The organism is Pseudomonas sp. THAF187a (assembly GCF_009363395.1).
Classification (GTDB): domain Bacteria; phylum Pseudomonadota; class Gammaproteobacteria; order Pseudomonadales; family Pseudomonadaceae; genus Aquipseudomonas; species Aquipseudomonas khazarica.
Genome location: NZ_CP045349.1, coordinates 169342 through 1083663, shown reverse-complemented (window position 1 = coordinate 1083663; position 914322 = coordinate 169342). Strand labels below are relative to the sequence as shown.

820 protein-coding genes, 7 tRNA genes, 2 other RNA genes, 7 pseudogenes and 2 riboswitches (2 of these 838 cut by a window edge) are annotated in these 914322 nt (G+C 65.3%); of the genes and pseudogenes, 360 read left to right on the top strand and 476 right to left on the bottom strand.

Annotation, left to right across the window (positions count from 1 at the left end):
* On the bottom strand, nucleotides 1-881 hold the 5' portion of the coding sequence (gene ribF, locus FIV02_RS04950; RefSeq protein ID WP_152487961.1) for a bifunctional riboflavin kinase/FAD synthetase. The gene continues 70 nt to the left of window position 1, outside the view; only the first 881 of its 951 coding nucleotides appear in the window; the start codon lies at nucleotides 879-881; the stop codon falls past the left edge of the window.
* A 61-nt stretch (nucleotides 882-942) separates the two neighbouring features.
* Complete coding sequence (gene murJ, locus FIV02_RS04945) at nucleotides 943-2478, bottom strand: murein biosynthesis integral membrane protein MurJ (protein WP_037046721.1); 1536 nt, start codon at nucleotides 2476-2478, stop codon at nucleotides 943-945.
* A gap of 190 nt (nucleotides 2479-2668) precedes the next feature.
* Between murJ and rpsT the strand changes: the two genes are divergently transcribed.
* Nucleotides 2669-2947, top strand: a complete 279-nt coding sequence (gene rpsT, locus FIV02_RS04940; RefSeq protein WP_003243036.1) for a 30S ribosomal protein S20 — start codon at nucleotides 2669-2671, stop codon at nucleotides 2945-2947.
* Nucleotides 2948-3069: 122 nt separating this feature from the next.
* Here rpsT and FIV02_RS04935 read toward each other — a convergent pair whose 3' ends face one another.
* Nucleotides 3070-3357 carry a PA4642 family protein gene (locus FIV02_RS04935; RefSeq protein ID WP_037046718.1) on the bottom strand — a complete coding sequence of 96 codons (288 nt, stop codon included), beginning with the start codon at nucleotides 3355-3357 and terminating at the stop codon, nucleotides 3070-3072.
* Between the two features lie 172 nt (nucleotides 3358-3529).
* Between FIV02_RS04935 and dauA the strand changes: the two genes are divergently transcribed.
* Complete coding sequence (dauA, locus tag FIV02_RS04930) at nucleotides 3530-5260, top strand: C4-dicarboxylic acid transporter DauA (RefSeq protein WP_152487960.1); 1731 nt, start codon at nucleotides 3530-3532, stop codon at nucleotides 5258-5260.
* Nucleotides 5261-5295: 35 nt separating this feature from the next.
* On the opposite strand, the gene FIV02_RS04925 is transcribed toward dauA, so the two are convergent.
* The gene (locus FIV02_RS04925) at nucleotides 5296-5853 is read right to left on the bottom strand and encodes a hypoxanthine-guanine phosphoribosyltransferase (RefSeq protein WP_037046713.1); all 558 of its coding nucleotides are present in this window, start codon (nucleotides 5851-5853) and stop codon (nucleotides 5296-5298) included.
* A gap of 239 nt (nucleotides 5854-6092) precedes the next feature.
* On the opposite strand from FIV02_RS04925, the gene upp reads away from it, so the two are divergent.
* Together upp and FIV02_RS04915 are read left to right on the top strand one after the other, a co-directional pair.
* Entirely contained in the window at nucleotides 6093-6731 is a 639-nt protein-coding gene (upp, locus tag FIV02_RS04920) for a uracil phosphoribosyltransferase (protein ID WP_037046710.1), read from the top strand.
* A 1-nt stretch (nucleotide 6732) separates the two neighbouring features.
* Nucleotides 6733-7995 carry a uracil-xanthine permease family protein gene (locus FIV02_RS04915; RefSeq protein ID WP_037046707.1) on the top strand — a complete coding sequence of 421 codons (1263 nt, stop codon included), beginning with the start codon at nucleotides 6733-6735 and terminating at the stop codon, nucleotides 7993-7995.
* Nucleotides 7996-8063: 68 nt separating this feature from the next.
* On the opposite strand, the gene FIV02_RS04910 is transcribed toward FIV02_RS04915, so the two are convergent.
* Both FIV02_RS04910 and FIV02_RS04905 read right to left on the bottom strand, forming a co-directional pair.
* Complete coding sequence (locus tag FIV02_RS04910) at nucleotides 8064-9077, bottom strand: DUF481 domain-containing protein (RefSeq protein ID WP_037046705.1); 1014 nt, start codon at nucleotides 9075-9077, stop codon at nucleotides 8064-8066.
* Nucleotides 9078-9226: 149 nt separating this feature from the next.
* On the bottom strand, nucleotides 9227-10219 hold the full coding sequence (locus tag FIV02_RS04905) for a DUF481 domain-containing protein (protein ID WP_152490088.1): 993 nt from the start codon (nucleotides 10217-10219) through the stop codon (nucleotides 9227-9229).
* Between FIV02_RS04905 and FIV02_RS04900 the strand changes: the two genes are divergently transcribed.
* Nucleotides 10218-10610 (top strand): MGMT family protein, encoded by a 393-nt coding sequence (locus FIV02_RS04900; RefSeq protein ID WP_172979127.1) that lies wholly within the window; start codon nucleotides 10218-10220, stop codon nucleotides 10608-10610. The two genes, FIV02_RS04905 and FIV02_RS04900, sit on opposite strands and share 2 nt — an antisense overlap.
* 42 nt (nucleotides 10611-10652) lie before the next feature.
* Nucleotides 10653-12449, top strand: a complete 1797-nt coding sequence (locus FIV02_RS04895; protein ID WP_152487958.1) for an AmpG family muropeptide MFS transporter — start codon at nucleotides 10653-10655, stop codon at nucleotides 12447-12449.
* A gap of 57 nt (nucleotides 12450-12506) precedes the next feature.
* On the opposite strand, the gene FIV02_RS04890 is transcribed toward FIV02_RS04895, so the two are convergent.
* Complete coding sequence (locus tag FIV02_RS04890; protein ID WP_037046694.1) at nucleotides 12507-13334, bottom strand: mechanosensitive ion channel family protein; 828 nt, start codon at nucleotides 13332-13334, stop codon at nucleotides 12507-12509.
* Between the two features lie 103 nt (nucleotides 13335-13437).
* A complete protein-coding gene (locus tag FIV02_RS04885; protein WP_037046692.1) occupies nucleotides 13438-13917 on the bottom strand; it encodes a YajQ family cyclic di-GMP-binding protein in 480 nt (159 codons plus the stop codon).
* Between the two features lie 136 nt (nucleotides 13918-14053).
* Here FIV02_RS04885 and FIV02_RS04880 point away from each other — a divergent pair.
* The 4 genes and pseudogenes from FIV02_RS04880 to FIV02_RS04865 all read left to right on the top strand — a co-directional run.
* A pseudogene (locus FIV02_RS04880) lies at nucleotides 14054-15019 on the top strand (response regulator); the annotation flags it as partial.
* A complete protein-coding gene (locus FIV02_RS04875) occupies nucleotides 15016-15927 on the top strand; it encodes a putative 2-dehydropantoate 2-reductase (RefSeq protein WP_152487957.1) in 912 nt (303 codons plus the stop codon). The pseudogene FIV02_RS04880 and the gene FIV02_RS04875, both read left to right, overlap by 4 nt.
* Before the next feature lie 100 nt (nucleotides 15928-16027).
* Nucleotides 16028-18046: a HAMP domain-containing sensor histidine kinase gene (locus FIV02_RS04870; protein ID WP_152487956.1), complete on the top strand. Its 2019-nt coding sequence runs from the start codon at nucleotides 16028-16030 to the stop codon at nucleotides 18044-18046.
* A gap of 3 nt (nucleotides 18047-18049) precedes the next feature.
* Complete coding sequence (locus FIV02_RS04865; protein ID WP_152487955.1) at nucleotides 18050-18625, top strand: cob(I)yrinic acid a,c-diamide adenosyltransferase; 576 nt, start codon at nucleotides 18050-18052, stop codon at nucleotides 18623-18625.
* Nucleotides 18626-18632: 7 nt separating this feature from the next.
* Here FIV02_RS04865 and FIV02_RS04860 read toward each other — a convergent pair whose 3' ends face one another.
* From FIV02_RS04860 to FIV02_RS04840, 5 genes are all read right to left on the bottom strand, one after another.
* Nucleotides 18633-19583 (bottom strand): Nudix family hydrolase, encoded by a 951-nt coding sequence (locus FIV02_RS04860; RefSeq protein WP_152487954.1) that lies wholly within the window; start codon nucleotides 19581-19583, stop codon nucleotides 18633-18635.
* Nucleotides 19580-20212, bottom strand: a complete 633-nt coding sequence (locus tag FIV02_RS04855; protein ID WP_152487953.1) for a glutathione S-transferase family protein — start codon at nucleotides 20210-20212, stop codon at nucleotides 19580-19582. The genes FIV02_RS04860 and FIV02_RS04855 overlap by 4 nt, the downstream gene beginning before the upstream one ends.
* Before the next feature lie 179 nt (nucleotides 20213-20391).
* Nucleotides 20392-21609, bottom strand: coding sequence for a bifunctional glutamate N-acetyltransferase/amino-acid acetyltransferase ArgJ (argJ, locus tag FIV02_RS04850; protein WP_152487952.1), 1218 nt, complete (start codon nucleotides 21607-21609; stop codon nucleotides 20392-20394).
* Between the two features lie 142 nt (nucleotides 21610-21751).
* Nucleotides 21752-24487 carry a preprotein translocase subunit SecA gene (gene secA, locus FIV02_RS04845; RefSeq protein WP_152487951.1) on the bottom strand — a complete coding sequence of 912 codons (2736 nt, stop codon included), beginning with the start codon at nucleotides 24485-24487 and terminating at the stop codon, nucleotides 21752-21754.
* Between the two features lie 242 nt (nucleotides 24488-24729).
* Nucleotides 24730-25650 (bottom strand): M23 family metallopeptidase, encoded by a 921-nt coding sequence (locus FIV02_RS04840; protein ID WP_037046670.1) that lies wholly within the window; start codon nucleotides 25648-25650, stop codon nucleotides 24730-24732.
* A 76-nt stretch (nucleotides 25651-25726) separates the two neighbouring features.
* On the opposite strand from FIV02_RS04840, the gene FIV02_RS04835 reads away from it, so the two are divergent.
* The gene (locus FIV02_RS04835) at nucleotides 25727-26185 is read left to right on the top strand and encodes a DUF721 domain-containing protein (protein ID WP_037046666.1); all 459 of its coding nucleotides are present in this window, start codon (nucleotides 25727-25729) and stop codon (nucleotides 26183-26185) included.
* A gap of 7 nt (nucleotides 26186-26192) precedes the next feature.
* On the opposite strand, the gene FIV02_RS04830 is transcribed toward FIV02_RS04835, so the two are convergent.
* Together FIV02_RS04830 and FIV02_RS04825 are read right to left on the bottom strand one after the other, a co-directional pair.
* Nucleotides 26193-27557: a DUF1329 domain-containing protein gene (locus tag FIV02_RS04830; RefSeq protein ID WP_152487950.1), complete on the bottom strand. Its 1365-nt coding sequence runs from the start codon at nucleotides 27555-27557 to the stop codon at nucleotides 26193-26195.
* A 14-nt stretch (nucleotides 27558-27571) separates the two neighbouring features.
* On the bottom strand, nucleotides 27572-29371 hold the full coding sequence (locus FIV02_RS04825; RefSeq protein WP_152487949.1) for a DUF1302 domain-containing protein: 1800 nt from the start codon (nucleotides 29369-29371) through the stop codon (nucleotides 27572-27574).
* Between the two features lie 172 nt (nucleotides 29372-29543).
* Here FIV02_RS04825 and FIV02_RS04820 point away from each other — a divergent pair, with 172 nt between their 5' ends.
* The gene (locus tag FIV02_RS04820; protein WP_037046657.1) at nucleotides 29544-30578 is read left to right on the top strand and encodes an AraC family transcriptional regulator; all 1035 of its coding nucleotides are present in this window, start codon (nucleotides 29544-29546) and stop codon (nucleotides 30576-30578) included.
* 10 nt (nucleotides 30579-30588) lie between these two features.
* Here the strand turns inward: FIV02_RS04820 and FIV02_RS04815 are convergent, their stop codons facing one another.
* The 21 genes from FIV02_RS04815 to rsmI all read right to left on the bottom strand — a co-directional run bounded on the left by FIV02_RS04815 (nucleotide 30589) and on the right by rsmI (nucleotide 53243).
* Nucleotides 30589-31803: a DSD1 family PLP-dependent enzyme gene (locus FIV02_RS04815; protein WP_152490087.1), complete on the bottom strand. Its 1215-nt coding sequence runs from the start codon at nucleotides 31801-31803 to the stop codon at nucleotides 30589-30591.
* 72 nt (nucleotides 31804-31875) lie between these two features.
* Nucleotides 31876-33270 carry a D-arabinono-1,4-lactone oxidase gene (locus FIV02_RS04810; RefSeq protein ID WP_152487948.1) on the bottom strand — a complete coding sequence of 465 codons (1395 nt, stop codon included), beginning with the start codon at nucleotides 33268-33270 and terminating at the stop codon, nucleotides 31876-31878.
* A gap of 1 nt (nucleotide 33271) precedes the next feature.
* A complete protein-coding gene (locus tag FIV02_RS04805) occupies nucleotides 33272-33610 on the bottom strand; it encodes a cytochrome c5 family protein (RefSeq protein WP_167494349.1) in 339 nt (112 codons plus the stop codon).
* Between the two features lie 294 nt (nucleotides 33611-33904).
* Nucleotides 33905-34816 carry a UDP-3-O-acyl-N-acetylglucosamine deacetylase gene (gene lpxC, locus FIV02_RS04800; protein ID WP_037046645.1) on the bottom strand — a complete coding sequence of 304 codons (912 nt, stop codon included), beginning with the start codon at nucleotides 34814-34816 and terminating at the stop codon, nucleotides 33905-33907.
* 111 nt (nucleotides 34817-34927) lie between these two features.
* A complete protein-coding gene (gene ftsZ / locus FIV02_RS04795; protein ID WP_037046642.1) occupies nucleotides 34928-36124 on the bottom strand; it encodes a cell division protein FtsZ in 1197 nt (398 codons plus the stop codon).
* A 42-nt stretch (nucleotides 36125-36166) separates the two neighbouring features.
* Nucleotides 36167-37414, bottom strand: a complete 1248-nt coding sequence (ftsA, locus tag FIV02_RS04790) for a cell division protein FtsA (protein WP_037046640.1) — start codon at nucleotides 37412-37414, stop codon at nucleotides 36167-36169.
* 16 nt (nucleotides 37415-37430) lie between these two features.
* The gene (locus FIV02_RS04785; protein ID WP_037046638.1) at nucleotides 37431-38297 is read right to left on the bottom strand and encodes a cell division protein FtsQ/DivIB; all 867 of its coding nucleotides are present in this window, start codon (nucleotides 38295-38297) and stop codon (nucleotides 37431-37433) included.
* A gap of 3 nt (nucleotides 38298-38300) precedes the next feature.
* Nucleotides 38301-39242, bottom strand: coding sequence for a D-alanine--D-alanine ligase (locus tag FIV02_RS04780; RefSeq protein ID WP_037046636.1), 942 nt, complete (start codon nucleotides 39240-39242; stop codon nucleotides 38301-38303).
* Nucleotides 39239-40639: a UDP-N-acetylmuramate--L-alanine ligase gene (murC, locus tag FIV02_RS04775; RefSeq protein WP_218571709.1), complete on the bottom strand. Its 1401-nt coding sequence runs from the start codon at nucleotides 40637-40639 to the stop codon at nucleotides 39239-39241. The genes FIV02_RS04780 and murC overlap by 4 nt, the downstream gene beginning before the upstream one ends.
* A 34-nt stretch (nucleotides 40640-40673) precedes the next feature.
* Nucleotides 40674-41744: an undecaprenyldiphospho-muramoylpentapeptide beta-N-acetylglucosaminyltransferase gene (gene murG, locus FIV02_RS04770; protein ID WP_152487947.1), complete on the bottom strand. Its 1071-nt coding sequence runs from the start codon at nucleotides 41742-41744 to the stop codon at nucleotides 40674-40676.
* A complete protein-coding gene (gene ftsW / locus FIV02_RS04765) occupies nucleotides 41734-42951 on the bottom strand; it encodes a putative lipid II flippase FtsW (RefSeq protein ID WP_047587023.1) in 1218 nt (405 codons plus the stop codon). Before ftsW ends, murG begins: the two co-directional genes overlap by 11 nt.
* Nucleotides 42951-44297: a UDP-N-acetylmuramoyl-L-alanine--D-glutamate ligase gene (gene murD, locus FIV02_RS04760; protein ID WP_152487946.1), complete on the bottom strand. Its 1347-nt coding sequence runs from the start codon at nucleotides 44295-44297 to the stop codon at nucleotides 42951-42953. Before murD ends, ftsW begins: the two co-directional genes overlap by 1 nt.
* A 6-nt stretch (nucleotides 44298-44303) precedes the next feature.
* The gene (mraY, locus tag FIV02_RS04755; RefSeq protein ID WP_037046623.1) at nucleotides 44304-45386 is read right to left on the bottom strand and encodes a phospho-N-acetylmuramoyl-pentapeptide-transferase; all 1083 of its coding nucleotides are present in this window, start codon (nucleotides 45384-45386) and stop codon (nucleotides 44304-44306) included.
* Nucleotides 45387-46757 (bottom strand): UDP-N-acetylmuramoyl-tripeptide--D-alanyl-D-alanine ligase, encoded by a 1371-nt coding sequence (murF, locus tag FIV02_RS04750; RefSeq protein WP_152487945.1) that lies wholly within the window; start codon nucleotides 46755-46757, stop codon nucleotides 45387-45389.
* Nucleotides 46750-48213, bottom strand: coding sequence for a UDP-N-acetylmuramoyl-L-alanyl-D-glutamate--2,6-diaminopimelate ligase (locus FIV02_RS04745; protein ID WP_152487944.1), 1464 nt, complete (start codon nucleotides 48211-48213; stop codon nucleotides 46750-46752). Before FIV02_RS04745 ends, murF begins: the two co-directional genes overlap by 8 nt.
* Nucleotides 48213-49940 (bottom strand): penicillin-binding protein 2, encoded by a 1728-nt coding sequence (locus tag FIV02_RS04740; protein WP_152487943.1) that lies wholly within the window; start codon nucleotides 49938-49940, stop codon nucleotides 48213-48215. Before FIV02_RS04740 ends, FIV02_RS04745 begins: the two co-directional genes overlap by 1 nt.
* The gene (gene ftsL / locus FIV02_RS04735) at nucleotides 49937-50206 is read right to left on the bottom strand and encodes a cell division protein FtsL (protein WP_218875982.1); all 270 of its coding nucleotides are present in this window, start codon (nucleotides 50204-50206) and stop codon (nucleotides 49937-49939) included. Before ftsL ends, FIV02_RS04740 begins: the two co-directional genes overlap by 4 nt.
* A gap of 20 nt (nucleotides 50207-50226) precedes the next feature.
* Complete coding sequence (gene rsmH / locus FIV02_RS04730; RefSeq protein ID WP_152487942.1) at nucleotides 50227-51171, bottom strand: 16S rRNA (cytosine(1402)-N(4))-methyltransferase RsmH; 945 nt, start codon at nucleotides 51169-51171, stop codon at nucleotides 50227-50229.
* A 2-nt stretch (nucleotides 51172-51173) separates the two neighbouring features.
* Nucleotides 51174-51629, bottom strand: coding sequence for a division/cell wall cluster transcriptional repressor MraZ (gene mraZ, locus FIV02_RS04725; protein ID WP_047587012.1), 456 nt, complete (start codon nucleotides 51627-51629; stop codon nucleotides 51174-51176).
* Nucleotides 51630-51937: 308 nt separating this feature from the next.
* An RNA gene (gene rnpB / locus FIV02_RS04720) (RNase P RNA component class A) lies at nucleotides 51938-52296 on the bottom strand.
* A gap of 47 nt (nucleotides 52297-52343) precedes the next feature.
* Nucleotides 52344-53243, bottom strand: a complete 900-nt coding sequence (gene rsmI, locus FIV02_RS04715; RefSeq protein WP_037046606.1) for a 16S rRNA (cytidine(1402)-2'-O)-methyltransferase — start codon at nucleotides 53241-53243, stop codon at nucleotides 52344-52346.
* A gap of 89 nt (nucleotides 53244-53332) precedes the next feature.
* Between rsmI and FIV02_RS04710 the strand changes: the two genes are divergently transcribed.
* From FIV02_RS04710 to FIV02_RS04695, 4 genes are read left to right on the top strand one after another with little or no spacing between them, the layout of a single operon-like run.
* Nucleotides 53333-55141, top strand: coding sequence for a penicillin-binding protein activator (locus tag FIV02_RS04710; RefSeq protein ID WP_037046604.1), 1809 nt, complete (start codon nucleotides 53333-53335; stop codon nucleotides 55139-55141).
* A complete protein-coding gene (locus FIV02_RS04705) occupies nucleotides 55138-55497 on the top strand; it encodes a YraN family protein (protein WP_037046602.1) in 360 nt (119 codons plus the stop codon). The genes FIV02_RS04710 and FIV02_RS04705 overlap by 4 nt, the downstream gene beginning before the upstream one ends.
* Before the next feature lie 25 nt (nucleotides 55498-55522).
* The gene (locus FIV02_RS04700; RefSeq protein WP_037046600.1) at nucleotides 55523-56116 is read left to right on the top strand and encodes a phosphoheptose isomerase; all 594 of its coding nucleotides are present in this window, start codon (nucleotides 55523-55525) and stop codon (nucleotides 56114-56116) included.
* Nucleotides 56113-56646 (top strand): BON domain-containing protein, encoded by a 534-nt coding sequence (locus FIV02_RS04695; protein WP_150608168.1) that lies wholly within the window; start codon nucleotides 56113-56115, stop codon nucleotides 56644-56646. The genes FIV02_RS04700 and FIV02_RS04695 overlap by 4 nt, the downstream gene beginning before the upstream one ends.
* 105 nt (nucleotides 56647-56751) lie before the next feature.
* On the opposite strand, the gene FIV02_RS04690 is transcribed toward FIV02_RS04695, so the two are convergent.
* The 7 genes from FIV02_RS04690 to rplM form a co-directional block, all read right to left on the bottom strand.
* Nucleotides 56752-57165 (bottom strand): ClpXP protease specificity-enhancing factor, encoded by a 414-nt coding sequence (locus FIV02_RS04690; RefSeq protein WP_037046595.1) that lies wholly within the window; start codon nucleotides 57163-57165, stop codon nucleotides 56752-56754.
* A 13-nt stretch (nucleotides 57166-57178) separates the two neighbouring features.
* A complete protein-coding gene (locus FIV02_RS04685) occupies nucleotides 57179-57796 on the bottom strand; it encodes a glutathione S-transferase N-terminal domain-containing protein (protein WP_152487941.1) in 618 nt (205 codons plus the stop codon).
* Between the two features lie 231 nt (nucleotides 57797-58027).
* The gene (locus tag FIV02_RS04680) at nucleotides 58028-58807 is read right to left on the bottom strand and encodes a cytochrome c1 (protein ID WP_037046590.1); all 780 of its coding nucleotides are present in this window, start codon (nucleotides 58805-58807) and stop codon (nucleotides 58028-58030) included.
* Nucleotides 58807-60018, bottom strand: coding sequence for a cytochrome bc complex cytochrome b subunit (locus tag FIV02_RS04675; protein ID WP_037046589.1), 1212 nt, complete (start codon nucleotides 60016-60018; stop codon nucleotides 58807-58809). Before FIV02_RS04675 ends, FIV02_RS04680 begins: the two co-directional genes overlap by 1 nt.
* On the bottom strand, nucleotides 60018-60611 hold the full coding sequence (gene petA / locus FIV02_RS04670; protein WP_037046587.1) for a ubiquinol-cytochrome c reductase iron-sulfur subunit: 594 nt from the start codon (nucleotides 60609-60611) through the stop codon (nucleotides 60018-60020). Before petA ends, FIV02_RS04675 begins: the two co-directional genes overlap by 1 nt.
* 254 nt (nucleotides 60612-60865) lie before the next feature.
* Entirely contained in the window at nucleotides 60866-61258 is a 393-nt protein-coding gene (gene rpsI / locus FIV02_RS04665; protein WP_037046585.1) for a 30S ribosomal protein S9, read from the bottom strand.
* A 14-nt stretch (nucleotides 61259-61272) separates the two neighbouring features.
* Nucleotides 61273-61701 carry a 50S ribosomal protein L13 gene (rplM, locus tag FIV02_RS04660; protein ID WP_003242947.1) on the bottom strand — a complete coding sequence of 143 codons (429 nt, stop codon included), beginning with the start codon at nucleotides 61699-61701 and terminating at the stop codon, nucleotides 61273-61275.
* Between the two features lie 246 nt (nucleotides 61702-61947).
* Here rplM and FIV02_RS04655 point away from each other — a divergent pair, with 246 nt between their 5' ends.
* On the top strand, nucleotides 61948-62985 hold the full coding sequence (locus FIV02_RS04655) for an NADP(H)-dependent aldo-keto reductase (RefSeq protein WP_152487940.1): 1038 nt from the start codon (nucleotides 61948-61950) through the stop codon (nucleotides 62983-62985).
* Between the two features lie 58 nt (nucleotides 62986-63043).
* Here the strand turns inward: FIV02_RS04655 and FIV02_RS04650 are convergent, their stop codons facing one another.
* Nucleotides 63044-64183: an acyl-CoA dehydrogenase family protein gene (locus FIV02_RS04650; protein WP_037046579.1), complete on the bottom strand. Its 1140-nt coding sequence runs from the start codon at nucleotides 64181-64183 to the stop codon at nucleotides 63044-63046.
* A gap of 245 nt (nucleotides 64184-64428) precedes the next feature.
* On the opposite strand from FIV02_RS04650, the gene FIV02_RS04645 reads away from it, so the two are divergent.
* Nucleotides 64429-65334 (top strand): GlxA family transcriptional regulator, encoded by a 906-nt coding sequence (locus FIV02_RS04645; protein WP_167494355.1) that lies wholly within the window; start codon nucleotides 64429-64431, stop codon nucleotides 65332-65334.
* 130 nt (nucleotides 65335-65464) lie between these two features.
* Nucleotides 65465-66427, top strand: coding sequence for a hypothetical protein (locus tag FIV02_RS04640; RefSeq protein WP_152487939.1), 963 nt, complete (start codon nucleotides 65465-65467; stop codon nucleotides 66425-66427).
* Nucleotides 66428-66507: 80 nt separating this feature from the next.
* Here the strand turns inward: FIV02_RS04640 and zapE are convergent, their stop codons facing one another.
* From zapE to FIV02_RS04625, 3 genes are all read right to left on the bottom strand, one after another.
* The gene (gene zapE / locus FIV02_RS04635) at nucleotides 66508-67602 is read right to left on the bottom strand and encodes a cell division protein ZapE (RefSeq protein WP_152487938.1); all 1095 of its coding nucleotides are present in this window, start codon (nucleotides 67600-67602) and stop codon (nucleotides 66508-66510) included.
* 249 nt (nucleotides 67603-67851) lie between these two features.
* A complete protein-coding gene (locus tag FIV02_RS04630) occupies nucleotides 67852-69198 on the bottom strand; it encodes a tryptophan--tRNA ligase (protein ID WP_152487937.1) in 1347 nt (448 codons plus the stop codon).
* 38 nt (nucleotides 69199-69236) lie between these two features.
* Nucleotides 69237-69866, bottom strand: coding sequence for an alpha/beta hydrolase (locus FIV02_RS04625; RefSeq protein WP_172979126.1), 630 nt, complete (start codon nucleotides 69864-69866; stop codon nucleotides 69237-69239).
* 265 nt (nucleotides 69867-70131) lie between these two features.
* Between FIV02_RS04625 and FIV02_RS04620 the strand changes: the two genes are divergently transcribed.
* Both FIV02_RS04620 and FIV02_RS04615 read left to right on the top strand, forming a co-directional pair.
* Nucleotides 70132-70563: a YhcB family protein gene (locus tag FIV02_RS04620; protein WP_037046561.1), complete on the top strand. Its 432-nt coding sequence runs from the start codon at nucleotides 70132-70134 to the stop codon at nucleotides 70561-70563.
* Between the two features lie 106 nt (nucleotides 70564-70669).
* Nucleotides 70670-71889, top strand: a protein-coding gene (locus FIV02_RS04615) for an IS3 family transposase (RefSeq protein WP_152487935.1) whose coding sequence is annotated in 2 segments (ribosomal slippage) — nucleotides 70670-71018 and nucleotides 71018-71889 — 1221 coding nt in all. Because the reading frame shifts where the segments join, the coding sequence is not laid out codon by codon here.
* Between the two features lie 197 nt (nucleotides 71890-72086).
* Here the strand turns inward: FIV02_RS04615 and cysN are convergent.
* The 3 genes from cysN to FIV02_RS04600 all read right to left on the bottom strand — a co-directional run bounded on the left by cysN (nucleotide 72087) and on the right by FIV02_RS04600 (nucleotide 75803).
* Entirely contained in the window at nucleotides 72087-73982 is a 1896-nt protein-coding gene (gene cysN, locus FIV02_RS04610; RefSeq protein WP_152487934.1) for a sulfate adenylyltransferase subunit CysN, read from the bottom strand.
* 12 nt (nucleotides 73983-73994) lie between these two features.
* Nucleotides 73995-74912 carry a sulfate adenylyltransferase subunit CysD gene (gene cysD / locus FIV02_RS04605; protein ID WP_037046552.1) on the bottom strand — a complete coding sequence of 306 codons (918 nt, stop codon included), beginning with the start codon at nucleotides 74910-74912 and terminating at the stop codon, nucleotides 73995-73997.
* Nucleotides 74913-75044: 132 nt separating this feature from the next.
* Nucleotides 75045-75803, bottom strand: a complete 759-nt coding sequence (locus FIV02_RS04600; RefSeq protein WP_152487933.1) for a Nif3-like dinuclear metal center hexameric protein — start codon at nucleotides 75801-75803, stop codon at nucleotides 75045-75047.
* Between the two features lie 110 nt (nucleotides 75804-75913).
* Between FIV02_RS04600 and algW the strand changes: the two genes are divergently transcribed.
* Nucleotides 75914-77056 carry a Do family serine endopeptidase AlgW gene (gene algW / locus FIV02_RS04595; protein WP_037046548.1) on the top strand — a complete coding sequence of 381 codons (1143 nt, stop codon included), beginning with the start codon at nucleotides 75914-75916 and terminating at the stop codon, nucleotides 77054-77056.
* A gap of 54 nt (nucleotides 77057-77110) precedes the next feature.
* Here algW and hisC read toward each other — a convergent pair whose 3' ends face one another.
* The 10 genes from hisC to FIV02_RS04545 form a co-directional block, all read right to left on the bottom strand.
* Nucleotides 77111-78163, bottom strand: coding sequence for a histidinol-phosphate transaminase (gene hisC / locus FIV02_RS04590; protein WP_152487932.1), 1053 nt, complete (start codon nucleotides 78161-78163; stop codon nucleotides 77111-77113).
* Nucleotides 78164-78243: 80 nt separating this feature from the next.
* On the bottom strand, nucleotides 78244-79554 hold the full coding sequence (gene hisD, locus FIV02_RS04585) for a histidinol dehydrogenase (protein WP_037046542.1): 1311 nt from the start codon (nucleotides 79552-79554) through the stop codon (nucleotides 78244-78246).
* Nucleotides 79555-79691: 137 nt separating this feature from the next.
* Nucleotides 79692-80327 carry an ATP phosphoribosyltransferase gene (hisG, locus tag FIV02_RS04580; protein ID WP_037046535.1) on the bottom strand — a complete coding sequence of 212 codons (636 nt, stop codon included), beginning with the start codon at nucleotides 80325-80327 and terminating at the stop codon, nucleotides 79692-79694.
* A gap of 150 nt (nucleotides 80328-80477) precedes the next feature.
* Nucleotides 80478-81743, bottom strand: coding sequence for a UDP-N-acetylglucosamine 1-carboxyvinyltransferase (gene murA, locus FIV02_RS04575; RefSeq protein ID WP_037046532.1), 1266 nt, complete (start codon nucleotides 81741-81743; stop codon nucleotides 80478-80480).
* A gap of 22 nt (nucleotides 81744-81765) precedes the next feature.
* The gene (locus FIV02_RS04570) at nucleotides 81766-82005 is read right to left on the bottom strand and encodes a BolA family protein (protein ID WP_017678930.1); all 240 of its coding nucleotides are present in this window, start codon (nucleotides 82003-82005) and stop codon (nucleotides 81766-81768) included.
* Between the two features lie 123 nt (nucleotides 82006-82128).
* The gene (locus tag FIV02_RS04565) at nucleotides 82129-82434 is read right to left on the bottom strand and encodes a lipid asymmetry maintenance protein MlaB (RefSeq protein ID WP_037046528.1); all 306 of its coding nucleotides are present in this window, start codon (nucleotides 82432-82434) and stop codon (nucleotides 82129-82131) included.
* Nucleotides 82431-83063 carry a phospholipid-binding protein MlaC gene (locus FIV02_RS04560; RefSeq protein ID WP_037046526.1) on the bottom strand — a complete coding sequence of 211 codons (633 nt, stop codon included), beginning with the start codon at nucleotides 83061-83063 and terminating at the stop codon, nucleotides 82431-82433. The genes FIV02_RS04565 and FIV02_RS04560 overlap by 4 nt, the downstream gene beginning before the upstream one ends.
* Before the next feature lie 14 nt (nucleotides 83064-83077).
* Entirely contained in the window at nucleotides 83078-83548 is a 471-nt protein-coding gene (gene mlaD / locus FIV02_RS04555; protein ID WP_134676872.1) for an outer membrane lipid asymmetry maintenance protein MlaD, read from the bottom strand.
* Entirely contained in the window at nucleotides 83548-84345 is a 798-nt protein-coding gene (mlaE, locus tag FIV02_RS04550) for a lipid asymmetry maintenance ABC transporter permease subunit MlaE (protein ID WP_037046520.1), read from the bottom strand. Before mlaE ends, mlaD begins: the two co-directional genes overlap by 1 nt.
* Nucleotides 84345-85154, bottom strand: a complete 810-nt coding sequence (locus FIV02_RS04545; protein ID WP_150608148.1) for an ABC transporter ATP-binding protein — start codon at nucleotides 85152-85154, stop codon at nucleotides 84345-84347. The genes mlaE and FIV02_RS04545 overlap by 1 nt, the downstream gene beginning before the upstream one ends.
* 241 nt (nucleotides 85155-85395) lie before the next feature.
* On the opposite strand from FIV02_RS04545, the gene FIV02_RS04540 reads away from it, so the two are divergent.
* From FIV02_RS04540 to FIV02_RS04495, 10 genes are all read left to right on the top strand, one after another.
* Nucleotides 85396-86370: a KpsF/GutQ family sugar-phosphate isomerase gene (locus FIV02_RS04540; protein WP_152487931.1), complete on the top strand. Its 975-nt coding sequence runs from the start codon at nucleotides 85396-85398 to the stop codon at nucleotides 86368-86370.
* The gene (locus tag FIV02_RS04535; protein WP_037046510.1) at nucleotides 86370-86891 is read left to right on the top strand and encodes an HAD family hydrolase; all 522 of its coding nucleotides are present in this window, start codon (nucleotides 86370-86372) and stop codon (nucleotides 86889-86891) included. The genes FIV02_RS04540 and FIV02_RS04535 overlap by 1 nt, the downstream gene beginning before the upstream one ends.
* A 7-nt stretch (nucleotides 86892-86898) precedes the next feature.
* On the top strand, nucleotides 86899-87465 hold the full coding sequence (lptC, locus tag FIV02_RS04530) for an LPS export ABC transporter periplasmic protein LptC (RefSeq protein ID WP_152487930.1): 567 nt from the start codon (nucleotides 86899-86901) through the stop codon (nucleotides 87463-87465).
* Nucleotides 87452-87994 carry a lipopolysaccharide transport periplasmic protein LptA gene (gene lptA / locus FIV02_RS04525; RefSeq protein ID WP_037046505.1) on the top strand — a complete coding sequence of 181 codons (543 nt, stop codon included), beginning with the start codon at nucleotides 87452-87454 and terminating at the stop codon, nucleotides 87992-87994. Before lptC ends, lptA begins: the two co-directional genes overlap by 14 nt.
* A complete protein-coding gene (gene lptB / locus FIV02_RS04520) occupies nucleotides 87994-88719 on the top strand; it encodes an LPS export ABC transporter ATP-binding protein (RefSeq protein ID WP_037046502.1) in 726 nt (241 codons plus the stop codon). Before lptA ends, lptB begins: the two co-directional genes overlap by 1 nt.
* Nucleotides 88720-88855: 136 nt before the next feature.
* Entirely contained in the window at nucleotides 88856-90349 is a 1494-nt protein-coding gene (locus tag FIV02_RS04515; protein ID WP_152487929.1) for an RNA polymerase factor sigma-54, read from the top strand.
* Nucleotides 90350-90447: 98 nt separating this feature from the next.
* Complete coding sequence (hpf, locus tag FIV02_RS04510; RefSeq protein ID WP_037046497.1) at nucleotides 90448-90756, top strand: ribosome hibernation-promoting factor, HPF/YfiA family; 309 nt, start codon at nucleotides 90448-90450, stop codon at nucleotides 90754-90756.
* Between the two features lie 12 nt (nucleotides 90757-90768).
* Nucleotides 90769-91233, top strand: coding sequence for a PTS IIA-like nitrogen regulatory protein PtsN (gene ptsN, locus FIV02_RS04505; RefSeq protein WP_037046493.1), 465 nt, complete (start codon nucleotides 90769-90771; stop codon nucleotides 91231-91233).
* A 2-nt stretch (nucleotides 91234-91235) separates the two neighbouring features.
* Nucleotides 91236-92093, top strand: a complete 858-nt coding sequence (rapZ, locus tag FIV02_RS04500) for an RNase adapter RapZ (RefSeq protein ID WP_152487928.1) — start codon at nucleotides 91236-91238, stop codon at nucleotides 92091-92093.
* A gap of 14 nt (nucleotides 92094-92107) precedes the next feature.
* Nucleotides 92108-92380 carry an HPr family phosphocarrier protein gene (locus FIV02_RS04495; protein ID WP_037046487.1) on the top strand — a complete coding sequence of 91 codons (273 nt, stop codon included), beginning with the start codon at nucleotides 92108-92110 and terminating at the stop codon, nucleotides 92378-92380.
* Nucleotides 92381-92412: 32 nt separating this feature from the next.
* Here the strand turns inward: FIV02_RS04495 and FIV02_RS04490 are convergent, their stop codons facing one another.
* From FIV02_RS04490 to pmbA, 6 genes are all read right to left on the bottom strand, one after another.
* Nucleotides 92413-93312: a ZIP family metal transporter gene (locus tag FIV02_RS04490; protein WP_256663067.1), complete on the bottom strand. Its 900-nt coding sequence runs from the start codon at nucleotides 93310-93312 to the stop codon at nucleotides 92413-92415.
* Nucleotides 93313-93326: 14 nt separating this feature from the next.
* Nucleotides 93327-93938, bottom strand: a complete 612-nt coding sequence (locus FIV02_RS04485) for a superoxide dismutase (protein WP_152487926.1) — start codon at nucleotides 93936-93938, stop codon at nucleotides 93327-93329.
* 12 nt (nucleotides 93939-93950) lie between these two features.
* Nucleotides 93951-94388: a tetratricopeptide repeat protein gene (locus FIV02_RS04480; RefSeq protein ID WP_052178244.1), complete on the bottom strand. Its 438-nt coding sequence runs from the start codon at nucleotides 94386-94388 to the stop codon at nucleotides 93951-93953.
* A gap of 29 nt (nucleotides 94389-94417) precedes the next feature.
* Nucleotides 94418-95797: a class II fumarate hydratase FumC gene (fumC, locus tag FIV02_RS04475; RefSeq protein WP_152490086.1), complete on the bottom strand. Its 1380-nt coding sequence runs from the start codon at nucleotides 95795-95797 to the stop codon at nucleotides 94418-94420.
* Between the two features lies 1 nt (nucleotide 95798).
* On the bottom strand, nucleotides 95799-96191 hold the full coding sequence (locus FIV02_RS04470) for a hypothetical protein (protein ID WP_037046475.1): 393 nt from the start codon (nucleotides 96189-96191) through the stop codon (nucleotides 95799-95801).
* Nucleotides 96192-96327: 136 nt separating this feature from the next.
* Nucleotides 96328-97674, bottom strand: coding sequence for a metalloprotease PmbA (gene pmbA / locus FIV02_RS04465; RefSeq protein ID WP_134676878.1), 1347 nt, complete (start codon nucleotides 97672-97674; stop codon nucleotides 96328-96330).
* A 131-nt stretch (nucleotides 97675-97805) separates the two neighbouring features.
* On the opposite strand from pmbA, the gene yjgA reads away from it, so the two are divergent.
* Nucleotides 97806-98324, top strand: a complete 519-nt coding sequence (yjgA, locus tag FIV02_RS04460; RefSeq protein WP_152487925.1) for a ribosome biogenesis factor YjgA — start codon at nucleotides 97806-97808, stop codon at nucleotides 98322-98324.
* 11 nt (nucleotides 98325-98335) lie between these two features.
* Here the strand turns inward: yjgA and tldD are convergent, their stop codons facing one another.
* The 8 genes from tldD to mreB all read right to left on the bottom strand — a co-directional run bounded on the left by tldD (nucleotide 98336) and on the right by mreB (nucleotide 109356).
* A complete protein-coding gene (tldD, locus tag FIV02_RS04455; protein ID WP_037046460.1) occupies nucleotides 98336-99778 on the bottom strand; it encodes a metalloprotease TldD in 1443 nt (480 codons plus the stop codon).
* A gap of 2 nt (nucleotides 99779-99780) precedes the next feature.
* A complete protein-coding gene (locus FIV02_RS04450; protein WP_152487924.1) occupies nucleotides 99781-100629 on the bottom strand; it encodes a carbon-nitrogen hydrolase family protein in 849 nt (282 codons plus the stop codon).
* A gap of 49 nt (nucleotides 100630-100678) precedes the next feature.
* Complete coding sequence (locus tag FIV02_RS04445) at nucleotides 100679-104500, bottom strand: YhdP family protein (protein WP_152487923.1); 3822 nt, start codon at nucleotides 104498-104500, stop codon at nucleotides 100679-100681.
* Between the two features lie 17 nt (nucleotides 104501-104517).
* A complete protein-coding gene (gene rng / locus FIV02_RS04440) occupies nucleotides 104518-105975 on the bottom strand; it encodes a ribonuclease G (RefSeq protein ID WP_037046445.1) in 1458 nt (485 codons plus the stop codon).
* Nucleotides 105976-106063: 88 nt separating this feature from the next.
* Entirely contained in the window at nucleotides 106064-106666 is a 603-nt protein-coding gene (locus FIV02_RS04435) for a nucleoside triphosphate pyrophosphatase (protein ID WP_152487922.1), read from the bottom strand.
* 49 nt (nucleotides 106667-106715) lie between these two features.
* Nucleotides 106716-107204 carry a rod shape-determining protein MreD gene (mreD, locus tag FIV02_RS04430; protein WP_037046434.1) on the bottom strand — a complete coding sequence of 163 codons (489 nt, stop codon included), beginning with the start codon at nucleotides 107202-107204 and terminating at the stop codon, nucleotides 106716-106718.
* Nucleotides 107204-108118, bottom strand: a complete 915-nt coding sequence (gene mreC / locus FIV02_RS04425) for a rod shape-determining protein MreC (RefSeq protein ID WP_230622726.1) — start codon at nucleotides 108116-108118, stop codon at nucleotides 107204-107206. Before mreC ends, mreD begins: the two co-directional genes overlap by 1 nt.
* A 200-nt stretch (nucleotides 108119-108318) precedes the next feature.
* Entirely contained in the window at nucleotides 108319-109356 is a 1038-nt protein-coding gene (mreB, locus tag FIV02_RS04420) for a rod shape-determining protein MreB (protein WP_013714086.1), read from the bottom strand.
* A 236-nt stretch (nucleotides 109357-109592) separates the two neighbouring features.
* Here mreB and gatC point away from each other — a divergent pair, with 236 nt between their 5' ends.
* The 6 genes from gatC to FIV02_RS04390 all read left to right on the top strand — a co-directional run bounded on the left by gatC (nucleotide 109593) and on the right by FIV02_RS04390 (nucleotide 114956).
* A complete protein-coding gene (gatC, locus tag FIV02_RS04415; protein ID WP_037046429.1) occupies nucleotides 109593-109880 on the top strand; it encodes an Asp-tRNA(Asn)/Glu-tRNA(Gln) amidotransferase subunit GatC in 288 nt (95 codons plus the stop codon).
* 13 nt (nucleotides 109881-109893) lie between these two features.
* Complete coding sequence (gene gatA / locus FIV02_RS04410) at nucleotides 109894-111345, top strand: Asp-tRNA(Asn)/Glu-tRNA(Gln) amidotransferase subunit GatA (protein WP_152487921.1); 1452 nt, start codon at nucleotides 109894-109896, stop codon at nucleotides 111343-111345.
* A 110-nt stretch (nucleotides 111346-111455) separates the two neighbouring features.
* Nucleotides 111456-112904 carry an Asp-tRNA(Asn)/Glu-tRNA(Gln) amidotransferase subunit GatB gene (gene gatB / locus FIV02_RS04405; protein WP_152487920.1) on the top strand — a complete coding sequence of 483 codons (1449 nt, stop codon included), beginning with the start codon at nucleotides 111456-111458 and terminating at the stop codon, nucleotides 112902-112904.
* Nucleotides 112905-112965: 61 nt separating this feature from the next.
* Complete coding sequence (locus FIV02_RS04400) at nucleotides 112966-113385, top strand: septal ring lytic transglycosylase RlpA family protein (protein ID WP_152487919.1); 420 nt, start codon at nucleotides 112966-112968, stop codon at nucleotides 113383-113385.
* A 90-nt stretch (nucleotides 113386-113475) separates the two neighbouring features.
* Nucleotides 113476-114570 (top strand): calcium/sodium antiporter, encoded by a 1095-nt coding sequence (locus FIV02_RS04395; RefSeq protein ID WP_037046411.1) that lies wholly within the window; start codon nucleotides 113476-113478, stop codon nucleotides 114568-114570.
* A 2-nt stretch (nucleotides 114571-114572) separates the two neighbouring features.
* Nucleotides 114573-114956, top strand: coding sequence for a carboxymuconolactone decarboxylase family protein (locus tag FIV02_RS04390; protein WP_037046408.1), 384 nt, complete (start codon nucleotides 114573-114575; stop codon nucleotides 114954-114956).
* Nucleotides 114957-114999: 43 nt separating this feature from the next.
* Here FIV02_RS04390 and FIV02_RS04385 read toward each other — a convergent pair whose 3' ends face one another.
* From FIV02_RS04385 to FIV02_RS04375, 3 genes are all read right to left on the bottom strand, one after another.
* Entirely contained in the window at nucleotides 115000-115941 is a 942-nt protein-coding gene (locus FIV02_RS04385) for an AEC family transporter (protein WP_037047376.1), read from the bottom strand.
* Nucleotides 115942-116068: 127 nt separating this feature from the next.
* Nucleotides 116069-116629 (bottom strand): response regulator transcription factor, encoded by a 561-nt coding sequence (locus tag FIV02_RS04380; RefSeq protein WP_047587309.1) that lies wholly within the window; start codon nucleotides 116627-116629, stop codon nucleotides 116069-116071.
* A 14-nt stretch (nucleotides 116630-116643) separates the two neighbouring features.
* Nucleotides 116644-117897, bottom strand: a complete 1254-nt coding sequence (locus tag FIV02_RS04375; RefSeq protein WP_037046403.1) for an ATP-binding protein — start codon at nucleotides 117895-117897, stop codon at nucleotides 116644-116646.
* Nucleotides 117898-118091: 194 nt separating this feature from the next.
* On the opposite strand from FIV02_RS04375, the gene FIV02_RS04370 reads away from it, so the two are divergent.
* From FIV02_RS04370 to FIV02_RS04340, 7 genes are all read left to right on the top strand, one after another.
* Nucleotides 118092-118805: an SIMPL domain-containing protein gene (locus tag FIV02_RS04370; RefSeq protein ID WP_152487918.1), complete on the top strand. Its 714-nt coding sequence runs from the start codon at nucleotides 118092-118094 to the stop codon at nucleotides 118803-118805.
* A 221-nt stretch (nucleotides 118806-119026) separates the two neighbouring features.
* Nucleotides 119027-120625 carry an ABC transporter substrate-binding protein gene (locus FIV02_RS04365; RefSeq protein WP_047587324.1) on the top strand — a complete coding sequence of 533 codons (1599 nt, stop codon included), beginning with the start codon at nucleotides 119027-119029 and terminating at the stop codon, nucleotides 120623-120625.
* Nucleotides 120626-120666: 41 nt separating this feature from the next.
* On the top strand, nucleotides 120667-122265 hold the full coding sequence (locus FIV02_RS04360) for an ABC transporter substrate-binding protein (protein WP_152487917.1): 1599 nt from the start codon (nucleotides 120667-120669) through the stop codon (nucleotides 122263-122265).
* Nucleotides 122266-122389: 124 nt separating this feature from the next.
* Nucleotides 122390-123400: an ABC transporter permease subunit gene (locus tag FIV02_RS04355; RefSeq protein ID WP_037046393.1), complete on the top strand. Its 1011-nt coding sequence runs from the start codon at nucleotides 122390-122392 to the stop codon at nucleotides 123398-123400.
* A 117-nt stretch (nucleotides 123401-123517) separates the two neighbouring features.
* The gene (locus FIV02_RS04350) at nucleotides 123518-124420 is read left to right on the top strand and encodes an ABC transporter permease subunit (protein ID WP_037046390.1); all 903 of its coding nucleotides are present in this window, start codon (nucleotides 123518-123520) and stop codon (nucleotides 124418-124420) included.
* A 213-nt stretch (nucleotides 124421-124633) separates the two neighbouring features.
* Nucleotides 124634-125596 (top strand): ABC transporter ATP-binding protein, encoded by a 963-nt coding sequence (locus FIV02_RS04345; protein ID WP_152487916.1) that lies wholly within the window; start codon nucleotides 124634-124636, stop codon nucleotides 125594-125596.
* Complete coding sequence (locus FIV02_RS04340; protein WP_037046369.1) at nucleotides 125596-126567, top strand: peptide ABC transporter ATP-binding protein; 972 nt, start codon at nucleotides 125596-125598, stop codon at nucleotides 126565-126567. Before FIV02_RS04345 ends, FIV02_RS04340 begins: the two co-directional genes overlap by 1 nt.
* Nucleotides 126568-126573: 6 nt before the next feature.
* Here the strand turns inward: FIV02_RS04340 and FIV02_RS04335 are convergent, their stop codons facing one another.
* A complete protein-coding gene (locus tag FIV02_RS04335) occupies nucleotides 126574-127746 on the bottom strand; it encodes an HD domain-containing phosphohydrolase (RefSeq protein WP_152487915.1) in 1173 nt (390 codons plus the stop codon).
* A gap of 171 nt (nucleotides 127747-127917) precedes the next feature.
* Here FIV02_RS04335 and ada point away from each other — a divergent pair, with 171 nt between their 5' ends.
* Complete coding sequence (ada, locus tag FIV02_RS04330) at nucleotides 127918-128946, top strand: bifunctional DNA-binding transcriptional regulator/O6-methylguanine-DNA methyltransferase Ada (protein WP_152487914.1); 1029 nt, start codon at nucleotides 127918-127920, stop codon at nucleotides 128944-128946.
* A gap of 49 nt (nucleotides 128947-128995) precedes the next feature.
* Here the strand turns inward: ada and FIV02_RS04325 are convergent, their stop codons facing one another.
* Complete coding sequence (locus tag FIV02_RS04325) at nucleotides 128996-129547, bottom strand: DJ-1 family glyoxalase III (protein WP_152487913.1); 552 nt, start codon at nucleotides 129545-129547, stop codon at nucleotides 128996-128998.
* A 199-nt stretch (nucleotides 129548-129746) separates the two neighbouring features.
* On the opposite strand from FIV02_RS04325, the gene FIV02_RS04320 reads away from it, so the two are divergent.
* Both FIV02_RS04320 and trmA read left to right on the top strand, forming a co-directional pair.
* A complete protein-coding gene (locus FIV02_RS04320) occupies nucleotides 129747-131039 on the top strand; it encodes an NCS2 family permease (RefSeq protein WP_152487912.1) in 1293 nt (430 codons plus the stop codon).
* Nucleotides 131040-131286: 247 nt separating this feature from the next.
* Nucleotides 131287-132375, top strand: a complete 1089-nt coding sequence (gene trmA / locus FIV02_RS04315; protein WP_152487911.1) for a tRNA (uridine(54)-C5)-methyltransferase TrmA — start codon at nucleotides 131287-131289, stop codon at nucleotides 132373-132375.
* A 14-nt stretch (nucleotides 132376-132389) separates the two neighbouring features.
* Here the strand turns inward: trmA and FIV02_RS04310 are convergent, their stop codons facing one another.
* Nucleotides 132390-132779, bottom strand: a complete 390-nt coding sequence (locus FIV02_RS04310) for a DUF4345 domain-containing protein (protein ID WP_152487910.1) — start codon at nucleotides 132777-132779, stop codon at nucleotides 132390-132392.
* A 331-nt stretch (nucleotides 132780-133110) separates the two neighbouring features.
* On the opposite strand from FIV02_RS04310, the gene FIV02_RS04305 reads away from it, so the two are divergent.
* The 3 genes from FIV02_RS04305 (at nucleotide 133111) to FIV02_RS04295 (ending at nucleotide 135883) form a co-directional block, all read left to right on the top strand.
* Complete coding sequence (locus tag FIV02_RS04305; protein ID WP_152487909.1) at nucleotides 133111-134460, top strand: hypothetical protein; 1350 nt, start codon at nucleotides 133111-133113, stop codon at nucleotides 134458-134460.
* Nucleotides 134461-134562: 102 nt separating this feature from the next.
* Nucleotides 134563-135003 (top strand): DUF411 domain-containing protein, encoded by a 441-nt coding sequence (locus tag FIV02_RS04300; RefSeq protein WP_037046345.1) that lies wholly within the window; start codon nucleotides 134563-134565, stop codon nucleotides 135001-135003.
* A 19-nt stretch (nucleotides 135004-135022) separates the two neighbouring features.
* Nucleotides 135023-135883 (top strand): neutral zinc metallopeptidase, encoded by an 861-nt coding sequence (locus FIV02_RS04295; RefSeq protein WP_047589766.1) that lies wholly within the window; start codon nucleotides 135023-135025, stop codon nucleotides 135881-135883.
* 12 nt (nucleotides 135884-135895) lie between these two features.
* Here FIV02_RS04295 and FIV02_RS04290 read toward each other — a convergent pair whose 3' ends face one another.
* Nucleotides 135896-137065: a multidrug effflux MFS transporter gene (locus tag FIV02_RS04290; RefSeq protein ID WP_152487908.1), complete on the bottom strand. Its 1170-nt coding sequence runs from the start codon at nucleotides 137063-137065 to the stop codon at nucleotides 135896-135898.
* Nucleotides 137066-137267: 202 nt separating this feature from the next.
* On the opposite strand from FIV02_RS04290, the gene FIV02_RS04285 reads away from it, so the two are divergent.
* A complete protein-coding gene (locus FIV02_RS04285; RefSeq protein WP_152487907.1) occupies nucleotides 137268-137888 on the top strand; it encodes a TetR family transcriptional regulator in 621 nt (206 codons plus the stop codon).
* Nucleotides 137889-137904: 16 nt separating this feature from the next.
* Here FIV02_RS04285 and FIV02_RS04280 read toward each other — a convergent pair whose 3' ends face one another.
* Nucleotides 137905-138102: a heavy-metal-associated domain-containing protein gene (locus FIV02_RS04280; RefSeq protein WP_152487906.1), complete on the bottom strand. Its 198-nt coding sequence runs from the start codon at nucleotides 138100-138102 to the stop codon at nucleotides 137905-137907.
* 114 nt (nucleotides 138103-138216) lie between these two features.
* On the opposite strand from FIV02_RS04280, the gene FIV02_RS04275 reads away from it, so the two are divergent.
* The 3 genes from FIV02_RS04275 to cueR all read left to right on the top strand — a co-directional run bounded on the left by FIV02_RS04275 (nucleotide 138217) and on the right by cueR (nucleotide 141465).
* Nucleotides 138217-138609: a hypothetical protein gene (locus FIV02_RS04275; RefSeq protein WP_152490085.1), complete on the top strand. Its 393-nt coding sequence runs from the start codon at nucleotides 138217-138219 to the stop codon at nucleotides 138607-138609.
* 64 nt (nucleotides 138610-138673) lie between these two features.
* Nucleotides 138674-141043 carry a heavy metal translocating P-type ATPase gene (locus FIV02_RS04270; RefSeq protein ID WP_152487905.1) on the top strand — a complete coding sequence of 790 codons (2370 nt, stop codon included), beginning with the start codon at nucleotides 138674-138676 and terminating at the stop codon, nucleotides 141041-141043.
* Complete coding sequence (gene cueR, locus FIV02_RS04265) at nucleotides 141040-141465, top strand: Cu(I)-responsive transcriptional regulator (RefSeq protein ID WP_152487904.1); 426 nt, start codon at nucleotides 141040-141042, stop codon at nucleotides 141463-141465. Before FIV02_RS04270 ends, cueR begins: the two co-directional genes overlap by 4 nt.
* Before the next feature lie 152 nt (nucleotides 141466-141617).
* Here cueR and FIV02_RS04260 read toward each other — a convergent pair whose 3' ends face one another.
* On the bottom strand, nucleotides 141618-142505 hold the full coding sequence (locus FIV02_RS04260) for a PA4780 family RIO1-like protein kinase (protein ID WP_152487903.1): 888 nt from the start codon (nucleotides 142503-142505) through the stop codon (nucleotides 141618-141620).
* A gap of 72 nt (nucleotides 142506-142577) precedes the next feature.
* Nucleotides 142578-143465, bottom strand: coding sequence for a LysR family transcriptional regulator (locus FIV02_RS04255; RefSeq protein WP_152487902.1), 888 nt, complete (start codon nucleotides 143463-143465; stop codon nucleotides 142578-142580).
* A 101-nt stretch (nucleotides 143466-143566) separates the two neighbouring features.
* Here FIV02_RS04255 and FIV02_RS04250 point away from each other — a divergent pair, with 101 nt between their 5' ends.
* Nucleotides 143567-144208, top strand: coding sequence for an NAD(P)-dependent oxidoreductase (locus tag FIV02_RS04250; RefSeq protein ID WP_152487901.1), 642 nt, complete (start codon nucleotides 143567-143569; stop codon nucleotides 144206-144208).
* A gap of 49 nt (nucleotides 144209-144257) precedes the next feature.
* Nucleotides 144258-144560, top strand: a complete 303-nt coding sequence (locus tag FIV02_RS04245) for a DUF2218 domain-containing protein (RefSeq protein ID WP_037046322.1) — start codon at nucleotides 144258-144260, stop codon at nucleotides 144558-144560.
* Here FIV02_RS04245 and FIV02_RS04240 read toward each other — a convergent pair.
* The 6 genes from FIV02_RS04240 to FIV02_RS04215 form a co-directional block, all read right to left on the bottom strand.
* Nucleotides 144542-145285: a 5-oxoprolinase subunit PxpA gene (locus FIV02_RS04240; RefSeq protein WP_152487900.1), complete on the bottom strand. Its 744-nt coding sequence runs from the start codon at nucleotides 145283-145285 to the stop codon at nucleotides 144542-144544. The genes FIV02_RS04245 and FIV02_RS04240 overlap by 19 nt on opposite strands.
* Before the next feature lie 153 nt (nucleotides 145286-145438).
* Complete coding sequence (locus FIV02_RS04235; protein WP_152487899.1) at nucleotides 145439-147643, bottom strand: TonB-dependent siderophore receptor; 2205 nt, start codon at nucleotides 147641-147643, stop codon at nucleotides 145439-145441.
* A 248-nt stretch (nucleotides 147644-147891) separates the two neighbouring features.
* Nucleotides 147892-149004 (bottom strand): alpha-hydroxy acid oxidase, encoded by a 1113-nt coding sequence (locus tag FIV02_RS04230; protein WP_152487898.1) that lies wholly within the window; start codon nucleotides 149002-149004, stop codon nucleotides 147892-147894.
* A gap of 19 nt (nucleotides 149005-149023) precedes the next feature.
* A complete protein-coding gene (locus FIV02_RS04225; RefSeq protein WP_037046309.1) occupies nucleotides 149024-149692 on the bottom strand; it encodes a Fe2+-dependent dioxygenase in 669 nt (222 codons plus the stop codon).
* 127 nt (nucleotides 149693-149819) lie between these two features.
* Nucleotides 149820-150983 (bottom strand): type III PLP-dependent enzyme, encoded by a 1164-nt coding sequence (locus tag FIV02_RS04220; RefSeq protein ID WP_037046306.1) that lies wholly within the window; start codon nucleotides 150981-150983, stop codon nucleotides 149820-149822.
* A 458-nt stretch (nucleotides 150984-151441) separates the two neighbouring features.
* Nucleotides 151442-153973, bottom strand: a complete 2532-nt coding sequence (locus FIV02_RS04215) for a sulfite reductase flavoprotein subunit alpha (RefSeq protein ID WP_152487897.1) — start codon at nucleotides 153971-153973, stop codon at nucleotides 151442-151444.
* Nucleotides 153974-154210: 237 nt separating this feature from the next.
* Here FIV02_RS04215 and FIV02_RS04210 point away from each other — a divergent pair, with 237 nt between their 5' ends.
* Entirely contained in the window at nucleotides 154211-155794 is a 1584-nt protein-coding gene (locus FIV02_RS04210) for a peptide chain release factor 3 (protein ID WP_152487896.1), read from the top strand.
* A 132-nt stretch (nucleotides 155795-155926) separates the two neighbouring features.
* Here the strand turns inward: FIV02_RS04210 and FIV02_RS25175 are convergent, their stop codons facing one another.
* The 10 genes from FIV02_RS25175 to urtA (FIV02_RS04160) all read right to left on the bottom strand — a co-directional run bounded on the left by FIV02_RS25175 (nucleotide 155927) and on the right by urtA (FIV02_RS04160) (nucleotide 166901).
* Entirely contained in the window at nucleotides 155927-156937 is a 1011-nt protein-coding gene (locus tag FIV02_RS25175) for a methyl-accepting chemotaxis protein (protein WP_371923270.1), read from the bottom strand.
* Nucleotides 156938-157670: 733 nt separating this feature from the next.
* Entirely contained in the window at nucleotides 157671-158705 is a 1035-nt protein-coding gene (locus FIV02_RS04200; RefSeq protein ID WP_152487894.1) for an AAA family ATPase, read from the bottom strand.
* 55 nt (nucleotides 158706-158760) lie between these two features.
* Nucleotides 158761-159804: an aliphatic amidase gene (locus FIV02_RS04195; RefSeq protein ID WP_152487893.1), complete on the bottom strand. Its 1044-nt coding sequence runs from the start codon at nucleotides 159802-159804 to the stop codon at nucleotides 158761-158763.
* 108 nt (nucleotides 159805-159912) lie between these two features.
* Nucleotides 159913-160260, bottom strand: coding sequence for a zinc ribbon domain-containing protein (locus FIV02_RS04190; RefSeq protein WP_152487892.1), 348 nt, complete (start codon nucleotides 160258-160260; stop codon nucleotides 159913-159915).
* 59 nt (nucleotides 160261-160319) lie between these two features.
* Nucleotides 160320-161549 carry a formamidase gene (fmdA, locus tag FIV02_RS04185; protein WP_047589798.1) on the bottom strand — a complete coding sequence of 410 codons (1230 nt, stop codon included), beginning with the start codon at nucleotides 161547-161549 and terminating at the stop codon, nucleotides 160320-160322.
* A gap of 327 nt (nucleotides 161550-161876) precedes the next feature.
* On the bottom strand, nucleotides 161877-162566 hold the full coding sequence (gene urtE / locus FIV02_RS04180; RefSeq protein ID WP_152487891.1) for an urea ABC transporter ATP-binding subunit UrtE: 690 nt from the start codon (nucleotides 162564-162566) through the stop codon (nucleotides 161877-161879).
* 61 nt (nucleotides 162567-162627) lie between these two features.
* Nucleotides 162628-163389, bottom strand: a complete 762-nt coding sequence (gene urtD / locus FIV02_RS04175) for an urea ABC transporter ATP-binding protein UrtD (RefSeq protein WP_037046281.1) — start codon at nucleotides 163387-163389, stop codon at nucleotides 162628-162630.
* Nucleotides 163386-164561 carry an urea ABC transporter permease subunit UrtC gene (urtC, locus tag FIV02_RS04170; RefSeq protein ID WP_047589800.1) on the bottom strand — a complete coding sequence of 392 codons (1176 nt, stop codon included), beginning with the start codon at nucleotides 164559-164561 and terminating at the stop codon, nucleotides 163386-163388. Before urtC (FIV02_RS04170) ends, urtD (FIV02_RS04175) begins: the two co-directional genes overlap by 4 nt.
* Before the next feature lie 93 nt (nucleotides 164562-164654).
* On the bottom strand, nucleotides 164655-165572 hold the full coding sequence (gene urtB / locus FIV02_RS04165) for an urea ABC transporter permease subunit UrtB (RefSeq protein WP_047589803.1): 918 nt from the start codon (nucleotides 165570-165572) through the stop codon (nucleotides 164655-164657).
* Between the two features lie 96 nt (nucleotides 165573-165668).
* Nucleotides 165669-166901, bottom strand: a complete 1233-nt coding sequence (gene urtA, locus FIV02_RS04160; RefSeq protein ID WP_047589805.1) for an urea ABC transporter substrate-binding protein — start codon at nucleotides 166899-166901, stop codon at nucleotides 165669-165671.
* 354 nt (nucleotides 166902-167255) lie between these two features.
* On the opposite strand from urtA (FIV02_RS04160), the gene FIV02_RS04155 reads away from it, so the two are divergent.
* The 3 genes from FIV02_RS04155 to cobB all read left to right on the top strand — a co-directional run bounded on the left by FIV02_RS04155 (nucleotide 167256) and on the right by cobB (nucleotide 172195).
* Nucleotides 167256-170651, top strand: coding sequence for an ATP-binding protein (locus FIV02_RS04155; RefSeq protein ID WP_152487890.1), 3396 nt, complete (start codon nucleotides 167256-167258; stop codon nucleotides 170649-170651).
* Nucleotides 170626-171333 (top strand): response regulator, encoded by a 708-nt coding sequence (locus FIV02_RS04150; RefSeq protein ID WP_051800504.1) that lies wholly within the window; start codon nucleotides 170626-170628, stop codon nucleotides 171331-171333. The genes FIV02_RS04155 and FIV02_RS04150 overlap by 26 nt, the downstream gene beginning before the upstream one ends.
* Nucleotides 171334-171487: 154 nt before the next feature.
* Nucleotides 171488-172195: a Sir2 family NAD+-dependent deacetylase gene (gene cobB / locus FIV02_RS04145; protein WP_152487889.1), complete on the top strand. Its 708-nt coding sequence runs from the start codon at nucleotides 171488-171490 to the stop codon at nucleotides 172193-172195.
* Between the two features lie 145 nt (nucleotides 172196-172340).
* Here cobB and FIV02_RS04140 read toward each other — a convergent pair whose 3' ends face one another.
* The 4 genes from FIV02_RS04140 to ptsP all read right to left on the bottom strand — a co-directional run bounded on the left by FIV02_RS04140 (nucleotide 172341) and on the right by ptsP (nucleotide 180184).
* Nucleotides 172341-174515: a hypothetical protein gene (locus tag FIV02_RS04140; RefSeq protein WP_152487888.1), complete on the bottom strand. Its 2175-nt coding sequence runs from the start codon at nucleotides 174513-174515 to the stop codon at nucleotides 172341-172343.
* Nucleotides 174516-174662: 147 nt separating this feature from the next.
* On the bottom strand, nucleotides 174663-176390 hold the full coding sequence (locus FIV02_RS04135; RefSeq protein WP_152487887.1) for a fructose-specific PTS transporter subunit EIIC: 1728 nt from the start codon (nucleotides 176388-176390) through the stop codon (nucleotides 174663-174665).
* 12 nt (nucleotides 176391-176402) lie between these two features.
* On the bottom strand, nucleotides 176403-177323 hold the full coding sequence (gene pfkB / locus FIV02_RS04130) for a 1-phosphofructokinase (RefSeq protein ID WP_152487886.1): 921 nt from the start codon (nucleotides 177321-177323) through the stop codon (nucleotides 176403-176405).
* The gene (gene ptsP, locus FIV02_RS04125; protein WP_152487885.1) at nucleotides 177323-180184 is read right to left on the bottom strand and encodes a phosphoenolpyruvate--protein phosphotransferase; all 2862 of its coding nucleotides are present in this window, start codon (nucleotides 180182-180184) and stop codon (nucleotides 177323-177325) included. The genes pfkB and ptsP overlap by 1 nt, the downstream gene beginning before the upstream one ends.
* A 179-nt stretch (nucleotides 180185-180363) precedes the next feature.
* On the opposite strand from ptsP, the gene cra reads away from it, so the two are divergent.
* Both cra and FIV02_RS04115 read left to right on the top strand, forming a co-directional pair.
* Nucleotides 180364-181350, top strand: a complete 987-nt coding sequence (cra, locus tag FIV02_RS04120; protein ID WP_152487884.1) for a catabolite repressor/activator — start codon at nucleotides 180364-180366, stop codon at nucleotides 181348-181350.
* Nucleotides 181351-181430: 80 nt separating this feature from the next.
* Nucleotides 181431-182210, top strand: coding sequence for a TatD family hydrolase (locus tag FIV02_RS04115; protein WP_152487883.1), 780 nt, complete (start codon nucleotides 181431-181433; stop codon nucleotides 182208-182210).
* A 48-nt stretch (nucleotides 182211-182258) separates the two neighbouring features.
* On the opposite strand, the gene FIV02_RS25170 is transcribed toward FIV02_RS04115, so the two are convergent.
* The 4 genes from FIV02_RS25170 to FIV02_RS04095 form a co-directional block, all read right to left on the bottom strand.
* Nucleotides 182259-182963, bottom strand: a complete 705-nt coding sequence (locus FIV02_RS25170; protein WP_371923268.1) for a methyl-accepting chemotaxis protein — start codon at nucleotides 182961-182963, stop codon at nucleotides 182259-182261.
* A 1629-nt stretch (nucleotides 182964-184592) separates the two neighbouring features.
* Entirely contained in the window at nucleotides 184593-185426 is an 834-nt protein-coding gene (gene ampE, locus FIV02_RS04105; protein WP_047592421.1) for a regulatory signaling modulator protein AmpE, read from the bottom strand.
* Between the two features lie 12 nt (nucleotides 185427-185438).
* A complete protein-coding gene (gene ampD, locus FIV02_RS04100) occupies nucleotides 185439-185987 on the bottom strand; it encodes a 1,6-anhydro-N-acetylmuramyl-L-alanine amidase AmpD (RefSeq protein ID WP_152487881.1) in 549 nt (182 codons plus the stop codon).
* A 192-nt stretch (nucleotides 185988-186179) separates the two neighbouring features.
* Complete coding sequence (locus FIV02_RS04095) at nucleotides 186180-188486, bottom strand: DUF1631 domain-containing protein (RefSeq protein WP_152487880.1); 2307 nt, start codon at nucleotides 188484-188486, stop codon at nucleotides 186180-186182.
* A gap of 375 nt (nucleotides 188487-188861) precedes the next feature.
* On the opposite strand from FIV02_RS04095, the gene nadC reads away from it, so the two are divergent.
* The 4 genes from nadC (at nucleotide 188862) to FIV02_RS04075 (ending at nucleotide 194386) form a co-directional block, all read left to right on the top strand.
* Nucleotides 188862-189710 (top strand): carboxylating nicotinate-nucleotide diphosphorylase, encoded by an 849-nt coding sequence (gene nadC, locus FIV02_RS04090; protein ID WP_152487879.1) that lies wholly within the window; start codon nucleotides 188862-188864, stop codon nucleotides 189708-189710.
* Between the two features lie 198 nt (nucleotides 189711-189908).
* Nucleotides 189909-191219 carry a nucleotide sugar dehydrogenase gene (locus FIV02_RS04085; protein ID WP_152487878.1) on the top strand — a complete coding sequence of 437 codons (1311 nt, stop codon included), beginning with the start codon at nucleotides 189909-189911 and terminating at the stop codon, nucleotides 191217-191219.
* Nucleotides 191220-191291: 72 nt separating this feature from the next.
* Nucleotides 191292-193220 carry an acyltransferase family protein gene (locus FIV02_RS04080; protein ID WP_152487877.1) on the top strand — a complete coding sequence of 643 codons (1929 nt, stop codon included), beginning with the start codon at nucleotides 191292-191294 and terminating at the stop codon, nucleotides 193218-193220.
* A gap of 50 nt (nucleotides 193221-193270) precedes the next feature.
* Complete coding sequence (locus FIV02_RS04075; RefSeq protein WP_152487876.1) at nucleotides 193271-194386, top strand: glycosyltransferase family 4 protein; 1116 nt, start codon at nucleotides 193271-193273, stop codon at nucleotides 194384-194386.
* On the opposite strand, the gene FIV02_RS04070 is transcribed toward FIV02_RS04075, so the two are convergent.
* From FIV02_RS04070 to FIV02_RS25085, 9 genes are all read right to left on the bottom strand, one after another.
* Nucleotides 194383-195246, bottom strand: coding sequence for a glycosyltransferase family 2 protein (locus FIV02_RS04070; RefSeq protein ID WP_152487875.1), 864 nt, complete (start codon nucleotides 195244-195246; stop codon nucleotides 194383-194385). The two genes, FIV02_RS04075 and FIV02_RS04070, sit on opposite strands and share 4 nt — an antisense overlap.
* The gene (locus tag FIV02_RS04065; protein WP_172979125.1) at nucleotides 195243-195980 is read right to left on the bottom strand and encodes a bifunctional 2-polyprenyl-6-hydroxyphenol methylase/3-demethylubiquinol 3-O-methyltransferase UbiG; all 738 of its coding nucleotides are present in this window, start codon (nucleotides 195978-195980) and stop codon (nucleotides 195243-195245) included. The genes FIV02_RS04070 and FIV02_RS04065 overlap by 4 nt, the downstream gene beginning before the upstream one ends.
* Nucleotides 195981-196239: 259 nt before the next feature.
* On the bottom strand, nucleotides 196240-196896 hold the full coding sequence (locus tag FIV02_RS25165; protein ID WP_371923266.1) for a class I SAM-dependent methyltransferase: 657 nt from the start codon (nucleotides 196894-196896) through the stop codon (nucleotides 196240-196242).
* A gap of 379 nt (nucleotides 196897-197275) precedes the next feature.
* On the bottom strand, nucleotides 197276-198493 hold the full coding sequence (locus FIV02_RS04055) for a lipopolysaccharide biosynthesis protein (RefSeq protein ID WP_152487872.1): 1218 nt from the start codon (nucleotides 198491-198493) through the stop codon (nucleotides 197276-197278).
* Between the two features lie 56 nt (nucleotides 198494-198549).
* Nucleotides 198550-199452: a glycosyltransferase gene (locus FIV02_RS04050; protein ID WP_152487871.1), complete on the bottom strand. Its 903-nt coding sequence runs from the start codon at nucleotides 199450-199452 to the stop codon at nucleotides 198550-198552.
* Between the two features lie 121 nt (nucleotides 199453-199573).
* A complete protein-coding gene (locus tag FIV02_RS04045) occupies nucleotides 199574-200428 on the bottom strand; it encodes a glycosyltransferase family 2 protein (RefSeq protein ID WP_152487870.1) in 855 nt (284 codons plus the stop codon).
* The gene (locus tag FIV02_RS04040) at nucleotides 200428-202338 is read right to left on the bottom strand and encodes a hypothetical protein (protein ID WP_152487869.1); all 1911 of its coding nucleotides are present in this window, start codon (nucleotides 202336-202338) and stop codon (nucleotides 200428-200430) included. Before FIV02_RS04040 ends, FIV02_RS04045 begins: the two co-directional genes overlap by 1 nt.
* Before the next feature lie 16 nt (nucleotides 202339-202354).
* Nucleotides 202355-202771: a pilin gene (locus tag FIV02_RS04035; protein ID WP_152487868.1), complete on the bottom strand. Its 417-nt coding sequence runs from the start codon at nucleotides 202769-202771 to the stop codon at nucleotides 202355-202357.
* Between the two features lie 103 nt (nucleotides 202772-202874).
* Complete coding sequence (locus FIV02_RS25085) at nucleotides 202875-203288, bottom strand: pilin (RefSeq protein ID WP_152487867.1); 414 nt, start codon at nucleotides 203286-203288, stop codon at nucleotides 202875-202877.
* 221 nt (nucleotides 203289-203509) lie between these two features.
* On the opposite strand from FIV02_RS25085, the gene pilB reads away from it, so the two are divergent.
* The 5 genes from pilB to yacG all read left to right on the top strand — a co-directional run bounded on the left by pilB (nucleotide 203510) and on the right by yacG (nucleotide 208275).
* Nucleotides 203510-205213, top strand: a complete 1704-nt coding sequence (gene pilB, locus FIV02_RS04025; protein ID WP_152487866.1) for a type IV-A pilus assembly ATPase PilB — start codon at nucleotides 203510-203512, stop codon at nucleotides 205211-205213.
* A gap of 2 nt (nucleotides 205214-205215) precedes the next feature.
* A complete protein-coding gene (locus FIV02_RS04020) occupies nucleotides 205216-206433 on the top strand; it encodes a type II secretion system F family protein (RefSeq protein WP_152487865.1) in 1218 nt (405 codons plus the stop codon).
* A 3-nt stretch (nucleotides 206434-206436) separates the two neighbouring features.
* Nucleotides 206437-207306: an A24 family peptidase gene (locus tag FIV02_RS04015; protein ID WP_152487864.1), complete on the top strand. Its 870-nt coding sequence runs from the start codon at nucleotides 206437-206439 to the stop codon at nucleotides 207304-207306.
* A 169-nt stretch (nucleotides 207307-207475) separates the two neighbouring features.
* On the top strand, nucleotides 207476-208084 hold the full coding sequence (gene coaE, locus FIV02_RS04010; RefSeq protein ID WP_152487863.1) for a dephospho-CoA kinase: 609 nt from the start codon (nucleotides 207476-207478) through the stop codon (nucleotides 208082-208084).
* Nucleotides 208081-208275 (top strand): DNA gyrase inhibitor YacG, encoded by a 195-nt coding sequence (gene yacG / locus FIV02_RS04005; protein WP_037046227.1) that lies wholly within the window; start codon nucleotides 208081-208083, stop codon nucleotides 208273-208275. Before coaE ends, yacG begins: the two co-directional genes overlap by 4 nt.
* Before the next feature lie 54 nt (nucleotides 208276-208329).
* Here yacG and FIV02_RS04000 read toward each other — a convergent pair whose 3' ends face one another.
* Together FIV02_RS04000 and FIV02_RS03995 are read right to left on the bottom strand one after the other, a co-directional pair.
* Nucleotides 208330-208545, bottom strand: coding sequence for a hypothetical protein (locus tag FIV02_RS04000; RefSeq protein WP_152487862.1), 216 nt, complete (start codon nucleotides 208543-208545; stop codon nucleotides 208330-208332).
* A gap of 104 nt (nucleotides 208546-208649) precedes the next feature.
* On the bottom strand, nucleotides 208650-209339 hold the full coding sequence (locus FIV02_RS03995) for an energy-coupling factor ABC transporter permease (protein WP_037046222.1): 690 nt from the start codon (nucleotides 209337-209339) through the stop codon (nucleotides 208650-208652).
* Between the two features lie 119 nt (nucleotides 209340-209458).
* Between FIV02_RS03995 and FIV02_RS03990 the strand changes: the two genes are divergently transcribed.
* From FIV02_RS03990 to FIV02_RS03975, 4 genes are all read left to right on the top strand, one after another.
* A complete protein-coding gene (locus FIV02_RS03990; protein ID WP_037046220.1) occupies nucleotides 209459-210088 on the top strand; it encodes a DUF1780 domain-containing protein in 630 nt (209 codons plus the stop codon).
* Nucleotides 210085-210633, top strand: coding sequence for an MOSC domain-containing protein (locus tag FIV02_RS03985; RefSeq protein ID WP_037046217.1), 549 nt, complete (start codon nucleotides 210085-210087; stop codon nucleotides 210631-210633). Before FIV02_RS03990 ends, FIV02_RS03985 begins: the two co-directional genes overlap by 4 nt.
* 24 nt (nucleotides 210634-210657) lie before the next feature.
* Nucleotides 210658-210831, top strand: coding sequence for a DUF3094 domain-containing protein (locus FIV02_RS03980; RefSeq protein ID WP_047592478.1), 174 nt, complete (start codon nucleotides 210658-210660; stop codon nucleotides 210829-210831).
* A 63-nt stretch (nucleotides 210832-210894) separates the two neighbouring features.
* Nucleotides 210895-212196, top strand: coding sequence for an NAD(P)/FAD-dependent oxidoreductase (locus FIV02_RS03975; protein WP_037046213.1), 1302 nt, complete (start codon nucleotides 210895-210897; stop codon nucleotides 212194-212196).
* A 218-nt stretch (nucleotides 212197-212414) separates the two neighbouring features.
* Here FIV02_RS03975 and FIV02_RS03970 read toward each other — a convergent pair.
* The 3 genes from FIV02_RS03970 to FIV02_RS03960 form a co-directional block, all read right to left on the bottom strand.
* Nucleotides 212415-212490, bottom strand: a tRNA-Lys gene (locus tag FIV02_RS03970).
* A gap of 5 nt (nucleotides 212491-212495) precedes the next feature.
* Nucleotides 212496-212572: transfer RNA gene (locus FIV02_RS03965), tRNA-Pro, on the bottom strand.
* Between the two features lie 9 nt (nucleotides 212573-212581).
* Nucleotides 212582-212657: transfer RNA gene (locus FIV02_RS03960), tRNA-Asn, on the bottom strand.
* Between the two features lie 207 nt (nucleotides 212658-212864).
* Between FIV02_RS03960 and FIV02_RS03955 the strand changes: the two genes are divergently transcribed.
* Complete coding sequence (locus FIV02_RS03955; protein WP_152487861.1) at nucleotides 212865-215189, top strand: DUF1631 domain-containing protein; 2325 nt, start codon at nucleotides 212865-212867, stop codon at nucleotides 215187-215189.
* Between the two features lie 9 nt (nucleotides 215190-215198).
* On the top strand, nucleotides 215199-215531 hold the full coding sequence (locus tag FIV02_RS03950) for a PilZ domain-containing protein (protein ID WP_152487860.1): 333 nt from the start codon (nucleotides 215199-215201) through the stop codon (nucleotides 215529-215531).
* A gap of 91 nt (nucleotides 215532-215622) precedes the next feature.
* Here the strand turns inward: FIV02_RS03950 and ettA are convergent, their stop codons facing one another.
* The gene (ettA, locus tag FIV02_RS03945; protein WP_047589915.1) at nucleotides 215623-217290 is read right to left on the bottom strand and encodes an energy-dependent translational throttle protein EttA; all 1668 of its coding nucleotides are present in this window, start codon (nucleotides 217288-217290) and stop codon (nucleotides 215623-215625) included.
* 372 nt (nucleotides 217291-217662) lie between these two features.
* Here ettA and FIV02_RS03940 point away from each other — a divergent pair, with 372 nt between their 5' ends.
* Nucleotides 217663-221883, top strand: a complete 4221-nt coding sequence (locus FIV02_RS03940; protein ID WP_152487859.1) for an EAL domain-containing protein — start codon at nucleotides 217663-217665, stop codon at nucleotides 221881-221883.
* Between the two features lie 120 nt (nucleotides 221884-222003).
* Nucleotides 222004-223257: a serine hydroxymethyltransferase gene (gene glyA, locus FIV02_RS03935; RefSeq protein WP_037046202.1), complete on the top strand. Its 1254-nt coding sequence runs from the start codon at nucleotides 222004-222006 to the stop codon at nucleotides 223255-223257.
* Nucleotides 223258-223326: 69 nt separating this feature from the next.
* On the opposite strand, the gene FIV02_RS03930 is transcribed toward glyA, so the two are convergent.
* Nucleotides 223327-223833, bottom strand: coding sequence for a DUF3015 domain-containing protein (locus tag FIV02_RS03930; RefSeq protein ID WP_037046200.1), 507 nt, complete (start codon nucleotides 223831-223833; stop codon nucleotides 223327-223329).
* A 164-nt stretch (nucleotides 223834-223997) separates the two neighbouring features.
* Between FIV02_RS03930 and FIV02_RS03925 the strand changes: the two genes are divergently transcribed.
* Complete coding sequence (locus FIV02_RS03925) at nucleotides 223998-224369, top strand: PilZ domain-containing protein (protein WP_037046198.1); 372 nt, start codon at nucleotides 223998-224000, stop codon at nucleotides 224367-224369.
* A 5-nt stretch (nucleotides 224370-224374) separates the two neighbouring features.
* On the opposite strand, the gene FIV02_RS24770 is transcribed toward FIV02_RS03925, so the two are convergent.
* Nucleotides 224375-224521 (bottom strand): hypothetical protein, encoded by a 147-nt coding sequence (locus tag FIV02_RS24770; RefSeq protein ID WP_167494354.1) that lies wholly within the window; start codon nucleotides 224519-224521, stop codon nucleotides 224375-224377.
* Between the two features lie 116 nt (nucleotides 224522-224637).
* Nucleotides 224638-225996 (bottom strand): DNA repair protein RadA, encoded by a 1359-nt coding sequence (gene radA / locus FIV02_RS03920; protein ID WP_037046196.1) that lies wholly within the window; start codon nucleotides 225994-225996, stop codon nucleotides 224638-224640.
* Nucleotides 225997-226089: 93 nt separating this feature from the next.
* Here radA and FIV02_RS03915 point away from each other — a divergent pair, with 93 nt between their 5' ends.
* Entirely contained in the window at nucleotides 226090-226584 is a 495-nt protein-coding gene (locus FIV02_RS03915) for a GNAT family N-acetyltransferase (protein WP_152487858.1), read from the top strand.
* Between the two features lie 15 nt (nucleotides 226585-226599).
* Here the strand turns inward: FIV02_RS03915 and FIV02_RS03910 are convergent, their stop codons facing one another.
* Nucleotides 226600-226878, bottom strand: a complete 279-nt coding sequence (locus tag FIV02_RS03910; protein ID WP_037046191.1) for a YdcH family protein — start codon at nucleotides 226876-226878, stop codon at nucleotides 226600-226602.
* 79 nt (nucleotides 226879-226957) lie between these two features.
* Entirely contained in the window at nucleotides 226958-227200 is a 243-nt protein-coding gene (locus tag FIV02_RS03905; RefSeq protein ID WP_037046189.1) for a YdcH family protein, read from the bottom strand.
* Nucleotides 227201-227371: 171 nt separating this feature from the next.
* Here FIV02_RS03905 and FIV02_RS03900 point away from each other — a divergent pair, with 171 nt between their 5' ends.
* The gene (locus FIV02_RS03900; protein ID WP_152487857.1) at nucleotides 227372-228400 is read left to right on the top strand and encodes a CNNM domain-containing protein; all 1029 of its coding nucleotides are present in this window, start codon (nucleotides 227372-227374) and stop codon (nucleotides 228398-228400) included.
* On the opposite strand, the gene FIV02_RS03895 is transcribed toward FIV02_RS03900, so the two are convergent.
* Nucleotides 228401-229177: a ferredoxin--NADP reductase gene (locus tag FIV02_RS03895; RefSeq protein WP_152487856.1), complete on the bottom strand. Its 777-nt coding sequence runs from the start codon at nucleotides 229175-229177 to the stop codon at nucleotides 228401-228403. It abuts the gene before it with no gap.
* Between the two features lie 68 nt (nucleotides 229178-229245).
* Here FIV02_RS03895 and FIV02_RS03890 point away from each other — a divergent pair, with 68 nt between their 5' ends.
* Nucleotides 229246-230370 carry a methyltransferase gene (locus FIV02_RS03890; protein WP_152487855.1) on the top strand — a complete coding sequence of 375 codons (1125 nt, stop codon included), beginning with the start codon at nucleotides 229246-229248 and terminating at the stop codon, nucleotides 230368-230370.
* 59 nt (nucleotides 230371-230429) lie between these two features.
* Here FIV02_RS03890 and FIV02_RS03885 read toward each other — a convergent pair whose 3' ends face one another.
* The 6 genes from FIV02_RS03885 to FIV02_RS03860 all read right to left on the bottom strand — a co-directional run bounded on the left by FIV02_RS03885 (nucleotide 230430) and on the right by FIV02_RS03860 (nucleotide 237067).
* Entirely contained in the window at nucleotides 230430-231749 is a 1320-nt protein-coding gene (locus FIV02_RS03885) for a TldD/PmbA family protein (protein WP_152487854.1), read from the bottom strand.
* The gene (locus tag FIV02_RS03880; RefSeq protein ID WP_152487853.1) at nucleotides 231749-233191 is read right to left on the bottom strand and encodes a TldD/PmbA family protein; all 1443 of its coding nucleotides are present in this window, start codon (nucleotides 233189-233191) and stop codon (nucleotides 231749-231751) included. The genes FIV02_RS03885 and FIV02_RS03880 overlap by 1 nt, the downstream gene beginning before the upstream one ends.
* A gap of 69 nt (nucleotides 233192-233260) precedes the next feature.
* Complete coding sequence (locus tag FIV02_RS03875) at nucleotides 233261-233407, bottom strand: DUF2474 domain-containing protein (protein WP_037046168.1); 147 nt, start codon at nucleotides 233405-233407, stop codon at nucleotides 233261-233263.
* A 77-nt stretch (nucleotides 233408-233484) separates the two neighbouring features.
* On the bottom strand, nucleotides 233485-234492 hold the full coding sequence (gene cydB / locus FIV02_RS03870) for a cytochrome d ubiquinol oxidase subunit II (protein WP_037046165.1): 1008 nt from the start codon (nucleotides 234490-234492) through the stop codon (nucleotides 233485-233487).
* A 2-nt stretch (nucleotides 234493-234494) separates the two neighbouring features.
* Nucleotides 234495-235934, bottom strand: coding sequence for a cytochrome ubiquinol oxidase subunit I (locus FIV02_RS03865; protein WP_152487852.1), 1440 nt, complete (start codon nucleotides 235932-235934; stop codon nucleotides 234495-234497).
* A 242-nt stretch (nucleotides 235935-236176) separates the two neighbouring features.
* Nucleotides 236177-237067, bottom strand: a complete 891-nt coding sequence (locus tag FIV02_RS03860; RefSeq protein WP_152487851.1) for a LysR substrate-binding domain-containing protein — start codon at nucleotides 237065-237067, stop codon at nucleotides 236177-236179.
* Between the two features lie 142 nt (nucleotides 237068-237209).
* Here FIV02_RS03860 and FIV02_RS03855 point away from each other — a divergent pair, with 142 nt between their 5' ends.
* Nucleotides 237210-240239 carry an FAD-binding and (Fe-S)-binding domain-containing protein gene (locus tag FIV02_RS03855; protein WP_152487850.1) on the top strand — a complete coding sequence of 1010 codons (3030 nt, stop codon included), beginning with the start codon at nucleotides 237210-237212 and terminating at the stop codon, nucleotides 240237-240239.
* Between the two features lie 164 nt (nucleotides 240240-240403).
* Here FIV02_RS03855 and FIV02_RS03850 read toward each other — a convergent pair whose 3' ends face one another.
* On the bottom strand, nucleotides 240404-241681 hold the full coding sequence (locus FIV02_RS03850; RefSeq protein ID WP_134676947.1) for an acetyl-CoA C-acetyltransferase: 1278 nt from the start codon (nucleotides 241679-241681) through the stop codon (nucleotides 240404-240406).
* 225 nt (nucleotides 241682-241906) lie between these two features.
* On the opposite strand from FIV02_RS03850, the gene FIV02_RS03845 reads away from it, so the two are divergent.
* Nucleotides 241907-243262: a 3-oxoacyl-ACP reductase gene (locus FIV02_RS03845; protein ID WP_152487849.1), complete on the top strand. Its 1356-nt coding sequence runs from the start codon at nucleotides 241907-241909 to the stop codon at nucleotides 243260-243262.
* A gap of 127 nt (nucleotides 243263-243389) precedes the next feature.
* Here the strand turns inward: FIV02_RS03845 and FIV02_RS03840 are convergent, their stop codons facing one another.
* Nucleotides 243390-244382: an AraC family transcriptional regulator gene (locus FIV02_RS03840; protein WP_152487848.1), complete on the bottom strand. Its 993-nt coding sequence runs from the start codon at nucleotides 244380-244382 to the stop codon at nucleotides 243390-243392.
* A 190-nt stretch (nucleotides 244383-244572) separates the two neighbouring features.
* On the opposite strand from FIV02_RS03840, the gene FIV02_RS03835 reads away from it, so the two are divergent.
* From FIV02_RS03835 to FIV02_RS03800, 8 genes are all read left to right on the top strand, one after another.
* On the top strand, nucleotides 244573-245430 hold the full coding sequence (locus FIV02_RS03835; protein WP_152487847.1) for a MaoC/PaaZ C-terminal domain-containing protein: 858 nt from the start codon (nucleotides 244573-244575) through the stop codon (nucleotides 245428-245430).
* Nucleotides 245431-245640: 210 nt separating this feature from the next.
* A complete protein-coding gene (locus tag FIV02_RS03830; RefSeq protein ID WP_037046147.1) occupies nucleotides 245641-245946 on the top strand; it encodes a nucleotide pyrophosphohydrolase in 306 nt (101 codons plus the stop codon).
* The gene (locus tag FIV02_RS03825; RefSeq protein ID WP_047584413.1) at nucleotides 245943-246692 is read left to right on the top strand and encodes a methyltransferase domain-containing protein; all 750 of its coding nucleotides are present in this window, start codon (nucleotides 245943-245945) and stop codon (nucleotides 246690-246692) included. Before FIV02_RS03830 ends, FIV02_RS03825 begins: the two co-directional genes overlap by 4 nt.
* A 76-nt stretch (nucleotides 246693-246768) precedes the next feature.
* Nucleotides 246769-247350, top strand: a complete 582-nt coding sequence (locus tag FIV02_RS03820) for a DUF4136 domain-containing protein (RefSeq protein ID WP_134676952.1) — start codon at nucleotides 246769-246771, stop codon at nucleotides 247348-247350.
* Nucleotides 247351-247368: 18 nt separating this feature from the next.
* Nucleotides 247369-247926, top strand: coding sequence for a DUF4136 domain-containing protein (locus FIV02_RS03815; protein ID WP_371923264.1), 558 nt, complete (start codon nucleotides 247369-247371; stop codon nucleotides 247924-247926).
* A 16-nt stretch (nucleotides 247927-247942) separates the two neighbouring features.
* Nucleotides 247943-248425: a GNAT family N-acetyltransferase gene (locus FIV02_RS03810; RefSeq protein ID WP_152487846.1), complete on the top strand. Its 483-nt coding sequence runs from the start codon at nucleotides 247943-247945 to the stop codon at nucleotides 248423-248425.
* Nucleotides 248422-248790: a DsrE family protein gene (locus FIV02_RS03805; protein WP_152487845.1), complete on the top strand. Its 369-nt coding sequence runs from the start codon at nucleotides 248422-248424 to the stop codon at nucleotides 248788-248790. The genes FIV02_RS03810 and FIV02_RS03805 overlap by 4 nt, the downstream gene beginning before the upstream one ends.
* 8 nt (nucleotides 248791-248798) lie before the next feature.
* Nucleotides 248799-249260: a glycine cleavage system protein H gene (locus FIV02_RS03800; protein ID WP_152487844.1), complete on the top strand. Its 462-nt coding sequence runs from the start codon at nucleotides 248799-248801 to the stop codon at nucleotides 249258-249260.
* 102 nt (nucleotides 249261-249362) lie between these two features.
* On the opposite strand, the gene FIV02_RS03795 is transcribed toward FIV02_RS03800, so the two are convergent.
* Nucleotides 249363-249569 (bottom strand): hypothetical protein, encoded by a 207-nt coding sequence (locus FIV02_RS03795; protein ID WP_152487843.1) that lies wholly within the window; start codon nucleotides 249567-249569, stop codon nucleotides 249363-249365.
* A gap of 255 nt (nucleotides 249570-249824) precedes the next feature.
* Between FIV02_RS03795 and FIV02_RS03790 the strand changes: the two genes are divergently transcribed.
* From FIV02_RS03790 to FIV02_RS03770, 5 genes are all read left to right on the top strand, one after another.
* Complete coding sequence (locus FIV02_RS03790; RefSeq protein WP_080757014.1) at nucleotides 249825-250031, top strand: hypothetical protein; 207 nt, start codon at nucleotides 249825-249827, stop codon at nucleotides 250029-250031.
* A gap of 442 nt (nucleotides 250032-250473) precedes the next feature.
* Entirely contained in the window at nucleotides 250474-250884 is a 411-nt protein-coding gene (locus FIV02_RS03785) for a hypothetical protein (protein WP_152487842.1), read from the top strand.
* Nucleotides 250885-252129: 1245 nt separating this feature from the next.
* The gene (locus tag FIV02_RS03780) at nucleotides 252130-252696 is read left to right on the top strand and encodes a hypothetical protein (protein WP_218571700.1); all 567 of its coding nucleotides are present in this window, start codon (nucleotides 252130-252132) and stop codon (nucleotides 252694-252696) included.
* 18 nt (nucleotides 252697-252714) lie between these two features.
* On the top strand, nucleotides 252715-253521 hold the full coding sequence (locus tag FIV02_RS03775) for a serine protease (protein WP_152487841.1): 807 nt from the start codon (nucleotides 252715-252717) through the stop codon (nucleotides 253519-253521).
* Nucleotides 253522-253597: 76 nt separating this feature from the next.
* Nucleotides 253598-253999, top strand: a complete 402-nt coding sequence (locus tag FIV02_RS03770; RefSeq protein ID WP_152487840.1) for a hypothetical protein — start codon at nucleotides 253598-253600, stop codon at nucleotides 253997-253999.
* 82 nt (nucleotides 254000-254081) lie between these two features.
* Here FIV02_RS03770 and FIV02_RS03765 read toward each other — a convergent pair whose 3' ends face one another.
* Nucleotides 254082-254513, bottom strand: a complete 432-nt coding sequence (locus tag FIV02_RS03765) for a hypothetical protein (RefSeq protein ID WP_152487839.1) — start codon at nucleotides 254511-254513, stop codon at nucleotides 254082-254084.
* 137 nt (nucleotides 254514-254650) lie between these two features.
* Here FIV02_RS03765 and FIV02_RS03760 point away from each other — a divergent pair.
* Both FIV02_RS03760 and FIV02_RS03755 read left to right on the top strand, forming a co-directional pair.
* Nucleotides 254651-255055, top strand: a pseudogene (locus FIV02_RS03760) (tyrosine-type recombinase/integrase); the annotation flags it as partial.
* 36 nt (nucleotides 255056-255091) lie between these two features.
* A tRNA-Sec gene (locus FIV02_RS03755) sits at nucleotides 255092-255187 on the top strand.
* A 318-nt stretch (nucleotides 255188-255505) separates the two neighbouring features.
* Here FIV02_RS03755 and FIV02_RS03745 read toward each other — a convergent pair.
* From FIV02_RS03745 to fdnG, 9 genes are all read right to left on the bottom strand, one after another.
* Complete coding sequence (locus tag FIV02_RS03745) at nucleotides 255506-255931, bottom strand: hypothetical protein (protein WP_152487838.1); 426 nt, start codon at nucleotides 255929-255931, stop codon at nucleotides 255506-255508.
* A 569-nt stretch (nucleotides 255932-256500) separates the two neighbouring features.
* A complete protein-coding gene (locus FIV02_RS03740; RefSeq protein ID WP_152487837.1) occupies nucleotides 256501-256890 on the bottom strand; it encodes a hypothetical protein in 390 nt (129 codons plus the stop codon).
* A 638-nt stretch (nucleotides 256891-257528) separates the two neighbouring features.
* The gene (locus FIV02_RS03735; RefSeq protein WP_152487836.1) at nucleotides 257529-257879 is read right to left on the bottom strand and encodes a hypothetical protein; all 351 of its coding nucleotides are present in this window, start codon (nucleotides 257877-257879) and stop codon (nucleotides 257529-257531) included.
* 1041 nt (nucleotides 257880-258920) lie between these two features.
* Complete coding sequence (selB, locus tag FIV02_RS03730) at nucleotides 258921-260873, bottom strand: selenocysteine-specific translation elongation factor (RefSeq protein ID WP_152487835.1); 1953 nt, start codon at nucleotides 260871-260873, stop codon at nucleotides 258921-258923.
* A complete protein-coding gene (gene selA / locus FIV02_RS03725) occupies nucleotides 260870-262276 on the bottom strand; it encodes an L-seryl-tRNA(Sec) selenium transferase (protein WP_152487834.1) in 1407 nt (468 codons plus the stop codon). Before selA ends, selB begins: the two co-directional genes overlap by 4 nt.
* Nucleotides 262277-262288: 12 nt before the next feature.
* Nucleotides 262289-263221, bottom strand: a complete 933-nt coding sequence (gene fdhE / locus FIV02_RS03720) for a formate dehydrogenase accessory protein FdhE (RefSeq protein WP_152487833.1) — start codon at nucleotides 263219-263221, stop codon at nucleotides 262289-262291.
* 270 nt (nucleotides 263222-263491) lie between these two features.
* Nucleotides 263492-264124: a formate dehydrogenase subunit gamma gene (locus FIV02_RS03715; RefSeq protein ID WP_134678083.1), complete on the bottom strand. Its 633-nt coding sequence runs from the start codon at nucleotides 264122-264124 to the stop codon at nucleotides 263492-263494.
* A 9-nt stretch (nucleotides 264125-264133) separates the two neighbouring features.
* Nucleotides 264134-265060 (bottom strand): formate dehydrogenase subunit beta, encoded by a 927-nt coding sequence (gene fdxH, locus FIV02_RS03710; protein WP_152487832.1) that lies wholly within the window; start codon nucleotides 265058-265060, stop codon nucleotides 264134-264136.
* 10 nt (nucleotides 265061-265070) lie between these two features.
* On the bottom strand, nucleotides 265071-268142 hold the full coding sequence (gene fdnG / locus FIV02_RS03705) for a formate dehydrogenase-N subunit alpha (protein ID WP_152487831.1): 3072 nt from the start codon (nucleotides 268140-268142) through the stop codon (nucleotides 265071-265073).
* A gap of 160 nt (nucleotides 268143-268302) precedes the next feature.
* Between fdnG and FIV02_RS03700 the strand changes: the two genes are divergently transcribed.
* On the top strand, nucleotides 268303-268752 hold the full coding sequence (locus FIV02_RS03700) for a DMT family transporter (protein WP_047584361.1): 450 nt from the start codon (nucleotides 268303-268305) through the stop codon (nucleotides 268750-268752).
* A 1-nt stretch (nucleotide 268753) separates the two neighbouring features.
* Here FIV02_RS03700 and FIV02_RS03695 read toward each other — a convergent pair whose 3' ends face one another.
* Nucleotides 268754-269692: an SdiA-regulated domain-containing protein gene (locus FIV02_RS03695; protein WP_152487830.1), complete on the bottom strand. Its 939-nt coding sequence runs from the start codon at nucleotides 269690-269692 to the stop codon at nucleotides 268754-268756.
* A gap of 290 nt (nucleotides 269693-269982) precedes the next feature.
* On the opposite strand from FIV02_RS03695, the gene FIV02_RS03690 reads away from it, so the two are divergent.
* Complete coding sequence (locus FIV02_RS03690; RefSeq protein WP_152487829.1) at nucleotides 269983-271119, top strand: GGDEF domain-containing protein; 1137 nt, start codon at nucleotides 269983-269985, stop codon at nucleotides 271117-271119.
* Here FIV02_RS03690 and FIV02_RS25160 read toward each other — a convergent pair.
* The 5 genes and pseudogenes from FIV02_RS25160 to FIV02_RS03670 form a co-directional block, all read right to left on the bottom strand.
* The gene (locus FIV02_RS25160; RefSeq protein WP_371923263.1) at nucleotides 271109-271813 is read right to left on the bottom strand and encodes a methyl-accepting chemotaxis protein; all 705 of its coding nucleotides are present in this window, start codon (nucleotides 271811-271813) and stop codon (nucleotides 271109-271111) included. The two genes, FIV02_RS03690 and FIV02_RS25160, sit on opposite strands and share 11 nt — an antisense overlap.
* 207 nt (nucleotides 271814-272020) lie before the next feature.
* Nucleotides 272021-272995: pseudogene (locus FIV02_RS25155) on the bottom strand (cache domain-containing protein); the annotation flags it as partial.
* A gap of 237 nt (nucleotides 272996-273232) precedes the next feature.
* The gene (gene pbpC / locus FIV02_RS03680) at nucleotides 273233-275554 is read right to left on the bottom strand and encodes a peptidoglycan glycosyltransferase PbpC (RefSeq protein ID WP_152487827.1); all 2322 of its coding nucleotides are present in this window, start codon (nucleotides 275552-275554) and stop codon (nucleotides 273233-273235) included.
* 81 nt (nucleotides 275555-275635) lie between these two features.
* Nucleotides 275636-275980, bottom strand: a complete 345-nt coding sequence (locus FIV02_RS03675) for an endonuclease domain-containing protein (RefSeq protein WP_152487826.1) — start codon at nucleotides 275978-275980, stop codon at nucleotides 275636-275638.
* Nucleotides 275981-276105: 125 nt separating this feature from the next.
* On the bottom strand, nucleotides 276106-281004 hold the full coding sequence (locus tag FIV02_RS03670) for an alpha-2-macroglobulin (RefSeq protein ID WP_152487825.1): 4899 nt from the start codon (nucleotides 281002-281004) through the stop codon (nucleotides 276106-276108).
* A gap of 163 nt (nucleotides 281005-281167) precedes the next feature.
* Between FIV02_RS03670 and FIV02_RS03665 the strand changes: the two genes are divergently transcribed.
* Genes FIV02_RS03665 through FIV02_RS03655 form a run of 3 tightly spaced genes read left to right on the top strand, consistent with a single transcriptional unit; the run spans nucleotide 281168 to nucleotide 284026 of the window.
* Complete coding sequence (locus FIV02_RS03665) at nucleotides 281168-282547, top strand: MATE family efflux transporter (RefSeq protein WP_152487824.1); 1380 nt, start codon at nucleotides 281168-281170, stop codon at nucleotides 282545-282547.
* Nucleotides 282519-283547, top strand: a complete 1029-nt coding sequence (locus tag FIV02_RS03660; protein ID WP_152487823.1) for a diguanylate cyclase — start codon at nucleotides 282519-282521, stop codon at nucleotides 283545-283547. Before FIV02_RS03665 ends, FIV02_RS03660 begins: the two co-directional genes overlap by 29 nt.
* A 17-nt stretch (nucleotides 283548-283564) precedes the next feature.
* Nucleotides 283565-284026: a DUF2214 family protein gene (locus tag FIV02_RS03655; protein WP_152487822.1), complete on the top strand. Its 462-nt coding sequence runs from the start codon at nucleotides 283565-283567 to the stop codon at nucleotides 284024-284026.
* Between the two features lie 3 nt (nucleotides 284027-284029).
* Here FIV02_RS03655 and FIV02_RS03650 read toward each other — a convergent pair whose 3' ends face one another.
* The 3 genes from FIV02_RS03650 to FIV02_RS03640 are packed head-to-tail and all read right to left on the bottom strand — an operon-like array spanning nucleotide 284030 to nucleotide 285517.
* Complete coding sequence (locus tag FIV02_RS03650) at nucleotides 284030-284461, bottom strand: carboxymuconolactone decarboxylase family protein (RefSeq protein WP_037052619.1); 432 nt, start codon at nucleotides 284459-284461, stop codon at nucleotides 284030-284032.
* Nucleotides 284458-285081: an FMN-dependent NADH-azoreductase gene (locus tag FIV02_RS03645; protein WP_037052616.1), complete on the bottom strand. Its 624-nt coding sequence runs from the start codon at nucleotides 285079-285081 to the stop codon at nucleotides 284458-284460. Before FIV02_RS03645 ends, FIV02_RS03650 begins: the two co-directional genes overlap by 4 nt.
* 1 nt (nucleotide 285082) lies before the next feature.
* Nucleotides 285083-285517, bottom strand: coding sequence for a GNAT family N-acetyltransferase (locus FIV02_RS03640; RefSeq protein WP_051800588.1), 435 nt, complete (start codon nucleotides 285515-285517; stop codon nucleotides 285083-285085).
* A gap of 91 nt (nucleotides 285518-285608) precedes the next feature.
* Between FIV02_RS03640 and FIV02_RS03635 the strand changes: the two genes are divergently transcribed.
* Nucleotides 285609-287021 (top strand): PLP-dependent aminotransferase family protein, encoded by a 1413-nt coding sequence (locus FIV02_RS03635; RefSeq protein ID WP_152487821.1) that lies wholly within the window; start codon nucleotides 285609-285611, stop codon nucleotides 287019-287021.
* Between the two features lie 3 nt (nucleotides 287022-287024).
* Here the strand turns inward: FIV02_RS03635 and speA are convergent, their stop codons facing one another.
* The 4 genes from speA to FIV02_RS03615 form a co-directional block, all read right to left on the bottom strand.
* Nucleotides 287025-288938 carry an arginine decarboxylase gene (gene speA / locus FIV02_RS03630; RefSeq protein WP_152487820.1) on the bottom strand — a complete coding sequence of 638 codons (1914 nt, stop codon included), beginning with the start codon at nucleotides 288936-288938 and terminating at the stop codon, nucleotides 287025-287027.
* 123 nt (nucleotides 288939-289061) lie between these two features.
* On the bottom strand, nucleotides 289062-289433 hold the full coding sequence (locus tag FIV02_RS03625) for a translation initiation factor Sui1 (RefSeq protein WP_152487819.1): 372 nt from the start codon (nucleotides 289431-289433) through the stop codon (nucleotides 289062-289064).
* A gap of 296 nt (nucleotides 289434-289729) precedes the next feature.
* The gene (locus tag FIV02_RS03620; protein WP_152487818.1) at nucleotides 289730-290278 is read right to left on the bottom strand and encodes an NUDIX hydrolase; all 549 of its coding nucleotides are present in this window, start codon (nucleotides 290276-290278) and stop codon (nucleotides 289730-289732) included.
* Nucleotides 290278-291345, bottom strand: a complete 1068-nt coding sequence (locus FIV02_RS03615; protein ID WP_037052604.1) for a DUF2333 family protein — start codon at nucleotides 291343-291345, stop codon at nucleotides 290278-290280. Before FIV02_RS03615 ends, FIV02_RS03620 begins: the two co-directional genes overlap by 1 nt.
* A gap of 319 nt (nucleotides 291346-291664) precedes the next feature.
* Between FIV02_RS03615 and FIV02_RS03610 the strand changes: the two genes are divergently transcribed.
* The 27 genes from FIV02_RS03610 (at nucleotide 291665) to ureC (ending at nucleotide 324201) form a co-directional block, all read left to right on the top strand.
* Nucleotides 291665-293278 carry a PleD family two-component system response regulator gene (locus FIV02_RS03610; protein WP_152487817.1) on the top strand — a complete coding sequence of 538 codons (1614 nt, stop codon included), beginning with the start codon at nucleotides 291665-291667 and terminating at the stop codon, nucleotides 293276-293278.
* Nucleotides 293279-293413: 135 nt separating this feature from the next.
* Complete coding sequence (locus FIV02_RS03605) at nucleotides 293414-295378, top strand: methyl-accepting chemotaxis protein (RefSeq protein WP_152487816.1); 1965 nt, start codon at nucleotides 293414-293416, stop codon at nucleotides 295376-295378.
* A gap of 153 nt (nucleotides 295379-295531) precedes the next feature.
* A complete protein-coding gene (locus FIV02_RS03600; protein ID WP_152487815.1) occupies nucleotides 295532-297307 on the top strand; it encodes a protein-disulfide reductase DsbD in 1776 nt (591 codons plus the stop codon).
* Nucleotides 297308-297482: 175 nt separating this feature from the next.
* Nucleotides 297483-297929 (top strand): type II 3-dehydroquinate dehydratase, encoded by a 447-nt coding sequence (gene aroQ / locus FIV02_RS03595; protein WP_037052599.1) that lies wholly within the window; start codon nucleotides 297483-297485, stop codon nucleotides 297927-297929.
* Between the two features lie 50 nt (nucleotides 297930-297979).
* Nucleotides 297980-298444 carry an acetyl-CoA carboxylase biotin carboxyl carrier protein gene (gene accB, locus FIV02_RS03590; RefSeq protein WP_037052597.1) on the top strand — a complete coding sequence of 155 codons (465 nt, stop codon included), beginning with the start codon at nucleotides 297980-297982 and terminating at the stop codon, nucleotides 298442-298444.
* A gap of 17 nt (nucleotides 298445-298461) precedes the next feature.
* On the top strand, nucleotides 298462-299817 hold the full coding sequence (gene accC, locus FIV02_RS03585; protein ID WP_037052595.1) for an acetyl-CoA carboxylase biotin carboxylase subunit: 1356 nt from the start codon (nucleotides 298462-298464) through the stop codon (nucleotides 299815-299817).
* A 127-nt stretch (nucleotides 299818-299944) separates the two neighbouring features.
* Nucleotides 299945-300823 (top strand): 50S ribosomal protein L11 methyltransferase, encoded by an 879-nt coding sequence (prmA, locus tag FIV02_RS03580; protein WP_152487814.1) that lies wholly within the window; start codon nucleotides 299945-299947, stop codon nucleotides 300821-300823.
* Between the two features lie 53 nt (nucleotides 300824-300876).
* Nucleotides 300877-302112 (top strand): DUF3426 domain-containing protein, encoded by a 1236-nt coding sequence (locus FIV02_RS03575; RefSeq protein WP_152487813.1) that lies wholly within the window; start codon nucleotides 300877-300879, stop codon nucleotides 302110-302112.
* Between the two features lie 229 nt (nucleotides 302113-302341).
* Nucleotides 302342-303340, top strand: a complete 999-nt coding sequence (gene dusB / locus FIV02_RS03570) for a tRNA dihydrouridine synthase DusB (RefSeq protein ID WP_037052578.1) — start codon at nucleotides 302342-302344, stop codon at nucleotides 303338-303340.
* Nucleotides 303337-303657, top strand: coding sequence for a DNA-binding transcriptional regulator Fis (gene fis, locus FIV02_RS03565; protein WP_037052576.1), 321 nt, complete (start codon nucleotides 303337-303339; stop codon nucleotides 303655-303657). The genes dusB and fis overlap by 4 nt, the downstream gene beginning before the upstream one ends.
* A 75-nt stretch (nucleotides 303658-303732) precedes the next feature.
* Nucleotides 303733-305340, top strand: coding sequence for a bifunctional phosphoribosylaminoimidazolecarboxamide formyltransferase/IMP cyclohydrolase (gene purH / locus FIV02_RS03560; RefSeq protein ID WP_037052574.1), 1608 nt, complete (start codon nucleotides 303733-303735; stop codon nucleotides 305338-305340).
* Nucleotides 305341-305471: 131 nt separating this feature from the next.
* On the top strand, nucleotides 305472-306761 hold the full coding sequence (gene purD, locus FIV02_RS03555; protein ID WP_152487812.1) for a phosphoribosylamine--glycine ligase: 1290 nt from the start codon (nucleotides 305472-305474) through the stop codon (nucleotides 306759-306761).
* A 208-nt stretch (nucleotides 306762-306969) separates the two neighbouring features.
* The gene (locus FIV02_RS03550) at nucleotides 306970-309750 is read left to right on the top strand and encodes a hybrid sensor histidine kinase/response regulator (RefSeq protein ID WP_037052570.1); all 2781 of its coding nucleotides are present in this window, start codon (nucleotides 306970-306972) and stop codon (nucleotides 309748-309750) included.
* Between the two features lie 66 nt (nucleotides 309751-309816).
* Nucleotides 309817-310410 carry a MarC family protein gene (locus FIV02_RS03545; RefSeq protein ID WP_037052568.1) on the top strand — a complete coding sequence of 198 codons (594 nt, stop codon included), beginning with the start codon at nucleotides 309817-309819 and terminating at the stop codon, nucleotides 310408-310410.
* Between the two features lie 206 nt (nucleotides 310411-310616).
* Nucleotides 310617-312416 (top strand): allophanate hydrolase, encoded by a 1800-nt coding sequence (gene atzF / locus FIV02_RS03540; RefSeq protein ID WP_152487811.1) that lies wholly within the window; start codon nucleotides 310617-310619, stop codon nucleotides 312414-312416.
* 4 nt (nucleotides 312417-312420) lie between these two features.
* Nucleotides 312421-313125, top strand: a complete 705-nt coding sequence (locus FIV02_RS03535) for a GntR family transcriptional regulator (protein ID WP_150607951.1) — start codon at nucleotides 312421-312423, stop codon at nucleotides 313123-313125.
* Nucleotides 313126-313200: 75 nt separating this feature from the next.
* Nucleotides 313201-314466 carry an urea ABC transporter substrate-binding protein gene (urtA, locus tag FIV02_RS03530; RefSeq protein ID WP_152487810.1) on the top strand — a complete coding sequence of 422 codons (1266 nt, stop codon included), beginning with the start codon at nucleotides 313201-313203 and terminating at the stop codon, nucleotides 314464-314466.
* 208 nt (nucleotides 314467-314674) lie between these two features.
* Nucleotides 314675-316243 (top strand): urea ABC transporter permease subunit UrtB, encoded by a 1569-nt coding sequence (gene urtB, locus FIV02_RS03525; protein WP_152487809.1) that lies wholly within the window; start codon nucleotides 314675-314677, stop codon nucleotides 316241-316243.
* A gap of 173 nt (nucleotides 316244-316416) precedes the next feature.
* Complete coding sequence (urtC, locus tag FIV02_RS03520) at nucleotides 316417-317439, top strand: urea ABC transporter permease subunit UrtC (RefSeq protein ID WP_371923262.1); 1023 nt, start codon at nucleotides 316417-316419, stop codon at nucleotides 317437-317439.
* A 145-nt stretch (nucleotides 317440-317584) separates the two neighbouring features.
* The gene (gene urtD, locus FIV02_RS03515; protein WP_152487808.1) at nucleotides 317585-318427 is read left to right on the top strand and encodes an urea ABC transporter ATP-binding protein UrtD; all 843 of its coding nucleotides are present in this window, start codon (nucleotides 317585-317587) and stop codon (nucleotides 318425-318427) included.
* Nucleotides 318428-318509: 82 nt separating this feature from the next.
* Nucleotides 318510-319208 carry an urea ABC transporter ATP-binding subunit UrtE gene (urtE, locus tag FIV02_RS03510; RefSeq protein ID WP_047589864.1) on the top strand — a complete coding sequence of 233 codons (699 nt, stop codon included), beginning with the start codon at nucleotides 318510-318512 and terminating at the stop codon, nucleotides 319206-319208.
* Between the two features lie 234 nt (nucleotides 319209-319442).
* Nucleotides 319443-320201 (top strand): SDR family NAD(P)-dependent oxidoreductase, encoded by a 759-nt coding sequence (locus FIV02_RS03505; RefSeq protein ID WP_037052541.1) that lies wholly within the window; start codon nucleotides 319443-319445, stop codon nucleotides 320199-320201.
* A gap of 115 nt (nucleotides 320202-320316) precedes the next feature.
* A complete protein-coding gene (locus FIV02_RS03500) occupies nucleotides 320317-321153 on the top strand; it encodes an urease accessory protein UreD (RefSeq protein ID WP_152487807.1) in 837 nt (278 codons plus the stop codon).
* 84 nt (nucleotides 321154-321237) lie between these two features.
* Nucleotides 321238-321540, top strand: coding sequence for an urease subunit gamma (ureA, locus tag FIV02_RS03495; protein WP_017678731.1), 303 nt, complete (start codon nucleotides 321238-321240; stop codon nucleotides 321538-321540).
* A gap of 2 nt (nucleotides 321541-321542) precedes the next feature.
* Entirely contained in the window at nucleotides 321543-322043 is a 501-nt protein-coding gene (locus tag FIV02_RS03490; RefSeq protein ID WP_152487806.1) for a GNAT family N-acetyltransferase, read from the top strand.
* Nucleotides 322044-322050: 7 nt separating this feature from the next.
* Nucleotides 322051-322359 carry an urease subunit beta gene (locus tag FIV02_RS03485; RefSeq protein ID WP_152487805.1) on the top strand — a complete coding sequence of 103 codons (309 nt, stop codon included), beginning with the start codon at nucleotides 322051-322053 and terminating at the stop codon, nucleotides 322357-322359.
* A gap of 141 nt (nucleotides 322360-322500) precedes the next feature.
* Nucleotides 322501-324201, top strand: coding sequence for an urease subunit alpha (gene ureC, locus FIV02_RS03480; protein ID WP_037052527.1), 1701 nt, complete (start codon nucleotides 322501-322503; stop codon nucleotides 324199-324201).
* A gap of 84 nt (nucleotides 324202-324285) precedes the next feature.
* Here ureC and FIV02_RS03475 read toward each other — a convergent pair whose 3' ends face one another.
* From FIV02_RS03475 to FIV02_RS03440, 8 genes are all read right to left on the bottom strand, one after another.
* Nucleotides 324286-324831 (bottom strand): transposase, encoded by a 546-nt coding sequence (locus FIV02_RS03475; RefSeq protein WP_152487804.1) that lies wholly within the window; start codon nucleotides 324829-324831, stop codon nucleotides 324286-324288.
* Nucleotides 324832-324923: 92 nt separating this feature from the next.
* Nucleotides 324924-325367 (bottom strand): hemerythrin domain-containing protein, encoded by a 444-nt coding sequence (locus FIV02_RS03470; RefSeq protein ID WP_152487803.1) that lies wholly within the window; start codon nucleotides 325365-325367, stop codon nucleotides 324924-324926.
* 72 nt (nucleotides 325368-325439) lie between these two features.
* A complete protein-coding gene (locus FIV02_RS03465; RefSeq protein ID WP_037052517.1) occupies nucleotides 325440-325706 on the bottom strand; it encodes a DksA/TraR family C4-type zinc finger protein in 267 nt (88 codons plus the stop codon).
* Between the two features lie 75 nt (nucleotides 325707-325781).
* Nucleotides 325782-326645, bottom strand: a complete 864-nt coding sequence (locus FIV02_RS03460; RefSeq protein ID WP_037052663.1) for an oxaloacetate decarboxylase — start codon at nucleotides 326643-326645, stop codon at nucleotides 325782-325784.
* 137 nt (nucleotides 326646-326782) lie between these two features.
* Nucleotides 326783-327784 carry a type II secretion system F family protein gene (locus FIV02_RS03455; protein ID WP_152487802.1) on the bottom strand — a complete coding sequence of 334 codons (1002 nt, stop codon included), beginning with the start codon at nucleotides 327782-327784 and terminating at the stop codon, nucleotides 326783-326785.
* 55 nt (nucleotides 327785-327839) lie between these two features.
* A complete protein-coding gene (locus FIV02_RS03450; RefSeq protein ID WP_152487801.1) occupies nucleotides 327840-328592 on the bottom strand; it encodes an ABC transporter substrate-binding protein in 753 nt (250 codons plus the stop codon).
* Nucleotides 328593-328632: 40 nt separating this feature from the next.
* Complete coding sequence (locus FIV02_RS03445) at nucleotides 328633-329406, bottom strand: ABC transporter substrate-binding protein (RefSeq protein WP_152487800.1); 774 nt, start codon at nucleotides 329404-329406, stop codon at nucleotides 328633-328635.
* 79 nt (nucleotides 329407-329485) lie between these two features.
* Nucleotides 329486-330391 carry a substrate-binding domain-containing protein gene (locus FIV02_RS03440; protein WP_152487799.1) on the bottom strand — a complete coding sequence of 302 codons (906 nt, stop codon included), beginning with the start codon at nucleotides 330389-330391 and terminating at the stop codon, nucleotides 329486-329488.
* Nucleotides 330392-330556: 165 nt separating this feature from the next.
* On the opposite strand from FIV02_RS03440, the gene FIV02_RS03435 reads away from it, so the two are divergent.
* From FIV02_RS03435 to FIV02_RS03410, 6 genes are all read left to right on the top strand, one after another.
* The gene (locus FIV02_RS03435; protein ID WP_152487798.1) at nucleotides 330557-331279 is read left to right on the top strand and encodes a VC0807 family protein; all 723 of its coding nucleotides are present in this window, start codon (nucleotides 330557-330559) and stop codon (nucleotides 331277-331279) included.
* Between the two features lie 40 nt (nucleotides 331280-331319).
* Nucleotides 331320-331757 (top strand): YqaA family protein, encoded by a 438-nt coding sequence (locus FIV02_RS03430; RefSeq protein WP_037052499.1) that lies wholly within the window; start codon nucleotides 331320-331322, stop codon nucleotides 331755-331757.
* A 192-nt stretch (nucleotides 331758-331949) separates the two neighbouring features.
* Nucleotides 331950-332912 (top strand): lysylphosphatidylglycerol synthase domain-containing protein, encoded by a 963-nt coding sequence (locus FIV02_RS03425; protein ID WP_152487797.1) that lies wholly within the window; start codon nucleotides 331950-331952, stop codon nucleotides 332910-332912.
* Nucleotides 332913-333049: 137 nt separating this feature from the next.
* A complete protein-coding gene (locus FIV02_RS03420; protein WP_152487796.1) occupies nucleotides 333050-334315 on the top strand; it encodes an Hsp70 family protein in 1266 nt (421 codons plus the stop codon).
* 84 nt (nucleotides 334316-334399) lie between these two features.
* Nucleotides 334400-334933 (top strand): hypothetical protein, encoded by a 534-nt coding sequence (locus FIV02_RS03415; protein ID WP_134676003.1) that lies wholly within the window; start codon nucleotides 334400-334402, stop codon nucleotides 334931-334933.
* Nucleotides 334930-335367 carry a VOC family protein gene (locus tag FIV02_RS03410; protein WP_152487795.1) on the top strand — a complete coding sequence of 146 codons (438 nt, stop codon included), beginning with the start codon at nucleotides 334930-334932 and terminating at the stop codon, nucleotides 335365-335367. The genes FIV02_RS03415 and FIV02_RS03410 overlap by 4 nt, the downstream gene beginning before the upstream one ends.
* A gap of 5 nt (nucleotides 335368-335372) precedes the next feature.
* Here FIV02_RS03410 and FIV02_RS03405 read toward each other — a convergent pair whose 3' ends face one another.
* From FIV02_RS03405 to FIV02_RS03395, 3 genes are all read right to left on the bottom strand, one after another.
* On the bottom strand, nucleotides 335373-337559 hold the full coding sequence (locus FIV02_RS03405) for a bifunctional diguanylate cyclase/phosphodiesterase (RefSeq protein WP_152487794.1): 2187 nt from the start codon (nucleotides 337557-337559) through the stop codon (nucleotides 335373-335375).
* Nucleotides 337556-338101, bottom strand: a complete 546-nt coding sequence (locus tag FIV02_RS03400; RefSeq protein ID WP_152487793.1) for a heme NO-binding domain-containing protein — start codon at nucleotides 338099-338101, stop codon at nucleotides 337556-337558. Before FIV02_RS03400 ends, FIV02_RS03405 begins: the two co-directional genes overlap by 4 nt.
* Before the next feature lie 107 nt (nucleotides 338102-338208).
* Complete coding sequence (locus FIV02_RS03395) at nucleotides 338209-339108, bottom strand: AEC family transporter (RefSeq protein ID WP_152487792.1); 900 nt, start codon at nucleotides 339106-339108, stop codon at nucleotides 338209-338211.
* A gap of 271 nt (nucleotides 339109-339379) precedes the next feature.
* On the opposite strand from FIV02_RS03395, the gene FIV02_RS03390 reads away from it, so the two are divergent.
* Nucleotides 339380-339763 (top strand): hypothetical protein, encoded by a 384-nt coding sequence (locus FIV02_RS03390; protein ID WP_047588308.1) that lies wholly within the window; start codon nucleotides 339380-339382, stop codon nucleotides 339761-339763.
* 43 nt (nucleotides 339764-339806) lie between these two features.
* On the opposite strand, the gene FIV02_RS03385 is transcribed toward FIV02_RS03390, so the two are convergent.
* Together FIV02_RS03385 and FIV02_RS03380 are read right to left on the bottom strand one after the other, a co-directional pair.
* Nucleotides 339807-340940, bottom strand: a complete 1134-nt coding sequence (locus FIV02_RS03385; protein ID WP_172979124.1) for a fatty acid desaturase — start codon at nucleotides 340938-340940, stop codon at nucleotides 339807-339809.
* A complete protein-coding gene (locus tag FIV02_RS03380) occupies nucleotides 340898-341986 on the bottom strand; it encodes a ferredoxin reductase (protein WP_152487790.1) in 1089 nt (362 codons plus the stop codon). Before FIV02_RS03380 ends, FIV02_RS03385 begins: the two co-directional genes overlap by 43 nt.
* A gap of 149 nt (nucleotides 341987-342135) precedes the next feature.
* On the opposite strand from FIV02_RS03380, the gene FIV02_RS03375 reads away from it, so the two are divergent.
* The 11 genes from FIV02_RS03375 (at nucleotide 342136) to azu (ending at nucleotide 350234) form a co-directional block, all read left to right on the top strand.
* Complete coding sequence (locus tag FIV02_RS03375) at nucleotides 342136-342771, top strand: TetR family transcriptional regulator (protein WP_037052479.1); 636 nt, start codon at nucleotides 342136-342138, stop codon at nucleotides 342769-342771.
* Nucleotides 342772-342934: 163 nt separating this feature from the next.
* Nucleotides 342935-343435, top strand: coding sequence for an urease accessory protein UreE (ureE, locus tag FIV02_RS03370; RefSeq protein WP_152487789.1), 501 nt, complete (start codon nucleotides 342935-342937; stop codon nucleotides 343433-343435).
* 40 nt (nucleotides 343436-343475) lie between these two features.
* Nucleotides 343476-344150: an urease accessory protein UreF gene (locus FIV02_RS03365; RefSeq protein WP_152487788.1), complete on the top strand. Its 675-nt coding sequence runs from the start codon at nucleotides 343476-343478 to the stop codon at nucleotides 344148-344150.
* A 14-nt stretch (nucleotides 344151-344164) separates the two neighbouring features.
* Nucleotides 344165-344779 carry an urease accessory protein UreG gene (gene ureG, locus FIV02_RS03360; RefSeq protein WP_037052472.1) on the top strand — a complete coding sequence of 205 codons (615 nt, stop codon included), beginning with the start codon at nucleotides 344165-344167 and terminating at the stop codon, nucleotides 344777-344779.
* Between the two features lie 22 nt (nucleotides 344780-344801).
* Entirely contained in the window at nucleotides 344802-345374 is a 573-nt protein-coding gene (locus FIV02_RS03355) for a HupE/UreJ family protein (RefSeq protein WP_134676011.1), read from the top strand.
* A gap of 148 nt (nucleotides 345375-345522) precedes the next feature.
* A complete protein-coding gene (locus tag FIV02_RS03350) occupies nucleotides 345523-346437 on the top strand; it encodes a glycerophosphodiester phosphodiesterase (protein ID WP_037052467.1) in 915 nt (304 codons plus the stop codon).
* Nucleotides 346438-346496: 59 nt separating this feature from the next.
* Nucleotides 346497-346916 carry a hypothetical protein gene (locus FIV02_RS03345; protein ID WP_152487787.1) on the top strand — a complete coding sequence of 140 codons (420 nt, stop codon included), beginning with the start codon at nucleotides 346497-346499 and terminating at the stop codon, nucleotides 346914-346916.
* A 36-nt stretch (nucleotides 346917-346952) separates the two neighbouring features.
* Complete coding sequence (locus FIV02_RS03340) at nucleotides 346953-347567, top strand: LysE family transporter (RefSeq protein ID WP_037052456.1); 615 nt, start codon at nucleotides 346953-346955, stop codon at nucleotides 347565-347567.
* 229 nt (nucleotides 347568-347796) lie between these two features.
* The gene (locus tag FIV02_RS03335; protein ID WP_037052454.1) at nucleotides 347797-348384 is read left to right on the top strand and encodes a TIGR00730 family Rossman fold protein; all 588 of its coding nucleotides are present in this window, start codon (nucleotides 347797-347799) and stop codon (nucleotides 348382-348384) included.
* 68 nt (nucleotides 348385-348452) lie between these two features.
* Nucleotides 348453-349385 (top strand): DUF808 domain-containing protein, encoded by a 933-nt coding sequence (locus FIV02_RS03330; protein WP_037052450.1) that lies wholly within the window; start codon nucleotides 348453-348455, stop codon nucleotides 349383-349385.
* A gap of 399 nt (nucleotides 349386-349784) precedes the next feature.
* Nucleotides 349785-350234 carry an azurin gene (gene azu, locus FIV02_RS03325; protein WP_037052448.1) on the top strand — a complete coding sequence of 150 codons (450 nt, stop codon included), beginning with the start codon at nucleotides 349785-349787 and terminating at the stop codon, nucleotides 350232-350234.
* Between the two features lie 12 nt (nucleotides 350235-350246).
* On the opposite strand, the gene FIV02_RS03320 is transcribed toward azu, so the two are convergent.
* From FIV02_RS03320 to FIV02_RS03310, 3 genes are all read right to left on the bottom strand, one after another.
* Nucleotides 350247-351140 (bottom strand): transglutaminase family protein, encoded by an 894-nt coding sequence (locus tag FIV02_RS03320; protein ID WP_037052446.1) that lies wholly within the window; start codon nucleotides 351138-351140, stop codon nucleotides 350247-350249.
* Nucleotides 351137-353623: a circularly permuted type 2 ATP-grasp protein gene (locus FIV02_RS03315; protein WP_037052442.1), complete on the bottom strand. Its 2487-nt coding sequence runs from the start codon at nucleotides 353621-353623 to the stop codon at nucleotides 351137-351139. The genes FIV02_RS03320 and FIV02_RS03315 overlap by 4 nt, the downstream gene beginning before the upstream one ends.
* A 113-nt stretch (nucleotides 353624-353736) precedes the next feature.
* The gene (locus FIV02_RS03310) at nucleotides 353737-357042 is read right to left on the bottom strand and encodes a DUF2126 domain-containing protein (protein WP_152487786.1); all 3306 of its coding nucleotides are present in this window, start codon (nucleotides 357040-357042) and stop codon (nucleotides 353737-353739) included.
* 222 nt (nucleotides 357043-357264) lie between these two features.
* Between FIV02_RS03310 and FIV02_RS03305 the strand changes: the two genes are divergently transcribed.
* The 8 genes from FIV02_RS03305 (at nucleotide 357265) to FIV02_RS03270 (ending at nucleotide 369851) form a co-directional block, all read left to right on the top strand.
* On the top strand, nucleotides 357265-358047 hold the full coding sequence (locus tag FIV02_RS03305; protein ID WP_037052437.1) for an efflux RND transporter periplasmic adaptor subunit: 783 nt from the start codon (nucleotides 357265-357267) through the stop codon (nucleotides 358045-358047).
* On the top strand, nucleotides 358044-359363 hold the full coding sequence (locus FIV02_RS03300; RefSeq protein WP_152487785.1) for an efflux RND transporter periplasmic adaptor subunit: 1320 nt from the start codon (nucleotides 358044-358046) through the stop codon (nucleotides 359361-359363). The genes FIV02_RS03305 and FIV02_RS03300 overlap by 4 nt, the downstream gene beginning before the upstream one ends.
* A complete protein-coding gene (locus FIV02_RS03295) occupies nucleotides 359364-361460 on the top strand; it encodes a biotin/lipoyl-binding protein (protein WP_152487784.1) in 2097 nt (698 codons plus the stop codon).
* 199 nt (nucleotides 361461-361659) lie between these two features.
* Complete coding sequence (locus FIV02_RS03290) at nucleotides 361660-362151, top strand: GNAT family N-acetyltransferase (protein ID WP_152487783.1); 492 nt, start codon at nucleotides 361660-361662, stop codon at nucleotides 362149-362151.
* On the top strand, nucleotides 362148-362465 hold the full coding sequence (locus tag FIV02_RS03285) for a hypothetical protein (protein WP_037052431.1): 318 nt from the start codon (nucleotides 362148-362150) through the stop codon (nucleotides 362463-362465). The genes FIV02_RS03290 and FIV02_RS03285 overlap by 4 nt, the downstream gene beginning before the upstream one ends.
* 54 nt (nucleotides 362466-362519) lie before the next feature.
* Nucleotides 362520-363164, top strand: coding sequence for a phage tail protein (locus FIV02_RS03280; protein ID WP_152487782.1), 645 nt, complete (start codon nucleotides 362520-362522; stop codon nucleotides 363162-363164).
* Nucleotides 363165-363237: 73 nt separating this feature from the next.
* Nucleotides 363238-368307, top strand: a complete 5070-nt coding sequence (locus tag FIV02_RS03275; RefSeq protein WP_256663060.1) for an Ig-like domain-containing protein — start codon at nucleotides 363238-363240, stop codon at nucleotides 368305-368307.
* Between the two features lie 59 nt (nucleotides 368308-368366).
* The gene (locus tag FIV02_RS03270; RefSeq protein ID WP_037052422.1) at nucleotides 368367-369851 is read left to right on the top strand and encodes a TolC family protein; all 1485 of its coding nucleotides are present in this window, start codon (nucleotides 368367-368369) and stop codon (nucleotides 369849-369851) included.
* A gap of 90 nt (nucleotides 369852-369941) precedes the next feature.
* Here the strand turns inward: FIV02_RS03270 and FIV02_RS03265 are convergent, their stop codons facing one another.
* Nucleotides 369942-372239, bottom strand: coding sequence for a YgiQ family radical SAM protein (locus tag FIV02_RS03265; RefSeq protein ID WP_152487781.1), 2298 nt, complete (start codon nucleotides 372237-372239; stop codon nucleotides 369942-369944).
* Nucleotides 372240-372466: 227 nt separating this feature from the next.
* Here FIV02_RS03265 and FIV02_RS03260 point away from each other — a divergent pair, with 227 nt between their 5' ends.
* Entirely contained in the window at nucleotides 372467-374374 is a 1908-nt protein-coding gene (locus FIV02_RS03260) for a diguanylate cyclase (protein ID WP_152487780.1), read from the top strand.
* Here the strand turns inward: FIV02_RS03260 and alr (FIV02_RS03255) are convergent, their stop codons facing one another.
* The 8 genes from alr (FIV02_RS03255) to rnr all read right to left on the bottom strand — a co-directional run bounded on the left by alr (FIV02_RS03255) (nucleotide 374375) and on the right by rnr (nucleotide 382581).
* Nucleotides 374375-375451: an alanine racemase gene (gene alr / locus FIV02_RS03255; protein ID WP_152487779.1), complete on the bottom strand. Its 1077-nt coding sequence runs from the start codon at nucleotides 375449-375451 to the stop codon at nucleotides 374375-374377.
* Nucleotides 375452-375576: 125 nt separating this feature from the next.
* On the bottom strand, nucleotides 375577-376971 hold the full coding sequence (gene dnaB, locus FIV02_RS03250) for a replicative DNA helicase (protein WP_037052414.1): 1395 nt from the start codon (nucleotides 376969-376971) through the stop codon (nucleotides 375577-375579).
* 117 nt (nucleotides 376972-377088) lie between these two features.
* On the bottom strand, nucleotides 377089-377535 hold the full coding sequence (gene rplI, locus FIV02_RS03245; protein WP_037052411.1) for a 50S ribosomal protein L9: 447 nt from the start codon (nucleotides 377533-377535) through the stop codon (nucleotides 377089-377091).
* A 21-nt stretch (nucleotides 377536-377556) separates the two neighbouring features.
* Entirely contained in the window at nucleotides 377557-378450 is an 894-nt protein-coding gene (locus tag FIV02_RS03240; RefSeq protein WP_047590136.1) for a hypothetical protein, read from the bottom strand.
* 36 nt (nucleotides 378451-378486) lie between these two features.
* A complete protein-coding gene (gene rpsR / locus FIV02_RS03235) occupies nucleotides 378487-378717 on the bottom strand; it encodes a 30S ribosomal protein S18 (protein WP_003246847.1) in 231 nt (76 codons plus the stop codon).
* 28 nt (nucleotides 378718-378745) lie between these two features.
* Entirely contained in the window at nucleotides 378746-379168 is a 423-nt protein-coding gene (rpsF, locus tag FIV02_RS03230; protein ID WP_047590140.1) for a 30S ribosomal protein S6, read from the bottom strand.
* Between the two features lie 174 nt (nucleotides 379169-379342).
* The gene (gene rlmB, locus FIV02_RS03225) at nucleotides 379343-380095 is read right to left on the bottom strand and encodes a 23S rRNA (guanosine(2251)-2'-O)-methyltransferase RlmB (protein WP_152487778.1); all 753 of its coding nucleotides are present in this window, start codon (nucleotides 380093-380095) and stop codon (nucleotides 379343-379345) included.
* Complete coding sequence (gene rnr / locus FIV02_RS03220; protein WP_152487777.1) at nucleotides 380092-382581, bottom strand: ribonuclease R; 2490 nt, start codon at nucleotides 382579-382581, stop codon at nucleotides 380092-380094. The genes rlmB and rnr overlap by 4 nt, the downstream gene beginning before the upstream one ends.
* Before the next feature lie 209 nt (nucleotides 382582-382790).
* Between rnr and FIV02_RS03215 the strand changes: the two genes are divergently transcribed.
* Together FIV02_RS03215 and FIV02_RS03210 are read left to right on the top strand one after the other, a co-directional pair.
* Nucleotides 382791-382877 (top strand) — tRNA-Leu (locus FIV02_RS03215).
* Between the two features lie 80 nt (nucleotides 382878-382957).
* A tRNA-Leu gene (locus tag FIV02_RS03210) sits at nucleotides 382958-383044 on the top strand.
* A gap of 78 nt (nucleotides 383045-383122) precedes the next feature.
* On the opposite strand, the gene FIV02_RS25150 is transcribed toward FIV02_RS03210, so the two are convergent.
* The 14 genes and pseudogenes from FIV02_RS25150 to FIV02_RS03145 all read right to left on the bottom strand — a co-directional run bounded on the left by FIV02_RS25150 (nucleotide 383123) and on the right by FIV02_RS03145 (nucleotide 398201).
* The gene (locus FIV02_RS25150) at nucleotides 383123-383827 is read right to left on the bottom strand and encodes a methyl-accepting chemotaxis protein (protein ID WP_371923260.1); all 705 of its coding nucleotides are present in this window, start codon (nucleotides 383825-383827) and stop codon (nucleotides 383123-383125) included.
* A gap of 201 nt (nucleotides 383828-384028) precedes the next feature.
* Nucleotides 384029-384145, bottom strand: a pseudogene (locus FIV02_RS25145) (hypothetical protein); the annotation flags it as partial.
* Nucleotides 384146-385193: 1048 nt separating this feature from the next.
* Nucleotides 385194-386489 carry an adenylosuccinate synthase gene (locus FIV02_RS03200; RefSeq protein ID WP_037054814.1) on the bottom strand — a complete coding sequence of 432 codons (1296 nt, stop codon included), beginning with the start codon at nucleotides 386487-386489 and terminating at the stop codon, nucleotides 385194-385196.
* Nucleotides 386490-386545: 56 nt separating this feature from the next.
* The gene (locus FIV02_RS03195) at nucleotides 386546-387733 is read right to left on the bottom strand and encodes an ATP phosphoribosyltransferase regulatory subunit (RefSeq protein WP_037054815.1); all 1188 of its coding nucleotides are present in this window, start codon (nucleotides 387731-387733) and stop codon (nucleotides 386546-386548) included.
* Nucleotides 387734-387770: 37 nt separating this feature from the next.
* Nucleotides 387771-387956 carry a DUF2065 family protein gene (locus FIV02_RS03190; protein WP_003459207.1) on the bottom strand — a complete coding sequence of 62 codons (186 nt, stop codon included), beginning with the start codon at nucleotides 387954-387956 and terminating at the stop codon, nucleotides 387771-387773.
* A 125-nt stretch (nucleotides 387957-388081) separates the two neighbouring features.
* On the bottom strand, nucleotides 388082-388951 hold the full coding sequence (hflC, locus tag FIV02_RS03185) for a protease modulator HflC (RefSeq protein ID WP_037054817.1): 870 nt from the start codon (nucleotides 388949-388951) through the stop codon (nucleotides 388082-388084).
* A complete protein-coding gene (gene hflK / locus FIV02_RS03180; RefSeq protein WP_047590148.1) occupies nucleotides 388951-390123 on the bottom strand; it encodes an FtsH protease activity modulator HflK in 1173 nt (390 codons plus the stop codon). The genes hflC and hflK overlap by 1 nt, the downstream gene beginning before the upstream one ends.
* A gap of 97 nt (nucleotides 390124-390220) precedes the next feature.
* Nucleotides 390221-391522 carry a ribosome rescue GTPase HflX gene (gene hflX / locus FIV02_RS03175; RefSeq protein WP_152487776.1) on the bottom strand — a complete coding sequence of 434 codons (1302 nt, stop codon included), beginning with the start codon at nucleotides 391520-391522 and terminating at the stop codon, nucleotides 390221-390223.
* A gap of 12 nt (nucleotides 391523-391534) precedes the next feature.
* Entirely contained in the window at nucleotides 391535-391795 is a 261-nt protein-coding gene (gene hfq / locus FIV02_RS03170) for an RNA chaperone Hfq (RefSeq protein ID WP_037054821.1), read from the bottom strand.
* Between the two features lie 100 nt (nucleotides 391796-391895).
* Entirely contained in the window at nucleotides 391896-392867 is a 972-nt protein-coding gene (miaA, locus tag FIV02_RS03165; protein ID WP_152487775.1) for a tRNA (adenosine(37)-N6)-dimethylallyltransferase MiaA, read from the bottom strand.
* Nucleotides 392868-392927: 60 nt separating this feature from the next.
* A complete protein-coding gene (gene mutL, locus FIV02_RS03160) occupies nucleotides 392928-394808 on the bottom strand; it encodes a DNA mismatch repair endonuclease MutL (RefSeq protein WP_152487774.1) in 1881 nt (626 codons plus the stop codon).
* Complete coding sequence (locus FIV02_RS03155) at nucleotides 394808-396235, bottom strand: N-acetylmuramoyl-L-alanine amidase (protein WP_218571698.1); 1428 nt, start codon at nucleotides 396233-396235, stop codon at nucleotides 394808-394810. The genes mutL and FIV02_RS03155 overlap by 1 nt, the downstream gene beginning before the upstream one ends.
* Before the next feature lie 11 nt (nucleotides 396236-396246).
* Entirely contained in the window at nucleotides 396247-396714 is a 468-nt protein-coding gene (gene tsaE / locus FIV02_RS03150; RefSeq protein ID WP_152487772.1) for a tRNA (adenosine(37)-N6)-threonylcarbamoyltransferase complex ATPase subunit type 1 TsaE, read from the bottom strand.
* Nucleotides 396702-398201: an NAD(P)H-hydrate dehydratase gene (locus FIV02_RS03145; protein WP_256663058.1), complete on the bottom strand. Its 1500-nt coding sequence runs from the start codon at nucleotides 398199-398201 to the stop codon at nucleotides 396702-396704. Before FIV02_RS03145 ends, tsaE begins: the two co-directional genes overlap by 13 nt.
* 61 nt (nucleotides 398202-398262) lie before the next feature.
* Between FIV02_RS03145 and queG the strand changes: the two genes are divergently transcribed.
* The gene (queG, locus tag FIV02_RS03140) at nucleotides 398263-399324 is read left to right on the top strand and encodes a tRNA epoxyqueuosine(34) reductase QueG (protein WP_152487770.1); all 1062 of its coding nucleotides are present in this window, start codon (nucleotides 398263-398265) and stop codon (nucleotides 399322-399324) included.
* 68 nt (nucleotides 399325-399392) lie between these two features.
* Here the strand turns inward: queG and orn are convergent, their stop codons facing one another.
* Nucleotides 399393-399935, bottom strand: a complete 543-nt coding sequence (gene orn, locus FIV02_RS03135) for an oligoribonuclease (protein ID WP_152487769.1) — start codon at nucleotides 399933-399935, stop codon at nucleotides 399393-399395.
* A gap of 31 nt (nucleotides 399936-399966) precedes the next feature.
* Nucleotides 399967-400755: a class I SAM-dependent methyltransferase gene (locus FIV02_RS03130; protein ID WP_152487768.1), complete on the bottom strand. Its 789-nt coding sequence runs from the start codon at nucleotides 400753-400755 to the stop codon at nucleotides 399967-399969.
* A gap of 87 nt (nucleotides 400756-400842) precedes the next feature.
* Between FIV02_RS03130 and rsgA the strand changes: the two genes are divergently transcribed.
* Nucleotides 400843-401874, top strand: a complete 1032-nt coding sequence (gene rsgA, locus FIV02_RS03125; RefSeq protein ID WP_047590171.1) for a small ribosomal subunit biogenesis GTPase RsgA — start codon at nucleotides 400843-400845, stop codon at nucleotides 401872-401874.
* On the opposite strand, the gene motB is transcribed toward rsgA, so the two are convergent.
* Nucleotides 401868-402872: a flagellar motor protein MotB gene (gene motB / locus FIV02_RS03120; RefSeq protein WP_037054841.1), complete on the bottom strand. Its 1005-nt coding sequence runs from the start codon at nucleotides 402870-402872 to the stop codon at nucleotides 401868-401870. The genes rsgA and motB overlap by 7 nt on opposite strands.
* Nucleotides 402873-402875: 3 nt before the next feature.
* Complete coding sequence (motA, locus tag FIV02_RS03115; protein WP_037054844.1) at nucleotides 402876-403727, bottom strand: flagellar motor stator protein MotA; 852 nt, start codon at nucleotides 403725-403727, stop codon at nucleotides 402876-402878.
* Between the two features lie 117 nt (nucleotides 403728-403844).
* Between motA (FIV02_RS03115) and FIV02_RS03110 the strand changes: the two genes are divergently transcribed.
* The 5 genes from FIV02_RS03110 (at nucleotide 403845) to FIV02_RS03090 (ending at nucleotide 411272) form a co-directional block, all read left to right on the top strand.
* On the top strand, nucleotides 403845-405374 hold the full coding sequence (locus FIV02_RS03110) for an HDOD domain-containing protein (RefSeq protein ID WP_152487767.1): 1530 nt from the start codon (nucleotides 403845-403847) through the stop codon (nucleotides 405372-405374).
* Between the two features lie 51 nt (nucleotides 405375-405425).
* Entirely contained in the window at nucleotides 405426-406241 is an 816-nt protein-coding gene (locus FIV02_RS03105) for a rhodanese-like domain-containing protein (RefSeq protein ID WP_152487766.1), read from the top strand.
* Nucleotides 406242-406310: 69 nt separating this feature from the next.
* Nucleotides 406311-407171 (top strand): archaetidylserine decarboxylase, encoded by an 861-nt coding sequence (asd, locus tag FIV02_RS03100; RefSeq protein ID WP_152487765.1) that lies wholly within the window; start codon nucleotides 406311-406313, stop codon nucleotides 407169-407171.
* 166 nt (nucleotides 407172-407337) lie between these two features.
* A complete protein-coding gene (locus FIV02_RS03095; RefSeq protein WP_152487764.1) occupies nucleotides 407338-409140 on the top strand; it encodes a molecular chaperone in 1803 nt (600 codons plus the stop codon).
* Nucleotides 409141-409202: 62 nt separating this feature from the next.
* Nucleotides 409203-411272, top strand: a complete 2070-nt coding sequence (locus FIV02_RS03090) for an EAL domain-containing protein (RefSeq protein WP_152487763.1) — start codon at nucleotides 409203-409205, stop codon at nucleotides 411270-411272.
* 60 nt (nucleotides 411273-411332) lie between these two features.
* Here the strand turns inward: FIV02_RS03090 and serB are convergent, their stop codons facing one another.
* Complete coding sequence (gene serB, locus FIV02_RS03085; protein ID WP_037054853.1) at nucleotides 411333-412547, bottom strand: phosphoserine phosphatase SerB; 1215 nt, start codon at nucleotides 412545-412547, stop codon at nucleotides 411333-411335.
* Between the two features lie 174 nt (nucleotides 412548-412721).
* On the opposite strand from serB, the gene FIV02_RS03080 reads away from it, so the two are divergent.
* A complete protein-coding gene (locus tag FIV02_RS03080) occupies nucleotides 412722-414260 on the top strand; it encodes an AhpA/YtjB family protein (protein WP_152487762.1) in 1539 nt (512 codons plus the stop codon).
* Between the two features lie 14 nt (nucleotides 414261-414274).
* Here the strand turns inward: FIV02_RS03080 and FIV02_RS03075 are convergent, their stop codons facing one another.
* The 4 genes from FIV02_RS03075 to FIV02_RS03060 all read right to left on the bottom strand — a co-directional run bounded on the left by FIV02_RS03075 (nucleotide 414275) and on the right by FIV02_RS03060 (nucleotide 417711).
* Nucleotides 414275-415183: a hypothetical protein gene (locus FIV02_RS03075; protein WP_047590193.1), complete on the bottom strand. Its 909-nt coding sequence runs from the start codon at nucleotides 415181-415183 to the stop codon at nucleotides 414275-414277.
* Between the two features lie 146 nt (nucleotides 415184-415329).
* Entirely contained in the window at nucleotides 415330-416142 is an 813-nt protein-coding gene (locus FIV02_RS03070) for an aldo/keto reductase (RefSeq protein ID WP_037054858.1), read from the bottom strand.
* Nucleotides 416139-417314 carry an FAD-binding oxidoreductase gene (locus FIV02_RS03065; RefSeq protein ID WP_152487761.1) on the bottom strand — a complete coding sequence of 392 codons (1176 nt, stop codon included), beginning with the start codon at nucleotides 417312-417314 and terminating at the stop codon, nucleotides 416139-416141. Before FIV02_RS03065 ends, FIV02_RS03070 begins: the two co-directional genes overlap by 4 nt.
* 64 nt (nucleotides 417315-417378) lie before the next feature.
* A complete protein-coding gene (locus tag FIV02_RS03060; RefSeq protein WP_037054862.1) occupies nucleotides 417379-417711 on the bottom strand; it encodes a multidrug efflux SMR transporter in 333 nt (110 codons plus the stop codon).
* 90 nt (nucleotides 417712-417801) lie between these two features.
* Here FIV02_RS03060 and FIV02_RS03055 point away from each other — a divergent pair, with 90 nt between their 5' ends.
* Together FIV02_RS03055 and waaA are read left to right on the top strand one after the other, a co-directional pair.
* Nucleotides 417802-418689: a LysR family transcriptional regulator gene (locus tag FIV02_RS03055; RefSeq protein WP_047590201.1), complete on the top strand. Its 888-nt coding sequence runs from the start codon at nucleotides 417802-417804 to the stop codon at nucleotides 418687-418689.
* Between the two features lie 43 nt (nucleotides 418690-418732).
* A complete protein-coding gene (waaA, locus tag FIV02_RS03050; protein ID WP_152487760.1) occupies nucleotides 418733-419998 on the top strand; it encodes a lipid IV(A) 3-deoxy-D-manno-octulosonic acid transferase in 1266 nt (421 codons plus the stop codon).
* Nucleotides 419999-420091: 93 nt separating this feature from the next.
* Here waaA and FIV02_RS03045 read toward each other — a convergent pair whose 3' ends face one another.
* Complete coding sequence (locus FIV02_RS03045; protein ID WP_152487759.1) at nucleotides 420092-421534, bottom strand: TolC family outer membrane protein; 1443 nt, start codon at nucleotides 421532-421534, stop codon at nucleotides 420092-420094.
* 220 nt (nucleotides 421535-421754) lie between these two features.
* Nucleotides 421755-421861, top strand: a riboswitch (TPP riboswitch).
* A gap of 96 nt (nucleotides 421862-421957) precedes the next feature.
* Between FIV02_RS03045 and thiC the strand changes: the two genes are divergently transcribed.
* The 10 genes from thiC (at nucleotide 421958) to FIV02_RS02995 (ending at nucleotide 433244) form a co-directional block, all read left to right on the top strand.
* Nucleotides 421958-423841 carry a phosphomethylpyrimidine synthase ThiC gene (gene thiC / locus FIV02_RS03040; RefSeq protein ID WP_037054868.1) on the top strand — a complete coding sequence of 628 codons (1884 nt, stop codon included), beginning with the start codon at nucleotides 421958-421960 and terminating at the stop codon, nucleotides 423839-423841.
* A 115-nt stretch (nucleotides 423842-423956) separates the two neighbouring features.
* Nucleotides 423957-424556, top strand: a complete 600-nt coding sequence (locus FIV02_RS03035; protein ID WP_152487758.1) for an NUDIX domain-containing protein — start codon at nucleotides 423957-423959, stop codon at nucleotides 424554-424556.
* Nucleotides 424547-424999: a DUF1249 domain-containing protein gene (locus FIV02_RS03030; RefSeq protein ID WP_037054870.1), complete on the top strand. Its 453-nt coding sequence runs from the start codon at nucleotides 424547-424549 to the stop codon at nucleotides 424997-424999. The genes FIV02_RS03035 and FIV02_RS03030 overlap by 10 nt, the downstream gene beginning before the upstream one ends.
* Nucleotides 425000-425145: 146 nt before the next feature.
* A complete protein-coding gene (gene cpdA / locus FIV02_RS03025) occupies nucleotides 425146-425961 on the top strand; it encodes a 3',5'-cyclic-AMP phosphodiesterase (RefSeq protein ID WP_152487757.1) in 816 nt (271 codons plus the stop codon).
* 104 nt (nucleotides 425962-426065) lie between these two features.
* Complete coding sequence (locus FIV02_RS03020) at nucleotides 426066-426677, top strand: YqiA/YcfP family alpha/beta fold hydrolase (protein ID WP_152487756.1); 612 nt, start codon at nucleotides 426066-426068, stop codon at nucleotides 426675-426677.
* Nucleotides 426678-426692: 15 nt separating this feature from the next.
* The gene (parE, locus tag FIV02_RS03015; protein WP_037054875.1) at nucleotides 426693-428591 is read left to right on the top strand and encodes a DNA topoisomerase IV subunit B; all 1899 of its coding nucleotides are present in this window, start codon (nucleotides 426693-426695) and stop codon (nucleotides 428589-428591) included.
* Nucleotides 428591-429574 carry an esterase-like activity of phytase family protein gene (locus FIV02_RS03010; protein ID WP_152487755.1) on the top strand — a complete coding sequence of 328 codons (984 nt, stop codon included), beginning with the start codon at nucleotides 428591-428593 and terminating at the stop codon, nucleotides 429572-429574. The genes parE and FIV02_RS03010 overlap by 1 nt, the downstream gene beginning before the upstream one ends.
* The gene (locus FIV02_RS03005; RefSeq protein WP_037054879.1) at nucleotides 429571-430095 is read left to right on the top strand and encodes a TIGR02281 family clan AA aspartic protease; all 525 of its coding nucleotides are present in this window, start codon (nucleotides 429571-429573) and stop codon (nucleotides 430093-430095) included. The genes FIV02_RS03010 and FIV02_RS03005 overlap by 4 nt, the downstream gene beginning before the upstream one ends.
* A 7-nt stretch (nucleotides 430096-430102) precedes the next feature.
* On the top strand, nucleotides 430103-432352 hold the full coding sequence (gene parC / locus FIV02_RS03000; protein WP_037054881.1) for a DNA topoisomerase IV subunit A: 2250 nt from the start codon (nucleotides 430103-430105) through the stop codon (nucleotides 432350-432352).
* Nucleotides 432353-432524: 172 nt separating this feature from the next.
* Nucleotides 432525-433244 (top strand): membrane integrity-associated transporter subunit PqiC, encoded by a 720-nt coding sequence (locus tag FIV02_RS02995; protein ID WP_037054883.1) that lies wholly within the window; start codon nucleotides 432525-432527, stop codon nucleotides 433242-433244.
* A 44-nt stretch (nucleotides 433245-433288) separates the two neighbouring features.
* On the opposite strand, the gene FIV02_RS02990 is transcribed toward FIV02_RS02995, so the two are convergent.
* From FIV02_RS02990 to msbA, 6 genes are all read right to left on the bottom strand, one after another.
* A complete protein-coding gene (locus tag FIV02_RS02990) occupies nucleotides 433289-434500 on the bottom strand; it encodes an acyl-CoA dehydrogenase family protein (protein ID WP_047591114.1) in 1212 nt (403 codons plus the stop codon).
* 13 nt (nucleotides 434501-434513) lie between these two features.
* Nucleotides 434514-435794, bottom strand: a complete 1281-nt coding sequence (locus FIV02_RS02985; RefSeq protein WP_152487754.1) for an acyl-CoA dehydrogenase family protein — start codon at nucleotides 435792-435794, stop codon at nucleotides 434514-434516.
* A gap of 143 nt (nucleotides 435795-435937) precedes the next feature.
* On the bottom strand, nucleotides 435938-437359 hold the full coding sequence (gene hldE, locus FIV02_RS02980; RefSeq protein WP_152487753.1) for a bifunctional D-glycero-beta-D-manno-heptose-7-phosphate kinase/D-glycero-beta-D-manno-heptose 1-phosphate adenylyltransferase HldE: 1422 nt from the start codon (nucleotides 437357-437359) through the stop codon (nucleotides 435938-435940).
* Between the two features lie 61 nt (nucleotides 437360-437420).
* The gene (locus FIV02_RS02975) at nucleotides 437421-438803 is read right to left on the bottom strand and encodes a PIG-L deacetylase family protein (protein ID WP_152487752.1); all 1383 of its coding nucleotides are present in this window, start codon (nucleotides 438801-438803) and stop codon (nucleotides 437421-437423) included.
* Between the two features lie 4 nt (nucleotides 438804-438807).
* Nucleotides 438808-439704 (bottom strand): GNAT family N-acetyltransferase, encoded by an 897-nt coding sequence (locus FIV02_RS02970; protein WP_150607858.1) that lies wholly within the window; start codon nucleotides 439702-439704, stop codon nucleotides 438808-438810.
* Entirely contained in the window at nucleotides 439704-441533 is a 1830-nt protein-coding gene (msbA, locus tag FIV02_RS02965) for a lipid A export permease/ATP-binding protein MsbA (protein WP_152487751.1), read from the bottom strand. The genes FIV02_RS02970 and msbA overlap by 1 nt, the downstream gene beginning before the upstream one ends.
* Before the next feature lie 35 nt (nucleotides 441534-441568).
* On the opposite strand from msbA, the gene FIV02_RS02960 reads away from it, so the two are divergent.
* Nucleotides 441569-442183, top strand: a complete 615-nt coding sequence (locus FIV02_RS02960; RefSeq protein WP_152487750.1) for a lipopolysaccharide kinase InaA family protein — start codon at nucleotides 441569-441571, stop codon at nucleotides 442181-442183.
* Here FIV02_RS02960 and FIV02_RS02955 read toward each other — a convergent pair.
* The 15 genes from FIV02_RS02955 to glnE all read right to left on the bottom strand — a co-directional run bounded on the left by FIV02_RS02955 (nucleotide 442153) and on the right by glnE (nucleotide 459993).
* Complete coding sequence (locus tag FIV02_RS02955; protein ID WP_152487749.1) at nucleotides 442153-442989, bottom strand: lipopolysaccharide core biosynthesis protein; 837 nt, start codon at nucleotides 442987-442989, stop codon at nucleotides 442153-442155. The genes FIV02_RS02960 and FIV02_RS02955 overlap by 31 nt on opposite strands.
* A gap of 2 nt (nucleotides 442990-442991) precedes the next feature.
* Nucleotides 442992-444197, bottom strand: a complete 1206-nt coding sequence (locus tag FIV02_RS02950; protein ID WP_152487748.1) for an O-antigen ligase — start codon at nucleotides 444195-444197, stop codon at nucleotides 442992-442994.
* A complete protein-coding gene (locus FIV02_RS02945; protein WP_218952900.1) occupies nucleotides 444184-444933 on the bottom strand; it encodes a glycosyltransferase family 25 protein in 750 nt (249 codons plus the stop codon). The genes FIV02_RS02950 and FIV02_RS02945 overlap by 14 nt, the downstream gene beginning before the upstream one ends.
* Nucleotides 444934-444942: 9 nt before the next feature.
* A complete protein-coding gene (locus FIV02_RS02940) occupies nucleotides 444943-446205 on the bottom strand; it encodes a capsule biosynthesis protein (protein WP_152487747.1) in 1263 nt (420 codons plus the stop codon).
* 7 nt (nucleotides 446206-446212) lie between these two features.
* Entirely contained in the window at nucleotides 446213-447349 is a 1137-nt protein-coding gene (locus FIV02_RS02935) for a glycosyltransferase (RefSeq protein WP_152487746.1), read from the bottom strand.
* Nucleotides 447336-449090, bottom strand: a complete 1755-nt coding sequence (locus FIV02_RS02930; RefSeq protein WP_037054904.1) for a carbamoyltransferase — start codon at nucleotides 449088-449090, stop codon at nucleotides 447336-447338. The genes FIV02_RS02935 and FIV02_RS02930 overlap by 14 nt, the downstream gene beginning before the upstream one ends.
* A 12-nt stretch (nucleotides 449091-449102) precedes the next feature.
* On the bottom strand, nucleotides 449103-450548 hold the full coding sequence (locus FIV02_RS02925) for a lipopolysaccharide kinase InaA family protein (protein ID WP_152487745.1): 1446 nt from the start codon (nucleotides 450546-450548) through the stop codon (nucleotides 449103-449105).
* Complete coding sequence (locus tag FIV02_RS02920; protein WP_152487744.1) at nucleotides 450548-451291, bottom strand: lipopolysaccharide kinase InaA family protein; 744 nt, start codon at nucleotides 451289-451291, stop codon at nucleotides 450548-450550. The genes FIV02_RS02925 and FIV02_RS02920 overlap by 1 nt, the downstream gene beginning before the upstream one ends.
* Nucleotides 451288-452022 (bottom strand): lipopolysaccharide kinase InaA family protein, encoded by a 735-nt coding sequence (locus tag FIV02_RS02915; protein WP_152487743.1) that lies wholly within the window; start codon nucleotides 452020-452022, stop codon nucleotides 451288-451290. Before FIV02_RS02915 ends, FIV02_RS02920 begins: the two co-directional genes overlap by 4 nt.
* Nucleotides 452022-452828: a lipopolysaccharide core heptose(I) kinase RfaP gene (rfaP, locus tag FIV02_RS02910; protein ID WP_152487742.1), complete on the bottom strand. Its 807-nt coding sequence runs from the start codon at nucleotides 452826-452828 to the stop codon at nucleotides 452022-452024. The genes FIV02_RS02915 and rfaP overlap by 1 nt, the downstream gene beginning before the upstream one ends.
* Complete coding sequence (locus FIV02_RS02905; protein ID WP_152487741.1) at nucleotides 452825-453949, bottom strand: glycosyltransferase family 4 protein; 1125 nt, start codon at nucleotides 453947-453949, stop codon at nucleotides 452825-452827. The genes rfaP and FIV02_RS02905 overlap by 4 nt, the downstream gene beginning before the upstream one ends.
* Before the next feature lie 9 nt (nucleotides 453950-453958).
* Nucleotides 453959-454963 carry a lipopolysaccharide heptosyltransferase I gene (gene waaC / locus FIV02_RS02900; protein WP_152487740.1) on the bottom strand — a complete coding sequence of 335 codons (1005 nt, stop codon included), beginning with the start codon at nucleotides 454961-454963 and terminating at the stop codon, nucleotides 453959-453961.
* Between the two features lie 2 nt (nucleotides 454964-454965).
* Nucleotides 454966-456009: a lipopolysaccharide heptosyltransferase II gene (gene waaF / locus FIV02_RS02895; protein ID WP_152487739.1), complete on the bottom strand. Its 1044-nt coding sequence runs from the start codon at nucleotides 456007-456009 to the stop codon at nucleotides 454966-454968.
* Between the two features lie 61 nt (nucleotides 456010-456070).
* Nucleotides 456071-456994 (bottom strand): branched-chain amino acid transaminase, encoded by a 924-nt coding sequence (locus FIV02_RS02890; protein WP_152487738.1) that lies wholly within the window; start codon nucleotides 456992-456994, stop codon nucleotides 456071-456073.
* Between the two features lie 56 nt (nucleotides 456995-457050).
* Nucleotides 457051-459993 carry a bifunctional [glutamate--ammonia ligase]-adenylyl-L-tyrosine phosphorylase/[glutamate--ammonia-ligase] adenylyltransferase gene (gene glnE, locus FIV02_RS02885; RefSeq protein ID WP_152487737.1) on the bottom strand — a complete coding sequence of 981 codons (2943 nt, stop codon included), beginning with the start codon at nucleotides 459991-459993 and terminating at the stop codon, nucleotides 457051-457053.
* Between the two features lie 271 nt (nucleotides 459994-460264).
* On the opposite strand from glnE, the gene aceE reads away from it, so the two are divergent.
* Both aceE and aceF read left to right on the top strand, forming a co-directional pair.
* Entirely contained in the window at nucleotides 460265-462910 is a 2646-nt protein-coding gene (gene aceE, locus FIV02_RS02880; protein ID WP_152487736.1) for a pyruvate dehydrogenase (acetyl-transferring), homodimeric type, read from the top strand.
* An 11-nt stretch (nucleotides 462911-462921) separates the two neighbouring features.
* Nucleotides 462922-464895, top strand: coding sequence for a dihydrolipoyllysine-residue acetyltransferase (gene aceF, locus FIV02_RS02875; RefSeq protein ID WP_152487735.1), 1974 nt, complete (start codon nucleotides 462922-462924; stop codon nucleotides 464893-464895).
* 97 nt (nucleotides 464896-464992) lie between these two features.
* Here aceF and FIV02_RS02870 read toward each other — a convergent pair whose 3' ends face one another.
* Nucleotides 464993-465499: a hypothetical protein gene (locus tag FIV02_RS02870; RefSeq protein WP_152490079.1), complete on the bottom strand. Its 507-nt coding sequence runs from the start codon at nucleotides 465497-465499 to the stop codon at nucleotides 464993-464995.
* Nucleotides 465500-465665: 166 nt separating this feature from the next.
* Here FIV02_RS02870 and FIV02_RS02865 point away from each other — a divergent pair, with 166 nt between their 5' ends.
* From FIV02_RS02865 to FIV02_RS02850, 4 genes are all read left to right on the top strand, one after another.
* Nucleotides 465666-468371: an EAL domain-containing protein gene (locus FIV02_RS02865; protein ID WP_047587893.1), complete on the top strand. Its 2706-nt coding sequence runs from the start codon at nucleotides 465666-465668 to the stop codon at nucleotides 468369-468371.
* Between the two features lie 50 nt (nucleotides 468372-468421).
* A complete protein-coding gene (gene msrA, locus FIV02_RS02860) occupies nucleotides 468422-469075 on the top strand; it encodes a peptide-methionine (S)-S-oxide reductase MsrA (protein WP_037049787.1) in 654 nt (217 codons plus the stop codon).
* 15 nt (nucleotides 469076-469090) lie between these two features.
* A complete protein-coding gene (locus FIV02_RS02855; protein WP_152487734.1) occupies nucleotides 469091-469288 on the top strand; it encodes a putative motility protein in 198 nt (65 codons plus the stop codon).
* A gap of 61 nt (nucleotides 469289-469349) precedes the next feature.
* Entirely contained in the window at nucleotides 469350-470603 is a 1254-nt protein-coding gene (locus FIV02_RS02850) for an HD-GYP domain-containing protein (protein WP_152487733.1), read from the top strand.
* Between the two features lie 69 nt (nucleotides 470604-470672).
* Here FIV02_RS02850 and FIV02_RS02845 read toward each other — a convergent pair whose 3' ends face one another.
* Together FIV02_RS02845 and FIV02_RS02840 are read right to left on the bottom strand one after the other, a co-directional pair.
* Complete coding sequence (locus tag FIV02_RS02845; RefSeq protein ID WP_037049794.1) at nucleotides 470673-471527, bottom strand: 23S rRNA (adenine(2030)-N(6))-methyltransferase RlmJ; 855 nt, start codon at nucleotides 471525-471527, stop codon at nucleotides 470673-470675.
* 26 nt (nucleotides 471528-471553) lie between these two features.
* The gene (locus FIV02_RS02840; protein ID WP_152487732.1) at nucleotides 471554-472441 is read right to left on the bottom strand and encodes a LysR substrate-binding domain-containing protein; all 888 of its coding nucleotides are present in this window, start codon (nucleotides 472439-472441) and stop codon (nucleotides 471554-471556) included.
* Between the two features lie 94 nt (nucleotides 472442-472535).
* On the opposite strand from FIV02_RS02840, the gene FIV02_RS02835 reads away from it, so the two are divergent.
* From FIV02_RS02835 to FIV02_RS02790, 10 genes are all read left to right on the top strand, one after another.
* Nucleotides 472536-473726, top strand: coding sequence for a YbfB/YjiJ family MFS transporter (locus FIV02_RS02835; RefSeq protein WP_152487731.1), 1191 nt, complete (start codon nucleotides 472536-472538; stop codon nucleotides 473724-473726).
* Nucleotides 473717-474769, top strand: a complete 1053-nt coding sequence (locus FIV02_RS02830) for a nitronate monooxygenase family protein (protein ID WP_152487730.1) — start codon at nucleotides 473717-473719, stop codon at nucleotides 474767-474769. Before FIV02_RS02835 ends, FIV02_RS02830 begins: the two co-directional genes overlap by 10 nt.
* 121 nt (nucleotides 474770-474890) lie before the next feature.
* Nucleotides 474891-476696: an acyl-CoA dehydrogenase gene (locus FIV02_RS02825; RefSeq protein WP_152487729.1), complete on the top strand. Its 1806-nt coding sequence runs from the start codon at nucleotides 474891-474893 to the stop codon at nucleotides 476694-476696.
* Nucleotides 476697-476857: 161 nt separating this feature from the next.
* Nucleotides 476858-478603, top strand: coding sequence for a potassium/proton antiporter (locus FIV02_RS02820; RefSeq protein ID WP_037049802.1), 1746 nt, complete (start codon nucleotides 476858-476860; stop codon nucleotides 478601-478603).
* Nucleotides 478604-478717: 114 nt separating this feature from the next.
* The gene (mscK, locus tag FIV02_RS02815; RefSeq protein ID WP_152487728.1) at nucleotides 478718-482068 is read left to right on the top strand and encodes a mechanosensitive channel MscK; all 3351 of its coding nucleotides are present in this window, start codon (nucleotides 478718-478720) and stop codon (nucleotides 482066-482068) included.
* 18 nt (nucleotides 482069-482086) lie between these two features.
* Nucleotides 482087-483550 (top strand): protein adenylyltransferase SelO, encoded by a 1464-nt coding sequence (gene selO / locus FIV02_RS02810; RefSeq protein ID WP_152487727.1) that lies wholly within the window; start codon nucleotides 482087-482089, stop codon nucleotides 483548-483550.
* A gap of 177 nt (nucleotides 483551-483727) precedes the next feature.
* Nucleotides 483728-485518 (top strand): SLC13 family permease, encoded by a 1791-nt coding sequence (locus FIV02_RS02805; RefSeq protein ID WP_047591911.1) that lies wholly within the window; start codon nucleotides 483728-483730, stop codon nucleotides 485516-485518.
* A 59-nt stretch (nucleotides 485519-485577) separates the two neighbouring features.
* Nucleotides 485578-486012: a thioredoxin TrxC gene (gene trxC, locus FIV02_RS02800; RefSeq protein ID WP_152487726.1), complete on the top strand. Its 435-nt coding sequence runs from the start codon at nucleotides 485578-485580 to the stop codon at nucleotides 486010-486012.
* Between the two features lie 92 nt (nucleotides 486013-486104).
* Entirely contained in the window at nucleotides 486105-486548 is a 444-nt protein-coding gene (locus FIV02_RS02795; RefSeq protein WP_152487725.1) for a PaaI family thioesterase, read from the top strand.
* Nucleotides 486549-486670: 122 nt separating this feature from the next.
* Nucleotides 486671-487468: a universal stress protein gene (locus tag FIV02_RS02790; RefSeq protein ID WP_037049814.1), complete on the top strand. Its 798-nt coding sequence runs from the start codon at nucleotides 486671-486673 to the stop codon at nucleotides 487466-487468.
* A 42-nt stretch (nucleotides 487469-487510) separates the two neighbouring features.
* Here FIV02_RS02790 and FIV02_RS02785 read toward each other — a convergent pair whose 3' ends face one another.
* Nucleotides 487511-488281 carry a ParA family protein gene (locus FIV02_RS02785; protein WP_037049815.1) on the bottom strand — a complete coding sequence of 257 codons (771 nt, stop codon included), beginning with the start codon at nucleotides 488279-488281 and terminating at the stop codon, nucleotides 487511-487513.
* 145 nt (nucleotides 488282-488426) lie between these two features.
* Here FIV02_RS02785 and FIV02_RS02780 point away from each other — a divergent pair, with 145 nt between their 5' ends.
* The gene (locus tag FIV02_RS02780) at nucleotides 488427-488858 is read left to right on the top strand and encodes a hypothetical protein (protein WP_037049817.1); all 432 of its coding nucleotides are present in this window, start codon (nucleotides 488427-488429) and stop codon (nucleotides 488856-488858) included.
* Between the two features lie 35 nt (nucleotides 488859-488893).
* On the opposite strand, the gene hemE is transcribed toward FIV02_RS02780, so the two are convergent.
* From hemE to FIV02_RS02715, 12 genes and pseudogenes are all read right to left on the bottom strand, one after another.
* Nucleotides 488894-489961: a uroporphyrinogen decarboxylase gene (gene hemE / locus FIV02_RS02775; protein ID WP_152487724.1), complete on the bottom strand. Its 1068-nt coding sequence runs from the start codon at nucleotides 489959-489961 to the stop codon at nucleotides 488894-488896.
* A 104-nt stretch (nucleotides 489962-490065) separates the two neighbouring features.
* A pseudogene (locus tag FIV02_RS02770) lies at nucleotides 490066-490227 on the bottom strand (cyanate hydratase); the annotation flags it as partial.
* Between the two features lie 234 nt (nucleotides 490228-490461).
* Nucleotides 490462-491880, bottom strand: coding sequence for an FAD-dependent oxidoreductase (locus tag FIV02_RS02760; RefSeq protein WP_037049831.1), 1419 nt, complete (start codon nucleotides 491878-491880; stop codon nucleotides 490462-490464).
* Nucleotides 491881-491998: 118 nt separating this feature from the next.
* A complete protein-coding gene (gltB, locus tag FIV02_RS02755) occupies nucleotides 491999-496447 on the bottom strand; it encodes a glutamate synthase large subunit (RefSeq protein WP_152487723.1) in 4449 nt (1482 codons plus the stop codon).
* A gap of 240 nt (nucleotides 496448-496687) precedes the next feature.
* Nucleotides 496688-498259: an SPOR domain-containing protein gene (locus FIV02_RS02750; RefSeq protein WP_152487722.1), complete on the bottom strand. Its 1572-nt coding sequence runs from the start codon at nucleotides 498257-498259 to the stop codon at nucleotides 496688-496690.
* A gap of 10 nt (nucleotides 498260-498269) precedes the next feature.
* Entirely contained in the window at nucleotides 498270-499373 is a 1104-nt protein-coding gene (gene aroB / locus FIV02_RS02745) for a 3-dehydroquinate synthase (protein ID WP_152487721.1), read from the bottom strand.
* Nucleotides 499374-499424: 51 nt separating this feature from the next.
* Nucleotides 499425-499943 carry a shikimate kinase AroK gene (aroK, locus tag FIV02_RS02740; protein WP_152487720.1) on the bottom strand — a complete coding sequence of 173 codons (519 nt, stop codon included), beginning with the start codon at nucleotides 499941-499943 and terminating at the stop codon, nucleotides 499425-499427.
* A gap of 5 nt (nucleotides 499944-499948) precedes the next feature.
* Nucleotides 499949-502057, bottom strand: a complete 2109-nt coding sequence (gene pilQ, locus FIV02_RS02735) for a type IV pilus secretin PilQ (RefSeq protein WP_152487719.1) — start codon at nucleotides 502055-502057, stop codon at nucleotides 499949-499951.
* A gap of 55 nt (nucleotides 502058-502112) precedes the next feature.
* Complete coding sequence (pilP, locus tag FIV02_RS02730) at nucleotides 502113-502637, bottom strand: type 4a pilus biogenesis lipoprotein PilP (RefSeq protein WP_152487718.1); 525 nt, start codon at nucleotides 502635-502637, stop codon at nucleotides 502113-502115.
* Nucleotides 502637-503257, bottom strand: a complete 621-nt coding sequence (gene pilO / locus FIV02_RS02725) for a type 4a pilus biogenesis protein PilO (RefSeq protein ID WP_152487717.1) — start codon at nucleotides 503255-503257, stop codon at nucleotides 502637-502639. The genes pilP and pilO overlap by 1 nt, the downstream gene beginning before the upstream one ends.
* Nucleotides 503254-503826 carry a type 4a pilus biogenesis protein PilN gene (gene pilN, locus FIV02_RS02720; RefSeq protein WP_152487716.1) on the bottom strand — a complete coding sequence of 191 codons (573 nt, stop codon included), beginning with the start codon at nucleotides 503824-503826 and terminating at the stop codon, nucleotides 503254-503256. Before pilN ends, pilO begins: the two co-directional genes overlap by 4 nt.
* Nucleotides 503826-504890 carry a pilus assembly protein PilM gene (locus tag FIV02_RS02715; RefSeq protein ID WP_152487715.1) on the bottom strand — a complete coding sequence of 355 codons (1065 nt, stop codon included), beginning with the start codon at nucleotides 504888-504890 and terminating at the stop codon, nucleotides 503826-503828. The genes pilN and FIV02_RS02715 overlap by 1 nt, the downstream gene beginning before the upstream one ends.
* A gap of 184 nt (nucleotides 504891-505074) precedes the next feature.
* Between FIV02_RS02715 and FIV02_RS02710 the strand changes: the two genes are divergently transcribed.
* The gene (locus tag FIV02_RS02710; RefSeq protein WP_371923226.1) at nucleotides 505075-507483 is read left to right on the top strand and encodes a penicillin-binding protein 1A; all 2409 of its coding nucleotides are present in this window, start codon (nucleotides 505075-505077) and stop codon (nucleotides 507481-507483) included.
* An 85-nt stretch (nucleotides 507484-507568) separates the two neighbouring features.
* Here FIV02_RS02710 and FIV02_RS02705 read toward each other — a convergent pair whose 3' ends face one another.
* The 4 genes from FIV02_RS02705 to rpmE all read right to left on the bottom strand — a co-directional run bounded on the left by FIV02_RS02705 (nucleotide 507569) and on the right by rpmE (nucleotide 511413).
* On the bottom strand, nucleotides 507569-508837 hold the full coding sequence (locus FIV02_RS02705) for a malic enzyme-like NAD(P)-binding protein (protein WP_037049853.1): 1269 nt from the start codon (nucleotides 508835-508837) through the stop codon (nucleotides 507569-507571).
* Nucleotides 508838-508940: 103 nt separating this feature from the next.
* Nucleotides 508941-510377, bottom strand: a complete 1437-nt coding sequence (locus FIV02_RS02700; RefSeq protein ID WP_152487713.1) for a M48 family metalloprotease — start codon at nucleotides 510375-510377, stop codon at nucleotides 508941-508943.
* A complete protein-coding gene (locus tag FIV02_RS02695; RefSeq protein WP_152487712.1) occupies nucleotides 510374-511174 on the bottom strand; it encodes a thermonuclease family protein in 801 nt (266 codons plus the stop codon). The genes FIV02_RS02700 and FIV02_RS02695 overlap by 4 nt, the downstream gene beginning before the upstream one ends.
* A 26-nt stretch (nucleotides 511175-511200) precedes the next feature.
* Nucleotides 511201-511413 carry a 50S ribosomal protein L31 gene (rpmE, locus tag FIV02_RS02690; protein WP_003459015.1) on the bottom strand — a complete coding sequence of 71 codons (213 nt, stop codon included), beginning with the start codon at nucleotides 511411-511413 and terminating at the stop codon, nucleotides 511201-511203.
* A gap of 158 nt (nucleotides 511414-511571) precedes the next feature.
* Between rpmE and FIV02_RS02685 the strand changes: the two genes are divergently transcribed.
* From FIV02_RS02685 to FIV02_RS02640, 10 genes are all read left to right on the top strand, one after another.
* Complete coding sequence (locus FIV02_RS02685) at nucleotides 511572-513791, top strand: primosomal protein N' (RefSeq protein WP_152487711.1); 2220 nt, start codon at nucleotides 511572-511574, stop codon at nucleotides 513789-513791.
* 136 nt (nucleotides 513792-513927) lie between these two features.
* The gene (argS, locus tag FIV02_RS02680; RefSeq protein WP_152487710.1) at nucleotides 513928-515667 is read left to right on the top strand and encodes an arginine--tRNA ligase; all 1740 of its coding nucleotides are present in this window, start codon (nucleotides 513928-513930) and stop codon (nucleotides 515665-515667) included.
* Entirely contained in the window at nucleotides 515668-516342 is a 675-nt protein-coding gene (locus FIV02_RS02675) for an SPOR domain-containing protein (protein ID WP_037049868.1), read from the top strand.
* Nucleotides 516343-516579: 237 nt separating this feature from the next.
* Nucleotides 516580-517110 (top strand): ATP-dependent protease subunit HslV, encoded by a 531-nt coding sequence (gene hslV / locus FIV02_RS02670; RefSeq protein ID WP_037049870.1) that lies wholly within the window; start codon nucleotides 516580-516582, stop codon nucleotides 517108-517110.
* Nucleotides 517111-517153: 43 nt separating this feature from the next.
* A complete protein-coding gene (gene hslU, locus FIV02_RS02665; protein ID WP_037049871.1) occupies nucleotides 517154-518494 on the top strand; it encodes an HslU--HslV peptidase ATPase subunit in 1341 nt (446 codons plus the stop codon).
* A gap of 93 nt (nucleotides 518495-518587) precedes the next feature.
* A complete protein-coding gene (locus tag FIV02_RS02660; protein ID WP_037049873.1) occupies nucleotides 518588-518959 on the top strand; it encodes a gamma-butyrobetaine hydroxylase-like domain-containing protein in 372 nt (123 codons plus the stop codon).
* 296 nt (nucleotides 518960-519255) lie between these two features.
* The gene (gene phaC / locus FIV02_RS02655; RefSeq protein WP_152487709.1) at nucleotides 519256-520935 is read left to right on the top strand and encodes a class II poly(R)-hydroxyalkanoic acid synthase; all 1680 of its coding nucleotides are present in this window, start codon (nucleotides 519256-519258) and stop codon (nucleotides 520933-520935) included.
* Between the two features lie 144 nt (nucleotides 520936-521079).
* Nucleotides 521080-521937 carry a poly(3-hydroxyalkanoate) depolymerase gene (gene phaZ / locus FIV02_RS02650; protein WP_037049877.1) on the top strand — a complete coding sequence of 286 codons (858 nt, stop codon included), beginning with the start codon at nucleotides 521080-521082 and terminating at the stop codon, nucleotides 521935-521937.
* A gap of 216 nt (nucleotides 521938-522153) precedes the next feature.
* Entirely contained in the window at nucleotides 522154-523836 is a 1683-nt protein-coding gene (gene phaC, locus FIV02_RS02645) for a class II poly(R)-hydroxyalkanoic acid synthase (protein ID WP_152487708.1), read from the top strand.
* A gap of 121 nt (nucleotides 523837-523957) precedes the next feature.
* Entirely contained in the window at nucleotides 523958-524572 is a 615-nt protein-coding gene (locus tag FIV02_RS02640; protein WP_047588806.1) for a TetR/AcrR family transcriptional regulator, read from the top strand.
* Nucleotides 524573-524649: 77 nt separating this feature from the next.
* Here FIV02_RS02640 and FIV02_RS02635 read toward each other — a convergent pair whose 3' ends face one another.
* The 3 genes from FIV02_RS02635 to FIV02_RS02625 form a co-directional block, all read right to left on the bottom strand.
* Nucleotides 524650-525498 carry a phasin family protein gene (locus FIV02_RS02635; RefSeq protein ID WP_152487707.1) on the bottom strand — a complete coding sequence of 283 codons (849 nt, stop codon included), beginning with the start codon at nucleotides 525496-525498 and terminating at the stop codon, nucleotides 524650-524652.
* Nucleotides 525499-525508: 10 nt separating this feature from the next.
* Nucleotides 525509-525955: a phasin family protein gene (locus FIV02_RS02630; RefSeq protein WP_037049887.1), complete on the bottom strand. Its 447-nt coding sequence runs from the start codon at nucleotides 525953-525955 to the stop codon at nucleotides 525509-525511.
* A 215-nt stretch (nucleotides 525956-526170) separates the two neighbouring features.
* Nucleotides 526171-526446 (bottom strand): polyhydroxyalkanoic acid system family protein, encoded by a 276-nt coding sequence (locus FIV02_RS02625; RefSeq protein ID WP_037049889.1) that lies wholly within the window; start codon nucleotides 526444-526446, stop codon nucleotides 526171-526173.
* 147 nt (nucleotides 526447-526593) lie between these two features.
* Here FIV02_RS02625 and ubiE point away from each other — a divergent pair, with 147 nt between their 5' ends.
* The 9 genes from ubiE (at nucleotide 526594) to FIV02_RS02580 (ending at nucleotide 532462) form a co-directional block, all read left to right on the top strand.
* Nucleotides 526594-527364 (top strand): bifunctional demethylmenaquinone methyltransferase/2-methoxy-6-polyprenyl-1,4-benzoquinol methylase UbiE, encoded by a 771-nt coding sequence (gene ubiE, locus FIV02_RS02620; RefSeq protein ID WP_047587328.1) that lies wholly within the window; start codon nucleotides 526594-526596, stop codon nucleotides 527362-527364.
* The gene (locus FIV02_RS02615; RefSeq protein ID WP_037049893.1) at nucleotides 527364-527981 is read left to right on the top strand and encodes an SCP2 domain-containing protein; all 618 of its coding nucleotides are present in this window, start codon (nucleotides 527364-527366) and stop codon (nucleotides 527979-527981) included. The genes ubiE and FIV02_RS02615 overlap by 1 nt, the downstream gene beginning before the upstream one ends.
* Nucleotides 527978-529561 carry a ubiquinone biosynthesis regulatory protein kinase UbiB gene (gene ubiB, locus FIV02_RS02610; RefSeq protein WP_134676124.1) on the top strand — a complete coding sequence of 528 codons (1584 nt, stop codon included), beginning with the start codon at nucleotides 527978-527980 and terminating at the stop codon, nucleotides 529559-529561. The genes FIV02_RS02615 and ubiB overlap by 4 nt, the downstream gene beginning before the upstream one ends.
* Nucleotides 529562-529631: 70 nt before the next feature.
* Nucleotides 529632-530030, top strand: coding sequence for a phosphoribosyl-AMP cyclohydrolase (hisI, locus tag FIV02_RS02605; RefSeq protein ID WP_037049899.1), 399 nt, complete (start codon nucleotides 529632-529634; stop codon nucleotides 530028-530030).
* On the top strand, nucleotides 530023-530355 hold the full coding sequence (locus tag FIV02_RS02600) for a phosphoribosyl-ATP diphosphatase (RefSeq protein WP_037049903.1): 333 nt from the start codon (nucleotides 530023-530025) through the stop codon (nucleotides 530353-530355). Before hisI ends, FIV02_RS02600 begins: the two co-directional genes overlap by 8 nt.
* A 30-nt stretch (nucleotides 530356-530385) precedes the next feature.
* Nucleotides 530386-530619: a twin-arginine translocase TatA/TatE family subunit gene (tatA, locus tag FIV02_RS02595; protein WP_037049905.1), complete on the top strand. Its 234-nt coding sequence runs from the start codon at nucleotides 530386-530388 to the stop codon at nucleotides 530617-530619.
* A gap of 3 nt (nucleotides 530620-530622) precedes the next feature.
* Complete coding sequence (gene tatB / locus FIV02_RS02590; RefSeq protein ID WP_037049907.1) at nucleotides 530623-530964, top strand: Sec-independent protein translocase protein TatB; 342 nt, start codon at nucleotides 530623-530625, stop codon at nucleotides 530962-530964.
* On the top strand, nucleotides 530961-531755 hold the full coding sequence (gene tatC / locus FIV02_RS02585; protein ID WP_037049910.1) for a twin-arginine translocase subunit TatC: 795 nt from the start codon (nucleotides 530961-530963) through the stop codon (nucleotides 531753-531755). The genes tatB and tatC overlap by 4 nt, the downstream gene beginning before the upstream one ends.
* Nucleotides 531752-532462, top strand: a complete 711-nt coding sequence (locus FIV02_RS02580) for a 16S rRNA (uracil(1498)-N(3))-methyltransferase (RefSeq protein WP_152487706.1) — start codon at nucleotides 531752-531754, stop codon at nucleotides 532460-532462. Before tatC ends, FIV02_RS02580 begins: the two co-directional genes overlap by 4 nt.
* Before the next feature lie 48 nt (nucleotides 532463-532510).
* On the opposite strand, the gene FIV02_RS02575 is transcribed toward FIV02_RS02580, so the two are convergent.
* The gene (locus FIV02_RS02575) at nucleotides 532511-533098 is read right to left on the bottom strand and encodes a TetR/AcrR family transcriptional regulator (RefSeq protein WP_172979123.1); all 588 of its coding nucleotides are present in this window, start codon (nucleotides 533096-533098) and stop codon (nucleotides 532511-532513) included.
* 89 nt (nucleotides 533099-533187) lie between these two features.
* On the opposite strand from FIV02_RS02575, the gene FIV02_RS02570 reads away from it, so the two are divergent.
* Nucleotides 533188-533685, top strand: a complete 498-nt coding sequence (locus tag FIV02_RS02570; protein ID WP_152487704.1) for a DoxX family protein — start codon at nucleotides 533188-533190, stop codon at nucleotides 533683-533685.
* On the opposite strand, the gene dtd is transcribed toward FIV02_RS02570, so the two are convergent.
* Entirely contained in the window at nucleotides 533648-534085 is a 438-nt protein-coding gene (gene dtd, locus FIV02_RS02565) for a D-aminoacyl-tRNA deacylase (protein ID WP_047590082.1), read from the bottom strand. The two genes, FIV02_RS02570 and dtd, sit on opposite strands and share 38 nt — an antisense overlap.
* Nucleotides 534082-535053, bottom strand: a complete 972-nt coding sequence (gene pip / locus FIV02_RS02560) for a prolyl aminopeptidase (protein WP_037049918.1) — start codon at nucleotides 535051-535053, stop codon at nucleotides 534082-534084. Before pip ends, dtd begins: the two co-directional genes overlap by 4 nt.
* Before the next feature lie 186 nt (nucleotides 535054-535239).
* Here pip and FIV02_RS02555 point away from each other — a divergent pair, with 186 nt between their 5' ends.
* Nucleotides 535240-535677, top strand: a complete 438-nt coding sequence (locus tag FIV02_RS02555) for a hypothetical protein (RefSeq protein ID WP_152487703.1) — start codon at nucleotides 535240-535242, stop codon at nucleotides 535675-535677.
* A 37-nt stretch (nucleotides 535678-535714) separates the two neighbouring features.
* Here FIV02_RS02555 and FIV02_RS02550 read toward each other — a convergent pair whose 3' ends face one another.
* The 7 genes from FIV02_RS02550 to FIV02_RS02520 form a co-directional block, all read right to left on the bottom strand.
* A complete protein-coding gene (locus FIV02_RS02550; RefSeq protein WP_152487702.1) occupies nucleotides 535715-536257 on the bottom strand; it encodes a lipocalin family protein in 543 nt (180 codons plus the stop codon).
* 12 nt (nucleotides 536258-536269) lie between these two features.
* Nucleotides 536270-536521: a lipoprotein gene (locus FIV02_RS02545; RefSeq protein ID WP_047590086.1), complete on the bottom strand. Its 252-nt coding sequence runs from the start codon at nucleotides 536519-536521 to the stop codon at nucleotides 536270-536272.
* Between the two features lie 71 nt (nucleotides 536522-536592).
* The gene (locus tag FIV02_RS02540; RefSeq protein ID WP_152487701.1) at nucleotides 536593-537207 is read right to left on the bottom strand and encodes a DUF924 family protein; all 615 of its coding nucleotides are present in this window, start codon (nucleotides 537205-537207) and stop codon (nucleotides 536593-536595) included.
* Nucleotides 537208-537210: 3 nt separating this feature from the next.
* Nucleotides 537211-538218 (bottom strand): class 1 fructose-bisphosphatase, encoded by a 1008-nt coding sequence (locus FIV02_RS02535; RefSeq protein WP_037049929.1) that lies wholly within the window; start codon nucleotides 538216-538218, stop codon nucleotides 537211-537213.
* Between the two features lie 62 nt (nucleotides 538219-538280).
* On the bottom strand, nucleotides 538281-539951 hold the full coding sequence (locus FIV02_RS02530; RefSeq protein WP_152490078.1) for a histidine kinase N-terminal 7TM domain-containing protein: 1671 nt from the start codon (nucleotides 539949-539951) through the stop codon (nucleotides 538281-538283).
* Between the two features lie 194 nt (nucleotides 539952-540145).
* On the bottom strand, nucleotides 540146-541489 hold the full coding sequence (locus FIV02_RS02525) for a DUF3999 domain-containing protein (protein ID WP_152487700.1): 1344 nt from the start codon (nucleotides 541487-541489) through the stop codon (nucleotides 540146-540148).
* Nucleotides 541486-545121: a DUF2339 domain-containing protein gene (locus FIV02_RS02520; RefSeq protein WP_152487699.1), complete on the bottom strand. Its 3636-nt coding sequence runs from the start codon at nucleotides 545119-545121 to the stop codon at nucleotides 541486-541488. The genes FIV02_RS02525 and FIV02_RS02520 overlap by 4 nt, the downstream gene beginning before the upstream one ends.
* A 309-nt stretch (nucleotides 545122-545430) precedes the next feature.
* Here FIV02_RS02520 and FIV02_RS02515 point away from each other — a divergent pair, with 309 nt between their 5' ends.
* A complete protein-coding gene (locus FIV02_RS02515) occupies nucleotides 545431-545826 on the top strand; it encodes a YkgJ family cysteine cluster protein (RefSeq protein ID WP_037049937.1) in 396 nt (131 codons plus the stop codon).
* Nucleotides 545827-545833: 7 nt separating this feature from the next.
* On the opposite strand, the gene FIV02_RS02510 is transcribed toward FIV02_RS02515, so the two are convergent.
* The 4 genes from FIV02_RS02510 to choX form a co-directional block, all read right to left on the bottom strand.
* Nucleotides 545834-546310 carry a thioesterase family protein gene (locus FIV02_RS02510; protein ID WP_037049939.1) on the bottom strand — a complete coding sequence of 159 codons (477 nt, stop codon included), beginning with the start codon at nucleotides 546308-546310 and terminating at the stop codon, nucleotides 545834-545836.
* A gap of 111 nt (nucleotides 546311-546421) precedes the next feature.
* Complete coding sequence (locus FIV02_RS02505) at nucleotides 546422-547387, bottom strand: L-carnitine dehydrogenase (protein ID WP_152487698.1); 966 nt, start codon at nucleotides 547385-547387, stop codon at nucleotides 546422-546424.
* A gap of 105 nt (nucleotides 547388-547492) precedes the next feature.
* On the bottom strand, nucleotides 547493-548380 hold the full coding sequence (locus FIV02_RS02500; RefSeq protein WP_037049944.1) for a 3-keto-5-aminohexanoate cleavage protein: 888 nt from the start codon (nucleotides 548378-548380) through the stop codon (nucleotides 547493-547495).
* Between the two features lie 98 nt (nucleotides 548381-548478).
* Nucleotides 548479-549411: a choline ABC transporter substrate-binding protein gene (gene choX / locus FIV02_RS02495; RefSeq protein WP_152487697.1), complete on the bottom strand. Its 933-nt coding sequence runs from the start codon at nucleotides 549409-549411 to the stop codon at nucleotides 548479-548481.
* A gap of 213 nt (nucleotides 549412-549624) precedes the next feature.
* On the opposite strand from choX, the gene FIV02_RS02490 reads away from it, so the two are divergent.
* Nucleotides 549625-550575: a GlxA family transcriptional regulator gene (locus FIV02_RS02490; protein WP_152487696.1), complete on the top strand. Its 951-nt coding sequence runs from the start codon at nucleotides 549625-549627 to the stop codon at nucleotides 550573-550575.
* Nucleotides 550576-550583: 8 nt separating this feature from the next.
* On the opposite strand, the gene FIV02_RS02485 is transcribed toward FIV02_RS02490, so the two are convergent.
* The 4 genes from FIV02_RS02485 to FIV02_RS02470 are packed head-to-tail and all read right to left on the bottom strand — an operon-like array spanning nucleotide 550584 to nucleotide 555710.
* On the bottom strand, nucleotides 550584-550805 hold the full coding sequence (locus FIV02_RS02485; protein ID WP_037049955.1) for a formate dehydrogenase subunit delta: 222 nt from the start codon (nucleotides 550803-550805) through the stop codon (nucleotides 550584-550586).
* On the bottom strand, nucleotides 550802-553678 hold the full coding sequence (fdhF, locus tag FIV02_RS02480) for a formate dehydrogenase subunit alpha (protein ID WP_152487695.1): 2877 nt from the start codon (nucleotides 553676-553678) through the stop codon (nucleotides 550802-550804). The genes FIV02_RS02485 and fdhF overlap by 4 nt, the downstream gene beginning before the upstream one ends.
* Nucleotides 553675-555234, bottom strand: a complete 1560-nt coding sequence (locus tag FIV02_RS02475) for an NADH-quinone oxidoreductase subunit NuoF (protein ID WP_152487694.1) — start codon at nucleotides 555232-555234, stop codon at nucleotides 553675-553677. The genes fdhF and FIV02_RS02475 overlap by 4 nt, the downstream gene beginning before the upstream one ends.
* Nucleotides 555228-555710 carry a formate dehydrogenase subunit gamma gene (locus FIV02_RS02470; RefSeq protein ID WP_152487693.1) on the bottom strand — a complete coding sequence of 161 codons (483 nt, stop codon included), beginning with the start codon at nucleotides 555708-555710 and terminating at the stop codon, nucleotides 555228-555230. Before FIV02_RS02470 ends, FIV02_RS02475 begins: the two co-directional genes overlap by 7 nt.
* Before the next feature lie 487 nt (nucleotides 555711-556197).
* Between FIV02_RS02470 and FIV02_RS02460 the strand changes: the two genes are divergently transcribed.
* The 7 genes from FIV02_RS02460 (at nucleotide 556198) to FIV02_RS02430 (ending at nucleotide 564524) form a co-directional block, all read left to right on the top strand.
* Nucleotides 556198-557175: a dipeptidase gene (locus FIV02_RS02460; protein ID WP_152487692.1), complete on the top strand. Its 978-nt coding sequence runs from the start codon at nucleotides 556198-556200 to the stop codon at nucleotides 557173-557175.
* Between the two features lie 147 nt (nucleotides 557176-557322).
* Nucleotides 557323-557853, top strand: coding sequence for a DUF5943 domain-containing protein (locus FIV02_RS02455; protein WP_037049967.1), 531 nt, complete (start codon nucleotides 557323-557325; stop codon nucleotides 557851-557853).
* Between the two features lie 89 nt (nucleotides 557854-557942).
* Nucleotides 557943-560003, top strand: a complete 2061-nt coding sequence (gene dgcA / locus FIV02_RS02450; RefSeq protein ID WP_152487691.1) for a dimethylglycine demethylation protein DgcA — start codon at nucleotides 557943-557945, stop codon at nucleotides 560001-560003.
* Between the two features lie 114 nt (nucleotides 560004-560117).
* The gene (gene dgcB / locus FIV02_RS02445) at nucleotides 560118-562079 is read left to right on the top strand and encodes a dimethylglycine demethylation protein DgcB (protein WP_152487690.1); all 1962 of its coding nucleotides are present in this window, start codon (nucleotides 560118-560120) and stop codon (nucleotides 562077-562079) included.
* 70 nt (nucleotides 562080-562149) lie between these two features.
* Nucleotides 562150-563379 (top strand): electron transfer flavoprotein subunit alpha/FixB family protein, encoded by a 1230-nt coding sequence (locus FIV02_RS02440; protein WP_152487689.1) that lies wholly within the window; start codon nucleotides 562150-562152, stop codon nucleotides 563377-563379.
* Between the two features lie 74 nt (nucleotides 563380-563453).
* The gene (locus FIV02_RS02435; protein ID WP_037049981.1) at nucleotides 563454-564227 is read left to right on the top strand and encodes an electron transfer flavoprotein subunit beta; all 774 of its coding nucleotides are present in this window, start codon (nucleotides 563454-563456) and stop codon (nucleotides 564225-564227) included.
* A 45-nt stretch (nucleotides 564228-564272) separates the two neighbouring features.
* Nucleotides 564273-564524 (top strand): hypothetical protein, encoded by a 252-nt coding sequence (locus FIV02_RS02430; RefSeq protein WP_037049983.1) that lies wholly within the window; start codon nucleotides 564273-564275, stop codon nucleotides 564522-564524.
* A gap of 94 nt (nucleotides 564525-564618) precedes the next feature.
* Here the strand turns inward: FIV02_RS02430 and FIV02_RS02425 are convergent, their stop codons facing one another.
* Entirely contained in the window at nucleotides 564619-565713 is a 1095-nt protein-coding gene (locus FIV02_RS02425) for a GlxA family transcriptional regulator (protein WP_037049985.1), read from the bottom strand.
* Nucleotides 565714-566474: 761 nt separating this feature from the next.
* On the opposite strand from FIV02_RS02425, the gene FIV02_RS02420 reads away from it, so the two are divergent.
* From FIV02_RS02420 to betA, 8 genes are all read left to right on the top strand, one after another.
* Complete coding sequence (locus tag FIV02_RS02420) at nucleotides 566475-567419, top strand: ABC transporter substrate-binding protein (RefSeq protein ID WP_047592974.1); 945 nt, start codon at nucleotides 566475-566477, stop codon at nucleotides 567417-567419.
* 963 nt (nucleotides 567420-568382) lie between these two features.
* Nucleotides 568383-569588 (top strand): glycine betaine/L-proline ABC transporter ATP-binding protein, encoded by a 1206-nt coding sequence (locus tag FIV02_RS02415; RefSeq protein ID WP_152487688.1) that lies wholly within the window; start codon nucleotides 568383-568385, stop codon nucleotides 569586-569588.
* Nucleotides 569581-570465, top strand: a complete 885-nt coding sequence (locus tag FIV02_RS02410; protein ID WP_047592976.1) for a proline/glycine betaine ABC transporter permease — start codon at nucleotides 569581-569583, stop codon at nucleotides 570463-570465. The genes FIV02_RS02415 and FIV02_RS02410 overlap by 8 nt, the downstream gene beginning before the upstream one ends.
* A gap of 28 nt (nucleotides 570466-570493) precedes the next feature.
* Nucleotides 570494-571438, top strand: a complete 945-nt coding sequence (locus FIV02_RS02405) for a choline ABC transporter substrate-binding protein (RefSeq protein ID WP_152487687.1) — start codon at nucleotides 570494-570496, stop codon at nucleotides 571436-571438.
* Between the two features lie 207 nt (nucleotides 571439-571645).
* The gene (locus tag FIV02_RS02400; protein WP_037049999.1) at nucleotides 571646-572497 is read left to right on the top strand and encodes a glycine betaine ABC transporter substrate-binding protein; all 852 of its coding nucleotides are present in this window, start codon (nucleotides 571646-571648) and stop codon (nucleotides 572495-572497) included.
* A 138-nt stretch (nucleotides 572498-572635) separates the two neighbouring features.
* On the top strand, nucleotides 572636-573226 hold the full coding sequence (gene betI, locus FIV02_RS02395; protein ID WP_152487686.1) for a transcriptional regulator BetI: 591 nt from the start codon (nucleotides 572636-572638) through the stop codon (nucleotides 573224-573226).
* Nucleotides 573227-573382: 156 nt separating this feature from the next.
* Nucleotides 573383-574855, top strand: a complete 1473-nt coding sequence (gene betB, locus FIV02_RS02390; protein WP_152487685.1) for a betaine-aldehyde dehydrogenase — start codon at nucleotides 573383-573385, stop codon at nucleotides 574853-574855.
* A gap of 120 nt (nucleotides 574856-574975) precedes the next feature.
* Nucleotides 574976-576682: a choline dehydrogenase gene (gene betA / locus FIV02_RS02385; RefSeq protein WP_152487684.1), complete on the top strand. Its 1707-nt coding sequence runs from the start codon at nucleotides 574976-574978 to the stop codon at nucleotides 576680-576682.
* On the opposite strand, the gene torT is transcribed toward betA, so the two are convergent.
* Nucleotides 576671-577690, bottom strand: a complete 1020-nt coding sequence (torT, locus tag FIV02_RS02380) for a TMAO reductase system periplasmic protein TorT (protein ID WP_152487683.1) — start codon at nucleotides 577688-577690, stop codon at nucleotides 576671-576673. The genes betA and torT overlap by 12 nt on opposite strands.
* Before the next feature lie 129 nt (nucleotides 577691-577819).
* Here torT and mdtD point away from each other — a divergent pair, with 129 nt between their 5' ends.
* From mdtD to FIV02_RS02365, 3 genes are all read left to right on the top strand, one after another.
* Nucleotides 577820-579241, top strand: coding sequence for a multidrug transporter subunit MdtD (mdtD, locus tag FIV02_RS02375; protein ID WP_047592990.1), 1422 nt, complete (start codon nucleotides 577820-577822; stop codon nucleotides 579239-579241).
* A gap of 81 nt (nucleotides 579242-579322) precedes the next feature.
* Nucleotides 579323-580699, top strand: a complete 1377-nt coding sequence (dbpA, locus tag FIV02_RS02370; protein WP_152487682.1) for an ATP-dependent RNA helicase DbpA — start codon at nucleotides 579323-579325, stop codon at nucleotides 580697-580699.
* Nucleotides 580700-580741: 42 nt separating this feature from the next.
* The gene (locus FIV02_RS02365) at nucleotides 580742-581977 is read left to right on the top strand and encodes a diguanylate cyclase domain-containing protein (RefSeq protein ID WP_152487681.1); all 1236 of its coding nucleotides are present in this window, start codon (nucleotides 580742-580744) and stop codon (nucleotides 581975-581977) included.
* Here the strand turns inward: FIV02_RS02365 and FIV02_RS02360 are convergent, their stop codons facing one another.
* Complete coding sequence (locus FIV02_RS02360) at nucleotides 581978-582709, bottom strand: ABC transporter substrate-binding protein (protein ID WP_150607705.1); 732 nt, start codon at nucleotides 582707-582709, stop codon at nucleotides 581978-581980.
* Nucleotides 582710-582901: 192 nt separating this feature from the next.
* On the opposite strand from FIV02_RS02360, the gene FIV02_RS02355 reads away from it, so the two are divergent.
* Together FIV02_RS02355 and FIV02_RS02350 are read left to right on the top strand one after the other, a co-directional pair.
* A complete protein-coding gene (locus tag FIV02_RS02355) occupies nucleotides 582902-584086 on the top strand; it encodes an NAD(P)/FAD-dependent oxidoreductase (RefSeq protein WP_047593002.1) in 1185 nt (394 codons plus the stop codon).
* An 86-nt stretch (nucleotides 584087-584172) separates the two neighbouring features.
* Nucleotides 584173-585990, top strand: a complete 1818-nt coding sequence (locus FIV02_RS02350) for an SLC13 family permease (RefSeq protein ID WP_037050024.1) — start codon at nucleotides 584173-584175, stop codon at nucleotides 585988-585990.
* A 7-nt stretch (nucleotides 585991-585997) separates the two neighbouring features.
* On the opposite strand, the gene FIV02_RS02345 is transcribed toward FIV02_RS02350, so the two are convergent.
* The 5 genes from FIV02_RS02345 to FIV02_RS02325 form a co-directional block, all read right to left on the bottom strand.
* Nucleotides 585998-586756 carry an ABC transporter substrate-binding protein gene (locus FIV02_RS02345; protein ID WP_256663054.1) on the bottom strand — a complete coding sequence of 253 codons (759 nt, stop codon included), beginning with the start codon at nucleotides 586754-586756 and terminating at the stop codon, nucleotides 585998-586000.
* A 105-nt stretch (nucleotides 586757-586861) separates the two neighbouring features.
* Nucleotides 586862-587983, bottom strand: coding sequence for an alanine dehydrogenase (gene ald / locus FIV02_RS02340; protein WP_037050030.1), 1122 nt, complete (start codon nucleotides 587981-587983; stop codon nucleotides 586862-586864).
* A 266-nt stretch (nucleotides 587984-588249) separates the two neighbouring features.
* On the bottom strand, nucleotides 588250-588933 hold the full coding sequence (locus FIV02_RS02335; RefSeq protein WP_152487679.1) for a glutathione S-transferase N-terminal domain-containing protein: 684 nt from the start codon (nucleotides 588931-588933) through the stop codon (nucleotides 588250-588252).
* Complete coding sequence (locus FIV02_RS02330; protein ID WP_152487678.1) at nucleotides 588930-589631, bottom strand: glutathione S-transferase family protein; 702 nt, start codon at nucleotides 589629-589631, stop codon at nucleotides 588930-588932. Before FIV02_RS02330 ends, FIV02_RS02335 begins: the two co-directional genes overlap by 4 nt.
* Before the next feature lie 63 nt (nucleotides 589632-589694).
* Nucleotides 589695-590291: a TetR/AcrR family transcriptional regulator gene (locus FIV02_RS02325; RefSeq protein WP_256663053.1), complete on the bottom strand. Its 597-nt coding sequence runs from the start codon at nucleotides 590289-590291 to the stop codon at nucleotides 589695-589697.
* 119 nt (nucleotides 590292-590410) lie between these two features.
* Between FIV02_RS02325 and yccS the strand changes: the two genes are divergently transcribed.
* Nucleotides 590411-592594 (top strand): YccS family putative transporter, encoded by a 2184-nt coding sequence (gene yccS / locus FIV02_RS02320; protein WP_152487677.1) that lies wholly within the window; start codon nucleotides 590411-590413, stop codon nucleotides 592592-592594.
* Between the two features lie 58 nt (nucleotides 592595-592652).
* Complete coding sequence (locus FIV02_RS02315; protein WP_152487676.1) at nucleotides 592653-594452, top strand: diguanylate cyclase; 1800 nt, start codon at nucleotides 592653-592655, stop codon at nucleotides 594450-594452.
* A 4-nt stretch (nucleotides 594453-594456) separates the two neighbouring features.
* Here the strand turns inward: FIV02_RS02315 and FIV02_RS02310 are convergent, their stop codons facing one another.
* The 6 genes from FIV02_RS02310 to FIV02_RS02285 form a co-directional block, all read right to left on the bottom strand.
* Nucleotides 594457-595131: a response regulator transcription factor gene (locus FIV02_RS02310; RefSeq protein WP_218571697.1), complete on the bottom strand. Its 675-nt coding sequence runs from the start codon at nucleotides 595129-595131 to the stop codon at nucleotides 594457-594459.
* A gap of 246 nt (nucleotides 595132-595377) precedes the next feature.
* The gene (locus tag FIV02_RS02305; protein WP_152487674.1) at nucleotides 595378-596367 is read right to left on the bottom strand and encodes a fimbrial protein; all 990 of its coding nucleotides are present in this window, start codon (nucleotides 596365-596367) and stop codon (nucleotides 595378-595380) included.
* Complete coding sequence (locus FIV02_RS02300; RefSeq protein WP_172979122.1) at nucleotides 596364-598790, bottom strand: fimbria/pilus outer membrane usher protein; 2427 nt, start codon at nucleotides 598788-598790, stop codon at nucleotides 596364-596366. The genes FIV02_RS02305 and FIV02_RS02300 overlap by 4 nt, the downstream gene beginning before the upstream one ends.
* A 64-nt stretch (nucleotides 598791-598854) precedes the next feature.
* The gene (locus FIV02_RS02295; RefSeq protein WP_152487672.1) at nucleotides 598855-599634 is read right to left on the bottom strand and encodes a molecular chaperone; all 780 of its coding nucleotides are present in this window, start codon (nucleotides 599632-599634) and stop codon (nucleotides 598855-598857) included.
* 97 nt (nucleotides 599635-599731) lie between these two features.
* Complete coding sequence (locus FIV02_RS02290) at nucleotides 599732-600256, bottom strand: fimbrial protein (protein WP_152487671.1); 525 nt, start codon at nucleotides 600254-600256, stop codon at nucleotides 599732-599734.
* Between the two features lie 371 nt (nucleotides 600257-600627).
* Nucleotides 600628-601344, bottom strand: a complete 717-nt coding sequence (locus FIV02_RS02285) for a response regulator transcription factor (protein ID WP_152487670.1) — start codon at nucleotides 601342-601344, stop codon at nucleotides 600628-600630.
* A gap of 379 nt (nucleotides 601345-601723) precedes the next feature.
* Between FIV02_RS02285 and FIV02_RS02280 the strand changes: the two genes are divergently transcribed.
* The 3 genes from FIV02_RS02280 to FIV02_RS02270 all read left to right on the top strand — a co-directional run bounded on the left by FIV02_RS02280 (nucleotide 601724) and on the right by FIV02_RS02270 (nucleotide 602981).
* Complete coding sequence (locus FIV02_RS02280) at nucleotides 601724-602077, top strand: response regulator transcription factor (RefSeq protein WP_152487669.1); 354 nt, start codon at nucleotides 601724-601726, stop codon at nucleotides 602075-602077.
* 123 nt (nucleotides 602078-602200) lie between these two features.
* Nucleotides 602201-602683, top strand: a complete 483-nt coding sequence (locus FIV02_RS02275) for a GreA/GreB family elongation factor (protein ID WP_152487668.1) — start codon at nucleotides 602201-602203, stop codon at nucleotides 602681-602683.
* A 64-nt stretch (nucleotides 602684-602747) separates the two neighbouring features.
* Entirely contained in the window at nucleotides 602748-602981 is a 234-nt protein-coding gene (locus tag FIV02_RS02270; RefSeq protein WP_152487667.1) for a DUF2789 domain-containing protein, read from the top strand.
* An 8-nt stretch (nucleotides 602982-602989) separates the two neighbouring features.
* Here FIV02_RS02270 and FIV02_RS02265 read toward each other — a convergent pair whose 3' ends face one another.
* The 3 genes from FIV02_RS02265 to FIV02_RS02255 are packed head-to-tail and all read right to left on the bottom strand — an operon-like array spanning nucleotide 602990 to nucleotide 605108.
* Nucleotides 602990-603496: a YgjP-like metallopeptidase domain-containing protein gene (locus FIV02_RS02265; protein WP_172979121.1), complete on the bottom strand. Its 507-nt coding sequence runs from the start codon at nucleotides 603494-603496 to the stop codon at nucleotides 602990-602992.
* A gap of 30 nt (nucleotides 603497-603526) precedes the next feature.
* A complete protein-coding gene (locus tag FIV02_RS02260; protein WP_152487665.1) occupies nucleotides 603527-604627 on the bottom strand; it encodes a PQQ-dependent sugar dehydrogenase in 1101 nt (366 codons plus the stop codon).
* 13 nt (nucleotides 604628-604640) lie between these two features.
* On the bottom strand, nucleotides 604641-605108 hold the full coding sequence (locus FIV02_RS02255) for a hypothetical protein (protein WP_134676160.1): 468 nt from the start codon (nucleotides 605106-605108) through the stop codon (nucleotides 604641-604643).
* A 345-nt stretch (nucleotides 605109-605453) separates the two neighbouring features.
* On the opposite strand from FIV02_RS02255, the gene FIV02_RS02250 reads away from it, so the two are divergent.
* Complete coding sequence (locus FIV02_RS02250) at nucleotides 605454-606137, top strand: polysaccharide lyase family 7 protein (protein WP_037050069.1); 684 nt, start codon at nucleotides 605454-605456, stop codon at nucleotides 606135-606137.
* Nucleotides 606138-606223: 86 nt separating this feature from the next.
* Here the strand turns inward: FIV02_RS02250 and fba are convergent, their stop codons facing one another.
* The 7 genes from fba to FIV02_RS02215 form a co-directional block, all read right to left on the bottom strand.
* Nucleotides 606224-607288, bottom strand: coding sequence for a class II fructose-bisphosphate aldolase (fba, locus tag FIV02_RS02245; protein ID WP_037050072.1), 1065 nt, complete (start codon nucleotides 607286-607288; stop codon nucleotides 606224-606226).
* Nucleotides 607289-607448: 160 nt separating this feature from the next.
* Complete coding sequence (locus FIV02_RS02240; protein WP_152487664.1) at nucleotides 607449-607775, bottom strand: MliC family protein; 327 nt, start codon at nucleotides 607773-607775, stop codon at nucleotides 607449-607451.
* A 12-nt stretch (nucleotides 607776-607787) separates the two neighbouring features.
* Nucleotides 607788-607973: a hypothetical protein gene (locus FIV02_RS02235; protein WP_047586104.1), complete on the bottom strand. Its 186-nt coding sequence runs from the start codon at nucleotides 607971-607973 to the stop codon at nucleotides 607788-607790.
* 118 nt (nucleotides 607974-608091) lie between these two features.
* Nucleotides 608092-609252 carry a phosphoglycerate kinase gene (locus FIV02_RS02230; RefSeq protein WP_152487663.1) on the bottom strand — a complete coding sequence of 387 codons (1161 nt, stop codon included), beginning with the start codon at nucleotides 609250-609252 and terminating at the stop codon, nucleotides 608092-608094.
* Nucleotides 609253-609256: 4 nt separating this feature from the next.
* Nucleotides 609257-610324: an erythrose-4-phosphate dehydrogenase gene (gene epd / locus FIV02_RS02225; protein WP_037050082.1), complete on the bottom strand. Its 1068-nt coding sequence runs from the start codon at nucleotides 610322-610324 to the stop codon at nucleotides 609257-609259.
* Between the two features lie 118 nt (nucleotides 610325-610442).
* The gene (tkt, locus tag FIV02_RS02220) at nucleotides 610443-612443 is read right to left on the bottom strand and encodes a transketolase (protein WP_037050084.1); all 2001 of its coding nucleotides are present in this window, start codon (nucleotides 612441-612443) and stop codon (nucleotides 610443-610445) included.
* Nucleotides 612444-612542: 99 nt separating this feature from the next.
* The gene (locus tag FIV02_RS02215; RefSeq protein ID WP_134676163.1) at nucleotides 612543-613697 is read right to left on the bottom strand and encodes a TDT family transporter; all 1155 of its coding nucleotides are present in this window, start codon (nucleotides 613695-613697) and stop codon (nucleotides 612543-612545) included.
* Between the two features lie 111 nt (nucleotides 613698-613808).
* On the opposite strand from FIV02_RS02215, the gene FIV02_RS02210 reads away from it, so the two are divergent.
* The 4 genes from FIV02_RS02210 (at nucleotide 613809) to FIV02_RS02195 (ending at nucleotide 617629) form a co-directional block, all read left to right on the top strand.
* Entirely contained in the window at nucleotides 613809-614717 is a 909-nt protein-coding gene (locus FIV02_RS02210; protein WP_152487662.1) for a LysR family transcriptional regulator, read from the top strand.
* A 45-nt stretch (nucleotides 614718-614762) separates the two neighbouring features.
* Nucleotides 614763-615767 (top strand): metalloregulator ArsR/SmtB family transcription factor, encoded by a 1005-nt coding sequence (locus tag FIV02_RS02205; RefSeq protein WP_152487661.1) that lies wholly within the window; start codon nucleotides 614763-614765, stop codon nucleotides 615765-615767.
* A complete protein-coding gene (metK, locus tag FIV02_RS02200; protein WP_152487660.1) occupies nucleotides 615764-616954 on the top strand; it encodes a methionine adenosyltransferase in 1191 nt (396 codons plus the stop codon). Before FIV02_RS02205 ends, metK begins: the two co-directional genes overlap by 4 nt.
* Before the next feature lie 279 nt (nucleotides 616955-617233).
* The gene (locus FIV02_RS02195) at nucleotides 617234-617629 is read left to right on the top strand and encodes a DUF1090 domain-containing protein (RefSeq protein WP_152487659.1); all 396 of its coding nucleotides are present in this window, start codon (nucleotides 617234-617236) and stop codon (nucleotides 617627-617629) included.
* Here the strand turns inward: FIV02_RS02195 and FIV02_RS02190 are convergent.
* The 3 genes from FIV02_RS02190 to FIV02_RS02180 all read right to left on the bottom strand — a co-directional run bounded on the left by FIV02_RS02190 (nucleotide 617623) and on the right by FIV02_RS02180 (nucleotide 619088).
* Nucleotides 617623-618072, bottom strand: a complete 450-nt coding sequence (locus FIV02_RS02190; protein ID WP_152487658.1) for a cytochrome c — start codon at nucleotides 618070-618072, stop codon at nucleotides 617623-617625. The genes FIV02_RS02195 and FIV02_RS02190 overlap by 7 nt on opposite strands.
* A 111-nt stretch (nucleotides 618073-618183) precedes the next feature.
* Nucleotides 618184-618573: an MAPEG family protein gene (locus tag FIV02_RS02185; protein ID WP_152487657.1), complete on the bottom strand. Its 390-nt coding sequence runs from the start codon at nucleotides 618571-618573 to the stop codon at nucleotides 618184-618186.
* Between the two features lie 125 nt (nucleotides 618574-618698).
* Nucleotides 618699-619088, bottom strand: a complete 390-nt coding sequence (locus FIV02_RS02180; RefSeq protein ID WP_152487656.1) for an acyl-CoA thioesterase — start codon at nucleotides 619086-619088, stop codon at nucleotides 618699-618701.
* Nucleotides 619089-619271: 183 nt separating this feature from the next.
* Nucleotides 619272-619364, top strand: a riboswitch (S-adenosyl-L-homocysteine riboswitch).
* A gap of 23 nt (nucleotides 619365-619387) precedes the next feature.
* Between FIV02_RS02180 and ahcY the strand changes: the two genes are divergently transcribed.
* The 5 genes from ahcY (at nucleotide 619388) to FIV02_RS02155 (ending at nucleotide 626090) form a co-directional block, all read left to right on the top strand.
* Nucleotides 619388-620779 carry an adenosylhomocysteinase gene (gene ahcY / locus FIV02_RS02175; protein ID WP_037050104.1) on the top strand — a complete coding sequence of 464 codons (1392 nt, stop codon included), beginning with the start codon at nucleotides 619388-619390 and terminating at the stop codon, nucleotides 620777-620779.
* Between the two features lie 97 nt (nucleotides 620780-620876).
* Nucleotides 620877-621722, top strand: coding sequence for a methylenetetrahydrofolate reductase [NAD(P)H] (metF, locus tag FIV02_RS02170; protein WP_152487655.1), 846 nt, complete (start codon nucleotides 620877-620879; stop codon nucleotides 621720-621722).
* Nucleotides 621723-621798: 76 nt separating this feature from the next.
* Entirely contained in the window at nucleotides 621799-623172 is a 1374-nt protein-coding gene (gene ppnN / locus FIV02_RS02165; RefSeq protein ID WP_152487654.1) for a nucleotide 5'-monophosphate nucleosidase PpnN, read from the top strand.
* A gap of 68 nt (nucleotides 623173-623240) precedes the next feature.
* Complete coding sequence (locus FIV02_RS02160) at nucleotides 623241-624011, top strand: ABC transporter substrate-binding protein (RefSeq protein ID WP_047591634.1); 771 nt, start codon at nucleotides 623241-623243, stop codon at nucleotides 624009-624011.
* 189 nt (nucleotides 624012-624200) lie between these two features.
* Nucleotides 624201-626090 (top strand): DEAD/DEAH box helicase, encoded by a 1890-nt coding sequence (locus FIV02_RS02155; protein WP_152487653.1) that lies wholly within the window; start codon nucleotides 624201-624203, stop codon nucleotides 626088-626090.
* Nucleotides 626091-626239: 149 nt separating this feature from the next.
* Here FIV02_RS02155 and FIV02_RS02150 read toward each other — a convergent pair whose 3' ends face one another.
* Together FIV02_RS02150 and FIV02_RS02145 are read right to left on the bottom strand one after the other, a co-directional pair.
* Nucleotides 626240-626815 (bottom strand): YceI family protein, encoded by a 576-nt coding sequence (locus FIV02_RS02150; RefSeq protein ID WP_152487652.1) that lies wholly within the window; start codon nucleotides 626813-626815, stop codon nucleotides 626240-626242.
* Nucleotides 626816-626874: 59 nt separating this feature from the next.
* Nucleotides 626875-627420 (bottom strand): cytochrome b, encoded by a 546-nt coding sequence (locus FIV02_RS02145; protein WP_037050118.1) that lies wholly within the window; start codon nucleotides 627418-627420, stop codon nucleotides 626875-626877.
* A 255-nt stretch (nucleotides 627421-627675) separates the two neighbouring features.
* Between FIV02_RS02145 and FIV02_RS02140 the strand changes: the two genes are divergently transcribed.
* The 3 genes from FIV02_RS02140 (at nucleotide 627676) to FIV02_RS02130 (ending at nucleotide 631589) form a co-directional block, all read left to right on the top strand.
* On the top strand, nucleotides 627676-629079 hold the full coding sequence (locus FIV02_RS02140) for an adenosylmethionine--8-amino-7-oxononanoate transaminase (RefSeq protein WP_037050121.1): 1404 nt from the start codon (nucleotides 627676-627678) through the stop codon (nucleotides 629077-629079).
* An 85-nt stretch (nucleotides 629080-629164) separates the two neighbouring features.
* Nucleotides 629165-629890: a 16S rRNA (uracil(1498)-N(3))-methyltransferase gene (locus FIV02_RS02135; protein ID WP_152487651.1), complete on the top strand. Its 726-nt coding sequence runs from the start codon at nucleotides 629165-629167 to the stop codon at nucleotides 629888-629890.
* 208 nt (nucleotides 629891-630098) lie between these two features.
* The gene (locus tag FIV02_RS02130; protein WP_152487650.1) at nucleotides 630099-631589 is read left to right on the top strand and encodes a sodium:alanine symporter family protein; all 1491 of its coding nucleotides are present in this window, start codon (nucleotides 630099-630101) and stop codon (nucleotides 631587-631589) included.
* 82 nt (nucleotides 631590-631671) lie between these two features.
* Here the strand turns inward: FIV02_RS02130 and FIV02_RS02125 are convergent, their stop codons facing one another.
* The 8 genes from FIV02_RS02125 to pilG all read right to left on the bottom strand — a co-directional run bounded on the left by FIV02_RS02125 (nucleotide 631672) and on the right by pilG (nucleotide 644956).
* A complete protein-coding gene (locus FIV02_RS02125) occupies nucleotides 631672-632142 on the bottom strand; it encodes a chemotaxis protein CheW (RefSeq protein ID WP_047589664.1) in 471 nt (156 codons plus the stop codon).
* Nucleotides 632143-632172: 30 nt separating this feature from the next.
* Nucleotides 632173-633192 (bottom strand): chemotaxis protein CheB, encoded by a 1020-nt coding sequence (locus FIV02_RS02120; RefSeq protein ID WP_152487649.1) that lies wholly within the window; start codon nucleotides 633190-633192, stop codon nucleotides 632173-632175.
* Nucleotides 633189-640487: an Hpt domain-containing protein gene (locus tag FIV02_RS02115; protein WP_152487648.1), complete on the bottom strand. Its 7299-nt coding sequence runs from the start codon at nucleotides 640485-640487 to the stop codon at nucleotides 633189-633191. Before FIV02_RS02115 ends, FIV02_RS02120 begins: the two co-directional genes overlap by 4 nt.
* 25 nt (nucleotides 640488-640512) lie before the next feature.
* Nucleotides 640513-641373: a protein-glutamate O-methyltransferase gene (locus FIV02_RS02110; protein WP_037050283.1), complete on the bottom strand. Its 861-nt coding sequence runs from the start codon at nucleotides 641371-641373 to the stop codon at nucleotides 640513-640515.
* Between the two features lie 60 nt (nucleotides 641374-641433).
* A complete protein-coding gene (locus tag FIV02_RS02105; protein WP_037050137.1) occupies nucleotides 641434-643470 on the bottom strand; it encodes a methyl-accepting chemotaxis protein in 2037 nt (678 codons plus the stop codon).
* 84 nt (nucleotides 643471-643554) lie between these two features.
* A complete protein-coding gene (locus FIV02_RS02100) occupies nucleotides 643555-644091 on the bottom strand; it encodes a chemotaxis protein CheW (protein WP_037050140.1) in 537 nt (178 codons plus the stop codon).
* Nucleotides 644092-644135: 44 nt separating this feature from the next.
* Entirely contained in the window at nucleotides 644136-644501 is a 366-nt protein-coding gene (gene pilH / locus FIV02_RS02095; RefSeq protein ID WP_004373130.1) for a twitching motility response regulator PilH, read from the bottom strand.
* 47 nt (nucleotides 644502-644548) lie between these two features.
* Nucleotides 644549-644956 (bottom strand): twitching motility response regulator PilG, encoded by a 408-nt coding sequence (gene pilG / locus FIV02_RS02090; protein ID WP_152487647.1) that lies wholly within the window; start codon nucleotides 644954-644956, stop codon nucleotides 644549-644551.
* A 241-nt stretch (nucleotides 644957-645197) separates the two neighbouring features.
* Here pilG and gshB point away from each other — a divergent pair, with 241 nt between their 5' ends.
* The 8 genes from gshB (at nucleotide 645198) to FIV02_RS02050 (ending at nucleotide 653236) form a co-directional block, all read left to right on the top strand.
* Nucleotides 645198-646154, top strand: a complete 957-nt coding sequence (gene gshB, locus FIV02_RS02085; protein ID WP_037050142.1) for a glutathione synthase — start codon at nucleotides 645198-645200, stop codon at nucleotides 646152-646154.
* A gap of 88 nt (nucleotides 646155-646242) precedes the next feature.
* Nucleotides 646243-647139 carry an energy transducer TonB gene (locus FIV02_RS02080; protein WP_047585600.1) on the top strand — a complete coding sequence of 299 codons (897 nt, stop codon included), beginning with the start codon at nucleotides 646243-646245 and terminating at the stop codon, nucleotides 647137-647139.
* A gap of 60 nt (nucleotides 647140-647199) precedes the next feature.
* Nucleotides 647200-647769 carry a YqgE/AlgH family protein gene (locus tag FIV02_RS02075; RefSeq protein ID WP_037050146.1) on the top strand — a complete coding sequence of 190 codons (570 nt, stop codon included), beginning with the start codon at nucleotides 647200-647202 and terminating at the stop codon, nucleotides 647767-647769.
* A complete protein-coding gene (gene ruvX, locus FIV02_RS02070; RefSeq protein WP_134678179.1) occupies nucleotides 647766-648203 on the top strand; it encodes a Holliday junction resolvase RuvX in 438 nt (145 codons plus the stop codon). Before FIV02_RS02075 ends, ruvX begins: the two co-directional genes overlap by 4 nt.
* A gap of 73 nt (nucleotides 648204-648276) precedes the next feature.
* Complete coding sequence (gene pyrR, locus FIV02_RS02065) at nucleotides 648277-648780, top strand: bifunctional pyr operon transcriptional regulator/uracil phosphoribosyltransferase PyrR (RefSeq protein ID WP_134678176.1); 504 nt, start codon at nucleotides 648277-648279, stop codon at nucleotides 648778-648780.
* A gap of 10 nt (nucleotides 648781-648790) precedes the next feature.
* Nucleotides 648791-649798 carry an aspartate carbamoyltransferase catalytic subunit gene (locus FIV02_RS02060; protein ID WP_037050152.1) on the top strand — a complete coding sequence of 336 codons (1008 nt, stop codon included), beginning with the start codon at nucleotides 648791-648793 and terminating at the stop codon, nucleotides 649796-649798.
* Entirely contained in the window at nucleotides 649798-651069 is a 1272-nt protein-coding gene (locus FIV02_RS02055) for a dihydroorotase (RefSeq protein WP_152487646.1), read from the top strand. Before FIV02_RS02060 ends, FIV02_RS02055 begins: the two co-directional genes overlap by 1 nt.
* Nucleotides 651070-651328: 259 nt before the next feature.
* Complete coding sequence (locus FIV02_RS02050; protein WP_152487645.1) at nucleotides 651329-653236, top strand: beta-ketoacyl synthase; 1908 nt, start codon at nucleotides 651329-651331, stop codon at nucleotides 653234-653236.
* A 221-nt stretch (nucleotides 653237-653457) separates the two neighbouring features.
* Here FIV02_RS02050 and cysQ read toward each other — a convergent pair whose 3' ends face one another.
* The gene (gene cysQ / locus FIV02_RS02045) at nucleotides 653458-654282 is read right to left on the bottom strand and encodes a 3'(2'),5'-bisphosphate nucleotidase CysQ (protein WP_152487644.1); all 825 of its coding nucleotides are present in this window, start codon (nucleotides 654280-654282) and stop codon (nucleotides 653458-653460) included.
* On the bottom strand, nucleotides 654279-654845 hold the full coding sequence (nudE, locus tag FIV02_RS02040) for an ADP compounds hydrolase NudE (protein ID WP_037050162.1): 567 nt from the start codon (nucleotides 654843-654845) through the stop codon (nucleotides 654279-654281). Before nudE ends, cysQ begins: the two co-directional genes overlap by 4 nt.
* Before the next feature lie 119 nt (nucleotides 654846-654964).
* Between nudE and yrfG the strand changes: the two genes are divergently transcribed.
* Nucleotides 654965-655627 carry a GMP/IMP nucleotidase gene (gene yrfG / locus FIV02_RS02035; RefSeq protein WP_152487643.1) on the top strand — a complete coding sequence of 221 codons (663 nt, stop codon included), beginning with the start codon at nucleotides 654965-654967 and terminating at the stop codon, nucleotides 655625-655627.
* A gap of 64 nt (nucleotides 655628-655691) precedes the next feature.
* Here yrfG and lysM read toward each other — a convergent pair whose 3' ends face one another.
* Nucleotides 655692-656126, bottom strand: a complete 435-nt coding sequence (gene lysM / locus FIV02_RS02030; protein WP_037050164.1) for a peptidoglycan-binding protein LysM — start codon at nucleotides 656124-656126, stop codon at nucleotides 655692-655694.
* A gap of 119 nt (nucleotides 656127-656245) precedes the next feature.
* Between lysM and FIV02_RS02025 the strand changes: the two genes are divergently transcribed.
* The 4 genes from FIV02_RS02025 to FIV02_RS02010 all read left to right on the top strand — a co-directional run bounded on the left by FIV02_RS02025 (nucleotide 656246) and on the right by FIV02_RS02010 (nucleotide 660909).
* Nucleotides 656246-657136: a LysR family transcriptional regulator gene (locus FIV02_RS02025; protein ID WP_047585580.1), complete on the top strand. Its 891-nt coding sequence runs from the start codon at nucleotides 656246-656248 to the stop codon at nucleotides 657134-657136.
* Nucleotides 657137-657230: 94 nt separating this feature from the next.
* Nucleotides 657231-658046, top strand: a complete 816-nt coding sequence (gene fdhD / locus FIV02_RS02020) for a formate dehydrogenase accessory sulfurtransferase FdhD (RefSeq protein WP_134678171.1) — start codon at nucleotides 657231-657233, stop codon at nucleotides 658044-658046.
* Nucleotides 658043-660382, top strand: a complete 2340-nt coding sequence (locus tag FIV02_RS02015; protein WP_152487642.1) for an FdhF/YdeP family oxidoreductase — start codon at nucleotides 658043-658045, stop codon at nucleotides 660380-660382. The genes fdhD and FIV02_RS02015 overlap by 4 nt, the downstream gene beginning before the upstream one ends.
* 83 nt (nucleotides 660383-660465) lie before the next feature.
* Entirely contained in the window at nucleotides 660466-660909 is a 444-nt protein-coding gene (locus tag FIV02_RS02010) for a glycine zipper domain-containing protein (RefSeq protein WP_150607647.1), read from the top strand.
* On the opposite strand, the gene FIV02_RS02005 is transcribed toward FIV02_RS02010, so the two are convergent.
* The 6 genes from FIV02_RS02005 to FIV02_RS01980 all read right to left on the bottom strand — a co-directional run bounded on the left by FIV02_RS02005 (nucleotide 660906) and on the right by FIV02_RS01980 (nucleotide 667614).
* Nucleotides 660906-661673 carry a DUF4824 family protein gene (locus FIV02_RS02005; protein WP_152487641.1) on the bottom strand — a complete coding sequence of 256 codons (768 nt, stop codon included), beginning with the start codon at nucleotides 661671-661673 and terminating at the stop codon, nucleotides 660906-660908. The two genes, FIV02_RS02010 and FIV02_RS02005, sit on opposite strands and share 4 nt — an antisense overlap.
* On the bottom strand, nucleotides 661670-662734 hold the full coding sequence (locus tag FIV02_RS02000) for a DUF2157 domain-containing protein (RefSeq protein ID WP_037050177.1): 1065 nt from the start codon (nucleotides 662732-662734) through the stop codon (nucleotides 661670-661672). Before FIV02_RS02000 ends, FIV02_RS02005 begins: the two co-directional genes overlap by 4 nt.
* A 150-nt stretch (nucleotides 662735-662884) precedes the next feature.
* Nucleotides 662885-663319, bottom strand: a complete 435-nt coding sequence (locus FIV02_RS01995) for a thioesterase family protein (protein WP_037050180.1) — start codon at nucleotides 663317-663319, stop codon at nucleotides 662885-662887.
* A gap of 17 nt (nucleotides 663320-663336) precedes the next feature.
* Nucleotides 663337-664500: an iron-containing alcohol dehydrogenase gene (locus tag FIV02_RS01990; RefSeq protein WP_152487640.1), complete on the bottom strand. Its 1164-nt coding sequence runs from the start codon at nucleotides 664498-664500 to the stop codon at nucleotides 663337-663339.
* An 85-nt stretch (nucleotides 664501-664585) separates the two neighbouring features.
* Complete coding sequence (locus FIV02_RS01985; protein ID WP_152487639.1) at nucleotides 664586-666376, bottom strand: acyl-CoA dehydrogenase C-terminal domain-containing protein; 1791 nt, start codon at nucleotides 666374-666376, stop codon at nucleotides 664586-664588.
* On the bottom strand, nucleotides 666373-667614 hold the full coding sequence (locus FIV02_RS01980; protein ID WP_152487638.1) for a 3-hydroxyacyl-CoA dehydrogenase: 1242 nt from the start codon (nucleotides 667612-667614) through the stop codon (nucleotides 666373-666375). The genes FIV02_RS01985 and FIV02_RS01980 overlap by 4 nt, the downstream gene beginning before the upstream one ends.
* Nucleotides 667615-667710: 96 nt before the next feature.
* Between FIV02_RS01980 and FIV02_RS01975 the strand changes: the two genes are divergently transcribed.
* Nucleotides 667711-668607 (top strand): LysR family transcriptional regulator, encoded by an 897-nt coding sequence (locus FIV02_RS01975; protein WP_152487637.1) that lies wholly within the window; start codon nucleotides 667711-667713, stop codon nucleotides 668605-668607.
* A 13-nt stretch (nucleotides 668608-668620) separates the two neighbouring features.
* On the opposite strand, the gene FIV02_RS01970 is transcribed toward FIV02_RS01975, so the two are convergent.
* From FIV02_RS01970 to FIV02_RS01960, 4 genes are all read right to left on the bottom strand, one after another.
* Nucleotides 668621-669910, bottom strand: coding sequence for an NTP/NDP exchange transporter (locus FIV02_RS01970; protein ID WP_152487636.1), 1290 nt, complete (start codon nucleotides 669908-669910; stop codon nucleotides 668621-668623).
* Between the two features lies 1 nt (nucleotide 669911).
* Complete coding sequence (locus FIV02_RS01965) at nucleotides 669912-670832, bottom strand: aldo/keto reductase (protein ID WP_152487635.1); 921 nt, start codon at nucleotides 670830-670832, stop codon at nucleotides 669912-669914.
* A gap of 224 nt (nucleotides 670833-671056) precedes the next feature.
* Nucleotides 671057-671224, bottom strand: coding sequence for a hypothetical protein (locus FIV02_RS24765; RefSeq protein WP_167494397.1), 168 nt, complete (start codon nucleotides 671222-671224; stop codon nucleotides 671057-671059).
* Nucleotides 671225-671368: 144 nt separating this feature from the next.
* Nucleotides 671369-672853, bottom strand: coding sequence for an NAD(P)/FAD-dependent oxidoreductase (locus tag FIV02_RS01960; RefSeq protein ID WP_152487634.1), 1485 nt, complete (start codon nucleotides 672851-672853; stop codon nucleotides 671369-671371).
* A gap of 140 nt (nucleotides 672854-672993) precedes the next feature.
* Between FIV02_RS01960 and FIV02_RS01955 the strand changes: the two genes are divergently transcribed.
* The 4 genes from FIV02_RS01955 to FIV02_RS01940 are packed head-to-tail and all read left to right on the top strand — an operon-like array spanning nucleotide 672994 to nucleotide 676426.
* Nucleotides 672994-674133, top strand: coding sequence for an ABC transporter permease (locus FIV02_RS01955; protein WP_134678159.1), 1140 nt, complete (start codon nucleotides 672994-672996; stop codon nucleotides 674131-674133).
* Entirely contained in the window at nucleotides 674130-674915 is a 786-nt protein-coding gene (locus tag FIV02_RS01950) for an ABC transporter ATP-binding protein (RefSeq protein ID WP_037050207.1), read from the top strand. The genes FIV02_RS01955 and FIV02_RS01950 overlap by 4 nt, the downstream gene beginning before the upstream one ends.
* On the top strand, nucleotides 674916-675833 hold the full coding sequence (locus FIV02_RS01945) for an MlaD family protein (protein WP_037050208.1): 918 nt from the start codon (nucleotides 674916-674918) through the stop codon (nucleotides 675831-675833).
* The gene (locus FIV02_RS01940; protein ID WP_152487633.1) at nucleotides 675830-676426 is read left to right on the top strand and encodes an ABC-type transport auxiliary lipoprotein family protein; all 597 of its coding nucleotides are present in this window, start codon (nucleotides 675830-675832) and stop codon (nucleotides 676424-676426) included. Before FIV02_RS01945 ends, FIV02_RS01940 begins: the two co-directional genes overlap by 4 nt.
* Before the next feature lie 27 nt (nucleotides 676427-676453).
* On the opposite strand, the gene FIV02_RS01935 is transcribed toward FIV02_RS01940, so the two are convergent.
* The 3 genes from FIV02_RS01935 to hslO form a co-directional block, all read right to left on the bottom strand.
* Entirely contained in the window at nucleotides 676454-678385 is a 1932-nt protein-coding gene (locus tag FIV02_RS01935; RefSeq protein ID WP_152487632.1) for an ATP-dependent DNA helicase RecQ, read from the bottom strand.
* Nucleotides 678386-678644: 259 nt separating this feature from the next.
* The gene (locus FIV02_RS01930) at nucleotides 678645-680186 is read right to left on the bottom strand and encodes a phosphoenolpyruvate carboxykinase (protein WP_047584957.1); all 1542 of its coding nucleotides are present in this window, start codon (nucleotides 680184-680186) and stop codon (nucleotides 678645-678647) included.
* A 158-nt stretch (nucleotides 680187-680344) separates the two neighbouring features.
* Nucleotides 680345-681232: an Hsp33 family molecular chaperone HslO gene (gene hslO / locus FIV02_RS01925; protein WP_037050218.1), complete on the bottom strand. Its 888-nt coding sequence runs from the start codon at nucleotides 681230-681232 to the stop codon at nucleotides 680345-680347.
* A 215-nt stretch (nucleotides 681233-681447) separates the two neighbouring features.
* On the opposite strand from hslO, the gene FIV02_RS01920 reads away from it, so the two are divergent.
* Nucleotides 681448-682242: a phosphatase PAP2 family protein gene (locus FIV02_RS01920; RefSeq protein WP_152487631.1), complete on the top strand. Its 795-nt coding sequence runs from the start codon at nucleotides 681448-681450 to the stop codon at nucleotides 682240-682242.
* A gap of 12 nt (nucleotides 682243-682254) precedes the next feature.
* Here the strand turns inward: FIV02_RS01920 and FIV02_RS01915 are convergent, their stop codons facing one another.
* On the bottom strand, nucleotides 682255-682683 hold the full coding sequence (locus FIV02_RS01915) for an RNA-binding S4 domain-containing protein (protein ID WP_037050222.1): 429 nt from the start codon (nucleotides 682681-682683) through the stop codon (nucleotides 682255-682257).
* Between the two features lie 180 nt (nucleotides 682684-682863).
* On the opposite strand from FIV02_RS01915, the gene FIV02_RS01910 reads away from it, so the two are divergent.
* The 3 genes from FIV02_RS01910 to FIV02_RS01900 are packed head-to-tail and all read left to right on the top strand — an operon-like array spanning nucleotide 682864 to nucleotide 685063.
* A complete protein-coding gene (locus FIV02_RS01910; protein ID WP_256663121.1) occupies nucleotides 682864-683268 on the top strand; it encodes an ATP-dependent zinc protease in 405 nt (134 codons plus the stop codon).
* The gene (rimK, locus tag FIV02_RS01905) at nucleotides 683265-684170 is read left to right on the top strand and encodes a 30S ribosomal protein S6--L-glutamate ligase (protein ID WP_037050224.1); all 906 of its coding nucleotides are present in this window, start codon (nucleotides 683265-683267) and stop codon (nucleotides 684168-684170) included. The genes FIV02_RS01910 and rimK overlap by 4 nt, the downstream gene beginning before the upstream one ends.
* Nucleotides 684167-685063 carry an LD-carboxypeptidase gene (locus FIV02_RS01900; RefSeq protein ID WP_152487629.1) on the top strand — a complete coding sequence of 299 codons (897 nt, stop codon included), beginning with the start codon at nucleotides 684167-684169 and terminating at the stop codon, nucleotides 685061-685063. Before rimK ends, FIV02_RS01900 begins: the two co-directional genes overlap by 4 nt.
* On the opposite strand, the gene FIV02_RS01895 is transcribed toward FIV02_RS01900, so the two are convergent.
* From FIV02_RS01895 to ompR, 3 genes are all read right to left on the bottom strand, one after another.
* Nucleotides 685053-688817 carry an EAL domain-containing protein gene (locus FIV02_RS01895; RefSeq protein WP_152487628.1) on the bottom strand — a complete coding sequence of 1255 codons (3765 nt, stop codon included), beginning with the start codon at nucleotides 688815-688817 and terminating at the stop codon, nucleotides 685053-685055. The genes FIV02_RS01900 and FIV02_RS01895 overlap by 11 nt on opposite strands.
* Before the next feature lie 95 nt (nucleotides 688818-688912).
* Nucleotides 688913-690226, bottom strand: a complete 1314-nt coding sequence (locus FIV02_RS01890) for an ATP-binding protein (RefSeq protein WP_037050228.1) — start codon at nucleotides 690224-690226, stop codon at nucleotides 688913-688915.
* Between the two features lie 85 nt (nucleotides 690227-690311).
* Nucleotides 690312-691046, bottom strand: coding sequence for a two-component system response regulator OmpR (gene ompR / locus FIV02_RS01885; protein ID WP_037050229.1), 735 nt, complete (start codon nucleotides 691044-691046; stop codon nucleotides 690312-690314).
* Between the two features lie 202 nt (nucleotides 691047-691248).
* On the opposite strand from ompR, the gene FIV02_RS01880 reads away from it, so the two are divergent.
* The 4 genes from FIV02_RS01880 (at nucleotide 691249) to rmf (ending at nucleotide 695962) form a co-directional block, all read left to right on the top strand.
* Complete coding sequence (locus FIV02_RS01880) at nucleotides 691249-693576, top strand: Tex family protein (protein ID WP_152487627.1); 2328 nt, start codon at nucleotides 691249-691251, stop codon at nucleotides 693574-693576.
* The gene (locus FIV02_RS01875; RefSeq protein WP_051800559.1) at nucleotides 693573-693959 is read left to right on the top strand and encodes a PaaI family thioesterase; all 387 of its coding nucleotides are present in this window, start codon (nucleotides 693573-693575) and stop codon (nucleotides 693957-693959) included. The genes FIV02_RS01880 and FIV02_RS01875 overlap by 4 nt, the downstream gene beginning before the upstream one ends.
* Before the next feature lie 102 nt (nucleotides 693960-694061).
* Nucleotides 694062-695642: a glutamate--cysteine ligase gene (gshA, locus tag FIV02_RS01870; RefSeq protein WP_152487626.1), complete on the top strand. Its 1581-nt coding sequence runs from the start codon at nucleotides 694062-694064 to the stop codon at nucleotides 695640-695642.
* A 128-nt stretch (nucleotides 695643-695770) separates the two neighbouring features.
* Nucleotides 695771-695962, top strand: a complete 192-nt coding sequence (gene rmf, locus FIV02_RS01865) for a ribosome modulation factor (protein WP_037050232.1) — start codon at nucleotides 695771-695773, stop codon at nucleotides 695960-695962.
* Nucleotides 695963-696019: 57 nt separating this feature from the next.
* Here rmf and argA read toward each other — a convergent pair whose 3' ends face one another.
* The 4 genes from argA to FIV02_RS01845 form a co-directional block, all read right to left on the bottom strand.
* The gene (gene argA / locus FIV02_RS01860; protein ID WP_037050234.1) at nucleotides 696020-697318 is read right to left on the bottom strand and encodes an amino-acid N-acetyltransferase; all 1299 of its coding nucleotides are present in this window, start codon (nucleotides 697316-697318) and stop codon (nucleotides 696020-696022) included.
* A 66-nt stretch (nucleotides 697319-697384) separates the two neighbouring features.
* A complete protein-coding gene (gene argE / locus FIV02_RS01855) occupies nucleotides 697385-698551 on the bottom strand; it encodes an acetylornithine deacetylase (protein WP_037050235.1) in 1167 nt (388 codons plus the stop codon).
* 69 nt (nucleotides 698552-698620) lie between these two features.
* Nucleotides 698621-699889 (bottom strand): inorganic phosphate transporter, encoded by a 1269-nt coding sequence (locus FIV02_RS01850; protein ID WP_037050236.1) that lies wholly within the window; start codon nucleotides 699887-699889, stop codon nucleotides 698621-698623.
* A gap of 38 nt (nucleotides 699890-699927) precedes the next feature.
* On the bottom strand, nucleotides 699928-700605 hold the full coding sequence (locus FIV02_RS01845) for a TIGR00153 family protein (RefSeq protein ID WP_037050237.1): 678 nt from the start codon (nucleotides 700603-700605) through the stop codon (nucleotides 699928-699930).
* Between the two features lie 112 nt (nucleotides 700606-700717).
* Between FIV02_RS01845 and FIV02_RS01840 the strand changes: the two genes are divergently transcribed.
* Complete coding sequence (locus FIV02_RS01840; RefSeq protein WP_152487625.1) at nucleotides 700718-702082, top strand: inorganic triphosphatase; 1365 nt, start codon at nucleotides 700718-700720, stop codon at nucleotides 702080-702082.
* Nucleotides 702083-702198: 116 nt separating this feature from the next.
* On the opposite strand, the gene FIV02_RS01835 is transcribed toward FIV02_RS01840, so the two are convergent.
* From FIV02_RS01835 to FIV02_RS01800, 8 genes are all read right to left on the bottom strand, one after another.
* Entirely contained in the window at nucleotides 702199-703089 is an 891-nt protein-coding gene (locus FIV02_RS01835; RefSeq protein WP_037050240.1) for an ABC transporter permease subunit, read from the bottom strand.
* Entirely contained in the window at nucleotides 703086-703967 is an 882-nt protein-coding gene (locus FIV02_RS01830) for an ABC transporter permease subunit (RefSeq protein ID WP_167494398.1), read from the bottom strand. The genes FIV02_RS01835 and FIV02_RS01830 overlap by 4 nt, the downstream gene beginning before the upstream one ends.
* Before the next feature lie 23 nt (nucleotides 703968-703990).
* Nucleotides 703991-705145, bottom strand: coding sequence for a polyamine ABC transporter ATP-binding protein (gene potA, locus FIV02_RS01825; RefSeq protein ID WP_037050245.1), 1155 nt, complete (start codon nucleotides 705143-705145; stop codon nucleotides 703991-703993).
* A 54-nt stretch (nucleotides 705146-705199) separates the two neighbouring features.
* Complete coding sequence (locus FIV02_RS01820) at nucleotides 705200-706291, bottom strand: polyamine ABC transporter substrate-binding protein (protein WP_037050248.1); 1092 nt, start codon at nucleotides 706289-706291, stop codon at nucleotides 705200-705202.
* Nucleotides 706292-706360: 69 nt separating this feature from the next.
* Nucleotides 706361-707455 (bottom strand): polyamine ABC transporter substrate-binding protein, encoded by a 1095-nt coding sequence (locus tag FIV02_RS01815; RefSeq protein ID WP_037050250.1) that lies wholly within the window; start codon nucleotides 707453-707455, stop codon nucleotides 706361-706363.
* A gap of 67 nt (nucleotides 707456-707522) precedes the next feature.
* Nucleotides 707523-708620 carry a polyamine ABC transporter substrate-binding protein gene (locus tag FIV02_RS01810; RefSeq protein ID WP_152487624.1) on the bottom strand — a complete coding sequence of 366 codons (1098 nt, stop codon included), beginning with the start codon at nucleotides 708618-708620 and terminating at the stop codon, nucleotides 707523-707525.
* 132 nt (nucleotides 708621-708752) lie between these two features.
* The gene (locus FIV02_RS01805) at nucleotides 708753-710126 is read right to left on the bottom strand and encodes an aspartate aminotransferase family protein (RefSeq protein WP_152487623.1); all 1374 of its coding nucleotides are present in this window, start codon (nucleotides 710124-710126) and stop codon (nucleotides 708753-708755) included.
* Nucleotides 710127-710240: 114 nt separating this feature from the next.
* Nucleotides 710241-711599 carry a glutamine synthetase family protein gene (locus tag FIV02_RS01800; RefSeq protein WP_037056753.1) on the bottom strand — a complete coding sequence of 453 codons (1359 nt, stop codon included), beginning with the start codon at nucleotides 711597-711599 and terminating at the stop codon, nucleotides 710241-710243.
* Between the two features lie 794 nt (nucleotides 711600-712393).
* On the opposite strand from FIV02_RS01800, the gene FIV02_RS01795 reads away from it, so the two are divergent.
* The 5 genes from FIV02_RS01795 (at nucleotide 712394) to aguA (ending at nucleotide 718001) form a co-directional block, all read left to right on the top strand.
* A complete protein-coding gene (locus FIV02_RS01795; RefSeq protein ID WP_047591612.1) occupies nucleotides 712394-713773 on the top strand; it encodes a glutamine synthetase family protein in 1380 nt (459 codons plus the stop codon).
* A gap of 174 nt (nucleotides 713774-713947) precedes the next feature.
* Nucleotides 713948-715006 carry a polyamine ABC transporter substrate-binding protein gene (locus tag FIV02_RS01790; protein ID WP_047591614.1) on the top strand — a complete coding sequence of 353 codons (1059 nt, stop codon included), beginning with the start codon at nucleotides 713948-713950 and terminating at the stop codon, nucleotides 715004-715006.
* 63 nt (nucleotides 715007-715069) lie between these two features.
* Entirely contained in the window at nucleotides 715070-715711 is a 642-nt protein-coding gene (locus FIV02_RS01785; protein ID WP_037056747.1) for a TetR/AcrR family transcriptional regulator, read from the top strand.
* Nucleotides 715712-715932: 221 nt separating this feature from the next.
* On the top strand, nucleotides 715933-716814 hold the full coding sequence (gene aguB / locus FIV02_RS01780; RefSeq protein ID WP_037056744.1) for an N-carbamoylputrescine amidase: 882 nt from the start codon (nucleotides 715933-715935) through the stop codon (nucleotides 716812-716814).
* 80 nt (nucleotides 716815-716894) lie between these two features.
* Entirely contained in the window at nucleotides 716895-718001 is a 1107-nt protein-coding gene (gene aguA, locus FIV02_RS01775; protein ID WP_150607604.1) for an agmatine deiminase, read from the top strand.
* Between the two features lie 137 nt (nucleotides 718002-718138).
* Here the strand turns inward: aguA and FIV02_RS01770 are convergent, their stop codons facing one another.
* The 13 genes from FIV02_RS01770 to FIV02_RS01710 form a co-directional block, all read right to left on the bottom strand.
* On the bottom strand, nucleotides 718139-718327 hold the full coding sequence (locus FIV02_RS01770) for a DUF2892 domain-containing protein (protein WP_152487622.1): 189 nt from the start codon (nucleotides 718325-718327) through the stop codon (nucleotides 718139-718141).
* 15 nt (nucleotides 718328-718342) lie between these two features.
* The gene (locus FIV02_RS01765) at nucleotides 718343-718762 is read right to left on the bottom strand and encodes a DUF6691 family protein (protein WP_152487621.1); all 420 of its coding nucleotides are present in this window, start codon (nucleotides 718760-718762) and stop codon (nucleotides 718343-718345) included.
* 2 nt (nucleotides 718763-718764) lie between these two features.
* Complete coding sequence (locus FIV02_RS01760; RefSeq protein ID WP_152487620.1) at nucleotides 718765-719199, bottom strand: YeeE/YedE family protein; 435 nt, start codon at nucleotides 719197-719199, stop codon at nucleotides 718765-718767.
* Entirely contained in the window at nucleotides 719196-719510 is a 315-nt protein-coding gene (locus FIV02_RS01755) for a metalloregulator ArsR/SmtB family transcription factor (RefSeq protein ID WP_037056733.1), read from the bottom strand. The genes FIV02_RS01760 and FIV02_RS01755 overlap by 4 nt, the downstream gene beginning before the upstream one ends.
* Before the next feature lie 140 nt (nucleotides 719511-719650).
* A complete protein-coding gene (gene gcvH / locus FIV02_RS01750) occupies nucleotides 719651-720040 on the bottom strand; it encodes a glycine cleavage system protein GcvH (protein WP_152487619.1) in 390 nt (129 codons plus the stop codon).
* A 94-nt stretch (nucleotides 720041-720134) separates the two neighbouring features.
* Nucleotides 720135-721217 (bottom strand): glycine cleavage system aminomethyltransferase GcvT, encoded by a 1083-nt coding sequence (gene gcvT / locus FIV02_RS01745; RefSeq protein ID WP_047588888.1) that lies wholly within the window; start codon nucleotides 721215-721217, stop codon nucleotides 720135-720137.
* Between the two features lie 229 nt (nucleotides 721218-721446).
* A complete protein-coding gene (locus FIV02_RS01740) occupies nucleotides 721447-723063 on the bottom strand; it encodes an iron ABC transporter permease (RefSeq protein WP_152487618.1) in 1617 nt (538 codons plus the stop codon).
* A gap of 173 nt (nucleotides 723064-723236) precedes the next feature.
* A complete protein-coding gene (locus FIV02_RS01735; RefSeq protein ID WP_152487617.1) occupies nucleotides 723237-724238 on the bottom strand; it encodes an extracellular solute-binding protein in 1002 nt (333 codons plus the stop codon).
* 95 nt (nucleotides 724239-724333) lie between these two features.
* On the bottom strand, nucleotides 724334-724645 hold the full coding sequence (locus FIV02_RS01730; protein WP_152487616.1) for a YceK/YidQ family lipoprotein: 312 nt from the start codon (nucleotides 724643-724645) through the stop codon (nucleotides 724334-724336).
* A 34-nt stretch (nucleotides 724646-724679) separates the two neighbouring features.
* Complete coding sequence (locus FIV02_RS01725) at nucleotides 724680-725897, bottom strand: 2-octaprenyl-3-methyl-6-methoxy-1,4-benzoquinol hydroxylase (protein WP_037056723.1); 1218 nt, start codon at nucleotides 725895-725897, stop codon at nucleotides 724680-724682.
* Between the two features lie 93 nt (nucleotides 725898-725990).
* Nucleotides 725991-727175, bottom strand: coding sequence for a 2-octaprenyl-6-methoxyphenyl hydroxylase (gene ubiH / locus FIV02_RS01720; RefSeq protein ID WP_152487615.1), 1185 nt, complete (start codon nucleotides 727173-727175; stop codon nucleotides 725991-725993).
* Nucleotides 727176-727179: 4 nt separating this feature from the next.
* Nucleotides 727180-728514, bottom strand: a complete 1335-nt coding sequence (gene pepP, locus FIV02_RS01715) for a Xaa-Pro aminopeptidase (protein WP_037056719.1) — start codon at nucleotides 728512-728514, stop codon at nucleotides 727180-727182.
* Between the two features lie 18 nt (nucleotides 728515-728532).
* Entirely contained in the window at nucleotides 728533-729087 is a 555-nt protein-coding gene (locus FIV02_RS01710; RefSeq protein WP_037056717.1) for a YecA family protein, read from the bottom strand.
* A 194-nt stretch (nucleotides 729088-729281) separates the two neighbouring features.
* Here FIV02_RS01710 and FIV02_RS01705 point away from each other — a divergent pair, with 194 nt between their 5' ends.
* The 4 genes from FIV02_RS01705 (at nucleotide 729282) to FIV02_RS01690 (ending at nucleotide 730684) form a co-directional block, all read left to right on the top strand.
* On the top strand, nucleotides 729282-729491 hold the full coding sequence (locus FIV02_RS01705; RefSeq protein ID WP_003458652.1) for a TIGR02449 family protein: 210 nt from the start codon (nucleotides 729282-729284) through the stop codon (nucleotides 729489-729491).
* Nucleotides 729488-729793, top strand: a complete 306-nt coding sequence (locus FIV02_RS01700; protein WP_037056715.1) for a cell division protein ZapA — start codon at nucleotides 729488-729490, stop codon at nucleotides 729791-729793. The genes FIV02_RS01705 and FIV02_RS01700 overlap by 4 nt, the downstream gene beginning before the upstream one ends.
* Before the next feature lie 66 nt (nucleotides 729794-729859).
* Nucleotides 729860-730038, top strand: a non-coding RNA gene (ssrS, locus tag FIV02_RS01695) — 6S RNA.
* Nucleotides 730039-730087: 49 nt separating this feature from the next.
* On the top strand, nucleotides 730088-730684 hold the full coding sequence (locus tag FIV02_RS01690; RefSeq protein WP_152487614.1) for a 5-formyltetrahydrofolate cyclo-ligase: 597 nt from the start codon (nucleotides 730088-730090) through the stop codon (nucleotides 730682-730684).
* A 51-nt stretch (nucleotides 730685-730735) separates the two neighbouring features.
* Here the strand turns inward: FIV02_RS01690 and FIV02_RS24915 are convergent, their stop codons facing one another.
* Nucleotides 730736-730867: a hypothetical protein gene (locus tag FIV02_RS24915; RefSeq protein WP_256663050.1), complete on the bottom strand. Its 132-nt coding sequence runs from the start codon at nucleotides 730865-730867 to the stop codon at nucleotides 730736-730738.
* A gap of 196 nt (nucleotides 730868-731063) precedes the next feature.
* Here FIV02_RS24915 and FIV02_RS01685 point away from each other — a divergent pair, with 196 nt between their 5' ends.
* The 5 genes from FIV02_RS01685 (at nucleotide 731064) to FIV02_RS01665 (ending at nucleotide 738386) form a co-directional block, all read left to right on the top strand.
* On the top strand, nucleotides 731064-731513 hold the full coding sequence (locus tag FIV02_RS01685) for an EVE domain-containing protein (protein ID WP_037056712.1): 450 nt from the start codon (nucleotides 731064-731066) through the stop codon (nucleotides 731511-731513).
* Nucleotides 731514-731563: 50 nt separating this feature from the next.
* On the top strand, nucleotides 731564-733402 hold the full coding sequence (locus FIV02_RS01680) for a diguanylate cyclase (RefSeq protein WP_037056711.1): 1839 nt from the start codon (nucleotides 731564-731566) through the stop codon (nucleotides 733400-733402).
* Nucleotides 733403-733492: 90 nt separating this feature from the next.
* Nucleotides 733493-734560 carry an HlyD family secretion protein gene (locus tag FIV02_RS01675; protein WP_134677844.1) on the top strand — a complete coding sequence of 356 codons (1068 nt, stop codon included), beginning with the start codon at nucleotides 733493-733495 and terminating at the stop codon, nucleotides 734558-734560.
* The gene (gene rbbA / locus FIV02_RS01670; RefSeq protein WP_152487613.1) at nucleotides 734557-737262 is read left to right on the top strand and encodes a ribosome-associated ATPase/putative transporter RbbA; all 2706 of its coding nucleotides are present in this window, start codon (nucleotides 734557-734559) and stop codon (nucleotides 737260-737262) included. Before FIV02_RS01675 ends, rbbA begins: the two co-directional genes overlap by 4 nt.
* The gene (locus FIV02_RS01665; protein ID WP_037056708.1) at nucleotides 737262-738386 is read left to right on the top strand and encodes an ABC transporter permease; all 1125 of its coding nucleotides are present in this window, start codon (nucleotides 737262-737264) and stop codon (nucleotides 738384-738386) included. Before rbbA ends, FIV02_RS01665 begins: the two co-directional genes overlap by 1 nt.
* A gap of 89 nt (nucleotides 738387-738475) precedes the next feature.
* Here FIV02_RS01665 and FIV02_RS01660 read toward each other — a convergent pair whose 3' ends face one another.
* Nucleotides 738476-738880: a flagellar basal body-associated protein FliL gene (locus tag FIV02_RS01660; RefSeq protein WP_047588861.1), complete on the bottom strand. Its 405-nt coding sequence runs from the start codon at nucleotides 738878-738880 to the stop codon at nucleotides 738476-738478.
* Between the two features lie 155 nt (nucleotides 738881-739035).
* Here FIV02_RS01660 and FIV02_RS01655 point away from each other — a divergent pair, with 155 nt between their 5' ends.
* On the top strand, nucleotides 739036-740016 hold the full coding sequence (locus tag FIV02_RS01655; protein WP_037056704.1) for an NADPH:quinone oxidoreductase family protein: 981 nt from the start codon (nucleotides 739036-739038) through the stop codon (nucleotides 740014-740016).
* Between the two features lie 299 nt (nucleotides 740017-740315).
* On the opposite strand, the gene FIV02_RS01650 is transcribed toward FIV02_RS01655, so the two are convergent.
* From FIV02_RS01650 to FIV02_RS01605, 10 genes are all read right to left on the bottom strand, one after another.
* Nucleotides 740316-741164, bottom strand: coding sequence for a PoNe immunity protein domain-containing protein (locus FIV02_RS01650; protein WP_256663142.1), 849 nt, complete (start codon nucleotides 741162-741164; stop codon nucleotides 740316-740318).
* Between the two features lie 138 nt (nucleotides 741165-741302).
* The gene (locus FIV02_RS01645; RefSeq protein ID WP_256663049.1) at nucleotides 741303-741719 is read right to left on the bottom strand and encodes a hypothetical protein; all 417 of its coding nucleotides are present in this window, start codon (nucleotides 741717-741719) and stop codon (nucleotides 741303-741305) included.
* 258 nt (nucleotides 741720-741977) lie between these two features.
* Entirely contained in the window at nucleotides 741978-742724 is a 747-nt protein-coding gene (locus FIV02_RS01640; RefSeq protein WP_152487611.1) for a hypothetical protein, read from the bottom strand.
* Between the two features lie 298 nt (nucleotides 742725-743022).
* The gene (locus tag FIV02_RS01635; RefSeq protein ID WP_152487610.1) at nucleotides 743023-743577 is read right to left on the bottom strand and encodes a hypothetical protein; all 555 of its coding nucleotides are present in this window, start codon (nucleotides 743575-743577) and stop codon (nucleotides 743023-743025) included.
* A 167-nt stretch (nucleotides 743578-743744) separates the two neighbouring features.
* Nucleotides 743745-744065 (bottom strand): hypothetical protein, encoded by a 321-nt coding sequence (locus FIV02_RS01630; protein ID WP_152487609.1) that lies wholly within the window; start codon nucleotides 744063-744065, stop codon nucleotides 743745-743747.
* 370 nt (nucleotides 744066-744435) lie between these two features.
* The gene (locus FIV02_RS01625; RefSeq protein ID WP_152487608.1) at nucleotides 744436-744813 is read right to left on the bottom strand and encodes a hypothetical protein; all 378 of its coding nucleotides are present in this window, start codon (nucleotides 744811-744813) and stop codon (nucleotides 744436-744438) included.
* A 57-nt stretch (nucleotides 744814-744870) separates the two neighbouring features.
* Complete coding sequence (locus FIV02_RS01620; protein ID WP_152487607.1) at nucleotides 744871-745572, bottom strand: transposase; 702 nt, start codon at nucleotides 745570-745572, stop codon at nucleotides 744871-744873.
* 149 nt (nucleotides 745573-745721) lie between these two features.
* Complete coding sequence (locus FIV02_RS01615; RefSeq protein ID WP_152487606.1) at nucleotides 745722-746003, bottom strand: hypothetical protein; 282 nt, start codon at nucleotides 746001-746003, stop codon at nucleotides 745722-745724.
* A 154-nt stretch (nucleotides 746004-746157) separates the two neighbouring features.
* Nucleotides 746158-746973, bottom strand: coding sequence for an Imm49 family immunity protein (locus FIV02_RS01610; RefSeq protein WP_152487605.1), 816 nt, complete (start codon nucleotides 746971-746973; stop codon nucleotides 746158-746160).
* 203 nt (nucleotides 746974-747176) lie between these two features.
* On the bottom strand, nucleotides 747177-747533 hold the full coding sequence (locus FIV02_RS01605; protein ID WP_256663048.1) for a hypothetical protein: 357 nt from the start codon (nucleotides 747531-747533) through the stop codon (nucleotides 747177-747179).
* A gap of 96 nt (nucleotides 747534-747629) precedes the next feature.
* Here FIV02_RS01605 and FIV02_RS01600 point away from each other — a divergent pair.
* A pseudogene (locus FIV02_RS01600) lies at nucleotides 747630-747815 on the top strand (zinc-binding dehydrogenase); the annotation flags it as partial.
* 47 nt (nucleotides 747816-747862) lie between these two features.
* On the opposite strand, the gene FIV02_RS01595 reads toward FIV02_RS01600, so the two are convergent.
* The 5 genes from FIV02_RS01595 to FIV02_RS01575 all read right to left on the bottom strand — a co-directional run bounded on the left by FIV02_RS01595 (nucleotide 747863) and on the right by FIV02_RS01575 (nucleotide 753095).
* Nucleotides 747863-748831, bottom strand: a complete 969-nt coding sequence (locus FIV02_RS01595) for a CDP-6-deoxy-delta-3,4-glucoseen reductase (protein ID WP_047588856.1) — start codon at nucleotides 748829-748831, stop codon at nucleotides 747863-747865.
* Nucleotides 748831-750297: a 4-hydroxy-3-polyprenylbenzoate decarboxylase gene (gene ubiD, locus FIV02_RS01590; RefSeq protein WP_152487604.1), complete on the bottom strand. Its 1467-nt coding sequence runs from the start codon at nucleotides 750295-750297 to the stop codon at nucleotides 748831-748833. Before ubiD ends, FIV02_RS01595 begins: the two co-directional genes overlap by 1 nt.
* A 132-nt stretch (nucleotides 750298-750429) precedes the next feature.
* Nucleotides 750430-751689, bottom strand: coding sequence for a transcription termination factor Rho (rho, locus tag FIV02_RS01585; protein WP_037052884.1), 1260 nt, complete (start codon nucleotides 751687-751689; stop codon nucleotides 750430-750432).
* A 265-nt stretch (nucleotides 751690-751954) separates the two neighbouring features.
* Entirely contained in the window at nucleotides 751955-752281 is a 327-nt protein-coding gene (trxA, locus tag FIV02_RS01580) for a thioredoxin TrxA (RefSeq protein ID WP_047588854.1), read from the bottom strand.
* Between the two features lie 109 nt (nucleotides 752282-752390).
* Entirely contained in the window at nucleotides 752391-753095 is a 705-nt protein-coding gene (locus tag FIV02_RS01575; RefSeq protein ID WP_152487603.1) for a FadR/GntR family transcriptional regulator, read from the bottom strand.
* Nucleotides 753096-753382: 287 nt separating this feature from the next.
* On the opposite strand from FIV02_RS01575, the gene FIV02_RS01570 reads away from it, so the two are divergent.
* From FIV02_RS01570 to ppx, 7 genes are all read left to right on the top strand, one after another.
* Nucleotides 753383-754168, top strand: coding sequence for a transporter substrate-binding domain-containing protein (locus FIV02_RS01570; protein WP_152487602.1), 786 nt, complete (start codon nucleotides 753383-753385; stop codon nucleotides 754166-754168).
* 19 nt (nucleotides 754169-754187) lie between these two features.
* Nucleotides 754188-754853, top strand: coding sequence for an amino acid ABC transporter permease (locus tag FIV02_RS01565; protein WP_037052874.1), 666 nt, complete (start codon nucleotides 754188-754190; stop codon nucleotides 754851-754853).
* On the top strand, nucleotides 754850-755500 hold the full coding sequence (locus FIV02_RS01560) for an amino acid ABC transporter permease (protein ID WP_172979201.1): 651 nt from the start codon (nucleotides 754850-754852) through the stop codon (nucleotides 755498-755500). Before FIV02_RS01565 ends, FIV02_RS01560 begins: the two co-directional genes overlap by 4 nt.
* On the top strand, nucleotides 755487-756218 hold the full coding sequence (locus FIV02_RS01555) for an amino acid ABC transporter ATP-binding protein (protein ID WP_037052868.1): 732 nt from the start codon (nucleotides 755487-755489) through the stop codon (nucleotides 756216-756218). The genes FIV02_RS01560 and FIV02_RS01555 overlap by 14 nt, the downstream gene beginning before the upstream one ends.
* Nucleotides 756219-756223: 5 nt before the next feature.
* Nucleotides 756224-756718 carry an ureidoglycolate lyase gene (locus FIV02_RS01550; RefSeq protein WP_371923225.1) on the top strand — a complete coding sequence of 165 codons (495 nt, stop codon included), beginning with the start codon at nucleotides 756224-756226 and terminating at the stop codon, nucleotides 756716-756718.
* A 312-nt stretch (nucleotides 756719-757030) separates the two neighbouring features.
* Entirely contained in the window at nucleotides 757031-757567 is a 537-nt protein-coding gene (locus FIV02_RS01545; protein ID WP_371923224.1) for a hypothetical protein, read from the top strand.
* A 111-nt stretch (nucleotides 757568-757678) separates the two neighbouring features.
* Nucleotides 757679-759181 carry an exopolyphosphatase gene (ppx, locus tag FIV02_RS01540; RefSeq protein WP_047588850.1) on the top strand — a complete coding sequence of 501 codons (1503 nt, stop codon included), beginning with the start codon at nucleotides 757679-757681 and terminating at the stop codon, nucleotides 759179-759181.
* A gap of 63 nt (nucleotides 759182-759244) precedes the next feature.
* Here ppx and FIV02_RS01535 read toward each other — a convergent pair whose 3' ends face one another.
* The 3 genes from FIV02_RS01535 to FIV02_RS01525 form a co-directional block, all read right to left on the bottom strand.
* The gene (locus FIV02_RS01535; RefSeq protein ID WP_152487599.1) at nucleotides 759245-760138 is read right to left on the bottom strand and encodes an alpha/beta hydrolase; all 894 of its coding nucleotides are present in this window, start codon (nucleotides 760136-760138) and stop codon (nucleotides 759245-759247) included.
* Nucleotides 760128-760427: a DUF2218 domain-containing protein gene (locus FIV02_RS01530; RefSeq protein ID WP_152487598.1), complete on the bottom strand. Its 300-nt coding sequence runs from the start codon at nucleotides 760425-760427 to the stop codon at nucleotides 760128-760130. The genes FIV02_RS01535 and FIV02_RS01530 overlap by 11 nt, the downstream gene beginning before the upstream one ends.
* Before the next feature lie 579 nt (nucleotides 760428-761006).
* On the bottom strand, nucleotides 761007-763220 hold the full coding sequence (locus FIV02_RS01525; protein WP_152487597.1) for a TonB-dependent siderophore receptor: 2214 nt from the start codon (nucleotides 763218-763220) through the stop codon (nucleotides 761007-761009).
* A 158-nt stretch (nucleotides 763221-763378) separates the two neighbouring features.
* Between FIV02_RS01525 and FIV02_RS01520 the strand changes: the two genes are divergently transcribed.
* Entirely contained in the window at nucleotides 763379-764347 is a 969-nt protein-coding gene (locus FIV02_RS01520) for an AraC family transcriptional regulator (protein ID WP_152487596.1), read from the top strand.
* Nucleotides 764348-764432: 85 nt separating this feature from the next.
* Here the strand turns inward: FIV02_RS01520 and ppk1 are convergent, their stop codons facing one another.
* Entirely contained in the window at nucleotides 764433-766619 is a 2187-nt protein-coding gene (gene ppk1, locus FIV02_RS01515) for a polyphosphate kinase 1 (RefSeq protein ID WP_152487595.1), read from the bottom strand.
* Nucleotides 766620-766638: 19 nt separating this feature from the next.
* Nucleotides 766639-767652: a porphobilinogen synthase gene (gene hemB, locus FIV02_RS01510; protein ID WP_037052854.1), complete on the bottom strand. Its 1014-nt coding sequence runs from the start codon at nucleotides 767650-767652 to the stop codon at nucleotides 766639-766641.
* A gap of 196 nt (nucleotides 767653-767848) precedes the next feature.
* Between hemB and FIV02_RS01505 the strand changes: the two genes are divergently transcribed.
* Complete coding sequence (locus FIV02_RS01505; RefSeq protein WP_047588833.1) at nucleotides 767849-768403, top strand: DedA family protein; 555 nt, start codon at nucleotides 767849-767851, stop codon at nucleotides 768401-768403.
* Here the strand turns inward: FIV02_RS01505 and FIV02_RS01500 are convergent.
* Entirely contained in the window at nucleotides 768371-769615 is a 1245-nt protein-coding gene (locus FIV02_RS01500) for a sterol desaturase family protein (RefSeq protein ID WP_152487594.1), read from the bottom strand. The two genes, FIV02_RS01505 and FIV02_RS01500, sit on opposite strands and share 33 nt — an antisense overlap.
* A 174-nt stretch (nucleotides 769616-769789) precedes the next feature.
* On the opposite strand from FIV02_RS01500, the gene elbB reads away from it, so the two are divergent.
* Nucleotides 769790-770449 carry an isoprenoid biosynthesis glyoxalase ElbB gene (elbB, locus tag FIV02_RS01495; protein WP_152487593.1) on the top strand — a complete coding sequence of 220 codons (660 nt, stop codon included), beginning with the start codon at nucleotides 769790-769792 and terminating at the stop codon, nucleotides 770447-770449.
* A gap of 118 nt (nucleotides 770450-770567) precedes the next feature.
* Nucleotides 770568-771035, top strand: coding sequence for a thioesterase family protein (locus tag FIV02_RS01490; RefSeq protein ID WP_037052841.1), 468 nt, complete (start codon nucleotides 770568-770570; stop codon nucleotides 771033-771035).
* Between the two features lie 43 nt (nucleotides 771036-771078).
* Here FIV02_RS01490 and FIV02_RS01485 read toward each other — a convergent pair whose 3' ends face one another.
* From FIV02_RS01485 to FIV02_RS01455, 7 genes are all read right to left on the bottom strand, one after another.
* Complete coding sequence (locus tag FIV02_RS01485; RefSeq protein WP_152487592.1) at nucleotides 771079-772026, bottom strand: IS481 family transposase; 948 nt, start codon at nucleotides 772024-772026, stop codon at nucleotides 771079-771081.
* A gap of 83 nt (nucleotides 772027-772109) precedes the next feature.
* Nucleotides 772110-772559, bottom strand: a complete 450-nt coding sequence (locus tag FIV02_RS01480) for a YaiI/YqxD family protein (protein WP_004373364.1) — start codon at nucleotides 772557-772559, stop codon at nucleotides 772110-772112.
* Between the two features lie 52 nt (nucleotides 772560-772611).
* Nucleotides 772612-772947 carry an enhanced serine sensitivity protein SseB C-terminal domain-containing protein gene (locus FIV02_RS01475; RefSeq protein ID WP_037052839.1) on the bottom strand — a complete coding sequence of 112 codons (336 nt, stop codon included), beginning with the start codon at nucleotides 772945-772947 and terminating at the stop codon, nucleotides 772612-772614.
* A 122-nt stretch (nucleotides 772948-773069) separates the two neighbouring features.
* The gene (locus FIV02_RS01470) at nucleotides 773070-774959 is read right to left on the bottom strand and encodes a cytochrome c/FTR1 family iron permease (protein ID WP_152487591.1); all 1890 of its coding nucleotides are present in this window, start codon (nucleotides 774957-774959) and stop codon (nucleotides 773070-773072) included.
* Between the two features lie 128 nt (nucleotides 774960-775087).
* Nucleotides 775088-775720, bottom strand: a complete 633-nt coding sequence (locus tag FIV02_RS01465) for a LysE family transporter (RefSeq protein WP_037052835.1) — start codon at nucleotides 775718-775720, stop codon at nucleotides 775088-775090.
* Nucleotides 775721-775795: 75 nt separating this feature from the next.
* Nucleotides 775796-776335 carry a mechanosensitive ion channel family protein gene (locus FIV02_RS01460; protein ID WP_037052833.1) on the bottom strand — a complete coding sequence of 180 codons (540 nt, stop codon included), beginning with the start codon at nucleotides 776333-776335 and terminating at the stop codon, nucleotides 775796-775798.
* Nucleotides 776335-778245, bottom strand: a complete 1911-nt coding sequence (locus tag FIV02_RS01455; RefSeq protein ID WP_152487590.1) for an ATP-binding cassette domain-containing protein — start codon at nucleotides 778243-778245, stop codon at nucleotides 776335-776337. The genes FIV02_RS01460 and FIV02_RS01455 overlap by 1 nt, the downstream gene beginning before the upstream one ends.
* 38 nt (nucleotides 778246-778283) lie before the next feature.
* Here FIV02_RS01455 and FIV02_RS01450 point away from each other — a divergent pair, with 38 nt between their 5' ends.
* A complete protein-coding gene (locus tag FIV02_RS01450; RefSeq protein WP_152487589.1) occupies nucleotides 778284-778727 on the top strand; it encodes a TIGR02444 family protein in 444 nt (147 codons plus the stop codon).
* Here FIV02_RS01450 and FIV02_RS01445 read toward each other — a convergent pair.
* Nucleotides 778724-779719, bottom strand: a complete 996-nt coding sequence (locus FIV02_RS01445; RefSeq protein ID WP_152487588.1) for an AlgP family protein — start codon at nucleotides 779717-779719, stop codon at nucleotides 778724-778726. The two genes, FIV02_RS01450 and FIV02_RS01445, sit on opposite strands and share 4 nt — an antisense overlap.
* A gap of 184 nt (nucleotides 779720-779903) precedes the next feature.
* On the opposite strand from FIV02_RS01445, the gene FIV02_RS01440 reads away from it, so the two are divergent.
* Nucleotides 779904-780551 carry an FKBP-type peptidyl-prolyl cis-trans isomerase gene (locus FIV02_RS01440; protein WP_152487587.1) on the top strand — a complete coding sequence of 216 codons (648 nt, stop codon included), beginning with the start codon at nucleotides 779904-779906 and terminating at the stop codon, nucleotides 780549-780551.
* 48 nt (nucleotides 780552-780599) lie between these two features.
* Here the strand turns inward: FIV02_RS01440 and FIV02_RS01435 are convergent, their stop codons facing one another.
* The 9 genes from FIV02_RS01435 to FIV02_RS01395 form a co-directional block, all read right to left on the bottom strand.
* Complete coding sequence (locus FIV02_RS01435; RefSeq protein ID WP_037052822.1) at nucleotides 780600-781073, bottom strand: Rsd/AlgQ family anti-sigma factor; 474 nt, start codon at nucleotides 781071-781073, stop codon at nucleotides 780600-780602.
* Nucleotides 781074-781169: 96 nt separating this feature from the next.
* A complete protein-coding gene (locus FIV02_RS01430; RefSeq protein ID WP_134677865.1) occupies nucleotides 781170-781376 on the bottom strand; it encodes a hypothetical protein in 207 nt (68 codons plus the stop codon).
* 2 nt (nucleotides 781377-781378) lie between these two features.
* A complete protein-coding gene (locus FIV02_RS01425; RefSeq protein WP_037052820.1) occupies nucleotides 781379-781870 on the bottom strand; it encodes a disulfide bond formation protein B in 492 nt (163 codons plus the stop codon).
* 151 nt (nucleotides 781871-782021) lie between these two features.
* Entirely contained in the window at nucleotides 782022-783269 is a 1248-nt protein-coding gene (locus FIV02_RS01420; protein WP_037052818.1) for a heme biosynthesis HemY N-terminal domain-containing protein, read from the bottom strand.
* Entirely contained in the window at nucleotides 783266-784396 is a 1131-nt protein-coding gene (locus FIV02_RS01415; protein WP_152487586.1) for a uroporphyrinogen-III C-methyltransferase, read from the bottom strand. Before FIV02_RS01415 ends, FIV02_RS01420 begins: the two co-directional genes overlap by 4 nt.
* 12 nt (nucleotides 784397-784408) lie before the next feature.
* The gene (locus tag FIV02_RS01410) at nucleotides 784409-785182 is read right to left on the bottom strand and encodes a uroporphyrinogen-III synthase (protein ID WP_152487585.1); all 774 of its coding nucleotides are present in this window, start codon (nucleotides 785180-785182) and stop codon (nucleotides 784409-784411) included.
* Nucleotides 785179-786117, bottom strand: a complete 939-nt coding sequence (gene hemC, locus FIV02_RS01405; RefSeq protein ID WP_037052811.1) for a hydroxymethylbilane synthase — start codon at nucleotides 786115-786117, stop codon at nucleotides 785179-785181. Before hemC ends, FIV02_RS01410 begins: the two co-directional genes overlap by 4 nt.
* Before the next feature lie 93 nt (nucleotides 786118-786210).
* A complete protein-coding gene (locus FIV02_RS01400; RefSeq protein WP_037052808.1) occupies nucleotides 786211-786957 on the bottom strand; it encodes a LytTR family DNA-binding domain-containing protein in 747 nt (248 codons plus the stop codon).
* Nucleotides 786954-788036: a sensor histidine kinase gene (locus FIV02_RS01395; protein ID WP_047584422.1), complete on the bottom strand. Its 1083-nt coding sequence runs from the start codon at nucleotides 788034-788036 to the stop codon at nucleotides 786954-786956. The genes FIV02_RS01400 and FIV02_RS01395 overlap by 4 nt, the downstream gene beginning before the upstream one ends.
* 233 nt (nucleotides 788037-788269) lie before the next feature.
* Between FIV02_RS01395 and argH the strand changes: the two genes are divergently transcribed.
* The 9 genes from argH to FIV02_RS01350 all read left to right on the top strand — a co-directional run bounded on the left by argH (nucleotide 788270) and on the right by FIV02_RS01350 (nucleotide 796332).
* Nucleotides 788270-789664, top strand: coding sequence for an argininosuccinate lyase (gene argH / locus FIV02_RS01390; RefSeq protein WP_152487584.1), 1395 nt, complete (start codon nucleotides 788270-788272; stop codon nucleotides 789662-789664).
* 27 nt (nucleotides 789665-789691) lie between these two features.
* Complete coding sequence (locus FIV02_RS01385; RefSeq protein WP_152487583.1) at nucleotides 789692-789934, top strand: hypothetical protein; 243 nt, start codon at nucleotides 789692-789694, stop codon at nucleotides 789932-789934.
* Nucleotides 789935-789995: 61 nt separating this feature from the next.
* Nucleotides 789996-790523: a shikimate kinase gene (locus FIV02_RS01380; protein WP_256663045.1), complete on the top strand. Its 528-nt coding sequence runs from the start codon at nucleotides 789996-789998 to the stop codon at nucleotides 790521-790523.
* 11 nt (nucleotides 790524-790534) lie between these two features.
* Nucleotides 790535-791014 carry a GNAT family N-acetyltransferase gene (locus tag FIV02_RS01375; protein WP_037052794.1) on the top strand — a complete coding sequence of 160 codons (480 nt, stop codon included), beginning with the start codon at nucleotides 790535-790537 and terminating at the stop codon, nucleotides 791012-791014.
* A 72-nt stretch (nucleotides 791015-791086) separates the two neighbouring features.
* On the top strand, nucleotides 791087-791839 hold the full coding sequence (locus tag FIV02_RS01370; protein WP_256663044.1) for an endo alpha-1,4 polygalactosaminidase: 753 nt from the start codon (nucleotides 791087-791089) through the stop codon (nucleotides 791837-791839).
* Nucleotides 791840-791866: 27 nt separating this feature from the next.
* Complete coding sequence (locus FIV02_RS01365; RefSeq protein WP_037052791.1) at nucleotides 791867-792142, top strand: hypothetical protein; 276 nt, start codon at nucleotides 791867-791869, stop codon at nucleotides 792140-792142.
* A gap of 98 nt (nucleotides 792143-792240) precedes the next feature.
* Nucleotides 792241-793047 carry an ABC transporter substrate-binding protein gene (locus FIV02_RS01360; RefSeq protein WP_230622659.1) on the top strand — a complete coding sequence of 269 codons (807 nt, stop codon included), beginning with the start codon at nucleotides 792241-792243 and terminating at the stop codon, nucleotides 793045-793047.
* Nucleotides 793044-793298 carry a TIGR02647 family protein gene (locus tag FIV02_RS01355; protein WP_047584426.1) on the top strand — a complete coding sequence of 85 codons (255 nt, stop codon included), beginning with the start codon at nucleotides 793044-793046 and terminating at the stop codon, nucleotides 793296-793298. Before FIV02_RS01360 ends, FIV02_RS01355 begins: the two co-directional genes overlap by 4 nt.
* Nucleotides 793299-793473: 175 nt before the next feature.
* On the top strand, nucleotides 793474-796332 hold the full coding sequence (locus FIV02_RS01350) for a class I adenylate cyclase (protein WP_152487581.1): 2859 nt from the start codon (nucleotides 793474-793476) through the stop codon (nucleotides 796330-796332).
* On the opposite strand, the gene FIV02_RS01345 is transcribed toward FIV02_RS01350, so the two are convergent.
* From FIV02_RS01345 to FIV02_RS01325, 5 genes are all read right to left on the bottom strand, one after another.
* Nucleotides 796329-797129 carry a lipase family protein gene (locus tag FIV02_RS01345; protein WP_152487580.1) on the bottom strand — a complete coding sequence of 267 codons (801 nt, stop codon included), beginning with the start codon at nucleotides 797127-797129 and terminating at the stop codon, nucleotides 796329-796331. The two genes, FIV02_RS01350 and FIV02_RS01345, sit on opposite strands and share 4 nt — an antisense overlap.
* Before the next feature lie 58 nt (nucleotides 797130-797187).
* Nucleotides 797188-797595: a nucleoside diphosphate kinase regulator gene (gene rnk, locus FIV02_RS01340; protein ID WP_037052780.1), complete on the bottom strand. Its 408-nt coding sequence runs from the start codon at nucleotides 797593-797595 to the stop codon at nucleotides 797188-797190.
* 119 nt (nucleotides 797596-797714) lie between these two features.
* The gene (locus FIV02_RS01335; protein ID WP_037052778.1) at nucleotides 797715-797912 is read right to left on the bottom strand and encodes a DUF1289 domain-containing protein; all 198 of its coding nucleotides are present in this window, start codon (nucleotides 797910-797912) and stop codon (nucleotides 797715-797717) included.
* On the bottom strand, nucleotides 797902-798234 hold the full coding sequence (cyaY, locus tag FIV02_RS01330; protein WP_152487579.1) for an iron donor protein CyaY: 333 nt from the start codon (nucleotides 798232-798234) through the stop codon (nucleotides 797902-797904). Before cyaY ends, FIV02_RS01335 begins: the two co-directional genes overlap by 11 nt.
* Before the next feature lie 67 nt (nucleotides 798235-798301).
* Nucleotides 798302-799339 (bottom strand): AraC family transcriptional regulator, encoded by a 1038-nt coding sequence (locus tag FIV02_RS01325; protein ID WP_037052774.1) that lies wholly within the window; start codon nucleotides 799337-799339, stop codon nucleotides 798302-798304.
* 181 nt (nucleotides 799340-799520) lie between these two features.
* Between FIV02_RS01325 and FIV02_RS01320 the strand changes: the two genes are divergently transcribed.
* From FIV02_RS01320 to FIV02_RS01295, 6 genes are all read left to right on the top strand, one after another.
* Complete coding sequence (locus tag FIV02_RS01320) at nucleotides 799521-799646, top strand: lipoprotein (protein WP_017361215.1); 126 nt, start codon at nucleotides 799521-799523, stop codon at nucleotides 799644-799646.
* 12 nt (nucleotides 799647-799658) lie between these two features.
* Complete coding sequence (gene lysA / locus FIV02_RS01315; RefSeq protein ID WP_134677871.1) at nucleotides 799659-800906, top strand: diaminopimelate decarboxylase; 1248 nt, start codon at nucleotides 799659-799661, stop codon at nucleotides 800904-800906.
* Nucleotides 800907-800916: 10 nt separating this feature from the next.
* Nucleotides 800917-801747, top strand: coding sequence for a diaminopimelate epimerase (gene dapF, locus FIV02_RS01310; RefSeq protein WP_037052768.1), 831 nt, complete (start codon nucleotides 800917-800919; stop codon nucleotides 801745-801747).
* The gene (locus tag FIV02_RS01305) at nucleotides 801744-802442 is read left to right on the top strand and encodes a DUF484 family protein (protein ID WP_037052764.1); all 699 of its coding nucleotides are present in this window, start codon (nucleotides 801744-801746) and stop codon (nucleotides 802440-802442) included. The genes dapF and FIV02_RS01305 overlap by 4 nt, the downstream gene beginning before the upstream one ends.
* 73 nt (nucleotides 802443-802515) lie before the next feature.
* The gene (xerC, locus tag FIV02_RS01300; RefSeq protein ID WP_152487578.1) at nucleotides 802516-803418 is read left to right on the top strand and encodes a tyrosine recombinase XerC; all 903 of its coding nucleotides are present in this window, start codon (nucleotides 802516-802518) and stop codon (nucleotides 803416-803418) included.
* On the top strand, nucleotides 803415-804113 hold the full coding sequence (locus tag FIV02_RS01295; protein WP_152487577.1) for an HAD family hydrolase: 699 nt from the start codon (nucleotides 803415-803417) through the stop codon (nucleotides 804111-804113). The genes xerC and FIV02_RS01295 overlap by 4 nt, the downstream gene beginning before the upstream one ends.
* Before the next feature lie 52 nt (nucleotides 804114-804165).
* Here the strand turns inward: FIV02_RS01295 and sutA are convergent, their stop codons facing one another.
* From sutA to glnK, 4 genes are all read right to left on the bottom strand, one after another.
* Nucleotides 804166-804492: a transcriptional regulator SutA gene (gene sutA / locus FIV02_RS01290; protein ID WP_037052757.1), complete on the bottom strand. Its 327-nt coding sequence runs from the start codon at nucleotides 804490-804492 to the stop codon at nucleotides 804166-804168.
* Between the two features lie 77 nt (nucleotides 804493-804569).
* Nucleotides 804570-804995 (bottom strand): secondary thiamine-phosphate synthase enzyme YjbQ, encoded by a 426-nt coding sequence (locus FIV02_RS01285; RefSeq protein WP_152487576.1) that lies wholly within the window; start codon nucleotides 804993-804995, stop codon nucleotides 804570-804572.
* 98 nt (nucleotides 804996-805093) lie between these two features.
* Nucleotides 805094-806347, bottom strand: a complete 1254-nt coding sequence (locus tag FIV02_RS01280) for an ammonium transporter (RefSeq protein WP_037052751.1) — start codon at nucleotides 806345-806347, stop codon at nucleotides 805094-805096.
* Nucleotides 806348-806682: 335 nt separating this feature from the next.
* On the bottom strand, nucleotides 806683-807021 hold the full coding sequence (gene glnK, locus FIV02_RS01275) for a P-II family nitrogen regulator (RefSeq protein ID WP_003096476.1): 339 nt from the start codon (nucleotides 807019-807021) through the stop codon (nucleotides 806683-806685).
* Between the two features lie 409 nt (nucleotides 807022-807430).
* On the opposite strand from glnK, the gene FIV02_RS01270 reads away from it, so the two are divergent.
* Nucleotides 807431-807691: an accessory factor UbiK family protein gene (locus FIV02_RS01270; protein WP_037052746.1), complete on the top strand. Its 261-nt coding sequence runs from the start codon at nucleotides 807431-807433 to the stop codon at nucleotides 807689-807691.
* A 70-nt stretch (nucleotides 807692-807761) separates the two neighbouring features.
* Complete coding sequence (locus FIV02_RS01265; RefSeq protein WP_152487575.1) at nucleotides 807762-809255, top strand: YifB family Mg chelatase-like AAA ATPase; 1494 nt, start codon at nucleotides 807762-807764, stop codon at nucleotides 809253-809255.
* Between the two features lie 7 nt (nucleotides 809256-809262).
* Here the strand turns inward: FIV02_RS01265 and FIV02_RS25140 are convergent, their stop codons facing one another.
* The 3 genes and pseudogenes from FIV02_RS25140 to FIV02_RS01255 form a co-directional block, all read right to left on the bottom strand.
* Complete coding sequence (locus FIV02_RS25140; RefSeq protein ID WP_371923293.1) at nucleotides 809263-809985, bottom strand: methyl-accepting chemotaxis protein; 723 nt, start codon at nucleotides 809983-809985, stop codon at nucleotides 809263-809265.
* Nucleotides 809986-810168: 183 nt separating this feature from the next.
* Nucleotides 810169-811185 (bottom strand): annotated as a pseudogene (locus FIV02_RS25135) (Cache 3/Cache 2 fusion domain-containing protein); the annotation flags it as partial.
* 220 nt (nucleotides 811186-811405) lie between these two features.
* Complete coding sequence (locus FIV02_RS01255; protein WP_152487574.1) at nucleotides 811406-812326, bottom strand: LysR substrate-binding domain-containing protein; 921 nt, start codon at nucleotides 812324-812326, stop codon at nucleotides 811406-811408.
* A 139-nt stretch (nucleotides 812327-812465) separates the two neighbouring features.
* Between FIV02_RS01255 and FIV02_RS01250 the strand changes: the two genes are divergently transcribed.
* Nucleotides 812466-813851, top strand: coding sequence for a NorM family multidrug efflux MATE transporter (locus tag FIV02_RS01250; protein ID WP_152487573.1), 1386 nt, complete (start codon nucleotides 812466-812468; stop codon nucleotides 813849-813851).
* Nucleotides 813852-813863: 12 nt separating this feature from the next.
* On the opposite strand, the gene FIV02_RS01245 is transcribed toward FIV02_RS01250, so the two are convergent.
* The gene (locus FIV02_RS01245; RefSeq protein WP_150607528.1) at nucleotides 813864-815537 is read right to left on the bottom strand and encodes a bifunctional diguanylate cyclase/phosphodiesterase; all 1674 of its coding nucleotides are present in this window, start codon (nucleotides 815535-815537) and stop codon (nucleotides 813864-813866) included.
* A gap of 271 nt (nucleotides 815538-815808) precedes the next feature.
* On the opposite strand from FIV02_RS01245, the gene rep reads away from it, so the two are divergent.
* Nucleotides 815809-817818, top strand: coding sequence for a DNA helicase Rep (gene rep / locus FIV02_RS01240; protein WP_152487572.1), 2010 nt, complete (start codon nucleotides 815809-815811; stop codon nucleotides 817816-817818).
* 145 nt (nucleotides 817819-817963) lie between these two features.
* Nucleotides 817964-818536 carry a xanthine phosphoribosyltransferase gene (locus tag FIV02_RS01235; RefSeq protein ID WP_037052729.1) on the top strand — a complete coding sequence of 191 codons (573 nt, stop codon included), beginning with the start codon at nucleotides 817964-817966 and terminating at the stop codon, nucleotides 818534-818536.
* Here FIV02_RS01235 and FIV02_RS01230 read toward each other — a convergent pair.
* The 6 genes from FIV02_RS01230 to dadA form a co-directional block, all read right to left on the bottom strand.
* On the bottom strand, nucleotides 818533-820686 hold the full coding sequence (locus tag FIV02_RS01230) for an acetyl-CoA hydrolase/transferase C-terminal domain-containing protein (protein ID WP_152487571.1): 2154 nt from the start codon (nucleotides 820684-820686) through the stop codon (nucleotides 818533-818535). The genes FIV02_RS01235 and FIV02_RS01230 overlap by 4 nt on opposite strands.
* A gap of 126 nt (nucleotides 820687-820812) precedes the next feature.
* Nucleotides 820813-821235: a cytochrome c5 family protein gene (locus FIV02_RS01225; protein WP_037052724.1), complete on the bottom strand. Its 423-nt coding sequence runs from the start codon at nucleotides 821233-821235 to the stop codon at nucleotides 820813-820815.
* A gap of 113 nt (nucleotides 821236-821348) precedes the next feature.
* A complete protein-coding gene (locus tag FIV02_RS01220; RefSeq protein WP_037052720.1) occupies nucleotides 821349-821897 on the bottom strand; it encodes a cupin domain-containing protein in 549 nt (182 codons plus the stop codon).
* A gap of 159 nt (nucleotides 821898-822056) precedes the next feature.
* On the bottom strand, nucleotides 822057-823130 hold the full coding sequence (gene alr / locus FIV02_RS01215) for an alanine racemase (protein WP_152487570.1): 1074 nt from the start codon (nucleotides 823128-823130) through the stop codon (nucleotides 822057-822059).
* A 185-nt stretch (nucleotides 823131-823315) separates the two neighbouring features.
* A complete protein-coding gene (locus FIV02_RS01210) occupies nucleotides 823316-823663 on the bottom strand; it encodes a RidA family protein (RefSeq protein ID WP_017361197.1) in 348 nt (115 codons plus the stop codon).
* Between the two features lie 39 nt (nucleotides 823664-823702).
* The gene (gene dadA, locus FIV02_RS01205) at nucleotides 823703-825001 is read right to left on the bottom strand and encodes a D-amino acid dehydrogenase (protein WP_037052717.1); all 1299 of its coding nucleotides are present in this window, start codon (nucleotides 824999-825001) and stop codon (nucleotides 823703-823705) included.
* A gap of 157 nt (nucleotides 825002-825158) precedes the next feature.
* On the opposite strand from dadA, the gene dadR reads away from it, so the two are divergent.
* Complete coding sequence (gene dadR / locus FIV02_RS01200) at nucleotides 825159-825647, top strand: transcriptional regulator DadR (protein ID WP_037052716.1); 489 nt, start codon at nucleotides 825159-825161, stop codon at nucleotides 825645-825647.
* A gap of 61 nt (nucleotides 825648-825708) precedes the next feature.
* Here dadR and FIV02_RS01195 read toward each other — a convergent pair whose 3' ends face one another.
* Nucleotides 825709-826308, bottom strand: coding sequence for a LysE family translocator (locus FIV02_RS01195; RefSeq protein WP_037052714.1), 600 nt, complete (start codon nucleotides 826306-826308; stop codon nucleotides 825709-825711).
* Nucleotides 826309-826417: 109 nt separating this feature from the next.
* On the opposite strand from FIV02_RS01195, the gene gcvA reads away from it, so the two are divergent.
* On the top strand, nucleotides 826418-827335 hold the full coding sequence (gcvA, locus tag FIV02_RS01190) for a transcriptional regulator GcvA (protein WP_150607520.1): 918 nt from the start codon (nucleotides 826418-826420) through the stop codon (nucleotides 827333-827335).
* A gap of 194 nt (nucleotides 827336-827529) precedes the next feature.
* On the opposite strand, the gene FIV02_RS01185 is transcribed toward gcvA, so the two are convergent.
* Entirely contained in the window at nucleotides 827530-827883 is a 354-nt protein-coding gene (locus FIV02_RS01185) for a YkgJ family cysteine cluster protein (RefSeq protein WP_047588342.1), read from the bottom strand.
* 148 nt (nucleotides 827884-828031) lie between these two features.
* Between FIV02_RS01185 and FIV02_RS01180 the strand changes: the two genes are divergently transcribed.
* Nucleotides 828032-829345 carry an FAD-binding oxidoreductase gene (locus FIV02_RS01180; RefSeq protein WP_037052708.1) on the top strand — a complete coding sequence of 438 codons (1314 nt, stop codon included), beginning with the start codon at nucleotides 828032-828034 and terminating at the stop codon, nucleotides 829343-829345.
* 47 nt (nucleotides 829346-829392) lie between these two features.
* Here the strand turns inward: FIV02_RS01180 and FIV02_RS01175 are convergent, their stop codons facing one another.
* Nucleotides 829393-829617 (bottom strand): DUF1127 domain-containing protein, encoded by a 225-nt coding sequence (locus tag FIV02_RS01175; protein WP_037052706.1) that lies wholly within the window; start codon nucleotides 829615-829617, stop codon nucleotides 829393-829395.
* Between the two features lie 181 nt (nucleotides 829618-829798).
* Between FIV02_RS01175 and FIV02_RS01170 the strand changes: the two genes are divergently transcribed.
* Nucleotides 829799-831223 (top strand): PLP-dependent aminotransferase family protein, encoded by a 1425-nt coding sequence (locus FIV02_RS01170; RefSeq protein WP_134677606.1) that lies wholly within the window; start codon nucleotides 829799-829801, stop codon nucleotides 831221-831223.
* A gap of 63 nt (nucleotides 831224-831286) precedes the next feature.
* Here FIV02_RS01170 and FIV02_RS01165 read toward each other — a convergent pair whose 3' ends face one another.
* Nucleotides 831287-832438 carry an MFS transporter gene (locus FIV02_RS01165; RefSeq protein WP_152487569.1) on the bottom strand — a complete coding sequence of 384 codons (1152 nt, stop codon included), beginning with the start codon at nucleotides 832436-832438 and terminating at the stop codon, nucleotides 831287-831289.
* Between the two features lie 253 nt (nucleotides 832439-832691).
* Nucleotides 832692-834185, bottom strand: a complete 1494-nt coding sequence (locus FIV02_RS01160; RefSeq protein WP_152487568.1) for an aldehyde dehydrogenase — start codon at nucleotides 834183-834185, stop codon at nucleotides 832692-832694.
* 255 nt (nucleotides 834186-834440) lie between these two features.
* Here FIV02_RS01160 and FIV02_RS01155 point away from each other — a divergent pair, with 255 nt between their 5' ends.
* Entirely contained in the window at nucleotides 834441-834800 is a 360-nt protein-coding gene (locus tag FIV02_RS01155; RefSeq protein ID WP_152487567.1) for a cupin domain-containing protein, read from the top strand.
* A gap of 149 nt (nucleotides 834801-834949) precedes the next feature.
* Here the strand turns inward: FIV02_RS01155 and gabT are convergent, their stop codons facing one another.
* Both gabT and gabD read right to left on the bottom strand, forming a co-directional pair.
* On the bottom strand, nucleotides 834950-836230 hold the full coding sequence (gene gabT / locus FIV02_RS01150) for a 4-aminobutyrate--2-oxoglutarate transaminase (RefSeq protein WP_037052697.1): 1281 nt from the start codon (nucleotides 836228-836230) through the stop codon (nucleotides 834950-834952).
* Nucleotides 836231-836418: 188 nt separating this feature from the next.
* The gene (gene gabD, locus FIV02_RS01145) at nucleotides 836419-837870 is read right to left on the bottom strand and encodes an NADP-dependent succinate-semialdehyde dehydrogenase (protein ID WP_047588349.1); all 1452 of its coding nucleotides are present in this window, start codon (nucleotides 837868-837870) and stop codon (nucleotides 836419-836421) included.
* Nucleotides 837871-838209: 339 nt separating this feature from the next.
* Between gabD and FIV02_RS01140 the strand changes: the two genes are divergently transcribed.
* A tRNA-Arg gene (locus tag FIV02_RS01140) sits at nucleotides 838210-838286 on the top strand.
* A gap of 153 nt (nucleotides 838287-838439) precedes the next feature.
* Here the strand turns inward: FIV02_RS01140 and FIV02_RS01135 are convergent.
* The 9 genes from FIV02_RS01135 to FIV02_RS01095 form a co-directional block, all read right to left on the bottom strand.
* The gene (locus FIV02_RS01135) at nucleotides 838440-840023 is read right to left on the bottom strand and encodes an aldehyde dehydrogenase (NADP(+)) (protein ID WP_152487566.1); all 1584 of its coding nucleotides are present in this window, start codon (nucleotides 840021-840023) and stop codon (nucleotides 838440-838442) included.
* Nucleotides 840024-840315: 292 nt separating this feature from the next.
* The gene (gene pelG, locus FIV02_RS01130) at nucleotides 840316-841686 is read right to left on the bottom strand and encodes an exopolysaccharide Pel transporter PelG (RefSeq protein ID WP_047587640.1); all 1371 of its coding nucleotides are present in this window, start codon (nucleotides 841684-841686) and stop codon (nucleotides 840316-840318) included.
* A complete protein-coding gene (pelF, locus tag FIV02_RS01125; RefSeq protein ID WP_152487565.1) occupies nucleotides 841687-843213 on the bottom strand; it encodes a GT4 family glycosyltransferase PelF in 1527 nt (508 codons plus the stop codon). It abuts the gene before it with no gap.
* Entirely contained in the window at nucleotides 843210-844199 is a 990-nt protein-coding gene (locus FIV02_RS01120) for a HEAT repeat domain-containing protein (RefSeq protein ID WP_152487564.1), read from the bottom strand. Before FIV02_RS01120 ends, pelF begins: the two co-directional genes overlap by 4 nt.
* On the bottom strand, nucleotides 844177-845544 hold the full coding sequence (locus FIV02_RS01115; protein ID WP_081876532.1) for a PelD GGDEF domain-containing protein: 1368 nt from the start codon (nucleotides 845542-845544) through the stop codon (nucleotides 844177-844179). The genes FIV02_RS01120 and FIV02_RS01115 overlap by 23 nt, the downstream gene beginning before the upstream one ends.
* Before the next feature lie 5 nt (nucleotides 845545-845549).
* Nucleotides 845550-846068 (bottom strand): penicillin-binding protein activator LpoB, encoded by a 519-nt coding sequence (locus tag FIV02_RS01110; RefSeq protein WP_152487563.1) that lies wholly within the window; start codon nucleotides 846066-846068, stop codon nucleotides 845550-845552.
* A 27-nt stretch (nucleotides 846069-846095) separates the two neighbouring features.
* Nucleotides 846096-849698, bottom strand: coding sequence for a tetratricopeptide repeat protein (locus FIV02_RS01105; RefSeq protein WP_172979119.1), 3603 nt, complete (start codon nucleotides 849696-849698; stop codon nucleotides 846096-846098).
* Nucleotides 849676-852447, bottom strand: a complete 2772-nt coding sequence (locus tag FIV02_RS01100; protein WP_152487562.1) for a bifunctional glycoside hydrolase 114/ polysaccharide deacetylase family protein — start codon at nucleotides 852445-852447, stop codon at nucleotides 849676-849678. Before FIV02_RS01100 ends, FIV02_RS01105 begins: the two co-directional genes overlap by 23 nt.
* A 422-nt stretch (nucleotides 852448-852869) precedes the next feature.
* Complete coding sequence (locus FIV02_RS01095; RefSeq protein ID WP_152487561.1) at nucleotides 852870-853478, bottom strand: glutathione S-transferase N-terminal domain-containing protein; 609 nt, start codon at nucleotides 853476-853478, stop codon at nucleotides 852870-852872.
* 278 nt (nucleotides 853479-853756) lie between these two features.
* Here FIV02_RS01095 and FIV02_RS01090 point away from each other — a divergent pair, with 278 nt between their 5' ends.
* On the top strand, nucleotides 853757-854668 hold the full coding sequence (locus FIV02_RS01090) for a LysR substrate-binding domain-containing protein (RefSeq protein ID WP_037056840.1): 912 nt from the start codon (nucleotides 853757-853759) through the stop codon (nucleotides 854666-854668).
* 79 nt (nucleotides 854669-854747) lie between these two features.
* Here FIV02_RS01090 and madM read toward each other — a convergent pair whose 3' ends face one another.
* From madM to flgB, 23 genes are all read right to left on the bottom strand, one after another.
* Nucleotides 854748-855512 carry a malonate transporter subunit MadM gene (madM, locus tag FIV02_RS01085; protein ID WP_037056837.1) on the bottom strand — a complete coding sequence of 255 codons (765 nt, stop codon included), beginning with the start codon at nucleotides 855510-855512 and terminating at the stop codon, nucleotides 854748-854750.
* 5 nt (nucleotides 855513-855517) lie between these two features.
* A complete protein-coding gene (madL, locus tag FIV02_RS01080) occupies nucleotides 855518-855919 on the bottom strand; it encodes a malonate transporter subunit MadL (RefSeq protein WP_152487560.1) in 402 nt (133 codons plus the stop codon).
* A gap of 62 nt (nucleotides 855920-855981) precedes the next feature.
* A complete protein-coding gene (gene mdcH / locus FIV02_RS01075) occupies nucleotides 855982-856908 on the bottom strand; it encodes a malonate decarboxylase subunit epsilon (protein ID WP_152487559.1) in 927 nt (308 codons plus the stop codon).
* Nucleotides 856905-857540 (bottom strand): malonate decarboxylase holo-ACP synthase, encoded by a 636-nt coding sequence (locus FIV02_RS01070; RefSeq protein ID WP_152487558.1) that lies wholly within the window; start codon nucleotides 857538-857540, stop codon nucleotides 856905-856907. The genes mdcH and FIV02_RS01070 overlap by 4 nt, the downstream gene beginning before the upstream one ends.
* Nucleotides 857541-857617: 77 nt before the next feature.
* On the bottom strand, nucleotides 857618-858424 hold the full coding sequence (gene mdcE / locus FIV02_RS01065) for a biotin-independent malonate decarboxylase subunit gamma (RefSeq protein WP_152487557.1): 807 nt from the start codon (nucleotides 858422-858424) through the stop codon (nucleotides 857618-857620).
* Nucleotides 858425-858426: 2 nt separating this feature from the next.
* Nucleotides 858427-859278 (bottom strand): biotin-independent malonate decarboxylase subunit beta, encoded by an 852-nt coding sequence (locus FIV02_RS01060; RefSeq protein ID WP_037056826.1) that lies wholly within the window; start codon nucleotides 859276-859278, stop codon nucleotides 858427-858429.
* Nucleotides 859271-859570 (bottom strand): malonate decarboxylase subunit delta, encoded by a 300-nt coding sequence (locus FIV02_RS01055; protein WP_037056823.1) that lies wholly within the window; start codon nucleotides 859568-859570, stop codon nucleotides 859271-859273. The genes FIV02_RS01060 and FIV02_RS01055 overlap by 8 nt, the downstream gene beginning before the upstream one ends.
* A 1-nt stretch (nucleotide 859571) precedes the next feature.
* Nucleotides 859572-860456 carry a triphosphoribosyl-dephospho-CoA synthase gene (locus FIV02_RS01050; protein WP_152487556.1) on the bottom strand — a complete coding sequence of 295 codons (885 nt, stop codon included), beginning with the start codon at nucleotides 860454-860456 and terminating at the stop codon, nucleotides 859572-859574.
* Nucleotides 860456-862108 (bottom strand): malonate decarboxylase subunit alpha, encoded by a 1653-nt coding sequence (mdcA, locus tag FIV02_RS01045; protein ID WP_152487555.1) that lies wholly within the window; start codon nucleotides 862106-862108, stop codon nucleotides 860456-860458. Before mdcA ends, FIV02_RS01050 begins: the two co-directional genes overlap by 1 nt.
* A gap of 105 nt (nucleotides 862109-862213) precedes the next feature.
* Nucleotides 862214-863185 (bottom strand): sensor domain-containing diguanylate cyclase, encoded by a 972-nt coding sequence (locus FIV02_RS01040; protein ID WP_037056818.1) that lies wholly within the window; start codon nucleotides 863183-863185, stop codon nucleotides 862214-862216.
* A 78-nt stretch (nucleotides 863186-863263) separates the two neighbouring features.
* Complete coding sequence (locus FIV02_RS01035) at nucleotides 863264-864046, bottom strand: type IV pili methyl-accepting chemotaxis transducer N-terminal domain-containing protein (RefSeq protein WP_152487554.1); 783 nt, start codon at nucleotides 864044-864046, stop codon at nucleotides 863264-863266.
* 323 nt (nucleotides 864047-864369) lie between these two features.
* On the bottom strand, nucleotides 864370-865395 hold the full coding sequence (locus FIV02_RS01030) for a hypothetical protein (RefSeq protein WP_172979200.1): 1026 nt from the start codon (nucleotides 865393-865395) through the stop codon (nucleotides 864370-864372).
* A gap of 15 nt (nucleotides 865396-865410) precedes the next feature.
* Nucleotides 865411-866325, bottom strand: coding sequence for a flagellar hook-associated protein FlgL (gene flgL / locus FIV02_RS01025; RefSeq protein ID WP_037057113.1), 915 nt, complete (start codon nucleotides 866323-866325; stop codon nucleotides 865411-865413).
* A 27-nt stretch (nucleotides 866326-866352) separates the two neighbouring features.
* Nucleotides 866353-867720 carry a flagellar hook-associated protein FlgK gene (gene flgK, locus FIV02_RS01020; protein ID WP_152487552.1) on the bottom strand — a complete coding sequence of 456 codons (1368 nt, stop codon included), beginning with the start codon at nucleotides 867718-867720 and terminating at the stop codon, nucleotides 866353-866355.
* A gap of 3 nt (nucleotides 867721-867723) precedes the next feature.
* Nucleotides 867724-868842: a lytic transglycosylase domain-containing protein gene (locus tag FIV02_RS01015; RefSeq protein ID WP_152487551.1), complete on the bottom strand. Its 1119-nt coding sequence runs from the start codon at nucleotides 868840-868842 to the stop codon at nucleotides 867724-867726.
* Nucleotides 868843-868845: 3 nt separating this feature from the next.
* Nucleotides 868846-869940, bottom strand: a complete 1095-nt coding sequence (locus tag FIV02_RS01010) for a flagellar basal body P-ring protein FlgI (protein ID WP_037057087.1) — start codon at nucleotides 869938-869940, stop codon at nucleotides 868846-868848.
* A gap of 9 nt (nucleotides 869941-869949) precedes the next feature.
* Complete coding sequence (flgH, locus tag FIV02_RS01005) at nucleotides 869950-870612, bottom strand: flagellar basal body L-ring protein FlgH (RefSeq protein ID WP_134677587.1); 663 nt, start codon at nucleotides 870610-870612, stop codon at nucleotides 869950-869952.
* 5 nt (nucleotides 870613-870617) lie between these two features.
* Nucleotides 870618-871403 (bottom strand): flagellar basal-body rod protein FlgG, encoded by a 786-nt coding sequence (flgG, locus tag FIV02_RS01000; protein ID WP_047588779.1) that lies wholly within the window; start codon nucleotides 871401-871403, stop codon nucleotides 870618-870620.
* Nucleotides 871404-871517: 114 nt separating this feature from the next.
* The gene (locus FIV02_RS00995; protein ID WP_047588780.1) at nucleotides 871518-872249 is read right to left on the bottom strand and encodes a flagellar basal body rod protein FlgF; all 732 of its coding nucleotides are present in this window, start codon (nucleotides 872247-872249) and stop codon (nucleotides 871518-871520) included.
* Between the two features lie 9 nt (nucleotides 872250-872258).
* Nucleotides 872259-873446, bottom strand: a complete 1188-nt coding sequence (gene flgE / locus FIV02_RS00990; RefSeq protein WP_037057095.1) for a flagellar hook protein FlgE — start codon at nucleotides 873444-873446, stop codon at nucleotides 872259-872261.
* Between the two features lie 36 nt (nucleotides 873447-873482).
* Nucleotides 873483-874160: a flagellar hook assembly protein FlgD gene (gene flgD / locus FIV02_RS00985; RefSeq protein ID WP_152487550.1), complete on the bottom strand. Its 678-nt coding sequence runs from the start codon at nucleotides 874158-874160 to the stop codon at nucleotides 873483-873485.
* Complete coding sequence (gene flgC / locus FIV02_RS00980; RefSeq protein ID WP_037057098.1) at nucleotides 874160-874588, bottom strand: flagellar basal body rod protein FlgC; 429 nt, start codon at nucleotides 874586-874588, stop codon at nucleotides 874160-874162. The genes flgD and flgC overlap by 1 nt, the downstream gene beginning before the upstream one ends.
* A 2-nt stretch (nucleotides 874589-874590) precedes the next feature.
* A complete protein-coding gene (flgB, locus tag FIV02_RS00975) occupies nucleotides 874591-874944 on the bottom strand; it encodes a flagellar basal body rod protein FlgB (RefSeq protein ID WP_037057100.1) in 354 nt (117 codons plus the stop codon).
* 228 nt (nucleotides 874945-875172) lie between these two features.
* Between flgB and flgA the strand changes: the two genes are divergently transcribed.
* On the top strand, nucleotides 875173-875841 hold the full coding sequence (flgA, locus tag FIV02_RS00970; protein ID WP_256663043.1) for a flagellar basal body P-ring formation chaperone FlgA: 669 nt from the start codon (nucleotides 875173-875175) through the stop codon (nucleotides 875839-875841).
* A 171-nt stretch (nucleotides 875842-876012) separates the two neighbouring features.
* Here the strand turns inward: flgA and glcC are convergent, their stop codons facing one another.
* On the bottom strand, nucleotides 876013-876786 hold the full coding sequence (gene glcC / locus FIV02_RS00965; protein WP_037057102.1) for a transcriptional regulator GlcC: 774 nt from the start codon (nucleotides 876784-876786) through the stop codon (nucleotides 876013-876015).
* Nucleotides 876787-877023: 237 nt separating this feature from the next.
* On the opposite strand from glcC, the gene glcD reads away from it, so the two are divergent.
* From glcD to FIV02_RS00915, 10 genes are all read left to right on the top strand, one after another.
* Nucleotides 877024-878523, top strand: a complete 1500-nt coding sequence (gene glcD / locus FIV02_RS00960; RefSeq protein WP_037057103.1) for a glycolate oxidase subunit GlcD — start codon at nucleotides 877024-877026, stop codon at nucleotides 878521-878523.
* On the top strand, nucleotides 878523-879578 hold the full coding sequence (glcE, locus tag FIV02_RS00955; protein WP_152487549.1) for a glycolate oxidase subunit GlcE: 1056 nt from the start codon (nucleotides 878523-878525) through the stop codon (nucleotides 879576-879578). The genes glcD and glcE overlap by 1 nt, the downstream gene beginning before the upstream one ends.
* Before the next feature lie 3 nt (nucleotides 879579-879581).
* Entirely contained in the window at nucleotides 879582-880799 is a 1218-nt protein-coding gene (glcF, locus tag FIV02_RS00950) for a glycolate oxidase subunit GlcF (RefSeq protein WP_152487548.1), read from the top strand.
* A 97-nt stretch (nucleotides 880800-880896) separates the two neighbouring features.
* Nucleotides 880897-881295, top strand: a complete 399-nt coding sequence (locus FIV02_RS00945) for a heme-binding protein (RefSeq protein ID WP_037057107.1) — start codon at nucleotides 880897-880899, stop codon at nucleotides 881293-881295.
* Nucleotides 881296-881425: 130 nt separating this feature from the next.
* Nucleotides 881426-883603 (top strand): malate synthase G, encoded by a 2178-nt coding sequence (locus FIV02_RS00940; RefSeq protein ID WP_152487547.1) that lies wholly within the window; start codon nucleotides 881426-881428, stop codon nucleotides 883601-883603.
* A gap of 268 nt (nucleotides 883604-883871) precedes the next feature.
* Nucleotides 883872-885572, top strand: coding sequence for an L-lactate permease (locus tag FIV02_RS00935; protein WP_037053858.1), 1701 nt, complete (start codon nucleotides 883872-883874; stop codon nucleotides 885570-885572).
* A gap of 140 nt (nucleotides 885573-885712) precedes the next feature.
* Nucleotides 885713-885880 (top strand): rubredoxin, encoded by a 168-nt coding sequence (locus tag FIV02_RS00930; RefSeq protein ID WP_003242223.1) that lies wholly within the window; start codon nucleotides 885713-885715, stop codon nucleotides 885878-885880.
* A gap of 259 nt (nucleotides 885881-886139) precedes the next feature.
* Complete coding sequence (gene lafA, locus FIV02_RS00925) at nucleotides 886140-887021, top strand: lateral flagellin LafA (protein ID WP_037053859.1); 882 nt, start codon at nucleotides 886140-886142, stop codon at nucleotides 887019-887021.
* Nucleotides 887022-887358: 337 nt separating this feature from the next.
* Nucleotides 887359-888195, top strand: a complete 837-nt coding sequence (locus tag FIV02_RS00920; protein WP_152487546.1) for a winged helix-turn-helix domain-containing protein — start codon at nucleotides 887359-887361, stop codon at nucleotides 888193-888195.
* Nucleotides 888192-888659 carry a hypothetical protein gene (locus tag FIV02_RS00915; protein WP_037053864.1) on the top strand — a complete coding sequence of 156 codons (468 nt, stop codon included), beginning with the start codon at nucleotides 888192-888194 and terminating at the stop codon, nucleotides 888657-888659. Before FIV02_RS00920 ends, FIV02_RS00915 begins: the two co-directional genes overlap by 4 nt.
* Before the next feature lie 8 nt (nucleotides 888660-888667).
* On the opposite strand, the gene FIV02_RS00910 is transcribed toward FIV02_RS00915, so the two are convergent.
* From FIV02_RS00910 to FIV02_RS00830, 17 genes are all read right to left on the bottom strand, one after another.
* The gene (locus FIV02_RS00910) at nucleotides 888668-889609 is read right to left on the bottom strand and encodes a flagellar motor protein MotB (protein ID WP_037053866.1); all 942 of its coding nucleotides are present in this window, start codon (nucleotides 889607-889609) and stop codon (nucleotides 888668-888670) included.
* Complete coding sequence (gene motA, locus FIV02_RS00905) at nucleotides 889606-890478, bottom strand: flagellar motor stator protein MotA (protein WP_037053869.1); 873 nt, start codon at nucleotides 890476-890478, stop codon at nucleotides 889606-889608. Before motA (FIV02_RS00905) ends, FIV02_RS00910 begins: the two co-directional genes overlap by 4 nt.
* 1 nt (nucleotide 890479) lies before the next feature.
* Nucleotides 890480-891214 (bottom strand): FliA/WhiG family RNA polymerase sigma factor, encoded by a 735-nt coding sequence (locus FIV02_RS00900; RefSeq protein WP_152487545.1) that lies wholly within the window; start codon nucleotides 891212-891214, stop codon nucleotides 890480-890482.
* Between the two features lie 16 nt (nucleotides 891215-891230).
* Nucleotides 891231-891701: a flagellar basal body-associated FliL family protein gene (locus FIV02_RS00895; protein WP_152487544.1), complete on the bottom strand. Its 471-nt coding sequence runs from the start codon at nucleotides 891699-891701 to the stop codon at nucleotides 891231-891233.
* 26 nt (nucleotides 891702-891727) lie between these two features.
* Entirely contained in the window at nucleotides 891728-892810 is a 1083-nt protein-coding gene (locus FIV02_RS00890) for a flagellar hook-length control protein FliK (protein ID WP_152487543.1), read from the bottom strand.
* Between the two features lie 3 nt (nucleotides 892811-892813).
* Nucleotides 892814-893131, bottom strand: coding sequence for a hypothetical protein (locus FIV02_RS00885; protein ID WP_047586045.1), 318 nt, complete (start codon nucleotides 893129-893131; stop codon nucleotides 892814-892816).
* A complete protein-coding gene (gene fliS / locus FIV02_RS00880; protein WP_011920495.1) occupies nucleotides 893115-893513 on the bottom strand; it encodes a flagellar export chaperone FliS in 399 nt (132 codons plus the stop codon). The genes FIV02_RS00885 and fliS overlap by 17 nt, the downstream gene beginning before the upstream one ends.
* Nucleotides 893513-894808, bottom strand: coding sequence for a flagellar filament capping protein FliD (gene fliD / locus FIV02_RS00875; protein ID WP_150607482.1), 1296 nt, complete (start codon nucleotides 894806-894808; stop codon nucleotides 893513-893515). Before fliD ends, fliS begins: the two co-directional genes overlap by 1 nt.
* 412 nt (nucleotides 894809-895220) lie before the next feature.
* The gene (locus FIV02_RS00870) at nucleotides 895221-896117 is read right to left on the bottom strand and encodes a peptidoglycan DD-metalloendopeptidase family protein (protein WP_152487542.1); all 897 of its coding nucleotides are present in this window, start codon (nucleotides 896115-896117) and stop codon (nucleotides 895221-895223) included.
* A 131-nt stretch (nucleotides 896118-896248) separates the two neighbouring features.
* Complete coding sequence (locus FIV02_RS00865; protein WP_037053891.1) at nucleotides 896249-897157, bottom strand: response regulator; 909 nt, start codon at nucleotides 897155-897157, stop codon at nucleotides 896249-896251.
* A 134-nt stretch (nucleotides 897158-897291) separates the two neighbouring features.
* On the bottom strand, nucleotides 897292-898020 hold the full coding sequence (gene phoU / locus FIV02_RS00860) for a phosphate signaling complex protein PhoU (RefSeq protein ID WP_037053894.1): 729 nt from the start codon (nucleotides 898018-898020) through the stop codon (nucleotides 897292-897294).
* 98 nt (nucleotides 898021-898118) lie between these two features.
* The gene (gene pstB / locus FIV02_RS00855; protein ID WP_037053897.1) at nucleotides 898119-898952 is read right to left on the bottom strand and encodes a phosphate ABC transporter ATP-binding protein PstB; all 834 of its coding nucleotides are present in this window, start codon (nucleotides 898950-898952) and stop codon (nucleotides 898119-898121) included.
* A gap of 102 nt (nucleotides 898953-899054) precedes the next feature.
* Complete coding sequence (pstA, locus tag FIV02_RS00850) at nucleotides 899055-900671, bottom strand: phosphate ABC transporter permease PstA (protein ID WP_167494374.1); 1617 nt, start codon at nucleotides 900669-900671, stop codon at nucleotides 899055-899057.
* 223 nt (nucleotides 900672-900894) lie between these two features.
* Entirely contained in the window at nucleotides 900895-903180 is a 2286-nt protein-coding gene (locus FIV02_RS00845; RefSeq protein ID WP_047589622.1) for an ABC transporter permease subunit, read from the bottom strand.
* A gap of 185 nt (nucleotides 903181-903365) precedes the next feature.
* On the bottom strand, nucleotides 903366-904334 hold the full coding sequence (locus FIV02_RS00840) for a PstS family phosphate ABC transporter substrate-binding protein (RefSeq protein ID WP_047589624.1): 969 nt from the start codon (nucleotides 904332-904334) through the stop codon (nucleotides 903366-903368).
* Nucleotides 904335-904575: 241 nt separating this feature from the next.
* On the bottom strand, nucleotides 904576-905010 hold the full coding sequence (locus FIV02_RS00835; protein ID WP_152487541.1) for a PA2169 family four-helix-bundle protein: 435 nt from the start codon (nucleotides 905008-905010) through the stop codon (nucleotides 904576-904578).
* A gap of 67 nt (nucleotides 905011-905077) precedes the next feature.
* Nucleotides 905078-905908 (bottom strand): BON domain-containing protein, encoded by an 831-nt coding sequence (locus tag FIV02_RS00830; protein WP_152487540.1) that lies wholly within the window; start codon nucleotides 905906-905908, stop codon nucleotides 905078-905080.
* A gap of 211 nt (nucleotides 905909-906119) precedes the next feature.
* On the opposite strand from FIV02_RS00830, the gene algB reads away from it, so the two are divergent.
* Nucleotides 906120-907472 carry a sigma-54-dependent response regulator transcription factor AlgB gene (gene algB, locus FIV02_RS00825; protein WP_152487539.1) on the top strand — a complete coding sequence of 451 codons (1353 nt, stop codon included), beginning with the start codon at nucleotides 906120-906122 and terminating at the stop codon, nucleotides 907470-907472.
* Between the two features lie 13 nt (nucleotides 907473-907485).
* The gene (locus FIV02_RS00820; RefSeq protein ID WP_152487538.1) at nucleotides 907486-909282 is read left to right on the top strand and encodes an ATP-binding protein; all 1797 of its coding nucleotides are present in this window, start codon (nucleotides 907486-907488) and stop codon (nucleotides 909280-909282) included.
* A gap of 134 nt (nucleotides 909283-909416) precedes the next feature.
* On the opposite strand, the gene FIV02_RS00815 is transcribed toward FIV02_RS00820, so the two are convergent.
* The 6 genes from FIV02_RS00815 to FIV02_RS00790 all read right to left on the bottom strand — a co-directional run.
* A complete protein-coding gene (locus FIV02_RS00815) occupies nucleotides 909417-909602 on the bottom strand; it encodes a PA3371 family protein (RefSeq protein WP_047589633.1) in 186 nt (61 codons plus the stop codon).
* Between the two features lie 17 nt (nucleotides 909603-909619).
* Nucleotides 909620-909919, bottom strand: a complete 300-nt coding sequence (locus FIV02_RS00810) for a hypothetical protein (RefSeq protein ID WP_047589635.1) — start codon at nucleotides 909917-909919, stop codon at nucleotides 909620-909622.
* Nucleotides 909920-910094: 175 nt separating this feature from the next.
* Nucleotides 910095-911282 carry a hybrid sensor histidine kinase/response regulator gene (locus FIV02_RS00805; RefSeq protein WP_152487537.1) on the bottom strand — a complete coding sequence of 396 codons (1188 nt, stop codon included), beginning with the start codon at nucleotides 911280-911282 and terminating at the stop codon, nucleotides 910095-910097.
* Nucleotides 911276-911887, bottom strand: coding sequence for a chemotaxis protein CheB (locus FIV02_RS00800; protein WP_152487536.1), 612 nt, complete (start codon nucleotides 911885-911887; stop codon nucleotides 911276-911278). The genes FIV02_RS00805 and FIV02_RS00800 overlap by 7 nt, the downstream gene beginning before the upstream one ends.
* A complete protein-coding gene (locus FIV02_RS00795; RefSeq protein WP_037053926.1) occupies nucleotides 911884-912693 on the bottom strand; it encodes a protein-glutamate O-methyltransferase CheR in 810 nt (269 codons plus the stop codon). The genes FIV02_RS00800 and FIV02_RS00795 overlap by 4 nt, the downstream gene beginning before the upstream one ends.
* Nucleotides 912693-914322 carry the end of a response regulator gene (locus FIV02_RS00790; RefSeq protein ID WP_152487535.1) on the bottom strand. 1874 nt of this gene lie beyond the right edge of the window, so 1630 of the gene's 3504 nt are visible here — the last part of the coding sequence; its start codon lies beyond the right edge, outside the window; the stop codon is at nucleotides 912693-912695. Before FIV02_RS00790 ends, FIV02_RS00795 begins: the two co-directional genes overlap by 1 nt.

Sequence of the window (914322 nt, the reverse complement as noted above, 5' to 3'; positions counted from 1 at the left end):
GCCGCCTTCAAAGTCTCCAGCGAGGCGAAACGCTGCTCATCACGCAGCTTGTGGTGGAAAGCCACCGAGAGGCGCCGGCCATACAGATCGCCGGCAAAATCCAGAAGGTGTACTTCCAGATGGGCGCTGCCGTCACCGGCAACGCTGGGGCGCACGCCAATATTGGCGACGCCTGGTTGAATCACGCCATCGACGTCACAGCTCACCAGATAGACGCCGGTCAGCGGCACCTTGCGCCGCTTGAGCTGGATATTGGCAGTGGGGGCATTCAGCTGGCGACCGAGCTTCTGCCCGTGCAGCACCCGCCCGACGATGCGAAACGGCCGCCCCAGCAGGGCTTCGGCCAGTTCGAAATCGCCATCGGCCAGCGCCTGACGCACGCGTGTGCTGCTGACCCGGCCACCGCGCACCTCGACCGTGGTCGAGGCATCGACGCTGAAGCCATGACGCTGGCCAGCCGCCTTGAGAAACTCGAAATCGCCGGCCCGGTCGCAACCGAAGCGGAAATCGTCGCCGATCTCCAAGTCCCTGACCTTGAGCCCATCGACCAGCACGCGCTGCACGAACTCGGCCGCCGACAACTCCCGCAGTCGGCGATTGAAGGCCAGGCACAGCACCATATCGACGCCTTCCGCAGCCAGCAGGGCAAGCTTGTCACGCAGGCGGGTCAGGCGCGCCGGAGCGGTATCCGGGCCGAAGAATTCTCGCGGCTGCGGCTCGAAGATCACCACGCAACTGGGCACGGCCAACTCCGCGGCACGCTCACGCAGGCGCGCCAGAATGGCCTGGTGCCCACGATGAACGCCGTCGAAATTACCGATGGTGACCACACAGCCCCGCGCCTGGGACTGCAGGTTATGAAGACCTCGAACCAGCTGCATAGCACGCTTCTTGTTCACAAAGTGGCCGATTATACGCACAGCACGCCATGCACAACAGGCGTCAAAGCGCCCGTCGGGCAAAGTCGCGCAGACGGAATCCCAGCAGCAGCAACATGCCGAAGTAGGTGATCAGGCCGGCGACCACCAGCCCCGCGAGGCGCAACAGGCGCAGCGGCATCTCGCCATCGGCCCAGGCCGGCATGACCTGCAGCAAGCCCAGCAACACCGCGACCATGGCTACCACCGCCAGCACCAGCTTGAGCAGGAACAGGCCCCAGCCGGGCAACGGGCGGAAGATGTCGGCGCGGCGCAGCTGCCAGTACAGCAGGCCGGCGTTGAGGCAGGCCGCCAGGCTGATCGCCAGCGCCAGGCCGGCGTGCGCCAGCGGGCCGACCAGCGCCAGGTTCATCAGCTGGGTGAAGAGCAGCGTCACCACGGCGATCTTCACCGGCGTCTTGATGTTCTGCTGCGCGTAGAAGCCGGGCGCGAGAATCTTCACCAGGATGATGCCGAGCAGCCCGATGGAATAGGCGATCAGCGCCTGCTGGGTCATCAGCGCATCGGTGGCGCTGAATTTGCCGTACTGGAACAGCGACACGGTCAACGGCTCGGCCAGCACCGCCAGCGCCAGCGCACTGGGCAGCACCAGCAGGAAGCACAGGCGCAGGCCCCAATCGAGCAGGCGCCGGTACTCCTCACGGTCGCGACTGGCGTAGGTCTTGGACAGCGCCGGCAGGAGGATGGTCCCCAGCGCCACGCCCAGCACCCCGGAGGGCAGCTCCATCAGGCGATCGGCGTAGTACATCCAGGACACCGAGCCGGCCACCAGGAACGAGGCGAAGATGGTGTTGATGATCAGCGAGATCTGGCTCACCGAGACGCCGAAGATCGCCGGCCCCATCTGTTTCAGCACCCGCCACACGCCGAGGTCGGAGAAGTTCAGCCGCGGCAGGACCAGCATACCGATCCGTTTCAGGTGCGGAAGCTGCCAGACCAGTTGCGCCACGCCACCAGCCAGTACCGCCCAGCCGAGTGCCATGATCGGCGGGTCGAAATAGGGGGTCAGGAACAGCGCGAAGACGATCATGCTGACGTTGAGCAGGGTCGGCACGAAGGCCGGCACCGAGAAGCGGTTCCAGGTATTGAGGATGGCGCCGGCCAGCGAGGACAGAGAAATCAGCAATATATAAGGAAAGGTCACCCGCAACAGATCGACGGTCAGCCCGAAACGCTCGCCATCCTCGGCGAAGCCCGGCGCCGAGGCCCAGACGATCCAGGGGGCGGCCAGTACGCCGATGGCGGTCACCAGCGCCAGCACCAGCGTCAGCAGGCCGGAGACATAGGCGACGAAGGTGCGCGTGGCCTCCTCGCCCTGCTGCATCTTGTACTCCGCCAGAATAGGCACGAAGGCCTGGGAGAACGCGCCCTCGGCGAAGATGCGACGCAGCAGGTTGGGCAGCTTGAAGGCCACGACGAAGGCGTCCGACGCCACCCCGGCACCGAAGGTACGGGCGATGATGGTGTCACGCACGAAGCCCAGCACGCGGGAAACCATGGTCAGAGAGCTGACGGCGGCCAGGGATTTGAGCAGATTCATGGAGGTCAGGGCTTTTCCGAACGGCGGCGAACGTGGACAATCCGCCGCTCGCAAAAGCGTCGAGTGTAGCGAGCCACCGCTGGTCAGGCCAGCGGCGAAAAGCACCCGCGGACTTGACAGCCGATAGTCATGTCGGCATGATTCGCGGCCTTAATTTGTGTAAACCCCCCAGTTTTCGAGGAGCTTGACGGTGGCCAACTCACCTTCTGCCAAAAAACGCGCCAAACAGGCTGAGAAGCGCCGTAGCCATAACGCCAGCCTGCGCTCGATGGTCCGTACCTACATCAAGAACGTGGTCAAGGCTATTGCTGCCAAGGATCTCGAGCTTGCCAAGACCGCTTACACCGCAGCCGTTCCGGTCATCGACCGCATGGCTGACAAAGGCATCATCCACAAGAACAAAGCCGCTCGTCACAAGAGCCGCCTGAACGCGCACATCAAGGCGCTGGGCGAAGCTGCTGCCGCCTGATCGCGACAGGTTCTTGAAAAACCGGCCCCTGTGGCCGGTTTTTTATTGCCCCGGATTCCTGCTCCGCAGGCCATAAAAAATGCCCGCGCTCCCAGGGAGGCGGGCATTTTTCTGCAAGGCCCTCAGCCGCGCGCGGCCTTGATCACCTCGATGTAAGGCTCGGCATTGCGCTGGTCCTGGATCAGCGCAACGAAGTCGTTGCCCTGCGCATCCGTCGCGGCGAGATCATGGCCGGCGGCCACGAAGAAGCCCACGAAGCGCTCGAAGTCATCGACACGCAGGCCACGGTAGGCCTTGACCAGCTTGTGCAGCGACGGCGGCGTGGCGTCCGCCGGTTCCACCGCAAGGAACAGCTTGATCGAGTCATCGCTGATTTCTTCGCCAATCACCTGCTTCTTGTCTTTACGCATCGCCTGCTCCCGCCAGCATTACAGAGGGCCGGCAGTGTACCGCCGAGCCGGGCGCTGCTCAACGCGCAGCCGGACACGCTAACACCGGCACGACTGCCGCAACAGCCGACCTAGGTCATACCGCGCCCGGCATCCTGGCTCCTATAATGCGCCAAGCCACCCTGGAGCCAGCATGTCACGTCAATCGTTACCGCTGTTCGCCGCCTGGCGCCAGACCCGGCGCGCCGGTTATTCGTGGAAGGCCCTGCGTGGCGACCTGAGCGCCGGCCTGACGGTCGGCATCATCGCCATTCCCCTGGCCATGGCGCTGGCCATCGCCGTGGGTGTGGCGCCCCAGCACGGCCTCTACACCGTCCTGATCGCGGCGCCGCTGATTGCCCTGTGCGGTGGCTCGCGCTTCAACATCTGCGGCCCCACGGCCGCCTTCGTGGTGATCCTCCTGCCGATCACCCAGCGGTACGGCCTCGGCGGCCTGCTGCTATGCACGATGCTCGCCGGAGCCATTCTGATCGCCCTGGGACTGCTGCGCGCCGGGCGCCTGATCGAGTTCGTGCCCTACCCGGTGACACTGGGCTTTACCGCCGGCATCGGCATCGTCATCGCCATCCTGCAGATCAAAGACCTGTTCGGCCTGCACCTGGCCAGCACACCCCATCACCTGCTGGAACAGCTGAAGCTGCTGGCGCAGGCCCTGCCCGGCCTGCAACCGGGCGACAGCCTGGTCGGCGCAGCGGCCCTGGCAACGCTACTGATCTGGCCGCGTCTGGTGCCGAAAGTCCCCGCGCATCTGGTCGCCCTGGCGCTTGGTGCACTGCTGGCGCTCGCCCTGGAGCAGCTCGGGCTGCCCGTGGCAACACTCGGCGAGCGCTTCAGCTATCAGCTCGATGGCGTCGAATACCCTGGCATCCCGCCGTTCCTGCCGGACCTGGCCCTACCCTGGAGCCTGCCCGGCGCCGACGGCCAACCCCTGACGCTGTCCTTCGAACTGATCCGCCAACTGCTGGCCCCGGCATTCGCCATCGCCATGCTGGGCGCCATCGAATCGCTGCTCTGCGCCGTGGTCGCCGACGGCATGACCGGCAGCAAGCACGACCCCAATGCCGAACTGATCGGCCAGGGACTGGGCAACCTGGCCGCGCCCTTCTTCGGCGGCATCACCGCCACTGCCGCCATCGCCCGCACCGCTGCCAACGTGCGTGCCGGTGCCTTCTCGCCACTGGCCGCCCTGGTGCATGCCGGCGTGGTGCTGGCGGCGATCCTGCTGCTGGCACCGCTGTTCAGCTATCTGCCGATGGCCGCGCTGGCGGCGTTGCTGCTGATGGTGGCGTGGAACATGAGCGAGCCGCAGCATGTCCTACACACCCTGCGCATCGCGCCGCGCAGCGATGTGCTGGTGCTGCTCGTCTGCCTGGTGCTGACGGTGCTGTTCGACATGGTGCTGGCCGTGGGCGTCGGCCTGCTGCTGGCCGCCGGGCTGTTCATCAAGCGCATGAGCGAACTGACCGACACCGCGAGCCTCAACCGCCAGCAGCGCCAGGTCCTGCAGGACCTGCCCGAGCACGTGCTGGCTTACGCCATCCGTGGCCCGCTGTTCTTCGGTGCGGCGGAAAAGGCGCTGAGCGTGCTGCGCCGCTTCACGCCGGGGGTGCGCATCGTGATCGTCGACATCACCGCCGTACCGCTGCTGGACATGACGGCCCTGGCCGCACTGGACAACGTCCTGCGCGACTATCGGCAGCAGAACGTGGCACTGATCCTCAGCGGCGCGACGGCTCAGGTGCGCCTGCAGCTGCGTCGCGCCGGGGTGCTGCGCCGCGAAGGCGAACTGGCCTACGTGCGCGACCTGGCACAGGCGCGCGCGAAGGCGTTGCGCTGGTTGGGGGAAAAACCTCAGGAAGCCTAGGCGCGCATGGCACACGCCCAAGGCGGGGCAGCGGCTTACAGGCCCTTGACCGCGAAGATGCCGGCAGCGTTGCGCCAGTATCCCTTGTAGTCCATGCCGTAGCCGAAGATGTAGCGGTCGATGCACTGCAGACCGACGTAGTTGGCCTTCAGGTCCGGGCGCGCCTTGCGGTCATGCTCCTTGTCGATCAACACCGCAGTGTGCACGGCACGGGCACCGGCATGGTGGCAGAAGTCGATGATGGCGCCGAGGGTATGCCCCTCGTCGAGGATGTCGTCAATGATCAGCACGTCGCGGTCGATGAACGAGACTTCCGGCTTGGCCTTCCAGAACAGTTCGCCACCGCTGGTTTCATTGCGGTAACGGGTCGCGTGCAGGTAGGACGCCTCGAGCGGGAAGTTCAGCTTAGGCAGCAGCTTGCCGGAGAAGATCAGCCCGCCGTTCATCACGCAGAACACCACCGGGTTGCTCTCGGCCAGTTCGGCATTGATCTGGCCGGCGACCTTGTCGATGGCCGCTTCGACCTGGGCGTCGGTGAACAGGCAGTCGGCTTCCGCCATGACTTGGCGGATATGCGCGAGATCGGCGGACATGATGGCGTTCTCTCTTGATCGGGCTGATGAATGGCGCTGAACAGCCTGAAAGCTGATCGAGTCGTCAAATAAAAGCGGGCAAAGGTACAGACCTGGACAGCGCTTGCCAAGTCTCGCCTGACCAGCGTAGCCCATGCAGGACGCCGTGTGCCGTGACCCGCAAGTCACCCACCACTTGGCACGAGCAATGCTTTAATCTAACGCGATTTTTCCCAGAGCCCCGTTGGAGATCCCAGCCCATGCCCACTCGCGAGATCCGCCATCCGCTGATCCGTCACAAGATCGGCCTGATGCGCCGCGCCGATATCAGCACCAAGAATTTCCGTGAGCTGGCCCAGGAAGTAGGCGCCCTGCTGACCTACGAAGCGACCAACGACCTACCGCTGGAAGCCTACGAGATCGAAGGCTGGGCGGGCGCCGTGCAGGTCGAGAAGATCGCCGGCAAGAAGATCACCGTCGTGCCGATCCTGCGTGCCGGCATCGGCATGCTCGATGGCGTGCTCAGCCTGATTCCCGGTGCCAAGGTCAGTGCCGTGGGCGTGGCGCGCAACGAGCAGACACTCGAGGCGCACACCTACCTGGAGAAGCTCGCACCGGAGATCGACTCGCGCCTGGCCCTGATCATCGACCCGATGCTGGCCACCGGCGGCTCCATGGTCGCCACCATCGACCTGCTGAAGAAAGCCGGCTGCAAGGACATCCGCGCCATGGTCCTGGTCGCTGCCCCCGAGGGCATCGAAGCGGTCGAGAAGGCGCATCCCGATGTGACCATCTTCACCGCCTCCATCGACCAGTGCCTGAACGAGCACGGTTACATCATCCCGGGCCTGGGCGATGCGGGCGACAAGATCTTCGGCACCAAGCAGAAGGACGCCTGACATGTCGCAGACGGAATTCAACGATCCGCTGTGGCGCCAGGGCATCTCCGGCGCACAGATGCTCTTCGTGGCTTTCGGCGCGCTGGTGCTGATGCCGCTGATCACCGGCATGGACCCCAACGTCGCGCTGTTCACCGCTGGCATCGGCACCCTGCTGTTCCAGCTGGTGACCAAACGCCAGGTGCCGGTTTTCCTCGCCTCCAGCTTCGCCTTCATCGCACCGATCCTGGCCGCCAAGGGCGAGTTCGGCCTGCCGGCCGTGATGGGCGGGATCATCGCCGCGGGTCTGGTCTACATCCTGCTGTCGGTGGTGGTCAAACTGCGCGGCCCGAGCTTCATCGACCGCCTGCTGCCGCCGGTGGTGATCGCACCGGTGATCATCTCCATCGGCCTGGCGCTGTCACCGGTCGCGGTGAACATGGCCATGGGCAAGGCCGGTGACGGCAGCGTGGAACTGGTGCCGTACCAGACCGCCATGCTGATCTCGATGCCGGCGCTGATCACCACCGTGCTGGTCGCCGTGCTCGGCCGTGGCATCTTCCGCCTGGTACCGATTCTCGCCGGCATCGCCGTTGGCTGCTCGATTGCCGCCCTGCTCGGCGTGATCGACAGCAGCGCCGTGAGCCAGGCCGCCTGGATCGCCATGCCCAACTTCATCGCGCCGGAGCTGCACTGGGGCGCCATCCTGTACATGGTGCCGGTCGCGCTGGCACCGGCCATCGAGCACATCGGCGGCGTGGTGGCTATCGGTAACGTCACCGGCAAGAACTTCGTGAAGAAGCCCGGCCTGCACCGCACCCTGCTCGGCGACGGCCTGGCCACCTCGGCCGCCGGCCTGTTCGGTGGCCCGCCCAACACCACCTACGCCGAAGTGACCGGTGCGGTGATGCTGACCAAGAGCTACAACCCGAAGATCATGACCTGGGCCGCCGTGTTCGCCATCGCCCTGGCCTTCATCGGCAAGTTCGGCGTGGCTCTGCAGAGCATTCCGGTGCCGGTGATGGGCGGCATCCTCTGCCTGCTGTTCGGCTCCATCGCGGTGGTGGGCCTGAACACCCTGATCCGCCATCAGGTCGACCTGTCTGAAGCACGCAACCTGATCATCGTCTCGGTGACCCTGGTCTTCGGCATCGGTGGCATGGTCATCGGCGGCCAGGAGTTCGCCCTGTCGGGGATCTCCCTGTGCGCCATCAGCGCGCTGCTGCTCAACCTGCTGCTCCCTGGCGGTGCCGGCTGGCGCAACCGCGACCTCGAAGACGCGTGACCCCGCCGTAAAGAAAAGCCCGCGACCAGGTCGCGGGCTTTTTCGTTGCAGCGGGCTCGCGACGGTCCTTACCAGCCGACGCCGAAGCCCAGGGTATAGCGGGTCTCGTCCAGATCGCCTTCGGCGCCGCTGACGATGTCCTTTTCCGCCTTCATGTTCAGCGATGCCCAGTCGGTGACCTTGTAGCGCAGGCCGACCTCGGCATCCAGGCTGTATTCGGCGGCGCCATTGAGTGGCCGGCCGACCTCACCGACGCTGAACAGCTGGACGGTCTTGCCGACCAGGTAGCGGTTGTAATCCCATTTCACGCTCAGCGCGTAGAAGCGGTCCTGCTCACCATTGCTGTAGCGGTAGTCGCTGCGGTTGGCCAGGGTGGCGACGGAGAAGGCACCCAGCTCGTCATCCCAGAACTGGTAGCCCGGGCCCGTACCGATGGTGCGCTGACGCTCGACCTCCTCGACGCGGTCGCGCTTGTACTCGAAGCGGCCCTGCCAGAACAGTTTCTCGTTGAGGAAGCGGTCCAGCGCGTACTCCGCACTCCAGTTGTCGGTGCTGACCACACCGTCCTTCAACTCACGGTTGTAGTCGGCCAGCGCGTTGTGCCGCCAGCGTCCGTGGCGCGCCTGGGTCTTGATGTCGACGTCGTAGTCGTCGGAGTCGCGCTCACCACGCTTGTAGTCCAGGCCGAGGTCGACGTTGCCCTTCCAGACGAAATCCTCCACCAGCGGCTTGGGCTTCATGATCTGCTCGATCTGCGCCAGCTCGACGGTCTTCGGCGCCTCGCCGTTGGCCAGGGTCACCTTGCCCGGCTCGGCGGCCAGCAGCGACTTGGCTCGTTCCCCCTCGAGCGGGCCGAGTTTGACCAGCAGCTCGTGATCACTTTCCAGGGTGGCGATCTTCTTCCAGTCCAGCGCAATGGAACCGCCGTAGTCGGTCTGCAGCAGCAGCCGGCTGCCGTCGAAGACGCGGATGGTGCCGGTGAGGCGGTCGCCGTTCTTCAACCAGACGGTATCGGCGAAGGAAGCGGAACTGCACAGAGCGATGCTCAGGCCAAGCAGGGACAGCGATGTAGAGCGAGACATAGGTTGGGCGAAGGCGTTGGTGGGCGAAGGCCGGGCATTATCCGCAAGCCCGGCGACAGAGCAACAGCTGACCCGCCGGAATACCCAGAGTTCAGCTTTATCTGCCGGACGGCGTTCCGCTGGGCGGCACTCCGTCGGGCGACACGCCGTCACCAGCCCACGCCGATACCGATCAGATAATGTCGATCGGCAACCGTCCTGCCCTGGCCACGCACCTGATCGAGCTCGTACAGCAGCGACAGGCGCGCCCACTGGTTGACGCGGTAGCGCAGGCCGAACTCGCTGTCGAGTACGTAGTCGATCTCGTCGATATGCGGAACCTGCAACTCGGCATTGGCGTAGAACTCGAAGCGGGTTCCCCACAGCAGGCGCTTGTAGTCCAGTTCCAGCGAGCTGGTATTGAATGCCAGGTCGTCGACATCCGATTCCAGGCGCACCCGGTTGAACTGGGCGATCAGGTCGAAGCGGCCGAGCTCGTCGTCCCAGAAGCGATACCCAGGGCCCGTGCCGACGATGCGCTGCCGCTGGATGGACTCGAACTCGTCCTCACTCTGCTCGATGCCACCACGCCAGAACCAGTGCTGGGTGAAGAAGCGGTCGAGATCGTATTCCAGCTCCCAGTTGTCCTCGACCTTCCTGCCGTTCTTGGTCTCGTGCTCCAGTTCGCCACTGAGCACATGGCGCCAGCGCCCGTGCTCCACGCGGGTGTTGCCCTTGAGCTTCCATTCATCGACATCGTTCTGGTTGCGCTTCATGTCCAGCTTGGCATCGAGGTTGCCCTCCCAGACGTTATCCTCCAGCAACGGTCGTGGCGGCACCAGGCGGGTGATCTGCGCCAGCGGCAGGGTGTATTCCCGCGCCCCCTGCACCCGGACCATTCCGCTGCCGGCGGCGGCCAACCTTTCGCTGCGTTCGTTGTCGAAACCGCTGCGACGCACCAATAGGGGCTTGTCCGAACTCAGGGTGTCGATATCCTTCCAGTCGATGAGCACCTGGCCGGCATAGCGGGTCTTGAGCGCCAGCTTGCCGCCGTCGAGCAGGATGATTTCGCCGCTGAGGCGGTCGCCATTGTTCAACCACACGGTGTCGGCCCAGGCCGGAGCAGCCAGGGCAATCAGGAAGCAGGCAAGCAGTACGCGCATGATAAGGACGAATCTCATGGGTAAATCGAAACCGCCAGAGTCTGCATGGCCGGGATCACCACCGGCAAGCGCGGAGGCGCGTCGCGAGGCACTGTATCTGGTGCTGGCGCAGATTCCGCAGGGCAAGGTCGTCAGCTACGGCGAGCTGGCTCAGCTGGCCGGCCTGGGCCGCGCAGCGCGCTGGGTTGGTCGCACGCTGAGCCAGTTGCCCGAAGGTACCCGTCTGCCCTGGCACCGCGTGATCGCCGCAGGCGGACGTCTGAGCCTGGCCGCCGGCAGCCCGTCGGGCGCCGAGCAGCGCGCGCGCTTGCGTGCGGAAGGCATCAGCATCCTGAACGAACGTGTGGATATGCGCCGCCACGGCTGGCGCCCGATGGAGCGCAGCAGTTAGAGTGCGCCCTACCAACCTCCCCCCGACCCAGACTCGAGCCTGATGCCACGCAAATCCTGGCGAGAAGCCCTCGCGACCTACGCCAACCCCGCCACCCTGGCCCTGCTGCTTCTCGGCTTCGCTGCCGGCCTGCCCTACATGCTGGTGTTCTCGACCCTGTCGGTGTGGCTGCGCGAAGCCGGCGTGGCGCGTGAAACCATCGGTTTCGCCAGCCTGATCGGCCTGGCCTATGCCTTCAAGTGGGTCTGGGCGCCGATGCTCGATCAGTGGCGCCTGCCGTTGCTGGGCAAGCTGGGACGACGCCGTTCCTGGCTGGTGCTGGCGCAGGGCCTGGTCGCCATTGGCCTGGTCGGCATGGCCAACTTCGACCCGCAGACGCACCTGTCGTCGCTGATCGCCCTGGCCGTGCTGGTCGCCTTCGCCTCGGCCACCCAGGACATCGCCGTCGATGCCTATCGCCTGGAGATCCTCGGTGACGAACACCAGGCAGCCCTGGCGGCCGCCTACATGACCGGCTATCGCGTCGCCGCACTGCTGGCGACGGCGGGCGCGCTGTACTTCGCCGAGGGCTTCGGCTCGACGGCGGACAACTACCGCTTCGGCGCCTGGACCGGCACCTACCTGGTCTTCGGCCTGCTGATGCTCCCCGGCCTGCTGACCTCCATCTGGATGCGCGAGCCACCAGCACCGCCACACATCCACGCGGCGCCACCCAAGCACGGTTTCTTCCACCAGTTGCTGGCGATCGCGACGGTCATCGTGCTGGTGATTGCCGTACCGACGATGTTCATCCAGTTCTACCAGAGCGACCTGGTGGCCATGCTGCTGGGTGAGGTCAGTGCGCAGGAGCTGCTCTACAACGACCGCGCCTTCCTCCGCGCCATGCTCTACAGCACCCTGGCCTGTGTCTGTGCGTCGGGGCTGTTCTGGGGCGGCCTGGCGCCGGTGCTGAAGACCGCTGCGGCGAAGTACGGCTTCTTCCATCAGTTGCTGTCCGTACTGCTGCTGATCATCCTGCTGATCTCCGTGCCGGCGATGCTCACGCAGTACTACGAAAGCGACCTGATCCTGCTGTTCCAGGGACAGATGAGTCTGCAGGAGCTGCTGTACTACGATCGCGCCTTCCTGCGTGCCCTGCTCTACACCCTGCTCACCGGTCTCTCCATCTCCAGCCTGTTCTGGGGCGGCATGGCCCCGGTGCTGACGCCGGTCAATGACTTCATCCTGCGCTATCGCTGGCAGGCCCTGCTGCTGCTCAGCCTGATCGCCACCTATCGCCTGTCCGACACGGTGATGGGGGTGATGGCCAACGTCTTCTACATCGACCAGGGCTTCAGCAAGGAACAGATCGCCAGCGTCAGCAAGGTCTTCGGCCTGGTGATGACCCTGCTCGGCGCGGGTGCCGGCGGACTGCTGATCGTGCGCTTCGGCATCATGCCGATCCTGCTGATGGGCGCGGTGGCCTCGGCAGCCACCAACCTGCTGTTCATGATGCTGGTCGGCATGGGCCCGCACCTGAACATGCTGATCGTCACCATCAGCTGCGACAACTTCAGCGCCGGCCTGGCCACCTCGGCCTTCGTCGCCTACCTGTCGAGCCTGACCAACCTGAAGTTCTCCGCGACCCAGTACGCCCTGCTCAGCTCCATCATGCTGCTGCTGCCGCGCCTGATCGGCGGCTACTCCGGAGTGATGGTCGAGCACCTGGGGTATGCGCAGTTCTTCTTCGCCACTGCGCTGATGGGCATACCGACGCTGATCCTGATCCTGATCCAGTGGCGACGCGACAAGCGCCAGCCGCAGGTCACCGCAACGCCGGCGAACGCGGAACAGGCCTGACCGACAGGCAAAAAGAAGCCCCGGACCTGCCGGGGCTTCTTCGTTGCGGCGGCTGCCTCACTCGGCCTTGGCCAGGTGCACCACGCGCTGCGGGAAGGGAATGCCGATCCCGGCCTCGGTCAGGCGCTCCTTGGCCAGCTCGGTGAAGGAGAAGGTCACCGGCCAGAAATCGCCGGTCGCCACCCAGACGCGCAGCGACAGGTTCACCGCGCTGTCGCCCAGCCCGGTGACGAATACGACCGGCTCAGGATCGAGGTGTACGCGCGGGTCCTTGGCGATCTCCAGCAGCACCTCACGGGCGCGCTTGATATCGCTGGAGTAGTCGATACCGACGTTGATGTCGGCACGCCGCCGCGGTTCACGCGAGTAGTTGGTGATGTGGCCGTTGGACAGGTTGCCATTGGGCACGATCACCACCTTGTTGTCGGCGGTCTTCAGCGTGGTGTGGAAGATCTGGATGTTGTCGACACTCCCGGAAACGCCCTGCGCCTCGATCCAGTCGCCGGCGCGGAAGGGCCGGAACAGCATGATCAGCACGCCGCCGGCGAAGTTCGCCAGGCTGCCCTGCAGCGCCAGACCGATGGCCAGGCCGGCGGCACCGATCATGGCGATGAACGAGGTGGTCTCCACGCCGACCATCGAAGCCACGCTGATCAGCAGCAGAATGCGCAGGACGATACGCACCAGGCTGCCGATGAAGCTGCCCAGGGCGCGGTCCACGTTACGCGCCTCGAGAATCCGCCCGATGCTGGCAGTGAGCTTGCTGATCAGCCACCAGCCGATCAGCAGGGTAATTACCGCCAGAGTCAGCTTGCCGCTGTACTCCAGCACGACTGGCAGCCAGGCCTCTGACAGCTTGACCAGTTCGTCGACGTTCATCTCCATGGAGGGCTCCTGTTTCCTGTGCATGAAACGAAACCGCCATGGCATGCCATGGCGGTCAAAGTGCTATCAACCTAGGGTGCGACGCCCGAGGGCCGCAAAAGGTTCAATCGCGGAAGTTGTTGTACTGCAGCGGCATGCCGAACTCGTGACCACGCAGCAAGGCGATGGCTTCCTGCAGGTCGTCGCGCTTCTTGCCGGTGACCCGTACCTGCTCGCCCTGGATGGCAGCCTGCACTTTGAGCTTGGCATCCTTGATATGGGCGACGATCTTCTTCGCCAGCTCCTTGTCGATGCCCTCGCGGAAGGTCACTTCCTGCTTCATCACCTTGCCGGACGCGTAGGGGTCCTTGGTTTCCATGCACTGGCAGTCGATCTTGCGCTTGATCAGGCTGTTGCGCACGATGTCGAGCACCTGCTCCAGCATGAACTCGGCCTCGGCCGTGATGGTGAGGGTCTTGTCCTTGCTTTCGATGCTGCATTTGCCACGCAGGTCGAAACGGCGTTCGAGTTCCTTGGTGGCGTTGTCGACCGCGTTGGTCAGTTCGTGTTTGTCCAGTTCAGACACGACGTCGAACGAAGGCATGAGTAGGCTCCTGATGGACGGCGCGATACTCTTCACGGAGTGAACGCGCCTGACTTGACGATAACTAAGACGCGCCCATTATAACCAGACTGATACACGCCGCTTGGCGTCCTTCCTATCTGCCTACGAGCCAGCCCCAATGCCAAACCCCCATCTCAGCATCCTGGTGGTGGATGATGCCAAGTTTTCCAGTGCCATGATCGGCCGCGCGCTCAGCCAGGCCGGCTATCAGGACGTGCGCTTCGCCAGCAGCGCCACGGAGGCCCTGCAGTTGCTCGAACAACGCCCGGCCAGCGTGCTCCTGGCCGACTGGCTGATGCCCGAGATCGATGGCCTGGAACTCACCGCGCGGGTGCGCCAGCTGGACGAGACCGCCGATCACTACACCTACATCATCCTGCTCACCGGCAAGGAAGGCGAAAACGTCCTGGGCGAGGCCTTCGACCGGGGTGTCGACGACTTCATCAGCAAGGCCGCGATGAACGAGCAACTGGTGCCCCGTGTCTACGCCGCGGACCGCCTGTGCAACACCCTGCAGCGCCTGCTGCATGAGAACCGCATGCTGACGCAGAACATCGCCAGCCTGGAACGACGCAATCTGATCGACCCCCTCACCGGCCTGGGCAACCCCCGCTACCTGCGCCAGAAGCTCACCGACAGCCTGCGCCAGGTCGAATCGCGCGGTGGTGCGGTGTGCTACCTGCTGATCGGCCTGCAGGAGGCCAGCCAGCTGCGCAGCCGCTACGGCGACCGCTTCTTCAACGAACTGCTGCACGGCGTGGCGCGGCGCCTGCAGCAGCTGGTCAGGCCGCTGGACGTGCTGACCCGCCTGGACGACAACCACTTCGGCCTGATCACCCTGCTCGAAGACCTGCACGAATGCTCGCCCAGCAGCTTCAAGCGGCTGCACGAGGGCCTGAACCTCAAGGCCTTCAAGACCAGCGAAGGCTTCATCACCCTGAAAGCCGGCATCAGCCTGGTCGGCCTGGACGCCAAGGCCCTGCCCACTACTCCCGAGCAGCTGCTCCAGCACGCGGAAACACTCCTGGCCGATTCCTACGCCAGCGGTCGGGTCGCCGCCGTGCGCCTGCCGCTGCCGTGACCTGGCACATCCTCGGCGCAGGCAGCCTGGGCAGTCTCTGGGCCACGCGCCTGGCCCGCGCCGGCCTGCCGGTCCGCCTCATCCTGCGCAGCCCGCAACGCCTGGCGGCCTATCGCGCTGCAGGCGGCCTGACCCTGATCGAGGCGGGCCAGCGCAGCCAGTACGCGATTCCCGCCGAGCTGGCAGAGGCCGACACGCCGATTCATCGCCTGCTCCTGGCGTGCAAGGCCTACGACGCCGAACCCGCAGTGGCGAGCATCGCCTCGCGCCTGGCAGCGGACGCCGAGCTGCTGTTGCTGCAGAACGGCCTGGGCAGCCAGGATGCCGTGGCGCAGCGCCTGCCCCGGCAGCGTTGCCTGTTTGTGTCCAGCACCGAGGGCGCGTTCCGCCCCGCCGACTTCCAGGTCGTGTTCGCCGGCAATGGCCACAACTGGCTGGGCGATCCGCGCGACCCTCTGCCGCCCACCTGGCTGGACGAGCTGCAGCGTGCCGGCATCGCCCATCAATGGAGCCCGGACATCCTCACCCGGTTGTGGCGCAAGCTGGCGCTCAACTGTGCGATCAACCCGCTGACCGTGCTGCATGACTGCCGCAACGGGGGGCTGAGCGAGCACCCCGCAGAAGTGGCTGCGCTCTGCGCGGAACTGACCGAGCTGCTGCAGTGCTGCGGTCAACCGGCGGCGGCGCAGGACCTGCACGCCGAGGTGCAACGGGTGATCAGCGCCACGGCGGCGAACTACTCCTCCATGCATCAGGACGTGGCCCAGGGCCGCCGCACCGAGATCACCTACCTGCTGGGTCATGCCTGCGCGACCGCGCAGCGGCACGCCCTGCACCTGCCGCACCTGAGCCACCTGCAGCAGCGCCTGCTGCGGCACCTGCGCGAGCGCGGGCTGCCGCTGGACTGAGTGCCGGGTGAGTGCAACCCGCCACTCACCCCGGCCTGACGTGGCAATGCCCCGGCAGCCGCGTTAACCTGCCGCTTCCATCCGCGACCACGACACGCCCATGAGACTGCGCCAACGCCTCGACAACCTGCCGGTCGGCCGCAAACTGCTCGCGGCGCTGCTGGTGTTGCTCGCGGCGGTCCTGCTGGTCGCCAACCTGGCCTTCATCAGCGCCGCCTACTGGATCACCCAAGAGAGCATGGCGCCTCAGGCCCTGCACACGCTCGCCCGGCTCATAGCCAGCCCGGCGCTGAGCAAGGAGGCCTTGCACTCGCCCGCCTCCGCCCAGGCGCTGCTCAAGCGCCTGGATGAATACGCTCCGCTGCGCGCCGCCGTGATCTACGACAGCAACGGCACCAGCCTGGCGCAGCTGCAACGCGGGGAAAAACTGCAGTTGCCGGAGCAGCTGAGCGAACTGCAGAACTGGCGCAACACCGCCTTCCGCACCAACCTGCTGGTGGACCTGCCGCACCCCAGCGGGCGCCCTGGCGCGCTGCTCCTGGTCGCCTCCAGCGAGCTGCCCGGTGCGTTCTACACCGGCACCCTGACCGCAAGCCTGGTGATCCTGGCCTTCAGCGTGCTGCTCTGGCTGCTGGTGGCCAAGCAGATCAGGCGCCTGGTGACCAAGCCGATCCGTCGCCTCGAGGAATTGTCACGCCAAGTGACCCGCGAAGAGAACTACGCCCTGCGCGCCACCCGCGGCAACCGCGACGAGATCGGCAGCCTGGCCGAAGCCTTCAACACCATGCTGATGCGCATGGAGGCACGCGAGCAGCAGCTCAGGCGTGCCCGCGACGATGCCCAGCAAGCCTTCGACCAGGCGCAGAGCCTGGCCGAGGAAACCCGTCACTCCAACCGCAAGCTGGAGCTGGAAGTCCAGGTGCGCGGCAAGATCGAGAAGAAGCTCACCGGCTTCCAGAACTACCTCAACAGCATCATCGACTCCATGCCCTCGGCGCTGATCGCCCTGGACGACATGCTCTACGTCACCCAGTGGAATCAGGAGGCCAGCGCCCTGTCCGGCACGCGCCTGGATGAGGCGCTGAACCAGCCGGTATTCCTCGCCTTCCCGCCGCTCAAGCCGTTTCTCGCGCAGCTCAAGCGAACCGCCGAACAGCACAAGGTGGAAAAGATCGAGCGCGTCACCTGGCACAAGAACGAGGAACCCCGTCACTACGCCCTGACCTTCTATCCGCTGATGGGCAGCGCCGGCCGTGGCGTGGTGATCCGCATCGACGACATCACCCAGCGCCTGGCGCTGGAGGAAATGATGGTGCAGTCGGAGAAGATGCTCTCCGTCGGCGGCCTGGCAGCGGGCATGGCGCACGAGATCAACAACCCGCTCGGCGCCATCCTGCACAACGTGCAGAACATCCGCCGGCGCCTGTCCGCCGACCTGGAGAAGAACATCGAACGGGCCGAGCAGGCCGGCGTCAGCCTGGAGGCCATCCAGCACTACATGGATGCGCGGGAAATCCCCCGCCTGCTCGACGGCATCCAGCACGCCGGGCAGCGCGCCGCCAAGATCGTCAGCCACATGCTCAGTTTCAGCCGGCGCAGTGATCGTCAGCTGTCGCCCTGCGAGCTGCCGGCGCTGATCGACCAGGCGCTGGAGATCGCCGGCAACGACTTCGACCTGGCCGACGGCTTCGACTTCAAGACCCTGCAGATCGAACGCCACTTCGAAGCCGGCCTGGGCCCGATAGCGGGCACCGCCAACGAGCTGGAGCAGGTGCTGCTCAATCTGCTGAAGAACGCCGCGCAGGCCATTCACCAGCGCGACGACGACAGCGAGCCGGGGCGCATCATCCTGCGCACCCGGCAAACGGGGCAATGGGCGGAAGTGCAGGTGGAGGACAACGGTACGGGCATGAGCGAGGTGGTGCGCAAGCGCATCTTCGAGCCCTTCTTCACCACCAAGGAAGTCGGCCAGGGCACGGGCCTCGGGCTGGCCGTGTCCTATTTCATCATCACCAACAACCACAAGGGGCAGATGGAAGTGCATTCCACGCCGGGCCAGGGTACCTGCTTCACCCTGCGCCTGCCGCTGGCCACCCTGCTCGACAGTACAGGACACTGAACCATGGGTTTCCGCCTCTCCAAGATCTACACCCGCACCGGCGACCAGGGAGAAACCGGCCTGGCCGATGGCCGTCGGGTCGGCAAGGACCATCCGCGCATCGAGGCCATCGGCGAGCTGGACAGCTGCAACAGCCAGCTTGGCCTGCTGCTGGCCGAACTGGACGAGGCGAGCGCCACCTGGCCCGGCCTGCGGGAGGTCAGCGATGCGCTGCGCCCGTGCCAGCATCGCCTGTTCGACCTTGGCGGCGAACTGGCGATGCCCGACTACCAGGCCCTGCAGCAGGAGGAAGTGGAGCGCCTGGAAGTGGTGATCGACCGCTGGAACGAGGAAGTCGGCCCACTGCAGAACTTCATCCTCCCCGGCGGCTCGCGCCTGATCGCCCAGGCCCACGTCTGCCGCAGCTTCGCCCGCAGCAGCGAACGCCGCTGCCAGCACCTCAACGCCGTGGAGCCGCTGCGCGCCGTCGGCCTGGCCTACGTCAACCGGCTGTCCGACCTGCTGTTCGTCGCTGCGCGCCTGATCGCCAGGCGCCAGGGCATCGCCGAGATCCTCTGGCAGGCTGCCGAAAAGCCCTGAACCGCGACTACAGGGCGGCGCCTGGCCAGAACGCGCGGATACCGGCGACACCCTGCGCGCCGACCTGCCAGGCGCGTTCGATGTCGCTCGGGCCAACGCCCCCCAGCAGATAGGCCGGCAGGTTGCAGCCCGCGAGCAGCTCGCTGGCGGCGTCCCAACCCAGGGGTTGTGCCTCGGGGTGGGTGGCGGTGGCCTGTACCGGCGACAAGGTGACGAAATCCACCCCCATCTGCGCGGCCAACGCCAGTTCCTCGGCGGCGTGGCAGGATGCAGCCAGCCAGCGCTGCTCCGGGAAGGGCCGCCCACCCGCCGCATACTTGCGCAGCTGTTCGGCCGTCAGGTGCCAGCCGGCAGCGGGGAAGTCTCCCAGCCACTCCAGCGGCCCCTTGAGCATCAGTTGCGCCTTGCCTGCGCACAGCCCCTGCACGTCCACCGCCAGGTCGCGGTACTGCGGGTCGAACATGTTCGGCGCGCGCAGCTGGATCAGCCGTACGCCGGCGTCCAGGGCCTTGCGTACGCCGGCGAGCAGCTCGGCGGACTGCAGCCCGTCCGGGGTGATCAGGTAGCGCTCAGGCAAGCGTGCAGCGGCGACTATCGGCGTGTTGGCAGCGGGAAACTCGTACTCCAGCAACTGCCGCTCGCTGACCCAGGCCAGCGGCTGTCCCTCGGCACCGTGGGGCTCGCCGGTGAACGCCGTGACCTCCCAGACATCCAGCAGGACCTGCTTGTCCGGATAGTCATGGCGAATCTGGATAAGCGGACGGCTGGCCGTCGGGCAGATCGCCAACTCCTCTTCCAGCTCGCGAGCCAGGGCCACGCTCACCGCCTCGCCCGCTTCCACCTTGCCGCCGGGAAACTCCCACAGGCCACCCTGATGCTTGTCCTCGGGGCGCCTGGCGATCAGGATGCGCCCATCGACGCCCCGAATCACCGCTGCCGCGACATGCACACGCTTCACCGCTTTACCTCCTGCAATGCTGCCTGGTACCAGCGCTGAAACGCTGGCCAGCGATAGATGGTTTCGACATAGGCCGCCGCCGCTGTCGGCAATGCCACATGGTAACTGCGCAGACGCGCGGCGACCGGCGCATAGAAGGCGTCGGCGATGCTGGCCGGGCCGAACAGGTAGTTGCCCTTGGCCGCGAAGCGCTCGCGACAGCCCGCCCAGATCGCGCAGATGCGATCGATGTCGGCCTGGGCGTCGTCCGGCAACTCGGTCAGCGCCTGGTCGCGTGCCAGGTCCATCGGCAGGTGGCTACGCAGGGCGATGAAGCCACTGTGCATCTCCGCGCAGACGCTGCGCGCCAACGCCCGGGCCTGGCGCTCCGCCGGCCACAGCTGAGCCTCGGGGTAGCTTTCGGCCAGGTATTCGGCAATCGCCAGGGAGTCCCACACCGGCCCCTGCTCGGTGATCAGCACCGGCACCTTGCCGGTGGGCGAATGGCGCAGCAGTTGCGCACGGCTGTCCGGCTGGTACAGGCGCACCAGCACCTCGTCGCAGACCGCGCCCGACAGATCCACCGCCAGCGCGGCGCGCAGCGACCAGGAGGAGTAGTTCTTGTCGCCGATCACCAGTTGCATTGCCATATCGCGTCTCCCGAGCATTCCATCGTTGAAGTCAGCCGACGTTAAGAGCCCGCTCGCCCAATAGCAAATTCCCGCGCGTCATGGGCTCATGAGGCGCGGGAATAGCAGGAAAACGACAGGCGAGGGACGAAACTCCCAGGCGGTTGCCGCCTAGGCTCTGACGCTCATCGCTGCCTCTGTCAGGTGCGATATTCGGCGTTGATCTTCACGTACTCGTGAGACAGGTCGGTGGTCCAGATCGTCTCGCTGCAGGCACCGCGGCCGAGTTCGATACGGATGGTGATCTCCTCCTGGGCCATCACCGCCGCGCCCTGCTCTTCGGTGTAGGTGGTCGCACGGCAGCCCTTGCTGGCGATGCAGACCTCGCCCAGGAACACGTCGATCCTGCTCACGTCCAGTTGCGGCACGCCGGCATAGCCCACCGCCGCGAGGATGCGCCCCCAGTTCGGGTCGGAAGCGAACAGTGCGGTCTTGATCAACGGCGAATGCGCCACGGCATAGGCCACGTCCAGGCATTCCTGGTGCGTGCCGCCACCGTTGACCTGCACGGTGACGAACTTGGTCGCCCCCTCGCCGTCACGCACGATGGCCTGGGCCACTTCCATGAACACCTCGAATACCGCCTGCTTGAGCTTGCTGAACAGCTCGCCGGAAGCCTCGGTGATTTCCGCCAGCGCGGCCTGGCCGGTGGCGATCAGCATGCAGCAGTCGTTGGTGGAGGTATCGCCGTCGATGGTGATGCGGTTGAACGACTTGTTCGCCGCATCGCGCACCAGGTCCTGCAGCACACCCTGGGCGATCTGGGCGTCGGTGGCGATGTAGCCGAGCATGGTGGCCATGTTCGGACGAATCATGCCGGCGCCCTTGGAGATACCGGTGACGGTCACCGTCACGCCGTCATGGGAGAACTGGCGGCTGGCCCCCTTGGGCAGGGTATCGGTGGTCATGATGCCGGTGGCGGCGGCTTCCCAGTTGTCCGCCTTGAGATCGTCGAGAGCGGCCTGCAGGGCGGACTCGATCTTCTCCACCGGCAGCGGCTCGCCGATCACGCCGGTGGAGAACGGCAGCACGGCGTTCTCCGTGACGCCTGCCAGTTCGGCCAGGCGCGCGCAGGCACGACGGGCACGGGCCAGACCGTCGGCACCGGTACCCGCGTTGGCGTTGCCGGTGTTGGTCAGCAGGTAACGCACCTCGCCGCCCAGGCGTTCGCGGGTGACCAGCACCGGCGCCGCGCAGAAGGCGTTGGTGGTGGTGACCCCGGCGATCCGCGAACCTTCGGCACAGCGCATCACCACCACATCCTTGCGCCCCGGTCGCTTGATGCCGGCAGAGGCAATGCCCAGTTCGAAGCCGGGAACCGGATGCAGGGTAGACAGCGGGCCAAGACCAACAGCCATGAGATGCGCTCCTTCAAATAGATGGTGATCGCCTCGAGGCGACCGAATGAGATGGTAAAACGCCGCGAACGGTCGAACCGTTCGCGGCGCTGTCAGGGCGCTGGCAGCATAGCCGAAGCGCCCGCTACTGCAAGCGACGGGATCAGCTGATCTGGCCGTGGCAGTGCTTGTACTTCTTGCCCGAACCGCAGGGGCACGGCTCGTTGCGACCGACCTTCTGCTCGCTGCGCACCGGAGCGGAGGCCACCGCGACGTCGCCCTCTTCGGCGTTGCCTTCGTCAGCGGCCAGCGCCGATGCATCGGCGTGCTGGAACTGCATGCGCTCGGCCATGGCCTCGGCCTCGCGACGCAGGCGGGCTTCCTCTTCCGCCGGGTCCTCGCGGCGCACCTGGACGTGGCAGAGCACACGGATGGTGTCGCGCTTGATCGACTCCAGCAGTTCCTGGAACAGGGCGAAGGACTCGCGCTTATATTCCTGCTTGGGGTTCTTCTGCGCGTAACCACGCAGGTGGATGCCGTGACGCAGGTGATCCATGGTGGACAGGTGGTCCTTCCACAGGTCGTCGAGCACGCGCAGCAGAATCTGTTTCTCGAAGGTGCGCAGCGCTTCGGCGCTGGCCTGGGTTTCCTTCTCGTTGTAGGCAGTGATCAGCTCGGCGAGGATGCGCTCGCGCAGGGTTTCCTCGTACAGCTTGTCGTCTTCGTCCAGCCATTGCTGGATTGGCAGCTGGATGCCGAAATCGCTCTGCAGCGTCGACTCCAGGCCTGCGATATCCCACTGTTCCGGCATCGACTGCGGCGGGATATGGCCGTTGATGGCGGCGGTCAGCACTTCCTCGCGGAACTCGGCGATGGTGTCGCCAACGTTCTCGGCAGCCAGCAGGCTGTTGCGCATGTGGTAGATCACCTTGCGCTGCTCGTTGGCCACGTCGTCGAACTCGAGCAGCTGCTTGCGCATGTCGAAGTTGCGGCCTTCGACCTTGCGCTGGGCCTTCTCGATGGCATTGGTGACCATGCGGTGCTCGATGGCCTCGCCGGACTGCATGCCGAGGGCCTTCATGAAGTTCTTCACCCGGTCGGAGGCGAAGATGCGCATCAGGTTGTCTTCCAGCGACAGGTAGAAGCGGCTGGAGCCCGGGTCACCCTGGCGACCGGCACGGCCACGCAGCTGGTTGTCGATACGACGCGACTCGTGGCGCTCGGAGGCGATCACGTGCAGGCCGCCGGCTTCGATCACCTGCTGGTGGCGCTTCTGCCACTCGGCCTTGATCTGCGCGACCTGCTCGTCGGTCGGGTTCTCCAGTGCCGCGACTTCCACTTCCCAGTTGCCACCGAGGAGGATGTCGGTACCACGACCGGCCATGTTGGTGGCGATGGTCAGCGCACCTGGGCGGCCGGCCTGGGCGATGATCTCGGCCTCCTTGTCGTGGAACTTGGCGTTGAGCACCTTGTGCTCGATGCCTTCCTTGTTCAGCAGCTGGCTGACGTACTCGGAGGTCTCGATGGTCGCGGTGCCGACCAGGATCGGCCGGCCCTGGGCCTGGCAGTCCTTGATGTCGGCGATGATCGCCTGGTACTTCTCTTCCTGGGTCAGGTAGACCAGGTCGTTGAAGTCCTTGCGCGCGATCGGCTTGTTGGTCGGGATCACCATCACGTCCAGGCCATAGATCTGGCGGAACTCGAACGCTTCGGTATCGGCCGTACCGGTCATGCCGGACAGCTTGTTGTACAGGCGGAAATAGTTCTGGAAGGTGGTCGAAGCCAGCGTCTGGCTCTCGGCCTGGATGTTCACCCCTTCCTTGGCCTCGATGGCCTGGTGCAGGCCTTCGGACAGGCGACGCCCCGGCATGGTACGGCCGGTGTGCTCGTCGATCAGGATCACCTGGCCGTTCTGCACGATGTATTCGACGTTGCGGTGGAACAGCGTGTGCGCGCGCAGGCTGGCGTAGACGTGGGTCAGCAGGCCCAGGTTGTGCGCGGAGTACAGGCTTTCACCCTCGGCCAGCAGGCCGGCGGCGGTGAGCATTTCCTCGACGTACTGGTGCCCCGCTTCGTTCAGCTCGACCTGGCGCGACTTCTCGTCGACCTTGTAGTGACCTTCCTGGGTCACCACACCCTCTTCTTCCTCGATGTGCTGCTTGAGGCGCGGGACCAGCTTGTTGATCTCGATGTACAGCTTGGAGCTGTCTTCGGCCTGGCCGGAGATGATCAGCGGGGTACGGGCTTCGTCGATGAGGATGGAGTCGACTTCGTCGATCACGGCGAAATTCAGTTCGCGCTGGAACTTGTCTTCCAGGCTGAACGCCATGTTGTCGCGCAGGTAGTCGAAACCGAATTCGTTGTTGGTGCCGTAGGTGATGTCGGCGGCGTAGGCAGCGCGCTTGTCTTCGGGCGGCTGGAACGGGGTGACGATGCCCACGCTCAGGCCGAGGAATTCGTACAGCGGACGCATCCAGTTGGCGTCGCGGCGGGCCAGGTATTCGTTGACCGTGACCACGTGCACGCCCTTGCCGGACAGTGCGTTGAGATAGACGGCCAGGGTGCCGACGAGGGTCTTGCCCTCACCGGTACGCATCTCGGCGATCTTGCCCTCGTGCAGGGTCATACCGCCGATCAGCTGCACGTCGAAATGGCGCATGCCCATGACCCGCTTGCCGGCCTCCCGGGCCACGGCGAAGGCTTCGGGCAGCAGTTGGTCGAGGGTTTCGCCCTTGGCCAGACGGGCCCTGAACTCTTCGGTCTTGCTCCGCAGCTGATCATCCGAAAGGGCGATCATCTGTTCTTCAAGGGCGTTGACGGACTGCACCGCCTTGAGCATGCGTTTGACTTCACGCTCATTCTTGCTTCCGAAAAGTTTTTTCAACAGAGGCGCAAACATATCGACAGGACTTCCGGCGAATGGATTGAGGTCGGCGCAAATCGCGACCTGGCAGCCAGCATGGCTGCGGGCGAAGGGGGCATTCTACCCGGAAAAGCCGGGGAGGAAAGTGACGTTGTCAGCCGATCGCTACCGCGTGATGGCACAGACAGCACAGGTCCCCGGACCAGCCCGGAAACACGGCCTGGCCCTATAGATGGGGACGATTGCGAACAATTCAAGAGAGGGCAGGCGCCGCTCGATCACTCGACGCCACTGGTACGCGCGATGTACAGCGCCGGGTTGACCTGACGGCCGTCCTTGCTGACTTCGAAATGCACGTGATAGCCCGTGGAACGGCCACTGCGACCAACCTTGGCGATGGTCTGACCGCGCTGCACCAGGTCACCGATCTGCACGGTGTTGCTCTGGTTGTGCGCGTAGAGGGTGACGTAACCGTCGGCGTGGCTGATCTCCACCACATTGCCGTAGCCGTTCTTCTTGCCGGAGAAGGTGACGATGCCGGCGGCCACCGACATCACGTCGCTACCCGGCTTGGAGGCGAAATCGATGCCCTTGTGCACGCTGACCCGCCCGGTCAGCGGATGGATGCGGCTGCCGAACGGCGACGACACATAGCCCTGCAGAACGGGACGACCGGAAAGGGTCTCGGCCTCGTTCAGGCGGCGCTCGCCGAGCAACTGCTCGAGCACTTCCAGTTGCTGCTCGCGGCTGTCCACGCGCAGCGCCAGCTCATCCAGCGCATTCATGAACGGCGGCGGCGAATAGGCCGAGGCGCCGAGCGCATCTTCCGCGCCACCCTGGCCGACGCTGAGGGAGAAATCGAATTCGCCGGCATCCAGCTCGGCCAGCTCGGTGAGGCGCTCACCCAGGGCATCGAGACGCGTCAGTCGTGCCTGCAGCTCCGCCACATGCGCGGCGAAGGCGTCCAGCTGACGCTGCGCGTCCTGGCGCACCGCGCCAACCTGCTTGCGCTGCTGATCCAGCGCCTCGACCAGCGACGTGTCGACCACCGGTTCCGCGGTCAACCACTTGGCACCCAGCGCGGCGCCGGCGCCCAGGCTCAGTGCCAACGCCAGGAAAGCGGCCAGCAACAGCCAGCGCAGATCCAGGTTGATCGTTCGCGCCGAACCATGGCGGCTATTGAGTAGGATGATTTGCATGGCTTCCCCTCTCGCGGAGCACTATCGGCAGCACGCTCTGCTACCATGACCGCTCTGCAACCTAAGGCCTCCTGCCATGACGTTTCGTCCCTTGCCGGCCCAGGCACCCGCTACGCTGCTACGCGAAGCCAAGCCCCTGAAAGCGCTGTTCGGTCAGGCCCAACGCCTGACCAACCTGCAGCGTCTTGTGGAAAGCCAGCTACAACCGGCGGCCCGGGAACACTGTCATGTAGCGTCCTGGCGTGACGGCTGTCTGCTATTGATCGTGACCGATGGCCACTGGGCAACACGCCTGCGTTATCAGCAAAGAAGGCTGCAACGACAACTACAGGCACTCGAAGAATTCGCGACCTTAACGAAAATACTGTTCAAGGTGCAACCTTCGACAGGTCCGAATCGTGGAACCGTTCGCAGCGTTCGCCTGTCCAATAGCGCCGCACAGAGTATCCAGGCGACGGCCGAGGGCATCAGCGACCCCAGCCTGAAGGCCGCCCTTGAGCGCCTGGCAAGCCGCAGCGACAGCCAGACGCCCTGACCCGGAACTACTGCGTACCCTTGCGCCGCAGGCTGGCGGGGGTGAAGTAACTCGCCGGCGGCGGCGACAGATGGTACTGGCGCGGCGCCTTCTCGTTGTTGCGCAGACCGATCACCGTATAGCTGCGGGCGATCAGGTCGTGGTAGACGATGTTCACCGGGGCGATGACCGGCACCTCGTAGGCATTCTTGGTGAACGCCAGGTTGACGTGCCACAGCTCGCCACGGGCGTCGTAGTTCTCCACCATCAGGGCGTACCAGCTGTCTTCGTCGAGGTAGAAGCGGCGCTTGGCGTGCACATGGCGCTGGCCCGGACGCAGGGTCGCCTCGACCACCCACACGCGGTGCATCTCCCAGCGGGTCAGGTCGCTGTTGAGGTGGCCCGGTTTGACCAGCTCAGCGGCGTCCATGCCCGGTTTCTCCATGGCGTAGTTGTGGTACGGCACCAGCAGCGAACGCTTGCCGACCAGCTTCCAGTCGTAGCGGTCGGTGGCACCGTTGTACATGTCGGTGTCATCGGCGTAGATGCCATCGATCGGCATGTCGTAGGCCAGGGTCGGCGCACGCCGCACACGGCGCTGGCCGGGGTTGTAGATCCACGCCGAGCGCGGCTCGGCGACCTGGTCGATGGGCTCGTGCACCAGCAGCGCGCGGCCCACGTCGCGCGACGGCGGCAGCAGTTCGCTGGCGAAATAGTAGAGGCGATTGCCCAGGCTCCCGGCGTCCTTCTTCGGGTCGTAGTAGCTGGACAGCAGCTGGATGCGCTCGCGCAACAGCGAGTAGCTGCCGCTGGTGGTGACCTGCGCGGTCACCGCCACCTCGTCGGTGTAGCGCGCCTGCCAGCGGGCGATGTGGTTCCAGATCGCCTCGCGGCCATCGGCCGGGATCGGGAACGGAATGCCGCCATAGGCGCCCACCAGGCCGTAGCCGGAGTCGCTCAGTTCGGCCTGCTGCGCATTGACGGCGGTGTTGCGGTAGATGTCCTCCGGAGCGGAAAAGCTGCGGTGGCTGGGGTAGACCGGCAGCTTGAAGGTCTGTGGATAGGCCTTGAGCAGCGCCTTGACGCCGTCGCTGAGGTTGTCCGCGTCGGCCTGCATGGTGCTGGCGTCGATCACCCGCAGCGGCGTTTCCTCGGCATAGGGATCGACGTGGAAGCTGCCCGGGCCGCCATAACCGGCCGGCGCCTGCGTCATGCCACCGGTCCACTGCGGAATGCCCTTGGCCGCATCGCCCTGGCGCTCGGCGCCGAAGGGGGTCAGCGTGCCCTGCAGTTGCGCCGCCTGTTCGGCACTCACCCTGGCCTGGGCTGCCAGGGGCAGCAGCAGGCCGAGGGAACACAGGACCGTACAGGTCCGTAGAAGGGTTCTGGTCATTGCGGGTCCTGCCATCAGAAGGAGTAGGAGACGTTGAGCGCGAGGTGATCGCGGTCGATCAGCGCGTTGTCCTTGCGTGCGCCCCAGAACGAGGTGTAGGACAGTTTGCCGGCCAGCTTCTGGCCGTACCTGGCACCCAGTTCGACGGTGGCGGACTTGCGCCCCTGGATGAAGTTCTCGTTGAGCGCCGGCGAGGTGCCGGACACGTCCTGGCGGAAGGTGATTGCCGGCATCAGGTCGAAGTTCGGCGTCACGTCCTGGACCAGGCCGGAGAGGTTCACCGTGTAGCCCCAGGCGAAGCTGTCCAGGTACGCATAGTTGACCGTGTCGAGCAGGCCGCCCGGCACATGGTTGAAGGCCGCCTCGGCCAGTACCACCAGGTCGTCCAGGCCGGCGCTGGGACCGAAGGCGTGGATCGCGGAGATCGAACCGGTGTACAGCTCGTGGCGCTTGTACAGGTCGATGCTGCGGCGTGGGTCATTGGCCGAGCCGTCGCCGAACTCGCCCAGGTCGATGCTCCCCCCACTGGCACCGCCGGCGCCGAGGGCGCTCTCGGCCAGTTGCTCCAGCTCGTAGGTCATCGACGGTTCCAGCGGCGCATTGGGCCGGTAGGTCAGCTCGCCTGCCAGGCTGGTGTCGCCGATGGTGCCGGACACGCTGAGGCCGAACAGGCGGATGTCCTCGGGGTAGACGAAGTCGTAGTAGGTGCTGTCGAGCATGGCCAGGCCGTCCACCAGCGGCACCGAGGCCGGGTCGAGCAGCTTGGTCAGGCCGCACAGGTCGGCGAAGCGCCCGCCGCTGCCGGCGCTGCAGGCCATGGACTGGCCCTTCTGCACACGCAGGAACGGCACCTTGCTGTGGTAGTTGAGGTAGTAGAGGCTGAACTCGGTGTTGTTCCACTGCTCCACCAGGTAGCGCAGGGCCAGGCCGTACTGGCCGTCGTCGCGGGCGTCGTGCTCACGGCCATAGCGGGCGCCGGCGACGATGCCGTTCTCGCCATTGAGCCCCGGCGCCAGCTCGGCCAGCGCCCCCAGCTCGCTGCGCAGGTCCACCAGTACACCGTTGCTGCCCTTGCCGAAGTAGTCCTGGTTATTGAGGAAGGCACCGGTGGGGATCATCTCGTGACCCTTCCACTCCAGCCCGTAGAAGGTCTCGACGTTGAGCGCGTCGGTCAGGCCGAACTGCGCGGAAACCATGTTGGTCGGCAGCAGCGCGTCCTTGAGGCTGGCGTTGGGCAGCACCACGCGGCCGATGTCCACCGGGTTGATCACGTTGAGACCGTCGGCATAGAAGATGCCCTCGCCCCAGTTGATCACCTGGCGACCGAGTCGCACGCTGACCGGCATCTCGCCAAGGTAGCGGTTGGTATAGAGGTAGGCATCGAGCAGGCGTGCGCGATGGCCGGCGCGATTCTTCAGATCCGAGGGGTAGCGCTTGTCGCTGTCGGTGTTGTGGGTAGCGAAGCCATCACCGCTGGGCGCGTGATCCATGATCTGGGTGTCGTACCAGGCGGTACCGCGGACGAACAGGCCGTCCTGCTCGGTGCGCACGTGCAGCTCGGAGGTCAGCTTGAATTCGTTGGAGACGAACCCCTTGCCGTAGTACTCGCTGCCGTCGTTGTTGTTGATGAAGACGTTCTGCCCAGCGCGCGTGATGTGCTCGGGCGAACGAGTGCGGTACACCGATGTGAATTCGACGACGCTCTCGAGCGAGGTCGTCAGATCGGGACCGGTCTCGATTTCGAAAGCCTGCAGCTGCGTCCCCCACAGCCCCAGCCCCACCGCCAATGCCACCTTGTTTTTGTTGTATGACATATGCACCTCCTGAGTCCCGATGAAACTAACGGCAACCCAAAAGCCGGCATGGGGCCAGAACGGACAAAAAGGAGGGCTCAAGAGGCCTGTCACATTTTCAAACACTTTCATCGCGCGGCATTTGCGGCACACTGCCAGGCAGCCATCTTCGGGCAGTGAGGGATGCACAGGCATGAAACCCATCGTCGATCCGCGCTATTCGGAAGCCTCGGCACCGCCGCTGATTTCCCGCTTCCTGCTGCAGCACGCGGTCGCCTGCGGGCATGACCCGGAACTGCTGTGCCGTGGCCTGGGCTTCGCCCCGGAGGATCTGAAGCGGCCGGACTATCGCCTGTCCTTCCGCCAGAGCTACAGACTGGTGCGGCGTGCCCTTCAGGTGCTGGGCGACAACGGCCTGGGGCTGACGGTCGGCAGCCGGCAGACGCCGGTGTCCTGGGGGCTGGCCGGTCTGGCCATGCTGGCCTGCCCGGACCTGGGCACGGCACTGGACCTGGGGCTGCGCTACCAGTGGCACATCGGCAGCCTGCTCGACTATCACATCGAAATCGTGGACGACCAGGTGCTGTTCTACGCCACCCCGCGCTTCTTCGACCCGGAGGTAGCCGTGTTCTACCTGGAGGAAGCCTTCGCCAGCAGCCTGGCCATCGTGCGTTTCCTCACCGGCGCGGACCTGGTCGCCAGCCACATCGAGGTGCAGTACCCCGCCCCACCCCACGCGCAGCGCTACGCGGAACTGTTCCGCTGCCCGGTGCGCTTCGCCTGCGAGCACAACCGGATGCAGTTCCCGGCCGCCTGGCTGCAACTGCCGCTGCCGACCCGCGACGACTATGCGGCGGCCGAGGCATGCATGCTGCTGGATAGTGCGGGCCGGCACGAACAGGGACTGAGCGACCTGATCGAGACCATCGAGCGCGAGGTGCGCAAGCGCCTCGAGTCACCGCCGTCGCTGAGCCAGCTGGCCAGCCAGTTGAACCTGAGCGAGCGCACCCTGCGCCGGCGCATCGGCGAGGCGGGCCTGAGCTATCACGGAATCGTCGACGAACTGCGCCGGACGCGGGCGCTGCAATTGCTCGGCCAGCGTGACAACCGGTTGATCGACGTGGCCTGCGCCACCGGTTTCAGCGATGTGCGCAACTTCCGCCGCGCCTTCAAGCGCTGGACCGGCGTGACCCCGCGCACGGCGAAACAGCGCATCGCCCAGGAATGACCGCGCCCCCTCAGGACTCCTGATACACCGGCCAGCGCTCGACGATGCGACCACCGCGCAGCGCCAGCAGGTCGCCGAACTGCAGCAACACCGACTCGCTCTGGGTCGGCCGCAGGAACACCTGGTCCTCCACCCCCAGCGCCACTGCCGGCGAGCCGTTGACCAGTTCCTGATTCGAGCTGCGCCCGAACACTTCACTCAGTTGCAGCCCGGCAGGCGAGGCGAAGTCGGCCTGCCAGTTGCCGCCATAGATGAAGAAGGTTTCGCGCTGGTTGACGTCCCACCAGGAGAACAGCCGCGACTTCTCGTCCAGCGCCGGGATGCGCAACGCTCCGGTACGCTTGAGCACCGGCGTGGCGATGTACACCGCAGGCACATGCTCGGCCAGCGACGGCAGATCGTAGTGGCTGGGCTTGAGCAGGCCGGTGCCGACGGCCACCTCGGTGCTCAGCGATTCGCCCTCGTGGGCGCGGTAGCTGGGGCTGCCAGCGGTGTTCAGGGTCAGGTCCTCGCGCCACAGCGCGGGGAAGCGCTGGCGGGTGAAGTCCACATGCCCCTGGTACAGCGCCATCACCTTGGCCAGCAGTTCGTCCTGGGTGCCGAGCAGCTCCGGCAGGTTCATGCCGACGAACGGGTCGTAGCCCATGAAGCCGGCGAACTCCAGATACTGCGGGTTATCCGCGATCAGTTGCAGCAACTGCCCCAGCACCTGGGTGTCGCGCACGCCACCACGGTGCAGGCCGACATCCAGTTCGATGTTGATGCGCAACCGCGTGCCCAGGCCCTGGGCCAGCGCCAGGTATTGCCCCAGCCGCTCGGGGCTATCGATCAGCCACTGCAACTGGCGGGCAGGGTCGAACGGCCCGCGGTGGCGCTCGTAGAACAGCTGCGCCGAGCGCACCGGCAGCGGCTTGCCGAGCAGGATGTCGGCCTCGGGGAAAAGCCGCGCGTCGTGATTCAGGAACGGCTGGTGGAAGGACATCAGCCGCCGGGTGTCCAGGCGCTCACCGATGTAGCGCAGCAGGCCGGGAGCCGGCAGCGATTTCTCCACCAGGCGCAGCTGCTTGCCGCTGCGTGCGAGCGACTGCCGGACCACCTCGATGTTGTGGTCGAGCCGGTCAAGGTCGATCAGCAGCGCCGGGCGCATCGGGCCGTTGGCCTTGAGCTCCTGGTTCAGGGCCTGGAAGTAGGCGTCATGCGGCTGGCCATGGTCGCGCGGCCGCAGCCAGGCAGCGGCCAGCAAGCCACCTGCACCGAGGCCGGCCAGTACGAAAGAACGTCGCTTCATCATGGTTCCTCAGGCAAGACCGAAGATGCCGGCCAGGTGCGCGTTGACGAAGCGGCCGTGCGGGTCCAGCGCCTGGCGCACCTCGGTGAATGCCTGCCAGCGCGGGTACAGCGCCTGCAGCTGGCGCGCGCCCAGGCTGTGCAGCTTGCCCCAGTGCGGACGGCCCTGGTATTTCCAGAAGATCGGCTCGATCGCGGCGAAGAAGTTGTGGTGATCCATCGCGTAGTGCTGATGCACCGAGATCGAGCAGCTGTCGCGGCCCTCGAACATGCTCAGGGGAATGTCGTCGGCCTTGACGTAGCGGTACTCGATGGGGAACCAGGTGCGCAGGTTGCCCTCGTCGATGCGCTTGAGGATCTCGCGCAGGCAGGCCGGACCCAGCTCGGCCGGTACCGAGTACTCCATCTCGTTGAAGCGCACGTTGCGCACGTTGGCGAAGACTTCGTAGGAGTCATCCACCCGGTCCTCGAAGCTGGCCAGGTGGCGCATGTTGTTCAGCAGGCTGCGGCGCAGGTCGGGGAAGTCGCTCAGGTACTTGTCCAGCCCCTCGATCAGGCCGACGAAGCCGTTGCCCCCCTCCTCCTCCGGCGACAAGGGCGGCGTCTCCGGGTCCTCGGTCTCGTTCAGCGCCACCGACAGCGCGTAGTCGGAGTGCGTGACCACCAGCATCTCCCAGTGCTGGTGGTCGCGCGTGAGGTTGTCGATGTCCTCCAGCAGCTCCTCGGTCCTGGCGATCCACTGGCGCTCGCGCAGGCGATAGGCGTGGCGGTTCTGCAGGCGCACGCGGGTAACCACCCCCAGCGCACCGAGCGACACCCGTGCGGCATCGAACAGCGCGGGATTGTTGTCGCGGCTGCAATCGAGCACGTCGCCGGCCGCACTGACCAGTTGCAGGCCACAGACCTGGGCGGAATAGGAGCCGAAGTCGACGCCGGTGCCGTGGGTCGAGGTGGCGATCGCTCCGGCCAGGGTCTGGTAGTCGATGTCGGCCATGTTGACCAGCGCCTGGCCGACCTCCTTGAGCGGCGCGCCCATCTGCGACATCGGCGTGCCACCGGCGAATTCGGCCTGCAGGCTCTGCGCGTCATGCTCCAGCAACCCGGAGAAGTGGCTGAGCGACAACAGGGTGCCGTCGGTGGGAACCAGCGCGCTGAAGGAATGCCCCGAGCCGACCGGGCGGATCTTGCCCGGTGCCTGGCGAATGGCCTGGATCAGCTCGTCCAGGTTCTTCGGCGCCAGTCTTTCCAGCGGCAGGCAGCTCTGCGCACCGGACCAGTTGCGCCAGGGGATCGGCCGCGAGGCGAGCGACGATTCGGCCCAGAGCGGACGGCCCGGTAGTGCCAGCAGGGCGCCCAGCAGGCTGGCGCGCTGCAGCAGTTGACGGCGGGAGAACGGCTGGCCCATGTCAGCGACCCTCCGTCGCGGCGGTCGACATGAACGCGATCAGCGCCTGGAACTCCTCCGCCGAGCACTGCATGCACAACCCCATCGGCGGCATGCCCTGGAACCCGCTGATGCTGTGCTCCAGCAGGGTGTCCATGCCCTTGGCCAGACGCGGTGCCCAGGCCTGAGCATCGCCGGTCAGCGGCGCGCCGGCGGCCGGGCTGGCATGGCATTGCTGGCAACTGGTGGCATACAACTGCGCCAGCGCCGCGTCCGCCGGCACGGCATCCGCTCGCACCTGCGGCCCGGCTTCCTCGCCACAGCCGCCCAGCGCCAGGCACGCAACGCACAGCGCAGCCATCCCCTTCCAACCCAACAGCCCTGCCCGCATGCTCGCCTCCCGACGTCTTTGCTCACTCGATGGCGCCACACTAAAGCAGCACCCCGCGGCGCATGAGGGCCCAAACGGCCAGCGAACAACCGGGAAACGGCCAAGGCGGGCGGCCGCAGGTAACGGGCAAGCAAGGTTTCACGGCGCTGCCGTTCACGGGCACACCGGCTCACGCAGGGCCCGGAACACGATGAGCCGCTCAGCGGCGGCCATAAAAAAGGCCACCCGAAGGTGGCCTCAATTGCAGCTAGGAAGAGAGTTCGCTTACACGGCCGCAACCGGGCGCATGTAAGAGATTGGCGCGAGCGTGGCGTCCTCGAAGGTCACCATCTCCCAGGCATCGGTCTGTTCGATCAGGGTGCGCAGCAAACGGTTGTTCAGTGCGTGACCGGACTTGAAGCCCTTGAACTCGCCAATCAGGCTGTTACCCAGCAGGTACAGGTCGCCGATGGCATCGAGAATCTTGTGTTTGACGAACTCGTCCTCGTAACGCAGGCCGTCTTCGTTGAGCACACGATATTCGTCGACCACGATGGCGTTTTCCACGCTGCCACCGAGTGCCAGGTTCTGCGAACGCAGGAACTCGATGTCACGCATGAAGCCGAAGGTGCGGGCCCGGCTGACTTCCTTGACGAAAGACGTGCTGGAGAAATCCACACTGGCGCTCTGCGTGCGATTGCGGAACACGGGGTGATCGAAGTCGATCTCGAAACTCACCTTGAAACCGTCGAAAGGCACGAAGGTGGCGCGCTTGTCGCCCTCCACCACCGTGACCTCACGCAGAATGCGGATGAACTTCTTCGGCGCTTCCTGCTCCTGCAGGCCAGCGGATTGAATCAGGAATACGAAAGGACCAGCGCTACCATCCATGATCGGCACTTCGGACGCGGAGAGCTCGACGTAGGCGTTATCGATGCCCAGGCCTGCCATGGCCGAAAGCAGGTGCTCTACCGTATCCACCTTGACATCACCATTGATCAACGTGGTCGACATGGTGGTTTCACCGACATTCCCGGCCGATGCGCGGATTTCCACGACAGGGTCGAGATCGGTGCGACGGAACACGATGCCAGTGTCCACCGGTGCCGGCTTCAGGGTCAGGTAAACCTTTTCCCCCGAATGCAGGCCAACGCCGGTGGCACGGATAATGTTCTTCAGGGTGCGTTGTCTGATCATGGCTTGGCCGCTATATCGCTAGTTGCGAACTGTTTTCAACAATGGTCGGAAATGATAGCAGAACCGACCTTTGCTGAACACCAATCACTTTCATACTCCTGATAAGTTTCATCAATCAGCCTGACGGCGCAGGAACGCCGGAATATCCAGGTAATCGAGATCGTCCTGGGTATTGAGCTTGGCTGCGGTAGCCGCGCCGCTGTGGCTCTGACGCTGCACGGTCGGACGCTCGTAGTCCTTGTAGTTGACCGACTGCTCGCTGCGCGGTTGTTGCGCGGCAGGCTGCTGGGCAACCGGCTGGCTGACGGCGACCTGCACGGTGTTGTCGATCACCTTGACCGGCTTCTCCATGCGCGCGCCCAGACCGGTAGCGACCACGGTGACGTGCAGTTCGTCGCGCATGTCGGCGTCGATCACGGTACCGACCTTGACGGTGGCCTGCTCGGACGCGAACTGCTCGATGATGTTACCCACGTCGGAGTACTCGCCCAGCGACAGGTCCGGACCTGCGGTGATGTTGACCAGGATGCCGCGAGCGCCCTGCAGGTTGACGTCTTCCAGCAGCGGGTTGCGGATCGCCGCCTCGGTGGCTTCGCGCGCACGGTTCGGACCGCTGGCGCAGCCGGTACCCATCATCGCCATGCCCATCTCGCTCATCACGGTCTTCACGTCGGCGAAGTCGACGTTGATCATGCCCGGACGCTTGATGATGTCGGAGATACCGCGCACGGCGCCGGCCAGCACGTCATCGGCCTTGGCGAAGGCGGACAGCAGGCTGGCATCCTTGCCCAGGATGGTCAGCAGCTTCTCGTTGGGAATGGTGATCAGCGAGTCGACGCTCTCGGCCAGCGCGCGAATGCCCTCGTCGGCAATCACCATGCGCTTCTTGCCTTCGAACGGGAACGGACGGGTGACCACGGCCACGGTCAGGATACCCATCTCCTTGGCCACTTCGGCGATCACCGGAGCAGCGCCGGTACCGGTACCACCGCCCATGCCGGTGGTGATGAACACCATGTCGGTGCCCTGCAGCACTTCGGCGATGCGCTCGCGGTCTTCCAGCGCGGCCTGACGACCGACCTCCGGATTGGCGCCGGCACCCAGGCCCTTGGTCACGCCCGGGCCGAGCTGCAGCACGGTGCGCGCACCGATGTTCTTCAGCGCCTGCGCATCGGTGTTGGCGCAGATGAACTCGACGCCTTCGATGTTGCTGACGGCCATGTGATTGACCGCGTTGCCGCCGCCACCACCGACACCGATGACCTTGATCACCGCACTTTGTGGAATGTTGTCTACTAGTTCGAACATGATCCCTCTCCTTCCTTTCTAGTTGTAACGCCTACTGCAAATTTAGAAATTGCCTTGGACCCAGCGCTTGATACGCTCGAGTACCGGGGTCTTGCTTTCGTCCTGGTAAGGACTGCCCACCGACATGGAAATGCCGTCGTGCTGCTTCTGCAGCCCGTACAGCAGCAAGCCCACACCGGTGGAATAAATCGGGTTGCGCACGACATCGGCCATGCCCTTGACGCTGTGCGGCACGCCCAGGCGCACCGGCATGTGGAAGATTTCCTCGGCCAGTTCGACCGCGCCTTCCATCTTCGCCGTGCCACCGGTCATGACGATGCCGGCCGGAATCAGGTCTTCGTAGCCGCTGCGACGCAGCTCGGCCTGGATCAGGGTAAACAGCTCGTCGTAACGCGGCTCGACCACCTCGGCCAGGGACTGGCGCGACAGGTCACGGGGCGGACGATCACCGACGCTCGGCACCTTGATGGTTTCCCCGGCACCGGCCAGCTTGGCCAGGGCGCAGGCATAACGAATCTTGATTTCCTCGGCGTACTGGGTCGGCGTACGCAGGGCCATGGCGATGTCGTTGGTGACCTGATCGCCGGCGATCGGAATCACGGCGGTATGGCGGATGGCGCCTTCGGTGAAGATGGCGATATCGGTGGTGCCGCCACCGATGTCCACCAGGCACACGCCCAGTTCCTTCTCGTCCTCGGTCAGCACCGAATACGCGGATGCAAGCTGCTCGAGGATGATGTCGTCGACCTCGAGGCCGCAGCGACGCACGCACTTTTCGATGTTCTGCGCGGCGTTCACGGCACAGGTGACCACGTGCACCTTGGCCTCCAGACGCACGCCGGACATGCCCAGCGGTTCGCGCACGCCCTCCTGGTTGTCGATCACGTAGTCCTGCGCCAGGGTGTGCAGCACCCGCTGGTCCGCCGGAATGGCGACGGCCTGCGCGGCGTCGAGCACGCGCTCGATATCGGCGCCGCTGACCTCGCGATCGCGGATGGCGACGATGCCGTGGCTGTTCAGGCTGCGGATGTGGTTGCCGGCCACGCCGACGAACGCCGAGTGTATACGGCAGCCGGCCATCAGCTGGGCCTCTTCCACCGCGCGCTGGATCGATGCCACGGTGGACTCGATGTTGACCACCACGCCCTTCTTCAGCCCGCGCGACGGATGGGTGCCGATGCCGACGATCTCCAGCTGGCCGTCGGCCGTCACCTCGCCCACCAGCGCCACCACCTTGGAGGTGCCGATGTCCAGGCCAACGATCATCTTGCCGCTATGCGCGCTACTCATTTAATCCTGCCTCTTCTCAATTCACTTTCTGCTCGGCCGCAGCCGGCTCCACCGGCTCACGCCAGGCCACGGCCAGGCCGTTGGCATAACGCAGGTCGATGCGCGCGATCTTCGCGCTCTGGTCTTTCAGTTCCCGCTCGTAGATGGCGGCGAACCGACGCATCTTTTCCACCACGTGGTCCCGTCCCAGCAGGATGTCGATACGCTGCCCGCTGGCATTCTCGGTCGCCGAGAGGAACCAGCTGCCCCTCTCGCGCAACTGCAGCCCGACCACGGTGAAGCCCATCGGCCGCAACAGCTGGCTGAGCATCTGGTACTGCTGCATCACCTTGGTCTGCGCACGCTTGGGCCCGGACAGCTGCGGCAGGTGCTGGTAGTTGTCCACCTCCTGCGGGGCAAAGGCCTGACCCAGGTTGTTGAGCAGCGCCTCGTCGCCCCAGCGGGCGATGGGCAGTTGTTCTTCCAGGCGCACGTCGATCTGGTCCGGCCAGACGCGGCGCACCTCGGCATGGGCGATCCAGGGCATGCGCTCCAGTTCCTCGCGCATGCCACGCAGATCGACGCTGAAGAAGTTCGCGGCGATGAACGGGGCGATGCGGCGCTGCACGGCCTGCTGACTGACATAGGCCAGGTCGCCCTGCACGCTGATGCGCGCAATCGGACGATCGGCATAGGGCAGCAGGCGCTGCGCACCCTCGTATGCACCGAAACCCAGGCCGAGCAGCAGCAGCGGCCAGAGCAGACGGCCCATCCAGGCGAAGTCCGGCTTGGGCATGCGCAGGCGCATCGGCTCCTTGGCCACCAGACGGCTGGCGCCACGCGGCGCGGGCTTGCCGCGCTGCGGAGCCCTCAGCGAGTCCTGATGACGCAGAGCGATACTCATCGCTTAACCCCTCGCCTCGACGCTGTCAGCCAGGATCGCCAGCACCAGCTGCTGGAAATCCAGGCCGGCAGCGCGCGCGGCCATCGGCACCAGGCTGTGATCGGTCATGCCCGGTACGGTGTTCACTTCCAGCAGCCAGAACTGGCCACTGGCATCCTGCATCACATCGGCGCGCGCCCAGCCCTGGGTACCCACGGCTTCACAGGCGCGCGCGGTCAGGTCCTTCAGCTCGGCTTCCTTCTCGGCGGACAAGCCGCAGGGAATGCGGTACTGGGTGTCATCGGCCAGGTACTTGGCGTCGTAGTCGTAGAAGCTGTGCGGGGTACCCAGGCCAATCGGCGGCAGCACTTCGCCACGCAGCACGGCGATGGTGTATTCCGGACCGGCGATCCACTGTTCGACCAGCACCTGGCTGTCGTAGCGGGCGGCATCCTGCCAGGCCGCGAGCAGCGCCTGGGCACTGTCCACCTTGGCCATGCCGATGCTCGACCCTTCGTGGGCCGGCTTGACGATCAGCGGGAAGCCCAGCTCGGCCGCAGCGGCCTCGCAGTCGGCCGGCGAAGTCAGCACGGCGTGGCGCGGCGTCGGCAGACCAAGGCTGTGCCAGACCTGCTTGGTGCGCAGCTTGTCCATGGCCAGGGCAGAGGCGAGGATGCCGCTGCCGGTATAGGGAATGCCGGCACACTCGAGCAGGCCCTGCATGGAGCCATCCTCACCGCCGCGACCGTGCAGCACGATGAAGGCGCGGTCGATCTTCTCGCGACCCAGACGCTGCAGGAAGTCATCCCCCACATCGATGCCGAAGGCGTCCACACCGGCGGCCTGCAGGGCGCCGAGCACGGCATTGCCGGACTTCAGCGAGACCTCGCGCTCGGCGCTCTTGCCGCCGAACAGTACGGCGACGCGGCCGAAGGCCTTGGGGTCGAGGGTACTGTGCAGACTCATTTCGACTCCCCCACGAACAGCGGGTGCTTGATCAGTTGCGGCGCCACTGCGCCGATATCGCCGGCGCCCTGGCACAGCAGGATGTCGCCGGCACGCAGCAGCGGCTTGAGCAGCGGTGCCAGATCGACGCCACGCTCGACGTAGATCGGATCGAGCTGGCCACGCTGCCGGATGCTGTGGCACAGCTGGCGACTGTCGGCGCCCGGAATGGGTTCCTCGCCGGCCGGGTATACTTCCACCAGCAGCAGCACGTTGGCCTCACCGAGCACCTGCACGAAGTCGTCGTACAGATCACGGGTGCGGCTGTAGCGGTGCGGCTGGTAGACCATCACCAGGCGGCGTTCCGGCCAGCCACCACGCACGGCCTTGATCACCGCGGCGACTTCGCGCGGATGGTGGCCGTAGTCGTCCACCAGCATCACGCTACCGCCGTCGACCGGCAGCTCGCCGTAGACCTGGAAGCGCCGGCCGACACCCTGGAAGCCCGACAGACCGGCGACGATGGCCGCATCGTCGATGCCTTCGTCGCTGGCGATGGCGATGGTGGCCAGGGCATTGAGCACGTTGTGATTGCCCGGCATGTTGACCGACACGTCGAGCGGCTCGCAGTCCGGACGCAGCACGGTGAAATGGGTCCGCATGCCTTCCTGGCGCACGTTGATGGCGCGCACGTCGGCATCCTCGGAGAAGCCGTAGGTCACGGTCGGACGACCGATCTGCGGCAGCAGCTCACGCACCACCGGGTCGTCGACGCAGAGCACGGCCAGACCGTAGAACGGCAGGTTGTGCAGGAACTCGACGAAGGTCTTCTTCAGTTTGTTGAAGTCGCCGCCATAGGTGCTCATGTGGTCGGCATCGATATTGGTGACCACCGAAACCATCGGCTGCAGGTGCAGGAAGCTGGCGTCGCTCTCGTCCGCCTCGGCAATCAGGAAGCGGCTGGAGCCGAGCTGGGCGTTGGTACCGGCCGCGTTCAGGCGGCCGCCGATGACGAAGGTCGGGTCCAGGCCACCGGCAGCGAACACCGAGGCCAGCAGGCTGGTGGTAGTGGTCTTGCCATGGGTACCGGCCACGGCGATGCCATGGCGGTAGCGCATCAGCTCGGCCAGCATCTCGGCACGCGGCACCACCGGGATGCGCCGGTCCAGAGCGGTGGCGACTTCCGGGTTGCTGGTGTTGACGGCGCTGGATACCACCAGCACATCGGCCTGCTCGGCGTTCTCGGCACGATGGCCGATGAAGATCTGCGCGCCGAACTTCTCCAGGCGCTCGGTCACTGGCGAGGCCTTGAGGTCCGAGCCGGACACTTCATACCCCAGGTTCAGCAGCACCTCGGCAATACCGCACATGCCCACACCGCCGATACCGACGAAATGGATGCGGCGGATACGGCGCATGCGCCGCACTTCGGCCTTTACGGCAGCGGGAGACTTAGCCACGGATCACCTCCTGGCAGATGTCGACCACCGTACGGGTGGCATCGGGCTTGGCCAGGCGCCGCGCGGTAGCGCCCATGACGTTGAGTTTTTCCAGGTGCATCAGAACCTCGGTGAGCTGCGCGGCGAGCTCGCCTGCGTCAGTGGCATGTTGCGGAAGAAGGACAGCGGCGCCCTCCTTCGCCAGGTATTCGGCGTTGCGGCTCTGGTGGTCGTCGATCGCATGCGGCAGCGGCACGAGGAACGACGGCAGACCAGCGGCGGCGAGTTCACTGACGGTCAGTGCGCCGGCACGGCAGACCACCAGGTCGGCCCAGCCATAGGCACGCGCCATGTCCTTGATGAACGGCGCGACCTCGGCTTCGACCGCGGCATCGCGATAACGCTCCGCAGTGATTTCCGCGTGTTGCTTGCCTGCCTGGTGGAACACCTGCGGACGCACGTCGGCAGCGACCTTGGCCAGCGCGGCAGGCAGCAACTTGTTCAGCGGTTCGGCGCCCAGGCTACCGCCCAGCACCAGCAATTTCGGCTTGCGCCCGGCCAGCGGCTCGCGCGGGGTTTCCAGGAACAGCTCCTCACGCACCGGGTTACCCGTGGTGCGCCGCCTGTCGGAGGCCGTGAAGGTGTTCGGGAAGGCCTCGCAGATGCGCGCGGCGATGTGCGCGAGCAGGCGATTGGCGGTACCGGCGACGGCGTTCTGTTCATGGATGACCAGCGGCACACCGGCCATGCGCGCGGCCAGGCCGCCCGGCCCGGTCACGTAGCCACCCATGCCGAGCACGCACACCGGCTGAAGCTCGCGCACGATGCGCCGTGCCTGCAGCAGCGCACGCAGCAACTGGAACGGTGCCTTGAGCAGGGACAGCTTGCCCTTGCCACGCAGGCCGCTGACATCGATCAGGTGCAGCGGCAGATCGGCCTGCGGCACCAGTTCGTTCTCGATGCCACGCGGCGTCCCCAGCCAGTGCACGCTGTAGCCGCGCGCCTGGAATTCGCGCGCGCAGGCCAGCGCCGGGAACACGTGCCCGCCGGTGCCGCCCGCCATGATCAGGACATTACCGCGCATGGGCGACCTCCTCGCTCGGCTCGACGAAGTCGTCTTCGCTGAACTCGATATCCTCGTTGCCCAATACGTTGCGCCGCTCCCACTCGATACGCAGCAGGACCGCCAGGCTGACGCAGCAGATCACCAGCGACGAACCGCCGTAGCTGAGGAACGGCAGGGTCAGGCCCTTGGTCGGCAGCAGGCCGGTGTTCACCCCGATGTTGATCAGGAACTGACCGATCCACAGGAACGACAGCCCGTACGCCACGTAGGCGGAAAAGAACTGCTTGGCCTTCTCGGCCCACAGGCCGATGTACAGGCCGCGCACGCAGACGAAGACGAATAGCGCCAGGGTCACCAGCGAACCGACCAGCCCCAGCTCCTCGGCCAGTACCGAGAAGACGAAGTCGGTATGCGCCTCGGGCAGGTAGAACTGCTTCTGGATGCTGTTGCCCAGGCCGACGCCGAACCATTCGCCACGGCCGAAGGCGATCAGCGCCTGGGTCAGCTGGTAACCGGAGCCATACTGGTCGGCCCAGGGGTCGGTGAAGGTGATCAGACGCTGCAGGCGGTATTCCTGGGTCTGCACCAGAACGAACACGGCCCCCACGGCCAGCGCCACCATCAGGCCGAAACGCAGCAGGCCGACGCCACCGAGGAACAGCATGGCCATGGCCGAGCCCATCATCACCACGGTGGCACCGAAGTCCGGCTCCAGCAGCAGCAGGCCGGCCATCGGCAGCAGCACCACGAACGGCTTGAAGAAGCCCATCCAGCTCTCGCGCACCTCTTCCTGGCGCCGCACCAGGTAGCCGGCCAGGTAGACCACGACGAAGACCTTGGCGATCTCCGATGGCTGTACGTTGAACGCGCCGAAACCGATCCAGCGCCGCGCACCGTTGACCTCGCGGCCGATACCGGGAATCAGCACCAGCACCAGCAAGCCGATGGCCGCCAGCAACAGGATCCAGCCGTAGCGCTGCCAGAAACTCATCGGGATCATCAGCACCACGCCGGCGGCGCCCAGGCCGATGGCCAGGTACACCAGGTGACGGATCATGTGGTACAGCGGGTTGCCGGACATCGCCGCCGCCACCTCCGAAGAGGCCGAGGTGATCATCACCAGCCCCAGACCGAGCAGGCCCAGGCAGCCGGCCAGCATCGGGAAGTCGACATCGAAGCCGCGACCGAACAGCGGTGAGGGACGAACGCGCAGGAAGCCCAGCATCAGTGCAGTCCCCCCACGGCCTGGGCGAACAGGCGCCCGCGTTCCTCGAAGTTCTTGAACATGTCCAGGCTGGCGCAGGCAGGCGACAGCAGCACGGCATCACCGGCCTCGGCCAGCTCGCAGCCACGCTGCACCGCTTCCTCGAGGGTCCCCACCCGCACCAGCGGCGCGGCGTCGCCCAGGGTTTCGGCGAGCCGCTCGGCATCACGCCCCAGCAGCACCACGGCGCGGCAGAAACGCGCGACCGGCTGTTTCAGGGCGGAGAAATCGGCACCTTTGCCGTCACCGCCGGCGATCAGCACCAGCTTGCCGGCGATGTCCGCGCCCAGGCCTTCGATGGCGGCCAGCGCGGCACCGACGTTGGTGGCCTTGGAGTCGTCGTAGTAGTTCACCCCGGCGCGCTCACCGACCCACTGGCAGCGATGCGGCAAGCCGGCGAACGTGCGCAGGGTGGCAAGCATCGCCTCCATCGGCAGGCCCGCGGCATGACCGAGCGCCAGCGCCGCCAAGGCGTTGGACTGGTTGTGCGCGCCGCGAATCTTCAACTCGCTGACCGGCAGCAGTGCGTCGAAGCGGAACGCCAGGGCCTTCTCGCCATTTTCCTCGAGCAGACCGAAACGCTTGAAGTCGGGTTTGCCCAGGCCGAATTCCCAGCAGGTCACCTGGTCGGCGATCAGCGGCCGCGAGAGGGCATCGTCACGGTTGATCACCACCTGACGCGCGCCACGGAAGATCCGGTGCTTGGCCAGATGATAGGCCGGCAGCCCGCTGTAGCGGTCCATGTGGTCTTCGCTGATGTTCAGGCAGGTGGCCACTTCGGCATTGAGCTGATCGGTGGTCTCCAGCTGGAAGCTGGACAGTTCGAGCACGTACAGCTCGACATCGTCGGCCAGCAGATCCAGCGCCGGGGTGCCGAGGTTGCCGCCCACCGCGACCCGCTTGCCGGCCGCAGCCGCCATCTCGCCGACCAGGGTGGTGACAGTGCTCTTGGCGTTGGAACCGGTGATGGCGATGATCGGCGCCTTGGCATGGCGGGCAAACAGGTCGATGTCACCGGACAGCTTGACCCCACGCGCCGCGGCTTCGGCCAGCGCCGGGGTGGCCACGGCCAGGCCCGGGCTCACGTACAGCTCCGAGGCGCGGCTGAGAAAGTCCGCATCCAGCTCGCCGCAGCGCACTTCCACCTGCGGGTAGTCGCGCTTGAGCGTTTCCAGCTCCGGCGGATTCGCGCGCGTGTCGGCCACGGCAAAGCGCACGCCCTGCTGCGCCAGGAAGCGCACCAGGGACATGCCGCTCTTGCCGAGGCCGACAACGATGCGGAATTGGTCGGAAGCGATCAACGACACGCGCAATTACCTCAGTTTCAACGTGGCCAGGCCGATCAGCACGAGAATCACGGTGATGATCCAGAAACGGACGATCACGCGCGGCTCGGGCCAGCCCTTGAGTTCGAAGTGGTGATGAATCGGCGCCATGCGGAACACACGCTTGCCGGTCAGCTTGAAGCTGGCGACCTGGATGATCACCGACAGGGTTTCCATGACGAACACGCCGCCCATGATGAACAGCACGACCTCCTGGCGAACGATCACGGCGATGGTGCCCAGTGCGGCGCCGAGCGCCAGCGCGCCGACATCGCCCATGAACACCTGCGCCGGGTAGGTGTTGAACCAGAGGAAGCCGAGGCCGGCGCCGACCAGCGCCGCGCAGAACACGATCAGCTCACCCGAACCCGGCACGTAGGGAATCAGCAGGTACTCGGCGAAATTCACGTTGCCCGACAGGTAGCAGAAGATGCCCAGCGCACCACCGACCATCACGGTCGGCAGAATGGCCAGGCCGTCGAGGCCGTCGGTGAGGTTGACCGCGTTGCTCGAACCGACGATGACGAAGTAGGTCAGCACCACGAAACCGATGCCCAGGGGGATGCTCACGTCCTTCAGCAGCGGCAGGATCAGGGTGGTCTCCACCGGGTTCTGCGCCGTCATATAAAGGAAGAAGGCCGCGCCCAGGCCGAACACCGACTGCCAGAAGTACTTCCAGCGACTCGGCAGGCCACGCGAGTTCTTCTCGATCACCTTGCGGTAGTCATCGACCCAGCCGATCGCACCGAACAGCAGGGTCACGGCCAGCACCACCCACACGTAGCGGTTGGACAGGTCGGCCCAGAGCAGGGTGCTGACCGCTATCGCGGTGAGGATCAGCGCGCCGCCCATGGTCGGTGTGCCCTTCTTCGACAGGTGCGACTGCGGGCCATCGTTGCGCACGGCCTGGCCGATCTGGCGCACCTGCAGGGTGCGGATCATCCACGGGCCGAGCCACAGCGACAGCGCCAGGGCGGTCAGTACGCCGAGGATGCCGCGCAGGGTCAGGTACTGAAAGACCGCGAAGCCCTTGTGGAACTGTTGCAGGTACTCCGCCAGCAGCAGCAGCATTTAGTGACTCTCCCCAGATACGTCGCACAGCGCCGCCACGACCTTGTCCATGGCTGCGCTGCGTGAACCCTTGATTAGTAATGTGCTGCCGGCCTGTTCGGCACGAAGCGCTTCGATCAGTTCGGCCTGATCGGAGAAATGGCGACCCTTGGCGCCAAACTCTTCAACCGCATGGCGCATCAGCGGGCCGATGGCATACAGCGCGTCGACCTTGCCGGCGGCATGGCGGCCCACATCGCGGTGGCCCTGCTCGGCCCACGCGCCCAGCTCGCCCATGTCGCCAAGCACCAGAACGGTGCGGCCGGAGAAGGCGGCGAGTATATCCACCGCCGCACACATCGACACGGGGTTGGCGTTGTAGCTGTCGTCGATTACCCGCACACCGTTCGGCGCCAGTTGTGCGACGGCGCGACCCTTGACCGGTTGCAGGCCCTGCAGCCCCTTGACCATGGCAGCCAGCGGCATGCCCAGGGCATGGGCGGCGGCGCAGGCGGCCAGGGCGTTGGCGACGTTATGCTCGCCCAGCAGGTTGAGCTGGATACGCGCGCTGCCCAGCGGGCTGCGCAGGATGAACCCCGCGCAGCCGCGCTCGTCGCGGGTCAGTTCACTGCCATGGAAATCGGCACGGGTGTCACGCAGGGCGAAACTCAGTACCTGGCGCCCCGCGGCGCGGCGCTGCCAGGTGGCGAACGCCTTGTCATCGAGATTGAGCACGGCCACGCCGTCCTGTGCCAGTCCCTCGAGAATCTCGCCCTTGGCTTCGACGATCTTTTCCGGGCCACCGAACTCGCCGACATGAGCGTTGCCGGCATTGTTGATGATGGCCACGTGAGGCCGGGTCAGGCTGACGGTGTAGGCGATCTCGCCGACATGGTTGGCGCCCAGTTCGATCACACCGGCGCGATGCTCCGGCGCCAGTTCGAGCAAAGTCAGCGGCGCACCGAGGTCATTGTTGAGGTTGCCACGGGTGGCCAGCACCGCGCCGTCCAGGCCGGCACGCAGGATGGCCGCGAGCATTTCCTTGACGCTGGTCTTGCCGCTGGAGCCGGTCACGGCCGCCAGCGGCCCGCTGAACGCCTGACGATTGAGCGCACCCAGCTGACCGAGGGCCATGCGGGTGTCGCTGACCAGCAACTGCGGCAGCGGCGCACCCGCCACTTCACGCTCGACCAGCGCAGCGACGGCCCCCTTGGCAGCGACTTCCGCCAGATAGTCATGACCGTCGAAGCGCGGCCCGGTCAGCGCCACGAACAGCTGACCGGCGGCGATGCTGCGGCTATCGGTGCCGACGGCGGAGAAGGCGACATCGGTGCCGATCACACGACCATCCAGATCACCCGCGACTTCGCTGAGCAGCCAGGGCTTAAGCATGGGCCGCCTCCCAGGCCGACAGGGCCTTGTTCGCTTCGCTGAGGTCCGAGAACGGCTGACGCACACCCATGATTTCCTGGTAATCCTCGTGGCCCTTGCCGGCCAGCACCAGCACATCGGCGGCATCGGCCTGGGCAATCAGCCTGGCGATGGCGTCGCCACGACCGTGAACGAACTGCACCGCCTCCGGCGCGGAGAAACCGGCGCGGATATCCTCGATGATCTGTGCCGGGTCCTCGGTGCGCGGATTGTCGTCGGTCACCCAGACCACGTCCGCCAGGCGCTCGGCCACGGCGGCCATCAGCGGGCGCTTGCCGCGATCACGGTCACCGCCACAGCCGAACAGGCAGACCAGGCGACCTTCGACATGCGGGCGCATGGCTTGCAGCACCTTTTCCAGGGCATCCGGCGTGTGCGCGTAGTCGACCACCACCAGCGGCTTGTCAGCGCCACCGAGGCGCTGCATGCGGCCAACCGGCCCCTGCAGCTGCGGCAGCACCTTGAGAATCTCGTCGAGCGCGTAGTCCATGCCGAGCAGGGCTCCGACCACGGCAAGCAGGTTGCTCAGGTTGAAACGACCGAGCAGGCTGCTGCGCAGCACACCTTCGCCACGCGGCGTGAGCAGGCGCGCACGCACACCGTGATCGTCGAACTGCGCGTCGCTGCAATAGAGGTAGGCGGCACTGTCTTCCAGGCTGTAGCCGATCAGACGCGATTCGTGCGCCTGCGCAGCCAGCTCACGACCGAAGGCGTCATCGAGGTTGAGCACCCGGCAACTCAGGTTCGGCCAGGTGAACAGCCTGGCCTTGGCAGCGCCGTAGGCCTCCATGCTGCCGTGATAGTCGAGGTGGTCACGCGACAGGTTGGTGAACACCGCGACATCGAATTCCAGTGCGGCGACACGCCCCTGGTCCAGGCCATGGGAGGACACTTCCATGGCGACGGCGCGCGCACCGGCCTGCTTGAGCGAGGCCAGGGTCGCCTGTACACCGACCGGATCGGGCGTGGTGTGCTTGCCCTGTTCCAGCGCGCCATGGAAACCGTTACCCAGGGTACCGACGATGCCGCACGGCTGGCCGAGCAGGTCGAGGGCCTGCGCCAGCAACTGGCTGACACTGGTCTTGCCATTGGTGCCCGTGATGCCGACCAGGTGCAGGCCACGGCTCGGCTCGCCATAGAAGCGTCCGGCGATGGCCGAGAGCTGGCCAGACAGGCCCTTGACCGGCACCAGCACGGCGCTCTCGGCATGCATCTCGGCAGCGCCCTCGGCCTCGTAGGCGACCGCAGCCGCGCCGCGCGCGATCGCGTCGACGATATGTACACGGCCATCCTGCTGGGTGCCGGGCACGGCCAGGAACAGATCACCCGGACGCACCTTGCGGCTGTCCAGCGTCAGCTCACGAATCAGCACGCTGCCATTGGCGGCCGGCAACAGTTGATTGAGCGGCATGGGCATCAGTTGCGCCCTCCCTGTGCGACAGCGACGGACTTCTGCGCCTCGGAGGGCAGATTGTCCGGCGCGATATTCATCAAGCGCAGCGATCCGGCCATCACGCGGCTGAACACCGGCGCAGAGATCAGGCCGCCGTAATAGGCGCCCTTGCCAGGTTCGTCGATGACTACCACCAGAGCGATGCGCGGGTCCTGAGCCGGGGCGAAGCCGGCGAACAGCGAACGGTAGGAGTTGGCCCGGTAGCCCTTGCTGCCGACACTGGTCTTGCGTGCGGTACCGCTCTTGCCGGCCACGTGATAGCCGGGTACCTGAGCGCGGAACACGCCTCGCGGCGCCTCGATGACCTGCTGCATCATGCCCCGTACGGTCCTGGCCACTTCGCCCGGCACCACCTGCGTCGCGTGCGGCTTGTCGTCCACGCGGATCATCGACAGCGGCGTCATGCCACCGCCATTGGCCAGCGCGGAGTAGGCGTGCGCCAGTTGCACGGCGGTTACCGAAAGGCCATAGCCGTAGGACAGCGTGGCAGTTTCCGCCTCGCGCCACTGGCGATGGTTGGGCAGGTTGCCCACCCGTTCACCGGGGAAGCCCAGGCCGGTATCGCGACCGAAGCCGAGGTCGCTGAACACCCGGTACAGCTGCTCACCGCCGACATCGAAGGCGACCTTGCTCATGCCCACGTTGCTGGAGTTGATCAGGATGCCGGTCAGGTCCAGCGCCGGCCCCTGGGTTCGGGACACGTCACGAATGGTGTAGCGACCGATCTGCAGCGTACCGTTGCCCACCTGGACGATATCGCTGGGCTTCCAGCGACCGGTCTCCAGCGCGGCGGCCATCGACAGCGGCTTGATCGTCGAGCCGGGCTCGAAGACATCGATCATGGCGCGATTGCGCATGGCTGCCGGGGTCAGGTTGCGCCGGTTGTTCGGGTTGTAGGTGGGGTGGTTGACCATGGCCAGCACCTCACCGGTCTTCACGTCGACCATCACCAGGCTGCCGGCCTTGGCATCGTTTTCCAGCAGGGCGTTGCGCAGCTCGCGATGAGCCAGGTATTGCAGACGCAGGTCGATGGACAGGGCCAGGGCCTTGCCAGCCTTGGCGTTCTGCACCACCTGCACGTCCTTGATCAGCTTGCCGCGGCGGTCCTTGAGCACCTGACGCTTGCCCGGCACGCCGGCCAGCCAGTCCTCGTAGGCCAACTCCATGCCTTCACGACCACGGTCGTCGATGTCGGTGAAGCCGACCACATGGGCGGCGACCTCGCCGGCCGGGTAGAAACGACGGAATTCCTCGATGGCGTAGACGCCAGGCACCTTCAGGTCGAGCACGCCCTGGCCCTTTTCGGGGGTCAGGCCGCGCACCAGGTACATGAACTCGCGATCCTTGTTCTGCTCCAGACGCTCGGCGAAGCTCTTCGGCTCCTGCCCCAGCGCGGCAGCCAGCGCCGGCCATTGTTCGCGCCCGGCCTGCAGCTCCTTGCCGTTGGCCCACAGGGTGGTCACGGGGGTGCTGACGGCCAGCGGCTCGCCATTACGGTCAGTGATCAGGCCACGGTGCGCGGGAATCGGAATGTGCCGCACGCTGCGCGCATCACCGTGCGCCTTGAGGAAATCGTGATCGAGCACCTGCAGGTCGAGCATGCGCCAGGCGATGGCCGCGACCATCAGGGCGAGCAGCGCCAGCACCAGGCGGAAACGCCAGGGGTAGAGCGCGCCTTCGAGACCGATCATGGTCGCACCATGCGCACGGCGGCGGGATCGGGGATGTGCATCTTCAGCTGCTCGCTGGCCAGCGCCTCGATGCGGTTGTGTGCAGTCCAGGTGCTCTGCTCGAGAATCAGTCGCCCCCACTCGGCCTGAGCCTTGTCGCGCACGCTCAACTGGCCGTACAGCTCGTTGAGCAGCAGGCGATTCCAGTGCGCGCTGTACGACACCGCCACGGCAGAAACCAGCACGCCGATGAACAGCAGCAGCATCAGGAAGCTGCCGCCGGGCATGGACTTGATGAGCCGGCGGTTCACCGCAACTTCTCCGCGATGCGCATCACGGCACTGCGTGAACGCGGATTGGCCTTGAGCTCCTCGTCGCTGGCATAGACCGGCTTGCCGATCAGCTTCAGACGCGGCTCGAAGGCCTTGGGAATGATCGGCAGGTCACGCGGCAGCTTGTCCGCCTCGCCCTTGGCCTGGCGCTTCATGAACTGCTTGACGATGCGGTCTTCCAGCGAGTGGAAGCTGATCACCACCAGGCGACCACCGACTTCGAGCGACTCCAGCGCCGCCTCGAGGCCACGCTCGAGATCACCGAGTTCGTTGTTGACGAAGATGCGGATGCCCTGGAAGGCGCGCGTCGCCGGATTCTTGCCCTTCTCCCAGGCAGGGTTGGCCTCGGTCAGGACCTTCGCCAGATCGGCGGTGCGGGTGAACGGCTGCTCGACTCGGCGCTGCACCACGGCGCGGGCCATCCGCTTGGCGAAACGCTCCTCGCCATAGTCCTTGAATACCCGGGCGATCTCATCCTCGTCGGCGCGGGCGATCCAGTCCGCCGCGCTGACGCCGGCGTCGGGATTCATGCGCATGTCCAGCGGCCCGTCATTGAGGAAGCTGAAGCCACGCTCGGGATCGTCGAGCTGCGGCGACGACACGCCGAGGTCCAGCAGGATGCCCGAGACCTGGCCGTCGAGGCCGCGGACAACAGCCTCCTCGCCAAGTTCCGCAAAACTGCGCTGCACAACGACAAAGCGGCCGTCTTCGGCCGCCAGTGCTTCCCCGGTAGCTATTGCCAGGGGATCTTTATCGAATCCCAACAACCGCCCATCTGGCCCGAGCTTCTGCAGGATCAATCGGCTGTGCCCACCCCGACCGAAGGTGCCGTCCATATAGCAACCGTCGCCGCGCACGGCGAGTCCCTCGACGGCCTCGTCGAGCAGCACGGTGATATGGCGGTAGTTGGTATCGGTCATGGTCACAGGATCAGGTCACGCAAATCATCGGAAAGAGCGCCCGGCTGCTTGATGGCAGCGAGGTCGGCCTCGGCTACGGCATTCCAGGAATCTTCATCCCAGAGCTGGAATTTATTCAGCTGACCCACGAGCATCGCTCGCTTGTCCAGCTTGGCGTACTCGCGCAAACGCGGCGGTACCAGGAAGCGGCCACTGGCGTCGAGCTCGAGGTCGACGGCATTGCCGATCAGCAGACGCTGCAGGCGGCGGTTCTCTTCACGGAAGGAGGCCAGCTCGCGCAGCTTGTTCTCGATCAGCTCCCATTCGGCCAGTGGATAAACGCAAAGACAGGGGTCGACGGCATCGATGGTCACGATCAGCTGGCCACCACAACGCGCAACGAGCTCGTCACGATACCGACTCGGCATCGCGAGGCGCCCTTTGGCGTCGAGACTGATGGCGTTAGCTCCGCGAAACACGGCTGCGCTTCCCCTGTAATTAGCTTTCCATGCCCAAAAAAACCCACTTCATGCCACTTCCCACCACTTGCGCACACTATAGGAATGGGCACGCCCCACCGTCAAGGCACGCCAGAAGGGAAAAATCCTTACAGGACGGAGATTTAGCGAACGAAAGCGAGAAGAAAAGCGATGCAGGAAGGCGGATTCTGCAGGCAAAATTCAGCCACAGCAGCAAGCTGAAATTCGAACTTAAAGTAATTTCTTAAGAGTAAGACTTTTTCGGTATCAGACGAGCGGGGGATAGAAGTACAACGAGAGGAAGAAAAGAGGAGAGTCGATCTGTAAGCCGGGTTCTGTCGAGGACAGTCATTCCTCTACGGCGTACATCACTGCACGCCTTTAGCAACCTACCCGGTTCCAGCGCGGGCCACGCCAATGGAACCCTATTTGGTCTTGCTCCGAGTGGGGTTTACCTAGCCACGGACTGTTACCAGCCGTGCGGTGCGCTCTTACCGCACCTTTTCACCCTTACCGGCGCCGAAGCGCTTAGGCGGTTATTTTCTGCGGCACTTTCCGTAGGCTCACGCCCCCCAGGCGTTACCTGGCACTCCGCCCTATGGAGCCCGGACTTTCCTCCCCCCCGCATCGCGGAACGAAACGAGGCAGCGACTGTCCGATCGACTCTCCGCCGACAAGGTTACCGACAGGCGCCCTCGAGAACAAGCTCGGCGCTCAGCCTTGACGCTGCAATGCCACCTGATAGAGCAGGTTCTTGCGCACCCCGGTGATCTCGGCCGCCAGCGCTGCCGCGCGCTTGAGCGGCATTTCCGCCAGGAGCAGATCGAGCACCCGCAGCGCGTCCGCGTTCACCGCCTCTTCACCTTCCGGCGCCTGCCAGCCTGCCACCAGCACCACGCACTCGCCGCGCTGCTGATTGCTGTCCGCCGCGACCCAGGCGCACAACTCGGCCAGCGGCAAGCCCTTGAGCGTCTCGAAGGTCTTGGTCAGCTCACGCGCCAGCAATGCCGGACGCTCCTCACCGAAGACACTGCGCATATCCTCCAGGCACTCGAGAATCCGGTGCGGCGCCTCGTAGAAGATCAGCGTGCGCGGCTCCTCGCGTACCTGCTCGAGACGAGCGCGGCGTCCAGCGGCCTTCGCCGGCAGGAAGCCCTCGAAGATGAAACGATCGGACGGCAGCCCGGCCGCCGACAGCGCGGCGATCAGCGCACAGGCTCCCGGCACCGGCACCACCGGATAGCCGGCAGCGCGCACCTGGCGCACCAGGTGGTAGCCCGGATCGGAAATCAGCGGCGTGCCCGCATCGGAGATCAGCGCTACATCCTCGCCCGCCTGCAGACGCGCGAGAAAGCGCCCGCCCTGCTCGCGCTCGTTATGCTCGTGGCAGGCCGCCAGCGGCGTCTCGATGCCGAAGTGCTGCAGCAGGCGCACGGAATGCCGGGTGTCCTCGGCAGCGATCAGCGCCACCTCACGCAGAATGCGCAGTGCCCGCGCACTGATGTCGTCCAGGTTGCCAATCGGCGTGGCGACCACATAAAGAGTGCCGGGCTGGACGCTGGTGACGACGGACTGACTCACGGGTAACACCTCGTTAATTGAAAGAGCGCTCATTCTAGCCGCTTCCGACCCAGCGGCATCGCACCATCCTTGGCGCTTGGGTACAATCGCCGCTTGTTTTGCTCAAGTATCAGGATGACCCGATGATCGCTAGTCTGCGCCCTCTTTCCGCCATCTTCCTGGCCGGCATGCTTGCGGCATGCGCCAGTTCGCCCAACAACGGCCTGGGTGAACTGCCACGCACGCCCAAGGCCAGCATTGAGCAGATGCTGCAACAGGCGGCCGAGAGCAAGCCCGAACAAGCCGCCCTGCTGCGCCTGTCCGCAGCCGACCAGGCCTATCGCCAGAACGATGTGGCCGGCTCCGCGCGCATTCTCGAACAGATCGACCTTGCCAGCCTGCAACCCGCCCAGCAGATGTTCGCCAGCACCCTGAACGCGGAATTGGCGATGGCGCGCAAACAGCCCAAGAGCGCCCTGAAGGCCCTGCGTCATCCCAGCCTCGAGCGCCTGAGCGAACTGCCCGTAGAACAGCAGATCCGCACCCAGCTGGTACGCGCTCGCGCACTGGAAGCCGACGGCCAGGCACTGGCCGCCGCCCGCGAGCGCGTCTTCATCGCGCCCCTGCTGAGCGGTCAGCAGGCCCAGGACAATCACGAGAAGATCTGGGAGCTGGTCGCCAACCTGCCGGAGCAGACCTCCGCCGGTGGCGACGCCGACCTGGCCGGCTGGCTGGCACTGGCCCGCGTGACCAAGGGCGCGGCAACGCTCGAACAACAGCAGGACGCCATCGACCAGTGGGTCGCGCAGAACCCGCAGCACCCAGCGGCGATGCAGCTCCCGGAAGCACTGGTGAAACTGCGCGAGCTGGCCAGCCAGCCCCTGACCCGCATCGCCCTGCTGCTGCCACAGGAAGGCCAGCTGGCCAGCGTGGCCCGCGCCCTGCGCGACGGCTTCCTCGCGGCTCACTACGAGGCACAGCAGGCCGGGCAGAATCCCCCGGACGTGAAACTCTACGACAGCGCCCGCATCGGTTCGCTGGACGCCTTCTACCAGCAGGCACAGGCCGACGGCGTGCAACTGGTGGTCGGCCCGCTGGAGAAGCCGCTGGTCAAGCAGCTCAGCGATCGTGAGCAGCTGCCGATCACCACGCTGGCCCTCAACTACAGCGACGCCGGCCAGGAAGGCCCTGTGCAGCTGTTCCAGTTCGGCCTCGCCGCCGAGGACGAAGCGCGCGAAGTCTCGCGCCGCGCCTGGAGCGACGGCATGCGCCGCGCCGTGGCCCTGGTACCGGCCGGCGAATGGGGCGACCGCGTGCTGGACGCCTTCCGCCAGAGCTGGCAGGCCCAGGGCGGCACCCTGATCGCCGCCGAGCACGTGGACCAGCCCGTCGAGCTGGCACGCCAGATCGCCGACCTGTTCCAGCTGCGCGAGAGCGAAGCACGCGCCCGCCGCCTGCAGAACACCCTGGGCAGCAGCGTCGATGCACTGCCGGCACGCCGCCAGGACATCGACTTCATCTTCCTCGCCGCGACACCGCAGCAGGCGCAGCAGATCAAGCCGACCCTGGCCTTCCAGTACGCCGGCGACGTACCGGTCTATGCCACCTCCCACCTGTTCACCGGCACCCACAGCCAGGCCCAGTACCAGGACCTCGAAGGCATCCGCTTCTGCGAGACCCCATGGCTGCTGGACGCCCACGCACCGCTGCGCCAGGAAGTCACCCAGCAGTGGCCGCAGGCCGGCGGCAGCCTCGGCCGCCTGTACGCGATGGGTGTCGACGCCTATCGCCTGGCGCCACGCCTGGGCCAGCTCAAGGCCCTGCCGGAGTCGCGCATCGACGGTCTTTCCGGCACCCTCAGCCTCAACCAGGCCCAGCGCGTGGAACGCCAGCTGCCCTGGGCCGAGTTCCGCGGCGGCCAGGTCCAGCGCCTTCCTGAAAGCCTCAATTGAGCACCCACAACGACCTGGGACGAGCCGCCGAACAGGCGGCCCGTCAGCATCTGGAACGTAATGGCCTGCGCCTGATCGAAGAGAACTGGAGCTGTCGCCGTGGCGAGCTTGATCTGGTCATGCTCGACGGCGATACAGTAGTATTCGTCGAAGTCCGCGCCCGCCGCCACAGTGCCTGGGGCGGCGCCCTGGAGAGCATCGATGCGCGCAAGCGTGGCAAGTTGGTCATCGCCGCCGAGCTCTTCCTCCAGCAGGAATCCCGCTGGGCCCGCCACCCCTGCCGCTTCGACGTGGTCGCCATCAGTACCGATGGCGCCACTCGCCTCGACTGGATCAAGAACGCCTTCGATGCCTGATGGCCGTACACTCAAGGTTTAACCGATGGACATGCAATCCCGAATCTGCCAGCTCTTCCAAGCCAGCATCGACACCAAGCAGCAGGCCATGGAAGTCCTCGCACCCTACATCGAGCACGCCAGCCTGGTCATGGTCCAGGCACTGCTCAACGAGGGCAAGATTCTTTCCTGCGGCAACGGTGGTTCGGCCGGTGACGCCCAGCACTTCTCCTCCGAGCTGCTCAACCGCTTCGAGCGCGAACGCCCGAGCCTGCCCGCCGTGGCCCTGACCACCGACAGCTCGACCATCACCTCGATCGCCAACGACTACAGCTACAACGAGATTTTCTCCAAACAGATCCGCGCACTGGGCCAACCGGGTGACGTGCTCCTGGCGATTTCCACCAGCGGCAACTCAGCAAATGTCATCCAGGCCATTCAAGCTGCGCATGATCGCGAGATGACCGTGGTCGCCCTGACTGGCCGCGACGGCGGCGGCATGGCATCGCTGCTGCTGCCGGAAGATGTGGAAATCCGCGTTCCAGCCAAAGTTACCGCACGCATCCAGGAGGTCCACCTGCTGACCATCCACTGCCTGTGCGACCTGATCGACAGCCAATTGTTTGGGAGTGAAGAATGAAGCGTTTCGCCCTGATCCTGGCCACCCTGGCCGTTACCCTGAGCCTGGCAGCCTGCGGCAGCCGCAGCATCGGCAACAAGATCGATGACCAGTTCCTCGGCCCGGACGTCGCCTCCAGCATCAGCAACGCGCACGCCGACCTGTCCAGCCCCACCTCGCGCATCGTCGTCACCGCCTACAACGGCGTGATCCTGATCGCCGGCCAGACGCCACGCAGCGAGCTGAAGGACCTGGCCGCCCAGCGCGCGCGCAATGTCCAGGGCGTGAAGAAGGTGTACAACGAGCTGCAGGTCCAGCAGCCGGCCTCGCTGCTGGCGCGCAGCAACGACTCCCTGCTCACCAGCAAGATCAAGACGCAGATGCTGGCCGACAGCAACGTGCCGAGCACCAAGATCAAGGTCATCACCGAAAACGGCATCGTCTACCTGCTCGGCGTGGTCAATCGCAGCGAAGCGAACGCAGCGACCGCCGTGGTCCAGAGCGTATCGGGCGTGCAGAAGGTGGTGCGCCTGTTCGAGTACACCAACTGAGACAACGGCAAGCCGGCAGCCTCGAGCTGCAAGCAAAGAAAACGGGCGCCCCAGGGCGCCCGTTTTCATTTCCACCTCACAGCTCGCCGGTAGCGTGCAGCCGCTTCACTTCACCACTTTCAGGCTCGGCCGGCCACTCGGGCGCGGCGGCTCGCCACCGGACGGGCCATCATCATCCGGGCCCGGCTCGTCGGCAGCACCGGCGAGCGGCGGCTCCATGTCGAACACCATGCCCTGCCCGTTCTCCCGCGCATAGATCGCCAGGATGGCCGCTGACGGGATGTAGAGGCTGTGCGCCACACCGCCGAAGCGCCCTTCGAAGCTGACCGCCTCGTTGTCCATGTGCAGGTGACGCACCGCACTGGGCGATGCGTTGAGCACGATCTGCCCGTCACTGGCGAACCCCGGAGGCACCTGCACCCCCGGATACTCGGCATTGACCAGCAGGTGCGGCGTGCAATCGTTATCGACGATCCACTCGTACAACGCGCGGACCAGATAGGGACGACTGGAATTCATGTGATCCTCCTTCTCAGCGCATTGCGCGCTCGACAGCGGAAAGACTGGCCTGAAAGGCCTCACGGGCAAACTGGCGCTCCATGTAGTCGAGCAGCGGCTTGGCCGGACGCGGCAACTCGATGCCCAGCAACGGCAATCGCCAGAGGATGGGCAGCAGGCAGCAATCCACCAGGCTCAGCTCGTCACTGAGAAAGAACGCCTTGTCAGCGAACAGCGGCGAGACGCCCGTCAGGCTCTCGCGGAGCTCCTTGCGCGCCAGCTGGCGCTCCGCCTCCTTGCTGCGTTTGTCGAGAATGCGGTCAACCAGCGCACACCAGTCACGCTGGATACGGTGCATCAGCAAACGACTGTTGGCGCGTGCGACCGGATACACCGGCAGCAGCGGCGGGTGCGGATAACGCTCGTCCAGATACTCCATCACCACGGACGATTCGTACAGCGCCAGGTCGCGATCGACCAGCGTCGGCAGACTGCCGTAGGGGTTGAGCTCCGCGAGCTTGGGCGGGCAGCGGCCCTGCTCGACATCGATGATCTCGACGCTGACACCTTTCTCGGCGAGCACCAGACGCACGCGATGGGAATAGTGGTCGGCGGGGTCGGAGTAGCAGGTCAACCTGTTGGTCACCGCCATGGCGATCCTCCTCGCTTTTATTGGATGTTCCAGAAACACGGAAATTGTCTGCGGCACTTCCGACATCGCTGCCAGCAGCGCAGAGCGCGCCTGACATGACGAGGAAGAAAAACGCCTCGAGCAACTCTTGATTCGCTGGCCGCCACCTCACAAGGCAGCACCAGGATGCTAAAGCACAAAAACCTGCGCGCCCATCAGGGCGCGCAGGTTCGAGACGGAACCCGGAACGACTTAGTGCACGTCCTTCCAGTACTCACGTTTGAGCAGGTAGGCGAACACGAAGAAGAACGCCAGGTACAGCAGCACGTAGGTGCCGATGCGCTGAGACTTCAGCTTGACCGGGTTGGCCGAGTAGGCCAGGAAGGTCACCAGGTTCTTGATCTTCTCGTCGAACTCGGCCTCGCTCAGGGTGCCGGTGTTCGGCTCCACGGTCAGCTGATCACAGGCTTCGTGAGTGATCGGCGCGCCGGTCAGCGGGTCGTACTGCTTCTTGCCATCGGTGACCACCTGAACCTGCTTGCAACCGATGACCTGGTTACCTTGCAGGCCGACCAGCACGTTCGGCATGCCCACGTTCGGGAACACCTTGTTGTTGGCGCCCAGCGGACGGGTCGGGTCGGCGTAGAAGCTGCGCAGGTAGGTGTACAGCCAGTCGTTGCCACGCACGCGAGCCACCAGGGTCAGGTCGGGCGGAGCCGCACCGAACCACACCTTGGCGTCGTCGGGTTTCATGCCGATCTTCATGTGGTCGCCGATCTTGGCGCCGCTGAATACCAGGTTCTCCAGCATGATTTCGTGCGGCACGCCGAGGTCATCGGCAACCCGCTCGTAACGCTGAAACTTGGCCGAGTGGCAGCCCATGCAGTAGTTGGCGAAGGTACGCGCACCATCTTGCATGGCAGCCTTGTCGGTCAGGTCGATGTCGACCTTGTCCAGGTGCACGTTGCCACCGGCCGCGAAGCCCAGGGCCGGCAGTGCAGCGAAAACAAATGCAGCAAATAGCTTTTTCATCAGCCCGTCACCCTTTCCGGAACCGGTTTGGTCTTTTCCATCCTGGTGTAGAACGGCATCAGGATGAAGTACGCGAAGTACAGGATGGTGCACACCTGCGACAGCAGGGTACGACCCGGGGTCGGTGCCAATACACCCAGTACGCCGAGGATGACGAAGGAAATGCAGAACACCACCAGCCAGATCTTGCTCATCCAGCCCTTGTAACGCATGGACTTGACCGGGCTACGGTCCAGCCACGGCAGGACGAACAGCACGGCGATCGCAGCACCCATGGCAATGACACCCATCAGCTTGTCCGGCACGGCGCGCAGGATGGCGTAGAAGGGCGTGAAGTACCACACCGGGGCGATGTGCTCAGGCGTCTTGAACGGGTTGGCCGCTTCGAAGTTGGGCTTCTCGAGGAAGTAACCACCCATCTCCGGGAAGAAGAACACCACGAAGCAGAACACGAACAGGAAGACCACTACGCCGACGATGTCTTTCACGGTGTAGTAAGGGTGGAAGGCGATACCGTCGAGCGGTACACCGTTCTCGTCCTTCTTCTTCTTGATGTCGACGCCATCCGGGTTGTTCGAACCGACTTCGTGCAGCGCCAGGATGTGCAGCACGACCAGGCCGAGCAGGACGATCGGCAGGGCGATCACGTGCAGGGCGAAGAAGCGGTTCAGGGTGATGCCGGAAATCAGGTAGTCACCACGGATCCACTGGGTCAGGTCGTCACCGATCACCGGAATCGCACCGAACAGCGAGATGATCACCTGGGCACCCCAGTAGGACATCTGGCCCCACGGCAGCAGGTAGCCCATGAAGGCCTCGGCCATCAGGCAGAGGTAGATCAGCATGCCGAAGATCCACACCAGCTCACGCGGCTTCTGGTAGGAGCCGTAGAGCAGACCGCGGAACATATGCAGGTAGACCACCACGAAGAACGCCGAAGCGCCGGTGGAGTGCAGGTAGCGGATGATCCAGCCGTACTCCACGTCGCGCATAATGTACTCGACGGACGCGAAGGCTTCCTCGGCGGACGGGGTGAAGCTCATGGTCAGCCAGACACCGGTGAGGATCTGGTTGACCAGAACCAGCAGCGCCAGCGAGCCAAAGAAGTAGAAGAAGTTGAAGTTCTTCGGGGCGTAGTACTTGGAGAGATGGTCTTCCCACATCTTGGTGGCGGGGAAGCGCGCATCCACCCATTCCATGAATTTGCTCATCAGGCCTTCTCCTGGTCCACACCGATGATGATCACATCATCCGTCTCGTAGCTATGCGGCGGTACCGGCAGGTTCAGCGGAGCCGGCTGGGCCTTGTAGACGCGCCCGGCGAGGTCGTAACGAGAACCGTGGCAGGGGCAGAAGTAGCCACCGACCCAGTCGGCGCCCAGATCGGCAGGCGCCACTTCCGGACGGAAGGACGGCGAGCAGCCCAGGTGGGTGCACAGACCGACCACGACCAGCAGCTCCGGCTTGATCGAGCGAACAGTCGGGTCCACGTAGGTCGGCTGTACCGACGCCTGGGACTCGGGATCTGCCATGCGATCGTGGATCTTGGTGAGGTTACCCAGGATCTCCTCGGTACGGCGGACGATGAACACCGGCTGACCGCGCCACTCAGCAACCATCTGCTGGCCAGCCTCGATCTTGCTGACGTTCACCTTCACCGGTGCACCGGCCGCCTTGGCCTTGGCACTGGGGAACCATGACCCCACGAACGGAGTCGCAGCACCTACCGCTCCCGCCGCGCCCACCACAGAGGTGGCCGCGACCAGAAAGCGACGTCGGCCTGCATTCACGCCGTCATTGCTCATTCAGTCGTCTCCCATCAGCTTTGTGGCCTGTTGTTCAGGCCTCTACTAAGTAAAAATCGGGCCGCGCAAAAAATTCGCCAAATGGTAAAGAAAAGCCCCTTTTCTGACAAGGTAATTACCCTGGAAGAGGCCGGCGAAAGCCTTGGCGCGCGCGGCTTGCGGGTATGCGGCACGTTGTCGCAGCACTTTGCCACCCCCATAAAAAACGCCCAGCTCCGTAAGGAAACTGGGCGCTTTTGGAAGCGTAGTAGCGATTAACGCTTCGAGTACTGCGGACGCTTACGCGCTTTGCGCAGACCGACTTTCTTACGCTCGACTTCACGGGCGTCACGAGTGACGTAACCGGCTTTACGCAGCGGGCTGCGCAGGGTCTCGTCGTACTCGATCAGAGCGCGGGTGATGCCGTGACGGATGGCACCGGCTTGACCGCTGACACCACCACCGGCAACGGTGACGAAGATGTCGAACTTCTCGACGGTCTCGGTCAGCTCCAGCGGCTGACGCACGACCATGCGAGCGGTCTCGCGGCCGAAGAACACGTCCAGGCTGCGGTTGTTGATCGAGATGTTACCAGTGCCCGGACGCAGGAATACGCGCGCGGTTGCGGTCTTGCGACGGCCAGTGCCGTAGTTTTGAGTCGCCGACATAATGAACTATTCCGTTAAATCTTCAGTTCTTGGGGCTGCTGAGCGGTGTGCGGGTGAGCGGCACCCTTGTACACTTTCAGCTTACGGTACATGTCGCGACCCAGCGGGTTCTTCGGCAGCATGCCTTTGACCGCGGTCTCGATCACGCGCTCAGGGGCACGAGCGATCAGCTTCTCGAAGTTGATCTCTTTGATGCCGCCCGGGAAACCGGAGTGGGAGTAGTACTTCTTGTCGCTGGCTTTGGCGCCGGTTACACGCACCTGCTCGGCATTGATCACGACGATGTAGTCGCCGGTATCAACGTGCGGGGTGTACTCAGGCTTGTGCTTGCCACGCAGACGGCTCGCGATTTCGGTGGCCAGACGACCCAGGGTCTGACCAGCAGCATCAACGACGAACCAATCGCGTTTTACTGTTTCCGGTTTAGCAGTAAAAGTTTTCATTCTTTATAGCCTCAGGGGCCGCCCAGCAAAAATAGACGGCGGATCTTACTGGTTAGTGCGTACTTTGACAAGTCAAAGGCAGCCGCATACGGACGCTATCGGGGGCTCGGGTCAGCGCGTCCACAGTACGGCAAGATTCTTCGGCAGGCGGCGCATCACTTCCACCGCAGAAAGAGGTGCCGGATTATCCTGATTGCGAAAAAAATTTCAACCTGATTGTATGACTCTTTTGCCAAGGAGCACCCCATGGAATACCGCAAGCTGGGCCGAACCGATCTCGATGTCAGCGCACTGTGCCTGGGCACCATGACCTGGGGCGAGCAGAACAGCGAGGCCGAAGGCCATGCCCAGATCGAACGCGCCAAGGCCGGCGGCATCAACTTCATCGATACAGCCGAGATGTACCCGGTACCGCCGCGAGCCGAGACCTACAGCAAGACGGAGCAGATCATCGGCAGCTATTTCCAGCAGCGCGGCGACCGCGCCGACTGGATCCTGGCCAGCAAGATCGCCGGCCCCGGCAATGGCATAAGCCACATTCGCGACGGCCAGCTGAAATTCGATCGCCAGCACATCGTCGCTGCCCTGGACGCCAGCCTGAAGCGCCTGCGCACCGACTGGATCGACCTCTATCAGCTGCACTGGCCAGAACGCCCGACCAACTTCTTCGGCCAGCTGGGCTATCGCCACCAGGACAGCGACTTCACGCCCCTGGAAGAAACCCTCGCCGTGCTCGACGAGCAGGTCAAGGCCGGCAAGATCCGCCACATCGGCCTGTCCAACGAAACGCCCTGGGGCACCATGAAGTTCCTGCAACTGGCCGAGAGCCGTGGCTGGCCGCGCGCCGTGTCGATCCAGAACCCCTACAACCTGCTCAACCGCAGCTTCGAAGTGGGCCTGGCCGAGGTCGCGATTCGCGAGCAGTGCGGGCTGCTGGCCTACTCACCACTGGCGTTCGGCATGCTCAGCGGCAAGTACGAGGGCGGCGCGCGCCCCGAGGGTGCGCGCATCAGCCTGTTCAGTCGCTTCGCCCGCTACACCAACCCGCAGTCGGAGGCGGCCTGCTCGCGCTACGTCGCACTGGCCCGCGAGCATGGCCTCGATCCCGCGCAGATGGCCCTGGCCTTCGTCACCGCGCAACCTTTCGTGACTAGCAACATCATCGGTGCCACCAGCCTGGAACAGCTGGAGAGCAACCTGGCCAGCGCCGAGCTGAGCCTCTCCGCCGAGGTGCTGGCCGGTATCGAGGCGATCCACAAGGCGCAGCCCAACCCGGCGCCCTGAACTCCATGAAAACGAAAAAGCCCGGCAATGCCGGGCTTTTTCTTGCCGCGCCGCGCACTCAGACCAGCGAGCGGGCGATGATTTCCTTCATGATCTCGTTGGTCCCGGCGTAGATGCGCTGCACCCGCGCATCAGCCCAGGCACGCGCCACCGGGTACTCCCACATGAAGCCGTAGCCGCCGTGCAACTGCACGCACTCGTCGAGCACCTTGCACTGCAGATCGGTGCCCCAGTACTTCAACATCGCGGCGGTCGGCACGTCGAGCTTGCCCTGCAGATGCAACTCCAGGCAGCGATCGACGAACACGCGCCCGACCTGGATCTCCGTGGCCATCTCGGCCAGCTTGAAGCGGGTGTTCTGGAAGTCGGCGACCGCCTTGCCGAACGCCTTGCGCTCACGGGTGTAGTCCAGCGTCCAGTTCAGGGCGGCCTCGGCCGAGGCCAGGGCGCCGATGCCGACGGTCAGGCGCTCCTGCGGCAACTCCTGCATCAGGTAGGCGAAGCCCATGCCCGGCTGGCCCAGCAGGTTTTCCCTGGGCACGCGCACGTCCTGGAAGAACAGCTCCGAGGTGTCCTGCGCCTTCATGCCGACCTTCTCCAGGCGCTTGCCCTTGGAGAAACCGGGCGTATTGGCCTCGACCAGGAACAGGCTGGTGCCCTTCGCTCCGGCCTTGGGATCGGTCTTGGCCACCACGATGACCAGATCGGCCAGCCAGCCGTTGGTGATGAAGGTCTTCGAGCCATTGATCACGTACTCGTCGCCGTCCAGCACCGCGGTGGTCTTCACGCCCTGCAGGTCGGAGCCGGCCCCCGGCTCGGTCATGGCGATGGCGGTGACCATCTCGCCGCTCACCAGCTTGGGCAGGTAGTGCTGCTTCTGCGCCTCGCTGCCGTAATGCAGGATGTAAGGCGCGACGATGTCCGAGTGCAGGGAGAAGCCGATGCCGGTCAGCCCCAGGCGACCGATTTCCTCGATCACCACGGTGCTGTAGAGGAAGTCGGCGGCCATGCCACCGTACTCTTCGGGGATGTGCGAACAGAGCATGCCGGCCTCCCCCGCCTTGTTCCACAGCGCGCGGTCGATGTGGCCATCCTTCTCCCATTGCTGATGGAAGGGCACGGCCTCCTGCTCGAGGAACTTGCGTACGCTGTCGCGAAACAATTCATGGTCGGAGCTGAATATCGTTCTGGGGATCATGGCGCTACCTGTGTCTGGCTCGGGCAAAAATCTGGCCTCGACTTTAGCCAAGCAAACGCTTGGTTACACTGGACACAAGCGCCAAAAAATAAGACGATCCAGCCGCTGCTTGACCACTTAGCCTTGAACAAGAACAACGAACCATGGTTATTCCACAGCCGCGTGCGGCCTTGCACCGCGTCAGCATTCTCGCCACCGATGGCGTATTCGCCTCCACCCTCATGCAAGCCAAGGACTTTTTCCACATGGCCGGCATTCGCCATGCCCGCCAACAGGGACTGGGCCACGAACCCCCTTTCGAGATTCACCTGGTGAGCCCGGACGGTCTGCCGGTGAACAGCTTCAGCAAGGTGCAGGTCCCGGTGGACGGCGGCCTGGATGCCTGCGACGTGATCATCCTGCCCGCCTTCTGGGACGACTTCGACGCGCTCAGCCGCCGGTACCCACAGGTGCTGGAGTGGCTCAGGCGTCAGCATGCGGCCGGCAGCGCAATCTGCGGCGAAGCCAGCGGCGTGTTCTGGATGGCCGAGGCCGGCCTGCTCGACGGCAAGGAAGCGACCACCTACTGGCGCTTCTTTCGCGAGTTCGCCGAACGCTTCCCCAAGGTGCTGCTCAATCAGGACAAACACCTGTCCGACGCCGACAATCTGTACTGCGCAAGCGGCGTCACCTCGGCATGCGACCTCTACATCTATCTGATCGAGCGCTACTGCGGCACGGGCGTGGCGCAGGGCGTGGCACGCGACATCCTCTACGAAGTGCAGCGCAGCTATACCCCCGGGCGCATCGGTTTCGGCGGGCAGAAGCTGCACCAGGACGTCACGGTGCTGCAGATCCAGCACTGGCTGGAGGAGCACTACGCCGACAAGTTCCGCTTCGAGGACGTCGCCCGCGAACACGGCATGAGCATTCGCAACTTCATGCGCCGCTTCCAGGGCGCCACCGGCGACAAACCCCTGCATTACCTGCAACGCCTGCGCATCGAGACGGCGAAGAGCCTGCTCTCCGCCACCCGCAAGAGCATCAAGACCATCAGCTACGAGGTCGGTTACGACGACGCCAGCTTCTTCGCCCGCCTGTTCCGCCAGCACACCGAGCTGTCGCCGAACCAGTACCGTCGCCAGTTTCAGCAGAAGGACAAGCAGGACTGAGGTACGTCCAGCGGCAGCGCAACGCCTGCCGGCTGGACGGCAAAACGCCAGCCCACCCTTGGTTAGGTTGGCGCCCCGCCATGGCGCCCTATGATCGGTCGGTGCACATAACAACAACAGGTTCACCGCTATGCGCCGTCTATTGATTGCCCTGCTTGCCACCGCCAGCCTGAGCGCTGCCGCAGCCGACAACTGGAAACCCTTCCCGCTCGACCAGAGCGCCTACGACTACAGCGGCGACAAGCTGCGCCAGGCCTGGCCGCAGCTGACTCGCGGCTTCGGCGACTACCCCTTCCCCGATGCCGACTGGGTGGTGACCATGGCCACGAGCTATCCGCAGGCGCTGGAGAAGACCGTCGCCGCCGGCACCGGCTTCACCGGCAAGCCGGAAGAAGCCGAACGATATGCGCAGCAACTGCAGGACGTGTGGCGCCTGATGTTCCGTGGCGATTTCGCCCAGGCCAAGGAGCAGGGCCTGGCCCTCGGCGTCGGCGGGCAGATCCCGGCGATGTTCGCCCAGGTCATCTATGCCATGTTCCTGGTGCCGGACCAGGCCGAGAAGCACCGCCTGCTGGAAGAAGTGATCGCCTACACCGACGAGGCTGGGGACCTGGTGCAGGCGGACACCGTCGCCCAGTTCGGCCGCGTCTACGCCAAGGCGCGCCTGGGCGAGGAACTGTCGGTACCGGTCGTGCTCAAGCGCGGCTACACCTCGCAGATCCCGGAGGAACTCAAGGCGCTACTGGCCAAGCAGCCGCAGCAGCCCTTCGCGCTCGCCCTGTATGGCGGCTATGAAGCCGGGGTGATTCGCAAGGTGGGCAAGCTGGTCGGCCGGATGACCTACGGCGTCAGCGCGGACAACATGGAGAAGTACTTCCGGCGCAGCTTCCAGGCCCGCGACGACCTGCCCATCGGTCACTACGAATACGCCAACGCACTGACCTACGTGTACGGCGACGATGAAGAGCAGAAGGTCATCGAGCACCTCAGGCTCGCCGCGGCGATCAAGCCGATCAACGCCATGGAAGCGCTGGAAGTGGCCCACGCGCAGAAGCTGCTGGCTCAGTACCAGCACAAGCTGGCGCAGAACTGACCGGCTGGCGCCAGCAGGCGCTGCATCGGCACCAACGAAAAAGGCGACCTTGTGGGTCGCCTTTTTCGTTTCGCCGTTCCTCAGGGCCGGTGTGGGCGCGAGAGGAACTCGTGCGACTGCATCTCCAGCAGACGGCTCAGCGTGCGCTGGAACTCGAAACTCAGGCGACCGCCGGTATACAGATCCTTGAGCTCCACCTCGGCGGAGATGATCAGCTTGACGTTGCGGTCGTAGAACTCGTCCACCAGGTTGATGAAGCGGCGCGCCATGTCGTCCTTGGCCACGCTCATCTGCTCGACGTTGGCGAGGATCACCGCATGGAAGATCTTGCCCAGCTCGATGTAGTCGTTCTGGCTGCGTGGGCCGTCGCACAGCTCGCGGAACTCGAACCAGGCCACGTCCTCGCAGACGCGCACGGCATTGATGGCGCGGTTCTCGATCATCAGCGCCTCGTTCTCGACCATGTGCGTGCAGTCAGGCAGCAGGCTCTGGAAGCTCTTGCGCAGGCTTTCCTCGGCGGCCACTCCCAGCGGGAAGTGGAACAGCTCGGCCTGCTCCAGCGCGCGCAGGCGATAGTCGACGCCACTGTCGACGTTGACGATGTCGGTGTGCTGCTTGAGCAGGGCGATGGCCGGCAGGAAGCGCGCTCGCTGCAGACCGTCACGGTACAGGCCGTCCGGCACGATGTTGGAGGTCGCCACCAGGGACACGCCGTTCTTGAACAGCTCCTCCAGCAGGGTCGCCAGGATCATCGCGTCGGTGATGTCGCTGACGAAGAATTCGTCGAAGCAGATCACCCGCGCCTCGTCGGCGAAGCGCTTGCCGATGATGGTCAGCGGATTCTTCTCGCCCTTGAGGGTCTTCATTTCCTCGTGCACGCGCTTCATGAAGCGGTGGAAGTGGGTGCGCATCTTCTGCTCGAAGGGCAACGCATCGAAGAAGGTGTCGACCAGATAGGTCTTGCCGCGCCCTACTCCGCCCCAGAAGTACAGGCCTTTGACCGGCCCCTGCGGCTTCTTGCCGAACAGCTTGCCCAGCAGCCCGCCCTTGCCCTGGTCGGAGGCGACCAGGTCGTCGTACAGACGCTGCAGGTGGCGAACGGCATTTTCCTGGGCCGCGTCATGGAAGAAGTCGGACCGTTTGAGATCGGCCTGATAACGCTCGAGGGGAGTCATGATTCGTTAGAGCCTGTTCAAAGTCTGCTGCGCGTCGGGTCTGTCGCGTGAGAAGCAAGCCCGGAATGCCCATGTACGCCCGTACAGGGTGCTTCCTCGCCTGCCTCTGGCTTGCGAGCCTGCAAGCAGGCGCTCGGCCGGGCAAGTAAAAACGGGGGCGTCACTTTAGCGACGCCCCCGTGGATTGGCAATCCGTGCACGTCGGACGGATGCGTGACGCCCCCGCGTTCACGGGAGCGCAATCCCCGATCAGTCCTGCGGTGCCAGCGCCTCGCGCAAACGCTGGATGGCGGCCTCCAGGGCCTGCGCATCGGCGAACTCGGGGCTGCTCGCCACGCTCTCGCCATCGATCCAGACCGAGAAGAACAGGCCGTCTGCGCGCACATCCAGCGCTTCTCCAGCCTGCAGGCGCTTGCCGACCATGCCGGACGACTTGCCATCGGCAAACGACTTCGACAGCAACAGCTGCTCGCCATCGGCGTCCAGCAGGCGGAAACGGAAACTACCGTCATCATCGCGGAAGCTGACGAAACGCGCGCTCTTGGCCGCTTTCTTCTTCTCGCTGCCGGCCGCCTGCACCTGCTCGCGGAACGAACGCAGGCCAACCGCTTCGCGCAGTTCGCCGAGGAACGGCGTGGCGATGCGGCGCGCCTTGGCGGCGCCGGCGAGGAGAATGTCCTCAAGGTCGGCGGGCCTGGCGATCAGCGCGTTGTAGCGCTCGCGAGCCTCGCCCAGCTCGCCTTCCAGCAGCAGGTACAGACGGTTCTTCGCCTCGCCCCAGGCCAGCCCGGCCTCCAGCTCGGCGCGGAACTCGGCCTGCTGGGTGGAAGATGCAAAGGCCTGGTACAGGGTGAACAGGTGCGAGCCGTCGACATCCTTGGGCTCGCCCGGCAGCCTGGAGTCGGTGACGATGCGTGCGATCGCCTCCTTGAGCTGCTTGCTGGTACCGAACAACGGGATGGTGTTGTCGTAGCTCTTGCTCATCTTGCGGCCATCGAGGCCAGGCAAGGTGGCGACTTCTTCCTCGATCACCGCCTCCGGCAGGACGAACAGGTCCTTGCCCTTGCCGAACAGGTGGTTGAAACGCTGACCGATGTCACGTGCCATCTCCACGTGCTGGATCTGATCGCGACCGACCGGCACCTTCTGCGCGTTGAACATGAGGATGTCCGCCGCCATCAGCACCGGGTAGCTGAACAGGCCCATGGTCACGCCGGCGTCCGGGTCTTCGCCGGCCTCGACATTCTTGTCCACCGATGCCTTGTAGGCATGGGCGCGGTTGAGCAGGCCCTTGCCGGCGACGCAGGTGAGCAGCCAGCACAGCTCGGGGATCTCGGGGATGTCCGACTGGCGATAGAAGGTCGCCTTGTCCACATCCAGGCCCAGTGCCAGCCAGGTGGCCGCGATCTCCAGGCGCGAACGCTGGATGCGCGCGGGATCGTCACACTTGATCAGCGCATGATAGTCGGCGAGGAAGTAGAACGAGTCGGCATCCGCGGCGCGGCTGGCGACGATGGCCGGGCGAATGGCACCGGCGTAGTTGCCCAGGTGCGGCGTGCCGGTGGTGGTGATACCGGTGAGGATACGGGTGGTCATAGTGATTCGCTTGTCTTGCTGCAATGACTAGGCGGGGCTCAGAGACGAGGCAGAAGGAGGTCCTTCAGATCGGTCAGCTTGCCATGGAAGAAGTGGCCGCATTCTGCCACTTTCAGCAGTTCATGGGCACGCCCGAGATTGGCCGACCAGTCGTAGACCACCTGTGGTTCCACCACTTCATCCGCCTCCGGCTGGATCACCACCAGCGGGCACTGGCTCGCCGGGGGCGTATCGCCGCCGAGGCGATGCACGGCGGGCGCCACCATGAACAGCTTGCTGGGTGTCCGATCCTGAGCCTCCAGTCGTGCACCCAGGGCCGCCGCGACGAAACCGCCGAAGGAAAACCCCAGCAGGGTGATGGGCAGGTCCGGGTAGCGTTCCTGCAACCAGGCAGCGACCGCCTCGGCATCGTCCACCTCGCCGGCGCCCATGTCATGGCTACCTGCGCTGGCACCGACGCCACGGTAGTTGAAACGCAGGGTGTGATAGCCGCAATCGCGCGCCGTGCGCTGCAGGGTAGACACCACCTTGTTGAGCATGGTCCCGCCCTGCACCGGATTGGGGTGGCAGACCAGGGCAATGCCACGGGCGTCAGGCACTTCCAGCAGAAGGGCTTCGAGCTGGCCCACCGGGCCGGGAATGAAAATGGGGGTTTCGCGACTGAGCAACACTGAACTCCGTGACCCCGCAACGGGTCGACTCGTCTAGCAAACTGCCTGTGCGGCAAATGAACCTGTTCAGCGTCTCGCGAGCCGGAGCAATGCAGGGCCAAAACAGGGGAGGAAGCGCAGTGTACTGATGTACATGAGCATTCCGAACCGGTTTTTACCGCAGCAGTGCCGACGCGCAGTAGACTCCGAGCAGGTTCTGGTCGTATACAGCACAGGCTCAAGCCGCTAACGTAAAGCAAAGCCGTTTTGAGAGGAAGGACTCGTGGAACAGACACTTGCAGCCTGGTTGGTACCCGCCCTGACCCTGGTGGTCGGCATCGCCGTGGGCTTTCTGCTCGCCCGCCTGGCACCCAACGCCGCACCCGGCCGCACACAGCGGCAGATGGATGAGATGCAGGCACGCTTCGAGGCCTACCAGAACGAAGTGGTGACCCACTTCAACACCACTGCCAGCCTGGTGAAGAAACTCACCCAGAGCTACCAGGATGTGCAGGAGCATCTGTCCGACGGCGCCAACCGCCTGGCCCTGGACGAGCTGACCCGTCAGCGTCTGCTGGCCACGCTGAACAGCGCGGAAAACGCCGAGAAGCGCGAGCGCCTGACGCCGCCGAAGAACTACGAAATGCCCAAGGACTACGCGCCGAAGAACGACGGCCCGGGCATGCTGGACGAGAGCTATGGCTTGAAGAAGTAACCCGCCAGCGAGATACGAAAAGCCCCGCATCGCGGGGCTTTTTTATTGGCTGTGTCCCGTCCTGAATAAGGTTTACACCTCCCATCCCGATTTTCCGGAGAGCTAGATGGAGCAAGGTGTAAAGCGCACGCAGCGAGATTACTCGCTGTCTTTTAAATTGGCCGTCGTTGATCAGATTGAAAAAGGCGAGCTGACCTACAAGCAGGCCCAGGTACGGTATGGCATCCAGGGTCGATCAACGGTTCTGGTATGGTTGCGTAAGCATGGTCGGCAAGATTGGAGCCAAGGGGCGTCGATCCGGGCCGAGAGGAGTTGCGCGATGTCCGCCCCCAAAACGCTCACTCCAGAGCAGCGGATCAAAGAGCTTGAGCAGCAGCTTGAGTTGATGAGCCAGAAAGCTCATTTCTTCGAGACCGTCGTTGATGTCCTGAAAAAGGACTACGGTGTATCGGTCGTAAAAAAGCGATCCGGCAAGTCCTCTCGCAAGGTCAAGTCGCAGGGCTGAGCATTGCCAGGGCTTGTCAGTTTCTCGGCATCAGTCGGCAGGCTTACTACAAGCGCAACCGAGTGGCTGATAGCAAAGCACGCCAAGCAGATCGGATTGTCGAGTTTGTTCAACAAATCCGGATGCGTCAGCCACGGCTAGGCACACGGAAGCTGCACTATCTGCTGCGCTGCCAGCCTGATAGGCAGGTCCAAGTTGGCCGAGACCGGCTGTTTGAAGTCTTGGGAGAGCGCCGTTTGCTGGTGCTACCCAAGCGGGCGTATCACAAGACAACTCAGAGCTTTCACCGCTTCTATCGTCATCCCAACCGACTGAAGCCAGGCCCGAATCAAATTGTCCCATCAAGGCCAGAGCACGTTTGGGTGGCGGACATCACTTACCTGCCTGCCAGAAGCGGCCCGCTATACCTAAGCCTGGTAACAGATGCTTACTCCAGAAAGATTGTTGGCCATCATGTGCATGAGAGCCTGCATGCCGAGTCGGTTGCGCAAGCCTTTAGACAGGCACTGCGCAAACGGCGGCGGCGTCAGCCGTTAGTCCATCACTCAGACCGAGGTATTCAATACTGCTCAGCGCTGTACCAGTCACTGCATGCACGGAACGGGGTGCAATGCTCGATGACTGACGGATATGACTGCTACCAGAACGCGCTGGCCGAACGGATCAATGGAATACTCAAAACAGAGCTGCTGCTGAGCAGTCCAGAAAATCTAGAGCAGGCGAGAACGATGGTTGATGAGACGGTGCAGATCTACAACACGGAGCGGCCTCACATGGCCCTGAAAAACAAAACGCCCGATGCGGTGCATCGGGCGTTTTGAGGCCTATCGGCCTACCTGAGCAGGTGTAAACCTATTTCAGGACTAGACACTGCGATGACACGACCAAAACAGCTGGCGGTCGGCGTGCCCACCCGCTCTCGCAGCGCCTGCCGCGTTACGGGCCATCGCGACGCCCTGCTCCCTGACGAAAAAAGCCCCGCACATCTGGCGGGGCCTTTTCGTTCAGCAGAGGACGATCAGATCGCGCCGCGACTGCGCAGCAGCTCCAGCACCGCCTTGACGCCCTGCTCGATCGACTGCGACTGGGTGTCAATCACCAGGTCGGCATCCAGCGGTACGTCGTAGGGGAAGCCCTCGCCGGGGATGTTGTCGCCACCGGCCGCGTACAGCCCCTGCGGGTCACGCTCGGCGCAGATCTGCGGCGAAGCCTGCACGTAGACGGTCAGCGCACGTTCGCGGCCGATCAGCGCCTTGGCCTGCTCACGCCCTTCGGCATCCGGAGCGACGAAGGCGGCCAGTGCGATCATCCCGGCCTCGTTGAACTGACGCGCCACATGCGCGGCACGACGCCAGTTCTCGGCACGCCCGGCACGATCCTGCGGCAGCCCTTTGTTCAGGTCATGGCGCAGGTTCTGCCCGTCGAGGACGAACACACCACGGCCCATGTCGAACAGCTTGCGCTCCACCGCGTACGCCAGGGTGCTCTTGCCTGCACCGGAGAGGCCGGTGAACAGCACGGTAGCCGGCTGCTGACCGAAGCGCGAGGCGCGCTCCTCGGTCGACACGTGCGCCAGGCGACCGTGCTGACCACCGCCATGAGCGACCGGCTCGGCGATGATCATGCCGGCGCCAACGGTGCCGTTGGTCAGTCGATCGATGACGATGAACGCGCCGGTGGTGCGGTTGTGCTCGTAGCCATCGAGGGCGATCGGGGCATCCAGCGCCACCTTGACCCGGCCAATCTCGTTGAGCTTCAGCTCGCTGGCCGTGCCCTGCTCCAGGGTGTTCACGTCGACACGGTGCACGATGCTCGGGATCGAGCCTGGCACGTAGCTGGTGGCGCGCTTGATGTCGTACTTCTTGCCCGGCAGCATCGGCTCTTCGCCCATCCACACCAGCATGGCCTCGAAGCCGTCGGTGACCTGCGGACGATTGTCGGCGTGCACCAGCATGTCGCCGCGCGACACGTCGATCTCGTCTTCCAGGGTCAGGGTGATGGCCTGGCCCGGACCGGCCTGCTCCAGCTCACCTTCATAGGTGACGATGGACTTGACCCGGCTGGTCTTGCCCGACGGCAGTGCCAGGACTTCATCGCCCTTGCGCACGATACCGCTGGCCAGGGTGCCGGCGAAGCCACGGAAGTTCAGGTTGGGCCGGTTGACGTACTGCACCGGGAAGCGCAGGTCGTCGAAATTGCGGTCGCCGGAGACTTCCACGGTCTCGAGGATCTCCATCAGCGACTGGCCGGTGTACCACGGCGAGCGCTCGGACTTGTTGACCACGTTGTCGCCCTTGAGCGCCGACATCGGCACGAACTCGAGGGTGGTCGGGCGCAGGTTGATCTTCTCGGCGAACGACAGGTAGTCGGCCTTGATCTGCTCGAACACGCCCTGATCGAAGTCCTTCAGGTCCATCTTGTTGACGGCGACCACGATGTGCTTGATGCCCAGCAAGGAGGCGATGAAGCTGTGGCGCTTGGTCTGGGTCTGCACGCCGTAGCGGGCGTCGATGAGGATGATCGCCAGGTCGCAGGTCGAGGCACCGGTGGCCATGTTGCGCGTGTACTGCTCATGGCCGGGGGTGTCGGCGATGATGAACTTGCGCTTGGCGGTGCTGAAGTAGCGGTAGGCCACATCGATGGTGATGCCCTGCTCGCGCTCGGCCTGCAGGCCATCGACCAGCAGCGCCAGGTCGATATCGTCGCCGGTGGTGCCGACCTTCTTCGAATCCTTGGTGATGGCTTCCAGATGGTCTTCGTAGATCATCTTGGAATCGTGCAGCAAGCGACCGATCAGCGTGCTCTTGCCGTCGTCGACGTTACCGCAGGTGAGAAAACGCAGCAGTTCCTTGCGTTCGTGCTGAGCCAGGTAAGCGAGGATGTCCTGGCTGATCAAATCGGATTGGTGACTCATGGTGCGCGATCCTCAGAAATAGCCCTGACGTTTCTTCTCTTCCATCGAACCGGCCTGGTCGTGGTCGATGACCCGGCCCTGGCGTTCGCTGGTCTTGGTCAGGAGCATCTCCTGGATGATGTCCGGCAGGGTCGCCGCCGTGGACTCCACCGCGCCGGTCAGCGGGTAGCAGCCGAGGGTACGGAAACGCACCATTTTCTTGGTGATACGTGCCTTCTCCTCGTCGGAGAGGTGCTCGAGGATGCGCTCGTCATCGATCATGATCAGCGTGCCGTTGCGCTCGATCACTTCACGCTCGGCGGCGAAGTACAGCGGCACGATCGGGATCTGCTCCAGATAGATGTATTGCCAGATGTCCAGCTCGGTCCAGTTCGACAGCGGGAAGACACGGATCGACTCGCCCTTCTTCACCTTGCCGTTGTACACGTTCCACAGTTCGGGGCGCTGGTTCTTCGGGTCCCAGCGATGCTTGCTGTCACGGAAGGAGTAGACACGTTCCTTGGCACGCGACTTCTCTTCGTCGCGGCGGGCACCGCCGAAGGCGGCGTCGAAACCGTACTTGTCCAGCGCCTGCTTGAGGCCCTCGGTCTTCATCACGTCGGTGTGCTTGGCACTGCCGTAGGTGAAGGGGTTCATGTCCTGCGCCACACCGTCAGGGTTGATGTGGGTGATCAGATCCAGGCCCATTTCGCTGACCATCTTGTCGCGGAAACGGTACATTTCCTGGAACTTCCACCGCGTATCGACGTGCATCACCGGAAATGGCAGCTTGCCGGGGAAGAACGCCTTGCGGGCCAGGTGCAGCATCACGGCGGAATCCTTGCCGATGGAATAGAGCATCACCGGGTTGTCGAATTCGGCGGCCACTTCACGAATGATGTGGATGCTTTCCGCCTCCAGCTGCTTGAGATGGGTCAGTTTGTCGAGCATGGCTACTCACGGTTTGCTGTTATGGGGCCGGCGGGCCGTGGACGAGCGCGCACTCTATCACAGCATCTGCTTATACTCAGGGCACTGGTTAGACCGAAAAGATCTAGTGTTATACCTGCCCGTAAGCGCCATTCAGATGGGATTGGGGCAGTCGATGAACAGGTGTTCGAGGGCGAAACGCCGCGCCAGATAGTCGCCCAGGGCCTGCACACCGTAACGCTCGGTCGCGTGATGGCCGGCCGCGATGAAGCTCACGCCGTTCTCGCTGGCACTGTGGAAGGTCTGCTCGGAGGCCTCGCCGGTCAGGTACAGGTCGACCCCTGCAGTGATGGCCTGGTCGATGTAGCCCTGGCCACCGCCGGTGCACCAGCCGACCCGACGAATCAGCCCCTGCCCTTCGACCAGCAGCGGTTCGCGACCGAGGGCCTGCTGCACGTGATGGGCGAAATCGACGGCACTCATCGCCTCCGCCAGCGAGCCGACCAGACCGACGGTACGCGGGTTGTCCGGCTCCAGCGGCCCTTCGACGACGATGCCCAGCTGCCGAGCGAGCTGCACGTTGTTGCCGACCTCGGGATGGACATCCAGCGGCAGGTGGTAGGCCAGCAGGCTGATGTCATGCGCCAGCAGGGCCTTCAGGCGGCGCTGCTTCATGCCGGTGACACAGGGGTTCTCGCCTTTCCAGAAATAGCCGTGATGCACCAGCAGCACATCGGCCTCGGCCTCGATGGCCGCCTCTATCAGTGCCTGACTGGCGGTAACGCCGCTGACGATACGACGCACTTGCGGACGCCCCTCGACCTGCAGACCATTGGGGCAGTAATCGCTGATGCGCGACGCGTTGAGAAAAGCGTCAGCTTCCTCGACCAGGGTGGACAGGGCAATGGCCATGAAGATTCCTCTCAAGCTGTTGCGGGCCGCTGCCTAATTGGCGAGCACCTCACTATAATGCGCCACCTTAAGGGCGACCTTTTGCCCTCGCAACCCTCAGGATTGTCTCGATGCCCCAGGCACTGCGTTTTCTCGGTTGGCCCCTGCTGGTCGGTGTGCTGCTCGCACTGCTGCTGATTCAGCAGTACCCGGAGTGGGTCGGCTTGCCGCGCAAGGAAGTGCAGCTGGTCCAGGCACCGACCTACAGCCGCCTGCAGGAAGGCCCCGTGTCCTATGCCGAAGCCGTGGACACGGCGTCGCCGGCGGTGGCCAACCTCTATACCACCAAGCTGGTGAGCAAGCCGGCCCATCCGCTGTTCGAAGACCCGACCTTCCGCCGCTTCTTCGGTGACAACCTGCCCCGCCAGCAGCGCATGGAGTCGAGCCTGGGCTCGGCCGTGCTGATGAGCCGCGAAGGCTACCTGCTGACCAACAACCACGTCGTCAGCGGCGCCGACCAGATCGTCGTGGCGCTCAAGGACGGCCGCGAAACCCTCGCACGGCTGATCGGCAGCGACCCGGAAACCGACCTGGCAGTGCTGAAGATCGATCTGCCCAACCTGCCGGCGATCACCCTGGGCCGCTCCGACGCCATCCGCATCGGCGACGTGACCCTGGCCATCGGCAACCCGTTCGGCGTCGGCCAGACCGTGACCATGGGCATCATCAGCGCCACCGGGCGCAACCAGCTGGGACTGAACACCTACGAGGACTTCATTCAGACCGACGCAGCGATCAACCCGGGCAACTCGGGCGGCGCGCTGGTCGACGCACATGGCAACCTGGTGGGCATCAACACCGCGATCTTCTCCAAGTCCGGTGGCTCGCAGGGCATCGGCTTCGCCATCCCGGTCAAACTGGCAATGGAGGTGATGCAGGCGATCATCGAACATGGCCAGGTGATCCGTGGTTACCTGGGCGTCGAAGTGCAGCCGCTGACTCCTGAACTGGCCGAGTCCTTCGGTCTGGAAGGCCGCCCCGGCATCGTCGTCGCTGGCGTCTATCGCGACGGCCCGGCGCAACGCGCCGGCCTGCAGCCAGGCGACCTGATCCTCAGCATCGATGGCGAAGCGGCCAGCGACGGGCGCCGCTCGATGAATCAGGTGGCACGCACCAAGCCTGGCGACAAGATCCGCATCGAAGTCCTGCGCAACGGCAAGCAGTTGGATCTGACCGCGGAAATCGGCATTCGCCCACCGGCCAACGGTAACTGAAGGCACGAAAAAGCCGGCTGATGCCGGCTTTTTCGTGCCTGCCCCGCAAGCGTCTTACAGCCCCTGCAAGGCCTCCAGCAACGCCTGGTTCTGCTCCGGCGCACCGATGGTGATACGCAGGAACTGAGCGATGCGCGGCTGCTTGAAGTGCCGCACGATCACGCCCTGCTCACGCAGAGCGGCCGCCAGGGTCGCTGCATCCTTGCCGGGATGGCGGGCAAAGACGAAGTTGGCCGCCGACGGCAGCACCTCGAATCCCAGCCCCTGCAGGCCTGCCACCACCGCCTCGCGGCTGGCGATGACCTGCTGGCAGGTCTGCTCGAAGTAGGCACGGTCCGCGAAGGCCGCCGCCGCACCGGCGATCGCCATACGATCGAGCGGGTAGGAATTGAAGCTGTTCTTGATTCGCTCCAGGGCCTCGATCAGGTCGGGATGGCCCACGGCGATACCGACGCGCAGACCGGCCAGCGAGCGCGACTTGGACAAGGTCTGGGTGACCAGCAGATTGGGGTACTTGTCCACCAGGCTGATCGCCGTCTCGCCACCGAAGTCGATGTAGGCCTCGTCCACCAGTACCACCGAATCAGGACTGCCCTGCAGCAGGCGCTCGATAGCGTCGAGCGGAAGCAGGCAGCCGGTCGGCGCATTGGGGTTGGGGAAGATGATGCCGCCATTGGGCCTGGCGTAGTCCTCGACACGGATCTGGAACTGTTCGTCCAGCGCCACCTGCTCATGGTCGATGCCGTACAGGCCGCAGTACACCGGATAGAAGCTGTAGCTGATGTCCGGGAACAGCAGCGGCGCGTCATGCTGGAACAGGCCGTGGAAAGCGTGTGCCAGCACCTCGTCGGAACCGTTGCCGACGAACACCTGGGCCGGCTGCACGCCGTAGTATTCGGCCACCGCCTGCTTCAGGCGATCGCCGTTGGGGTCCGGGTACAGGCGCAGGTCATCGTTCAGCTCCGCGTGCATGGCCGCGATGGCCCTGGGCGAAGGACCGTAGGGGTTTTCGTTGGTGTTGAGCTTGACCAGCTTGCTCAGCTTCGGCTGCTCACCCGGCACGTAGGGCACCAGGTCCTTGACGAAGGGGCTCCAGAATTTGCTCATCTGCCCTTCTCTCCTCGAATACTTGAGTTGTCTTATGCAAAGCGGTGGACAAGCGAAGCGTTGTCCACCCTGCGCGGCCGTTAAGGCTTGATGCGGTACTCGGCGCTGCGCGCATGCGCGGTCAGCGACTCGCCGCGGGCCAGCACCGACGCGCTCTTGCCCAGTTCGGACGCCCCGTCCGGCGAACAGAAGATGATCGACGAACGCTTCTGGAAGTCATACACCCCCAGCGGCGAGGAAAAGCGCGCAGTACCGGAGGTGGGCAGCACGTGGTTGGGGCCGGCGACATAGTCGCCCAGCGCCTCGGCGGTATAACGCCCCATGAAGATCGCACCAGCGTGGCGAATCTGCGGCAGCCAGGCTTCCGGGTCGGCCACCGACAGCTCCAGGTGTTCCGGGGCGATGCGGTTGGCCACCTCGATGGCCTCGGCCATGTCCGCTACCTGCACCAGTGCGCCACGGCCTTCCAGCGAAGTGCGGATGATCTCGGCACGCTCCATGGTCGGCAGCAGCCTGGCGATGCTCTCGGCCACGCGGTCAAGGAAGGCGGCATCCGGGCTGACCAGGATCGACTGGGCATCTTCGTCGTGCTCGGCCTGGGAAAACAGGTCCATGGCGATCCAGTCCGGATCGGTCGCGCCGTCGCAGACCACGAGAATCTCGGACGGCCCGGCGATCATGTCGATACCGACCTTGCCGAACACGTGGCGCTTGGCGGTGGCCACGTAGATGTTGCCGGGGCCGACGATCTTGTCCACCGGCGGCACGCTCTCGGTGCCATAGGCCAGGGCAGCGACGGCCTGCGCGCCACCGATGGTGAACACGCGGTCGACACCGGCCAGGGCGGCGGCGGCCAGCACCAGTTCGTTGATCTCGCCACGCGGGGTCGGCACCACCATGACCACTTCCGGCACGCCGGCGACCTTGGCCGGAATGGCGTTCATCAGCACCGACGACGGATAGGACGCCTTGCCGCCCGGCACGTACAGGCCGGCGCGGTCCAGCGGAGTGACCTTCTGCCCGAGTACGGTGCCGTCGGCCTCGCTGTAACGCCAGGAGTCCTGCTTCTGCTTCTCGTGGTAGCTGCGCACGCGCTCGGCGGCGACCTCCAGAGCCGCACGCTGCTCGGCGGTGATGCGTTCCAGCGCCTGTTCCAGACGCGCGCGCGGCAGGATCAGATCGGCCATCGAGGCCACTTCCAGGGCATCGAAGCGCTGGGTGTACTCGACCAGGGCGGCGTCGCCGCGCTCACGCACGGCCTTGATGATTTCCAGCACGCGCTGGTTGACGCCATCGTCGGAGACGCTTTCCCAGGCGAGCAGATGGTCCAGATGAGCCGCGAAGTCCGGATCGGCAGCATTGAGTCGGCGGATGGCAACGGGAGCGGTCATAGCGAAAGCCTCATCTGATTGGCGTTTTCTCGGGCGCCCGTAATGTAGCAAGCCCACCGTGCGGGCACCCGAGAAAAATGGCTATGACACGGATAGGCTGGTAAAGCACCCTGCCGCGACGGCAGGCGTGCCATTGATCAGCCTTGGTGTCGTGCTTCGACGGCACCACGCAGGGTTTCGATCAGCGCCTGGATGCGGGCGTGCTGCATCTTCATCGACGCCTTGTTGACGATCAGTCGCGAACTGATCGTCGCGATCAGCTCCTGCGGTTCGAGGCCGTTGGCACGCAGGGTGTTGCCGGTATCGACCACGTCGATGATCTTGTCCGCCAACCCCACCAGCGGCGCCAGCTCCATCGAGCCGTACAGCTTGATGATGTCGACCTGGCGACCCTGCTCGGCATAGTAGCGCTTGGCGACGTTGACGAACTTGGTGGCGACGCGCAGGCGCCCCTTGGGCTCCGGCGCACCGACCTTGCCGGCGGTCATCAGCTTGCACTTGGCGATCTGCAGGTCCAGCGGCTCGTAGATACCCTGGCCACCGTACTCCATCAGCACGTCCTTGCCGGCCACGCCGAGATCGGCGGCGCCGTGCTCGACATAGGTTGGCACGTCGGTGGCGCGCACGATCAGCAGACGCACGTCATCCTGAGTGGTGGGGATGATCAGCTTGCGACTCTTGTCCGGATTCTCGGTCGGCTCGATGCCCGCTGCCGCCAGCAGTGGCAGGGTGTCATCGAGAATGCGGCCTTTGGACAGGGCGATGGTCAGCATGAAACGGTTTCCTTGATCGGAAGCGGCCGCTCCGACGGGAAGCGGCCCTACGACAATGGCGGCAGGCGGAGGCACCTGTTCACAACGCCGCTGGCTGCAGGCCCTTCACAACTCAGCGGGGCCGGCGCACAGCGAGTTGCAAGCGGCGTCTCAGCCCGGCACGCGGCGAATCTTGGCACCCAGCAGTTGCAGCTTCTCTTCGATGCACTCGTAGCCACGGTCGATGTGGTAGATGCGGTCGATCAGCGTATCGCCATCGGCCACCAGCGCAGCCAGCACCAGACTGGCGGAAGCACGCAGGTCGGTCGCCATGACCGGGGCACCCTTGAGCTTGTCGACACCCGTGACGATGGCGGTGTTGCCCTCGACCAGGATGTTGGCGCCCATGCGCAGCATCTCGTATACGTGCATGAAGCGGTTTTCGAACACGGTCTCGACGATGGTGCCGGTGCCTTCGGCCACCGCGTTGAGGGCGATGAACTGCGCCTGCATGTCGGTGGGGAACGCCGGGTAAGGCGCGGTCCGCAGGTTCACGGCCTTGGGACGCTTGCCCTTCATGTCCAGCTCGATCCAGTCCGGGCCGGTGGTGATCTCGGCACCCGCTTCCTGCAGCTTGGCGAGCACGGCTTCCAGGGTCGACGGATCGGCATCCTTGACCTTGACGCGACCACCGGTAACGGCTGCAGCGACCAGGTAGGTACCGGTTTCGATACGGTCGGGCATGACATTGAAACGCGCGCCGTTGAGACGCTCGACACCGTCGATGACGATGGTATCGGTACCCGCACCCTGAATCTTCGCACCCATGGCGATCAGGCAGTTGGCCAGGTCGACCACTTCCGGCTCGCGGGCGGCGTTTTCCAGCACGCTGCGGCCCTTGGCCAGGGTCGCCGCCATCATGATGTTCTCGGTGCCGGTCACGCTGACCACATCGAAGAAGAAGTGCGCGCCACGCAGGCCGCCTTCCGGCGCCTTGGCCTTGATGTAGCCGCCTTCCACGTCGATCTTCGCGCCCATGGCCTCGAGCCCACGGATGTGCAGGTCGACCGGACGCGAGCCGATGGCGCAACCGCCAGGCAGGGCGACTTCGGCCTCACCGAAACGGGCGACCATCGGACCGAGCACGAGGATCGAGGCACGCATGGTCTTGACCAGCTCGTAGGGGGCGACCAGCGTCTTGATGCTGCGCGCATCGACTTCGACGGAGAGCTTTTCGTCGATCACCGGCTCGATGCCCATGCGACCGAACAGTTCGATCATGGTGGTGATGTCGTGCAGGTGCGGCAGGTTGCAGATGGTGACCGGCGCATCGCCCAGCAGGGTCGCGGCCAGGATCGGCAGCGCAGAGTTCTTCGCACCGGAAATACGGATTTCGCCATCGAGGCGAGCGCCGCCGGTAATGATCAGTTTGTCCATAGGAATCTCGTCGCCCGCAGGCTCAGGAACGCGCGGCCCAATCGGCCTGGCTGAAAAATTTCATGGTCACGGCGTGGATGCTGCCATCGGCGATCCAGGCGTTGAGGTGGGCATAGATCTGCTGCTGACGCTTGACCGGGCTGAGAGCGGCCAGATCGTCGCTGATCAGGTTCAGCTGGAAGTTGCAGCCTTCGCCTTCGACTTCCACCTGGGTATTCGGGAGTTTTTCCTCTAGGAGGCTTTTTACTTCTGCAGCCTGCATGCTCGACCTCGACTGACGCATTCGGGCACCTGAGCCCGCGGGTCGGCCATCATACAAAAAAGCCTCCCGCCTGCGAACCCCGCCCGCCGTACCGCTGACGGAACGCCGAGAGGCGGTTCTCGGTTACGCCAGTGGCAGCAACTCCAGCAACCCGCTGACCTGGGCAATCTGCCGCATGTCCTCGGGCAGGCCGCTGATCGACAGCTCGTGCCCGGACTCGCGCGCATCGCGGGTGAACGCCAGCAGCAGCGACAGGCCGACGCTGCTGGACTTCTCCACCGCCGCACAGTCCAGCGCCAGGCGCTTGACGCTGCAGCCGGTGATCAGGCGCGCACCCTGCTCGCGCAAGCCGGGGCCGGTGCGATAGTCGAGCACGCCGGCCAGCTGCAGCTGACCGGGCGCCCGCTCGATGATGGTCGCCTGGCTCACGAGTTGCCTCGCGCCTCACGCGCCTTGGCCACGGTATCGGCCCAGGTGTCGATGACCTTGTCCAGGTCGTTGCGATTGTTCTGCATCGACTGGGCGAACTGGTCGCGGAACAGCTTGCCAACGTTGATGCCGTTGATCACGACATTGCGCAGCTTCCACACACCATCCATGGACACCATGGTGTAGGACAGCGGATAGACCACGCCCTTGCCGTCACGGATTTCCATGCCGATCGAGGTGCGCTCGGCGTCCTGCTTGCCGGTGGCCGGCAGCACACGGATGTCCTGATTGTCGTACTCGAGCAGAGCGTTGCCGTAGAACTGCATCAGGCTGCGCTTGAAGTTCTCCTGGAAGCGGCTCATCTGCTCGGGCGAGGCCTGACGCGAATAGCGCACGGTCATCACGCCACGCGAGATGCCGTCGACATCCACCACCGGACCGAGAATGTCGTTGAGCGACTGATAGAAAGCCGCCGGATCACGACGGTACTCGTCCTTGTTGGCCTTGAGGTCCGCCAGCAGCGTATCGGTGGTCTGCTGCACCACCTCGTGAGCGCTCGGCGCCGCCAGTGCCAGCAGAGGCATGGCCGCCAGCAGGGTCAGCAACAGGTTACGTGCGGTCTTGAACATCATGGGAGCCCTCATCAATTGGCTTCGTCTTTATTGACCGAATTGAGCAGGAATTTGCCAATCAGGTCTTCCAGCACCAGCGACGACTGGGTGTCGTGGATGGTGCTGCCGTCTTTGAGCACCGTCTCTTCACCACCCACGCTGATGCCGATGTATTTCTCGCCGAGCAGCCCTGCGGTCAGAATCGACGCAGTGGAGTCCTCGGGTAGATTGTCGACGTTACCGTCGAGTTCCAGGGTCACCCGCCCCATGTAGCTGTCACGGTCCAGGTCGATGGCCGTCACCTTGCCGATACTGACACCGGCCATGGTCACCTTGGCGCGCACAGTCAGGCCGGCGATGTTGTCGAAATAGGCATAGACCTTGTAGGTGTCACCCGCCGATCCAACGCTCAGGCCGCTGACGCGCAGGGCCAGCAGCAGCAGGGCCAGCACACCTGCCATCAGGAACAGACCGACACCAATCTCCAGCGTGCGGTTTTGCATCAGAAGTCTCCAAACATCAAAGCGGTCAGAATGAAATCCAGCCCCAGCACGGCCAGCGAGGCGTAGACAACGGTACGGGTAGTGGCGCGACTGATCCCCTCGGACGTGGGCTCGCAGTCATACCCCTGGAACACGGCGATCCAGGTCACCACGAAGGCGAAGACGATGCTCTTGATCACGCCGTTGAGCACATCGTCATAGAAGGAAACGCTGTTCTGCATGTTGGACCAGAACGAGCCCTCGTAGACTCCCAGCCAGTCGACGGCGACCATGGCCCCGCCCCAGATGCCGACGACACTGAAGATCATCGCCAGCAGCGGCATGGAGATGAAACCGGCCCAAAGGCGCGGGGCGACGATGTACTTGAGCGGATCGACACCGATCATTTCCAGGCTGGACAACTGCTCGGTGGATTTCATGTTGCCGATCTCGGCGGTCAGCGCCGAGCCGGCACGTCCGGCGAACAGCAGCGCAGTCACCACCGGGCCGAGCTCACGCAACAGGGTCAGGGCGACCATCTGCCCCACGGCCTGCTCGGAGCCATAGCTGACCAGGATGTTGTAGCCCTGCAGGGCCAGCACCATGCCGATGAAGACGCCGGAGACGACGATGATCGCCAGCGACATCACGCCGACGGCGAACAGCTGCTTGATCAGCAGCTGCATCGGCTTGCCGGCGCGGTTGCGGCCGAACAATGCGCCCACCAGGAACAGCATCGAGCGCCCCAGCGTCGCCACCACATCGATACCCGCACGACCGAACAGACGCAGCCGTTCGAGCGGTGAAATTCTGCGCATCAACCTCTCCCCAACAGATCTTCGCGGTAATCCGGCGCCGGATAATGAAAGGGCACCGGACCATCCGGCGTACCTTTCATGAACTGCCGGATACGCGGGTTATCCGACTCCATCAGCTCGGCCGGAGTGCCGTGCCCCAGCACTTGCGCATCACCGACGACATAGAGGTAGTCGGCAATGCTGGCGGTTTCCGCAAGGTCGTGAGAGACCACCACGCTGGTGATTCCCAGCGCGTCATTGAGCAGGCGGATCAGGCGCACCAGCACGCCCATGGCGATGGGGTCCTGGCCGACGAAGGGCTCGTCGTACAGCAGTATCTGCGGGTCCAGCGCAATGGCACGCGCCAGGGCCACACGACGCTTCATGCCGCCGGACAGCTCGTCCGGCATCAGCTCCAGCGCGCCACGCAGACCGACGGCCTGCAGCTTCATCAGCACGATGTCGCGGATCATCTCTTCGGGCAGCTTGGTGTGCACGCGCAACGGAAAGGCGACGTTCTCGAAGACATCGAGGTCGGTGAACAGCGCACCGCTCTGGAACAGCACGCCCATCTGCTTGCGCATGTCGAACAGCTCATCGCGCGACAGCTTCGGCAGACTGACACCCGCAACGCGGACGTCACCGGCGGACGGACGCAACTCGGCGGCGATCAGCCGCAGCAGCGTGGTCTTGCCGCAACCGGACGGCCCCATGATACCGGTGACCTTGCCGCGCGGTATGCGGATATCGACCGTGTCGAAGATCGACCGCGCGCCACGCTTGAAGCTGACGCCCTGCAGCTCGATCGCATACTCGTGCTCGGCGCTCATCTGAACTCCTTGAAAAACTGGCCTTCCTGGCAGACGCCATCTCCCACCTACTGGGACACACCTGCAAGATGGCCGAAATGGCCGCGAACTATAGCACTGGCTGGAGTTACCGCCCAATAGCGACGCGCGCCAGCGTTCAGACTTGCGACAGCTTCGATGTTACGCACACTCAGCAAAGGTGAGCGTTGCAAGCATTTCCGTTTATAATCCTCGTCTTTTTCGCCCGAAGCCTCTGTTTAGCATGAACCAGACCCGTGACCTGATTGATTCCGCGCTGCGCACCATTCGCCTCGAGATCGAAGCAGTACAGGAACTTTTGCCTCGTATCGACGCAGATTTCGTCAAGGCCTGCGAGCTGATCCTGGACTGCAAGGGCCGCGTGGTCGTGGTCGGCATGGGCAAGTCCGGGCACATCGGCAACAAGATCGCTGCCACCCTGGCCAGCACCGGCACCACGGCGTTCTTCGTCCACCCGGCCGAAGCCAGCCACGGCGACATGGGCATGATTACCCGCGACGACATCGTCCTGGCCCTGTCCAACTCCGGCTCCACGGCGGAGATCGTCACGCTGCTGCCGCTGATCAAACGCCTCGGCATTCGCCTGATCAGCATGACCGGCAACCCGAACTCGCCACTGGCCCAGGCCGCCGAGGTCAATCTCGATGCCAGCGTCTCGCAGGAAGCCTGCCCGCTGAACCTGGCACCGACCTCCTCGACCACCGCCAGCCTGGTACTGGGCGACGCCCTGGCCATCGCCCTGCTGGAAGCTCGCGGCTTCACCGCCGAAGACTTCGCCTTCTCCCACCCGGGCGGCGCGCTTGGCCGCCGCCTGCTGCTAAAGGTGGAGAACGTCATGCACAAGGGCGACGCACTGCCCTGCGTGCACCGCGGCACCAGCCTGCGTGACGCACTGCTGGAAATGACCCAGAAAGGCCTGGGCATGACCGTGGTGCTGGAGAGCGACGGCCGCCTGGCCGGCATCTTCACCGATGGCGACCTGCGTCGCACGCTGGACAAGGGCATCGACGTGCGCCAGGCGCTGATCGATGACGTGATGACCCCGCATGGAAAGACCGCCCGCGCAGAAATGCTCGCGGCAGAGGCCCTGAAGATCATGGAAGACCACAAGATCAATGCCCTGGTCGTCGTCGACGACCAGGACAACCCGGTCGGCGCATTGAACATGCACGACCTGCTGCGCGCGGGGGTAATGTGATGAACGACCTGCTGCAGCGAGCCCGCGCCGTCAAGCTGGCGATCTTCGACGTCGATGGCGTACTCACCGACGGCCGCCTGTACTTCCTCGAAGACGGCAGCGAGTTCAAGACCTTCAACACCCTCGACGGTCACGGCATCAAGATGCTCATCGGCTCGGGCGTGCGCACCGCCATCATCAGCGGGCGCAAGACCCCGGTGGTCGAGCGCCGCGCCAACAACCTCGGCATCCAGCACCTGTTCCAGGGCCGTGAAGACAAGCTCGTCGTTCTCGACGGCCTGCTCGCCGAACTCGGCCTAGACTACGAGCAGGTCGCCTACCTGGGCGATGACCTGCCGGACCTGCCGGTCATCCGTCGCGTCGGCCTGGGCATGGCCGTGGCCAGCGCGGACAGCTTCGTGCGCCAGCACGCCCATGGCGTGACCCAGGCGCGCGGCGGGGAAGGCGCCGCCCGGGAATTCTGCGAACTGATCATGCGTGCCCAGGGCACGCTGGATGCGGCTCAAGCCGCCTACCTGTGAGCCAAGCATGCTGCGCAAAGCCATCAACACCCTGATTTTCGCCCTGATCGCGGCCGTCGTGGCCGCCCTCGGGTACTGGAACATCGCCCCGGAAAACGCCCACAAGCCGCAACAGGCCAGCAACGACGACGCCATCGACTTCTACGTGCTGGGTGCGCGCACCGTGCAGTACCAGGATGACGGCAAGCTGCACTACCGCATGACCGCGGAGAAGCTCGAGCACGTCAAGAGCACCGACATCACCCTGGTCGACACCCCCAAGCTGGACCTCTACCGCGGCACCGAACTGCCCTGGAAAGTCACCAGCCAGCGCGCCGAGGTCTCCCCCGGCGGCACCGAGGTGGAGCTGATCGACGATGTGCGCATCGCGCGCACCGATGCCAAGAACCGCCCGACCATCATCACCAGCAGCCGCATGACCGTAATTCCCGACAAGGAATATGCGCAGACCAAGCAAGCCGTTAGAATCGTCGCGGCCAATGGGGTGACCACGGCACAAGGAATGAAAGCGTACTTGAATGACGGCAGGATGATCCTGCAGTCCAACGTAAGAGGCCAGCATGAGGTTCGTTAACACCCTCCCCCTGATTCTCAGCCTCGGCGCCGCATTGGGAAGCGCGGCAGCCTGGGCACTGCCATCGGATCGCGACCAGCCGATCCGCATCCAGGCCGACACGGCCGAGCTGGATGACAAGCAGGGCGTCGCAGTCTATCGCGGCGATGTGATCATCACTCAGGGCACCCTGAAGATCACCGGCGACACCGTCACCATCACCCAGACCGCCAGCGGTGACATCGACGTGTTCACCTCGGTGGGCAACCTCGCCTACTACGAGCAGAAGCCGGACGTGGACAAGGACATCGTCAAGGCCTACGGCAAGACGATCCAGTACTTCGCCAGCAACGAACGCATCGTGCTGATCGATCAGGCCAAGGTGATCCAGGAAGGCAATACCTTCGAAGGCGAGAAGATCGTCTACGACACCCGCCGCCAGATCGTCAACGCAGGCCGCGCCACTGGCAGCAATGTCAGCACGCCGCGCCCGCGCATCGACATGGTCATCCAACCGAAGAACAAACCCGCGGATCAGGCACAGCAGTAATGGCCATTCTCAAAGCCCAACATCTGGCGAAAAGCTACAAGAGCCGCCAGGTCGTGCGCGACGTCAGCGTGAGCATCGAAAGCGGGCAGATCGTCGGCCTGCTGGGCCCCAACGGCGCCGGCAAGACCACCTGCTTCTACATGATCGTCGGCCTGGTACGCGCCGATCAGGGCCGCGTGCTGATCGACGACATCGACGTCAGCCATCAGCCCATGCATGGCCGCGCTCGCGCCGGCATCGGCTACCTGCCGCAGGAAGCCTCGATCTTCCGCAAGCTGTCGGTAGCCGACAACATCATGGCCATCCTCGAGACCCGCAAGGATCTCGACCGCGCCGGACGTCAGGCCGAACTGGAAAGCCTGCTGCAGGAGTTCCATATCCACCACATCGCCGACAGCCTGGGCATGAGCCTGTCCGGTGGTGAACGGCGTCGCGTGGAGATCGCTCGCGCCCTGGCCACCAACCCGAAGTTCATCCTCCTCGACGAACCCTTCGCCGGCGTCGACCCGATCTCGGTGGGTGACATCAAGCAGATCATCCATCACCTCAAGGCCAAGGGCATCGGCATCCTGATCACCGATCACAACGTGCGCGAGACCCTGGACATCTGCGAGACCGCCTACATCGTCAACGACGGCCAACTGATCGCCGAAGGCAACGCCGAGACCATCCTCGCCAACCAGACGGTGAAAGAGGTGTATCTGGGCCACGAGTTCCGCCTGTAGGGCGCAGGCTATTTCGCTACAGAAATATTGCACCCCCTAGGCAAGAACGAGAAATTCAGGCATATAATTTGCTTCCTGGCGGCGCTTCGGCGCCCTGATGTGGAAGGCGTAACTCGCCAGTAAATTAAGGTCTGCAATGAAACCATCGCTAGTCCTCAAGATGGGCCAGCAGCTGACGATGACACCGCAGCTGCAACAGGCTATCCGCCTCCTCCAACTGTCGACCCTGGACCTGCAACAGGAAATCCAGGAGGCACTGGAATCCAACCCCATGCTCGAGCGCCAGGAAGACGGCGACGACTTCGACAACAGCGACCCCATGGCCGACGGCGCGGAAAGCGCCGCCCCCACCCCCAGCAAGGAAGACAGCTACCAGGAATCCACCCCGACAGTGGACAGCCTGGAAGAAGGCGAGTGGGCAGAGCGCATTCCCAATGAACTGCCGGTCGACACGGCGTGGGAAGACGTCTACCAGACCAGCGCCAGCAGCCTGCCGAGCAACGACGATGACGAGTGGGACTTCACCACCCGTACCTCCAGCGGCGAGAGCCTGCAGAGCCACCTGCTCTGGCAGCTGAACCTGGCGCCCATGTCCGACAAGGACCGCCTGATCGCCGCCACCCTGGTCGACTGCATCAACAACGACGGCTACCTCGAAGAAACCCTCGAGGAAGTCACCGAGTCCTTCGACCCTGAACTCGACATCGAGCAGGACGAAGTCGAGGTCGTCCTGCATCGCATCCAGCAGTTCGAGCCGGCCGGCATCGGCGCGCGCGACCTGCGCGAGTGCCTGCTGCTGCAACTGCGCCAGCTGCCTGCCGGCACGCCATGGCTGAGCGAAACGCAGCGCGTGGTCAGTGACTTCCTCGAAGTACTCGGCAGCCGCGACTACGCCCAGCTGATGCGGCGTACCAAGCTCAAGGAAGACGAACTGCGCCAGGTCATCGAACTGATCCAGCGCCTCAACCCGCGCCCGGGCTCGCAGATCGAATCCAGCGAGCCGGAATACGTGGTCCCGGACGTGATCGTGCGCAAGCACAACGATCGCTGGCTGGTGGAGCTCAACCAGGAAGCCATGCCACGCCTGCGCGTCAACGCGCAGTACGCAGGCTTCGTCAAGCGAGCCGACTCCAGCGCCGACAACACCTTCATGCGCAACCAGCTGCAGGAAGCGCGCTGGTTCATCAAGAGCCTGCAAAGCCGCAACGAAACGCTGATGAAGGTAGCCACGCAGATCGTCGAGCACCAGCGCGGCTTCCTCGACTACGGCGACGAGGCGATGAAACCGCTGGTCCTGCACGACATCGCCGAAGCGGTCGGCATGCACGAGTCGACCATCTCGCGCGTGACCACGCAGAAGTTCATGCACACCCCGCGTGGCATTTACGAGCTGAAATACTTCTTCTCCAGCCACGTCAGCACCTCCGAAGGGGGCGAATGCTCGTCCACCGCGATCCGCGCAATCATCAAGAAACTGGTCGCTGCAGAAAACGCGAAAAAGCCGTTGAGTGACAGCAAGATCGCTGGTTTACTGGAGGCACAAGGCATCCAAGTCGCCCGTCGGACGGTCGCCAAGTATCGCGAGTCCCTCGGCATAGCGCCCTCCAGTGAGCGCAAGCGACTGATGTAGGCCAGATCGATTGGAGGCCTGGGCCTCCAAGCCAACGTGTTCCGGTGGCGGGTCGCAAGAGACCCGTCTCTTACACAAGGCAACAAGGAGAAAGCGGTATGCAAGTCAACATCAGTGGACATCAGCTGGATGTGACCGACGCCCTGCGTGACTATATCGGCGAGAAACTGGGCCGACTGGAACGCCACTTCGACAAGATCACCAACGTTCAGGTGACCATGGAGGTCGAGAAACTCAAGCAGAAGATCGAGGCGACTCTGCACGTTGCAGGCGGCGAAGTGGTCGCCAACGCCGAACATCAGGACATGTACGCAGCCATCGACCTGTTGGCCGACAAACTTGACCGTCAACTTATCAAGCACAAGGAAAAGCAGCTCGACCGCCTGCAAGGCGCCACGGCCCGCTGACATTCCCCATCCATGATCCGACTTGAAAACATCCTGACCCCCGGCCGTTCCCTGGTGAACGTGCCGGGCGGCAGCAAGAAACGCGTGCTCGAACAGATCGCCAACCTGGTCGCCCGCGATCTTCCCGACCTGGATGCCCAGGACATTTTCGAAAGCCTGATTGCCCGCGAGAAACTCGGTTCGACCGGTTTCGGCAACGGCATCGCCATTCCTCACTGCCGCCTGGCTGGCTGCAGTGATCCGATCAGCGCCGTGCTGCATCTGGACACCGCCGTGGACTTCGACGCCATCGACGGCGCCCCGGTCGACCTGCTGTTCGTACTGCTGGTGCCGGAGGCCGCAACCGACGCTCACCTCGAGCTGCTACGCCAGATCGCCAGCATGCTCGACCGCGGCGACGTACGTGAACGTCTGCGCCATGCCTCAAGCGGCGAAGACCTTTACCAAGTGGTCGTGGACACTCAGAACGGTCAATAAGCATGCGCCTGATCATCGTCAGCGGTCGCTCGGGCTCGGGCAAGAGCACCGCCCTCGATGTCCTTGAGGACAACGGCTTCTATTGCATCGACAACCTGCCAGCCGGCCTTCTGCCTGATCTCGCGGAACGCTTTCTGCCGCACAGCGACATGCTCCTGCCACAGGTCGCGGTATCCATCGATGCACGTAACCTGCTGAGCCAGCTCAAGCGTTTTCCCGAACTGCTCGACGAAGTGCGCCAGCGCAACATTCGCTGCGACGTGCTCTATCTCGATGCCGAAGACGACACCCTGCTCAAGCGCTTCTCGGAAACCCGCCGGCGCCACCCGCTGACCAATGACAACCGCTCGCTGGCCGAGGCGATCGCCTACGAAAGCCAGTTGCTGGCTCCGATCACCGATCGCGCCGACCTGAAAATCGACACTACACGCCTGAACCTGTACCAGTTGCGCGACACCCTCAAGCTCCGCCTGCTGGGCCAGGCACAAACTGGCACGGCATTTCTGGTCGAGTCCTTCGGCTTCAAGCGCGGCATGCCGGTGGACGCCGACCTGGTGTTCGATGCCCGCTGCCTGCCCAATCCCTACTGGAAACCCGAATTACGCGACTACTCCGGCCTAGACCAGCCCGTGATCGACTACCTGGCGGCGCAACCGGAAGTGGAAGAAATGTATCAGGACATTCTCGTCTATCTGGACAAGTGGCTGCCCCGCTTCGCCGCCAGCAACCGGGCCTACGTGACCGTCGCCATCGGCTGCACCGGCGGTCACCACCGTTCGGTCTACCTGGCCAGCCGCCTGAGCCAGGCACTGAAAGAGAAATTGAAGAACGTCCAGGTGCGTCACCGCGACCTCAGCTAAGGAGCCCCGCCGCGATGCCAGCACGCGATATCACCATCATCAACAAGCTCGGCCTGCACGCACGTGCTGCGGCCAAGTTCGTTGGCGTGGCTACGACCTACCCCTGCCAGGTACGCATTGGCAGAAGCCCCGAGAGCCTGGTCGATGGCAAGAGCATCATGGCTGTGATGATGCTCGCGGCCGGCAAGGGCACCGATGTGCACCTGTCGACCGAAGGCGAACAGGAGCTGCAAGCGATGGAAGCCCTGGTCGGCCTGATCGAGAACTACTTCGAGGAAGGCGAGTAAGGCCGCGACCAGTTGCACCCGGCTCTTCAGTTCTAGGCCAGGGCCGTATCCAGCACCATCATCAGGCAGAAGCCCATCGCCAGCGCCAGACTGGCATCGCCGCGATAACCGTTGCCGTGCGACTCGGGAATGACTTCGTGAGTCACGGCGACCAGCATGGCCCCCGCAGCCAGCGCCAACCCCCAAGGCAACAGTAACTGCGACAGGCTCACCACCCAGGCGCAGAGCACCGCGAACAGCGGCTCGACCAGCCCGGACGCCGCGCCGATCAGCACCGCCCTACCCCGCCCCATACCGGCACTGGCCAGCACCAGGGCGACGATCAGTCCCTCCGGCACGTCCTGCAGGGCGATACCGATCACCAGGCCCTCGGCGCCGCTCAGTCCGGCCCCGACAGCCACACCGACAGCCATGCCTTCCGGCACGTTGTGCAGCATGATGGCGATGACGAACAACAGCACGCCCGGCGTCAGACCGGCCTGCGTATCCGGCAGGCACTGCCGCGCGTCCAGCAAACGCGCCAAACCGAGCAACCCAGCCGCGCCCAGCAGCAGGCCAGCACTGCCCAGCGCGCCAGCCGACCAGGGGCCGAACCCCTGCGTGCGCGCCACATCCAGCGCCGGTATCAACAGAGAGAACACTGCCGCCGCAAGCATGACCCCGGCACCGAAGCCGAGCAGACGGTCACGCCAGCGCTGGGACAACTCGCGCATGAACAATACCGGCAGCGCGCCTGACGCCGTGCCGAGAGCGCACAACAGCCCGCCCTGCAAGGCATCCATCAAGCGCGGCTGCGCGTGCGGATCGAGCAGTGCGGTCGACTGGATGAACAGCAGCAACGCACCGCTGAACAGGATGGCCCCACCCAGCAGATAGCGCAGTACTCGTCCGTTGGCGGCTGCCGAGGGGCTCAGCAAGGTTCGCCGCAGCATCACCAGGCGCATCCTCAGCTCGACGCCCGTCGGAATCGACTCGCCACTTCCGCCCAATCGATGACGTTGTAGAAGGCACCAATGTATTCCGGCCGGCGGTTCTGGTAACGCAGGTAGTAGGCGTGCTCCCAGACGTCCAGCCCGAGAATCGGCGTGTTGCCGTGCATCAGCGGACTGTCCTGATTGGCGCTGCTCTCGACCAGTAACCTGCGCTGCGGCGTCACGCTGAGCCAGGCCCAGCCACTGCCGAAACGACTCAGCGCCGCCTGCGTGAAGGCCTCCTTGAATGCCGCGAAACCACCCAGTTCGGTATCGATCGCCAACGCCAGTTCCCCCTCGGGCACGCCGCCTCCGCTGGGCGACATCACCTGCCAGAACAGGCTGTGATTGGCGTGGCCACCCCCCTGGTTGATCACCGCGCCCTGCAGGTTCTGCGGCAGCTCGCTGACCTGACGCAGCAACTGCTCGACGTCCTGCTCGGCATACGCCGTACCTTGCAGCGCCGCGTTGAGGTTGTTGATATAGGTCTGATGATGCTTGGTGTGGTGAATTTCCATGGTCTGCGCATCGATATGCGGTTCCAGGGCATCGTAGGCGTAGGCGAGCGGCGGAAGCTGATAAGGCATTGACGTCATCCTTCAGTGACAGTGACGGCCATTGCAGGCCAGGTGCTGCTGGCGCCTGCTCGGCGCCCCCAGCAAGCGGTCGGTACGCGGGAATGCGCCGTGCTCGGCGATGAACTGCAGCAGTTCGATGTAGGTACGCCGGCTGTGATGCATGGCGATATCCCGCAGCGCCTGGGGCTGCTGCGCGTCGCCCAGGGTCTGCAACAGACGCTCATGGCTGGCGCAGAGGTTCTCCGCCGCCTCCTCCGGCTGGCCCAACGTCAGATGCAGATCGGCCAGGTTGTGGTGCGAGATCACGAACGCGGCCACTGCCATGTTGTGCTCGTGCCAGCGCCCGAACAGCACCTGAGCCTCGGCCAGGGCTTGCAGATAGAGTTCGCGGGCCTGCACCCAGTCGCCGTCCCGAAAGCAGCGGTTGCCCGCTTCGATGATGTGTTTCCAGTGCTCCATGGTTACCTCCCGGCTGCTCGCCAGTGGATTTACAGACCGCCTGCGGTGAGTTTCTCCGGGTCGAGCAGATGCTCGAGTTGCTGACGGCTCAGCTCGGTGTGCTCCAGCGCCACATCGATGATCGGTCGCTGTTCGCGGTAGGCCTGCTTGGCAATCTCCGCGGCCTTGAGGTAGCCGATCAGCGGGTTGAGCGCGGTAACCAGAATCGGGTTGCGCTCCAGCGCCTCCCTGAGCTTCGGCTGGTTGACCTTGAAGCTGCTGATCGCCCGGTCGGCCAGCAGGCGGCTGGCATTGCTCAGTAACTGCATGCTCGACAGCAGGTTGTCGGCCACCAGCGGCAGCATCACGTTGAGCTCGAAGTTGCCGGACTGGCCGGCGATGGCGATGGCCGCGTCGTTGCCGATCACCTGCGCCGCCACCATCGCGGTCGCTTCCGGGATCACCGGATTGACCTTGCCCGGCATGATCGAAGAGCCAGGCTGCAAGGCCTCCAGCTCGATCTCGGCCAGGCCGGCCAGAGGCCCCGAATTCATCCAGCGCAGGTCGTTGGCGATCTTCATCAGCGACACCGCGACCGTCTTCAACTGACCGGAGACGGCAACGGCGGTGTCCTGCGAACCGATCAGGGCGAAGAAGTTGGTGCCGGTGGTGAAAGGCAGACCACTCAGGGTGCTCAGCTCCTGGCAGAACTGCTCGGCAAAACGCGGGTGCGCGTTGACCCCGGTGCCCACCGCCGTACCGCCCTGGGCCAGCGCCTGCAGGGAGGGTTGCAGATGACGCAGGTGCTCGATATTGGCCTGGATCTGCTGCGCCCAGCCGTCGAGCACCTGGCTCATGCGCACCGGCATGGCGTCCATCAGATGGGTACGCCCTGTCTTCACGTAAGGGCGCACTTCCAGCGACTTCTCGCACAGCGCCTGCAGCAGGTGGCCAAGCGCCGGTAGCAGGCGCTCATGCAGCTCGATAGCGGCGCTGACGTGAATGGTCGTGGGAATGATGTCATTGCTGCTCTGCCCGCAATTGACGTGATCGTTGGCACTGACCGCATCGCCCAGCAGGTCGCTGGCCAGGGTGGCGATCACCTCGTTGGCGTTCATGTTGGAGCTGGTGCCAGAGCCGGTCTGGAACACGTCCACCGGGAAATGCGCCATGAAATCGCCGTCGAGCAGTTGCTGGCAGGCACTGACAATGGCATCGCCCATCGGCGCATCGAGCTGCTGCAACTCGACGTTGGCCCGCGCCGCAGCCGCTTTGGCCAGGATCAGCGCACGCACGAAAGCGGCCGGCATACGTTGCCCGGAGATCGGGAAGTTGTTCACCGCGCGCTGCGTCTGCGCGCCATAGAGCGCGCCACCGGGTACGGCCAACTCCCCCATGCTGTCGCGTTCGATACGGGTGCTAGCAGTCATTTCAAGCATGGGATGGTCCCTCAGCTGATTCGTCGTAGGAAAGCGATGGCGCCAGGCGCAGGTGGGCCAGGCGGCTGCGCAATGCATCCAGGCGCAGCAGGCGGCGGCGATCACTGGCAAGCATCTGCAGGGCGTAGAGGGGGCGCCAGGCACGGTCCAGGCACTGGCTGCGCCAATGCCAGGGCAATGCCGGATCGGCAGCGCTGTCGAGCAGCAACTGCGCCAGGTGCCACCACATCCGCCAGGCGTCCAGGCGCCCCTGCGCGACCAGCTGACGCCCCTGCGCCTCGTGGAAATCGAACAGGCGCGGGTCGTCCGGCAGCAACGCGCAGCGGATGCGCAGACCTTGCCAGTGCCAGCAGTCGAGACAGAGCGAGGAGTAGGGATTGTGCATAGAGGCCCACCAGATTACGTAATGATATTTATTCCCATTCTCATGAGATAATCAACACGCAATCCGTGTGGGCTTAGCAGCGCGCCGTGCAGCGGGCGCGCAAGGAGAGAGGCCGACGCGGCGGTCGGCCTGGGGATCAGCTGCCGGCGACCGTCATCCGCTCGATCAGTACCGAGCCGGTGCAGATGTTGCCACGGCGTTCCAGATCGCTGCCGACCGCGACGATCTGGGCGAACATGTCGCGCAGATTGCCGGCGATGGTGACTTCCTGTACCGGGAACTGGATCTCGCCGTTCTCGATCCAGAAACCGGCGGCGCCACGCGAATAATCGCCCGTCACCAGGTTGAGCCCCTGCCCCATTAGCTCGGTCACGAGCAGCCCGCGCCCCATGCGCCGGATCAACGCCTGCTGGTCCTCGTCGCCATGAGTGACGAACAGGTTGTGCACGCCCCCCGAGTTGGCCGTGCTGGGCAGGCCCAGCTTGCGGCCGGAGTAGGTGCCGAGCACGTAGGACACCAGCTCGCCCTTGTCCACGAACGGCTTGGCATAGGTGGCCAGGCCATCGCCGTCGAACGCGGCGCTGCCCAGCGCTCGCGGCAGGTGCGGACGCTCGTCGAGGCTCAGCCACTCGGGGAACAGGCGCTGGCCGAGCGCCCCTTCCAGGAAGGACGAGTGACGATAGAGGTTGCCACCGGAGATGGCTGCCAGCAGGTGACTGAACAGCCCCCCGGCGAGCTCCGCAGCGAACAGCACCGGCACTTCGCATGTCGGCACGGGGCGTGCGCCCAGGCGGCTGACGGCACGTTGCGCCGCGCGCTGGCCAATACCGGCGGCGTCGGCCAGCAACTCGCCCTGGCGGTTGACGTCGTACCAGTAGTCACGCTGCATCTGCCCTTCGCCCTCGGCGATCATCACGCAGCTCAGGCTGTGCCGGGTGCTGGCGTAACCGCCGATGAAGCCATGGCTGTTGCCGTACACGCGGCAGCCCTGATGGGTGTTGAGGCTGGTGCCATCGGCGTTGCGGATGCGCGGGTCAGCAGCGAAGGCCGCCGCTTCGCACGCCAGCGCCTGCTCCACCGCCTGCTCCGGACTGATCGCCCAGGGGTGATAGAGGTCCAGTTCCGGCAACTCGCGCGCCATCAGCGCCGCGTCGGCCAGGCCGGCGCATTCGTCTTCGGATGCGTGCCTGGCGATCGCCAGCGCCGCCGCCACCGTCTCGCGAACGGCGTCGAGGCCGGTCGCCGAGGTACTGGCCGAGCCCTTGCGCTGGCCGACGTACAGGGTGATGCCGAAGCCCTGGTCGCGGTTGAACTCCACGGTTTCCACTTCGCGCTGACGCACCGTGGTCGACAGTCCCTGGCCGATCGAGACCGCCACTTCGCACGCACTGGCACCCTGGCGCGCCGCCTCGGCGAGAATGCTCTCGACCTGCTGCTGCAGCTCTGGCAAGGCCTGCGGCCCGATCTGTTCTAACTCACTCATAACGACTCCTAAAAAGCAGCTTCAAGCTACAAGCTCCTCGCTACAAGAAAAACGCCGAACCCGTTTTTCGCTTGAAGCTTGAAGCTCGCAGCTGCTGTTATCATGGCGGCGTTTCCATCTGGACCCGCCCCATGTCTGATTCTTTCGACGACTTCTCCCTGGAGAAGAGCAAATCCCAGGTCAAGCGCGAACTGCATGCCCTGCAGGAACTCGGCGAGCGACTGACCACGCTCAAACCCGACCTGCTGGCCAAGATGCCGCTGACCGACGCCCTGCGCCGGGCACTGGCCGAGGCGCCGAAGCATACGGCCAACGCGGCGCGCAAACGCCACATCCAGTTCCTCGGCAAGCTGATGCGTGAACAGGATGTCGAGGCGATCCTCGCCATGATCGACCAGGTGGACACCTCCACCCGTGAATACAACGAGCGCTTTCACGCCCTCGAGCGCTGGCGCGACCGCCTGATCGGCGAAGGCGACAGCGCCCTGGAAAGCTTTTTCGAGCTTTACCCCGACGCGGACCGCCAGCACCTGCGCGGTCTTATACGTCATGCCCAGCACGAGGCCGCGCGCAACAAACCGCCGGCAGCCGCACGCAAGGTGTTCAAGTACATCCGTGAACTCGACGAGATCCAGCGCGGCCTGCGCTGACCTCGCACCCTCTAGGCACCGGTACCGCCGACCGTGATCGCATCGATCTTCAGCGTCGGCTGACCAACGCCTACCGGCACCGACTGGCCGTCCTTGCCACAGGTGCCGACACCGCTGTCCAGGGCCAGGTCGTTGCCGACCATGGACACGCGGCTCATGGCTTCCGGCCCATTGCCGATCAAGGTGGCGCCCTTGACCGGCGCAGTGATCTTGCCGTCCTCGATCAGGTAGGCCTCGCTGGTGGAGAACACGAACTTGCCACTGGTGATGTCCACCTGGCCACCGCCCAGGTTGGCGCAATAGATGCCCTTCTTCACCGAACGGATGATTTCTTCCGGATCGCTCTCGCCAGCCAGCATGTAGGTGTTGGTCATGCGCGGCATCGGCAGATGCGCGTAGGACTCACGCCGGCCATTACCGGTGGCGGCGACGCCCATCAGGCGGGCGTTGAGCTTGTCCTGCATGTAGCCCTTGAGCACGCCGTTCTCGATCAGCGTGGTGCACTGCGTCGGCGTACCTTCGTCATCGACGCTGAGCGAGCCGCGACGCTCGGCCAGGGTGCCGTCGTCGACGATGGTGCACAGGCTGGACGCGACCTTCTCGCCCACCTTGCCGCTGTACGCCGAGCTGCCCTTGCGGTTGAAGTCGCCTTCCAGGCCATGGCCTACCGCTTCGTGCAGCAGCACGCCCGACCAGCCCGCGCCCATCACCACCGGCAGGGTCCCGGCAGGCGCGGCAACGGCTTCCAGGTTGACCAGGGCCTGGCGCAGCGCCTCACGGGCATAGCCCATGGCGCGATCCTCGCTGAGGAAATAGCGATAGTCGGTGCGTCCGCCACCGCCATGCCCGCCACGCTCACGACGGCCGTTCTGCTCGACGATGACGCTGACGTTGAAACGCACCAGCGGGCGGATGTCGGCGCTCAGGCTGCCATCATGGGCCGCCACCAGGATGCGGTCCCAGACCCCGGCCAGGCTCACGGTCACCTGCTTGATGCGCGGGTCCAGCGCACGCGTGGCGCGGTCGATGCGTTGCAGCAACTCGACCTTCTCGGCCCGGCCGATGACATCCAGCGGATTGTCCTGGGCATACAGCTGGGTCACCTGCGGGCTGACGAAGGCCTGCACGCGCCCCTGCTGGCCGGCGCGCGAGATCGAGCGCGCCGCACGCGCCGCCTGCTGCAGCGCATCGAGGCTGATCGCGTTGCTGTAGGCGAAGCCGGTCTTCTCGCCCGACTGCGCACGCACGCCGACGCCCTGATCGAGATTGAAGCTGCCCTCCTTGACGATCCCGTCCTCCAGCACCCAGGACTCGGATACCTGGCTCTGGAAATACAGATCAGCCGCGTCGATGCCCGGCCCGGCGACCTCACCCAGCACCGAGCCGAGGCTATCCAGAGTCAGGTCACCTGGGGCGAGCAGGTGCTCGCTGACGGATTGCAACATCGTATTCATGGTCACTCCACAACGATCGGGCGTGCGACGCCCGATGAAAAAAGACGGCGGTGCTGCTGCACCGGCATGCGTTGGCGAATGGCCGCCTGCTCGGCGCCATCGCGTGAAGCCAGCAAGGCGGCTTCGCCCTGATCCTGCTCGACCAGCACGCCCCCCCAGGGGTCGATGATGGCCGAATGGCCGAACGTCCAGCGTGGCCCGGGGTGTTCCCCGCCCTGGCCGGCCGCCAGCAGGTAGCACTGGGTCTCGATGGCGCGGGCCCGGGTCAGCACCTGCCAGTGGGCCGCGCCGGTCACCGCGGTGAACGCCGCCGGCACGCTGATCAGCTCGGCTCCGGCTTCACGCAGCGCGCTATACAGCTCGGGGAAACGCAGGTCATAGCATACCGTCAGCCCGAGCCGACCGACCGGCGTGTCGACCACCACCACCTGCTCGCCATGGGCGAAATCGTCCGATTCGCGATAGCGACCACGATTGTCCGCCACATCGACATCGAACAGGTGCAGCTTGTCATAGCGTGCAGCGCGCTCGCCCTGTTCATCGACCAGCAACGAACAGGCCCGTGGCTTGCCGTCGCGGTCATCATCCGGTGGCAACGGCAGCGTACCGGCCACTATCCATAAGCTGAGGTCACGGGCGGTCTGTTTCAACCAGGGCAGAATCGGCCCCTCGCCCATGGCCTCGGCACGCCCGATGGCGGCCAGGTCGCGCCGGCCCATGGCCGCGAAGTTTTCCGGCAGCACGGCAAGGCGTGCACCACCTTGTGCGGCACGCTCCAGCAAACGCCGGGCCTGCGCGAGGTTGGCCCGCACCTCTGCCTGGCTGACCATCTGTATCACGGCAAGATTCATGGCTGCGCTCATTGCCTCCGGTGCTGACAGCGTACGCCAAGGCGGCGCTTCATTGCGGTTTTTCGAAGGGTTTGTCGAAGCTGATCTTGGGGTCCTGCAGCGGGCCGTCGACGTCGTACTGCACGCTGGCGAATCGCGCCACCTTGTCGCCCAGCAGCTTGTCCACCACGAACAGTGCACCGCCGATGGCCGGCGCACCGACGATCAGCGCCGCCAGCGGCAGGTTGTTGGTCACCGGCAGGGTCACCAGCAATTTGGCGTCGATGCGCTCGTTGCGCATGTCCAGGTTGCCATTGAGTTCCAGGTTGCTCGAGGGCCCTGTCAGGGTGATCGGCTCCTGCGTGACGAACAGGCCATTGGTCGCCTGCAGATTGCCCTTGACCCGGTCGTAGCTGAGGCCCTTGCCCAGCAGGTCGGAGAAGTCCAGGCGCAGGCGGCGGCCGATCGAATTGAAGTTGAGCAGGCCGAACACCCGCAAGGCCTGCGCCGAGCCCTGCACCTCGACGAACTGGCCGCTGCGCAGCGACGGGTCGAGGTTGCCGGAGAAGCGCTTGAGGGAGAACCACGCCGGTGACCCCGGCCAGTTGCCATCGGCATCCACCCGGAAACTCTCGCTGGTGACGCTCGGCGCGAAATCCCAGGCCTTGAGCACCTTGCCAAGGTCATCGCCGTGCAGGCGCCCCTTGTACCAGCTCTGGAGGTTGCCTGGCGTGCCACGCCAGCCGGCGCTGCCACCGATCTTCAGCCCGCGCAGGTCGAGGTCGAGATCGTCGAAGCGAACCCCCTGCGCCTCAGGCCGCACCTTCAGCGACCAGGCCCCCAGCACCTTGTCCCCCCGCTGTACGCGGTCGATCCTGATATCCAGCGCCGGAATCTGCCGGGGGTCGACGCCCGCCAGAGGGTCCGGGGCGTCGTCGGTTGTCAGCGTATCGACGGCTGGGGCTGGCAGGCTCACATGCTGCAAGTCGACCTGGATGGGTACGCCCTCGGCGTCCGCCAGCACCACCCGTCCGCTCGCCAATGCGCTGTCGAGCTGCAGCGCCCAGCCCTGAGACTCTCGCTCGAGGCCGACAGCGAGCTGCTCGATTTCCTGGCCGAAGCCCTTGAAACGGCCGATATCCAGCTGGGCGCTGCGTAACAGGCGCTGGCTGTCAGCGTCCACCTTCAGCGGGTGATCCGCGATGAACTGTTTCCAGGCATCCAGGTCCAGCTCGGCCAGGCGGCCACGCACACGCAGGCCTTGGCTGGTGGGCAGCCGGGCGGGCTCCCCGCCCAGCATCAGCTCGCCACGTCCCTCGGCCAGTGCCGTCGGCGGCGCTGCCAGGTTCAGGCTGGCCAGCCCGCGATAGTCGGCCCAGTAGCGGCGCTCCTTGCCGGACAGCGTCATGCGCCAGTCGGCATAGGCCTCTTGCTCGGCGCTCTTGCCGAAGGGCGCGGGCAGCGCCACATTCACCCCGAGCAGGTTGGAATCGACGCGCAGCTGGCTGTCGTCGCCATCCAGCGTCAGGCGCAGGCGATAGGGCAGCAGGCCGCTGACAGGCAGCGCCTGCGGACCGTTCAACCAGTTGTTGAGGGTGTCGACCTGCACCTGCCCGCGCAGATCGAACAGGGTTCTGGCTTGACCGCGCGTGCCCTCGGAGCTGATCTTGCCGCGCACCTGGCGCCCGAACACCTCGCCACGCACGTCGGGCGAGCTGAGGCCCGCCGCACTGTCGAAACGAAACGCGCCCTTCACCTTGCTCAGCTGCAGGTCCGGGTTGGGCAGCTTGAGACGCGCGCCTTCGGTGGCGAAGTCCACCACCACGACCGGGGCATCCCCCTTGTGCAACGGGATATCCAGCTTCAGGCGTCCGGCCAGCGGCCCCTCGCCCTGCCAGCCGGCGAAGATCTGCGAGGTGCCCAGGGGCGCCTCCTGCAGCAGCTTGATGGCATCACTCAGGCTGCTCTGCACGTCGCCATCGAGGTACAGGTGCGGCGCCTTGCCGTCATGCAGCAGCGGGATATTGGCGGCCACGTCCGTGACCTGACTGTCGAGCAGGCGCCCCTGCTGCAGGCGCACCCGCACGGCATCATCCTCGATCAGCACTTCGCCTGCGCCCTCGCGCAGCGATGGCCAGCCAGGCTGGAAGGCCAGCTCGGCATCCCTGACCTTGAAGAACAGGCTGAGGCTGCGCGCCGCCAGCGGTGCCCCCTTGTGCAGCGAGCCCTGATACTGGAAGTAGCCCTCCTCGACGTGGCCGGCACGGATCGCCGTCTTCAGCCAATGATCGAGTTCCGGGCTCATGCCGGGCGAGAGACTCGGCAGGTACTTCTCGGTGAAGGCCGCATCGCCGTCGCGCAGACCGACACGCAGGTCCATGTAGTCCTCGGCCTCGGGATCGCTCAGCAGGCGGATCAGCATGTCACCCGCAACCTGCCCTTCCTCGCCGTCGACACGCATGTAGGGGCTGTACAGGGTCAGGCCGGCTTCGCTCCAGTCCCAGCTCAGGCGGGCCTGGGCATGGCGATAGCGCCAGGGTTTGGGAAACAGTTCATTGAGGTGCAGGGCAAAGTTCTCGCTGTTCAGGCGCAACTCGCCTTTGAACAGGTTGCCAGAGACGCTGCCGCTGACATTTTCGGCAGCCGGCGCGCCGTGGTAGGCCTGGACGCCCACCTGCTGCAGATTGGCAGCGAAGCGCAGGCGCTCCGCACCTTGGTGCTGCGGGTAGTAGTCGAGCAACAGGTTGTTGACCACGCCGACGGGCGCCAGCGCGACCAGGGCGTCGTGGGCCGCGTCGGGCATGGGCGCCAGCGCCTGCACCAGCGGCGCCCAGGCCGCCAGGTCGAGACGGTCGGCCGTCAGCGCCCAGCGCTCGTCGGTCTCGCCGCCATCGAGTTGTTTCAGGTTCAGGTGCAACTCGCCGATGCGCTGCTCGCCATGGGTCATGGCCAGGGAGTCGATCTGCCCGCGCATGCCCTGCTCGTCGTGCTCGAAGAAGGCGTTGAAGGCCAGGTCCTTGAGGGTCACGGCTTCACGCTTGACCCGACCGCCCACCAGCTCGGGCGCATGCAGGCGCAGCGCAGCTTTATCAAGGGCCAGGCCGTGCCCTTGCAGCCAGAGCTCGCCACCGGCCTGCAGACGCTGCACCTGCCAGTCGCCCAGCAGCGACTTGGGCAACCACGTTGCCCAGTCACTCTGCGGCAGGCTCAGGTAGAGCTCGGACTCCGTCTCGCGCCAGGTCTCGGGCTGCATGCGCGTGCGCAGCCGCAGGGCGACCGGCTGGCCGTCGGGGAGCAGCAGGCGGCCGTCGAGGCGCTGCCGGCTGCTGCCGTAGCTCAGGCTCAGATTGACGTAGCTGAGCAGCAACGGTTCCTGATCGAGCGGCTGCAGCACCACGCGACTGTCGAACAGGCTGACCCGCCGCACCGCCTGCAACTGCCGCAACAGTTGCTCGACATCCGTCTGCCGCTCGCCGCGCTGTGGCCAACCCTGCAGATGCCAGCGCCCTTCGCCGTCCTGCTGCAGGTTCAGCTGTAAACCGTCGAATTGCAGGTGGGCGATGCGGGGCTGGCGTGCCAGCAGGCTGGCCAGCACATCGGGCACCAGTTGTACGCGCTCCAGGCTCAGCCCGTCGTCCTCTGCGCCCAGGCGCACGTCGTGCGCCAGCAGCACCGGGGAGAACCCCTGCCAGCGCCCTTCGAGCCGGCCGATACGCACGGGCACACCCAGCTGCGCGCTAGCCTTGTCCTCCAGTTCGAGGCGGTACTCGGCCACCAGCGGCACCAGCTCGCGCCCCAGGCTGACGTACAGCGCCGCCAGCACCAGCAGCGCGGCAAGGACACCCAGCCCCCAGCGCAGCAAGGTGGTGAACAGGCGCACCAGGCCGTTCACCTCAGCGCTCGCGGCGCTCAGAGCAGCACCACATCGTACTGTTCCTGGGAATACATGGTTTCCACCTGGAACTTGATGGTGCGGCCGATGAAGGCTTCGAGATCGGCGACGTTGCCCGACTCTTCATCGAGCAGGCGGTCGACGACCTTCTGGTTCGCCAGCACCCGGTAGCTTTCCGCCTGGTAGGCCCGCGCCTCGCGCAGGATCTCGCGGAAGATCTCGTAGCAGATGGTCTCGGGAGTCTTCAACTTGCCGCGCCCCTGGCAGGCGCTGCACGGCTCGCAGAGAATCTGCTCGAGGCTCTCGCGGGTACGCTTGCGGGTCATCTGCACCAGGCCCAGCTCGGTGATGCCGATGATGTTGGTCTTGGCGTGATCGCGCTCCAGCTGTTTCTCCAGGGTACGCAGCACCTGGCGCTGGTGCTCCTCGTCCTCCATGTCGATGAAGTCGATGATGATGATCCCGCCCAGGTTGCGCAGGCGCAGCTGGCGGGCGATGGCCGTGGCCGCCTCCAGGTTGGTCTTGAAGATGGTCTCTTCGAGGGTGCGATGGCCGACGAAGGCGCCGGTATTGACGTCGATGGTGCTCATCGCCTCGGCAGGGTCGACCACCAGATAGCCGCCGGACTTCAGCGGCACCTTGCGCTCGAGCGCCCGCTGGATCTCGTCTTCGACGCCATACAGGTCGAAGATCGGTCGCTCGCCGGGGTAATGCTCCAGGCGGTCGGCGATCTCCGGCATCAGCTCGGCGACGAACTGAGTGATCTTCTGGAAGGTCTCGCGCGAGTCCACGCGAATCTTCTCGGTACGCGGGCTGACCAGGTCGCGCAGCGTGCGCAGTGCCAGCGACAGGTCCTCGTAGATCACCGAAGGCGCCTTGGCGGTCTGCACCTGCGCGGAAATCTGATCCCACAGGCGCCGCAGGTAGCGGATGTCGATGAGGATCTCGTCGGCACCGGCCCCCTCGGCAGCCGTGCGCAGAATGAAGCCACCGGCCTCCTCGATCCCCTCGGCGGCCACGCAGTCGGCCACCACCTGCTTGAGGCGGTCGCGCTCGGCTTCGTCCTCGATCTTCAGGGAAATGCCGACGTGGCTGGTGCGCGGCATGTACACCAGGTAGCGCGACGGAATCGACAGCTGAGTGGTCAGGCGCGCGCCCTTGCTGCCGATCGGGTCCTTGGTCACCTGCACCACCAGGCTCTGGCCTTCGTGCACCAGCGCGCTGATCGGCTCGATCGCGGCGCCCTCGCGGGTGGAGATCTCCGAGGCATGGATGAACGCGGCACGTTCCAGGCCGATGTCGACGAAGGCCGCCTGCATGCCGGGCAGCACGCGCACCACCTTGCCCTTGTAGATGTTGCCGACGATGCCACGCTTCTGCGTACGCTCGACGTGCACTTCCTGCAGCACACCGTTTTCCACTACGGCCACACGCGATTCCATCGGCGTGATGTTGATCAGAATCTCTTCGCTCATGCATCCATCCTGGTGATCATGCCGGCCGGACCATAACGCCGCCCCGCGGACTCAAGCTTTCGGGAGTCGCTGGAAACGCCCTGCGTTTCTAGACGCCCCCTTGCGCCGGCAACTGCCAGCAGGCAATACCGAACTGGCCAAGCATCTCGGCAGTTTCGCACAGCGGCAACCCCACCACCGCCGAATAACTGCCCTGCACACGGTTGACGAACACCGCCGCCAGGCCCTGGATACCATAACTGCCGGCCTTGTCGCAGGGCTCGCCACTGGCCCAGTAGGCCTCGATCTCCGCCTCACCGAGGGTGCGGAAACTCACCTCGCTGGTCACCACCCGGGACGACTCCCGCCCGGCGCCCACCAGGGCGACTGCGGTCATGACCTGATGGCTGCGACCGGACAGGCTCAAGAGCATCTCGCGGGACTCGGCGAAGTCGGCCGGCTTGCCGAGAATGCGCCCATCCAGCACCACCGCCGTATCGGCCCCCAGGACCACGGCATCGGCCCGCTCACCCAGGGCACGCAGCCCCGCACGCGCCTTTTCCAGCGCCAGGCGCTCTACATAGACCGCAGCAGGCTCGGCTGGCAACGGGGATTCATCTATCGAGGCGATTTGCGTGACACATGGCACAGCGATCTGGGCCAGCAGTTCACGCCGACGGGGCGAAGCGGAGGCCAGGAACAGCTCGGCCATGCGGGTATCTCCGTTGGCGAGCCGCGACCAGCCGTGCGGCGGGCCGCGCTCAGTTGACGTTGAGGCGCAGGTGCAGACCACGCAGGATGGCGCAGATCCACGGCCAGAGCAGGGCACTGACCAGCGCCGGCAGGATGAAGGCCAGGGTCGGCGGCCGACTGCCGGTCAGCGCATTGAGCCACAGCTGAACCAGCTGGGCCAGACCGAACACCACCATCAGCACCATGCTCTGCTGCCACATGGGGAACATGCGCAGACGCTGGTGCAGGCTCAGCACCAGGAAGGTGATCAACGTCAGGATCAGCGCGTTCTGCCCCAGCAACGTGCCGAACAGCACGTCCTGCGCCAGGCCCAGAACCCAGGCGGTGGTCATGCCGACACGGTGCGGCAGGGCCAGTACCCAGTAGGTCAGCACCAGCGCGACCCACAGTGGGCGGCCGATCTGCATGAACTCGGGCAACGGCGAAACACTGAGTAACAAACCCAGCGCGAGGCTGAGCCAGATCACCCAGCCATTGCGAGGCTGCACGCCAACCATCAGTTCGTCTCCTCTGCGCCAGCGTCCGCAGCCGGCGCCTGCCCATCCGCGGGTGCCTGCTCGCCCTGTCGCGCCTGCTCGGCCTCACGGTCGGCGGCTTCCTGCGCCACGGCGGAGTCGTTGGCACGCTGTTCGGGGGTACGCCGGTCGGAAAACACCAGCAGCAGATAGCGGCTGCGATTGAGCGCCGCAGTGGGCACTGCGCGAACGATGGCGAACGGCTGGCCGGAGTCATGGATCACTTCCTTGACCGTGGCCACCGGATAGCCCGCCGGGAAGCGCTGGCCCATGCCGGAGCTGACCAGCAGATCGCCTTCCTTGATGTCCGCGGTATCCGCCACGTGGCGCAGCTCCAGGCGTTCGGGGTTGCCGGTGCCTACGGCAATGGCGCGCAGGCCGTTGCGATTGACCTGCACCGGGATGCTGTGGGTGTTGTCGGTGAGCAGCAGCACCCGCGAGGTGTAGGGCATGATCTCGACCACCTGGCCCATCAGGCCACGGGCATCGAGCACCGGCTGGCCGAGAAACACGCCGTCCTTCTCGCCCTTGTCGATGAGAATGCGGTGGGTATAGGGGTTGGGATCGACGCCGATCAGCTCGCTGACCAGTACTTCGTCATCCACCAGTGCGGCGGAGTTGAGCAATTCGCGCAGGCGCACGTTCTGCTCGGTGAGGGCCGCCAGCTTCTGCAGGCGGCGCTGCAGCAGCAGGGCCTCGGCCTTGAGCTTCTCGTTCTCGGCCATCAGCTCGCTGCGCGAGGAAATCTGCTGGGTCGCGCCATCCCAGGCCCGCACCGGCAGGTCCGCCAGCCAGTAGAACGGTGTCAGCACCAGGCCCATCTGACTGCGCACCGGCTTGAGCGCCTCGAAGCGGGCATCCACCACCATCAGCGCAGCCGACAGCACCGCCAGCACCAGCAGGCGGATGCCCAGCGAAGGACCTTTGGCGAAGAGCGGCTTAATGACCTGCTCCTTGTGCGCCACGAGGGCGGAAAGCGCGCGAATTCATGCGAAGGGCAAACCGATCTGGCGAAGGTTGAGGCGAGTGTACTGCAATGCTCGAATATGCGCGTGCCGCCCGGAGGCGGCACGACAGCGAGCCCCACGGAAGGTGCTTACTCGGTGGAGAGCAGGTCCATGGCGTGGCGATCCATCATTTCCAGCGCCTTGCCGCCGCCACGGGCGACGCAGGTCAGCGGGTCTTCGGCGACGATCACCGGCAGGCCGGTCTCCTGGCTCAGCAGCTTGTCCAGGTCGCGCAGCAGTGCGCCACCACCGGTCAGCACCAGGCCGCGCTCGGCGATGTCCGAGGCCAGCTCGGGCGGCGATTGCTCCAGCGCGCTCTTCACCGCCTGGACGATGGTCGCCAGGGATTCCTGCAGCGCCTCGAGCACTTCGTTGGAGTTCAGGGTGAAGCTGCGCGGTACGCCCTCGGCCAGGTTGCGGCCGCGAACGTCGACTTCGCGGATCTCGCCGCCCGGGTAGGCGGTACCGATTTCCTGCTTGATGCGCTCGGCGGTGCCTTCACCGATCAGCGAGCCGTAGTTGCGGCGCACGTAGGTGATGATGGCTTCGTCGAAGCGGTCGCCGCCGACGCGGACGGACTCGGCATAGACCACGCCATTGAGGGAGATCAGGGCGATCTCGGTGGTGCCGCCGCCGATATCGACGACCATCGAGCCACGGGCTTCCTCTACCGGCAGGCCGGCACCGATGGCGGCGGCCATCGGCTCTTCGATCAGGAACACTTCACGGGCACCGGCGCCCAGAGCCGATTCACGGATGGCACGGCGCTCGACCTGGGTCGACTTGCACGGCACACAGATCAGCACGCGCGGCGACGGCTGCAGGAAGCTGTTCTCGTGCACCTTGTTGATGAAGTACTGCAGCATCTTCTCGCAGACGCTGAAGTCGGCGATCACGCCATCCTTCATCGGCCGGATGGCGGAGATGTTGCCAGGCGTACGGCCGAGCATGCGCTTGGCCTCGGTGCCGACGGCCACGACACTCTTCTGGTTGCCGTGGGTGCGGATGGCGACCACGGACGGTTCATTCAGGACAATACCGCGCTCGCGCACATAAATAAGGGTATTGGCAGTTCCCAGGTCGATAGACAGATCACTGGAAAACATGCCACGCAGTTTCTTGAACATTAGGAAGGGACCCTAGGCAACGCGTGGGTAAAAAAGTGCGGCAAACTCTAACAACGGCAGGGATTTTGAGCAAGGCGGCAATATGGTAGATTGCCTGTTTTTCCGGGCCTTGTAGCTGCACATCGCGGCCTTTGACCGCCGGCTCGCGACATCCGTTCCCTACAGGCGACGCGGGATGCCCGAGCGCAGCAATTGGCAGACACCCGCCCCGTCACACTTCCACTGGAGACCCCCCAATGGCGCTTGAACGCTCCGAGGTGGAAAAAATCGCCCACCTGGCCCGCCTGGGCCTGAATGACGGCGATATTCCGCAAACCACCGAGACCCTGAACAACATCCTCGGCCTGATCGACCAGATGCAGGCCGTCGACACCCAGGGCATCGAACCCCTGGCCCACCCGCTGGAAGCCACCCAGCGCCTGCGCGCCGACGTGGCCACCGAGGGCAACCAGCGCGACGCCTACCAGGCCATCGCCCCGGCCGTGGAAAGCGGCCTGTACCTCGTGCCGAAAGTCATCGAATAAGGAAAGGGCTGACATGCATCAACTGACCCTGGCCGAGATAGCCAAGGGCCTCGAGGCCAAGCAATTCTCCGCCGAAGAACTGACCCGCAGCCTGCTGGCGCGCATCGAGCAGCTCGATCCGCAGCTCAACAGCTTCATCACCGTCACGCCCGAACAGGCGGTCGCCCAGGCCCAGGCCGCCGACGCCCGCCGTGCAGCTGGCGAGAACGGCGCCCTGCTCGGTGCACCGATCGCGCACAAGGACCTGTTCTGCACCGAAGGCGTGCTGACCACCTGTGCCTCGAAGATCCTCACCGGCTTCAAGGCGCCGTACAACGCCACCGTGGTCGAGAAACTGGCCGCCGCCGGCGCTGTGACCCTCGGCAAGCTGAACATGGACGAATTCGCCATGGGCTCGGCCAACGAATCCAGCCACTATGGCGCGGTGCAGAACCCCTGGGACACCAGCCGCGTGCCCGGCGGCTCCAGCGGTGGCTCGGCGGCTGCGGTCGCCGCACGCCTGCTGCCGGCCGCCACCGGCACCGACACCGGCGGTTCGATCCGTCAGCCGGCGGCGCTGACCAACCTCACCGGGATCAAGCCGACCTACGGCCGCGTCTCGCGCTGGGGCATGATCGCCTACGCCTCCAGCCTCGACCAGGGCGGCCCGCTGGCCCGCACCGCCGAAGACTGCGCGCTGCTGCTCGGTGCCATGGCCGGTTTCGACGCCAAGGACTCCACCAGCGTCGACCAGCCGGTGGATGACTACCTGGCCGCCCTCGCCCAGCCGCTGGCCGGCCTGCGCATCGGCCTGCCGAAGGAATACTTCGGCGCCGGCCTCGCCCCCCGTATCGGCGAGAAGGTGCTGGCCGTGGTCGAGGAGCTGAAGAAGCTCGGCGCCAGCGTCAAGGACATCAGCCTGCCCAACCTGCAGCATGCGATCCCGGCCTACTACGTGATCGCCCCGGCGGAAGCCAGCTCCAACCTGTCGCGCTTCGACGGCGTGCGCTTCGGCTACCGCTGCGAGAACCCGGTCAACCTCGAAGACCTGTACAAGCGTTCGCGTGGTGAAGGCTTCGGTGCGGAAGTGAAACGGCGCATCATGGTCGGAACCTACGCCCTGTCGGCCGGCTACTACGACGCCTACTACATCAAGGCGCAGCAGATCCGCCGCCTGATCAAGAACGACTTCGTCGCTGCCTTCAATGACGTCGACGTGATCCTCGGCCCGACCACGCCGAACCTGGCATGGAAACTCGGCGAAAAAGGTGGCGACCCGGTGTCGGCCTACCTCGAGGACATCTACACCATCACCGCCAACCTCGCCGGCATCCCCGGCCTGTCGATGCCAGCCGGCTTCGTCGATGGCCTGCCGGTGGGCGTACAGCTGCTCGGCAACTACTTCCAGGAAGGTCGCCTGCTCAACATCGCGCATCAGTACCAGCAGGTGACTGACTGGCATCAACAGGCTCCGAGCGGCTTCTAGGCCATGGCGCAGCCATGCAGCCTTTTCCCCTCTCCCATTCATGGGAGAGGGTGGCGCGCAGCGCCGGGAGAGGGATGGATGACGCCACACAGGATTGAGGAACACTAAAGATGCAATGGGAAACAGTGATCGGGCTGGAGATTCACGCTCAGCTCAGCACCCAATCGAAGATCTTCTCGGCCAGCGCCACTACTTTCGGCGCCGAGCCCAACACCCAGGCCAGCCTGGTCGACCTCGGCATGCCCGGCACCCTGCCAGTGCTCAATGCCGAAGCCGTGCGCATGGCCTGCATGTTCGGCCTGGCGATCGACGCCGAGATCGGCGAGCGTAACGTCTTCGCGCGCAAGAACTACTTCTACCCGGACCTGCCCAAGGGCTACCAGACCAGCCAGATGGATCACCCCATCGTCGGCAAGGGCCACCTGGACATCACCCTGGAAGACGGCACCGTCAAGCGCATCGGCATCACCCGCGCGCACCTGGAAGAAGACGCCGGCAAGAGCCTGCACGAAGACTTCCACGGCATGAGCGGCATCGACCTCAACCGTGCCGGTACGCCGCTGCTGGAGATCGTCTCCGAGCCGGACATCCGTTCGGCCAAGGAAGCGGTCGCCTATGTGAAGTCGATTCACGCCCTGGTGCGCTACCTCGGCATCTGCGACGGCAACATGGCCGAGGGCTCGCTGCGTTGCGACTGCAACGTGTCCGTGCGCCCGAAAGGCCAGGAAGCCTTCGGCACCCGCGCCGAGATCAAGAACGTCAACTCCTTCCGCTTCATCGAGAAGGCCATCAACCACGAGATTCAGCGGCAGATCGAGCTGATCGAGGACGGTGGCAAGGTGGTACAGGAAACCCGCCTGTACGACCCGAACAAGGACGAGACGCGCTCCATGCGCGGCAAGGAAGAAGCCAACGACTACCGTTACTTCCCCTGCCCGGACCTGCTGCCGGTAGTGATCGAGCGCAGCTTCCTCGATGACCTGCGCGGCCAGCTGCCGGAACTGCCGGTGCAGAAGCGCGAGCGCTTCGAGAGCCAGTTCGCGCTGTCCGCCTACGACGCCAGCGTGCTGAGCGCCAGCCGCGAGCTGGCCGACTACTTCGAAGCGGTCGAGAAGACTTGCGGCGATGCCAAGCTGTCGGCCAACTGGGTGATGGGCGAGCTGTCCAGCCTGCTCAATAAAGAAGGCCTGGAGATCGAGCAGTCGCCGGTGTCCGCCGAGCAACTGGGCGGCATGATCCTGCGCATCAAGGACAACACCATCAGCGGCAAGATCGCCAAGATGGTCTTCGAAGCCCTGGCCGCCGGTGAAGGCGCCAGCGCCGACGAGGTGATCGAGAAGAAGGGCCTCAAGCAGGTCACCGACTCCGGCGCCATCGAGGCGATGCTCGACGAAGTGCTGGCAGCCAACGCCGAGCAGCTCGAACAGTACCGTGCAGCGGACGAAGCCAAGCGCGGCAAGATGTTCGGCTTCTTCGTCGGCCAGGCCATGAAGGCCTCGAAAGGCAAGGCCAACCCGGGGCAGGTGAACGAACTGCTGAAGAAAAAGCTCGAAGGTTGAGCCTCGACCCACCGAAACGACGCCGGGCTTGCCCGGCGTCTTTCTATCTGGAGATACCGCGATGATGACCCGTAGCCCGGATGCAATCCGGGAGCCCGCAACGTCTAGGATTGCATCCGGGCTACAGACCTGCGCCTTGCTCGGCGCGCTGGTCCTGCTCGGCGGCTGCTCCACCTTCGGCGGTAGCGGCGGCAGCGAAACCGGCAAGGCCTCCTATTATGGCCAGGCGCACCATGGCAAGCGCACCGCCAGCGGCGAGCGTTTCGACCAGCACGCCCTGACCGCCGCGCATCGCACCCTGCCCTTCGGCACACGGGTACGCGTCACCAACCTGAACAACGAGCGCAGCGTGGTGGTGCGCATCAACGACCGCGGCCCGTTCGTGCGCGGGCGCATCATCGACCTCTCCCGTGCCGCCGCCGAGCGCCTGGACATGCTGCGTGCAGGCGTGGTGCCGGTTCGGCTTCAAGCGCTGGACTGACGAACAATTGGCAACAAATACCTTGCGTAATCTCTGGCGGCCACGGACGCCATCGCTACACTAGCCGCACTTTTTCGGAGCCTCCCTGTAATGACCCTGATGACTTTCGTCTACCTGATCGCCGGCCTGGTGTTGCTGGTCGCCGGCGCAGAAGTGCTGGTACGCGGCGCCGCCAAACTGGCCGCGCAGTTCGGCATTCCCCCGCTGGTGATCGGCCTGACCGTGGTGGCCTTCGGCACCAGCGCCCCGGAGACGGCGGTCAGCGTGCAATCGGCCTTCAACGGCAGTGGCGACCTGGCAATCGGCAACGTGATCGGCAGCAACATCGCCAACGTCCTGCTGATCCTCGGCGTCACCGCACTGGTGGCCCCGCTGATCGTTTCGCGCCAGCTGATCCGCCTGGACGTGCCGATCATGATCGGCGCCAGCCTGGTGGTCTACGCACTCGCCTGGGACGGGCAGCTGAGCCGTCTCGACGGCGCCCTGCTGTTCGCGGGCGTGATCACCTACACCGTCTTCCTGATCTACAGCAGCCGCAAGGACAAGGGCGGCGAAGACGATGAGTTCGCCAAGGAATTCGGCCTCGACGAGCCGGCCAAGCCCTACGCCTGGGCCGTCAACCTCGGCCTGCTGCTCGCCGGCCTGGCGCTGCTGGTGGGCGGCTCCAACCTGCTGGTCGACGGCGCCGTGCAACTGGCCCGCGCCCTGGGCCTGTCGGAGCTGGTGATCGGCCTGACCGTGATCGCCATCGGCACCTCGCTGCCGGAACTGGCCACCTCGATCATCGCCGCCTTCAAGGGTGAGCGCGACATCGCCGTCGGCAACATCGTCGGCAGCAACATCTTCAACCTGCTGTGCGTCCTGGGCCTCGCCTCGCTGGTCTCGCCGAACGCCATCCCGGTGGCCGCCAACGCGCTGGCCTTCGACTTCCCGGTAATGATCGCCGTGGCCTTCGCCTGCCTGCCGATCTTCTTCAGCGGCTATCGCATCAACCGCTGGGAAGGCTTGCTGTTCGTCGCCTACTACGTGGCCTACACCCTCTATGTGGTGCTGTTCGCCACCGGCCGGCCATTCGCCCAGAGCTTCGGTGACGCAATGATCGGCTATGCGCTGCCACTGACCGCCATTACCCTGGTGATCATCGCCGGGCGTGCCTGGCACAAGCAACGCGGCCAGGAGATCTGAACATGAGCGAGAACCACGAGCGCGGCCTGCAGGTACGCCGCGAAGTCATGGGCGAGGCGTTCGTCGAGCGCGCCCTGGGCAATGCCACCGAGTTCAGCCAACCCCTGCAGGACTTCGTCAACGAACACGCCTGGGGCGGCGTGTGGACGCGCAGTGGCCTGCCACGCGCAACCCGCAGCCTGATCACCCTGGCCGCGCTGACCGCACTGAAGTGCCCGCAGGAGCTCAAGGGGCACGTGCGCGGCGCGCTGAACAACGGCTGCACCGTCGAGGAAATCCGCGAAACCCTGCTGCACTGCGCGGTCTATGCCGGCGTGCCGGCGAGCATCGATGCCTTCCGCGCAGCCCAGGAAGTGATCGACGACTACCAGCGCAACGCCTCGTAGGAGCCGCCTTGCCGGTGCTCCATCGAGCGCCGGCCACGACCAGCTAGACCCAGCCCCCCCACTGCAACAGCAGCAGGCCGAAGTTGGTGGTCAGCACCGCCGCCAGGGTGGTGATGACGATGATCGCCGCCGCCAGCTCATGGTTGGCACCGACGGCCCGGGCCATGACGAAACTGGCCGCAGCCGTCGGGCTGGCGAAGTAGAGAAAGAGAATCGCCAGGTCCGCATCGCGAAAACCCAGCAGCCAGGCGCCGGTGGTGCTCAACAGTGGCAGCCAGACCATCTTCATCAGGCTCGAACCGATGGCCGTGCCGCTGCTGCGCTGCAGCGAGGCCAGGCTCAGCGTGCCACCGATGCAGATCAGCGCCAGCGGCAGCGTCATCTGCGCGAAATACTCCGCCGAGGTGAGCAGCCACTGCGGCAGGGCGATCTTCCAGTAGGCGAAAGGCACGGCCAGCAGCACGCCGATGATCATCGGGTTGCTGACGATGCTGCGGGCGATGGCCCGCATGCCGGTTTTCGCCCCCGGGCTGTAGATGGCCAGCACGACGGCCGAGAGCGCGTTGTAGCAGAGGATCACCAGCGCGGCGAGCACCGAACCGAGGGACAGCCCGTAATCGCCATACATGCTGGTGGCCAGCGCCAGCCCGACGATACCGTTGTTACCGCGAAAGGCACCCTGGGTGTAGACACCACGGTCCACGAACGGCACGCGCCAGACGGCCCAGCCCCAGGCCAGGAAGAAGCTGGCCACCGTGGCCAGCACGTAGTAAGTCAGCAGCCCCGGCTGCATCGCCGCATCCAGATCGGCCTTGATCACCCCGAGAAACAGCAGGGTCGGCATGGTGCCGCGAAACACCAGGCTCGAGGCGGTATCGATGAAGGCGCCGTCGATCCAGCGCACGCGCTTGAGCGCCACACCGAGAAACAGCATGGCGAACACCGGGGCGGTGACAGCGAGGGTTTGTGCAGCGACGGCGAGCATGAAGGCACCGATGCAGTTGTACGACAACGCATGTTAGCCGGCTAATGTTTATGCTGCTACCGGTAAATCGGGTGGCCACCTGCGGCGGCCATGAAGCGAGGCCCGGAACCGTTCCGGGCCAATGGCCTCAGCGGCGTACCGGGCGCTTCTGCAACTTGCGCTGCAAGGTACGACGGTGCATGCCCAGCGCGCGGGCCGTCGCGGAGATGTTGCCCTCATGCTCGGCCAGCACACGCTGGATGTGCTCCCACTGCAGGCGGTCGACCGACATCGGGTTTTCCGGCACCAGGCTGTCCAGGTCGGCATGCTCGGAGAGCAAGGCGGTCAGCACGTCGTCGGCGTCGGCCGGTTTGCACAGGTAGTTGGCGGCGCCACGCTTGATCGCCTCGACGGCGGTGGCGATGCTGGAGTAACCGGTGAGCAGCACCACGCGCATCTCGGCATCCAGCTCCAGCAGCTTGGGCAGCAGGACCAGGCCGGAATCACCTTCCATCTTCAGGTCGACCACCGCGTAGTCGGGCAGGTCTTCCTTGGCCATCGCCAGGCCTTCCTCGGCGCTTGACGCAGTGGACACACGCAGGCCTCGGCGGCTCATCGCGCGCGCCATCACACGGGTGAACGTCGGGTCGTCATCGACCAGCAGCAGATGGGGCTGCTCTTCACCTTCGAACAGGGATTCTTCGCTCATGCAGGTTTTCCTTGTCAGGCCACGCCATAGGCTCGCGGCAACTTCAATTCGGTGAGGGTGCCGCCATCCTCATGGTTATACAACTTAACCGTACCACCGGCACGGGTCACGCTGGCCTGGCTGAGGAACAGACCGAGCCCGAAACCCTTGCCCTTGGTGGTGAAGAACGGCCGCCCCAGCTGTTCGGCAATGGCCAGCGGGACGCCGGCGCCATGGTCGCGGATGCTCAGGCGCAACCACTGGTGATCCCAGTCCAGACGGATATCGAGCTTGTCCGGGCAGGCATCGGCGGCGTTGTTCAGCAGGTTGAGCAGCGCCTGGGTAAGGTCGGCCGGCGGCATGATGCGCGGCGCCGTGCCACGCCCCAGGCACTGGTAGCGGTAGCTGGCCTCGGGGCGCATCAGGTGCCAGCGATTGAGGGTGGTTTCCAGCCACTCCACGCAGGACTGCTCCACCACCGCCTGGCGCCGGTCGTTCTCGGCCGCACGCACCAGTTGCTGCAGGGTGTACTTGCACAGCTTGACCTGCTCCTGCAGCAGGGCCAGGTCGTCCTGCAGGGCCGGCTTGTCGCGGTGTTCCTGGCGCAGCTCCTTGAGCAGCACGCTCATGGTGGCCAGCGGCGTACCCAGTTCATGGGCGGCGCCCGCAGCCTGGGTGGCCACGGCCAGCAGCTGCTGGTCGCGCAGGCTCTCCTCACGGCGCTCGGCACGCAGTTCGTCCTGGCGCCGCAGCTCCTCGGCCATCTTGGCGACGAAGAAGGTGATCAGCGCGGCAGCCAGGGCGAAGCTCAGCCACATGCCGTAGACCAGCAGGCTCTCGCGCGCCGCCGGCAGTTCCAGCGGGTGCGTCCACACCAGCAACAGGGTGTAGCCCGCCAGCGCCATCCCCGCCAGCACGATGGTGAACAGCCAGGGCAAGGTGGCCGCAGCAATGGTCAGCGGCACCAGGTAATAGGAGACGAAGGGGTTGGTCGAACCACCCGAGTAATACAGCAGCACGCTGTGGATGATCAGGTCGCAGCCGAGCTGCACGGCGTACTCGACCTCGGTGACCGGCCAGGGGCCGCGCAGGCGTAATGCCGTGCCCACGCAGAGCAGCAGGGAAATGCCGAGGGTGATCGACAATTCGCACCAGGGCAGCGCCAACACGCCCGACTTGTACGCGAGCCCGACGGAACCGGCCTGGGCGGCGAGCACGAGAATACGAATGAGGGTCAGGCGCCAGAGATTCTGGCGGCTGGCGGACAACAACTGCACGGGTTCGAGCATGGCGACTCCAGTCAATGGGGCGAGTATAACCAAGCCTGGCGCGGCCTTCCGCCGCTGCGGCAACCGGACGCACGCCTGTTCGGCGCGGCTGTGCGGCCTGAAAAAAAACCTGAACCGGGTTTAACCCGAATGGTCATCTGTCTTCGTCTAACCTCGGGAAACGGCCATCAAGGCCACTGAAAAAGGAACTGCACATGCTCACCATGCCCCGTATCGCCTCCGCCATCGCCCTGACCATCGCCGGCCTTGCCAGCAGCGGCCTGCTGGCCGACGAAGCGCGCTACAACCAGATTGCCCTGCGTGCCGAGGTGAACCAGGAAGTCGCTCATGACCTGATGCACGTCACCCTGTACACCGAGTCGCAGAATGCCGACCCGGCCAAACTGGCGGCGGAGATCACCAACACCCTGAACAAGACCCTGGAGCAGGTGCGCCAGGTCAAAGGCGTCTCGGTCAAGCTGGGCAGCCGCCACAGCTACCCGGTCTATGACGACAAGGGCCAGAAGATCACCGCCTGGCGCGAGCGCGCCGAAGTGCGCATGGAGAGCGCCGACTTCGCCCGCCTGTCCTCGCTGACCGGTGAGCTGCTGCAGTCGATGAAGATGGGCGGCATGGACTTCAGCATCGCCACCGATACCCGCAAGACACGCGAGGACGCCATGCTCAAGGACGCCGTGGATGCCTTCAAGGCCCGCGCCCAGCTGGCCACCCAGGCGCTCGGCGGCAAGGGCTACAAGCTGGTCAGCCTGAGCCTAAACACCGGTGGTTTCCAGCCGCCGATGGCCATGCGCGGCTTCGAGGCGAAGAGCATGGCGATGATGGATTCCGCCCCCACTCCGCAGATCGAAGCCGGCACCAGCCAGGTGACCGTGAGCGCCGATGGCGTCATCGAAGTGCAGATGCCCTGACCCGCGCCCCGCGACAAAGCAGCGCCGTTGTCGAAAGATAACGGCGTTTTGCTATCTCTTCCCGACAAAAGTTCATAAATGCGACAGCGAGTTACACCCGTGTAGCGCTAACCCTTTTTACGCCACTTGCGCACTTGCCTCAGGCACACGCCCTGCATAGCTTGCCAGGAGGCCCCCACAAGGGGCTCCTCAAAAACAAGCAAAACAACGATGAGGTCATGATGCGCAAGAACGCCGTTATCCAGGCTTTGCTTACCGCTGGGCTGATCGCCAGCGCCCCCCTCGCCAGCGCCGCCAACCTGGTTTTCTGTTCCGAAGGCAGCCCCGCCGGATTCGACCCGGGCCTGTACACCACCGGCACCGACTTCGATGCCGCTGCGGAAACCATCTTCAACCGTCTGACCCAGTTCGAGCGTGGCGGCACCAAGGTCGAGCCCGGCCTGGCCGAGAGCTGGACGGTCTCCGACGACGGCCTGGTCTACACCTTCAAGCTGCGTCCCGGGGTGAAGTTCCACACCACCGACTACTTCAAGCCCAGCCGTGAGTTCAACGCCAACGACGTGCTGTTCACCTTCGAACGCATGCTCGACAAGGACCATCCCTTCCGCAAGGCGTACCCCACCGAGTTTCCCTACTTCACCGACATGGGCATGGATAGCAACATCGCCAAGCTGGAGAAGATCGATGACATGACGGTGCGCTTCACCCTCAACCAGGTCGACGCCGCGTTCGTGCAGAACCTGGCGATGAGCTTCGCCTCGATCCAGTCCGCCGAATACGCCGACCAGCTGCTCAAGGCCGGCAAGGCCTCCGACATCAACCAGAAGCCGATCGGCACTGGCCCCTTCGTGTTCAGCCGTTACCAGAAGGACGCGGTGATCCGCTACAAGGGCAACAAGGACTACTGGAAGCCCGACGACGTGAAGATCGACAACCTGATCTTCGCCATCAACACCGACTCCTCGGTGCGCATGCAGAAGCTCAAGGCCGGCGAATGCCACGTCACCCTGTTCCCGCGTCCGGCGGACATCGAGTCGCTGCAGAAGGACCCCAACCTGCAGATGCCCGAGCAGGCGGGCTTCAACGTCGGCTATATCGCCTACAACGTCACCCACCCGCCGTTCGACAAGCTGGAAGTACGCCAGGCGCTGGACATGGCGGTGAACAAGCAGGCGATCCTCGACGCCGTCTACCAGAAGGCCGGACAGCTGGCCGTCAATGGCATGCCGCCGACCCAGTGGTCCTATAACGAGGACATCAAGGACCCGGCCTTCGACCCCGAGAAAGCCAAGGCGCTGCTCAAGGCCGCGGGCGTCAAGGAAGGCACCGAGATCACCCTGTGGGCCATGCCGGTGCAGCGTCCGTACAACCCCAATGCCAAGCAGATCGCCGAGATGCTGCAGGCCGACTGGGCCAAGATCGGCATCAAGGCGCGCATCGTCAGCTACGAGTGGGGCGAGTACCTCAAGCGTGCCAAGGGCGGCGAACATGACGCCATGCTGATCGGCTGGAGCGGCGACAACGGCGACCCGGACAACTGGCTGGGCACCCTCTATGGCTGCGATGCGGTCGACGGCAACAACTTCTCCAAGTGGTGCTTCGAGGACTACGACAAGCTGGTCAAGGCAGCCAAGCGCACCACCGATGTGGCCGAGCGCACCGAGCTGTACAAGCAGGCCCAGGTGATCCTCAAACGCGAAGTGCCGATCACCCCGCTGGCGCACTCCACCGTGTACCAGCCGATGCGCAAGGAAGTGCACGACTTCCGCATCAGTCCGTTCGCGCTCAACTCCTTCTATGGTGTAAGCATCGACAAGTGATGCATGCGGCGCCCGCAAGGGCGCCGTTCAAGGAGTTATTCATGTCATCCACGTCCTTGCTACGTGGCGGCCTGCTGTTGGCCGCCCTGCTGGGCGCACACGTCCAGGCGGCTGACAGCCTGGTGGTGTGCACCGAAGCGAGCCCGGAAGGTTTCGATATCGTCCAGTACACCGCGGCGACCACCGCCGACGCCAGCGCAGAGACCCTGTTCGAGCGTCTGGTGGCCTTCGCTCCCGGCAGCACCGAGATCATTCCCGCGCTGGCGCAGAGCTGGAGCATCAGCGACGACGGTCTGAGCTACACCTTCAACCTGCGCCAGGGGGTGAAATTCCACAGCAACCCGGCGTTCACCCCGACTCGCCCCTTCAACGCCGACGATGTGTTGTGGAGCTTCCAGCGCCAGCTCGACCCGGATCACCCCTGGCACAAGCTGTCGCTGCGCGGCTTTCCCTACGCCGAAGCCATGGGCCTGCGGCAACTGATCGAGCGTGTGGAAAAGCTCGACGACTATCGTGTGCGCTTCGTGCTCAGGCACCCGGAGGCGCCATTCCTGGCCAACCTGGCCATGGGCTTCGCCTCCATCTATTCGGCCGAGTACGCCGACCAGCTGCTCGCCGAGCATGCACCCGAGCGCCTCAACAGCCAGCCCATCGGCACCGGCCCGTTCATCTTCGAACGCTATGCCAAGGATGCCCAGGTGCGCTTTCGTGCCAACCCCGACTACTGGGATGGTGCCCCTGCCATCGACCGCCTGCTGCTGGCCATCACCACCGAGCCCAACGTCCGCCAGCAACGGCTCAAGGCCGGCGACTGCCAGATCGCCCTGTATCCGCGTCCGGTGGACATCCCCGCGCTCAAGGCCGATGCACGGTTGCAGGTGCTGGAACTGGACTCGCTGCTCACCGCCTATATCGGCATCAACACCCGCCACCCGCCGCTGGATGACGTGCGCGTGCGCCAGGCGCTGAACCTGGCGTTCGACAAGGCCGCCTACATTCGCGCGCAGTATGGCGAAGGCAATGCGAGCCCTGCCGTTGCCCCCTACCCGGCGACACTGTGGGGCTACGACGAAGAGTTGCAGGACTGGCCGCACGACGTCGAGCGCGCCCGCCAGCTGCTGGGCGAAACCGGGCGCAAGAGCGGCTTCAAGCTGTCGATCTGGACGCGCCCCGGCGGCGGCCCGACCAATCCCAACCCCGGTATCGGCGCGCAGATGCTGCAGGCCGATCTGGCCAGGCTGGGCATCGCCAGCGACATTCGCGTGTTCGAGTGGGGCGAGCTGATCAAGCGCGCCAAGAATGGCGAGCACGATCTGGTGTTCATGGGCTGGGCCGGCGACAACGGCGACCCGGACAACTTCCTCACGCCCAACCTGTCCTGCGCAGCCGCCGAAAGCGGCGAGAACCAGGCCGGCTGGTGCAACGAGGCCTTCGATGCGCTGATCACCCAGGCCCGCCGCGAGCCGCAGCAACAAAAACGTGCGGCGCTGTACCGCCAGGCCCTGGCGATCTTCCACGAGCAGGCGCCATGGATCGCCCTGGCCCACCCGAAGCAGTTCGCCGCGCTGCGCAAGGGGGTCGAAGGTTTCGTGCTCAGCCCCATGGGCTCGAACAACTTTGCCCGGGTGAAGCTGCCATGAACCCTCGCCGTACAGCCCGCCAACCCGCGATGGCCCCGAAAGGCCTCCGGGCCACGCATATCCCAGAACAGCGGCGGACCACGCAGTCCGCTGCCCGCTTCCAGCCATGGAGTAGAACCGCCTGATGTTTTCATTCATCGCCAGACGCCTGGGGCTGCTGATCCCCACCTTCTTCGGCGTCACCCTGCTGACCTTCGCATTGATCCGCCTGATCCCCGGCGACCCGGTGGAAGTGATGATGGGCGAACGCCGCGTCGACCCGGAAATGCACGCCCAGGCCATGGAGCGCCTGGGGCTGAACAAGCCGCTCTATGCCCAGTACCTCGACTACATCGGCCAGCTCGCCCAGGGCAACCTGGGGGAATCGCTGCGCTCGCGCGAAAGCGTCTGGCGCGAGTTCCTCACCCTGTTCCCCGCCACGGTCGAACTGGCACTGGCGGCGCTGCTGTTCGCCGGCACGCTGGGCCTCGTCGCGGGGGTGGTCGCCGCGCTGAAACGCGGCTCGCTGTTCGACCACGGAGTGATGGGCATCTCGCTGACCGGCTATTCCATGCCGATCTTCTGGTGGGGCCTGCTGCTGATCATGTTCTTCTCCGTCGGCCTGGGCTGGACCCCCGTGTCCGGACGCATCGACCTGCTCTACGACATTCCGCCAGTCACCGGTTTCATGCTGATCGACACCCTGCTCTCCGATGAACAAGGTGCTTTCCTCGATGCCCTGCATCACCTGATCCTGCCCGCCATCGTGCTCGGCACCATCCCGCTGGCGGTGATCGCCCGCATGACCCGTTCGGCCATGCTCGAAGTGCTGCGCGAGGACTACATCCGTACCGCGCGGGCCAAGGGCCTCTCCCCGGCACGGGTGGTGTTCGTCCACGGCCTGCGCAATGCGCTGATCCCGGTGCTCACCGTGTTCGGCCTGCAGATCGGCACCCTGCTGGCCGGCGCCGTGCTCACCGAAACCATCTTCTCCTGGCCGGGCATCGGCAAATGGCTGATCGAGGCCATCGGCGCCCGCGACTACCCGGTGGTGCAGAACGGCATTCTGCTGATCGCCTGCCTGGTGATCCTGGTCAACTTCATCGTGGATGTCCTCTATGGCCTGGCCAATCCACGCATCCGCCATCAGCAGTAAGGAAGGCGCCATGCACGAACATGACGATTACGCAGGCTGGATGACCCCCGCTTCATCCAGCGTGAAAAACCATTGGCGGACCGCCACTGCAGCATCCAGCCCACGCGAGGTGCGCCCATGACGACCGCCACCACGCTCGACCAGAGCCTGCTCTACCCTTCGCCGCTGAAGGAGTTCTGGCAGGCCTTCAGCCACAACAAGGGCGCCCTGGGCGGCCTGGCGTTCATGCTGCTGATGGTGTTCTGCGCCCTGTTCGCCCCGTGGATCGCCCCACACGATCCCAGCGAGCAGTACCGCGACTTTCTGCTCACCCCGCCGGTGTGGCTGGAAGGCGGGCAATGGCAGTTCCTCCTCGGCACCGACGAGCTGGGCCGCGACCTGCTGTCCCGCCTGATCCATGGCGCACGCCTGTCGCTGCTGATCGGCCTGGCGTCGGTGGTGCTGTCGCTGATCCCCGGCATCCTCCTGGGCCTGGCCGCGGGCTTCTTCCCGCGCCTGCTCGGCCCGAGCATCATGCGCCTGATGGACATCATGCTGGCCCTGCCGTCGCTGCTGCTGGCGGTGGCCATCGTCGCCATCCTCGGCCCCGGGCTGATCAACACCATCTTCGCGATCGCCATCGTTTCGCTGCCGTCCTACGTGCGCCTGACCCGCGCCGCAGTGATGGGCGAACTCAACCGTGACTACGTCACCGCCGCCCAGCTGGCCGGCGCCGGCCTGCCTCGCCTGATGTTCGTCACCGTGCTGCCCAACTGCATGGCACCGCTGATCGTGCAGGCCACCCTGAGCTTCTCCTCGGCGATTCTCGACGCCGCCGCACTGGGCTTTCTCGGCCTCGGCGTGCAACCGCCCACTCCCGAGTGGGGCACCATGCTGGCCTCGGCGCGCGACTACATCGAGCGCGCCTGGTGGGTGGTCAGCCTGCCGGGTCTGGCCATCCTGCTCAGCGTGCTGGCGATCAACCTGATGGGTGACGGTCTGCGCGATGCGCTCGACCCGAAACTCAAGAATGCGCAGTGAGGAGCCCGACATGAGCCATACCCCAGCCCGAATCGGCCTCCTCCCCTCTCCCGTTCACGGGCGAGGGCTCTGCCCACCCCTCCCCCGCCAGCAGGCAAGGCAACACGCCCTGTGTGTCAGCGACGCAGGGGGGATGACGCGCTGTTCATCCACCACGAATCTACGACGCTGGACGGGTGCAGCATCGTCCACCCTGCGCACGGAGGCACGCCCATGAGCCTGCTGGATATTCGCAATCTTTCCGTACGCTTCGGCAGCGCCGATGCCGTGCCGGTGGTCGACGGCCTCGACCTGTCCGTGGAAAAGGGTGAAGTGCTGGCCATCGTCGGTGAGTCCGGCTCCGGCAAGTCGGTGACCATGATGGCGCTGATGGGGCTGATCGACGCCCCCGGTATCGTCGGCGCCGACTGCATGCAGTTCGATGGCACCGACATGCTGCGCCTGAAAGGGCGTCAGCGCCGGCACATCGTCGGCAAGGACCTGGCCATGGTCTTCCAGGACCCGATGACCGCCCTAAACCCCAGCTACACCGTAGGCTTCCAGATCGAGGAAGTGCTGCGCCAGCATCTCGGGCTCAAGGGCAAGGCCGCGCGGGCACGTGCGCTGCAGCTGCTCGAACGCGTCGAGATCCCCGCTGCCGCCAGCCGCCTGGACGCCTACCCGCACCAGCTTTCCGGTGGTATGAGCCAGCGCGTGGCGATCGCCATGGCCATCGCCGCCGAGCCGAAGTTGCTGATCGCCGACGAGCCGACCACGGCGCTGGACGTCACCATCCAGGCGCAGATCATGGAACTGCTGCTGGACCTGCAACGCGATCAGGGCATGGCCCTGGTGCTGATCACCCACGATCTCGCCGTGGTGGCCGAGACGGCCCAGCGCGTCTGCGTGATGTACGCCGGGCAGGCGGTTGAACTGGGCCAGGTGCCGGCGCTGTTCGATGCCCCCAGCCACCCCTACACCGAGGCACTGCTCAAGGCCATTCCCGAGCACAGCGTAGGCGCCGAGCGCCTGGCGACCCTGCCCGGCATCGTGCCCGGACGCTACGACCGGCCGCAGGGCTGCCTGCTGTCCCCGCGCTGCCCCTACGTGCAGGAGCGCTGCCGCCAGCAGCGGCCCGCACTCGATGAACACGCCAGTGGCGCCGCGCGCTGCTTCTTTCCCCTGGAGGTGGCCTGATGAGTTGCGTACTCGAAGCCCAGGACCTGACTCGTCACTACAACGTCTCGCGCGGCCTGTTCAAACCCACCGCGCTGGTCAGGGCACTCAACGGCGTGTCGTTCAGCCTGCAGGCCGGCAAGACGCTGGCGGTGGTCGGTGAATCCGGCTGCGGCAAATCCACCCTGGCCCGTGCCCTCACCCTGATCGAGGAGCCCAGCTCGGGCAGCCTGCAGATCGCCGGTCGCGAAGTGGCCGGGGCCAGCAACGACCTGCGCAAGCAACTGCGCCGCGACGTGCAGATGGTGTTCCAGAACCCCTACGCCTCGCTCAACCCCCGGCAGAAGATCGGCGACCAGCTGGCCGAGCCGCTGCTGATCAATACCGGCCTGGATCGCGGCGAGCGCCGCGAGCGCGTACAGGCGATGATGCAGCAGGTGGGCCTGCGCCCCGAGCACTACCAGCGCTACCCGCACATGTTCTCCGGCGGCCAGCGCCAGCGCATCGCCCTGGCCCGCGCCATGATGCTGCAACCCAAGGTCCTGGTGGCGGATGAGCCGACCTCGGCGCTGGACGTGTCGATCCAGGCCCAGGTGCTCAACCTGTTCATGGACCTGCAGGAGCAGTTCGCCACCGGCTACGTGTTCATCTCGCACAACCTCGCGGTGGTGCGCCATGTGGCCGACGACGTGCTGGTGATGTACCTCGGGCGCCCGGTGGAAATGGGCCCGGCGGCGGCCCTCTACGACCGCCCCCTGCATCCGTACACACGGGCGCTGCTGTCGGCGACGCCGGCGATCCATCCCGATCCGGACAAGCCCCGGGTGAAGATCAGCGGCGAGCTGCCCAATCCGCTCGATCCGCCGTCCGGTTGCGCCTTCCACAAGCGCTGCCCGCATGCCGACGAGCGCTGCCGCGGCGAGCGCCCGGAGCTGCGCCTGATCGACGCGCGCCAGGTCGCCTGCCATCACGTCGAGCGAATAGCCGGCTGAGCGTCTTCAGCTCACTGGCGGCAGGGTCAGCTCGATGCTCTCCGCCAGGGAGTCCTCCAGGCGCTGCAACTCGACCTCCACGGCCGCCGCGTCGTCGGCCAGCGACTCGGCGATGCGCATGAATGCCGGCGTCGCCTCGACGAGGGCCAGCACCACCATGGGATCGAAGCGCGTACCGCTGGCCTCGCTGATCTGCGCCACCGCCTGAGCGGGGCTGAGCCGTGGCCGGTACGGGTGCTGACAGGTCAGCTCCTCGAAGTGGCCGACCAGCGCCATCAGGCGTGCGGACAGGGGAATCTGCTCACCGTGCACGCCCTGCGGGTAGCCCTTGCCATCCCAGCGCTCGTGCTGGCCATGGACGATGTCCTTGGCATCGGAGAGAAAACTGGTGCTGCTGCCCAGCTTGCGCTCGGCACGCAGCAAGGCGTCCCGCCCGGCCAGCACGCCTTCGCTGAGCAGGCGCAGGTCGCCCTCGTCCGGTTCGCCATGGCGGAACAGGATACGGTCCGGCAGGGTCATCCGGTCGATCACGTGGAGCATGGCGGACTTGCCCAGCTGGGCGATGCGCTCCTCGTCCAGCTGAGCGGAAAGCGCGGGCTGTTGCCGTGCCACCGCCGCCGCCAGGCAGGTCATGTAGCGCTCGATGCGCGCCAGGTGACGGCCGCACGGGTTGTCACGCATGACGGCAACGCTGGCCATCGCCTCGATGGTCACGTCCTGCAGTTTCTGGATATCGCGGGTGCGCCGCTTGACCTCGAGTTCGAGGTACTCGCTCTTGTCGCGCAGGTAGTCGGTGGCCGCCTTGAGCTGCAGCTGCGCCTTGACCCGAGCCAGGACGATGGGCGGACTGACCGGCTTGGTGATGTAGTCGGCGGCGCCGAGGTCGAAGCCCATCTGCTCGTCGACGGCATCGCGCTTGGCGGTCACCAGAATCAGCGGGATATGCCGGGTCTGCGCTTCACGCTTGAACTGGCGACAGAGCGCATAGTCATCCTGCCAGCCGAGCAGTATCAGGTCCGGCTGCGGCGCCTCGCAGGCGGCAGCCAGCGCCTGGTCAGCGGCGACCAGGCGCACCTGGTAGCGCTCGACCAGCAGCGCGCCGATGCGCTCGCGCACCTCCTGTGAGTCGTCCGCGACCAGAATCAGCTCCTGTTCCGGCCTGTCGAGCATCCCGCGCATGGCGACCTCCACGGCTACCTGTCTACCGAACAGTAAAGGCGCAGAACGGCATCTGCGCCCAGGTGTTCCACAACTGACTGCCGTTAGGCTTTGAAAGTGCAATACGGATTGGCAGCGCGGCGGAGCCGGCCGACAATCGTCATTCAGATCGTCATCACCTGGGCAGGCCACATGTTGAATCCGGAGAGTTGCTGGCAGGCCGTCTGCGAGCGCGACGCGACGCTCGACGGACGCTTCGTGTTCGCCGTACGCAGCACCGGCATCTATTGCCGGCCAAGCTGCCCGGCCAGGCGCCCACGCCGCGACAACGTCAGCTTCCATGCAGACCCGGGCAGCGCCGAAGCCGCCGGCTTTCGCCCGTGCAAGCGCTGCTCGCCGCAAGGCCAGAGCCCGGCACAGCAGCTCGACGCGCTGGTCGCCGCCGCCTGCCAGTTGCTGCGCGGCGAGCAACGCCTGACGTTGCCCCAGCTGGCCGCGCGCATCGGCTTGTCGCCCTCGCACCTGGCGCGTGCGTTCAAGGCGCGTACCGGCATGACGCCCCACGCCTGGGCCGATGCCGAACGACGACAGCGCCTGGACGCGCACCTCGCGCAATCGCACAGCGTCCTCGACGCCGCGCTGGCGGCGGGCTACTCCGGCACCCGCGCCCTGTATGAGAAGCCGCAGGCCATGAGTCCGGGCCGACGGCGTTCAGGGGGCGCCGGCGAACACCTGCGCTACGGCATCGCCCCCTGCGCCCTCGGCCACGTGCTGCTGGCGAGCAGCGACAAGGGCGTCTGCGCCCTGCTGTTCGGCGACGATCCGGCGACGCTGCTCGCCGAACTGCAGCAGCGCTTCGCCGCAGCCCGGCTGGAGCAGGATGAGGGCGCCCTGCACGACTGGTTGCAGCAGGTACTCGGGCAACTGCAGGAGCCGGAACGCGCCGCCCACCTGCCGCTGGACATTCGCGGCACGGCCTTCCAGCAGCGCGTCTGGCAGGCCCTGCAACAGATTCCCAGCGGCGCGACCCGCAGCTACGCCGAGCTGGCCGGGCAGCTGCGCAGCCACCCGCGCGCGGTGGCACGGGCTTGCGCCAGCAACGCCATCGGCCTGCTGCTGCCCTGCCACCGTGTGGTGGCCAGCGACGGCAGCCTCAGCGGCTACCGCTGGGGGCTGCAGCGCAAGCGCCAGTTGCTGGCGAACGAGCGTGGCGAACCATGAGTTCGCCGCTGCCACCCGCGACGACCGCCCTGCAACAGCATCGCGAGCGTTACACCAGCATCGCCGCCGCCACCTCGTTGCGCTTGCCGCGCCCGACCAGCTGTTCGACCAGGGTCAGGGCGAAGGCCAGTGCCGTTCCCGGCCCCTGGCTGGTGATGCAGTTACCGTCGACCACCACCGCTTCATCGACGAAGCTGCAACCGCTCAGGCGATCGCTGAAGGCCGGGTAGCAGGTCATCCGCCGCTGCCTGAGCACCCCGTAGCCCTGCAACGCCAGGGCGGGCGCCGCACAGATGGCGGCGAACAGCTCACCGGCCCTGGCCTGCTTGCGCACGCGCTCGGCCAGCGGCTCGAAGTCGGCCAGGCGCTGCGCACCGGGCATGCCACCGGGCAGCACGATCAGGTCGAAGTCCTGCGCCAGCACATCCACCAGCATGGCGTCGGCGGTCAGGCGCGTGCCACGGGAACAGGTGATCATCCGCCGCTCCTCGACACTCGCCACCAGCACCTCGACGTCGGCACGGCGCAGCACATCGATCAGGGTCACGCATTCGAGATCCTCGACGCCATCGGCGACGGTGACCAGTGCACGCTTGCTCATCTATCCACTCCTTCAGGTGCGAAATGAAACTGTCCGCCTGGTCATGAAATGGCCGCACAGCGCACAAATTCACCAGGCAAAACCTTGCTGGTATGATGCGCGGCTTTTGCGGGAACGGGCAATTTTCCGGCCGGTTCGGACGAATGTGCTTTGCTTTCTGCAGACCAATTTCGGCGCGCACGCGCCTTGGGGAGCCACCATGCTGGAAAGACTGTTCCAACTCAAAGCCCACAACACCACGGTGCGCACCGAGGTTCTGGCCGGGATCACCACCTTCCTGACCATGGCCTACATCCTCTTCGTCAACCCCAACATGCTGGCTGCGACCGGCATGAACCATGGCGCGGTGTTCGTCGCCACCTGCCTGGCCGCCGCCATCGGCTCGCTGGTGATGGGCCTGCTGGCCAACTACCCGATCGCCCTGGCCCCGGGCATGGGTCTCAACGCCTTCTTCACCTACACCGTGGTGATGACCATGGGCTACAGCTGGCAGACCGCCCTGGGCGCGGTGTTCCTCTCCGGCGCGATCTTCTTCCTGCTGTCGATCTTCAAGATTCGCGAATGGATCATCAACAGCATCCCGCTGGCCCTGCGCGCCGGCATCGCCGCCGGTATCGGCCTGTTCCTGGCGATCATCGCCCTGAAGAACGCCGGCATCGTGGTCGATCACCCGGCCACCCTGGTCGGCCTGGGCGACATGAGCAACGGCGGCGCGCTGCTGGCCTGCCTGGGCTTCTTCGTCATCGCCGCGTTGGCCTACCGCAAGGTCACCGGCGCCGTAATGATCGGCATTCTGCTGGTCACCGCACTGTCGATCATCCTCGGCCTGTCCGAGCTGCCGGGGGTGGTCTCGATGCCGCCGTCGCTGATGCCGACCCTGCTGCAACTGGATATCGCCGGCGCCCTGGACATCGGCCTGGTCAGCGTGATCTTCGCCTTCCTCTTCGTCGACCTGTTCGACACCTCCGGCACCCTGGTGGGCGTGGCGCAGAAAGCCGACCTGCTGGACAAGGACGGCAAGATGCCGCGCCTGGGCCGTGCCCTGCTGGCCGACAGCACCGCGACCATGGCCGGTGCCGCACTGGGTACCAGCACCACCACCAGCTACATCGAATCCGCCGCGGGCATCAGCGCCGGTGGGCGTACCGGCCTGACCGCCTGCGTGGTCGCCGCGCTGTTCCTGCTCAGCCTGTTCTTCGCCCCGCTGGCCGGCTCCGTACCGGCCTATGCCACCGCACCGGCGCTGCTGTTCGTCGCCGTGCTGATGATGAGCAGCCTGGCGCAGATCGACTGGGACGACCTGACCGTCGCCGCCCCAGTGGTGATCGCCGCCCTGGCCATGCCGCTGACCTTCTCCATCGCCAACGGCATCGCCTTCGGTTTCATCGCCTGGACCGGCATCAAGCTGCTGTCCGGCCGTGCCCGCGAGCTGAACGCCGCGATGTGGGTGCTCTCGGCGCTGTTCATCGTCAAGCTGGCCTACTTCGCCTGATCGGCCCTGGCTGGGCATGCCATTGCAGCCCCCCATACCCGCTAGCCGAAGGCTGCAACGGTGGATGAAAAGAGCGTCATCCACCCTACGCCCCCGCCGGCCACCACCTAGGGTGGACATCGCTTTTCACGTCCACCAATCGCTCACTTGCGCCCACCCACAGTGCAACGCCGACGAGTAACCCAAGGCACGCGGCCACCGGCTCCGCTACAATGGCGCCCCGTTTTCCTGCCTGCACGAGTGACCGATGAGCCGCCCCGCATTCGACCCCGCCACCTACGACGCCCAACTCGCCGAGAAGAAGGCACGCCTGGTCGAACTGCTGGCGCCCTTCGCCGCCCCCGAACCGCAGGTATTCGATTCGCCACGCGAGCACTACCGCCTGCGCGCCGAATTCCGCCTGTGGCGTGAAGACGGCCAGCGCCACTATGCGATGTTCGCCCCGGGCGACAAGCACACGCCGATCCTGCTCGACGACTTCCCCATCGCCAGCCTGCGCGTGAACGAGCTGATGCCACGCCTGCGCGCGGCCTGGCAGGCCAGCGAGGTGCTGTCGTTCAAACTGTTCCAGGTGGAGTTCCTCACCACCCTGGCCGGCGACGCCCTGATCACCCTGGCCTATCACCGTCCGCTGGACGACGCCTGGCAGGCCGAGGCGGAAAAACTGGCGAGCGCGCTCAACGTCAGCCTGGTCGGTCGCTCGCGTGGCCAGCGCCTGGTGATCGGCCGCGACTACGTGGCAGAGGAGCTCGACGTGGCCGGGCGCAGCTTCCACTACCGCCAGCCGGAAGGTGCCTTCACCCAGCCCAATGGCCGGGTCTGCGAGAAGATGCTCGGCTGGGCCTACGATGCGCTCGGCGAGCGCCAGGATGACCTGCTCGAGCTGTACTGCGGCAACGGCAACTTCACCCTGCCGCTGGCCACCCGCGTGCGCAAGGTACTGGCCACCGAGATCAGCAAGGCCTCGGTGAATGCCGCCCTGGCCAACCTGGCCGACAACGGCGTGGATAACGTCGAGCTGGTGCGTCTGTCCGCCGAGGAACTGACCCAGGCCCTCAACGAGGTGCGCCCGTTCCGCCGCCTGGCAGGCATCGACCTGAAGAGCTACGACTTCGGCAGCGTCTTCGTCGACCCGCCACGCGCCGGCATGGACCCGGACACCTGCGAGCTGACCCGACGCTTCGAGCGCATCCTCTACATCTCCTGCAACCCGGAGACCCTGGCCGCCAACATCGCCCAGCTGCACGACACGCACAAAGTCACGCGTTGCGCGCTGTTCGACCAGTTCCCCTATACCCATCACATGGAAGCGGGAGTGCTGCTGGAGCGCCGCTGAGTCGCCTGAACGGCTCAGTTCCCGCGCTGAATCCCCCGCAGCGCCCACCAGGCCAGCCCGGCCGAGACCAGTTCGAGCAGCAGCGCGTAGAGATTGAAGGTCTGCTGCGCGCCACCGTCGAGCCACAGGCCGCCGATGCGCGCCACGGCCAGGGCGCTGTAGAGCAGTACCAGCAGGGTCAGCGCCGGACGCAGCAGGTCGAGGCGCAGCAGCGCCATCGCCAGAAAGGCCGCCAGGCCAAGCTGCATGCCGCCGTAAAACGCCCGGACCTCGGTCACCGCTGCGGCGCTCATCAGCAGCGCACCGCTGAAGCTGGCCATTTCCTCGGGGCGGATGAAGTAGGCCAGCCCCAGCAGGACGAGGGCGGCAATCTGGATCAGCAGGACGATTCGCGCGAACAGCATCGGAAATTCCTCGTTCGAGTGCCGGCGCGCAGGGCGACGCCGCACCAGATCATGGCACTTCCGTCAGGATGATCTACAACTATCACCTGTAGTAGTGCCCTCACCGTACTCGACATGGAGGTCGACATGCCTGCCCGCCGTCCTAGTCGTCCCGCCCGTCGGCGCCATGCCGAACTCGTGCCTGAGTACCTCTCCACGCCCCCCGCTCAGGAGCCCCGCGACACCGTGAACCGACGCACCGGATGATGCGCCGCAGCCTAGATAACGGCCACCCTGCGCTCACTGCGCGAACCGCTCGCCAGGCAGGCGTGGCCACATAAGGAGATGATCCATGCGCAACGCACAAGGAACCCTGATCTTCACCCTGGCACTGGCCACCCCACTGCTCGCCCCGGTAGCCCAGGCCGGCACCTTTCCCGACTTCGGCTACCAGCCACCGAGCAAGGAATACAGCGGGCCGCTGTTCCAGCTCAGCCAGTCCTATCCCGACGCCGCACCTCCCGCGTCGGCCCTGCCGGCCTTCTTCAAGCTGCTACCCGGCAAGCAGAGCAACGACTTCGAGACCTGGCGCGAGTACATGAACGCGGTCAAGGACTACTGCCTGGAAGGCAACGTGGAGAACGACTGGAACGTGCAGAAGAACACGCTGCGCCAGTGGTACCACATGCCCTGGCAACACTACGGTCCGCTGGGTCGTGAGGGCATCCACGGCCTGACCAAGGAGGCGCAGATCCAGGCCAAGCAACTCGCCGCGAGCCAGACCAGCACCGGGCAGACTTACGCGGTGGGCATCTACAACGACATTGGCGCCTACACCATCGGCCAGGTGTGGAAAGACCCGCAGAACCCCAACCCGGACTTCACCTCCAAGCCCGACAGCTTCGCCAACGGCACCGTGGTGTGCAAGGCGCTGTTCGCCGATGTCGACCGCAGCCAGGTGCCCTTCCTGCAGAACCCGGTGCTGTGGAAGGGCTATATCACCACGCGGTTCGACTCCGCCGACCGCGAGGTGAAGGACGTCGCCCTGATCCAGATGGACATCGCCGTGCGCGACACCCGCATCAACGAAACCGGCTGGATCTTCGGTACCTTCCAGTACAACGGCGCAGTCACCGGCAAGGCCGGCTGGGACAACCTGGTCCCGGTGGGCATCATGTGGGGCAACGACCCGCAGGACACGGGCAACGACTTCAGCAACCCGCAACCGAGCCAGACGCGCATCAACCCCAACCTCAAGCAGACCGCGATCAACGCCAACACGGCGCAGTTGCCGCCGACGCACCTGGGCTGGAATGGCCGCCTCAACGGCCCGGTGGATAACCCGGTCAGTTCCTGCATGAGCTGCCACATGACCGGGGAATACCCGCAACTGGCCATCATGAACCCCACCTTCCAGGCCAACCCTCCGGCGGTAGGTTCGCCGGAATGGATGCGCTGGTTCCAGAACATTCCCGCCGGCCAGCCGTTCAGCCCCGGCACCAAGAGCAGCGACTACAGCCTGCAACTGGCGGGAGGCCTGGCCAACTTCTATGACTGGAAGTGCAACCAGGGCGGTGTCTTCGTCGATGGGCACAACGCCTGCCAGAAGGCCAGCCAGTTGAAGCTGATGCTCAAGAAGGAGGTCAAGCCTGAGCAGATCCAGCCGGTGCAGCGCGATCCCGGCCTGATGGAACTGGAGTAACCCGTGCAGCGGCGCCGGAGCAACTGCGGCGCCGCGTCACGCATCTTGGTCATCCTCGGGCGCGGCGGTATCCTCTACCCCACGCCCACAGGAGCTGCCAACATGCGCCTTTCCCTGCTTGCCCTCTTCCTCATCGGCAACCTGGCCCACGCCAGCGAGCCGCTGACCATCGATGTCCACCGCGACGCCAGCTGCGGCTGCTGCACAGCCTGGATCAGCCATTTGCAGGACAACGGTTTCACCGTCAACGACCACGTCGAGCAGGACATGAGCGCAGTCAAGCGACGCCTCGGCGTGCCAGCGCGCCTGGCCTCCTGTCATACCGGCGTGATCGACGGCAAGTTCGTCGAAGGCCACGTGCCGGCCGCCGACATTCTCAAACTGCGTGAACGCGCCGACCTTGTCGGCGCCGCCGTACCGGGCATGCCCGTGGGCTCGCCCGGCATGGAGTACGGCGACCGCGTCGACGCCTACCAGGTCATCGGCCTGGACCGTGACCGTCAGGACCAGGTGCTGAGCGACTACCCCGCTCCGCAGCGATAACCAACGAGGGAGCAGCGACATGCGCTGGCAGAAAGGCAGACGCAGTGACAACGTGGTGGATGCCCGCGGGCGCTCCGGCAGGCGCGTCGGCGGCGGCTTGAGCCTTGGCGGCGTGGCGGTCATCGTCATCGTCGGGCTGCTGATGGGCCAGGACCCGCTGCAGATCCTCGGCCAGATAGCCGGCCAGGCCACGCAGCCGCAGGCACCCCAGTCCCAGACGGCACCACCCGCCGGGGATGAACAGAGCGAGTTCGTTCGCGCCATTCTCGGCGATACCGAGGACACCTGGCGCGAGCTGTTCCAGCAGGCCGGGCAGCAGTACCGCGACCCGCAACTGGTGCTGTTCTCGGGCGGGGTGAACTCGGCCTGCGGCTTCGCCAGCTCGGCGGTCGGCCCCTTCTATTGCCCAGGCGACAAGCGCGTGTACCTGGACATGGCCTTCTTCCGCGAGATGGAGCAGCGCTTCTCCGCCGCCGGCGACTTCGCCCAGGCCTACGTGATCGCCCATGAGGTCGGCCACCACGTGCAGACCCTGCTGGGCGTATCGGCCAAGGTCAATGCCGCCCGCCAGCGCGGTGAGCGCGTCGAAGGCGATGGCGGCCTGCTGGTGCGCCAGGAGCTGCAGGCCGACTGCCTGGCCGGCGTCTGGGCACACCATGCCCAGCGGCGTCACGACTGGCTGGAGGCGGGTGACCTGGAAGAGGCGCTGAACGCCGCCAGCGCCATCGGCGACGACCGTCTGCAGAAGCAGGCGCGCGGCCAGGTGGTGCCCGACGCCTTCACCCACGGCACCTCGCAACAGCGTGTGCGCTGGTTCAGCACTGGTTTCGAGACGGGTCAGCCGAGCCGCTGCGACACCTTCAAGGCGACACGCCTGTAACGGCCAAGCGGCTCAGACCGCGAAGCGCCGACTCCACCAGGCGAAGGCACTGGCCGCCCCGCCACACAGGGCGATCACCAGTGCCATCGGCACCGCCGAGCCATCATGCAGGAAGGCCACCAGCGCCGAGGCGCTGGCGGCCACGGTGAACTGCATGCTCCCCAGCAACCCCGAGGCACTGCCGGCATGCCGCCCCTGCCCGGCCATGGCGCAGGCCGTGGCGTTGGGCAGCAGACAGCCCAGGCTGGCGACGCAGATGAACAGCGGCACCAGCAGCGGCCAGAGCTGCTCCGGTCGCCACCACGCCAGCGCCAGCAGGCACAAGCCGCTGCTCAGGTACACCAGCACCACGCGTCGCAACCACACCGCCGGCCCACCCGCCCGCACCAGCCGCGCATTGATCTGGGCCATGATCACGAAACCGGCCGCATTGCTGCCGAACAGCCAGCCGTAGTGCTCGGCCGGCACGCCGTACAGCTCGATGAAGACGAAGGGGGAGCCGGCGATATAGGCGAACATTCCTGCCATCGCCACACCGCCAGCCAGGCTGTAACCCATGAACGACGCATTGCCCAGCAGCGCCCGGTATTGCCCGAAGGCGCCACTCAGGGGCGCTGGCGGCAGCTCCTGCGGACGCGTCTCCGGCAACCAGCGCAGTACCGCCAGCAGGCACAGGGTCGCGAAGATCGCCAGGCTGTGGAAGATCCAGGGCCAGCCCAGGGTGTTGAGCAGCAAGCCACCGCCCAGCGGCGCCAGGATCGGCGCCAGCCCCATGACCAGCACCAGTTGCGAAAACACCTTGGCCGACACCAGCGGGTCGCACAGGTCGCGCACCACGGCACGGGTGATCACCATGCCGGCGCAGCCACCCAGGGCCTGCACGAAGCGCGCGGCGATCAGCCACTCCAGGCTTGGCGCGATCGCACAGGCCAGCGAGCCCACGGCGAACAGCGCGACCCCGACCAGCAACGGCACCCGGCGCCCGAAGCGGTCGGCCAGCGGCCCATGGAACAGCTGGCCGATGGCGATACCGACGAAGTAGGCCGCCAGCGACAGCTGGATGTGTTCGACATCGGTGGCGAATTGCTGGGCCAGAGTCGGGAAACTCGGCAGATAGAAATCGATGGCCAGAGGGCCGAAGGCACACAGGGCACCGAGAATCAGGAGCGTTCTCAGGTTCATGACTATTCCGGGCTTTATTGTTAGCCGGCTAATCATCTCACTGACCACAGCCGTGGTGAAAGCCCCAGCACCACCATCGTCGTGCACGACGCAGGACCTAAAACACTGGCGCTGATACCCGTCGATCACCCCTCAGCAGAGGTCATGGCAAAGCCGGTAAACTCCGCCCCCTCATAGCCCAGCACCAACCTGCCGGATCACCATGCGTAGAACAAAAGAAGACGCGGAGAAAACCCGCCATACCATCCTGGCCGCAGCCGAACACCTGTTTCTCGAGCGCGGAGTCGCCCACACCAGCCTGGAACAGATCGCCAGGCACGCGGGTGTGACCCGAGGTGCCGTCTACTGGCACTTCCAGAACAAGGCCCACCTGTTCCACGAAATGCTCAACCAGGTGCGCCTGCCACTGGAGCCTCTGGCCCAGCAGCTGGCCGAAGTGGACGGGCTGGTGTCCCTGCAACTGCTGCGCGACCTGTGCATCGAGGCCATGGCCAACCTGGTTCTCGACGACCAGCGCCGGCGCATCCTCACCGTGCTGCTGCGGCGCTGCGAGTTCACCGAGGAGCTGCGTGAAGCCGAGGAGCGCCACGAAGCCTTCGTCAATCAGTTCATCGCCCTCTGCGAACAGCAGTTCGCCCTGCCGTCCGTACAACCACTGCTGCAACCCGGGATCACCTCGCGCCTGGCGTCACGGGCCCTGCATGCCATGCTGGTCGGGCTGTTCAGCGACTGGCTGCGCGACCCCAACCTGTTCGACGCGCAGACCGACACGCCGGCGATGATCGACAGCTGCTTCCGCGGCCTGCTGCGGCAGTGGCCGTAGCGCCACTCGCGGCCGGCTAAGGCGCGCTCACCTCATAGCCCTCGCCGCGTATCGCCGCCTCCAGCTGCGCGGCCGGCACGTCACTGTCGACCTGCACCACGCCGGCGGCGAGATCGACATCCACCTGCGCCGCCGGGTCGAGTGCCTTGATCGCCTGGGTGACGGCCCTGACACAGTGACCGCAGGACATTCCGCTAACCTTGAACTGCTGCATCTGCTGACTCCTTGAATCGATGGTCGATGGGTGTAGTCTCGACCTTGCCACGGTGGCAAGGTCAAGCACTTGCCGCCAGTCATTCCGCCGGCTTTCGACATGGGGATCATCGTCATGCGCCTGCCCTACCTGCTGCTTGCCGCCCTGCTTGCGCCAGCAGCCCTTGCCCAACCGCTGGCACCCCTGCCATCGGCCGCCCAGGGCGAGGGCTACGCGGTACTCATCGTTTCACGCGAACGGCTGGAGGTGGCCACCACCTGCGAGGTCGCGCTGTACCTGCATGACCAGATGGCCGCCCGCCTGCATCAGGGCCAGTCGGTGGCGTTCAACCTGCCGCCTGGCAAGGTGTCCCTGCGCCTCGGCCTGACCGGCACCGGGCCGTGCCAGGACGGCATCGCCCAGCTGGAAGGGCAGTCGCTGGAGCTCTACGCCGGCGAAGTACGCCGCTACCGCATCGCCATGGACAACGCCGGCCTGCGACTGCATGCCGCGCCCGCATTGAACTGAACGCTTGACCTTGCCATGGGGTCAAGGTTGATCCTGTGGTCATGACGTTACCGGGAGCCCGTCCATGACCACCTTCGACCTGCCGATCCAGGGCATGACCTGCGCCAGCTGCGCCGGTCGTGTCGAACGCGCACTGCGCAAGCTGCCGGAGGTCGCCAGCGCCACCGTCAACCTGGCCAGCGAGCAGGCGCGCATCGAGGCGCCTGCCGACAGCCTCGGGCAACTGATCGAGGCGATCGAAGGGGCCGGCTACGCCGTTCCCGGCCACGCACTGGAACTGGCCATCGAGGGCATGACCTGCGCCAGCTGCGTCGGCCGCATCGAACGCGCCCTCGGCAAGCTGCCGGGCGTGACCCAGGTTGCGGTCAACCTCGCGGACGAGAAGGCACGCCTGCAGGTCGTCGCCGGTTTCGACGCGCAGCAGGCACTGCAAGCCGTGGCGGCGGCTGGCTACCAGGCCAGCCTCGTGGACGAGCACGCTCCTGCGGACGACGGCAGCTCGCGCCTGCGCCGCGAGCGCCTCACCTTGTTCGCGGCCATCGCCCTGACCCTGCCATTGCTGGTGCCGATGCTCGTCGAACCCTTCGGCCTGCACTGGATGCTGCCAGCCTGGCTGCAGTTCCTGATCGCCACCCCCGTGCAGTTCATCTTCGGCGCCCGCTTCTACCGTGCGGCCTGGCAGGCGCTCAAGGCACGCGCCGGCAACATGGACCAACTGGTGGCCATCGGCACCAGCGCCGGCTACGGCCTTAGCCTCTACCAGTGGGCGGTGACACCCGCCGGGCAGATGCCACACCTGTACTTCGAAGCCTCGGCGGTGATCATCAGCCTGATCCTGCTCGGCAAGTACCTGGAAAGCCGCGCCAAACGCCAGACCGCCAGCGCCATCCGCGCCCTGCAGGCGCTGCGCCCGGATCACGCCGTGCGCCTGGTCGATGGCCGCGAGGAGCAGGTCAGCATCGATGCGCTGGCCCTCGGTGACCAGGTGCTGGTCAGGCCTGGCGAACGCTTTCCCGTGGATGGTCAGGTGGTGGAAGGCCGCAGCCACGCCGACGAAGCGCTGATCAGCGGCGAGAGCTTGCCGGTGGCCAAGCAACCGGGCGACAAGGTCACCGCCGGCGCCATCAACGGCGAAGGCCGTCTGCTGGTGGAGACCACCGCCCTCGGCGCGGAGACGGTGCTGGCGCGCATCATCCGCCTGGTCGAAGACGCCCAGGCCGCCAAGGCACCGATCCAGAAGCTGGTGGACAAGGTCAGCCAGGTGTTCGTCCCAGCCGTGCTGCTGGTGGCACTGGCCACGCTGCTGGTCTGGCTGCTTTTGGGGGCATCCGCCGAACAGGCCCTGCTCAACGCCGTGGCCGTACTGGTGATCGCCTGCCCCTGCGCGCTCGGCCTAGCGACCCCGACCGCGATCATGGCCGGTACCGGCGTCGCCGCTCGCCACGGCATCCTGATCAAGGATGCCGAAGCGCTGGAGGCGGCCCATGACGTGCGCCACATCGCCTTCGACAAGACCGGCACGCTGACCGAGGGCAAGCCACGCATCGCCCATGTCGGCCTGGCCGAGGCCAGCGAAGAGACGCTGCTGCGCCTGGCTGGCGGCCTCCAGCAAGGCAGCGAACACCCGCTGGCCAAGGCCGTGCTGGAACGCTGCAGCGAGCAGCGCATTGCCCTGCCCGCCGTGAGCGACAGCCGCGCGCTGGCGGGCCGGGGCATCGCCGGCACGGTCGAAGGCCGCCAGCTGCAGCTGGGCAGCAGCCGTCTGCTGGACGAACAGCAACTGCAGGCCGGCGCCCTGAGCGAGTCCGCCCGCGCCTGGGAAGCCGAAGGTCGGACCCTGTCCTGGCTGATCGAAAGCGGCGACAGCCCGCGCCTGCTCGGCTTGCTGGCGTTTGGCGACCAACTCAAGCGCGGCGCCGCAGAAGCCATTGCCGAACTGCGCGAACAGGGCATCACCAGCCACCTGATCAGCGGCGACAACCAGGGCAGCGTCGCGGCGGTGGCAGGCACCCTGGGCATCGACCAACCGCATGCCCAGGTGCTCCCGGCGGACAAGGCGCGCCTGATCGACGAGCTGCGCCAGCAGGGCACGGTGGCCATGGTCGGCGACGGCATCAATGACGCCCCGGCGCTGGCCGCCGCCGACGTCGGCATCGCCATGGGCGGTGGCACCGACGCCGCCATGCACGCCGCCGGCATCACCCTGATGCGCGGTGACCCACGCCTGGTGCCGGCGGCCCTGGACATCAGCCGGCGCACCTATGCGAAGATCCGCCAGAACCTGTTCTGGGCCTTCATCTACAACCTGGTCGGCATCCCCCTCGCCGCGGCGGGCCTGCTCAACCCGATGTTCGCCGGCGCGGCAATGGCCCTGTCCAGTGTCAGCGTGGTGAGCAACGCCCTGCTGCTGAACCGCTGGAGACCCAAGGCATGAACATCGGCCAAGCCGCCAAGCACACCGGCCTCAGCGCCAAGATGATTCGCTACTACGAATCCATCGACCTGCTGCCCCATGCCGGGCGCTCGCAGAGCGGCTACCGGCAGTACGACGCCAACGACCTGCATCGCCTGACCTTCATCAAGCGCTCACGGGACCTGGGGTTCTCGCTGGACGAAGTGGGCAGGCTGCTGGCGCTGTGGCAGGACAAGCAGCGCGCCAGCGCCGACGTCAAGGCACTGGCCGAGGAACACATCGCCACACTGTCGCGCAAGATTGCCGAGATGAGCGCACTGCGCGACACCCTGGTGGACCTGGCGGCCAGTTGCCAGGGCAACGAGCGGCCGGACTGCCCGATCCTGCAGGGCATCGAACAGGGCGTCAGTTGCTGCGCCAAGGGACACGCGGAAACGCCGTAGCCCGGATGAAATCCGGGGCCCAGGCGCCGCCTGACGTAAAGGCCGTGCGCCCCCACAGGATCAACAAGACCGCCGTAGGAGCCCGCTTGCGGGCGATCACACAAGCGTCATGATCAACAGCCGGATGTTGCGGATCAACACCGGGCATTGCCTCAGCGCATCCAGGGTGGCGTCGGCTCGGCGTCCTTGGGTTCATCCTCGGCGTTGCGCAGGGCCTGTTTCTTCGCCTCTTCGGCCAGCGCGGCCTTGATCTCGCGCATCACCGCATCGATGTCGGCGGCGTCCTGCGGTTCGGCGAACTCGCCGGTCAGTTGCGTATGCGGCTGCAACTTGCCAGCCTCGTAGAGCGCCCACATTTCCTTGGCGTACTTGGTATACCTGAGCTCCGGGGCGAACTGGCCGAAGTACTCGGCCATGTTGCGCACATCGCGCTCGAGCATACTGAAGGCATGGTTGTTGGCCGCCGCATCCACCGCCTGCGGCAGGTCGATGATCACCGGCCCCTCGGGGCCAAGCAGCACGTTGAATTCCGAGAGATCACCGTGCACCAGGCCGGCGCAGAGCATCTTGACGATCTCCTGGATCATGAAGGCGTGAAACTCACGCGCATCGTCCGGGTGCAGGTCGACGTCATTGAGCCGCGGCGCGACGTCGCCTTCGCCGTCGTCCACCAGCTCCATCAACAGCACGCCATCGAGAAAGTCATAGGGCTTGGGCACCCGCACGCCGGCACTGGCCAGGCGGAACAGTGCCGAGACCTCGGCATTCTGCCAGGCCTGCTCCTGCTCCTTGCGCCCGTACTTGCTGCCCTTGGCCATGGCGCGCGCCTGACGGCTGCCACGCACCTTGCGCCCCTCCTGATATTCGGAGGCCTGGCGGAAACTGCGCTTGTTGGCCTCCTTGTAGACCTTGGCGCAGCGTAGCTCGTCGCCGCAACGCACCACATAGACCGCTGCCTCCTTGCCGCTCATCAGCGGTCGCAGCACTTCGTCCACCAGGCCATCCTCGACCAGGGGTTCAATACGTTTGGGCGTCTTCATCGGTGTGGGTCACGGGTCCTTTCTAGCCGGGGAACTGAGTATTGGCCATCCTCGCACAGCCTGAGTCGATCATCACGCATTGATCAGGTGCCGTCTGAGTGCCTCGATGGCATAGCGCACCTTGGCGGGCTGAGCATCGCGGCGCGGCGTGACGATGTACAGGCCCACCGGTTCCAGCTGCCAGTCAGGCAGCAGGGGCAGCAGCTCGCCACTGGCCAGCAGCCCGCGGATTTCCGCCTCGGGCTGCAACGACACGCCCATGCCGGCCAGGGTGAACTGGCGCGACGCCAAGATGTTGTTGCAGGTGACGCGGCTCTCCAGGCGCAGCCGCTGCTGCACGCCAGCGGGGCCCTGCAATACCAGGTGCTGGATGCGTTCGAGGTGCAGGCCGATCCAGTCCAACGCCAGCAGCTGCTGCGGTTCGCTTGGCAGGCCGGCACGCGCCAGGTAAGCCGGCGCAGCGCACAGCAGCAAACGCCAGTTCACAATGTGGCGGGCGACCAGACTGGAGTCCTCCTGGCGCCCGACACGGATGGCCAGATCGATGCGCGACTCGACCAGATCGATCTGCTCGTCCTGAAAGAACAGCGTCAGGCTGAGGCCGGGGTGGGTGCTCAGCAGCGGGGCCAGCGCCTCGCACAGCAGCGGCCCGGAAAAGCCGACCGGGGCCGCGACGCGCAGCTCCCCGACCGGCGCATCCCGCTGCTCGGCCAGGCGCTGCTCGGCGCGCTGCGCCAGCTCGACGATCTGTCGACAGCTGTCATAGAAGGTTGCGCCGGCCTCGGTCAGGGTCAGCTTGCGGGTGGTGCGGTGCAACAGCGTGACCCCCGTGGCCTCCTCCAGTCGACGCACCTGCTGACTGACCGCAGACGCCGACATGCCCATGGCTTCCCCTGCGCCGACCATCGAGCCCTTTTCCACCACGGTGGCGAACAGCGCCATGCGCTTGAGCTGCTCCATTATGAAGCTCCGCTTAACTATTCCAGTTCATGAAGCCACTTTTTCCCGGGTTTATCCAGCAGCGATCATGTGTTCCCACCCCACTACTCGAGGTCCACCCCATGAAGATCGCTCTGATCGGCGCCACTGGTTATGTCGGCGCCCCCCTGTTGCAGGAAGCGCTGCAGCGCGGACATCAGGTCACCGCGCTGGTGCGCCACCCGGAGAAACTCGCCGCCCACCCTCGCCTGAGCGCCGTACAGGCGAACGTGCAGGACACCGCCAAACTGGCCGAACAGCTGCGAGGCCATGACGTGGTGATCAGCGCCTTCAACCCGGGCTGGGGTGTGGCGGACATCCGCGAGCAATTCATCAGCGGCAGCCGCTCGATCATCGCGGCGAGCAAACAGGCGGGCCCCCAGCGCCTGCTGGTGGTCGGCGGGGCGGGCAGCCTGTACGTGGCCCCCGGTCTCCAGCTGATCGACACAGCGGACTTTCCCGCCGAATACAAGGAAGGTGCAGAAGGTGCCCGCCAGGTCCTCAACCTGCTGCGTGACGAACAGGCACTGGAATGGACGTTCCTCTCGCCAGCCGCCCTGCTCGTGCCTGGTCCGCGTACCGGCAAGTTCCGCCTCGGCAACGACGAGCTGCTGATGAACGGCGATGAGCCCGGCAGCGTCTCCGTGGCCGACCTGGCCGTCGCGCTGATCGACGAAGCGGAGCAGCCACAGCACATCCGCCAGCGTTTCACCCTGGCGTACTGACCTCAGCCCACAGACAGGGTGCGCAGCGCGCACCCGATCAGGAGTCACCATGAATCCATTGAGCAGCAGTGCCTTCGTCGCGACCGACACACCGGCACGTTACATCAGCCGTCTGTGCAAACACTTCGCACACAAGATTCCAGTCAGTTTCGACGAGCAGCAGGGCCGCATCGAGTTCGACTCGGGCCTGGCCACGTTGCAGGCCGAAGAACAGGGTTTGCGTCTGCAGGTCGAGAGTGGCAACGCGGATGACCTGCAACGCCTGCAAGCTGTCGTCGCCAGCCACTTCGAGCGGTTCGCCTGGCAGGAAGCGCTGACCCTGGACTGGCAACCTCAGAGCGCATCCAGCTGAGCGCGCAGGCGCCGCAGCACGGCCAGCGACTCGGGGTTGTCGCCGTGCACGCAGAGGCTGTCCGCACGCAGGCGTAGCGGCTTGCCATCGATGTCGGCAAAGGCCTCGCCACGGGCGATGGTCACGGCCTGCTCCAGTATGCGTTCAGGGTCCTGGTGCACCGCGTCCGCGAGACGTCGCGGTGCCAGCCGACCATCGGAGAGATAGGCGCGGTCGGCGAACGCCTCGAACATCAGCGGTACATCCGCCTCGTCCGCCAGGCGCAGTTCGCGGCTGTTGTCGGCCAGGGCCAGCACCATCAGGGGCAAGCCCCTGCGATAGCTGGCACAGGCATCGAGCACCGCCATCAGCAAGGCGTCGTCGAGCACCAGGTCGTTGTACAGCGCGCCATGGGGTTTGACATAGGCCAGCTGGCCGCCCGCAGCGCGGCAGAAGGCATCCAGCGCGCCGATCTGATACAGCATCAGGGCCCGTACTTCCTCCGGCGAACACTGCAGGTGGCGCCTCCCGAAACCCTGCAGGTCGGGGTAGGAAGGGTGTGCACCGACGCTCACGCCATGCTCGATGGCCAGCGCGACGCTACGCGCCATGATCAGTGGATCACCCGCGTGAAAGCCACAGGCCAGGTTGGCCTGATCGATCAGCGGCATGGCCAGCGCGTCGTCACCCATGCGCCAGGCGCCAAAGCCCTCGCCCATGTCACAGTTGAGCAGTATTCGCTTCATCCACGCAGCATAAGACGGACGACGGCAAAGTCCAGCCCGCGCCCCGCTTCCGCGCGGTGGCACCCGGCACGTCAACCTGTATGAACGCCAACGCCCCGGACCAGCCGGGGCGTTGGACAACCGGGCGTGCCTGTCGGCACGCCGGAGGCGGACTCAGAAGCTGTAGGTCGCCGAGAGGATCGCCGAACGGCCGTCGCCGTACTCGATGGCCGAGGAACGGGCACCGGTGCCCGGCGTCTGGCGAACGCGCTCCACGTAGTCTTCGTCGAACAGGTTGTTGAGGTTCAGCTGCAGGTCGACGTTGTCGTTGACCTTGTAGCCGACCATCGCGTTGTGCAACCAGTAGGAGTCCAGCTTGGCGTTGCTGCTGGAGCTGACGTTGCGCTCGCTGACATAGCGGGCGCCGTAGCCCAGCGACCAGCCGGCCGGCAGCTGGTAGGAGGTCCACAGGTTGAACGAACGCGGCGGCGTGTTGGCCAGGGCCTGACCCTCGCGGGCGATGCCGGCGGCAGTGTCGGCCGCTTCGAGGGTCTCGCTGCTGAGTACGGTGTAGTTGGCGAACACGTCCCAGCGCTCGGTGACATGGCCGGTCAGCCCTACCTCGATCCCTTCGACGCGCTGCTTGCCTGCCAGCTGGGTGCTGCCGTCAGCCATGGTTTCGCGGGCATTGGTCTTTTCTACCCGGAAGATAGCCGCATCCAGCTCCAGGCGACGGTCGAGCAGTTCCCACTTGGTACCCAGCTCCCAGGTCTTATTCTTCTCCGGATCGAGGCCCGAGGTCGCGTCCGAAACACCGCTGCCGGTGGTCGCCAGGTATTCGGCCGACGGGTTGAAGGAGGTGCCGTAGGCCACGTAGATGCGACCATTGTCGACCGGCTTGTAGACCAGGCCGATGCGCCCGCTGAGCTCTTCGTCGCGGGTGTCGAGCTTGGTCAGGGTGCCAGCCGGCAGCGCGGTGTTCTTGTAGTCGCCCTCGATCCAGTCGTAGCGCAGCCCCAGGCTCAGGTCCCAGTCGGAGTTCAGGGCGATGGTGTCGAACACGTACACCGCCTGGTTGTCGAGGCGGGTCGACGTATCCGCGCTCATGGTCTTGTTGACTGCACCGTTCCAGTAGCCCGGCGGGTTGCCCAGCGAGTAGCCACCAGTCGGGTAGAGCGCGGTGCCCAGGCCGTGGTTGTAGGTCAGGCGGTCGTAGTCCTCGCGGGAGATTTCCACCCCGGTGGACAGGCTGTGCTGCAGACCGAAGGTGTCGAAGTCGGCACGCAGGTTGGTCTGGTTGATCAGCATCTTGCTGTTCACGTCACGCCCATAGGCCTGCGGGCCGGCCGGCAGGTAGTTGCCGGCCGGTACGCCCGTGGTGTTGACGTGCGAGGCGGAGATCACCGTGTTGCGGTCGATCTGGCTGTAGCGGGTGAGGTTCTGCAGGCTCAGGCTGTCGTTGAAGGCGTGCTCGAGCTTGATGGTGAAGGAGTCGGTCTTGATGTCGTCCTTGTCCAGGTTCTTCCAGCCGAAGTAACTCTCGCGGTCCACCCCGGCGACCTTCTTGCCATCGATGGCCGGCACACCGTAGTCCGGCAGGATGTCGTCGGTCTGGTGGAAGTAGCTGAGGGTCAGGCGGGTGTCCTCGCTCAGGCCCAGGGCCAGCGACGGCGCGATGCCCCAACGCTTGCGGTCGATCTCGTCGCGGCCGGCCACGTCGTTTTCGTGCGTCATCAGGTTGAGCCGGAAAGCACTGTCGGTACCCAGGCCATCGAGGGTCTGGTTGCTGTCCAGGGTCAAGCGACGGTAGCTGTCGGTGCCGATGCTGGCGCCGATCTGGGTGAAGTCACGCAGGCGAGGCGCCTTGGTCACCTGGTTGATGCTGCCGCCGGTGGTACCGCTGCCGCCGAATACCGAGTTGGGGCCCTTGATGACCTCGACCGACTCGATGTTGAAGGTGTCGGTACGGTTGGTCTGCGCGCTGTCGCGCAGGCCGTCGATCTGCATGTTGGCGTTGGCGCTGAAGCCACGGATGTTGATGCTGTCACCGGAACCACCACCACCCTCACCGGCGGTGAAGGTGATGCCGGAAACGTTGGACAGCACCTGGCGCAGGCTCAGCGCCTGCTGCTCGGCGATTATCTTCTGAGGTACCACGGTGACGGTCTGCGGGGTGTCCAGCAGCGGCGCGGTGTACTTGGGCGACGAGACCGACTCGGTCTTGTAGTCACCTTCCTGCTCACCCTTGACCGTGACGCTGTCCAGCTTGAGCGACTCGTCTGCCAGCGCCGGCAGCGTCAGCGAGGCAATGGCCAGGCCAATGGCAGTGGCCAGCACGCGTTTGACGGGCAAAACCTGATCGTAGTTCGTGGCACGCATTTGAGATAACCTGTCAATATGTAATGATAATTATTTACAAACATGTACAGAGGAATCCGCAGAAATCCCCCGCACAACGCCCTGGCGCAGGGCCTGAAACGGCCCTGCCCTCTAAAAGAGAACGTATATTATTTGTAAATAAATTTATGTCAAATAAGAAACACTATTAAATACATTCTTATTTGATACCTGCCGCACGGACGGCTCAACAGGGCGGAGCAGTTCCTTTGCGCAGCGCGTGGAAGACCTCAGCAGCTGTGTGGTGTCCAGATCGTCTGAGGGCCGATACTGGCCAAATCGGCGCAGCCGGTCAGTGCCATCGCCACCTCCAGTTCGGCGCGCAACAGCTGCAGCACATGCGCCACCCCCACCGCACCGGCTGCGGCCAGGGCGAAGATGCACGGCCTGCCCACCAGCACCGCGTCGGCGCCCAGGGCCAGCGCCTTGAGGATGTCGGTGCCACGGCGGATCCCGCCATCGAGCAGCACCGGCACACGTCCCTGCACCGCGGCCGCCACCTCCGGCAGCGCCTCGATGGTCGCCGGCAGGCCATCGAGCGTGCGGCCGCCGTGGTTGGACACGATCAGCCCATCGACCCCAGCCGCCAGCGCCTGCTCGGCATCGGCGGCGCTGAGGATGCCCTTGAGCAGGATCGGCAGGCGCGTCTGCGCGCGCAGCCAGGCCAGGTCGGCCCAGGTCGGCGCGGCGTTGAGCAGCGGTCCGCCGAGCAACAGGCTGCTGGCGGACGGATCGGCGCTGACCGCCAGCGGGCGCATGCCGCGCAGATTCACCGCCTCGATACCGGCGGGCAAGGCGAAGCCCGCGCGCTGCTCACGGTTGCGGATGCCGCTGACCGGCGCGTCCACCGTCAGCACCAGGGCACGATAACCGGCTGCTTCGGCGCGCCGCACCAGGGCGGCGGTGAAATCACGATCGGGCTGGATGTACAGCTGGAACCACAGCGGTGTCTGCGCCTGCGCCGCAATGGTCTCCAGCTCGATGCTGGCCTGGGTGCTGACCACCATGCCGGCACGCAGCGCGCTGGCGCCCAACACGCAGGCCAGTTCGCCGTCGGCATGGGCCAGCTTCTGATAGGCCACCGGCGCGACGAAGATCGGATGCTCGTAGTCCTGACCGAACAGGCGCAGGCGCGTGTTGCCACCGCGCAGGTCCTGCAGCACGCGACTGCGCAGGCGCAGGCGATCGAACGCCTGGCGATTGTCCTGCAGGGTCAGCTCATCCGCCGCCCCTCCGGTCAGGTAGGCCCAGGCCTGCTCGCTCATGCGTTCGCGGGCATAGGCCTGGTAGTCGCCGACGGCGGCGATGTCAGCGGGAATCTGTTGCAGCGGGGCAAGGGGCATGGCGACTCTCGATGGCGACTCAGGTCTGCGACCACTGCCGCAGCAGGTTGTGATACAGCCCGGTCAGGCGCAGCAACTCGGGGCTGTCCGGCACCTGCAGGCGCAGCGCCTGGATGCTGTCGTCGAGCTCCAGCAGCAGCTCGCGCTGGTCATCCTGGCGTACCAGGCTCTGCAGCCAGAAGAACGAGGCCAGACGCGCACCGCGAGTCACCGGCTCGACGCGATGCAGGCTGCCACTGGAATAGAGCACCAGGTGCCCGGCCGGCAGCTTGATCCGCCGCTCGCGCGTCACCAGTTCGCCGCCGTCGTACTCATCGGGTTCGTTGAAGAACAGCGTCGCCGACAGGTCGGCGCGGATACGCTGCGAGGTCCCCGGCACGCTGAAGATCGCATTGTCGATGTGGTCGCCGTACTGGCCTCCGCCGGCATAGCGGTTGAAGCGCGGCGGCACCACCTTGAGCGGCAGGGCAGCAGCCATGAAGCGCGGGTTGCGACTCAGGCATTCGAGCAGGAAGTCGCCGAGCTGCTGCGTCAGCGGGTCGTTCTGCGCCAGTTGCTGATTGGTCTTGGCGTGCACCGCCTGGTGCCCGGCGCTCAGGCGCCCGTCCTGCCAGCTCGCCGTCTCGAGCGCCGCACGGCAATCGCGCAACTGCTCGGCATCGAGCACATCGGGGATGATCAGCATCATGGTGCCGCTCCAGGGCAAAGGCCAAAAGTGATAATGATTCTAAATAGCTGACACACCAAACAACAGCCATGCGCGACAGAAATGAAAACGCCCACACGAGGTGGGCGCTTGCAGACAGCGTCGGGCCTTACAGGTAGTAAGACTTCAGCGGCGGAAAGCCATTGAACTCCACGGCGCTGTAGCTGGTGGTGTAGGCACCGGTGGAGAGCCAGTACAGGCGATCACCGCTGGCCAGGTTCAGCGGCAGGCCGTACTTGTAGTTCTCGTACATGATGTCGGCGCTGTCGCAGGTCGGGCCGGCGATCACCACTTCTTCCATCTCGCCCTTCTTCTCGGTCCAGATGGGGAACTTGATGGCCTCGTCCATGGTTTCGATCAGGCCGCTGAACTTGCCGACGTCGGCGTATACCCAGCGCTCCACGGCGGTACGCGACTTGCGCGCCACCAGCACCACTTCGGAGACCAGCACGCCGGCGTTGGCGATCAGCGAACGGCCCGGCTCGAGGATGATCTCCGGCAGTTCGTCACCGAAGTCTTCCTTGAGGAAGCGGGTGATCTCCTCGGCGTAGGTTTCCAGGTCGTTGGTGCGCTGGATGTAGTTGGCCGGGAAGCCGCCGCCCATGTTGATCATCTGCAGGGTGATGCCGTCTTCTTCCTTGAGACGCTCGAAGATCACCTTGACCTTGGCGATGGCGGCATCCCACACGTCGATGTCGCGCTGCTGCGAACCGACATGGAAGGAAATGCCGTACGGCACCAGGCCCAGCTGCTTGGCCAGGATCAGCAGGTCCAGCGCCATGTCCGGCTGGCAGCCGAACTTGCGGCTCAGCGGCCAGTCGGCGCTGGTCGAACCTTCGGTGAGGATGCGCACGTAGATCTTCGAACCCGGCGCCGCCTTGGCGATGTTGCGCAGGTCGGCTTCGGAGTCGGTGGCGAACAGGCGCACGCCCTTGTCGTAGAAGTAGCGAATGTCGCGGGACTTCTTGATGGTGTTGCCGTAGCTGATGCGCTCCGGGCCGACACCTGCGCTCATGACCTTGTCCAGCTCGTAGATCGAGGCGATGTCGAAGCTCGAGCCCTTGTCGCGCAGCAGCTCGATGATCTCGATGGCCGGGTTGGCCTTGACCGCGTAATAGATCTTGGCGAACGGGAAGCAGTTGCCCAGCTGGTCATAGGCATCGGCGATGATCTGCCGGTCGATCACCACGAAGGGGGTCTCGTGCTGATCGGCGAATGCCTTCATGCGCTGGAAAGTGGCGGGTGCGTAGTAGTCTTCGACCTTGATCGACATGCTGGGGACTCCAATGGCAAAACCAGGAACACATGAATTCGGGCAGCGAAACGCCTGACAGGTTCCGCTACGTGTCGGGGCTGGCCGCGCAACGCGCGAGCCTGAACGTCTGACAGTTTCCCCACTTTGGTTCGCCTACTTCCCAAGGCATGTCGCCGAGCATCACTGATCGCGGTGGGCCACCAGCGATCTCTCGTCGTCAGTACTTGAGCCGGATGGATCGTTTCCAGCATGGACGTTCGGGCGCGGACTTTAAGACCATGCGCCCGTCAGATCAACCGGAAATTCCCCCTATCTGGAGCGGTCCTGGCAAACGTTCCGGATATCACACAGAACAGGCTGAAATGCTGAACGGACGCGGCTTCCAGCCTCTGCCAAGTCTAGACGAGAGAGATGTCAGCGGCATGGCAACCGGGTGCACGCCGACCTCCCGATTGCCCCGTCGGAACGACCTCGATTCAGTACACGTCGCGCCGGTAACGTCCGTCCTCGACCAGTTGCTGCACGCACTCGTCGCCGAGCACCTCACGCAGTGCCACATCGACACCGCCGGCCATGCCGTCGAGGCTGCCGCACACATAGATCGCCGCGCCCTCGTCCAGCCAGGCATGCAGACGTGCGCTGTGCTCGCGCAGCAGGTCCTGCACATAGTGCTTGCAGGCCTGGTCGCGGGAGAAGGCCAGGTCCAGATGCTGCAGGTCGCCGGCCTCCAGCGCCGCCTGCAGCTCGTCGCCGCAGAAGAAGTCGCAGGCGCGGCTGCGCTCGCCGAACAGCAGCCAGTTGCGCCCCTGGCCTGCCAGTGCACGCGCCCGCAGCAACGAACGCAGCCCGGCCAGGCCGGTACCATTGCCGATCAGGATCAGCGGACGATCGTCCTCCGGCAGATGGAATCCGGTGTTGCGCCGCACCCGCGCCAGCAGTTGCCCACCCACGGGCAGGTATTCGCTCAGCCAGCCGGACCCCAGGCCCAGGCGGCCACCCGCCTGCACGGCCTGACGCACGATCAGTTGCAGCACAGCGTCGGCTGCCACCGAGGCAATGGAGTAGTCGCGCGCCCCCAGCGGCACCAGGGCATCGACCAGCGCCTGGGCATGCAGCCCGACCAGGTGGGCGAAGCTGCCTGGCAACTGGCGCTCGGCCAGGGCCTCACGCAGGCTGGTCGCCTGGCCATCCAGCGTCACCGGCTCGCTGCCGTCGAAGCCGGAGTGCTGCAGCCAGGCCTGCACGGCGGCGGCCCCGTGGCGCGGACGGATTTCCAGGATGTCGCCGGCCTGCCAGTCGCTCTGCGCAGGCGGTGTCAGGCCGATGAAGTACACCGGCGCGCCCTGACTGCCGTGGTTGAGCAGGCGGCGCTCGGCGAGCGTCCAGTTCTGCCAGGGCGTCTCTTCGAAGCGCATCGGCGCCGCACCGGTCAGGTCGCTCAACTGCTGCTGCCAGCGCTGCAGTGCCGCCTGGTCGGCGCCATCCACTTCGATGCTGTCGAACAGCGGCCGAGCGCCCTGCAGCCCCAGCCAGGCGTTGATGCGCCGGGCGAAGCCACAGAAGTGCTGATACTGCCGGTCACCCAGCGCCAGCACCGCATAGCTCAGTTGCTCGAGAGGCACCGAACCCGCCAGCACCTTGCGCTCGAAGCCCTGCGCGGCATCCGGCGCCTCGCCATCACCGAAGGTGCTGACCACGAACAGCGCCTTCTGCGTCTGGCGCAGGCTGTCGGCATCCAGGCGTGACAGCGGTTCGACCCGTACCGGGATACCGGCGGCCTGCAACTGGCCGGCACTCTGCCAGGCCAGCTGCTCGGCAAAGCCGCTCTGGCTGGCGAACCCCACCAGCCAGCCAGCCGCCGAATCCACGTCCTTGAGCGAGCTGCGCGCCGCCAGCGCAGCCCGCTTCTTGCGCCGGCGATCCAGGTACAGCAGCCAGCCGGTGATGAAGAACAGCGGCATGGCCGCCGTGGCCAGCATCATCAGGATGCGCCCCGGCATACCGAAGTACTCGCCGACATGCAGCGCATAGACGCTGGCCAGCAGCTGCGCCTTGAAACTCTTGTCGGCATAGCGCTCATGGCGGCTGACCGCGCCGCTTTTCGGGTCGATCTGGAACTGGTTGAAGGCGCGCACATGGTCGGCGCCGTCGAGCATGTAGAAGACGGTCCCCGGCTGCCCGGCCACGGCTGGCAAGCGCAGGTTCCAGGCGACCAGGCCGGGGCCGGCGGTCTGTTGGATGCTCTGCCAGACGGCGTCGTAGTCGACTTCGGGGGCCGGGCCATTGCCCGCGTCACGGCCACCCCGGCCACGGCCTTCCCCGCGCTTCTCCGGCGCCGTGTCGGAGAGCATGCGCGTCAGCCCTTCGCGGTACCACTCATAGGACCAGTACAGGCCGGTGAGCCCCGCGCAGAGGTAGAACAGCAGCACCCAGGTGCCGGCCACCGCGTGCAGGTCCCAGTTGAAGCCACGGCCTTTCTTCTTCCAGTCCAGGGTCAGCCAGGTGCGCCAGTTCAGAGCCTTGCGCGGCCAGCGCAGGTAGAGACCGGACAGGCAGAAGAAAATCAGCGCCAGGGTGCTCGCGGCGGTGATCTGCTTGCCCACCTCCCCCATCGACAGGAAGCGGTGCAGCATCAGCATCAGGTGGAAGAAGTCCTGGCCGATCGGCTCGGCCAGCACCTCGCCGGTGTAGGGGTCGAACGCGATGCGCGGCCCGCGTCGCTCGCCTGGCGGCGGCGCGAGAAAGGCCATGCCCGGCCCGTCATGCCGGGTATCGACCCACAAGCCGGTGACGCGATCAGCGGTCGCGGCCTCGATCCGTGACACCAGTTCGCGCGGCGCAAGGTGGCCCTGCTCGCTCGGTTCGATCTGCCAGCGCTCGGCATTGAGCGCCCGGGTGATCTCGCCCTCGAAACTGTAGAGCGCGCCGGTGATGCCCATGACGGCCAGCACCAGGCCGGCGCTGATGCCGAAAAACCAATGCAACTGGAAGATGATTTTCTTGAACACGACGGCGCCACCCCTACCCTGACCCTTTGCGACGGGCGGCTACTCTATATGGGAATAATTTTCATAACCATTTATTTACGCGATTTTTACGCATTCGCAGCCTGCGCGACTCTCCTGTCCGGCCAGGGCACCTGAAACCCGATGGCCGCCCCTCGGCCAGAGCCTGCAGTTATCGGTATAATCGCCAGTTTTCCGGGCGCCAAGGCGCCCTCAACGATTCCATCCAGGCACGCATTCATGACCACCCAGGCCGCCGAAGTCGCCAAGCGCCGTACGTTCGCCATCATTTCCCACCCGGACGCCGGTAAGACCACCATCACCGAGAAACTGCTGCTGATGGGCAAGGCCATCGAAGTCGCAGGGACCGTGAAGTCGCGCAAGTCCGACCGCCATGCCACGTCCGACTGGATGGAGATGGAGAAACAGCGCGGTATCTCCATCACCACCTCGGTGATGCAGTTCCCCTACCGCGAGCACATGATCAACCTGCTCGACACCCCCGGCCACGAAGACTTCTCCGAAGACACCTACCGCACCCTGACTGCGGTGGACTCGGCGCTGATGGTGCTCGACGGCGGCAAGGGCGTCGAGCCGCGGACCATCGCCCTGATGGATGTCTGCCGCCTGCGCGACACCCCCATCGTCAGCTTCATCAACAAACTCGACCGTGACATCCGCGACCCCATCGAGCTGCTCGACGAGATCGAGGCAGTCCTCAACATCAAGGCCGCGCCGATCACCTGGCCGATCGGCTGCTACAAGGACTTCAAGGGCGTCTACCACCTGACCGGCGACTACATCATCGTCTACACCCCCGGTCACGGCCACGAGCGCACCGAAGCCAAGATCATCCAGAGCCTCGACTCCGACGAGGCGCGCGCGCACCTCGGCGACATGTACGAGCGCTTCGTCGAAGAGCTGGAGCTGGTCCAGGGTGCCTGCCACGAGTTCGACCCCGAGGCCTTCCTCAGGGGCGCGATGACCCCGGTATTCTTCGGCACCGCACTGGGCAACTTCGGTGTCGACCATGTGCTCGACGCCGTGGTCGACTGGGCCCCGCGCCCGCTGGCACGCGTGGCCAACGAGCGCAGCGTGGAGCCGACCGAGGAGAAGTTCTCCGGCTTCGTGTTCAAGATCCAGGCGAACATGGACCCGAAACACCGCGACCGCATCGCCTTCATGCGCATCTGCTCGGGCAAGTACACCCAGGGCATGAAGATGCGCCACGCCCGCCTGGGCAAGGACGTGCGCGTCGGCGACGCGCTGACCTTCTTCTCCAGCGAGCGTGAGCACCTGGAAGAGGCCTACGCCGGCGACATCATCGGCCTGCACAACCACGGCACCATCCAGATCGGCGACACCTTCACCGAAGGCGAGAACCTCGGCTTCACCGGTATCCCGCACTTCGCCCCGGAACTGTTCCGCCGCGTACGCCTGAAGGACCCGCTGAAATCCAAGCAGCTGCGTCAGGGCCTGCAGGAACTGGCCGAGGAAGGCGCGACCCAGGTGTTCTTCCCCGAGCGCAACAACGACATCATCCTCGGTGCGGTCGGTGTGCTGCAGTTCGACGTGGTCGCCAGCCGCCTGAAAGAGGAATACAAGGTGGAATGCGCGTACGAGGCGATCAACGTCTGGTCCGCCCGCTGGATCGAATGCAGCGACGAGAAGAAGCTCAAGGAGTTCAAGGACAAGGCCTACGAGAACCTCGCCGTCGACGGCGGCGGCCACCTCACCTACCTGGCCCCGACCCGCGTCAACCTCAGCCTGATGGAAGAGCGCTGGCCGGAGGTCAAATTCCGCGCCACCCGCGAGCATCACTGATAGAAAGACGGCCCGCTTTGCGGGCCGTCTTTCTGCTGCAGGGCACACGTTCTGCTCGGCTCTGCAACTGGGCTGGCGTACCAGCCCGTTTCAACGCAGCCTCGCCGCACGCAGGCTCGTTTCATCCATATCCTAGTAGCGGAAACGGCCAACAATGCCGTGCAAGCGCTGTGAGTTTTCCCCAGCATGGCGCCCGCGCTGCAAGGTATTTTCCGCCAGCCCCACGCTACGCGCCGCCTCCTCGCCCAGATTGGCCACACGCTGGTTGATCTCGTCGCTGACCTGCGACTGCTCACGTGCCGCCTCGGCGATCTGCAGGCTGCTGCGCGAAACCGTCTCGACCAGCCCGCCAATGCTGCCCAGCGCCTTGCCTGCGGTTTCCGCCTGCGTCACGCCGTTTTCGGCATGTTTCTGGCTGGAATGCATGACCTCAACCGCTTCACGTGAGGCGGTCTGCAAACGCTGGATCATGCTGTTGATTTCCTCGGTGGAGGCCTGGGTGCGACTGGCCAAAGTGCGCACCTCGTCGGCCACCACAGCAAATCCGCGCCCCTGTTCGCCGGCCCGCGCTGCCTCGATGGCAGCATTGAGTGCCAGCAGGTTGGTCTGTTCGGCAATGGTACGGATAACTTCCAGCACGCCGCCGATTTCCTGAGCGTGGGTTTCCAGCTCACCGATCACCCGCGCTGCGCTGCCCACCTCACCCGCCAGTTGGCGTATATCGCTAATGGTGCTGTCGATCACCTTGAGGGCGGCGCGCACTTCGCGATCAGCCTCGGCGGTCTGCTCGGAACTGCCACGTGCATGCTCGGCCACGCCCTGCACGGTAACGGACATCTGGTGCACAGCGGTGACTACCTGATCGATCTCGCTGCGCAGCACCTCGGCGCTGCGCTCGGAGGCTTGGGCATCACTGATCAGTTGCCCGGAAGAATGTTCCAGGGTGCCAGCCACCTCGCCCACAGTGGCGATCTGCTCACGCAGGTTGCGGCTGAACTGGTTGAAGGCATCGACCACCGCGCCGATTTCATCATCATTCTCACGCTGGATCACCCGAGTCAGATCGCCGGAGCCGGAAGCCAGCCCCTCCAGGGTATGGCTGAGACGGCGAATCGGCGGTAGCACGCGACGATTGATCAGCATCAGTGCTGCAAAGATCACCGCCACAATTAGCATCAGGGCACCCAGGGTGACGCTGTGCATTTCGTCGAGGTAATCGGTGTTGCTCTGATGAACGCGGTCGAACTCCTCACCCAGCGGCTGTTGTAATTCGTTGAAACGAGCGATGACCGTGGCCGACTGCGCATCGAAGGCTTCCATTACCTGATCGCCAGCCTCTTTGCCCTGCTTGCTGTAAGCCTGGTACATACGTTTGCCGGTGTCATCGAGCTGATCGATCGGCTCGATCAGGGCGCTCAGCTGGCTGGCATAGTCCGGCAGCAGAGTGCGAAGTTTTTCCAGCAGCGCCTTGGCCTTGCGGTAATGCTCGGCGGCTTCGCCTGCCGGCTCGTCTTCCTGGGTCAGGCTGGCGTCGGTGTAGAACTGCTGCACCTGGGCCAGGTTGTAACGCAGTTCCTGGGTACTCTCGCGCGCCTCGGTCAGCTGCGCGGCATACGCCTCGCCCACTTCCAGTGCATCGATGGCGCGGCTCATCCAGACCGCCAGGCCCAGTGCAGTCAACAGGATGAACAGCGCACTGCCCCACATCAAACGCGTAATGGTGATATTCACCAGCTCTCTCCCGGTAGTGGACCTGCGGATGCTATCGGCAGCTACGACCCAAACTGGAGATCGCCGCGCCTTGCGCGCGCAGTATCCCTCATGCGCAGAGCGAACGCGTGCCTCCACTACTAAAGAGTGAGAACGCTTGGACCAGCTAGCGCTCCAGCTCACTCACCTGCAACCCGGCCAGACTGTACCGGCACCACAACTGGCGGCTACCAGGCGCAACCAGCAGGTACTCGGCCAGCGCCGGTTCCAGCTCGGTACGTATTCGACGCGCCAGGGCGCGGGCGCCGAAACGTATATCGTGCTCACGGCACAACCAGGCGCGAGCGCTCGGTTCCAGATGCAGCGAACGTCCCTGGCGCGCGAGGCGCTGGCCCAGCTTGTCCAGTTCGATCTCCAGCAAGGCGTCCAGCCAGCGCTCGTCGACCCGCTCGAACACCAGGATGCGGTCGATACGGTTGAGCCATTCCGGCTCGAAACGCTGGTGCAGCACCTGCTCCAGCAGCGCCGCCTCCCCCTTCGGTGCCAGGCCCAGCCAGCGCCGCCAGCCACGACCGAAGCGCTCACGGTAGCGCTGCGCCTGCTGCGCCCCGACATTGCTGGTCATGAAGATCAGGCTGTTGCGGAAATCCAGGGTGCGGCTGCCGGCCGTCAGGGTCAGCCGGCCATGTTCGAGAATGCCGAGCAGGCTGCGCAGCACTTCCGGGCTGGCCTTCTCCAGTTCGTCGAACAGCACGATACCGGGTCGCCCGAAACTGCCGGCGATGGCTTCGCCATCGAACAGCGTGGTGCCCTCCTTGCTGCCGACGTATCCCGGTGGCGCGCCGGTCAGCGCCGCAGCGTAATGCTCCTGGGCCAGGGTGTGCATGTCGATGCGGCACATCGCGTCGGCGCGGCCGTGAATGGCCTGGGCCAGCAGGCGCACGATCTCGGTCTTGCCGACACCGGTCGGGCCCATGAACAGGTTGACCGCCAAAGGCCGCTCGCGCTCACCGATGTCGACCTTGACCACCTTGAGCATCGCCTCGACCTGCGCCAGCACGGCGTCCTGGCCGACGATGCGCGAGCGCAGCAACGCCATGACCGCTGCCGGCTCGAAGAGGAAACGCGACTGCAGGCGAGCAACGCCCTGTTCATCCAGACGCTCGCGGTTGCTGTCGATCAGGTCGTTGGCGAAGGGCATCCCGTTTTTTCCATAGAGACAAAGGCATCGCCGGCAAGCCGGCTCCTGCGGACGATCAGCCAGCAGTGCGTTCCTTGCCCGGATGCGGCAGCTCTGCCACCGGGCAGTCGGCCACGCCGATGGTCGAGCGGGTCATCTTCTCCACGTCCTCCTGGGCCTTCTGCGCATCCAGCACCCAGGTGCGGTAGAACTCGAACGGGCAGTCGGCCACGCCCTTGTCGCCATCCCCGGAGTTGTAGACGCCGGTGTAGCCACGGTGCAGCAGCTTGAACAGGTGGTTCTGCGACTGGTCATTGGCCCGTGCATCGCGGATCTGCGACACCGACAGCTGGGCGTACTGGATGCCCATTTCCTCTTCGCCGCACTCGCCCAGGGTGCGCCCGTCGAAACCGATCAACGCGGAGTGGCCGAAGTAGCTGTACACACCGTCGAAGCCGCTGGCGTTGGCCACCGCCACATAGCAGTTGTTGGCCCAGGCCATGGTCTTGGCCATCAGCACCTGCTGCTCCTTGGCCGGGTACATGTAGCCCTGGCAGCGCACGATCAGCTCGGCGCCCTTCATCGCGCAGTCGCGCCAGATTTCCGGGTAGTTGCCGTCATCGCAGATGATCAGGCTGATCTTCATGCCCTTGGGGCCAGTGGAGACATAGGTGCGGTCACCCGGATACCAGCCCTCGATGGGGCACCAGGGAATGCACTTGCGGTACTTCTGCACGATCTCGCCCTGGTCATCGATCAGGACGAGGGTGTTGTAGGGCGCCTTGTGCGGATGCTCTTCGTGGCGCTCGCCGGTGAGCGAGAAGATGCCCCAGGTTTTCGCCTCGCGGCAGGCGGCGGAGAAGATCGCGGTCTCCTCGCCGGGGATGGCGGCGGCGGTGGCCATCATCTCGTCCCTGTCGTACATGATGCCCATGGTGCTGTACTCGGGGAACACCACCAGGTCCATGCCGGGCAGGCCGAGCTTCATGCCCTTGATCATCTCGGCGATCTTGCGCGCGTTGTCGAGCACCCCGGCCTTGCTGTGCAGACGCGGCATCTTGTAGTTGACGACAGCAACGCCGACGGTATCGGGGCTGCTGGAAATGTCGCCGTGGCGCATGGAGAACCTCCGTTTGCGATGTACTTCGCAGGAGCGGCTTCAGCCGCGAATTTTCTTCGAGTGGTCGTTCTTCGCGGCTGAAGCCGCTCCTACGGGAACGTCCGGCCGTCAGTGACTGATCATCCACGGCCGTGCCGATGGGCTGGCCTTGAGGCCGTGCGGGTTGGCCTTGGTGCGCTGCGCCGGCTTGCTCGGGCCGCAGCAGCTGCAGCCGGCCGGATGCTTGCGGCTGGCCTTGTACTCGTCGAGATTCATCGGCGCGTTGGCGCTGCGCTCGTTGCTTTCATGGGCGCGGCGCTGGCTGCCCGGCAGGGTCGCCAGGCCCGGCGCGCTGAGGATCACCCGCTCGCTGGCGGTGTCGCAGTACGGGCAGGCGCAGGCCTGGTCGCGCTCGGCCATTGGCCGCAGCACGGTAAAGTCGCCGCAGTGCGGGCAGTCGTATTCATAGATGGGCATGACGGCATTCCTCGAAAGACCAGGGCCCCTCCCCCGCATGCAGGAGAGGGGGAGTGACATCACTTGTCGTAGGCGATGGGCATGTCGATGCTGCCGTCGAGGAACCGGGTCGGGCCGCTGGCGCTGGGGTTGATGTCGAACTCGAAGATGTCGGTCGGCAACCACAGCGTGGCGCAGGCGTTGGGGATGTCGACCACGCCGCTGATATGCCCCTGCACCGGTGCCGAGCCCAGCAGCGAGTAACCCTGCGCGCCGCTGTAGCCGAACTTCTTCAGGTAGTTGATGGCATTCAGGCAGGCCTGCTTGTAGGCCAGGTTGACGTCGAGGTAGTGCTGCTTGCCGTCGTCGTCCACCGAGATGCCTTCGAAGATCAGGAAGTTGTTGTAGGTGGGCACGATCGGGCTGGGTTTGAAGATCGGGTTCTTGATGCCGTACTTGGCCATGCCGCCCTTGATCAGTTCGACCTTCATGTGCACCCAGCCGGCCATCTCGATGGCGCCGCAGAAGGTGATCTCGCCATCGCCCTGGCTGAAGTGCAGGTCACCGACCGACAGGCCGGCGCCGTCAACGTAGACCGGGAAGAAGATCTTCGAACCGCGCGACAGGTCCTTGATGTCGCAGTTGCCGCCATGCTCGCGTGGCGGCACGGTGCGCGCGCCGGTGGCGGCGGCCATGTCGCGGGCATCGCCCTTGAGCTTGCCCATGTGCGCGGTGGAGGCGAACGGCGGGTTGGCCAGCGGCGGTACGCGGGTCGGGTTGGTGTCGATCAGCGCCTGCTCGCGCTTGTTCCAGTCGGCGAGCATCTTGTGGTCCGGCAGGCAGCCGATCAGGCCGGGGTGGATCAGGCCGGCGAAGCGCACGCCGGGGATGTGCCGGCTCTTGGTGAACATGCCCTCGAAGTCCCAGATCGACTTCTGCGCCGCCGGGAAGTGATCGGTGAGGAAGCCGCCGCCATTGCTCTGCGAGAAGAAACCGTTGAAGCCCCAGAGCATGTCCTGCTTGGCGCCGATGTCGAGCAGCTCGACGATCAGCAGATCGCCCGGCTCGGCCCCCTTCACGCCCACCGGACCGGACAGGTAGTGCACGGTGGAGAGGTCGACGTCGCGCACGTCCGAGGCATCGTCATCGTTCTTGATCGCGCCGCCGGTCCAGTCGTAGGTCTCGAGGATGAAGTCATCGCCCGGATTGACCCAGCAGGCCATCGGGATGTCCGGGTGCCAGCGGTTGTGGACTTGCTCGTTCTCGGTGGCGGCCTGGTTGAGGTCGACCTTGATCAGGGTATCGGTCATGACAAAGCTCCATGGGACCTGTGAGGAATGCCGGCCGCTGTGTGCCGGGTACGCAGCCAGTCTCAAGCGCGCGGGGAAATCGGCAAATACGTTGGATGACGTATGCCCGGAACGCCGGCCTTACGGGGCCTGCAGGCATTTTTCGCGGACGCGAAAAAGCGGCCACTGCATGGAGAACACAGTGACCGTAAAGCGGGAACCACTACCCTCTCCCCCAACCCCTCTCCCATGAATGGGAGAGGGGAGCAGCACGCGGTGCGAAATGGCACACCGCCCAACAGTCCCCTCTCCCGCTTGCGGGAGAGGGTTAGGGAGAGGGCAAGAAAGTCACACCGACAGATAACGACTGATGCTCGCCTCGTCGACCTGGTCGCGGCTCTCCTCGACCACGAACTTGCCCTTCTCGATGACCAGGAAGCGGTCGGCGATTTCCATGGTGAACGACAGCACCTGTTCGGAGACGACGATGGTCAGATCACGCATGTTGCGGATCTCCTTCAGGCTGCGGGCGATGTCCTTGATGATCGACGGCTGGATGCCCTCGGTCGGCTCGTCGAGCAGCAGCACCTTGGGATTGGTCGCCAGCGCCCGGGCGATGGCCAGCTGTTGCTGCTGGCCACCGGACAGGTTGCCGCCCTTGCGGTGGCGCATGTCATGCAGCACCGGGAACAGCGCATAGAGGTCATCCGGTACCTTGCCGCCGGCGGAGGCCGGCAGGCCGGTCTGGATGTTCTCCAGCACGGTCATGTGCGAGAAGATCATCCGCCCCTGCGGCACGTAGGCGATGCCACTTTCCACCCGCTGGTGGGTTTCCAGCTGCGACAGGTCCTTGCCATCGACGCGGATCTGCCCGCCCCATTGCGGCAGGATGCCCATCAGGCTCTTGAACAGGGTGGTCTTGCCCATGCCGTTGCGGCCCATCACCGCGACGATTTCCTTCTTCGCCACGTCGAGGTTGAGCTCATGGAGGATCTGGCTCTGGCCATAGCCCGAGGCGAGGTTGCTGATCTGGAACATAAATGACTCCTTGCTGGACATGCCCCCGGATTGCATCCGGGCTACAGATACGCGACCGGGATCAATGCCCCAGGTACACCTCGATGACCTTGGGATTGCTCTGCACCGCCTCCATGCTGCCCTCGGCCAGCACCTTGCCCTGGTGCAGCACGGTGACGCGGTGGGCGATGCTCTTGACGAACTCCATGTCGTGCTCGATGACCAGCACCGAGCGCCCCTGGCTGATACGGTTGAGCAACTCGGCCGTCGCCACCCGCTCGCTCACGCTCATCCCGGCCACCGGCTCGTCGAGCATCAGCAGCTGCGGGTCCTGCATCAGCAGCATGCCGATCTCCAGCCACTGTTTCTGCCCGTGGGAAAGCAGGTCGGCCTGGCGGTGCAGGTGTTCGCCGAGCATGATCTCCTGCGCCACCTGCTCGACCCGTTCGATCACCTCCCGCGAGCGCTTGAAGAACAGCGCGCCGAACACCTTGCGCCCGGCCGGATAGGACATCTCCAGGTTCTCGAACACCGTCAGGTTCTCGTAGATCGACGGGTTCTGGAACTTGCGCCCGACGCCGGCGCGCACGATGTCGTACTCGCGCATCCGGGTCAGCTCGCGCCCGTCGAAGTCGATGCTGCCGGCGGTGGCGCGGGTCTTGCCGCAGATCAGGTCGAGCACCGTGGTCTTGCCGGCCCCGTTGGGGCCGATCACCACATGCACCTCGTTGCGGTCGACATACAGGTTGAGGTCGTTGACCGCCTTGAAGCCGTCGAAGGACACGGTCAGCCCCTCGATGGCGAGTACCGGCTTGGCGGCCTGGAAGCCTGCTGGGCTGTTCATGGCGTGGTCTCCAGTTCAGGGGCGGGACGTTTGTTCGCAGCGACGCTCCTGGCCGCAGGTTGCGCGGCGACCCGGGCCTGGGGTTTGCGTTTGAGGCGTGCCAGCCAGCGCTTGCCGTGGCTGTCCCACAGGCCGGCGAGACCGTTGGGGAAGTACATGACCACGACGATGAACAACCCGCCCATCAGGTACAGCCACAGTTCGGGAAAGCTCTCGGAGAAGTAGGTCTTGCCGAAGTTGACCAGCAGCGCGCCGTACACTGCGCCGAGCAGCGACAGGCGCCCGCCGACCGCGGCGAAGATGACCATCTCGATCGACGGCACGATGCCGACGAAGCTGGGTGACATGAAGCCCACCTGCAAGGTGAACATCGCCCCGCCGATACCGGCGAAGGCGGCGCCGACGCAGAACACGAAGATCTTGAAGCTGGCCACGTCGTAACCGGAGAAACGCACCCGCTCTTCCTTGTCGCGCATTGCCAGCAGCAGCCGCCCCAGCTTGGAAGCGACGATGAAACGGGCGATGAGGATGCAGCCGATCAGCAGCGCTGCACTGACGAAGTAGAGGATCAGCCTGGCTTCGTCGGTGCGGATGTCCCAGCCCTTGAGCGTGCGCAGGTCGGTGATGCCGTTGACCCCACCGGTGAGGCCCTGCTGGCCGATGATCAGCACGGTGAGGATCAGCGCGATGGCCTGGGTGACGATGGAGAAATACACGTCACCGACACGCCGCTTGAACATCGCCAGGCCGATCACCAGCGCCAGCAGCACCGGCACCGCGACCACGGCGACCAGGGTGAAGCCCAGGCTGTGGAACGGCTCCCAGAGCAGCGGCAGTTCGGTGATCTGGTTCCAGTCCATGAAGTCCGGGATGCCCGGTGTGGACTGGATCTTGGTGCTCTCCGGGTCGGACGCCTCGAGCTTGAGGAACATCGCCATGCAGTAGCCGCCGAGGCCGAAGAAGATGCCCTGGCCGAGGCTGAGGATGCCGCCATAGCCCCAGCACAGCACCAGGCCGACGGCGACGAAGGCGTAGGTCAGGTACTTGCCCACCATGTTCAGGCGGAAGGCATCGAGCGCCAGCGGGAACACCACCAGGATCAGCGCCGCGAGCAGCGCCAGACCGATGGCCCCCTGCTTGCCGCCGAGCAGTTTGTCGAGTGTCTTGTTCATGTCCGCGTCCTCAAATCACTGTAGGAGCCAGCTTGCTGGCGATCCTGCGGTCCCTGATCGCCCGCAAGCGGGCTCCTGCCAAAGCACCAGGGTTCATTTGCGCACCTTGCTCGAGAACAGCCCCTGCGGGCGCAGCATCAGGATCAGCACCACGGCGGACAGGGTCAGCACCTTGGCCATCGATCCGCTGGTGAAGAACTCCAGCAGCGACTGCGCCTGGGCAATGCTGAATGCCGAGGCGATGGTGCCGAGCAGGCTGGAAGCGCCGCCGAATACCACCACCAGGAAGGTGTCGACGATGTACAGCGAACCGGCCGTCGGCCCGGTCGAGCCGATGGTGGTGAACGCCGCGCCCGCCACGCCGGCGACGCCACAGCCGAGGGCGAAGGTCATGCGGTCGACGCGCTTGGTGTTGATGCCCACGGCCCGCGCCATCACCCGGTTCTGCACCGTGGCGCGCACCTGCAGGCCCCAGCGCGAGCGGTACAGCATCACAAACAGCAGCGCGGTGAGCAGCAGGGTCAGGCCCATGACGAACAGGCCGTTGCGCGGGATGTCGATGGCTTCGGTGGGGTTCCACGAGCCCATCAGCCATTCCGGCAGCGTGGCGCCGACCTCGCGGGCGCCGAAGATCGAGCGAAAGCCCTGCTGCATCACCAGCGACAGGCCCCAGGTGGCCAGCAGGGTGTCCAGCGGGCGCTGGTAGAGCTTGCTGATCATCGCCCACTCCACCAGCCAGCCAATGGCCCCGGCGATGAAGAACGAGAGGATGATCGCGAGGAAGAAGTAGTAAGGCCCGAAGGCCGGAGCGTATTGCTCGGTGAGTGTCGATACCACGAACGTGGTGTAGGCGCCGATGGTGAGGAACTCGCCATGCGCCATGTTGATCACGCCCATCTGGCCGAAGATGATCGCCAGCCCCAGCGCCATCAGCAGCAGCACGCAGAACACGGACAAGCCGTTGAAACCCTGCATGGCTGCGATGGCGCCGAATTCAGATAGCCATTCCATAGAAGCGCCCTCAAAAGAAGTTGCAAGCCTCAAGCTTCAAACGGCAAGCAGAGCACGCTCCACTTGCCGCTTGCGGCTTGCAGCTCGTCGCTGCTGTTACTGGTAGCCTTCCGGGAAGGGGTTCGGCTCGATCAGGTCGGACTCGTAGACCACCTTGAACTGGCCGTCCTTCTGCACTTCACCGATGCGCGTCTTGCTCCACAGGTGATGGTTGTCGTGCACCTTGACGTAGCCTTCCGGCGCGGTGCCCAGCTCGATGCCCGGAGAGGCGGCGACCACCTTGTCGATGTCGAAGCTGCCGGCCTTCTCCACCGCGGCCTTCCACAGCCACGGGCCGAGGTAGGCGGCCTGGGTCACGTCGCCGATCACCGCGTCCTTGCCGTACTTGGCCTTGAAGGCTTCGACGAAGGCGGTGTTGTTCGGGTTGTCCAGGCTCTGGAAGTACTTCATCGAGGCGTAGAAGCCCTCCATGTTCTCGCCACCGATGCCCAGCAGCTCGTCCTCGGTGACCGACAGGGTCAGCAGGGTCTGCTTGGCGGAGGTCACGCCGGCGGCCTTCATCTGCTTGTAGAACGCCACGTTGGAACCACCGACCACGGCGGAGAAGACCACGTCAGGCTTCTTCAGCTTGACCTTGTTGATCAGCGAGCCGAACTGGGTGTTGCCCAGCGGGTAGTACTCCTCGCCGACCACCTTGCCGCCGAGCACGTTCTCGATGTGCTTGCGCGCGATCTTCATCGAGGTACGAGGCCAGATGTAGTCCGAACCGATCAGGTAGAAGGTCTTGGCGCCCTTCTCCTTGGCCACCCAGTCGAGGCCGGCGAGGATCTGCTGGGTCGCTTCCTGGCCGGTGTAGATGACGTTCTTCGACTGCTCCAGGCCCTCGTAGAAGGTCGGGTAGTAGAGCAGGCCGTTCTCCTTCTCGAACACCGGCAGCACGGCCTTGCGCGATGCCGAGGTCCAGCAGCCGAACACGGTCGCGACCTTGTCGCCGACCAGCAGCTTGCGCGCCTTCTCGGCGAAGGTCGGCCAGTCGGAAGCCCCATCTTCCTGGATGACCTTGATCTGCCGGCCGAGAATCCCGCCGCTGGCGTTGATCTGCTCGATGGCCAGGCGCTCGGCCTGGATCGAACCGGTTTCGGAAATGGCCATGGTGCCGGTCGCCGAGTGCAGGATGCCGACCGTGACCTCGCTGTCGGTGACGGCCAGGCCGGTGCTGTTGACCTCGGCGCTGGCGACATGGCTGAACAGGCTGGCAGCCAGCAGCGAGAGCGCCGCAGCCCCTAGCGCCAGCCGGCGGGGAAGAAGTCGAATCGGTTGAGAATCCATGGTCGTGCTCCTGTGCTGGTTATTCGTGCCGAACCACGCCGGCTTCGCAGCAAGGATGCGTTTGCCCCGGCACGCGGGGTATACGCAGCATGACGTAACGGCATACGTCATCTGACGTACAGCCTCGCGCGCCAGCCTGGTGCAAGCTGGGCGCAGAAAAACCAGGCAGACAGAAGCTCGCGCGCGCGGCAGAGGGCTCGCCGAACCGGGGCATGGAAGTTGCTGGGATCTGCCTGTAGAAGCCCGCTTGCGGGCGATGCGTCCTTCCTGGTCATGCAGATCGCCGGCAAGCCGGCTCCTGCAGGAACGCTCGACAGGGACGATCCATCAGACAACGCCAGCAGGACGACGCCCGTGCAGCAGACCGGCACCCAGCGCATCATCAAGATTCGCCGCGACTACAACTCCTGGGTCGCCGACGAGACCATGGAGGACTACGCCCTGCGCTTCACGCCCAGGTCATTCCGCAAGTGGTCGGAGCTGCGCATCGCCAACACTGCACTGGGCGCCGTGTCGTTCCTCGCGCTGGAGGCCATCGGTGGCGCCCTGGCCCTGTCCTACGGCTTCACCAACACCCTGTGGGCCGTGCTCGCGGTCGCGCTGGTGATCTTCCTCACCGGCTTGCCGATCAGCTACTACGCGGCCCGCTACGGCCTGGACATGGACCTGCTGACCCGTGGTGCCGGCTTCGGCTACATCGGCTCGACCATCACCTCGCTGATCTACGCCAGCTTCACCTTCCTGTTCTTCGCCCTGGAAGCGGCGATCATGGCGCTGGCTCTGGAGCTGTACTTCAACATTCCCCTGGCGCTGGCCTACGTCATCTGCTCGGTCATCGTCATCCCGCTGGTGGCCTATGGCGTGACGCTGATCAGCCGCCTGCAGATGTGGAGCCAGCCGGTATGGCTGCTGCTGCTCCTGCTGCCCTACGCCTTCGTCGCCGCCAAGAACCCCGATGCCCTGTCGGACTGGACCAGTTTCGCCGGGCGCGAAGGCGAACCCGGCAGCTTCAACCTGCTGCACTTCGGCGCCGCCTGCACCGTGGCCCTGGCGCTGGTGACGCAGATCGGCGAACAGGTCGACTACCTGCGTTTTCTCCCGGAGAAGACCCGCGCCAATCGTGCTCGCTGGTGGACCGCCCTGCTGCTCGCCGGCCCCGGCTGGATCATTCCCGGTGCACTGAAGATGCTCGCCGGCGCCTTCCTCGCGTTTCTCGCCCTGCAGCATGAAATCCCCATGGAGCGCGCCGCCGAACCCACGCAGATGTACCTGGTGGCCTTCAACTACGTGTTCGCCTCACCGCAGTGGGCGCTGGCCGCCATGGTCCTGTTCGTCATCGTCAGCCAGATCAAGATCAACCTGACCAATGCCTATGCCGGCTCGCTGGCCTGGTCGAACTTCTTCGCACGGATCACCCACAGCCATCCGGGGCGCGTGGTCTGGCTGGTGTTCAACGTGGCCATCGCTCTGATGCTGATGGAGCTGGGCGTGTTCGAGGCAATCGAGGAAGTGCTCGGCCTCTACGCCAACATCGCCATCGCCTGGATCGGCGCGCTGGTCGCCGACCTGGTGGTGAACAAGCCGCTCGGCCTGTCGCCGAAGTACATCGAGTTCAAGCGCGCGCACCTCTACGACATCAATCCGGTGGGCGTCGGCGCCATGCTGATCGCCTCGCTGCTCTCGGTGCTGGCCCACGGCGGCCTGTTCGGCGCCCTGGCGCAGGCCGCCTCGCCAATCGTGGCACTGGGCTCGGCCTTCCTCCTTGCCCCGCTGCTGGCCTGGCTCACCGCTGGCCGCTACTACATCGCCCGCGAGCGTCAGCCACAGTTGCTCTACCCCTACGCCGAGTCCGGCCAGGTGCAGTGCTGCCTGTGCAACAACCGCTTCGAAGAGCCGGACACCGCGCTGTGCCCAGCCTACGGCGCACCGATCTGCTCGCTGTGCTGCTCGCTCGATGCGCGCTGCGATGATCGTTGCAAACCCCGTGCGCGCCTGGCCGACCAGCTCGACGACTTCGTCAGTTGGGTCTTCCCGCGTGCATCGATCCCGCGCCTGCACAGCCGCCTGGCCCAGTACCTCGGCCTGCTCGGTCTGCTGGTGCTGATGCTGTTCGGCGCCCTGGCGCTGATCTACAGCCAGGTCTCGCTGAGCCTGCTGACGCAGGAACCGGAGGTCCGCCAGACGCTGTTCCAGGCCTTCCTCAAGGCCTTCCTCACCCTCTCGCTGTTCGCCGCCATGCTCGCCTGGTGGCTGGTGCTGACCCGCGAGAGCCGCCGCGTGGCGCAGGAGGAGTCGGACCGCCAGACCCTGCTGCTGATGCAGGAGATCGAAGCGCACCGCAAGACCGACGAAGCCCTGCAGCAGGCCAAGGAGGCCGCCGAATCCGCCAACGCGGCGAAGAGCCGCTACGTCACCGGCCTGTCCCATGAGCTGCGCACGCCGCTCAACAGCATCCTCGGCTACACCCAGATCCTGCAGCGCGACACGGCCATGCCCAGCCAGCACCAGGACGCCCTGGCGACCATCCTGCGCAGCGGCTCGCACCTGCTGTCGCTGATCGACGGCCTGCTCGACGTGGCCAAGATCGAGGCCGGCAAACTGCACCTGGAGCTGGCGGAGATTCCCTTCCCCGAATTCATCGATCAGCTCGAACGCATGTTCACCCCGCAAGCTGCCGAGAAAGGCCTGCGCTTTCGCCTCGAATGCATCGGGCGCATGCCGGCGGTGGTACGCGGCGACGAAAAGCGCGTGCGGCAGATCCTCATCAACCTGCTGGGCAACGCCGTGCGCTTCACCGAGCACGGCGAGGTGCGCCTGCGCGTCGGTTACATGCGCGAGACCGCCACCTTCGAGATCATCGACACCGGCGTCGGCATCGCCCCGGAGCAGATCGAGCGCATCTTCCAGCCCTTCGAGCGCGGCGACCTGATGCGCCAGGACAATGGCGTCGGCCTGGGTCTGACCATCACCCGCATGCTCACCGCGCTGATGGGTGGCGAGCTGTCGGTGGACAGCGAACCGGGCCAGGGCACCCGCTTCCAGGTGCGCCTGTTTCTCTCCGAGGTGCGCGTGCCGCAGGCGGTGGTGCACGTGGAGCACGACATCATCGGTTACCAGGGCGAGCGCCGGCTGATCCTGGTGGTGGACGATCACCTCGAACACCGCCGCGTGCTCGCCGGCATGCTCGAGCCACTGGGCTTCGAGGTGATCCAGGCGGCCAGCGGCCAGGAAGCCATTCGCCAGGTGGCCCTGCAGCATCCGGCGCTGATTCTCATGGACCTGTCCATGCCGCAGCTGGACGGCTGGGAAACCAGCCGCCTGATCCGGCGTAACACCCAGTGCCAGGCGCCGATCATCGTGATCTCCGCGAATGCCTTCACCGACGATCGCGAACGCAGCGTGGCAGCCGCCTGCAACGACTACCTGGCCAAGCCGGTGTACACCCCGCAACTGCTCGAACGCATTCAGCAGCAGCTGGGCCTGACCTGGCTGCATCGCACCCAGGAGCGGCCCGCGAGCGTACAGCGCGTGACCCTGCCCGACAGCGACGACCTGCAGGCACTGCGCGAGCTGGGGGCGCTGGGCTACATCCGTGGCATCCAGCAGCGCCTGGACGACATCGACCAGCGCAACCCGGCCTGCGCCAGCTTCACCGCCTCGCTGCGCAGCCTGGTGAAGCACTTCCAGCTCGACGAATTCAACCGCCAACTGAAGGAGGCCGAACATGAATGCGCCGCTCCACCAGCCTGAGTCGCGTCTGCCTGCCAGCCTGTCGGCCGAACGCGGCATCATCCTCATCGTCGACGACACGCCGGACAACCTGGCGCTGATCTCCGACGCCCTCGACGACGCGGGCTACATGGTGCTGGTGGCGCTGGATGGCAGCAGTGCGCTGGGGCGCATCCAGCGGCGGCGCCCCGACCTGATCCTGCTCGATGCGATGATGCCGGGGCTGGATGGCTTCGAGACCTGTCGGCGGATCAAGGCCGATCCTGCCAGCGCCGACATCCCGGTGCTGTTCATGACCGCCCTGACCGACAGCGAACACGTGGTGCAGGGCTTCGAGGCCGGCGGCATCGACTACGTGACCAAGCCGATCAACCCCGACGAGGTGCTCGCCCGGGTCGCCTCGCACCTGCGCACCGCGCGCATACTGCAGGCTGCCAGGGCCGCGTCCAGGCCGGTCGACCTCAGCCTGGACAATGCGCCGGCGCATGCTCACCTGTCGGCACGCTTCCAGCTCACCGAGCGCGAGGTGGAGGTGCTGCGCTGGGTAGCGTGCGGCAAGACCAACCGCGATATCGGCGACATCCTCGGCCTCAGCCCGCGGACGGTGAACAAGCACCTGGAACACGTCTACGTGAAACTGGGCGTGGAAACCCGCACCGCCGCCGCTTCGGTCGCCCTGGCGGCGATGAGCGAACGCGCATGACGCACGCTCGGCTGAGCCTTGAGTAGGGCGGGTGCGACCCGCCATTACCGGACAGGCGGGTTTCACCCGCCCTACGGAACGAGCGAAAGTCCGTAGGCTGCGGCATCCCGAATTGGCTTAGAGTGATGGCAACGCACCTGTTTCGGAGCCTGCCATGCCCCACCCCAACCTCGTCATCCTCACCGGTGCCGGTATCTCCGCCGAAAGCGGCATCCGCACCTTCCGCGCCAGCGACGGGCTGTGGGAAGACCATCGCATCGAAGAGGTGGCGACCCCCGAAGGCTTCGCGCGCGACCCGGCGCTGGTGCAGCGCTTCTATGACCTGCGCCGCGCCCAGTTGCGCGACCCGGCCATCGCGCCGAACGCCGGGCACCTGGCGCTGGCCGAACTGGAGGCAGCCTGGCAGGGTGATTTTCTGCTGGTCACGCAGAACGTCGACAACCTGCACGAACGCGCGGGCTCCCGGCGCCTGCTGCACATGCACGGCGAACTGCAGTCGATGCTGTGCAGCAACAGCCAGCGACGCTTCCCGCTGGACGGCGACATGCCGGTCAGCCAGGCCTGCGCCTGCTGCGGCCTGAGGGGCACGCTGCGCCCGGATATCGTCTGGTTCGGCGAGATGCCCTATCAGATGGAGCGCATCCAGGATGCGCTGGAGCGCTGCGAGCTGTTCGTCAGCATCGGCACTTCGGGTCATGTCTACCCGGCAGCCGGCTTCGTCGAACAGGCACGGCGGGCAGGCGCCCACACGCTGGAGATCAACCTGGAGCCCAGCCAGGGCCATTCGCTGTTCGCCGAAAAGCGCTATGGCCTGGCGACCGAGCAGTTGCCCCGCTGGGTCGCGGAGCAGCTGGCCGGCTGAGCGTCGACATGCAGGAGCCAGCTTGCTGGCGGTCAGCCTCGCGCAGGATCACCGGCTCCTACAAACGCACGCGCATTGCCAGACAGCAACGTAGGGCGGGTGCAACCCGCCGGTTTCGGCGTGGCGGGTTGCACCCGCCCTACGGTTACTGCTGGGCTGGTGCGACCACTTCGGCCGGAGCTTCGGCGACCTCGGGGCTGAACATGCCGCTGTTCCAGGCATGGTAGCCGCCAGCCAACAGTACCAGCAGCAGGACCACCCATGGCCAGACCACCGGTTTGTCGGCATAGGGGTCACGCAGGGCACGGTCGCTGCCCTTGGGCAACTCGGCCATTTGCGTCAGCGCGGTACCGAAGGGAATGCTGATGCGCGCCTTGGCGTTCACCGCCCAGCCATTGGCATCGAGAATCGGCCCCAGGCTGCGCCGACGCAGCTTGAACCAGGCCAGCAGCATGGCCGGGCCGGAAATGGCCAGCAGCACGCCCAGCAACAGCAACGGCACCTGCCACCAGGCCAGCGACAGGATGCCGGTCACCACCGCAGCCAGGGCCGTACCCAGGGCACCGACCGCCAGGCCGATGGCAGCGAAGATCCCGGCGAACTTGGCGATGTCGAATGCCGGCGCCGGCGTTGCAGCACCCGGCGCCCCCGTTTCACCGACCTTGGCAGCGGTCTTGCTGACCATGTCGGCGTCGCGGCTGGCCGCCAGTTTCTGCACCTGGTCGGAGACCAGCTTGGAGATGCGCCGATAGGGCGACCAGAACGCCTCGCGGATGCTGATGGCGCTCTGCACCACCTTGACCACCTTGGCGTCCCAGTCATTGCCGTCGCGGTCATAGAACAGGCCATGGCGCCCGGCCTGCAGGTCGCCCTCGCTACCGGCGGTGACCGCCACCACGATATTCATCGCCTCCTTGCCTCGCACCGGCTCGCCACGACGGGTACAGGCGCAGTAGAGCAGGAAGCAGTCGCTGGCCGCCGCCACCTTGGCATGCGCCTCGATGTTGTCGACCTCCACCGCCAGGTCGCAGCTCTTGCCGTCGATGTACAGCGTGCCGGCCTGGAACACGGCCTTGTCCTGACGGGCATAGAAACTCTGGAACGACACGAAGTTGCGCAGCAGCGTGATCAGGCCGTGGCGCAGGCGAATCAGCTTGTCCAGCTCGACCAGCCCGTCGGCCGCCTCGGCCACGGTCTTGTCTTTCTCGACCAGCGCCAGCAGGCGGGCTTCGGCGTCCTGCTCCACCAGCTCGAGGATGCGCCCGCGCTTGAGCACCTCGACAATCGCCACCTTGGGCGTCTCGGCCTGCCAGGCCAGGTAGTTGCCGCAGAGCGCGACCAGGTGCTGCCACTGCTCGCGCGACAGGCGCTCCAGCTCGCCGTAGACCGGCACCACCACGCGCTGGCGGAACTCGCCGATCGCGCCTTGCCACGCCGGGTTGAGGCCCTTGTCCAGTGGCAACTCGTCACCGTGCTGCACCGCCGCCAGGGGCAGGCCGGCGACTTCGCCGGCATCCGCCAGGGACAGCGACGACAGACGCACCAGCTCGGCTTCCTGGGCATTCATCAGCGCCGCGGCACGCGGGTCGAACTCGGCCATGGCAACGCGGGTGAAGTAATCGTCGATCTTGGCGCGCACGGCACTCAGCGCCTCGACCGCCGCGACCGTGCCCTCGCCGAAGGCATCCAGTCCCTGCTCCGCCGCACGCGCATGCCAGACGTGCAGCTGGCGCGCCTGCGCGAAGAACTCGCTGATCTGCTCGGCGCCGATCGCGGCCTCGCCACTGCGGTCGGTCTGCGCCCCCAGGCTGGCGATGATATCGGCGATGGCCGCCTTCAGCTCGGCATCATCGGTCAGCGTCGCCGGCACCAGGCCGTCGCCGTTGGGTTCGTGCGGCGGGAACAGTTGCGCCAGGTTGGCCGTGTCGGCCGGCACCAGGCTGTCGCCATCGGCGCGCCCCAGCACCGCCAGCAGGCGTTGCGCCGCCAGGCGCAGGCGCGCACCCACGGCGTCATCGGTGAGCGATGCAAGCTGCAGCGGGCCGTTCTCGAACAGCACGGCCGGTTCGCGCAGACGCGCCAACGTCCAGTCCACCACGTCGAGGATTTCCGGGGCGCGGATACGACCGTCCTTGTTCAGGTCGATGTAGTCCAGCATGCGCCGATCCAGCTCCAGGTTGTTCACCGGGCAGGCCAGGCTGGCCCAGAGTTTCTGGTCCAGGCCACGCAGTGCGGCGAGATCCGCCGGGGTTTCCAGTTGCACCTGATCGAAGCCGCCGGCCCGGAAGAAGCGCCAGCGATGCGCGAGAGCTTGAGTCATCTACAAAAGGTCCTTTCTTGGTGAGGGCGACTGCGCCAAGCAGTCCGGCATGCTCCCGTCGCCACGCACGGGCGCTCGGTCATGCCCTGGACTCCTACATCCCAGGCGCTGTTCGGCCCAGTGTACCCGAGCTTCAGCGGCGCGCGCTCATTGCGCCTCGACCGCCAGCGGCTGCGCGTCGGGCTGCTTGATCAGCGCATAGAGCACGCCGGTGAGCAGGCTGCCGGCGACGATGGCCAGCAGGTACAGCGCGGCGTGGTTGATGGCGTTGGGGATCAGCAGCACGAACAGGCCGCCGTGCGGCGCCATCAGCTTGCAGCCGAAGTACATCGACAGGGCGCCGGTCAGCGCCCCGCCGGCGATGCTGGCAGGGATCACCCGCAGCGGATCCCTGGCGGCGAAGGGAATCGCACCCTCGGAGATGAAGCACAGCCCCAGCACGCCCGCCGCCTTGCCGGCCTGACGCTCGCTCTGGGCGAACTTGCGCCGCGCCAGCACGGTGGCGATGGCCATGGCGATCGGCGGCACCATGCCCCCGGCCATGGTCGCGGCCATCGGCGCGTAGCTGCTCGACGCCAGCAGGCCGACGGAGAAGGCGTAGGCCGCCTTGTTGATCGGCCCGCCAAGGTCCACGCACATCATCCCGCCGAGCAGCGCACCGAGCAGAATGGCGTTGGTGCTGCCCATGCTGTCGAGGAAACGGGTCAGCGACTGCAGCACACCCGCCACCGGCGTGCCGACGACATAGATCATCAGCAGGCCGGTCACCAGGCTGGCCAGCAACGGAATGATCAGGATCGGCTTGAGCGCTTCCAGGCTCTCCGGCAGGCGCACCCAGCGGGCGATGGCCCTGGCGCTGTAGCCGGCGATGAACCCGGCGACGATGCCGCCGATGAAACCGGCGCCCAGCGAGCCGGCCAGCAGGCCGCCGATCATGCCCGGCGCCAGCCCCGGACGATCGGCGATGGAATAGGCGATGTAGCCGGCCAGCACCGGCACCATTAGCTTGAAGGCGGCGTCGCCACCGATCTGCATCAGCGCCGCCGCGAACGTGCCTTCCTCCTTGAAGTCCTCGATACCGAAGACGAACGACAGGGCGATCAGCAGACCACCCGCCACCACCATCGGCAGCATGTAGGAGACACCGGTGAGCAGGTGCTTGTAGGGCCCGCTCTTCTCGCCCTGGCTGGCTGCGGCCTGGCCTTCGCCGCACGCTGCCTCGCTCAGTGGCCGGGCCTCGTTCAGCGCCCGTTCCAGCGTCTGTTGCGGCTGCTTCAACGCCACGCCGGTGCCACAGCGATAGACCTTCTTGCCGGCGAAGCGGCTGGTGTCCACCTCGATATCGGTGGCCAGCAGCACCGCGTCGGCAGCGGCGATGGCGGCCTCGTCGAGCAGGTTGCGCGCACCGACCGAGCCACGGGTCTCCACCTGCAGCTCGATACCCGCGCGTGTCGCTGCCTGCTGCAGCGCCTCGGCGGCCATGAAGGTGTGCGCCACCCCGGTCGGGCAGGCGGTGATGGCGACCAACCGGCGCGTGCCAACCGGTGACGATTCGGTCGTAGCCTGATAGGGCTCGGCGCGCTCGGCCGCCTCACGCAGGAAGCGCTGCGGGTCGGCCAACGCCTCGGCCGGCGAGGCCTGCAACAGGCGTTTGCCAACGAAGCGCTGCAACGGCAGATCGCCGGTCCGGACCACCAGCACCCAGTCGGCGGCGGCGATTTCCGCCGCACTGAGCGGCGAACCGATGGCGCGGGCGTCGTGCACCTCGACGCGGGTTTGCCAGCCCAGGCGTTCGGCAGCCGCCTGCAACAGGCGCGAGCACAGCACGCTGGTGACCTGGCCATTGGGGCAGGCAGTGACGATCAGCAGATTCACGGTGGGTGCCTCTTATTGTTCTGGACGGTGCAGTTGCACGGCCGCTTCGAAGCGGGCCAGTTGCTCGCGATCATGGATACCGAAGCCGATCTGGGTGACCGCCTGCGCCGCTACCGCCGTGGCCAGGCGCAGCGTGCGCTCGGCGGGCCAGCCTTGCAGCAGGCCATGCAGGCTGGCCGCCAGCAGCGAGTCGCCGGCACCGACGGTACTGGCCACCTCGACGCGCGGCGGCACGGCACGCAGGGCGATACCCGGTCCGTGCCATTCGACGCCATCGGCGCCACGCGAGAGCAGCACATGCTCGATGCCCTGGCCACGCAGGCGCGTGATGGCCGCTGGCAGGTCGTTGCCGCAGGCCTCGCGCAGCTCTTCCTCGTTGGGTTTGATCAGCCACGGCACGACGCCGAGGGCCGCCTGCAGGGCCGCGCCGCTGCTGTCCACCACCAGCGGTACGCCACTGGCCTTGATCCGTCGCAGCAGGCTGGCGAACCACTGCGTGGTGACGCCACGCGGCAGGCTACCGGCGACCACCACGGCGTCGTGCCCGGCAAGCAGCGGCTGCAGCTCCTCCTCCAGGCGTTGCAGATGCTCGGCCTCGACCTGCGGCCCCGGGCTATTGAGGTCGGTGATGCGGCCATCAGCCTCGGCCAGCTTGATGTTGCTGCGCGTCTCGCCCGGCACGCGGACGAACAGGTCATGAAAGCCGCACGCCTGCATCAGGCGCTCGAACGGCGCCGCATTGGCACGGCCCAGAAAGCCGCTGACGCTCAGGCTGTGGCCCAGGTCGGCGAGCACCTGGGCGACGTTGAGGCCCTTGCCGGCGGCATGACTGCGCAGCTCGTCACAACGGTTGATCGCGCCGGGCTGCAGGCTCGGCAGGCGCAGGGTCAGGTCCAGCGCCGGATTCAGGGTCAGGGTCAGGATCCGTGCCATCAGTGCATCTCCGCGACCAGCGCGCGCACGGCGCTGGCACTGTCCAGCGCCAGGGCGCGATCGACCAGGGTACGTGCCTGGCGGCTGTCGACCTCGCGCACCCGCGCCTTGACCAGGGCGATGGAGCGCGGCGTCACGCTCAGCTCGTCCACCCCCAGGCCGATCAGCAGGGGCACGGCCAGGCGATCGCTGGCCAGCTCGCCACAGACGCCAACCCACTTGCCCTGGGCATGGGCTGCCGTGACAGTCATCTCGATCAGGCGCAGCACCGCCGGGTGCAGACCATCGGCCTGCGCCGACAGCTGCGGATGACCACGGTCGATGGCCAGGCAGTACTGGGTCAGGTCATTGGTGCCGATACTGAAGAAGTCCACCTCGCGCGCCAGCACCGGCGCCAGCAGCGCGGCCGAGGGCACTTCGATCATGATGCCGAGCTGCAGGTCGCGCACCTCGATCTCTTCGCGCAGGCGCTGCACCAGGTCACGCGCCGCGCGCCACTCCTCCACCGCGCCGACCATGGGGAACATGATCCGCAGCGGACGGCCGTCGGCCGAGGCGAGCAAGGCGCGCAGCTGGGTTTCAAGGATCTCCGGGCGCTGCAGGCTGAGGCGAATGCCGCGTACGCCGAGGAAGGGGTTTTCCTCGGCGGGCATCGGCCAGTACGGCAAGGGTTTGTCGCCGCCGACGTCCAGCGTGCGCACCACCAGCGGGCGGCCAGCCAACGCGTCGAGCACGCGGAGGTACTCGGCTTGCTGCGCGGCCTGGTCCGGCGCCTGGGCATGTTCCATGAACACCAGTTCGGTGCGCAGCAGGCCCACGGCCTCCGCGCCCAGCTCCACCGCGTCGGCGGTTTCCCCGCTGGCACCGATGTTGGCCGCCACCTCGACTCGCACGCCGTCACGGGTCTGCGCCGTGTCGAAGCGCCGGGCGTGCGCCTGCTCCTGGCGGCGCTGCGCAGCCTCGCGCTCATGCAGCGCCTGGTCACGCTCGCGCGCATCCGGCGCCACCCGCAGCACGCCACTGTCGCCATCGAGCAGCAGCGGCGTACCCTGCGCCAACTCCAGCACGCCGTCGCCGGCGCCGACCAGCGCAGGAATGCCCAGGGCACGGGCGATGATCGCGCTGTGCGCCGTCGCCCCACCGCGCGCAGTGAGAATGCCGGCAACGCGTCGACGATCGAGCCCGGCGACATCGGACGGCACCACCTCGGCCATCACCAGGATATAGGGTTCGTCTGGCTCGCTGGGCAGCGCCACGCCACACAGCTGCGCCAGCACCCGATTACCGATGTCGCGCAGGTCGGCCGCGCGTTCGGCCAGCAGCGCATCATGCAAGGCTTCCTGACGCCTGGCCGCTGCCTCGACCTCGGCCTGCCAGGCCGCTTCGGCACTGGCGCCCTGCCCCAGGCGTGCCTCGACATCCTCACGCAGTGCCGGGTCACCGAGCATGGCCAGGTGCGCACTGAAGATTTCCCGGATGCTGGCCACACCCGCGCCATCGACCAGGCGCTGGATCTGTGCCGAGACGACGGCTAGGGCCTGCTCGAGGCGCGCCCGCTCAGGCTCGACGCCCTGCCCCTGTTCGGCGAAATGAAAGGTCGGAGGCGTGCGCACCAACGCCGGCCCGATGGCGATACCGGGCGAGGCACCAACCGCCAGCAAGCGAGCGCCGGCGACAGGCGCAGCCGGCGCGACCGGTTGCAGCTGCGCGGCCACCTCCGGCAATGCCTCGCTCAGCGGCTCGACCGCTTCACCGAGGCCGCTTTGCAGTGCCGCACGCAGCGCCGGCAACGCCGCTTCGGCAATCGCCGGCTCGGCGCTGAACTCCAGCATCTGTCCGCGACGCGCCCCCAGCGCCAGCAGCCGACTGAGGCTCTTGGCCGAGACGCCTGCAGCGCCGTCACCGAGCAGGCGCACACGGATCTCGCCGGCAAAACCCTGCGCCAGCTCGCTCAAGGCCTTGGCCGGTCGTGCATGCAGGCCGTGGGCATTGAGCAGCGGCACGCTGAGGCTGGGCCAGTCCGGCGCCACCTCGCCCCCCAGCGCCTCGATCACCTGGCGGCTGTCGCTGGCCTCGCTGAACGCCGCCGCGCGACCGCCGATCAGCACATCGCAGAGCCGCTCCAGCGCCTGCCGATGCGCTTCACCCTGGCTGGCCAGGCAGAACAGACCGCGCAGCGCCTCGCCACGAAAGGTCAGCGGCTGCGCCGGGGTGACGAACGCCAGGCCCGGCCGCTCGACACTGGCCTCGCTGTGCAGCCACCACAGGCCGTCACCCAGCGGCAACGGCTCGCCACGCGCCAGGCCGAGCGCAAAGCCCGTGCGCGCGCAACCGGCCTGGCGCAACAGGCGGGCACCCTGCCAGAGCAACTCGTCGAAGTCTTCGGCCGCCTGCCCCAACGCCACCAGCTGGCCATCCAGGGCCAGCGCCTGCGGCGCGCCCTGCAACAGTTCGAGGATCTGCGTGGCTTCACCCGCCTCACGCAAGGCCTGGCTCAGGTCCCCTTCGCCCAGGGCACGGGTCAGCAGTTGCAACAGATGCAGGTGCTCGTCGGACTGGGCGGCAATCGCGATGGCCAGGTACACCCGTTGCCCGTCACCCCAATCCACACCCGCCGGAAACTGAATCAGGCTGACACCCGTGCGCAGCACCTGGTCGCGTGTCTGCGGCGTGCCGTGGGGAATGGCGATGCCCTGCCCCAGAAAGGTCGAGCCCTGGCGCTCGCGTGCCTGCAAACCGTCGAGATAAGCCGCTGTGGCCAGGCCAGCGCTGGCCAATGCGTCGGCAAGCATGGCCAGGGCTTCATCCTTGTTCGCCGCGGCCCGGCCCATCTGGATCTGACTGGCATCGAGTTCGAGCATGGGAGTCTCCGACTTATTGTTCTGGCTAAGACGAGCAGGTGAACTAGACTGCTGAAACGATTCACCACATTCCGGCACCTTAGCCGATAACGAGGCATCCTTGAAGCCCGGTCGTCGCCGGGACGGTGTAGACTCGCCGCGCTCGAACAGCCGAAACCTCATCTCTACAGGGTGCGCCCGTGAAACTCAGCGACATCGCCCGCCTGGCCCAGGTCTCGGTCACCACCGCCAGCTACGTGATCAACGGCCAGGCCGAACGCCGGCGCATCAGCCCCGCGACCGTAGCGCGCGTGCTGGCTGTGGTGGAGGAACATGGCTATCGCCCCGACCAGCAGGCCGCCAGCCTGCGCAGGGGGCAGAGCCGCTGCCTGGGCTTCATCCTGCCTGACCTGGAGAACCCCAGTTATGCGCGCCTGGCCAAGCTGCTCGAGCAGAAGGCTCGCGCCGCCGGCTATCAGCTGCTGATCGCCAGCTCCGACGACGCCGCGGACAGCGAACGCCAGCTGCTCGAGCTGTTTCGCTCGCGCCGCTGCGACGCCTTGATCGTCGCCAGTTGCCTGCCGCCGGACGACCCGCTGTATCCGTCGATCGTCGCCTCCGGCCTGCCGGTGATCGCGGTGGACCGCGCGCTATCACCCCGGCATATCCGCTCGGTGGTCAGCGATGACGAGCAGGCCGGACGCACCCTGACCGCCAGCCTGCTGACGCCCCGGCCCCGGCATATCGCTCTGCTCGGTGCCCGTCCCGAACTGGTCATCAGCCAGGCGCGCGAACGGGGCTTTCATGCCGCGCTGGCCGGGTTCGACGGGCGCGTCAGCGTGTACCACGGCGAGCTGTTCAGCCGGGCCTGCGGCTACCGCCAGATGCAGGCGCTATTGGCCGACGCCGGCCCGCCCGACGCCCTGCTGAGCACAGCCTACGTCCTGCTCGAAGGCGTGTTCGACGCCCTGCGCGAGCGACACGGCGAGCAGCAGCCGGCGATACGCCTGGCGACCTTCGGTGACACCCAGTTGCTGGACTTCCTGCCGCTGCGGGTCAATGCGATGAGCCAGCAGCACGAGCGCATCGCCGAGCGCGTGCTGAGCTGGGCCCTACGCGCCGTGGAACAGGACGACTATCAGCCCGGCATCGAGGCCATCGAACGCAGCTTCAAGGCGCGTATCTGACCCCGCTGGCAATTCCGATGGGGCGGTAGCTCACCCCGGTACTGGCAACCTGGTCGAAAATGGTCGACCCTGAGTGAACGATGCGCCTGATCGATACCCACACCCACCTTGACTTCCCGGACTTCGACGCCGACCGCGCCGAGGTGCTCGCACGCAGCCAGGCCCTGGGCGTACAGCGCATGGTCGTCCTCGGGGTGTACCAGAGCAACTGGCAGCGTCTATGGCAGCTGGTCGAGTCGAGCGAAGGCCTGTACGCCGCATTCGGCCTGCACCCGGTGTACCTGGACGACCACCGCCCTGAGCACCTGGGCGAGTTGCGCGCCTGGCTGGACAGGCTGATCGGCCACCCCAGGCTGTGCGCCGTTGGCGAATTCGGCCTGGACTACTACCTGGACCACCTCGATCGCCAGCGCCAGCAGGCCCTGTTCGAAGCCCAGCTGCACCTGGCAATCGAGTTCGAGTTACCCGTCCTGTTGCATGTACGCCGCGCGCACGCGGCGACCATCGCCACCCTCAAGCGCCTGCGTCCGGCGCGTGGCGGCATCATCCACGCCTTTGCCGGCAGCGCCGAGGAAGCACGCGAATACATCAGGCTGGGTTTTCGCCTGGGCCTGGGCGGCGCGGCGACCTGGCCGCAGGCCAATCGCCTGCGCAAGGTCGTGGCCGGGCTGCCGCTGGAGGCCATCGTACTGGAGACCGACGCGCCGGACATGGCGCCCTCCATGCACGCCAACCAGCGCAACAGCCCGGAGCACCTTGCGGAAATCTGCAGCGAGCTGGCGGCATTGCGTGGCATGTCGGCCGAGGCGCTGGCGGCGGCCAGCAGCCGCAATGCGGAGGCGCTGTTCGGCTGGGGCTAGGCCACCAGGCTTGAGCCGCGATCAGGGCGACTCAAGCCCTCGGGCCGATCAGACGCGGAACGCGCCGATCAACTGCTTGAGGCGGGTGACCAGTTCGCTCAACTCGCGGCTGGCCTGCTCGGTCTGGCTCGCGCCAGCGGCGGTACGCTCACCAGCATGGTTGATCTCGACGATGTTCTGGTCGATATCGTGCGCCACGGCGGTCTGCTGCTCGGCGGCCGCCGCGATCTGCTGGTTCTGATCGACGATCATGCCCACCGCGCCGAGAATGTTCTCCAGCGCCTGCTGCACCTTGGCCGACTCGCTGACCGTGCCATCGGCCATCTGGTGGCTGGCATTCATCGCCTTGACGGCGGCGCCGACACCGCCCTGGAGCTTGGCGATCATCGCCTCGATCTCCTCGGTGGACTGCTGGGTGCGCTTGGCCAGGTTGCGCACTTCGTCGGCGACCACCGCGAACCCGCGCCCCTGCTCCCCGGCACGCGCCGCCTCGATGGCCGCGTTGAGCGCCAGCAGGTTGGTCTGCTCGGCGATGCCCTTGATCACGTCCAGCACCTGGCTGATGGCGGCACTGTCGCTGGCCAGTTGATCGATGACCGCCACCGACTGGTCGATTTCCCCGGCCAAGCGCTGGATCGCCCCGACCTGCGACTCGACCAGTGCCCGGCCACTGACCGTTTCCTGGTTGACGCTCTGTGCGCTGCTCACCGCAGCGGCGGCGCTGCGCGCCACCTCCTGGGCCGTGGCCGACATCTGGTTCATCGCCGTGGCGACCTGCTCGATCTGCGCGCGCTGACCGGCGACGGCCTGGTTGCTCTCGCCCGACACCAGCTCGACGCGGTCGGCCTGGCCGCCCACTTCGCCGACCGTGTGGCCGACGCGTTCGATCAGGTCATGGATACGCATGACGGTCTGGTTGAACACCTGCCCCAGCTCACCCAGCTCGTCGCGACTCTGCGCCTGGAAGGTGACCGTCATGTCGCCGGCCGCCACCTTGTCCATGACCTGGCCAAGGGTCTTCAGGGTCGAGCGCGTGGACACGTAGAAACCGCTGTAGAGGTAGACGATCAGCAGGAACACCACCACCAGCGCGACCACCAGCAACACCATCTGCGCGCGGTTCTCGGTCAGGCGCTCGCTCAGCTGGCTATCGAGAAAGGCCAGCAGGCCGTCGTTGAACGCGTAGGTCTTGGCCATCTGCTGGCTGACCTGCTCGTAGAACTGGGCCCAGGGCGTATCGAGACTGTCGGCGATGATCACCTGGTCCTCGAACAGCACAGCACTGTCCTTCAGGCTCTGCCGGCTGGCCTCGGCCAGACCGCCCAGGCCATTCTGCGCGGCGACGCTGCCCGCCAGCGCCTCCTGCAGGTTCAGGCCATATTCGGCGTGCAGCTTCTCCAGCTGCAGCAACAGATCATCGAACTTGGTGCTGGCCGCCGAGTTGAGAAAGCCCTGCCCCAGCGAGTAGGCGCCGATGGCACGGCCCTGGCTCAGCACGTCGGTGATCTGCGGGGTGACGTTGGTGATCAACTCGGTGATCTGGCGAACCTGGCGCTGCGGGTCCTGGCTGAGACCGGCCTGGCTGGCCACCAGCTTGATGAACACCTGCGAGGAGCCGAGCAGCTTCTCGACGATGACCGCCTTGCTCTGCAGCGACGTCTCGCCTTCCGCGCTCTTGAGATCCGCCAGCAGCTCGTCGCGCTTGCTGACGAACTCGGCCGCCTGCTCGGCATCCTGGGTGACCGGCTCCAGACCCTGCAGCCCCGCGCTCAGCGCCTGCTGCAGCTGGCCGATGCGGCTTTCCAGATCGCCCGCCTGGCCGGACTGGCCGATCATCGAGTTGATCTGCACCAGGTCATTGAGGCTTTCCAGGTCACGCCGCAGCTGCAGGCTCTGGCCCAGCAGCTCGAGGCTCTCCAGTGCATTCTCGGTCCCGACGAACTGTCGGTAGGAGTCACGCACCAGATAGAAATTGGTGACCAGCATGGGCAGGAAAAACAGGACACTGATCAGACTGAACTTCATGCCGAAGCTGAGGCGGTTCATCAGCGCGATGGCCGGATACAACACGGTCTTCACTAGACGTCTCCAGTTGCCATTATTGTTATGGGTGTTGCTTGAACGGCCGCAGAGCCTCTCACGGGCTGACGACGGCGTCCTGTGCAGCCCGACCTGCGGCGCGCGAATCCACGCGGCGAATACAGGCAGATAAATGTGACGCGAATCACTAAACAGGACAGGCTACCGCCCCCTTATACCCCTTATCGACCCGCCTCTCTGTAACTTAAGGTTAAACCCGCGCGACACCCCGCACCGCCTCGCAGGAAGCCTTCGAGGTTGCAGCAACCCCGGCCAACGTTCGCCAGGGCGCTCCGATCACCGCTAGATGAGCAGCACCCACACCGCGTAAGCGGCGTACCAGACCACTGCGGCGCGAATCAGCAGCTGCCACAGCTGATCCAGCGTATCCACGCCCTCCTCACCCATGACCGGGGCCGGCATCTCCCCCGCTGCACGCCCGGCCTTGATCACCAGTTGGGCAGCGGCGATGTCCCAGCTGAGCAACTCGTGCAACAGGGCACGCGTGACCGCAACGAAGTTGCCCACCAGGGCGAAGCTGGAAGCCAGCACCCGCGCCGGCAACCAGTCGAAGGCGTGTCGCAGCTGAACCGCCCGCTCGCGCAGCGCGGCCTGCTCGGCGTGCTCGGACGTCAGCGCCAGCAGCCGGTAGGCCAGCGCCGCCAGCGGACCGAGCAGCAGATACCAGAAGATCACCGCGAAGAAGCTCTGGTAGGCCTGCCACAGCAAGTGCCCCTGGACCTGCTGCAGCAGTTGAGTACCCTCTTCCGGCTGCAACGCCAGGTCACGCTCGGCGACGTGGTAGGCGGCCTGCCCATCACCGCGACGCCAGGCATCACGGAAAGGGCCAAGGGCTGCGAGCAGATCGCCACGGCCCAGGCTGTAGATCAGCACCAGCAGGTGCACCGGCAAGGCAAGCCAGCCATAGGCCAGCGGTTTGAGCACGAGCAGGACCAGCCCCAGTGCCGCGACGGGCAGAAGCACCAGGAGTCCCAGGCACAGCCAAGGCGCCTGCTGCAGACTGCCCTGCTGCACGCGTCGCAACTGCGCGAGCCAGGGGCCGTCCTGCTGGATGCGCAGGCGCCAGGCGGAGAACTTCTCGACCCAAAGCACCAGCAGAATGACCAGAAAACTCATCGCTACCTCTCCTCAATCCTTCAATGTGGCGTACAGGCGTGGCCAGTCGAACGCGGGGCCCGGATCGGTCTTGCGTCCCGGCGCGATGTCGCAGTGCCCGCGAATGCGCTTGGTCGAGATGGCCGGGTAGGCGTCCAGCAACTGGCGCGTCAGCTCGGTCAGCCTTGCGTACTGACTGTCAGTGTAGGGCTGGTCATCGGTCCCCTCCATCTCCACACCTAGCGAAAAATCATTGCAGTTGTCCCGTCCATCGAAGCGGGAAACACCGGCATGCCAGGCGCGATCCAGGCAGGAGACGAATTGCGTCAGCGAGCCATCACGCTCGATGAAGAAATGCGCAGAGACCTGCAGGTCGGCAATTTCGGAGAAGAAGGGGTGCTCATCCGTCGCCAGGCGGTTCTGGAAGAACGCCTGCACCCTGCCGGTACCGAACTGTCCAGGCGGCAGGCTGATGTTGTGCACCACGAGCAGCGAGATCTCGCCGTCGGGACGGGCGTTGAAGTTGGGTGACGGGCAATGACGAATGCCCTGAAACCAGCCGGTTGAGGGGTCGAGCTGCATGTGACACTCCTGAGCGAGCCATCACTCTAGAGCAGCCAACCCGGACGGCCAAGCACGAGACGGCAACAGGATGTGCGCGGGACAGGAAATGTCGAACGGATCGTGCCGCCGTCAGGCACAGGACGAGGCATGCAGTGCCTCACGCCGGAAGCGCGCGCATGCCCTGAAGACAGCGCACGCCACGGCGATCGATCAGGCGTTCTTCAGCTTGCGCAGGTTGCCGATCACCGACTCCAGCGCGCGATCGAACAGCAGCGCATCGTCGAGCAGGCGAATGGCGTTGCGACGGAACTCCACGGCCAGCGAGTTGCGGCTCTTCTCCAGCACCTTCATGCCGGTGCGGTTGACGAACACATACTTGCCGGTCGGTTTGATGATGGCCGCCAGCTTGCAACGCAGCTTGTGCTCCTCGTCTTCCTGGAATTCGACCCAGCTGCCCACACGCAGGCTGTCTACCTGCAGCAGCGCCTCATCGTCGTCCGGCAACATCACTTCCGGCTCCTGCGGACGGGTCTGCCCTGGAGCCAGCAGGATGATTTCCTCGACCACCTCGACCATCGCCGGTGCGTCCTCGACCACCGCTTCCTCGGCGGGCAACTCCAGCAGCGGCAGTTCGAGGTCACCCTCGCCGCCGTCAGCCTGCACGGCATCGGCCTGCTCGGGCGTGACCTCGGCCTCGGCAGCGGCGCGCTTGAAGCGCTGGAAGGCCTGCACATGCAGCACTTCCAGCTGGCTGAAGAACTCGCTGGTGGAGAACGGATCGAAGGCGGCGCTGGCCATGCCTTCGCGCAAAGCCTTGAGCAGACCCGGGACCAGCTCCAGCAGCTGCAGACGGGCTTCCGGATCCTCGTGCGGCGCAACGCTCCAGACCAGGTCATCCATGGTCTGCAGGGCAGACTGCCACTCCGGCGATTCCACGCCATGCTTGAGGCAGGTGAGCATCAGCACCTTGCTCCAGGCTTCCTGCAGCAGACGCACCACCACCTCGGGCAGCGTCTTGCCCAGCAGGCGCTCGTTCAATGCCTGTTCGACCTGACGACGGGCGAGCTCGGCCTTGGCGCTGCCTTCCTCGGCATCACGGGTGCGTTGTTCGAGCAACTCGCTGCGGCGACGCTCATCGCCCGTGAAGGCCATGAAGTCAGCGAGCAGCTCGGAGAAAATCGCCGGGTCATCGACGAAGTCGTTCAGCAGACGCTGCACCACCTGTTCGATCTTCTGATACAGGCTGTCGCGCTGCGCATCGTCCTGCTCGCCCCAACCCAATGCCGCAGAGGCAATTTCGTTGAGCAGGCGACGAGCCGGGTGGCTGCCACGGCTGAAGAAGGTCTTGTCCAGCACCGCGACCTTGAGCATCGGGATCTGCAGGCGGCCGATCAGCGCCTTGAGCGAATCCGGCAGGGTGCGGTCGTCGAGGATGAACTCGAACAGCATCGACACCAGGTTGATCACGTCCTCGTCGACTTCACCGACCACACGCGCCTTGCCACTCTTGGCACTGGCGCGCTCGAGCAGGTGCTCGAGCTGGTTGCGCAGGTCGAAGTCGTCGAGGTTGATCTGCGCCGGCGTGCGCTGCTGCATGTGCGAGAGCAGACGCATCAGGTCGTTGCTGGTGATGGGCAGCGCATCGGCCACCTGAGCGCGGCGCGGCATCGCACTGCCACGCACCTGGGACAACAGGTCCTGAAGCGCGCCGAAGACTTCCTGCACGCCCTGGTCGGCACCTTCGAGCAGCGGCATGCCTTCCTCGGCAGAGGACTGCACGTACGTGGAGGCGGCCGGGCGCGACTGGCGGCGCGGTGGTGCGGATTTCAGCTCGGGCAATACGCCGGCACTGACCAGCGCCTGGTTGGCCTCGGCATACAGATTGTCGCAGCTGCCCAAGACGTACTTCTCGAACAGCTTGAGGATGATCAGCTTGACCTTGATCTCGACACCCAGGCCGCTGCAGGCATCGAGGAAGTATTCGCTGAGCAGGGTCGGACCGAGCGGGTTGCTCTTGTCATCCAGCTTCTTGCTGATCACCGCGTTGAGACGCGTGGTGAGATGCCCCAGCGCTGCGGCGTCACGACTCATGACCTTGGCCACCATGGCGTCCAGTGCCACGGTTTCTTCCAGTTCGTCGTTCTGCACCAGGCTGAGGCTGTCGAAGGACACCGCATCCAGTGCAGGCTGCGGCTTGCCGATCTCGTACTGGTTGAGATTGGCGAAAGACTCGAACACCTTCTGCAGGAAACCACGCTCGATGGTCTTGCGCTTGAGACGCAGGTCGCGCATGGCCTCGAAGAAGGCATTCTGCTCGGCATTGCTGGTCGCCCGATCCGCCATCTCGAAGAGGGTATCGTCGGCGTTGTCGAACAGACTCTGCAGATTCTGCTTGAGCTGTTGCGCGGCTTTGTCACGCACCTGAATCAGCGCCACGGGCAGTCTTCCTACCGGCGAAGTTGGCGATTGCTCTGCGGTGGCCTTGTTCAGGTGCACCACATTCGCGTCGGTCTTCATTCTAGTCTCCCGCAGACTGCCCGAACCCGGGCTTCCTGGTCTGCACAGCGTCAACCGAGCGTCATCCCTAACGTCAAAGGCCTGGCGTCAATAATGAAAAATGTAAAGGCATTATAGGGAGGCTGCGAGCCATACCAAGCCAATTTTTCCTACAGACATGATGCAGGTCACAGATAGCCACACGCCACCTCCAGACGGTAGCCAGTACCCGACGACCGTGGAGCCTACAGACTAACGCTGACAGCCGCGTGACGCCGCACCGGCGGTCGGGCGGAGCTCTGCTCGTCGCCCGTGGATCGAAGCGATGCCCGCGAGCGCTGTAGCCCGATGCCGTCCTGCCTCTATAATCGCCCCTCGCCTACTCCGGAGCCGATCATGCCCAACCTGACCCTCGCCGACCTCAGCAGCGAAATCGAAGCCAATGTCCGCCGCGCCCTGGCCGAAGACATCGGCAGCGGGGACATCACGGCCCAGCTGATTCCGGCGGAGCGGCTGGCCAGCGCCCGCGTGATCACCCGCGAAGCCGCGACCATCTGCGGCACGGCGTGGGTCGATGCGGTCTTTCGTCAGGTCGATCCGCGGGTCACGGTGCACTGGCACGTGCAGGACGGCGAGCGCGCCCAGGCCGAGCAGACCCTGTTCAGCCTGGAGGGCCCGGCACGCGCGCTGCTCAGCGGAGAGCGCGCCGCTCTCAACTTCCTGCAGACCCTTTCGGCGGTGGCGACCCGCTGCAGCCACTACGCCGACCTGGTCGAAGGCACCCAGGTGAAACTGCTGGACACTCGCAAGACCCTTCCCGGCCTGCGCCTGGCCCAGAAGTATGCGGTGACCTGCGGTGGCTGCCACAACCACCGCATCGGCCTGTATGACGCCTTCCTGATCAAGGAAAACCACATCGCCGCCTGCGGCGGCATCGCCCAGGCGGTGAACGCCGCCCACCAGATCGCTCCGGGCAAGCCGGTGGAGATAGAAGTGGAAAGCCTGGAAGAACTGCGCGAAGCCCTCGACGCAGGCGCCGACATCGTCATGCTCGACGAACTGTCACTGGAGGACATGCGCGAAGCGGTCAAACTCACCGCCGGCCGCGCGAAACTCGAAGCCTCGGGCGGCATCACCGACAGCACCCTGCGCGTGATCGCGGAAACCGGAGTGGACTACATCTCGCTGGGGACGCTGACCAAGGATGTGAAGGCGGTGGATTTGTCGATGCGGTTGGCGCTGTAGATATCCAGCGCGCCTTACCCCCGCGGCAACGTACAACACCGCTCAACATGGCAATGCACTGGACACTCCGCGCCGAATGATCGACAACAAGCGCTGCGCCTTGCGATCACACTCGCAAGCGTGATTGAGCACACTGCCTCCTCCTTATCCCTTCTGGCATGATGGCTCCATGAAGCCCTCACGCAGTCGAGCAGCACAGTGAACGAAGCACTATTTTCCCTGCAAGAACGAATCAATTCAGGAACTGCGGTTGTCGGCATATATGGCCTCGGCTATGTCGGTCTGCCCCTGGCGCTGCGCTTCTGCGAAGTCGGCGTGAAAGTTATCGGCTTCGATATAGATGCTCGCAAGGTAGATCTCCTGAATGCCGGGCACAGCTACATCGAGCGATTGACGCCACAGTGCATCGACAACGCCCTGACTCAGGGGCTTGAGGCCACGACAGACTTTGCGCGCACAGCCGAGGCGGATGCTCTGATCATCTGCGTACCAACGCCGCTGAACAGCCATCGCGAGCCAGACCTCAGTTTCGTCATCAACACCGTAGAGTCGATACTCCCCCACTTTCGCCCTGGCCAACTGCTGAGCCTGGAAAGCACTACCTGGCCAGGCACCACGGACGAAGTGCTGGCCCCACGCCTGGCCAACCACGGCTTTATTCCTGGTGAAAATTGCGCTCTGGTGTTTTCCCCGGAACGCGAAGACCCTGGCAATACCCGCTACGGCACCCATGACATCCCCAAGGTAATTGGCGGCATGACGCCAAGCTGCCTGGAACTTGGCCAGGCCATCTATCGCCGTGCCATTCGCACCCTGGTTCCGGTGAGCAGCACGCGTACAGCAGAGATGACCAAGCTGCTGGAGAACATCCACCGCTCGGTGAACATTGGCCTGGTCAACGAGATGAAGATCGTCGCCGACAAGATGGGCATCGATATACACGAAGTCATTCGCGCTGCGGCAACCAAGCCCTTCGGCTTCACGCCTTACCAGCCGGGTCCAGGTCTCGGCGGTCACTGCATCCCCATCGACCCTTTCTATCTGACCTGGAAGGCCAAGGAATACGGCATCAACACGCGCTTCATCGAACTGGCCGGTGAGATCAACCATTACATGCCGCACTGGGTCGTACAGAAAACCGCAGACGCCCTCAACGACCACGGCAAGGCAGTCAAAGGCAGCCGCATTCTGGTGCTGGGCCTGGCCTACAAGAAGAACATCGACGACAGCCGCGAATCGCCGGCCGTGGAGATAATGGAACTCCTGCACGGCAAAGGCGCATTGGTCGACTACGCCGACCCGCATATCCCGTGCTTCCCCAAGAAGCGGGATTATCACTTCGACCTGAAGTCCATCGAGCTAAGCCCAGAGAATATCGCCAGCTACGACTGCCTGGTTCTTGCTACCGATCACGACAGCTTCGATTACGAGCAGCTACTGAATCAAGCACGCCTGGTTATCGATACACGAGGGCGCTTACCCCGGCAAACGAACGTAGTCTCAGCCTAAGCCAATCCCGAGGCAGCGGTAGATAATCCGACGCCACGCAGCTATCCAATAACAGGCCAACGCCAGCACGCGATGAACGCTTCTTTTCGACCTGATATCGAGGGCCTTCGGGCCATAGCCGTTCTTTTGGTTATCGCCGCCCATTTCGATCTCCCTGGGTTCTCGGGCGGTTTTATCGGCGTCGACATTTTCTTTGTCATCTCCGGTTTTCTGATAACCAGCATCCTGTTGAGAGAGCAGAGCACGACCGGCACGATCGCACTTGGACGCTTCTATGCACGCCGCCTACGCCGACTGCTCCCCGCGCTGGCGACGATGCTGGTTGTTACCAGCCTGCTGACCAGCTACCTGCTGCATGAAAGCCAGTACCAGGAGCAAGGTATCGCGACCGCCATGGCAGTCGTTTGGCTCAGCAATATCTACTTCACCTTTTCCGACGTCGACTATTTCGGAGATGAAAACACCAGCAATGCCATGCTGCATACGTGGTCACTGGGCGTTGAAGAGCAGTTCTACCTGATGTGGCCACTCGCGATCTTGTTGGTCGCCGGCTACTGCAAAGGTCGGAACCCCCACATAGCGGCAGTACGCTTTTTTACCGTGATCACGGTGATCTCTTTCTGCGCCTGCATGCTGTTCTCGGTGTCGAACCCGCAGTTTTCCTTCTACATGATGCCGACCCGCGCCTGGCAGTTCTCAGCCGGTGCTCTGGTATGGCTACTCTCTCGAGACAGGAGAGCCTCCAGCTCAATCGCCCTGGCCTTGGCTAGCAGCGGCCTCCTTCTGCTGCTGAGCGCTCTCGTGATCATCGAGCCGGACTCCGTCTACCCCGGCGCTCTCGCACTGTTACCCACCCTGGCTACATGCCTGTTGTTATGGGCAGGAAGTAGCGGCAAACAGACCATCATCGGTAGTTTTCTCGCGCTGCAACCGATGCAACGACTGGGACGGCTCTCATATGGCTGGTATCTCTGGCACTGGCCCGTTCTCATCATCGGCGAGCAACTGGCCCCCATCAAAGGCCATCTCGGTCATACGTTCCTCGCCCTGGCCGTATCCTTATTGGCTGCGATACTGACGTACGTTCTGATAGAGAACCCGATTCGCTACGGCTCGGCAGCCCGCATCAAGACCAAATGGCAGATCGTCCTGGCCGTGTTCACGATGCTTCTGCTCAACTCTCAGTTCCTGAAGTGGCAGACCGACACACAGAGACAATTGGCAACAGCCAACCAAGCGTTTGCCCAAGCCCTATCCGATGCTCCAATCCTATATAAGCAAGGATGTGATAGCTGGTATCACAACGCTGATCTCAATCCCTGCGTCTATGGGAACGAGGATGCTCAAAAGACTGCCGTTCTATTTGGCGACAGCATTGGTGCCCAATGGTTTCCTGCATTGGAACGCGCACTCGATCCAGCACAGTGGCGACTGATCGTTCTAACAAAGTCCTCATGCCCGATGGTGGATGAGCCGTACTTCTATGCACGTATCGGCAGGGAGTACACCGAATGCGCCGAATGGAGGGCAAAAGCAGTCACGTGGTTACAGCAGCAGTCGATTGATCGTCTGTTCATTGGCAGCACAGCCTCCAATGCTTTCAGTGATGAACAATGGCAAGAGGGCACACGCCGCATACTTGAGGAATTTGCACACAGCGCAAAAGCCATTTACCTGCTGGAGGCCAACCCAACGCTGAAAGTGAGCGGCCCCCAATGCCTCATGCGACATGGCGCCGATCATGAGGCCGCATGCCAGAACCCCGCGGGGCCGGCGCAATATACCCATGTAGCCGAACTACTCAAGGCCGTGGCGGAGACACAACCAAACACCTATTGGCTGCCCACCAGCAAGCTGGTCTGCCCGGACGGACAATGCCAGGCCATGCGCGACGGAACGGTGGTGTACAGGGACGCACAGCACCTGACCGCAAGTTTTGTCGCCAACACTGCGCCGTATTTCCTCGAACAGATTCAGCGTTACGAAAAGGCCACTCAATGACAACGCGCATCCTACTGATCACGCGCAACCTCCCCCCATTGGTCGGAGGTATGGAGCGTCTGAACTGGCATATGGCTGATGAACTAGCCAAACAGCACGAGGTACAGGTGATCGGCCCGGGAGGAGCGGCAGCACTGAAGCCCCAATCTGTCATCCTGACTGAAACGCCACTCAAGCCCCTACCACTGTTCCTGCTGATGGCCTTTTTCAGGGGGGCGTGGATTACCTTGCGCTGGAAACCGGATGTCATTTTGGCGGGTAGCGGCCTTACGGCGCCCATTGCCTGGTTGCTGAGCAAACTGCGCGGCGCCCGCTCGGCCGCATATCTGCATGGCTTCGACATTAGCGTCAATCACGGCCTGTACCGCAGACTTTGGCGGCCAATATTCAAGATGCTAGATAAGGTCATCGTCAATAGCTCGCCTACACACGCTCTGGCCATAGCGGCTGACGTAAATCCAAACAAAATCAGTATTGTTTATCCTGGCGTCAGCCTGCCGGAGTCATCACAACCTGCAGAAAGCATCGCAGCGTTTAAAGAGCAGCACGGACTAACTGGCAAAAAGATCCTGCTATCCGTAGGACGCCTGACGACACGCAAGGGCTTGCGGGAGTTTGTAGAGCAGGCACTGCCCGCCATCGTAGAGACCGAGCCTGATGCAGTGCTCGTAGTGGTTGGCGAAGCACCAAAGAACTCCTTAGGCGCAGGAATCCAAAGCGTTGAAAGCATTCAGGCCCAAGCTGCAAAGTCTGGCGTGTCGGGGCATATCAGGTTTTTGGGCGTAATCACTGACAAGAAACGGCTGGCTACTGCCTACGAAGCTGCCAACGTACATGTGTTTCCCGTGCGACACCTCCCTAATGACCCTGAAGGCTTTGGAATGGTCGCTATTGAGGCAGCCGCGCATGGATTACCGACGGTGACGTTTGCTACCGGCGGAATAGTGGATGCAGTGTCGGAAAAACTATCAGGAACACTTGTACCCTCAGGCGACTACGTAGCACTTTCAGAACAGATAATAAAAATACTGCATACAGACATACCCACACCCCGCTCGTGCCAAGACTTCGCGTCACAGTTTGCGTGGGAACGTTTTGGGGAGAACCTTAGAGAAAGCCTGGGTACTTTTCCGATGGTAACAAAACCACACCGTTTGAAATATTAACTTGGCGGCAGCGCTCCAGTGATGACACCTCGAGCAATACCCCGGGCCCGCCTCAGCGCGAACAGGGGGAAAAAGCTACGCTGGCGCAGTGAGCGAACCAACGCCCGCAGCACAAGCATAGTAAAACGCACGGCTGCCAGTATCCGCCGCTCACTCACTTTGTTTTCAAGTACGTTACTCAATAGCAAATGAGCCAGTGCCGTACGCTCCTCATAAAATGGCGATCCTCGCTTGGCAGTTGCCGATCCCTCGTGATCTACCCACACAGTATCAACATGACTGATACGCGCACCCCGCCGATGCAAGTGCCAGCCCAAGGCGATTTCCTCACCATACATAAAGAACTGCTCATCAAAAAGCGGGGCAACTGGTATGCGATCAAGCGCCGCAAGCATGCAACATCCCCGTGGTACCTCGAAGGTCCCAGGCCATCGACAACTCATCAGTATCGCAAACCAGCGGTGATAGTAGACCTGTCCCAGCCGCTGCCCGTCATGTAGGAGCGAGGGGAAAGCAATGCAAACATCTTGTTCGGCATTCAATGCAGCTTCTAGCGCAGCGATCACCCCGGCATTTGGTAACGCATCGTTATTGATCAGCAATACCCGCTCAGAAACACGGTGACGAAGTCCAAGATTAACTCCCGCCGCGAAGCCTAGATTGGCGCCGGCATCTAAAACCCGAACGCGGCCATCATCAGCAAACGCAGATATAAGCAACGCGCAAGTGACGCCATCGTCCGCGCTGTTGTCGACCACCTGTACGACCGGCACCCCCTGCTCTAGTAACGCTTTGACGCACGCGATCGTACGATGCGGGGAGCGGTATTCAACCACCAGTGCCTGCAACCGAGCACTCATCGTACGCCCCGTGTAGCCGTAACCACTAACTCCTCTCCGGCAAATGCTGACAAGCTTGCGGCCAAATCGACCATTAATGCCAACGGCCCGACCATCCAGGAGCGACGGCCGAGAGCCATCGCTCGCTCACGGCTTGCACGCAGTCGCTTAGCGGAACCCCGACCACGTTTCAAGAAACGCACCTCATCAAAACCCACATCCCGCAAAAGGGATGCAAGCGCCAATGGGGGCGGCATCACCAAATGCCTTGGCGTTTCGAGTGGCTGCCAGGCATCACTGTACAAATGGTGCCCCGGACCTGAAATATTAGGCGTAGCAATCCACAAATGCCCTCCAGGGCGGAGACGGCTATGACAATCTGCAAGCAAAACGCGCGGATCATGCACATGTTCCAAAACGTGGGCCATCGTAATTACGTCGAACAGACCTGACACATCATCGAGCGACGCATGGACATCGACATGAGAAGATTGACGCGCAACACCTGCTGCCGTTGGATCAGGCTCAACTCCTACTACCTCCCACCCGGCCTCTCCAGCACGCTGCAGAAAACCACCACTCCCGCATCCTAAATCCAGCAAACGCCCACCACCGCGCGGCAAATGGCGCAGGTGATAATCGAGCTGCTGCCGAAGCGGCCATGCCAATAAAGCCAGCATAACCATCCATTTCGGGCCTGCTACACCGATGCGATAGCGACGTGCGAGGTAAGCTCGGGCGATACTCTTGAGCAAACCTCGCCCCTGAAGCACAGCGTTCTCTGCGAGAGGGGGTTGGTGCGTATAGTACGAACCATATGCCTTCGGTAATGCCGCAGGAGTGGGGCGTGGGTCCAATAACAAACTGCCACACCCAGGACACTCCACCATGGACCAAGTCCCTGGCACGTCCTCTTCGAGATCTATCAACCCCTCATAGGCATTGAGCAAACGCTCGCTACCACAGACAGGGCACGCCCTGAGACGTTCTAAATCGCCGTCTTCCCACACAGCTCTATTTTCTCCGCTTGGCAATAACGACTATCTCTTCGGACAGCGCTGGAAACCATGATCCCAATACATCAATTACAGACGCGATAAGTGCACCCCCGCATGTAAACCCTCGACTGCGGCGACGCGCGTATTCCACTGATGGGAGTATTGAACTACGCGCACCTCTTCCACGACGCATCAAGCGCACATCCTGGTAACCGGCAGCCCGAAGCATGGCAACAACCTGGCGGGGCGGAGGCAAGAACAAGTGGCGCGGAGGATCTAGAGAAAACCAGTTGCGTCCGAAAAAAAGATGCCCCAGCCCAGAGGGATTGGGAAGGCTCATCCACAACGTACCGCCAGGCCGCAACCACGGATGCATCCGCCGTAACGCCTCATCAGGCGCATGCAAATGTTCAAAAACATGCGAAAGAGTAATTTGATCGAACGGCGCCGCCGGTGCGAACGCCTCAATTGCACAGTTCGCCACATCGAGCCCCTCCTGCCGCGCTCCCATTGCGGCGAGGGGGTCAGGCTCAATACCCTGTACTACCCATCCAGCAGATCGCGCTCTCAAGAGAAAAGCACCATTGCCGCACCCGACATCCAGTACACGACCGGGCTTAGCCGGCAAATGGCGGAAGAAGTAATCAAGCTGCTGACGAAGCGGCCATACCATGGGGACTAGCCAACGGCCTATCCGAGTAGCAGGATGTCGCGTAGCGCCAAAACGCGCGTTAAGGTATCCATTGGCCAATCGCCATACCCACGAAGAGCCATTATCGCGCGAGTTTGCATTCCCGCCGCTGCCATGGGTCACATAGTCAGTCGGATAGGCTCGACCAATGGCCGCGGGTGTCGGTCGTGGGTTCAAGTGAAGCGAGCCACACACCGAACAAGCCAGAAACCCCCAGCGCCCCGGCAAGCCCCCCAAAAGATCTTCAAGATCCTCATGGCGGTCAGCAAATTGCTCTCCGCCACAGGCCAAACAGATCGTGACGTATTCAAGATCTGCCTTGTCCCATTCAGCTCCGCCTTCGTCACCGCTTCTTTGACTCTCATACATCACTGGAGCTTCCAACTGACCTCAACTCGTCTAGAGCAAGAAAAAAAAATAAGGCCATGGTAATCGCAGCACAGGCCTCGGCAAGAAGACAACCAAACATTACACCTCCGATGCTCAACGCCGGGTATGTCAGAAACGCGACCGCCGCGAGAATCGCAAGGCTGCCTATATCTAACAGCGCCCTTACCAACGGAAGCCCGACAGCAATCAATGCCGTGGCAGCCACTTGACGAAGCCCTATGAGCACCACTAAACCTGCCAACCCCTGCATCCATGGCCACGCATCCGGATAGAGCCCGAAGCTACCTGGGGGGTATATCGCCAAAAAGGTATACAACAGCACTATCAGCACAATACCGATAGCAGCGACAGCAAGTAAGGCCGCGATAAACGAGCGCTTCAAACGAACGACATCACGCTGTGCGACAGCCGCCCCCCAGCGCGGCAGCATCGTGGCCGCCAATGCAGTGGCAGGCATAGCTAATGCCGAACATACGCGGTACGCCATTGCGTAGTGCCCCGCCTGGTGAAGTCCCATAACACGAACCATCAAGGGCTTGTCGAGCTCACTTGAAGCTAGAGCAGCGCCTCCCATTACCGCGTAACGCCATGCGGCAATGAATGTACTAATCAGCGGGAAAGTAGGTCGCCATTCCAACGCAACGCTCCGGGTGACCCATATAAGCATGGCGAAAGCAACCAAGGCTCCTACCACGACATGAATGAGCAAATAGCTCTCTAACATCATGTCTGCATTGCCCAACAGAGTCATGCACAGCCCCGCCGCTACTGCTCGTGCAATTGTCAGCGCTGCCGGCAAGCCGGCAGCAATACCAATATGGCCAATCGAATGCCCCCACAGACCGGCAGACTGGACAAGCGAAGCGATCAACACCTCGACAACCATGAAAGCGATTGTCACATGCAGAGAAACAACGCCCCCCAACCACCTATCGAGCAACAAAGCTCCTAAGATAGCCAGCAACGGGCCAGTGACGATAAGAACACCAAGCGCCTCACTCCAACGTTTTCCATTCCTGATTGACGAATGCGCATCAGCAAAGAACAGGTAGGGAATACCTAAGGGGGCTACCAATGAGCAAACCGCCGACACTGCGAGCACCGAGGCGAGCCAGCCAAAGTCTTCCGCTGGGAGCTGCTGTACGAGCAGCCAGAGCCACGCAGCCAAGGAGAAGACTCGTACAGCCATCCACACCCCACCCGACAGCGTGTCTCTCGCAAGGGCAGCGAGCCTAGACATCCTTGTCACAGAGCACCCGACCGCCCAAGCACGCCATCCCGAACACCCGCAACCATATTGCCTAGCTGGGCCAAACGCTGTGGCCCAGCAAGTGCAAAAACCACCACTGTTAGACCCAGCTTTACTACCGCCCACGCTTTCCAAATAGGCGGAACGTAAGAGCGTCCGAGCAACAACACCGCATTGCGAAAAAGGTAACGATGCCTACTTGGCGAGCGCACCGGCCAAACCCGCCAACCGAACAGCCATAACCGCGTAGTTCGGTCGCCCATACGGTGCAGAAAAGAGGCCTCTGGCACGCCATATAACCGATGACCGGAAGCCAGTAACCGGAACGACCATTCGGTATCAACATGGTCGATAAACAAACCTTCGTCCATCCCCGCTAAAGACAACGCAAGCTCAAGAGCCATGAACGTTCCACTGCCGTTGAGGCACTCACAAGACACCGGGGCTCCATCAACGGGATTAACACGCGCCCAACGCCAACCTACTACCTGATGAAAGCCATGCTGCACGCCTGATACAGGGTCGCGTAACGCTGGGCCAACCGCCCCTACGGGATACCCGCGTGCCACCAGAGCGGAGTGGGCATCAGCCAAGGCGCTAGCCGAGCCTTGTAGCGGTTCGCTGTCCTGATCCAGCAACAACACATGAGTGCAGTCGCCTCGGCCCGCTAAGTACTCCATGCCGCGGTTCTGCGCAGCAGCCAACCCCAGATTCGCACCAAGGCGCATCACTTCGACTCCTGGAAGGTTGGCAATTGCCGGCTCTATAAGCGCCCACTCATCATCTGAAGTACCGTTGTCGACCACCAGCCGGAGCCAATCGTCTGGTAGAGCTCGCAGCTGAGTCACAACAAGCACAGGATCTGGACTGAATGTGACAGTGATCGATGCGCAGCGCATTAATGTCTCCACAGCAAATATGCCGTGCCTAATTCATTATCAAGATAAAGGGTACGCAGCGGACGCCCATATGCGACAAAACCTGCTGTAGCACGAACCATAAGCCGAATGTCGACCAGTATCACTTTGTGTCTTTATACATCAACGCCGTGATCTGCTCTGAAATAAGCCCCATCAGAAACACCATCACAGCGCCGCTGTACAACAATGCACTCATATTGGTGAAGCGACCGAAACTATACAGGGTATAGCCATACCAGCCCGAAGCCAGCAGGAACATGGCAAGCGCCACCGGGGCGAAGATTTTCACCGGAGAAAACAACGTACCGATCTTGAAGATGATCAACAAAAAACGGGTGCCATCACGTAACAGGCGGATATGGCTTTTGCCGATACGCTGGGCAGCGTGAATCGGTACATAAGCCACCGAATAACCCGCTCGAAAAAAAGCCATGGTGCTGGTGGTGGGGTAAGAGAAGCCGTTGGGTAACAGATAAAGAAACTCGCGAAACTTATCTGCCCGAACAGCTCGGAAGCCGGAGGTGAGGTCCTCGATACGGTGCCCGGTCATCCAACTGGCGAGCTTGTTATAAAATCCATTGGCCAAGCCGCGACCGAAGCTGGCCTGTGAACCTTTCTGACGCGCCCCAACCACCATGTCATGGCCTTGCTCAAGCACCTCTAGCAAGCGCGCGATATCAGCTGGGTCATGCTGGCCGTCGGCATCCATGAATACGATGATCTCACCACTGGCTGCTCGCGCTCCGGTCTTGATCGCCGCCCCGTTACCCTTGCTGTAGGGGTGATGGACCACCCTGGCACCAGCAGCCTCGGCAACCGTTGCCGTACTGTCAGTAGAGCCGTCGTTGACCACTATCACCTCGGCATTCGGACAGTGCTGGCGAATGCCGCTAACGGTTGCGCCGATGGCGGCAGATTCATTTTTTGCGGGTAGGATGATGGATAAACCCTGCATTATTTACCCCCCTGATTGAGTTGTTGCAACAGAGTGCTGTCCAGCCTCAATCTGTCGAGCAAAATATCTTCGGGCGCCATGGTTAATCCGGTGAGATCGCTGGCCAGTTGGGAATATCCGGATGCGGCCAGATCAGCAGCAATGCGCTCAATCAGTTGTTGGTTGCCGTTTTCTCGCGCTTTGCTGATAGCCAAACGGTAATGTGCTTCGGCTTGTTCGTGCTTGCCCAAATGCAGCAGATAATCGGCCATCATGGCGTGGCGGTAGTCCGGCTGTTCTTGGCGCTCAAAAATGATCGCCATGGCTTGTTGCAACCTTTCATCATCTATATCACGGGCATTCAGCCGCTGCTGCAGCAATGACCAGACCGAGTCACGGGTTTCAACACTCAGGTGGAGGGCTCTCAAACGCTGCAAATAACGCTGCCAGATGGCATCAATATCTACAAGGTTATCGGGAAACCCTGCAGCGCCGTGCATCAAGATAAGATTGACATCCGGCAGGGTGCTGGCACCTTGCAATGTTGACGCGCGTTCAAATTCTCGAACCGCGAAATGGTAGAAAGGCGAATTTACATCGCCATCAGATAGCTCAAAATAAGCCACCCCCATATCCATTGCAGCCCTCGCCGAGTTGGGGTTTTTCGAGGTCATATCCGTGGCCAGCAAAATAGGATTGCCCCAGGTGGCAGCCCGTACTACGCCCAGAAACCCTACTCCCAGCACCAGCACGGTCACACCCACATACTTAATGGCCGGACCATCACGCACCGGCAAACGGCTAATCAGCTCAACCACCAGCAGCAAAACGCCAAACAGAGCAAAGTAGTTGCGGTGCTCAAACACCATTTCCAAACCGATTACGTTACTGGTGATAAAGTGCGCGGCAAAAAACCAGAAGACACCTAGCGCTGCCAACGTAAAACGCTTACGCCAGTAAACGGCCAGAGCAAATAGCAGCACTAAGCCAACAACGGCAGGCAGAGTGGTCAACGGTTGCAACCAGCCACGAGACACGGCCATATCGTCGTAATAAAAATAGATGGTTTGCGGCAGTGGCAGCAGCATTTGCTGAATGTACAACCAAAGCACGCGCCCTTGAGTCAGCAGACGCTCGACAGTATTAAAGTCACGCCCGCCGTAGGGCTCCAGGCTGGAGTAATGCGGTACTGCCCAAAAAACAAAAGCCAACAGCGCTAAAGCAGAGCCCGCACCATAGCTGATACGCCAGAAGCGGCGCTGACCGCTACTGCCGGCAAAGCCCAGCACGGTTGCTTCCAACGCCAGGCAAAACAGCGGCAGTAAAACCGCGCTCTCCTTGAACAGGGCCGCCAGCACAAAGCTGAGCAGCAACCCCGACCACAACCAGAACTTGACCGGCTGGCCAGTGATCTGGTTGTCGCGTATGCGCAAATACAGCAACAGGGCAATAAACAAAAAGGTGACGCACAGGGTCTCCATGCGCTGCACTACATACAGGGCCGAAGACACCTGAATCGGGTGCAGTGCCCAGACCAGTGCCAGTGCCAGTGCCGCCATTGGCCGTTGCCCGGATTGAATACGCGGGCTAAAAGCCAGCAAACGAAGCGCCAGCCAGTACACCAATACCGCATTGACGGCATGCACCAACAGGCCGGTGACTTTATAGGCCCAGGGGTGAATACCGGCCCAATAAGCATTCAGGGCAAAGCTGACCATGGCCAACTGGCGGGTGTCATCGGAATAGCCGTGGGAAGCCCTCCACAGACTGGCAACGTTGAGCTCTTTTATTTGTACAAAAGCATTGGTGACGATGTTGCTGTAATCATCAAACAGAAAGCCGCCAGATACACCGGGCCAGAATGCGGCCAGCGCGACAATAAACAGCGCCAGCGACAGATAGAACCGAAGCAAAAGGCGAGAGGTGAACATGGACTATCCTTAGTACTTAATGGGCGCAACCTTGGGGATGATAAATAGCGGAGATAGAGGCATCCACTTGGCATTTCCAAGCGCCGGAACTGGAGCGTACTAACTGAATAGTTTTACCATTGACTATCGGGCTGCCTTTAACCGTACAAGTGATGTCGCCAGTACCGTCGGCGCTGTCATAATTCATACTGACGGTACAGCGTGAGGTCTCACTCACTAAGCCAATATCGCTCAGGTTAAAGCTGCTGACATTCTCGGTTACCACTAAAGCCTCATAAGACGGACGACCACCGGCAATATCCGATAGACCAGCAGCCAACTGGGACTTGGCTACATAATTTTGATAGGCCGGCAAGGCAATGGCCGCCAAAATACCAATTATTGCCACAACAATCATCAGCTCGATCAGCGTAAAGCCTCGTGCGTATTGCATGACAGATACCTGTATGAGTTGTTATGAAAGTGCCGCTTGCACTCAGGCAAAACAAACCCCGCCGCAGCGGGGTTTATCTGTAGCAGTTTAACCGCTAAGGCGATTAGTTGCAGCCAACCGGGCGATATTTGCTATCAATAGTAGTGTCAACTACGCAGTTCCAAGCACCGGAGCTATTACGCACAAGATCAACAGTCTTGGTTGCGACTTTTGGGTTACCTTTCAGTGCACAAGAGATCTCTTCAGAGCCGGCGGTAGCGGTGATAGAGATAGTGCAACGAGCAGTGCTAGCCTGCAGACCAATATCTGCAGCATTGGCTGGACGCGAAGCGCCGGACTGAATAATTTCTTCAAAAGCAGTCACACCGCCACGAATATCAGCCAGACCAGCAGTCACCTGCGACTTGGCAACGTAATCCTGGTAGGCCGGCAGCGCGATGGCAGCCAGGATACCGATGATCGCAACGACGATCATCAGTTCGATCAGGGTGAAACCCTTTTGCATTTGAGCTTTCATTCTTCTCTCCTAAAAATGTACAGGTCCAACGACCTGCAAAAATCAATGCAGAGGCCATGCCAACTCCAACAGCAGCAATTTTGTACAGTTCCCGGAACACAGCAGGCCGGACGCACGCCACCTCAAGGCACTAACTGCCGTTTTTTGTCACACCGAACAAGCGTGTTTGGCAGCCCATCTGCAACTACGTTATAAGGCAGGCATTGTGTTTGGAGCATGTGATGAACGAGAGCATTTCCCTTTCCGGCCTGGCAAGACAACTGGCGATGGCCGGTCTCATGGACGAGAAGGCCGCGCAGCAGGCCCAGCAGCAGGCGCAGCGCAACAAGTTGCCGCTGGTGACTTACCTCGTGCAGAACAAACTGGTGAAAAGTCGCGCCCTTGCAGAGCTGGCCGCCGAACAGTTTGGCGTGGCCTTCTTCGACCTCAATTCCATCGACAAGGAAGGGCAACCGCGTGAACTCGTCAGCGAGAAGCTGGTACGCCAGCATCGTGTGCTGCCACTGTGGCGACGCGGCAACAAGCTGTTCATCGGCATTTCTGACCCAACCAGCCACCAGGCTGTTACCGATGTACAGTTCAGCACAGGCCTGACCACCGAAGCGATCCTGGTCGAGGACGACAAACTTGGTGACGCTATCGACAAGTTCTTCGACTCAGCCAATAGCGGGATGGACGACCTCGCCGATGTCGATCTTGATGGCCTGGACGTCGAAGCAGTAGACGACGACAAACCGGTAGGAGACGGTGGCGCAGACGCCGATGACGCCCCCGTGGTGCGCTTCGTCAACAAGATGCTGCTGGACGCGATCAAAGGTGGCTCCTCGGACCTGCACTTCGAGCCTTACGAAAAAGCCTATCGAGTGCGCTTTCGTACCGACGGGATGCTGCATGAAGTCGCGCGCCCTCCCATTCAGCTCGCCCCACGCATCTCCGCCCGCCTGAAGGTAATGGCTGCACTGGATATTTCCGAGCGTCGCAAGCCTCAGGATGGCCGGATCAAGATGAAGATCTCCAAGACCAAGGCCATCGACTTCCGCGTCAATACCTTGCCAACCCTGTGGGGCGAGAAGATCGTGATGCGAATTCTCGACCCAACCAGTGCGCAGATGGGCATCGATGCACTGGGCTATGAAGAAGAGCAAAAAGAACTTTACCTCAGTGCGCTCAAACAACCCCAGGGCATGATTCTGGTTACAGGCCCGACCGGCTCCGGCAAGACGGTGTCGCTCTATACCGGCCTGAACATACTCAACACGCCTGACGTGAACATCTCCACCGCCGAAGACCCCGTGGAGATCAACCTGGAGGGCATCAATCAGGTCAACGTCAATCCACGACAGGGCATGGATTTTACCCAGGCCCTGCGCGCCTTCCTGCGTCAGGACCCGGACATCATCATGGTGGGTGAGATTCGCGACTTGGACACAGCGTCCATCGCGGTCAAAGCCGCCCAGACCGGACACATGGTGATGTCTACCCTGCACACCAACAGCGCGGCGGAAACCCTGACCCGCCTGCGTAACATGGGCGTGCCGTCGTTCAACATCGCCACCTCGGTCAACCTGATCATCGCGCAGCGCCTGGCACGAAAACTGTGCAGCAGTTGCAAGAAAGAGGTGGACGTGCCTCGCGAGACGCTTCTGGCAGAGGGTTTCCCCGAGGACAAGATCGGCAGCTTCAAGATCTATGGCCCGGTTGGCTGCGACAACTGCAAGGGCGGCTACAAGGGTCGTGTCGGTATTTATGAAGTGGTTAAAAACACGGCCAACCTGCAGCGGATTATCATGGAGGAAGGCAACTCCATCGATATCGCCACACAGATGCGTAAAGACGGCTTTAATGATCTACGCACCTCCGCTTTGCTCAAGGCCATGCAAGGGGTTACCAGCCTTGAGGAAGTCAACCGCGTGACCAAGGATTAACCATGGCGGAAAAAGCTCTAAAAACCAGCGCGTTCAAGTGGGAAGGCAAAGACCGACGCGGCGCCGCCGTCAAGGGCGTCATGAATGGCCAGAATCCTGCGCTGATCAAGGCACAGTTGCGCAAGCAGGGCATCAACCCGACCAAGGTGCGCAAGGAATCCTCTCTGTCCTTCAGCAAGGGCAAGAAGGTCAAGCCGATGGATATCGCCCTGTTTACCCGACAGATGGCGACCATGATGAAGGCCGGCGTACCACTGCTGCAGTCTTTCGACATCATCTCCGAAGGATTCGACAACCCCAACATGCGCAAGCTGGTGGATGAGGTGAAACAGGAGGTGGCCGCAGGTAACAGCTTCGCTGCCTCGCTACGCAAGAAGCCCGAATATTTCGACGAGCTTTACTGCAACCTGGTGGAGTCCGGTGAACAGGCGGGTGCACTGGAAAACCTGTTGGATCGTATTGCCACCTACAAGGAAAAGACCGAGGCACTGAAGGCCAAGATCAAGAAAGCGATGACCTATCCTATTGCAGTCATCGTGGTTGCGGTCATCGTATCGGCAATTCTCTTGATCAAAGTGGTCCCACAGTTTCAGGAGGTGTTTGCCGGTTTTGGTGCGGAGCTACCAGCTTTCACTCAGATGGTGATCAATATCTCCGAGGTTCTCCAGCAATGGTGGTTTATCTTCGTGGTCGCCATATTGGCCTTGTCCTTTGCGTTCAAGGAGGCAATGAAACGCTCCCAGAAGCTACGCGACTCGGTTGACCGCAGCGTACTCAAGCTCCCAATCGTTGGAGACATTCTCTATAAATCCGCAGTAGCGCGCTTCGCACGAACACTCTCAACCACGTTTGCTGCGGGCGTACCTCTGGTAGACGCCCTTGACTCCGTATCCGGTGCCACAGGCAACGTGGTGTTCAAAACCGCAACCAACAAAGTCAAGGCAGATGTCTCAACGGGTATGCAGCTGAATTTTTCAATGCGGACTACTGGCACCTTCCCGTCAATGGCAGTGCAAATGACGGCCATTGGCGAAGAGTCAGGCTCGCTGGATGAAATGCTCGATAAAGTCGCCAGCTTTTATGAAGCCGAAGTGGACAACATGGTTGATAACCTCACCAGCCTGATGGAACCGCTCATCATGTCTGTACTCGGCGTGCTAGTGGGCGGTCTGATTATTGCGATGTATCTACCTATCTTCCAGCTGGGTGCTGTGGTCTGATCGATGCCCTTACTCGACTTTCTGGCCAGCCATGTGCTGGCCTTTGTTTTGTGTGCAGTCCTACTTGGTTTGCTGGTAGGCAGCTTCCTCAACGTCGTAATCTACCGCCTGCCGAAGATGCTTCAACGCGATTGGCAAGCCCAGGCGCGCGAGGTGCTGGAGATGCCGCCGGCACCTCCAGCAGAGACGTTCAATCTGGTGCTGCCGAACTCCAGCTGTCCTGGTTGTGGGCATGAAATTCGCCCCTGGGAGAACGTGCCGGTCATCAGCTACCTGTTCCTGCGTGGCAAATGCTCGAACTGCAAGACGCCCATCAGCAAGCGCTACCCCCTGGTGGAACTGGCCTGCGGCGTGCTGTCCGGCTATATCGCCTGGCACTTCGGCTTCACCTGGCAGGCCGGCGCCATGCTGGCGCTGACCTGGGGCCTGTTGGCGATGAGCCTGATCGACGCCGACCACCAGATCCTGCCGGACATTCTGGTATTGCCGCTGCTGTGGCTGGGCCTGATCGTCAACGGCTTCGGCCTGTTCACCAACCTGGAAGACGCACTCTGGGGCGCCATTGCCGGCTACCTGAGCCTGTGGTCGGTGTACTGGCTGTTCAAGCTGATCACCGGCAAGGAAGGCATGGGCTACGGCGACTTCAAGCTCCTGGCGATGCTTGGCGCCTGGGGTGGCTGGCAGATTCTACCGCTGACCATCCTCCTGTCTTCGCTGGTTGGCGCGGTGCTTGGCGTGATCCTGCTGCGCATGCGCGGCAGCGACTCCAGCACGCCGATGCCCTTCGGGCCCTATCTGGCCATTGCCGGCTGGATCGCGCTGCTGTGGGGCGATGTGATTACCGGCAGCTACCTGAAGTTCGCCGGTTTCTAGGAACCCATACGCCCCCAGGCCATGACGCTGACTCCCGCAGGAGTCAGCTCGCCAGCAATACGCGTGCTCATCCGCTCGCCGGCAGGTACGCATCCACTGACTGTTCGCCTCACCCGGCAATCCCCCTTACAATCGCGCCCTTGAGCAATCACGGGACCGCATCGGCGTTATGAAACCCTGGATACTTGGCCTCACCGGCGGCATCGGCAGCGGCAAGAGCGCCGTGGCGCAAGGCTTCATCGAACGCGGCGTACATGTGGTCGATGCCGACCACGCGGCGCGCTGGGTCGTGGAGCCGGGACGACCGGCGCTGGCCAGGATCGTCGAGCATTTCGGCGGCGACGTGCTGCAGGCGAATGGCGAGCTGGACCGCGCTGCGCTGCGCAAGCTGATCTTCACCGACCCGGAGCAACGCCGCTGGCTGGAAAGCCTGCTGCACCCACTGATCGGCCAGGAAATCGTGCAGGTCCTGGCGCGCGCCGAGTCGCCCTACGCCATCCTGGTGTCGCCACTGCTGGTGGAGTCCGGCCAGCGCCATATGACGCAGCGTATTCTGGTCGTCGACACGCCCGCTGACCTGCAGGTGCAACGCACCATCGCCCGCGACCAGAGCTCCGAGGAGCAGGTACGCGCCATCATGCAGGCACAGGCCAGCCGCGAGGAGCGACTGCGGCATGCCGACGATGTACTGAACAACGATCGCGACCTGGCCTGGCTCGATGCGGAAGTCGAGCGCCTGCACACCTTCTATCTGACCCTGCGCGGAGGCCAATCATGACCACCACCGTTCAATGCCCCACCTGCGGCGCGCCCGTCGAATGGAAAGCGGAAAGCACCTACCGCCCCTTCTGCTGCGAACGCTGCAAACTGATCGATCTGGGCGCCTGGGCTGCGGAAGAACACGCCATCCCCGGCGACAACCTGGAAGACGAGCTGTTCAGCGGCGACCTGCCGACGCGGCCGCACTGAGCAGCAACCGCCTGGCCGAGCAGCCCACCATCGGAAAAGACGCCTTGCTGCCGCTCAAGGGCGCATGAAAGCGTAGTCACGTTCCTCGTCGAGGTTGTCGGCAAGAAACTGCAACTCGTGCGCCAGTTCCTGCGCGTCGCGCGACGCCTTGTTCTGCTGCACCACCTCCGCCAGCAACGCGCGCAGCGCCATCAGCCGATCGAAGCCCTGCGCCTCGGCCTCACGCATGTCGTCGCCGAGGGCGTCTCTGGCCCACTTGTAAATGCTCATGCCGTAGCCTCCCGTGGTTTTCCACAGCATGGCGCACGCCCCTGCCCGGGCATTGACCCGCATCAACGCCTGGCCCGCCATTCAGGCGCTCGATGCAGCGCCATTCACTCGCCGCGATCGCCTTCCTTCCAGGGCGCCTGCAGGTAGCGACTACGATTGAAGGTCTCCAGCCAGTCGGGATAGAACACCACCAGCGCCGTGACGATCGTGCCGTTGATGAAGGCCTCGGGAAACGCCACCAGCCACAGGTACCCGGCAAAGTCATCGAGCCATGGCGGCATCGGGTACAGGCCGTCCATCCACAGCAATGCCAGACCACCGAGTAAGGTCATCAGGGTGGCCAGCGCCGCGGGAAAGAAGCCGCAGAAGAAGATGTAGACGAACAGGTTGCGGGGCTGCGCGCGCTCCACCCGTATCGCGCACAGCTCGGTGACCAGTACCGGGATCAGCACCAGCAGCACGCCATTGACGCCAAGCGCGGCCAGATCCAGACGCCCCATGACCAGCAACCCCATCTGCGCTGCCAGGCCTGCCAGTATCGCCAGGGGCCAGTCCAGCAACAGGGTGACCGCCGTCATGCCGATGAAATGGTAGGACAGCCCCGAGTCGAAATCGCGACGCACCAGCCAGAGCAGGAACAACCCCAGCATCGTGCCGAACAGCAGGTGCTGGCGACGCAGATCGCTGAACAGCTCCAGCCAGGGCGCGCGCACCAGCGCCCAGAGCAGCGCCAGTGCATAGATCAGCCAACCGCCCAGCAATGTGCTGAACGCCAACAGCTCAGAAGCGATCATGGGGTCTCGACCTTCCTTTCCGTTCGTCGCTCGCGGGGTTTGCCAGGCAGTCTACACCGCCTCAGAACGCCTGTTCAGACACCTGGCGCATCGCCCCGTGCAACGGCTAAGCTTCGGTGATGGACGATTCCGACTACCTGCGTCTGCTCACGCATCAGGCCGAACAGGCCAACGCCTTCCTCTCCAACGCCAGGAAATGGGAGCGTGAACGCTGGGTCTGCCAGCGCCTGCTGCAGGCACTGAACGTGCGCCACCACAGCGACGACTTCAACCCGAGCGGCCAGGAACCGCCCGACGTGCTGTTTCGCGAGGCCAACTTCGAAGTGTTCTTCGTCCTCGACGAAGGTCGGCGCCTCAACGACGAATGGCGAGCCGAGCTGGAACGCCGTCGCAGTGCCTTCTCCCTGAGCCAACTGGTGCGCCGCGAAGCCCGCCCCAAGCGCATTCCCGCCAGCGAAATGCAGGCGCGCCTGGCCCCGACCTTGCGCAAGAAGGCACACAACTACCGCGAGCGTGGCATCGACCTGGGCGAGCTGGACCTGGTCGCGTTCGTCAGCCTCAAGCGGGCCGTGCTGGACTGCAACAGCCATTTCCCACCGCCCACCGAGTACCTGCGCCAGGGCTGGCGCTCGCTGTCGCTGGTCGGTCCGCGCTTCGCCCGCGTGCTGTTCGCCCACCCGGACGCCCCGGATTTTCTGCGCCACAACCTGGGCCGCAGCGTGCTGTTCGACATCGGTATCGGCTTGTGAGCCCGTTGCAGGAACTGCTGGCCGATGTGCCGCAAAGCGGACGCGTGCGCTGGATTGGCGTGCGCCCCAAGGCACGGGAAGCCATGCTCGAAGTCGAAGCCGTCGAGGCCCGCCGTGAAGCCGGACTGACCGGCGACCACAGCCGCCCCGGACCACGCAACGCACGGCAGGTCACCCTGATCCAGTGGGAGCACCTTGCCGTGGTCGCCGCCCTGCTCGGCCGCGACACGCCACTGCCGCCGGACGAGCTACGGCGCAATATCGCGGTCGCCGGCATCAACCTGTTCAGCCTCAAGGGCCGCTATTTCCGCATCGGCCAGGCGCTCCTGCAGACCACCGGCTGGTGCCAGCCCTGTGCGCGCCTCGAAGAGCGCCTGGGCCGTGGCACCTTCCAGGCCATGCGCGGCCATGGCGGCATCACCGCACGGGTGATCGAGGGCGGCATCATTCGCCTCGACGACAGCGTGCGAGTCGAAATCCTCGACAACCTTTCTGACCCGCAGGACAACGACGCTCGCCAAGGCTGGCGGGCGCGCCTAGAATAGCCGCATTCACGCAGAGGCCCTTCCATGACCAGCCGCCTGAGCCCCGAAGACCAGCAGAAAGTCGATCAGTACCTGAGTGCGCCGCAGCATCAGGTCGAGCGTCAGCCCTTTCACGTCTGGCGCCTGCTCACCATCGTGCTGATCGCCGTCATCGGCCTGGGCCTGCTGAGCCGCTTTCTGAGTCGACTGGTGCTATGAGCTGCCTCGCGCTCGCCCTCTCGCACTCACACCGTCTTTTTCAAAGCCTTGTGAGCACTTTCCATGTCCCATCGCATCGTGATTGTCGGCGGCGGCGCCGGCGGTTTGGAGCTGGCCACCCGCCTTGGTAGAAAACTGGGCAAGAGCGGCGCAGCCCGGATCATCCTGGTCGACGCCAACCTCACCCACATCTGGAAGCCCCTGCTGCACGAAGTGGCGGCCGGCTCGCTGAACTCCTCGGAAGACGAACTGAACTACGTGGCGCAGGCCAAGTGGAATCATTTCGAGTTCCAGCTCGGCCGCATGTCCGGTCTCGACCGAGCGGACAAGCACATCACCCTGGCCCCCACCCTGGACGATGACGGCCAGGTGCTGATGCCCGAGCGGCGCATCGCCTATGACAGCCTGGTGATCGCGGTGGGCAGTACCACCAACGACTTCGGCACGCCCGGCGCCGCCGAGCACTGCATCCTGCTGGACACCCGCGAGCAGGCCGAGCGCTTCCACCGCCGCATGCTCAGCCACTACCTGCGCGCCCACGCCAGCGAGCACGAGGATGGCTCGCAGATCAACATCGCCATCGTCGGTGCGGGAGCCACCGGGGTGGAACTGGCGGCCGAGTTGCACCATGCGGCGAAACAGTTGGCAGCCTACGGCCTGAACCGGATTCGCCCCGAAGACATGCGCATCACCCTGATCGAAGCGGGCCCGCGCGTTCTCCCGGCCCTGCCCGAGCGCATCGCCCGGCCAGTACACAAGACCCTGGAGAAACTCGGCGTTACCGTGCTGACCGGCGCCGCCGTCAGCGAGGTGACGGCCGAAGGCCTGAAGACCGCCGACGGCAACTTCATCCCCGCCAGCCTGAAGGTGTGGGCCGCCGGTATCCGCGCACCGGGTTTTCTCAAGGACCTGGATGGCCTGGAGAGCAATCGCATCAACCAGCTGCAGGTACGCCCGACACTGCAAACCACGCGGGATGACGATGTGTTCGCCTTCGGTGACTGCGCCGCCTGCCCGCAACCCGGCAGCGAAGGGCGCAACGTCCCTCCGCGCGCTCAGGCCGCGCACCAGCAGGCGTCTCTGCTGGCCAAGTCGCTGCGCCTGAAGATCAGCGGCCAGGCACTGCCGGAGTATCGCTATCGTGACTACGGCTCGCTGATTTCACTGTCGAGCTTCTCCGCCGTGGGCAATCTGATGGGCAACCTCACCGGCAGCGTGATGCTGGAAGGCTGGCTGGCGCGCGTGTTCTACGTGTCGCTGTATCGCATGCACCAGATGGCACTGTACGGCGTGCCGCGCACGCTGCTGCTGATGCTCAGCGACCGCATCGGCCGCAGCACCGAGCCGCGCCTGAAACTGCACTGAAAGCGGCCGCGGAGCGGCCTTCTGATGACCCTCTCCCATTCATGGGAGAGGGTGCCCGCAGGGCGGGAGAGGGCAAAACCGGCGTCCACATACCCCGCTTACCCCCTCCCCCCCCCCCTCTCCCGCAAGCACAATAGGAGAGACAAGCGAGTGACCACGCCGCAACACCCGAACGCCAGACACGAAAAAGCCCGCGCTAGGCGGGCTTCTTCGAATGGTGGTGGGTCGTGTAGGATTCGAACCTACGACCAATTGGTTAAAAGCCAACTGCTCTACCAACTGAGCTAACGACCCAAATATGGTCGGGGTAGGGGGATTCGAACTCCCGACATCTTGCTCCCAAAGCAAGCGCGCTACCGGACTGCGCTATACCCCGATTGGAATTTGGCTCCGCGACCTGGACTCGAACCAGGGACCCAATGATTAACAGTCATTTGCTCTACCGACTGAGCTATCGCGGAACTACTGACATTCCAGCCTCAACCGCGTTTCGCTTTCGCGTTGCCGCTGCTGAGGCGCGCCATTTTACGTAGCAAAAATTCCCTGTCAACCCCTGCAAACTGCTTTTACGACAATGCTTTGCAGCACGGGCATGGACTACTATATGTTTCATCGAACTGCGGCACGACGCAGGACGCGCCAGACGACGACGCCAGTTAGGACAGTCCATGAGCAGCCAGGACCAGCCCCCCATTCACCCCAAGGTGGTCAGCCTCGCCAGCCGCGGCATACAGCCGCGCTTCAGCGACCTGGTGCAGGCGTGCCGCAAACTGGTGATGAATCGCCTGGCGGAGCACCTCAACGGCGTCTTCGGCCAGGTCGACGACACCCTGTTCGAGTGCGCCGAGAAGGCCGAGAACAACAAGGTGCAGACGCTGTTCTTCGACAGCATGCGCGAGATACGCCGGCAACGCCCGCAGATCGAGCGCAGCTATCACCAGCAGATCGCCACCAACTTCTCCGATTTCCTCGACGGCAAGCTGCAGAGCCAGACCGCCGCGCAACTGGACTCCGAACACCTGGAGCTGGTGCAGAACGAAGATTACGAAGAGACCCTGCAAGTCACCAACATGGTCAGCCGGGTCAAGGCCCGCTGCACGCAGCAGCTGTTCGCCCTGGAGCAGCGCCTGGCGCTGCTCAACAACGGGCAGAAGCTCGGCGAGGACAACAACCCCTTCGGCCCGCAGGCCATCGCCCAGGCCTTTCGCGAGGCACTGGCGCCCTGCCCGTTCCCGCTGCAGATCAAGACCATCCTCTACATGCTCTTCGATCGCCATGTGATGCAGAGCCTGGACTCGCTGTACGGCGCTCTCAACCAGCGCCTGATCGACGCGGGCGTGCTGCCCAACCTCAAGTACAGCGCACAGATCAACCCGAGCGTCAGCCGCCCGGATGCACCCAAGGCAGAAGCCCCCGCCCCGGCGCAGCCAGCCACCGGCAAACCCGGCACGGCCCCGGCGAGCGCAGAGCCCGCGTTGCTCGACCTCGATCTGAGCGCGCCGCCCCCGAGCGATCCCTCGGCGCTGTTCAGCGGCCTGTCCAGCCTGCTGGACGAACATCGCCACAGTCATCCGGATGCCCCCCTGCTCGGCGGTACGCGCAGCATCGTCAGCTTCTCGCCGCGTGAGGCCAGCCGGACCTACAGCGCCAGCGAGCTGCTCGCCGCGCTCAACCGCATGCAACAGCAGTCGGCGCACGAACTGGCCCAGCGGCTACAGAAGCCGCAGGCGGTCGAGGGCCTGAAGGCCGATCTGCAACAGCAGCTGGAATCCCACAGCAGCCTGCCCGGCGACAGCAAGGTTTCCGAGCAGGAAGCCGATGTGATCGACCTGGTCGGCATGCTGTTCGACTTCATCCTCGACGACGAGAATCTGCCGGACGCCTGCAAGACCGCGCTGTCGCACCTGCATACGCCCTACCTGAAAATCGCCCTGATGGACAAGGCGCTGTTCACCCAGCATCACCACCCGGCGCGGCGCCTGCTCAACACCATGGCCCAGGCCGGCGTGCTGTATGGCAGCGAAGGTGACGAGCGCGGCTTGCTGGCCAAGATGCAGTGGGTGGTCGAGCGCGTGATTCACGGCTTCAGCGGCGACCTGGCGCTGTTCGACGGCCTGATCGAAGAGTTCAACGAATATGTCGACACCCTGCGCCACAAGGTCGAGCTGCGCGAGCGCCGTGCGGTGGAGGCCGCCAAGGGCAGGGATCGTCTGCTCGGCGCGCGCGAGCAGGCTCTGGACGTGGTGCAGCGCTGCCTGGAGCAACGCGACCTGCCGGCGATCATCCGCAACTTCCTCGAGCTGACCTGGGCCGACGTGCTGGTCTTCGTCCTGCTGCGTCATGGCGAACAGAGCGAGGAATGGCGACGTGCCAGCGAAGTGGCCGAGCAACTGGCCTGGAGCGGCACCCCGCTGGACGAGGCGGACACGCAGCGCCTGCAGGAACTGCGCGTGCCGATGCTCAGCGACCTGCGCAAAGGCCTGGAGTTGCTGGGCGGCTACCACGAGGATGGCATTCGTCGCCTGCTGCAGGACCTGGTCGCCTGCCAGCACGCCGTGCAGGCCAAGCAGCCGCAACTGGCCGCGCAACTGAGTCCCTCCCTGCCGGAAAGCCCGCTGGGTGCCATGCTCGGCGAGGATGCCGACCTGGTGCGCCAGGCGCCGTCACGCAACACGCTCTCGACACGTGCGCAGGCGCTGGCCAAGGAATTGGCGGACGTCGAGTTCGGCACCTGGTTCGAATTCGTCAGCAATGGCCAGAGCCGCGTGCTCAAGCTCTCCTGGTTCAGCCCGACCACGCACAACTACATGTTTGTCGACAACAGCGGTCAGCGTGTCGCGATCAAGCCGCTCACCGTACTGGCGAACGAAATGGAGAAGGGCCTGGCCCGCATCGTCACCCCCGAACGCGCAACACCACTGGTGGATCGCGCACTGACAGCCATCTACCGCGTGCTGCAGCGTTTCACTGGCCGCGCAGCCGAACCCCGCTGAGGAATTTCCATGGAAGAGCGTCGCCAACATAGCCGCCATGGCACCGAGATGCAGCTGGAGGTCTTCGACCTCAACAGCGGGCAGCGCCTTGGCCGTATCGTCGACCTGTCCGCGGACGGTTTCATGCTGTTCAGCGACACCCCGCATACGGCCGATGCCGTACTGGAGTGCCGCCTGGTCTGCACCTCGGAAACCCATGGCCTGCAGGAAGTGCACCTCGGGGCGGACTGCCTGTGGAGCCGGCCGGGTGCCGACGGCCAGCATTGCTGGGCCGGCTTCCATATCATCGACCTGGCCGAGGACCAGGCCAGGGCGCTGGAAGCGCTACTGGCCAAGCTGTAGCCCCCGCCCGCCTGGCGCAGATGGCCACCGCGCCCTCTGCGCCACAACGAAAAACGGAGCCCGCAGGCTCCGTTTTTCATCCACCGGACGCTTACTGCGCCAGTTTCTTGTAACGCACGCGGTGCGGCTGCGCGGCGGCGTCGCCCAGGCGCTTCTTGCGATCGGCTTCGAACTCGGTGTAGTTGCCTTCGAAGAAGTTGACCTTGGCATCGTCCTCGTAGGAGAGGATGTGGGTGGCGATACGGTCGAGGAACCAGCGATCGTGGGAAATCACGATGGCGGCGCCGGGGAAGTCCAGCAGCGCGTCTTCCAACGCACGCAGGGTTTCCACGTCGAGGTCGTTGGACGGTTCGTCGAGCAGCAGCACGTTGCCGCCCTGTTTCAGGGTCAGGGCCATGTGCAGACGGCCACGCTCACCACCGGAGAGGTCCTTGACGAACTTCTGCTGGTCGGCGCCCTTGAAGTTGAAGCGGCCGACGTAACCACGCGACGGCACCTCGTAGTTGCCCACCTTGATCATGTCGAAGCCGTCGGAGACCTGCTCCCACACGGTCTTGTTGCCTTCGAGCGCCTCGCGGCTCTGCTCGACGCTGGCGATCTGCACGGTTTCACCGATCTCGATGTGGCCGGAGTCCGGTTGTTCCTTGCCGGTGATCATGCGCAGCAGGGTCGACTTACCGGCACCGTTGCCACCGATCACGCCGACGATGGCGCCTTTCGGGATGCTGAACGACAGGTCGTCGATCAGTACGCGGTCGCCGAAGGACTTCGACACATTGACGAAGTCGATGACCTTGTCGCCCAGACGCGGACCGGCCGGGATGTAGATCTCGTTGGTCTCGCTGCGTTTCTGGAATTCCTGCGACTGCATTTCCTCGAAACGCTGCAGACGCGCCTTGGATTTCGACTGACGCGCCTTGGCGCCCTGGCGAACCCACTCCAGCTCGGCCTTCATGGCCTTGGCGTGCGACGCCTCGGCCTTGGCTTCCTGGGCCAGACGGTTGGACTTCGATTCCAGCCAGCCGGAGTAGTTGCCCTCGTAGGGGATACCGTGGCCACGGTCGAGTTCGAGAATCCAGCCGGCGACGTTGTCGAGGAAGTAACGGTCGTGGGTGATCGCCACCACGGTGCCGGGGAAATCGTGCAGGAAGCGCTCCAGCCAGGCCACCGAGTCGGCGTCCAGGTGGTTGGTCGGTTCGTCCAGCAGCAGCATGTCGGGCGCCGACAGCAGCAGACGGCACAGCGCCACACGGCGCTTCTCGCCACCGGAGAGGTGCTCGATCTTGGCGTCCCAGGCCGGCAGACGCAGGGCGTCGGCGGCGACTTCCAGCTGGCGCTCCAGGTTATGCCCATCGGCGGCCTGCAGAATGGCTTCCAGCTTGGCCTGTTCGGCGGCCAGCGCATCGAAGTCGGCATCCGGCTCGGCATAGGCGGCGTACACCTCGTCGAGACGTGCCTGGGCCTGCTTGATCTCGCCTACTGCCTCTTCGACGATGTCGCGCACGCTCTTGGTCGGGTCAAGCTGCGGTTCCTGCGGCAGGTAACCGACCTTGATGCCGGGCATGGGACGGGCTTCGCCGTCGATCTCGGTGTCGACGCCCGCCATGATGCGCAGCAGCGTCGACTTGCCGGCGCCGTTGAGGCCGAGCACACCGATCTTGGCGCCCGGGAAGAACGAGAGAGAGATGTCCTTGAGGATTTCACGCTTCGGCGGGACGACCTTGCTGACCCGATGCATGCTGTAGACGTACTGAGCCATGGAGAACCTGACTGGTGAGAATGAGAGCTGAAAAAGTGGCGCACCCGGCACGCGTGGCGAAAACGTCGTGGGGACGCTGAACGTGCGATGCGCAACCGTCGTTTGCCGTCTGCGGCCGTTTTCGCGACCTCCGCAGCCTGACAGCGTGCAGAGACCTTAGCCGCCACGGAGAGGAACGCCAAGTATGGCGCGGACAGTTTGCGCACGCGGCGCAAAGCTACCGCAATGCAGGCGACAGGGCAAACTACGCTCGTCGAGCGGAACTGGCACTTGGCCACATTTACAGGCATTCTAGCCGGCTGACGTGAGCAGAGGCCCGCTCGCGCTTGTCATAGCAGATACAACCCCGCACTGGCTGCAGGCTCATAGAACGTGTCGACTCCCTCATCCCAGCCGAACTCCCCCACGGGCGAGTCGCGTGCGCCAAGGCGTCGCGAAGCGCTGCGGCGTGCGCTGGTGGTCCTGGTGCTGGCGATTCTGGGTCTGCTGGCCTGGCAACTGGTGCAGGAGCATCGGCAACTGCTCGGCAGCCAGAAGCAGCTCAGCCTCAGCTACGGTGAACAGCTGGCCAAGCACCTGAGCCTGAGCATGCGCCTGAAGGCCCAGGCCGGGCAGGCCATGCTGCACAGCGCGGAGGACGCCAAGCACAGTGACGCCGAACTGCTCGGCACGCTGCGCAGCATTTTCCCGACCCTCAGCAGCATGGCCTGGTTCGACGCCAACGGTCAGTTGCTCAGCGACAGCTTCGCCAGTGCGAATGACCGCAGCTTCATTCGCAACCAGCTGCAGCGCAGCGCTTCGGCTGCCTACCATTTCGCCTTCAGTGCCCAGGACGGCGGCGCCCTGTACCTGCTGCTGAGGCAGGCCGACGGCAGCCATCGCGTCCTGCGCATGAGCACCAAGGCGCTGAGGAACTGGCTGCGCGAGCAACACCAGAGCGAACACGACTGGCTGCTCGAGGACCAGCAGAGCCTGCGCGTCATCGCCCGGGCCGACCACCTGCAGCAGGCGGCCGGCAGCATCGCACCGGTCACCGGCGCCGAGCAGGCGCAGAGCCTCGCACAGATTCCCCTGCCCGGCAGCGACTGGCAGCTGCGCCCGCTCTTCGATGCCGATCGCGCCAGCAACGAACTGATGCCAACGCTGGCCGGCAAGTTCCTGCTGTTCGTCCTGTGCTCGTTGCTGACGCTCCTCGCCCTCTACGGCCTGCAACGCGAGCAGCGCCGCCTGCAGCGCCTGAACACCGAATCGCGGCGCTCGCTGCATCGCGCCGCCAGTGCGCTCGGGGCAGTCGAAGAACGCATTCTCGTGACCCAGTCCGATGGCAAGCTGCGCTACCTCAACCCGCAGGCCGAGGCGCTGTTCGGCCTCAGCAGCGAGGCCGCCTGGGACCTGCACCTGCTCGACCTGCTGCCCGACCTCGATCCGTTGCTGCTCAACAGCCCGCAGTTGGCCGGCGACCCCGGCCCCGAGCTGGTCCGGGTGGAGCGCCAGGGCAGCGCCCGCCTGTTCGCCGTGACCCGCAGCGACATCGGCGACGCCGGGCTAAGGGGTGGCTACGTCTGGGTACTGCGCGACGTGACCGACGAGCAGCAGGCGATGCGTGTGCTGCAGGAAACCCGCAGGCGCTATCAGGACATCTTCGACGGCACCGGGGTCGCCCTCTGCGTGCTTGACCTCTCCGGCCTGCGCAGCCTGCTGCTGCAGAACAAGCTGCGCGATGCCGCCGGCCTCCAGCGCTGGCTGAAAGCCGATGCCCAGCACCACACACTGCTGCTGGACCAGCTGCGCATCACCGAGGCCAATCAGGTGGCGCTCAACCTGCTCGGCGTCAAATCCATCGAGCAGGCCTGGCATCAGCTGATCGACAGCGGCCCGATCAGGCCGGACGACCTGCGCTACCGGCTGGCGGTCGCCGTGCTCGAAGGTCCCAACCTGGTGGAGCTGGAGACCCAGCTGGTCACCGCGCAGGGCCTGCAGCGCCATGTCTGGCTGGTCCTGCGCCTGCCGGAGATGATCCAGGACTACCAGGCCGTGACGCTGAGCATCAGCGACATCACCAGCCGCAAGCGCATCGAGCTGTCGCTGATCGAGCGCGAGCGCTTCTGGTCCGAGGTGGTACGTTCGGTACCCGACCTGCTCTACGTGCATGACATGCAGAACCGCCAGGTGCTGTTCAGCAACCACAGCCTCGGCCTGCAACTCGGCTACAGCAAGGCCGAGCTGCGCAGCATGCGCGAGGATTTCTGGGAGCAGGTGCTGCACCCGGACGACAGCGACTACTACTGGCGTATCCGCAACCTGCAGAAAGTGGTCGGCGACGGCCTGCTGCTCGAGTCGGTGCTGCGCTGGCGCCACCGCGACGGCCAGTGGCGCTGGTTCAGCATCCGCGAGCAGGCCCTGGCGCGCGATGAGCGGGGCCGGGTAAGCCGCCTGATCGGCGTCGCCAAGGACATCACCGAACAGATCGAACGCAACCAGTCGCTGCGCGACAGCGAGCAGCGCTATCGCCTGCTGGCGGAGAGCATCAGCGACGTGATCTTCTCCACCGACAGCAGCCTGGCGCTGAACTACGTCAGCCCCTCTGTCGAGCCGGTGCTGGGCTACTCCGTCAACTGGGTCATGGCCAACGGTTTCGCCAACATGGCCGCCAACCCGCAGCAACTGGTCGGCCTCAACCACCTGCTCGAGCGCATTCGCGATGCACTCGGCGAACGCGATCGCCTCAACCGCCTGCGCGACGAACTGCCGGACCAGCTGTTCGTGTTCGACTGCCTGCGCGCCGACGGCCACAAGATCCCGGTGGAGCTGCGCCTGGTGCTGATGTGGGACGAGAACGGCCGTTTCGAGGGCATCCTCGGCGTGGGCCGCGACATCAGCCAGCAGCGCCGCGCGGAAAAGGACCTGCGCATGGCGGCGACGGTCTTCGAACACTCCACTGCCGCGATCCTGGTGACCGACCCGGCCGGCTACATCGTTCAGGTCAACAAGGCGTTCAGCCGGGTCAGCGGCTATTCCGCCGGCCAGGTGCTCGACCAGTTGCCCGGCATGCTCACCGCCGATCGCCAGCAGGCGACGCACATGCAGTACATCCTCGGCCAGCTCAACCAGCGCGGCAGCTGGGAGGGCGAGGTCTGGCTCAAGCGCAAGGGTGGCGAGAACTTCCCGGCCTGGGTCGGCATCACCGCGGTGCACGACGAGGAAGGCGACCTCGTCAGCTACGTGTGCTTCTTCAGCGACATCAGCGAGCGCAAGGCCAGCGAGCAGCGTATCCACCGCCTGGCCTACTACGATGCCCTCACCCACCTGCCCAACCGCACGCTGTTCCAGGACCGGCTGCACAGCGCCCTGCAACATGCCGAACGGCATGACGAGTGGGTGGTGCTGATGTTCCTCGACCTCGATCGCTTCAAGCCGATCAACGATTCGCTGGGCCACGCGGCCGGTGACCGCATGCTCAAGGACGTGGCCGTGCGCCTGTCGGCCTGCGTCGACGGCGACGACACCGTCGCGCGCATGGGCGGCGACGAATTCACCCTGCTGCTGCAACCGCGCGCCAGTCGCGAAGGTGCCCTGAACCGCGCCATCCATGTCGCCGAACAGATTCTCGCCAGCCTGGCACGCCCCTTCGTGCTCGAAGGACGCGAGTTCTTCGTCACGGCCAGCATCGGCATTGCCCTCGCCCCGCAGGACGGTGACGAGCTGAGCCAGCTGATGAAGAACGCCGACACCGCCATGTACCACGCCAAGGAACGTGGCAAGAACAACTTCCAGTTCTACCAGGCCGACATGAACGCCAGCGCCCTGGAGCGCCTGGAGCTGGAGAGCGACCTGCGCCATGCCCAGGAACAGGGCCAGTTCGTCCTGCACTACCAGCCCCAGTTCTCCGGCGACGGCCGCCGCCTGACCGGCGTCGAGGCCCTGCTGCGCTGGAACCACCCGAGCCGTGGCCTGGTACCGCCGGACGATTTCATCCCGGTGCTGGAAGAACTCGGGCTGGTGGTACAGGTCGGCGAATGGGTCCTGGAAGAAGCCTGCCGCCAGCTCAAGGCCTGGCACGACGAGAAGATCCGCATCCCCAAGGTCTCGGTCAACCTCTCCGCCCGTCAGTTCGCCGAAGGCGACCTGAGCGCGCGCATCGCCGCCGTCATCGAACGCACCGGGCTGCCGCCAGCCTGCCTGGAGGTCGAGCTGACCGAGAGCATCCTGATGCACGACGTGACCAGCGCCATGCAGACGCTGCACGAGCTCAAGCGCCTGGGCCTGTGCATCGCGGTGGATGACTTCGGCACCGGCTACAGCTCGCTGAACTACCTCAAGCAGTTCCCCATCGACGTGCTGAAGATCGACCGCAGCTTCGTCGACGGCCTGCCGGAGGGCGAGCAGGATGCGCAGATCGCCCGCGCCATCATCGCCATGGCCCACAGCCTGAACATGATGGTGATTGCCGAAGGCGTGGAGAGCCAGGCGCAACTGGACTTCCTGCGCGAGCACGGCTGCGACGAAGTACAGGGCTACCTGCTCGGGCGGCCGATGCAGGCCCAGCAGTTCAGCGCCCGGCTCAACGCTGCCGAGCTGTTCATGCTCATCTGAACGACGCGCATGAGGGCCACTTGTCTGCCTCATGACCGACCTTCATATGCCTGAATGCGACCTTTGCGGTAGAATCCGCCCCTTAATTTCTTCCGCCCAACTGGTTTTCAGGGGATTGCCATGTTCAGCCGTGATTTGAATCTCGCTCGTTTTGACGCCGAACTCTTTGCCGCGATGGAGCAGGAAGCTCAGCGCCAGGAAGAGCACATCGAGCTGATCGCCTCGGAAAACTACACCAGCCCGGCGGTGATGGAAGCCCAGGGCAGCGTGCTGACCAACAAGTACGCCGAAGGCTACCCGGGCAAGCGCTACTACGGTGGCTGCGAGTACGTCGACGTGGTCGAGCAGCTGGCCATCGACCGCGCCAAGGAGCTGTTCGGCGCCGACTACGCCAACGTCCAGCCGCACTCCGGCAGCCAGGCCAACAGCGCCGTGTACATGGCCCTGCTCAACGCCGGCGACACCGTACTGGGCATGAGCCTGGCCCACGGCGGCCACCTGACCCACGGCGCCAGCGTCAGCTTCTCCGGCAAGATCTACAACGCCGTGCAGTACGGCATCAACGACCAGGGCCTGATCGACTACGACGAAGTCGAGCGCCTGGCCGTCGAGCACAAGCCGAAGATGATCATCGCCGGCTTCAGCGCCTACTCGCAGGTACTGGACTTCCCACGCTTCCGCGCCATCGCCGACAAGGTCGGTGCCTACCTGTTCGTCGACATGGCCCACGTCGCCGGCCTGGTCGCCGCCGGCCTGTACCCGAACCCGGTGCCGTTCGCCGACGTGGTCACCACCACCACCCACAAGACCCTGCGCGGTCCGCGCGGAGGCCTGATCCTGGCGCGCAAGAACGAAGAGCTGGAGAAGAAGTTCAACTCCGCCGTCTTCCCAGGCGGCCAGGGCGGCCCGCTGGAGCACGTCATCGCCGCCAAGGCCGTGTGCTTCAAGGAAGCGCTGCAGCCCGAGTTCAAGGCCTACCAGGCCCAGGTGATCAAGAACGCCCAGAGCATGGCTCAGGTGTTCATCGAAAACGGCTACGACGTGGTTTCCGGCGGCACCGAGAACCACCTGTTCCTGCTGTCGCTGATCAAGCAGGACATCACCGGCAAGGACGCAGACGCCGCCCTGGGCCGCGCCTACATCACCGTGAACAAGAACAGCGTGCCGAACGACCCGCGCTCGCCGTTCGTCACCTCCGGCCTGCGTATCGGCACCCCGGCCGTGACCACTCGCGGCTTCAAGGAAGACGAGTGCCGCCAGCTGGCAGGCTGGATCTGCGAAGTGCTGGCCAATATCGGCAACGATGAAGTCGAAGGCCGCGTGCGCGAGCAGGTCAAGGCCCTGTGCGCCCGCTTCCCGGTCTACGGCAACTGAGGCTCAGCCTGAAATGAAGAAGCCCGCCGATCGGCGGGCTTCTTTTTGCCTGGGATTCAACGCAGCACGTCAGGCCGGTTGTTTCACATAGCGCGCCAGCTGGGCGTCGCGGCTCATCACGTCGAGGGTGGCGGCCAGTACCTGCTCGCTGGTGGCGTCGGCCTGGCTGAAGATGCTGCCGAAATTGTCGTGGGTGACCTTGGCGAAGTGTGCACGGTCCTTGGCCTCCACACCCAGCAGGGTGGCGTAGGCATCCAGCGCCTCGCCCTCACCGACCGCCATGTCTTCGGCGATGGAGTCGAGCATGCCGTTCATCGCCAGCATGGAGCGACCGTTGTAGCCCAGCGCACCGCTGGTGTCGCAGCCGTTGGTGCCGGAGGTCATGCCAAAGGTGGCATTGCCCGAGGTGCCGTTGGTGGTGGTAGCCAGGAAGTGCGGCGCCATGCCGCGCTGCCCTTCGAACAACATGTTGCCCCAGCCGCAGCCATTGCCACCGGCTGCGTCGGCAAATGCGCCAACACTGGCCATACTCAACAGGCCAAAGACCAAACCCTTGCCCAGCAGTCGCTTGCTCATATCTATCGCTCCGCAATATCGAGTAGTAAAAACCGCATAAGGAGCTTTGGCGACACTTGCCCACCTGTCAAACTGATGTGTATCTGTCGTGAGCCACGACGTGGCGCACATCACACGACCAACAGCCTTGACTATAGTGATGTAAACACCTCAGGAGCATGGGCATGAGTGAACCAGCCAATGAGCGTCGGCGCTTCCAGCGCATCGCCTTCGACGCTCCCACCGTAATCGCCCAGGGTGAGCGGCAATGGAAGGCAGCGCTGCACGACATCTCACTCAAAGGCCTGCTGATCAGGACGCCGCGTGACTGGAGCGGTGACCCGGATCAGCCGTTCGAGGCGCTGGTGGAACTGGGCGGCGAAGCCCGGGTGAAGATGGAGGTGGTGCTGACCCGTACGCAGCCTCACTACCTCGGCTTCGTCTGCCGCCATATCGACCTCGAATCCATCAGCCACCTGCGCCGCCTGGTCGAACTCAACCTTGGCGATGAAGAGCTGCTGGAGCGCGAACTGGCGGCACTGGGCGAAGACGACTGAGCCGATCAGTGACGCAGGCAGGCAGCCTCGGCCTGCTCGCGGCGCTGACGTCGCGCCTGGAGACGCTGCGCCTCGCGGCGGGCATCGCGCGACTCGACAGCCTTGGCGTCGAAGTTGAAAGCACGGGAAAAGAAGTCGAAGAACAGGAACATGAGGGTGTCTCCTTGGTTGGATACACCCTCATGCTGCGCGTAGATAGCCTGCTACCTATTGATCCCGGTCAATTCTGCCCGGAGCCCCCTCGCGGCAGAACGCCGCAGCCCCGAAGCTACTCGAACAACGCATCCAGCGCCTGCTCCAGGCGCGTCACCGCGATGATCTGCAATCCTGCCGGCGCTTCCTTCGGCGCATTGCCCTTAGGCACGATGGCACGCTTGAAGCCATGCTTGGCCGCTTCCTTGAGGCGCTCCTGGCCACTGGGCACCGGGCGGATCTCGCCGGACAGGCCGATCTCGCCGAACACCAGCAGGTCATGTTGCAGCGGGCGGTTGCGCAGGCTGGAGATGACCGCCGCCATCAGCGCCAGATCCGACGCCGTTTCCAGCACCTTCACCCCGCCGACCACGTTGAGGAACACGTCCTGGTCGTAGGTGGGGATGCCGCCATGGCGATGCAGCACGGCCAGGAGCATCGCCAGGCGATTCTGGTCCAGGCCCAGGGTGACACGGCGCGGGTTGCCCAGGTGGCTGGTGTCGACCAGCGCCTGCACCTCCACCAGCATCGGCCGCGAGCCCTCCCAGGTGGCCATCACCACGCTACCGGGCACCGCCTCCTGGGCACGGGTGAGGAAGATCGCCGAGGGGTTGGAGACTTCCTTGAGGCCCTTGTCGGTCATGCCGAACACGCCCAGTTCATTCACCGCGCCGAAGCGGTTCTTCACCGCGCGCAGCAGGCGCAGGCGCCCGTCGGACTCACCCTCGAAATACAGCACGGTATCGACCATGTGCTCCAGCACCCGCGGGCCGGCCAGCGCGCCTTCCTTGGTGACGTGGCCGACCAGGAAGATCGCCGTGCCGCTCTGCTTGGCGAAGCGCACCAGCAGCGCCGCGCTCTCGCGTACCTGGGCGACGCCGCCCGGCGCGGACTGCAGCTGCTCGGTGAAGATGGTCTGGATCGAGTCGATCACCATGACCTTGGGCTTTTCCTGACGGGCGGTGGCGATGATCGACTCGATGCAGGTCTCGGTCATCACCTTGAGCTTGTCCTGCGGCAGGTCCAGGCGCCGGGCACGCATGGCCACCTGCTGCTGCGACTCCTCGCCGGTGACGTACAGGGCCGGGAAGCGCTGGGCGACATTGCACAGGGTCTGCAGCAGGATGGTCGACTTGCCGATACCCGGATCACCACCGATCAGCACCACCGAGCCATCCACCAGGCCGCCGCCCAGCACCCGGTCCAGCTCACTGGAGGCGGTGGAGAAACGCGGAATCTCCTCGACGCTGACCTCGGCCAGGGTCTTGATGTTGGCCTTGTCACCCGCCCAGCCGCTGCGCCCACTGGGCGTGGCGCCCTCGACCACGGTTTCCACCAGGGTATTCCAGGCGCCGCACTCGCCACACTGCCCCGCCCACTTCGGGAAGGTGGCGCCGCACTCGGTGCAGCCGTACATGCGTTTTGCCTTGGCCATGGGGAAGTCGTCCTGCCTGTTCAACGAAGGCTGGAACGATACCGAACAACTGGATAAATTTACAGACCAGGTCTATTTCACGCGGATACGCTCATGCAGATCGAACTGCTGCCCACCAGCGCCGAACAGCTTCCGCTGCTCGCCAACCTGTACCAGTTCTATGCCTACGAAAGCTCCGACTGGGAGCAGGAGGACGTGGAAACCGACGGACGCTTCTACATCCACGAGCCGCACCTGCAACGCTACTGGCAGGACGCCGGCTGGAGCGCACAGCTGGTCCTCGCCGACGGTTTCATCGCCGGCTTCGTGCTGATCGAGCGCAGCGAGCTACCCGGCATCGACGCCCCGGAGTTCGCCGACCTGTTCATTCTGAAGAAGTACCGCCGTCGGGGCATCGGCCGTGCGCTGGTGCAGCAGCTGATGGGCGATGGCCAGCCCTGGCTGCTGCGCTACTACTGCCAGGACGAACTGGCCCGGGCCTTCTGGCAACGGCTGCTGAGCGAGTGGCCCAGACCCGCGCGCGCGATCTGGACGGAGGATGAAGCGGACGGGCTGCTCACCTACCTGATCAACCCGCCGGTGCATTGAAGCCTGGGCCGGGGCTCAGTCCTTGCAACCGTTGCCGCAACCGCAGCACTGCCCGCTGGCACGCTTGAGCTGCCGGGCCAGTTCATCCTTGAGCGCGACGCGGTTGAGCTTGAGCGCCTGCAGGGAAACGTCGTCGAGCAACTCGATGCCGTCTTCGATCCGGCAGATGCGCTTGTCCAGCACCTCGTACTCCTCGGCCTGCCTGGCGAAGAGCGCATCGCCCTGGCGCAGGCGCTGCAGGGCGTCGCGGTGCTCGGGGAAATCATGGATCAGGGGGTGATGATCGACGTGCATGGTGCAGCTCCTGGCTAAGGTGTTGATCGCAGCCTAGCCCGCCGCCGTCGCCCCACCCTTGACCCTGATCAAGCCCCCATCAGGTAGCCCCGTGCAGCAGGTCCGCGATCTCGTCCTTGAGGCCGACGCGCTGTAGCTTGAGCCCCTGCAACATCAGATCATCGGCGACCGAACGGCCGTCCTCTATCTCGTAGATGCGCTTGTCCAGTGCCTCGTACTCCTCCGCCAGCCTGGCGAAGCGCGCGTCGCTCTGCATCAGCTTGCGCAACGCATCGTGCTGCTGCGGAAATTCTCGGTTGAGCGGGTGATGTTCAAGCGGCATGGAGGACCCTCCCGGAGATCGTCCTATTCAGCCTAGTCGAAGCTGCGCCAGGCGTAGCCCCGCCACACGAGCGCAGCAGGCACCGAGAGGAAATGAAATGTTGCAGCTTGCGTGCATTGTGCAGCCTGTTTTCCGTTAAATTGGCAGGCCCTTGGTTACCAACACCCCTACATGACACTCCTGATAGCGTTCGCTGTCCTCTCCATCCTGGTTTCGTTCATCTGTTCCATCCTCGAAGCCGCGCTGCTCTCCCTCACGCCCAGCTACATCGCTCAGCAGAAGCTCGAACGACCGCGCCTGTATGAACGCCTGAAGGCGCTCAAGGACAAGATCGACCAGCCGCTGGCGGCCATTCTCACGCTGAACACCGTTGCCCACACGGTCGGCGCCACAGGCGTCGGCGCGCAGGTGACCATTGTCTTCGGCGATGGCTACCTGGGTGCCGCCTCGGCGATCATGACTCTGCTGATACTGGTGCTCTCGGAAATCCTGCCGAAGACCATCGGTGCACGCTACTGGCGTACCTTCGCGCCCTTCCTGCCCGGTCTGCTGCAGGCGATGATCCTGTTGCTCAAGCCGTTCATCTTCATGTCCGACCTGATCATGCGCCTGTTCGGCGGCAAGGAGCCGGAGCATGACGTTCGCCAGGAGATCAAGGCCCTGACCCTGCTCGGCCGCGAAGTGGGCTCGCTCGACGAGGACGAGCAGCGCGTGATCGGCAACATTCTCGACCTGCACGAGATTCGCCTGCGCGACATCATGACCCCGCGCATCGTCTGCGAATCGGCCGCGCCGGACGAGTCCATCGCCGCGTTCAAGGCCCGCGCCCGGTTGAGCCAGTTCTCCCGCTACCCGGTCATCGGCGAGGACGAGTCGCCGCTGGGCGTGGTGTTTCGCTACGACGCCCTGACCGCCGAAGATGATTCGGCAGCGCTGACCAGCATCATGAAACCGCTGAAGGTAGTGCCGGAAAGCATGAACGCCGAGAACCTGATGACCCAGCTGATGCAGGAGCGTCAGCACATGTGCCTGGTGTACGACGAGTTCGGCAGCTGGCGCGGCCTGGTGACGCTGGAAGACATCATGGAAACCATCATCGGCAAGCCGATCCTCGACGAGACCGACGACATCCCCAACATGCGCCGCTTCGCCAAGCGCCGCTGGGAGCATCGCATCAAGGCGATCCGCGAAGAAGACTGATCACCAGTAGTTCTCCACCGCCACCTGGCCCGGACGCCGGGTCAGGCTCAGGTTCAGGCCACGGGCCTTCAGGCGCTGGCGGATATCGTCGATCATCTGCGGGTTGCCGCAGATCATCACCCGCGAGTCTTCGGGCGTCAGCTGCAGGCCCGCCGCACGCTCCAGTTCGCCGTTGTCGAGCAGTTCGGTGATGCGCGCGCCCAGGCAACCCGCCGCCGGCTCGCGCGTCACCACCGGCAGGTAGGTGAGCTTGTGTGCGAACTCGGCCAGGTGCTCCAGGCTGGCGAACCCCGCGATCATCGACTGGTAGGCCAGTTCGGCGCGGGTGCGCGCGCTGTACACCAGCACGATGCGTTCGAAACGCTGCCACACCTCGAAGTCCTGGAGGATCGACAGGAACGGCGCGATGCCGGTGCCGCTGCCCAGCAGCCACAGGTCGCGGCCGTCGACGAAACGGTCCAGCGTCAGGTAGCCGGTGGCTTGTCGTTCCACCAGCAGGCTGTCGCCAGCGCGCAGACGGCTCAGCTCGCTGGTGAACTCGCCCCCCGGCACCACGATGGAGAAGAATTCGAGGAACTCGTCGTGCGGCGCGGACACCAGCGAGTAGGCGCGCCAGACCTGCGTGCCATCGGCCTTCTCCACGCCGAGACGCACGAACTGCCCGGCGCGAAAGCGGAAGCCGGCAGCGCGCGTGGTGCGCAGGGTAAACAGACTCGGCGTCAGGCCCTGCACGTCCAGCAGTGTCTGACGGGTGAACTTGTCTTCGCTGACGGTCATAATCGCCTCCTCATCGAATACCCGCCCAGTCTGGCGCAATCGGCCGACGACAAACACCGAAGGTTTGCATGCCTACTCTCGATACCCCCTTCGCCAGCCTCGACCTGCTGCGCCAGCCGCACCAACCGAACGAGCCGCTGCAAGCCTTCGACGCCGCCGACGAGTACCTGCTCAATCATCTGCATGAGCAGGGCATCCAGGCAGACACCCGGGTGCTGCTGCTCAACGATAGCTTCGGCGCCCTGGCCTGCTCGCTGGCGAGCCACTGCCAGGTGACCAGCAGCAGCGACTCGCACCTGGGCTTTCTCGCCCTGACCAGGAACCTCGCCAGCAATGGCCTCAGTGCGGACGCGGTGAACTTCGTTCCGGCCAGCGCCAGCGCGCAAGGCCCGTTCGACTGGGTGCTGATCCGCGTGCCCAAGACCCTGGCCCTGCTCGAAGAACAGCTGATTCGCCTGCATGGTCAGCTGGCCCCCGGCGCGCGGGTGGTCGCCGGCGCCATGGTCAAGCACCTGCCACGTGCCGCAGGCGATCTGCTGGAGAAATACCTGGGCCCGGTGCAGGCCTCACTGGCGGTGAAGAAGGCGCGCCTGCTGCAGGTGAGCGTCGCAGACAAAGGCGCAGCGAGCTCGCCCTACCCGACGCGCTACCGCCTGGACATCCCCGCGCTGGAGCTGGTCAACCACGCCAACCTGTTCTGCCGCGAAGGCCTGGATATCGGCACCCGGGCGTTCCTCCCGCACCTGCCGCAGCACCTCGATGCGCGCCGGGTCGCCGATCTCGGTTGCGGCAACGGCGTGCTCGGCATCGCCTATGCCCTGAACAATCCGCAGGCCGAGCTGACGCTGGTGGACGAGTCGTACATGGCCGTGCAATCGGCACAGGAAAACTGGCGCGCGGCGCTGGGGGAACGGCCGGCGACCATCCGTGCGGGCGACGGCCTGGCCGAGCAGCCGGCCGACTCGCTGGACCTGGTGCTGTGCAACCCGCCTTTCCATCAGCAGCAGGTGGTCGGCGACTTCCTCGCCTGGCGCATGTTCCAGCAGGCCCGCGCCGCGCTGGTAACGGGCGGCGAGCTGTGGATCGTCGGCAACCGTCATCTCGGCTATCACGCCAAGCTCAAGCGCCTGTTCCGTGGCGTCGAGCAGGTCGCGGCCACGCCCAAGTTCGTCGTGCTCAAGGCCAGCAAGTAAGCGCCGCGCAGCCTCGACGCTCTCCGTAGCCCGGATACCATCCGGGGCACGCGCAGGACCTACAACGTCAGGGTGAAGCGCGACAGCAAGGCACCGGGCAGCGCCATGGAGCCGGTCTGGCGGGCGCCGTAGGTGCCTCCGGGCAGCAGCAGCTCGGGCGTTCGGCTCAGCGCCTCCAGATGCTCGCCGAAGAAGCTGAACAGCGAGTCGTCGAAGCGCATGGTACTGACCGGGGCCTGGATCTCACCGTCCTCGACCCAGAAGGTGGCGAAGCGGGTCATGCCGGTCAGGCGCCCGGCCGGCAGGTCGGAGAAGTTGCAGTACCACAGGTTGCCGATGTACAGACCGCTACCCAGGCGCGCGAGCACCTCACCTTCCTCCAGTTCGCCGCCGTGCACGCGCAACGACAAGGGGTATTCGCCGCTGCACGCGCCGTTGGCGGTCAGGCCGTATTCGGCGGCGCTGCGCGAGCTGACCAGGCGCTCGCCGGGCTGCCCGGCACGGATCAGCGTCGCGGCCTGCCGCGGCCCTTCGCGGGTGAACGCCGGCGCCAGGCCGCCCTCGATACGCTCATCCATGCTCAACAAGGGGCTGAGCGCGGCCTTGCCGCTGAACAGGCGCTGCAGCGGGCTGCCGCCTGAGGCCAGCGCCTGCGCACCGAAGCCCCAGCAGAACAGGCCGAACAGCTCCTCCAGCGCCGCCGGGCTCAGGTAGGCGCGATAGTCCCCCGGCGCCAGCGCTCGCAGCGGTCGCCCGAGGTAGGCCAGTTGCTGGCGCGCGCCATGCAGCTTGCCGGCGAAGACCTCGGCATCCCAGCGCTCGCCGGCGTAGGTGCTTTTCACCGCCTGCGCGTTGCCGTGGAACAGACTGAACTCGAGATTGAAGCTGCTTGCCACGTGCCAGCCAAAGGCCCCCCAGGAGCTGGCGAAGCCCTGATACTGCGGCCCGGCGGCGAGAAAGCCGACCAGGTCCAGCCCCTGCGCCAGCTCGCTGATCTGCACGGCCATGACGGCGGCATCCTGCGGCGCGACCGCGTCGCTCGATTCGCTGCGCCAGGCCTCGCGGTTCAGGCGCAGATAGGGATCGTCAGGCAGGCCCGGCAGGATGGCGCGCAACTGCTGCACAGCCTGCTGCAGCAACGGCAGGTCGGCCTCCCGCTCGCCACTGAGCGCCAGCTTGCTCTCGGCATGGCGCAGGCCCCGGTACAGCGCCAGGGTGACGTACACCTGGCGTACCGTACCGGCCTGGCGCACACGGCCCTGATTGAAACGAATGAAGGCCGAGTCCTCGGCGTCGTAGCCAAGGGTGAAGCCTTCTTCACCGGCCAGCTGCTCCTGCAGGAAGGCGAGCAGCCCGTTGAAATGCTCACGCGCGCGCATCAGGCCGCCCCTCCGAACACATCGATGTCAGCGAATACGCAGGCCGGCGAGGCATGGCCGACGCGAATCACCTGATTGGGCTCACCCTTGCCACAGTATGGTGTGCCCAGCACCTCGAAGGTGCTGGCATCGCCCACCGCCCGCAGGTTGCGCCAGAACTGCGCGCTGATGCCGCGATAGTTGGGGTTCTTCACCACGCCCTTGAGCTCACCGTTCTCGATCAGCTGGCCCCACTCGCAGCCGAACTGGAACTTGTTGCGCGCGTCGTCGATGGACCAGGAGCGGTTGTTGCTCATCAGGATGCCCCGCTCGATGCCACCGATCAGCGCGTCCAGACGCTTGTCGCCCGGCTCCAGATTGAGATTGGCCATGCGATCGATCGGCGGCCGGTTCCAGCTGCAGGCACGGCTGTTGGCGACGCCCGGCAGGCCACTGCGCCACTGCGACAGCGCGCCGCCGAGGGGGCGCTGGAGAATGCCGTCGCGGATCAGCAGCTCGCGCCTGGCGGGCGTGCCGTCATCATCGAAGCCGTAGCTGGCCAGCTCGCCGGGGACATCCGGAGCGAAGCTGACGTTGAGCAGGGGCGAGCCGTAGCGGTAGTGACCGAAGTCCTCCTGGCGGATGAAGCTGGTGCCGGCGAAGTTGCGCTCGTCGCCGAGGATGCGGTCCAGTTCCAGCGGATGGCCGATGGATTCATGGATCTGCAGGATCATCTGGTCCGGCAGCAGCAACAGGTCGCGCGCACCGCTGGGCGTGTTCGGTGCCAGCAGCAATTGCAGCGCCTCGTCGGCGATGCGCGCGGCGCTGCCGGGCACCCCCAGTTGCCCAAGCACCTCGGCGCCACCCTGGCGCGCCAGGTGGGTCCCGCCGAAGCTGCGGCTCTGGCTGTCGTTGCCGTCGCTGGCGGTCACGCCCACCTGCGGGAACACGTAGCGCTGAGCACGGCGCAGGCGGGCCCCTGCACTGTTGAGGTAGATCTGCTGGTGATCGGTGAAGACCAGGCCCAGGTGGCTGTCCACCAGCCGGCTGTCCTGCGGGATGCCCGCTGCCTCGCTGAGCAGCCAGTCGAACCAGTGCGCCGGTTGCGCCGGCGACTGTGCGTAGCCCGGCATGACGTCATCGGCGCACGCCTGCGGCACCGGCTGCGCCAGCACGTCCAGCAAGTGCCGGCCAGCCAGGGCACGGGCAATCGCCTCGGCCCGCTCCAGCGCGTCCTGCAGGCCGCACTGGCTGATGTCGCTGGTCGCCGCATAGGCCTCGACGCCCGCGATACGCACCGTGAGCATGGCGCCGCCGTCCAGCGAGAATGACGGTGCCTGCGCCACGCGCCGGCGTACCCAGTAGGACTCCCGGCCTTCCTGGACATGACGCAGCGCCCAGAAGTCAGCCGTGGATTTCAGCGCGGCAAAGCGCCGTTGCAGGGTGTCGCTGAGGGCGAACATCGGGCCTCCTTGGCAAACGACCAGAGACGGCCAGTATGGGAACAACCCGGCAGAGGATCAATTGCGCCCTCAGCCCGGCGTGCCCAGCCCCGCCGCGCTCATGAACAGGCGCAGCAGCCAGGCCACCACGCCGAGGGCAGTGACGCTGCAGGCCCAGATCAGCACCAGCCAGCCCAGGCGCTGCCACAGCGGCTTCTTCTCTTCGACTTCGGTCATATCGCCTCTCTCGCCCCCCGATTCAACGCGCCACCCGCCGGAGCCCGCTGCCAGCGCAGCAGGCTTCGCGCAGATTCTCAGTGGTAGCCATCATCCACCGTGACCTTGCCGCGGAACACGTAGTAGCTCCAGGCGGTGTACATGAGGATGAAGGGAATGATGAACAGCGCCCCCACCAGCATGAAGCCCTGGCTCTGCGGCGGTGCAGCGGCCTGCCAGATGCTGATCGACGGCGGGATGACGTTCGGCCACAGGCTGATGCCCAGGCCGCTGTAGCCGAGGAAGATCAGCACCAGGGTGAGCACGAACGGCGAATAGTGCGCGTTGTCGGCCACCGCCTTGAGCAGCGCCCAGGTGCACAGCAGCACCAGCACCGGTACCGGCATGAACCAGAACAGGTTGGGCAGGCTGAACCAGCGTTCGGCGATGGGCGCATGGGCGAACGGCGTCCACAGGCTGACGATGGCCGTCACGCCGAGCAACACCAGCACCAGCGGTCGCGCCATGTCGTGCATCTGTTGCTGCAGGCGGCCTTCGGTCTTCATGATCAGCCAGGTGCAGCCGAGCAGCGCGTAGGCCGCGATCAGGGCCAGCCCGCAGAACACCGAGAACGGCGTCAGCCAGTCGAAGGCGCCACCGGCGAAGGTGCGATCGACCACTTCGAAACCGTCGATATAGGCACCCAGCGCCACGCCCTGGCAGAAGGTCGCGGTCAGCGAGCCGCCGATAAAGGCCTTGTCCCACAGATGCCGCTTGGCGGCCTTGGCCTTGAAGCGGAACTCGAAGGCCACACCGCGGAAGATCAGCCCCAGCAGCATCAGGATCAGCGGCAGGTAGAGCGCATCCAGCACCACCGCATAGGCCAGCGGGAAGGCGCCGAACAGCGCCGCGCCACCGAGCACCAGCCAGGTCTCGTTGCCGTCCCAGACCGGCGCGACGGTGTTCATCATCACGTCGCGCTCGCCGTCGTCACGGACGAAGGGGAAGAGGATGCCGATGCCGAGGTCGAAGCCATCCATCACTACGTACATCATCACACCGAAGGCGATGATCACCGCCCAGATCAGCGGAAGGTCGATACCCATGTTCAGTTCCTCTCCGGCAAGCTGTCGGTTTCACCGTCTTCCAGGCCTTCTTCCGCAGCGGACATCGGCCGTGCCGGGGTCCGCGGCTGGCCAGGCCCGCCTTCGGTGCTGTCCTTGCCCTCGTCGATCTTCGGCCCCTTGCGCACCAGACGCAGCATGTAGCCGATACCGGCGCCGAAGAGGACGAAATACACCAGCACGAACAACGCCAGGGTGATGCCCATCTGCGCTGCACTGTGCCCGGACGAAGCATCGGCGGTGCGCATCAGTCCATGGATGATCCACGGCTGGCGGCCGATCTCGGTGGTGTACCAGCCGGCGAGAATGGCGATGATCCCCGAGGGTCCCATCCACACCGCCAAGTGCAGGAACGGCCGCGACTGGAACAGGCGCCCGCCGCGCCGCAGCCAGGTGCCCCAGAGGCCGACCAGGATCATCAGCAGGCCCATGGCGACCATGATGCGGAAGGTCCAGAAGACGATGGTGGAGTTGGCCCGGTCCTCCGGGGCGAATTCCTTGAGCGCCGGTACCTGCTTGTCCAGGCTGTGGGTCAGGATCAGGCTGCCGAGCGCGGGAATCTCCACCTTGAAACGCGTCTCCTCGCGCTGCATGTCCGGCCAGCCGAAGAGGATCAGCGGTGTCGGCTCGTCACCGATGTTCTCCCAGTGGCCTTCGATGGCGGCGATCTTCGCCGGCTGGTACTTCAGCGTATTGAGGCCATGCAGGTCGCCGATGAAGGCCTGTACCGGCGCCACCAGCAATGCCATCCATACCGCCATCGAGAGCATCTTGCGGATCGCCGGGTTGTCGCGTCCACGCAGCAGGTGCCAGGCCGCCGACGAACCGACGAAGAAGGCGGTGGCGAGGAAGGCCGCCGTGGCCATGTGCGCCAGGCGATAGGGGAACGACGGGTTGAACACCACGGCGAACCAGTCCACCGGAATCACCCGCCCGTCGACGATCTCGAAGCCCTGCGGGGTATGCATCCAGCTGTTGGAGGCGAGAATCCAGAAGGTCGAGATCAGCGTGCCGATGGCCACCATCACCGTGGAGAAGAAGTGCAGGCCCGGGCCGACGCGGTTCCAGCCGAACAGCATGACGCCGAGGAAGCCCGCCTCGAGGAAGAACGCGGTGAGCACCTCGTAGGTCAGCAACGGTCCGGTGACCGCCCCGGCGAAGTCGGAGAAGGCGCTCCAGTTGGTACCGAACTGATAGGCCATGACCAGGCCGGAGACCACCCCCATGCCGAAGTTGACCGCGAAGATCTTCGACCAGAAGTGGTAGAGGTCGCGGTACACGGTGTTGCCGCTCTTCAGCCACAGCCCTTCGAGCACGGCCAGATAACTGGCCAGACCGATGGTGATGGCGGGAAAGATGATGTGGAACGAAATGGTGAAGGCAAACTGGATTCGGGCGAGATCGAGCGCCTCTAGGCCGAACATGTTACATCCTCATTCAGGGTTATCTCGGCCCCGGCACGCAAAGCCGAGCCATAGACTCCGAGTGTTGGAGTCGAACGCGCTGGAATTGTTCTTATGAAATGAGCAACGGCCGGCAAGCCGCTGGAGACGACGCGCGAAACGCGGCATTGATCTGGATCAATGCACGTTGAAAGACTAGCCGCTAATGGGCCACCTGGCGCTGTGGTGATTTGCCGCGTGACAGGCCGCCACAGGTGCCGCGCTCAACGGCCAAGTTCGGCGAGCAGCCACTGGCGGAACGCCTTGAGCGAGGGCAGTACCGCGTTGCGCGGCGGATAGGTCAGGCAGTAGGTGCGCTGGCTGGGAATCGCTTCGCCGACGCGCAGCAGATGGCCATGGCGCACGTCGTCCTCCACCAGCAACTGCGGCACCAGGCCCACGCCGATACCGCTGCGCACTGCCTGCAACAGGTGCGAGGTCAGCTCGAAGTTGGGCCCGCTGCGCATGCGCTCCGGGGCCAGGCCATGGCGGGCGAACCAGCTGGCCCAGAGCGGCGGATGGCTGGCCACCTGCAGCAGCGTCTGCGCGGCGATGGTCTCGGCGTCGACCACCTCGCCCGCCGCCAGCAGCGCGGGGCTGGCGACCACCACCATGGTTTCTTCCAGCAGCGGGTGCACCACCAGTTCCGGCCAGTCGCCGCTGCCGACGGTGATCGCGGCGTCGATCTCGCCGTCGGTGAAATCCACCGCCTGGATGCGCGAATGCACATGCACCTGCACGCCGGGGTTGGCCGCGTAGAAGCGATTCAGCCGGGGCAGCAGCCAGGTCGAGCCGAAGGTCGGCAACAGCGCCAGGCGCAAGGTGCCCATGCCGGAGCCATAGGCCACCGCCTGCAGCGTGGCGCTGCGGATCTGCGCCAGGGCATCGCCGAGTTCACGCAGGTACAACCGGCCCACGTCGGTCAGCACGATGTTGCGCCCCTCGCGGCGAAACAGGCGCACGCCCAGCTGCGCCTCCAGCGCCTGCACCTGACGACTGACCGCACTCTGCGTCAGCGACAGCTCCCTGGCTGCACGGGTGTAGCTCTCGTGCCGGGCAGCGGCCTCGAAGGCCAGCAGCAGCGACATCGAAGGCGTCAGGCGCCGGTGATTCATTCATATTCCTCATGAATTGATCGCGAAAAATACCCTTGTAGCACGGTCATGGCCCTTGGAAAATCGACATTATCCATAACGATACCGAGCCGTAGCCCTTCGCATTCAGAAGGTTTGAACGGCCATCTGCCGAGAACCGACCATGATTGCCCGCATTCCCACGCCCGCCGCACCGGCGGCCCCCTACCTGGCCTTTCTCGACGCCCTGCGCGGCGCCGGCTTCCGCGGCGAGATCGCCCGCGATCACGCCAGCCGCACGGTACTGGCCACCGACAACTCGATCTACCAGCGCCTGCCGCAGTCGGCGGTGTTCCCGCTGGATGCGGAAGACGTGCAGGTCCTGGCCCGTGTCGCCGCCGAACCGGCCCATCGCAGCGTGCGCCTGACTCCGCGCGGCGGCGGCACCGGCACCAACGGCCAGTCGTTGACCGACGGCGTGGTGGTGGACCTGTCGCGGCACCTCAACCGGATTCTCGAGATCGACCCTGCAGGGCGCTGGGTGCGGGTGCAGAGCGGCGTGGTCAAGGACCAGCTCAACGCCGCCCTCGAGCCGCACGGCCTGTTCTTCGCCCCGGAGCTGTCCACCTCCAACCGCGCCACCATCGGCGGCATGATCAACACCGACGCCAGCGGCCAGGGCAGCTGCACCTACGGCAAGACCCGCGACCATGTGCTCGAACTCGACAGCGTGCTGCTCGGCGGCGAGCGCCTGCGCAGTGCCGCACTGGACGACGAGCAACTGGCCCAGCAGCTGGCGCGCCAGGACCGGGTCGGCGAGCTGTACCGCTGCGCCGAGGCCATCCAGCGCGAGAAGGCCGAGCTGATCGAGGCGCGCTTTCCCAAGCTCAACCGCTGCCTGACCGGCTACGACCTGGCGCACCTGCGCGAGGCCGACGGACGCTTCAACCTCAACAGCGTGCTGTGTGGCGCCGAAGGCTCGCTGGGGCTGATCGTCGAGGCCAAGCTCAACGTACTGCCGATCCCGCGCTACTCGGTGCTGGTCAACGTGCGCTACGCCAGCTTCATGGACGCCCTGCGCGATGCCCGCGCGCTGCTCGAACATCAGCCGCTGTCGATCGAGACGGTGGACTCCAAGGTGCTCCTGCTGGCCATGCAGGACATCGTCTGGCATGGCGTGGCCGAGTACTTCCCGCAGAATCCGGACGTCCCGACCCTGGGCATCAACCTGGTGGAATTCAGCGGCGATGAGCCGGAGGAAGTCGACGCCCGCGTCGCCGCCTTCGCCCGGCACCTGCAGCACGACAGCAGCGTGCAGCGCCTGGGCCACACCCTGGCGACAGGCCGCGCCGCCGTGACCCGCGTGTACACCATGCGCAAGCGCGCGGTGGGCCTGCTCGGCAACGTCGAGGGCGAGGTGCGCCCGCAGCCGTTCGTCGAAGACACCGCCGTGCCGCCGGAGCATCTCGCCGAGTTCATCGCCGAGTTCCGCGCCCTGCTCGACGGCCACGGCCTGGCCTACGGCATGTTCGGCCACGTCGACGCCGGCGTGCTGCACGTGCGCCCGGCACTGGACATGAAGGACCCGGCCCAGGCGGCCATGGTGCGGCCGATCTCCGACGCCGTGGCCGAGCTGACCCAGCGCTACGGCGGGCTGCTCTGGGGCGAGCACGGCAAGGGGGTGCGCTCGGAATACGCGCCGGCCTTCTTCGGCGAGCTGTACCCGTCGCTGCAGGCGCTGAAGCACGCATGCGACCCGCACAACCAGCTCAACCCGGGCAAGATCGCCACGCCCCTGGGCAGTGACGAAGCCCTGCTGAAGATCGACGAAGTGGTGATGCGCGGCGACCTGGACCGGCAGATCGACGAGCGTGTGTGGCAGAGCTACGGCAGCGCCGTGCACTGCAACGGCAACGGTGCCTGCTACAACTTCGACCCTAACGACGCCATGTGCCCGTCCTGGAAGGCCACCCGCGAGCGCGTGCAATCGCCCAAGGGCCGCGCCTCGCTGATCCGCGAATGGCTGCGCCTGCAGGGCCTGGCCGGCGTCGACGTGCTGGCCCCGGTCGCCAGCGGCCCGTTGCAGTTCCTGCGCACGCTGCCCGAGCGCTGGCGCAACAGCCGCCAGGGTGGCGACGACTTCTCCCACGAGGTCTACGACGCCATGGCCGGCTGCCTGGCGTGCAAGTCCTGCGCGGGGCAATGCCCGATCAAGGTCAACGTGCCGGAGTTCCGCTCGCGCTTCCTCGAGCTCTACCACCGCCGCTACCTGCGCCCGCTGCGCGACTACCTGATCGGCTCGCTGGAGTTCAGCCTGCCGCTGCTGGCCCACCTGCCCTGGCTGTACAACGCGCCGATGGGCTCGCGCCTGGTCAATACGCTGCTGGCCGAACGCCTGGGCATGGTCGACAGCCCGACGCTCAGCGACTTCGACTTTCGCGCCGTCTGCCGGCGCTTCGCCGTGCAGACGGCGACGCCAAAGCGCCTGGCCGAACTGGACGAGAGCCTGCGCGCCAGGAGCCTGATCCTGGTGCAGGACGCCTTCACTCGCTACTTCGAGACACCGGTGTTCGCCGCCTTCATCGAACTGGCCAGCCGCCTCGGCTATCGGGTACTGCTGGCGCCCTACTCGGCCAACGGCAAGCCGCTGCACGTTCAGGGCTTCCTCGGTGCCTTCGCCCGCACCGCCCGGCGCAATGCCCGGCGCCTGCAGGCACTGGCGAACTTCGGCATTCCGCTGGTGGGCCTGGACCCGGCCATGACCCTGGTCTACCGCCAGGAATACGCCAAGCTCGACGGCCTCGACTGCCCTCCGGTGCTGCTGCCGCAGGAATGGCTGGCCGAGGTACTGCCGAGCAGCGACGCCGAGGCGCCGAGCGGCAGCTACCGGCTGCTGGCACACTGCACCGAGAAGACCAACGCCACCGCGGCCACGGCCCTGTGGGGCCAGGTGTTCCGCCAGGCCGGCCTGCAACTGGCGACACAGGCCACCGGCTGCTGCGGCATGTCCGGCACCTACGGGCACGAGGCGCGCAACCTGGAGACGTCACGGGCGATCTTCGCCCAGTCCTGGGAGCCGGCCCTGGCTCGTGAGGACGCCGGCGAAGCGCTGGCCACCGGCTATTCCTGCCGCAGCCAGACCCAGCGCCTGCGTCAGCAGCGCCTGCGCCACCCGATCGAAGCGCTGCTGGAGCACAACCGCGCGCGCGGCTAGGGCGCCACGCTGCGGCGAGACACCCGCAAGGCTGTACGGCTTCGCGCCGGGCTGAGCGCTGCAGCAGGGCGAAAAAAAGGGCGGCCACGCGCTACGCGGGCCGCCCGAATCACGGAGTTGCTTACATCGCGTGACCACGATGACTTGTGGCCACCCGTATTGGATTACCGTTCGAGGATTGCGGTCACACCTTGACCGCCTGCGGCGCAGATGGAGATCAGCCCGCGCCCCTCGCCGGCCGCCGCCAGCAGCTTGGCCAGGTTGGCGACGATGCGCCCGCCCGTCGCGGCGAACGGGTGTCCGGCGGCGAGCGAACTGCCCTTGACGTTCATCTTGCTGCGGTCGATGGAGCCCAGCGCGGCCTCCAGCCCCAGGCGCTCCTTGCAGTATTCGGCATCCTCCCAGGCCTTGAGCGTGCACAGTACCTGGGCGGCGAACGCCTCGTGAATCTCGTAGTAGTCGAAGTCCTGCAGGGTCAGGCCGTTGCGTGCCAGCAGGCGCGGCACGGCGTAGACCGGCGCCATCAGCAACCCCTCCTTGCCCTGGACGAAATCCACCGCTGCCGCCTCGCCGTCGCGCAGGTAAGCGAGTACCGGCAGGCCACGGGCCTTGGCCCACTCTTCACTGGCCAGCAGCACCACCGAAGCGCCGTCGGTCAACGGCGTGGAGTTGGCCGGCGTCAGGGTGCCACGCGGGCCGCGTTCGAAGCAGGGCTTGAGCGTCGCGAGCTTCTCCGCGCTGATGTCCGGGCGCAGGTTCTGGTCGCGGGTCAGGCCCAGGAACGGCGTCATCAGATCGTCCTGCCAGCCCTCGGCATAGGCCGCCGCCAGCTTCTGGTGACTGGCCAGCGCCAGCTGGTCCTGCTCGTCACGGGGGATGGCCCAGCGCTGCGCCATCAGCTCGCAGTGCTCGCCCATCGACAGCCCGGTACGCGGCTCGCCATTGCGCGGGATATGCGGCGCGAGGTGGCGCGGACGAATCTTCAGCAGGCTCTTGATCTTGTCGCCGGTGCTCTTGCCACGATTGGCCTCCAGCAGAATCTGGCGCAGCCCTTCGTTGACGCCAATGGGGGCATCGGAGGTGGTGTCGACGCCACCGGCGATACCGCAGTCGATCTGCCCGAGGGCGATCTTGTTGGCCACCAGGATCGCCGCTTCGAGGCCGGTTCCGCAGGCCTGCTGCAGGTCGTAGGCCGGGGTTTCCGGCGCCAGGCGCGAGCCCAGCACGCACTCGCGGGTCAGGTTGAAATCACGCGAATGCTTGAGCACCGCGCCGGCGACCACTTCGCCGAGGCGCTCGCCGTGCAGGTTGAAGCGCTCGACCAGGCCCTCAAGGGCGCTGGTCAGCATCTCCTGGTTGCTCGCCCGGGCGTAGAGGGTGTTGGAACGGGCGAACGGAATACGGTTGCCGCCTACGATGGCGACCCGGCGCAACTGGGTCATGAGGACTCCTTGCTGGTCGAGAGAGCGAAGAGACGAGCGACTGCGCGTCAGCCGGCCCCCGGAGAATGTCAGGTTTACACTTTAGCGTTCTGGCCGCACAGGCTAAACCTCGCGCCGTTGCGAACATTGGCCGCCTTGCCGGCACATGAGGCAACAGAGTCAATTGCGCTTTGCCGACTGCCGCGTACAGTGGCAGCACTTCCGATTCGTCCGCAGGAGTCTTTCATGTCCGACCGTTACCTCGCCTTCGCCAACTCCTCCACTGGCCGTCGCCTGGTCGGCGCACTCGGCCTGCCGGCCCCGGTACGCCTGGAGCGCTGGATGGCCGGCCGAGCCAGACCGGTGGACGGCGCCCTGCTGTTCGGGGGCGAGGGTGACCTGCTGAAGAGCGTGCTGCCGTTCGCCAACAAGCTCACCGACCAGCTGTTCGCCACGCGCGAGGGCCAGCTGGAGCTGCCGCGCTGGACCGCCGAGCACGGCCCCAGGCTCAAGGCCCTGGTGTTCGACGCCAGCCACCTGACCCGCTTCGAACAGCTGATCGAACTGCGTGATTTCTTCCAGCCGACCTTCAAGGGCCTGGCCAACAGCCCGCGTGTGGTGGTGCTGGGGCGCGCCCCCGAGTCGATCAAAGACCCCATCGCCGCCAGCGTGCAACGCTCGCTGGAAGGCTTCACCCGCTCGCTGGGCAAGGAAATCCGTCGCGGCGGCAGCGTGCAGCTGCTCTATGTCGGCAAGGGCGGCGACCAGCAACTTGAAGGCGCGCTGCGCTTCTTCCTGTCGCCGAAGAGCGCCTACGTCTCCGGCCAGGTGCTGCGCCTGGGCGCCTGCGCTGAACAGGTGAAGGACTGGACACGGCCGCTGGCCGGCAAGAAGGCCCTGGTCACCGGCGCCTCACGCGGTATCGGTGCCGCCATCGCCGAGGTGCTCGCCCGCGATGGGGCCGAGGTCGTGCTGCTCGATGTCCCGCAGGCGGCCGATGCACTGCAGGCCCTGGCCGCGCGCCTGGGTGGCCAGGCCGTGACCCTCGACATTTGTGCCGAGGACGCGCCACAGCGCCTGGTCGAAGCCCTTCCCGAGGGGCTGGATATCGTCGTGCACAACGCCGGCATCACCCGCGACAAGACCCTGGCGAAGATGAGCGATGCATTCTGGAACTCGGTGATCGACGTCAACCTCAAGGCGCCGCAGGTACTGACTCAGGCGCTGCTGGACGCCGACAAGCTGCACGACAACGGCCGCGTGGTGCTGATCGCCTCGATCAGCGGTATCGCCGGCAACATGGGCCAGACCAACTACGCCGCGAGCAAGGCCGGGGTCATCGGCCTCGCCCAGGCCTGGGCGCCGGCACTGGGCAAGAAAGGCATCAGTATCAACGCAGTGGCGCCGGGTTTCATCGAGACCCAGATGACCGCCGCCATTCCGCTGGGTATCCGCGAAGCCGGGCGCCGCATGAACTCGATGAGCCAGGGCGGCCTGCCACAGGATGTCGCCGAAGCCGTGGCCTGGTTCGCCCAGCCCGGTTCCGGCGCAGTCACCGCGCAGGTGCTGCGGGTGTGCGGACAGAGCCTGCTCGGGGCCTAGCCGCAACGACCCGGCGCGTAGCCTGCAATCAGGAACGCGTCGGGGTTCGGTGCACTACGACAGAAGCGTGCAGCTAGGCAGGGATGGGCGGCGACCGTCGCCACTCAAGCGCCGGCCACTTCCCGCGTCACGCTTTGCCGCGCTTGCGGAACTCCACCGGGGTCTCCCCCACCCAGCGCTTGAACGCACGGTAGAAGGTGCTCGGCTCGGAAAAGCCGGTGCGCTCGACGATCACCTCGATACGCTCATCAGTCTTGAGCAACAGGTCCTTGGCCAGGCGGCAGCGGTAATCGGTGATCAGGTCGTTGAAGCGCACGCCGGCCATCGCCAGGCGCTCGCGCAAGCGTCGGGCCGGCATGTTGAGGCGGCCGGCCACCTGTTCCAGCGTCGCGCCACCGTCGACCAGCAGCTCGGCGATCAGCTCGCGTACCTGGCGCACCAGGTCCAGGCGCTCCACCTCGGCCAGCTGCCGCCGCGCCAGGGACTCGTGCATGCGCAGCAGTTCCGGGGCGGCGTGGCGCGAGGCCTTGTCCAGCACCGCGGCATCGAACAGCAGCGCGCAGTCCTCGGCCCCCAGCCGTACCGGGCAACCATAGACCGCCTGGTAGCGCTCGGCTGGCGCACCCTCGGCGTGCATGAAACGCACCTCACGTGGACGAAAGTCGTTTTCGGTCAAGGCGGCGAACAGGCGGATCACCGCGCCTGCGAGCATCTCCGGAAAGTGCCGCGGGGTATCGGCTTCGACACCGAGGGTCAGCACCGCCATCTCGCCGTCGACGGCAAGATGGGCGTTGAGGGTATCGGAGAGCAGCCGCACGTAGCGCAGCGCATGGCGCAGACCGGCGCCGAAGGTTTCACTGGAGAGAAACAGGTATTCCAGGAGCAGGCCATGGAACGCCGGCAGATGCTCGGCCAGGAACAATCCCACATGCGCCTCGCCGCACTCTTCGCTGGCGGCTTTCCAGAACGCTGCCTGCGCGGCATGCGGGAAGCGGCCAGCCGGGAGTCCGCCAGGAGGCAGGCCAACCCGCACCAGCACACGGTCGGGGTCGGTTCCGCTGGCGCGCAGGGCATCGATTACCGGGCGCATCAGCGCCACATCGTCGGTCAGATCACGCATGATTCCTGCTGTTCTTCTTATTAGTGAGCGTTATTCGTGAACGGCGCCATCTTAGGGGCAGCGGGCCGCCGTGCGCAAACCGCGCAGCAGAGGGATTGGCTGCCCGGCATGCACGCAAGGCAGCACAGCCAATGCCAGCGCGTCAGCGGCGGTTAAGCTACTGCCATCCATTCGCCAAGGAGTTCGCCCAATGGCCATCGACTGGCTCGATCTCGACACCCCGCCGACCCTGCCCGGCCTGTTTCTGCGCGCAGCCCTGCGGCGCAAGGTGACCGGTCGCCAGCTGCCCGACCTCGGCCTGCGCTGCCGCGTGGAAGTGGACCCGCAGCACCTGGCGCGCTATCGCCAGGTCTGCGCCATCGATGACAGCCCGTACCTGCCGCCGGTGTACCCGCATGTGCTCGCCTTCGGCCTGCAGATGCAATTGCTCACAGACCGGCGCTTCCCCTTCCCGCTGCTGGGCCTGGTGCACCTGGAGAATCGTATCCGCGTGTTGCGCCCGCTGGGCGGACTGGGGCCGTTCCAGGTCAGCGTGCAGGTGGCCGATCTGCAACCCCATGACAAGGGCGCGACCTTCAGCCTGATCACCCGCCTGGAAGACCAGCTCGGCCTGCTCTGGGAAGGCGACAGCCGCATCCTCTGCCGCGCCCTGCGCCTCGACGGCCAGGTGCAACCGCGTGCCGAACGAACGCCATTGGAGCTGACGTCACTGGCCGACTGGTCCGCCCCTGCCGACACCGGCCGCCGCTATGCGCGCGTGGCCGGCGACTACAACCCGATTCACCTGTTCGCCGTCACCGCGCGGCTGTTCGGCTTCCCTCGCGCCATCGCCCATGGGCTTTGGAACAAGGCGCGCAGCCTGGCAGCGCTGCAGGGGCATCTGCCGCTGGCCGGCTACGAGGTCGAAGTGCGCTTCCAGAAACCGGTCCTGCTGCCCACCCACGTGGCCCTGCAAGCCAGTGCAGCCGCGCCCGCTGGCCAGTTCCACCTGATCGGCGAGCAGGATACGCCGCACATGGCCGGGAGCTGGCAGCCGCTGCAGCGTTGACCTAGGGCGGCAAACACGCTTGGTGCAGGAGCCGGCTTGCCGACGATCAGCGGCTGCGCGTGATCGCCGGCAACACCGCCTCGACGCCTGGCCTGAACAGGCTCCGGGAAGGCTGCCGAAGCGAGGCCCCGAGTTGCATCCGGGCGTCACACTCCGCTTGCAGCGCATGGCGTTCGCGCCGAAGCTATGCGGCTCGAAAGGAGCCAGCCGATGAACCTGCCCGAACTCACCGCCCGCATGCACGCCATTCGCGATCACAACGACTGGCGTCGTTACCAGAGCCCGAAGAACCTGGCCATGGCCGCCAGCGTGGAAATGGCCGAACTGGTGGAGATCTTCCAATGGCTGAGCGAAGAACAGTCGCGCCAGCTGCCCCCTGAACAGCTCGCCCACGCGGGGCAGGAAGTGGCCGACGTGGTCCTCTATCTCCTGCAGCTGTGCAGCGAACTGGGCCTCGACATGAATCAGGCGGTGCTCGACAAGCTCGCCGACAACGAACGGCGCTTCCTCAAATGAGCGACCGCCACTTCGATGAACTCGCCACCCGCTTCGCCGAGAAGATCTACGGCGGCGCCAAGGGTGCGATCCGCCTGGCCGTGCTCCAGGCCGACCTGGCCGAAGCCTTGCCGGAGCGCAAGCTGCGCGTGCTCGACGTTGGCGCCGGGCTCGGCCACATGAGCCTGTGGCTGGCCCAGCGCGGCCATGACGTTACCCTCGCCGAACCTGCCGAACCGATGCTCATCGGCGCGCGCCAGCGCTTCGCCGAAGCCGGACAGAGCGCCACCTTCATCCAGGCCCCCTGGCAGGAACTGCTCGGCCAGCTGCAGCAGCCCTACGACCTGGTGCTGTGCCATGCCGTACTGGAATGGCTGGCCGAACCGGCCGCCATCCTGCCGGTACTACACCAGCTGACCGAGAACAACGGCTGGCTGTCGCTGGCCTTCTACAACAAGGATGCGCTGATCTACCGCAACCTGCTCAAGGGGCACTTCCGCAAGCTGCGCAAGGAGCGCTTCGCCGGTGAAGGCCAGAGCCTGACCCCGCAACGCCCCGTCGACCCGCGCGAACTGGCCGCGCAACTCGAGCAGCACTGGCAGGTCGAAAGCCGTAGCGGCGTGCGCGTGTTTCACGACTACATGCCGCAGGAGTTCCAGGCCAAGGCCGAGTTGGTCGACCTGCTGGAAATGGAGCTGGCGCACCGTCGCCACCCCACCTTCGCCGGCCTGGGCCGCTACCTGCACTGGATCTGCCGACCGCGCTGAGCACGTTGGACGAAGCAGGCCGGGCGGCGTAGCCTGACCCTCATCGGAGATGCCGCGCGCAACCACGGAGACGACCATGCGCACCGCCATAGCCTTACTCGTCCTGCCCCTGCTGGCGGCCTGCCAGAGCCCGAATCCGTACCAGGCCGAATCGCTGCCGATGCCGCCGGCGCCCCCAGGTGCGGCCAGCACCTTCGACCACAGCGCCTATCCGGCGGCCCAGCGCGACTACGGCCGCTACCGCAGCTGGAGCTGGCTCGACGGTCGCGCGCCGGGCGGCGAGCAACTGGCCGAAAGCGTCAGCGCTGGCCTCGACCAGTACGGTCTGCGCCCCGCCCTGCAGGGCCCCGGCGATCTGCTGGTGCACGCCCGCATCAGCCAGGAAACCCGCCAGCGCCAGTACTACGACGATGTCGGTGGCTACTACGGTGCTGGCAGCCGCTGGGATCGCCACTACGGTGCCTGGGGCAGCGTGCCCATCGTGCGCACCTACGAACAGAAAGTCGCCGTGGTACGCATCGAACTGATCGACCCGCGTGACCGCCAGGTGGTCTGGTCCGGCAGCGGCGAAGCCATCGCCGGCAAGGACCAGAGCGCCCAGGCCGAGGCCATGCGCGTGGCCATCCGGGCCGCGCTGGACGGCTACCCTCCCTATTGATCGAACGCACTGGAGCTCATCATGCGCGCCCTGCCCTACCTGCTTCTCACCCTGCTGCTGAGCGGCTGCGCCAGCGTCAGCCTGGAGCACGACTTCGACCCCAGCCGCGACTTCTCCGCCTATCGCAGCTGGAGCTGGAAGGACGCCAAACTGCTCTACCAACCCGATGACGCGCGCCTCAAGAGCGACATCACCGAGGCCCGCATCAGCCAGGCCGTCGCCGACCAGCTCGAGCAGCGAGGCCTGCGCCAGGCCAGCGCCGGCCAGGGCGACCTGAAGGTACAGAGCGTACTGATCGTCGACGAGCGCCAGGACCAGATCACCACCCAGTACGGGGGAGGCTGGGGCGGGTACTGGGGAGGCTACTGGGGCGGCCCGGCCTTCACCGAAACCCGGCGCGTCGACTACAAGGTCGCCACCCTGCAGATCGACCTGTACGACGCCCGCGACGGCAAGCTGGTCTGGCGCGGCAGCGGCGAGCAGATCATGCGCAACCAGCCGCCGAGCCCCGCCGAGCGGGAACGGGCGATCCGCGACACCGTCACCCAGGTGCTCTCGCAATATCCACCACGCTGAACGAGGAACGCAGCGCGTGAATGCCCACCTGCAGCACCGCCCCGCCACGGCCGCCGACCTCCAGACCGTGGTCGGCTTTCCACAGAACGCCGATGAACTGTTCTTCTGCTACCCCAAGGCCATCTGGCCGCTGGATGTCGGCCAGCTCGCCGCCGCCATCGCCGAGCGCCGCGACAGTGTCGTCGTGGAGCTGGACGGCAGGATCGCCGGCTTCGCCAACTTCTACCAGTGGCAACACGGCGAGTTCTGCGCCCTGGGCAACCTGATGGTGGCACCCTGGGCACGCAGCCGGGGGGTGGCGCAGTACCTGGTCAGCGTGATGGAGCGCATCGCCCGCGAACACTACAAGGTGCCGCTGATGAAGGTGTCCTGCTTCAACGCCAACGCGGGCGGCCTGCTGCTCTACAGCCGTATGGGCTACCGCGCCGTCGGCATCGTCGAGCGTCGCGCCCCGGATGGCAGCCGCGTCGCCCTGGTGCAACTGGAGAAACCCTTGTGAGTGCGGTGCGGCGTGTGCTGATCATCGTCAGCAGCGGCCCCAGCACCCCGGCCCGCTGCGCCGCGCCCTTTCACACCGCCACCCTGCTGGCCTGCATGGACGCCGAGGTCACCCTGTTCCTCAGTGGTGAAGCCGCGCAGCTCGCACAGCAGTCGGTCGCCGACACCCTGCGCGCCAGCGAACAGGGCGAGCCGATTCGCCACTTCATTCAGCAAGCGAAACTGGCGGGAGCGCGCGTGCTGATGTGCCGTGCGCCGGGCGTCGTCATCGATGAGGACGCCCTGATCCCCGAGCTGGACGAGATCGCCAGTGGCGGCGAACTGGCGCAGATGATTCTGGAGTACGATCGCGTGCTGACCCTCTGAGGACTGCCATGAACCTGCACGGCCTGGCCTTTCCCGATGACCTGCTCTACGCCCCGGAGCACAACCTGTGGTTGCGCGAAGAAGCGGATGGCTGCCTCACTCTGGGTCTGACCGCATATGGCTGCGCGCTATACGGGCAGATCTTCGCCTTCACGCCCAAGCGCGACGGTCAGCGCATCGAGCAGAACCGCAGCTTCGGCGTCGTGGAGTTCGCCAAGGCCGCCTCCTCCGCACGCAGCCCGCTGAGCGGCATCCTGCACAGCAGCAACGCCGAAGTCGTCCGGCGACCGGCCCTGATCAACCAGGACTGCTACGGAAGCGGCTGGCTGGTGAGGCTGATAGCCGATGACCTGGCGCTGCTGAAAACGCAACTGCTCACTGGCGCAGCCGCCCGTCAGGCATTCGCCGAGCGGATGACACGCGACGGCTTCGACCCGCTGGCAGAGGGCGTTCAGGTACTCGGGGACTGAAGCGAAGCGCGGAGCAGCTGTGCCGTTCCCCTGTTTCAGCGCTGTTCTTGACGCAGTCGTTCGGTGGCGATGGCTAGTTTCGCTGGCGTGCAGCATCCAGCGCTATTTGACGCAGTCCAGTTCGGCTACCTGCTCGAACGCCCCGGAGTCGATCACTGGCAGCGAGTGGGGCGCTTCAACCCGTTCCTTCAGCTTGCTCGAGAACGCCATTGCAGACGGCTGATCGTTGAAACTCATCTTCAGCGAGCCTGTACAGACGATCCATTGCTCGGTCCCCTTGCTCTCAACCTTTTCAATCGCGATATCCATGCTGCCTCCATCGGTATACGGGTTCAGATCGGCAGGTCGGGTAAAAAAAAGGCCAACCATGCGGTTGGCCTTGCCTAGTAGGTATGAGCAGCCCCCACTTGCTCAGGGTGCTGCTCCAATCTCCCTCTACGACATTGCAAAAAAATGACGATAGCCGCGTTTCTCGGCCTGTCCACTCGTCCGACGCTGATGCGCTGCAACATTTCAGTAACATTCATTGCCTACCTTGCACGCGTCTAAACCGAGGGTTTCACCTTGATCCGCAACGTACGCAAGTCGCTAGACTCCATAGCAAGCAACAATGAAGACGCGGCATTCGCGCTGATGCGCGCCGCAGAGAACACTCGGGATGAGGTACTGCGCCAGCAGATGCTCCGCCTCGTCCACCGCCTCAATCAGGATGCCGTAGACCTTCGCATGCTGCGCGACGAGGTTTCCTACGTAGGCGAGAAACGCGCCTGAGCCGGCAATCATCCGCTACCAGGTACCGCCCCTCCCCCTCGCAGGATCATCAGGCTCCTGCGAGGGGGCGAACCTACGTCTTGAAAGTGGCGGAAGGCAGTGAGAGTCGAACCCGTTTGAACCGCTGCCCTTCCCTGCCCAATGCTAGCAAAATCGGGGCTTTCGTCCCTTCCCTCCTGCCCATTGCGGCACTCTGTCGCCCGTTGTTTTCGACACTTTTTCGACACGTCAGCTAGACAGGTTCGGCGGCTATGGCTAGCTTCTTGCCGTCACGCCCCTATGCCTTAGGTCTTCGGTGTCGCTTTTCCAATCTGAAAGTGTCGCGTTTCTCACCTTTGATACGTGATAAATCAAAGGCTTGCGCCGAATTATGGTTGATTATCAGACATTACTGGGGATGTTATGCGACAGCAATGTCGCCTAATTTATAGTTAGGTATCACATGGAAATTTCGCGATTGCTAAAAAAGCGCCAGCTCAATGTCCAAGAGCAGAACGCAATCGCTGAGTACAGGCTGCTCTCCATAGCCAAATATTGGCATGAGCATCCAATACCTCCGGCCCTGTACGCCTACGGCAAAGAGCAAGGCATACTCTGGAGCGGCACAATCGTTCTACAACTTGAAATAGACTTTCCAGGTATGCCGAGCCTATTCGGAAGAATCCTAACCAATACTGGTCGTTTCATTGAGTTCGAGCTAGAAACAGATAACACCCATGAGAAACTGCTTTCGGTTGAACAATGGGAGGATGTTACAAACGCCCAAAATTTCTCCGAGCACAACAAAGGCAAGGGCATTGGTCATGGAGCCATAGCAATGAAAATTCAGAACCAACTTTGTGGTGAAAACTAACCAGTGGTTCAAATCGTTCGCTTCGCTCACTGGGACGGGCTGAAGCCCGCCCCTTAACCAAACGTTAGGCAATTATGTACCGCATTCCCAGAGACATAGATCTATCAGGAATCGTTGATGAATTCACGACGCAAGTGTTGGTTGGTCAATTCGACATCCAGTTTCGCTTTGGGAGATATAAGAAAAGGGGACAGAAAAGGGGACAGATTTATTTTATGACAGACGAGCGCAATAAATAAATTTGCCCCCTTTTCACCAGCCCCCTTTTCACTAGGTTTTTATACCATGACTAAAGCAATCAACAACTCCACCCTTGTTTTTCTACTGGCAATTCTAACCGGGTGTAGCACCAACCAACCTGCTAGTGATTTCAATAACGCAAAACAGAACTCAGCCAATATAAGAATATTACTTTCTAAACTTGAGGCTAACGGCTACTCCTGCGCAGAGTCAGACATGAGAGAAAATGAGGCGCAATACTTTACCCAAAAAAATCTGGACGCGCAGAAACACACATGTACGAAATCTAAAAACGGACTCCTTTGCGTAGATTACTTATTTATAGACGTCTTTTCTGTCAATAATGAAGTTATAGGTGGTAACGGGCAGGTAGCGCCGCAGTGCCCATAACCATAACCTAAAAAATGGTTCAAATCGCTCGCTTCGCTCACTGGGACGGGCTAAAGCCCGCCCGTTAACCAAAAGTTAGGCATTTCAAGGAGAGACTGTGCATAAATCATATACCGTTCCGTATTATGTAGCGGGTGCTTCGTTTGCTCTGGCTTCCATTTCGTCAGCATGGGCAATACGAATTATTCAACAAACACACTCTGGCTGTGTTCGTTATAACGGGGCATGCGACCAACTCCTACCACAACCAATTGCTTTTGTAGCGTTTCTTGCTCTTAGTATTGGGGCCCTAACCTTGGCTATAGTTCGCCACTACCGAGCAAAACGCGAAGCCAGAGAATAAAGCGCCTAACAATTGTATACGTCCCAACAAGTAGCGATAGCAGAAAAGAAAGAAAAGGGACAGATTTATTTCATGACAGATGAGCGCAATGAATAAATCCGCCCCCTTTCCGTGTTTGATCATGGAGAAACAATGAGCGAAGTCGTAGCAGAATTAAGAAGGGGACAGATTTATTTTTTGACAGACGAGCGCAATAAATAAATCTGTCCCCTTTTCGCCACAACAGCAATGTCGTCTAATTTATAGTTATGCCAAAACACAGCATGAGATCAATGAAAGAGATGTTTAGAAAATCATATAGCAATTACAAAATGATAAGCCCTCTACCTGTATTTTGGTGGCTAGCAATCGGGCTTGCCGTGCAACTTATCTACCCTGCAACAAAACTAAATGCTGACAACACTTCGTTGACAACACTGCAGTTTGGATTGACTTCAGCCGCAGTACTTGCATTGATAACAATGTGGTTATCTTTTCTGTGGGAGGATAAGTCAAATGAGAGTAATTTTTTAAATTTCCTTTATTCTAGCTCAAAGCAATTTTCCGAACTCGCCATGGCTGCAGCTGGCTTTTCATCAGCATATTTTATTTTGCACTCAGTTTACTGGCTTCCAGCGGTGCTACTAGCTTTCTCAATTATTCTAGCCACAAGCCTTAACCATATCTTTTTGGTCGTATTCAACGAAAGTGAAGTAGGGACGTATAGGTGGGCACTTTCGCTAGATGAAAAAGCAGGTAAGGTTTGGAGCTCGTACGGGGTCAAGGTAGTTGCCGGGCTTTTAGCTCTGCTTGCGATGGCGCTGATCAATTGCACTGTAATCTGGTGGCTAAAGGCATAACAACTGGTTCAAATTCGTATGCATAAAGAAATTTACGAAAACATTCAGAGATGCTGCGGCTATGTCACTGTTATTCTTGACGATGAAGTTATTAGTCAGGGTACTTGTTTTGCATTTACGTCAGATGGCGAAGTCCTTACCGCAGCACACGTGGTAACTGGAAGGGTACCAATACTACACAAAGATTACTCAGATCCTAATGCAAAGATATTTGTCAAGTTCGCAGGAAGGCCTGCACTTGAATATAGAGTTTCTTTTTGCAGCTTAAATATCCAATGCGCTGCCTTTACTGAAACAATACAGCTTGATATTGCCGCACTTGCACCAAAAGAAAAGCAAGACGAAGAATTTCCTTATTTGCCCGCAAGAATAATTTCGCCAAACCTAGGGCAGCAAGTATTTATTTCAGGCTTCTCTGATGATCTTTCTTTACCATTTAACATTGATAGAATTGCAGAAAAAGATTTCCCCGGAATACAAGATTTTCTTTCCGCAATGAAGAAGGGCTACATGGCCGATATGATGGGGCCATTAATCAAAAGAGCTGCTATTGGCAGCCATAGAAAAATTATCGCAGAAGATTCGAGCCAGAACATCACTGTAGAAGTTGATCTATTCTATTTGGATAATGGCGTTAATAGTGGTGCTAGTGGTGGCCCAGTGGTTAACGAAGATGGTGAGGCTATCGGTGTTATATCGCAGCGAGCAGTTACCAGTGCCAGTCAAAAATCCGCGCCAGACCTTAAAGTTCCTGCTGGGGCAACAATAGCTTTATCTTTGCACCCTATGAATGCAATTCATCAAATCATGAAGAAAAACGCATAACAAATGGTTCAAGTCGTTCGCAATGACAAGCTAAAGTCTGCTCTTTAACCGAGCGTCGGCCAAAATGGAGTACGAAATGAAATTTTATTGCGCGGCCGCCATAGCCATACTAATGACCATCAATACCTTTTGTTATTCAAGAGAACTTTATCGAGCTCCCACTGCAGGAGATAGCGGCACGTATTATGTATTAACACATGAAAAAATTGACTTGAACATTAGCAAGGTTCTGACCAGTCGAATAGGGAAGAATAACGAATACACAGACTTTACTGAGCTAAATATAAACTGCGCATCAAAACAATATCTCGAACTCGCCAGCAACAACGAAGATGGGGCGCAGGAAAAACCAACGAAACCACTTAAGGCTTGGTCTAATAACTCCAAGTGGACTTCCCTTGTGGCAGGCTCCAGCAAATATGAACTAGTTCAATTTATTTGCAAAAGGCATAGAGCCAACAATACACCGCAACAATAAAATGGGGACAGATTTATTCTCTGGCTGACGAGTGCAATAAATAAACCGCTCGATATTTAATGCCTCGTTCCCTAGCAGCGTTTCAGTTCCTGTTATTCAACTGATACCGCGACTTACAATCACGCTGCCTTAGACTTCCATCCTTCCCGACGTATGAGCAGATCCAGTCCTCTGGTCTGTTCTGCTCACCGATCACCATGATCTTCTGTTCTTCCTGGCGCTTTCGGGTTTGCTCGTATGGCTCGGCGGTGCCCCACTCTCTCGCGTCGACAAGGTTTATCGCGCCCTTCGGGGTGTAGTTCTGATCGTTGAATACGGTTTGTTTGGTGGCTGGGCTGTCTGAGCTGGTGGGTTGCTCAGCTCGCTGTCGAGACATTGCGTCTCGCCTTGCCTGCTCTTCCACGATCTTGTCCCAGTCGTTCCTGGGCGTTGGCCCTGATCGGGTGATTTCTGCAACCGGCTTGGGCTTCGTCTGCTGACTGTTCGCAGCCAGGTTCTTTACGGTGTTCTTCATGAACGCCTGGCCGCCCAAGGGTGACGACCATGCCTATCACCCCTGCGATTACTGCACCCATGTTGCCGCGTTTACGCGGTTTGCTGGTCAGCCATTCGGGGGCGTCGTCTCCTTTTTTCTAAGGCTTCGATCCTAATGAGGCTCAGGGGTTGGTGCCGTCCAGGGTGAAGGGGGGAGCGGTGCACGTCATCAACACCAAATCCAAGCGTCGCCGGTCGATCCCGATACCGCCCGAGCTGGAAGCGCGGATACTCCAGCACTTCAAGGCGCACGGCCTGTTCACCAACTGCCGCAACGCCTTCGATGAAGCGGTCGACAAGGCTGGCCTACGACTACCGGCCGGACAGAAAGCCCACGTGCTGCGACACACCTTCGCCTCTCACTTCATGGCCAACGGTGGCAGCATCCTTTCTCTTCAGAAGATTCTTGGGCATTCTTCGTTGAGCATGACGATGCGCTACGCTCACTTGGCACCCGGACACATGCAGGATGTGTTGTCGTTCGGGCCCAGTCGGGACTTTCGACACTTCCGCGAACGCTGATCCAGCAGGGCAAGAAAAAGCCTTGTGAATCAATAAGGAAGGCAATCACGCCCGGTGGCGTGGCCGGGCTTCAAACCCGGTGGGGGACGGCATCCGTTCCTGGGTGAGTTCGACTCTCACTGCCTTCCGCCATTTTCCCCGCTGGAAGCCCCGAACGACGCGGGTTCTAGCGTTCTTCTTTTCCGCTATCGGCGTCAGTGTCGAATAAGTGTCGACCCCCCCTGATCGGTCCAAGCACCATGGCTTCCTTGAGATAGTCCGGCGCCAAGTGGGCATAGCGCATGGTCATTACCAGGGAGGCATGGCCGAGCACCTTTTGCAGGGTGAGGACATTCCCGCCGTGTAGAAAAGAAAAAAGGGGACAGATTAATTTTTAGACCAGTGGAGCTGCACCATAAATAAATCGGTCCCCTTTTCCCAGTGACCGAAGCTAGCGATTTGAACCAGTTGTTAAATGACAAGCTCACGAATTGCTCCGGTATCATCAACGTATTGTAAGCCGCTGTACGTTCTTGATACGCCGCTCCATGCGGCTTCTGCCAAAACGGGCAAGGCTAGCTGGTTGATATTTAGAAATTCTTTGAATTCGCTGACTGTGTTTTTATTTGGTTTTGAGGTGCCATGCCAGAATGAATGCCAATTACCATTGTGGAAAACTGAAAAAGATTCTGACCCGTCAAATAAACCTTTGAAGACTCTGCCGCCAGAGAAGCTGAAGTTCGCCAGCTCAATTTCGATAGCATGCTCTGAGAAGTCCGGATGAGTGTCGGGTATGACGAACTCAAAACTGTCATAGCCTTCCTCGTCGTTATGATATACGCACCAACGGTTACCCTCCAAGTCAGCAACCGTCAGTTCTTCTATGCGTTTTGGCATGGGACAAGTCATTGTCATTTAACGTTTGGTTAAGGGGCGGGCTTTAGCCCGTCCCAGTGAGCGAAGCGAGCGGTTTGAACCACTAGTTAGGTGCTCGCCGCGATGCTAGGGATCTGCTGAGGGCCTGCATTCAAGACTTCTTCAGGTATAAGCCTGTATAGAAGCTCGTGAGACATGGAAGAATATGATTTAAGCACATGAGCCATGTGCCGCAGGTAAAGCATGACTGTATCTTGATAGGCGATGCCGGCGGGTTGTGCAGGGTGTGTATTTATATGCATTAGCGCTCGGTTTATGAAGAGAGGTATAACTTCGTAATTTTTGCTGAGATAGAGCCCGACTATATTATTTACATAGCAAACGAGAGGGTAAAGGTTTGCTGACATTCGATATGCCTGCTCAGGGACAATGCTCGGGCTGTTCAGGATTGCGTGGAATTGCTTAAGTTTGGCACGTTCCTCTTTTGCGCCGGCTATGGATAGGTCTAGATCCATGTGTGATTGCACCTAACGTTGGTTAAGGGGCCGGCTTTGGCCCGTCCCTGTGAGCGAAGCGAACGACTTGAACCACTAGTTAGGTGCAGGGTTAACAGACAGCACTGCCTCATACACTCCGCTTTCGGGGTTGAAGGGCATAAAACTGTTTACCTCTTTCTGAACCCACAACTTACCGCACAACTGGCACTCGTAGGCCATAATAGAATTACTCAACAATGCGCTCCCGATAATGTCATAGCAGACCTCAGCCGTCTTCGGTCGCCAGGGCGTATTTCCGTATCGCTCATCTAAATGAGCTTCTAGATTTCCAGCTTTTGCTGCAGTCAATAGAGAGTTAATTTCTTGCGCCAAATTTTGAATGAACTCCTCTTCCTGCTGATCTTTTATAAGTGAGGCTTTGTAGGATAGTGAGTCCGTTTGGTCGCGGATTATATGGCCACATGTGCATGCGAGCTTACTCATGAAGCACCTAACGATTAAGCTAAGAAAAAAGGGGGGACAGATTTATCTTCTCGTAACGACACGCGGTAAGACTGTAGCAGAGAGACCAAGCAAACCCTACCCTACCAATTACGAAGCCAACCGAAACGCTGACCCATTCAGCACGAGATAACGAGCACGCAGGAAGCAGCTAGGCGCTGGTATGCTTGAGCACATGGTTCCAGGTGCGAGTAAAGTAAGCAGCGAACGGTTTGCACCAGTTGTTATGTGTCATCGTGCCATTTTTCCAGGCCGCAATTCATGCATTTATTGCTGCCAAGCAACCAGTTGACGCTGGAGTACTGTTTTTTGCATCTTGGGCACTTAAAGTTTATCAGTCGATATCCAGAGATAAAAAATATTGGCAAATAAATAGCTAGCGCCATTAGCCCAGAGTGCTTGCTGCCTGTGAGGCTCTCTAGTAATGGTGACACTTTTGCCCCGATAATAATCCAGGAAAGAAATACAGCTATAAACATTCCTCGCCTTACTCTAAAGGACATCCACTGCTTCGAGTAATTTGCGCTCATGATTCCAACACATAACATTTGGTTACGGGGCGGACTCTAACCCGCCCCCTTTTCCGCAGCGAACTACTTGAACCACTAGTTAGGTGGCGCTCAAAATTTTAGCTTCTCTACTGCTTCTTTCCAGGCTATTTCGAATTCATCCCTGGTAATTGGGGTATCGCAAAAATCAGCAATGCTCATGTTGGTATCAAGCCAGAAACCATAGTTTTCTTTATTTGGCCCCGCGATGACCGGTGTGCCATTTTTGGTTATACCGATTTCACGATTGGGTAAGCCTCTGCCGTCAAACTCTATTAGCCATTCATGTACTAGATGAAGTTTCGATTCATAGCCAGGATTGGCTCTTGGTATAAAACTCAGAAGTGCTCTTTCGATGCGCTCAACGATTGAAGGGATTGGTCGCTTCCAGTCTGTTGCTTTAGTGGTGCGAATGAATTGCACGAATAAGCTACCTAACGATTAAGCTAAGGGGCCGGCTTTAGCTGGTCCCAGTGAGCGAAGCGAATGACTTGAGCGATTTGTTAGGATGATTCTTTATACCCTTTCCCATTTTTAGACTCCTGAATGTGCCATTGCATATAAGAGAAGCATGCAAAACGTAACAACTACAGAAGCATAAGATGTCACAGCAATTACAGGAACTGGATTAAACATAAAACCATGGTCATTATAATTTGTAAGCTTGGTCAGCAGCCAATATAAAGTCGCGAGCCATGTTGGCAAAAAACCGACAACCATTATTAGAGGAATCAGGCCGAGCGACAGAAGATTTTCTAGCATATAGCTCTCTCTGGAGTTGTCCTAACGACCGAGGTGAGCGGCACGAAGTGTTCGCTCTAGTGAGTAGTTATCCGATGATTTGCACGCGGACGCGTAGCGGCCATATAAATGAAGGTGAAACTCAAGGGGGCAAAAATCAGAAAACAGCAGCTTCCAGCGAAACCAAACAGCGCTGTTTGGTTTCGCTCAATAGCAGATTTTTTGCTTTTGGGTCACCTTGATCCCATGTCATTTACGTTTCCTTACGCCGATCTGACCATCATTGGGTAACTATTAATTAGGCGACATTGCTGTCGCATAACACACCTTGGCGATGTCGGATAACGTTCCTTGTCATACAGTAAGGCCTTGATTCGCTTGAAGACAAGACGGAGGAACGCGACTCCGGGTTGGCGGAAAACGACAAAACAGCCGATCAGCCAAGGCAACGTAATGGCCAGACGCTACTGGCAGGCTTGAAAGCTGTCCAGACGGCGTGTCGAAAAAGTGTCGAAATCACTGCAAGGGATAGCGGAAAAATGCTGTAGCCGCAGGACTGCAAGGCCAGAAAAGCCGGGCTTTGCAGAGCAATGCGAGAGCGAACCAGAGGGTTGAAGCCTGGCCACGCCACCGGGCGTGATTGCCTTCCTCGTTCGTTGGCTGCGTGGTGCATGGCAGCCGTCCTTGTTCTTGCGCAAGGTAGCCGATGGCTACCGTCTTGCGTCAATGGATGTCACTGGGTAAGCAGCCCTCCTCTTCCTTGACTCCCATCAGTTGAACAGCCAATGCCGAGTCGCCGCGGATGCGGCGCTCGGTGGCCAGGCGGCGGGTGAAGCCGATGCGGTCGAAGTACTCCAGCAGCTGGATGCTGCGCTTGCGACCAACGGCGATGCGGTCGCGCCAGTCGATCACGCGCAGGCCGCCATGCTGCTGCTCCAGCGTCAGGGCATGAAATGCCAGGCTGTGCAGGGTTGGCTCGGGGTAGAACAGATCCTTGACCACCTGATGCAGCAGGCCCAGGCGCGCCAGTTTGCGCAGCAGCAGGCGTACGCTGGCTTCATCCTGCTGCACCGCGCCAGCCAGGTCGCGGACCCAGGGCGGGTCGAAGCCGCCGGCCAGCAGCAGCGGCCAGAGCCGTTCGCGCAGCGCTTCGTCCTCCGCACCCAGTTGCACGCGGTGATCCGGCAGGTGCAGCCAGGGCCCGCTGCTGCTGATGCGCCCCTCGGCCAACGCCTCGTCCAGCAGTGCGATGAATACCGGGCGCTCCAGTTCGCTCAGGGCATAACGACGCAAACGGTCGCGGTCCGGGCCGAGCTCGTCCGGCGATTCAGCATGAAAACGTCGCAGGCCTTCGACCAGCGCCTCGCGCAACGTCTGCAATTGAGTCGAATCGAACAATCGCGTGCCCTGGCGGGTGACCAGCTCGCAGAGACCAGAGGGCAACGTCCAGCTGTCACGCTGGCGGTTGAACTGGCGCTCCAGCAGGGCGGGATCGAGGCCATTGCCGGCAGACTGCAGCAATGCCGGTAGTGCTTCCTCCAGAGAGGCGCCGCGCAGCGCCTGCAGTTGTACAAGCCTCGGCGATGAGCGGCGCCCACGGGCCGGAGCGAAAGGGTCGAGTACCTGCCCTCCGCCCAGGGTGCGCTGCGCGGACTGGTCACGCAGCACCACGCGATCGCCGTGTACGGCATGCGCCGGGGCATTGAGCACCAGTTGGGCCAGGCAGGACTGGCCGGGCGCGAGGCTGTCCGTATCGAGCAGGGCGACACGCCCGCTGACGTCCTGCGCTGCCAGGTGCACGTGCACCGGCGTCCAGTGCGCCAGCGCACGTGTTTCCGAGGCGAGCAGTTGCAGCTCGATGTCCAGGCGGGTGCTCGGCGCCAGCAGCGCCGTTGCCAGCAACCAGTCGCCCCGATGCAGTTGCTCGACCGTCAGGCGCTCACCGGCCAGGTTCAGCGCTACCCGCTGGCCGGCGACGGCACGTTCGGCCTGGCGGTTCTGTGCATGCAGGCCGCGTACACGCACGCGACGCCCGGAGGGGCTGAGCAGCAACTCGTCGGCCAGCGCCACCTGCCCAGCGAAGGCCGTGCCGGTGACCACCACACCGGCACCGTCGACACTGAAAGCGCGGTCGATGGGCAGGCGGAAATAGCCCTGCGCGCTGCGCGCCGCCTGCGCGGCCGCGAATGCCAGCAGGTGCTGGCGCAGGGTGTCGATGCCTTGCCCACTGAGGCTGTCCACCGCCAGCAGCTCGGCGCCAGCCAGCGGGCCGGGGGCGAGCAAGTCGCGCACCTGCTCGCTCACCTGTTGCACGCGCACGGCATCCACCCGGTCGACCTTGCTCAACACCACCAGCGCCTGGCGAATGCCCAGCAGCTCGGCGATAGCCAGGTGCTCGCGGGTCTGCGGCATCACGCCGTCGTCAGCGGCCACCACCAGCAACAGCAGGTCGATGCCACAGGCGCCGGCGAGCATGTTGTGGACGAAGCGCTCATGCCCGGGCACGTCGATGAAACCGGTGAGCTGGCCGTCGCCCAGGTCGGCATAGAGGTAGCCCAGGTCGATGGTGATACCACGGGCGCGCTCAGCCGGACGGCGGTCGCCCTGCTGGCCGGTGAGTGCCTGCAGCAGCGCGGTCTTGCCGTGGTCGATGTGGCCGGCGGTGCCGACGATCACGGCAGTGCCTCGCGCAACCTGGAAAGTTGCGCGACGAAGGCGGCCTCATCGTCGAGCTGGCGCAGGTCGAGCCACAGAGCGTCGTCGTCGACCCGGCCGATCACCGGGATCGGCAACTCGCGCAGCAGCCCTTCCAGTTCGCGCAGCGCACGACCGCGCATGCGCTTGGAGGTCTGCGGACGAATGCACAGGGCCGCGCTGGGCAGACGCGCCACGGGCTGGGCGCCGCTACCGATCATGCCCAGGGCGTCGACCACGGCAACCTGCCAGGGCCCGCCGAGACTGCCAGCCAGTGCCGGGGCGACGCGCTCGGCCTGGGCGCGAATGTCCACCTGCGCCCGGCTGAGCAGGCGCAGGCTGGTCAGGCGCTCACCCAGGCGGTCCGGATCACGGTACAGGCCGAGCACCGCCTCCAGAGCAGCCAGGGTCAGCTTGTCCACGCGCAGGGCGCGCTTGAGTGGGTTTTTCTTGATCCGTCCGATCAGTTCCCGGCTGCCGAGGATGATCCCGGCCTGCGGGCCGCCGAGCAGCTTGTCGCCGCTGAAGGTGACGATATCAGCGCCATCGCGCAGTGCTTCCTGCACGGTCGGTTCCTTGGGCAGGCCCCAGCGAGTGAGGTCGATCAGGCTGCCGCTGCCGAGGTCTTCCAGCAGCGGCAGGCCATGGGCGTGGGCGATGGCGGCCAGGTCACGGGTGGCGACGCTGGCGGTGAAGCCCTGCACGCTGTAGTTGCTGGTGTGCACGCGCATGAGCAGGCCAGAGCGCGGGCCGATGGCGGCCTCGTAGTCCTTGGCGTGGGTGCGGTTGGTGGTGCCGACTTCGACCAGCTTGACCCCGGCGCGCGCCATGATGTCGGGAATGCGGAAGGCACCGCCGATCTCGATCAGCTCGCCGCGGGAAATGATGCCTTCCTTGCGCGCCCCCAGGCTGTTCAGTGCCAGCAGCACGGCGGCGGCATTGTTGTTGACCACGGTGACGGCCTCGGCGCCCGTCAGCTCGCGAATCAGGCCGATGATCAGGTCGTCGCGGTCACCGCGCTTGCCGCTGGCCAGGTCGAATTCGAGGTTGAGCGGATAGCGCGCGGCCTGGGTGATGGCGTCGATGGCTTCCTCGGGCAACAGCGCCCGGCCGAGGTTGGTGTGCAGCACGGTACCGGTGAGGTTGAATACGCGGCGCACGCGGCTCGCATGGCGCGCCGCCAGCCGCTCACCGGCGCGGCCAGCTAGCACGGCCTCGCTCAGTTCGACGGCTGCGAGCTGGCCACTGCGCGCGGGTTCGCGCAGCTCGTCGAGCAGGTCACGCAGGGTGGCCAGCAGGGCATCGCGGCCATAGCGTCGTTGCAGCGGCGCCACGCTGTCGCAGCGCAACAGGCGGTCGATGGAAGGCAGGCGGGCAGCGTTCATCGTCACGCTCCGTCAATCGGTATTGCCGGGGGCCAGCAGCAGATTCGGCGCGCGGCGCAGATGCCCGTCCTCGCTCAGGCGCATGTCCAGATCGAGGCTGGCCAGGTCATCGGCGACGGCATCGGCCTGGTCGTCGAACTCCAGGTAGCACTGTTTGAGATAGCCCTGGCACGCCGGGCAGACCTCGGCGCGAATCGCCGCCCGCTCGGCAGCCACGTCTTCGCGCTGCAAGGACAGGTAGCCAAGGTGTTTGGACGACTCGCAATGGCTGCACTTGACCCGCACGTAGTGCCATTCGCAGGCGCACAGCGAACAGCTCAGGTAGCGCAGGCCGGCATACTTGCCGCGATGGCGCAGCATGCCAGCCACCGGCGGCGAGCCGCAGGCCGGGCACTGCGTCTGGCTGCCGGCCTCGACCAGACGTTCGCTCGGCAGCGCCAGCAGCCAGTGACTGAACGCGACCTGCAACGCGGCACCGAGAAAGGGCGCCAGGGCAGCAGGCAACAGATCGAACTGACCGCCCAGCAAAGCGATGGCCCAGACCTTGCGCTGACCGCTGTCGGCTTCACGCAGGGCCGCCAGGGCAGCACTGACGGAGGGGTTGCCGGTACCCTGAAAGCTGCTCAGCAGCGCATCCAGCGCCGGCAGCCAGGCATCGCCACGCACCAGCGTGTCGAAGCCCAGCGGCGGCATCTGGTGTTCCAGGCAACGGCTCAGGGTGTCGGCCGAGGGGCCCGGCAATGCAGGCGGCGCGTCCAGCACGCGCTGCTGGGCCTCGCACAACTCGGCCATCAGCAGCAGATAGGCGGCCAAGGGGTGATCCACGGCGAGGTGGCGCAGGCGTTGGGCACGGCGGCGGAACAGGTCGGGCTCGGGCAAGTGGAGAAAGGGCGGAATATTGGCCGCAGCTTCGATCTGCCCCGGCTCGAGAATCTGGCCTGACACGCAGGACTCCTTAGGGACTGCTCCCGTGGAAATGGCTGTGATCAGCCTAGACCAGGCTGATGGGGTTTGCCGGTGGGGATGGGCAGGTTGCTGGAGGGTCAGATATGTGGTTTCTGTTACGGGGCTGTCGCGGCTGAAGCCCCTCCCACAGAGACGTACGTTGGCGCTTGGCCGGGTGCGGTCCCGGATTGCATCCGGGCTACGGGGTGATGTGCGGCGATGGTGTAGGAGCGGCTTCAGCCGCGATGGAACGCTCATCCAGCAACGCGCTCAGTGGTGTTTGTGGCTGTCCTTGCTCACTTCCTCGTACCAAGCGGCGTGGTGCTTGCGGGCCCAGCCCTTGCTGACCCAGCCGCTGACCATCGCGCCGATGGAGCCCTTGACCCAGATGCCGGCGTAGACGTGCACGATGATGCAGATGATCAGCCCCCAGGCCGCTGCCGCGTGCAGCAGCGAAGCGAGGCGGATCAGGTCGATGCCGAACAGGTGGCTGAAGTACTGGCGCCACATGACGATGCCCGTCGCCAGCAGCACCAGCATGCACAGCAGCAGCACCCAGAACAGCAGCTTCTGCCCGGCGTTGTAGCGCCCCACCGGCGGCAGGTTTTCCTCGCGGTTGGCGACCACGTCGCGCCACTGTGCCAGCCATTGGCGGTCGCCGGCTTCGAGGCGGTTGTGCCCGGCGAAGCGCATCACCAGCCAGAGGAAGAACAGGAACATGCCGAGGCCAAGGAAGGGGTGCAGGATGCGCGTCCACACGCCGCCACCGAACAGGTTGCTGAGCCAGAACAGCGCCGGGTGGAACAGCGCCAGGCCGGACAGGCCGGCGAGGATGAAGAGGATCGCCACCACCCAGTGGTTGCTGCGTTCGCCGGCCGTGTAGCGTTGGATATCGTGTTTCATGCTGGTCTCCTACGGCCGCTGGTTCGGATCATAGGTGTGCACGGCCGGGTCGACCTGATGCACCGCAGGATCGCCGGTCACGGGCTCGTCTTCCTCCACGCGGTTGCGTCCGACGCGGATGTAGTGGAAGAAGCCGAGCAGCGCCGTGGCGCCCATGGCCAGCAGGCCGAGCGGCTTGGCCACGCCCTTCCACAGCGCCACCGTCGGGCTGATGGCCGGGTCGTCCGGCAGCCCGGCGTACAGCGACGGTTTGTCGGCGTGGTGCAGCACGTACATCACGTGGGTGCCGCCGACGCCGGCCGGGTCATAGAGACCGGCATTGTCGTAGCCGCGCGACTTGAGGTCGGCGATGCGCCCGTCGGCGTGCTCCTTCATCGCCTCCTTGCTGCCGAAGACGATGGCGCCGGTCGGACAGGTCTTCACGCAGGCCGGCTCCATGCCGACGGACACGCGATCGGAGCACAGGCTGCACTTGTAGGCCTTGTGGTCCTTCTGCGAGATGCGCGGGATGTTGAACGGGCAACCGGTGATGCAGTAGCTGCAGCCGATGCATTTGTCCTGGTTGAAGTCGACGATGCCGTTGGCGTACTGGATGATCGCCCCCGGGCTCGGGCAGGCCGCCAGGCAGCCCGGCTCGGCGCAGTGCATGCAGCCGTCCTTGCGGATCAGCCACTCCAGCTTGCCGCTTTCCTCCTCGTGTTCGGTGAAGCGCATCAGCGTCCAGGAGCTGGCCGTGAGGTCGGCCGGGTTGTCGTAGGTGCCGTGGTTGTGGCCGACCTCGTCACGCAGGTCGTTCCACTCCGAGCACGCCACCTGGCAGGCCTTGCAGCCGATGCACTTGGAGACGTCGATGAGCTTGGCTACCTCGCCAAGCTCGCGCACCGAGGGCATCGGCGTGGTGGTGGCGGAGCGGGCAATGATGTCTTGTGAGGCCATGGCGCTGCTCCTATGCCTTTTCCACGTTGACCAGGAACGACTTGAATTCCGGGGTCTGCGTGTTGCCGTCGCCGACGAAAGGCGTGAGGGTGTTGGTCAGGTAGCCGTTGCGCGCCACGCCGGCGAAGCCCCAGTGCAGGGGAATGCCGACCTGGTGCACGGTCTTGCCATCCACGGTGAGCGGTTTGATGCGCTTGGTCACCACGGCCACCGCCTTGATGTAGCCACGGTTGGACGACACCTTGACCCGCTCGCCGGCGACGATGCCCAGTTCCCTGGCCAGCGCCTCGCCGATCTCGACGAACTGCTCGGGCTGGACGATGGCATTGAGGCGGCAGTGCTTGGTCCAGAAGTGGAAGTGCTCGGTGAGGCGGTAGGTGGTCGCCGCATAGGGGAACTCGTCCGCCTTGCCGAACAGCTCCATGTCGTTCTGGAACACCCGGGCCGCCGGATTGCTGATGGCCCCCGGGTTGTCCGGGTGCATCGGGTTGCGCCCGATGGGCGTCTCGAACGGCTCGTAGTGCTCGGGGAACGGCCCTTCGGCCATCTTGTCCACGGCGAACAGGCGCGCCACCCCCTCGGGGTTCATGATGAAGGGGTTCATGCCGGCATCCGGCGGCGAGTCGGCCTTGAAGTCGGGCACATCGGTGCCGCCCCAGGCCTTGCCGTTCCACCACACCAGGCGTTTCTTCTCGACATCCCAGGGCTGGCCGCTGACATCGGCCGAGGCACGGTTGTAGAGAATCCGCCGGTTGGCCGGCCACGACCAGGCCCAGCCGAGGGTCTGACCCATGCCATAGGGGTCGGCGTTGTCGCGCCGCGCCATCTGGTTGCCCTGCGCGGTCCACGAACCGCAGAACAGCCAGCAGCCACTGGCGGTGCTGCCGTCGGCGCGCAACTGGGCGAAGCCGGACAGCTGCTCACCGCCCTTGACCAGCAGCGCGCCGCTGGCCGGGTCGGTCAGGTCGCTCAGGGCCTTGCCGTTGAACTCGCGGGCCAGTTCGTCCGGGCCGGGTTCGTCGGGTTTCAGGTACGACCAGTCGAGGTTGAGGATAGGCGCGGGGAAGGCCCCGCCTTCCTTCGCGTACAGCCCGCGCAGGCGGTGGTAGAGGCCGGCCATGATGGCGATGTCGGTGCGGGCCTGGCCGGGCGGCTCGGCGCCCTTCCAGTGCCACTGCAGCCAGCGCCCGCTGTTGACCAGCGAACCGTCCTCTTCGGCGAAGCAGGTGGTGGGCAGGCGGAACACCTCGGTCTGGATGCTGGCGCTGTCGACATCGTTGAACTCGTCGACATGCTTCCAGAACTCCGAGGTCTCGGTGGCCAGTGGGTCCATGACCACCAGGTACTTGAGCTTGCCCAGCGCCGCGCCGACCTTGGCCTTGTTGGGGAACGAGGCGATCGGGTTGAATCCCTGGCAGAAGTAACCGTTGACCTTGCCCTGGTACATCATGTCGAAGACCTTGAGCACGTCGTAGCCGGGAATATCCAGCTTCGGCAGCCAGTCGTAGCCCCAGTTGTTCTCGGCCGTGGCGTTCTTGCCGTACCAGGCCTTCATCAGGCTGACGTGGAACTTCTCGTAGTTCTGCCAGTAGGACAGCTGCCCCGGCCGCAGCGGCTTCGGCGCGCGCTTGGCGATGTAGGCGGCATAGTCCTGCTCGGCATCGCCAGGCAGGTTGAGGTAACCCGGCAGCAGGTTGGAGAGCAGGCCCAGGTCGGTCAGCCCCTGGATGTTGGAGTGGCCGCGCAGGGCGTTCATACCGCCGCCGGGCATGCCGATGTTACCCAGCAGCAACTGCAGCATGGCGCCGGTGCGGATCATCTGCGAGCCCACCGAATGCTGCGTCCAGCCCAGGGCGTACATGATGGTCATGACCTTGCCCGGCGCCGAGCACTCGGCGATGGTCTCCCACACCTGCAGCATCTGCGCCTTGGGTGTGCCGCAGATGCTGCTGACCAGGTCCTGGGTGTAGCGGCTGTAGTGCTTCTTCAGCAGGTTGAACACGCAGCGCGGGTGACTCAGGGTCGGGTCGACCACGGCATAGCCGTCCTCACCGATCTCGTAGCCCCAGCTGGCCTTGTCGTAGCGCCGCTTCTCGGCGTCGTAGCCACTGAACATGCCATCTTCGAAGGCGAACTCCTCGCGCACCACGAAGCTGACGTCGGTGTAGTTGCGCACGTACTCGTGCTGGATCTTGTCGTTCTCCAGCAGGTAGTTGATCAGCCCGCCGAGGAAGGCGATATCGGTACCGGTACGGATGGGCGCGTACAGGTCGGCCACCGAGGCCGAACGGGTGAAGCGCGGATCGACCACCACCAGCTTGGCCTGGTTGTGCGCCTTGGCTTCGGTCACCCACTTGAACCCGCAGGGGTGAGCCTCGGCGGCATTGCCGCCCATGATCAGGACCAGATCGGCATTCTTGATGTCGACCCAGTGGTTGGTCATGGCGCCGCGGCCAAACGTCGGGGCAAGACTTGCCACCGTCGGGCCGTGTCAGACACGTGCCTGGTTATCGAACCCCAGTATGCCGAGTGAACGCACCACCTTGTGGGTGATGTAGCCGGCCTCGTTGCTCGACGCAGAGGCGGCCAGGAAGCCCGTGCTGAGCCAGCGGTTGACCGTCTGCCCCTGCTCGTTCTTCTCGATGAAATTGGCGTCGCGGTCGGCCTTCATGTGCCGGGCGATGCGGTCCAGCGCCTGGTCCCAGTCGATGCGCTTCCACTCGCTGGAGCCGGCTTCGCGCACTTGCGGGTACTTGAGGCGATTGGGGCTGTGGACGAAGTCCAGCAGGCCTGCACCTTTCGGGCAGAGGGTGCCGCGGTTGACCGGATGGTCGGCGTCCCCTTCGATATGGATGATGTTCTGCGCCACGTTCTTCGCCGCATCGCCCTGGCTGTACATGATCAGGCCGCAGCCGACCGAGCAGTAGGGGCAGGTGTTGCGCGTTTCGGTGGTACTGGTCAGTTTGAAATGTCGCACCTGGTCGGCGAAGGCATCCGGGGGCGCGACCCCCAGAGCCGCCAGGCTCGATGCTCCAAGGCCTACGCCGCAGACCTTGAAGAACTGTCGACGGTTCATGTCCATCGTGGGTTCTCCGAATCAGGCTGACGCCCGGTGCGTTGCCGGGCGCATCGCAATCAAGCCTAGCCGAAGCCTCCGGCTTCGCCAGGCGCCTCGTCGGATAGCGGCGCGGGTGCGCCGGCGCGTCATAATGGCGCCCTTTCCCTGCCTCTGGAGTGCTCCCATGAATCAAGTCAGCGGATGGCTGCTCGCCCTGCCCTTTCTGGCCGGCGCCGTGCTGCCGCTGCAGGCCGGCATCAACGGCCAGCTCGCCCGCCATCTGTCCAGCGTGTTCGCCGCCGCGCTGATCTCCTTCGCCGTCGGCACCCTGGCGCTGCTGCTGATGACCCTGAGCCAGCGCGAGCTGCCCGGCCTGGGCCTGCTCAAGGAGCTGACCTGGTGGCACTGGAGTGGCGGCCTGCTCGGCGCCTTCTTCATCGCCACCGCCGCCTTCGCCGGCCCCCGCGTCGGCGCCCTGCTGTTCATGGTGCTGGTGATCGCCGGCCAGTTGGCCATGGCCATCACCCTCGACCATTTCGGCTGGGCTGGGTTTCGCGAGTCGCCGATCACCTTCGGCAAGGTGGCAGGCCTGCTGCTGATCGTCGCCGGTATCTGGATGATCCGCCGCGGCTGAGTCAGCGGCGCTGCAGGCGATAGAACAGATTGGGTTCGCTGGCCAGGTAGAGATTGCCCTGGCCATCGAACGTCACGCCCTCGGCCTGCGGCACGCTGCTGTGCAGGCCGGCAAAGCCCCGCAGCAGCGAACGGAAACTGATCAGCCGGCCGTCCTGGCCGAGTTCGATCAGCAGCTTCGACTCGTCGCTCAGCAACACCAGGTGACCGGTGCGCTCGTCGAAATGCACCGACGACAGGTCGTTGGCGAAGATCTTCTGGTCGATCCAGGCCTGGCGGTCGATCACTTCCAGGTTGAAGCGGCCCTGCAGGCTGCTCTTGAGCCCCCTGACCTCGTAGAGCTTGCGTGGCGAATGCTCCTTGACCACGAACAGCCGATCACCGGCGCGGTCGTAGCCAAGCCCCTCGAAGCCCTGGTTGCCTCCCAGATCGATGCTCAGCGTCAGCGCCCGATGCTGCGTGCGGCGAATCGCGCCTCCGGGTTGCGTTGGAACGGCGACGGCGACCAGTGCGTGCTTGCGCTCCTCGGCCAGCAACAACAGGTCGTCGCCCAGGTAGGTCACGCCCTCGACATCCTCGAAACCTTCGAGCGGGTAGCGTGCGATCAGCTCGCCTTCAGGCGACAGCCGCAGCAGTTGCTCCGGGTTGTTGACCACCGCCCAGATCTGCTGGCGATCATCGTCGAAGCTGAGCCCGGAGAAGTTGTTGCTGACACCGGCGACCGGCTTGGCGTCGATCGCCACGCGGTATTCGGGCAGCCACAGGCTGCGATGTTCCCAGGCATCCTCATGCCAGGAGGTCTTGATCCAGAAGTACAGCCGCTCATCGAGATGCAGCAGACGCAGGGAATAGGTCGCCAGCAGCAAGGCCAGCAACAGTGCCCATTTCCATGGGCTGAGGACAGGAAGCTTTCCAAGCATCCCCTTGGCAGCGGACAACATCGCAGAGCGCTCGCATGAAGGTGGATGAACGACAGCCTGCGCCCGTTTTGTTGCAATCGTGCGCAGTGCAGTCTCCGACTGCGACGAACACCCACGGGTTCTTACGCCAGGGGCAGGCAAACGTAACGGGACATTGCCCGCCGGGGCCGGAAACGACAGGCGGCGCGCAGTAGTGGCGATTCGACATTCATCTCCCCGCAAAAAGCGCTATGCTCTGGCGAACTGGCTTCTGTGATCACAAAAACTCCAGGAGAGGGCACCGACCTCTCCAGCGAGGCCCAAGCAGAGAAATGACCGACGCCGAAGTACCGCGCCAGCCAACGACCTTCGCCCTGTGGCGCGAAGTGGACGACACGCGCATCCGCACCCGCGTGGGCGGACTCTTCTACCTGCTCGCCTGGCTGCTGACCTGGATATTCAGCGCCTCTCCGGCAGGTGTCGTCGTCAGTGGCGTGCTGGGCAGCTGCCTGTTCGCCGGATTGCTGATCGCCCGGCTGCTGCATCGCCCCAACGCGATCGACGATCCGCAGCAGCTGAAACACTGGCTGGATCGTCACTGGGGGCTGATTCTGCTGACGGCGTTCTGCTGGGGCCAGGCGCACGCCCTGGCGCTCTACAGCGACGCCTACGACGGCTCGGAACTGATCGCCACGCTCGCCACCGTGGCCTTCAGCACAGCAATGACCTTCAACTTCGCCATGCGCTACAGACGTGCCCTGCTGGCGCTGATCCTGCTCTACCTGCCAGGGCTCGCCGTGATGGCGTCGAACTGGGACGAGCGCCACGCCGTGCTGATCACCCTGCTCTTCTACCTGGGCTATCTGATCCTGGTGCTGGGGCGCAATCACCGTGAGTACCGCGCCACGCTGGAGCTGGAGCTGAAACTGCTGGATCAGCAGCGCCAGCTCGACCTGCTCAGCCGTACCGACAGCCTGACGCAACTGGGCAACCGCTATCAGTTCAACAACCTGTTCCCCAGCCTGGTGGCCAATGCCATACGCCAGGGCGAACCGCTGTCGCTGGTGTTGTTGGACATCGATTTCTTCAAGCAGGTCAACGACGAACACGGCCATGCCAGTGGCGATGCCTGCCTGACTGCCTTCGCCGAACGCATGCGCCGGGTCTTCCGACGCGATGCCGATGCCCTGCTGCGTCTCGGTGGCGAGGAGTTCGGCGTGCTGCTGCCGGGTACGACCCTGGCACAGGCCTGGGACCTGGCGGAGCACTTCCGGCGCGAGCTGGAAGAGGAAGGCCTGGAGCTGCCCGGACAACGCCTGGTGCTGACCACCAGCCTCGGCGTCGGCTGCTTCAACAGCCGCCACGACAGCGATGCCGACGCCTTCTTCCGTCGCGTCGACAGCGCGCTGTACCGGGCCAAGCGCGAAGGCCGCAACCGCCTGGTCTCGGCCGAGCCGGTCAGAGCCTGAACTTGCCCATCTGCCCCGTCAGGTCGTCGGCCAGGCGGCTGAGGGTCTGACAATCCTCGCGACAGGCACGGACTTCACCGGCGGTGGCATGCGCCAGGTCGGCGATGCCCTGCACGTTGCGGTTGATCTCCTCGGTCACCGAGCTCTGCTCCTCGGTCGCGGCCGCCACCTGGGTGTTCATGTCGCTGATGCGCTCGACCTGTTCGGTGATCGCCCCCAGCGACTGCCCGGTGCGCTGGCTGGACTCGACGCCGGTGCTGGTCGCCGCCTGCCCCGCATGCATGGAGCTGACCGCCGTCTCGGCGCCCTGTTTGAGGCGCTGGATCATCTGCTGGATTTCATCGGTCGAAGCCTGGGTACGGCTGGCCAGGGTACGCACTTCATCGGCGACCACCGCGAAGCCACGGCCCATCTCGCCAGCGCGTGCGGCCTCGATGGCGGCGTTGAGCGCGAGCAGGTTGGTCTGCTCGGAAATCCCGCGAATCACCGCCAGCACCTGATCGATGGAAGCCACCTGGTCGGCCAGCTCGGTGACCGCCTCGGCTGCGCTGCCGATGTCCGCCGACATCCGCTCGATATGGGCGATGGACTGCCCGACCACCTGGCGCGCACCCTGCGCCTCGTCACGCGCGGCATGCGAGGACTGCGCGGCGCTGCTGGCGTTGCGCGCGATCTCCTGCACGGTGAGGCCCATCTCATGCACGGCGGTGGCCACCATGTCGGTCATCTCCTGCTGCTGGCCGGCACGTCCGGCCGTGTTCTCCACCACCCGCGTCACCTGGCCGACCGCCGTGCGCAGGCGTTCGCTGGTCGCCAGCACGTCACCGATCAGGTCGCGCTGGCTGGCGAGAAAACGGTTGAAGCCGCGCGCCAGATCACCCAGCTCATCGGCCCTCGACTCATCAAGACGACGGGTCAGGTCACCACCGCCACCGCCGATTTCCACCAGCGCCTGAGTCACCTGACGAATCGGCCGCACCAGCCCACGCGCCAGCAGCACCACCAGGCCGAGAAACAGCAGCGCCACGGCGACGCCGATCAGGCTGGTCACCCACAGTGCCTGCCGCGCCTCGGCATAGACCTCCGCCTCCGGCACCTCGCTGACCAGCAGCCAGTCGATGCTGGCGAACTTCTGCGCCACCGCGAGAAAGGTCTCGCCATCACGCTCGAAACGCACCGCGTGGCTGTCGCCGGCCAGGACCTGGCGAGCGGCGTCGGCGCCGAAGAGTTCGCTCAGCTTGCCGCTGCCGCTCAGCTCCGAGCGCGGATGCACCTTGACGTTGCCCTGGCCGTCGACCAGGAACACCTGGCCACGCTCGCCGAAGTGGAACTCGCTGATCATCTTCGACATGTCCGCCAGGCTGTAGCCGAGCCCGGAGACGCCCAGGGTCTTGCCGCCCTGCTTGATGCGCTGGTTGATGAACAGCGTGGGCAGGCGCGTGGTCTTGTCGATGTCGATCTCCAGCGCCCGGTCGCGGTCGCTGTCGACCAGGCGATAGAACCACTGGTTCTCCGTCTGGCTGCGGTCGAGGGTGCGCATCAGCCCTTCACCGGTGGTGTAGTTGCCGCTGGCGAGGGCGACGATGGAAGTGGTCATGGCGTTCTGCTGAGCGCGCACGCCCTCGAGGTAGCGGGCGAACTCGTCGCGCCGGGTCGCGTCCTCGCCAGTGGCCAGCCAGTCCTGCACCAGGCTGTTCTCGGCGATCGAGGCATTGGCGGTGATCGGCGCGGTCAGCACCCGCTCCAGGTCGTTGCGTATCGCCAGAACCCGTGCGGGCAGCGCCTCTTCGATCAGGTAGCGCTCGGTCAGGCGATTGACCACCGCCGAGTAGATGCCGACGACGATCAGGATGCTGGCCAGCAGAGCGGCGCCCATGCTGAGGATCAACTGCCACTGGATACTGCGTTGCCAGAGACGCATGGAGGGTTCTCCCGGAGGTGGTTCGGAGCTCGACCGAGCAATTGGATACAAAATTGTACACATATTGCAAATCAGTGACCGATAGATGTCCTATCGGCGGCGCCGGCCCGGACTTTACTCGCGCCGTCCGGGGCGCTCGGCCAGGCGCCCGCGCAGAGCGGCCGGCGCCTGCCTGCGCGGCGTCGGGCGCACTCAGGGGGCGACGCTGAATTCCAGACGAGCGGTCTGGCCACCGTCGTCGAGCACGCTGAGCTGATGCCGACCGCTGTCGAAGACCTGGCTGAAGGTCGCGTCCATCGCGCTGTCGCCAAGCGGTCGACCGTCGAGGAACCACCAGCGTCGACCACTGCCGCCCAGGGCCGAGAGGCTCAGGCGCAGCGGCTCGTGATTGCCCTGCGGCCTGCGCAGGCGGTCGCCGTCGCGCACACCGACGATGGACAGCGGCGCCGCCTGGTTGCGCGGCGGCGGCGGGCAATCGGCATCCACGCCCGGCAACCGCGCACTGCGCCGTTCGCGGCGTGGCAACCAGGGCTCCAGCGGCGCCGGCCACAGGTCCAGTTCCCGCGCCTCGGCCCCCGCACAAGTGGGGCCGACGCGCTTGCCCTGGGCGTTGACCCAGTAGCGCTCGCGCAGGCCGCTGCCCAGCGGCTGATCGGCCGCCAGCAGGGTCGGTGGCGTGGTGCCCTCCAGCGTCCAGGCGAAACGCAGCCGCCGGCAGTTGGGATCGTCCTTGCTCATCGGCTGCCCCAGTGGCCAGCAGACGGCGGCGACACCGACCTCGGCCGGCTGCGGATCGGGCGGCACGGCGATGCCGCGCTGGCTGTCACGGTTGACCAGCAGATCATGCACCTGCAGCAGCAGCGGCGCGGCAGAGGCCAGGCCGAACTGGCCAGGCACCGGCGTACCGTCGGGACGACCGATCCACACACCGATCAGGTGACGCGGACCGACGCCGATGGCCCAGGCATCGCGAAAACCGTAGCTGGTGCCGGTCTTCCAGGCCAGCGTCGGGCGCTGCGCCAGGTAGGCACGCGGGTCGCGGTCGGGACGGGCCTGGCCGCTGAGAATACGGCGGATGATCCAGGCCGCCCCCGGGGACAGCAGGCGTCGCTCACGCAGCACATCGCCGGGCTGCAAACGCGGTTTGGCGGCCATGCCGCCGCGGGCGAAGGCGCTGTAGCCGGCCACCAGGGACTCCAGTCGCGCCCCGCCACCGCCGAGGATCAGCGCCAGGTTGGGCTCGGCCAGCGGCGGCAGGCGGATCGGCACGCCAGCACCGCGCAGCTCGCCGGCAAAACGCTTCGGCCCATAGGCTTCGAGCAGTTGCACGGCAGGCAGGTTGAGCGACGTGGCCAGCGCCTCGCTGGCCGACACCGGGCCGATGAAGCCCGCAGCGAAGTTGCCGGGACGGTAGTCGCCATAATGGCGCGGCACGTCCTGCAACAGCGACTCGGAATGGATCAGCCCGGCATCCAGCGCCATGCCGTAGAGGAAGGGTTTCAGCGTCGAGCCGGGCGAACGCAGCGCTCGAACCATGTCGACATGACCAAAGCGCGCGGTATCGCCGATGTCCACCGAACCCAGGTAGGCACGCACGGCCATGCTCGGATGCTCGACCACCAGGATCGCTGCCGAGGTGCGCTCGGGCAGACGCGCGCGCCAGCCCAGCAGCAGGTCTTCCAGGCGCAGCTGCAAGCCGGCGTCGAGCGTGGTGCGGATCAACGGCGGGCTGCCGGCGCGATTCAGGCGCCTGGCCAGCAGCGGCGCGAGGCTCGGCTCGCGGCGCGGGGCCAGGAACACCGGTTCCTCCAGCGCCTCGTCCACCTGCGCCTGCGGCCACACCTGGAACTCGCCCAGGCGGCGCAGCACCTTGTCACGTGCGGCCTGGGCGCGCTGCGGATGGCGGTCCGGGCGCAACCGGCTGGGCGCCTGCGGCAGTACCGCGAGCAGGGCCGCCTCGGCGCGGGTCAGCTGGCTCGGCGGCTTGCCCAGGTAACTCCAGCTCGCCGCCGCCACCCCCTGCAAGGTACCGCCAAACGGCGCCCGGTTCAGGTAAAGGGCGAGGATCTCGTCCTTGGACAGGTGCCACTCCAGCTGCGCGGTACGCCACAGCTGCTTGAACTTGCCGGGCAGATCGCGGCTGTGCGGGTCGAGCAGACGCGCGACCTGCATCGACAGCGTGCTGCCGCCGGACACCACGCGCCCGCCCGTCAGGTTCTGCCAGGCCGCCCGTGCCAGCGCCAGCGGATTCACCCCGGGGTGCTGACGAAACCAGCGGTCCTCGTAGGTCAGCAAGGCTTCCAGGTAGTAAGGCGAAACCTCGTCCGGCTGCACCGGGTAGCGCCACACGCCACCATGGTCAGCGAAGCGCCACAGCGGCGTGCCATCCTCGGCCAGCACCACACGGGCCAGATCGTCCTCGGGCAAGGGCAGCGGGAACAACTGGTCGGCGAGCCAGAGCAGGGCCAGGGGCAGCAGAAAAATCAGGAGCCAGCGACGAACTAGGCGGCGCATGCACAACCCTCTCCCCCAGCCCCTCTCCCATAAATGGGAGAGGGGAGCAGATCAGTATTCTGCGAAGCCTCGCGGCAACGTTCACGGACCATCTTGCTCGCCGATTTCAAGACGAATCTGTTCAAGTACGGCCTCTGTTTCAGCCAGTAGCTGATGATTCCAGAAGCGCAGCACACGATAACCTCGATTTTGTAGATAACGTTCACGCTGTTGATCGTATTCCCCCTGCTGCAGGTGCTGCCCACCATCGAGCTCGATGACCAGCCAGCGCTCGGTGCAGATGAAATCGACGATGTAAGGACCAATGGGTTTCTGCCGTTTGAACTTCAGACCGAGGAAACGATGCCCACGCAGGTAGTACCAGAGCCGTTGCTCGGCATCGGTCATCTCGCGACGCAGGCGTTTGGCGTTGTCGAGTAACGTCATGGTTCCTCCCTGAACCCTTGCCCTCTCCCGCAAGCAGGAGAAGGCGCTGTCTAACGCGCAAGCAGAACCTGATGCGGTCGTCCCCCTCTCCCATTTATGGGAGAGGGTTGGGGAGAGGGCCGCTTCTAACGCCCCCGCACCACCAGAGTACCCGGCGAGCTGCCCAGCGCCTGCCAGCTGGGTCGGTACATCGATTCCACCTGGGGTGGCGGCACGCGGTAGCTGCCGGGGGTCACGGCGCGGGCCAGGTACAGCAGGTGGGTGGTGCCGTAGCCCTCGACATCCACGGCAGCCACGTAGCGGTCACCGCGATATTCCTGGTGCTTGATGCGGGCGTTCTGCATGGAGCGGCGCCATTCCTTGACGCTGCTGCCCGCGTCGTCGAGGCTCGCAGCGCTTTGTGCCAGGTTCTGGTTTTCCAGCTCCAGGCCGGCGGGCAGCAGGTCGACCACCAGGGCATCGGGCACGCGCTGCTTGGCGCGCACGGCCAGGTGCACCAGCACCAGTTCGCCGCTGTCCAGGCGCTGCAGGTCGAGCGGGCGACCATCCATGCCGAGGTACTCGCGCTCGATGCTCAGGTTGTCACCTCCAGCTCGCGGCGCCTGGGTCGGGTAGCCGGACAGAGTCAGCTGCTGGTACAGCGTGGCGCTGCCGGCGTTGCTCACGCTCAGCGGCTCCGCCAGCTCGGCGCGTTCCAGCTTGATGCCCGGCTGCTGGTCGCTCAGTTCGAACTGGAAGGCACCACTGGCGAGCGCTGCGCGCCAGGTCTGCTCCGGCGTGCTGAGAATGCCGCGACCAGCGAGGAACAGCGAGTTGCGCTCCTGGGTCGACAGCCAGCGCCTGCCGGCCAGTTCATCGGCCAGATCGAACAGGCGCTGTTCGCTCTGCTCGGCAGCCAGGTCGTTCTCCTCGAGCACCGACAGGATCAGCGCCTGGTCACGCAGCGGGCTGCCGTAGTCGGCCATCCAGCGCTCGCCATCACGCTTGCGGCTCAGCCCGGCAGCCAGAGCCTGACCCGCGCGCGGACCATCGCCCATCAGCTTCAGCGCCGCCGCCAGCTGCACCAGCGGCAGACCGGAACGGGCGTCGTTGCGCCGGTCGAACAGGCTGCGCAGCGCCCCCAGCGGGGCCTGCTGGCTGCGCGCCAACACGTAGCCGGCATAGGCCTGCACGGCGAAACGGGTGTGCGCGAAGTCCTGACTGTAGCTGGCCTCGATCAGGCTGCTCTGCTGCAGGTAGCGCAGCAGGCGATCGTTGGCTTTCTTCAGCGCCTCGGCCGGCACGCCGAAGCCCTGTTCGCGGGCGCGCAGGAGGAAGTCGGTGACGTAGGCGGTCAACCAGTACTCTTCCTCGCTCTCGGCGCTCCACAGGCCGAAACCACCGCTGTGGCGCTGCATGCCGAGCAGGCGTTCGATACCCAGCTCGATGCTCTTGCGCCGCTGCTCGTCGGGCTCGCCTTCCAGGCCAAGTCGCTTGAGGCTGGCGGCATCGGCATACAGCGAGGGGTACAGGCCACTGGTGGTCTGCTCCAGGCAGCCGTAGGGATAGGCTTTGAGTGCGCGGATCTGCTCGCCGAGGTTCAGCGGCGGCCGGCTCGACAGCGCCAGCACCGCCTCCAGACCGGCTGGCTCGAACTGGTTCAGGGTGCCAGCCGGCATGCTCCACGGCTCGCCCTCGCCCAGCACGGCACGGAAGTGCTGCAGCTGCGCCGGGTAGGCTGGACGAATGCCCAGCGTCCACTCGCGGGTGAAATCACCCAGCGCCTCGTTCGGCAGCGCCAGGCCCTGCACCTCGACATGGATGCGCCCCTGGCCCAGGCCACCTTCGGCCCGTACCGGGATGCGCAGCGTGGTGCGTTCACCGTCCTTGAGGTTGATCGGCGACTCGCCTTTGCCGAGCAGACGCAGCTGGCCTTCCACGCCCAGTTGCACGTCGAGCTTCTGCTCGCTGCCGGAGAGGTTGGTCAGGTCCAGCGCCAGCGTGGTTTCGTCGCCGCCGGCGAGGAAGCGCGGCATCGACAGTTCGGCGACCAGCGGCGCCGCCACCACCGTCTTCGCCTCGGCCATGCCGAAGCGCTCATCGGTCCAGGCCTGCGCCATCAGCCGCAGCTCACCGTTGAAGTCGGGGATGTCCAGGCTGACTTCACCTTCGCCCTTGGCGTCGAGCTTCAAGGCATCGCTCTGCAGGGCGACGATCAGCACGCTGGTGTCCGGGCGCTTGCCACCGGCGGCGAGGCCGGCGTCACCCCCGAAGGCCAGGCTGGCGACGCGGCCCTGCGCCTCGATCAGTTGGCCGTAGATATCCAGTTGGTCGGCGCCATAGGCCTTGCGCCCGAAGAAGTTGGCGAACGGGTCGGGCGTGGCATAGCTGGTGATGTTGAGGATGCCGACGTCCACCGCGGCAACCAGCACGCGCACCGTCTCGGGAATGCTGCCATCGGCGTTGCGCGCGCTGACCTTGACCTTAAGCGGCTGCTTGGGTCGCATCTTCTCCGGCGCGTCCAGGCTCACCGCCAGCTTGCGCGGCGCACGCTCCAGCGGCAGGTGCAGCAGACCCACGGCACGCTTCGGCGTGACTTGCGCCTTGCGCTCACCGGGGCGCACCACCAGGGCACTCAGGTACAGGTCATGCCGCGCCCACTGCTTGTCGATCGGCAGCTCGAAGGTCTTGCCTTCGGCCGGCACACTGATTTCCTGCCACCACAGCGGCCCCTCGCTGGATTCGACCAGCAGGTAGCCATTGCCGGCGGCCGGCGGAGTGACGGTGATCTTGGCCACGTCGCCGGCGGCGTAGGCCGGTTTGTCCAGCGCCAGCTTGACCTGGTCCGGGCGCACCGCGCCGCCGTCGGCGTTGTCCTGCCAGCGGTAGCCGGCCCAGAAGCGCAGATTGCTGACCAGACCGGTCTGGTTGTCCACCACCTCGACCCGATACGGGCCCCACTCCACCGGGAAGCTGACCTTGGCAGTGCCGCCGGCGGCGATCTTCAGCGGCTCGTCGCTGAGGGTGAGGAATTTCTCGTTGTAGTTGTGGCGCCAGCCCTCGCCGTCGGAGAAGCTCCAGAAGTAGTCGCGGCGCTCGCGCACCAGGCGCACGTTGAGGTTATCGGCGGCCAGCTTGTTGCCGTCGGCGTCGGCCACGAGGATTTCGAACTCGGCGAGGCTGTCGGCATCGACCTCTTCACCGTCGAACAGGCCGCGCACACCGGGCAGGCGCTCGGCCGGCCATACCGGCTGCACCAGGCGCCGGGTGATCGGGCGACCACCGGACTCCTGCAGGCTGGCCTGGAGGATCAGACGCAGCGGCGACTTGGCGTCGCTCCAGCGGTTCTCCGGACGCAGCACGGCACGCCCTTCATCGTCGAGGTTCTGTTCGTCGAGCTCCTGGTCCTGGCTCAGGTCGGCCTCGGTGATATCGCCGAACTGGTAGCCGGGCAGGCTCGCCACAGCTTCACGCAGCGGGCGCACGTAGAGCTGCCCGCTCAGGCGATTGCCGGCGGCCGGTGCGCCATAGAGGTAACGCCCGGTCACCGCGAACTCGGCGCTGTCGCTCGGTGCGTAAGGCTGTTCCTGGCCCTTGAGTTCCAGCGCCATGCGCTCGGGCAGGAAGTCTTCGACGAGGAACTCATAGAGTTGCGGGCTGCCGTCGCCGAGGTCGAGCAGCAGTTGCCAGCGCCCGGTCGGCGCTTCCTCGGCCAGCGGCAGCTGGTATTGATAGAGGCCACCCTCGTCGGCGTTCCAGACGAATTTGCGGCTGACCTGCTCATCCGGGCGACGCACCTCGACGCTGATCGGCTGGGCCTTCACCGGGCTGCCATCGGCATCGCGCAGCAGGCCATTGAGCAGCACGGTCTCGCCTGGGCGATAGAGGTCACGCGGGCCGAACACGAAGAACTGCAGGGCGTGGGCCTTGGGACCGGTGATATCGAATTCGGCCAGGTCCAGCGCCGGGGTGTTCAGGCGCAGCAGGCTGGTCTGCTCGTCCTGCTTGGCCAACAGCACCTGGGCCTTGGCCGGCAGCGGCAATTGCGCATGGCCGGCGGAATCGGTCTTGCCCTCGGCGAGCAGTGCGCCTTCGCCGTCGAGCAGCTCCAACTGCACGCCGGACTGGGCCTTGCCGCCCTCCAGCGCCTGGGTGAAGACATCCAGGCGATCCTGGTAGCGATGCGCCGACAGGCCGATGTCGCTGAGGCTGAACAGGGTCGCCGGCTGCGAATAGCTGTAGCTGCCGGCTTCACGCATCACCGCCAGGTACACGCCGGGCTGCTTGAACGGCTCCAGGCCGGCGATCGGCAGCAGCAGGGTCTCGCGGGTGTTGCGCGCCGGGTTGAGGTCGAAGCGCCCACCGTAGACCAGATCGGCCATCGGCAGCAGCTCACGGGCTTCCCAGGTGTCCAGGTTGCTGGCGCGGCCCCAGCGCGAGAGGAAACGCGGCAGCATATCCGGCTTGATGCGGAAGAACTCGACATTGACCTTGTCGACGTTCAGGGCGATCACCGGCAGGCCCTCGGCCAGGCGGGTGGGCAACAGCGAGCCACGACTGGCGAAGCCGACGCTGGCCTGCAGGTCGCGGGTCTGGAAACGGCTGACATGCTCGCTCGCCAGTTTGCCGCCATTGATCGACTGCAGGCCGGCATCGACGGTCAGCACCAGCTTGCGCTTGGGCTCCAGGTGACGCAGGCGCAGTTCGCTGAGGTTGTCGGTCAGCTCCCAGGCGCCGTCGACCTTGCCGCTTGTGCTGTCGACCAGATGCAGGCGCTCGGCGAAGGGCTGCTCGGGATCGAGGGGAATGGAGAAGGTCACCGACAGCGTGCTGGCGCCGTCGAGCTGCACTTCGGAAACGTCGACCACCTCCAGCTCGCGACCGGCGTAGCGCTTGGCCAGCGCCTCGCGATCGACTGCGGGTCTCGCGGCCTCGGCCTGCTGCGCGGCAGGGGCGGCGGGGGTCACCGTGGCGGGAGGTTGAGAGGAATCACAGGCACTGAGCAGACTCAGTACCAAGGCCAGAAGCAGTCCTTTGTTCGGCATTGCGGGCTCCATGATCGGGGGGCGCAGAAGCCGACAACTATAGCCGAGGCATCCCCCCAGCGACGAGCCGTCCCGACGAATTCGCCAAGCCACTCACACTCCTGCCACGGCATGCGGCCAGCACAGCGCTGTGCCTATAATCGCCGCTTTGCTGGAGCCGTCCATGTCCGCCCTGCTCGACGCCTGGCGCCACGCCCCGACCCAGCGCAAGGTCTGGGCCCTGGCCGCGCCGATGATCCTCTCCAACCTCTCGGTGCCGCTGGTGGCCCTGGTGGACACCGCCGTGGTTGGCCACCTGCCGCATGCGCACCAGCTGGCGGCGGTGGCGGTCGGCGGCAGCCTGTACACCCTGCTGACCTGGGCCATGGGCTTCCTGCGCATGGGCAGCACCGGCTTCGCCGCCCAGGCGGCCGGCCGTGGCGATGGCGGCGCGCTGCGCCAGGTGCTGCTGCAGGGCCTCGGCCTGGGCGTGTGCCTGGCATTGCTGCTGAGCCTGCTGGCCATTCCCTTCAGCAGCGCGGCGCTGAGCCTGATGCAGCCGTCGGCCGAGCTGGATCAACTGGCGCGCCAGTACTTCCAGATTCGCCTGTTCGGCCTGCCCGCCAGCCTGGCGACCTATGCCCTGATCGGCTGGCTGCTGGGCACGCAGAGCGCACGCGGGCCGCTGGCCATTCTGCTCACCGCCAACCTGCTCAACGTCGGGCTGGACCTGCTGTTCGTGCTCGGCCTCGAATGGGGCGTGGCTGGCGCGGCCTGGGCCTCGGTGATAGCCGAATGGAGCGGCGCCCTGCTCGGCCTGTGGCTGACCCGCGGCGCCCTCGCACGCTACCCCGGCCACCTGGACAGCCGCGCACTGCAACGCTGGAGCAGCTGGCGCCCGCTGCTGGCGGTCAACCGTGACATTTTCATCCGCACGCTGGCGCTGCAGCTGGTGTTCTTCCTGATCACCGTGCAGGGCACGCGCCTGGGCGACGCTACGGTGGCAGCCAATGCCCTGCTGCTCAACGGCCTGACGCTGACCGCCTATGCCCTCGACGGCCTGGCGCATGCCGTCGAAGCGCTGTGCGGTCATGCGCTCGGCGCCCGTGATCGCCATGCGCTGAGGCGCGCCCTGCTGGTGGCCGGTGCCTGGTCTTTGCTGGCCAGCATTGGCTTCGCGCTGTTCTTCCTGTTCGGCGGTCACTGGTTCGTCGCCCTGCTCACCGACATCCGCGAGATACGCGCGCTGGCCCAGGTGTTCCTGCCATACCTGGCCGTGCTGCCGTTGCTGGCCGTGTGGAGCTACCTGCTCGACGGCCTGTTCATCGGCGCCACGCGGGCCCGCGAGATGCGCGACGCCATGCTCATCGCCCTGGCGCTGAGCCTGCCGCTGGCCTGGTGGCTGCAGAGCCTGGGCAACCACGGGCTGTGGTTGGCATTTCTGGCATTCATGGGGCTGCGAAGCCTGGTTCTCGGGGGCTATGCTTGGAACATGAATCGTCGCAACCTCTGGTTTCCCCCTGGAGAGATCACCGATGCTCAGTGCGCCGCTACCCGCGAATGAAGCTGAACGCCAGCAGGCCCTGGAGAGCCTGGACGTGCTCGACACACCGGCCGACCCCTACCTGGATGCGCTCACCCGTCTGGCCCGCGATCTGTTCGGGGTCAAGACAGCGCTGATCAGCCTGATCGACAACGAGCGCCAGTGGTTCAAGAGTCGCCAGGGCCTGGAGGTCGCCGAGACCCCACGCACGGTGTCGTTCTGCGCCCACGCGATCCTGCAGGACACGCCGCTGGTGGTCGAGGACAGCCACCGCGACAGCCGCTTCTGCGACAACCCGATCGTACTGCGCGCCCCGCACGTGCGCTTCTATGCCGGCCACCCACTGTTCGATGCCCAGCAGCAGGCGCTCGGCACGCTCTGCCTGATCGATCCGGCACCGCGCCGCCTCGATCGCCAGGAGCTGATGCGACTCAGGGATCTGGCCTACGTGGTGCAGGGCTACCTGCAACTACGCCACTGCGCCCACCAGGCCGATGACCTGCGCGATGCGCTGAGCCGCGAGCAGCGCAAGGGCATGCTCGACCCCCTGACGCAACTGTGGAACCGTGCCGGGCTGCTGCATTTCCTGCCGCTGGAGCAGGCGCTCGCCGAGCGCAGCGGCTTGCAGCTCGGCCTGATCTACTGCGACCTGGACCACTTCAAGCGGGTCAACGACGAGCATGGCCACGATGCCGGCGACCACGTGCTGTGGGAAAGCGCACGGCGCATGAGCGCGACGGTACGCCCGCAGGACGTGGTCACGCGCAACGGCGGCGAGGAGTTCGTCATCCTCGCCCTGGTGAAGGATGACCAGGAGCTGCTGCTGATCGCCGAACGCATCCGCCTGGCCATCGCCAGCCAGCCCATCGTGCTCGAGCACACGCAGTTGCAGCAGACCGCCAGCCTCGGCTGTGCCCTGCTCGGCCCCGGCGAGAGCAGCGGCGCGGCGCTCAAGCGCGCCGACCAGGCGCTGTATCGCGCCAAGCACGAAGGCCGCAACCGCAGCCTGCTTGCCCCCTGATCTGGAGAGGAACCCGCATGGCCGCTGCCCTCGTCGCCTACCTGCACTACCTGTCGATCTTCGCCCTGTTCGCCCTGCTCAGCATCGAGCATGTGCTGTTCAAGGCGCCGCTGGACCTGTCACGCGCGCGCAGCCTGATGATCACCGACATCGCCTACGGCATCTGTGCCGGCGTGGTCCTGGCGACCGGCGTCGCCCGCGTACTGTGGTTCGCCAAGGGCACCGACTATTACCTGGGCAACAGCCTGTTCCATGCCAAGGTCGGTCTGTTCATCCTGGTCGGCCTGCTGTCGATCCTGCCGACCTATGTCTTCTTCAATTGGCGCAACGCGGTTCAGGCCGGCCAGGTCCCGGAGCCCAGCACCAGGCAACTGCGCCTGGTGACCTGGAGCATCCGCCTGGAACTGCTGCTGTTGCTGGTAATTCCGCTGCTGGCCGCGCTGATGGCGCGTGGCTATGGCGTGATCAGCGCAGGCTGAGCGTCACAGACGCATGCCGATGGCCAGACGATTGAGGCCACTCATCAGGGCCACGGCAATGGTCAGGTCGGAGATTTCCCTGGCACTGAAGTGCGCCTCCAGCGGCTGGTAGTCCTGATCGTCGGCATGGCTGCGGGCGATCTCGCTCAGCGACTCCGCCCAGGCCAGCGCCGCTCGCTCACGCGCCTGGAAATGACGACTCACGCGCCAACCGGCCAGGCCGTCCAGCTTGGCCTGGGGCACACCCTCCGCACGTAGCGACTCGCTGTGTTTCTCCAGGCAGTAGGCACAGCCGTTGATCTGCGAGACGCGCAGATAGAGCAGTTCGATCAGTTCCTTGCCCAGCGGGCCACGCTCCAGCGCGGCCTTGGTGGCGAGCAGGCCCTGCATCGCTTCGCCGGACAGATCGTAATAGGGCTGGCGCAACGCGCTCATGGCAGGACTCCCGGCGCAGCAAGATGGGGGTTGGCATCCAGCTGCGCGCGCGCCTGCGCCAGCATCGCCTCGGCATGCGCCTGGCCGCGGACCAGGCCCTGCAGGTGAATGAACTCCAGGTCGTGGATACCGATGGTACTCAGCACATGGCGCAGGTAGGAGGTGAGGAAGTCCGGCTGCCGCGCCTGCTCGCCACGGTAGAAGCCGCCCGAGCTGACCACGACGAAGGTCGGACGATCCGCAAGCAGCCCCACCTTGCCAGCCTCGGTGGCGGCGAAGCTGCGCCCGATGCGCAGCACGTAGTCGATCCACAGCTTCAGCGCCGCCGGCACCGTGAAGTTGTGCATCGGCGTGGCGATCACCAGGCAGTCGCTGCCTTCCAGCTCGCCGATCAGTCGCTCGGAGACCTGCAACGCCGGATCGTCGCCAGGCGCCTGCGCCACCAATGCTTCGGCATAGGCCGCTGCCAGTGCCGGCAAGGGCTCGCTCGCCAGATCGCGCTCCAGCACCTGGGCCTGGGGGTGACGCTGACGCAGACGCTCGACCAGCTCCTGCGCCAGGCCGCTACCGCGACTCTGGCGACCGAAGGGGCCACATTCCAACAGGAGGATTCGCTGCATTTCAAAGCACCTCACGAAAGTGCATGCCGATGGCCAGCAAACCCTGACGGTAGTAGAACCGCTGCCCGCGTGCGTTACCCAGCGCCGTGTCCAGCACGAAGTTGGCGCAGCCCAGGCGGCGTGCCTGGGCCCGCGCCTCATCCAGCAGCCGCTCGCCGATGCCCTGGCTACGCAGGTCCTCGCGCGTCACCAGGTCATCGACATAGAAGAAGCGCCCGTGCAGCAGGTTTTCCTGCAGGCGACAACCGGCCAGGCCCAGCACCTCGTCGCCCTGGCGCGCCGCCAGCAGGCGATAACCCTGCTCGGCCTGGCGTTGCAGGCGCTGGACGAAATCGTCGGCGTCGCTCAGGTGTGGGCGCAATACGCGCATCAGGGGCAGGCAGGCACGCAGTTCGTCCGGGTCGTCGAGCCAGTCGCAGCGGTAGTCGGAAATCATGGCGGTTCTCCATCGAAGATGGCCGCCACTCTAGGCGGAACATGGCATAGTCAGTAGAGCCAAGAATCATCGAATCGATTAGGACATAGGCATGTACAGCATTCGCCTGGAAAGCGCACGCGACAAGGCGACACCGATCTACCTGCAGCTCTATCAGCGCCTGCGCGAGGCGATCGCCGAGGGCCGCCTGCAGCCAGGTGAACGCGTGCCCTCGGTTCGCGCCCTGGCCAGCGAGCTCAATCTGGCGCGCGGAACGGTGGAGGCGGCCTACCAGTTGCTGGTCGGCGAGGGTTATCTGCTGCCACGCGGGCCGGCCGGCACCGTGGTCTCCCCACAGTTGCCACATGCCCCCGGCAACCCGCTGCTGCCCGCCAAAGAGCGCCAGGCCTCGCGCTCAGGCGATGAGCCGAGCGCAGAGGCGCTGCCGTTCCAGCTCGGCCTGCCGGCCCTGGACAGCTTCCCGCGCAAGCTCTGGAGCCGGCTCGGCGCGCGCCACCTGCGCCAGCTGAGCAGCCCCGACCTCAACTACCCGCCCGCGCAAGGCCTGCCCGCGCTGCGGCGCAGCCTGGTGCGCTATCTGGGGGTGTCGCGCGGCATCGCCTGCGAGCCGGAGCAGATCTTCATCACCGCTGGCTATCGCAACGCCCTGCTGCTGATCCGCCAGGCCTTGCTGCAGGCCGGCGACCGCTGCTGGTTCGAAGACCCAGGCTATTTCAAGGCACGCCAGATGCTCGAGGGCAGCGAGGTCACGCTCGTCCCGGTGCCGGTGGACGAACACGGACTCTGCGTGGAGCGCGGCCAGGCGCTCGCCCCGGATGCCCGCTGTGCGCTGGTCACGCCGTCCCACCAGAGCCCCCTGGGTGTGTCGCTGAGCCTGCCCCGGCGACTGGCCCTGCTCGACTGGGCGGCGAGCCGCCAGGCCTGGATCATCGAAGACGACTACGACAGCGAGTACCGTTACGTCGGTCGCCCGCTGCCGGCCCTGAAGAGCCTCGACCATGCCGGCCGCGTGCTGTACTGCGGCACCTTCAGCAAGGTGCTGTTCCCCGGCTTGCGCCTGGCCTACCTGGTGGTGCCGCAGGCACAGGTGGCGCGCTTCGCCGCCTGCGCACAGGACTTCGATCACGGCTGTCCGGCGTTGCCTCAGGCGATCACCGCGGACTTTCTCGATCAGGGCCACTTCGCCCGCCACCTCAAGCGCATGCGTGCGCGCTATGCCGAGCGCCGCGCTCATCTGGCCTCGGCGCTGCAACACGTCCTGGGTTCACGCCTGCGCGTCGAGTTGCAGGCCGGCGGCATTCATCTGCTGGCCCGGATCGACGAGCGCGAGGACGACCGCGCCCTGGCAGCCCGCGCACAAGGCGCCGGGCTGGCAGTGATGGCATTGTCGGAGTGGTCACGGCAGCATCCCTGCGGCAGCGGGCTGCTGCTGGGCTTCACCAACATCGCCAGCGTCGAGCAGGCGTTGCACCTGGCTCGACGCCTGGCCGAGGCGATCAGTTGAGCATCAGGACGCCAGGTAGGAGGAGCGGGTCAGCCCCAGACGCAGCGCGTCGAGGAACTGGGTGCGCTCGCGGGCACTGATCCGGGCGCTGGCCACCTTGTCGCGGTAATGCGTCATCAGCTCCTCGGGCGACAGGTGCACGTAGCGCAGCATGTCCTCGATGGTGTCGTGGGTCTCGATGCCGGCATGCACCGCACTGCCATCGGCGGCCTGGTAGATGTTCACCGAGTCGGTGTCACCGAACAGGTTGTGCATGTCGCCGAGAATCTCCTGGTAGGCGCCGACCAGGAAGATGCCCAGCACATAGTCCTCGCCCTCCTTGATCTCGTGCACCGGCAGGCTGGTCTCGATGGACTGCTCGTCGACGTACTGGCGGATCTTGCCGTCGGAGTCGCAGGTCAGGTCCTGCAGCACGGCACGGCGCAGCGGCTCCTCGTCCAGGCGCGACAGCGGCAGGATCGGCAGGATCTGGCCGATGGCCCAGGTGTCCGGCAGGCTCTGGAACACCGAGAAGTTGCAGATGTACTTGTCGGCCAGCTTGTCGTTGAGCTCGTCGATCACCGCACGGTGCGAACGCTGACGGGCCTTGAGCTGGTTGTGCAGGCGACGGCAGATGGCGAAGTAGCACTGCTCGGCCAGGGCTTTCTGCGCCAGGCCCAGCTTGCCGGCGGAATACTGCGCGGCCACTTCCTCGATGTAGTGGGTGGCACGCCAGTAGGTCTCGGCGACCATTTCCGGATCGCTGTCGTCGAGCAGCTCGATCAGCACCTGGAGGATTTCCGGCTGTTCGACGCTCGGATCGATCTCCGGCACCTTGTCGTTGTGCCGCTCGACATCGGTGACCTGCACCAGCAGCACGGCGTGGTGCGCGGTCATCGCCCGGCCGCTCTCGGAGAAGATGTGCGGATGGGGGATTTCCTGGCGGTCGCAGAACTCCTTGAGCATGTCGACCACGGCATCGGCGTAGTCCTGCATGTCGTAGTTGATCGAGCTGGCGTTGCGCGAGTGGGTGCCGTCGTAGTCCACGCCGAGGCCGCCGCCGACATCGATGTGATCGACCGGCAGGCCCATGGCGCGCAGCTCGCCGTAGTAGCGGATGGCCTCACGGAAGCCCTTGCGGTAGTCGGCGATGTTGGCGATCTGCGAGCCCATGTGGAAGTGCAGCAGGCGGATGCCCTGGTCCAGCCCGGCCGCGCGGAAGCGCTCGACGACCTGGAGGATCTGCGCGGCCGAGAGACCGAACTTGGATTTCTCGCCGCCGGTGTCGGCCCACTTGGAGGATGCCAGCGAGGACAGGCGCACGCGCAGGCCGATCTGCGGCGCGACCTTGAGCTCGGCCGCCTCCTCGATCACCAGGCGCACCTCGGATTCCTTCTCGATGACGATGAACACGTTGTGGCCGAGCTTCTGCCCCATCAGCGCCAGGCGGATGAACTCGCGGTCCTTGTAGCCGTTGCAGACGATGGTGCCGCCCTTCGGCGCCAGCGCCAGCACGGCCAGCAGCTCGGGTTTGGAGCCGGCTTCCAGGCCGATGGAAACGTTCTGCGTGGCGATGATGTTCTCGACCACCGCTTCCTGCTGGTTGACCTTGATCGGGTACAGCGCGGTGTAGCGGCTCTGGTACTCCAGGCGCTCGATGCTGGAGTCGAAGGCGCCGGTGAGGCGACGCACGCGGTCCTGCAGGATGTCCGGGAAGCGCACCAGCAGCGGCAGCGACAGACCGCTCTGGCGCAGTTCCTCGACCTGCTGGCTGAGGTCGATGGGCTGGCTGTCGGGCCCGTTGGGACGCACCTCGACGCGACCGGCATCGTTGATCGAGAAATAGCCGGCGCCCCAGTGGCGAATGCCGTAGACACTGCGGCTATCGGCTACGGTCCATTGGCTGCCGTCGTCTTTGCGGGTGCGTCGTGCGGACATCGGGGTCTCCCATGAGAAAGCCTGGCCTGCGGGCGGCCAGTCGGAAAATGTAAGCAAGCAAGATGACGTTTGCTCGGCGGTTGACCCTCCGAGCTTCATCGAAGTTTAGAAAATAATGGCGCGTCAGCCGCCGGACTTCTTCACGGTGAAACCGCGCTTGCCCAGTTCGGCCAACAGCAGGTCGACGTGATCGCCCTGGATCTCGATCACGCCATCCTTGAGCGCACCACCGGTGCCGCAGCGCTTCTTCAAGGCGCTGGCCAGCTCCTTGAGCGGCTCCTCGGCCAGCGGCACACCGCTCACCGTGGTGACGGTCTTGCCGCCACGCCCCTTGGTTTCACGGCGTACGCGGGCGATGCCATCGCCTTCGGGAATGCGCGTCTGCTTGCAGACACAGGCATCCACCGGCTGGTTGCAATCCGGGCAATGGCGACCACCATCGGTGGAATAGACGAGACCGCTCAGAGCGGAGAATGAAGAGGCTTTCTTGACCACCGGCTTGTCCTCGTAGGGGTCAGGATAGCGACTGGCCGACGCAGGTCGACCGCGAAGCCCCACTCAGGCAGGGGCAGCGCTGGCGAACAGAGGTCCGCCGAAAAGGTCGCGCAGTGTAACGGCAAAGACCGAGCTTGCTAAGTACGTATTTGCGTCATTGTCCGGCACGATGGCGACGCTGTTCGCCATCGTGCACGAAGCGCTCGGAATCCGCGACACCACAGGCGTGCAAGCACCCAACTGGCAGCCATGCAAGGCGTTGCCGGGCATGCTGCGAGCGCCCAGTAACGAAGGCATCAGACAGCCGCAGGCGGTCTGTTCATGTAACGTTCCAGCGCCGCCAGCGAGTCCGGGCAGTACGGCAGATGACGGGTTTCCTCCAGGACCTGTTCGACGCTGATGAAACGCGCTTCGAGCACCTCCTCCGGCTGCAGCACCAGCGGCGCATCGGATACCGCCGAATAGGCCATGCACCACAGGCGGCTCTCCGGCGCGTCGTAGAGAAAGTGCGCATGCTCGATCAGCTCGGCATCGACGATTCCCAGTTCCTCGGCCAGCTCGCGCTCGGCGGAGAGGCGGTAATCCTCGCCTTCGAGCACCATGCCGCCTGCCGCGACATCCCAGTAGCCTGGGTACAGCGCCTTGCTCAGGGTACGCCGGTGCACGCACAGCAGGCCGGCAGAGTTGAACAGCAGGATATAGGTGCCACGGCCGATCAGGTGACGCTCACGCAGCTGCGCCCGCGAGACGCCACCCAGCGGCCGGTCGTTCTCGTCGACCCAGGCGACCCGCTCGCTGTCGGAGGCGGCACGATGCGCCGCCTCCGCTGCCGAGATCCTGCTCATCAACCCTGGCTCAACAGCTGACGCAGATCGATGATGCCGGCGTTGGCACGCGAGATGTAGTTGGCCATCACCAGCGAGTGGTTGGCGAGGATGCCGTAGCCACTACCGTTGAGGATCATCGGGCTCCACAGCGTCGCCTGCGCCGCCTCCAGCTCACGGATGATCTGGCGCACGCTGACGGTGGCGTTCTTCTTGGCCAGCACATCGGCGAAATCGACTTCGACGGCACGCAGCAGGTGAGCCAGCGCCCAGGCCTGGCCACGGGCCTCGTAGAACACGTTGTCGATCTGCAGCCAGGGGGTCTCGTACACGCCGCCCTCACCGATCAGGCCCGACTCCGCGGCATCGTTGCCGACCTGCTGGTTGTCGCTCAGGCGTACCTGGCCAACGCTGGCCGACAGACGCTGCGACAGCGAGCCGAGGCGGGTGCCGGCGTCGCCCAGCCAGTTGTTGAGGTTGTCGGCACGCGCATAGAACTGCGCATTCTTCTGCCCCGGATCGGCCAGACGGGCGAGGTAGCGGTCCAGCGATTTGATCCCTTCGCGGTACTCGGATTCGGAGGCAGGCAGCGCCCAGCTCTTGTGGTCGAAGTGGAAACGCGGCTCGGCCTTGGCCAGGTCCGGGTCTTCCGTGGACTGCGACTGCGAGCGCGAGAAGTCCTTGCGCAGCGCCCGGGCGAAGTCGCGCACCTGCACCAGTGCGCCGTATTCCCAGTTCGGCATGTTGTCCAGCCACAGGCCCGGCGGTGCCAGGTCGTTGGACAGATAGCCGCCCGGCTTGTCCAGCAGGGTGCTGGCGACCTGTTTGAGCGTTTCCACCGTGGTGTAGCCGGTGACCATCTGCCGCTGCGCCTGCTGCGCGGCCGCCTGGGCATGTTGTTGCACCTGAAAGGCGCCAGGTTCCTGGCTCCAGTACCAGCCCACGACCAGGGTCACCAGCAGGTACACACCGAGCAGCCCGCCGAGCGCGCGTCCGATCAGGCTGGAGCTGCTGCGCTCACGCCCCAGTTTCGCGGTCTTGTCGGTACCGTCGGGCGAGCTCGCCGCGCGATTCTTCCAGTCCAGCATGGCAATGTCCTTTTTAAGCGAATTCGAATGTTCGACCACAAGCCGACCAACGGGTTGCGACCTGTCCCGCACTATAAGGCAAGCTCGCAGCAAAACGCAGGGCGCGCGGGCAAACTTACCGCCGGTACGAGGAAAAGCCGTTTTTGTGACCCGCCTCGCCTGACGCACCGGTACGTGCGACGTCAAAATAGCCCAATGCACATTTTTGTCGCCTATTCGACAGAAATACCGCCGCCAATTGATCGGCGGCAATGCCAGCACCGCCGACAAGTGATAGCATCAAGCCACCACTGACTTAACACTCGATAGAAGTCGGCCCATGACCGAGCACCCGGACCCCAGTCGCGACCGCCTCAAGCACCACTTCGCCCAGCGCGTGATCCATCAGGCGCGTCAGGTGCTGGAAGTCTGGCAGCGTCTGCAGCGCAGCGAGTGGAGCGATGCCGGCATGGCCGAGCTGACCGAGGCCAACCTGCGCCTGCTGCGCTACGCCGAGCGTTTCGAGCAGATCGAGCATGCCCAGCTGGCGAAGACCATCAGCACCAGCCTCGATGAGGTGGTGAAGAATCGCGGGCGCCTCAACAGCAGCCTGATCGCCCGGCTCAACCAGGCCATGCAGCGCCTGTCGCGAACGGGTCTGCGCCACAGCGATGCCTTCGAGCAGACCTTCCTGCCGCCCCTGCGCAAGCCGGTCTACCTCGCCCTGCAGGATGCCCAGCGCGCCGAGCGCCTGGCCCAGCAACTGGAATTCTTCGGTCTCGCGGCGCAGCCACTCGGTGACGAGCGCGCCTTCCGCGCAGCCATCGCCGAACGCCACCCGGCGGCCATCATCATGGACGTCGACTTCGCCGGCATAGGCCTGGAACTCGCCGACTCCATCCAGCAGGGCCTGGAACAGAAGATTCCCCTGCTGTTCTTCAGCCATTGCGACACCGACACCCCGACCCGCCTGGCGGCGGTGCGTGCCGGCGGGCAGGAGTTCTTCACCGGTTCGCTGGATGCTTCGAGCCTGCTCGAACGCATCGAGGTGCTGACCCATGTCTCCCAGTACGATCCGTACAAGGTACTGATCGTCGATGACTCAAAGGCCCAGGCCACGCATACCGAGCGCGTGCTCAACAGCGCCGGCATCCTGACCCACACCCTCACCGAGCCGATCAAGGCGATGGACGCGCTGGCCGAGTTCCAGCCGGACCTGATCATCCTCGACATGTACATGCCCGAGTGCAATGGCACCGAGCTGGCCAAGGTGATCCGCCACAACGACCGCTACGTCAGCGTGCCGATCATCTACCTGTCGGCCGAGGACGACCTGGACAAGCAGCTCGACGCCATGAGCGAAGGCGGCGACGACTTCCTCACCAAACCGATCAAGCCACGCCATCTGATCGCCACCGTGCGCAACCGCGCGGCGCGCGCGCGCAACCTAAAGGCGCGCATGGTGCGTGACAGCCTCACCGGCCTGTACAACCACACCCATACCCTGCAGCTGCTCGACGACGCCTGCTACCGCGCCCGCCGCGAAGAGCAGCCGCTGGCCTTCGCCATGCTCGACATCGACCACTTCAAGAAGGTCAACGACACCTACGGCCACCCCATGGGCGACCGGGTGATCAAGAGCCTGGCGCTGTTCCTCAAGCAGCGCCTGCGCAAGACCGATCACATCGGTCGTTACGGCGGCGAGGAATTCGCCGTGGTGCTGCCGGACACCGACGAGCAGTCGGCGCTCAAGGTGCTCGAGGAAATCCGCCAGCGCTTCGCCGAGATCCACTACCCGGCGCAGCCACAGGACCTCTCCTGCACCTTCAGCTGCGGCATCGCCATGCTGCAACCGGGCCTGGACGGCAACGCCCTGTCCAAGCGAGCGGACGAGGCGCTGTACAAGGCCAAGCATGGCGGCCGCAACCGGGTCGAGCTGTACAGCGACGACTGAAACGCTCGCCCGTGCGGCCCACCGAGGGCGACGGCTGGACAGGCAGGAAAACGTGACGCAGCGCACATCGTCATCAGGCTGTAACCAAACCGCAATAACCTCGCTGGCATCGTTCAGTCTTCGTCCGAGCCTGCCATGCGCCTCAAGCTGCTCACCAACCTCAACACCCTGCTGCTGGTCACCGTCTGCGTAGCCCTGGCAGCTACCCTCTGGTGGTCGCAACGCGCCCTGCAGCAACCGGTCCAGCTGATGGAGCGCTACCTGACGCTGTCGCAGCAGTTCCAGCGCGAGGTCGCCGACAACATCCAGGCCTACCTGGCCAGCGGCAACGCCGTGCAGCACAGCACCGCGACCCAGGCCATCGACGCGTTCAAGCAGGCGCTCGACCAGCTTCCGCCGCAACTGGCCGACGAACTGCGCCCCAGCCTCGAACAGCTCCGCGAATTCAGCGGCAACCAGCTGCTGGCCGCCGGCAAGCTGGCGGGCGACCCACAGGGCCTGCTGCTGCAGGCCGAACGGGAAATGCTCGCGGCGATGGAACAACTGACCCAGTACGCCGATAGCGCCGACACGCCAGCCGCCAGCACCTACCGCAAGCCCCTGCGGGAGGCGGGTTCACGCCTGCTGAAACTGGTGCATGCACGCGAGCGCTTCATCAGCCAGGGGCGCAGCGAGCTGCTGGGCGATGTCGAGCGCGAGCTCAAGGCGCTCGGCCAGCAGGTCTCGGCGCTGGACGCCCTGCCGCTGCTCGGCGTGCAGGAAGCCGACAGCTCAGCCAGCATCGGCTTCGCCGCCCTGCTCGGCCTGGACGAAGGCCAGCAGGAACAGCAGGCGCAGGACCGGGGCATCGACCTCAAGCGCGAGCTGAGCACGCTGGTGCGCCGCTACCCCAATGAACTGCAACGCACACGCGAGCTGGTCGAGCAACGCCAGCAACTGGCCCAGACCACCAGCGAGCGCGTGACCCAGGTGCAGCAGGCGCTGGCCGGGCTGGAACCGCTGGTCAGGGCCGAATACGCGCGCATCCAGGGCGAAGTGCGCCTGATCCAGGGCCTGATGATCGGCCTGATCCTGCTCATCGCCCTGGTCATCGACCGTATCCAGCGCCGCCTGTCACGGGTCCTCGGGCACCTGGTCCCGGCGCTGTCGAAGTGGGCCCATGGCGACTTCGCCGAGGCCATCACCATCAACTCGCGCACCCGTGAGCTGAGCGATATCGAGGATTCGCTCAACCACCTGCGCCGCTACCTGGTAGAGCTGGTCGCCAGCATTCGCGGCCATGCCGAACAGGTTGCCGGCTCCAGCCGCACCCTGGCCGAGCTCAGTGGCGGCCTGCACAGCGGCGCCGAGCGCCAGGCCGGCGACACGGCCCTGATTCGTGATGCACTGGGCGAGCTGGAGGCGACCATCGGCCAGGTGGCGCAGGACGCCAGCCAGACGGCGGACGCCAGCCGCGACGCCGACCGCGCCCTGGTCCAGGGCCAGCAGGTCATCGGCCAGAGCCTGGAGGGCCTGCACGCCCTGGTGACGGAAGTTCAGGGCAACGCCCAGGCCATCGAGCGCCTGGCCGATGAAACCGCCACCATCGGCAGCGTGCTGACGGTGATTCGCGGCATCGCCGAACAGACCAACCTGCTCGCCCTCAACGCCGCCATCGAGGCGGCGCGGGCCGGCGAGGCCGGGCGAGGTTTCGCCGTGGTCGCCGACGAAGTCCGCTCGCTGTCGCAACGCACCGGCAGTGCCACCGCCGAGATCCAGGACGTGATCGGTCGCCTGCAGCAGGCCGCGCACCAGTCGGTACAGGCCATGCGCGCCCAGGTCGAGCACGCCGAGGAGACCGCGGGCAAGGCCGAGGCGGCCGACGGCGCGCTCGACGAGATCGTCAGCGCGATCCGCACCATTGCCAGCATGGCCGAACGCATCGCCGAGGCCACCGCCCAGCAGAGCGACTCGGTCAGCGAGATCCGCGAGCACGGTGAGCGCATCCACCAGCTGGGCGACGACAACCTGCAACGCATCGGCCAGGGGCGTGACCAGGGAGAGCAGCTGATGCAGCTGGGCGGCCAGCTGCACGAGGCCGTGCAGGCGTTTCGCGTCTGACCTGCGGCATACCGGCGCAGGCCTGGAACTCGGCGCGCGGCCGCCGATCCAAGCGACGCTCATCCGAGCAGATCGGCAGTCCGTTCAGCTGGCGAAATGTGCATGGGCGCTTTCCGGTATCATGCCGCCACCTTCCGCCGAGATAGTCGCCCGATGTCACTGCGTCGTCTGCTCCTTCCCCTGCTCCTGCTGTGCCTGAGCCTGCCGGCCAGCGCCAACCTGTTCGATCAGCGCCCGGCCGCGTCGCCGCTTGGCGCCCCGCTGAACAACAGCAGCGATTTCCTGCCGGTACGGGAAGCCTTCAAGCTGAGCCTGGTGAGTAGCGATACGCAGAGCGTGACCCTGCGTTTCGTCGCGGCCGAGGGCTACTACCTGTACCGCCACCGCCTGAATTTCAGCGTGGAGCCGGCCGGCTTCGACCTCGGCGAGGCGCAACTGCCTGCCGGCAAGGCCAAGCACGACGAGTTCTTCGGCGATGTCGAGGTGTACTACGGCGTGCTCGACGTGCGCCTGCCGCTGGACAACCCGGACAACCGTCCGCTGCGCCTGCAGGTGGGCTACCAGGGCTGTGCCGACAAGGGCCTGTGCTACCCGCCCGAGACCGAGTACATCGAGATCGGCGAGATGCCCGCCAGCGTCGCCGACCTGCAGCAGAGCGAGTGGACCTGGAAAGATCTGGCGCTGTTCTTTCTCGCCGGGCTGGGCCTGACCTTCACCCCCTGCGTGCTGCCCATGCTGCCGATTCTCTCCGGCGTGGTGCTGCGCGGTCGCCCGAGCAATGCCCGCGGGCTGGTCCTGTCGCTCGCCTACGTGCTGCCGATGGCGGCCTGCTATGCCGTGCTCGGCTCGCTGATGGGGCTGTTCGGCGCCGGTCTCAACCTGCAGGCCATGCTGCAGTCGCCCTGGGTACTGGTGCCCTTCGCCGCCTTCTTCGGCCTGTTCGCCATGGCGATGTTCGGCGTCTTCGAACTGCGCCTGCCGGCCTTCATACGCGACCGCCTCGACCAGCGCGCCAGCCAGACCCGCGGCGGCACCATCGCCGGGGCGGCGACTCTGGGCGTGCTGTCGAGCCTGATCGTGTCGCCCTGCATAACCGCGCCCCTGACCGCCCTGCTGCTCTATATCAGCAGCACCGGCGACGCCGTCGGTGGCGGCCTGCAACTGTTCGCCCTGGGCCTGGGCATGGGCACGCCACTGGTGCTGTTCGGCGCGGGCGGCGGCGCCCTGCTGCCGAAGTCCGGCCCGTGGCTGGTCACCGTGCGCAACGCCTTCGGCGTGATGCTCCTGGCCGTGTCCGTCTGGCTGCTCGAACGCGTGCTGCCGGGCAGCCTCAGCCTGGCGCTGTGGGGCCTGCTGGCCGGCGGTGTGGCGGTGTTCCTCGGCGCGCTGGAATTCGGCCCGAAGACACACCGGCAGAAACTCACCCAGATCGTCGGCCTGGCCCTGCTGGTCTACGCCCTGGCTGCCTGGGTCGGCGCCCTGCAGGGCACGAGCGACCCGCTCAAGCCGCTCGGTCAGCTGTCGGCCACTGCCAGCCAGGGCAGCACCAAGAGCGGTGCCTGGCAGACCCTGAGCAGCCCTGCCGAGCTGGACGCCGCGTTGGCCGAGGCCAAGGCAGCCGGGCAGCCGCTGCTGCTGGACTGGTACGCCGACTGGTGCATCAGCTGCAAGGTGATCGAACGAGAAGTGTTCGGCAATGCCGAGGTGGGCAGCAAGCTGGCCGGCTGGAGACTGATACGCTTCGACATCACCGAAAGCAGCGCCGCGCAGCGCGCCCTGCTGGATCGCTACCAGCTGTTCGGGCCACCCGCCATCCAGCTGTTCTCCGCCCGGGGTGACGAACTGCTCGATCTGCGTGTCGTAGGTGAAGTCGACGCCGCGACCTTCGGCGTGCGCCTGGATCGAGCCGTGGCACGCAGCAGCCGCTGACCAGCCACACCACGGACATTGCGACCTCACAGGGGCAGCGCAACGATCCGATAGCGACCAGACCAGCTGCTATAGTCATATTCTTGCCGCAAACGGCAGGCATCGTGTCGACTATTGCTGACATCGCACGGCTGCGGCATAGTCCTGCGCAGCCCGAACAACAAGGAACGCGTCCATGGCCACTCTACTGGTACTTCACGGCCCCAACCTGAATCTGCTGGGTACCCGTGAGCCAGACAAATACGGCGCCACCACGCTGGCCGAGATCAATCAGGACCTGGAGCTGCGCGCCCGCGAAGCCGGCCACCACCTGATGTACCTGCAAAGCAATGCCGAGTACGAACTGATCGACCGCATTCACGCCGCAAAGGGTGAAGGCGTCGACTTTATCCTGATCAATCCTGCCGCTTTTACCCATACGAGTGTCGCATTACGTGACGCGTTGCTGGCAGTGAGCATCCCATTCATCGAAGTGCACCTGTCCAACGTGCACAAGCGTGAACCATTCCGCCATCACTCCTATTTTTCCGACGTTGCAGTAGGGGTGATCTGCGGCCTTGGCGCCAGCGGTTATCGGCTGGCCCTGGAAGCGGCACTCGAACAACTGGCCGAGCGCGCCTGACGCGACGCTCGGTAGACAAGTCCTACCTCACCTCTGGGAGTTGAACCTTCATGGATATCCGTAAAGTCAAGAAACTGATCGAGCTGCTGGAAGAGTCCGGTATCGACGAGCTGGAGATCAAAGAGGGCGAAGAGTCCGTACGCATCAGCCGTCACAGCAACAAGCAGCCGGCCTACGCCGCACAGCCCATCTATGCACCGGCCCCGGCCGCTGCTCCGGTTGCCGCCCCGGCTCCGGCCGCCAGCGCTGAAGCCGCTCCGGCTGCCGCACCGAAGCTGAACGGCACCGTCGCCCGTTCGCCGATGGTCGGCACCTTCTACCGCGCCGCCTCGCCGACCTCGGGCAACTTCGTCGAAGTGGGCCAGAGCGTGAAGAAAGGCGACATCCTGTGCATCGTCGAAGCGATGAAGATGATGAACCACATCGAGGCCGAAGCCAGCGGCGTGATCGAGTCCATCCTGGTGGAAAACGGCCAGCCGGTTGAGTACGACCAGCCCCTGTTCACCATCGTTTGATGCACGGGGAGCCTGCAATGCAGAAGCTGGAAAAAGTCCTTATCGCCAACCGTGGCGAAATCGCCCTGCGCATCCTGCGCGCCTGCAAGGAACTGGGCATCAAGACGGTGGCCGTGCACTCCACCGCCGACCGCGAACTGATGCACCTGGGCCTGGCCGACGAGTCCGTCTGCATTGGTCCGGCACCCGGCGCACAGTCCTACCTGCACATCCCGGCGATCATCAGCGCGGCTGAAGTCACCGGCGCCACTGCCATCCACCCGGGTTACGGCTTCCTCGCCGAGAACGCCGACTTCGCCGAACAGGTGGAGAACTCCGGCTTCGCCTTCATCGGCCCGAAAGCCGACGTGATCCGCCTGATGGGCGACAAGGTGTCGGCCAAGGACGCCATGATCAAGTCCGGCGTACCGGTGGTACCCGGCTCCGACGGCCCGCTGCCGGAAGACGAGGAAGAAGCCCTGCGCATCGCCCGTGAAGTGGGCTACCCGGTGATCATCAAGGCCGCCGGTGGCGGTGGTGGTCGCGGCATGCGCGTGGTGCACAAGGAAGAAGACCTGATCAAGTCGGCCAAGCTGACCCGCACCGAAGCCGGTGCCGCGTTCGGCAACCCGATGGTCTATCTGGAAAAATTCCTCGGCAACCCGCGCCACGTTGAAGTCCAGGTGCTGTCCGACGGCCAGGGCAACGCCATTCACCTGTACGACCGTGACTGCTCGCTGCAGCGTCGCCACCAGAAGGTGATCGAAGAGGCCCCGGCCCCGCTGATCGACGAGAAGGCCCGCGCCGAAGTGCTCAAGCGCTGCGTCGATGCCTGCGTCGAGATCGGCTACCGTGGCGCCGGCACCTTCGAGTTCCTCTACGAAGATGGCCGTTTCTACTTCATCGAGATGAACACCCGTGTTCAGGTGGAGCACCCGGTCACCGAGATGGTCACCGGCATCGACATCGTCAAGGAGATGCTCAGCATCGCCGCCGGCAACAAGCTGTCGATCAAGCAGGAAGACGTGAAGATCCTCGGTCACTCGGTCGAGTGCCGGATCAACGCCGAAGACCCGGACAACTTCATGCCCAGCCCCGGCAAGGTCAAGCATTTCCATGCCCCGGGCGGCAACGGTGTTCGTGTCGACTCGCACCTGTACAGTGGCTACAGCGTACCGCCGCACTACGACTCGCTGATCGGCAAGCTGATCACCTTCGGCAAGGATCGCGACGAGGCCATGGCGCGCATGCGCAATGCCTTGGACGAGATCGTCGTCGATGGCATCAAGACCAACGTGCCGCTACACCGCGACCTGACCCGCGACAAGGGTTTCGTCAAAGGCGGCGTGAACATCCACTACCTGGAAAAGAAACTGGGTATGGACAGGCACTGAGCCTGATACGCGTTGCAACAAGGGCTGCCCACGGGCGGCCCTTGTCGTTTCGGCGGGCACGCTGGCAAGCCGGCCGTCCGTTCAAGTAAGCTGCGCGGCCAAACGCGCCCCGTTCATGAGGTTTTCCATGCCCTGGTTACAAGTCCGTCTCGCCATCACCCCCGAGCAGGCGGAAACCTACGAAGATGCCCTGCTGGAAGTGGGCGCCGTGTCGGTGACCTTCATGGATGCCGAAGACCAGCCGATCTTCGAACCGGACCTGGGCACCACGCCGCTGTGGTCGCATACCCACCTGCTGGCGCTGTTCGAAGCCGACACCGATGAAACCGCGCTGCTCGCTCACCTGCAGCTGCTGTGCGGCGGCGCACTGCCCGAGCACCAGGTCGAGCGCATCGAGGACCAGGACTGGGAGCGCAGCTGGATGGACAACTTCCAGCCCATGCGCTTCGGCCGGCGCCTGTGGATCGTGCCCAGCTGGCACGCCGCGCCGGAGCCGCAAGCCGTGAACCTGCTGCTCGATCCGGGCCTGGCCTTCGGCACCGGCACCCACCCCACCACTGCCCTGTGCCTGGAATGGCTCGACGGCCAGCAGCTCGAAGGCTGCAGCGTGATCGACTTCGGCTGCGGCTCGGGCATTCTCGCCATCGCCGCCCTGCTGCTCGGCGCACCGCAGGCGGTCGGCACCGATATCGACCCGCAGGCTCTGGAAGCCTCGCGCGACAACGCTTCGCGCAATGGCATCGACCCGGCGCGCTTCCCGGTCTACCTGCCCGCGGACATGCCCCAGCAACAAGCCGATGTGGTGGTCGCCAACATTCTCGCCGGCCCGCTGGTAGCCCTGGCCGCGCAGATCACCACCCTGGTCAGGGGCGGTGGACGCCTGGCACTGTCGGGCATTCTCGCCGAGCAGGCCGAGGAAGTCCGTGCCGCCTACGCAGAGGCGTTCGACCTCGACCCGACGGCCGTCAAGGATGGCTGGGTGCGCATCAGCGGCGTCAAGCGCTGAACCGCACGCAGCCGTTGCGTTAGACTAGCCGCCTCGTTTCCCCGGACCCGCGCATGAGCGAAAGCCACGTCACCCAGTGCCCCAATTGCCGCACCAGCTTCCGCGTCAGCCAGGCGCAGCTGGCTGCGGCCCATGGCGCAGTCCGCTGCGGTGCCTGCCTGCACGTGTTCAACGCCGCCGAGCAACTGTTCGGCCCGCGCGGTGCGGCAGCGGCGACCAGCGTCAAGCCGGTCAGCGCCCCCGCCAGCAAGCCGCAGCCGCCAGGCAGCCCCAAGGCGCCTGCGGCGAAGGCCGTCGACGAGACCCTGTGGATTCATGACGACCTCGACCTGGACAGCCTCGACCTGGATGAGGAGCTGGCCAAGCTGGAAGAGCAGGAGCAGCAGCTGTCGCAGCAGTTCCTCGCCCTGGAGCGCGCGCCGCGCTACAGCGAGAGCTTCGGCAGCGCCACGGCACAGGACGACGACGATGTGCATGACGAGGCCTGGGCCGAAGCACTGCTGCGTGACGAACAGGTAAAGCGCGACAGCTTCGAGCTGGAGCCGACGAACGCCCCCGAGCCCGCGCCGCGCCAGAGCGACGAGCTGCTCGCAGCGGCCTCGCCAGCCGCGAGTGCCGTCGAACGCGAGCAGCCGCAAGAGCCTCGCATCGGCGCACTGGACGCGGCGGACGCGGAAGACGACCAGCCTCACGACGAGCCCGAACCCGACGACAGCGCACGCAGCGAGCCTGCTCTGCGCGAGGAACGCCTGTTCGACCTCGACGACGAACCGCTGCAACTCGACTGGCAGCAGCAGAAGGAGACGGCCTGGGGCCGCCTGTTCGGCTGGGGCCTGCTCAACCTGCTGGCCGCAGCTGGGCTGCTGGCGCAGTACGCCGCCTACAACTTCGACGAACTGGCGCGTCAGGATCGCTATCGCCCCTGGTTCGAACAGCTCTGCCCGAACATCGGCTGCGAGCTGCCGTCGAAGGTCGACATCAGCCAGATCCGCAGCAGCAACCTGGTGGTGCGCAGCCACCCGGAGTTCTCCGGCGCACTGATCGTCGACGCTATCCTCTACAACCGCGCGCCCTTCGCCCAGCCCTTTCCGCTGCTGGAAATGCGCTTCGCCGACCTCGGCGGACAACTGGTCGCCAGTCGTCGCTTCAAACCCAGCGAATACCTCGCCGGCGAGCTCGCCGGGCAGAGCGAAATGCCGCCGCAGACGCCCATTCACATCTCGCTGGACATCCTCGACCCGGGCACCCGCGCGGTGAACTACAGCCTCAGCTTCCACTCCCCGGAATAGCCTGGAGGCCACGCGGCCTGTGGTCGCAGGCCGTCCATCTAACTACTGGCGATAAGCCCATAGCTGTTCAGAATTTGTTCAAAACAGCCTTTATCCGGTCACCCAGAGCGGGTATCATGCCCACCCTTTCGCGAGCACCGACCCACCATCGTTTCCCCTGAGGACACAGTGGAGGGCAGGTGTTGATCGCCCTTTGTCTCAACTGCGAACCAACAAGCAGGGACGCCCCATGTCGGCCCCACGTATTGGCCCCTACACATTGCCCAATCGGTTGATCCTGGCCCCCATGGCCGGTGTCACCGATCGCCCGTTCCGCCAGCTGTGCCGCAACCTCGGCGCCGGCCTGGTGGTGTCGGAGATGGTCACCAGCGATGTGCGCCTGTGGAATAGCCGCAAGTCCAGTCTGCGTCTGCTGCACGCCGGTGATCCCGAGCCACGCTCGGTGCAGATCGCCGGAGGCGACCCGCAGATGCTCGCCGAAGCGGCGCGCAAGAACGTCGAGCTGGGCGCACAGATCATCGATATCAACATGGGCTGCCCGGCCAAGAAGGTCTGCAACAAGGCCGCCGGCTCCGCCCTGCTGCGCGACGAGCCGCTGGTGCGCGAGATCCTCGATGCCGTGGTCGGCGCGGTGAGCGTGCCGGTGACCCTGAAGATCCGCACCGGCTGGGACCGACAGAACAAGAACGGCGTGACCGTGGCGAAGATCGCCGAGGACGCCGGCATCAGCGCACTGGCCGTACACGGTCGCACCCGCGCCGACCTGTACACCGGCGACGCCGAGTACGAGACCATCGCCGCCATCAAGCAGGCGGTCAGCATCCCGGTGTTCGCCAACGGCGACATCGACTCCCCACAGAAAGCCAAGGCCGTACTCGACGCCACCGGCGCCGACGCGCTGCTGATCGGTCGCGCCGCACAGGGCCGGCCGTGGATCTTTCGTGAAATCGAGCATTACCTGCGTACCGGCAGCACCCTGCCGGCGCCCGGCCTGCTCGAAGTGGAACGCATTCTGCTAGAACACCTGGCCGCACTGCACGCCTTCTACGGCGAATTGATGGGCGTACGCATCGCCCGCAAGCATGTCGGCTGGTATCTGGCAACCCTGCCGGGCGCCAGGGAGTTTCGCGCCCAGTTCAACCGTCTGGACAGTACGGACGCACAGTGCGCCCACGTTCGCGAGTTCTTCCGCGAGCGGCACGATGATGGAAACGAGGTGGCCGCATGACGTTGATGACAGAGACCTTAGTGAGTGGAATTGCACCCGTGAGTGACAACACCAGCCTGAAACAGCACCTGAGCACGCCGAGCGAAGAGGGCCAGACCCTGCGCGGCGCCGTGGAGAAGGCGCTGCATAACTATTTCGCCCACCTGGAGGGCGCGGACGTCACCGACGTGTACAACCTGGTGCTCACCGAAGTGGAAGCGCCGCTGCTGGAAACCGTCATGAATTATGTGAAAGGTAACCAGACCAAGGCCTCCGAACTGCTCGGCCTCAACCGCGGCACGCTGCGCAAGAAGCTCAAGCAGTACGATCTGCTGTAACCCTGAACTCCTGAAAAGGGCGGCCCGCATGAGCCGCCTTTTTTGCTGATATCCCCCGCTCTGATGGATAGTGACATGACCGACCAGACCACCCTTCTGCCCGTCCGCCGCGCGCTGATCAGCGTTTCCGACAAGACCGGCGTCCTCGAGTTTGCCCGTGAACTGAGCGCCCTCGGTGTCGAGATCCTCTCCACCGGCGGCACCTACAAGCTGCTCAAGGACAACGGCGTAGCCGCAGTGGAAGTGGCGGACTACACCGGCTTCCCGGAGATGATGGACGGCCGCGTGAAGACCCTGCACCCGAAGATCCACGGCGGCATCCTCGGCCGTCGCGCCCTCGACGCGGCGGTGATGGACGAGCACGGCATCAAGCCGATCGACCTGGTGGCGGTCAACCTCTACCCCTTCGAGGCCACCGTGGCCAAGCCTGACTGCGACCTGGCCGACGCCATCGAGAACATCGACATCGGCGGCCCGACCATGGTCCGTTCGGCTGCGAAGAACCACAAGGACGTGGCCATCGTGGTCAACACCGGCGACTACGCCGGCATCGTCGCCGCGCTGAAAGCCGGTGGCCTCAGCTACGCCCAGCGTTTCGACCTGGCCCTCAAGGCCTTCGAGCACACTGCCGCCTACGACGGCATGATCGCCAACTACCTGGGCACCATCGACCAGGCGCGTGACACCCTGTCCACCGAGGGCCGTGGCGCCTTCCCGCGCACCTTCAACAGCCAGTTCGTCAAGGCGCAGGAAATGCGCTACGGCGAGAACCCGCACCAGAGCGCGGCGTTCTACGTGGAAGCGAAGAAGGGCGAAGCCAGCGTCTCCACCGCCATCCAGCTACAGGGCAAGGAGCTGTCCTTCAACAACGTGGCCGACACCGACGCCGCGCTGGAATGCGTGAAGAGCTTCGTCAAGCCGGCCTGCGTCATCGTCAAGCACGCCAACCCGTGCGGCGTCGCCGTGGTTCCGGAAGACGAAGGCGGCATCCGCAAGGCCTACGACCTGGCCTACGCCACCGACACCGAGTCGGCCTTCGGCGGCATCATCGCCTTCAACCGCGAGCTGGATGGCGAAACCGCCAAGGCCATAGTCGAGCGCCAGTTCGTCGAAGTGATCATCGCCCCGAAAATCTCCGCCGCAGCCCGTGAAGTAGTCGCGGCCAAGGCCAACGTGCGCCTGCTCGAGTGCGGCGAATGGCCGGCCGAACGTGCCGCCGGCTGGGACTTCAAGCGGGTCAACGGCGGCCTGCTGGTGCAGAGCCGCGACATCGGCATGATCAAGGCGGAAGACCTGAAGATCGTGACCCAGCGCGCACCGAGCGAGCAGGAAATCCATGACCTGATCTTCGCCTGGAAAGTGGCCAAGTTCGTCAAATCCAACGCCATCGTCTACGCCAAGAACCGTCAGACCGTGGGTGTCGGCGCCGGCCAGATGAGCCGCGTCAACTCCGCCCGCATCGCCGCGATCAAGGCCGAGCACGCCGGCCTGCCGGTACCGGGCGCGGTCATGGCCTCGGACGCCTTCTTCCCGTTCCGCGACGGCATCGACAACGCCGCCAAGGCCGGCATCACTGCCGTGATCCAGCCAGGTGGCTCGATGCGCGACAACGAAGTGATCGCGGCGGCCGACGAAGCCGGCATTGCCATGGTGTTCACTTCGATGCGCCATTTCCGTCATTGATTGGCTGGTGGATGGCTTCGGCCATCCACCCTACGTCACCCGAAATGTGTAGAACGTAGCCCGGATGAAATCCGGGGGACGCCCTAATTGAAAGCCCCGGATTACATCCGGGCTACGCTCAGGAGAACCCCATGAACGTACTGATCATCGGCAGCGGCGGCCGCGAGCACGCCCTGGCCTGGAAAGTGGCGCAGGACAAGCGCGTCGAGAAGGTTTTCGTTGCCCCGGGCAACGCCGGCACCGCCGTCGAGGCCAAGTGCGAGAACGTCGCCATCGACGTGCTGGCCATCGAGCAACTGGCTGACTTCGCCGAGAACAACGTGCAACTGACCATCGTCGGCCCGGAAGCGCCGCTGGTCAAAGGCGTGGTCGATCTGTTCCGCAAGCGCGGCCTGGACATCTTCGGCCCTACCGCCGCGGCTGCTCAGCTGGAAGGCTCCAAGGCCTTCACCAAGGACTTCCTGGCGCGCCACCGGATCCCCACCGCCGACTACCAGAACTTCACCGAGATCGAGCCGGCGCTGGCCTACCTGCGCGAGAAGGGTGCGCCCATCGTGATCAAGGCCGACGGCCTGGCCGCCGGCAAAGGCGTGATCGTCGCCATGACCCTCGAAGAAGCCGAGGCAGCCGTGCGCGACATGCTCGCCGGCAATGCCTTCGGTGACGCCGGTTCGCGCGTGGTGATCGAAGAGTTCCTCGACGGCGAGGAAGCCTCCTTCATCGTCATGGTCGACGGCGAGAACGTGCTGCCGATGGCCACCAGCCAGGACCACAAGCGGGTCGGCGACGCCGATACCGGCCCCAACACCGGCGGCATGGGTGCGTACTCCCCGGCTCCCGTGGTCACCGCCGACGTGCACAAGCGCGTCATGGACGAAGTGATCTACCCCACCGTGCGTGGCATGGCCAGCGAAGGCAACGTCTACACCGGCTTCCTCTACGCCGGCCTGATGATCGACAAGAGCGGCGCGCCGAAGGTCATCGAGTTCAACTGCCGCTTCGGCGACCCGGAAACCCAGCCGATCATGTGCCGCCTGGAAAGCTCCCTGGTGCTGCTGGTCGAAGCCGCGCTGGCCAAGGCGTTGGACAAGGTCGAAGCGACCTGGGACCCGCGTCCGACCGTGGGTGTGGTGCTGGCAGCTGGCGGCTACCCGGGCGACTACGCCAAGGGCAACGTGATCAGCGGCCTGGATGAAGCGGCCCAGCTCGACGGCAAGGTGTTCCATGCCGGCACCGCGCTGAAGGACGGCCAGATCGTCACCGCAGGCGGCCGCGTGCTGTGCGCCACGGCCATCGGTGCCAGTGTCGCCGACGCCCAGCAACAGGCCTACCGCCTTGCCGAGAAGATTCGCTGGAACGGCATGTTCCACCGCAACGACATCGGCTACCGCGCCATCGCCCGCGAACGCGGCGAGGACTGAGGCACAGGCGCGGACCGGCCAGCGAGCCGGCGAGTTCGACTCGCCGGTCACGCCTGCTGGCTCGCCAAGCAGCCGCCACGGGCCCGGAACGCCCGTGGCGAGCCGCATTGCCAGTTGGCCTGATGGGTCACAAAAAGCCGCTCTGTAGCGTATTCCCCCAAACGGATGCTTGGCTATAATCCGGCCACTTATATAGAAGGACTTGCCCGTGCGCCGGCTCAGGATTGCCATTGGACTCATCGCCAGCTTGCTGCTGCTCGGCCTCGCCGTGACAGCAAGCGCCAGCGTAAGCCCGACGGGTACCACGACCTGGTCCTACCTGGTCGACGCCAGTGCACGGCTGGGGCTCGATGAGGTTCGCGCGCAACGCCAGCAGTTCAAGCCTCTGACCAAGCAGTCCTTCACCTTCCCCCCCAGCAAGCATGCCGTCTGGTTGCGGGCCGAACTCGCGCCGCAGCAGCAACCGGCCTGGCTGTGGGTGTTCTCGCCACGGGTTCAGTACCTCGACTATTACCTGCTCAGGGACGGCCAGCTCGAGCAGAACCTGCACACCGGCGAGGCCATGCCGCAGGAATCGCGACCGCTGCCGTCGCGCTTCTACCTGATGCCCCTGCCCAACGATGGCCAGGCCCGCGTCGCCTACGTACGCCTGACCTCCAATCACCCGCTGATGACCTGGTTCAAGGTGATGGACCAGGCCGAGCTGGTCAGCCTGGAGAAGCCCGTCTACCTCTACGGCATGCTCTTCGGCGCGCTGTTGCTGCTGACCCTGTACAACCTCATCCGCTTCATCTACACCCGCAGTGGCAGTGCGCTGTGGCTGGCTGGCGTCAACATCGGCCTGGCCATCTGCTCCTCGGCCAACCTCGGCATCTTCGCCCAGTGGCTGCCCAGCCTGGGCTACAACCAGTCGCTGATCGCCGACCTCTCGGCGCTGTTCGCCGCCTTCAGCGTGCTGGCCTTCGGCCTCGGCTTCGTGCACAGCACACCGGTGCAGAACAGCCGCCTGAATCGCCTGCTGATGGGCAACGCCGTGCTGGTGCTGGCCTACGCACTGTGCATCGCCCTCACCGGCTTGTACTGGTTCAGCTCGCTGGTCTATCTGCTGGTGGTGGTGAGTTCGCTCAACCTGCTGCTGGTCAGCAGCCTGCACTGGCGCTCCGGCTACACACCGGCGCGCCTGATCGCCGTGGGCATGCTGGTGTTCAACCTCGGCTTCGGTTTCTTCGTGCCGGTGCTGCTCGGCTTCGACCAGCTCACCCCCGGCTGGCTGGTGCTCGGCGTGTTCAGCGTCGCGACCCTGGCCGGACTGATCCTCAGCATCTCGCTGACCGAGCGCCAACGGCAGATCCAGCAGGACACCCTGCAACAGAGCACGGCGCTCGCCGCGAGCAGCGCTGAGCTGCGGGCCAAGGCCGAGTTCCTGGCCAAGATCAGCCACGAAATCCGTACCCCGATGAATGGTGTGCTGGGCATGACCGAGCTGCTGCTCGGCACGCCGCTGTCGGCCAAGCAACGCGACTACGTGCAGACCATCCACAGCTCGGGCAACGAGCTGCTCACCCTGATCAACGAAATCCTCGACATCTCCAAGCTCGAATCCGGCCAGATCGAGCTGGACGACGTGCAGTTCGACCTCGGCGCGCTGATCGAGGACTGCCTGGACATCTTCCGCGCCAAGGCCGAGCAGCAGAAGGTCGAACTGATCAGCTTCATCCAGCCGCAGGTGCCACGGGTGATCAGCGGCGACCCCACGCGTCTGCGTCAGGCCCTGCTGAGCCTGCTGGACAATGCGTTCAAGCAGACCGACGAGGGCGAGATCCTGCTGGTGGTCGCACTGGACAACAGCGACGGCAACTACCGCCTGCGCATCGCCGTACAGGACAGCGGCCGCCCGCTGCTGCCCGAAGAGCGCGACGCCCTGCTCAACGCCGAACTGCAGAGCCGTGACTTCCTCGCCGCCACCCGTCTCGGCGGCCGCCTGGGCCTGATCATCGCGCGCCAGCTGGTGCGCCTGATGGGCGGCGAATTCGGCATCCAGGGCAGCGGCAACCAGGGCACCACGCTGTGGCTGACCCTGCCACTGGACGCGGCCCGCCTGGAGCAACCGGAAGCCGACCTGGACAGCCCGCTGCAAGGCGCACGCCTGCTGGTGGTGGACGACAACGACACCTGCCGCAAGGTGCTGATGCAGCAGTGCAACGCCTGGGGCATGCAGGTCAGTGCCGTGCCATCGGGCAAGGAGGCGCTGGCACTGTTGCGCACCAAGGCGCACATGCGCGAGTACTTCGACGCGGTGCTGCTCGACCAGGACATGCCCGGCATGACCGGCATGCAGCTGGCCGCCAAGATCAAGGAAGACCCGAGCCTCAACCACGACATCCTGATCGTCATGCTGACCGGCATCAGCAATGCGCCGAGCAAGGTGATCGCCCGCAACGCCGGGATCAAGCGCATCCTGGCCAAGCCGGTGGCCGGCTACACGCTCAAGACCACCCTGGCCGACGAACTGGCCCAGCGCCCCAACGACACCCCCGCCCAGGCCGCGCCGACACCGGTGAGCACGCCGCTGAACGTGCCGGCCGACTTCCGCATCCTGGTGGCCGAAGACAACAGCATCTCCACCAAGGTGATTCGCGGCATGCTCGGCAAGCTCAATCTGCAGCCGGATACCGCCAGCAACGGCGAGGAAGCCCTCAGCGCGATGAAGGCGCAGCCCTACGACCTGGTGCTGATGGACTGCGAGATGCCGGTGCTCGACGGCTTCTCCGCCACCGAGCAGCTGCGCGCCTGGGAACAGAGCGAGCAGCGCCCGCGCACCCCGGTGGTGGCGCTGACCGCGCACATCCTCAACGAACACAAGGAACGTGCCCGCGCCGTGGGCATGGACGGGCACATGTCCAAGCCGGTCGAGCTGTCGCAGTTGCGCGACCTGATCGAGCACTGGATCGCCGAGCGCGAACTGCGTCGCCAGCGTGAAGTGTCGTAAGGCGGGTGAACCCCGCCTGACCATCGATGGCGGCTTGCCCCCGCCCTACTCTCAAACGAGCCCCCCATGTCCGAGTTGTTCAGCCTGTACCTGAAGATGCTGGTGCTCTACAGCCCCTTCTTCGTCCTCTCCTGCTTCATCGGCCTGAGCCGCGGCTACACCCTCAAGGAGCGCAAGCGCCTGGCCTGGAAAGTGGCGCTGGCAACGCTGGTCGCCAGCGTGCTGCTGTACCTGTTCGGCAAGCACATCTTCACCCTGTTCGGCATCACCATCGACGCCTTCCGCATCGGTGCGGGCTCGGTGCTGTTCATCTCCGCGCTGGGCATGGCCCAGGGCAAGTCGGCGGTACAGAGCGACAACGTGCAGCAGGACGTCACCATCGTGCCGCTGACCATTCCCATCACCGTCGGCCCCGGCACCATCGGTGCCCTGCTGCTGATGGGGGCCAGCCAGCCGCACTGGGATGACAAGCTGGTGGCGGTGGCGGCGATCCTCCTCGCCAGCCTGACCGTGGGCGTGGTGCTCTACCTGTCCAACCAGTTCGAGCGCCTGCTCGGCGACCAGGGCCTGCAGATCGTCAGCCGCCTGATGGGCCTGTTCGTCTGCGCCCTCGCCGCGCAGATCATCTTCACCGGGGTGAAGAACTACCTGGCGCCATGAAGGACCTGCCCCGGATTTCATCCGGGCTACGCCGTTGCAACGGCATTCGCGCACCACAAGCTCGCAGCTCGGCCCCGGCACGGTGCGCCCAGGCCGTGCCGGCCCCTGCCAATCCGCGCCCTGCCCCTTGAAAACAGTGGGCTGAACAGACCTGGCACCTTCGTTGCTCTGCTGATCCCAACTTGGATACAAGATGGGATCAGCACATGCTCACCGCTCCTCACGCCCTCACCCTCGGCCAATGGCAGCAGGCCTACCGCGACGGCCAGTCGCCAGCCGCACTGATCGGCGCGCTGCGCGCCGAACTCGACCACGCCGACAACGCCTGGATCGCCCTGGCCAGCGATGCCCAGCTGAGCGCGCAGCTGGAAGAACTGGCAGCCGCGCTGGACGCGGCAGCCGGTGACCTGAGCAGGTTGCCCCTGTACGGCGTGCCCTTCGCCATCAAGGACAACATCGATGCCGCCGGCTGGCCGACCACTGCCGCCTGCCCCGAGTTCGCCTACGCGGCCGCAGCCGACGCCACCGTGGTCGCCCGCCTGCGTGCGGCCGGCGCCATCCTCATCGGCAAGACCAACCTCGACCAGTTCGCCACCGGCCTGGTCGGCACCCGTTCGCCTCACGGCGCGGTGCCCAACAGCTTCGACCCGGCCTATGTCAGCGGCGGCTCCAGTTCCGGCTCGGCCAGCGTGGTCGCGCGGGGCCTGGTGCCCTTCTCGCTGGGCACCGATACCGCCGGTTCCGGCCGAGTGCCGGCAGGCTTCAACAACATCGTCGGGCTCAAGCCGACCAAGGGCTGGCTGCCCAACACCGGGCTGGTGCCGGCCTGCCGCACGCTCGACTGCATTTCAGTGTTCGCCCTGACCGTCAGCGACGCCCTGGCGGTGGCCAATATCGCCGGTGGCTACGACGCCGCCGATGCCTACAGCCGCAGCAACCCGAACAGGGCCAAGGTCGGCATGCCGGCCCGCCCACGTCTGGCGGTGCCGGCCAATCCCGAGTTCTTCGGCGACAGCCAGAACCTGGCGGTGTACAGGGCTGCACTGGACAAGCTGCAAGGGCTGGGCGCCGACCTGGTGGAAATCGATTTCGCCCCCTTCCAGCAACTGGCCGAGCAGCTTTACTACGGCTCCTGGGTTGCCGAGCGCACCGTCGCGGTGGAAGGCGTGAACCCCGAACACATCAACCCGGTGGTACGCGGCATCGTCGACAACGGCCACAAGTACAGCGCCTGCGAAGCCTACAAGGCCGAATACATCCGCGCCGAACTGAGCCGCACCATCAACGAAGTCCTGGCCGGTTTCGACGCCCTGGTGGTGCCCACCTCGCCAACCCTCCGCACCCTGGCCGAGATGGAAGCAGAACCGGTGCTGTACAACAGCCAGTTCGGCACCTACACCAACTTCACCAACCTCGCCGACCTGTCCGCCCTGGCCGTTCCGGCGGGCCTGCGCGCCGACGGTCTGCCCGCCGGCATTACCCTGATCGCCCCGGCCTGGCATGACCAGGCGCTGGCCGCCTTCGGCCAGCGCTGGCAACAGGCACTCGATCTGCCCATGGGCGCCACCGGCAAGCCGCTGCCCGCACAGACCACTCGCGACAAGCCTGCCCCCGGCAGCATTCGCGTCGCCGTGGTCGGCGCACACCTCACCGGCATGCCGCTGAACTTCCAGCTCACCACACGCGATGCCGTACTGGTGGAACAGACCCGCAGCGCCGCCCACTATCGCCTCTTCGCCCTGCCCGGCAGCGTGCCGCCCAAGCCGGGCCTGGCGCGGGTCGCCGCCGATGGCGCGGAGATCATCGTCGAGCTGTGGGATGTGCCGCAGGCACGCTTCGGCGAGTTCGTCGCGGAGATTCCGCCGCCCCTGGGCATCGGCAACCTGGAGCTGGCCGACGGTCGCTGGGTCAAGGGCTTCATTTGCGAGCCCTATGCCCTCGACGGCGCCCGCGACATCACCAGCTTCGGCGGCTGGCGCGCCTTCATCGCCAGCACCCAGGCCTGAGCCCATGTCGCGCAGCGCGCCACGTCCACCGAGCCTGGCCGAGCGTATCTACGCTCGGCTCAAGGACGACATCTTCGAGTTTCGCCTGATGCCCGGCGACCGCTTCTCCGAAGGCGAGGTCGCCGAGCGCATGAGCGCCAGCCGCACCCCCGTGCGCCAGGCCCTGCATCGCCTGCAGCGCGAGGGTTTTCTCGATGTGCACTTTCGCAGCGGCTGGCAGGTACGCCCCCTGGACTTCGCGCAGTTCGACGAGTTGTACGAGCTGCGCATCCTGCTCGAACTGGACGCCGTGCGCCGGCTTTGTCAGCGCCCCAACGATGAACAGCCCCCTGCACTGCAAGCGCTCGCGCGCACCTGGATGGTGCGCAAAGAGAATCAACTGCAGGACGGCAGCGCCGTTTCACGCCTCGACGAGGCGTTTCACTGCCAGTTGCTCGAGGCAGCCGGCAACCGCGAGATGGCCCGCGTACACCGTGAGGTCAGCGAGAAGATCCGCATTCTAAGGCGGCTGGACTTCACCCAGGCGCGGCGCATCGAGCTGACCTACGCCGAGCATGGGCAGATTCTCGAGGCAATCCTGACTCATCGCTCAGAAGAGGCACAGCAATTGCTCAAGAGCCATATAGAGGTCAGCCAGGCAGAGGTGCATTCGATCACCTTGCACAAGCTTTACGCCGCGAGACAGCGCGTGGAGCGGATGCCGGAATAACCGAGCCATGACCTTCACTGCATGACCCATAACAACGCTGTCCACTTACTCACACTTGTGAATGGAGATCGCACCATGCAACGTCGCAGCCTGATCAAGGCCTTCACCCTTTCCGCTTCCATCGCCGCCATGGGCCTGAGCTGGTCCATCCAGGCCGCCGAGACCATCAAGGTCGGCATCCTGCACTCGCTGTCCGGCACCATGGCCATTTCCGAAACGTCGCTGAAAGACATGGCGCTGATGACCATCGACGAGATCAACGCCAAGGGCGGCGTGCTCGGCAAGCAACTGGAGCCGGTGGTGGTCGACCCCGCGTCGAACTGGCCGCTGTTCGCCGAGCGCGGGCGCCAGCTGCTGACTCAGGACAAGGTCGCCGTGACCTTCGGCTGCTGGACCTCGGTGTCGCGCAAATCCGTGTTGCCGGTCTATGAAGAACTCAACGGCCTGCTGTTCTACCCCGTGCAGTACGAAGGCGAGGAAATGTCGCCGAACGTGTTCTACACCGGTGCGGCGCCAAACCAGCAGGCCATTCCGGCGGTGGAATACCTGCTCAGCGAAGACGGCGGCGGCGCCAAGCGCTTCTTCCTGCTGGGTACCGACTACGTCTACCCGCGCACCACCAACAAGATCCTGCGCGCCTTCCTGCACAGCAAGGGCATCGCCGACAAGGACATCGAAGAGGTCTACACCCCCTTCGGCCACAGCGATTACCAGACCATCGTCGCCAACATCAAGAAGTTCGCTGCGGGCGGCAAGACGGCCGTGGTCTCCACCGTCAACGGCGACTCCAACGTGCCGTTCTACAAGGAACTGGCCAACCAGGGCCTGGAAGCCACCGATGTACCGGTGGTGGCCTTCTCGGTCGGTGAAGAAGAACTGCGCGGCATCGACACCAAGCCGCTGGTCGGCCACCTGGCGGCCTGGAACTACTTCCAGTCCGTGGAGAACCCGGTCAACGACAAGTTCGTCGCCGACTGGAAAGCCTACGCCAAGGCCCAGAAGCTGCCGAACGCCGACACCGTGGTGACCAACGACCCGATGGAAGCCACCTACGTGGGTATCCACATGTGGGCCCAGGCCGTCGAGAAGGCCGGCACCACCGACGTCGACAAGGTTCGCGAGGCCATGGCCGGCCAGGAGTTCGCCGCGCCGAGCGGTTTCACCCTGAAGATGGACGAGAAGAACCACCACCTGCACAAGCCGGTGATGATCGGCGAAATCCAGGATGACGGTCAGTTCTCCGTGGTCTGGGAGACCGAGGGGCCGATCCGCGCCCAGCCGTGGAGCCCGTACATCGAAGGCAACGACAAGAAAGCCGACACCCCAGTGAAGTCGAACTAAGGCAAAAGCCCCTCTCCCCCAGCCCCTCTCCCGCCAAGCTGGAGAGGGGAGACACGCTGCACGCAGCGATGCACTGCAGCGTACCGGTCCCCTCTCCCCCTTTCTTTCATGAAGAGAGGCAGAGGGCCAGGGAGAGGGCCGCCGTAGCCCGGATGCACGTCCGGGACGCTCACCCCGGATTGCATCCGGGCTACGCCAAGGACACCTTATGCCCACTGCCCTTACCCGAATTCTCCTCAGCCTGCTGCTGTTGCTGCCACTGGCCGCGACGGCTGGCGAGGCCGACGATTTCGCCGCAGCCAACGCCAGCAAGCAGGCCAAGCTCCTGCAAGGCTGGGCGGCAGCCCCCACCATCGAGCGCATGCCGCTGCTGCAGGCCCTGCAGCAGGGTCGCGTCGCCAGCGATGCCGACAAGCGCGCCTTCATCGATCAGGACGGCGCCTGGCAGGCCGCCGTTGGCGAGGGTGAAGCCAACGGCACACCACGCAAGCTGCGCCTGAACAATCGCCTGCGCGGCCTGATCGGCGTGGCCGTCGCCAGCCATCAGCTGCTCGACGACGCCGCCGCCGTGCGCCTCGAGGCAGCCCGGCAACTGCAACGCAACACACCGCCCACCCTGCTGCCGCTGCTGGAGAGCCGCCTGAGCATCGAAGCGGACGACGCGGTGCAGGACGCCATCACCCTGGCCCTGGCCAACCTGCAGCTGAGTGACGCCGACCCGGCGGTGCGCCTGGCGGCGGTCAAGCGCCTGGGGCAGACCGGCGACCCGCAGGCGCGTACCCGCCTGCAAGGTCTGCTCGACGGCGACGAAAGCGACGCCGACGTGCGCGCCGCAGCCGAGCAGAGCCTGGCACAGGTGAAGAACAAACTGCTGATCGGCGAGCTGCTCGGCCAGGCGTTCAGCGGCCTGTCGCTGGGCTCGATCCTGCTGCTCGCGGCGCTCGGCCTGGCCATCACCTTCGGCCTGCTCGGGGTGATCAACATGGCCCACGGCGAGATGCTGATGCTCGGCGCCTACACCACCTACGTGGTGCAGCTGGCCTTCCAGAAGCTCGCCCCCGGCTACCTCGAACTCTATCCGCTGGCGGCGCTGCCAATCGCCTTCCTGGTCACCGCCTGCATCGGCATGGCGCTGGAGCGCACGGTGATTCGCCATCTCTACGGCCGCCCGCTGGAAACCCTGCTGGCCACCTGGGGCATCAGCCTGATCCTGATCCAGCTGGTGCGCGTCACCTTCGGTGCGCAGAACGTCGAGGTGGCCAACCCGGCCTGGCTGTCCGGCGGCGTGCAGGTGCTGCCGAACCTGGTGCTGCCGTACAACCGCATCGTCATCATCGGCTTCGCGCTGTTTGTCGTGGTCCTTACCTGGTTGCTGCTGAACCGGACGCGCCTGGGCCTGAACGTGCGCGCGGTGACGCAGAACCGCAACATGGCCGCCTGCTGCGGCGTGCCCACCGGTCGCGTGGACATGCTGGCCTTCGGTCTCGGCTCGGGCATCGCCGGCCTCGGCGGTGTCGCCCTGAGTCAGATCGGCAACGTCGGCCCCGATCTCGGCCAGAGCTACATCATCGACTCCTTCCTGGTGGTGGTGCTCGGCGGCGTCGGCCAACTGGCCGGCAGCGTGCTGGCCGCCTTCGGCCTGGGCGTGGTGAACAAGTTCCTCGAACCGCAGATCGGCGCCGTGCTCGGCAAGATCCTCATCCTCGCGTTGATCATCCTGTTCATCCAGAAACGTCCGCAAGGCCTCTTCGCGCTCAAGGGCCGGGTGATCGACTGATGGTGGCGCCATCGACCGTGGGGCGGGTGAAACCCGCCACCCCGAGCGGGCCATCGCTGCAGCGGCGGGTTGCACCCGCCCTACGCCAATAAAGAATGAGTGATCGACTGATGAATGCGCTAAACCAAACCTTGCTGGCCCGCGCCAGCGCCAAGCTCGGCCCCCGCGTCTGCATGGCCGTCGGCGTGCTGGTACTGGCGCTGCTGCTGGCCATGCCTCTGCTGCACCTGCTGCCGGCCGAGCATGCCCTGCATGTGACGGCCTACAGCCTGACCCTGGTGGGCAAGATCCTCTGCTACGCCATCGTCGCCCTGGCGCTGGATCTGGTCTGGGGCTACGCCGGCATGCTGTCGCTGGGCCACGGCCTGTTCTTCGCCCTCGGCGGCTACGCCATGGGCATGTACCTGATGCGCGAAGCCGCCGGTGACGGCCTGCCGGCGTTCATGAGCTTCCTCGCCTGGAACGAGCTGCCCTGGTACTGGTACGGCACCTCCAGCTTCCTCTGGGCCATGTGCCTGGTGGTACTGGCGCCCGGCCTGCTGGCCCTGGTGTTCGGCTTCTTCGCCTTCCGCTCGCGGATCAAGGGCGTGTATTTCTCGATCATGACCCAGGCGCTGACCTTCGCCGGCATGCTGCTGTTCTTCCGCAACGAGACCGGCTTCGGCGGCAACAACGGCTTCACCGGCTTCACCCGCATCCTCGGCTTCGACATCACCGCGCAGGGCACCCGCGCCGCGCTGTTCTTCGCCACCGTGCTGCTGCTGGTCGCCAGCCTGTACCTGGGCTTTCGCCTGGCACGCAGCAAGTTCGGCCGGGTGCTCACGGCCCTGCGCGACGCCGAGAATCGCCTGATGTTCTGCGGTTACGATCCGCGCGGCTACAAGCTGTTCATCTGGGTGCTATCCGCCGTGCTGTGCGGCCTGGCCGGGGCGCTGTACGTGCCGCAGGTGGGCATCATCAACCCCAGCGAAATGGCGCCGACGCAGTCCATCGAAGCGGCCGTGTGGGTCGCCCTCGGCGGGCGCGGCACGCTGATCGGCCCGCTGCTCGGCGCTGGCCTGGTGAACGGCATGAAGAGCTGGTTCACCGTGGCCTTCCCCGAGTACTGGCTGTTCGCCCTGGGCGCCCTGTTCATCGTCGTCACCCTGTTCCTGCCGCGAGGCGTCGTCGGCCTGCTGCAGAGGAAGTCATCATGATCGCTACTGCACTTTCCATCTGCGGCGTTGCGCGGTGCCCGCTCCTCAGCGTACCCACTCGTACTGCTTCGTCGCTGCGCGCCTCGCGCCTTGCAGCTGAAAATGCTCGCGACGCGCTCCTGACGACCTCCACGGAGAAGGATCAATGAGAGCTACTCCGGTACCCGAAACCATGCTCGAAGCCGCTTTCGACCCCACCGGCCTGTCGCTGGACACCGGCAAGACCGTCGGCAAGGGCGTCAATGTCCGTCACGGCACCATCCTCACCCTGGAAGACATCAACGTCAGCTTCGATGGTTTTCGTGCGCTGACCGACCTGACCCTGTACATCGGTGTCGGCGAGCTGCGCTGCATCATCGGCCCCAACGGCGCCGGCAAGACCACCATGATGGACGTGATCACCGGCAAGACCCGCCCGGACAACGGCGTGGCCTACTTCGGCGAACAGTACGACCTGACCGCCATGAGCGAGGTGGAGATCGCCCAGGCCGGCATCGGCCGCAAGTTCCAGAAACCCACGGTATTCGAGGCACTGTCGGTGTTCGAGAACCTGGAGCTGGCGCAGAAGACCAACAAGTCGGTGTGGGCCAGCCTGCGCGCCAGGCTAAGCGGCGAACAGAAGGACCGCATCGAAGACGTGCTCACCACCATCCGCCTGGAAAGTTCGCGCCACCGTCCGGCTGGCCTGCTCTCCCATGGCCAGAAGCAGTTCCTGGAAATCGGCATGCTGCTGATGCAGGAGCCGCACCTGTTGCTGCTCGATGAACCGGTGGCCGGCATGACCGACGCCGAGACCGAGTTCACCGCCGAGCTGTTCAAGTCACTGGCGCGCAAGCACTCGCTGATGGTGGTGGAACACGACATGGGCTTCGTCGGCTCGATCGCCGACCACGTCACCGTGTTGCACCAGGGCAGCGTGCTGGCCGAAGGCTCGCTGGAGCAGGTGCAGAACGACGAGCGGGTGATCGAGGTTTATCTGGGGCGCTGACGCGCCAGCTGCAAGCCTCAAGCCGCTTTTACTTGTGGCTTGCAGCTTGAAGCCTGCAGCTCCAAGAACGAGGAATTGAGTCATGCTCCAAGTCCAACAACTGCATCAGTACTACGGCGGCAGCCACATCCTGCGCGGGCTGTCGTTCGACGTGAAGGTCGGCGAGGTCACCTGCCTGCTCGGCCGCAACGGCGTGGGCAAGACCACCCTGCTCAAGTGCCTGATGGGCCTGATCCCGGCCAAGGACGGCAGCGTGCAATGGGAAGGCAAGGCCATCACCGGCTTCAAGCCGCACCAGCGGGTGCACGCCGGCATCGCCTACGTTCCACAGGGACGCGAGATCTTCGGCCGCCTGACCGTGGAGGAGAACCTGCTGATGGGCCTGTCGCGGTTTCCCGGCAGCCAGGCCAAGGTCGTCCCGGAATTCATCTACGAGCTGTTCCCGGTGCTGCGCGAGATGAAGCAGCGGCGTGGCGGCGACCTCTCCGGCGGCCAGCAGCAACAGCTGGCCATCGGCCGTGCCCTGGCCAGCCAGCCACGCCTGCTGATCCTCGACGAACCCACCGAGGGCATCCAGCCCTCGGTGATCAAGGAAATCGGCGCGGTGATCCGCAAACTGGCCGAGCGCGGCGACATGGCCATCCTGCTGGTCGAGCAGTTCTACGACTTCGCCGCCGAACTGGCCGACCAGTACCTGGTGATGAGCCGTGGCGAGATCGTCCAGCAGGGCCGTGGCGAGAACATGGAAACCGAGGGCGTACGCGGCTTGGTGGCGATCTGAGGCAGGTCGCGGGCGGTGCGCAGCGACGCCTGACACCGCGGCATCATCTGTGCGACAGTACCGGCCTGCCCTTACCGGCGGGCCTCCAGGCGCTCACCGCAGCGACCCGAGGCCGCCCGCCCCGGTAACCAGGGCCAGTGGCGAACGCCGTGTGTGCCTCGCCCCACGCCAAGCCCCGACTGCCGGGGCCAGCGCCGCGTCACCCTCCACTCCAGAACCTGCACAGGACACCCCATGAGCAACGTGATCTTCATCACCGGCGCCACCTCCGGCTTCGGCCGCGCCGCCGCCCGCCGTTTCGCCGAGGCCGGCTGGTCGCTGGTACTTTCCGGTCGCCGCGAGGAGCGCCTGCAGGCGCTGCGAGACGAACTGGCAGCCAAGGTTCCCGTGCACATCGCCACCCTCGACGTGCGTGACGCAGAGGCCGTGCAAGGAATGGTCGATGCCTTGCCGGAGGCCTTCCGCAAGGTCACCGTGCTGCTCAACAACGCCGGCCTGGCCCTGGCCCCCGAACCGGCGCAGAAGGTGGCCCTGCAGGACTGGCACACCATGATCGACACCAACGTCACCGGCCTGGTCAACGTCACCCATGCCGTACTGCCGCTGCTGCTGGAAACCGGCAAGGGCACCAGCATCATCAATATCGGCTCGGTCGCCGGCGAGTGGCCCTACCCGGGCGGCCACGTGTACGGCGCCACCAAGGCCTTCGTCAAACAGTTCGGTTTCAACCTGCGCTGCGATCTGGTCAGCACCGGCGTGCGCGTTACCGACATCGCGCCCGGCATGGCCGAAACCGAGTTCACCCTGGTCCGCACCAAGGGCAACCAGGCTGCTTCCGACGCGCTGTACAGCACCACCACGCCGCTCAGCGCCGAGGACATCGCCGAGCAGATCTTCTACGTGGCCACCCTGCCCGCGCACATCAACATCAACCGCCTGGAAATCATGCCAAGCCGTCAGGCCTGGTCGTCCTTCGCCGTGGATCGCGACTGACCCGCCCGGCGCCGACCGCTTCAGGCCGGCGCCCGCAACGGCGCACCGAATTGGTTCAGGGCACGCCTCTTGCTTGCCCACTCGGTCAACTATCGAGTGGAATCCCTGCCCCACCATGAATCTGCCTGCAGCCCTGTTCACGCCAAGCTGGCCCGCCGAACTGGAACTGGCCTACGCACGCCATGGCGAGCGCACCACCCCGGTGCAGAGGCGCCACCTCGGCCCACTTAGGGTGCAGAAGCACCTGTATGCCGAAGGGCCGCAGGTCTGCCAGCACATCATCGTGCACCCGCCCGGTGGAATCGCCGGCGGCGACCGCCTGGACATCTCGGCAGACGCCGGGGAGAACACCTGGGTGCAGCTCACCAGCCCGGGCGCAGCCAAGTGGTATCGCGCCAGCGAGGTGGCCCGCCAGGATCTGCGCCTGAGCGTTGCGGCCGGCGCCACCCTGGAGTGGCTGCCGCAGGAAACCATCCTCTATGCCGGCACCCAGGCCGAGCTGCACACGCAGATCGAGCTGCAGGGCGATGCCCGGCTGTTCTACTGGGACATCATCGCCCTCGGCCGCCCGGCCGCCGACGAGCGCTTCGGCAGCGGCCATTTCCAGGCCGCGCTGGACATCCGCCGCGACGGCAAGCTGCTGTGGCACGAGCGCCAGCGGGTCACGGGCGACGACGGCCTGCTCGACTCGCCGCTCGGCCTCGATGGCCAGCCGGTATTCGCCACCCTGCTGGTCAGCGGCGAGGTGCCCGGCGAGCTGCTGGAGCGCTGCCGTGAAGTGCAGGTCGCGGGCGTACGTGGCGATCTCAGCCAGTTGTCCGGGCTGTTGATCGCACGCTGCCTGGCCAGCGAAGCGCTCAAGGCCCGCGCCTGGCTGATCGCCCTGTGGCGCCTGCTGCGACCGGCGCTGCTCGGCCGCGAAGCCGTGCCGCCACGGATCTGGAGTACCTGAGCGGATGAACATTCAGCCATCGCTGGCCACCCACCACTTTCGCCACGCAGGGCTGCCCTGCCACGCCATCTGACTGGAGTTCTCATGGACCTATCGCCAAGAGAGAAAGACAAGCTGCTGATCTTCACCGCCGGCCTGGTGGCCGAGCGTCGCCTGGCCCGAGGGGTAAAGCTGAACTACCCGGAGGCCATGGCCTACATCTCCGCGGCACTGCTCGAAGGCGCGCGCGATGGGCAGACCGTCGCCGAGCTGATGCATTTCGGCACCACCCTGCTGAGCCGCGACCAGGTGATGGAAGGCGTGCCGGAGATGATCCCGGAAATCCAGATCGAAGCCACGTTCCCCGACGGTACCAAACTGGTCACCGTCCACCAGCCGATCGCCTGAGCATGAATTACTCGATCATGGACGCCAGCGAAGCCGACCTGCCCGGCATCCTGGCCATATACAACGACGCGGTGGAGTTCACCACGGCGATCTGGAACGAAACGCTGGTGGACCTGGCCAACCGACGCGCCTGGCTGGCCGAGCGCACGGCCAGCGGCTTTCCCGTGCTGGTGGCGCGCGACGCCGACGACGAGGTGCTCGGCTATGCCAGCTATGGCACCTGGCGCAGCATCGAGGGCTTTCGTCAGACCGTCGAGCATTCGGTCTACGTGCGCGCCGACCAGCGTGGCCGTGGCCTTGGCCCGGCCCTGATGCAGGCGCTGATCGCGCGCGCCCGCGCCGCCGAGCTGCACGTCATGGTCGCTGCCATCGAGTCCGAGAACAGCGCCTCGATCCGCCTGCACCAGCGCCTCGGCTTCGTCACCACGGGGCAGATGCCCCAGGTCGGCCGCAAGTTCGGGCGCTGGCTGGACCTGACTTTCATGCAACTGATTCTGGAGTGAGCACCTGATGATTCCCGGCGAATACCAGATTGCCGACGGCGAGATCGAGCTCAATGCCGGTCGCCGCACCCTGACCCTGTCCGTGGCCAACAGTGGCGACCGTCCCGTGCAGGTCGGCTCGCACTACCACTTCTTCGAAACCAACGATGCGCTGCTGTTCGACCGCGTGGCGACGCGCGGCATGCGCCTGAACATTCCGGCCGGCACGGCGGTGCGCTTCGAGCCGGGGCAGAGCCGCGAGGTGGAGCTGGTCGAGCTGAGCGGCGCGCGCCGCGTGTTCGGCTTCGCCGGGCACGTGATGGGCGACCTGGATTGAGGTGAGGTTTGTAGGAGCGGCTCTAGCCGCGATAACGGTTTCGCGGCTAAAGCCGCTCCTGCAGAAGAACCGCAGCGCCTCATGCCCTGACAGACAGAAAGACAAACACGCGCCAGCCTTCGCACCACAAGGGAAGCGAATATGAAAATCAGCAGACAAGCCTACGCCGACATGTTCGGCCCCACCGTCGGCGACAAGGTGCGCCTGGCCGATACCGACCTGTGGATCGAAGTGGAGAAGGACTTCACCACCTACGGTGAAGAAGTGAAGTTCGGCGGCGGCAAGGTGATCCGCGACGGCATGGGCCAGGGCCAGCTGTGCGCCGCCGATGTGGTCGACACCCTGATCACCAACGCGCTGATCATCGACCACTGGGGCATCGTCAAGGCCGACGTCGGCCTCAAGGACGGGCGTATCGCCGCGATCGGCAAGGCCGGCAACCCGGACATCCAGCCCGATGTGAGCATCGCCATCGGCGCCGGTACCGAGGTGATCGCCGGGGAAGGCATGATCCTCACCGCCGGCGGCATCGACACCCACATCCACTTCATCTGCCCGCAGCAGATCGAAGAAGCGCTGATGAGCGGCGTCACCACCATGATCGGTGGCGGCACCGGGCCGGCCACCGGCACCAACGCCACCACCTGCACCTCGGGCCCCTGGCACATGGCGCGCATGCTGCAGGCCGCCGATGCCTTCCCGATGAACCTCGGCTTCACCGGCAAGGGCAACGCCTCGCTGCCGGAGCCGCTGATCGAACAGGTCAAGGCCGGCGCCATCGGTCTCAAGCTGCACGAAGACTGGGGCACCACCCCGGCGGCCATCGACAACTGCCTGAGCGTGGCCGACCAGTACGACGTGCAGGTGGCGATCCACACCGACACCCTGAACGAGTCGGGTTTCGTCGAAACCACACTCGGCGCCTTTAAGGGCCGCACCATCCACACCTACCACACCGAGGGTGCCGGTGGCGGCCACGCGCCGGACATCATCAAGGCCTGCGGCTTCCCCAACGTGCTGCCGTCGTCGACCAACCCGACCCGGCCGTTCACCAAGAACACCATCGACGAGCACCTGGACATGCTCATGGTCTGCCACCACCTCGACCCGAGCATCGCCGAGGACGTGGCCTTCGCCGAAAGCCGCATTCGCCGCGAGACCATCGCCGCCGAAGACATCCTGCATGACCTCGGCGCGTTCAGCATGATCAGCTCCGACAGCCAGGCCATGGGCCGTGTCGGCGAAGTGATCACCCGTACCTGGCAGACCGCCGACAAGATGAAGCAGCAGCGCGGCCCGCTGCCCGAGGATGCCCCGGGCAACGACAACTTCCGCGCCAAACGCTACATCGCCAAGTACACCATCAACCCGGCGATCACCCACGGCATCAGCCACGAGGTCGGCTCCATCGAAGTCGGCAAGTGGGCCGACCTGGTGCTCTGGCGTCCGGCCTTCTTCGGGGTGAAACCGACGCTGATCCTCAAGGGTGGAGCCATTGCCGCCAGCCTGATGGGCGACGCCAACGCCTCGATCCCGACGCCGCAACCGGTGCACTACCGGCCGATGTTCGCCAGCTATGCCGGCAGCCGCCACGCCACCAGCATCACCTTCATCAGCCAGGCGGCATTCGACGCCGGCGTGCCGCAGCAGCTTGGTTTGCAGAAGCAGATCGGCGTGGTCAAAGGCTGCCGCGAGGTGCAGAAGACCGACCTGATCCACAACGGCTACCTGCCGAGCATCGAGGTCGACGCGCAGAACTACCAGGTTAAGGCCGACGGCCAGTTGCTCTGGTGCGAACCGGCCGAGGTGCTGCCGATGGCGCAGCGTTACTTCCTGTTCTGATTCGCTGGCGGATTTCACCCACCCTACGGCACAGGTGATTGCCCCGCCTGACGAACGCCAGTAGGGCGGGTGCAACCCGCCGCTTCACTCACCGGCGCCCAGATCGTCGGTCCTGGTATCCCCGGCCCAATCGATGGGGTAGACGCCCCTGTTCACCCAACGGTGAAACGACGACCAGGGCCAGTCGCGCACCCGCGTCACCAGCCCATGCTTGAGCGGGTTGCCATGCAGGTAGTCGAAGTGCCGCCCGTAGTCGTGCTCATCGCGAATCAGGTGCTCCCAGAAGCGCTGCTGCCACAGCGTGCCCTGCCCCTTCAGCCGGCGCCGCTCGCTCATCAGGTCGTCACGCAGGTGAGCGCGGCCACAGGCATGGGTGACATGTCGCTTGATCAGCCGCCAGCGATTGGAGAAGTCCTTGTCATCGGGTGGCAGGCGCCAGATGGCATGCAGGTGATCAGGCAGCAATACCCAGGCGTCGATGGCGAAAGGTCGAGTGAGGCGCACCGTCTCGATGGCCGCGCGCAGGGCCTGGCGAACATCGGGATGGGTGAGGATGGGCTGGCGTCGTTCGCTGACCAGCGTGAAGAAATAGCAGCCACCGGAAACGGCGGCACGTCGATAATCGGGCATGGCAACATCCTTGTTGCGGATCTGGCTGTGGCGGGTTTCACCCGCCCTACGGATGAGCTGCAGGGCGGGGGCGACCTGTCCGGCGGGCCGATTCAGGAGGCCTGTTTCATCTCGTCGTAGGCGTTCAGGTAATCACCTGCCAGTTGCTCCTTCTGCCGTTCGCGCAGCAGCTTGCCGGCCATCTGGAAGAAGGTGCGCTCCTCTTCCCGGAGGTGATGTTCGACCTTGTCCGCCAGGGCCTTGGCCTGTGCCAGCCAGCTCGGGCTGCTGGGGTCGGTCGCCTCCAGGTCCTCGATCATTTCATCCATCTGGTGATGCTCGGCAATCGCATGGCGCGACAGGTCGACGCCGGCATCCTGCTGCATCAGGGGAATGTAGAAATGGCGTTCCTCGGCCACCGAATGCACGGCCAGCTCCTGCTTGAGCTGGGCGAACAGGGCGTGGCGTTCGGAGCTGTCCCCGTGGGTGGCGACCAGCTTCTGCGCAAGCTCGCGCTGAAGGTCATGGCTGAGTCGCAGCGCTTCGAAAATCGTCATGCAGGCACCTCTTCCTGAGTGATGGTCGTAGTAGAACTAGACCCTCGACGCGCCGAGAGGTGCCGCATTCGTTCAACGCAGCTGGCTATCCTTGCTGCCGCGCCGGTTGTAGCCGGTGAACGCGGCGTTCTCGCGGTCATGCTCGGCCTGGCACGTCACGCACAGGCGCACGCCGGGAATCGCCTGGCGGCGCGCTTCGGGAATGAGCGCGTCGCACGCCTCGCAATGACGCAGGCTCTCGCCTTTCGGCAGCTGGCTACGGGCACGCGCAACGGCGTCCTCGATGCTGCTGTCGATCTGCTCCTGTACCGCGTCGTCGTTCGCCCAGCCACTGGCCATGCTCAGCCTCCTGTAGTTCACCGCACAGATATGCGCCCGGTGAACCCGAAGTGCAAGCGCAGCCCATCGGCGGGGCTACTCGCGGACTTCCATGAACTCCTTGGCCCAGACGATGTAGTCCTCGGGCATGGTGTACTTGTGCGTCAGCTCGGTGGCGTTGAGGTCGCAAGGCTGGGCACCGCGCTGCTCGCGCAGGCAGTCGTAGGTGGCCTTGATCGCGGCGAAGTAGGCAGCGTGGCCGTTGACCACGATACGTACGCCCAGGCGCGCCAGGCGCTGGTTGTCACGCAGCTCCGGATTGCCGTAGGTGACCAGCATCAGCGGCACCTTGAGGCCCGCGGCGATCTGCTCCAGATGGGCGAAGTCCTTCACGCCCACCAGGCAGATGCCGTCGGCGCCAGCGGCTTCGTAGGCGCGGGTACGGCGGATCACCTCGTCCACCTCCAGTACGCCGGCGTGGGTCCGGGCGATGATCGCCAGGTCCGGATCGACACGCGCCTCGAGCGCCGCGAGGATCTTGCCGACCCCTTCCTCGATAGAGATCAGGTCGGTGGACTTGCGTCCGAACTGGGCCGGCAGCAGGGTGTCCTCGATGGTCAGCGCGGCGACGCCGGCGCGTTCCAGCTCGACCACCGTACGCATGACGTTGAGCGCATTGCCGTAGCCGTGGTCGGCGTCGGCGATCACCGGCAGGCGCGACACGCGACCGATGCGCGCGGCCTGCTCGACGAACTCGCTGAGGGTGATCAGCGCGAAGTCCGGGGCGCCCAGCACCTGAAGCGAGGCGACGGAGCCGCCGAGGATGCCGACCTCGAAATCGAGGTCGGCGGCGATGCGGGCGGACATGGGATCGAAGACCGAGGCGGTGTGGTAGCAGCGGTCGGAAGCCAGCAGGGCACGAAAGGCGCTGCGTAACTCATGATGGGATGCACGTTGCAGGATGGGCATGGGGCGTATTCCAAAGTCGGTTGAATCGCTTTTTTCTCTTTTTAGTAATGGCGTAGACGTGACGAATGCTAGCGCAAGGCACTTGCTGCCAGCTTTCAACCAGGCCCGCCTGGCCAATGACCAGCAAATTACCGGCCAGCCAGCTCCGCCGGCAGCGTCGGGAAGAAGCCTCCGCCGGTCAGCAGCCCGTAGGCCATCCAGCCGGCGACGCCGAGGTAGAACAGACGCGGCAGCCAGGTCGCCAGCATCTGCTGCTGCGAAGCCAGCTGCTGCGCCTGCATGCGCGCGAACCGCAGCAGCGCCTCTCCCGGCCGACCTGTCGCCTCGCCCGTGTTGAGCACGCCGATCAGCATCGATTTGCCGGCGAAGGACAGGCCATCGAAGGCGCGCACCAGCGACTGCCCCGCCGCGACGCGAGGTGCCAGGCTGGCGAAATCCCGCCGCAAGCGCGGGTTGCTCACGGCGTTGCAGGCACGTGGCAAGGCATCGAGCGCCGGCATCCCCGCCTCCAGCAACAAGCCGAGGCTGTCGCAGAAATTGCGGATATCCGCCCGGCGCAGCAGGCTGCCGAGCACCGGCAGCGCCAGCAGCAGGTCGTCGAGCGGGCCAGGGCGTTCCGCGCGACGGCGCTGCAGACGTTGCCACGCCAGGCGCACGACGAACAGCACGGCCAGCAGCCAGAGCAACGGCAGCAGCACGGCCAGCAGGTAGCCGCCGACACCCAGGCTGCCGGCGACCAGTGCCGGCAGGGGTTTGACCAGCAGTGCCAGCAACAGCACACCCGCCGGCATCAACAGGCGGGAACGCAGCTCTCCAGCCTGGCGCGCCTGTTCCCCGTAGCGCTGCGCCAGCTGCTGGTGGATATGCGCCAGCGCGCCCGCCTCCTGGGCTGCCCGCAGCAGGCTGCTTTCCAATGGCGTGAACACGCCACTCAGCTGGCCGGAACTCGCCAGGTCACGGCCTGCGCCGACCATCTGGCGCAGGCGCTGCAGCGCCGGCTCGTGCCGCGGCCCCAGGTTCAGGCTGGCCAGCGCTCGATCGACGGGTACCCCAGCCTGCTCCATGGCATGCAGGTGCGCGAACAACTCGGCGCGGCGGGACAGGGCAAGCGGGGGAAGACGACGCGGCATGATCGGACTCGCTACGGATTGCAGCGCTCAGGTTAACCAGTCGAGACAGCGCTCGCTACGGTTCGACCGGCGGCATCGGTGCATGCGGCAGCCAGCGTTGGAGAATGGCGGCGAGACTGCCATCCTCGTGCATCTGCCGCAGCGCACGCTGCCAGCGCGCCACGCGCACCACCGAGGTCTGCGGCGAGAAGGCGATGTAGTAGGCCGAACGCATGAACGGCACATGGGCGGTGACGTCCTGCGGCTTCAGGTCGACGGTGGCCAGCTCGCCAGCCAGGGTCAGGTCCTCGGTGGCGATCAGCTTGACCCGCCCATGCTTGAGCATGGTCATCATCTGCTTCGGCGTGGACACCCCGTAGAGGTTGTCGAAACCACGCGCGCTGAGCGTCTCGAAGGTGTACCACTGCTTGGGCAGGGCGAGCGGCCCGCTCGCGGCGGCCTGCTGCAGGTCGTCGATGACCAGGTTGCGCGACCTGAGCGAGTAGAAGCTGGTCGTCCCGACCACGATGGGGCCGACCCAGAGAAACTTGCCCTCACGTTCCGGGGTGCGCACGGTGGAGAACAGGGCGATGTCCGCCTGCTGCTGGGCGAGGTAGAAGGCGCGGGTCCAGGGCATCAGTTCGATCTTTCCGCTGTCGCCGGTGCGCGCCAGCAGGGCCCGGACCACCTCGACGGAGAAGCCGCTGACCTCGCCGTCGCGCATGAAGCTCATGGGCGGGGTGTCTTCGGTGAGCAGCTGCAACTCCGCCAGCGCAGGGCTGCACAGCATCGCCAGGCAAACGCACAACAGCCACCTCACCAGCTTCATTCCTCCCTCCCGCCTGCGGCCGGGCACTCAGCGCCGCACATCACTCGACACTCAGCAGGTCGGCCAGGGCCTGCTCATCGGCCTCGGGAAACCAGTGTCGATAGATGCGCTCCAGACTACCGTCATGCCGCATTTCCTGCAGCGCCCGCTGCCAACGTGCGACACGGGCAGCCTGGGTGCGCCGGGAAAAGGCGATGTAGGAGTCGTTGGCCATCAGATCGAACTGTTCCTGCAACTGGCAGGGCCTCATGCCCTGCTCGGCGAGCATGCCATTGAGCGTCAGGTTGTTGGCCAGCAGCAGCTTGACCCGGCCATGGCGGAACATGCGCAGCATGTCCTGGGGGGTCGACACACCGTACAGGTTGTCCAGTTTCTGCTCGGCCAGCAGCTCGTAGCTGTACCAGCGCTTGGGCACCGCCACGGTGCCGAGGCGACGCACATCGTCGAGGTTGGCGACCCGCAGCCCGGCCTCCTTGAGCGTGTAGAAGCGCGTATGACCGTGGGCGATCGGCCCGACCCACTGGAAGTCGGCCTCTCGCTGGGCCGTGCGGACGGTGGAGAAGATCGCTGCGTTCGCCTGCTGGCGAACCCGGTGGTAGCCACGCGTCCAGGGCACCAACTCGATACGCGCCGGCTCGCCGGTACGGCGGATCAGTTCCTCGACCACCGCCACGGCCATGCCGCTCGGCTTGCCATCTTCGAGATAGCTGAAGGGTCGATAGTCCTCGGTATAGAGCTGCAGCTCGGCGGCAGACAGGCAGGTGCAGACACTGCAGAGCAGCGTCACGACACAGGCCTTGAACGTCGAATTCATTGCACACCACCGTCTGGATCGGGCCCTGCAGCGATTTCAGGGCGATCGGTCAGGCGATGATAAACACCCGTCCCCGCTCTCACCAAGAACCTCCTGGCGCGGTCGCCGTCATCACCCGCGGCTCCAGCAACAGTTGCAGCGGCGTGGCCGCGCGCTCACCGCTGAGCGCGCGCTGCACCAGGCGCACCGCGTGATCCCCCATGGCCTGCGGCTGCTGCAACAGCAGCGCCTGGAGCTGCCCGTCGTGCAGGGCATCGAACAACAGCTCGCCACCGTCGAAGCCGACGAAGGCCACCTGGCCCGCCCTGCCCATCTGCCGCAATGCCGCCAGGGCCGCACGGGTGCTGCTGCCGTTGGGGCTGAACAGGCCATCCAGCTCCGGCAGCATGCGCGTCAGCGCCGCGACCATGCGCTGTCGGTCAGCGCCCAGGTAATCATCGAAGACCACCTGCAGGCCCGCTGCATGGGCCGCCAGCAGGAAGCCGCGCTCACGCTCCTGGGTCGACTGCAACCCCGGCTGCAGGCGCAGCAGCGCCACCCGCTTGCCGGCGCCCAACTGCTCGGCCAGCTGCTGCCCAGCCAGCTGACCGGCGAGGAAGTTGTCCGTGGCGACCAGCGCATAGGCCCCTTCGCCGGCGACGCTGCGATCGACGTAGACCGTGGGGACGCCCTGCTCGCGCAGGGCGACGACACGCGCATCGATGGCCTCGCCGGCCGGCGCGATGATCAGGGCCTTGCAGCCATGCGCGAGGACGCGCTCGATCAGTTGCAGCTGCACGTCGACGCTGCCCTCGTTGGTCGGGGCTCGCGTGTAGATATCCATCTGCAGATCATCGGCGCTGCGACGTGCGCCCGCCTCCAGGTCCGTCCAGAAGGTCGAGGTGCTGGCCGGTATCAGACCGATGCAGTCGCGCGCCATGGCCATCTCCGGGAGCAGGAGGGCGGCAGTCAGCAGCAGGCAAACGAAAGAAAGGACTCTTGGCATGTTCGACTCCCAGCCATTGCCATCACTTTAGCATCAGGCGTTGACCTCATGCCCCTGTCGCGAAGCTGTCGGCTCATACTTTTTAACCTTCCAAACCGACGGTCGGACTAGCCCTGACGCCTCAGGCAAGCGATCATCCCGGTTCCGTCGCAGACTCCAGCTACCATGACCACCACCATCGACAGCCCCACCCCGACGCACAAGCCCCGCCCGTTGATCGACCTGGCCATCAGTATCCTGATCCCTTCGTTCATCCTGATGAAACTGAGCGGCGAACACCGCCTGGGGGCCGATGGCGCGCTGTTGCTCGCCCTGGCATTCCCGCTGGGCTGGGGGGCGTTCGAGCTGATCAAGTACCGCAAATTCAACTTCATCGCCCTGCTCGGTCTGATCAGCGTAGCGCTGACCGGCGGCATCGGCCTGCTGCATCTGGATACCCAGTGGCTGGCCGTGAAGGAGGCTGCCATTCCGGGCCTGATCGGCATCGCCGTGCTGGTTTCCACGCGCACGCGCTATCCGCTGATTCGCACCCTGCTGTTCAACAAGACGGTGCTCAACGTCGACAAGATCCACGAGCGCCTGGAGCAGGGCGGCCACGTCGAACACTTCGAGACCCGTCTGCTGCGCGCCACCTACTGGCTCAGCGGCACCTTCTTCTTCTCCTCGTTCATGAACTACGTGCTGGCCAAGTGGATCGTCACCAGCCCCGCCGGCACCGAGGCCTTCAATGACGAACTGGGACGCATGACACTGCTCAGCTACCCGATGATCGCCATTCCCTCGATGATCATGCTGATGGCCATCTTCTACTACCTGTGGAAAACCATTCATGGCCTGACCGGGCTGAGCCTGGAAGACATCATGGCCAACACCGGCCAGGAGTCGTAAGCCCAGGAGCAGGCTGGCCCGTGCGCCGGCCTTGCTGAGCATGCTCGGTCTCTCCGCCTACCCGGCCCTGTTCCTCTCCGCTCTCGGTGCGGCGACGCTGTTGCCGCTTCAGTCCGAGGCGGTTCTGGTCGCCCTGCTGCTGGCGGGCGAGCATCCTGCCTGGGCCCTGCTGCTGGTGGCGACGCTGGGCAACGTGCTGGGCTCATGGATCAACTGGCTGCTGGGGCGCTCCATCGAGCACTATCGGCACCGGCGCTGGTTCCCGGTCAGCCCGGCCCGCCTGCAGCAGGCTCAGGCCTGGTACGCGCGCTATGGGCGCTGGTCGCTGCTGCTGAGCTGGATGCCGGTGATCGGCGACCCGCTGACCCTGGTCGCAGGCGTGATGCGTGAACGCCTGTGGACCTTCCTGATCATCGTCACACTGGCCAAGGCAGGCCGCTACATGGTGCTGGCAGCGCTCACCCTGGCCTGGCCATGAGCGCTGCCACAGCGGCCGGGCGCTCTGCCCGCTTGCCAGTTGAGTGCACAGGGCCGCTCGCCGATACTGCGCAGCGCGCCATGCCGTCACGGCCCGACCGTTACGGCAGCCATACGGCCCCTGGGTCGACCAACAGCAGCCTCGAACGAGGCATGCGGCCCTCACCCGGGGCCTAGCGAACGAGGAATACTGGTGTCCGTCGTAGAAGCCAAACCCAAGCTGAAACGCAGCGATCTGATCTGGACCCTGATCGGACTCTGCGCCGTGGTGTTGTCTGGTGTCCTGCTCTACCGCGAACTGCGCACCATTTCCCTGGACGAGATCAAGGGCAGCCTCGACGCGATTTCCCACCTGAACTGGGCACTGGCCGCCGTGGCCACCCTGGGCGCCTACTGGGCACTGGCCTGGTATGACCGCATCGCCGTCGCGCACCTGGGCAAGCAGATTCCCTGGCGCTTCATCACCCTGTGCTCCTTCACCACCTATGCGCTGGCCCACAACATCGGCGCCTCGGTGTTCTCCGGCGCGGTGGTGCGTTATCGCGCCTACAGCAGCAAGGGCCTGACACCCCAGGAAATCGGCGTGCTCATCGTCTTCTGCTCCTTCACCTTCGTGCTGGGCACACTGCTCGCCAGTGGCTGCGTACTGATCGCGCAACCCGAACTCATTCACCGCGTCGCCAGGATCACGCCGCTGGTGTCGGTGATCATCGGCAGTCTGCTGCTGGGCGTGGTCGCTCTCTACCTGCTCGGCTCCTGGCGCCAGTTCAAGCCCTGGACGCTGGGCAAGGTGCATGTCGAATATCCGCGTCTGCGCATCGTCAGCCGCCAGTTGCTGGCCGGCCCGCTGGAGCTGCTCTGCGCGGCGGCGATCATCTACTTCGCCCTGCCGGCGGACAACCACCCGGGCTATCTGGTGGTGCTAGGCGTGTTCCTCGCCTCCTTCTCCCTGGCCCTGCTGTCCCATGCCCCCGGCGGACTCGGCGTACTGGAAGTGACCTTCCTCGCCGCACTGCCGGAGATCCCCGCTGCCGACGTGCTGGCGGCGCTGATCGTGTTCCGCGTCTTCTACCTGCTGCTGCCGTTCGCCCTGTCGCTGCTGGTGGTGCTGGGCTTCGAATGGACGCAGTGGCAAGAGCGGCGCAAGGCAAGCTGATCGCCGACTCGCCGCATCGGCGAGGCTGACATAGAATACGCGGCCGTTTTTCAGGCCCGCCGTCGCGGCGGCTGCCTTCCGGGTCGTCGCGATGCGGCGTCATACCTCTTCCCGGTCACTTTCAGGCTCTGCGTTCCATGTCCTTCTCTACCCCCGCCCGCGCCTGCGGCATCGACTTCGGCACTTCCAACTCCACCGTCGGCTGGCTGCGTCCCGGCCAGGACAGCCTGCTGGCCCTGGAAGACGGCAAGATCACCCTGCCCTCGGTCATCTTCTTCAACACCGAAGAACGCCGCCCGGTCTATGGCCGCCTGGCCCTGCACGAATACCTCGAAGGCTATGAAGGCCGCCTGATGCGCTCGCTGAAGAGCCTGCTGGGCTCCAAGCTGCTGAAAAGCGAAACCACCGTGCTGGGCAGCGCCCTGCCGTTCAAGGACCTGCTCGGTTTCTTCATCGGCGAACTGAAGGCACGCGCCGAGGCCCAGGCCGAGCGCCCCTTCGAGGAGGTGGTGCTGGGTCGCCCGGTGTTCTTCGTCGACGACGACCCGGCCGCCGACCAGGAGGCGCAGAACACCCTGGTGGCAGTGGCGCACAAGCTCGGTTTCAAGGAGGTGTCGTTCCAGTACGAGCCGATCGCTGCGGCGTTCGACTACGAGTCGAACCTGGCGCGTGAGGAGCTGGTGCTGATCGTCGACATCGGCGGTGGTACCTCCGACTTCTCCCTGGTCCGTCTGGCACCGGAGCGCCATCAGCTGGCCGAGCGTCAGGCCGACATCCTCGCCACCGGCGGCGTGCACATCGGCGGTACCGACTTCGACAAGCAACTGTCGCTGGCCGGGGTGATGCCGCTGTTCGGCTATGGCAGCCGGATGAAGAGCGATGCCTTCATGCCGACCAGCTACCACCTCAACCTGGCCACCTGGCACACCATCAACGCCCTGTACGCGCAGAAGACCCAGCTGGCGCTGCAGAACATGCGCTACGACATCGTCGACGCCACCGGCATCGATCGCCTGTTCGGCCTGATCGAGCAGCGCGCCGGACACTGGCTGGCGATGCAGGTGGAAGAGAGCAAGATCGCCCTCAGCGAAGAGGACTCGCGCCCCATCGACCTGTCGCGCGTCGAGCCGGGCCTGGTCGCCGAGCTGACCCGTGCGCTGTTCGAAAGCGCCATCGAACCGCTGCTCGAACGCATCCGCGCCAGCCTCACGCAGTTGCTGGCCGATGCCGGCGTCAGTGCCGACCAGGTCGACACGCTGTTCTTCACCGGTGGTTCCAGCGGTGTGCCGGCCCTGCGCCAGAGCGTGGCGGCGATGCTGCCCAACGCGCGCAGCGTGGAGGGCAACACCTTCGGCAGCATCGGCAGCGGACTGGCCATCGAGGCCAAGAAGCGCTATGGCTAGGGCGACCGCCCTGTTCGGCCACGCCTCGCGGAACAGGCTCTGGGTTATGCTTGCCGCCCAATCGAACGACCAAGGAATCACCTGATGAAAGCCCAGCTGGAAGAACTGATCGGCAAGATAAGCTCCGGCTGCCTGGCCGAGGACGAGATCGTCCGCATCGCCGACGAGGCCACGCAGGCCTATGCCGACCCGGCCGCCTTTCTCGCGGCCAACCCGGACATCAACTACGACGACGAATTTCCCATCCCGCTGGGCGAGTGGGTAGTGGTCGGCAGCCTGCCGGACACCGTGCTGTTCCAGGCTGACAGCTACGAAGAGCTGTTCCAGCGCATCACCGAGTCGTTCGGCCCGCAGGTGCAGTTCGTGCTCAAGGCCAAGCAACTGGCCAAGACCGAGCCGCTCAAGGCGCTCAACCGCATCCAGGTGCAGCTCTCCGCCCTGTCGCCGGAAACCGGTGGCTACGTGCTGGTGGATTTCAGCGAACCGCTGGATGACGAGCTGCAGGCCGTGCTGGTGTACGCCAACGACCTGCCCAGGGTGATGGCGCTGGCCGTGGAGGCAGGCATCTACGCCGCCCCTGCCCTGCAAGCCCTGCAGGCCGCACAGCAGCAGGAATGAACGGCGCACCGCTGCCCGCACTGACGCCCGAACTGCTGGTCAGCGACCTGCCGGGCAGTCTGGCGTTCTACCTGCAGACGCTGGGTTTCCGCCTGCTCTTCGAGCGCCCGGAGGCCGGCTTCGCCGCCATCGCCCTGGGCGAGGCGGCGCTGATGCTGGAGCAGATCGACCCGGATGCGCCGCAGGACGATCCGTGGACGGTAAGGCCGCTCGATCGCCCCCTGGGGCGCGGCATCAACTTGCAGATCAGCGTCAGCGACCTGCAGCCGCTGCAGCAGAGGCTGCTTGAACACGGCGTCCCCCTGCGCCTGCCCGCAGAAACCCTGAGCTACCGCGTCGACGATCATCGGCTCAGCGTGCGCCAGCTGATGATTCAGGATCCGGACGGCTACCTGCTGCGGTTCAGCCAGGTGCTCGGCACCTCCCCGCTCTAGCGCACTCAGCCGTTGGCGCCGGGCGCGTCCTGTGCGCCGAGCTTGCTTTCCAGCAGCTGGTTGAAGGCCTCGACGGTCAACGGCGGGTAGTAGAAATAACCCTGGACCTCGTCGATGCCCTCGGCCTCCACCAGGGTCAGCTGCGCGGCAGTCTCGACCCCTTCGGCCGTGGTCTGCAGCGACAGCGCCCGGCACAGCCCGGCGATGGACGAGAGCAGCGCGCGCCCGCGTGGCGACTGTTCGAGGTCCGAGATGAAACTGCGGTCGATCTTGACCCGGTCCAGCGGCAGGTCCTTGAGGTAGCCGAGGGATGAATAGCCGGTGCCGAAGTCATCGAGCGCGATGCGGAAGCCCGCGTCACGCAACGCCTGCAGGCGCGCCCTGGCGAAGTCGGCATCCGCCAGCAGGATGGACTCGGTGACCTCCAGTTCCAGCGCAGCGGGCGAGGCGCTACTGCGTTGCATGCTCTCGCAGAGTACCGGCAGCAGCGCCTCGTCATGCAACTGCCGCGCGGACAGGTTGATCGCCAGCGTCAGCGGCCAGCCGCGCGCATGCCAGTCATCGAGCAGCGTCGCCGCCTCGCGCACCAGCCAGTGGCCGATCGGGACGATCAGCCCCAGTTCCTCGGCGATGGGAATGAACACATCCGGCGGCACCCGGCCAAAGGCGGCGGTGTCCCAGCGCAGCAGCGCCTCGGCGCCCACGATCTGCCGGCCGTCCATGCCGATCTTCGGCTGCAGGGCCAGGCTCAGCTCATGCTGCTCCAGGGCACTGCGCAGCAGGTTGGCGAGCTTGACGCGGTGCAGCAGCTGTTCGCTGAGTTCCGGCCGGTACAGCGCGTACTGATTACGCCCTTCACGCTTGGCCACGTACATCGCGGCATCGGCGTGACGCAACAGCTCGCCCGCCTCGTTGCCATGCTCGGGAGCCAGGGCGATGCCGATGCTGGGCGTGGCCGTGAGCACGTGGCCGGCCAGCTCCACGGGTTCGTTGAGCGCCTTGATCAGCTTGTCGGCGACCAGCACCACCTCGTCGTGGCAGTGCAGCTCCAGCAGCACGACGAATTCGTCGCCGCCCCAGCGCGCCACCAGATCGCGCTGGCGCAGGGAACGCACCAGGCGCGTGGCGACCTGCTGCAGCAGCGCATCGCCGACGTCGTGGCCGAAGGCATCGTTGACCTGCTTGAAGTCGTCCAGGTCGACGAACAGCAGTGCCAGGCAGCGATCGTCATGCTGATGCTGCAGGGCGCGCTGCAGGCGCTCCTGGAACTGCAGACGATTGGGCAGCTGGGTCAGCACGTCGAGACGCGCCAGATGGCGCAGATGATCGGCCGCCCGCCGCCGCTCGCTGATATCGCGCAGCGACAGCACCAGATGCCGCGCCTGGCGGTCACGGGCGCGCACCAGGGTGCTGCTCAGCTCGACCGGGATGCGCTGGCCATCGCGCCGCTGGCAGATCAGCTCGCCCTGCCAGTGGTCGGTGGCGAACAGGTGATCCCAGGGGCACTGCTCATCGGCATCGAGCAACAGGCGCTCCAGCTCGAGATCAGGCAGCTCGCCGGCGCCGATGCCGACCAGTTCGAGAAAGGCCGCATTGGCCTGCAGCGCATGCCTGTCACTGGCCAGCACCACGTTGGCATCACGGTTGTTGGCGAAGGCGGCGGCCAGCAGGCGCAGATGCTCCTCGGCCTCATGCTGGCGACTGATGTCCTTGCAGGTGCCGGTGATGCGCCGTGCCAGGCCATCCGCATCGCGCTCCACGGCGCGGCCCTGGGTGCGAAACCACAGCCAGCCCTGCTCGGGCTCGCGACGCATGCGAAATTCCAGATCGTAATACTCGCAACGCCCGCAGCGGTGCTCCTCCCAGGCCTGCAGCGCGTTGCCCCGGTCATCCGGGTGCAGGCGGGCGATCCAGTCCGACCAGAGCAGCGCCTCCTCGAGCGCCACGCCCGGCTCGCTGGAGAAGTGGTGCAGGCGCATCAGGTCGTCCTCGGCGTGCCACTCCCAGATCAGCTCGCCGCTGCCCCAGAGCGCCAGCTGCAGCCGGCGCTGGTTCTCCGACGCGGCCAGCGCCTGCTGCAGGTCGACGGTGGTCTGATACAGCTCCCGCGATTTATCGGTCAGCAGCCGCTCGGCCGTCTTGCGCGCTTGCCGTTCACGGTCCAGGCGGCGCTGCCAGAGTGCGTCGCTCAAGGTCGGGAAATCTCGAAGCGGGTGATGCTGAGCCCCTCGCGCGCCGGCAGGTCGACGCGCTGAACGCCATTGCGCTCGCCATAGTGCTCGATGCAGCCGCGGATGAGCCCCTCGGCCAGATCGGCCAGGCCGCGGCTGGAACGGTACTCCAGCACCAGGCAGGCCGGGGTGTGGGTCAGCGTTTCGAAAACCGGCAGCTGGGCCTGGGGATAGAGCTTGTGCACCTCGCGATGGACGTGGCCGTCGACCTGGCTGAGCAGGTCGAAACTGTCGTGGCAGTGCTCGAACATCTCGGGATACAGCTCGACGAAACGCCGGAACAGGTACTCGCCATAGTCCTGCAGCAGCGCCGGCACACTGTTGCCGGTCAGTCTGGAGAGGGTCGCCAGCAGCGCCTGCATCTCCGCATAGGGGTAATAGCCCACCGCGGTATAGGCGCCATCGTTGGCGAGCGTCGTCTGCGTCAGCATCTGGTCGGCCAGCTCGGGCGAGAAGCGCTGCTCGACCATCTCCAGAAACTCGGTGAAAACCATGCCCAGCATCATCCATCCCCACTGACGTCCATCACCACTAGAGGGTATAGATGACTGCGGCGGATGCAGCCAGCCGAGCGCCTGGCGACGCTGGCCGGCAGGCCCGGCTGCTTTGCCTAGAAGCCCACCAGCAGCATCCACAGCGGCAGGGACAGCGCCGCCAGCAAGGTGGACAGGGAAATCGCCGCGCTGACGCTGCGACCGTCCTGCGCCGTGCGGGCGAAGGCCATCACGTTGACGCCACTGGGGCATGCTGCGAGTAAGACCAGCACGCTGCGCGCCGTGTCGTTCAGGCCGGACAACTGCCCGCTGAACCACCACACCAGTGCGGGAAACAGCAGCAGCTTAGCCAGCGCCACGCCCCAGGCCTCGGCGGTCGGGCGCAGGCGATAGCGCGACAGGCTGGCACCGAGCACGATCAGCGCGCAGGGCAAGGCAGCCTGGCCCAGCCAGGTGACCGCCCGCCACAGGCTGTCCGGCACGCTCAGGCCGGACAGGTTGAGCAAGGCGCCCAGGGCCAGGCCGATGATCATCGGGTTGGCCAGGTTCTTCAGCAGCGCCCGGGCGTCGACCCGCTCATGGCTGCCGAAGGCCGCGTAGAAACTCTGCAGGGAAAACAGCGTGAGGCTGTGGAAGACCAGGATGGCAAAGACGTAGAGCAGGCCATCGTTGCCCATCAGGCTGGCGATCAGCGGGATCCCCACCAGCACGTTGTTGGAGAACGCGGCGACCAGCCCCAGCGGCGTTGCCGTGCCCCGGCGCCAGTGCGCCAGCAGATTGACCAGGAAGAACACCAGCAACACCGGCACGTAGTAGGCCAGCAGCAATACCGGCGACAGGCCCTGCGCCAGCGGGGCCTTGGCGATGCCGGCGAACAGCAGGGTGGGCATGAACAGCTTGAAGGTGATGTTGGCCAGGCCGGCCGCCGACTCAGCGGTGAGCCACTGGCGCCAGCCCAGCAGGTAGCCGAGAACGATCAGCGCGAAGATCGGCAGAATGGCCTGTGCCGCGAGCATGCTGGAGCTGCCTCCGGAAACGACTGGAGAGGACGGATCGAGCACGACCCGCGAGGGCCGCCAAGCATACGCCTGCGCGACGACCAGCGCGATGCCCTGCGAAACCTGCGCAGCGTCTCCGCGGCGACGCCCGGAAGCACCGAGATAGAGCCCCGCAGCCAAGTATTGAGGGTATCGATGATCACTATCAGGCCAGTCAAGTTCTTATCCGCGCCCTGGTCTCCGAGAATTGACTCCGAAGCCACTTATTACTCCCTGCGGAGACATCGACATGAAAACCCAACTGACCCTCGCCGCCCTGGCCCTGAGCCTGATGACCACCAGCGTCTTTGCCGCTTCCAGCAGCGCGCCCTTCCCGCTGGTGGGTGAAGCCAAGGAAAGCCAGGTGCAGCAGCAACCCATCGAGCCCCTGGCCGAGAATGGCGCCGAGCGCACCCCAGGCATGCAACGCCTGCAACTGGCCGAAGACGGCGCCGACCGTACCCCCGGCGCCCAGCGCTTCCAGCTGGTGGAAGGCGGCTATGATCGTACCCCGGGCGGCCAACGCGTCCAGCTGGCCGAAGGCGGTTACGATCGCACCCCGGGCGGCCAACGTATGCAACTGGCCGAAGGCGGCTCCGATCGCCTGATCGAGCAGCGCGGGCATACCGCCTGAGTGCTCTGGCAACACCCCCAAGCCCGGCGCACGCCGGGCTTTTTTACGCCTGCGGATCGCTCATGGCGGCAGGTGGCAGGCGGTAGATCCAGATGCGTCGCAACACCGTGGCGAACTGTGCCCACAGGCTGCCGCAGTTGTAGTGCTGGCCGTAGCGCACACAGATCAGCCGCACCTCACGGGCAAGCTCGGCGTAGCGCCGCGCCGGCAGGTCCGGGAACAGATGGTGCTCGATCTGATGACTCAGATTGCCGGTGAGGATGTGCAGCAACGGCCCGCCGGAGAGATTGCTCGAGCCACGCAGCTGGCGCAGGTACCAGTGCCCGCGCGTCTCCCCTTCGAGCACCTCGGGCGGGAAGACCGCCGCCTGCTCGGTGAAGTGGCCGCAGAAGATCACCAGGAAGGTCCACAGGTTGCGCAGCAGGTTGGCCAGCAGGTTTCCCGTCAGCACGGCCAGGGCATTGGCGCCGAGCAGCAGCGCCAGCAGCGGGAACAGCAGGTAGTCCTTGCCCCATTGCCGCATCAGCTTGGTGCCGAACTGACGCGCCAGTGGGCGCACCTCCTGCGCACTGATACGCCCCTTGATCAGCTTGTCCAGGCGCAGGTGCTGAATCGCCACCGCGTACTGGAACAGCAACGCCTGGAGGGTCACCCACAGCGGCTGCCAGCGGTAGAAGGGTTTCCAGCGCTGCTCGGGAAACAGGCGCACCACGCCGTAACCGACGTCATCGTCCATGCCCAGCACGTTGGTATAGGTGTGATGCACATGGTTGTGGGTGTGCCGCCAGAAGTCGGCCGGGCCGACGATATCCCACTCGTAGTGACGGCCGGCGAATTCCGGATCGTTCATCCAGTCGTACTGGCCGTGCATCACGTTATGGCCCAGCTCCATGTTCTCGAGAATCTTGCCCAACCCCAGCAGCAAGGTGCCGAGCAGCCAGGTCGGCGGGAACCAGCCGAACATCAGCAGCGCGCGACCGCTCCAGCAGCACAGGCGCACGACGCTGCGCACCCGGCGGATGTAGCGGGCGTCGGCTTCGCCCAGGTCGGCCAGGGTTCGCCGGCGCAGGGCGTCCAGCTCCTGGCCGAATGCCTCGAGTTCGGCGAGGCTCAGCTCGCGGTCCTGACGCACGCTCACAGATCGATCTCCACGTCCCCATGCGGGGCGCTGACACACAGACGAATGGGTTGATTGGGTTCAGCGAACAGTTCGCCCGTGCGCAGGTCGCGCACCGTGCCGGCCAGCAGCTGGCAGGTGCAACGGGTGCAGATGCCCTGGCGGCAACCATGCTGCGGGCGCAGGCCCGCCGCCTCGGCCTGCTCCAGCAGGCTCCGCGCGGTAAGGCCCTGTGCCTGCACGGCGCTGCGGGCGAAGGTCAGCCGCACCTCACGAGTCTCCCCCGGAGCCTGAACCGCCAGCGGACTGAAGCTTTCCGCCTGCACGCTCGCGCCTCGCCCCGCCTCGCGCCACCAGCCACAGGCCTGCTCCACGAAGCCACGCGGGCCGCAGACCAGCAGGTGCTCGCCCGGCAACGCGGCCAGCCGTTCGGCGGCAAGCCGACCACCGGCCTCGGCACTGAAGGCCCAGTGCACCCGGAAATTGCCATGCCGCTCGGCCAGTGCCTGCAGCTCACCGGCAAAGGCCTGCTGCCCCGGATGACGCACCTGGTGCCACAGCGTCAGCGGCGCCTTGAAACCACGGGCAAGGGCATCGCGCAGCAAACCCAGCAACGGCGTGATACCGCTGCCAGCGGCCAGTAGCAGTACGCCCCCCGGCTCGCCCGGCCAGACGAAATCGCCACCGGCCTGGCCCAGTTCGATCACCTCGCCGACCGCCAGGTGATCGAGCACGCGGTTGGACAGGCGCCCGCCCGGCTGACGCTTGATCGCCACCTCGACCTGCCCGTCGGACGACACCGAGGTCAGGCTGTAGCTGCGCCCGTGGCGCACGCCATCCTGCTGCAGATACAGCTGGACATGCTGACCCGCGCGCCAGCCACGTGCGTTGCCGTTGCAACGCAGGCGCAGCGCCAGCATGTCGTCGGCCACCCAGCGGCGCGCCTCGACCCGAGCGAAAACTCGGTTGAGGCGCAGCACCGGGTGCAGCAGGCGCAGGCCCAGATCGACATCCGCCTCGCGCAGCCAGCCGGACGCACAGAGCCGGCGCAGCGGCTGCAGGCAACGCGCAGCACGCCGGCTCGCGGAGAGGGAAAGCAAATCCATCGAGGACAATCCAGTGAACACCTGTTCACAAGGCTGACAGATGACCCACAATTCAGTCAACACCTGTTCACTGAATGATACCCCAGCATGGTTCGACGCTGGCGCCGCGCATTTGCTAGAGTGCGCCATCGTTCAACGAACCGACCCGCATGACGCCACGCGCCGAACAGAAGCAGCAGACCCGCCAATCCCTGATGGCCGCCGCACTGACCCTGATGGAGAGCGGGCGTGGCTTCGGCAGCCTGAGCCTGAGGGAAGTCACGCGCGTCGCCGGCATCGTGCCCACCGGCTTCTATCGCCACTTCGCCGACATGGACGAACTGGGCCTGGCGCTGGTGGCGGAAGTCGGGGAAACCTTCCGCGCGGCGATTCGCCAGGTGCGTCGGCATGAGTTCGAGATGCGCGGCATGATCGACGCCTCGGTGCGCATCTTCCTCGCCGAAGTAGCCGCCAACCATGGCCAGTTCCTCTTCCTCGCCCGCGAGCAGTACGGTGGCTCGCAGCCCGTACGCCAGGCGATCAGCGCCCTGCGCGAGCGCATCACCAACGACCTGGCGGCCGACCTCAAGCTGATGAATCGCATGCCGCATCTCGACGATGCCGCACTCGACGTGGTCTCCGACCTGGTGGTCAAGACGGTGTTCGCCACCCTGCCCGAACTGATCGACCCGCCCGCCGAAACCCTGCCGGCGCACCTCAGCGCCGAGGCCAAGATCATTCAGCAGCTGCGCTTCATCATGGTCGGCGGCAAGCACTGGCAGGGCCTGGGCAAGCCCAGCGCATGACGCGCACCAATCAGGTGCGCCAACCGGCAAAACGCACCAAATAGTTTCTGACCATACGGACAAGTTATCCACAGGCCGCAGCAATGCGCCGTCCTGCGGCACTCTGCGGCCTTGGCAAGCCACTTGCACTATTTCCGGGCACATTGCCCCGGAATAGATACCCATGCTGGTGATCCACAGTCGAATCGCGCCACAGACGAACCCTGATGCCGAACTGGAACTGACCTTCGAGGCCCGCAGCAAGAGCCGCCTGCGCTGCTTCACCACGGCTGGCGAAGAAGTCGGCCTGTTCCTCGAGCGCGGCCAGCCGGCACTGGCGGATGGCGAATGCCTGCAGGCCAGGGATGGGCGCGTGGTGCGCGTGCGCGCCAAGGCCGAACCCCTGCTGCACGTCACCTGCAGCAGCCCGTTCGAACTGATGCGCGCCGCCTACCACCTGGGCAACCGCCATGTCGCCCTGCAGCTGGGCGAAGGCTGGCTGCGCCTGCCCGATGACTACGTGCTCAAGGCCATGCTCGAACAGCTGGGCGCCAGGGTCGAGGCCGTGCAGGCACCTTACCAGCCCGAGCAGGGTGCCTACGGCGGCGGTCACCATCACTCGCATCAGGGTGACGAGGAATTCAACTACGGCCCGCGCCTGCACCAGTTCGGTGTGCGCACGTGACGCCACGCACAGCCGCCGGGACATACCCCGAGGTCTGCTCGTGAAGCCGGCCTGGGCCCTGCTGCGCCTGGCCAGCCCGCAACTGCCGATCGGTGGCTACAGCTATTCGCAGGGACTGGAATGGGCCATCGACAGCGGCCTGATCGTTGACGCCGACAGCGCCGAGCGCTGGCTGGCCGATCAGCTCATGCTCAACCTTGCGCGCTTCGAAGCGCCGCTGCTGCTGGCCCACTGCCGCGCGGCGGACGCAGCCGACTGGTCGCGCCTGCAGGCACTGGCCGAACAGCACCGTGCCAGCCGCGAAACCCGTGAACTGGCCCTGGAAAGCCGGCAGATGGGCTATTCGCTGCGGCAACTGCTCGCAGGCCTGCCCGAACTGGACGACGACGCCCGCACCTTGCTCGATACCCAGGACGAGCCCGGCCTGGCCCTGGCCTGGGCACTGGCGGCGCGCGCCTGGCACATCACCCCGGACGATGCCCTGGCCGCCTGGCTCTGGGGCTGGCTGGAAAACCAGTTGGCCGTGCTGATGAAGGTCCTGCCGCTGGGCCAGCAAGCCGCCCAGCGCCTGACCAGCCGCCTGTTGCCGCAGCTCGATGGCGCGCAGCAGCAGGCCGCCGATCTTCCCCCCGAACACTGGGGCAGCGCCGTGTTCGGCCTGGCCCTGGCGAGCATGGCGCACGAGCGCCAGTACTCGCGTCTCTTCCGCTCCTGACGAGGATTGCACACATGAACAGCCAACCCCTGCGTGTCGGTATCGGCGGCCCGGTCGGTTCCGGCAAGACCGCCCTGACCCTGGCCCTGTGCCGCGCCCTGCGCGAGCGCTACAACATCGCCGTGGTCACCAACGACATCTACACCCAGGAAGACGCCCAGTTCCTGGTGCGCAACGAGGCCCTGGAACCCGAGCGCATCATCGGCGTGGAGACCGGCGGCTGCCCCCACACCGCCATTCGCGAGGACGCCTCGATCAACCTGGAAGCCGTCGAGCAGCTCAATCGTCGCTTCCCCGGCCTCGACCTGGTCATCGTCGAGTCCGGTGGCGACAACCTGTCGGCCACCTTCAGCCCGGAACTGTCGGACCTGACCCTGTACGTGATCGACGTGTCCGCCGGCGACAAGTTGCCCCGCAAGGGCGGCCCCGGCATCTGCAAGTCCGACCTGCTGGTGATCAACAAGGTCGACCTGGCACCCATGGTCGGCGCCTCGCTGGAGGTGATGGAACGCGACACCCTGAAGATGCGCGGTGACAAGCCATTCGTCTTCAGCAACCAGAAGGTCGGTCAGGGTCTCGACGAGATCATCGCCTTCATCGAACGCCAGGGCATGCTCACGGCGGCCTGATTCCCACCTCAAGGAGAACCTCATGAATCTGCGCAAAACCGTCTACGCCATCGCCCTGTTCTGCACCCCGGCGCTGGCCTTCGCCCACCCGGGCCATGGCGAGTCCGGTCTCATGGCCGGCCTGGCACACCCGGTGTTCGGCCTCGATCACCTGCTGGCGATGTTCGCCGTCGGCCTGTGGGCCGCGCAGCAAAGCGGCGCGGCGCGCTGGCTGCTGCCGCTGACCTTCGTCGGCAGCATGCTGGTCGGCGGCCTGCTGGGCTTCGCCGGGGTGGAAATTCCCCTCATGGAGACCGGTATCGCCGGCTCGGTCCTGGCCTTCGGCCTGCTGGTGGCCGTGGCCGCACGCCTGCCGATGCTCCTGTCCGTTGGCCTCACCGCGGTGTTCGCCCTGACCCATGGCGTCGCCCACGGCCTCGAACTGCCCGACCTGGCCAGCCCTCTCGGCTACGCGACCGGCTTCATCGTCGCCACTGCCGCGCTGCATGCCATCGGCTTCGCCCTGGTGCGCTTCCTGCCGCGCGCGGCGGCTCCGCTGGTACGCATCGCCGGTGGCGCATCGGCGGCAGCCGGGGTCTGGCTGCTCGCCAGCTGAGGTTCATCCCGAGCAGAAGGGGCGTTCGCGCGTCGAGGCCAACAGGTCCGGCGCGGCCATCGCGGTGGCGCGGCGCCCCTTGCCACAACACTTGCCAACGCCCCTGCGCTGGGGCACAAAGTCCCGAACCGCTTTCGAGACTTCACCCATGCTGCGTCTCACTCGATTCCTGCTCGCCCCCCTGCTGCTGATCGGCGTCGTCATCCTGCTGCTGGCGCTGACCAGCCACCCGGCGCCCACCCCGCCCGTGCTTGCGGACCTGGGCCAGCGTCCGCTGGTCATCGCCCACCGTGGCGGCAAGGGCCTGTGGCCGGAAAACACCCTGTTCGCCTTCGAGCGAGCCGCTGCACTCGGCGTCGACATGCTGGAGATGGACCTGCAACTGAGCCAGGACGCCAAGCTGGTGGTGATGCATGACGACACGCTGGAGCGCACCACCAATGGCGAAGGCCAGGTCGCGCACTACAGCCTGGCCGAACTGCAGGCCCTGGACGCCGGCTACAACTGGACCGCCGATGGTGGCCAGAGCCATCCGTACCGTGGCCAGGGCACGCGCATCGCCGCGCTGGAAGAGGTATTCGAACGCTTCCCGCTGATCCCCAAGGTGCTCGACATCAAGGTCCCCGACGTCGGCATGGAAGCGGTGCTCTGCGAGATGCTGGCCGCCTACGACCAGCTCGACCGGGTCATCGTCGGCAGCTTTCATGAACGCAGCCTGGCGCGCTTCCGCCAGCTCTGCCCGGAGGTCGCCACGTCCGCCGGCCCGGTCTCGGTGCGCATGCTACTGGCGCTGAACTGGCTGGGCCTGAGCGACCTGCTGTCGCCCTCCTATGCCGTGCTGCAGATTCCTCCGCAGCACAGTGGTCTCGACCTGGCGACGCCACGCCTGGTGCGCAATGCACAGGCCCGTGGGCTGAACGTTCAGCTGTGGACGATCAACGAGCAGCCCGCCATGCGCCGCCTGCTGCAGATGGGCGTCAACGGCCTGATCACCGATTACCCGGACCGCGCCCTGCAGCTGCTCGGCCGTCCGACACAGCTCGGCGCGCTCCCCGGCGAGTAGCCTGGCGAGAAATTCGACACCCCCGGCAACGCCAGACAACACGCGGCCCGAGCACCCTCATGAGCAGCTTGTCCACAGCTCCATCAACAGTTTCCGGGGATAATTTTCCAGCTCGCCTGCCGGCAGTGGAAAACACTGGACAATCCGCCGCGACCATGCCGCAGAAAATGCCTGATCAGAAATTCACCAAAGCGCTGCAAGCCCCTGAATATAGGGCCTCAGGCAATGCTTACAGAAGTTATCAACAACACCACCCACAGCAGCCGTGGACAACCTCGAGCCCGCCACGCCATTCAGCGACAAACTGTCAAGCCCTTGTGTACAAAGGAAAAAACCCGCTGCTCAGATCTTGTCCGCTACCCTGCAAGCGGCGCCAGATCCGCCTGCCAGGCAAACACCACCAGCTTTTCCACAGTTATTCCCACAGCCTTGGTGGAAAACTTTATTTTCACCGGGTTGGCATGCCGGCTGCTTGCTGAGCTGGCCCTCGTTCTCCTGCCCGTTAAGGACACCTGATGTTCAGCTTCTTCCTCGCCGCCCTGCTCCTTGGCTTCGTGTTCAATGCCGCCCCGGGCGCCGTCTTCAGCGAGACCTTGCGGCGCGGCCTGCGTGACGGCTACCGACCGGCACTGCTGGTGCAGATCGGTTCGCTGGTGGGTGACGCCACCTGGGCCGCCCTCGGCCTCACCGGTCTGGCCCTGCTGCTCGACAGCGCCCAGATTCGCTACCCGCTGACCCTGGCCAGCGCGCTGTACCTGGCCTGGCTTGGCTATCAGTCGCTGCGCGACGCCCGCTGTCCGCCGCAACCCAGCGCCGACGACCAGGCGGCTGCCGGCGGTGCCTTTGCCGCAGGGGCCGCGCTGTCGCTGAGCAACCCGCAGAACATCGTCTACTGGGCCGCCATGGGTGGCGCGATGGCGGCCATCGGCGTCGCCCAGCCGACGCCGACGCACCTGGCGGTGTTCTTCAGCGGGTTCATGCTGTCGTCGCTACTCTGGTGTTTCATCTGCGCCGGCCTGGTGGACTGGTTCCGCCGCGCCGCGTCGCTGCTCTGGCATCGCCTGACCTACGCAGCCTGTGGCGTGATGCTGCTGGGCCTGGCCGGGATGAGTGCGCTGGAACTGGTCTGATCGACTATCGCCGCCATCGAAACAATCTAACGGCGCGTTGGCAGCAACGCGGCTAGCCTGACCAGCATGTCCCTGCGTCAGGAAGCCGCACCATGTCCCTCAACGACCTGTTCAAGCAGTTCCTCGCCAGCTACGCCTGCGCCACCTGCGGCATTGATACGCGCCACTGACACTTGGTCATGACGCAGCGTGCCGCTACCCTTGACGCATTTGCTCAAGGAGTCCGTGCATGTCCCTGCGTAGCGTCTGTGTCTTCTGTGGCGCCAGTCCCGGCGCCAGCCCGATCTACCGCCAGGCTGCCGAAGAGCTTGGCCAGTACCTGGCCCAGCGTGGCATCCGCCTGATCTACGGCGGCGGCGCGGTCGGCCTGATGGGCGTCGTCGCCGATGCCGCCCTGAATGCCGGTGGCGAGGTCATCGGCATCATCCCGCAGAGCCTGGAGCGTGCCGAGATCGGCCACCGTGGCCTGACCTGTCTGGAAGTGGTCGACGGCATGCACGCGCGCAAGGCACGCATGGCCGAGCTGGCGGACGCCTTCATCGCCCTTCCCGGCGGCCTGGGCACGCTGGAGGAACTGTTCGAGGTCTGGACCTGGGGCCAGCTGGGCTATCACTCCAAGCCGCTGGGCCTGCTGGAAGTGAACGGTTTCTACAGCAAGCTCGGTGACTTCCTCGATCACCTCGTCGCCGAGCGCTTCGTGCGTCCGCAACACCGCGAGATGCTGCAGATCGCCAGCAGCCCGCAGAACCTGATCGATGCGCTGGCCGAGTGGCAACCCAGCGCAGCGCCCAAGTGGGTCGATCGCTCGCCGAGCTGATTTGTTCACGTCAGGCAGGCGGGTGCGGTGCTAACCTTGGCGCCTTGTCCTTACATGGAAGCCGCAAGATGGCCGGAAGCAGCCTGCTCGCCCTGATCGATGACATCAGTGCCGTACTCGACGATGTCGCCAGCATGACCAAGGTCGCCGCGCGCAAGACCGCCGGCGTGCTGGGCGACGACCTGGCCCTCAATGCCCAGCAGGTCACCGGCGTCAGGGCGGACCGCGAGCTGCCCGTGGTGTGGGCGGTGGCCAAGGGCTCGCTGCTGAACAAGGCGATCCTGGTGCCGGCCGCGCTGCTGATCAGTGCAGTGGCGCCCTGGCTGGTGGTGCCGCTGCTGATGTTCGGCGGCCTGTTCCTCTGCTACGAGGGTGCGGAAAAACTGCTGCACAAACTGCTGCACCGCCACGAGGACGACGGCAAGCAGGCACGCCTGGAGGCCCTGGCCGATCCCGACATCGACCTGGTGGCCTTCGAGCGCGACAAGATCCGTGGCGCGGTGCGCACGGACTTCATCCTCTCCGCAGAGATCATCGCCATCACCCTGGGCACCGTGGCCAGCGCCAGCTTCGTCAATCAGCTGGCGGTGCTCAGCACCATCGCCCTGGTGATCACCCTTGGCGTCTACGGCCTGGTGGCCGGCATCGTCAAGCTGGACGACGCCGGGCTCTACCTCAGCCAACGCAGCAGCGCCTTCGCCCAGAGCCTGGGCCGCGGCCTGCTGGCCCTGGCGCCCTGGCTGATGAAGACACTCTCGGTCGTCGGCACGGCGGCGATGTTCATGGTCGGTGGCGGCATCCTCAGTCACGGCCTGCCCCCGGTCGAAGCCGCCCTGCATCACGCCGCCGAGTGGGCCGCGCAGGATGTCGGCCTGCTCTCCGCACTGCTGCCGACCCTGTTCAATGCCCTGCTGGGCATCGTCGCCGGTCTGCTCAGCGTCCCGCTGGTGGGCCTCGGTGCCCGCCTGTGGCGCGCGCTGCGTCCCTCGACGGCCGCCTGAGCCGCTCATTTTCCAGCCAGCCGACAGCCGCTCAGGGCAGCCGCTGTCGGCGCTGACTTTCCCCAAGCTTATCCACAGCTTGCTCCACACCTTCCGTGGATAAGCCCGGCGCCCCGCCCGGCACCTCGCGCGCAGCCCTGCATCGATAACTCAAGCAGTTAATTTTCAAGGTTTTTTGCCTGATTCCCGAGCCGCCGCGAACGCCTGAGCAAAAGCTGACCAGGGGCTCGAAAACGGCCAGCGACGCGCCCTGGAACGAGCCATGCAGACCTTGCCCACACAGTTATCCACAGATTCTCGGGATAACACCGCCGTGGCGTTCGGTCGCAGTCACAGGACGCCGCCGCTGTGCGAATCTCTTAGGACCTGACCGATTTATCAGAATCTGGAGGCTTCAAGATGTTGCGTAACGTTGCTCTGATGGCACTGCTCGGCCTGGCCAGCACACCGCTGTTCGCTGCCGAGTGCTCGGTGGATGTCGAATCGACCGACCAGATGACCTACAACACCCAGGCCATCTCCATCAGCAAGAGCTGCAAGACCTTCACCGTCAACCTCAAGCACACCGGCAGCCTGCCCAAGACCGCCATGGGCCACAACCTGGTGCTGAGCAAGACCGCCGACATGCCCGGCATCGCCACCGACGGCATTGGCGCCGGCCCCGACGCCGCCTACGTCAAGGCCGGTGACGAGCGCGTGATCGCCCACACCGGCCTGATCGGCGGCGGCGAAAGCACCTCGGTGACCTTCGATGTGAGCAAGCTGGCCGCTGGCGAGGATTACAGCTTCTTCTGCTCCTTCCCGGGTCACTACGCGCTGATGAAAGGCAGCGTGAAGCTGGTCGACTGATACCTCGACCTCTCAGCCCAGCGGCAGCACCGTCACCTGCACTTCAGGGTCGTGGCTGCCGCCCCCCAGGATGACCCCGCGCAACGGTGACACATCGGAAAAATCCCGGCCCCAGGCCAGGGTGATGTGCTCCAGCGCCGGACGCACGTTGTTGGTCGGATCGAAATCCACCCAGCCCTGACGCGGGCAGTACAACGACACCCAGGCATGCGAGGCGTCGGCCCCGATCAGGCGTGGCTGCCCGGGCGGCGGCTGGGTCAGCAGGTAGCCACTGACGTAACGCGCTGCCAGCCCCCGCGAGCGCAGGCAGGCGAGCATCAGGTGGGCGAAGTCCTGGCAGACCCCGCGCTTTTCCTCGAGCACCTGCAGCAGCGGCGTCGCCACCTGGGTCGCGCCCGCGTCGAAACTGAACTCCTCGAAGATCTTCTGCATCAGCGCCTGGCCCGCTTGCAGCAGCGGCCTGCCCGGCGTGAAGCAGTCATCGGCATAGTCGGCGAATACCTGCTTGAGCCGCACGTAGGGCGACTCGAAGCGATAGCGCGCGGCCTCCAGCAGGTCCGGCGCCAGCCGCGTGCCGGCATAGCTGAGCGCCGCGCAGGCGGCCTCCCAGGGCGGTGAATCGTCGAGATCGAGGGGCGGCCGCGCCAGCACTTCGATACGCAGGCGCGCGCTGACGCTGAGCGCCTCGTGCGGGCGCTCGAACACCAGGCGGGTCAGCGGATTGCCGAACACGTCCAGGCCATCGCGGCGCTGGCAGGGTTGCGGGTCGACGCGCAGCGCCTGCTCATGGCTGCGCTGCCAGGGGCACTGGCGCGGCCACAGGTGGGCCAGCTGCTGGGCCAGGGAGACCGGCGCCGAGTAACGGTAGTGGGTGTCGTGTAGCACCTGATACAGCGCACTGCTCATGAGGATTGCGTCCGCTGGCTGACATCGACGTGGGCGAAGAAGCGCAGCCCGAGGTGATCCGATACCGTCCCGGCCGCTTCGCTGATGGCCACCAGCAGGTCGGCCAGGCCCTCGAGCACCGCGCGGGTACTGCCGGGGCCGAACAGCGGATTCTCCAGGCTGGCCAGGCTGAAGGCGCTCAGCTGCTGTTCCAGGTAGGTCAGATAGCGCTCGGCCGGCAGCTCGAAGCGCTCGTCCAGCCGCGCCAGCGACGCCAGCAGGGTGCGCAGCTGGAACAGCACCGCATGCGGGTTCTGCTCGTCGAGCAGGAGCAGGTCGAGCACCGGGATCAGCTGCGCCGACGCCAGGTAGCGGGTGCGATAGGTGATGCTGCTGTTGCCCAGTTCCAGCAGCCACTCCAGCGCCGACTGGTCGGTAGCCGCGCCGCTGCGCAGGAAACCGGCGAAGCTGTCGCAGAGAAACTGCAGGCGTTCGATGTAGCGGCCGAGCATGAGAAAGCGCCAGCCGTCGTCACGGGTCATGTCATCCAGGGCGAAGCCGGACAACGCCGCCAGGGACATCAGCAGGCGATTGAGAAAGTCCAGCAACTCGCCGAAATCGGCAGGCTGGGCCTCGAGCAACTGAGCCTCCCCCTGCAACTCCACCAGCGCCTGCCAGTTGGCCTGGGACAGCTTGCCGCGCACGCTGCCCGCCGCCCATTGCAGGCGCTGCAGGTTGGCCCGCAGGCTGGCCGGCCAGTCGCTGCCAAGCAGGGCCTGCAACAGGCGCGGCTCCAGCGCGCCCTCCTCGGCCGGTGCCAGCAGGCCCAGTTCCTCGGCCAGCGCCAGCGCACTCTGCAGGGCCTGCGGGTCATCGTCGTCGTCGACATAGCGCGCCAGCATGATGCGCAGCAGGCGGGCGCTGTCCTCGCAGCGCTCGGCATAACGGCCGAACCAGTACAGGTTCTCCACCACCCGCGAGGGCAGGAAGGGGTCACTGCGCACCAGGTCGGCGGTGCCCAGGGTGCGCTGCGTCTGCCACGGCTCGCCACCGCTCTGCCGCGTACCGAGCACCCAGGTGTCCTTGCTGGCCCCGCCGCGCTGCATCGACACCACCTCGGCGTCGGCCTCAGCGGCCACACGCGTCAGGCCGCCGGGCATCACCCGGTAACCGTCGGCGCTGGCCACGGCGTACACACGCATGCCGATGGCACGCGGCTGCAGGCCGGTGCCATCCCATACCGGCGCCTGCGACAGCTTGGCCCGTGCCTGCGCCACGTAGGCATAGGGGCGCAGCTTGAGGCGCGCCGCCAGCTTGGCGCGCTGCGCCTCGTTCAGGTCGCGGCCGAACACCGGGGTGAAGCTCTGCGAGGGGAACGCCGGACGCACCAGCAGTTCGTCGAGCTTTTCCAGCGCCTCCTCCAGCACCGGCGGCTCGCCGCACCACCAACTGGCGATGGATGGCAGCAGCAACTCCTCGCCCAGCAGATGCTCGCTGATCGCCGGCAGGAAGCCGGGCAGACCAGGTGACTCCAGCACGCCGCTGCCGAGGGCATTGGCCACCAGCACGCGGCCACGGCGCACCGCTTCGAGCAGGCCCGGCACGCCGAGGGCGGAATCGGTGCGCAGCTCCAGCGGGTCGCAGTAATCGTCGTCGAGGCGGCGCAGCACGGCGTGCACGCGGCGCAGGCCTGCCAGGGTCTTGAGATAGAGCGTGGCATCCCGCACGGTCAGGTCGCTGCCTTCGACCAGCGGATAGCCCAGCTGGCGCGCCAGGTACAGGTGCTCGAAATAGCTTTCGTTGAAACGCCCCGGCGTCAGCAGCACCACCAGCGGGGTCTCGCCGCCGCTCGGCGCCTGGCGGGCCAGGGTGTCCTGCAGAGTCCGGAAGAAACCGGCCAGGTACTGCACGCGCAGGTCACGGTACAACTCGGGAAAGGCCCGCGAGACGATCTGCCGGTTCTCCAGCGCGTAGCCGGCACCGGAGGGCGCCTGGGTGCGATCGGCCGTCACCCACCAGCGGCCGTCCGGCGCACGGGCCAGGTCCACCGCGTACAGGTGCAGCCAGGTGCCCCCCGGCGCCTGCACGCCCTGACAGGGCCAGAGAAAGTTGTTGTGACCGAACACCAGCTCCGTTGGCAGCAGGCCTTCGGCAATCAGCTTCTGCGGCCCGTAGAGATCGGCCACGACGCGATTGAGCAGGGTCGCGCGCTGGGCCACGCCGGCGGCGATCTGCTGCCACTCGTCGGCCGGGATCAGGTTCGGCAGCAGGTCCAGCTCCCAGGGCCGGTCGGCCCCGTCGGGATCGGCGTAGACGTTGTAGGTGACGCCGTTCTCCTGAATCTGCCGGGCCAGCATGGCCTCGCGCTGGGCCAGTTGCTCCGGGCGGCTGCGCTCGAGTTGCTCGAACAGGCGGCGCCAGTGCGGGCGCACCTTGCCCTTGGCGTCGAGCAGTTCGTGGTACCCCCCGGCAGGAGGCGGATAATCGGCTAGCAGGTCGGGCATGGCAGGCTCGGCAGTGACAAGGCAGCGTGACGCAAATTGACGGCTGCATCCGTGGCAGGCGCTTCAGCAGCGACGGTTCGCGGCCAAGGCCCCTGCCACAGACGGGATTGGCGTCAGACGCGACGCAGATCCAGGGTCATCGGTAGTTCATTATTGTCCATCGGTTGCAGCACGGGGCGCTTGCCCGGGCTGTGGCCGAGGCGGAAGAAGCGCGCCAGACGCCGGCTTTCCGCCTCGTAGGCGTTGACCGGCAGGCTGTCGTAGTTGCGCCCGCCCGGATGCGCCACATGGTACTGGCAACCGCCCAGCGAGCGCTGCATCCAGGTGTCGATCAGGTCGAACACCAGTGGGGCATGCACGCCGATGGTCGGCTGCAGGCAACTGGCCGGCTGCCAGGCCCGGAAACGCACGCCGCCGACGAACTCACCGACCTTGCCGGTGGGCCGCAGCGGCACCGGCACGCCGTTGCAGGTCAGCAGGTAACGGTCCGGCGCCATGCCGGCGAGCTTCACCTGCATGCGTTCCAGTGACGAGTCGACGTAACGCACCGTACCGCCGATGGCGCCCTCCTCACCCAGCACATGCCAGGGCTCCAGCGCCTGGCGCAGCTCCAGGTCGATGCCCTTGACGGCGAAATCGCCGGCCTTGGGAAAGCGGAACTCCAGGTGCGGAGCGAACCATTCGCTGCGCAGTCGATAGCCGAAGCTGCCCAGTTCCTGCAGCACGTCGGCGAAATCCTGCTCGACGAAATGCGGCAGCAGGAAGCGGTCATGCAGCTCGGTTCCCCAGCGCACCAGCTTGGCCGGGCGATAGGGCTCCTGCCAGAAACGTGCGATCAGCGCGCGCAGCAGCAACTGCTGGGCCAGGCTCATCTGCGCATGCGGCGGCATCTCGAAGGCACGCAGTTCGAGCAGGCCGAGTCGCCCGCTGGCGGAGTCCGGCGAGTACAGCTTGTCGATGCAGAATTCGGCGCGGTGGGTGTTGCCGGTCACGTCCACCAGCAGGTTGCGCAACAACCGGTCGACCAGCCACGGCGGGGCATCGCGTCCCGGCTCGGGCATCTGCGCGAAGGCGATCTCCAGTTCGTACAGGGCATCGTTGCGCGCCTCGTCCACCCGTGGCGCCTGCGAGGTCGGGCCGATGAACAGGCCGCTGAACAGGTAGGACAACGACGGGTGATTGTGCCAGTAGCTGATCAGGCTGCGCAGCAGGTCGGGACGCCGCAGGAAGGGCGAGTCGCCCGGCGTCGCCCCGCCGAGGACGAAGTGGTTGCCGCCGCCGGTGCCGGTGTGACGGCCATCGATCATGAACTTCTCGCTGGACAGCCTCGACTGCCGCGCCGCCTCGTAGAGAAACTCGCAGCGCTCGACCAGCTCGTCCCAGCTGGCCGCCGGATGGATATTCACCTCGATCACCCCCGGATCGGGGGTCACGCGGAAGTACTGCAGGCGCGGGTCGAGCGGTGGCTCGTAGCCTTCCAGCAGCACCGGGCAGTCGAGCTCGGCCGCCACCGCCTCGATGGCCGCGACCAGCTCGAGGTAGTCCTCGAGATGGCTCAGCGGCGGCATGAACAGATACAGCCGCCCCTCGCGTGGCTCGGCGCACAGAGCCGTGCGCACGATGCCGGCGGCCGACTGACCGCTGGCCGGGCGCGCACTCTGCGGGCCGCTGCCAGCAGCGACACTGGCGCCACGCCAGACCCCGCGCAACTGGCGCTGGATCTGCGCCGCGGCGGGCAGCGGCGGCTGCGCCTGGCTCGGGTCGACCGGGTTGATGTAGGGGTAATCGGCCTGGCTGACCCAGGGCAGCGAGTCCAGCGGCAGGCGGTAGCCCAGCGGCGAGTCGCCCGGCAGCAGGCGGCAGTGCTCGTCGCGCAGGAACCAGCGCCCGCTCTGCCAGCCCTCGCCGACCACCTGGCGCGCCAGTGGCAGGACATGGCCGACCACCGCGTCGAGCCCCTGGTCGAACACCTTGCGCAGGCGTTCGCGCTCCAGCGGATCGCTCAGGCGCGGATCGTCCGGCGTGACGTTGTCCGGCAGCTTGCGCTCGCGCCACAGGTAGTAGAACCAGTCCTCGAAGGCCGGAAAGACGTTGTCAGCCTCCACCTGCAGATGGGCGGCCAGGCTGGCCAGGAAGCGCTCGGCGGTCTCGGCCGTGGCGCCATAGCCGCGCTTCTCGTCGGCCAGCAGCCTGGGGTCGTGCCACAGGGGCTGGCCATCACGACGCCAGAAGCAGTTCAGCGACCAGCGCGGCAGCTGCTCGCCCGGGTACCACTTGCCCTGGCCGAAATGCACCAGCGCATTGGCCGCATAGTGATCACGCAGGCGGTAGAACAGGTCGGCAGCCAGGCGCCGCTTGTTCGGGCCCAGCGCAGCGGTGTTCCACTCGTCGTCGTCCGGGTAGTCGAGCGCGACGAAGGTCGGCTCGCCGCCCATGGTCAGGCGCACGTCATGCGCCTGCAGGTCATCGTCGATCTGCCGCCCCAGCGCCTGGATCGCCTGCCACTGCGCTTCGCTGTAGGGCTTGGTGACGCGTGGCGCCTCCCACACCCGTTCGACGCTCATCAGGTGCTCGAACTCCACCTCGCACTCGTCCAGCCCGCCGCTGATCGGCGCCGCCGACGACGGTTCCGGGCTGCAGGCCAGCGGAATGTGCCCCTCGCCCGCGAACAGGCCACTGGTGGGATCGAGACCGATCCAGCCGGCGCCGGGCAGGTAGACCTCGCACCAGGCGTGCAGGTCGGTGAAGTCCTCGTCGGTGCCGGAAGGACCATCAAGGGATTTGACGTCGGCCGTGAGCTGGATCAGGTAACCGGACACGAAGCGCGCCGCCAGGCCGAGGTGGCGCAGCAACTGCACCAGCAGCCAGGCCGAGTCACGGCACGAGCCGGCGGCCAGCTGCAACGACTCTTCCGGCGTCTGCACGCCCGGTTCCATGCGGATCAGGTAGCGGATGTCGGCGGACAGTCGCTGGTTCAGCTCAACCAGGAAATCGACGCTGGGTGTCGGGCTGCGCTCGATCCCGGCCAGGTACTTGGCGAATAGCGGCGTGGCCGGCAGCTTGACCAGATAGGGCGCCAGCTCGCGCTGCTCGCCCTCGGTGTAGGCGAAGGGAATGCGCTCGGCGTAGGGCTCGAGAAAGAAGTCGAAGGGGTTGAACACCGCCATCTCGGCGACCAGGTCCACCTCGACCTTGAATTCACGGGTCTTCTCGGGGAAGACCAGGCGCGCCAGGTAGTTGCCCTGCGGGTCCTGCTGCCAGTTGACGAAGTGCTCGCCCGGCTCGACCTTCAGCGCATAGGAGAGGATGCGCGTGCGGCTGTGCGGTGCCGGGCGCAGACGCACCACCTGCGGACCAAGGTTCACCGCACGGTCGTAGCGGTAGTGGGTGACGTGATGCAGCGCGACATGAATCGACACGGCGGCCTCCTGCTAGCCTGGACGATGAGCTGTGCAGCGCAAGACTTATGCCACAGACCGTGCGTCGCTGCCCACCGCGTCTGCCGCCGAATGCACGCACCACAACGGAGCCTGGCACGCACCAGCCCCCTGCGCACGCACCAGTTCGACTCACGCCGCGCTCAATTTGCTTCACTGCACTTCTGTCTTAGACTGCGACGACTTCATGCAAGGACGTATGCCATGCCCCTCCGCTCCAGTCGCCTGTTCCCCGTTGGCCTGCTGGTTCTGACCCTAAGCCCGCTGTTGCAGGCGCAGGACCCGTTGCTCGAAGCCCTCGAGCGTGCCGAACCCACGGGCGCCGAACGCCAGGTACGCGGCGTACTGCGGGCACGCGACCAGGCCGTGCTCTCCAGCGAATTGCCGGGGCGCATCGTCGAGATGCCGTTCGCCGACGGCGAGGCCTTCGCCAAGGGCGATGTACTGGTGCGTTTCGATTGCAGCGCCTACCAGGCCCAGCTCAACGCCGCGCAGGCCGCCGCACGTGCCACCCGCGAGGAACTGAGCCACAAGAAGCAACTGGCGGCGCTGAACTCGGTGGGGCGCTTCGAGGTGGCGCTGGCCGAGGCGCGCCAGGCGCAGGCGCAAGCCGAGGCCCAGGTGTATCAGGTGCAGGTCAAGCGCTGCAGCGTCAGCGCCCCATTCGCCGGGCGCGTGGTGCAGCGCCGCGCCCAGCCCCACGAAAGCGTCGCAAACGGTGCGCCGCTGCTGGATGTGGTCGACAACGGCACCCTGGAAATCTATCTGCTGATACCGTCCAGCTGGCTGAGCAGGGTCCAGCCCGGGCAACGCTTCGCCTTCACCCCGGATGAAACCGGCGAGCCACTCGAGGCCAGGGTGAAACGCCTGGGTGCACGCATCGACGAGGGCAGCCAGACCCTGCTGCTGATCGGCAGCCTGCCCGAGAAGGCGGACGGGCTGCTCTCCGGCATGAGCGGCAGCGCGCGCTTCACGGAGGCGCCATGACCGCCCAGGCGCCTGGGCCAGCCGAACAGGTATTCGCCCGCTTCCTGGCCCTGCAGCACCAGGCCCGGGCCGCGGCGGACATCGACAGCCTGGCCTATGCGCTGGTCAACGACGCACAGGCACTGTTCGGCTTTCGTCATGCGGCCTTGCTGATCGCTGGCCGGGTGCGCGCACTCACCGCGATCAGTGTCGTCGAAGCGCATTCTCCCTTCGTCGCCTTCGTCGAAGAGGCCACGCGCCAGCTGCTTGCCCAGGGCCGCTCCAGCCAGGCCCAGGTGGTGACCGCCGACTCGCTCAGCGAGCAGACGCGTGGCGACTGGCAGGCGCTCTCCGCAGGCTCGGTGTTCTGGCTGCCCCTGCTCGACCGCAAGCAGGCGCTTTTCGGCGGCTTGTGGATCGCCCGTGAACAGCCGTGGAGCGCGGCCGAACAGGCACTGCTGCTGCAACTGGGTGACTGCTACGCCCATGCCTGGCTCGCCCTGCAACCGCACAAGCCGTGGCGCCTGCGCTGGCCACGCCGCCGCATCATCGCCGTGGCGACGGTGGCATTGCTCCTGCTGCTGCTGCCGATTCGCCAGTCGGTTCTGGCTCCCGCCGAAGTGGTGCCACTCGACGGCCAGGTCATCGCCGCGCCCTTGGACGGCGTGATCGCGACGTTCCAGGTCAAGCCCAACCAGGCGGTCAACAAGGGCGAGGTGCTGGTGCGCTTCGACGCCACCTCCATCCGCGCCCAGGCCGATGTCGCCGAGCGCAGCCTGCAGGTGGCCGAAGCCGAGCTCAAGGCCAACAGCCAGCGCGCCTTCAGCGATGCCGAGTCCAGCGCGCGCATCGACCTGCTCGCCGCGCGCGCGGCGCAGAAACGTGCCGAGCGCGACTATGCCCGCGAGCTGCTGGCGCGCACCGAGGTCAGAGCCGAGCGCGACGGCATTGCCGTGTTCGCCGATGCCCAGCGCTGGGTCGGCAAGCCGGTACAGACGGGCGAGCGCCTGATGGAGATCGCAGACCCCAGGCGCGCCGAGCTGCGCATCGACCTCGCCGTGGCCGACGCGCTGAACTTCCAGCCCGGCGCGGAGGTCGGCCTGTTCCTCGACAGCGACCCGCTGCATCGCCACGACGCCCAGCTGCAACGCCTGGCATACGAGGCGCAGCCACTGAGCAACGGCCAGCTGGCCTACCGCCTGGACGCCGGTTTCGTCGCGGCGCCACCGCGCATCGGCCTGCGTGGCACCGCCAAGCTCTACGGCGACCGCGTGCCGCTGGCGCTATTCCTGCTGCGCCGCCCGCTGGCAGCGCTGCGCCAGACACTGGGGCTGTGAATGCGCCTGCCAAGCCTGCGTGCCGACCTGCAGCTTTCCAGCTCGGCCCCCGCGCTGGACGGCGCCCCGCAATGGACGCTGGCCGACCCGCTGCGCGGGCGCTACTTCAAGATTGGTGCCGAGGCCATGCGCCTGCTGCGGCACTGGCAGCTGGGCGATCCCGCGCAGGTGCTGCAGGCGGCGAACAATGAACCCGGCCAGGCGCTGGCGGGCGCCGACCTGGAAAGCATGCTGCGCTTCCTCAGTACCCACGACCTGATCACGGCAGCGGATGCGCAACAGCGCAGCAGCTACGCGAGCAAGGCGGCGCAACAGCGCCAGGGCCTGTGGAAAGGCCTGCTGCACCAGTACCTGTTCTTTCGCATCCCGCTGTGGCGCCCCAACGCCTTTCTCGACCGCACCTGGCCTGCGCTGGAACGCCATGGCCCCCCGCTGCTGCGCCGTGGCCTGCCCATCCTGCTGCTGCTCGGCCTGTTTCTCGTTGCACGCGACTGGGACCGCTTCATCTCCAGCTTCCCGCACCTGTTCAGCCTGGGTGGCGCCATCGCCTTCGGCTGTGCCCTGGCCTTCGCCAAGCTGTGCCATGAGTTCGGTCACGCCTACATGGCCAAGCGCGCGGGCTGTCGGGTACAGAGCATGGGGCTGGCGTTCATGGTGCTGCTGCCCATGTTCTATACCGATGTCAGCGATGCCTGGCGTGTCAACGATCGCCGCTCCCGCCTGCTGATCGGCGCCGGTGGCGTGCTCGCCGAACTTCTGCTGGCCTGCCTCGCCCTGCTGGCCTGGTCCCTGCTGCCGGACGGCCCCCTGCGCACCGCTACCTTCATGCTGGCCAGCGCCACCTGGATCACCACCCTGCTGATCAACCTCAATCCCTTCATGCGCTTCGACGGCTACTTCCTGCTCAGCGACCTGTGGGGCGTCGACAACCTCCAGCAACGGGCCTTCGCCCTCTGTCGCTGGCGCCTGCGTGAAGCCCTGTTCGGCTACGCGGAGCCCGCCCCCGAACGCTGGACGGCGACGATGCGCAGACGCCTGCTGATCTGGGGCTATGGCTCCTGGCTATGGCGCGCCGCCCTGTTTCTCGGCATTGCCCTGGCCGTCTACCACATGTTCTTCAAGCTGCTGGGCATCGTCCTGATGCTGGTGGAGCTGCTCTGGTTCATCGGCCTGCCGATCTGGCGCGAATGGCAGGAATGGTGGCGGCGGCGCGATCAGGCCGCCCCGGGCAAGACCCTGCTCACGGCTGCCGGGCTGCTGATGCTGTCGGCCCTGCTGGTGCTGCCATGGCGTACCGCCGTCGACGTGCCGAGCGTGCTCGAGGCCGCCAGCAGCACAGCTCTCTATCCCCCGTTGTCCGCACGCCTGAAGCAGCTGCATGTCCGCGACGGCCAGGCGGTGCAGCAAGGTGAACTGCTGCTGGAGCTGGAGTCTCCGGACCTCGAATCGCGCCAGGCCATCGTGCGCCAGGAAATCCAGATACTGCAGCTGCAGCTGCGTCGTCAGGCCGGTCGCAGCGAGACGGTGGGCGACGCTGCCGTGCTCGAACAGCGCCTGGCGACATCGGTCGCCGAGTACCGTGGTCTGGATGCGCAACGCGAACGCCTGCAGCTGCGCGCGCCGGAAAGCGGCGTGGTGCGGGACCTGCAACCGAACCTGGCGCCAGGCCGCTGGCTCAAGCCAGGCGACCCGCTGCTGCGCGTCGTGGCCCCCGGCGTCCGCCTGCGCGGCTACCTGGCCGAAGACGGGCTCTGGCGTGTGCAGCCAGGCAGCGAAGGACGCTTCATCGCCGACGACCCGGCGCGCGCCGCGCTGGCGGTCCGCCTCGATGACGTGGACGACACCGGCGTCGCCTATCTGCAGCTGGAGGCACTCGCCTCCGACCACCACGGCCCCATCGCCGTACGCCGCGACGCCCAGCACCGGGCTGCCCCCTTGCAGGCGCAGTACGGCGCCCGCCTCAGCCTGCTGGAGGCGGCGGACGAACCCTCGCTGCCGGTGCGTGGCGTCGTCGTCCTCGAAGGGACGGGGCAGTCCATACTCGGCGCCACCTGGCGCCGCCTGGCCGCACTGGGCGTTCGCGAAAGCGGCTTCTGACGCCAGCGGTTGCGCCACTCCCCCCAAGGCGCGTCTGCAGCAGTCGAGCGCCTGCAGAAAGAACCTGCCGCCCGTAAGGAAATAGTGGCAAGTCCCTATCACCGTTCTATATTCAAGGGGCGCACATGCAGTGCGCCCGACAAGCCAACGACTGCGCCTGTTTCGTTCACGAACAAGGTGCGCAAGGAAGCTCCACACCGTGTCCACATCTGACGTGCATCTGCGCCCCATCACGGCAACCGACCTGAGGTTTCTGCTCGAGCTGTACGCCAGCACCCGCGCGCAGGAGCTCGACCCGCTGCCCTGGAGCCAGGCCGAGAAAGCGGCATTCCTGCAGCAACAGTTCGATGCCCAGCACCGCCACTACCAGGCCCACTATCGGGGCGCCGAGTTCTCGCTGATCCTTCAGGACGAGCACCCCATCGGCCGTCTCTACCTGTTTCGCGGGCCCGGCACCCACAATCTGATGGACCTGTCCTTGCTGCCGGCCTGGCGTGGCCGGGGCATCGGCCGCGCCCTCCTCGCCGGCCTGGTCGATGAGGCCGACAGGCTGGGGAAAGCGATTCGCCTCTACGTCGAGTCCGACAACCCTGCCCGACGCCTGTATGAACATTTCGGTTTCATCGTGACCGGCCAGCACCCGATCTATCTGGAGATGCACCGCACCGCCGCACGGAGTCTGAGCGCATGAACGACGTCCCCAGCCAGGCAGACCTGCAACAGGCCCTGGGCCAGACCTGGCGCCTCAGCTGGGAAGGACATCCCGGTGTCGATGTGCAACTGGTCGAAGTGAGCCAGGGCAAGGCCATGAACCCGCGCCATCAGTGCTACGACGCCATCTTTCGACAGCCCGCCGGGGTCGACCTGCCGCAATTCAGCTATACCTTGCACAGCCCGGGCGAGGCGTCATGGTGGGTCATGCTCACCCCGATCGGCCCGGACGACGACGGGGCCCGCCTGTTGCAGGCCGTTTTCCATACACGGACATCCGCGCCACGGACCTGAGCCATCACGACAACCCGTCGGTCACACCGGCGTCACACAGCAGGGAGCAACAACATGGAACCGTTCCTCGGCGAAATCAAAATGGTCGGCTTCAACTTCGCACCGCGTGGCTATGCGATGTGTCAGGGCCAGCTGATGCCCATCGCACAGAACACTGCCCTTTTCTCACTGCTCGGCACGCTGTATGGCGGCAATGGCCAGACCACCTTCGGCCTGCCCGACTACCGTGGGCGCAGCCCGGTAGGGATGGGGCACGGGCCAGGCCTGGACGTGATTGTCCAGGGCGAGATGGCCGGCCGCGAAAATGTCACCCTGACCACCGCAGAGCTGCCGATGCACGCGCCCGTCGCGCATTTCACCGGCCAGGCCAGCAACGGCGCCCTGACCATCAGTGCCGCCGTGGCCACCAATCCGACCGCCGCGATGGTGCCACCCACGGCAGGCAACACCACCTACCTCTCCGCCACGACCGCGAAAGCCGGTCCTGCCAGTGTGGTGTTCGCGGGTCTGTTCACCGATACTCCACCCGACTCGACGAAGGCCAACCTCGGCGGGCTCAGCGGGCAGGCAAGCATCACACCGCAGGGAACGGTCACCATCTCGCCCGTCGGTGGCAGCCAGTCGTTCGGTATCCGCAATCCCTTCCTCGGCACCAACTTCGTGATCGCGACCGAAGGGGTCTTCCCGTCGCGAGGCTGAGTCGAGCAAGCACCTGAAGGTCGGCTCGCCCAGGCGGGCCGCCACTTACGTAAAGCAACGCCGGGAGCAGATGATGAAACGCAGATCCACCGTCACAGCGACACCCCAGGCCCCGGCGGGCCCTGCCTGGCTACTGGCCCTCGAACCGCGCATGATGTTCGACGGGGCGGTTGCCGCCACGGTTGCCGATACGGTCCAGGCCGACCCCACGCCCCAGGCGGACAGTGCCAGCGACAGCCAGGTCGATGACAGTGCCGCTGCCGCGCCAGCCGCCAGCAGCGATCAGCGCCAGGAGATCGTCTTCATCGACGGCAACGTGCAGGACTCTGCACAACTCATCGCCGGCGTCAGCGAAGGTACCGAGGTCGTCGTACTGGATGGCAGCCAGGATGGGCTCCAGCAGATTGCCGACTATCTGAACGGGCGCTCCGGCATCGATGCGATCCATATCGTCAGCCATGGTTTGTCAGGACAGATCACGCTGGGCAGCCTGACCCTGGATGCCAGCAACCTGCAAGATCACACCACAGCGCTGGAGGCCATCGGCAGCAAACTGGGTGGGGATGGCGACATCCTGCTCTATGGCTGCGATATCGCCCTAGGCGACAAGGGCCAGTCCTTCATCAGCCAGATTGCCGCCCTCACCCAGGCCGACGTTGCAGCATCCACCGACGCGACCGGCAGCAGCATCAACGCCAGGAACTGGGTGCTGGAGACCTCGATCGGCACCATAGAGGCCGGCATGCCGTTCTCGCTTGCCGCCCAGAACGCGTTTACCGGCCAGTTGTTTTCCGGAACGCTGAATTTTTCCGGTACCGACACGATCCTGGGTACTCCGGTGACCGACGGCCAAGCCCAGTCGAGCGACATTCCTGGCGTGACGATAGAGATCTTTTCCGCCGACTCCGGCAACTCCAATAACGGCGCGGCGTGGAAGTACTACAGCGATCTGTTCACGGATGGGGCCGGCAGCCAGGACGAAGGTATCGTCGACGATTCCGGGAATGGCTCGCCCATCGTCGTGATTCGCAGCCAGGACGGGAGCGAGTTCTCGTTCACCGGAATCAAGATCGTCGACTACCTTGGCGCGCACTCTCAAATCAAGTTCGAAGCCTTCCAGAACGGTGTCTCCAGAGGCAGCGTCACACTCGCGACCGACGGCGACTACATCTCGGACTTCACCCAGGGCAATGGGCTGACGGCATCGATATTCCAGTACGCAGACGAAATCCGTATCACGGATCCAAATGGTCAACCTCTGTATATCGGCATCGACAATGTGGGTTTCGCGGATGCGGTCGCCCCCAACGCAGCGCCCACCGTCAGCAACCTCAACGGCGACAGCGTGGCCTGGGGCGGCGCAGGCAATACCGTCGGCCTCGACGTGGGCAGCAATGCCAGCCTGGCCGATGCCGAGCTGGATGCGCTGAACGGCGGCAATGGCGACTGGTCCGGCGCCAGCCTGGTGATCCAGCGCAGCGGCACGGCGATAGGCAGCGACGTGCTGGGCTTCGACACCAGCGGCGGCCTGTTCACCGTCAGTGGCAGCAACCTGCAGTCGGGCGGGCTGACCTTCGCCACCTTCACCAACAGCGGTGGCGTGCTGACCATCACCTTCACCAGCAGTGGCACCACGGCCACCTCAGCACTGGTCAACGACGTGGCGCAGCGCATCACCTACCGCAGCGACACGCCCGCCGGCGACGCCACCGTGGCGGTCACGGTGAACGATGGCGCTGGCGGCAGCGCCAGTGCCAATGTCACGGTGACCAGCGACACCATCTACGTCACCAATGCCACGGATACCGCGACCATCGACCGCAGCAATGGCGTGAGCTTCAGCGAGGCGGTGGCCATCGCCGCCGCCGACAGCACCGGCAGCCAGACCATCGTCTTCGCCAGCAGCCTGGCCGGGCAGACGCTCAACCTCAATGCCGTGTCGCTCAACGAGAGCCTGACCTTCGACATGGATCAGGCCAGCGGCCTGGTCCTGACTGGCGGTACCCTCAGCCTGGCCGGCGGCACCACCCAGACCTTCACCAACGGCAGTGGCGATACGGCGACCATCTCCAGCGTGGTCGCCGGCATCGGCAGCCTGAACAAGAGCGGTAGCGGCAGCCTGACCCTGACGGCCAACAACACCAGCACGGGCAGCAGCACCGTGTTCGCCGGCACGCTGATCGTGGACGGCAACACCAGCAGCACGACCACCGTGGCAAGCGGTGCCACGCTGGCCGGCAGTGGCTCGCTGGGGGGCAACGTCACCGTGCAGAGCGGCGGCACCCTGTCCCCCGGCAATGGCGGTGCAGGCAGCCTCAACATCAACGGCAACCTGAGCCTGGCCGCAGGCAGCACCCTGGCCCTGGACATCAACGGCACGACGGCGGGTAGCGGCTATGACCGGGTGCTGGTCAATGGCTCGGCCAATCTCTCCGGCGCGACCCTGGCCGTCACTCATGGCTACACGGCTGGCAGTGGCGACCGCTACACGGTGATCGTCAACGACGGTGGCGATGCGATTACCGGTACCTTCACCGGCATCAGCGAGGGCGGCACGATCACGGCGGGCGGCAACGGCACCGAACTGACCACCAGCTACGCCGGCGGCACCGGCAATGACCTGACCCTGACCGCACCTGCCGCACCGGTGGTCACCAACATCACCTCCAGCACGGCCAACGGCACCTACAAGATCGGCGACGTCATCACCGTGACCGTACAGTTCGACACCTCGGTCAACGTGACCGGCACGCCGACCCTGACCCTGGAAACCGGTGCCACTGATCGCATACTCAACTACGTGTCCGGTTCAGGCACCGACACCCTGAGCTTCAGCTACACCGTACAGGCCGGAGACATCTCCGCCGACCTTGATTACGCCTCCACCTCGGCCCTCAGCCTCAACGGTGGCACCATTCAGGACGGCACCAGCCAGTCGGCCATCCTCACCCTGCCGCCCCCTGGCGCCGCAGGTTCCCTGGGCGCGAACAAGGCCCTGGTGGTCGATGGCGTGCGCCCTGCGGCGAGCAGCATCACCCTCAGCGACACGGCCCTGCGGATCGGCGAGACGGCGACCGTCACCGTGACGTTCAATGAGGCAGTCACCAATTTGACCATTGCCGACTTCAGCGTGGCCAACGGCGCGCTGAGTGGCCTCAGCAGCAGTGACGGCGGGATCACCTGGACCGCCACATTCACCCCCGGCAGCAACGTCAGCGATGCCTCCAACCTCATCACCCTGGACAACACCGGAGTGAACGACCTGGCAGGCAACAGCGGCAGTGGCAGCACCGACTCGGGCAACTACGCCATCGACACCCAGCGCCCGAGTGCCACCGTGGTGGTGGCTGACAGCACGCTCAAGGCCGGCCAGAGCACCACCGTCACCATTACCTTCAACGAGGCGGTCAGCGGTTTGACCACGGCGGACTTCAGCGTCGCCAACGGCGCGCTGAGCAACCTCGGCAGCGTCGACGGCGGGATCACCTGGACCGCCACCCTGACACCGAGCGCCAACGTCACCGCCGCCGGCAACCTCATCACTCTGGACAACACCGGCTACACCGATGCGGCCGGCAACACCGGCTCCGGCAGCACCGACTCGAACAGCTACAGCATCGATACCCAGCGCCCGAGCGCCACTGTGGTGGTGGCCGACAGCACGCTCAAGGCCGGCCAGAGCACTACCGTCACCATCACCTTCAGCGAAGCGGTGAGCGGCCTGACCACGGCGGACTTCAGCGTGGCCAACGGCGCGCTGAGCAACCTCGCCAGCAGCGACGGCGGTATCACCTGGACCGCCACCCTGACCCCCAATGCCAACGTCACCGACACCAGCAACGTCATCACCCTGGACAACACCGGCTACACCGACGCGGCTGGCAACACCGGCACCAGTACCACCGACTCCAACAACTACGCCATCGACAGCAAGGCGCCGGCCGTCACCAGCGTCGGCGTGCCCGCCAACGGCACCTACCTGGCCGGCGACAACCTCGACTTCACGGTGAATTTCGACGAGGCCGTGACCGTCGACACCAGTGGCGGTACACCGCGCCTGGCGATCACGCTGGATGACGGCGGCGTCGTCTACGCCAGCTACCTCAGCGGTTCGGGCAGCAGCGCACTGGTGTTCCGCCTGACCGTCGCCAACGGCCAGCAGGACACCGACGGCATCACCGTTGCCGGCGGCCTGGACGCCAACGGTGCGACCCTGCGCGATGGCGCCGGCAACGATGCACAGACGGCACTGAACAGCGTGGGCTCTACCAGCGGCGTGCTGGTGGACGCCGCCGCACCGGAAGTCACCGGCATCGCTCTCGACGGCAGCTCACCGACCACCAGCGACACCCTCGGCTTCACGGTCAGCTTCAACGAGGCGGTCAGCGGCGTCGATCTGGGCGACTTCGCCTTGACCACCAGCGGCAGTGCCAGCGGCACCCTGCTGTCCCTGGTGCAAGTGGATGCCCGCACCTACCGCGTCACCGTCGGCGGTGTCAGCGGTCAGGGCACGCTCGGCTTGTCACTGGTGGCGGCAGGCAGCGGCATCGTCGACGGCATCGGCAACGCCCTGCAGAGCGGCTTCAGCAGCGCCGCTTACACACTGGGCGGGCTGACTACCGGCGACCCGGAATTCCGCGCCAACCCTGGCCCCAGCGCGCCGCCAGTGATGACGCCGACACCTCAACCCGACGTGCCCGTCGCACCGCCGCCGCCCACCACCTCGCCGCTGCTGCCGCCGCCGTTGTTCGAGCAACCGACGCTGGGCAGCGGCGTTCCCACTGTGGGCACCATCTTCCTCAACCCCAACGTCCTGGCTCCCAGCTTCATCGCGCAGGTCTTCGCCAGCAGCGACAGCGGTGCCGGCAATGGCAGCGGTATCGGCTTCCTCGGCTTCGGTGGCGGCGACGGAGGGGTGTTCGGCAGCAGCAGCCTCTCCGGCATCTTTACCAAGGATGTGCAGCAGGAGAGCCCACGGCTGGAGGTCTTCGATGGCAAGAAATGGGGGGCCGGGGGTGGCGGCTTCCTCTCGGCCCCGACGCTGGGCCAGCAATTGCAGGCGCTGAACGAAGGTGAGCAACGCCAGCACCAGGAACTGGCCCAGGCCCTGCAACAGATCGCAGCGGCCCAGGCACAGATCTGATCGACCGATAACAACGAGAAAGCAGTGAGTCGGAGCCGTGACAAGGGGGCGGCCCAAGGATGAAAAAGAGCCAAACACTAGGGGTAGTGAGCATGCTGGCGCTGGCCATCAGTGGCTGCGCGGTAACCAGCCAGCCCATCGAGCGCAGCGTCAGCGAGCAACGGGCGCAGAGCGACCTGCAGGCGATGTTCGCCGACCAGGAGCCGCTCAACGGCCCGCTGACCCTGCACGAGGCCATGGCGCGTGCGGTGAAGTACAACCTCGAGGCGCGCCTCAAGGTGATGGAAGAGGCCATGGCCCAGCGCCAGGTCGATCTCGCCACCTTCGACATGCTGCCGCGCATGGCGCTGTCGGCGGGTTATGCAGGGCGCAACAACGTCAGCGCGTCGAGCAGCCAGAGCATCGAAACCGGCACCCAGTCGCTCGAACCCTCCACCTCGCAGGATCGCGACCGCGGCGTGGCCGACCTGACCATGGTGTGGAACGTGCTCGACTTCGGTGTCAGCTACGTCAGCGCCAAGCAGCAGGGCGACCAGCGCCTGATCGTGCAGGAGCGTCGGCGCAAGGTGGTGCACACCATCATTCAGGACGTGCGCTCCGCCTACTGGCGCGCCGTCGCCGCCGATCGCCTGCTCAGCCAGATCGACAGCCTCATGACACGCGTGGCCGAGGCCCGGGACAACAGCCAGCGCCTGAGTGAACAGCGCATCGGCGACCCGATCCAGGCCCTGAGCTATCAGCGCGCCCTGATCGAGGCCACTCGCCAGCTGGAGGAACAACGCCGCGCCCTGTCACTGGCCAAGACCGAGCTGGCCACGCTGATCAACCTGCCCCTGGGCACCCAGGTCGAACTGGCGCCCGAGACCGGCTACCAGGTCCCGGAGCTGAAGGTGGAACTGGGTACGCTGGAACAGGAGGCCCTGGCCAGCCGCCCCGAACTGCGCGAGCAGGACTACCAGGCGCGCATCAGCGCCGCCGAGACACGCAAGGCCATGCTGCGCCTGCTACCGGGCCTGGAGTTCTCGGCCGGCGGCCACTACGACAGCAACTCGTTCCTGGTCAACCAGAGCTGGGCCGACTACGGCGTGAAGGTCACCTGGAACCTGTTCAACGTCCTCTCGGCACCGGCCGCCATCGATGTCGCCAAGGCGGGCCAGGAGGTCGCCGACGCCCGCCGCCAAGCCATGTCGATGGCGATTCTCGCCCAGCTGCACGTGGCCAACGCCAACTTCCGCGAAGCGCAGCGCCAATTCCGCACCAGCCAGCAGCTGGCCGGGCTGGACGGCCAGATCGTCGAGCAACTGCGCAACCGCTACAAGGCGCAGGGCATCGGTGAACTGGAGCTGATCCAGGGCGAACTGAACACGCTGCAGGCGGACCTGCGCCGCGACCTGGCCTACGCGGAGCTGCGCAACAGCTACGGCCAGCTGTTCGCCAGCGTCGGTCTCGACCCGCTGCCGGAGACCATCGCCGCCGACAGCGTCGAGGCCATCGCGGCCGCGCTCGCCAGCCGCGAAGCGCAGTGGCAGGCAGGCCAGCTGTAAGGCGCTCGGCCCGCGCCGTCGCGGCGCGCTGCAGTCCGCGCCAGGCTTCGGGCGGACAGAAAAACGCCAGCTCGAGGCTGGCGTTTTCATTCAGCGTGGCGCGACGGGCCTGGGCTTCTTCTTGTTGCCGCCACCGCTCGCTTTGCCACCTTTCTTCTGCTCCTGCATCTTGGCGAAGGCAGCCGCCTTGGCCTGCTCGCGCTTGTCCCAGGGCTTGGCACCGTCGCTGCCACGGGGTGGCAGGCCGTTGTGCTGGGTGAGGATCTTGCCACCGGCGCCGGCTTTCTTGCTGCCCACGGGCGTGGAGTTCTTGCGCCGCGCGCTCTGGTAGCTGCCGTCACCCACAGGCTGGGTAGCAGGGATCAGCTGGTGCTTGGCCGGGCCGATCAGGTCGGCACGGCCCATGCGCTGCAGCGCTTCGCGCAGCAGAGGCCAACCCTTCGGGTCGTGGTAGCGCAGGAAGGCCTTGTGCAGGCGACGCTGCTGCTCGCTCTTGACGATCTCGACGCCGTCGCTCTTGTAGGTGACCTTGCGCAGCGGGTTCTTGCCCGAGTGATACATGGCCGTGGCCGTGGCCATTGGCGAGGGATAGAACGCCTGCACCTGGTCGGCGCGGAAACCGTTGCGCTTGAGCCACAGGGCGAGGTTCATCATGTCCTCGTCGGTGGTCCCCGGGTGCGCCGCGATGAAGTACGGGATCAGGTACTGCTCCTTGCCCGCTTCCTTCGAGAACTTCTCGAACATCTGCTTGAAGCGGTCATAGCTGCCGATGCCCGGCTTCATCATCTTGTCCAGCGGGCCGCGCTCGGTGTGCTCCGGGGCGATCTTCAGGTAGCCGCCGACGTGGTGGGTGACCAGCTCCTTGACGTACTCCGGCGACTCGACGGCCAGGTCGTAGCGCAGGCCGGAGGCGATCAGGATCTTCTTCACGCCGGGCAGCGCACGTGCCTTGCGGTACAGCTCGATCAGCGACGAGTGGTCGGTGTTGAGGTTCTCGCAGATACCCGGGAACACGCACGACGGCTTGCGGCAGTGACGCTCGATCTCCGGGTCCTTGCAGGCGATGCGGTACATGTTGGCGGTAGGACCGCCCAGGTCGGAAACGACCCCGGTAAAGCCCGGCACCTTGTCGCGCATCTCTTCGATCTCGCGGATGATCGAGTCGTGCGAACGGTTCTGGATGATGCGGCCTTCGTGCTCGGTGATCGAGCAGAAGGTGCAGCCGCCGAAGCAGCCACGCATGATGTTCACCGAGAAGCGGATCATCTCGTACGCCGGGATGCGCTCGCCGCCGTAGGCCGGGTGCGGCACACGGGCGTAGGGCATGCCGAACACGTAGTCCATTTCCTCGGTGCTCATGGGAATGGGTGGCGGGTTGAACCACACGTCCACCTCGCCATGCCTCTGCACCAGCGCACGGGCGTTGCCGGGGTTGGTCTCCAGGTGCAGCACACGGTTGGCGTGCGCGTAGAGCACCGGGTCGTTACGCACCTTCTCGAACGACGGCAGGCGGATCACCGTCTTGTCGCGGGTCATGCGCGGGCTTTCGAGAATCTGCACCACCTTGGCTTCGTTGGGGTCTTCGACCTCGCCACCCTTGCCCTGCTCGATGGCGCAAGCCTCGGTGTCCTGCGTATTGACGTAGGGGTTGATGATCTTGTCGACACGGCCCGGACGGTCGATGCGCGTGGAGTCCACCTCGAACCAGCCCTGCGGGGTATCGCGCCGGATGAAGGCGGTGCCGCGCACGTCGCTGATGCTCTCGATCGACTCGCCACGCGACAGGCGCTGGGCCACCTCGACCACGGCGCGCTCGGCGTTGCCGTAGAGCAGGATGTCGGCGGTGGCGTCCATCAGGATCGAACGACGCACCTTGTCCTGCCAGTAGTCGTAGTGGGCGATGCGGCGCAGCGAGGCCTCGATGCCGCCGAGAATCACCGGCACGTGGCTGTAGGCCTCCTTGCAGCGCTGGCTGTAGACCAGGCTGGCGCGATCCGGGCGCTTGCCGGCCAGGCCGCCAGGGGTATAGGCGTCGTCGGAGCGAATCTTCTTGTCGGCGGTGTAGCGGTTGATCATCGAATCCATGTTGCCGGCGGCGACGCCGAAGAACAGGTTCGGCTCGCCGAGCTTCATGAAGTCGTCTTTGCTGCGCCAGTCCGGCTGGCTGATGATGCCGACGCGAAAGCCCTGGGCCTCCAGCAGGCGGCCGATGATGGCCATGCCGAACGAGGGATGATCGACGTAGGCATCACCGGTAACGATGATGATGTCGCAACTGTCCCAGCCGAGCTGATCCATTTCTTCCCGGCTCATCGGCAGGAACGGCGCTGGCCCGAAACACTCGGCCCAGTACTTGGGATAGTCGAACAGCGGCTTGGCGGCTTGCATATTTTTTGATCAGCGGGCTATCACGAGGGGCGCGGATCATAGCACAAATTTTGACCAAACCAGACTAATTCACTGGGTTTAATGCCTCGGCAGCAGCCTCCCGCGCCGCTGCAACTTGAGGAAAACCTGGCATTTTCCTGCAATAGCGCCAGGCCATATTTGTTTTCGATCAATAACGTTCCTGTGCATATACTCAAAACACTCGGACACCGCCTATCAGGATGCCTATGCTGCAGCGTTTCGTCTTATCGCTCGCTCTCTTGCTGTGGCTGGCCTCCACCAGCCAGGCGGCCCCCGTCATCACTCTGAGCGCGACCAGCAGCGGCTCGGCGCTCAACGCCGACGTCGAGCTGCTGGAGGATTCGCATGGCACGCTGAACATCGGCGACATCACCTCAGCCGCACAGCAATCGCGCTTTCAGGCGGCCAACGGGCGGGCCAGCGTGGGCCAGAGCCTGAATCCCTGGTGGATCAAACTCAGCGTGCAACGCGACAGCAGCGCGCCGACGGACTGGGTGCTGGAAGTCGGCTCGGTCACCCAGCTCGATCTGCAGCTCTACCTGCCCGATGGCCAGGGTGGCTGGCAGATGCGCCAGGCGGGAGAACGCGTGGCTTTCAGCGAGAGCCGCGACCTCGCATACCGGCGCATGGTGTTCGACCTGCCGGCGCTGGGCGAACAGCCGCTGACCCTTTACCTGCGTGCGTTCGACCCGGCCGGCAACTCCTTTCCCCTGCGCATCTGGCAGAGCGACGACCTCACGCAACTGGCGATCCGCGAGAACCTCGGGCTGGGCGTCATCTACGGCGTGGTATTCGCCCTGCTGCTGTACAACCTGTTCATTCTCATCTCGCTGCGTGACAAGGCCTACTTCTGGTACGTGCTGACCACGGCCTTCGCCCTGCTGTTCATCATCAGCATGACCGGCCATGGCGCGCAGTACCTGTGGCCGAACCACCCCGTTCCGGTCTGGCTCGACCGCATCACCCTGCCGTCGCTGTGGGGCCTGTTCGCCAGCCGTTTCACCCAGACGCTGCTGCAGACCAAGCTCTACGTCCGCTGGGCCCATCACCTGCTGAACATGGCCTGCGTGATCTACCTGATCGCCATCGGCCTGACCCTGTTCGAGCAGCGCTACCTGGCCGCCTGGGCCATCGCCCTGCTGTCGCTGACCAGCATTCCCGCCGCGCTGGGCAGCGCCGTGATCCGCTGGCGCCAGGGCTTCTTCCCGGCGCAGCTGTACCTCTACGGCTACGGCCTGGTGCTGGGCAGCGTCGCCATTCTGCTGCTGCGTACCACCGGCGTGCTGCAACCAGCCGAGTGGAACGCCTATGTGTTCCCCCTGGCCGTCGCGGCCGAGTCGATCCTGTTCTCCTTCGCCCTGGCCTATCGCATCCAGATCCTCAAGCAGGAGCGCGCCGACGCCCTGCTGCAGGCGGACCGCGAAAAGACCGCGCGCCTCGCGCAACTGCAGGCCAGCGCGGACGAGCTGCAGGCGGCGGTGACCGCACGCACCGCCGAGCTGGCCGCGACCAACGACCAGCTCCGCGAGCGCGAGCACGAGCTGCAGCACGCCGCCTTCCACGACCCGCTGACCGAACTGCCCAACCGCCGCTACCTGGTCGAGCGCTGCGAGTCGGCCCTGGCGCATGCCGAGCGCCACCAGGAGAGCGTGGCGCTGCTGCTGATCGACCTGGACCACTTCAAGCCGATCAACGACCGCTTTGGCCACGCCGCCGGCGACCTGATGCTGCAGGTCATCGCCAAGCGGCTGCGCGAGCACGTGCGCGCCGGCGACGCCGTCTCGCGCCTGGGGGGAGACGAGTTCGCGGCGCTGATCTGTGGCAGCGATGCGGAAAACCAGGCCCGGGAAATCGCCGCACGCCTGGTCAGCGAGCTGTCCGTACCGGTGCACTACGGTGCCGAGCGCCTGCGCGTCACGGTCAGCATCGGCGCCGCGCTGTACCCCTGCCATGCACAGAGCTTCACCGGCCTGTACAAGGCCGCGGACGCCGCGCTCTACCGCGTCAAGGAGCTGGGCCGTTCAGGCTCGCGGATACATGGCGACGATGGCGAACTCAGCGAACAGGCCTGCCTGCAGCTGGATGTGCTCAAGGTGCCGAGCGGGCTGGCCTGATCAGCCGATGTAGCGGCGTGGCACGCGAGCCGTGACCTTGGTCAGCAGCTCGTAGCCGATGGTGCCGCAGGCGATCGCGACCTCGTCCACCGGCAGATTGCTGCCCCACAGCTCCACCGGCGAGTCGATGCCAGCCTCGGGCACGTCGGTGATGTCCACCGCCAGCATGTCCATCGACACCCGCCCCGCCAGCATCGCCAGCTGACCCTCGACCAGCACCGGCGTGCCGCTGGGGGCGTGGCGAGGATAGCCGTCGGCGTAACCGCAACTGACCGTGGCGATACGCGAGTCGCGCTCGGCGACCCAGGCAGCGCCATAACCGACAGACTCGCCAGCCGCCACCTCATGCACGGCGATGACCCGCGCAGCCAGGGTCATCGCCGGCTTCAGGGCCAGCTCACTGGCGCTGAGATCGGCGAACGGCGTCGCGCCATAGAGCATGATGCCGGGGCGCAACCAGTCCATGTGCGCGGCGGGAATGGTCAGCACGGCGGCCGAGTTGGCCAGCGAGCGATACGTGAAGTCCAGGTCCAGCAGCCCGAGGAAGCATTCGACCTGCTGCTCGGTGAGCGGGTGGCCGCGCTCGTCGGCGCAGGCGAAATGGCTGAGCAGGTTGAGCTCGGCGACCTGCGGGGCATCCGCCAGCCGTGCATGCCACTGGCGCAGTTCGGCGGCATCGAAGCCCAGGCGGTGCATGCCGGAATCCAGCTTCAGCCAGACGTTCAGCGGGCGCGGCAGCTCACTGCCCAGCAGAGCCTCGACCTGCGCCGCGCTCTGCAGCACCAGGTCGAAGCCGAGCTGAGCGGCGATGGCATATTCGCCGGCCTCGAAGCAGCCCTCCAGCAACAGGATGCGCGCCTCGTCGTGCATGGCGCGCACTTCCGCAGCCTCCTCCAGGCTGGCCACCGCGAAACCGTCGGCGATATCGCGCAGCGCCGTCACCACCTCACGCACGCCATGCCCATAGGCATTGGCCTTGACCACCGCGAACGCCTGGCGGCCCGGCGCGCAGCGCTTGGCAAGGCTGTAGTTGTGGACGATGGCGGAGAGGTCGACGATGGCAGCAAGCGGACGCATGGCAGAGGGCCTGAACGAAAAACGGGTGCCCATCTTAACCCTTGGGCACCCGTTTTCATTGATCTGCGCCAGACCATCGTCGCCGTGAGCGCTGAGGGGCAAGAAGCCCGGCGCACAGCAACGATTTACTCGTCGTCGAACTGGTAGCTACCCGGTGCCAGATTCTCGAACCGCGAGAACTTGCCGAGGAAGGCCAGGCGCGCGGTCCCCAACGGGCCGTTACGCTGCTTGCCGATGATGATCTCGGCCACGCCCTTGTACTCGGTCTCGGGGTGGTAGACCTCGTCGCGATAGACGAACAGGATGATGTCGGCGTCCTGCTCGATCGCCCCGGATTCACGCAGGTCGGAGTTGATCGGGCGCTTGTTGGGACGCTGTTCGAGGCCCCGGTTGAGCTGCGACAGGGCGATCACCGGGCAGTTGAATTCCTTGGCCAGGGCCTTGAGCGAGCGCGAGATCTCGGAAATCTCGTTGACCCGGCTGTCGCCGCTGGAACCCGGAATCTGCATCAACTGCAGGTAGTCGACCATGATCAGGCCGATCTCGCCATGTTCACGCGCCAGGCGCCGCGTACGCGCACGCATCTCGCTCGGGGAGATGCCGGCGGTATCGTCGATGAACAGCTTGCGGTCGTTGAGCAGGTTCACCGCACTGGTCAGTCGCGGCCAGTCGTCATCGTCGAGCTGACCGGCACGCACCTTGGTCTGGTCGATGCGCCCCAGCGAGGCGAGCATACGAATGACGATGGACTCCGACGGCATCTCCAGCGAGTAGACGAGGATCGACTTGTCGCTGCGCATCAGCGCGTTTTCCACCAGGTTCATGGCGAAGGTGGTCTTACCCATCGACGGACGGCCGGCGACGATGATCATGTCGGCCGGCTGCAGGCCACTGGTCAGGTTGTCCAGATCATCGAAGCCGGTGGACAGACCGGTGATCGCATCACCGTTGTTGAACAGCTCGTCGATACGGTCGATGGCCTTGACCAGGATATCGTTGATGCCCACCGGGCCACCGGTCTTCGGCCGGTCCTCGGCGATCTCGAAGATCTTGCGCTCGGCCTCGTCGAGGATCTCCTCGCCGGTGCGTCCCTCGGGGGCATAGGCGCTGTCAGCGATCTCGTTGCTGATGCCGATCAGCTTACGCAGGGTCGCGCGTTCACGGATGATCTGCGCGTAGGCCTTGATGTTGGCCACCGACGGCGTGTTCTTCGCCAGTTCGCCCAGGTAGGCCAGACCGCCGACCTGCGACAGCTGACCTTCCTTGTCCAGCTGCTCGGACAGGGTCACGACGTCGAACGGCGCATTGCGCTCGGCCAGCTTGAAGATCGCCCGGAAGATCAGGCGATGGTCGTGGCGATAGAAGTCACCATCGGAAACGCCATCGAGCACGCGCTCCCAGGCATTGTTGTCCAGCATCAGACCACCCAGCACCGCCTGCTCCGCCTCGATGGAGTGCGGTGGCACCTTCAGGGCCGCAGTTTGCAGGTCGTATTGTTCGGGGATGCTGATGTCGTTCATAGGCTCGGAAAGAAAGTGCAGCGATAGAAAAACAAAGGGCACGGATCGCAGAAGCGATACCGTGCCCGATTGTCAGCAGACCCGCACCGAAGCGCAAGCCCGCTTGGCGGCTACTGCTTAGGCAGCGACCACGATCACCTTGACGGTGGCTTCGACGTCGGTGTGCAGGTGCAGTGCAACGTCGTACTCGCCGACCAGACGGATAGTACCGTTGGGCAGACGAACTTCAGCCTTGGCCACTTCAACGCCGGAGGCGGTCAGGGCGTCAGCGATGTCGTGGGTACCGATCGAACCGAACAGCTTGCCTTCATCGCCAGCAACGGCGGTGATGGTGACTTCCAGCTCAGCCAGTTGAGCAGCGCGAGCTTCGGCGGAAGCTTTCTTCTCGGCAGCGGCTTTTTCCAGCTCGGCGCGGCGGGCTTCAAACGCAGCTACGTTTTCAGCGGTAGCAGCGGTGGCCTTGCCTTGCGGCAGCAGGAAGTTACGGCCGTAACCGGCTTTAACGTTCACTTTGTCGCCCAGGTTGCCCAGATTGGCGATTTTTTCCAGCAGGATGACTTCCATTTGGGTCTTACCTCTTAACTTTTAACCTTCACCGTTCGCAGAGCCCGGGCCGTTCTTGCGCGCCAGGCGACCGCGAAAATCAAACAGACTGTCGACGATGGCCAAGACCACCAGCAAGGGATAGATCAGCTGCATGAACAGCAGCAACGTGATGTACAGGCCCACCAGCCAGAAGCGAGCGAGGCCACCCTTTTCCACCAGGCCATGCACCAGGGCGATCCCGGCGAACAGCAGCGGCACGCTGCACAGCGGCGTGAGCATGGCCAGTTGCGGCCCGAGGTTCGGACCCAGCAGCATGCCCGCCAGCAGCAACAGCGCCTGCGGCAGCGGCAGTCTCAGGGCGCGGAACTCGCTCCCGAAACCACCCGGGTTGTACAACACGGCCTGCCAGTAACGCCCAAGTATCAGGCTCAGCAAGCTCAGGATCTGCAGCAGGGCCGCCAGCAAACCGGTCAGCACTGGCGCAATCAGGGCCTCGAGACGCTCGCGTTCGTTCACCGTCATCTGCTGGTGAACCCCATCCAGCATGTTCGGCAGCAGCTTCTGCAGCTCGCCGGCCATGGCCGCGATGGGTTCGCGGAACACTGCCCCAAGGACAACCCCATACACCAGGCCCAGCACCACACTGCTCAGCAGTATGCGGTTCCAGGTCCAGCTGGCGCGCAACAACAACGCCAGTCCCAGCGCCCCGACCAACACCAGCAAGGTGCGTGGTTCGCCGAAATACCACCAGGCAATCGCCGGTAGCATGGCCCAGGCCACGATGCCCAGGGCATCGTTGGCACCGCGCCGCAACAGCACCAGGCTGCCAGCGGCGGCACTCAACCAGAACAACAGCGGCATCGCTGCCGATCCCACCACCACGAGGGTGGCCTGCATGCGGCCGCGCATGATGTATTCAGCCAGGGCACGCATGCGATCTATTCCTTAACTCTTGTCGACTATCCGATCTCAGCGGCCGTGGCTGTCGGTGTAGGGCAGCAGGGCCAGGAAGCGGGCGCGCTTGATAGCGGTGGCCAGCTGACGCTGATAACGAGCCTTGGTACCGGTGATACGGCTGGGAACGATCTTGCCGGTTTCCGAGATGTAGGCTTTCAGGGTGTTGAGATCTTTGAAATCGATCTCTTTCACGTCTTCAGCGGTGAAACGGCAGAATTTACGACGACGGAAGAAACGTGCCATGTGATTGGCTCCTCAATAGATCCGTGGATTACTCGTCAGCGTTGTCGCTGTCGTTGCTGTCGCTGTCATCGCTGTCGTTGGACTCAGCGTTTTCAGGACGTTCACGACGCTCGCGGCGCTCACTGCGGTTTTCTTCGGCCTTCAGCATCTCGGACTGACCGGTTACGGCCTCGTCGCGACGGATGACCAGGTTACGGATCACGGCGTCGTTGTAGCGGAAGCTGTCTTCCAGCTCGGCCAGGGCCTTGCCAGTGCACTCTACGTTGAGCATCACGTAGTGGGCTTTGTGGACGTTGTTGATGGCGTAAGCCAGCTGACGACGGCCCCAGTCTTCCAGGCGGTGAATCTTGCCACCGTCTTCTTCGATCAGCTTGGTGTAACGCTCGACCATGCCGCCGACTTGCTCGCTCTGGTCCGGGTGAACCAGAAAGATGATTTCGTAATGACGCATAAATGCTCCTTACGGGTTGTAGCCTGCCAACTAAGGTGGTCAGGCAAGGAGTGGGTTTTCTCGTGATGAGCTCACCGGACGTAAGGCATAGAAAAGCCTGCCGTCACGGCAAGGGGCGCCATTCTAGAGAAGCCCCCTGCCGCACGCAAGGTGAACTGGCGATTATTTGAACAGTCAGCCGCGCACCTTGGCCTGGCGCTGGCGCACCGCCTCGAACAGGCAGACGCCGGTGGCGACCGATACGTTCAGGCTGCTGACGCTGCCGCCCATGGGCAGCTTGACCAGGTAATCGCAATGCTCGCGGGTCAGGCGGCGCATGCCCTTGCCTTCGGCGCCCATCACCAGCACCGTCGGCCCGGTCATGTCGAGCTGGTACAGCTCCTGCTCCACCTCACCGGCGGTGCCGACGACCCACAGGCCTTTCTTCTGCAGCTTCTCCAGGGTCCGCGCCAGGTTGGTCACCGCGACCAGCGGAATGACCTCGGCGGCGCCGCAGGCCACCTTGCGCACGGTGGCGTTGAGCGTGGCCGACTTGTCCTTGGGCACGATCACCGCCTGCGCACCCGCGGCATCGGCCGTACGCAGGCAGGCCCCCAGGTTGTGCGGATCGGTGACGCCGTCGAGCACCAGCAGCAAGGGCACGCCCTCGCTACGTTCGAGCAGCTCGTCGAGCATGTTCTCGCCCCAGACCTGGCTCGGACTGACCTCGGCGACCACGCCCTGGTGCACGCCCTCGGCCCACTCGTCGAGCTCCTGGCGCTCCTTGTGCCCGACCGGCACGCGGTGCTGCGCCGCCAGTTCCAGCATCGGCTGGATACGCGGCGCCTGACGGCTCTCGGCCAGCCACAACTGCTTGACCCGCTTGGGGTGATGGCGCAGCAGCGCCTCCACGGCATGCACGCCGTAGACCTTCTCCAACTGACTCATCGTTTCGCCTTACGCTTGCTCGGCTTGCCGCCAGCGGTCGTCTCGGCCTTCCCCTTGGGTGCAGGCGCGCCCTTGCGATGGCTGGACGATTTCTTCGCCGGGGCCTTGGCACCGCCCTTCTTCGCTCCATCGAGCAGCGCCTTCTTCACCTCGCGGCTTTTCTGCACGTCGGTATTGCCCATGCCGCCGCGCTTGCCCGTGCGACGGGCGTCATCACCCTTGCCGGCCTTGCCCTGGCTCAGCTCGAAGTCGATCTTGCGCTCGTCGAGGTCGACCCGCATCACCTTGACCTCGACGCTGTCGCCCAGGCGGAAGCTGCGACCGCTGCGCTCGCCGGACAGGCGATGATGGACGGGATCGAAGTGGTAGTAGTCGGCCGGCAACGCGGTCACGTGCACCAGGCCCTCAACATAGATGTCGCGCAACTCGACGAAGATGCCGAAGCCGGTCACCGCGGTGATCACGCCTTCGAAGGTCTCGCCGACGCGATCCTGCATGAACTCGCACTTGAGCCAGTTGACCACGTCACGAGTGGCCTCGTCGGCGCGGCGCTCGGTCATCGAGCACTGCTCGCCGAGTTTCTCCAGGGCCGCCTCGTCGTACGGATAGATGCGCGCCTTGGGCATGGTCGCCGCACCGGCGCGCTCGACGTGCTTGGTTTCCCGCTTGGAGCGAATCATGCTGCGAATGGCGCGGTGCACCAGCAGGTCGGGATAGCGACGGATCGGCGAGGTGAAGTGGGTGTAGGCCTCGTAATTGAGACCGAAGTGCCCTTCGTTCTGCGCGCTGTACACCGCCTGGCTGAGCGAACGCAGCATCACGGTCTGGATCAGGTGGAAGTCCGGACGCTCGCGGATGCTCTCCAGCAGACGCTGGTAGTCCTTCGGCGACGGGCCATCCTTGGATTTGCCGCGCTGCAGCGACAGGCCGAGCTCACCGAGGAACTGCTTGAGCTTCTCCAGGCGCTCTGGCGGCGGGCCATCGTGCACGCGATACAGCGAGGGAATCTCGTGATCCTGCATGAAGCGTGCGGTGGCCACGTTGGCGGCCAGCATGCACTCCTCGATCAGCTTGTGCGCATCGTTGCGCTGGGTCGGACGGATCTCGTCGATCTTGCGGTCGGAACCGAAGACGATGCGCGTCTCCTGCGTCTCGAAGTCGATGGCGCCGCGCTCGTGACGTGCGGCGACCAGCACCTGATAGAGCGCATACAGCTCCTTGAGGTGCGGCAGGACCGCCTTGTACTCGCTGCGCAGGGCCTTGCCTTCGGCGCCCTTGGGATCTTCCAGCATGTAGCTGACCTTGTTGTAGGTCAGGCGCGCATGGGAGTGGATCACCGCCTCGTAGAACTTGTAGTCGACCATCTGGCCGCTCTTGGACATGCTCATCTCGCAGACCATGGCCAGGCGATCGACATGCGGGTTGAGCGAGCACAGGCCGTTGGACAGTTCCTCCGGCAACATCGGCACGACGCGCTCGGGGAAGTACACCGAGTTGCCACGCTCCACCGCTTCGGCATCCAGCGCCGAGCCGACCTTCACGTAGTGCGACACGTCGGCGATGGCCACGTACAGCTTCCAGCCACCGGAGAACAGCTTCCAGCGGCTGCTGTTCTTCTCGCAGTAGACGGCGTCGTCGAAGTCGCGTGCATCCTCGCCATCGATGGTGACGAACGGCAGATGACGCAGATCGACGCGCTTCTCCTTGTCCTTCTCTTCCACCTCGGGCTTGAGCTTGCGCGCTTCCTTGATCACGGCCTCGGGCCAGACATGCGGAATGTCGTAGCTGCGCAGCGCCACGTCGATTTCCATGCCCGGCGCCATGTAGTTGCCGATCACCTCGACGATGTCGCCCTGCGGCTGGAAGCGCTGCGTCGGCCAGTGGGTGATCTTGATCTCGACGAACTGACCGATCCGCGCACCGGCGGTGCGGCCCGGAGTGACCAGCACTTCCTGCTGAATCTTCGGGTTGTCCGCGACCACGAAGCCGATACCGTTCTCTTCGTAGTAGCGACCGACGACGCTCTCGTGAGCACGTTCGATCACCTCGACGATGCCACCCTCGCGGCGCCCGCGACGGTCGAAACCGGCCACGCGCACCAGGGCCCGGTCGCCGTCGAAGACCAGGCGCATCTGCGCCGGGCTGAGGAACAGGTCGTCACTGCCGTCGTCCGGCACCAGGAAGCCGAAACCGTCGCGGTGACCGCTGATGCGACCGCAGATCAGGTCGAGCTTGTCCACCGGGGCATAGCTGCCTCGCCGGGTATAGATCAGTTGACCGTCGCGCTCCATGGCACGCAGGCGGCGGCGCAGGGCTTCGAGCTGGTCTTCGGTTTCGAGACCGAACTCTTCGACCAGCTGCTCGCGGCTGGCGGGCGAACCACGTTCGGCCAGATGGGCCAGAATCAGTTCGCGGCTGGGAATGGGGTTTTCGTATTTTTCCGCCTCGCGGGCGGCCTCGGGATCGAGGGATTGCCAATCGGCCATTTAAAGGGGGTTACCTATGCGTATGTATAAAGGTGTGTGTGCCATATGCCTATTGAAGCGCGAAATCGGCATCCGGGGCAGCTTTTCCGGCGACAATAATTTTTTTGGGGTCAGGGGTTTACAAGGTAAATGCCCGCCCGTATAGTTCGCGCCCACAGCGTCGAGGAGACGTTGTAACACGAAGCAGATGATGATTCATCGGTTTCAGTGCCCAGGTGGCGGAATTGGTAGACGCGCTGGTTTCAGGTATCAGTGGTGGCAACACCGTGGAAGTTCGAGTCTTCTCCTGGGCACCAAATTCGTGAAGCAGATTGATAACCTGCTTCGCAATAACGGACGCAGTGATCCGTGTCGGCAACGATGAACATTGCAGTGTGCCCAGGTGGCGGAATTGGTAGACGCGCTGGTTTCAGGTATCAGTGGTGGCAACACCGTGGAAGTTCGAGTCTTCTCCTGGGCACCAAAATTCAAGAAAACCGAGTCGAAAGACTCGGTTTTTTTATGCCCGCAGAAAAAGGCCGCCAGCAGGCGGCCCCCGCACTCAGACCTTGAACTGCCCCAGACTGGCCTTGAGCTGCGCCGCCAGCTCGTCCAGCGCCCGCGCATTGCCGGCAATGGCCGTCACCGCCTCTGCGGCACGTCGCGCCTCGGCATGAATCACCTCGACCCGCTCACGCACCGCCCCGGCGCCCTGCGCCTGGTGCGCCGCCGCCTGTGTCGCGGCATTGATGGCGCCATGCACCTCATCCACCGACTGCTGCACCGATTGCTGCAGGCGCGCACTGTCGCGCAGCACCTCGAGCCCTTCGTTGCCCTGGGTGCCCGCCTGGGTGATGGCCGCCACCGCTTCCTGTGCGCCACGCTGCAGGGCAGCGATATGCGTCTGGATGTCGCCGGTCGATTGCTGGGTCTTGCTGGCCAGGGCACGCACCTCGTCCGCCACCACGGCGAAACCGCGACCGCTTTCCCCGGCCCGTGCCGCCTCGATGGCCGCGTTCAGCGCCAGCAGGTTGGTCTGCTCGGCGATGGACTGAATCACGGTCAGCACCACCTCGATCTGCTCGCTCTGCTTGGCCAGGCGCTCGATCACCGCCGAACCGTCCGCCACACGGGCAACCAGCCCCTCGATCAGAGCGGATAGCCGCTGAGCGATCGCCGCATTCTCATGCGCCGCCTGGCGAATGGTATCGACGCGCTGCAGCGCCTCCTGCATCGCCTGGCTCTCGGACTGCGCCTCATCCGCCATCTGCTCCAGCGCCTGCAGGCTGCCCGCCACCTCGTCACGCTGGCGACCGGCCGCCGCCTCCGCCGCCACGCCGCGCTCGGTCAGGCTGCGAATCTGCTCGCCGGTGCGCAGCGCCACCTCGCCGGATTCGCGCACGATGGGTTGCAACTTGGCGATGAAGCGATTGACCGCCCCCGCCATCTCGCCCACTTCGTCCTGGCTGCGAACATCCACACGACGCGTCAGGTCGCCCTCACCCGCCGCCAGATCGTTGAGCGCATCGCTGAGCAGGCGCAGGCGGCTGAGCACCCGCCAGCCCAGCACCAGCGCCACCGCCATCAGTGCCACGGCACCGACCACCAGCAAGCCCAGGGCGATGTTCCAGCGCAGCGTGTCCGCCGCAGCACGCACCGACTCGCCGCCATTGCGCGCCATCTCGTCGGTGTAGCGCTCGGCCGACTTCAGGCGCTCGCGCAAGGCCCGCGCCGCCTCTTCCGACGCCCCCGACAGACTGCTGTCGACCAGCTCGCCCGCACCGTTGACCAGCCCGTTGAAGCGCCCGTCGAGTGCCGCCAGCTCACGCTCGACCACCTCCAGCGAGAGCCCCATCTGGATCTTGCCGATCTGTGCGCCCATCGGATTGATTTCCGCCTCGACGATGTACACCCGCGGATCACGCGAAGCGGCGTCGACCAGCTTGTCCAGCGGCGAACTGCCCTGCCCCGCCGCGACCAGCTCGCGCACCCTTGAGTTGCTGCGGTTGAAATTGCGCGTCAGGCGCTTGCCCTCGGCGTCGTAGACCACCGCGAAGAGCACCGCCGGGTCCTGCTGCGCGATACGGGTCAGGGCCGTCAGCGCCGGAACGTCCAGGTCCCATATGGCCTTGGGCGCCACCCCGGCGAGCAGCCGCGCCAGCGATTGCCCGGACTGCTTGAGACTGCCCTCGAGCACCTCGCGCAGTTGCGCCTGCTCGCTCTTGAGCTGCCCGGAAAGGCCCTCGGTAAGGCGTGCGCGGGTGCTCTGCGAGAGCGCCGCCAGGCCCTGGCTCATCTCCTGCTCGGCCAGGTTCAGCTCATCGCCCAGGCGCCTGCTTTCGCCGCCCAGACGCTGGGCGAGATCCTCGACCATGCCATTGACCGACGCCCCCATCAGCCACACCGCAAGCCCGACCTGCACCAACATGGCCAGACCCAGGGCAACGTACACCGGGCGCAGCAGACGACTGCGCAACATCGAAACGATGGCGAACACGGGCAACACTCCTCAACGACCGTAATCGTGTTAACGGCGACTTCCGGGATAAATTTAGCTCAAGCAAGCTTCATACCCGGCACCCGGATACGAAAAGACCGCCCGGAGGCGGTCTTTTCAGTGATCGAACGGGCGATCAGGCGAACGGGTGACGCAGGACGATGGTCTCGTTGCGGTCCGGGCCGGTGGAGATGATGTCGATCGGCGCACCGACCAGCTCCTCGACGCGCTTGATGTAGGCACGAGCAGCGGCCGGCAGGTCGTCCAGGCTCTTGGCGCCCAGGGTCGACTCGCTCCAGCCCGGCATTTCCTCGTACACCGGCTGCAGGCCGATGTAGCTGTCGGCATCGGTCGGCGCATCGCTCAGCACCTGGCCGTTGGCATCTTTGTAACCGGTGCAGATGCGGATGGTTTCCAGGCCGTCGAGCACGTCCAGTTTGGTCAGGCACAGGCCGGAGATGCTGTTGATCTCGATGGCGCGACGCAGGATCACAGCATCGAACCAGCCGCAGCGACGGGCACGACCGGTGGTCGCCCCGAACTCGTGACCACGCTTGGCCAGAAAGGCACCGATGTCGTCGAACAGCTCGGTCGGGAACGGACCGGAACCCACACGGGTGGTGTAGGCCTTGGTGATACCGAGGATGTAGTCGAGGTACAGCGGGCCGAAACCGGAACCGGTGGCGATACCGCCGGCGGTGGTGTTGGAGCTGGTGACGTAGGGGTAGGTGCCGTGGTCGATGTCCAGCAGCGAGCCCTGGGCCCCCTCGAACATGATGTCCTTGCCGCCCTTGCGCAGGTCATGCAGCACTGCGGTGACGTCGGCCATCATCGGCTTGAGCAGCTCGGCGTATTCCATGCACTCGTCCAGAGTCTTCTGGAAGTCGATGGCCGGCTCCTTGTAGAAGTTGACCAGCTGGAAGTTGTGGTAGTCCAGCAGCTCGCCGAGCTTGGCGGCGAAACGCTCGCGATGGAACAGGTCACCGACCCGCAGGCCGCGACGCGCTACCTTGTCCTCGTACGCCGGGCCGATGCCGCGACCGGTGGTACCGATCTTGGCATCGCCACGGGCCTTCTCGCGCGCCTGATCCAGGGCGACGTGATAGGACAGGATCAGCGGGCAAGCCGGGCTGATGCGCAGGCGCTCGCGCACGGGCACGCCCTTCTCTTCCAGCTTGTTGATTTCGCGCAGCAGGGCGTCAGGCGCGACGACCACACCGTTGCCGATCAGGCACTCGACACCCTCACGCAGGATGCCGGACGGAATCAGGTGCAGGACGGTCTTCTCACCGTCGATCACCAGGGTGTGGCCGGCATTGTGGCCGCCCTGGTAACGCACGACTGCAGCGGCCTGCTCGGTGAGCAGGTCGACGATCTTGCCCTTGCCCTCATCACCCCACTGGGTGCCCAGGACGACGACATTCTTACCCATAAACTTGTCCTCTTCGCGCAAGCTTCGATGCCGGCAGCTGGCCGGCGAAAATGAATTCAGGACGCCAGGGGCGTCACCTGCCAACGTCCATCGCGCAGCGCCAGCAGCCGATCACAGCCTGCCTCGTGCGCATCCGCCTCGCTCTGCCCGGGCAGCGCCTGAACCACGCGCTCGCCCTCACCACGCAGACGACGAACGGCCTGCCACAGATAGAGGTCATGATTGTCCGGCGCCCAGATGCCTTTGACAGTCTCATCCAGGCGCATGTCCCCCAGGGTCACCAGGGTTTTCAGATCGGTGGAGAAGCCCGTCGCCGGGCGTGCCCGGCCGAATACGGCCCCCGTGTCGTCGTAACGCCCGCCCTGAGCGATGGCTCCGCCTTCGCCCGGCACGAACGCCGCGAACACCACACCGGTGTGATAGTTGTAGCCACGCAGCTCGCCCAAGTCGAAATACAGCGGCAACTCGGGGTAGCGCAGTTCCAGCGCATCGGCGATGGCGACCAGCTCATCGAGCGCGGCATGCACGGCATCGGGCGCCTCGACCAGCGCGGCCTGGGCCAGGTCCAGCACCTCGCGGCCGCCGCACAGCTCGGCCAGGGAACGCAGCATGCTGCCCAGACCGGCCGGCAAGGCGGCGGTCAGCGCTTCGATCTCGTCCATGGCCTTGCGCTGCAAGGCATCGAACAGCTGTTGCTCGGCCTCGCCGGAGAGACCGGCGGCACGCGCCAGGCCACGGTAGATGCCGACATGGCCGAGGTCCATGTGCACGTCCGGCACGGCGGCCAGCTCCAGGGTCTCGACCAGCAGGCTGATCACCTCGATGTCGCTGGCCGGGCTGGCGTCGCCGTAGAGTTCGGCACCCAGCTGGATCGGGCTGCGCGACGTGGTCAGGGCACGCGGCTTGGCGTGCAGCACACTGCCCGCGTAGCACAGGCGGCTCGGCCCCTCGCGACGCAGCGTGTGCGCGTCGATGCGCGCCACCTGCGGCGTGATGTCGGCACGAAAACCCATCTGCCGGCCGGACAGCGGATCCGTGACCTTGAACGTACGCAGGTCAAGATCCTGGCCAGCGCCAGTCAGCAGGGATTCCAGGTACTCGATATGCGGGGTGACGACGAACTCGTAACCCCAACGCTGGAACAGGTCCAGCACCTGACGGCGTGCCGCCTCGATGCGCGCCGCTTCCGGCGGCAGTACTTCTTCGATGCCATCTGGCAGCAGCCAGCGGTCTACCGTTGCCATTTCGCCATTCCCCTCTCGATCCGGGCGGCACAAGCCTTCAGTGAAGCAGATAGAGAAGAGCCGTACCCAGCAGCATGCTGGCCAGCCCCATAAGACGCAGTCGGCGGTCGGGCAGCCGGGCTGCCTGCATTACCGCCCCGCGCCAGTGGCGCGGATAGAGGAAGGGCAGGATGCCTTCCAGCACCAGTACCAGACACAGAGCGATGCCGAGTTCCTGCCACATGATTCCCACAGACGCAAAAAAGCCGGGATTTTCCCGGCTGCCGCATCATACCACGCTAAAAGCCTCGAGCCACAAGCTTCAAGCCGCAAGTAGACGACCAGCGTCTGCTTGCGGCTTGCTGCGGCTCAAGGTTTGGCTTTTTCCAGGTAGCGGAAGAAATCGCTACTCGGGTCCAGCACCAGCACATCGCGCTTGTCAGCGAAGCTTTCGCGATAGGCCTTGAGGCTTCGGTAGAAGGCGTAGAACTCCTGGTCCTGACCGTAGGCACGGGCGTAGATGGCGGCCGCCTGGGCATCACCGTCACCGCGCAGCTCTTCGGCCTGGCGATAGGCCTCGGCCAGCAGTACGCGGCGCTGACGGTCGGCGTCGGCACGGATGCCCTCAGCCAGCTCGCGACCCTTGGCGCGATGCTCGCGCGCCTCGCGCTCACGCTCGGTGCTCATCCGCTCGAAGACGCTGCGGTTGACCTCACGCGGCAGATCGATGGCCTTGACCCGCACATCGACCACTTCGATACCCAGCTCGCGCTCGGCGGCGCGGTTGAGCGTCGAGGTCACATCGGCCATCAGCGCGTCACGCTCGCCGGACACCGACTCGTGCAGGGTGCGCTTGCCGAACTGGTCACGCAGCGAGGCCTCCAGACGACGCGCCAGGCGCTCGTCGGCGACCTGCTTCAGGCCCGAGGTGGACTGGTAGAAGCGCTCGGCATCCTTCACCCGCCACTTGGCGTAGGCGTCGACCATCAGCGCCTTCTTCTCCAGGGTGAGGAAGCGCGAGGACGTCGAGTCCAGGGTCAGCAGGCGAGCGTCGAAGATGCGCACCTGGTTCACGTACGGAATCTTCACGTGCAGGCCCGGCTTGACGTCCGGGTTGACCACACGACCGAACTGCAGCAATACCGCACGCTCGGTCTGCGCCACGATGTAGAAGCTGTTCCACGCCACCAGCGCCAGAACCACGGCCACGATCAGGCCGATCAGGGACTTGTTGCTCATCAACGGCCCTCCCGGGAACGCAGGTTGCGCTGCGACAGATCGCTGCTCAGCGGCACGGCCGGATCACGCGTTGTCGCAGTACTGCTGTTGGCAGAAGCGGACGAGGAGGAAACGCCACCACGACCGTCGACCATCTTGTCCAGCGGCAGGTACAGCAGGTTGTTCTGCCCCTTGTCGCCAGTGACCAGAACCTTGCTGGTGTTGCTCATCATCTCCTGCATGGTGTCCAGGTACAGACGCTCGCGCGTGACCTCGGGCGCCTTGCGATACTCGGTGACCAGCTTGGTGAAGCGATCGGCCTCACCCTCGGCGCGTGCGATGACTTCATCACGATAACCGTTGGCTTCCTCCAGCAGACGCTGGGCCTGGCCGCGCGCCTCGGGAATCACGCCATTGGCATAGGACTCGGCCTGGTTCTTCTCGCGTTGTTCGTCCTCGCGGGCACGAATCACGTCGTCGAAGGCTTCCTGAACTTCACGCGGCGCCGCAGCGCTCTGGATGTTCACCTGAGTGATGGTGATACCGGTACGGTAGTTGTCGAGGAAACGCTGCAGACGCTCGCGCACTTCGCTGGCCATCTGCTCACGACCTTCGGTCAGCACCTGGTCCATCTCGGTGGAGCCCACCACGTGGCGCACGGCGCTGTCGGTCGCATGCTGCAGACTGACTTCCGGCTGGTCCACGTTGAGCACGAAGTCCTGCAGGTTGCTGATGCGGTACTGCACGGTCAGCGGCACTTCGATGATGTTCTCGTCCTCGGTCAGCATCGCGCCCTGCTTGCTGTAGGCACGCTCACGAGTGACGTTTTCCTGGAACTTGCGGTCGATCGGCGGGAAATAGATGTTCAGGCCGGGACCGACGGTTTCGTGGTACTTGCCGAAGCGCAGCACCACGGCCTGCTCCTGCTCGTCCACCACGTAGATCGCGCTGTACAGCCAGATCACTGCCAGCAGGCCGAGGCCCACGAACAGCAGGCCGAAACCGCCACCGCCGCCACTGCGGCCAGAGTCGTCGTCACCGCGCTTCTTGCCGCCACCAAAAAGCCCGTTCAGGCTTTCTTGCAACTTGCGGAACGCTTCGTCGAGATCCGGCGGGCCCTGCCGGCCACCGCCTTTGCGGCCGCCCCAAGGGTCTTGATTGTTCGAGTTGCCACCCGGCTCATTCCAAGCCATAGCGTTCTCCGTACTGATAAAGCGAAGGCGCGCCCACGGCGCGCCGGCCAATGCTACCCAAAGCCCCCGGCCGACAGCAAAGCCGCCGCCACAGGCTTTATTGCAAAGTATGTTGCTCGATGAACAGCTGAGGCTCCATGCCTTCGCGACTCACCAGGCGATTGAGCTCGACCCTCGGCAAGCGCACCGACAGCAGACTACGCCCCTGCTCGTCATGCCCCTCGTCCTGCACCGCCCCCAGCTCGAAGAACTGTGCGCGCAGGCGCCCCAGACGTTGCGGCAACTGCAGCGTACCGACGAACAGGTCGTCCGCCAGCAACTCAGCGACCGCCTGCCGCAACAACTCCAGACCGCGCCCCTCGCGCGCCGACAGCCAGACGCGCAGCGGTTTGCCATCGGCATCGCGCTGAATCTGTGGCTCGACACCTTCCAACAAATCCAGCTTGTTGTACACCTCGAGCATCGGCAATTCGTTCGCACCGATCTCCTTGAGCACCGCCTGCACCTGCTCGATCTGCGCCATGCGCTCGGGCTCATGGGCATCGATCACGTGCAGCAGCAGGTCGGAGTTGCTCGACTCTTCAAGCGTAGCGCGAAAGGCCTCGACCAGCTTGTGCGGCAGGTGGCGGATGAAGCCCACGGTGTCGGCCAGGACGATCGGCCCGAGGTCGTCGAGTTCGAGCCGGCGCAGGGTCGGATCGAGCGTGGCGAACAGCTGGTCCGCGGCGTACACCTCGGAGGCGGTCAGCGCATTGAACAGCGTGGACTTGCCGGCGTTGGTGTAGCCCACCAGGGAAACCGAAGGGATGTCCGCGCGCTTGCGCCCGCGACGCGCCTGCTCACGCTGACTGCGCACCTTCTCCAGCTTCTGCTTGATCTGGCGGATGCGTACACGCAGCAGACGACGGTCGGTCTCCAGCTGGGTTTCACCCGGACCGCGCAGACCGATCCCGCCCTTCTGCCGCTCCAGGTGGGTCCAGCCACGCACCAGGCGCGTACTCATGTGATCGAGCTGCGCCAGCTCGACCTGCAGCTTGCCTTCGTGGGTACGGGCGCGCTGGGCGAAGATATCGAGGATCAACCCGGTACGATCGAGCACGCGACATTCGAACGCACGCTCGAGGTTGCGCTCCTGGCTCGGTGTCAGGGTGTGATTGAAGATGACCAGTTCGGCCTCGCTGGCCCTGACCTGGTCGCGCAGCTCCTCGACCTTGCCACTCCCGATGAGGTACTTGGCGGTCAGGCGACTGCTGGGCACGCTGAGAAAAGCGACCATGTCGGCACCTGCCGACATGGCCAACTCCTGGAACTCCTGGGGGTCTTCGCTCGCCTCGGAGTCTTGGCCTTCCAGATGAACCAGGATGGCCCGCTCACCGCCCTCATGACGCTCGAAGAACAATGCAGCCCCCTATCAGGCGTTACCCGGCTCGGCATCACCCTGTTCGGAGTCGCCAGCGCTCGGCAGGCGTACCGGACGGCTGGGCACGACGGTGGAAATGGCATGTTTGTAGACCATCTGGCTGACAGTGTTCTTCAGCAGGATGACGAACTGGTCGAAGGACTCGATCTGGCCCTGCAGCTTGATGCCGTTGACCAGATAGATGGAAACAGGGACGCGTTCCTTACGCAGGGTATTCAGGTAAGGGTCTTGTAGCGAATGCCCTTTTGACATGTGCCGCACTCCTTTCGAGGATCAATTTCAATAATTTTAGTAGGTAAACAATAGCTTCGGACCGTCACACCCCCAAGGATAGACGGCCAGCGGCAAGGTCTCAGTTCAATATGGAGACGCTTTCCAGGTATTTCAAGGTGCGAGACAGATTGTCGCAGGCCAGGCTGTCCAGCCAGCGCAGCCCGTCCCAGCCTCGCAGCCAGGTGAACTGACGCTTGGCCAGTTGCCGAGTGGCGATGATGCCGCGCTCGACCATTTGTTCACGGGACAACCCACCGTCGAGGTATTCCCATACCTGGCGATAACCTACCGCCCGTATAGACGGCAGCCCTGCGTGCAAGTCACTTCGTCTGCGCAGGGCTTCGACCTCGTCCACGAAACCCTGTTCCAACATCGCTTGAAATCGTTGTGCGATGCGCTCATGCAGAACCTGGCGCTGCGCCGGAGCGATAGCAAGCTGCGCAACAGTATAGGGCAATTGCCCGCCGGCCGATGTGCCCGTATCGGAGTTTCCAGCGGCCTGACGACGGCGGTGCTCGCTCATGCTCAGGCCGCTCACGCGATAGACCTCCAAGGCCCGGGTCAGACGCTGCGGGTCATTGGGGTGAATGCGCGCCGCCGACTCCGGATCGACCGCAGTCAGCTCGCGGTGCAGGGCCTCCCAGCCCTCGGCCGCAGCCCGCGCCTCCAGTTCGGCGCGCACGACCGGATCGGCACTGGGCATGTCGGCCAGGCCCTCCAGCAATGCCTTGTAATAAAGCATGGTGCCGCCCACCAGCAGCGGGATGCGTCCGCGTGCCGCGCTGGCGGCCATGGCGGCCAGCGCATCGGCGCGAAATTCTGCGGCGGAATAACTCTCGGCGGGATCGCGAATATCGATCAGGGCATGCGGAAAGGCATCGAGAATGGCGCGCTCCGGCTTGGCGGTGCCGATGTCCATGCCCCGGTAGATCAGCGCGGAGTCGACGCTGATCAGGTCGCACGGCAGCAGGCGCGCCAGCTCCAGGGCCAGGTCGGTCTTGCCGGCGGCGGTCGGGCCCATCAGAAAGATTGCGGGGGGAAGCGAAGACATCGGCATGACTCGAAACACGAAGACGGGAGAAGCCCTGGCGACAGGGCCTCACTGGCTCAATTACTGGCCGCGCATGAACAACTTGTCGAGCTGATCCATGCTCAGCTGCGTCCAGGTCGGCCGGCCATGGTTGCACTGGCCGCTACGCTCGGTCTGCTCCATGTCACGCAGCAGGGCGTTCATCTCGGGAATGGTCAGGCGGCGGTTGGCACGCACGGAACCGTGACAGGCCATGGTCGCCAGCAGCTCGTTGAGGTGTGCCTGGATACGGTCGCTGGTGCCGTATTCGAGCAGGTCGGCCAGCACGTCACGCACCAGCTGCGTCGCTTCGGCCTGCTTGAGCAGGGCCGGAATCTGGCGAATCGCCAGGCTTTCCTCACCCAGGCGCTGCAGCTCGAAGCCCAGACGCTGGAACCATTCGCCGTGCTCCTCGGCGCAATCCGCCTCGCGCTGGCTGACGGCGAGCGACTCCGGCACCAGCAGCGGCTGGCCACGCAAGCCTTCGCTGGCCATGGCGTGCTTGAGCCGCTCATAGGTGATGCGCTCGTGCGCCGCATGCATGTCCACCACCACCATGCCCTGGGCGTTCTCGGCGAGGATGTAGACCCCCTTGAGCTGCGCCACGGCGTAGCCGAGCGGTGGAATGTCGCCCTGCTCCTGAGGCAGGGGCTGCGCCGTCGCCGTCGACAGCGGCGAGAAATACTCGCGATACGTCGCCTGGGCCTCGCCCGCCGAAACGCCAGGATTGCCGGCAGGCTGCTGGTAACCGGCACCACTGCCGCGCCAGGCCGGCTGGACACTGGGCGCTGGAACTTCGAGAACGCTGGCCGCCAGGCCCATCTCGCCTTGCGGGCCGAACTCACCCGCGGCCTGCCCGGTCGGGCGCATCATCGGCGAGACAGTGGCCGGCGCAGCGACCTGATCCTCCGGGCGTACATCGGCCAGCGCACGGTGCAGGGTGCCGTAGAGGAAGTCGTGCACCATGCGGCTGTCGCGAAAGCGTACCTCGTGCTTGGTCGGATGGACGTTGACGTCCACCGTCGCCGGGTCGATTTCCAGGAACAGTACGAAGGTCGGATGCCGGCCGTTGAACAGCACGTCGCGGTAGGCCTGGCGCACCGCGTGGGCGACCAGCTTGTCGCGCACCATGCGCCCGTTGACGTAGAAATACTGCAGGTCCGCCTGGCTGCGCGAGAAGGTCGGCAGGCCGACCCAGCCCCACAGGCGCAGGCCGCCACGTTCGATCTCGATGGGCAGCGCCTGCTCGAGGAAGGCCGGGCCACAGACCGAGGCCACGCGGCGCGCGCGGCTGATGTCGTCCCCGGCCTCATGCAGGCTGAGCACGGTCTTGCCGTTGTGGCGCAAATGGAATGCCACGTCGAAACGGGCCAGCGCCAGGCGCTTGATCACTTCCTGCAGGTGGTCGAACTCGGTTTTCTCCGCCCGCAGGAACTTGCGCCGCGCCGGCGTGTTGAAGAACAGGTCACGGACTTCCACCGAGGTGCCGACCGGGTGCGCGGCAGGCTGCACCCGCGGCTCCATGTCGCGGCCCTCGGTCTCCACCTGCCAGGCCTGGTCGGCGTCGGCGGTACGCGATGTCAGGGTCAGGCGCGACACCGAGCTGATCGACGCCAGTGCCTCGCCACGAAAGCCCATGCTGAGCACCGCTTCGAGGTCTTCCAGTTCGCGAATCTTGCTGGTGGCGTGGCGCGCCAGGGCCAGCGGCAGATCGTCAGGAGCGATACCGCCGCCATCGTCGCGCACCTTGAGCAGCTTGACGCCGCCCTGCTCGACTTCCACGTCGATGCGCCGCGCACCGGAGTCCAGGCTGTTTTCCAGCAGTTCCTTGGCCACCGAGGCGGGGCGCTCGACGACCTCGCCCGCAGCGATCTGGTTGGCCAGGCGCGGGCTGAGCAAATGAATACGGGACATGACACTCATTACTGGGCTGCCAGGGACGTGGCGGGTATCTGCAGTTTCTGACCGACCTTGATCACGTCGCCCTTGAGTTTGTTGGTACTGCGCAGCGTCGCCAGGCTGATCTGGTAACGCTGTGCGATCAGCGCCAGGCTCTCGCCACGGGACACCACGTGCTCACGCGGCCCGCTGGCGATCTTGCCTTCGTCGCGCAGCCAGGCGACATAGGTGCCGGGCGGCGGGTTCTCATGGAAGAACTGCTTGACCCCGGAGGTGATCGAGCGCGCCAGTGCCTGCTGGTGACTGGCACTGTGCAGCTTCTTCGCTTCGTTGGGGTTGGAGATGAAACCGGTTTCCACCAGGATCGACGGGATGTCCGGCGATTTCAGCACCATGAACCCGGCCTGTTCCACCCGGCGCTTGTGCAGCGGCGTGATGCTGCCCATGTTCGACAGTACCTTCTGTCCCACGTTGAGGCTGGACGACAGCGAGGCCGTCATCGACAGGTCCAGCAGCACGCCGGCGAGCATCTTGTCCTTGTCGTCCAGGCTGACGTTGCCGGCACCGCCGATCAGGTCGGACTGGTTCTCCGCGTCGGCCAGCCAGCGCGCCGTCTCGGACGTGGCGCCGCGCTCGGACAAGGCATAGACGGAGGCGCCGAATGCCGACGAGCGCGGCGCGGCGTCGGCATGAATCGAGACGAACAGGTCGGCACCTTTCTTGCGGGCGATCTCGGTGCGCTTGCGCAGCGGAATGAAGTAATCGCCGGTGCGCACCAGCTCGGCGCGGAAGCCCTTCTCGGCGTTGACCTGGCGCTGCAGTTCCTTGGCGATGGCCAGGGTCACGTGCTTTTCGTACTGGCCCTTGACCGGCGACAGGGCGCCCGGGTCTTCGCCGCCATGACCGGCATCGATGGCGATGACGATATCGCGCTTGCCACCCGGCACGGGTGTCAGCTTGGGCGGTGGCTGGGTCGGCGTGACGGGCACCGGCGGCGAGGTGTTGGCGACGCTCGGCGTCTGGGAGCTCGGTGGCGCACTGCCCTGATCGAACAGGTCGACCACCAGGCGATGCCCGTATTGCTGGTTCGGCGCCAGGGAAAAGCTCTTCGGCGTGACAGGCGCGGACAGGTCGATGACCACCCGCAGATCGTCCGCGCCGCGCTGGGCGGAACGCACCCCGGTGATCGGGGTATTGGCCAGCGACAGCTGGTCGAGGTTGGTGGCCAGCTTGGCGCCACTGACGTCGATGACGATGCGATCCGGCGCCGCAAGGGTGAAGACGCTGTGCTGCACCGGCCCGGACAGGTCGAAGACCAGGCGCGTGTTGTCGGGAGCACGCCAGAGGCGCACGCCGCGCACATCCGAGGCAGCCAGGGCCTCGGCAGCCAGAGCCGCCAACAAAACACCCACAGCGGTAACCAGCGCGCCTATGCGCATACCCAACCCCATCGATTCTTGCTTTATTGTTTGCTGCTCAGGGCCTCGCACCAGGCATCCCCTCGAGCCCCATGCCCCTGCAGCAACAGCGAACGGCCGCCCGCTTGGGGGGTAATGGTAATGTCCATGTCGGGCTTTGGCAAAACACCCGCGCCGCGCTGCGGCCACTCGATCAGGCATAGGGCAGCGCCATCGAAATAATCGCGGATGCCGAGGAACTCCAGCTCCTCGGGATCGACCAGTCGATACAGGTCGAAATGGAACGCCCGCAGCCCGCCGATCTCGTAGGGTTCGACCAGAGTGAAGGTCGGGCTCTTCACCGCCCCGCAATGCCCCAGGCCACGCAGGATGCCGCGTGACAGGGTGGTCTTGCCCGCCCCCAGGTCGCCGTGCAGGTAGATCACTCCCGCGCCACCGCTGACCTCGGCGATACGCGCACCCAGGACCAGCATCGCTGCTTCATCGGCAGCTTCGAGTCTCACTTCAGACAAGGACACAACTCCTCCAGTAACTGACGAATGGCGCACGGCAGATCGCCGGCAGCCAGACCACGCCCTTGCCGGGCCAGCACCTCACCGGCCCGCGCATGCAACCAGACCGCAAGGCAGGTCGCGTCGAATGCCGCCATGCCCTGCGCCAGCAGGGCGCCGATCAGCCCGGCCAGCACATCGCCCAGCCCGGCGCCGGCCATCGCCGGGTGTCCGCGATCACACAGGGCCAGGTGACCATCGGGCGCCGCGATCAGGCTGCCAGCGCCCTTGAGCACGACGACCAGGCCGTAGCGTTGCGCCAGCGCGCGGGCGGCGGCGGGGCGGTCGGCCTGCACGCTGGCGGTGTCCTGCCCCAGCAGACGCGCCGCCTCCGCAGGATGGGGCGTCAGCACGCCCTGCCTGGGCGCGGGAACCTGCCCCGCCGCCAGCAGGTTCAGCGCATCGGCGTCCCAGACCTGCGGCGCGCCGAGTCCCGCAACACTCGACAGCAGGCTGCGCGACCAGGCGCCCTGCCCCAGTCCCGGGCCCAGCACACAGACATCGGCGCGTTCGGCCAGTGCCAGCAGCTGATTGGCCGATGCCACCGCCGTGCACATGATCTCGGGCCGCCGCACCAGAGCCGCGGCGACATGCTCGGCGCGGGTCGCCAGCGTCACCATCCCGGCACCGGCGCGCAGCGCGCTGTCGGCGCAGAGCAGCGCCGCACCGCCCATGCCCAGATCGCCGCCAACCACCAGCAGATGACCGAACTGCCCCTTGTGCGCCACCGGCGAGCGCGGCGCCAGGCGCGGCAGGCAGCGTTCATCCAGGCGCTGCGCCACGCTGGGGGCCTGCGCCAGCACCTGCGCATCGGCCTGCAGGTCGTCGAACTGCAACTCGCCGCACAGCGCCGGCCCTTGCCCGGTCAGCAAACCCAGCTTGAGTGCGATGAAGGTCATGGTCAGGTCGGCGCGAACCGCGACGCCGAGGCACGCCCCCGTATCGGCCAGCAGGCCGGAAGGAATATCCACCGCCAGCACGGGCAGCCCGGCCTGATTGATCGCGCCAATCGCCTGCGCATAAGGCTCGCGCACGGCGCCTGCCAGCCCGGTACCGAGTAGCGCATCGACCAGCACACCGGCCAGCGGCAGACCCTCGCCCCAGGGCAGGATGTCCACACCGGCCGCACCGGCCTCGGCGCAGGCTTGCGCGGCGTCGCCCTGCAGGGCTGCCGGATCGCCGACCGCCAGCACCCGGACACGCCAACCGGCACGTTGCGCCAGCGCCGCGATCAGATAGCCGTCACCGGCATTGTTGCCGCGCCCGGCCAACACCGTTATCTCACCGGCCTCGGGCCAGCGGCGGCGCAGGGCACGCCAGGCCGCATGGGCGGCGCGCTGCATCAACTCGAAGCCCGGCGTGCCGGCGGCGATCAGTTGTGCATCCAGCGTGCGCACCTGCTGCGCGCTGTGCAGAGTCGAAGGCAGGGAAGCGGAGGATAGATGCATGGCTCGCTCGGAACGGATGTCTGGCAGAATTATACCCACCTCAATCCTCTGCGCCCGCCTCATGTCCGACCATCGCCTCGACCTCAATGCCCTGGCCCAGTCCATCAAGGACTGGGGACGCGAGCTCGGGTTCCAGCAGGTAGGCATCGCCGATGTCGAGCTGAGCGAGCATGAAGCCCACCTCAAGCGTTGGCTTGCCGCCGGCTACCAGGGCGAGATGGACTACATGGCCGCGCATGGCGACAAGCGCTCACGCCCGGCCGAACTGGTGCCCGGCACGCTGCGCGTGGTGTCGCTGCGCATGGACTACCTGCCTGGCGACACCCAGATGGCCCAGCGCCTGAAGGAACCCGAGCAGGCCTATGTATCGCGCTACGCACTCGGTCGCGACTACCACAAGCTGATCCGCAAGCGCCTGCAACAGCTGGCCGAGCGCATCCAGCAGCAGATCGGGACGTTCGGCTATCGCGCCTTCGTCGACAGCGCCCCGGTGCTGGAGAAGGCCATCGCCGAGAAGGCCGGCCTGGGCTGGATCGGCAAGAATACCCTGGTGCTCAACCGCAAGGCGGGCAGCTACTTCTTTCTCGGCGAACTGTTCGTCGACCTGCCCCTGCCGGTGGATGCGCCCCATGCGAGCGAGCACTGCGGGCGCTGCAGCGCCTGCATGGACATCTGCCCCACGGCCGCCTTCGCCGGGCCCTACCAGCTCGACGCGCGGCGCTGCATCTCCTACCTGACCATCGAGCTCAAGGGCTCGATCCCCGTCGAGCTGCGCGCACCGATCGGCAACCGGGTGTTCGGTTGCGACGACTGCCAGATCGTCTGCCCCTGGAACCGCTTCGCCCGCCCCACCGAGCAGGGCGACTTCCAGCCACGCCATGGCCTCGACAACAGCGCCCTGGCCGAACTGTTCCTGTGGACGGAGCCGGAGTTTCTCGCCCGCACCGAGGGCTCGCCCCTGCGCCGCGCCGGCTACGAGCGCTGGCTGCGCAACCTGGCGGTCGGCCTGGGCAACGCCCCCTCGACCATCCCGGTGCTGGAGGCGCTGAATGCCCGCCGCGACCACCCCTCGGAGCTGGTGCGCGAGCATGTGGAGTGGGCGCTGCAGCAGCATGAAAGATAGGTGACAGGCTTCAGGCGGCAGGCAAAAGCAGCGCAGCCATCCGCTCCACTCCGGGCCTGCTGTGGCCTTCAGACCTTGAGGAAATGCTCGCGGTAGTGGCGCAGCTCGGCGACGGATTCGCGAATGTCGTCCAGCGCCTGATGCGTGGCGCTTTTCTGGAAGCTGTCCTTGACCTCCGGCGCCCACATGCCGGCCAGGATCTTCAGCGTCGACACATCCAGGTAGCGGTAGTGGAAGTAGGCTTCCAGGGCCGGCATGTACTTGTAGAGGAAGCGCCGGTCCTGACCGATGCTGTTGCCGCAGATCGGCGACTTGCCCTTCGGCACCCACTGTTCGAGAAAGGCGATGGTCTGCGCCTCGGCGCTGGCCGCATCGATGCGACTTTCGCGCACGCGCTGGGTCAGGCCGCTTTCGCCATGTGTACGGGTATTCCACTCGTCCATGCCGGCCAGCGTCTCGTCGCTCTGGTGAATGGCGATCACCGGGCCTTCGGCCAGCACGTTGAGCTCGCTGTCGGTGACGATGGTGGCCATTTCGATGATCACATCGCGCTCCGGCTCCAGGCCGGTCATTTCCAGGTCGATCCAGATCAGATTGTTGGGGTTTTGCATGGTAAGGGGCTCCTAGGCTCAGCCGGCAAGTCTAGCGGATATCCACAGCCTTCATCTGCCACAGATACAAGGACGTCTGCCGCCCCTCGTCGACCGCGAGCGTGCGGTCGGCCGGCACGCCCGGAATCTCGAAGGTGTTGCTGATCAGCCAGCTGCCAGGGCGCATCTCACCTTCCGCCTTGCGCCACAGACGCGGCATCGGAACGGGCGACAGGAAACAGTAGGCGATATCGAAATCGGCCAGATCGACCCGCCAGAGGCTCTGGTAGCGGATGCTGCAGTTCTCCTGCAGCAGACAGCGCAGCCAGGCGAAGACGAAGAGCAGCGGCGCCGTTTCCACGCCGACGAACTGCCCACGCGGGCAGTGTCGCGCCAGCTGCAGCAACGTACCCGCCGTGCCGCAGCCCAGGTCGACGAAGCGCAGCGGCGGCTCGCGCTCGCTCAGGCAACGCTGCAGTTGCTGCTGCGCCCTGCGCCCGCTCAGGTACAGCGGCACGCGCTCGCGCAGGCTGTTCCAGTTGACCAGCAGCAGCACCACGAACCCCAGCAGGAACAGCCAGGCCGGCAGCTCGGCACGCTGCGCCAGCAGCAGCGCCGGCAGGAACGCCAGGTTGATCCACCACCACCAGCGCGACAGACCAAGCCGCCAGCCGATCAGTGCCGCCAGCATGCCTTGCAGCAAGGCCACCGACAGCAGCGGAAGACGCCAGGACAGCAACGCCAGCAGGTACACCAGCACGACCACCAGCGCCAGCGCCAGGCCTTGCGCCAGCAGGGCCCGCATCAGTGGCAAAGGTGCCAGCACTCTCTCATCGCCCATCACCGCCCTCCCTCATCTGGCGCCGCAGCGCCACCAGGCGCTCATGCTAAACTCGCCGCGATCTAGTCTCCACCACCCGGAAAGCCAATGGCCAAACGCCAACTCAACCGCCGCCAGAGCTGGCGTATCGAAAAGATTCAGGGCGAGCGCGCCGCCCGTGCGGCCAAGCGCGAGTCACGCGCCGTCGAAGCCCTGGAAGGTGGTGACCTCGGCCCCGAGCAGACGGGCCTGGTGATTGCCCATTTCGGTGTTCAGGTGGAAGTCGAGGGCCTGCAGGATGAACTGGCCGGCCAGATCTTTCGCTGCCACCTGCGAGCCAACCTGCCCGCCCTGGTCACCGGTGATCGGGTGGTGTGGCGCCCCGGCAACCAGGGCGACGGTGTCATCGTCGCGCAACTGCCACGCGACAGCGAGCTGTGCCGCCCCGACATGCGCGGCCAGCTCAAGCCGGTGGCGGCCAACGTCGACCAGATCGTCATCGTCTTCGCGCCCATGCCCGAGCCGCACGCCAACCTGATCGACCGCTACCTGGTGGCGGCGGAGCATGCCGGGATACGCCCGCTGCTGCTGCTGAACAAGGCGGACCTGATCGACGAGCAGAACCAGGTCGCGCTGGAGGCACTGCTCAAGGTCTACCGCCAGCTGGAGTACCCGCTGCTCGAGGTATCGGCGCACCAGGGCGATGGCATGGAGCAGCTGAAAAAGCGCCTCGACGGCCACGTCAGCGTCTTCGTCGGCCAGTCCGGGGTGGGCAAGTCATCGCTGGTCAACGGCCTGCTGCCGGGGGTCGACACCCGCGTCGGCGCCCTCTCGGAGCTGACCGGCAAGGGCACTCACACCACCACCACGGCGCGGCTGTTCCACTTCCCCGGTGGCGGCCAGCTGATCGACTCGCCCGGCATCCGCGAGTTCGGCCTCGGCCATGTCAGCCGGGATGATGTGGAGGCGGGTTTCATCGAGTTCCACGACCTGCTCGGCCGCTGCCGCTTCCGCGACTGCAAGCACGACCGCGAACCCGGCTGTGCGCTGCTCCAGGCCCTGGACGAGGGGCGCATCCAGCCGCAGCGCATGGCCAGCTACCGGCACATCCTCGCCAGCCTGCCCGAAGACGATTACTGACGGTTGAGCTGGTCCAGCGGGCTGTTGCTGCTGTCGAAGATGTTCAACTGCTCACGCAGCTGGTCGGCCGGCAGCGCCTCGCCGGTGTTGCCAGGTGCTCCTTCGGCAGGCGGCTGATCCGGCGTCGCCGGCTCGCCTCCGGCGCCCTGCTCACCTTCGATGTTGCGCTGCGCACGCTTGGTCAGCACGACGATATCGATGCGCCGGTTGACCGGATTCAGCGGGTCCTCGCGGTCGAACAGCGCCGACGAGGCGTAGCCGACCACCCGCGCTACCTGCTCGTCCGGGTAGCCGCCGGCGACCAAGGTACGGCGCGCAGCATTGGCACGGTTGGCAGACAGCTCCCAGTTGCCGAAATCACCGCGCCCGACGAAGGGCTTGGCATCGGTGTGGCCGCTGACGCTGATCTTGTTCGGCACGGCGCGAATGGTGTCGGCCATGGCCAGCAGGATGTCCTCGAAATACGGCTGCAGCTCGGCACTGCCGAGGGCGAACATCGGCCGGTTGGCGGCATCCATGATCTGGATACGCAGGCCGTCCTGGGTGATCTCGAACAGGATCTGGTCCTTGAAGCGCTGCAGCTCGGGGTTTTCCTCGACCTTGTTCTGCAGTTCCTGCAGCAGCAGCTCCAGGCGCTCCTGCTCCATCTTGTCGGCCAGGGTCTCGATCTGATCGGTGCTGACACCGGTTTCGTCCGGCTGACTCTCCGGCGTCTCGGAGATGTCCGGGTTGAGCGTTCGCTCGGGGGCCGGCGTCGGCGTACCGCCGAGGTCGATCGCGTAGGGGCTGGCGCTCTCGGTGAAGCCGATGGGGTCCTGGAAGTAACCGGAAATCGCGCGCTTCTGCTCGGGCGTGGCCGAGGACATCAGCCACATCACCAGGAAGAACGCCATCATCGCCGTGGCGAAGTCGGCGAAGGCGATCTTCCAGGCACCGCCATGATGGCCGCCAGCGCTTTTCTTGACGCGCTTGACGATGATGGGTTGGTTGTTTTCCATGGCTTAGTTGCCGCGCATGGCCTGCTCGAGCTCGCTGAAGCTCGGGCGATGGGCCGGGAACAGCACCTTGCGCCCGAACTCTACCGCCAGGGTCGGCGGCATGCCCGAAGCCGACGCCACCAGGGTCGCCTTGATCGCCTCGTAGAGGTTCAGCTCTTCCTTGGCATCGTGCTCCAGCGCGCCGGACAGCGGGCCGAAGAAGCCGTAGGAAGCCAGAATGCCGAGGAAGGTACCGACCAGGGCCGTCCCCACCTTTTCGCCGATCTGCGCGTTATCCGCCTCGGCGAGAATCGACATGGTGATCACGATACCCAGTACCGCCGCGACGATACCCATGGCCGGCATGCCGTCGGCGACCTTGGCGACCGCATGGGCCGGGTGCTCGACTTCTTCCTTGAGGCTGGCCAGCTCCATGTCGAACAGGCCCTCGAGCTCGTGCGGGGCCATGTTGCCGGACGACATGATGCGCAGGTAGTCGCAGATGAACGCGGTCATGCGGGCATCCTTGAGCACCGCGGGATACTTGCTGAAGATCGGGCTGGCATTCGGGTCTTCGACATCCGCCTCGATGGCCATCATCCCCTCGCGCCGGCTCTTGTTGAGGATCTCATAGAGCAGCTTGAGCACTTCCAGGTAGTAGGTGTGGGTGAAGCGCGAGCCGAACATGCTCAGCGACTTCTTGAACACCGTCATGAACATGCTGCCGGGGTTGGCCTGCAGGAACGCCCCCAGGGCCGCACCACCGATGATGAGCACCTCGAACGGGTGGACCAGTGCCATCAGTTGCCCGCCCGAGAGGATGAACCCACCGAACACGCAGCCGAAGACGACGATGATGCCTATGATTTTTGCCATAAAGGAACGCTTGCAGAGCCAAGAGGATGGGTTATTAAAAACAACCCTTCTAATTATCGGAGCTTATGCGCCAGACTATAGCCAGTTAAGGTCAAAAGCCAGTTCGGCTCAACCCACATGTCGACGCCAAAGCCCCTGCCGCGCACCCTGGACGCCTGGTTGCAACAACTGGCCAAGCTGCCGTTGCCGATCGAACAGCAGCAGCATGTGCGCTTGCGTCGCATCCTGGGCGACAGCCGTCGTACCTGGCGCGAAATTGCCGAAGCCATCGAATCCAGTCCGTCGTTCGCCCTGCAGGTCCTGCGCGAGGCCAACCAGTCGAACAACAGCCTGAGCGAGCCGGCCGAAAGCGTCGAAACCGCGCTCTCGCGTCTCGGCCTGAGTCGTTGCGAAGCCTTGCTGAGTCAGGCGCCAGCGCTGCCGGAAGACGAAATCCCCCTGGCGTTTCGCCAGATCCTGATGATCAGCCAGCACGCCAGCCAGCAGGCTCGCGGCCTGTTCGGCGCCCGCCTGGCGCGCCTGTGGAACGAACTGCACGGCTGCAGCCTGCTGTTCCTCGCCCCCCTGTGGCCGTTGCTGTGCGCCCACCCGCAGTTGTTCGAAGCCTGGGAACAGCGCGTGCTGCTGAAAGGCGAACGCCCCGGGGTGGTGGAGAAGGAGCTGCTCGGCGTGCCGCTGATACAGCTCTGCGTGCGCCTGGCCGAGCGCTGGCGCCTGCCGGAATGGATCGTGCGCGGCTACCGCCTGCTGGAACGCGATCGCCGCCAGTTGATCAAGGCGCTGCACATCGCACGCGACTATGAACATCCCCTGCACCAGCAGCAGATGCTCGACGCGGACACGCCGCTGCGCCACTGGCTGACCCAGCCCAGCAACTGCGTGCTGCTGGCCAACGGCCTGGCCGTCTCCGCCCACCATGCCTGGGACACGCCTCACACCCTGCGCTGGCAGCGACTCACCGGGCTGTACCTGCAACTGCCGCTGAACGAGCTGCAGCAGGAAGTGCATCAGCATGCCGTGAGCAGTGCCCGCCTGCTGCATGACAGTGCATTGTGGCACCCGGCGCAGGCGCTGCTCTGGCCCTGGGATGCACACCGCCTGAAACCGGCCCGCAGTAGCAGCAGTGCCGCCCCACCCCCGCGCGACGACCTCGCCGCCTGGCGCCAGCAGTGTGCACGCCTGCTCGCCGAACCCAGTGCCTTCGCCAATGTGCCGCAACTGACCGCCTGCGCCCGCGACGCCCTGCAGGCCTGTGGCCTGAAACGGGTTCTCGTGCTGCTCGCCGATCGCCAGCACAGCCGCCTGCAAACCCAGCAACAGGCCGGGCTGGACGCCAGCGCGGCAACGCTCAGCCTGGATCCCGCACAGAGCCAGGTCCTCAGGCGCCTGCTCAGCGAGCCGGGCCAGCTGCGTCTCACGCCCGCCAACGTCGCCAAGTTCTCCGCGCTGCTGCCGGGCAACCTCAAGGCTCTGTTCCCCAGCGAGCATCTGCTGCTGCGCTCCCTGGCCAGCAACGGCCGGGTGGTCATGCTGCTGGTGGCCGACCAGGGCGGCCAGCCGCTCAACGAGGTCTGCCTGCAGGCGTTCGGCAAGACCGTCCAGTGCATCGAGCGCGCCCTGGGCAGCTTCGCCCGCCGTGGACGCTGACGCCCCTCGGTTTCCGCTACAATCGACCTCTTTTCATTTAGGGACGCTGCCATGTCCGCCTTCGACAACCTGCCTCTGGTGATCGAGCCCGCTGAACTGGAAGCGCGCCTGGACGCGCCCGAGCTGATCCTGCTCGACCTCAGCAGCGCAGCACGCTACGCCAGCGGCCACATACCCGGCGCGCGCTGGGCCGACGCCAAGCGCACGCAGCTGGGCCAACCGCCGGCACCCGGCCTGCTGCCCGAACGGGCGCAACTCGAAGCCTTGTTAGCCGATATCGGCCATCGCCCGGATGCCACCTACGTGGTCTACGACGACGAAGGCGGCCCCTGGGCCGGGCGCTTCATCTGGCTGCTCGACGTGATCGGCCATGCCCGCCACCACTTCCTCAACGGCGGCCTGCAGGCCTGGATCAGCGACGGCCGGCCCCTGAGCCAGACAACCCCCGTGGTCTCGCGTACCCAGGTGTCGCTGACGCTGAGCGACGAACCCACGGCCACCCGCGAATACATCCAGCAGCGCCTGAACGCCGCCGACCTGGCCATCTGGGATGTACGCGGCGAGGACGAATACCGTGGCGAGAAACTCAGCTCCGCACGCGGCGGGCACATCCCCGGCGCCACGCACTTCGAATGGACCGCCGCAATGGACCCGCAGCGCGGCATGCGCATCCGCACGGATATCGGCGACGTCCTGCACGATCTCGGCATCACCCCGGACAAGGAAGTGATCACTCACTGCCAGACCCATCGCCGCTCGGGTTTCAGCTACGTGGTCGCCAAGGCGCTGGGTTATCCGCGCGTGAAGGCCTACGCTGGTTCCTGGTCCGAATGGGGCAACCTGCCCGATACACCTGTCGAACGCTGACGCCGTCGACCATCAGTTGCACCCGGCACGGGGATGCCTGCGCCGACTCAGAACCCTCAAGGAAACACGATGAAACAACGTCTCTTCATTCTCAGTCAGTACCTGCTGCCTCATCACCTGCTGTCGCGCCTGATCGGCTACGTTGCCGAATGCCGTATCGGCTGGCTGAAGAACCCGCTGATCTCGTGGTTCGCCAAGCAGTACCAGGTCGACATGAGCGAAGCGCAGGTGGAAGACCTGCGTGCCTTCGAACACTTCAACGCCTTCTTCACCCGTGCGCTGAAAGAAGGCGCCCGTCCACTGGACGAGACGGCGGGCGCGATCCTCTGCCCGGCCGACGGCGCGATCAGCCAGCTGGGTGCCATCGAGCATGGCCGCATCTTCCAGGCCAAGGGCCACAGTTTCAGCGCGGTGGAACTGCTCGGCGGCGACACCGAGCGTGCCGCACCCTTCATGGGCGGTCAGTTCGCGACCGTCTACCTCTCGCCGAAGGACTACCACCGCGTCCATATGCCGCTGGGCGGCACGCTGAAGGAAATGGTCTACGTACCGGGGCGCCTGTTCTCGGTGAACCAGACCACGGCCGAGAACGTGCCGGAACTGTTTGCCCGCAACGAACGCGTGGTCTGCCTGTTCGACACCGAGCGCGGCCCGATGGCCGTGGTGCTGGTCGGCGCGATGATCGTCGCCAGCGTCGAGACCGTCTGGGCCGGCCTGGTCACCCCGCCCAAGCGCGAGCTGAAGAGCACCCGCTACGATGCCGAATCCCGCGGGCCGATCGAACTGGCCAAGGGCGCGGAAATGGGCCGTTTCAAGCTGGGCTCCACCGCCATCGTGCTGTTCGGCCCGGAGCAGATGAAGTGGGCCGAAGAGCTGAGCGCCGGCAGCGCAGTGCGCATGGGGCAGGCGCTGGGCCAGGCCCTGGACTGAAATCCGCACGAACTGAACCCGCATGTCGACCCTTTGGTCATAAATCCGTAGGCTGCCGAGGCAGACCGTCCTTGAGGACGGCTGCCAGCGCAGCCAGATGCTGCTAGAGTTCGAAAGACTATTACTAGAGCCGCTTGTCATCGTGTGGCCGGAGTATCCGAGTTCGATGGATAGACAGAGTCCCCACCTTCAGTTGTTGCGCGTCCCCACACCGAGCAAGCAAAGCCTCAGCTTCTGCGACGGCACTCCTCGCGACCTCAAGCGCTGGATTGCCGCACTGCCCAAGGCGAACATCGGTGAGACCGCGCGCCAGCTGTATCAGAGCCTGGTGGAACTCAACCAACTGGTCACGCCATCGGACAACCGCCTGCAACTGCTGGAAATGCTGCGCCCGGAAGTGAGCTTCGTGTGCCAGCACCTGGAGCGCCACTTCCTCAACCAGGCCATCGTCCTCGACGAACGTCCACGCAAGGTCGCCAACCTCTGCCAGGCCCTGCAGAACCACCTCGCCGTCGGCTACAAGCTGATCATTTCCCGCGTCATCGAGCGCACCGGCAAGGATCGCGACCAGTTGCTCGCGGTCGCCCTGCAGCGTGCCAGCCACAGCCTTTGCAGCCCGTTGATTCGCGCCAGCCAGCTGTACTGCCCGGTGCCGGAAGGGCTCTGGCTGGAGCTGCATCAGCTCTATCAGATCGCCGTCGAACAGCGCCTGCAGCGCCAGGTCATCCGCGATCCGCTGGCCCGTCACACCCAGGGTCTGAGCACCGAGCAGACCTACGTGACCGCGCTGCTGCTCGGCTGCGCACGCACCAACCAGATGCGCCAGAACGGCATTGCCCGCCTGGCCGAAGCGCTGGAACCCTGGAGCGCCCTGGTCAAGCTGCAGGCGGGTGATCACCCTGACAGCCTGTTCGTCCTCGCCCCACAGGTCGACGGGCCGCCGCGTTACAAGTCCCTGTACCAGAGCGGTGAACTGCACAACCTGCTGGGCATCGACACGCAGCCGCTGGTCGATGCGATCAAGGATCATCTGGAGCTGCCGGAAGAGGAACGCGGCCAGTCGCGCCTGGCGATTCCCGACGGCATCAGCCTGGACCTGCTACAGCATGTCGCGGCCGCCTGGGGAGACATCGCCGAACGCACCTTCCAGCGCACACCGGGCCAGGGCAATCTGACCCTGTGCATCGGCATGACGGCGTTGCACTTCTTCCTCGCTGGCCGCCGCTCCTTCGCCGACGTGCTCAAGCGCCCGGTCGAACTCGGCGCCGCAGTGTTCAAGCCGACCACCGGCGAACCGGACGTCTGGTCCAACGCATTCGACGCGCAGCGCAACGCGGTGGACGACATCCACTTCGAGGAAATCCAGTACACCAAGGTCACGCCCGGCGAGCAGGCACAACCCGAGAACAGCGGCGAGACCTACCCGACCTACCCGCTGGCCATCGTCAACCACAGCCCGGGCGGCTATTGCCTGTCCTGGCCCAAGGACGTGCCCAGCCAGCTGCAGGCCGGCGAGCTGCTGGGCGTGCAGGACAGCCCGAGCCAGGGCTGGAGCGTGGCGATCGTGCGCTGGATTCGCCAGGTCCGGGGCGGCGGCACGCAGATGGGCATCGAGCTGATCGCCCCGCATGCCCGACCTTGCGGTCTGCAACTGCTGCGCAAGGCCGAGCAGAACAGCCAGTACCTGCGTGCACTGCTGCTGCCGGAAATCAGCGCCATCTCGCGCCCGGCCAGCCTGATCACGCCGCGCCTGCCCTTCCAGGAAGGCAGCAAGGTGCTGATCAACGACCATGGCGAGGAGCATCGTGCGGTGCTGACGCGCAAACAGGTCAGCACCGGCAGTTTCAGCCAGTTCGAATATCGCCGTGTCGGTGAGGAAGAGGGCGCGGCCGGGACGCCGGTCACAGCCTCGCAAAGCCAGAAGCCTGCTGGGGAGGAAGATTTTGACTCGCTCTGGAAGTCGCTGTAGGCTCCGACCCACTCACCATTTGTCGCCTTTTCGCGCCCGTTCGGCGCGGTATTGACCCTTCTATGGCCATCGAAAAAAAAACCATCCGCCTGCTGATTCTCGAGGATTCGCAGAACGAAGCCGAGCGCCTGGTCAGTCTGTTCCGCAATGCCGGACACGCGACGCGTGTCCATCGCCTGACCTCCAGCGAAGACCTCGCTGAAGCCCTGCAGCACACCTGGGACCTGCTCATCTGTGCACCGAGCAGCGAACGCCTCGACCCGAGCGAGGCGATTGGCGCCATCCGCCGCCAGGCCAAGGACATCCCCGTGGTGCAGCTGGTCGACGGCAACGACTCCGAGACCATCACCGAGGCCCTGCTGTTCGGCGCTCAGGATGCCCTGCCGCAAGGCGAGGATGAACGCCTGGTCCTGGTGGCCAAGCGCGAGCTGGCCAACCTCGAGGAACGCCGCGCCCGTCGCGCCGCCGAAGTGGCCCTGCGTGAGGCGGAAAAACGCTGCCAGCTGCTGCTGGAGAGTTCGGTAGACGCCATCACCTACGTGCACGACGGCATGCACATCTATGCCAACCGCGCCTACCTGGAGCTGTTCCGCTACGAAGATGGCGACGAGCTCGAAGGCATGCCGATGATCGACCTGATCGCCAGTGCCGATCAGAGTGCCTTCAAGGACTTCCTGAAGAACTACCAGAGCGCCGAGGGTGACGCCGAGCTGAGCTGCCAGGGCATGCGTGCGGACGGCAGCGGCTTCGCCGCCCAGATGAGCTTCTCGCCGGCCACCTACGACGGCGAGCCGTGCATCCAGGTGGTCATCCGCGCGGAAACCTCGAATGCCGAACTGGAAGAAAAGCTGCGCGAAATCAGCAGCCAGGATCTGGTGACCGGCCTGTTCAACCGCAACCACTTCCTCGAGCTGATGGATGGCGCCGCCGAGCGTGCCGTCAGCACCGGCCAGCCGTCGACCCTCGCCTACATCCGCGTCGACCGCTACGCCGGCATGCAGGGCGAGATCGGCCTGGCCGGCATCGACCTGCTGCTGACCGACCTGGCCGGCCTGCTGCGCGCGTACTTCCCGGCGGACACCCAGCTGGCTCGCTTTGGCGACGACGTGTTCACGGCGCTGCTGCCGGGCCAGTCCCCCGAGCAATGCGAGGCTAGCCTCACCGCCCTGCTGAAGAAGATCGAGGGGCACCTGTTCGATGTCAGCGGGCGCACCGCCCAGACCACCCTGTCGATCGGCGTCGCCGGCCTCAGCGAGAAGACCGCCAAGGCCCAGGTAGTCATCGATCGTGCCCACCGCTGCGCGGACGAGCTGGCCGATGGCAACGCCATCAAGCTGTTCAACCCGGCTGCCGAGCTGGCCGCCGCGGCCAATCGTGGCAACCTGCTGGCGATGGTGCAGCAGGCGCTGGAGAACAACAGCTTCCGCCTGCTGTTCCAGCCGATCATCAGCCTGCGTGGCGACGCCCACGAGCACTACGAAGTCCTGCTGCGCCTGCTCAACCCGCAAGGCGAGGAGGTCCCGCCGACGCAGTTCCTGACCGCTGCCAGGGATGCCGGGCTGGGTGAGAAGATCGACCGCTGGGTGATCCTCAACTCGATCAAGCTGCTTGCCGATCACCGCTCGAAAGGCCACAACACCCGCCTGTTCGTGCACCTGTCCAGTTCCAGCCTGCAGGATCAGACCCTGCTGCCCTGGCTCAGCGTGGCGCTCAAGGCCGCTCGCCTGCCGTCCGACTCGCTGGTGTTCCAGTTCAGCGAGCCTGATGCCATCGCCTACCTGAAGCAGGCCAAGGCATTGACCCACGGGCTCGCGGAGCTGCACTGCAAGGTCGCCCTGAGCCAGTTCGGCTGTGCGCTGAACCCGTTCAACACGCTCAAGCACCTGCAGGTGGACTTCGTCAAAGTCGACGGCTCCTTCTCCCAGGACCTGAACAACGCCGACAATCAGGAAGCCCTCAAGACCCTGCTCAGCAGCCTGCACGCCCAGGCCAAGCTGACCATCGTGCCCTTCGTCGAGAGCGCCAGCGTGCTGGCCACCTTGTGGCAGGCCGGGGTCAACTTCATCCAGGGTTACTACCTGCAGGGCCCGAGCCAGTCGATGGACTACGACTTCTCGGCCGGCGACGAGTAATGCCGCAGACACGAAAAAGCCGCCTCATGGGCGGCTTTTTCGTTGGGCCCGGAAAGCCGCTCAGTCCTGCCCTTCGCGGTCACGGAAGCCCAGCAGGTAGAGAATGCCGTCCAGACCGAGCGTGGAGATCGCCTGCTTGGCCGACTGCTTGACCAGCGGCTTGGCCCGGAAGGCCACGCCGAGCCCGGCCAGGCCGAGCATCGGCAGGTCGTTGGCGCCATCGCCGACGGCGATGGTCTGCTCCAGCTGCAGACCTTCCTTCTGCGCCAGCTCACGCAGCAGGTCCGCCTTGCGCTGGGCATCGACGATGGGCTCGACGGCCACACCGGTCACCTTGCCGTTCTCGATCTGCAGTTCGTTGGCGAACACGTAGTCGATGCCGAGCTTGGCTTGCAGCTGGCGGGCGAAGTAAGTGAAACCACCGGAGAGAATCGCCGTCTTGTAGCCCAGGCGCTTGAGCTCGGCGAACAGCACTTCGGCACCTTCGGTCAGGCGCAGCGAGGCACCGATCTCTTCCAGCACATCCTCGGACAGGCCCTGCAGCAGGCTCAGGCGCTCCTTGAAGCTGGCGCGGAAATCCAGCTCGCCGCGCATCGCCCGCTCGGTGATCTCGGCGACCTGCTCACCGACCCCGGCCGCCTTGGCCAGTTCATCGATGACCTCGGCCTCAATCAGCGTCGAGTCCATGTCGAACACCGCCAGGCGACGGTTACGGCGGAACACCGAGTCGCGCTGGAAGGCGATGTCGACGTTGAGTGCCTGCGCCACGCTGAGGAACTCGGCGCGCAGCGCGACGGGGTCGGCCGGCTCGCCACGCACGGAGAATTCGATGCAGCCCTTGCCCTGCTCGGCGGGCATGTCCAGCGGCATGCGCCCGGACAGGCGATCGATGTGGTCGATGTTCAGCCCGTACTTGGCGGTGATCGCACTGACCCGCTGCAACTGCTCGGCGCTGACCTTGCGCGTCAGCAGGGTGACGATATGGCGAGCCTTGCCCTGGCCACCGACCCACTGCCGATAGTCCTCTTCGGAAACCGGGGTGAAACGCACCTGCTGCTCGAGTTCGTAGGCGGTGAACAGCAGGTCCTTGAGCACGGCCTGGGAACGGCCGTTGTCCGGAATCTCGATGAGGATGCCGAACGACAGGGTGTCATGGATCACCGCCTGGCCGATATCGAGGATATTCACCCCGCCCTGGGCCAGTACGCCGGTGATGGCGGCGGTGAGTCCGGGGCGATCCTCGCCGGTGATGTTGATCAGGACGATCTCGCGCAAGACGCACCCTCCAAGGCAGACGATTGAGGCGGGCCAGTGGCGAATGAGCCACCGACCGACGAAAAGGCGCACATTCTACCCAGTTTCCTGCCGATCCGGGCAGCCGCGCGCTTTGCCCGCCCCAGGCCGCTCGCTATACTGCGCGGCATCTTCAGTCGACAAGAGCCGAGCTCTGTGAACCGGCCCGCGCCCGTCAAGCCCGACAATTTCTTCATCATGATCTTCCACGCGCTGCGCCAGCGGCGGGTGCCTCTGGTGCTGCGCATCGCCAGCCACAGCCTGCTGCTGGTGGCGCTGGCGATGCTCATCTATGCCTGGGTCATGGGCATGCAGTTCAAGCAGGCCATGCAGCAGCAGGCCGACGCCCTGGGCCAGAGCCTGATCACCCAGACCGCCGCCTCCGCCACCGAGCTGCTGGTGTCCAACGACATCCTCAGCCTCAATGTGCTGCTCAACAACCTGGCGAAGAACCCGCTGGTGGCCCATGCGGCCATCTACAGCGTGGACAACCGCATCCTCGCCGAGTCCGGCACTCGCCCGACCCGCAGCATGCTGGGCGAAAGCGACGGCCTGTACTCCACGCAGATCACGTTCCAGGAAGTGATCGCCGGGCAGTTGCGCATCAGCCTGGACATGCGCCAGTTCCAGCAACCGATGACCATCAGCCTGCAGAGCATGGGCATTCTCAGCCTGATCCTGCTGGCCCTGACCCTGTCGCTGAGCATGCGCCTCGGTCGGCACATCTCCACGCCGCTGCTGCAGCTGCGGCTCTGGCTGCGCGACCCGGACGACCCGGCACCAGGCGCGGGGCGCAATGACGAGATCGGTGACCTGGCGCGCCAGCTGCAGGCGCGCCTGGTACCGGAAAAGCCCGAACCCGAGCCGGAAGAGTTGGAAGAGCTGGAAGACGACGCCCTGCTCGACACCGGCGACTACCCGCAGGAAAGCAACGACGTCGACTTCGAGCAGGAAGCGCAGCCGCTGGCGGAGCACGGCATCGACGCAGACGCAGCCGATGATGACGACGAGGCCCTCAAGCCCTGGCCCGATTCGATCGAACCGGAGGACCCTTTCGCCGACCTGCGTGACGAAGCGGACGACAGTGCGCCCAGTGCCCCGCTCCAGCCACCGCGCCAGGCACAGGCCAGCGCCGTGCTGGCCATCCAGCTCGGCGCCCAGGAACAGCTGCGACGCCTGCCGCGCACACGCCTGCTGGACCTGCTGGAGCGCTACCGGGCCTGTCTGGAACAGGCCTCCGCGCTGTATCAGGGGCAACTGCACACCCTCAAGGACGGCAGCAGCCTGATGCTGTTCCACGAGCGCGAGTGCGGCGAGGACTACCTGACCCACGCCATCTGCTGCGGCGAGCTGATGCGCGCCCTCGGCCACGCCCTGCAGATCGAGGTGGCCGACAGCGGCATCACCCTGCAACTGCAGCTGGGCCTGACCCTCGGCAGCGACCTGGAAGCACTCGGCCAGGCCGAACTGCTGCTCAGCGACAGCGCCCTGGACGCCCTCGCCCTGTCGCAACACAGCCGCAACCTGCTGCTGGTCGAGCAACGGGTCGCACAGGACAGCCTGGCCCGCCAGCGTGCACGCATTCGTCCGATCGCCAGCCCCGAGGGTGCGAGCTGCGTCGAGCGCCTGCTCGACCCCTATCCGGCCCTGCTGGAAAGACAGCTGACGCGCATGCACGAAAGCCGGGCGCACTGACGCCCGGTATCGGCCTAGGCGCTGGCCTGGGCTCGCCGCTGCGGCGTCGGCACCCCGTAGCGCTGCAGCCAGTCCTTCCAGCGCACGCGCTCGTCACGCACCAGCCAGCCGTCCTGCTCGGCGAAGCTTTCCGACAGCCACAGCCCCCGCGTGCTGACTGCCTGCAGCTCGCCCTTGCGCAGGGTGAACAGGCCGCCGCTGGGCGCCCCCTGATGCAGTGCCAGCAAGTAGATATCCGGGCGCCGACGCTCCAGGCGGGCGACCAGGCGCCCGTCCTCCAGGCACTCATCGACATGGAACAGACTCAGCTGCCGGGCGTCGCGTGGCAGCTCCAGACTCATGTCATAGACCAGTTGCAGGGACGCGGTGGGCAGATGCACATAGGCACGCGGGCGCTCCAGCAAGGTCAGGTTGCCGCACTGCACCGGCCGCGCGGCCCCTGACAGCGGGCTGAGGCGAAAGTGGCTGGCCTCGCGGTAGCGCAGGGCGCCCTGATAGGGCGTCGGCAGCCAGGTATCGGCAAAGCGTCCGGCCAGCCAGCCCTCGGCACTTTCCAGCAGGCACTCCTCGGCGACTTCCTGGATGGCGGTGAGCAGCGGCAGGTTCAGTTCGTGCGCAGGTACGTAACCGGAGATCAGCTTGAGCACGGTGTCGCCACGATCCGGGCGACGCTGGCGCACCAGCAACCAGTAGTCGCGCCCATGCAGGCGCAGGGTCAGACGTACCGACACACCGAGATTGGCCAGTTCCACGGCAAAGCGCGAGCTGTCGGCCACCTCGACCGGGCGGCGGCGTTCCAGCATCTGCTGGAAGTTCAGGGGCACGCCCAGGCTCTGATAACGCAGGCCATCGGCCGTGGCCTCGACGAACAATGGCAGCGTCTTGAAGTTACTCGGGTCCTTGCGGATCAGCGTACGCGACATCTCGACTCCTTGTTCCGGCTTGGCGCGGATGCGACCGGGCAGCCGCCCTCCACACGAGGATCAGGGTGAAACGAAACCGCTCAAGGCTGCCCCAAGGCCGGCGCCGAACACAAGCCCGGCCTGTAAGAGGACGTGACCGCAGCCGCTCAGCGCAGGCCCTGCAACACGGCGGCGACGGTGGCCACGTTGGCGGCCAGGTGCGCCGGCGTGATGGTGCCGACGATGGCGCTGCCGACGCCCGGGTGCGCGAAGATCAGCTCGAAACTGGCGCGCACCGGGTCGACCCCCTCGGCCAGGCAGGCATGGCCGCTGGCCAGCGCCTTCTTGATCAGAATGCCCTTGGCGTGAGTGGCAGCGTAGTCCAGCACCGGCTTTTCGCCCTGCTCGCTCAGGTTATAGGTGACCATGGCGCAGTCACCCTCTTCCAGCGCCAGCAGGCCCCCCTCGACGGTCTTGCCGGAAATCCCGTAGCCGAGGATCTTGCCCTCGCGCTTGAGCGCCGCCAGCGTGTCGTACACCCCGGTGTCACGCAGCACCGCCAGGTCGTTACCGTCGGAATGCACCAGCAGCAGGTCGATACGATCGGTCTCCAGGCGCTTGAGGCTGCGCTCCACCGAGAGGCGGGTATGCGCGGCGGAGAAGTCGAAGCGCGACTGCCCCTGCTCGAACTCTTCGCCGGTCTTGCTGACGATCACCCACTCGTCGCGCTGGCCACGCAGCAGCGGGCCGAGACGCTGCTCGCTGACGCCATAGGCCGGCGCGGTGTCGATCAGGTTGATGCCCAGTTCACGCGCCTGGCGCAGCAAGGCGCTCGCCTGCGCGTCATCGGGGATGGTGAAGCCGTTGGGGTACTTCACCCCCTGGTCGCGCCCGAGCTTGACCGTGCCCAGTCCCAGCGGCGATACGCGCAGGCCGGTAGAGCCCAGCGGGCGATGCAGATCGTGCAGGGTGGCGCTCATGGCAGCAGCGTCTCCCATACCGGCTGCCCCAGCGCCGGGCGCGGCAGCTCGGGCAACGACGCATGATGCGCCGGCGTCACCCCGTCGCGCTGCAGCGTCGCCAGGACCCGATCGGCGAAGTCCGGCGCCAGCGCCAGCTTGGTCGGCCAGCCCACCAGCAGGTTCTGCTGTTCGGCGAGAAAGGCATTGTCCGGGCGCACCAGCCCCGATTGCGCGGGCTCGGCGCGGTCCACACGCAAGGTTGCCCAACGCGTCTGGCTCTGGTCCACCCAGGGCAGCAGCGCCGCCATCTCCTTCTGCGCTGCTGCGACCTGCGCGCCTTCGTCACGCGCCACGCCGTCGGCCTCGGCCAGGTCGCCACCGAGGTACCAGACCCATTGGCCATCGGCCGCCGGGTGGGTGGTGACGGTGACGCGCGGCTTCGGTCCGCCGCCGAGACAATGGGCATACAGCGGCTTCAGCGCCGGCCCCTTGGCCAGCACCATGTGCAGCGGCCGCAATTGCTGAACCGGCTGCTCGATGCCCAGGGCCGCGAGCAATTCGGCATTGCCGGCACCGGCACTGAGCACCACGCGCTGGGCGCGAATCTCGCGGCCATCGACGATCAGCCCGCACAGTTCATCGCCTTCACGCAGCGGCTCGACCTGCCGGCCAGCCAGCAGCCCATCGCCAGCCAGCTCGGCCAGGCGGGCGATCAGGCTGGGCACATCGAGCACCAGCTCGGCGAGCCGATAGACCTTGCCCTTGAACTTCGGGTGCTGCAGCGCCGGCGGCAACTGCTCGCCCTTGACCTGGTCGACGCGCCCGCGCACCGCCTTGCTGGCGAAGAAGCTGGTGAGGTTGCCGGCCAGGGTGCCCGGCGACCACAGGTAATGCGCGTCGGAAAGGATACGCACGCCGGACAGGTCCAGCTCGCCAGCGCCGGCCAGCGCCTCGCGCCAGCGTCGCGGCATGTCGGCGATGGCTTCGGAAGCACCGGTCAGCGCGCCGTGCAGGGCGTACTTGGCGCCACCATGGATGATGCCCTGCGACTTCAGGCTCTGCCCGCCGCCCAGGCTGCCGCACTCCACCAGAACGGTGGCGAAGCCCTGGCGACGCAGGCGTGCATTGAGCCAGAGGCCGGCGATACCACCGCCGACGATCAGGACATCGGTGCTGAGAGACTGGGACATGAACGGGCCTCGGCGAAAAACAGGCGCGCAGTATAACCCGCCTGCCCTCGCGCCCGTCGGCCGATCAGTGCCCGGTCGACTGGGAGAACAGCTGGATCACCACCACGCCGCTGACGATCAGGCCCATGCCCAGCATGGCCGGCAGATCGGGTTTCTGCTGGTAGATGAAGGCCGCAGCGATGCTCACCAGCACGATGCCCAGGCCGGCCCAGATGGCATAGGCAATGCCCACCGGGATAGTGCGCACCACCAGCGTCAGCATCCAGAACGCGATGCCATAGCCGCCCACCACCAGCAACAGCGGCAGCGGCTTGTTGAAGCCCTCGATGGCCTTCATCGAGGTGGTGGCGAGCACTTCGGCGGCAATGGCGATGGCCAGGTAGAAGTATCCGGGCATGATGGCGACTCCTGAAAGAATGCCCGGGATTCTAAGGACTTCGACGATGGGATAAAGTCATTACCTATCAACAAGACAGATAGGTTGACCATGAACTGGAACCTCGACCAGCTCCATCTGTTCGTCCGCACGGCCGAAAGCCGCTCGTTCTCGGCGGTGGCACGGGAAACCGGGCGCGCCCAGTCCGCCGTGAGCACGGCGATCGCCCTGCTCGAAAGCGACCTCGGCGTGACCCTGTTCGAGCGCAGCAGCGGGCGGCAGCCACGCCTGACCGAGGCCGGCAGCGCCCTGCTGGAAGAGGCGCGCAGCGTGCTGCAGCAATGCGAGCGCCTGGATGCTCGCGCACTCGGCCTGGCCCAGGGGCAGGAGGCACGCCTGCGCCTGGCGCAGGACGAAGCCATGCCCTACCAGCCGGTGCTGGCTAGCCTGGAGGCCCTGGCCGAGGCCTTTCCGCTGCTGGAGGTACAGCTCGCCAGCGGCGCGCAAGGCGACGTGGCGCGCAAGCTGCTGCAGCGTCAGGCGGACCTCGGCCTGCTGTTTCATCATGAGCAGATGCCACGCGAGCTGGAGAGTCAGCACCTGGGCAGCATCGAGATGGTCACCGTGTGCAGCCCGCACCACCCCCTGGCCAGGCTCGCCAGCGTGGAGCGCCGCGATCTCGCCGAGCATCGCCAGCTGCTGATGACGCCCCAGGACAGTCACTATCCCGGCGGCGAGCAGATCAGCCCGCTGGTGTGGCGCGCCGACAGCTTCTACGCGATGGCCGAGCTGGTGGTTCGCGGCCTTGGCTGGGCCTGGCTGCCGCGTCACGTGGCGCAGTATCCGACCTACCAGGGCCACCTGCAGGAACTGCGCAGCGACTGGGCGCCGTTGCCACTGGTGGTGGAACTGGTCCGCCGCCGCGACGGCGCGCTCGGCCCCGCTGCCAACTGGCTGGCGGACTGCCTGGCACGCGAGCTGTTGCGCCCACCGGCATGATCGCCCTTCCAGCACCCGGCCGGCAGCGATAAGCTGCGCGCCCATGAACAGACACCTCTACACCCTGCTGCTGCACCTGGCCCTGCCACTGATCGCCCTGCGCCTGGCGCTGCGCGCACGCAAGGCGCCCGCCTACGCGCGCCGTATCAAGGAGCGTTTTTCCTTCGCCCTGCCGCCGCTGAAACCCGGCTGCATCTGGGTGCATGCCGTGTCGGTCGGTGAAAGCATCGCCGCCGCGCCGATGATCCGCGCCTTGCAGGCGCGTTACCCCGAGCTGCCGATCACCGTCACCTGCATGACCCCGACCGGCTCCGAACGCATCCAGGCCCTGTTCGGCGACAGCGTGCAGCACTGCTACCTGCCCTACGACCTGCCCTGGGCGGCCGCACGCTTTCTCGATCGGGTCCGCCCGCGCCTGGCCGTGGTGATGGAAACCGAACTGTGGCCGAACCACATTCATCAGTGCGCCAGGCGCGGTATTCCGGTAGCGCTGGCCAATGCGCGCCTGTCCGAACGCTCGGCACGTGGCTATGCACGCTTTGGCAAACTCACCGCACCGATGCTCGCCGAACTATCGCTGATCGCCGTGCAGACCCAGGCCGAAGCGCAACGCTTTCTCGACCTGGGCGCACGTCCTGACTGCGTGGAAGTGACCGGCTCGATCAAGTTCGACCTGAAGATCGACGCTGAGCTGCTGCAGCGTGCCGCCGAGCTGCGCCGCCAGTGGCAGGCCGAGCAGCGCCCGGTGTGGATCGCCGCCAGTACCCATGCGGGCGAAGACGAGATCGTCCTCGCCGCCCATCGCCAGTTGCTGGAGACGCGGCCGAACGCGCTGCTGATCCTGGTACCGCGCCACCCCGAGCGCTTCAACTCGGTCCATGAACTTTGCCTCAGCGATGGACTGACGACGCGCCGACGCTCCAGCGGTGAAGTGCTGCAGGCCGGCGACCAGGTGCTGCTCGGCGACACCATGGGTGAACTGCTGTTTCTCTATGCGCTGGCGGACATCGCCTTCGTCGGCGGCAGTCTGGTGGCCAACGGCGGGCACAACCTGCTGGAACCCGCTGCGCTGGGCAAGCCGGTGCTGAGTGGCCCGCACCTGTTCAACTTCCTCGAGATCGCCGCGCAACTGCGCGCGGCCGGCGCGCTGAGCGAAGTGGCGGACGCCGCGCAACTGGCTGAGCGCACCGCCACCCTGCTGGACACCCCGGCCGAAGCCCAGCGCATGAGCGCAGCCGGCCTGGCCGTGCTCAAGGCCAACCAGGGCGCCCTGGAGCGTCTGCTCGACGGCCTGCGCCGCCTGCTCTAGCCCATGCCGGTGGATTGCAGGGCGCCGCGACGATAGCGCCGAAAAACGAAAAAGCCCGACTCAGGTCGGGCTTTTTTCTTCGCTCACAACGGATCAGAAATCCTGGTTGTTCTGCAGGCGCGCCTCGGCGGCAGTGGCCAGGTCCGGCGGCAGGAAGTCCTTGTCCGGGTTGTAGTCCGGCTTGAGGAAGCTGCCCAGGGCATCCAGGTCGGCCGGGCTGAGGGTGCCAGCCGCCTGCTTCAGGCGCAGGTTGTTGAGGATGTAGTCGTAGCGCGCATCGTTGTAGTTGCGCACGGCGCTGTACAGCTGACGCTGGGCGTCGAGCACATCGACGATGTTGCGGGTACCAACCTGGTAGCCGATCTCGGTGGCCTCCAGCGCGCTCTGGTTGGAGATGATCGACTGGCGCCGCGCCTGCACGGTTTCCACGTCGGTGTTCACCGCACGGAACAGGTTGCGGGTGTTCTGCACCACCTGACGACGCAGGCTCTCGCGCAGTTGCTCGCTCTGCCCCAGACGCTGGTAAGCCTCGCGCACCTGCGAACTGGTCAGGCCGCCGCTGTACAGCGGGATGTTCAGTTGCAGGCCGATGGAGCGCTGCGCAACGTCACCGCTGTAACGCGGCGCCCCAAAGGTGCCCGAGTTGGTGAAGCCCAGGCTGTCGTTGTCGCCCTTCTGATAGCTGGCCACGGCATCCAGGGTCGGCGCATGGCCGGCCTTGCGCTGGCGCAGGTTTTCCTCGGCGGCCGTCACGGCGTACAGGCTGGCTTGCAGGTTAAGGTTCTGCGCGGCAGCGGTATCGACCCAGGACTTGGCGTCGTTCGGCGTCGGCGCCAGCACCGGCAGGGAGTGGACGATCCCCTCGACGGCGACATAGTCACGGTTGGTCAGCGCGATCAGCGCTTCGAAGGCGTCGTCCACCGCGCGCTCGGCGAGCAGACGGTTGGCGCGGGCCGTGTCGAAACCGGCCTGCGCCTCGAGCACATCGGTCTTGTCGGAGAGGCCGACGTCGAAACGCTCGTTGGCCTGGTCCAGCTGGCGCTTGAATGCCGCTTCCTCGGCCTTGGTCGAGGCCAGGTTGTCCTGGGCACGGAGCACGGCGAAGTAGGTCTCGGCGCTCTGCAGGATCAGGTTCTGCTCGGTGGCGGACAGCTCCAGGGCCGCCTGCTCGCTGGTGGCTTCTGCCGCCTGCAGCTGGAACCAGCGGTCGGCGCGGAACAGCGGCTGGCTGAGGTTGGCCTGATAGACCAGGCCACTGCGCGAGAGGGTGGCACTCGGCGAATCGACGTTCGTGCGCGTATCGCCATAGTTGGCGCCGGCGGAGAGGTTGGGCAACAGACCGGCCCTGGCCTGCGGCACCACTTCACGACGCGCCTGATAGTCGGCACGGGCGGCGGCGATATCGGCGTTGTTCTTCGCGGCCTCCTGATAAACGGTGACCAGGTCGGTCTTGCTGGACAGCGGGGCCTCTTCGGCCTGAGCCAGGCCCACCGTCGCGGCGGCCACGGCAAGGGCCAGGGAAAGTCTGCGCAACATGAATGTCGATCCTTGAATAGGCGGTAATCGCCAAGGCTACGGGGCGCCACGGGCGAGGGTCAAGCGCGCCATGGGCGTGAACAGTCTAGCTGGCGGCAAGCTATGTTGCTCGTCGGGAACAATCGGCCCGGCGCAAGGCTGACGGTCCGTTTCCGACGCACGGGTCGAGTTTTTTTGACCGCCGGGTTGGTTTTATTCCATCAGCTTGATTAGACTGCCCGAGTTCTTGTCGGGGTGCCCCAAATGCGGGGCTGAGATTGGCAGCTGCCGGATCCCGTTGAACCTGATCAGGTTAAGGCCTGCGTAGGGAACAAGATGTCCTCGCCAGCGTCCGGCGAGTCCTCTCGACACCGCCTGTGGTGTATCTCGCGCCCCTCGTCCGCTCAGGTTCCAACTCCGACACCTATCCCGGAGAGAGCCTTGATGAGCACACAACAACAAAAGAACCTGAGTGAATCGGCACAGGTCGACCAGCAGTCGGTACAGCCCTTCCCCCGTTCGCAGAAAGTCTACGTCCAGGGCTCGCGCCCGGACATCCGCGTGCCGATGCGCGAGATCAGCCTGGACGTGACGCCGACCGATTTCGGTGGCGAGATCAACGCCCCGGTCACCGTCTATGACACCTCCGGCCCGTACACCGACCCGAACGTCAGCATCGACGTACGCAAGGGCCTGGCCGACGTGCGCAGCGCCTGGATCGAGGATCGCGGCGACACCGAGAAACTGCCCGGCCTCTCTTCCGAGTTCGGCCAGCGCCGCCTCAACGACGCCGAACTCTCCGCCATGCGCTTCGCCCACGTGCGCAACCCACGCCGGGCCAAGGCCGGCCACAACGTCAGCCAGATGCACTACGCCAAGAAGGGCATCATCACGCCCGAGATGGAGTACGTCGCCATCCGCGAGAACATGAAACTGGCCGAGGCACGCGAAGCCGGCCTGCTCGACGAGCAGCATGCCGGGCACAGCTTCGGCGCCAACATCCCGAAAGAGATCACCCCGGAGTTCGTGCGCAGCGAAGTCGCCCGCGGCCGCGCCATCATCCCGGCCAACATCAACCACGTGGAGCTGGAGCCGATGATCATCGGCCGCAACTTCCTGGTGAAGATCAACGGCAACATCGGCAACAGCGCCCTGGGTTCCTCCATCGAGGAAGAAGTGGCCAAGCTGACCTGGGGCATTCGCTGGGGCTCGGACACCGTCATGGACCTGTCCACCGGCAAGCACATCCATGAAACCCGCGAGTGGATCATCCGCAACTCGCCGGTGCCGATCGGTACCGTACCGATCTACCAGGCCCTGGAAAAGGTCGGCGGCATCGCCGAGGACCTGACCTGGGAGCTGTTCCGCGACACCCTGATCGAACAGGCCGAGCAAGGCGTGGACTACTTCACCATCCACGCCGGCGTGCTGCTGCGCTACGTGCCGCTGACCGCCAAGCGGGTCACCGGCATCGTCAGCCGTGGCGGCTCGATCATGGCCAAGTGGTGCCTGGCGCATCACAAGGAGAACTTCCTCTACACCCACTTCGACGACATCTGCGAAATCATGAAGGCCTACGATGTGTCCTTCTCCCTGGGTGACGGTCTGCGTCCGGGTTCGATCGCCGATGCCAACGACGCCGCCCAGTTCGGTGAACTGGAAACCCTCGGCGAGCTGACCAAGATCGCCTGGAAGCACGATGTGCAGTGCATGATCGAAGGCCCCGGCCACGTGCCGATGCAGTTGATCAAGGAGAACATGGACAAGCAGCTGGAATGCTGCGACGAGGCGCCGTTCTACACCCTCGGCCCGCTGACCACCGACATCGCTCCGGGCTACGACCACATCACCAGCGGCATCGGCGCCGCGATGATCGGCTGGTTCGGCTGCGCCATGCTCTGCTACGTCACGCCCAAGGAGCACCTCGGCCTGCCAAACAAGGATGACGTCAAGACCGGCATCATCACCTACAAGATCGCAGCCCACGCCGCCGACCTGGCCAAGGGCCACCCCGGCGCGCAGATCCGCGACAACGCGCTGAGCAAGGCACGCTTCGAGTTCCGTTGGGAAGACCAGTTCAACCTCGGCCTGGACCCGGACACCGCCCGCGCCTTCCACGACGAGACCCTGCCCAAGGATTCGGCCAAGGTGGCGCACTTCTGCTCCATGTGCGGTCCGAAGTTCTGCTCGATGAAGATCACCCAGGAAGTCCGCGACTACGCCAAGGAACAGCGCATCAATGCCGTCGACCTGGACGCCGAGCAAGGCATGCAGGCCAAGGCCGAGGAGTTCAAGGCGCAAGGCAGCCAGCTCTACCAGCGCGTGTAGCAGGCCGTCATGGAAGCTTGATCTGGCGGCACTATGCTCGCTAGTGTGACGGGTAACGGGCCGCAGTCGGCGGACCACAGGTCTGCCGGGCCCGTTACGACCATCAGGAGTGTCCATGGACAAGAACGACATCGAAATCCTCGCGCGCGAGGCGTGCTTTCGCGGCTTCTACCGGCTCGACCGGATCAAGTTGCGCCACCGGCAATATGCCGGCGACATGGGCCCGCAACTGACCCGTGAGCTGTTCGTGCGCCACGACGCCGTCTGCGTGCTGCCCTACGACCCGCAACGCGATGAAGTGGTGCTGATCGAGCAGTTCCGTGTCGGCGCGATGGACAAGGCGGCCAACCCCTGGCTGCTGGAACTGGTCGCCGGTCTGATCGACAAGGACGAGGAGCCCGAGGAGGTCGCCCGTCGCGAAGCGGTCGAGGAAGCCGATCTGATTCTCGGCCCGCTGTGGCCGATCACCCAGTATTTCCCCTCGCCAGGCGGCTCCGACGAGTTCGTCCACCTGTTCCTCGGCCGTTGCGACAGCAGTGGCGCGGGCGGCGTGCATGGTCTGCCCGAGGAAGGCGAGGACATCCGCGTGCATGTGCTGCCGCTGGAAGACGCCCTGGCTGCCGTGCGTGACGGGCGCATCAACAACGCGGCCAGCATCATCGCCCTGCAATGGCTGGCACTGAACCGCGACGAAGTACGGGGCATGTGGTCGTGAACCTGCTGCGCGAGCGCTATCGGGTCGACCTGGTCGAGCTGCAGGCCGCTTGCGAGGCCAACTACGCCCGCCTGATGCGCCTGCTGCCACGCATGCGCGAACAGAGCGAGAGCCGCCGTGTCGCTCTGAGCCAGGGCGAGCACCTGCTCGGCATCCTGGCGCTGGAGGTGCTGGAAAGCTGCCCCTACACCACGACGCTGCGCGTTCGCCAGGAGCACAGCCTGCCCTGGTTGCCCGTGCCGCAGCTGGAGGTCAGGGTCTATCACGACGCGCGCATGGCCGAAGTGGTCGGCGCCGAGAATGCCCGCCGCCTGCACATTCGCTACCCCTACCCCAATGCGGCGATGCATCAACCGGATGAAAAGAGCCAGCTCAACCTGTTCCTCGGCGAATGGCTGAGCCACTGCCTGGCCTGTGGCCATGAACCCCAGCCGGTGATGTAGCTCCGCCCACCCGGCGATCAAGCTTTTCACTCCCTGGCCGATAGCGCGACGTTGTGCCAGTTTCTGTGATCTGTGTCCGCTTCCTGGGTTTTCCCTTTGCTGCGGCAGCCACCATAATTGCTCTGATTGAGCCCTAGGAGACGGTCTTGCCGAGCCTGCCCATCCCATCCGCTGATTCTTCGGTCCTGCTGGTGCAGTTGTCCGACAGTCACCTGTTCGCCGAAGCGGACGGCAAGCTGCTGGGCATGGATACCTGCGACAGCTTGCAACGCGTGATCGAGCAGGTGCAGCAGGAGCAGCCGCAGATCGACCTGATCCTGGCCACCGGCGACCTGTCGCAGGACGGCAGCGTGGCGTCCTACGAGCGTTTCCGGCAGCTCACCGCACCGATCGGCGCGCCGTGCCGCTGGCTGGCCGGCAACCATGACGAAACCCCGCCCATGCAGGCCGTGTGCAAGGACAGCGAGCTGCTGCAGCCGGTGATCGACCTCGGCGCCTGGCGCATCATCATGCTCGACTCGTCGATCCCCGGCGCCGTTCCCGGTTTTCTGGCCGACAGCCAGCTCGAACTGCTGCAGCGCGCCCTCGACGAAGCGCCGCAACGCCACCACCTGGTCTGCCTGCACCACCACCCGGTGGCCATCGGCTGCAAATGGATGGACCCCATCGGCCTGCGCAATCCCGATGCGCTGTTCGCCATCCTCGACCGCCACCCGCAGGCGCGCGCCGTGCTCTGGGGGCATATCCACCAGGAATTCGACCAGCCGCGCGGCAACCTGCGCCTGCTCGCCTCGCCGTCGACCTGCGTGCAGTTCGCCCCCGGCAGCGAGGAGTTCCAGGTCGGCAGCGAGGCCCCCGGCTATCGCTGGCTGCGCCTGCACGCCGATGGCACGCTGGACACCGGGATATCCCGCGTCACCGGCATCCACTTCGAAGTGGATTACAGCGTCAAGGGCTATTGAGCCAGCGGCAAGCGAGACGTGCAGCCCAACGGCCACCGCCCGGCTTTTTCTTGCAGCCTGCAGCTTGCAGCTTGTAACCGCTTTTTGTAGTAGCCTCCCGCTCCATGACTGCATCCATCCTCTATATCCACGGCCTGAACAGCTCGCCGGCCTCGCACAAGGCCAGCCAGCTGAGTCGCGCCATGGCCCGTCTGGGCCTGGCCGACCGGCTGCGCGTGCCGGCGCTGCATCATCACCCGCGCCAGGCCATGGCCCAGTTGCAGGCGCTCGTCGCCGAACTGGGCGCACCCGTGCTGGTGGGCAGCTCCCTGGGTGGCTACTACGCCACCTGCCTGGCCGAGCAGCATGGCCTCAAGGCACTGCTGATCAACCCGGCGGTACGGCCTCACCTGCGCTTCGACGGCTACCTCGGCCCGCAGAAGAACTACTACAGCGACGAGACCTGGGAACTCACCGAGGATCACGTCGCGGCGTTGGCCGAGTTCGAGGTCGCGCCCCCCGTCGATGCCGAGCGCTATCAGGTGTGGTTGCAGACCGCCGACGAAACCCTCGACTACCGCGACGCCGAGCGTTACTACCGCGCCGGCGCGCTGCGCATCCAGGCCGGTGGCGACCACGGTTTCCAGGGATTCGCCGAACGTCTTCCGATACTCTTCGCTTTTGCCGGCATTGACGCCACACTCTGGCGCGATATCGACTTTTCCGCATTCAATTGATGAACAAGAGAGCCCATGGCCCAGCAGAACGCCTATAACGCCGATGCCATCGAAGTCCTTTCCGGCCTCGACCCGGTGCGCAAGCGCCCGGGCATGTACACCGACACCACGCGCCCCAACCACCTCGCCCAGGAAGTGATCGACAACAGCGTCGACGAGGCCCTGGCCGGTCACGCCAAGTCGATCCAGGTGATCCTGCACGAGGACAACTCACTGGAAGTGCTCGACGACGGCCGCGGCATGCCGGTGGACATCCACCCGGAAGAAGGCGTTCCCGGCGTCGAGCTGATCCTCACCAAGCTGCACGCCGGTGGCAAGTTCAGCAACAAGAACTACCAGTTCTCCGGTGGTCTGCACGGCGTCGGCATCAGCGTGGTCAACGCCCTGTCGACGCGCGTGGTGGTGACCGTCAAGCGTGACGGCAGCGAGTACCAGATGAGCTTCGCCGACGGTTTCAAGGCCAGCGACCTGCAGGTGATCGGCAGCGTCGGCAAGCGCAACACCGGCACCAGCGTGCACTTCTGGCCGGACGCCAAGTACTTCGACTCCTTCAAGTTCTCGGTCAGCCGCCTCAAGCACGTGCTCAAGGCCAAGGCCGTGCTGTGCCCGGGGCTGTCCGTCACCTTCGAAGACAAGGCCGCCGGCGACAAGGTCGAGTGGCACTACGAGGACGGCCTGCGCTCCTACCTGGTCGATGCCGTCAGCGAGTTCGAACGCCTGCCCGCCGAGCCCTTCTGCGGCACGCTGGCCGGCAACAAGGAAGCGGTGGACTGGGCCCTGCTGTGGCTGCCGGAAGGCGGCGACGCCGTGCAGGAAAGCTACGTCAACCTGATCCCCACCGCGCAGGGCGGCACCCACGTCAATGGCTTGCGCCAGGGCCTGCTGGACGCCATGCGCGAGTTCTGCGAGTTCCGCAACCTGCTGCCGCGCGGCGTCAAGCTGGCCCCGGAAGACGTCTGGGAGCGCATCGCCTTCGTCCTGTCGATGAAGATGCAGGACGCCCAGTTCTCCGGCCAGACCAAGGAGCGCCTGTCCTCCCGCGAGGCCGCCGCCTTCGTCTCCGGCGTGGTCAAGGACGCTTTCAGCCTGTGGCTCAACGCCAACCCGGAAACCGGCCTGGCCCTGGCCGAACTGGCCATCAGCAATGCCGGCCGACGTCTCAAGGCGGGCAAGAAGGTCGAACGCAAGAAGATCACCCAGGGCCCGGCGCTGCCTGGCAAGCTGGCTGACTGCGCCGGGCAGAACCCGCTGCGCTGTGAGCTGTTCCTGGTCGAGGGTGACTCCGCCGGCGGCAGCGCCAAGCAGGCGCGCGACAAGGAATTCCAGGCCATCATGCCGCTGCGCGGCAAGATCCTGAACACCTGGGAAGTCGATGGCAGCGAGGTGCTGGCCTCGCAGGAAGTGCATGACATCGCCGTGGCCATCGGTATCGATCCGGGCTCGAGCGATCTCTCCGGCCTGCGCTACGGCAAGATCTGCATCCTCGCCGACGCCGACTCCGACGGCCTGCACATCGCCACCCTGCTCTGCGCCCTGTTCGTGCGCCACTTCCGTACCCTGGTCGATGCCGGCCATGTCTACGTCGCCATGCCGCCGCTGTACCGCATCGACCTGGGCAAGGAGATCTTCTACGCCCTGGACGACGCCGAACGCGACGGCATTCTCGACCGCCTGGTGGCCGAGAAGCGCCGCGGCAAGCCACAGGTCACGCGCTTCAAGGGCCTCGGTGAGATGAACCCGCCCCAGCTGCGCGAAACCACCATGGACCCGAACACCCGGCGTCTGGTGCAGCTGACCCTGGACGACTTCGAAGGCACCCGCGAAGTGATGGACATGCTCCTGGCGAAGAAACGCGCCGGCGACCGCAAAAGCTGGCTGGAAACCAAGGGCAACCTGGCCGAGGTTCTGGCTTGATGCGCCATCACCTCCTCGCACTCGGTCTGTTGGCCGGCGTGGCCAACGCCGAGCCGGTGCAGCTGGAAGAGCTGCAGCTTCAGCGCGAGTTCCCGGTAGCCCAGATGCCCAGCGGCCACCTGTCCGGCCTGGCGATGTGCGGTGAAGCCCTGTGGGCAGTGTCCGACCGTGACGACGATCGCCTCTACCAGCTGCACCAGGAGGATGACCTGCTGCGTGCCGAGGCGGAGACCTTCGTCGCCCCCGAGCCGCCGGAAAGCACCCTGCCCTGGGGCCTGCGCATGCGCAACTGGGCGGCCGGGCTGGTACGCGGCGGCAAGCTGGACTTCGAAGGCCTGTCCTGCGACACGCAGGGCAATCGCTACCTGATCAGCGAGACCCGCGCCGCCGTGCTGCAGGTCGCCAGCAACGGCAGCACCGAGTGGCTCAACCTGCCCGGCGCCGTGGTCCGCCAGGCCCGCGCCAGCGGCATGCTGCTGCATTTCAACCAGGGTTTCGAGGGCATCGCCGTCGACCCTGCCGGTGAACGCCTGTGGCTCGCCGCCGAACAGCGCCGTCGCGGCCTGGCCGTGCTGCATCGGCGTGGCAGCAGTTGGCGTTGCACGGGAGGCTGCGTGCTGACCAGCGAAGGCGGCGACGAGCCCTCGCCGGCCGCCCTGGGTGGGCAGATGGCCGCACGCGACTTCTCCGGGCTGGCCTACTTCGGCGAGAAACTCTTCACCCTCGAGCGGCAGTCCCACCGCATCTGTCGGCGCGCGCTGGGTGACGGCGTGGCGGAGCTGTGCTGGTCGTTCGCCGACGAGGCCTTGCGCGAGCCCCGTCGCTACGCCCAGGACTACGGCATGGCCGAAGCCCTGTGGATCGACAAGGAAGGCGCCTGGATCGGCCTCGACAATGGCGAACAGCCCCGTGGCGATGGCGAGCAACGCCCGATCGTCTGGCGCTTTGCCGCGCCCAGGGGCGGCTGGAGCCAGCGCTCGTGAGCGAGCAGGCGCCTGGCCGCCGCGCCGGACGGGTCATGCTGGTGCTCGCCTGGGGCGCCGGCCTGCTGCTGGCCACGCACTTCTTCGGCAACTGGGAAGACAGCCAGCGCAACCCGAACCAGACGCCACAGTCCGTGCACGGCAACGGCTTCGTCGAGGTCAGCCTGGCCAGCAGTCGCCAGGGCCACTACCTGGTGAACGGCGAGATCGACGGCCAGGAAGTGACCTTCCTGCTCGACACCGGCGCCACCGCCGTGGCCGTCCCCGAAGCCCTGGCGCGCAAGCTCGGCCTGAAGCGCGGTGCGCCGATCACCCTGAGTACCGCCAATGGCCGCAGCACGGGCCATCGCACACGCCTGGCGACCCTGCGCCTGGGCGACATCGAACTGCGCGACGTCGCGGCCCTGATCGCCCCCGGCATGGACGGCGACGAAGTGCTGCTGGGCATGAGCGCGCTGCAACAACTCGAATTCAGTCAGAAGGGCGGCACCCTGGTGCTGCGCCAATCAACCTTGCAATGAGGCCCGCATGAGCGAATCCCTCGATTTGAGCCTGGAAGGCGTGGAACGTCGGTCACTCGCCGACTTCACCGAGCAGGCCTATCTCAACTACTCCATGTACGTGATCATGGACCGCGCCCTGCCGCACATCGGCGACGGCCTCAAGCCCGTACAGCGACGTATCGTCTATGCCATGAGCGAACTGGGCCTGGACGCCGACGCCAAGCACAAGAAATCCGCGCGGACCGTCGGTGACGTGCTCGGCAAGTTCCACCCGCACGGCGACAGCGCCTGCTACGAAGCCATGGTGCTGATGGCGCAGCCGTTCAGCTACCGCTACACCCTGGTCGACGGCCAGGGCAACTGGGGGGCGCCGGACGATCCCAAGTCCTTCGCCGCCATGCGCTACACCGAGGCGCGCCTGTCGCGCTACTCGGAAGTGCTGCTGGCCGAACTTGGCCAGGGCACCGTCGACTGGGTACCGAACTTCGACGGCACCCTCAACGAGCCGGCGACACTGCCGGCACGCCTGCCCAACCTGCTGCTCAACGGCACCACCGGTATCGCCGTGGGCATGGCCACCGACGTGCCGCCGCACAACCTGCGGGAAGTCGCCGCCGCCTGCGTACGCCTGCTGGACGAGCCGGGCGCGACCGTCGAGCAGCTCTGCGAGCACATCCAGGGCCCGGACTTCCCCACCGAAGCGGAAGTCATCACGCCCAAGGCCGACCTGCTGAAGATCTACGAGAACGGTCGCGGCTCGGTGCGCATGCGCGCCGTGTATCGCGTCGAGGACGGCGACATCGTCGTCACCGCCCTGCCGCACCAGGTCTCCGGCTCCAAGGTACTGGAGCAGATCGCCGCGCAGATGCAGGCCAAGAAGCTGCCGATGGTCGCCGACCTGCGCGACGAGTCGGACCACGAGAACCCGACCCGCATCGTTATCATCCCGCGCTCCAACCGCGTCGATGTCGACGAGCTGATGACCCACCTGTTCGCCACCACCGACCTGGAGTCCAGCTACCGGGTCAACACCAACGTCATCGGCCTCGACGGCAAGCCGCAGGTCAAGGACCTGCGCACCCTGCTGCGCGAATGGCTGGAATACCGGGTCGGCACCGTGCGTCGCCGCCTGCAGTTCCGCCTGGACAAGGTGGAGAAGCGCCTGCATCTGTTGGAAGGCTTGCTGATCGCCTTCCTCAACCTCGACGAAGTGATCCGCATCATCCGCACCGAGGACCATCCCAAGCCGGTGCTGATGGAGACTTTCGGCCTCACCGACGTGCAGGCCGACTACATCCTCGACACCCGCCTGCGCCAACTGGCCCGCCTGGAAGAAATGAAGATCCGCGGCGAGCAGGACGAACTGGCCAAGGAGCGCGAGAAGCTGCTGGCCCTGCTCGGCAGCGAAGCCAAGCTGAAGAAGCTGGTGCGCAAGGAAATCATCGAGGACGCCGAGAAGTACGGCGACGACCGCCGTTCGCCGATCGTCGCGCGCGCCGAGGCCAAGGCCCTGTCGGAAACCGAGCTGATGCCGACCGAACCGGTCACCGTGGTGCTCTCGGAAAAAGGCTGGGTGCGTTGCGCCAAGGGGCACGACATCGATGCCACCGGCCTCTCCTACAAGGCCGGCGACGGCTTCAAGGCCGCCGCACCGGGGCGCTCCAACCAGTACGCGGTGTTCATCGACTCCACCGGGCGCAGCTACTCGCTGACCGCCCATTCGCTGCCCTCGGCACGTGGCCAGGGCGAACCGCTGACCGGCCGCCTGACCCCGCCACCGGGCGCCAGTTTCGAATGCGTGATGCTGCCGGAAGACAGCGCCCTGTACGTGATTGCCTCCGATGCCGGCTACGGCTTCGTGGTCAAGGGCGAGGACCTGCAGGCCAAGAACAAGGCCGGCAAGGCCCTGCTGACCCTGCCCAACGGCGCCAGGGTGGTACCGCCCAAACCGGTGACGAGCCTGGAGGACGACTGGCTGGCCGCAGTGACGACCGAAGGTCGCCTGCTGCTGTTCAAGGTTACCGACCTGCCGCAACTGGGCAAAGGCAAGGGCAACAAGATCATCGGCATCCCCGGCGAGCGCGTAGCCTCACGCGAGGAGTACCTGACCGATCTGGCCGTCCTGCCCAATGGCGCCAGTTTGGTTTTACAGGCCGGGAAGCGTACCCTGACACTCAAAGCCGACGATCTGGAACACTACAAGGGTGAGCGCGGCCGCCGTGGCAACAAGCTGCCTCGCGGCTTCCAGCGCGTCGACCAACTTCTGGTGGAATAGCGTCGGCAGACATGCCATCCATTCGCGATGTCCGCGCTACCGGCAAGCGGCCAAGGCTGGAGTCGTAGCGCGGTTTGACGGATGATACGCGCCCTGGGTCATGCGCGAATGACCTCACCTGCATGATATGGGATCGATGTGCAGCTGCCCCAGAAGCGGCTGCCGGGAACGAATGATGACTGTAGTACGCCCCCTGGCCGTGCTTCTGATGACGCTGCTCACGCTCAGTGGTTGCAGCCTGCTGCAGCAGAAGCCCGTACCGCTCTATCAACTGGACAGTGGCAGCGCCGAGACGCCGACCAAGGACAACGGTGTCACGGTCCTGGTCGGCCCGATCAGCGTGGCCGACTACCTGCGCCAGCAGAACCTGCTGCAACGCCAGGCTGACGGCAGCCTGGTGGCGGCGCAGAACGCTCGCTGGGCCAGCGGCCTGGCCAACGACATCGACCAGCAGATGCTGCGTCAGCTGGCCTGGCGCCTGGATAGCCAGCGCCTGGTTCTGGCCCCTGCCGCACCGGGCTTCAGTGCCGATGCCCAGGTCATGCTGACCATTACCCGCCTCGACTCCGGCCCCACTCAACCGGCCGTGCTGGAGGCCCAGTGGCGCCTGCTCGACCGTCGCGGGCAACTGCGCGACAGCCGCCTGATCCGCCTGGAAGAAGCTCACAGCGGCACGCTGGCCGAACAGGTAAAGGCGCAGAGCACGCTGGTGCAGCGCCTGGCCAGCGAGCTGGCCGTCGCCATCCAGCCGATCGCCATCGCCGAGGACCCGACGCCGGAGCCGCCGCGCCGCAAGCCGCCCGTTGCCAAGGCCAAGCCGGAAGAGCCCGCCGGGCCGAAGATCCCGGTGGCCGAGCCGATCAAGATCGATACGGAAGTCTTCCGCTTCTAAGCAAAAAGCCCGCAGATGCGGGCTTTTTTCATGGTGTGCCCGCGCTATTTCAGCTCGCTGGAACTCTTGCCCAGCAGGCGCCTGGCAACGATCAGCAACTGGATCTGCTGGGTGCCCTCGAAGATATCGAGAATCTTCGAATCCCGCGCCCACTTCTCCAGCAGCTCATCCTCGGCATAACCGCTGGCGCCCGCCAGCTCGACGCACTTGAGCGTCACCTCGCTGGCAACGCGCCCAGCCTTGGCCTTGGCCATCGACGCTTCCCTGGAGTTGGGCAGCTTGTTGTCGGCCATCCAGGCCGCCTTGAGCGTCAGCAGACGCGCAGCCTCCCATTCGGCTTCCAGGCGGTAGAGCGTCGCTTCGGCATGGCTGACGCTGAGCAGCGGCCGGCCATGGTCCAGGCGACAACCGGCCTCGCGCAGCAGCTCACGGGTGCGGTCGAGCGCGGCCTTGGCCACACCAACCGCCATCCCCGCGACCAGCGGCCGGGTATTGTCGAAGGTTTCCATGACCCCGGCGAAGCCCTTCTGCACATCGACCTCCGCGTTGCCCAGCAGGTTGGCCGCCGGCACGCGGCAGTCAGTGAAACTGATCGATGCCGTGTCCGAGGCCTTGATGCCAAGCTTCTTCTCCAGGCGCGTCACCGTCATACCGGGCGTGCCCTTCTCCACCACAAACGACTTGATCGCCGCCCGCCCCAGACTGCGATCGAGACTGGCCCAGACCACCACGGCATCGGCACGCTCGCCGGAGGTGACGAATATCTTCTCGCCATTGATCACATAATGATCACCGTCCTTCACGGCGGTGGCGCGAATCGCTGCAGAGTCCGAGCCACAGCCCGGCTCGGTGATGGCCATCGCGGCCCAGGTCCTGCCCAGGCGGGCCAACTGCTCGTCATTGGCGACTGCGGCGATGGCGGCGTTGCCCAGCCCCTGACGCGGCATGGCCAGGAGCAGGCCGACATCGCCCCAGCACAACTCCATCACGCCCAGCAGCGCGGCCATGTTGCCGCCATTCTTGACGCCCTCCTGCTGCTCGCGCGCCGCGCCACGCTTGCTCGCCGAGCCGGCACCGACGGCATCGGGCGAGCCCTCGTTCATGCCGTCGAGCAGCGCAGCCAGCATGTCCAGCTCCTTCGGATAGGCATGCTCGGCCTTGTCGTACTTGCGCGAGATCGGCCGCAGATAGCGGGCCGCGACCTGATGGGCCTGGCGCTGCAGGCCGGCGAACTTCTTCGGGGTTTCCAGATTCATGATGAGCTACCTGTCAGAGATGAAGACCACCGGCGAGCACCGCCAGGCTGCGCAGGTCGCGGTACCAGCGCTCGACCGGGTGCTCCTGGGTGAAACCGTGACCGCCGAGCAACTGCACCGCATCGCAACCGATCTTCATCGCCTTCTCGGTACAGAGCAGGTGAGCCAGATAGGCTTCGCGGTGAAACGGCCTGCCGCTCTCGGCCAGCGCACAGGCGCGCCACAGCATCAGGCGCATGGATTCGAGTTCGATGGCCATCTCGGCGATCATGAAGGCCACACCCTGGCGATGACTGATCGGCTCACCGAAGGCCTGCCGCTCGTTGCAGTAAGGCACCACGTAGTCCAGCGCGGCCTGCGCGGTGCCCACCGCCAGGGCACAGAAGGCCAGCGCCGAGTAATCGAGAAAGGCGCGAAAATCGAAATCGGCCGCCGCCAGGCGCTGCCCGGCAGGCACCTTGACCGACTTGAACTGGATACGCGCCAGTCCGCAGGCCTTGAGCCCCATGACCGGATCGGCCTGCCGCGTGACGCCCTTGCTGGCCGCGTCGACGAGGAACAACGCCGCTCCGTCGCTGGCCTGCGCCGTCACCAGCAGGCGACTGGCGGACATGCCGCCAAGCACCAGCACCTTCTCGCCATCGAGCAGGTAATGCTTGCCACGTCGCCGGGCGCGGGTCGCAGGCGCTTGCGGGTCCGCCAGGACGGCCGCTTCGCTCACCGCCAGGGCATGCAGCGGAGCCCCCTCGTCGCTGACGAAGGCGGGCAGCCACTCGGCCTGCTGCTGCGAGGAGCCCCAACGGCGAATGCAGTTGGCCGCTGACAACGGCCCCAGCAGCGTGGCCGCCAGCGAGAAGTCGCCCCGGGCCAGGCTCTCGGCGATCAGCGCATTGCTCAGCACGGTGCGTTCGCCGGCCAGGCCGCCCTGCGCTTCACTGACCCCGTAGTGCACCAGCCCCAGCTCGCGGGCCTGGTTCAGCAGCGCTGCCGGCACCCGCCCCTCGCCATCGGCCTCGTGCGCCGCCGGGCGCAACACGTCCAGCGCGAAGCCCTGGAGCATGTCCACCAGCATCTGCTGATCATCGGAGAGAGTCAGGTCGAACAGGTCGTCGCCCTGCGGGCGTTCGATACGCGGCTTGCCGGACGCGCGCTGGGCGACCAGGCGAAAGCTGGCGCGACTGCCGCTGTAGATGAACTTCTCGAAGGGTTTGCGCAAGTTCAGGCGGTCCGGCCAGTCGGCCTGCGCCACCTTGCTCAGCACGCTCAGGGCCTGGCCCTGTACATCGACTTTCATGGCATCTCGCTCCACGCGGGTGATGCCACCGATGATGCGCCGGCCGCTGGCGAGCGACTATGACCCTCAAGCCGCGAGCATACGGCAGTCGGGTCAAGCCCGCAGCAGCGTGGGCATGGCTGGCGCCAGGCCCACTGCCGGCATCACTTGTTGCGGATTTTCTCGACGATGGCCGTGGTGGAGCTGTTCTCCACCAGGCCGAGGACACGGACCTCGCCGCCATAGGCCTGGACGATGTCGGCGCCCACCACCTGGTCGACGCCATAGTCGCCGCCCTTGACCAGCACGTCCGGCTGCACCTGCTTGAGCAGGCGCTCCGGGGTGTCCTCGCTGAAGCTCACCACCCAGTCCACCGCACCGAGGCCGGCGAGCACCGCCATGCGACGGTCGACGGCGTTGATCGGCCGGCCCGGGCCTTTCAGGCGACTGACCGAGGCGTCGTCATTGATCGCCACGATCAGCCGGTCGCCCTGCGCGCGCGCCTGCTCCAGGTAGGTCACGTGGCCGGCATGGAGGATGTCGAAGCAGCCGTTGGTGAAGACGATCCTCTCGCCATGGGCACGCGCGTCCTCGATGGCGATGAGCAGCTGGTCCAGGCTCAGCACGCCGCGCTCGGAACCCTCCTCGCGCTGGACCGCGCGGCGCAATTCCGGAGCGCTGATCGCCGCCGTACCCAGCTTGCCGACGACGATGCCCGCTGCGAGATTGGCCAGGGCCACGGCATTCGGCAGCTCCTCGCCGGCGGCGATGGACGCCGCCAGGGTGGAGATCACGGTGTCACCCGCGCCGGTCACGTCGAACACTTCGCGGGCACGCGCCGGCAGGTGCAGCGGCGCATGCTCCGGGCGCAGCAGGGTCATGCCATGCTCGCCACGGGTCACCAGCAGGGCGCCCAGTTCCAGCTCGCGCATCAGCCTGGCGCCCTTGCTGACCAGCTCGGCCTCGTCGACGCAACCGCCGACGATGGTCTCGAACTCGTGCAGGTTGGGGGTGATCAGGCTGGCGCCGCGATAGATGGAGAAATCCTTGCCCTTGGGGTCGGCCAGCACCGCGATGCCGCGAGCACGCGCCAGCTGGATCAGTGCCTGATGATTCTGCAGTGCGCCCTTGCCGTAATCGGAGAGCACCAGCACCTTGACCCCGGCGAGCAACTGCTCGACCTCACGCGCCAGAGCCGCGCTGTCGGTATCGAAAGGCTCCTCGAAGTCCATGCGCAGCAGTTGCTGGTGGCGGCTCATCACCCTCAACTTGACGATGGTCGGCTGCTCGTCGAGACGCTGGAAGTGGGTTTCCACGCCCACCCCACGCAGGCTGTCGCTGAGGCTGTCGGCGGCTTCGTCCACACCGGTCACGCCGACCAGCAGGGCACGCGAGCCGAGCGCCGCGATATTCAGGGCGACGTTGGCAGCGCCACCGGGACGATCCTCGATCTGGTCGACCCGCACCACCGGCACCGGCGCCTCCGGAGAGATCCGTGAGGTACCGCCATGCCAGTAGCGATCGAGCATCACGTCGCCCACCACCAGAACGGCGGCTTGGTCATAGCGGGGCATGGTCAGTTTCATTGCGGCTCCAGAAGGGGAGAAAAACGGGAAAAATCATAGCATGACCAACTCGGGGCACGACTCAGCGCTGGCGTACCCAGAACAGCTCGTGCCGGCGCACCGCCTTGCGGAAGAACTCGTCCTCGCCCGTGGCGGGCCAGCGACGCCCGGCCAGCAGCCGCTGGATCAGGCGGCGCAGGCGCTTCTTCAGCGGCAGCGCACCCTGCAGGTCATGCTGCAGGGCCAGCGCCATGGCCTTGTCCAGCTGCCGCTCGGCATCGAGCGACGGGCTCCACAGGCGATCGGCCGGCAGCGCACTGATCGCCGGTGGCAGGGCGATGCCCGTGCCCGCCGGGCCCATCGGCCAGCGGTCGTTGTCATGCAGGTGGTTGGCGTACAGCAGCAGGGTCTGCGGCTGCCAGCGAGTCTGCGCGCAGGCCTCGAGCACGGCGCGCGTGCTGGCGACGTGATCGTGATGCGGGTCCAGCTCCGGGTGCGGGGTCAGCAGCACCTCGGGGCGGTAATGCTCGATCACGGCAGCCAGATCGGCGATCAGGTTGTCCCAGGTCGGCTGGCCGTCGGCATCGGCGGGCAGAGACAGCGGATTGTGCCGGCGCACGCTGCGCACATCGCATTCGCCGGACTCGCGCGAGGCGAACGGCGTCTGCGGCTGCTCGGCCATGGCGGGCAGTTGCAGGCAGTAGTAGCCAAGCTGGACGCAGCGCGCCTGCATCACGCCCCCCCAGAGCGGCGCGGCCAGGCTGTCCCAGGCGCGCAGGCGGCCCTTCAGGCGGGCCGCAGCGGCCTGGTCCAGGCCCAGGCGCTGGTACCCCTGCGCCTCGATCTCGCCCTGAGTCAGGGTGACGATGGCCGTCTCGGACGAGCGGCTGTACTGACCGAAAGCCGCCAGTTCGGCGTCGTCGGCATGCGGCGCGATGATCAGCATGCGCTGCGCGGCGAAGTCGGGATTGCGCATGGCATGCAGGCGCAGCCCGGCGCCGATGCGACAGAAGCGCGGGACGATGCTCAGCCCATGCGCCTGTTGCCCGGACAGGTTGAGGTAACGCCGCCCCGCCACGCCACGCTCGAAGTCCTGGCGGTCATCGCCGATCCGCACGTGGGGATCGAGCCAGCGCCCGAGCCAGGTCGCCTGCAGGCGCAGTTCGAGCAGCAGGGTGTCGTAACCCGCGAGATCGGCCTCGACCTGCAACGCACCCTGCTCGATACGCACCGGCACACTGACGCAATCGGCCGGGAAGTCATACTGGTAGTCATCACGCGGCGAATAGAACAGGTGATCGGCGAACCAGGCCTCATGCGCGATCCAGCCCAGCACCATGAGCAGTGGCGGCAGCCACCAGGCGACGAAGACGCCCAGCAGCGCCAGCGCCAGCAGGGCCAGCAGCAGGGCCGTGCGCTTGTTGCGCCGGTGGCGTTTGAGCAGTTGTTGCTTGCGTCCGTTCATCGCCTCACACCTGATAGACCGGCACCCGGTTGCACCAGCGGTCCTTGTACTCGCGATCGGCGCGGCCGAAGGAGTAGCGCAGCGGCTTGCCCAGCGCCCGCGCCTGTTCCCACTCGTGCTGCGTGTTGACGAAGCTGAGCACGCTGCCGGGGCTGAACTCGCGCTGCTGCGGATCGACCCCGCCGTTGATGTACTCGAGGCTGACCCACTGCGGCGCCTCCACGCGATAGAGCACCTGGATCGCCACCGGCTCGTCATTCAGGTAGATCAGCGAACCGGTCATGAACTCGCGCAACAGGCCGAACACCTCGGCCAGGTGATCCTTGCCCGTGGCCTCGAAACCCCAGCGACGCTGGAACAGGTCGGCGTAGATGCGTGCCTGCTCCTGCGCGGTCAGTTCCAGCATCGGCCTGATCACGCCGCCCGCCTCTTCCAGCAGGCGCTGTTCGCGACGCTGGTTGTAGCGGAATTTCTTGCTGTACTGCTCCGGCTCACGCGCCAGCGCCAGGCCCTCGGGCTGCTCGCTGACACCGAGAAGCCCGGCGGCGTTCAGTTCGGACAGGTAGCGCGCACGGTGGCGTAGCGCGACCTGTGCGCCAGCCGCCAGCGGCAGGATGATTTCGGCATTGCCCAGATCGAACAGGCCGCGCTTGCCGCGTTGCTTCAGCACATCCTTGGACAGGGCCAGGTGCCGCCCCCAGGTGGCGATCGCCGCATGCAGCTGGCCATCGACCTGCCAGCCCAGGTAGCGCACGGCAATACCGGCCAGTCCGGCCAGCCGTGCCACCACCTCGGGATGCGTCGCCACGCTGCCGCCGAAACGCGCCCACGCGTCGGCATAATCGGCTGCCGAAATCGGCGCCCAGCCCCGTTCACGCCAGAATTGCAGATGACTCAACATCAGGCGTCGTGCTCGTCAGTGACGACCGCATCGCCTTCTTCGAACTGCTTGGCATGCAGACGCGCGTAATAGCCATTCTGCGCCAGCAGTTCGGCGTGACTGCCACGCTCGACGATCTGCCCCTGATCCATCACCAGGATCAGGTCGGCCTTCTCGATGGTGGTCAGACGGTGCGCAATGACCAGCGTGGTACGCCCCTGCATCACCTGATCCAGCGCGGCCTGGATATGCCGCTCGGACTCGGTATCGAGCGCCGACGTGGCCTCGTCGAGGATCAGCAGTGGCGCATCCTTGAGCAGCGCGCGGGCAATGGCCAGGCGCTGACGCTGGCCACCGGAGAGCAGCACGCCGTTCTCGCCGACCAGGGTGTCGTAACCCTGGGGCATTTTCTCGATGAACTCGGCGGCATAGGCATCGCCCGCCGCCTGACGCACGGACTCCAGTGGCGCACCGGCCAGGTCGCCATAGGCGATATTGTTGCGCACGGTGTCGTTGAACAGGGTGACGTGCTGGGTCACCAGCGCGATGTGCCGACGCAGGTTGCGCAGGGTGTAGTCCTCGACGTCCAGGCCGTCGAGCAGGATCTGCCCCTGCTCGTGGTGGTAGAAACGCGGAATCAGGTTGGCCAGGGTCGACTTGCCACTGCCGGAGCGGCCGACCAGCGCCACCATCTGCCCGGGCTCGGCGACGAAGGAGATGTTTTCCAGCACCGGTTTCTCGGTGCCCGGATAACTGAAGCTGAGGTCACGCACCTCGAGCCGGCCGCTGACACGCTCACGCGCTTGCGTGCCATGATCGACCTCGGGTTCCTCGTCGAGCTGCTCGAAGATGCTCTCGGCGCCAGCCACGCCCTTCTGGATGGTCGAGCTGACCTCGGACAACTGCCGAATCGGCTTGGGCAGCAGACCAGCCAGGGTGATGTAGGCCACCAGGTCGCCCGCCGACGAATCGCCGCGCAACCACAGGACGAGGAACATCAATACGGCCATGGCGCTGTAGATCACCAGTTGCAGCGATGGCGTATAGACGGCGCCTGTGCGGACCATCTTCAACTGCTTGCTCCGGTTCTCCTCGCTGGCATCGAAGAAGCGCTGTTTCTCGTAGTCTTCGCCACCGAAGCTGCGCACCACGCGATAACCCTGGATGCTCTCGGACGTCACATGCGTGACGTCGCCCATGCTGGTCTGAATCTTCTTGCTCTGCTTGCGAAACTTCTTGCTGGTACTGGTCACCATCAGGCCGATGATCGGCAGGATCGCCACCATGACTAGGGTCAGCTTCCAGTTCATCCACAGCAACGTGGCAAACAGGAAAATGACCGTCATCCCCTCACGCACCACGACCTTGATCGCATCGGTGGCCGCACCGGTGACCATGGTCACGTTATAGGTGATCCGCGAGATCAGGTGCCCGGAGTTGTGGTTATCGAAATAGCGATTGGGCAGGGTCAGCAGGTTGTTGAACAGCGCGATACGCAGGTCCTGCACCAAGCCCATGGAAACCTTGGCCAGATAGTAGTTGCCCAGGAAGGAGCCGATCCCTTGCCACAGCGCGATCAGGACGATCAGCAGGGGCACCGCCTGCAGCAGCTTGAGATGCGCCAGCCAGGGCGCATGCTCGAGCATCCAGGGCACCCCGTCGAACAGGCTGGCCTCGGGGTTGGACAGACCATCGACGAAATACTTGAGGATATAGCCCAGCATCGGCTGGGTGGAGGCGAAAACCAGAAAGCCAAGAATACTGATGGTGAACAGGCCCCAGTAAGGAACCACGTAGCGCAGCAATCGCAGATAGACCTTCGTACTGGATTGCTGGGTAGAATTGACCATTCGATAAGCCCCGTACGACTGGCTAGAGAGATGAAATGCGGATTGTAACAGCGAACGAATTACAAGACTGGCTGAGCCAGGGGGATGTGCTGGAAAAAGACAGCCATGGCCCCAAGGTCATTCGCCTGCCGGATGGCGAACTGCTGAAGATATTCCGCAGCCGGCGCACTCCGCTGCTGGCCCGCTTGCGTCCCGACGCTCTGCGCTTCGCCGAACGCGCCAGCCGCCTGCAAGCATTGGGCATCCAGACTCCACGGATTTGCGAGTGCGCCTGGATCGACAAGGACAAGATCATCAGCGCCTGCCTCTACCAACCCCTGCAGGGCCAGCCGCTGGACCAGCTGTTCCGCAGTCAGCGCAGCGAGTTCGATCTGCTGCTGCCACAGCTGGCCGCATACATCTTCAAGCTGCACCGCCTGGGCATCTACTTCCGCTCGCTGCACCTGGGCAATATCCTGCGCACGCAGGAGGGTGACTTCGGCCTGATCGATTTTCTCGATCTGCGCTTCAAGCGCCGTCCGCTGGGACGCATGCTGGTGCGCCGCAATTTCACTCATTTGCAGCGCTATCTGCAGCGGCGAAAAGTCGAGAATTTCCCCTGGGATGAACTCATGCGCCACTACGACGAAGCGAGCAGATCGTCCAGCTGATCCAGGCTCAAGCGAGGAACCAGGCTCGCAGGCAGGCGACTGTCGTTGGACAGTGTGAACATCCGGTAGTCCTGGCAAACCACGCGCTCAGCGACCAGTTCGAAGCTGGGCAGAATGTAGTCGACATAGTCCTCATCGAGTCGGCTGGGCAGCGCCGCATCGCCCTGTTCGTAGAATCGCCCCTGCCCCCCCATGTCCAGCCCGACCAGCACCACGTTGCGAAAGCCGAGGTGGTAGGCCAGCTGCATGGCCGCGTAGGGAATGGTACGACCGCCGAAATACCCCTTGGTCATGTTGCGGCTGAAACCGATGCGATTGGGTTTCTGCCGCAGCAGTGAAAAGCGGCACTCCAGATCGGGGTCCTTGCGCACGCTCCATGCATATCGGCGATCGGACAATACCGCGCCATCCAGGGGCCGGTTGGTGCGCCGCATCACGCAGACCGAGTGCCCCTCGATGGCTTCGGGAGCAGACTCCAGAAGCACTTCAAGCGCCCCGGTACCGAGCGCCGCATGCTCGGCCAACTCGATACCCTGACGCACCAGCGGGAGGCGCAAACGTACGAATCCGCGATCATCACAGAGGTAGAACAGCGGGCGAACACCCGCTTCGGCAAACCGCACGATGGAACCGTTCACCGCCACCATCGGCACATGCCGATAACGCTCGAGCGGGAAATCGGCGGCCGACGGTCCGGAGGCCAGCACGATCAACGTGCCCGAGTACTTCCCACGGCACGCCTCGAAGGGTTTCCCGTCATCCCAGATTTCGAGCAGACGCTGCTTGAGCAAAAGGCTGTTGTCCATATCTAGCCCCTTTGCCGGCCTGAATCCTGGCGCTGCAAAGCGACCCATGCCATGCACAGGAACAGCGGCAACCACAGGCAGAACCACTCCTCACGGGGTTTCACCCAAGGCCCCACACCATCGGTGAACAACGCCAGCATGGCGAAGCAGAGCAAGGTGCAGAGCATGCGCCCCAATTCTGTATCCCGGGCCCGCCATGCCTTGATCAGCGCCAACCCGTGAAGCAGCAGCCAGGCGAACAAACCGGGCAAGCCCAATACCACGGCGATATGCAGATAGATATTGTGGGCATGCTCGTAGGACCTGTGCAGAGCCTCGACCGGCAACAGGTAAGGCGTGCCGAAGCCTAGCCCCAGCCAGGGACTGGACTCGATCTTGAGCAGCGCCTGGGCCATCAGTTCGGGTCGATAGGAGAAACCGCGCTGCAGCACAAGCTCGGGGAACGCCCAGAGCAACGACGCCGCTGCGACGATACAGACCAGGCTCAGCAGCCATTGCCAACGCTGCCCGGACCATAGCGGCGATATCAGCAGTACCAGCAAGGCAGCGACCCACGGCCCTTTGGACTGGCTGAGCACCAGAATGGCGGCGTAGCCCAGAAGCGCCACGAACCATAGCCCCCCCTGCAACGGGTGCGGTAGATGACGCCGCAGATAGAGCAGCAGGATGCCCATGACGCCAAATAGCTGGGCGCCGAGGATGGGGTGATTGACCAGGGCTGTACCGACAGCCCGCTCAGAGAAGCCTCGCCCCTCAACGCCATAGAACATGACCAGGCTTGCCCATGCCAGCATGCCCACGAGCAGCGCCGACAGCGCCAGCAGGCGCCAGAGCAGCGCTGGCGCGATGCAGGCCAACGCCATCAGTGCATTGGCCGCCAGCAGCACATAGAGGAATATCTTCAGTTCCTTTGGAGCGACAGGCACGCCCGCCCAGGTGAAGGAGAGCGCCGACCAGGCTCCAAAGACCATCAATACTGCGCTCATCGGCTGCAACCACGCACGGATGACGCGCGCGTCGCTGAGCAGGGCCAGGACGCCTGGCACCCAGAACAACAGGATCACGCCCTGCTGATAAAGCTTGCTGGTCGGCAGCAGCAGCATGCCGACCAGCCACCACAGCAGCCCGGCTCCCAGCCAGGTCTTCAGCCACCACTGCTTCTGCACGACTACCTGCATCACCGAACCTGTCCGATCAAAATGCTGCATAACGAATACGACTCCACAGACGACGCAGCGCTTTGCGTGTTTTGAACTCAGGTTTACGCTCCACGGCCTCGATATCGCTCATATCCAGCAAGCGCTGATAGGCCAGCACAGGAGTGACCAGAAAGCTGCGAACCTCTGGATGCAGGGTTTCGGAGTAGTACCAGTCGATCGGCAGGCCCGAGCCCTCTGCCTCATCGAGAATGCGCTGATACAGACGCTCGTGTACCAGATATGCGTGTCCGAGCCGGATGCGTCCTGCATCCAGCAGGTTTGCGGAGAAACGGCGCAGGCGCCCGCCTTTCTTGTAGGTTCCGCCCAGGTAGAGCATGTCCCAATCGTGCGACTGCATCTGCCTGGCCACACGCCGCAGCACCGGTAGGCTGTAGGGCTCGAACTCACAGTCATCCTCGAGGATCAGCACATGTGGCCAGCCGGACGCCTGAGCAAGACGAATGATGCCCAGATGACTCTGGGTACACCCCCAGGTCGAACGCAGCTTGGCGGCCAGACGTTCGCTGTCGCCATCGACACGCTTGAGAAAGTCACGCAGGCCGGCCAACTGTGGCTGCTCGACAATATCTGCCGGCGGCCGCACTGCGGAGAAACGCTGGATGTTGCCGTTCACGCCCATCCGCTCAAATTGCGCCTGCATGGCGGCCCAGCGATCGGTACGCGAATCCAGGTTTATCACCTGGACATGTTCGAAGAAGGGCCAGCGCTCTGCTACTTGGGTCAAAATCCGCTCCTAGAGGTTGGCAGGGTGTGCTTCAAGGGTGACAGTCCGGAGCTCCGCTGACAGTGAATTGCCGTCATGCAGTCGCTGCAACGCATCCAGCGTACTGGCGAGTCCGCCCGCCCCGTGCGCCAGGTGGAACTCGGCAAAGGCTCGCGACTGCTCCAGCGCCTGACCGAAGTCAGCTTCGATGCCCAGCAGACGCTGCTCGAGCTCATCCTCGGCGCGAATGACCGGGCCGAAGAAGCGCTGTTGCTGAAAGATGTCCTGCTGCCCGCCCAGGTCGACGCAGAGCACGGGGCGTCCAGCCAAGGCGGCCTCGATCACGGCATTGGAGAGGATGTTCACCACTACCGAAGCTCGCTTCAACGCCGCAGCCAGGCTGCAGTCGGCGCCGAGCAGTTCGACATTGGCAGTCGCTTGCACCACGCCCAGCCAGAAGGGTGCCTGGCTGCGCGGATGCGGCTTGACCAGAACCCGGTACTCGGGATGGCGGCGCGCCCAGCTGGCCAGCAGAGCGTAGGTCTGCTGATAGGCCGATTCCTTTTCCTTGTCCGGGCCCACGCCCAGGATCAGCAGGGTGCGAGTGGCCAGGTCCGGCGCAGGCATCACATAGCTATCGTCGATCATGTGCGAGCCCACCAGCACGGCAGTCGAGCTGCCGAAGCGCAACATGCGGGCCTGCAGAGCCTCCAGCGAACTCTGGCCGAACAAGAAGTAATAATCGTAGTCGTTCATGCCCAGTCGGCGTGAGCGTTCTACCGTGGTGGCATGGGCCAGGTGCACCAGCAAGCCACCGCTGGCAGCGAGCGCGAGACGCAGAAAGGGCGCGTACAGGCTGCCGTTGCGGTCATTGAGCAGGACACGCGGCTGATGATGTTGCACGAGCCATTCGGCATGCGCGGCCATGCCGAAGTATCGGGTCGGGACGGCATGACGCGGCCTCTTGAGCAGGCGTTCCCGCAGGATCGTCCTGGGCGGGCGCAAGGCCGTTTCCAGCAAGTGGTAGCCACGCCCCCGTACCCCCTCGATCAGCAGCTTCTTGCGCTGGAAGGCGATGACCTTGGGAGCGGACTGCAGCAGCAGGAAATCGCAGGACTCGATGTCGACGGACGCCGCCAGGCGGTACTTCGCACGCAGGCCGAACCACCAGTCACCCAGTGCCTCACGCGCGAACCTCAGGGCACTGCCGAGCAGACTGTGGCGCTCGCGCAACAGCCTCCAGCGATATCGGTCCAGCGCACGGGCTTTGACGGCCCAGGGGTTGAGTGTCATATCGATCTCAGTAAAGCATCGCCCGCAACGACGGCAGGGACCAGAAACGTTCACGTACAACCGCATCGCTGAATCGCTGCTGCAAGTGCACATGCATGCGCTCGCGCAGCGCTTGCAGGTCGCTGATCTGTGCCTGACGCCCAAGCACCTCCGCCAGTTCGCTGGCAGCGCCGAGTGGAAATAGCTCGCCCACCTCCCGCAGCACTTCGCTCCCGCCACCGCAATCGGTGCCGACCACCGGTACGCCAGCCGCCATCGCCTCCAGCAACACCATGCCGAACGGCTCGTGGTCGGAGGTCAGGGCGAACACGTCGAACGCCTTGAAATAGCGCCGGCCGTTGGCCACCTGGCCAAGAAAGCGCACGGCATCGCTGACACCCAGTTCGGCCGCCAGGGCCTTGAGCTGAGCCTCCAGCCGGCCACTGCCCATGATCGCCAGCAAACTGCCGGCAGGCAGTTGCGGCAATGCCTGGGCGAAGCCGCGAATCAGCGTGGCCTGGTCCTTGTCCGGATGCAGGCGACCGACGTTGCCGACCACCCAGGCGTCCGCCGGCAAACCCAGATGCTCACGGGCCTGCTCGCGGCAAACCTGTTCGGCCTGCACGGCCGCGATGTCGATGCGGTTGTACAGGGTCTCGATACGCTCGGCTGGCCAGGAAGGCAGGCAGGCGCGCATGTCGTCGCGTACGGCGTTGGACACGCCGAGCAGGCTCAGGCGCTTGCGCAAGCAGTTGGCGAACAGCTGTCGGGAGCGCCGCTTGTAGTCGCCGAACGCATGGTGCACGCCGATCACCGGCAACGCACTGCCCAGCAGCGCGACGTAGATCGGCTTGAAGCGGTGCGCGATGCACAGGGCGAAGTCGCGCGAGGCCGCGATGCGGCGGAAATCACGGATCGCACCCAACTTGAGGCCACGGACCTGCGCGCTGGAATAGTCGAGGAAGATCACCTCGTCGGAGGCCGAGCCGCGCTCGACCTCGGCCGAAGGGGCGCCGGTCAGGTAGACGGTGCAGACCTTGTACGGCGTGCCCTTGAACAGCACCGCGTATTGCCGCGCGCAATCCAGAAACGGGCCGTCATAGCCGTGACAGAACTGCAGGACCCAGCGCTGCGCCGGGCCCGGGGCCTGTTCAGACGCCGTCATACCAGTCCTTGCCGTCCTTGACCACGAGGATGTCTTCCATGATCAGGTACTGCAGGTCCGAGCCGTAGAACATGTTCAGGGCATCGGTCGGCGAGCAGATCATCGGCTCGCCGCGACGGTTGAGCGAGGTGTTCAGCGACACGCCGTTGCCGGTGAGTTTCTCCAGCTCCAGCATCAGGTCGTACCAGCGCGGGTTGTACTGGCGCTCCAGCACCTGGGCACGCGAGGTACCGTCCTCGTGCACCACTTCGCCCACACGCTCCTTCCACTCTTCGTTGACCTCGAAGGTGAAGGTCATGAACGGGCTCGGGTGATCGACCTTGAGCATCTTCGCCGCCACGCTGTCGAGCATCGACGGGCAGAAGGGTCTCCAGCGCTCGCGGAACTTGATCTGCTCGTTGATGCGGTCAGCCACGCCCGGCACGCTCGGGCAGCCGATGATCGAACGCCCGCCGAGGGCGCGTGGACCGAACTCCATGCGGCCCTGGAACCAGGCCACCGGGTTGCCGTCGACCATGATCCGGGCGATGCGCTCCGGGGTGTTGTCGATGCGCTTGAACACCGGCTGGTGCGGGTGCCTGGCGCAGGCGGCGATGACGTCTTCGTTGGAATAGGAGGGGCCGAGGTAGACGTGCTCCATCTTCTCCACCGGCACGCCGCGCTGGTTCGACACGTAAGCCGCCGCACCGACGGCGGTCCCGGCGTCGCCGGAAGCCGGCTGCACGAACAGCTCCTTGACGTCGTCGCGGGCGATGATTTTCTGGTTCAGCTTGACGTTCAGCGCGCAGCCACCGGCGAAGGCGATCTTGCCGGTTTCCTTGAGGATGTCGCCGAGGTAGTACTCCATCATCTGCAGCGCCAGCTTCTCGAACAGCGCCTGCATGCTGGCAGCGTAATGGATGTAGGGGTCGTCGGCGATGTCGCCCTCACGCTTCGGCCCGAGCCACTCGATCAGCTTGGGCGAGAAGTAGTAGCCCTTGCCGTTTTCCTTGTAGCGGCGGAAACCGATGACGTTGGCGTACTCGGTGTTGATGATCAGCTCGCCGTTCTCGAACTTGGCCAGGCGCGAGAAATCGTACTTGGCGGCATCGCCGTAGGGCGCCATGCCCATGACCTTGAACTCGCCGTCGAGCATCTCGAAACCGAGGTATTCGGTGATCGCGCCATACAGGCCGCCGAGCGAGTCCGGATCGAAGAACTCCTTGATCTTGTGGATCTTGCCGTTCTCGCCGTAACCGAAGAAGGTGGTGGCGTACTCGCCCTTGCCATCGATGCCGAGGATCGCGGTCTTTTCCGTGAAACCCGAGCAGTGATAGGCACTGGAGGCGTGCGCCAGGTGGTGCTCGACCGGCTCGATCTTGACCTTCTTCAGGTCGAAGCCGAGCTGCACCAGGCACCACTCGATACGCTTCTTGTAGCGCTTGTAGCGGCGATTGCCGAACAGGATCGCATCGAGGGCGCGATCCGGCGCGTAGGCGTAGCGCTTGGCGTACTGCCAGCGGGCCTTCTCGAAGATGCTGATGGGGGCGAAGGGAATGGCCACCACATCGACGTCAGAGGGCTTGATACCCGCCTGTTCCAGACAGAACTTGGCCGACTCGTAGGGCATGCGGTTCTTCGCATGCTTGTCGCGCACGAAGCGCTCCTCTTCCACCGCCGCGATCAGTTTGCCGTCGATGTACAGCGCGGCGGAGGGATCGTGACTGAGGGCGCCGGACAGGCCGAGAATGGTCAATGCCACAGGTTTGAGCCTCTAATTCGGGCAGGTGCCGGGCACCTGCGGTAAACGTTGGTCGAGCAACTGGTGCAAGGCGGAGTCCGCCGGCCAGTTGCGCAGGAAACGGGCGCGGTCGCGGGCATAGGCCCGGGCGAAGCTGCGCGCACTGCGATGTTGCCGCATGGCATCCAGGTCGATCAGCGACCAGGCGCCCTGCACCTCATCCCAGAACAGGTTGTGCCCCTTGAAGTCACCGTGACTGATGCGCTCACGCAGCATCGCCGCGAACAGTCGATCCAGCGCCAGCAACTCGATTTCCGGGGGCGTTGCCTGCTGATATGCCTCGAAACGCGCGATTATATCCTGCCCACCACAATAGTCGGTAATCAGGTACGCACGTCCACGCAGCCAGCACCAGCGGCGCTCGATCACCGCCAGCGGCGTCGGCGTGACGATGCCCAGCAACTGCAGGCGATTGCCCTCGCGCCAGCTGTGCCAGGCACGGCTCGGACGCCAGAAGCGCTTGAACCAGTGCAGCAGGTTCTTCACGTTGTAGCGCTTGACCACCAGCGGCCTGCCATCGACATCGACGCGCGCCACCGTGGCCGCGCCACCCGTCTTGTAGATATGCCCGCCCTCGATGCGTGCATCCAGCTCGGCCAGCAGCGGCTGCAGGGCCGGCTCGGCCTCACGGCGCAGCACGCGCAGGCCGAAGGCGCCAATGCGCGCGGTGAACAGGCTGCACTCACGCGCCGCCTTTCTCAGGTAGTCACGCAGGCGCCAGCGGCGCACCTTGGCCACCTCGGCCTGGAGCATCTCCAGCGGCAGCGCGTGTTCGCCATTGGCCAGCAGGTAATGGATCAGCAGCTCCTCGAGGCAGGGCTCCAGCTCGGCCGGCAACTGGGCGAAGAACACTCCCAGGTTCTCCAGCACACGCGCCCGTGACAGCGGCTGACCCGGCGTCTCGGCGCACACCCCACCGCCGTCGATCAGGTACAGGCTGCCGTCATGGCGCAACAGGTTGTCCAGATGCAGGTCGGCCTGCCACAGGCCTTGCGCATGCAGGCTGCCGACCGTCGCCAGCGCCTCCCCCAGCACCGCCTGCTGCGCATCCGTCAGCACCGGTTCGGCGGCGACGGCCTGCCAGGCCGACCACAGGCTTTGCGCCCCCGAGAGATACTCGAACAGCAACCAGCCGCCCTGCCCCTCGACGAAGCCATGCGCCAGCAGCGCCGGCGTCGGCAGCCCCTGCCCGGCCAGCAGGCGGGCGCCATCCAGCTCGCGCTGATAGTGGCGCTGCGCGCGACCACCAACCAGCAGCTTGGCCAGCACCTCGCGCCCTTGCCAGGTGGCCACGCCCACGTAGCGCTGGCCCGGCAGCACCCGCAGCCACTCGCTCACCTGCACGGTGGTATCGGCCATCTGCACCTGCAGCGGCAGTGCCGGCGTGCGTCCAGCCTGGCTCAGGTCCCGCAGCGACATCAGCGCGCCTCCTTGTAGCGCTTGCGCGCTTCCAGCTGATACCACCAGGTGTCGACGCTTTCACTGTGGCCCAGGTACGCCGCCAGCAGGGTGCGGACGTTCGCCTCGTTCCAGACGCTCGCGCGACGCAGCAGCGGTTCCAGGTCCTTGATCCGGTCGCGGCGGCCGAAAAGCAGCGGGCGGGTCTTCTCCAGATCGATCAGCTGCGCATCGAAACCGCCCCCCTGCTCACGCAGGAAGATGTGCTTGGGGTAGAAGCAGCCATGCATCTGCCCTGCCCGGTGCAGGACACCCGCCAGGTCGCCCGTGGCCCGCAGGATCGCATTCTGCTGCGCCGCACCCAGCGTCGGCCATTGCGCCAGCCAGCCGTCCAGATCCTGCCAGCCATCCAGCGCACGCGTCAGCAGGATCGCGCGGCGCTCGCCGGGCATGCGCCGCTCGCCGAAGAAGGCGGCCTGCAACGCCGGAATCGCCAGCTCGGCGTAACGACGGATGTTGCGGAACTCACGGGCGAAGGTCGGCTCTCCCCATGGATGCAAGACGCTGCGCGTCAGGTGGTTGCTCTGCCGCTTGAGGTAGAACGCCCGCTCACCCAGCTCCAGTCGATAGACGCTGCTCCAGCCGCCCCGCTCGGTGTTCGGTTCATCCACGGCCTCCAGCTTCAACGCCCAGAGCGCATCGAAACTGGCCAGACCATGCTGCTCGAGCAGCACGCGATCCTGCTGCGAGACGAAATCCGTCATTCCCTACCCTCGAAAAATTTCAACACCTGACGCAGGCGTTGCTTGTCGCGTGCGCCGAGGCGGTCACGGCCACGGTACTGCAGATAGAAACGCAGGCGCTGCGTTCGCGACAGCACGCGCTTGGCCACCTTGTCGAGGCAGGCCAGGTCCTTGACGATGCGATAGCGCAGCAGGGGCCCCCACCAGAAGCTGCCGGTGGGACAGTCGATGAAGAACAGCTCGGCCTTCTCGTTGACCAGCAGGTTGCGCCACTTCAGGTCATTGTGGGTGAAGTGGTGGTCGTGCATCACCCGGGTACTGGCCGCCAGCTGCCGGCTGACTCCCCTTACCCAGGCGCCATCCTGCAGCCGCGGGTCACCCTGATCGGCCATCAGCGCGAGGTCCTGGGTGTTCTCCAGCTCCCGGGTGACCAGCGCGCCGCGCACGAACGCGCCGGCGTTGCGCTCCAGGCCATGCGCGACGATCGGCGCCGTGGGAATGCCCCACTTGGCGAAGAGCTTGAGGTTCTGCCACTCCGCCTTGACCCTGGGCCGGCCGAGATAACGGCGCAGGCCCTTGCCTGCGCCCCAGTAACGCTTGACGTAGAAACGCACACCTTCACGCTCGATCCGCACGACCTCGGACAGAGGGTCCCTGGTCAGTCGCTCCCCCTCGATCGCGAACACCGCCGCCAACGAACCGAAGTCCTTGGACAGGCCCTGATAGTCCGTTGCCAGGTTCCAGCCAGCCATCAGAGGGCATCTCCATAGCGCTGCTTGCGCTCATACAGTTTCGCCGCCTTGCGCTCCAGCCAGGCGAGCAGGCGCGCTTCGTCGCGCAGCACCTGGCGCAGCGGGCGCTGGAAGTAGGTGCGCAGGAAACGCAGCTTGTCGCGGCGGGTCAGACCGATGTCCAGAGCCGAGAAATACAGGGCAGCCAGGTCCTTGTCGCGCCAGCGGCGCGGGGTTCGCTCGCGCACTTGGGCACGATGCAGGTCGATGACCGACAGGCGCAGGTCGCCCGCCTGGATCGGCCGGTCGGTGTGCAACAGGAAGTGGCAGATATAGCAGTCGCGGTGATTGACCCCGGCACGGTGCATGGTACCGGTCATCTGCGCCACTTCGCGGATCAGCGCCCACTTGAGTTCGGGCCGGGGTGGCTGCTGCGCCCAGTTGAGGCTGAGCTGCTCCAGATCCACGGTCGGCGCCAGCTCCTCGGTGATGATGAACGAGTGCTGGCGGGCCGGGTTGCTGCCGCGCTCACCGTAGGCCACCGCCGTCATGGTCGCCACGCCGGCTTCGCCGAGGCGCTGGATCGCCTGCCACTCCTGAGCGGCGCCCAGTACGGGGGCCTTGGCGGTCAGCAGGTTCTTGACGATCTCGCCCCAACCGATGCCGCGATGAATCTTGACGAAATAACCGCGGCCATCGACTTCGGTGCGCAGCGTACGGCGCCCGTCCAGCTCGCGGTAGACCTGCCCCTGCAGCGCCTCGACAGCAGCGAAGGCGTCACGGTTCGCCCACAGGCGCTTGAAGGGTTCGGCGAGAATCAGCTTCACGGGCACCTCGGGGCCAGGATCACATCCGCAGCCTTCTGCGGCATGGAATAGAGGTCGGCACTGTCGGCATAGGCCAGGCCGTTGCGCCCCCAGAACGCGCGGCGCTCGGGGTCGGCCAGCATGTCGGCCAGGGTGCGATTGAGGCGCTCCTGCTCGAAGGGGCTGGGCAGCACCCGCCCGCAATCGGCCTCGGCGATGTAGTGGGCGTAGCCACAGACATCGGTGACCAGCACCGGCAGACCGGAAACCAGCGCCTCCAGCAGCACGGTCCCGGTGTTCTCGTTGTAGGCCGGATGGATCAGCAGGTCGGCACCGAGCAGGAAGCGCGGGATGTCACTGCGCCCCTTGAGGATCTGCACCTGGTCGGACAGGCCCAGGGCCTTGACCTGCAGCAGGAAGGGCTTGGGGTCGTCCTGGCCGATGGCGATCAGTCGGGTGCGCTTGCGCAGCTCCCGCGGCAGCGCGGCCAGCGCCTTGAGGCTGCGGTCCAGGCCCTTGGTCTTGAACCCCGAACCGATCTGCACCAGCAGCAGGTCGTCGTCGCCCAGCTGAAACTCGCGGCGGAAGTCCGCACGCATCTCGGCGGCGTTCGCCGGCGCCCGGCGATCCTGGGCAATACCGGGCGGCAGCAGGTGGAAACGCTGCAGCGGGGTCTTGTAGTGCTTGATGAACAGGGGCTGCTGCACCTCGGAGATCATCAGGATCTCGGTCTTCGACTCCGGCGCGAATACCGCGCGTTCGTAGTCGGCGAAGTGCTTGTAGCGCCCCCAGCGCCGGTAGATCGGATTGCGCAGGGTCTGCGCCTTGCCCTCGAAGCAACCATCGGCGGCGTAGTAGACGTCCAGCCCCGGCATCTTGTTGAAACCGATCACCCGGTCGACCGGATCACGCGCCAGGTCGGCCTGCAGCCAGGCGCTGAACTTCTCGTTGCGACGGTGGTTGAACAGTGCCCGCACCGGCGCCACGCGCACGTCGAAGCCTGCGGGAGTGTCGCCTTCCCAGATCGGGGTGTAGACACGAATGGCGTGGCCGCGCGCCTGGCACTCCAGGGCGATGCGCATGAAGTCACGCTGAAGCCCGCCGAACGGGAAGTACTTGTAGAGAACGAAGGCCAGCTGCATAGCCGCTCCTTAAAGGGTGCCAGGAGGCGCCAGCAGCAGTGCCTCCAGTTCCAGGCCGACACGCTCGGCGCCCAGGCCGTCGAAGCAGGGCTTGTCGCGATCACCGCTGCCCGCGCCCGGGCCACTGGCACACAGATGAATCTGGCCACGGCCATAGGCGCCGACCTTGCCCGGCAAGGTCGGCCCGTAAAGGGAAATGTTGGGCACATCCAGCGCCGCCGCCAGGTGACCCAGCCCGGTGTCGACGGACACGCAGGCACTGGCCCCGGCGATCACCTTGGCCACTCCGGCCAGGTTCAGCTTCGGCAGCACGGCCGCATGCGCGAGCCCGGCGGCGATGCGCTCGGCACGCGCCTTCTCGGTCGCGCTGCCCCAGGGCAGGCGCACCGCCCAGCCCAGTTCGTCCATGCGTTCGGCCAGCGCGCGCCAGTCGGCCTCAGGCCAGTGCTTGCTGGCCCAGGTGGTACCGTGGAGAAACACCAGATAGGACGGCGCCGCAGCGTCCATCAGCGCCGCTCGGTCGAGGCCGTAGTCAGCGCTGCCCGATGGCAGTGCATAACCCAGCGCCTTGGCGAACAGCTGGCGCACTCGTTCCAGGGCATGCTGGTCCTTGGCCACCGCGTAGCGACGATCGTAGAAGCGGCTGGCCAACGGCTCCCGCGCCGAATCACGATCCAGCCCGGCCACGGGGGCCTGCACATAGCGCGTCAACCAGGCGCTCTTGAGCAGCCCCTGGGCGTCGATCACCAGGTCGTAGCGGGTCTCGCGCAGGCGCTGCTTGAAGCGTGCCCACTCGCCACTGCGCCAGGTGCGCAGCGGGTGCTTGCGCCAGCGGCGGATGGCCACCGGAATCACCTGGGACACGGCCGGATGCCAGGCAGGAATCTCGGCGAAGCCTTCTTCCACGACCCAGTCGAAGCGGATACCGGGGATGGCGCGAGCCGCATCGGTCAGCGCCGGCAGGGTGTGTACCACGTCGCCCAGCGACGACGTCTTGATGATCAGTACCCGCAAGATCAGTCGCCCTCGACCAGGGTCAGGGTTTCACCGACCAATCGTTCCAGCGCCTCGATCACCGGGCGCGGCTTGAGTTCGCGCAGGCAGTTGTAGTGCCCGTAACGGCAGGTACGTTCGAAGCAGGGGCTGCATTCCAGGCCCAGACGGACGATCTCGACACGATCGGCCAAAGGCGGAGTGAAACCGGGCGAGGTGGAACCGTAGACGGCCACCAGCGGGCGATTCAGTGCCGCAGCCACATGCATCAGCCCGGAGTCGTTGGACACCACCGCCGTGGCGGCGGACATCAGGTCGATGGCCTCGGCCAGGCTGGTCTGCCCGGAGAGGTTGCTGACCTCCTCGCGCAGCCCGGGAATCAAGCGCATGCGGATGTCTTCGCCACCGGCATGGTCGTTCTTCGAACCGAACAGCCAGACCTGCCAGCCCTGGCGGATCTTGACCTCGGCGACCTTGGCGTAGTGCTCCGCCGGCCAGCGCTTGGCCTCGCCGAACTCGGCGCCGGGGCACAGCGCCAGCACCGGACGATCCAGCTGCAGGCCGAACTTGGCCAGCGCCTGGCCACGGCTGGCCTCGTCGATCACCAGGCGTGGCTGCGGATAGGGCTGCGGCAGCTCGGCGCCCGACTCGAAGGCCAGCGCCATGAAGCGCTCGATCATCAGCGGATAGCGCGCCTTGTCCAGCGTGCGGATATCGTTGAGCAGGCCGTAGCGCATCTCGCCCTTCCAGCCCGTGCGCCTGGCGATGCCGGCAAACCAGGGCACCAGGGCGGACTTCAGCGAATTGGGCAGCAGAATGGCCTGGTCGTACTGACCGGCCAGCGACTTGCCGATGCGTCGACGCACGCCCAGATCGAGCACGCCATGGCCCAGCGGCAGGCTCAGCGCCGCACGTACCTCGGGCATGCGCTCGAGTATGGGCCGACTCCAGTCCGGCGCCAGCACGTCGATCTCGCACGCGGGATGACGCTGTTTCAGGCACTGGAACAGCGTCTGCGCCATCACCATGTCGCCCACCCAACTGGGCCCAACGATCAGTATCTTCATATCCTTTCCAGAAACGACCGGGGAGGCTCAGCGCCTCCCCGTCATAGCCCAGATGACCGGCTTACTTGACCCGCGTACGCCACTCGGCGTGCGCGCTGGTCTTGCCGGTTACCAGGTCGAAATAGGCTTTCTGCAGTTTTTCGGTAACCGGGCCACGGCGGCCGATACCGATCTGACGGCCATCCACTTCGCGGATCGGCGTAACTTCGGCGGCGGTGCCGGTGAAGAAGGCCTCGTCGCAGATGTACACCTCGTCACGGGTGATGCGCTTCTCGACCACCTTGATACCCAGCTCGTCGGCCAGGGTGAGGATGGTGTTGCGGGTGATGCCGTTGAGGCAGGAGGTCACTTCCGGGGTGTACACCACACCATCCTTGACCAGGAAGATGTTCTCGCCCGAACCCTCGGCCACGTAGCCTTCCGGGTCCAGCAGCATGGCCTCGTCGGCGCCGCCGGAAATCGCTTCCTGCAGGGCCAGCATCGAGTTGATGTAGTTGCCGTTGGCCTTGGCGCGGGTCATGGAGATGTTGACGTGGTGACGGGTGTAGGAGCTGGTGCGCACCTTGATACCGGTCTGCAGGGCTTCTTCGCCCATGTAGGCGCCCCAGTGCCAGGCGGCGACGATCACGTGCACCTTCAGGCCGGCGGCACGCAGGCCCATGCCTTCGCTGCCGAAGAACACCATCGGGCGCAGGTAGGCGCTTTCCAGGCCGTTCTCACGCACGGCGGCGCGCTGCGCCTCGTTGATCTCTTCCTTGGTGAAGGGGATCTGCATGTTGAAGATGTGCGCGGAGTCGAACAGGCGATCGGTGTGCGCCTGCAGGCGGAAGATCGAGGTGCCGTCCGGCGTGTTGTAGGCGCGCACGCCCTCGAACACACCCATGCCGTAGTGCAGGGTATGGGTCAGCACATGGGTAGTCGCTTCGCGCCACGGTACCAGTTCACCGTCGTACCAGATCACGCCATCACGGTCGGACATCGACATCTTGCCTGCTCCTCAATTCGCTTCGCGGTTCGATCATTCGTACGGCCCTGCGGCCATCAACCCAGTTCCAGCTGGCGCCATAGCCGCATCACGGCGTGGCGCTCATCCTGGAACTGATCACCCGGCACCACCCCGGGCTGCTTCTGCAGCGCCTGGCGGTGAGCGGCCGAGCGGTAAACCTTGTAGACCTCGCGGAGCAACCCGGCATCTTCCGCCGACATCAGACCGACCCGCTCGAGCCCCTCGAGGATGCGGATGTTGTCGGTGAATTCAAGCAGTTGCGGGTGTTGCCACGACCAGGCCAGAGCCGCGTATTGCACCATAAATTCGATATCGACGATACCACCGGCATCCTGCTTCAGATCGAAGGAGCTCGCCGCATCGAAGGCGTTTTCCCCGGTGCCGGCCGCCGTGGCGCGGGTACCGAGGTTGTCGCGCATCTTCGCGCGCATCTCGCTGACTTCGCCGCGCAGCGCGACCACATCACGCTGGCGCCCGAGCACCTCGGCGCGCACGCGGGCGAACTCGCCCGCCAGGCGCGGGCAACCCACCAGCACCCGCGCACGGACCAGCGCCTGGTGCTCCCAGGTCCAGGCTTCGTTTTCCTGGTAACGCTGGAAGGCCCCCAGAGAACTGACCAGCAGCCCGGCCGCGCCGGATGGACGCAGGCGCATGTCCACGTCGTACAGCGCGCCGGAGGTGGTCTGGGTCGTCAGCAGGTGGATGATGCGCTGCCCCAGCCGGGTGAAGAACTGCGCCCCGTCGATGGGCTTGGCGCCGTCGGTCTCGGCCTGTGGGTCGCCGTCATGGATGAACACCAGATCCAGGTCCGAGCCATGGCCGAACTCCAGGCCGCCGACCTTGCCGTAGCCGACGATGATGAAATCCGGATCGCAAGGCGTGCCATCGGCACGCGACGGGCGGCCGTGGCGCTGCACCGTGTGCTGCCAGGCCAGCGCCAGCACCTGGTCGAGAATCGCCTCGGCCAGCCAGGTCAGGTAGTCCGACACCTTCATCAGCGGCAGCGTACCGGCAATCTCCGACGCCGCCACGCGCAGGCTGTGCGCCAGCTTGAAGTGGCGCAGCGCTTCCATCTGCTGCTCGAGGTCCTCCTCGGGAATACGGATCAGCCGCTCGCGCAGCTCGGCGGCGAGCTCCGGCGCCAGCGGCGGCGAGTACAGCCGCCCCTCGTTGAGCAGTTCGTCGAGCAGCAGCGGGAAGCGCGCGATCTGCTCGGCAATCCACGGGCTGGCCGCACACAGGGTGATCAGGCGCTCCAGCGCGCCGGGATTCTCGCTGAGCAACACCAGGTAGGCGGAACGCCGCGCCACCTTTTCCACCAGCGGCAGCACGCGCTCCAGCACCAGGTCGGGGCTGTCGTGCTCGATGGTCTGGGCCAGCAGGCGCGGAATGAAGGCATCCAGCCGCTCACGCCCGAGACGCTGCATGGCCCGCACCTGCGGGCCATTGCGCAGGTCGACCAGGCGCCGGAAGGCCGCTCCGGCCTCGCCGAACCCGGCCTCCTGCAACTGCTGCACGGCGCCCTCCTCATCCAGCGCGCCTTCCCAGAGCGGCAGCCATTCGGCGCCGACACAGGCCTCGCTGCCCTGCGCTTCATCCTCGTCGGGATCGGCGATCACCTGCTGGAAGTGCCACTCGATGCGCCCACGCCAGTGCATCAGCCGCTCATGGAAACTCGCCCAGTCGGCGAAGCCCATGATCGCCGCCACGCGCGCCTGGTCGAGCGGGTCCGCCGGGAGCATCTGCGTCTGCCGGTCACCGATGCCCTGCAGGGCATGCTCGGCGTAACGCAGGAACTCGTATCCCTCCTTCATTTCAGCGACCACCGCCGGCGGCAGGTAGCCCTGCCCCTCCAGCGTGGCCAGCACCTTGAGCAGCGGCCGCTGCTGCAGGCTGAGATCGCGCCCGCCATGGATCAGCTGGAAGGCCTGGGCGATGAACTCGATCTCGCGGATACCGCCGGCGCCGAGCTTGATGTTCTCGCTCATGCCCTTGCGCCGTACCTCCTGCTGGATCAGCTGTTTCATCGAGCGCAGTGCCTCGATGGCGGAGAAGTCCAGGTAGCGGCGGTAGACGAAGGGCCGCAGCATCTCCAGCAGCTCGGCGCCCGCCTGCTGGTCACCGCCGACCACGCGCGCCTTGATCATCGCGTAGCGCTCCCAGTCGCGCCCCTGATCCTGGTAGTACTGCTCCAGGGCATTGAAGCTGAACACCAGCGCACCGGACGAACCGTAGGGACGCAGGCGCATGTCGGTACGGAAGACGAAGCCGTCGACGGTGATCGCGTCCAGCGCCTTGATCAGCTTCTGCCCCAGGCGGATGAAGAACTCCTGGTTGTCCAGCGGGCGCTTCACGCCCTCGGTCTCGCCGCCCTCCGGGTAGCCGAAGATCAGGTCGATGTCCGAGGACAGATTGAGCTCGTGCGCGCCGAGCTTGCCCATGCCGAGGATGACCATGTGCTGCGCCTGGCCGCTGCGCCGGCCGGTCGGGGTGCCGAACTGCTCGCAATGGCGCGGATAGAGCCAGTGGTAGGCCAGGTCGATGCAGGCGTCGGCCAGGTCGGAGAGGTCGCGGCAGGTTTCGCCGAGCGCCGCCTGACGGCTGAAGTCACGCCAGATGATGCGCAACTGCTGGCGGCTGCGGAAGCGCCGCAGGCAACGCCCCAGCGCCTCCTCATCGGCACAGTCGGCCAACAGCGCCTGCAGCTGCTGACGCAGCTCGCCCGGCGCCAGGCTGCGCTCCAGCTCCCCCGACTCGGCAAGCGCGCTGAACATCTGCGGATCGCGCTGCGCCTGCTCTGCGACGAAATCACTCAGGGCCGCGACCTGTCGCCAGGCGTCATGCCGCACCTGCGGCCAGGCGGCGAAGCGCGCAGACAGCCCCTCATGCTCGGCCAGCGCGGTCTGCAGCGACTGCTCGGCGCGTTCGGACAGGGCGATCAGGGAAGGGGGCAACTCGACCAGCAACGGCAGGCTCATGGTCTATCCTTTTGGCGGACTGCCGGACGCACGGTGCAAACGCCCGGAACCCCGCTCCTGCGGGGCACGCGCGGCCGGCAGCGCCGCGAATTGTAGTTTTACTACTAAAGAATTGTATCCAGAGGGCTGAATCCGCCGTCGAAATGTAGTAAAACTACAAGCGGCCGGTCCTACCCCCGGTAAATCCAAGAATTTCAACTTGCCCGCCCAAAAAGCCGGCGAGACCCAACTGGCCTCCGATTCTGGAAGCCTTTCCGCCCTGGAGCAAGCCATGCAAGACCTCGATCCGATCGAAACCCAGGAATGGCTGGACGCCCTTGAATCCGTCCTCGACCGTGAGGGTGAAGACCGAGCCCATTACCTGATGACCCGTCTGGGCGAGCTGGCCACCCGTAGCGGTGCGCAACTGCCCTACGCGATCACCACGCCGTACCGCAACTCCATTCCGGTTACCCATGAAGCTCGCATGCCCGGCGACCTGTTCATGGAACGCCGCATCCGCTCGCTGGTGCGCTGGAACGCCCTGGCCATGGTGATGCGCACCAACCTGGACGACCCGGATCTGGGCGGCCACATCTCCAGCTTCGCCTCCTCGGCGACGCTCTATGACATCGGTTTCAACTACTTCTTCCAGGCCCCGACCGACGAGCACGGCGGCGACCTGGTGTTCTATCAGGGCCACGCCAGCCCTGGCGTCTATGCCCGCGCCTTCATGGAAGGCCGCATCGACGAAGACCAGATGAAGAACTTCCGTCGCGAAGTCGACGGCAAGGGCCTGTCCTCCTATCCGCACCCCTGGCTGATGCCGGACTTCTGGCAGTTCCCGACCGTTTCCATGGGTCTGGGCCCGATCCAGGCGATCTACCAGGCGCGTTTCATGAAGTACCTGGAAGCGCGCGGTTTCATCCCGGCCGGCAAGCAGAAGGTCTGGTGCTTCATGGGCGACGGCGAGTGCGACGAGCCGGAATCCCTCGGTGCCATCTCCCTGGCGGGCCGCGAGAAGCTGGACAACCTGATCTTCGTCATCAACTGCAACCTGCAGCGCCTCGACGGCCCGGTTCGCGGCAACGGCAAGATCATCCAGGAACTCGAAGGCGTGTTCCGTGGCGCCCAGTGGAACGTCAACAAGGTGGTCTGGGGCCGCTTCTGGGACCCGCTGTTCGCCAAGGACAAGGACGGCGCCCTGCAGCGCCGCATGGACGAAGTGGTCGACGGTGAATACCAGAACTACAAGGCCAAAGACGGCGCCTACGTACGCCAGCATTTCTTCAACAGCCCCGAGCTGCAGGAGATGGTCAAGGACCTCTCCGACGACGAGATCTGGAAGCTCAACCGTGGCGGCCACGACCCGTACAAGGTCTACGCGGCCTACCATCAGGCGGTCAACCACAGCGGCCAGCCGACCGTGATCCTGGCCAAGACCATCAAGGGCTACGGTACCGGCGCCGGTGAAGCGAAGAACACCGCGCACAACACCAAGAAGGTCGATGTCGACAGCCTGCGCCAGTTCCGCGACCGCTTCGACATTCCGGTCAAGGACGAAGAGCTGGAGAACCTGCCGTTCGTTCGTCCGGAGCCGGGCAGCCCCGAGTACAAGTACCTGCATGAGCGCCGCAACGCGCTGGGCGGCTTCGTACCGCAGCGTCGCCAGCAGAGCTTCAGCATCCCCACCCCGCCGCTGGATACCCTCAAGGCCATCCTCGACGGTTCGGGCGACCGTGAAATCTCAACCACCATGGCCTTCGTGCGCATCCTCGCGCAGCTGGTCAAGGACAAGGAACTCGGCCAGCGCATCGTCCCGATCATCCCGGACGAGGCCCGTACCTTCGGTATGGAAGGCATGTTCCGCCAGCTCGGCATCTACTCCTCGGTCGGTCAGCTCTACGAGCCGGTCGATAAAGACCAGGTGATGTTCTACAAAGAGGACAAGAAAGGTCAGATCCTCGAGGAAGGCATCAACGAAGCCGGCGCCATGAGCTCCTTCATCGCCGCAGGCACCTCGTACTCCTGCCACAACCAGCCGATGCTGCCGTTCTACATCTTCTACTCGATGTTCGGCTTCCAGCGTATCGGCGACCTGGCCTGGGCCGCTGGCGACAGCCGCACCCGTGGTTTCCTGATCGGCGGCACCGCCGGTCGTACCACGCTCAACGGCGAGGGTCTGCAGCACGAAGACGGTCACAGCCACATGCTGGCGGCGACCATTCCCAACTGCCGCACCTACGACCCGACCTACGGCTACGAGCTCGCCGTGATCATCCGCGAAGGCATTCGCCAGATGACCGAAGAGCAGCAGGACGTCTTCTACTACATCACCGTGATGAACGAGTCCTACCAGCAGCCGTCCATGCCGGAAGGTGTCGAGCAAGGCATCATCAAGGGCATGTACCTGCTCGAGGAAGACAAGAAGGAAGCCGCGCACCACGTGCAGCTGCTGGGTTCCGGCACCATCCTGCGCGAAGTCCGCGAGGCGGCGAAGATCCTTCGCGACGAGTTCAACATCGGCGCCGATGTGTGGAGCGTCACCAGCTTCAACGAACTGCGTCGCGACGGCCTGGCCGTGGAGCGCAGCAACCGCCTGCACCCGGGCCAGAAGCCCAAGAAGACCTACCTCGAAGAGTGCCTGAACGCTCGCAAGGGGCCGGTCATCGCTTCCACCGACTACATGAAGCTGTTCGCCGAGCAGGTTCGTCAGTGGGTCCCGAGCAAGGAATACAAGGTCCTGGGCACCGACGGTTTCGGCCGCAGCGACAGCCGCAAGCAGCTGCGCCACTTCTTCGAAGTGGACCGCAACTGGGTCGTGCTGGCCGCCCTGGAAGCCCTGGTAGACCGTGGCGAGATCGAAGCCAAGGTGCTGGCAGATGCCATCGCCAAGTTCGGCATCGACGCCGATAAAGCCAACCCCCTGGACTGCTAAGGAGCGTAGCGATGAGTGAGTTGATTCGCGTACCCGACCTCGGCGGTGAAGGCGAGGTCATTGAACTGCTGGTGAAGGTCGGCGACCGTATCGAAGCCGACCAGGGCATACTGACCCTGGAGTCCGACAAGGCCTCCATGGAAGTGCCCGCGCCCAAGGCCGGCGTGATCAAGGAACTGAAGGTCAAGATTGGTGATCGCCTGAAGGAAGGCGACGAGCTGCTGGTGCTGGAAGTCGAAGGTGCCGCGCAAGCGACACCTGCGCCGAAAGCCGCGGCGGCTCCGGCCGAAGCCCCGAAAGCGGCCGCTCCGGCTGCTGCCCCGGCGGCTGCGACCAGCAGCAGCGTGCAGGACGTGCACGTGCCGGACATCGGTTCCGACGCCAAGGGCAAGGTCATCGAGATCATGGTCAAGGTCGGCGACAGCATCGAAGCCGACCAGAGCCTGCTGACCCTGGAGTCCGACAAGGCCTCCATGGAAATCCCCGCGCCGGCCGCCGGCGTGGTGGAAGCACTGCTGGTCAAGCTGGATGACGAGATCGGCACCGGTGACCTGATCCTCAAGCTCAAGGTCGAAGGCGCCGCCCCGGCTGCCGCAGCGGCCCAGCCGGCTGCCGCGAAAGCCGAAGCCGCTCCCGCTGCTGCCCCGGCAGCGGCCGCCGCGCCGACCGGCAGCAGCGTGCAGGACGTGCACGTGCCGGACATCGGCTCCAGCGCCAAGGGCAAGGTCATCGAGATCATGGTCAAGGCCGGCGACAGCATCGAAGCCGACCAGAGCCTGCTGACCCTGGAGTCCGACAAGGCCTCCATGGAAATCCCTGCGCCGGCTGCCGGCGTGGTGGAAGCAGTGCTGGTCAAGCTGGATGACGAGATCGGTACCGGCGACCTGATCCTCAAGCTCAAGGTGGCCGGTTCCGCCCCGGCCGCTGCGCCGGCGCAAGCCAGCCAGGAAGTGCACCGCGTGCCGGAAGGCGCCGCCCCGGAAGTGGCCGCCGAAGTGCGCGCCATTGCCTCGCTGTCGGCGGCGGCTGCCGAAGTCGCCAACGCGCCCAAGCGCGACGGTGCCAAGGTGCATGCCGGCCCGGCCGTGCGTCAGCTGGCCCGTGATTTCGGCGTCGAACTGGCGGATATCGCCGGCACCGGCCCGAAAGGCCGCATCCTCAAGGAAGACGTGCAGGTTCACGTCAAGGCGATGATGCAGAAGGCCAAGGCCGCACCGCAGGCTGCTGCAGCTGCTGCCAGCGGCGGTGCCGGCATTCCGCCGATCCCTACCGTGGACTTCAGCAAGTTCGGCGAGATCGAAGAAGTGCCGATGACCCGCCTGATGCAGGTCGGCGCCGCCAACCTGCACCGCAGCTGGCTCAACGTGCCGCACGTCACTCAGTTCGAGTCCGCCGACATCACCGACCTGGAAGCCTTCCGCGTCGCGCAGAAGGCCGTGGCCGAGAAGGCCGGCGTCAAGCTGACCGTGCTGCCGCTGCTGCTCAAGTCGTGCGCGCACCTGCTCAAGGAGCTGCCGGACTTCAACAGTTCGCTGGCCCCGAGCGGCAAGGCGATCATCCGCAAGAAGTACGTGAACATCGGCTTCGCCGTGGACACCCCGGATGGCCTGCTGGTACCGGTGATCAAGAACGTCGACCAGAAGAGCCTGCTGCAGCTGGCTGGCGAAGCCGCCGAACTGGCTGACAAGGCCCGCAAGAAGAAGCTCTCTGCCGATGACATGCAGGGCGCCTGCTTCACCATCTCCAGCCTCGGTCACATTGGCGGCACCGGCTTCACGCCGATCGTCAACGCGCCGGAGGTGGCGATCCTCGGTGTGAGCAAGGCCAGCATGCAACCGGTCTGGGATGGCAAGGCCTTCCAGCCGCGCCTGATGCTGCCGCTGTCGCTGTCCTACGATCACCGCGTGATCAATGGCGCCGCTGCCGCCCGCTTCACCCTGCGCCTGTCGCAGCTGCTGGCGGACATCCGCACCATCCTGCTGTAAATCGTTTCGAGCACGCCACGCTCGCCTCCTCAACCCCGTCTGTTCAGGCGGGGTTTTTTTTACCTGCCATCCCTGGCGGCAATCCCTTCTACCGTTCTCAGCCCTTCTGCACGTTGCGAATCAGAAAGCTCAGTGCCTTGGCCAGTTCGCCCGCGCCCTGGTGATCGCGCACGATCGTCAGCAACGGGCTGCCGTCAGCCGGGTTGAACAACACGCAACGGATACCGCTGGTCGGACACTCATAGCGGATGAACGGATCGACACCGAACACCGCGAGCCGCTGATTGTGCACGGCGATGGCGCTGCCCTCCGCCCCCCGGCGCTCCTCGCGCAGGATCAGTTCACCGGAATCGGCGACGCTGAAGCGATAGAGCAGGTCCTCCGGCTGAGCCTGCCCGACCTGGTAGCCGGCGCGCAGGGCGTAGGTTTCAAGCAGTGCGTTGCTGTGCGCCAGCAGCGCCTGGCGTTCGTTGCCGGTGAGGTAGAGACGCTTGAGTCCGTCTAGATAGACGACCTGCTCATCACCTTGCAGAGCCTTGCTCTGGTCGGCGCTGGAAACAGCGGGCAAGGCGGCGGAAAGCGCCCCGCCCAGCACGATGGCCATCAGTTTTCTTGTCAGTCTCGCTTGCATGATGCACCCTTGCCGAACGCTATAGTGAAGTAGGCCTGAGCCCTAGCCTCCGTCCATGTCACCGCGCCCTGTGGCTGTGGTGACTCTGTACCGAGAACGGATGCCTCGCCTGGTCAGCATACTGGAAGCCCAACGCCCAATGAAAAGCCATCCCGATGCCGGCCCCCGTTCGGCAGCCGAGGTTGTGACGCAGTTGCCAGTGCCATCACGGCTCGGCATGTTGCGTTTCGAGCGCTTGAACGAGCCAAGCTGGGCACTGCTGTTTCTCGACCCGGCCTGCGAACGCAAGCTGGGCATCAGCGCCGCCGATCTGTGTGCGCTGATCGACGCCCCCTACGCCAGCCTGATGGAGCCCGAGGCACGCTATCGCCTGCACGACAGCATCCAGCAACAGTTGCTGCAGGGGCAGCACTACCTGGTGCGCTACACCCTGCACACGCCACAGGGCGCACTGAACCTGCTGGAGATGGGCGAGCCCTTCAGGCAGCACAACCGTCAGCTGCTGCGTGGCTACCTGCTGATCGCCGATGAAAGCCTCGCCGCCCATACCCCCGACGAGAGCGAACTGCTGGCGCAGAACCAGAACCTGCGCAACGCCTTGCAGCAGTATCAGCGCACTCAGCGCGACCACCTGCAGCACCTGGCCCGCTCGCATACCCAGCAGCAGCTGATCGTGCGCCTGTCACGCCAGCGCTATGTCTCCAGCGATCCGCAGCAGGAGGCGGCCGAGCTCATCACCCAGGCTGCCTGCGAGGTTTACGGCGTCGCCCGTGCGGGCATCTGGCACCTGAACAGCCAGAGCCTCGACTGCATCTCGCTGTATCGCCGCGACCTGGATCGCCACGAACAACTGCCGCCGATCGATGCGCGCAGCTTCCCCCATTACCTGGAAGCGCTGCACAGCGGCCGCGCCATCGATGCCCACGACGCGCAACACGACCTGCGCACCCGCGAACTGAAGCCGACCTACCTGGAACCGCTGGGGATCAGCTCCATGCTCGATGCCAGCATCCGCATCGAAGGCGAGGTGGTGGGCATCCTCTGCCTCGAGCACATCGGCGCCAAGCGCATCTGGCAGGCCGACGAGATCGCCTTCGCCGGGGAACTGGCCGACCAGTTCGCCCAGGTCCTGATCAATCAGGAGAAACGCTCCGCCACCAACGCACTGCACCTGTTCCAGCGCGCGGTGGAGCAGAGCGCCAGCGCCTTCCTGCTGGTCGACCGCGACGGCCGCGTGGAGTACGTCAACCCGAGCTTCACCGCCATCACCCTGTACAGCAGCGACGAAGTCTGCGGCCACCGCCTGTCCGAGCTGCCGGCGCTGTCCAACCTCAGCGACCTGCTGTTCGACGCCGACTCCAGCCTGGCCGAGCACAGCAGCTGGCAAGGCGAGTTCCGCAGCCGGCGCAAGAGTCAGGAGCCGTACTGGGGCCATCTGTCGATCTCCAAGGTCTACGGCGACGATGGCGAGCTGACCCACTACATCGGCATCTACGAAGACATCACCGACGCCAAGCTGGCGCAGCAACGTATCGAGCGCCTGGCCTACACCGACAACCTGACCAACCTCGGCAACCGGCCCGCCTTCATCCGCAGCCTGGAAGAGCGTTTCGCGCGCCATGCCCGGCGCCCCATGGGGCTGCTGCTGGTGGACATCGACAACTTCAAGCGCATCAACGACAGCCTCGGCCACCAGACCGGCGACAAGCTGCTCTCGGCCCTGGCCCGGCGTCTGCGCAACAGCCTTGGCACCCAGGGCACGCTGGCGCGCTTCGCCAGCAACGAGTTCGCCATCCTCCTCGATGGCAGCGATCAGGACGGCGGTATGCGCATCGCCCAGCAGGTCCTGCAGACGCTGGACAAGCCGCTGTTCGTCGACAACCAGCTGATCAGCATCACCGGCTCCGTCGGCCTGGCCATCGCCCCGGAACATGGCGACGACCCGCAAACCCTGATGAAGCACGCCGGCCTGGCCCTGCACAAGGCCAAGGCCAACGGCAAGCACCAGGTGCAGCTGTTCACCGAAGCCCTGAACGCTGAGGCCAACTACAAGCTGTTCGTCGAGAACAACCTGCGCCGCGCCCTGACCCAGAACGAACTGGAAGTCTTCTACCAGCCCAAGCTCTGCCTGAAGAGCGGGCAACTGCTCGGCATGGAAGCGCTGCTGCGCTGGCAGCACCCGGAAAAGGGCATGATCCGCCCGGACCAGTTCATCAGCGTGGCCGAGGAAACCGGCCTGATCATCCCCATCGGCAAGTGGGTGGTGCGCCAGGCCTGCCGCATGAGCAAGCAGATCGCCGCCATCGGCCTGGGGCAGCTGCAGGTGGCGATCAACCTGTCGCCCAAGCAGTTCTCCGATCCCGACCTGGTCGGCTCCGTCGCCGCCATCCTCAACGAGGAACAGCTCGACCCTCGGCTGCTGGAGCTGGAACTGACCGAGAGCCTGCTGCTGGAAGCCACCGAAGACACCCGCCACCAGCTCGGCCGCCTGAAGAGCCTGGGCCTGACCCTGGCGATGGATGACTTCGGCACGGGCTACTCCTCGCTGAGTTACCTGAAGAAATTCCCCATCGACGTGATCAAGATCGATCGCAGCTTCATCAAGGACATTCCCGACAACCAGGACGACATGGAGATCACCTCGGCGGTGATCGCCATGGCCCACAACCTCAAGCTCAAGGTGGTCGCCGAGGGCATCGAGACCGGCGCCCAGCTCGGCTTCCTGCGGCGCCAGCAATGCGACGTCGGCCAGGGCTACCTGTTCGACAAACCGATCTCGGGCCGTGAGCTGATCGACAGCCTGCGCCGCTACCCCTGCCGCCCGCAGGCCGACCAGCGGCTGTAATACGCGGCGTCACACCGAGTCAAAGACCTGCCCACCTTCAGGAGACCGCCATGGTTCTGCGTTCCCAGATACTCGTCCACAAGCTGGCCCTGCCGAGCGCCGAACAGGCTCTGCCGGGGCGCAACGAGCCGCTGCCGGTGGCCGATGTCCATCACCTCAACGGCCACCCGATCAAGCCGCCCTTCCCTGCCGGGTTGCAGCAGGCCGTATTCGGCCTGGGTTGCTTCTGGGGGGCCGAGCGACGCTTCTGGCAGCAGCCGGGCGTGTACAGCACGGCGGTGGGCTATGCCGGCGGCCTGACCCCCAACCCGACCTACGAGGAAGTCTGCTCGGGCCTGACCGGGCACACCGAAGTGGTGCTGGTGGTGTTCGATCCGCAGCAGACCAGCTTCGAGGCCCTGCTCAAGGTGTTCTGGGAAGCGCACAACCCGACCCAGGGCATGCGCCAGGGCAACGACCAGGGCACCCAGTACCGCTCGGCGATCTACTGCCACGACGCCGCGCAACTGAATGCGGCCCTGGCCAGCCAGGCGCGCTTCCAGGCCGAGCTGGACAAGGCGGGCCTGGGCACCATCACCACCGAGATCGGCAACGCGCCGACCTTCTACTACGCCGAGACCTATCACCAGCAGTACCTGGCGAAGAACCCCAACGGCTATTGCGGCCTCGGCGGAACAGGCGTATGTCTACCCCCTGAATCCTGAAACCGGTAGACCCTCGTGGAAGTAAGCAGCCTCGCCAGCCAGGTATCCACCCAGGCATCTGCGCAGATCTCCGCGCAGATGTCGCTTCTGCTGCTGCGCAAGACGCTGGACCTGCAGGCCGCCAACATCACCAGCCTGGTGCAGTCGGCCGCGCCGGCCAGCGCGCCGAGCAATCCGCCCCACCTCGGCAACAGCATCGACGTGATGGCCTGATGACCGCCCGCGCCTGTCGGACTACACTGCCGGCAAATAGCCATCTTTCTGCGTACACGGCATGTCCGCCAGCCCTGCCTACATTTCTCCCGAGCAGTTGTGCATCGGCCTCTACGTTCAGCTGGAGCTGAGCTGGTGGGAGCACGACTTCGCCTTCAGCAACTTCAAGATCAAGGATGAAGCGCAGATTCGCGCCCTGCGCGCGCTGAACCTCGAACGGTTGCGCTACGACCCGGCACGCAGCGACTGCGCGCCGCTGGAGCCGGCCGACAGCCCCAGCGAAGCCGTAGTCGAAGCGCCACCTGTCGACCCGCAGCACCAGGCCCGCCAGGAGCGTGCGCAGAAACTGCGTCACCTGCGCAGCCGCCTGGCGGAGGTCGACCGGCGCTTCAGCGAAGCCAGCCAACGCATCAAGACCCTCAACCAGACCCTGCGCAGCCGTCCCGAGGACGCCGTGCAGCAGGCCGGCGCCATCGTCAGCGAAATGGTCGAGACACTCCTTGGCGCGCCCGGCGTGGTGCTGCACGGCATCACCGGCAAGGCCGCCGAGGACAGCTACTTTCACGCCCTCAACGTCACCGTGCTGGCGCTGTTGCTCGGGCGCCAACTGGGTCTCGACAGCGAGGCCTGCCACAGCCTGGGCCTGGGGGCGCTGTTGCACGACATCGGCAAGCTGGAGGTGCCGAGCAAGGTGCTGCTCAAGCCGGAGCCGCTGACCCGACCGGAACAGCAGCTGCTGCAGATGCACACCGATTTCGGCCTGCGCATGGGGCAGAAGCTCATGCTCGACGACGAGGTGCTGCGCATCATCCACGAGCACCATGAGCACTGTGACGGCTCGGGCTATCCGCGCGGCTTGCGCGAGGCGGGCATTGGCCGCCTCAGTCGCCTGGTGGCCATCACCAATCACTTCGACGGCCTGTGCAACCCGCTCGACCCGCGCCAGGCCCTGAGCCCTCACGAGGCGCTGGTGCAGATGTTCAAGCAGCAGCGCGAGCACTTCGACGAGGTGGCGCTGAAGGCCTTCGTCCGCGTCATGGGCATCTATCCGCCTGGCAGCCTGGTGCAGCTGGAAGACGAGCGCTACGCGTTGGTGCTGGGCATGAACCCGACCCAGGCACTGAGGCCGACGCTGATCCTCTACGACGCCAGCGTCGCCAAGCACGAAGCGCTGATCGTCGACCTGGCCGAAGACAGCGACCTGGCCATCGCGCGCAGCCTGCGCCCGTCACAGCTGCCGCTGGAAGTGCTGGAGTACCTCAGCCCACGGCGCAACCTGAGCTATCACATCGAACCGAACCACGAGCGCGGTTGAGCCCTGGCAGCCCGGATGCAATCCGGGGCTCGGCGGCCACGGGTCCCGGACTTCATCCGGACTACGCGTTCATGGCTTGCCGCTTGCCGCCTCTTCTACCAACCAGTCCAGACGCCAGCCGCCCTGACTCTGCCCGAGCGCATCGGCCAACCAGGGCAGCAGTTGCTTGAGCTCGTCTTCCAGACCCCATGGCGGATTGCTGATCACCAGCCCGGAGCCGCTCAGGCGACTGGCATCGTCCGGGGCATGGACGTACAGCTCGGCACGCAGCAGCTTGGGCGCGTTGCTCTTGCTCAGGCCGGCGTAGAAGCGCGCAAGCTGGCGCTCATCCTTGATCGGGTACCAGATCGCCACGATGGCCTGGCGCATGCGCCCATGCGCCTCGTTGAGCGCCTCGACGCAGCGCTGCAATTCGTCCGCCTGCTCGAACGGCGGGTCGATCAGCAGCAACACGCGCTTCTCGCGGGTGGGCATCAGGGCGCGGGGCACGTGCCAGCCCTCGCCCAGGTGCACGGCCACGCGGCGGTCGCCACGCATGTTGTCCTTGAGCAGACGACCATCCTCGGGGTGCTTCTCGTTGAGCTGCAGGCGATCCTGCTCGCGGCTGAGCAGCCGCGCGAGCTCCGGCGAGCCGGGGTAGTAGCGCAGCGCGCCATCGGGGTTCATCGCCCGCACCACGTCCAGGTAGGCTTCGACCGCGTCCGGCAACTGCTCGGCCTGCCACAGACGGCCGATGCCCTCCAGGTACTCGCCGGTGCGATTGGCCTGATCGCCTTGCAGGTCGTACAGGCCGATCCCGGCATGGCTGTCGAGGTAGGCGAAAGGCGCCTCCTTCTTCGACAGCAGGGCGATCAGGCGGGTCAGCAGCAGGTGCTTGAGCACATCGGCATGGTTGCCGGCATGGAAGGCGTGGCGGTAGTTCATGAGGGTCTCCGAAACAGCCGTCGAGTTTACTCGTTGAGCGGACTTTGCGCGCGCATCAGCTCCAGCAACAGGGACAACGGCGGGTGCTCGCCGGCATCGCGGCGCCGCGCCAGCAGCGTGGTGGTCGCCCCCAGCTGCGGGGCGATGGCCTGATACTGCACCAGGTGCACACGTGGATGGCGCTCGAGCAGGCTGCGCGGCAGCAGGCCGATGCCCATGCCCGCCGCGATACCGGCGAAGATCGCATCGATCGAACCATAGCTCTGCCGCGCCGCCACCTGCAGGTCGCTGGTGAGCGCCCAGCGCTCCAGGCGCTCGCGGTAGTGACAGCCTTCGGGAAAGCCGAGCAGCGTTTGCGGGCGCGCGCCCAGGCTGGCGGCGTCCTGGGCGGGTGGCAGGACCAGCATCAGCTCCTCCTGCCAGATCGGCAGGCAATCGAGCTGCGGATGCTCGAACGGCCCTCCGATCAGGCCGGCATCCAGCTCCCCGGCCAGCACCTCATCGACCAGGCGCCGGCTCGGCCCGGTGCTCAGTTGCAGGTTGACCCGTGGCGCACGCTGATGGAACGCCGCCAGCAGCTCGGGCAGACGCACGGCAGCGGTGGTCTCCATGGAGCCCAGGCGCAAGTCACCACTCCACACATCCTCCTGCACGCTGCGCCAGGCCAGCTGGCAGAGCTGCTCGAGGTGTTCGGCATGCGGTCGCAGGCGCTCGCCCGCCTGGCTCAGGCGCAGCCGCTGGCCCTGACGGCGGAACAGGCGCGTGTCGAGCTGCTGCTCCAGCTGGCGCAGGCGCGCCGAGACGTTCGACGGCACGCAATTGAGCCGCACACCGGCGGCACTGAGGGAGCCCTCACGCGCGACGGCGAGGAAATAGCGCAGCAGTTGCGGGTTGAGACGTTGCCAGGCATCCATGATCTTTCACCAAAAGTGAAAACTGATCGCAGTATTTTTCACTAACAGTCCATACAGAACAACGACTATGGTGCGCAGCACGACCGGAGGCCCGATGCTCAAACTCGACCGCGACTGCTTCAAGGCCATCCTCGCCGCCGCCCTGGCACTGGTGGCGGTGCATGCCCTGGGCCGTTTCGCCTACACACCGCTGCTACCGCTGCTGCTCGACGACGGCCTGTTCAGTCTGGCCCAGGGCGCCCAACTGGCCACCTGGAACTACCTGGGCTACCTGCTCGGTGCCTTGCTCGCCCTGCCCATGGCCAGCCCCCGGGGGCTGCGCCTGGGCCTGCCGGTCGCGCTGCTGCTCAACGCCGGGCTGACCCTGGCCCAGGTATTCACCCGCGACATCGACATGCTGGCCGTCCTGCGCCTGAGCAACGGCATCAGCAACGGTGTGGTCTTCGTCCTCGCCCCGGCACTGGTGCTGGAATGGCTGGCCGTGCGTCAGGCCACGGCACTGAGTGGCCTGGTCTACCTGGGCCTGGGAGGCGGCATGCTGCTGTGCGGCGCGCTGGTCGTGCTTACGCCCTGGCAGGGGCCGCTGCGCTGGCTGCCCATCGCGCTGGTCGCCCTGCCCATTGCCCTGATCAGCGCCGGAATGTTGCGACGCCTGGCCCAGCAGCTGCCCGCCAGCGCCCAGTCCAGTGCGCCGGGCCGACTGATCGACCGTCGCAGCCTGCCGCTGCTGCTCGCCTACCTGGGGGCGGGCCTGGGCTACATCCTGCCGCTGACCTTCCTCCCCGCACTGGCCCGCGAACAACTTCCGCCCGGCCATCCCTTGCTGATCGGCAACTGGTGGTGGACCGCCCTGGCCTGCCTGATCTCCGCGACCCTGTGGAATCGTGTCGGTGCCTGGCTCGGCGACCGCCGTGCCCTGCAGGTCAACTACGTGCTGCAACTGCTGGGAACCGCCCTGCCGGTCCTGCTGCCCGGCCCTGTCGGTGTGCTGGGCAGCGCCGTGCTGGTCGGCGGCACCTTCCTCGGCACCGTCCTGCTGACGCAGCGCCTTGCCCGCGCGCTCAAACCGAGCCAGGGACCGCGCCTGGCCGCGCTGCTGATCAGCCTCTACGGCGGCAGCCAACTGGTCGGCCCCTGGTTCGTCGAACACTGGACCGCCGCCGGTCACAGCCTGACCAGCAGCTTCTCGATCGGCGCCCTGGCCTTGCTCTGGTCATTGTTCTGGACCTGGCGGGCGCCCACCCCCGACTCCCCTACCGAAAGGAAGCTCGCCCCATGCTCGTGAATGACCTGTTTGGCAGCCCGCTGCCACTGATCCAGGCGCCCATGGCCGGTTCGCAGAATCACCGCCTGGCCGCCGCCGTCTGCGAGGCCGGAGGCCTGGGTTCGATCCCCTGCGCGATGCTCACGCCGGCCGCCCTGCGCCAGGAGCTGGAGGCGCTGCGCGGCCTGACGCAGCGACCGTTCAACCTAAACTTCTTCAGCCACGTGCAACCTCAGCCGGATGCCGCCCGGGAAGCGACCTGGCGTGAGGCACTGGCCCCGTACTACCAGGAATTCGGCGTGGACCAGGCAACGATCGCAGGCGGCCCCGGGCGCCTGCCGTTCAACGCCGAGGCGGCGGAACTGGTCGAGGAGTTTCACCCGGCCGTGGTGAGCTTCCACTTCGGCCTGCCGGACGACGCCCTACTGCAACGGGTGCGCGACAGTGGCGCCAGAATCCTCTCCAGCGCCACCACGCTGGAGGAAGCCCTGTGGCTGCAGCAGCGCGGCGTCGACGCGGTGATCGCCCAGGGGCTGGAGGCCGGCGGTCATCGCGGGCACTTTCTCGATCATGACCTGAGCCGCCAGCTGGTGACTTTCGCCCTGCTGCCGCAGCTCGTGGATGCCCTCGACGTCCCGGTGATCGCCACGGGCGGCATCAGCGATGCACGTGGGGTGGCTGCGGCCATGGCACTTGGCGCCGCAGGCGTGCAGGTCGGCAGTGCCTACCTGCTGTGTCCGGAGGCGAGCACCAGCGCCCTCCACCGCGCGGCCCTGCAGAGCCCGGCAGCGCGACACACGGCACTGACCAACCTGTTCAGCGGTCGGCCCGCGCGTGGCATCGTCAATCGCCTGATGCGCGAGCAGGGCCCGCTCAGCCCCCTGGCGCCCACCTTCCCCCTGGCAACGGCGGCCATCGCGCCGCTGCGCGCGGCAGCCGAAGCGCGGGGCGACAGCGACTTCTCGCCACTCTGGGCCGGGCAGAACGTCGCCAACTGCCGGCCGATGCCGGCCGCCGAGCTGACCCGCGCGCTGGCGCGGGGCTTCGAGCCCCATCGCGACTGAGGCCGCTTCTGCGGTGCCGGGATCGCCAGGGTGGTGTGGCGCTTTATCACCGTGACTGATGATGCTGGGCAGCCGGGCAACGGACTGCCTAGACTCGGACGATCATCAGGAGACCCGTTCCATGTCCGAGACCCTGCTCAGCGCCCGCAACCTGGCCTTCGAACTCTATGAAGTACTCGACGCCGAAGCCCTGACCCAACGCCCAAGGTTCGCCGATCACAACCGCGAGACCTTCGATGCGGCGATCAGCACCGCGCGCGGTATCGCCGAACAACTGTTCGCCCCGCACAACCGCAAGAGCGATGAACACGAGCCGCAGTACGTGGACGGCGGCGCCGTGCTGATCCCGGAGGTCGAGCCTGCGCTGCGCGCGTTCCACGAAGCCGGTTTCCTCAACGCCACACGGGATTTCGAGCAGGGCGGCATGCAGCTGCCCAACCTGCTGTCGCAGGCCTGCTTCGCTCACTTCCAGTCCGCCAACTGCGCCACCAGCTCGTACTCGATGCTGACCATGGGCGTGGCCAACCTGATCGAAGCCTTCGGCAGCGACGAGCAGAAAGAGCGCTTCCTGCAACCGATCATCGACGGTCGCTTCTTCGGCACCATGGCCCTGACCGAGCCGCACGCCGGTTCCTCGCTGTCGGACATCCGCACCAGGGCCGAGCCGCATGCCGATGGCAGCTATCGCATCAAGGGCAACAAGATCTTCATCTCCGGCGGCGACCAGCCGATCTCCGAGAACATCGTGCACATGGTGCTGGCCAAACTGCCGGATGCCCCCCCCGGGGTGAAGGGCATCAGCCTGTTCATTGTGCCCAAGTTCCATGTCGACACCGATGGCAGCCTGGGCCCGCGCAACGACGTGACCCTGGCCGGGCTGTTCCACAAGATGGGCTGGCGCGGCACCACCTCCACCGCGCTGAACTTCGGCGACAACGGCGAATGCATCGGCTATCTGGTAGGCAAGCCGCACGCGGGTCTGTCCTACATGTTCCAGATGATGAACGAGGCGCGCATCGGCGTCGGCATGGGCGCCATCATGCTCGGCTACGCCGGCTACCTCTATTCGCTGGATTACGCACGCAACCGTCCGCAGGGTCGCCAGCCGGACGGCAAGGACCCGTCCAGCGCGCAGATCTCGATCATCGAGCATGCCGATGTGCGGCGCATGCTGCTGACGCAGAAGGCCTATGTCGAAGGCGCCTTCGACCTCGGCCTGTACGCCGCGCGGCTGTTCGACGACACCCACACCCTGGAAACCGCCGAGGAGCGCACCCAGGCACTGGAGATGCTCGACCTGCTGACCCCCATCGTCAAGTCCTGGCCCTCGGAGTTCTGCCTCAAGGCCAACGAACTGGCGATCCAGATCCTCGGTGGCCACGGTTACACCCGCGAGTACCCGGTGGAACAGTACTACCGCGACAACCGGCTCAACCCGATTCACGAGGGCACCCACGGTATCCAGTCGCTCGACCTGCTCGGGCGCAAGGTCTCGCAGAACGGCGGCGCCGCGCTCAAGCAGTTGCTCAAGCTGATCAACGCATGCTGCCAGCGCGCCAGCCAGCACGAGTCGCTCACGCCCCTGCGCCAGCCGCTGGAGCAACTGGTGGCCCGCCTGCAAGCGGTCACCCTGGCACTGCTCGGCGACCTGATGAGCGGCAAGGTCAATCAAGGCCTGGCCAACTCGGCGCTGTACCTCAAGGTGTTCGGCCACACCGTGATCGGCTGGCGCTGGCTGGAGCAGGCGATTCACGCCGAACAGGGTCTGGCGCGCACCGACAACGCCGAGGAACAGGCCTTCTACCGTGGCAAGCTGCAGGCCGCGCGTTACTTCCTAACCTGGGAAGTGCCGGGCTGCCACCACGATCTGGCCGTGCTCGAGGCACGCGACGACACCTGCCTGGGCATGCAGGACGCCTGGTTCTGAAACCGCAGGAACGACCTCGGGGCGCCCGTTCGGCGGTCGCCCCGGGGCAGGCTCGAAAAATGTAATAACCTTTTTGACAGCGGTACGAAGGCTACGGTTAGAATCCCTGGCACGCGCCATGCATAACGGCGCTCCATCCACCCAGCCAGGAGTATGCGCATTTGGATGCCAGCGCCATCAACAATCTGTTCTTGATCGGCGCCTTGTTGGTAGCGGCCAGCATTCTGGTCAGCGCTTTCGGGACACGTTTCGGCATCCCCATCCTGGTGATCTTCCTGGGCGTCGGCATGCTCGCCGGCACCGACGGCCCTGGCGGCATCATCTTCAACAACTACCCCCTGGCCTATCTGGTCGGCAACCTGGCGTTGGCGGTGATCCTGCTCGACGGCGGCATGCGCACGCGGGTCTCCAGTTTCCGTGTGGCCCTGTGGCCCTCGCTGTCGCTGGCCACCGTGGGGGTGATGATCACCGCCGGCCTGACCGGCCTGGCGGCAGCCTGGCTGTTCGACCTGACCCTGCTGGAAGGCCTGCTGATCGGCGCCATCGTCGGCTCCACGGATGCGGCGGCGGTATTCTCCCTGCTCGGCGGCCGCGGCCTCAACGAACGGGTCAGCTCCACCCTGGAGATCGAATCCGGCAGCAACGACCCGATGGCGGTGTTCCTCACCATCACCCTGATCGCCATGCTCGCCAGCGGCCAGACCGGTTTCAGCTGGGACCTGCCGATCCAACTGGTGCAACAATTCGGCCTCGGCACCCTGCTGGGCCTGGGCGGCGGCTGGCTGCTGCTCAACCTGATCAACCGCATGGAACTGGCCACCGGCCTGTATCCGCTGCTGGTGGTCAGCGGCGGCCTGATCATCTTCGCCATCACCACAGCGGTGGGGGGCAGTGGCATCCTGGCCATCTACCTGTGCGGCCTGCTCCTGGGCAATCGCCCGATTCGCTCGCGCCACGGCATCCTGCACATGCTCGACGGCCTCACCTGGCTGGCACAGATCGGCATGTTCCTGGTACTCGGCCTGCTGGTCACGCCGCACGAGCTGCTGCCCATCGCCCTGCCGGCGCTGGCCCTGGCGCTGTGGATGATCCTCTTCGCCCGGCCGCTGTCGATCTTCCTCGGTCTGCTGCCATTTCGCGCCTTCCACGACCGCGAGCGGATGTTCATCGCCTGGGTCGGTCTGCGCGGCGCCGTGCCGATCATTCTCGCCGTGTTCCCGCTGATGGCCGGGCTGCCCAACGCCCAGCTGTTCTTCAACGTGGCCTTCTTCATCGTGATCATCTCCCTGCTGCTGCAAGGCACCAGCCTGCCGCTGGCAGCCAAGCTGATGCGCGTCACCGTACCGCCGGAGCCGGCACCGGTGTCGCGCGCCGGCCTGGAAGTGCACCCGACCAGCCAGTGGGAGCTGTTCGTCTATCGCCTGGGCGCGGAGAAGTGGTGCATCGGCGCCGCCCTGCGCGAACTGAACATGCCCGAGGGCACGCGTATCGCGGCGCTGTTCCGTGGCCGCGAGCTGCTGCACCCATCGGGCAGCACGCGCCTGGAAGCCGGCGACCTGCTCTGCGTGATCGGCCACGAACATGACCTGCCAGCCCTCGGCAAGCTGTTCAGCCAGGCGCCCAAGCGCGGCCAGGACCTGCGTTTCTTCGGCGATTTCGTGCTCGAGGGCGATGCCGAGCTGAATGCGGTCGCAGCGCTCTACGGCCTCAAGCTCGGCGAGGTCGAGGGCAACCAGCCGCTGGGCCGCTTCATCGCGCAGGAGATCGGCGGCGAACCTATCGTCGGCGACCAGGTGGAATGGCAGGGCATGACCTGGACCGTGGCCGCCATGGAAGGGAACAAGGTACGCAAGGTTGGCGTCAGATTCCCCGAAGGCGCTCGCCCAGGCCCTGGGCTGCACTTCTAGAAAACCGCTGCAAGGACTCTGCTAGCATCAGCAGCAGACACGGGCCGCAAACCCGTGCCTGCGTCACGTCGCCAGCACTTTTCGTCGCCACCGCCATCGGTAGATCACTGCACCATGCACCTGTCGCGCCTGCCCCTCGTTGCCGTCCTGTTCGCCCTGTGCCTCGGCCTGCCGCCAGCGTTCGCCGACGAACCACCCAAAGCCGAGAACGTCCAGCAGAGCCTGGACAGCCTGGCCGACCGCAAGCTGCCGGAAGCCGAGCAGCTGGCCATGAAGCAGACGCTGGAACAGACGCTGCGCATGCTCAGGGATCGCGATGACGCCGAGAAACGCCTGGGCGATCTGCGCAAGCAGCTGGACGAGGCGCCACGCCTCATCACCGAGTCCCAGCGCGACCTGAGCAGGCTCAAGGCCAGCCCTGAACGGCCCATCGCCGAGCGCCACGCGCGTACCACCCTGCCCCAGCTGGAGCAGTTGCTGAACGAACGCTCCAGCCAGCTCAGCGACTGGAACAAGGCCATCATCGAGGCCAACAGCCTGGTGATCACCGCACAGACCCGCCCGGAGCGCGCGCAAGCGGAGATCAGCCAGAACCAGGCGCGCAGCCAACTGATCAACGACAGCCTGAAGAGCGGCCGCTACGACGGCAAGTCGCTGAGCCGGGAACGCCGCGACCAGCTCAATGCGGAGCTCGCGCTGCTCGCGGCGCAGACCCAGCTGCGCCGCCAGGAGCTGGCCGGCAACAGCCTGCTGCAGGACCTCGGCAGCGCCCAGCGCGCCCTGCTCGAAGAGCGCATCAACCGTGCCGAGCAGGAACGTCAGGCCTTGCAGAGCCTGATCAACGAACGCCGCCGCGCCGAGTCGGAACAGACTGTCGCCGAACAGTCGCGGGAGGCCGAACGCGCCAGCTCGGACAAGCTGCTGGCGAAGGAGAGCACGCTCAATCTCAAGCTTTCCGACTACCTGCTGCGGGCCACGGACCGCCTCAACCGCCTGACCGAGCAGAACCTGCAGACACGCCAGCAGCTGGACAACCTGGCCCAGGCAGAACAGGCACTGGATGAACAGATCCGGGTCCTGCAGGGCAGCCTGCTGCTGTCGAAGATTCTCTATCAGCAGAAGCAGGCGCTGCCGCAACTCAAGCTGGAGGATGGCTCGCTCGCCGATGAAATCGCCGACATCCGCCTGTACCAGTTCGAGCTGAACAAGCAGCGCGAGGAGATTCGCGACCCGTCGCGCTACGTCAACGATCTGCTGGACAACCAGCCGGGGGAGCAGGTCAGCCCCGAACTGCGCAGCGCCCTGCTCGACCAGCTCGATACCCGCCGTGAACTGCTCGACCGCCTCAGCCGCTCGCTGAATGCGCTGCTCAACGAATCGATCACCCTGCAGCTCAACCAGAAGGAACTGCAGAGCACCTCCAGCAGCCTGCGCGCCACCATCGACGAGCAGATGTTCTGGATCCCGAGCAACAAGCCACTCGACCTCGACTGGCTGAAGTCGGCGCCGCACTACCTGCAGCAGCAGCTCACCGACATGCCCTGGGCGATCGCCATCAGCGAGCTGGGCGCGGGCCTGATCGACCGCCCCCTGGTGTTCCTGCCGCTGATCCTGCTCTGCGCTCTGATCCTCTGGCGCCGCCAGTACCTGTTCCGCAAGCTCGGCAGCCTGCACGGCGACATCGGCCACTACAAGCACGACAGCCAGCTGCATACCCCGCTGGCCCTGGGGCTGAACCTGATCCTGGCGCTACCGGTGGCCCTGTTCCTCGCGCTCTGCGGCTATGCCCTGCTGCACGATGCACGCGGCCAGAACCTCTACCTGGGTGGCGCGCTGTACGAGATGGCGGAAGCCTGGCTGGTGTTCTACACCCTGCACCGGATTCTCTCGCCGGACGGCGTGGCCATCCTGCACTTCCACTGGCCACCGGCCAACGTCGCCTTCTTCCGCCAGCACCTGCGCCGCCTGGGCATGGTGGTGATGGCGCTGGTGGCGGTCGTGAGCATCGCCGAACACCAGCCGGCCAGCCTCGCCAACGACGTGATCGGCATCGCCGTGGTGCTGAGCTGCTACGCCCTGATGGCCTGGCTGCTGTTCCACCTGCTGTTCAATGCACCGCTGCGCGAGAACACCTCGGGGCTGCGCACCGCTATCGGCCTGGTGTTCAATCTGCTGCCACTGGCGCTGATCGGCGCCGTCGCCTTCGGTTACTACTACACGGCGCTCAAGCTGACCGATCGCCTGATCGACACCCTCTACCTGGTGATCATCTGGCTGGTGCTGGAGGCGACACTGGTACGCGGCCTCAGCGTCGCGGCGCGGCGCCTGGCCTATCAGCGCGCGCTGGCCAAGCGCCAGACGCAGAGCAAGGACGGCCCGGAAGGCGAGGTGGCGGTGGAGGAGCCGACGCTCGACATCGAGCAGGTCAACCAGCAGTCGCTGCGCCTGATCCGCCTGGCCCTGCTGGGCGGCTTCCTGGTGTGCCTGTACTGGGTCTGGGCCGAGCTGATCGGCGTATTCACCTACCTCGACACGGTCAACCTCTACGAATACAGCAGCGGCACCGGCGAGGCCGCCACCCTGGTGCCGATCAGCCTGATGGACGTGATCGGCGCGCTGATCATCGTCGCCATCACCGTGGCCCTGGCGCGCAACCTGCCCGGCCTGCTCGAGGTGCTGGTGCTGTCACGCATGCGCCTGGCCCAGGGCAGCGCCTACGCCACCACCACGCTGCTGTCCTATGCCCTGGTCGCCATCGGCATCGTCACCACCCTGTCCACCCTGGGCGTGAGCTGGGACAAGCTGCAGTGGCTGGTGGCCGCGCTCTCGGTCGGCCTGGGTTTCGGCCTGCAGGAAATCTTCGCCAACTTCATATCCGGCCTGATCATCCTGTTCGAGCGCCCGGTGCGCATCGGCGACGTGGTGACCATCGGCAACCTGTCCGGTACGGTGAGCAAGATCCGCATCCGCGCGACCACCATCACCGATTTCGACCACAAGGAAATCATCGTTCCGAACAAGACCTTCATCACCGGCCAGCTGATCAACTGGTCGCTGAGCGACACCGTGACCCGCGTCACCCTCAAGGTCGGTGTCGGCTACGGCTCGGACCTCGACCTGGTGCGCAAACTGCTGCTGCAGGCCGCCCAGGAAAACAGCCGGGTGCTGAAAGACCCGGCGCCGATTGCCTACTTCCTGAATTTCGGCGAAAGCACCCTGGATCACGAGCTGCGCATCCACGTGCGCGACCTCGGCGACCGCAACCCGGCCACCGACGAGATCAACCGTTTCATCGACAAGGAATTCCCCAAGAACGGCATCAACATCGCCTTCCGCCAGGTCGAGGTGTACGTGAAGAACCTGGAGCATGGCGAGCAGAAGCTCGACCAGAAGGACCTGATCAAGGCCGCAGCGGCGGGCGCCGCAGCGGTGCAAGACACGCCCCCTCCCCCCGCCACGCCCTGACCCGCAGAGGAGCCCCAGGTGAAACGCCTCGACGCGCTGACCTTCGACAACCGCTTCGCCCGCCTGGGTGATGCCTTCTCCACCGAGGTGCTGCCCGAGCCCATCGAGCAACCGCGCCTGGTGGTGGCGAGCGAGTCGGCCATGGCTCTGCTCGATCTCGATCCGGCCGAGGCGCAGCGCAGCGAGTTCACCGAGCTGTTCGCCGGGCACAAGCTGTGGGGCGAGGCCGAACCGCGTGCGATGGTCTACTCCGGGCACCAGTTCGGCGGCTACACGCCACGCCTGGGCGACGGCCGAGGCCTGCTGCTGGGCGAGGTGCTGAACACGGCCGGCGAGCACTGGGACCTGCACCTCAAGGGCGCCGGCATGACCCCCTATTCGCGCATGGGTGACGGCCGCGCGGTGCTGCGCTCGTCGATCCGCGAGTTTCTCGCCAGCGAACACCTGCACGCGCTCGGCATTCCCAGCTCACGGGCGCTGTGCGTGACCGCCTCGAGCACCCCGGTGTGGCGCGAGAAGCAGGAAAGCGCCGCCATGGTCCTGCGCCTGGCCCGCAGCCATGTGCGCTTCGGTCACTTCGAGTACTTCTACTACACGCGCCAGCACGAGCAGCTGAAAGTGCTCGGCGAGCATGTGCTGAGCTGCCACTTCCCGCACTGCCTGGAGCAGGACGAACCCTGGCTGGCGATGCTGCGCGAGGTGATCGAGCGCACCGCGCAGATGATCGCCCACTGGCAGGCCTACGGCTTCTGCCACGGGGTGATGAACACCGACAACATGTCGATCCTCGGCATCACCTTCGACTACGGCCCCTATGCCTTCCTCGACGATTTCGATGCCCAGCACATCTGCAATCACTCCGACGACACTGGCCGCTACAGCTTCAGCAACCAGGTCCCCATCGCCCACTGGAACCTCGCGGCCCTGGCCCAGGCGCTGACCCCCTTCGTCGCCGTGGAGCGCCTGCGCGAGACGCTGGAGCTGTTCCTGCCGCTGTATCAGGCCCACTACCTGGACCTGATGCGCAGGCGCCTGGGCTTCACCCGGGCCGAGGACGACGACGAGGCGCTGGTCCAGCGCCTGTTGCAGCTGATGCAGGCCGGCAAGGCCACCGACTACACGCTGTTCTTCCGCAACCTGGGTGAGCGTGCGCCCGCAGACGCGCTGCAGGTGGTGCGCGAGGACTTCGTCGACCTCGCCGGCTTCGACGCCTGGGGCGGCGACTACCTCGCCCGCTGCGCACGCGAGGGCGGCGAGCAGGCCGAGCGGCAGGCGCGCATGCAGGCGTGCAACCCCAAGTACATCCTGCGCAACTACCTGGCCCAGCAGGCCATCGAGGCCGCCGAACGAGGCGACTACGACCCGGTACGTGAGCTGCACGCGGTGCTGTCACGGCCTTTCGACGAGCAGCCGGACATGCAGCGCTACGCCGAGCGCCCGCCGCAGTGGGGCAAGCACCTGGAGATCAGCTGCTCGTCCTGAGCGGCTGTCGAAGCCCCGGACAACCCCGCTGGCTGCCTTATCTGTTAAATCGAAAAGGCATATCAATCTGCCCAAACATTCTTAGACTATCTAAGAGAAGCCCTCTATCTTGGCGCCCAGCCAGGCCGCCCCGTGCGTGCCCGATACCTCACACGAGATTCGCTGCCAAGGATTTTCATGCCCTGGGACTCCCTGCCCCTGCTGTTCGTCGGCGCCCTGCTGATCTGGGTGCTCTACGCCTTCGTGCGGGAAAAGTGGAGCCCGGACATCGTCGCCGCCATCGCCGTGGCTGCGCTGCTGGTCAGCCAGTTGCTGACGCCAGGGGAAGTGCTCAGCGTGCTGTCCAACTCGGCACCGGTCACCATCGCCTGCATGTTCGTGCTCTCCGCCGCGCTGGAACGCACCGGCTGCATCGACGCGCTGGGCAACTGGCTGGGCAATCTGGTCGGCACCAGCCCGATCCGCGTGCTCTCCGGCCTCACCGTCACCGCGCTGGTGGTCTCGGCCTGCCTCAACAACACCCCGGTCGTGGCCATCCTCACCCCGGTGGCCATCGCCCTGGCGCGGCGCGCCGGCACCCTGCCCTCCAAACTGCTCATCCCGCTGTCCTATGCCACCATCCTCGGCGGCACCCTGACCATGATCGGCACCTCGACCAACATCCTGGTCGACGGCGTGGCACGCAAGGCGGGCCTGGAGCCCTTCGGCATCTTCGAGATCACCGGCGCCGGGCTGATCATGGCCGCGTTCGGCATGGCCTACCTGCTGACCATCGGCCGGCGCCTGCTGCCGGAGCGCGAGACCCTCTCGCGCCAGCTGCGCCCGGACCTGTCACGCACCTTCATGACCGAGTTGCTGGTCCCGCACGACTCGCCGATGATCGGCAAGACCCTGCACGAGGCCAACCTCAACGGCGGCAGCGGCCTGCAGGTGCTCAAGCTGTTTCGCGACGAACAGGAACTGACCGAGCCGGGCGCCAACACCCTGCTGGCCAGCGGCGATCGCCTGATGCTCCACGGCCAGGTGAAGAACGTGGTGGAACTGCGTGAAAGCGGTCACCTGAGCTTCAACCGCGGCGACGCCTTCGAGACCATAAGCAGCCACGACGTGATCCTCGCGGAGGCCATCGTCGGGCGCAACTCGCGCTACAGCCACCGGCCGATGCGCGACCTCGACCTGACCGCACGCTACGGCATCGCGGTCCTGGCGATCCACCGCCAGGACGAGAACGTGCAGGGCAACCTCGACGACTTCCAGCTGCAGTTCGGCGACGTGATGCTGGTGGAAGGCACGCCGGCGCAGATCAAGCGCTTCGCCGACAACGGCGAACTGATCAGCCTCAACGCCGTGCAGGAACGCGCCTTCCGCCGCGACAAGGCGCCGATCGCGATCATCGCCACGCTGGCGGTGATGCTGCTGGCCGCCTTCGGCGTGATGCCCATCGAGGGCCTGGCGATCATCGGCGCCGTCACCGTCCTGGCAACCCGCTGCCTCGACGTCGAGGACGCCTACAAGGCGGTGGACTGGAAGATCCTCAGCCTGATCTTCGGCATGCTGGCCATCAGCATCGCCATGGACAAGGTCGGCCTGGTCAGGCTGCTGGTGGAGAACGTGATGGGCTGGCTGCCCTGGGCCGGCCCCCTGCTGATGCTCAGCGTGATCTATCTGTTCACCTCGGTCCTCACCGAGATGCTGTCGAACAACGCCGTCGCCGTGCTGGTGACGCCGATCGCCATCGGCCTGGCCCAGCACCTCGGCGTCGACCCTCGCGCCTTCGTGGTCGCGGTGATGTTCGCCGCCAGCGCCAGCTTCGCCACCCCGATCGGCTATCAGACCAATACCTTCGTCTACAACGCGGGGGGATACCGCTTCACCGACTTCATGAAGGTCGGCGTGCCGCTCAATCTGCTGCTCTGGGCCGTGGCTACCGTGGTCATCCCCTGGTTCTTCCCGCTGACGCCGATCTGACTTGATATCCGCCGGCGGCGACTCCATCTGTTCGACATGTTCCCTGGAGCGCCGCCGTCATGCCCGATCCCCTGCTGATTCCCTGCCCGCACTGCAACGGGCTCAACCGCATCCCAGGCGAGCGCCTGCACGACAGCCCGCGCTGCGGCCGCTGCAAGGCGCAGGTGCTGCCGGCAGCGCCCATCGAGCTGACGCAGGGCAACTTCGCCAGCCAGCTCAAGGGCGACCTGCCCCTGCTGGTGGATGTCTGGGCGAGCTGGTGCGGCCCCTGCCAAGCGTTCGCACCCACCTTCCAGCAGGCCGCGACGCAGCTGCAAGGACGTTGCCGCCTGGGCAAGCTGGACAGCGAGGCCAATGCCCAGCTGTCCGGCCAGCTGGGCATCCGCTCGATTCCCAGCCTCATCCTGTTCAGGGGCGGTGTGGAAGTGGCCCGCCAGAGCGGCGCCATGCCCTTGCCGCAACTGCTGGCCTGGCTGCGCCAGCACGGCCTGTGAGCGCTTCGGTCAACGCGCTCGGGCGCTGAGGTCAATTGCAGGGCAGGGTCCAGCCTTTAGGCTGGGGCGATCATCGCCCCTGGAGTCGCGCCATGCCTCTGCCCACGGAAATCGCTCGTCAGCTGACCGAAGAACAGATCGCCTTCGTCCACCGCAGCGGCCTCAAGGCCGAGGTTCTGGAGCCCGGCTTCGTGCGCCTGCGCATGCCCCTGCAAGGCAACCAGAACCACATCGGCAGCATGTACGCGGGCGCCCTCTTCACCCTGGCGGAAATTCCGGGCGGCGCCCTGTTCCTGACCAGCTTCGACACCCAGCGCTTCTATCCCATCGTCACGGAAATGAACCTGCGTTTCCGGCGCCCGGCCAGCGGTGACATCCAGGTCGAAGCGCGCCTGTCGGCCGAGGAAATCCAGGGCCTGGAGGACCAGGCGCACCAGCAGGGCAAGGCGTCCTACCTGCTGGAACTGCAACTGACCGACGGCAACGGAGAAGTGGTCGCGGAAAGTCGCGGCCACTATCAATTGCGTTTACGCTGAACGACGCCGCGACCGGCATTCGCAATCGGTTACAGTCCCCGGCCTTGCCATAGGTCAAAAGAGCGGCTATCTGAACAGGCACAATAAAATTGCCGACGGGTATCGGCAGGAGAGCCGTCACCATGTTCAATCACATTCTTATCGCCCATGACCTACGCGACACCGCCGACCTGGCCCTGTGCCGTGCCACCCAACTGGCCAAGCAGCACAATGCCCGCCTGACCATCCTGCATGTCCTGGACCCGAGCCAGAGCAGCGAGCAGCACGAGAAGGCCCGCCAGGCCCTGGACCGCAGCCTGACCCAGTACGCGCCAGCCGGGACCGCGCTGCGCATGCTCAGCGGCAAACCCTCGGAGGTGGTCTTGCAGCAGGTGCAGGAAACCGGCTGCGACCTGCTGGTGCTGGGCGGCCATCACCAGCGCCATGACTTCTTCTCCGGCACCAGCCTGGACCGCATCGCCCGCCGCTGCACCGTGCCGCTGCTGCTGGTCGCGCGCAATGACTTCGCCCCCTACCAGCGAGCACTGGCCGCCATCGACTTCTCGCTGTGCGCCTGCAGCGCCCTGGGCCAGGCGTATCGGCTGCTGCCCGAAGGCGCCGAGCTGCACGCGCTGCACGTCTTCGAACCGGACAAGGGCACGCCTCAGCAAGTCGAACAGCAGCTCGAGACACAGCGCGGCCTGATCGACCAGCTCCTGCACGACGAGTCGCAGAGCCTGCCGCCGGGCGGCCCCTCGCTCAGCCACGAAGTGCTGCAGGGCGGCATCCTGCGCAGCCTGCAGGAGCAGATCAAGAGTCGCCGCGGCGAGCTGCTGGTCCTCGGCAGCCACGGTCGCAGCGCCTTCTCCCAGGCGCTGCTCGGCAGCCTGGCCCAGCACTTCCTGCACAAGGCGCCGTGCGACGTGTTCGTGGTGCGCTGATGAACAAAAGGCGCCCGAGGGCGCCTTCTCTTTGCCGGATGATCAGGCCTGGTTGAGCAGGTCGTGCAGCTCGACGAACTGCTGAGTCAGCTTGTGCCGTGCATCCAGATGGATCAGCGGCGTGCACACCTGGTGCGACTCGCGCATCTTCACCGAGCTCATCAGGTTGACCGGCAGCACCGGCAGCCCCTCGGCAAGCAGCTCGTCCAGCAGTTGCTGCGGCAGCGAAGCGCGCGGCTGGAACTGATTGACCACGATGCCCTCAACCTCCAGCGCCTCGTTGTGATCCTCGCGCAGCTCTTCGATCTCGGCCAGCAGGCCGTACAGCGCATTACGCGAGAAGCTGTCGCAGTCGAAGGGGATCAGCACCCGGTCAGCCGCGATCAGTGCGGAGACCGTGTAGAAGTTCAGCGCAGGCGGCGTATCCAGGTAGATGTGGTCGTAATCCTCGGCCAGCTCGTCGAGCAGTTTGCGCAGCTTGTTGATCTTGTGCTTCTGCTCCAGCTTGGGCTGCAGCTCCGCCAGTTCCGCCGTCGCGGTGACTACATGGAGGTTGTCGAAGGGGGTTTCGTAGATATCCACCTTGCCCTTCTTGGAGAACGGCCCGGACGCCAGGGTCTGCTTGAAGAAGTCGGCAATGCCAACGGGTATTTCCTCACCGGTCAGCCCCGTCAGGTAGTGGGTCGAGTTGGCCTGGGCGTCGAGGTCGATCAGCAGCGTCCGATAACCCTGCGCGGCACTCACCGCAGCGAGATTGCACGCGATGCTGGACTTGCCCACGCCCCCTTTCTGGTTGAACACCACACGTCGCATCGTTGCTCTCCCTGAATGCTCTGGACTCCAGAGCTTATGCAAACCTCATGACAATCACGACAATAATGGCCAACTGATATCAATCGTGATAGTTTCCGCGCGCGCCAGCGGCGCATCAGGACAACATGCACAACAAGGAAATGCAATGCAGTACCTGCGTACACTTTTGATTGGCGGCCTTCTGGCCATCACCACCGGCTGTGCCAACGGGCTCAACTCCGTACAGAAAGCCGAGCTCGACGCGTATGAAAGCCGTGGCATGGCCATCCGGGACAAGAGCCCCGGCGCGGCTGCCGCACTCGGCCTGCTCCCCGGTGGTGGTTCGTTCTACGGGCGCGAATATGGCTATGGCGTCGTCAACCTGCTGCTCTGGCCGCTGTCCATCCTCTGGGATCCGGTCAGTGGCTACGACGCAGCACGTGCAATCAACTACAACGTGACCAAGGCCCATGTCGCCAAACTGCACGAGCGAGAGCTGCAGGAACTGGACGATCAGCTGGGCAGCGGGCAGATGGACATTGCTCGGTACACACTGGAAAAGCGCAAGGTCGACAGCAAGTACCGCGCAGGTTTCTAAGAAAAAGCCCGGCAATGCCGGGCTTTTTCATGGTGCTACTGGTGATACTGCGCCGACAGCTCGTGCACGGCCTCGAAGAAGGCGCCGGCATGGGCCGGGTCGACTTCCGGGGTGATGCCGTGGCCGAGGTTGAACACGTGGCCGCTACCGGCGCCGTAGGCCGCCAGGATGCGTGCCACTTCGGCGCGGATCGCCTCGGGCTTGGCGTAGAGCACCGCCGGGTCCATGTTGCCCTGCAGTGCCACCTTGACGCCGACCCGGGCGCGGGCGCTGCCGATGTCGCAGGTCCAGTCCAGGCCCAGGGCTTCGGCGCCGCTGTCGGCCATCGACTCGAGCCACAACCCGCCGCCCTTGGTGAACAGGATCACCGGGACCTGGCGACCTTCATGCTCGCGGATCAGGCCAGCGACGATCTTCTTCATGTAGGCCAGGGAGAACTCCTGATAGGCCGCTGCCGACAGCGCGCCGCCCCAGGAGTCGAAAATCTGCACCGCCTGCGCCCCCGCCAGGATCTGCCCGTTCAGGTAGGCAGTGACCGACTGCGCCAGCTTGTCCAGCAGCGCATGCATGGCCTGCGGGTTGTCGTAGAGCATGGCCTTGGTCTTGCGGAAATCCTTGCTCGAGCCGCCTTCGACCATGTAGGTCGCCAGCGTCCACGGGCTGCCGGAGAAGCCGATCAGCGGCACCCGACCACCGAGCTCGCGGCGGATGGTGCGCACGGCGTCCATCACGTAGCCCAGGTCCTTCTCCGCGTCGGTGACCGGCAGCGCCTCGATGTCGGCCAGGCTGCTGACCACCTTCTTGAAACGCGGACCTTCGCCGGTCTCGAAGTACAGCCCCTGCCCCATCGCATCGGGGATGGTGAGGATGTCGGAGAACAGGATCGCCGCGTCCAGCTGCGGATAGCGATCCAGCGGCTGGATGGTGACCTCGCAGGCCAGCTCCGGGTTCTTCATCAGGCTCACGAAGTCGCCGGCCTTGGCCCGGGTCGCGCGGTATTCCGGCAGATAGCGGCCGGCCTGGCGCATCATCCAGATCGGCGTGACATCCACAGGTTGCTTGAGCAGGGCGCGCAGGAAACGGTCGTTCTTCAGGGCGGTCATGGCAGAGTCCTGGAAAAAAAGTGCGGGCATTTTCGCAGAGCGCAAAACAAAAGGCACGGCGGGTGCCGTGCCTTTCGTCCATCGCGACCATATGCCGCGCCGTTTCACCGGGCCTTGCAGGGCAGGAACTTGCCGTTGAGCACGATCTGCACGCGGTCACCCTTGGGGTCGGCGACACGGGAAATGTCCATGCTGAAGTCGATGGCGCTCATGATGCCGTCGCCGAACGCCTCACGGATCAGTTCCTTGATGGTCTCACCCGGTACACGCCTGCGACTGAACCTGCCCAGCGACGCACCGGCGGAGCCGCTGACGCCAATAGCCAAGGAGCAGGAAGCACGACAACCTGATCGCCGCGCTCAGTGTCTGCGCGGGCAGGATATCGGGTAAGGACGGGGCGGCGCGGTTGCTGGAGCTCAAGCCCCCCTGCGCTCGCGCCTGGAGAGTTTCGCCATCGACCCGCGCGACTACCGAACGCAGCCGCGCAGGTCTCGGGTGAATCAGACGCCGAGGTAGTCGAGGATACCTTCGGCGGCGTTGCGGCCTTCGAAGATCGCGGTCACCACCAGGTCCGAACCGCGCACCATGTCGCCACCGGCGAAGATCTTCGGGTTGCTGGTCTGGTGCTTGAACTGACCCTGCTCGGGCGCCACGACGCGGCCCTGGCTGTCGGTCTGGATCTCGAACTGCTCGAACCAGGGGGCCGGGCTCGGGCGGAAACCGAAGGCGATCAGCACGGCCTCTGCCGGGATGACTTCCTCGGAACCCGGAATCGGCTCGGGGCTGCGGCGACCACGGGCATCCGGCTCGCCGAGACGGGTCTCGACCACCTTGATGCCTTCCACCTTGCCTTCACCGACGATGGCGATGGGCTGGCGGTTGAAGAGGAACTTCACGCCCTCTTCCTTGGCGTTCTTCACTTCCTTGCGCGAGCCCGGCATGTTCTCTTCGTCACGCCGATAGGCGCAGGTCACCGCCTTGGCGCCCTGACGGATCGAGGTGCGGTTGCAGTCCATCGCGGTGTCGCCACCGCCGAGCACCACGACGCGCTTGCCCTTCATGTCGATGAAGTCTTCCGGCGATTTCTCGAAGCCCAGGTTGCGGTTGACGTTGGCGATGAGGAAATCCAGTGCGTCGTAGACGCCCGGCAGGTCCTCGCCCGGGAAACCGCCCTTCATGTAGGTGTAGGTGCCCATGCCCATGAACACGGCATCGTACTCATCCAGCAGTTGCTGCATGGTCACGTCCTTGCCGATCTCGGTGTTCAGACGGAACTCGATGCCCATGCCGCTGAAGACTTCACGGCGGCGGCTGAGTACGGTCTTCTCCAGCTTGAACTCGGGAATGCCGAAGGTCAGCAGGCCACCGATCTCCGGGTTCTTGTCGAACACCACCGGGGTCACGCCGTTACGCACCAGCACGTCGGCACAGCCCAGACCGGCCGGGCCGGCACCGATCACGGCGACGCGCTTGCCGGTCGGCTTGACCTTGGACATGTCCGGACGCCAGCCCATGGCGAAGGCGGTGTCGGTGATGTACTTCTCCACCGAACCGATGGTCACCGCGCCGAAACCGTCGTTGAGGGTACAGGCGCCCTCGCACAGACGGTCCTGCGGGCACACCCTACCGCAGACTTCCGGCAGGGTGTTGGTCTGGTGGCTCAGTTCGGCCGCCGCGAGGATGTTGCCCTCCGAAACCAGCTTGAGCCAGTTCGGAATGAAGTTGTGCACCGGGCACTTCCACTCGCAATACGGGTTGCCGCAGCCCAGGCAGCGATGCGCCTGGTCGGAGGCCTGCGCCGGCTTGAAGTTGTCGTAGATCTCGACGAATTCCTTCTTGCGCTGACGCAGCAGTTTCTTCTTCGGGTCTTTGCGCCCGACTTCGATGAACTGGAAGTCGTTGTTCAGACGTTCAGTCATTGCATTACCTCATAACAGCAGCGGCAAGCTTCAAGCTGCAAGCTGCAAGACGATCACGTTGGATCGGCAAGCCCGGAGCTGCTTCTGACTTGCAGCGTGGGGCTTGCCGCTTGCGGCTTTATTGCGGGTTGGCACGGGTGCTGGACAGCAGCGACTTCAGGCTGGCCGCTTTCGGCTTGACCAACCAGAACTTGCGCAGGTAGTCGTCCAGGTTCTCCAGCAGGTTATGGCCCCACTCACTGCCGGTTTCCGCGACGTACTCGGCCAATACGCTTTCCAGGTGGCTGCGATAAGCCTCCATCGCCTCGTTGTTGATGCGCTGGATTTCCACCAGCTCATGGTTGACGCGGTCGTAGAAGCCGTTGTCCAGGTCGAGCACGTAGGCGAAGCCGCCGGTCATGCCCGAACCGAAGTTGTAGCCGGTCTTGCCCAGCACGCAGACGAAGCCGCCGGTCATGTACTCGCAGCAATGGTCGCCGGTGCCTTCCACCACGGCATGAGCGCCGGAGTTACGCACAGCGAAACGCTCGCCGGCGGTGCCGGTGGCGAAGAGCTTGCCGCCGGTGGCGCCGTACAGGCAGGTGTTGCCGATGATGGCGCTGTCCTCGGTGGCGAACGGGCTGCCAGCAGGCGGGGTGATGACGATCTTGCCGCCCGTCATGCCCTTGCCCACGTAGTCGTTGGCGTCGCCTTCCAGGCACAGGTTCAGGCCGCCGGCGTTCCATACGCCGAAGCTCTGACCGGCCGTGCCCTTGAAGCGGAAGGTGATCGGTGCGCCGTTCATGCCCTGGTTGCCGTGGACACGGGCGATCTCGCCGGACACACGGGCACCGATGGAACGGTCGCAGTTGCCGATCTTCAGCTCGTACTCGCCGCCCGTCTTGCCGGCGATGGCGTCCTTGGCCAGTTCGACCATCTTCTCGGCCAGCAGACCCTCGTCGAACGGCGGGTTCTTCGGCACCTGGCAGTACTGCGGCTTGTCGGCCGGGATATGCGCACTGGCGAGCAGCGGCGACAGATCCAGGTTGCCCTGCTTGGCAGTCTCGCCCGGCAGCACCTCGAGCAGATCGGTACGCCCGATCAGGTCCTCGAGGCGGCTGACGCCGAGCTTGGCCAGCCACTCGCGGGTTTCCTCGGCGACGTAGGTGAAGAAATTCATCACCATCTCGACGGTACCGATGAAGTGATCCTTGCGCAGCTTGTCGTTCTGCGTGGCCACGCCGGTGGCGCAGTTGTTCAGGTGGCAGATGCGCAGGTACTTGCAGCCCAGAGCGACCATCGGCGCGGTGCCGAAGCCGAAGCTCTCGGCACCGAGGATGGCGGCCTTGATCACGTCCAGACCGGTCTTCAGACCACCGTCGGTCTGTACCCGCACCTTGCCGCGCAGGTCGTTGCCGCGCAGGGTCTGGTGGGTCTCGGCCAGGCCCAGCTCCCACGGCGCACCAGCGTAACGGATGGACGTCAGCGGCGAAGCGCCGGTGCCGCCGTCATAGCCGGAAATGGTGATCAGGTCGGCGTAGGCCTTGGCCACACCGGCGGCGATGGTGCCCACCCCGGCCTCGGCCACCAGCTTGACCGAGACCAGCGCCTGCGGGTTGACCTGCTTGAGGTCATAGATCAGCTGCGCCAGGTCTTCGATCGAGTAGATGTCGTGGTGCGGCGGCGGCGAGATCAGGGTCACGCCCGGCACGGCATAGCGCAGCTTGGCGATCAGGCCGTTGACCTTGCCACCCGGCAGCTGGCCACCCTCACCGGGCTTGGCGCCCTGGGCCACCTTGATCTGCAGAACTTCGGCGTTGACCAAGTATTCCGGGGTCACGCCAAAGCGGCCGGTGGCCACCTGCTTGATCTTCGAACTCTTGACGGTGCCGTAGCGCGCCGGGTCCTCACCACCCTCACCGGAGTTGGAGCGGCCGCCCAGGCGGTTCATCGCTTCGGCCAGTGCCTCGTGCGCCTCGGGCGACAGGGCGCCCAGGGAGATACCGGCGGCATCGAAGCGCTTGAAGATCGACTCCAGCGGCTCGACCGCATCGAGGGCAATCGGTGTGGCGGATTCCTTGACCTTGAGCAGGTCGCGGATCATCGAGGCAGGACGGGTATCGACCAGCGCCGAGTATTCCTTGTACTTCTCGTAGTTGCCCTGCTGCACGGCGTCCTGCAGCGTACGCACGACGTCCGGGTTGTAGGCGTGGTATTCGCCACCGTAGACGAACTTGAGCAGACCGCCCTGCTGGATCGCCTTGCGGTTGTTCCAGGCTTCGAAGGAGAGCAGCTTCTGCTCGTTTTCGATGTCGACGAAACGCGCGCCCTGGATGCGGCTGGCGACGCCACGGAAGCACAGCCCGGTGACTTCATCGGCCAGGCCGACCGCTTCGAACAGCTGCGCGCCACGGTAGGAGGCCACGGTGGAGATACCCATCTTCGACAGGATCTTCAGCAGGCCCTTGGAGATGCCCTTGCGGTAGTGCTTGAACACTTCGTACAGGTCGCCCAGCACTTCGCCGGTGCGGATCAGGTCACCCAGCACTTCGTAGGCGAGGAACGGATACACCGCCGACGCACCGAAGCCCAGCAGCACCGCGTAGTGGTGCGGATCACGTGCCGTGGCGGTTTCCACCAGGATGTTGCAGTCGCAACGCAGACCTTTCTCGGTCAGGCGATGGTGCACGGCACCGGTGACCAGCGCCGCATGCGCCGGCAGCTTGCCCGGGGCAATGTGACGGTCCGTCAGTACCAGCAGCACCTTGCCGGCGCGCACGGCTTCCTCGGCCTGGTCGGCCATGTTGCGCACGGCCGCTTCCAGTCCCAGCGCCTCGTCGTAGTTCATGTCGATGACATGGCGATCGAAGCCGGGGCGCTCCAGGTTCATCAGCGCGCGCCACTTGGCCGGCGAGATCACCGGACTGCTAAGGATCACGCGGGTGGCGTGCTCGGGCGACTCGCTGAAGATGTTGCGCTCGGCGCCCAGGCAGATCTCCAGCGACATGACGATCGCTTCACGCAGCGGGTCGATCGGCGGGTTGGTGACCTGCGCGAACTGCTGACGGAAGTAGTCGTAAGGCGAACGCACGCGCTGGCTGAGCACCGCCATCGGGGTGTCGTCGCCCATGGAGCCGACCGCCTCCTGGCCCTGCTCGCCGAGCGGACGCAGCACCTGATCACGCTCCTCGAAGGTGACCTGGAACATCTTCATGTACTGCTTGAGCTGATCCGGGTCGTAGAAGGCCGAACCATGGTCGCGGTCCTCCAGCGTCGCCTTGATGCGCTGGGCATGCTTGCGCAGCCACAGCTTGTAGGGGTGACGCGACTTCAGGCGGCTGTCGATGGACTCGGTGTCCAGCACCTGGCCAGTCTCGGTGTCGACCGCGAGGATCTGCCCCGGACCGACACGGCCCTTGGCGATGACGTCCTCGGGCTGGTAGTCCCAGACACCGATTTCCGAGGCCAGGGTGATGTAGCCGTTCTTGGTGGTCACCCAGCGCGCCGGGCGCAGACCGTTACGGTCGAGCAGGCACACGGCATGCCGACCGTCGGTCAGGACCACGCCGGCAGGGCCGTCCCACGGCTCCATGTGCATGGAGTTGTACTCGTAGAACGCACGCAGGTCGGCGTCCATGGTCTCGACGTTCTGCCAGGCCGGCGGAATGATCATGCGCAGGCCACGGAACAGGTCGATGCCCCCGGTGACCATCAGCTCGAGCATGTTGTCCATGCTCGAGGAGTCGGAACCGACGCGGTTGACCAGCGGGCCGAGCTCGTCCAGGTCGGGGATCAGTTCGTTGGCGAACTTGGTGCGACGCGCCTGAGCCCAGTTGCGGTTGCCGGTGATGGTGTTGATCTCGCCGTTGTGGGCGAGATAGCGGAAGGGCTGCGCCAGCGGCCACTTCGGCAGGGTGTTGGTGGAGAAGCGCTGGTGGAAGACCGCGATGGCGGTCTGCAGGCGCTCGTCACCCAGGTCCGGGTAGAACTGCTGCAGGTCCGCCGGCATCATCAGGCCTTTGTAGATGATGGTCTTGTGCGAGAAGCTGCAGATGTAGTGATCGCTGTCGTCGGCATTGGCCACCGAGGAGCGACGGCGCGCGCTGAACAGCTTGATGGCGAATTCCTGGTCGCTGAGACCCTCGCCACCGATGAACACCTGCTCGATCTGCGGCAGGCGCTCCAGCGCCAGCTGGCCGAGTACGCTGGTATCGACCGGCACCTTGCGCCAGCCGACCAGTTGCAGGCCGGCCGCGAGGATTTCGCGGTTCATGTTCTCGCGCGCGGCCTCGGCCTTGGCCGCATCCTGATTGAGGAACACCATGCCGACGGCGTATTGCGCGGGCAGATCGACGCCGAAATGCTCCTGGGCCATCGCTCGCAGGAACTGATCAGGCTTCTGGATCAGCAGGCCACAACCATCACCGGTCTTGCCGTCGGCGTTGATACCGCCGCGGTGAGTCATGCAGGTGAGGGCCTCAATAGCGGTCTTGAGCAGGTGATGACTAGCCTCACCTTGCATGTGGGCGATCAAGCCGAAGCCGCAGTTATCCTTGAACTCATCAGGACGGTACAAACCTGCTTTCATAGGGGAAACTCTCACCAGGCTGCCTAGACCTCAGGCAAATTACTTTCTAATTCAATTGCTTAAACCCGAAAAGCAGGCACGCGCCAGCTTTGCGTAGGCAAAAGGGAGGTCATTGTACATATCCACCCATGGCGTCACAAATTTTCGTGACGAGGGGGTGAAAATTAATGTCGCAAAAACGAAGGATGGGACCGCGAGGTCGTGCTAAAGACCAGGCGGTCACCTTGGAGGCGGGAGAGCTTAGCGGCTCATTTCCTGCTGGATGCTGCCCAGGGTGCGCGGCCAGGGTTTACCCGCCTGCAGCTTGGCAGGCAGAGTTTTCACGGCAGCCTGGGCAGCGTCACGAGTGGCGAAGCTACCATAGGTCAGCACGTACAGAGGCTGGCCCTGGTGGATTTTCTTGAAGTAGCGGTACTCGCTGCCACCCTCGCGCGCCAGCGCCTGGATATTCGACTCCGAACGCGAACCCACCACCTGCAATGCATAGCGCGATGCAGGCTGCTGGGCATACCAGCTACCCGCAGCACTGGCCGCAGCCATAGGCTTGGCAGGCGCAGGCTTGGCTGCCGGCGCAGGAACAGCCGGCTTGGATACGACAGGCTCAGGCTGCTTCGCAGGTGCAGGTGCAGGTGCAGGTGCAGGTGCAGGTGCAGGTGCAGGTGCAGGTGCAGGTGCAGCAGGGATTGCAGCGGTTGGCGCCGTTACGGTCGAGGGGACAGTTGCAGCAGGCGGCTCGAAAGCGTCCAGCTCCTCACCCGCAGCCTCGGCCAGTGGCTGACGAATGACGGCCTGCGACTCGCCGACCAGAGGCAAGGGCAGCGGCTGGCTTGCACCGGCGAACTCGATGGCCGGCGCGCGCTCTTCCGTCGTCGCCAGCGGCGCTGGCGCCTCAGCCTCTACGGCAGGTGAAGTTTGCTGCAGCGGCAGTGACGCATTGCTGGCAACGGGCGCCGAGGAAGCGCTGTCACGCCCCTGCATGAACCAGGCAGCGGCGACACCGACAACAACCACGGCCAGGGCGAGCAGGTGCTTCTTCGGCAAGGCAAAGCCGGCGCCCGCGCCACGCCCGGCTGAACGCTGCGCGAGCATCTGCTCGACCAGCAGCTCACGGGCCTCCTGATTGATCGCTCCCGGCCAGCCTTGCGCCCGCGCATGGATATCCTCGACCTGATCGTCACTGAGCAGGTCGATCCCCTGCCCGGCGCCTTCGAGGCGCTGCGCCAGGTATTCACGCGTCTCGTCCTCGGCATAGGGTTGCAGCTCGATCGCGTGATAGCACTCCTCGCCACCCGCGAGGGCCTCCAGCCGGGCCAGCAAACCCTGTTCGGCAAACAGGAACAGATGGGGACGCCCCTCGCCATTGCCGGCCGCCAGCGCCAGAACCGCTTTCAGGGCAGCGTCATCCAGCTGATCGGCGTCATCGACCAGCAGATAGACCTCCTGCCCCGTCAGCGCCAGTTGCCCGACATGAGCCAGGATCGCGCTCACATCGGCCTGGGCGACGGACAACCCCTGAGCCACCTGACGCAGCAGCGCATCACTGCCCGTCACGCCCTGCGCAACGACCACCGTCTGCACGGCCTGCTTGTTGGTACTGGCGACCAACGCCTGACGCAGCAGCGTCTTGCCGCTGCCTTCCGGCCCGACAACGGCCAGCAGCAACTGGCTGTAACGTGCCAGGTGGTGCAGCTGCCCCAGCACCGGCTTTCTCTGCGCCGGGAAGAACTTGAAACCGGGCACTCGCGGCGCGAAGGGGTCGTGACTGAACTGGTAATGCGCCAGGAAAGCTTCGTCAGCATGCAAACTGGTCATGAATCACTCTTCAAGAGTTGAACGACTGAGCCAGCGCCGCATAATCGCTACGCAGCGTGGCATCGAGAATTTCACGCGGGTAATCGGCGGTCACCACGGCCTCGCCCAGACGCCTGAGCAATACCAGGCGAAGCTGGCCATCGAGAACCTTCTTGTCCACCGCCATGTGCTCGAGAAACTGCTCGGGCGTCATGTCTTCAGGGGGTACGACAGGCAAACCGGCGGCCTGCAGCAGGCGCATGCCTCGATCCCGCTCCGCTGCGGACAACCAGCCGAGACGATAGGACATCTCCAGCGCCATGACCGTTCCAGCGGCAACAGCCTCACCATGCAGCCAGACCCCGTACCCCTGCTCCGTCTCGATGGCGTGACCGAAGGTATGCCCCAGATTCAGGGTCGCACGAATGCCGGACTCACGCTCGTCGGCACCCACCACCCGCGCCTTGGCCGCACACGAACGCTCGATGGCATAGGTCAGCGCCGGCCCATCCAGCGCGCGCAGAGCCGCCATGTTGTCCTCCAGCCAGCCCAGGAACGACTCATCGCAGATCAAGCCGTACTTGATCACCTCGGCCAGGCCGGCCGACAGCTCGCGCGCCGGCAAGGTGTTCAGGCTGGCCGTATCGATCAGTACGGCCCTGGGCTGATAGAACGCGCCCACCATGTTCTTGCCCAGCGGGTGATTGATCCCGGTCTTGCCGCCGACGGAGGAGTCGACCTGCGACAGCAAGGTGGTCGGCACCTGGATGAAATCCACGCCGCGCTGATAGCAGGCAGCGGCAAACCCGGCCATATCGCCAATCACGCCGCCACCCAGCGCCACCACGGTGGTGCGTCGGTCGTGGCGGGCGCTCAGCAGCCCGTCGAAAATCAGCTGCAGGGTCTCCCAGTTCTTGAACGCCTCGCCATCGGGCAACACCACCGACGCGACCTTGAAGCTGTCCAGCGAACGCATCAAGGCATCGAGATAGAGCGGCGCGACCGTTTCATTGGTGACCACCGCCACCTGCCGACCGGCGATATGCCGGGCAAGCAGCTCCGGCCGGCCCAGCAGGCCATCGCCGATGTAGATGGGATAACTGCGCTCGCCGAGTTCAACGTGAAGAGTCTGCATGAGGCCCCCAGAATAAAAAGGCCTTAAGAATAGCGCAGTTCGCCCCGCGCTTTAACGGGGCAACAGCGCTTCCAGACGCGAGAGAATTTCCTGCACCACCATGCGCGGCGGACGCTCGTCCGTCTCGATGATGATATCGGCCACTTCCCGATACAACGGATCGCGCAGTGCCATCAGGTCTCGCAGCACCTGAGCAGGGTTGGCCGTGCGTAACAAGGGACGATTGCGGTCACGCGAGGTGCGATCGATCTGCTGATCGACCGAGGTATGCAGGTAGACCACACGTCCGCCGGCATGCAGTGCCTGGCGGTTCTCCGGACGCATGACCGCACCGCCGCCAGTGGCAAGCACCAGGCCATCCTGCATCGACAGCTCGGCGATGACGGCCTGCTCCCGCTCGCGAAAACCCTGCTCTCCCTCGACATCGAAGATCCAGGGAATATCGGCCCCCGTACGCTGCTCGATCTCCTTGTCGGAGTCCTTGAAGGGCACACGCAGTTCTTTTGCAAGCAGACGCCCGATGGTGCTCTTTCCAGCACCCATCGGGCCTACGAGGATTACATTCCGCACTTAGATCATCGATTCACGGCAATAGAATTGTTATTCATGATGCGCGGAGTGATGAAAACCAGCAACTCGGTCTTTTCGTCCTGCACGATGTCGCGACGGAACACGCGACCGATGAACGGCAGGTCACCGAGGAAAGGCACCTTCTCGGTCGCCTTGGTCTGGGTATTCTCGAATACCCCACCGATCACGATGGTTTCACCATCGTTGACCAGCACCTTGGCATTGACCTCGTTCTTGTTGATCGGCGGAACGCCGTTGATGGCGGCCTGGAAGTTCGGGGCGTCCTTGGTCACCTTGACTTCCATGATGATGCGGTTATCCGGCGTGATCTGCGGCGTCACCTCAAGCGATAGAGCGGCCTCTTTGAAGGAGGTGCTGGTCGCACCACTGGAACTGGCCTCCTGGTAAGGCACTTCCTGCCCTTTGAGAATCTTCGCGGTCTCCTTGTCGGAAGTCACGACCTTGGGCTGGGAGATGACCTCACCGTTACCGGTCGCTTCCATGGCAGAAAGCTGCAGGTCCAATGTGATGTTGTCAGTCAGGAAGCCAATGCCGATGCCCGCTGTACTATTGGCGACCCCCATGTCAACGAACGGCACAGGAGCGGTACCCTCATCCAGCGTGAAGTCGCCGACAGTATCGGTACCCGGCAGCAAAACCCGCCCGTCATCATCAAATGACGTAGCACCATCCTTGCCATACACACTCCAGTTACCACGGCGGGAAGCACCACCCCAGCGAACACCCAACGCCTTGTTGTAGTCAACGTTGGCCTCCACGATTCGCGCCTCGATCATCACCTGGCGCACCGGGATATCCAGCTGGGCAATGATCCGGCGCAGCTCGTCCAGACGTTCCTGGGTCTGATAAGCAATGATGCTATTGGTGCGATCGTCCACCGTGATAGAACCACGGTCATCAGCCGCACCATCGGCACTGGTCACCGACTGGAACAGCTTGGCCATATCGGTCGCCTTGGCGTAGTTGACCTGAATCAGCTCACGACGCAGCGGAGCGAGTTCGGCGATCTGCTTCTGCGACTCCAGCTCCTGGCGCTCGCGGGCGGCGATCTCGTCGGCCGGTGCGACCAACAGCACGTTGCCCACCTTGCGCTTGTCCAGCCCCTTGGTCTTGAGCACCAGGTCCAGCGCCTGATCCCATGGCACGTTCTGCAGACGCAGGGTGATATTACCGGCGACGGTATCACTGGCCACCAGGTTCAGATCGGTGAAGTCCGCAATCAGCTGCAGCACGGAGCGGACATCGATGTCCTGGAAGTTCAGCGACAGCTTCTCACCCGTGTAGGCAAAACGATCCGCATTGCGACGCTCGACATCCTCCTGAGTCAGTGGCTTGACGCTGAGGGTCAGCTTGTTCTCGGTCTGATAGGCGAGGTAATCGTAAAAACCTACTGGCTCGATGACGATGCTCGCCTTGTTGGAACTACCGGTGGCACTGACGAACTGAACTGGAGTCGCGAAATCCTTCACGTCCAGACGTACACGCAAGGACTCAGGCAACTCGGTCTTGGCGAAGTCGAGACGAATCTTGCCGCCCTGCTCCTGAATATCAGGTGCGACGGACTTGTCGGAAAGGGTAATGACGACGTTACCTTCACCCTGCTCGCCACGCTGGAAGTCGATACTACTGATTGCCTTCGCCTGCGGACCATAGGCCTTCTTGGCAGGAGCGGGAGTTGCTGCGACAGGCGTAGTAGCCGGACGAGGAGCGACAGCAGAGTCACCGACAACGACGAACAGATCGTTGCCTTCGACACGCGTGCTATAGGCCGCCAGGCTTGTCAGATTGACGATCAGGCGCGTGCGGTCCTTGGCCTCGACAATGGTGACGCTGCGCGCATTACCGATACCCAGTTCCCGGTTCTTGGAACCAAGTTTGTTCGATACACCCGGAAGATCCAGGGCGATGCGAGCGGGCTGCTCGATGGTGTAGCCTCGCGGCGCCGTCACCGGCTCATCGAAAGACAGTTTCAGCTCGACCCGGTCACCAGGCAGGCTGGCGACATCCAGGCCTTGCAGATTGGCCGCCAGGACTACAGGCGACAGCAGCGCTGCCATGAAGGCGACACTAAGACGCGAAAGAGAGCCGTTCATTTTCGTATCCCGTTTGGCAGACAGATTATTTATAGTCATTTCTCACCTCGCCCCGTCAGGAGCGCTCCTTCAAGGTCAGGCTGCGCGGTCGCTCAAGCCAGCCACCCTCGCCATCCGGAACAATTTCCATTACATCGACCTTGGACTCATCGATCAGAATGATCTTGCCGTGGTTGCGCCCCAGGTAGTCGCCTACTTTCACACGATGCACACCACCGGCGCCGTTAACCAATGCAAACAATTCACGGTCATTGCGCAACGTGCCGACCATTTCAAAGGTTTCGATATTGAAGCCTTCGAGGAACTGCTTGACGCGACTCTCGTCCGGCTTGATTTCGGCCGAGCCTTTCTGCCGAGCGACAACGTCGATCTTGACTGGCGGTTGGAACGGGCTACGCAACGAGGCTGCACGATAGGTAAAACTCTCGTACGGCTGAAAGGTGGGCAGCGGTTCGATGGCGCCTTTCGGCTTGGCACGGACTTCGTCCATGTAGCTGCGCAGATCATCGAAATCGCCACTGGAGCCACAGCCGGCAAGGCCCAGCAAGCCTGCTACCAGAAGAGCGCGAGAGAAACTCATCATTGAGCCCCCTTGTCGTTGTAGCGATAGGTCTTCGCCATGATCTGCATGCTCAACCGAGTCGAACTATCGGCGCTGGCCCGAACCAACTGAAAATCATGCAAGGTCACGATACGAGGCAAGCTGGCCACGCCACTGACGAAGGTAGCCAGATCGTGATAACTGCCACTGACTTTGATCTGGATCGGCAACTCGATATAGAACTGCTGAGCCACTTCAGGCTGCAATTTGATCTCCTCGAATTCCAGGCCACTTCCCAACCCCGTGCGCGTAATATCCTCCAGAAGCCCGGGAACTTCGGTATCGCTCGGCAGTTGCCGCAGCAGCGCACCGAAAGACACTTCCATCTCCTCCATCTGCTCTTTGTAAGCCTCCAGATTCGCAGCCTGGAAGGCCTTGATGGAAAACTGATCTTTGAGCGTCACTTCCTCGCCCTGATGCTGCTCCAGCATGGCCTGCAGGTCTTTCAGGTGAAAGTTGTAACCGAGCCCGAGCACGATGATGAACAGCAGCAAGCCGGCGATGAACCTGACCGCAGCCGGCCAGGAGCCGACATTGTTCATGTCGAGATCATTGAGATCGATACTGCGCAGACCTTCCAGCGCACTCTTGATACTCATCGCGCGGCCTCCGCTTTTTCCTGACCAGGCTGAGTCTGCTGAACCGTCAGCTGGAACACGTTCGCCTGATCCAGAGCACCTGCCGTAACCGCCTTGACCTCGGTGAGGTTAGGCGCCGTCAACCATTCGGAACCATCCAGATTGCGCATGAGATTTGAAACCCGGTTGTTCGACTCGGCAGCACCGACGATGGCAATGTTCTTGCCGCTCATCTTGACGCTGGTGAAGTACACACCATCCGGCAGCGTCCGCACCAACTGATCGAATACGCGACCAATGATCGGCCGGTTGCCCTGCAGATCCTGGATGATCTTCATCCGCTCCAGCAGTTGCTGACGACGGGTCTTGAGCTCACTGATTTCCTTGATCCGCGCATCGAGGACGGCGATCTCTTTCTTGATGAAGTCATTGCGAGCGCTCTGATTATCGATCGCGGCGTTGAGCATCTGATCACCAAGGAACACCAGGCCCGCCGCAACGATGAACACGCCTGCGAGGCTGACCATAAAGCGCTGCTTGCGCTCCTCGCGCAGTTGCTCGCGCCAGGGAAGTAGGTTGATCCGCGCCATCAGTCGAAACTCCTCATCGCCAGGCCACAGGCAATCATCAATGCCGGCGCATCACTGGCCAGTGCACCGGCGTTGACCTTGCCGCTGAGCGCCATATCGGCAAAGGGATTGGCTACCAGCGTCTGCGTACCGATCTTCTGCTGAATCAGCCGATCGAGATCCGGAATGGACGCGGTACCGCCTGCCAGGAGGATGTAGTCCACATCGTTGAACTGGCCGGCAGCGAAGAAGAACTGCAACGAACGCGAGACTTGCTGAACCACGGCTTCCTTGAACGGCTGCAAGACCTCGCTGTCATAGTCATCCGGAAGACCACCCTGCTTCTTGGCAAGACCAGCTTCCTCCACCGACAGACCATAGCGACGCTGAATTTCCTCGGTCAGCTGCTTGCCACCGAAGAGCTGCTCGCGGGTATAGATGGTGCGCCCGTTGTGCAACACGCTGAGCGTGGTCATGGTCGCACCGATGTCGACCACGGCGACCGTCAGTTCGTCATGACCACCACCGAGCTGCGCTTCCAGCAGGCCGTAGGCACGCTCGAGCGCATAGGCTTCGACATCGACCACCTTGGCGGTCACGCCAGCCAGCGCCAGTGCCGCCTCGCGCACCTCGACGTTCTCCTTGCGGCATGCCGCGAGCAGGACTTCGACCCGCTCCGGATTACGCGGCGCAGGGCCCTGCACTTCGAAATCGATAGCGACTTCTTCGAGCGGATAAGGAATGTACTGATCGGCTTCGATCTTCAGCTGGTTTTCCAGCTCGTCCTCGGAAAGACCCGCTTCCATCTCGATGGTCTTGGTGATGACTGCCGATCCCGCGACGGCGACTGCCGCGGTCTTGACGCCGGTCTTGGCCTTGGCCAACACGCGCGAGAGCGCCTGACCGACCCCCTCCAGCTCGGCGATGTTCTTTTCGACTACTGCGTTCGGCGGGAGCGGCTCGACTGCGTAAGCCTCTACCTTGTAGCGGCTTCCCGAGCGACTCAGTTCGAGGAGCTTGACCGAAGTCGAGCTGATATCGATCCCCAGCAGCGTATTCGCTTTCTTAGTGAAGAGCCCTAGCACGACCGTTTTCCTATTGGCATCCGCGACTTACGGACTATTTATGTTTTTCCACATTAAATATCAGTCTTGACAGAAGCGCAAATGGCTCCCCGGGAAAAAAAACGCTTATAATGTGATCAGCTTTTCCCTTTTTGCCACGACTCCTGCTTAACTCATTCTTTTACTTGGAATTCCAAACATTTTGATGCGCCTGCTGAAGTTCATCTGGTGGTCCTGCGTTGCCGTTTTTTGTGGGCTGTTGCTCAGTTTCAGCGGTGCGTTTCTTTATCTTAGCCCGACCCTTCCGTCCGTCGAGTCACTGCGGCAAGTGCAGCTGCAGATACCGCTGCGCGTCTACAGCAGCGATGCCAAGCTGATTGCCGAGTTTGGCGAGATGCGCCGCTCCCCCATTCGCTTCGACGAAATCCCCAAGGATTTCATCAGTGCGTTACTGGCAGCCGAAGACGACAATTTCGCCAATCATTATGGCGTCGATGTGACCAGCCTGATGCGCGCTGCCACGCAATTATTGAAAAGCGGGCAGATTCAGAGCGGTGGCAGCACCATCACCATGCAGGTGGCGAAGAACTTCTTCCTCACCAACGAGCGCAGCTTCTCGCGCAAGGCCACCGAGATTCTCCTGGCACTGCAGATCGAACGCGAACTGAGCAAGGACGAGATCCTCGAGCTGTACGTCAACAAGATCTACCTCGGCCACCGCGCCTACGGCATCGAGGCGGCGGCGCAGGTCTACTACGGCAAATCCATCCGCGACCTGAGCCTGGCGCAGATGGCGATGATCGCCGGCCTGCCCAAGGCCCCCTCGCGCTACAACCCGCTGGTCAACCCGACCCGCGCCAAGGAACGCCGCGACTGGATCCTCGGTCGCCTGTTCCGCCTTGGCCGCATCGACCAGGCCAGCTACGAGTCCGCACTGGCCGAAGAGGTCGATGCTCGCTATCACGTGCCGGCGCCGGAGATCAGCGCTCCCTATATCGCCGAGATGGCACGTGCGGAGATGGTCGGTCGTTACGGTAGCGAGGCCTATACCGAAGGCTTCAATGTCACCACCACGGTGCCGAGCAACCTGCAGGAAATGGCCAATACCGCCCTGCGCGATGGCCTGATGGCCTATGACCAGCGCCACGGCTACCGCGGCCCGGAAAGTCGCCTGCCGGGCATGACACGCGAAGCCTGGCTGACCGAGCTGAGCAAGTTCCGCGGCATCGGCGGACTGGAACCGGCCGTGGTCACCCAGGTGGAGAAAAGCGGCATCCTGGTGCTGCCGCGCAACGGCGAAGAACAGGCCGTGGCCTGGGACAGCATGAAATGGGCACGCCCCTTCCTCAGCACCAACAGCATGGGCCCTCGCCCGCAGCAACCCGGCGATGTCGTCCAGGTAGGCGATGTGATCAGGGTGCAGCGCCAGGCTGACGGCAGCCTGGTCTTCTCGCAGATTCCGGCGGCGCAGAGCGCGCTGGTCTCCCTCGACCCCTACAGCGGCGCCATCCAGTCGCTGGTCGGCGGCTTCTCCTTCGACCAGAGCAACTACAATCGCGCCGTACAGGCCAAGCGCCAGCCCGGCTCCAGCTTCAAACCCTTCGTCTACAGCGCCGCCCTGGACAGTGGCTACACAGCCGCGACTCTGGTCAACGACGCACCGATCATCCTCTCCGACGACTACCTGTCGCAGAAGTGGCGTCCGAAGAACGACAACAACACCTTCCTCGGCCCCATCCGCATGCGCGAAGCGCTGTACAGGTCGCGCAACCTGGTGTCCATTCGCCTGCTGCAGGACATGGGCGTCGACCAGACGGTGAACTACATCCAGCGCTTCGGCTTCGCCGAACAGGACCTGCCACGCAACCTGTCCCTGGCGCTGGGCACCGCCAGCCTGACCCCGATGGAGATCGCCGAGGGCTGGGCCACCTTCGCCAATGGCGGCTACAAGATCGAGCCCTACCTGATCGAACGCATCGACGATCGCAACGGCAAGCCGCTGTTCCACGCCAACCCGGCACGCGTGCCGGGCAGCAAACCGAGCGAGGAGAACGCCAACCTGGCCGTGAATGCAGCGGACGACCTGCCCCAGGAAGAACCCAAGGTCGCCGAGCAGATCATCGACGAGCGTACCGCCTACATCATGACCAGCATGCTGCAGGACGTGATCAAGCGCGGTACCGGCCGCCGCGCCCTGGCGCTGGGCCGCAACGACCTGGCGGGCAAGACCGGGACCACCAACGACTCCAAGGACAGCTGGTTCTCCGGCTACAACGCCGACTACGTGACCACCGTCTGGTCCGGCTTCGACCAGCCGGAAAGCCTCGGACGCCACGAGTACGGCGGTACCGTCGCCCTGCCCATCTGGATGAGCTACATGGGCGCCGCACTCAAGGACCGCCCCAGCCACCTGCCCAAGGAACCCAAGGGCATCCTCACGCTGCGGGTCGATCCGCTCAGCGGCCGCGCCGCCACGCCAAGCACGCCGGACGCCTACTTCGAGCTGTTCAAGAGCGAAGACTCGCCACCACCGATGAGCGAGTTCGAGCCTGGCATGGGCATCCCCGGCAGCCCGCTGCCGGCTGACGAAATGGCACCGATCGACCTGTTCTGATCGGTGCGCCGCCCCCAGGGGGAGGCAAACGACAGACAACAAAAAACCCGCCTAGGCGGGTTTTTTGTTGTCTGCATCCAGGGGATCAGCCGTTGAACACGTCATCCACCGACTGCAGCGGGTAGTGCTTCGGATACGGCAGCGTCGCCACGCCGGACTCGATGGCAGCCTTGGCCACCGCATCGCAGACCACGGTGATCAGGCGCTGATCCATCGGTTTCGGAATGATGTACTCGCGACCGAATTCCAGCTTGATGCCACCGTAGGCGTCGCAGACGTCCTGCGGCACCGGCAGCTTGGCCAGGTCACGCAGCGCCAGCGCGGCAGCGATCTTCATTTCCTCGTTGATGCGGGTCGCACGAACGTCCAGCGCGCCACGGAAGATGAAGGGGAAGCCCAGCACGTTGTTGACCTGGTTCGGGTAGTCGGAACGACCGGTCGCCATGATCACGTCGTTGCGGGTCTCGTGCGCCAGCTCCGGCTTGATTTCCGGATCCGGGTTGGAGCAAGCAAAGACGATCGGGTTGGCCGCCATGCGCTTGAGGTCTTCCGGGCTCAGCAGGTTGGCGCCGGACAGGCCGACGAACACATCGGCACCTTCGAGCGCATCGGACAGCGTGCGCTTGTCAGTCTCGGTGGCGAACACCGCCTTGTACTGGTTCAGATCGTCGCGGCCTGCGTGAATCACGCCCTTGCGGTCGATCATGAAGATGTTCTCGACCTTGGCACCCATGCTCACCAGCAGCTTCATGCAGGAGATAGCGGCAGCACCAGCGCCCAGGCAGACGATCTTCGCCTCTTCCAGGCTCTTGCCGGCGATTTCCAGGGCATTGAGCATGCCGGCGGCGGTAACGATCGCGGTACCGTGCTGGTCATCGTGGAATACCGGAATATCGCACTGTTCGATTAGCGCGCGCTCGATCTCGAAGCACTCGGGGGCCTTGATATCTTCCAAGTTGATGCCGCCGAAGGTGATGGAGATGCGCTTCACGGTGTCGATGAAGGCCTGCGGGCTTTCCGAATCGACCTCGATATCGAACACGTCGATACCGGCGAAACGCTTGAACAGCACGCCTTTACCTTCCATCACCGGCTTGGACGCCAGCGGGCCAAGGTTACCCAGGCCGAGGATGGCGGTGCCATCGGAAATCACTGCCACCAGGTTGCCTTTACCGGTGTAGCGGTAGGCCAGCTCGGCATCGCGGGCGATTTCACGCACCGGCTCGGCAACACCCGGGCTGTAGGCCAGCGACAGGTCGCGGGCAGTGGCGGTGGCTTTGGTCAACTCGACGCTCAGTTTGCCGGGGCGCGGCTGGGCGTGATACTCGAGAGCGGCAGTTTTCAAATCAGACATAGTGGCATTTCCGCTTTTGTTGGCTGTTGAACGGGCAGCGGCCGAGGATACGCAAGTTGTATACAGCTGCACAAGACTGTTCGGTCGCGATTGAAGCGCCCCACTAGCGCAGCGTTTTCAACCATTGCCCGGCACGCGGCTCACCAGCGGGGTAGAGCCCGTTGAGCAAGCGCAGCTGCGCTTCGCCATCGCTCGGCAACGGTGAGTTGCGAGCGAGACTCGCCATGCCCTGCCCTGCCTTGGCCCGAACCAGATGCAGACGCACCGGCTCGGCCAGCTTGCGCTCGGCCGCCTTGAGCGGACGATAGCTGCGGATCACTTCGAGGAAACGCTCGTCCTCGCTCTCCAGCGAAGCGCGCCCCTTGACCGCGGCGACGAACAGATAGGCATTGTCGCCACGATAGATCACCGCCACCCGGCGCGCCGCCTGCCCCTGCAAGATGGCCGTGTAGCCACGCAGCGTACCCAGGCGCAGCTCTTCACCGGCCACCAGGCGCTGATTGCCGACCCGCTTGCGCAGGTACTCGGCAGGCGCGAGCGCCTTGTCTGCCGGCTCCAGCGTCATGGCGATGAAAGCCTGCTCATCCGGAGTATGGCCGATCAGCACATCGGCACGATTGACCAGTTGCCAGCCCTGCGGGTAGGTCAGGGCGAAATCCAGCTCGCCATGATAGAAGTGGCGCCCGCGACGAATCCCGCTGGCCGCCGAATCACCGAACACCAGCCCATCGAGTCGCTGCAGGAACGCATCGCGCCCCACTTCCTGATTGCCACCGACCAGCGCCCGCGCCGGACCGATCACCTCCTGCAGGCGGCGATCGTTGTCAGGGTGGGTGTCGAACAGACCGTGATAGCCGCCCTGCGCGGGCGCCTCACCACGCCTGGCGGCCTGCTCGCGGGCGAAGTCCTCCTGACTCTTGAGCACCTTGACCACTTCGATCATCGCCTGCGGGTCATAGCCGCTGCGTGCCAGGTACTGTGCGCCGAGGCCGTCCGCCTCCAGCTCCATGTCGCGGCCATAGCCACGCACGAAGGCATTGCCCATGACGCTGGTCAGGTCGCCGACAGCGCCAACCCCGGTGCCGATGGCCGCCGCCTGGCCGAGCAGCCCCCAGGCGGTCGACTGGCTCTGCTGGCGCACGCTGTGGCGCGCCGTCACGTGACCGATCTCATGACCGAGCACGGCGGCCAGTTCCGCCTCGGAGTTGAGGTAGGCGAGCAGCCCACGGTGAATGTAGATGTAGCCGCCCGGCAGGGCGAAGGCATTGACGTCCGGGCTGTCGACCAGGGTGAAAACGTAGCTGAGCTGATTGCGATGGCTGTTGCGCGCCACCCGCTCGCCCACCCGCTGGATGTAGGCCTGCAACTTGGCGTCCGCATAAGGCGGGTTCTGCTTGAGGATTTCCTGGTTGTAGCGGGCACCGAGGTCGAGCTCCTGGCGCTCGCTCATCATCACGAAATCGGTGCGCCCCGTGGCAGGGTTGACGGCACAGCCCGTCAGCCAGGCGCAGAACAGGCACAGCGTCAATGCACGCATCATGGCAACACCTCCAGCATCGCCGAGTGGGTCAGTGGCAACATCCAGCGCGCCTGGCCCGACTGCAGACCGCCACGTGACTGGCGGTCGATCACCCAGCCGCGCGCCTCGACTCGTCGCCCCTCGAGCGCCTGCATCGCCGGCAGGTCGAATGCATCCAGGAGCGCCGGCGCCACGCGCAGCACGCGGCCACCGTCCAGCTCCAGCCACAGGCCGCCGCGATTGCGCTGCACCCTGGCCACGCGCCCACTCAGCAGGGCAAACCCGCCGCTGCGGATCTGCCCGGCCGAACGGACCCGGTAATCCCGCCACAGCCCCAGGCGCCGATCTCGCGCCTCGCGCTCGGCGGCCGCCTGACAGCGTACCAGTTCGATATTCGGCGCCACCGCGACCATGAACCCCAGGCCTTCGCCGAGCAGCTGCGCCTCGAGATTACGTCCCTGAGCGTCATAGAGATGCGCCAGGGTGCGTCCGTAGCGATCCTTGCGCTGCTCGCCCGGCAGCAGGCCGACGCGCCCGTCACTGGCATCCACCAGCGCCTGCAGACGGCGCTTGGCCTGCACGGCATAGGGTTCGTCGCTGCGCCCCTTGCGCCCCAGCTCAGGGGCGTTGATGCCAATCAGGCGAATGCTGCGCCCATCGACCAGGCGCAGGGTGTCGCCGTCGACCACCTGGCGCACGGCGAAGCGGGGCAGATCCTCGCGCAGCGGGCAAAAGGCCTGCGCCAGCTCGACGCAGAACAGAGGAACGAAAAAGGCGCCCACCAGGGACGCCTTTTTCAGTAGCACGGAGTGGCGCATGCCAGATTCCGTCTTGCTTCGGCCGCTTACTTGGCGCCGAATACGCCGAAGCGCTGCTTGAAGCGATCGATACGGCCGCCGGTGTCCAGCACTTTCTGCTTACCGGTGTAGAACGGGTGGCACTCGGAGCAGACGTCGAGGCTCAGGTTCTTGCCCAGGGTGGAGCGGGTCTTGATGACGTTGCCGCAGGAGCAGGTGGCGTCGATCTCGACGTAGTTCGGATGGATATCGGCTTTCATGATGCTTTCCTCGGGGTAGTCGTGCCGCCACCCAACCAATGTCAGGCACCGCACAGAAATAGGCCGCGCATCTTACCAGACACGTGAAGCGATGCAAGCCAGACAGGGCACCGGCCGTCGCGTGTTACCATCGGCCACCTGTCATTGGAGCTTCCGGCTTGCCCGACCTGATCCTGCGCCTCGCCCTGCCCTCGCCGCTACGCCGCCTGTTCGACTACCGCGCCCCTGCCAATGTACCGCGCAGCGCGCTGCAGCCCGGCGCACGCCTGCGTGTGCCGTTTGGCCGGCGCGAGATGATCGGCGTACTGGTGGAGGTCGACAACCAGAGCGACGTGCCGGCCGACAAGCTCAAGCCTGCATTGCAGTTGCTCGACGCCCGCCCGCCGCTGCCGGCAGCGCTGTTCAAACTGTGCCTGTGGACCGCCCAGTACTACCAGCACAGCCTCGGCGACACGCTGAGCTGGGCATTGCCGGTGCTGTTGCGTCAGGGCGAACCGGCCGAGGCGCGGCAGGAGCGCTTCTGGCTGGCCAACAGCGGCGCCAGCGTCGACGACCCGCGCCTGGCCAGGGCGCCGCGCCAGCGCGATGCGCTCAAGGCGCTGGCCCAGCACCCGCACGGCGTGGCCCACAGCCTGCTCAGCCAGCTACAGCTCAACCGCGACAGCCTGCAGCTGCTGCATGAGAAAGGCCTGGTGCGCGTCGAGGTGCGCCGCAACAAACCACAGGCGAAGCCCGCCCACTGGCTGGCGCAACCGGAGCTGCCACTCAACGCCGAGCAACGCGCGGCGGTCAACGCTGTCGCCTCAGGCTGGGGGCAGTTCAACGCCTTCCTGCTGGCGGGCATCACCGGCAGCGGCAAGACCGAGGTCTACCTGCAACTGATTCATCAGTGCCTGGAAGCCGGCAAGCAGGTCCTGGTGCTGATCCCCGAGATCAACCTCGGGCCGCAGACCTTCGAGCGCTTCGCCCGTCGTTTCAATGCACGCATCGCCCTGCTGCACTCGGCGGTGAACGACCGCGAACGCCTGGACGCCTGGCTGGCGGCCCGCGACGGCGAGGCGGACATCATCATCGGCACCCGCTCGGCGCTGTTCACCCCCATGCAGAACCCGGGGCTGATCATCGTCGACGAAGAACACGACGCCTCCTATAAACAGCAGGAGGGTTTGCGCTACCACGCCCGCGACCTGGCCCTGGTGCGGGCGCGCCAGGAAGACGTGCCCATCGTGCTCGGCTCGGCCACGCCGTCGCTGGAGAGCCTGCACAACGCCCATAGCGGCCGCTACGCCCTGCTCAAGCTCACCCAGCGGGCGGGTGGCGCCAGCCAGCCACGCTTCCTGCGCCTGGACGTGAAGAGCCGACCGCTGGACGCCGGCATTTCCGGGCCGATGCAGCAGGCCATCGCCCAGACCCTGACGGCCGGCCAGCAGGTGCTGGTGTTTCTCAACCGCCGCGGCTTCGCCCCGGCCCTGCTCTGCCACGACTGCGGCTGGCTGTCGGAGTGCCCGCGCTGCGATGCGCGCATGACCGTGCATCAGCGCTACCAGGAACTGCGCTGCCATCACTGCGGGCACGTCGAGCGCCAGCCGAGCAACTGCCCGAAATGCCAGCACGTCGACCTGCGCCCGGTCGGCGCCGGCACCGAGCGTGCCGAGGAGCGCCTGGCGGTACTGTTTCCCGATTACCCGGTGCTGCGCATCGACCGCGACAGCACTTCGCGCAAGGGCGCCATGGATCGCTTGTTCGCCACCATCAACAAGGGTGAGCCGTGCATCCTGGTCGGCACGCAGATGCTCGCCAAGGGCCATCACTTCCCACGGGTGACGCTGGTAGCGATCCTCGATGCCGACGGTGGCCTGTTCTCCGCGGATTTTCGCGCCAGCGAGCGCATGGCCCAGTTGATCGTGCAGGTCGCCGGGCGTGCCGGACGCGCCGAAGAGCCGGGCAAGGTGATCATCCAGAGCCACCTGGCCGACCACCCGTTGCTGGTGCAACTGACCGAGCAAGGCTACTTCGCCTTCGCCGAACAGGCCCTGAGCGAGCGCCGCGCCGCCGGCCTGCCGCCGTTCTGCCACCTGGCCCTGCTGCGCGCCGAGGCGCACAAGCCGGGGCAGGCGGAAGGATTCCTCGATGAAGCCTGCAGCGAGGCGGAGTACCTGCTGGGCGAGCTGGGCCTGTCCGGCATCGAGTTGCTCGGCCCCGTCCCCGCCCCGATGGAACGCCGCGCCGGGCGCTTCCGCGCGCAGCTGCTGCTGCAAGGCAGCACCCGCGCCGCCCTGCATCGCCTGCTCACCCCTTGGCTGCAGGCACTGGAGCAGATGCCCAGCGGCCGCGCGGTGCGCTGGTCACTGGATGTCGACCCGATCGACCTTTTCTGAGCTTTTAGCTGCAAACCACAAGCTTCAAGCAAGAACGGCGACGTGCTTTTCCTTGCCGCTTGTGGCTTGCAGCTTCTCGCTGCTCTTATAATGCACAGTTTTCGACCAAAGCCCCCAAGGCAGCCCCGAGCCGAACATGAAAGACAGCATTCGCCACCTGATCCAGCAAGCCCTCGACCGCCTCACCGCCGAAGGCGTGCTGCCTGAAGGTCTGACGCCGGCCATCCAGGTGGAGAACACCAAGGACAAGAGCCACGGCGACTTCGCCAGCAACATTGCCATGATGCTGGCCAAGCCGGCCGCCATGAAGCCGCGTGACCTGGCGGAGAAACTGATCGCCGCCCTGCCGGCCGATACGCAGATCGCCAAGGTGGAGATCGCCGGCCCCGGCTTCCTCAACTTCTTCCAGAACAGCGACGCCCTCGCCCAGCGCCTGGAAGCTGCACTGGCCGACGCCAGGCTCGGCGTGCGCAAGAATGGCGCCGCGCAGCGCGTGGTGATCGACCTCTCGGCACCCAACCTGGCCAAGGAGATGCACGTCGGCCACCTGCGCTCGACCATCATCGGCGATGGCGTGGCCCGCGTGCTGGAGTTCCTCGGCGACACCGTGATCCGCCAGAACCACGTCGGCGACTGGGGCACCCAGTTCGGCATGCTGCTGGCCTACATGCAGGAAAACCCGGCGGCCGCCGAGAGCGAGCTGGCCGACCTGGAAGGCTTCTACCGCGCCGCCAAGAAGCGCTTCGACGAGTCCCCCGAGTTCGCCGACCGCGCCCGTGAGCTGGTGGTGCAGCTGCAGGCTGGCGACGCCGAATGCCTGCGCCTGTGGAACCGCTTCAACGACATCTCCCTGAGCCACTGCCAGGCGCTGTACGACCGCCTCGGCGTCAAGCTGAGCATGGCCGACGTCAAGGGCGAGAGCGCCTACAACGATGACCTGCCGCAGGTGGTCGCGGATCTGGCCGCCAAGGGCCTGCTGACCGAGGACAACGGCGCGCAGTGCGTGTTCATGGACGAATTCAAGAACAGCGAAGGCAACCCGCTGCCACTGATCGTGCAGAAGGCCGGTGGCGGCTACCTGTACGCCACCACCGACCTGGCCGCCACCCGCTATCGCGCCGGCACGCTCAAGGCCGACCGCGTGTTGTACTTCGTCGACCAGCGCCAGGCCCTGCACTTCCAGATGGTCTTCGCCTGCGCCCGTCTGGCCGGCTTCGTGCCCGCCAGCATGGAGATGGAGCACATGGGCTTCGGCACCATGAACGGCCCAGACGGCCGCCCGTTCAAGACCCGCGACGGCGGCACGGTGAAGCTGGTGCACCTGCTCGACGAAGCCGAGCAACGCGCCTATGAGCTGGTCAAGAGCAAGAACCCGGAGCTGGGCGACGACGAGCTGCGCCAGATTGCCCGCGTGGTCGGCATCGCCTCGGTGAAATACGCCGACCTGTCCAAGCACCGCGCCAGCGACTACAGCTTCAACTTCGACCTGATGCTGAGCTTCGAGGGCAACACCGCGCCCTACCTGCTGTACGCCTACACCCGCGTGGCCGGCGTATTCCGCAAGCTGGGCAAGGGCATCGAGGAAATCGGCGGGCAGATCACTCTGGTCGCCGAGCAGGAGCAGGCCCTGGCCGCCAAGCTGGCGCAGTTCAATGAACTGCTGAGCAGCGTCGCCGAGAAAGGCACGCCGCACATGCTGTGCAGCTACCTGTACGACATCGCCGGCCTGTTCTCCAGCTTCTACGAGAACTGCCCGATCCTCGCGGCCGAAGACGAGGCCACGCGCGACAGCCGCCTGCGCCTGACCGCGCTCACCGGCCGCACCCTCAAGCAGGGCCTGGAGCTGCTCGGCCTGGACACCCTGGAGCGGATGTAAATGGCCGCGCGCAAGAAACCGGCGCCCAAACGCGGCGCCAGTCGCTACCAGGCTCCGGCCAAGAAACCCGTACCGGGCTGGATCTGGCTGGTCTGCGGCCTGGTGGTCGGTGGTTTCTTCATGTTCCTGTTCAGCCTCGAACCCGGTCGCGACGAGATCAAGCGCGACCGTGGCGAGCAGGCGCGCAGCACCAAGCCGGAGCCCAAGCCGAGCAAGCCGGAACCGGCCAAGCCCAAGTACGACTTCTACACCCTGCTGCCGGAGTCCGAGGTGATCCTGCCGCAGGCACTGGAAGAAACACCGCCGCCAACCGCCGCGCAGAAACCGGTCACCCCCGAGGAAGCCGCGAAGATCGACACCGCTCGCGCCGAGGCCGCACTCAACGGCCAGGTACCGCCGCCCCCGCCGCCGGTCATCGCCAGCGCACCGGTCACCACGCAGTTCTTCCTGCAGGCCGGCTCGTTCCGCAAGCGCGATGACGCCGACACCCTGCGCGCGCAGATCATCCTGCTGGGGCAGAACGTGCGCGTGGAGACCGGCAAGGTGCGCGAGGAAACCTGGCACCGCGTGCTGGTCGGCCCGTTCGCCAGCCGCGAGCAACTGGCGTCGGCGCAGAAGACCCTGGCCGGCAATGGTTTCAGCAACCTGCTGTTACAGCAGCGCCAGGTCCGCTGATCGCCCAACAGGCCGTTGAAAAACGTAGGCGAGGCAGGCTGGCCGAGGCAAAAACAGCCGAAAAAGCGCAGTTTACGCGTTGTAAATGAGCATTTTGAGGCTGTTTTTAACGACGACCAGACAACGCAGGTAGTTTTTCAACAGACTGTTAAGCCCGCCGCCGGTTGAAAAGCCGCAGCGGGCACCCCATCTGAGTTTCCATCCGGGCAATTCGCCCCGCAGCGTGGAGATTCACCCTTGACCACCATCGTTTCAGTGCGCCGTCATGGCAAGGTCGTGATGGCTGGCGACGGCCAGGTATCGCTCGGCAACACCGTCATGAAGGGCAACGCCAAGAAGGTGCGCCGCCTGTACCACGGCCAGGTGCTGGCCGGTTTCGCCGGCGCCACCGCCGATGCCTTCACCCTGTTCGAGCGTTTCGAAGGCCAGTTGGAAAAACACCAGGGCCATCTGGTGCGCGCGGCCGTGGAACTGGCCAAGGACTGGCGTACCGACCGCAGCCTGAGCCGCCTGGAAGCCATGCTGGCAGTGGCCAACAAGGATGCATCGCTGATCATCACCGGTAACGGTGACGTGGTCGAACCCGAAGAAGGCCTGATCGCCATGGGCTCCGGCGGCAACTTCGCCCAGGCCGCCGCGCGCGCGCTGCTGATGAAGACCGACCTGTCCGCCCGCGAAGTGGCCGAGACCGCGCTGGGCATCGCCGGCGACATCTGCGTGTTCACCAATCATCACCAGACCATCGAGGAACTGGACGCCGCCGAGTAGCGTCCACCGCCTCACCGTTTTCGTTTATTGCGAGCCAAATTCCATGTCCATGACGCCCCGCGAGATCGTCCACGAACTCAACCGCCATATCATCGGCCAGGACGACGCCAAGCGCGCCGTCGCCATCGCCCTGCGCAACCGCTGGCGGCGCATGCAGCTGCCGACCGACCTGCGCCAGGAAGTCACGCCGAAGAACATCCTGATGATCGGCCCCACCGGTGTCGGCAAGACCGAGATCGCCCGTCGCCTGGCCAAGCTGGCCAACGCGCCGTTCCTCAAGGTGGAAGCGACCAAGTTCACCGAGGTCGGCTATGTCGGCCGTGACGTCGAGTCGATCATCCGCGACCTGGCCGATGCGGCGGTGAAAATGCTGCGCGAGCAGGAAATGGTCAAGGTCCGCCACCGCGCCGAAGACGCCGCCGAGGAGCGCATCCTCGACGCCCTGCTGCCACCGGCACGCCAGGGCTTCGGCGACGAGCCGGCGCGCAGCGAGGACTCCAACACCCGCCAGCTGTTCCGCAAACGCCTGCGCGAAGGCCAGCTGAACGACAAGGAAATCGACATCGAAGTCGCCGAGTCGCCCATGGGCGTCGAGATCATGACCCCACCGGGCATGGAGGAAATGACCAACCAGTTGCAGAACCTGTTCTCCAGCATGGGCAAGGGCAAGAAGAAGAGCCGCAAGCTCAAGGTCGTCGATGCGCTGAAGCTGGTGCGCGACGAGGAAGCCGCCCGCCTGGTCAATGAGGAAGAACTCAAGGCCCGCGCACTGGAGGCCGTCGAGCAGCACGGTATCGTCTTCATCGACGAGATCGACAAGGTCGCCAAGCGCGCCAACGCCGGCGGCGCCGACGTCTCCCGCGAAGGCGTGCAGCGCGACCTGCTACCGCTGATCGAAGGCTGCACGGTCAACACCAAGCTGGGCATGGTCAAGACCGACCACATCCTGTTCATCGCCTCCGGCGCCTTCCACCTGAGCAAACCCAGTGACCTGGTGCCCGAGCTGCAGGGGCGTCTGCCGATTCGCGTCGAACTCAAGGCGCTGAGCCCGCAGGACTTCGAGCGCATTCTGCGCGAGCCGCATGCCTCGCTCACCGAGCAGTACAGCGAACTGCTGAAGACCGAGGGGCTGCACATCGAGTTCGCCGACGACGGCATCAAGCGTCTGGCCGAGATTGCCTGGCAGGTCAACGAGAAGACCGAGAACATCGGTGCGCGCCGCCTGCACACCCTGCTCGAGCGCCTGCTGGAAGAGGTGTCCTTCAGTGCCGGCGACCTGGCCGGGCAGCAGAACGGCGAACCGATCCGCATCGACGCCGACTACGTCAACGGCCACCTGGGCGAACTGGCCCAGGACGAAGACCTGTCGCGCTATATTCTCTGACAGGACTCACGCCACGTAGCCCGGATGACATCCGGGGACGTTTACGACAGCGTCCCGGATTGCATCCGGGCTACATCGTTTCAGGAGCTGCACATGCCCATCCCCAGCGCGATCAAACTGCACAAGGCCTCGAAGACCCTGGAGCTGCGCTATGGGGAAACGAGCTACCAGCTCAGCGCCGAGTTCCTCCGCGTGCACTCGCCCTCGGCCGAGGTGCAGGGGCATGGCCAGCCGATCCTGCAGACCGGAAAACTCGGTGTCGGCCTGGAGCGCATCGAGCCGGCCGGCAACTATGCACTGAAACTGTGCTTCGACGACGGTCATGACAGCGGCCTGTTCACCTGGGACTACCTGCACGAACTGGCCACGCGCCAGAGCGAGCTGTGGGCCGACTATCTGGCGCAACTGAGCGCCGCCGGAAAATCCCGCGACCCCAACGAATCGGTCGTCCGCCTGATGCTCTGAGGCGCCAGGCAAACCCTTGCCGCAGAGCGCCCGGCACCCTCACCACCGATCACGTTAGCGACAGTTAGGGCGAGTTTTCTAATCTATCGCGGCATACTCCTGCGCCATCGACTGGCTTGCTTAACTGCACAAACTCGGGTAACCAAGGAACTGGCAGGTTCCCTGCATTTGGCTGTGCCAGGTGCAACGAAATGTGCGGACTCGATCCGCCCCCGGTAACCCGAGCAGTACCAGGCCCTGTTCAGCCGCGCGCCTTCGCAGGCCGGTATTCGTCTCAGGACAATGGAGCGTCGTAGATGAGTGACAAGAACAACGATGACCTGAAACGCCAGGCCTCGGAAAATACGCTGGGACTCAACCCGGTGATTGGCATCCGCGGCAAGGATCTTTTGACCTCTGCCCGCATGGTGCTCGCTCAGGCACTCAAGCAACCCTTCCATAGTGCCAAGCATGTGGCCCACTTCGGCCTCGAACTGAAGAACGTCCTGCTCGGCCAGTCCGCGCTCCAGCCCGAAGACGGTGACCGCCGCTTCAACGATCCGGCCTGGAGCCAGAACCCGCTCTACCGCCGTTACCTGCAGACCTACCTGGCCTGGCGCAAGGAGCTGCACGACTGGATCGAGCACAGCTCGCTGTCCGAACAGGATGCCAGTCGCGGCCACTTCGTCATCAACCTGATGACCGAAGCCATGGCGCCATCCAACAGCATGGCCAACCCGGCCGCCGTCAAACGCTTCTTCGAAACGGGCGGCAAGAGCCTGCTCGACGGCCTCTCGCACCTGGCCAAGGACATGGTCAACAACGGCGGCATGCCCAGCCAGGTGAACATGGAAGCCTTCGAGGTGGGCAAGAACCTCGCCACCACCGAGGGCGCCGTGGTGTTTCGCAACGACGTGCTGGAGCTGATCCAGTACAAGCCGATCACCGAGAGCGTGCACGAACGCCCGCTGCTGGTGGTGCCACCACAGATCAACAAGTTCTACGTATTCGACCTGTCGCCGGACAAGAGCCTGGCGCGCTTCCTCCTGCGCAGCCAGGTGCAGACCTTCGTGGTCAGCTGGCGCAACCCGACCAAGGCGCAGCGCGAGTGGGGCCTGTCGACCTACATCGAGGCACTCAAGGACGCCATCGACGTTATCTGCGCCATCACTGGCAGCAAGGACGTCAACATGCTCGGCGCCTGCTCCGGCGGCCTGACCACCGCCTCCCTGCTCGGCCACTACGCGGCCCTCGGCCAGCAGAAGGTCAACGCCCTGACCCTGCTGGTCAGCGTGCTCGACACCCAGCTCGACACCCAAGTGGCCCTGTTCGCCGACGAGAAGACCCTGGAAGCCGCCAAGCGCCGCTCCTACCAGGCCGGCGTGCTGGAGGGCAGCGACATGGCCAAGGTGTTCGCCTGGATGCGCCCCAACGACCTGATCTGGAACTACTGGGTCAACAACTACCTGCTCGGCAACGAGCCGCCGGTGTTCGACATCCTCTACTGGAACAACGACACCACGCGCCTGCCTGCTGCCCTGCACGGCGAATTCATCGAGATGTTCCAGACCAACCCGCTGACCCGTCCGGGCGCGCTGGAGGTCTGCGGTACGCCGATCGACCTCAAGCAGGTCACCTGCGACTTCTTCGTCGTGGCCGGCACCACCGACCACATCACGCCCTGGGACTCGTGCTACAAGTCGGCGCGCCTGTTCGGTGGCAAGTGCGAGTTCGTCCTGTCCAACAGCGGCCATATCCAGAGCATTCTCAACCCGCCGGGCAACCCCAAGGCACGCTACATGACCAACAGCGAAATGCCGCTGGACCCGAAAGCCTGGCAGGAAAGCTCGACCAAGCATGCCGACTCCTGGTGGCTGCACTGGCAGACCTGGCTGGCCGAGCGCTCGGGTGAAACCAAGAATGCCCCCAGGGCACTGGGCAACAAGAAGTACCCGGTCGGCGAAGCCGCGCCGGGCACCTATGTACACGAACGCTGATCATCGACCTCAACCGCGGCGGCACCGGGAAGTGCCGCACGCCACGCCGGCCCTTGTGGGTGTGGTGAACCAGGCGCGTCCTGGTAACTCTGGAGGCGGCCCGGACGGCCCTCTCCAGCGCTCAACTCCATAGGGGCTGCGCCTATGCCGCAACCATTCGTATTCCGCACCATCGACCTCGATGGACAGACCATCCGCACCGCTGTGCGGCCGGGCAACAGCCAGCTGGTGCCGCTGCTGATCTTCAACGGCATCGGTGCCAACCTGGAGCTGGTGATGCCCTTCGTCGCCGCCCTCGACCCGGAGCTGGAGATCATCGCCTTCGACGTTCCCGGCGTCGGCGGCTCATCGACCCCCGCCACGCCCTACCGGTTTCCCGGACTGGCCAAGCTGGCGGCGCGCATGCTCGACTACCTGAACTACGGCCAGGTCAACGCCATCGGTGTGTCCTGGGGCGGCGCCCTGGCCCAGCAGTTCGCCCACGACTATCCCGAGCGCTGCAAGAAGCTGATCCTTGCCGCCACGTCGGCCGGCGCGGTGATGGTGCCCGGCAAGCCCAAGGTCCTCTGGCGCATGGCCAGTCCCAGACGCTACGTGCAGCCCTCCTACGGCGTGCGCATCGCCCCAGACATCTACGGCGGCGCCTTCCGTCGCGACCCCAAGCTGGCCATGGCGCATGCCAGCAAGGTGCGTTCGGGCGGCAAGATGGGCTACTACTGGCAGCTGTTCGCCGGCCTCGGCTGGACCAGCATTCACTGGCTACACAAGATTCGGCAGCCTACGCTGGTCATGGCTGGCGACGACGACCCGCTGATCCCGCTGATCAACATGCGTCTGCTGGCCTGGCGCATTCCCAACGCCGAACTGCACGTCATCGACGACGGCCACCTGTTCCTGGTAACGCGTGCCGAAGCGGTGGCGCCTATCATCATGAAGTTTCTCGAGGAGGAGCGACAGCGTGCGGTGATGCACCCGCAGCCCACGCCACTACGCCAGCATTGACCGCACCAGCAGGGTGCGCAATGTTCGGCATGCTCGACGAAGGGGCGCAACCCGCCCCGGGTAGATTCGACGCGGCTGTCTGGAATGCACCTCCTGCGCGTCTGGTACAGGGCTTGCTGCATCTCTGTGCAAGCAAGCGGCGCACCTGAGGCTTCGAGCAAGCCCGGCAGTCGGTGCCATGCAAGTCTCTAGACGGTTTGACGACGGAGTGTTGCCATGCGAGACAAGTCGACCCCGGCTACCCTGCCGGCACCTGCCAGTTTCATGAATGCCCAGAGCGCCGTGGTCGGCGTACGCGGCCGCGATCTGCTGTCCACGATGCGCCTGCTGGCCAGCCAGGGGCTCAAGAACCCCGTACGCAGTGGCCGCCACCTGCTGGCCTTCGGTAGCCAGCTGGGCCGCGTGCTCATCGGTGACACGCTGCACAAGGTCAACCCGCAGGACGCCCGCTTCGCCGACCCGACCTGGCACCTCAACCCCTTCTACCGGCGCAGCCTGCAGGCCTACCTGGCCTGGCAGAAGCAACTCGCCGCCTGGATCGACGACAGCGACCTGTCGCCTGACGACCGTGCCCGCGCGCGCTTTCTCGCCTCGTTGATGAGCGATGCGCTGTCGCCCTCCAACAGCCCGCTCAACCCGCAGGCGGTCAAGGAGCTGTTCAATACCGGTGGCAGCAGCCTGCTCAAGGGGCTGCGGCACCTGTTCGACGACCTGCTGAACAACGACGGCCTGCCCAGCCAGGTCAGCCGGCATGCGTTCGAAGTCGGCCGCAACCTGGCCTGCACCCCCGGCGCGGTGGTGTTTCGCAACGAACTGCTGGAGCTGATCCAGTACAAACCGATGAGCGAGAAGCAGTACCTGCGCCCATTGCTGATCGTGCCGCCGCAGATCAACAAGTACTACATATTCGACCTGTCCAACGACAAGAGCTTTGTCCAGTACGCGCTGAAGAACGACCTGCAGACTTTCATGATCAGCTGGCGCAACCCGGATCCACGGCACCGCGAGTGGGGCCTGTCGACCTACGTGCAGGCAGTGGAGGAAGCCGTCGATGCCTGCCGGGCCATCACCGGTAGCAAGGACGTCAACCTGCTCGGCGCCTGTGCCGGCGGCCTGACCATCGCCGCCCTGCAGGGCCACCTGCAGGCCCGCCGCCAGCTGCGCAAGATTGCCAGCGCCACCTACATGGTCAGCCTGCTGGACAGCCAGATCGAAAGCCCGGCGATGCTCTTCGCCGACGAGCAGACCCTCGAATCGGCCAAGCGCCGCTCCTATCAGCAGGGCGTGCTGGACGGACGCGACATGGCCAAGGTGTTCGCCTGGATGCGCCCCAACGACCTGATCTGGAACTACTGGATCAACAACTACCTGATGGGCAAGCAGCCACCGGCCTTCGACATCCTCTACTGGAACAACGACAACACGCGCCTGCCGGCGGCGCTGCATGGTGACCTGATCGACTTCTTCAAGCACAACCCGCTGACCCGTGCCGGTGCGCTGGAGGTCTGCGGCACCCCGGTGGACCTGACCAAGGTCACCGTCGACAGCTTCAGCGTGGCGGGCATCAACGACCACATCACGCCCTGGGATGCGGTCTATCGCTCGACCCTGCTGCTAGGCGGCAACCGCCGTTTCATCCTGTCCAACAGTGGCCATATCCAGAGCATCCTCAACCCGCCCGGCAACCCCAAGGCCAACTACTACGAGAACGCCAAGCTCACCTCCGATCCACGCGCCTGGTACCACGACGCCCAGCACCAGCAAGGCAGCTGGTGGCCACAATGGCTGGAGTGGATCCAGGCCCGCTCCGGCGAACAGCGCGAAACCGTCATGGCGCTGGGCAACCAGCACCACCCTGCCATGGAGGAGGCGCCAGGCACCTACGTGCACATCCGTTGATGGGCATGCACGCCATATCAGCAAGGCGTCGCCGTACGACATTCAACTGACAAGCGATGGCCGGCAGGACGCCAGCCGGTTATCGTCACCTCTCCGCGCCAGATCGAACAAGAAGTAACGGATGAAGACCCGCGAGCGCATTCTGCAAACCGCCCTGGTTCTGTTCAACGACCAGGGCGAACCCAACGTCTCCACCCTGGAGATCGCCAACGAGCTGGATATCAGCCCCGGCAATCTCTACTACCACTTCCACGGCAAGGAGCCGCTGGTGCTGGAGCTGTTCGAGCGTTTCCAGGCCGAGATGGCGCCACTGCTCGACCCACCGGCAGATGCCCGACTCGATGTCGAGGACTACTGGCTGTTCCTGCACCTGATCGTCGAACGCCTGTCGCAGTACCGCTTCCTCTTTCAGGACCTGTCGAACCTGGCCGGGCGCCTGCCCAAGCTGGCGCGTGGCATCCGCCACTGGCTCAACGCGCTCAAGCGCACCCTGGCGGCACTGCTGGCGCGCCTGATGGCTGACGGTCAGTTGAACAGCGGCACCCAGGCGCTGGGACAACTGGTCGAGCAGATCACCCTGACCCTGCTGTTCTCCCTCGACTACCAGCGCATCCTCGACCAGGAAGGCGAAGTGCGGCTGGTGGTGTTCCAGATCATGATGCTGGTCGCGCCACACCTGAATCAGCCCTCACGCGGCGCCGTCGAGCACCTCGCGCAACGCTACCTGGAAGCCTGAGACGCGGCGCTTGCGCCTTTCCGGGCGCATAACGCAAACGCCCGGCACTAGGCCGGGCGTTCTTGATCCCGAGAAACTCAGGACGGGTTGGCTGGCGTTGCCGGAGCGGCAGCCGGGGCCGGTGCAACAGCAGGCGCGGCAGCAGCCGGTGCCGGGGCTGGTGCTGCCGGTTTCGCGGCAGCGGCCTTGGGCGCGGCTGGTTTCTTCGCTGCGGGCTTCTTCGCCGCCGCCGGCTTGGCGGCCGGTTTCGCTGCGGGTTTGGCCGCTGGCTTGGCAACCGGTTTGGCCGCAGCTTTCGCGGCCGGCTTTGCCGCTGGCTTGGCGGCGGCCTTGGCAGGTGCCGGCTTGGCGGCTGCGGCAGGCTTGGCGGCCGGTTTCGCAGCGGGCTTGGCCGCTGGCTTGGCAGGCGCCTTGGCCGCAGGTTTGGCTGCGGCTTTCGCGGCCGGCTTGGCTGCTGGTTTCGGAGCGGCCTTGGCGGCAGGCTTGGCGACCGACTTGGCCGACACACCGGCGATCTTCTCCAGCTGCTTGGTCAGGCTGTCGACCTTGTCGTTCAACGCCTTCACTTCGTTGCGGCTGGGCACGCCCAGGCGCGAGATGGCATTGTTCAGACGCTTGTCGAACGCTTCCTCCAGCTCACCCCACTTGCCGATCGCCTTGCCCCGGACCTCGTCGACCTTGGAGCGGGCGGAGCCGACCTTGGAACCGACGCCGGCTTTCACCGCATCGACCTGCTTGTCGACTTCGCTCTTGGCCTGCTTCTCGGCCTTTTCGCCATCCTTGACCAGCGAGTCGAACAGCTTGGTGCCGTCCTTGCTGACCTTGGAATAAGCGCCCAAGCCTGCCAACCAGATCTGGCGCGAGTATTTCTCGACCTCGCCGATCCAGGAGCTGGTCTGTTTCTCGGTTTTCTTCTTAACAGCCATCCTGATCTCCTTATTTGGTACGCGCGACGTGCTCGAGCAACGCGCTCAGCTCATCCAGCTTAGCAGAGAGTGCTTCAACATCCTGCTTGGACGGAATGCCGATGCGATTCAGCGCGGCAGCCACACGGGTGTCGAACGCCTTCTCGATCTTGTCGAGCTGAACTTCGACCTTGCCCTTGACGCTGGTGACGTTGCTGTTGACCGACTGCTTGACCGATTCGATCTGGCTGTTGGCGGCTTCTACCTGCTCGTCGACCAGTTTCTTGCCTTTGCTTTCGACGCCTTCACCGGTCTTGACCAGTTCCTTGAAGTATTCGGCCCCCTCGGCACCCGCCTTGGCATAAGCACCCAGGCCAGCGAGGTAGATCTTGCGGGCATAACCCTTCACGTCATCGAGCAGACCGGCCTTGTCTTCGACCACGGCTTCGACTTTTTTCTTCACGGCAACTTTCGACATGGTGCACCTCACGCGCTTTGACAGTTAGCGGAAACGCCCACGGAATGCAGGCTTGGGTACACCCTAAGGAGAAAAATTAGAAATCGCATACTAGGAGCGGCTGCAGCGGGCCGGAAGGAGCACGCGTCACCGATCCACCGGCCTGGTGGATGGAAACAGCGCCATCCACCCTACGCACTGACTTGAAGCTTGTGGCTTGCCGCTTGAAGCTGCTTCTACGCCAGGGACTTGTCCAGCACCTGCTCGATCTCGCGCTGGATCATGCTGCCCATGGGCGAGAGCAGCAGGCCGAGCTTGAGCTCCACGCGCACGGTGTCTTCACCGACCGCGATGCTGCCGTCGGCGCCGCTGCGCTTGAATTCCAGGGTGTCGCCGTTCCAGCGGTAGCGCACGTCGTACTCGCTGGCCAGGCGTTCGGCCAGGCGCTCGGCTTTTTCGCGGGCCCCCTCACGACCGAGAGAATGGGATCGTTCGACACGAATGCGGGACATGACAACTCCTTGAACTGGCAGCGCGCCGCAAGGCTGCGGCATGAGGTCGCGTCACTCTACCAGCCCACCGCACGGTGGGGCACCCAGGCAAGACAAAGACCGCACGCAGCTTTAGAATGGTGCGGTTTTCTACCCGGTGAGAGCGACATGAGCGATCCACGCAAGGCCCAGGAGCAGGAACCCACCACCCACTTCGGTTTCCAGGACGTGCCGGAAAGCCAGAAGGCGGACAAGGTGGCCGAAGTCTTCCACTCGGTGGCGGCCAAGTACGACCTGATGAACGACGTGCTGTCCGGCGGCCTGCATCGCCTGTGGAAGCGCTTCACCATCGAGCTGTCCGGCGTGCGCCCGGGCAACCGCGTGCTGGATATCGCAGGCGGCACCGGCGACCTGACCCGCAAGTTCTCCAGCATCGTCGGACCGACCGGCGAAGTGGTCCTGGCCGACATCAACGACTCCATGCTCAAGGTCGGTCGCGACCGCCTGCTGGACAAGGGCGTGGCCGGCAACGTGCAGTTCGTTCAGGCCGATGCCGAGAAGCTGCCGTTCCCCGACAACCACTTCGATGTGGTCACCATCGCCTTCGGCCTGCGCAACGTCACTCACAAGGATGAGGCCCTGCGCTCCATGCTGCGCGTGCTCAAGCCCGGCGGCCGCCTGCTGGTGCTGGAGTTCTCCAAGCCCGGCAACCCGCTGCTGGCCAAGGCCTACGACACCTACTCGTTCAGCTTCATGCCGCTGGCCGGCAAGCTGATCACCAACGATGCCGACAGCTACCGCTACCTCGCCGAGTCGATCCGCATGCACCCGGATCAGGAAACCCTCAAGGCGATGATGGTCGACGCCGGTTTCGAACGCGTCACCTACCACAACATGACCGGCGGCATCGTCGCCCTGCATCGCGGCATCAAGCCCTGATGCTGATAACCGGCTTGCTGGCCAGCGTCGAAGCCGGCCTCAATCGTGTTCTGCGCCTCGACGGTACGGCCTTGCCGCGCCTGCAGGCGCTCAGCGGCAAGGTCATCGCCGTGCAGTGCCAGAGCCCGACGCTGGAGCTGTTCATCCTGCCCAGCGGCGACGGCCTGCGACTGGCCGCGCAGTGGCACGCCCCGGCCGACTGCACCCTCACCGCGCCGGCCGCCAGCCTGGCGCGCCTGGCCCTGAGCCGCGACAAGACCGCCGTGCTGCATCGCCCGGACGTGTCCCTCGACGGCGACAGCGCCGCGCTGCTGCAACTGGCCGAGATTCTCCAGGACCTGGAGCTGGACTGGGAATACGAAGTCTCGCGCTGGCTCGGCCCGGTGGCCACCACCCTGCTCGCCAGCCACCTGCGCAGCCGGGTGAACCTGGCCAGCAACGGTGCCGCCAGCCTCAGGCAGGACCTGGCCGACTACCTGGCCGAAGAATCACGCACCCTGGTCGGACAGCGCGAAGCCGATGTGCGCTTCGCCGAGCTGGACCGACTGAAACTCGCCCTCGACCGCCTGGAAGCACGCATCGAGCGCCTCACTTCTGCCCATAAGCCCGACGCATGAAGCTGCTTGCCGTTCGCCGCCTGTTCCGTATCCAGCGTGTCGTCGTCCGCTACCAGCTGGACGAGATGCTCCTCGAGTTGCCGCTGCCCATCTGGCTGCGCGCACTGTCCTGGCTGCTGCCCTGGCGCTGGCTGCCACGCAAGCCACTGGACCTGTCACGCGGCGCGCGCCTGCGCCTGGCCCTGGAAGACCTGGGGCCGATCTTCATCAAGTTCGGCCAGTTGCTGTCCACCCGCCGCGACCTGCTGCCGCCGGACATCGCTGATGAGCTGGCACGCCTGCAGGATCAGGTCCCACCCTTCCCCGAGGATCAGGCCATCGCCCTGATCGAGCGCCAGCTCGGCGCCCCGGTGAACGAAGTGTTCGCCCGCTTCGACAGCCAACCGCTGGCCTCGGCCTCGGTGGCCCAGGTGCACGCTGCACAGCTGAAAAGCGGCGAGGAAGTGGTGGTCAAGGTCGTGCGCCCGGGCCTCAAGCCGATCATCCGCCAGGACCTGGCGTGGCTGTTCCTCATCGCCCGCATCGCCGAAAAGGCTTCGGCCGATGCCCGTCGCCTGCGCCCGGTCGAGGTGGTCAGCGACTACGAGAAGACCATCTTCGACGAGCTCGACCTGCTGCGCGAGGCTGCCAACGCCAGCCAGCTGCGGCGCAACTTCGAGGGCTCGCCACTGCTCTACGTGCCACAGGTGTACTGGGACCTGTGCCGCCACCAGGTGCTGGTGATGGAGCGCATCTACGGCATCCCGGTCACCGACCTGGCGACCCTGGCCGACCAGCGTACCGACATGAAGCTGCTGGCCGAGCGCGGCGTGGAGATCTTCTTCACCCAGGTGTTCCGCGACAGCTTCTTCCACGCCGACATGCACCCCGGCAACATCTTCGTCAGCACGCGCACGCCGTGGAGCCCGCAGTACATCGCCATCGACTGCGGCATCATCGGCAGCCTCACCGACGAAGACCAGGACTACCTGGCGCGCAACCTGATCGCCTTCTTCAAGCGCGACTACCGCAAGGTCGCGCAGCTGCACATCGACTCGGGCTGGGTGCCCGCCGACACCAAGGTCAACGAATTCGAAGCGGCGATCCGCACCGTATGCGAGCCGATCTTCGAGAAACCGCTGAAGGACATCTCCTTCGGCCAGCTGCTGCTGCGCCTGTTCCAGACCGCGCGGCGCTTCAACATGGAAGTGCAGCCGCAGCTCGTTCTCCTGCAGAAGACCCTGCTCAACATCGAAGGCCTGGGCCGCCAGCTGTACCCCGACCTCGACCTGTGGAGCACCGCGCAGCCGTTCCTCGAGCGCTGGATGCGCGAGCGTGTCAGCCCGCTGCATCTGTTGCGCAACCTGCAGCAGCAGGCCGAGCAGGTGCCGCACCTGTCGCAGATCGCCCGCGACACGCTGGAGCGCCTGCAGCAACCGCAACAGGCGGAGCAGCCCCGCAGCGGCGACCACTGGCCGCTGCGTCTGCTGGGCGCCGCCCTGATCGGTGCCGGCGCCATGCAGGGGCTGGCGCCACTGCTGGCTACCTGGCCAGCCTGGCTGATGGTCGGTGGCGGGCTGTATCTGGTGTTGCGCCGATAGCCAGTTGGCCGTTGCACTGGCACACTTGGCGAATTCACGGGCCGCGAGGCCCGGCAGACTTGGAACACCGATGAACGATTGGCTCGACGAAATCCACTGGAACGAAGACGGCCTGGTGCCGGCCATCGCCCAGGATCACAAGACCGGCCGTATCCTGATGATGGCCTGGATGAACCGCGAATCCCTCGCCCTCACCGTCAGCGAGCAGCGCGCCATCTACTGGTCACGCTCGCGTGGCAAGCTGTGGCGCAAGGGCGAAGAATCCGGCCACGTGCAGAAGCTGCATGAGCTGCGCCTCGACTGCGACGCCGACGTCATCGTGCTGATGGTCGAGCAGCTGGGCGGCATCGCCTGCCACACCGGGCGCGAGAGCTGCTTCTATCGCGTCTATGAGAATGGCGGCTGGAAGACCGTCGACGCCGTGCTGAAAGACCCGCACGCCATCTATGCAGGACACAGCCATGAGTGACACCCTGACCCGTCTGGCCGAAGTACTGGAAGCGCGCAAGGGCGCAGCCCCCGACAGCTCCTACGTCGCCAGCCTCTATCACAAGGGCCTGAACAAGATTCTGGAAAAGGTCGGCGAGGAGTCGGTGGAAACCATCCTCGCCGCCAAGGATGCCGCTGCCAGCGGCGACTGCAAGGACCTCATCTACGAAACCGCCGATCTGTGGTTCCACAGCCTGGTCATGCTCGCCGCCCTCGGGCAGCATCCGCAGGCCGTGCTGGACGAACTCGACCGCCGTTTCGGCCTGTCCGGGCATGCGGAAAAAGCCGCACGCTCGCCACAATGACCTGACAACTACTACAACGGAGAACACATCATGGGATTCGGTGGTATCAGCATCTGGCAACTCCTGATCGTCCTGCTCATCGTCGTCATGCTGTTCGGCACCAAGCGCCTGAAGAATCTCGGCTCCGACCTCGGTGACGCGATCAAGGGCTTCCGCAAATCGATGGACAACAGCGACGCCGACAAGCCGGCCGTGGAAGACGGCAAGGGGCAGACCATCGACGCCCAGGCACGCAAGGTCGAAGAGCCAGCGAAGAAAGACTGAGCCATGTTCGACATTGGCTTCACCGAACTGCTGCTGGTCGGCCTGGTCGCCCTGGTCGTGCTCGGTCCCGAGCGCCTGCCCGGGGCCGTGCGCACGGCCGGCCTGTGGATCGGCCGAATCAAGCGCAGCTTCAACTCGATCAAGGCCGAGGTCGAGCGCGAGATTGGCGCCGACGAGATCCGCCGCCAACTGCACAACGAGCGGATTCTCGAGCTCGAGCGTGAGATGAAGGCGATGAAGCAGGACATCCTCGGTACGGGCACCGGCCAGCCTGCCACAGAGCAACGTGCAGAACCGAGCAGCGACGCTGCTCCGAGCGTTCAGGACAAGAATCCCCAACCATGAGCAGAAAGCCGGAAGAAGATCAGGAAATGCCCCTGGTCTCGCACCTGACCGAACTGCGCACGCGTCTGCTGCGCTGCGTGGTGATCATCCTGTTGATCTTCGCCGGCCTGTTCTACTTCGCCCAGGACATCTACGCGCTGGTGGCGGCGCCACTGCGCGCCTACCTGCCGGCCGGGGCGACGATGATCGCCACCGGCGTCGCCTCGCCCTTCCTCACGCCCTTCAAGCTGACCCTGATGTGCGCGCTGTTCCTCGGCATGCCGGTGATCCTGCACCAGGCCTGGGGCTTCATCGCGCCGGGGCTGTACACCCACGAGCGGCGCATCGCGGTGCCGCTGCTGATCTCGAGCATCTTCCTGTTCTACGCCGGGATGGCCTTCGCCTACTTCGTGGTGTTCCCGATCATGTTCGGCTTCTTCGCCAGCGTGACCCCGGAAGGCGTGGCGATGATGACCGACATTGGTCAGTACCTGGACTTCGTCCTCACCCTGTTCTTCGCCTTTGGCGTGGCCTTCGAGATCCCCATCGCCACCTTCCTGGTGATCTGGGTCGGCCTGGTGGACGTCGCCACCCTGCGCAAGAGCCGCCCCTACGTGGTGGTCGGCTGCTTCGTGATCGGCATGGTGCTGACGCCTCCTGACGTCTTCTCGCAGACGCTGCTGGCCTTGCCCATGTGGCTGCTGTTCGAGAGCGGCCTGCTGGCCGGCGCACTGGTCCGCCGCAAACGCGACGACGAGCAGAGCGACGAACAAGCCGAGCCGGAAGACCAGCCCCCCGCGCCACAACCGTGAACCTTCTGCTGCTGGAAGACGCCGACTTCGTCGGTGTCGATCGTGTTCGCCTCAGTGGCCGGCGCCTCAAGCACCTGCACGAGGTGCATCGTGCCGAAGCGGGTGACCGCCTGCGCGTCGGCCGTCTCGGCGGCCTGATGGGCGAAGGTCAGCTGCTCACCCTGGATGCCGAACAGGCCGAGCTGCAGGTCTGTCTCGACCAGCCGCCACCGGCCAAGCTCCCCCTGACCCTGGTCCTCGCCCTGCCCCGCCCGAAGATGCTCAAGCGCGTGCTGCAGACCGTCAGCGCCATGGGCGTGCCGCGCCTGGTGCTGGTCAACAGCTACCGGGTGGAGAAGAGCTTCTGGCAGACGCCGTTCCTGCAGCCCGACGCGCTGCGCGAACAACTGATCCTCGGCCTGGAGCAGGCGCGCGACACCGTGCTGCCCGATGTCAGCATCGAGAAGCGCTTCAAACCCTTCGTCGAGGATCGTCTGCCGGCACTGGCCGCCAGTACGCTCAGCCTGGTCGGGCACCCCGGCGACTATCCGGCCTGCCCGCGCGCGGTCGACGGCCCGGTGACCCTGGCCATCGGCCCGGAAGGTGGCTGGATTCCCTACGAGGTTGATCTGCTGCAACAGGCCGCCGGCCTGCAGCCGGTGCAGCTGGGTGAGCGCATTCTGCGGGTGGAAACCGCCGTGCCGGTGTTGCTGGCCAGGCTGTTCTGAGGCGTCGAGCGCTGGACAGGCTACAGGCTGCCCACCCTGCAAACGGCTCTAGGCGGGAGAGCGGCCTACCCGCAAGCCCTCGACGAACAGCCCGGTGACTGCGCGAGCCGTGACCGACACATCCTCGACCGGGCACTGCCCGTTGAGCAGCAACTGACTGAGCCCATGCACCAGACTCCACGCCGCCAGGCTGGCCGTCTGTACCGACTCGTCCGGGCGCAGCGCTCGCACGCTGGCTTCGAGCTGGGCAAACAGCTGCCGGGCAACCTGTTGCAGCTCGGGATGCGCCGCCCTGTCGAGCTGTGGCCCGAACATCAGAGCGAAATGTCCGGGAAACTCCAGCGCATAGGCAACGTAGCACTCGCCGCGCCGCCCCAGATCGGCCACCGGCAGCGCCTCGATACGCCGGACCAGAACCTCGAACCCCTGCAGCGCCAGCGCCGCCAACAAGGCGTCACGGTCGGCGAAATGACGGTAGGGCGCGTTATGCGAAACCCCGGCGCGTCGTGCGACTTCACGCAGGCTGATCGCCGCCACACCCACCTCGACGAGTAGCGCAGACGCAGCATCGAGCAGCGCCTTGCGCAAATCGCCATGGTGATAGGCACGAATGCCCTCTTCACTCAGTGTTGACACCAGCAACATCTCCTTCAGAATGTTGACACCGCCTACATATTGCATCCAGCCAGTCCCCAGTGCCAGCCAGACAACCCGGAGATGCCCTCATGCTATTTGTCGCCCTGCTCATGCTCCTCACCCTCATCGCCGCACTCCCGCAGCGTCTGGGCCTGCCGTTGTTACCGTCATGGCGGGCACGCATGCGCCTGGCACTGAGCCTGGCTCTGTTGCTGATCGGTGTGGACCACTGGCTGACACCCGCTCGCTACCTGGCGATGATGCCGCCCTACCTGCCGCTGCACGAGCCCCTGGTGCTGTTCACCGGCGCCTGCGAGATCGCCGGCGCCATCGGTCTGATGTGGCCAGGTACACGCCGACTCGCCGGCATCATGCTGGCCGTCTACTTCGTCTGTGTGTTTCCGGCCAACCTGCACAACGCCCTGCATGGCCTCGACGCGCAGGGCTTGCCGAGTGCGCGCTGGTACTACTGGGCACGCCTGCCATTCCAGCCGCTGATCATCCTGTGGACACTCTATGCAGCGGGCGTCCTGAACGGGCGCGCAGCCCTCACAGGTCCAGGAGAAAGGTCACTGGCCCATCGTTGACCAGATGCACCTGCATGTTGGCGCCGAAGCGCCCGGTGGCGACCAGCCCATGCTCGCTGCGGGCGCGCTCGACCAGCATGTCGAACAGGGCAGCCCCCTGCGACGGTGGTGCGGCGCTGGAGAAGCTGGGACGCATGCCGCTCCTGGTATCGGCCGCCAGGGTGAACTGCGAGACCAGCAGCAGGCCACCACCGATATCCTTCAGCGAGAGGTTCATCTTGCCGGCCTCATCGCTGAAGACGCGGTAGCCCAGCAGCTTGTGCAAGGCGCGGCCGACACTGGCCTGGTCATCGTGCGGTTCGATGCCGACCAGTGCCAGCAGGCCCTGGTCGATGCTGCCCACCACCTCGCCTTCGACCTCTACCCGAGCCGCGCTGACGCGCTGGATCAGCAGCTTCATGCGTCCTCCGGGGGCAGGTCGAGCAGGCGCCGGGCCATCTCCTCGGCGGCACGCACCAGCGCATCGGTGATGCCCGGCTCGGCTGCCGAGTGGCCGGCATCACGGATGATCTGCAGCTCACTGTTGGGCCAGGCCTGGTGCAGCGCCCAGGCGTTGTCCAGGGGACAGATCGCGTCGTAGCGGCCATGCACGATGATGCCCGGCAGGTGGGCGATCCTGGGCATGTCGCGGAGCAGCTGATCGGGCTCGAGAAAGGCGTCGTTGACGAAGTAGTGGCACTCGATACGGGCGATGGACAACGCGCGATGCGCCTCGCTGAAGCGGTCGACCACCTGCGGGTTGGGACGCAACGTGGCGGTGCGCCCTTCCCAGGTCGACCAGGCCTTGGCCGCGTGCATCTGGGCGATCTGGTCGCTCCCCGTCAGCCGCTTGTAGAAGGCGCCCATCAGATCGCCGCGTTCCTGCGGCGGAATCGGCGCAATGTAGTCTTCCCAGTAATCGGGGAACAGGCGGCTGGCACCTTCCTGGTAGAACCAGTGAAACTCCTGCGGGCGACAGAGGAAGATGCCGCGCAGGATCAGGCCATGCACGCGCTGCGGATGTGCCTGGGCATAGGCCAGCGCCAGGCTCGAACCCCAGGAGCCGCCGAACAGCACGAACTTGTCGACGCCCAGGTGTTCGCGGATGCGCTCGATATCGGCGACCAGCGCCTGGGTGGTGTTGTTCTCCAGGCTCGCGTAGGGCGTGGAGCGCCCGCAGCCGCGCTGGTCGAAGGTGACGATGCGGTACAGGTTCGGATCGAAATAGCGCCGGCTGGCGGCATCGCAGCCGGCGCCCGGGCCGCCATGGATGAACAGTACCGGCAACCCGTCCGCCGAGCCGCTCTCGTCGACATACAGCACGTGCGGTGGCTCGACCGCCAGCTCGTGGCGGGCGTAGGGTTTGATCTCCGGGTACAAAGTCTGCATCGTTGGGCTCCTTGGAATCCGCTTGCGAATGGCGCACCAGGGGCGGACGCTCGCGAAAACCACCTGGGTGATTTTCAACGCCGCCTGGACGCCGCGCAGCAGATCGTGAACAGGCTCTAGGCTGGCGGGCTGCGACTACCGTATCGCACTCTGCCCGGCATCATAACCATGAAAAGGGAGTTCAGCATGTCAGCACGTTTTCTACTCGCACCGTTGCTGCTGTTTGCCGCACTGATGCTGGGTGCCTGCGGCGCCAAGGACGACCCACAGGCGGCGCTGGAAGCCGCCGTGCAGGCGCTGCAGGACAACATCGAAGCCAAGCGCAGCAACGCGGTTCTGGAACAGCTGCATGCCGATTTCAAGGCCCGCCAGGAGTTCGACCGCGACTGGGCCAGGCGCACCATGGCCCTGCTGTTCCTGCGCCACAAGAACGTCAAGGTGATCGCCCTCGGCGAAACCAGCTGGATCGACCCGGCAATCCCCAGCAAGGGCTACAGCGAGGCGCAGGTCGGCGTGAGTGGCGCCGAAGGCCTGATCCCCGACGCCGCACGGCACTATTCGGTGAAACTGGAGTGGTGGCGCGAAGGCGACGAGTGGAAGCTGGCCCGCCTGGACTGGGAGTGAGGCACGGCCCGCACGCGTCGGGTCACGCCACGGTACATCAATCGGTCTTGCGCCAGATCAGCTCGCCGGTGGTGTAGCCCTGCTCGCGGGCGACCGAAAGCAGCTTGTCACGCGTTTCCTGATCGACCTCGGGGGTACGTGAGAGCAGCCACAGGTACTTGTGCTGCGGATGCCCGACCAGCGCCACGCGGTAGTCCTCGTCGTGGTACAGCACCCAGTACTCGCCCTTGATCGGCAGCAGCTTGCTGGCCCAGTTGTCGAAGCTGATCCAGAGCTTGTCGGTGCGCCCTTCGACCTGGGGTTCGGCGATACCCCTGGCTTCAATCCACTCGCCGTCGTCATCGCGACAGCGATTGGTCACATCGATGCGCCCGTCGTCGCGCAAGCCATAGTGGGCTTCGGACTGCACGCAGTTGCGCTGGAAGAACATCGGCAGACGAGCCAGCTCGTACCAGGTTCCCTGGTAGCGCTGCAAATCGACCTGGACGGTTTCCGGCTCCGGCTTGGGGATGTTGCCAGTGCCGGAGTTGGCACAACCGACGAGGGCGAGAAGGGCACTGGCGAGTAGGATCGAACGCATGGAGGCTCCTGTCTATTTGAGTCCCTTGCCGGAGAACAGCATGACCTTGTCCCCGGCGTACTGGACGCTGATATAGGCCTTGTCGTCGCCCCAGGTGCAACTGGTCATGCCCAGCGCGCCGGCGCACTCGCCCGGCGCTCCGAGCAGGCTCTCGACCTCGGCCTTGCTCATGCCAGCCTCGAGTTTGGAATAGTTGTCCTGATTGACCTTGCTACAGGCCGCCAACAGGCCGCAGGCGAACAGGGCGAGGAAACGCATCTTCATGGGGGTGACACTCCTGATGGGAAGATGCCAGCAAGCTTGGCATAGCCGGCGACGACTTGCCCGCTTGGAGTTCAGAAACGCGAGCCAGGTTCCCGCAGGAAGGCCTCTTCTTCGGCCGTGGAGACACGCCCGAGAATGGCATTGCGATGGGGAAAGCGAGCGAAGCGGGCAATCACCTGCTGGTGACGCTCGGCGAAGTCGAGGAAGCTGGCGAACTGCGCCCGGTCGTCCGCCGCGGCCTCGTCCAGCAGGCCACGGAACAGCTCGACGGCACGCTCCTGCAACGGCAGGTCCTCGGCATGCTCGAAGATCAGGTAGGCGAAGACCCGCTGGATCGGCGTCAACGCCCGGTCCAGACCGCGCGCCAGGCCGTCCTGCAACAGAGGACGCGCCAGGGGATCGCCGGCGAAGGCACGCGGCGTGTCGCGGAAGATCATGCGTGGCAGCTGGTCGAGCAGGATCAGCTGGGCCAACCAGCCCTGCGGGTCGCTGCTCCAGCCCGGCAGTTCACCGGCCAGGACCTGCTCGACCTGCGCAGCGAAACGCTGCTCGGCTTCGCGGTCCTGACTCTCGCGCTTGCCGAACCACAGGCCGTGGCGCGCCGCCGACACGGCACGGGCGCTGGCGGACGAACCGAGTTCGTCCGCAGCGAACCACCAGTCGAGCAGCGGCTGCCAGGGCTGCACCGATCAACCCCGGTGGTAGGCGGTGATGCGCAGCACTTCTTCCTTGGAACCGAGGAAGACCGCGACACGCTGGTGCAGGGACTCCGGCTCGATCTCGAGGATGCGCTGCTGGCCATTGGTGGCGGCACCACCGGCCTGCTCGATGATCATCGACATCGGGTTGGCCTCGTACATCAGGCGCAGCTTGCCCGGCTTTTCCGGCTCACGGGCATCGCGTGGGTACATGAACACGCCGCCGCGGGTGAGGATGCGATGCACGTCGGCCACCATCGAGGCGATCCAGCGCATGTTGTAGTTGCGCCCCAGCGGGCCGGTCTCGCCAGCCAGCAGTTCGCCGACGTAGCGCTGCACCGGCGCTTCCCAGTGGCGCTGGTTGGACATGTTGATGGCGAATTCCTTGGTCGACTCCGGCACCTTGATGTCATCGTGGGTGAGCACGAAGCTGCCCAGTTCGCGATCCAGGGTGAAGCCTTTCACGCCGTCGCCGAGGGTCAGCATCAGCATGGTCTGCGGGCCGTAGATCGCATATCCGGCGGCAACCTGCTGGGTGCCGGGCTGGAGGAAGGCCTCTTCGCCCAGGTCACCGGTTTCGCCCTGGCGGTCCGGGCAGCGCAGCACGGAGAAGATGGTGCCGACCGAGACGTTGACGTCGATGTTGCTGGAACCGTCCAGCGGGTCGAACACCAGCAGATAGGCGCCTTTCGGGTACTTGCCCGGAATCTGGTAGGCGTTGTCCATTTCCTCGGAGGCCATGCCGGCCAGGTGACCGCCCCACTCGTTGGCCTCGAGCAGGATCTCGTTGGAGATCACGTCGAGCTTCTTCTGCACCTCGCCCTGCACGTTCTCCGACCCCAGACTGCCGAGCACACCGCCGAGGGCGCCCTTGGATACCTGGTGGCTGATTTCCTTGCAGGCCCGGGCCACGACCTCGATGAGAAAACGCAGGTCGGCCGGGGTGTTGTGGCTGCGAGTCTGTTCGATCAGGTAGCGGCTGAGGGTGACGCGGGACATGGACGACTCCGGAAAGGAAAAAAATCGCGCGCAGTTTAACCCGAGTCGCCGCGTAATGCTGCCTAGCGGGATGGATGGCTGACTCGGGCACTCTCATCCAGGCTGCAGACACGGTTACGCCCCGTGCGCTTGGCCTGGTAGAGCGCCGCATCGGCGGCGTGCAGCAGCTCGTCGAGCGCCTGTCCCTGCTGGGGCCAGTACGCCAGGCCGGCGGACAGGGTCACGCGCTGGTCGCCACCGCGTGTGGCGATCTCGCGCGCCGCCAGTTGCGAGCAGATGCTCTGCAGGCGCGCGCTCGCCTCGTCAGGATCGGCGCCGGGCAGGATCAGCAGGAACTCCTCGCCACCGATGCGGAACACCGCGTCGGTGCTGCGCAGGTTGTCCAGCAGGTGCTGGGCGACGGCCTTGAGCACATCGTCACCGACCAGGTGCCCGCACTCGTCGTTGAGGCGCTTGAAGTGATCGAGATCGATCAGGGCCACCGCCAGCGGCAGGTTCTCGCGCTGGACCCTGGCCAGCTCGCGCTCGAAGAATTCGTCCAGGTAGCGGCGGTTGTACAGCCCGGTGAGCGGGTCGCAGAGCGCCTGCTCGCGCAGTTGCTCGTGCAGGCTGGAGATGGTGCGCAGACGCTCTTCGCTCAACGCCAGTGCCTCGGCCAGCTTCAGCTCGCTCAGGTGACGCTGGGTGACGTCGCGCACGTAGATCATGTGGCCGAGCAGTGCCGGACCATGGCGGGTGGCACGCTCGATGGCGCGCAGACGCACCTCGTAGTAGCGCGCGGCGCTGGTCAGGGTCAGCGGCCGGTCGTGCTCACCGGCGTGCTCGAGCAACAGCGCCTGCAGGTCCGCACCGAACACCGGCCATTGCTTCAGCTCACGCCCCTGCCAGCCCTGCTGCAGCCCGGCCAGCTTCAGCGCCGCCGGGTTGGCCTCGATCACCCGCCGGCAGGGGTCGACCACCAGCACCGGATCGAGCAGGGCTTCGAGCAACAGATGCCTGGCCACCGGCAACAGGTCGAACAGACGCACGCCCACGATCAGCCATGAAAAGGCGACGAGGGTAAAGGCGAAGCTGAACGGCGTCGGGTCGAAGCCGAACAGTGTCCAGCCGAACCCCACGTAGCCGACGTTGGCCACCCAGGGCACCGCCGTGACCAGCACGAAGGCCAGATAATGGCGGCGGTGCAGCCCCTGGCTGAGCGCCGCCGCGCGCGTCACCACGCCCATGCAGAAGGCCATGAACAGGTAGACGTACACCGCGGCGGCGTAGAACAGCGGGCCGTGCTCGTAACGCACGGGGGCACCCAGGCTGTCGTCGATCGGCGCACTGCCCGCGCCATAGAACAGGCCATGCCAGGGGTTGCTCAGCGCCAGGCCCCAGACCAGCAGTGGCACCACGCTGAGACCGAGAATGCCCTTGCGCGGCAGCGGTGCACGCATGCTGTTGACGTACTGCCAGAGGAACACCGCCCAGAAGGTCGGCGTGGCAACGATGCCCGGCCAGGCCATGCTGGCCCAGAACATCTTGCAATCGGCACCGAGAAAGCTCATTTCCAGTGCCGCGGCCCCCATCCACCAGAGGCTCGCCAGGTGCAGCAGGATGAAGCTGTCGCGCCCGGGAAAGTCGCGCTGACGCGTGACCCAGTGCGCCAGCATCACGACCCCGAAGCACACCAGCAGGGTCAGCAACACCGGCGGCGACAGGCTCCAGCCGGAAGCCACGCACGCCTGAATCACCTGTCCCTCCTTGCATGCGGGGGACAGGCAAACGGGTCGAACACGGCGGCACCGACACAGAACGAACGGGCAATGACGCGAATCGAAATACGCAAGGGCCTTCCTGACCTCAAATGCTGGATTGGCGCAAGGCAGCTAAGATACTGCAAAAGCCCTGCCGCAGCAGCGCTTTGTTCGCCCTCCGCAGCCTGTCAGGCCCTCGGCTGGCCGCGCAACAGGCTCGCCGCCATCGCAGCGAGCAACCCAACTCCCAGTAGCAGTACAGCCCAGAGTCCCCAACGCTGCCAGTCGGATCGCGATTCGGCCTGGCCCGTGGCAGCGGTGAGCAGCGGTTCAGCCAGCTCCGCCCGACCGAGACGGCTCAGGCGCTCTGCCTGGTAACCGGGGATCAGGGTGTGCAACGGCAGCGCCGCCGACTGCGCATGCGCATTGCCCAGTGCGAGCACGTAGGGCGGCTCGCCACGAGCCAGAAACACCAGGCGCGTGGCACGCAGCGCCACCTGGATGGCCACGCTGTCCTGGCCAAGGCCGCCGCCACGCGGGTCCAGCTGCATGCGCAGCTGGCGCAGCGGCCAGCCCGGCAGGCTCAGCTCATCGTTGAGCACCTCGCGCCCGCCCTCGGGGAGGCGATAGAGCACGGCATTGGCCAGCGGCTGCCAGCCTCCCTGGTCGCCGGTGCGTGATTCGAAGCGCACAGGGGCCAGCGTGTTGTCCTGCTCCAGGGCGACGCGCAAGCGCTGCAAGGGCAACGTCAGTGGCAACTGCCACTGGAAGCGCCCAGCGCCGCTCGCGCGGGCCGCCAGGGGCTCGGACCACACCAGCGGCGCCGGCTGCTGGTCCTGGCGGCGACTGCGCAGCGTCACGCTCTGCAGTTGCGGGGCCGGCAGCGGGCTCTGCCAGAGCAGGCGCAGGTAGCGGGCACGCTGCCCTGGCAACTCGACCTGGCGCTGTTCGATACGCTCGTCGGCGAAGCTCAGGCGGGCCAGTTGTCCGTCGCCCCAGCGGCGCCAGTGCTGCAGGTCGTCACTGGCTTCGATGCTGAAGCGCTGGAACCCCTCCTCGGCACCGCTCCAGTCCAGGGTCAGGCGCACCAGTGGCGCCTCGATGGCACTGGCATCGAGCAACCAGCCGCGCAGTTGCAGCCCGGCGTCGGCCGGGGCGGCATCGCTCAGTTCGATCAGGGTGCCGCTGGTGTTGCGCTCGACGCGCAACGCCGGCACATCCTGCGTATCGGAGGGACCACGCAGCGGGAACCAGCGCACGCCATGTTCCTGCTCCTGGTCCACCCGTTCGCTGCTGGCAGGAATCAGCGCATAGGCCTGCGCCTGGCCATTGGCATCGAACACCCGCAGATCACGCAGGTCAGCATGGCTGGCGGCAAGGTGCGCGGCGAAGGGCAGCTCCAGGCGATACCAGGGGCCCGCGCCTGACAGCTGCAGGTCGGCGGTTTCATGAAAGTCGCGCAGCTGCTCTCCAGCCTGCGCGACAGTCGCCATGGACAGGGCCAGCAGCAGGCCCAGACCGGTCATCTTCATGCGCCAGACTCCTGTTCGTTGGGTGCGTCGCGCTCGGCCTGACGCGGCGGCAGCGGTGCGAAATAGCCCACCACCAGCAGCAGCACGCCCACGCCGATGAAGGACACGATACGTTCCAGCCCGCCGCGATTGCCCAGCTCGACGAAGAACAGCTTGGCCACCACCAGGGCGATCAGCGCCGCCCCGACCAGCCACAGCTCGCGGCGTGCACGCAGGTGCCCGAACAGCATCAGCGCCAGGGCGATCAGGGTCCAGACGATGGACAGCCCGGCCTGCACCAGCATCGATTCGAACAGCGCTGCACTGTGCCAGGGCACGCCGCCCCAGTGATGGGCGCTGCGCATCACCATCAGGGTGAACAGGGCGAACAGCGACACGCCGACCACGGCCTGCAACAGCTGCAGCGCACGCCCAGGTTCCAGGCCAAGACGCGGCAGCGCGGCACGCCCCCAGACGAACAACGCACCCAGGCACAGCAGCAGGCCGATCTCCAGCGGATTGAGCAGCGGCAGGTACGGCAGCGGGTCGCTGTCGCCTGCACTGTTGGCATTGGCCAGCCAGAACCAGCCGAGCATCAACACGGCCAGGGGCGCAGCCGCCCACAGGCGGTATTCGCGTTCGAAGCCAGCCACCGGCCAGGGCAGCCGACGCGCCTGCGCCATGGTCCAGAGATAGGCCGTCGGCAGCAGCGCCCAGCCCAGCCAGCGCCAGGCATTGTAGTGATCGGCCAGACTCAGCAGCAGGTAGCGCAGTTCCAGCGCCAGCACGCCGAGCAACAGCCAGCAGCCGAGCACGTGGACGACACTGGCCGCCGTGGCCGGCAGCAGCCCGACCAGGCGCCGCAGCGACCACAGGTGGGCGGCGAACACCAGGCCCCAGCCGAGCCAGCCCCACTGCGCCGCCGGGTGATAGAAGGGGTGCCAGGCATACAGCAGCAACATGCCGGCCAGCGGGACCAGCAGGCCATCGAGCAGGGCCAGCTCGACCCAGCGGTTGCGGGTCGCCAGCCAGGCATACAGCGCCATGTTCAGCGCCAGCAGTACCAGCAGCACGCCGACCTGCAGCTCCGCCGCGACGAAACGCAGCACCTCGCTGGCCAGCGCCAGCGCCCACCAGGCGGCGCCCCAGGTCAGCAGCAACTGCCCCAGACGCTGCACGCTGACGCCATCGATCCCGCTGTCCCGCCCACTGCGCAGCAGCGCATGCAGACGCCAGGCGCCGATCTGCGCAGCCAGGCCGAGCACCGCAGGTGTCCAGAAGCCGGTATGCGCCAGTGGCGACAGACCGACACCACTGATTCCCGACAGCAGCAGCGGCCCGGCTGCCAGGAAGGCCAGGCCGGCGAACAGCTGCAGCACCAGGCTGAACCAGAAGGCCGCACGCTGCTGCAGGTAGAGCGCCAGCCACAGGGTCAGCAGCCCGCTGGCTCCCCATACCGCCGCAGCGGCCACCCAGGGCAGCACGAACAGCACCGCCAGGTTGATGAACACCAGGCCCACCAGCATCACCCAGGACAAGGCCGCAAGCTGGCGGCGGTTGTCACGGATCAGCGGGTCGCGCGCCGCCAGCAGCATGCCCGCGATCAGGCCGAAGCCGACCACCGAGGCCGCCAGCAGACCGAACCAGCCGGCGTTGAAGCCGCCCCGCCCTTGCAGCGACTCCAGCGCCATCTGGCCGAGGAACAGCAGCCCGCCGAGCAGCTGGATGGCGAAGGCGGCGTAGACGAAAACGGGCGCGGCCAGACGCAGGCCGACGAACAGGGTGACCAGACCGGCCAGCGCCCAGGCGATGGCCGTGCCGGGGGCCTCGAAGGTCAGCGGCGCGATCAGGCAGAGGAAGGCCAGCCCCGCCAGCCCCAGCCAGGGCTGCAGACGCACCTCCCAGGGGCTGGCAGCCTGCGGCGCCTGACGCAGTTGCCAGTAGCTGAACAACAGCGCCACGCCGAGCATCAGCGCGCCCAGCGCCGAGCCGTCGAGCAGGCTGGAGTCGCCCGCTTCCAGGCCTGTGGCGAACGCCAGGGCGGCCCCCACCTGCAGCAACAGGGCGAAGCCACGCGCCAGTGGCCGCTGCTGCCGCAGGCCCAACCAGTAGATCCCGGCACCCTCCACGGCCCAGGCAGCGGCTGTCCAGCTGGCGTCGAGGGCCAGTGGGATGGCCAGGCTGGCGAACACCACGCCCAGGGCCAGGCAGGTTTCCACCAGCAGCAGGGCACGTCCGCCGGCGCGCAGCTGCAGCACACGCGCCAGCAACAGGTAGAACAGGCCCAGGCCGAGTGCACTGAACGCGGCAGCGAATTCGATATGGCGCACCAGCGCCACCTGCAGGCCGAAGCCGACCAGCGGTGGGCCGAACAGGGTGGTGGCATCAACATAATCGCCGCGCTGCAGCGACCAGCGCAGCAGTTCGCCACGCGCCTCAGGAGCATCCGCCGCGTCACGCAGGGTGCGGCGGGCGAAGAGCAGGCCGATGGCCACGTACATCAGGAAGAACAGTACCAGGAACGGCTCGGTGCTCCACAGCAGCTGCGGCTCGTAGGAGCGCAGCCCCCAGGCGAAACCGATGCCGAAGGTGCCGACGAAGCCGATCAGGTTGAGCAGGCGCCAGGCCTTGAACCAGGCGATGGCGAAGATGCCGGCATTGAGCAGGGCGAAGTAGGAGAACAGCGCAACATGGTTGCCGCTGCCGGTGGAGGTGAGGATCGGCGCGGCAAAGCCGCCGAGTGCCGCGGCCGCCGCCAGGCCCAGGGCATTCTGTTGCACGGCGAGGATGGCCGAGAACAGCGTCACCGCCACCAGCAGGCCCAGCGCCATGCCCGGGTCGAGCAAGGGATGCAGGCGCATGGCAGCGAACACCGTCAGGTACAGCACGGCGATGCCGGTGCCCTGCAGCACCAGGGCATAGCTGCGGTTGCGCAGCCGCAGCCACCAGCCCAGGCCCAGCAGCGCCAGGGCACTGGCGGCCACGCCCATGTAGCGCAGCTCCACCGGCACCTCGACACCTTCGGTGGCGTAGCGCAGGAGGAAGGCGAGGCCGAGGAACAGCAGGACCACACCGACCCGCAGCACGGTATTGCCGCCGAACAGCCAGGCCTTCGCCGCGTCGATGCCGCGCTCGATCAGGCTGGCCTCGCGTGGTGCCTGTTCGCGCCAGGGACCTTGCTGCGGGGCAGGCGTCGGCTCATGCACGAGCGATGCGGCAGCTGCCACAGGCTGTGGCGCCGGTTGCGGGGGGGCGACTTCCGGAAGCGGGTCCAGCGTCCAGTCCAGCTCGGGCTCTGGTTCGGGCTGTGGTTCGGGCTCTGGCCGAGGCGCCTCCGCCACCCTGGGTTGCGGTTCTGCCGTGGGGGGCGCGCTGACGACAGGTTCCGCCGCCACGGGAGCCGGTTCCGGCTCGACAGCCCCGCCCTGCTCGACCTTGACCAGGCGCTCGTGCATGGCCCGCGTGCCGCGCTCGAAACGCTCGGCGAAATCCTTGAGCTGCGCCGCCAGCTGCGCGTTACGCTTCTCGAGCCCCTGCAGGAGCAGCGCCTGGCCCAGGCTCAGGCCGATCAGCCCGCCCAGCAGCGCCCCGGTTAGCGATTCGCTGGCACCCGTGCCGAGCACCAACCCGACCAGCATGAAAATCCATTGCATGCAGCATGTCCCGTTCCGATGAGAAAGTCGCCTCGCGTCCCTGCTGGCAGCCCGAGGTGGCCACAGGGTGCCTCCGAAAGGCTCGGCAAGGTAGTCAGCTTGTTGCGAACGCAGCGCTGACCACGCAGGCCGTTTTTCAGAGTCGCCCGCCAGTATAGGAGTCGCGCCGTCCAACACCCAGAGAGACGATTGCCACCTCCATCACAGGCACAAGGAAAATCCGCCGCCGACCGGTGGTTCACAAATTCACCACGCCCGCTATCATCGCCGCCCCGTGACCGATGCGGCGCAGACCGCCCCTAGCCAACCATGATCAAGCCCCGCCTGATAGCCGCCGCAGAAATCGACCGCCTGGAAACCTGGGCCAAATACAGCGCCGACATGTGCCACAGCTGCATATCCAGTTGCTGCACCCTGCCCGTGGAGGTGCGCCTGAACGACCTGATCCGCCTGGAGCTGGTGGATGAGTTCGAACGCAGCGAGCCGATCAAGAACATCGCCAAGCGCCTGCAGAAGGACGGCACCATCGAGCGCTTCAACCAGAAGTCGGGCATCTTCACCCTGACGCGCATGTCCAACAACGACTGCCTGTTCCTGGACCGCAAGACACGCCTGTGCAGCGTCTACGAGAAACGCCCGGACACCTGCCGCCACCATCCCAGGGTCGGCCCACGGCCGGGCTATTGCGCGTACAAGCCGAAGTAGAGCGCCGTCAGCGGCGCAGGCCGATGACCCGCCCGACGCAGGCCGGCGTCGCCAGCTCGTGGTGGTCTGCCGCCAGGCGCTGCACCTGCTCGGCCACCTGGGCATCGAATGGCGCCGAACGGCCGGCTACGCTGTCGATGTTCATCAGCATCTGTTCGCTTTCCGCCAGGCTGTCGGCCTCTGCCGGGCGATACAGCGCGTGATGGATATGCAGGCGCTTGGCGTCGTGGGCGAGCAACTGCGTGCGCACTTCCACCGCTTCGCCGCCCTTCACTTCCGCCAGGAAGTTGAGATGGCACTCCAGGGTATACAGGGTGTGGCCGGTACGGGCACGACCGGCCTCGTCCAGCCCCAGCGCATCCATCAGCGCATCGGTGGCATGACTGAAGATCAGCAGGTAGAAGGCATCGCGCAGATGGCCGTTGTAGTCGACCCAGTCGGCGTGGATGCGCGTGCGGTAGGTGGTCAGGGCTGCGTTGCACATGTCGATGTGGCTCCGGATGCATCCCACCGGCCCTTCTCCCGCAGGCAGGAGAAGGGTGGCGGAGGGGTTGGATAGCGTAGCGCAGGGTTGCCCTGCGCAGGACGGACTCGGCTACTCGGCGAAATCGAAGCCGTGCTTGGCCTTGGTCTGGCGGATCGCCTCGAGTACCGCCAGCAGGCAGTCGTCGCGGTAGCGTTCCAGTGCATCCAGGCTGCGCTCGCCCTGTTGCGCGGTCGTCCCTTCGACTACCGCATCGATCAGCCCCTCGGTCAGTTCCGGCGCCTCCAGGTAGGTCCAGGGCAGCTTCAGCGCCGGGCCGAACTGGGCCATGAAGTGGCGCATGCCGGCCGGCCCGCCGGCCAGGGTGTAGGTGAGGAAGGAGCCCATGAACGACCAGCGCAGGCCGGCGCCGAAGCGGATCGCGTCATCGATCTCGCCCGTGGTGGCCACACCGTCGTTGACCAGGTGCAGCGACTCGCGCCACAGCGCCTCGAGCAGGCGGTCGGCGATGAAGCCCGGCACCTCCTTGCGCACGTGCAAGGGCCGCATGCCCAGCGATGCATAGACCTGGATCGCGGCCTGCACGGCCTCCGCTGCGGTTTTCGCGCCACCGACCACCTCCACCAGCGGCAGCAGGTAGACCGGATTGAACGGGTGGCCGACCAGGCAACGCTCGGGGCGCACGGCATCGGCATAGAACTCGCTGGGCAGCAGGCCCGAGGTGCTGGAGCCGATCAGCACGTCGGGGCGCGCGGCGGCGCTGATCTTCGCATGCAGCTCGCACTTGAGTTCCAGGCGCTCGGGCGCACTTTCCTGGATGAAGTCGGCGTTGGCCACGCATTGCTCGATGCTCTCGACGAAGCGCAGCCGCTCCAGCGAGGCGCCGGGCGCCAGCCCCTGCTTCTGCAGCGCGGGCCAGGCGTTGGCCAGGCGCGTGCGCAGCGCCTGCTCGGCACCTGGGGCCGGGTCCCAGGCGATCACGTCTAGGCCATGGGCCAGGGCGCGGGCGATCCAGCCAGCACCGATCACACCGGTGCCGAGGGCGGCGAAAGTCTTGATCTCGGTAACGAAGGTCATGCTTGAACTCCGGTAGCCCGGATGCAATCCGGGGGATGGCAAAGGGTTTCTCGGCCCTGGTTCAGGGAGAGGGGCGCTCGCAAGCGCCCCGGACGACGTGGCGCGTCAGCCACGCCGCTTGAGTTTCATCTTCTCGCGGCCCTCGGCCGGGGTCAGGGCACGGCCGCCAAGGCGTTCGATGATCTCGATGGCGCGCTCGACCAGCTGACCATTGCTGGCATGCACGCCGCGATCGAGCCAGATGTTGTCCTCCAGCCCCACGCGTACGTGGCCACCCAGCAGCATGGCCTGGGCGACCATGGGCATCTGCATGCGGCCGATGCCGAAGCCGGCCCAGGTGATGCCGGGCGGCAGGTTGTCGACCATGGCTTTCATGCTGGTGGTGTCGGCCGGCGCGCCCCAGGGAATGCCCAGGCACAGCTGGATCAGCGGGTCTTCCAGCAGCCCCTCCTTGAGCATCTGCCTGGCGAACCACAGGTGGCCGGTGTCGAAGATCTCCAGCTCGGCCTTGACCCCCAGCTCGGTGATGCGCCTGGCGCCGGCACGCAGCTGCGCCGGGGTGGAGACGTAGATGAAGTCGCCGTCGCCGAAGTTCAGCGTGCCGCAGTCCAGCGTGCAGATTTCCGGCAGCAGCGCTTCGACATGCGCCAGGCGTTCGATGGGCCCGACCAGATCGGTGCCGGCGCCGAACTCGAGCGGCTGCTCGCCCGCGCCGATCTCCAGATCGCCGCCCATGCCGGCGGTGAGGTTGATGATCACATCGGTGTCGCTGTCGCGGATGCGCTCGACCACCTCGCGGTACAGCGCCACGTCACGGCTGGGCTTGCCGGTCTGCGGATCGCGCACGTGGCAGTGGGCGACGGTGGCGCCGGCCTTGGCCGCCTCGATGGCAGCGGCAGCGATTTCCTTGGGGGTGACCGGTATCGCCGGGTGCTTGCCGACGGTGTCGCCAGCGCCGGTCACCGCGCAGGTGACGATAACCTCGTAGTTCATCTTGAGCTGTCCTGTGCAGGGCATGAGGGTGCCTGCGGCATGGCCGCATGCGTTGGAGAAATGGGGATGGGCGCCGGCCACAGGCCGGCGCCAGGGGCTCAGTTGCCGGCGACCAGGGCGGCGTTGGCCGGCTTGCCGTCGAGCGTGGTGACCCCGACGAGCCAGGCGTCGACCACCTGCGGGTTGGCCTTGATCCAGTCACGCGCGACCTGCTCCGGCGCCTTGCGCTCCATGATCGGCTGCATCAGCGCGGCCTCCTGGTCGCTGGTGAAGCGCAGGCTGGTCAGCAGGCGATTGGCATTCGGGCAGCGCTCGGCGTAGTCCGGCGCAGTCACGGTGGAGACGGTGGCGGCGCCATCGTTGGGGCCGAACACATCGTCGGTGCCGCTCAGGTAGGAGATCTTCATCGACAGGTTCATCGGATGGGGTTTCCAGCCGAAGAACACCACCGGTTTCTGGTTCTTCGCCGCGCGACCGACCGCTGCGAGCATGCCCGCCTCGCTGGACTCGACGAGCTTGAAGCCGCCCAGGCCGAACTGGTTGGCATCGATCATCTTCTGGATCGCGGTGTTGGCCCCGGAGCCGGCTTCGATACCGTAGATCTTGCCGTCCAGCTCGTCCTTGAACCTGGCGATGTCGGCCAGGGTCCTGAGGCCCTTGTCGGCGGTGTAGCTGGGTACCGCGAGCACTGCCACGGCATCGCTCAGCGACGGCTCGGCGGCGACCTTGACCGCGCCGGCATCGAGGAACGGCTTGATGTTGTCGTCCATGATCGGCTTCCAGTAGCCGAGGAAGGCGTCGACCTGGCCCTTCTGGATACCGGCGAAGATGATCTGTTGCGATGCCTGGGTCTGCTTGGTCTCGTAGCCGAGCCCTTTCAGCAGCTCGCTGGCGACTGCGGTGGTGGCGACCACGTCGGTCCAGCCGACGGCGCCGAGGCGAACGTTCTTGCAGCTGGCATCATCGGCCAGCAGGGAGGTACTGAACAGGCTCAGGGTGCAGCACGCGGCCAGCGCGGTAAGACCTTTCATCTGGGTGCTCCTCATCGTGTCACAGCGGTTCTATTTCGTTCTTCTAGAGGCTCGTGGCCCCCACCGTGCTCGGGGATCTCGTCTCCCGATGACACCACCTTACGCCGGCCACTGGCAGAATATTCGAACTTATCCGACTATTACTTGACCTATGACGACCTGTTTCATGCGATGTCTGCGCCTGCTTCCCTGGCGCAGACGCGCGGAGCGACGATGACCCAGACCTTCTGCTTCCTGCTCCTGCCCGGCTTTTCCATGATGGGCCTGATGTCGGCGATCGAGCCATTGCGCGTGGCCAACCGCTTTCGCGGCGACCTGTATCGCTGGCACCTGCTCAGCCGCGACGGCGCCGCCGTGGCGGCGAGCAACGGCATGTCGCTGAATGTCGACGGTGCACTGGAACTGGTGGAGGCGACCGAGGCGCTGTTCGTGGTCGCCGGTTTCGACCCGCTGGCCCACCACGACAGTCGCCTGGCGCACTGGCTGCAACGCTGCGAAACGGAGCTCAAGGTGCTTGGCGGCATCGACACCGGCAGTTTCGTGCTGGCCGAGGCCGGGCTGTTCCAGCAGCAGCGCCTGACCCTGCACTGGGAAGCCATCGACGCCTTCCGCGAGCGCTATCCGGCGCTGCAGGTGACCCAGGAGCTGTTCGAGATCGACGGCCGGCGCATCACCAGTGCCGGTGGCACCAGCAGCCTCGACCTGATGCTCGGGCTGATCGCCCAGGACCATGGCGAGGCCCTGGCGGTGCAGGTTTCCGAGCAGTTCGTGGTCAGCCGCATCCGCACGCGCCTGGACCACCAGCGCATGCAGGTGGCCAGCCGCTATGGCCTGCACAACCGCAAGCTGATCCGCGTCATCGGCGAGATGGAGCGCCACAGCGAACAGCCGTTGAGCGGCGAGGTGCTGGCCGAGCGCGTCGGCATCAGCGTGCGCCAGCTGGAGCGCCTGTTCCGCCATCACCTGGCGACCACGCCGTCGGCGTTCTATCTCGGCCTGCGCCTGGACAAGGCGCGCCAGCTGCTGCGCCAGAGCGACCTCAGCGTGCTCGAGGTGAGCCTGGCCTGCGGTTTCGAGTCGTCGAGCTACTTCTCCCGCAGCTACAAGGCGCACTTCGGCAGCACGCCAAGCAGGGACAGGCACGAGCACCCGTCCCACGCCTGAGCGGGGTGCTAGACGGAGCGACCCATTTCGGCGAGCGCGGACTGCACCAGGGGGTGCAGGTTCTCGCCGTGGCGCTCCAGTTGCCAGGCCATCAGTTCGATGCGCATCGCCGGCGTCCAGAAGTTCTGCAGGTGCTGATGAACCCCCTTGACCGCCTGCTCCCTGTCCGGCTCGGTGGCAAAGAACTGGGCGATCTGATTGGCCATCTTGACCAGGTTCTCGGCGCTCATCGACGCACCTCCGCTTTCTCCTGCCTGCGCCGCTCGGCGAGCAGACGCCGCTGCTCGTCACTGAAGGCCTGGTAGCGTTTCTGCCACTCCGAAGGCTGGTAGACCCGCGTGACCTCCACCGCCGTGACCTTGTACTCCGGGCAGTTGGTCGCCCAGTCGGAGTTGTCGGTGGTGATCACGTTGGCGCCGGACTCCGGGAAGTGGAAGGTGGTGTAGACCACCCCCGGCGCCACGCGCTCACTGACCCGTGCGCGCAGCACGGTCTGCCCGGAGCGGCTGCCCACGCCGACCCAGTCGCCGTCGCCGATACCACGGCTCTCGGCATCGCTGGGGTGGATCTCCAGGCGGTCCTCCTCGTGCCAGGCGACGTTGTCGGTACGCCGCGTCTGCGCGCCGACGTTGTACTGGCTGAGAATGCGCCCGGTGGTGAGCAGCAGCGGGAAGCGGCTGTTGACCTTCTCTTCGGTCGGCACGTAGCCGGTGAGCATGAAGCGCCCCTTGCCCCGCACGAACTGGTCGATGTGCATGGTCGGTGTACCGTCCGGCGCGGCATCGTTGCACGGCCACTGCAGGCTGCCGTGACGGTCGAGTTCGGCGTAGCTGACGCGGGCGAAGGTCGGCGTCAGGCTGGCGATCTCGTCCATGATCTGCGCCGGGTGCTGATAGTCCATCCGGTAGCCCAGCGCCTCGGCCAGGGCGATGGTGGCCTGCCAGTCGGACTTGCCGGCCAGCGGCTCCATCACCTTGCGTACCCGCGAGATGCGCCGCTCGGCGTTGGTGAAGGTGCCGTCCTTCTCGAGGAAGGAACTGCCCGGCAGGAACACATGGGCGAACTTGGCGGTTTCGTTGAGGAAGATGTCCTGCACCACCACGCACTCCATCGCCGACAGCGCGGCGGTGACGTGCTGGGTGTTGGGGTCGCTCTGGGCGATGTCCTCGCCCTGGCAGTACAGCGCCTTGAAGCTGCCGCCGAGCGCAGCCTCGAACATGTTGGGGATGCGCAGGCCCGGATCGGGTTGCAGGGTGACGCCCCAGGCCTGTTCGAACTGGGCGCGGACCTCGGCGTTGGAGACATGCCGGTAACCCGGCAGCTCGTGCGGGAAGGAACCCATGTCGCAGGAACCCTGCACGTTGTTCTGCCCGCGCAGCGGGTTGACCCCCACACCTTCACGACCGATGTTGCCGGTGGCCATGGCCAGGTTGGCGATGCCCATCACGGTGGTACTGCCCTGGCTGTGCTCGGTGACGCCCAGGCCGTAGTAGATGGCCGCATTGCCGCCGGTGGCGTACAGGCGCGCCGCCTGGCGAATCAGCTGCGGCTCGACGCCACAGACCGGGCCGAGCACCTCTGGCGAATTCTCCGCCTGGCCGACGAAGGCGCTCCAGCGGGCGAAGTCCGCGGCTTCGCAGCGCGCGTCGATGAATGCCTGGTCGAGCAGGCCCTCGATGACGATGACATGCGCCAGCGCGTTGAGCATGGCCACGTTGGTGCCCGGACGCAGCGCCAGATGCAGCTCGGCGCGGGCGTGCGGCGAATCCACCAGGTCGATGCGCCGCGGGTCGATGACGATCAGCCGTGCGCCCTGACGCAGGCGGCGCTTGAGCTGGGAGCCGAACACCGGGTGCGCGTCGGTGGGGTTGGCGCCGATCACCAGGATCACGTCGGCCTGCATCACCGAATCGAAGTTCTGCGTGCCGGCCGACTCGCCGAGGGTCTGCTTGAGGCCGTAGCCGGTCGGCGAGTGGCAGACGCGCGCGCAGGTATCGACGTTGTTGTTGCCGAAGCCGGCTCGCACCAGCTTCTGCACCAGGTAGACCTCCTCGTTGGTGCAGCGGCTGGAGGTGATGCCACCGATGGAGTCACGCCCGTAGGCCAGCTGGATGCGGCGGAACTCGCTGGCGGCGTAGGTCACTGCCTCGTCCCAGCTGACCTCCTGCCACGGATCGCTGATGCGCTTGCGGATCATCGGCTTGGTGATGCGATCCGGATGGGTCGCATAGCCCCAGGCGAAGCGCCCCTTGACGCAGGAATGGCCGTGGTTGGCCTGGCCGTTCTTGTCCGGCACCATGCGCACCAGCTCGTCGCCCTTCATCTCGGCGCGGAACGAGCAACCGACGCCGCAGTAGGCACAGGTGGTGATCACGCTGCGCTCGGGCTGGCCCTTCTCGACCACGCTCTTTTCCATCAGCGTCGCGGTCGGGCAGGCCTGCACGCAGGCGCCGCAGGAGACGCACTCGGAGCTGAGGAAATCCTCGCCCCCCGCCGCCGCCACTCGCGAGTCGAAGCCACGCCCGTCGATGGTCAGGGCGAAGGTCCCCTGCACTTCCTCGCAGGCCCGCACGCAGCGGCTGCAGACGATGCACTTGCTCGGGTCGTAGTCGAAGTAGGGGTTGGAGACGTCCTTGGCCTCGCTCAGGTGGTTGGCCCCCTCGTAGCCATAACGCACCTCGCGCAGGCCGACCTGCCCGGCAACGGTCTGCAGCTCGCAGTTGCCGTTGGCCGAGCAGGTCAGGCAGTCCAGCGGGTGATCGGAGATGTACAGCTCCATCACGTTGCGGCGCAGGGTCGCCAGCTTCGTGGTCTGGGTACGCACCACCATGCCCTCGCTGACCGGCGTGGTGCAGGACGCGGGGTAGCCGCGCATGCCCTCGATCTCGACCAGGCACATGCGGCAGGAGCCGAAGGCTTCCAGGTTGTCGCTGGCGCAGAGCTTGGGAATGCTGGTGCCGAGCATCGCGGCGGCGCGCATCACCGAGGTGCCGGCCGGCACGCTGATGCTGCGTCCATCGATGTTCAGGCTGACCTGCACCTCGCTCTCGCGAGCTGGGGTGCCGAAGTCGGTGTCCGTGGCGGGGTCGAAGTAGCTGATCATTGTTCTGCCTCCGAGGTCTTGAGCCCGAAGTCGCCGGGGAAGTGCTTGAGCGCACTGCTCACCGGAAAGGCCGTCATTCCACCCAGGGCACACAGGGAGCCGTGGGTCAGGGTGTCACACAGGTCCTTGAGGATGATCACCTGCTGGTCACGGGCAGCGTCATCGCTGGCCGCCAGCAGGCGGTCGACCACCTCGACGCCGCGGGTGGAGCCAATGCGACAGGGCGTACACTTGCCGCAGGACTCCTCGGCGCAGAACGCCAGGGCGAAGCGCGCCATCTGCGCCATGTCCAGGCTGTCATCGGCCAGCACCACGCCACCGTGCCCGAGCATCGCGCCCATGGCGGCAAAGGCCTCGTAATCCAGCGGCGTGTCGAACTGCGCCGGCGGCACCCAGGCGCCCAGCGGGCCACCGACCTGCGCCGCCTTGATCGGCCTGCCGCTGGCGGTCCCGCCGCCGTAATCCTCCACCAGCTCGCGCAGGGTCAGGCCGAAAGCGCGCTCGACCAGGCCGCCCTGGCGGACGTTGCCGGCGAGCTGGAACGGCATGGTGCCGAGCGAGCGCCCCATGCCGAAATCGCGGTAGAAGGCGGCGCCACGCGCCAGGATGACCGGCACCGAGGCCAGGGTCAGCACGTTGTGCACCAGCGTGGGCTGGCCGAACAGGCCCTGCAGCGCCGGCAGCGGCGGCTTGGCCCGCACCGTGCCACGCTTGCCTTCGAGGGATTCGAGCAGTGAGGTCTCCTCACCACAGATGTAGGCGCCAGCGCCGACACGCACCTCCAGGTCGAAGGCACGGCCACTACCGCCCACGTCGGCGCCGAGCCAGCCGGCTGCACGGGCGACCTCGATGGCCTCGCGCAGGACCTGCACGGCCTGCGGGTATTCGGAGCGCACGTAGATGTAACCCATGCTCGCCTCGACCGCCAGGCCAGCAATCGCCATGCCCTCGATCAGCACGAAGGGGTCGCCCTCCATCAGCATGCGGTCGGCGAAGGTGCCGGAGTCGCCTTCGTCGGCATTGCACACCACGTACTTCTGCGCGGCCTGGGCGCCGCGCACGGTGCGCCACTTGATGCCGGCCGGGAAGGCCGCACCGCCACGCCCGCGCAGCCCGGAATCGAGCACCTCGGTGACGATGGCGTCGCCGTCCATGCCGATAGCGCGGGTCAGGCCCGCGAATCCGCCACTGGAGCAATAGTCCTCCAGCGCCGTGGGCCGGGTCAGACCGGCACGGGCGAAGATCAGTCGTTGCTGGCTATGGATGAACGGCAGCGCCTCGACCAGACCGACCGCAGCCGGCGCCGGGTTGCCGGCATCGGTCAGGGCATCGAGCAGCGCGCCGGCCTGGTCGGCAGACAACGGGCCGAAGCCCTGGCGCCCTTCGGCGCTGTCGACCTCCACCAATGGCTCCAGCCAGTACATGCCGCGCGAACTGCTGCGGCGGATCTCCAGCGGCAACTGGCGGCGCTCGGCCTCCTCGCGCAGGGCCTCGGCCAGCAGATCGGCACCCACCGCGCGGGCGAGCGAATCGCAGGGAACATGGAGCGTCAGCATGATTCTTTCTCCAGGCAGCCTTCGACCAGTTCGTGCAGGCGCTGCGGCGTCACCCGCGCATGCACCTGGCCATCCAGCTCCAGGGCCGGAGAACAGGCGCAGGCACCCAGGCAGTAGACCGGGCGCAGACTGATCTGGCCATCCGCGCTGGAGCCGTGGTCATCCAGCTCGAGGTGCTCGCGCACCTGGGCGGCCAGCGCCCTGGCACCACGGCTCTGGCACGACTCGGCGAGGCACAGGCGCAGGATGTGCCTGGCCGGCGCGACGCGGCGGAAGTCGTGGTAGAAGCCGATCACGCCGAGCACCTCGGCCTGGGTCAGGTTCAGGGCATGGGCGATCTCGCCGATGGCGATATCCGGTATGTGACCGATACCGTCCTGGATGGCGTGCAGCACGGGCAGCAGGGCGCCGGGGGTGTCCTTGTGCGCGTGCAGAACGCCTTGGATCAAAGGCAGGTGAAGCGTCTCATCAGGCATTACAGCGTTCCTCTGTCACAGGCCGTTGTTGTTCTTGGGGCCTGGAGGTTTCGGCTGTGGCGGCCGGCCCGCCACGGTTGCGGGCCGATCACCATCGAAGATGGCCAGGGCGGTGCATCTGCGCGCACGCGCCTGGGCATTGGCTGAGCTTGCCATTCCCGCACCGGCGGGATTGCACCGCAGCGACGCCGCGCATACTGAAACCGACGCCCGGCGACGAAGCACTGCCACACCCATCCTTTATAGGCGTTGACGACAGGATTCGCCGCACCATCGCGCCCGTCACCGCGAACGCGCCATGGCCCGGAGCCCGCCAGGCAGACGCGAAAGCGGCGCAGCGAAGCCCGCATGTCTATCCGCGACCGGTTTGACGTTTTCGGCAATACCCCAGTCGTTTTTACGCGATAGCGCCCAAAGTCCCGGGGATATGCTCCCCCCAAAGCGCCGACAGTCGATTCGGCGCAGAAGAACCCAAGGGGACAGCCTGATGAGCCCAGCCGAATTGCACGCCGACAGCATCGTCATCGACGGTCTGATCATTGCCAAATGGAACCGCGAACTGTTCGAAGACATGCGCAAGGGTGGCCTGACCGCCGCCAACTGCACCGTGTCCGTGTGGGAGGGTTTCCAGGCCACCGTCAACAGCATCTCCGCCAGCAGCAAGCTGATCCGCGAGAACAGCGACCTGGTGATGCCGGTACGCACCACCGCCGACATCCGCAAGGCCAAGGAACTGGGCAAGACCGGCATCCTCTTCGGCTTCCAGAACGCCCATGCCTTCGAAGACCAGATCGGCTACGTGGAGGTGTTCAAGCAGCTCGGCGTCGGCATCGTGCAGATGTGCTACAACACCCAGAACCTGGTCGGCACCGGCTGCTACGAGCGTGACGGCGGCCTGTCCGGGTTCGGCCGCGAGATCGTCGCCGAGATGAACCGCGTCGGCATCATGTGCGACCTGTCGCACGTCGGCTCCAAGACCAGCGAGGAGGTCATCCTCGAATCGAAGAAGCCGGTCACCTACTCCCACTGCCTGCCGTCCGGCCTGAAGGAGCACCCGCGCAACAAGTCCGACGAAGAGCTGAAGTTCATCGCCGACCACGGCGGCTTCGTCGGCGTGACCATGTTCGCGCCGTTCCTGGCCAAGGGCATCGACTCGACCATCGACGACTACGCCGAAGCCATCGAGTACGTGATGAACATCGTCGGCGAAGACGCCATCGGCATCGGCACCGACTTCACCCAGGGCCACGGCCAGGACTTCTTCGAGTACCTGACTCACGACAAGGGCTACGCCCGTCGCCTGACCAACTTCGGCAAGATCATCAACCCGCTGGGCATCCGCACTGTGGGCGAATTCCCCAACCTCACCGAGACCCTGCTGGGGCGCGGCCATTCCGAGCGCGTGGTGCGCAAGATCATGGGCGAGAACTGGGTACGCGTTCTGGCTGATGTCTGGGGCGAGTAAGCCCTTCACGATAATCAATCGACTGCATCTCGTAGGGTGGATGACGCTTCTTTCATCCACCAACCCCGCACGCGGCGGGCTTAACGCTGCGGTGGATGGATGAAGCGCCATCCACCCTACCTACAACCTGATTCCGGAGTTGCCAACATGTCCACCCACGCCCCCGAAATGCCCATCCTGGTCGACGACGAAACCGGCGTCTGGACCACCGACGCGCTGCCGATGCTGTATGTGCCGCGCCACTTCTTCGTCAACAACCACATGGGCATCGAGGAAGTGCTCGGCGCCGACAAGTACGCCGAGATCCTCTACAAGGCCGGCTACAAGTCCGCGTGGCACTGGTGCGAGAAGGAAGCCGAGTGCCATGGCATCGAAGGCGCGGCGGTGTTCGAACACTACATGAAGCGCCTGTCGCAGCGCGGCTGGGGCCTGTTCGAAACGCAGAAGCTGGACCTGGAGACCGGCTACGCCGAGGTCAAGCTCAAGCATTCGGCCTTCGTCTACGTGTACGGCAAGGTGAACCGCAAGGTCGACTACATGTTCACCGGCTGGTTCTCCGGCGCCATCGACCAGATCCTGGCCGCCAAGGGCAGCCCGATCCGCACCGTCACCGTGCAGGAATACAGCGGCTCCGAAGAAGGCCATGACGACGGGCTGTTCATCACCCGGCCACTCTGAGTCACCCATAAGAAATCCGCGAGAGGGCCTCAGCCGCGACGGCAGCCCTCTAGCGGAACCGCTACAGCGCTTACCGTGAGGATGCCGTAATGGCCTTCGAAGCAATGTTCCAGCCGATCCAGATCGGCAAGCTCACCATCCGCAACCGCGTGCTCTCCACCGCGCATGCCGAGGTCTACGCCACCGATGGCGGCATGACCACCGAGCGCTACGTCAAATACTACGAAGAGAAGGCCAAGGGCGGCATCGGCCTGGCCATCTGCGGCGGCTCCTCGGTGGTGGCCATCGACAGCCCGCAGGAATGGTGGAGCTCGGTGAACCTGTCCACCGACCGCATCATCCCGCACTTCCAGAATCTCGCCGACGCCATGCACAAGCACGGCGCCAAGATCATGATCCAGATTACCCACATGGGTCGTCGCTCGCGCTGGGACGGCTTCAACTGGCCGACCCTGATGTCGCCGTCCGGCGTGCGCGAGCCGGTGCACCGCGCCACCTGCAAGACCATCGAAGTCGAGGAAATCTGGCGCGTGATCGGCAACTACGCGCAGGCCGCACGCCGCGCCAAGGAAGGCGGCCTGGATGGCGTCGAGCTGTCCGCCGTGCACCAGCACATGATCGACCAGTTCTGGTCGCCGCGGGTGAACAAGCGTACCGACGAATGGGGCGGCAGCTTCGAGGGGCGCATGAAGTTCGGCCTGGAAGTGCTCAAGGCCGTGCGCGCCGAGGTCGGTGACGACTTCTGCGTGGGCATGCGCATCTGCGGCGACGAATTCCACCCGGACGGCCTGTCCCACGAGGACATGAAGCAGATCGCCGCCTACTACGACGCCACCGGCATGATCGACTTCATCGGCGTGGTCGGCTCGGGCTGCGACACCCACAACACCCTGGCCAACGTCATCCCCAACATGAGCTACCCGCCGGAGCCCTTCCTGCACCTGGCGGCCGGGATCAAGGAAGTGGTCAAGGTGCCGGTGCTGCACGCGCAGAACATCAAGGACCCGAACCAGGCCACGCGCATCCTCGAGGGCGGTTACGTCGACATGGTCGGCATGACCCGTGCGCACATCGCCGACCCGCACCTGATCGCCAAGATCAAGATGGGCCAGGTTGACCAGATCAAGCAATGCGTCGGTGCCAACTACTGCATCGACCGCCAGTACCAGGGCCTGGACGTGCTGTGCATCCAGAACGCCGCGACCAGCCGTGAATACATGGGCGTGCCGCACATCATCGAGAAAACCACCGGACCCAAGCGCAAGGTGGTGGTCGTCGGTGGCGGCCCGGCCGGCATGGAAGCGGCGCGCGTCGCCGCCGAGCGCGGCCACGACGTGACCCTGTTCGAAAAGCAGGACCAGCTGGGCGGGCAGATCACCCTGGCAGCCAAGGCGCCGCAGCGTGACCAGATCGCCGGCATCACCCGCTGGTACCAGCTGGAACTGGCGCGCCTGGGCATCGACCTGCGCCTGAGCACTCCGGCGGACGAGGCGACTATTCTCGACCTGCGCCCGGATGTCGTGCTGCTGGCCAACGGCGGCCACTCCTTCCTCGAGCAGAACGAACACTGGGGCGCCGCCGAAGGGCTGGTGGTGAGCAGCTGGGACGTGCTGGCAGGCAAGGTCGCACCGGGCAAGAACGTGCTGGTGTACGACACCATCTGCGAATTCACCGGCATGTCGGTGGCCGACTTCCTCGCCGACAAGGGCGCGCAGGTCGAGATCGTCACCGACGACATCAAGCCGGGCGTGGCCATGGGCGGCACCACCTTCCCCACCTACTACCGCAGCCTGTATCCGAAGGAAGTCATCATGACCGGTGACATGATGCTGGAGAAGGTCTACCGCGAGGGTGACAAGCTGGTGGCGGTACTCGAGAACGAGTACACCGGCCAGAAAGAGGAGCGCGTGATCGACCAGGTGGTGGTGGAGAACGGCGTGCGTCCGGACGAAGGCCTCTACTACGCGCTCAAGGACGGCTCGCGCAACAAGGGCCAGATCGACGTCGAGGCGCTGTTCGCGATCAAGCCGCAGCCCTGCCTCTCCGAGCCGGGCGACGGCTATCTGCTGTTCCGCATCGGCGACTGCGTCGCGCAGCGTAACGTGCACGCGGCGATCTACGACGCCCTGCGGCTCTGTAAAGACTTTTAAGCAGCCTCCTGTAGGAGCCGGCTTGCCGGCGACAGACGATGACGTGACTGCGTTGCTCGCGCGTCCGAATCGCTGGCCAGCCAGCTCCTACAAGACCCTTGCGGGAGCTTCACCATGCTTGGCACTCTACTTCCCATCCTGCTCTTCGCCGCCCTCGGCCTCGCCGTGCTGGGCGCGCTGAAGCGCTTCTTCATGTGGCGCCGTGGCCGGCCGGCCAAGGTCGACTGGATTGGCGGCCTGCTGCAGATGCCGCGCCGCTACCTGGTCGATCTGCACCATGTGGTCGAACGCGACAAGTACATGTCCAGGACCCACGTCGCCACCGCCGGCGGCTTCGTTCTGGCAGCCGTGCTGGCCATCCTCGTGCACGGTTTCGGCCTGCACAACCGCATCCTCGGCTTCGCCCTGCTGGCGGCCACCGTGCTGATGTTCACCGGCGCCCTGTTCGTCGCCAAGCGTCGTCTGGACCCGCCGTCGCGCCTGTCGAAAGGCCCGTGGATGCGCTTGCCGAAGAGCCTGCTGATGTTCGCGGCCAGCTTCTTCATCGCCACCCTGCCGGTGGCCGGCATTCTCCCGGCGGGTTTCGGTGGCTGGGTTCTGGCCATCCTCCTTGCCGTTGGCGTGGCCTGGGGCGTGTCCGAGCTGTTCTTCGGCATGACCTGGGGCGGGCCGATGAAACACGCCTTCGCCGGTGCCCTGCACCTGGCCTGGCACCGCCGCGCCGAGCGTTTCGCTGGTGGCCGCTCAACCGGCCTGAAAGCGCTGGACCTGGACGACCCGAAAGCACCGCTGGGCGTGGAAAAGCCCAGCGACTTCACCTGGAACCAGCTGCTTGGCTTCGACGCCTGCGTGCAGTGCGGCAAGTGCGAGGCCATGTGCCCGGCCTTCGCCGCCGGCCAGCCGCTGAATCCGAAGAAGCTGATCCAGGACATGGTCATCGGCCTGGCGGGCGGCAACGACGCCAAGTTCGCCGGCAGCCCCTACCCAGGCAAACCGCTCGGCGAACACAGCGGCGGCCCGCACCAGCCGATCGTCTCGCTGCACGGCAAGGCGCTGGTCGATGCCGAAACGCTGTGGTCGTGCACCACCTGCCGCGCCTGCGTCGAGGAATGCCCGATGATGATCGAGCACGTCGATGCCATCGTCGACATGCGTCGCCACCTGACCCTGGAGAAAGGCGCCACGCCGAACAAGGGTGCCGAGGTGCTGGACAACCTGATCGCCACCGACAACCCCGGCGGTTTCAACCCGGGCGGCCGCCTGAACTGGGCCGCCGACCTGAACCTGCCACTGCTCGCCGACAAGGGCGAGACCGACGTGCTGTTCTGGGTCGGTGACGGCGCCTTCGACATGCGCAACCAGCGCACCCTGCGCGCCTTCGTGAAGATTCTCAAGACCGCCGGCGTCGACTTCGCCGTGCTCGGCCTGGAAGAACGCGACAGCGGTGACGTGGCCCGTCGCCTGGGTGACGAGGGGACCTTCCAGCACCTGGCCAGGCGCAATATCGCGACCATGGCCAAGTACCGCTTCAAGCGCATCGTCAGCTGCGACCCGCACAGTTTCCACGTACTGAAGAACGAGTACGGCGCGCTCGGCGGCAACTACCAGGTGCTGCACCACAGCACCTTCATCGACGAACTGGTGCGCAATGGCTCGCTGAACCTCGGGCAGAGCAAGGCCGCCAGCGTCACCTACCATGACCCCTGCTACCTGGGCCGCTACAACGGCGAGTACGAAGCGCCGCGCGCGGTGCTCAGGGCCATCGGCATCGAGGTCAGGGAGATGGAACGTTCGGGCTTCCGTTCGCGCTGCTGCGGCGGCGGTGGTGGCGCGCCGATCACCGACATCCCCGGCAAGCAACGCATCCCCGACATGCGCATGGTCGACATCAGGGAAACCGGCGCCGAGCTGGTCGCCGTCGGCTGCCCGCAGTGCACGGCGATGCTCGAAGGCGTGGTCGCCCCACGCCCGGAAATCAAGGACATCGCCGAACTGGTCGCCGAGGTGCTGATCGAGCCCACCGAAGTGCCGGCCAAGCGCCCGAACGCCCAGCGTGCAGCCGCGGAGGTGCAGTGATGAACGCGAGCGACGCAGGGCGGGGGCAACCCGTCAGCACCCGCCCTACGCACCGTCTGGAGGCCATGCAATGAGCGACATCATCCGCCGCGACCCACGCGCCGAGTGGATCGCCCGCAACCGCCTGCATCCGCTGCATGCGTCGATGCAGAAGGCCGAGACCAGCTGGATGGGCCCCAACGGCATCATCCGCAAGAACCCGCACGCCCTGGCGGCCGGCTTCATCGGCCCGGCCGGCATCAAGCGCATCGACCGCAGCGGCGCCCAGCAGGGCTCCAGTGGCAAACGACAGAGTGCCAGCGTGGAGGTGCAGCTGCCGCTGCACGTGGTCGAGCAACCGGCCTACCACATCGTGGTGGTGCCCGACATGGTCGGCGGCCGCCTCTCCAGCCACGACAAGGACCTGCTCGGCCTGGCCCACAAGCTGGCGGCCGATGGCGGCGCAGTGGTCGCCGTGCTGTTCGGTGACGACAAGGAAAGCGCCTTCGATACCGCCGGCGTCGACCGCATCCTGCGCATCGCCGGCGACACCTTCGACGGCTATGCGCCGGAGGCCCGCGTGCTCGCCCTCAGCGCCGTCGAGGCGCAACTGGCGCCGCGCCACTGGTTGCTGCCCGACAGCCGCACCGGCGGTGGCGAGCTGGGCCGGCGCCTGGCCGCCAAGCTCGGCGAGCGGCCGGCCACCCGCGTCTGGCAGGTGGCTGGCGAACAGGTGACCGGCCGTGCCGGCAGCGGCCAGCAGGACCTGCAGCGCGCGCTGCCCCGGCTACTGCTGGCCGCCGCGGAATGCGCCGAGCCGGTCAGCGAAACGCGTCATGAGGCGCGCCCGCTGGAGCTCAGCAGCAAGATCGCGCAGAGCCTGCCACGCATCGAGGACCTCGGATCCGTCGCCGTCGACCCAGCGCAGATTCCCATGGCCGAGTCCGAGTTCATCCTCTCCGGCGGCAACGGCGTGAAGGACTGGGAACTGTTCCACCAGGCCGCAGTTGCCCTGGGCGCCACCGAAGGCGCCTCGCGCGTGGCGGTGGACGACGGCTTCATGCCGCGCAACCGCCAGGTTGGCGCCACCGGCACCTGGGTTACCGCACGCGTGTACGTTGCGGTGGGGATCTCCGGCGCCATCCAGCACCTGCAGGGCATCGGCGCCTGCGACAAGGTGGTGGCGGTGAACATGGACCCCGGCTGCGACATGATCAAACGCGCCGACCTCTCGGTGATCGGCGACTCGGCGCTGATCCTCCAGGCGCTGATCGAACGCGTCGTCGCCTGGCGCCAGGAGGGCAAGCGCGATGCAGCCTGAAACCTGCGTAGCCCGGACGCAATCCGCAGCCCTCACAACCCATCCCCGGAGTGCATCCGGGCCAAGGGGGAGCCATGCCTGATCTGAACATCGTCGCCCTGGTCTCGGTTGGCGCACACCCGACCTCGGGACGGGCGCGCCGCGCCGAACAGGACGCCCGCGCCGTGGAACTCGGCCTGCGTCTGGCCGGACAGAATCTGCAACTGCTGCATGCCGGCGACCCGCAGGCCGAAGCCCTGCGCGGCTACCTGGGCATGGGCCTGGAGCAGCTCGACGTCCTCGAACAGACCGAGGGCGCCGACGCCCTGCCGTTGCTGGTCGACTACCTGCAAGGCAGCCGTACCCAGCTGGTCCTGACCGGCAGCCAGGCGGAAACCGGCGAGGGGTCGGGCATGCTGCCGTTCCTCCTCGCCGAGCACCTGGGCTGGCCGATGGTGGTCGGCCTGGCCGAAGTGGAGAAGGTCGAGAATGGCGTGGCGCAGGTACTGCAAGCCCTGCCCCGTGGCCAGCGGCGACGCCTCAAGGTCCGCTTGCCGTGCGTCGCCAGCGTCGACAACGCCGCCCCCGTGGCGCGGCAGAGTGCCTTCGGCCCGGCCCGACGCGGCCTGATCGAGGCGCATGAAGTCGCGGTGGTGGACGACCCGCTGCTGGCCGCAGCCAGCCTGCAACCGGCCAGGCCGCGACCGAAACGGCTCAAGGTGATCAAGGCCAAGACCGGTGCCGAACGGATGAAGGCCGCGACGGCCAAGGCCAGTGGCGGCGGTGGTCAGGTGCTCAAGGATGTCTCGCCACAGGAAGGCGCAGAGGCTATCTTCAAGCTATTGATCGAAGAAGGCGTACTGCGCTAGCAGGCGGCTGAACGACGACCTGCGCTGCCAAGAGGAGCCACGACCATGATGCATGCCGACCTGATCGACCAGGAAGACTTCCGCGAACACCTGATCGCCCTGGGCCTGAACATTCCCCCGGGCGCCTCGCCGGAGCAGGCCTGCGAGCTGGCCGTCAGCGGGCTCAGCGCCGAGCGCGCCATCGCCCTGCGGCGCCTGGTGGAAGAACTGCTGGGCGGCAGCGCCACCCTGCTGCCCAACGTGCGCGAGGCCATCAGCCGGCATCTGCTGCCGGCGCTGGTGCCCAAGCCCAGCTGAGCGCTGCAGCAAAGCTGCCGCCCAGCAGACTCCTGCTGCGTGGGAGGGGCAAAAAAAGGGGCGCCACTGGCGCCCCTTTTTCTTTGCCGCGCAGTCAGATGCGCACGCTGGCGAAGGTCGACTCGCCCTGGGCTCGGTTCAGCGCCAGCACGGCACTGGAGTTGACCTGCTGATCGGGGATCGGCAGCAGCACTACCAGGTTGTTGCCCTGCTGACCCGCGCGCTCGTCGCGCGGCGGAATACCGAAGTACTCGCGGTAGCACTTGGAAAAGTGCGGGGTGGAGACGAAGCCGCAGACCGAGGCGACCTCGATGATCGACATGCTGGTCTGCTTGAGCAGTTGGCGTGCCCGAATCAGGCGCAGCTTGAGGTAGTAACGCGACGGCGAGCAGTGCAGATATTTCTGGAACAGGCGCTCCAGCTGGCGCCGGGAGATGTCGACGAAGCAGGCCAGTTCGTCGAGGTCGATCGGCTCCTCCAGGTTGGCTTCCATCAAGGCGACGATTTCCTGCAGCTTCGGCTGATTGCTGCCCAGCATGTGCTTGAGCGGCACGCGCTGATGGTCCTGCTCGTTGCGAATGCGTTCGTAGATGAACATCTCGGAGATGCCGGCGGCCAGTTCACGACCATGCTGCTGGCCGATCAGGTGCAGCATCATGTCCATCGGCGCGGTACCGCCGGAGCTGGTGTGACGATTGCGATCGATGGAGAACAGACGCGTGGTGATGGCCGCACGCGGGAAGGCTTCCTGCATCGACGCCAGGCATTCCCAGTGCACACTGCAGTCATAGCCATCGAGCAGGCCGGCCTTCGCCAACGCCCAGCTGCCGGTGCACACCGCACCGAGCTGACGGCCCTGGCGCGCCTGCAGTTGCAGCCAGCTGACGTGCTCGCGCTTGACGCTGTGCTGGATGTCCACACCGCCGCAGACGATCACCGCATCCAGCGCCGGCGCATTGTGCATGGCCGTGTCCGGGGTGATCTGCAGGCCGTCGCTGGCGCTGACCGGCTGACCGTCGTGGGTCAGGGTGTGCCAGCGGAACAGTTCCTTGCCGGAAAGCTGGTTGGCCATGCGCAGCGGTTCCACCGCCGAGGCGAGGGAAATCAGGGTGAAGTTGTCCAGAAGCAGAAAGCCGATGGACTGAGAAACGCGATTCTGGGGTTGTCCCCCCTGGCCTAACTGCGACATCGATGAACACCTCACGCCAAGCACGGTATGAACCCCGCTCGAGGAGGGGCTCTCTTCTAGTTCTGCCGCCGATCAAGGGACCCGCGCAGCTATGCAAATTCACGCAAAGGCCATGCCTAAATTGATTACGCGTTCAAAAATAAATCGCGCGCGACGCACACCGCGAAAATGCCGGCTCAGACGGCCTGGAAAGAGGCGACCCAGGCACGCGCAAAGCCACGTGGGCAGAGGGTTTGAGCATTTCGGTAGCACTCGTCTGACAACGTGCTACGGGGCGCCGCTCGCGTAGTAACGCTCGCCCGGTAACAGCCGCGACCGACCGGTCATTTTGCATGATCCGCACGCCCGTATCGGCCGCACCAAAATCTCGCGAAAGAGGGCCATCTGGGGCGACTTTGCACCAGCAAGGATCAGCACGCGCCGGCACATCTGAACGCACCTCTCGAAGTCCCGCGAGGCCCCGTGTATGACACCTGCGCAACGCGAGCAGGACGACCCGAGACGCACCGGAATCCGGCTGCACATCTGCTCGCCGCACACTGCCCATGATCGGGTCTTCACCATCCGGATCACGCCTGACACCGACCCCGGCATGCCCGGGCGCGGCGCCGCGGCAGGCGCATCGGCAACGTCTCGATTCGGCATGCGGAGGTCGTTTTTCGGGCGTACCGGCGGCCTGTCTCTTGCTACGAAATAGCCCGCACGCGCTGCACCGCAAGAGGATCGACCCATCTCTGGCCAACCCGCACACAGGACTGCTCATGAACAGACTTAGCCCGCTGCTGCTCGCCACCACCCTGCTCTGCTCCGCCACGCTGCAAGCCGCCGAAGATGCACGCTGCGAGCTGGTACGCCTGAGCGATGTCGGCTGGACCGATATCACCATGACCACCGCAGTGGCCCGCCTGGTACTCGGCGAAATCGGTTATCGCACGCAGGTGCAGCGCATGTCCCTGCCCGATACCTACCGCAGCCTGTCGGAAGGTCAGCTGGATGTGTTCCTCGGTAACTGGATGCCGGCACAGGCCGACCTGGTCCAGAACCACATCGACAGCGGCAAGATCGAAAAACTGCACACCAACCTGCCGACGGTGCGTTACACCCTGGCCGTGCTGACGCCAGGCTACGAGGCCGGACTGAAGGATTTCGCCGATATCCATCGCTTCAAGGAGCAGCTCGGTGGGCAGATCTTCGGGATCGAGCCCGGTAACGAGGGCAACGAGATGGTCAAGGGGATGATTCGCGACAACACCTTCGGCCTTGCCGGTTTCACCCTGGTGGAGTCCAGCGAGAGCGGCATGCTCAACCATGTCGAGCGCGCCCAGCGCCTGGACAAGTGGGCGGTCTTCCTCGGCTGGGAACCGCACCCCATGAACGAGCGTCTGAAAATGAACTACCTGGCAGGCGGTGACGACTTCTTCGGCGCCAACTACGGCGCCGCCCAGGTCAATACCGTGGCCCGGGGCGACTTCAGCCGGCAATGCCCCAACCTGGCGCGGCTGTTTCGCAACATGACCTTCACCATCTCGGCGGAGAACCACCTGATGAGCGCGGTGCTGGAAGGTAACACCAACCGCCGGCGCGTGGCCAAGCAGTGGATCGAGGAGAACCCGCAGATAGTGGCCAGCTGGCTCGAAGGCGTCACGCGTTACCAGGGCGGGCCGATTACCGTCGCCTTCGACACCCCGCTGGCCTCCAGCAACTGAAAAACGGCGAAAAAACGATAAAAAGTGACGAAAGCGCATTCATTTTTCAGGGTCGTGCAAGAACCTGGAACCGCTCAGCGAGGCATCCCCGCGCAACGCGCTTCGGCGGCCCGGGTGACTCCCGAGTCAGCCCGAACCGACAGCCGTTTTCACTCGCCACAGGGTGGGCGAATGCACCTTTCTGTAAATTTTTTTCAACATCGCCACAGCCCCCGCGATACGCCGCCTGCGTCCACCCTGGAAGGGCAAGAACCACGCCCGGCGCGGCTTCCAGCCTTGGCCAAGGGGTAAAAAAGTCTGTTAAGGTTTTTAAGGCACGCGCTCGAAACCGTCTCCCGGCACCTGCCCGGAAACGATTCGAGAGCGCATCGAGCAGTGGAATCGGGAGCCCGGAAAACGTCAGAACGACGGGAATGCACACCACGTGATGGGGTATGTCGTCGCCCAACACGTCAGGGTCGCAAATCGATAATTGCGCAGACCCCAAGACTATATCGTTGAGTCAGCCGATGACGTCGCTGCCGCATCTCAAGAGAGAGCGGCAGACCGGGGCCCTCCGCCCCGGACCGAAGAACAGAACAAGCGCTGGCCCCCCGCAATTGGGCGCCAGCCCAACAAGAAATTTCGGATGTACGCATGCGCCAGGATGGCGCATGAAATCCCAAGGGAATGGGCTTCGAAACACTGCCAGAGGGTTTGGAAAGCGGTTTGCAGCACGGCAAGACAGTGGTCACTCATCAACAGGTCGCAACGACGCAGCGGGCAGTTCCTGCCAACAGCCGCGTGCGCTGCGGTGTGCCCGAGTGTCACCAACCCGGCCAGCAGCGAAACGCCCACCAGCCTCGACACTTCAGCAAACACCCACACAGGTATCAGAGACCTGACACAGCTGACCTACGCTTCGACGACGCGTGCCCGGCCGTGCCAGCGTGACCTGAATATCGATTGAAGGGGAAACGTCCCATGCAGTCTGGAAAGATCGTGGTCGAACACCTGTACAAGGTTTTCGGCTCCAACCCACAAGAAGCCATCGACTTGCTCAAGGAAGGCTGGAGCAAGGAGAAGATCCTGGCCGAGAAAGGCGCCGTGATCGGCGTCAGTGATGTCTCGTTCAGTGTCGAAGAAGGCGAAATCTTCGTTCTCATGGGCCTCTCAGGCTCTGGCAAGTCCACCCTGATCCGCCTCATCAACCGCCTAGTCGAACCCAGCGCCGGCGATGTCTACATCGATGGCCAGAACGTCGCCAAGCTGCCGCAGTCGCAACTGATCGACCTGCGTCGTCGCGACATGAGCATGGTCTTCCAGTCCTTCGCCCTGATGCCTTCGCGCAGCGTGCTGGACAACGCCGCGTTCGGCCTCGAAGTTGCCGGCGTCGGCCGCAAGGAGCGCGAGAAGCGTGCCATGGAAGTGCTCACCCAGGTCGGCCTGGACACCTTCGCCCACAAGTACCCGCATGAACTCTCCGGCGGCATGCAGCAGCGCGTCGGCCTGGCCCGCGCGCTGACGGTGAACCCGTCGATGATCATCATGGACGAGGCCTTCTCCGCCCTCGACCCGCTCAAGCGCCGCGAAATGCAGGACGTGCTGCTGGAGCTGCAGAAGACCCATCGCCGCACCATCATCTTCGTCTCCCACGACATCGAAGAAGCCATGCGCATCGGTACCCGCATCGGCATCATGGAGGGCGGCAAGCTGATCCAGGTCGGCACCCCGCAGGAGCTGATCGAGAAGCCGGCCAACGAGTACGTGCGCAACTTCTTCGACACCGTCGACACCAGCCGCTACCTCACCGCCGGCCAGCTCAAGGCCGACAGCGTGCCGACCTACGTCTACAACGGCAAGGCGCCGGATGCGGCGAAGATCTGCAAGGAACTGCAGGCGCTGGACAAGCACTACGCCTTCATCGTCGACGAGCAGAACAATTTCCAGGGCTCCATCAGCCTGGAGAAGATCGCCCTGATGGTCGATGGCGACGAGCCCAAGCCGCTGGAAAGCGAGGCGCTCAAGCAGGTCGTCCCCGTTCCGGAAGACATGCCGCTGGAAGACGTCATCACCCGTCTCGTGGACAACGAGGGGCCGATCCCGGTGGTCGACGCCGAAGGCCACTACTGTGGCGCCATCAGCAAGGGCCGCCTGCTGACCCGACTGCAGGGTGAAGCGAATGAATGACAAGAAGCTCGACCTGGGTAGCTGGGTCAACGACGTCGTCCAGCACCTGCTGGACAACTACAGCGGTGCCTTCGACAGCATCGGCCAGGTCGTCAGCGGCTTCTCCGAAGCCATCGAAAACCTGCTGATGCTGCCGCCGGCCTGGCTGCTGATCGCCATCTTCGTCGCCCTCGGCCTGTGGCGCATCGGTGCCCGCTTCGCCGTGTTCACCGCGGTGGCCTTCATCCTCATCGTCATGACCGGCTTCTGGGAACAGACCGTCGTGACCCTTGGCCTGACCTTCTCCTCGACGCTGATCAGCCTGCTGCTGGGCATCCCGCTGGGCATCTGGGCCGCCAAGAGCGAGCGCGTGGCGACCATCATCCGGCCGATCCTCGACTTCATGCAAACCATGCCGGCGTTCGTCTACCTGATCCCGGCGGCCATGCTCTTCGGCCTGGGTCGCGTGCCGGGCATCATCGCCACGGTGATCTTCGCCATGCCGCCGGCGGTGCGCCTGACCAGCCTGGGTATCCGCCAGGTGAACAAGGAAATCGTCGAAGCCGGTCAGTCCTTCGGCTGCACCAGCCGCCAGCTGCTGTTCAAGGTCCAGCTGCCCAATGCCATGCCGTCGATCATGGCGGGCGTCAACCAGACCATCATGATGGCCCTGTCGATGGTGATCATCGCCTCGATGGTCGGTGCCGGCGGCCTGGGCAACGACGTACTGGCCAGCATCCAGCGCCTGGATATCGGGCTAGGCTTCGAAAGCGGCATGGCCGTGGTGTTGCTGGCGATCATCCTCGACCGCATTACCGAAAGCTTCGGCACCCCGCAAACGAACAAGCGCGGCATCGTCGCCTGGTTCAGCGGCAAGCTGCAGCGTCAGTCCACCTAATTCCGTTTCACTTCACAGGGAACCGCAGATGAAAACGATCAAGACCACCGCCGCCATCGGCCTGCTGTCGTGCGCACTGATGCAGGGTGCAATGGCAGCCGAGCCGGCCAGCTGCAAGCAGGTGCGTTTCGCCGAGATCGGCTGGGCCGACATCGCCGCGACCACCGGCGTGGCCATGACCCTGGTCGAAGGCCTGGGCTATCAGCCGCGCAAGATCATGGCATCGGTGCCCATCGCCTTCACCGGCGTGAAAAGCGGCCAGGTCGATGTATTCCTCGGCTACTGGGCCCCCTCGATGGACTCGGTGATCGAGCCGTTCCTCAAGGACAACGGCGTCAAGGTGCTGGAGAAGGCCAACCTCGAAGGGGCCAAGTACACCCTCGCGGTGCCGACCTATGCAGCCGAGGCTGGCCTCAAGAGCTTCCAGGACATCGCCAAGTTCAAGGACCAGCTGGGCGGCAAGATCTACGGCATCGAGCCGGGTAACGACGGCAACCTGCTGATCGACGGCATGATCAAGAACAACCAGTTCGACCTCGGCGGCTTCCGCATGGTCGAGTCCAGCGAAGCTGGCATGCTGGTGCAGGTATCGCGCGCCATCAAGAAGAAGGAGCCGGTGGTCTTCCTCGGCTGGGCGCCGCACCCGATGAACACCCAGTACGACATCACCTACCTGTCCGGCGGTGACGACGTGTTCGGCCCCGACTACGGCGCAGCCAAGGTCTACACCGTGGTCCCGCCGGACTACGAGGCTCGCTGCGGGAACGTCGGCAAGCTGCTGGGCAACCTGCAGTTCACCGTGGAAATGGAAAGCCAGCTGATGGAGAAGGTGCTGGAGAAGGAGAACCCGCAGAACGTCGCCAAGGAGTGGATCAAGGCCAACCCGGCGATCCTCGACCAGTGGCTGAGCGGCGTCACCACCTTCGACGGCCAGGACGGTGTAGCTGCCGTGAAGAAACACGTCGGGCTGTAACAGGCCACGACCCGATTCAGGCCCGCGACCTCAGGTCCGGGCCTGGAATCTCCCCTCCCGCACCCACGTGTCGGCCTCTGGTCGTGGCGGGGAGAATCTGCCCGCGAACCGGCAATCTGCTGCGCAACACGGATTCGCAAGGCCCGCAATGAGAACGAGCCAGTCAACGATATTGCAACTGCCACTCAACTGACGGAGCACAAGAACATGCGCGTATTCAAGCATCTCTGCCTCGGCGCCGCCGCCCTGGCCATCGGCATGGGCAGCGCCCTCGCTGCCGAGAAACCCACTCTCAAGATCGGTTACGTCAACGGCTGGGACGACAGCGTCGCCGTCACCCATGTCGCCGGCGAGATCCTGCAGAGCAAACTCGGCTACAAGGTCGAACTGAAGCCGGTCGAGCCGGCCATCATGTGGCAGGGCGTTGCCCGTGGCGACCTCGACGCCACCCTCTCCGCCTGGCTGCCGGCGACTCACGGCGAATACTACGAGAAGCTCAAGGACAAGGTCGAGATCCTCGGCACCAACTACTCCGGCGCCAAGATCGGCCTGATCGTGCCTGAGTACGTGCAGGCCAAGAGCATCGAGGACCTGGAGAAATACGCCAAGGACTTCGACGGCAAGATCACCGGCATCGACGCCGGTGCCGGCGTGATGCGCCGTACCGAAGACGCCATCAAGGAATACAACCTGGCCAGTATCAAGCTGATGCCGAGCTCCGGCCCGGCCATGGCCACCGCCCTGACCCGCGCCGAGAAGGCACAGAAGCCGATCGTGGTCACCGGCTGGATCCCGCACTGGATGTTCGCCAAGTGGAAACTGCGCTTCCTCGAAGACCCGAAGAAGGTCTACGGCGATGACGAGCGCGTCGACACCGTGGCCAACCCGGAACTGAAGGGCAAGGCCGCCGACGCCGCCGCGTTCCTCTCCAAGCTGTCCTGGAGCGGCGAGGAAGTGGGCGCCGTGATGCTTGCCATCCGCGAAGGCGCCAAGCCGGAGCAGGCCGCCAAGGACTGGATCGCCGCCCACCCGGAGCGCGTCGACAGCTGGCTGAAGTAAGGCTCGGTTTCATCGAGCAGATGCAGCGGGCCCCTGGCCCGCTTCGTCGTTTCTGACGCTCGTTCGAGCGCAGGTTTAATTGATCGCCCGATCAAAATCCGCCTAGACTTCGGCTCCCCCGCCCGCACGGAGAGACCGATGCCCAAGGTCGGCATGCAGCCCATTCGCCGTTCTCAACTGATCGCCGCCACCCTGGAAGCCGTGGACCAGGTCGGCATGGCCGACGCCAGCATCGCCTATATCGCACGCCTGGCCGGGGTCTCCAACGGCATCATCAGCCACTACTTCAAGGACAAGAACGGCCTGCTCGAGGCGACCATGCGCCACCTCATGCAGGCGCTGCGCGACGCCGTGGCCGAACGCCGCCTGGCACTCGGCGACGACGCCCCCCGCGCCCATCTGCGCGCGATGATCGACGGCAACTTCGACGACAGTCAGGTCAGCGGCCCCGCCATGAAGACCTGGCTGGCATTCTGGGCCAGCAGCATGCACCACCCGGCGCTGCGGCGCCTGCAGCGGGTCAACGACCATCGCCTCTACTCCAACCTCTGCGGCCAGTTCCATCGCGCCCTGCCGCAGGATCAGGCACGCCTCGCCGCTCGCGGCCTGGCCTCGCTGATCGACGGCCTGTGGCTGCGCGGCGCCCTGTCCGGCGAAGCCTTCGACACCGGGCAGGCGCGCCGCATCGCCTACGACTACCTCGACCTGCAGCTGAGCAAGGCGCCGTAAGCCCGGTGTAACCCACCGCACCAACCCGGCCTGGCTGACTCCGTGATCAATCGCCATGTCGTGATTGGCTGCGTGCTGTCGCTTTTATTGATTGATCGTTCAATTTAAATAAAATAGGCTGTTCTCAAGCAGATGACCGAATCCAGAGGACAGCCCATGCCCCGTTTCGCCGAACAGCAGCTCTACATCGGTGGCCAGTACGTCGCCGCCAGCAGCGGAGAAACCTTCGACAGCATCAACCCGGCCACCGGCGAGGTGCTGGCCAAGGTGCAACGTGCCAGTCAGGCGGATGTCGACCGGGCCGTGGCTTGCGCAGCCGAGGGCCAGAAGGTGTGGGCGGCGATGACCGCCATGCAGCGCTCGCGCGTACTGCGCAAGGCGGTGGACATCCTGCGCAAGCGCAACGACGAGCTGGCCGAGCTGGAAACCCTCGATACCGGTAAGCCGCTCTCCGAGACCCGCTACGTCGACATCGTCACCGGCGCCGACGTGCTGGAGTACTACGCCGGCCTGATTCCGGCCATCGAGGGCGAGCAGATTCCGCTGCGCGACACCTCCTTCGCCTACACCCGCCGCGAGCCACTGGGCGTGGTCGCCGGCATCGGCGCCTGGAACTACCCGATCCAGATCGCCCTGTGGAAATCCGCCCCGGCCCTGGCCGCCGGCAACGCGATGATCTTCAAGCCCAGCGAGGTCACCTCGCTGACCGCCCTGAAGCTGGCCGAGATCTACAGCGAAGCCGGTCTGCCAGCCGGCGTGTTCAACGTGCTCACCGGCAGCGGCCGTGAAGTCGGCCAATGGCTGACCGAGCATCCGGGCATCGAGAAGGTCTCCTTCACCGGTGGCACCGTCACCGGCAAGAAGGTCATGGCCAGCGCCTCCAGTTCCAGCCTCAAGGAAGTGACCATGGAACTGGGCGGCAAGTCGCCGCTGATCGTCTTCGAGGACGCCGACCTGGATCGCGCCGCCGACATCGCGGTGATGGCCAACTTCTACAGCTCCGGCCAGGTGTGCACCAACGGCACCCGCGTGTTCGTGCCGCGCATGCTGCAGGCGCGCTTCGAAGCCAAGGTGCTGGAGCGGGTCAAGCGCATCCGCCTCGGCGATCCGCTGGCCGACGCCACCAACTTCGGCCCGCTGGTGAGCTTCGCGCACATGGAAAGCGTGCTCGGCTACATCGACAAGGGCCGCAGCGAAGGCGCGCGCCTGCTGATCGGCGGCTCGCGCGTGACCGACGGTGACTACGCCAGCGGCGCCTACGTGGCCCCCACCGTGTTCACCGACTGCCGGGACGACATGACCATCGTGCGCGAGGAAATCTTCGGCCCGGTGATGAGCATCCTCGTCTACGACGACGAAGAAGAAGTGATCCGCCGCGCCAACGATACCGACTACGGCCTCGCCGCCGGCGTGGTGACCCGCGACCTGAACCGCGCACACCGGGTCATCCACAAGCTGGAAGCCGGCATCTGCTGGATCAACACCTGGGGCGAGTCGCCGGCCGAGATGCCCGTCGGTGGCTACAAGCAGTCCGGCGTGGGCCGCGAGAACGGCCTGGTCACGCTCGGCCACTACACGCGCATCAAGTCGGTGCAGGTGGAGCTGGGCGACTACGCCTCGGTGTTCTGACCACCGCGCCAGGGCAGGAGCGATCCGCACCTGCCCGAATTGCCGCCCCCTAGCCCCGGCCCTGATCCGGGGACCGTCACCCGCGTTCTCCCGGATAACCGCCGGGCAACAGGAGGAGCCATGCCTCAGGAATTCGACTACATCATCATCGGTGCCGGTTCGGCCGGTAACGTCCTGGCCACCCGCCTGAGCGAAGACGCGGACGTCAGCGTCCTGCTGCTCGAGGCCGGCGGCCCGGACTACCGCCTCGATTTCCGTACCCAGATGCCCGCCGCCCTGGCCTACCCGCTGCAGGGACGCCGCTACAACTGGGCCTACGAGACAGACCCCGAGCCGCACATGAACAACCGGCGCATGGAGTGCGGGCGCGGCAAGGGCCTCGGCGGCTCGTCGCTGATCAACGGCATGTGCTACATCCGCGGCAACGCCCTGGATTTCGACAACTGGGCCAAAGCCAAGGGCCTGGAAGACTGGACCTACCTCGATTGCCTGCCCTACTTCCGCAAGGCGGAAACCCGCGACATCGGGCCCGACGACTACCACGGCGGCGACGGCCCGGTCAGTGTGACCACGCCCAAGGCGGGCAACAACCCGCTGTTCCACGTCATGGTCGAGGCCGGCGTGCAGGCCGGCTACCCGCGCACCTCCGACCTCAACGGCTACCAGCAGGAAGGCTTCGGCCCGATGGACCGGACCGTGACCCCGCAAGGTCGTCGCGCCAGCACCGCACGTGGCTATCTGGACCAGGCCCGCGAGCGTCCGAACCTGACCATCGTCACCCATGCCACCAGCGACCGCATCCTCTTCGACGGCAAGCGCGCCAGCGGCGTCAGCTACCTGCTCGGCAACTCCAACGACGCCCACACCGCCCACGCCCGCCGCGAGGTGCTGCTGTGCGCTGGCGCCATCGCCTCGCCGCAGATCCTGCAACGCTCCGGCGTCGGCCCTGCGGCGCTGCTCGGCGAACTGGACATCGCCCTGGTCCACGATCTGCCGGGTGTCGGGCAGAACCTGCAGGACCATCTGGAGATGTACCTGCAGTACGCCTGCACCAAGCCGGTGTCGCTGTACCCCGCGCTGAAGCTGCACAACCAGCCGGCGATCGGTGCGCAATGGCTGTTCGCCGGCAAGGGTATCGGTGCCAGCAACCAGTTCGAGGCTGGCGGCTTCATCCGCACCCGCCCGGAGTTCGCCTGGCCCAACATCCAGTTCCATTTCCTGCCGGTGGCGATCAACTACAACGGCAGCAACGCGGTGAACGAACATGGCTTCCAGGCCCACGTCGGCTCCATGCGCTCACCGAGCCGTGGCCGCGTCCAGCTCAAGTCCAAGGACCCGCGCCAGCACCCGAGCATCCTCTTCAACTACATGAGCAGCGAACAGGACTGGCAGGAATTCCGCGACGGCATCCGCCTGACCCGCGAGATCATGGCGCAACCGGCGCTCGACCCCTACCGCGGCCGCGAGCTCAGCCCGGGCGCCGACGTGCAGAGCGACGCGCAGCTCGATGCCTTCATTCGCGAGCATGCGGAAACCGCCTTCCACCCGTCCTGCTCGTGCAAGATGGGCGAGGACGACATGGCGGTGGTCGACGGCCAGGGTCGCGTGCATGGCCTGCAGGGCCTGCGCGTGGTGGATGCGTCGATCATGCCGGAGATCATCACCGGCAACCTCAACGCCACCACCATCATGATCGCCGAGAAGATCGCCGACCGGATTCGCGGGCGCCAGCCCCTGCCGCGCAGCACCGCGCCCTACTTCGTGGCGGGCGAGCGTCCGGTACGCGAGGCGCCGCTGCGCAACGCCAACGACCGCCTAGTCGGGTAGTTCCTGGCGGATCATCCAGTGCCCCTCGGGCGGCATCAGCCGGCCGAGGTCGAAATGCCTGAGCGACGCGGCATCGAGCATCTCGATCTGCGGACTGACCAGCTGCGGCAGCTTCTCGCCGTGCAGGCCACGCACCGCCAGGTCCAGCGCGACGCGCGCCTGGATCACCGGCGAATCGGTCGGCGCGGCCAGCACCTGGCCCTCGCGAATCTGCTCCAGCACCCGCTCGGTGGCATAGAAGGACAGCACCTGCGCCCCGGAACCGGTGTTGCGCACCAGCTGCGCGGCGAACGCAGCCGCTTCGGCATTGCCGATCAGGTAGTCGAGTTGCGGATGCTGCTTGAGCAGCTCACGAACCAGCTTGGCCTGACGGCTGCGATCCACCGGTCCGTAGCCGCCGTGGGCCAGGGTGATGGCCTTGCCAGCCAGCGCCTCGCGTAGCCCGCGCTCGGCATCCTGCACCCAGCCGGCATCGGCCGGACCTGGCAACCAGCCGACCCGGATCGGCCGGCCGCCACTGACGTGCACCAGGTAGTCCAGCGTGGCGCGTGTCATGTCGGCGAAATCGACCCGCGAGTGGGCACTGAGCCCCGTGCAGTCCAGGCGATTGATCAGATCGATGACCGGCCTTCCGGCCTGCAACTGCACTTTCGCGGCACTGCACAGGTCATAGGTGTTGATGCTGGCGACGACGAAGGCATCGGCACCCTCGGCCACACAGCGGTCGAACTGTTCGAGCTGCACGTCGCCATGCTCGTAGCCGCCGGCTTCGTAGATGCCGAGACGCACACCCAGGCGCTGTGCCTCCTGATCCAGCCCCCAGGCGACGCCCCACCAGTAGCGGTCCTTGCCGTGCGGCAACAGCGCGCAGATTCGCCATGGCTGGGCTGCCGCCGGCAACGGCCGGTAGTCCAGCATGCGGCCATCGGCCTGGACCGGGTAGGGAAACCATTCCGCTGCCAGGAGCGATTGGCACGCGAGGGAAAGCCACAGGGATATCCAACGCATCAAGCCATCCTTAGCCCGTAACGGGCGATATGCCACCAGAACCAGCGTAGCACCCTCTCCGCCCCACGTTCGGGTTTGCCTGAGCGCTGGCGGCAGCCTAGAGTGAAGCGCGCAGATCACGAGAACAGCATGACCAGCCCCACCCCGCTCGATCCGAGTACCGCCCGCCTGCTGCCATGGATAGTCGCCATCGCCTTCTTCATGCAGACGCTGGACGGCACCATCCTCAATACCGCCCTCCCGGCCATGGCCCGCGACCTGGCCGAGGACCCGCTGCGCATGCAGTCGGTGGTGATCGCCTACATGCTCACCGTGGCGCTGCTGATCCCGGCCTCGGGCTGGATGGCCGACCGTTTCGGCACACGGCGCATCTTCTTCGGCGCCATCGCCCTGTTCAGCCTGGGTTCGCTGTTGTGCGCCCTGTCCACCTCGCTGGGCATGCTGATCGCGGCGCGTGTCATCCAGGGCCTCGGCGGTGCCCTGATGATGCCGGTGGGGCGCCTGGTGGTGCTGCGCGCCTACCCGCGCTCGGAGCTGGTGCGCATCATGAGCTTCATCACCCTGCCCGGCCTACTCGGACCGCTGATCGGTCCCACGCTCGGCGGCTGGCTGGTGGAAGTGGCCAGCTGGCACTGGATCTTCCTGATCAACCTGCCGGTCGGGCTGCTCGGTTGCTGGGCCGCGCTGCGGCACATGCCTGACCTACGCGGCCCGGAACGCAGCCGCTTCGACACGGCGGGCTTCCTGCTGTTCGGCGCCGCCATGCTGCTGATCACCGTGGCCCTGGAAGGCCTCGGCGAACTGCACCTGCCGACCCTGCGCGTGGTCCTGCTGCTGCTCGGCGGCATGGCCTGCCTCGCCGCCTACTGGCTACGCGCCGGGCGTATCGAACAACCCCTGTTCGCCCCCTCGCTGTTCCACACCCGCAGCTTCGCCGTGGGCATCATCGGCAACCTCTTCGCCCGCCTGGGCAGCGGCGCGCTGCCCTTTCTCACGCCGCTGCTGCTGCAACTGGCGATGGGCTATTCCCCGGCTCAGGCCGGCATGAGCCTGATTCCCCTGGCCCTGGCCGCCATGGCGGTGAAACCCCTGGCCAAGCCGCTGATCGAACGCATCGGCTACCGCAACATCCTCACCAGCAACACCCTGCTGCTCGGCGCCCTGATCGCCAGCCTGGCGCTGGTGGATGCCGGGACCTCGACCCTGCAACTGATCGTCCAGCTGAGCCTGATCGGAGCCTGTAACTCGCTGCAGTTCACCGCGATGAACACCGTGACCCTGATCGACCTGGACAACCGCGACGCCAGCAGCGGCAACAGCCTGCTGTCGGTGGTGGTGCAACTGGCGATGGGCCTCGGCGTCGCCTCCGCAGCCGCCCTGCTCAGTGGCTTCAGCCAGGAATTCGCAGGTGACGGTCAGGTGCTCCAGGCGTTCCAGGCCACCTACCTGTGCGTGGGCCTGCTGTCGATGCTGGCCGCCGCGATCTTCCTCCAGCTGGATCCCCGGGAGGGACGCGGCGGGCGGACCGTGCAGCTGCCGACGGACGACTGAAGAACTGCCGGCATAGTTACAGAAGCGCCGGACCCGGCCTGCTACACTGCGGCCCTGTTTCACCAGCCCCGAGCCCTTGCCGTGACCGCCACCGCCTTCGCCAGCCTTCCCCTTTCCGCCGCCATGCAGGCCAATCTCGCCGCCATCGGCTATGCCGAGATGACGCCCATCCAGGCCGCCAGCCTGCCGCTGATGCTCAAGGGCCGTGACCTGATCGCCCAGGCCAAGACCGGCAGCGGCAAGACCGCGGCCTTCGGCATCGGCCTGCTGCATCCGCTCAACCCGCGCTACTTCGGCTGCCAGGCCCTGGTGCTGTGCCCGACCCGCGAGCTGGCCGATCAGGTGGCCAAGGAACTGCGCCGCCTGGCGCGAGCCGCCGACAACATCAAGGTCCTCACCCTCTGCGGTGGCGTACCCTTCGGCCCGCAGATCGGCTCGCTGGAGCACGGCGCGCACGTCATCGTCGGCACCCCGGGACGCGTGCAGGAACACCTGCGCAAGGGCACGCTGAAGGTCGACGGTCTCAACACCCTGGTGCTCGACGAGGCCGACCGCATGCTCGACATGGGCTTCGTCGACAGCATCAGCGAGATCATCGAGCAGACCCCGGCCCGGCGCCAGACACTGCTGTTCTCCGCCACCTATCCGGCCGGCATCGAACAGCTCGCCGCACGCTTCCTGCGCAACCCGGAGCGGGTCGAGGTCGAGGCACTGCACGACGACGGGCAGATCGAACAACGCTTCTACGAGATCGCCCCGGGCCAGCGCATGGAGGCGGTCAGCACCTTGCTGCGGCATTTGCGCAAGCAGCCGGTCGTGGCCTTCTGCGCCACGCGCCAGCAATGCGACGAGCTGGCCAGGCAACTGGAGGCGGAGAAGATTTCCGCCGCGGCCCTGCACGGCGACCTAGAGCAGCGCGAACGCGACCAGATCCTCGCCCTGTTCGCCAACCGCAGCCTCAGCGTGCTGGTGGCCACCGACGTCGCGGCGCGCGGCCTGGACATCGCCGGCCTGGAGATGGTGATCAACGTCGAGCTGAGCCGGGATGCCGAGGTACACATCCACCGCATCGGCCGCAGCGGACGGGCCGGTGAGAAAGGCCTGGCGCTGAGCCTGGTGGCGCCGGCCGAAGCCGGCCGCGCCCAGGCCATCGAAGCCCTGCAAGGCAAGGAACTGGCCTGGTACCCGCTGCCCGCCGCGAAAGCCAGCGGTGAGCCGCTGCTGCCGCCGATGCACACGCTGTGCATCGGCGCCGGGCGCAAGGACAAGCTGCGCCCCGGCGACATTCTCGGCGCGCTGACCGGGGACGCGGGCATCGGTGGCGACCAGGTCGGCAAGATCGCCCTGTTCGATCACCAGGCCTATGTCGCCGTTCAGCGCGACGTCGCCCGCAAGGCCCTGAGTCGCCTTGCAGAGGGCAAGATCAAGGGCCGATCTTTGCGTGTGCGTCTAGTGTAAGGCTGATATAAAGCATTAAATGGCCTGGGGCCGGAGTCACCCATGCGCAATATTCTGGTCATCGAAGACAGCCCGCTGGTACTGAAGATCCTCGAGCATCTGTTCCGCCAGGAACCGGATCTGGAGCCGATCTTCTGTGCCTCGCTGGCCGAAGCCGAAGTGATGCTGGACACCTCCTCCGACCTGTTCTTCGCCGCCATCGTCGACCTGCACCTGCCGGACGCGCCCAATGGCGAGAGCGTCGACCTGGTGATGCGCTATCACCTGCCCTGCATCGTGCTCAGTGGCAGCTACAACGAGCAGCGCCGCGACGAGCTGCTGATGAAGGGCGTGGTCGACTACGTGCTCAAGGAAAGCCAGCACTCCTACGAATACGCCTTCCGCCTGTTGCACCGGCTCGATCACAACAGTCACATCAAGATCCTCATCGCCGACGACTCTGACGCCCAGCGCCACTACATCCGCCATATTCTCGAGCCGCACCATTACCAGATCATCGAGGCCCGCGACGGCAAGGAGACCCTGCGTCAGCTCAACGAGCATCCGGACCTCGACCTGCTGGTGCTCGATCACTCCATGCCCGGCGTCAGCGGCTTCGAGCTGGTCAAGCTGCTGCGGCAGAAGCTGCGGCTCAACGACCTGATCATCATCGGTGTCTCCGCCGACCCCAAGGGTTCGCTCAGCGCCCAGTTCATCAAGCACGGGGCCGACGATTTCCTGCGCAAGCCGTTCTGCCCCGAGGAACTGAACTGCCGGGTGATGTCGACCCTGGAACGCCGCGACCTGCTGCGCGCCCTGAAGAAAGCCGCCGAATACGATGCCCTGACCGGGCTGAGAAACCGCCGCGCGTTCTACGAACAGGGCATGCAGATTCTGCAGCAGGCCCAGCGCGACAGCCGCCACATCAGCGTGGCGATGCTCGACCTCGATCATTTCAAGCAGATCAACGACGGCTTCGGCCACGCCAGCGGCGACAGCGCGCTGGTGGTCTTCGCCCGCGCCCTGAGCAGTTTTTTCCCGGACATGCTCCTGGGGCGCCTCGGCGGCGAGGAATTCGCCCTGCTCACGCTGCACGGCGCCGATCACGTGGACCAGGCACTGGAGAAGCTGCGCCAGCACTGCGCCGGCCTGCACTACGCCGTCGGTGCGCCGCCGCTGTCGTTCAGCGCCGGGCTGTATCACGGTGAGCCGGAGGACCTGGAGAGCCTGCTGCACGAGGCCGATATCCGCCTGTACCGGGCCAAGCAGCAGGGCCGCGCCCGCACCGTTCTGGCCTGATCAGAAGCCGTGGCGGCGAAACGTCGCGGCATAGCTGCCATCGTCGCGCATGGCCTGAATCGCCGCATCGAAGCGCTCGACGATCGCCTTGTGCTCGGGATGACTCAGACGCACCAGAATGTGCAGGCCGTTCTCGCTCAGCGGCTGCGGCAGGAACTCCAGGCCATCACGCAGCATGCTCAGGCTGCGCCCTAGCTGATGCCGCGCCACCAGTTCATCCTCGAGCGCCAGCTCCACCCGCCCGGCGTTGAGCATGCGCGCGGCAATCTCGAAGCTGCTGACGCCGACCTTGTGCAGGTCCGGGTCGTTGTCGAATGCCTTGGAATAGGCGTAGCCCCTGACCACCGCAATGCTGTGCGGATAGAGATCGGCCAGGCGCTGAAAGCGGATATCGCCGCCCTTGCGCTGCAGGAAGCGGATGCGATTGATCAGGTACGGCTGCGAGAAATGACCGAACCGCGTGCGTTCCACGCTGTACCAGGCATTGATCAGCACATCGTAATCACCCCGTTTGAGCCCCAGCACGGCCCGTTCCCAGGGCACCTCGGCATAGTGGGTGCGGTATCCGGCACGCTCGAGGGCCTGCTCCACCAGGTCACTGGCCAGGCCGTTGCCGGGTAGCCGCTGATCGGTGAACGGTGGCCAGGGGTCGGCCACCAGCCGCAACGATTCGGCCGCCGCCAACGCAGGCAACGACATCAGCAGCAACAGCCAGGCGCGCAACAGGGGCATCGACGGCGGTCCATCCGGGGTGGGCCCCTGTAGTGATAGCAGCCCTGATGGCCAGCGTCACTGTCTCGCCCCTGACACAACCACAAATGCCCTGGGATCTGCACACTTCGCCGCCATGCCGGCCTCGACCGCTTCGGGTAAACTTCGCGGGTTTTCGCGCAGCCGATCCTGCGCCAGCCAGGGGAATCTTTCGTGTTGCAAACCGAGGTACTGATCATCGGCGCGGGTGCCGCCGGCCTGATGTGCGCAGCCACTGCAGCGGCCCGCGGGCGCAAGGTGCTGGTGCTGGACCATGCCAACAAGGCCGGCAAGAAGATTCTCATGTCAGGAGGCGGTCGCTGCAACTTCACCAACCTGTACTGCGAGCCGGCCAACTTCCTCTCCGGCAACCCGCACTTCTGCAAATCGGCGCTGGCGCGCTTCACCCAGTGGGACTTCATCGGCCTGGTGGCCAAGCATGCTGTGCCCTACCACGAGAAGAAGCTCGGCCAGCTGTTCTGCGACCACAAGTCCAGCGACATCCTCGAGCTGCTGCTGGCCGAATGCGCCGAGTCAGGCGCCGAGATTCGCCTGAACACGGCCGTGCAGAGCATCGACAAGGCCGCACAGGGCTTCCTCCTGCACACCGACCTGGGCGAGGTGGCCTGCCAGTCGCTGGTGATCGCCACCGGTGGCCTGTCCATCCCGACCCTGGGCGCCACCGGCTTCGGCTACCAGGTGGCCAGGCAGTTCGGCCATACGCTGCTGCCGACCCGCGCCGGCCTGGTGCCCTTCACGGTCACCGAACCGCAGCTCAAGGCGCTGTGCACGGAATTGTCCGGCACCTCGGTGGAGGACTGCCGGGTCAGTTGCAACGGCCAGAGCTTCGTCGAGAACATCCTCTTCACGCACCGTGGCCTCTCCGGCCCGGCGATCCTGCAGATATCGTCCTACTGGCAACCCGGCGACACCCTGCATATCGACCTGCTGCCGCACATCGACCTGCCCGAGTGGCTGGCCACGCAGCAGCGCGAGCGGGGCAACAGCGAGCTGAAGACCCTGCTGGCCGAGCTGTTCACCCGCAAGATGGCGACGCTGCTGGTCGACAGCTGGTTCGTCAACAAGCCGCTGAAGCAGTACACCCCGGCGGAACTGACGGCGATCGCCGAGCGCCTGTCCGACTGGCAACTGGTACCGGCCGGCACCGAGGGCTATCGCACCGCCGAGGTCACCCTGGGCGGGATCGACACCCACGAGGTGTCCTCGAAGACCCTGGAGTCGCTCAAGGTCCCCGGGCTGTACTTCATCGGCGAGGTGCTGGACGTCACCGGGCATCTCGGCGGCTTCAACTTCCAGTGGGCCTGGGCCTCGGGCTACGCCGCCGCCCAGTTCGTCTAGCAGAAGGCCGGGAACTGCCGGGGCAGCGCGCACTCTGCTACATACAGCACATGCGCCCGTGCGCGCCACAAGGACAGTCCCGCCCCATGACCCTCGAACAAGGCCAGATCTTCGCCATTCTCGTCGCCAGCATGGGGCTGTTCATCTGGGGCCGCTGGCGGCACGACGTGGTCGCCCTCGGCGCCCTGCTGGCCTGTGTCATCGTCGGCCTGGTGCCCGAGCGCGAGGCCTTCACCGGCTTCGGCCACCCGGCGGTGATCACCGTGGCCTGCGTGCTGGTACTCAGCTACGGCCTGCAACGCACCGGCGCGGTCAACCGCCTGGCCCTGCGCCTGATTCCCAGTGGCTCCGGCGTACTGCTGTCGATCGCCGCCCTGACCGGCCTGGGCGCCCTGCTGTCGGCGTTCATGAACAACGTCGGCGCCCTCGCCCTGCTGATGCCCATCGCCCTGCAGATCGCCTCGCGTCTGGAAATGCCGCCAGGGCGCATCCTCATGCCGCTGGCCTTCGGCACCATCCTCGGCGGCATGACCACGCTGATCGGCACGCCACCGAACCTGATCGTCTCCAGCTTTCGCGCACAGCACGGCGACGGCCCCTTCGCCATGTTCGACTTCAGCCCGGTCGGTGTCGCCGTGGCGCTGGCCGGCGTGCTGTTCATCACCCTGCTCGGCTGGCGCCTGGTCCCCAGACGCGAGGTCGGCAATGCCGCCAGCTTCGATACCGGCCACTACCTGACCGAGGCCCGGGTCAAGGAAGGTGGCGTGGCCCAGGGCAAGACCCTGCGCGAGATCGAGCAGTTGCTCGACGAAGCCGACGCCCAGGTGGTCGCCATGGTGCGCAACAAGCTGCGCCTGAGCGCGCCCAACCCGCGCCGGGTGCTGCAGGCCGACGACGTGCTGGTGATCGAGGCCGACCCGGAGGAACTGGGTGAAGTGCTCAGCCAGCTGGACCTGCTGCTGGAGGCCGCACGCGAGGCCGAGGAGGCGGAGCAACGCGAGGAGCAGGACAACGACAAGGACGCGGAAAAGAAGGACAGCAACGGCGACGAACGCACCCTGCTGGAACTGCTGGTCAAGCCGGACTCGTCGCTGATCGGACGATCCGCCAGCAGCACGCGCCTGCGCAGCCGCTACGCCATCAACCTGCTGGCCATCTCACGCCAGAGCCATCGTTCGATCAAGCGCCTGCGTTCGACCCTCATCCAGAACGGTGACGTGCTGCTGATGCAGGGCAGCGCCGAGGACATCGGCGAGTTCGCCAACGACTACGGCTGCGTGCCCCTGGCGGCGCGCGCCATCAACATCCCCGACCCGCGCCAGGCCAACCTGGCCCTCGGCATCATGCTCCTGGCCATTGCCGCGGCGGCCTTCGGCCTGCTCTCTGCGGCGATAGCCTTCGCCACCGGCGTACTGGCCTACATGCTGCTGCGCCTGGTGCCCCTGCGCGCCGTCTATGAGGCCATCGACTGGCCGGTGATCGTCCTGCTCGGCGCCCTGATCCCGGTGGCCGGGGCGATGTCATCGAGCGGCGCGGCCGACCTGCTGGCCCGCCTGCTGATGGAGCACCTGGCCCAGGGCAATCCGATCATCATCGTCACCCTGCTGCTGGTGGTGACCATGACCCTGTCGGACTTCATGAACAACGCCGCTACCGCCGCCGTTATGTGCCCGATCGCCCTGAGCGCCGCGAGCCAGCTCGGCGTCAGCCCGGATGCGCTGCTGATGGCCGTGGCCATCGGTGCCTCGTGCTCGTTCCTGACCCCCATCGGTCACCAGAACAACACACTGATCCTCAGCCCCGGCGGCTTTCGCTTCGGCGATTACTGGCGCCTGGGCCTGCCACTGGAGATTCTCGTGGTCGCGCTGAGCGTACCGATGCTGCTGTGGGTCTGGCCGCTGTAAAGGGTCTTCAGGGCGGCAGCGGCAGGCCGGGCAGCCATTTGTGGTAGATGGCGGCGAAGCTGCCATCGGCCTTCATCGCATCGAGCGCCTCTTGCCAGCGCGCCAGCAATCGCGGGTCGGTGTCCTGCGAAAAGGCGATGTAGGAATCACTGTGCAGGAACACCAGCAGCTGCTCCACCTCCCCCACGGCCAGCCCGCCACCGTCGAGCAGGGCATTGAGGCTGAGGTCATCCAGCGCCATCAGCTTGACCCGGCCACGCTTGAGCATGCGTATCACCTGGTCCGGGCCCGCCACCGGATACAGGTTGGTGAAGCCATGCGCCAGCAGGTGCTGATGGCTGTACCAGTCACGCGGTACCGCGATCTTGCCCACCTGGCGAGCCTGTTCGAAGTCATCCAGCTGCAGCCCGCTCCTGCGCAGGGCATAGAAGGACGTGGTGTTGCGCGTCAGCGGCCCGACCCAGTGAAACAGCTTCTCGCGCTCGGGGATGCGCATCGTGACGAACAACCCGGTATTCGGCCTGACCTGCGCCTGCTGGTAACCCCGTGCCCAGGGCACGACCTCGATGGGCGCCGTGTCGCCGGTGCGCCGCATGATCTCGAGCACCACCTCGGTGGCCAGACCGGTCGGCTTGCCATCGTCCCGGCTGAAGTTGATCGGCGGGTACTCTTCGGTATACAGCCGCAAGCGTTCGGCCTGCGCAACGCCCTGGAAACCGAAGCCAACGAGCAACGCCAACAACACATGCACATAGCGAGCGAACACGGCCGTATCCTCAAGCGCGAGATACCTCATTCAGCTTAGTCAGTGCACCCGCCGCCTGCCGCCAACGCTGGCGAACGGCGCGACACAGGACGACATCCCCTGCGGCTAGAGCTGCTCGAGCAGGCTGGCCGGTGAATGGAATTTCAACCCGTGCGCCTCGGCGACGCTGCCGCAGGTGATCACGCCGCGCGCGACGTTGAGACCGGCAAGCAGATGCGCATCGTCCTCCAGCGCCCTGCGCGTGCCCTTCTGCGCCAGCGCCACGACGAAGGGCAAGGTGGCGTTGTTCAGCGCCAGGGTCGAGGTGCGCGCGACCGCCCCCGGCATGTTGGCCACGCAGTAATGCACGACATCGTCGACCACGTAGGTGGGCTCGGCATGCGTGGTGGCATGCGAGGTCTCGGCGCAGCCACCCTGGTCGATGGCCACGTCCACCAGCACAGCCCCGGCCTTCATCCGCTTGACCATCTCGGCGGTGACCAGCTTGGGCGCCGCCGCACCGGGAATCAGCACACCACCGATCACCAGATCGGCGGCAAGCACCTGCTCGCGCACCGCCGCGCGGGTCGAGTAGAGCGTGGTGATACGGTTGCCGTACTGGCTGTCGAGGCGGCGCAGGGCGTCCACGCTGCGGTCCAGCACGGTGACATCCGCCCCCAGCCCTACCGCCATCGCCAGCGCATGGCTGCCGACCACGCCACCGCCAAGAATCACCACCTTGCCAGGCGCCACGCCCGGCACGCCACCAAGCAGCACGCCACGACCGCCGCGCGCCTTCTCCAGGCAGCCGGCGCCGGCCTGGATCGACATGCGCCCGGCCACCTCCGACATCGGTGCCAGCAACGGCAAGCGCCCCTGTGCATCGGTGACCGTCTCGTAAGCGATACAGGTAGCGCCGCCGGCCATCAGCTCTTCAGTCTGCGGACGATCAGGGGCCAGGTGCAGGTAGGTGAACAGCGTGTGCTGCGGCCGCAGCTTGGCGCGTTCCACCGCCAGGGGCTCCTTGACCTTGACGATCAACTGCCCCTGCTGGAACACCTCGCTCGAATGGCTGGCGATCTGGGCGCCCGCCTCACGGTAATCCTCGTCGGCGAAGCCGATGGCCGCACCGGCCTGGGTCTCGACCCATACCTCATGCCCCAGGGCCGTCAGCTCGGCAACCGATTGCGGCGTAAGGCCGACGCGATATTCGTGGTTCTTGATTTCCTTGGGTACGCCGATTCGCATGACCGTCTCCAACCATTGCGGGCCAACAACCTCAAGTCTAGGAAAACGTGCGGCAGCTCACAGGAAAATCCATGAGAAATTTCGGCTCCGGCGTATTGATGGGGGAAGCCATGCGGAAAGCGAGGCGCCAGACCGAGAGCAATCAGGCGCCACGCAGCGGTAGCCGCTGACGGGTCCGAAGGAGGAACTCCAGCCGGCCAGATAGCGCGTGCCGGACGAATGCCAGGCCACAAGCCCGGCACTCGGGTTCGCCGGTACGGCTCCCGTCACTGCCCGAACAGCAGCTTGCGCGCTTCGGCGGTCAGCAGTGCCTGGGGGTCTTCGTTGACCTTCTCCACCAGCGCATAGGCCCGTTGCACGGCCGGGCGTGCGCCGATGCGCTCGAGCCAGGCGGCCATGTTGGGGAAGTCCTCCAGCCGCTGCCGCTGCATCTCCCACAGCTTGGCCCAGGGATAGATGGCCATGTCGGCGATGGAGTAGTCGCCCGCCACGTAGTCGCGCCCGGCCAGCTGGCGATCCAGCACGCCGTACAGTCGCGCGGTCTCTTTCACGTAGCGCTCGATGGCATAGGGAATCGGCTCCGGCGCGTAACGCACGAAATGGTGGTTCTGCCCCGCCATCGGTCCGACACCGCCCATCTGCCAGTACAGCCACTGCAGGACCTCGAAGCGGGCACGCGTCTCGCACGGCAGGAACTGGCCACTCTTGTCCGCCAGGTATTCGAGGATCGCCCCGGACTCGAACAGGGCGATGGGCTCGCCGCCGTCGTCCGGGGCATGATCGACGATGGCCGGAATGCGGTTGTTCGGTGCGATCTTGAGGAACTCGGGGGCGAACTGCTCGCCCTTGCCGATATGCACCGGGCGCACGCTGTACTCCAGCCCGGCTTCCTCGAGCAGGATGCTGACCTTGTGACCGTTCGGGGTGGTCCAGTAGTAAAGGTCGATCATTGGCTTTCCTCCACTTGGGTCGGGGCCCGCCTGACCGGGCCGTGAGTGCTTTCGTAAGCCTGCAGAATGCGCGAGAACCAGGCGCCGAAGGCCGAATCATCGGCCCAGGGCTGCACGCCCAGGCACCAGGCCCAGAACATCAACCCGGCCAGCAGGTAGTCGCAACCGCCCGCCTCCTGGCCATCCAGGTACGGCTGCTCGCTCAACCAGCTCTCCAGCGGGGCGATGGCCTCGCGAAACAGCCGCTCGCCGCCTTCCGGGTCGGCGAACGCCTCCAGGCTCATGCCCAGCGCCTTCTCCCGGGTGCTGCGGAAATAGTCACGGTCGACCGGGTCGATCACCTGCCAGACGCGTGGCACCAGCATCTTCAGCAACGGCATGCGCACCGCATGGAAGCTCAACTTCTCGACCAGGCGTGCCCGTTGGCTCGCCTGCGCGTCGCCCAGCAAGGGCTGCGCCGGGTAGCGTCGGTCGAGGTAGGCGAAAATGGCCAGGCTGTCGTTGATCGCTTCGTCGCCATCGGTCAGCACCGGCACCAGCTTCTGCCCGGAGAAGGCGATGGCCTCCTTGTCGGTGAAGTGAATCGGCCGGCTCTGGCAATCCAGCCCCTTGTGGGCCAGCGCCAGACGCACTCGCCAGCAGTAGGGTGAGAACAGCAGCTCGCGGTCGGCACCGCACAGTTCGAACAATTCCCGCATATCGCCTTCCTTTAAGAACCAATCAGTCCAAAATTAAGCGAACGAAGCCCCGCACAGGCGTCTTCATACGCTATTCAAGCTCGCCATCACCACCGCCACGGTGGTTCGAATCGATGCGGCGGGCAGCCCCGACTTGACCTGGGTGCGCAGCCCGCTCATCACGCATTGCAGATAGCCGGCCAGCGCCACCCGATCGTCGCAGCCGCTCAGCTCGCCGCAAGCGACGGCGCGTTCCAGCGCCTGTTCGAAAACCTGGCAGATACCGGCCGTGGCCTGCTGCAGGACCGGCACCAGGGCCGGCTCCGACAGCGAAAACTCGTTGGCCACGTTGACCAGCATGCAACCACGCGGCACACCATCGGGCCCATCGTCCTCGAGCACGCTGAGCAGACGCTCGCGAATGAAGCCCAGCGGCGAGGCGCTGGCAGCCAGTTGCTCGAGCATCAGGGCGCGACGCTGCGCCACGTACAGGCTGAACGCGGCGACGAACCAGGCCTGCTTGCTCGGGTAGGTCTGGTACAGGCTGCTCTTGGACAGGCCGGTGGCTGCCTGCAGGTCCTGTAGCGATGCGGCTTCATAGCCGCGCTGCCAGAACAGCTGCATGGCATTCTCCAGCGCCCGGTCCGGGCAGAAGCTCTTGGGGCGTCCACGTGTCGTCATGCCGCGAACTTTAGAACCGATCAGTCCATAAATCAATCCCAGCGCTGCGCGAAGTCGCTGATATCCAGTGACCGCCGAGTTCCGGTAGGCTGCTCGCATCTTCTGCGATCAGGTCCGCCATGCCCCGTCCACGCCTTCGCCAATCACTGCGCCGCCTCTGGGCGCTGGACAAGTTCAGCGCCAGCCTGCGGGTGTTCATCGCCCTCGCCGGCGCACTGGCACTGTGTGGCTGGCAGGGCTGGACGCATGCGCTGATCCCGCTGTTTCTCGGCATCATCGCCAGCGCCCTGACCGAGACCGATGACAGCTGGCAGGGGCGCCTGGGCACGGTGCTGGTGACGCTGGTCTGTTTCAGCGCGGCGGCCTATGCCGTCGAGTGGCTGTTCCCTTATCCCTGGCTGTTCGTCGCTGCCCTGGCCCTGTCGGCATTCTGCCTGACCATGCTGGGCGCCCTTGGCGAGCGCTTCGCCACCCTCGGCTCCGGCACACTGATTCTCGCGGTATACAGCATGATCGGCGTGGAGCAGCGCGGCGGCGTCGCCGGCCTGTGGCTGGAACCCTTGCTGCTGGTGGCCGGCGCGGCCTGGTATGGCGTGCTGTCGGTGATCTGGCAGGGATTGTTCGCCCATCAACCGGTCCAGCACAGCCTGGCCCGCCTGTTTCGCGAGTTGGGCAAGTACCTCAAGCTCAAGGCGGCGCTGTTCGAGCCGCTGCGCCAGCTCGATGTCGAGCAGCGACGCCTGGCCCTGGCGCAACAGAACGGCCGGGTGGTGTCGGCACTCAACGCCGCCAAGGAGATCATTCTGCATCGGGTCGGCAATGGCCGCCCCGGCCCCAAGGTCAATCGCTACCTGAAGCTGTACTTCCTCGCCCAGGACATTCACGAGCGCGCCAGCTCGTCGCACTACCCCTACAACGAACTGGCCGAGGCCTTCTTCCACAGCGACGTGCTGTTCCGCTGCCAACGCCTGTTGCGTTTGCATGGCGAAGCCTGCCAACGCCTGGCCGGCGCCATCGAACTGCGCCAGCCGTTCGAATACCGCGAACTGTGCAGCCAGGCCCTGGAAGACCTGCACGCCTCGCTCGATCACCTGCACCTGCAGAGCAACCCGGCCTGGCGCCACCTGCTGCGCTCACTGGGGGCGCTGGCCGGCAACCTGGCCACCCTCGACCAGTTGCTCGGCAACGCCAGCAACCCCGATGCCCTGGCCGACGAGCAGGACAGCAGCCTGCTGGACCGCGAGCCACATTCGCTGCGTGAAGTCGGGGAGCGCATCAGCCAGCAGCTCACCCCCACCTCGCTGCTGTTCCGCCATGCCCTGCGCCTGTCCATCGCCCTGGCCGCAGGCTATGGCCTGCTGCACCTGATCCACCCGACGCAGGGCTACTGGATCCTGTTGACCACGCTGTTCGTCTGCCAACCGAACTACGGCGCCACCCGTCTCAAGCTGGTGCAGCGCATCGCCGGCACGCTGCTCGGCCTCGGCATCGGCTGGGCGCTGTTCGACCTATTCCCCGATCCGCGCATCCAGGTGCTGTTCGCGGTGGTCGCCGGGGTGGCGTTCTTCGCCACCCGCAGCACACGCTATACGCTGGCCACGGCGGCGATCACCTTGCTGGTGCTGTTCTGCTTCAACCAGATCGGCGACGGCCACGGCCTGTTCATGCCACGCCTGATCGATACCCTGCTCGGTGGCCTGCTCGCCGGTCTGGCGGTGTTCCTGATCCTCCCCGACTGGCAGGGTCGGCGCCTGGGCAACATGCTGGCCAACACCCTGAGCTGCAACAGCGCCTATCTGCGGCAGATCATCGCCCAGTACGCCCAGGGCAAGCGCGACGACCTCGGTTATCGCCTGGCGCGGCGCAACGCGCACAATGCCGACGCCGCACTGTCCACGACCCTCGGCAACATGCTCATGGAGCCGGGGCACTTCCGCAAGGACGCCGACCTGGGCTTCCGCTTCCTGGTGCTCTCGCACACCCTGCTCAGCTACCTCTCGGGACTCGGCGCACACCGCGGCGAGCAACTGCCCCAGGCGACCCAGGCCCAGTTGCTGGAACAGGCCGAGAAACTCGCCGGCAGCCTGGACGACATCGCTGCCGGCCTGCGCGGCGAGCGGCCACTGGCGATCCACAGTGACGAGGAGCAGACCCTGGCGCAGAACCTGGAGCAGATCGCCGATGACGCCGACGAGCGCCAGCGCCTGGTGCAGACGCAGTTGGCGCTGATCTGCCGCCAGCTGGCACCGTTGCGGACCCTGGGCGCGCACCTGCACAAGGACGCCCGAACCCCGAGGCACTAGCTGTCGAGGGAGGCTTTCTGCCACTATTCGTGGCATGCCGGTTCTCCAGGCCCAGCCCATGCCAGCCAATCGACGCCCCACCGCTGACTTTTCGGTCTCGCTGCCGGGCCTGCTCATGGTGCTCTGCCTGCTGCTGGCCGGCCCGGCAGTGCACGCCGAGATGCGCCTCGCCGAGAACACGCCGACGCAGGACCTGTACGGCCAGGTCGACTTCCTGGCCGATCCGCAGGGCACATCGAGCCTGGCCGACGTCATGCGCAACAATGCGCCATTCCACACCTCGCTGACCCGACGCGACCTGAGCTTCGGCTATATACCCGGCGTGATCTGGTTGCGCCTGCCGCTGCTGTCGGAGGCGAAGCACACGCGCACCTGGCGCCTGGAGCTCAGCTACGCCTCGCTGGACGAAGTGCGCCTGTACGATGTCGGTGCCGACGGCATCCGGCAGTCACGCAGCGGAGACACCGTGCCCTATGCGCAGCGCAGTGTCGGCCACCGCAACCCCGTGTTCGACATCGTCCTGCAACCGGGAGAGCGCCGTACGCTGTACCTGCGTGTCGACTCACGCGGCAGCATGACCCTCAGCGGCACCCTGATGTCGCTGCGCGACTTCGAACAGCACAGCCAGATTGGTTACCTGGTGCATGCCATCTACTTCGGCGTGCTGATCGCCCTGGGCTTGTACAACCTGCTGCTGTTCCTGGCACTGCGCGAGCGTCCCTTTCTCAGCTACGTGTCGTTCATGTTCGCCTTCGCCCTCAGCGTGCTCTCGCTGAACGGCCTCGGCGCCCAGTACCTGTGGTCGCAGGCTGCCCCCTGGAGCAATCGCATGCTGCCGGTCAGCCTGACGCTGGCGGCACTGCTCTCGGTGGTATTCGCCCGCAGTTTCCTTGACACCCGCCAGTGGCTGCCGCGCTGGGACAAGGGGCTGCTGGTGCTGTGCGCCGCCATCGCCGCTGCCGTGCTGGCGACCATCGTGCTCCCCGTGCAACGGGCCCTGCAGCTCATGTCACTGACCGGCCTGAGCGCCACTCTGACACTGCTGCTCACCAGCTTCGTCTGCGTCGGCTACCGGGTACCCGGTGCCCGTCTGTTCGCCCTGGCCTGGCTGATGCTGCTGAGCGGCGCGGTGCTGCTGGCGCTGCGCAATTTCGCGCTGATCCCATCGAACTTCCTCACCCTCTACTCCATGCAGATCGGCTCAGGGCTGGAGATGATCCTGCTGTCCTTCGCCCTGGCCGCACGCTTCAACGAACTGAAACGGCAACGCGAAGCGGCCTTGCAACTCAACGAGCAGGTGCTGGCCAAGCGCGTGACCGAACGCACCCAGGCGCTCGAGCATGCCAATCTGCGCCTCAGCGAGCTGGCCATGCAGGACCCACTGACCGGCCTGGCCAATCGCACTGCCCTGCAACAGTATCTGGAGCAGGCCCTGGCGCGCAGCAGCAGGCGCAACGAGCTGCTGGCGGTGATGCTGATCGACCTGGATGGTTTCAAACCGATCAACGACCAGCACGGCCATGCCTTCGGCGACCAGGTGCTGGCCGAAGTCGCACGGCGCATGCGCCAGTACGTCCGCGACGTCGACCTGCCCGCCCGGCTCGGCGGCGACGAGTTCGTGGTGGTCTGCGAGAACGTGCAATCGGCCGACGCGGCGCAGGACCTCGCCAGGCGTTTGCTGGAGGGGCTCGACACACCCATGTACCTGGAGGGTCGGGCCGTACGGGTCGGTGCCAGCATCGGTGTAGCCCTGACTCAGGGTCACGAGGATGCCACCGACCTGATCCGCCAGGCCGACAGCGCCATGTACCAGGCCAAGGCCCAGGGCCGCAACCGCGTCTGCCTGGCGCAGCCCTGACGGATCAGGCCTTGGCGCACGCCTCCAGCTGTAACGGCATGCAGTGTTCGAGCAGCCCCATTTCGATGGAGTAGCGGATCAGCTCGGTGTCGCGCTCCAGCCCCAGCTTCTGCATGGCGGTAGTCTTCTGCGTACTGATGGTTTTCTTGCTGCGATGCAGGCGCTCGGCGATCTCGTTGACCTTCAGCCCCGAAACGAACAGGCGCACCACTTCCAGTTCGCGCGGGCTCAGCACACCGAAGCCGGCCCTGCGTGGGCTGTTGTTCATCAGCGTGGCGATGCGCGGTGACAGGTAGCGCCCCTTGGCCATCGCCCCCTGGATGGCCGGCAGCAGATGGCTGAGTGGGTCGCGCTTGCTGAGGATGCAGGAAATACCCGACGAAGCCAGTGCATGGAGGATGCTCGGATTCTCCTGCATGGTCAGCACCACGATATTGAGGTTGGGATACTTGCGCCGGATCAGCTGGAACAGGCTCAACCCACCGCTGTGCCCGGCGGCGGGGAGGATATAACCCGACAGCAGCACATCGAAGTCCTGGTCATGGCCTTCGAGCCGCTCCAACAAACGCGCCGGCCCCTGCACCGAGTCCACGATGGAAACACCGGGGCTGGCAAACAGCGCCTGCCTTATACCGGCACAGACAACAGGATGGTCGTCCGCGACCAGCAAGCGAATCATTTCATTGTTCATTGTATAAACCCTATCTCTGATGACAGTCCCTGTCGCAGGCTTGCCCCGTATGCCTCAGCAGGCGGCCGGAGCACCCAGCACGCACAAACATGACGCAGCAGAAGCCGATAGCAACGCACGCTGTGGCATTGACAGCGCCACCCAATGATAATGACTTGCAAATACATTCTTTGATCTTGTGACGTTATCTCAGAATTGCCCGCCCTCCCCTGGCGACGCGCCAGTGCTGGCCGCTCACAGATAAGTCAATGTCAAGGTCACCGAGGCAAGCACTGCACCGGCACCCACCTGTGTAGAGGCCTGGTAGTAACGCACCCGGTAAGGCAGGGTGTTCAGGCCGCGAGTCAACCCCGCCAGCTGCTTGGGCTGACCGAGCTCCACTGGCGCATTGGTCGTGCCGTCGAGTAACTGCAAGCCCACCCCCGTTGCCGCAGCACCCGACGTCAGCGCAAGCACTCCGGGAGCGTTGGAGCTGTGTGGCGTTCCGTCCATGCGCAGCCGGACGACACCGTTCACGACGTTCTCACACTGCAGAACGATGTCGAATGACTGCTCACCTTGCGTCGAACCCACCCCGGAAAAGCGGTTGCGGGACACAGGCGCCAGCGTAACGGTCTGATCAGGATTGCCGAAGAGGCGACATGATGAGGGAGGAGGCGCAATCCAGGCGGACTGGATGTTGACTTGCAGGTAGCGGTTATAACCAGCGGTGCGCAAGCTCGCATAGTTGCCAGGCGTAATCATGCCGGCACCAAGCGTAGTGCTGGTCGCCACCAGTTCGAGCTTGAGCTCTCTCCAGCCTTGCGCCGTCAACATCCCGGTGAACAGGAAAGGAATAGGCTGCTGCCATTCGCTTCCGGCATAGAGTCCCTCCGGTTGCAGGCTGACTCGATAACCGACCCCCTGGACGTGGGTCCGGTATACGCCGGGCAACATTGTGCTCGAACTCTCGGCGACGAAGGTCCCTGAGGCGTAACCCTTGCCCAGCAGGCATCTCAATAGATAGAACGGGGACCTGACCGGCTGTCTCGACTCCGCGAGAACTTGACCGATCTGGAGCGGTCCTGCAGGCACCGTGATCGGCGTGGGGAAGTTGAAGGCATAGACACCCTGGTCGAAACCGCGCTCCCATAGACAGGTTGCATGGGCAAGTGGCGCAACACTTACGAGCGCCGTCAGCCATAGCAAGCGAAAAAGAGAGTGTGTAAACAGCGGCGCGATCATCGGCAGGTCTCCTTCAAGTTTCTGATCGGCGTCTGCAGCGTCTCCTGCGACACGCGGTAGGCCACGGTACAGCTCGCAGCCCCGGCGCCCCAGCTCACGCTCAGCTCACCCGCAGGTGCGGCCCCCGCGACATAGGCCAACCCCTCGGGGCCAACCAGGCCCAGCTCCTGACCACTGGTGTCTGCAATCCGCGCCCCAAAGGGCAAGGGTTCTCCCTGTGCATCGCTCAACTGCAGCATCAACCGGTAGCCACTGCGGGCCTCGAACGGCGCCAGCACCACGGCGCCACGGGTCGGCACTACCTCCTGGACGGCCGTCAGCACCTCGACATTCCCCCCCAGCCCGTTCAACGACAGCGCCAGGCGGTTGCTGCGGTAGGGCGTCAGGCTCGGGACGACCGCATAGCCGCTCCCGTCTGTGCGCACGCCCACCTGGGACTGCAGCGCCAGACCCTCGGCATCAGGTACCCGCACCAGCGCTATAGTCTCCCCCAGCGGTTGAGACAATGTGAGGCCATCGGCATGCGCGACCATCCCACCGGACAATCCCAGGTTGGTCTGTTCATAACCCTCGCCTTGGCTGTGCCCCAGATCGACCCGCCCATAGCGCCCCCGGTAACCCAGGTTGAGGCTACCCCTGGAGCCTTGTTCGTCGGAACGATCGACGGTCACGCCGTAGTCGAGGTTGCGGTCATCGAGGGTATTGCCGAAGAGACTGGCCTGCTGATACAAGCGCTGGTCACTACCACGAGACACCGAGTACATACCCGAGGCGCCGGAAGAACCCAGCGGTATGCTCAAAGACAGCATCAACTGGCGCTCTGGAGCAGCGAACGGCGTGCGGTACTGGTTGTAGTAGAGGTTGTAGCTGAGCTGCCGGTAGCTACCGGAAACCCCCAGTTGCACGAAACGCTCCTGGCCGCCGCTGCCCCAGTAACGCTGCTGCCGTGCTGAGAAGAACAATACCCCCCAACGCCCCATAGACTGCGACAGGTCGACCTGCAGTTCGCTGCGCCGGTCGAGGAACGGCAGCTCATTGCTCTCCAGCGCCTGCATCTGCACCGCCTCGGGAAAGCTGCGAAAGCCAGGGGTCGAATAGCGGTAACCGGCCACGCGAAAAGTCGTGTCCGTACGTTCCAGCGTCTTGGCGTAGAGCAGCCGTAGCGACTGTCCGGAGAGGTGCCCCTGGTCACTACGCGTGCGAGCGTCCGACAGGTCAAGGGACAGCGCCCCGAAACCCAGCATGTTCTTGCCCACCCCCAGCAGCCCCGCCTGGTAGCCCTGCCCTAGCAGCACACCACCATACAACGAGAAGTCACCAGACAACCCACGCGCCAGGGTGCCCTGAAAGAAGTAGGGGCGCAGCCGTTCATCCTCATAGCCGGTACGGTACTCACCAGCACTCAGTTCATAGCGCCAGCGCCCCTCGCGCAACAGTGTCGGCACCGAAGAGAACGCCTGCGTATAGCGAACCTGGCGGCCGTCGGCCTCCAGAATGGTGACCTCCAGATCGCCACCGTTGGCAGCCGGATAGAGGTCGTCCAAAGTGAACTGCCCAGGTGCGACGTAGGTGCTGTAGATGATGAAGCCATTCTGTCGTACGACCACACGCGCGTTGCTCTGCGCCACGCCGCGGACAGTCGGGGCGTAGGCGCGCAGGCTATCCGGCAGCATCGCCTCGTCCGAGCTGAGCTGTACACCGCGAAACTGAAAGCCGTCGAACAACTCTCCCAGGGTGTTACCGTCGCCCACCAGCAACTGGCCACCCAGCGCCTGGATATCCCGCTGGGCATAAGTGCGCCCGTCCTGCCAGCTGCGCTGACCGAGACGATCACGGTTATAGGTGAATTGCTGACGCAGGCGCCAACTGCCCAGATTGAGCCCACCATGCAGACGGCCGAACAGCGTGTTGCTCGATCCGCCCCCTGCACGCCCCTCATCATTGCGCGCCAGACTCAACTGGTAATCGAACAGGGCCGCGTTCATCCCCTGGTCCCAAAGGCGGGGATCGATCGTCCCCCGCGCCTTGCGCGACAGCGCCGCCTGCGGAATGCTCAAACGCAGACGCTGCGCAGCCGCATCGTAATCGACCCGGGCCTCGGCAAGCTGCGCCTCCAGATCGATACAGGTTTCCTGCGGCGTCGTACTCACGGCAGGTAAGGCCGCCAGGTTCAAGCCCCACTCACCCAACTGCTCGGCACTCAGGCAAGGCCGGGCGTCGCTCCCTGCCTCACGCTCGACGAAGCGGACCGTGAATCGTCCCAGCAGGACATCGTTGCGCAGCACATCGACTCGGTACTCACCCGCCAGCACCCGGCTACCGAAGGCGAACATCGACAGGTCAACATCCGCCGGACCACCGCCCAGCTCAAGAAACGCTTCATTGAACACCGTGGCAACGGGCTCAGCAGCATGGACGAGCACTGCACCCAACAACGCCCAGGCACACAAGCAACGGCCCAAGGGGCCCTGCCGAACCGCGCGCACCTCAGAAGGCTCGGTTTTTTGAACTGATCGAGGAGCGAGGATCGATCCGCACCGGCTCACGCTCCAAGGGCACTTCGACGCGCTCCTTTTCCGAAAGGCCGCCATAGTCATTGATGACGGCGAATTCCACGCTGACGGCCTGTGGCGCGCGAATCGACGTCAGCGGGTACTCGCGCATCTGATAGGGAGGGACCATGTCCGGCGCGATGTTCTCCGTACCAGGGCGGACCCGCATCACACCGAAGGTCACATGATACGGCGTGGGATTTTCCACACGCAGCACCGCGCCACCGTCGCGATCAGCCAGCACGGACCACTTCAGCTCCTTGCGCGCCTCCTCGGCACGATTACCGCCAAGTGCTGCAGGACGATAGAACAGCTTGATCCGCGTGCGGATAGCCAGTTGCAGCACGTTATCCTGCTGCACCTTCTCCGGAATCTCCTTGACGTTGATCCAGAACACCGACTCGCGATCTTGCGGCAGGTCATCCAGTACCCGCATCACACGCAACATGTTCTCGACATTCGGATCAATACGGGACAACGGCGGCACCAGCAGGAACGGCGTCTTGGTATGCCCCTCTCCATCGTCCACCCAGGCCTGCACCACGTAGGGACGGTCACCCTCGTTCTTGATCGCGAGCGCGGCCTCGTGATTGCTCTCCAGAAAGATCAGCCGTGTGGCGCCCAGTTGCACGGCCGCATCAGCCGACGCGCAAAACAGCATGAGCACAGCAGCCCGCAACGATCTACAGACGACCAAGCCATTGAGAGAAAACATACGTCCTCCCGAACGGTAGCGCGCGACAGCCGGTCAGTGAAAAAGCCCACGCGCAACAAAACTCCGGCGCCTGGCGACGCCGGAGATAGCAGAGTTTTTATTGGTAGCTCACCGTGAACTGGGCCATCGCATTGGCAGCCCCCGGCCGAACCTGAGTGCTTGTGGAAACATAGGCCGCCTGGAACTGCAGCTCGTTATCACCCTGACGTAGCTGGAAGTTCTGTGAGGCCGCTCCAGGGTTTACAACCTGCCGCCCTCCGCCAGTTGAAATCTGAATACCGACACCCGTCGCACCTCCAGTGACCGCCAGCAGGGTAGCGTTGGCCGGATCAGCCGTTGCGGCGAAGGTCACACGTGCCGTCTTGGCCACAACGCCACAGCCCGTCAGCTTGATGGTGAAGTCAACGAGCGGAGAGCGAGTACCGACGCCGCCAGCAGCCAATACGGAGTTGGAAATCTGGCCTAGATCTACGGTCTGATTCGCGTCCCCACCCATGATCGAGCAAGGCGCGTCGATGATCGACCCACTGAAGTTAACCGTACCATCCTTGGCAAGTACTCCCTGGGCAGTTACACCCAAAGCCAACGCAAGAGCAGCTTTGAGCGTGGTAAGAGCGTTCATAACTTCCTCCACTTATGCAGTCACAAACCAACAACTATTGTAATAAGACATATTTTCCCACAGCCGATAAATAGTCCCAGAACGCTCAAAACCAGAACATAGGAATAGGCCCAAAATAACAATAGGATTTAACTTATTTTGAGGAAGCCAATAGGACCACCCCTATGACGAACGATGCCCACTGACAATTCATGCCACAACGACTTCCATTGAAAGCGCAAGTACGACAAGCCAACCCAAGAAGAAAAAACAATATTGTTTCGAGCAGTTTATCCGCATGAACCGCACATAAGAATTGCGGCACATATGCCAAGGGTGAAGTGGTTTTCAGCGAATAGACAAGACAGGCGAAGAATCAATGCCGAACGCACTCAGAGCGGCTCAACCCGCTCAAGGCGATAGCCGTAGCCATAGATAGAGGCCAAGCACCAGCCGTATTCGGGCGACAGCTTCAGTTTGCTGCGCAGGCGGTAGATCATGGTGTCCAGAGGGCGCGAAGAGTAGCGCTCGCCCTGCGGCCAGAAACGGTCATAGAGATACGAGCGCGACAGCGAGCGACCGAGGTTTTCCATCAGGCAACGCGCCACGTAGTACTCCCGCTCGGTCAGCAACGTAGCACTGCAGTCACGTGTCACGGTGCGCCCGGCGTCATCGAACAGCAGGTCGAAGTAGACATGAAAGCGGCGGACCTGGCCCTCAGCGGCCTGGATACGGCGGCGATTCACCACCAGAATGCGTGCGTGCAGTTCGTATTCGCTGAACGGCTTGTGGATGAAGTCCTCGGCGCCAGCGTTAATGGCCTTGACGATGTCTCCCTCTGAACTGCCGCCAGTCAGCACAATGACCGGAGGTGGTACCTCAAGGTGCTCCTGCACCCAGCACAACAAGGCGTAGCCGCTCATGCCCGATAGGTACCAGTCGATGATCAGCAGGTCGAAGTTCTCGCGCTTGAGGCGCCGCAGCAGGTCTTCTCCCGAACTGAAGCCGTGCACCGTCCAGTCGAAACCACTCGCCCTGGAATAGCTACTGATAACCTTCAATGCCCGATCCAGACAGATCTCTTCATCATCCAAGACAGCTATCCTCATGGACGCCCCCTATTATTCTTAAAACAGCGCCACTCACCTTATCGCCAGGGCGTACTCGGATTCACCCTAGAACCTGAGATAGTGTTACAAGCAGGCACCGAACAATATCACTACCGTATTATTAAATCGCATTTAATTGACTTATAGGCAACAGCCTATCGACCTATAGGTTTTGCCTTAGCTATTAGTCCTAGCTCCTGCCATGAACTTCCGAAACAAGAGCAGCACCCACCCCCATCTATAACCGGGAACAACAAGTACCTGTAGCTACCCGTGCCATATACCACCGGGACGAACTCACAGTAACCCGCTGACAGGTTACGACGGCAGTCGAACAAGTGCAGAGCAAACTTTGGCCAGAAAAGACCGGAATGCCCAAATGATCGAAAAGAAACTACGCATTCTGCTTATCAGCGAGAAACCTGCGACAGCCCGGGGCCTGGAACATGCACTGAACCGGCTGGGCTACTTTCGCGTGACCACCATCGACTCGCTGGTCGATGCCCTGCCGTTGGCCGACTCCATCAAGCAGCGCTTCGATCTGATCCTGATTGCCCCGCACATCCGCCGCAACGGCAAGGCTCGGCAGCTCGAGCAGGCCCTGAGCGGCAATCGACTGGTCGACCACCTGGCAGTCGAAACGCCTCCCGTCGTCAGCTTCGTCTCGATCATCACCGGCATTCGCGAACTGCAGTGCCTGATCAACCGCTGCCAGCCTGCCTACGCGGACTGAGCAGCACGCCAGGCAAGGCGACGGCGCCATTTTCTTCAGCGAAACATGATCCGCGATGCGGCAGCGGGGCCGATAAGCCCTACAATCGGCCAACCGAACGCCTCCCCCGACTCGACATCGACCATGGACAAGACCCTATTACTGCAACAGGTGCTCACTCACCTGCAGGCTGATCTGGAGCAGGCTCACCAGGCGGCGCTGAGCGCCCACGAAACGGCTACCCATGAAGAGAATGTCGCCGAGAACAAGTACGACACCCTGGGCCTCGAAGCAGCCTATCTCGCCAGTGGCCAGGCTCGCCGTGTCGAGGAGCTGCGTCAGACGCTGATCACCTGGCGTCAGTTGCGCCTGCGACCCTTCGACGAGAACCAGGGCGTCGAACTGGGGGCACTGGTCCAGCTGCTCGATGCGCATGACCAGGTGCGCTGGCTGTTTCTCGGCCCCCAGGGCGCCAGCATGAAGCTGCAGCATGCCGGCCAGACGATTCAGGTGCTCGGCAGCGCCGCGCCACTGGGCCGTGCCTTGCTGGGCAAGGTTCCGGGCGACCAGATCAGCGTACCGATGGCCGGCGCGGCACAGGATTTCGAGGTGCTGAGCGTCGAGTGACGGGGAACTATCTGGGCTAGGGTTGGTAGAGAACCTTATAGCCACCACCGTCCGGGAGCTCAGCATGGAACCGCCTGTTCACGACCTGTCTTCGCTGTTCAAACAACTCGGTCTGGCCGACGACAGCGCCAGCATCGACGCCTTCATCAGGACCCACGCGCCACTCCCCGCTGAGCGCAAGCTGGCGGACGCCTCGTTCTGGACCCCGGCACAGGCGGCCTTCCTGCGCGAGGAGATCCTCGAAGACGCCGACTGGGCAGAGGTAGTCGATCAGTTGAACGTGCGCCTGCGCGGCTGACGCATGAACTAGGCGCCGCTCATCTCGCGCCAGGTCAGGTACATGCGCAGGTCGAACTCGATCTGCGCGTAGCCGGGCAGCATGTAGTCGCAGAGTTTGTAGAAGGCCTTGTTGTGCTCGGCCTCCTTCAGATGCGCCAGCTCATGCACCACGATCATCTGCAGGAAGACTGGTGCGGCATCGCGAAACAGCGAGGCCACGCGGATTTCCTTCTTGGCCTTGAGCTTGCCGCCCTGCACCCGCGAGATCGCCGTATGCAGCCCCAGCGCGCGATGGGTGAGATCGAGGCGATTGTCATAGAGCACCTTGTCGATGCCGGGCGCGTTCTTCAGGTGCTCCTGCTTCAGCGCCATCACATAACCGTAGAGCGCCTTGTCGCTCTGCACGTCATGGCGTCCGGGATAACGCTGCGCCAGGTAGCCGCCCAGGCGGTCATCGGCGATCAGCTGGCGGACCTGCTGCTGCAACTCGACCGGATAACCCTGTAGATACTTCAATGATGCCGCCCCACACATGACTGGAGCACCAGTGTAACGGATGCCCGCCTATTCGCTCGGCAGTACGCGCAGTATCCGCCCCTGTGGGTTGTCGGTCAGCAAGTAGAGCGCCCCGTCGGGCCCGCTGCGGACATCGCGGATACGCTCGCCCAGTTCCTCGAACAGCACCTCCTCGCCAGCCAGCATGCCATCGCGCAGGCGGATGCGCCGTACGCTGCGCTCGGCCAGGGTCGAGGCGAACAGGTCTCCCTGCCAGTCGGGAAACAACTCACCGCGGTAGAGCATCAGGCTCGATGGCGCGACCGAGGGCGTCCAGTGCAGCAGCGGTGCGACCAGCCCCGGCAGCTCGGTGTAGGGGCTGACCCTGGCGCCGGTGTAGTCGACACCGAAGGTCGCCAGCGGCCAGCCGTAGTTGCCGCCCGGCTCGATCAGATTGAGCTCGTCGCCGCCGCGAGGACCGTGCTCGTGACTGTACAGGCGCCCCTGCTCGGCGTCGAAGAAGATGCCCTGCACATTGCGATGGCCCAGGCTGTAGATCTCCGGCGCCGCACCCTGCTGCCCGAGCAACGGATTGTCCTGCGGCACACTGCCGTCACGGTTCAGGCGCACGATCTTGCCGAGGTGGTTGGCGGGATTCTGCGCCTGTTCACGCCAGTCGAAACCATCACCGAGGGTCAGCACCAGCGTCTTGTCCGCCAGGAAGGCGATGCGCCCGCCATAGTGCGCGGCGCCCGCCTTGAGCGGCTGGGCGGTAAACAGCACCTCGAGATCCTGCAACTCGCCATCCACCAGGCGCGCACGTATCAGGCGCGTGTTGTTGGCCTCCAGCGAACCCTGGGCGTGGGTCAGGTAAAGCCAGCGGTTGTCGCTGTAGTCCGGATCCAGCGCCACCTCCATCAAGCCGGCCTGGGCGGCGATGAACCCCTCGGGCACGCCCGCTACCGGCTCGGGGTCGAGCCGGCCATCGGCCTCGACGATACGGAGGCGGCCGACGCGCTCGGTGACCAGCAGGCGGCCATCCGGCAGGAACGCCATCGACCAGGGGTGCTCCAGCCCTTGGCTGAAGGTTTCGATGCGGTAATCGTGCGCGGCCAGCGGTGCGCTGGCGAACAAGGCGCCGAGCGCCAGCACGCGGAAGGTGTTCAACATGGGCAGCGCCTTGTCACTGAGTATCGGAGGTAGTCGGCTGCGTCCGGTAGCGCACCCGCCGGCCCAGCAGGCCGAACAGCAACGCACCGGCACTGCCGCAGGCCATCAGGGCCAGGGTTCCCAGGGGATGGCGATCAGCGGCGATCAGCGTCGGCATGGGCGCCAGCGTGTTGGCCAGGGCCAGCGCCAGCCAGATCGCAGTGGCGCCTGCCACGACGAGAATGGCCCAGCGCAACGATGGCAGGCGCCGCGCCAGCCAGAGCGAAAGCGGCAGGGCGACGACAAAACCCAGCCCTGCCAGCAGTGCGAAAGTGGGGGCAAAACCGAGCAGATCCAGACAGGTGGTGCCGAGGCGCACATCGAGCGGCACGGGCGCCCCCAGCGCTTGCAGGGCCGCGAGATTGCTCTGCGTCTGAAAGATCGAGGCAAAGGCGCTGGTCAGCAGCACGGCGAGGACGAAAGCGAGCAGCAGGCGCGGCATGAACGAGGTTTCCGGAACGGCAGTGCCCGAATTATGGCGTAGGCCGCCCGTTGCATCGGCCTGGGTGTTTTACAGGGTTTTACCTGATGCGCCCGACTGGATGGCGAGACCTGTCGCCATCCAGAGGCAACCATATATTGACGCCAATTAATCGACGAGCGGCACTCACGCTACAGACAGGGGTGCCGCTATAGATCGCGCCGCAAGCGCAGCCCGCGCACACGGCAGGCAGAGCTGCCACCTTCTAGCTCGCGTGTCACCCGCTGGAACGCCAAGTAACGCGTTACTGACTCCTGGACGAGATGTGCACCCGACTGAAGTTCCCATCATCAAGGAGCTTTGAGCATGATCGAACTCGCCGTGTGGAACCTCAGCATTCCTGTCGGGGTTCCCGCCACCACCATCGATACGCCGGTCCTCGCCGGTGGTTATCAGGACCACTATTTCCAGTCCCGCGATGGCGCGATCTTCTTCTGGTCACCGGTCAACGGCACCACCACCATCAGTGCCAAGTATCCGCGTAGCGAACTGCGCGAGACGCACGCCGATGGCAGCGTGCGCAACTGGACCTATCCGGGGGCGGAGCATTTCCTGCGCGCGGCGCTGAGCGTCAGCCAGGTGCCCTCGACCGGCAAGATCGTCATCGGCCAGATCCACGCTTACAAGAGCTCGATGCCGATGCTCAAGCTGGAGTACCAGTACAAGGCCTGGGCAGGTAGCGGCAACATCGTGGCGAAAGTGCGCATGACACCGGACGCCGAGATCCAGGTCGTGACCATCGCCAGCGGCATCGTCCTGGGCCAGCCCTTTCACTACACCCTCAACCTGAAGGCGGACGGCACGCTGGCGATCCGCCTCGACCAGATCGACTGGAGCACGCGGGTCGACCCCAGCTGGGCCACCAAGCCGTTGTACTTCAAGGCCGGTGTCTACACCCAGGACAACACCGGCTACGAGACGGAGGCGGGGGCCGCGCGTTTCGACCAGCTGAGCATCGAGCACCGCGCACTCGGCAGCAACACGCCCTGAGCGACGAACGCCAGGCAATAAAAAGCCGCGACGCTTGCGCGGTCGCGGCTTTCGGCTGAACGTGATGGGCTAATGCCCGTCGCCGATCAGTTGACCTTGGCGTTCAGCTCGCCACTGGCGTAGCGCTGGAACATGCCTTCCAGGGAGACCGGCTTGATCTTGGAGGCATTGCCAGCGGTGCCGAAGGCTTCGTAGCGGGCGATGCAGATATCACGCATGGCGACGATGGTCTTGGCGAAGAACTTGCGCGGGTCGAACTCGCTCGGGTGCTCGGCCATCATGCGGCGCATGGCACCGGTGGAGGCCAGACGCAGGTCGGTGTCGATGTTGACCTTGCGCACGCCGTGCTTGATGCCCTCGACGATTTCCTCGACCGGCACACCGTAGGTTTCCTTGATGTCGCCGCCGAATTCGTTGATCACCTTCAGCCATTCCTGCGGAACGGACGAGGAACCGTGCATCACCAGGTGGGTGTTGGGGATGCGCTTGTGGATTTCCTTGATGCGCTCGATCGACAGCACGTCACCGGTTGGCGGCTTGGTGAACTTGTAGGCGCCGTGGCTGGTACCGATGGCGATGGCCAGGGCGTCGACCTGAGTCTTCTTGACGAAGTCGGCGGCCTCTTCCGGGTCGGTCAGCAGCTGGCTGTGATCCAGCACGCCTTCGGCGCCAACGCCGTCTTCTTCACCCGCCATGCCGGTTTCCAGGCTGCCCAGGCAACCCAGCTCACCTTCCACGGACACACCGCAGGCGTGGGCGAATGCCACGGTCTGCTGGGTCACGCGGACGTTGTACTCGTAGTCGGCCGGCGTCTTGCCGTCTTCTTTCAGCGAGCCGTCCATCATCACCGAGGAGAAGCCCAGCTGGATCGAGCGCTGGCAGACGTCAGGGCTGGTGCCGTGATCCTGGTGCATGCACACCGGGATGTGCGGGAACTCTTCGATGGCAGCCAGGATCAGGTGGCGCAGGAACGGCGCACCGGCGTATTTGCGGGCACCAGCGGACGCCTGGACGATGACCGGCGAATCGGTCTTGTCGGCGGCTTCCATGATGGCGCGCATCTGCTCGAGGTTGTTGACGTTGAAGGCCGGCACGCCGTAGCCGAATTCGGCGGCGTGGTCGAGCATCTGGCGCATGCTGATAAGTGCCATCTTTTGAAGCTCCCGATATGGGTTTGTTTAAGTGTACAAGCCTGCCGCAGGGGCAGGCTCGGTTCAAGCTTGGAACATAGCCAAAAGCTACGAGCCTCTAGCTGCAAGAAAACCTGGGCAGAGCATCGCCTTGACTTGCGGCTCGAAGCTCGCCGCTGCTTTATTGCGCCCTGCAGCCGCGCCCGATCAGGTCGTCGTTCGCGGTCCAGTAGACCAGGCCTTCCTCGCCCTTGGTGTGGAAGGACAGGCGCCCATCGCTGTAGAGCGCGCCGGATGCCGCCGGCTCCTGGGTCAGGCGATGAACGATGTCACCACCGCCCAGGCGCACGTCCACCTGATCGAAACTGCCATTGGCGAAACGCCACAGCACCACGGCCTGGCTATCGCAGACCCAGCGATTCCACTGATCCGGCGCCGCCGGCTGGCTGTTGCACGCCGCGAGCAGCAAGGTGATGGCGGCGAATCCCGCCAGTCTGATTGCGATCATTGCTCTCCCTCGTCAGCAACGCTGTTCCGCTGCCGGACCTGTAGGCCGGCCACTGTTCTCTTCGATTCGCTGGTCATCCTGGGTCGTCGGCGTCTCGATCTGCGCGGGGCTGAACACCTCGCACGCAGTTTCCCGACCACCGCCGGCACAACCTGCCAGCAAAATACCGATGACACCCAGGGCGGCTAACTTGTCCATGGCATGACTCCTTGTTCGAGGGTACTGCTTGTACAGACCGCCCGATCACGCCAGGGTTTTATCCGCCAGGGCAAAGAGTGACTTCCTTCACCCTGGCACGCTGTTACTTCGCGCGCTGTTACTTCGCGCGCTGCTCCAGGACCTCGACGGCCGGCAGGACCTTGCCCTCGACGAACTCGAGGAAGGCGCCACCACCAGTAGAAATGTAGGAGATTTTCTCGGCCACGCCGTACTTGTCGATAGCCGCCAGGGTGTCACCACCACCGGCGATGGAGAACGCTGCGCTGTCGGCGATGGCCAGGGCCAGGGCCTTGGTGCCGTTACCGAACTGGTCGAACTCGAACACGCCGACCGGGCCGTTCCACAGGATGGTCTGCGAAGCCTTGAGCATCTCGGCGAACTGCGCGGCGGTCTGCGGACCGATGTCGAGGATCATGTCGTCCTCGCTCACGTCGGCGACGGCCTTGACCGTGGCCTCGGCATCTTCGGCGAAGGCCTTGGCCACCACCACGTCGACCGGCAGCGGCACGCTGACCTTGGCGGCGATGGCCTTGGCGGTGTCGACCAGGTCGGCCTCGTACAGCGACTTGCCCACTGGCAGGCCTGCAGCGGCGAGGAAGGTGTTGGCGATGCCGCCGCCGACGATCAGCGAGTCGCAGATATCGGCCAGGGAGTTGAGCACGTCCAGCTTGGTCGACACCTTGGAACCGGCGACGATGGCCAGCATCGGGCGGGCCGGCTTGTCCAGGGCCTTGCCCAGGGCGTCCAGCTCGGCCGCCAGCAGCGGGCCGGCACAGGCGACCTTGGCGAACTTGGCCACGCCATGGGTCGAGCCCTGGGCGCGGTGGGCGGTGCCGAAGGCATCCATCACGAACACGTCGCACAGGGCCGCGTACTGCTGGGCCAGTTCGTCGGCGTTCTTCTTCTCGCCCTTGTTGAAACGCACGTTCTCCAGCAGCACCAGTTCGCCAGCCTTGACCTCGACACCGCCGAGGTAGTCCTTGACCAGCGGCACGTCGCGGCCGAGCGCCTTGCTCAGGTAGGCCGCTACCGGTGCCAGGCTGTCTTCTTCGCTGTAGACGCCCTCTTCCGGACGGCCCAGGTGCGAGCAGACCAGCACGGCCGCGCCTTTTTCCAGCGCCAGCTTGATGGTCGGCAGGGAAGCGAGGATGCGCGCGTCGCTCTTGACCACGCCATCCTTCACCGGGACGTTGAGGTCTTCGCGGATCAGCACGCGCTTACCGGCGAGGTCGAGGTCGGTCATCTTCAGAACGGTCATGGCATCAGTCCTTCACGGGGGCTGGTTGTACAGAGGAGGTGGATACAGCAAGAAAATGTTCGGCGACATCGAGCATGCGGTTGGCGAAACCCCACTCGTTGTCGAACCAGGCCAGCAGGTTGACCAGACGCGGGCCGGACACGCGGGTCTGGCTGCCGTCGACGATGGCCGAATGCGGGTCATGGTTGAAGTCGCAGCTGGCATGCGGCAGCTCGGTATACGCCAGCAGTCCCTTGAGCGGGCCGCTTTCCGCCGCCTGGCGCAGCACGCGGTTGATTTCCTCGGCGGAGGTGTCGCGCGCGGTCTGCAGGGTGATGTCGAGACAGGACACGTTGACCGTCGGCACACGGATGGCCTTGGCCTGGATGCGCCCGGCCAGCTCCGGCAGCAGACGCTCGATACCGCGCGCCAGGCCGGTGGACACCGGGATCACCGACTGGAAGGCCGAGCGCGTGCGGCGCAGGTCTTCGTGGTGGTAGGCATCGATAACGGGCTGATCGTTCATCGCCGAGTGGATGGTGGTAATGGAGACGTACTCCAGACCCACCACCTCGTCGAGAAGTTTCAGCAGCGGCACGCCGCAGTTGGTGGTGCAGGACGCATTGGACACCAGGCGCTCGCTGCCATCGAGGCCATCCTGGTTGACCCCGTAGACGATGGTGGCGTCGATATCCGCCTCGCCGGCCATCGGCTGCGACAGCAGCACGCGCGGCGCACCGGCAGCGATGAAACGCTGCGCCTCGCTGCGGGTGACGTACTGCCCGGAGCACTCCAGCAGCAGGTCGATATCCAGCGCGGCCCAGTCGATCGCTTCCGGCTCGCTCTGGCGCAACACCTTCACGCAATCGCCGTTGATGTGCAGGCAGTCGCCGTCGACCTTCACCTCACCCGGGAAACGCCCATGAGTGGAGTCGAAACGGGTCAGGTACTCGATGCTGGCCTGATCGGCCAGGTCATTGAGGGCGACGATTTCCAGGCTCGCCCCATCGCCGCGCTCATGCAGCGCGCGCAGCACGCAGCGACCGATGCGGCCGTAGCCGTTGAGGGCGACGCGAAAAGGGCGATTGGACATGGGCGATCTCGATAACGTGGCGACTCCCTCTGCCATTCACTGGAGAGGGCCGAGGAGAGAGCGACAACGCGACCCTCTCCCCTCAGCCCCCCGCATGCGGCGGAGGGAAGTCAGCGGTTCAGGCGTCGAGCAGCTCTTCAGCCGTGGCAACGACGTTGTCGACGGTGAAGCCGAACTCTTCGAACAGGGCGGCAGCCGGCGCCGACTCACCGAAGGTGGTCATGCCGATGATGCGGCCTTCCAGGCCCACGTACTTGTACCAGTAGTCGGCATGCGAGGCCTCGATGGCGATACGCGCCCCCACCTCGACCGGCAGCACGGACTGCTTGTAGGCAGCATCCTGCTGGTCGAACACGCTGGTCGACGGCATCGACACCACGCGCACCTTGCGGCCCTTCTCTTCGAGCTTGGCGGCAGCCTGCATGGCCAGACCGACTTCCGAGCCGGTGGCAACGAGGATCAGTTCCGGCTCGCCAGCGCTGTCCTTGAGCACGTAGCCGCCGCGCGCGACGTCGGCCAGCTGCTGGGCATCACGCGCCTGGTGCGGCAGGTTCTGGCGACTGAACACCAGGGCACTTGGGCCGTCGGCGCGTTCGATGGCGTGTTTCCAGGCCACGGCGGACTCGACCGCATCGGCCGGGCGCCAGGTGTCGAGGTTCGGCGTGCCACGCAGGCTGGCCAGCTGCTCGATCGGCTGGTGGGTCGGGCCGTCTTCACCAAGACCGATGGAGTCGTGGGTGAACACGTACAGCACGCGCTGCTTCATCAGTGCGGACATGCGCACGGCGTTGCGGGCGTATTCCATGAAGATCAGGAAGGTCGCGCCATAGGGCACGAAGCCGCCGTGCAGGGCGACACCGTTCATGATCGCGCTCATGCCGAACTCGCGCACGCCATAGAACATGTAGTTGCCGGAAGCGTCCTCGGCGGACACGCCCTTGCAGCCCTTCCACAGGGTCAGGTTGGAGCCGGCCAGGTCAGCCGAGCCACCGAGGAATTCCGGCAGCAGCGGGCCGAAGGCATTCAGTGCATTCTGGCTGGCCTTGCGGCTGGCGATGGTCTCGCCCTTCTCGGCCACTTCACGCACATAGGCGGCGGCCTTCTCGGCGAAGTCGGCCGGCAGCTCGCCAGCGATGCGGCGCTTGAACTCGGCAGCCAGCTCGGGGAAGGCGGCGGCGTAGGCGGCGAACTTCTCGTTCCAGGCGGCTTCGGCGGCGGCACCGGCGGCCTTGGCGTCCCACTCGGCGTAGATCTCGGCCGGCACTTCGAACGGGCCGTGGTTCCAGCCCAGGTTGGCGCGGGTCAGGGCGATTTCGTCATTGCCCAGCGGCGCACCGTGGCACTCTTCCTTGCCGCCCTTGTTCGGCGAACCGAAACCGATGGTGGTCTTGCAGCAGATCAGGGTCGGCTGGTCCACGCTCTTGCGCGCGGTCTCGATGGCCATCTTGATCTCTTCGGCGTCGTGACCGTCGACATTGCGGATCACCTGCCAGCCATAGGCCTCGAAACGCTTCGGCGTGTCGTCGGTGAACCAGCCTTCGACCTCACCGTCGATGGAGATGCCGTTGTCGTCATAGAACGCGACCAGCTTGCCCAGACCGAGGGTGCCGGCCAGCGAGCAGACTTCATGGCTGATGCCTTCCATCATGCAGCCGTCGCCGAGGAACACATAGGTGTTGTGGTCGACGATGGTGTGACCGTCACGGTTGAACTGCGCGCCCAGCACTTTCTCGGCGATGGCAAAGCCGACGGCGTTGGCGATGCCCTGGCCGAGCGGGCCGGTGGTGGTTTCCACACCTGGGGTGTAGCCGTATTCCGGGTGGCCCGGAGTGCGGCTGTGCAGCTGACGGAAGTTCTTCAGATCGTCGATCGACAGGTCGTAGCCGGTCAGGTGCAGCAGCGAGTAGATCAGCATCGAACCATGGCCGTTGGACAGCACGAAGCGGTCACGATCGGCGAAGTTCGGGTTCTGCGGGTTGTGCTTCAGAAAGTCGCGCCACAGCACTTCGGCGATATCCGCCATGCCCATGGGGGCACCGGGGTGGCCGCTGTTGGCTTTCTGCACGGCATCCATGCTGAGGGCACGAATGGCATTGGCTCGCTCACGACGGCTGGGCATCGCTGAATCTCCTGCGGGGGGCTGTTCACGGAAAAAGGCGGCTATTTTCGCCCAGCCGCACCCCGCGGGGCAATGACAGATGGTCGTAGATCCGTCGACTCAGCCGACGCGTTCGCTGAGAACCCCCACCGCAGGGCTGCCCGGCCCACCCAGGCAAGGCGCCTGGAACAGCTCGCCATGCCAGACGCCGGCCAGTGTGCGACTGAATACCAGGCACCACACGCCCAGCAACTGCAGGGCCAGCACCACACCGGCGAAGCTGAAGAAGGCCAGGCCCGTCAGCGCCTGCAGCTCGAAGGTGGCCAGGGCGAACACCCCCAGCGGGAAGGTGAACCCCCACCAGCCGAGATTGAACGGCATGTTGTCGCGAATGTAGTGACGGGTGAAGAGCGTGGCGATCACCAGCCACCACAGACCCGCGCCCCACAACGCCAGGCCGCCGACCAGGCCGAGGTCACGCGCCAGCTCCGCGGCGCCGGCCAGGGGCGTGCCGGCGAACGCCAGCGGCGCCGCCTGCCCCATGCTGAGCAGGCCCAGGCAGCCGGTGGCCAGCGGGCCCAGCGGTAACCAGCTGGTGGCAGCGAAGTCGGTATCCGGCAGTTTGTGCAGCGCCAGGCGCAGCAGCACCAGCGTGATCAGCGAGAAGGCCAGCGACAGCGACATCCCCCAGAGCACGAAGCCGGCCGCCAGCAGTTGCTGCGCGGCGGCGGCGGAAAGATGTGGGGCCAGGGCGCCCGCCGCGCTGGCCGCCACCTCGGGTGCGACGATCGGTAGCAGCCAGACTGCGGTGAGTTTCTCCAGCGCATGATGCTGACGGGTGAACATGAGATAGGGCACAAGCAGCGCACCGAGCAATGCCAGCGCCGCGTCCAGCCACCACAACGCATGCGCCAGCGCATAGACGCCCTCGCCCCAGCGCGGCACGCCGAACAGCAGCAGCCCCTTGATCAGCACCGCCATGCCCATGGGGATGGCGCCGAGAAACATCGACTGCACCGGATGCAGCAGCATGGGCCAGAGCGTGTCGCGGAACAGCGCCAGACGCAGCAGGAACAACAGGCTGAAGAGGACGAACAGGCCGACGGCGAAAAACCACAGCCCCTCCGCCAGCATGACCAGGCCCGGCAGATGCCAGGGCAGATGGGCGAGCACCAGCGCCAGAACGCCGGTGCCCATGGTCATGGCGAACCAGTTGGGCGTGAAGTGACGAATGAAGGCGAGCGGTTCGGGTAAACGACTGAAAGGGCGCGACATGAATCGGGCGGTCCCGTGACATGAGTGACGCCGACAAGGTTAAGAACCAGCTTGCCATATGAAAAATACATATTCAGCATCCGTGACATACCCTTAATGCATGGATATGCCATGAACCTCCACCATCTCAAGGTGTTCCTCGCCGTCGCCGAAGCCGGCAGCATCAGCGCGGGCGCCGAGCGTCTGCACATCAGCCAGCCAGCGGTCACCCGCGAGATACGCGACCTCGAAGCCAGCCTCGACCTGCGCCTGTTCGACCGCCAGCCACGCGGCGTGCAACTGACCGAGGGGGGCCGGCGCCTGCTCGACTATGCCCAGCGCATCTTCAATCTGGAGCGCGCCGCAGAGCGCGACCTGCGCGACTTCGCCCAGCTCGGCCAGGGCGAACTGAACCTGGGCGCCAGCGCCACGCTCGGCTCCTACCTGCTGCCATCGCTGATCAGCCGCTTCCGCACCCTGCACCCGCAGATCTTCGTCAGCCTGGAGGTGAGCAACACGGACGTGGTGACCCGTCAGCTGGACGAGGGCCTGGTCAGCCTGGGTTTCGTCGAAGGGCCGTTCGTCCGCAGCGACTACGCCCACCGGCTGCTGGCGCGCGACGCCCTGCTGCCAGTCGTGGCGCCACATCACCCACTGGCCAGCAGCGGTCGACTGGCCGCACGCATGCTGCAGCGCTACCCGCTGTACATGCGCGAACCCGGCTCCGGCGCGCGGGTCAGCATCGAGCAGGCCTATCGCGCCCATGGCCTGGAGCCCGAGGCCAGCATGGCCATCGGCAGCACCGAGGCCCTGAAGCGCCTGCTCGCCGACGGCCAGGGCATCGCCTGGCTGTCGCAGCGCATCGTCGAGCGCGAGTTGGCCAGCGGCGAATTGCGCCACCTCCAGGTGCAGGACCTGCAGATCGAGCGCGACCTGCACGTACTCTGGCGCCAGGGCGCCAGCCTGAGCCCGGCACCCGCGGCCTTCCTGGCCTTGAGCGGCGCCACGGAGCAACCGGACAGCAATATCAAAATATTTTGATATTGCTGTTGCTGTATGAAAAATGACCGACTAGACTGCGCCACCATGACCCTGCGCGCATCCCAGCTGGAATTCGACCCCTGCGACGAGCTCGCCGCCCTGTGCAAGGCCGGCGGCGATCCGTTGCGCCTGAACGTGCTGCGCGCGCTGAGCAACGATTCGTTCGGCGTGCTGGAGCTGGCGCAGATCTTCGCCATGGGCCAGTCGGGCATGAGTCATCACCTCAAGGTACTGGCCCAGGCCGGCCTGGTGGCCACCCGCCGCGAAGGCAACGCGATCTTCTATCGCCGTGCGCTGCCCAACGGGCGTCTGCACGCCGCACTGCTGGAAGATATCGACGAACTGCCCGTGCCGACCGACCGACAGGCGCGGATTGCCGCGGTACACCAGCAGCGCGCCACTGTCAGCCGCGACTTCTTCGCGCGCATGGCCAGCAACTTCCAGGCCCAGCAGGACCTGATCGCCGGCCTGCCGCAGTACCGCGACAGCCTGCTGGCTCTGCTCGACAGCCTGCACTTCGCCCCCGGCGCCACGGCAATGGAAATCGGCCCGGGCGACGGCGCCTTCCTGCCCGAGCTGGCGCGCCGTTTCGCCCAGGTCATGGCGCTGGACAACAGCCCGGCCATGCTCGAGCTGGCGAGCCAGCGCTGCGCCAGCGCGGGGCTGGACAACGTCGAGCTGACACTCGGCGATGCCCTGCAGAGCGAGCATGGAGCAGCCGACTGCGTGGTGCTCAACATGGTGCTGCACCACTTCGCCACCCCGGCCGAGGCTTTCCGCCAGCTGGCACGGCACGTAAAACCCGGCGGCAGCCTGCTGATCAGCGAGCTGTGCAGCCACGACCAGAGCTGGGCCCGCGAGGCCTGCGGCGATCTCTGGCTAGGCTTCGAGCAGGAGGATCTGTCGCGCTGGGCCAGCGCCGCCGGTCTGCTGCCCGGCGAGAGCCTGTACATCGGCCTGAAAAACGGCTTTCAGATTCAGTTACGCCACTTCGCCCAGCCTCTTGAGCGAGTGGCCTTCAGTTACGGCACAAAAGGAACCCACCCATGAGCGAATACTCCCTGTTCACCTCCGAGTCCGTGTCCGAAGGACATCCGGACAAGATCGCCGACCAGATCTCCGATGCCGTGCTCGACGCCATCATCACCCAGGACAAGCACGCCCGCGTGGCCGTGGAAACCCTGGTCAAGACCGGTGTCGCCATCGTCGCCGGCGAAGTGACCACCAGCGCTTGGGTCGACCTCGAGCAGATCGTCCGTGACGTGATCAACGGCATCGGCTACACCAGCAGCGAAGTTGGCTTCGACGGCTCCACCTGCGGCGTGCTCAACATCATCGGCAAGCAGTCGGTGGACATCGCCCAGGGCGTCGACCGCTCCAAGCCGGAAGACCAGGGTGCCGGCGACCAGGGCCTGATGTTCGGCTACGCCAGCAACGAGACCGATGTGCTGATGCCGGCGCCGATCCGCTTCTCCCACGCGCTGGTCGAGCGCCAGGCCGAAGCCCGCAAGTCCGGCCTGCTGCCGTGGCTGCGCCCAGATGCCAAGTCCCAGGTCACCTGCCAGTACGAGAACGGCAAGGTCGTCGGCATCGACGCCGTGGTGCTGTCCACCCAGCACAACCCGGACGTGTCGCTGAAGGACCTGCGCGAAGCGGTGATGGAGCTGATCATCAAGCACAGCCTGCCGGCTGAGCTGCTGCACAAGGACACCCAGTTCCACATCAACCCGACCGGCAACTTCGTCATCGGCGGCCCGGTGGGCGACTGCGGCCTGACCGGGCGCAAGATCATCGTCGACAGCTACGGCGGCATGGCCCGTCACGGCGGCGGCGCCTTCTCCGGCAAGGACCCGTCCAAGGTCGATCGTTCGGCTGCCTACGCCGGCCGCTACGTGGCCAAGAACATCGTCGCCGCCGGCCTCGCCGACCGCTGCGAGATCCAGGTGTCCTACGCCATCGGCGTGGCCCAGCCGACCTCCATCTCGATCAACACCTTCGGCACCCACAAGATCGCCGAAGACAAGATCATCCAGCTGGTGCGCGAGGTGTTCGACCTGCGTCCGTACGCCATCACCAAGATGCTCGACCTGCTCCACCCGATGTACCAGGCCACCGCGGCCTACGGCCACTTCGGCCGCAACCCGGAACAGAAGACCGTGGGCGACGACAGCTTCACCACCTTCACCTGGGAGCGTACCGACAAGGTCGAGGCACTGCGCGCCTCTGCCGGCCTGTAACCAGCGTCTGAAGAAAAGCCCCGCCAGCCTCGGCTGTGCGGGGCTTTTTCGTTCCTGACCCGGGCAAATCTCGGGGCGCCACAGGATAGACGCTCAGCCCAGGCCCTTGCCCCCGAGGAGTCTCCTCGCCCCCTCGCTTCGCGAGACAGGCCCAGCGCCGGCCTGCCGATTCGGAAGAAACCTGCGGATCACTGACCCTGATCAAGGGAGCGGCTCAGCGTCGCGAACCTCATGAGCCATTGGCGGTCACTTCGAGAGAGAGACTCACGAGGAAAGACCATGATTCGCCAAGCCACCGTTCTCGGCCTGATGCTGGTCGCCGGACTGAACGTCACCCCCATCCTGGCCGCCAAACCCGACGGCGACTGCGCCGCCAAGCACCAGGTCATCCAGGAGAAGATCGAAGCCGCCCGCCAGAAAGGCCACTCACACGAGCTGCAGGGCCTGCAGCGCGCGCTGGGCAAGGTCGAGGCGCACTGCGATGACGCCGCGCTGCGCCAGGAGCGCCTGGCCGATGTGAAGGACGCGCGCCAGGAGGTCGAGGAGCGCGAGATGGATCTGCGCGACGCGATGGGCAAGGGCGACCAGGAGAAGATCAGCAAGCGTCAGGCCAAGCTGGCCGAAGCCCGCGCCGAACTGGAACAGGCCGAAGCCGAAGCCCGTTCGCCTCAGTAGGCGCGAAACGCCTTGTGGCACGCTTCGCAGCTGTCCTCTACCGCCTGCACGGCTGGCTCGAGCTCGGAACGGCGCAACGGCGGTGCGCTGGTTGCCTGGACCAGCGCCGCGGTGGTCTGCTCCAGGTCACGGGCCATCTTCTGGAACTGCTCCTGGCGCTCCCAGACCTCGGGGTTGGCCTTGCTGCGCTCGTCATCCCGCACCTGCGGGAAATGCTGCCAGGGCTCACGCGACAGGCGGTCCAGCTCGGCAGCTCCCGTGATGAAGCCTGCCTCATCGTAGGGAATACGGCCCCGCAGCATGCCCCCCAGGTCCTCGCTGACCTTGAGCATTTCCTTGAACAGGGCCTGACGCTTGCCCAGTGGCGAGTTGGGATCGACACCACCACAGGCGGCCAGAGTCAGGCACACACAAGTGAGCAGGAGGAGTTTCTTCGGGGTCATCGACACAACTTCCGGACAACGAGGGGGCGCCAGTATCGCGACTCATCTCGACCTGGCCAAGCGACCTCTTGTCACAAGCCCTGTCTTTCCTACGCACCTGTCAGCCGCTGTTCAGCCAGCAGAGACCATGAACAGCGCCGCGATCAGCCCCATACCGGAGAACCATACCAGCGAGCGCAGAGGACCCCAGCCGGCCAGATAGCAGATGAAATACAGCGCGCGACTGACAATGAACGCCACCGCCAGCTGGTCGAGCAGTGCCTGCTCGGCGCCCCCCGCCTGATGGGCAATGATCACCGCCGCCGCGAACGCCGGCGTAACTTCGAAACCGTTGAGCTGGGCGCTGTTGGCACGCTTGCGCCAGCCCTCCAGGGTCCCGAGGAAAGCACGCGGATCCTGGTTGGCGCGCGGCCCATATCCAGGACCGAGGAACTTGGCGGTAGCGGTGCCCAGATAAGGCATGAAGATGGCGATCAGTACGCACCAGTAGGCAAGAGTCATGGCGTGGTTTCACTGCTGATAGAGGAAAAACCAGCCTGAGCGAATGCACCTGCCGCGTCCATGACTGCGACAGCCTGTGATGCCGGCAGGTCGGCCAATTCTGCGGCCGTCCACGCCAGCGCGAATCAGTCCTGGAAACGGTCCCGGGCGTAGGTGATCTCGGTCTTGCCGTGCGGCGCGGGCAGACCATCCTCGCCGAGGTTGACGAATACCAGCTTGTCGATGGTGAGGATGCTCTTGTGGGTGATCTTGTTGCGCACCTCGCAACGCAGAGTGATCGAGGTGCGGCCGAACTCGCTGGCGGTGATGCCCAGTTCGATGATGTCGCTCTGGCGCGCCGAGCTGACGAAGTTGATCTCGGAAATGAACTTGGTGACCACGCGCTGGTTGTCGAGCTGGACGATGGCGTAGATGGCCGCCTCCTCGTCGATCCACTTCAGCAGGCTGCCGCCGAACAGGGTGCCATTGGGGTTGAGATCCTCAGGCTTGATCCACTTGCGGGTATGGAAATTCATGCATGGTTCTCCTTGCCAGGTTGGGCGACCATCATGCACCGCCGTCACCGTGCCTGTCGTGGCAGGCCCGGCTATGGTTTCGATAGCCGGGCAAATACGACGGAAAGCCTTGGGCTGTGCCGCACGGGCAGCTATAATTTGCCGGTTTCACGCGACCGGCACTGCTCCGGTCGCTCCCGCCACCCGGTCGAGGGGCGCTGCAGCAAACCCGCATCACGCGGCTTTGTCAGGCTCGCCCGGGGCGTTATCCAAACGCATCAACGGCGCCCATTCGCAGACAACGAATGGAGAGTTACTGCATGAGCGCTTTCAACGACTACAAGGTCGCCGATATTTCCCTGGCCGACTGGGGCCGCAAAGAGCTGATCATCGCCGAATCCGAAATGCCGGCACTGATGGGCCTGCGCCGCAAGTACGCCGCCAGCCAACCGCTGAAAGGCGCGAAGATCCTCGGCTGCATCCACATGACCATCCAGACCGGCGTGCTGATCGAGACGCTCACCGCCCTGGGCGCCGAAGTGCGCTGGTCCTCGTGCAACATCTTCTCCACCCAGGACCAGGCCGCTGCCGCCATCGCCGCTGCCGGCATCCCGGTATTCGCCTGGAAGGGCGAGACCGAGGAGGAGTACGAGTGGTGCATCGAGCAGACCATCCTGAAAGATGGCCAGCCGTGGGACGCCAACATGGTGCTGGACGACGGCGGTGACCTGACCGAGATCCTGCACAAGAAATACCCGCAGATGCTCGAGCGCATCCACGGCGTCACCGAAGAGACCACCACCGGTGTGCACCGCCTGCTCGACATGCTCAAGGCCGGCACCCTGAAAGTCCCGGCGATCAACGTCAACGACGCCGTGACCAAGAGCAAGAACGACAACAAGTACGGCTGCCGCCACAGCCTCAACGACGCCATCAAGCGCGGCACCGACCACCTGCTGTCGGGCAAGCAGGCGCTGGTCATCGGCTACGGTGACGTGGGCAAGGGCTCGGCCCAGTCGCTGCGTCAGGAAGGCATGATCGTCAAGGTTTCCGAAGTCGACCCGATCTGCGCCATGCAGGCCTGCATGGACGGCTTCGAGCTGGTTTCCCCGTACAAGAACGGCCTCAACGACGGCACCGAGGCCAGCGTCGACGCTGCGCTGCTGGGCAAGATCGACCTGATCGTCACCACCACCGGCAACGTCAACGTGTGTGACGCCGGCATGCTCAAGGCGCTGAAGAAGCGCGCCGTGGTGTGCAACATCGGTCACTTCGACAACGAGATCGACACCGCCTTCATGCGCAAGAACTGGGCCTGGGAAGAGGTCAAGCCGCAGGTGCACAAGATCCACCGCACCGGCGCCGGCAGCTTCGACGCCGCCAACGACGACTACCTGATCCTGCTGGCCGAAGGCCGCCTGGTGAATCTGGGCAACGCCACTGGCCACCCGAGCCGCATCATGGACGGTTCCTTCGCCAACCAGGTGCTGGCGCAGATCTTCCTGTTCGAGCAGAAGTTCGCCGATCTCTCCGCCGAGAAGAAAGCCGAGCGCCTGACCGTGGAAGTGCTGCCGAAGAAACTGGACGAAGAAGTGGCCCTGGAAATGGTCAAGGGCTTCGGCGGCGTGGTCACTCAGCTGACCAAGCAGCAGGCCGATTACATCGGCGTGACCGTGGAAGGTCCGTTCAAGCCCGATACCTACCGCTACTGATCACAGCCACAAGCGGCAAGCCGCAAGCTGCTGGACGGGACCCGCTCCCCTTGCAGCTTGAGGCTTGCAGCTTGCCGCTGGGAAGGGAACCTTCTCCATGAGTCAAGAACGCCGTTACAGCTTCGAGTTCTTCCCGACCAAGACCGAAGCCGGGCACGAAAAACTGCTGAACGTGGCGCGCCAGCTGGCGAGCTACAACCCCGATTTCTTCTCCTGCACCTACGGTGCCGGGGGCTCCACCCGTGACCGCACGCTGAACACCGTGCTGCAGCTCGACGGCGAAGTGAAAGTGCCGACCGCACCGCACCTGTCCTGCGTCGGCGACAGCAAGGCCGAGCTGCGCGAACTGCTGACCCTGTACAAGGACGCCGGCATCAAGCGCATTGTCGCCCTGCGTGGCGACCTGCCCTCGGGCATGGGCATGGCCAGCGGCGAGCTGCGCTACGCCAACGAGCTGGTCGAGTTCATCCGCAACGAAACGGGCGATCACTTCCACATCGAAATCGCCGCCTACCCGGAAATGCATCCGCAGGCGCGCAACTTCGAGAGCGACATCGCCAACTTCGTGCGCAAGGCCAAGGCCGGCGCCAACAGCGCCATCACCCAGTACTTCTTCAACGCCGACAGCTATTTCCATTTCGTCGAGCGCGTGCAGAAACTGGGCGTCGACCTGCCGATCGTGCCGGGCATCATGCCCATCACCAACTACAGCAAGCTGGCGCGTTTCTCCGACGCCTGCGGCGCGGAGATCCCGCGCTGGGTACGCAAGCAGCTGGAAGCCTACGGCGATGACGTCGAAAGCATCCAGGCCTTCGGCCAACAGGTGATCAGTGAAATGTGCGAACGCCTGCTCGAGGGTGGCGCACCGGGCCTGCACTTCTATACGCTGAACCAGGCCGACCCCAGCCTGGCCATCTGGAACAACCTCAAACTGCCACGCTGAGGCAGTTCACCCGCAGGCTGCCTTCGGGCAGCCTGCTCGCGTCACACCCCGCCTTGCCGCCGAAGGATCGCCTGCCATGCTCAAACGCTCCACGATCAATGCCTCAGTCAGCCCCAAGGGCAGCCTGGAAACGCTCTCGCAACGCGAGGTGCAGCAACTGCGTGAAACCGGTTCGGGCAGCGTCTATCGCCTGTTCCGCCAATGTGCACTGGCAATCCTCAACACCGGCTCGCACAGCGACAACGCCAAGACCATCCTCGAGGCATACCCGGATTTCGAGGTGAAGATTCACCAGCAGGATCGCGGCATTCGCCTGGAACTGCTGAACGCTCCCGCCGACGCCTTCGTCGATGGCGAGATGATCGCCAGCACCCGTGAAATGCTCTTCAGCGCCCTGCGCGATATCGTCTACACGCAGAGCGAGCTGGAGAACAAGCGCATCGACCTGGACAGCTCGGAAGGCATCACCGACTACGTTTTCCACCTGCTGCGCAACGCTCACACGCTGCGCAGCGGCGTCGAACCGAAGATGGTGGTGTGCTGGGGCGGACACTCGATCAGCTCCGAGGAGTACAAGTACACCAAGAAGGTCGGCCATGAGCTGGGCCTGCGTGGCCTGGATATCTGCACCGGCTGCGGCCCCGGCGTGATGAAGGGGCCGATGAAGGGCGCCACCATCAGCCACGCCAAGCAGCGCAACCTCACCGGCCGCTACCTGGGCCTGACCGAGCCGGGCATCATCGCGGCGGAAGCGCCGAACCCCATCGTCAACGAGCTGGTGATCCTGCCGGATATCGAAAAGCGCCTGGAAGCATTCGTGCGCGTCGGGCACGGCATCATCATCTTCCCGGGCGGCGCCGGCACCGCCGAGGAATTCCTCTACCTGCTGGGCATCCTCACCCACCCGGACAACCAGGACCTGCCCTTCCCGGTCATCCTCACCGGGCCGAAGAGCGCCAGCACCTACCTGCAGCAGCTGCACGACTTCATCGGCGCGACCCTCGGCAAGGCCGCGCAGCAGCGCTATCGCATGATCGTCAACGACCCGGCCGAAGTGGCCCGCGAGATGGCGGTCGGGATCAAGGCCGTGCGCCAGTTCCGCCGGGAACGCAACGACGCCTTCCACTTCAACTGGCTGCTGAAGATCGACGAGAGCTTCCAGCATCCGTTCGAGCCGACCCACGACGCCATGGCCAGCCTCAACCTGACCCGCGAGCAGCCGCTGCATCAGCTCGCGGCCAATCTGCGTCGGGCCTTCTCCGGCATCGTCGCGGGCAACGTCAAGGAAAACGGCATTCGCCTGATCGAAGAGAACGGCCCGTACGAGATCAAGGGTGACGCCAGCATCATGGCGCCCCTGGACCGACTGCTGCAGGCCTTCGTCGAACAGCACCGGATGAAGCTGCCCGGTGGCACGGCCTACGAGCCCTGCTACCGCGTCGTGTCCTGAACGCGCCTGCCGGAGCGCACCCTTGCTGCGCCCCAGCCCCCTTGCCAAAGGGGGACTATGCTTAAGCCATGAGAGCAGTCGTACGCGTCGTCATTGGCCTGCAGCTGATGTGCTGCGTGGCCTTCGGCCTACGGGCCGAACCCTTGCGCCTGGTCACCGAGGCGTGGCCGCCTTACGTCTACGAGGAAAACGGCCAGCCGACCGGGCTCGACTACGAGATCACCCGCGAGGTGCTGCGCCGCCTGGGCCGCGAGATGCAGTTGCAGTTCATGCCCTGGAAACGCTGCCTGCTGGCCATGCAGCAAGGGCAGGCCGACGGCATCCTGGACGTCTTCTACCACCCGTCGCGCGAAGCCAGCATGCAGTTCGCCTCGGAGCCGCTGAGCGACATCGAGTTCGTGCTGTTCTACTCGCGCAGCCGACCCTTCCGCTATCGCCACATCGACGACCTGCGCGGTCTGGTGATCGGCATCTCGGCAGGCTACTGGTACAACGACGACGCGTTTCGCACCGCGCAGACCTTCCGCCGCGAAGAAGGCCCCAGTCACGAGGCCAACATCGGCAAGCTGGCGCGCCATCGTGTCGACTTGGTGGTGAACGATCGTCGCACCGGCATGTTCCTGGCCAACCGCCTGGGGCTGGGCCGCAAGATCAGCTACAACGCGACGCCGGTCGGCCAGGACAATCTCTACCTGGCACTCGCCAGGACAGCGGAGCTGCGTACCCTGGCCCAGGCCTTCAGCGAGGAGCTGCGCCGCTTCAAGGCCGAGCCGGCCTATGCCGAGCTGCAGGCGCGCTACGCCGAATCGCCCGGCGCCGACGAAGCCTCCACGCCGTGAACCAGCCGACAGGCTGGTGGATGCGCAACGCGCAAGCTCTGTTATACTCGGGCCTTCCCGCCAGGCTTGCGCCCGGATGCTGGTTCTCGGAAGCCAGCAGTACCGGACGGGATCATGCCCCCCACGCGTGATTCAAGCCAGGCAATATCACCCCATAGGGCCACGCCCTCACTACGTACAGGATTGCCCATGTCCTTTGCTTCCCTCGGTCTCTCCGAGGCTCTAGTCCGTGCGATCGAATCCGCCGGCTATACCCAGCCCACTCCGGTGCAACAGCGGGCCATTCCCGCCGTGTTGCAAGGTCGCGATCTGATGGTGGCGGCCCAGACGGGCACGGGCAAGACTGCAGGTTTCGCCCTGCCGATTCTCGAACGCCTGTTCCCGGCCGGCCATCCGGACCGCGAACAGCGCCATGGCCCGAAGCAACCGCGCGTGCTGGTGCTGACGCCCACCCGCGAGCTGGCTGCCCAGGTGCATGACAGCTTCAAGATCTACGCCCGCGACCTGAAGTTCGTCAGCGCCTGCATCTTCGGTGGCGTCGGCATGAACCCGCAGGTCCAGGCACTGGCCAAGGGCGTCGACGTACTCGTCGCCTGCCCCGGCCGCCTGCTCGACCTCGCCGGCCAGGGCAGCGTGGACCTTTCCCACGTGGAAATCCTGGTACTGGACGAAGCCGACCGCATGCTCGACATGGGCTTCATCCATGACGTCAAGAAGGTGCTCGCGCGCCTGCCCGCGCAGCGCCAGAACCTGCTGTTCTCGGCGACCTTCTCCAAGGACATCACCGATCTCGCCGGCAAACTGCTGCACGATCCCGAGCGCATCGAGGTCACGCCGCCGAACACCACCGTCGAGCGCATCGAGCAGCGTGTGTTCCGCCTGGCCGCCAGCCACAAGCGCGCACTGCTTGCGCACCTGATCACTCAGGGTGCCTGGGAACAGGTGCTGGTGTTCACCCGTACCAAGCACGGTGCCAATCGCCTGGCCGAGTACCTCGACAAGCATGGCCTGCCGGCTGCCGCGATCCACGGCAACAAGAGCCAGAACGCCCGCACCAAGGCCCTGGCCGACTTCAAGGCGAACAAGGTACGCATACTGGTCGCCACCGATATCGCCGCCCGCGGCCTGGACATCGACCAACTGCCGCACGTGGTCAACTTCGAGCTGCCCAATGTCGAGGAGGACTACGTTCACCGCATCGGCCGCACCGGCCGTGCCGGACGTAGCGGCGAGGCCATCTCGCTGGTCGCCCCGGACGAGGAGAAGCTGCTCAAGAGCATCGAGCGCATGACCAAGCAGAAGATCCCCGATGGCGATCTGATGGGCTTCGATGCCAGCACCGTGGAGGCCGAGCGCCCCGAGGCGCGCGAACCACGCCAGCCGCGCAACGCCGGCCAGAAGAAGCAGAAGGCCGAGTCCGGCGACAAGCCCAAGGGCGAGCACCAGAACGGTGGCCGCAAGGACAAGGGCAAGGACGGCGGCAAGGATCAGAAGGCCAAACCACAAGGGCAGAAGCGCCGCCGCGGACAACGCAGCGGCACTGGCCAGGGCCAGCCTGCTGCGGCGATTCCAGCCCTGCCGCCAGATCGTGATCCGGAAGAGTTCCTCGACGACGATATCGACAACTTCGGCAACCGCGTCGACTACGTCAGCCCGGCCCAGAACAAGCAACAGGGCCGTGGCCGTCGTTCGGGTGGCAATCCCGGTAACGGTGGTACCCAGCAGGGTCAAGGCCAGCGCCAGAGCAACAAGGGCCCGCGCAGCAACAATGGCGGTGGTGCCGGCAATGGCGCCAACAAGAACCGTCGCCAGGGCAGCGGCCAGGGCCAGGGGCGCAACGGTGCCAACCGCGGCCGTGGCCGCGCTGCCCATGACGGCCGCGTCACCTCGCTCGACCGCGACGAACTGCCGCGTGCAGAGGCTGCCGTGCGCAGCCCGCGCGACAAGCAGCCAGTCATCATGCACAAGAGTTCGCGCCTGGACCGCTTCCCCACGGCCGAGCAACTCGATGAGCTGAGCAACAGCAACCGCCCTCGCGGCGAGAAGCCGGCACTGCTGACGCGCAACCGCGACGAGTAAGCGCCGACGCAGCAACGAAAACGCCGCCCCTGAGGGCGGCGTTTTCGTTTAGGGGAAAGGCGAGTGGATCACCACCCCTCTCCCCCTCGGGCCCTTCCCCATGAATGGGAAAGGGCCATCGGACGGCCGCTGGCTAGCGGCCGCCTTCCTTACTGGCGAACGCCTTCGATCGAGATGATCAGCTCGACGGTCTCCGAAGCCGGGCCGAGGTCCATGGCGATGTCGAAGTCCTTCATCTTCAGGGTCGTGGTGCCTTCGAAACCGGCGCGGTAGCCGCCCCACGGGTCCTTGCCTTCACCGATGAACTTGGCCGCGATCACCACCGGCTTGGTCACGCCGTTGAGGGTCAGGTTGCCGGTGACGTCAGCGGTGCCTTCACCGGTGGACTTGACCGAGGTGGACTCGAAGGTCGCGGTGTCGTGCTTGCTGGCATTGAGGAAGTCGGCACTGCGGATGTGCTTGTCGCGCTCGGCGTGGTTGGTGTCGACGCTGGCGGTCTTCAGGCTCACGCTGACCTTGCTGGCCTCGGGGTTGGCGGCGTCGAAGCTGAACTTGCCGTCGAAATCCTTGAAGGTGCCGTACAGCCAGCTGTAGCCCAGGTGGCTGATCTTGAAGTTGACGAAGGCGTGCTGGCCTTGCTTGTCGATGGCATAGTCGGCCGCCATGGCCTGCCCGCCGATCAGGGCGGAACCCAGAACCAGTGTAGCGAGGGCATTCTTCAACATGGGTGTTCTCCTTGCGAGGTTGTCGATCTAGGTGGGCCTTGGCCCGATGATGAATAGCTTCAGCGCCCGAACATCCGCAGCAGGGTGCTGTCGCGGTCGATGAAATGGTGCTTGAGTGCGGCCAGGCCGTGCACGACCGCGAAGATCACCAGGCCCCAGGCCAGGTATTCGTGGATATCACCGGCGATATCTTCCTGGTGCTCAATGCCCGTCAGGGTGGCGGGCACGCTGAACAGCCCGAATACCTCGATACCACGGCCATCCGCGGTGGAAATCAGGTAACCGGAGACCATCACGCCGAACAGGCCCAGGTAGAGCGCGGCATGGCCCAGCTTGGAGGCCAGGCGGGTGAGCGCGCCATGGTTCTCCAGCGCCGCCGGCGCCGGGTTGAACAGGCGCCACAACACGCGCAGCAGCATGGTCGCGAACAGCAGGATGCCGATGCTCTTGTGCAGATCAGGCGCACTCTGGCGCCAGGGGTCGTAATAGCTGAGCCCGACCATCCAGAAACCGAGGGCGAAGAGGCCGAACACGGCCAGCGCCACCAACCAGTGCAACAACACGCTGACCAGACCGTAACGAGCAGAGGTATTACGCCATTGCATGGGGACTTCCTGATTCAATTTCCGAGCAAGACTAACGGCAAATATATCGATTTAAAGCGGAAAATTTCGCTATGAAACATCGAGAAATGCGATAGCTCATTTCCATGCCTTCAAGCCGATCGGATTAGTGCGCCGCCGCTGCCGCAAAGTTCGCAAGCATGGCTACAGGCGGCGCAAAACACCGGACCAGCGGCAGTTTCCATCCCCGCGCGCGCCTTCTGGTAGGCTGTGCCGCCGAACAGCGGGAGATTTCTCATGAGCCAGAACGACCATTGGATGCAGCGCGACCTCGACGTGCTGTGGCACCCCTGCACCCAGATGAAGGATCACGAACGCCTGCCGCTCATCCCCATCCGCCGCGGCAAAGGCGTCTGGCTGGAGGACTTCGACGGCAAGCGCTACCTGGATGCGGTCAGCTCCTGGTGGGTCAACGTCTTCGGCCACGCCAACCCGCGCATCAACGCGCGCATCCGCGAACAACTGGACAGCCTCGAGCACGTGATGCTGGCCGGCTTCAGCCACGAACCGGTGGTGGAACTGTCCGAGCGCCTGGTGCGCCTCACGCCCGCGGGCCTGAACCGGGTGTTCTACGCCGACAACGGTTCCTCGGGCATCGAGGTGGCGCTGAAGATGAGCTTCCACTACTGGCTCAACAGCGGTGCGCCGGCCAAGAAGCGCTTCGTCACCCTGACCAACAGCTACCACGGCGAGACGGTCGCGGCGATGTCGGTGGGCGATGTGTCGCTGTTCACCGACACCTACCGCGCCCTGTTGCTCGACACCCTCAAGGTGCCGACCCCTGACTGCTACCTGCGTCCCGAGGGCGTGAGCTGGGAAGCGCACTCGCGCAGCATGTTCGCCCACATGGAACAGACCCTGGCCGAGCATCACCACGAAGTCGCTGCGGTGATCGTCGAGCCTCTGATCCAGGGCGCCGGCGGCATGCGCATGTACCACCCGGTCTATCTCGAGCTGCTGCGTGACGCCTGCAACCGCTACGGCGTGCACCTGATCGTCGACGAGATCGCGGTGGGGTTCGGCCGTACCGGGACGATGTTCGCCTGCGAACAGGCCAACATCACCCCGGACTTCATGGTGCTGTCCAAGGCGCTCACCGGCGGCTACCTGCCGATGGCAGCCGTACTCACCACCGACGATGTCTACGCGGCGTTCTACGACGACTACGCGACCCTGCGTGCCTTCCTCCATTCGCACACCTACACCGGCAACCCGCTGGCCTGTGCGGCGGCGCTGGCGACCCTGGACATCTTCGAGCAGGACAACGTGATCGAGGCCAACAAGGCCCTCGCCACGCGTATGGCCAGCGCCACCGCGCACCTGGCCGAACACCCGCACGTGGCCGAGATCCGCCAGACCGGCATGGCCCTGGCCATCGAGATGGTGCAGGACAAGGCCAGCAAGACCGCCTACCCCTGGCAGGAGCGACGTGGCCTGCGCGTCTATCAGCATGCCCTGCAGCGTGGCGCGCTGCTGCGTCCGCTCGGCAGCGTGGTGTACTTCCTGCCGCCCTACGTGATCACCCCCGAGGAAATCGACTTCCTCGCCGAGGTGGCCAGCGAAGGGATCGATATCGCCACCCGTGAATCGGTCAGCGTGGCGGTGGACAATCGCTTCCCCGATCACCGCGATCCAGGCTAGCGACGACGGCCAGCGGCAAGTAACAGCGCAGAGGCGCAGTGCTTTACACTTGCCGCTTCGAACTTGTCGCTCAGTAGCTATTCATATGCGCCTATCCCGCTTCTTCATCGACGCCCCGCTCTCCCTCGGCCAGCACGAGCTGCCCGAGGCCCAGGCGCACTACATCGGCCGGGTGCTGCGTCATGCCGTGGGCGATGCCGTGCAGCTGTTCGACGGCAGTGGCTGCGAGTACCTGGGCGAGCTGATCGAGGTGGGCAAGAAAAGCGTGCGCGTGGAGCTGCGTGAGGCCCTCGATGGCCTGGCCGAGTCCGCGCTGCGCATTCACCTCGGGCAAGGCCTGTCACGCGGCGAACGCATGGACTGGGCGATCCAGAAAGCCACCGAGATGGGCGCGACGGAAATCACCCCCATCGTCTCGACGCGCTGCGAAGTGCGCCTGAAGGACGAACGGGCCGACAAGCGCATGGCCCACTGGCGCCAGGTGGCGATCAGCGCCTGCGAACAGTGCGGCCGCTCGGTGCTGCCGGTGATCCACCCACCGCTGGAGCTGGCCGCCTGGCTGCAACAGACCGAAGCCGATCTGAAGCTGGTGCTGCACCCGGTCGCCGCACCGCTGCAGAGCCATGAGCGGCCAGACGATCTGGCCTTCCTGATCGGGCCGGAAGGCGGCTTGAGCGATGCGGAAGTGGAGCAGGCCATGCAAGCCGGCTTCCACGCAGCACGCCTGGGACCGCGCGTTCTGCGCACGGAAACGGCGCCAGTGGTGGCCCTGAGCGTCGCCCAGCAGCTGTGGGGCGACCTCCAGGCGTAAAATGTCGCCTTGGCGTAACAAAATGTGACCTCAAGAGATTGCAAGCCGAGCAGTCTTTGTCATGCTCTGCGCGCCGCGTGCGCGACCTGCTTTACCAGCGACCTGCGCCCGGCCGAGGCCGGCGCCCCGCTGCGTCGTTCCTCTTCCAATAACAAATCAACGGGCTTCGGCCCCGCCCAAAAGGCGGCCGCATGCCCAGGAGCATTGCATGAACGAACTGGTCTCGACCCTCAACGGTCTGGTCTGGAGCCCGGCGCTGATCTATCTATGTCTCGGCGTTGGTCTCTACTTCTCCCTTCGCGGCCGCTTCCTCCAGGTCCGCCACTTCAAAGAAATGATCCGCCTGATGTTCACCGGCAAGACCGATGAGCACGGCATCTCCTCCTTCCAAGCACTGACCATGACCCTCGCCGGTCGCGTCGGTACCGGCAACATCGCCGGTGTGGCCACCGCCATCACCTTCGGCGGCCCGGGTGCGATCTTCTGGATGTGGATGGTTGCCTTCCTCGGCGCCAGCTCGGCGTTCGTCGAGTCCACCCTCGGCCAGGTGTACAAGGAAAAGCTCAACGGTGAATACCGTGGTGGCCCGGCCTTCTACATCGAGAAGGGCCTGGGTCTGAAGTGGTACGCCTGGCTGTTCGCCGTGGTCACCGTGTTCGCCTGCGGCCTGCTGCTGCCGGGCGTACAGGCCAACTCCATCGCCTCCAGCGCGCAAACCGCATTCGGCATCGACCCGAACGTGACCGCTGCCCTGCTCGCCGTCCTGATCGGCCTGATCATCTTCGGTGGCGTCAAGCGTATCGCGCACTTCACCCAGGTGGTGGTGCCGTTCATGGCGCTGGGCTACATCCTGGTCGCCCTGGTGATCATCCTGCTGAACATCGAAAAGCTGCCGGAAGTGATCGCTCTGATCTTCCGTAGCGCCTTCGGCCTCGAAGCCGGTTTCGGTGCCATCATCGGCATGGCTATCCAGTGGGGCGTGAAGCGCGGCGTCTACTCCAACGAAGCAGGTCAGGGCACCGGCCCGCACGCCTCCTCCGCGGCAGCCGTCAGCCACCCGGCCAAGCAGGGCCTGGTACAGGGCTTCTCGGTCTACATCGACACCCTGTTCGTCTGCTCGGCGACTGCCTTCATGCTGCTGATCACCGGTCAGTACAACGTACAGGCTCCCGATGGCAGCGCGCTGTTCACCGGTATCGCTGGCGTCGCCGCCGGCCCGGGCTACGTGCAGACCGCGATGGAGAACATGATGCCCGGCTTCGGTAACGCCTTCGTTGCCATCGCCCTGTTCTTCTTCGCCTTCACCACCATCCTGGCCTACTACTACATCGCCGAAACCAACATTGCCTACATCAACCGCAAGGTGAAGCGTCCGATCCTCACCCTGCTGCTGAAGTTCGGCATCATCGCGGCCACCGTATACGGCACCGTGCGCAGCGCCACCGTTGCCTGGGACCTGGGTGACCTCGGCGTGGGCCTGATGGCCTGGCTGAACATCATCGCCATCGTGCTCATGCACAAGATCGCCTACAAGTGCCTGAAGGACTACGAGCAACAGCAGGACGAAGGCAAGGACCCGGTGTTCCACCCGGAAAAACTCGGCATCAAGAACGCCGACTACTGGGGTAGCCACACCTCGGAAGACAATCTGGAAGAAGAAAAGAAAGCCGAAGCTGCAGAGGCTAACGCGCAGCGCTGATTGCGCTCGCTGACGGCATAAAAAAGCCCCGGCCATGTGCCGGGGCTTTTTCGTTGGGGCCTGCTGCGCCTTGCAGCGCGACTCAGATCAGGCCGGCATCGTCCAGCATCTGCTCCAGGGCCACCAGATCCGGAATCCGCACCACCTCATCGGCAATGCGTGCGGCGCCCAGCTCGAGCGGCGCCAGCTCGACATCGGCCGCAGCCAGGTCACTGCCGACCTTCAGCGAGCGGGGAATGCCCTGCACCAGCAAGGCAATGAACTTGACCTTGGGGCGACCGCCCAGTGCGTTGATCACCGCGACCCGCGCTCCGCTGGCGACCTGCGCCTGGCCACCACTGGCGGCCTCGAAGGAGAACAGCGGCAGGCTCAGGTCACGCCAGGCGATCTGGCCGAGAAACCACGCCGGCGCACCTTCGCTCACCTGGGGCGCGCGATAGGGAATCAGCTCGGCGACCGCCACGTTGGGTAGCAGCAGGGTGCGGTCGGCCAGCGGCACCAGCAACCCGGTGAGGTTGGCTGCACTGTTCTGGGTGGCGACGGCTTGACTCATGAAAACGTCCTATACGGGGGCAAACCCCGATCAACTGCAATGTTCGGCAAGGTGATTGACCAGGGCCACGGCCAGCTCGCGCGGGTCGGCGCTGAAGCTGCTGTAGCCACCCTCGCGCAGGCTGTCGGGCATGCTCGGGCAGGCGCAGCTGTCGCCGCGCTGGGTCCAGATCACCCCGCCCTGGCGTTTGACGTACGCGGCGGCGGCACTGCCGTCGCTGCCCATGCCACTGAAGACGATGACGCCACACTGGGCGCCGAACTGTTGCGCCAGATTGAGCATCATCTGGTCGATGGAGGGGCTGTAGGGCTCCGGCCAGCCGCGCTCGGCGATCTGCATGGCGCCCTGATCGTCGAAACCCAGCTCGCTGGCGATCGGCACCACCACCACCTCGCCACAGCGCACCGGGTCGCCCTGGCGTGCCGGATTGACGTGCCACTGGCTGTGCCGCCCGACGGCCTGCGGCAATGCCGCTTCGAAGCTGGCGTCGATGTGCTGGGCGTAGATGAAGCCGATGGGCAGGCCACCTGGCAGCGCATCGAGAAAGGCTTTCACCGCCGCCGGACCGCCCAGCGAGGCCGCCAGCAACCAGACCTGACGCGCCGGTTCGCCAGCCTTCAGCGGCGTCTCGGCCAGCGCCTGCGGCAGCTCGAGACGGGTCGGCCGCTGCGCTTCGTCCAGCAGGGCCTGCAGGCTGGGGCCAACGGCCTGGGCCGGGTCCCCGACCAGACGCTTGAGCTTGCCGAACAGGCTGCGCTCCCAGCGCGGATAGTTTTCGGACTGACGTTCAGGGGCATGCCCCTCGCCGAACAACACCGGCGCGCTGGCGCGCTCCAGCAGGCTGTCGACCAGCGGCGAATCGTCCGACTGGGCCAGGTCCACCAGCCACAGGTCGGTCTCGCAAGCGGCCAGGGCATCCTCGTCGAGACGCGCCGGATCGCTGTTGAGCACCACCTGGTAACCACCACCTGCCAGCGCCTGCTGCAGCACATGACGCTGCAGCGAGGTGTCGGCGATGACCGCAATGCGCGCGAGGGATTTCTCTGTCATGTCCGCTTGACCTGATGGCTATCCACCAACTGAGCGATGGTTTCGAGCAGCAAGGACTCCTGGTAGGGCTTGCCGAGGTACTGGTTGACGCCGATGGACATCGCCCGCTCACGGTGTTTTTCACCGGTACGCGAGGTGATCATGATGATCGGCAGGTCCTTCAGGCGTTCATCGTGGCGCACCAGGGTCGCCACCTCGAAGCCGTCCATGCGCGGCATCTCGATGTCCAGCAGCATGATGTCCGGCTTGTGTTCCTGCAGCTGGGCGATGGCATCCACCCCGTCCTTGGCAGTGACCACGTTCATGCCGTTACGCTCGAGCAGACGGCTGGTGACCTTGCGCACGGTGACCGAGTCGTCCACCACCATGACCAGCGTCGGCCGGTCGACTTCGACCTCTTCGCTGATCGCCACCTGGCGCGAAGCCAGGCGCGGCAGCAGCTGATTCTGCAGGTGCGCGTGCAGCACGCGGATGGTCGCCAGCAGGTCGAGAATGACCACCACGCGTCCGTCACCGAGGATGGTCGCACCGGAGATGCCGTGCACCCCGGCGAACTGCGGGCCGAGGCTCTTCACCACGATCTCGCGCGAACCAGCCAGGCTGTCGACCTGCACGGCCACGGCATGCTCGCTGGAGCGCACCAGGATCACCGGCAGCGGCAGGCTCTGGCCCACCAGCTTGGGCTGCTGGCCATTGTTCAGCAGGTCACCGAGGTACTTCAGCTCGTAGGCCTGGCCGGCGTACTCGAAGCGCGGCGCATCCGGGGCGTAGTAGGCCTCCAGCTCGTAAGGCGAAACGCGCACGATACCTTCGATGGTGTTCAACGGAATGGCGTACAGGTCCTCGCCCGAGTACACCATCAGCGCGCGGTTGACCGACACGGTGAACGGCAGGCGGATGGTGAAGCGCGTGCCCTGGCCCAGGGTCGAGTCGATGCTCATCGAGCCGCCGAGCTGCTTGACCTCGGAGTGCACCACGTCCATGCCGACGCCGCGTCCGGAAATCTGCGTGACCTTCTCCGCCGTGGAGAAACCGGCCTCGAGGATGAACTGCAGGATCTCGTGATCGCTCAGATCGCTGTCGGCGTCCATCAGGCCACGTTCGATGGCCTTGCGGCGCACGGCTTCCAGACGGATACCACCGCCATCATCATCCAGCGTGAGGACGATATCACCGCCCTCGCGCCCCAGATTCAGGCGGATGGTGCCGGCGTCCGGCTTGCCTGCCGCGCGGCGTACATCAGCCACTTCGATCCCGTGGTCGACAGCGTTGCGCAGCATGTGCTCCAGCGGCGCGACGATACGTTCGAGCACGGTACGGTCCATTTCCCCCTCGGCGTTGCCGACGACGAATTCCACCTGCTTGCCGAGCTCGCCGGCCACCTGCCGGACAATGCGCCGCAGGCGCGGGACCAGACGGTCGAAGGGCACCATGCGCGTACGCATCAGGCCTTCCTGCAACTCGGTGTTGACCCGTGCCTGTTGCAGCAGCAGGGTCTCGGCGTCGCGGTTCTTCGCGGCCAGGGTTTCCTTCAGGTCGAGCAAGTCGGACGCGGACTCGAACAGCGCACGCGAGAGCTGCTGCAGCTGCGAGTGACGGTCCATTTCCAGCGGGTCGAAATCCTCGTAGCCGGCACGTTCGGCCTCGGCCTGGTAGCGGCTGAGAATCTGCGCCTGGGTCTCGGTGTCGAGACGACGCAGCTGGTCACGCACACGGTCGATGGTCGCTTCCATCTCGCTCAGGGTGAAGCTCACGTCACTGACCTGCTGCTCGACACGGCCGCGGAAGATCGAGGTCTCACCGGCCAGGTTGACCAGCCCTTCGAGCAACTCGGCAGGAACCTTGACCAGTTCCTGCGGCGCGCGGCGCGCGGCAGCCTCGGCAGCCGCCTCTTCGGCCCGGCGCACGAACGGCAGGACCTTGGGTGCCTGCAGCTGCGTCGGCGCGTCGCTGGCGGCGACGATCGGCGCACTGCTCTGCACCGGCAGCGTGGCAACCTCAACCGGTTCGACCGGCGCGGCAGCCGGCTCATCGGCCAGGCTGGCACTGAGGCGCTGGCGCAGCAGGTCGAGTTCCTGCTGCAGGCCTTCGAAACCGGACTGCACATCGAGGAACAGGCTTTCCGGCCACGGTGCGCCCTGCTGCAACGCCTCACTCAGATGCTGTTCGAGGTCGTGGCTCATGTCGCCCAGGCGCTTCTGTCCAGCCAGGCGCGCACCGCCCTTGAGGGTGTGCAGGATGCGCAGCATCTCGTCGATCGGCGCACTGTCCTCGCGCTGATCTTCCCAGCGCCCGATAGCCGTTTCCATCGCCTCGAGCAGGTCATCGCCCTCTTCGAGGAAGATGTCGAGAATGTCGCTGTCCGCCTCATCGGCGTCGTCGCTCTCGACCACGGCCTTGAGCTGAACGGCCGACGGCATGCTCAGTTGTTCGTCAGGATTGGCGCGGAAGCGTTTGATCGTATCGATCAGGTCCTCGCCCGAGGGCACCGCACGCTGGCCACGCACCGCTTCCAGCATCTCGGCCAGGCGGTCATGACAGGCCTGCAGCAGGGTGAAGAGTTCCGGGCTGGCACGCAGACGGCCGCCGCCGAGACCTTCGTAGAGGAATTCGAGCTCATGGGCCAGATCGCCGATTTCGCGAATCTCGGCCATGCGCGCACCACCCTTGAGGGTGTGCAGATCGCGCTGCAGGGCTTCCAGCTCCAGGCTGTTGTCGACATCGCCCATCCAGCGCTGCAGGGCTGCGCCCGCGCTTTCGATGATGTCGAAGCCTTCCTCGAGGAAGATCTCCACCAGCTCGGGATCGCGTTCCTCGTGCCAGCTGTCCACGACCTGCGGTGCTGGTGCAGGCGCAGGTTCCGGCTCGGGCTCGGGCTCGGGCTCGGGCTCGGGCTCAGCAACAGTCTCGACCTGCGGCTCCTCAGGCAGCTCCAGCTCCACTTCGTCGACGAGCGGCAGGTTGTCTTCGAGCGGTACGTCGATGATCTCGTCGACAACGACGTCGTCCTCGACCAGGGCCAGAGGCGGCGTGTCATCGCCAGCGAGATCGAACTCGAGTGGTTCGTCAGCCTCGCTGGCCGGTTGTTCGTCGAGCGTCGGCGCCTCGACCTGGGCAACGGCTGCCGACAGGCTCTGCGCCGGGCCGCCCTGGCGGAACTGACGGATCGCCTGGATCAGGTCATCGCCGGAAACCAGCGGCTGGCGCGCCTGCAACTGGTCGAGCATCTGCGCCAGACGGTCGTGGCTCTGCTGCAGCAAGTTACCCAGCGCCGGTGAATGGTTGTAGCGACGGTCGACCAGGCCCTCGTACAGGGATTCCAGCTCATGACCCAGGTCGCCTATCGGACGAATCGAGGCCATGCGCGCACCACCCTTGAGGGTGTGCAGGTCACGCTGCAGCGACGACAGCGGCATGGTGTTGTCCGGCTCGCTCAGCCAGCGCTCCAGCGCCTGTCCCGCGCTTTCCAGAATGTCGACGGCTTCTTCGAGGAAGATCTCGACCATCTCCTCGTCGAGTTCGGCATCGGCCGGGCTGAAGCTCGTCTGCTCTTCAGGCACTGGCTCGGCCTCGATGGTCTCGAACGACGCCTCGGCCAGCTGCGGCTCGCCGGGCTCCTCGCTCGCGGTCGACTGTTCGGCCTGCTCGAGTTCGGCAGTGGCCTGGTCCAGCTCGACGACTTCCAGACCTTCGACATCGGGCGACAGCAACGCCAGGGTGTTCGGGTCGATGGCCTCGGCCAGCAACTGACGCAGCGCCTCAACACGCTCGGGCTGAGGGCTGACCTGCAGCGCGGCGGCCACCTGGTCCATCATGCCGATCAGCGCTTCGTGGGCTTTCTCTGCCTCGTCGAAGAAACGCTCGCTGACGGCCAGGCTGCCTTCCTCGACGGCGCCATAGAGGTCGAGCAAGGCTTCGCAGAGCTCGTCGATCTGCGGCAGTTCGGCCATTTCCGCGCCACGCCCCAGGGTCGTCAGCTCTTCCAGCAGCGCGGACAGCTCCTGGCGCTCGGAGGGGTGCTCGCGCCACTTGCGCAGCAGGTCCTCGGCATCCAGCAGGATGTCCATGCCTTCGGCGAGGAAGATGCTGATCAGTTGCGGATCACGACTCTCGCCGCTTTCTCCGCTGCGCTCGTCCTCGGCACTGGCGAGGCGATCCTGATGCAGTGCCTGGACCCGGGCAAGGAATGCCTCGGCACCGGGAATCGCTGCCAGTGGCTGGCTTTCCAGGTTGTCCAGGCCGATGCGGAACAGCCCCTCGGCACTGCTCAGCAGTTCCGCAGCGGCGAGGTCGACCTGAATCAGGTTGGTCTTGAATTCCTTGACCAGCTTCTCCAGCGGCGCGGCGATTTCCGCCACGGGGAGAATGCCGGCCATGTAGGCGCTGCCCTTGAGCGTGTGCAGGGCGCGCTGCAGGTCGTCGGTTACCGGTTGCGGCAACTCCTGCGCACAATCGGCGAGGAAGCCGACCAGGGTATCCAGATGAGTCTCGGCCTCGTTGCGGAAGATCTCCAGCAGCTGAGGATCGAGGGGCTCGCCATCGAGGTCCTGATCCACGACGACCGGGGCCTGCTCGACGGCGGCGGTAGCTTCGGTTACGCCCACGGGCTCGGCTACCTGCGGAGCGGCCGGGGCTTCAGATTTTGGGGGCGTTTGCCCCTTGGCCAGGGCGTGCGCCGTGGCGGCCAGCAGGTCGACATCATCGCGCTGACGCTGGGCCTTGGCGGCGAACTCCTCGACCAGTGCCGGCATCAGGGCGACGACATCGAGCACGACCTGCTGCACCGGTGCAGCGGGCTCGATGCTGCGATCCAGAACACGGTTGAGCAGGTTCTCGATGGACCAGGCCAGCTCCCCGATGACCAGCGCGCGCACCATGCGCCCGCTGCCCTTGAGGGTGTGGAAGGCGCGCCGCACTTCGATCAGCGCATCCTTGTTGTCGGTATCGGCCTGCCACTGCGGCAGGTACTCGGCGATGGTTTCCAGCACTTCGCCGGCTTCTTCGATGAAGACTTCCAGCAGCTCCTCGTCCACCGGCTCCTCGTCGGCAGGCGGCGGCAGCAGGCTGGGCGGAACGTCGGCGGCAGGCGGGTTGATCGCCTGTACCGGTGCGGCCATCACATCGGCCATCGACAGCGGCTTGTCCGCCTCCGCCTCGGCGGCTGGCGGCGCAACCTCGGGCGCGCTGGGCAGTTCGACTTCCGGCAGCTCCAGGTCGGCCAGTTCCAGCTCGTCCCACTGCGGCGTCTCGCTCAGTTGCTCGAGGCTCAGCTCTTCCAGCTCAGGTTCCGCCTCGATCTCGATCAGCGCGGCAGGGGCAAGCTCGTCGTCCTGCAGCGACGGCAGCTCATCGAGCTCCGCCAGTTCGAAGGTGAAGCCGTCAGCGGAATCAGCGGCGACCGGCAGCTCCGCGTCGCTCTCCAGCAATTCCAGATCGGCCGGTGCCTCGGCGGGCTGCTCGTCGATCTCGTCGAGCTGGGGCGCGGTCTCGGCCAGCGGCTCTTCCAGCAGTTCGTCCTCGGCACCAAGAAGTTCGATTTCCTGCAGCGGGTCGGCCAGTGGCGCCAGGGTTTCTTCCTCCGGCTCGACACGGTCGAGAATCGAAGGCTTTTCCTTGAGCGGATAGCCCAGGGTCTCCAGACTTTCCTCGGCAACGTCGAGGATCAGATCGCCCTGAGTGCCATGGTCTTCGGCCAGACGCTCGAGGTAGTACTCGACGCTGGTGATGGCGTCGGCCAGGGTATCCAGGCTCTGCCAGTTGGGCACGGCCTTGCGTGCCAGCAACTGCTCCTGAATGTAGCGGTTGCAGGCATTGAGCAGGTCGGCGGCGCGCTGCAGCGGAATCATTGCCAGGCCACCACGGACCTGGGTCAGCAGCTCGGGCACGCGCGCCAGGTGTTCGTGGTTCCACTGCGAGGCAATGAACTCGATGATCGCGTCCTTGGCCTGCTCCAGGCCATTGCGCGCTTCCTTGATGACGAGCTGGTGAATCTGCCCGACATCGGTGGTCGGCAGGTGGCTCTGCTCGTTCTGGCTGTCATCGACCGGGCCGACCATGCCGGCCAGCGTCGCTTCGACGTAGAGCAGCGCGCCAGCCACGTCCATCAGCACCGCGTCGTTCGGTTCGCGCTGGCCGAGGGACAGCGCATGGATCACGTCGATCTGGTCGAGAATGACCTTGCGCGGCTGGCCGAAACCAAGCACCGCGAGGGTATCGGCGATCTGCTTCAGCGGGGCCAGCAGGGCATCCAGCTCACCCGGACGGCTGCGGTCGCTGCGCACGAACAGGTCGAGGCTGTCCTTGACCCGCACCAGTTCCTCGCACAGTGCCGCCACCACCGAGCGCATGGCATCGCGGTCGGGGCCAGCCAGACGGGCACGCTCTTCGTCCACCACCTCGGTATCGGGCAGGGCATCGTCGAGGCGGTACTGCGCCTTCAGGCTACGGATGCGCGGCGATTGCGCCGGCGCCTTGGCCACATAGAACAGCAGGTTCTTGGTCAGTTCGTCGGGAGCGGACTGGTTGATGCCATCAGCACCTTCCTCGACCAGGCGCTTGAGCTCCTTGTCGACCTGGCGCAGCAGGGTGCGCACCGAGGTGCCGTTGACCACGCTGCCATTGGCCAGCCCTTCGATCAGGCCGGAGGCGATCTGCCACAGGCCGCCCAGCGGGGCGTCCTTGCACAGGTTCTCCAGACGGGCGAAGACCCGCGCCATGTAGCCGAGGTTGGTGGCCAGGTCCTGGTTGCGGATGACGCCGACCAGCGCCATCTGCAGCATCTGCCGCAGCTTGCGCAGCAGCACCGGCAGTTCGGCGGTACGCAGACGCGCCAGGCCACCCTCCGGCAGCGCCGGCAGGCGGACGGACATGTCCGGGGAGAACAGGCTGGTTTCCGACAGCAGCTTTTCGCCACGGGCGGCGCGCAGGTCGTTGAGCAGTGGCAGCACGACCATCGGCAGGTCGCGACGGGCGGTCTGGATGCGGTCGAGGTAGACCGGCAGCTGCAGGATCGCCTGCATCAGCACTTCCAGAGCTTCGCCCTGGTTGGCGACGCGGCCTTCCATCAGTGCCTTGGCCAGTTGCTCCATCTCTTCGGCGAGCAGCGCAGCGCCGTAGAACTCGACCATCTGCAAGGTGCCGTGAACCTGGTGCACGTAGGTCAGGCAGAAGCGCATGCGCGTGGGGTCCTGCGGGTTCTCGACGAACGCCTCCAGGGCCTGCCGCGCCTGCTTCAGGGTTTCCCCGATCTCGCCTTTTACCCACTCCAGGGCGACATAATCATGCCGATCACCCATAGCCACTCCACTCATAAACTTGGCCTTATCCCTTGCGGGTAAACGCCAGAACTCGCTCGTCGGCCACCGGCACCAGGTGCGGGTGCTGCCAACCGGCTACTTCGCCCACACCTACGACCAGCAGGCCACCCGGCGCCAGGCTTTCGGCCAGGCGGTTGAGGATGTCGCGGCGACGCCAGCGGCGGAAATAGATCAGCAAGTTCTGACAAAAAATCACATCCATGCCGGACATTGGCGCCTTGGCCAGTTCCAGCACATTGAGCCTGGCGCAACACACGCGAGCTGCCAGGCTCGGTACTACCTTGAAACGTCCGTCTGCCTGCGCGAGAAAGTAGCGTTCACGCAGTTCATCACCCACCTGTTCCAGGCGCCGCGCCGAGTAACTGGCTTCACGCGCCCGGCTCAACGCACCCTGACTGATATCGGTACCGGTGACCGCGAAATGCTCCGGCAACTCACTGCCCTGCAAGGTTTCGGCGGCCTGGATGGCCAGCGAATAGGGCTCCTCACCACTGGAGCAACCCACGCTCCACAACTCCCAGGGTTTGCTCAGCCCGGCGGCCAGGCGCTCCTGCAGATACTGCGCGAGCACCTCGAACGACGGCTGATGGCGAAAGAAGCGGGTTTCCTGCACGGTCAGACGATCCAGCAGGGTCGACCACTCCACCGCGCCACGGGGGCCATCGGTGACCTGTCGGTAGTAACTGGCGTAGTCCGTGACGCCCAACTCGCGCATCCGCGCACTCAGGTTGGTCTGCAGAAAGGCACGTCGCTGTTCGCTGATCACCACACCGGTACGCGCTTCGAGCAGCGTCTGCCAGTCGTGGAAATCGGCTTGCGACATGTCGGTCACTGGGCGCAATGCCCATACGCCCGCTGACTGCATACCTTCGCCCTGGGTCATGGCTATGTCGCGGAGGCTGCAGCCAGCCTCCGCACTCCTTTATCAGGCGTCCGGGAGGGTGAAGCCAGACACCGACTTGCGCATCTCACTGGCCATCTTGGCCAGGTTACCAATGCTCTTCGCGGTGGCGGTGGTACCCGAGGACGTCTGCGAGGTGATTTCCTGAATCACGTTCATGGTGTTGGAGATGTGACCAGCCGACGAGGCCTGCTGACGGGCAGCGTTGGAGATGTTCTGGATGAGGGCCGCGAGGGTCTTCGATACCTTCTCGATCTCTTCCAGTGCCACACCGGCGTCCTGCGCCAGGCGTGCACCGCGCACCACTTCGGAGGTCGTCTGCTCCATGGAGATAACGGCTTCGTTGGTGTCGGTCTGAATGGTTTTCACCAGCGCTTCGATCTGCTTGGTCGCCGCAGAGGAACGTTCTGCAAGGCGCTGTACCTCGTCCGCTACCACCGCGAAGCCTCGGCCTGCGTCACCGGCCATGGAGGCCTGGATCGCGGCGTTCAGTGCGAGGATGTTGGTCTGGTCGGCAATGTCGTTAATCAGGCTAACGATGTCACCGATCTCCTGGGACGATTCACCGAGGCGCTTGATCCGCTTCGAGGTGTCCTGGATCTGCTCACGGATGTTATCCATGCCGGTGATGGTGTTGTGTACGACCTCGTTACCCTTGTTGGCGATGGCTACCGAACGTTCCGCTACCGCGGACGATTCGCTGGCGTTCGCCGATACCTGGTCAATCGACACGGCCATTTCGTTGATCGCCGCGGAGGCACCGGCGATTTCCTGGGCCTGGTGCTCGGAAGCCTCGGCCAGGTGCATCGCCGTGGCCTGGGTTTCCTGGGCAGCACCGGCTACCTGAACGGCGGTCAGGTTGATGGTCGCTACCAGGTCGCGCAACTGGTCGATGGAGTAGTTGATGGAGTCGGCGATGGCACCGGTGAAGTCCTCGGTTACCGTCGCGGCCACGGTCAGGTCACCGTCGGCGAGGTCGGCGATCTCATCGAGCAGTCGCAGAATCGCCGCCTGGTTACGCTCGTTCTTCTCGGCGGTTTCAGCGAGACGGCGGTTGGTCTCACGCACCATCACCAGACCGATGAGGATGATCGCAGCCAGCGCCAGGGCACCCAGCACGTAGCCGAACAGGGTGTTCATGGCACGGCCGTCGGCCAGGTCTTCGAAGCCGCCGGCCAGATCGGATGCCTTGTCCAGCAGGGTCTGGGAAACGGTGAAGATGGAGTTCGCCGATTCACGCACCTGGAACAGTTCCGGCGAGGTTTCGAGAATCTCGTCCACCGAACCGGATACGAATTCGAACAGCTCGGAAATCTCCGCCAGACGCTCGAGAGCCTCCTCGTCGGTCACCTGGGTGATTTCCATCGCCGCGTTGCCCTCGAGCATCGCAGCCAGTACGCGGCCGAACAGGCTGGCGTCGCGGCCGAACATGTCAGCGGCCTGCACCGAGTCTTCGTCACCCGCCAGTACCTTGTTCACCGAACCCAGGATACGTTCTGCCAGCAGCGACTGACGCTGGGCCACGGAAACCTGCGCGGCCGGCGCACCACTTTCCAGCAGGATGTCGACCACTTCCTCGTACTCGACCTGCAGCTGCGGAATGGTTTCCGCCAGGGTGGCGGCTACCTGGTGCAGCGACAGTACGGTCTGCTCACTGGCGAGAATGGCATCGGTGTTCTGCCGCAGGCTGTCCCAGTCCTGCTGTACCGTGGCCATCTGCGGCTGTACGGCCTCAGGCGCCGGCGGCAGGCCGCTGGCGGCGTCGCCGTCGGTCAGGTAGCCCCAGCGCTGCTGGAAGTCGTTGCGCGCATCGCGCAACAGGCCGAAGGCCTCGGCAGTACCTGCCGCCGCTTCCGTGGCGTTCTTGGCGATACGCTGGGAGAGTACGCGCAGCTCACCGGAGTGGCCGATGTACTCGGTATCGTAGTTGGATTGGGTGTTGATGTAGGCGAAGTTCGCGAACAACAGCACGATGGAGACGATGAGCACGACGAACAGCGCCGCGATCAGCGTGCTGCTGCGTGCCCCGACCAACAAATTGCCTGTATTGAGTTTTTTCATTATCTGGCCCCCGCCTGGACCGACCGCACTACGGTTCCCATGTAACGCCAAAGGGCCGGAAGAACCGACCCAACCGAATTTCTGTTAGTAGGCAACATCGAGAAACCCCTGATCGGCCGCCAACGCATGCGGGCTGAATACCAACCAAGGCTGTTCTCGCTGAAAGACTCCGTGAATGAACGGTGCAATGCTCGCCTCGAGAGGCGGCAGCTGTTCTGAAAACGCATCCACGGGAAAATGTTGCATGCCGAAGACCTCGTCGACCGTCAGGCCGGCGAAGATCTCCTGGTGGTCGACCACCAGCACGCGTCGCAGCTTGCGCAGCGGCGACAGTTCGCTGCCGAAGAACCCGCACAGGTCCATCACCGGCAACAGGCGGCCACGCACGTTGGCCACCCCTTTGACCCAGCCTTTCACACCCGGCAGCAGGGTGTAGCGTGGCTCGTGCAACACCTCACCCACCTCCCCCATCGGCGCGACGAAGAATCGCTCGCCCATGCGAAAGCCGATGCCGCTCCAGGTCTGCACCGCCGTCTGCTGCGACGGCAAGCCGGCCGCCAGGGCTCGGCAACGCTGGTCGATCTCGAGGAGAATCTGGAATGGAGTCTGCACGTCCGCCATGCCGGCCTTGGCCTTTTCTTATCTGCTTCGCGACCTGCCCGGCATCAGCCGGCCAGTACCGCATTGAGGGTTTTCAGCAAGGTCTCTTCGTCAACCGGCTTGGTCAGGTAGTCCTTGGCGCCTTGGCGCTTGCCCCAGACCTTGTCGGTTTCCTGATCCTTGGTGGTGACGATGATCACCGGGATGTGGCTGGTTTCGGCGTCCTTGGTCAGCTGACGAGTCGCCTGAAAACCATTGAGCCCGGGCATGACGATATCCATCAGCACCGCATCCGGTTTCTCCTGGCGAGCCAGGGCAACGCCATCGGCGCCGTTTTCCGCCTTCAGCACCTGATGGCCATGCTTTTCCAGCATGGCCGTCAGCTTGTACATCTCGGTCGGTGAGTCATCAACAATCAGAATTCGAGCCATGGTGTTTCCCAATACAGAAGAGGCGTACGGCCCTGCAGGCCGACACGTCAGGAGGCTTGTTCTACCGGGGAGAAGTCCGGCACGTGGGCTTTGATCGCTCCGAGCAGCTCTTCCTTGCTGAAGGGCTTGGTCAGATATTGATCGGAACCGACGATCCGCCCCTTGGCCTTGTCGAACAGACCGTCCTTGGAGGACAGCATGATCACCGGGGTGGACTTGAAAGCACTGTTGTTCTTGATCAGGGCACAGGTCTGATACCCATCGAGACGCGGCATCATGATGTCGACAAAGATGATGCTCGGGTGAGTGTCGGCAATCTTGGCCAGGGCATCGAAGCCATCGACCGCGGTGATGACATCACAACCCACTTTTTTCAGCAGAGTTTCCGCGGTGCGACGAATCGTTTTCGAATCGTCGATCACCATCACTTTCAAACCCTCGGAATGCTGTTCCATGTTCGCCCTACCATCGCCTCGGTGAGTCGTTATATTCGCGTTATCAGTATGCCTGAGGCCCAGTCGCCGATTGGTCTTGCCCCAATCGTCGGGCCTTTTTAGCACACTCTCCACATGCAATCTATAAGGCCGCCAGGGCAGCACCGGCCCTTGACCAAGGCCCCGGCCGACGCCACCCTGACAGCCATTGTTCGGTACGGCCAACCCGGCCTTCACCCTTTATCTCGCGGAGATTTTCCCCATGAGCCTTCGTCTCGGGATCGTCATGGATCCGATTGCCAGCATCTCCTTCAAGAAGGACAGCTCGCTGGCCATGCTGCTGGCCGCTCAAGCACGCGGCTGGTCGCTGTTCTACATGGAACAGCAGGATCTCTACCAGGCCCAGGGCCAGGCCAGAGCCCGCTTGCGGCCGCTGGAAGTATTCAACGACCCGCAAAAGTGGTTCACCCTTGGTACGGAACAGGACATGCAGCTCGCCGAGCTGGACGTGATCCTGATGCGCAAGGACCCGCCCTTCGACAATGAATTCGTCTACTCCACCTATCTGCTCGAGCAGGCCGAACGTGACGGCGTACTGGTGGTGAATCGACCTCAGAGCCTGCGCGACTGCAACGAAAAATTCTTCGCTACCCTGTTTCCCCAATACACACCGCCGACCCTGGTCAGTCGGCGCCCCGACATTCTGCGCGAGTTTGCGATACAGCACCGTGACATCATTCTCAAACCCCTGGATGGCATGGGCGGATCGCAGATATTTCGCCATCGCGAGGGCGATCCCAACCTCTCGGTGATTCTGGAAACCCTCACTCAGCATGGCCAACAGCAGATCATGGCGCAAGGTTATCTGCCAGCCATCAAGGAAGGCGACAAGCGCATCCTGATGATCGACGGTGAACCGGTGCCCTACTGCCTGGCGCGCATCCCCGCCGCCGGCGAGACCCGCGGCAACCTCGCGGCCGGTGGCCGGGGCGAGGCACGCCCGCTGACCGAGCGTGACCGCGAGATCGCCGCGGCAGTGGGCCCGAGCCTGCGCGACAGGGGGCTGATCTTCGTCGGACTCGACGTGATCGGCGAGCACCTGACGGAAATCAACGTCACCAGCCCCACCTGCATCCGCGAGATCGATGCGGCCTTCGATACCCGCATCGGCGATCGCCTGATGGACTGCATCGCGAGCAAACGCGGCCTAAAAGCTTGACGCAGGTGGCAGCCTGGCGCCTGCAACTTGCAGGCGCACACCCCGACCCGGCAGACTGCGCGACATTCGAAAGCAGACCCGAAACGCGATGAACGCAGCAGCCACCCCACCGCCCACCACCTCCGCCACCGTCCGTCCGGCGGATCGCCTGGGGTTCACCCTGTTTCTCGCCGCTGCGCTGCACGTGGCGCTGATTCTCGGCATCGGCTTCGGCCTGGAGTCGCCACCGGACATCAGCAAGACGCTGGAAATCACCCTGTCCACCTTCAAGAGCGATGAAAAGCCCAAGGAGGCCGACTTCCTCGCCCAGGACAACCAGCAGGGCAGCGGCACCCTGGAACACGTCGCCGCCCCCAAGACCACGGAGCAGGCGCCGTTCCAGGACAGCGAAGTACGCAAGGTCACGCCGCCAGCCACCCCGCAGCAACCCGCCACCCGCCAGGAAGCGCCCAAGGCGGCGGTGGCCACGCGTGCGCCGCAACAGCAGAAGACCCCGGTCAAGCGCGAGGAAGCCAAGCCGGTGCCGGACACGCGCCCGGCGCCGGTCTTCGACTCCGCGCAGCTGTCGGCGGAGATCGCCAGCCTCGAGGCCGAACTGGCCCAGGAAGTCCAGCAGTACGCGAAACGCCCGAAGATCCATCGCCTCAACGCCGCCTCGACCATGCGTGACAAGGGCGCCTGGTACAAGGACGAGTGGCGCAAGAAGGTCGAGCGCATCGGCAACCTCAACTACCCGGACGAGGCGCGCCGCAAGCGCATCTACGGCAGCCTGCGCCTGCTGGTGTCGATCAACCGCGACGGCAGCCTCTACGAGGTGCAGATACTGGAGTCGTCGGGCCATGCCGAACTCGACCAGGCAGCCCAGCGCATCGTGCGCCTGGCTGCGCCCTACGCCCCGTTCACCGGCGACCTGGCCGATATCGACCGCCTGGAAATCATCCGCACCTGGCGCTTCGAGCGCGGCGACCGGCTGTCGAGCAACTGACCCCGCGCCGGGACGATGCCGCGCTTGTAGCTTGTCGCCAGCCGCTCCAAACTAGGCGTCATGAACACATCAGCCCCGACCTCGCTCAAGCACCATTTCCTGATCGCCATGCCGCACATGGCCGATCCGAACTTCGCGCAGACCGTGACCTACCTGGTCGAGCACAACGACCAGGGCGCGATGGGTCTGGTGATCAACAAGCCCAACGGCCTCAACCTGGCCGACGTCCTGGAGCAGTTGCGCCCGGACGAGGAGCCCGCCGCGCTGTGCCACAGCCTGCCGATCTTCGCCGGCGGCCCGGTGCAGACCGACCGCGGCTTCGTCCTCCACCCCGCCGGCCCGCAGTTCCAGGCCACCCTGGAGCTTGGCGAACTGGGCCTGTCCACCTCGCAGGACGTGCTCTTCGCCATCGCCGACGGCAGCGGCCCGGACAAGTACCTGATCACCCTGGGCTACGCCGGCTGGGACGCCGGGCAGCTGGAGGCCGAGCTGGTCGACAACGCCTGGCTGACCTGCCCGGCCGACAGCAGCATTCTCTTCGACCTGCCTTACGACCAGCGCCTGAATGCCGCCGCCGCACGCCTGGGCGTCAATCTCAGCCTGCTTACCTCGCAGGCGGGCCACGCCTGATGAGCGACAAACCACTGCGCCTGCTGCTGGGCTTCGACTACGGCAGCAAGCAGATCGGCGTCGCCGTCGGCCAGATGATCACCGGCCAGGCCCGTGAACTGTGCGTGCTCAAGGCTCAGAACGGCGTGCCGGACTGGAACCGCGTGGAAGCATTGATCAAGGAGTGGCAGCCCGACGCCGTGGTGGTCGGCCTGCCGCTGAACATGGACGGCACGCCCAGCGAGATGAGCGCCCGTGCGGAAAAGTTCGCGCGCCGCCTCAACGGCCGCTTCAACCTGCCGGCCTACACCCACGACGAGCGCCTGACCACCTTCGAGGCCAAGGGCCAGCGCCTGCGCGAGGGCCAGAGCGGCGGCTACCGCGAGCGCCCCGTCGACGCCATTGCCGCCGCCCTGTTGCTGCAGGGCTGGCTGGAGGAAAACTGCACGGGCTGAGAACCGGTTGCGCTGCCGGCGCTCGGCAGCCTCGCTCACGCTCTCAGCAGCCGTTTAATCAAGGAGTTTCGCCATGCTACCGAACCCCAACGACCTGCTGCCGGCCATGGCCAGCGCCCTGACCCAGCACCTCAACCAGCGGCAGATCAGTGAGCCACGCTTCATCGGCATCCGCACTGGCGGCGTCTGGGTCGCCCAGGCCCTGCTCCAGGCACTCGGCCGCGAGGACGCGCTGGGCATCCTCGACGTCTCCTTCTACCGCGACGACTTCACCCAGAACGGCCTGCACCCGCAGGTGCAGCCCTCCGAGCTGCCATTCGAGATCGAAGGCCAGCACCTGGTGCTGATCGACGACGTGCTGATGAGCGGCCGCACCATTCGCGCCGCCCTGAACGAACTGTTCGACTACGGCCGCCCGGCCAGCGTGACCCTGGTCAGCCTGCTCGACCTCAACGCCCGTGAACTGCCGATTCGCCCCGATGTGGTCGGCGCCACCCTGTCACTGGCGGCCAACGAGCGGGTAAAATTATCCGGCCCCACGCCCCTGACCCTCGAACTCCAGACGCTCGCCAACTGAGACCCCCGCGATGACGCCACTCGCCGCCAAGCGCCCGCTGCAGCTCAATGACCAAGGCCAGCTGTGCCATTTCCTCTCGCTCGACGGTTTGCCCCGCGAGCTGCTGACCGAAATCCTCGACACCGCCGACTCCTTCCTCGAGGTCGGCGCGCGTGCGGTGAAGAAGGTCCCGCTGCTGCGCGGCAAGACCGTGTGCAACGTGTTCTTCGAGAACTCCACGCGCACCCGCACCACCTTCGAACTGGCTGCCCAGCGCCTGTCGGCTGACGTCATCAGCCTCAATGTGTCGACCAGCTCGACCAGCAAGGGCGAAACCCTGTTCGACACCCTGCGCAACCTCGAGGCCATGGCCGCCGACATCTTCGTCGTGCGCCACTCCGACTCCGGCGCCGCCCACTTCATCGCCGAGCACGTGTGCCCGAACCTGGCGATCATCAACGGCGGTGACGGTCGTCACGCCCACCCGACCCAGGGCATGCTCGACATGCTCACCATTCGCCGGCACAAGGGCAGCTTCGAGAACCTTTCGGTGGCCATCGTCGGCGACATCCTGCATTCGCGGGTGGCGCGCTCCAACATGCTCGCCCTGAAGACCCTGGGCTGCCCGGACATCCGCGTGATCGCGCCGAAGACCCTGCTGCCCATCGGCCTGGAGGAGAGCTACGGCGTGCGCGTGTTCAGCGATGCCGACGAAGGCCTCAAGGACGTCGACGTGGTGATCATGCTGCGCCTGCAGCGCGAACGCATGCAGGGCGGCCTGCTGCCCAGCGAAGGCGAGTTCTACCGCCTGTTCGGCCTGACCGAGCAGCGCCTGGCCCTGGCCAGGCCCGATGCCCTGGTGATGCACCCGGGGCCGATCAACCGCGGCGTGGAGATCGAGTCGGCGGTGGCCGACGGCCCGCAATCGGTAATTCTCAACCAGGTCACCTACGGCATCGCCATCCGCATGGCCGTGCTGTCCATGGCCATGAGCGGGCAGAACGCGCAACGTCAACTCAACGCCGAGGAGGCCAACTGATGCGTACCGCAATCCTCGGCGCCCGCGTGATCGACCCCAGCAGCGGCCTGGATCGGGTCAGCGACCTGTACCTCGACGGCGGCAAGCTGGTCGCCATTGGCCAGGCGCCCGCCGGCTTCACTGCCGACAAGACCCTCGACGCCCAGGGACTGGTCGCCGCCCCCGGCCTGGTCGACCTGTCCGTGGCGCTGCGCGAACCCGGCTACAGCCGCAAGGGCAGCATCGCCACGGAGACCCTGGCTGCGGCTGCCGGTGGCGTCACCAGCCTGTGCTGCCCGCCGTTCACCAAACCCGTGCTGGACACCCCGGCGGTGGCCGAGCTGATTCTCGACCGCGCCCGCGAGGCCGGGCACACCAAGGTGTTCCCCATCGGCGCGCTGAGCAAGAACCTGGCCGGCGAACAGCTGGCGGAGCTGGTGGCCCTGCGCGACACCGGCTGCGTGGCCTTCGGCAACGGCCTGGACAACTTCCGCAACAGCCGCACCCTGCGCCGCGCGCTGGAATACGCCGCGACCTTCGACCTGCAGGTGATCTTCCACTCGCAGGACTTCGACCTGGCCGAAGGCGGCCTGGCCCACGAGGGCCCCACCGCCAGTTTCCTCGGCCTGGCCGGCATCCCGGAAAGCGCCGAAACCGTGGCCCTGGCCCGCGACCTGCTGCTGGTGGAACAGAGCGGCGTGCGCGCGCACTTCAGCCAGATCACCAGCGCCCGTGGTGCCGAGCTGATCGCCGCCGCCCAGGCCCGTGGCCTGCCGGTGACGGCGGACGTGGCGCTGTACCAGCTGCTGCTGACCGACGAGGCACTGATCGACTTCTCCAGCCTCTACCACGTGCAACCGCCGCTGCGCTCCGGCAAGGACCGCGACGGTCTGCGCGAGGCGCTCAAGGCCGGCGTGATCTCCGCCATCGCCAGTCATCACCAGCCGCACGAGCGCGATGCCAAGCTGGCGCCCTTCGCCGCCACCGAGCCGGGCATCAGCAGCGTGCAACTGCTGCTGCCGCTGGCCATGACGCTGGTGCAGGATGGCCTGCTGGACCTGCCGACACTGCTCGCACGCCTGTCCAGCGGACCGGCCAGCGCACTGCGCCTGCCTGCCGGGCAACTGGCCGTCGGCAGCGCCGCGGATATCGTGCTGTTCGACCCGCAGGCCTCGACCCTGGCTGGCGAGCGCTGGTACTCCAAGGGCAGGAACTGCCCCTTCCTCGACCACAGCCTGCCTGCGGCAGTGCGCTATACGCTGGTTGATGGTCACATCAGCTACCAGAGCTGAGCCCTCCGCGCCCGCCACCCGGCGGGCGCGCGCCTCGCGGGGCGCACCCGCCCCCCACGCATCGCCCTGAACACGGCCTGTCTCATCCGCGAGATGCCTTGCCCGCGCCACGACATTGGACGAATGAGTGACTCGACAGTCATGATCCACGTCAGGTTAGGCAGCCGAGATTTTCCAAACGCCACCGCCCTATGACTCCCGCCCGCGCCCAAGGCGCCGGCCTGGCGTCGCGCTGGCCTTGTTCAGGAGCTTTTGAGTTATGTCGCGCTTACCTGTGATCGTGGGTTTTGGGGGTTACAACGCAGCCGGGCGCAGCTCCTTCCACCATGGTTTCCGTCGCACCGTACAAGAGTCGCTGCAGCCCCAGGCCCGCCAGGAGACGCTGGCTGGTCTGGCGCAGATGATGAAACTGGTGCGCGTGGTCGATGGCCAGTACCGGGACCAGGACGGCCAGCCACTGAGCCTGGCAGACATCGAAAGCCGCTACGCCGAGCAGATCCTCGCCGGCACGCTGGTCCGCCGTATCGAGAAGCAGCACCTCGATCCGGATGCCGCCCACTGGCACAAGAACATCGGCGTCGCGCCTGCCAACGGCACGGCCCTGAGCTTCGTCACCCAGCGCAAGCAGCTGCCCGAACCCTTGCCGGCCAACTGGTCGCTGGAAGCGCTCGACGGCAACGACGTACGCGTCACCCTGCACGACAGCTGCGAATTCAAGGTCGACAGCTACCGCCCGCTGGCCGTGAAATCCGCCGGGCAACTGCCCACCGGCTTCGAGCCGAGCGAACTGTACAACTCGCGCTTCCACCCACGCGGCCTGGCCATGACCGTGGTCGGCGTCACCGATGCGCTGCGTTCGGTGGGTATCGACTGGCAGCGCATCGTCCAGCACGTCGCGCCGGACGAAATCGCCGTGTTCGCCAGCTGCATCATGAGCCAGCTCGACGAAAACGGTTTCGGCGGCATGATGCAGTCGCGCCTCAAGGGTGGCCGCGTCACCGCCAAGCAGTTGGCCCTGGGCCTGAACACCATGCCAGCCGACTTCATCAACGCCTACGTGCTCGGCAGCGTCGGCACCACCGGCAGCATCACCGGCGCCTGCGCCACCTTCCTCTACAACCTGCAGAAAGGCATCGAGCAGATCGCCAGCGGCAAGGCCCGCGTGGTGATCGTCGGCAGCAGCGAGGCACCGATCAACCAGGAGTGCATCGAAGGCTACGGCGCCATGGGCGCACTGGCCACCGAGGATGGCCTGCGCCAGCTCGAAGGCCGCGACAGCGTCGACTTCCGCCGCGCCAGCCGCCCGTTCGGTGCCAACTGCGGTTTCACCCTGGCCGAGGCCTGCCAGTTCGTGGTGCTGATGGACGACGCACTGGCCCTGGAGCTGGGTGCCGAGATCCACGGCGCGGTGCCGGATGTGTTCATCAACGCCGACGGTTTCAAGAAGTCGATTTCCGCCCCAGGCCCGGGCAACTACCTGACCGTGGCCAAGGCCGTGGCCAGCGCCGTGCAGCTGCTGGGGCTGGATGCCGTGCAGCAGCGCAGCTTCGTTCACGCGCACGGTTCCAGCACCCCGGCCAACCGCGTCACCGAGTCGGAAATCCTCGACCGCGTCGCCGAGGCCTTCGGCATCGAGCAGTGGCCGATCACTGCGGTGAAGGCCTTCGTCGGCCACTCCCTGGCCACCGCCAGCGGTGACCAGGTGATCGCTGCACTCGGCGCCTTCAAGTACGGCATCGTGCCCGGCCTGAAGACCATCGACGCGGTGGCCGACGACGTGCACCAGAAGCACCTGAGCCTGTCCACCGAAGACCGCAAGGTCGGCGAGCAGGCACTGGACGTGGCCTTCATCAACTCCAAGGGCTTCGGCGGCAACAACGCCAGCGCCCTGGTGCTGGCCCCGCACGTGACCGAGCGCATGCTGCGCAAACGCCACGGCCAGGCCGCCTTCGACGCCTACCTGGCGCGCCGCGAGGGCACGCGCACTGCGGCAGCGGCCTACGACAGCCAGGCGCTGCAGGGCAAACTGGACATCATCTACAACTTCGGCAACGACATGATCGACGACCAGGCGATCTCCATCACCCGCGACGAAGTGAAGGTGCCCGGTTTCGACCAGCCGCTGGTGTTCAGGAAGGACGAGCGCTACAGCGACATGCTCGACTGAGCGTGATGCCCCGGGGAGTGGCTTTCGCCGCGCAAGTCGCCGCTGAAGCGCCTCCCACGGCCACGCCCTGCAGCCTCAGGTAGGGCGGGTACAACCCGCCACTCCCCGCCAGAGACACGCCAGGTAGGAGCGGCTTCAGCCGCGATTCCCCGTCGTCGCAGCGCATCGCCGCCGCGCCCTCACGTAGGGCGGGTGCAGCCGCCACTCCGGCAGAAGATGCCTCAACCTTCCAGATCGCGCGCCAGCTCGATCAGCTCGCCACGCCACTCGGCCGCGGCCGGTAGCGCCAGGAACGACGGGTTGAGGAAGGACTCACGCGCTTCGTAGGTCAGTGCCTCGCCGGCCAGATTGAGCACCTCGCCCCCCGCCCCCTCCAGCACGCCCTGCGCTGCCGCCGTGTCCCACTGCGAGGTGGGCGCCAGACGTGGGTAGCAATCGGCGTTGCCTTCGGCCAGCAGGCAGAACTTCAGCGAGCTGCCGATATTGGCCAGCTGCGGCGCGCCGAAACGGGCGGTCAAGCCCGCGAGCAAGGTTTCCTGTGCCGGGCTCGAATGGCGCTTGCTGGCCACCAGGGTAAAGCCCCGTGCCGGCGTCAGGCGAACGCTGATCGGGCGCTCGTCACCCGCCACGTCGCTGCACCAGGCACCCAGGCCGGCACCACCGTGGTAGCAGCGGCCATTGGCCGGGATGCCGACCACGCCGAACACCACGCGGCCCTGCTCGATCAGCGCGACATTGACGGTGAATTCCTCGGAGCCGGCGATGAACTCCTTGGTACCGTCCAGCGGGTCGACCAGCCACCAGCGCGTCCAGGCCGAGCGCTCGCTCAGGGGGATGTCAGCGGCTTCCTCGGACAGCACCGGAATGTCCGGCGCCAGGGCCTTCAGTCCGTCGGCGAGAATGTGGTGCGCGGCCAGGTCGGCAGCGGTCACCGGCGAGGCATCGGCCTTCTCCGTCACCGCGACGCCACTGCGCCAGTACGGCAGGGTCGCCGCACCGGCGGCGCGTACCAGTTCGATCACCCGCGGAACGAGAGGATGGCTCACAGGCTGAACTCCCCGCGTGCGCTCAACAGATCACGCACCAGATACAGCGCCGCCAGGGCACGCCCCTCGCTGAACTGCTCATGCCGGGCCAGGCTCGACAGCTCGCGCAGGCTGATGCGGTCTACCCGCATCGGCTCCGGCTCGTCGCCGGGCAGGCGCTCCTCGAACAGGTTGCGCGCCAGCACCACCTGGATCTTCTGGCTCATGTAACCGGGGGACAGGCTCAGCTCGGTGATGTATTCCAGCTCGTGAGCGCCAAAACCCGCCTCCTCCTTGAGCTCGCGGTTGGCCGCCACCAGCACGTCCTCACCCGGTTCGATCAGGCCCTTGGGCAGCGACAGCTGGTAGTCGTCGGTACCGCCGCAGTATTCCTCCACCAGCACCGCATGCTCGGCATCGAGCATCGCCACCACCATCACCGCACCATAGCCCGAGCCCTTGCCGACCAGACGTTCGTAGGTGCGCTCCGCGCCGTTGGAGAAGCGCAACTGCACTTCCTCGACACGAAACAGACGACTGCTGGCGACTATTTCACGGGCGAGTACCGTGGGCTTCTGACGCATGGGCTGACTCCTTGGCGTGACCTGGTCGGTTATCATACAGCGGCTTTTGTCATTGTCCCTGGCCGAGATTGCATCAAGGCGAAACAGGTCGACGGATTCACTCTTTGCACGAGGCCAGCATGCCCGCACTGCCCTGGCACCAGATCGACACCGTCCTGCTCGACATGGACGGCACCCTGCTCGACCTGCACTTCGACAACCACTTCTGGCTGAGCCATCTGCCACGGCGCTATGCCGAGCACCACGGCATCAGCCTGGCGCTGGCCGAGGCCGAGCTGCTGCCGCTGTTTCGCGAACATGCCGGCACGCTGAACTGGTACTGCACCGACTTCTGGAGTCGCGAACTGCGCCTGTCGATCCGCGATCTCAAACGCGAGGTCGCCCACCTGATCGCCCTGCGCCCGGATGCCGAGCTGTTTCTGCGCGCACTGCGCGACGCCGGCAAGCGCGTGGTGCTGATCACCAATGCACACCGCGATTCGCTGTCGCTGAAGATGGAGCGCGTGGAACTGGCGGCCTGGTTCGAACGCCTGATCAGCTCACACGACTACGGCTATCCCAAGGAAGACCAGCAGTTCTGGTCCGCCCTGCGCCAGGACGTCGACTTCGATCCGGCACGCAGCCTGTTCATCGACGACAGCCTGCCGATCCTGCGCAGCGCCGGGCGCTTCGGCGTCGCCCAGTTGCTCGCCGTGCGCCAGCCGGACAGCCAGGCCGGCCCCAAGGACACCGAAGAGTTCGCCGCCGTGGAGGACTACCGCGAGCTGCTGCGGGGGCTGTAGGGTGGAAACCGCGAAGGCTTCCACCCGAGACCGGCGAAGCCGGCGGCGAGAAGCGGGCTACGCCCTAGGGGATGCGCAACACCTGGCCCGGATAGATCTTGTCCGGATGGCTGAGCATCGGTTTGTTGGCCTCGAAGATTTTCATGTAGGCGTTGGCGTTGCCGTACTCGCTCTTGGCGATGGCGCTCAGCGTGTCGCCCTTCTTCACGGTGACGAAACGCGCGGCCGGGGCCGGTGTGGTCACACTGATCTGATCCTCGACCTCACCGACGCCGGCCACGTTGCCCAGAGCCAGCAGGATCTTCTCCTTCTCTTCCTGGGTGGCCACCTCGCCGCGCGCGATGACCTTGTCACCTTCGACGCTGACGTCGATATTCGGGTTGCCCAAGCCAACCTTGGCAACATGTTCCTTGAGCGATTCGGCGGCCTGCGCCTCCTGCCCCACCAGTGACTCCCACAGTTTGACCCCAGCATCTTTGACAAAGGCAAACAGACTCATGGCAATTCCTCTCTTTCCTTGTGGATGACCGGGCACAGCTCCCGGAGCGCAAAGTCTAGTTCACCAGACGCCCCGGATTGGCCCGCGCACATTAGAATCCGCCCAGACCAGGAGTTCCCATGGATATCAAGCAACTGAAATTTCTCGTCGCCCTCGACGAAACACGCCACTTCGGTCAGGCGGCCGCGCGCTGCCACGTGACCCAGCCGACGCTGTCCATGCGCCTGCGCCAGCTGGAGGACGAGCTGGGCCTGGAGCTGGTGCGTCGCGGCCAGCGTTTCGAAGGGTTCAGCGCCGAAGGCGAACGCATCCTGGCCTGGGCACGCAGCCTGCTGGCAGCCCAGGATGGCCTGCTCGCGGAAGCGGCGGCCTGTCGTGGTCACCTGGTGGGTACCCTGCGCCTGGGCGTCGTGCCGCTGGCCAGCTTCGACCCGATGCGCCTGATCGGCCTGTTCGCCGCCCGCCATCCGGGCCTGCGCTTCCAGCTGCAGGCGTTGAGCAGCGAACAGATTCTCGAACAGCTGGCGCGCAATCAGCTCGACCTGGGCCTGTCCTATCTCGACCGCCTGGACCGCGAACACTTCGCCGGCCTGGAGCTGGCCGAAGCCCGCATGGGCCTGCTCTACGACCAGCGCCATTTTCACTTCGCCAGCAGCAGCCTGCGCTGGGAGCAACTGGCCGGCCTGCCCCTGGGGCTGCTGTCGACCGGCATGCACTTCCGCCAATCCATCGACCACAGCTTCCGCGCCCGTGGCCTGAGCCCGCAGGTGCGCGTGGAAGCCGACGCCGTCCATCACCTCACCCAGGCCGTCAGCGCCGGGCTGTGCTGCTGCATCATGCCGTTGCCGATAGACGGCACCCCGGCCGAAGGCCATCTGCGCCTGCTGCCCATCGAAGATGCCCACACCCTGGCCCCGCAGGGCCTGATCATGCGCCGCAGCGCGCCAGGCTCGCCCCTGGCCCAGGCCTGTTTCGAAGAGGCCCGGGACTGGCTGCAAACACCACGATAGATACACTCGATCAAGGTATCAAAGCCAACGATTAGACGCTCCTCGTCCATGAGCCTAGGCTTGCCTGTGTCAATCTGTCACAGAGCACGCCTCGATGGCCAAGCCAGACGCCTCGCCGCAGATTGCCAGTGCCTACGCCTACGCCGAACTTGGTGACGGCCGTGCGCAGCATGCCGCACTCGCCGAAGAATGCGCCCTGGCGATCAGCTACAACGACCTGAACCAAGCCGTGATGATGGTTTCGCCCCATCACCTGGAAGATTTTGCCGTGGGTTTCAGTCTCGGCAATGGTCTGATTTCGTCCATCGACGATATCTATGACATCCAGCTGCGCGGTCTCGGCGACAGCCGCGAAGCCCGCCTGGAAGTCAGCAGCCGCGCATTCTGGGCCATCAAGCAGCAGCGCCGGCAACTGGCTGGCAGCAGCGGTTGCGGCCTGTGCGGCGTGGATGCCCTGGAGCAGGCCCTGCCTGCCCTGCAGGCGTTGCCCGGCGCACCGCTGCCGGCACTGCAGCACCTGAGCGGGCTCCGCGAGCGCATCGGCGAACAGCAACAGCTGGCACGCCACAGCGGCGCCCTGCATGCCGCCCTGTTCATCGACGCGGCGGGCGAGATCCGCCTGTGCCGCGAAGACATCGGCCGCCACAACGCTCTCGACAAGCTGATTGGCGCCCTGGCCCGCGAACGTATCGACACCCGCGGCGGCTTCGCCCTGGTGACCAGCCGCTGCAGCCTGGAACTGCTGCACAAGGCCGTACGTGCCGGCATCGGCACCCTGGTGAGCCTGTCCGCCCCCACGGCACTGACCGTGGAATGGGCGCGACGCCATCGCCTCAACCTGATCCACCTGCCTCATCACAGCACGCCGCGCGTCTACAGCCCGGCGCCTGACGAAGAAGACCGACCATGAGCCTGCAACCCGTCAACCCTCGTTACAAACCCTACAACGGCCCCGCTGCGGGCTGGGGTGCGCTGAACGCCGTCACCCGCTTCTGGCTGGACAGCAAGCAGCCGTTCAAGAACCTGCGCGCCCTGCTCAAGACCAACCAGAATGGCGGTTTCGACTGCCCCGGCTGTGCCTGGGGCGACTCCCCCGAGGACGGCCGCATCAAGTTCTGCGAGAACGGCGCCAAGGCGGTCAACTGGGAAGCCACCAAACGTCGCGTGGATGCGGCGTTCTTCAAGCGCTACAGCGTCAGCCAGCTGCGCGAGCAGAGCGATTACTGGCTCGAATACCAGGGCCGCCTGACCCACCCGATGCGCTACGACGCTGCCAGCGACCGCTACGTGCAGACCAGCTGGGACGACGCCTTCGCCCTGATCGCGCAGCACCTCAAGGCGCTGCCGAGCCCGGATCACGCCGAGTTCTATACCTCAGGCCGCGCCAGCAACGAGGCGGCGTTCCTCTACCAGCTGTTCGTCCGCGCCTACGGCACCAACAACTTCCCCGACTGCTCGAACATGTGCCACGAAGCCAGCGGCGTGGCGCTGATCCAGAGCGTCGGCATCGGCAAGGGCAGCGTCACCTTCGACGACTTCGAGCACGCCGACGCCATCTTCGTGCTCGGCCAGAACCCCGGCACCAACCACCCGCGCATGCTCGAACCGCTGCGCGAGGCGGTCAAGCGTGGCGCCCAGGTGGTCTGCTTCAACCCGCTCAAGGAGCGTGGCCTGGAGCGCTTCCAGCACCCGCAGAACGCCCTGGAGATGCTCACCAACGGTTCCGAGCCGCTGAATACCGCCTTCTTCCGTCCGGCCCTGGGCGGTGACATGGCCGCCCTGCGCGGCATCGCCAAGTTCCTCCTGCAGTGGGAGCGCGAGGCGCAGGCCAAGGGCGAGCCCGCGTTGTTCGACCACGCCTTCATCGCCGAACACACCGATGGCGTCGACGCCTACCTGGCGCTGCTCGACGACACCTCCTGGGAGGCCATCGAGAAACAGTCGGGGCTGAGCCTCAGGGACATCGAGCAGGCCGCACGCATGTACCGCCGTGCCGAGCGGGTGATCATCTGCTGGGCCATGGGTATCACCCAGCACCACCATTCGGTGGCCACCATCCAGGAAATCGTCAACCTGCAACTGCTGCGCGGCAACCTCGGCCGCCCCGGCGCCGGCCTGTGCCCGGTGCGCGGCCACAGCAACGTGCAGGGCGACCGCACCATGGGCATCAACGACCGCCCACCGGTGGCGTTGCTCGACGCCATCGAGGAACGTTTCCAGTTCAAGGTGCCGCGCGAGAACGGACACAACACCGTGGAAGCGATCAACGCCATGATCGACGGCCACGCCAAGGTGTTCATCGGCCTCGGCGGCAACTTCGCCCAGGCCACCCCGGACAGCCCGCGCACCCACCAGGCACTGCAGAGCTGCGACCTCACCGTGCAGATCAGCACCAAGCTCAACCGCAGCCACCTGACCGTGGGCAAGGATGCGCTGATCCTGCCGTGCCTCGGCCGCACCGACATCGACCGCCAGGTCGACGGTCCACAAGCGGTGACGGTGGAGGATTCGTTCAGCATGATCCACGCCTCCTACGGGCAGCTGGAACCGCTTTCCGGCAGCGAGATGCGCTCGGAGCCGGCCATCATCGCCGGCATCGCCAAGGCGACGCTGGGCGATCACCCGGTGGCCTGGGACGCGCTGATCGCCAACTACGACCGCATCCGCGACCTGATCGCCGACACCATTCCCGGCTTCCAGGACTTCAACCGGCGTGTCGCCAACCCCGGCGGCTTCTACCTCGGCAACTCGGCCGGGGCCCGGCAGTGGAGCACCGCCTCCGGCAAGGCCAACTTCAAGGCCAACGCCCTGCTCGAGGACCTGCTCCCCCCGCAGGTTCGCGAAAGCGGTGAGACCCCGGACCTGATCCTGCAGACCCTGCGCTCGCACGATCAATACAACACCACGGTGTACGGCCTCGATGACCGCTACCGTGGCGTGCGTGGCCAGCGCGACGTGCTGTTCGCCAACGAGGCGGACATCCTGCGCCTGGGCTTCAAGCCCGGCCAGAAAGTGAACATCCGCTCGCTGTGGAACGACGGTGTCGAGCGCTGCGTCAGCGGCTTCACCCTGCTGGCCTTCGACATTCCCGCCGGCCAGGCTGCGGCCTACTTCCCCGAGGCCAACCCGCTGGTGCCGCTGGAAAGTGCCGGTGTCGGCAGCAGCACGCCGACCTCCAAGTTCGTCGCCATCTGCCTCGCGGCAGCGAACGGCAGCAACCTGCTGGGCAGCAGCGCGACCAGCTGACCGGCGGCCTGGAACCTCGAACGGAAATCGCCGGTCAATGGCGTAACCCCTGCCATCTGGCGGTTTCTGCATTCGAGGTGTCCATGAAGTCTCTGCAACTCTTCTTCCTTTCCCTTGGCCTGAGCAGCGCGGGCTATGCCTTTGCCGGCAGCACCGAAGCCGGCCTCGGCGGCGCCCTGGGCGGAGCCGTGGGTGCGATGGTGGGTCAGCAGGTCGGTGGCAACACCGGTGCCGCCGTGGGCGCTGGCCTGGGCGGCGCCGCCGGCAGCATGGTCGGCGCCGATCGCCGCAGCCGTACGGAAGCAGCCATCGGTGGCGCACTGGGTGCGGCGGGCGGCAACGTGGTCGGTCAGCAGGTTGGCGGCAACACCGGCGGCGTGGTCGGTGCCGCAGTCGGCGGAGGGGCCGGTGGTGCGCTGGGCAACTACATGGGCAACGCCAGCTACGACGACGATCGCCGTGGCAAGCATCGCCACTACAACGGCAAGAAGCATCGGAAACACCACAAGCACTGGCACCGTCGCTAACGCACGCCCAGTACCCAGGGTTCGTGGCGACGACCGAAGGCGACATCGACCTGCGCCTTGAACCCTGACTGCTGATAGGCCGGCGTCCAGCCGCGCGCCTGCTCCCGGTAGGCATGGGGAACGCTCAGGCGTCCATTGTCCAGGCGGATGCTGGCGCCATAACCGCCTTGCGCCGAATGGCGGTAGGGCTCGATGCGACCGGCCAGCAACACCTGATGCCGCCGATCCGGCCAGCGCTGGCGCAGCGCCTCAGGGTCCACCCCCGCATCCACCAGCATCAGGCGACTGGCCCGCTGTTCCTCGTGCTCCAGACGACGGCGGCGCTCGTCCCGCTCCTTCTGCAGCAGTTCACTGTCGGGGCTGGCCTGCAACTCGGCCTCGGCCTGGCTCAGCGCCTGGCGCACCTGCTCGACCTGGCGCCGGTAGCTCGGCCCATCCAGTTCCAGCACCAGCCAGACCTCGCGCGCCGGCTGTCGCCCCAGCTCGACCTGCCCGTCACCGACAGCGAACCCCAGCGCCCTGAGTTTGGCCGCGTCCAGCCAGGGCAGCTGCCAGTCGTCACCGGGGCGGCGCCAGAGCAACTGCAGACGCGTCACGGTGTCCCCCTCATCCGCCAGCCAGCCACTGGAAACGCGCTGCAGCTCGCGCTCGCTGAGCGACAGGCGCGCCTCGGGCTCACCGCTGCGGTTGTACCAGACACCGCCCAGGGCAACGGCGTTGCTCAGCAGCACGATACCCAGGGCCAGCCACAGGGGGCGCTTCATGCTGCACCGCCATTGGCCGTGCGCCGCCAGCGCTGCAGCAGCACCAGCAGCAGCAACGCGATCAGACCGAGCAGAAGGAAGAACAGGTAGCGTGGCAACAGCTGCCACCACCAGTCGAACAGTTTGGCGAACAGCATGATCAGGGCAAAGACCAGCCCGGTGCTGACCACTTCGCTCCAGCCACGGCGAATGCCCAGCCAGATCGCCAACCCTGAAAGGGCGAAGCCGAGGGTCTGATAGAACGCCTCGATCCAGCCCGTGGACCAGCCGAGATAGCTGCCGCCGCCCCAGTAGGACAGCACCAGCACCGGGCCGAGCAGATAGAGCAGCCCCATCACCCGGTAGCAGGCCGCGAACCCCAGGTAGCGGCGCTGATCCCACCCCTGCGGCACGAGCAGCAATGCCGTTAGCGGCATGAACAGCTCCGGTCGCTCCGCCAGCGACCACCAGTGCCAGCCGGCCCAGTCCCCCAGGCGCGCGGCGACGAACAGGCCGAAACAGAGCAGCGCCACCACCAGCAGCAGGCGCTGGCGGCACTGATAGGCCAGCAGCAGGGCCAGCGCGCCCCAGGGCAGCAAGGCCTTGTCGGACGGGGCGATGTTGAAGATCTGCCCGAGCATCGACAGGTTGAGCACGAAGCACACGAACGCCAGCACGGCTGCCAGCCTCGCGTAATAGCCGGAGCTGTCGCGCCGCTGCAGCCAGTGGCACAGCAGCAGGCTGCCCAGGGTACTGCCGAGCAGGATGGCGACCTGAGCGGAAGCGGCGAACAGCCCCCAGAACTGGTAGAAGAGGAAGAACAGGCCGGCGGCCAGCGCCAGCGCGCCGAACAACGAGGCCAGGCGCATGCCTAGCGACAACTGGCGGGCACGAGCGTCGGCGTCGATGTCCAGCGTCTGGCGAAAGTGCGCCAGCAGGCGTTGATGGTGGCTGCTGACCGCCTGCGCCTGAGCCTCGCTCAGTTGCAGGACCTGCTCCGCGCTCAGTGCGCTCAACTCCTCGCGGAACGCAGCGATGCGGGCAGCGCGCTGCTGCGCCTGCTCACGCTCGAAATCGGACATGGGCACTCCCTGGCGAATGACTGCCCACAGCCTAGCAGGCCATCGCAGAACTACCTATGCCGGCAAGGTAGCGGTGAAAGCAGCGTCACATCGCGGGTTCACTGCAGGTCACCGGCCATCTTCTGCCAGTGCGCCAGCCGGCGCTGTCGATCAGGCGCTGAGCAGGCTCGCCAGCGCCGCACGCAAGGCATCGGGTATGGCCACCGGGCGATTGCTCGTGCGCTCGACGAAGACATGCACGAAGCGCCCTGCCGCGCAGGCCTGCTCCTCGCCCGCCCGGAAGATCGCCAGCTCGTACTGCACCGAGCTGTTGCCCAGCTTGCCGACGCGCAGCCCGACCTCGATGGCATCTGGGAAGGCGATGGAAGCGAAGTAGTCGCAACTGGAGCTGACCACGAAGCCCACCACCTCGCCGGCATGAATATCCAGGCCGCCCTCGGCGATCAGGTAGGCATTCACCGCACTGTCGAAGTAGCTGTAGTAGGTCACGTTGTTGACGTGGCCATAGATGTCGTTGTCGTGCCAGCGCGTGGTGATCGGCTGGAAATGGCGGTAGTCGCCACGCAGGTGCTGGGGTGGGTTCATGCAGGTTCCTTGGCGCGTCAGTAGGCGGCCTGGTAGATGGCCAGGGCCTGCTGTTCGTTCATCTCACGTGGATTGTTCACCAGCAGGCGCTGCTGCAGCATGGCGTCCGCCGCCAGCGTCGGCAACATGGCCTCGCTGACAGCAGCGTCGCGCAGGCGCGTCGGCAGGCCGCTGCGCTCGCTGAAGGCGGCCAGGGCCTCGATCAGTTGCCCGGTCTGCGCAGCCGCAGTGCCAGGTCGCAGTCGATCGCCAAGCACCAGCGGCGCCAGCTCGGCATACAGCGGTGCGGCAACCGGCGCATTGAATGCCAGCACCTGCGGCAGCACCAGGGCATTGGACAGGCCATGGGGAATATGGAAGTGCCCGCCCAGCGGATAGGCCAGCGCATGCACCGCCGCCACCGGCGCATTGGCGAATGCCTGGCCGGCCAGGCAGGCGCCGAGCAGCATGGCCTGACGGGCCTGGCGGTTGCCGCCATTACCCACCACTTCGTCGAGGTTGCCGGCCAGCAGACGCAGCGCCTCACGCGCCAGGAGATCGGAGATGGGGTTCTTCTTCAGCGCGCTGGTGTAGGCCTCGATGGCGTGCACCATGGCATCGATGCCGGTCGCGGCGGTCACCGCCGGCGGCAGCCCCAGGGTCAGGTCGGCGTCGAGCAGTACCAGATCAGGTAGCAGCAGCGGGGAGACCACACCCATCTTGGTCGTCTCGCCGGTGGTGACGATGGCGATGGGGGTGACCTCGGAGCCGGTACCGGCGGTGGTCGGGATCTGGATCAGCGGCAGGCGCCGACCACGCGCGTTGCCCACACCGTAGATCTGCGCCAGCGCCTGGTCGCAGTCGGGATGCCCGAGCAGCGCCACCAGCTTGGCCACGTCCATCGAGCTGCCGCCGCCAAAGCCGATCACCAGCTCCGCCTGCTGCTCACGGGCCTGGGCCACGGCGGCCAGCACCACCGCCTCGGGCGGGTCGGCCAGCACCTGATCGAATACCCGTACGCCCATCCCGGCACGGGCGAAGCCCGGCAACAGCGGGTCGAGCAGACCGAGCCGGGTGATGCCCGGATCGGTGACGATCAGCACGCGGCGAGCGCCGCGCTCATGGCAGAGTTCGGCCAGCTTCAGGCTGGCGCCGGATTCGCAGAGAATCTGCGCGGTGGTGGTGAAGCTGAAAGGGTGCATGCAGTGCTCCTCTTGTTGTAGTCGTGACCTCGGGTATCACTGACGGTGCAAGCGCCGGCTTGCCGGCCCCTGCACCGTCGCTCGGTCAGAAGGCGAAGCTCTCCTCGGCCATTGCCATCAGGCAGTCCGCACCACCCAGCAGCGCCTCGCGGTGGGCGCTGGCGCGCGGCAGCACACGGCGCAGGTAGAACTGCGCACTGTGCAGCTTGGCCTGGTAGAAGTCCGCCTCGGCGCTGCCGGCGTCCAGCGCCTGCTGGGCTCGCGCCGCAGCCTGCAACCAGAAGCCGGCCAGCAGTACGTAGGCCGAGTACTGGAGAAAGTCCACCGAGGTGGCGCCAATCTCCTGCGGGTCGCGCTGGCAAGCCGCGCGCAGCGCCGCGCTCAACTCCCGCCACTCGCCGATTCGGCCCTGCACGACCCTGGCCATCTCCGCCAGGCGTGGATGCTCGGCCTGGACATCGCACAGCTCGCTGAACTCGGCCTGCAGCGCAGACAGTTCGCTGCCGCCATCACCCAGTACCTTGCGGCGGATGTAGTCCAGCGCCTGGATGCCATTGGTGCCTTCGTACAGCTGAGTGATACGGCTGTCGCGCATCAGCTGCTCCATGCCCCACTCACGGATGAAGCCATGGCCGCCGTAGACCTGCACCGCATGGCTGGCCACCTCCTGGCCCATGTCGGTGAAGAACGCCTTGACCACGGGGATCAGCAGCGCCGCACGCTTGCCAGCCGCCTTGCGGCTCTCGCCGTCCTCGGCGGCGTGTTCCAGGTCCAGCTGGCGCGCGGTATAGGCGGCGAGCATGCGGCAGCCTTCGAGCAGGCTTTTCTGGGTCAGCAGCATGCGCCGCACGTCAGGGTGATTGATGATCGGATCGGCCGGCTTGTCCGGCGCCTGCACGCCTGTCAGCCCCCGCGACTGCAAACGCTCGCGGGCATAGCGCAACGCGCCCTGGAAGGCCGCCTCGCCGATCCCCAGACCCTGCAGACCGACCTGGAAGCGCGCGTCGTTCATCATGGTGAACATGCACGCCAGGCCCTGATTGGCCTCGCCGACCAGCCAGCCCGTCGCACCGTCGAAGTTCATCACGCAGGTGGAGGCGCCCTTGATCCCCATCTTGTGCTCGATGGCACCGCAGCTCAGGGCATTGCGCTCGCCCGGCGTGCCGTCGGCCGCGGCGATGAACTTCGGCACCAGCAACAGGCTGATGCCCTTCACCCCGGCAGGCGCATCCGGCAGGCGCGCCAGCACCAGGTGGACGATGTTCTCCGACAGGTCCTGCTCGCCGCCACTGATGAAGATCTTGTTGCCGCTCACCCGGTAGCTGCCATCGGCCTGCGGTTCGGCACGGGTGCGCAGCAGCGCCAGGTCGGTGCCGGCCTGCGGCTCGGTCAGGCACATGGTGCCGGCCCACTGACCGCTGACCAGCTTGTCCAGGTAGCCCTGCTTGAGCGCTTCGCTGCCATGCCGGTGCAGCGCCAGCACCGCCCCTTCGGTGAGCCCGGAGTACACGCGGAAGGACAGTGACGCGCCCATCAGCATCTCGTGAAAGGCGAACGCCACCAGCTGCGGGAAGCCCTGGCCGCCATGTTCCAGCGGCCCGGTCATGCTCGCCCAGCCGTTGTCCACGTATTGCCGGTAGGCCTCGCGAAAGCCCCGGGGCGTCGTCACGCAGCCATCCTCGAGCCGGCAGCCTTCTTCATCGCTGTTGCGATTGAGCGGGGCGACCTCGCCCGCGGCGAAGGCGGCAGCCTCCTCGAGAACCCCGTCGATCAGCTCGCGATCCAGGCCGTTGCCCAGGCGTTCGCAGTGGCCGGCGGCATCGAACAGTTCGTGCAGCACGAAGCGCATGTCGCGCAGAGGTGCCTGGTAGCTCATGCCTTACCCTCCTGAACATCGGCAAAGGTCTTGTGCTCCTGCATCAGGAGCTCGATCAGCGCCGCAGGCTGCCAGTGCGCGCCGAAGCGTTCGGCCAGCAGCAACAGGCGCTCGCGGATGGCGGCCAGGCCCTGAGCATCGGCCCAGCTCATCGGCCCGCCACGCTCGGCGGGGAAGCCATAGCCGTTGAGATAGACCCGATCGATATCCGCGCTGCTGGCGGCGATGTTCTCCTCGAGGATCTTCGCCCCCTCGTTGACCAGCGCCAGCAGGCAACGCTCGACGATCTCCTCGGTGCCGACATCGCGACGGACGAACCCGAGGCGCTCCGATTGCATCTGCACCAGGCCGTCGACGGCCGGATCATGTTCCGCCTGACGGCTGCCCGGTGCGTACAGGTAGTACCCCTTGCCGCTCTTCTGGCCGAAGCGTCCCAGTTCGCACAGGCGGTTATCCAACTGCACGGCCGGGTCGTCCTGGCCCTGCCCGGACAACTCGCGGGCCCGCCACTCCAGGTCGATACCGACCACGTCGTACATGCGGAACGGCCCCATGGCGAAACCGAAACCCTGCAATGCCGCGTCCACCTGGTGCGGCCAGGCGCCTTCGAGCAGCAGCATGCGCGCCTCGCGCACGTAGGTGTGCAGCATGCGATTGCCGATGAAGCCGTGGCAGTTGCCGGCAACCACCGCCACCTTGCCCATGCGCGTGCCCAGCGCCACGGCGGCCTGCAGCACGGCCGGCGCGGTGCTGGTGCCGCGTACGATTTCCAGCAGTTTCATGATGTGCGCCGGGCTGAAGAAGTGCAGCCCGAGCACCGCTTCGGGGCGCGAGGTGACCGCAGCGATGGCGTCGATGTCCAGCGCCGAGGTGTTGCTGGCGAGCAACGCCCCGGGCTTCATCACCGCGTCCAGCTCACGGAAGATCTGCTGCTTGAGCTCGAGATTCTCGTACACCGCCTCGATCACCAGGTCGGCATCGGCCAGCGCCGGATAGCCATCCACCGCCTCGACGAGGGCACGCCGCGCGGCCGCCTCGGGCGCATCGATACGGCCCTTGGCGACGTTGTGCGCCCAGGTCTCCTCGGCCATCTGCAGACCGGCTTCGAGCATCTGCCGGTTGTTGTCCAGCCAGAGCACGCGCAGGCCGGCATTGGCCAGGCTGATGACGATACCGCGGCCCATCGTGCCGGCGCCGATCACGGCGGCACAGCGAAGCGGCGAGACGGTGTTGTTCATTGTTGTTCCTCTCGAAAGCGCCCAAAAGCTTGGGTCACGATAAGCAAGCCGCTACTATTTTTGAAATTTAGTCTTGTGATACGACGTATTCAGCAGATGAATTTCAGCAACTTCGACCTCAACCTGCTGCGCGTGCTCGACGCCCTGCTGCGCGAGCAGAACGTCTCGCGCGCCGCCGAACGCCTGGCGCTGAGCCAACCGGCCGTGAGCAATGCCCTGAACCGCCTGCGCGAGCTGCTCGACGACCCGCTGCTGGTGCGCGTGGGCAGGCGCATGCAACCCACGCCACGGGCGCTGGCCCTGGAGGCGCCGATCCGCAGCGCCCTGCGCCAGCTGGAGCAGAGCCTGAGTGCCGGCGAGTCCTTCGTTCCCGGCGAGAGCCGCCAGCGCTTTCGCATCGCCGTCACCGACTACGTCGAGCTGGTGTGCATGCCTCGCCTGCTCGACCGCCTCAGCCGTCACGCACCGGGTGTCGGCATCGACATTCGCCACCTCAGCCCAAGCCTGCCGATGGAAGCGCTGGACAAGGGCGAGCTGGACCTGGTGCTGGGACGCTTCGACGAGTTGCCCGCACGCTTCGCCCGTCGCCACTGGATGAGCGAGACGCTCAAACTGGCGGCGCGCAACGACCATCCGCTGTTGCAGGAGGCGCCGGATCTCAGTGTGTTCCTGCGCCTGCGCCACCTCTGGGTACACGGTGGACAGACCCGTGGCATGGTCGATCAGTGGCTCGGCGAACAGGGTCTGTCGCGGCAGATTCTCTACACCACGCCGAACTACCTGCAGGCCGCGCACATCGTCGCCGGCAGCGAGCTGACCGCCGTGCTGCCCACCGCCCTGGCCCGGCATTTCGCCAGCCTGCTGCCGCTGCGGCTGTTCGACCTGCCCTTCACCCTCGGCCCCTTCCACCTGGAGGTGGTCAGCCTGGCCCAGCGCCAGCGTGACGCCGCGTTGCAATGGCTGATCGAGGAGATCATCGCGGTGGCCGGTTGATCAGCATGCCGCGCTATTGCCGCTCACCCGCCCGTGCATCGGCGCGGCCACCCAGGTACCAGCCGAGCAGGCCCCACAACGCGGCGCAGAACGCGCCGACCACGGCGACCAGCCAGGTACCCTGGCCGAGCATGTCCAGGCCGGCCTTGGCCCAGCCACTGAGGGCGTCGCCGCCGCGATAGACCACCGTGTCGATGAAGTTCTTCACCTTGTACTTGCTCTCGGCATCCAGCGGCGCGAACAGCATCTCGCGCCCCGGACGCACGAAGGCGTACTCGCCGATGCGCCGCACGATCATCAGCCCCGCCAGCATGGCGAAGGTCGGCGCCAGCGCCAGGCCGATGAAACCGAGGCTGACCAGAGCCGGCACCAGCGCCAGCAACACCCGCACCCCGAGCCGCTGCGCCAGCCGCCCGGTGATGAACAGCTGTGCGCTCAGCGCACCGGCCTGCACCACGAAATCGATCACCCCGAATACCCGGACCTGCTCGGCACGGTCCGGGAACAGCGCAGCCACCAGACCTGCCTGTTCGAAGTAGAGAAAGGTGCTCACCGAGGTCAGCAGCAGAATGAAGGCGCCGATGCCCAGCAGGTAGCGCGAGCGCAGCAGGCGGGTCAGGCCACTGAACGGATTGCCCGCCACCGGCCGGCGCGGGCTTTCACTGGCCTGCGCCCCGGGTCGGCCGGCGCCCCGTCCTTCGCGCCAGCCCATCAGGTAGCGCTTGAGCGAGATGGCCACGCCCAGCAGCACGGCGGCCATCAGCATCAGGCCCGACTCACCCACGTAGCCCACCAGCAGCGTGCTCAGCAGCGGACCGCAGAGCCCGCCGACACTGGCGCCGGCGGCGATGAAGGCGAACAGGCGGCGGGCCTGGGCCGCATCGAACACATCGGCCATCAGGCTCCAGGCCACCGACACGACGAACAGGTTGTAGACCGATATCCACACGTAGAACACCCGCGCCAGCCAGACGCTGTCGTGATCGAGGCGAAACAGCAGGACGAAGGCGAGCAGGTTGAGGCAGAAGAAGCCGTACACCCAATCGATGAACTGAATGCGCGGGACCTTCGAGTTGAGCCAGGCGAACAGCGGCACGGCCAGCAACATGACGACGAAGGTGGCGCTGAACAGCCACTGCAGGTTGCTCACCCCACCCGTGATGCCCATCGCCTCGCGGATCGGCCGCAGCATGAAATAGCCGGCGAACAGGCAGAAGAACAGGGCGAAACCGGCGAGCACCGCCGGCAGTTCTCCGCTTTCGGCATTGACTGCCCGTGCCAGGCGCCGTATGAGCGCCTGCATCTCAGGCGAACAGCTCGACGATGCGCTGGCGCTGGGCCGCGTCGGGCAGCTTGCCCTGCCCGGCCAGCAGATTGTCGGCCATGTAGCGCGGCGTGGAGGTGGCCGGAATGACCGCCGTCACGGCAGGCTGGGCGAGGATGAACTTGAGCATCAACTGCGCCCAGGAGGTCGCACCCAGCTCCACGGCCACCCAGTCGGGCAGGCTCCTGCCGCGCACCCGGTCGAACAGTGCGGCGCGCTGGAAGGGGCGGTTGATCAGCACCGCGATGCCCTTGTCGGCACAGAACGGCAACAGCTCGCGCTCGGCGTTGCGTTCGCCGATGGAGTAGTTGAACTGGACGAAGTCCACCGGTTCCTGGCGCAGCACCTGCAGCAGGCGCTCATGGGCGGAATCCAGGTAATGGGTGACGCCGATGTAGCGCACCCGACCCTGCGCCTTCAGTTCGCGCAGCAGGTCGAGCTGGGTGCGGGTGTCCTGCAGGTTGTGCACCTGCATCAGGTCGATGGTGTCGGTGCGCAACGCGGCGAAGCTGGCCTCGACCTGGCGCTCCCCGGCCGCACGCCCGGTGGACGATACCTTGCTGGCCAGGAACAGCCGCTTGCGCATGTCGTCCTCCGCCGCCAGTGCACCGCAGACCGCCTCCGCCCGCCCGTAGCTGGGCGCGGTGTCCACCAGGCTGGCACCGCCATTGGCCAGCGTGCGCAGCACCTCGCGCAGCGGCTCCAGCGCGGCGTCCGTCATGGCGACATCGTGCGTGCGCGACGTGCCCAGCCCCACCACCGGCAGCCGCTCACCGGTGCTGGGTATGGGCCTGCTCATCAGGCCGCTGGAGGCGAAGGCGGATGATGGCAACCAGGGCATCAGGGCGGCGAGCGCCGCCAGGCTGGCGCTACCGTGCAGGAATCGACGACGGCTGGGCATGGCGTGGAACCTCTAACGGTGACCGATGGGTTATAGGCACAGACCACGCCCGGACCAAGGCGTTACAGCGATCGACGCATCATCAGCAAAGAGGGGCAGGATGGGCGCAGCCCAGATGAACCGGGGTGCAGGCGTGAAGCAAGGGGGTTGGCGGCGCAATATCCGGTAACCAAAAACGCCGCTGCGCCAAGGCGGGATGGGGGCGCAGCGGTCGGGAAACCTGCTCAGGCAGCGCGCGAGGCGGATTCGCTGATCAGCATGCCGTGGGAGACCAGATAACAGCGTCGCCCGTTCTGCAACGTCAAGGGTGTACGGCTGGAGATCACCCAGCCGCTGCTGAGCAGGTGCTCGATATGAGCACGCAGTGCAGGTAAATGGCGCTGTTCCTTCATGGCCGACCTCTCGTTGAATGGGTGATCTCACACCCGCTGACTCATCCGTGACGCATATCGCAAAATGGTAGTAGCCCTGTGCCAGAGCTGTCAGCGGCGCGATCGTGCATTTTTTTGTAGGACATTCGCTATACCCCCGCGCCATCAGGGCTGTGCCAGCTCCGCCTGCCCCTCATCCGGCTCCGCCGAGAAGACCAGGTAGTCGTCCTCCAGCCTGCCGTAGCGCAGCTGCAGCAAATCCAGCAGGTAGTTCTGGTGCAACTTCCAGGGCACCCGGTCGCCCTGCGCCGGCAGCAGGTGCGCAGCGCGCTCGATGTAGCCGGACTGCAGGTCGAGAAACGGCTGTGGACGCACCTGGCCGTCGCCGTCGCGTGGCGTCACCTGGCGCATGCCGGTGGCGTCCATGTGCCGTATCAGGCGGCAGAAGTACTCGCTGGACAGGTCGGCCTTGAGCGTCCAGCTGGCGTTGGTGTAGCCCATCACCACCGCCAGATTGGGCAGATCGCGCAACATGATGCCGCGATAGCCCATGCTCTTCGGCGCCTCGAACGGCACGCCATCGACGCTCACGACAATGCCGCCGAACAACTGCAGCTGCAACCCGGTGGCGCTGACGACCACCTCGGCCTCGAGCTCCTCGCCATTGCTCAGGCGCACGCCGTGCGCGGTGAACCGCTCGATCTCGGCCGTCACCACCTGCGCCTTGCCCTGCCGCAGCACGCGGAACAGATCACCGTCCGGCACCGCGCACACGCGCTGGTCCCAGGGTTTGTAGCTCGGGCTGAAGTGCTGCGGATCGACCGTCCCCAGCTGCCGCCGCACCAGTCCCAGCAGCACCCGGCGCACCAGCCCCGGGAAGCGCTTGGCCAGCTTGTAGAAGATCAGTTGCAAGGTCACGTTGCGCCCGCGCGCCAGGCGGTAGACCCAGGTTTCCGGCAGTACCCGGCGCAGCGCGTTGGACAGCGCATCGCGTTGCGGCAGGTTGATCACGTAGCTGGGCGAGCGCTGCAGCATGGTGACCTGCGCGCCCGCCTCGGCCAGCGCCGGCACCAGCGTCACGGCGGTCGCACCGCTGCCGATCACCAGCACCCGCTTGCCGCTGCAGTCGAAGCCCTGCGGCCAGGACTGCGGATGGATGAAGGTGCCCCGGTAGGCCTCGCGCCCGGCGAATGCCGGGGTGTAGCCGGCCTCGTAGCGGTAGTAGCCGGTGCACATCATCAGGAAGCGGCAGCTCATGCGCAGCGGCTCGTCCTCGTCACCCCGCTGCACCCGCAGTTGCCAGGTGGCGCTGGCACTGCACCAGTTCGCCTCGAGCACCCGGTGCTGATAGCGGATCAGCCGATCGACGCCCTGCTCACGGGCGGTGTCCTCGATGTAGCGGCGAATCGACGGCCCGTCGGCGATGGCCTGCGGATCGCTCCAGGGCCTGAAGTTGTAGCCCAGCGTGTACATGTCCGAGTCGGAACGGATGCCCGGATAGCGGAACAGGTCCCAGGTCCCGCCCATGGCCTGTCGCCCCTCGAGAATGGCGAAACGCTTGTCGGCGCACAGGCGCTTGAGATGGCAGGCGGCGCCGATACCGGACAGGCCGGCACCGATGATCAGGACATCCAGATGTTCCACGGACATGGCACGCACTCGCGAGAGAAGGACGGTCGACACAGACTCACCTTAGTTGATCGCCCTGTCATCCGACCTTCGATTGGTCCGTCACGGCGCGCGTGTGCCTCGACTGGCCGGCGAGGCCTCTGCGGCGCTAAGCTGTCGCCATGACCACGCCCTACCTGACCCCGCTTCAGACCAGCAGCAAGGATGCCGCCAACGGCCTGCGGATTGGCGGCGACTGGACGCTGGCCCACTACGCCCGGCTCGAACCACAGGTGCTGGCCCTGCGCGAGCGCCTGCAGGGCGAGGAGCCGGTCGATCTCAGCACCTTGGCCGCACTGGATACCGCGGGTGCCGCGCTGCTGGTGGAGCTGTTCGGCAGCGCGCGCCTGCGCCAGCTCACGGAGCGGAGCGCGCTGAACAGCCAGCGCCGTGCGCTGCTGCTGGCGGTGGCCGATGCCATGGCCGACAGCCGGCAGGCGCAGACACCTGGCGAACCGTCGGTGCTGCGCGAAGTGCTCGGGCATATCGGCGAGGTCGTCGAGGGCATGTGGCACCAGGGGCGGGCGCTGCTCGGTTTCATGGGCCTGACCCTGAGCGGCATGCTCGCCATCCTGATACGCCCACGGCGCTGGCGCCTGACGTCGCTGGCCGCGCACCTGGAGCAGTGCGGGCTCAACGCCGTGCCCATCGTCGCCCTGCTGACCTTCCTGGTCGGTGCCGTGGTGGCCTTCCTCGGCGCCACTATCCTCGCGGACTTCGGCGCCAGCATCTACACGGTGAACCTGGTCGCCTTCTCCTTCCTGCGCGAGTTCGGCGTGCTGCTCACCGCCATCCTCATGGCCGGACGCACCGCCAGCGCCTTCACCGCGCAGATCGGCTCGATGAAAGCCAACGAGGAGATCGACGCCATCCGCACCCTGGGCCTGAGCCCCGTCGAGCTGCTGGTGCTGCCTCGGGTGTTCGCCATGCTCATCGCCCTGCCGATCCTGACGTTCATCGCCATGCTCAGCGGCATGCTCGGCGGCGCCCTGGTCTGCGCAGTGGCGCTGGACATTCCGTCGGCGATGTACCTGTCGATCCTGCAGGACAGCGACCTGCTGCGGCATTTCCTGGTCGGCCTGCTCAAGGCACCGATCTTCGCCTTCCTGATCGCCCTGATCGGCTGCCTGGAAGGCTTCAAGGTCAGCGGCAGCGCCCAGTCGGTGGGCGAACACACCACCTCGGCGGTGGTGCAGTCGATCTTCGTGGTCATCCTGCTCGACGCGCTGGCTGCCCTGTTCCTGATGGAGATGGGCTGGTGACGCGCGAGGCCATCATCGAGGTGCGCGACCTGAGCAACCGCTTCGGCAGCCAGGTGGTGCACGAGCACCTGGATTTCGATCTCTATCGCGGCGAGATTCTCGGCGTGGTCGGCGGCTCCGGTACCGGCAAATCGGTGCTGTTGCGCAGCATCGTCGGCCTGCGCCGCCCCAACGCAGGCACCGTGCGGGTATTCGGCGAAGAGCTGCTGAGCCTGCCAGCCGAGAAGCGCTCGCAGCTGGAGCGCCGTTTCGGCGTGCTCTACCAGCGCGGCGCGCTGTTCTCCTCGCTGACCGTCAGCGAGAACATCGCCCTGCCGCTGATCGAGCATGCCGGTCTGTCGCGCGCCGCTGCCGAACGCCTGGCACGGGTCAAGATCGCCCTGGCCGGCCTGCCACAGGACGCCGCCGACAAGTACCCCAGCTCGCTGTCCGGCGGCATGGTCAAGCGCGCCGCACTCGCCCGCGCGCTGGCGCTGGACCCGGACATCCTGTTTCTCGATGAACCCACTGCCGGCCTCGACCCGATCGGTGCGGCGGCCTTCGACCAGTTGATCCGTACCCTCAGCGACAGCCTGGGGCTGAGCGTGTTTCTGGTGACCCACGACCTCGACACGCTCTACAGCATCTGCGACCGGGTCGCGGTGCTGGCGCAGAAGAAGGTGCTGGTGGCCGACCGCCTGGAGGTGGTGGCCGCCACCGACGACAGCTGGATTCAGGCATATTTTCACGGCCCGCGTGGACGCGCAGCCGCACAGGCCGCGACCGCGGCAGGGAGTCAATGAATGGAACCCAGAGCCCATCACGTGCTGATCGGCCTGTTCACCGTGCTCACGGTGGGTGCCGCGCTGCTGTTCGGCCTGTGGCTGAACAGCAGCAGCTCCGATCGCGCCTTCACCGACTACGAGGTGATCTTCAACGAGGCGGTGACCGGGCTGTCCCAGGGCAGCGCCGTGCAGTACAGCGGCATCAAGGTCGGCGACGTGGTCAGCCTCGGCCTCGACCCGAACGATCCACGCACCGTACGGGCGCGCATCCGCATCGTCGGCAACACCCCGATCAAGCAGGACACCCGCGCCCGCCTGGCGATCACCGGCATCACCGGCCTGGCGGTGATCCAGCTGCATGGTGGCAGCCCGGAAAGTCCGGCGCTGGAAGGCGAGCACGGCCAACCGGGGATCATCATCGCCGATCGCTCGCCGCTGTCACGCCTGATGGCCAACGGCGAGGACCTGCTGGTCAACATCACCCGCCTGCTCAACCGGGCCAACCGCATGCTGTCGCGGGAGAATGCCGAACGGGTGTCGCGCACCCTGGACAACCTGGAGCGCACCACCGCCGGGCTGGCCGATCAGCGCGACGATCTCGGCGCCGCCATGCAGCAGGTCGGCGCCGCCACCCGCGAAGCCGCCGCACTGATGCGCACGGCCAACCGCCTGCTCGACGGCCAGGGCACGCAGGTGATGGAGAACGCCGAACGCCTGATGGCCTCGCTGGAACGCAGCAGCCGCAACATCGAGGAGCTGCTGGCGAACAACCGCAGCGCCCTGGACAACGGCATGCAGGGGCTCAGCGAGCTTGGCCCGGCCATCGCCGAGCTGCACGAAACCCTCAGCGCCCTGCGCGGCTTCTCCCGCCGCCTGGAGCAGGACCCCACCGGCTACCTGCTGCGCAACGACAGCATCAAGGAGTTCCAACCATGAAGCACCTGCTGCCGCTGCTGATGGCCGGCCTGCTCGGCGCCTGTTCGATCCTGCCGCAGAGCGAACCGCTGGATATCTACCTGCTGCCCGGCAGCACGCTGCCGGCGCAGCAGCAGCGCGTCGACTGGTCACTGCGGGTGAGCAGCCCGAGCAGCGGCCAGCTGCTCGATGGCACGCGCATCGTCGTGCTGCCCGAGCCCGGGCGAGTCAACACCTACCAGGGCGCGCGCTGGAGCGAACGTACGCCGCAGTTGCTGCGCGGCCGACTGCTGGACGCCTTTCACGATGACGGGCGGATACAGGCGCTGAGCAACGATGAACAGCGCCTGCAGGCCGACCTGGAACTGGTCAGCGACCTGCGCAGCTTTCACAGCCAGTATCAGGACGGTCGCCCGGTGGCGCTGATCCAGCTCGATGCGCGCCTGGTCAACCCGCGCGATCAGCGCATCCTCGCCAGCCGCCGTTTCAGCACCAGTCAGCCGGCGACCGACACCTCGATAACGGCGGTGGTGGCCGCATTCGGCCAGGCCGGCGATCGTCTGTCTCGCGAGCTGGTGGACTGGACCCTGAGCGAAGGACAGCGCAACCGCTGATCGACACCGGGTAGGGCGCGGCCACTGTTATGTGGCCCAGGCGTCCTGCAGCCAATCACGCACCTGGGCGTAGGAATAGTCTTCCAGCGCGGCGAAACCGGCCAGCTGGCGCGCCTTGAGCCTGGTGAACAGCGGCGTGCTGATGCCACAGAGAAAGCGCGTCAGGCATTCCCGACTCGGCACCTGCCCGGCGTGCTGCACGTGCTTCTCGACGAACGCCGCGCACAGCGCCTGGGCATCACGCCCCTGCAGCGACGGCAGCTCCGGCGGAGCTGGCAGGACGGCGACGCGCCCCAGGCACACCGAGCAATGCCCACAGCGCTCGGGGGCCTGCTCGTCGCCGAAATACAGCGCCAGGCGTCGGCTCAGGCACTCACGGCTCTCGAACAGTCCCAGCATGGCCTGGATACGCGTGATCTCGCTGGCTTCGTGGGCAACGAAATGCGCATGCAGCTCAGCCGTCAGCGCTTCCAGATCGAAGGCGCCATCGAGCACCGCGTAGACCTCGGTCATCTGCTTGCTTTCCAGTTCCAGCCAGCACTTCTCCTGGAAGTAGTCCAGCGCCTTGACCACCCGCGCGCGCTCGGCGCCGTGCTCGCGGTAGAGCAGGTCGAAGTCCAGGGTGTTCCAGGTCCGCGCGCGACGCGAGCTGGAGAGAAGCGCTTCGACGAACTGCCGCCGCTCGCCCTCGAACTGCGCCAGCAACGCCTGGTCATCTAGCAGCAACTTGAAGCGATATTCAGCGAAGTAGGCATAGCGTGGCGCGATCACGCCACGCAGTTCGAGCTGCACCAGCAGGGTCTTCAGTGGCAATGCGCGGATGTTGCTCAGGTCCGCCAGCTGCCCGAGCATCAGCTCCCACTGCCCGCCCGTACCGACCGCACGCAGATCCTCGAGCACCGCGCGAATGCCGCCGGGCTCCGGCGTATCGCCGTAGACGAAGTTCTCCAGCACGCTCAAACCATCGCGACTGGCCAGCACCAGGCAGTCGGAAGGTTGGCCATCGCGCCCGGCGCGGCCGATTTCCTGGCTGTAGTTTTCCACCGATTTGGGCAGGTCGAAGTGCACCACGTTGCGGATGTCACGCTTGTCGATGCCCATGCCGAAGGCAATGGTGGCGACGATGCACGCCAGCTCACCGGCCATGAAGCGCCGCTGGATCACCTCACGCGCCTCATGGCCCATGCCGGCGTGGTAGGCACTGACCGCCAGCCCCCGTCCCTGCAGGTGCTCGGCGACCTGCTCGGCGGTTTTCTGCTGGGTGACGTAGACGATGCTCGCCTGCTCCCGGCGCGGCGCCAGCCACTGCTGCAGGCGTTGCAGCCTGGCGCCGCCGGGCTGTGGCTCGACCAGCAGGTTGAGATTGGCGCGGTAGAAACCGGTGGTGACCACATCGGCCTCGGCGATGGCGAACTTGTCGCGCATGTCGGCGATCACCCTGGGCGTGGCCGTGGCGGTCAGCAGCAACACCTGGGCGATGCCGAACTGGCGCTGATAGTCCGGCAGCTTGAGGTAGTCCGGGCGGAAGTTGTGCCCCCATTCGGAGATGCAGTGCGCCTCATCGACCACCAGCAGGGAAATCGGCACCTGGGCGATGAAATGGCGAAAGCGCTCGTTCTTCAGGCGCTCCACCGAGATCATCAGGATCTTCAGCTCGCCACTGCGCGCACGGTTCATCACCTGCTGGGTCTGCTCGCGGTCCTGCGCCGAGTCGATGCTGGCGGCGGCGATACCATGGGCATGAAGGAAGGCCAGCTGATCCTGCATCAGCGCCAGCAGCGGCGAAATGACCAGGGTCAGGTGCGGCAGGTGCAGCGCCGGCAACTGGTAGCACAGCGACTTGCCCGAACCGGTAGGAAAGATCGCCGCCGCCGAACGCCCCGCCAGCACGGCGCTGATCACCGCCTCCTGACCGGGGCGCAGATGATCGAAGCCGAAGACACGTTTGAGGGTGGACATGCGCGATCACTCCTTTGAAATGCTTCAGGCGGCGGGCTGAAAGTCTCGTCGGTTACGGCGGGTTGCACCCGCCCCGGGGCGAAATGGCGATACGGGTCGTGCGCCTTGCGACTACAAACCTCGTAGGGCGGGTGAAACCCGCCACATTGGCTACAAGCCTACTGCATTGACTGCGAGCCTGCGGACAACTGCCTTTGCTCTTGCCTGCAGCCCAAAAAAAGAAACCGCCCGAAGGCGGTTTCTTTTGCTTGCACAGCGCTTACAGCTGCGGGCCGGCGCTCTTGATGGCGTCGCTGACATCGAACTTGGTGAAGTTGTCGATGAACAGCTTGGCCAGGCCCTTGGCGGCTTCGTCGTAGGCGTTCTTGTCTGCCCAGGTGTTGCGCGGGTTGAGCAGGTTGGTCTCGACGCCAGGTACCGACTTCGGCACGTCCAGGTTGATGATCGGCAGGTGCTCGGTTTCGGCACCGATCAGCGCACCGCTCTGGATCGCGGAGATCACGCCACGGGTGGTGGGGATGTTGAAACGCTTGCCGACGCCGTAGCCACCGCCGGTCCAGCCGGTGTTGACCAGGTAGACCTTGGAGCCGAAAGCGTTGATGCGCTTGATCAGCAGCTCGGCGTAGACGCCGGCCGGACGCGGGAAGAAGGGTGCGCCGAAGCAGGTGGAGAAGGTCGACTTGATGCCGCCGCCCGAACCCATTTCGGTGGAACCGACCAGCGCGGTGTAGCCGGACAGGAAGTGGTAGGCCGCCTGCTCGTTGTTGAGGATCGACACCGGCGGCAGTACGCCGGTCAGGTCGCAGGTCAGGAAGATCACGGCATTCGGCTCGCCGCCCAGGTTCTTCTCGCTACGCTTCTCGACGTACTCCAGCGGGTAGGCCGCACGGCTGTTCTGGGTCAGGCTGTCATCGGCGTAATCCGGCGTGCGCTGCTCGTCGAGCACGACGTTTTCCAGCACGGTGCCGAACTGGATGGCTTTCCAGATCACCGGCTCGTTCTTCTCGGACAGGTCGATGCACTTGGCGTAGCAGCCGCCTTCGACGTTGAAGACCACACCCTCGCCCCAGCCGTGCTCGTCGTCACCGATCAGGTAACGCGATTCGTCGGCGGACAGGGTGGTCTTGCCGGTGCCGGACAGACCGAAGAACAGGGTCACGTCACCCTCTTCGCCGATGTTGGCGGCGCAGTGCATCGGCAGCACGTCTTTTTCCGGCAGCAGGAAGTTCTGCACGGAGAACATGGCCTTCTTCATTTCACCGGCGTAGCGCATGCCGGCGATCAGCACCTTCTTGGCGGCGAAGTTGATGATCACGCAACCGTCGGAGTTGGTGCCATCACGCTCGGGCGAGCACTCGAAGTTGGCGACGTTGAGGATCTGCCACTGGTCCCGACCGGCCGGGTTGTAGGCCTCGGGATTGATGAACAGCTGACGGCCGAACAGGTTCTGCCAGGCAGTCGCGGTGGTCATCTTCACCGGCAGGTAGTGAGCTTCGGCAGAGCCGACGTGCACGTGGGAGACGAAATGCTCCTGTGCATTGTTGAACGCCTCGACGCGATCCCACAGGGCATCGAACTTGTCGGCCGGGAACGGACGGTTGATGTTGCCCCAGGCGATCTGCGCCTCGGTGCTCGGCTCCTGCACGATGAAACGGTCAGCCGGCGAGCGGCCGGTGCGATGGCCGGTGCGTACCACCAGGGCGCCATTGGCGGCCAGTTCCCCTTCACCACGGCGAATGGCTTCTTCGACCAGTTGCGCGGCGCTGATGTCGGTGTACACGGCGTTGTTGGCTTGCGTCATGAGGGTCCCCGTCGGCCGCTGGGCCGAGTCTTCCGAACGTTGTGTAGTCCAGGGGCAACTGGACTACACGGTAAAAAAGTCGCGGGAGTATGCCAGAAAAGCGAACTTCTTGGCATCCTCCGATCCGATAGAGAACTTCTATAAGGTGGAAAAGTTCATCAATGACGGGTCTGCGACGGCGCCTCGCTACCGGCCCCTGCGAACAGCTGGGCGATGTCCGCGGCGTCGAACAGGTAGCGCTCGTTGCAGAACTGACAGTCGATCTCGACCTGGCCGCCCTGCTCGGCCAGCAGCAGCTCGGCATCGGCCTGACCCAGGCTGATCAGGGCGCTGGCCGAGCGCTCACGCGAGCAGCTGCAACGGAACTGCAGCAGTTGCTCATCGAACAGGCGCACGTTCTCTTCATGGTAGAGGCGATGCAGCAGCGTCGGGTTGTCCAGGCCCAGCAGCTCTTCGGCGGTCAGGGTATCGGCCAGGGTCAGCACATGGTTCCAGCTTTCCTCGCGCTCCTGCGGCTCGGTCTGGTGATGCGCGGGCAACTGCTGCAGCAGCAGGCCACGGGCACGCTGGCCGTCGGCCTTGAGCCAGAAGCGCGTCGGCAGCTGTTCGGAGCTGGCGAAGTAGTTGCTCAGGCACTCGGCCAGGTCGACGCCGTCGAGGTCGACGATACCCTGGTAACGCTGGCCCTTGGCCGGGTCGATGGTGATCGCCAGCATGCCGTTGGGCATCAGGCTGTGCAGGTCGGCATCCGCGCCGATCTGCTCGGCGTCGTAGCGGGCGATGCCACGCAGCTCGCGCGCGCTGGAGCACTCCACCATGAGCAGCGACAGCGGCCCTTCCGAGCGCGCCTGCAGCACCAGCAGGCCATCGAACTTGAGCGTGCCGACCAGCAGCGCGGCGGCAGCCATCATCTCGCCCAGCAGTTGCGCCACGGGCTGCGGGTAGGCGTGCTTGGCCAGCACGTGAGCGTAGCTCTCGCGCAGCGCGACCATCTCACCACGCACGTCGGTGTCGTCGAACAGGAAACGTTGGCTGAAGTCGTTCATAGCGGCGGGCTCAGGGTCTGCAAAAAAGGCTGGCGATTTTATGCACAAATGCCCGCACAACCAAGGGCCAGGCGCCGAGCGTCACCTGCGCGGAAGCCGGGGCCTGCTCTGAACCTGACCTGAACCGAGTACGGAGTCACATTGCATCCTGGCCATAAGGGTCTACCATGCGCGCGCTCGGGTAGAGCTGTCATATTTCTGCAAAGGGACTTCTCATGTCGACCGTCTTTCTCAATACGCAGTGGCGCGTGAAGCCCCTGCTGGCCTGCCATGTCGTCAGCCTGCTGCTGCTCGCCAGCTGGTTGTGGCAGCCCACGCGCCAGCTGTGGGACGCCTTCGATCTGCAGCTGTTCCACCTGCTCAACGACCCGGTGCATGCCGCCGGCCTGTGGGCGCACATCTGGGCCATCGGCAGCATGCGCCCGGTCGACGCCGGTGTCGGCGTGGTGATGCTGGCGGTGATGCTCAAGGCCGGCCTGGTGTTCGAAGGCCCGCAGGTGCGCCGCGCGCTCTACGCCTTCCTGGCAATGCTGATCGTGATGCTGCTGGTCCGCGTGCTGTTTTCCGACCTCGTCGACTACATGGGCTGGCAACGCCAGAGCGCCTCGCTGGCCGTCGAAGGCAGTGCGCGCCTGACCGAGATGTTCCCGGCCTGGGAAGAACGCTGGGACCTGAAGGACAGCGCCAGCCGCAGCTTCCCTGGCGATCACGCCTCGGTCCTGATGATCTGGGCCTTCTTCCTCAGTTTCTTCGCCCGTGGCTGGCGCCTGGCGCTGGTCTGGGCCATTGCCGTGATCGGCATGCTGCCGCGCCTGGTGGCCGGTGCGCACTGGGGCTCGGATGCCTTCGTCGGCGGCGTGCTGCTGAGCCTGACCGGCCTGGCCTGGGGCTGCTTCACCCCGCTGGGCTACCGCGCCAGCGAGTGGCTGGAGAGGATCACCCTGCCGCTCACCTCGCGTCTGGCCAGGCTGCCGCTGCTCGGGCGCATCAGCGTGGTCAGCGGACACTGACCGCGCCGCGCGCTATTCCTCGTCCGCCCAGGGGTGGCGCAAGCCGCCACCCTGCTGCTCGTTGAACTGCTGAATCTGCCGCCGCTGCTTCTTGCTCGGCCGGCCGTCGGTCTGCACGCCGATGGCCCCGGCCTTGCGCATCGCCGCGGCCTGCTCGCGGCGTGCGATGCTCTCGTCCGTCTCGCGATACAGCAACTGCGCCTCGGGCGCCCCCCGGCGCACCGTGGACAGCGCCAGCACCTGCACAGTGCGCTCGTCGAAGCCGGTGCGCAGCACGTACTCGTCACCGATCTTCGGCTCCTTGCCCGGCTTGCAGCGTTCCCCCCGGTGATGCACCTTGCCACCTTCTATGGCGGCCTTGGCCAGTGCTCGGGTCTTGTAGAAGCGTGCCGCCCACAGCCACTTGTCCAGGCGGACCTTGTCGTCGTCTTTCTCGCTCATCTCACTCTCTGAAGGGATTTCGCATTCGCCAAGCGCGGCAGATGCAGTTGTCACACCACACAACTAGAATGCGCGGAATCATAGGCGCTGTCGCCTCAGGGGAATACCACTGCCTTGAAGACTTTCGACCAGCTCAGCGTGATCGGCCTGCGCGAGTGGATCAACCTGCCGGAGCTCGGCATCATCGGTTTGCGCGCCAAGATCGACACCGGCGCCAGCACGTCGAGCCTGCACGCCAGCGATATCCAGCCCTTTCAGCGCAACGGCGAGGACTGGGTGCGCTTCACCGCCTACCTCGGCACCCAGGTGCAGCGCCGCCACCGCTGCGAGGCGCAGCTGGTCTCGGTGAAGCGCATCAAGAGTTCCAATGGCCAGGCGCAGAGCCGCTACGTCATCCGTACCCACCTGGCCCTGGGCGATCGCCTGTGGCCGGTGGAGTTCACCCTGGCCTGCCGCAAGACCATGCGTTATCGCGTACTGCTCGGTTCCAAGGCGCTGATCACCGGCCAACTGGTGGTCAATCCGGCACTCAGCTATGTGCAGGAAAAACCCTCTCTCTCCTCGTCCCTTCCAGGTGCCCAATGAAGATCGCCGTGCTGTCGCGCAACCCGCGTCTGTATTCAACCCGCCGTCTGGTGGAGGCCGGTCAGCAACGGGGCCATGACATGCAGGTGATCGACACCCTGCGCGCCTACATGAACATCGCCAGCCACAAGCCGCAGATCCACTACCGAGGCCAGGCGCTGGAGGGCTTCGACGCGGTCATTCCACGCATCGGCGCCTCGGTGACCTTCTATGGCTGCGCGGTCCTGCGCCAGTTCGAGATGATGGGCGTCTACCCGCTCAATGAGTCGGTGGCCATCAGCCGCTCGCGGGACAAGCTGCGCGCACTGCAGCTGCTGTCGCGCAAGGGCATCGGCCTGCCGGTGACCGGTTTCGCCCACTCGCCGGACGACATTCCCGACCTGATCCAGATGGTCGGCGGCGCACCGCTGGTGATCAAGGTGCTGGAAGGCACCCAGGGCATGGGCGTGGTGCTGGCCGAGACGCACAAGGCCGCCGAATCGGTGATCGAGGCCTTCCTCGGCCTCAAGCAGGACATCATGGTCCAGGAGTACATCCAGGAAGCCGGCGGCGCCGACATCCGCTGCTTCGTGGTTGGCGACAAGGTGATCGCGGCGATGAAGCGCCAGGCCAAGGCCGGCGAGTTCCGCTCCAACCTGCACCGTGGCGGCAGCGCCAGCCTGATCAAGATCACCCCGGAAGAACGCATGACCGCCGTGCGCGCCGCCCGCGTCATGGGCCTGAACGTGGCCGGGGTGGACATCCTGCGCTCCAACCACGGCCCGCTGGTGATGGAGGTGAATTCCTCGCCAGGCCTGGAAGGCATCGAGACCACCACCGGCAAGGACGTGGCCGGCATGATCATCCAGTACCTGGAGAAGAACGCCGAGCCCGGCCAGACCCGCACCAAGGGCCGCGGATGAGCCCTGCGTTCGACGGCCGCGTGGCGCTGATCGCCCCGGCAGCGGCGCTTGCCGAAGATGTGCTCGAAGCGACCCTGGCGCAGCTCGACGTCCTCGGTATCCGCTACCACCTGGGCCGGCACGTGCGCGCTCGGCACCGCTACCTGGCCGGCACGCCGGAGCAGCGCCTGGAAGACCTGCACCAGGCCTTCGCCCAGCCCGACATCGATGCCGTCTGGTGCCTGCGTGGCGGCTATGGCTGCGCGCAGCTGGTGGCCGACATCGACTGGGCCCTGCTGCGCCAGGCCAGCCCACGCCCGCTGATCGGCTTCTCCGACCTGTCGATCCTGCTCGACGTCTTCCGCCAGTACGGCCTGCCAGCCATTCACGGCCCGGTAGCCAGCGCCCTCGGGCACCAGGCGCTGGCGGCGCCAGTTGGCCAGCGCGAGCGCCTGGCCTCGATGCAGGCGCTGTGGCGCCTGCTCGACGGGCAACCGCAGGAACTGCCCGTGCGCCATATCAGCGGCCCTGTGCAGCACCTCGAGGGCCGCCTGCAGGGCGGCAATCTCACGGCACTGGCCAGTGCCTGCGGCAGCGCAGCGCAGCTGCACCTGGCGGACGACGCCATCCTGATCCTGGAGGACGTCGGCGAACCCTACTACCGCCTGGAGCGCAGCCTCTGGCAGTTGCTGCAGAGTTTCGCCGGGCGACGCCCGCGTGCGGTGTGCCTCGGCGGCTTCACCGACTGCCCGCGACGCGGCGTGCACCACAGCCTGGAGCAGATCTTCAGCGAATACCTGACGCCGCTGGGCATCGCGCTCTACAGCGAGCTGCCCAGCGGGCACGGCGACAGCAACTTCCCCTGGCCCTGCGGCCAGCAGGCGCGCCTGGGGGGCAACCGCCTCAGCTGGTGACGCGGCTGTCCATCCAGGCAAGAAACTCGGCCTCGGCCATGGGCCGGCCGAACAGATAGCCCTGGCCCAGCGTGCAGGCCTGCTCGCGTAGCAGCTGCAGCTGGCTGTCGCGCTCGATACCCTCGGCCACGCACTCCAGGCCCAGGTTGCGCGCGATCATCAGGATGGTCTGCACCAGCATGCGCCCGCTGCTGTCGCCATCGAGGTCGGCGACGAAACTGCGGTCGATCTTCAGGCGATCCAGCGGCAGGCGCTTGAGGTAGGTGAGCGACGAATAGCCGGTGCCGAAGTCATCGATGGCGAAGCGCACGCCCTGCTCCTTGAGCCGCTGCATGTTGCCGATGCAGCGCTCGACGTCCTCGAGCAGCACGCCTTCGGTGATCTCCAGTTCCAGTGCCTGCGCCGGCACGCCATGTCGCTGCAGGCAGGCCTCGACGCGTTCCACGCACTCGCTCTGGCGCAGCTCGCGCGGGCTGAGGTTGACCGCCAGCACCAGCTGCGGCCACTGCGTCTGCCAGCGTGCCAGCGCCGCGCAGGCCTGCTCCAGCACCCACTGACCGATCTCCTGGATCAGGCCGGTTTCCTCGGCCAGGGGGATGAACTGGTCCGGGCCGATCTCGCCGCGCTCGGGGTGCATCCAGCGCAGCAGCACCTCGGCACCGGCAACGGAGTCGTCGGCCAGCATCAGCTGCGGCTGGAACACCAGCTGCAACTGCTGGCGGGCGAGTGCCTGGCGCAGCTCGCTCTGCAGCTGCAGGCGCTGGTCGATGGCCGCCTGCATCTCCGGGGCGAAGAAATGCAGGGCGTTGCGCCCGGCGTGCTTGGCCCGGTACATCGCCGTGTCGGCCTGCTTGAGAATGTCCGAGGCCTGCTGCAACCCCAGCGGGTGCAGGGCGATCCCGATGCTGGCGCTGATGGCCAGCTCATGCCCGTCGATCAGGCAGCTGCCCTGCAGGCCCCGTAGCAGCTTCTCGCCAACTGCCGCCGCATGCTCGGCCACGGCCTTGGGCTCCTGGCCGAGGGCCTCGAGCAGCACCACGAACTCGTCACCGCCGAGACGGGCAAGGGTGTCCTCGGTGCGCAACTCGCCCGCCAAGCGGGTGGTGACCTCGCAGAGCAAGGCATCGCCGACCAGATGGCCGAGGCTGTCATTGACCGTCTTGAAGTGATCGAGATCGATGAACAGCAACGCGCCCAGGCTGCCCTCGCGGTGCTCGCGGTCCATGGCGTGCTGCAGACGGTCGAGCAGCAGCCGGCGGTTGGGCAGGCCCGTCAGCTCGTCGCTGTAGGCCAGGCGCTCGATCTCGCGCTGGTAGCGCTGGCGCTCGGAGATGTCGGTGACGCTGGCGCGGATCAGCAGCTGCTCGCCCGGCATGCGCACCAGACGCACCTCGCAGGGCAGCTGGCGACCGGCGCTGTCGCGGTGGTTCCACTCGAACACCGGCGCCTCACCCTCGATGGCGCGCTTCAGGTACTCCTGGCCGGCCCGCGAGGACAGCCGCCCGTCGCCCTGGCGCAGCGGACTGATGCTCTGGATCGAGCGCCCGAGCAGCTCCTCGCGGCGGTAGCGGAACAGCTGCAAGGCGTTCTCGTTGAACTCGACGATACCGCCATCGGGGCTGAACAGCAGGATCGCCTCGGGGGCGTGCTCGACCAGGGTACGGTAGCGCGCCTCGGCCTCGCGCCGTGCGCTGATGTCCTCGACCAGCAGCAGGAACAGGGTCGGACGACCGCCAGTGCCACGCACGACGCTCAGGCTGACGCGGGTGTAGACCACCTGGCCATCGCCGCGCAGGAAGCGCTTGTCCATCTCGAAACCGTCGCTGGAGCCCTGCAGCACGGGCTCCAGCCGCGACTGCTCCGTCGGCAGGTCGCCCGGGTGCGACAGCTGCTGCCAGGAACTGGCGAGGAGTTCGTCGCGCTCCAGCCCGAGGATGTTGCACAGCTTCTGGTTGACCTCTTCCCAGCCGAACGACTGGGTCGTCAGCGCCATGCCGATCAGCGGCGCCTCGAAGAACAGGCGCAGGCGCTCGTCGCGCTCACGCAGTTGCGACTCCGCGCGCTTGCGTTCGCTGATGTCCTGCACCACGCCGTAGATGCGTACCAGGGTGCCGTCGGCATCACGCTCGGGAATCCCGCGCAGGCGCACCAGCCGGCCGCCCAGGCGCGCGACCAGGCGCGCCTCGACGTCCAGCTCCTCGACCCCGCCCAGTGCAGCCTGCAGGGTCTGCATGATCAGCGTCTGGCTCGGCGTGTCGTAGTAGTCGAGCGCCTGCTGCAGGTCGGGCGGGCCCTGCTGGATGTCGCGCTCGACGATGCGGTAGCAGCCCTCGCTCCAGAACATGCCGTAGTCGCTGAGCTCCAGTACCCAGCCGCCCAGGTTGGCGATGTCCTCGGTCTGAGTGAACAGATGACTCTGGCGCAGCATGGCCAGCCGTTGCCGCTCGACCTGCGACGCCAGTTCCTCGCGCTCGCTGACGTCGTGCTGCAGGCCAACGAAATGACTGATGCCCTGCTCATCGCGCATCGGTGCCAGCACCACCTCGTTCCAGAAGCGACTGCCATCCTTGCGCACGTTGCGTACCACGGCCTGTGCGGCGCGCCCTTCGCGCAGCGCCGTGCGCAGCTTCTGCAGGCCGTGCTGATTGTGTTCATCGCCGGCCAGGAACAGGCACTCGCGCCCCTCGGCCTCGGCGGCGGAGTAACCGGTAATCTGGGTGAAGGCCGGGTTGCAGTAGACCAGCGGCATGTCGGCCTGCCGCGCATCCGCGATGGTCACCCCGAGCGGGCTGGCTTCCATCGCCAGGTTGGCGCGCGCCAGTTGCTGCTGTATCTGCGCGCTGAGTGCCAGGGTCTGGCGCAGGTCGCTCAGCGCCCGGCCCACCAGCAGGACCGCGCCCATCAGCAGGAGGACAGCCAGCTGCAACTGGTTGCGCTGCAGGTCCAGCCCCTCCTGACCGAGGCTGGTGCGCAGCAGGGGCAGCACCAGGGTCGCGCAATAGCCGAGGATGACGCCGTACAGGGCGCCGACGAACGCATGGCGCAGCGCCAACACCAGCATGCTGATGCCCAGTACCGGCAGGGCGAGCAGCAATGGCAGGCTGCCCAGCAATACCAGCAGCACGAACACGCCCGCAGCGAGCAACCAGGCGGACGGCGAGGCACTGAGCAGCGAGGTCGTCCCGGGCGTCTCGGCCCATTTGCGCAGCCAGCCACGCGCCCGCAGCAGCGGCGTGGCGAAGGCCAGCAGCGGCGCACACAGGGCGAGCAGGTTGATCGCATCGGTCAGCCAGATCGACAGGCTGGCCAGCGCCCAGCGCTCGCCGATCTGCAGGCCGGTCAGCCACAGGCCGGTCTGCAGCCCGAGGGCCAGCAGGGTGGCGGGCACCAGTACACCAAGGGCGAAGAAACGCAGCAGATCCGACAGGCGCCCCAACGCGGGGTCGAAGACCTGCCGCTGCAGCAACCACCAGCCCAGGGCGACCGCCGCCGTTTCCGGCAAGGCATAGAGCGGCGCCCACTGCCAGGGCAGGCCCCACAACGGCACGCTGAACAGCGCATTGAGGTAGAGCGCCGGCAACACCCGCGGCCCCCACCAGAGGCACAGCGTCAGGCCGAGCACCAGCGGCAGGTAGCACAGCGCCACGCCATCGTTCAGGCGGGTTGCCAGAGATATCCAGGTACCCAGGTGAAAGATCGGCAGCGGCAGCCACCAGGTCCAGCTGGGCAGGCGGTCAGGGAAGGCGGCGGACATGCAGGCCTCGAATCGATTCGCAGGCACAGCATAGCCCAGCGCCAGAGCGCTTGGCAGCGTATTGCCAGCACACCGCCGCCGGGCAGGCCGCTCAGCTACACCGCATCACGCGGCAGCAGCAGGCCGAGCGGCAGCCGCACGCGCGCCTCGAGGCCACCGCCGCTGCGGTTGCGCAGCTCGACACTGCCACCATGCAGGGCCGCGATGCGCTTGACGATGGCCAGGCCGAGACCGGTGCCCCGCCCGCCACGCGCCCGGTCACCGCGAATGAAGGGGTTGAAGATGCTGTCCAGTTCGGTCGGGTCGATGCCGTTGCCACGGTCGAGGACGCTCAGCACCACATAGGGCGCGCTGTGGTCACCGGCCAGGCTGGCAACCACCTCCACGGCATCGCCGCCGCCATGATTGAGCGCGTTCTCCACCAGGTTGGTGAGCAGCCGCTTGGTCGAGACGCGGCGCAGCGGGAAGGGAGGAATCGGCTCCAGGCACAGGCGAACACGCTCGCCGCCCTGGTTGTAGGGCGCCAGGGTTTCACGCACCAGCTCGGGGAAGTCCGCCTCCTCCACCGGCTCGTCGCGTCCGTCGCGGATGAAGGCGAGGAACTGATCGAGAATCGCGTCCATGTCCTCGATGTCGCGCACCATGTCCTCGGTTTCCGCATCGTTCTGCATGAACTCCAGGGCCAGGCGCAGGCGGGTCAGTGGCGTGCGCAAGTCATGCGAGACGCCCGCCAGCATCAGCTCGCGTTCACGTCCGGCCTGCTCGACGTCCTCGGCCATCTGGTTGAAGGCGCGATAGACCTCGGTCATCTCGCTGGGCGTGTCGCTGATCGGCAGGCGCACGCTGCGCCCCTGGCCCAGCTGGCGAGCCGCGTAGACCAGACGCTTGAGCGGTGCGCTGAGCTGGCGCACGAAGATCCAGGCGGCGGCGGTGGACAGCAGGCCGATGCCGAGGAACCAGCCCAGCACGCTCCAGATCCGCTGGCCACGCAGCGGGTGCGGGTACATCGGCACGCGCACCCAGCCGTCGCCGAGGCTGGGGGCATGCACCCACAGCGCAGGCGGTGTGGTGGCACGCACCCGGGTGTCGGTGTCGGGACCGAGCTCGGTCTGCATCTGCCGCTGGAAGATCTCGCTGTAGGGCCAGTGCTGTTCGCTGGCCGGCACCTTGTCACGCGGAATGCGCTTGAGCCCTGCCGCCTGGGCGATGTGGTCGCGGTCATCGGGGTTGGCCGCCCAGTAGGCGCGCAGGGTCAGCGCCGCACCATGGCTGTACTGGCGGTCGACCAGCACGTCCTCGTTCATCATCAGATAAACCAGCGTCAGTGCCTTGGAGAACAGCACGACCACCAGCACCAGCCAGAGGGTGCGGGCGAAAAAGCTTTGCGGGAACCAGACGGGAGTCTTCACGAGCGGCGAGCCTCAAGCCTCGAGCCGCAAGAAGAAGACACCCAACCTCCGATCACCTGCAGCGTGTGACTGGCAGCGTGCAACTTCACTTATTGCCATCCGGCACGAACACGTAGCCCACACCCCAGACAGTCTGGATATAACGCGGCTTGGACGGGTCCGGCTCGATCAGGCGGCGCAGGCGGCTGATCTGCACATCGATGGAGCGCTCCAGCGCATCCCACTCGCGACCACGCGCCAGGTTCATCAGCTTGTCCCGCGTCAGCGGCTCGCGCGCATGCTGCACCAGGGCCTTGAGCACGGCGAACTCACCGGTGGTGAGCATGTGCACCTCGTCGCCTTTCTTCAGTTCGCGCGTGGCCAGGGACAATTCGTAGTCGCCGAAGCTGACGCTCTCGTCCTCGGAGCCCGGCGCGCCCGGCACCACGGGCGCCTGGCGGCGCAGCACGGCCTTGATCCGCGCCAGCAGCTCACGCGGGTTGAAGGGTTTGGCCAGGTAATCGTCGGCGCCCAGTTCCAGGCCCTGGATACGGCTCGACTCATCGCCCTTGGCGGTGAGCATGATGATCGGGATCTGGTTGTTCGACTCACGCAGACGACGGCAGGCGGACAGGCCGTCCTCGCCCGGCAGCATCAGGTCGAGCACCACCAGATTGAACAGTTCGCGCGCCAGCAGACGATCCATCTGCTCGACGTTCTCCACCGCACGTACCCGGTAGCCCTGCTCGTCGAAGAAGCGCTCGAGCAGGCGGCGCAGACGGGCGTCATCATCGACGATGAGGATCTTCTCGCCTTCGGCGGCGGGGGCGGACTGGGTCATGGCGTCTCCTTGGACAGCCGTACGATGGACGGCGAGTGGCGGCATTATCGCTCAGGCGCATGGATGGGCACCTTAGCCATTGTTAGCAGATTTTTCCCCGAACGGTTCTCAGCGTCGGTGGATGCGGTGTTTATAATGCGCCGCTTTCGTATCTGGCCGCCCTGGCGCGGCCGCCTTGTCGTACCAGCGTGGGTAGCACTATATGGACAGCATCAACAACCGCATCGCCGAAGAACTGGGCGTGCGCCCGCAACAGGTTGCCGCCGCCGTGGCCCTGCTCGACGAAGGCTCCACCGTGCCCTTCATCGCCCGCTACCGTAAGGAAGTGACCGGCAGCCTCGACGACACCCAGCTGCGCCACCTGGAAGAGCGCATGCGCTACCTGCGCGAGCTGGACGAGCGGCGCGGGGCGATCCTCGCCAGCATCGAGGAACAGGGCAAGCTGACCGCGGAACTCAAGCGCGAGATCGACCTGGCCGACACCAAGACGCGCCTCGAAGACCTCTACCTGCCGTACAAGCAGAAGCGCCGCACCAAGGGCCAGATCGCTCTGGAAGCCGGCCTCGGCGAGCTGGCCGACGCACTGTTCAACGACCCGAACCTGACCCCCGAGCAGGAAGCCGAGCGCTTCATCGACGCCGAGAAGGGCTTTGCTGACGTCAAGGCCGTGCTCGAAGGCGCCAAGTACATCCTCATGGAGCGCTTCGCCGAAGACGCCGCGCTGCTCGACAAGCTGCGCAGCTTCCTCAAGGACAACGCCACCCTCAGCGCCCGCCTGGTGCCCGGCAAGGAAAACGAAGGGGCCAAGTTCAGCGACTACTTCGAACACGACGAAGCGCTCAAGGGCGTACCGTCGCACCGCGCGCTGGCGATCTTCCGCGGGCGCAACGAAGGCATCCTCAGTGCCAGCCTGAAGGTCGGCGAAGAACTGCCCGGCACCCTGCACCCGTGCGAGCTGATGATCGGCGAGCGCTTCGGCCTCGCGAACAAGGGTCGCGCCGCCGACAAGTGGCTGGCTGAGGTGGTGCGCTGGACCTGGAAGGTCAAGCTGTACAACCACCTGGAAACCGACCTGCTCGGCGAGCTGCGCGAGAAGGCCGAGGACGAGGCGATTTCCGTGTTCGCCCGCAACCTGCACGACCTGCTGCTGGCCGCGCCGGCCGGCCCGCGTGCCACCCTGGCACTGGACCCCGGCCTGCGCACCGGCTGCAAGGTGGCCGTGGTCGATGCCACCGGCAAGGTGCTGGACACCGCCACCGTCTACCCGCACGCGCCGCGCAACGACTGGGACGGCACCCTGGCGACCCTGGCCAAGCTGTGCGCCAAGCATGGCGTCGACCTGATCTCCATCGGCAACGGCACCGCCAGCCGCGAGACCGACAAGCTGGCCGCCGAGCTGATCAAGAAGGTACCGGGCCTGAAGCTGACCAAGGTGATGGTCTCCGAGGCCGGCGCCTCGGTGTACTCGGCCTCCGAGCTGGCCGCCCGCGAATTCCCCGATCTCGACGTGTCGCTGCGCGGCGCAGTCAGCATCGCCCGTCGCCTGCAGGACCCGCTGGCCGAGCTGGTGAAGATCGACCCGAAATCCATCGGCGTCGGCCAGTACCAGCACGACGTGTCGCAGCTCAAGCTGGCACGCTCGCTGGATGCCGTGGTCGAGGACTGCGTGAACGCCGTCGGCGTGGACGTGAACACCGCGTCCGCCGCACTGCTGGCGCGCATCTCCGGCCTCAACGCGACCCTGGCGCAGAACATCGTGCAATACCGTGACGCCAATGGCGCGTTCGCCTCGCGCGCCGCGCTGAAGAAGGTACCGCGCCTGGGCGACAAGACCTTCGAGCAGGCCGCCGGCTTCCTCCGCGTGATGAACGGCGACAACCCGCTGGACGCCTCGGCGGTGCACCCGGAAACCTACCTCCTGGTGGAACGTATCGCCCAGGACACCGGCCGCGACATCCGCTCGCTGATCGGCGACTCGGGCTTTCTCAAGCGCCTCGACCCGGCCAAGTTCACCGACGAGCGCTTCGGCCTGCTCACCGTCGGCGACATCCTCAAGGAGCTGGACAAGCCGGGGCGCGACCCGCGTCCGGAGTTCAAGACCGCCGAGTTCCAGGAAGGCGTCGAGACCCTGGCCGACCTCAAGCCCGGCATGGTGCTCGAAGGCGTAGTGACCAACGTGACCAACTTCGGCGCCTTCGTCGACATCGGTGTGCATCAGGACGGCCTGGTGCATATCAGCGCGCTGTCGGAGAAGTTCATCAAGGACCCGCACGAAGCGGTCAAGACCGGCGACGTGGTCAAGGTCAAGGTGATGGAAGTGGACATCCCGCGTAACCGCATCGGCCTGTCCATGCGCATGGGCGACACGCCCGGCGAGAAGGTCGAGGGCGCACGCGGCGGCCAGCGTGGCAACGGCAACCGTGGCGGCAACACGCCGCGCAGCGAGCGTCACTCCAGCCAGGACAAGCCGGCCCCGGCCACCGGCGGCATGGCGGCGCTGTTCGCCAACGCCAAGCAGCTCAAGCGATGAGCGGCAAGCAGGAAGTGGGCGCGAGCAGCGCCTTCTCCCGCCTGCTCGGGCTGGAGATCCTGCAGGTCGGCGGCGGCGAGGCGCGCATCCGCCTGGCCCTGACCGATGACCTGCGCAACCTGCACGGCAAGCTGCATGGCGGCGCGCTGTTCTCGCTGATCGACACCGCCATGGGCCAGGCCAGCCACAGCCTGGGCGACGGCGGACCGAGCAGCGTCACGCTGGAATGCAAGATCAACTACATCCGCCCGGTTTCCGACGGCAGTGTGCTGTGCCATGCCAAGGTCCTGCATGCCGGCCGCCGCACCCAGGTGGTCGAAGCCGAGGTCTGGCAGGACGACAAGCTGGTCGCCAAGGCACAAGGCACCTTCGCCTGCGTGTAATCCGCGCTGAGTGAACTCGTCTACTGTGGGTGAAACTGTGCCCCTTGCAGAGTGCGGGGGCGATCCCCATATTGTGGCGACTGCCCAGTTAGGAATTGCATCTTGAGCGATCTTCTCTCCCGCCGCCTGGCCCTGCTCGGCGAGCCGGCCAACCTGTCCCTGCTGGGTGAGTGCCTGCATGGTATCGAGCGCGAATGCCTGCGCGTCGACCGTGACGGCCAACTGGCCCTGACGCCGCACCCGCAAGCGCTGGGCTCGGCACTGACCCATTCGCAGATCACCACCGACTACTCCGAGTCGCTGCTGGAGTTCATCACCGGAACGGCCGCCGACCCGGCCGAGACCCTGGGCGAGCTGGAACGTATCCACCGCTTCGCCTACGACAAGCTCGGCAGCGAACTGCTGTGGAGCCCGTCGATGCCTTGCGCCCTGCCGGACGAGGCGACCATTCCCATCGCCCGCTATGGCAGCTCCAACATCGGCCGCCTCAAGTACGTGTACCGCAAGGGCCTGGCCCTGCGTTACGGCAAGACCATGCAGTGCATCGCCGGCATTCACTACAACTTCTCGCTGCCCGAGCGCCTGTGGCAACTGCAGCAGCAGGCCGAGGGCGACACGCTGAGCGCACGCGACTACCAGTCGGCGCGCTACATCGCGCTGATCCGCAACTTCCGTCGCTACAGCTGGCTGCTGATGTACCTCTTCGGTGCTTCGCCGGCGCTGGACAAGGGCTTCATGCGCGGTCGCCCGCACCAGCTGCAGGAGCTGGACGCCAGCACCCTGTACCTGCCCTACGCCACCAGCCTGCGCATGAGCGACCTGGGCTACCAGAGCAGCGCCCAGTCCGGCCTGACGCCGTGCTACAACGACCTAGCCAGCTATACCGACAGCCTGCGCCTGGCGGTCGGCACCCCCTACCCGGCCTACGTCGAGGCGGGCACCAAGCGTGGCGACGAGTGGCTGCAGCTGAACACCAACATCCTGCAGATCGAGAACGAGTACTACTCGAGCATCCGCCCGAAACGCGTCACCCACAGCGGCGAGCGCCCGATCCAGGCGCTGACCAGCCGTGGCGTGCAGTACGTGGAGGTGCGCTGCCTCGACATCAACCCCTTCCTGCCGCTGGGCATCGACGTGGCGCAAGCGCGCTTCATCGACGCCTTCCTGCTGTTCTGTGCACTGGAAGACAGCCCGCTGCTGGAAAACGGCGAGTGCGGCGACTGCACCCGCAACTTCCTCAAGGTGGTCAAGGAAGGGCGTCGTCCCGGCCTGCACCTGCAGCGCCAGGGGCGCTCGGTGGAGTTGAAGGCCTGGGCGGGCGAACTGCTCGAGCGCATCCTGCCACTGGCCGAGCTGCTCGACCGCAGCCAGGACAGCCAGGCCCATGTCGAGGCGCTGGCCCATCAGCAGGCCAAGGTCGCGGATGTCGAGCTGACGCCGTCGGCGCAGGTGCTGGCGATCCTGCGCCAGGGCACCAGCTTCGCCGAGTTCGCCCTGCAACAGAGCCTGCAGCACGCCGAGTACTTCCGCGCCCAGCCGCTCGACGCCGGGCAGCAGGCTGCCTTCGAGCAGGCCGCGCAGAACTCGCTGGCCGAGCAGGCCGAGCTGGAAGCGCAGCCCGCTGGCGACTTCGACGCGTTCGTCGCCGCCTACCAGGCGAGCATCCTGGCACTGGCGGTGTAACGAAACGGCAATAGTCGACTGCGTCACAAAGCCAACCAGCGGAGCAAAAGCCGGGATGGGCGGCCACACTGCTGGCCGCCCGGCCAGCTAGCATTGCCGGGTAACGGACGAAAGACGAGCAGCGCCCCATGGCCGACGAAGCCACGCCGCAATGGAGCCTGGAAAGCCTGACCAAGGCCTACCAGCAAGGCTATATGGCCGGCCTCACCGGCCAGGCCAGAAACCGCCAACCCTACCCCGACGAAATCCCCGCCGCCGCCTGGGAGGCCGGCTGGGACGACGGCCATGAACAGATGCGCCTGCAGCAGCACAGCGCCTGACGAACGCCTCTCGCGCCTGGTGACTGAAGCCGTTCCCAGCGGTCGCGGCGTTGCGGGTTACAACGCCTTCTCGAACACCTTGGAATTGCGCTGGTAGTTGTACAGCGATGCGCGCGCCGTCGGCATGCGCTCGACGCTGCTCGGCTGGAAACCGCGCTCGCGGAACCAGTGCGCCGTGCGGGTGGTGAGCACGAACAGGGTCTTGATCCCCTGCGCCCGTGCCCGCGCCTCGATACGCTCCAGCAGCTCGTCGCCGCGACCGCCATGGCGGTAGTCCGGATTGACCGCCAGGCAGGCCAGCTCGCCGCAGTCGGAATCGGCGATCGGGTAGAGCGCCGCGCAGGCGATGATCAGCCCTTCACGCTCGACGATGCTGAACTGCTCGATCTCGCGCTCCAGCACATCGCGCGAGCGACGCACCAGAATGCCCTGTTCCTCCAGCGGGCTGATCAGTTCGATCAGGCCGCCGACATCCTCGATGCTCGCCTCGCGCAGCGACTCGAACTGCTCCTGGGCAACCAGGGTACCGTTGCCGGTGCGGGTGAACAGTTCGCTGAGCAGGGCACCATCGGTGGCGTAGCTGACGATGTGACTGCGCTTCACGCCACCCCGGCAGGCCTGGGCAGCGGCGTCGAGCAATTCGCCCTGGTAGTGGCCGCCCAGGCGCGTCAGGTGCGCGGGCACCTGCTGCGGGCGCAGCTCGCGCACCAGCTTGCCCGCCTCGTCGAGCAGGCCATCCTCGGCGCCGAACAGCAGCAGCTTGTCCGCCCCCAGGTCGATGGCGGCGCGGGTGGCGACGTCCTCACAGGCCAGGTTGAAGATCTCCCCGGTGGGCGAATAGCCCAGCGGCGACAGCAGCACGATGCTGCGCTCGTCGAGCTGGCGGTTGATGCCCTTGCGGTCGATGCGGCGCACTTCGCCGGTGTGGTGGTAGTCGATGCCGTCGACGACGCCGATTGGCCGCGCGGTGACGAAGTTGCCGCTGGTCAGGCGCAGCCGTGCGCCCTGCATCGGCGAGGCGGCCATGTCCATGGACAGGCGTGCCTCGATGGCGATGCGCAGCTGGCCGACGGCGTCGATCACGCACTCCAGGGTCGGCGCATCGGTGATGCGCAGGTCGCGATGGTAGTGCGGGGTCAGGCCACGCGCGGCCAGGCGTGTCTCGATCTGCGGGCGCGAGCCGTGGACCAGCACCAGGCGCACGCCGAGGCTGTGCAGCAGCACCAGGTCGTGGACGATGTTGGCGAAGTTCGGGTGGGCGACCCCCTCCCCCGGCAGCATGACCACGAAGGTGCAGTCACGGTGAGCATTGATATAGGGCGAAGCGTGGCGTAGCCAGTTGACGTAGTCGTGCATGACAAATCCGTTAGCGTCGAGACGTAGGGCGGAAATCACCCGCCATGTTCGGTTCGAGAGGTCCGCTCATCGTCGCTGCACGTCTTCACTCCGAATCAGGCAATAGTGTTGGATCAGTTGGCGCAGCAGTGTCACCGTAGGTTCGATACGGGAGAGTGCCAGGTGTTCCCCGGGCTGATGCGCACAGTCGATGTCGCCCGGGCCAAGCACCAGGGTCTCGCAGCCAAGGTGTTGAAGATAAGGCGCCTCGGTGCCAAATGCCACCGCTTGCGCCGCATGTCCGGTCAATCGCTCGGCCACGCGCACCAGCTCCGCATCCGCAGCCTGCTCGAACGGCGGCACGGCGGGAAAGAGGGGCCCGTAGTCGATGCGTACCTGATGCTTGAGCGCGAGCGGCTGCAGCTTGCCGCGGATCGCCTCACGCAGCGCCTCCGGGTCCATGCCCGGCAACGGGCGCAGGTCGAACTCCAACGCGCACTGCCCGCAGATACGATTGGGGTTGTCGCCGCCGTGGATGCAACCCAGGTTGAGCGTCGGTTGCGGCACACCGAACTGCGGGTTGTTGAACTCGCGCTGCCACTGCGCACGCAGGGCACGCAGTTCGCCCATCACGTCCTGCATCGCCTCCAGCGCACTGTGACCAAGACCAGGGTCGGAGGAATGGCCGCTCTGCCCGAGGATGTCGATGCGCTCCATCATCACCCCCTTGTGCAGGCGGATGGGCTTCAACCCCGTCGGCTCGCCGATCACTGCCGCCCGGCCCAGCGGCCGGCCGGCATCGGCCAGGGCACGGGCGCCGGCCATGGAGCTTTCTTCGTCACAGGTGGCGAGAATCAGCAGCGGCTGCTGGAAGGGTTGTTCGAGAAGCGGCCGAACGGCCTCGATGACCAGGGCGAAGAAACCCTTCATGTCGCAACTGCCGAGACCGACCCAGCGGTCGCCGACCTCGGTCAGCTTGAGCGGGTCGCTCTGCCACAGCGCGGCGTCGAAAGGCACGGTGTCGCTGTGCCCGGCCAGCACCAGGCCGCCAGGGCCGCTGCCATAGCTGGCCAGCAGGTTGAATTTGCCCGGCGCGACCTGCTGGGTCTCGCAGCGGAAGCCGAGATCGCTCAGCCAGGCGGCGAGCAGGTCGATCACCGGTGCGTTGGTCTGGTCCCAGTTCGGCTGGGTACAGCTCACCGAGGGCGCTGCAATCAACGCGGCGAACTGCTCCTGAAAGGACGGCAAGGGCATCGGCGCTCTCCTGGGTCGGAGCTCCCATCATAGGAGCATCCAACCTCAGGGGAAACCGCCGGCGCCGAATCAGACGCCGCCGAACAGCCCGCGCAGGATGAAGAAGAAGAAGATCGACAGCGCGGCGCCGACCGGCAGGGTGATCAGCCAGGACATGAAGATCTTGCCGATCACGCCCAGGTTCAGTGCGCCGATACCCCGGGCGATGCCCACGCCGAGCACGGCGCCGACCAGCGTGTGCGTGGTGGACACCGGCAGGCCGATGGCCGAGGCGCCGACCACGGTGGTGGCGGTCGCCAGTTCGGCGGCGAAGCCACGGCTGGGGGTCAGCTCGGTGATTTCCTTGCCGATGGTGGCGATCACCTTGTAACCGTAGGTGGCCAGGCCGACGACGATGCCGATCGCACCCAGCAACAGTACCCAGGCCGGCAGGGCCGCCTTGGCGCCGACCATCTCGCCGCCGCTCTGGATCACCCCGACGATGGCTGCCAGCGGACCGACCGCATTGGCCACGTCGTTGGAACCGTGGGCGAAGGCCATGGAGCAGGCGGTGAAGATCATCAGCACCGCGAACACCTTCTCGACGCTGGCGAAGTGGAAGCTCTTGTCAGCCTCCACGTCGATCTTGATGCGGCTCAGCAGGGCGATGCCGATCAGCATGACCAGCACACCGATACCGGCCGAGAGCAGGAAGCCTTCGCCGCCGCTCAGGTGCAGGCCGACGTGCTTGAGGCCCTTGGTGACGGTCATGATCGACACCATGAAACCGGTGAGGAACATGTACACCGGCACGTAGCGCTTGGCGTTGGCGAAGGGCGTCTCGGTGTCGATGATCAGCTTCTGCACGCTCATGAACACGCCGAACGCCACCACCCCGGAGAGCACCGGCGAGATCACCCAGCTGGCCACGATCGGGCCGACGCCACCCCAGTGCACGGCATCCATCGACACGCCGACCGCGGCGAAGCCGATCACCGCACCGACGATCGAATGGGTGGTCGACACCGGCCAGCCCTTGGTCGATGCGACCAGCAGCCAGGTGCCCGCCGCCAGCAGCGCGGACATCATGCCCAGCACCATCAGGTTGGGACTGATCATCGAGGCATCGACGATGCCGCTCTTGATCGTCTCGGTCACCTGACCGCCGGCCAGGTAGGCACCGGCGAACTCGAAGACCATGGCGATGAGGATCGCCTGCTTGATGGTCAGCGCACGTGAGCCCACCGAAGTACCCATGGCATTGGCGACATCATTGGCGCCGACACCCCAGGCCATGAAAAAACCGAAAAGGCAGGCAAGAACGAGCAGAACCAGCCCGTAGTCCGCAATCAGAGACATAATGAATTATCCGTAGATCCCAGAAAGGACACTGGCGCTTAGCGCGCCAGCAGTTGTTCCAGTCGGTTGCCCACTCGTTGGGCACGGTCGGCGACATCGCCGATCCAGTCGATGATCTGATAGAGGAACATCACATCGACCGGGGGAAGGTCCTTCTCCAGCTTGAACAGGTTGCGGCGGACCTCGATCTGCAGACGATCGGTATCGTTTTCGATATTGCCGAGCTCTTCGATCAGGGTTTCCACCAGCACCGCTTCACGCCCGGCAAAACCGGTCTCGAGCAGCTCATCCAGTTCGTTCATCGCCTTCAGCGCCTGGGCGCTGGCATCGACGCTGCGTTGCACGTAGGAAGCCATCAGCGGCTGCAGTGCCTGCGGAATGCTCATCTGACGGCCAAGCATCAGGCCGGCAATGTCCTTGGCACGGTTGGCGACTTTGTCCTGTACACTGAGCAGCTCCAGCAGGTCCGAGCGCGGCACCGGCAGAAACAGGCTCTTGGGCAGATGCAGGCGCACGCTTTTCTTCAGCTTGTCCGCCTCGTGCTCCAGCCGGGACATCTCCTGTTGTACCTGTTCAACCCTGGTCCAGTCTTCGGCCATCACGGCCTCGAAGAAGGGCACCAGGTTCGCCGCGCACTCATGGGCCTTGGCGATATGCTGCTGCATGGGGCCGATGGGTGAACGGCCGAACAGGCTGACAAAGGGATTGATAGGCATAGGGTAAGCCCCCGTTTTGAGAAGGCCGCAAGTATAGGGACCGACTTCGTCATCCGCCAGCGCGCGTCATCGGTCTGTCACATTTTCATAAAAGGCTATCTAGCTCTCCACCATGGTCAAAGAAACCGAAATCAAACTGCGTGCCAGCCGCGCCACCCTGGCCGCACTGCGCGAACACCCGCTGCTGAAGAAACGCAACAAGAGCGGCTGGCAACGCGTCGAACTGTTCAACCAGTACTACGACACGCCAGTGCGCGATCTGGCCGCCGCCAAGGTTGCGCTGCGCCTGCGGCGTGACGGCGAACAGTTCATCCAGACCCTGAAATCGCGTGGACAGAGCGTCGCCGGCCTGTCCGAACGCAACGAGTGGGACTGGTACCTGAGCAAGGCCAAGCTCGACCTGAGCAAGCTCGATGACAGCTGCTGGCCCGCCAGCCTGGCCGAGCTGGACAAGAAGAGCCTGCAGCCGCTGTTCACCACCGATTTCGTGCGCGAGAAGGCGGAAATCGCCTGGGGCCGCGGCAAGGCCAAGGTCGTCATCGAGGCAGCGCTGGACCTGGGCAAGGTGCTGGCTGGCGAGGGTGAAGAGGAAATCTGCGAGCTGGAACTGGAGCTGCGCCAGGGCGAGCCGGCCGCGCTGCTGGAGCTGGCCTGCGAGCTGGCCGCCGACCTGCCGCTGATGCCCTGCGATATCAGCAAGGCCGAGCGCGGCTATCGCCTGTTCGATGCCGGCAGCTACAGCCTGAGCCTGCCTGCTCCCGCGCTGGATGCCGAGATGAGCCTCGACGACACCGTTGCCGCGCTGGCCTGGCACCTGCTCGGCGCCAGCCAGCGCCTGGCCGAGCAGTACCGCTGGAACGGCCACTGGAGCCTGCTGCAGCAGTGGCTGGAGCAACTGGTCGACCTGCGCGCCCTGCTCGCCAGTCTCGGCCAGGCCGCCCCGCGCGCCAGCTCGCGGGAGCTGCGCGAAGCGCTCGACAGCCTGCTCGATGATTGGCGCCCGCGCCTGGCTGCCGGGCAGAACGACGACAGCATGCGCCGCAACGCGCCGGCCCTGTTCGCCGCCGAGCTGGACGGCTGCCGCTGGGGCCTGCTGTCGCTGAAGCTGTCGTACTGGCTGCTGCAACGCAGCTGGACGGCGGCGCGCAATGCACGGGGCGAGCGCCAGGGCAAGGCGGCCCTGGGCAGCTGGCTCCCGACCTTGCTGGCCGAGGAAGGGGCGGCCCTGCAACTGCGCCGCTACCAGCAGCAACCGGAAGACCTGGCCGAACAGATGCCACGCCTGGAACGCCTGCTGGTCTGGCTGCGCCTGGCGCGCGGCGTGCTGGACGTCGCCGAGGTCGACCGCCTCTACGGCGAGCTGAGCAAGTTGCAAGGGCTGGCCCTGCACCCTCTGGACGACGAGCAGCGCCAGCTGCGCATGACCCAGACTCAGGTCGTGCAGAGCCTCAAGGCCTGGAAAGCGCTGGTGAAATGACCGCCACACCGCTGTGGCAGGCGCTTTCCCGGCGAGCCGTTCGTCGCGGTTGAAGCCCTGCTGCTCCCCATGAAAAACGGGCCCCGAAGGGCCCGTTTTTCATTGCAGCACCAGGCTCAGCTGTCGCTGCGACGGCTGTCGACTACCTGCTGCCAGGACGGATTGACGCTGTTGGCGGTCTCGTCCATGGCCTGCTGCAGGGCCTTCTTGCGCTTCTCTTCGGCACGCTGGCTGAAAAACCAGGCCAGGAAGGTGGCGAAGGACACCGCCAGCAGGATCAGGCTGGCCACCGCGTTGATCTCGGGCTTCACCCCCAGGCGCACGGCGGAGAAGATCTCCATCGGCAGCGTGGTGGAACCCGGACCGGAGACGAAGCTGGCCAGCACCAGGTCATCCAGCGACAGGGCGAAGGACATCATCGCCCCCGCCGCCAGCGACGGCGCAATCATCGGCACGGTGATCAGGAAGAACACCTTCCACGGCTTGGCGCCGAGATCCATGGCCGCTTCCTCGATGGACAGGTCCAGCTCACGCAGGCGCGACGACACCACCACCGCCACGTAGGCCGAGCAGAAGGTGGTGTGGGCGATCCAGATGGTGGTCATGCCACGCTGCATCGGCCAGCCGATCAGCTGCGCCATCAGCACGAACAGCAGCAGCAACGACAGACCGGTGATCACCTCCGGCATGACCAGCGGTGCGGTGACCAGGCCACCGAACAGCGTACGCCCCTTGAAGCGGGTGATACGGGTCAGCACGAAGGCCGCCAGCGTGCCCAGCGCCACCGCCGCGATGGCGGTGTAGCAGGCGATTTCCAGCGAGCGCATCACCGAGTTCATCAGCTGGGTATTGTCGAGCAGGCCGACGTACCACTTCACCGACCAGCCACCCCAGACGGTGACCAGACGCGAGGCGTTGAACGAGTAGATGACCAGGATGACCATCGGCAGGTAGATGAACACCAGGCCCGCCCAGAGCATGAGACTGGAGAAACTGAAACGCTTCATGGGCGGCCCTCCAGTTCTTTGGCCTGGTTACGGTTGAACAGAATGATGGGCACGATCAGGATCGCCAGCATCACCACCGCCAGGGCGGAAGCCACCGGCCAGTCGCGGTTGTTGAAGAATTCCTGCCACAGCACCTTGCCGATCATCAGGGTCTCCGGACCGCCAAGCAGTTCGGGGATGACGAACTCGCCGACCACCGGAATGAACACCAGCATGGAGCCGGCGATGATGCCGTTCTTCGACAGCGGCACGGTGATGCGCCAGAAGTTGTTGAGGTTGCTCGAGCCCAGGTCGGAAGCAGCCTCCAGCAGGCTGGGGTCATGCTTCACCAGGTTGGCGTAGAGCGGCAGGATCATGAACGGCAGATAGGAATACACCACGCCGATATAGACGGCGATGTTGGTGTTGAGGATCTGCAGCGGCGAGTCGATCAGGCCGATTCCCATCAGCAGGCTGTTGAGCAGGCCGTTGTTGCCGAGGATGCCCATCCAGGCGTAGACGCGGATCAGGATCGCGGTCCAGGTCGGCATCATGATCAGCAGCAGCAGCACGGTCTGCTGCGATTTCGGCGCACGGGCGATGGCATAGGCCATCGGGTAGCCGATCAGCAGGCACAGCAGGGTGCTGAAGAACGCGACCTTGAGCGAGCCCAGGTAGGCCGACAGATAGAGTGCGTCCTCGGTGAGGAAGATGTAGTTGCCGAAGTTCAGCAGCAACGTCAGCTTGCCGTCCGCCCATTCGTAGATTTCCGTATAGGGCGGAATCGCGACGTCGGCCTCGGCGAAACTGATCTTCAGCACGATGATGAAGGGCAGCAGGAAGAACATGAACAACCACAGGAAGGGTATGCCGATCACGGCATGCCGCCCCCTGGGCAGATAGCGCAGGAGTTTGCTCGGTTTCATGATTGCAGTACCACGCCACTGTCGTCTTCCCAGTACACCACCACCGGGTCATCCCAGGTCGGACGCTTGCCGCGGCGCTCGGCGTTGGCGATGAAGCACTGCACGACCTGCCCGGACGTGAGCTTGACGTGGTACACCGAGTGACCGCCAAGGTAGGCGATGTCGTGGACGTGGCCATGGCTCCAGTTGTACTCGGGATGCTCGTGGTCGTCCGGCAGGGCGGTGGCCATCAGCAGCTTTTCCGGGCGCAGGGCGTAGCTGACCGACTTGTTCTCGGCACGGGTACTGACGCCGTGACCGATGTAGATCGGCTTGTCCACGTGCGGGCAGTCGATAATCGCGTGGTCGGCTTCGTCGGTGGTGATCTGCCCTTCAAACAGGTTGACGTTGCCGATGAACTCGCACACCAGGCGGCTGGTGGGGGTCTCGTAGATATCCACCGGGCTGCCGGTCTGAGCGATCCAGCCCAGGTGCATGATGGCGATGCGCTGGGCCATGGTCATGGCCTCTTCCTGGTCATGGGTCACCATCACGCAGGTCACGCCCACGCGCTCGATGATCTCCACCAGCTCCAGCTGCATCTGCGAACGCAGCTTCTTGTCCAGTGCGCCCATGGGTTCGTCGAGCAGCAGCAGCTTCGGCCGCTTGGCCAGCGAGCGGGCCAGGGCCACACGCTGACGCTGGCCACCGGAGAGCTGGTGCGGCTTGCGCTTGGCGTACTGGGTCATGTGCACCAGCTTGAGCATCTCGCTGACGCGCTCGTCGATCTCCGCCTTGGGCAGCTTGTCCTGCTGCAGGCCGAAGGCGATGTTCTGCGCCACGGTCATGTGCGGGAACAGCGCGTAGGACTGGAACATCATGTTGATCGGCCGCTGGTACGGCGGCATGTCGGTGATGTCCACGCCATCGAGAATGATGCGTCCCTCGGTGGGCCGCTCGAAGCCCGCGAGCATGCGCAGCAGCGTGGACTTGCCCGAACCCGAACCGCCCAGCAGGGCGAAGATCTCGCCCTTGTTGATGGTCAGCGATACATCGTCGACTGCTACTGTCTCATCGAACTTCTTGGTCACCCGATCGATTTTGACCAACACCTCTTTCGGTGTCTGATCCCCCTCGAGGGCTTTTTTGTAGGCGCTGGAGGCAACAGCCATTTAGGAAAACTCCCGGAAGATTGTGCCCGGCCCCTGCGGCCGGGCTGGAAACGATTACTGACCCGACTTGACCTTGGTCCAGGTACGGGTCATCAGGCGCTGTACCTTCACTGGCAATTCAGCGGAGATGTACAGCTTGTCCAGTACGGCCTGCGGCGGGTACACGGACGGGTCGTTGCGAACCTCCTGATCCATGAGCTCGCCCGCCTTGACGTTGGGGTTGGCGTAACCGACGTAGTCACTGACTTCGGCGATCACTTCGGGCTCGAGGAGGAAATTGATGAACGCGTGGGCCTGCTCGACATTCGCGGAGTCGGCCGGGATGGCCATCATGTCGAACCAGAGGTTGGCGCCTTCCTTGGGAATGCTGTAGGCGATCTCGATGCCCTTGCCGGCTTCTTCGGCACGGTCGGCAGCCTGCAGGATGTCACCGGAGAAACCTGCCGCCACGCAGATGTTGCCGTTGGCCAGGTCGCCGATGTACTTGGAGCTGTGGAAGTAGGTGACGTAAGGACGCACTTCGAGCAGCTTGGCTTCGGCCTTGGCGTAATCCTCGGCCTTGGTGCTGTTGGGATCGAGGCCCAGGTAGTTGAGCATGGCCGGGATCATTTCATCGCCGGAGTCGAGGAAGGCGACGCCGCACTCGCTCAGCTTCTTGATGTTCTCCGGCTCGAACAGCACGGCCCAGGAGTCGATCTCGTCGATGCCCAGGGTGGCCTTGACCTTCTCGACGTTGTAGCCGATGCCGTTGGTGCCCCACAGATAGGGCACGGAATACTGGTTGCCCGGGTCGTTGGTTTCCAGCTGCTTGAGCAGGGCCGGATCGAGGTTGTCCCAGTTGCTCAGCTTGGCGCGATCCAGCGGCTGGAAGGCGCCCGCGCGGATCTGCTTGCCGAGGAAGTGGTTGGAGGGCACCACCACGTCGTAGCCACTACGGCCAGCCAGCAGTTTGCCTTCGAGCGTTTCGTTGGAGTCGAAGACGTCATAGACCGGCTTGATCCCGGTTTTCGCCTCGAACTTGGCCAGGGTCTCTTCGCCGATGTAGTCGCTCCAGTTGTAGATGTGCACCGAAGGTTGGGCCAGGGTGACACCACAGAAGGCGGAAGCCGCCAGGGCGATCAGAGACTTGGGCAGGGTAACTCGCACAGTTTCATCCTCGTTTTTGTGTGCCGCCCGGAAAAAGGCGCGGCACTTTATAGGAAAATCTTCCGACGATCAGCGACCGCTCTTGATTCGTGTCCAGTCGCGGGTCAGCCAGCGCTGTACGTCACGCGGACGTTCCTCGGCGACGTAGAGCTTGGCCATGACCTCGGCACTGGGATAGACGCCGGGGTTGTCACGCACGTCCTCGTCGACCAGCGCGGTGGCCTTGCTGTTGGGGTTGGCGTAGGCGACGTAATCGCTGATCTTGGCGATCACTTCGGGACGCAGCAGGTAGTTGATGAACGCGTGCGCCTCATCGACGTTCTTGGAGTCCTTCGGGATCGCCAGCAGGTCGGCCCACATGGCGGTGCCTTCCTTGGGAATGATGTAGGCGATCTCGTCGGTGCGGCCGGCCTCTTCGGCGCGATCGGCCGCCTGCAGCACATCGCCGGAATAGCCGAACGCGGCGCAGATGTTGCCGTTGGCCAGGTCGGAGATGAACTTGGAGCTGTGGAAGTAGGTGATGTAAGGACGCACCTTCATCATCTGCTCGTAGGCTTTCTCGTAGTCTTCGCGCTTCTTGGTGTGCGGCGACATGCCCAGGTAATTGACCATCTGCGGCAGCACTTCGTCGCCCGAGTCGAGCAGGGCGATGCCACAGGAGGCGAGCTTCTCGGCGTACTTCGGATCGAACAGCAGCTCCCAGGAATCCAGCGGGGCGTCCTCGCCAAGCACGGCGCGCGCCTTGGTCACGTTCAGGCCGATGCCATTGGTACCCCAGAGATAGGGCACCGAGTATTCGTTGCCGGGGTCACCCGCGGCCAGGTTCTTCATGATGGTCGGGTCGAGATTGACCAGGTTGGGCAGCTTGGACTTGTCCAGCTTCATGTAGGTGCCGGCACGCACCTGCTTGGCCAGGAAGTGGTTGGTCGGGACCACCACGTCGTAGCCGCTCTGGCCGGTGGCCAGCTTGCCATCAAGGGTTTCGTTGGAATCGAAAACGTCATACACCACCTTGATACCGGTTTCCTTCTCGAAATCGGCGATGGTGTCTGGCGCGATGTAGTCGGACCAGTTGTAGACCTTGACCACGCGATCGGCTGCCTGAGCTACGGACATACCGAGGGCGGCGGCGATCAGGCCAGCCAGCAGGGTAGAACGACGCATAACGTTTCCTCTTCGGGCTTTTTGAGTGCCTGGCGGGCGAACCCGCCAGGCGGCGTTGCTTCGTCGCTTAGCGACCGGACTTGATCTTGGTCCAGCTGCGGGTCATGGTGCGCTGCACGGCAGGCGCCAGATCCGGGAAGGTGTAGATCTTCTTCAGCACTTCGGGGGTCGGGTAGACGCCCGGGTCGGTGCGCAGTGACTCGTCCACCAGCGGCGTGGCCGCGGCATTGCCGTTGGGGAACTGCACGTAGTTGGTGATGCTGGCCATCACTTCCGGCTTCATCAGGTAGTTGAGGAAGGTGTGCGCCTCCTCGACGTTCTTCGCATCGGCCGGTACGGCCAGCATGTCGAAGAAGGAACCCGCACCCTCTTTCGGGATGTTGTAGCCGACTTCAACGCCGTTCTTCGCTTCTTCGGCGCGCGCCTTGCTCTGGTAGATGTCGCCCGAGTAACCGATGGCGACGCAGATGTTGCCGTTGGCCAGGTCGGAGATGTACTTGGAGCTGTGGAAGTAAGCCACCGAAGGACGGATGGAGAGGAACAGTTCCTCGGCCTTCTTCAGCTCGTCCTTGTTGCTGCTATCCGGGGCGTAACCCAGGTAGTGCAGCGCGGCCGGCAGAATTTCGGTCGGCGAGTCGAGGAAGGAAACGCCGCAGGACTTCAGCTTTTCCATGTTCTCCGGCTTGAACACCAGGTCCCAGGAGTCGACCGGAGCGTCGGCGCCGAGCACGGCCTTGACCTTCTCGACGTTGTAGCCGATGCCGATGGTGCCCCACATGTAGGGGATCGAGTACTGGTTGCCCGGGTCGCTCGGCTCAAGGGCCTTGAGCAGGTCCTTGTCCAGGTTCGACCAGTTCGGCAGCTTGGACTTGTCCAGCTTCTGGAATACGCCAGCCTTGATCTGCTTGGCCAGGAAGGGGTTGGACGGTACCACCACGTCATAACCGGAGCTGCCGGCCAGCAACTTGGCTTCCAGCACTTCGTTGCTGTCGAAGACGTCGTAGACGACCTTGATGCCGGTTTCCTTCTCGAAATTGGCCAGGGTGTCTTCGGCGATGTAATCGCTCCAGTTGTAGACATGCAGCACTTTGTCGTCAGCCTGAGCAGCGCCAGCCACGGCCGCGGTCAGGGACAACGCGAGAAGGGTCTTGCCGAATGTTTTCATGCGTACAGCTCCTGTTGTTGTGTCGGTATTCCAGACGTCGCGCAAGCCGCTCGAATCAGGCTGGCCAACGCGCTCTGGCGCAGTCTGGCAAGGTCATGGCACCGCTGACAACTTTCCGTGACTGCGGCTTTTTCAGACCGACAGGTCACGCAAAGTCAGATCCAGGCACTTGCGTGCTTTTTCCACCAGTTCGTCCACTTCCGCCTGGCTGATCACCAGCGGCGGCGCGATGATCATGGTGTCGCCCACGGCGCGCATGATCAGACCGTTATTAAAGCAGTGGCCGCGGCAGATCATGCCCACCGCCTTGTCACCCGGGTAACGGGTACGCGTCGCCTTGTCCTGCACCAGTTCGATGGCGCCGAGCATGCCGATACCGCGCACTTCGCCCACCAGCGGGTGATCCGCCAGCTCGCGCAGACGCTTCTGCAAATACGGTGCCGTTTCCGCCTTCACCCGCTCGACGATGCCTTCTTCCTTGAGGATGCGCAGGTTCTCCAGGCCCACCGCCGCCGCCACCGGATGCCCGGAATAGGTGAAGCCGTGGTTGAAATCGCCGTGCGCTTCGATCACCTCGAACACCTTGTCGCTGACGATCAGTCCACCCATCGGCACGTAGCCGCTGGTCAGCCCCTTGGCGATGGTCATCAGGTCGGGCTGCAGGCCGTAGTACTGGCTGCCGAACCACTCGCCGGTACGGCCGAAGCCGCAGATCACTTCATCGGCGACGAAGAGGATGTCGTACTTCGCCAGGATCTCCTTGATCCGTGGCCAGTAGCTGTCCGGCGGCACGATCACGCCGCCGGCACCCTGGATCGGCTCGGCGATGAAGGCCGCCACGTTCTCCTCGCCCAGTTCGAGAATCTTCTTCTCCAGCTGGTCGGCGGCCCAGATGCCGAACGCTTCCGGCGACTGCTCGCCACCCTCACCGAACCAGTACGGCTGCGGGATGTGGGCGATGCCGGGAATCGGCAGGTCGCCCTGCTCGTGCATGAACTTCATGCCGCCGAGACTGGCGCCAGCCACGGTGGAGCCGTGGTAGCCATTCTCGCGGCCGATGATGACCTTCTTGTTCGGCTGGCCCTTGCACGCCCAGTAGTGGCGCACCAGGCGCAGCATGGTGTCGTTGCCCTCGGAGCCGGAACCGGTGAAGAACACGTGGTTCATGCCGGCCGGTGCCAGCTGGGCGATGGCCTGGGCCAGCTCCAGCACCGGCGGGTGGGCGGTCTGGAAGAAGGTGTTGTAGAACGGCAACTGACGCATCTGTTGGGCAGCAGCCTCGACCAGCTCTTCGCGGCCATAGCCGACGGCCACGCACCACAGGCCGGCCATGCCATCGAGGATCTTGTGCCCCTCGCTGTCCCACAGGTGCACGCCACGGGCCTCGGTGATGATGCGCGGGCCGTTCTCGGCCAGCTGCTTGTAGTCACTGAACGGCGCCAGATGGTGGGCCTGGCTCAGGGCCTGCCACTGAGCGGTCTTGGGGTTCTTGGCTTGCTGGTTCATCACAACACCTTCTTTGTGCAGGCCGCCCTGGCGGCCCGCGGAAATCCGTTGAATCGTGGCAGGCGCCGTCGCGAACGGGACGCCTGCCACCGAGCCATCAGCGGCTCTGCATCGTCACACCGACAGCAACAGGAACTCGCGCTCCCAGGAACTGATCACGCGCTTGAAGTTCTCGTGCTCGGCACGCTTGACCGCGACGTAGCCACGGATGAACTTCTCGCCGAGGAACTTCTCGGCGTCCTTGCACGACTCCATACGCTCCAGCGCGCTCTCGATGGTCACCGGCAGGCGCAGGTTGCGACGCTCGTAACCACGGCCCTTGACCGGCGCCCCGGGCTTCACGCCGCCGACCATGCCCATGTAGCCGCACAGCAGGGTCGCCGCCAGCACCAGGTAGGGGTTGGCATCGGCGCCGGCCAGGCGGTTTTCCACGCGACGGTTCTGCGGACTGGCTTCCGGTACGCGCAGGCCCACGGTGCGGTTCTCCTCGCCCCACTCCACGTTCACCGGCGCCGAGGTATCGGGCAGGAAACGGCGGAACGAGTTGACGTTCGGCGCGAACAGCGGCAGCAGTTCCGGGATGTACTTCTGCAGGCCACCGATGTGGTGCAGGAACAGCTCGCTCATCGTCCCGTCTTCATTGGAGAAGATGTTCTTGCCGGTCTTGATGTCGACCACGCTCTGGTGGATGTGCATGGCGCTGCCCGGCTCGTCGGTGATCGGCTTGGCCATGAAGGTCGCCGCCACGTCGTGCTTGAGCGCGGCCTCGCGCATGGTGCGCTTGAACACCAGGATCTGGTCGGCCAGGTGCAGGGCGTCGCCGTGACGGAAGTTGATCTCCATCTGCGCCGGCCCTTCCTCGTGGATCAGGGTGTCCAGATCCAGGCCCTGCAGCTCGCACCAGTCGTACATGTCTTCGAACAGCGGATCGAACTCGTTCGCCGCGTCGATGGAGAAGCTCTGACGGCCGGTTTCCGGGCGGCCGGAACGGCCGACAGGGGCCTCCAGCGGGAAGTCCGGGTCACTGCTGCGCTTGGTCAGGTAGAACTCCATCTCCGGTGCAACGATGGGTTTCCAGCCTTTGCCTTCGTACATCTGCAACACCTTCTTGAGGATGTTGCGCGGCGACAGCTCGATGGGGTTGCCCTGCTTGTCGAAGGTGTCGTGGATCACCATGGCGGTGGGCTCGATGGCCCAGGGCACGACGAACACGGCGTTCGGGTCGGGACGGCAGAACATGTCGATGTCCGCCTCGTCCAGCAGGTCGTAGTAGATGTCGTCCTCGACGTAGTCGCCGGTCACGGTCTGCAGCAGCACGCTCTCGGGGAGGCGCATGCCCTTCTCGTCGAGGAACTTGTTGGTCGGCGAGATCTTGCCGCGGGCAATGCCGGTCAGGTCACTGATCAGGCATTCGACTTCGGTGATTTTGCGTTCTTTCAGCCAGCTCGTGAGCTGGTCTAGCTTGGTACTCATAGAGACCTCAGGGTTGTAGAACCAACTAGGGTTATAGTCGGTTCAGCGTTGCCCCGCCCTCCCCCTGCAAGCCTCACCAAAGGCCTGGAGGAGAACGAGATATTCGTGTGGATGCTACTAGGGGTGCAGCACCTCCGGCACCTGACTTTTAGCTCCATCGAAAGAAAATGGCGCGCTTCTGCGTTGCTGCAGCGAGGCGTCTATCTCGCGGCAAAGCGCGGGACGCCTCGAACCCGGGACGCCCTCGTGCGTTGCAGGACGCGGGCCAAGGCGCAGGCACTGCAGCGATACGGCGCTGCGTGCGCTATCGTGCTGGGTAATGAGCGAGCGGAAAGCCTGACGAGACAGGCCGAGCGGCGCGAAAGCCGCCGAAGAGAACGTACGCTGCCGCGCTGCCGCAGCAAGCGCGCCACCCTGCGTGGGGCGAAGACGTCCCCTGGCGTGAAGGGGAGTGCTGGTAGCGTGACCGATGCTGGTCCTGACACAAGCGCTGACGCCGATAGTCGGCAGGCGAAACATGAGACACCCGTATTATTGCTGTTATGGGTTTGAACCGAGCTTAGCCTTGTTCATTTTTTTACACAATAGCTCTGTAAAAAATTGAACACACCCCACTGAGCACCTTGGTAGATCGGCGTTTGGACCACCCATAACGGCCCTGAAACGCCCCAAAAATGGCCATCACGCCCCACAAGAGGGCATGAATGGCCCTGCTTGACAGTAATGTGCGTTTCGGATTGACTCACACCCATGCAGTTGCATGATTGATATTTTTAACAAAAAGGTGTTGCATCATGTCGGTACCCCCGCGTGCCGTTCAGCTTAACGAAGCGAACGCGTTCCTTAAGGAACATCCTGAGGTCCAGTTCGTCGACCTTCTTATTGCAGATATGAACGGTGTGGTGCGTGGCAAGCGCATCGACCGTAACGCCCTTCACAAGGTGTACGAGAAAGGCATCAACCTGCCCGCCTCGCTCTTCGCGCTCGACATCAATGGTTCCACCGTCGAAAGCACCGGCCTCGGCCTGGATATCGGCGACGCCGACCGTATCTGCTTCCCCATCCCCAATACCCTGTGCAACGAACCCTGGCAGAAGCGCCCCACCGCGCAGCTGCTGATGACCATGCACGAGCTGGACGGCACGCCTTTCTTCGCCGATCCACGCGAGGTATTGCGCCAGGTGGTACAGAAGTTCGACGAACTGGGCCTGCGTATCTGCGCAGCCTTCGAACTGGAGTTCTACCTGATCGACCAGGAGAACGTGAACGGCCGGCCGCAGCCACCGCGCTCACCGATCTCCGGCAAGCGCCCGCACTCCACCCAGGTCTACCTGATCGACGACCTCGACGAATACGTCGACTGCCTGCAGGACATGCTCGAAGCCGCCAAGGAACAGGACATCCCGGCCGACGCCATCGTCAAGGAGAGCGCGCCCGCGCAGTTCGAGGTCAACCTGCATCACGTCGAAGACGCCATCAAGGCGTGCGACTACGCGCTGCTGCTCAAGCGCCTGATCAAGAACATCGCCTACGACCATGAGATGGACTCCACCTTCATGGCCAAGCCCTATCCGGGCCAGGCGGGCAACGGCCTGCATGTGCACATCTCGCTGCTGGACAAGAAGACCGGCAAGAACATCTTCGCGGCCGACGATCCCCTGCAGAACACCTCGCTGCGCCATGCCGTCGGCGGCATCCTCGACACCATGGCCGCGTCGATGGCCTTCCTCTGCCCCAACGTCAACTCCTACCGCCGCTTCGGGGCGCAGTTCTACGTGCCCAACGCACCGAGCTGGGCGCTGGACAACCGCACCGTGGCCGTACGCGTACCGACCGGCAGCGCGGACGCCGTGCGCATCGAGCACCGTGTCGCGGGCGCCGACGCCAACCCCTACCTGATGCTGGCCTCGATCCTCGCCGGTATTCACCATGGCCTGACCAACCAGATCGAGCCGGGCGAACCGATCGAGGGCAACTCCTACGAACAGCTCGAGCCCAGCCTGCCGAACAACCTGCGCGATGCCCTGCGTGAGCTGGACGACAGCGAGGTACTGAACAAGTACATCGATCCCAAGTACATCGACATCTTCGTCGCGTGCAAGGAAGCCGAGCTGCAAGAGTTCGAAACCACCATTTCCGACCTCGAGTACAACTGGTATCTGCACACCGTGTAACACCCCGGAAAGCCGGCCGTAGAGCCGGCTTCTTTTTGCCTGCACACTGCCTGCTCCGGTGCTCTGCGCCGGAGCCAGCAGCGGTTCGCCGCACGGCGACTCCGCTGACATGAATCAACCTCCGACGGCCACGGCCGCCGGATACTGTTGCCTTCATCCATCAGGGAGCTTCTCATGCAACGCGCTTTTGCCGCCGTCCTGCTAGGCCTGATCTCCGGCCTGAGCCAGGCCGCCGACAGCATCCGTGTCTACAACTGGAACGATTACATCGCGCCGCAGGTGCTGGAAAACTTCACCCGCGACACCGGTATCGAGGTGGAGTACCACACCTTCGCCAGCGCCGAGGAACTGAACGCCGCGCTGGAAAGCGGCCAGGCCATCGACATCGCCGTGCCCTCGCACAACGAACTGCCGACGCTGATCGCCAACGGCCGCATTCGCCCGCTGGACTTCAACCTGCTGCCCAACCGCTCGCACCTGGACAAGCAGCTGCTCAGCAAGCTGGCCGCGGTCGACCCGCAGAACCAGCACGCCGTGCCCTACCTGTGGGGCGCCGTGGGCCTGGCGATCAACACGCCGCAGGCCGAGGCCGCCTACGGCGGGCCGCTGCCGGAGAGCTGGAGCCTGCTGTTCGACCCCGAGAAGAGCGCGCGCCTGGCCAGCTGTGGCATCAGCGTGCTGGACGCGGCGGATGAAACCCTGTCGCTGCTGCTCAACTACCAGGGCCGCAGCCTGGCACGCAGCGCACCGAGCCGCATCGAGCGCGCCGGCGACCTGCTCCAGTCACTGCGCCCGAACCTGCGCTACGTCGACAGCGAGCGCTACATCGACGACCTCAGCAACGGCAGGCTGTGCCTGGCCGTGGCCTGGGTCGGCGATGCGCTCGCTGCGGCGCAGGCCGGCCAGCCGGTTCGCTTCCTGGTACCGCAGGAGGGCTCGGTGCTGTTCGTCGACAACCTGGTCATCCCCAGCAGCGCCAGCCGTCCGGAGCTGGCCCATCGCTTCATCGACTACCTGATGCAGCCGCAGGTCATCGCCCAGGTCACCGCCGAAACGCTCTACCCCAACGGCAACGCCGACTCGGCGCAGTTCATCGATGCCGCCCTGCTCGCCCAGCCCGGCCTCTACCCGGACCAGGACACCAAGCGGCGCCTGTATCCGCTGGAGGTCCTCTCGGACAAGCATGCCCAGGTGCGCGACCAGATCTGGCAGCGCTTCCGCGACGGTACCTGAAGACGCTTGCCTCGCTGGCGCCGGCTGACGTCCAATAGCACCTCGCCCACCGAGGAGCCCGTCATGTCGCGCCCCGCCAGCACCCGCAAGCCACGCGCCAGCAGCCAAGCCCGCATCGCCGGCATCCTCGCCTCGGCCCGCGAGCTGCTGGCCGCACACGGCATGGCCAACCTGTCGATCTACACGGTGGCCGAGCACGCCGGGATCCCGCCGTCCTCGGTCTACCACTTCTTCGCCAGCGTGCCGGCGCTGCTCGAGGGCCTCACCGCCGACGTGCACGCCGCCTTCCGCGCCTGCCTGCAGGAGCCGGTCGAGCACGCCAGCCTGCGCAGCTGGCATGACCTGTCGCACGTCATCGAGCGACGCATGCTGGCCATCTATGCCCGCGATGCGGCGGCCCGCCAGCTGATCCTGGCCCAGCACGGCCTGGCGGAGGTGACCCAGGCGGATCACCAGCACGACATCGAGCTGGGGCGCCTGATGCAGGCCCTGTTCGAGCGCCACTTCCCCCTGCCGCAATTGCCGACGGATATCGATGTATTCGCCCTGGCCATGGAGCTTGGCGACCGTGTCTACGCCCGCTCGGTACAGCTGCACGGCGAAATCACGCCGCGCCTGGCCGAGGAAGGCATGCGCGTGTTCGATGCCTACCTGGGCCTCTATCTGCCGGCCGCCCTGCCGAAACGCACGACCCCGCTCGCCTGACCCGAAGCCTTGCCGCTGCTGCCTGCCCAGGCGGCGGCTTGTTTCTGCACGCCCAATAAAAATCGATATGAATCGAAAAATATCGACCAGAGGGCGCTCATCTCTCTTCTAATACCGATATTTATCGGATATAAATCGACCATCACGCCGTGGTCGATCTCCTCCAGCCATGGCACTCCGCAGAAGACTGACCGGCCGCGCCGGCTCACAAGAGGTGCTTCATGTCCCGTATCGTCACCGTCGCCGCGACCCAGATGGCCTGCTCCTGGGATACCCGCGCGAACATCGCCAACGCCGAGAAGCTGGTGCGCCAGGCAGCGGCCCAGGGTGCGCAGATCATCCTGATCCAGGAGCTTTTCGAGACCCCCTACTTCTGCCAGAAGCCCAACGCCGACTACACCCAGCTGGCCACCACGGTCGAGGAGAACCCGGCCATCGCACACTTTCGCAAGGTCGCCGCCGAGCTGAAGGTGGTCCTGCCGATCAGCTTCTTCGAGCGCGCCGGGCGGGCCCGCTTCAACAGCATCGCGATCATCGATGCCGATGGCAGCAACCTCGGGATTTATCGGAAAAGCCATATCCCGGACGGCCCCGGCTATCACGAGAAGTACTACTTCAACCCAGGCGACAGCGGCTTCAAGGTCTGGGACACCGCCTACGCCCGGATCGGGGTCGGCATCTGCTGGGACCAGTGGTTCCCCGAATGCGCACGCAGCATGGCGCTGATGGGCGCGGAGATTCTCTTCTACCCCACCGCCATCGGCAGCGAGCCGCATGACCCGAACATCAGCTCGCGCGACCACTGGCAGCGCGTTCAGCAGGGCCATGCCGGCGCCAACCTGATGCCTCTGGTCGCCAGCAACCGCATCGGCCGCGAGGAGCAGGACGGCTACGACATCACCTTCTACGGCAGCTCGTTCATCGCCAACCCGTACGGCGAGAAGGTCGAGGAACTGGACCGCAGCGAAGAAGGCGTCCTGGTGCACAGCTTCGATCTGGACGAACTGGAGAAGATACGCACGGCCTGGGGTGTGTTCCGCGACCGCCGGCCGAACCTATACTGGCCACTTTCCACGCTCGACGGCGCAAGCCTCTGCGAATAAGCCCAACGATGTCGTGCCCCGTTCGCAACCCGGGGCGCGACGACAGACACCCCGGATCGCCTCCGGGCTACAGGTGAAATATGACGACCCTGAGCAGCACTCCTCGCGCCGATGGCTTCCGCATGCCGGCGGAATGGGAACCCCACAGCCAGACCTGGATGGTCTGGCCCGAGCGCCCGGACAACTGGCGCAACGGCGGCAAGCCGGCGCAGGCCGCCTTCAGCGCCGTGGCCAAGGCCATCGCCCAGTTCGAGCCGGTGACCGTCTGCGTCAGCGCGGCGCAGTACGAAAATGCCCGTGCGCGCCTGGACGACGAGCGTATCCGCCTGGTGGAGATCACCACCGACGACGCCTGGGTGCGCGACACCGGGCCGACCTTCGTGACCAACGCCAGCGGCGAAGTACGCGGCGTGGACTGGAGCTTCAACGCCTGGGGTGGCTTCGATGGCGGCCTGTACTGGCCATGGCAGCGTGACGACCAGGTGGCGCGCAAGATCCTCGAGATCGAGGGCAGCAAGCGCTACCGCACCGAGGGCTTCGTGCTGGAAGGCGGCTCCATCCATGTCGATGGCGAAGGCACCCTGATCACCACTGAAGAATGCCTGCTGAACAGGAATCGCAACCCTCACCTGTCACGCGAGGAGATCGAGCGCGTGCTGCACGAGCACCTGGCCATCGATACGGTGATCTGGTTGCCGGACGGGCTGTACAACGACGAGACCGATGGCCACGTCGACAATTTCTGCTGCTACGTGCGCCCGGGCGAGGTGCTGCTGGCCTGGACCGACGACGCCAACGACCCCAACTACCCGCGCTGCCAGGCCGCCATGCGCGTTCTGGAAAGCGCCCGCGATGCCAAGGGCCGCCAGCTGACCGTGCACAAGATGCCCATTCCCGGCCCGATTCACGCCACTGCCGAAGAGTGCGCAGGCGTCGACATGGCCGACGGCAGCCAGGAGCGCGATCCATCGATCCGCCTGGCCGGCTCCTACGTCAACTTCCTCATCGTCAACGGCGGCATCGTCGCGCCGAGCTTCGCTGATGCCAAGGACGAGGAAGCCCGCGCCATCCTCCAGCGTGTATTCCCCGAGCATCGCGTGGTCATGGTGCCAGGCCGCGAAATCCTGCTCGGTGGCGGCAACATTCACTGCATCACGCAGCAGCAGCCGGCGCCGCAAGGCCGCTGAGTCGTGCGGGGTGGGTGCAACCCGCCCCTGTGCCGACCGCTTTCTCTCGTGCCCTACCTGTCAACGCCCGACACATGTCGGGCGTTTTCGCTTTCCCGCACGCGCAAGGAAGCGTGGCAGCGCCCGTGCCATGCACTTCATTCGATCTTGCAGGTGTTGATACCCAGCAGCGGATAGACCGGGCAGAACCGCAGGACGCCGGTCGCCAGCGGCACCACACCGATCCAGCCCCACAGGCCGACGATGCCGCTCAGGCTGAGTGCGATGAGCATCAGGCCCACGGCGATGCGCAGGCTACGGTCGAGCGTTCCAACATTGGCTTTCATCGGGGGTTCTCCAGGTCAGCGCCCGCGCCGGCCCTCCAGCGCGGAAAAGATCAGCATGCCGGCGAGCATCGCGACGACGAACAACGGCGCCTGCCAGTGCCCGCTCAGCAGGATGGCCAGAGCCGGCCCCGGGCAGATGCCGGCGATGCCCCAGCCGATACCGAACAGCAGGCTGCCGCCGATCAGGCGGGCGTCCAGGTCGCGCCGGGTCGGCAGTTGCATCGCGCCGCCGAGCAACGCCCGCGGGCGCCGCCGCGCCAGGTTCAGTGGCAGCGCGGCGACACCGATGGCGCCTGCCATCACCAGCGCCAGCGACGGATCCCAGTGACCGCCAAGATCGAGAAAGGCCAGCACCTTGGCCGGATCGGCCATGCCGGCCAGCAGCAGCCCGATGCCGAACAGCAGACCACAGACGAACGCAATCACACGGCGCATGCTCAGCCCCCCAGCAGATGACGCAGAACGAACACGGTGGCGAACCCGCTGGCCATGAAGCACAGCGTCGCCACCAGCGAGCGCGGTGACAGCCGGGAGATGCCGCAGACGCCGTGGCCGCTGGTGCAGCCCGAGCCATAGCGCGTGCCGATGCCGACCAGCAGCCCGGCAACGATCAGGCCCAGGCTGCCCACCTCGAAGTGGACCGCCGGCAGTGCGCGGAACAGCCCCCAGAGCAAGGGCGCCAGCAGCAGGCCGACGACAAAGGCGGCCTTCTCGCCACGGCCTTCCGCATTGCGCTGCAGCAGGCTGCCGAGCAGACCGCTGATGCCGGCGACGCGACCGTTGGCCAGGGCGAAGATCGCCGCCGCCAGGCCGATCAACGCGCCACCGGCCAGGGCGCTCCATGGCGTGAAACTGACCCAGTCGATGCTCATGACGGCCCCTCGCAGAACAGGCGGTACAGCGTTTCGATCACCGCCAGCGCCGCCGGGCTGCTGATGCGGTAGAAGATCTGCTTGCCGTCGCGCCGGGTCTCCACCAGCCCCTCGCGACGCAGCACGGCGAGCTGTTGCGACAGGGTCGGCTGCTGGATGCCGAGCAGCGCCTCCAGCTCGCTGACATGGCGCTCGCCCTGCGACAGCTGGCACAGCAGCAGCAGGCGGTCGGGGTTGGCCAGCGCCTTGAGCAGCTGCCCGGCGGCATCGGCATTGGCCCGCAGCTGCTGGATATCGATGGGTTCGTTCACGGCCTATACTCAAGCAAAATACAATATGTATTTTTATATATTGTATTTTGCAAAAGTGTAAGCCCGGACGACTAACGGTCAGCGCTTGCCGCAGGCAACAAAAAACCCGCCGAAGCGGGTTTTCTGTCTAGGGACGCGAATCAGGCATCGGCGTCGGCGGCAGCCTGATAGGCCGACGCATCGAGCAGCTTGTCCAGCTCGCTGGCATCGCTCGGCTTGAGCTTGAAGAACCAGCTGCCGTACGGATCGCTGTTGACGCTTTCCGTGCTGTCGGCCAGGGCATCGTTGATGGCGATCACTTCGCCGCCAACCGGAGCGTAGATGTCGGAGGCGGCCTTGACCGACTCCACCACACCCGCTTCCTGGCCGGCGTTCAGTTGCTTGCCCACTTCCGGCAGCTCGATGAACACCACGTCGCCGAGGGCTTCCTGGGCGTGGTCGGAAATGCCCACGGTCACGCTGCCGTCAGCCTCCAGGCGCGCCCACTCGTGGCTGGCGGCATAACGCAGATCGGCGGGGATATTGCTCATGTTCGATTCCTCGTAGACGGTGACGGCAAGTGGGCCGTCAGGACAATTTAGCAGGCCGTGGCGAGAGGGACAGCCAACGCCGCGACCTGATGATTCAGATAAGGGTTTTGCCGTTGCGCACGAAGCCGGGGCGGACCACTCGCACCGGGTACCACTTGCCACGGATTTCCACCTCGGCACGATCCCCCGTGGCCGCCGGCACCCGCGCCAGGGCGATGGACTTGTTCAGCGTAGGCGAGAAGCTGCCGCTGGTGATCTCGCCCTCACCCAGCCCTTCGACGCGCACCACCTGGTGGGCACGCAGCACGCCACGCTCTTCCAGCACCAGGCCGACCAGCTTGCTCGGGCAGCCAGCGGCCTGCTGCGCCTCGAGCGCGGCGCGGCCAATGAAGTCGCGCCCGGCAGGCTCCCAGGCAATGGTCCAGGCCATGTTCGCGGCCAGTGGCGAGACGTCTTCGTCCATGTCCTGGCCGTAGAGGTTCATGCCCGCCTCGAGACGCAGGGTATCGCGGGCACCGAGGCCGATGGGCGAGATACCGGCACCGACCAGCTCGTTGAGGAAGGACACCACCTCAGTCACCGGCAGGACGATCTCCAGCCCGTCCTCGCCGGTATAACCGGTGCGGGCGATGAACCAGTCGCCCTCAGGAAGGCCCTGGAAGGGCTTGAGCTCATGGATCAGTGCGGCCCGCGCCTGGGTCACCAGATCGGCAACGCGCGCACGCGCCTTGGGGCCCTGGATCGCAAGCATGGCCAGGTCGCGCCGCTCGCGCAGCTCGACGGCGAAATCAGCTGCCTGGGCATGCATCCAGGCCAGATCCTTGTCGCGGGTTCCGGCGTTGACCACCAGCCGGTAGCCGTCTGCGGTGAGGTAGACGATCAGGTCGTCGATCACCCCGCCGCGCTCGTTGAGCATGGCGCTGTACAGCGCCTTGCCGGTGCTCTGCAGGCGGGCGACATCGTTGGCCAGCAGGCGCTGCAGATAGGCCTGGGCCTGAGCACCGGAGACATCCACGACACACATGTGCGAGACGTCGAACACGCCGCAGTCGCGACGCACCTGATGATGTTCCTCCACCTGCGACCCGTAGTGCAGCGGCATGTCCCAGCCGCCGAAATCCACCATCTTGGCACCCAGTGCCAGGTGCAGGTCATAGAGAGGGGTACGCTGTCCCATGGGTGTCTCCTTCCGGGCTTGGCGAAGCGATCCAGACGCCGAGACGCTGCTTGCGTTGCCAGTGCTGCGTTGCACCGGCCGCCGCGCGTGCGCTTTTCGACACGTCTGCCGGGTTACCCGGTTCGCGAATGGCGCGCATTGTAGCCGCAAGGTGCGCAGGGGTCATCTGACCAAAGGTCGCGCAGGCGCCCCGCCGCCGTATAACGCCCCGGCAGAGCCCTCGGCAGGCTCAGCCGAAGCTGCGCGCCGAGCGGCGAATCAGCAGGATGACCGGCAACAGGCCGACCAGCACCAGGGTCAGCGCCGGCAGCGCGGCACGCGCCCACTCCCCTTCGCTGGTCATCTCGAACACCCGCACGGCGAGCGTGTCCCAGCCGAAGGGACGCATCAGCAGGGTCGCCGGCATCTCCTTGAGCACATCGACGAACACCAGCAGCGCGGCAGACAGGGTGCCCGGCAGCAACAGCGGCAGATAGACCTTGAAGAACAGGCCCAGGCCGCCGACGCCGAGGCTGCGCGACGCCTCCGGCAACGACGGGCGGATACGCGCCAGGCTGGTCTCCAGCGGGCCGAACGCCACCGCCAGGAAGCGGATCAGGTAGGCCACCAGCAGGGCCGCCAGACTGCCCAGCAGCAAGGGCTTGCCGGCACCACCCAGGGCGGTCGACAAGGGGATCACCATCTCGCGGTCGAGGAAGCTGAACGCCAGCATGATCGCCACCGCCAGCACCGAGCCCGGCAGGGCGTAACCCAGGTTGCCCAGGGCGACGCCGACGCGCACCGCGCGGTTGGGTGCCTGGCGCCGGGCGAAGGCCAGCAGCATGGCCACGCTGACCGTGATCAGCGCTGCCAGGCCGCCCAGGTAGAGGGTGTGCAGGATCAGCCCGGCATAGCGCTCGTCCAGATCGAAACGCCCGCGCTGCCAGAACCAGGCCAGCAGCTGCAGCAGCGGAATGACGAAGGCACAGGCGAACACCAGGCCGCACCAGGCGCTGGCCGCGAAGGCTTTCCAGCCATGCAGCTGGTACAGGGCCTTGCCCCTTGGCCGCTCGTTGGCCGGGCGCGCCGCACCGCGCGCACGACGCTCGCCATAGAGCACCAGAGCGACCGCGAGCAGCAGCAGGCTGGCCAGCTGGGTCGCGCTGGTCAGGCTGTAGAAGCTGTACCAGGTCTTGTAGATCGCCGTGGTGAAGGTGTCGAAGTTGAACACCGACACGGCGCCGAAGTCGGCCAGGGTCTCCATGATCGCCAGGGCCAGGCCGGCCCCGATGGCCGGTCGCGCCATGGGCAGGGCCACGCGCCAGAAAGCCTGCCAGGGGCTCTGCCCGAGCACGCGCGCCGCTTCCATCAGGCCCTTGCCCTGGGCCAGGAAGGCCCCGCGGGCGAGCAGGTAGACGTAGGGATAGAACACCAGCACCAGGACGATGATCACGCCACCGGTGGAGCGCACGCGCGGCAGGCGCAAGCCGCTGCCGAACCACTCGCGCAACAGCGTCTGCACCGGGCCGGCGAAGTCCAGCAGGCCGACGAAGACGAACGCCAGGACATAGGCAGGGATGGCGAAGGGCAGCATCAGCGCCCAGTCCAGCCAGCGCCGCCCGGGGAACTCGCAGAGGCTGGTGAGCCAGGCGAGGCTGACCCCCAGCAGCGTCACGCCCACACCCACGCCGATCACCAGGGTCAGCGTGTTGCCGATCAGCCGCGCCATCTGCGTCTGCCACAGGTGTGCCCAGATCTGCGGGTCCACCTCGTGCCAGCTCAACAGCAGCACCGACAAGGGCATCAGCACCAGAGCGGCTACGGCAAGGACGATGGGGTACCAGCGACGCTGGACAGGATGCGGCACGCGGATTCCTCGGCGACGGAAAGGACGACGCCCCGGCAAGGCGGGGCGTCGCAGTATAACGGCAGCGGTCAGATCGTCGAACGTCTGCCTCGACGATCAAGGCGCAGGGTGGCTCAGGCTCTGGCGCTCCACCACGGTGGATGAAGAGGCGTCATCCCCCTGTGTAATCCCCCTTACTGCCAGCCGGCGCGATCCATCAGCATGGTCGCTTCGGCCTGGCGCTTGCCAGCCACTTCGGTGGCGACGCTGTCGGCCTTGAACGTGCCCCAGGACGCCACCTCGGCAGACGGCTCGACCGCCGGGTTGGCCGGATACTCCTGGTTGACGCCGGCGAAGATGCCCTGCGCTTCCGGGGTGGTCATCCACTCCAGCAGCTTCCTGGCCTGCTCGGCATGCGGGGCATGCTGGGTGACGCCAGCACCGGCCAGGTTGACGTGCACGCCACGGTCATCCTGGTTCGGCCAGAAGGGTTTGACCTTGAGGTCCGGCTGCTGCTTGTGCAGGCGGCCGTAGTAGTAGGTGTTGGTGATGCCCACGTCGCACTGGCCGGCGTCGATGGCCTGCAGCAGCGCGGTGTCATCCGGGAACACGTCCGTGGCCAGGTTGTTGACCCAGCCCTTGATGATCTCCTCGGTCTTCTCGGCGCCGTGGGCCTCGATCAGCGTGGCGGTCAGCGACTGGTTGTAGACCTTCTTGCTGGTACGCAGGCACAGGCGGCCTTCCCAGTTCTTCTCCGCCAGCGCTTCGTAGGTGGACAGCTCCTCCGGCTTGACCCGCTCGGTGGAGTAGAAGATGGTCCGCGCGCGCAGCGACAGGCCGGTCCAGCTGTCGGTGCTGGAGCGATACTGGGCCGGGATGTTGGCGTCGATCACGGTGGACTTGGTCGGCTGCAGCACGCCTTCCTGCTCGGCCTGCCAGAGGTTGCCGGCGTCGACGGTGATCAGCATGTCGGCCGGGGTATTGGCCCCTTCGGCCTTGAGGCGGGCGATCAGCGGCGCTTCCTTGTCGGTGATGAACTTCACCTGCACACCCGTCTTGGCGGTGTAGGCGTCGAATACCGGCTTGATCAGTTCGTCGATGCGCGACGAATAGACCACGACTTCATCGGCGGCCTGGACGGCAGTAGCCAGGGTGCTGAGGGTGAATGCGGCGAGAAGCGCGTTGCGAGCCTTCATGGGACCAGCCTCTTATGGGTAAGCAAAAGTGGCTGAATAGTAGTGAATGTTATTTGCCTTCTCAACGAAACCTTCCCTTACGCAAGGGTCAGTTGTTACAAAGCATTTTCAGGCTCGCGGGCGGCCCGCAGATCGGCAGGCAGGAGCAAGGTATCGATCAGCGCATCGAGCGGCAGCGAGACGACCGCCAGCACGGGACAGACGACGCTGAACCAGCAAACCACTGTCTCGGGATTACCGCTGCCACTGGGGCCAGGGCGCATCCCCAGCAGGTAGAGATCGCCGTTGACGCTCTTGTAGGTCTCCACCGGCAGGGCGCCGTTTTCGCCCTCGCGGCCCGTCAGGGTGCCGCAGCCGCCTACGACAGCGAGCAACGCTATCCACACACAACGCAGCAGGTGCTTCATGCACGCTCCTCGTTCATCCATGCAAGGGGCGGGCTCAGGCCCTGGCCAGCTCCGGCAGGTCACCGGAAAGCCCCAGCGCCTGGCGCACGAACAGCGCCTTGGCCTCGGCCTGGCCGTCGACCAGGTCGAGGCCCATGTTGCGCAGCAGACGCAGCGGCAGGGGGTCGGCCTGGAACAGGCGCTGGAAGCCTTCCATCGCTGCCATCATCGCCAGGTTGTGCGGCATGCGGCGGCGTTCGAAACGGCTCAGCACGCGCTCCTCGCTCAGGTTCTCGCCACGTGCGGCGGCATGCTGCAGCACCTCGGCGAGCACGGCGGCATCGAGAAAGCCCAGGTTGACGCCCTGCCCCGCCAGCGGATGGATGGTGTGCGCGGCGTCGCCGATCAGCGCCAGCCCCGGCTCCACGTAGCGCTTGGCGTGACGCTGACGCAGCGGGATGCACAGACGGCGGTCGGCATGCAGCAGCGTGCCGAGACGCGACTCGAACGCCTTGCCCAGCTCACGGCAGAAAGCCTCGTCGTCCAGCGCCATCAGGCGCTCGGCCTCGGCTGGCACGGTGGACCAGACGATCGAGCACCAGTGCTCGCCAGCCGGTCCGGCCAACGGCAGGAAGGCCAGCGGACCATCGTCGGTGAAGCGCTGCCAGGCCGTGGCCTGATGCGGGCGCTCGCAACGCACGCTGGTGACGATGGCGTGGTGCAGGTAATCCCATTCGCGCGTGGCACAGCCGGCCAGGCGGCGTACGGCGGAATTGGCGCCATCGGCCGCGACGAGCAACGGCGCACGCAGCTGGCGGCCATCGGTGAGGGTCAGCAGCCAGTCGTCACCACTGCGACGCAGCTGTTCCAGGCGCGCGCCGGGCAACAGGCCGATCTGGCTGTCGTGCAGGCGCTCGAGCAGGGCGTCCTGCACCACGCGGTTCTCGACGATATGCCCCAGCGTCTCGGCATGCACGCTGGCCGCAGCGAAATGGATGCTGCCGGTGCCGGAGCCATCCCACACGCGCATCTCGCCGTAGGGGCAGGCCCGTCGGGCGGCGATGCCGTCCCAGGCGCCCAGGCGCTGCAGGATGCGCTGGCTGGCCATGGACAGGGCACTGACCCGTGGCTCGAACGGCGCCTGTGCGACGAAGGGCGGCACGCTGAGCGGGCTGCCATCGACGATCAGGATGTCCAGCCCACTGTGCTCCAGCGCCAGGGCCAGCGTACTGCCCACCATGCCGGCGCCGACGATGATCAAATCCGCGCGCATATCATTCCTTAAACCCAGGGGTGCGTGCTGCGCACCGCTCGGAATCCATGGTGCGCACGGCCTGGACGACCCCACGACACCCTACGAATCGACTCACAGACTGCGGGTTCCCAGACCCATGGCCTGCCGCGCGAACCAGCGCTTGGCCGGCGGCAGCAGGTCGAGACCGAGCAGCCCCAGGTTGCGCCCGGCGCTGAGCAGCGGCTGGGCATTGCTGAACAGGCGCGTCACCTGGTCGGAGAAACCGACGGTCAGTTGCTGGTCGAGCTGCTGCCGCTGCTGGTAGCGCTGCAGCGTGGCGAACTCGCCCAGCGGCCCCTCGCTGCCGATCAGCACCTCGGCCAGCGCCAGGGTATCGCGCAGCGACAGGTTGTAGCCCTGGCCCGCGATGGGGTGCAGGCTGTGCGCCGCATTGCCGAGCACCACCAGGTGCGGCCGCACCTGCTCCTGCGCCTCGACCAGGCTCAATGGATAGAGATGCCGGGCGCCGACCTGTTGCAGGGCGCCCAGGCGATAGCCGAAGGCCTGCTGCAACTCGCCGAGGAAGCTCGCCGCGCTGATCGCCAGCAGGCGTTCGGCATCGGCGCTCGCACGCGTCCAGACCAGCGCGCAGCGGTTGTCGCTCAGCGGCAACAAGGCCATCGGGCCGTCATCGGTGAAGCGTTCGAAGGCCTGCCCGCGATGCGCCTCCAGCGGGCTGACGTTGGCGATCAGCGCACTCTGCCCATAGGGTTTGACGTTGACGCCGATGCCGAGCTGCTCACGCAGGGCGGAGCGGCCGCCATCCGCGAGAATGGCCAGGTCGCACTCGAGGCTGGCGCCGTCACTCAGCGTCAGACGATAGCCATCGTCCAGGCGCTGCATCGCGCTGACTTCCGCCGGGCAGCGCCATTCGATGACATCGGAATCCAGCGCCTGCCACAGGCAATGGCCGATCCAGGCGTTCTCCACCACATAGCCCAACGCCGGCACGCCCTCCTCGATCGCCTGCAGGCGCGTGGCGCCGAAACGGCCACGGTCGGAAACGTGGATCTGCTGAATCGGCTCGGCCCGCTGGGCGATGCCCTGCCACAGGCCGAGGCGCTCGTAGATCAGCCGGCTGCCGTAGGACAGCGCGGTGGAGCGTGCGTCATAGCTGGGCTGGTAGTCGCTGCCCGGAGCGAAGGGCTCGATCAGCGCAATGCGCCAGCCACGCTGCCGCGCACTGTCCTGCAGGGCCAGCGCCAGGCTGGCACCGACCAGGCCACCGCCGATGATCGCCACATGCACACGTGACATGGGCTCAGGCCGCCTCGCTGCGCGCGGCCGCCATCAGTGCCTCGATCTCGGCGACGCTCTTGGGCACCCCGCCAGTGAGAATCTCGCAGCCCTTGCGGGTCACCACCACGTCGTCCTCGATGCGCACGCCGATGCCGCGCCATTTCCTGGCGACCGCCTCGTTGTCGGTGGCGATGTAGATGCCCGGCTCGACGGTCATCGCCATGCCCGGTTCGAGCACGCGCCATTCCCCGCCGACCTTGTAGTCGCCGACATCATGCACGTCCATGCCCAGCCAGTGGCCGGCCCGGTGCATGTAGAAGGGTTTGTAGGCTTCGCTGGCGATCAGCTCGTCGACATCGCCGCTGAGCAGGCCCAGTTCGACCAGGCCGGCAGTGATCACGCGAACGGTGGCTTCGTGCGCCTCGTTCCAGTGCTTGCCCGGAGCGATGTGCTTGAAGGCTTCCTCGTTGGCCGCCAGCACCAGCTCGTAGATGGCCTTCTGCTCGGGCGAGAAGGTGCCGCTGACCGGGAAGGTGCGGGTGATGTCGCTGGCGTAGCAGTCGATCTCGCAGCCGGCGTCGATCAGCACCAGGTCGCCATCCCTGAGCGCCGCGTCGTTCTCGCGGTAGTGCAGGATGCAGGCATTCTTGCCCGCCGCGACGATGCTGCCATAGGCCGGCATCTTCGCCCCGCCCTTGCGGAACTCGTAATCCAGCTCGGCCTCCAGGTGGTACTCGTGGAGGCCGGCGCGGCTGGCCTGCATCGCGCGGATGTGCGCACGCGCACTGATCTCGGCAGCCTCTTTCATCACCTTCACCTCGGCAGCCGACTTGTACAGGCGCATGTCGTGCAGCAGGTGGTCGAGGGCGACGAACTCGTTCGGCGGCGTAGCCCCCTGACGGGCCTTGGCGCGGATGTGGTTGATCCACTCCATCAGGCGCTGGTCGAACTCCTGATTGCAGCCGATGGCGTAGTAGACGCGCTCGCGCCCCTCGATCAGCCCCGGAAGAATGTCGTCGATATCGCCGATGGGAAACGCATCGTCGGCCCCATAGCTGGCGATGGCGCCATCCTGGCCGGCGCGCAGGCCGTCCCACAGCTCGCGCTCGGGGTCACGCTCACGGCAGAACAGCACGTACTCGCCGTGCTCGCGACCGGGAATCAGCGCCATCACCGCTTCCGGCTCGGGGAAACCGGTGAGGTACTGGAAGTCGCTGTCCTGGCGGTAGGTGTGCTCGACATCGCGGTTGCGGATATACACCGGCGCAGCCGGCAGGATGGCGATGCTGTTGGGTTCCATCTGCGCCATCAGCGCCTTGCGCCGACGGGCGTATTCGGACTTGGGGATGCTGGTCAAGACGGGCTCCGGGAAAGATCAGTGCAGGGAGGGTTTGGCGGCAGGCGCCGCGGGCTTCACGCACTCGGTGAACAACAGCAGGGGCGCGACGCGCAGGTATTCCATCACTTCCATGTAATCGCTCTCGCCATCCTCGGATTCCTCCAGGCCACCCTGGACCTGGGCGATGGCGGACAGATCCTGCAGCACTTCCATGGCCTCGGCGCTCAGCGCGCCGTCGCGGGCGGTCAGGCCGAAGCCACCGAGGAAGCCCTGGCACCACTGGCCCAGGGCAACCGCACGTTGCGCCAGGGGTGTTTCGTCATCCGGCAGCAGCAGCACCAGGCTGATGTCCTCGCTGCACAGCTCGCCCTTGACCATCTCCTGCAGACCGATCAGCGCCTGGCGCACGTTGTCCTGCGGCTCACCGCCGAGCAGGTCGGTGGCGTCGAGCAGCCAGGCATCCGGCTCGAAGCCGGCTCCGGCGCAACTGCGGCCGAGCAGCAGGCCATGCAGTTCAGCGGGCGAGACGGAGTGCCCTGCGCTGCTCAGCAGAGCGGCGAAGGCGGCGTAGGGAGAACTTGGAATCGACATAGATAGCTAGGCGCCAGACGGCGCAATCTCTAGAATGGAGGCCTCGTATCCTAGCACCGGCAGACGCGGCAAGACCATCGAAGTCCGCCGGGGTGTCGATGACGTCGTACGCATCACGCCACTGCCATCTGGGTTTGACCCCTACCCGGGTCCAGCCTATATAGTCCAGCCATTCCCTCCCATAGCGAGAGCCCATGGAAGACGCCGATCTGCACGCATTGACCGCCAAGCTGGAGCTGCTGATCCAGCGTGTCGAGCAGCTCAAGGCTCACAACCGACTCCTGCTGGCGAATGAACAGGCCTGGCGCGAGGAACGCGCCCATCTGATCGAAAAGAACGAAATGGCCCGGCACAAGGTCGAATCGATGATTTCGCGCCTCAAAGCCCTGGAGCAGGACTCATGACCCAGTCGAACACCGTGACCGTCCACATTCTGGACAAAGAATATTGCATCGCCTGCCCCCAGGACGAACGCGCCAACCTGGAAAGCGCCGCGCGCTACCTGGATGGCAAGATGCGCGAGATCCGCACCAGCGGCAAGGTGATCGGCGCCGACCGCGTGGCGGTGATGGCGGCCCTGAACATCACCCATGACCTGCTGCACAAGCAGCAGCGCCTGGATCAGGACGCCAGCTCCACGCGCCAGCAGGTGCGCGACCTGCTCGATCGCGTCGACCGCGCCCTGACCGACGACTCGGCTTCCTGAGCCGAACATGCCTGCCAGTTCGTCGCAGGCCGCCCCTCCACCCGTCTATTCGGGTATACTGGCCGCCACTTCCTGGGGTGTGCGCCAGTCGGGGATGTCCCTGAGCCGATACGCACAACCACGGGGGTTGCATGTTGGGGCAGGTGTGCATGTCCGCCTGACGGAAAGCCTTAACGCCTCCTGCAACCTCCACCTTGAACTTTCGGGTTCAAGGGCTAAACCGACAGCGGCACGCTGGGAAGTCACCTCCCCCTCCGGTAGCCGCCGCTACCCACCCCGCTTCATCCTCTGCCCATGACTCCTACCGCCCCACTCAGCCGCCCGCAACTGCGCCGTGTGCTGCGCCAGCGTCGTCGTGCGCTCAGCCGCAGCCAGCAACGCAGCGCCGCGCGCAACCTGTACCGCCAACTGGCGCAGAGCCCGCAGTTTCGCCGCGCCCGGCACATCGCCCTGTACCTGCCCAACGACGGCGAGATCGACCCTCGTCCGCTGCTGGCAGCCGCGCAGAAACGCGGCAAGCGCACCTACCTGCCGGTGCTCAGCGCCTGGCCGCGCACCAAGATGGTGTTCCAGCGCGTCACCCGGCACGAGAAACTGGCGGGCAATCGCTTCCGCATCCTCGAACCCAGCCCGCGCCCCAAACGTCAGCGCAAGCTCTGGGCACTGGACCTGGTGCTGCTGCCGCTGGTGGGGTTCGACGACCGCGGCGGTCGCCTGGGCATGGGCGGTGGTTTCTACGACCGCAGCCTGGCCTACCTGCGCATGCGCAAAAATTGGCACAAGCCGACGCTATTGGGACTGGCGCATGAATGTCAGCGGGTGGACGAACTGGCGATGGCCAGCTGGGATGTGCCCTTGCAGGCGACGGTGACGGACAGGCGCTGGTACTGACGAGCGGGTGGCACCGCGATCCTTGCGGCGCTGACGCTGCGAGCCCGCGAATCAGGGCTGCTGCGTGACCTTGATGGAAACGTCGCTCTGGCGCTCCCAAAGGCTCTGGGTGTAACCCGTGGTAACCACGCCCAGACTGAAAAGTACTACGAGAACCCACAAAAGATCTGGCTTGCGTTTCATCTATTGCCTCCCCCTTCAAGGCAACTGCGCGCGTTGGTCGCGCGTTATTGTTGTGTGCAATACGACGTCGCCAAGCGTTAAGCCGGGCATTTTCCGCCAGGGCCGAGCGCGGTGCAATTTCTGGCGCCAACCGGCTGTCGGAGAGTTCCACTCAAACGAGCGTCCGCTAACGGACAGACCTGCAGGAGCAAAGTTCATGCCTTATTGGTTGATGAAGTCCGAACCCGACGAATTGTCGATCCACGACCTGCAACGCCTGGGCAAGACGCGCTGGGATGGCGTGCGCAATTACCAGGCACGCAACTTCCTGCGCGCGATGCGTCCGGGCGATCAGTTCTTCTTCTATCACTCCAGTTGCCCGCAGCCGGGCATCGCCGGCATTGGCCGCATCGACGGCGAGGTCTACCCGGACCCGACCGCGCTGGACCCGCAGAGCCACTACCACGACCCCAAGGCCAGCCCGGAGAAGAACCCCTGGAGCGCGCTGGATGTGGCGTTCGTCGAAGCCTTCGCCGAGGTGCTGCCACTGCAGCACCTGAAGAACAACCCGCTGCTGGCCGAACTGGCCCTGGTGCAGCGCGGCAGCCGGCTCTCGGTGATGCCCGTCGGCGAAAAAGAATGGACGGCGATCCTGGCCATGCGTTGAGCCAGCACCGGCACTGTGCTATCACCCAATGAGAGCTTTGGGAGTTATCCATGCCGGCATCCTCCGCCTGGCCAGCGCGACTCGCGCTGGCCTTCCTGTTACTGGTGCTGAGCGGCGCCAGCGTGCTGCTGTGGCGGCAGATCGAAGGCGTCCAGCAGCAACGCCTGGACGAACGCGTCGGCTACCAGGCGCGCAGCCTCGCGCGTCAGCTGGAAGGCACCCTGCACCTGGAAGTGGCCAGCCTCGAGCGCATCGCCCGCTTGTGGAACAGCCTGGGGCGCCTGCCCCGCGCCAGCTGGGACGATGAAGTCGAGCGGGCACTGCGCGGTTTTCCCGCCTACCAGTCGATCCAGTGGGTGGGCGACGACCTGCGCATGCGCTGGCTGTTCCCGGTGGCCGGCAACGAGGCCGCGCTGAACTTTCGCCTGCTTCCCAGTCACCCCAACTACCCGCTGGCCATGGAGGCACGCGACACCGGCGAGCAGCGCTTCTCCAACAGCTTCGACCTGGTGCAGGGCGGCCGCGGCTTCGTGCTCTACACACCGCTCTATCGGCAGCAGGATGGCCAGCGCGTCTTCGACGGTTTCCTCCAGGGCGTATTTCGCGTCGAACCGCTGATGGTGCAACTGCTGACGCAGATCGATCGCGACGCCTTCAACCTCGAACTGCTGGAGAACGGCCAGGTCCTGTTCCGCCACGGCGACACGACGGGCGACGACCCACACAGCCTGCAACTGGGCCTCAGCCTGCTCAACAACCAGGCTTTCAGCCTGCGCCTGAGCCCCACGGCGCGCCTGCTCGAGCAACTCGACTCGCCACTGCCCGGCGTGGTGCTCGGCGCCAGCCTGGCGATCAGCCTGCTGCTGGTCGCCGCGCTGGCCCTGGCCCTGGAGAACAGCCGCCGCGCCCATGCCCTGCAACTCGCCAACCGACGCTACAAGGTGGAAGCCGAGCGCCGCGAGGAGACCGAGCAACGCCTGCGCGAAAACCGCGAGCGCCTGCAACTGGTGCTCGACCTGACCGACTCCAGCCATGACGGCCTGTTCATCTTCGACAGCAGCAGTCGCGAGCTGCTGCACATGAATCAGGCGACCTACGCCACGCTGGGCTATCGCCCCGAACAGTTCGCCGAACTGCTGCGCGAGGACCCGGAAAAGCTCCTGCCGGGCTTCCACCGCTGGCTGCAGCAGGTCCGCGAGGCTCAACGCGACAACCTCTCGCGGATCTTCCAGCGCGAGCTGATACGTCGCGACGGCAGCCGCCAGCCCGCCGAGATCAACACGCAGCTGGTGGAGCTGCATGGGCGCGAGTACCTGATTGCGGTGTCCCGCGACAACAGCGAGCGCCTGCAACTGGAGGACCGCCTGCAACGCCTGTCGCAACAGGACGGCCTGACCGGTCTCTACAACCGGCGCTACTTCGACCAGCGCCTGCAGGCCGAGCTGCGCCGGCTACGACGGGCCGGTGCACCGCTGACCCTGCTGCTGCTGGATATCGACCACTTCAAGGCCTACAACGACGCCCTCGGCCACTTGGCCGGCGACGATGCGCTGCGCAAGGTCAGCGCCGTGCTGCAGGACAGCCTGCAGCGCGAGGGTGACGCGGCCTGCCGCTATGGCGGCGAGGAGTTCGCCATCATCCTGGCCGGCACCGGGCTCGAAGGCGGCGAGCACGTTGCCGCACGCATTCACGCCGGCATCGCCGCGCTGGAGCTTCCTCACCCCGCCAGCCCGCTGGAACGCCTGAGCCTGAGCATCGGCCTCGCCGTGCTCGATCCGGTTCGTGACGAACAGCCCGGCGAACTGATCGCCCGCTGCGACCAGGCGCTGTACAGTGCCAAGCACGAGGGCCGCAATCGCACCTGCCTGTGGGGCGCTGCCCTCGCTTGACCTGCATCAAACCACGCGACAGGCTGAGCGCAGACAATGAAAGTCTGCTAATCATGGTCCCGAGCAAGGGCCCGCAGAAAGGACGCTGAGATGAACAACGCGCGACGTCGCCTCCCCTATTTGATCGTTTTCGGCCTGGCCGCAGTGGCCGCCATCGCCTGGTGGCAACTGCGCCCGAGCGGCCTGCCGGAGGGCTTTGCCAGCGGCAACGGGCGCATCGAGGCCACCGAGGTGGACGTGGCAACCAAACTGGCCGGACGCATCGCCAGTATCGATGTCGACGAAGGCGACTTCGTTGAGCCCGGGCAGGTCCTGGCGCGCATGGACACCCAGGTCCTCGAGGCCCAGCTGGCCCAGGCCCGTGCGCAGTTGCGCCAGGCGGAGAACGGCCAGGTGACGGCTGCCAGCCAGATCAGCCTGCGGGAAAGCGAGAAGCGCACCGCCGAGGCGGTGGTGCGCCAGCGCCAGGCCGAGCTGGATGCCGCACGCAAGCGTCACGCACGCAGCGCCACGCTGGTCAAGCGCAATGCCCTGGCCCAGCAGCAGCTGGACGATGACCTGGCGCGCCTGCAGAGCGCCGAAGCCGCCCTGGCCGCAGCCCGCGCCCAGGTCAGCTCGGCAGAAGCCGGCATCGCCGCCGCCCAGTCGCAGGCCATCGAGGCGCAATCGGCCACCGAAGCCGCCCAGGCCAGCGTCGAACGCCTGCAGGTGGACATCGACGACAGTCAGCTCAAGGCGCCGCGCGCCGGCCGCGTCCAGTACCGTGTGACCCAGCCGGGAGAAGTGCTCGGCGCGGGCGGCAAGCTGCTCAACCTGGTGGACCTCACCGACGTCTACATGACCTTCTTCCTGCCCGAACGCCAGGCCGGTCGCGTCGCCCTCGGCAGTGAGGTGCGCCTGGTGATCGATGCCGCACCGCAGTACGTGATCCCGGCCAAGGTCAGCTATGTCGCCAGCGTCGCCCAGTTCACGCCGAAGACCGTGGAAACCGCCAGCGAACGCGAGAAGCTGATGTTCCGGGTCAAGGCCCGTATCGACCCCGAGCTGCTGAGCAAGCACCTGCAGCAGGTGAAGACCGGCGTCCCCGGCATGGCCTACCTGCGCCTCGACCCCGAGGCCGAATGGCCTGAGCACCTGGCGATCAAGGTTCCGCAATGAACGCGCCGGTCGCGCGCCTGGCTGGCGTCGGCCTGCGCTACGGCGAAACCCACGCCCTGCAGCAGATCGACCTGAGCCTGCCGGCACAGCGCATGGTCGGCCTGATCGGCCCGGACGGCGTCGGCAAGTCCAGCCTGCTGGCGCTGATCGCCGGTGCCCGCAAGCTCCAGGACGGCCAGGTCGAGGTCCTCGGCGGCGACATGGCCGAGGCTCGGCATCGGCGCAACGTCTGCCCGCACATCGCCTACATGCCGCAGGGCCTGGGCAAGAACCTCTATCCCACCCTGTCGGTGTTCGAGAACCTCGATTTCTTCGGCCGCCTGTTCGGCCAGGACGCCGCCGAACGCGAACAGCGCATCGACGACCTGCTGCGCAGCACCGGCATGGCCGCGTTCCGCGAACGCCCGGCCGGCAAGCTGTCCGGCGGCATGAAGCAGAAGCTCGGGCTGTGCTGCGCGCTGATCCATGATCCCGACCTGCTGATCCTCGACGAGCCGACCACCGGCGTCGATCCCCTGTCACGCAACCAGTTCTGGGAGCTGATCGAGCGCATCCGCACGCAGCGCCCGCAGATGAGCGTGCTGGTGGCCACCGCCTACATGGAAGAAGCCGAGCGCTTCGACCACCTGGTGGCGATGGACGACGGCCGCGTGCTGGCCGAAGGCAGCCCCGCCGAACTGCGCGAACGCACCGCCTGCGCCAGCCTGGAGCAGGCCTTCATCGCCCTGCTCCCGGAAGAGCGGCGGCGCGGCCACCAGCAGGTGCTTATCCCCCCGCTGCAGGGCAGCAGCGAGATCGCCATCGAGGCCAAGGGCCTGACCATGCGCTTCGGCGACTTCGTTGCCGTCGACCAGGTGTCGTTCCGCATTCGCCGTGGCGAGATCTTCGGCTTCCTCGGCTCCAACGGCTGCGGCAAGAGCACCACCATGAAGATGCTCACCGGCCTGCTGCCGGCCAGCGAGGGCGAGGCACTGCTGTTCGGCCAGGCGGTCGACCCGCGTGACATGGCCACGCGCAAGCGGGTCGGCTACATGTCCCAGGCGTTCTCCCTGTATGGCGAGCTGACAGTGCGGCAGAACCTGGTGCTGCACGCCCAGCTGTTCCACGTACCCAGCGACGAGATCGGCCCACGGGTGGCGCAGATGGCCGAGCGCTTCGACCTCGGCGAGGTCATGGACATGCTCCCCGAGCGCCTGCCGCTGGGCATCCGCCAGCGCCTCTCGCTGGCCGTCGCGGTGATCCACAAGCCGGAGATCCTGATCCTCGATGAACCGACCTCGGGCGTCGACCCGGTCGCCCGCGACGGCTTCTGGCAACTGATGCTCGACCTGTCGCGCCAGGACGGCGTGACCATCTTCATCTCCACCCACTTCATGAACGAGGCGCAGCGCTGCGACCGCATCTCGCTGATGCACGCCGGCAAGGTGCTCGACAGCGACACGCCGCAGGGGCTGATGGACAAGCGCGGGCTGGACAGCCTCGAAGCCACCTTCATCGCCTACCTGCAGGAAGCCGTCGGCGAGCAGCCACTCAGCGAGGCACCACCGTTGCAACAGAAGCCCGCGCCGCAGCGCCAGCGCTTCAGCCTGCGCCGCCTGTTCAGCTATGCCCGGCGCGAGGCGCTGGAGCTGCGCCGCGACCCGATCCGGGGCGGCATGGCGCTGCTGGGCACCGTGCTGCTGCTGTTCATCATCGGCTACGGCATCAGCCTCGACGTGGAAGACCTGTCCTTCGCCGTGCTCGACCGCGACCAGACCACCACCAGCCAGGAGTATCACCTCAACCTCTCCGGCTCGCGCTACTTCCTGGAGAAGGCGCCCCTGCGCGACTACGACGAACTGGAGCGACGCCTGCGCGACGGCGATATCAGCCTGGCGGTGGAGATACCGCAGAACTTCGGCCGCGACCTCAAGCGCGGCGCCAGCCCACAGATCGGCATGTGGATCGACGGCGCCATGCCGACCCGCGCCGAAACCATCAAGGGCTACGTCACCGGCCTGCACCAGCATTACCTGGCCGAGCTGGCCCGGCACTCACCTCAGCCACAAGCCAGCAGCGCCGCCGAACTGGAAGTGCGCTACCGCTACAACCCGGACGTGGAAAGCCTCAAGGCCATGGTGCCGGCGGTGATCCCGCTGCTGCTGATGCTGATCCCGGCGATGCTCACGGCACTCGGCGTGGTGCGCGAGAAGGAGCTGGGCTCGATCATCAACCTCTACGTCACCCCGGTCACGCGCCTGGAGTTCCTGCTCGGCAAGCAGTTGCCCTACATCGCCCTGGGGCTGTTCAACTTCATCCTGCTGGTGCTGCTGGCGATCACCGTGTTCGACGTGCCGCTCAAGGGCAACCCGCTGACCCTGCTGGCCGGCGCCCTGCTCTACCTGGCCTGCGCCACCGGCCTCGGCCTGCTCATGTCGACCTTCACCAAGAGCCAGATCGCCGCCGTGTTCGGCACCGCCATCGCCACTCTGCTGCCCGCCATCCAGTTCTCCGGGCTGATCTACCCGGTGGCTTCGCTGGAGGGCTTCGGCGCGCTGGTCGGCCAGCTCTACCCGACATCGCAGTTCCTGGTGATCAGCCGTGGCCTGTTCTCCAAGGCGCTGGAGCTGCGCGACCTGGCCGGCTATTTCCTCGCCCTGGCACTGACCGTGCCGCTGTTGACCCTGCTCAGCGCCAGCCTGCTGCGCAAACAGGAGGTCTGATGGAACGCCTGGCCAATATCCTGCACCTCGGCATCAAGGAACTGCGCAGCCTGCAGCACGACCTGGCGCTGGTGATCCTGATCCTCTGGGCCTTCAGCATGGGCGTCTATTCGGCCGCCACCAGCCTGCCGGAAAGCCTGCACAACGCCGCCATCGCCGTGGTCGACGAGGACCAGTCGCAACTCTCCGAAAGGCTGATCCAGGCCTTCCAGCAGCCCTACTTCCGCACGCCGGAGCGCATCGACCTGAGCCAGATGGATCGCGGCATGGACTCCGGCCGCTACACCTTCACCCTGAATATTCCGCCGAACTTCCAGCGTGACGTACTGGCCGGCCGCAGCCCGGCGATCCAGCTCAACGTCGATGCCACCCAGGTGAGCATGGCCTTCACCGGCGCCGGCTACATCCAGAACATCGGCACCAGCGAAGTCGCCGAGTTCGTCCGCCGCTACCGGGGCGACCTGCAGCAGCCCGCCGATCTGGTATTGCGCGTGCAGTTCAACCCGAACCTGACCCGCGCCTGGTTCGGCTCGGTGATGGAGGTGATCAACCAGATCACCATGCTCTCGATCATTCTCACCGGCGCCGCCCTGATCCGCGAACGCGAGCACGGCACCGTCGAACACCTGCTGGTGATGCCGGTGACGCCGCTGGAAATCATGCTGGCCAAGGTCTGGTCGATGGGCCTGGTAGTGCTGACGGCAGCGGCGCTGTCGCTGCTGCTGGTGGTACAGGGCTGGTTGCAGGTGCCGATCGAAGGCTCCATCGCGTTGTTCCTGCTGGGCGCGGCCCTGCACCTGTTCGCCACCACCTCGATGGGCATCTTCTTCGGCACCGTGGCACGCTCGATGCCACAGCTGGGCCTGCTGATCATCCTGGTGCTGCTGCCGCTGCAGATTCTCTCCGGCGGCACCACACCGCGCGAGAGCATGCCCGAGCTGGTACAGCAGATCATGCTGGCGGCACCGACCACCCACTTCGTCGCCCTGGCCCAGGCCATCCTCTATCGCGGCGCGGGGCTGGCCATCGTCTGGCCGAACCTGCTGGCCATCGTCGGCATCGGCACGCTGTTCTTCCTCGCCGCGCTGAGCCGCTTTCGCAAGACCCTGGCGCAGATGGCGTAGCCCGGATGCAATCCGGGGATGTCGCATGAGGGGCCGCCGGATTGCATCCGGGCTAGGCCGCTGAAACCAAACGCGCCAGGGATTCGCCGCTACTGAATGATCAGATTGTTGAACAGCAGGTCCTCGACCACGGGCTTGCCTTCTTCCGCGTTGATCGCGTCCTGCACCTGCTTGAGCGCCTGCTGGCGCAGGTTCTCGCGGCCATCGGGAGCATTGATGGTCTCGCTGGTCTGAGCCGAGAACAGCAGCACCAGCTGATGACGGATCAGCGGCTCGTGGTGCTTGACCTGCTCCTCGGCCTCGGTGCCGGTCACGCGCAAGGCGACGTCCGCCTTGAAGAACTTCAGGCGGTTGCCCTGGTCGGCCAGGTTGCCGATCAGGGCAGGCGTCAGGCTGTGGTAGATCGTCGTCGGCACCTCTTCCTTCTTCTCCGAAGACGCCAGGGCAGGCAGGCAGATCGACAGGCTCAGCAACAGGGCGGTCAACAGTTTCACGTTCGGCACTCCATCGGGGATGTGCCTAGCATAGCCATCCACACGCCAGCACCCAAGCCCGGCGCTTATGCCGGGCTATCAGGCGCGGGCATGCTCGTTGACCCATGGCAGGCGCTTCCTACACTGCATGGCACCCTGCAAGAGGAACGCATCTGATGAAAGCCCTGCTGTGCAAAGCCTTCGGCCCTGCCGACACCCTGGTACTGGAAGACCTGCCAAGCCCCGAACCGAAAAAGAACGAGGTGCTGATCGAGGTCCAGGCCGCCGGGGTCAACTTCCCCGACACGCTGATCATCGAGGGCAAGTACCAGTTCAAGCCGCCTTTCCCCTTCGCGCCAGGCGGCGAAGTGGCCGGTGTGGTCAAGGCAGTAGGCGAGAAGGTCAGCCACCTGCGCAGCGGTGACCGGGTAATGGCCCTGACCGGCTGGGGCGGCTTCGCCGAAGAGGTCGCCGTGCCGGCCTACAATGTGCTGCCGGTGCCGAAGAGCATGGACCTGACCACCGCAGCGGCCTTCGGCATGACCTACGGCACCTCGATGCACGCCCTCAAGCAGCGCGCCAACCTGCAAGCCGGGGAAACCCTGCTGGTGCTTGGCGCCTCCGGCGGCGTCGGCCTGGCAGCAGTGGAAATCGGCAAGGCCATGGGTGCGAAAGTGATCGCCGCTGCGAGCAGCGCCGAAAAACTGGAAGTGGCGCGCAAGGCCGGCGCCGACGAACTGATCAACTACAGCGAGCAGAGCCTGAAGGACGAGGTGAAGAAACTCACCGGCGGCCAGGGCGTGGATGTGATCTACGACCCGGTGGGCGGCACGCTGTTCGAGGAAGCCTTCCGCAGCATCGCCTGGAACGGCCGCTTCCTGGTGGTGGGCTTCGCCGCTGGCGGCGGCATCCCGGCCCTCCCGGCCAACCTGCCGCTGCTCAAGGGTGCCGCCCTGGTCGGCGTGTTCTGGGGCTCATTCGCCCAGCGCCAACCGCAGGACAACGCCGACAACTTCCAGCAACTGTTCGCCTGGCACGCCGAGGGCAAACTCAAACCACTGGTATCGCAGACCTTCCCGCTGGCGCGCGGTGGCGAAGCGATCGATGCGCTCGGCCAGCGTAAGGCGGTGGGCAAGGTGGTGGTGGAGGTACGGTAGGAGGCGTCGCGCGCACCGAAGCTATCCGCTCTGATGGGGCTGCCCTCCGGGGGCCCTTACCAACGCCGCAAGGGGTTTCAGGCTCTGCTGGATACATCTGGGCGACTGGCGCGACTCGGTCCCAGCCAAAGGAAACTGGCTCGACCGGGGCAGCCCATCAGATTTGGCACAGGAGAAACTCTGCCGTTAAAAGCAGAGCGGGTTGCTTTGAGTCTTGAGGCCTCGCCGGCTAATGAATGTCCCCTTTTTCATTTTAATGAACAGAAGGAAACGGGCTATCAGCAGATAGGTTTCAGTATTTATTTTCGAAGTATTCTAGACAACCAGCCCTTCTTCTTTTCCTTACGTTCGGGATGAGTAGTTGGTCCATCAGGACGAAGCAGGTCTCCGGGATAGTTCTCATGCCCTAAGCAGAGGCTATCATCCAGCCCAAACGACTTGACCGCCGCCACCGCCTCGATACACCAACGTCCAAAGTAGCTCCCTTTTTCTAAAGGATGCTTCTCCGGATCGCCGTAGGTATACCACCACAGCTCATCCTTACCCTTGCGTTTCAACTCCACGTACCAATGATCGACGAAGTCACGCAATAATGTGGCCTGCTGTTCTTTCGGCGCATTCACGGCCTTGAGCAAACGGGCATAGGGTTTTGGATGCAGAAGCTCCGTACCAATTCGCCTATCGGACTGTCGACTGGCAATTACCCTATCTAGTAATAGGTCCTCTCCCTCACCGCCAATCAACATCAACAGGCGCTGCCATTGCTCATCAACAATATCAAGTGCAAGTGCAAGCCCAACCAGCCAGAAGCACCAATTATAGTGATTAAGAACCGACAAGCTGAACGCCCAAGAACGGCAGACATTCAAATCGTGCTTGGCACATATCTCAACAGAAAGACTATCAGAGAGCTCCCACATATCGAGCAACATAGAGAACGAATCTTTTAACGAGGATATTTCATCCCCCCTGGAATATTTTTGGAGAATTAGCCTGACAACATCCATCGAAATATCGAATGTAAATTGAGGCTTATACTCAGGATTCTTAGAAGGGACAGAAAGTAATTTCGAACATCTTCCCAACCAAACATAATCCTTTTCAATCCGCTCATCCCAGTAGTCAAGTTCACCTAAAGCATCACGCATCACGGGGCAGCTCCAACTACATTAGTTCCAGGACGTAGAATGTTCGAAAAGGGGTGATTTTATTTATGGCGCAGCGCCGTCAGCCTAAAAATAAATCTGTCCCCTTTTCCCGCCCCTTTTCCCAACCAGAACAACAGATTATCTCGATTCAGCGCGGTCATGAGGCTGAATTTCATTGATAAGACTCATAATAAGCTGGCGATCAGAGTCGCTTTTAGCAGTCTTACTAAGAACAGGAATCAAGTAATACAACAGCAAGCTTGCATCAGAAGCACTCATTGGCAAGCGCTCATTAACACAACCCAGAAAAGTCCTTATGGACATAAATGAGGCAAACGCCTCATATCCTCTTGCGCCAGAGAAAGGCAATTTCCTGAAGTAGTACTGAGCCAGTCGCTTCTGATCGGATCGTTTCCAGGAACGATGGGGGATCAATAGCAGAGCCTCACCATAGCCTATTGACTCTACTGGATATTTGGTCATCAACCACTCAGCAGCCTGCTCAGAACCCATTTCTGCAAGCTGCGCACATAGCAGTTTCTGTCTTTCATTCATAACCTGGCCTACCTCAAGTAAAAAGGGGACAGATTTATTTATGACGCAGCACCGTCAGCCTAAAAATTAATCTGTCCTCTTTTCCCCCATAATATGGGTAGTTCGGCAATACAATTCGTCCCATCCTTGGCATAACGATCTCCTTCCATTGAGACCTTCGACTTAACCAATCAGGCGAAAAATAAATCTGCCCCCTTTCTCTGCTGCCTCCTTTTCCTGAGTATGACAACACCGGCGCAAGGCCGGTGTTGATGATATTCAAATCGAAGGTTCGTGATTGGTTAGGAAAAAACCTTCTCGAAACAAACTCTTAAGCTCAGCGCGGCGCTTTGAAAATAACGAGAAATCATCCACCACATCTTGAATGCTATTTGTAACTCTCACCAAGTAGCCATTACCTAATCTCTCAATAGGAAAGCCTGATGCTGCGATTTGATCAGCATCGACCTCTTGGGCAAACTCGTCTCCATAAAACATCGCCCAGCCAACATTTGGCACATCGGGCTTCAAGGCCGCATTAAATGACCCTATTTGAAAACTGTTATTTCTTTCATGGGGGCCAAGCTCAGGTTCACTGAAGAGATGAAGCATTCCAAGCTGAGGAGGAAATATTTCGCACCACGTCCTGAAGAGCGAATACCAGTCGATCTTTTCACTGCAAGCAGCATTTAGGGAAATTGATCCCGGAACGGTTTGCCCGCGAATATTTCGAGATGTATGAACAACACTTCCTGAGGATTTAATCGCCTTCTTTCTTCTCCATGCAAAGTCTTGGCGGAAGTCCGACAAAGCGCCGTTGACACGAATGACAGCCTTAGATGCCCAAACACCTTCACACGCAGATTTTCCTACAAAAGGCTCCGTGAACTTATCTTCATTATGCGAGACCTTCTCCGGAATCAGTAAACCACCGTTCAGGCTCAACGAATCAATGAGCCTTTCGCCAATGTCCCAATCAATCGTTTCAGCCTTTGTTCTAATTGCAACCTGTATATATGATTTCATAAGCCATCAAAACTTCGTCAAATCGCCCGTAGCGGGGTTATACCTGTAAATATCACCACCAGTACTTCTCACCTGACGAATGAGCCTCCCTGAGATACTGCTCGTCTGGAAAAAGGGGACATGAAAAAAGGGGACAGATTTATTTATGACGCAACACCGTCAACCTAAAAATAAATCTGTCCACTTTTTCCGAGTGCCCCATCGAAATGATGACGGCGATGATGGCTAAACATCATGAGAACTCATCCCTAACTCAATGATAGGGTGTTGCACTCAGCCTCTGAAACCACCTAGCTAATCATTTACTATGTTTTCTTGCTATCAAGATCGCTCGATCAACCATGTCGACAGTGATATACGGTACAAATCCGAGCCTATCTCCCTCATCAAAGCTCTTTTTATAACCTTCTAAACGTCCAACATCCCCAGCTATCGCCAGCGCTGCCAAATGACGGAGAGGCATTGCGCCTTTAGCATCCTTAGGCAAGTTTCTATATGCAGTTAATCCAGCCTCAAGGCTTTGAGCATTTGCCCAAGTAACCGCCCTCTCCGCAAGTCTCAGGATGTCAGCATCCAAGAGCTCGGGTAGCTTTTCGGGAAGCTCATTGCTGACGATCACAGGATCGTACTTTACGCCTTCGCTAAAAATGAATGAAACCACCTCAAAAAATTCTTTTGAGGATACAGATGGCATGAAGGTTACTCTAAAGTGATCCGAGCGCCTCCCAATTGTCGGGAATATCCGAACCACTTTATCGTTAACAGCCAGAGTGCAAGAACGATCCTCTACTTCATCAATCCCGCAACTCCAACCATTCTTTTCAAGGATGGAAATAGCTTCCGCCTCGGTCATTTCTTCGCCCCTGGAAAGTGCAGTTCTTCAATCGGAATACCGTTTCGAAAAAAGGGGACAGATTTATTTATGACGCAGCACCGTCAGCCTAAAAATAAATCTGTCCCCTTTTCCGTTATCCCACCACTTTGCATAGGCAGCAGAATCATCGACTGCTTTTGTACCAACTAACCCACTTTAAACGGATCAAACAATATATTTTCCCCTAAAGACCTCGCCTTAAGCATTAGATCCACCATCAATTCAACTTCTTCGGAGATTAGTGAATTTATGCTTGCAACAGAAAATAGCTCACCTACAAGCGAATCAATCTGCGCCCCAGAAAACATATCGTAATCATCGAAGCTTAAGCTGGAAAGAATTGGATATTGCTCGACATTCAGGCGAAAGAAAAAATTTGCCACATCCAAAGGAATCTCAATTTTATCAAGACAACCGTCTCGCCCGATGGATGCTAAATCTTTATCCCATATCATCAAATAATACATGTCTAGAAAGTCTTTCCAGGAAATGTGTTTACCAAATTACCCTTTGAATCGGTAATCACCGTCATGAAATTAGTAGACTGCCCCCAGCTTTGGCATCAATTCCAACAGGTCGCCCCATATCAACTGTTCGAATAAAATTACCAGACGTTGGTGATTGGTACGCAGGCGTCTTGACAACCTGTGGACTCTGCAGAACAACCTTCAATTCATCCTTCTTTTTAAAGAAAAAAGGGGACAGATTTATTTATGACGCAGCACCGTCAGCCTAAAAATAAATCTGTCCCCTTTTCCCTGTATGGATACTTTGTGGGGATTCCTCAGGGTCTGCCCCCTATTACTCACCCTTCTCCTTGCCCTTTTCCTCTTGCAGCTATTCAGGAAACTTTATAAAGCGCTTCGTGAGAAATGGCTTATATGACTCAGGAGATGCTGAAACTAAACCCCTAACGTCATCTCCTAAAGCCGAGCGCACATCCACAATAGATTCTACAAAATAGTATAAAACTTCTGACCTCAAAGAGAGAAAAGAGGAGTGAACCTTTAGAAAATCCTCAAGAAAATGCAAATCTCTATTCCTGGCAAGCCCTCTTCCTATTTCTTCAAATGCAGATATATAGAAGCCATCCTCAATGACGCCACCCACACCATCAAGACAATTCAAAAAACCATCAATTTCTTCTGAAGAAACAATAGACAAACCCATCAACCAGTCAATGAACCCTTTGAAAAAATCAACGTCCGATAGCATCATCAAGATCCTTCACCAATTCTTTAGCAAACTCAAAAAAGAAAAAAGGGGACAGATTTATTTTTCGGGCTGTCGCTTAGGTCTGCCCTGACCTCGTAGCTCAACCCGCTGCCCTTGGATTCTTTCTATCTCATCCACGAAACGAGCACTCCCGGTTAGCTGCCCCCTCTGTAGTGCTGCACGAATCAGATCAATCTCGCTCGATGGTACGGCTTGACGCATGAACTCCATGTACCGGATACGACGCTTTTCAGACGTGTTGCCGAGAGCAATGAAGCAGGGGTCTATATCTAACCAATCGCTGTCCGCCTGATCCGTTACCCGCATCCGATGGCTCGACCAGGGATAATCAACCGCTTCGGCAACCATGTGGGCTCGAACCGGGTTCAGTTCGATATAGCGACAGCAGGCAAGCAAGTAGGCGTCTGACTCGACGACGCTGGACTTGTAGCGACTCTCCCAGAGAGTGCCGGTGCGCCCCTCCAGACGATTTCGATAGCGCGTAGCTCGCGCCGCCAGCGCCTTCATCAACTGCCCCAGCCCGGCAACAGCTTCACCGGGCGCCAGCAGCAGGTGGACATGATTGGTCATCAGGCAATAGGCGTAAACCTTGACCCCGAAGACGTCTTTCAGCTCACGCAGATCAGAAATGTAACGCCGATAGTCTTGTTCAGCAGCAAACACCACCTGCCGGTTATGCCCTCGCTGCACCACATGATGTGGGTAGTTCGGCAATACTATTCGCCCCATCCTTGGCATAACGATCTCCTTCCATTAAGACCTGCAGCTTAGTCGATCTGGTGAAAAATAAATCTGTCCCCTTTTCCGGTCCCCTTTTCCCGATTAACATTCTTTATTGAACCCGCAGTTTGATCGGCTACACCTGTCGTTTTTGGACCGAATATTAATTACGGAAGGATATTTTTTCTCTCCAGCTCCGAAAATATGTAGAGAACACCCTCTCTAATGCTATCTGCATCCTTCCTCAACACGACATCCTTAGCTGGCATATTCAAAGCAAACGTATATATATTCCTATCTCGCTCGCCATCGACCTTCAGTAGAAAGAACCCTTTGTTTTTCATTGCCACTAGCTCCAGAGCCTGAAAAAAATCCTCCAAACCAAGAGCATCTACACTTGAGAATCCAAATCGCTCAGCGTACTTCCCTGCAAAGACTTCAGCAGACATCAATCCAGCCCTCTTAATGCTTTGGAAATATCTTGAACGCTATTTAATTTTCCGAGGAAAAAGGGGAGGAAAAAGGGGACAGATTTATTTATGACGCAGCACCGACAGTCTAAAAATAAACCTGTCCCCTTCTCCTCGCCCCCCTTTTCCGCACCTATCCTTTCGAGAGCAAGTGTTTAATCTTAGAAAACAAACCCTGCGGCGGTGGCGGACTCCACCCTGGCCGCAGAAAGTCGTACTCCACATCGTAAAAGTCCAGTGGTTCAATAGGAAGTAGATCCATGGGTATCAATGGATTTTCAATTTGAACTTCGATCCCTCGGCACCAGCAAAGCTTGGCATGAATCATGGCGAAACCTGCCAAGAACTGGCCTTCCAGTTCGTGTACCGACTTGATCTTGGCCTGGTTCTCTATCAGAGCTTGTAAGCCTTCTTTGTCTTGTTTGAGCAGTAAAGAAAAGAAGTCTTGCCCGGCCTGCGCTAGCGCTTTGTTACGGTTGCCGCCGTTTCTGGCCACAAGGGCTATGGTTTCGCGCAGAGCCTCATCGTCGCGGCGCAGTGCCAATTGGAATTGGTAGAACGTAAAATGTGGCGTCTTCAACTGGTCTTTGTGCTTGAGTTCGGCATGGGCCAACCAATTGTAGATTTCTGGGCTATCGCTAAGCAGGCCGTATAAAAATGGTTCATAACCAGCAAAGGCATCACCGCTAGATTCAACCTCCTGCTGGGCAGCCATCAAGAGCTTGCAATAAACATAGAAATTCTGCTTCATACGACGCAAGTCGTTATCGATGAAATAACACTTCAGACCACGATCTTCCGAAAGTGAAGTCATATGCCGAAGAGCCGACCCTCTTTTGAGCTTGTGGTAATCCCTCACGTATTCAACAACCCATTCTGCAGTGAGTTCTTCCCACACTGCAGCCGCACGAATCAGCCGTTCCTCACGTGTTTCCTTATTTTCCTTCATGGTTTAACCTTCACAATGACCATGCCATTACTATTCACACCTGAAACAACGGTAGTGTGAAAAAAGGAAAAAGGAAAAAGGAAAAAGGAAAAAGGAAAAAGGAAAAAGGAAAAAGGAAAAAGGGTACAGATTTATTTATGACGCAGCACCGTCATCCTAAAAATAAATCTGCCCCCTTTCCCTTAGCATTAATCAGAAAATCTTTACTCTTCATCCCAAAAATCTCCGGGAGGCGCATACTCCCCTTCTCGCAAGACAGCGCACCAACCGTAACTTTTATAAAACATTTCAAGGTCAATAATCTTGTATACGCCTTCACCAACTTTCCGCAACGTAATCAACCCGTTAGCAAAGTGCGTATATCGACCGCCCGCCCCTGCAATAGCTCTTAACTCAAGCTCTCTACGATCCCAGGCTGACACCAGTCCCGATGACTCAGGAACAGTATCCGAAAACGAAATCTCAAAGTCTGTTGAAATTTTGCAAAAGCAGGGGATTCGCTCCTGCATGAGTAATTCATCCGTGATCATATTGTTAGGAAAATCAATATTCAATTTCACTTAAATACACTCCAAGGAACGACAACCTCACCAGTGTAAAAGTGACAGATTTATTTATTGCCTCACAATATCAGCCGAAAATAAATCTGTTCCTTTTTCTCCCAGCGCCAACCGCAGGATAACGCCGACAACTTCCAGCAACTGTTCGCCTGCCACACCGAAGGCAAACTCAAACTATTGGTATCACAGACCTTCCCGCTAGCGCAGGGTGGCGAAGCGATCGATGCGCTCGGCCAGCGTAAAGCCGTGGGCAAGGTGATGGTCGAAGTGCGGCAGGGGTGAACTATGCCACCCCCTGAAAAAGTCGCCCTATTGGCGGCTTTTTCAGTTCAGCCACGCGGTGCGTAGGCGAACACATCGGCGCGCATCTGGTGCGCGTCCATCCCGGCGTCGACCAGCGCATCGAGCGTGGCGTAGACCATGGCCGGGGAGCCGCTGGCGTAGACGTGCAGCGCCTTGAGGTCGGAGAAGTCTTCGCGCACCGCTTCGTGCAACAGACCACAACGACCCTGCCAGCCACATTGGTCGCTGACCACCTGATGCAGGTGCAGATTGGCCAGTTGCTGCCACTCGGCCCAATGCGGAAGTTGATAGAAGTCGTCGGGACGACGTGCGCCCCAGTACAGGTGCACCGGGTGGGCGAAGCCGCTGGCGCGGCAGTGTTCGATCAGGCTGTGCATCTGGCCCATGCCGGTGCCGGCGGCGATCAGCACCAGCGGTCCTGCCGGCAGTTCGGCCAGGTGGGTATCGCCATAGGGCATCTGCACGCGGGCGAAGCCGTGTTCGCGCAGGTGCTCGAGCAGCAGCCGGGTGCTGTCTTCACGCGCCAGGATGTGCAGTTCCAGTTCGCGACCGGAATGCGGTGCCGACGCCAGGGAGAAAGCGGCCATCTCGCCGTCCGGGCGCTGCAGCAGCAGGTATTGCCCGGCGTGATAGCGCGGCACCTTGCCGGCGGGCGTGCGCAGGCGCACGCGATAGACGTCGCCGCCCACGTCGAGGCACTCGATCATCTGGCAATTCAGCTCACGCACCGGCAGCTCGCCCGGCGCCAGCACGCCATCCCAGTGCAGCACGCAATCTTCCAGCGGCTCGGCCAGGCAGGTGAACAGCTCGCCATGGTCCAGCTCGACACCGGACTGCAGCACCCGCCCTTCGACCAGCAGCGCCGCACAGATATGGCAGTTGCCGTTGCGGCAGCTTTGCGGGCACTCGTAGCCCAGGCGCCGGGCGCCGTCGAGGATGCGCTCGCCCGGCTGCAGGGCCAGGGTGACGCCGGAAGGTTGCAGGGTCACATTCATCAATCGATTCCCAGCTCGCTCCACAACGCATCGACCCGCGCCACTACCGCAGGGTCCTTCTCGATGGCACGACCCCATTCGCGCGTGGTCTCGCCCGGCCACTTGTGGGTGGCGTCCAGGCCCATCTTCGAGCCCAGGCCGGAGATCGGCGAGGCGAAGTCGAGATAGTCGATCGGCGTGTTGTCGATCATCACCGTGTCGCGCTTGGGGTCCATGCGCGTGGTAATCGCCCAGATCACGTCGTTCCAGTCCCGTGCGTTGATGTCGTCGTCGGTGACGATAACGAACTTGGTGTACATGAACTGTCGCAGGAACGACCACACACCAAGCATTACGCGCTTGGCGTGGCCGGGGTACTGCTTCTTCATGGTCACCACCGCCATGCGGTAGGAACAGCCTTCGGGCGGCAGGTAGAAGTCGGTGATCTCCGGGAACTGCTTCTGCAGGATCGGTACGAATACCTCGTTCAGCGCCACGCCGAGAATCGCCGGCTCATCGGGCGGGCGGCCGGTGTAGGTGCTGTGGTAGATCGGCTCGCGGCGGCGGGTGATGCGTTCGACGGTGAACACCGGGAAGGTGTCGACCTCGTTGTAGTAGCCGGTGTGATCGCCGTAGGGCCCCTCCGGTGCGGTTTCGCCCGGATGGATCACGCCCTCCAGCACGATCTCGGCACTGGCCGGCACCTGCAGCTCGCTGCCGACGGCCTTGATCAGCTCGGTGCGATGGCCCCGCAGCAGCCCGGCGAAGGCGTACTCGGAAAGGGTATCGGGCACCGGGGTGACCGCGCCGAGGATGGTCGCCGGGTCAGCACCCAGCGCCACGCAGACCGGGTACGGTTTGTCCGGATGCTTCTGGCACCATTCGCGGTAGTCCAGCGCACCGCCACGGTGGCTGAGCCAGCGCATGATCACCTTGTTGCGGCCGATCACCTGCTGGCGGTAGATGCCGAGGTTCTGCCGCTCCTTGTTCGGGCCCTTGGTGATGGTCAGGCCCCAGGTGATCAGCGGCGCCACGTCGCCCGGCCAGCAGTGCTGGATCGGCAGCTTGCCCAGATCGACGTCGTCACCCTCCTCGATCACCTCATGACAGGGTCCGTCCTTGACCACCTTGGGCGCCATGGAGATGACCTTCTTGAAGATCGGCAGCTTGCTCCAGGCATCCTTGAGGCCTTTCGGCGGCTCGGGCTCCTTGAGGAAGGCCAGCAGCTTGCCGATCTCGCGCAGCTCGGACACATCCTCGGCGCCCATGCCCAGCGCCACGCGCTTGGGCGTGCCGAACAGGTTGCCGAGCACCGGCACGTCGAAGCCTGTGGGCTTTTCGAACAGCAGCGCCGGCCCACCCTTGCGCAGGGTGCGGTCGCAGATTTCGGTCATTTCCAGAACGGGGGATACCGGGGTCTGGATGCGCTTGAGTTCGCCGCGCTTTTCCAGTTCACGGATGAAGTCGCGCAGGTCGCGATACTGCATGCAGGAGCCTCGTGTCGGGCTGGCTTGGGTCAGCCGTAAAGTTTAGCGCCGAAGTCGGGCTTTCAGAAGGCTTGAAAGCCTCCAGATACGACAAGGCCGGGTTTCCCCGGCCTCGTGGCACAGCGCAAGGTCTTACTTGCGCTTCATCGACAGGAAGAACTCGTCGTTGGTCTTCGTCGCTTTCAGCTTGTCGATGAGGAACTCGATGGCGGCGATCTCGTCCATCGGGTGCAGCAGCTTGCGCAGAATCCACATGCGCGACAGCTCTTCCTCGCCGGTCAGCAACTCTTCACGACGGGTGCCCGACTTGTTGATGTTGATCGCCGGGAAGGTGCGCTTCTCGGCCACGCGACGGTCGAGGATCAGCTCCATGTTGCCGGTGCCCTTGAATTCCTCGTAGATCACTTCGTCCATCTTCGAGCCGGTCTCGATCAGCGCGGTGGCGAGGATGGTCAGCGAGCCGCCTTCCTCGATGTTGCGCGCGGCACCGAAGAAGCGCTTCGGCTTCTCCAGGGCATGGGCGTCGACACCACCGGTCAGCACCTTGCCGGAGCTCGGGATCACGGTGTTGTAGGCACGAGCCAGACGGGTGATGGAGTCGAGCAGGATGACCACATCCTTCTTGTGCTCGACCAGGCGCTTGGCCTTCTCGATGACCATCTCGGCAACCTGCACGTGGCGGGTCGGCGGCTCGTCGAAGGTGGAGGCGACCACTTCGCCGCGCACGGTGCGCTGCATCTCGGTCACTTCTTCCGGACGCTCGTCGATCAGCAGGACGATCAGGTGCACTTCCGGGTTGTTGCGCGTGATGTTCGACGCGATGTTCTGCAGCATGATGGTCTTGCCCGCTTTCGGCGGGGCGACGATCAGGCCACGCTGGCCCTTGCCGATCGGCGCGCAGAGGTCGATCACACGGCCGGTGATGTCCTCGGTGGAGCCGTTGCCGGCTTCCATGGTCAGGCGCTTGTTGGGGAAAAGCGGCGTCAGGTTCTCGAAGAGAATCTTGCTCTTGGCGTTCTCCGGGCGGTCGAAGTTGATGCTGTCGACCTTGAGCAGGGCGAAGTAACGCTCGCCTTCTTTCGGCGGACGGATCTTGCCGACGATGGTGTCACCGGTACGCAGGTTGAAGCGGCGGATCTGGCTGGGCGAGACGTAGATGTCGTCCGGGCCGGCCAGGTAGGAGGAGTCCGCGCTGCGCAGGAAGCCGAAACCGTCCTGGAGGATCTCCAGCACGCCGTCACCGGAAATTTCCTCGCCGCTTTTGGCATGCTTCTTCAGCAGGGCGAAGATGATGTCCTGTTTGCGCGAACGGGCCATGTTTTCCAGGCCCATCTGTTCGGCCATGTCCAGCAGTTCGGCAATCGGCTTTTGCTTGAGTTCGGTCAGATTCATAGGAATGACGTGATCATCGAGAGGAGAAGAAAGCTGTTAGCTTGAGAGGCCGCGCCGCAGAGAAGGCGACAGGATCGCGAACGAGTTCGTATAGGAATGAATCGGCGACGGCGTGCAGAGGGCTGCATAGAAAATGCAGCGAGGCCGAATTTAACACCACGAAAATACAGCGTCTACCCCAAAAAATGAAAAACCCCGCAAAAAGCGGGGTCTTCATCAGGCAGCGTGGGGTGGATGACGCTGATCTCATCCACCACCCTGCGACTCAGATGTTGCTGTCGAGGAACGCAGCCAGTTGCGACTTGGACAGGGCGCCGACCTTGGTCGCCTCGACGTTGCCGTTCTTGAACAGCATCAGGGTCGGGATACCGCGCACGCCGTACTTCGGCGGGGTTTCCTGGTTCTCGTCGATGTTGAGTTTGCACACCTTGAGTTTGCCCTGGTATTCCTTGGCGATCTCGTCCAGCACCGGTGCAATCATCTTGCACGGGCCGCACCACTCAGCCCAGTAGTCGACCAGAACCGGACCCTCAGCCTGGATGACGTCCTGGTCGAAGCTGGAGTCGCTGACGTTGGTGATGAATTCGCTCATGAGAGTCTCCGTATATTCGGAAGCAAAAAGTGGCGACATCATAGCCCGGCTTGAGTGTCACCGAAAGGCGCTGGCGATTGAGCCTTTCAATACCCCCGTGGGGTAAGCCTCAATCACCCAGGGTGGTGAAGGCGATGCCGGTGCGCAGCGCTGCGGCGCGAATGTGCTGCTGCATGGCCTTCTGCGCCGGCCCCGCAGCATGCCGGGCCAGGGCCTTGAGGATCTTGCGGTGTTCCTGCCAGGTTTCCATGGCCCGCTCGGGACGGATAAACGGCAGTTTCTGGCTTTCCAGGAAGATGTCCGCGCTGGAGGTCACCAGGGCGAACATCGCCTGGTTGCCACTGGCGGCGAGAATGCGTCGGTGGAACTCGAAATCCAGCCGCGTCGCCTGCTCGAAATCCCCAGCGCGCAACGCCTGGCGCATCTGCTCGACGTTGTCTTCGAGGACGTCCAATTCCTCGGCGGTCATCACGCCGGCCGCCAGCCCGCAAGCGAAACCCTCCAGGGCGAAGCGCAGCTGGAAGGTGTCGGCCGCCGACACCTGCGCGGCAAAGGGCCAGACGAAACCGCCCGCAGCCTCGACCTTCGGCGCCTCCTGGACGAACACGCCCTTGCCGGCCTGCACGCTGACCAGCCCCAGGGCGCTGAGCGACGACAGGGCCTCGCGCAACGAGGCGCGGCTGACGCCGAGGCGCTCGGCCAGGTCGCGCTGCGACGGCAATGCATCGCCGGGGCGATAGCCCTCCTCCTCGATCAGGCGACGAATCGCCTGCAGAGCGTACTCGGGTACCGCGCAAGGAGCAGAAGCATTCATGGCTGTTCGGGCCGGTCAGTCCAGTGGAGCCGCCTTTGTAAGGCCAGAGACCCACTTCAGGCAAGCGACGCCCCCTTGTGGAACAGGCCTGCGAAGGAACGCACCGAGATGGCACAGGATTGCATCTGACCAATCGGTCAATTACCGCAACTGTTCAGACCAGTAAGACCTTATCAACACTCGCCTGAGGCGATGCAAGCCGCTATTTCATTGATTCTGGCACAACCGATGCACTGCACGATCCCGTGCAAAACCCATCCGTTTTCATCCTTTCACTGGAGCACGACATGCGCAGAATCCATCGCAACCTGCTGGCCACCCTGTTCGCCGCCCTGACCCTCGGCGCCACCAGCGCCAACGCCGACGCACTCCAGGACATCGGCGCCGCCGGCACACTGAAAGTCGCAGTGCCGCAGGACTTCCCGCCATTCGGCTCGGTCGGCCCGGACCTGCAGCCGCGCGGCCTGGACATCGACACCGCACAGCTGCTGGCCGACAAGCTGGCGGTGAAACTCGAGCTGACCCCGGTCAACAGCACCAACCGCATTCCCTTCCTCACCACCGGCAAGGTCGACCTGGTGATTTCCAGCCTGGGCAAGAACGCCGAGCGCGAGGCCGTGATCGACTTCTCCTCGCCCTACGCACCCTTCTACCTCGGCGTGTTCGGCCCGGAAGACGCCAGCATCGCCAGCCTCGATGACCTCGACGGCAAGACCATCAGCGTCACCCGTGGCTCGATCGAGGACATCGAGCTGAGCAACGTCGCCCCGAAAGGCGCCACCATCAAGCGCTTCGAGGACAACAACTCGACCATCGCCGCCTACCTGTCGGGCCAGGTCGACCTGATCGCCAGTGGCAACGTGGTGATGGTGGCCATCTCCGAGAAGAACCCCAAGCGCGTGCCGAGCATGAAGCTCAAGCTCAAGGACTCGCCGGTGTACGTCGGGGTGAACAAGAACCAGGCCGCGCTGCTGGACAAGGTCAACGCCATCATCGCCGCCGCCAAGGCCGACGGCAGCCTCGACGCGATCAGCCAGAAGTGGCTGAAGCAACCGCTGCCGGCTGACCTCTGAGCCGCGCGGGAGCCGAGCCATGGCGTACCAGTTCGACTTCGCCGCCGTCCTGCAGCACAGCGACCTGCTGCTGCAGGGCGCGGCCTTCACCCTCGGCCTGACTGCGGTCGGCACCCTGCTGGGTGTCGGCCTCGGTATCGTCGGGGCCATACTGCGCGCCTGGCGCATCCGCCCGTTCGAGCGCATCTTCGGCGTCTATGTGGAGCTGATCCGCAACACGCCATTCATCGTCCAGCTGTTCTTCATCTTCTTCGGCCTGCCTTCGCTCGGCGTGCGCCTGAGCGAGTGGGAGGCCGCCGTACTGGCGATGGTGATCAACCTCGGCGCCTATTCCACGGAGATCATCCGTGCCGGCATCCAGGCCATTCCGGCCGGGCAGCTGGAAGCCGCCGCCGCGCTGGCAATGAGCCGCTTCGAGACCTTCCGCCACGTGGTGCTGCGCCCGGCCCTGGGCAAGGTGTGGCCGGCGCTGTCGAGCCAGATCATCATCGTCATGCTGGGTTCTGCGGTGTGTTCGCAGATTTCCACCGAGGAGCTGTCGTTCGCCGCCAACTTCATCCAGTCGCGCAACTTCCGCGCCTTCGAGACCTACCTGCTGACCACCGCGCTGTACCTGCTCATGGCCATCCTGATCCGCCAGCTGCTGGCCTGGGTCGGCCGTCGCTTCATCATGGGAGCCCGCTGATGGACTTCACCCTCTGGGACATCCTGCGCAACCTGCTCACCGGCCTGCAATGGACGCTGCTGCTGTCGCTGGTGGCCTTCGTCTGCGGCGGCATCGCCGGCCTGCTGGTCCTGCTGGCACGCCTGTCGCCCCTGTCTGCGCCACGCATCCTGGCCCGTGGCTACATCGAGCTGTTTCAGGGCACGCCGTTGCTGATGCAGCTGTTCCTGGTGTTCTTCGGCATCGCCTTGCTCGGCATCGACGTATCGCCCTGGCTGGCAGCCGCCACGGCCCTGACCCTGTTCACCAGCGCCTTCCTCGCCGAGATCTGGCGCGGCTGCGTCGAATCGATCGGCCGAGGTCAGTGGGAGGCCGCCGAGAGCCTGGCCATGAGTCGCCTGGAAACCCTGCGCCACGTGGTCCTGCCGCAAGCGCTGCGCATTGCCGTGGCGCCCACCGTCGGCTTCTCGGTGCAGGTGGTCAAGGGCACTGCGGTGACTTCGATCATCGGTTTCACCGAGCTGACCAAGACCGGCAGCATGCTGGCCAACGCCACGTTCGAGCCCTTCATGGTCTACGGCTTCGTCGCCCTCGGTTACTTCCTGCTCTGCTACCCGCTGTCCCTCGCTGCATACCGCCTGGAAAGGAGGCTCAATGTCACTGCTTAACGTCACCGCGCTGCACAAGTACTACGGCGACAACCATGTACTCAAGGGCATCGACCTCAGGGTGGAGGAAGGCGAAGTGGTCGCCATCATCGGCCGCAGCGGTTCGGGCAAGAGCACCTTCCTGCGCACCCTGAACGGCCTGGAGTCGATCAACGACGGCGTGATCGAAGTGGACGGCGAGTACATCGACGCCGCCCGCGCCGACCTGCGCAGCCTGCGGCAGAAGGTCGGCATGGTGTTCCAGCAGTTCAACCTGTTCCCGCACCTGACCGTCGGCGAGAACGTCATGCTCGCACCGCAGGTGGTGAAGAAGACCTCGCGCGCCGACGCAGAGGCCGTCGCCCGGCAGATGCTCGAACGGGTCGGCCTGGCCGAGAAGTTCGACGCCTACCCCGAGCGCCTCTCCGGCGGCCAGCAGCAGCGCGTGGCCATCGCCCGCGCACTGGCCATGTCGCCCAAGGTACTGCTGTGCGACGAGATCACCTCGGCGCTCGACCCCGAGCTGGTCAACGAGGTGCTGGCGGTGGTCAAGCAACTGGCCAGCGAAGGCATGACCCTGATCATGGTCACCCACGAGATGCGCTTCGCCCGCGAAGTGGGCGACAAGCTGGTGTTCATGCACCAGGGCAAGGTGCACGAGATCGGCGACCCCAAGGCACTGTTCGCCGCGCCGCACACCGAGGAACTGCGCAACTTCATCGGCTCGGTGAACCTGTGAACGCCATGCCGCCCCTGCCGCTGCACATCGAGCCGCTGACCCGCGAGGCCTTCGCCCCGTTCGGCGAGGTGATCGAGACCGCCGGTGCCCGCTCCTTTCCGATCAACGCCGGGACCACCACCCGCTATCACGACCTGGCCCGGGTGGAACTGGCCGGCGAGGCGCCGCGTACCCTGGTCAACCTGTTCGAGGGTCAGGCCTGGCATGCACCCATCGAGATTCGCATGCTCGAACGACACCCTCTGGGCAGCCAGGCGTTCTACCCGGTGGACGGCGGACGCATGCTGATCGTCGTCGCCCCGCCTGGCGAACTGGACGAGTCGCGCATCCGTGCCTTCGTCAGCGCAGCGGATCAAGGCATCAACTACGCCCGTGGCACCTGGCACCACCCGCTGCTGAGCCTGCAACGCCCCGCTCGCTTCCTCGTGGTGGATCGCGGCGGCAATGGCCACAACTGCGAAGAGCGGATGCTCGAACGACCGCTGCAAGCCCTGCTCTGAGCCATTGGGCGCATCGCACGGCGCCACCTGCGCGGGCACAGGTGCTGCGCCCTGGATACTCCGGGGCGTAAGGCACCTGTGATTTCGTGACCGGGGTTCCAGGTCACGTCACTCCGTCGCAATCCCCGCTGGGGGACCTTGCCGTCGCGGCGGTTTTGCCACAGGCTAGCGCTCGGACGCAGCCCTCCGGCGAGCCGCGACAGGCTCGCCTCGTGCCTGCGCACAGGGTCTGCTGAGCAGCAGGAAGCAACATGACGGCTCAGGGCGGCTTGCCGCACGACTCAGCCGCGCCATCCCAACAAGGAGCATCAGATGGTTTCTCTCCGTACAGTCCCGGCCGTGATCGGCATGCTGCTGTTGAGCACCGGCGCTTGCGCCGAGACAGGCAGCGAAGGCAGCACCATCAAGGAGTCGGCCAAGGCGGCGGTGTCCTCGGCGATATCGGCCGGGAAGAACCTGCTGGGCGGCATCACCGAAGGCGTAATCGATGGCCGCGAGTCGGCCCAGGGCGCCGATGGCGCACAGGTCATCTCCAACCACGAGCAGATGGCGGACATCGTCCAGGTCGACGTGCTGAAAACGCAGCCGGACGGCGACAACCTGCGCGTCACGCTCGGCCTGAAGAATACTTCCGCCACGCAACTGCGCCTGATCAATCTGACGCAGACCGGCGCGCTCTTGGCGATCGACGCCGATGGCTACGCCAACCCGCTGCTGCCAGGGCTGCAGAATCCGGACGAAATCACCGTTCCGGCGAACGCAGGCGTACGCCAGGTCTTCATCTTCGCCGGGCCGATGGACAGCGGCGTGTCGGTGCGGCTCTGGGGCCAGGACTACCCTGTTCACTGATCCGCCAGCCGGCATGAGCAGCGGATCGGCCATTCTGCGACATCCGTATGCGTTGGCTCATCCGCTCAGTCGTGGCAGGATGGCGCGGAAATCGAACGAGATGCCGCCATCATGCCCCAAGCCCCTGCCGAGAGTTTCCCCCTGATCGCCGCCATCGACCTGGGCTCGAACAGTTTCCATATGGTGCTGGCCAAGGCCGACAATCACGAGATCCGCATCCTCGAGCGGCTCGGCGACAAGGTACAGCTGGCGGCAGGCCTGGACGACGAACGCCAGCTCAGTGAAGAAGCCATGCAGCGCGGCCTCGACTGCCTGCGCCGCTTCGCCCAGTTCACCACCAGCCTGCCGGAAGGCGCGGTGCGCGTGGTCGGCACCAATGCCCTGCGTGAAGCGCGCAACCGGGCGGTGTTCATCCGCCGTGCCGAGGAGATTCTCGGCCACCAGGTCGAGGTGATTTCCGGTCGAGAGGAAGCGCGCCTGATCTACCTGGGCGTGTCCCACAGCATCGCCGACACGCCGGGCAAGCGTCTGGTCGCCGATATCGGCGGCGGCAGCACCGAATTCATCATCGGCCAGCGCTTCGAGCCGCTGCTGCGTGAAAGCCTGCAGATGGGCTGCGTCAGCTTCACCCAGCGCTACTTCAAGGACGGCAAGATCACCCCGGCGCGCTACGCCCAGGCCTACACCGCTGCGCGCCTGGAGCTGATGGGCATCGAGCAGGGCCTGCGCCGCCTCGGCTGGGAGGACGCCGTGGGCGCTTCCGGCACCATCAAGGCGATCGGCCTGGCGACCAAGGCGGCCGGCCTGGGCAGTGGCGAAGTCACGCTCGAAGGCCTGGCCTGGCTCAAGCGCAAGCTGTTCAAGCTCGGCGAGGTGGAGAAGATCGACCTCGACGGCATCAAGCCGGATCGCCGTGGCATCTTCCCGGCCGGCCTGGCGATTCTCGAAGCCATCTTCGACGCCTGCGACATCCAGCGCATGACCCACTCCGAGGGTGCCCTGCGCGAAGGCGTGCTGTACGACCTGCTTGGCCGCCATCAGCACGAGGATGTACGCGAACGCACCCTGTCGGCCTTCATGGAGCGCTACCACGTCGACGTCGACCAGGCCGCACGGGTCGAGAGCAAGGCGCTCTCGGCGCTGGACAAGGTGGCCGGCGACTGGGGCCTGACCGACGACTGGCACCGCGAGCTGCTGAGCTGGGGCGCCAAGGTGCACGAGGTGGGCCTGGACATCGCCCACTACCAGTACCACAAGCACGGCGCCTACCTGATCGAACACTCCGACCTGGCCGGCTTCTCGCGCCAGGACCAGCAGATGCTGGCACTGCTGGTACGCGGCCACCGCCGCAACATCCCCAAGGACAAGTTCGCCGACTTCGGCGAGGAAGGCGTGCAGCTGATGCGCCTGTGCGTGCTGCTGCGTTTCGCCATTCTCTTCCACCACATCCGGGGCTCCCAGAGCATGCCCGAGGTGCAGTTCAAGATCGGCGACAACAGCCTGGAAATTCATTTCCCCGACGGTTGGCTGGCGGCCAACCCGCTGACCCAGGCCGACTTCGAGGCCGAGGCCGAGTGGCTCAAGCGCATCGACCTGGCGCTGAGCGTGCGCTGACCCTCCCCGACCTCGACAGGGCGGCGGCCCCCTGCCAGCGTTGCCTGGCGGGTTGCACCCGCCCTACGGCTGCAGCGCGAAGTCCAGCACCTGCACGCTGCTGACGAAGGCATTGCCGGCATGGTCGCGCCCCGGGGCCACCAGCAGCTCGTTGGGCAGGCCCAGCGCATTCAGGCGCTGATGGAATTCACGCGTGTTGTCCACCATGCGCCGTTCGGCCAGGTGCCGTTGCCGCGCATCCTTGAGCTCTGCACCGGCCGCAGGTTGTTCGCCACCTCCGACGCTGAGCAGCAGGCGCACCTGCGGTCGGTGCTCCTGCCCTGCGTGGGCCTGCAACAGATCGAAGGCATAGCGCCGGTTCCACCACAGTGACGGACTGGAGGCGAAATAGCGCTGGAACGCCTGTGGACGGCTTAGCATCGTGTAGAGGGTGAACAGGCCGCCGTAGGAGTGGCCGAACAGCGTCTGCCGCTGCGGGTCGACCTTGTAGCGCGTGGCGACCAGTGGTTTGACCTCATCCTCGAGAAAGTCGAGGAAGCGCTCGGCGCCGCCCTGCCGGGTGGCCAGCCGATCACCGGTGTCGCGCATGTCCGGCGCGGGCGGCGTGTAGTCCTCGGCACGCGCCGGGACATCGAAAGGCGCATCGCCCGGGTAGCCGATGCCCACCACCAGCACGGCCTCGCGACCGTCGCGGGAGGCATGCGGCTGATACATCAGCGCCTGCTGCGACAGCAGCGGGAAGAACAGGTTGGCATCGAGCACATAGACCACCGGGTAGCCCTGCGGCGGCGCCTCGCCCTGCGGCCGGGACAGGTACAGGCGATAGGTGCGCCCGGTATGCCAGGACTGCAGCTCGCGCATTTCCGCCTGCGCCAGCGTCACCGGCTGCCAGGGCTCGGCCTGCAGCGCAGGAGAGGACAGCAGCGCCAGCAGGCAGAGGACGACACTAGCCCTCATCGGCCATGTCCTCGCTCCAGGTGATGCTCAGGTTTTCCCGGCGGGCGAAGCGCACCAGGTGGTCGTCGAGCACGAAGCGGATGCGTGCGGCAGCCTCGTCGTCATCGGCCTGGCAGTCGAAGCGCAGGCTGTCCGCATCGGCCTGCATCAGGCAGCGCCCGAACGGGAAACGTGCATCGGCGCGGAGCTCATCGAACTCCACGGCGATCTTGTGGCGAAAGTGCTTGCACAGCTTGGTCATGTACAGCGAGGCAGAGGCGGTAACCGCGGCGCCTTGGAATCGGATCATGCAGGAAGGCTCATCAGGTGGCGGCGGGTGGACCCGCTGTTATCGGGATTGGAGAGTGGATGACGCGCTTGCCATCCACCACCGCGCACAGCAAACGGTGGACGGGTGAAGCGTCGTCCACCCTACGTGAGACCGCGTGTTGCAACCGTAGGGTGGATGACGCTCTTTTCATCCACCATCACGTACATCGAACGGTGGACGGGTGAAGCGTCGTCCACCCTACGTGAGACCGCGTGTTGCAACCGTGGGGTGGATGACGCTCTTTTCATCCACCACCGCGTATACCGAACGGTGGACGGGTGAAGCGTCGTCCACCCTACGTGAGACCGCGTGTTGCAACCGTGGGGTGGATGACGCTCTTCTCATCCACCATCGCGTACAGCAAACGGTGGACGGGTGAAGCGTCGTCCACCCTACGTGAGACCACGTGTTGCAACCGTAGGGTGGATGACGCTCTTCTCATCCACCACCGCGTACAGCAAACGGTGGACGGGTGAAGCGTCGTCCACCCTACGTGAGACCGCGTGTTGCAACCGTGGGGTGGATGACGCTCTTTTCATCCACCATTGGGCAAGGCCGTCAGAAGTTGGTGCTGAGGCTGGCGTAGAAGGTGCGCCCCGGCTCGTTGTAGGTGTAGGCACCGGCCTCGCGGCTGTTGCCCTCGCGGTACAGGCGCTTGTCGAACAGGTTGCTGACGCCCGCGCCGATGCTCCAGTTCTTGTCGATGGCATAGGTGCCGCCGACCCCGACCAGCGCATAGGGAGCGATCTCCCGCCGTGCATCGCCACTCAGCACGTTGCCCTGATAGTCGTATTTGCCCGGCGTCTGCCGGCCGTACCAGGTCACCGTGGTCTGCAGCGACAGCGGGTCGGTCACCTGCCAGTCGAGGGTGGAGTTGACGGTGAACTCGGGGATGATCGACAACGGCTCGCCGGTCTCCTTGTTCTTCGATTGCAGCATCCAGGTGAAGTTGGTGTTCCAGCTCAGGCTGCTGGCCAGCGGCATCTTCAGGTTACCCTCGAAGCCTTCGACCACCGCACGCGGAATGTTGGTCCACTGGAACACATTGGCCACGCGCGTGCTGCTGCCCTGGGTGAAGTTGACCGAACCCACCGGTGTACGGCCCGCTTCGACCTTGTCGCGGTAATCGTTACGGAACCAGGTCAGGCTGGCATGGTAGTCGGCGGATTCGAACTCGATGCCCAGTTCCTTGTTGACGCTGGTTTCCGCTTCGAGATTCTCGTTACCCACCAGGAAGCAGCCCGGCCCGCCTGTGACGAAGTCCCAGCAGCCGAGGCCGTTGCTGTACAGCGCGTAGGACGCGTTGCTCTGGTACAGGTTGGGCACCTTGTAGGCCCGTGCGATACCGGCCTTGAGGGTGAAGTGGTCGTCCAGGCGATGCGACAGGTTGAGCGACGGGCTCCAGTTGCCGCCGCTCAGGCTGTTGTGGTCATAACGCAATCCGGGCGTGAGAACGGTGCCGGGACGCAACTCGATGTTGTCCTCGACGAACAGCGATGCGGTACGCATGGCGATGTCGCCATCGAAGCGAGTCGGGTAACCGACGCTCTGGATCGCGGCGAGATCGGAGACGCCATCTTCCATACGCTGCTCGTTCCACTCCGCCCCCAGCGTCACCACCTGCTCGAACACGGCCGAGATCGGCAGGCTCACTTCACTGTGCGCGGTCAGGCTCTCCAGCTCGATGGTGCCGAACTGGTCACTGTAGATCGCCCCCTCCGGCCCACCGGCCAGGCCTTCCTTGAGCCGGTTGTTGCGCGTGCGCTCGTACTGCAGGTAGTTCATCGTGGTACCGAAATCCCAGTCGCCGTGGTGCGTGACGCCGTAGGTGTTGCGGTACATGCGGTTGGTTTCGCGGCCGATCCAGGCGCTGCGGTAGTTGTCGACCACGGCACTGCTGGACAGGTTGTTCATGCTGTCGCCGGTGTAGATGTTGCCCTGGCGACTGAAGCCGGCCTGCAGCTCGAGGGTCTGCGACTCGTCGAGGCGCCAGGTCAGGGTGCCGTCCACGTCGCGGTTGCGCACCCCTTCACGACCGGCCAGGGCAGCATTGGAGGCGCTGACGGCACGGCCTTCGTTGATGTCCTCGTCGTCCGAATCGGTCTTGTTCAGGTTGCCGTACACGCGATACGAGAGGGTATCGGTCAACGGGCCGCTGAGCCCGAAGTTGAGGCGGCGGGTGGCGCCCTCCTCGCTGTGCTCGGGCATGTTGGCGTACAGGCTGAGGTTGCCGTGGTGCTCCAGGCCGGCCTTCTTGGTGATGATGTTGACCACGCCACCGGCGGCGCCGCTGCCATAGCGCGCGGCGGCGGGGCCACGCAGCACTTCGATGCGCTCGATCTGCTCGGCCGGCACCCAGTTGGTGTCGCCGCGCGTGTCGCGGTCACCGCGCCAGCCATAGCGCACGGCATTGCGCGAGCTGACCGGCTTGCCGTCGATCAGGATCAGGGTGTTCTCCGGGCCCATGCCACGGATATCGATCTGGCGATTGTTGCCGCGCGCACCCGAGCCGCTGTTGCCGGTCAGGTTGACCCCCGGCTGCTTGCGGATGATCTCGGCGACGTCGTTCATCGGCGGCGCCTTCTGGATGTCCTCGGCGGTGATCACCGACACCCCGAGCGCCTGCTTGAGTTCTTCCTGGGCCGTACCGAGCACCTCGGTAGGCTGCAGCTCAAGCGGCTCTTCGGCGGCCATGGCGAACCCTGGCAGCGCCAGCAGCACGGCGATGGCCAATGGATTGAACGAGTGTTCACGACACGATTGCAGGTACATACCCCCTCCCCGGCGTGCCACCCAATCGGGCGGCACAACAACTAATGCGAATGATTTGCATCAATAAATGGCGAGGCGTAGTCTGCCACCCTGTTTGCAGCAAGAGGTTTGCGCGCCGAGATTTGTTCTTTGCGCCAGAAGCACGCAGAGGTGCCCCGATGACCAGCAGTACCCCCATCGTCCGCGCCGGAGAGCTGGCCCAGTTGTCCGGTGACGCCATCCGCCTGGTCGGTGACGAGAGCCGTGCCGACCGCCTGTTCCAGGGCCACCTGAGCTGGCGCCGTCTGCGCAGCGGACTGTCACTGCACTGCTCCGACTGCCTGGAACTGCAGGATTTCGCCACCCAGGCCGAGGCCCGTCCGCACCTGAACTTCATCCTCTTCCTGCAGGGGCGCAGCGAGGTCAGCTACGACGGCAAGCCGTTCACCTTCGGCACTCCGCGCACGGGCTGCGAGGGAGTGACCATCGCCCTCAACGAACCGATGCTGTTCGCCCGCCGCGCGCGCCGTGGCCAGCACATCCGCAAGGTGTCGGTCAGCCTGACACCGGAATGGTTCGAAGCGAGCGGTTTCGAGGCCCAGGCGGAGCTCAAGGCCTTGCTGCAGGGGGACTATCGGCCGCTCAACGTGCTGCGCTGGCAACCCTCGGCACGCCTGCTGACCCTGGCCGAGCAGGTGCTCCACCCCGGGTGCGGCAATCGCCTGCTGGAGAACCTGTACCTGGAAAGCCGCGCCCTGGAGATCGCCGGCGAGGCCCTGAGCCTGCTGACAGGGCAGTCGGCCAGTGCACCGAGCAACCTGCGTCCGCACGAGCATCAACGCATTCGCCGCACCCTGGAGCTGCTGCACAGCGGTACGGCCGATGGCTGGTCACTGGAGGACATCGCCCAGGAGGTAGGTTGCTGCGCCAGCACCCTGCAACGGCAGTTCCAGGCAGCCAAGGGCACGTCGCTGTTCGAGTATCAGCGCCAGCGCAAGCTGCAGCAGGCGCGTGAAGCGCTGGAACAGCAAGGGGTGAGCGTCAGTCAGGCGGCCTGGATCGCCGGCTACGGCAGCGCCGCCAACTTCTCCACGGCGTTCAAGCGCGCCTTCGGCATCAGCCCCAAGCAGGTCCGCGCGCGACTGTAGCGATCACCCGCCAAGCCGCGCCCGGCGCGGGCGAGAGGCGTACGCCCCTCCCGCCAGCGGGAGAGGGTGTTGCGCGCAGCCGCTGTTACCGGGCGCTGATCACGGGGGCGGTGAGCTTTTCCAGCAGGCCGGCCTGGGCATTGCGCAGGTTCTGGTTGCCGGTGGGCTGCTGGCGCACGTAGCGACCGTCGGACTGCAGCACCCAAGCCTGGGTGTTGTCGGTCAGGTAGCTTTCCAGCTCCTTCTTGACCCGGGTGATGAGCTTCTTGCCCTCGACCGGGAAGCAGGTCTCCACGCGCTTGTCGAGGTTGCGCTCCATCCAGTCGGCACTGGACAGGTAGATCAGCTCGTCGCCGCCGTTGAGGAAGTAGTACACGCGGGTGTGTTCGAGGAAACGACCGATGATCGAGCGCACCTGGATGTTGTGCGACACGCCCGGCACGCCCGGCCGCAGGCAGCACATGCCACGCACCACCAGGTCGATCTTCACCCCGGTCTGGCTGGCCTTGTACAGCGCGCGGATGACCTTCGGATCGGTCAGCGAGTTGAACTTGGCGATGATGTGCGCCGGCTTGCCCTCGGCCGCCGCGGCGGTTTCCTTGGCGATCAGGTCGAGCAGGGTCTTCTTCAGGGTGAAGGGCGCGTGCAGCAGCTTCTTCATGCGCAGGGTCTTGCCCATGCCGATCAGCTGGCTGAACAGCTTGGAGACGTCCTCGCCGAGCGCCACATCGGCGGTCAGCAGGCTGTAGTCGGTGTACAGACGGGCGTTGCCGGCGTGGTAGTTGCCGGTACCCAGGTGCGCATAGCGACGAATCTCGCCGTTCTCGCGACGCAGGATCAGCATCATCTTGGAGTGGGTCTTGAAGCCGACCACCCCGTAGATCACCACCGCGCCAGCGGCCTGCAGACGGCTGGCGAGCTGCAGGTTGGACTCTTCGTCGAACCGCGCACGCAGCTCGATCACCGCCGTGACCTCCTTGCCGTTGCGCGCCGCCTCGACCAGTGCGTCGACGATCTCCGAATTGGCGCCGGAGCGGTACAGCGTCTGCTTGATGGCCAGCACGTGCGGGTCCTTGGCGGCCTGGCGCAGCAGGTCGACCACCGGGGTGAAGGACTCGAACGGGTGCAGCAGGAGGATGTCCTGCTTGCTGACCACGTTGAAGATGTTCTCCGAGTTCTGCAGCGGCTTGGGGATCACCGGGGTGAACGGCGCGTACTGCAGGTCCGGGTGGTTATCCAGGCCGGTGATGCTGAACAGGCGCGTCAGGTTGACCGGGCCGTTGACCTGGTACAGCTCGCCCTCGGTCAGGCCAAACTGCTTGAGCAGGTGATCGCGCAGGTGTTTCGGGCAGGTGTCGACCACCTCCAGGCGCACCGCATCGCCGTAACGACGGCTGAACAGCTCGCCGCGCAGAGCGCGGGCCAGGTCTTCGACGTCCTCGGTGTCCACCGACAGGTCGGCGTTACGGGTCAGGCGGAACTGGTAGCAGCCCTTGACCTTCATGCCCTGGAACAGGTCGTCGGCATGGGCGTGGATCATCGACGAGAGGAACACGTAGTTGTCGCCGGGGCCACCGACCTCTTCCGGCACGCGGATGATCCGTGGCAGCAGGCGTGGCGCCGGGATGATGGCCAGACCGGAATCGCGACCGAAGGCATCGACGCCCTCCAGTTCGACGATGAAGTTCAGGCTCTTGTTCACCAGCAGCGGGAAGGGGTGCGTCGGGTCGAGCCCGATGGGCGTGATGATCGGCGCGATCTCGTCGCGGAAATAGCGGCGCACCCAGGTCTTGAGCTTGGCCGTCCAATAGCGCCGACGAATGAAGTTGATGCCTTGCTTGGCCAGGGCCGGGAACAGCGTGTCGTTGAGGATCGCGTACTGGCGCTCGACCTGCTCGTGCACCAGCTCGCTGATGCGCGACAGCGCCTGATGCGGCTGCAGGCCGTCGGCGCCGGCCTGTTCGCGGGCGAAGTTGATCTGCTTCTTCAGGCCGGCGACGCGAATCTCGAAGAACTCGTCGAGGTTGCTGGAGAAGATCAGCAGGAACTTCAGGCGTTCCAGCAAGGGATAGGACTCATCCAGGGCCTGCTCCAGCACGCGGATATTGAACTGCAACTGGGACAGTTCACGGTGGATGTACAGGCTGCTGTCATCCAGGCTGGGGGGCGGCGGTGGCGGTGTTTCCACCACCGGTTGCTCAGCCACCACCTCGACCTGGGGTTGCGGCTGGGAGCCTTCGAGCGCTTCGCTGGTGAGTCCTTCGGTGTTCATCGCTGGGTTCCTGGGGGCGTCATTGCCCCTGTTTTAGCAGTTCTGCCGCACGTACGGCGAAATAGGTGAGGATGCCATCGGCACCGGCGCGTTTGAATGCGGTGAGCGACTCCATCATCGCCGCCTCGGTCAGCCAGCCGTTCTGGATCGCCGCCATGTGCATGGCGTACTCACCGCTGACCTGGTAGACGAAGGTCGGCACCTTGAAGGTGTCCTTCACGCGCCACAGCACATCCAGGTAGGGCATACCCGGCTTGACCATGACCATGTCGGCGCCCTCGGCGAGGTCGGCGGCGACTTCATGCAGCGCCTCGTCACCATTGGCCGGGTCCATCTGGTAGGTGAACTTGTTGCCCTTGCCCAGGTTGCCGGACGAGCCGATGGCATCGCGGAACGGCCCGTAGTAGGCGCTGGCGTACTTGGCCGAGTAGGCCATGATGCGGGTGTTGACGTGATCGCCCAGCTCCAGCGCCTCGCGGATCGCCTGCACCCGGCCGTCCATCATGTCCGACGGCGAGATGATGTGCGCGCCGGCCTCGGCGTGCGACAGCGACTGACGGACCAGCGCGTCGATGGTGATGTCGTTGAGCACGTAGCCATCGTCATCGATGATGCCGTCCTGGCCGTGCGTGGTGTAGGGGTCCAGCGCGACGTCGGTCATCACCCCGAGCTCCGGGAAGCGCTCGCGCAGCGCGCGGATGGCGCGCTGGATCAGCCCGTCCGGGTTCCACGCCTCGGCGGCGTCGAGTGACTTGCGCTCGGTCGGGATGTACGGGAACAGGTCGATCAGCGGAATACCCAGCTCCACCCAGCGCTCGGCCTCGACCAGCAGCTGATCGATCGACAGGCGCTCGACGCCCGGCATCGACGCGATCGCCTCGCGACGGTTCTCGCCGTCGAGAATGAATACCGGCAGGATCAGGTCATCGACGCTCAGGCGGTTCTCGCGTACCAGGCGACGGGAAAAATCGTCGCGACGGTTGCGGCGCAGGCGAGTGGCGGGGAACAGGCGGTTGGCGGGGGTAACGCTCACGGCAGACTCCAGAGCCCGCAAGAACGGGCCAGTGTGACGGTTATAAGCGACCATTATGACCAAATGATGACGGTCGCATTACTTCGTGCGACTGCGCGTCGCACAGGCAGTCGCACATTGTGGCACGGCCTGCCACCTTCCGGGCCTTTCGCGGTCGGAGTAGTCTTCACCCCCCCATGATCCACGAGCGCAGCACATGCTCCAAGAGCTGATCCGCCAGTTCGGTTATCCGGCCCTGATCCTCGGCACCTTCCTCGAAGGCGAGGTGTCGCTGCTGCTGGCCGCCTACATGGCCGTGCGCAACGTGCTGCAGATCGAATGGGTAGCGCTGTGCGCCTTTCTCGGCACCTTCGCCAGCGACCAGCTGTGGTACTACCTCGGCCGTCGCCACGGTCGTGCCCTGCTGGCGCGCAAGCCGCGCTGGCAACCGCTGGGCGAGCGCGCCAGCGGGCTGATCAGGCGCTACCCGGACCTGTGGGTACTGTGCTTTCGCTTCCTCTACGGCCTGCGCACGGTGATGCCGCTGACCATCGGCCTGTCCGGCTATTCATGGCCGCGCTACCTGCTGCTCGACGCCATCGGCGCTGGCGTCTGGGCCGGCGGCATCAGCCTGCTGGCCTACAGCCTGGGCAACGCCATGGGCGGCCTGCTCGACGAGCTGCGCCACTACCAGATCCTGCTGCTCGCCGGTGTGGTGCTGCTGCTTGCGTTCGCCTGGCTATACCGGTGGAGTCAGCGCCGGCGCGGCTGAGCCTCGCGCCAGCCAGATACCCAGCAGGCTGGCCAGGCTGTAGGCGGCCAGCCAGCCCCAGGCGCCGCCATCCAGGCTCAACGCACCCAGCGCACCCGCCAGCCACAACGCCGGGACGTTGAGCAGCAGGCGCAGGTACTCGAGCCTGGCGGCGCCAGGGCGATTCTCCAGCCACAGGCCGATGCTGCACAGGCCCAGGGCGACCCACAGGCAGGCCAGCAGCAGCGCCGCCAGGGCCAGCGACTCACCTTGCGCGAGCAGCCAGACACCGGCCAGCAGGTAACAGACGAACTGCAGCAGGGCATAGCACTGCGCACCACGCCCCAGGGCAACGTCGAACTTGCGGAAGTTGCCCAGGTCCGGCTTGGCCTGCGGATAGCGCGCCGCCACATCGGCCGGGCGCCAGCCGGTGGGCATGAACCAGATGCGCAGCCGATCCCACCAGGAGGCGGCCCGCCACGCATCGTTCCACAACCCGGCATAGACCTGCAGGTTGGCCCACAGCGGGTTCCAGCTGGCGAGCGGTACGGTGACGCCGAAGATCACCGGCTCCTCATCCAGCTCTTCCTGGAAGGTGCCGAAAATTCGGTCCCAGACGATGAACACACCGCCGTAATTGCGATCCATGTAGATAGGATTCTGTGCATGGTGCACCCGGTGGTTGGAGGGCGTGATGAACAGCCACTCGAACCAGCCCAGCTTGGGAATGTGCCGGGTGTGCACCCAGAACTGATAGAGCAGGTTCAGCGCCGCCACCGTGAGAAACACCAGCGGCGGCACACCGGCGATGGCCATCGGCAGGTAGAAGATCCAGCCGAAGATGAAACCGGTGCTGGTCTGCCGTAACGCCGTGGAGAGATTGTAGTCTTCACTTTGATGGTGCACCGCATGCGCGGCCCAGAGCACGTTGCGCTCATGGCCCAGGCGGTGGTTCCAGTAGTAGCAGAAGTCATAGAAGACGAAGGCGCTTATCCACACCCAGAGGCTGTTTGCGGAGAGCTCGAACAACGCCAGGTGCTCCCAGGCGAAGGCGTAGGTCAGCAGACCCACCACCTTGGTCAGCAGGCCGGTGGCCTGCGACAGCACGCCGGCGCTGAGGCTGTTCAGGGCGTCGGCCAGGCGGTAGGTGCGCATGCCGCGCCAGCGGTCGGCGAGCAGTTCCAGGCCGATCAGCAGGAAGAAGAAGGGCACTGCATAGAGAACGTAATTCATGACTGCGCCATAGCGTTGTACTTGTGCCGGGATTGGGCTGATGTTCATCCTATGCGCAGCCTCGCCAGGCTTCGCGGCGGCAGATGACAGTCCAAGCGGCATATGGCGACAGACCAACGATTGCCAACACCCACGTCCGCGCTGCGGGCGTGTTTTCCTCACCAGGAGTCGAGCATGAACAAGAAAGTGGCTGTGATTCTGTCCGGCTGTGGCGTCTACGACGGTGCCGAGATCCATGAAAGCGTGATCACCCTGTTGCGCCTCGACCAGCGCGGCGCCGAGGTGCAGTGCTTCGCCCCCGACGTGGCGCAGTTGCACGTGGTGGATCACTACAGCGGCGACGAGATGAACGAGACGCGCAACGTGCTGGTGGAGTCCGCACGCATCGCCCGTGGCCAGATCAAGGACGTCAGGGCGCTGCACGCGGCGGACTTCGATGCGCTGATCATGCCGGGCGGCTTCGGTGTGGCGAAGAACCTCTCCGACTTCGCCACCAATGGCGCGGGCTGCAGCGTGCAGCCGGACGTGCTGGCCGCGTGCAAGGCGTTCGCCGATGCCGGCAAGCCGGTCGGCATGATGTGCATCGCCCCGGCGCTGGCGGCCAAGATCTTCGGCGCCGGCGTGGCCTGCACCATCGGCACCGACCACGACACCGCCGCCGCCCTCACCCAGATGGGCGCCGAGCACCATGAGTGCGAGGTCAGCGAGATCATCGAGGACCGCCAGCGCAAGCTGGTGACCACCCCGGCCTACATGCTCGCCCAGTCCATCGCCGAAGCGGCCTCGGGCATCAACAAGATGGTCGACCGGGTGCTGGAGCTGGCCCACCACTGAGGGCCAGCGAGCGCCCATCGCAGGGCGCTTCGGTCATAGGCCAGGGCAGTCTGGCCGCCGCGCTGTTCAAGTCCATCGGGCTGCGGCAGCGTGGCGGCATGTCTTCATGGAGCGCCCCATGTCCCAGCCCTTCGTCCTCGACGCCGCCCTGCAGCAGGCGGTCGCCAGTTTCTTTCAACGCATCCCCTTCAACCAGGTGCTCGGCATCGAGCTGGATGAGCTGAGCCCCGAGCGGGTCACCATGCACCTGCCGATGAAACCCGAGCTGATCGGCAACTTCGTCCACGGCATCCTGCATGGCGGGGTGATCTCGTCCCTGCTCGACGTCTGCGGTGGCGCCATGGCATTGATCGGCGCCTCCGCCAACCACCAGCACCTGCCTGCTGCCGAACGCATGAGCAAGCTGTCCAAGCTCGGCACCATCGACCTGCGCATCGACTACCTGCGCCCAGGCCGTGGCCAGCGCTTCAGCGCCACCGCCACGCCGCTGCGCGCCGGCAACAAGGTCGCGGTGATCCGCATGGAGCTGCACAACGACGAAGGCGTACTGGTGGCAGTGGGCACCGGCACCTATCTGTGCGGCTAGGCCAGGAGAACCCTGGCTCGTAGCCGGGGGCAATCCGTGACGACTAGCTGTGTAAACCCAGCACGTTGTTCAGTGGAAGCGGCGCTCTGCTGATTGGGGGCAGGTATCCGAGGCTGGCGTGCAGTCGGTGCCAGTTGTAGTGATGCAGCCAGGGCAGCAGGTGCGCTGCTCGCTGCTGTGAAGTGTCGTAGCTACGGGCATAGGCCCATTCACGCAGGCTCGTTTGGATGAAGCGCTCGGCCTTGCCGTTGGTGCGTGGCGTATAGGGCTTGGTACGGATGTGTTTCAGCCCGAGCCGAGCACACAACCGTTGAAACGCCCGGGACCGATAGCAGGCGCCGTTGTCTGTCATGACGCGCCGAAAGCAAATGTTCAGCCCGCGGTAGTAGCGCAGTGCTTGCAGCAAGGCCCGGCAGGCGCTGCTGCCACGCTCATCCGGATGCAGGCTGGTGAACGCCAGTCGGGACGCATCGTCGATAGCCACGTGCATGAACTCCCAGCCGGCGCCGTCGGAGCACTGCTGACGGTCGCCAGTGACTCGATGTCCGGGTTTCCAGAAGCGGCCAAGCTTCTTGATGTCCAGGTGCAGGAGATCGCCAGGATTGGCGTATTCATAACGCACCACCACAGGCGCGGGTTCCAGCTCAGCCAGCCGATGAAAGCCGGCCTGCTTGAGGCGGCGGGCCACGGTACTGACGGCCAGGCCGAGTATCTGGGCGATCTGCCGGTAAGTCTTGCGAGAGCGACGTAGCTCGATCAGTTGCTCGACCAGAGCGATTGCCGTGGCATGGGGGCATGAGTGCGGACGTGATGAACGATCCATCAGGCCGATCTCACCCTCTTCACGAAAGCGTCTGAGCCACTTGTAGGCTGTACGTACACTGACGCCAGCGGCTTGTGCCGCATCTTCGACTCGTAGGCCGTTGAGCATGCGCTGCACGAGAAGGGCTCGACCTCGCGGGGTAAGACGGGCATGTTTATGCAGGTTCATCCGGGGCTCCTGGAAGGCTGTGTTGGTCGCACTTCCAGAATTCCGGGAATGCCCCGGATGAACAACCTACTGAGAGATCACAACTAGCGGCTCAAGCGCGTGAGAATCCGGTCCAGCGCATTGGCGAACGCCTGGCGGTCCTTCTCCGAGTAGGGTGCCTGGCCACCACCGACCTGGCCCTGCTCGCGCAGGTCAGTGAACAGGTTGCGCACTGCCAGGCGCTCGCCCATGTTGCGCTCGTCGAACTCACGGCCACGCGGGTCGAGTGCCGCGACGCCCTTCTTCACCAGGCGGTCGGCCAGGGGCACGTCACTGCAGATCACCAGTTCGCCAGGCACCGCGTGCTCGACCAGATGATCGTCGGCGGCGTCCGGGCCACTGGGCACCACGATCAGTTTCACGCAGGCGAAATTCGGCCGGGCGACAGCCTGCCCGGCCACCAGCACCACCTCGAAGCCTCGCTTGAGGGCGAACTTGACCACCTGATCCCGCGCCGCCCGAGGGCAGGCGTCGGCGTCGATCCATACACGCATGCAGCAACTTCCGCAGAGAAAACTGCGCCCAGTATGCCAGCAGGCGGGCGGCTCAGGTGTTGTAGAACGGCTCGCAGCGTTCGCGCACGGCACGCGACAGGTTGTCGTCCGCCAGTTCGATCAGATCCAGTTCGACCTCGTCCGGCAGCAACTCGGCGACCAGCGCCGCCAGGCGCCGCTGGCCACGGATATCGGCACCGGACACCGCCAGCAGCAGGCGCGGCTGCGGGCCGATGGCCGGATCGCGCAACGCCGCCAGGAAGGCTTCGCGCACGGCAAGCTGGGCACAGGCGGCGGACAGCGCCTGTTCCAGCGGGGGATGACGCAGCGCGGCCAGCGCCAGATCCGGGCTGTCTGCGTAATGGGTGGAATGGATCGAGGAGGACATGCGTGCACTCGGCAAAGGAATTGGAACCAGCCTAGGTGCACTGAGACTCGCTGTCGTGGCAGCGGTTCACGCTATGAGGCAAAGAGGGCGAGCAAAGCCGCCCTCGTTCACGCCACGTCCGTTCAGGCCTGCTCGGCCGTGCGCCGACGCTCGCCGAGCAGGCTGCGCCCATACAGCAGGGCGATGCCGGCCAGCGCCAGTGCCTGTGCCGAGAGGCTCCAGGCATCGGGGTGAATGCCCAGCCAGTCGAACTCGAAGAACGCCACCGGGCGCGTGCCCAGCACCCCGGCCTCCTGCAGCGCCGCCACGCCATGGCCGGCGAACACCACGGAGAGAATGCACAGCAGCACCGCGTTGACGCCGAAGAAGGTCGCCAGTGGCAGCTTGCGCGAACCGCGCAGAATCACCCAGGCCAGGCCGAGCAGCACCACCAGGGCGGCACCGGCGCCGGCCAGCACGGCGCCATGTCCGGCCGGGCCGGCCTGCAGCCAGAGGGTTTCGTAGAACAGGATGACTTCGAACAGCTCGCGGTACACCGAGAAGAACGCCAGCACGGCGAAGCCGAAACGGCCACCGCCGCCGACCAGGCTGCTCTTGATGTAGTCCTGCCATGCGGCGGCGTGACGACGGTCGTGCATCCACACGCCGACCCACAGCAGCACCACGCTGGCGAACAGTGCGGTCGCCCCTTCGAGCAGTTCGCGCTGGGCGCCACTGACGTCGATGACGTAGGCAGCCACCGCCCAGGTCGCGACGCCGGCGAGCAGGGCCAGGCCCCAGCCGACGTGCACGCTGCGCGCGGCCTGCTGCTGACCGGTGTTGTTGAGGAAGGCGAGGATCGCCGCCAGCACCAGAATCGCTTCCAGGCCTTCACGCAGCAGGATCAGCATGCTGGAGAAGAAGCTCAGCGAGGCGTTCATCGCACCGCCCTCGAGCAAGGCGGCCGACTTGTCCAGTTCGACCTTGGCCAGCTCCAGCGCCTGGGCGGCCTGGGCGACACTGGCGCCGTCCTGAACCGCCTGACGGTAGGCCATCAGCGCCCTCTCGGTGGTCTTGCGCTGCACCGCGTCGAGGTTGTCCAGCGCGCTCTCGACCAGCTCGAAGCCTTCCAGGTAAGCACCCACCGAGAGGTCGTAAGCCTGTTCGACATGGCCATCGCGGTAGGCCTGCAGGCTGTGCTCCAGGGTGCTGCGGGTATGCCCGATCAGCTGCTGCGGGCCGCGCTTCTCCACGGTCGGATGAGCACGCTGGGCGCGGAAGGCAGCGCCATCGCCCCCCTCCGCGATGATCTCCGCAGGCGTGCGCCCGGCCAGGTCGGCCATGCGGAACTGCGTGCCGCCCTGCGCCGGAGCGGCGCTGAAGCCGGCGATATAGCTGGCCAGGTCCCAGCGCTGGCGATCATCGAGCTGATCGGCGAAGGCCGGCATGTCGGTGCCCTCGATGCCCAGGCCGAGCGTGTTGTAGAGGTCGTAGAGGCTCAGCCGGTCCAGCCGTGCGGCATCGCGCAGATTGGCCGGCGGCGGCTCCAGGCCGATGCCCGCCGGGCCGTCGCCGGCGCCGGCATCGCCGTGGCAGACCGAGCAATGCTGCGCATACAGCGGCGCACCGCGCTCGGGGTCGGGGGTGATGGCCGGTGTCTGCGCCACCTGATACAGCTCGGCCAGGCGGGCACTGAGCTGACGCGCCTGGTGCGCAACGTCTGCACCGGGCTGACGCTGCTCGACGGCGTGCTTCAGCGCAGCGATGCCCTGTTCCAGTTCAGCGCGTTCGGCCTTGGCCGGCAGTGCGACCACCAGCCCCTGCAGGACCCCGATGAACTCCAGCTGCTCGCGGTACTCGCCCGCGTCGACCACCTGGCCGTCGGCCACCGTGGCCGGATAGTCGGCGCCAATGTAGCCGAGCATGTGCAGGGCCTGGGCGGCGCCATCGAGTGGCTCGGCCAGGGCAGCGAGGCTGCCGAGTGCCAGCAGCGGCAGCATCAGCCAGGAGAACAGGGAACGATAACGACTCATCAATGCATTCCGAAACGCGAATGGATGGCATTAAATTGTTGCCGGCCTGCCCTGCGCAGACAAGGAAAATATGAAATATTTGGTAACAACCCGCCGAGTGGCCGCCCGCAGGCGGCCGGGCATGGGCTTCAGACGGCCGCGCGCTTGACCGTGGCCAGCAGGCCCGCTGCTGCGGCGAACAGGGCGGCGAAGCTGCGATTCATCACCCGCTGCTGGCGGGGCGTACGCAACGCCCGCAGCACGCGCGAGGCCAGCCCGGTGTAGCCGGCCATGACGATCAGGTCGACCACGATCATGGTCGCGCCCATGATCAGGTACTGGGCCAGCAGCGGCGCATGCGGGTCGAGGAACTGCGGCAGCACCGCCAGCATGAAGACGATGGCCTTGGGATTGCTGGCGTTGACCAGGAAACCGCGCAGCACCAGGGTCAGCGGCCGGCCAATCGGCCGCTCGACGGCGCCGCTATCCAGGTCACTGGGCAGGGCCACCCATTGCTTGTAAGCGAGGAACACCAGGTAGGCGACGCCGAACCATTTGATCACGCTGAAGGCCAGGGCTGAGGCCGCCAGGATGGCACCGACCCCGGCGGCGACGATGGCGATCTGCATCGCCAGGCCGAGCTGCAGGCCCAGCGCGTTCCAGTAGCCACGCCAGAAGCCATACTGCAGGCCAGCGGACATCGAGGCCACGGCGCCGGCACCTGGCGACAGGCTGATCACCCAGCAGGCAACGAAGAAGGCGAGCCAGGTTTCCAGTGCCATGATGCGTACCTCGAAAAGCTGAAATCAGGAGAAGGGGCTACAGCCTACTCCTGCGCCAGCGCCCAGACCAGCGGGTCAGCGCCAGCGGCGCACCGACTTCTGGAAGAACAGGCTGTTGGGCACCTGCAACAGGGCGCCAGCGGCATCCTCGCTGAGGTCCTGCAGGGTGGTGTAGAACAGGTTGATGGCGATGACCCGGCCCTTGACGCCCGGCTTGTCGGCGCTCTCGATGACCTCCACGGTGTCGCCCATGCGAAACGGGCCCATGGTGAAGATCAGCAGTGCGCAGAACATGTTCGACAGCACGCTCCAGATGGCGAAGAAGGCCACTGCGGCAACGGCGGTGAAGCCGGTCAGCGCCGTCCACAGTACCGTCGCCGACACGCCCAGGCGCTCCAGCACCATCAGCAGGGCACTGCCCATGATCACCCAGCGCACCAGGCCTCGCAGGGGCTGCAACACCTCCGGCGGCAGCAGGCTGTAGCGTGCGCCGAGACGGCTGATGGCGCGGGTCAGAATGCGCTGGGCGAGCCAGGCCAGCAGGATGATCAGCAACACCTGACCGGCACGCAGCAAGGGCTCGCGCCACGCCATCAGCAGTTCCAGCTGTTCCATCACTCCGCCTCCTCCAGTTGCTGTTGCAGGGCCTCCAGGGTTTCCAGCGCCAGCAACCAGGCCTCCTCCAGCTCCGCCTCGCGGGCCTTGAGTCGGGCCTGCTCGGCCAGGCGCTCGCGCAACTCGTCCTTACGCGCCGCTTCGTACAGCGTGCTATCGCCCAGTTGCTGCTCCACACCGGCGAGCTGCGCCTGCAGCTTGCCCAGCTCCTGCTCGAGCTTGTCGGCCTGCTTCTTGTGCGGCGCCAGCTGCTGGCGCAATGCGGCGGCGGCCTGGCGCTGGGCACGCTTGTCGGTCTTCTCGCCGCCGGCCAGCGGTGCCCCCGCTGGCAGTTGGCGCGCGCGGAAGTCGACCAGCCAGCGCGCGTAGTCGTCGAGGTCGCCCTCGAAGGGCTGAATGCGCCCGTCGGCCACCAGCAGGAACTCGTCGGTGGTGCTCTTCAGCAGGTGACGATCGTGGGACACCACCAGGACCGCACCGGCGAAGTCCTGCAGGGCCATGGTCAGCGCCAGGCGCATTTCCAGGTCGAGGTGGTTGGTCGGTTCGTCGAGCAACAGCAGGTTGGGCGTCTGCCAGGCGATCAGCGCCAAGGCCAGGCGCGCCTTCTCGCCACCGGAGAAATTGACCACCACTTCGTCGCAACGCTCGCCACGGAAGTCGAAGCCGCCGAGGAAATCGCGCAGGGTCTGCTCGCGCTCGCCCGGGGCGATGCGCTGCAGGTGCAGCAGCGGGCTGGCCTTGGCATCCAGCGAATCGAGCTGGTGCTGGGCGAAATAACCGATGGCCAGGTTCTCGCCACGCGCCAGCTCACCACCGAGCACGGCGAGATCGCCGGCCAGGGTCTTGATCAGGGTCGACTTGCCCGCGCCATTGGGGCCGAGCAGGCCAATGCGCGCACCGGGCGCCAGGCTCAGCTTGACCTTCTCCAGCACCACCTTGTCGCCATAACCCAGGCGCACCTCGGAGAGGTTGAGCAGCGGGCTGGAGACCTTGTCCGCCTCGCGGAAGGCGAAGTCGAAGGGCGAGTCGACATGCGCCGGTGCCAGTTCTTCCAGGCGCTCCAGCGCCTTGATGCGGCTCTGCGCCTGGCGCGCCTTGCTGGCCTTGGCCTTGAAGCGGCGGATGAAGTCTTCCATGTGCGCACGCTGCGTCTGCTGCTTCTCGTACGCCTGCTGCTGCTGGGCCAGACGTTCGGCACGGGTGCGTTCGAAGGCCGAGTAGCCGCCCCGGTAGAGGGTCAGCTTCTGCTGCTCCAGGTGCGCCACGTGATCGACCACGGCATCAAGGAAGTCGCGGTCGTGAGAGATCAGCAGCAGGGTGCCCGGGTAGCCCTTGAGCCACTCCTCCAGCCAGAGGATGGCATCGAGGTCGAGGTGGTTGGTCGGCTCGTCGAGCAGCAGCAACTCGGACGGGCACATCAGCGCCTGGGCCAGGTTCAGGCGCATGCGCCAGCCACCGGAAAAGTCGCCGACGCGCTTGTCCATCTGCTCGCCGGTGAAACCCAGCCCCGCCAGCAGCTTGCGGGCGCGAGCATCAGCGGTGTAGCCCTGGGCGTTGTCCAGTTCGGTGTGCAGACGGGCGATGGCGGCGCCGTCATGCGCCTGCTCGGCACGCGCCAGTTCGGCCTGGATCGCCCGCAGGTGCAGGTCGCCATCGAGCACGTAGTCCACCGCCAGGCGTTCGAGGTTGTCGACCTCCTGGCGCATGTGGGCGATGCGCCAGTCGGCAGGCAAGCGGCAGTCCCCGGCATCGGGGCCGAGTTCGCCGCGCAGCAGCGCGAACAGGCTGGACTTGCCGGCGCCATTGGCACCGATCAGACCGACCTTCTGGCCGGCGTGCAGGGTCAGTTCCGCACCTTCGAGAAGGCGTTGCGGACCGCGCTGTAGAGTGAGGTTCTGGAGTCGGATCATAATGGCCGCGGAGTCTACCAAATCACCCCGGAGGCCGCGTGCAGGATCTGTGGAATTTCGCGCTTGAACTCTACGCCAGACCCGGCGTGGAACACGCCTGCCTGGAGTTGCAGGAGGCAGGCTGCGATGTCTGCCTGCTTCTGACTGGTGCCTGGCTGCAACGCCGTGGCGTGCGCTGTCTGGATGAACGCCTGCGCGCCCTGCGGGACGTGGCGGTGCCCTGGCAACGCGAGGTGGTCTCGCCCTTGCGCCAGCTACGCCGCTACTGGCGCAGCGCCGCCAGCCAGGATGCAGCGCTGGCGAGCTTGCGCGAACAGATCAAGCAACTGGAATTGCACAGCGAGCGCGTGCTGCTCGAGCGCTTGCAGGCACTTGCCGAACCCTGGCCGAGCGAAGCCGGCGACCATGACTGGCTGACGCACCTGGGAAGGCAGGACAGCGCCGCGCTGCATGTGCTGCGCGGCGCTATGGCTCAGCCTTAGGACGCGCTCGGCGTCTCTGCGGCACTGGCCCCAGTGCTCGCCGCTGGAGCGGCGGGCGCGACGGGTGCCGTCGGCGCTGCGGGCTTGGCGGCGGCCGGCTTGGCCGGAGCCTTCTTCACGGGCGCCTTGGCAGCTGCCGGCTTCTTCGCGACCGCAGGCTTGCTGACGGGCTTGGCTGCTGCTGGTTTGGCGGCCGGTTTCGCTGCGGCGGGCTTGGCTGCTGGCTTGGCTGCCGCCGGTTTGCTGGCCGCGGCAGGCTTGGCCGGGGCCTTGGCTGCGACCGGCTTGGCAGCCGGTTTGGCGGCGGGCTTGGCTGCAGCGGGCTTGGCAGCCGCTTTCGGCGCTGCCGGCTTGGCTGCCGCAGGCTTGCGAGCGGCGGGCTTGGCCGCTGGCTTGCTGGCCGCTGCCGGTTTCGCTGCCGGCTTGCTGGCTGCCGCAGGCTTGGCGGCCGGCTTGGCAACGGGCTTGCTCACCGGTTTGGCGGCCGCCACTTTGGCCGGAGCCTTCTTCACCGGTGCCTTGGCAACAGCGGGTTTCTTCGCCGCCGCCGGTTTGCTGGCTGGCTTGGCGGCCGGCGCGGCAGCCTTGGCGTCGCGCACGTCGAGCGCCTTGCCCGCGGCTTCTTTCACCTTGCCTACGCCCTGGGCCAGTTTCAGGCTCTCCTGAGCATCACGCTTGAGCTGGCCGATGTAGTTGCGGGTTTCGCTCTGCCGGGTCTTGAGCGAGTCGAGCAGTTCTTCCAGCTCGGCCACCGCGTCCTTGGCCTTGGCCTGGGCCTTGGCTTTTCCAGCGACGGCGGCGTCCTGCAGCTTGCTGCGCGCCTTGTGCAGTTTTTCCTGGGCCTTGCCGCGCTGTTTCTCCAGCTTGGCGAGGAGTTTCTCGGCATCGATCAGTGCTTGCGAGCAGGCATTTTCCAGGTGCTCGAGCAGACTGGCAGACAACTGGTGAAGCAGGTGCAACGGAGTGGTTACGGACTTCTTCTTGGCCGACATGGCACGCCTCCTGGCGGATGTGGATCCGCCCATACTAGACGCACGAGCGAGGCGTCGCCATAGGCCTTTCGGCGAGCACAGCAGATACACGCAGGCACTGGCATAATCGCCGGGATCCTGTGTCGCCTCCGCGCGAGCCACAGGAAATGCACACCAGCCCGCATCCTGATCCGGAGACATCGCCATGCGCCGCGCCGCACTCGCCACCCTTGCGCTCTGCTGCAGCCTGACCGTACAGGCCGACCAGCACCAGCAAGACCTGGCCTACAGCCTCGGCGCAAGGCTCGGCGAGCGACTGCATGCAGAGGTACCAGACCTGCCCCTGGACGCGCTGGTCGAGGGCTTGCGCCAGGCCTACGACGGCAAGCCGCTGCGCCTGGACAGCGCCCGTATCGAACAACTGCTCGACGAACACGAAGCGCGCATCGCGACCTCGCCGCAACGCCATGCCAAGGCTATCGAAGCGGAACAGCGCTTTCTCGCCGAACAGCGCCAGCGCCCCGGCACCCGGGTGCTGGAGAACGGCGTGCTGGTGAGCGAGCTGGGCAGCGGCAGTGGCCCGACGCCCTCGGCACGTAGCCGGGTGCAGGTGAGCTATCGCGGTTCGCTGGCAGACGGCAGTGTCTTCGACGAGAGTGAGACGCCACAGTGGTTTCGCCTGGACAGCCTGATCGCCGGCTGGCGCAGCGCACTGCTGCAGATGCCCAAGGGCGCGCACTGGCGCCTGGTGATTCCGTCGAGTCAGGCCTATGGCGAGGAAGGTGCGGGTGATCTGATCCCCCCCTACGCGCCGCTGGTGTTCGACCTGCGCCTGCTCGACGTCGCCGACTGAGCGGCAAGGTGCGGCCCGGAATCTCCGGGCGCTATCGGCACCCGAGGTTCAGAGCGCTTCGGCGGCCTGTTCCTGGTGAGCGGTGTGCAGCACCTCGATCAGGCAGTCTTCCAGCTCGAAGCGTTCATGCAGCAGCTGGCCCAGACGCTCGAGCTCTGCCACCAGCGAGGCGCTGTCGCGGCAGTCGCCGTTGTCACAGCGATCATTGAAGGCCAGCGCCACGGCGGTGATCGCCTCGAGACGCGGGTAGATGCGCTTGGCCAGCTCCAGGCCGCGCTGATCGTTGAAGGCCTTGGCCTCGCTGGTCAGCTGTTCGTAGACCTCGAAATGGCCTGCCGACACATAGTCCACCAGCAGCTCGCAGAAGCCCTGCAGAGACTCACCATTGATGGCCGGCGCCTGCGGTGCCTTGGTCAGGGCAGCGTAGGCCTGCACCAGTTCGCGTCGCTCACCCAGCCAGCGATCGATCAGCTGGTGAACCCCGCCCCAACGTTCCTGTGCGTTCCGACAACTCTCAAGCATGATGAACCTCGCTTCCCTTATCGATAAGGCCTGTTATACGTCCACTCCGGGACGTTCTTATGACCTGCGACCCTGGCGGCCACCCTTCGGGCGTCGCTACGCGACGTTGAAAATCATTCCCGACGATTTTTTGTCAATCGGTGCTTGTTCTTGGGAAGGCAACCGCAGAATGGCGTTTTTCCGACGATGCGTGCGAGCCAGATTATGCTCGTGGGCAGACACCATCAAGGCACTGCCACGAGAAATTTCATACGAGCGTTTGAGCAGCAAGCCACAGGCCTCGCGGCCTGCAGCAATACGCATTCTCAATCGCGACGCAGAAGCTGCAGCAGGCAGAAACCGATCATGCCGATGAAGCCGAGCAGGCTCCACTCGGGAATGCTCATGCCGAACAGCGTCCAGTTCACCTCGGCGCAATCGGCACTGCCCTGGAACACCAGGCGCACGATGTCCTGCAGCGGCAGCGCTTCCATCATGAACTCGAGGCTCGGCAGGCAGGCTTCGAGCTGGTCGGCCGGCACGCTCTGCAACCAGATCTGCCGACCTGCGGTGGCGGCACCGGCGACGGCGAACAGCAGCGCCAGCACGGCATAGACACGCCGGCCCAGGCGGCCCGGACCATGGAGCGAGGCGATCAGGCAGACCACACCGAACAGCACCACGCAGATACGTTGCAGGATGCACATCGGGCAGGGCTCGAGGCCGACGACATGTTCCAGATAGAGCGCAGCCGCCATCAGCAGTACGCAGCCGATGAATGCCAGGAAAAACAGGGGACGCGGACTGGCCAAGTGCATGGTGGCTCCGGGAAGGAAATCGAGGGCAGTACGGTAGAGGAAAGCGAGGGCGCCTTTCAAGGCGCCCGGCAACACGCGGCAGGCTATTCATCGCGCGGAAACGCCCCTCCGTCAGGGCGGCGCGCCTGCCGCGGCAATCGGCCGCAGCCGATCAGGCATTGGCCCCCTGCGGTTGCGGCAGCGGCGGCAGGCCCTGATGCAACAGGCCGAGACTTTCCAGCAACAGCTGGTTGCTGCGCTCCAGCTCACCCAGTTGCGCCAGCAGGCGCGCCAGTTCGGCGCAGGTTTCCGGGTGCCGTTCCAGCTTCAGGCTGCTCTCGAAATAATCGCGGGCCTTGCCCCAGAGCTGGTTCTGCAGACACAGCCGGCCCAGGGTCAGCAGCAGGGCCGGGTCCTGAGGATGCTGCTTGAGCCAGAGCTCGGCCGTCTGCAACTGACGCGCCGGATCAGCGCCACGCAGCACGCCATAGAAACGCGCCAGACGGCTGTCGTAGCCACGTTTGAGGGCACTGCGCAGGACTTCTTCGGCCTCTTCCTGGGCGCCGAGACGACGCAGTTGCTCGACGTAGGCGGCAATCAGTTCAGGCTCCTGGCGCAACGGCGCAGACAGCTGCTGCCAGGCCTGGGTCAGCGGTTGCAGCGCCGTTTCGCCCTGCCCCTGCCCGGCCAGCCCGGCTTCGCCCAGGCGCCCGCGCCAGGTTTCGCGCTCCAGTTCATCCAGCTCGGCGGCCGGCAGGGCTTTCTCCTTGCGCAGCTCCGGCAGCAGACCGAGCAGCGCCGACCAGTCCTGACGCTGCAGGTACAGGCGCTGCAACTGGCGCAACACCAAGTGATGCCCCGGGTGACGCTCGTGCATCGCCTGCAGTGTGTCCAGCGCAGCGTCCATGTCGCCACGGCTGCGCTGCAGCTCGGCGTGGGTCAGGGCGATGGCCAGCTCGGCCTGCGGCTGCCGGTTCAGGGCCTGCTCGAGCAGCGCATCGCTCTGTTCGTGCTGGCCGAGCTTGTTCGCAGCTCGCGCGGCGCCGAGGTAGAACATCAGCGGCTGGCTGTCGGCCTCTGCGGCACGGGTCAGCTGACGTTGCGCACGCGCCCAGCGACCCTCCGCCAGGTCGAGCATGCCCTGCTCGGAAGCCAGACGTACGCGCCGGTTGCGATGCAGGCGCGACCAGGGGTTGGCCAGGCGTGTCGAGCTGAGCAGCAGGCGCAGCAGCCATTTGCCCAGGTAGTAGACCAGCACCACGGCCAGCAGCAGGCCGAGAAACGCCCACAGGCCGGACTGGTAGCGGAACCCCTTGTAGGCGAACAGCACGTAGCCGCGGTCGGCCTCGATGGCCAGACTCAGCAGGTACAGCCCCACCGCGACGGCCAGCAACAGCAGGAGCCAGATCAGGCGTTTCATTGCGCCTCCCCGGCCGCTGCGGCCCCCTGCCGACGCTGCGCATGCTTGCGCTGCAAGTAGGCTTGCAGGGCGTCGAGCGACTCGCTCAGGTCGGGCACCTTGACCTCGACGCGGGCATCGGCCAGTTCGCTGAAACGCTGGCGCAGCGCGCGGCTGTCCGGGTTATCCAGGTTGAAGTGCGCGTCGAGGATGTCCTCAGCCTGCTTCAGCGACTGCCGGTACACGCCGGCCTGGCCATGCAGGGCCGCCCATTGCGCCTGCTCCAGTGCCAGCGAGAGGCTCAGGCGTACCTGCGACAGGCTTTGCCCCGAGAGCAGTGGCCGCACGTTGCGGTCCGCGTCGAACTCGATACGGAAGTACTGCGACAGGTCTTTCAGCCAGTCACTCCACCAGGCGCTGCCGTCGTTCTCTGCAGCCAGTTCGGAGAGCACGTCACCCTGCCCATCGAGGCTTGGCGCCAGCGGGTTGAGCGTGGCCGCCTGCTCACGCAAGGCGCCCAGCTGCAGGAACAGGCCGACGCGATCGGGGCGCTCGGTGGTACGCAGGGCTTCCAGGCTGCGACTGAGCTGTTCGCGGGCACCGAAGGCTGCGGGGTCATCCTGATCGCGGAGGATCTCGTCGGCGGTCTGCACCAGCGCTTCGGCGCTGGCGACATCCTGCAGGGCGGACAGACGCAGGGTGGCGAGGCGCAGCAGGTGCTCGGCCTCGTCCAGGCGCCAGTCCTGCCGGGTGCCGTCGAGCACCGACTCCAGGCGCTGGCTCATGCGCTGCTGATCGGACTGCACATTGGCCAGAAGACGGCGACGCTCATCCAGTTCGGCCGCGCTGGGCAGGGCCGACAGGCGCGAGTCGAGGCGCTGGGCGAGCTCGTCGACCTTCTTCGCGCTGTCGTCGCGGGTGCGCTGCAGGTCCGCGGATTGCTGCTGCTCCCGGCCCTGTAGCTGTTGCAGCTGCCAGAGGCTCCACCCGCCGGCACCGGCGCCCGCCAGGCCGACCAGCAGGGCGAAGGCCGCTAGGCCGGTGCCACCGCCTTTGCCTGGGGTCTTCGCGGGGGGAGTGGCTGTGCTGTTCACGGCTGCGCTGGCCGGTTTTTCTTCTGGCGTATTCGGGGTGGATGCTTCGCTCACGTATCCGTCCTTTTAGAGGGCGGCAGCCGGAAACTGCTCCAGAGCTGCCTGCAAGGCCGCGGCACTGGCGCCACGACAGTCCACAACGATCTCCGCGCCCGCACGACATGCCTGCTCGGCGACACGCGGGCTGGGTACGAACAAGGGTAGCCGAGCCAGGCTCGGCCAGTCACCGCCGGCCAGCTGCAGCAGATGCTCGAACCCCTGCCCACTGCTGACCACCAGGCCGTTCAGGCGTTCCGCCCGCACCCTGCGGCCCAGCTCATCCGGCGCGTACTGCGGCAACGCGCGGCGGTACAGTGGCAGATAGTCGACTGTCACACCTTGGCCGCGCAAGCATTCGGCAAGAAATTCTCGGCCACCCTCGCCACGCAGGATAAGCACGCGCGGCGTGTCGGCGGCGGCGATGGCCTGCTGCAGCGCCGGCAACGCGAGCAGCGCCTCGCTGTCGTCGCCGGCCGGCGGGTAATGGCTGTCCAGGCCCGCTTCACCGAGCAGCGCGGCGGTCGCGGCGCCCACGGCGAACCAGGGTTGCGCCGGCGCAGGCTGCGACCCATGCCGCTGCAGCAGGGCCAGGCCCAGGCGCGCCGCCGGCTTGCTGACCACGATCACCGCGCAGTAGCGCTGCAGATCGCGGAAGGTCTGTTGCTGCTCGACGCTCTCGACCAACGCCTCGATCGCCAGCAACGGCATGCAATGCCCGTACACGCCATGCGCTGCAAGCGTCCGCGCCAACGCGGCACAGTCATCGGCCGGACGCGTCAGCAGCAGGCGCCAGGCGGTCACGGGTGGCCGGCCTCACCGTACACGGCCTTGAGAATCGCATCGGCGCCCTGCGCCAGCAGGGCCTCGGCGACGCGCACGCCCAGCGCCTCGGCATCGCTGCTGGCGGCGCGCTCCTCGGCACGCAGCAGCAGACCGCCATCGGGCTGGCCGACCAGGCCACGCAGCCACAGCTGGTCACCTTCCAGCAGCGCATAACAGGCGATCGGCACCTGGCAACCGCCATTGAGGTGCTTGTTCAGCGCCCGCTCGGCCGTCACGCGCAGCGCCGTTTCAGGGTGATGCAGCGGTGCCAGCAGGGCATGCAGGTCGCTGTCGGCCGTGCGGCACTCGATGCCGACAGCGCCCTGGCCACCGGCGGGCAGGCTGTCTTCGGCACTGAGCGAACTGCGGATACGGGCTTCGAAACCCAGGCGGATCAGGCCGGCTGCGGCGAGGATGATGGCGTCGTACTCGCCGGCATCGAGCTTGGCCAGGCGGGTATTGACGTTGCCGCGCAGGAACTGGATCTTCAGATCGGGACGCCGCGCCAGCAGCTGGGCCTGGCGCCGCAGGCTGGAGGTGCCGACCACGCTGCCGGCGGGCAGCGCATCGAGGCTCGCGTAGGTGTTGGAGACGAAGGCGTCACGCGGGTCTTCCCGCTCGCAGATGCAGTACAGGCCCAGACCTGCCGGGAAGTCCATCGGCACGTCCTTCATCGAGTGCACGGCGATATCGGCCTCGTTCTCCAGCAGCGCGGTTTCCAGTTCCTTGACGAACAGCCCCTTGCCGCCGATCTTCGCCAGAGGTGCGTCGAGCAGCTTGTCGCCGCGACTGACCATCGGCACCAGGCTGACCTTGAGGCCGGGGTGGGCCTGCTCCAGGCGGGCTTTGACATATTCGGCCTGCCACAGGGCCAGGGCGCTCTTACGGGTGGCGATGCGAATTTCGCGGGACATGGGGGCAATTCCAGAAAACGGATTGCCGCGAATCATAACAGGCTCGCCCAGTGCCGGCTGGAGGAGGCGGCCATCGGCCGCAGCCGGCGCCCGCTACAGCGACTGCATCAGCTTGCGCACACCGGCCACGTGGCGGCGACTGACCACCAGCGAATCACCGTCGAGCCCCTTGAGGTAGAGCTGGAAGTGTCCCAGCGGGGTGCGCTGCAGGCGCTCGATGCGCTCGCGGGCAACCAGTGCATTGCGGTGGATGCGCACGAAGCGGTCACCGAACTCGTCTTCCAGCGCCTTGAGCGGCTCGTCCAGCAGCACCTCGCCGCCCTCGTGGCGCAGCGTCACGTACTTGTGATCGGCGATGAAATAGACCACGTCATCCAGCGGGATCAGCTCGATGCCTTTGCGTGTGCGGGCACTGATATGGGTGCGCGGGCCGCCACCGGTTTCCGCCGCGGGGCGGGTCAGCGCCGCCAGCTGCACGCGGTTGGGCCGCTCCGCCTTCTTCAAGGCTTCGCTGAGATTCTCGGCGCGTACCGGTTTCACCAGGTAGCCGACGGCACTGACCTGGAACGCCTCCAGGGCGAACTCGTCATGGGCCGTGCAGAAGATCACCGCTGGCGGCGCTTCGCGCTCGCACAGCCTGGCGGCCACCTGCAGGCCATCGAGGCCGGGCATGCGGATATCGAGCAGGACCACGTCCGGCTTCAGGCTATCGATCAGGGTCAGGGCTTCCTCACCGTTGCTCGCGGTGGGCTCCAGGACCCGATAACCCTCGAGCTCACCGACCATGCGGCTGAGGCGCTCGCGGGCAAGGGGTTCGTCATCGACGATCAGGACATTCATATTGCTCTGGCTTCCTGCGTGAGTCTCGCACAAGGATAGCGTAGACAGCTGTAATGACGGCCGTCACGGCGCTCCACGCTGAGACTCGCGCGCGACCCAAAAAGTGCCGCTAGACGCGCATCGATATTGCTCAGCGCCTGATGCGTTCCCCGTGACGGTTGCTGCTCGCCCCGCTCTTCATACGGATTGCTGACACACAAGCTGAACACACCATCCTGGTAATCCGCCTCGACCCGCACCAGCCCGCCTTCGATTCGCGGCTGGATGCCATAGATCAGCGCATTCTCCAACAGAGGCTGCAGGGTCAGCTGGGGAATCGGCAGATCCTCCGGCACGCCTTCGACCTCCCACTGCAACTGTAGACGCTCGCCGAGCCGATAGTGCTCGATCGACAGATATCGTTTTGCCAGTTCCAGTTCCTCCTTCCACGACACCAGGCTGCCGGGCTTGGCCAGACTGGCGCGAAACAGATCGGACAGATCCAGCACCGCCTGCTCGGCCTTGTGCGGATCGAGCGTGACCAGGCTGGCGATGCTGTTGAGGCTGTTGAACAGGAAGTGCGGACGGATCCGCGCCTGCAAGGACTCGATGCGGGCACGCAACTCGGCCTGTTCCTGACGACGCCATTGGCTCTGCAGATAGAAATAGCGTAGCAGCAGTGCGGACATGATCAGGCTGATCAGGGCATGACGCAGGTACAGGTTCACCTCGCCATTGCGCGGCAGCGGTCCGCCCAGATCGTAATAGTCGGCGACCGCCGTGCAGCTGAGGGTCAGCAGCACCACCAGCATGCAGCACAGGCTGCCCGCCAGCGCCGGGCGCAGGCGCGCCAGCAACGGCCGCAGGCGGCACATGACGGCGGCCGACAGCAGGACGATCCACTGCACGAACAGCGAGGTCAGCGCCAGGCGTACCCAGTCGAAGCCCGGCGTCATGGGTTCAGCCAGCACCAGGACCAGTACCAGCAGCTCGGCCAGCAGCACCATGCTCAGCAGCGCTTCCGGCTGGCACAGTTCGGGGACGAAGAAGTCGTCGACCGCGGCGTTGTGATTGTTCTTGGCAAACGATTGAGTGTGCATCGACGCAGTTTCCGTGTCGCCTCGCGGGCCGGCAAGACGGGCGGCTCCAGCCGGGCAAAATAAAGCACCGAAATGCCGTCTTCGGAACAAATTTGTGAAGCAGCCGACACCGCCGCTTCCTCGCCAAAGACGAACGTGGCCCGGCGAAACGCGCGCCGACCCTGTTATTATCGACGGACTTTGTCCGCCATGCTGGCCGTCGAAAGCGGCTTGCCCGATCCAGAGCCCGAACCATGAGCAGCGAAAAAACCAACCAATCCTGGGGCGGCCGCTTCAGCGAGCCCGTCGACGCCTTCGTCGCCCGTTTCACCGCCTCGGTCGAATTCGACAAGCGCCTCTATCGCCACGACATCATGGGCTCCGTCGCCCACGCCACGATGCTGGCCAAGGTCGGCGTGCTCAGCGCCGACGAGCGTGACGCCATCATCGACGGCCTCAAGCAGATCCAGGCCGAGATCGAAGCGGGTCAGTTCGACTGGCGCGTCGACCTGGAAGACGTGCACATGAACATCGAGGCGCGCCTGACCGATCGCATCGGCGTGACCGGCAAGAAGCTGCACACCGGCCGTTCGCGCAACGATCAGGTGGCCACCGATATCCGCCTGTGGCTGCGTGACGAAATCGACAGCATCCTGGCCGAGATCACCCGCCTGCAGCAGGGCCTGCTGGGCCTGGCCGAAGCCGAAGCGGACACCATCATGCCCGGCTTCACCCACCTGCAGACCGCCCAGCCGGTAACCTTCGGCCACCATCTGCTGGCCTGGTTCGAGATGCTTTCGCGCGACTACGAGCGCCTGGTCGACTGCCGCAAGCGCACCAACCGCATGCCGCTGGGCAGCGCCGCACTGGCCGGCACCACCTACCCGATCGCCCGCGAGATCACTGCCGAACTGCTGGGCTTCGACGCCGTGGGCGGCAACTCGCTGGACGGCGTATCCGATCGCGACTTCGCCATCGAATTCTGCGCCGCCGCGTCGCTGGCGATGATGCACCTGTCGCGCTTCTCCGAAGAGCTGGTGCTGTGGACCTCCGCGCAATTCCAGTTCATCGACCTGCCGGATCGCTTCTGCACCGGTTCCTCGATCATGCCGCAGAAGAAGAACCCGGACGTCCCCGAGCTGGTGCGCGGCAAGACCGGCCGCGTGTTCGGTGCCCTGACCGGCCTGCTGACCCTGATGAAGGGCCAGCCGCTGGCCTACAACAAGGACAACCAGGAAGACAAGGAACCGCTGTTCGACGCCGCCGACACGCTGCGTGACAGCCTGCGCGCCTTTGCCGACATGGTCCCGGCGATCAAGCCGAAGAAGGACATGATGCGCGAAGCGGCGCTGCGCGGTTTCTCCACCGCCACCGACCTGGCCGACTACCTGGTACGCAAGGGCCTGCCGTTCCGTGATTGCCACGAGATCGTCGGCCACGCCGTGAAATACGGTGTGCAGACCGGCAAGGACCTGGCCGAAATGAGCCTGGACGAGCTGCGCCAGTTCAGCGACCAGATCGGCGACGACGTATTCGCCGTACTGACTCTGGAAGGCTCGGTCGGCGCCCGCGACCATATCGGCGGCACCGCACCGGACCAGGTACGCGCTGCCGTGGTACGTGGCCGGGAAGTGCTGGCGAACCGCTAGACGTTTCCCAGGGAAAAGGACTTCCCCATGATCGAGCTGCTGCTACGCGGCCTGCTGGTGTTGGTCGAGCTGATAGCCGAAGTCATTGTCGACTACGTCCTCTATGGCACCGGCTGGCTGGCCCTGCGATTACTGACCCTGGGCCGCTACCCCGATCTACCGCTGCGTGTGGCCGACCCGATGGGCTCACGCAGCGCCTGGATCGCGGCGTTCGGTTTCCTCTGCCTGGTGGGCGCAGCGCTTGCCTGGCTGACACTCAGCCATGGTTGACCCCGTGCCACCGACTACCTGCCCGACAGGGCCTATCGCACCCGGCCGCCGAATCTCGGTGGTGGGTTGTTCGGGCGCCGGGAAGACCACGTTTTCCCGGCGCCTGGCTCGGCACCTGGGCTATCGCCACGTCGAACTCGACGCGCTGTACCACCAGCCCGACTGGCAGCCGCTCCCCGACGAGGAATTTCAGCGGGCCACGCACGAGGCGCTACAAGGTGACGGCTGGGTGGTCGAAGGCAACTACTCGCTTGTACGCCCGCAGGTGGTCGAACGCTCGGACATGGTGATCTGGCTGGACCTGCCCCGGCGCAAGGTGATGCGCCAGGTGATCTGGCGTACCCTGCGCCGCCTGGCGACGCGAGAAACGCTGTGGAATGGCAACCGCGAGCGCTGGAGCAACCTGTTCAAGCTGAACCCGCGCGCCTCCATCCTGGCCTGGGCCTGGACCCGCCATCCCGTCTACCGCCAGCGCTATGCCGAGGAAATGCGCAACGCACCGCCGTCGTGTCAGTATCTGCGCCTGGACTCCCGCCAGGCCATCAACCGCTTCCTGGCGAGTCTGCCGCCAGCCGAAGACCGCCCCTGAGAGTATTCGCCATGCCCCTGACCATCCGCCCCGCCACCCCTGACGACGCCGAGCTGATCCTGCGTTTCATCACCGACCTGGCCATCTACGAGAAGGCCGAGCAGGAGGTGAAGACCGATGCCGCCGGCATCCGCGACAGCCTGTTCGCCGAGGGCAGCACCGCCCATGGTCTGATCTGCGAGAACGCCGGCCAGCCGATCGGCTATGCCGTGTACTTCTTCAACTACTCCACCTGGCTGGGCAAGCACGGCCTGTACCTGGAGGACCTCTACGTCAGCCCCGAGGCCCGTGGCCTGGGTGCCGGCAAGGCCTTGCTGCGCCACCTCGCGCAGCTGGCCGTGGCACGCGACTGCGGTCGTTTCGAATGGTCGGTGCTGGACTGGAACACCCCGGCCATCGATTTCTACGAATCCTTCGGCGCCCGTCCGCAGAGCGAATGGACCACTTATCGCCTGACCGGCCAGGCCTTGCTGGATTTCGCTGCCGGCTGACGGCAGCCCGCTGGCCGCGTCCCGCCCCCTGACCTATGGTGATTACATCTCCCCCACCGAGTGCAGAGCATCATGCGTACCCTACTCGCTCTGATCAGCGTCCTCGCCCCTGCACTGTCCCCGGCGAGCCCCATTCCCATTCCGGCCGATGCATCCTGGCACATGCAGCTCGACGGCAAGCTGCAGACGCCGGATCGGCAGGTCTATGACATCGACCTGTACGACACGCCGACGCAGACCATCACCGCACTCAAGGGTGGTGGTCGCATCGTGATCTGCTACTTCAGCGCCGGCACCTGGGAAGACTGGCGCAGCGATGCCGCCAGCTATCCGCAGGAAGCCCTCGGCAACGAGCTGGCGGACTGGCCGGGCGAACGCTGGCTGGACCATCGCCGCGACGACGTGCGCCAGTTGCTGGCCAAGCGCCTGGACCTGGCCGCGGCCAAGGGCTGCGACGGCGTCGACCCGGACAACGTGGATGGCTACAGCAACGACAACGGTCTCGACCTGACCGAAGAGCAACAGATCGACTTCAATCGCTGGCTGGCCGAACAGGCGCGCAGTCGCAACATGAACGTCGGGCTGAAGAATGCCGTGGAGCTGCTTCCCGTGCTCGGCGAGCATTTCGACTTCGCCATCAACGAGAGCTGTTACCGCTACAAGGAGTGCGACGGCTACGACTACATGCGCAGCCAGGGCAAGGCCATCTTCATCGCCGAGTACCGCACCTTCAACGACAACCTTTGCAGCAAGGCCGCCACCTCGGGCTTCCGCCTGCAATACTTCAAGCGCAGCCTCAAGACCGTCGGCATACCCTGCGACTGAGCCTGCCCACCCACACCAAGAGGCACCATGAGCGACAACATCGAGCAAGAAGACGAAGCCTTCGCCGAGGCCACGCTGGTCCAGGCCATCGAGAACCAGCTGGAGAACGGTGAGCCGGCGGCCGCCCAGGCGGTCTACAACAAGCTGACCCTGGTCGGCTACGAGCGCGAGGAGATTCTCGAGCTCATGGCCCTGGTGCTCGCCCATGAAGTCGACGCCATGCTGCGTGACGACCGCCCCTTCGATGGCGCCTGGTACGAGCAGGCCCTGCGTGCCCTGCCGACGCTGCCGGAAGAAAACTGAAGGCGGATTGATCCAGGCCACTGGTCGGGTTGGCAGGTAGATTGCTACTTTCACAGCCATTCCCGACCAGAAAGGCGCGCCCCGCGATGGTCTGCTCCTTGCCACGACTCGTCACCCTGCTTGTCCTGTCGCTCTGGCTGAGCGCCAGCGGCATCGCGCGCGCCGAAGTGGTGCGTATCGGCGCCGAAGATGACTGGTACCCCTACACCGCCTGGCGCGACGGCAAGATCGAGGGCATGTCCGCTGACATCGTCCGTGCCGCGTTTGCGGTCAGCGAGACGCCCATCGAACTGATGCCCTACCCCTACTCGCGCTGCATGGAGCTGACCCGCACCGGCGCCCTGCCCGCCTGCTTCAACACCACGCCGGACCCCGGCATCCGCGCCGCCTACCTGCTGCCACAGCAGGCGCTGTTCAGCGACAACATCCTGCTCTGGGGCCCTGTCGGAGAAGCGCCCGTCGAGGACCTGTCGGCGCTGGTTGGCAAGCGCGTGGCCGTCACCATCGGCTACACCTACGGCGAGCACTTCGACAATTACCCGGGCATCCGCCGCATCGCGGTGCGACGCGACATCAATGGCTTCCTGATGCTGCAGCGTGGCCGGGTGGACTATGTCATCGCCTTTCGCGGCACCACCCAGGCACTGCTGCGAGAGCGCCCGGAGCTGGCCGGGCAGTTCGCGGCCCTGGCGACCGTCCATCGCCCGCAGCTGTACCTGACCTTCTCACGCCACAACGCCCAGGCCGCCAGCCTGCTGCAGCGATTCGACGAGGGCATGCTGCGCATCAGGCAGGACGGCACCTACCAGCGCATCCTGGAGAAATGGCAACTGGCCGACGGGCAGACCGGGCCGCAGGGCTCTACACTGCACGAACGCCATAACAACAAGACGGAGTCACCATGAAGTCATTCGACGCTGACCTGATCGACGAGCTGGAAATCCTCGCCCTGTACAACCTGGACAATCACCAGGAAGGGCTCAAGGTGCACAACAACGCTTCATTCAAGGCGCAGGGGGCGATCACCCGCCTGCATGAGAAAGGCCTGGTCAGCCAGGCCGATGGCGGCTACCTGACCAGCCTCGGCATCGACGCCGCCGAACACGCCCAAGCCCTGCTCACCATCCTCTCGAAGCGCCAGACGACCGCGGCCTGAGACGCACCCCGGCAGTCTCGCGGGTAGCCTGCTGCGCCCCACGACACGCCCCTCAGCTGGACCTGCCCGCCGGCCGCCCTCAAGAGGCATGCCCGGCGGGCGATATAGCGTCACAGGCACTGCACTGGCGAGCACGCCGCTGATAGGCTTGCACCATCTCCAGTAGAGTTCGAGCATGACGCGCACGCAGGAAATCCGCCCCGACATCGACGATGGCATCGACCGCAAGGTGCTGGCACAGCTGCGCGCGCGCTTCCTGCGGATCAACCAGGGCCGCCTGCAGCGCGCCATGGAGGCCCTGTCGACGCGCCAGCAACTGGTGCTCAAGCTGCTGCCGCTGCTGCTGCACGTCAATCACCCGCTGTTACCCGGCTATGTCTCGGCCAGCACGCCTGCCGGCCTGAGCGGCTTCGAGCCGGATGACGGCAGCCTGGCCGAAGTCCAGCGCCTGACCCGCTCCTTCGTCTACAAGCCACGCCGTGGCCAGGGCTCAGCGCCGCTGCATGGCCTGTTCCTGATGGGCAGCCTGGGCACCGTGGCGCAGGCCGAACAGAGCGACATGGACCTGTGGCTGTGTCACGCGCCGAACCTGACGGCGCAGCAGCTGCAGGAACTGCGCAGGAAATGCGACCAGCTGGAGAGCTGGGCCGCCACCCAGGGCGCCGAGGTGCATGTCTTTCTGGTCGACCCGCAGCGCTTCACTCAGGGCGACCGCGAAGCGCAGCTGACCTCCGACGACTGCGGCACCACGCAGCATTACCTGCTGCTCGACGAGTTCTATCGCACGGCGATCTGGCTCGGTGGGCGCACGCCGATCTGGTGGCTGGTACCGGTGTACGAGGAGGCGCGCTACCACGATTACTGCCGCACGCTGCTGAACAAGCGCTTCGTCCGCGCCGAGGACGTGCTCGACCTCGGCCACCTGGCGCGCATCCCGCCGGAGGAGTTCATCGGCGCTGGCATGTGGCAGCTGTTCAAGGGCATCGAGTCGCCCTACAAATCCGCGCTCAAGCTGTTGCTCACCGAGGTCTACGCCAGCGAGCACCCGCAGGTCGAATGCCTGGCGCTGCGTTTCAAGCAGGCGGTCTTCGAGGGACGCCTGGACCTGGACGAGCTCGATCCGTACATCGTCGTCTATCGCCGCCTGGAGGAATACCTGATCGCCCGGGCCGATCAGGAGCGCCTCGAACTGATCCGCCGCTGCCTGTACCTCAAGGTGAACAAGAAGATCAGCCGCCCGCCCACCCGTGGCCGCGCCAAAAGCTGGCAACGCCTGCTGCTCGAACGCCTCACCGGCGAATGGGGCTGGCAGACGCGCCAGCTCGCGGTGCTCGACAGCCGCAGCCAGTGGAAGGTGCGCCAGGTCGCCGCCGAGCGCCGCGTCCTGGTCAACGAGCTGACCTACAGCTATCGCTTCCTCTCGCAGTTCGCGCGCAGCGCGCAGGCGGGCAGCTCACTCAACAACCGCGACCTCAACGTGCTGGGGCGGCGCCTCTACGCCGCCTTCGAACGCAAGGCCGGCAAGGTCGAGTTCATCAACCCCGGCATCGCCCCGGATCTGGCAGAAGACACCCTGACGCTGGTGCAGCATTCCACGGCCGAGGCGCCGAACGAGCATCAGTGGGCGCTGTTCCCCGGCAGCCTGAACGCCCAGGAATGGCCCGACTTCGCCCCGCTGAAGCGCTCCCGGGAGCTGATCGAACTGCTCGCCTGGTGCCATCGCAACAGTGTGATCGACAGCAGCACACGGCTGTCCCTGCACCCGGGCAGCAGCGACCTGAGCGACTTCGAGTTGTCCAACCTGATCGGCAGCCTGCAGCAGGCCTTCCCCCTGCCCCCGCCAGGCGTCGAGGAGCTGGCCCTGCTGCGCGCCAGCGTGCCCAGCCAGGTCCTGCTGCTGGTCAATGTCGGCGTCGACCCCTTGCCCCAGCACAGCCAGATGAACGTGCACATGACCTCAGGCCGCACCGACGCACTGGGCTACTCCGGAGTGCGCGAGAACCTGGTGCTGACCCTCGACCAGGTGGTGCTCAACAGCTGGAACGAACTGCAGGTCAGCCGCTATGACGGCAGCGACGCCCTGCTCGACTGCCTGCGCGACCTGCTCAACAGCCTGCCCACGGGCGGCCCGCAGCCCAGGGTGCAGGTGCGCTGCTACTGCCGCAACCGTGCGCCGGCGATTGCCGAACGCGTCGAAGAGCTGCTCAACGACCTGCTCGCCACCTACGCCGAAGGGCGCCAGTCGCGCTATCTGGTACAGATTCGCCAGCACTATCACGTGCTCCAGCTGACCCCCGGACAGGTCAGCCATGCCGCGCTGGGCGACCTGCCGGCGCTGCTGGACCACCTGGGCAGCGAGCAGGCGCGCTACAGCCCCCTGCACCTGGACCGCCACGCCCTCGACGGCGACGACCTGGCGCTGATCCTGCCGATGGGACGGCCGCAGTGCATCCAGCTGTTCTACCGCCTGCACGAAAGCAACGGCGAAGCCGAGCTGACCCTGCTCGACGAGCACAACGCGCTATGGCGCAGGCGCCTGCCGTTCCGCGACGAACAGAGCCTGCTGACGCCCCTACAACGCTTCCTGCAGTCGTTGCTGTATCGGCGCAACGCCATGCTGCCGCTGGATGGCAGCGACAATCCGGCGCCGCTGGAGATGCTCTACTACGAGCTGCTGCCGGCGGCGCCGCTGCGCGCCCAGCGCCTCGAGCGCCGGACGGCCCCCGAGTCGCAGGTCAGCCACCCGTTCTACGACGTGCAGGCCATCGTCGAGCCCGGTGACGGGCGCCAGCACCATGTCACGCTGTACTGCAACCACCGCGAGTTCTCCGAGCTGGAGTACGGGCGCGAGCTGTACCGCGCCGTCGCCCAGCACATCCTCGCGCAACGCGCCGGTGGCGAGCGCTACCCCTGCTACATCACCGACCTCGACCTGTCCGCCGTGCTGGCCGGCCAGCAGGCGCAGACCGTGCATTACCTGCGCTACAAGAGCGAGCTGGAAGACGCCCTGAACGCCGCCCTGCAGCAGGCCTAGTCGCGCATCGGCGCCTGTGGGTGGTTCAAGGCGTAGAGGTAGCAGCCAGCCATGCTGTGATTGTCGGCGACCCCGCCATAGCTGGCGGTGAAGGTCACCGGCAGACCGAGGTGCTGGTACAGCCAGCGGTCGCTGTCCGCCGGCGGCACCTCGGGGACCAGGTCACTGTCGTTGACCAGGCGATAGGTCGGCACCCCCAGCCCGTTGTAGTAGCTGGCGAAGGCCGGGGACGCCAGGCGCGGACTGGCGAAGTTGTAGTGCTGCAGCGGCCGCGACGGCCAGCGTTCGCGCAGGTCCGCCACGGCCAGACTGCTCAGGGCGCAGCCCAGGCTGTGCCCGCACACCCAGAGCAGCCCCTGTGACCGCAGATCATCCAGCGCCAGCAGAGCCTGATCGCGCAGCGACGCATAGAGCTTGAGGAAGCCGTCGTGAACCAGGCCGGCGCCGGCCTGCCAGGGGTAGTCGCGCTGGTCCAGGTCGAGGTCGTCGAGCCAGTCCTGCACCGACTCGGTACCGCGAAACACCAGGTAACAATCACCCTGCGGATCACGCGCGGCAAAACCGAACGGCTCCGACTCGTTGAACAGGTGCCACTCGCTGAGCACGCTCCAGATCGGCGCTGACAGCGTCCAGCCCTCGAGTTGCGGCGCCTGCCAGTGAAAGTGCTGCGGCTTGCGCGGGCGCTGCTGCGCCAGCCACTGCTCGTACTGATCGTAGGCAGTCATAACCAGCTCGGCGCAGAGCAGGGCGCGCGAGAGCTGGTAGGTAGGCGGGAAATACAGGGGCAGACTGGACATGGCGGGGCCTCCTTGCCGTTAGCGGGAAACCTCACTCTAGACCAGCCAGGGCGGAGCGTCAGCGATCGTATTCGCCAGCCGCTTCGGGTTGATACTCGACCGCCAGCAGGGTCAGCTTGAGTACCTTGCCACCCGGCGCCGGCCAGTCGATGTGCTGACCGGCGGACAGGCCGAGCAACGCGCTGCCAACGGGCGCGAGAATGCTGACCTTGCCCTCGCCGCCGGCATCCTCCGGGTAGACCAGGGTCAGGTGGTAGTCCTTGCCGCTGCTCTCCTCGCGGCAATGCACCCGCGAATTCATGGTCACCACGCCTGCCGGCACTTCGTCGTGCCCCACCACTTCGGCACGATCCAGCTCGGCCTGCAACGCAGCAGCGCCAGGCCCGAACTCGTCCAGACTGTCGAGCAAACGCTCCAGACGCTGCAGATCGAGGCGGGTAACGGTGATGGTAGGTGTGCTGTTCATGATGCCGGGCGGTCTCCTTACGTAGGCCATAAAAAAGCAAAACCCCGCCCGAAGGCGGGGTTTAAGCTGACTGTCTGGTCGACCCTAACACAGCCGGGCAAATAAACAAGAGTGCCAGGTCAACGGGCCTGTCGACGCTGTTGCAGGCGTTGTTCGGCTGCCTGGCAGATCAGCCTGCGCCTGGCATTGTCGGCCGTTCCCCAGTCGAGAATTTCCTGCAGGGTGCGGCCACAGCCCAGGCACTGGTCATGCTCGTCGAGGCAGCACTGGCGCCGACACGGCGACTGCGGCGGCCTCTCCGTAGGCTCAGAGCTCATCGAACTCCAGCTCGGCGCCCGACTGCTCGAGCGTGATGCGTACCAGCATCTCGCCGAGCTGCTCGTCGCTGGTGTCGCAGATCCAGCGCCCGTCGGCCTCGTCGTAGTCGAAGTGGAAACCACCGGAACGCGCCGCCAGCCACAGCTGACGAATCGGCTCCTGGCGACTGAAGATCAGCTGGCTGCCGTTATCGAAGCGCACGGTCAGCACGCCGCCGCTGTTCTCCAGGTCGACGTCCAGGCCGCTGTCGTCGAAGATGTCTTCCACCGCCTGCTGGGTGGCATCGACCAGGTCGTGAAAGCGGGCTTCGCTCAGGCTCATTGGGGTATCCTCACAAGGTGCAGCACGTGCAAAAAATAGGCGAAAACCTCAGGCCGCAACAGCCAGCCTAGGCGCAAAGGTGGCGACGGTACTCGCCCGGACTCTGTCCCGTCCAGCGGCGAAACGCTCGCGCCAGCGAACCCGGCTCGCTGAAGCCGACCAGAAAGGCGACCTCGGCCAGCTCCAGCGCCGGATCTCGCAGGTAATGCAACACCAGCTGCTGCCGCGTCTCGTCGACCAGTTGGCTGAACGATAGCCCGCCTTCGCGCAGGCGCCGCTGCAGGGTCCTCGGGCTCAGCGCCAGGGCAGCGGCGATGCCCTCGAGATCCGGCCCGCGTTCGGGTAACTGACGCGCCAGTTCGACCCGCGCGCGGTCGAGCACGCTGTTGCCCTGGTTGAGTTCGCTCAGCAGGCGATCGGCATAGGCGTCGAGCATCCCGCGCACCTGCGCGTCGGCCTGGCCCAGGGGCACGGCGAGCAGGCGCTTGGGAAAGACCAGTGCGTTGTCGGCCTGATCGAACAGCACCGGGCAACGAAAGATGCGCTCATGCTCGCGGGTATCGGCCGGCGCCGAATGCTGGAACCGGACCTCGGTCGGGGCGATGTCCAGACCGCTGATCCAGCGCCCGAAGCTGACCCAGCCGGCCAGGGTCTCCTCGCTCAGCTGACGCTGCTGTTGCGCCAGCAGGGGCTGCCAGCTGTGCGCGACCAGCGGTTCGCAACCCGCTCGCGGCGGCTCGTCCTCGAGCAGCACCAGGCCCAGGTTACCCACCAGCGAGGCGTAGCGCGCCTGCCGGTGCAGGGCATCGGCAAGGGTCGCGCAGCTCATGATCAGGTAGCCGAGCACGCCGTAATAACCGGGACGCACCGACTCCCCCAGATGCAGGCCCAGGCAGGGGTCATCGCTCAGCCGCATGCCCTCGCCCAGCAGGGTGAGATAGGCGCTGGCGGCGATACGCTGATCGCGCTGGTTGAGCGCCTCCGGACCGAGCTGGGCATGCGCGAGCAGGACCTCGGGGGCGATGCCCAGGCGCTGCAGGTGTTCGACCAGACCTTGCAGGTAGGCCACGGAGACCGAGCCGGCCAGAATTGCGGGATTGTCCATCGAGCCTCCTCGTTACTTGGCGCATGCTAACCCACGCGGCCGCGAAAGCCCTCCAGACCGGCGCCAGGCGGGCAGGCCGATTGGGCCAGCGCCCCGCCAGGCGGGCGCCTGGCGCATAGGCAAGGTGGCGGGGGGTCGGTATACTCCGGCGCAATTCACGCTTATTTTCAAGGACTGCCCCATGAAGCGACTGACCCTCGCGCTCCTCGCCGCCGTTTGCCTGCTGGCCGGCTGCGGTCAGAAAGGCCCGCTGTACCTGCCGGGCGACGACAACGCCGGTAACAGCCGAGACCGTTTCGAACTCTGACAGGAGCCTGCCATGGAAGCCTTCAACTACCGCGACGGTGAGCTGTTCGCGGAAGGCGTCGCCTTGTCCGCGCTGGCCCAGCGCTTCGGCACGCCCACCTACGTCTACTCGCGCGCCCACATCGAAGGGCAGTACCGCGCCTATGCCGACGCCCTGAGCGGCATGCCGCACCTGGTCTGCTTCGCGGTCAAGGCCAACTCCAACATCGGCGTGCTGAACGTGCTGGCCCGCCTTGGCGCCGGCTTCGACATCGTCTCCAGCGGCGAGCTGGAGCGTGTACTGGCCGCCGGTGGCGACCCCAGCCGCATCGTCTTCTCCGGCGTCGGCAAGAGCCGTGACGACATGCGTCGCGCCCTGGAAGTCGGCGTGCACTGCTTCAACGTCGAATCCAGCGTCGAGCTGGAGCGCCTGCAGAAGGTCGCCGCCGAGCTGGACGTCAAGGCGCCGGTTTCGCTGCGGGTCAACCCGGACGTGGACGCCGGTACCCACCCGTACATTTCCACCGGCCTCAAGGAAAACAAGTTCGGCATCGACATCGAGCAGGCCGAGGCGGTCTACGCCCGTGCCGCCGAGCTGCCGAACCTGGAAGTGATCGGCGTCGATTGCCACATCGGCTCGCAGCTGACCACCCTCGAACCCTTCCTCGACGCCCTGGACCGCCTGCTGCTGCTGGTCGACAGGCTGGCCGCACGCGGCATCACCATCAGGCACCTGGATCTCGGGGGCGGCCTCGGCGTGCAGTATCGCGACGAACAGCCACCGCTGGCCGGCGACTACATCGCCGCCGTGCGCAAGCGCCTGACAGGGCGTGACCTGTCGCTGGTGTTCGAGCCGGGCCGCTTCATCGTGGCCAACGCCGGCGTGCTGCTGACCCAGGTCGAGTACCTCAAGCACACCGAGCACAAGGACTTCGCCATCATCGACGCGGCGATGAACGACCTGATCCGCCCGGCGCTGTACCAGGCCTGGATGGATGTGTCGGCAGTGCAGCCACGCGCAGGCGAGGCGCGCAACTACGACCTGGTCGGGCCGATCTGCGAGACCGGCGACTTCCTCGCCAAGGACCGCCAGCTGGTGCTGGCCGAGGGCGACCTGCTGGCCGTGCGCTCGGCAGGTGCCTACGGCTTCGTCATGAGCTCCAACTACAACACCCGCGGCCGTGCCGCCGAGGTGCTGGTGGATGGCGAGCAGGCATTCGAAGTGCGCCGCCGCGAAACCGTCCAAGAGCTCTACGCCGGCGAAAGCCTGCTGCCGGCCTGAGGGCGACGCCATGCTATTGCGCTTTACCAAGATGCACGGCCTGGGCAATGACTTCATGGTCCTCGACCTGATCAGCCAGCACGCCCACGTGCAACCCAAGCATGCCAAGCAGTGGGGCGATCGCCACACCGGCGTCGGTTTCGACCAGCTGCTGATCGTCGAGCCGCCGAGCCATCCGGACGTCGATTTCCGCTACCGCATCTTCAACGCCGACGGCTCCGAGGTGGAGCAGTGCGGCAACGGTGCGCGCTGCTTCGCCCGCTTCGTGCTGGACAAGCGCCTGACCACCAAGAAGGTCATTCGCGTCGAGACCAAGAGTGGCGTGATCGAGCTGCGCGTGCAGAACGACGGCCAGGTCTGCGTGAACATGGGCGCACCGCGCCTGCAGCCCGAGCAGGTGCCCTTCCAGGCCGAGCAGGCTGCGCTCAGCTATCGCGTCGATGTCGACGGCCAGAGCGTCGAGCTGGCGGCCCTGTCGATGGGCAACCCGCACGCCGTGCTGCGCGTCGACAGCGTCGACGATGCGCCGGTGCACGCACTCGGGCCGAAGCTGGAACACCATGCGCGCTTCCCGCAGCGGGTCAACGTCGGCTTCCTGCAGGTGCAGAACCGCAGGCAGGCGCGCCTGCGCGTGTGGGAGCGCGGCGCGGGTGAGACCCAGGCCTGCGGCACCGGCGCCTGCGCCGCAGCGGTCGCGGCCATTCGCCAGGGCTGGATGGATTCGCCCGTGCAACTGGAACTGCCAGGCGGCAAACTGTCCATCGAATGGGCAGGCGAAGGTCAGCCGGTTATGATGACCGGACCCGCTGCCCGCGTATACGAAGGACAGGTTCGCCTATGACCGACCAGCAGGATTCGCCCAAACCGCTCGACTCGGAAACGGTCGCCGCCTACCTGCGCCTGCACCCGGAGTTCTTCATCGACCATGAAGAACTGATTCCCGAACTGCGCATTCCGCACCAGCCCGGCAACGCCGTGTCGCTGGTGGAGCGCCAGGTCAAGCTGCTGCGCGAGCGCAACATCGAGATGCGCCATCGCCTCGGCCAGCTGATGGACGTGGCCCGCGACAATGATCGCCTGTTCGACAAGACCCGCCGTCTGGTGCTCGACCTGCTCGATGCCGGCAGCCTGGAAGAAGTGGTCGGCATCGTCGAAGACAGCCTGCGCCACGAGTTCCAGGTGCCGTTCGTGGGCCTGATCCTGTTCAGCGACAACAAGCTGCCGGTGGGCCGCTCGGTCAGCTCGGCCGAGGCCCATCAGCAGATCGGCGGCCTGCTCAGCGGCGGCAAGACCATCTGCGGCGTGCTGCGCCCGCATGAGCTGGAGTTCCTCTTCGGCAAGGAGGACGCCGCCCAGGTCGGCTCCGCCGCCGTGGTCGGCCTCACCCACCAGGGCCTGCATGGCGTGCTGGCCATCGGCAGTGTCGATCCACAGCACTACAAGAGCTCGCTGGGCACCCTGTTCCTGGGCTACATCGCCGAAGTCCTGGCCCGCGTGCTGCCCAGCTTCTCGACGCCGCTGCGCTCAGTGCGCTAGAAGCAGCCATAAGCCGCACGCTTCAAGCTGCACGAGACAGGCAGACCGAACGCTTTCACTTGGAGCTTGTAGCTTGAAGCTTGAAGCCCACCTCGACGCCTACCTCGAACACCTGCGCCGCGAGCGCCAGGTGTCGGCGCACACCCTCGACGGCTATCGTCGCGACCTCGGCAAGCTGCAGGCCTTCTGTGAAGCCGAAGGCCTGCACGCCTGGAGCGAGCTGGACACGCGCAACCTGCGTCGCCTGATCGCCCGCCTGCATCAGCAGGGGCTCTCCAGCCGCAGCCTGGCGCGCCTGCTCTCGGCCACGCGCGGCCTCTATCAGTACCTGCTGCGCGAAGGCCTGTGTCGCCATGACCCGGCCACCGGCCTGAGCCCGCCCAAGCGCGAACGGCGCCTGCCACGCACCCTGGATGCCGACCGCAGTGCACAGCTGCTGGACGGCGCGGTGGAGGACGATTTCATCGCCCGCCGCGACCAGGCGATGCTCGAACTGTTCTATTCCTCCGGCCTGCGCCTGTCCGAGCTGGTCGGCCTCGATCTCGACGGCCTCGACCTGAACGCCGGCCTGGTGCGCGTACGCGGCAAGGGCAACAAGGTGCGTGAGCTGCCAGTGGGCAGCCTGGCACGCCAGGCACTGGAGCAGTGGCTGGCACTGCGCGCGCTGGCCAGGCCGAGCGACGGCGCGGTCTTCATCAGCCAGCAGGGGCGCCGTCTCGGCGCGCGCGCGGTGCAGCTGCGGGTCCGCCAGGCCGGCGTCCGCGAGCTGGGCCAGCACCTGCACCCGCACATGCTGCGTCACAGCTTCGCCAGCCACATGCTGGAGTCCTCGCAGGACCTGCGTGCGGTGCAGGAGCTGCTGGGCCATGCCGACATCGCCACCACGCAGATCTACACCCATCTGGACTTCCAGCACCTGGCCAGCGTCTACGACCAGGCCCATCCACGCGCCAAGCGCAAAGGCGGTTGCGAATGAGCATTGAACTGATCACTTTCGACCTCGACGACACCCTGTGGGACGTCACGCCGGTCATGCAGGACGCCGAGGCGGCCCTGCGCAACTGGCTGGCCCTGCACGCGCCACGCCTCGGCGCAGTACCGGTCGAACACCTGTGGGCGGTGCGCAGCCGCCTGCTCGATGCCGAGCCGATGCTCAGGCACCGCCTCAGCGAGCTGCGCCGGCGCATCCTGTTCCACGCGCTGGAAGATGCCGGCTACGCTCACGGCGAGGCGCAGACGCTGGCCGAGGCCGGCTTTCAGGTCTTCCTCAGTGCGCGTCACCAGGTCGAGCTGTTCACCGATGTGCATCCGACCCTGGAGGCACTGGCCGAGCGTTTCCGTCTCGCGGTGATCACCAACGGCAATGCCGACGTGCGCCGCCTCGGTCTGTCCGAATACTTCCAGTTCGCGCTCTGCGCCGAGGAGCTGGGGGTCGGCAAGCCCGACCCGAAACCCTTCCTCGAAGCCCTAGGGCGGGCCGGCGTGGCTGCCGAGCGCGCGGTGCACATCGGCGATCACCCGAGCGACGATATCGCCGGGGCCAAGGCCGCCGGCCTGCGCGCCATCTGGTTCAACCCGCAGGGGCGGGCGTGGGAGGGCGAAACCACGCCGGACGCACAGATCGCCAGCCTGGCCGAGCTGCCGGCGCTGCTGGGCAGCTGGGTGCGCTAGACGCCGGGCACAAAAAACCGCCACGAGGGCGGTTTCTTGTTACGCAGCGTCGTCAGATAGGACGGCTACCGTACTTGCTGTCGGGCTTCTTGGGCGGATCGGCGACCACATTGGGCTCGACTTCCTGCACCTTGCCGCCACGCGCCAGGAATTCCTCCATGGCCTGGGCCAGCGCGTCGCGCTCTTTCTGCTTGGCCTCGACGCTGGGCATCTCGTCGACTTCAACGGCTTTGGCCTTGCTCTTCTTGCTGCTGCTGGCTACGACCTCGCCGTCGCCATCATCGCCGCTGTCACCGTCATCGGCCGCAGCGGCCAGCTCCTCACCGTCGTCCTCGTCAGCCCCGTCCAGATCGTCTTGTTCCAGGTCTTCGTCGCTCATGTTCAACCTCATGACTTGCGAAAAGCAGGTTAGTTATAGCCCAGTCGTGCGGCGCGTACCGCCCGACCGGAAAAAATTCAAATGACCTCGCCGTGCAGGGTAGCCACCAGTCGCCGAGCCCCACCATGATCGCGATGCTCGCCCAGGTAGATGCCCTGCCAGGTCCCCAGCGCCAGCTGTCCATCCTGTATCGGCAGCTGGAGCTGAAAGCCCAGCAGACTGCCCTTGAAGTGCGCCGGCAGATCATCCGGCCCTTCGTAATCGTGCTCGTAGCCCGTCTCGCCCTGCGGCACCAGATGGTTGAAGAAACGCTCGAAATCGCGGCGCACCGCAGGGTCGGCGTTCTCGTTGACCGTCAGCGAAGCCGAGGTGTGCTGCAGCCACAGGTGCAACAGACCGACACGCATCCGCGCCAGTTCCGGCAGTGCCGCCAGTACTTCCTCCGTCACCAGATGAAAACCGCGCTCACGCGGATGCAGGCTGATGATGCGTTGCTGCCACATGCCGTTCTCGCTCTCGATGGCTCCAGCGCGCGCATTCTAGCGTGCTGCCAGAAAAAACAAAGGGCGCCAAAAGGCGCCCTTGTCATTTCCACCGACGCTTACTTCTTGCCGGTGAACTCCGGATAGGCTTCCATACCGCACTCGGCGATATCCACACCCTCGTACTCTTCTTCTTCGCTGACGCGCAGGCCGATCACCGCCTTGATGACGCCCCAGACGATCAGGCTGGCGATGAACACCCAGGCGAAGATGCTGGCGATACCCAGCAGCTGCGCGCCCAGGGAAGCGTCGCTGTTGGTCAGGCAGACGGCCAGCAGGCCCCAGATGCCGACCACGCCGTGCACGGAGATGGCACCGACCGGATCGTCGATCTTGATCTTGTCCAGGCCGAGGATGGAGAACACCACCAGCACGCCACCGACGCCGCCGATCAGGGTGGCCTGCAGGGCGCTCGGGGTCAGCGGCTCAGCGGTGATGGCAACCAGGCCAGCCAGGGCACCGTTCAGCGCCATGGTCAGGTCGGCCTTGCCGAACAGGATGCGGGCGACGATCAGTGCGGCGATCAGACCACCGGCGGCGGCCATGTTGGTGTTGGTGAACACCTGGGCAACGGCGTTGGCGTCTTCGATGGTGCTCATCTTCAGCTGCGAGCCGCCGTTGAAGCCGAACCAGCCCATCCACAGGATGAAGGTACCCAGGGTCGCCAGCGGCAGGTTGCAGCCCGGAATGGCGTTGACCTGGCCATTGGCGCCGTACTTGCCCTTGCGGGCACCCAGCAGCAGCACGCCAGCCAGAGCGGCGGCAGCACCAGCCATGTGCACGACACCGGAACCGGCGAAGTCCAGGAAGCCGGCTTCGTTGAGGAAGCCCGAGCCCCATTTCCAGAAGCCCTGTACCGGGTAGATGAAGCCGGTCATGACCACGGCGAAGGCCAGGAAGGCCCACAGCTTCATGCGCTCGGCAACGGCACCGGAGACGATCGACATGCAGGTCGCGGCGAACACCACCTGGAAGAAGAAGTCCGAACGGGCCGAGTAGTACGGCGCGTCGTCGCCACCCGCGAGAACCGCTTCGGCGGTGTTCTCGTCACCGATCAGGAAGCCCAGGCTCGGGAAGATGCCGCCTTCCGGGCTGGAGTACATGATGTGGTAGCCGATCACCAGGTACATGACGCTGGCAACGGCGTACAGGGCGACGTTCTTGGTCAGGATCTCGGTGGTGTTCTTGGCGCGGACCAGGCCGGATTCGAGCATGGCGAAACCAGCCGCCATCCACATCACCAGGGCACCACAGATCAGAAAGTAGAAGGTATCGAAGCCGTACTGCAATGCAGTCAATGCTGTGTTATCCATGTTTCACCTCTTGCCGGCGCTTTCGTTGTGCGCTGTTCGGTTAGAACGTCCAGGTTGGCGCCGGACGCGTTCCGTATGCTTTACAAGTCTTTGTCACGCTTGCCCTGGATGACCGGGCCCCCTTGCACCGCAAGGCGATCAGGCATTCCCATCACTAGGCAGCGCGCAAGACCCGAGAGGGTCTGGCACGGCAGAGCGGCGAGGACCTCGCCAGCTCCGGCATTCGCCCTCGAAATCGGCGCAAGAGCAGAATTCGAGGACAAAAGGGCTCCTAGCCCTGCGAAAGTTCGCAGAGTCATGGGTTTCACTCCTGGGGCGTGGGGTTCGGAGGCGGTTTAGATCGCGTCGGTATCGGTTTCGCCGGTACGGATGCGAATCGCCTGTTCCAGGTTGACTACGAAAATCTTGCCGTCACCGATCTTGCCGGTGTTGGCCGCCTTGGTGATGGCTTCGATAACGCGGTCCAGCTGGTCGTCAGCGATGGCCACGTCGATCTTCACCTTGGGCAGGAAGTCGACCACGTACTCGGCACCGCGATACAGCTCGGTATGGCCTTTCTGGCGGCCGAAGCCCTTGACCTCGGTGACGGTAATGCCCTGCACGCCGATCTCCGACAGCGACTCGCGCACGTCGTCGAGCTTGAACGGCTTGATGATGGCAGTGACTAGCTTCATGAAACTCTCTCCCGTGTAAGGTGGACTTGCCCCAGGAATTACGAACCCGGTTCAAGTCTAAGCGCAGTGTCTGGCTTTTGTAATGCATCGACCGCCCCAGCCTGGCGTGGTCGATACCCACCAACCGCTCCCGACGAAACACTCCCCCGCTTCGTCCGACACACCGGTACTGCATCGGTGCATGCGTCGCTGGGGTCTAAGCAGAAAGCTTGCCATCTCCATAAAATCGCCATCTTTCAGGGCCTTACCGTCACCTTGGGGCCAAGGGCCATGACCCAGGCGGAAGCGGACGCACAAAATTGGTGCAGAGACGCGCCTGACGGCGCTCTCAAATCGTGCAGCCGCTCGCCAAACGCCCTGCCAGCACCTGCGTGGTACACTGCCGGCCACCTGCACCCGGAACCTGACCATGCTGCCGCCCAAAGCCCTGCTCGACACTCTCAGTAGCCACGCCTCGCGCCTGTTCAGCGGCGACAGCCCGCTGCCGCGCGCAGAACTGGAAGCGCAGTTCAAGGCCCTGCTGCAAAGCGGCTTCAGCAAGCTGGAGCTGGTCAGCCGGGAAGAGTTCGATAGCCAGATGGTGGTTCTGGCCCGCACCCGCGCACGCCTGGAGGCGCTGGAAGCCAAGGTCGCCGAGCTGGAAGCCAAGCTGAACCCACCCGCCGATTGAGCCGCCGGGCAGCGAAGACGCAGGTCGTTTTCAATGCCCCTGCCAGGTGGGTCCTGATCAAGGAGAGATCATGTCCCTGGCCATCGTTCACAGCCGTGCCCAGATCGGCGTCGAAGCGCCTGCCGTGACCATCGAGGCCCATCTGGCCAATGGTCTGCCCGCCCTGACCCTGGTCGGCTTGCCGGAAGCTGCGGTCAAGGAAAGCAAGGACCGCGTGCGCAGCGCCATTCTCAACTCGGCCTTCGACTACCCGAACAGGCGCATCACCCTCAACCTGGCACCCGCCGACCTGCCGAAGGATGGCGGCCGCTTCGACCTGGCCATCGCGCTGGGCATTCTCGCCGCCAGCGGCCAGGTGCCCTGCGCGTCCGTCGCCGACTACGAATGCCTCGGCGAGCTGGCGCTGTCCGGCGCCGTGCGCCCCGTCCAGGGCGTGCTGCCTGCGGCGCTGGCCGCGCGCGATGCCGGGCGCACCCTGCTGGTGCCACAGGCCAACGCCGAAGAGGCCAGCCTGGCGTCGGGCCTCAAGGTGATTGCCGTCGAGCACCTGCTGCAGGTCGCCGCGCACCTGAATGGCAGCGCCCCGCTGCAACCCTATGTGGCGCAGGGCCTGCTGCGGCAGACCCTGCCCTACCCGGACCTGGCGGAGGTCCAGGGCCAGCTGGCCGCCAAGCGCGCCCTGCTGGTGGCGGCAGCCGGCTCGCACAACCTGCTGTTCAGCGGCCCGCCCGGTACCGGCAAGACCCTGCTGGCCAGCCGCCTACCCGGGCTGCTGCCTCCTCTGGACGAAAGCGAAGCGCTGCAGGTCGCCGCGATCCATTCGGTGGCCAGCCATGCGCCGCTGCAGCACTGGCCGCAGCGACCCTTCCGCACCCCGCACCACAGCGCTTCCGGGCCGGCGCTGGTGGGCGGTGGCAGTCGCCCGCAACCGGGCGAGATCACCCTGGCGCACATGGGCGTGCTGTTCCTCGATGAATTGCCGGAGTTCGACAGGAAGGTGCTCGAAGTCCTGCGCGAGCCGCTGGAGAGTGGCCATATCGTCATCGCCCGGGCGCGGGACAAGGTGCGCTTCCCCGCACGGTTCCAGCTCGTCGCCGCCATGAACCCGTGCCCCTGTGGCTATCTCGGCGACCCGAGCAACCGTTGCCGCTGCACCCCGGAACAGATTCAGCGCTATCGCGGCAGGCTCTCCGGGCCGCTGCTGGACCGTATCGACCTGCACCTCACGGTCGCCCGTGAAAGCACCGCGCTGGAGGTGGCCCCGCAGGACGGCGAGAGCACGGCGCAGGCTGCCGCCAAGGTGGCCATGGCCCGTGACCGGCAACTGCAGCGCCAGGGCGTGGCCAACGCCTTTCTCGACCTGCCGGGCCTGCGCCAGCACTGCGCGCTGCAGCCAACGGACCGCCAGTGGCTGGAAAACGCCTGCGAGCGCCTGGGCCTGTCCCTGCGCGCGGCCCACCGCGTGTTGAAGGTGGCCCGCACCCTGGCCGACCTGGCGCAGGAACCGCAGATCAGCCGCGCCCACCTGGCCGAAGCGCTGCAGTATCGGCCCAGCGTCGGCTAGCCGGCGGTCAGCGAAAGCGCTCGACTTCCTGGCGCAGCTGCGCTGCCAGGCGGTCCAGCTCGCGCGCGGTGTCCGCCAGGTTGGCGACCACTTCGCGCTGCTCGCCGTTGGCCTGGGCGATGCTCTGCAGGTTGCTGCTGAGCACGTTGGCGGTGCTGCTCTGCTCGCTGGTCGCCGTGGTGATGGCGGCGAACTGCTCACCCGCCGCCTCGCTCTGCTCGCTGATCTGCGCCAGCGCCGCCGCCACCTTGGCATTGCGCTCGAGACCGTCCTGCATCAGTTGGCGGCCCTGCTCCATGGTGGCGATGGCGCTGTTGGTCTCGCTCTGGATGCTACCGATCATCGTCGAGATTTCATTGGTCGCTTCGCGGGTACGTCCGGCCAGGCTGCGCACCTCGTCGGCGACCACGGCGAAGCCCCGCCCCTGCTCGCCGGCGCGGGCCGCCTCGATGGCGGCGTTGAGCGCCAGCAGGTTGGTCTGGTCGGCAATCGCGGTGATCACACTGACGATGCCGCCGATTTCCTGCGAACGCTGGCCAAGGCCGTTGATGACCGTTGAGGTCTGCTCCAGGGCTTCGGCGATCTGTACCAGCGCTTCCGATGCCTGATCCATCGAGGTGCGACCGATACGCGTCTGTTGCGCATTCTCGCTGGCCAGACGCTCGGTGTTGCGCATGTTGTCGGCGATGTTCTGCGAGGTGGCACTGAACTCCTCGACCGCACCGGCCATGCTGCTGATCTCGCCGGACTGCTGATCGATCCCCTGGTAGGCGTCGCGCGAGAGCGTCGACAACGCCTGGGAACGCGAACTGACGTCCTGGGCCGCGACCCGGATACCCGCCACCATGGTCGCCAGTGCCTCGCCCATGCGGTTGAAGCTGCGCGCCAGCTCGCCGATTTCGTCCTCGCTGGACTGCGTCATCCGCGCACCGAGGTCGCCGGCACCGAGGGCCTGGGCCTGCTGGACCAGGTCGCCGAGCGGGCGCAGCTTGCGCCGCAGCAGCAGGACCACGGCAATCACCGCCAGCAGCAGGGTGAGCGCGCTGCCGATGGCCAGCTGCGTGCCGACACGCCAGGTCACGGCCTGGATCTCCTCGCGCGGCATGCTCGCCAGCACCGTCCAGGGTCCCCCAGCGAACGGCATCGCGACGCTGTAGAACTCGTCCTGGCCGTCACTCCAGAAACCACCCGTACCGGTGTTGGCAACGCGCTCGCTGAGCCCTGCCGGCAGGCTGCTCATGGCCGCGGCACCGGCGGGCGCCACCAGCCACTTGCCCTGCTCGTCGAGAATCGCCAGCGAGCCGGTGCTGCCGATACGGAAATCGGTGAGGTTGCGCATCTGCAGCTTCTGCGCGTCGGTGTAGTCGAAGCCGACGAAGAGCACCGCGATGACCCGCCCGCCGGCATCACGAACCGGGGTGTACTGGGTCATGTAGAAACGGTCGAACAGCAACGCACGTCCGACATAGCCCTGGCCGGCCAGCAGCTTCTGGTAGGCCGGATGCTGATGGTCGAGCACGGTGCCCAGCGCCCGCGTACCGTCCTGCTTGGTGAGGGAGGTGGTGATGCGCACGAACTCATCGCCATCACGCACGAATACCGTCGCCACACCGGCGGTCATGCGGGTGAAGTCATCGACCTCGGTGAACTCGTTGTTGAGCCGGGTCGCGCCGAGATAAAGCGCTGGCGCCTGCAGGCTGCCGACCGTCACGCGCTCGTCGCTGCGCAGTTGCACACCGCCGCTGAAGCGTTGCTCGAACAGACCGGCGAGGCGTTGCGTGCTGTCACGCAGGCTGCCATGAAAGGTGGCCAGCTGATCCGCCAGCAGGCGGGCTTCACTGCCCAGGTGCTCGGCGCGGGTGACCAGGTTGGCGTTGTCCAGCGAACGCAGCGCGAACACCGTGCTGAGGCTGATCAACAGGACCAGCATCGACGCCAGGGCGACGGCCAACTGCAGTGCGATACGAGAGCGTGGAGGGGTCATGGAGGCCTCTCTGAGCCTGGCGCGAGGTGGCAGGCGACAAGAAATGAACAGGCAAGGTCATCGTACGACCTCGTGGAGGGCGCAGGAGGATACCTGAGTATTATGCTTGGTCAATCGACAGGTTGCCGAATGGCCATCATTTGTTATCAAAACCCTGTATCGGCCGCTAAAGCATTCTCTCCACCTGCGGCAGCTGCATCGCCGCCACCTCCGCCAGCAGGTAGTCGCGCAAGCGCTGCAAACGCGCCTGGGCGCGATGCTCACGCGGCCACACCAGATAATAGCTGTCGCCACTGAACACCGCCGTCGGCCAGGGCAAGCCGAGGCGCCCCGCGTTGACGTCTTCGGCCACCATCAGCAGGTCACCGATGGAGACGCCATAGCCGCGTGCCGCCGCGACGATGCCCAGTTCGAGCATGTCGAACAGCTGGCCGGTCTTCAGCGGCACCTGCTCGCCGAGGCCGGTGGCCTGCAGCCAGCGCCGCCAGTCGCGGCGGTCCGGTGTCGGGTGCAGCTGCTCGGCCGCCTGCAGGCGCGCCAGCGGCCAGCCGCCGGCCTCGCTGTCCGCAGCGGCGCAGACCGGGATCAGCCACTCCTCGAACAGCAGAACGCTGTCCCACTCCTCGGGGAACTGGCCGTCGGACAGCAGCACGGCGCAGTCGAAGGGCTCATGGCGGAAATCGACCTTGTCGACGTCCATCCAGGCACTGGTCAGCTGCACCTCGCTGTCCGGGTTGGCCAGGCGAAAGTGCGACAGCCGCGCCAGCAGCCAGCGCATGGTCAGGGTCGACGGCGCCTTCAGGCGCAGTACCTGGTCATCGACACGCAAGGCGCCACTGGAACGCTCCAGGGCATCGAAGCCCTCGCTCAGGCCGGGCAGCAGGGCACGTGCAGGGTCGGTCAGCTGCAGGCTGCGCCCGCGCCGCTCGAACAGACGACAGCTGAAGTAGCCCTCGAGCGTACGGATATGACGGCTTACCGCGCTCTGGGTGATGGCCAGTTCCTCGGCGGCGCGGGTGAAGGAGGCGTGACGCGCAGCAGCCTCGAAGGCACGCAGCGCATAGAGCGGAGGCAGGCGCCGGCTCACGGCATCGATCCATGAGTTTGAGTCATGTCATTCATGGCTATTTTCCTTTTGCTGGCCATGGGACGAAACCACAGAATAGCTGTCATTGCGACTCTCCAGACAGCCTGGAGGGGCTTATCCTGCCGAAGTTTTACTCATCATGAAGAATGTTCTTGGCCACGAGCTGGGCGCCCTGCTGCGCCTGGCCGGCCCACTAGTCTCCGCCCAACTGGCACACGCGCTGATGATCTTCACCGACACGCTGATGATGGCGATGCTCGGCCCTCAGCAACTGGCCGGCGGCGCGCTGGGCGCCACCTGCTATTTCATCTTCTCGATCTTCTGCACCGGGGTGGTCGCCGCCGTCGGCAGCCTGGTCGCCATTCGCCATGGCGCAGGTGATCCCGAGGGCGTCACCCGCCTGACCCAGAACGGCCTGTGGCTCGCCGTGGCCCTGGCCGTCGCCAGCGCGCTGTGCCTGAATGCACTGGGGCCGCTGCTGCCCCACCTGGGCCAGGACCCCGCCGCCGCCAGCCAGGCCATGGCCTTTCTCCACCCGCTGTCGCTGGCCCTGCCCGGCTACCTGTGCTTCATGGTCCTGCGCGGCTTCACCAGCGCCATCGGCCATCCCGGCCCGGTGATGACCATCAGCGTGATCGGCACGGCAGCCAACTTCGTCATCAACTATGCGCTGATCAAGGGCTGGTTCGGCTTGCCCGACCTCGGCCTGGGCGGCATCGGCATGACCACCGCGCTGGTCAGCAGCAGCATGGCGCTGGCCCTGGCGCTGTACATCAAGCTCGCCCCGACCTACCGCCCCTACCCGCTGCGCGCCGGCCTTGGCCGCCCGCAGCGCGGGGAGATGCGTGCCCTGCTGCGCCTGGGCCTGCCCATCGGCGGCACCTACGCCGCCGAGCAAGGGCTGTTCACCTTCGCCACGCTGTGCATGGGCGCCCTCGGCAGCGTGCAACTGGCGGCCCACCAGATCGCCATGCAGACGGTGGCGCTGGCCTTCATCGTGCCGCAGGGGCTGTCCTACGCTGTGACCTTCCGCGTCGGCCTGCACTACGGCGCCGAACGCCTGCACCTGTCACGCCTGAGCGGCCATCTGGGCATGGCCCTCGGCGCCGGGCTGATGCTGATGTTCGCCCTGCTGTTCTGGTTCTTGCCGGAATGGATCATCGGCCTGTTCCTCGACCGTCACGACCCGGCGTTCGCCGAGATCGTCACCCTGGCCGTGAGCCTGCTGGCGATCGCCGCCTGGTTCGAACTGTTCGACGGCCTGCAGAGCATCGCCATGGGCGCGATACGCGGGCTGAACGACGGCAGGACCACATTGCTGATCGGCCTGGCCGGTTACTGGTGCGTGGGCGCGCCGCTGGCCTGGCTGCTCGCCTTCCCGCTGGGCTGGGGGGCATCCGGGGTCTGGTGGGGGCTGGCGGCAGGCCTGGCGGTCACGGCGAGCGGCCTGGTGCTGGGCTTCCAGTGGAAAACGGCGCGGCTACAGCAACCCTGCACGGTTGGCGGCGAAGCCTGCCTGCCGTAGCGCGACGCGGGGCTAGGCGCCCCCGCCGCCGAGCAGCGGCTGGCGCATGCCGAACACGAGAAAGCGCGCCAGTTCGGCCAGCGGTACCGCCTTGCTGATCAGATAGCCCTGCACCTGATCGCAGCCGAACTGGCGCAGCATGTCGAGCTGCTCGATGTTCTCCACCCCTTCGGCGACCACTTCGAGGTTGAGGTTGTGCGCCAGGTTGATCATCGCCCGCACCAGCTGACGGTTCTCGGCGCGCTCGCCCATGCCGGCGACGAAGCTGCGGTCGATCTTCAGCAGGGTGATCGGCAGGTTGTTGAGGTGCACGAAGGAGGAGAACCCGGTGCCGAAGTCATCCAGGGAGAAGCGCACGCCCAGGCGTCCCAGCTCCAGCATGGTCTGCTGCACCTGATCGCTGCGGCGCATCACCGCCGTTTCGGTCAGCTCGAATTCGAGCCACTGCGCTTCGACGCCACGCTCCTCGATCAGGCGGCTCAGGGTGGCCAGCAACTGGCTGTCCTGGAACTGGCGGAACGACAGGTTGACCGCCATGTGCAACGACGGCAGGCCGCGCCCGCGCAACCACTGCATGTCGCGTAGCGCGCGGGAGATCACCCAGTAGCCCAGCGGCACGATCAGCCCGGTTTCCTCGGCCAGAGGCACGAACTCGTTGGGCGAGAGCAGGCCGCGTTCGCTGTGCTGCCAGCGCACCAGCGCCTCGAGCCCGACGATGCGCCCGCTCTTCAGGCAGAGGCGCGGCTGATAATGCAGTTCAAGCTCATCGCGGCGCAGAGCGCGACGCAACTCGCTTTCGAGATCCGCCTGGCTGCGCGCACTGCGGTTCAGGCGCTCGTCATAGACGTGGAACACGCAGCCCTGCTGGTTCTTCGCCTGCTGCATGGCGATATGCGCGTGCCACAGCAGCGGGTCGGCGCCCTCCCCGGCACGGGCATGCGCCAGACCGAGGCTGCAGCCGATCAGCAGGCTCTCGCCATCGACCCAGTAGGGTTCGCCGAGCACCTCGGTGACGCGCTCGGCCAGTCGCTCGACGCGCTGCGGGTCGCGCCGCACATCGAGCAGCAGGGCGAACTCGTCGCTGCCCAGCCGAGCCAGTTGGTCGCAGGGCTGCAGCAGGCCCTTCAGACGCGCCACCACCTGCAGGATCAGGCGGTCGCCGGCCTGGTAGCCAAGGGCATCGTTGGCGTGGCGGAAGTTGTCCAGATCGAGATGCCCCAGCACCAGGCCACGCCCGTTGCATTCGCTGAGGCGCGCCGCGAGCAGCGTCTGGAAACCCTGGCGATTGGCGATACCGGTCAGCGGGTCCTGCTCGGCCAGGCGTTGCAACGTCTGCTTGAGACTGCCCTGCTCGCGCACGTAGCGCAGGCAGCGACGCAGCACATCGAGGCTGAGCGTACCGCGCACCAGCCAGTCGCTGACGCCGGATGGCTCCTCGACGGGTTCTTCTTCGAGCAGCAGGACGATCGGCAAGGGGCATTGATGAGCGGCTGGCAGACGCTCGGGGGTGGCCAGCACCAGACCACTGGCATGGTCGTCGAACAGGCTGCTGGCAGCGTCCCAGGAGGGCGCGGTAATCAGCGGGGAAGCACTCCCGAGAGCGCCCAACTGCTCGCGCAACAATTCCGCCCAGTCTGGCGATTCCGACAGCAGAACCAACCGCAAGGGTTCGACGAGCGTGGACAAGCAACCTCCCCCAATGACACAAAGATGATGGCGAATTGCATCGCCTGAACGCGCCGTTATCGACGTCTAATCAATCACATCCGTGCGAAAGGTGGTGCACATCCTGAGGTATAGCTAACAAACCGGCAAGTGAAACGAGAGTACTGGAATCCACCGATTAACCAAGCGTGCCGTCAGTCAATTCCGTGCTCCAGAGCACAGTTCCGGACGGTCGCGGCAGAACGCGCCAGGCCTGTTAAAATGCGCGGCCATTTTTCCTGCGAACGATCCCATGTCCCGACTGAATCCCCGGCAACAAGAGGCCGTGAACTATGTCGGCGGCCCACTATTGGTGCTCGCCGGTGCAGGTTCCGGCAAGACCAGCGTGATCACCCGCAAGATCGCCCACCTGGTGCAGAACTGCGGCATCCGTGCCCAGCACATCGTCGCCATGACCTTCACCAACAAGGCCGCGCGCGAGATGAAGGAGCGCGTCGGCACCCTGCTCAAGGGCAGCGAGGCGCGCGGCCTGACCGTGTCCACCTTCCACAACCTGGGCATGAACATCATCCGCAAGGAATACGCGCGCCTGGGCTACAAGCCCGGCTTCTCGATCTTCGACGACGGCGACATCAAGGCGCTGCTCACCGACATCATGCAGAAGGAGTATGCCGGCGACGACGGTGCCGACGAGATCAAGAACCTCATCGACAGCTGGAAGAACGACCTGATCCTGCCCGACGAGGCGCTGGCCAACGCGCGCGGGCCCAAGGAGCAGACCGCCGCCATCGTCTACCTGCACTACCAGCGCACGCTCAAGGCGTACAACGCGGTGGACTTCAACGACCTGATCCTGCTGCCGGTGACGCTGTTCCAGGAGCACGCCGACATCCTCGAGAAGTGGCAGAACCGCATCCGCTACCTGCTGGTCGACGAATACCAGGACACCAACGCCAGCCAGTACCTGCTGGTGAAGATGCTGGTGGGCATGCGCAACCAGTTCACCGTGGTCGGCGACGATGACCAGTCGATCTACGCCTGGCGCGGCGCGCGCCCGGAAAACCTGATGCTGCTGAAAGAGGACTACCCGTCGCTGAAAGTGGTGATGCTGGAGCAGAACTACCGCTCCACCAGCCGTATCCTCAAGTGCGCCAACATCCTCATCGCCAACAACCCGCACGTGTTCGAGAAGCAGCTGTGGTCGGAGATGGGCCATGGCGACGAGATCCGCGTGATCCGCACGCGCAACGAGGATGCCGAGTGCGAGCGAGTGGCCCTGGAGATCCTCACCAAGCACCTGCGCACCCAGCGCCCGTACAGCGACTTCGCCATCCTCTACCGGGGCAACTACCAGGCCAAGCTGATGGAGCTGAAGCTGCAGCACCACCAGATTCCCTATCGCCTCTCCGGTGGCACCAGCTTCTTCGCCCGCCAGGAGGTGAAGGACCTGATGAGCTACTTCCGCCTGCTGGTCAACCCGGATGACGACAACGCCTTCCTGCGGGTGATCAACGTGCCGCGCCGCGAGATCGGCTCGACCACCCTGGAGAAGCTCGGCAACTACGCCAGCCAGCGCAACATCTCGATGTACGCCGCCAGCGACGAGATCGGCCTCGGCGAGCACCTGGACAGCCGCTTCACCGAGCGCCTGGCACGCTTCAAGCGCTGGATGGACGGCGTGCGCCAGCAATGCGCGCAGAACGACCCGATCGCCGCGATCCGCAGCATGGTGATGGACATCGACTACGAGAACTGGCTGCGGCAGAACGCCTCCAGCGACAAGGTGGCCGATGCGCGCATGGGCAACGTGTGGTTCCTCGTCGATGCGCTGAAGAACACCCTGGAGAAGGACGAGGACGGTGACATGACCGTCGAGGATGCCATCGGCAAGCTGGTGCTGCGCGACATGCTCGAGCGCCAGCAGGAAGAGGAAGAAGGCGCCGAGGGTGTGCAGATGATGACCATGCACGCCTCCAAGGGCCTGGAATTCCCCTCGGTGTACATCATCGGCTTCGAGGAGGAGATTCTCCCCCACCGCTCCAGCATCGAGGCCGACACCATCGAGGAAGAGCGGCGCCTGGCCTATGTCGGCATCACCCGCGCCAAGCGCAACCTGGCACTGACCTTCGCCGCCAAGCGCAAGCAGTACGGCGAGATCATCGACTGTACGCCGAGCCGCTTCCTCGACGAACTGCCCCCGGAGGACCTGGTCTGGGAAGGCCAGGAAGAAGCCCCCGTGGAAGCCAAGGCCGCGCGCGGCAACGATGCCCTAGCCAACATGCGCGCGATGCTGAAAAAATAGCCGGGAGCTAGTTTCACCATCGCGCAGCGATGGCCCGCCGAGTCCGGCAGGCGACAAAAAAACAGGTTTATTCCGTAGCCCGGATGCAATCCGGGGACATCGTTCCGGATTGCATCTGGGCTACGTTCATCTGAGAGGAAACCGCGTGGAAGCGCTGAAACAGAAGATTCGCGAAGAAGGCATCGTACTGTCGGAGCAGGTGCTCAAGGTCGATGCCTTTCTCAACCACCAGATCGACCCGCTGCTGATGAAGCAGGTCGGCCACGAGTTCGCCGAGCGCTTCAAGGGCCAGGGCATCACCAAGATCGTCACCATCGAGGCATCAGGGATCGCCCCGGCGGTGATGGCCGGCCTGGAGCTGGGCATCCCGGTGATCTTCGCTCGCAAGTTCCAGTCGCTGACGCTCAAGGACGACCTGCTGATCTCCAAGGTGTTTTCCTTCACCAAGCAGACCGAGAGCACCATCGCCATTTCCGCACGTCACCTGACCGCGGCCGACAAGGTACTGGTGATCGACGACTTCCTCGCCAACGGCCACGCCGCCAAGGCGCTGATCGACTTAATCCAGCAGGCCGGCGCCCAGGTCGCGGGCATCGGCATCGTCATCGAGAAGTCCTTCCAGGAAGGCCGCAACCTGCTGCAGAGCGAAGGCTATCGCGTCGAGTCGCTGGCCCGCGTCGCCGCGCTGGAGAACGGCCAGGTGCGCTTCCTCGACTAGGTCGAACGCGGCCCGGCCTCACCGGCGCCGCTCGCCTGCAGGCCCGCCAGCAGCAAACGCTGGTACAGGGCCTCACGCACGCCATCCGGCGCCTCCAGCCCCATGCGCCGCAAGTGCTCGGGGTAGGCCTCCGGCTCCGGCGCATCGAGCGTCGCCTTGCCCAGCTCCAGCACCTCGCTCAGGCGCAGTGTGCGCTTGAGCCAGTTCAGGGCGCGCAGCAGGTCCTGCTCCACGTCGCTGAAGTCGCTGCCCAGCGGGTATTCGGCGAACAGCGCGGCGTGCTGCTCGCGGAGCGCCTCCAGACGCTCGGGCAGGTTGCGGGTGAAACGCTCGTCCAGGCGAAAGTCCTCGGGCAGCTTGCCGGCCTGCTGCGCCTGCTCGATCAACTGCGGCTGGAAGCGTGAGTCGCTGATCTTCAGCAGAGCCTCGATCACCTGGGAGTCGGTCTTGCCGCGCAGGTCGGCGATGCCGTACTCGGTCACCACCATGTCGCGCAGGTGCCGGGGGATGGTGGCATGGCCATATTCCCAGACCAGATTGGAGCTGAGCTCGCCACCCGACTCGCGCCAGCTGCGCAGCAGCAGGATCGAGCGCGCGTCTTCCAGCGCATGTGCCTGGGCGACGAAGTTGTATTGCCCACCCACGCCGCTGAGCACCCGGCCATCCTCCAGCTGGTCGGCGACGCCGGCACCCAGCAGGGTCATGGTGAACACCGTGTTGATGAAGCGCGCATCGCGGCGCTGCAGGCGCTTCAGCGCCTCCTGACCGTACAGCTCGTTAATGTAGCGGATGCCGGTCATGGCGAAGCGTTGCCGCCCGACGTCGTCCAGCTCGCGCAGGCGTCGGTAGAAGCTGCCGGGGCCGAGAAAGAAGCCGCCATGCAGCACCACGCCGCCGCTGGCACGACCCAGATAGGGTTGCAGGCAAGCACAGGTGTGCGGATTGTCCAGGTCGGCCGCCACCCAGCTGCCGTCGGGCAGGTGCAGGCGCCCGGCCTGCCAGCGCACCTCGCCCTGCAGCAGACCGCAGGCGAGCAGCCAGTCCAGATCGGCCGCGCCCAGCTGCGCCGGCAGCCCGCCAGCGAGCAGCGCCTGGACACTGTGCGGGCGGCCCTGCTCGTCCAGCGCGGCGTTGTCGGCGAGACGCTGCAGGCGCAGATCCGGGTAGACCGGACGCCTGACCAGGCCGGCTTCGGCCAGCGCCAGCAGGCCGTTGACGAACATTTCGCTGCAGCCGTAGAGGCCCTGCTCGAGCGGCTCCAGGCCGCCGTTGGCGGCGATCTCCGGCGCCCACGTAGCGCCGCCCAGCGCCTGCAGCAGCGCCCGATAGCCGGTGTTGTCGTCCTGCCGCGCCATCAGCGCCGCCGTCAGGGCATCGCCCATCGAGCCGATGCCGATCTGCAGGGTGCCGCCATCGCGCACCAGGCTGCTGGCCAGCAGCCCGATGCAGTGATCCTGCAGCGATACCGGCATGTTCGGCGTGGAGAACAGCGTCGTGCGCTCGTCCTCGGCGACATGGATGTCGAAGGTGTCACGCGGCACCAGGGCGTCACCGCTCATGAACGGCAGGTCGACATGCACTTGGGCCACGCTGAGCACCGTCTCGCCAGCGGCGCGGCGCCGCTCCAGCAGCGGTAGCAGGTCGAGGGTCACGTCCGGGTTGCAGCTCAGGCTGAAGTGCTCGGGCTGCCCGGCGTCGGCGGCGACCAGCTGGGCGACCACGTTCAGCCCCTTGGCATTGAGGTCACGGGCGACGTGGCTGTAGTTGCTGCTGATGTAGTCCTGCTGCGCCGGCTCGCATTCGAGCAGGCTGCCCGGCTGGAAGAAGAACTGCTCGACCCTGACATTGGCGGGCAGGCTGCCGCCGTGCAGGTCGGCCAGGAACTCCAGCTCGGGATAGTCGCCGAAGACCCGCGCCACGAACGGCTCGAGGAAGCGCTGCTGCAACGCCTGCCCGGCACCCGGGCGCGCCAGGCACAGTGCGGTGTAGATGGTCAGCTGGCGCTCGGGCATCTGCCGCACCCGCGCATAGAGTGCATTGACCCAGCGATTGGGCTTGCCCAGCCCCAGCGGCAGGCCGAGATGGATGGGGCCATCGATCGCGTTCAGTACACGGTCGACGGCTTGCTCGAGGGTACAGCTGTGCGGCATCTGGCGCTCCTCACGACATCCATGGCGAATGCAGCTTGGACTCTGTCGTCGCCGGCATGGTTGCATGGCACCGGCAGAAACGAAAAAACCGCCCTGAAGGCGGTTTTTTCATGGAAGAAGCGAGTCTTACAGACCGGACATCTTCTGGATCGCAGCACGCAACTCGTCGTCCGAGCAGTCGGCGCAGGTGCCCTTCGGCGGCATGGCGTTGATGCCGGAAATGGCCTTGGCCAGGATGCCGTCGAGACCACCCTGGTGGTCGGCACGCTCTTTCCAGGCAGCGCTATCGCCGATCTTCGGCGCACCCAGCACGCCGGTGCCATGGCAGGCATTGCAGTGCTTGGCGATGATGTCGTCAGCAGTGCGCGCACCACCGCCGGCGGAGGCCGCCACGGTTTCGACGCCCTTGCACTCTTCACCCATGATGCACACTTCGCCCACCGGCTTCAGGCGCTCGGCGATAGCTTCATCGGTCGTGGCCTGAGCAGTCACTGCCCACAGGGCCAATACGGCAGCCGGTACTGCCAGCATTTTCTTCATCAGATTCACGGTACACCCTCTTCGTGGCTAGTCACGCCCGCGGCCACGGTTTCGCGAGCGGGCGACAGTATAACGGCAAGCAGCCCAGGCCGAAACAACCCAGATTGTCGCAGTGTCGTCGATCAGAAGTTCGCCGGGGACGTGGCGCTGATCAGCCGTGCCGGCTGGTCGAACGGATTGCGGAAGCGATGCGGCTTGCTGCTTTCGAAGTAATAGCTGTCACCGGCTTCGAGCACGAACACCTCGTTGCCGACGGTCAGTTCCAGCTTGCCCTCTACCAGCATGCCGGCCTCTTCACCCTCGTGGGCGTACATCTCGTCACCGGTGTCGGTGCCCGCCGGGTAGGTTTCGTCCAGGAAGGCGATGGCGCGGCCGGGGTGGGCCTTGCCGATCAGCTTCATGGTGATGGCGCCGCTGCAGATGTCGGTCAGCTCGGATGCCCGGTAGACCACCTGGGTCTGGTTCTCCTGCTCGAGATCGAGCGAGAAGAACTCCACGAGCGACATGGGAATGCCGCCAAGCACCTTCTTCAGCGAGCTGATGGAAGGGCTCACACTGTTCTTCTCGATCATCGAGATGGTGCTGTTGGTGACCCCCGCCCGCTTGGCGAGTTCACGCTGGGAAAGGCCTTTGAGCTTACGAATCGATTGCAGTCGAACGCCGACGTCCAATGCTGGAGTCCCCCCTTGGGTATGGTGCGAAAAAGTGTCCGTATCATGGCATAGCGTTCGGAATTTACAACACTTGCGTTCATCCTCGCCCACACCACTCATCCGCACTCGCCCCGAGGCCCATCCGCCAGCGCCTTGCTCGGGCGCGGCGCCTGCCGCTCAGTGCCCGCTGTAGAGCAGGGGAACCCGTCGCAGGTTGCAGAAGATCTGGTACGGAATGCTGTCCGCCGCCAGCGCCACGTCGCTGGCCAGCACCTGCTTGCCCCACAGTTCGACGCGGCTGCCCAGGCCGGCCTGAGGCAGATCGGTGAGGTCCACGGTCAGCATGTCCATCGACACGCGCCCGATCAGGCGCGTCAGCTGGCCGTCCACCGCCACCGGCGTACCGCTCGGTGCATGGCGCGGGTAGCCGTCGGCATAGCCCATGGCGACCACACCGACGCGCGTCGGCCGCTCAGCGACGAAGCGCGCACCGTAGCCCACCGGCTCGCCGGCCGGCAGTTCGCGCACGCTGATGACCTTCGATTCCAGGGTCATCACCGGCTGCAACCGCGCCGCCTGCTCCTGGGCGTCCTCGAACGGCGTCGCGCCGTACAGCATGATGCCGGGGCGCACCCAGTCGCTCGGTACCTGCGGCCAGCCGAGCACGGCCGGCGAGTTGCGCAGGCTGACTTCCGCCGCGAGACCTTCACGGGCCTGCTGGAAGGTTGCCAGCTGCTCGGCCGTGCGCGGGCACGCCGGCTCGTCGGCACGGGCGAAGTGGCTCATCAGCACGATCTTGCTGACCTTGCCGCTGGCCAGCAGGCGACGGTAGGCGGCCTGGAACTCGGCCGGGTGCAGGCCGACGCGGTGCATGCCGCTGTCGAGCTTGAGCCAGACGGTCAGCGGCTGGCTCAGGCGCGCCTGTTCGATGGCTTCGAGCTGCCATTGCGCGTGGACGACACACCACAGTTGATGCTGATCGATCAGCGCCAGCTCGTCGGCCTCGAAGAAGCCTTCGAGCAGCAGGATCGGCGCACGCACGCCGGCGTCGCGCAGCACCAGCGCCTCTTCGATGCAGGCCACGGCAAAGCCGTCGGCCAGACCCTCCAGCGCGTCGGCGCAACGCACCGCGCCATGCCCGTAGGCATCGGCCTTGACCACGGCAAGGGCCTGAGCGCCACTCAACTCACGGGCCAGTTGGTAGTTGTGACGCAGGGCGTCGAGGTCGATCAGGGCACGGGCAGGGCGCATGGTTGCTTGTCTCTCAGTTGTTCGCCGAGGCGATAGGGGACGCGCAGCCCCGGCAATGCGAGGCGCGCATCGTCATTCAACGCGACCGGGAGCGTCGTTGCTCTCGCCGCGCCGGTCGCAAAAAAAACCCGGCAGGGGAGCCGGGTGAAAAGCCAACACAAATCGGGGTCCGCAGAGCGGCTGCCTCAGACGGCAGCCACCACGCACATTTCCACCAGCACTTCGGGCTTGTACATCTTCGCCTCGACGCAGGCGCGCGCTGGCGCGTGGCCGTCCGCAACCCAGGCGTCGTACTCGGCGTTGAGGCCGTCGTAATCGGCCATGTCCTTGATGAAGATGGTCAGCGAGAGGATCTTGCTCTTGTCGCTGCCACCCTCGGCCAGCATCTTGTCGATGTTGGCCAGGGTCTGCCGGGTCTGCTCGCGGATGTCGCCATCGAAGTCGTCAGCCAATTGGCCAGCGAGGTAGATGGTGCCGTTGTGGATCACCACTTCGCTGTAGCGTTTGGCCACGTGCAGGCGCTGGATCGACATAAGGGTAGAACTCCTTGGATTGCAAAAACGCAGAGGCTATCAGGTCCGCAGCGGCTGCGGCTCACCGTGCACTTCGCGGGCCTTGCGCGAATAACGCGAGATATCCAGGCCGTCGGCACTGATCTGCGGGCGCTTGTTGGCCATCAGGTCGGCAAGCAGGCGACCGGAGCCGCAGGCCATGGTCCAGCCCAGGGTGCCGTGCCCGGTGTTGAGGAACAGGTTGCGGTAGGCCGTGGCCCCGACGATGGGCGTGCCGTCCGGGGTCGCCGGGCGCAGGCCGGTCCAGAAGTCGGCACGCTGCAGGTCGCCGCCTTCCGGGTACAGATCGGCGGTGATCATCTCCAGGGTTTCACGGCGACGCGGATTGAGCGACAGGTCGAAGCCGGCGATCTCGGCCATGCCGCCGACACGGATACGGTTGTCGAAACGGGTGATGGCGACCTTGTAGGTCTCGTCGAGAATGGTCGACTTCGGCGCCATGTCCGCGTTGACGATCGGCACGGTCAGCGAATAGCCCTTGAGCGGGTAGACCGGCGCACGCACGCCCAGCGGCTTGAGCAGCTGCGGGCTGTAGCTGCCGAGGGCCAGCACGTAGCGGTCGGCGGTTTCCAGCTTGCCGTCGATCCATACACCGTTGATGCGGTCGCCCACGGCGTCCAGGCGCTGGATGTTCTGGCCGAAGCGAAACTCGACGCCGAGCGCCTTGGCCATGTCCGCCAGTTTGTTGGTGAACATCTGGCAGTCGCCGGTCTGGTCGTTGGGCAGGCGCAGGGCACCGGCCAGCTTGTGCTTGACGCCAGCCAGCGCCGGTTCGACGCGAGCGATGGCATCACGGTCGAGCAGCTCGTAAGGCACGCCGGAGGCTTCCAGCACGGCGATGTCCTTGGCGGCGGCATCGACCTGGGCCTGGGTGCGGAACAGCTGGGTGGTGCCGAACTGACGGCCTTCGTAGGCGATGCCGGTCTCGGCACGCAGCTCGTCGAGGCAGTCGCGGCTGTACTCGGACAGACGCACCATGCGCTCCTTGTTCACCGCATAGCGGCTGGCGGTGCAGTTGCGCAGCATCTGCGCCATCCACAGGTACTGGTCGACGTCGCCGGTGGCCTTGATCGCCAGCGGCGCGTGTTTCTGCAGCAGCCACTTGATGGCTTTCAGCGGTACGCCCGGGGCCGCCCAGGGCGAGGCATAGCCGGGAGACACCTGGCCAGCGTTGGCGAAGCTGGTCTCCAGGGCCGGGCCGTCCTGGCGATCGACCACTACCACCTCGAAGCCCTGACGGGCCAGGTAGTATGCACTGGCGGTACCAATCACACCGCTGCCGAGAACCAGAACACGCATGCTTTTCTCCCCGCCGCACCTTGAGATACGGACGTAACGGACCAGAGTTGTCGATGGGCGCAGTATAGGAAGAGCCGTGCAGTGCTTTTCACCATATACACAGCTATATTTGGCGAGAATTCTTGGCAAAAAGCCGTTTTACAGAGGCGGATTCCCCATGAGAACCCAGCATCAAAGCCGTCGTGAACTGGACAAGATCGACCGCAACATCCTGCGCATCCTGCAGGAGGATGGGCGCATCAGTTTCACCGAACTGGGCGAGCGCGTGGGGCTGTCGACCACCCCCTGCACCGAGCGCGTACGCCGCCTGGAGCGCGAAGGCATCATCATGGGCTACCACGCCCGCCTCAACCCGCAGAACCTCAAGGCCAGCCTGCTGGTATTCGTCGAGATCAGCCTGGACTACAAGTCCGGCGACACCTTCGAGGAGTTCCGCCGCGCGGTGCTCAAGCTGCCGCACGTGCTGGAGTGCCACCTGGTTTCCGGCGACTTCGACTACCTGGTGAAGGCACGCATCAACGAGATGGCCAGCTACCGCAAGCTGCTCGGCGACATCCTGCTCAAGTTGCCGCACGTGCGCGAATCGAAGAGCTATATCGTCATGGAAGAGGTGAAAGAGTCGCTGCAGCTGCCCGTACCGGAGTAGCCCTGCGGGGCAGGGCCTGTGCCGGAGGCGACGGGAGCGACGCTGAACGGCCAGGCGTCGCTCAGACCCAGAGCATATGCACCGCCACCGCGACCATCAGGCCGCCGAAGACCCGCCCCTGTATCCTTAATGCCTGGGCCGAGGTGAAGCGCCCCAGAATCAGTTGTCCGCCGTAGATCCACGGGAAGTGGCAGACGATGCCCACCAGCAGAAAGGCGCCCGTCAGCAGCAGCACCTGAGGCGCCAGTGCCCGATCCGGCTGCAGGAACTGGGCGAACATGACCGCCACCATCGAGTGGATCTTGACGTTCAGCAGCACGGCGACGATGCCGCTGACCAGCCCCATGCGCTCCACCGTCTGGGGCTTGGCGCCAGGTGCTGCGGAACGGAAGAAGCCCCAGGCCAGATACAGCACGTAGGCCGCCCCCGCCCACAGCATCAGCGTATGGCTCTGCGGGTACTCCAGGAGCAGGGCTCCGAAACCCAGGCCGTACAACAGGCACAGCAGCACATTGCCGATCTCGAACCCCAACCAGAACAGCCCGGTACCCCGCACCCCGAAACGAGCACCGGACAGGGCCAGCACCGTGTTCCCCGGCCCCGGACTGATGACCATCGGTACCGCAAACCCGAGAAACACCGCAACCAGCTCAAGTGCCATGACACCCTCTCATTTATCGAACAATTTCAGAGAGTTAACCGGCGTTTTCAGCGGCGGGGAAATGATCTAATCTCGGGCATTGGATAAATACAGCTAATGGAAGAGGCTCATGCGCCGTCTGCCGCCGCTGGGAGCAGTCCGCGCGTTCGAAGCTGCCGCCCGCCACCTGCATTTCACCCGTGCCGCCGATGAACTGGCGGTGACCCAGGCCGCCATCAGCCATCAGGTACGCCTGCTGGAGGAATGGTTGGGCCAACCCCTGTTCGAACGGCGAGGCCGGGTGCTGGCCCTGACCCCTACAGGGGCCGCCTACCTGAACGACCTGACGCCGGCGCTGGACCGTATCGCCGCTGCCAGCGCCACGGCCCGGCGCCCAGCCAATGGCCCGGTGCGGATGAGCGTACTGCCGTCGCTGGCCTCACGCTGGCTGATGCCACACCTTCCCGCGCTCCAGGCCGCCCACCCGGAGATCGACCTGCAACTGACCACCACCGCCGAGCTGTGGGATGGCAAGGACAACCGTTTCGACCTCGGTTTGAGGTCAGGCCCCGGCGGTTGGCCCGGCCTGAACAGTGCCTTGCTGGCCACGGAAATCCTGAGCCCGGTGTGCAGCCCGGCCCAGCGGCAGGCCCTGCCAACGCCCTGCACCCCCGCCGACCTGCTGGGTCATCGCCTGCTGCACGACACCCCGAAAGGAAACTGGAGCCGCTGGTTCAGCGCTGCCGGTCACCCTGACCTGGCGGTGCCCGCCGGATTGAACCTGAGCGATTCCGCCCTCGCCCTCCAGGCCGCCGCAGACGGACAGGGCATCGCACTGGGGCGCCTGTTTCTGGCGGCGGGCGACTTGCGCGCCGGGCGTCTGCTCATGCCCTGCCCGCAACTACGGATTCCCAACGACTACGCCTACTGGCTGGTCTGGCCAGCGCGCCATGACGCGAACCCGGCCATCACCGCGGTGAGGGAGTGGATATGCGCCACTGCGCAGGCGGAACGCGCAGCCCTGGAACAGGTTCTGGCCGAGCATTAACTGCCAGCGCCAGCGTACGCCAGGGAGCTGGCCTGGCGAGCCAGGCTTTACACGAAAATGATGCTGCGTTGAGACGCGCTCAGAATGCTCGTTCACAGCACGCAGACTGCGCTTCCTCGGGCGATTGCGCGGGGCCGCCATCGCGATTGCCTGACTTTAGCTCGACGACTTTTCGCCCCGAGCCCAAGTATTCCCTACAGCAGTCGCTGCCGCGTGCTGGCGATCAGGCGGTGTACCTGCTGCTCCATGGCCGGCTCGATGGGCTGCTCGGGGGCACGTCCATGCGGGCACGGCAGGTTCGGCGTGGTGCCGAACAGACGGCAGATCAGCGGGCGCTGGTCATACACTTCACAGCCATTGGGCCCCAGGTGTACGCAGTTGTACTCGGCCAGCGCCGCCTCATGTTCGGCATCGCTCTTCACCGGCAGGCGCGCCAGCTCCTGCGACGATGCGGTGACCGGCCCGCAGCAGTCGTGACAGCCCGGCACGCAGTCGAAGCGCGGAATCTGTCGGCGCAGGTAGTCTATCTTGCGGTCAGTGCAGCTCATGCCTGGGCATCCGGGGAACGAAGGGCACAGTCTACAGCGCCCGGCCCGCCGATAAATCCTGCTTTTTTCCGCTTGCCTCTTGGCGTCGGGCGGATCACGCGCTTATCCTGCGTTAAATTTTCCACACACCAAAATCAGGATTTCGCACATGAACGCCCGCGTTCAACAGCCCGTCCACAGCCCACAGCATGCCGCTTCCTACTACGCCGCCAGCGTCAATCGCCAGCAGGCCTACCCGCCCCTGGGCGGTGAGCTGCAGGTGGATGTGTGCATCGTCGGCGGCGGCTTCAGCGGCCTGAACACCGCCATCGAGCTGGCCCAGAAAGGCCTGTCGGTGGCACTGCTGGAGGCACGCAGGATCGGCTGGGGTGCCAGCGGGCGCAACGGCGGGCAACTGATTCGCGGCGTGGGCCATGACGTCGAGCAGTTCGAATCGGTGGTGGGCAAGGAGGGCGTGCGCCAGTTCAAGCTGATGGGCCTGGAGGCGGTGGAGATCGTGCGCGAGCGTGTCGAACGCTTCCAGATCGACTGCGACCTGACCTGGGGCTACTGCGACCTGGCCAACAAGCCGGCCCATCTCGACGGCTTCGCCGAGGACAAGGCCGAGCTGGAAAGCCTCGGCTACCGCCACGAGCTGCGCCTGGTTCCGCAGGAGCGCATCCACGAGGTGGTCGGTTCCCGCAACTACCACGGTGCCATGATCGACATGGGTTCAGGCCACCTGCACCCGCTCAACCTGGCGCTCGGCGAAGCCGCCGCGGCGCAGTCGCTGGGCGTGCAGCTGTTCGAGGAGTCGCCGGTCACCCGCATCGACTATGGCAACGAGGTGCGCGTGCACACCGCGCAGGGCCAGGTCCGCGCACGCTTCCTGGTGCTGGCCTGCAACGCCTACATCAACGGACTCAACCCGAGCCTCAGCGGCAAGGTGCTGCCGGCCGGCAGCTACATCATCGCCACCGAGCAGCTGTCCGAGGAGCAGGCCCGTGAGCTGATTCCGCAGAACATGGCGCTGTGCGACCAGCGCGTGACCGTGGACTACTACCGGCTCTCGGCCGACCGCCGCCTGCTGTTCGGTGGCGCCTGCCACTACTCCGGACGCGACCCGGCGGACATCGCCGGCTACATGCGGCCGAAGATGCTCAAGGTGTTCCCGCAACTGGCCAACGTGCGCATCGACTATCAGTGGGGCGGCATGATCGGCATCGGTGCCAATCGCCTGCCGCAGGTCGGTCGCCTCAAGGATCAGCCCAACGTGTTCCATGCCCAGGCCTATGCCGGTCACGGCGTCAACGCCACGCACCTGGCCGGCAAGCTGCTCGCCGAAGCCATCGCCGGCCAGGCCAGCCAGGGCTTCGACCTGTTCGCCCAGGTACCGCACATGACCTTCCCGGGTGGCAAGCATCTGCGCTCGCCACTCCTCGCCCTGGGCATGGCCTGGCACCGCCTGAAAGAGCTGCTGTAGGCACAGCGGCGGCAGCCGCGCCTGCAGCGGCGCGGATGTCCGTCGGGCTACAGCTTCCAGAACGGCAGGCAGACCTCGCGCTCGGCCTGCGCGCGAGTGAGGCCGATGTCGCGCAGTTGCTGGTCGTTGAGCTTGCGCAGCATGCCGCGGGTGTTCAGACGACGCCAGAAGGCCGGCCAGTTGCGCCCGAAGTAGCGGGTCGCGCGCGGCTCGGCCGCACTGCGAACGGGCCCGCTCGCTGCTGCGAGGTCTGTCTTGCTGAAACTGGTCATCGTCATGCTCCCGTTGCCTTCTGTCATGGGAGATCAGGATGCCGCTGCCAGAAAATACATGACAGATTCAAAAAACTCTTATTAACTCCATACAGATTTCGCTCGATTCCGGCTGAATTGGATTTTCTGCGCGAATCTGTACTGGTCAAACCACACAGTCTGAGTTTTCCTGGTAACTGTCATGACGCTGTACATGAACCTGGCCCAACTGCTGGGCACACGTATCGAGCAGGGCCTCTACCGCCCCGGTGACCGCCTGCCCTCGGTGCGCAGCCTGAGCCAGGAGCACGGCGTCAGCCTCAGCACGGTGCAGCAGGCCTACCGCCACCTGGAAGACATGGGCCTGGCCGCGCCACGGCCGAAGTCCGGTTATTTCGTGCCGCTGGAACGCCAGGTGCCGGCGCTGCCACAGATCATCCGGGCGGCGCAGCGGCCGGTGGAAGTCTCGCAATGGGACCACGTGCTGGAGCTGATCAGCAGCTCCCCGCAGCACGACATCCTGCAGCTCGGTCGCGGCCGGCCCGACATCAGCAGCCCGACACTGAAACCGCTGCTGCGCAACCTGTCCCGCCAGGCCCGTCGCCAGGACCCGGACATCCTCACCTACGGCGGCATACGTGGTGACAACCGCCTGCGTGAGCAGGTCGCCCGGCTGATGCTCGACTCCGGCTGCCAGGTGGCGGCGGAGGACCTGGTGATCACCACCGGCTGCCATGAAGCGCTCTCGGCGGCGGTGCGCGCCATCTGCCAGCCCGGCGATATCGTTGCCGTCGACTCGCCGAGCTTCCACGGCGTGATGCAGGCCCTCAAGGGCTTCGGCATGAAGGCGCTGGAGCTGCCCACCGACCCGCTGACCGGGATCAACCTGGAAGCCCTGGAAATGGCGCTTGAGCAGTGGCCGATCAAGGCCATCCAGCTCACGCCGAACTGCAACAACCCGCTCGGCTACATCATGCCCGAGGCCAACAAGCGCGCCCTGGTCGCTCTGGCGCAACGCTTCGACGTGGCCATCATCGAGGACGATGTCTATGCCGACCTCGCTTACAGTTACCCGCGCCCGCGCAGCATCAAGTCCTACGACGAGGACGGCCGCGTACTGTTCTGCAGTTCCTTCTCCAAGACCCTGGCACCCGGCCTGCGGGTCGGCTGGATCGCCCCGGGACGCTACCTGGAGCAGGTGGTGCACATGAAGTACCTGGGCACCGGCAGCACCGCCCAGCTGCCGCAGGTGGCCGTCGCCGAGTACCTGCGTGACGGCCACTACGAGCCCCACCTGCGGCGCATGCGCGCGCAGTATTTGCGCAGCCGCGACCTGATGGTGGATTGGGTCAGCCGCTATTTCCCGGCCGGCACGCGGGTCAGCCGCCCCCAGGGCAGCTTCATGCTCTGGGTGGAGATGCCGCAGGGCTTCGACAGCCAGAAGCTCAACCGCGCCTTGCTGCCGCACAAGATCCAGATCGCGCCGGGCAGCATCTTTTCCGCAGCCGGCAAGTACCGCAACTGCATCCGCCTGAACTACGCCGAACCACCCAGCGAGGCCATCGAGGCGGCGGTGCGGCAGATCGGCGCGACCATCAGCGAGTTGCTGAGCGAACTGAGCGACTGAGCCTTGGCCTGCAAAGGCCGGCGTGCGCCCGTTGCGTCTGCGTGCCCTGCTGCTGGCGGCGCGCTAGGAGTGCCCTTCGGCCGGCGCGGCCGACAAGCCCTCGTCGCGCCAGGCCAGGACGACGAAGACGGCTGCACCGGTCGCCATCAGCAAGGGCAAGGCATGGCCACTGATCCACTGGCTGACCGCGCCGGTGGTCAGCGGCCCGATCAGGCAGCCGATGCCCCATAGCTGCGCGACATGGGCGTTGGCCCGTACCAGTTCGTCATCACGGTAGCGCTCGCCGATCAGGATCAGCGACAGGGTGAACAGGCCGCCGGCGCTGGCGCCGAACGCCACCAGCAACGGCCAGATCAGCGCGGTATGCAGCAGGGCCGGAATCGCCAGGCTGGACACCAGCAGCACCAGGCCGCAGCAACGGAACAGCGACTGCCGCGAAATGCGATCGGCCAACCAGCCGATCGGCAACTGCAGCACCGCGTCACCGACCACCACCACGCTGACCATGAACAGGGCCACTTCCTGGGTGAAGCCCTGGCGCAGGCCGTAGACCGGCAGCAGGGTCAGCATCATCGCCTCGAACGCGGCGAACAGCATCACCGCCCAGGCGATCGCCGGCATCTTCCGGCAGAACACCGCCAGGCCGCGCCCCGAGGCGCTGTGTGCATCCACTCGCGGCGCCCCGCTGCGGCCCAGCAGGATCAGCGAGCCACCAATGAGCAGGCCGACGCCGGTCCAGAAGCCGCTATCGGTGTCCGTGCCCAGGGCCGTGAGCAGCAGCGGGCCGCTGAGCTGGCTGAGGGCGTAGCCGGTGCCATACAGGGCCACCAGGCGACCGCGCCACTTCTCCACGGCAAGCTGGTTGATCCAGCTCTCGCCCAGGATGAATACCACGGTCAGCGCCACGCCGATAAACAGGCGCAGCGCCACCCATACCGCGTAGCTTTGCACCAGCGCCAGCAGGGCCACCGACAGCGCACCGAGCAGCAGGCACGCCTGCATCAGTGCGGTGGTGCCGAAGCGCGCGGCCAGGCGCCCGGCCAGCGAAGCACCGAGCAGAACGCCGACCGCCGGTGTCGCGGCCATCACGCCGATGGCGAAGGAATCGTAGCCCCAGCTCTCCAGGCGCAACGAAACCAGAGGCATGGTCACGCCCAGTGCCAGGCCGATGCTGATGACCGCCGAACAGACGGCGAAATAGGTGCCCCAACGCATGACTCACTTCCTTGGTTGCCGAGCCGTTGCAAAGACAACGGCCGGACTCCGCAGGGAGTCCGGCCGCAGGTTTCAGAGCGCGGTCGCCGGCCGTCTCGCTGAACGCCCGGCCCTCTCCCCCTTGCCCATGAATGGAAGAGGGGAGCCGATCACCGGGTCACGGAGTGAGCAGTGATCGCAGCGCATCGCCGAACGCAGTGCATCGCCGCCGACCATCTTCCGGGTCAACGCCGGAGAAGGCGCCCCGCTGGCCTTACAGCTTGATCCAGGTCGCTTTCAGTTCGGTGTACTTGTCGAACGCATGCAGCGACTTGTCGCGGCCGTTGCCGGACTGCTTGAAGCCACCGAACGGTGCGGTCATGTCACCGCCATCGTACTGGTTGATCCACACGCTACCGGCACGCAGCGCCTTGCCGACCAGGTGGGCACGCGACAGGTTGCTGGTCCATACCGCTGCGGCCAGGCCGTAGATGGTGTCGTTGGCGATGGCCACCGCTTCTTCCTGGGTGTCGAAACCGATCACCGACAACACCGGGCCGAAGATTTCTTCCTTGGCAATGCGCATGGCGTTGCTCACGCCGTCGAAGATGGTCGGCTCGACGTAGGTACCGCCGGTCTCTTCCATCACCCGGCTACCGCCAGCCACCAGCTTGGCGCCGTCCTCGTGGCCGGCCTGGATGTAGGCCAGCACGTTGTTCATCTGCGTGGTGTCGACCAGCGCGCCGACATTGGTGGCCGGGTCCAGCGGGTTACCCGGTTTCCAGGCCTTGATCGCCTCGACCACCATGGGCACGAACTTGTCCTTGATGGCGTTCTCCACCAGCAGACGCGAACCGGCGGTGCACACCTCGCCCTGGTTGAAGGCGATGGCGCTGGCGGCGGACTCGGCAGCGGCCTGCAGGTCCGGCGCGTCGGCGAAGACGATGTTCGGGCTCTTGCCGCCGGCTTCCAGCCAGACGCGCTTCATGTTCGACTCACCGGCGTAGATCATCAGTTGCTTGGCGATCTTGGTCGAGCCGGTGAACACCAGGGTGTCGACATCCATGTGCAGGGCCAGCGCCTTGCCAACGGTGTGACCGAAGCCCGGCAGCACGTTGAACACACCGGCCGGGATACCGGCCTCGATGGCCAGCTGGGCGATGCGGATACCGGTCAGCGGCGACTTCTCGGAGGGTTTGAGGATGATCGAGTTGCCGGTCGACAGCGCCGGGCCGAGCTTCCAGCAGGTCATCAGCAGCGGGAAGTTCCACGGCACGATGGCCGCGACCACACCGACCGGCTCGCGCGTCACCAGGCCCAGCTCGTCATGCGCGGTGGCGGCGACTTCGTCGTAGATCTTGTCGATGGCCTCGCCGCTCCAGCGGATGGCATTGGCCGCGCTGCTCACGTCGATGTTCAGCGAGTCGCTGATCGGCTTGCCCATGTCGAGGGTTTCCAGCAGCGCCAGCTCCTCGCCATGCGCCTCGATCAGTTCGGCGAAGCGGATCATCACCTTCTTGCGCTTGGCCGGCGCCAGGCGCGACCAGACGCCGGAGTCGAAGGTGGCGCGGGCGTTCTTGACCGCCACCTCGGCGTCAGCCTGGTCACAGCTGGCCACCAGGCCGAGCAGGCGGCCATCGACCGGACTGATGCACTCGAAGGTGGCACCCGACTCCGCATCGAGGTACTCGCCCTGCACGAACGCGCGGGTTTCGATGGTCAGGTTCTGGGCACGCTGTTCCCAGTCGGCACGAGTCAGGCTAGTCATTCCGGCATCCTCATAAGGTGGAAGTGGCGCCTTGTTCAGGCGCGCACTGTCAATAATTCTGCAAGGCCAGTTCGCTGGCCAAATCCTGTTCGCCACACTAAACCACTGGGCTGGGGCTTTTCAATATTTTTGACAAAGTCGTGCAAAAAGCCTTGTCATGTTCGTTTTATTAAACATAGACTGCCGCCACGCCACTCCCGTCGCGGCCCCTCCAGGCCGTGCGCTCGTCGCCACCGATCACCATGGATACGCCAGATGAACATCGAGCAGATCGTCGACTTCGCCCAGGCCAACACCGCCCCCGAACACTATCGTCCAGCCCAGGAGAAAGTGCTCAAGGGCGACCCCGAGCAGAGCGTGCGCAACCACTACAGCAGCCCCTGCGGCCAGTTCAGCACCGGCATCTGGGAAGGCGCTGTCGGCCAGTGGACGGTGAGCTACACCGAGCACGAATACTGCGAGATCCTCCAGGGCGTTTCCGTACTGCGTGATGCCGATGGCAACGCCAAGACCGTGCGCGCAGGCGACCGCTTCGTGATTCCTGCCGGCTTCTCCGGCACCTGGGAAGTCCTGGAAAACTGCCGCAAGGTCTATGTGATCTTCGAGCCCAGTTAAGCGCCCCGGTTCCTGTTGCTTGTCACCCTTTGGCCCGCCATGTGCGGGCCTTTTTCTGCCCACCGCACCGGCAAAAAAAGACCCGCACATGGCGGGTCTCAGGGGCGCCCGGCCTGGTGAGCCGCGGGCGCAGGTATGACAGACGCGGCTCAGGCCAGCTCGTCGAAGCACTCGGCGACGATGGCGATGCCCTTTTCCAGCTGCGCGTCAGGGATGGTGACGGGCATCAGGAAGCGGATGACGTTGTAGTAGGTGCCGCACGACAGCAGGATCAGGCCCTTCTCGCGTGCACGGGCAACGATCTTGCCGACCAGCTCGGCCGCCGGCTTGTCGTGGTCACCGCCTTCGAACAGCTCGATGGCGACCATCGAACCGAGGCCACGCACGTCACCGATTACCTTGTGCTTGGCGGCGATGGCATTGAGGCCAGCCTTGAGCATCTCGCCCACGGCGTTGGAACGCTGCAGCAGGTTCTCTTCGTCGAAGACCTTGAGCACGGCCAGGGCCGCGGCGCAGGCGATGGGGCTGCCGGCATAGGTGCCGCCCAGGCCGCCGGGGGCGATCTTGTCCATGATCTCGGCCTTGCCGCACACGCCGGAGATCGGGAAACCGCCGCCAACGGACTTGGCGAAGGTGGTCAGGTCCGGGATCACGCCCAGTTGTTCGGTGGCGAAGAAGGTGCCGGTACGGCCTGCACCGGTTTGCACTTCGTCAGCGATCAGGAGGATGCCGTGCTGGTCGCACAGGGCACGCAGGCGCTGCATGAACGGCTTGGAGTTGACGTAGAAACCACCCTCGCCCTGGACCGGCTCGATGATGATCGCGGCAATGTCCTGCGGCTGCGCGTCGTTCTTGAAGATGCGCTCGATGCTGGCGATGGACTCGTCCTCGCTCACGCCATGCAGCGGGCACGGCGCCTGGGCGCGGTACACACCGGCGGGCATCAGGCCCATGCCGGCGGAGTACGGTACCACCTTGCCGGTCAGCGACAGGGTCATCATGGTGCGGCCGTGGTAGGCGCCGGTGAAGGCGATCACACCGGCGCGGCCGGTGGCGGCACGGGCGATCTTCACCGCGTTCTCGACGGCTTCGGAGCCGGAGGTGACCAGCAGGGTCTTCTTGGCGAAGTCGCCCGGCACACGCTTGGCGATCTCTTCGCACAGCTCGATGTAGGGCTCGTACGCCAGCACCTGGAAGCAGGTGTGGCTCAGCTTGCCCAGCTGCTCCTGCACGGCGGCGATCACCTTCGGATGCAGGTGGCCGGTGTTCAGCACGGCGATACCGCCGGCGAAATCGATGTATTCGCGACCCTCGACGTCCCATACGGTGGCGTTCTCGGCGCGCTCGGCGACGATCGGGTGGATCTGGCCGACGCCACGCGGTACGGCGGCTTGGCGGCGTTGCAACAGGGATTCGTTAGTCTTGCTCATGGTGTCCTCATGGCCGTCATCGGGCGGCTCGGTGAAAGGATGAATGCCCCCGGCGGGTGGTCGGCGCAGCATACGATGATCGACTGCGCCGGGCCGGCGGGGACGCAACAGGTTCTACTCGGTACAACCGGGGGCGCCGCGCGCTCTTTCGCACCTTGTCCCCATCTGGAAACCATCAGGTTTCCGAATCAGATGCCGCCCAGGCACATGTACTTGATCTCGAGGTAATCCTCGATCCCGTACTTGGAGCCCTCGCGGCCCAGGCCGGACGCCTTCACGCCACCGAACGGCGCGACTTCGTTGGAGATCAGGCCGGTGTTGATCCCCACCATGCCGTACTCCAGCGCCTCGGCCACGCGGAACACGCGGCCCAGATCACGGGCGTAGAAATACGAGGCCAGGCCGAATTCGGTGTCGTTGGCCATAGCGATCACTTCGGCGTCGTCCTTGAAGCGGAACAGCGGCGCCAGCGGGCCGAAGGTCTCTTCCTTGGCCACGGCGGCGTTCTTCGGCACGTCGACCAGGATGGTCGGCTCGAAGAAGGTGCCACCGAGGGCATGCGGCTTGCCACCGAGGGCCAGCTTGGCGCCCTTGGCCAGCGCGTCCTCGATGTGCTCCTGGACCTTGGCTACCGCTTTCTCGTCGATCAGCGGGCCGGTGGTGGTGCCATCTTCCAGGCCGTTGCCGATCTTCAGCTTGGCCACAGCGGCCTTGAGCTTGTCGGCAAAGGCGTCATACACGCCATCCTGCACGTAGATGCGGTTGGCGCACACGCAGGTCTGGCCGTTGTTGCGGTACTTGGAGATCAGCGCGCCTTCCACGGCGGCATCCAGGTCGGCGTCGTCGAAGACGATGAACGGCGCGTTGCCGCCCAGCTCCAGCGATACCTTCTTGATGTCCTGGGCGCACTCGGCCATCAGCTGGCGACCGATTTCGGTCGAACCGGTGAAGGACAGCTTACGCACGATCGGGTTGCCGGTCAGTTCGCCACCCACTTCACCGGCGCTGCCGGTGACCACGCTCAGCACGCCTTTCGGAATACCGGCGCGCTCGGCCAGCTCGACCAGGGCCAGGGCGGAGAACGGCGTCTGCGACGCCGGCTTGATGACCATGGTGCAACCGGCGGCCAGCGCCGGGCCGGCCTTGCGGGTGATCATCGCGGCCGGGAAGTTCCACGGGGTGATGGCGGCAGTGACACCGATCGGCTGCTTGATCACGATCAGGCGCTTGTCCGGCTGGTGACCCGGAATCACGTCACCGTAGACGCGTTTGGCTTCCTCGGCGAACCACTCGATGAAGGAGGCGGCGTAGGCGATCTCGCCCTTGGCCTCGGCCAGCGGCTTGCCCTGCTCCAGGGTCATCAGACGACCGAGGTCATCCTGGTTCTCCATCAGCAACTCGAACCAGCGACGCAACTTGCCCGCACGTTCCTTGGCGGTCAGCGCGCGCCAGGCCGGCAGCGCCTTCTCGGCGGCCTCGATGGCGCGACGGGTTTCCGCGCGGCCCATCTTCGGTACGTGGCCGATGATCTCGCCGGTCGCCGGGTTGTTCACGGCGATGGTCTGGCCGCTGTCGGCATCCAGCCACTGGCCATCGATATAGGCCTGCTGGCGGAACAGTTGGGCGTCTTGCAGTTGCATGGCAGTCTCCTTCAGATGCCGACGCCAGGCGTCGGGGGTGGAGTCATTGAGCAGGGTCCACGCAACGTACAGCGCTACGTGGGCCAGGTAATGGATTCAGAGTGACGGATTGGCGAAGGGTTCGAAATAGCTGAACACTGCGTTTGAAATCTCAAACGAATCCTAGGATCGGCACGGGTAAAGGGCAATACCCGGAGGGGCTAAATCGACGAAAGAATGACAAAAAACTTGTGATAAGAGCCCTCGACAGGGCAAAAAGTGTAAAGCTCGTTTGAAATAACGAACACTCATGCACAATGGACGCTAACCGCCGACATGCGTATGATTGCGCCCCGCAACGCATCCGTAGCTCAGCTGGATAGAGTACTGCCCTCCGAAGGCAGGGGTCGTGGGTTCGAATCCCGCCGGATGCGCCAGATAATGAAAAGCCCCAGGTGAAAACCTGGGGCTTTTTCGTTTCCGCTCGGCGCGGCCAGGAGCCTCGCCGGGCGCCGCGACACAGGGGCTTGGCCGGCGCAATGAAGAATGCCGCACCCAGGGGTGCGGCATTCGTCGCTACAGCACGCGGCTCAGCTCAGGGCGTCGCGGCTGTGCACGCCGTCGACCAGGCGCTGGATGCCCAGCGGGTTGGCGTTCTGCAGCGCTTGCGGCAGGACATCGTCCGGGTAGTTCTGGTAGCACACCGGACGCAGGAAGCGCTGGATGGCCAGGGTGCCGACGGACGTGCCACGGGCGTCGGAGGTCGCCGGGTACGGGCCGCCATGGACCATGGCATCACAGACTTCCACACCGGTCGGGTAGCCGTTGAGCAGCACGCGGCCGGCTTTGACTTCCAGCAGCGGCAGCAGGTCGCGGAAGGCCTCGAGGTCGTCGCGTTCGGCAATCAGGGTCGCGGTCAGCTGGCCGTGCATGCTCTGCAGGGCGCGGGTCAGCTCGGCGCTGTCGGCGACGTCGACGACGATGGTGGTCGGGCCGAAGACTTCTTCCTGCAGCAGGTGGTCACCTTCCAACAGCATGCTGACGTCGGCCTTGAACAGTTGTGGCTGGGCCTGGTTGCCGGCCTGCTCGTTGCCTGCCAGGCGGCTGACCCGGGCATGCCCGTTGAGCTGCGCCACACCGTTGGCGTAGCTGCGCAGGGTGCCGGCGTTGAGCATGGTCTGCGCCGGTTGTGCGCCGATAGCATCGGCCAGCCCGGCGACGAACTCGCTGAACTCGGCACTGCGAATGCCGATGACCAGGCCCGGGTTGGTGCAGAACTGACCGCAACCCAGGACCACGGAGCCGGCCAGTTCCTTGGCCACGGTGGCGCCACGCGCCTTCAGTGCACCCGGCAGGACGATCACCGGGTTGACGCTGGACATCTCGGCGAACACCGGGATCGGTTGCGGACGGGCAGCAGCCATGTCGCACAGGGCACGACCGCCTTTCAGCGAACCGGTGAAGCCTACGGCCTGGATGGCCGGGTGCTTGACCAGGATCTCGCCGACGCCGCCGCCGAAGATCATGTTGAACACGCCCTTGGGCATGCCGGTCTTCTCGGCGGCGCGGATCAGCGCATCGGCCACGCACTCGGCGGTCGCCATGTGGCCGCTGTGCGCCTTGAACACCACCGGACAGCCGGCCGCCAGGGCGGACGCGGTATCGCCACCGGCGGTGGAGAAGGCCAGCGGGAAGTTGCTGGCACCGAAGACCGCGACCGGGCCGACGCCGATCTGGTACTGGCGCAGGTCCGGACGCGGCAGCGGCTGGCGCTCCGGCTGGGCGCGGTCGATGCGTGCACCATAGAAGTCGCCGCGACGCAGGACCTTGGCGAACAGGCGCATCTGGCCGCTTGTACGGCCACGCTCGCCCTGGATGCGGGCAGCCGGCAGCGCCGTCTCGCGGGTGACCAGCGCGACGAAGTCGTCGCCGAGGGCGTCGATCTCGTCGGCGATGGCCTCGAGGAACTCGGCGCGGCGCACGGCCGACAAGTTGCGATAGAGCGGATAGGCGGCGGCAGCGGCCTGGGCAGCGGCGTCGACTTCTTCCGGCGTGGCCTGGATGAAGGTGTAGGGCAGCGCTTCACCGCTGCTGGCGTCGAGGCTCTTGTGCTCCACGGTGCCCGCAGCACGGCGCTCACCGCCGATGTAATTGTGGCCAGTCAGACTCAGCATGGCGTTCTCCTGTCAGATGATGGCGAACGGGGCGCCATCGGGACACTGTATGAGCCCGGCAGCAATGCCGGGATTCGCAACCGTCTGCACAGTTGTAGGACGTATGATAAGTGATGACTTAGGTATTTGTCCTCCCCCGGCAGTCTCGCGGCTTTCCTGCAGGCGATCGGGCACGACAGCCTGCCCAGTGGCGGCGGTGAGTTCCGAAGCATGGAAGAACATCGCTGCAGCGCGGCAGCGAAGGGCGCGCCGGCCCTCTGGCGGGCCGGCAGGTCTTGCAGCTGCTGCGCAGTCAGCGACTGAGCATGAAGGTCTCGAACTCCAGGTCTTCCAGCGCATCATTGAGCCGGTACAGGCCCAGCAGCACACACAGCAGCAGTGACAGGGTGAAGCCGTAGCCGAAGAAGGTCGGGCCGAGCATCTGGCTGAACAGGGTCAACGCACCGTTGGCCAGCACGAACAGCACGCACAGTTCGAGCACGATGGCGCGCTTGTCCAGGTAGAAGAACACGTTGAGCAGGGCCATGAACACGACCTGGATGCTCACGCCGATCACGTCGATGTAGAACAGCGGCAGGTAGTAGTGGGAGATACCCAGCCACGACAGCAGCTGCGGCGCCAGCAGGAACAGCAGCACCAGCGTCAGGCCCTGCACCTTGCAGATTTCCATCAGGCCCTGACGGATCGCCAGGATCATCTGCTCCTTCAGCCAGCCGATGTGCTGCAGGGTTTCACCCCCCCGGATCGCGTCGTAGACGCGCTCGTACCATTCGGCGAAGTCCGTCTCGATGCGCACCAGGAACACGGCCATGCCGGGGATGATCGACAGGTAGGCGAGGAAGATCGGCAGGTCGTAGAGAATCGAGGCGCGCAACGGGCCGATCACCGCTTCCGAGGTCGTCGGGTTGAACCAGAAGATGAACTTGTCGATCCAGATGCCCAGGTTGTAGCAGAGCCCGGTCAGCAGCAGGCTGATGAACACCTGGCGGCGCTTGAGGAAGTCGAAGGCGACCAGGCGCTCGGCCGGATACTCGCGGAGGATGTCGAAGAGGAAGATGAACAGCAGGCTGGAGTGGCCGATCAGCAGGCCCAGCAGCAGGCCGTCGATGTTCAGGAAGCGCAGCAGGTAGGCCGACGCCACCATCAGCGAGTAACCGAGGAACATCACCCCGAGGATGCGGTTGTACGCCTTCATCCCCGACAGGAAGATGATCACCAGCCACAGGTTGCACAGCACGACGAAGTTGGCCATCACCAGCAGGCGGTAGGAGAACGACTGCTCGAACAGCAGGCTCAGCACGACGATCGCCAGCAGCCCGGAGAACACCGTGACCAGCAGCAGGATGCCCACCAGGTTGGGCAGGATCATGTCCAGGCGGCGCTCGAACAGGCGATCGGAGACGAAACGGGTGAAGAACAGCTGCAGGCCGCCGGTCAGGATCAGCGACGTGGCCATCAGGTAGGTCACCGTGACCAGGAACTGGCCGATCAGCGTTTCCGGCAGCACCGCCCCCAGGCTCAGCACACCGATGAGCATCACACTGATGATCGACAGCACCCAGGGGCCGGAGCTGATCAGGCCGGCATACAGGTAGGCGCGCATCGTCGAGGTGTAGGAGTCCTTGGAGAGGATCTTCCTCAGTTCAAAACCTATGCCGGCCATCTACGCGCTCTCCGTGCCTTCGCGGTACAGCTCGCGGTAACGGGCGAGCATCAGTTCTTCTGTGTAGTAGCGCCGCACACGTTCGAGGCCGACCGCCTGGGCGGCATGCCAGCGCTGCGGATCACGCAGCAGGGAGAGGATCGCCCGCGAGGTGGCCTGGGGGTCGGCGATCGCCACTACCTCGCCAGCCGTACCGAGCTGGCGATCCTCCTCGCTGAAGCCCTCGACCAGCTCGCGACAGGAGCCGACGTCGCTGGTCACCACTGGCGTACCGGCCGCCCAGGCCTCCAGCACCACCAGCGGCTGCGCCTCGCTGATCGAGGTCAGGACCATCACGCCCAGCTGCGGGACGACTTCGCGCACCTGGCGGAAACCGAGAAAGCGCACCTTGTCCTGCAGGCCGAGACTCGCCACCAGGCTGTGGCATTCGGCGGCGTAGTCGGGGTCTTCCTCTTCCGGGCCGACGATCCAGCCCTCGGCCTCCGGAATGACACTGACCACGCCACGGATGGCGCGGATGAAGGTCTTGACGTCCTTGATCGGCACCACGCGCCCGACCAGCCCCGCCACCGCAGGCACGCCCTCGGGACGGCTGGCCAGCGCCTGGTCCCAGCTGTCGAGGTCGATGCCGTTGGGAATGACCCGGGTACGCTCGGCCGGCGCCCCATCGCTGACCTGGCGCAGGCGATTGCCTTCGTACAGGGCGATGATCAAATGCGCCGAGCGATAGGTGATCAGGCCGATGCGCTCGAAGAAGCGGATCCACAGGCGGCGGATGTAGCTGACTTCCGCATCCAGGCCGGTGCTCAGGCGCTCGTCCGGGCTCTCGGCGATCCAGCCCGCCTGGGCCAGGTCGATCTTGCGCTCCTTGGTGTAGATGCCGTGCTCGCTGAGCAGGTAGTGGCAACCCCAGCGGCGCTGCAGCACGCTACCGAGCAGGCCGGCGTAGCCGGTCGAGATGGAGTGCAGCATGCGCGCCCGCGGCAGGCTCCGGGACACCTCGGCGAGCATGAACAGCGGCGCCTGCATCGAGCGCAGCGTCCAGAAGTAGTTGACGAACGAGGGGTCGGCGCAGTGCTGGGTGTAGCCATCGACCATGGCGTCCCAGCTGGCGCGGCTCTGCATGAACGCCTCGCGGCCGATGCGCCCCACCGCCAGGGTGTCGACGAAGGCATCGCCCTGCTCGCTGCCCGGTTCTTCCGGGTAATGCAGGAAGCGGTGCACGTCCATCATCAGCTCGGCGAGCTCCGGCGTCGCCCGCGAGCTGGTCGCGGGCATGGCGCTCCAGGCGTCCTCGAGGAAGTGCTCCTGGATGTGCACGACATTGTCCGGAATCGCATAGTGCCGCTTGCCGTAGGCCTCCTTCTGGCCGCCGATGAACAGCACCGAGAAGGTCAGCTCGGGCAGGCCCAGGATCAGCTGGTTGATCCAGCTGGAGACACCGCCGCGCACGTACGGCCAGGTACCCTCGAGCAGCAGGCAGATATCGACGTTCTGCACGTCGGGAACGGTGGTTTTCTCACTCATAGCCAGTATTTTGCCAATGCCGCGAAGGGGGGGCGTTGCAACATGTCAGCCGGCATGCTCGCCAGCATCTGCGGGATTTCGTCGTAGCGTTGCCGGCGGAAGGCGATCTCGGCCTGGTAGGGCGCCAGCTGCGCCGCGCCCGTGCCGGTCTGCGCGGCCTGCTCGAACTGGAACGAGGCTTCGTCCAGGTTGCCCAGTTCCATGGCGATACGCCCGGCCAGCAGATGCAGCTCGCCACTCGGCTCGCCCTGCAGCGCCGTGCCGACATGGCTCCAGGCCTGCTGCAGCACGTGCTCGAGCACGCTGCCCTGGGCCAGGCCGACGTAGGCCAGCTCCCAGTACCAGCGCGCCAGCTGGCCATGCAGGGCGAACTTGCGCTCGGCCTTGGTCTTTTCCATGCTCGCCAGCGCCTGTTCGATGCGCTGGTTGATGCGGCTCTCGCGCTGGTCGAGCATCGAGTAGGCCAGCAGGCGCACGTCATCGGAGGGGTCGCGCAGGGCCAGCTTGAGAATCGGGATGGCTTCCTTGCTGCGCATGCGCCGCGTGGCGAAGATCGCCGTCAGACGCTGGTCCGGGTCCGGCGCGTGGCGCAGCACGTCCTGCAGGCCGCCGTCGCTGAACATCAGTTCGCGCGTGCGCTCCCGTGGGCGGAACGGCAGCTCGGGCACCGCCGTCGCTTCCCAGGGCTGGACCTTGCGCTTGCGCGGCAGGTAGAGCGCGGGGAACAGCGCCAGGGCGACGCCGATCATGCCGATCAGCGGAATGAAGAACGACAGGCTGAAGATGAACAGCGGGCTCCACGGCAGCGGAAAGCGATAACGGCGTGGCAGCAGCAGCCAGATGCCGGCGGTCAGCATGGCGCTGCCCAGGCCATGTGCGGAGGCATACAGCAACGCTGCCTGGTGTGCCGGCAGGTCGCTGACCGCACTGGCCCAGCTGCCCAGTTCGAGCAGCGCGGCGCCGCTAAACAGCCACTTGCTGATCATTCAGGGCACACTCGTTGAACAGGAAGTGCCGCAGCGCATCGCGCTCGTCGCCGCCTTCGAAGAGGAATCGATGGGTCTGCACACCCAGTGATTCCAGCTCGCGACCCTGGCCGAAGCGCTCGGCGAAGAGTTGCTTCAGACGCACCAGATAGCCCTTGGAGCCTTCGCCCGAAGTCAGCGGCAGGAGGACCAGCACCAGACGACTGTCGCGCCCGTTGATGACCTTCAGTTGCACGTCCAGACCACGCTGGCTGCTCTCCAGCAGGCGCTGGACCTCCTCGCCGTTGTCCTCCGCCAGCTCGAAGGCGAAGAGGCTGGCCGGCAGGCCGTGATCGCGCGCATCGCTGAGCGAGCGCTTGAGCAGCTGCGAGTACTGCTGGGCATCGGCATCCGGCAGCTGCAGGGCCTGCGCATCGCTCATCAGCAGGTCGGCGATGTGCCCGGCGAGGATGGCCAGCAGGCTGAAGCTGCGCTCATGGAACATGAAGAACGGCATCTGCTGAATGGCCAGCACGGCCAGGATGCGCTCCTCGGTGTCGATCAGCGGCACACAGGCCTGCAACATCGAATGGCGCCCGCCCTCTCCACGATCGAGCACGTCGGAACGCACGCTGACCAGCTCGCCACGCTCCAGGCACTGCTTCAGCAGGATGTCGTTGCCCTTGAGCTCGCCCATCTCCCCCAGCACGGCCAGCGGCTGCTGGGCGATACGCTGGTTGTCGATGACCCGGTACAGTCCCGCGACCCGCAGCGAGCCGTACTGGCCGAGCAGCGACAGCACCGAATCGGCCAGCGTCTTCAGCGCATCGTGATCCCCCGGCAGCGCACGCAGTTGCTGGCGCAGGCTGAGCAGCGAGCTGCGCAGGCTCTGGTCGTTGCCGGCCACCCGCTGCTCCAGGCGGTCATGGGAAATGCGCAGGATGTGGTGGGAACGGGTGAACTCGTCGAGGCGCAGCTGGCGGTATTCGTTGGCCAGGCTCAGGCGCTCCAGACGGCGTTCCCAGATGTCGCGGAATTCGCCGACCAGCATGCTGCACAGCAGCATGCCGACGATGAAGGAGGCTGGCGTATCCGCGTACAGCTCGTTCCCCGCGATGCGCAGCACGAACAGCGCCGCGATCAGCAGCGCCGCACTGAACAGCCCCTGGAGGAATCCGTAGCGAACGCCGAGCAGTATCGGCACCAGGATCATCCAGGGGAACGACGCTGCCACGAGCAGCGGGTCCGCCGGCGACAGCCAGTAGCCGAAACCGAGGGCCAGGAGCGTCAGCAGGCAGCTTTCCCACCAGGAAACGCGGCCGCTGGCCCTTGGCGCTAGAGTGAAATCCTTGTGGGCAGACTGCATCGTGATTACTCGAAGTCGAGGTTACCTACCAGTTTGCGCAGCACTTTCTGGGCAGCACCTGCAACGCTCTCACGGGACCAGCCGGCGCGTGCGCCACTGGAACTCCAGACCACACGGCCGCTGGCCGGTTCGAGAATCTGCAGGCTGATGCCGACTGCCGGCTCGCCGTCCAGGCCGTTCTTGTACTGCCACTCTTCCACGCTACCAGTGATCACGTAGGCCAGCTTCTGCTCACGCGCCCAGGCCAGCGCCTGGCTCTGACGCTCACGGTCGTCCTGCAGCAGCAGGTCCTTCTGCGGTTGCTGCGGGTACATCAGCGGGGTCACACCCTCCTCAGCCAGGATGCTGATCAGGATCTGCTCGGCACGCTCGCCGGCCTGCGGCGCCTGGGCATAGTTGACCAGCGGGGCGACGCCCCACGAGGCATCGCGCGGCAGCGTCTGGTTGCCGCCGCCGCTGAAACTGGAGCAACCCGCGACGAACAGTGCAATGGCCACCAGGGCCAGGCAACGTATGCTTTGCATCTTCATTCCTCCTTTGAGAATCCTTGCTTAGCGCCCGAAACGGGTGCTGTAGGTAATACCGAGCGAACCACCGGGATCACCCTCCCCCCCTCTGGGGGCAGACTGGTAACCGAGGGTCATGGCCAGCTCGTCGTCGCCGAACAGCTCGACGCCGATGCCGACGTTGATGCCGTAGTTGAATTGCCGCTCCGTCCACTGCCAGCCGGCGAGGGTATCGATCATCCAGGTGAACTGCGGACGTGTCCTATTCAGGGCGCCCGGGAAGCCTCGCCGCCAGGTGCTGGCGACATAGAGCTGACCATAGCGGCTCTGCATCAGCTCGGTGCCTTCGATCGTGGCGCCCGGCTCGTTGTCGAACGGAATGTAGGCACCGCCATTGGCGTTGAGCAGGTCAGTGGCGACCTCGCTCTCCACGCTGTTGTTCTGATAGTCCACGCCCGAACGCAGCAACCAGGACGGGTCGTCGAAGAACACCGTGTGGCCCCACTCCAGCGACACGCCCTGGCCGCTGCCGATGGCATCGCCCTGTCGGGAACTGTAGCGGTTGTGCGTCAGCGACCAGCTCAACTGGTCACGCGCGGAGAAGCCGTGCTGGCCCCGGAGACGCACGCCGTCGCGCATGCCCAGGGCGCGCAGCAGGCCGGTGTCTTCGGCCTCGCGGTGCCAGTCGAACGCCAGCCCCAGCTCATCACGCGAGCTCAGGCGCCAACTGCGTTCGATGCCCAGGCCATGGCGGTCATCGTCGTCGCGCAGGCTGCTGTCGAGAATCAGGCGCAGGTCGCCGTCGTCCAGGGTGCGGCGCGCCTCCAGCTTGAGGTTGCGCTCGTTGCCGAGTACCGCGCTGTCCAGGTTCGAACTGTTGTAGCGGCCCTGCTCGAGCTGCAGGTCGGCATACCAGTCATCGCCGAGGTAGCGGGCCACCTGCAGACGCGGCCCCTTGATGTCCAGGTCGCCGAAGTCTGTATTCTGCCACCCCAGCTGCAAGCCCTGCGGGGAGCGCTCGAGCATGCCGGTGGTCTGCAAGAGCAGCTGCTGGCGAATCGAATCCGGTTGTCCATCGCCCTGGGCGCTGAGTCCCGAGGCCAGCGCTTCGCCCTCATGGCCGAGACGCGAGAGCACTTCCACCGTGTTCGCGGCATCGAGTCCGCCGTGTTCGAGCAGACGCTGCATCTGCGCGTGGTTGTCGTTGCGCAGCGCCTGCTGGATCTCGTCGTAGCTGCCGGCCTTCAGCCCGCGCGCTGCCCCCCAGGCCAGCCAGTCGTCCTTCAGCGCCGACTGGTTGCTGGCATCGAGGCGCTCGAGGAAATGCTCGAACCACAGCTGCAGCGTCGCCTGCTCGCCGTTCCACAGACGCTTCGCCTGCGCCAGCGACGTCAGCGTGCCCTGCGACCCGGCCAGCAGGCGCAGGTACATGGCATAGCCTTCGGGAGTCGCGGTGACGCGTTGCAGATTGAGGTCGCGCAGCAGCTGGCGGCGCAGACGCCAGGCCAGGTCTGCGTAGCCGGCGGCCTCGGCCGCGTCGGCATAGGCCGCGAGCACCAGGCGGTCCGATGGATTCGACTTGAGGTACTGACGGAACCAGCGCAAGGCTTCCCGGGTGTTGTTGAGCAACATGTAGCCGGTGGCATAGGGCAACCACAGCCGGCTGTCCGTCACGGCCAGGGCACGCCACTCCGGCAGCAGTTGCGCCAGCGAGTCGCGCTGGGCGTTGTCGATGTAGAACCACAGGATGCGCTGGCGCACCAGATTGTCACTGGGGAACAGCGCCAGCGCCTGCTGGTAGTAGGCCTGGGCCTGGTCGAAGTTGCCGTCCTGGGCAGCCAGCGCGGCACGGGCAACCCAGTACTGCGAGTTGTCGCGTCCATTGGGCGACTGTTCCGCGCCGGCCAGCAGCATTCTCAGGGCATTCCAGTCACCCAGTCGCTCCGCCAACTCCAGCGCGACGATCAGACGTGTCACGCGGCCCGTGCGCTGCCAGCTATCGATGAGAATCTGCAGCGAACGCCTGGGGTCGCTATCCCAGTACAGACGAATCAGGCGATCCTCATCCTCCAGCTCCAGGGGCACCTTCAGGCTCAGCAGGCGATCGTACGAGGCGCGCACTTCCCCATCGCGCTCGAGCTCCCAGGCCAGATTGGCGCGCAGCTGCCAGAACTCGGGATCGTCCACCTCGGGTGAATCGGCTGCGGTCAGCACCTGCCAGGCCAGATCCGGCTCGAACAGGTTCCAGTGCACCTTGGCCCAGCGGATGCGCTCCTTGATCGTCAGCGGCTTGAGCGCTGCCAGGAGCTGCCACTGCTGCACTTCCTTCCTGAACTGCTGGGTGTTCTCCATCAGCATGCGCAGGCGCTGCCGTGCGAACAGGTGGTTGGGGTAGCGCTGCAGGTAGGCCACCAGCCAGGCCTCGGCATCCTCGGGAGTGCCGCGGGTTTCGTGGCTGTAGACCAGGGTGTCGATCTCCACGTCGGTCATCTGCCGATGGGCGTCGATGGTGGACAGCGTCGCGATCACCTGGTCGAAATCGAACAGCTGCAGGGCATAGCGCCAGATGCGCTCGCGCAGCTCCGGGTCTTCGCGCTGCGCCAGCATCTGCACCCAGTAACTCAGCGCCTGCTGGGTATGTCCGGTCCACTCGGCCAGGCGCGCCACTTCGGCCACCATGTCGTAGTCGTCGGGTGTCAGCGCCAGCAACTCGGGCGCCAGCTGCCAGGCCCGGTCGACCGCACCGGATGCCAGGCTCAGGTGGAAATCGGCGGTCAGTGCGCGCGGGTCGTCCCTCTTCAGGCTCAGCCAGCGCTGAATGAAGCTTTCCGCCAGGTCGTAGCGGCGCCCGCCCTGGGCGGCATCGACACCGGCTGCCAGCCAGTCCAGGGAAGCCTGTTGCGCGTCGAGTTCGTCCAGGTGCAGGGCCAGCAGTTGCGCCGCCTGCTCGGGATGATTCGCCGCGAGCAGAGCGTCGAACGCTTCTCGCAGGTGCTCCATGCGCACCTGCGGGTCGCTGTCTTCCGCCGCCAACTGCTCATAGAGCTGCGCCGCGCCACTCTGGTCGTTGTTGGCCAGGCTCCAGATCGCCGCCTCGCCCAGCCAGTGCGTGCGCTTCTCGCTGTCGCGCTCGGCCAGCTCGCGGTAGGCCAGCACGGCGACGTCCAGTCCGCCGATCTCCAGCGAGTAGCGCGCCAGGCGCTCCAGCATGGCATTGTCCAGGTCGGCGATCTTCAGGCTGCGCAGTTCGTCGATCAGCGCCGCCCGCTGTGCATCGCTGATACCGTCCGGCTGGGCCTGGGCACGCAGCACGTCGAGCATCGCCGAGTAGAACGGCGTCGCCGACAGCAGGCGGCCCTGCAACTGCTCCAGGTATTCGCGGGCACGGGTGAAGTCACCGACCTGAATCAGCTGATCGATCAGGCGCAGCTTGAGCTTGTCGTCTTCCGGGTGGGCCTTGATCAGCAGTTCGGTATAACTGATGGCGACGGCGTCCGGCCGGTCGTCCGCGTCCGGCAGGAACACGTCCTCGCTCTTGTACGACAGCGCCAGCAACGCCACCACGAACCCGGCAACCAGCAGGATCATCCAGGGGTTGAGCAGGCGGGTGCGCGGCACCTTTTTCTTAGTTGCAGATGAGTTGCGCATCGCTCACCTGCTTCATCGGCAATTCGAAGTGCCATACGCCATTGTCGTGCGTGCCAGTGAACCGGCCGCCCCCCGCCTTCACATGGCACGAACCGGCCGAGCGCACGCTGAAACTGAGCGGGAACTCGCCCTGGAAGGAAAACGTCACGCGCTTGTCGTCCAGATAACGCCAGGCGGTCAGCGGAATGTTCGCCTCTTCCAGTGCCGGGCGCGGGTCACGGGTGTCGCGCAGGGCCAGCAGCGCATCGGCGCCGCTCAGGTGCACGTAGCGCCCCTGCGGCAGATCACGCACCCCGGCGACGCCCCTGGAGCGGGCCAGGTCCGGCCAGCCCAGGGCCGGATCCAGGCGCAGCGTGCGCATGCCCACCAGGCCCTTCACCTGCCAGCTGCCGTCGCTACGCCTGGCCAGGCTGGCGCGGTACAGTCCCTCGACGCGCTTGATGTAGTCGCTCATCCACAGCGACAGCGGCTGGCCATCGAGAATGGTCTGGTAGGTCTGGCGCATGGCCCGGATGGAGGCCTGCTTGGTCCCCGAGTAGAAGTGGTAATAAAGATGGAAGCCGCGCAGGCGACGCGGGCTGTCGGTCAGCGCGAAGGTGTCCTGAACGTCGCGGAAGCCGTAGTAGGGTCCCGTCCACAGGTTGGTGTAGACGTTCTCGTTGATCACCGGGGCGTAGAAGTGCAGCCCGCCGGAAGTCGGCCGGATCAGCGGATAGAGACCGGTCAGCGAGGGGTAGGCCTTGGTCAGCACGGTGTTGCCGCCGTTGACGTTCGGCAGGCCACTGTCATACGCCAGCTTGATGGTTTCGGCGCTGGGCATGGCATCACCGGACCAGAAGATCATCTTCACCGGCTTCTTCGGAGTGGTCAGGCGCTGGTTGATGTAGTCCCGAGTGCCGACGACCTCACGCGTGAGGTCCAGCGTCTTGTAGCCCGGAATGGCCATCATATAGCCGTATTCCGCCTCGAAGTTCTCGCGCTGCGAGGCCTTTTCCGGCTGCCAGAAGAACGGGTGGCTGAAGGTGTGGCTGGCGACCTCGACCTTGGGGTTAGCGAAGATCTTGCGAGCGATGGGCTCCAGCTCACGCGCCAGGTGCGGGTACATGCCACGCGGGCCGACTTCACCCTCGATCACCGACACCGAGGTCAGCAACGGGTAGGGGTTGATGAAATCCTCCAGCACCTGGATACCCGAGTAAGGCGAACCGGGGACCTCGGCACGGGACACGAAACCATCGCCGTCCAGGTGCACGGTGGCGATGCGCCGGCCGTTCTCCGTGGTGCTGTCGGGGCGCGGCAACGCCGGCAACTTGAAGGCACGGGCAATGAAGGCGAACGGGTCGAGCATCCAGCGCCGATGGTCGAGGCCTTCCTCGAATACATAGGGGGCCATTGCGTAGCCGCCCCAGTCCCCGGTGGCCACCGGCGCGTAGACACGGTCTTCGTTCTGCAGGGACAGCGCCGCCCGGGTACGCTCGGGCGCGGTCACGGTCAGCGGCGGAACTTCCCGCGTGCGCACACGCAGCGGTGCTTCGAAGCCGCCGACCAGCGTGGCATCGTGGGACAGCAGCACGGCATCCTTGCCGACCGGCTGCGAGCGCGTGCGGATGCCCAGGCGATCCAGCAGGCTGTCGTTCTCGGTGGGCATCCCGGCGAGAAAGGCAATCGGCACCTGCTCGTCGAGGCGCTGGCCCAACCAGCTCTCGAAATAATCGCGGTCCACCGGCGAGCCACTGGTCATCCACACCACGACGCCCGCGTAGAGCCCTTTCAGCGGGCGCTGCGGCAGCGTGGTATCGGCCGGCCAGTAGTCGACCCGGTACCCCAGGTATTCGAGCAGGCCGCCAAGGTGCACATGCCCCGGATTGTCTTCGAGCTCGCCCTCGCGCGCATCGTAGACCAGGGCAATACGCCGGGGCTGGACCTCCACGCCGCTGATGCCCATGGCATTCAGCGCAGGGGAGGTCACGTAGGGGATGAAGCCTTCCTCGGTCAGCCGCGCAGCCAGCTGGCGCGCCTGTTCGCGCTGCTCTGGCGGCAAATACTCGATCGCCACCACCGGAATGCCCTGGGCCCGCACCTTGTCGAGGTGCAGCTGCAACCAGTCACGATCGCTCTGCGACACCGCCTTGTAGCCACCGCCCGCATCCCACCCGGCATAGAGGGACTCGACGGCGACTGCGGCGGCAACGCCCGGCAGCTCTGGCAGCACGTCGAAACCACGGTTGAAGAACAACTTGAGTGTCGGTTCACGCCGATGCAGTTCGTTCAGCAGGCTCTTCAGCGCCTCGCGCTGGCCGTCCTGGAGCGCCTGCGCCTGCAGATGGAAACTGTCCAGGGTGTCGAGGAACAGGCCGGCGTAGCCCTGCTGGCGCAGCGCGCTGGCGCGCTCGAAGAGGTATTCGCGCCAGGCCGGCGAGTCCAGGTCCATCACCTGGCTGTTCCAGGCAGCGTTGCGCACGGCACTGGTCGCCTCGCTCAACCCCGCCTGGGTGACATCGCCAGCGAATTCGCCGATGGACAGGTAGGCAAAGACCTCACTGCCCTGGGCCTTGAGGTAATCCAGATCCTTCGACGAGGCATGACCGGGCTCGACCACCACCCACTCGAACTGCGACAACTCGGGCAGGGGCAACTGATCGGCGTACCAGAAGGCTACGCTGGCAGGCCGAGCAAATGTCGTGGAAACGAAAAATGCGACCGCCAGGCCGAAAAGCCGGGCAATTCCCTTGGAGGACTTCACCTGCATGACCTACTGCACTGGAAAGAGCGCTTGTGCGCTTACTGCTCGACAAAAGCCTCTGACGAGACTTCCCCCATAAACGTCAGGAAACCGGCTCCACCCCACGGAAACCGAGCGAAACTTGACATCAAAAAGCTGGCATATTGAATCAGCCCAACCAAGGATATGTCAATTTTTTGATCAGACAATGACCAAAAAAACGAACACCCCTCAAGTTAGTCAAATTACCGTCGAGCACTAACGTGAAGTCCGTCACGCGGGAAACAACCCTTTAATATCAGGGACAAAGGCGTGTCGAGGCGGAGCGCCAAAAACCTGTCAAGACGCGGATTCGCGAATGCCGCCGCCCATTCCACCGACAGACGGTCACGAAGCCGTTGCGCGGCGCAACCTCAATCCAGACCAGCAGCCCATCGCTGCGCTATCCGTCAGGACACCGGCGCGCTGGCCTGCATGGAGGCACGAACGGAGAACGCCAGCTGGAAGTCACGCAACAGCGGATGCGAGGCACGCCAGTCGAGGTCGGCGAAGCGAAAATCCAGATAGCCCAGGGCGCAGGCCACGCCGATCTGCGCCAGATCGAGCGGCCCCTGCAGCTGTGCGGCCTGACGCTCCAGCTCCGCCAACGCCCGCCACACCTTGCCCAGTTGGCCATCGAGCCAGGCCTGCGACTGTTGCTCAGGCTCGCGCACGGCCTTTTCGTAGCGTGCGAGCAAGGCGGCCTCCATCAGGCCGTCGGCCAGGGCCGCCAGGCGCAACACCTGCCAGCGTCCGGCATCGACCGGCAACAGCCTGGGCCCCTGATGCAGGGTGTCGAGGTATTCACAGATCACCCGGCTGTCGTACAGCGCCTGCCCATCATCGAGCAGCAGCACCGGTATCTTGCCCAGCGGATTGGCCCGGTTGACCCGCTCGTTGAGCGTGGTCGGCAACACGGCGGTGTCGAGCAGCTCGATCTCCGCCAGCAGGCCGGCCTCAGCGGCCAGTACACGCACCTTGCGGGCGAAAGGTGAAGCAGCGGCGTAGATCAACTGCATGTGCATGGTCCTCTGTGATTCATCAAGCATGGTGGTTCAGGCCTCGGGCCTCATGCGAGGTAGCCCGAGCGCGACGATGCAGGCACGCCTTGCACACCTCAAGCGCACGGCCCACCGACAGATCGCAGCGGGCCCTGCGCATGCGGATGCCGAGACAGCGAACGCGTCATTCTGCGCGCCCGACGATAGCCCCGGACAAGAGCAGAAACCAGCATTCCCGACACCAGTCGACGGCCCGGATACGGCACAATCGGGAATCGCTGGAAAAGGACAGGCCGATGCTCATCGACGAAGAACTCACCCTGAAGAAGCTGGAGGTCTTTCTCGCCTTCATGCGCAGCGGCAACCTGGCGCGCGCGGCCAGCGAACTGCAGACCAGCAACGTCAGCGTGCATCGCGCCATCCACTCTCTGGAGAGTGCCCTGCGCTGCCCGCTGTTCAAGCACGAGGGGCGCAACCTGATCCCGCTGGAAAGCGCCTACTGCCTGGAAGAAAAGGCGCAGAAGCTGATCCAGGACGCCCAGGAGATGGTGCGCCTGACCCGCGAGGCAGCCGGCTTCGGCGCCGAGCGCTTCAAGCTGGGCGCCCTCTACTCGCTGACGGTGAAGACCGTGCCGCAACTGATCATGGGCCTGAAGCTGCGGCGCAGCGAGCTGAACATCGACCTGGTCCTCGGCTCCAACGTCGACCTGCTGTACAAGCTGAAGAACATGGAGCTGGACGCGATCCTGATCGCGCTCGACGACAGCATCAGCGACCCGGACTGCGAACAGCTGGCGCTGTTCTCCGATGACATCTTCCTCGCCGCACCGAACGACTCGCCCTTCGCCGAGCAGCCCGAGGTGGACCTGGCCGATCTGCGCAACGACACCTTCATCACCCTGACCCAGGGCTATGCCACCTTCCGCGATGGCGAGCGGGTGTTCCAGCAGGCCGGCTTCGAACCGCAGGTGGCGATGCAGGTGAAGGACATCTTCACCCTGCTCAGCATGGTCAGCTCCGGCGTCGGCTATGCCCTGCTGCCGGGGCGGGTGGCGGCGGTGTACGAGAACCGGGTGAAGCTGATCCCGCTGCAGGCCAAGTACCACCTGCAGCAGCATATCGGCGTGGTGTTTCTCAAGGCCAAGGAGCGCGACCCCAACCTGCTGGCGCTGCTCGCCGAATGCCGGATGTACAGCCGCCAGGCGTAGAGGCGTCTCGACGCCCTCGCGACTGAAGGCATGCCTGAACGGGGCAATAAAAAAGCCCGCCATGACGGCGGGCGAAAGGTCAGCCCAGAAGGCCTCGCATCAGAAAGTAGAGCAACGATGGGCCAAGCAGGCAGCCCAGCGCGGTGTAGAAGGCGGCGGTCAGGCAGCCATAGGGCACCAGCTTGGGATCGGTCGCCGCCAGGCCGCCGGCGACACCGCTGGAGGTGCCCATCAGGCCACCGAAGATCACCGCGCTGCGCGGATTGTCCAGGCCGATATAGGGCGCGACGAAAGGCGTGGCCACCATCACCAGGATCGCCTTGATCAGGCCGGCGGCAATCGACAGCGCCATCACGTCGGAGCTGGCGCCCAGCGCCGCACCGGTCACCGGGCCGACGATGTAGGTCACCGCGCCGGTGCCGATGGTGGTCAGGCTGACCACGTCGGTGTAGCCGAACGCCATGGCCACCGCGACACCCGCGACGAAGGACGACAGCACGCCGACGAACAGCGCCAGCACCCCGGCGAATCCGGCGCGCTTGAGTTCCTCGACACTGACCCCGAAGCCGGTGGCGACGATGGCGAAGTCACGCAGCATGGCACCGCCCAGCAGGCCAATGCCGGCAAACAGGGGAATGTCCACCAGGCCTTTCTGGCCACCGGTGTAGGCGCCACCGATATAGGACAGCAACAGGCCGAGGAGGATGGCGATGGCCGAGCCATGCAGGCGGCCCTTGGTGAACTTGTCGGAGATCCAGTACGACACCCACATGGTGATGCCGATGATGGCGAAACCGCTGAGCATGCCGTAGCTGGTGACAACCTTGAGCAGAGATTCGTACATGGCGATCACCGTGGTGCTTTGGTCAGGGAGGAGGTGACATCGGCTTCAGGCTTCTTTTGCCCGATCCGGCTGAGCACGGGGACCAGGGCGAAGCCGGCGACGACGGCGGCGATACCCGCCAGGATCGCCATCGGCCCACCGCTGAGGGCACCGTAGACGTTCTGCTGGGCGGCCATGGCGACCACGATGGGGATGTAGATGGCGCTCCAGAACTCCACGCCCTGTTCCGACTTGCCAGTGAACAGTCCGCGGTTCTTCAGGTAACTACCCAGGAATATCAGCAGCAGCATGGCGATGCCGACACCGCCGACGTTGGCGGGCACGCCGATGAGTTGCCCCAGCAGCGAGCCGATGAAGATGCCTGCCAGGGTGCAGAACGCCAGAAAGGCGACACCGTAGATGATCATTGTTGTTGTCCTCGTTTCACATATCGAAGTTGTTGTTCTTGTGCTTCGGTAAACGCTACGGCTCAGCGGTCGAGGCTTACCTCCTGACGCAACATGGCGTCGAGTGTATCCAGACGTGCGCCGGCAAAGGCGACAGCCTGTCCGGGTTCGAATACGCGCCGGGCCAGACCGGTGAGCACGCCGCCTGGAGGCAGTTCCAGGTGCAGGCGCACACCGCGCTCGTAGGCAGTGACGAGCGTGGCCTGCCAGTCGACGCGGCGGCTCATGTTGAACGCCAGGTCATCGCGCAGACGCTGTGGCTCGCGAATCACCCGTGCCGAGCTGCTGCTCAGGTAACGCGCCCGTGGCACATGCAGCGCAACCCCGGCGAAGGCCGCCGCCAGTTCGCGCGCCGGTGCATCGAGCAGCTCGCAGTGCGACGGCACGCTCATGGCCAGGCGCCTGACCGCAGCGGCGCCGAGGGCGCGGGCCCGCTCGGCGACCTGCGCCATGGCCGCATCGCTGCCGGCGATCACCAGCTGGTTTTCCGCATTGATATTGGCCAGGTACAGCGGCCCTTCGGCGTCGTCCAACAGGCGCTCGACGCTGGCCTGATCGAGGCCGAGGATGGCGGTCATACCGTAGCCGGCGGGATAGGCGCGCTGCATCAGCTCGCCGCGCAGGGCGACCAGGCGCAGCGCATCGGCAAAATCCAGGGCCTCGGCCACCACCGCAGCGGCGTAGGCACCGATGGACAGCCCGGCGACATACTCAGGACGATGGCCGCGCTCGATGAGCAGGCGCGAGGCAGCGACACCGGCGATCAGCAGGCACAGCTGCACGGCGCGGGTGCCCTGCAGCGCCTCGGCCGAATCCAGCAGACGCACATCCTCGCCCAAGGTGGCGCTGGCCTGTTCCAGGCAATCGTGGACGACCGTGGCATCCGGCAAGACCTGGAGCATGCCGGGCTGCTGCGCGCCCTGGCCGGGAAAGGCCCAGAGCGTGCTCATGCCGCCACCTGCTGCAGGTGCCAGGGATCGCCGACCAGTTGCGGGCCGCGTTGCGTTTTCAGCAGTACGCGCGCCGCGTCACCGGCCCATTCGCGCAGCGCCACGGCGCCGTGCGGGGTTTCCAGTTGCAGGTCGATGCGGCCTGGCGCGGCGTCCAGCACGGCACACAGCCTGCGGGCCGAGGCGCGGTCGAGGGTGTGCGGCGCCAGCAGTGTCAGGTCGAGATCGCTCTGCGGGTGCGCCGCACGGATGCCGCTGGCCAATTCGAAACCCAGGCTGCCGGTCACGCCCCAGGCCAGGCCCAAGCCATCCAGGTGCAGCGCGACATGTTCGAGGGCACGTAGCGCCGGCCAGCGCCGCTGAGCATGCTCACGCCAGCGCCCTGCCCTGGCCACGGACTGAGGGCTGACCAGCCGGCTGATATCGCTCAGGCGCATCCAGCTTGCATAGCGCTGTTCACGCGCGGCGCCACGGATACCGACCGCCACCCAGCCGGGTTCGGCGGGTGCACGCCGCACCACCACCGGCACATGCCCGCCCAGGGCGGCGCGAGCCCAGACCGGCGCCTCCTGCGGCAGGTGCTCGGGGCGCAGGCCCCAGAGCAGATCATGTGGACGGGGTGTCGGGTGCATCGCTGGTTCTCCGCAGGGCGGGGGCAACCCGCCGTTTCGTCTCATTCAGGAGCGGCGGGGTTCACCCGCCCTGAGCCTCACCACTGCGCGCGCAAGGCCTCGCGCACCCGCGTGGAGGCGGCACGATTGGCCGCGCCCAGGCGATTGCGCAGGTCTCGCGGGCTGCCGGCGATAGCCACCAGCGCCTGGCTCAGCGCCTCACGCACATGGGCCAGGTCGGCCGCTGTCGGCTGCGCCACCTGCTCCACGTCGAGCACCTGCGCAAGCAGGCCGAGCGAGGCGTAGTTGTCCAGGTCATAGGCCATCGGCGGCACGCTGGCGGCCAGTGCCTCCAGCTCGTCGACACTGCGCAGGGTGATGCGCGCGGCGGCGGCCTTGCCCATGGCATGCACCATCACCCCGGCGTCGCGCAGGGCGATCAGGCGGTTGGCCTGGTAACCATGGGCGAGGAAGGCACCGGACATCGCCTTGCCCACCAGCAGGCCAACAACCGCATGCCCGGCCAGGCGCGCACGGGCATAGGCATCCACCGCACCGGCCAGCGCCTGATGAATGCCGTAGGCCTCCTCGCGGCGGCCGTAGGCCTGGCTCGGTACGTCGACGATGGCGATCAGCGCACGCTTGTGCGGGTTGTCGCGATCCGCCTCGATGGCCTCGTCCACCGCCTGCGCCAGACCCCAGCCTTCGAGCAGGCCGACCTCGCCGTTGCGGGCGCGGGGGAAGGCATTGTCGGCATCGGCGACCACCGCCAGATAGCGCACCGCCTGGCCGGCCAGTTCGCCATCGGCCACCCGCAGCGAAGCGGGCAAACCGGCCAGCGGCCGGGCATTGCCACTCAGCGCCTGGAACCAGTGCAGGCCACGTTGTTCTTGGACTGTGCTCATGTTCATGCTCCCTGATAGGCGCTGCGCACGGCAGCGGCATCGGCCTGGATCGAAGTGTCGACGGCGCGCAGTCGCTGCAGGAACCAGGCGTGGCGCCGACTGCGCTCCAGCTCGGGCTTGCCCTTGGCGAACAGCCCATGCAGTTCGCTGCGGATGGCCTCGACGTCATCGCTCACATAGCCGTCGACCAGGCCACTAGCATGGCGCTGCTCGCCGCCGGTCAGGCTCCAGATGAACGGGCGGTCGCGTGAGTCGTACTCGTCCAGCCCGGCCTCCTGCTCGATCACCTGCGGGCCGTTGAGCCCCAGGCGTGCCTCGCGGGTCACCAGCAGGTAGCTGCACAGCCCGGCGGCGATGGACATGCCACCGAAGCAGCCGACCGGGCCGGCGACCAGGCCGATCACCGGCTGGTACTGACGCAGCTCGACGATGGCGGCCTGGATCTCGGCAATCGCCGCCAGCCCCAGGTTGGCCTCCTGCAGGCGCACGCCGCCGGTCTCCAGCAGCAGCACGGCGCGAGTCGGCGTGCCTGCCCGGTTGTCCTCGGCGGCCAGTTCCAGGGCGCCGGCGATCTTCGCCCCGCCCACTTCACCCAGGCTGCCTCCCTGGAAGGCACCTTCGATGGCGATCACCACGGCAGGCGCACCGTCGAGCAGACCCTTGGCCACCACCACGCCGTCGTCGGCCTGCGGCACGATGCCCTGCTGCGGCAGCCAGGGCGACATCAGCCGGGCGAAGGGATCGAGCAGCTCGCGGAAGCTGCCGTCGTCGAGCAGGGCGCGGGCACGCTGACGTGCGCCGAGTTCAGTGAAGCTGCGCTGCGCCAGCAGGCGCTGGATGTCCTGTTCAGCCATGGCTCAGCTCCTCCAGACCTTGTTCCAGGCGCAGGCGCACTACGCCGGGGGTCGCGCCGAAATCGTGGATGGCGATGTTCAGTGCCGGCAACTGCTGCTCGCGGAACATGCGTTCGAACAGCTGCTGCCAGCGCGGCGCACTACCGTTCACCGAGGTCACCACTTCGATGGCCAGGGTGCCGGCCTGGCCGGGTTCGAGCAGCACCTCCAGGTCACCGGAGCCGACACAACCGACCAGCGCACGGCCCTGGGCCGGCTGCCCGGCGGGGAATTGAAAAGACAGGGTTTCCATTTCACAGACTCCCAAGCTGCGCCGGCAGGCCATGCTGCAGGCGGTCGAGGAACAGGGTGGCGGCGAGCAGATCGGCAGCACCACCAGGCGAAGCGCGCAGGCGCAGCATGTCGCGCTCCAGTTCGCGCAACAGGCGCCGGCCATCGAGGCTGGCGCAGCCACCGGCGGCGAGTACCGCGCGGGCGCCGCTCTGCATGCAGGTCAGCCCGGCCATGCCGGCGCGGTACAGCACGCAGGTGTCGGCCAGCTGGGTCATGATCGCCAGCAGCGCGTCGAGGCGAGCGTTCTGCTCCCCGACACCAGCCGCCCGGCTGCGCGCCAGTTGCGGCAACGCCTGCTGCACGACCGCCGGAAAGCCCAGCTGCGCCTCTTCGCGGGCACCGTGCACGCCATACAGGCGGCACACCTGAGCGCCATGGCTGTCAGCGGCTACCGGCGCGGCGCGGTCGTTGAACAGCGCCAGGCGCGCCGCGCGCAGCGCCACCTGCGCCGGTGCCAGGGCGTCGGTTTCCAGCGCCGCGGCGGCGCTGAGCAGGCCCAGGGCCCAGATCGCCCCGCGATGGGTGTTGACCCCGTCGGTGACGCGCAGCATCTCCGCCTCGCCATCACGGCCCAGTCGGCCCACCTCGTCACGCAGTTGCTGGTCGATCTCGCCGCGCCGCTGCGCCGCCTCGGCCATGGCCTTGAAGCTCGGCCACAGGGCCAGCGCCGAAGCGTGCATCAGGCCCAGGTGCAGGTCGGTGTGCGCGCCGCTGCCGCGACGGTCGACCAGCCCCGGTTTGGGCGACAGGTCGGCCTCGTCGATCAGCGCGTCCACGGCCAGGTCGGCCAGCCAGTCCGCCAGGGACAGCGACAACTGCGGCTGCAATGCCGTAAGTGCGTTCATCACCAGCTCCTGAACTTGGCGGGCGGGTTGTACAGGTCGCCGGACCAGTCGACCAGTTCGGCGATGCTCTTGGCCGCGAGCAGTTCACGGCTGGCGTCGGCACGGCGGATGCCGAGGTCTTCGGGCAGGGCGATCAGCCCTTCGCGGCGCATGCGCTCGGTGCCCTTCGGGTCATGGCACAGGCCGATGGCGGTGACCCCGGCCACGGCGGCGATCATCGCCTGGCGTTCTTCCAGCGAGCGCGCCTTGTACAGGTAGGCGATGCCTTCCTCGGTGAGCAGGTGGGTGACGTCGTCGCCGTAGATCATCACCGGTGCCAGCGGCATGCCGGCCTTCTTCGCCACGTCGACGGCATCCAGGCGCTCGACGAAGGTGGGCTTGCCGCCCTCCTGGTAGGTCTCGACCATCTGCACCACCAGCTTCTTGCCACGCTCGAGCAGGGTCTCCGGCGTGGTCATGTCGAGCCAGGCCGGGGTGGCATGGCGACGGCCGCGTGGGTCATGGCCCATGTTCGGCGCGCCACCGAAACCGGCCAGGCGGCCGCGGGTCACGGTGGAGGAATGGCCATCACCGTCGACCTGCAGGGTGGCGCCGATGAACAGGTCCACCGCGTACTGCCCGGCCAGCTGGCACATCATGCGGTTGGAGCGCATCGAACCGTCGCGGCCGGTGAAGAACACGTCCGGGCGCTGGGCGATGTAGTCCTCCATGCCCAGCTCGGTGCCGAAGCAGTGCACGCTCTGCACCCAGCCGGTCTCGATGGCCGGGATCAGCGTCGGGTGCGGATTGAGCGTCCAGTTGCGGCAGATCTTGCCCTTCAGGCCGAGGGATTCGCCGTAGGTGGGCAGGATCAGCTCGATGGCGGCGGTGTTGAAACCGATGCCGTGGTTGAGCGACTGCACGTTGTGTTTCTCGTAGATGCCGCGAATCGCCATCATCGCCATCAGCACGTGCACCGGCTTGATGTGGCGCGGGTCGCGGGTGAACAGCGGTTCGATGTAGAACGGCTTGTCCGCCACCACCACGAAGTCGACCCAGGACGCCGGGATGTCCACCCGAGGCAGCTCGTCGACTATCTCGTTGACCTGGAAGATGACGATGCCGTCGCTGAAGGCGGTGGGCTCGACCAGCGCCGGGGTGTCCTCGGTGCTCGGCCCGGTGTAGATGTTGCCGTGGCGGTCGGCCTGGAAGCCGGCGACCAGCGCGACATTGGGGATCAGGTCCACCAGCAGGCGCGAATACAGCTCGATGTAGGTGTGGATGGCGCCGACTTCCATCTGCCCGTCTTCGAGCAACTGGCCGATGCGCAGGCTCTGCGGCCCGGCGAAGGAGAAGTCGAGCTTGCGCGCGATGCCCTGTTCGAACAGGTCGAGGTGCTCGGCACGACTGACGCTGGGCATGATCATGTGCAGGTCATGCAGGCGGGCCGGGTCGACCTTGGCCAGCGAGCGCGAGAGGAAATCCGCCTGCTTCTGGTTGTTGCCTTCGAGCACCACGCGATCGCCGGGAGCGATCAGCGCCTCGAGGGCCGTGACGATCCTGTCACTGGGCAGTACCACGCCATCGGCGAGGTCGCGCACCTGATCGAGGCGCCGCGCTTTCTCCGCGCGACGACGCGACCACTGCGGCGGTGGGGATATTGTTGTTGTCATTGAAGACTCCACGAGTTCCGCTGTCGTGGAGGCACATTAGGAGCGCGACCTGGTGGTCATCAATCAAGCAGGCGGAGCAATCGTTACGCTTAGGTTAATGATTGCTCAAGCGCGGGCATCGGCTGCGTCGTCCAGCTCGGAGCGGGATGCCGTCCGGGCCATCTCCAGGCGGTCGCGCCCGCGTTGCTTGGCCTGGTAGAGCAGCTTGTCCACCGCATTGAGGAAGTCCAGCGCCCGGTCCTGCGCGCCCGGCACGATGGTGCTCACCCCCAGGCTGATGGTGAGCATGGGCGACACGCTGGAGCGTTCATGGGGGATGCGCTGCTGGCGCACCTGCTGGCGGCAGCGCTCGGCGATGTGCCGGGCCGCAGCCTCATCGGTCTCCGGCAGGACCAGCACGAACTCCTCGCCGCCGAAGCGTCCGACGAAGTCCCGGGGCCGGCTGGCCGCACGGCTCAGGGCCTGACCGACGTGCTTCAGGCAGTCGTCACCCTGAATGTGACCGTAATGATCGTTGTACTGCTTGAAGTGATCGATATCGAGGAGGATCAGCGACAGCGGCTGGCGGGTGCGCTGGGCGTTGGCCCACTCCGAGGCCAGCACCGTGTCGAACATGCGCCGGTTGGCCACGCCCGTCAGGCCGTCCTTGTAGGAGTACTCCTCCAGCTGCTTCTGCAGGGTCAGCAGCTGCTCCTCGGTCTTCTTGCGTTCGCTGATGTCGAACATGAAGCCGATCAGCGACTCCACCTCGCCATTGTCGTCACGCACCACATGCACCACGTCGCGGATCCACACGTAGTCGCCAGCGGCGGTCAGCGCCCGGTAGTCGGCCTCGTGGTCGACACCGTTCTGCGACTGCGAGATGCACAGCTCGACCACCTTCTCGCGGTCTTCCGGGTGCATGCGCGTGGCCCAGTCCTCGGCGCTGACCCAACTGGCCTGCGCCCAGCCCAGCAGACTCTCGATCTGCGGGCCGATGTAGGCGAACGTCATGGTCTTCCAGTCGATCTTCCAGGGAATCGCCTGGGTGGACTCCAGCAGGGTCTTGTACACCGCCTGATCAGTTGTCTCGCTCATGCCTGCCACCTCCGCCGCGTCTGCGCTTCGTTATAACGCAAAAGCAGGCGGCCCAGGTGACAGGCTGGCGAAAGGCGATCAGGACTCGCTGGCTTTCAGGCCGGCGTACAGGCGGGTCAGCTCGTTGAGCTGGCGGAACAGCGAGTCGGTGCTGACGGTGATCACGGTCGGCACGAAGTCCTGCGAGGCGTGCAGGTCGATGCCCTTGAGGGTGAAGCCCCAGTGGGCACGGGCGCGACGCTGGGCGGCGGCGATCTCTTCATTGGGCGTGCCGGCGGCTTCCAGCTCCTTGAGGATGGTCTCGAAGTCGCTCACGGACTTGTCCAGCTTGGCATCGAGCTCCGGCATCTGCACACGCCAGGACTTGGCCATGTAGAGCATGGCGATGCGCTGGGTCTGCACCCGCGCCCAGCCGCTGCGGTTGACCGTCGCGCCCATCGCGCCGACGTGCTTGGCCATCAGATCGGTCACGGTCTGGGTCTGCTGCAGCAGCTGCTCGCTGGCCGCCAGCACCTGCACGGCCTGGGCCTGGTCCGGCGTGGCCTCGACTTGCTGGCGATAGGTCGACCAGGTCGCACCGACCTGGGCCAGGGCAGCCTTGATCTCGGCATTGGGCGCGTATTCCGAGAGGGCCCTGTGGCTGGCTTCGAAACGCTGGATGGTTTCCTGCAGCTGGCGCTGGGCGGTGTCCACGCGCACATCGGCGCCGAGCATCAGGTAGTCCTTGGCCATGCGCTGGCCGAGCGAACGCTGCAGGCCAGCCATGTTCATGGCTTCGGAATCGGTGAGCTGCGCCAGGCTGGGCAGGCTGACCAGCGTGGTGCAGGCCAGCAGGATGAATGTCAGGTACTTCTTCAACACGTCGGTACTCCAATTCGAGAACAAGGCAATGCACCGCGGGCGACTGCCTGCGGTAACGGGTTGAACCCTTGAATGCGGGGTTTTTATTGGAATGCGAGGGGGCAGGGATGCCGGGCGCGTGACCCGGATGCCGAAAAAAAGGCGCCGATCATAGCTGGTAAAACGCCATCATTCTGTGCGACCAGTCATGAAGCGGACCGACGGTCGCATTTTTCGGCAGGAATTCTGGCCGATCGGACAAAAAACTCCGCCGCCGCCCGGACAGGCGCGACGGCAAGTCGTAAAAAAGCCGCCAGTCGCCAGAATACGGGGGACGAGGAATCTCAGGAGAGCAGGCTGACCACGCTGGAGCGGCTGATGTTGGCCTGCGCCACCACGGTCTGGGTCACAGCCGCGTAGCTGCTGGGGCTGCGGCTCATCAGGTTGAACACCTCACCGGCGAAATCGCGCGCCCACTCGCGCTCGTTCTGCTCGGCGTGACGCGCCAGGAATTCGCGGATTTCCTCCTGGCGATGACTGAGCTGTTCGCGCAGCGAGCCGATCCTGTCCAGCGCCTCGACCACTTCGTCCAGCGCCCGGCGCAGCTCGCGGGCACCGTCCAGGCGCGCGGCATCGGGCAGGCGCAGCAGTTGCTCGTCGTGACTGGGCAAGGCCGTCGCGGCCTTGGCCGCGAGCTTGCCCTCGCCCTGCACGCGCAGCTCGCCCTTGAGCTGCTGCCATTCGCTTTCCCGCGCACTGAAACGCAGCGCGCCACCGCTGTCGAGCTCGGCACGAATGCCCGCCGGGCCGAGGCCGACATTGAAGCGGCGCAGGATCTGCTGCTCGCTCAGGCCCTCGTCGAGCACCACGGCCAGGGGTTCGGCCAGCTTGCGTCCAGCGCTGAACAGCAGGGTTTCCCGGCCGGCCTGTTGCACCGCCGCAACGGAGTCCAGCCCCTGCAGGGTGAAGCGGCTGCGTACCGGCTCGTTGAGGCGCAGCTTGAAGCTGGCATCCAGCGCCTCGCCGGAGCGCTGGCCGCGCTCGGCCAGCAACGTGCGTACCTGCTCCAGTTCGCGTTTGAGGGCTTCGCGCTCTCCCGCCTGGGCATTGCCGATCTCGCGGCTGAGGCTGAGCTTGAGCTGGCCGAGGCGCCCGGCCAGCTCGCCCAGGTAGCTGTCGGCCGCCTGCATCGAGGTGAGCTGCTGGTTGAGCTGCAGGTTGAAGCTGGTGCTCTTGCCATGCGGCGTGGCCGCAGGCTCGGCAGCCGGCGCCGCCTTGCGCGTGCGCAGCGCGGTCTGTTCGCCCTGCACCGGGCGACGTGCCTGTGGATCGAGCGCCGTGACGACCGGGAGCTGCTTATCGACCTTGATCACCGGCGCGGCTCCTTACAGCAGGCTGAACAACGACATTTCGTTGATCTTCAGGTAGGTCTTCTGGGTCGCGCCCAGCGCCAGCTGGTAGTTGTTCAGGTCGATGGTGGCGCCGGCATAGTCGAGCTGCGACAGCTCGCCCTCGATCTTCTGGTTGACCAGCGAGACATCCTCGTTGCTGTCGGTCAGCAGGGTCAGGGCATTCTGCCGGCCACCCAGGTCGGTGATCGAACCCAGTACCCGGCCATGCGCATCGTCCAGTGCCGCCATGGTATCGACGATCTGCTGGCGCACGGCCGGATCGGTGGCATCCAGCGCCGGGTCCTGCAGGGTGTTGATCAGACCGCGCAGCTCGTTGAGCATGCCCACGCCCGTGCCGTACACGCTGGCAGCGGTGACGTTCTCGTCGACCAGCACGCCGTTGGCCACGGCCGCCTGACGGTGCTTGTCGTTGCCGGTGAGGCTGTAGGTCTGGGTCGCGGCATCGAAGGTCAGCGCCTGGGTGTCGCTGAGGGTGCCGGAGAACAGGTAGCGGCCCTCCTCGTCACGCACGTTGGCGAAGCTGACGATGGTGTCCTCGATGATCGACAGCTCGCCGGCCATGGCCGCCAGGTCTTCGCTGGTGTTGGAGCCGTTGGCGGCCCACAGCAGCAGGTCGCGCACGTTGAGCATGGCGTCGGAGGTGGACTTGAGGTTGGCCTCCTGGGTCGACAGGCTGCCGGACACGTTGGCGATGTTCTTGCGAAACTGCTCCAGGCTCGCCTCTTCACGCTCCACCCGCAGCACCCGCACGCTGGCGATGGGGTCGTCGGACGGCAGCAGAATGCGCTTGCCGGTGGCCATCTGCTGCATCAACTTGCCCAACTCGGCGGAACTGACGTTCATCGAGTTGTGCATCATCGAGGTGATCTGCGAGTTGGTGATGCGCATCATCAGCGGGTCTCTCCAGAAAGCGCGTCAGAACGCGGAAAGCATGTCGTCGAACAACTGGTTGGCCGTGCTGATCACCTTCATGTTGGCCTGGTAGGCCTGCTGATAGGTCATCAGGTTGACCGCCTCCTCATCCAGGCTCACGGCGCTGACACTGTCGCGCTGGGCTTGGGCCTGCTGGGTCACGGCGGTGGCGGACTTGAGGTCGGCCTGGTTCTGCCGGCTGTCGCTGGCGACCTGGCCGAGCAGGCCGGCGTAGGCGTCGTTGAGGGTGACCTGGCTGCCGTTCAGGGTGATGGTCTGGTTCTTCAGGCCGAGCAGGTCGAGCAGCACCTCGTTGTTGCCCGTCTCCCCCGCCGTCGAGGAAAACGCCAGTTGCTCGGCCGTCAGTGGCTCGATGCGCAGCAGCGCGGTGGTGCTGGCCGGGTCGTAGACGAACAGCGGCTGGCCCGGATTGCCATCGAGGTCGAAGCCGGTGGCGAGCACATCGTTGACCATCTGCGCCAGCTGGCTGGCCATGTCATGCAGGGCGTCGAGGTTCGGCCGCAGGCTGTTGTACTCGACGTCATGGAGACCGCCGAACGCGCCGCCGAAACCATCCTGGCGCAGCGGGAAGCTGGTACCGGCGAACGCCAGGCTGACCTCCTGCTCGCCGGTCGCGGTCATCGCCACGGCGAGCTGGCCGGCGGTCGGCCCGGCCACCAGCGGCTGACCGTTGGCCAGGGCGACGCTGAGCGAACCGTCCGGCAACTCGTGGATGCGCAGCTTGGCGAACTGGCTGAGCTGCCCCACCAGGCTCTCGCGGTGATCGCGCAGCGCCGTGCTGTCACCCTTGACCGACTCGGTCTCGACGATCTTCTTGTTGAGCAGGGCGATGTTTTCGGTGAGACCGTTGATCTCGGTGGCCATGGCCGTGCGTTGTTCCTGCAGCGCCTTGACCTGGGCGTCGATGTTGCTGCTCAGGCCGTTGAAGCGCTGGGACAGGTTGCTGGCCTCGCTGATGATCTGCTGGCGCAAGGCGATGGAGCCGGGCGTGGCACTGGCTTCGCTGAGCGCGGCGAAGAACTGGTCGAGGCCGGCGCTGATGCTCGACCCCGTGCCGGACATCAGTGCCTCCAGCGCGGTCAGGTACTGCTGCGATGCGCCGTAGAAGTTCTCTTCGGTGGTCGCGCGCCACAGTTGCTGGTTGTGAAAGTCGTTGGTCATGCGGCGGATGCTGATCACCTCGACACCGCCACCGACGCTCAGGCCACCCTGCCCGGCCAGCGAACCGGTGACGGTCTGCAGGCGGCTGAAGCCCGGCGTGTTGACGTTGGCGATGTTCTGCCCGGTGCTGGCCAGGGCCACCTGGCTGGCACGCACGCCACTGTAGGCGATCTGGTTGAGGATGCTCATGGCTTAGGACTCCTGACGCTCGAAGCGCATCGGCTGAGCGAAGGCCGCCAGACGCGGCGCACGGGCGTCGTCGGCAGCGCGTTGGGCTGTTACCGAAGACAGGGCGACGGAATCGGCGGTGGACTTAAATTCATCGCGCGCCAGCACCTGCTTGCCGGCGACGGCGCCCAGCAGCAGGCCACTGTCGGCGCTCAGGGCACTGGCCAGCTGCTGGCGGGTCTGGGCGCTGAGCGAGGTCTGCTGTGCGGCCTCCTGCAGCGGCGCCTCGCGGCTGGCCAGGTCGCCGAGGATCCTGCGCGTGTAGTCGCGGGTTTCCTGATAGGGAATGCGCTCGATCCAGGCGCCGGTACTGATCTCGCCGCTGCGCGGGTCGCCATTGACCTTGAGCCATTCGTCGACCCGCCCCGGCCCGGCATTGTAGGCCGCCAGCGCCAGCGCCTGATGGCCGTCGTAGCGTTGCAGCATCTTGTCCAGGTAGGCACTGCCGAGGCGTCTGTTGTAGTCGGCGTCACTGGTCAGGCGCGCTTCGCTGAACGGCAGGCCGAGTTCGGCGGCCACCTCGCGGGCGGTCTCTGGCATCAGCTGCATCAGGCCGCGCGCGCCCTTCGGCGACACGGCGTCGACGCGCCCGGCGGACTCCTGCTGGATGACCCGCTCGACCAGGGCGACGAAACCCGCCGAGCCCTTGTCCCAGACCTTGCCGAGGTTGTCGACGCCGCGCTGCCAGGTCGCCCGCAGCGGCTCCAGCAGGCTGCTGCCGGTGCGGCCCGGCAGTTCGGCGGAGCGTGCGGCCAGCGCGGCGCCCTGCAGGTCTGGCGCGCTGCCGTTACCCGAGAGCTGCTTGACCAGCATGTCGGCGATGCCGGTCTGCTTGCGGCCGGCCAGGGTCTCGGCCAGCACCTCGTCGTAGAAGTCGCGCATGGTGTCCATCTCGCGACTGCGCATCGGGTTGCCTTCGGCCAGCACGTCGCTGGCCTTGCGCATCTGCTTGAGGATCTGTTGCAGGAACAGCGCCTCGAACTGCTCGGCCGCCGCCTGCAGCTGCTGTTCGCGGGCCGTGCCGATGCCATCGGCGCTGCCGCAGTGGCTGTTCATGTGTTGCGCGAGGGAAACGATGCTCATGGTTCAGATCACGATCAGTTCGGCATTGAGGGCACCGGCCTGCTCCAGCGCCTGGAGGATGCTCATGACGTCGTCCGGGGTGGCGCCGAGGCTGTTCACGGTGTTGATGATGCTGTCCAGGCTGGCGCCTTCCGGCCACTTGAACATGGCGTTCTTGTCCTGGCTGACGGCCACGTCGGAACGCGGCACCACGGCGGTCTGACCGCCGGAGAAGGCATTCGGCTGGCTGACCTGGGGGTTCTCGCTGATGGTCACGGTGAGGGTGCCGTGGGCCACCGCCGCCGCCTTGACCCGCACGCCCTGGCCCACCACCACGGTGCCGGTGCGACTGTTGAACACCACCTTCGGCCGCTCGCGCCCTTCCTCGACCTCCAGGCCTTCGAGCATGGCCATGAAGCCGATGCGCTGGGTGCTGGTGACTGGCGCGCGAATGGAGATCTTGGTGGAGTCCAGCGCGCTGGCGGTGCCGCTGCCGAAGCGCCCGTTGACCGCCTCGACCACCTTGGCAGCGGTCTGGAAGCTGGGCTGGCGCAGGTTCAGCATGACCTCTTCACGGGTGCTGAAATCGCTGGGAATGAGGCGCTCGACCGTCGCACCATTGGGCACCCGGCCGCTGTTGGCCGAGTTGATCGCCACGCTGGAACCGCTCTGCCCGGTGGCGTTGAGGCCGCCGACGACAATGGCGCCCTGGGCCAGGGCGTAGATCTCGCCGTCGACGCCATGCAGCGGGGTCATCAGCAGCTGGCCGCCACGCAGGCTCTTGGCGTCGCCCAGCGAGGCGACGGTGACGTCGACGCTCTGCCCGGGACTGTAGGACGGCGGTATCTCCGCCGTGACGGTGACGGCGGCGACGTTCTTCAGCTTCGGGTCGACGTTCGGCGGCAGGTTGATGCCGAACTGCTTGATCATGTTGGTCACCGACTGGCTGGTGAACTTGACCTGGTTCTTGTCACCGGTGCCGTCGAGGCCGACCACCAGGCCGTAGCCGATCAGCTGGTTGCCCCGGATACCCTCGATGTCCACCAGGTCCATCAGCGGTACGGCGCGGGTCGACAGCGGCCAGGTCAGGAGCAGGGCGACGCAGATGCGATAGAGCATGACCAGGCCTCAGAGGGGGAACAGCGGGTGGGTGAAGAAGCGCGTCAACCAGCCAGCCGAGTTGCTGTCGTTGAGCACGCCACGGCCGGCGTAGGAGATGCGGGCGTTGGCCACGTTCTGCGACGACACCTGATTGGCGCGGTTGATGTCGTCGGTGCGCACCAGACCGACCAGACGGATGTACTCGTCGCCCTGGTTCAGGCGCAGGGCCTTCTCGCCCTTGATCAGCAGAGTGCCGTTGGGCAGCACCTGGTGCACGGTCACCGCGATGGAGCCGCGCAGGGTGTTCTGCTGCGAGCTCTTGGCCGAACCCTCGAAGTCGCGCTTGGCCTCGGCGGAGCTTTCCAGGCGGTCGTAGGTCTTGCCGAGCACGGTGGGTACGCCGATGGCCGCGCTGGAGTTCTTGCCGAAGCTGGTGCCGGCGCTCTTGCTCGACTGGGTGGACTCGTCGAGCACCACGGTGAGAATGTCGCCGACCCGCACCGCGCGCTTGTCGCCGGTCAGCGAGCCGCTGTAGCCGCTGCGAAACAGCCCGCCGCTGGTGGTCGGCGGCTGGCTGTAGTCCATCGCCAGTGGCTGGTACTGGCTGGAGTCCTCGTCGGGGAGCATCTCGTTGAAGCTGGCGCAGCCGCCGAGCAGCGACAGCAGAACCAGCGAAAGCAGGCGCATCATGGCGATCACACGGTCTGGTTGAGGAACTGCTGCATGCCGGAGGCGGCGTCGAGCACCTTGGCGTTGGCCTCGTAGGCGCGCTGGATGGAGATCATGTTGACCATGGCCTCGACCACCTGCACGTTGGAGCCTTCCAGCACGCCCTGCTTGAGGTTGCCCAGGCCTTCCTCGCCCGGCACGCCTTCCACCGGCTCGCCGCTGGCCACGGTCTCGCGGTAGAGGTTGCCGCCAAGGGCTTCCAGGCCGCCCGGATTGGTGAAGTTGACCAGGGTGATCTGGCCCAGCTCGGACGGCAGGGTGTCGCCGGCCAGCACGGCGGTGACGATGCCGTCGCTGCCCACGGTGAAGCGGCTGCTGCCGGCTGGCACCTCGATGTTCGGCGTCAGCGGCAGGCCCTGGGAGTTGACGATCATGCCTTCGGCATTGAGCTGCAGCTGGCCGTTCTCGGTGTAGTAGATGTCGCCGTTGGGCGCTTCCACCTGGAAGAAGCCCGCGCCGATGATCGCCAGGTCCATGGGCTGGCCGGTGGTCTGGATGCTGCCCTCGGTGAACACCTTCTGCGTGCCGGCCACGCGCACACCGCTGCCGAGCTGGATGCCGGAGGGTACGGTGTTGACCTCATCGGCCTGTGCACCCGGCTGCAGTTCGATGGCGTAGAACAGGTCCTCGAACACCACGCGGTCGCTCTTGAAACCGTTGGTGTTGACGTTGGCCAGGTTGTTGGCCACGGCGCTCATGGCCTTGTCCTGGGCTGCCAGACCGGTCTTGCTGACCCAAAGTGCGGAACTCATGTCGTGTCTCCTCTGTAGCCCGGATGCGCTCCGGGGACGTGCTCCCGGATCGCATCCGGGCTACCTGTGTCGTTGCCGACCTCTGCCGTTCAAGGGAGAGGGGAGGCAGCCTCATCAGCTGCCGCGGATCATCCGGTTGCCGGCCTCGGAGAGGTCCTCGGCGGCCTTCATCATCTTCACCTGGGTCTCGAACAGGCGGTTGAGGCTCATGGTCGCCACCAGCTGGTCGATGGCGCCGACGTTGCTCGCCTCCAGGTACCCGGCGGCCAGCACCGGCGCCTCCATGGCCTCGGCCGGCTGGCCGTCGCTGCGCAGCAGCAGGCCGCTGGCGTCCTTGCTCAGGTCGGCGGCGTCGACATCCACCACGCGGATGCGGTCGACCTCGGCGGTGACGAAATCGCCTCGCGGGATCACCGACACCGTGCCGTCGCGACCGATGTGCAGGCTGTCGTACTCGGGCAACACGATGGGGCCGCCCTCGCCCAGCACGGCACGCCCGTTCAGGGTCAGGCGCAGCTCGGCATCGACCTGCAGCGCGCCGTTGCGGGTGTAACGCTCGGCTCCGCCGTCGCCTTCGACGGCGAACAGACCACGGCCCTGGATCGCCACGTCGAGGTCACGACCGGTGGCCATCAGCTCGCCGGGCGCCAGGTTGACGCCGTTGTTCTTGACCCGCGCCAGGTGCCGGCTGTCATAGCCGTAGCCTTCCACGGCGACGGCCTGGGCCTGTTCGAGGTCGGCGCGGAAGCCAGGGGTGTTGACGTTGGCCAGGTTGTTGGCGCGCACCGTGAGCGAGCTCATGGTGCGGCTGGCGGCGGTCATTGCGGTGTAGCCGAGACGGTCCATGGGTCAGCCTCAGATCGCGCCGAACAGCACTTGGGTGAGTTCCTTGTTGGTGGTCAGCACCTTGGTGTTGGCCTGGTAGTTGCGCTGGCCCTCCATCAGGCCAACCAGCTGCTGGGTCAGGTCGACGTTGGAGTTCTCCAGGGAACCGGCGGCCAGTTCGCCGAAGGGACCGACACCCGGCACGCCGATCAGCGCGGCGCCGGACTCGGCGGTCTCCACCCAGGCGGTGCCGCTGATGTTCTTCAGGCCGCCGGTGTTGGCGAAGGTGGCCAGCGCCACCTGGCCCTGCAGCATGCGCTGGCCGTTGCTGTAGTTGGCGTAGACCATGCCGTCCTTCTCTACCGACAGGCCGGTCTGCTCGCCGGCCGCATAACCGCTGGCGCGGTTGGTGGTGACGACGAAGTCGGAGCCGTACTGGCTGGAGTTGCTATAGTCGATGGCGATGGCCATGGGGTCGACGCCCGGCAGCGGGAAGCCGACGTTGACCGGGCCTGCCGGTGCGGCGAGCGTGCCGTTGGTGCCGAAGTTCAGCGCCTGCGGGCCACCGACGGCGGCGCCATCGGCGTAGTAGTACGCCTCCCAGTCATTGGCGGCGGTCTTGACGAAATACTGGGTCAGGGTGTGTTCCTTGCCCTGGGAGTCGAACACCTTGGTGGTGTAGGTGGAGTTGTAGGTATTCACGTCCGCCACGTCGAAGGGCGCGGTGGTCGGGACCGCCTCGTTGGAGTCCAGGTTCATGACGAACGCCAGGGTGTCGGTGGCGCGAGCCGGCAGGTTGGCGTTCTGCAGTTGCAGGTCACCCATGGCCCCGACCAGCAGGTTGCCGGCGGCATCCACCGGGTAGCCCTGCAGGGTCTGCCCGGCGGCATTGACGATGAAGTTGTTCTTGTCGGCGCCGAACACGCCGGCGCGGGTATAGCTCAGGTCGCCATTGGTATCGCGGGTGACGAAGAAGCCGCCGCCGGAGATGGCCAGGTCCAGGCTGCGCCCGGTGGTCACCAGGGAACCGCCCTGGCTGATGCTCTGCGTGGTGGCCAGCACTTCCACGCCCATCGCCTGGCTGTCGGCGTAGATGCTGCCGAACTCGGTGCGCGACGATTTGAAGCCGGTGGTGCCGGCGTTGGCGATGTTGTGGCTGATGGTGTTGAGCTGTTCGTTGACGGCGCTGAGGCCGGTCATGGCGATGTTGAAACTCATGGCGACAGGACCCTTGAAGGAAGCGGATGAGAGGGATCAGAGCAGACCGGCGGTCTGCGTCTGGCCGAATTCGGTGATGTTGTAGAAGGGCACGGAGCCGACGCCGATGACGTCCAGCACCGGGCCTTCGGCGCTGACGCGCACCTGGGTGACACGCCCGGCCACCTCGACCTTGGGGTACTCGCCACTGTCGCTGTTGACCTCGACCTGGTAGCGCCCCGGTGCCAGGCCGAGAGCCTGCGGGTCCAGCACGAAGGGCACGCGGCCCGGCGCCTGGGAGCCGAGGTCGATGTCCTTCTTCACGCCGTTGCTGTCGGTCAGCGTCAGGGTCAGCTTGCCGGCGGCATGCTCCAGGTTGATCTCGCCGTTGATGGCCTCCTCGCCCAGCTCCAGCTGCTCGGTCGCCACCTTCACTTCCTGGCCGACCAGGCCCGCGGCGGTGAGGGTCTGCAGGTTATCCAGCAGGACCAGGTTGCTCTTGCTCAGCGAGGCCATGTTTTCCAGGCTCTTGACCTGGCTCATGGCGGCGAACTGGTTGAGGAACTCGGTGCTGTCCACCGGCTTGGTCGGGTCCTGGTTCTGGATCTGCGCGACCATCAGGGTGAGGAAGTTGTTCTCCAGCTGCGCCGCGTCGCTGACGTTGACCGCCTGCTTCACCGCCTCGTCGATGCCGTAGGCGGTGCTGTTCTGCTTATCGTTGCTGACCACGGCCATCAGGATTCTCCGAGCTTGAGCAGGCCCTGCTGCATGCTCTTCAGACGGTTGAGGACTTCGACACTGGTCTCGAAGCTGCGGGTGGCCGACATCATGTCGGTCATCTCTTCGATCTGGTCGATGTCGGCGTAGAACACGTAGCCCTGGTCATCGGCCAGCGGGTTGTCCGGTTCGTAGCGGCGCACCGGCTCGCGCCCGGCCGTGACCACGTCGAGCACCTGCACATGGGCGCCGCCCATGCCCACGCTGCGGGTCATCTGGTCGTTGTTGTAGACGGCGGCGAACACCGGTTTGCGCGCCTGGTACACGTCGTCGGCGCTGGCCGCCGCCGAGTCGGCGTTGGCCAGGTTGCTGGCCACGGTGTTGAGGCGCACGGTCTGCGCGTTCATCGACGAGCCGGCGATGCGGTAGATGGAATCGAAAGCCATGGTCAGCGTCCCTCGATGGCCTGCTTCAGGCCGCGGAATTTCATGCTGAGAAAGGTCAGGCTGGTCTGGAAGTCCATGCTGTTCTTGGAGAACGCGGCCTGTTCCACACTCAGCTCGACGCTGTTGCCGTCCTGCGACGGCTGGGTCGGCACGCGGTACTTGAGGTCGGCGCTGCTGGCCGCGAAGGCTTGCTGCGGGTCGAGGCGCTGCATCTCACCGGCGAAGTCGATGTCACGGGCGAGGAAGCCCGGCGTGTCTTCGTTGGCCAGGTTGGCGGCGAGAATCTCGCTGCGTTGCATGCGCAGCTCGATCGCCCGCGAATGCAGCCCCACCACGTCATCAATCCGTATACTCATTCACCGCTACCCTTAACCCAAGGTTGTGCCGAGATGCCTTGAGCACAAAGCGTGCCCAACCCCATGAAGAGCTGCAGCACATTGATTTATCAGGACTTTTCAAGATCGATCGGGCGCCTTGGCGTCGCCCTCTTTCCGCATCGGCGCGGCGCCGAGAGGAAAAGCGGAAAGGCTTTTTCCGCCTGCGCGTCGCTGCTTTTCCTCCTCGCGCTGGGGCCACTCGCGACCATGGCCGCTGCGGATGAGGCGGCCGTCCAGATCGATCAGGCGATCGCCGCGCACATGCAGCAGCGGCTCGCCGAGGAGGCCAGGCGCCAGGCCTGGCACGGGCAACGCCACAGCCTCGACATCAGCCTGCTGGGCAATGCCGAACGGTTGCCGGCCTGCACCCAGGCGTTGCAACTGAGCGCCAGCAGCGACGACCCTTCACCGCTGTCACGCCAGCGTCTGCAACTGAGCTGCGCGGATGCCCCCGGCTGGACGCTCAGCGCCCTGGTCCAGGCCAGCGTGTTCCTGCCGACCGTGCATGCGGCACGGGTGATCGAGCGCGGCCAGACCATCACCCGCGATCACCTGCAGTTGCAGGAAGTGAACATCGGCAAGGCGTCGCGCGGTTTCTACGACGACGTCGAGGAGGTCGTCGGCCAGGGCGCCAAGCGGCGCATCCGCGCCGGCCAGCTGATCGCACCGAACCTGCTCAGCGCGCCACTGCTGGTGCGTCGTGGCCAGCAGGTGAGCATCGTCGCCAGCCAGGACGGCATCTCCGCCTCGGCCACCGGCGAGGCGCTGGCCAATGGCCGCGAGGGCGAGGTGATCCGCGTACGCAACCTCGGCAGCCAGAAGGTGATCGAGGCCCAGGTGGTGGAAGAAGGCGTGGTCACCAGCACCTTCAGGTAGCGCGGCGAAAAGCCCCAGGCGGCAAGTCGAAAGCAGCTCGCGAACGGGGGGGGGGTGGGTCAGCCTCCTGGCGTGCCGTGTTGAAATGCCTGCTGCGGCGCAACGCCTCCCAGCGGCAACCGCGACCAGGCTCTGACTTCTACTGGCCGCTCGAAGCAGGCGGCTCGACGCTCATGTCCAGCCTTCCAGGCGCATGGTCGCGCGCACCAGGCGCTGCTCCTCCTGCTCGATGTCGCGCAGGTTGTCGCGGATGCTGTTGATATGGTCGCGTGCGGCGCGCTGGGCCTGCTCCGGCAGGCGCTCGAGCACCGCGTGGTAGAGACGCGCGTGCTGCCGGTCGATCTGCCGCTTCTGCGCCGGCCGGTGATACAGGTTGTTCACCGAGGCGAACACGGTGCTGAGCATCAGGTCGGTGAGCGATTGCAGGGTGTGCACCAGCACCGGGTTGTGCGAGGCCTCGCAGATCGCCAGGTGGAAGGCATGGTCGAGACGCGCATGCTCGCGCGGGTCGACCGGGTTCTCCTGGGTATGCGCGGCGAGCATCTCCTCGTAGCGCCGGGTCAGCAGGACGAAGTCCGCCTCGGTGCCACGCAGCGCCGCCAGCCGCGCCGACTCCCCTTCGAGCAGGCCGCGCACCTCCAGCAGGTCGTAGAGCGTGCGCGGCTGTGAATTGAACAGGTGCATCAGCGGGCTGGCATCGCGCTCGCCACTGAGCTTGGCCACGCGCGAATCTCGCCCCTGGGCGGTCTCGATGATGCCACGCCCGCGCAGCACCTTGAGCCCCTCGCGCAGCGCCGAGCGGGAGATGCCCAGTTTCTCGCACAGGCGCCGCTCCGACGGCAGCGGCTGCCCCACCTTGAGCACGCCATCGACGATCAGGCGCTCGATGCGCTCGGCCACCACGTCACTCACCTGCCGTCGTGCGGCGTTCAGATTCGCGTCCATTTCGTCCTCATCATAACTGGTCGTACCAGTTTTACAGCGCAGTCCGATCCACCCCGGATCGGCCAGCAGGGCGCTAGAGAATAAGCGCTTTAGCCATGTTGATGTGAAAGCCTGGAGAAAGAAACTGGTCCTACCAGCAGGAAAGACGGTGGACTGGCGAGCGAACGCAAGCTGAATATGCGGCCCATGGTCGCAGCATGACCGCCCATAAAAACAACGTTCACGATTGAGCCTGCCATGAGCATTCTGTACGACGAGCGCGTCGACGGCGCGCTGCCCAAGGTCGACAAGGCCGCCCTGCTGGCGGAATTGCAGCAGCGTCTGCCCGACCTCGACATCCTCCATACCCGCGAGGACCTCAAGCCTTACGAGTGCGATGGCCTGTCCGCCTATCGCACCACCCCCATGCTGGTGGTGTTGCCCGAGCGCATCGAGCAGGTGCAGCAGTTGCTGCAGCTGTGCTACGCCCGCAACGTCCCGGTGGTCGCCCGTGGTGCCGGCACCGGCCTGTCCGGCGGCGCCCTGCCACTGGAGCAGGGCATCCTGTTGGTGATGGCGCGCTTCAACCAGATTCTCGAGATCAACCGCGAAGGGCGCTTCGCCCGTGTGCAACCGGGCGTACGCAACCTGGCGATCTCGCAGGCGGCGGCGCCGTTCGACCTCTACTACGCCCCGGACCCCTCCTCGCAGATCGCCTGCTCCATCGGTGGCAACGTCGCCGAGAACGCCGGTGGCGTGCACTGCCTGAAATACGGCCTGACCGTGCACAACCTGCTCAAGGTGGAAATCCTCACCGTCGAAGGCGAGTTCATGACCCTCGGCAGCGATGCCCTGGACGCGCCCGGCTTCGACCTGCTGGCACTGTTCACCGGCTCCGAGGGCATGCTCGGCATCGTCACCGAGGTGACCGTCAAGCTGCTGCCGAAACCGCAGGTGGCCAAGGTGCTGCTGGCGGCCTTCGACTCGGTGGAAAAGGCCGGTCGCGCCGTGGGCGACATCATCGCCGCCGGCATCATCCCCGGCGGCCTGGAGATGATGGACAACCTGGCCATCCGCGCTGCGGAAGATTTCATCCACGCCGGCTACCCGGTAGACGCCGAAGCCATCCTGCTGTGCGAGCTCGACGGCGTCGAGGCCGACGTGGCCGACGACTGCGAGCGCGTCGGCGAGGTGCTGCAGAAGGCCGGCGCCACCGAAGTGCGCCTGGCCCGCGACGAAGCCGAGCGCGTGAAATTCTGGGCCGGACGCAAGAACGCCTTCCCGGCGGTCGGGCGCATCTCGCCGGACTACTACTGCATGGACGGCACCATCCCGCGCCGCGAGCTGCCCGGGGTCCTGCGCGGCATCGCCGAGCTCTCCGAGGAGTACGGCCTGCGCGTGGCCAACGTGTTCCATGCCGGCGACGGCAACATGCACCCGCTGATCCTCTTCGATGCCAACGTGCCCGGCGAGCTGGAGCGGGCCGAGGCCGTCGGCGGCAAGATCCTCGAACTGTGCGTCAAGGTCGGCGGCAACATCACCGGCGAACACGGCGTCGGGCGCGAGAAGATCAACCAGATGTGCGCGCAGTTCAACAGCGACGAGATCACCCTGTTCCACGCTGTGAAGGCCGCGTTCGACCCGGCAGGCCTGCTCAATCCGGGCAAGAACATCCCCACCCTGCACCGCTGCGCCGAGTTCGGCTCCATGCACGTGCACCACGGCCAACTGCCCTTCCCGGAACTGGAGCGCTTCTGATGTCGCATGATTTCGATGCCAGCGCCGCGTTGCTGGAACAGGTCAACCACGCACTCAACAGTGCCACGCCGCTGCGCATCCAGGGCAGCGGCAGCAAGGCCCATCTGGGCCGGGCCACCACCGGCGAGGTGCTCGACACCCGCACGCACCGGGGCATTGTCAGCTACGACCCGACCGAGCTGGTGCTGACCGCCCGTGCCGGCACCCCCTTGAGCGAGATCGAGGCGGCGCTGGATGCCAACCAGCAGATGCTGCCGTGCGAACCGCCGCACCTGGGCAACGGCGCCACCCTAGGCGGCATGGTCGCCAGCGGCCTGTCCGGCCCGCGCCGGCCCTGGGCCGGATCGGTGCGCGACCAGGTGCTGGGCACCCGCGTGATCACCGGTCAGGGCAAGCTGCTGCGCTTCGGTGGCGAGGTGATGAAGAACGTCGCCGGCTACGACCTGTCGCGCCTGCTGGCCGGCAGCTTCGGCTGCCTCGGCCTGCTCGCCGAAGTGTCGCTCAAGGTACTGCCCAAGCCGCGCCAGGTGCTCAGCTTGCGCCTCGAGGTGGACGCCCGGCACGCGCTGAACAAGCTCGCCGAGTGGGGCCAGCAGCCGCTGCCGATCAGTGCCGCCAGCCACGACGGCCAGGCCCTGCACCTGCGCCTGGAAGGCGGTGAGGGTTCGGTCCAGGCCGCACGCCAGCGCCTGGGTGGCGACGAGATCGACAGTGCCTACTGGCTGGACCTGCGCGAACAGCGCCTGCCGTTCTTCGCCGGCACGGGTGCGCTGTGGCGCCTGTCGCTGCCGACCAACAGCGGCCTGCTCGACCTGCCCGGCCAGCAGCTGATCGACTGGGGCGGCGCGCAGCGCTGGCTCAAGTCCGATGCCAGCGGCGAGCTGATCCAGCGCACGCTGGCCGAGGCCGGCGGCCATGCCACCTGCTTCGTCGCCGGTCAGGAGCAGCCCTTCCAGCCGCTGCCGGCCCCGCTGCTGCGCTACCAGCGCCAGCTCAAGAACCAGCTCGACCCCCAGGGCATCTTCAACCCTGGCCGCATGTACGCCGAGGTATAAGACGTGCAGACAAACCTGAGTGAACAAGCCAAGCGTCTGCCGCGCGCCGAAGAGGCCGAGCGCATCCTGCGTTCCTGCGTGCACTGCGGCTTCTGCAATGCCACCTGCCCGACCTACCAGCTGCTCGGCGACGAGCTGGACGGCCCGCGCGGACGTATCTACCTGATCAAGCAGATGCTCGAAGGCGGCGAAGTCACCGCCAAGACCCAGGAGCACCTGGACCGCTGCCTGACCTGCCGCAACTGCGAAACCACCTGCCCCTCCGGCGTGCAGTACCACAACCTGCTCGACATCGGTCGCGAAGTCGCCGAGCAGCAGGTGCCGCGCCCGCTCAACCAGCAGCTGCTGCGTCAGGGCCTGCGCACCGTGGTGCCCCGCCCGGCGCTGTTCAAGGCCCTGACCCAGACCGGCCTGGCCCTGCGCCCGCTGCTGCCGGCGGCGCTCAAGGCCAAGCTGCCGCGTGAAGTGCGCCCGGCCAAGCCGCGCCCGAGCGAGCGCCACACGCGCCGCGTGCTGATGCTCGAAGGCTGCGTGCAGCCGGGACTGTCGCCCAATACCAATGCCGCCACCGCGCGCGTGCTGGACCGTCTCGGCATCAGCGTCACGCCGATCCGCGAGGCCGGCTGCTGCGGCGCCGTCGACTACCACCTCAATGCCCAGGAAGCGGGCCTGAACCGCGCCCGGCAGAACATCGATGCCTGGTGGCCGACGATCGAAGCCGGCGCCGAAGCCATCGTGCAGACCGCCAGCGGCTGCGGCGCCTTCGTCAAGGACTACGGCCACCTGCTCGCCGGCGACCCGGCCTACGCGGACAAGGCGGCGCGGGTCAGCGCCCTGGCCAAGGACCTGGTCGAGGTGCTGCAGGGCGAAGCCCTGGAGCAGTTGCAGGTCCGCGCCGAACAGCGCCTGGCCTTCCATTGCCCCTGCACCCTGCAGCATGCGCAGAAGCTCGGCGGCGCGGTGGAGGCGGTGCTCGGCCGCCTGGGCTTCGGCCTCACCGCGGTGCCCGACGGGCACCTGTGCTGCGGTTCGGCCGGTACCTATTCGCTGACCCAGCCGGAGCTGTCGCGCCAGCTGCGCGACAACAAGCTCAATGCCCTGGAGAGCGGCAAGCCGGACGCCATCGTCACCGCCAACATCGGTTGCCAGACCCACCTGGACGGCGCCGGGCGCACGCCGGTGCGGCACTGGATCGAGATCGTCGAAGAGGCGATGGGCTGACCATCACAGCAAACGCAGCCCGGATGAAATCCGGGAGAACCAACACCCTGAACCCGGATTGCATCCGGGCTACGAAACCACGAACACGAGGTCCGTCATGCAACACAAAGCCGTACTCAGCCAGACCGAAGTCAGCCAGATCATCGCCGCCGCCCGTAGCGAAGCGCAGCAACAGGGCTGGGCAGTCGCCATCGCCGTGGTCGATGACGGCGGCCACCCGCTCGCCATGGAGCGCCTTGACGGCTGCGCGCCGATCGGCGCCTACATCGCCACCGAGAAGGCCCGCAGCGCTGCCATCGGCCGTCGCGAGACCAAGGGTTACGAGGACATGGTCAACGGCGGCCGCACCGCCTTCATCAGCGCCCCGCTGATCACCTCGCTGGAAGGTGGCGTGCCGGTCGTGGTCGAGGGCCAGGTGGTCGGCGCCGTCGGCGTGTCCGGGGTCAAGGCCGAACAGGACGCGCAGGTGGCCAAGGCGGGCATCGCTGCCCTTTGAACATGCGGCGTAGCCGCCAACGGATGACCTTCTCCCCCGGGGGGAAGGTGGCACGCAGTGCCGGAAGAGGGTGTGCCCCTCTCTCCTCTTTCGATGAAAGAGGAATGCAGACAGACAGGAGAACAGGAAAATGACCGAACGCGTGCAATGTCAGCGCCTGCAGGTAGCCGCCGAGCTCAAGCAGTTCATCGAAAACGAAGTGCTGCCCGGCAGCGGTATCGAAGCCGCGGCCTTCTGGAGCGGCTTCGACGCCCTGGTTCACGACCTGGCACCGCACAACCGTGTGCTGCTGGCCGAGCGTGACCGCCTGCAGGCCGAGCTGGACACCTGGCATCGCGCCAACCCCGGCCCGGTTCGCGACATGGCCGCCTACCGCGCCTTCCTCGAGTCCATCGGTTACCTGCTGCCGCAGCCGCAGACCGTCAAGGCCAGCACCGCCAACGTCGACAGCGAGATCACCAGCCAGGCCGGCCCGCAGCTGGTGGTGCCGGTGATGAACGCCCGCTACGCGCTGAACGCCGCCAACGCCCGCTGGGGTTCGCTGTACGATGCCCTGTACGGCACCGACGCGATCAGCGAGGACGGCGGCGCCAGCAAGGGGCCGGGTTACAACGAGGTACGCGGCGCCAAGGTGATCGCCTTCGCCCGTGCCTTCCTCGACCAGGCCGCGCCGCTGGCCAAGGGCTCGCACGCCGACGCCAGTGCCTATGCCGTGGTCGCCGGCCAGCTGCAGGTGACCCTGGGCAGCGCCGAGCAGACTTCCCTGGCGCAGCCGGAGAAATTCCTCGGCCACCAGGGCGAGGCCGCCACGCCGAGCGCCGTGCTGCTGAAGAACAACGGCCTGCACTTCGAGATCCAGATCGACGCCAGCAGCGCCATCGGCCGTACCGACGCCGCTGGCGTCAAGGACGTGCTGATGGAAGCGGCACTGTCGACCATCATGGATTGCGAAGACTCGGTCGCCGCCGTCGACGCCGCCGACAAGGTGGTGGTCTACCGCAACTGGCTGGGCCTGATGAAGGGTGACCTGGCCGAGGAACTGGAGAAAGGCGGCAAGCGCATCACCCGCCGTCTCAACCCGGACCGCACCTACAGCGCCGCCGCCGGCGGTGAACTGACCCTGCACGGCCGTTCGCTGCTGTTCGTGCGCAACGTCGGGCACCTGATGAGCAACCCGGCGATTCTCGACGGCGACGGCCAGGAGATTCCGGAAGGCATCCTCGATGCCGTGGTGACCAGCCTGATCGCCCTGCATGACCTCAAGCGTCGCGGCAACTCGCGCACCGGCAGCGTCTACATCGTCAAGCCGAAGATGCACGGCCCGCTGGAAGTGGCCTTCGCCAACGAACTGTTCGGCCGAGTCGAGCAACTGCTGGGCATGCCCGCGGCCACCCTGAAGATGGGCATCATGGACGAGGAGCGCCGCACCAGCGTCAACCTCAAGGCCTGCATCGAGGCCGCCAGCAGCCGCGTGGCCTTCATCAACACCGGCTTCCTCGACCGCACCGGCGACGAGATGCACACGGCCATGGAAGCCGGCGCCATGCTGCGCAAGGGCGACATGAAGTCCAGTGCCTGGATCCAGGCCTATGAGCGCAACAACGTGCTGGTCGGCCTGGCCTGCGGCCTGCGCGGCAAGGCACAGATCGGCAAGGGCATGTGGGCCATGCCGGACCTGATGGCGGCCATGCTCGAACAGAAGATCGGCCATCCCAAGGCCGGTGCCAACACCGCCTGGGTGCCTTCGCCGACCGCCGCCGTGCTGCACGCGCTGCACTACCACCAGGTGGACGTGCAAGCCGTGCAGACCGAGCTGGAGCTGATCGACCTGGCCAGCCAGCGCGACAGCCTGCTGGGCGACCTGCTCAGCGTGCCGGTCAGCGCCGAGCGCCCGTGGAGCGCCAGCGACATCCAGCAGGAACTGGACAACAACTGCCAGGGCATCCTCGGCTACGTGGTGCGCTGGGTCGAGCAAGGCGTCGGCTGCTCCAAGGTGCCGGATATCCACAACGTCGGCCTGATGGAAGACCGCGCCACGCTGCGGATCTCCGCCCAGCACATCGCCAACTGGCTGCATCACGGCGTGGTCGGCGAAGCCCAGGTGCGCGAGACGCTGCAACGCATGGCGCAGGTGGTCGACGGGCAGAACGCCGGCGATGCCGCCTATCGCCCGATGGCCCCCGGTTTCGAGCAGTCCCATGCCTTCCGCGCCGCCTGCGACCTGGTGTTCAAGGGCCGCGAGCAGCCGAGCGGCTACACCGAACCGCTGCTGCACGCCTGGCGCCTGCGCTTCAAAGAGGAGGTCTGAGCGTGGGAGGGGCCATACGCGGCTGCAGCGGGATGCCGCCCAGCCCCTTCTGAAAAATGATTGAGCGCCGTGGATGAACGCCACGGCGCTGTAACAGGCCCTGACGGTTTCCGACCGTCGGGGCTTTCGAGCATGAGCGCGACGGTGGGTGATCCCCGGCGTCGCTGCTCGCGGAATGGTCGGTGCCGTGGCGCCCGGCCACTCCAGATGCGTGGCGCCGGATATCTCCGGAAAACCGTGGTTCACAAGAAAAAGAAGGAACCAACACATGAGTCAAACGCTGCTGTCCATCCTGGCCTTCGTGCCGCTGGTGCTGGCGGGTGTGCTGCTGATCGGCTTCCGCTGGCCAGCCAAGTACGCGATGCCGCTGGTGTTCGTCCTGACCGCCCTGATCGGCCTGCTGGCCTGGGACATGTCCCTCAACCGGGTCATCGCCTCCAGCCTGCAGGGGCTGATCCTCACCGCCTCGATCCTGTGGATCATCTTCGGCGCGATCCTGCTGCTGAACACGCTCAAGCACTCCGGCGGTATCGCGGCGATTCGCCGTGGCTTCTCCAACATCAGCCCTGACCGGCGGGTACAGGCGCTGATCGTCGCCTGGCTGTTCGGCTGCTTCATCGAAGGGGCCTCCGGCTTCGGCACCCCGGCCGCCGTCGCTGCACCGCTGCTGGTCGCCCTCGGCTTCCCGGCGCTGGCAGCCGTGGTGCTGGGCATGATGGTGCAATCCACGCCGGTGTCCTTCGGCGCGGTGGGCACGCCGATCCTGGTGGGCGTCGGCGCCGGCCTGGACAGGACCGGCATCACCGAACAGCTGGCGGCCACCGGCAGCACCTGGGAGACCTTCTTCCACCTGATCTATTCGCGGGTGGCCATCACCCACGGCGTGATCGGCCTGCTGATGCCGCTGATCATGGTGATGATCATGACCCGCTTCTTCGGCAAGAACCGCAGCTGGAAGGAAGGCCTGGCCATCGCGCCGTTCGCCGTCTTCACCGCGCTGTGCTTCTCCCTGCCGTACATGGCGGCCGGCGTGTTCCTCGGCCCGGAATTCCCGTCGATGATCGGCGCCCTGGTCGGCCTGTCCATCGTGGTACCGGCAGCCCGTGCCGGCTTCCTCCTGCCGAAGGAGACCTGGGACTTCGCCGACGCCAAGGACTGGCCGGCCGAGTGGATGGGCAAGATCGAGATGAAACTCGACGAGGTGGCCGGCAAGGCGCCGATCTCCGTGCCCATGGCCTGGGCGCCGTACCTGCTGCTTGCGGTGTTCCTGGTGCTGTCGCGGATCTTCCCCGAACTCAAGGCCGCGCTGATGAGCCTGAGCTTCGGCTGGAAGGACATCCTCGGTGAGACCGGCGTGTCCGGCACCATCGAGCCGCTGTACCTGCCGGGGGGCATCCTGTGCATGGTGGTGCTGGTCACCTTCTTCCTGCACCGCATGCGCTTCTCCGAGCTGAAGGCGGCCGTCGGCGAGTCGAGCAAGACCCTGCTCGGTGCCGGCTTCGTGCTGATCTTCACCATCCCCATGGTGCGTATCCTGATCAACTCCGGGGTCAATGGCGCCGACCTGGTCTCCATGCCGGTGGCCATGGCGCGTCTGGTGGCCGACAGCGTGGGCGGCGTCTATCCGTTCTTCGCCCCGGCCGTGGGTGCCCTGGGCGCGTTCATCGCCGGCTCCAACACCGTGTCCAACCTGATGCTGTCGCAGTTCCAGTTCAACGCTGCCGAGCTGCTGGGCGTGTCCGGGGCGATGATGGTGGCGCTGCAATCGGTGGGCGCTGCGGCGGGCAACATGATCGCCATCCACAACGTGGTAGCGGCCTCGGCGACGGTCGGCCTGCTGGGACGCGAAGGCATCACCCTGCGCAAGACCATCCTACCGACGCTCTACTACCTCGCTGCTGCGGGCTGCATCGCGCTGGTCACCATGTACGTCATGGGTATCAGCGATCCGCTGCTGGCAAGCCGCTAGTCCATGCGCGGGTCGTGCCGGGCACGACCCGACTTTGGTTGGCCTCTGGCAGGCGGCGATTACTGCCTGTCCGCTTGGCGCGTCCGTTCAATTGCGGTAGCGTGCCTCGCGCAAAACCGTGAGATTCACCCGAGGTCGATATGAAGAAGTGGCAATGCGTGGTCTGTGGACTGATTTACGACGAGAGCCAGGGCTGGCCGGACGACGGCATCGCGCCCGGCACCCGCTGGGAAGACGTGCCGGAAGACTGGCTGTGCCCTGACTGCGGCGTCGGCAAGATGGACTTCGAGATGATCGAGATCGGCTGATCACGTGTCATTTCAACGAACGGCGACCCTCGGGTCGCCGTTTTCATTTCACCCTGCCAGGCGCCGCCAGCAGGCCCCGCAAACGCGACACAGCCACCTCGCGGCCCAGCAGCCTCCTGGCGTGGAGCCCGCGCCAGAGCCTTCGCCGGCCGTCCCGCAGAAAAATCGTCAACGCCATTTAAGCAGCGTCAAAAGCCGGTCGCCCTTCACTTACAGCAGGCAATCACAGCCAGCTTCACTCAACTGAAGGAATCTCATCATGGCTCTGTCGATTCATACCAACTACTCCTCGCTGATCACTCAGACCAACCTGTCCAAGACCAACAACGCCCTGGGCACCAACCAGCAGCGTCTGGGCACCGGTTTCCGCATCAACTCCGCTGCCGACGACGCCGCCGGCCTGCAGATCGCTACCCGTCTGAACGCTCAATCGCGTGGTATGGACGTGGCCATCCGCAACACCAGCGACGCCGTTTCGCTGCTGCAGACCGCCGAAGGCGCCTTCAGCGAAATGACCGACATCGTGCAGCGCATGAAAGACCTCTCCACCCAGGCGGCGAACGACACCAACAGCGCAGACGACCGTCTGGCCCTCTCGGCCGAGTTCAACGAACTGGGCAAAGAGCTGGCCAACATCATGACCAACACCAAGTACGCGGGTGAGGCCCTGTTCGACATCGCCGGTACCGGCGGCAAGTTCGGCACCGCTGGCGGCATGAGCTTCCAGATCGGCGCCAGCGCCACCGAAACCCTGGCCCTGGACGTCAGCGCCGACGTCGGCACCCTGACCGCCGCCCTGGGCGCGCTGAACACCCAGTTCGCCGCTGCTCCGGCCGCCGACCAGAAGCTCGAGACCCAGGCCGGCGCCAACGGCGCGATCACCCTGGCCGAGACCGCTCTGGACGAGATCGGTGCACTGCGTGCCCAGTTCGGCGCCAACATCAACCGCCTGAACCACACCGCCAACAACCTCGGCAACATGAAGGACAACACCGACATGGCCAAGGGTCGCATCATGGATGCCGACTTCGCCAAGGAAAGCGCCAGCATGAGCAAGAACTCCATGCTCCTGCAGTCGGGCATCTCCATGCTCAAGCAAGCCGGCCAGATGCCGGGCATGGTCATGTCCCTGCTGGGCTGATCCCGCGTCATCCAGGCGCAACGGATGGCGCCACCCCCTCCAACGCCCCGTACTCACGGGGCGTTTCTCGTTACGGCCTGAGCCCCGGCAACGCGCATCGCCAGCGTGCAACCGTCATCAAACGACGGGATGCTGAAATGACCGTCACGCCACCTGCCGACTGCATCGACTTCGCCCACGAAGCAGCTAGCATAGAACTGAGCACGGCCTGTGCGAGGCCGCTCGGTCAGCTCGTGACTGGCACAAGACTTGCCACTGCATTTCCCTGACGCCAGAATGCTGACCATCCGTCGCCCGGACGTTTCCAGCCGGAAATGTCGCTCGCTCTAAGGACCGCATGAACTCCAGCCCCGACACGCCGCCCACCGAGCCGGGAAGCACCATCGCCTGCCAGGTCATCAGGACCGGGCGCAGTGACTGCTACGCGCACTTCTATCCGGCGCTGTATCAGCTGACGCTGGCCAAGAGCGGTATCGAAGAGAAGATCGACCTCGGCTACTCCGGTAGCCGCCTGCTCGAGCGCCTGCTGCAGAAGCCGGGCGAGGTCGTCTCGCGCGAGGAGCTGATGAACCATGCCTGGGCCGACCGGGTAGTGGGCCAGGGCAGCCTGAACCAGCAGATCTATACCCTGCGCCAGGTGCTGGGCGACGAGAAAAGCCGCGAGATCATCCAGACCCTGCCGCGCCGCGGCTACCTGCTCAACCCCAATCACCTGGTCGTGCCGTCAGCCAGCGATGCCGCCGACCCGTCCGGCGAGGCGCCCGACGTGCCAGCCGCGCCACCCGCCTTCCTGCGGCGCCACAGTCGTCAACGCGCTTCCTGGCTGATCCTGCTCAGCCTGTTCAGCATCATCGGCATCGCGCTGTTCCTGACGCTGTACCGGATCAGCCAGCCAGACGACCTGTACAGCAGCGAGATGACCCAGGGGCCCCTCAACGTGCGTTACATCGACCAGAACCCGCAGCGCCTGCAGCAACTCATCCTGCACACCCATGGCCTGACCAGCCGCCTCACGGCACTGGCCAGCGCGCAGTCCGAGCTGGTGCTGCGCCTGAGTGGTGGCTTCTACGAGCTGCTCTGCCTGCAACCGGGGAGCGGCGCACGCTCGCTGATGCTGCATGAAAGCCAGCTGGGTCAGGTGGCCGATGCCCAACTGAGCAGATGCCTGCCATGAGCCGCTGCAGGCAACTCGGCATCAGCGGCGTGTGGCTGCTGAGCATGTTCGCCACGGCCCTGGCGATGCTCCTGGGCATGCTCGCGCTGTGGCTCAGCTTCAGCTCCAGCGCGGAGCTCGACGGCCGCTACCAGTCCAGCGGCCAGGTCCAGCTGAGCAACGGCAAGGTGCTCGACATCAGCCACAGCCTGCAGGTCAACAATGGGCGTTTCTACGCCATGACCCGCCAGGGCGACAGCATCCTGGAGACCTCGGGGACGGTCGACTACGGCTTCCTCGGCAACTACCGCCTGCGCGTCGAGGATGGCCAGGTCACCGGCCTGGCCAGCGAGGTCGACGACGAGCTGGTGTTCAACCTGCTCTACGGTCGGCACAAGGGCTCGACCATCCGCCTGACCCGCCTCGACGGCTGCCTCTACGCCCTGGAAACCCGCCAGTTCTACTGCCCGGCGCGCCACCTGTAGCGCCGCACTCACGACTCCGGCGTGCTCAGCCGCGCACCCTCGGCGCGGTATTCCACACGCACCTGCGTGTCGCCGAACAGCTCGCGGTACAGGCCCTCGGCCTGGCTGGTCAGCAACAGCAGCTCGATGCGCCGGTTGGCGCCGTTCTCCGGGTCATCGGGCAGCAGCGGCATGCCATCGGCCTGCGCCGTCACCTGCAGCACCGCGCGGGTCGGCAGGCCGGCCTCGACCAGCACGTTGCGCGCGCGCAGGGCACGATCACCCGACAGGTTCCAGTTGTTGTAGCCGCCGACGATGCCCCGGTAGGGCGTGGCATCGGTGTGGCCGCTGACGATCAGATGGTTGTCGACCTTGGCCAGGATGCCGGCCAGGCGCTTGAGCAGGGTCTCGAAATGCGGGTCCAGGCGCGCGCTGCCACGGGCGAACATGAAGCGCTGCGCATCGTCCTTGATCAGAATGCGCAGGCCCTGGGGCACCACCTGCACCTCGATGTTGGCCTCGGCATCCAGTTGCAGCGCCAGCGCCTCCATCAGTTGCGCCAGCTCCTGCATCTGCAGCGGCTCGGCGTAGTGCGGCCTGCGCGCCGCGCCAGGCTGGCCATCACCCTGCTCGGCCCCCGGGTCCTCCTGGGGCGTACGCGCCTGGTTGAGGCGGTCCTGGCGCGGGCTGACCTGCACCGGGATACCGTCGAGGTCCAGCGGCGTGGTACTGGTGCCGTCGAAGATGCCGGCGCCGCCATCGACCAGCGGGTTGTTCAGCATGTCCGCATTGGCCCGGCTCTGGTCCTGGGTCTGCGGCTGGATGATCCACAGCACCATGAACAGCGCCATCATGGCCATGGTGAAGTCGGCGAAGGCGACCTTCCAGGCACCACCGTGCTCGTCGTGGCCGCCTTTCTTGCCACGCCGTTTGATGATGATCTCGTGTTCTTCGCCGCCACGCTTCTTCATGCCGCGTCCCTTTCATCCTCGTAGCGGTTGACCCAGGTCTCCAGCTGCTTGAAGGCCGGCTTGACGTCCTGCTCGATCAGCTTGCGCCCGGCATCCACGGCCAGCAGCGTGGGCTTGCCGGCGACGTGGGCGACCAGCGTGGTGCGCACGCACTCGAGTGCCGACAGCTCGGTCTTGATGCGCTGGCTCATGGCGTTGGACAGCGGCTCCATCACGCAGTAGCACATGAAGATGCCGAGGAAGGTCCCGACCAGCGCGGCAGCGACGTGGGCGCCGATCTCGGCCACCGAACCGCCGATGTTGCCCATGGTGATGATGATCCCCATGATCGCCGCGAGGATGCCGAAGCCCGGCATCGCCTCGCCGATCTTGTGCAGCGAACGCGACGGCTGCAGCAGGATGTGCTCCATGGCCTCCAGCTCCTGTTCGAGGAAGCCTTCCAGCTCATGAGCGCTGATCTTGCCCATGGCCATCAGGCGGAAGTTGTCGGCGATGAAGGCCATCAGGTTCTTCTCCTGACGGATCAGCGGGTACTTGGCGAACAGCTCGCTCTGCTCGGGCTCCTCGATGTGCGCGTCGAGTACCTTGAGACCACCGACCTCGACCATCTCCAGCAGCTCGTACAGCAGCATCAGCAGTTGCCGCTGGAACTCCTCGCCGCGCCGCTTGTAGACGAACACGCCCTTGATCTGGTGGCACATCTCCACCAGCACTTCCTTGGGGTTGCCCACCACCAGTGCGCCGAGACCGGCGCCGACGATGATCACCACCTCGGCCGGCTGCCAGAGCATGGCCAGCTCGCCGTGGGCCATGACGTACCCGCCCAGCACGCAGCCGACGATGATCAATGCACCTAGTAACTTCTGCACCCTAGCCTCTCTCGTTCAGGTAGCGGCTGGCCTTGGCGATCGCCTGCTTGCTCAGCTGGCAGACGCGCGCGTCGCTCAGCTCCAGCACCAGGGCGATTTCCTTGAGGCTCAGCTCATGTTGGTAGTAAAGGGTCAGCACCAGCCGCTCGCGCTCGCTGAGCTGGCTCAGCGCCTGGGTCAGCAGGCGCTCCTTGAGCACCCTGTCCTCGACCGCACTGCTGCCACAGGTGAACCCTTCGTGGCCGTTCTGCAGCAGCTCGTCGAGGCTCTCGATGGCCTCGCAGGCGTCGGCCTGGAGGAATTCCTGGTAGTCCTTGGCGCTGATCCCGATGGCCCGGAGGATCTCCTCCTCCTGCGGCACACGACCCAGCTGGCGCGCCAGTTGGCGAATGGCATCGCGGATCTTGTGGGTCTGCTGGCGTACCTGGCGCGGCCGCCAGTCCTGGCGACGCAGCTCGTCGAGGATCGCGCCACGCACGCGCAGCGCGGCGAAGCGGCCGAACTGCTCGTCCGGCGTGCCGTAGCGGCGCAGGCATTCGAGCAGCCCCATCAGGCCGATCTGCTCCATGTCCTCGCGATCGAGTACCTGATTGGCCTGCAACGCCAGCTGGCTGACGATGCGCTTGACCAGCGGCAGGTACTGCATCAGCCATTTCTGCTCGGCCCCGGGGGCGAACAGCGCGGCACCGCCCTGGTCGGCGGCGTAGCGGTAGTCGATGGCGCAGTTGGCGTTCATGGGCAGGCCCTGCTCTCTACTGGACGATCAGCTTGCTGACCAGCACGTTGGCGAACGGCATCGCCAGCTTCTTGCTGGCGAAGTCGTCGAACAGCGCGCTTTCCAGCTTGCCCTGCAATTCGGGGATGGGCATGGCGCGCAGGCTCTCGAAGGTCATCGCCGACAGGTGGGCGACCACCGAGTTGCGCACCATGGGGTCGATCTGCTCGAGCTTCTTCGGGTCGGTCTCGAGGTCGGCCTGCAGCACCAGGTCGAGCACGAAGTAGTGTTCGCGGTTCTCGCCCTGCAGGCTGACGATGACTTTCTCGATGGGGAAGAAGCGATACTCGCTGGTCTGCTGCTCCTCGCCGGCGCCCGCGCTGGAAAGCCCCGGCAGCGGCTGCCCGGACTGCAGCGAGCGCAGCGTGGCGTAGTTGAAGACGGTCCCGCCGACCACCACCAGCGTGTTGAAGATGAGCAGCAGGAGGATGATGCGCGGCATTGTCATGGGGTTCTCGATTCAGGTGCGAAGGGTTAAACGGTGACCAGCACGTCGCTGGTCGAGTCCGGGTTGCGCGGGCCGCTGTCGGCCGTGGTGCTGCTCGCCGCCTGCACCGGCTCCTCGGCCAGCCAGGCCTGGCGCGGCTGGCCTTGCTGACGTCCGCCCTGGGCATCGGCGGAGACCTGCACGTCGACCTGCACGAAGTGCTGCCCGACCAGTTCCTGGCGCAGGCGCTCGCTGGTCTGCTGCAGCAGGCGGGCGACATCGGCGTTGGCCGCGGAAAGCTGCACGCTGAGCCGGCCGGATTCGTGACTGAGGAAGATTTCCAGGCTGCCCAGCTCCGGTGGGTCGAGACGGATGGTGGCGTTCTGGATGCGCTGGTTGATCTGCAGATCGACATGCTCGCGCAGGCTGCCGAGCATCTGCTCGCCCCACTGCGCCTGCGGCGCATGCAGCTTGAGGTGGCGCTCCGTGGTCGGTGCCAGGTTCGCGGGCAGGGAAGCTGGCGCAGTGGCCGTCGCGGTCGCCTTGTCGTCGGCGCTGCCGGTGCCAGGCAGACGCTCGGCAAGACTGGCCTCGAGGCTGTCGTTGGTGGCGAGTGACGCAGCATTCTGCAGCGCAGCGTCCAGCGCCATTGGCGGCATGGGCGCTGTCATGGTCTGGGCAGGCACGGCGGCAGGCACCGGCCGGGCCGCGACCGGGGCCGCAGCGCGCTCGGGCTCGCTCGGCAGGGGTTCACGCGGCACCCGCGCGGGATCGACCGGCAAGGCGGCCAGCTGCGGGTCCTGCTCCTGTTCGTCCGGGCGCGCCGGGGCGTGCTGCGCAGTTTCCGTCGTCTCGCGCGCCTCCACCCGGACCGCCTGCTGCCCGAGCACGCTGGCCAGCCACTGCTCGGCATCGGCCTCGCCGAGACCGAGCGCGATCGGCGCCGGCGCCGGCGCGCTGGCTGGCGGCGCCACGGTCTCGCTTGCGGCGAAGGCATGCAGCGCCATCTGCAGATCGAAGGCCGGCTGTTCGCCGGACGCACTCTGCGCCTGGGCAAAGCCGTTCAGCGAAGGCTCCGCTGCGGCGCCGCCGAGGTCGACTCGCGCATTCGCGTTGATCAGTTGCAGCACCTTCTATCTCCCCTCTTGATACAGATCGACGCGCAGGTAGGCGCTACGCCCTTCGGCGTATTCCAGATGCGTCAGCAGCAGGCGCCGCACGCGCTCGCATTCCTCGGCGCAGGCGACTCGCGCCTGGCCGTGCAGCTGTTGCAGACGCTGCTTGGCCGCACGCGTCTCGTCACTGAGCGACGGCAACCCGGCCAGCAGTTGCAGGCAGGCGCGGATCAGCGCATCGACCTCGCCGATGCGCGCCCAGTCGCCCTGCTCCAGCGCCTCGGCCAGCTGGCCATGCAGCTGCTGCAGGGCGCGCAGTTCACTTGCGCGCTGCATTCACGCCTTCCCAGCCTTCACGCAGCACACCGAGCAGCCCCACCACCTCGTCCAGCCCTTCCAGCGACAGGCTGACGCTGACGTCGGAGAGCCGGTAGATGCAGTAGTCGTAGAGCCGCGCCAGGCCCTGCACCAGCTCGCCACCGTTCTCGTAATCGAGCGCGCTGTTGAGGCCGCCGAGGATGTTCAGGCACTTCTCCAGAGACTGGCCCTTCTGCTGGTAACGCTTGGCCTCGATATGGCCACGGGCACGGGCCAGCTCGTCGAGCAGGCCGTCGAACAGCACCAGCACCAGCTCGTAGGGCGAGGCGGCGGCGGCGCGGGCCTCGAGGTCCACGGTGCGGTAGCTGTCGTAACTTTCGTTGAGGTTGTAGGCACTCATCAGAACATTCCGTAGGTCTGTTCCATCGCCGCCATGGTCTGCATCAGACCGGTGTACTGACGGAGATAGCGGGCGTAGTAGGAGTCGTACTGCTTCTGGATGTTGTCGAACTGCTGATCGACACGACGCAGCTGGGTGTTGAGGGTGTCCTTGCGGTTGGTCAGCAGGCCGCCGGCGCTGCTGGTGTAGACCGCCAGGTTCTTGTCCAGGGTGTCGAGCAGGTTGCCCTTGTCGGTGAACAGCTTCTCGAAGCCTTCCGGGTTGGCCGCCACGGCCTTCTCGAAACGCGCACTGTCGATGGTCAGCTTGCCGCCGCGGTCGGCGACGATGCCGAACTCGGTCAGGCTCACCCCACCGAAGGACGTGCGCACCAGCTGGTTGAGCATGCCTTCGATGGCGCGCACGCTGGCGTCACCGGCCAGGGGCCCACGGCTGCCGCTCTCGCCACCGCTGGCGGTCAGCGAGTCGAAGCTGCTCATCAGGGCATTGAAGGCACTGACGAACGTCTGCGCCTTCTCCTTGGTGGCGCTCTGGTCCTGGGCGATCTCGATGGTCAGCGGGGTGTCGCCCGTCTGGTGAGCCTTGCTGAACGTCAGGCTGACGCCGTCGATGATGTTGGCGAAGGTGTTGCTGCTACTGGTCAGCTCGATACCGGCCTCGCCGCCGAGGCGGACGATGGCGTCCTTGGCCACGGACAGCTCCTGACGCGCGGCCACGGCATTCTCGAATGCCGTGTTGCCGCTGGCGGTCAGGCTGATGGCCTGGTCGGCACCGGTCGTCTCGCTGGTCAGCACCAGGTTGACCTGGCCGTTGCTGCGCACCAGCGTGGCCTTGACCCCGCTGTTGTCAGCCGCGCCGTTGATCGCAGCGGCCAGTTCGTCGAGCGTCGTCACCGCGCCCAGGTCGACGCTGAACGTGTCGCTGCCCTGGCCGATACTCAGGCTGCCGCTGCCCAGGTCGCCGTCCTGCAGGCCCTGCAGGGCGAGCTGGCTCTTGCTGGCCAGCTGCTGGACGAAGAAGTCATAGCTGCCCGCGACCGCCTTGCTGCCGACCGTGGCAGTGGCATAGCCCTCCTGGCTGTAGCTGGCGCTGTTGACCAGCATGCTGCTGCCGGCGAGCTTCAGGCCGCTGGCAGCGCTCTTGAAGCTCTTCAGCGCAGTGTCCAGGGAGCTCAGGGCATTGAGCTGCGCCTTGTAGGCTTCCTGGTTGCGGTTGGCCTTGGCCAACTGCCCCTGAATCTCGTATTGGGCCAGTTGGGTCGCCATGCTCTGTACGTAATCTGAATCGATAGCCATAGTCGGACACCCGTTTTCCTGAGAGATAGCAATAGCGGTGCCAACCAGCCAAGTCGTTGATATTCAAGGACTTGAGCCAACCGCCAGGTGAAAGATCCTTTCCGCTCGCGAGGCAGCGAGCGACAGGCGGAAGGCCGGCTTCCGCTCGCCTGCGCAAAAGGCGGACATGCCCCCTACACAGGCGACGCGGCAGCGGCCCGGCTTAAGGAAAACGCGGTGAATGCAGTGCACTGCGGCCGGGCAAGCCAGCCAGACGCAGGGACGCGCAGGACAGCGCAGAGGGAGGCACTCCAGCCGCGAGCGGGACAATCGCGGATGAATGCGCCGACGAAACCGGGACTGAGGAGCGAGAGAGGACTGCGTTGATGCGTGGGAGGGGCTTCAGCCGCGACCGCCCGCCTGAACCTGCCGCTTACTCGCCGCCAACGGCGAAATTGGGCAGGCTGTTGACCGGCTGGCGGAAGTTGAACGGAATGGATTCGACGGCCAGGCCGACGTTGCGCTGGACCACGAAGTGCAGGTGCGGGCCGGTGCTGTTGCCGGTATTGCCGGAGCGCGCCAGCAGGCTGCCGGTCTCCACCCGCTGCCCCTCGCGCACGCTGACCGAGCCACGCATCAGGTGCAGGTAGACCCCCATGGTGCCGTCGTCATGCAGGATGCGCACGAAGTTGCCGGCAGGGTTGTTGCCGCGTCCGGTCTGCTGGTTCTCGGTCTTCACCACCACCCCACCACGGGCCGCGACGATGGGCGTGCCCTCGGGCATGGCGATATCCACCGCGTAGCGCCCCTTGGCCGTGAAGTGGCTGTAGGTGCCGTTGGCGCCCTGGGTCTGACGGAACGGACCACCCCGCCAGGGCAGTGGATAACGATGGATGCTCGGTTGCAGACGCGGGTCGCCGAGGGCGTAGCGCAGCTTCGGCTTGTAGCGCAGCGGCTTGCCGGCATCCTGCGGCGTCAGGGTGGCGAGACGGATCTTGCTGCGCGGCGGCAGCACCCAGCGAATCGGCTTGCTCGGTGCGCCGATGGCGTTCTTCACCTGCTCCAGCCTGAGCTCGATCTCCACCGGCGCATACAGGTCGTTGCGAATCAGCAGCGTCTCGCCGGCTTCGTGCTTCTTGGTCTCCAGCTTCACCTGGTTGTCCAGGCGCTCGACCATGCGGTCGTTGAACACGAACACCTGGGCACCAGGCGCCGCCTGATCGCTGTAGGTCACCACGCCGTTTGCGTCGACGTACTTGTAAACGGTCAGAGCAGCGGCCTGGCCACAGAGAACCAGCAGACTGCAGAAGATGATCAAACGCCCTAGCATAACGATTCGGATCTTATGGCTTTTTGCTATCCGGATTGAAAAGACTAGCAGCGCGGGAGGGCATGCGCGAGGAAGCAACCGTCAGGCTGTGAACCGGCTCACCGCCGCCGGTCGCTCCGGCGCCGTGCGGATCAGGCGCCCGGAGAGAAATGCTTCTGCGCGGTACCGCGTGCGATCAGCCGCGACAGGTAGTCGAGCTTCTGCGGGTCGCGGTCGACGAAACGGAAGGTCAGTTGCAGCCATTCGCTGTCGGGCTTGGGCTCGAACGCCGCCACGGCATGCAGGTAGCCGTTGAGGCGGGCGGTTTCCGCTGCCTCGCCCTGCTCCAGATCGAGCACCGCGCTTTCCAGTACCTGCGGCAGGACATCGGCGCGCCGCACCACCAGCAGCGCCTCCTTCAGGCTCAGCGCCTTGATCACGCAGGCCATGCTGCCGGATGGCAGGCGCAACTGGCCCTGGCCACGCCCGGCCGGCGCCTTGCTCGCGGCCGCGGGGGCCGGTTTGGCGAAGGCCGCCGCCGGGGCTGGCGCGGCCGGAGTCGGCGCACTGGGCTTGACCACCTCGGCCTTGCCACCGGTGAGTGCGGCCAGCGAATCGTTGGCGAAGCCACCGCCGCTCAGCATCTTGGGCGCAGCGCTGGCGGTGAGCGCCTGCAGCTTGCCGGCGCGGCTCAGGGCCTTCTTCACCTTGGTGACCAGTTGCTCGTTGGAGAACGGCTTGCCGATGTAGTCGGAAACACCGGCCTGGATGGCCTGCACCACGTTTTCCTTGTCACCACGGCTGGTGACCATGATGAACGGCGTGGTTTTCAGGTCGTCCTGCTCACGGCACCAGGTCAGCAGCTCCAGGCCGGACATCTCCGGCATTTCCCAATCGCAGAGGATCAGGTCGACCGCCTGCCGGCCCAACAGCTGCTGGGCCTTGCGACCGTTGACCGCTTCCTCGATCTGTACGCCGGGGAAGTGATCACGCAGCCCTTTCTTGACCAGATCACGGATAAAGGTCGCGTCGTCCACCACCAGCACACTGACTTTGCTCATCGGCCTCTCCTGTACGAATGGCAATAAGCATAGTCATGGCCAGTGGCCTAAGGCCAACGGAAACGTCGGGTAAACGACAAATCGCGCAAACGCAACGGCCCGGGAAGTCCCGGGCCGCTGGCTCGACGCAGGCATCAGTCCGCGGATTTGCCTTCGACTTCCTCGCGCATGCGGGTCAGGCCGATATGCCGCACATCGGTACCACGCACGAGGTAGATCACCAGTTCGGCGATGTTGCGTGCATGATCGCCGATGCGTTCCAGCGAGCGCAGCGCCCAGATCACGCTGAGCACGCGGGTGATCGAACGCGGGTCTTCCATCATGTAGGTGACCAGCTCGCGCAGCGCCGTCTTGTACTCGCGGTCGACGGTCTTGTCGTACTGCGCCACGGACAGGGCCAGGTCGGCGTCGAAACGGGCGAAGGCGTCCAGCGCCTCCTGGACCATCCTGCGCACCTGATCGCCGATGTGGCGAACCTCGACGTAACCACGCGGCGCCTCGCCTTCCTCGCACAGCTGGATGGCACGCTTGGCGATCTTGGTCGACTCGTCGCCGATGCGCTCGAGGTCGATCACCGACTTGGAGATGCTGATGATCAGGCGCAGGTCGGAGGCCGCCGGCTGACGACGGGCGAGGATGCGCACGCATTCCTCGTCGATGTTGCGCTCCATCTGGTTGATCTGGTCATCGATCTCGCGCACCTGCTGAGCCAGGCCGGAGTCGGCCTCGATCAGGGCGGTGACGGCATCGTTGACCTGCTTCTCCACCAGGCCGCCCATGGCCAGCAGGTGGCTGCGCACTTCTTCCAGCTCGGCGTTGAACTGCTGGGAGATGTGCTGGGTAATGTTGTCTTTGTTCATCAAGTTCGCTCCGCGAAAGCTTCAAGCTGCAAGCCGATCGGTGAAGTGTCTGGTTACCGCAAGCTGACTGGCAGCTTGCGGCTTGTAGCGTGCCGCTGTCCTCAACCGTAACGACCGGTGATGTAGTCTTCGGTCTGCTTCTTGGCCGGGTTGGTGAACAGCGTGTCGGTATCACCGAACTCGATCAGCTTGCCCATGTACATGAACGCGGTGTAGTCGGAGACGCGCGCCGCCTGCTGCATGTTGTGGGTGACGATGACGATGGTGTACTTGCTCTTGAGTTCGTAGATCAGCTCTTCGACCTTCAGCGTGGAGATCGGGTCGAGTGCCGAGCAGGGCTCGTCGAGCAGCAGCACTTCCGGCTGTACCGCCACGGTGCGGGCGATCACCAGACGCTGCTGCTGACCGCCGGACAGGCCCAGTGCCGAATCGTGCAGACGATCCTTGACCTCGTCCCACAGTGCCGCGCTCTTCAGCGCCCATTCCACCGCTTCGTCGAGCACGCGCTTGCTGTTGATGCCCTGGATGCGCAGGCCATACACCACGTTCTCGTAGATGCTCTTGGGGAAGGGGTTGGGCTTCTGGAACACCATGCCGACGCGGCGACGCAGCTCGGCGACATCCTCGCCCTTGCGGTAGATGTTGCGGCCGTCGATGTTGATCTCGCCATCGACGCGGCAACCATCGACCAGGTCGTTCATGCGGTTGAAGGTGCGCAGCAGGGTCGACTTGCCACAGCCGCTCGGGCCGATGAAGGCGGTCACGCGCTGCTTGGGGATGTCCATCCTGACGTCGAACAGCGCCTGCTTCTGACCGTAGAACAGGTTCAGGCCCGGCACTTCGATGGCCGTGGTCTCGTCGGCCAGGCTCAGGCTCTGCTTGTCGCGGCCGAGGGCGGCCAGGTCGATACCGTGGGTATGGGCTTCGTGTTGCATATGGGCTCACTCCGTTCGCAGCTGCAAGCTGCACGCTACAAGCTGCAAGCCGGTCGCCGCGCTTCTCGTTGAAGCTTGCGGCTCGGGGCTTGCGGCTCGAATTTAATGATCCAGCGCCTTGTACTTCTCGCGCAGGTGGTTACGGATATAGACCGCGGTCAGGTTGAGCAGGGCGATGACGATCACCAGCAGCAACGCGGTTGCATAGACCAGCGGGCGGGCCGCTTCTACGTTGGGGCTCTGGAAGCCGACGTCGTAGATGTGGAAGCCCAGGTGCATGATCTTCTGATCCAGGTGCAGATAAGGGTAGTTGGCGTTGAGCGGCAGGCTCGGTGCCAGCTTGACCACGCCCACCAGCATCAGCGGTGCCACCTCGCCGGCGGCACGGGCCACGGCGAGAATCAGGCCGGTCATCATCGCCGGGCTGGCCATCGGAATCACTACTTTCCACAGGGTCTCGGCCTTGGTCGCACCGAGCGCCAGCGACCCTTCGCGCACCGCACGCGGAATACGCGCCAGGCCTTCCTCGGTGGCGACGATGACCACCGGCAGGGTGAGAATCGCCAGGGTCAGCGAGGCCCACATCAGGCCCGGCGTACCGAAGGTCGGCGCCGGCGCCGCCTCGGGGAAGAACAGCTGGTCGATGGAACCACCCAGCACGTAGACGAAGAAGCCCAGGCCGAACACGCCGTAGACGATCGAGGGCACGCCAGCCAGGTTGTTCACGGCGATGCGGATCACCCGGGTCAGCGGGCCCTGGTGGGCATACTCACGCAGGTAGACCGCCGCGATCACACCGAACGGGGTGACGATCACCGCCATCAGCATGACCATCAGCACGGTGCCGAAGATCGCCGGGAAGATGCCGCCCTCGGTGTTGGCCTCACGCGGCTCGTCGCTGATGAACTCCCACACCTTCATGGCGTAGAAGCCGAGCTTGTCGACGCTGCTCATGGCATTCGGGCGGAAGGCGCGGACGATCTTGCCCAGGGCGATCTCGGTCTGGCGGCCGTCGCTGGCGGTCAGGGTCACGCTGTCGCGGTTGATCTGCTGGGTCAGCGCCACCATGCGCTCTTCGAGCACCTTGTACTCGGCATTCAGGGCATCGCGGCGAGCGTCCATGTCGGCCTGGGCGGCAGCGTCCAGCTTGTCCTGCAGCTGCAGCTTGCGCCCTTCCAGGCGAATGCGCTCCAGGCCATGGTTGATGCGGCCGATGTCGCTCTTCTCCAGGCGCACCAGCTGGGCGTGCAGCTCGTCGACCCGCTCCAGGCGCTGCTGCAGCTCGGCCCAGGCGGCATCGCCCTCGGCGACCAGCTGACCACTTTCCTTGACGTTGACCAGGTTGCCGTAGAAGTTGCCCCACTCGCGGCGCTCCAGCACGGTGATGTCCGCCGGCTTGCGCAGGTTGCTCAGCCATTCGCCGACGACCCAGGTGAAGTCCGCGCCGAACAGCTCGCGGTTACCCACCTTGAGCAGCTCACGGGTCATGAACTCGCCGCCCTCTTCGGCGACCGGCAGGCCGGCCGCGGCGAGACGGGCACGCGGGACTTCCTCGGCCTGCACCACTTCGCCGAGCATGACCCGGGATTCCTGGCCAGGCACCTGATAGTCGGCCTCGATGATATCCGCCGGCCAGAAGTGCCCCAGGCCGCGCGTGGCGATCACCGCCAGCAGGCCGAGGGTCATGATGATGGCGATGGCGACCGCGCCGCCGCTCATCCACACGCCGGGGGCGCCGCTCTTGTACCAGGATTTCAGGTTGTTCTGTTTCACGGCATCACACCTTGAATGAAATCATTCTTTACCGCCCCTCTCCCGCTGGCGGGACAGGGGCCGGGGGAGCGGGTCGCGGCGTTGTTCGCACGGCCCCCTCCCGCCCTTCGGGCACCCTCTCCCATCAATGGGCGAGGGTCATCAGTTGGCCTGCTGCGCAGGCCATTCTTTACAGCGACGAATACTTGGTACGCAGACGCTGACGAATCAGTTCGGCCAGGGTGTTCATCACGAAGGTGAACATCAGCAGCACCAGTGCGGCCAGGAACAGCACGCGGTAATGGGTGCCGCCAACCTCCGACTCGGGCATCTCGACCGCGACGTTGGCCGCCAGGGTGCGCATGCCCTCGAAGATGTTCACGTCCATGATCGGCGTGTTGCCGGTGGCCATCAGCACGATCATGGTTTCCCCCACGGCGCGGCCCATGCCGATCATCAGCGCCGAGAAGATACCGGGGCTGGCGGTAAGGATGACCACGCGAGTCAGGGTCTGCCAGGGCGTCGCACCCAGCGCCAGCGAACCGAAGGTCAGGCTCTTGGGCACGCTGAACACGGCGTCTTCGGCGATCGAGTAGATGTTCGGGATCACCGCGAAGCCCATCGCCAGGCCGACCACCAGGGCGTTGCGCTGGTCGAAGGGAATGCCCAGGTCATTGGACAGCCACAGGCGCATGTTGCCGCCAAACAGCCAGTTTTCCAGGTGACCGCTGATCGCGATGGAGAACCAGCCCACGGCGATCACCACGGGGATCAGCAGCGCGGCTTCCCAGCCATCGGGAACGCGGTGACGCACCGCCTCCGGCAGCTTGCTCCAGATGAAGCCGAACAGCAGGATGCCCAGCGGCGTCAGCAACAGCAGGCTGAATATGCCGGGCAAGTGATTCTCCAGGAACGGTGCGAGGAACAGGCCGGCGAAAAAGCCGAGGATCACCGTCGGCAGCGCCTCCATCAGCTCGATCACCGGCTTGACCTTGGTGCGCATGCGCGGCGCCATGAAATAGGCGGTGTAGATCGCCGCGGCGACCGCCAGCGGTGCCGCCAGCAGCATGGCGTAGAAGGCTGCCTTGAGCGTGCCGAAGGCCAGCGGCGAGAGGCTCAGCTTGGCTTCGAAGTCGGTGTTGGCGGAAGTCGACTGCCAGACGTAGTCAGGCTCCGGGTAGCTCTCGTACCAGACCTTGCCCCACAGCGAGCTCCAGGAAATCTCCGGGTGCGGGTTGTCGACCACGAAACGCTGCAGCTTGCCGTCGGACTCGACCAGCACGCGGGTGGCGCGCGGCGACAGGGCAGCAGCGGCCTTGCCGTCGGCGACCTGTTCCTTGAGCAGGGTACGGTGCGCGGTGCTGTGGAAGATACCGAGCAGGCCGCTCTCGTCGAGCGCCATGAAGCCCTTGCGGCGCTCTTCGGGAAGAATCTGGGTGACCGCGCTGCTGCCCAGCTGGAAGCTGCGGATCGACTGGAAGGTGGATTTGCCGTCCTTGTCACGCACCATGAACCACTGCTGGATGCCGCCCTTGGCGTCGCCGATCATGATGGAGATGCCGCCCAGCAGGCTGGTGGCGCTGGTGACACGGTTGGAGGCGTCCTTGAGCAGCTGGTAGCGGCCATTCAGGCTGCGCTTGCGCAGGTCGAAGACATCGGCGTTGGAGTCGCCATTGAGGACGTACAGCCACAGCTGACGAGGATCGAGGATCAGCTGGCTGATCGGCTCACCGATCTGCGGCAGGGCGATGCGCTCTTCGCTGACGCTCACTTCGCCAGTGAACAGGTTTTCCTCGCGACCGAGGCTGATCAGGTGCAGCTCGCTACCGGTAGAGCCTGCCAGCATCAGCGTGCCGCTGTTGAGGTTCAGCGCCACGTGCTCGAGCGGGCGGCCCTGCGGATCGACCTCGATCGGCGTCTCGCCGTACGGATAGTCGATGCGCGGCGCGATGGTGCGCACGTTGTCCGGGTAGGTGATCTTGTAGTTGTGCTGGATGACCAGCGCCTGGCCATTGCTCAGGCCCAGCGCCACGCGGCGGCTGCCCGGCTGGTCCTGCGCGACCGAGGCGACGCTGACGCCTTCCGGCAGCGGCAGCTGCACGCGCTGCAGCGCTTCGCCGTTCTTCAGCTCGAAGAACTGCACCGCACCGCTGGCGTCCAGGCGCATGGCCACCTGGTTCTGCTCCTCGACGGCCAGCATCAGCGGCGCCGGTGCGTCGGCCAGCCAGGCCGGCTGCTGAACCTTGCGCGCATCCAGTTCGGCGCCCTGGAACATGGGCAGTACCACGTGCGCCAGGTAGAAGAAGATCAGGGTGATCGCACCCAGCACCGCCAGGCCGCCGACGGAGACGTACCAGCGCGCCATGCGGTCCTTGAGGGCACGCAGGCGACGCTTGCGTTGCAGGGCGGGGGTATTGAAGTCGATCCCCAGCGGATTCTGAGAGCGATTCACGGATTCGTTTGCCAAGTCATTCATGCGAGAAGTCTCTGCGCGGGCTCAAGTGCAGCGCATAGGGCTGTCCAGGCTTGTCAATCTAGCGAGCTTGTATGACAGAAAGGTTACAGTCACCTGACATGACGAAGCCCACCACTCGAATCGAGTGGCGGGCTCTTCCGACCATCAGCCGAAGCTCAGCGGGTCGGCGGCGTCAGGCACTGAAATTACAGGCCCAGTTCCTTCATGGTCTTCTCGACCACTTTGGACGGCAGCGGGATGTAACCATCCTTGACCACCACTTCCTGACCCTGCTTGGACAGCACCAGCTTGACGAACTCGGCGTCCAGCGGGCTCAGCGGCTGGTTCGGCGCCTTGTTCAGGTAGACGTAGAAGAAACGGGCCAGCGGGTACTTGCCGGACAGCGCGTTGGTTTCGTTGGCTTCTTCTACCTGGCCGTTCTTGTCGACCAGCGGAACAGCGCGAACGCTGGAGGTCTTGTAGCCGATGCCCGAGTAACCGATGGCGTTCAGGGTGCTGGAGATCGACTGCACCACGGAAGCCGAACCCGGCTGCTCGTTGACGTTGGAGCGGAAGTCACCTTTGCACAGGGCTTCTTCCTTGAAGTAACCGTAGGTGCCGGATACCGAGTTACGACCGAACAGCTGGATCGGCTTGCTCGCCCACTCGCCGGTCAGACCGACGTCACCCCAGGTTTTCAGGTCCTTGTCTTCGCCGCACAGACGGGTGCTGGAGAAGATCGCGTCGACCTGATGCATGGTCAGGGCCTTGATCGGGTTGTCCTTGTGCACGAATACCGCCAGGGCATCGATGGCGACCGGAACGGCGGTCGGCTTGTAGCCGTACTTCTCTTCGAAGGCCTGCAGCTCGCTGTCCTTCATCGGACGGCTCATCGGGCCCATGTTGGCGGTGCCTTCGGTCAGCGCGGGCGGCGCGGTGGAGGAACCGGCGGCCTGGATCTGGATGTTGACGTTGGGGTAGTTCTTCTTGAACTCTTCTGCCCACAGGGTCATCAGGTTGGCCAGCGAGTCGGAACCGACGCTGGACAGGTTGCCCGATACACCGGAAGTCTTCTCATAGGTCGGCAGAGCCGGGTCGACGGCGGCTACAGCAGATACGGCGCTTACGCCGGCGGCGGCGAAAGTCAGGGCCGCCATCAAACGCTTCAGTTTCATGCCTTGCTCCTAGCAGGATAGTGTTGGATGGAACGGGCCCAAGTATCTGCAGGCCACGTGAACACTCTATGAAACGAATGTGACAGTTAAATGAACGCTGATGACTTTTCATTGCAACGATGCACAGGGGCCTGCGGCGAGGACGCAACCTGCGAATGAGCAGCGCTCGCCCGCTGCCGGACAACCAATGAAAAAACCCCCGCACGCAAGGCGTGCGGGGGCTCGGCGCTGACGCAGGGCGTTACTGCATGTTCTGCTTCAGCGCACGCATGCGGTCATGGCAGGCACGCACCTTGGGCATCTCCACGGCCAGCAGCGCACGGACGTCGTTGTCCGAGTCCTCCAGGGCGTCCTCGAAGGCGTGCAGGATGCGGTCCTCGGCCTCTTCCAGCTGGGCGACGTAGGTGGCCTCCTCGTCCTTGGCCAGGGTGGCGCGGGTATCGGCGTACACCTGGCGCAGCTTGCCCAGCACGGTGCCGCCGGCTGCCGGCTCGCTCTGGTTGGCCGCGACCTTGACGCTCAGCGCGTCGATCACTTCGGTCTTGGCGCGGACCATGTCACGGAACAGCGCCTGCAGGCGGATGTCCTTGACCTCGTCGTGGGCGTGCTCGTAGAAGCGCTTGCCGTCACGGGTGATCTCGATCAGTTCGTTGAGTTGTGCGGTCTTGCTGCTCATGGAATGACTCCTTGGCGATGGGACTTGCGGATGGCTGACCGCGCCTGCGGTCAGGATGAAAAAAGCTTCAGCCGGTGATGCGCAGGGCGTCGGCATCCACGCCACGCACACCACGGATGTTGCGGGCGATCTCGACTGCCAGGCGCTTCTCGGCGCTGCTCAGCACGCTGCCACGCAGGCTCACCAGGCCGTCGTCGGTGTTCACCGAGATGTTCAGCGCATCCAGGTTGCGGCTATAGAGGAAGCTGGCCTTGACCTTGCTGGTGATCCAGCTGTCGCTGATGTCCTCGCGCGCCTCATCCACTGCGGTCTGCACTTCACTGCTGGTGCTGTCGGCGGTGCTGATGCTGAGGTGGTTGAACACCTCGCGCACACCGTCGGTGTTGGCGGCCAGCTGGCCGGCCAGCTCCTTGGCCGCCGGTGTCTGCGCACGGCCGCTGAGGGTGATGGCGCCGGTCTCGCTCTTGACCTGGATGTCCAGGCCACGGGTGTTGCTGTTCCACAGCAACTTGGACTTCACGGTGGCGGCCAGGCTGGCGTCTTCCAGACGCTGCACCAGACCCGGCGGGTTGCCGCTGGCGGCCTCGCCCGCGACCTCGATGCGATTGTCCACCGCGTCGATGCCCTCTATGCTCAGGGCCACCTGCTCGGCCAGATCCTTCTGCACAGCGTTCTCGACCTTGCCGGTCAGCGTGGCCTCACCAGCCTCCACCTCGATGTCGAGCCTGAACGGATTGAGATGACGGTTGAGCGCGAAGGCGGTCCAGATGGAGCCTTCCTGGCGTGCGGCGGCCAGTTGCGCGGCCAGCTGACCGTCTGCTGCCTGACTGGCCAACGGCGTCAGGCTCAGCATCAGTGCAGCGCTCGTGGCCAGCAGCAAGGGTTTGAACGGGGGCATGGATTCACTCCTGCTCATGAAAGGATGAGAGGAATATCGCAAGCCCCGTGCCAGCCGATACAATCAATTAAATTCGTTATAAAACAACAAGTTAAAAACAATAAAGGCACCCTGCCTGCATGCAGGGTGCAGCATCGGCGCGGTCAGGCCGTGCAACTTGCACGGTTTTTACCTGACTAAGCTGCATCGACTCGTCAGACGGAGCACATACATGGCAGTTTCAGAGCAGACCAGCGGACGCATCCTGCTGGTGGACGACGAAGCCGCAATCCTGCGCACCTTCCGCTACTGCCTGGAGGACGAGGGGTATGACGTCGCCGGCGCCAGCAGCACGGCTCAGGCCGAAGCACTGCTGCAGCGCCAGGTGTTCGACCTGTGCTTCCTCGACCTGCGCCTGGGCGAGGACAATGGCCTGGAGCTGCTGGCGCAGATGCGTATCCAGGCGCCCTGGATGCGCGTGGTGATCGTCACCGCGCACTCGGCCGTGGACACCGCCGTCGATGCCATCCAGGCCGGCGCCGCCGATTATCTGGTCAAGCCCTGCACCCCGGACCAACTGCGCCTGGCTGCAGCCAAGCAGCTGGAGGTGCGTACCCTGGCCGCACGCCTGGAGGCCCTGGAGGGCGAGGTGCGCAAGGCCAAGGACGGCCTCGATTCGCACAGCCCGGCGATGATGGCGATCCTGGAGACCGCGCGCCAGGTCGCGGGTACCGACGCCAACATTCTCATCCTGGGTGAGTCCGGCACCGGCAAGGGCGAACTGGCCCGCGCCATTCATGGCTGGAGCCGCCGCGCCAAGCGCACCTGCGTGACCATCAACTGCCCGTCGCTGACCGCCGAGCTGATGGAGAGCGAACTGTTCGGCCACGCGCGCGGCTCCTTCACCGGCGCCAGCGAGAGCACCCAGGGCCGCGTCAGCCAGGCCGATGGCGGTACCCTGTTCCTCGACGAGATCGGCGATTTCCCGCTGACCCTGCAGCCCAAGCTGCTGCGCTTCATCCAGGACAAGGAATACGAGCGCGTGGGCGATCCGGTGACCCGCCGCGCCGACGTGCGCATCGTCGCCGCCACCAACCTCGATCTCGACGAGATGGTCCGCGAAGGGCGCTTCCGCGAGGACCTCCTCTACCGCCTCAACGTCATCACCCTCAAGCTGCCCGCATTGCGCGAGCGCCACGAAGATGTGATGTCGCTGGCCGAGCGCTTCCTCGCCCGCTTCGTCAGCGACTATGGCCGGCCAGCCTGCGCCTTCAGCGACGAGGCGGCAGCGGCGCTGCAGGCCTACCACTGGCCGGGCAACATCCGTGAACTGCGCAACGTCGTCGAGCGGGCCAGCATCATCTGCCAGCAGGAAACCGTGGAAGTCGCCCACCTCGGCCTCGGTGGCGGTACGGAGGCGCCGACCAGCACCGTGCGCGTCGGCGCGCCAATGAGCCTGGAGGAGCTGGAGAAGGCCCACATCGCCGCCGTGCTGGCCAGCAGCAACACACTGGATACGGCGGCCAAGACCCTGGGCATCGATACCTCGACCCTCTACCGCAAACGCAAGCAATACAACCTCTGACCCTGGGATCACCATGCAGCTGCCGATGAAGCTTCGCACCCGGCTGTTCCTCAGCATCTCCGCGCTGATCACCGTCGCCCTGCTCGGCCTGCTCCTGGGACTGTTCAGCGTTACGCAGATGACCAGCAGCCAGAGCGAGCTGATCCAGCGGGGCTTCAGCGCCGTGGAGATCGGCCAGAAGCTGCGCCAGCACCTGGGCGAGGAACTGCTGATTCTGATCGGCGACACGCCCAAGCCGGAACAGCTCGCCAGCAGCCGTGAGGGCTTCGTGGCCACCCTGGACCGAGGCCTCGCCGCCAACCTGGGCAAGCGCTACAGCCGTGGCCTCGAACAGGCGGCCGTGCTGCACCAGCAGATGGTGCAGGCCGCCAGTGCCGGCACACCCGCCGGCCAGTCGCCCCATGGCCTGGCCACCTACGACCCCTTCAGCGAAGCCTTCCAGCGCCTGCGCCAGCACCTGCTGGAGCTGCAGAACCAGGTGATCGAGCGGGTCAGCGAGGCCGAGCAGCAGGCCGCCGAACGCTCACAGCTGATCGCCGCCCTGCTCGCCCTGATCGGCGTGGCGGTACTGATCATCGGCGTGCTCACCGCCCATGGCATCGCCCGCCGCTTCGGCGCGCCCATCGACCTGCTGGCCCGAGCGGCCGACCAGATCGGGCGCGGCCAGTACGACGTGGTCCTGCCCGTGTCGCCGGTGGCCGAACTGGCGCTGCTGAGCCGCCGTTTCGGCCTGATGATCGAAGCCCTGCGCGAGTATCACTCGAGCAACCTCAAGCAGCTGCTCAGCAGCGAGGGGCGTCTGAAGGCGGTTCTCGACAGCATCGACGACGGCCTGGTGATTCTCGACGCACGCGGCCGTATCGAACACGCCAATCCGGTCGCGTTGCGCCAGCTGTCCTGGCACGCCGACCTGCTGGGGCAGAGCATCGGCCCGCTGCTACCCGGTCACGCCGTGGAAGAGGCGTTGCACCAGGTACTCGCCGGCGAACTGCTCAGCGAGCCGCCCGCCGACCTGCAGATCGAGCGCGACGGCGAGACGCGCCTGCTGGCCTGGGCGCTGACCCCCGTGCAAGTCAGCGAGGGCGGCAGTGTCGGGGCGGTGATGGTGCTGCGTGACGTCACCAAGCAGCGCGCCTTCGAGCGCGTGCGCAGCGAGTTCATCCTGCGCGCCTCCCACGAGCTGCGTACGCCCATCACCGGCATGCACATGGCCTTCAGCCTGCTGCGCGAACGCTTGCAGCTGCCCGCGGGAGGCCGCGAGCAGGACCTGATGCGCACCGTCGACGAAGAGATGCACCGCCTGGTGCAGCTGATCGACGACCTGCTCAACTTCTCGCGCTACCAGAACGGCGTGCAGACCCTGCAGCGCACGCCGCAGGACCTCGCCGGCCTGATCCAGGACGCCCTGCAGCGCTGCGCGGACGAAGCGCAGGAGCGCGAGGTGAGCCTGGCTTGCGAGATCCACGACACACTGCCGCATGTCAGCGTCGACGCCGAGCAGTTGTCACGCCTGCTCGACAACCTGCTGAGCAATGCCCTGCGCTACAGCAATCCCGGCGGCACCGTGCAGCTGCAGGCACGGCGCAACGGCGAGCAGGTGATCGTCAGCGTGCGGGACGCCGGCGAAGGCATTCCCTTCGGCCAGCAGGGCCGTATCTTCGAGCCGTTCGTCCAGGTCGGCAGGCGCAAGGGCGGCGTCGGCCTGGGCTTGGCACTGGCGCGGGAAATCGTCCAGCTGCACGGCGGCCAGCTCAACGTCGACTCGAGTCCCGGCGAAGGGGCGCTGTTCTACTTCAGCCTGCCGGTGTGACGAAAACGCCGCACTGCGTGCGTAACAGCTTTGGCTCCCCTCTCCCATTCATGGGAGAGGGATTGGGGAGAGGGCTGAAATGCCGCAAGACTGCGTGCGGCGTCTTCGCTGGCGTCAGGTGATGAACGAACGGGTCAGCGCAGCACCGGGTCGAACTTGATACGACGCCCGAGCATCAACGCCACCAGGAAGGCCAGGGCGAACAGCGCGCAGGCGCCCTTGAGCAGCAGCGTGAGGCTGCCCTCCAGGCCGGGGCTCAGCCACAGCGCGGCCAGGCTGAACAGCGTCATGATCAACAGCAGGAAAGCACTTCTGGACATGGCGGGACTCCTGTCGCTCAGAATACCCAGCGCGCGGTGCTGGCAGGGCGCGGTTCACGGTTGGCGGTGGCGGTCTTGCCTTCGCTGGCGGTGCGCAGCCACTGGCCATCGTCCTCGGTGCTGCGGGCAGCGGGCTGACGCAGGCTGCCAGACGCCTCCGAGCGTACGGCGGAACCGGAGGTCCAGGCCTGCGCACTGGGCACGGTCAGTTCGGCGGTACGCGCCATGGCCCCTGCCGAGCCGGCGAAATCCGTGGCGTAAGCCCCGTTGACCAGCAATGCAGTGATGCAGAACAGGCTCATTCGGACGATGTACATGACGCTTCTCCATTAGCAGATCAGTCGAGGACTTACATGACTGAATCTGCAGCGCTCATGCCAACACCAGAAGAATAAAAATATCCTTATAAATCAATAAGTTAATTCAATCTCAAAGCGCCATTCCCATGCACTTTGCAAGATGCACGAAGTACGACACGTGCAAAATGCACGATCAGCCGCGACGCGGCAGCACGACGCTGAAACAGGAGCCCTCGCCAAGGCGACTGCTCAGCTCGATACGCCCGCCGTGCGCCTGGACGATCTGCTCGCTGATGAACAGGCCAAGCCCCAGGCCCTGCGCGACACCGCTGTCACTGACCCGCTCGAACTGTTCGAACACGCGACGCTGATCCGCTTCAGAGATGCCCATGCCCTGATCGCGGACCTCGGCGCGCACGGCATCAGCCTCGGCGCTCACCCGCACGGATACCGGCTCGCCACCGCCGTAGCGCAGCGCATTGGTCAGCAGGTTGGCCAGCACCTGCTCGATGCGGAACTCGTCCATCAGCACCGGGGCCGGGCCGTCCACCCTCAGGTCGACCTGGCAACCGGTGGCGCTGAACTGCGCGGCCAGGCTTTCCACCACATTTGCGGCCAGCACGCCGAGATCGCCCGGCTGCGGACGCACCGAAAGCTTGCCGGTGCGAATGCGCGAGACATCCAGCATGTCGTCGATCAGGCGGGTCAGGCTGCGAATCTGCCGCTCGTCACGCGTGACCATCTCCTGCAGTTTTTCCGGCGTGAACGTATCCTCCCGGCCCTGCTCCAGGCGCAACCGGCGCAGTTGCACGTCGAGGATCAGGCCGTTGAGCGGTGTGCGCAGCTCATGGGAGGCGATGGACATGAACACGTCACGCATCTGCACCGCCTTCTGCAGCTCGGCCTGGGTCTCGCGCAGCTCGGTAAGCAGGGACTCCTGCTCGCGACGCGCCGCCTCGACCACTTCCAGCTGCATGCTCAGCGCCTTGCGGTGGCGGTACAGCTCGACGAACATCGCCACCTTGCTGCGCACCTCGAAGGGCGACAGCGGCTTGTGCAGGAAGTCCACCGCACCGCTCTCGTAGCCACGGAAGGCGTAATCCATGTCCCGGCCAACGGCGCTGACGAAGATGATCGGGATGTGCTTGGTCTTCTCCGTGCCGCGCATCAGCTCGGCCAGTTCGAAACCGTTCATGCCCGGCATCTTCACGTCGAGGATGGCCAGGGCGAACTCGTGCTCGAGCAGCAGCGACAGCGCATCGTCGGCACTGTTGGCTTCGAACACCATGCGGTCCTCGCTCTGGATCAGCGAACGCAAGGCCAGCAGGTTCTCCGGCAGGTCGTCGACGATCAGCACCTTGGCTTCAATCTTCCTCAGCATGGCGGGGCATCCAGTTCGGCCAGCAGCAGGCGCATGGCGGCGATGGTCAGAAGGAAATCCGGTTGCAGCAGCGCGAGCGCCGCGTTCGGCATGGTGGGCACCTGGGCGTCGGCGGGGTCCTGTACCAGGGCCAGACCACCGGCTCGCTGGACGGCCAGCAGGCCGAGCGCGCCGTCTTCGTTGGCGCCGGTGAGCAGCGCAGCGGCCAGGTATTCGCCGTAGGCATCGGCGGCAGACTCGAAGAGGATGTCGATCGACGGCCGGGAAAAATGCCGCGGCTCCTCGCGACTCAGGGAAAAGCTGCGATCACCCTCGATGGACAGGTGATACCCGGCAGGCGCCACGTAGACCCTGCCGCCACGCAGGTATTCCTTGTCCTCGGCCTCCTTGACCGGCAGGTGCAGGCGCCGCGCGAGCAGGTCGGCGAGCAGGCTGTCGTTGCGGTCCGGCACATGCAGCAGGCACACCACCGGCAGCCGGTAATCGGCCGGCAGGTCCTCGAGCAACTGCAACAGCGCCTCCACGCCGCCGGCCGAGGCACCGATGAGCAAGGCCTGCAGCGGCGCACGCAGCTGCCCGCGCAGGTTGATCCGTTGGCCGCTCATCGCTTGCGGAAGATCCGTTCGGGGCGCGAGACCGCCTCGAACTGCTGGGCGTAGGCGGAGAAGTCCAGGCTTTCCTTGCTGCCCAGGCCGAGGAAACCACGGTGGCACAGCGACTCGTGGAACAGGCCGAGAGCGCGGTCCTGCAGGTCGCGGTTGAAGTAGATCAGCACGTTGCGGCACGACACCAGGTGGGTCTCGGCGAACACGCTGTCGGTGGCCAGGCTGTGGTCGGCGAAGGTCACGTTGCTGCGCAGAAACTTGTCGAACAGCACCCGGTCATAGGCCGCCGAGTAGTAATCGGAGAAGGCCCGCTTGCCACCGGACAGCTGGTAGTTCTGGGTGTAGGTGCGCAGGTTGTCGAGCGCGAAGATGCCCTGTTCGGCCTTCTCCAGCGAATGCGGGTTGATGTCCGTGGCGTAGATCATGGTGCGCTCCAGCAGCTCTTCCTCGTGCAACAGGATGGCCAGGGAATACACCTCCTCTCCGGTACTGCAGCCGGCCACCCAGATCTTCAGCGACGGGTAGGTGTGCAACAGCGGCACCACCTGTTCGCGCAGGGCGAGGAAATACCCGGGGTCACGGAACATCTCGCTGACCGGGATGGTGAGGTACTGCAGCAACTGCATGAACGCCTGCGGCTCGTGCAGGATGCGCTCCTGCAGCGCGGAGATGGTCGGACACTCCAGCTGGGCCTGGGCCTGACGCACGCGGCGCTTCAGCGAGGCCTTGGAGTAGTCGCGAAAGTCGTAGCTGTAACGCAGGTAGATCGCCTCGATCAGCAGGCGCAGCTCGATCTCGTCGGGCATCAGAGACGCTCCAGCTTGGGCATCCACACGCGGATCAGGGAGAACAGGCGGTCCAGGTCGATGGGCTTGGCCAGGTAGTCGTTGGCACCCGCCTCACGGCAGCGCTCCTGATCATCCTTCATCGCCTTGGCCGTCACCGCGATGATCGGCAGGTTGTTCCAGCGCGCCTGCTGGCGGATCTGCCGGGTGGCCTCGTAGCCGTCCATCTCCGGCATCATCACGTCCATCAGCACCAGGTCGACGTCGTCGTGTTCACGCAGCTTGGCCAGCGCCTCGATGCCGTTGCGCGCGACCACCACCGTTGCGCCCTTCTGCTCCAGGGCGCTGGACAGGGCGAAGATGTTGCGCACGTCATCGTCGACCAGCAGCAGTCGCCGCCCCTCGAACAGCTTGTCGCGGCTGCGTGCGGTCTTGAGCATCTTCTGGTGCTCGCTGGACAGCTCGGCCTCGACCTTGTGCAGGAACAGGGTGACCTCATCGAGCAGGCGCTCCGGCGAGCGCGCGCCCTTGATGATGATCGAGCGCGAGTACTTGAGCAGCTCGGCTTCCTCGTCGCGGGTCAGGTTGCGCCCGGTGTAGACGATCACCGGCGGGAAGGAGCAGATGTCTTCCTCGGCCATGCGCCGCAGCAGTTCGTTGCCCTGCATGTCGGGCAGCTTGAGGTCGATGATCATGCAGTCGAAGACCGTGTCGCGCAGCTTGTCCAGAGCCTCGCCGGCCAGCGCCACGGCGGTGATCTCGATGTCTTCGTCGCCGATCAGGCGGGCGACGCTGTCGCGCTGCAGGGGATCGTCTTCCACCAGCAGCACGCGCTTGACCTGCTGGTTGAGCTTGGCTTCGAGCTTGCCGAACACGTCCTTGAGCTGATCGCGACTGGTCGGCTTGAGTGCATAGCCGACGGCCCCCAGGTGCAGGGCCGCTTCGCTGTGGTCATCCACCGACACCACGTGCACGGGGATGTGGCGGGTCTGCGCATCGTCCTTCAGGCGTTGCAGCACGCCCAGGCCGGAGCCGTCGGGCAGGCGCATGTCGAGCAGGATGGCATCGGGGCGGAACTGCTGGGCCAGCTCCAGACCCTCGTCGGCGCAGGTCGCCACCAGGCAGGCGTAGCCCAGCTCATGTGCCAGGTCGAAGAGAATGCGCGCGAAGCGCACCTCGTCCTCCACCACCAGCACGCGGCGGCCACCGCGCTCGCCGAGTTGCTCGCGGTCATCCGCGAACGGCGCCGGCGGGCGTGGCGCAACCACGCCGGCGGGTGCCGCAGACTGCGCAACAGGCGCCAGCGCCACGGGCGTGGGCGCCGGCGCGAGCATGTTCGCCGGCAGCGGACCGGCGCATTCCAGCAACTGTTCGGGCAGTACCAGGGTGAAGGTGCTGCCCTCGCCTGGCACGCTGGCGACCGCGATGCTGCCGCCGAGCAGGCCCGCCAGATCGCGCGAAATGGACAGCCCCAGGCCGGTGCCGCCATAGCGCCGGTTGGTGGTGCCGTCGGCCTGGCGGAAGGCATCGAAGATCACCTCCTGCTGGTCCGCGGCAATGCCGATGCCGGTGTCACGCACGGCGAAGGCCAGTGTCTGGCCGTCCTGCCGCGCCACGCTCAGCGTGACACCGCCACGCTCGGTGAACTTG

Excerpts from the sequence above, each read along its gene's own strand:
- murJ (WP_037046721.1), bottom strand. The coding sequence starts at position 2,478 with ATGAATCTGCTCAAATCCCTGGCCGCCGTCAGCTCTCTGACCATGGTT.
- FIV02_RS04935 (WP_037046718.1), bottom strand. The coding sequence starts at position 3,357 with ATGCGTAAAGACAAGAAGCAGGTGATTGGCGAAGAAATCAGCGATGAC.
- dauA (WP_152487960.1), top strand. The coding sequence starts at position 3,530 with ATGTCACGTCAATCGTTACCGCTGTTCGCCGCCTGGCGCCAGACCCGG.
- FIV02_RS04925 (WP_037046713.1), bottom strand. The coding sequence starts at position 5,853 with ATGTCCGCCGATCTCGCGCATATCCGCCAAGTCATGGCGGAAGCCGAC.
- upp (WP_037046710.1), top strand. The coding sequence starts at position 6,093 with ATGCCCACTCGCGAGATCCGCCATCCGCTGATCCGTCACAAGATCGGC.
- FIV02_RS04915 (WP_037046707.1), top strand. The coding sequence starts at position 6,733 with ATGTCGCAGACGGAATTCAACGATCCGCTGTGGCGCCAGGGCATCTCC.
- FIV02_RS04910 (WP_037046705.1), bottom strand. The coding sequence starts at position 9,077 with ATGTCTCGCTCTACATCGCTGTCCCTGCTTGGCCTGAGCATCGCTCTG.
- FIV02_RS04900 (WP_172979127.1), top strand. The coding sequence starts at position 10,218 with ATGATAAGGACGAATCTCATGGGTAAATCGAAACCGCCAGAGTCTGCA.
- FIV02_RS04905 (WP_152490088.1), bottom strand. The coding sequence starts at position 10,219 with ATGCGCGTACTGCTTGCCTGCTTCCTGATTGCCCTGGCTGCTCCGGCC.
- FIV02_RS04895 (WP_152487958.1), top strand. The coding sequence starts at position 10,653 with ATGCCACGCAAATCCTGGCGAGAAGCCCTCGCGACCTACGCCAACCCC.
- FIV02_RS04890 (WP_037046694.1), bottom strand. The coding sequence starts at position 13,334 with ATGGAGATGAACGTCGACGAACTGGTCAAGCTGTCAGAGGCCTGGCTG.
- FIV02_RS04885 (WP_037046692.1), bottom strand. The coding sequence starts at position 13,917 with ATGCCTTCGTTCGACGTCGTGTCTGAACTGGACAAACACGAACTGACC.
- FIV02_RS04870 (WP_152487956.1), top strand. The coding sequence starts at position 16,028 with ATGAGACTGCGCCAACGCCTCGACAACCTGCCGGTCGGCCGCAAACTG.
- FIV02_RS04865 (WP_152487955.1), top strand. The coding sequence starts at position 18,050 with ATGGGTTTCCGCCTCTCCAAGATCTACACCCGCACCGGCGACCAGGGA.
- FIV02_RS04855 (WP_152487953.1), bottom strand. The coding sequence starts at position 20,212 with ATGGCAATGCAACTGGTGATCGGCGACAAGAACTACTCCTCCTGGTCG.
- argJ (WP_152487952.1), bottom strand. The coding sequence starts at position 21,609 with ATGGCTGTTGGTCTTGGCCCGCTGTCTACCCTGCATCCGGTTCCCGGC.
- secA (WP_152487951.1), bottom strand. The coding sequence starts at position 24,487 with ATGTTTGCGCCTCTGTTGAAAAAACTTTTCGGAAGCAAGAATGAGCGT.
- FIV02_RS04840 (WP_037046670.1), bottom strand. The coding sequence starts at position 25,650 with ATGCAAATCATCCTACTCAATAGCCGCCATGGTTCGGCGCGAACGATC.
- FIV02_RS04835 (WP_037046666.1), top strand. The coding sequence starts at position 25,727 with ATGACGTTTCGTCCCTTGCCGGCCCAGGCACCCGCTACGCTGCTACGC.
- FIV02_RS04830 (WP_152487950.1), bottom strand. The coding sequence starts at position 27,557 with ATGACCAGAACCCTTCTACGGACCTGTACGGTCCTGTGTTCCCTCGGC.
- FIV02_RS04825 (WP_152487949.1), bottom strand. The coding sequence starts at position 29,371 with ATGTCATACAACAAAAACAAGGTGGCATTGGCGGTGGGGCTGGGGCTG.
- FIV02_RS04820 (WP_037046657.1), top strand. The coding sequence starts at position 29,544 with ATGAAACCCATCGTCGATCCGCGCTATTCGGAAGCCTCGGCACCGCCG.
- FIV02_RS04810 (WP_152487948.1), bottom strand. The coding sequence starts at position 33,270 with ATGGGCCAGCCGTTCTCCCGCCGTCAACTGCTGCAGCGCGCCAGCCTG.
- FIV02_RS04805 (WP_167494349.1), bottom strand. The coding sequence starts at position 33,610 with ATGGCTGCGCTGTGCGTTGCGTGCCTGGCGCTGGGCGGCTGTGGCGAG.
- lpxC (WP_037046645.1), bottom strand. The coding sequence starts at position 34,816 with ATGATCAGACAACGCACCCTGAAGAACATTATCCGTGCCACCGGCGTT.
- ftsZ (WP_037046642.1), bottom strand. The coding sequence starts at position 36,124 with ATGTTCGAACTAGTAGACAACATTCCACAAAGTGCGGTGATCAAGGTC.
- ftsA (WP_037046640.1), bottom strand. The coding sequence starts at position 37,414 with ATGAGTAGCGCGCATAGCGGCAAGATGATCGTTGGCCTGGACATCGGC.
- FIV02_RS04785 (WP_037046638.1), bottom strand. The coding sequence starts at position 38,297 with ATGAGTATCGCTCTGCGTCATCAGGACTCGCTGAGGGCTCCGCAGCGC.
- FIV02_RS04780 (WP_037046636.1), bottom strand. The coding sequence starts at position 39,242 with ATGAGTCTGCACAGTACCCTCGACCCCAAGGCCTTCGGCCGCGTCGCC.
- murC (WP_218571709.1), bottom strand. The coding sequence starts at position 40,639 with ATGCGCCGTATCCGCCGCATCCATTTCGTCGGTATCGGCGGTGTGGGC.
- murG (WP_152487947.1), bottom strand. The coding sequence starts at position 41,744 with ATGCGCGGTAATGTCCTGATCATGGCGGGCGGCACCGGCGGGCACGTG.
- ftsW (WP_047587023.1), bottom strand. The coding sequence starts at position 42,951 with ATGCTGGGCTTCCTGCGCGTTCGTCCCTCACCGCTGTTCGGTCGCGGC.
- mraY (WP_037046623.1), bottom strand. The coding sequence starts at position 45,386 with ATGCTGCTGCTGCTGGCGGAGTACCTGCAACAGTTCCACAAGGGCTTC.
- murF (WP_152487945.1), bottom strand. The coding sequence starts at position 46,757 with ATGCTTAAGCCCTGGCTGCTCAGCGAAGTCGCGGGTGATCTGGATGGT.
- FIV02_RS04745 (WP_152487944.1), bottom strand. The coding sequence starts at position 48,213 with ATGCCCATGCCGCTCAATCAACTGTTGCCGGCCGCCAATGGCAGCGTG.
- FIV02_RS04740 (WP_152487943.1), bottom strand. The coding sequence starts at position 49,940 with ATGATCGGTCTCGAAGGCGCGCTCTACCCCTGGCGTTTCCGCCTGGTG.
- ftsL (WP_218875982.1), bottom strand. The coding sequence starts at position 50,206 with ATGCCCGGCGGCAGCTTCCTGATGCTGCTGCTGTTCATCGGCGTGCTG.
- rsmH (WP_152487942.1), bottom strand. The coding sequence starts at position 51,171 with ATGACCGATACCAACTACCGCCATATCACCGTGCTGCTCGACGAGGCC.
- rsmI (WP_037046606.1), bottom strand. The coding sequence starts at position 53,243 with ATGAGCGCTCTTTCAATTAACGAGGTGTTACCCGTGAGTCAGTCCGTC.
- FIV02_RS04710 (WP_037046604.1), top strand. The coding sequence starts at position 53,333 with ATGATCGCTAGTCTGCGCCCTCTTTCCGCCATCTTCCTGGCCGGCATG.
- FIV02_RS04700 (WP_037046600.1), top strand. The coding sequence starts at position 55,523 with ATGGACATGCAATCCCGAATCTGCCAGCTCTTCCAAGCCAGCATCGAC.
- FIV02_RS04695 (WP_150608168.1), top strand. The coding sequence starts at position 56,113 with ATGAAGCGTTTCGCCCTGATCCTGGCCACCCTGGCCGTTACCCTGAGC.
- FIV02_RS04690 (WP_037046595.1), bottom strand. The coding sequence starts at position 57,165 with ATGAATTCCAGTCGTCCCTATCTGGTCCGCGCGTTGTACGAGTGGATC.
- FIV02_RS04685 (WP_152487941.1), bottom strand. The coding sequence starts at position 57,796 with ATGGCGGTGACCAACAGGTTGACCTGCTACTCCGACCCCGCCGACCAC.
- FIV02_RS04680 (WP_037046590.1), bottom strand. The coding sequence starts at position 58,807 with ATGAAAAAGCTATTTGCTGCATTTGTTTTCGCTGCACTGCCGGCCCTG.
- FIV02_RS04675 (WP_037046589.1), bottom strand. The coding sequence starts at position 60,018 with ATGAGCAAATTCATGGAATGGGTGGATGCGCGCTTCCCCGCCACCAAG.
- petA (WP_037046587.1), bottom strand. The coding sequence starts at position 60,611 with ATGAGCAATGACGGCGTGAATGCAGGCCGACGTCGCTTTCTGGTCGCG.
- rpsI (WP_037046585.1), bottom strand. The coding sequence starts at position 61,258 with ATGTCGGCGACTCAAAACTACGGCACTGGCCGTCGCAAGACCGCAACC.
- rplM (WP_003242947.1), bottom strand. The coding sequence starts at position 61,701 with ATGAAAACTTTTACTGCTAAACCGGAAACAGTAAAACGCGATTGGTTC.
- FIV02_RS04655 (WP_152487940.1), top strand. The coding sequence starts at position 61,948 with ATGGAATACCGCAAGCTGGGCCGAACCGATCTCGATGTCAGCGCACTG.
- FIV02_RS04650 (WP_037046579.1), bottom strand. The coding sequence starts at position 64,183 with ATGATCCCCAGAACGATATTCAGCTCCGACCATGAATTGTTTCGCGAC.
- FIV02_RS04645 (WP_167494355.1), top strand. The coding sequence starts at position 64,429 with ATGGCCGGCATTCGCCATGCCCGCCAACAGGGACTGGGCCACGAACCC.
- FIV02_RS04640 (WP_152487939.1), top strand. The coding sequence starts at position 65,465 with ATGCGCCGTCTATTGATTGCCCTGCTTGCCACCGCCAGCCTGAGCGCT.
- zapE (WP_152487938.1), bottom strand. The coding sequence starts at position 67,602 with ATGACTCCCCTCGAGCGTTATCAGGCCGATCTCAAACGGTCCGACTTC.
- FIV02_RS04630 (WP_152487937.1), bottom strand. The coding sequence starts at position 69,198 with ATGACCACCCGTATCCTCACCGGTATCACCACCACCGGCACGCCGCAC.
- cysN (WP_152487934.1), bottom strand. The coding sequence starts at position 73,982 with ATGAGTCACCAATCCGATTTGATCAGCCAGGACATCCTCGCTTACCTG.
- cysD (WP_037046552.1), bottom strand. The coding sequence starts at position 74,912 with ATGCTCGACAAACTGACCCATCTCAAGCAGCTGGAGGCGGAAAGCATC.
- FIV02_RS04600 (WP_152487933.1), bottom strand. The coding sequence starts at position 75,803 with ATGGCCATTGCCCTGTCCACCCTGGTCGAGGAAGCTGACGCTTTTCTC.
- algW (WP_037046548.1), top strand. The coding sequence starts at position 75,914 with ATGCCCCAGGCACTGCGTTTTCTCGGTTGGCCCCTGCTGGTCGGTGTG.
- hisC (WP_152487932.1), bottom strand. The coding sequence starts at position 78,163 with ATGAGCAAATTCTGGAGCCCCTTCGTCAAGGACCTGGTGCCCTACGTG.
- hisD (WP_037046542.1), bottom strand. The coding sequence starts at position 79,554 with ATGACCGCTCCCGTTGCCATCCGCCGACTCAATGCTGCCGATCCGGAC.
- hisG (WP_037046535.1), bottom strand. The coding sequence starts at position 80,327 with ATGCTGACCATCGCCCTGTCCAAAGGCCGCATTCTCGATGACACCCTG.
- murA (WP_037046532.1), bottom strand. The coding sequence starts at position 81,743 with ATGGACAAACTGATCATTACCGGCGGCGCTCGCCTCGATGGCGAAATC.
- FIV02_RS04570 (WP_017678930.1), bottom strand. The coding sequence starts at position 82,005 with ATGCAGGCTGCAGAAGTAAAAAGCCTCCTAGAGGAAAAACTCCCGAAT.
- FIV02_RS04560 (WP_037046526.1), bottom strand. The coding sequence starts at position 83,063 with ATGTTCAAGACCGCACGTAACCTGTTGCTGACCCTGCTGGCGGCCATG.
- mlaD (WP_134676872.1), bottom strand. The coding sequence starts at position 83,548 with ATGCAAAACCGCACGCTGGAGATTGGTGTCGGTCTGTTCCTGATGGCA.
- mlaE (WP_037046520.1), bottom strand. The coding sequence starts at position 84,345 with ATGCGCAGAATTTCACCGCTCGAACGGCTGCGTCTGTTCGGTCGTGCG.
- FIV02_RS04545 (WP_150608148.1), bottom strand. The coding sequence starts at position 85,154 with ATGAGCGCCGAGCACGAGTATGCGATCGAGCTGCAGGGCGTCAGCTTC.
- FIV02_RS04540 (WP_152487931.1), top strand. The coding sequence starts at position 85,396 with ATGAACCAGACCCGTGACCTGATTGATTCCGCGCTGCGCACCATTCGC.
- FIV02_RS04535 (WP_037046510.1), top strand. The coding sequence starts at position 86,370 with ATGAACGACCTGCTGCAGCGAGCCCGCGCCGTCAAGCTGGCGATCTTC.
- lptC (WP_152487930.1), top strand. The coding sequence starts at position 86,899 with ATGCTGCGCAAAGCCATCAACACCCTGATTTTCGCCCTGATCGCGGCC.
- lptA (WP_037046505.1), top strand. The coding sequence starts at position 87,452 with ATGAGGTTCGTTAACACCCTCCCCCTGATTCTCAGCCTCGGCGCCGCA.
- lptB (WP_037046502.1), top strand. The coding sequence starts at position 87,994 with ATGGCCATTCTCAAAGCCCAACATCTGGCGAAAAGCTACAAGAGCCGC.
- FIV02_RS04515 (WP_152487929.1), top strand. The coding sequence starts at position 88,856 with ATGAAACCATCGCTAGTCCTCAAGATGGGCCAGCAGCTGACGATGACA.
- hpf (WP_037046497.1), top strand. The coding sequence starts at position 90,448 with ATGCAAGTCAACATCAGTGGACATCAGCTGGATGTGACCGACGCCCTG.
- ptsN (WP_037046493.1), top strand. The coding sequence starts at position 90,769 with ATGATCCGACTTGAAAACATCCTGACCCCCGGCCGTTCCCTGGTGAAC.
- rapZ (WP_152487928.1), top strand. The coding sequence starts at position 91,236 with ATGCGCCTGATCATCGTCAGCGGTCGCTCGGGCTCGGGCAAGAGCACC.
- FIV02_RS04495 (WP_037046487.1), top strand. The coding sequence starts at position 92,108 with ATGCCAGCACGCGATATCACCATCATCAACAAGCTCGGCCTGCACGCA.
- FIV02_RS04490 (WP_256663067.1), bottom strand. The coding sequence starts at position 93,312 with ATGCTGCGGCGAACCTTGCTGAGCCCCTCGGCAGCCGCCAACGGACGA.
- FIV02_RS04485 (WP_152487926.1), bottom strand. The coding sequence starts at position 93,938 with ATGCCTTATCAGCTTCCGCCGCTCGCCTACGCCTACGATGCCCTGGAA.
- FIV02_RS04480 (WP_052178244.1), bottom strand. The coding sequence starts at position 94,388 with ATGGAGCACTGGAAACACATCATCGAAGCGGGCAACCGCTGCTTTCGG.
- fumC (WP_152490086.1), bottom strand. The coding sequence starts at position 95,797 with ATGACTGCTAGCACCCGTATCGAACGCGACAGCATGGGGGAGTTGGCC.
- FIV02_RS04470 (WP_037046475.1), bottom strand. The coding sequence starts at position 96,191 with ATGCACAATCCCTACTCCTCGCTCTGTCTCGACTGCTGGCACTGGCAA.
- pmbA (WP_134676878.1), bottom strand. The coding sequence starts at position 97,674 with ATGAGTGAGTTAGAACAGATCGGGCCGCAGGCCTTGCCAGAGCTGCAG.
- yjgA (WP_152487925.1), top strand. The coding sequence starts at position 97,806 with ATGTCTGATTCTTTCGACGACTTCTCCCTGGAGAAGAGCAAATCCCAG.
- tldD (WP_037046460.1), bottom strand. The coding sequence starts at position 99,778 with ATGAATACGATGTTGCAATCCGTCAGCGAGCACCTGCTCGCCCCAGGT.
- FIV02_RS04450 (WP_152487924.1), bottom strand. The coding sequence starts at position 100,629 with ATGAATCTTGCCGTGATACAGATGGTCAGCCAGGCAGAGGTGCGGGCC.
- rng (WP_037046445.1), bottom strand. The coding sequence starts at position 105,975 with ATGAGCGAAGAGATTCTGATCAACATCACGCCGATGGAATCGCGTGTG.
- FIV02_RS04435 (WP_152487922.1), bottom strand. The coding sequence starts at position 106,666 with ATGGCCGAGCTGTTCCTGGCCTCCGCTTCGCCCCGTCGGCGTGAACTG.
- mreD (WP_037046434.1), bottom strand. The coding sequence starts at position 107,204 with ATGGTTGGCGTGCAGCCTCGCAATGGCTGGGTGATCTGGCTCAGCCTC.
- mreB (WP_013714086.1), bottom strand. The coding sequence starts at position 109,356 with ATGTTCAAGAAACTGCGTGGCATGTTTTCCAGTGATCTGTCTATCGAC.
- gatC (WP_037046429.1), top strand. The coding sequence starts at position 109,593 with ATGGCGCTTGAACGCTCCGAGGTGGAAAAAATCGCCCACCTGGCCCGC.
- gatA (WP_152487921.1), top strand. The coding sequence starts at position 109,894 with ATGCATCAACTGACCCTGGCCGAGATAGCCAAGGGCCTCGAGGCCAAG.
- gatB (WP_152487920.1), top strand. The coding sequence starts at position 111,456 with ATGCAATGGGAAACAGTGATCGGGCTGGAGATTCACGCTCAGCTCAGC.
- FIV02_RS04400 (WP_152487919.1), top strand. The coding sequence starts at position 112,966 with ATGATGACCCGTAGCCCGGATGCAATCCGGGAGCCCGCAACGTCTAGG.
- FIV02_RS04395 (WP_037046411.1), top strand. The coding sequence starts at position 113,476 with ATGACCCTGATGACTTTCGTCTACCTGATCGCCGGCCTGGTGTTGCTG.
- FIV02_RS04390 (WP_037046408.1), top strand. The coding sequence starts at position 114,573 with ATGAGCGAGAACCACGAGCGCGGCCTGCAGGTACGCCGCGAAGTCATG.
- FIV02_RS04385 (WP_037047376.1), bottom strand. The coding sequence starts at position 115,941 with ATGCTCGCCGTCGCTGCACAAACCCTCGCTGTCACCGCCCCGGTGTTC.
- FIV02_RS04380 (WP_047587309.1), bottom strand. The coding sequence starts at position 116,629 with ATGAGCGAAGAATCCCTGTTCGAAGGTGAAGAGCAGCCCCATCTGCTG.
- FIV02_RS04375 (WP_037046403.1), bottom strand. The coding sequence starts at position 117,897 with ATGCTCGAACCCGTGCAGTTGTTGTCCGCCAGCCGCCAGAATCTCTGG.
- FIV02_RS04370 (WP_152487918.1), top strand. The coding sequence starts at position 118,092 with ATGCTCACCATGCCCCGTATCGCCTCCGCCATCGCCCTGACCATCGCC.
- FIV02_RS04365 (WP_047587324.1), top strand. The coding sequence starts at position 119,027 with ATGCGCAAGAACGCCGTTATCCAGGCTTTGCTTACCGCTGGGCTGATC.
- FIV02_RS04360 (WP_152487917.1), top strand. The coding sequence starts at position 120,667 with ATGTCATCCACGTCCTTGCTACGTGGCGGCCTGCTGTTGGCCGCCCTG.
- FIV02_RS04355 (WP_037046393.1), top strand. The coding sequence starts at position 122,390 with ATGTTTTCATTCATCGCCAGACGCCTGGGGCTGCTGATCCCCACCTTC.
- FIV02_RS04350 (WP_037046390.1), top strand. The coding sequence starts at position 123,518 with ATGACGACCGCCACCACGCTCGACCAGAGCCTGCTCTACCCTTCGCCG.
- FIV02_RS04345 (WP_152487916.1), top strand. The coding sequence starts at position 124,634 with ATGAGCCTGCTGGATATTCGCAATCTTTCCGTACGCTTCGGCAGCGCC.
- FIV02_RS04340 (WP_037046369.1), top strand. The coding sequence starts at position 125,596 with ATGAGTTGCGTACTCGAAGCCCAGGACCTGACTCGTCACTACAACGTC.
- FIV02_RS04335 (WP_152487915.1), bottom strand. The coding sequence starts at position 127,746 with ATGCGCGGGATGCTCGACAGGCCGGAACAGGAGCTGATTCTGGTCGCG.
- ada (WP_152487914.1), top strand. The coding sequence starts at position 127,918 with ATGTTGAATCCGGAGAGTTGCTGGCAGGCCGTCTGCGAGCGCGACGCG.
- FIV02_RS04325 (WP_152487913.1), bottom strand. The coding sequence starts at position 129,547 with ATGAGCAAGCGTGCACTGGTCACCGTCGCCGATGGCGTCGAGGATCTC.
- FIV02_RS04320 (WP_152487912.1), top strand. The coding sequence starts at position 129,747 with ATGCTGGAAAGACTGTTCCAACTCAAAGCCCACAACACCACGGTGCGC.
- trmA (WP_152487911.1), top strand. The coding sequence starts at position 131,287 with ATGAGCCGCCCCGCATTCGACCCCGCCACCTACGACGCCCAACTCGCC.
- FIV02_RS04310 (WP_152487910.1), bottom strand. The coding sequence starts at position 132,779 with ATGCTGTTCGCGCGAATCGTCCTGCTGATCCAGATTGCCGCCCTCGTC.
- FIV02_RS04305 (WP_152487909.1), top strand. The coding sequence starts at position 133,111 with ATGCGCAACGCACAAGGAACCCTGATCTTCACCCTGGCACTGGCCACC.
- FIV02_RS04300 (WP_037046345.1), top strand. The coding sequence starts at position 134,563 with ATGCGCCTTTCCCTGCTTGCCCTCTTCCTCATCGGCAACCTGGCCCAC.
- FIV02_RS04295 (WP_047589766.1), top strand. The coding sequence starts at position 135,023 with ATGCGCTGGCAGAAAGGCAGACGCAGTGACAACGTGGTGGATGCCCGC.
- FIV02_RS04290 (WP_152487908.1), bottom strand. The coding sequence starts at position 137,065 with ATGAACCTGAGAACGCTCCTGATTCTCGGTGCCCTGTGTGCCTTCGGC.
- FIV02_RS04285 (WP_152487907.1), top strand. The coding sequence starts at position 137,268 with ATGCGTAGAACAAAAGAAGACGCGGAGAAAACCCGCCATACCATCCTG.
- FIV02_RS04280 (WP_152487906.1), bottom strand. The coding sequence starts at position 138,102 with ATGCAGCAGTTCAAGGTTAGCGGAATGTCCTGCGGTCACTGTGTCAGG.
- FIV02_RS04275 (WP_152490085.1), top strand. The coding sequence starts at position 138,217 with ATGCGCCTGCCCTACCTGCTGCTTGCCGCCCTGCTTGCGCCAGCAGCC.
- FIV02_RS04270 (WP_152487905.1), top strand. The coding sequence starts at position 138,674 with ATGACCACCTTCGACCTGCCGATCCAGGGCATGACCTGCGCCAGCTGC.
- cueR (WP_152487904.1), top strand. The coding sequence starts at position 141,040 with ATGAACATCGGCCAAGCCGCCAAGCACACCGGCCTCAGCGCCAAGATG.
- FIV02_RS04260 (WP_152487903.1), bottom strand. The coding sequence starts at position 142,505 with ATGAAGACGCCCAAACGTATTGAACCCCTGGTCGAGGATGGCCTGGTG.
- FIV02_RS04255 (WP_152487902.1), bottom strand. The coding sequence starts at position 143,465 with ATGGAGCAGCTCAAGCGCATGGCGCTGTTCGCCACCGTGGTGGAAAAG.
- FIV02_RS04250 (WP_152487901.1), top strand. The coding sequence starts at position 143,567 with ATGAAGATCGCTCTGATCGGCGCCACTGGTTATGTCGGCGCCCCCCTG.
- FIV02_RS04245 (WP_037046322.1), top strand. The coding sequence starts at position 144,258 with ATGAATCCATTGAGCAGCAGTGCCTTCGTCGCGACCGACACACCGGCA.
- FIV02_RS04240 (WP_152487900.1), bottom strand. The coding sequence starts at position 145,285 with ATGAAGCGAATACTGCTCAACTGTGACATGGGCGAGGGCTTTGGCGCC.
- FIV02_RS04235 (WP_152487899.1), bottom strand. The coding sequence starts at position 147,643 with ATGCGTGCCACGAACTACGATCAGGTTTTGCCCGTCAAACGCGTGCTG.
- FIV02_RS04230 (WP_152487898.1), bottom strand. The coding sequence starts at position 149,004 with ATGCCCCTTGCCCCGCTGCAACAGATTCCCGCTGACATCGCCGCCGTC.
- FIV02_RS04225 (WP_037046309.1), bottom strand. The coding sequence starts at position 149,692 with ATGATGCTGATCATCCCCGATGTGCTCGATGCCGAGCAGTTGCGCGAT.
- FIV02_RS04220 (WP_037046306.1), bottom strand. The coding sequence starts at position 150,983 with ATGTCGATCAAGGTCGAAGACTACTACGCACCCGCCACTTTCCAGCGC.
- FIV02_RS04210 (WP_152487896.1), top strand. The coding sequence starts at position 154,211 with ATGACCACCCAGGCCGCCGAAGTCGCCAAGCGCCGTACGTTCGCCATC.
- FIV02_RS25175 (WP_371923270.1), bottom strand. The coding sequence starts at position 156,937 with ATGCTGATCAATCGTCGCGTGCTACCGCCGATTCGCCGTCTCAGCCAT.
- FIV02_RS04200 (WP_152487894.1), bottom strand. The coding sequence starts at position 158,705 with ATGCCCTTCGCCAACGACCTGATCGACAGCAACCGCGAGCGTCTGGAT.
- FIV02_RS04195 (WP_152487893.1), bottom strand. The coding sequence starts at position 159,804 with ATGCGCCACGGCGACATTTCCAGCAGCCCCGATACCGTCGGCGTTGCT.
- FIV02_RS04190 (WP_152487892.1), bottom strand. The coding sequence starts at position 160,260 with ATGCCCATCTATGAATACGACTGCCCGCACTGCGGCGACTTTACCGTG.
- fmdA (WP_047589798.1), bottom strand. The coding sequence starts at position 161,549 with ATGACCGATACCCTGATCAAGGTCGACCTCAACCAGGCCGCCACCGAG.
- urtE (WP_152487891.1), bottom strand. The coding sequence starts at position 162,566 with ATGTTCCAGATCAGCAACCTCGCCTCGGGCTATGGCCAGAGCCAGATC.
- urtD (WP_037046281.1), bottom strand. The coding sequence starts at position 163,389 with ATGAACAGCCCAGCAGGCTTCCAGGCCGCCAAGCCGGTACTCGCCATC.
- urtC (WP_047589800.1), bottom strand. The coding sequence starts at position 164,561 with ATGAACAAGACACTCGACAAACTGCTCGGCGGCAAGCAGGGGGCCATC.
- urtB (WP_047589803.1), bottom strand. The coding sequence starts at position 165,572 with ATGGAATGGCTATCTGAATTCGGCGCCATCGCAGCCATGCAGGGTTTC.
- urtA (WP_047589805.1), bottom strand. The coding sequence starts at position 166,901 with ATGGATTCTCAACCGATTCGACTTCTTCCCCGCCGGCTGGCGCTAGGG.
- FIV02_RS04150 (WP_051800504.1), top strand. The coding sequence starts at position 170,626 with ATGAATGCGCCGCTCCACCAGCCTGAGTCGCGTCTGCCTGCCAGCCTG.
- cobB (WP_152487889.1), top strand. The coding sequence starts at position 171,488 with ATGCCCCACCCCAACCTCGTCATCCTCACCGGTGCCGGTATCTCCGCC.
- FIV02_RS04140 (WP_152487888.1), bottom strand. The coding sequence starts at position 174,515 with ATGACTCAAGCTCTCGCGCATCGCTGGCGCTTCTTCCGGGCCGGCGGC.
- pfkB (WP_152487886.1), bottom strand. The coding sequence starts at position 177,323 with ATGGCACGGATCCTGACCCTGACCCTGAATCCGGCGCTGGACCTGACC.
- ptsP (WP_152487885.1), bottom strand. The coding sequence starts at position 180,184 with ATGCTCGAACTCGATGCCAGTCAGATCCAGATGGGCCGGGCCGCGGCG.
- FIV02_RS04115 (WP_152487883.1), top strand. The coding sequence starts at position 181,431 with ATGCGCCTGATCGATACCCACACCCACCTTGACTTCCCGGACTTCGAC.
- FIV02_RS25170 (WP_371923268.1), bottom strand. The coding sequence starts at position 182,963 with ATGTCGGCCACGGCCCAGGAGGTGGCGCGCAGCGCCGCCGCTGCGGTG.
- ampE (WP_047592421.1), bottom strand. The coding sequence starts at position 185,426 with ATGAGTTTTCTGGTCATTCTGCTGGTGCTTTGGGTCGAGAAGTTCTCC.
- ampD (WP_152487881.1), bottom strand. The coding sequence starts at position 185,987 with ATGCAGCTCGACCCCTCAACCGGCTGGTTTCAGGGCATTCGTCATTGC.
- FIV02_RS04095 (WP_152487880.1), bottom strand. The coding sequence starts at position 188,486 with ATGAAGACCGACGCGAATGTGGTGCACCTGAACAAGGCCACCGCAGAG.
- nadC (WP_152487879.1), top strand. The coding sequence starts at position 188,862 with ATGCCCAACCTGACCCTCGCCGACCTCAGCAGCGAAATCGAAGCCAAT.
- FIV02_RS04080 (WP_152487877.1), top strand. The coding sequence starts at position 191,292 with ATGAACGCTTCTTTTCGACCTGATATCGAGGGCCTTCGGGCCATAGCC.
- FIV02_RS04075 (WP_152487876.1), top strand. The coding sequence starts at position 193,271 with ATGGAGCGTCTGAACTGGCATATGGCTGATGAACTAGCCAAACAGCAC.
- FIV02_RS04070 (WP_152487875.1), bottom strand. The coding sequence starts at position 195,246 with ATGAGTGCTCGGTTGCAGGCACTGGTGGTTGAATACCGCTCCCCGCAT.
- FIV02_RS25165 (WP_371923266.1), bottom strand. The coding sequence starts at position 196,896 with ATGGTATGGCCGCTTCGTCAGCAGCTTGATTACTTCTTCCGCCATTTG.
- FIV02_RS04055 (WP_152487872.1), bottom strand. The coding sequence starts at position 198,493 with ATGGCTGTACGAGTCTTCTCCTTGGCTGCGTGGCTCTGGCTGCTCGTA.
- FIV02_RS04050 (WP_152487871.1), bottom strand. The coding sequence starts at position 199,452 with ATGCGCTGCGCATCGATCACTGTCACATTCAGTCCAGATCCTGTGCTT.
- FIV02_RS04045 (WP_152487870.1), bottom strand. The coding sequence starts at position 200,428 with ATGCAGGGTTTATCCATCATCCTACCCGCAAAAAATGAATCTGCCGCC.
- FIV02_RS04040 (WP_152487869.1), bottom strand. The coding sequence starts at position 202,338 with ATGTTCACCTCTCGCCTTTTGCTTCGGTTCTATCTGTCGCTGGCGCTG.
- FIV02_RS04035 (WP_152487868.1), bottom strand. The coding sequence starts at position 202,771 with ATGCAATACGCACGAGGCTTTACGCTGATCGAGCTGATGATTGTTGTG.
- FIV02_RS25085 (WP_152487867.1), bottom strand. The coding sequence starts at position 203,288 with ATGAAAGCTCAAATGCAAAAGGGTTTCACCCTGATCGAACTGATGATC.
- pilB (WP_152487866.1), top strand. The coding sequence starts at position 203,510 with ATGAACGAGAGCATTTCCCTTTCCGGCCTGGCAAGACAACTGGCGATG.
- FIV02_RS04020 (WP_152487865.1), top strand. The coding sequence starts at position 205,216 with ATGGCGGAAAAAGCTCTAAAAACCAGCGCGTTCAAGTGGGAAGGCAAA.
- FIV02_RS04015 (WP_152487864.1), top strand. The coding sequence starts at position 206,437 with ATGCCCTTACTCGACTTTCTGGCCAGCCATGTGCTGGCCTTTGTTTTG.
- coaE (WP_152487863.1), top strand. The coding sequence starts at position 207,476 with ATGAAACCCTGGATACTTGGCCTCACCGGCGGCATCGGCAGCGGCAAG.
- yacG (WP_037046227.1), top strand. The coding sequence starts at position 208,081 with ATGACCACCACCGTTCAATGCCCCACCTGCGGCGCGCCCGTCGAATGG.
- FIV02_RS04000 (WP_152487862.1), bottom strand. The coding sequence starts at position 208,545 with ATGAGCATTTACAAGTGGGCCAGAGACGCCCTCGGCGACGACATGCGT.
- FIV02_RS03995 (WP_037046222.1), bottom strand. The coding sequence starts at position 209,339 with ATGATCGCTTCTGAGCTGTTGGCGTTCAGCACATTGCTGGGCGGTTGG.
- FIV02_RS03990 (WP_037046220.1), top strand. The coding sequence starts at position 209,459 with ATGGACGATTCCGACTACCTGCGTCTGCTCACGCATCAGGCCGAACAG.
- FIV02_RS03980 (WP_047592478.1), top strand. The coding sequence starts at position 210,658 with ATGACCAGCCGCCTGAGCCCCGAAGACCAGCAGAAAGTCGATCAGTAC.
- FIV02_RS03975 (WP_037046213.1), top strand. The coding sequence starts at position 210,895 with ATGTCCCATCGCATCGTGATTGTCGGCGGCGGCGCCGGCGGTTTGGAG.
- FIV02_RS03955 (WP_152487861.1), top strand. The coding sequence starts at position 212,865 with ATGAGCAGCCAGGACCAGCCCCCCATTCACCCCAAGGTGGTCAGCCTC.
- FIV02_RS03950 (WP_152487860.1), top strand. The coding sequence starts at position 215,199 with ATGGAAGAGCGTCGCCAACATAGCCGCCATGGCACCGAGATGCAGCTG.
- ettA (WP_047589915.1), bottom strand. The coding sequence starts at position 217,290 with ATGGCTCAGTACGTCTACAGCATGCATCGGGTCAGCAAGGTCGTCCCG.
- glyA (WP_037046202.1), top strand. The coding sequence starts at position 222,004 with ATGTTCAGCCGTGATTTGAATCTCGCTCGTTTTGACGCCGAACTCTTT.
- FIV02_RS03930 (WP_037046200.1), bottom strand. The coding sequence starts at position 223,833 with ATGAGCAAGCGACTGCTGGGCAAGGGTTTGGTCTTTGGCCTGTTGAGT.
- FIV02_RS03925 (WP_037046198.1), top strand. The coding sequence starts at position 223,998 with ATGAGTGAACCAGCCAATGAGCGTCGGCGCTTCCAGCGCATCGCCTTC.
- FIV02_RS24770 (WP_167494354.1), bottom strand. The coding sequence starts at position 224,521 with ATGTTCCTGTTCTTCGACTTCTTTTCCCGTGCTTTCAACTTCGACGCC.
- radA (WP_037046196.1), bottom strand. The coding sequence starts at position 225,996 with ATGGCCAAGGCAAAACGCATGTACGGCTGCACCGAGTGCGGCGCCACC.
- FIV02_RS03915 (WP_152487858.1), top strand. The coding sequence starts at position 226,090 with ATGCAGATCGAACTGCTGCCCACCAGCGCCGAACAGCTTCCGCTGCTC.
- FIV02_RS03910 (WP_037046191.1), bottom strand. The coding sequence starts at position 226,878 with ATGCACGTCGATCATCACCCCCTGATCCATGATTTCCCCGAGCACCGC.
- FIV02_RS03905 (WP_037046189.1), bottom strand. The coding sequence starts at position 227,200 with ATGCCGCTTGAACATCACCCGCTCAACCGAGAATTTCCGCAGCAGCAC.
- FIV02_RS03900 (WP_152487857.1), top strand. The coding sequence starts at position 227,372 with ATGACACTCCTGATAGCGTTCGCTGTCCTCTCCATCCTGGTTTCGTTC.
- FIV02_RS03895 (WP_152487856.1), bottom strand. The coding sequence starts at position 229,177 with ATGACCGTCAGCGAAGACAAGTTCACCCGTCAGACACTGCTGGACGTG.
- FIV02_RS03890 (WP_152487855.1), top strand. The coding sequence starts at position 229,246 with ATGCCTACTCTCGATACCCCCTTCGCCAGCCTCGACCTGCTGCGCCAG.
- FIV02_RS03885 (WP_152487854.1), bottom strand. The coding sequence starts at position 231,749 with ATGCGCGCGCGTGAGCATTTCAACGGGCTGCTCGCCTTCCTGCAGGAG.
- FIV02_RS03880 (WP_152487853.1), bottom strand. The coding sequence starts at position 233,191 with ATGTTCGCCCTCAGCGACACCCTGCAACGGCGCTTTGCCGCGCTGAAA.
- FIV02_RS03875 (WP_037046168.1), bottom strand. The coding sequence starts at position 233,407 with ATGACCGAAGTCGAAGAGAAGAAGCCGCTGTGGCAGCGCCTGGGCTGG.
- cydB (WP_037046165.1), bottom strand. The coding sequence starts at position 234,492 with ATGGGTATCGACCTTCCGCTGATCTGGGCGGTGATCATCGCCTTCGGT.
- FIV02_RS03865 (WP_152487852.1), bottom strand. The coding sequence starts at position 235,934 with ATGTTCGGCCTAGAGGCGCTCGATCTCGCCCGAATCCAGTTTGCCTTC.
- FIV02_RS03860 (WP_152487851.1), bottom strand. The coding sequence starts at position 237,067 with ATGAATCACCGGCGCCTGACGCCTTCGATGTCGCTGCTGCTGGCCTTC.
- FIV02_RS03855 (WP_152487850.1), top strand. The coding sequence starts at position 237,210 with ATGATTGCCCGCATTCCCACGCCCGCCGCACCGGCGGCCCCCTACCTG.
- FIV02_RS03850 (WP_134676947.1), bottom strand. The coding sequence starts at position 241,681 with ATGACCCAGTTGCGCCGGGTCGCCATCGTAGGCGGCAACCGTATTCCG.
- FIV02_RS03845 (WP_152487849.1), top strand. The coding sequence starts at position 241,907 with ATGTCCGACCGTTACCTCGCCTTCGCCAACTCCTCCACTGGCCGTCGC.
- FIV02_RS03840 (WP_152487848.1), bottom strand. The coding sequence starts at position 244,382 with ATGCGTGATCTGACCGACGATGTGGCGCTGATGCGCCCGGTAATCGAT.
- FIV02_RS03835 (WP_152487847.1), top strand. The coding sequence starts at position 244,573 with ATGGCCATCGACTGGCTCGATCTCGACACCCCGCCGACCCTGCCCGGC.
- FIV02_RS03830 (WP_037046147.1), top strand. The coding sequence starts at position 245,641 with ATGAACCTGCCCGAACTCACCGCCCGCATGCACGCCATTCGCGATCAC.
- FIV02_RS03825 (WP_047584413.1), top strand. The coding sequence starts at position 245,943 with ATGAGCGACCGCCACTTCGATGAACTCGCCACCCGCTTCGCCGAGAAG.
- FIV02_RS03820 (WP_134676952.1), top strand. The coding sequence starts at position 246,769 with ATGCGCACCGCCATAGCCTTACTCGTCCTGCCCCTGCTGGCGGCCTGC.
- FIV02_RS03800 (WP_152487844.1), top strand. The coding sequence starts at position 248,799 with ATGAACCTGCACGGCCTGGCCTTTCCCGATGACCTGCTCTACGCCCCG.
- FIV02_RS03795 (WP_152487843.1), bottom strand. The coding sequence starts at position 249,569 with ATGGATATCGCGATTGAAAAGGTTGAGAGCAAGGGGACCGAGCAATGG.
- FIV02_RS03785 (WP_152487842.1), top strand. The coding sequence starts at position 250,474 with ATGGAAATTTCGCGATTGCTAAAAAAGCGCCAGCTCAATGTCCAAGAG.
- FIV02_RS03780 (WP_218571700.1), top strand. The coding sequence starts at position 252,130 with ATGAAAGAGATGTTTAGAAAATCATATAGCAATTACAAAATGATAAGC.
- FIV02_RS03775 (WP_152487841.1), top strand. The coding sequence starts at position 252,715 with ATGCATAAAGAAATTTACGAAAACATTCAGAGATGCTGCGGCTATGTC.
- FIV02_RS03770 (WP_152487840.1), top strand. The coding sequence starts at position 253,598 with ATGAAATTTTATTGCGCGGCCGCCATAGCCATACTAATGACCATCAAT.
- FIV02_RS03765 (WP_152487839.1), bottom strand. The coding sequence starts at position 254,513 with ATGAAGAACACCGTAAAGAACCTGGCTGCGAACAGTCAGCAGACGAAG.
- FIV02_RS03745 (WP_152487838.1), bottom strand. The coding sequence starts at position 255,931 with ATGCCAAAACGCATAGAAGAACTGACGGTTGCTGACTTGGAGGGTAAC.
- FIV02_RS03740 (WP_152487837.1), bottom strand. The coding sequence starts at position 256,890 with ATGAGTAAGCTCGCATGCACATGTGGCCATATAATCCGCGACCAAACG.
- selA (WP_152487834.1), bottom strand. The coding sequence starts at position 262,276 with ATGAACGCTGCCCGCCTGCCTTCCATCGACCGCCTGTTGCGCTGCGAC.
- FIV02_RS03715 (WP_134678083.1), bottom strand. The coding sequence starts at position 264,124 with ATGAAACACGATATCCAACGCTACACGGCCGGCGAACGCAGCAACCAC.
- fdxH (WP_152487832.1), bottom strand. The coding sequence starts at position 265,060 with ATGGCCTCACAAGACATCATTGCCCGCTCCGCCACCACCACGCCGATG.
- FIV02_RS03700 (WP_047584361.1), top strand. The coding sequence starts at position 268,303 with ATGAATCAAGTCAGCGGATGGCTGCTCGCCCTGCCCTTTCTGGCCGGC.
- FIV02_RS03695 (WP_152487830.1), bottom strand. The coding sequence starts at position 269,692 with ATGTTGTCCGCTGCCAAGGGGATGCTTGGAAAGCTTCCTGTCCTCAGC.
- FIV02_RS03690 (WP_152487829.1), top strand. The coding sequence starts at position 269,983 with ATGACCGACGCCGAAGTACCGCGCCAGCCAACGACCTTCGCCCTGTGG.
- FIV02_RS25160 (WP_371923263.1), bottom strand. The coding sequence starts at position 271,813 with ATGGGCCTCACCGTGCAGGAGATCGCGCGCAACGCCAGCAGCGCCGCG.
- pbpC (WP_152487827.1), bottom strand. The coding sequence starts at position 275,554 with ATGCGCCGCCTAGTTCGTCGCTGGCTCCTGATTTTTCTGCTGCCCCTG.
- FIV02_RS03675 (WP_152487826.1), bottom strand. The coding sequence starts at position 275,980 with ATGACGTTACTCGACAACGCCAAACGCCTGCGTCGCGAGATGACCGAT.
- FIV02_RS03670 (WP_152487825.1), bottom strand. The coding sequence starts at position 281,004 with ATGCCGAACAAAGGACTGCTTCTGGCCTTGGTACTGAGTCTGCTCAGT.
- FIV02_RS03665 (WP_152487824.1), top strand. The coding sequence starts at position 281,168 with ATGTCCGCCCTGCTCGACGCCTGGCGCCACGCCCCGACCCAGCGCAAG.
- FIV02_RS03660 (WP_152487823.1), top strand. The coding sequence starts at position 282,519 with ATGCTCAGTGCGCCGCTACCCGCGAATGAAGCTGAACGCCAGCAGGCC.
- FIV02_RS03655 (WP_152487822.1), top strand. The coding sequence starts at position 283,565 with ATGGCCGCTGCCCTCGTCGCCTACCTGCACTACCTGTCGATCTTCGCC.
- FIV02_RS03650 (WP_037052619.1), bottom strand. The coding sequence starts at position 284,461 with ATGAGCGCGTTGCGCCAGCCCTATTACGATCTGTCCGGCGAAGCGATG.
- FIV02_RS03645 (WP_037052616.1), bottom strand. The coding sequence starts at position 285,081 with ATGCAGCGAATCCTCCTGTTGGAATGTGGCCCCTTCGGTCGCCAGAGT.
- FIV02_RS03640 (WP_051800588.1), bottom strand. The coding sequence starts at position 285,517 with ATGATTTCCGACTACCGCTGCGACTGGCTCGACGACCCGGACGAACTG.
- FIV02_RS03635 (WP_152487821.1), top strand. The coding sequence starts at position 285,609 with ATGTACAGCATTCGCCTGGAAAGCGCACGCGACAAGGCGACACCGATC.
- speA (WP_152487820.1), bottom strand. The coding sequence starts at position 288,938 with ATGTCCGCACGACGCACCCGCAAAGACGACGGCAGCCAATGGACCGTA.
- FIV02_RS03620 (WP_152487818.1), bottom strand. The coding sequence starts at position 290,278 with ATGAGCAGGATCTCGGCAGCGGAGGCGGCGCATCGTGCCGCCTCCGAC.
- FIV02_RS03615 (WP_037052604.1), bottom strand. The coding sequence starts at position 291,345 with ATGCTGGACTGGAAGAATCGCGCGGCGAGCTCGCCCGACGGTACCGAC.
- FIV02_RS03610 (WP_152487817.1), top strand. The coding sequence starts at position 291,665 with ATGACCGAGCACCCGGACCCCAGTCGCGACCGCCTCAAGCACCACTTC.
- FIV02_RS03605 (WP_152487816.1), top strand. The coding sequence starts at position 293,414 with ATGCGCCTCAAGCTGCTCACCAACCTCAACACCCTGCTGCTGGTCACC.
- FIV02_RS03600 (WP_152487815.1), top strand. The coding sequence starts at position 295,532 with ATGTCACTGCGTCGTCTGCTCCTTCCCCTGCTCCTGCTGTGCCTGAGC.
- aroQ (WP_037052599.1), top strand. The coding sequence starts at position 297,483 with ATGGCCACTCTACTGGTACTTCACGGCCCCAACCTGAATCTGCTGGGT.
- accB (WP_037052597.1), top strand. The coding sequence starts at position 297,980 with ATGGATATCCGTAAAGTCAAGAAACTGATCGAGCTGCTGGAAGAGTCC.
- accC (WP_037052595.1), top strand. The coding sequence starts at position 298,462 with ATGCAGAAGCTGGAAAAAGTCCTTATCGCCAACCGTGGCGAAATCGCC.
- prmA (WP_152487814.1), top strand. The coding sequence starts at position 299,945 with ATGCCCTGGTTACAAGTCCGTCTCGCCATCACCCCCGAGCAGGCGGAA.
- FIV02_RS03575 (WP_152487813.1), top strand. The coding sequence starts at position 300,877 with ATGAGCGAAAGCCACGTCACCCAGTGCCCCAATTGCCGCACCAGCTTC.
- dusB (WP_037052578.1), top strand. The coding sequence starts at position 302,342 with ATGTCGGCCCCACGTATTGGCCCCTACACATTGCCCAATCGGTTGATC.
- fis (WP_037052576.1), top strand. The coding sequence starts at position 303,337 with ATGACGTTGATGACAGAGACCTTAGTGAGTGGAATTGCACCCGTGAGT.
- purH (WP_037052574.1), top strand. The coding sequence starts at position 303,733 with ATGACCGACCAGACCACCCTTCTGCCCGTCCGCCGCGCGCTGATCAGC.
- purD (WP_152487812.1), top strand. The coding sequence starts at position 305,472 with ATGAACGTACTGATCATCGGCAGCGGCGGCCGCGAGCACGCCCTGGCC.
- FIV02_RS03545 (WP_037052568.1), top strand. The coding sequence starts at position 309,817 with ATGTCCGAGTTGTTCAGCCTGTACCTGAAGATGCTGGTGCTCTACAGC.
- atzF (WP_152487811.1), top strand. The coding sequence starts at position 310,617 with ATGCTCACCGCTCCTCACGCCCTCACCCTCGGCCAATGGCAGCAGGCC.
- FIV02_RS03535 (WP_150607951.1), top strand. The coding sequence starts at position 312,421 with ATGTCGCGCAGCGCGCCACGTCCACCGAGCCTGGCCGAGCGTATCTAC.
- urtA (WP_152487810.1), top strand. The coding sequence starts at position 313,201 with ATGCAACGTCGCAGCCTGATCAAGGCCTTCACCCTTTCCGCTTCCATC.
- urtB (WP_152487809.1), top strand. The coding sequence starts at position 314,675 with ATGCCCACTGCCCTTACCCGAATTCTCCTCAGCCTGCTGCTGTTGCTG.
- urtC (WP_371923262.1), top strand. The coding sequence starts at position 316,417 with ATGGCCGTCGGCGTGCTGGTACTGGCGCTGCTGCTGGCCATGCCTCTG.
- urtD (WP_152487808.1), top strand. The coding sequence starts at position 317,585 with ATGAGAGCTACTCCGGTACCCGAAACCATGCTCGAAGCCGCTTTCGAC.
- urtE (WP_047589864.1), top strand. The coding sequence starts at position 318,510 with ATGCTCCAAGTCCAACAACTGCATCAGTACTACGGCGGCAGCCACATC.
- FIV02_RS03505 (WP_037052541.1), top strand. The coding sequence starts at position 319,443 with ATGAGCAACGTGATCTTCATCACCGGCGCCACCTCCGGCTTCGGCCGC.
- FIV02_RS03500 (WP_152487807.1), top strand. The coding sequence starts at position 320,317 with ATGAATCTGCCTGCAGCCCTGTTCACGCCAAGCTGGCCCGCCGAACTG.
- ureA (WP_017678731.1), top strand. The coding sequence starts at position 321,238 with ATGGACCTATCGCCAAGAGAGAAAGACAAGCTGCTGATCTTCACCGCC.
- FIV02_RS03490 (WP_152487806.1), top strand. The coding sequence starts at position 321,543 with ATGAATTACTCGATCATGGACGCCAGCGAAGCCGACCTGCCCGGCATC.
- FIV02_RS03485 (WP_152487805.1), top strand. The coding sequence starts at position 322,051 with ATGATTCCCGGCGAATACCAGATTGCCGACGGCGAGATCGAGCTCAAT.
- ureC (WP_037052527.1), top strand. The coding sequence starts at position 322,501 with ATGAAAATCAGCAGACAAGCCTACGCCGACATGTTCGGCCCCACCGTC.
- FIV02_RS03475 (WP_152487804.1), bottom strand. The coding sequence starts at position 324,831 with ATGCCCGATTATCGACGTGCCGCCGTTTCCGGTGGCTGCTATTTCTTC.
- FIV02_RS03470 (WP_152487803.1), bottom strand. The coding sequence starts at position 325,367 with ATGACGATTTTCGAAGCGCTGCGACTCAGCCATGACCTTCAGCGCGAG.
- FIV02_RS03465 (WP_037052517.1), bottom strand. The coding sequence starts at position 325,706 with ATGGCCAGTGGCTGGGCGAACGACGACGCGGTACAGGAGCAGATCGAC.
- FIV02_RS03455 (WP_152487802.1), bottom strand. The coding sequence starts at position 327,784 with ATGCCGCGTCGTCTTCCCCCGCTTGCCCTGTCCCGCCGCGCCGAGTTG.
- FIV02_RS03450 (WP_152487801.1), bottom strand. The coding sequence starts at position 328,592 with ATGAAGCTGGTGAGGTGGCTGTTGTGCGTTTGCCTGGCGATGCTGTGC.
- FIV02_RS03445 (WP_152487800.1), bottom strand. The coding sequence starts at position 329,406 with ATGAATTCGACGTTCAAGGCCTGTGTCGTGACGCTGCTCTGCAGTGTC.
- FIV02_RS03440 (WP_152487799.1), bottom strand. The coding sequence starts at position 330,391 with ATGCCAAGAGTCCTTTCTTTCGTTTGCCTGCTGCTGACTGCCGCCCTC.
- FIV02_RS03435 (WP_152487798.1), top strand. The coding sequence starts at position 330,557 with ATGACCACCACCATCGACAGCCCCACCCCGACGCACAAGCCCCGCCCG.
- FIV02_RS03430 (WP_037052499.1), top strand. The coding sequence starts at position 331,320 with ATGCTCGGTCTCTCCGCCTACCCGGCCCTGTTCCTCTCCGCTCTCGGT.
- FIV02_RS03420 (WP_152487796.1), top strand. The coding sequence starts at position 333,050 with ATGTCCTTCTCTACCCCCGCCCGCGCCTGCGGCATCGACTTCGGCACT.
- FIV02_RS03415 (WP_134676003.1), top strand. The coding sequence starts at position 334,400 with ATGAAAGCCCAGCTGGAAGAACTGATCGGCAAGATAAGCTCCGGCTGC.
- FIV02_RS03410 (WP_152487795.1), top strand. The coding sequence starts at position 334,930 with ATGAACGGCGCACCGCTGCCCGCACTGACGCCCGAACTGCTGGTCAGC.
- FIV02_RS03400 (WP_152487793.1), bottom strand. The coding sequence starts at position 338,101 with ATGCTGGGCATGGTTTTCACCGAGTTTCTGGAGATGGTCGAGCAGCGC.
- FIV02_RS03395 (WP_152487792.1), bottom strand. The coding sequence starts at position 339,108 with ATGCTCGCGGCACAGGCCATTCTGCCGATCTTCGCGCTGATCGTTCTC.
- FIV02_RS03390 (WP_047588308.1), top strand. The coding sequence starts at position 339,380 with ATGAAAACCCAACTGACCCTCGCCGCCCTGGCCCTGAGCCTGATGACC.
- FIV02_RS03380 (WP_152487790.1), bottom strand. The coding sequence starts at position 341,986 with ATGGATTTGCTTTCCCTCTCCGCGAGCCGGCGTGCTGCGCGTTGCCTG.
- FIV02_RS03375 (WP_037052479.1), top strand. The coding sequence starts at position 342,136 with ATGACGCCACGCGCCGAACAGAAGCAGCAGACCCGCCAATCCCTGATG.
- ureE (WP_152487789.1), top strand. The coding sequence starts at position 342,935 with ATGCTGGTGATCCACAGTCGAATCGCGCCACAGACGAACCCTGATGCC.
- ureG (WP_037052472.1), top strand. The coding sequence starts at position 344,165 with ATGAACAGCCAACCCCTGCGTGTCGGTATCGGCGGCCCGGTCGGTTCC.
- FIV02_RS03355 (WP_134676011.1), top strand. The coding sequence starts at position 344,802 with ATGAATCTGCGCAAAACCGTCTACGCCATCGCCCTGTTCTGCACCCCG.
- FIV02_RS03350 (WP_037052467.1), top strand. The coding sequence starts at position 345,523 with ATGCTGCGTCTCACTCGATTCCTGCTCGCCCCCCTGCTGCTGATCGGC.
- FIV02_RS03345 (WP_152487787.1), top strand. The coding sequence starts at position 346,497 with ATGAGCAGCTTGTCCACAGCTCCATCAACAGTTTCCGGGGATAATTTT.
- FIV02_RS03340 (WP_037052456.1), top strand. The coding sequence starts at position 346,953 with ATGTTCAGCTTCTTCCTCGCCGCCCTGCTCCTTGGCTTCGTGTTCAAT.
- FIV02_RS03335 (WP_037052454.1), top strand. The coding sequence starts at position 347,797 with ATGTCCCTGCGTAGCGTCTGTGTCTTCTGTGGCGCCAGTCCCGGCGCC.
- FIV02_RS03330 (WP_037052450.1), top strand. The coding sequence starts at position 348,453 with ATGGCCGGAAGCAGCCTGCTCGCCCTGATCGATGACATCAGTGCCGTA.
- azu (WP_037052448.1), top strand. The coding sequence starts at position 349,785 with ATGTTGCGTAACGTTGCTCTGATGGCACTGCTCGGCCTGGCCAGCACA.
- FIV02_RS03320 (WP_037052446.1), bottom strand. The coding sequence starts at position 351,140 with ATGAGCAGTGCGCTGTATCAGGTGCTACACGACACCCACTACCGTTAC.
- FIV02_RS03315 (WP_037052442.1), bottom strand. The coding sequence starts at position 353,623 with ATGCCCGACCTGCTAGCCGATTATCCGCCTCCTGCCGGGGGGTACCAC.
- FIV02_RS03305 (WP_037052437.1), top strand. The coding sequence starts at position 357,265 with ATGCCCCTCCGCTCCAGTCGCCTGTTCCCCGTTGGCCTGCTGGTTCTG.
- FIV02_RS03300 (WP_152487785.1), top strand. The coding sequence starts at position 358,044 with ATGACCGCCCAGGCGCCTGGGCCAGCCGAACAGGTATTCGCCCGCTTC.
- FIV02_RS03295 (WP_152487784.1), top strand. The coding sequence starts at position 359,364 with ATGCGCCTGCCAAGCCTGCGTGCCGACCTGCAGCTTTCCAGCTCGGCC.
- FIV02_RS03285 (WP_037052431.1), top strand. The coding sequence starts at position 362,148 with ATGAACGACGTCCCCAGCCAGGCAGACCTGCAACAGGCCCTGGGCCAG.
- FIV02_RS03280 (WP_152487782.1), top strand. The coding sequence starts at position 362,520 with ATGGAACCGTTCCTCGGCGAAATCAAAATGGTCGGCTTCAACTTCGCA.
- FIV02_RS03275 (WP_256663060.1), top strand. The coding sequence starts at position 363,238 with ATGAAACGCAGATCCACCGTCACAGCGACACCCCAGGCCCCGGCGGGC.
- FIV02_RS03270 (WP_037052422.1), top strand. The coding sequence starts at position 368,367 with ATGAAAAAGAGCCAAACACTAGGGGTAGTGAGCATGCTGGCGCTGGCC.
- FIV02_RS03265 (WP_152487781.1), bottom strand. The coding sequence starts at position 372,239 with ATGCAAGCCGCCAAGCCGCTGTTCGACTATCCCAAGTACTGGGCCGAG.
- FIV02_RS03260 (WP_152487780.1), top strand. The coding sequence starts at position 372,467 with ATGCTGCAGCGTTTCGTCTTATCGCTCGCTCTCTTGCTGTGGCTGGCC.
- alr (WP_152487779.1), bottom strand. The coding sequence starts at position 375,451 with ATGCGTCCGCTTGCTGCCATCGTCGACCTCTCCGCCATCGTCCACAAC.
- dnaB (WP_037052414.1), bottom strand. The coding sequence starts at position 376,971 with ATGAACGACATCAGCATCCCCGAACAATACGACCTGCAAACTGCGGCC.
- rplI (WP_037052411.1), bottom strand. The coding sequence starts at position 377,535 with ATGGAAGTCATCCTGCTGGAAAAAATCGCCAATCTGGGCAACCTGGGC.
- FIV02_RS03240 (WP_047590136.1), bottom strand. The coding sequence starts at position 378,450 with ATGCGTGCCCTGGCTGAATACATCATGCGCGGCCGCATGCAGGCCACC.
- rpsR (WP_003246847.1), bottom strand. The coding sequence starts at position 378,717 with ATGGCACGTTTCTTCCGTCGTCGTAAATTCTGCCGTTTCACCGCTGAA.
- rpsF (WP_047590140.1), bottom strand. The coding sequence starts at position 379,168 with ATGCGTCATTACGAAATCATCTTTCTGGTTCACCCGGACCAGAGCGAG.
- rlmB (WP_152487778.1), bottom strand. The coding sequence starts at position 380,095 with ATGAGTCAGTTGGAGAAGGTCTACGGCGTGCATGCCGTGGAGGCGCTG.
- rnr (WP_152487777.1), bottom strand. The coding sequence starts at position 382,581 with ATGGCCGATTGGCAATCCCTCGATCCCGAGGCCGCCCGCGAGGCGGAA.
- FIV02_RS25150 (WP_371923260.1), bottom strand. The coding sequence starts at position 383,827 with ATGGCGGATGAGGCGCAGTCCGAGAGCCAGGCGATGCAGGAGGCGCTG.
- FIV02_RS03200 (WP_037054814.1), bottom strand. The coding sequence starts at position 386,489 with ATGGGTAAGAATGTCGTCGTCCTGGGCACCCAGTGGGGTGATGAGGGC.
- FIV02_RS03195 (WP_037054815.1), bottom strand. The coding sequence starts at position 387,733 with ATGGCAACGGTAGACCGCTGGCTGCTGCCAGATGGCATCGAAGAAGTA.
- FIV02_RS03190 (WP_003459207.1), bottom strand. The coding sequence starts at position 387,956 with ATGTGGCAGGAACTCGGCATCGCTCTGTGTCTGGTACTGGTGCTGGAA.
- hflC (WP_037054817.1), bottom strand. The coding sequence starts at position 388,951 with ATGAGCAACAAGTCCCTGATCGGCCTGATCGTGGCCGTGGTTCTGGCG.
- hflK (WP_047590148.1), bottom strand. The coding sequence starts at position 390,123 with ATGGCTTGGAATGAGCCGGGTGGCAACTCGAACAATCAAGACCCTTGG.
- hfq (WP_037054821.1), bottom strand. The coding sequence starts at position 391,795 with ATGTCAAAAGGGCATTCGCTACAAGACCCTTACCTGAATACCCTGCGT.
- miaA (WP_152487775.1), bottom strand. The coding sequence starts at position 392,867 with ATGTCTTCGCTTCCCCCCGCAATCTTTCTGATGGGCCCGACCGCCGCC.
- mutL (WP_152487774.1), bottom strand. The coding sequence starts at position 394,808 with ATGAGTGTCATGTCCCGTATTCATTTGCTCAGCCCGCGCCTGGCCAAC.
- FIV02_RS03155 (WP_218571698.1), bottom strand. The coding sequence starts at position 396,235 with ATGGGGTTGGGTATGCGCATAGGCGCGCTGGTTACCGCTGTGGGTGTT.
- FIV02_RS03145 (WP_256663058.1), bottom strand. The coding sequence starts at position 398,201 with ATGCATCTATCCTCCGCTTCCCTGCCTTCGACTCTGCACAGCGCGCAG.
- queG (WP_152487770.1), top strand. The coding sequence starts at position 398,263 with ATGTCCGACCATCGCCTCGACCTCAATGCCCTGGCCCAGTCCATCAAG.
- orn (WP_152487769.1), bottom strand. The coding sequence starts at position 399,935 with ATGCAAAACCCCAACAATCTGATCTGGATCGACCTGGAAATGACCGGC.
- FIV02_RS03130 (WP_152487768.1), bottom strand. The coding sequence starts at position 400,755 with ATGGGCGATGAGAGAGTGCTGGCACCTTTGCCACTGATGCGGGCCCTG.
- rsgA (WP_047590171.1), top strand. The coding sequence starts at position 400,843 with ATGGCCAAACGCCAACTCAACCGCCGCCAGAGCTGGCGTATCGAAAAG.
- motB (WP_037054841.1), bottom strand. The coding sequence starts at position 402,872 with ATGGAAAACAACCAACCCATCATCGTCAAGCGCGTCAAGAAAAGCGCT.
- motA (WP_037054844.1), bottom strand. The coding sequence starts at position 403,727 with ATGGCAAAAATCATAGGCATCATCGTCGTCTTCGGCTGCGTGTTCGGT.
- FIV02_RS03110 (WP_152487767.1), top strand. The coding sequence starts at position 403,845 with ATGTCGACGCCAAAGCCCCTGCCGCGCACCCTGGACGCCTGGTTGCAA.
- FIV02_RS03105 (WP_152487766.1), top strand. The coding sequence starts at position 405,426 with ATGTCCGCCTTCGACAACCTGCCTCTGGTGATCGAGCCCGCTGAACTG.
- asd (WP_152487765.1), top strand. The coding sequence starts at position 406,311 with ATGAAACAACGTCTCTTCATTCTCAGTCAGTACCTGCTGCCTCATCAC.
- FIV02_RS03095 (WP_152487764.1), top strand. The coding sequence starts at position 407,338 with ATGGATAGACAGAGTCCCCACCTTCAGTTGTTGCGCGTCCCCACACCG.
- FIV02_RS03090 (WP_152487763.1), top strand. The coding sequence starts at position 409,203 with ATGGCCATCGAAAAAAAAACCATCCGCCTGCTGATTCTCGAGGATTCG.
- FIV02_RS03075 (WP_047590193.1), bottom strand. The coding sequence starts at position 415,183 with ATGTCGCGTACGCTGATCCGCAAGGACCCGAGTAACTTCAAGACGCTG.
- FIV02_RS03070 (WP_037054858.1), bottom strand. The coding sequence starts at position 416,142 with ATGAGCGCCACCCTGCACGATCTGCATCGCCCGCTGGGCTCTACCGGC.
- FIV02_RS03065 (WP_152487761.1), bottom strand. The coding sequence starts at position 417,314 with ATGTCCCAGTCTCTCAGCACCGATGTCCTGATCGTCGGCGGTGGTATC.
- FIV02_RS03060 (WP_037054862.1), bottom strand. The coding sequence starts at position 417,711 with ATGCCCGGATACTTCTACCTGGCCATCGCCATTGCCGCCGAAGTGCTC.
- FIV02_RS03055 (WP_047590201.1), top strand. The coding sequence starts at position 417,802 with ATGAACTGGAACCTCGACCAGCTCCATCTGTTCGTCCGCACGGCCGAA.
- waaA (WP_152487760.1), top strand. The coding sequence starts at position 418,733 with ATGAACAGACACCTCTACACCCTGCTGCTGCACCTGGCCCTGCCACTG.
- FIV02_RS03045 (WP_152487759.1), bottom strand. The coding sequence starts at position 421,534 with ATGTTGCGCAGACTTTCCCTGGCCCTTGCCGTGGCCGCCGCGACGGTG.
- thiC (WP_037054868.1), top strand. The coding sequence starts at position 421,958 with ATGAGCACACAACAACAAAAGAACCTGAGTGAATCGGCACAGGTCGAC.
- FIV02_RS03035 (WP_152487758.1), top strand. The coding sequence starts at position 423,957 with ATGGACAAGAACGACATCGAAATCCTCGCGCGCGAGGCGTGCTTTCGC.
- FIV02_RS03020 (WP_152487756.1), top strand. The coding sequence starts at position 426,066 with ATGACTGCATCCATCCTCTATATCCACGGCCTGAACAGCTCGCCGGCC.
- parE (WP_037054875.1), top strand. The coding sequence starts at position 426,693 with ATGGCCCAGCAGAACGCCTATAACGCCGATGCCATCGAAGTCCTTTCC.
- FIV02_RS03010 (WP_152487755.1), top strand. The coding sequence starts at position 428,591 with ATGCGCCATCACCTCCTCGCACTCGGTCTGTTGGCCGGCGTGGCCAAC.
- parC (WP_037054881.1), top strand. The coding sequence starts at position 430,103 with ATGAGCGAATCCCTCGATTTGAGCCTGGAAGGCGTGGAACGTCGGTCA.
- FIV02_RS02995 (WP_037054883.1), top strand. The coding sequence starts at position 432,525 with ATGATGACTGTAGTACGCCCCCTGGCCGTGCTTCTGATGACGCTGCTC.
- FIV02_RS02990 (WP_047591114.1), bottom strand. The coding sequence starts at position 434,500 with ATGAATCTGGAAACCCCGAAGAAGTTCGCCGGCCTGCAGCGCCAGGCC.
- FIV02_RS02985 (WP_152487754.1), bottom strand. The coding sequence starts at position 435,794 with ATGAAAGTCGATGTACAGGGCCAGGCCCTGAGCGTGCTGAGCAAGGTG.
- hldE (WP_152487753.1), bottom strand. The coding sequence starts at position 437,359 with ATGAAACTGACCATGCCCCGCTATGACCAAGCCGCCGTTCTGGTGGTG.
- FIV02_RS02975 (WP_152487752.1), bottom strand. The coding sequence starts at position 438,803 with ATGAACGGACGCAAGCAACAACTGCTCAAACGCCACCGGCGCAACAAG.
- FIV02_RS02970 (WP_150607858.1), bottom strand. The coding sequence starts at position 439,704 with ATGTTGAGTCATCTGCAATTCTGGCGTGAACGGGGCTGGGCGCCGATT.
- msbA (WP_152487751.1), bottom strand. The coding sequence starts at position 441,533 with ATGGTCAATTCTACCCAGCAATCCAGTACGAAGGTCTATCTGCGATTG.
- FIV02_RS02960 (WP_152487750.1), top strand. The coding sequence starts at position 441,569 with ATGCGGATTGTAACAGCGAACGAATTACAAGACTGGCTGAGCCAGGGG.
- FIV02_RS02955 (WP_152487749.1), bottom strand. The coding sequence starts at position 442,989 with ATGGACAACAGCCTTTTGCTCAAGCAGCGTCTGCTCGAAATCTGGGAT.
- FIV02_RS02950 (WP_152487748.1), bottom strand. The coding sequence starts at position 444,197 with ATGCAGCATTTTGATCGGACAGGTTCGGTGATGCAGGTAGTCGTGCAG.
- FIV02_RS02940 (WP_152487747.1), bottom strand. The coding sequence starts at position 446,205 with ATGACACTCAACCCCTGGGCCGTCAAAGCCCGTGCGCTGGACCGATAT.
- FIV02_RS02935 (WP_152487746.1), bottom strand. The coding sequence starts at position 447,349 with ATGACGGCGTCTGAACAGGCCCCGGGCCCGGCGCAGCGCTGGGTCCTG.
- FIV02_RS02925 (WP_152487745.1), bottom strand. The coding sequence starts at position 450,548 with ATGTCGCTGCGGGACCTGAGCCAGGCTGGACGCACGCCGGCACTGCCG.
- FIV02_RS02920 (WP_152487744.1), bottom strand. The coding sequence starts at position 451,291 with ATGACGGATTTCGTCTCGCAGCAGGATCGCGTGCTGCTCGAGCAGCAT.
- FIV02_RS02915 (WP_152487743.1), bottom strand. The coding sequence starts at position 452,022 with ATGGCTGGCTGGAACCTGGCAACGGACTATCAGGGCCTGTCCAAGGAC.
- FIV02_RS02905 (WP_152487741.1), bottom strand. The coding sequence starts at position 453,949 with ATGCAGCTGGCCTTCGTTCTCTACAAGTACTTCCCGTTCGGCGGGCTT.
- waaF (WP_152487739.1), bottom strand. The coding sequence starts at position 456,009 with ATGAAGATACTGATCGTTGGGCCCAGTTGGGTGGGCGACATGGTGATG.
- FIV02_RS02890 (WP_152487738.1), bottom strand. The coding sequence starts at position 456,994 with ATGTCGATGTCCGACCGTGATGGCGTGATCTGGTACGACGGTGAACTG.
- glnE (WP_152487737.1), bottom strand. The coding sequence starts at position 459,993 with ATGAGCCTGCCGTTGCTGGTCGAGTTGCCCCCTTCCCTGATCGCCCTG.
- aceE (WP_152487736.1), top strand. The coding sequence starts at position 460,265 with ATGCAAGACCTCGATCCGATCGAAACCCAGGAATGGCTGGACGCCCTT.
- aceF (WP_152487735.1), top strand. The coding sequence starts at position 462,922 with ATGAGTGAGTTGATTCGCGTACCCGACCTCGGCGGTGAAGGCGAGGTC.
- FIV02_RS02870 (WP_152490079.1), bottom strand. The coding sequence starts at position 465,499 with ATGGCCATCGTGCTGGGCGGGGCGCTTTCCGCCGCCTTGCCCGCTGTT.
- FIV02_RS02865 (WP_047587893.1), top strand. The coding sequence starts at position 465,666 with ATGAAAAGCCATCCCGATGCCGGCCCCCGTTCGGCAGCCGAGGTTGTG.
- msrA (WP_037049787.1), top strand. The coding sequence starts at position 468,422 with ATGGTTCTGCGTTCCCAGATACTCGTCCACAAGCTGGCCCTGCCGAGC.
- FIV02_RS02850 (WP_152487733.1), top strand. The coding sequence starts at position 469,350 with ATGTCCGCCAGCCCTGCCTACATTTCTCCCGAGCAGTTGTGCATCGGC.
- FIV02_RS02845 (WP_037049794.1), bottom strand. The coding sequence starts at position 471,527 with ATGAACTACCGCCACGCCTTCCATGCCGGCAACCATGCCGATGTGCTC.
- FIV02_RS02840 (WP_152487732.1), bottom strand. The coding sequence starts at position 472,441 with ATGGATGCCTGGCAACGTCTCAACCCGCAACTGCTGCGCTATTTCCTC.
- FIV02_RS02835 (WP_152487731.1), top strand. The coding sequence starts at position 472,536 with ATGCTCAAACTCGACCGCGACTGCTTCAAGGCCATCCTCGCCGCCGCC.
- FIV02_RS02830 (WP_152487730.1), top strand. The coding sequence starts at position 473,717 with ATGCTCGTGAATGACCTGTTTGGCAGCCCGCTGCCACTGATCCAGGCG.
- FIV02_RS02825 (WP_152487729.1), top strand. The coding sequence starts at position 474,891 with ATGTCCGAGACCCTGCTCAGCGCCCGCAACCTGGCCTTCGAACTCTAT.
- mscK (WP_152487728.1), top strand. The coding sequence starts at position 478,718 with ATGCACCTGTCGCGCCTGCCCCTCGTTGCCGTCCTGTTCGCCCTGTGC.
- FIV02_RS02805 (WP_047591911.1), top strand. The coding sequence starts at position 483,728 with ATGCCCTGGGACTCCCTGCCCCTGCTGTTCGTCGGCGCCCTGCTGATC.
- trxC (WP_152487726.1), top strand. The coding sequence starts at position 485,578 with ATGCCCGATCCCCTGCTGATTCCCTGCCCGCACTGCAACGGGCTCAAC.
- FIV02_RS02795 (WP_152487725.1), top strand. The coding sequence starts at position 486,105 with ATGCCTCTGCCCACGGAAATCGCTCGTCAGCTGACCGAAGAACAGATC.
- FIV02_RS02790 (WP_037049814.1), top strand. The coding sequence starts at position 486,671 with ATGTTCAATCACATTCTTATCGCCCATGACCTACGCGACACCGCCGAC.
- FIV02_RS02785 (WP_037049815.1), bottom strand. The coding sequence starts at position 488,281 with ATGCGACGTGTGGTGTTCAACCAGAAAGGGGGCGTGGGCAAGTCCAGC.
- FIV02_RS02780 (WP_037049817.1), top strand. The coding sequence starts at position 488,427 with ATGCAGTACCTGCGTACACTTTTGATTGGCGGCCTTCTGGCCATCACC.
- hemE (WP_152487724.1), bottom strand. The coding sequence starts at position 489,961 with ATGACCGCCCTGAAGAACGACCGTTTCCTGCGCGCCCTGCTCAAGCAA.
- FIV02_RS02760 (WP_037049831.1), bottom strand. The coding sequence starts at position 491,880 with ATGACTGAACGTCTGAACAACGACTTCCAGTTCATCGAAGTCGGGCGC.
- gltB (WP_152487723.1), bottom strand. The coding sequence starts at position 496,447 with ATGAAAGCAGGTTTGTACCGTCCTGATGAGTTCAAGGATAACTGCGGC.
- FIV02_RS02750 (WP_152487722.1), bottom strand. The coding sequence starts at position 498,259 with ATGACCAGTTTGCATGCTGACGAAGCTTTCCTGGCGCATTACCAGTTC.
- aroB (WP_152487721.1), bottom strand. The coding sequence starts at position 499,373 with ATGCAGACTCTTCACGTTGAACTCGGCGAGCGCAGTTATCCCATCTAC.
- pilQ (WP_152487719.1), bottom strand. The coding sequence starts at position 502,057 with ATGAACGGCTCTCTTTCGCGTCTTAGTGTCGCCTTCATGGCAGCGCTG.
- pilP (WP_152487718.1), bottom strand. The coding sequence starts at position 502,637 with ATGAGTTTCTCTCGCGCTCTTCTGGTAGCAGGCTTGCTGGGCCTTGCC.
- pilO (WP_152487717.1), bottom strand. The coding sequence starts at position 503,257 with ATGAGTATCAAGAGTGCGCTGGAAGGTCTGCGCAGTATCGATCTCAAT.
- pilN (WP_152487716.1), bottom strand. The coding sequence starts at position 503,826 with ATGGCGCGGATCAACCTACTTCCCTGGCGCGAGCAACTGCGCGAGGAG.
- FIV02_RS02710 (WP_371923226.1), top strand. The coding sequence starts at position 505,075 with ATGCGCCTGCTGAAGTTCATCTGGTGGTCCTGCGTTGCCGTTTTTTGT.
- FIV02_RS02705 (WP_037049853.1), bottom strand. The coding sequence starts at position 508,837 with ATGTCTGATTTGAAAACTGCCGCTCTCGAGTATCACGCCCAGCCGCGC.
- FIV02_RS02700 (WP_152487713.1), bottom strand. The coding sequence starts at position 510,377 with ATGATGCGTGCATTGACGCTGTGCCTGTTCTGCGCCTGGCTGACGGGC.
- FIV02_RS02695 (WP_152487712.1), bottom strand. The coding sequence starts at position 511,174 with ATGCGCCACTCCGTGCTACTGAAAAAGGCGTCCCTGGTGGGCGCCTTT.
- rpmE (WP_003459015.1), bottom strand. The coding sequence starts at position 511,413 with ATGAAAGCCGATATCCATCCGAACTACGTCGAGATCGACGCCACCTGC.
- argS (WP_152487710.1), top strand. The coding sequence starts at position 513,928 with ATGAAAGACAGCATTCGCCACCTGATCCAGCAAGCCCTCGACCGCCTC.
- FIV02_RS02675 (WP_037049868.1), top strand. The coding sequence starts at position 515,668 with ATGGCCGCGCGCAAGAAACCGGCGCCCAAACGCGGCGCCAGTCGCTAC.
- hslU (WP_037049871.1), top strand. The coding sequence starts at position 517,154 with ATGTCCATGACGCCCCGCGAGATCGTCCACGAACTCAACCGCCATATC.
- FIV02_RS02660 (WP_037049873.1), top strand. The coding sequence starts at position 518,588 with ATGCCCATCCCCAGCGCGATCAAACTGCACAAGGCCTCGAAGACCCTG.
- phaC (WP_152487709.1), top strand. The coding sequence starts at position 519,256 with ATGAGTGACAAGAACAACGATGACCTGAAACGCCAGGCCTCGGAAAAT.
- phaZ (WP_037049877.1), top strand. The coding sequence starts at position 521,080 with ATGCCGCAACCATTCGTATTCCGCACCATCGACCTCGATGGACAGACC.
- phaC (WP_152487708.1), top strand. The coding sequence starts at position 522,154 with ATGCGAGACAAGTCGACCCCGGCTACCCTGCCGGCACCTGCCAGTTTC.
- FIV02_RS02640 (WP_047588806.1), top strand. The coding sequence starts at position 523,958 with ATGAAGACCCGCGAGCGCATTCTGCAAACCGCCCTGGTTCTGTTCAAC.
- FIV02_RS02635 (WP_152487707.1), bottom strand. The coding sequence starts at position 525,498 with ATGGCTGTTAAGAAGAAAACCGAGAAACAGACCAGCTCCTGGATCGGC.
- FIV02_RS02630 (WP_037049887.1), bottom strand. The coding sequence starts at position 525,955 with ATGTCGAAAGTTGCCGTGAAGAAAAAAGTCGAAGCCGTGGTCGAAGAC.
- FIV02_RS02625 (WP_037049889.1), bottom strand. The coding sequence starts at position 526,446 with ATGTCCCGCATTCGTGTCGAACGATCCCATTCTCTCGGTCGTGAGGGG.
- ubiE (WP_047587328.1), top strand. The coding sequence starts at position 526,594 with ATGAGCGATCCACGCAAGGCCCAGGAGCAGGAACCCACCACCCACTTC.
- FIV02_RS02615 (WP_037049893.1), top strand. The coding sequence starts at position 527,364 with ATGCTGATAACCGGCTTGCTGGCCAGCGTCGAAGCCGGCCTCAATCGT.
- ubiB (WP_134676124.1), top strand. The coding sequence starts at position 527,978 with ATGAAGCTGCTTGCCGTTCGCCGCCTGTTCCGTATCCAGCGTGTCGTC.
- hisI (WP_037049899.1), top strand. The coding sequence starts at position 529,632 with ATGAACGATTGGCTCGACGAAATCCACTGGAACGAAGACGGCCTGGTG.
- FIV02_RS02600 (WP_037049903.1), top strand. The coding sequence starts at position 530,023 with ATGAGTGACACCCTGACCCGTCTGGCCGAAGTACTGGAAGCGCGCAAG.
- tatA (WP_037049905.1), top strand. The coding sequence starts at position 530,386 with ATGGGATTCGGTGGTATCAGCATCTGGCAACTCCTGATCGTCCTGCTC.
- tatB (WP_037049907.1), top strand. The coding sequence starts at position 530,623 with ATGTTCGACATTGGCTTCACCGAACTGCTGCTGGTCGGCCTGGTCGCC.
- tatC (WP_037049910.1), top strand. The coding sequence starts at position 530,961 with ATGAGCAGAAAGCCGGAAGAAGATCAGGAAATGCCCCTGGTCTCGCAC.
- FIV02_RS02570 (WP_152487704.1), top strand. The coding sequence starts at position 533,188 with ATGCTATTTGTCGCCCTGCTCATGCTCCTCACCCTCATCGCCGCACTC.
- dtd (WP_047590082.1), bottom strand. The coding sequence starts at position 534,085 with ATGAAGCTGCTGATCCAGCGCGTCAGCGCGGCTCGGGTAGAGGTCGAA.
- pip (WP_037049918.1), bottom strand. The coding sequence starts at position 535,053 with ATGCAGACTTTGTACCCGGAGATCAAACCCTACGCCCGCCACGAGCTG.
- FIV02_RS02555 (WP_152487703.1), top strand. The coding sequence starts at position 535,240 with ATGTCAGCACGTTTTCTACTCGCACCGTTGCTGCTGTTTGCCGCACTG.
- FIV02_RS02550 (WP_152487702.1), bottom strand. The coding sequence starts at position 536,257 with ATGCGTTCGATCCTACTCGCCAGTGCCCTTCTCGCCCTCGTCGGTTGT.
- FIV02_RS02545 (WP_047590086.1), bottom strand. The coding sequence starts at position 536,521 with ATGAAGATGCGTTTCCTCGCCCTGTTCGCCTGCGGCCTGTTGGCGGCC.
- FIV02_RS02535 (WP_037049929.1), bottom strand. The coding sequence starts at position 538,218 with ATGTCCCGCGTCACCCTCAGCCGCTACCTGATCGAACAGACTCGCAGC.
- FIV02_RS02525 (WP_152487700.1), bottom strand. The coding sequence starts at position 541,489 with ATGAAGATGACCGGTCTGGGCCTGCTGCTGGCCCTGTCCATGGCGACT.
- FIV02_RS02520 (WP_152487699.1), bottom strand. The coding sequence starts at position 545,121 with ATGCAATGGATTTTCATGCTGGTCGGGTTGGTGCTCGGCACGGGTGCC.
- FIV02_RS02515 (WP_037049937.1), top strand. The coding sequence starts at position 545,431 with ATGATCAAGCCCCGCCTGATAGCCGCCGCAGAAATCGACCGCCTGGAA.
- FIV02_RS02510 (WP_037049939.1), bottom strand. The coding sequence starts at position 546,310 with ATGTGCAACGCAGCCCTGACCACCTACCGCACGCGCATCCACGCCGAC.
- FIV02_RS02505 (WP_152487698.1), bottom strand. The coding sequence starts at position 547,387 with ATGACCTTCGTTACCGAGATCAAGACTTTCGCCGCCCTCGGCACCGGT.
- FIV02_RS02500 (WP_037049944.1), bottom strand. The coding sequence starts at position 548,380 with ATGAACTACGAGGTTATCGTCACCTGCGCGGTGACCGGCGCTGGCGAC.
- choX (WP_152487697.1), bottom strand. The coding sequence starts at position 549,411 with ATGAAAGGTCTTACCGCGCTGGCCGCGTGCTGCACCCTGAGCCTGTTC.
- FIV02_RS02490 (WP_152487696.1), top strand. The coding sequence starts at position 549,625 with ATGACCCAGACCTTCTGCTTCCTGCTCCTGCCCGGCTTTTCCATGATG.
- FIV02_RS02485 (WP_037049955.1), bottom strand. The coding sequence starts at position 550,805 with ATGAGCGCCGAGAACCTGGTCAAGATGGCCAATCAGATCGCCCAGTTC.
- fdhF (WP_152487695.1), bottom strand. The coding sequence starts at position 553,678 with ATGATCAGCTACTTCGACCCCGCCACGGACACCGACTTCGGCACCCCA.
- FIV02_RS02475 (WP_152487694.1), bottom strand. The coding sequence starts at position 555,234 with ATGCTGACGCTCCATGTTCCCTGCGATTCGCTCGCCCGCGCGGTGGGT.
- FIV02_RS02470 (WP_152487693.1), bottom strand. The coding sequence starts at position 555,710 with ATGCCTGATGAGACGCTTCACCTGCCTTTGATCCAAGGCGTTCTGCAC.
- FIV02_RS02460 (WP_152487692.1), top strand. The coding sequence starts at position 556,198 with ATGAGCCCAGCCGAATTGCACGCCGACAGCATCGTCATCGACGGTCTG.
- FIV02_RS02455 (WP_037049967.1), top strand. The coding sequence starts at position 557,323 with ATGTCCACCCACGCCCCCGAAATGCCCATCCTGGTCGACGACGAAACC.
- dgcA (WP_152487691.1), top strand. The coding sequence starts at position 557,943 with ATGGCCTTCGAAGCAATGTTCCAGCCGATCCAGATCGGCAAGCTCACC.
- dgcB (WP_152487690.1), top strand. The coding sequence starts at position 560,118 with ATGCTTGGCACTCTACTTCCCATCCTGCTCTTCGCCGCCCTCGGCCTC.
- FIV02_RS02440 (WP_152487689.1), top strand. The coding sequence starts at position 562,150 with ATGAGCGACATCATCCGCCGCGACCCACGCGCCGAGTGGATCGCCCGC.
- FIV02_RS02435 (WP_037049981.1), top strand. The coding sequence starts at position 563,454 with ATGCCTGATCTGAACATCGTCGCCCTGGTCTCGGTTGGCGCACACCCG.
- FIV02_RS02430 (WP_037049983.1), top strand. The coding sequence starts at position 564,273 with ATGATGCATGCCGACCTGATCGACCAGGAAGACTTCCGCGAACACCTG.
- FIV02_RS02425 (WP_037049985.1), bottom strand. The coding sequence starts at position 565,713 with ATGTCGCAGTTAGGCCAGGGGGGACAACCCCAGAATCGCGTTTCTCAG.
- FIV02_RS02420 (WP_047592974.1), top strand. The coding sequence starts at position 566,475 with ATGAACAGACTTAGCCCGCTGCTGCTCGCCACCACCCTGCTCTGCTCC.
- FIV02_RS02415 (WP_152487688.1), top strand. The coding sequence starts at position 568,383 with ATGCAGTCTGGAAAGATCGTGGTCGAACACCTGTACAAGGTTTTCGGC.
- FIV02_RS02410 (WP_047592976.1), top strand. The coding sequence starts at position 569,581 with ATGAATGACAAGAAGCTCGACCTGGGTAGCTGGGTCAACGACGTCGTC.
- FIV02_RS02405 (WP_152487687.1), top strand. The coding sequence starts at position 570,494 with ATGAAAACGATCAAGACCACCGCCGCCATCGGCCTGCTGTCGTGCGCA.
- FIV02_RS02400 (WP_037049999.1), top strand. The coding sequence starts at position 571,646 with ATGCGCGTATTCAAGCATCTCTGCCTCGGCGCCGCCGCCCTGGCCATC.
- betI (WP_152487686.1), top strand. The coding sequence starts at position 572,636 with ATGCCCAAGGTCGGCATGCAGCCCATTCGCCGTTCTCAACTGATCGCC.
- betB (WP_152487685.1), top strand. The coding sequence starts at position 573,383 with ATGCCCCGTTTCGCCGAACAGCAGCTCTACATCGGTGGCCAGTACGTC.
- betA (WP_152487684.1), top strand. The coding sequence starts at position 574,976 with ATGCCTCAGGAATTCGACTACATCATCATCGGTGCCGGTTCGGCCGGT.
- torT (WP_152487683.1), bottom strand. The coding sequence starts at position 577,690 with ATGCGTTGGATATCCCTGTGGCTTTCCCTCGCGTGCCAATCGCTCCTG.
- mdtD (WP_047592990.1), top strand. The coding sequence starts at position 577,820 with ATGACCAGCCCCACCCCGCTCGATCCGAGTACCGCCCGCCTGCTGCCA.
- FIV02_RS02365 (WP_152487681.1), top strand. The coding sequence starts at position 580,742 with ATGCGCAATATTCTGGTCATCGAAGACAGCCCGCTGGTACTGAAGATC.
- FIV02_RS02360 (WP_150607705.1), bottom strand. The coding sequence starts at position 582,709 with ATGCCCCTGTTGCGCGCCTGGCTGTTGCTGCTGATGTCGTTGCCTGCG.
- FIV02_RS02350 (WP_037050024.1), top strand. The coding sequence starts at position 584,173 with ATGACCCTCGAACAAGGCCAGATCTTCGCCATTCTCGTCGCCAGCATG.
- ald (WP_037050030.1), bottom strand. The coding sequence starts at position 587,983 with ATGCGAATCGGCGTACCCAAGGAAATCAAGAACCACGAATATCGCGTC.
- FIV02_RS02335 (WP_152487679.1), bottom strand. The coding sequence starts at position 588,933 with ATGATCGACCTTTACTACTGGACCACCCCGAACGGTCACAAGGTCAGC.
- FIV02_RS02330 (WP_152487678.1), bottom strand. The coding sequence starts at position 589,631 with ATGCGGGAATTGTTCGAACTGTGCGGTGCCGACCGCGAGCTGCTGTTC.
- FIV02_RS02325 (WP_256663053.1), bottom strand. The coding sequence starts at position 590,291 with ATGACGACACGTGGACGCCCCAAGAGCTTCTGCCCGGACCGGGCGCTG.
- yccS (WP_152487677.1), top strand. The coding sequence starts at position 590,411 with ATGCCCCGTCCACGCCTTCGCCAATCACTGCGCCGCCTCTGGGCGCTG.
- FIV02_RS02315 (WP_152487676.1), top strand. The coding sequence starts at position 592,653 with ATGCCAGCCAATCGACGCCCCACCGCTGACTTTTCGGTCTCGCTGCCG.
- FIV02_RS02310 (WP_218571697.1), bottom strand. The coding sequence starts at position 595,131 with ATGATTCGCTTGCTGGTCGCGGACGACCATCCTGTTGTCTGTGCCGGT.
- FIV02_RS02305 (WP_152487674.1), bottom strand. The coding sequence starts at position 596,367 with ATGATCGCGCCGCTGTTTACACACTCTCTTTTTCGCTTGCTATGGCTG.
- FIV02_RS02295 (WP_152487672.1), bottom strand. The coding sequence starts at position 599,634 with ATGTTTTCTCTCAATGGCTTGGTCGTCTGTAGATCGTTGCGGGCTGCT.
- FIV02_RS02290 (WP_152487671.1), bottom strand. The coding sequence starts at position 600,256 with ATGAACGCTCTTACCACGCTCAAAGCTGCTCTTGCGTTGGCTTTGGGT.
- FIV02_RS02285 (WP_152487670.1), bottom strand. The coding sequence starts at position 601,344 with ATGAGGATAGCTGTCTTGGATGATGAAGAGATCTGTCTGGATCGGGCA.
- FIV02_RS02280 (WP_152487669.1), top strand. The coding sequence starts at position 601,724 with ATGATCGAAAAGAAACTACGCATTCTGCTTATCAGCGAGAAACCTGCG.
- FIV02_RS02275 (WP_152487668.1), top strand. The coding sequence starts at position 602,201 with ATGGACAAGACCCTATTACTGCAACAGGTGCTCACTCACCTGCAGGCT.
- FIV02_RS02270 (WP_152487667.1), top strand. The coding sequence starts at position 602,748 with ATGGAACCGCCTGTTCACGACCTGTCTTCGCTGTTCAAACAACTCGGT.
- FIV02_RS02265 (WP_172979121.1), bottom strand. The coding sequence starts at position 603,496 with ATGTGTGGGGCGGCATCATTGAAGTATCTACAGGGTTATCCGGTCGAG.
- FIV02_RS02260 (WP_152487665.1), bottom strand. The coding sequence starts at position 604,627 with ATGTTGAACACCTTCCGCGTGCTGGCGCTCGGCGCCTTGTTCGCCAGC.
- FIV02_RS02255 (WP_134676160.1), bottom strand. The coding sequence starts at position 605,108 with ATGCCGCGCCTGCTGCTCGCTTTCGTCCTCGCCGTGCTGCTGACCAGC.
- FIV02_RS02250 (WP_037050069.1), top strand. The coding sequence starts at position 605,454 with ATGATCGAACTCGCCGTGTGGAACCTCAGCATTCCTGTCGGGGTTCCC.
- fba (WP_037050072.1), bottom strand. The coding sequence starts at position 607,288 with ATGGCACTTATCAGCATGCGCCAGATGCTCGACCACGCCGCCGAATTC.
- FIV02_RS02240 (WP_152487664.1), bottom strand. The coding sequence starts at position 607,775 with ATGATCGCAATCAGACTGGCGGGATTCGCCGCCATCACCTTGCTGCTC.
- FIV02_RS02235 (WP_047586104.1), bottom strand. The coding sequence starts at position 607,973 with ATGGACAAGTTAGCCGCCCTGGGTGTCATCGGTATTTTGCTGGCAGGT.
- FIV02_RS02230 (WP_152487663.1), bottom strand. The coding sequence starts at position 609,252 with ATGACCGTTCTGAAGATGACCGACCTCGACCTCGCCGGTAAGCGCGTG.
- epd (WP_037050082.1), bottom strand. The coding sequence starts at position 610,324 with ATGTCCAATCGCCCTTTTCGCGTCGCCCTCAACGGCTACGGCCGCATC.
- tkt (WP_037050084.1), bottom strand. The coding sequence starts at position 612,443 with ATGCCCAGCCGTCGTGAGCGAGCCAATGCCATTCGTGCCCTCAGCATG.
- FIV02_RS02215 (WP_134676163.1), bottom strand. The coding sequence starts at position 613,697 with ATGTCGCGCCCTTTCAGTCGTTTACCCGAACCGCTCGCCTTCATTCGT.
- FIV02_RS02210 (WP_152487662.1), top strand. The coding sequence starts at position 613,809 with ATGAACCTCCACCATCTCAAGGTGTTCCTCGCCGTCGCCGAAGCCGGC.
- FIV02_RS02205 (WP_152487661.1), top strand. The coding sequence starts at position 614,763 with ATGACCCTGCGCGCATCCCAGCTGGAATTCGACCCCTGCGACGAGCTC.
- metK (WP_152487660.1), top strand. The coding sequence starts at position 615,764 with ATGAGCGAATACTCCCTGTTCACCTCCGAGTCCGTGTCCGAAGGACAT.
- FIV02_RS02195 (WP_152487659.1), top strand. The coding sequence starts at position 617,234 with ATGATTCGCCAAGCCACCGTTCTCGGCCTGATGCTGGTCGCCGGACTG.
- FIV02_RS02190 (WP_152487658.1), bottom strand. The coding sequence starts at position 618,072 with ATGACCCCGAAGAAACTCCTCCTGCTCACTTGTGTGTGCCTGACTCTG.
- FIV02_RS02185 (WP_152487657.1), bottom strand. The coding sequence starts at position 618,573 with ATGACTCTTGCCTACTGGTGCGTACTGATCGCCATCTTCATGCCTTAT.
- FIV02_RS02180 (WP_152487656.1), bottom strand. The coding sequence starts at position 619,088 with ATGAATTTCCATACCCGCAAGTGGATCAAGCCTGAGGATCTCAACCCC.
- ahcY (WP_037050104.1), top strand. The coding sequence starts at position 619,388 with ATGAGCGCTTTCAACGACTACAAGGTCGCCGATATTTCCCTGGCCGAC.
- metF (WP_152487655.1), top strand. The coding sequence starts at position 620,877 with ATGAGTCAAGAACGCCGTTACAGCTTCGAGTTCTTCCCGACCAAGACC.
- ppnN (WP_152487654.1), top strand. The coding sequence starts at position 621,799 with ATGCTCAAACGCTCCACGATCAATGCCTCAGTCAGCCCCAAGGGCAGC.
- FIV02_RS02160 (WP_047591634.1), top strand. The coding sequence starts at position 623,241 with ATGAGAGCAGTCGTACGCGTCGTCATTGGCCTGCAGCTGATGTGCTGC.
- FIV02_RS02155 (WP_152487653.1), top strand. The coding sequence starts at position 624,201 with ATGTCCTTTGCTTCCCTCGGTCTCTCCGAGGCTCTAGTCCGTGCGATC.
- FIV02_RS02150 (WP_152487652.1), bottom strand. The coding sequence starts at position 626,815 with ATGTTGAAGAATGCCCTCGCTACACTGGTTCTGGGTTCCGCCCTGATC.
- FIV02_RS02145 (WP_037050118.1), bottom strand. The coding sequence starts at position 627,420 with ATGCAATGGCGTAATACCTCTGCTCGTTACGGTCTGGTCAGCGTGTTG.
- FIV02_RS02140 (WP_037050121.1), top strand. The coding sequence starts at position 627,676 with ATGAGCCAGAACGACCATTGGATGCAGCGCGACCTCGACGTGCTGTGG.
- FIV02_RS02135 (WP_152487651.1), top strand. The coding sequence starts at position 629,165 with ATGCGCCTATCCCGCTTCTTCATCGACGCCCCGCTCTCCCTCGGCCAG.
- FIV02_RS02130 (WP_152487650.1), top strand. The coding sequence starts at position 630,099 with ATGAACGAACTGGTCTCGACCCTCAACGGTCTGGTCTGGAGCCCGGCG.
- FIV02_RS02125 (WP_047589664.1), bottom strand. The coding sequence starts at position 632,142 with ATGAGTCAAGCCGTCGCCACCCAGAACAGTGCAGCCAACCTCACCGGG.
- FIV02_RS02120 (WP_152487649.1), bottom strand. The coding sequence starts at position 633,192 with ATGACAGAGAAATCCCTCGCGCGCATTGCGGTCATCGCCGACACCTCG.
- FIV02_RS02115 (WP_152487648.1), bottom strand. The coding sequence starts at position 640,487 with ATGGGTGATCGGCATGATTATGTCGCCCTGGAGTGGGTAAAAGGCGAG.
- FIV02_RS02110 (WP_037050283.1), bottom strand. The coding sequence starts at position 641,373 with ATGCAGTCAGCGGGCGTATGGGCATTGCGCCCAGTGACCGACATGTCG.
- FIV02_RS02105 (WP_037050137.1), bottom strand. The coding sequence starts at position 643,470 with ATGAAAAAACTCAATACAGGCAATTTGTTGGTCGGGGCACGCAGCAGC.
- FIV02_RS02100 (WP_037050140.1), bottom strand. The coding sequence starts at position 644,091 with ATGGCGGACGTGCAGACTCCATTCCAGATTCTCCTCGAGATCGACCAG.
- pilH (WP_004373130.1), bottom strand. The coding sequence starts at position 644,501 with ATGGCTCGAATTCTGATTGTTGATGACTCACCGACCGAGATGTACAAG.
- pilG (WP_152487647.1), bottom strand. The coding sequence starts at position 644,956 with ATGGAACAGCATTCCGAGGGTTTGAAAGTGATGGTGATCGACGATTCG.
- gshB (WP_037050142.1), top strand. The coding sequence starts at position 645,198 with ATGAGCCTTCGTCTCGGGATCGTCATGGATCCGATTGCCAGCATCTCC.
- FIV02_RS02080 (WP_047585600.1), top strand. The coding sequence starts at position 646,243 with ATGAACGCAGCAGCCACCCCACCGCCCACCACCTCCGCCACCGTCCGT.
- FIV02_RS02075 (WP_037050146.1), top strand. The coding sequence starts at position 647,200 with ATGAACACATCAGCCCCGACCTCGCTCAAGCACCATTTCCTGATCGCC.
- pyrR (WP_134678176.1), top strand. The coding sequence starts at position 648,277 with ATGCTACCGAACCCCAACGACCTGCTGCCGGCCATGGCCAGCGCCCTG.
- FIV02_RS02060 (WP_037050152.1), top strand. The coding sequence starts at position 648,791 with ATGACGCCACTCGCCGCCAAGCGCCCGCTGCAGCTCAATGACCAAGGC.
- FIV02_RS02055 (WP_152487646.1), top strand. The coding sequence starts at position 649,798 with ATGCGTACCGCAATCCTCGGCGCCCGCGTGATCGACCCCAGCAGCGGC.
- FIV02_RS02050 (WP_152487645.1), top strand. The coding sequence starts at position 651,329 with ATGTCGCGCTTACCTGTGATCGTGGGTTTTGGGGGTTACAACGCAGCC.
- nudE (WP_037050162.1), bottom strand. The coding sequence starts at position 654,845 with ATGCGTCAGAAGCCCACGGTACTCGCCCGTGAAATAGTCGCCAGCAGT.
- yrfG (WP_152487643.1), top strand. The coding sequence starts at position 654,965 with ATGCCCGCACTGCCCTGGCACCAGATCGACACCGTCCTGCTCGACATG.
- lysM (WP_037050164.1), bottom strand. The coding sequence starts at position 656,126 with ATGAGTCTGTTTGCCTTTGTCAAAGATGCTGGGGTCAAACTGTGGGAG.
- FIV02_RS02025 (WP_047585580.1), top strand. The coding sequence starts at position 656,246 with ATGGATATCAAGCAACTGAAATTTCTCGTCGCCCTCGACGAAACACGC.
- fdhD (WP_134678171.1), top strand. The coding sequence starts at position 657,231 with ATGGCCAAGCCAGACGCCTCGCCGCAGATTGCCAGTGCCTACGCCTAC.
- FIV02_RS02015 (WP_152487642.1), top strand. The coding sequence starts at position 658,043 with ATGAGCCTGCAACCCGTCAACCCTCGTTACAAACCCTACAACGGCCCC.
- FIV02_RS02010 (WP_150607647.1), top strand. The coding sequence starts at position 660,466 with ATGAAGTCTCTGCAACTCTTCTTCCTTTCCCTTGGCCTGAGCAGCGCG.
- FIV02_RS02005 (WP_152487641.1), bottom strand. The coding sequence starts at position 661,673 with ATGAAGCGCCCCCTGTGGCTGGCCCTGGGTATCGTGCTGCTGAGCAAC.
- FIV02_RS02000 (WP_037050177.1), bottom strand. The coding sequence starts at position 662,734 with ATGTCCGATTTCGAGCGTGAGCAGGCGCAGCAGCGCGCTGCCCGCATC.
- FIV02_RS01995 (WP_037050180.1), bottom strand. The coding sequence starts at position 663,319 with ATGAACCCACCCCAGCACCTGCGTGGCGACTACCGCCATTTCCAGCCG.
- FIV02_RS01990 (WP_152487640.1), bottom strand. The coding sequence starts at position 664,500 with ATGCACCCTTTCAGCTTCACCACCACCGCGCAGATTCTCTGCGAATCC.
- FIV02_RS01985 (WP_152487639.1), bottom strand. The coding sequence starts at position 666,376 with ATGAGCTACCAGGCACCTCTGCGCGACATGCGCTTCGTGCTGCACGAA.
- FIV02_RS01980 (WP_152487638.1), bottom strand. The coding sequence starts at position 667,614 with ATGAACAACACCGTCTCGCCGCTTCGCTGTGCCGCCGTGATCGGCGCC.
- FIV02_RS01975 (WP_152487637.1), top strand. The coding sequence starts at position 667,711 with ATGAATTTCAGCAACTTCGACCTCAACCTGCTGCGCGTGCTCGACGCC.
- FIV02_RS01970 (WP_152487636.1), bottom strand. The coding sequence starts at position 669,910 with ATGCAGGCGCTCATACGGCGCCTGGCACGGGCAGTCAATGCCGAAAGC.
- FIV02_RS01965 (WP_152487635.1), bottom strand. The coding sequence starts at position 670,832 with ATGCCCAGCCGTCGTCGATTCCTGCACGGTAGCGCCAGCCTGGCGGCG.
- FIV02_RS24765 (WP_167494397.1), bottom strand. The coding sequence starts at position 671,224 with ATGAAGGAACAGCGCCATTTACCTGCACTGCGTGCTCATATCGAGCAC.
- FIV02_RS01960 (WP_152487634.1), bottom strand. The coding sequence starts at position 672,853 with ATGTCCGTGGAACATCTGGATGTCCTGATCATCGGTGCCGGCCTGTCC.
- FIV02_RS01955 (WP_134678159.1), top strand. The coding sequence starts at position 672,994 with ATGACCACGCCCTACCTGACCCCGCTTCAGACCAGCAGCAAGGATGCC.
- FIV02_RS01945 (WP_037050208.1), top strand. The coding sequence starts at position 674,916 with ATGGAACCCAGAGCCCATCACGTGCTGATCGGCCTGTTCACCGTGCTC.
- FIV02_RS01940 (WP_152487633.1), top strand. The coding sequence starts at position 675,830 with ATGAAGCACCTGCTGCCGCTGCTGATGGCCGGCCTGCTCGGCGCCTGT.
- FIV02_RS01935 (WP_152487632.1), bottom strand. The coding sequence starts at position 678,385 with ATGTCCACCCTCAAACGTGTCTTCGGCTTCGATCATCTGCGCCCCGGT.
- FIV02_RS01930 (WP_047584957.1), bottom strand. The coding sequence starts at position 680,186 with ATGACGCAAGCCAACAACGCCGTGTACACCGACATCAGCGCCGCGCAA.
- hslO (WP_037050218.1), bottom strand. The coding sequence starts at position 681,232 with ATGAACGACTTCAGCCAACGTTTCCTGTTCGACGACACCGACGTGCGT.
- FIV02_RS01920 (WP_152487631.1), top strand. The coding sequence starts at position 681,448 with ATGTCGACCGTCTTTCTCAATACGCAGTGGCGCGTGAAGCCCCTGCTG.
- FIV02_RS01915 (WP_037050222.1), bottom strand. The coding sequence starts at position 682,683 with ATGAGCGAGAAAGACGACGACAAGGTCCGCCTGGACAAGTGGCTGTGG.
- rimK (WP_037050224.1), top strand. The coding sequence starts at position 683,265 with ATGAAGATCGCCGTGCTGTCGCGCAACCCGCGTCTGTATTCAACCCGC.
- FIV02_RS01900 (WP_152487629.1), top strand. The coding sequence starts at position 684,167 with ATGAGCCCTGCGTTCGACGGCCGCGTGGCGCTGATCGCCCCGGCAGCG.
- FIV02_RS01895 (WP_152487628.1), bottom strand. The coding sequence starts at position 688,817 with ATGTCCGCCGCCTTCCCTGACCGCCTGCCCAGCTGGACCTGGTGGCTG.
- ompR (WP_037050229.1), bottom strand. The coding sequence starts at position 691,046 with ATGACCCAGTCCGCCCCCGCCGCCGAAGGCGAGAAGATCCTCATCGTC.
- FIV02_RS01880 (WP_152487627.1), top strand. The coding sequence starts at position 691,249 with ATGGACAGCATCAACAACCGCATCGCCGAAGAACTGGGCGTGCGCCCG.
- FIV02_RS01875 (WP_051800559.1), top strand. The coding sequence starts at position 693,573 with ATGAGCGGCAAGCAGGAAGTGGGCGCGAGCAGCGCCTTCTCCCGCCTG.
- rmf (WP_037050232.1), top strand. The coding sequence starts at position 695,771 with ATGGCCGACGAAGCCACGCCGCAATGGAGCCTGGAAAGCCTGACCAAG.
- argA (WP_037050234.1), bottom strand. The coding sequence starts at position 697,318 with ATGCACGACTACGTCAACTGGCTACGCCACGCTTCGCCCTATATCAAT.
- argE (WP_037050235.1), bottom strand. The coding sequence starts at position 698,551 with ATGCCCTTGCCGTCCTTTCAGGAGCAGTTCGCCGCGTTGATTGCAGCG.
- FIV02_RS01850 (WP_037050236.1), bottom strand. The coding sequence starts at position 699,889 with ATGTCTCTGATTGCGGACTACGGGCTGGTTCTGCTCGTTCTTGCCTGC.
- FIV02_RS01845 (WP_037050237.1), bottom strand. The coding sequence starts at position 700,605 with ATGCCTATCAATCCCTTTGTCAGCCTGTTCGGCCGTTCACCCATCGGC.
- FIV02_RS01840 (WP_152487625.1), top strand. The coding sequence starts at position 700,718 with ATGGTCAAAGAAACCGAAATCAAACTGCGTGCCAGCCGCGCCACCCTG.
- FIV02_RS01835 (WP_037050240.1), bottom strand. The coding sequence starts at position 703,089 with ATGAAGCGTTTCAGTTTCTCCAGTCTCATGCTCTGGGCGGGCCTGGTG.
- potA (WP_037050245.1), bottom strand. The coding sequence starts at position 705,145 with ATGGCTGTTGCCTCCAGCGCCTACAAAAAAGCCCTCGAGGGGGATCAG.
- FIV02_RS01815 (WP_037050250.1), bottom strand. The coding sequence starts at position 707,455 with ATGCGTCGTTCTACCCTGCTGGCTGGCCTGATCGCCGCCGCCCTCGGT.
- FIV02_RS01810 (WP_152487624.1), bottom strand. The coding sequence starts at position 708,620 with ATGAAAACATTCGGCAAGACCCTTCTCGCGTTGTCCCTGACCGCGGCC.
- FIV02_RS01805 (WP_152487623.1), bottom strand. The coding sequence starts at position 710,126 with ATGAACCAGCAAGCCAAGAACCCCAAGACCGCTCAGTGGCAGGCCCTG.
- FIV02_RS01800 (WP_037056753.1), bottom strand. The coding sequence starts at position 711,599 with ATGAGTACCAAGCTAGACCAGCTCACGAGCTGGCTGAAAGAACGCAAA.
- FIV02_RS01795 (WP_047591612.1), top strand. The coding sequence starts at position 712,394 with ATGTCGGTACCCCCGCGTGCCGTTCAGCTTAACGAAGCGAACGCGTTC.
- FIV02_RS01790 (WP_047591614.1), top strand. The coding sequence starts at position 713,948 with ATGCAACGCGCTTTTGCCGCCGTCCTGCTAGGCCTGATCTCCGGCCTG.
- FIV02_RS01785 (WP_037056747.1), top strand. The coding sequence starts at position 715,070 with ATGTCGCGCCCCGCCAGCACCCGCAAGCCACGCGCCAGCAGCCAAGCC.
- aguB (WP_037056744.1), top strand. The coding sequence starts at position 715,933 with ATGTCCCGTATCGTCACCGTCGCCGCGACCCAGATGGCCTGCTCCTGG.
- aguA (WP_150607604.1), top strand. The coding sequence starts at position 716,895 with ATGACGACCCTGAGCAGCACTCCTCGCGCCGATGGCTTCCGCATGCCG.
- FIV02_RS01770 (WP_152487622.1), bottom strand. The coding sequence starts at position 718,327 with ATGAAAGCCAATGTTGGAACGCTCGACCGTAGCCTGCGCATCGCCGTG.
- FIV02_RS01765 (WP_152487621.1), bottom strand. The coding sequence starts at position 718,762 with ATGCGCCGTGTGATTGCGTTCGTCTGTGGTCTGCTGTTCGGCATCGGG.
- FIV02_RS01760 (WP_152487620.1), bottom strand. The coding sequence starts at position 719,199 with ATGAGCATCGACTGGGTCAGTTTCACGCCATGGAGCGCCCTGGCCGGT.
- gcvH (WP_152487619.1), bottom strand. The coding sequence starts at position 720,040 with ATGAGCAATATCCCCGCCGATCTGCGTTATGCCGCCAGCCACGAGTGG.
- gcvT (WP_047588888.1), bottom strand. The coding sequence starts at position 721,217 with ATGGGACAGCGTACCCCTCTCTATGACCTGCACCTGGCACTGGGTGCC.
- FIV02_RS01735 (WP_152487617.1), bottom strand. The coding sequence starts at position 724,238 with ATGAAGGCTCGCAACGCGCTTCTCGCCGCATTCACCCTCAGCACCCTG.
- FIV02_RS01730 (WP_152487616.1), bottom strand. The coding sequence starts at position 724,645 with ATGAAGCACCTGCTGCGTTGTGTGTGGATAGCGTTGCTCGCTGTCGTA.
- FIV02_RS01725 (WP_037056723.1), bottom strand. The coding sequence starts at position 725,897 with ATGCGCGCGGATTTGATCATCGTCGGCGCCGGCATGGTGGGCAGTACG.
- ubiH (WP_152487615.1), bottom strand. The coding sequence starts at position 727,175 with ATGTCACGTGTGCATGTGGCGATCATCGGCGGTGGCCTGGTCGGTGCC.
- FIV02_RS01710 (WP_037056717.1), bottom strand. The coding sequence starts at position 729,087 with ATGTCGATTCCAAGTTCTCCCTACGCCGCCTTCGCCGCTCTGCTGAGC.
- FIV02_RS01705 (WP_003458652.1), top strand. The coding sequence starts at position 729,282 with ATGGAAGACGCCGATCTGCACGCATTGACCGCCAAGCTGGAGCTGCTG.
- FIV02_RS01700 (WP_037056715.1), top strand. The coding sequence starts at position 729,488 with ATGACCCAGTCGAACACCGTGACCGTCCACATTCTGGACAAAGAATAT.
- FIV02_RS01690 (WP_152487614.1), top strand. The coding sequence starts at position 730,088 with ATGACTCCTACCGCCCCACTCAGCCGCCCGCAACTGCGCCGTGTGCTG.
- FIV02_RS24915 (WP_256663050.1), bottom strand. The coding sequence starts at position 730,867 with ATGAAACGCAAGCCAGATCTTTTGTGGGTTCTCGTAGTACTTTTCAGT.
- FIV02_RS01685 (WP_037056712.1), top strand. The coding sequence starts at position 731,064 with ATGCCTTATTGGTTGATGAAGTCCGAACCCGACGAATTGTCGATCCAC.
- FIV02_RS01680 (WP_037056711.1), top strand. The coding sequence starts at position 731,564 with ATGCCGGCATCCTCCGCCTGGCCAGCGCGACTCGCGCTGGCCTTCCTG.
- FIV02_RS01675 (WP_134677844.1), top strand. The coding sequence starts at position 733,493 with ATGAACAACGCGCGACGTCGCCTCCCCTATTTGATCGTTTTCGGCCTG.
- rbbA (WP_152487613.1), top strand. The coding sequence starts at position 734,557 with ATGAACGCGCCGGTCGCGCGCCTGGCTGGCGTCGGCCTGCGCTACGGC.
- FIV02_RS01665 (WP_037056708.1), top strand. The coding sequence starts at position 737,262 with ATGGAACGCCTGGCCAATATCCTGCACCTCGGCATCAAGGAACTGCGC.
- FIV02_RS01655 (WP_037056704.1), top strand. The coding sequence starts at position 739,036 with ATGAAAGCCCTGCTGTGCAAAGCCTTCGGCCCTGCCGACACCCTGGTA.
- FIV02_RS01650 (WP_256663142.1), bottom strand. The coding sequence starts at position 741,164 with ATGCGTGATGCTTTAGGTGAACTTGACTACTGGGATGAGCGGATTGAA.
- FIV02_RS01645 (WP_256663049.1), bottom strand. The coding sequence starts at position 741,719 with ATGAATGAAAGACAGAAACTGCTATGTGCGCAGCTTGCAGAAATGGGT.
- FIV02_RS01640 (WP_152487611.1), bottom strand. The coding sequence starts at position 742,724 with ATGAAATCATATATACAGGTTGCAATTAGAACAAAGGCTGAAACGATT.
- FIV02_RS01635 (WP_152487610.1), bottom strand. The coding sequence starts at position 743,577 with ATGACCGAGGCGGAAGCTATTTCCATCCTTGAAAAGAATGGTTGGAGT.
- FIV02_RS01630 (WP_152487609.1), bottom strand. The coding sequence starts at position 744,065 with ATGTATTATTTGATGATATGGGATAAAGATTTAGCATCCATCGGGCGA.
- FIV02_RS01625 (WP_152487608.1), bottom strand. The coding sequence starts at position 744,813 with ATGCTATCGGACGTTGATTTTTTCAAAGGGTTCATTGACTGGTTGATG.
- FIV02_RS01620 (WP_152487607.1), bottom strand. The coding sequence starts at position 745,572 with ATGCCAAGGATGGGGCGAATAGTATTGCCGAACTACCCACATCATGTG.
- FIV02_RS01615 (WP_152487606.1), bottom strand. The coding sequence starts at position 746,003 with ATGTCTGCTGAAGTCTTTGCAGGGAAGTACGCTGAGCGATTTGGATTC.
- FIV02_RS01610 (WP_152487605.1), bottom strand. The coding sequence starts at position 746,973 with ATGAAGGAAAATAAGGAAACACGTGAGGAACGGCTGATTCGTGCGGCT.
- FIV02_RS01595 (WP_047588856.1), bottom strand. The coding sequence starts at position 748,831 with ATGAATGTGACCCTGCAACCTTCCGGCGTCACCCTGGCCCTGCAGCCG.
- ubiD (WP_152487604.1), bottom strand. The coding sequence starts at position 750,297 with ATGCAGTATCGCGACCTGCGCGACTTCATCCGTGAACTGGAAAAGCGC.
- rho (WP_037052884.1), bottom strand. The coding sequence starts at position 751,689 with ATGAATCTGACCGAACTCAAGCAAAAGCCGATTGCCGAACTGCTGGAC.
- trxA (WP_047588854.1), bottom strand. The coding sequence starts at position 752,281 with ATGAGCGAATTCATCACCAACGTCAGCGACTCCAGCTTCGACCAGGAC.
- FIV02_RS01575 (WP_152487603.1), bottom strand. The coding sequence starts at position 753,095 with ATGAATGCTTCTGCTCCTTGCGCGGTACCCGAGTACGCTCTGCAGGCG.
- FIV02_RS01570 (WP_152487602.1), top strand. The coding sequence starts at position 753,383 with ATGCGCAGAATCCATCGCAACCTGCTGGCCACCCTGTTCGCCGCCCTG.
- FIV02_RS01565 (WP_037052874.1), top strand. The coding sequence starts at position 754,188 with ATGGCGTACCAGTTCGACTTCGCCGCCGTCCTGCAGCACAGCGACCTG.
- FIV02_RS01555 (WP_037052868.1), top strand. The coding sequence starts at position 755,487 with ATGTCACTGCTTAACGTCACCGCGCTGCACAAGTACTACGGCGACAAC.
- FIV02_RS01550 (WP_371923225.1), top strand. The coding sequence starts at position 756,224 with ATGCCGCCCCTGCCGCTGCACATCGAGCCGCTGACCCGCGAGGCCTTC.
- FIV02_RS01545 (WP_371923224.1), top strand. The coding sequence starts at position 757,031 with ATGGTTTCTCTCCGTACAGTCCCGGCCGTGATCGGCATGCTGCTGTTG.
- ppx (WP_047588850.1), top strand. The coding sequence starts at position 757,679 with ATGCCCCAAGCCCCTGCCGAGAGTTTCCCCCTGATCGCCGCCATCGAC.
- FIV02_RS01535 (WP_152487599.1), bottom strand. The coding sequence starts at position 760,138 with ATGAGGGCTAGTGTCGTCCTCTGCCTGCTGGCGCTGCTGTCCTCTCCT.
- FIV02_RS01530 (WP_152487598.1), bottom strand. The coding sequence starts at position 760,427 with ATGATCCGATTCCAAGGCGCCGCGGTTACCGCCTCTGCCTCGCTGTAC.
- FIV02_RS01525 (WP_152487597.1), bottom strand. The coding sequence starts at position 763,220 with ATGTACCTGCAATCGTGTCGTGAACACTCGTTCAATCCATTGGCCATC.
- FIV02_RS01520 (WP_152487596.1), top strand. The coding sequence starts at position 763,379 with ATGACCAGCAGTACCCCCATCGTCCGCGCCGGAGAGCTGGCCCAGTTG.
- ppk1 (WP_152487595.1), bottom strand. The coding sequence starts at position 766,619 with ATGAACACCGAAGGACTCACCAGCGAAGCGCTCGAAGGCTCCCAGCCG.
- FIV02_RS01505 (WP_047588833.1), top strand. The coding sequence starts at position 767,849 with ATGCTCCAAGAGCTGATCCGCCAGTTCGGTTATCCGGCCCTGATCCTC.
- FIV02_RS01500 (WP_152487594.1), bottom strand. The coding sequence starts at position 769,615 with ATGAATTACGTTCTCTATGCAGTGCCCTTCTTCTTCCTGCTGATCGGC.
- elbB (WP_152487593.1), top strand. The coding sequence starts at position 769,790 with ATGAACAAGAAAGTGGCTGTGATTCTGTCCGGCTGTGGCGTCTACGAC.
- FIV02_RS01490 (WP_037052841.1), top strand. The coding sequence starts at position 770,568 with ATGTCCCAGCCCTTCGTCCTCGACGCCGCCCTGCAGCAGGCGGTCGCC.
- FIV02_RS01485 (WP_152487592.1), bottom strand. The coding sequence starts at position 772,026 with ATGAACCTGCATAAACATGCCCGTCTTACCCCGCGAGGTCGAGCCCTT.
- FIV02_RS01480 (WP_004373364.1), bottom strand. The coding sequence starts at position 772,559 with ATGCGTGTATGGATCGACGCCGACGCCTGCCCTCGGGCGGCGCGGGAT.
- FIV02_RS01475 (WP_037052839.1), bottom strand. The coding sequence starts at position 772,947 with ATGTCCTCCTCGATCCATTCCACCCATTACGCAGACAGCCCGGATCTG.
- FIV02_RS01470 (WP_152487591.1), bottom strand. The coding sequence starts at position 774,959 with ATGAGTCGTTATCGTTCCCTGTTCTCCTGGCTGATGCTGCCGCTGCTG.
- FIV02_RS01465 (WP_037052835.1), bottom strand. The coding sequence starts at position 775,720 with ATGGCACTGGAAACCTGGCTCGCCTTCTTCGTTGCCTGCTGGGTGATC.
- FIV02_RS01460 (WP_037052833.1), bottom strand. The coding sequence starts at position 776,335 with ATGGAACAGCTGGAACTGCTGATGGCGTGGCGCGAGCCCTTGCTGCGT.
- FIV02_RS01455 (WP_152487590.1), bottom strand. The coding sequence starts at position 778,245 with ATGATCCGACTCCAGAACCTCACTCTACAGCGCGGTCCGCAACGCCTT.
- FIV02_RS01445 (WP_152487588.1), bottom strand. The coding sequence starts at position 779,719 with ATGTCGGCCAAGAAGAAGTCCGTAACCACTCCGTTGCACCTGCTTCAC.
- FIV02_RS01440 (WP_152487587.1), top strand. The coding sequence starts at position 779,904 with ATGCGCCGCGCCGCACTCGCCACCCTTGCGCTCTGCTGCAGCCTGACC.
- FIV02_RS01435 (WP_037052822.1), bottom strand. The coding sequence starts at position 781,073 with ATGCTTGAGAGTTGTCGGAACGCACAGGAACGTTGGGGCGGGGTTCAC.
- FIV02_RS01430 (WP_134677865.1), bottom strand. The coding sequence starts at position 781,376 with ATGCGTATTGCTGCAGGCCGCGAGGCCTGTGGCTTGCTGCTCAAACGC.
- FIV02_RS01425 (WP_037052820.1), bottom strand. The coding sequence starts at position 781,870 with ATGCACTTGGCCAGTCCGCGTCCCCTGTTTTTCCTGGCATTCATCGGC.
- FIV02_RS01420 (WP_037052818.1), bottom strand. The coding sequence starts at position 783,269 with ATGAAACGCCTGATCTGGCTCCTGCTGTTGCTGGCCGTCGCGGTGGGG.
- hemC (WP_037052811.1), bottom strand. The coding sequence starts at position 786,117 with ATGTCCCGCGAAATTCGCATCGCCACCCGTAAGAGCGCCCTGGCCCTG.
- FIV02_RS01400 (WP_037052808.1), bottom strand. The coding sequence starts at position 786,957 with ATGAATGTCCTGATCGTCGATGACGAACCCCTTGCCCGCGAGCGCCTC.
- FIV02_RS01395 (WP_047584422.1), bottom strand. The coding sequence starts at position 788,036 with ATGCACACTCAATCGTTTGCCAAGAACAATCACAACGCCGCGGTCGAC.
- argH (WP_152487584.1), top strand. The coding sequence starts at position 788,270 with ATGAGCAGCGAAAAAACCAACCAATCCTGGGGCGGCCGCTTCAGCGAG.
- FIV02_RS01385 (WP_152487583.1), top strand. The coding sequence starts at position 789,692 with ATGATCGAGCTGCTGCTACGCGGCCTGCTGGTGTTGGTCGAGCTGATA.
- FIV02_RS01375 (WP_037052794.1), top strand. The coding sequence starts at position 790,535 with ATGCCCCTGACCATCCGCCCCGCCACCCCTGACGACGCCGAGCTGATC.
- FIV02_RS01370 (WP_256663044.1), top strand. The coding sequence starts at position 791,087 with ATGCGTACCCTACTCGCTCTGATCAGCGTCCTCGCCCCTGCACTGTCC.
- FIV02_RS01365 (WP_037052791.1), top strand. The coding sequence starts at position 791,867 with ATGAGCGACAACATCGAGCAAGAAGACGAAGCCTTCGCCGAGGCCACG.
- FIV02_RS01355 (WP_047584426.1), top strand. The coding sequence starts at position 793,044 with ATGAAGTCATTCGACGCTGACCTGATCGACGAGCTGGAAATCCTCGCC.
- FIV02_RS01350 (WP_152487581.1), top strand. The coding sequence starts at position 793,474 with ATGACGCGCACGCAGGAAATCCGCCCCGACATCGACGATGGCATCGAC.
- FIV02_RS01345 (WP_152487580.1), bottom strand. The coding sequence starts at position 797,129 with ATGTCCAGTCTGCCCCTGTATTTCCCGCCTACCTACCAGCTCTCGCGC.
- rnk (WP_037052780.1), bottom strand. The coding sequence starts at position 797,595 with ATGAACAGCACACCTACCATCACCGTTACCCGCCTCGATCTGCAGCGT.
- FIV02_RS01335 (WP_037052778.1), bottom strand. The coding sequence starts at position 797,912 with ATGAGCTCTGAGCCTACGGAGAGGCCGCCGCAGTCGCCGTGTCGGCGC.
- cyaY (WP_152487579.1), bottom strand. The coding sequence starts at position 798,234 with ATGAGCCTGAGCGAAGCCCGCTTTCACGACCTGGTCGATGCCACCCAG.
- FIV02_RS01325 (WP_037052774.1), bottom strand. The coding sequence starts at position 799,339 with ATGGACAATCCCGCAATTCTGGCCGGCTCGGTCTCCGTGGCCTACCTG.
- FIV02_RS01320 (WP_017361215.1), top strand. The coding sequence starts at position 799,521 with ATGAAGCGACTGACCCTCGCGCTCCTCGCCGCCGTTTGCCTGCTGGCC.
- lysA (WP_134677871.1), top strand. The coding sequence starts at position 799,659 with ATGGAAGCCTTCAACTACCGCGACGGTGAGCTGTTCGCGGAAGGCGTC.
- dapF (WP_037052768.1), top strand. The coding sequence starts at position 800,917 with ATGCTATTGCGCTTTACCAAGATGCACGGCCTGGGCAATGACTTCATG.
- FIV02_RS01305 (WP_037052764.1), top strand. The coding sequence starts at position 801,744 with ATGACCGACCAGCAGGATTCGCCCAAACCGCTCGACTCGGAAACGGTC.
- FIV02_RS01295 (WP_152487577.1), top strand. The coding sequence starts at position 803,415 with ATGAGCATTGAACTGATCACTTTCGACCTCGACGACACCCTGTGGGAC.
- sutA (WP_037052757.1), bottom strand. The coding sequence starts at position 804,492 with ATGAGCGACGAAGACCTGGAACAAGACGATCTGGACGGGGCTGACGAG.
- FIV02_RS01285 (WP_152487576.1), bottom strand. The coding sequence starts at position 804,995 with ATGTGGCAGCAACGCATCATCAGCCTGCATCCGCGTGAGCGCGGTTTT.
- FIV02_RS01280 (WP_037052751.1), bottom strand. The coding sequence starts at position 806,347 with ATGGATAACACAGCATTGACTGCATTGCAGTACGGCTTCGATACCTTC.
- glnK (WP_003096476.1), bottom strand. The coding sequence starts at position 807,021 with ATGAAGCTAGTCACTGCCATCATCAAGCCGTTCAAGCTCGACGACGTG.
- FIV02_RS01270 (WP_037052746.1), top strand. The coding sequence starts at position 807,431 with ATGCTGCCGCCCAAAGCCCTGCTCGACACTCTCAGTAGCCACGCCTCG.
- FIV02_RS01265 (WP_152487575.1), top strand. The coding sequence starts at position 807,762 with ATGTCCCTGGCCATCGTTCACAGCCGTGCCCAGATCGGCGTCGAAGCG.
- FIV02_RS25140 (WP_371923293.1), bottom strand. The coding sequence starts at position 809,985 with ATGGCCGGTGCGGTCGAGGAGTTCAGTGCCACCTCGCAGAACATCGCC.
- FIV02_RS01250 (WP_152487573.1), top strand. The coding sequence starts at position 812,466 with ATGAAGAATGTTCTTGGCCACGAGCTGGGCGCCCTGCTGCGCCTGGCC.
- rep (WP_152487572.1), top strand. The coding sequence starts at position 815,809 with ATGTCCCGACTGAATCCCCGGCAACAAGAGGCCGTGAACTATGTCGGC.
- FIV02_RS01230 (WP_152487571.1), bottom strand. The coding sequence starts at position 820,686 with ATGCCGCACAGCTGTACCCTCGAGCAAGCCGTCGACCGTGTACTGAAC.
- alr (WP_152487570.1), bottom strand. The coding sequence starts at position 823,130 with ATGCGCCCTGCCCGTGCCCTGATCGACCTCGACGCCCTGCGTCACAAC.
- FIV02_RS01210 (WP_017361197.1), bottom strand. The coding sequence starts at position 823,663 with ATGTCGATCCAGCGCCTGCACGTGGCCAAACGCTACAGCGAAGTGGTG.
- dadA (WP_037052717.1), bottom strand. The coding sequence starts at position 825,001 with ATGCGTGTTCTGGTTCTCGGCAGCGGTGTGATTGGTACCGCCAGTGCA.
- dadR (WP_037052716.1), top strand. The coding sequence starts at position 825,159 with ATGAGAACCCAGCATCAAAGCCGTCGTGAACTGGACAAGATCGACCGC.
- FIV02_RS01195 (WP_037052714.1), bottom strand. The coding sequence starts at position 826,308 with ATGGCACTTGAGCTGGTTGCGGTGTTTCTCGGGTTTGCGGTACCGATG.
- gcvA (WP_150607520.1), top strand. The coding sequence starts at position 826,418 with ATGCGCCGTCTGCCGCCGCTGGGAGCAGTCCGCGCGTTCGAAGCTGCC.
- FIV02_RS01185 (WP_047588342.1), bottom strand. The coding sequence starts at position 827,883 with ATGAGCTGCACTGACCGCAAGATAGACTACCTGCGCCGACAGATTCCG.
- FIV02_RS01180 (WP_037052708.1), top strand. The coding sequence starts at position 828,032 with ATGAACGCCCGCGTTCAACAGCCCGTCCACAGCCCACAGCATGCCGCT.
- FIV02_RS01175 (WP_037052706.1), bottom strand. The coding sequence starts at position 829,617 with ATGACCAGTTTCAGCAAGACAGACCTCGCAGCAGCGAGCGGGCCCGTT.
- FIV02_RS01170 (WP_134677606.1), top strand. The coding sequence starts at position 829,799 with ATGACGCTGTACATGAACCTGGCCCAACTGCTGGGCACACGTATCGAG.
- FIV02_RS01165 (WP_152487569.1), bottom strand. The coding sequence starts at position 832,438 with ATGCGTTGGGGCACCTATTTCGCCGTCTGTTCGGCGGTCATCAGCATC.
- FIV02_RS01160 (WP_152487568.1), bottom strand. The coding sequence starts at position 834,185 with ATGACTAGCCTGACTCGTGCCGACTGGGAACAGCGTGCCCAGAACCTG.
- FIV02_RS01155 (WP_152487567.1), top strand. The coding sequence starts at position 834,441 with ATGAACATCGAGCAGATCGTCGACTTCGCCCAGGCCAACACCGCCCCC.
- gabT (WP_037052697.1), bottom strand. The coding sequence starts at position 836,230 with ATGAGCAAGACTAACGAATCCCTGTTGCAACGCCGCCAAGCCGCCGTA.
- gabD (WP_047588349.1), bottom strand. The coding sequence starts at position 837,870 with ATGCAACTGCAAGACGCCCAACTGTTCCGCCAGCAGGCCTATATCGAT.
- FIV02_RS01135 (WP_152487566.1), bottom strand. The coding sequence starts at position 840,023 with ATGCTGAGTCTGACTGGCCACAATTACATCGGCGGTGAGCGCCGTGCT.
- pelG (WP_047587640.1), bottom strand. The coding sequence starts at position 841,686 with ATGGCCGGCATAGGTTTTGAACTGAGGAAGATCCTCTCCAAGGACTCC.
- pelF (WP_152487565.1), bottom strand. The coding sequence starts at position 843,213 with ATGAGTGAGAAAACCACCGTTCCCGACGTGCAGAACGTCGATATCTGC.
- FIV02_RS01120 (WP_152487564.1), bottom strand. The coding sequence starts at position 844,199 with ATGATCAGCAAGTGGCTGTTTAGCGGCGCCGCGCTGCTCGAACTGGGC.
- FIV02_RS01115 (WP_081876532.1), bottom strand. The coding sequence starts at position 845,544 with ATGCAGTCTGCCCACAAGGATTTCACTCTAGCGCCAAGGGCCAGCGGC.
- FIV02_RS01110 (WP_152487563.1), bottom strand. The coding sequence starts at position 846,068 with ATGCAAAGCATACGTTGCCTGGCCCTGGTGGCCATTGCACTGTTCGTC.
- FIV02_RS01105 (WP_172979119.1), bottom strand. The coding sequence starts at position 849,698 with ATGCGCAACTCATCTGCAACTAAGAAAAAGGTGCCGCGCACCCGCCTG.
- FIV02_RS01100 (WP_152487562.1), bottom strand. The coding sequence starts at position 852,447 with ATGCAGGTGAAGTCCTCCAAGGGAATTGCCCGGCTTTTCGGCCTGGCG.
- FIV02_RS01095 (WP_152487561.1), bottom strand. The coding sequence starts at position 853,478 with ATGCAGTTGATCTACGCCGCTGCTTCACCTTTCGCCCGCAAGGTGCGT.
- FIV02_RS01090 (WP_037056840.1), top strand. The coding sequence starts at position 853,757 with ATGCTCATCGACGAAGAACTCACCCTGAAGAAGCTGGAGGTCTTTCTC.
- madM (WP_037056837.1), bottom strand. The coding sequence starts at position 855,512 with ATGTACGAATCTCTGCTCAAGGTTGTCACCAGCTACGGCATGCTCAGC.
- madL (WP_152487560.1), bottom strand. The coding sequence starts at position 855,919 with ATGATCATCTACGGTGTCGCCTTTCTGGCGTTCTGCACCCTGGCAGGC.
- mdcH (WP_152487559.1), bottom strand. The coding sequence starts at position 856,908 with ATGAGCACGCTCTGGGCCTTTCCCGGCCAGGGCGCGCAGCAGCCCGGC.
- FIV02_RS01070 (WP_152487558.1), bottom strand. The coding sequence starts at position 857,540 with ATGCACCCGACACCCCGTCCACATGATCTGCTCTGGGGCCTGCGCCCC.
- mdcE (WP_152487557.1), bottom strand. The coding sequence starts at position 858,424 with ATGAGCACAGTCCAAGAACAACGTGGCCTGCACTGGTTCCAGGCGCTG.
- FIV02_RS01060 (WP_037056826.1), bottom strand. The coding sequence starts at position 859,278 with ATGGCTGAACAGGACATCCAGCGCCTGCTGGCGCAGCGCAGCTTCACT.
- FIV02_RS01055 (WP_037056823.1), bottom strand. The coding sequence starts at position 859,570 with ATGGAAACCCTGTCTTTTCAATTCCCCGCCGGGCAGCCGGCCCAGGGC.
- FIV02_RS01050 (WP_152487556.1), bottom strand. The coding sequence starts at position 860,456 with ATGAACGCACTTACGGCATTGCAGCCGCAGTTGTCGCTGTCCCTGGCG.
- mdcA (WP_152487555.1), bottom strand. The coding sequence starts at position 862,108 with ATGACAACAACAATATCCCCACCGCCGCAGTGGTCGCGTCGTCGCGCG.
- FIV02_RS01040 (WP_037056818.1), bottom strand. The coding sequence starts at position 863,185 with ATGAGCGAGACAACTGATCAGGCGGTGTACAAGACCCTGCTGGAGTCC.
- flgL (WP_037057113.1), bottom strand. The coding sequence starts at position 866,325 with ATGCGCATCACCAACTCGCAGATCACCTCGATGATGCACAACTCGATG.
- flgK (WP_152487552.1), bottom strand. The coding sequence starts at position 867,720 with ATGAGCATCCTCAACCAGATCGCCTACAGTGGCGTGCGTGCCAGCCAG.
- FIV02_RS01015 (WP_152487551.1), bottom strand. The coding sequence starts at position 868,842 with ATGAGCATCGTTTCCCTCGCGCAACACATGAACAGCCACTGCGGCAGC.
- FIV02_RS01010 (WP_037057087.1), bottom strand. The coding sequence starts at position 869,940 with ATGCTCTATCGCATCTGCGTCGCCCTGCTCCTGACCTGGCCGCTGTCG.
- flgH (WP_134677587.1), bottom strand. The coding sequence starts at position 870,612 with ATGATGCGCCTGCTTTCGCTGGTTCTGCTGTCGCTGCTCGGCGGCTGC.
- flgG (WP_047588779.1), bottom strand. The coding sequence starts at position 871,403 with ATGAGTTCCGCACTTTGGGTCAGCAAGACCGGTCTGGCAGCCCAGGAC.
- FIV02_RS00995 (WP_047588780.1), bottom strand. The coding sequence starts at position 872,249 with ATGGACCGTCTCGGCTACACCGCAATGACCGCCGCCAGCCGCACCATG.
- flgE (WP_037057095.1), bottom strand. The coding sequence starts at position 873,446 with ATGAGTTTCAACATCGCCATGACCGGCCTCAGCGCCGTCAACGAACAG.
- flgD (WP_152487550.1), bottom strand. The coding sequence starts at position 874,160 with ATGGCCGTGGTCAGCAACGATAAGCAGAACAGCACCGCCTACGGCATC.
- flgC (WP_037057098.1), bottom strand. The coding sequence starts at position 874,588 with ATGGCTTTCGATTCCATCTACCGCATCGCCGGCTCGTCGATGAACGCG.
- flgB (WP_037057100.1), bottom strand. The coding sequence starts at position 874,944 with ATGAGTATACGGATTGATGACGTGGTGGGGCTGCATTCGCGGGCGATC.
- flgA (WP_256663043.1), top strand. The coding sequence starts at position 875,173 with ATGGCCGCTGCGGATGAGGCGGCCGTCCAGATCGATCAGGCGATCGCC.
- glcC (WP_037057102.1), bottom strand. The coding sequence starts at position 876,786 with ATGGACGCGAATCTGAACGCCGCACGACGGCAGGTGAGTGACGTGGTG.
- glcD (WP_037057103.1), top strand. The coding sequence starts at position 877,024 with ATGAGCATTCTGTACGACGAGCGCGTCGACGGCGCGCTGCCCAAGGTC.
- glcE (WP_152487549.1), top strand. The coding sequence starts at position 878,523 with ATGTCGCATGATTTCGATGCCAGCGCCGCGTTGCTGGAACAGGTCAAC.
- FIV02_RS00945 (WP_037057107.1), top strand. The coding sequence starts at position 880,897 with ATGCAACACAAAGCCGTACTCAGCCAGACCGAAGTCAGCCAGATCATC.
- FIV02_RS00940 (WP_152487547.1), top strand. The coding sequence starts at position 881,426 with ATGACCGAACGCGTGCAATGTCAGCGCCTGCAGGTAGCCGCCGAGCTC.
- FIV02_RS00935 (WP_037053858.1), top strand. The coding sequence starts at position 883,872 with ATGAGTCAAACGCTGCTGTCCATCCTGGCCTTCGTGCCGCTGGTGCTG.
- FIV02_RS00930 (WP_003242223.1), top strand. The coding sequence starts at position 885,713 with ATGAAGAAGTGGCAATGCGTGGTCTGTGGACTGATTTACGACGAGAGC.
- lafA (WP_037053859.1), top strand. The coding sequence starts at position 886,140 with ATGGCTCTGTCGATTCATACCAACTACTCCTCGCTGATCACTCAGACC.
- FIV02_RS00920 (WP_152487546.1), top strand. The coding sequence starts at position 887,359 with ATGAACTCCAGCCCCGACACGCCGCCCACCGAGCCGGGAAGCACCATC.
- FIV02_RS00915 (WP_037053864.1), top strand. The coding sequence starts at position 888,192 with ATGAGCCGCTGCAGGCAACTCGGCATCAGCGGCGTGTGGCTGCTGAGC.
- FIV02_RS00910 (WP_037053866.1), bottom strand. The coding sequence starts at position 889,609 with ATGAAGAAGCGTGGCGGCGAAGAACACGAGATCATCATCAAACGGCGT.
- FIV02_RS00900 (WP_152487545.1), bottom strand. The coding sequence starts at position 891,214 with ATGAACGCCAACTGCGCCATCGACTACCGCTACGCCGCCGACCAGGGC.
- FIV02_RS00895 (WP_152487544.1), bottom strand. The coding sequence starts at position 891,701 with ATGACAATGCCGCGCATCATCCTCCTGCTGCTCATCTTCAACACGCTG.
- FIV02_RS00885 (WP_047586045.1), bottom strand. The coding sequence starts at position 893,131 with ATGCAGCGCGCAAGTGAACTGCGCGCCCTGCAGCAGCTGCATGGCCAG.
- fliS (WP_011920495.1), bottom strand. The coding sequence starts at position 893,513 with ATGAGTGCCTACAACCTCAACGAAAGTTACGACAGCTACCGCACCGTG.
- fliD (WP_150607482.1), bottom strand. The coding sequence starts at position 894,808 with ATGGCTATCGATTCAGATTACGTACAGAGCATGGCGACCCAACTGGCC.
- FIV02_RS00870 (WP_152487542.1), bottom strand. The coding sequence starts at position 896,117 with ATGCTAGGGCGTTTGATCATCTTCTGCAGTCTGCTGGTTCTCTGTGGC.
- FIV02_RS00865 (WP_037053891.1), bottom strand. The coding sequence starts at position 897,157 with ATGAGCAAAGTCAGTGTGCTGGTGGTGGACGACGCGACCTTTATCCGT.
- pstB (WP_037053897.1), bottom strand. The coding sequence starts at position 898,952 with ATGCAACACGAAGCCCATACCCACGGTATCGACCTGGCCGCCCTCGGC.
- pstA (WP_167494374.1), bottom strand. The coding sequence starts at position 900,671 with ATGAGCGGCGGCGCGGTCGCCATCGCCATCATCATGACCCTCGGCCTG.
- FIV02_RS00845 (WP_047589622.1), bottom strand. The coding sequence starts at position 903,180 with ATGAATGACTTGGCAAACGAATCCGTGAATCGCTCTCAGAATCCGCTG.
- FIV02_RS00840 (WP_047589624.1), bottom strand. The coding sequence starts at position 904,334 with ATGAAACTGAAGCGTTTGATGGCGGCCCTGACTTTCGCCGCCGCCGGC.
- FIV02_RS00835 (WP_152487541.1), bottom strand. The coding sequence starts at position 905,010 with ATGAGCAGCAAGACCGCACAACTCAACGAACTGATCGAGATCACCCGT.
- FIV02_RS00830 (WP_152487540.1), bottom strand. The coding sequence starts at position 905,908 with ATGCCCCCGTTCAAACCCTTGCTGCTGGCCACGAGCGCTGCACTGATG.
- algB (WP_152487539.1), top strand. The coding sequence starts at position 906,120 with ATGGCAGTTTCAGAGCAGACCAGCGGACGCATCCTGCTGGTGGACGAC.
- FIV02_RS00820 (WP_152487538.1), top strand. The coding sequence starts at position 907,486 with ATGCAGCTGCCGATGAAGCTTCGCACCCGGCTGTTCCTCAGCATCTCC.
- FIV02_RS00815 (WP_047589633.1), bottom strand. The coding sequence starts at position 909,602 with ATGTCCAGAAGTGCTTTCCTGCTGTTGATCATGACGCTGTTCAGCCTG.
- FIV02_RS00810 (WP_047589635.1), bottom strand. The coding sequence starts at position 909,919 with ATGTACATCGTCCGAATGAGCCTGTTCTGCATCACTGCATTGCTGGTC.
- FIV02_RS00805 (WP_152487537.1), bottom strand. The coding sequence starts at position 911,282 with ATGCTGAGGAAGATTGAAGCCAAGGTGCTGATCGTCGACGACCTGCCG.
- FIV02_RS00800 (WP_152487536.1), bottom strand. The coding sequence starts at position 911,887 with ATGAGCGGCCAACGGATCAACCTGCGCGGGCAGCTGCGTGCGCCGCTG.
- FIV02_RS00795 (WP_037053926.1), bottom strand. The coding sequence starts at position 912,693 with ATGCCCGACGAGATCGAGCTGCGCCTGCTGATCGAGGCGATCTACCTG.